Genomic DNA, 922746 nt, shown 5'->3' with positions numbered 1-922746 from the left:
TTTCGCCGAAATCCTCCGGAATTTCATTTAACTCATAGGATTCGTTTTGTTCATCCGGCTTAAAGCCAAAATAGTCTACACCGGCTTGATAAGCTGAATCATCATTTTTCAAATAGCCCATATGATTTAAGAGCCATGTCAAACCGTGGTGTTCACGGTAGGATTCGTTAGGCACCGTTTTGTCGATAATGGCGACTTGCAAATTTTCTTTTTCTTGTAAAAACCAGAAAGCCAAAGGTAACGCTACTATAATGATGAGCCCAAAGATGGAAAATAGAATTTTTCGCACCGGCATTCCTCTTTTCTTCTGCAATATTGAATCCAGCTTCAATTATAGCGTATATTATATTGGAATTATTGTATTTTACTTAGGCTGAAAGAGGTGATTTTCAAAACGAAGAGGAAAAAGATTCAAACAAAAAAGCAGCCAGTGGAAATGGCTGCTTGTCAAAAAATTATCTCGGGATCGTCAAGACTTGTCCCACTTTTATAAGGTAAGGGCTTGGGATTTTATTGGCTGCGGCAATTTTAGCTACAGTTGAATTATATTTTCTCGCAATACTATAAAGCGTGTCTCCAGCTTTGACGGTATATTTCACCGAAGCAACAGGAGATGCAGCCTTGCCTGGGATGATCAATACTTGGCCGACCCGGATGATATATGGGCTTGATATCTTATTGGCGGAAGCCAAAGCATTTACTGTGACATTGTAACGTTTCGCGATGCTGTAAAGCGTATCTCCCGCTTTGACCGTATACTTATTGCCGGCAGCAGGTGGAGGGGCGGAAGGCAGTTTCAGCAATTGAGAGACTGTCACAAAAGAATAGCCTTTTGCTTTCAATTTGGTGATGATGCCTTGAAGCGCACCCGGAGTTCCGGATGCCCCAACGCCCGTGTGCATTAAGACGATGGAACCCGGCACGATATTATTGACGACTTTATTGGTGATGGCTGTAGAGGATACGCCTTTCCAATCCAAAGTATCAATATTCCATTGAATTGTATGGGTGTATCCGGCATTTCCAACTGCCGCTAAGACGGCTGCGTTCGAAGCTCCAAACGGTGCACGGAACAAAGGCTTCGTGGATTTGCCCGTGATCTTTTTGACAGCAGCTTCTGTTTTGTCCAGTTCAGCTTTTATTTGAGACGCAGTCAGTTTTGTGAAGTCGGGATGAGAATAGGAATGGTTGGCAAGTTGATGGCCGCCCGCTGCAATATTTTTGATAGCTTGTGGATGATTATTTGCACCGGATCCCGTCAGAAAGAATGTCGCTTTGATTTTATTCGCCGACAAGGTATTGAGGATTTTTTGGATATTGGTGCCGTCGGATCCATCATCAAACGTCAACGCGACAACTTTGCTTGAGGTAGTGGCTTTTGAAATGAACTTAGAACTGGCTGCTTCAGCAGATGGTGAGAATGAGAGGGCGGTAAAAAGAATTAATAAGAAGGCTGCGGCAATTTTGAGAAGTTTGCTTTTCACATTGTCCACCCCTTTTTTCATAACGCATTTTAGTTGAATGCGTATGTATAAGTTTGGAATGAATAATTTTAGTAATAACTTAAAATATCATTTTGTTCTATTTTATGATTATATTATATCATTTTTGATCAATAAAATATCATTTATTTATCTATCTTATAAAAAAATATTTAAAAAGTACTAGTTATTTTTTCGGAGTTTAATTGAACAGAACACACCATGATTGATGGAAAAGGTTGTCATCATGGAAGAAGAAAGAGAATGCCTGCTAAATTTTTTAGTTCAGCGGACTTTTCGATGTTTTTTGTGTGTGAGGTGCGAAGTTTACGTGTTGAGGTGCGAAAACTTGGATGCGAGGTGCGGAAAAAATGGTCTGAGGTGCGAAAACTTCGCAACGAGGTGCTTTCGCCTTTATTCGTCCACGTTTTTTTAAAAAAAATAGCCCCTTTCATAAGAAAGGGGCTAAGCTAGTTCGTTTAATCGACTTGCTTTTTACGGAATTTCGCTGTCACTTCATAGACAATTGGTACAATAACCAAAGTCAATAAAGTGGAGCTGACGAGTCCGCCGATTACAGTGATGCCAAGTCCTTTGGATATCAATCCACCGCCGTCGCCTTCAGCGCCGATAGCCAGTGGAATCAATGCGCCAATGGTTGCTAGGGCCGTCATCAAGATCGGACGAAGACGTGTTACGCCGCCTTCAAGAAGCGCTTCGCGTGTCGTAAGTCCGACTTTTTCCATGTGGATAACACGGTCAATCAAGACAATTGCGTTCGTCACTACGATGCCGATCAGCATCAGGACACCGATCAATGCGTTGACACTCAACGACTCTCCTGTAATCCATAGCGCGACCAATACACCAATAACTGTGAAAGGCAGCGAGAACAAGATTGAGAATGGAGCAAGTGCTCCGCCGAATGTTACGACAAGAACGAAGTAGACTATGGCAATCGCAGCAAGCATTGCTAAGCCAAGCTGGCTGAATGATTCATTGATTTGTTCGGTAACGCCGCCGTGGTCAATTGAAACGCCAGAAGGCAAATCAAGGTCCGCCACTTTTTCATCGATTTCAGTAGTGATGGCAGCTGCGTTGTTTCCAAGCACATCTGCAGTCAATGAAGCGTACATTTGGCCATCTCTGCGGTTAATGGTATCCGGCGATTTGCCTTCTTCGACTTCCATTACATCGCCAACGGCAACAGTGGTGCCAAGTGCTGTCGGAATTTGCACGTTCGTCACGTCGTCAATTCCTGCATACGTTGTTTCTTCTGTTTCGATATAAACATTAATATCTTTGTCTTCATTTTTTACGGTAGTTAAGATTGGTGCTTCACCGACGTTGCTTAATGCCATGCCGATTTGAGCTGCAGTCAGCCCTTTTTCACTTAGCGCCTGTTGATTTGCGACTAAAGTAAATTGATCGTAAGCTTCAGTCAAACTGGACTCTGTGTTTTCCAATTCATCATGTTCTTCCATGATAGGTTGGATTTGGTCAATAGCGGATTGGATGTCTTCGATATTATCGCCGTAGACGAACAGTTCAAGTCCTGTTGCACCCATGGCGGCAAAGTCGAGGCTGCTCCATTCGCCCGCTTCTGTATTTTCGTTCAACTCTTCGATTAAGTTTGTGCTTTCTTCGCTGAATTCTTCAAAATCAGAATCGTATTCAATATAGAACAACGCGGAATTATCTCCGCCGCCGCCCATCGCTGTCAATGGATTTCCACCGCCAAGCGAGTATTGATAAGAAGTGACGCCATCGCGTTCTCCGATTGCGCTTTCTGCGTTAAGGGCAATTTCTTCAACGTCTTCACGCGTCTGTCCAGGTTCTGGGCTGTAAGTAGCCATTACCAGTTTCTGTTCCTGCTCAGGCAAGAAACTTACACCGATTACCGGCACTAAGAAAAGACTCGCTGCGAGAAGCACAGCAGCCCCGCCGAATGTGATGATCTTATGGTTCAACGACCATTCCAAAATACGTTTGTAGCCAGCTGCCATTTTTCCAGGCTTGTGTTCTTTGGTCACTGATTTGTTGGCAACCAAGTTTTTTAATTGTTTGCCGTACATCAAGTGGGCCATCATCGGCACGATTGTAACTGCAACGAGGAGAGATGCGGCAAGTGCAAAGACTACTGCCAATGCAAATGGCAAGAACAATTCACCAATCTGTCCGTTAACAAGCGCCAGCGGCAAGAATACGGCAATCGTTACGACAGTAGAAGAGAAAATAGGAATGAACATTTCGCGTGTTGCTTCACGAATCAATTCTTTGCCGCGTAATTTTTCGCCAGGCAATGCCATGCGGCGGTAAATATTTTCAATGACTACGATCGAGTCGTCAATGACACGTCCGATTGCGACGGTCAAAGCGCCGAGTGTCATAATGTTTAACGTAATATCGAGTTGATTCAATAAGAAAATCGCCATCAATAAAGATAGAGGAATCGAAATGATCGATATTAATGTTGTTTTAAAGCTGCGCAGGAAGAGCAAGATGATAACAACGGCAAACAAAATGCCGTATAGGGCTTTGCTCAGCATCGTTTCAACCGATTGTTCAATCGGCTCCCCTTGGTCAAATGTGGTGGCGACGGTTAAGTCAAAGTCTTTTTCCAAATCAGTGATGACGTCTTTTACGCCATTTACAACTTCCACTGTATTGGCCTCCGGAGATTTCACAATCGAAAGGCCGATCGACTCTTCGCCGTTTGTCCGTGAAATGGATTCCGCTTCACTGACAACTTCAATTTCCGCTAAATCACTTAATGCTACAGTTGGGATTGCAGCTGCAGCAGGCACTTCAGCAGCAGGTGTGGAAGGTGCTGCCGGTTGAGATGGTGCCTCAGGCGCAGCTCCCGGTGCTCCTGGAGCTCCAGCGGCATCACCCGAAGGTGCTTGTGCCGATTGAGGGACTGCTGGAATTTGAAGGTTCTTCAAATCTTCAACAGTCGTCACATTGCCATCGATGACCAAGTTTTTCAATTCGCCATCGAAATTCGTCAATCCTAACGGGAAGGTGAGATTCGAACCTTGGATCAATTGTTGGATCGTTTCTTCCGTCAATCCATACTGCGCTAAAGCAGCTTTATCAAAAGTCATCGTCACTTTCTGGACGCGCTGCCCAGAAACTTGCGCCTCGGATAGCCCTTCAATGCCTTCGATAGCTGGAAGGACATGTTCTTCTACGTCTGCAGTCAATTCTTCTAACGAACTGCCAGGCTTACTGACGCTTAATGCAAGAACCGGGAAAGCATCTAAGCTGACGCGTGATACTTGCGGTTCATTTGCAGCTTCCGGAATGGAAATCTGTGACAAAGCATCTTCCAATTCGCGTGTCGCTTCGTCCATATCCACTTCAAAAGCATATTGGACTTGGATCGTGGAAGCATTGGCAAGCGAAGTGGATGTCATCAGTTCGACACCGCTCATGTTTTGAATCCGCTGTTCCATAGGAATTGTAATCTCTTCCATTATTTCATCCGGTGCTGCGCCTGGATACGTCGTGACGACGGTCACGGCAGGAAGGGTAATGCTTGGGATGGATTCTTGTTTCATAGTCAAGCCTGCATAAAGGCCGGCAACAACAACCATGATCGTCAAGATCCAAATAGCGAACTTGTTGTTCAATGAAAAATCAATAATTTTCTTCAATCCATACACTCCTTCAAATGAACTTCTCTAAAGTTGAAAGTTCGGTTGCTAATGATTCTTCTTGTCTTAAATAATCCAGTAGGGCATCGATCAAAAATGACTTGGAATCTTTTTTGCCCATTTCTTCTTTCAGCATGAGAAAAGCAGAGAGATGCTCTTCTCTTTTGGAAGAAGTTTGTTTGATCTGTCCTTCCAATTGGTTGAAAGCTTCTTCCAGTGGAGAAATAGAAGAGGTGAAGTCGGTAAGGACAGGGTTAAGTTTCTCAGAGTGGTTGACGATGGCATCGAGGCTTGAAACGATGAATTCAGCCAGCAGCTCTTTGTCGATAGGCCGGTTCTCAAAAATCAAATAGAAATAATATTCCTTTTTAATCCCTTCAAAGATGGTCACAAGATCGTAGATGAAAGGTTCGGCTCTATTCCCGTAGACTTCAAGCAAACTGTATTTATGTAAGACTAGCTGCGCGATCCGAAGTTCTTGCAGCAGATTTTGCATAAGTTCATTATCATTTGCCGGAAAATCCTTGAAGACCATTAAAAAGAATTCTTTGTTCATAACTGTCCGTTCGATCTCCAATAATAGTTTTTTCTTGAAAAATTCACGGTTAGTCAAGCCAGGCTCAAAGTCGGTGCTATTCAAATCTCTTGTCAAATCTTCGTGATATTGCTTGAGGATTTCTACGAATATACCTTCTTTCGAATCGAAGTGCTTATAGAAAGCCCCTTTTGAGATTCCCGCCGCCTTCGCTATTTCCTGGACAGATGTTTGATGAAATCCTTTGATGGAAAAGAAATGTACAGCATGATTCATCAATTCCTGCCGTTTGTCCATAACACCCCTCCTTAAAACCAATTGGTCATTTTAAGTAACCCTTCGGTCATGCTTTAGAATAAAGCTTGAAAAAAATTGTGTCAATTTATTGGGACTCATATCGTGTGTCTATTTTGTGTCTTGAAAAAGCGCTGAACGGACAGTGCGTTTGCCGCGGGAAATTGGGGTAAATAGAAAGGAAACAGCAAATACTTAGCAGCATTCCATCAAAAGTAATTCGAAGAAGGGAAGGTTATAAATGGCATCGTATTTATTATCTGGACCAAGCGTGGAATATAGAATTGAACAGCCGTATGCAGCAATCCCTGTAAAAGCGGCAATGGAGGAGTGGAGTAGGACCACTGCTTTAGTGCCGGAGCTCTTTCAGTGGCTGGAAAACAAAAACTTAATGCCAGCAGGAGCGCCGTTCTATCGGTATTGGTGTCTGGAAGAGGACAATAATGAATTTGATCTGGAAGTCGGAGTCCCATTAGAAAGGATGGTGGTTGGCGATGAACGGGTAATTGCCAGTTCGATTCCTGAAGGGTCTTACGTTCGAGCCATCCATAAAGGGCATCCAGATAGGCTCCGGGATTCCGTGCTAGAAGTGGAAAAATGGGCGCTAAAGGAAGGTTTGTCTTTTGATAAACGCTTTGAAGGAGATATTGAAATTTGGAACGGGCGCTTCGAACAGTATTTAACGGATCCTGAAACGGAGCCGGATTTAACCAAATGGGAAATCGAAATATCCTTTTTGATTTTGCGTGATGAAATCGCTTAAAAACACTGCATTGGAAGAATGGGAAGATGTCCCCAATCTCCAATGCAGTGTTTTTTAAAGAGATTCGAGTTTGATTTGCCAATTGATTGAAAAGAAAATTGTTCGGAATTTCTTGGAATCGGCTAAGGACAAAAGTTTTGCTTGGCAGTACAGGGCTCTAGAGTTGTTGAGAAGAGCGATATGAAGGCTTTAACGCCATAAATCCGATTTTGCTGCTGGAAAAATCAACAGCTATTCTGGAAATACCCGGGAATACAAAAGGATATCCAGAAGGATTCGAACTTGGAAGAATACGAAGAATTAGCTGTTCAATATGCACCAATGATTACCGCGCTCATTCGAAAACTGCATATATACCGAGATTTTGAAAGCTTTCGCCAGATAGGAAAAATTGCACTTTGGCAAGCGAGTATCCGCTACGACGAATCAAAAGGAAGTTTCACCACATTTGCTTATCGGACCATTCATGGCGCGATGCTTGATCATTTGAAAAAAGAGACGAAATACATTGAACGAAATCTTGTGCAGCAAAATCATGAATTTGACGACGTAGCTGTTTCATCAGAAGAAGATGAATTGCCGGAATGGATAGATGCCCTCTATTTAAAAAATGAAGAAAGAAGGCTATTGGAAGAACTTTTCGTTAAAGGAAACAGCTTAACGAGACTTGCAGCTCGGGAAGGGCTCTCGCTAGCCGGCATGAAAAAAAGGAGGGAGCGTGTTTTAAAAAAGCTAAAAGAAAACATCAACCAAGATCAAATCACATTGTCTAGATAAAAATGTTCGGCTGTTCATGAAAAATTCCAGAGAAGGTTTTCTCCGGAATTTTTACGATTTTTTACCCGTTAATTGTTCGATAAAAGGAAGGACCGCTTGTTCTTTCATCTTGGCTTCAAACATGATGTCCGCATCTGTCCCTTTTAGAAGCAGCAGCAATTCGTCAAAGTCTTCTTTCGAGACAATATTGTGATGGCGCAGGTCTGTAAATCCTTCCTTGCCGGTGCTGATATGGATTTTGGGAATGCCGAAGCCTTCCCAAGTAGCCAAGATTTCAGCATAATCAACTGGATTTCCGTCGTTATTGCAATTATGGTGATGAATATCAAAGCAAATCGGGACACCGCATAATTTGTTGACATCCAGGACATCGCGGACAGTAAATGTTTTGTCGTCATTTTCTAAACGGAGCCGCTGTTTTATGCTAGCTGGCAATAAAGCATAGTTTTCAGCGAATCTCATTTTTGCCTGCTCCTTGTCTCCATAGGCACCGCCTGTATGGACAATCAAGTCATTGCCTCCTAACAATGCAATAAGCCGGTCGTGATACACCAAATCCTGGACGGATTTCTCCACCACTTCGGGCTTTGGGGAATTCAGGACCGTGTATTGGCCAGGATGCATCGAAACACGCATCTCATGCGTTTCTACAATCTCTCTTATTTGAGCGGCAATCGATAGGAAATCAGGATCTTCCCACCAAATCCAATCATTAATGGGGTGGGTGGAAAGCGGAATCATCGAACTTGAAGCGCGGTAGAAATAAATATCATGTCCAAGATTCCATTGGAGAATCTCCAAAGTCGTCTGCATGTTTTTCAATGTTAAGTCTTTAATCTTCGCGATGCCTTCAGCTTCCGCTGTTGCAACACGCAAAGTCCGGAACACGGTTTTCAATTCAGTATTCATACAAGCATAACCCAGTCTCATATTATTCAACTCCTTAAACGCTGTATACCCAGATTTTCTTTCATTTATCGGCTTCAAAAAACTTTAGGGCTTTTGGAGAAAATCTCTTCTACAAGGGTAAGGAATAATAAAGCATCTAAATCGAGGAGGAAAATGGATGAGAGCAGAAATTATTCAAGATGAGCATGGATATATAGCTACATTTGCGCGCATATTGTCGCATGCACCAGAATCTGTGTGGCCAATGCTGGTCGACAACCAAAAGATTAAGCAATGGTTTCCCGAATTATCGATTCAGGAGTTGAAGAAAGGAGGCGCCATTCGATTCGATTTCGGCAATGGATCTTATGAAGAAATGGCCATTTTGCATTATAATGAAGGAAGCATCCTGGGATTTGAGTGGGGAGAAGATGAAGTCCATTTTGAGGTGCAGCCGTTGGAAGGCAAAACTCAACTCATCTTAATCGAAACGATTCGCCAACTGACGCCACACACCGCAAAAGACCTTGCCGGCTGGCATGTGTGTCTCGATGTAATCCAAGCGCAATTGGATGAGAAGGGAATAGTCCGAGAACAAGAATGGGAAAAAGAACTCCCCGCGTATCAGCGGCTGCTGGATAGCCTTACCGGTTCCTTAGGATAAGAAAACTTAATGCGGGAATGTGTAAGGAGTTGTCCCAAAAGTAATTTGGGACAACTCCTTTTTAAATGCTAGAGATTACTGATCTTGAAATTGAAAACTTGTTCTTCTTTCAATACCCCGTCCTTATAGACGCGTTCTGCAAAGGTAAGGTTATTTTCCACATCCACAGCCACGATGGTTGAAGAGCGGGTTCCGTAGTCAGCGGTTTTAATGAACATCGGTGAGAGCATTTTTTCGAATTCCAAGCCAACGCCTGTATTGGGCAAATCTGTTTCGTCAGCTTGTTCTGCATCCGCCAACAGTTCAAAAATCTGGCCTAAATCAAGCTCTTCGTGTTCTGAAAGATACCGGTCCAATTGATTTTTGCCTTTAATTACTTTCGGCCAGGGAGTATTTAAAAAGTGATTGCTTAGTCCGTGTACGCCGTTATGGATCGCAGAAAGCCTTTTATCGATATTGTTGTAGTAGAAGAGTTCATCCGCTGTGCCAGCAATTAAGTTAAATCCCGTATAGTCTTCGGCAGCTAAAGAATGGAAAAAAACTTCGGGCGCTTCGTCAGTTGTTAAAAAATCCCGGACAAGGGCACCTCGTGATAATTTTCCCGCTTCTGGCATAGAAGGATCCCGGAAATTAGTGAGGGCTGCAATTCTACCCGTTTTTGTGACGCCAAGCCACGTGCCCATCTGCAAGAGATCACGGCCAGCCAAAATGTCTGGTTCATCGTTCCAATAATGCGCTTTTTCTGTTGGCCGTTTATAAAACTCATCGCGGTTAGCGGCAATGACCAGTTTGTAGCGCTGGTGAGCATGAAAACTAAAATTGATTAAGCACATCGCCTTCACTCCTTTTGTATTCATTATATAGAAGGAAATAAAATGAAAACAGAAAAGAAGTTTGAAAAATGTGAGATTAAAATGGAAGTAATTGATTAGTGAAAAGTTTTTGGGGAATAGATAAGTAGAAATGTATAAGAAATTTTATTTATTATAGGAAAAATAATCCAATAAATTATTTAAAGTTAGTATATAATAACTATTAACAAAGTACATATTTGATTTTTCAAGATGTATGAAGGCGGTGTTAAAAGATGGAGAACGATAAAAAAACCTTAAGGGAATTGACTGAACCTAACGAAGAACTCGTTCTCATTCTTGATGAAACCGGCTCGATTATTCGAAATATCGAAGGATGGAATGAGTTTGGGAAAGAACATGGATTAATCGAGAAATACTGGAAGACTAACGGAAACTTTTTTTCCTTTATCGAGGACTTTGGGAAAGGAGACGAATTACGGACGCTGCAAAAAGTCATAGATAAAGAACTAAAGGAATATTTAGATATGATACCCGTCATATTAAAAGACAATTCATTGCAATGGTTCTCGATCAAAGCACGTCCGATGAAAACCCTGAATGAAAATTCAAAGGGAACGGTTATTTCACTGAAGCTGGTAAACCTTCATAGTATCCAGGCCGTCACCGCAGAAAATGTGCTCGAAAATATGGCAGAAGGTTTCGCGCTATTGGATGAGAATTACAAGATCCATTACCTGAATGCATATGGCGAAGAAGTATTAAAATGCCCTCGTGAAGAAAATGTCGGTATGAACTGGTGGAATTTATTTCCTGAAGCTGTCGGTTCGAAATTCCAGAAGGAGTTTGACAAAGTCATCCATCAAGGAGCCACTGTTCATTTTGAAGAATATTATGCACCGCTCACGACTTGGTTCCGTCTGAACGCCTATCCATTGGCAAGTGGAGGAATGGCTTTATATTTTCAGAATATCAATGAACGAAAAATAAATGAAGAAAAGCTTTGGGAATATGCATATACCGATTTTTTGACCGGTTTGCCGAATCGCAGAGCAATGTCCGAACTGGCGAATTCCTTAATCCACAGCAGAACAAAGTTCACTTTGTTTTTTGTTAATCTCGATAATTTAAAAATTGTGAACGCCATGCATAATTTCAATTCTGGCAATAAAGTTCTTGTTTCTGTTGCTGCGAAATTAAAAGAATTGGCCGAACCGAATTGCAAAGTTGGACGGTTAGACGGGGATGAATTTATAGTGATTCGCCAGCCGCAAGGCAAAGAGAAACTTGAGGATTTCGCGGAGAAACTGAAAGAGATTTTCATGCACCCTTTTCTGCTCGAAAACCAACAATCTGTCAATATCACAGTCAGTATCGGAATTGCCTGTTTTCCTTATGATTCAAAAAATCTAGGTGAAGTGCTTTCCTTCGCTGAAACGGCGATGTTCGAAGCCAAAAAAACAAAAGAAACAAGTTTCCAATTTTATCGGAAAGAAATGAATTCAGAACGGGAAAGAAAAATTATAATTGAAAAAGGACTGCTCGAAAATTTGAATGGCCTTGGCTATTATTTCACGCTTCAGCCTCAAATTGATGGAGTTACCGGAAGTATTACTGGGGTTGAAATTCTCTCCAGGTGGAATCATCCGGAATTAGGGGAACTGTCGCCTTTGGAATTTATCCAAGTCGCTGAACAGTCTTCGACGATTGTCGCGTTGACAACGCATCTATTAAACGAAGTTTTTACCCAATTGAAGGATTGGCAATTGCGTTTTGGATGGAACTTAAAGACAGCGATTAACATGACGCCGTCATTACTCGCCAATCCGGAATTCTTCAAAGATTTCTTTGCATTGATTGACCGCTACGAAATAAAATCGGAACTGATTGAAATTGAAATTACAGAACAGGCTGAATTGACCTACTCCGACTGTACCTTGGAAAACTTGCAGCTTTGCAAATCAAAAGGCATTTCCATCGCCATAGATGATTTTGGTACAGGTTTTTCGATGATCGCTTATTTGACTCAATTTCCAATCAATAAAATAAAACTCGATAAACTTTTTGTTCAAAAAATAGGTGAAGACAAAAAGTCGGAAGCGGTGCTAACATCACTTATTCATTTAGCCAAAAGCATTGAATGCGAATTGCTCGCTGAAGGCGTGGAACGGGTTGAGGAAGTGGCTTTTTTAAAGAAACACGATTGCATCCATTTTCAAGGTTATTACTTTGATAAACCTTTAACGGTAGAGAATTTTGAAGAGAAGTATCTGCGCAAGCAGTATCAATTTACGATTGAATGAAGATTAGGGAGGAACAAGGCTGTGGGGGCAACTGAGGAGCTTTTGATCGAACGGGTATTAATGGATAGTACACAAGAGATGGTGTTCATCGTAAAAGTGGATGGCTGCGGGAATTTCTTTTATGAATTTTTTAATCAAGAAGCGATAAAACAAACCGGATTAGATGCAAGTGCAATTGGAAAGAATATGCGTGAAGTGCACTCTTCTGAAATGGGGGAATACTTGGAAAGCCATTATCAACAAGTAGTCGAAAGTGGAGAAAAAATGGAATTCGAAGATGCGTATAAATTGAGTTCCGGTGAAATTCACTTTTACCAAATTGCCTTGACGCCACTTTTAAATGGTCAACAGGAATGCACGCATATCTCGGCATTTGTAAAAGACGTGACAAAAGAAAAAAAAGCAGAACAGAAAGCCAGTGAAACTTGGAGGCATTTAGAAGAAAGCCGTTCAAGGTACAGCTCACTTTATGAAAATAATACAGATGCTGTGTTTACTCTCGATTTGGAAGGCCGGATCTTGGAAGGGAACCAAACAGCATCGAAACTGACTGGATTCGTTATCGACGAATTGAAGGGAAACCGTTTTCTGGATTATGTAGCAGCAGATGATCCTGAAAGATTTCGGCTTTACTTGGAACAAGCACTGTCGACGCCGTTAGAAGATAGCCGCATCCGATTTTTAACAAGCGCCGGCAATGAGGTGAATTGTTTGCTCAAACTTGTCCCGATTATTGTCGGCGGCACTAGAGTGGGGATATATGCCATTTTGAAAGATATGACTGAGCTCGACAAAATGGCCGGAAAGTTTGCTGAAAGTGAAAATCTCTTTCAAATTATCGCGGAAAATGCGCACGATGTTATCGTGTTATTAAATAATCGTGGTCAATTTATGTATATCTCCCCTTCGTGTTTAAATGTGTACGGATCGACTAGGGAAGAAATTGAAGCCCAAGCCCTTCTTTCGCTTATCCATCCAGAAGACAATGAAGAGTTAGACAGAAAACTTACAGAATCGATTTTAACCGGCAAGCTCTGTAAAATGCAATTGCGTGTCCAACATAAGACAAGAGGCTGGGTTTGGTCAGAGCTATTGGGTACGCCAGTATTCGATAAAGATGGGGAGTTTATTCATAAAGTCTTGATCTTGCGCGATATTTCGAAGCAAAAAGAGTATGAGTCCAAACTTGAATTTTTCGCTTACCACGATTCTTTGACCGGATTGCCAAACCGTAGGATGCTCAAAGAAGCCATGTTTAGAAAAATTGAGCAAAATGAAGAATTTGCCGTAATGATATTAGACATCGATGATTTTAAAGTAATTAATGACGAATGGGGCCATGAAGTTGGGGATCAGGTCATCCAGGAATTTGCGCAAAGGTTAACCCGAAACATTGGGGAAGGTGACTTAGCAGCAAGGCTCGGTGGAGATGAGTTTGTCATTCTTTATAAAGGCCCGATTTCTCCTGAAGAGGTTATGGAAAAAGCGCGGCTTATTCGCCAATCTATGGAATTATCCTGGAATGCATGGGACACTGATTTAAAGATTACGACGAGTATTGGAATTCACATTGCTTCTGCAGAGGCTTTCAATCCTTCTGATGTCCTGAAAAATGCAGATCATGCATTATACGAAGCGAAAAACTCCGGAAAAAATAATTTTCAGCTAAACCGTTAAAAGCATAAGCTTTTAGCGGTTTTTTGTTTCCGTAATAGCTTTATAAGAAGAAAAAAAGATTTGAATAAATATAAATAAAATAGAATAAAAATTAAAATTCAGTATAAATTGTCTGAAAAAACAGTTAGACTAGAAGAAGGTGGTTTTTTAAAAACCGCGATTACATAGAGAAGGCAGGCGGGAATATGGAGAAAAAGGATTTACTGACTGTGCTTAAAGACTGGCGGCTGCACGGTGTTGTGTTTATATTAGTATGCATTACGGAAGCTATCGGCCAGTTCAGCATCAGTGTAGGGCCAGGAGTCATTTTATTATTGCCCATGCTGTATGCATTTTTCCTCGGATTAGGATTGTATTTTACACCGATGATCAATGAAAAGAATTCCAAGAACGCGGAACCGCTTATTGTGCTAGGGGTTACGTTGCTGATTGCTAAAATCGGATTTACAATCGGGCCGCAGATTGAAGCGATAATCGCAGCAGGGCCGGCACTGCTGCTGCAGGAACTTGGAAATTTAGGGACGATCTTTCTAGCTTTGCCGTTAGCGGTATGGCTTGGATTTAAAAGGGAAGCTGTGGGGATGACACATTCCATAGCACGTGAGCCAAACGTAGGGCTCATTGTCAATAAATTTGGTTTTGAGTCGCCTGAGGGACGCGGTGTTATGGCCATCTATATTTTCGGCACCGTTTTTGGTGCAGCTTTTTTAGGTTTAATATCTGGTTTATTGGCTACAGCTACACCGCTTCATCCTTTGTCGTTTGCAATGGCATCCGGTGTAGGGAGCGGCAGTATGATGGCTGCTGCTAGCGGTTCGTTAATCGCTGCATTTCCGGAGATGGAGGATCAAATTGTCGCCTTTGCGGGTGCAAGCAATCTTCTTTCGCTATCTACCGGATTATACGTCAGTATCTTTATCGGCTTGCCGTTGACCGAGAAGTTGTATGAAATCATGACAAGAAGAAAAAATAAAAAAGACCGCTTAAAAGAAGAAGGGGGCAAGCCGAATGCTTAAAACAATTACTGAATGGATACTCGTTTTGATGGTGTTCGGATTATCGGCTCTTTTCGGCAACTGGCTTGGTTTTGATGTCCTGCCATGGGAAGCGGTGCCAGGGATGCTTTTGCTTGTAGCTGTCAGCGTTGTTGGCTTGGTGCTTGAAAAAATTCTTCCTGTAAATATCCCGGCAGTCGGCTATATCGGGTTGATAGCAATCGCTATATCTTTACCTATGTTTCCAGGATCGGCATTATTCGTTGAATGGACCGAGAAAATAAGCATCTTAGCGTTAGCAACGCCTATTCTAGCATATGCTGGAATATCTATCGGTTCAAACTGGGCAGATTTTAAGAAGCTTGGGTTCCGAAGTGTACTTGTAGCTTTTGCTGTCTTCCTCGGAACCTTTTTAGGATCTGCATTAATTGCAGAGGTAATTTTAAGATGGCAAGGAATAATTTGACAGAAAATTTTTTAAAATAAACACAATTATACCTTGAATCCCCTAAAACGATTTGATACACTAACTTTATGTTATGTGTGCCTTACCTTGTGCCATCCTGTTTAGCAGGATGGCTTTTTCTATTCGTTTTTTATTGCTGGTTTTCAACAGCTTGATATAATGGCAAAAGAGTTCTTAAAATGGAGGCTGCCGCAATGAGAAAAATCAGATTAGGATTTATTTCGCCATATGTGGCGATGGTTCCGCTAATTGAGGAATTAAATAAGGGCAACGATGATTTTGATATCATTGTGCAAGTCGGGAATCTGGAAGCGGGTGTCAATTATGCGCTGGCCATGGAAAAGCAAGGAATCGATATTTTAATTAGCCGTGGCGGTACAGCGAACTTAGTTCGCGAAGCTGTATCTGTACCAGTTATTGATGTCCACATATCGGGTTATGATTTATTGCGTTCAATTATGCTCGCCAACGGCTACTCAGACGAAAAAAAAGCTTTAGTCGGTTTTTCGAATATTACTTTAGGGGCAGCTTCTATCGTGAGTCTATTGGATATTGAAATGGAAGTTGTAACGCTTAAAGAAGCGACAGAAGTAGAAGCGGTCTTGCTAAAATTAAAAGAAGAGGGCTACAAGAGTGTTCTTGGAGATGTGGTAACCGTTGAAGCGGCTGGAAAGCTAGGAATGAATGGCTTACTGCTCCAATCGGGGAAAGAATCGATATTGGAATCTTTTCAAGAAGCGAAAAGAATATTTAAGTCGCAAAAAGATAGCCAACAATTACTCCGAGTGATGCGCAACCTTTTGAAGATAAAAAAACAGGATATAGTGATTCTCTCAAAAGATGGACGGGTTCTATTTGAGAATTGGGTTTCATTTAGCGAATCGCCTCTCTCTTCGGCTGACCTACAGGAAATTCATCAACAAGTTCTAGAGAAAGAAAAGACTATTGTTAAAATGGCTGATAAAAATGGAGTGTTAGTTGAAATACAAGCAGATCGAATGAAAGACCGCGATGGCGATGTGTTTATCTACGCTTTAAAACATCCTGAAAATTATAAAGCGGTTATTCCAGGGATGCATTTGGAGCATATTTCATTACTTCCTTCTCTCGTAACCGAGAGTCCAGCGATGAAAGGCATAAAAAAACTGATTGAAGAGCCTGCCATGGCCAAAGAAGCCCTGTTGCTAGAAGGGGAAATAGGAACTGGAAAAAAAGAAATTGTGCGGTACCTCCATCATTTCCATCAAAAAAGAGGAGCGATTATCCATCTTTCGTTGGAAGAATTTGAAACTTTCCCCCCACGTTTTGACATAGAGGAAGCATCCACACTGTTGATAGAGTTGAAAAGCAAAACTACCGATGATCAGATAGTTTCTGTGCGTTCTGCAGTTTCATGGGCGCAGGAAAAAAACGTTCAGGTTATTTTTGCTGGTACAAAAATCAGCAATGAATTCTTAATGGAAGCAGGAATATCCGATGCGATGCGGATTATTTTACCTTCCTTAGCTGAAAGAAAAGAAGATATCCCTTTTTTGGTTCGCCAATTTCTATTGGAATTCCATCAAAGCTTGGGTACACAAGCGATAAAAGTCCGTGAAGATGCAATGGATCAACTCAAGCAAACCGAATGGCCAGGAAATTTGATGGATTTAAAAATGTATGTGAAAAAATTAGCCTTAGTCGAGAAAGATTATGTTATCGAAAAAACGACTTTGCTAAGTATCCCTTTTCATTCCGCGAGTTCTTCAAAAGAACCGAAAATTTCCTATGGAAACCAGAGCTTAAAAGAAATTGAACAGCAAATTATTGAACAGGTTCTTAAAGAAGAAGACTTCAATCAAACTAAAACTGCTCAACGTTTAGGAATAAACCGGGCAACTTTATGGCGCAAACTCAATAAATGAGTTTGTGTTTTTTTATCTAAAGTGTTGCATTTTTAAACTATTTTATGAAATGGGAAAAATATTATATAAATACTGTTGCTTTATTATACAATTCTTTTTATAGTTACAAATGAAAGCGATTACTCATGAAAAATTCGCATAGTTTTATATTTATAGAAAAGAGGGGTATAGGATGAAGATTAAAGCGACACTTGAACGTATTCCAGGGGGTATGATGGTTGTTCCATTGTTGTTGGCGGCTATAATCAACACATTGGCACCAGATTTATTACGTATTGGCGGTTTCACGCAGGCTCTTTTTGTTGATAGCGCAAATGCATTGATTGCACTTTTCTTGCTTTGTACAGGTGCACAAATAAATGTTAAAACGTTTGGCGTTTCGTTGGCAAAAGGAGCCACATTGCTGACAACTAAATGGGTGGTCGGCGCAATTTTTGGGTTGATTGCCTATATGCTGGCTGGTGATAATGGATTGTGGCTAGGTATTGCACCAATTGCAGTCATTGCTGCAATGACGAATAGCAATGGCGGTCTTTTCGTTGCTTTAGTTGGCCAATATGGAAACAAAGAGGATCGGGCTGCCTATTCATTACTAGCATTGAATGACGGGCCATTCTTAACGATGGTAGCATTGACAATCTTTGGCGCTATGGGCTTTGTAGATGGCCTATTTTCTCCGATTTCTTTTATCGCTGTATTATTGCCGATTGTGATTGGGATGATCATCGGAAATTTGGATGAAGATATGCGTTCTTTCTTAGATCAGGGCAGTTCTATGCTAATTCCGTTCTTTGCTTTCGCTTTGGGGATGGGCATTAACTTTAAAGCGATTATTGAAGGGGGACTTGGAGGAATTGCACTCGGTTTAATGACGGTATTTATAACGGGTACTACAGGTTATTTTGTATTTAAAGCATTAAAATGGAATCCGATTGTCGGGGCAGCGGAAGGATCGACAGCCGGAAATGCTGTGGCAACACCTGCCGCCATTGCAGCAGCAAGCACTGGGTTTGCTTCAGTTGTGGATATTGCCACTGTACAAGTAGCGGCATCGACTGTAACAACAGCGATTCTATTGCCGCTCTATGTTGCATTTTTAGTGAAGAGACTCGAGAAAAAAGGCTATTTGTTTGATAATGGAGATTTGATAAAAAAAGAAGTTTAAAGGAGTGGCGGAATTTGGCAACTCAGATTGGCATCATTGCAGATGATTTTACAGGAGCTAATGATTCGGGGGTTAGGCTTGCTCAAAAAGGACTTAAATCCCGAGTCGTCTTGGCAAATGTTGAAAACGAAATTGCTAGGCCGAATAATGAGATTGATGTCTGGATTGTAGATACGAATAGCCGGGCAATGGAAGAGAACGAGGCTTATGAAACGGTTGTAAAAGAGATTAACCAGCTTAAAGCCCGTGGAGTCAGCCAGTTTTATAAAAAAGTGGATTCGACTCTAAGAGGATCTGTTTCTGCAGAACTCAAAGCCATGCAAGATGCCGCGGAAGTGGATGTCATACTTATTGCACCCGCCTTTCCTAGCATGGGAAGAACGGTAGAAAATGGTATTTTATATGTGAACGGCGTGCCTGTAGCCGATACAGAGTTTGGACGAGACCCTAAAACGCCAGTTCGGCATAGTTACATTCCCGATTTAGTAGCTCGTGAAAACGTTGATATCGCTGTGTTGAAAACAGAACAGCTGCATGGAGATCATCCTGAGAAATGGGTACTTGATCAAGTAGCGAAAGGTGTTCAATGGATCGTTTGTGATGTTAAGGAAGAAGCTGATTTCGCTTTACTGGCAAATATTGAAAAAGACCTAAATTTGAACCTGGGCTGGGCTGGATCAGCTGGTATGATTAATCATCTATACGGAGAGTTTGGAGATGAAAGCCAATTCACCCGCGTTCTTGAGGTGCCTATCGAAAAAATTCTTGTTATATCGGGGAGCTTATCCGCTCAAACTCGAGAGCAAATAGAAATTTTAAAAAAGCGGTCACGCACTAAAATGATCGAGATAGATCCAATCATGCTGCTTGAAAATTCTCAAGAGCCAGTTGCCATGCTTGAATCATTGAAACGTGAAGATGGGTGGGACAGTGCAGTTATTTACGTTGGCGCTTATCAACAGAATCGCGATAAAGTAAAAGAGTGGGCAACCATCCATGGCCATTCTGCAAATCAAACGGCTAAAGGAATTTCAAAAGGATTGGGCCATCTTGTACAAGAAGCTATGGGATTGTCAGCATTTAATGCCCTCATAATGACGGGCGGAGATACTGCCAAAGACATTTGCAATGTATTGGGGATTTACGATCTGGAATTGCGTTTTGAAGTAGAGGCTGGATTACCTCTTGGCCGGGTGAGCAGGAATGGAAAAGAACTAATTGTCGTTACAAAAGCGGGAGGATTCGGAGTTGCCGAATCATTATCGAACACAGTGGATTATCTGAAGGGAGCAGGATTAGATGCAAACAACTAAACCGGTTATAGGCATTACGATGGGGGACGCAGCTGGAGTAGGGCCAGAAATTATCTTGAAGAGTTTCGAGCATGACATCGTATTCGAAACAAGCCATTCATTCGTTATTGGAGATGCCGCCATTTTAGAACGTGCTAAACAATATACAGGCAGTACTAAAATCATAAACCGCATCTCGCATCCTTCTGAAGCTAAATTTGAAAAAGATACGATTGATTGCTTAGACTTAAAGTTATTGCCAATTGATCTGCCAATTGGAGAAGTATCAGCCGCAGCGGGAGATGCGGCATTTCAATATTTGTCAAAAGCTATCAACTTAGCAAATGACAAGGAAATTGACGCAATATGTACAGCTCCGCTAAATAAAGAAGCATTGCAAAAAGGCGGTCATCGCTATCCTGGCCATACGGAAATTTTAGCAGAATTGACCGGAACGAAAGACTATTCGATGATGCTTTCTGCGCCAAATTTAAAAGTAATTCATGTGACTACTCATGTAGGCATTGTTGATGCGATTAAAATGATAAATCCGGAACGTGTGCTTCATGTTATTCAATTGGCTCATGAAACGTTGACGAAAGCAGGAATTGAAAACCCGAAAATTGCAGTCTGTGGTATTAATCCACATGCAGGGGAAAATGGATTATTCGGTTATGGTGAAGAGGAAGAGAAGGTGATACCCGCAGTAGAAAAAGCAATAGCCCAAGGCATCAACGTTCAAGGTCCATTGCCGGCTGACACTTTGTTTTTCCGCACGGTGCGAGGTGATTTTGATATAGTGGTTGCGATGTACCATGACCAGGGGCATGCGCCTGTCAAAGTTCTCGGTTTGGAAGCAGGAGTAAATATTACTGTAGGTTTGCCGATTATCCGTACAAGTGTTGATCACGGCACAGCTTTTGATATTGCTGGTACTGGAATTGCCGATGAAAAGAGTTTAGTAGAAGCTCTGCGACAAGCGGTGGAGCTTGCTCCGAAAAAGTAACCAAGGTGATCTTATATAACAAATGGCAGGGTTGAATAAAGCTAACTCACAATAAACCAATTATAAGCAAGGCTCTGCGAACAGCAGAAGCCTTGCTTATTTTTATTCCATCTTTAGATGTTCTTTTAAAAGGTTCTGTATTTCCGTAAGTTCTCCGTCGTCCATTCTGTAATACCAAATGCCATTCATTATTTCTCCGCTGCCTCTTTCAAAATTGAGCTGTTCAATGGAGTTGATGGCCGAACGGTAATTGCTTTGAACATCCATCATCTCTGAAAAGCTCATATTGGTTTTAACGTTGTCTCCTAGAGCATCCATGATTTTGGAATAGTTGAAAAGGGTATTGGCGGAAGCGGTTTTTGCTAAAACACTTTTCAAAACTTGCTTTTGGCGATTCTGTCTTCCAAAATCACCATCGGGATCTTCTTTTCTCATTCGGACAAAGTCTAAGGCATCTTCGCCGCTCAGTAAAATTTCTCCTTCGCTAAATCCATCGAAAGCAAATTCGTTATCGACGGTGATTCCGCCAAGAGCATCGATAATGTCTTTAAAACCTTCCATATTGATTTGCATCACATAGTCGATGGGAATATCCAATAAATGTTCTACCGTTTCCAAAGACATTTCGGCGCCACCGAAAGCGAATGCATGATTAATTTTATCGTATCTGCCCATATCCGCTATTTCGGTATAAGTGTCTCTTGGAATACTGACCATTTTAATCGACTGGGCAGAGGGGTTAACCGTAAGAACCACAATCGTGTCCGATCTCCCTTTATCATTTTCCCGCTCATCAACTCCCAGCAGCAAAATGGACAGCGGTTCTTTCTCTTCTAATACAATCTTTTCAGGCCGCTTAGCTGATACTTGGCGGGTTAAAGGTTCGTGAATTTCGTCTAAGGTACTTGTAGCTTTTGGAAACAAAGCCATCAGGCCAAGGGATATTGCAAGGACGAAGGAAGCGAGAGCAATCAAAAGCCACTTTGTGTATCTTTTCTTTTTAGGCTTTACAGGATAATTAGCCATTTGCATTCTCCTTTTGAGGATATTTCTAATAAAAGGAATGAGAGACATTTGTACCATTCAAGTTCTTTTTTATAGCGTAAACCGATTCATCTATTAGGTCAATAGTTTTATTTGAATTTTCCGAAAAATTAATATACTTTTTTAATGATAAAAATGGTATGATTTTTGTACGAATAAACCTATACTCAGTCCAAAAAATGGAATATAGGTGATTCTATAATTTCTGAATATTTTATTAATTAAAATAAAGTTGTTATATATTACCGGTCTGGCGGATTTCGGATAGGAGGAAAAGGGATGATAAGCGCAACAGTCATGGTAATCCAAGATGAAAAATGGGTACGTGAGTTGATCAATGCTTTTTTGAAAGAGAAAGGATATAGAGTCATAGAGGTAAACGAAGGTTCTGAAGTCATTGAACTTCTTAAAATAAGAGAACCGGATTTGATTTTATTGGATGCGGAAATGCCAGGCATCAATAGCTTGGAAGTCTGTGCGAAAATTCGTTCCCGTTCAAGGCTGCCCATCCTTTTCATCAGTTATCGGAAAGAGTTGTCTTTCAAAATTCAAAGCCTAGATGCAGGCGGAGATGATTTCATTACAAAGCCTTTTGATTTCAACGAGCTGGAAGCAAGAATCCGAGCTGTTTTAAGAAGAACGGGATGGACGCAGGAAACGGTCGATTTAACAGTACTTCGTTACGGGGATTTACATATTCATGCAGATGCAAGGCAAGTGTATATAGGAGGCAACCCTATTCACTTAAATCACAAAGAGTTTCAGCTGCTCTTATTGCTGGCCCAACAACCGAATCGGGTTTGGACAGCTGAACAGCTATATAACCAAATATGGGGCTATTATTCCGCTGGCGAACTTCAAACGGTAAAGGTCCATATTAGCAACCTGAGAAGAAAAGTCGAAAAAGATCCTGCTAATCCAATTTATATCCGCACCATTCGAGGGTTCGGCTATAAATTCGCCCATAACATAAATTGAAGCTTCAATAACATTCAGCAAACGATGTTTGCCAAGAGGAACTGCTCGTTTAAGAAAGGCGAGCGGAAATCTTGCAGTACGGAGGAGTTGGCACCTGATGGGGATTCAAAAGAAAACGAAGCGGGCAAGCGGGAGTAAGCCGATTGATATACCAAAAACGAATTCGCTTGCTGCTGAGCAATATAGAAGCATACGCACAAACTTGAATTTTACGATGCCGCATTCGAATGTAAGAACCATTCTATTCACTTCCGCAGATAATGGAGAAGGGAAGACCACAACTGCTTTGAATATAGCCATTGTCTACGCAGAATCGGGCAAAAAAGTTCTATTGGTGGATGGGAATATGCGCAAGCCCTCAGTCCATCATTTTTTCGGTATTGCAAGCCGCAATGGTTTTTCGAGCTTGCTTCTGAAAAAAGGCGAACTTCTGGATACGGTTAAGCGAACTGACATTGTCGGCTTGGAAGTACTTCCATGTGGCCATGTCCCGTCCAATCCTGCAGAGCTTTTAGGAACTGCCGCTTTGGAACAATTAATGACGGAAATGAAAAAATATTACGATGTCATCATTTTCGATTCGCCGTCTATTTTGACCATTGCAGATTCGAAAATTTTAGCCAACAAATGCGATGGCACCGTTTTAGTAGTGAGCAGCGGAAAAACCGATAAAAAAAGAATCGTGAAAGCAAAAGAGGCATTAATCTCCTCAAAAGCCACTATTATAGGTGTTATCTTAAACAATCATGAATTGGAGAATAACCAATATTATGAGGACTACTATCAGTAGCAAAGGAGGAGGTGGCATTGCAAAATTTCTTATCGATTATCTATAATCATTTGCCGATATACTTCCAAAATCTTTATATAGGTTTTGAAAACAAAAAGGTGAAAGAAGAGCGATACGGTGACACCTATACGGGCTTGCTGCACGAACTTGCTTCCAAAAAAAATGATGACCTTGGAGAAGAAGACCGATGGAATGAATTTCGCAGACTGCTAGAGCATTCAATTGGACATAGCCAATTTTATCGAAAGTTTTATCAAGGGATTGATTTAAAGGCGATCCGGGGAATCGCTGATTTGCAAAAGCTTCCTTTACTGGACAGAGAAGCCATTCATCAGCATATTCATCAGATGTATGCAGTAGAGGGCTCGGCTGCTGCCGTTGCCCACGAAATTGACAGAGAAGGGGTCCCGCTGAAGTTTCTGCTCACAAAAGAAGATATTCAAAAGCGCAATGCGTTTATGGATTTTTACAAACCGCAGGATAGTGGAGCCTCCAGGGAAATGAAACAAGCGATTTTCACTTCCAGAAAAATTATTCCAAAAGCTCAGCAAAAGAAAGCCTATTGGCGGGATAATCGTCCAGAGAACATTCGTTTATATTCGAACTATCATTGCACACAAGAGAATGCCGAGTTGTATATTCGAAACTTAAATGAATTCCAACCCGCCTTTATCAACGGAACTTCTCCGATCTTATACAAACTTGCTGTTTTTTTGAACGAAGCAGAGGGGAAGTTGGCATTCTCGCCGCAAGCAATCTTCTTGCAAGGGGGGGTGATGGAACCGGCTCAACAAATAGAAATCGAAAAAGCATTTAACTGTCCCGTGCGCACATATTTTGTCCCTTCTTACGAATTTCCGATCATGTCCGAATGCTCAACAGGAAAGTTTCACGTCCATCCAAGAGCCGGTATCATTGAATTGGCTGAAGACGGGGAAATGATTGTCACCAATTTTATGAGCTACGGAACGCCGATCATCCGCTGTAAAACTGGGGTATATGCTGAGCTGAATAATGGGGCTGCAAATTGTACATGCGGATTGTCTCAGCCCATCATTGAATGCCGCAAAGAATACGATTCAAGCTGTTTGAGCACAGTGGATAATATAAAAGTACAAGTGCCTCAGCTTAATGAAACAGACAATGAGTTCTCGGAAAGCGTAAAGAAAATGAAATTTGTCCAGCATAAAAAGGAAGAGATTGAAGTGTTTGTGGAAGCCGGGGAAACCTATACAAATGAACTCTCCAAAACGATTCATCAAAACTTGCAGTCTGCATTCAGCAAGGATATGAAATTTAATATCCGGGTGGTTGAAGAAATGCCTAAAAATATGGACAATGATTTTCAGCTCATCATTAATAAGCTGGCTAATTAATGTAGGATTTCAAAGGTGGGACAGGAAGAAATTCCTGTTCTTTTTTCATGGTGTGCTTCAGAAGCCTGTTCATTCCCAGAAATGCTTTGGAAATGTTACGATAGAAAAAGACTAGTTAGAGATGAGGAGCAGAAGTATTATGGTTGAAAATGGTAAGAAAGCATCTATTCTCCGCCTGATTCCAGGTTTAGTGCTTTGTTTTATTGTCATGATGGCAGGAATCATCGGTGCGGATTGGATTGGCATCGGATTGCAGGCTGCGGGAATTTTACCGGAAGGCGGTGCTAGCCCGATATCAGGCATTTTTGTAGCCATCGTTCTCGGAATCCTGATCCGCAATCTTATCGGTTTGCCGGATGCATTTGCTAAAGGAATCAGTTTTGCCCTTAAATATGCATTGCGTGCGGGAATTATTTTGCTTGGTTTGCGTCTGAGCATGACCGAAGCTTTAAAATTAGGGGCATGGGGATTGCCGCTCATTGTGGCATGTATTTCCGTAGGACTTTTTGTCACATTATTTTTTACAGCAAAAATGAATCAATCCAAGCGATTAGGGACTTTAATCGCTACAGGCACCGGGATTTGCGGCGTTACGGCCATTATGGCGACAGCACCCGTCATTAAAGCGAAGGAAAATGAAATTTCTTATGCAGTCGCCAATATCACGATTTTTGGTTTGCTTGGTATGCTTTTTTATCCGTACTTGGCCAATGCTTTTTTCGCGGATGAGCCGATAAAAGCCGGGTTATTCCTTGGAACGGCTATCCATGACACTGCGCAAGTCACAGGTGCAGCGTTAATATACGATCAATTATATAATTCATCAACAGTGGTAGATGTTGCAACCATCACCAAACTGACCCGCAATGTGTTCATCATCGCTGTCATCCCGTTTGTTTCGTTCTTGTTCTACCGGAACAACAAAGAAAATGGACAGGCAGCCCAATTGCCGAAATGGTATAAATTATTCCCATTGTTTATTTTAGGATTTTTATTCTTGTCATTGTTGCGGACAATCGGTGATTCTACAATGGCTTCTTCCGGCTCGGCTTTTGGAATATGGGATCCGGGTACTTGGGAAAGTTTCTATAGTTTTTGGAGTTCGTTCGGTTCTACTTACATGCTCGGCCTAGCGATGGCAGCAGTAGGGCTTGGTACGAATTTGAAAGTATTTAAAGGAATGGGCATTAAGCCATTCTATATCGGATTTATCGCAGCCATTTCCGTCGGGATGGTCAGTTTACTGCTGATCTCACTATTTGGCGGATTGATTTCCGTGTAAATAATACAAAGGAGCCAGTGGCAAGTGCCACTGGCTTTTTCTATGGAGGAACAGCTTACTCCGATTGAGAATCTCCGGGTAAACGTTTTTTGAAGAAGGGCTAAGGGTATGGAATCACAAAGGACATAAGGAGAGTGGATGAAATGGAAGTTGTAGCGAAAAGGGATTTATTAAAAGACCAGTATGGCAATTATTATTTCGTTTCGTATGCGGGCAAAGACTCATTGACGCTTATAAATGCAGCCTTGTATTATGCATTTAAGGAAATTATGAGTGAAGAACTTGTGGAAAGAGTAAAAGCGCAATACCCCAATGACGTCGCTTGCGGAAAATATTTTGCCGATCTTGTAAAGACGCATATTGATAAAATCGAAAAAGGTGAAGTTCCCGGAAACATTTACGATATTGAGGAAGTAAAAGGCAAATTCGATTTGCATATGAAACCGATTTACGATGAATCGTTTCATTTATGAAAATCTTAACATGAAGCTAAAAAGCTCCTAATGGGGCTTTTTTGTTTGTGATCCAAAATACCGGAAAGAAAGCGTTTTCAATTTTTAAACTCTCAGTCAAAAGTCCGAATATTACGAAAAATACTTTCAATTTTCAGAAATCACTCTATAATGAACCATTATGTATTGAAGGGGATGAAGCGATGTCGAATCTGAGAAATGACTCTTTGCAATTGCATCTGCAGCATAAAGGGAAGTTGGAAGTCCGGTCAAAAGTGGCAGTAGAAAATGGACGCGATTTAAGCCTCGCTTATTCTCCAGGAGTGGCTGAACCGTGCAAGGAAATTGCGCAGGATCCGGCCAAAGTCTACGACTACACGATGAAAGGCAATACAGTCGCCGTTGTCACAGATGGCACTGCTGTACTCGGACTTGGAAATATTGGTCCGGGAGCTGCCTTGCCTGTCATGGAAGGAAAAGCTGTGCTTTTTAAAGAGTTTGCCGGAGTGGATGCTTTTCCGATTTGCCTTGGAACAACAGATGCCGAAACCATTATCCAGACGGTAAAATTATTGGAGCCTGGATTTGGTGGTGTGAATTTGGAGGATATCTCAGCACCGGCTTGCTTTATCGTGGAACAGCGCTTAAAAGAAGAGATGAATATTCCTGTATTCCATGACGATCAGCATGGAACCGCCATTGTTACTTTAGCTGGCTTGGTCAATGCGCTAAAATTGGTCGGCAAAGAAATTGCCGACACGAGAGTCGTTGTGAACGGAGCAGGCGCTGCGGGGATTGCTGTGGTCAAGCTTCTTCATAAATTCGGCTTTAACGACGTAATTATGTGCGACACAAAAGGTGCGATTTTCAAAGGCCGAGCTTATGGAATGAACCCGTTTAAAGAAGAAGTTGCAGAGATGACCAACTCCGAACGCAAGGCAGGTTTGCTCCATGAGGTCATTATTGGCGCGGATGTTTTTATCGGCGTTTCTGCAGAAGGTGCATTAACTGAAGAAATGGTGAGAACCATGGCGGAAGGTCCTATTATTTTTGCGATGGCAAATCCGAATCCTGAAATCTTGCCGCATGAGGCTAAGCGTGCAGGAGCCAAAGTAATCGGTACAGGACGGTCGGATTTTCCAAACCAAGTGAATAATGTATTAGCTTTCCCAGGCATATTCAGAGGGGCGTTAGATGTGCAAGCCAGTGAAATCAATGATGCGATGAAAATTGCAGCGGTTGAAGCCATTGCCGATTTGATTGAAGAAGATGAACTCCACGAGGATTATGTCATTCCTGCTCCTTTTGATCTGCGCGTGGCTACAGCAGTTGCCAAAGCGGTAGCGGCTGCCGCAATCGAAACAGGCGTTGCCAACTATGCTGCTTGCCCAAATCAGATTGATGAAACCGCGGAAAACTTAACCGCAGTGATTGTGAGAGAATAACAATATATATAGAAGAAAGCCGTTCATCTTTTGTAAAGGTGAACGGCTTTTTAGGTTGTGTAGAAGCATGAGAAAACTTGATGTCTGTCCGGGTTCGTATCTTGCTTTATTTAGTTAATACAGGTTGTAGGCTAGCTTCGCGTACTTTTTTTAATGCTTGTTCGAGATCTTCGAGCAAGTCATCAGCATATTCCAAACCAACGGACAATCGCAGCAAACCGTCGGTGATTCCTCGCTGCTCACGCTGTTCTTTTGGCATAGATGCATGAGACATGGTCGCTGGGTAGGAAAGAATTGTTTCAACTGCCCCGAGCGATACTGCGAAAACCGGAATTTGCAAGCTGTCGACGAAAATTTTGGCTGCGGCTTTATCGGCGAGGCGCAGGGACAGAACTGCACCTGCTCCACGTGCTTGGCGTTCATGTATCGGATTTCCCGGATGGAAACGGAAACCGGGGTAATATACTTCTTCTACTACGGGATGGCTATGCAAATAATCGGCAATAATTCGAGCTGATGCGGACGACTGTTTCATACGGGCACCAAGTGTTTTAATGCCTTGGATAAGTGAATAAGAATCTTGCGCCCCTAAAATCGAACCGAATGTGTTTTGGATAAAAGCGAGCCGGCTGCCGAGCTCTTCGTCTTTTGTCACAGCGAGTCCGGCAATGATGTCACTATGGCCGGAAAGGAATTTTGTAGCGCTATGCAAGACGATGTCTGCTCCAAGGTCAAGTGGGTTTTGATAAAGAGGCGTCATGAATGTATTATCGACAAAAGTTAAACAATCGTTCGCTTTTGCAAGTTTAGCTGCGATTTCAATATCTGTGATGTTCATCACCGGGTTAGAAGGTGTTTCAATATAGATGACTTTTGTATTTTCGCGGATGGCAGCGGCCATCTCACTGAGATCGGTCATATTGACGAATGTGTAGTCGATATTGAATTTATTCAGCACTTCTGTGACGAAACGATAAGTTCCGCCGTAGACATCTTCAGAAACGAGAACATGGTCTCCGGCAGATAAAAGCATGAAAGCAGAGGAGATCGCAGCCATGCCGGAAGAAAAGGCAAATCCACGGGTGCCGTTTTCGAGTTTCGCAATCGTTTCCTCTAATTTTTGACGCGTTGGATTGCCTGAACGGCTGTAGTCGAATGGTCCGAACTCATCGATATTGGGCTGATGATAAGTGGAAGACAAGTAAATAGGGACGTTGACTGCCCCTGTTTCTTTGTCTACGCCAGTTGAATGGATAAAACGAGTCTCTAAATGATTTGCCATCATGAAAACCTCCTATTAGTTGTAGAGAACGGTTCTGGTTAATGCATAGAAAAACGGGGCTTTCTTCAGCAAGAAGAAAGCCCCGTTTTATAGGGAACGCGTTCTTCTCATCTTTAAGGCATATGCCTTTTGGAATTAGCACCGTGGCCTTCGTCAGGCTGGTTGCTGAGACATCAAAGGGCCAAATCCCTCCATCTCTCTTGATAAGAAATAAATAATATGAAGTTATGGGTGGTGCGATGTCTTCAAGCTTAAACCATCTCACCAGAAACTGCAAGAGAAATTGTGAAAATATTCTTTTAAATGGAAAAAACGTTTTAAGATTTAAACGCTTTATAGGCAAATGGGCGATTTCTTTTAATTCGAAAGACGAAAGGTTATAATGGATATTAACACTTTATTTCAAAGGGGTAATCTGATGTATATTGTGACATCCACTGTTGTGGTGCCTGAAGAGAAGACTCAGGACCTCATTGATATTTATCGCAAACGTTCAAGACGAGTAGATAAAGCTCCTGGATTCCATTCTTTCCGGCTGATCCAGAATACAAAGAAACGCAATGAATTGACTGTCCACTTGGAATGGCATTCAAAAGAGGCCTACATGGAATGGGTAAGAAGCAATGAGTTCAAGGAAATCCATGATCTCGAAAAGCATTATCCGGACAAAGCGCTTGCCGGCATAGTGCCAAAAGTCCATCAGTATGAGGTGGTGGCAGAATGAAGCAAGATTTAAAGAAGCAAATTGCCAAAAGCATCGCGATTCAAATATATGAAGCATATCCAACCCTATGGGATCGTTTTGGAGAACACGGATTTGACCATACCGAAAAAGACAATATGCATCATCTCGACCATTTGGAGACGGCGTATGGTTTGAACGATAGACAGGTGTTTCTTGAATATACATTATGGCTGGAAAAGGTATTAACGAGCCGAAATATCGAGTCAGACTTGATCATAGATAATTTTGAAAGACTCATTGGATTATTGGATGCAGAAGTTGAACTGAAAGAAAGAGAATTTATGCAACAATGCCTTCAAGAGGCGATCGATTTGTTGAAAGGCAGCAATTTGAAGAAGGGAGGTTGATCAGATGATCCAACCAACCGAATTAGCCGAACTTTTTTTACAAGGCAACGACCGGGAAGCGCTGGTGCAAGTTCAGCAATTTCTCGACAGCCATAACCGGAAAAAACTTTTTGATCAGCTATTAACACCTGCCATGTACCATATCGGTGAGTTATGGGAAACGAATACCATTTCAGTGGCAGATGAACATCTTGCTACGGCGATTTGCGATTTTGTCGTTTCGATAATTGATAAGCGTGGAGAAGAAACGCATTCTTCAAAACGGAAAGTCATGGTATTAGGGCCTGAGGGTGAAGAACATTATATCGGATTGAAGATGGTCTCAAGCCTTTTCCGTGAAAACGACTGGGTTGTCCATTATTTGGGGCCGAATATGCCGCTTGACCATGCTATAGAAGCGGCCAATCGCTGGCAGCCAGACACCATCGCTTTATCAGCGGCGCTTGTCTATCGTCTGCCAACTTTAAAAGCTTATATCAAAAGTTTCAAAGAGCTGGCGCATGCTCCTGCAATCATCGTCGGTGGCCGAGCGGCTGCATTTGAAAGCAGCCGCATCCTGATTGATGAAGGCGCCATTTTAGTGAAGGACCTCGAGCAACTGGAACACTGGATTAAAACGGGAGAGGAGCCGGATGATGAATACAGAATATCAATATGATGCATTGCCGCTCCCGGCTTTTCGGTTAAACGAAAAGCTCTCCGTGGTCAATTGTTCCGACGAAGCTCGGCGTTTATTTGGCGAGATTTCGTCATTCTTAGAAATTGTGGATGAAGCGAGTGCAAACAAAGCAAAGAAGATGCTGGCTTCTGGAACGGTGGTCGAAAAATTTGAACTGAATGTGATCGCCCAGCCAAGCAATCTGATTTTGGCAGATGTTTTTGCAAAATGGGACAGCCAATTTAGCTTATCTGTAATACTTGTGCCTAAAGACGGTAAAATGGAGAGAGTCATCCAGCAGCTTGGCCAGCTCCGTTCCCGTCTAAATGAAACCGATTATGATTTATTTCTGGAAAAAGAACGGACTGCGGGCTTGTTGCAGCAAGTCCAAGAGTTATCCGCTCCTTGCATCCAATTGGATAGGGACCGGCTCTTAATACCGTTATTTGGGGAATTATCCAGAGAAAAAGTGGAAGCCGTCAGTTCCCGCTTGTTGGAAAATATTTATCAAGTAGATGCGGAAATGGTCATTCTGGACTTTACTGCAATGACTAAAATTACAAGTCAGGGATTGACCAGCTTAGAATCTCTTTTGCAGACAATCTCCGTGATGGGGACAGAAAGCATTATTTGCGGAGTGAAACCGATTCATGCTAAAAAGCTTCATCATCTTCAATCGCTATTGTCCGTAAAGTTTATTTCTTCTTTGCAGGAAGTAATTGCTTTGCGCCCAGAAACCAGCAAAAGCTGACTCGAAAAATCCCGAGTCGGCTTTTTTATGTGGCAGAAATTAGCGTGGGGATACGGGGGGACCTGAGCTTGTCGCGGCTGGCGAGCTGCCTGCGCTTTTCGTTGTCCAGTTTCCAGCGCCCAGCCCCTCGGGGTCTTAAGTCAGCCCACTGCGGAAATCAGGATTTCCTGCGTGTTCTGCCTTAAGCCTGTCGGGGCTAGATGGGCGCTTGCGCTTTTCTCGTCTGAGCTGATTGCATGCCTTTATTTGGCAAAATCGCTACAATATTAGTGACAAGGAGTGAAGATCAGATGAATCAAAAGAAATTTGAAAATGTTCCCTTATCCGTTTTGGATTTAGCGCCGATCAATGAAGGCAGCGAAACGGCTGAGTCTTTTGCAAATAGTGTAGAACTTGCCCAGCATGTAGAGAAATGGGGCTTTAACCGTTACTGGCTTGCTGAGCATCACAATATGCCAGGAATCGGCAGTTCTGCGACTTCTTTATTAATTGGCCATATTGCAGGCCATACGAATACGATCCGAGTGGGGTCAGGTGGGGTTATGCTGCCTAACCATGCACCGCTCGTCATTGCTGAACAGTTTGGAACGCTCGAGACGATTTATCCAGGACGGATCGATCTTGGATTGGGACGGGCGCCAGGGAGCGACCAGGCAACGGCTTATGCGCTCCGCCGAAATTTGCAGAGCAATGTGGATGAATTTCCGCAGTCTGTCGCTGAACTGCAGAATTATTTTTCCGATAACCCGGTTGGCCGCGTCAAGGCTTATCCAGGAATCGGCTTGAATATTCCTTTATGGCTATTGGGCTCAAGCGGCTATAGCGCCCAGCTTGCAGCAGTGAAAGGATTGCCTTTTTCGTTTGCCAGCCATTTTGCACCGGACTTTACGATGCAAGCCATGCAATTGTACCATCAGAATTTCAAACCATCGAAAGACTTGCAAGAGCCTTATGCAATGGTTGGGGTCAATGTGATCGCAGCCGATACTCAAGAACGGGCTGAGTGGTTAGCGACTTCAAGCCAAGCGCAAATGTTTGCTTTGATGCGCGGAATGCCAACAACTTTCATGCCGCCAATCGATAATTTGGAAGAGGAATGGACGGACCGTGAAATTGCGATTTTCCGTGAGAAATTGGATTCGGAATCGATGATTGTCGGGACACCGGATGTGGTTCGTGAAAAACTGCGCAGTTTCATCAATAAAACAAGAGCGAACGAAGTAATCATCAATTCGCAGATTTTCCACCAGAAAGATCGTCTGCGTTCTTATGAAATCGTTGCCGAATTAATGGAATGAGCAAAAAATGACCCTGAGAAAGCATGGCTTTCTCGGGGCCTTATTTTGTTCTAAGATAAAATTTTAGTGGAGCTCTTCCGCCTTCTTTGCGTCTCGCTTCACTTCTTCAGGTGCATCATCCTCAATAGCCGCATAATCCGGTCCGCCTTCGCCAATCATATTCAAAGCCGCATAATAATCTTCATCCAAGAGACGGGTAATTTCTTTTTGGTCCACTCGAGCGCGTTCCATGATGAAATAGCCTCCTTATGAATAAAATCGTTAGCTGAAGGATGATGGATGAATTATTCTCTCTCTGTTAATTATACTGAGTATTCTGTCTTATTGAAAGCGAATGAACTCGGATTTGACTCTTAGCGAGCAGAAAATCGTTTTGAAATACCGGCAATTAGGATTAAGGAAAAAAAGAGCAGGACCGCTACGATCATTCCAAGAGGCATGGCACTCAATTTACTTTTAATAAAATTAGGCATGGTTGTTGCAGGGGGAAGCATGTGTTGCGGACGCTTCTCATTTTTGTATAGATGCACAACCGTATTTCCTGAAAGAGCGGGTTCCCAGACACCTGCCTCTTTTTTTAGCCAAATTTCGATTTCGTCCGATTTGGCAATATCCATCCGGGCTCCGCCTTCCATCTCGAGCCAAGACGGAATATACGTATAATGCACTTCCACAGAGGAACTGGCATCTGCCTCTTCAAGGCCCTTAACGATCGAGGTGATCTGTAAAACCATCTTCCGTTCCTGATATGGGAAATTCGAGTCATCGATTTGTTCGAGCATCTCGTCTTCAATAACGGTGCCAATCAGATGGACTGGCGCTGCTTGTTTAATCGCTTCCACTTCATTTGGATCGGGTGCTGCGAGTGCAATTGCAGGAAAAGCGGCGAGCATGAAGAAAACGATTGTCCATATTTTGGCCATGAGATCCTCCCGTATTTTTAGAGTTAGACGCTTGAAGAGGACGATTGTTACAAAAAAAATCCGCAAAAGCGAAACTGCTTTTACGGATTCTAATCATTTACCTGAATTGATGTCAGCGTTCAGCATCATCGATTCAAAAAAGAGGGAAGGGGATTTTTCATTCCATTCTGCTGAAACCGTATCTGCTGTCCGATTTTCATTTAAATCATAGGCGAGCTCTGTGCGAAGATCGTCTGTTTGTTCGACTTTAACCAATGGTCCAGCAGGCGTCAGCCAATTCAGCTGCTGCTGCCGGTTTTCAGCGGCAAATTGAATCCATTCGTCTTCCGTTTCTTCGGATTCGAAAAATGGAGTTTGGGCCAACATAAACCACGTTTGCACTTGGTGTTTTGGCGGGAGCCAGAAGCTTTTTAGCAAACTGCCTTCCTCTATAGTGAGATCAGGAATTTCGTGGCGCAGTTCCTGGACTTTATTGCCGTTTCCTAGAGGGATTTGGCGCGATACGTATAAGTTCCCTTGCAATATCTCATTCTCAGAAAAAGAGATTGTGCCAAAAGGGTTGCGGGTCGGGTCATTGCCGTATACCGGATCCTCATCGCGTAGAATCGGTTCGTCATTCCATGATTTCACTTTAGCTTCCTTTAAACCGGCTGTGTTCAATGAAAGTGCATAAGGCATCCAACTGGTATTATCGATTTCTTCAAAAATGATTTTCACGCCATTTTCCAAAGTACGCTCGACAAGAGTATAAGTACCAATCGGAAGCCCCAGCAACGTGATTTCATGTTCAGAAATAAGATCTTCATCTTCTTGTACAGACTCTGCATCTGCTAGGGTGAAAAACGTCGGCTTTTCCACCATTAATTTCATTTCTCCTAGCGAATAAACTTCTGTTTCGTTTTTCAGGAACATCATGCCGGTAAATAGGATCAGCGCCATGAAAAAGAAAACAGCTATTGAGAGTATAATCTTTCGAATCAACATTTCCACCTCTATTATTTCAAACTGCTTTGATTATATCATGAGGGCAGGTAAATAAACGGAGGAGATATGAGCATCGGATGAACAAGTGCTGGTTCATAAGGAAGTTGTGCGTAAATAGAAAAAAGCGCCGCTTTAGGCGCTTTTTTTATAAAACTTTCTCCAAAAAATCTCTCGCACGTTCTGTTTTCGGGCTGTTGAAAAATTCAATTGGCTGGCCGTCTTCGACCAATACGCCGTGGTCGAGGAAGATGACACGGTCTGCTACTTCGCGGGCAAAGCCCATTTCGTGCGTGACGACGGCCATTGTCATGCCGGATTTTGCCAAGTCCTTCATGACTTCGAGCACTTCTTTCACCATTTCGGGATCGAGAGCTGAAGTCGGTTCATCGAAAAGCATGAGTTCCGGTTCCATTGCTAAAGCCCGTGCAATGGCAACACGCTGTTTTTGCCCACCAGACAAGCTGCTTGGATAGGCTTTTTCTTTATCCGACAAGCCGACGCGTTTTAGCAATGTCCGCGCCTTTTCTTCGGCCAACGCTTTTTTCTCGCCTTTGACTTTCATCGGGGCATACGTCAAATTCTCCAAAACCGTCAGATGAGGGAAGAGGTGGAAATGCTGGAACACCATGCCAATTTGCTGGCGAATTTTCTGGATGTCTTTTTTGGGACCGGACAAGTCCTGTCCATTTACGATAACTGAGCCCGAAGTGGGTGTCTCCAACAAATTCAAGCATCTCAGGAAAGTTGATTTTCCTGAGCCGGAAGGGCCGATGATCGAGACCACTTCGCCTTTTTTGATTTCGGTGGAAATATCCTTCAGGACTTCGTTGTTTCCAAACTTTTTATACAGCTTTTCTACTTTAATCACTTAGTTTCAACCTCCGTTCGAACAATCTTCCAAGAACCGTCAATCCCATGACCAGACACCAGTAGATCAAACCGACGAACAATAGCGGTTCGAAGTTGCGGAATAGGTCGGAGCCGACGACTTGTGCGCGGCGCATCAAATCAAGATAACCGATGGTTGAAACGATGGCTGATTCTTTCGTTAGAGTGATAAATTCATTCATCAAAGCAGGAAGGATGTTTTTCAATGCCTGCGGCAAAATAATGTCTTTCATCATTGCGCGATAAGGGATGCCTAGAGCTTGTGCCGCTTCCATCTGCCCTTTATCCACAGCTTGTATGCCAGCCCGGATGATTTCTGAAATGTAGGCGGAAGAGTTTAATCCGAATGCTAGGATCGCAGAAAGGAAAGGCGAGATGTCATAGCCGGTTAGTTGCGGGATAGAATAATAAATAATCATCAATTGCAAAATCAGGGGAGTGCCGCGGAAAATCGATGTATAGGCATCAGCGAACCAACGCAGGGGTTTGATGCTGCCGATTTTGAATAAAGCCAAGATCGTCCCGAGAATTGCTCCTAGAATGATGGCAAAGAATACGAATTTCAACGTCACCCAAATCCCTTCCAACATGAAAGGGATATACGGGACGATTTGCGAAAAGTCTAAGTTCATTGTATCCAACTCTTTTCTCTCAGGAAGATTACTCTTGGATCTCCCATTTCTCTTTTAGTTCATCAATCTTGCCGCTTTCTTCCATTTCAGCAAGGACAGCATTCACATCTTCCACAAGATCGCCGCCTTTCGGGAAAGCAACGGCCATTCCAGGGGAAGCGGTTGTCGGATCATCAAATGCATCCAGGTCTTGGGCTTCGATATAGCCTTTCGCCACGGCTTTATCCATATAAGCTGCATCGATGCGGCCGGACAAAATCTCTTGGATCAAAGCTCCGGAATCATCCAATGCTTTCAGCTCGAAATTGATGCCTTCGTCTTCGATGATGCTATTCGCACCTTCTTCTTGAATTGTACCGAGCTGTACACCCACGACTTTTCCTTCGAGATCTTCAAGGCTTTTCACATCCGACCCTTTAGGGGTCAAGAACATCTCGCCGGAATGATTGTATTCTGTAGAAAAGTCGACGTTCTCTTTACGCTGTTCGGTCGCGGACATACCGGCGATAACCATATCCACACGGTCGTTTTGAAGAGCACCGATCAAGCCGTCAAATTTCATATCCGTAATTTCGAGTTTATAGCCGAGTTCATCTGCAATATGGTTGGCCAAATCAATATCAAATCCCACAATTTCCCCATCAACGTTGCGGGATTCAAAAGGGGGGAATTCTGCTGAAGTACCCATTTTCAACACTTTTGTTTCATCCGAAGCTTCCGAGCTTCCTGAAGTTGAGTCATCATTTCCGCAAGCCCCAAGCATTAATGCAGCAGATGCAGCTAAAGCCAATAAAACATTTTTCTTTTTCATATGTAATTCCTCCAAGTTTTCGAATATTTATTCACCTAAATGAATTTTAACAAACTAAATGCAAATAATAAAGGGTTTTTTATTCTATTTAGTGAATAAAAATGTATTTTAACTTTTCTGTATTTTCAGCTATAATAAAAGGGAGAGGTGTGAAGAGGATGAAAAAACTATTGTTGACCGGTTTTGAACCGTTCTTGGACTATACTGTCAATCCGACGATGAAAATAGTGGAAGAGTTAGACGGAGAAAAAATTGCTGGCTATGAGATTATCGGAAAGGTGATGCCGGTAGATTTTAATAAGTCAGGCAAACAATTCTTATCTTACATAGAAGAAGCCAAGCCAGACGCAGTGGTGTCGTTGGGATTAGCAGCGGGGCGCTTTAAGATCACACCCGAGCGTATCGCGATCAATTTTAAAGACGGGGCAGCAGACAACGAAGGGCATAAGCCGGTGGATGAAGCGATTGAGCTTGATGGAGAGCCTGCTTATTTATCAACGCTGCCTATCCGAAAAATGGTTGATCACTTGATTCAAAATGGCTTGCCTGCAGATGTTTCAAATACAGCAGGTGCATATCTATGCAACAATATAATGTATGAAGGTCTTCATCTAGCTGCAATCCAACAGCTGAACATGCCGACTGGATTTATCCACATTCCCGCTTCCCATGAATTGGGGATAGAGCACGGCAATATTCCAAGTTGGCCGCACAGCGACCTAGTAAAAGGCATTCGCCTTTGCATTGAAGTGATGGGAGAAAAGTAAAAAAGCGGTCCGCCGGTAATTCGGCGGATCGCTTTTTTTTAGATAATTTCCCAGTTTCGCTGTTCTGCCACAGTACGGAGGCCTGCTTCTGGTTGAACGGCTACAGGATGGCCGACAAGTTCCAGAACGGGCAGGTCGGAATGGCTGTCCCCATAGGCGAAGCTATTTGCCCAGTCGATTTCTTTTCCGGCCAATACTTCATGGATCTTCTTGGTTTTCATCGCCCCTTGTATGTGGTTGATCTTAGCTTGATGATCCAAGATGCTATTGGTATAAGGGATTTCCGTACCGATAATGGCCTGGATCGGCAAGTTATCGGTAACTGAATGAAGCAAAGGAGTGAAGGCGCCAGAAACGAGCATCACATAATCTCCCTTTTCGACATGATTTTTTAGCCGCTCAACAACTTTTGGGTTAAAATCATGCTGCATTTTGTCGGCAATCTCTGTGAAATAGGATTCCATTTCCGGTTTAGTAAAACTCTTAAGCGCAGTTAGGTAAGCTTGTACAGACCGTTCACGCATTTTTTGGACAGAGACAAGTTTTAATTTTGAACCGATATAGGGCGGCATAATCGCACGGTAGAACTGGCGATACCTGCTGCTGTGGGTCGGATGGTTTTTTAAATGGTCCATCATCAATTGAAAAGTTTCTTTTGAATACAGGGTTCCGTCAAAATCGAATATTGCTACACGCATGGAAATCACTCCGGTCGTTGTAAATTTCTTGTAATAACATCATACCGGAAACGAGGGGAGTCTTCTACTTGTTTATGATGTGAAAAGAATTATGAAACTTTACAGGATGTTTACCCCGTTTCCAGTGAAGGGTATAGAAAGGAAACGTAACGAGTTTGACAGGAGGTCATCGCATGACGGAAAAAAGGATCACGGTAGGGTATATCGAGTTGACGGAAGATGAATCACAAGAGCTTTATGAGCAAGTGAGCAAAAATAAAAAAATAGATGGCTATGAGGGTTTGCAAAGCTTGATGGAGGATTTCGATTCACGCATCATCGAACCGGAGTCTAAGCCCTTGGCAGATGTATTGGATGCTGAAGAAGCGCCGGCTGAAGAGAAACCTCGAGGCATCCGTTTCATTGAAATTTTTAATAAACTAGAAGAAGATTCGCGTTACCGCATTCAATCGTCCAATCAGGATTGATGCGAGGAACCGCTCCAGCAATTGCGCTGGAGCGGTTCTTTTTTGTCTATAAGTTACTAAAAAAAGAAGGCTCCTCCATATGTTGGAGGGGCCTTCAACCGATTATTCATCTTTGCTTGCAATGCAGCGTTCGCATTCGTAGATGATGGATTCACGTTGTTCTTTGATTTCGCATCCGCATTCCCGGCATTCTTTCTTGGAGCGTGTTTCGTATGTTTTTGTCGTTTTCATAAGGATCTCCTCCAATATGTTAGTTTAGTTTTTCATATCCTGGCAATGTCAAAAATTCGGCAAAATCATTTTGTAACGTCAGCTCTGTAAACAATTCACGGGCTTCTGCGAAATGCCCTGAAAGATAAATGGCATCTCCGACAGTTTCTTTAATTGTATTGGCTTCTTCTTCGATGATTTCATGGAACAACTCAATCGTGATGTCCCGTCCATCTTCCAACATTCCATTTGGGTGGCGGATCCACTGCCACACTTGGGAACGGGAAATTTCGGCTGTGGCTGCATCTTCCATCAAATGATTGATGGGGGCAGCTCCGTTGCCGGATAGCCAAGAAGCAATGTATTGGATGCCGACAGAGATATTGGCACGCAATCCGTCTTCCGTAATGTTGCCGGTAGGCACTTCCACCAAATTTTCTGCGCTTACCTGAACATCTTCCCGCTTCCGGTGAATCTGGTTGGGCGAAGGCATTAAGTCGTCAAATTGCTCCATTGCGACAGCGACCATTCCTGGGTGGGCGACCCATGTGCCGTCATGGCCATCTGCCGCTTCCCGCCGCTTGTCTTCCGCCACTTTTCGGAAAGCCATTTCGTTCGCTTCCGGATTTCCTTTGATCGGAATCTGTGCTGCCATGCCGCCAAGTGCCGGTGCATTCCGCTTGTGGCAAGTCTGGATGCATAATTGGGTATAGGCTCGCATAAACGGCACCGTCATCGTGACTTGTGCCCGATCAGGGAAAAGGTATTCCGGACGGTTTCGCATGCGCTTGATGACACTGAAAATATAATCCCAACGGCCGCAATTGAGTCCAGCTGAATGGTCGCGCAGTTCATAAAGAATTTCGTCCATTTCAAAAGCTGCGAGAATGGTCTCAATCAGCACCGTCGCTCGAATGGTTCCTTGCGGGATTCCGAGTTCGTCTTGTGCAAAAACGAAAACATCATTCCAAAGCCTTGCTTCCAAGTGGCTCTCCATTTTTGGAAGATAGAAATAAGGACCCGTGTCCCGGTCAATCAACTCTTTTGCGTTATGGTAGAAGTAAAGGCCGAAATCGACTAAGCTGCCTGAAGCAGCACGGCCATCTATCTCGATGTTCTTCTCAGATAAATGCCAGCCGCGTGGACGGACCATCAAGACAGCTGTCTCTTCATTCAAGGAATATTTCTTGCCGGTCTCTGGTGCTTCAAAAGAGATCGTCCTCCTGACCGCATCGCGCAAATTGATCTGCCCGTCGATGACATTGAACCAATTCGGTGCGGTCGCATCTTCTAAGTCGGCCATGAACATCTTCGCGCCTGAATTCAATGCGTTGATCAGCATTTTCCTGTTGGTCGGACCGGTGATTTCCACGCGCCGGTCTTTCATATCGTCTGGCAACGGAGCAATTGTCCAGTCGCTTTCGCGGATATGCTTCGTTTCCGGACGAAAATCCAGCGGTTTTCCACGATCAATTTCTTGTTGACGGTCTTGGCGCTGTTCAAGCAAACTGCGGCGCCTCCCATCAAAATGCACATGCAGTTTTTCAATAAATGCCAATGCTTCAGGCGTTAAAATCGTTTCCATTTCGGGTGTCACAGTATTTTTAATGGAGACATTCGATTTCGTGATCAATCAAATCATCCTTTCATTTCACCGATTGGAATTGGGCCGTTTCAGTAGAACCTTTCATGGCAGTGGTCGAGCTTGTGCCGCCAGAAATGATTTGTGAAACTTCATCGAAGTAGCCGGTTCCGACTTCACGCTGATGTCGAGTGGCTGTATAGCCTTTTGCTTCACTCGCAAATTCAGCTTGCTGCAATTTCGAGTAAGCAGCCATGCCGTTGTCTTTATAATCATGTGCAAGCTCGAACATGCTATGGTTCAAAGCATGGAAGCCGGCCAACGTGACGAACTGGAATTTATAGCCCATCTTCCCAAGTTCCACTTGGTATTTCGCTATGGTTTCTTCATCGAGCTTCGCTTTCCAGTTGAAGGAAGGCGAGCAGTTGTAAGCGAGCAATTTGCCAGGGAATTTCGCATGGATTGCATCGGCGAACTGTTTTGCCTCTTCCAAGTTCGGATGCGAAGTTTCGCACCAAACTAAATCAGCGTATGGAGCATAAGCAAGGCCGCGTGCAATGGCTTGATCGATTCCAGCTTTCGTCCGGTAGAATCCTTCCGGTGTGCGTTCACCTGTGATGAACGGATGGTCTAATGGATCGATATCGCTGGTAATCAAATCAGCGGCATCTGCGTCAGTCCGTGCGATTAATACAGTTGATACACCGAGCACGTCAGATGCTAAGCGGGCAGAAACCAAATTTCGCACAGCATTTTGCGTCGGCTGCAAAACTTTCCCGCCTAAATGGCCGCATTTCTTTTCTGAAGCCAATTGGTCTTCAAAGTGGACGCCAGCTGCACCGGCTTCAATCATCGCTTTCATTAATTCGAATACATTCAACGGGCCGCCGAAGCCTGCTTCTGCATCTGCAACAATCGGTGCGAACCAGTCGAATCCTTCATTGCCTTCGACATGATCGATTTGGTCGGCGCGCTGCAATGCCTGGTTGATCTTTTTGACAACCGTCGGTACCGAGTCGACCGGATATAAACTTTGGTCTGGATACATTTGTCCAGCTGAGTTGGCATCCGCGGCAACTTGCCAACCGCTCAAATAGATCGCTTCCAGTCCGGCTTTGACTTGCTGGACGGCTTGGTTGCCGGTCAATGCGCCTAATGCGTTGACGAAATCTTTTTCATGGATCGAGCGGAACAAACGCTCAGCTCCTTTTTTTGCTAAAGTATATTCAATTTGAATGGATCCACGAAGTTTAACGACATCTTCTGCGGAGTAAGGGCGTTCAATTCCATTCCATCTGCTGTCTTGCTCCCAGCTCTTTTTCAATTCTTCTGCTTGTTGTTGTTTGCTGACCATTTAACCATCCCTTTCGAATAAAAAATTTTAATTTCACTGTATTAATACAGTTTGTTTTGATGTATATTACTATATAACAGAATAGTTTGACTGTCTTGAATATTGGATAAAACGAGTTATTCGCGGATGGAAGAAAGGATTTCACGACAAAGTCATTTGAAAGGGGAATCGCTGCATGGATAAGTTGGCATTGGAACAAGTGGGCTTCATTATGGGGGATTGGATTCCGAAAGAGGCTTCGATTGCGATTGCGGTAGAGGGGCAGTATGTCTATTACAAAGCAGGGAAACGGGATCTCCATATCGGTTTAGGCGACAAAGTTTTACCGGGGAGTGTAGCTGCCCGTACATATATGGAAGGAAAGCGAATCGAAATGCTTGTCGAGGAATCAATACTTGGAGCCGCTTATTTCGGTGTCGGCTACCCGATTGAAGCGGCTGGAAAAGCAGGTGTTCTAGTGATCATCTTGCCGCCTGACCACATTATCCAGCCAACACAGCCCGTGCATTTTTTAACTGGAAAAGTGGAAGAAACATGGCGTCCAGTTCCGATCAATCGAATTTCACATATCGAAAGCAGCCAAAAGAAAACATGGTTTTATGCAGAAGAGGAAACCTATTGTTCAATCCATACTTTAAAGTATTTGAAAGATCGCCTTCCCGATCTATTCCTGCCTATCCACCGTTCCTATATCGTCAATATTTCATTCATTAAAGAAATTTCACGGGATTTTAGCTCCAATTATTTAATGACAATGAAAGACGGTTCGATTTTGCCGATCAGCCAAAACTATGTAAGCAAGGTAAGGGAGCGACTCGGTTTTTAAAACGTTCTCCGTTTTAAGCAAGCATTACTGGGGAAGAGAGGGGGTAAGAAGACAAAGGAGTGAAACAGATGCCAGAGGAACAATTTGTACATTTTGAAGATGACGGATCCATCCCGAATAACCCGAGGCTCCCGGTAGTCATTTATCCAAGCGCATTTAAAGAAAATCCGGAAGAAATCGAAGCGGTATTCAACCGCAATGATTGGACGAATAGCTGGACAGACGGTGTGTTCGATTATCACCACTACCATAGCAATACACACGAAGTACTGGGTGTGCGTTCAGGATCGGCAAAAATCCAGCTTGGCGGAGAACAAGGAAAGCCGTTTGACGTCCAAACAGGCGATGTGGTCGTTTTGCCAGCAGGAACGGGCCATAAATTGCTTGAAAGCACAGAAGATTTCCAAGTGGTCGGAGCTTATCCAGACGGACTCAAGCCCAATAAAAAATTGGGTGAAAAAGATGAACGGCCGGAAGTACTCGAAGATATTTTAGACGCCCCTTTGCCCAAATACGATCCGGTGCACGGAGAAGACGGCCCACTGCTAACGAATTGGTCATAAGAAAAGCGGAACCGGCCGTTTAGCCTCGACAAGCTTAAGACGGATTGCCGAAGCGGCGCTTTTTGCCGCACAGGCGAGACGGCTTAAGACCTCGAGAGGCTGGCCGTTGCAGCTGGACACAGAACAGCGGAGGCAGCTCGCCAGCCGCGAACTCGACACAAAGAAAGCCTCGTGACATTCAAAATGTCAGGAGGCTTTCGCTTTTTTCACAACGCATAAGAAGGGACAAAAAACTCATTATACAATTCCTTCAAGATTTTCTGTTCGTCTTTCTGAAGGACGCCGAACACCAAACTGACTTCAGAAGAGCCTTGGTTGATCATTTCGATATTAGCGCCGGTCCTAGAGATGGCTTCTGTAGCGCGGGCAGCGAGCCCGGTTGTATATTTCATGCCTTCACCCACTAGCACCACCATGGAAAAATTGCTGTTCAAATGGACGTCATCGGCGTTCAATTCATTTTTTACCCGGCTGACAATGCGGAATTCTTTTTCAGGAGTCAATTGATGGCTCCGAATGATAACAGATAAATTGTCTATGCCCGATGGAATATGTTCATAAGAAACGTTTTCATCTTCAAGAATTTGCAGCAGCTTCCGGCCAAAGCCGACTTCCCGGTTCATCAAATACTTACTGACATATAAAGTGGAGAAACCGCTGTCTGCTGAGATGCCGGTAACGGGACGCTTGGAATAATCCCTTTCTGCAACAATCATCGTGCCTTGTGCATTCGGATTATTCGTATTTTTGATGCAGACGGGTACAGAAGCTTTAAATGCCGGCATTAATGCTTCATCGTGGAGGACAGCAAAGCCTGCATAAGACAATTCACGCATTTCACGGTAAGTCATCACTTCAATTTCCGCCGGGTTTTCTACGATCCGTGGATTCGCGGCGAAAACACAATCCACATCCGTAAAGTTTTCGTAAAGTTCCGCTTGGATAGCTGCGGATAAGATGGAACCGGTAATATCGGAACCGCCGCGGTCAAATGTCCGCAGCTCTCCGTTTTGGGTGAAGCCGAAAAATCCGGGGAAAACGGATATGGAGTTTTTCTCGCGCAAAGTCGATAAGTTGTCATTTGAAATCGGCAACGCCTGCACGCGGGCGGGCGCTGCCGTTACGATGAGTCCCGCTTCTTTTGGATTGATGTATTCAGCCTGCAACCCGATAGAAGTTAAATAAGCTGCAACGAGCTTAGCAGAGTTGTCTTCGCCGCTCGCTTTGAATTGATCGAAGAATAGAGAAGGGTTTTCTTGGCTGAATGACAAACGGCCGGCAAGGTCAGCAGCTATGATAGCTGTAATTTCACTATCCAGCTCTAAATCGACAGCAATTTGAGTATAGCGGTCCACCACTTTTTGAAGAGCCGGCGCTGTATCTTGTCCAGCTAATGCAGCCTCGGCTAAATCAATTAAAAGATCGGTTACTTTTGTATCGCCTTCGAATCGTTTGCCGGGAGCTGATACAACGATGACTTTTCGGGAAGGATCTTCACGGATGATTGAGGCCACTTTTTTTAATTGCTGAGCATTTGCGACGGATGTTCCACCGAATTTACATACCTTCATCTTATCAAGTCCAATCTGTTAATAGTGAATTTAGGGTTGTGTTAAATTTTATATAATACTATAATGTCTTTATGTATAAAACAACTGTATTTTCACAGTGTACACACCTTGGGAGGAATCGTCAATGAAAAATGAAATTTCAATCGGCTTGCTCGGACTGGGAACTGTCGGGACCGGTGTAGCTAAAATTCTGCAGCAGCATCAGCAGGACCTTCACCACAAACTTGGCGTACCTGTCACGATAAAAAAGGTGCTAGTCCGAAACCATAATAAGGAAAGATTAACAAGTTTAAATCCAGAAGTCTTCACGACCAATATTCAGGAAATTTTGAATGATCCTTCCCTGGATATCATTGTAGAAGTGATGGGCGGCATTGATGGTGCAAAGAAAGCAATCGAAGAAGCGCTAAAGTCAGGCAAGCAAGTCGTGACAGCCAATAAAGACGTGATGGCTGAATATGGACATGAATTATTAAAACTTGCAGATGCTGAGAAATGCGATCTGTTTTATGAAGCAAGTGTCGCAGGCGGCATCCCGATAATCCGGACATTGGAAGACGGATTAGCTTCTGACCGAATATCGAGTTTAATGGGGATTGTCAATGGGACGACGAATTTCATCTTAACGAAAATGAAAAAGGAAAATATGAGTTATGAAGATGCGCTAGCCGAAGCTACCCGGCTTGGATATGCAGAAGCAGATCCATCCTCAGACGTAGACGGTTTGGATGCAGCCCGGAAAATGGTCATTCTTTCTTCTTTGGCTTACTCGACGGAAGTGCATTTGGATGATGTACTCGTAAGAGGCATGAAAGAAATCAAAGATGGAGACCTCGAAATGGCTGGGAAATTCGGCTATACCATGAAAATGGTCGGATCATCCAAAAAAGACGAAGAAGGCATCGAAGTTTCTGTGGAACCTATTTTCTTAGCGAATTCCCATCCATTGGCTTCTGTCAATAATGAGTTCAATGCAGTATACATATATGGCGATGCAGTGGGAGAAACGATGCTGTATGGCCCGGGGGCAGGTTCGCTGCCAACAGCCACTTCAGTAGTTTCGGATATCATTGCTGCTTGCCGCAATCTGTTACTGGAAGTGAACGGCAAACGCGTCCATTCAGCACAGCACGAACGCGTCATCAAACCGGAAACGAGCCGGTATTCAAAGTATTTCCACCGTCTGCTAGTGAAGGACGAAGTGGGCGTTCTGTCGAAATTGACTTCTATCTATAGTAAAAACAATGCAAGCCTCCAGTCGGTCATACAAAATCCGGCAGCAAACGAGGGCCAAGCAGAACTGATTTTATTGACCCATCAAATTTCACGCCAGCAGCATTTGGACGTACTTAAAGATTTAGAAGGGACGGCAAGCGTCATCAGCCATTACCGTATTGAAGGGGAGGAAACAGCATGAGATGGCCAGGATTGATCGAACAATATAAAGAGTGGCTGCCCGTAAGCGATGCGACGCCGGCATTGACATTGCAAGAAGGAAATACGCCGTTGGTGCATTTGGAGAAATTATCGGAAGAATGGGGCATCAACCTATATGTGAAATTGGAAGGGGCCAATCCTACAGGGTCCTTTAAAGACCGGGGAATGGTCATGGCAGTAGCAAAGGCGAAAGAAGAAGGGAAAACGGTGCTTGTCTGTGCTTCTACTGGAAATACTTCCGCTTCGGCAGCGGCTTACGGTGCAAGAGCGGGCATGCGCACGATTGTCGTTATTCCAGAAGGGCGTATTGCACTTGGTAAATTGGCTCAAGCTAAAATGTACGGGGCAGAAATCCTTGAAATTAAAGGCAATTTTGATGAAGCATTGCAGATGGTCCGGGAAGTCGGCCAGGAAGCCGGTATTGCACTTGTCAATTCAGTAAATCCGTATCGCTTGGAAGGGCAGAAAACGATCGCCTTTGAAGTCATCGACCAATTAGGGCAAGTTCCGGATCTTTTCGCACTTCCTGTTGGAAATGCAGGGAATATCTCTGCCGCGTGGAAAGGCTTTAGCGAATATGCCGAAAAAACAGGCGAAAAGCGCCCGGTATTAATAGGTGTTCAAGCGGCAGGGGCAGCACCGATCGTCAATAATCACGTTGTTGAAAACCCGGAAACCGTGGCAACGGCTATCCGCATCGGCAATCCTGCCAGCTGGCAGCTTGCACTTAATGCGCTCGACGAATCGAATGGCACTATACTCGCCGCCACAGATGAAGAGATTTTAAAAGCCTACCAACTTCTAGCTTCAACAGAAGGCGTCTTCGCAGAACCTGCTTCGTGTGCGTCCATTGCTGGATTGAAGAAACAAGTCGAAAGCGGCATGATTGAAAAAGGCTCGACTGTCGTAGCGGTTTTGACTGGCAATGGCTTAAAAGATCCCGAAACGGCCATTGCAGTAAATGAACACAAGGCACAGCTGGTTCCTGAAGACATGGAACGGTTTTGGGAGGATTTAAAAAAAGGAGTGAAATTATGAAATGGAATGATTTCACTGTAACTGTTCCAGCTTCAACAGCAAACCTTGGGCCAGGCTTTGATTCAATCGGGCTGGCACTCGATCTCCATATGACGATTCACGTTTCAGAAAATCCTGTTTGGGCTGTGGAATACGCGAATGAAGAGTATCGCCATCTTCCAAACTCAGCAGACAATTTGATTGTGCAGACGGCTGAAAAAGTGGCGAGCCAATATGGAAAACTGCTAGCTCCTGCAAAATTGCTGATTGAAACCGATATTCCCCTGGGCCGCGGACTTGGCAGCAGTGCATCAGCAATTGCCGGTGGAATCGAGATTGCCGATTGCCTGTTGGGATTAAAGCTTACCAAGCAGGAAAAGGTCAAGATAGGCACTGAAATGGAAGGGCATCCTGACAATATTTCAGCATCTTTGTTTGGCGGTGCTACGATTTCATATGCAAATGGGGAAGATCTCGCAGTCGTGCACGTACCGAAAGCCGATATCGGAATCATCATCTTAGTGCCGCAGGAAGTTTTTTTGACGAGTGAGTCCAGAGGTTTGCTGCCGGAAAAATTGGACTATAAAAAAGCGGTCTGCAGCAGTGCGGCTGCCAATGTTGTGTCAGCTGCAATTGCCATAGGAGATTGGCAAACGGCTGGGCGCATGATGGAAAAAGATGAGTTCCATGAACCTTATCGAAAAGGGAAATTTCCTGGATTCGATGAAATCCGTGCAGTTTGCAGGAAAGCGGGGGCATATGGGACCGCGATTAGCGGAGCGGGCCCGTCTCTCTTCATCGTGATGGAAAAAGGAAAAGAACGGGAGCTTAGCCGGATTTTAAGTAAGCAATTCCCACATTACGAATGCCTCGCAACCAAACCTGCTGAGACGGGGATCAAATCCGTTCAAACAGTTTTATAAAAAACAAAAGGCCCAGGGAGAATGAACCGCACCCCAAATGGTAGACACTTTAAAAAAAGTGACCCCATTTGGGGTTTTTTCTGTTTTCAGACCCCGGTATACTAAATTTAGCTAACTTGGACGGGAGAAGATCATATGAGTAAAATTATATTCAACGAACACCAACAACGGGTCTTGGAGGCGAATCCGAATATCGCTTCCGTATCCGATCGGGCGATTCAGTACACGCCGGAATTCAAAATCCATGCCGTGAAAGAGAACTTAGCGGGCAAAGGCCCTGCCCAAATCTTTAGTGAAAGTGGTTTTGATTTAACGGTTATCGGTTCAAAAAAAGCGACGTCTTCTTTGAACCGTTGGCGGACGACGTTTAGAACGTATGGAGAAGAAGGCTTTTTTGAAGAGCGTCGTGGAAAAGGCAGTACCGGCCGCCCTTCCACCAAAGATCTCTCGGCGGAGAAGAAGCTGGAGAAAGCGGAAGCACGTATCAAATACCTGGAAGCGGAAAATGAGTTGCTAAAAAAGCTCGAGGAGCTCGAGAGGCAGGCGAAGAAACGCAGCTGACCCCAGCGGAAAAATTCGAAGCGATCAACACAGTGGTCCGGAAATTCCAACTGAAGAATTTGGTGGAAACTCTTTGCCGCACAGCGAGGGTCAGCCGGAGTGGCTATTACGCCTGGCTAGAGAAAACGGAACAGCACGCCATTCGCGAAGAACAAGACTACCAGGACTACCAGTTGCTCAAAAGCATCTACGATGCGCATCGGGGGAAAATCGGGTATCGCACCTTTTATATGGTACTCACTGAACTGTTGGAAACGCCTATGAACCACAAGAAGATCCTGCGTCTCATGCGCAAATTCAATCTCTTTGCCAAAATCCGGCGAGCGAATCCCTATAAGCAAATCGCCAAAGCCACACAAGAACACAGCGTCTGTCCGAACTTGTTAAACCGCGAGTTTGAACAAGATGAACCCGGCAAGGTATTCGTCACGGATATCACGTATCTGCCCAACCGTTCGGGGCAAATGGCGTATCTGTCCGCCGTAAAAGATGTCGCCACCCGTGAAATCGTCGCCTATGAAGTCACGACGACGCTCACGATGGAAATTGTTTACCGTACGTTGAAGAAATTGAAGGAAGCGTTGGATGGCAATGTTCACCCGGAAGCGATGATTCATTCCGATCAAGGCTTTCACTACACCCATCCCGAATACCAACAACGTGTGAAGGAACTGAAGTTGACCCAATCCATGTCCCGCCGGGGCAATTGCCTCGACAACGCCCCCATCGAATCATTTTTTGGTCACTTTAAAGATGATGTCGATTTTAAACAAGCAACCAGCCTGGATGAACTGAAAGGGCTGGTGGATGAGTACATGGAGTATTACAACGGAACGCGCAAGCAATGGAATCTAAAAAAGATGACTCCGGCACAATACCGAAGTCATCTAATCGCAGCCTAGCTGCAGGGTACCTTTTTTATAAACTGTCCATTAAATGGGGCGCGGATCAGAAAATTCCCTGGACCTTTTTATTATAATTTAATCGAAATGTATTTGGTTTCAACGAATGCTTCGAGTCCTTCTTGTCCGCCTTCGCGCCCGAGTCCGCTTTCTTTCATACCGCCGAATGGTGCTTGTGCAGTAGAAGGGGAGCCGTCATTCCAGCCGACAATCCCGTAATCCAGGTTTTCAGCAAGATAAGTTCCGCGGGACATGCTGTCGGTAAAGAAATAGGCAGCTAAACCGAACCGTGTGTCATTTGCGAGTTTAACAGCTTCCTCGTCTTTCTCGAATGACATGATCGGAGCCACTGGCCCAAACGTTTCCTCATTCATCACAAGCATATCGGAATTGGCATTCACCAAAACGGTCGGATTGTAGAAGTAAGCGTCGTTTTCAGATTTTCCGTCGCCGCCAATCAATACTTTTGCACCTTTAGAAACGGCGTCTTGTACATGTTTTTCCACTTTTTCATAGCCATCTTTATCTACGAGCGGCCCGATCGTCACTCCTTCCTCAAGGCCATTCCCGACTTTTAACTTAGCTGTCGCTTCCTGAAGCATTGACGAAAACTGATCAACGATGCTGGATTGCACATAGATCCGGTTTCCGCATACACAAGTTTGGCCAGCATTGCGGAATTTTGAAGCCATGACGCCTTCGACAGCGAGTTCTAGATTTGCATCATCGAGCACGATAATCGGTGCATGGCCACCGAGTTCCAAGGAAAGGTTAAGCATCGTTTCTGAACTTTGCTTCATCAATTCTTTGCCGATTTCAGTTGATCCGGTAAAAGTCAGTTTCCGCACATCCGGATGGCTCGTAAAGACCTTGCCAATTTTACTCGCACTTCCAGTTACAAGGTTGATAACGCCTTTTGGAAATCCAGCCTCTTCCGCCAGTTCGTAAATTCGAACGGCAGTAAGCGGCGTGAGTTTTGCAGGTTTAGCCACAAAGGTACATCCGGCTGCCAAAGCAGGGGCCATTTTGCGGGCCATCATGGCTGCCGGGAAGTTCCATGGAGTAATGGAAACAACGACGCCGACTGGCTGTTTATTGATTTGAATGCGTTTGCCTTCTTTGCTTGCTGGAATCGTTCGGCCGTATAAACGTTTGCCTTCTTCTGCAAACCAAGAAATGAAAGACGCGGAATATTCAATTTCACCGATGGCTTCAGCTAAAGGTTTTCCCATCTCTTTTGTCAAGATTGCTCCGACTTCTTCTTTGTGTTCAAGAAGCAGGTCATGCCATTTCATTAACAATTCTGCGCGTTCATAAACCGTCGTCTTCGACCAGCCGGGAAATGCAGCCGCTGCCGCTTCGATGGCTGCCGTTGCTTCCGCTTCGCCGCCATTCGGAACTGTGCCGACTTGTTCACCGGTAGCGGGGTTCATGACTTGGATTAGGTCATCTCCGTTTACAGTCCATTCGCCATTGATATAATGTTTGCCTTCCATTGTTCAATTCCTCCTTTTATTCATACCTACTCTAATTATATCTTTTACCTCTAACCCAAGTGCCTTAAACAAAACCATTTTTTCGGAATAAAAGCAGGAAAAACAGAAAGGCCGAAAAAAATTTTAAATTTTTTTATTTAAATTTTCAAGAGCGACTAATATGCAATATATAGCTGTTGGAATCGGTTACATTCATCTTCAAGCATTTCTTCATTTATCCGTAATTTCATAATAGTCATTTTATTCTATTTATCTAATTTAAAAACTATGCTAATATTGCAACATTACTTTAATGGAGTAAAGTACGCCGTACTGGCCAACGCGTACATATCCATTAAGGCGAGAGAAAATTATGTGGGTAAGAGAAAGAGGAGGAAGCACTATGGCACAAATGCTGGCTTTAGCAATAATGATTTTTATACTTTTTATCGGTGAAATGATTTCAATACGGACAAAAGCATGGATCCCATCCATCTTTGTCAGCGGTGTGCTTTTCCTCATTGGTTACTGGACTTTCTTTCCGGAAGACATTGTTTCAATAGCAGGCGTTCCGCCAGTTGTTGCGACGATGCTCATTTACTTGCTGATCACGAATATGGGGACGTTATTGTCTCTTGAAGAATTGAAAAATCAATGGCGCACGATTTTAATTGCACTTTCTGGAATTCTTGGGATAGTGGCATTCTTGTTTGCGATTGGCACATTCCTTTTCGATTTTGAAACGGTAGTTGTAGCGATACCGCCTTTGGTCGGTGGGTTAGTATCTGCCTTGATCATGTCTGAAGGTGCATCGGCTGCTGGATTGCCTACATTGGCTGTTTTTGCGATTGTCATCTATGTTGTCCAAGGTTTTGCGGGGTACCCGCTGACATCAATCATGTTGAAGCGTGAAGGTAGAATGCTCTTAAACAAATACCGCAATAATGAATTGCCTGAACAAAAACTGGTTGCATCAAAGAAAACAGCAGAGCCTGTTAAGCCTGTTAAGGAACCGAGAATGTTCGCGAAAATGCCTGAAAAATACAACACGGATTTCTTCAAATTCTTCAGACTATCGGTAGTCGCTTACTTAGCGTATTTAGTATCCACACTGGCTGCTCCGATCGTCGAAATCAGTCCGTTCGTCCTTTGCCTTCTTTTCGGAGTTATTGGACGTTCAATCGGCTTCTTAGAAAAACACCCTTTGATGAAAGCGAATGGCTTCGGTTTTGCCATCATGGCACTTTTGCTTTACATCTTCGATGGGTTGAAAACAGCGACACCAAGCATGATGCTTGAAATTCTGTACCCGTTAATCGGCTGTATCGTCATCGGAGTTGCCGGTATGTATGTCTTTTCATTCTTTATGGGGAAAGTGCTGAAAGTCAGCAAGGAAATGGCATTTGCGGTTTCATTGACTGCCCTTTACGGTTTTCCGGCTGACTATATTATCACTAACGAAGTCATCAATTCATTAACGAAAGATGAAAAAGAACGTGAAGTATTGACAAGCCATATGCTGCCGCCAATGCTTGTAGCCGGTTTTATCACAGTAACGATTGTTTCCGTTATACTAGCAGGAATATTTGTCGGATTCCTATAATCCCTATTCAATAGAAGAAAAAATTGTCAACTAGTGGAGGAGAGCATTAATGTTAAATGAAATCATCAAAAACGCGATTCAAGAAAACAATGAAGAAATGATTGAGATCAGAAGAAAATTGCATAGCGAACCGGAACTGTCGTGGGAAGAAGTAAAAACTTCTCAGTTTGTCTTCGAATATTTGACGGATCTCGGTATCGAATGCCGAAAAACAGAGCCCACGGGCGTTATCGGGAATTTAAAAGGAGGGAAAGATGGAAAAACAGTGGCACTTCGAGCGGACATGGATGCATTGTCAGTTGAAGAGTTGAATGTGGATCTTCCTTATAAATCAAAAGAGGCAGGGAAAATGCATGCGTGCGGACATGACGCCCACACAGCGATGCTTTTAGCAGCAGCTAAAGCCTTAGTCGCGGTTAAAGATGAAATTCCTGGAACTGTCCGCTTTATTTTTCAGCCAGCAGAAGAAGTAGCTACTGGCGCTAAAGCGATGGTTGAACAAGGCGCTGCCGAAGCTGTCGATGAGGTTTTTGGCATTCATATTTGGTCTCAGAGTCCTAGCGGCACAGTTGCCTGCAACCCGGGTCCGTCTTTTGCTTCAGCCGATATCTTCAAAGTACATTTTAAAGGGCAGGGCGGCCACGGAGCTATTCCTGAAGATTGCATCGATGCAGCTGTCATTGCTTCATCGTTTGTCATGAATGTTCAATCGGTCGTTTCCCGCACCATTGATCCGCAGCAGCCGGCAGTCGTAACCATCGGGAAAATGATTGTCGGAACACGTTTTAATATCATTGCGGAAAATGCTGAGATTGAAGGGACGGTACGGTGTTTTGATGCCGCGACGCGCGACCATATTGAAAAACAATTAGAAGTATACGCAGCTAATACAGCGGCCATTTACGGCGGAACAGCGACTGTCGAATACATTCGCGGAACGCAAGCAGTCATTAACGGGGAAGAAAGCGCAGCGCTTGTCCAGCAAGTAGCAGCTGAGGCCTTTGGAGAAGAATCTATATACAATGAAAAGCCGACGATGGGCGGAGAGGACTTCTCCTTTTACTTAGACGAAGTGCCGGGGAGTTTTGCTTTAGTCGGGAGCGGAAATACAGAAAAAGATACGGAGTGGGCACATCACCATGGCAAATTCAATATTGATGAAGATGCTATGGCCACAGGTGCTGAACTGTATGCGCAATTCGCGTGGGCTTACTTGACTAAGTAATGGAAAAGGAGGACACAATTTTATGGCTCTGGAGAATCCGGTATTCGAAGATTTAATGAAAGGCTTTGACAGCCGTTTGACGCATTCGGGCATAGACGGGGAAAGAGTGGCAAGAAGGCTTTATGAACTGTCGCATATCGGCTATACCCAAATTGGAGGAGTGAAGCGGCCGGGATTTTCAGATGAAGAAAAAATGGCAAAATCATTAGTGAAGAAATGGATGTTCGAAGCTGGGCTGGATGTTATGGAAGACGGAGCTGGAAATATAAGAGGCAGGCTCGCAGGGAAAGATTCAAAAGCGAGAGCCGTTGCTTCCGGTTCCCATGTAGACAGCGTACCGAATGGAGGGAATTTTGACGGCCCTCTTGGCGTTTTATCTGCTTTAGAAATAGTGGAAGCATGGAAAACATTGAATTACATTCCTGAAGTCCCTTATGAAGTCATCGTTTTTTCAGACGAAGAAGGCTCGCGTTTTAACAGTGGATTAAGTGGAAGCCGTGCAATGATCGGAGCCATCGAAGATGAGGAAATAGCTGGAATGCGTGATTATAATGGAGATAGCCTGGAGCAGGTTTTAGCCCATTATGGCAGCAGCATTCAACAGTTCAAAGAAGCGAAGCGAGATATAGGGGAACTGGAATTGTTTGTGGAAGTGCATATAGAGCAAGGGAAAAAATTAGAAAAAGCGGATCAGCCGGTTGGCATTGTGAGCGGAATTGCGGGACCAGCATGGTTGGAAGTTGAATTTGCGGGGGAAGCAGGTCATGCAGGTAATACGCCGATGATTGGCCGAAGAGATCCGTTGGTCGCAGCAGCCGAATTTATCCAACGTATACCTGAATTCCCAGGTGCGATCAGCGAATCTGCAGTGGCGACCGTCGGTAAATTAGAAGTTCTTCCAAACGGCATCAATGTGATTCCTGAAAAAGTGGTGCTGCACGCCGACATCCGTGACATTTACGAAGAAACAAGAGATGCACTTTTAAAACGGATCATCGAAGAGGCAGAGTCGATTGCCAAAAATCGGAATATTCATCTCACAATTAAACAAAACACGAAGATCAAACCGGTTCCGATTGAGCAAGAATTGCAAGCCCAATTGGCAGATTCGCTACGGAAATTCGGTATTGAACCGACTTATATTCCAAGTGGTGCAGGCCATGATGCGATGATTTTAGGCCGCTATATCCCTGTTGCGATGCTATTTGTCAGAAGCAAGGATGGAATCAGCCATAATCCGAAAGAATGGTCGTCTCTAAATGACTGTATTTACGGAATCCATGTGTTAAAAGACTTTATCGAAAGCAAAATGGACGAAATTAAAACTAGTTCAAACTGAATATCGTTTCATTTTCTCACTTTAAAAATCCTGCTTTCTATGAAAAGCAGGATTTTTATTTTAAATAATATAAAAATTTAAACTTTGATGTCTATTTGATAGAAAACAGGGTATATATGTAAAAGAACAATAAAAACAGTAAACTTCTGGGAGGCGATAAAATGGTATCTGCATTTAATAATGTGTCTGATTCACGAGCTTTTACGGAACATAAACTTTTAAAGAAATCGAGAGATTGTTTTGCTAGCGAATCTGATCGGATAGCTGAAACAGGCGAAAGGTTTATGAAATACTTCATGAAGAACGCTACAAAAGAAGGTGTATTGTTTAAGACGATCAAAGAAATTACGACGGAAATGAATACGCCTCACCAAACCTTAACTCGAGTTTTAAAAACGTTGGAACACAAACAAATCATTTATCGCCGAAATGGAATTATCGGATTATGGAAAGATTAAAATAAACTCTCTCTTCTAAACTGAAGAGGGAGTTTATTTTATGAAAAAGCATTTTCATAGGTCTGTCTTTCTCAATATATATTATTAATAGTTCATTAAGACTATTTAAGACCCTATAAATATTTTTTGGGATGTTTTTAAAGTCTAAATACTCAAAGTAAATAAAGAAAATTTCATTTTTTTTTGAAAAAGTGTGGATAGAACTAATGTTTTATGATATAAATGAACTATAATTATCTGAATTTTTAGAAATAAATGTTTATTGTTGAATTGATATCTCTCCCCTTGTCCAATCCTCTGCTCCGAGAGGGCAGCCGACTGAGTCTATTTCTTAACTTTAGAGATACAGTTTGAGCTATTGTATCGGAAGTTCATGGGAATAATAGAATTCTACCCTCACCTCCTTATTGAAACCTTTTTCACGGTGAAACTTATGTTGGTTTGATTGGATAGAAGTTTGACGAGAAACACTCCGTATAGAGATAAAGTGAATAGTAGAAATGACGAATTTTTTTAGTTGAAAACAGGGGTGAGTAGAATGTTTGAGGTTGTATCCATACATGACCATATGCGCTGGGAAAAGATACTCCATCTTTTTCAAGCATCCGATATCTATTGCACAAGCCAATATTATTTAAGTGCCATGAAATTGGATCCGGGAGAAGCGTTAATGTTTTACTATATCGATGAAGAAGGTGAAATCGCTTATCCTTTTATCAAGCGGGCGATTGAAGGACAATCTTCATCCTATTACGACATAACTACGCCTTTCGGCTACGGCGGCCCTTTAGTTAGGGCAGTGAAAAACATGCCGTTATTGATCCAAAACTTTCTTCACGTGTTTTCAGAATACTGCCGGCAAGAAAATATTATTGTCGAATATATCCGTTTTCATCCGTTAAAAGGGAATGCGGAATTGTTTAAAGAACATTTGAACCTGCTGCCTGTTTATGAGACTTTTACCCTTCAGTTGGATCCTGTTTCAAAAACTTCCTCTATTCAGTCTAATGAGCAATGGGAGAACGGCTTTGTTATAAAAAAGCTAGGGACAGTCCGGCATATGTTTGAGTTTCTAGTGCTCTATTATTCAGGTGTCAGGAGAAAAGAAGATGCGGACAGCTATTATTTCTTTACCAATGATTATTTTGAAGCGCTAATTAGCTCATTAGGTCCAAACCTGCATTTATTTGGTGCTTATCACAAAAACAAATTAATCTCCGCTTCCTATGTTCTGACTTTAGGCAATACCATTTACCATCATCTCGAAGGGAATCTGGAAGAGCCTGAATCGGAAGATGCGACGAAGATGCTTTTATTAAAAATAGCGGAGTGGGGAAGAGACAATTATTATGAATTCTTCCATCTTGGCGGCGACTATTCTGAAATTGAAAAAGAAAGCAGCGGGGTAAAAGCAGAAATCAGCAATATGCCGGCTTCTGTATTTTATATATGTAAAAAAATACACAATAGATCCATCTATAAACAATTGATCTCTGAAGAAGAATCCGATGTGATAAAGCGCTATCGCAATATATGAGAAAAAGAATGCCAGGCATTCGAACATCTATATAATACGGGGGAGGATTATTTATGAGATACTTGCAGTATAAAGGCTTAGTTGAAAGAGAGTATAAAAAATCATTGAGAAAAGTCATGCATGATTTATGTGTGGAAGAAGGGCTTACGGCATCCGAAGGGGCAAAAAAACTAGGAATAGCAAAGGAAGTTTTCTCGTACTGGCAAAGATATTACCGGTTTGAACCTAGACAGATGCTATTTGATCAAACGATTGATGGGTTAGAAGGGATGCAGGAACTTTACGCCGTTGAAGCGAAAGCTGCAGAATTTTCAAAGCCGCTTCAATACGAAAAGGAAGAATCCATCAAAGGGCTGGAAGAATTGATCGAAAGAATGATCAGCTATTATAAATTCCTGCATTATAAAACAGAAGGAATGGCGACAGAAATAGCTAATTTGCCTCTATATGAATTTAGCTATGTAGTCGTTGAGCGCTATCGGAACGGAGAGCTACTAAAAGAAGTAAAAGAAAAGGCAGCAACAGAAAAGTAAAGTTAACTAGATAGGATTGAACCAGATGCAACCGTTTACTGTAAAAGCAATCGAAATTATTGCGCGTATCCCAGAAGGGAAAGTAATGACCTATGGACAAATTGCAGCTCATGCTGGAAGTCCAAGAGGTGCCCGGCAAGTTGCGAGACTGCTCCACAGCATGAGCAGAAAACACGGATTGCCGTGGCATCGTGTTGTTAATGCCCAAGGAAAGATAGTTGTACAAGATGAAGAATCCCGTTTTGCCCAGCTTCATTCCCTTCAAGAAGAAGGTGTCGAAGTGGCGCAAAATGGGATTGTTGATTTGAACCAGTATCGATACGACCCTTCGCATTGAATTTTAAGCAATCCTTTCCGTAAATAGTTTAACGGTGTTTTATTTTAACAAATAAGGGTAAATAGAATACTGTGGCTTTTTAAAAGAGAGGATTTTAAAAATGAAAAATGAACATAAACCCGTTATTGGGATAACTGCACGTGTAGAAAAAGATCAAATGTATTCGTTGGATCCCGTTTATGGACGTGCCATCCTGCAAGCAGGCGGCTTGCCATTAATCGTTCCGATTGTAGACGAGGAAGATATTCCTTTGCTTTGTGAACGATTAGATGGATTGATCGTTACAGGCGGAGGAGATATTAATCCGACTCTTTACGGGGAAGAACCGCATATCCGCTTAGGAGCGGTTTATCCGGGCAGTGATCAATATGAAAAAGAACTGATCTTAAATTTCCTTGAATTGGATAAACCGTTTATCGGCATGTGCCGAGGCATGCAGATGCTGAATGTCTCATTAGGCGGAACAATCTATCAAGATCTAGAAGCGCAATATGAAGGGACATTGTATCAGCATAAGCAAATGGCTATGCGGACACACCGGACCCATTCAGTGACGCTAGAGGATGAAAGCCGCTTGATCAAAATTATGGAAGAAAAAACGTTTAACGTAAACTCTTTCCATCATCAAGGGATCAAAGATGTTTCTGACAAGCTGAAAATTGCGGGACGCGCGGCGGATGGACTTGTGGAAGCGTTAGAAAGTGAAAACCATCAATTTGTCATGGGTATCCAATGGCACCCTGAAGAATTTGCTTTGCAAGGTGACGAAGCTTCAAAAAAACTCTTTAAACGATTTGTAAAAGAATGTGCAAAAGATAAAGCGCAAAATCAATAAAAGAATCAAATATATAATGTAAAAGGCATGCGCCCGGTAATTTCCGAGGCATATGCCTTTTTACATTAGTCAGACCCTTTCATTCAATCTTTTTAAAGTGTCGATAGTGATTTCTTCGGGTATGGAAAAGCTAAAAAGGGAGGTGGAAGAGCATGAATCGGATTTTTGGTATATTAGTCATCATTGGCGTGCCATTAGCCGTTATTGGATCTTTTTTAGAATGGCCGAGTATCGTTATGTTTATCCTTTGTTCAATCAGTATTATCGCTTTATCCAGTTTTATGGGACGCGCGACTGAAAGTTTAGCAATAGTGAGTGGACCGCGTATCGGGGGACTGCTAAATGCTACATTCGGTAATGCGGTAGAACTGATTATTTCAGTTTTTGCGCTCCAAGCGGGATTGGTCGGCGTAGTTTTAGCATCTTTAACGGGTTCTGTGCTTGGCAACCTGTTACTTGTGGGCGGTTTATCTTTCTTCTTGGGCGGCCTTAAATTCAAAAGACAGAAATTCAGCATTCAAGATGCTTCGCACAATTCCGGTTTGTTGATATTTGCTGTTGTCGTCGCATTTGTAATACCAGAAATTTTTTCGATGACCATGACAGATCGTGAAACTATCCAGTTAAGCGTCGGTATTTCCATCATTATGATTCTATTGTATTTGGCAGGGTTGATCTTCAAATTGGTTACTCACCGAGGGGTTTATACCCACACAGAAGCCGAGAATGAAGAAGAGCGAGAAGAGCCGGAATGGACGAAGCCAAAAGCCATTATCATTTTATTTGCGGCTACTTTAGTGGTTGCTTTTATTTCAGAGAATTTGGTCCATACATTTGAAGAAGTAGGAGAACAATTTGGCTGGTCTCAACTATTTATCGGGGTTATTATCGTAGCGATTGTCGGTAATGCAGCAGAACATGCTTCTGCCCTAATGATGGCAATGAAAAACAAAATGGATGTCGCGGTTGAAATTGCCATTGGCTCGACCTTGCAAGTAGCCATGTTCGTAGCTCCGGTGCTCGTATTGATTTCTTTGTTTATGCCAGACCAAATGCCACTGGTTTTCACAATTCCCGAACTCATAGCGATGATTACGGCTGTGTTTCTTACCATTAATGTAACGAATGACGGGGAATCGAATTGGTTTGAAGGGCTGACCTTATTGGCTGCCTACCTAATCATGGGCATCGGCTTTTATTTGCTGTAAATTATCTGTGACTTTCGACATATTCTTCCTCGTTCTCAAGGAATCATGGTAAAATAAATATATTAAAAAAAAGGCGGTGGTTTCCATAGGAACTATATCTTTAAATAACAAATACATTAAATCGTTTGTAGAAAAAGATGAACTGACGGCTTTACAAGATTTCGTTGAAAACGCACATAAAAAAATTCATGAAGGTACAGGTGCTGGGGCTGAGTACCTTGGATGGCTGAACTGGCCATCAACTATGGATGAAGCAGAAATATCCCGTATTGAAGAAACGGCATCAAAATTGCGCGAAGATGTTGAAGTTCTAGTTGTTATCGGAATTGGCGGATCGTATTTAGGCGCTAAAGCGGTACAGGAATTGTTAAGTCCAGCATTTGGCCGTAAAGGACTGGAAGTTGTGTATGCAGGCCAGCACATTAGCGGCAGATACCTGGATGAATTGCTTGCTTATGTTGAAGGCAAAAAAGTAGCTGTAAATGTTATCTCGAAGTCAGGGACAACGACAGAACCAGCCATTGCTTTCCGGAAACTTAAGGCGTGGATGTATGAAGCGTATGGGAAAGAGGAAGCAGCCCGCCGCATTATTGTTACAACGGATGAATCGGCTGGGGCGCTTCGCAAAACAGCTGATGAAGCAGGATACGTTTCATTCGTGATTCCGGGTGACATCGGCGGACGCTATTCTGTGTTAACTCCAGTAGGCTTGCTGCCATTGGCGGCGGCCGGCGTAGATATCCGCGAGTTGTTAAACGGTGCCAAACAAGCGGAAGCGGATTTGATCTCCACCAATTTAGAGGAGAACGCAGCTTATTCTTATGCAGCTTATCGCCAAGTATTGAATGCCCGCGGCTATTCGACTGAAGTAATGGCAAGTTTCGAACCTGCTATGGCAGGCATGAATGAATGGTGGAAACAATTATTTGGTGAAAGTGAAGGCAAACAAGGCAAAGGGATTTTCCCGGCATCGGTCATTTATTCAACAGATTTGCACTCGCTTGGCCAATACTTGCAAAACGGTCGCCGCATGTTATTTGAAACCATGGTCAGTTTTACAGAAGACCAGCAGCAAAGCCAAATTCCCTTCGATGAAGAAAATGGAGATGGCTTGAATTATCTTGTGGATAAAACGTTGCATGAAGTGAATCAGCAAGCGCTAAATGCTACAGCTATGGCCCATCATGACGGAGGCGTGCCTATTCTGCAGTTGGAAATTCCAAAACTGGATACCTATCATACTGGCTACTTACTGTATTTCTTCATGAAAGCTTGTGCCATGAGCGCTTACCTCTCAGGGGTCAACCCATTCGACCAACCTGGAGTCGAGCAGTACAAACAAAACATGTTCCAGCTTCTGGGGAAACCGGGATACGAGAAATAAAAAGCGAAAAAGCAGCTGCCTTTAAACTAGGCAGCTGCTTTTTCGTATTCATAGGATTAAGCTTGGAATTTGTTTTTAACGGACCAAGGTTCAGGAACGCGGTGTTGAACTGCAACATCTTTTCGGATTGACCAAGGTTCAGGAACGCGATGTTGAACTGCAACATCTTTTTTGATTGACCAAGGTTCAGGAACACGGTGCTGAACTGCAACATCTTTTTTGATTGACCAAGGTTCAGGAACACGGTGCTGAACTGCAACATCTTTTTTGATTGACCAAGGTTCAGGAACACGGTGCTGAACTGCAACATCTTTTTGAATCGACCAAGGTTCAGGAACACGGTGCTGAACCGCGACATCATCACGAACAGACCAAGGTTCAGGAACGCGATGTTGAACGGCATTATCATTTTCTTCAGTAGTAGTAAAAATGGTAGCAGATAAACTTGTTAACATTAATGCTGAAGCTAAAATAATTTTGGACATTTTCCTCATTGAGATCACTCCTATTTAATTGTAATGATGTTCTTATAGGCCAAGCGAGAATTGTTAAAGGCAGAAGACGAGTCTTTATACCTTCCTTGATTATAGTATAGATTACCCAACAATCCATAATAATAACCAATTTCATAAAAATTATTGTTTACATTTAAACTTGGTATAAAGGTTGAGATTACTAGATTTTCAAACTCTTCAAATTCTTCATTCAAATAATGGGATAAGCACATAAATTCTATGATCGCTTCTTTAAATGCATGATTGGTTGGAGAGTCAATAGAAAGATTTTTTTCAGCCACTATTGCTAAACCTTTCTTTTGCCAAACTGTAGCTTCTTCAACATTTCTTAATTCAAGATTACATTTGATTATTAAACAGTAGCTCAATAATAAATCTGCTGTATATTCTGCAGGTATGTAATTTAATGCAGAAGATACATGATGTAAACTATCTTCAAAATTTTGGAAGAGGTAAAGTGAATATCCGACATTAAACTCTGTAGTAAATCTTAAAATATCAATTTCAAGCTTTCTACCAATTGTTAAGGCACTTTGGAAATGCTCTGTGGCAATTTTAAAATTTCCTATTCTTTGCTGAGTCATAGCAATATTAAGGTGACATTCTACTATCCGCTTTGGTATAAATTCTTGTTGATAAATTTTCAATGCCAAATCAGAGTATTTGAATGCCAAATCTGTATCCCAACATTGAGTTGAAGATATACCGATAGAATAGTATAAGTCCCCTAGTTCAACAGAAGCTATATTTGAAGGTGCAATTTTCTCAGCCATCAAGTAAGTTTTTAAAGCTGTTTCATGATCGTTTAAAATATAATGATAATTTCCATTGTATTTATGGAAGAGGTAAAATTGCTCTTGATTCATGAATTCTTTAAAGCGTTCCATCTCTTTTAATTTTAATTCTGCGGTATCTAGATCACCTATGACAATGAAATACCGAATTTGTTGAATGCTATATTCTAACTCAATATCTTCATTCACATGCAGCAGCGGATGATCTTTAATATCGGAATACTGCTCCATGATCTTTCCTTTGTTCTGAGGATGTACTAATGAAGATTTAAAGTTTTTAACTAAAACTTTTCCCACTGGATTGTCTTTAGGAGCCAGAGGGATTTCGAGTTTTTTACACAAGGCTTCTAAGTCAGCTAAAGAAGGTTCTTTTAAACCGGATTCTATTTTTTTAAGTTCTCTAGGAGAGAGGATACCGGAAGCAACTTCCTCTAAGCTGATTTTTTTCTTTAATCGGTGATACTTCAGGCGCAACCCAGTGTCCATTGATTCTCTCCTTTCCGTTTGAATGGGCAGAACTTCAAGCATCCATGTAGGAGAGTTTCTTTCTAGCTTTGACGTTGGCTCCGGGAAGTAATGCATAGAAAGATTGTTAAGTACTATAGTTTCCGCCTCCACAACTTATATTGTACGAAAATGTAATATCTTTAATCCATGATATCATCAATTTTCAAAATATACTGCCTTTTTAATGCCTATTTTTTGTAAATTAAATAAAAAGGAAGAATGACCTAGGCAGAAATTTATTAATTGGATTAAATGGTTAATATATCTAAAAACTTTTTCTCGGCTTTTATAATAACATATTAAATAAATATTAAAATGATTAATTTCGCATTACATAAATTAAAATTAAAAATTTTTACTTCTTTTGCAGTGAAGATATACCTGTAAAATCTTCCTCTTAGTTTAAGGTGCTGATGGTAAGGGGAAAGCAGTAACAAATACATTAAATAATTGATGGAGGTTTTGAGGATGGCTACTGATAAAAAAGTGTTAGCGGTTGTATTTTCTGAAACAGATTTAATCCATAAACTCGAAGATCTTAAAAAGAATGGTTATGGGGAAAAAGATCTTCATCTGCTTACTCAGGATTCAGATCGCCTGGACGACATCGATAATGGAAGTGATATAGATGTGCAAAAAGCTGGTTCTTTTAAAGATAAGTTCAAAGGCTTTATCACAGGTGAGGGAAGTGTACGCGGTGGTGTGAAATCTTTGGATCTTTCCGAGGAAGAAACGAAACGGTATACAGCAGACTTAGCTAATGGTGGAATACTGATTTATGCAGATGAGCGTAAAGGAATTGAAGAAGTCATAGAAGGAAGCGCTTTTAAGGACAGAGAAGGAAATCCGGTGGAATCTTCGACAAATGAATTCGTAAATTCGGTAGATAATAATTTTGATGAGCAAGAAGACCGGTTTGCTAGAGGAGAAACATTCCAGCAAGATCCAACCTTAATGAAAGAACCGCACCATGTTTCCTTCAGTACGCAACAGAAGCCGGAAATTGAAAAAGAGCGTGGATCAATGACAGACGCTGAAAAACATTCCTCAAGCGATAAAAAATACAAGTAGAATAAGATTCAAATATAATCCACTTATCGTCTGAATGTTTCAGTACTCCTTTATATCGGGTACATGAAACAATAAGACGTTTGACAGGAGGCTGAATTATATGGAGACAGATCGCGAGTTTATCGTGCTATATAGCCAAGAGGAAATGCGCAGCAAAATAGAGGAGCTCAAATCCCTCGGCTACCGTGAGGAAGATTTTCACGTATTGGTCGACGACGAAGCTGTTTTAAGCGCTGAAGACACAAGCCGTATCGATGTACACGAAACCGGCACGCTCGGAAATACATTTAAAACGATGTTTACTGGAAGAGACGCGGTCAGAGAAAAGTTAAAAAGCTTGGATCTGGAAGAGCGGCAAGTTGACCGTTATGAAGAAGAGTTAGAAAACGGAGCGATTTTACTGTATATGGACAAATCGCTATCGAAAGGAGATCGGAACACTATGGCCTTAAATGAAAAAGAAAACCATGGAAAAGATGAGATCTATACTTCTGAAGTTTTGCGCGAAGAACAATATGGAGTGCCGGGATACCAGGATGAAGCAAAAGATTCACGTGTCAAAGGAGAAAACATTCATCCTACGACCGGTTCAGAAACAGCAGATGAAAGCGAACCAAAAGAAAAATTGATGGAACACGAGCCTGGAATTGGATCAGGTGAAGGAAGCGACCTTTTAGATCAGGATGACGGCGTTAATCGCAGGGAAGATGAACAATCGCCTGGAGTTGATCCGAATTTAGGGCCAGCGCCTTTTGGCCGCGATTCGGAGGAAGAACACCTTTTAAACGATACTCCTCGCCGCGATGATTATGAAAATGAAAAGAATCCGAGAGATGGCCGTAAACTCCATGAAGACGTGGATAAAAAAACCGGCACTCCTCCAACCCCTAGATTATTTTAAAAAAAGCAACCTCATTTTCTTAATGAGGTTGCTTTTTTGGTTTCATTTGATAAATGGCAATCCCGAGAATAGCCGCGATGGCAGCAGGGGTTATCCATCCGATGCCTTGTGTATAGAAAGGAAGGAACCCGAGTCCCTCATCAATGACTGCAAAGTGGATGCCTGCTGCTTTTAACCCATCTAAAATACTAATGATCCCTGTCACACTAAGCGCCATTATATACACAAATGGCTGCCTTCCAAAACTTCTATCAATGAAGGATAACAAGACCAATACAATGGCAACTGGATAAATCATTAATAGGACTGGCAGTGAAACGGAAATTAACTGAGTTAAGCCGATGTTCGCAATAATCGTGCTGAATCCGGCGAAAATAAATACATACATGACATACGAAAATTTAGGGAAGATTTTATTGAGAAATTGTGCAGTAGCAGAAACCAAGCCAATGGAAGTTGTCAGGCAGGCAAAGATGATCGCTGCCGCTACAATAATTCCGCCGAATTCCCCGTAAAGTACTCTCGAGGCCAAAGCGATAATGGTACCGCCGTTATCATGGAATCCAATTGCCTCAACACTCGTAACCCCGATATAACTTAAAGAAAGGTAAACTGCAGCAAGACCAGTCGCCGCAATAATCCCTGCAAATACAGTAGTTTTGAGAATGCTTTTCTTGTCCGTCACACCTTTTGCTTGAATGGACTGGATAATCACGATTCCAAAAACGAGAGCAGCAATTGCGTCCATCGTTAAATAGCCTTGAAGAAAACTTTCAAAAAATGCTTCCGTCTGATAGTTGCCAACCGGTTCGCCGATTTGTCCTAAAGGGGTTATTAGGCTTTTAACAGCGAGAGAACCGATAATCAGGATTAAGATTGGCGTAAGTATTTTTCCGATTCGGTCAACCAGTTTTGTGGGATTTAAAGCAAATAAAACGGTAATTGTGAAAAAAATGATGCTGAATACGAGTAATGGCCAAAATGATTTCTCTAAACTTGCAGGGAGAAAGGGGAATACCCCAATTTCAAAAGCGACAGTAGCGGTGCGGGGAATCCCAAAAAAGGGCCCAATGGCTAAGTAAACGACAAAAGTGAATATTAAGCCGAAATAGGGATGCACTCGTCCCGCAATTGTTTGTAAATCACCGCCGACTTTAGCAATAGCTAATATGCCCAGTAAAGGAAGTCCGACTCCGGTTAAAAGAAAGCCGAAAATCGCAATTCCAATATTGTCTCCTGCTAATTGGCCCAAGTAAGGTGGGAAAATAATATTGCCAGCTCCTAAAAACAAGGCGAATAGCATGAGGCCGACTGTAATGGACTCTTTTAGAGTAAGCGTTTTCTTTTGCATAATAGACTCCTTAATTTATCTGTTTGCATAGAAATCTATTATAGCTGAATTCAATAAGTTTTGAAAACTTAATCTAGCAGAAATACATAGACACATATATTGGAACGGACTCCAATTTCGAGAGCCAGAAAAATGAAAAGCCATTTCTGCTTAAACGAAATGGCTTTGCGCTTTTATGCTTTTATTAATGTGGTTAAAGTATTTTTTGCGGTTTGCTGAACGCTGGTGCATAAATCTTGTTCTGCCAAGCGCTTTAAAGTGGAAAGGGGAGTGATTGGATTTTCTGCTACCGCTTTTCGCACTTCAGCATGTTGATCGAGGGATAAGTCAACAAGTAATCCTACACAAGAAATCGATTTGGCTAGTTGGGCGCGATTTTCAAATTCCATTTTCAGAACATCTGCTTCATCCCAAGGAGACCAGTCACGTAAGCTTGCATAAAAATCGATATTGCTATCCATTGTTTAGGTTTCACTCCTATAGTGAATTATTTTTGATTTATAAGAATATTATATCACGTATTATTTAAAATGAAAGGAATTTAATAAGGTTAGGTGCTATATTAACTATTAATGCCAATTCAATAGCAGTGTCATATTTCTTATAAGACTCCTTATTTTTTCTCATGTCTATTTTATATTACGTTCAAAATAGGTTATTTCGGATTGTTTTATTGAACTACTATTTTTTATTGATCTATTGCAGTTTACAGAACTGTATTTAATAGGCAATATTCTAAGAAGAATACTTCAAAAGAACCTTGTAACAAATATTTACATATAGTATATTGGGTTCAGGAAATTGAAAGGAATGTTTCTTTGAAAAAATTATCTTTTATTTTGTCTCTTATTGTTGTTTTGGCATTGGTTATTTCTTCACCGATTTTCAACACAAAAGCAGCTGCTAGCTTTACGGATGTAAACGACCGCTATAAAGAAGCCGTCGATCACATGGTCGAGCAAGGGTATACAAAAGGAATCAGTGCAACTCAGTACGGCACGGACAATCAAATCACTCGTTTAGATGCAGCCGTCATGATTGCAAAAGTCCTTGGCTTTAATGAATCTTCAACGACTCCGTCTGCCGGCTTTACCGATGTACCGGATAACCGAGCTTGGGCCGTCGATGCATTATTCAAGGCAGGCGTCATCAACGGAAAGACAGCAACTTCTTTCGGCAGCTATCAAAATATGACGCGTGGAGAAATGGCGATCGTCTTGTCTTCTGCTTATAAATTATCTGCAAGCTCGGATTCAATTCCATTTACCGATGTCAACTCGCGTTACTTGAGTGCAGTTGCAGCGTTAGTGGAAGCAAAAATCACGAATGGCAAAGGACCGACAAAATTCGGAACAACTGATAATATAACCCGTGGAGAATTTGCCATCTTCATATTTAAAGGAGATAATCTCTCAAAAGATTTGACCCCTCCGGAAGTAATATCAGTGGATTGATATTTTTCTGAAATTTGCACTTTTAGTGGTTGTGATTAAGGATAGGTATGGTAAAATAGAAATTGTAATTAACCTGTTTTTACTATAAAAGTGCAATGGCTTGGTTGAAGCGAGAAAAGGAATCCACAAACTTATTTGTGGATTCCTTTTTTTGTCGAAAATTTAAATTATTGCTTGTGAAAATACACTTTGGGGAGTTATTGGATGAAATTTAAAAAACTACTGACTGTTTCTTTGGCTGCCGGACTCTTATTATCGATGCAAGTAAAGCCTGCAAATGCAGATGTGCTGTCGCCTGGAGTAAATTATGTAAATGAAAGCAAAAGCGTATCTGGAAAAGCTCAACGCATCAATCGAATGACGATTAACATGAATGCGCCTTATACAACAATCAATATGGGGATTTCGAATCCGTTTACAGCGCTGTCAACGACTTCAAGTTTAAGCCGCTTACATACGAAAGAACAAAATCACGTGATTGGCGCAATTAACGCTTCGCTTTTTACATTCGAATCGGGACTGCCTACATATTTGTTAGCAGAAGGCAATAACATCGTTAATTTAGGTGCTGTTTCAACAAATTACAATGATTTCATGCATACCCCGGCAGCTTTTGGCGTCACTGCCGATAATAAAGCGAAAGTCGGTAAGTATGATCTTTCGTATAGTATCTCTCATCATGGGAGAAGTGAACAGCTAACTTCACTAAATAGAGAACGCAATAACGGGGAAAGTATTTTATATACTTCAAGTTGGCCGTATGAAACTACAAGAACTAATAGTACCGGTTTAGAAGTAGTCGTATCAACTGACAGTTCAGTAAACACTGGGCATGATTTTGGTGAAACAATTCAAGGTAAAGTTACAGCCATTCGCCCTTACGGGCAATTTACAAGTGCTACAATTCCTCAAAAAGGATATGTTATTTCAGCAGTGAAAAAAGAGGAAGTCGACAAAATTCGTGACTTAAAAGTCGGTGACGCAATCGGGTTGACAGTAGATGTAGAAAAACAATGGAAAGGCTCTAAATTCATGTTGGCAACAGGACCGCTGCTTGTTCAAAATGGTGCTGTCGATTTATCGATTGATTTGAATAGCCCTCGAGTAACACAGCGGACAGCACGCACTGCAGTCGCAACAAATGCCGATGGTTCCAATGCTTATTTCGTCACAGTGGACAGTGGGGTGGCAGGAAGTTCAGGCATGACCTTGACTGAATTTGCGAGTTATTTAAAGTCAATAGGAGCTTATAACGCTATTAATCTGGATGGCGGGGGCTCTACTACAATGGTTGCCCGGAAATACGGCGATATCTTGCCGACTTTGGTTAACCGGCCGTCTACAGGCTACGAACGCAAAGTTTCTTCTATATTAGAAGCAGTTAGCACAGCTCCATACGGTGTTGGTACTTATGCAACAGCTTCACCGAAACAAGCTGGAAGCATTCCGGTAGATTCGACACTTGGATTCAAAGTGGATAAAGTCTTGGATCAATATTACAATACCTTGCCGATTGACCAAGCGAAATTGAAATTGATTTCAGTTTCTGGCGGTATTGGCAAAATTGAAAATAACCAGTTTATCGCGGTTAAAGAAGGGGCAGGAACTGTCACTGCTAAATATGAAAATGCTTCAATTACTATTCCGGTCACAGTAATACCTAAAGTTTCTGACAAACCCATAGCGTTAAGTGCACTGGATTCAACTAGCGGCTTATCTGCAGAAGCAGCCCGTGGTACGGCATCGATTTCTACAGAGAAAACGATTGCTTCAAAAGAGGGAAGCGGGTCGGTTAAATTAGCATATGATTTTACTTCTTATAAAGACGGAGTTTCAGCAGCTTATCTGAAATGGAATAGCCCTTACCAAATACCAAATCAGCCGAAACGGATCGGTGCATGGGTATACGGAGATGGCATGAATCATTGGCTCCGCGGTTCTTTGACCGATGCAAATGGCAAAGAAGTTGTAATTGACTTTACTGCAGAAGACAAATTGGATTGGGTAGGCTGGAAATATGTTGAAGCAAACATCCCGACAACTGCTGCAGCGCCTTTCAGCTTAAACAGAATCTACGTTGCGGAAACGAAATCAACGAAAAAGACAAAAGGTTCTGTATGGATCGATGGTATTCAAGCACTTTATACGACAGCTAAAACTGTTCCGGAAAGTTTTGTTCCGGATCCATCTGTACGCATTGAAAAAGCGGATAAAAAATTCACGGTAACATTTTCACAGCCGATGAATGCAGAATTTATACACGGGAAGTATGTGTATGTTGAAGATCAATATGGCGTACGCCAAGCAGTGACTGTAAAAAAAGGGGCTACCCCGACTCAATTAATAGTAGAAGCACCTGCTAGCGGCTACAAGAGTGGACAAAATTATCAATTGGTCGTCACGCATTTTGTGCCAAACTCTTCTAATATCAAAATGGTGAAAGACCATATTACCGAATTTAAAATTCAATAAGAAAAAGCTCAGCGCTATGCTGAGCTTTTTCTTATGTTCTATTTTGGGACCCGAGCAGTCCATCGGGACAAATCAGGCTCTTGGATTTGAAGCATGTCTTTCGGGAAAATGAACGTCCATGGTTTTGAGGTATTAGCTTTCACTTCAAGTTTATCAAGCTCGAATGATCCGGACACAATCTGCTGTCCATTTGCGTCCAATACTTCCAGCGGCAATTTTTCTAGTTGGATATGTTGGGTATGTCCATTCCGTATAAATACAGACGCGGCTAAATTGCCTTCGGGAGTTAATTTTGACTGGAATCCGGTAATATTGACTTCTCTCGGATTTAAAGCAGGCAATTCTTTCACAATGGTGCTAAGCGCATTTTTTTGTTCTTCAGGCAATGCCTCTTCCCAAGCAGGATCGAGATCCAATGAGTGGGGAACTAAAGACTGGACATTAAAAGCTAAAGTCCAGTTCTCAGCCGGCACTTCAAGGGTTTTGATGTTCTCTTTATCGAAGTGGAATACCCACGGGCGATTTGATAATGCCGGAATGGCACCAAGTGTCGATAAATCGAATTCCTGTGCTGCAAGTACTTGGCTGTCTCCATCTAATAGAAGAAGTTCAGCTTTTCCTAAAGTCATCGGACGGTCTAAAGAAGAACGAAGGAATGCTTGGACATTCCAGTTTCCAGTTCTTTTATCCAGTTCAATATCGATGCCAGACAGCGACAATTGATCCTTTTTAAGCGGCTGTAAATCATTCGACAAGAATTTCAATACATATTCCTGTTCTTTGCTGATCTTCCAGTCAGGAGAAATGGAAAGCGAGGTATGAACATCGCCTTCGGTGTCTGTCTGAGAAGTACTGCCTTCTACGACCTCAGTTGAAGAAATCGTAGAATCAAGTCCAGTTTTTGTCGTCTTATTAAAAAATGAAAAAATACTCATTCTGCTGCCTCCTTATCTTCGTTTTCAAGCATGTGCAAAAAGCCCAGTAATTCTGATGCGATTGAATAACGGAGATTTTGGAAATTACCTGCAAAAAGTTCTAATCCTTCACGCTGATAAATCCGCATCGGGTCTTCTTGTTGGTAAGAACGCAAACTAATGCCTTCTTTTAAATGAGACATGCTTTCTAAGTGTTTAACCCACATTTGGTCGATATACGATTTCATCACAAATGGGATGGTGGCCATTACGCGTTCGTTGTCCGCATAAGCTTCGATCAATTCATTGACGGAATCTAAAGCCGGTTTCACAGCTGCATCCACTTTTTTGCGTTTATCCAATTTGTCTGAGAGGGATACTTCCGGACCGAGCAATTGCTGCAGCGAAAATTCCAAATCGCGCAGATGGGCAGCTGTATAATCTTGGTCTTCCGGCAGTGATTCTGAAATGATGAAGTCCGTAGCATTAGCAACCATATCTTTTAAAAGATGGGTATTTTCATTGCCATCTAAAACGCGGTTGCGCAAACCATATATAATTTTGCGCTGCTCATTAATTACGTCGTCCAATTTTAAATTGTATTCACGCATAGAGAAATGTGAGCCTTCTACAATGCGCTGGGTGCGATCTGTTAGTTCTTGTACATCTTTATTGGTAATTTCTCCAATTTTACTAGTTGTCATTTTCTTCGTGAATTTTTCTGTTTCTTCACTTGCAAAACGTTTGAACATATCGTCTTCCAGTGAAATGATAAATTCGGTTGAGCCTGGATCTCCTTGTCGGCCAGAGCGCCCGCGCAATTGATTGTCGATTCGGCGACTTTCGTGTTTTTCCGTACCGATGACATGAAGACCGCCAATTGAAGCTACGCCTTCACCAAGCACGATATCTGTTCCACGGCCAGCCATGTTCGTGGCAACGGTAATATGATTCAATTGTCCGGCTTGGGAAATCAAATGCACTTCTTGCTCTACACTTTTAGCATTTAGCAACTGGAATTCAAGGTTTTCGGCTTTCAAATAGTCAGCGACCATTTCGGATTGCAAAATGGAAGTGGTCCCAACCAAAACAGGCTGACCTGTTTTATGGCGTTCGCTTACTTGGCGAGCGACTTCTTTGTATTTCTGATCCGCGGTCTGGAAAACGCGATCAGGCAAATCAACTCGCGCCCGTGGATTGTTCGTAGGCACTTGAATGACTTCCATGCCGTAAACTTCCATGAATTCTTTTTCCTGCGTTTTCGCAGTGCCCGTCATGCCGGAAAGAATCGGATACATACGGAAGTAGTTTTGAATGGTGATTTGCGCTTGTGCTTTGTTTTCATCTGTAATTTCGACTTTTTCTTTTGCTTCGATCGCTTGGTGAAGGCCATCTGATAAAGTGCGTCCTTCCATCGTCCGTCCGGTGAACATATCAACAAGCATAATTTTATCATCTTTGACGATGTAATCGACATCTCGTTGGAACATCACATGCGCACGGACCGCCATGATTACATAATGGTATAGGGTTTGGTGTTCCAACTCGTACAGGTTATCGACGCCAAATGCTTTTTCCACTTTTTCAATGCCTGTATCAGTCAACGAAGTTGCTTTCGTTTCAGCGTCGAAATCGTAATCAACGCCTTCTTTAAAGCGGGCAGCCAAGAGCGCGCTTATTTGATGGAGTTCAGCGCTCGCTTTTGCTTTTCCGGCTACAATCAACGGAGTTTTTGCCTCATCAATCAATACGCTGTCAACTTCATCGATGATTGCGTAATGGTAGGGGCGCTGTACTTTGTCTTCGTTTGTGCCGGCCATATTATCACGCAAATAGTCAAATCCGAATTCTGTGCCGACTCCATAAGTGATATCGGCTTTATAGGCAGTTTGCTTTTCGTCTGTATCCATTAACGGAAGGTTCAAGCCGACAGTCAATCCAAGGAAGCGGTGAATTTGGCCGATTTGATCAAAATCACGCTGCGCCAGGTAATCGTTGACGGTGATTACATGGACGCCTTTTCCTTCAAGCGCCCGTGTATAGGAGGGCAGGGAAGCGACTAAAGTTTTCCCTTCGCCAGTAGGCATCTCAGCGATATTTCCTTCAGCGAGTACGAGTCCGCCAAGCAATTGCACATCAAAATGGCGCATATTCAAAACACGCTTCGACGCTTCCCGGACTACAGCAAATGCTTCGGGGATGATCTTTTCAATTTTCTTTCCATCAGCTAATTGTTCGCGGAAGGAAATGGTCATATTTTTTAACTCTTCATCGCTCATAGCTTGATAGTTTTCTTCCAAGCGATTTATTTCTTCAACAATCTTTTTGTATTTTTTAAGTTGTCTTAAGTTCGGTTTATTAGAACGCTTGAATAACGTTGCCATGCATAATAGTCTCCTTTATGTACATCCATTGCTACTTGATTATTTTATCAAACTTTACCAACAAACTCCACTTAACAAAAGTGAAACCTTTTGTGTTTTCAGGCGTCTTATAAACCGGAGAAGCAATTGCACATACATAAATACTTTATTTCCTGTAGAGACATGCTATAATGAAATTGGATTTGTATGTTGAATTAGAAGTTTTAAGGAGGAAGGACATGCTATACCTTACTTTGGTTTTGGCATTTATCGCTTCAATCGTACTAACTCCTATTGTAAAGCGAATTGCCTTTCGCGTAGGAGCAGTCGATCGACCTAACTATAGAAAAGTTCATGCGAGAATTATGCCGCGACTCGGCGGATTAGCAATATTCGGTTCGTTTGTCATCGGTTACTTTATTTTGCGGCCGGAAGAAACGGTCTCAAATGCAGTAGATGCATCATTTATCTCAATTTCAACAGCCATTTTAATCGGTGCAGTTTTAATAACTGTTACTGGCGTATTGGATGACATGTTTGAAATCACTGCAAAAGCGAAGCTCTTGGGCCAATTGGCTGCAGCTGCCATCGTTGTAGTAGGTGGGGGACTTGAAATATCTTTCATCAACTTGCCATTCGGTGGAGAGTTGGATTTTGGTTATTTCAGTATTCCGTTGACGATTCTTTGGATCGTGGGTATAACAAATGCGATCAATTTGATTGATGGCCTTGATGGATTAGCAGCAGGGGTTTCAACCATTGCGTTGATCACGCTGGCAATTATGGCCTTCATCATGGGTGACCCATTTGTTATGTCGTTGGCTGCGATTTTAGCTGCCAGTTCAATCGGCTTCCTTTTCTATAACTTCCATCCTGCGAAGATATTTATGGGAGATACCGGAGCCTTATTCCTTGGTTTCATGATTTCCGTATTAGCATTAATGGGCTTCAAAAACGTAACAGTAGTCGCTTTGATCATCCCGATTATCATGCTTGGCGTGCCAATCTCAGATACATTCTTTGCAATTGTGCGCCGTGTACGCGAGAAGCAATCGATTTCAGCAGCAGATAAATCACATTTGCATCATTGCTTATTGAATATCGGATTCTCACACAGACAGACAGTATTGATTATCTACGGCATAGCAGCATTATTCGGTTTAGCAGCTTTATTGTTCTCTCAAGCTACATTATGGGGAGGCATTCTGCTGCTCAGCGTGATGTTGATTGCCATTGAATTGTTTGTCGAAGTAGTTGGATTAGCTGGGAAGAATTACCGCCCGCTGATCAATTTAGTGAAATTCATCGGAAAATAAATAAAGGCGCGATAGCAACTTGCTATCGCGCCTTTATTTATTTTCTTCCAAAAGAAAAACCGCAGCTCGGCTGCGGTTAATAACCTTCTTCAACATTTGTACGTTCAGCTAGATTGGTGTCACTGTTGTCGGATAAACTCGATGTATCAGGTTTTAATCCTAAATGGCTTTGTAGAATATCTTGGACTTCAAGAAGTGATTCATCATCCAATTGCCAGTAATAGATACCGGTTGACATATCATCATATCCTTCTAAAGATAAAGTATCGATATCCGGTTTCCCGTTTTTCGCGTATTCAAAGAATGACTGCATATCTCTGAAAGTTAAGTTCGTGCGCATATTATCACCAATTGCATCAATAACAGATCCATATTTTGTAATGGAGGTTGCTGATAAAGCTTTGTCCATGATGCTTTCAATTAACATCTGCTGGCGTTTGCCGCGCTCGATGTCATTGTCGTAATGGCGGGTTCTCGCAAGAGCAAGAGCTTCGCTCCCGTTCAATTCTTGTAAACCTTCTTTAAGAACAATTGCACCGTGTATATCATTTTCATCTTTTTCTTCTAAATCATAAGGCACTTCTGCTTCGATTCCGCCTAATGAATCAACAACTTCGATAAATGCTTGGAAATCCATGCGAACGTAATAATCGACTGGAACTTCTAGTAATTCTTCTACGCTCTCAATTGTAGAGCTAGGCCCTTCAAGTGCATAGGCATGGGTGATTTTGTCTTCATGTCCAGCATCCGGAATATAAGTGTATGTGTCGCGCGGAATGCTGACGAGCTTAATCGATTTGTCTTCATTGTTTAAAGTAGCCAGAACTAAAGCATCCGAACGGATGTTGTGGTCGTCTTGATCTCGCGCTTCGCTGTCATCTACACCGATAAAAAGAATCGATATATTATCATGCAACGGTTCGACTTGTTCTTCCCTTAAATCAGACATTTCACGGTCTCCGGCGGTTTCAAAAGCTCTGTCCGCCGCATTTTCCGCTTTCTTGACGAGGTAAATACCGAATGCGGATCCACATATGAGCAAAGATAAGGCCAATGTCACGATTATTTTAATCGCTGTCCGTTTTTTGCTCGATTTCGACTTGCGATAACTTTTACGGTTCATGGTTATAACTCCTCTAAATTAGGAATGGGCTAACCGAGTATTCAATTCGGGTCGATCCAATCTTACTATGATAGTAGACGCATGACAATAGTCTAAGTTGCATGCGTTCTCTGATTCAACCTATTATACAGCGAGTTGAAGGATACGTAAATGAAAAAAGATTAAGACATCTTGAATTCAAGAAATTCTTTTTCCAGGCAGCTGATAATTGCCTGTCCATTCGTCATTTCGTTGACCCAATCGATAAATTTGCTTTCTTGTTCAACAGGTACGTAAACCAATAATTCGACTCCTTCAGTATAGAGAATTTCCTTTAAAGGAAATTCGGATTGCCGAATTTCATTTTCCATTTTCCCCAACCATGTATAGTCTACATGGACGTTCATTAAGCAATGCAGCCGGCGTTCAACGACTCCGGATGCAGCAATCGCTTCTGTTGTCGCTTTTCCATAAGCCCGGATCAATCCGCCTCCGCCAAGTTTTATGCCGCCAAAATAACGCGTGACAACAACAACCGTATCTTTCAACCCTTGCTTTTTTAAGACTTCAAGCATCGGAACGCCTGCAGTCCCGCTCGGTTCTCCGTCATCATTTGCCTTCTGAATTGAATCATGTTCACCAATCATGTATGCTGAACAATTATGATTGGCGCTTTTATGTTTTGCTTTAATAGAATCAATAAATTCCAGAGCTTCTTTTTCGGTTTCTGCTCTTTTTGCGTGTGCTATAAAACGTGACTTTTGTATGATAATTTCCGTTTCTTTTCCATTGCCGATAGTTTTGTAATTTTCTCGCATTTTAATGCCTCCTGGTGTAAAATGTAATCAGATAATTTGTAATGTGTTTTTAACATGGGCTTGCTTATAAAGTGATATACTTATTACAGCTGTGGCAGGCATAAAGGTGCAAGTATTTTTCTTCTATGTATAGTTTAGTATAGCTAAGGCGGTTTTAGAATGGCTAAAAAATTCGATGTGAAAGCATTAGACTCCATTTTTGACGAAGTCATGGAAAAAATGGAACGTTCCAAACAGGATATTTTCGTCATCAGTGAACAAAGTCGCCAAAGTTATGAAGATATGAAAAATGAACTTGAAGAAGTGCGAACGAATATTGCACGTGTGATAAAGACCGGAGACCTTTTGGAAGAAAAGACCCGAGCCGCACGCAGGAGGCTTGCCGAAGTTTCTCAATTCTTCAACTCATTCACAGAAAGCCAAGTCAGGCAAGCTTATGAACAGGCTAATGAACTTCAAGTCAAATTGTCAATCAATCGTTCTGAAGAAAAACAGTATCGCCAAAAACGCGATAGCTTGCAGCGGCGCCTGCAAACCCTGCTTCAGACAATTGAGCGAGCTGAATATCTGGTCAATCGTTTGAACGTTACGATGAATTATCTAACTTCAGATCATGAAAAAGTTGATGAAGCACAAGACAGTGTAAAGCTAAAGCAAGATTATAGCCTTCGGATCATTGAAGCGCAAGAAGAAGAACGAAAGCGCTTGTCACGGGAAATCCATGATGGACCAGCTCAGATGATGGCGAATGTGCTTTTGCGTTCAGATTTGATTGACAGGACGTTTCGTGAAAAAGGGCCGGAACTGGCATTCCAGGAAATTACCTCATTAAAAGAAATGGTAAGGGATGCCCTGACGGAGGTAAGGCGAATCATCTATGATCTTCGCCCGATGGCTTTAGATGATTTGGGATTAGTTCCTACATTGAAAAAGTATATTGACACTACTGAAGAGTATAACAAAGGAACACGTATGAATTTCCAGTCAACAGGAAAGGAAGTGCGGCTTCCAAGCAATTACGAAACGGCTATTTTCCGATTGGTTCAAGAAGCGATTACCAATGCAGTCCGTCACGGGAAAGCTTCAGAAATTGAAGTCAATGTAGAATGGCTGGAAAAGCAAGTGACCATCATCGTAAAAGATAATGGTTCCGGATTCGATAAAAGCATCGTGAAAAGCCAGTCATTTGGATTGATGGGCATGAAAGAGCGGATCGAATTGATAAATGGGGATTTTATCATCAATTCTTCACCAGGCAACGGTACAGTACTGATGTTTATTATTCCATTAACACTAGACAGTTAAGATACGGTATTCGAGGAGGACAACATAATGACAAAAATTATTATTATCGACGATCACCAACTCTTCCGTGAAGGCGTTAAGCGGATTCTTGATTTTGAAGATTCGTTTGAAGTGGTAGCAGAAGGTGGAGATGGAACAGAAGTCGTCAAATTGTATGAAGAATATAAACCCGATGTGGTCTTAATGGATATTAATATGCCACAAAAAAATGGGGTAGAGGCAACAGGCGAGTTGATTGAGAATTTCCCTGATGCAAAAGTCATTATGCTGTCAATTCACGATGATGAGTCTTACGTTACGCATGCATTAAAGACAGGTGCTCTTGGCTACATGCTGAAGGAAATGGATGCAGAGGCTATTATTCAAGCCATTAAAGTTGTGGCGAAAGGTGGATCTTATTTGCACCCGAAAGTAACGCGCAATTTAGTGATGGAATTCCGTCGCTTAAGCGAGCGTGAAAACAAAGGTTCGTTCCATCAAACAGAAATTCGCCGTCCGTATCATTTATTGACGAAGCGTGAAAGTGAAGTCCTGCAATTATTGACAGATGGACAAAGCAACCGTGTAATTGGCGAAACCCTATTTATTTCTGAGAAAACTGTGAAAAACCACGTTTCCAGCATTCTTCAGAAAATGCAAGTAAATGACCGTACTCAAGCCGTCGTTACAGCCATTAAAAATGGTTGGGTAGAAGTGCGCTAATTGAAAATGTGATAAACCCGCAGCATTGATGCGGGTTTTTCTTTTGATTTTTAGTCTTACATGGCCGTTTCCGCTTTTCAAAGTCCAGCTCTGCCGCCTACCCGCTCGAGGTCGCTTCAGCCTTATCTGCAATGGCAAAAGACCGCCATTTCCGAAAAGGCTTCCAGCGCTTGTCACGGCTGACAAGGCGGCTTCGCTTTTCTATGTCTAGACTCCAATAGCCAAGTTCTCAGGTCATAAGCCGCATCGCCTGTGCGGCAAAGACCGCCGCTTCGGCAATTCGTCTTATGTCCGTCGAACTTATACGGCTGTTTCCGCTTTTCTGTGTCCAGCTCCGCCGCCTAGCCGCTCGAGGTCGCTTCAGCCTTATCTGCAATGGCAAAGACCGCCATTTCCGAAAAGGCTTCCAGCGCTTGTCGCGGCTGACAAGGCGGCTCCGCTTTTCTAATTCGACACAGTTTCTTCATTGTATTCTATTCGTGCGTATGGCAAAATGAAGCGCAGGAGGAATGTATGATGAAAAAGATGATTTTGGCCGCAAGTGTGGCTTTATTGCTTGCTGCTTGTTCCGATTCTGATGAGCCTTCGGTGAACAGCAATACAGCAGACGATGGAAATGTATCGAACGAAAACAATGCTGTGGACCATGGCGTTGAAGATGTAGAAGGTAAAGAAAAGGAAGAAGTCGGATTTACCTTGAACGATAAAGGGGAAGCGGAAGCAGCCGAAGTTCCAGAAGCCGAAGCAGAAAAGATTTTAGCTGCTTATCAAGAATATATCGATGCTTTTAATGCGGAAGATGTTGAACGGTATATGGAAGTGATTGCCAAGGAACCGGATGGTTTTGATAGAGAAGAAGACCGCGCCGCGTTAACCGAAGCTTTTACGAATTTCGATACAACTTATAAGCCAAGCAATGAAACCATTGTGGAATATGAAGAGAACCGGGCAGAAGTTTATGCTCAAATCGACGTGACGATGGCGGAACCGGATTCGGATAAATCTGCAAAGCAATCAGGACGGCAAGTGGTAGTCTTTAAAAATGAAGATGGCGCTTGGAAAGTGACTAGCCTGCATTTTATCGGAAACCAATAATTAGCTTCCCGGAAATTTCGGGAAGTTTTTATTTTTTTTGGCCGAATTTTCCTGAACTTAACGTTAATCGCAAAAAATATTTAGTTTAACTTAATGGTTATTTTTAATGCATTATTTGGTAAACTGGCAATGGAGGCTGATTAGTATGAGAACAGCGATAGTAACAGACAGTACGGCATACATACCTGAAGAAATCCGTAGAGCTGAAAATATTCATATGGTCCCGCTTCAAGTGACTTTTGGAAACGAATCGTTGGCTGAAGAGGAAGAACTGCATGTGGACGAATTTTATAAAAAAGCGGTTGAAGAATTACCTAAAACTTCACAGCCGCCGCTTGGTGAATTTGTCACGAAGTATCAAGAACTTGCAAAAGAATACGATGAAATTGTTTCTATTCATTTATCGAGTGGGATCAGCGGAACTTTCCATGGAGCTCAACAGGCCAATGAACTGGTCAAAGATGTGGAAGTTTTTGCTTTTGATACAGAAATCTCCTGTGCGATGCAAGGCTTTTATGCATTAAAAGCGGCTGAGTTGTCTCGAGCAGGCGCGGACGGAGCAACGATCATTCGGGCATTGGAAGAAATGAAAAAGACGATGCGTGCTTATTTCATGGTAGAAGACCTTAATCATTTGCGAAGAGGCGGAAGGCTATCAAATGCGCAAGCCATTGTTGGCGGCCTGCTGCAAATTAAACCGTTACTGCATTTTCAGGACAAATTGATCGTGCCGTTTGAAAAAATCCGAACGCGGAAAAAAGCGATGAAGCGAATCGAAGATATGCTCGGTGAAGACGTGAAAGCGGGAGTCCCACTTAAAGCGGCTATTATCCATGCCAACCGTCCGGAAGATGCGCAGAAATGGTACGAAGAATTGCACGAGAAGTATCCAGAAGTGGAATTCGTGATTTCTTATTTCGGTCCTGTTATTGGAACACATTTAGGAGAAGGCTCAATGGGGCTTGGCTGGGTAAAAAAATAACCGGCTAAGTTCCATTTTTTAAAAAAAGGGAGGCAATTTATGAAAGAATTAGAAGACTTTTTAACCGGCAGAGTTTGGTTAAAAGAATTCACCCCATTTCCGCAAAGTGAAATCGATCAAGCTATTTTACAAGGTTTTGTAACACGTATTCCAGGCATCACCGATAAACAAGAATGCAGCAGATGCTTAGAAAAATCGGTGAATCTGACTTCTTTTTATTGTGAAAAATGCGAAGGCGACTGTTTATATTGCCGCCATTGCCTTAAAATGGGCCGCATCAGTTCTTGTACGGAGCTGATTACTTGGACGGCCCCATCTCCTAGACCCCTGAAAACCCACTCATTTCAATGGAGTGGACATCTAACTCCTTCACAAAATTTAGCTTCCCAGCAAGTGATTGAAAGTCTTCAAATTAATCGATCTCACCTTATCTATGCAGTATGCGGCGCTGGAAAAACAGAGGTGCTTTTTGCTCCTTTGTATGAAGCATTAAAGACAGGCAAACGGATTTGTATTGCAGCTCCAAGGACTGATGTCGTCTTGGAACTGTCTCCGCGTATTCGCGCAATCTTTACGGATACCGTCATCCATACACTTTACGGCGGTTCGCCGGCTGAAGCAGGATTTGCTGAAATTGTCATTGCCACTACCCATCAACTTTACCGTTTTCAAAATGCATTTGATCTGATGATCGTGGATGAAGCTGACGCCTTTCCCTATTCGATGGATCCGGCTTTAAAAAGAGCGGTTATGAAAGCGAAAAAACACGATGCGCCGGTGATCTACGTTTCTGCCACACCGTCTGTCCAGTTAATCAAAGGGACACCGGGCCGTTCAGAAATCTTTAGGCGGTATCATGGACAGCCTTTGCCGGTGCCCAGGTTCGATTCCCTTTGGAACTATAAAAAGCGGTTGAGAAAGAACAGCATTCCTAAAAAGCTGGAAACATGGATTCGTTTAAGGCTTTCCCGGCGAGAACCATTTCTGTTATTTCTTCCAACGATTGAATTGATTGAAGAAAGCATCCCTTTATTTAAACAGTTAGACGCTGCTATTGAAGCGGTACATTCCAAAGATCCCAATCGAAAAGAGAAGGTGATGGGCTTGCGGCAAGGAATCGTTCCTGGACTGGTAACATCTACGATATTGGAACGGGGCATTACGGTGCCGAATGTTCAAGTGGCAGTTATCGGAGCAGATGAGGAGATTTTCGATGCAGCGGCTTTGATCCAAATTTCAGGAAGAGCGGGAAGGGCATCGGACTTTCCAAATGGGGATGTTGTCTTTTTCCATAATGGAATTACTAGGCAAATGGATAGAGCCAAAAATACGATAATCGCTTATAATAGAAAGACCATTTCATGAATTGCCTCTTATGCAGCAGGAAGCTGCCCATGCAGGCATCCTGGAGAAGTTTGTTTATGAATGATTTGGACGAAGCAGTTTGCGCGAAATGCAAAGCAGAATTTGAAAGCATCACGGGTAACACTTGTTTGTACTGCGATGCCTCTGGGGAAGGGGTTTGTGCAGATTGTATGTATTGGGAACAGACTGAATATGCAGGACTAATAGCAAAAGGGCGATGTTTGTATCGATACAATGAAGGGATGCAATCTTATTTCCATCAATATAAATTTTTGCAAGATGTTATTCTATCCGAAGTTTTTGCAAAGGAAATGAATCATGCTTTAGCCAAAGTGGACGCGGTAATTATACCGATTCCGATGAATCCGAAAAAATTGAAAGAACGGACCTTTGCCCAAGTTGATTCGCTGCTGGAGTCAGCGAGGCTCCCGTTCCATCATTTTTTAATAAAGAACGAAGATGTCCAAGGCACAAAGTCGAAAATGGAAAGAATGGCTTCGTCTCCGTTATTTCATTGGAATGGAGAAACGGTGCCGAATAAGATTATTTTAGTCGATGATCTTTATACGACAGGGACGACGATGCGCCATGCGGCAAAAGTGTTAAAAGATGCAGGTGCGGATGAAATCGAATTGTTTTGCTTGATTCGCGGGTAATGGGATTCAAAAACATTTTGGAGGGATGCAAATGTTTTATAACAGGCAGGAACATTATCGGTATGCGTTTGGCCATCCGCAAGAATTGATCATCCATTTAAATGAACCGGGGGAAAGGCCTGAGCATTATGGACTTTTGCTTGATGTCTCTCCACGAGGCGGAAAATTCTTTTTGGAGAAGGAATTAGAAAAAATAAAAGAAGAAATCGATGTCGAGTTCACGTTAAACCACGAAAAAATTCATTTAAAAGCCCTTCTGTTATGGAAAGAAAGCACGACAGAAGGCTGGATGTATGGCATGGAATTCCACAAAGATCCGATTAAAGAAATGCTGATCAATAGCGAATTAAAAGCCTATTTGGAACTGGAATAGAAACTGCCGGGCGTTTAAACGAGCCCGGCAGTTTTTTTAATGTTCATAAATCATTTTTCTGGTCATCCCGCCGTCGATATTGAGGCATTCGCCGGTGATAAAAGAGTTTTCAGGATTTGATAGGAAAAGGCAGGCACGGGCAATATCATCAGGTTTGCCGACGCGGCCGCTCCAATGCTGCTCATGGTCAACTTTCCGGAGTTCTTCTTCCCCAGTGTGGATCCATCCGGGGGCAATTGAGTTTACGCGAATCCCTTTTTCACTTAAAGTAGCTGCCAACGAATGGGTCAGTGCAAAAATCCCTCCTTTTGAAGCAGAGTAAAGCTCGGTATTCGGTTCTGACATGAATGCGCGTGTTGAGGCCATATTGACAATTGATCGGATATCATCCGTCATATAGCGCGCAGCTTCGCGGCTGCAAATGAATACACTTTTTAAATTCGTGCTGAGCAGCTCATCCCAATCTTGTTCTTCAATCTCCCAAATCGAAGTGAATTTTGAAACACCTGCATTATTGATCAGGATATGAATAGCTCCGTAATCTTTATGGATATCTGAAAATACTCGGATTACTTCTTTGAAATTCCCGACATCGCATTTGCGGAAATCCATTCCCGGCAGCTCACTTTCTTGGATATCCAGTCCGATGACGCGGGCCTCTTTCGCTAGAAAATGTTCTGCAATACTCCGCCCGATGCCTTGGGAAGCGCCGGTCACTATTACTGTTTTATTTGTAAACATCGCCTTCATCTCCTTGTTATTTACTTTACCTGAATTTAACTTCCTTAAAACTTTTTAGTTTTAAGCAGGAAACTTAAGGGGATATATAGAAATGTAAAGGTAAGCACAAAAGAAGGAGGAGTTCATATGCTTCAATACAATATCAAGGGCGACAATGTCGAAGTAACTCCGGCAGTCCGCGAGTACATCGAAAAGAAAGTGGATAAAATCGAAAGATACTTTCCGGAAGGTACAAACGCGACAGCGATGATTAATTTAAAAGCGCTTAACCACAGCCAAACTAAAGTGGAAATTACAATCCCTATGAAAAATCTCGTATTGCGTGCAGAAGAACGGCACGATGAATTATATGCGGCAGTAGATTTAATCATTGGAAAGCTTGAACGTCAAATCCGAAAATACAAAACAAAAATCAATCGTAAATTCCGCGATCGTGAAGGAATGGGCATGGCATTCGCTTCAGCTGAACAAGTGACTCAAACTTCAAATGGCGCGGAAAATTCTTATACAGACGAAGACGATGAAGATTTGACAATCGTTCGTACAAAGCAATTTGAACTAAAACCGATGGATGAAGAGGAAGCTGTATTGCAGATGAATATGCTTGGGCATACTTTCTTCGTCTTTACAGATGCTGAATCCAATGAAACCAATATCGTTTACAAACGAAAAGACGGCACATATGGTTTGATCGAAACAAGTTCATAATAATAGTTAGAAAGCCTCTCATTATGAGAGGCTTTTCTTTCGTATTGGAGAAAAAAACTAATTTTCTGCTGTTTCTAGCATTTTAACAAGCCATACAGGAAGTTTGCACGCGATTGCCTGCAGTGTTAAAATAAGTAGTGAGAATTTTTGCCAAGGACTAAGAGCTATTGAATATTTTAGTTATTAAGGACTAATTCAATTTGCAATGAGAATATTAAAGCAAAGGCGATCTGGCTGGACTTGTCAAAGCCGGACACTACGCAGGGAGCGGTTATAGATGCTTGGAGTATTAAATAAAGTATTTGACCCGAACAAACGGGACCTAAAAAGATTAGAAAAAACTGCTGACCAGGTCGAAGCGCTGGCTTCGGAATATGCAGCTTTATCAGATGAAGCTTTAAAAGCAAGAACGGAATTATTTATTGAACGGTCTGCTAAAGGTGAATCATTGGACGATTTATTGCCGGAAGCATTTGCGACAATTCGGGAAGCTTCTAAACGAGTGTTGGGCATGTACCCATTCCGCGTTCAGATTATGGGGGCGGCAGCACTTCACGAAGGCAATATCTCCGAGATGAAAACAGGTGAAGGTAAAACTTTGACTTCAACCATGGCGGTTTACTTGAATGCCATTTCAAAAAAAGGCGTTCATGTAGTAACTGTCAATGAATATTTGGCGAGCCGCGATGCAGGTGAAATGGGTCAATTATTCGAGTGGTTGGGACTGACTGTCGGATTAAACTTAAACAGCTTGACGAAAGATGAAAAACGCCAAGCTTATCAAGCGGATATTACGTATAGCACCAACAATGAACTTGGTTTTGACTATCTGCGGGATAATATGGTGCTTTACAAAGAAGACATGGTTCAGCGCCCATTAAACTTTGCGGTTATCGATGAAGTTGACTCCATTTTAATCGATGAAGCGCGTACACCGTTGATTATTTCAGGACAGGCGGCAAAAGCGGCGCAATTGTATATGCAAGCAAATGCTTTCTCCCGGATACTGGTGAAAGATACCGATTATACGTATGATGAAACAACAAAAGGCGTCGTGTTGACTGAAGACGGCATTGAAAAAGTGGAAAAAGCTTTCAATGTCGATAACTTATTCGATATTCGCCATGTGCGCTTGAACCATGCGATCAACCAATCGTTGAAAGCGCAAGTGACGATGCATAAAGACGTAGATTATGTCGTTCAAGACGGTGAAGTTGTAATCGTCGATCAGTTTACAGGCCGTTTAATGAAAGGACGCCGCTATTCAGATGGACTGCACCAGGCAATCGAAGCCAAAGAAGGTTTGGAAGTTCAAAATGAATCTATGACCATGGCGACCATTACGTTCCAGAACTTTTTCCGTATGTACGATAAACTTTCCGGTATGACCGGTACGGCTAAAACGGAAGAAGAGGAATTCCGCAATATTTATAATATGAACGTTATTGCGATTCCAACAAATAAACCGATCATCCGGGATGATAGAGTCGATTTGATTTATGCAACGATTGCCGGTAAGTATAAGGCAGTAGCAGATGATATTGCAGAGCGCCATAAGAATGGCCAACCGGTACTAGTCGGTACGGTTGCAATTGAGACTTCCGAAATCATTTCTGATTACCTCTCGAAAAAAGGCATCAAGCATTCCGTGTTGAATGCGAAAAACCATGCGCACGAAGCGGAAATCATTTTAAATGCCGGACAAAAAGGCGCCGTTACCATTGCGACGAACATGGCCGGACGCGGAACCGATATTAAACTGGGTGAAGGGGTAATCGAAGCGGGCGGATTGGCAGTTCTCGGTACGGAACGACATGAATCCCGACGCATCGATAACCAGCTCCGAGGGCGTTCAGGCCGACAAGGAGATCCAGGTGTGACGCAATTCTATCTTTCATTAGAAGATGATTTGATGCGCCGTTTCGGTTCGGATGCAATGCGCAATATGATGGGCAAACTAGGAATGGATGATTCCCAGCCGCTGCAGTCTAAGATGGTCAACCGTTCGGTTGAGTCTGCGCAAAAACGAGTGGAAGGGAATAACTTTGATGCCCGTAAACGCTTGCTTCAATATGATGACGTTTTGCGCCAACAACGTGAGATTATCTACAAGGAACGTATGGAAGTCCTTGAGACCGAGAACATGCGTGCATTAGTAGAGCGTATGCTTGATGGCTCTATCGAACGTATGGTCCATGCGCATACCTCCGAAGAGAACCCTGAGAATTGGAACTACAAATCGCTAGTGGATGTGGCTTCAGCGAATTTATTGCCGGAAAACACCATTACTGTTGATGATTTAAAAGGGAAGACTCAAGAACAATTGATCGATTTTATCAAAGCGGAAGTTGCAAAACGCTATGATGAAAAAGAGGAAGAAATGACTTCTGAACGCATGCGTGAATTTGAGAAAGTTGTTTTGCTTCGTTCAATTGATACGAAATGGATTGATCATATCGATGCAATGGACCAATTGCGCCAAGGAATTCACTTGCGTGCTTATGGCCAAAATGATCCACTTCGTGAATACCAAAATGAAGGATTTGCGATGTTCGAGGAAATGGTCTTATCGATCGAAGAAGATGTTGCAAAATATGCCATGAAAGCGGAAATCCGCAATAACCTTGAGCGCGAAGAAGTAGCGAAAGGCCAAGCGGTCAACCCGAAAGAAGACGGACCGGCACCGAAAAAGAAAAAAGCGCCAGTACGCAATGACATGGTTGTAGGGCGCAACGAACCTTGCCCATGCGGCAGCGGCAAAAAGTTTAAAAACTGCCATGGCGCAACAGCTTAAAAAAGACGCCGCTCTTTCAACAGTGAGCAGTTGAAATGATTAAAACATAAGCAAGCCACAGGACCGAAGAGCATCTGCTCTTCGGTGTTATTTTGAGGAGGAACATATAATGATGGAATTAGCAGACATCCGCAACGAACTTGATAAATCAGCCAGTAAATTGGCGGACTTTAGGGGGTCTCTTTGACTTAGAAAACAAAGAAGCCAGAATCCAGGAATTGGATGAAATGATGTTGGATCCGAATTTTTGGAATAACCAAGATTCGGCCCAAACGGTCATTTCGGAATTGAATGGATTAAAAGAAATCGTCAATACGTACCACCGTTTCATGGAAACCCAGGAAAACTTAGAAATGACGCTGGAACTGCTTCGTGAAGAAAATGACGAAGAATTGCACGAAGAAATCAGCGGTGAAATGCAGACCTTTAGGAAAGAATTAAGCGATTACGAATTAACGATGCTATTAAGCGAACCGTACGATAAGAATAACGCCATTTTAGAATTGCATCCAGGAGCAGGCGGGACTGAGTCGCAAGATTGGTGTTCGATGCTTTTGCGCATGTATACGCGCTGGGCTGAAAAACGTGGATTTAAAGTAGAAACTCTTGATTACCTTGCCGGAGATGAAGCTGGAGTGAAATCGGTGACTTTGGGCATCAAAGGGCATAATGCGTATGGCTATTTGAAAGCGGAAAAAGGCGTTCATCGTTTAGTCCGCATTTCCCCATTTGACTCTTCTGGCCGCCGCCATACTTCGTTTGTTTCATGTGAAGTCATGCCGGAATTCACAGGGGAAATCGAAATCGATATCCGTACAGAAGACTTGAAAATTGATACGTACCGGGCAAGCGGTGCAGGCGGGCAGCACATCAACACGACAGATTCTGCTGTCCGAATCACGCACTTGCCGACAGGGGCAGTGGTTACTTGCCAACAAGAACGGTCTCAAATCAAAAACCGGGAAAAAGCGATGCAGATGTTGAAAGCGAAACTCTACGCATTGAAAATCCAGGAGCAGGAAGCACAGCTTCTTGAAATCCGCGGAGAACAAAAAGAAATCGGCTGGGGCAGCCAGATTCGTTCTTATGTGTTCCATCCTTATTCGATGGTCAAAGACCACCGTACAAATTACGAAACCGGGAACCTGCAAGCTGTGATGGATGGAGATATCGACGGCTTCATCAACTCACTTCTGCGTTCTAAAATGCAGTAAGAAAAGCGGAGCCGCCTTTTATCACTGCGACTTAAAGAAAATCCAGCATAATTATAATGAAGCCTCCACCACGCAACATATGCGTAGTGGAGGTTTTTCTCTTTACCTTGATGAAGTTCACAATTGGCTGGAGCTTTGTTATACTCTGACAGGGTTGAACTCGAGATTAGGTAGGAATGAGGAAAGTTTAATGGGTAAAAAAAATCAACGAAATAGAAAAGAGCCGCATCCAATTCTTAGTGTAATTTTAGAATATGCCAGTGTCATTTTGGGATCGGCCATTGTAGCAATTTCTTTTAATGTATTCTTGCTGCCGAACGAAGTGGCGTCAGGGGGAGTCAGCGGGATCAGCACCATTTTAAAAGGTGTTTTCGATTGGAAGCCGGCCTTTGTGCAATGGGCATTTAATATTCCTCTTTTTATCGCCGGCGTCATTTTGCTCGGCAAGAATTTTGGTTTGAAAACAGCGGTGGGAACCATCTTCCTTCCATTCGTTGTCTTCATGACGGAATCATGGGAGCCTTGGACGATGAATCCATTACTCGGATCTTTGTTTGGCGGAATCATGGTAGGGCTAGGACTGGGGATTGTCTTTCGCGGACAAGCTTCTACAGGCGGAACTGATTTAGCCGCTCAAATTATTACAAAGTATACCGGTTTGACGCTCGGGACAAGTGTTGCGTTAATTGATGGACTGATCGTGCTTGCGGCTGCTTTGGTCTTCGATATTGAAAAAGGGTTATATGCGTTGATCGGATTATACGTAACAACGAAGACAATCGATTTAGTCCAAGTCGGATTTGGCAGATCGAAATTAGTTTACATCATTACGAATAAGCAGGCAGAAATCCGAGATGCTATTTACGAAGAAATCGATCGCGGCGTTACAAAGTTATCGGCTACTGGAGGATATACGGAAGCAGAAAAGCCGATGATCATGGTCGTTGTCCATCAGACGGAGTTTACGCGCCTAAAGAACTTGGTGAAAATTATTGATCCGACAGCTTTTGTTATCGTGTCAGATGCTGCAGAGGTTCTTGGAGAAGGTTTCAAACGGGCATAACTTTGGTATACTCTAGTAGGTAGATAAAATAGCGAGGAGGTACCCAGTATGAAAAAGCAATTAATGGCTTTATTATTTGGTTCAGCACTGGTTCTTGGTGCTTGCGGCGGAGGAGAAGAATCAAGTGAGCCAGCAGAAACGCCAGACAGCGGCAGCTCAGAAGAATCTTCAGTGGATCCCGAGCAAGTTGTACAACAAAATTGCATCTCTTGCCATGGTGAAAACTTGGAAGGCGCAGGCAATTTCCCAGCTTTGAATGACGTCGGTGCACGGTTATCAGAAGAAGAAATTCGTGGAGTTATCGATAACGGCCAAGGTGCTATGCCACCGGATATCATTGAAGGCGAAGAAGCAGATGCAGTTGCAAAATGGTTATCAGAGAAGAAATGAACCGGCTGAAAAGCCGGTTTTTTTCTATTTCACAAAAATGTCACAACTATCTCTCAATGTAAAAATGCAATAAAATTAAGTAAAATGATACTATTTTGATGTGTAATTCTTGAAAAAGGCATTACTATTAAACCATAAAATATTTCATATTGAATTTTAATTGATACATAAATGTAATAAAAAAAGAGGTTTAAGGTGTTATAATGAGTCTGCTAGAAATTTTCAGGTGAACTTAAGGTTTAGGGAAACTCTTAATATATATAGGTGGTTAGTAAATGATTCAAATGAGAAATGTCTACAAAAAGTATCCGAACGGCATTGTGGCACTTAACGGAATGAACGTTGAGATCGACCAAGGTGAATTCGTATATGTAGTAGGTCCGAGTGGAGCGGGGAAATCGACATTTATCAAGATGATGTACCGGGAAGAACGTCCAACCTCTGGCAAAATGTTCGTAGACGGCATTGATATTGCTACATTAAAGAACTCGAAAGTACCGTTGCTTCGCCGCCAGATCGGCGTCGTCTTCCAGGATTTTAAATTGCTTCCTAAATTGAACGTATACGAAAACGTCGCGTTTGCGCTAGAAGTAATAGAAGAAAAACCGGAAGAAATTCGCAAGCGCGTATTAAAGGTCTTGGATTTAGTAGGTTTAAAACATAAAGCACGAATGTTTCCGACAGAACTATCGGGTGGGGAGCAGCAGCGGGTTTCAATCGCTCGTTCAATCGTCAATAAACCGAAAGTGGTTATTGCAGATGAGCCTACTGGGAATTTAGATCCTGAAACTTCATGGGACATCATGAGATTATTTGAACAGATCAATAAAAGTGGTACAACAATCCTGATGGCGACCCATAACCGGGAGATTGTAAACTCAATGAGACACCGTGTAATCGCCATTGAAGGCGGATTGATCGTCAGAGACGTAGCCGGAGGTGATTACGGCTATGAAGGCTAGAACATTAGGACGCCATTTCCGAGAAAGCTTAAAAAGCCTTGGCCGTAATGGCTGGATGACCTTTGCATCAGTAAGTGCGGTAACCGTTACGTTATTGCTTGTCGGTGTGTTTATTTTAATCATGATGAACTTGAACAAAATAGCGGATGATGTAGAAAACGATGTGGAAATGAAAGTATTTATCGCATTAGAGACGGGGCAGGAAGATATTGATCGTCTGGAAAATGAGATCGGCGTTTTGCCCGGTGTTGAATCGGTGGAATTCTCTACTAAAGAAGAGGAATTGACAGATCTAATCCTGAACTTCGGAGATGATTTCAGCCTTTACGAACAAAACAATCCGCTGTTCGATGTTTTTTATGTGAAGTCAACAGATCCACAGCAGACTGAAAAAGTCGCAGGTGAAATTTCTAAGATTGAATTAATCGAAAAAGTGGAGTTTGGAGCAGGTAAGATTGAGAAATTATTCAATGTTTTGAATACCGGCCGCAATGTGGGTCTTGTATTAATTCTTGCATTGTTGTTCACAGCGATGTTCTTGATCTCCAATACAATCCGAATCACCATCGTCGCAAGACGCCATGAAATCGAAATTATGAAATTAGTGGGTGCGACCAACTGGTTTGTACGGATTCCATTCATTTTAGAAGGCATGTGGCTAGGGTTATTAGGATCTATTATTCCGATTGGCCTGGTAGCTGCGTTGTACTATAACGTTACTGTTTATGCAGAACCAAGATTGAAAAATGAAATATTCCAGCTATTGGAATTTTCTCCATTCATCTATCAAGTGAGCGCATTAATCTTATTGATGGGCATATTTATAGGAATCTGGGGAAGCTTTATGTCAATACGTAAATTCTTGCGTGTTTAAGACAGAGAGAAGAGAACGTAAATCCGAAAGGGGAACACGAACTTGAAGTCGAAGTCGAAATGGATGTTGACTGGGTTATCTTCTATACTTGCTGTATCGCTAATCATGCCTACAGCCAGTGCAGATAAACTAAGTGAATTAGAACAAAAACAGCAAGAAGCCCAACAAAAACAAAGTGAATTGAATTCAGGGATCAACAAAAAGTCTGAAGCAATCTCTGTAAATCAATCCGAATTAGAAAAAATCATGGCGCAGATTCAAGAATTGAATGGCAAAATTCAAGAAACTGAAGCGAAAATCGCAAGTGTTGAAGGCGAAATCAGTGTTACTAAAGATGAAATCGAAGAATTAAAAGCTTCTATTGAAGAACTTGAGCGCAAAATTGCAGAAAGAACCGAGTTGTTGCAAGAACGTGCACGTGCGATTCAATTAAGCGGAGGATCAGTAGATTACATAGATGTACTGCTAGGTGCTAACAGCTTTATCGATTTCATTGACCGTTTTTCTGCCGTGAATACTTTGATCGACGCTGACCGCAAAATCATGCGTGAACAAGCGGAAGACAAACAACTTTTAGCTGAACAGAAAGCGGAAGTCGAAACAAAACTGGCTCAACAAGAAGAGCGCCGAGCTGAACTGGTTTCTTTGAAATCATCTTTGGATGAACAAAAAGCGAAGCAAAAAGGTTTAGTTAAAAAGCTTGAAGCTGAACAAAAACGTTTAGCCAATGAAAAAGCGAAACTTGAAAAACAACGCGAAGAAACCATTGATGTCAGTGCAGATCTGGAAAAGCAAATCGCGGCTGAACAGGCAAGACTTGCTGAATTAGCGCGTAAAGCTGAAGAAGAACGCCAACGCAAATTAGCTGCTGAACGAGCAGCACAAGAAAAAGCGGCGGCTGAAGCTAGAGCAGCGGCGGCACGCAAAGCGGCTGCGAGTGCGAAGTCGGCTAATACTGCGGCTGCACCAGCAGCGCCGGCATATACACCACCGGCAGCACAGCCAGCAAAAAGTTCAGGGTTCATCAATCCAACTTCGGGCCGTTATACCTCTAAGTTTGGCTGGAGAGATATCGGTTCAGGCCCTGAGTTCCACCAAGGCGTAGACATTGCAAATAGTGTCGGAACGAATATTATGGCTTCTGCTAATGGGTTTGTTTCATATGCCGGTTCAATGGGCGGTTACGGGAATGTAATTATCATTACCCATTCTCTCAATGGACAAACTCATGCTACAGTTTATGCTCACTTGAGTTCAATTGGCGTATCAGTCGGACAATCTGTTTCCCAAGGGCAGAGCATCGGCGCAATGGGTAACACAGGCCGTTCATTTGGTTCGCATTTGCATTTCGAAATCCATGTAGGTCCATGGAATGGTGGACGCACGAATGCAGTCAACCCTGCAAATTACATCTCACTTTAATACCAAAGCCGGCATCGTCAACTGATGCCGGCTTTTTATTATGCCAAAATGATTTAAATTATGGAGACAGAAGTGGAACAGCGGGGTCAATTTATCGTATGATGAAAGATGAATGAGGTGACTTGTAAATGTCTAAAAAAATGATTGGATTACTGCTCATTGCTTGTATGATCGGAATTGCAGTTGCAGGGATCGTGAAATCGAATCTTGAAAATAAAGATGAATTTGATAATATGGCTCTAGGCAGCGATGTCGATTTTCTTCCGACGGAGGAAGGGTTGGCAAAAGGAGAGTTGTCTCCGGATTTTGAACTTATCACTTTAGAAGGCGAAAAAGTAAAACTTTCTGATTATCAAGGAAAAAAAGTGATCTTGAATTTTTGGGCGACTTGGTGTCCTCCGTGCAGAGCGGAAATGCCTCACATGCAAAACTATTTTGAAGAGCATGCAGCTGGCAATAATGTCGAAATTTTAGCAGTCAATTTGACGACTGAAGATCGAGGTATTGATAAAGTTCGAAATTTTGTGAAGGAATATGAACTGACATTTCCGATTCCGATGGATGAGAAAGGCGATATAGGAACACTTTATCAAGCGGTGACTATCCCTACTTCATACATGATTGATACAGAAGGAAGAGTCCAGAATAAAGTCGTAGGGCCGATGAATGAAACCATGATGAAAGAAATGATCGCCAATATGGATTAAAGGGGATGCTAAAATGCGCTCAATTGAAACCAAAGCCGTTCACACTTCGACAATGAAAGAACGTTCCATCCAACCAAAAGTGATGCCGTTGTATCAAACTTCCGCGTTCTCTTTTTCTTCATTAGAAGAGTTGGAAGGCTATTACGAAGGAAACGGGACGTATTTGTATTCCCGCACAGCAAATCCAAACACCGATGCTTTAGGAGAATCTGTTGCAGAAATGGAAGGCGCTCCAAAGGGAATAGCAGCTTCTTCTGGGATGTCTGCCATACTCGCAGGAATGCTTGCGGTGGTGAAAACGGGAGACCATATACTGGCTGCAGAAGATGTGTATGGAGGAACTTTTCATCTTTTGAGAGAAGAATTGGTGCGGATGGGAATCCAAGTACATTTTGCCGATTTTACAAAAATCGATGAAATGGAACAAGTACTAATTGATTTTCCCGAAGTTAAATTGATTTTTAGTGAGTCGATTACCAATCCATTCCTGCGTGTAGAAAATCTTCAGGCGTTGGAGCAATTAAAACAGCGCTATGGAGTGAAAGTGATGATCGACAATACTTTTGCAACGCCATATACGATCACCCCTTATGCCGAAGGGGCAAACCTTGTAGCTCATAGTGCGACGAAGTATATAGGCGGACATAGTGATGTCACGGCAGGTGTCCTTGTAGGAGATGCAGATTTAATCGATGAAGCGGAAAAACGAGTGGTTAATTTAGGATTGAACTTAAGCCCTTTTGAAGCTTGGCTGACTCTTCGCGGTCTCAAAACGCTCGCGGTGCGCATGAAAGCCCAAACTGAAAATGCGAAAGCCATTGCAGAATTCCTGCAAGGAAAGGCGAGAGTTTGGTATCCCGGAAAAGGCGCAATCGTCACGTTCGAGTTGCCGGAAGATGTGGATATCTCTAAATTCTTTTCTTCTTTAGGGTGGATTAAAATTGTCCCTACACTGGCTGGAGCGGAAACGACCGTTTCTTATCCATACGGTACCTCACACAGAGCTTTAACGGAGGAAGAAAAACAGAAAATCGGTATTACTCCGCAAGTCGTTCGCCTGTCCGCAGGAATTGAAGGGAAGGAAGATCTTTTAAAACAATTAGAACAAGCTTTCCGTTAACCGAAAAAATCTACAGAAACCTCGTGTTCTTTGGTACAATGGAAAGAAACGACAGTGCACGTGATAGGATGGTGTGAAGAAGTGATAATGGATGCGTTACTGGACATAGGAAGATTTTTTATCAACCCTGCTTTTTACATAGCACTGTTGACAGCAGTTCTGTTAGGATATTTCCGTGTCAAAAGAGAACGGAAGATGTTTCGGACACGCATCGTTTGGGGATGGACTGAATTTTCAGGGCTGTTAAAAGATGGTGCGGTCTTTATCTTAATTTATTCCTTGGTTTTTTGTGCACTTGGATTGGTCGTTCCGCTCGAATGGCTTGTAGCACTCAGCCTCATCAGCATCTTAATGATGGTTACAGGATTTTTCTACTTTGGTTCATTTGTTTATATAGCATTGGCGGCTGTTATTTTTGGCTGGCTGTTTAAACGAAATGGCTGGACCATCGATTTTGGGATTTTTGAATATGGAGGCTACTACCTCGATTGGGGCTGGCTGGTTCCTGTGGCATTGATCGCCGGCGCATTCGTTATAGCCGAAGGGATTCTTATCTCGAAAAAAGGCGCAAGTTCGGCTTCTCCTCGCCGTGAGAATACTTCGCGCGGATTGATGGCTGCTGTCTATGATGTTAAACGCTTATGGCTGATTCCGGTGCTAATTGTCGTTCCAGGCAGCCTACTGGATTCTTATGCACCTTACTGGCCGCAATTTACAATCGGACAAAGTTCTTTTTCTTTTATGTTAGTGCCTTTTATTTTCGCGTTCCAGAACCGCTCAAGAAGAACGATGCCGATTTACCTGTTCCCAAAAATCGGAGGGCTTACATGGAAATTAGGCATCGCCATCATCGTCCTGGCACTTGGTTCATTTTTGTGGGAACCAATGGCTTTCGTGGCATTGGTGGCAGGTGCAGCAGGACGCTTGGCAATTACGCTATTCTTTGAAATCAAAGAACGCCAAGGAAACCATGCAGTGACGCCTCAGTCGATGGGGGTCATGATAGTCGATGTGCTGCCGGATTCTCCAGCGGATAAAATGGGTCTGTTAAAAGGAGAAGTCATCCGAAAAGTAAATGGCTTGTCTGTTTCGAATGAAACCGAACTCTACGAAGCGATCCAAGTGAATGCGGCCCATTGCCGGTTGGAAGTTTTAGATCACAACCGGGAAGTCCGATTGCGCCAGCATGTCATTTTCCGTCATGATCACCACCGTTTAGGATTAATTGTGGTCAACTAAGGAGAATTCAAATGGACTCAATGATAACAAAATTTTTCTTATCGTTATTGGTGCCTGGTTTGCTCGTCGTGTTATTTACCCGCGTGACCTTCAATCACATAGTCGCATTGATCTTGACAGTGGCGCTTATTGCAGCTGCTGTCTACGCGGGTTACACCCATACCTGGCTCTTATTTGTCGTAAATGCCGCCTCCCTGACCATCGGGTTTTGGTATGCTTCAACGATGTACCAACGCAGAAAAAACGCCGAAACTCATGAAGATGAGTAACGGCGTTTTTTTATAGGCAAGAAAGGATTCGAATGGTCATTATAGGAACCAAACGCTGTAAACGGCGAGTACGGCGATTGAGCCTAACACCACCGTCATCACATTTGCCCCTGTAAAAGCGATTCCAAAAGCAGCAGTAGCTCCAATAATGCCGAACCATACATTTTCCTGTACAAAAAAGATGGCCGGGAAGATGAGTGCACCTAATACCGCATAAGGAATATTGCGCAATACATTTTGGATGGCCGGCGGCAATTCGCGCCCTTCCAAAAAAGTCAAAGGGATTGCGCGTGGAAGGTAAGTCACTACCGCCATACCGATAATCATCCACCAATACCAAGCGCCCATTATGTCCGCCTGCCTTTCGAAGAAATGATTTCAATAAAAATCGCTGATGCCAGCGTTGACACAAGAATCGCCCACCCGGTTGTCAGCCAACCGGTGAAGTAAAAGAAAGAATTAATCAAAGCGGCGATTAACGCTAAACTGACTACTTTCCGGTTGCCGCGCATGGAAGGGACCAATAGCCCGACAAACATGGCATATAAAGCGATGGACATGGCCGCTTGCAGGAAGTGGGGAAGATTGGCTCCAATCAAATGGCCAACGGCAGTAAAGACGACCCAGCTGCCATAAGCGATCACTATAACGCCTATCCCGAAAGAAGTCCGCAGCTTGCCGCCTTTTTGCGTCGCAAGCACCGAGAAAGATTCATCAGTCACCCCAAAAGCGTAAAGGGCTTTTACCCATTTTTTCTCCGGCTGCATCTTTTCGTTGAGCGAAGCCGTCATAAGAAAGTGGCGAATGTTGACGACGAACGTGTTCAAGACAATGAGAAGCGGAGAAACGCCCGCTGCAATTAGTGAAAGAGATATGTATTGGGCTGCACCTGCATAGACGAAAATACTCATCGCAGTAGCTTCAAGCAATGATAAGCCTGTTGTCTTGGCCAGCAATCCAAATGTCAAGGCAATCGGGAAGTAACCTACTGCAATGCTTGTTCCTGCTTTGATCCCGGAAACAAATCCACGATCATCCATTCAAATCGCTCCTTGCACAAAGTATTTCTCTTTTCCAAATGAAGAGAAAGAGTGTAAAGTAAATAATATACGAATATAAGCATAGCATAAAATTATTTGAAAATAGAAACGATTTTTGAAAATTAAGCAATTAAAAGGATTGAGTTCATGGCTGATTTTTTTACGATGGAAAATATTATTGAATTGACCCAATCTTATCGGGCTTTTGGTCCGTTGATCGGATTTTTGCTGCCTTTCTTTGAAGCATTTCTCCCGTTTCTTCCTTTGTTTGTTTTTGTGTTCGCGAATGCGACAGCTTACGGTTTATGGATTGGATTTTTAATTTCTTGGGGAGGGGCAGTAGCAGGATCTTATGTGGTGTTTCTGATTATCCGGAAATATGGCCGTGCACGCTTTATGAATTTCATGACAAAACATGAGCGTGTCCAGCGGCTGATTCATTGGGTTGAACGAAATGGCTTCGGCCCGCTTTTTTTATTACTTTGTTTTCCTTTCACACCATCTGCATTAGTAAATTTAGTGGCAGGACTTTCTAATATCAGCCGCCATTATTATTTGTTGACGCTGATGGCCGGGAAATTTGTGATGGTCTTTATGATTTCTTATGTAGGCTATGATATCCGTGCATTATTCACTCAACCGATACGGACAGCTGTCGTTATAGTAGTGATTATTTTACTCTACGTTATCGGAAAGGTGCTTGAGAAAAGATTGAACAAGCGAGTGGAAGCAGACTTCCGGCAAGCCAAGAAAGACCGTGAAAGCAGCAAAGTGGAATAGCAGTTGGGAATGGTAAATATGGCCAAGTTCTTATATAATTAGAACAAACGTTCTTATTGGAGGTTAAATAATGGCATTACGAATTGTTTACGGAAGAGCGGGTTCCGGAAAAACACGATTCATCCAAGAAGAAATAGCCGATGAATTAAAACGGCAAGCTGACGGCGATCCGATTTTCTTCATTGTACCGGATCAAATGTCATTTTCTACCGAGTATAGGCTTTCATCAGCATATGGCATGCAAGGCATGATCCGTGCACAAGCCGTGACTTTTAAACGCCTAGCTTGGCGAGTGCTCCAGGAAGTAGGCGGCATCAGCAGAAGAGAAGTGGATACATTCGGCTATCGCATGCTGATCCGCAGTTTATTGGAAGAACATAAAGAAGAGTTTCAATTATTCCGGAGAGCAGCCGGAAAAAGAGGCTTTACCGACCAAATTGAACAGCTAGTGAAAGAATTCTCAAGATACTGCGTAGATTGCGGTGAATTGACTGGAATCCGCAATACTTTGGCTGAAGCGGGGGCTCCGCGCACCTTGCTTGATAAAGCTTCTGATTTAGAATTGATCCTTTCGGAAATTGAAAGCCGGCTAGGTACGGTTTTTGTGGACTCTGAAGGGCATTTAGCTATGCTTTCAGAACGAATTAAGCATTCGGAAATGATTAAAACTTCTACCATCTATATCGATGGTTTTGTTAATTTCACAGCACGAGAATATGAAATACTGACTGAACTCATGAAATACGCTAAAAATATGACCATCGCACTTCCGATGGATGAGCATTCGAATCCGGAAGATGAACAGGATCTTTTTTTTCAGTCGGCGAATACTGCACGCCGGTTGAAGGAATTGGCAAAAGCCGAAGCGGTTGATATCGATATGCCCGTTTATATGATAGAACAGCGGCGCTATAATAACCGTGAATTGGCGCATTTGGAAAAACATTTTGATGATTTTCCTTTGCGGACAACCGTTTCTGAAGGGAACGTCGAATTGATCGAGGCTTCGAATCGGCGCGCAGAAATGCATGCCGTCGCACGTAAAATTCGTGATCAGGTTCGGAACGGGCTGCGCTACCAGGACATTGCCTTATTATACCGGCAGCCGGAAGTCTATGATGAATTGATCAATACGGTCTTCCCGCAATATGAGATCCCTTATTTTATCAGCCGGAAAAAGTCCATGCTGCATCACCCGCTCATCGAATTCAATCGTTCGATTCTAGAAGCAGTACTTTCGAATTTCTCCTATGAACCGGTATTCAGAGCAGTAAAGACCGATTTGTTCTTTCCGGAAGGCAGTGTCTCTAAGTGGCGGGAACGAAGCGACATTCTTGAAAACTTCGTCATTGCCAATGGCATTTATGGAGAGCGCTGGTTTGAAGAGAAGCGCTGGTTCTATAAAAAATATCGAGGGCTTGAATTCCATAGAGGCATTCAAACGGATGAGGAATTAGCTGCTCAAATGGAGCTGCATGCAGTCCGGGATTTGATAAGGGAACCGTTGCTTCAGTTGAAAGATGATCTGGAACAGTGCCGTACCGGCAGAGACATTGCTGAAACGCTATATGTCTTTATCGAGCAAATGCATGTTTATGAAAAACTGCAAGCCTTGAAAAACAGAGAAGAGACGGAACACCGCTTGCTGTCGGCGACTGAACATGAACAGGCATGGACTCAGTGGACCACTGTTTTAGACCAGTTTGTCTTAATGTTCGGCGATAAAGAAGTCGAATTAGGTGTTGCATTGAAAATTTTGGATGAAGGATTCGAAACATTGGAATTCTCGCGGATTCCTCCTTCATTGGATCAAGTGACCGTGGCCAAAATGGACTTGGCCCGTTTAATGGATATTAAATCGGTCTTTGTAATCGGCGCCAATGACGGCATCTTGCCTCAGCGCGTCGAACAAGAAGGGCTGCTTACCGATACGGAGAGAGAATGGTTTGCCCAAATCGGCTTTGAACTGGCTCCGACTTCGAAAATGCGGCTAATGGATGAAACGTATATGGCTTATCGGACATTCACATCTTCTTCCGATTATTTGACGGTATCCTATCCAATTGCCGACGAAGAAGGGAAGGCGCTCTTGCCTTCACTTTATATTCAGAAGCTCCGCGATAAGCTTTCTATCGAATTGACTCCGGCCGTCATCGATCCGGAAGAATTGAAAGAAGTATCCCATCTCTCTTATATTTCTCACCCACGGGCGACGTTGTCTTATTTGACTTCCCAACTGCGGAACGGCGAAATATCGCCTGAATGGCGGGCCGTCCTCCATTATTATCAACAGGATCCTCTATGGGCATCGGTCATTGAACGGATTTTGGAACCTTTGAAGCCGAATATTGCGGAACAATTAAGGGAAGATATCGCTGAACCTCTATATGGCACACCAATTGCATCGAGTGTTTCAAGAGTGGAGACTTATTATGGCTGTGCCTTTGCGCATTATGTTACGTATGGCCTCCGTTTAGAAGAACGCAGCCAGTATAAATTAGCGGCGCCGGCAATGGGTGATCTTTTCCATGCAGCGATCAAATGGATTTCAGATGAAGTAAACCGCTTGAATGTCTCGTGGTCTTCACTGACAGAAAAACAATGCCGGGAAATGGCTAAAAATGCACTAGATCAACTTTCACCTTATTTTGTCAATCATATATTAATCAGTTCCCATAGATATCGCTACATTCAGCACAAATTGGAAGGGATTATCCGCCAAACGGCATTTATGTTGAGCCGCCATGCAAAAGTCACAGGCTTTTCACCGGTAGCGCTTGAAGTCGGCTTTGGCCCGAAAGAGCAAATTCCTCCACTCGCTATCGACTTGAAACGCGGACGGAAAATGAATGTCCGTGGACGCATTGACCGGATTGACTCAACAGATATTAACGGTAAACCTTATATCCGCGTTGTCGATTACAAATCTTCTAAGCAAGGATTGGATTTAGGGGACGTTTACCACGGATTGTCGCTTCAAACGTTCACTTACTTAGATGTAGCTTTGACCCATTCAGAGCGCTGGCTCGGAGCGGAAGCTGAACCGGCGGGCGTGCTTTATTTCCATATGCACAACCCGATGTTGAAGTTGACGAAATTGATGACTAAGGAAGAGTTGGAAGAAGAATTGGCGCGGTCCTTTAAAATGAACGGGTTGGTAGTGGAGGATCCGGAAGTGATCCATGCGATGGACAATGAAATAGATGGGTTCTCCAATATTATTCCGGTGCGCATGAATACGAAAGGCGTCATTTCAAAATCCCAATCAAAAACTGTTTTGAAAGAGGACATGAATTTAATCCGGAAGTTTGTCCGCAATAAGCACCAGGCAGCGGGTAATGGAATCCTTGATGGAGATACACAAATTACCCCTTATAAAGTAAAAGAAGATACCCCTTGCCAATTTTGTTCCTATCGGTCGATTTGCCAATTCGATCCGACCGATCCGGAACAGAATTTCCGAAAATTACCGGCTTTATCACCTGATAAGGCTGTTGAATTGATTCGAAAGGAGACGATTGCAGATGATACCGATCAAACCGAGTGATGCGACTTGGACAGATGAACAATGGCAGGCCATCTGGGCAAAAGGGCAGGATATGCTGGTTTCAGCAGCGGCTGGATCCGGTAAAACAGCTGTCTTGATCAATCGGATGATTGAGCGGGTCTTATCAGAAGAAAATCCGGTCTCCGTTGATGAATTGCTGGTCGTGACTTTTACAAACGCGTCAGCTGCAGAAATGCGCCACCGGATGTCGGCAGCTTTGGAAAAAGCGGTTGCTGAAAATCCGGAATCGAAGCATTTGCGGAAACAATTGCGGTTGATCAATAAAGCACAGATCTCCACATTGCATTCATTTTGCCTTCAAGTGGTGAAGCAATATGCGTACCTATTGGAAATCGATCCCGGATTCCGTATTGCCAATGAGACCGAAGCGGCTTTGCTGCGCGATGATGTATTGGAAGCGGTGCTTGAACGGGCTTATGAAGGCGACCAGGAAGATGCGGTTTACCGGTTGGCTGACAGCTTCACTTCTGACAGAAGCGACCAGGCGATGGAAGTGCTGCTCAGCAAATTGTACGATTACTCGCGTGTGCATCCGTCACCGGAGCAATGGCTTGATAAAGTCCCTGAATTATACGATGTGCCAAGTGGATCCACTATTGATGATCTGCCATTTATCGATGATTTGAAAATGACTATCCATCATGCTTTAGAAGAGGCGCTACAGTTGATCCACGAAGGAAAGCAGCTGACGCTTGAACCGGATGGCCCTCATTTACTTGCAGAGACATTTGATATGGACGGGGAGCTTGTCAGTCAAGCGATTTTCGCGTTGGAGGAATCATGGGAGAGCCTCTACCATTTCAGCAAGAAATTCATTTGGGGAAAAGCTGCTTCTATTCGCAAAGATAGCTGCGACCCAGTCCTTGCTGAGGAAGCGAAAAAGCGCCGGAATGACGTAAAGAAAATCGTCAATGGCGTTTTTGATTCCTATTTCACGCGCACGCCGAGCCGTTTGCTCGATGAAATGCGGGAAATGGCGCCTTTGATGTGGACTTTAGTCGATTTGACGAAACAATTCGCAGCGCAGTATAAGGCGTTGAAAATCGAACGTGCCATCGTTGATTTTTCCGATTTGGAGCATTATGCGCTTCAAATCCTTCTGGAAGACGGCAAACCTTCTGCTATTGCAGAAGATTACCGCAAGCGGTTTGCAGAAGTTTTGGTGGATGAATATCAAGATACCAATATGCTGCAGGAAACCATTCTTTCATTGGTCAAATCAGGAAGTGAAAAAGATGGCAACTTGTTCATGGTAGGAGATGTAAAACAGTCCATCTACCGTTTCCGGCTGGCTGAACCGATGCTGTTTCTTGGCAAGTACAACCGTTTTGCGAAAGAAGGCGGCGAGAATGGCATGCGAATCGATTTGAATGCCAATTTCCGCAGCCGCAAGGAAGTGCTTGATGGTACAAACTACATCTTTTCTCAAATCATGGGTGAACGCGTGGGCGAAATCAATTATGACGAAGCAGCTGCGCTAAAACATCAGGCACCTTATCCCGAACAGGAAGTCCCTGTAGAACTGACGCTGATCCACGAGCCGGAAACGGAAGAAGAGCCGGAAGACGAGCTGTTGAAATCACAATGGGAAGCCCGTTATATTGCGGGCAAAATCCGGGAGTTGATGGAAAAGGAAACTCAGGTTTACGATCCGTGGAAAAAGACGCAGCGGACATTGGAATACAGTGATATTGTAGTGCTCATGCGTTCGATGACTTGGTCTGGAGATTTTGTGGACGAATTCAAGATGGCAGGCATCCCTTTATATGCGGAACTGTCCGGCGGCTATTTTGACGCGTTGGAAGTGATGATCATGCTGAATACGCTGAGGGTCATCGATAATCCGTATCAAGATGTACCTGTCGTTTCAGTTCTGCGTTCGCCGTTTATCGGCCTTAAGGAAAATGAACTCGCTGCCATCCGTCTAGCGGCTCCGCAAGCATCTTTCTATGAAGCGTTGAAAATTTTTATCCGCGGAGGATCCGGCATTCATCCAGCAACTGCAGAAAAATTAAGAAGGTTCATGTACCAATTGGAAGATTGGCGCAATCTGGCCCGGCGCGGGTCGCTCGCCGAATTGATTTGGCAAGTGTATCTCGATACAAACTATTATGAAATGGTCGGCGCCATGACGAACGGCAAGCAGCGGCAAGCGAATTTGCGGGCGCTGCATGACCGGGCGCTTGAATATGAAAAAACATCGTTCCGTGGCTTATTCCGCTTCCTGCGTTTTATCGACCGGATGCGGGAAAGAGGCGACGATCTTGGAACTGCAAAGTCATTAAGTGAAAAAGAGAACGTCGTACGCCTTATGACCGTCCACAAGTCGAAAGGGCTGGAGTTTCCCGTAGTGTTTTTTGCAGGGACCGGCCGCCAATTTAATGAAATGGATTTCCATAAATCCTATTTATTTGACCAGGACTATGGGTTGGCGGTTAAAGCCGTAAACCCGGATACGCGCATTGAATATACGTCGCTGCCGTTTCTGGCTGTAAAGGAAATGAAGCAGCTTCAGATGAAAGCGGAAGAAATGCGCGTATTGTATGTAGCCATGACGCGGGCAAAAGAACGCCTTTACTTAACCGCTTCTGTTAAAGATATCGGGAAGACGATCGAAAAATGGAAAGTATCATCTTCTGATTTAAAATTGCCTGACTTTATGCGTTCCCGGGCAAAGGGTTATCTCGATTGGATCGGACCGGCACTTTCCCGGCACCCGGATATCACAGAAGAGATGGGCAGTTCAGGAAGTATGCTGCCCCATCATTCGCGTTTTCAGCTAAACATAATCGAGTCACAAACGCTCGTGCCTGCCATATTGGATTTGGACGAACTCCTGCAGATCACCGCTGATGAGAAAGACTATACGGAAGAGATCAAATCCCGTTTTGATTATCGTTATCCTTATATGCATGCTGTGGAAAAACGTTCAAAACAATCGGTTTCCGAAATGAAGCGGCTGCAGATGCTTCAACGATCCGATGAACCGGAATCGTTCATCCAGTCAAATGCCCCTGCTCAAAAAACAATTATGCACCGGCCGGATTTCATGCAAGATAAACGGCTATCCGCTGCAGATATTGGAACAGCAGTACATGCGGTTATGCAGCATATCTCATTTGAAGAGAAGATGGGGTCTGCTGAAATCAAATCGTTTATTGACACTTTGGTAGGCAGAGAAATTTTATCTCCTGACGAGGCAAAAGCGATCAGGGTCAAAGATGTTGAAGCATTTTATGAAAGTGAGATCGCCGAACGCCTTTCGAACGCTTTGAATATCAAAAGAGAAGTTCCTTTCACATATGCCAAAAAAGACGAAGAAGGCGATTCCCAAATTGTCCAAGGGATTATCGATTGCTTGTTTGAAGAAGAGGATGGATGGGTTTTGCTCGATTACAAAACAGATCGGGTAAGCCAAATTTCAGTTGTACCGAAAGAAATGTCGGCACGTTATGAGATTCAATTATCTGTCTATCAAGAAGCAGTTGAAGCGATATTGAAGATTCCAATCAAAGAACGCCTGCTGTACTTGTTTTCATCAGGCGAAGAAGTGAAAATTTAGGAGGATTTAGGTGAAAGTACAACCTGTTGCATCAACTGAACGAATTGCAGCGCTGGATTTAATGCGTGGGTTTTCTCTTTTGGGGATCCTGCTGATTAATATGCTGGCGTTCCATTCGCCATTTTCATATATCGATCCTTACAGCTGGTTCGATGGGGCTTGGGATGATGAAGTTTTCGTTTTTTTGGATATCTTCGTCCAAGCTAGTTTTTATCCGTTATTTTCTATCCTTTTCGGGTATGGTTTAACTATGCAGTTTATGAAAGCCGAGGAGCGGCGCCAGCCATTCGCGCCTTTTGCGGCAAAACGACTGGCGATTTTGCTGATGATCGGCATCATTCACGCATTTTTAATCTGGTATGGTGATATTTTAATCACTTACGCCATTACTGGGTTTTTATTGATAGGCATGATGCGGATTCCTGCATCATGGTTATTTGGCCTAGGAGCTGTGATTTATGCAATTCCCCAATTTTTCTTTTTAGGCCTTATGTTTGCAGCTGTTGCGATCGATCCGAACTTCTATACAGGCATGCAGGAAGTCCAAAATTCTTTGGCCGCCTATCCGACCGGAACTTTCGCAGAAATTTTCAGCCAACGATTTGATGATTGGCTGTACAGCAATAATCCTGCTTTTTATCTGGAATTGATTGTCCGCATTCTGCCATTCTTTATGGTGGGTGCAGCGGCAGCCAAATGGCGATTGATCGAACGGGCTAAAAGTTTAACGAAGTTTTGGTGGACTCTTGGAATCAGCACGCTCGTGGTCGGCTTGTTGTTGAAAGCCACGCCATATTTCATTGAAAATAATTATGCCTATAGTTATTTACAGGACTCGTTTGGCGGACCGATCGTAGCTGTCGGATACGCTTCCATGATTGTATTACTTGCGCAAAATGCAAGTGCTAGAAAACTGCTCAATCCGTTAGCCAAGGTGGGGCGGATGTCGATGACGACTTATTTAATGCAGTCGGTCATTGCCACGTTGATTTTCTACTCATACGGTTTAGGCTTGTATGGCCAAGTGGATTTATTGACCGGGACATGGATTGCGCTCGGAATTTTTGCCATTCAACTTATTTTTGCAGAAGTCTGGTTTTCCAAGTTTAAGCAAGGCCCCATTGAATTTTTATGGCGTAAAGCAAGCTATGGAAGAAATTTCGAAAAAAGCAACAATTCAAAAGAATGAATGTGTATAATGAATGGAATCAAAGAAAAGGAGTGTTTGACGAATGAAGCTGTTATCTTTTCGATATCAAGAAGAAGAACGTTTTGGACCAAAAGTGAAAAAAGAGGAAGCTGTGTGGGATGTGTTAGCGATTCAACAGGAACTGGAAGTTTTGCCTTCGTTTCCTGCTACACTGATTGAAGGAATTCCCCAAGGGATGGAATTCGTAGAACAAATGCGCAAATTAAGCGAAGCAGCTAAAGCATCTGAAAACCCAGATCAATTTAAACTCTCTTTTTCGGATATCGAATGGTTAGCTCCAATATCAAAAACACCGAAAAATGTCATTTGCGTCGGGAAAAATTATGCAGAGCATATTAAAGAAATGGGCGGCGATGGCCCAGTCGATTTAGTGGTCTTTACAAAAGCGCCGCATACCATTGTTGCGGATGAGCAGACCGTTTCTGTCCATTCGGATTTGACGGATGCTTACGATTACGAAGGTGAATTAGCGGTTGTCATCGGCAAATCAGGAAAATCCATTCCGAAGCAAATGGCATACGACTATGTCTTCGGCTATACGATAGCAAATGATTTGACTGCACGTGACTTGCAGGAAAAGCATCAACAATTCTTCTTAGGCAAAAGCTTGGAAGGGTCTTGCCCAATGGGTCCTTACCTTGTCACAAAAGATGAAATTCCGCAATCGCAGAATTTGTCGATTGTCACAAAAGTGAACGATGAAGTTCGCCAAAATGGCAATACAGGGGATATGATCCGCCGTGTGGATGATCTCGTTTCCGAGATTTCCAAATACGTGCCGCTTGAAGCAGGAGATGTGATTTTAACAGGTACGCCTTCGGGTGTAGGTAAAGGATACAATCCTCCAAAGTTTCTTAAAGCAGGAGATACCATTAAAGTCTCAATCGAGTCGATTGGTACGCTCGTCACACATTTGTCATAACAGAAGGCATGTCTTTTAGTACCTTAACTATGCTAAACTGTTAAGGACACTATTAAATGAGGTGAGCTTTTGGACTTTTTAACTGACACTACCCATCTACACATTACGACATGGGTTATTGGAATCGTTCTGTTTCTAGTAGCTGCATTCATGAACCGCGACAGCAAGGGCCGCAAAATTGTCCACATGATCTTGCGCTTGTTCTACATCCTGATCGTCATTTCAGGATTGGCTTTGTTCATTGCACATTCTTCTTTCGATGCAATGCAATACGGTTTGAAATTTTTGTTCGGTTTATTGACGATCGGCATGATGGAAATGGTATTGGTTCGTTCGAAAAAACAAAAACCGGTCACATTATTCTGGGTTTTGTTTGCGGTCTTCCTTTTCGTAACCATGTTCTTCGGATTTAAACTTCCAATTGGAATCGATTTCCTTTAATTAGTTTAATGAATGCAAATTTGAACTGCACTTCCATTGTTTGTATATAGCAATGGAAGTGCAGTTTTTCTATGGGTAAAATCAAGAAGTGAATAGATTTCCATTCACAGTTTAGACGAAAGTGGGAAGGCGTCTCAGCGTTTTCGCGATTTATCCATAGCGGCAAGGCCGAGGGTTTGATAAAATTAATCGGGTGGACAGGAATAGAGTAGCCTCATTAAGGGAGGATTTAGATTGAAAGCAAAATGGTTAACAGGCATCTTGAGCGGGGTATTGGCATTTGGATTGATCCAACCCGCAGCTTTTGCAGAAGAAGAACAGACGATTGAAGATGAAATTATATATGACGTGTTGATTGACCGCTTTTTCAATAAGCAAATCGAAAACGATTTTGAAGTGGATGCGCAAAATCCAGCAGCCTTCAATGGCGGTGATTTTGGCGGCGTAATCGAACAGCTGCAGCATGTGAAAGACATGGGCTTTACGCTTTTATCAATCGGCTCAGTTTTTGCAACAGATACTTATGATGGCAAAAAAGTACTGGATTACTGGCAATTGGAGCGGCATTTTGGAACGGAAGAAGAGTTGAAGGAAGTCGTTGAAAAGACGCATGAATTCGATTTGAAATTGATGGTGGATGTGCCGACTCAGCAAGTCAGCAGCAACCATATTTGGGCAGCTGAAAATCCTCAGTGGTTTTCTGAAAATGAAGACGGAACACTGGCTTTGGATACATCAAATCCGGAAGTGCAAAATGAATTGATCGCCGCTATGAGCGAATTTATCGATACATATCAAGTGGATGGATTGCGTTTATCTGATGCAGATCAATTGGACCCTCAGTTTATTGAGAAGTTTTCAGAAGCGATGAAGGAAATCCGTGATGTATATTTGATTAATGACGTAGAAATGGAAGAAACTCCAGGATTCGATGCCATGGTGCTGCCAGGAGCTGAAGAAACATTGCGCACTAGCTATAAAAACTTTGGAGCAGACAGCACAGGGTTAGGGGAATTGGTTGAATCGAGTGATGGCCAGCTCATCCAGATTGATTCGTTGCTGGGTTCGCGTTTTGTATCGGATGTAGTGGCTGAAAGAGGTTTTCCGCCGACTCGGATGCGGGTTATCTTTTCTCAATTATTAACTATGCCGGGAATTCCGGTCGTCCAATACGGATCGGAAACAGCCATGAATGGCGTAACGCCTCAAGAATCGCATCAGATTTTGGATTTGTCAGTAGATGAAGAATTGATCGAGCATATTTCCGATTTGAACTCACTGCGTAATTCTTCAGAAGCACTTCGCACAGGGGATACGGAAATCATTTTAGAAGAACCGAATTGGCTCGTCTACAAACGGTCTAACGATGAAGAAACATGGATTGTAGCGATCAATAACTCTGCGGAAACAAAAGCTATCAATCTCCCTGCAGATGTAATCGGCAGTGATAAAGAACTTCGGGGATTATTCGAAAGCGATATTATCCGCCAGGAAGCTAACGGAGATTACCGGATCACGCTAGACCGTGAAATCGGGGAAACGTTCCATGTAATTGACGAAACTGGATTCAATAAAGCGTATATTGCAGCTTTAGCTGTGCTTTATCTCGTGTTCATGGCATTCTTATGGGTTGTCTGGAGAAAAGGCAAACAACGGAAAGCGGACAGAAACGCAACTAAATAAAGGACATGAAAAAGAAACCAACGCCGATTGAGGCGTTGGTTCCTTTTTATTTTCTTATGGCTTTGTAGCCTACCATATTAATCGGGTCTTTCGGCGACGAGTAGGGCGGGGCATAGCATAGTTCGAGTGCTTGCAGATCTTCAATCGTAAGACCTGCGAACATCGCTGTTGCTAGGACATCAATCCGTTTATCGACGCCTTTGCTGCCGATGCACTGGGCGCCTAATATCTTTCTTGTTTCTGGACTGTAATGAACTTTCAAGGTGATTTCGCTATGGTCCGGATAATAGCCGGCGTTTGAATTGCCTTTATGGAGCACAGTTTCATAAAGTACACCTTTTTCGAATAGGGAACGTTCATTTAAGCCGGTCATCGCAACGTCTAGCGTGAAGACTTTAACAACCGATGTGCCAAGCAAGCCGGTCTTTGAAATGGGATTTCCTGTTAGATGTTTGGCAGCTATGAAGGCTTGACGGTGTGCGGGTGATGCAAGCGGTACCCGTTTTGCGCCGCCAGTCACGAAATCGGTGTTTTCTGAAGCATCTCCCAGCGCATAGATGGATGAGTCAGCAGTCTGCATGAATTCATTTGTGATGATTCCGCCAGTTTCTCCAATCGGGAGGCCGGCTTTTTCAGCCAGTTCTGTATTCGGTTTTATCCCGACGCTCATGATAATAAAATCAGCCTGCAGTTTATGTCCTGTGGATAAATGAAGTTCCTTCTTATCTGTTTTGGTGATTACACTGTCTGTATATACAACCACGCCGTTGTTTTTCAACTCTGTTAACACTCGGTCAGAGAATTCAGGATCCAATATCGACATCACATGTGAGGATTTATGTATCATTTGGACTTTCAGTCCAAGGTTCTTTAAATTCTCCGCCATTTCAATCCCGATAAACCCGGCTCCTGAAACTACACAACTTGAAGGCTGCGCTTGTTCAATATAAGAAATGATCCCTTCCATATCGCCGAAGCTTCTAAGAACAAAATGATCCGTAGAGCCAAGGCCATCTATGGCAGGGACAATAGCGGAACCGCCGGGGGAGAGGACGAGAAAATCGTAAGCCTCTTGAAAAGTTTCTCCGGTTTTAAGGTTTTTCACCAAAACGAATTTTTCCGTCCGGTTAATTTCCATCACTTCATGCTCTAAATGCACGTCGATATTTCGTTTTTCTTTAAACTGCTGCGGGTCAGCCATCAGCAAGGATTGAGTCTCCTCAATAATGCCGCCGATTACATAAGGAGTTCCGCAAGCGGCATAAGACATCGTTGAATCGCGGTCGAATACCGTGATTTTAGCATCCTGATCGTAAAAACGGATTTGGCCGGCAACCGTAGCTCCACCGCCGACGGCTCCGACAATCACAATTTTCTTCATGGCTGCCATCATTAAGCTTTCCATTCGTTAAAGAAGAAGACACCGAGAGTGCCAGGGCCGGTATGGGCGCCAATTACAGAGCCAATCATATCAATTTCAATCGCTTTTGGATGAAAGCGTTCTTCAAGTTCGTTCTTTAATAACAATGCAAATTCTAAATCATCGCCGTGGCAAATCGCAATGGTCTGTTCACTCAACCCGTTGCCGCGCTCTTCGATTAGCTCCACCATTCGTTTGAGTACTTTTTTGCGTCCACGCAATTTTTCAATTGGCACCAGTTTGCCGTCTTCCACGTGCAGCAACGGTTTAATGTTCAATAAGCCCCCGACAAACGCGCTGCCTTTTGAAATTCTTCCGCCTTTTGCCATGTAATCCAAGTCTTCTACCGTAAACAGGCTTTCAAGATGTTTGGCCAAGTGGCGAACCTTCTCGATGATGGCTTCAAGGGGTTCACCTGCTGTCCGCATCTTAACCGCTTCTTTTACAAGAAGCCCGTAACCGGAGGAAGCCGCTTTTGAATCCAAAATCGTTAATTTCAACTCTGGGTAATCTTCACGGACCTGTTCTGCTACCATAACAGCAGTATTATGCGTCCCGGACAATTCAGAAGAAAAAGCGATGTAGAATCCTTCTTCTCCGTCTTTGGCCAATTGTTCAAAAGCGTTCAGCATTTCGTCCGGGGATACTTGGGACGTTTTCGGATGGATGTCTGCCCGTATGGCATCAAACACTTTCTTCGAGTGGACGGTCAGAATATCTTCAAACTCTTCATCTCCGATATGGACCCGCAATGGAAATAAAATCACATTTTCATCTTGGAAAAAAGATTTAGGTAAATCTGATGCACTGTCAGCGAATAATCGCATATAAATCCTCCTTTTATTTTAAATTTAATCGGTCAATCAGCAATTCAGCTATTCCATCTTCATTATTCGTTAAGGTGATTTCGTTGGCAATATTTTTCAACGGGTCGATTGCATTGCCCATCGCAACACCGACGCCGGCAAAATCGATCATTTCAAGATCATTGTCTTCGTCTCCGAACGCAATGATATTTTCGCGCGGAATGCCAAGCGATTTGGAAACCCGGTCCAGTCCGACCGCTTTGCTTAAACCGCTTTTGACAATTTCAATCACATGCCACGGGGCTCCCCATCTGCGGTGGTCGATTACTTCGGCATGCACTGAAGATAAGTGGTCATGGATCAATTGCACTTTTTCAACCGGTGCATGGATCAGCATCGAAGTAGGATCTGCTTTTAAGAAATTTCTTAAGTCGCCGGTCGTGATAGACGGATCTCCGAAACTGAAGATATTCATCAGTTTTTCATCATGGTGATGTACATACACATCGTCTAATACTTCTGCGACGATATTATAAAAATCGAACTGGTGCATCGATTCGACCACTTCATGTACCACGTCCAAAGAAATTGGGGTATGGTGAGTGCCCCAAGAAGAATCGGCTGGATGGTGAACAAAAGCACCATTGAAATTGACGATTGGCGTGCTCAATCCAAGCTCTTTATAATACACTTCACTTGAACGAAAAGGGCGGCCAGTCGCGATCATTACTTGATGGCCCTGCTCCTGAGCCTTAGTTAAAGTAGATTTTGTTTTATCGGAAATGACTTTCTGATCGGTCAATAGGGTGCCATCTAAATCTAAGACTATTAAATGTTGCTTCATTAATAACCGTCTCCTTTCTCTCTCTATGTACAGTTTAGCGATAAATGAAGCGGTTCGTCAAAAAAACTTCCATCGGAATGCTTCATTTCGAAAAATTTCTTTAAGGCTTTGGCAGATTGTTTGCTGGAGAAGAAGAACATTGGTAGGATTGGATAGAAAAAGAAAAAAGGATGTGGGTTAAGTGAAAGTAGTACATGAAATTTGGGAAGGCATCCCGCTCCTGAACGTTGCAGCTGAAAACCGGTTTGCAGATGCATTGCCGACGGTTGTTTTCTTTCACGGCCATATGAGTGCAAAAGAGCATAATCTGCATTACGCCTATCAATTGGCAAATAAGGGAATGCGTGTCATCTTGCCGGATGCCCATTTGCATGGCGACCGGGACGAAGGTTTGGATGAAATCCAAATGAGCTTGCGTTTTTGGGAAATTGTTCTTACTTCAATAGAAGAATTAGCTACAATACATACAGTTATCCACCAAAAGAAATTAGCTGAAGGCGAGATTGGCATCGGCGGAACTTCGATGGGCGGCATCACAACTTTAGGTGCTTTGACTGTTTATCCATGGGTCAAAGCGGCTTCGGTCATGATGGGGGCTGCCAATTACGTCCAATTGGCAAAAGCCCAAATGGCCCAATTTGAATCGAAAGGATTTAAATTGCCGATTACGGATGACGAACGGAAGAAAATGCTGGATACACTTGCCCGTTTCGACGGAACGAAAAACCGGGCTGTCTTCAAACAGAGACCCCTATTTTTCTGGCACGGTGAACAGGATACAACGGTTCCTTTTGAACCGACTTTCAATTTCTATCATGCGTTAAAAGAAGATTACGCCGAAGTGCCGGACCGGATTCATTTTATGCGGGAAAAAGAATCCGGCCATGCGGTGAGCCGTCCTGGAATGCTTGCAGCTATGGCTTGGTTAGCTGAGCACGTGGCTAAATAAGCGGTTAAATTTCTTTTTCCAGGAAAATTTGTTAAGATGAGAAGAGCAGAATAGGGAGGGATTATGATGGATCAAGACATGAGAGATAGCATGATGGGTGCCTTGGAACAAGTAGTGGACCCAGAACTTGGAGTCGATATCGTCAACTTAGGGCTTGTTTACGACCTTGACCTTTCAGAAGATGGGTTTGCTGTTGTAACGATGACTTTGACATCGATGGGATGCCCAATGGGACCGCAAATCGTAGATATGGTTAAACGTGCGCTATACGAACTTCCAGAAATAGAAGAAGTAGACGTGAAAATCGTTTGGCAGCCAGCATGGAGCAAAGACCATATGTCTCGCTATGCGAAAATGGCGCTTGGCGTTAGATAATGAGAACATCAAACACTGTAAAATCATTTGATTTTATGGTGTTTTTTTGTGGTTATTATTTGCCAAATAAGAGGGAATTAACTATAATTAAATTAGTCAAAGAAGGTCAAACTTAATAAGGAGTGATTTTATGGTTCAATTTACTAATGAAGAACAAAAATCCCCATTGGAACTATATGGTCGAAATATGGTGGAACAAGCGAAGAATGGAAAAGTGGATCCGGTCATCGGACGAGATCAGGAGATTCGCAATGTGATCCGGATCTTATCCCGCAAAACGAAAAATAATCCAGTCCTAATCGGGGAGCCGGGCGTCGGGAAAACGGCGATTGTCGAAGGATTGGCGCAGCGGATTGTCCGAAATGACGTACCTGAAGGGTTAAAAGACCGTATCATTTACGAACTGGACATGAGTTCGCTCATTGCCGGTGCCAAATACCGGGGCGAGTTTGAAGAGCGCCTGAAAAGTGTGCTTAAGCAGGTAAAAGACAGCGATGGACAGATTATTTTATTCATCGATGAAATCCATACCATTGTCGGAGCAGGGAAAACAGAAGGCGCAATGGATGCAGGGAATATGCTTAAACCAATGTTAGCAAGAGGAGAACTGTATTGTATCGGGGCAACGACACTTGATGAGTACCGGATGAACATTGAAAAAGACCCAGCTTTGGAGCGGCGTTTCCAACAAGTCCTTGTACGTGAACCTTCTGTAGAAGATACCGTATCGATATTAAGAGGATTGAAAGAGCGGTTTGAACTGCACCATGCAGTCCGGATACATGACCGGGCGATTGTTGCAGCCGCAGCAATGTCTGACCGCTATATTACCGAACGTTTCTTGCCGGATAAAGCGATCGATTTGATCGACGAGGCGTGTGCGATGATTCGGACAGAAATTGATTCGATGCCGCAGGAACTGGATGAAGTCACTCGCCGTTTAATGCAATTGGAAATTGAAGAACAAGCTCTAATGAAAGAAAAAGATACAGCGAGCCAAAACCGATTGGCCACTTTAAGAAAAGAAATAGCGGACTTGAAATCTTCTACAGCAGATATGAAGAACCAATGGAACGCTGAAAAAGAATCGTTGAAAAAAATTCAGGAAAAGCGTGAAAAACTGGATCAGTATCGGCGGCAACTGGAAGAGGCAGAAAACAAATACGATTTAAATGCAGCTGCTGTTCTCCGCCATGGCAAAATTCCAGAGCTTGAAAAGGAATTGGCTGTTCTTGAAAAAGAATTGCACGAGGGCGGTGCAGAACGTCTATTGCGTGAAGAAGTGACCGAAGATGAAATTGCCGGAATTGTCGCTAGATGGACGGGTATTCCGGTTACTAAATTAGTCGAAGGTGAACGCGAAAAACTATTAAGGCTGGATGAAACGTTAAAAGAACGGGTCATTGGGCAAGATCGGGCTGTTGAGCTTGTGACAGAAGCGGTTTGGCGCGCTCGTGCCGGCATTAAAGACGAACAAAAGCCGATTGGTTCTTTCATTTTCCTAGGTCCGACTGGGGTTGGGAAAACAGAACTTGCAAAAGCTTTAGCGGCAAACCTTTTCGATTCGGAAGACCATTTTATCCGCATCGACATGTCTGAGTATATGGAGAAACATAGCGTTTCACGCTTAGTCGGGGCTCCTCCAGGCTATATCGGCTATGAAGAGGGCGGCCAACTGACAGAAGCGGTGCGCAGAAACCCATATTCTGTTGTGCTATTGGATGAAATAGAAAAAGCGCATCCGGACGTAGCCAATATTTTGCTGCAAATTCTGGATGATGGACGCATTACAGATAGCCAGGGCCGGTTGATCAATTTCTCGAATACCGTCGTAATCATGACCTCAAATATCGGCTCAGCTTATATCGGTGGAACCGATAATGAACATGAGCTTGAAGACATTGTCATGGTTGAATTGCGGAAGCATTTCAAACCGGAATTGTTGAACCGCATTGACGATATTGTCATTTTCCATGCACTGGACAACTCGCATTTCTATGGAATTGCGAAAAAGATGTTGGGAGAACTTGGCCAGCGGATGAAAGGCCAGCAATTGGATTTGGCGGTCGATGACTCCGTCATTGACTATATTATTGAAGCGGGAACCGACCCGGTATTCGGAGCACGTCCGCTGAAACGCTTTATCCAACGGGAAATCGAAACCAAGATTGCCCGGGAATTGATCAAAGGGGAAATCGATGCAAATGCAACACTGCATTTGGCGATGGAAGATGGAAAATTGAAGATCAAAATTAATTAAAAAAATCGCCATCCGGAGTGTTCCGGATGGCGATTTTTTAATTAATGCTTTTCTGCTGCTGGCTCGTCTGGGATGATTGCAGAAATTGCAAAAATCAAGACAGAGACGATTAGAGAAATGTAAACGCCCAACATGAAATCGAAATGTACGTTTTGAACAGCGCTTACTACATAGTTCAATAAAGAAATTAATAAGAACGACCAAAAGAATGTTCCAATATACTGCATCTAATTTCACCTCTACATAAAATATCTAGCTTAATCATATCATACCGTTCCCCATACAGAAAGAAAGTTTCGAAGAATCAAAGATATTTTGTCGGAAGTATGTCAGTTAGTTGAAAAAATGAAGGACATGACGTATCATTATTACCAGGTACTAATAATTGATGTTAAATTGAAATGAGGGACCCATAATGAATGCAGGAATCATCGGCATAGGCAGATGTTTGCCAGAAGATAAATTAACGAACTTCGATTTGGAAAAACGGATGGATACTTCTGATGAGTGGATCCGGACAATGACCGGGATTGAAGAACGCCGAATTGCAAGAGATGAACAGGACACGTCGGATATGGCATTAGAGGCAGCGAAAAAAGCGATTAAAGACGCTGACATCGATCCAGCTGACATCGGATTGATTTTGGTTGCGACAGTCACACCGGATCAGCCTTTTCCATCGATGGCTTGCGTTATCCAACAGGAAATCGGCGCAGTTCATGCTGCAGCGATGGATGTGTCTGCTGCCTGTGCAGGTTTCATGTATGGCGTCGTCACGGCTAAACAATTTATCGATTCTGATGTTTATAAATATGTCCTCGTCGTAGGCGTGGAAAAATTATCGAAAATTACTAACTGGGAAGACCGTAATACAGCGGTATTGTTCGGTGATGGAGCCGGAGCGGCAGTTGTCGGCAAAGTATCCGAAGGGCGCGGCATCCTCTCCTTTGAACTTGGAGCGGACGGCAGCGGCGGTTCGAACCTTTACCAAGAAGGAAAGCATTTGGTGATGAACGGAAGAGAAGTGTTTAAGTTCGCTGTTCGCCAAATGGGTGAATCTGCGATCAATGTCATTGAAAAAGCAGGATTAACGAAAGAGGAAGTCGATTTTCTGATTCCTCACCAAGCGAATATCCGTATTATGGAAGCTTCGCGGGCTCGGTTGGATTTGCCAATCGAGAAAATGTCGAAAACAATCCATAAATATGGCAATACATCTGCAGCCTCGATTCCGATTTCTCTAGTAGAAGATGTGGAAGAAGGCCGGATCAAAGAGGATGACGTCGTCGTCATGGTCGGGTTTGGCGGCGGATTGACTTGGGGCGCAATAGCAATGAGATGGGGCAAATAAAGGGATATGCGAAAGGAAGAAATGAGAATGGCTAATCGTCGAGTAGTAATTACAGGTATTGGAGCAGTGACTCCTTTAGGAAATGATATCGAAACCACATGGGAAGCGGTAAAGTCTGGTAAATCGGGCGTAGGGCCGCTTACTCGTTTAGATGCAGATAAATATCCAGCTAAAGTAGCTGCAGAAGTTAAAGACTTTTCTATTGAAGATTACATTGAGCGCAAAGAAGCCCGTAAAATGGATCGCTTTACACATTATGCGTTAGCTTCTTCTATCATGGCAATGAAAGATGCAGGACTTGAGCTTGATGAAAAGACTGCACTTCGCACAGGCGTTTGGATCGGTTCTGGGATCGGTGGCATGGAAACGATTGAAAATCAGATGGATGTTTTAAATGACCGCGGCGTACGCCGGATCAGTCCGTTTTTTGTACCGATGATCATTCCGGATATGGCATCTGGCCAAGTTTCTATCCACTTTGGTGCGAAAGCGATCAACTCTTGTTCGGTGACTGCTTGTGCATCCGGAACAAACTCAATCGGCGACGCATTTAAAGTTATCCAGCGTGGAGATGCAGACGTTATGATTTCAGGTGGAGCGGAAGCGCCGATCACCCGTTTATCGGTTGCCGGTTTTACAGCAAACACAGCACTTACGACAAATCCGGATACGGCAACAGCATCACGCCCATTTGATAAAAACCGTGATGGATTCGTTATTGCAGAAGGTGCAGGAATTGTGATTCTGGAAGAATATGAACATGCAAAAGCACGCGGTGCGAAAATTTATGCGGAACTGGTAGGCTACGGTTCAACTGGAGATGCCCACCATATTACGGCTCCGGCTCCAGGTGGCGAAGGTGCTGCAAGAGCAATGGCTCAAGCATTGGAAGACGGCGGCATCGATAAAACCGAAATCGGCTATATCAATGCACATGGTACAAGCACACAATACAATGATTTATACGAAACGATGGCAGTTAAAACGGTTTTCGGAGAGCATGCCTATAAATTAGGAATGAGTTCTACTAAATCTATGACTGGCCACTTATTAGGAGCGGCAGGCGGAATCGAAGCGATTTTCACGGCCTTAGCTCTGAAAGAGGGAATCATGCCGCCAACAATGAATTACGAGACGCCGGATGAGGAATGTGATTTGGATTACGTGCCGAATGAAGCTCGTAAAGCAGATTTTGCATACGCAATGAGCAACTCACTTGGATTTGGCGGTCATAACGCATCGTTGGTCTTTAAAAAAATAACTGAACAATGATTTCTTTTAAATGAACCGCCAGTCCTCCAACTGGCGGTTTTTTATATATGAAACTGATTGCTCTCTATTAAAAGTGAAGGAAGGAGTTCTGGTCAAGACAAGATATGTAAGTAAGCACAAAAAAACAAGTGGGTTCTACTATATAATACATACAATTTTATAATTCAGGTGTCTGATCGAAAATGGTGCTGTTCAAAGAAAGCTTCCATACTCATCCAGTGCCATAAAAATATTGATAACATAAGCAGGAAGTATATTTATTCAATTAAATTAAATTGATTTTAATCGAAAAAATATTAATTATCAAAATAAAATACAATATCCAAATAAAGAATTGTAATGAAAATAATCAATCTTTTCGGAAAAATAAGGAGGCATTCCTATGTTCATCTAGAAAAGACCGATCTTTCTCATTTCTATGCTGGTGGTAAGTGGGTTTTTAGCAGCTTGTGGCGGCAAGGGAGGAAGTAATGAGGCAGCCAAAATAATGAAGACGGTACGAGCGGAGGATCAGGAGAACCTGATGCAGAACAAGATCCGATGACATTCATCGACTTGTTCGTAACCGATTCCCCTCAAAACAAAATGTCCTATTCAAATCCTGAGTTTGATGAGTTGGTCAATGCATCCAAAGGGGAGCTGGCTCAAGACCTCGAAGGACGCTGGGAAGCAATGGCGCAAGCTGAACAGATTCTGATAGAAGAAGATGCGGCAATCACACCGATCTATCAGCGCGGCCGGATGTCCTTGCAGAAACTGTATGTCAACGACATCATCTCGCATCCGTTTGGAGGATACTATAGCTATATATGGGCGTACATCTCTGGGAAATAAGAAAAGCGGAAGCGGCCCGTTAGCCCCGAAAGGCATAAGGCGCTTCACGCAGGAAATCCTGATTTCCGTAGTGAAAGGACTTATGATCCCGAGGGGCTGGCCGCTGGAGTCTAGACAATAAGAAAAGCGGAAGCGGCCCGTTAGCCCCGAAAGGCATAAGGCGCTTCACGCAGGAAATCCTGAAAAAATGAAAGAGGCTGCAAAATGCAGCCTCTTTCATTCTTTATTTGCGCTTGCGGCCTAAACCCATCGCATTTTCCATTTTCTTTAATGTCTTATTGGCTAAGAAATTCGCTTTTTCGGCGCCTTCATCTAAAATGCGGTCCAGTTCTTCCGAGTTCAGTAATTCCTGATAGCGTTCTTGGATAGGAGCCAAGTGAGCAGTTACGGCTGACGCGACAGAAGCTTTGAAGTCGCCATAGCCGACGCCTTCATATTTAGCAACAAGCGAATCGATGCTTGCATCCGTAAGTGCGGCTTCAATCGTCAAGAGATTTGAAATCCCTGGTTTGTTTGTTGGATCGTATTTGACGATCCCTTCCGAATCCGTCACAGCTGATTTGATTTTCTTTTCAATCGTTTTTAAATCGTCCAATAACGTGACGATAGATTTTTTATTGGCATCCGACTTGCTCATTTTTTTAGTAGGATCTTGCAGCGACATGATGCGCGCGCCGTTTTTCGGAACGCGGATTTCCGGAATGGTCAAAACATCGTTGTATTTTTTGTTGAACCGTTCCGCTAAATCGCGCGTCAGTTCAATATGCTGCTTCTGATCATCTCCAACAGGCACCACATCTGTTTGGTAGAGCAGTATATCAGCAGCCATTAGCGGAGGATAAGTCAATAATCCAGCAGACACAGAAGCGGTCTTCGCTGATTTATCTTTATATTGGGTCATGCGCTCCAACTCGCCAATAGTAGAGATGCATTGCATCATCCATCCGGCTTGGGCATGTGCGGGAACTTCAGATTGGATAAATAGAGTGACTTTCTCGGGATCGATCCCGACAGCCAAGTAAAGAGCTGCAAGAGCCTTAATATTTTTTCTGAGTTCTAACCGTTCTTGCGGCATGGTGATGGCGTGTTGGTCGACGATGCAAAAAATGCAGTCAAATTCATCTTGCAAATCTGTAAATTGTTTAAACGCGCCGATATAGTTTCCTAACGTGACTGTACCGGTAGGCTGAACGCCTGAAAAGATTTTTTTCTTCATTGCTTTTCCTCCTCATAATAAAAAAACACAGCACACATCCCTGTAGAAAAGGGACGAATGATGTGTTTTTCCGCGGTACCACCCTAGTTGCCATATTTGGCCACTCTTCTTCATAACGTGAAGATCACGGAAACGGCTACTGTTACTTCACTGTTTCAGCTCAAAAGTCCATTCAATGCAGCTCTCTGCCTGTTTCCACCGACCACAGGCTCTCTATATAGAAGAAACTGCATTTACTCTTCTTTCTCATCGCTCAATGTTTATTTTCTAAGTATAATACAAAAAACTTTTTTTGTGCAACGGTTAAAGTTCATAAATCAATAAGGAAATCGCCATAAAGAGCAATGTCACGCCGCCGATGATCAATAGCGGTGTAGCAGACAGCGAGAAAATTTCGGAAGGGGCCCGCATTTCATCATCTTCGAGAGTGGATCTGACTTTGAAGAATTTCCGCATACTGAGTGTAAAGATATCGAAAACTCCTGTCCTGATGACAAACACCCATAAACCGATAAAAACCAGGACCCCTCCAAAAATAAACGAATTATTTATATAAGAAAGCAGGGAGAAAGGCTCGCTTCGAATGAGCATGGTCAGTAAAATTAGCACCTGCACAACAATGACACTTATCACCATTTTTTTCATTTTTGCACCTCAATTCTTATTAATTGTAGAAGAACTTGAAAAAAAAATCAAAAAAATAATGAAAATAATTCCACCTCGAAAATGCTGATAACTTCAATAATCACGGCTTTTTGTGTAATAATGTTGAAACACAATTGTTACAAAAGTGTAAATACTTTTAAAAAAAGTACTGTACAAGAAAAAAAGATTATGTATAATAAACAGTGTACCAATTTTTCAGAAAATTTAAGGGGGTCACCTAAGTGAAGAACAGCAAGTTATTTTGGCTACTTAGCCTTGTTTTAGTTCTTAGCGCTTTCCTAGCTGCATGTGGCGGCGGGGATGACGATAAAGCTGAAACACCAGAGACAGACGGCGACGATAAAGCAGCCGGAGAAGAACCAGCAGGAGAACCAGATGCTGAACAAGTACTTAACTTGATGGAAGGTGCAGAAATCCCAACAATGGATTCATCATTGGCTGAGGATGCCGTTGCTTTCAACATCATGAACAACGTTAACGAAGGTTTATTCCGTTTAAACCAAGAAAACGTTGCTGAACCTGCTCTTGCAGAAGCTGAACCAGAAGTCAGCGAAGATGGATTAACTTACACTTTCAAATTACGTGATGCTAAATGGTCTAACGGCGAACCAGTAACTGCTAACGATTTCGTATTCTCTTGGCAGCGTGCGATCGACCCTGCGACTGGATCACCTTACGGTCCATACATGATGGCTGGTACGATTAAAAACGCTGAAGCAATTGCTGCAGGCGAAATGGACAAAGCTGAATTGGGAGTTAAAGCTGTTGACGAGAAAACTCTAGAAGTTACTCTTGAGCGCCCTACCCCATACTTCATGTCACTAATGGCTTTCGGAACTTTCTACCCATTGAACGAAGCTTTCGTTACTGAAAAAGGCGATGCTTATGCTTCTAACTCAGATAACTTGCTTTACAACGGTCCATTCATGTTAACAAACTGGGATGGCACTGGCTTGACTTGGTCTATGGAGAAAAACCCTGAGTACTGGGATGCAGAAACAGTTAAACTTGAAACAATCAACGTAGACGTTGTTAAAGAAACTAGCACTGCAATCAACCTTTATACTTCAGGCGAAAAAGACCGTACAGGTCTATCTGGTGAATTCGCAATGCAATATGCTGAAGATCCAGATGTTGTAAGAGAACTAGAACCAACTGTGTTCTACTTGAAATTTAACCAAGAGCGCAATGGAGAACAGACTCCACTTGCAAACGTAAATATTCGTAAAGCGATTTCTATGGCTTTCAACAAACAAGACCTAGTTGATGTAGTATTAGCAAACGGTTCATTGCCAGCTAACTACTTGGTACCAACTGAATTCACATTCGATGAAAACAACGCGGACTTCCGTGAAGTTAACGGCGACATGAACGAATTCAACGCAGAAGAAGCTAAGAAATTCTGGGCAACTGGAATGGAAGAGCTTGGCTTGACTGAAGTTACACTTGAAATGCTAGGTGGAGATTCAGAGCTTGCTAAGAAAATGGACGAGTACATGAAATCTCAACTTGAAGAAAACCTTGAAGGTTTGACTCTTGAGCTTAAAGCTGTTCCTTTCGGAGTTCGCTTAGAGCTTGATGAAGCACAAGACTATGATATCCAAAACTCTGGTTGGGGCCCTGACTATCAGGATCCAATGACATTCATTGACCTCTTCGTAACAGGATCTGCTCAAAACAAAATGTCCTACTCTAACGAAGAATTCGATACTTTAGTTGATCAAGCGAAAGGCGATTTGGCTCAAGATCTTGCTGGTCGCTGGGAAGCTATGGCTAAAGCAGAACAAATCTTGATCGAAGAAGATGCTGCAATCGCACCAATTTACCAACGCGGTTTGATGTCTCTTCAAAAACCTTACGTGCATGACATTATCTCTCACCCATTCGGCGGAGATTACAGCTACAAATGGGCTTACATTTCAGGTAAATAAGTTAATTACCCGGCCTCTGTGAAAAACAAATAGAAAGAGAGTATATCGCTGGTATTTGGACGATATACTCTCTTTTCTAATGCAGGCGAATTCACCGAAAATTGACCATTTTCTGCTAACTATCGAAAAGAACAAGCCTATTGTCAATGCACATAGCTTGTGAAATAGAATTATTTTTTGGAGGTGCAACATGGCACGATACATCGGCAAACGATTGATCTATATGGTGATCACATTGGCATTGATTGCAACATTTACATTTTTCTTAATGAAGATTTTACCAGGTTCCCCTATCGCTTCCGCAGATAAATTATCTCCAGAACAAAGGGCAGTAGTAGAAGCACGGTATGGTTTAGATGAACCTCTGCCTGTTCAATATTTTGACTATATGTTTGGCTTGTTAAAAGGGGATTTAGGTATTTCAATTAACCAATTTAAAGGAGCAAATGTTACAGACCTGATTATTAGCCGTATGGGTCCGTCCGCTCAAATTGGTTTCCAAGGTATGGTACTGGGAACAATTCTCGGCATCTTGCTTGGAATGATTGCTGCCTTGCGGCAAAACACGTGGATCGACTACTCCAGTACACTAGTTGCAATTATTGGGATATCAATACCATCGTTTGTATTTGCTTCTTTGCTGCAATATTGGTTCGGCTTAAAGCTGGAATGGTTCCCTGTTGCTTTGTGGAAAGACGGCTTTATGTCCAGCGTCCTGCCATCAATCGCACTGGCAATGTTCCCGCTTGCAACAGCGGCTCGTTTCATTCGTACAGAAATGATTGAAGTTTTAGGTTCTGACTACATCACATTAGCAAAAGCAAAAGGCGCCAGCGGTTCAGAAATTGCATTTAAACATGCGATCCGCAACGCATTGATTCCGTTAATTACGGTTCTTGGGCCAATGGCAGTCGGTATTCTTACTGGTTCTTTAGTAGTCGAGCAAATTTTTGCAATTCCAGGAATCGGGGAGCAGTTTGTAAAATCAATTATGGTGAATGACTTCTCAATCATTATGGGCACAACGATTTTCTTCTCAGTCTTCCTAATTATCGTTATCTTGATTGTCGATATTTTGTACGGCGTTATCGATCCGCGCATCCGTCTTTCAGGAGGTAAAAACTAATGACCCAAAATCTAGAAAAACTGCCAAAAGGTTCATTTGAACGCATCACGGTTGACACAAAACAGGCAGAACGCATCACGAAGCCGAGTGTCAGCTTCTGGCAAGATGCTTGGATGCGCTTAAAGAAAAATAAAGGGGCAATCGTCAGTATCATCCTTTTCGGATTGATTGTCATCATGTCTTTTGTTGGGCCAATGATCAGCCCTTATGAGCCAAATGCTCAAACAATCACGCATGCAAACTTGCCGCCCAAGATTCCAGGAATTGAAAAACTGGGGATCATGGATGGAACAGGTTCTCTTGGCGGCAAAGAAGTCGACTTGTATGATATGAAAAATGTTGAAGTCAACTATTGGTTCGGAACTGATGGGCTTGGCCGCGACATGTTCTCGCGTGTATGGAAAGGAACGCAAGTATCCCTATTCATCGCATTTGTCGCTGCTGCAATCGACATGTTTATCGGAGTTATTTACGGCGGAATTTCCGGTTATTTCGGTGGCCGCATTGATGATATCATGCAGCGTGTCGTCGAAATTTTAACAGGTATTCCAAACTTGGTTGTTGTTATTCTCTTCATCTTGATCATGGATCCGGGGATTCTCGCGATCATTATCGCTTTGACCATCACCGGTTGGACGGGGATGTCACGGGTAGTTCGTGGACAAGTACTGAAATACAAATCCCAGGAATTCGTTTTGGCTTCCCGCACATTAGGGGCGAGCGATTCCCGCATTATTTGGAAACACTTAATGCCTAACGTGTTAGGCATTATCATCATCAATACGATGTTCACGATTCCTGGCGCCATTTTCTTCGAGGCTTTCTTAAGTTTCATTGGACTTGGTCTTCAAGCACCCGATGCATCGCTTGGAACATTGATCAACGATGGTTATAAATTGCTTCAATACCAGCCGCATATCTTAGCATTCCCGGCTGTCCTATTAAGTATTATCATGATTTGCTTTAACTTGATCGGCGATGGTCTTCGTGATGCGCTGGATCCGAAGATGAAAGATTAAGGAGGAAAGTTATATGGAGAAGATTTTACAAGTAAAAGACCTCGAGCTTTCCTTTAACACATTTGGTGGGGAAGTCAAAGCTATCCGAGGCGTTAACTTTGATCTATATAAAGGCGAAACTTTGGCGATTGTAGGAGAATCCGGTTCTGGTAAATCGGTTACGACTAAATCGATCATGCGTTTACTGCCTGAAAACTCAGCAGAATTCAAAAACGGCGAAATTCTATTCGGCGGACGTGATCTGACGAAATTGAGCGACAAAGAAATGCAGAAAATCCGTGGCAAGGACATTTCGATGATCTTCCAGGATCCGATGACTTCTTTAAACCCGACGATGCCGATTGGCCGCCAGATTACAGAACCATTGTTGAAACACCAAAAAATTGGCAAAGAAGAAGCGAAAAAAGTGGCAATAGATTTGCTTCGCCTTGTTGGGATGCCGAAGCCAGAATTGCGGATGAAGCAATATCCGCACCAATTCTCAGGCGGTCAGCGCCAGCGTATCGTAATTGCCATCGCCTTAGCCTGCAATCCGCAAATCTTGATTGCGGATGAGCCGACTACGGCACTCGATGTTACGATCCAAGCGCAGATTCTAGAGCTGATGAAAGACCTTCAGAAAAAAATCGACACATCGATCATTTTCATTACCCATGATCTAGGGGTAGTTGCAAATGTTGCTGACCGAGTAGCAGTTATGTACGGCGGCAAGATTGTGGAAATTGGTACTGTAGATGAAATATTCTATAACCCACAGCATCCGTATACATGGGGGCTATTAAGTTCTATGCCTTCTTTAGATACGGATGAAGCGAAATTATATGCCATTCCAGGAACTCCTCCGGATCTTCTAGATCCACCAAAAGGAGATGCGTTTGCGCTTCGCAGCGAATATGCATTGCAGATTGATATGGAGCAAAACCCTCCATTCTTCAAAGTCAGCGATACGCATTCTGCTGCAACTTGGTTGTTGCACCCGGATGCTCCACAAGTGGAACCTCCTGCAACTGTTATCGAGCGCATGAAGAAATTCCCAGGAAGCCGATATTATGAGGGGGGCGCAATTTAATGGCAGAAAAATTACTGGAAATCAAAGATTTAAGACAGCATTTCAATGTTGGCAAACCAAATGAAGTAAAAGCGGTAGACGGCATTAGCTTTGATATCTACCGCGGTGAGACACTTGGATTGGTAGGGGAATCCGGTTGTGGGAAATCCACAACTGGCCGCTCTATCATTCGTCTGTATGATGCGACTTCTGGCGATGTATTTTATGAAGGCGAAAATGTACATGGCAAAAAATCCAAAAAAGACTTGAAAAAATTCAATCGCAAAATGCAGATGATTTTCCAAGATCCATATGCTTCTTTGAATCCTCGAATGAAAGTAATGGACATTATTGCAGAAGGCATTGATATTCACGGACTCGCTAAAAATGCAGCAGACCGCAAAAAGATGGTTTTTGACTTGCTAGAAACAGTTGGTTTGAATAAAGAGCACGCGAACCGTTACCCGCATGAATTCTCAGGTGGACAGCGCCAGCGTTTAGGAATTGCCCGTGCACTAGCTGTAGAACCGGATTTTATCATCGCAGATGAGCCGATTTCTGCATTAGACGTTTCAATCCAAGCACAGGTTGTAAACTTGCTGAAAGAATTACAAGAAGAAAAAGGGTTGACCTATCTATTTATTGCCCACGATTTGTCGATGGTTAAATACATTTCAGACCGTATCGGCGTAATGTATTTCGGTAAAATGGTTGAGTTAGCGCCAGCAGAAGATTTATACAATAATCCGATGCACCCGTACACTCAGTCCCTATTATCAGCTATCCCACTTCCAGATCCAAATTATGAACGCAATCGGGTCCGTAAATCTTACGATCCATCGACTCATAATTACACGGAAAAGGACGATGTGAAAATGAGAGAAATCACGCCTGGACATTTCGTTCAATGTTCAGAAAGTGAGTTCCAATCCTTAAAAGCATCTGTAGCAGTAAAATAATAAAACTCTAACGATGATTCCATACTTTGGAATCATCGTTTTTTTCTTTCAATTTATTGAAATAATGATAAAATTAAACTAGAACATGGAGAGGGTGCATGGCAATGATGAAATGGACAAAATTTACAGTTATTAGCGCTCTGATGCTAAGCACAATGGCATCTACTACAGTTATGGCGGCTGGAGATAAAGAGGCGGCTCCTGATTTTACAACACGTACATATCATTCGCTTGAAGTGAATGAAGACATTTTAGCTACTTCACAATTATTTAAATACGATTCCGGGCTGACTTTTGAATATCCTGATGCAGTGAGAGGTATTTTTGTAACGGGACATTCTGCTGGCGGCGAGCGTTTTGAAAAACTGGTTGATTTGATTGATACAACAGACTTGAACGCCATGGTCATCGATTTCAAAGAAGATATGGGTTATTTGACATATAAACCCGAAGAAGGCTCGCCGCTCGCTAAACTAGGCATCGGGCAGCCTTTTATGAAAGACCCACGGGCAGTTCTGGAAAGAATGGAAGAAAAACAGATTTACCCGATTGCGCGAGTGGTTGTTTTTAAAGATTCGGAATTGGCCAATGCAAAACCCGAGCTTTCCTTTGTTGAGGGCAACGGGGTTTGGAAAAATGGACGAGGCGAATCGTTTGTAAATCCATTCTTAAAAGAGGTATGGGATTATAACGTCCAAATTGCGATTGAAGCTGCAAAACTTGGCTTTAAGGAAATCCAATTTGATTATGTGAGATTCCCTGAAGGATTTGAAAAACGGGCAGATACTCTCCAATATTCGATGGGAGAATACGAAAACTCGGAATTAGATCCTGTCCAAAGAAGAGTGGAAGCAGTCACGGATTTCGTGGCATACGCAAGGGAGCAGCTTAAACCGTATGATGTTGAAGTGTCAGTCGACATCTTTGGCTATTCGGCTACGCTGCCAGAAGCACCTGGAATTGGACAAAACTTCTCGAAGATCTCTGAGAATGTGGATGTCATTTCATCTATGATCTACCCTAGCCATTGGACTTCTTATTTCGGAATTGCCAAGCCGGATTTAGAGCCGTATAAATTAGTTTCGGAATACGCAAAAGTAGAAAATAAAAAGCTGGGCGAATTGAAAGATCCACCTGTATCCCGTCCTTGGCTTCAAGATTTTACAGCTTCCTATTTAGGAGCAGGAAATTACTTGAACTATGGAAAAGCGGAAGTGGAAGCACAGATCAAAGCATTACATGATAATGGAATTGAAGAATATCTTCTATGGAATGCTGGCAATAGTTATTCGACTGGCGTCGATTATACACCTGAATAATGGAGCAGCATGATGCAGCCGCAAGAGGAAAAGCGCCAAATTCCTCTTGCGGCTTTTTAGTGAATAAGAAAAATAAAAGATTCCGGACTTTTTCTCAAGCAGACGAAACTATTTAAAAGGTGAAACGTACTATAAAGAGAAGACTTTATTTTCAAATCTCCAATTGTAATTGAGAATAATTTTTTTTACAATAGGGTTTAATAGGGACAGGATGCGGGTATTTTTAATAATATGTACGAGAGATTGAAGCCGTGAAATTATAACGATAATGTGACAAACTCTACAAAAGTAATAGTTTTTTTGTCTAAGGTATGTTCAATTGAAAGCTAATATTGTATAATGAATGTAGAGCTTCTATATTATAGTGATTCTAATTTAATAAATTTCTAATATGATTTAACCTGAATCCGAAAGGAAGTGTTCCACTATGATGGTAACTCTATTTACTTCTCCAAGCTGCACGTCTTGCCGGAAAGCAAAAGCGTGGCTAGAAGAACACGAAATTCCATATACTGAACGCAATATATTTTCTGAACCGTTAACGATCAGCGAGATCAAAGAAATCCTTCGCATGACAGAAGATGGAACAGATGAGATAATTTCGACTCGTTCGAAAATTTTCCAGAAATTAAATGTTGATGTTGAGAGTCTGCCTCTTCAACGCTTATATGAGTTAATCCAAGAGCATCCTGGATTATTGCGCCGTCCTATTATCATGGATGAAAAGCGTCTGCAAGTTGGATATAATGAAGACGAAATTCGCCGTTTCCTTCCGCGCAAAGTTCGTGCTTACCAATTGCTCGAAGCGCAGCGTATGGTGAACTAAAAAAGCTACGAAAGCTGTCCAGTCTTTATGAACTTTCATAAGGAAATCATGGGCAGCTTTTCTTTATCTAAAATAGTTGCATAATTTGGTGAAATAATCTAGACTCTTATGTACTTAAGAGTTACTAAATGATTCAGGCAGAAACTTTTTCTTCTCTTAAGAAACACGATATACTAGTATTAGTAACACAAGCACGGCATATAAGGACGATCCTCTTAGTCCATTTCGAAAGGAGAGGTGTAAAATGGAAATCGAAAGAATCAATGACAATACAGTTAAATTTTACATTTCCTATCTCGACGTTGAAGAACGGGGTTTCAGCCGTGATGAAATATGGTTTAACAGAGATAAAAGTGAAGAACTTTTTTGGGAAATGATGGACGAAGTGAATGAAGAGGCTGACTTTGTAATGGAAGGGCCTTTATGGATTCAAGTCCAAGCTATGGATAAAGGACTTGAAGTTACAGTTACTCGTGCACAATTGACGAAAGACGGGCAGAAGATTGATATGCCTGATGATATAGAAGAACGCCGCAAAATGTTTTCAAGTGATGATCCCAATACAGCTGATTTCGATGAATTCGAACCGGTATTTGATGAGCCGGATCTGAAGAAACTTGAATTTACTTATGCATTTACCGAAGTAGACGAGTTATTGCCAATTGCCCGGCGCTTAATGTATGTGCCGATTGAAACTGCTTTGTATCATTTTGAAAACAAGTATTATCTTCATGTGAGCTTTGATGACCTGCTGCATTCAGAAGACGACGTCAAAGATAACACCAGCATCATTTCCGAGTACCTACAAAGTTCGCCTCTGACAATCCATCGTTTAGAGGAATATGGCAAAGAGATCTTTAAACAAGACGCTTTGTCGAATGTACTTTATTATTTCGGATAAAATCCCCTTTGCAGGGGATTTTTTTATTGCTTATATCCGGAAATATTCTTACAATTGAGCGGGAGGTGTTTTCGATATTAATCGCATCATTAGCGGATCGATCCATCATAAATCTTGCTCATTTTAAACAAAAGGAGAGTTTGCTTGCTCTTCGGGAAAAAGAAGTTTTTTATTGTACCCAGTGTTTTACGCCGGTCGTTTTAAAGGTCGGTGACATTAAAATCCCCCATTTCGCCCATAAAACGCTTTCAGGTTGCGACTATTCCAATGAACCTGAGTCCTCTTTGCATCTTCATGGCAAACTTTCACTTCATCAATTCTTCCAAAAACATCAGTTACAAAGTGAACTTGAGAAATTCCTGCCCGCCATTCGCCAACGTGCAGATTTGCTCGTAGAAGGACAGACGGCGATTGAATTTCAATGCAGTACGATTCCTCCGAATAAAGTAATTCAGCGGTCAACAGGCTATTCACAGCTAAAAATTGATCCAATCTGGATCGGCGGCTTAAAAAACCCTCCAAACGAATCAATCCAAGAAATCCGGCTGAAAGCTTATGAAACTGAATTGTTTCAGCGAAAAGATAAAAACCCTTATTTACTGGCTTTTTGTCCTGATGACAATCGGTTTTATTATTATTCAAACTTGTTTTACGTTAGCGGCAGCCGAAGGATTGGAAAGGTCAAATCCTTGGAAGCTTCACGCCAATCGTTTCCTTTTGCTGTGCCTAGGCGCTTAAGTAAAGAGGAATTCAGCCACGTTTGTGTTCTTTTCTCAAAAGTACGCCTTCAATTTATCCAGAGTCAACTGTTTGCGAAGAACAGGATGCGCAATCCTTTTTGGCGTGCGTGCTATGCGCTCCAGCTGGATAGGGACAGGCTGCCGGACTCAATCGGCCTCCCGTTTATTGGTGCAAGCATTTTCCGGCAGCATGCCGTGTTGTGGCAACTATTGGCCCTTGAGGCATTCAAGCTACAAGTGCCGATGTCTGAGTTAGTCGAAAGCGGAAAAGTTTTATTGGCAGATCCGCGATATTTCGGTGAAGCAGTAAAATTATTGGAGCAATATATTGAGATTTCCATTATTTTGACCGGACAGTCAGATAACTTTACAAGAACACTTGAGCTTTTATATGATAACTATTGCAATAGCGTATGAAGATTGAGAAAATAAGCTATAGTTCGACTCCCGAAAGAGCGGGAAAAGGAGGAAATGGAATGGCTGAAAAATTATTGCTCAGAGATGAAGTACCTGCAGAACTTACATGGAAACTGGAAGATATATTTGAAACCAATGAAGCATGGGAACAAGAATTTAAAGAAGTGGCGGAACTCGCGGAGAAATCTGAGTCCTATCAAGGAAAATTGAAAGACGGGGCAAACGCTTTGTACGAAGTGCTGGTGTATAAAGATGAATTGATCCAGCGCCTGCAGCGTTTATATACGTTTTCGCATATGCGTTATGACCAGGACACGACGAATTCAACTTATCAGGCAATGGACAGTCGCATCAAAGCATTTTATGCAAAAGTGGCGACAGGCTTGTCGTTCTTGACTCCTGAAATTTTGGAACTTGAAGAATCAACTTTAAATGCATTCATTGAAGAGCATGAGGGATTGAAATTGTACAAACATGCCCTTGAAGAATTGAACAATATGCGTCCGCATGTATTGCCTGCGGAACAAGAGGCTTTGCTTGCGCAACTTTCCGAAGTGGCGAACTCTTCGTCTGAAACATTCGGCATGTTGAACAATGCAGATTTGGAATTTCCAGAAATAGAAAATGAAAAAGGGGAAAAAGTGCAGATTACCCACGGGAATTATTCGAATTTCCTTGAAGGCACTGACCGCCGAGTACGAGAAGATGCATTTAAAGCGGTATATGCGACTTATGGCAAATTCCGCAATACCTTTGCTTCGACTTTATCCGGAAACATCAAACGTGATAACGTAAATGCACGCATCCGCAAATACGAATCTGCTCGCCAGTCTGCTTTGTCCGATGATCATATTCCAGAAAGCGTTTATGATAATTTGGTAGAGACAGTCAATAAGAACCTTCACCTTCTCCACCGCTATGTGAAATTGCGCAAAGAAGTTCTAGGGCTTGACGAAGTCCATATGTGGGATATGTACACGCCGCTGGTCAAAGAAGTGAAAATGGAGATTCCGTATGAAAAAGCCACAGAAATCATGCTTAAAGGCCTTGAAGCGTTAGGTGAGGAATACACCGGGATTGTGGAGCACGGCATCAACAACCGCTGGGTAGACGTCAAAGAGAATAAAGGGAAACGGAGCGGTGCATATTCTTCAGGCGCTTACGGCACGAACCCATATATCTTGATGAACTGGCAAAATAACGTCAATAATCTTTACACATTGGCACACGAGTTTGGACATAGTGTCCACAGTTACTATACGCGCGCGAACCAACCTTATGTATATGGAGATTATTCGATTTTCGTAGCTGAAGTTGCTTCGACGACGAATGAAGCTTTGCTGAATGAATACATGGTACGGACAACTGAAAACGACCAGGAAAGAATGTATTTATTGAACTACTGGCTGGACGGTTTCCGCGGCACTGTGTTCCGCCAAACGATGTTCGCAGAATTCGAGCATTTGATCCATAAGATGAACCAGGATGGGGAGGCTTTGACGGCTGACCGGTTAACGGAAGTCTATTATGGCTTAAACAAGAAATATTTCGGGGAAGATGCCGCAATCGACGAAGAAATCGGTTTGGAATGGACGCGGATTCCGCATTTCTACTATAATTATTATGTGTTCCAGTACGCTACAGGGTTCAGTGCAGCTACAGCCCTCAGCAAAGGAATCTTAGAAGAAGGGCAACCGGCAGTGGATCGCTACATCAACGAATTCTTAAAAGCAGGAAGCTCGGATTATCCGATCGAAGTGCTGAAAAAAGCAGGCGTTGATATGACATCGCCTGAACCAGTGGAAGAAGCTTGTAAAGTTTTCGAGCAAAAACTCGACGAGCTGGAAAAACTATTATTGAATAAGTAAAAGTTCAAGAAGCCGGGAAACCAACCGGCTTCTTTTATTTTTTGTATATTAAAATTATGAAAAAGGAGGTATAGTCACTGATATTTACAGCAATATGACAAATTTGTGAAATCCTTTGTGAAATATTGCATTAACTATTATTCCATGATAAAGTAAGGTTGTGAAATAAATCACATACAAACATACACCCCTTTGTTTGAGCGTGAACATTTCTCCCATCCCCTTTGTGTAATACCGAAAGGCGCCTTCCGGACGTGGACGGCGCCTTTCACTTTGCCAAAAATTCCAGATGAATAGAAAAAATAGCCTTTCGCATATGCGAAAGGCTATTTTAATGTCCACAAGGTTTGGCCTGGCAAATTAATGCGTTCAAGTTTTTGCTGAAGCAATTGCTTTTTCAATTCCCGTTCTGCATTTTGCTCAGAAATATTATAAATAGAAGCAATTTCACCCGTTGCCATCGTAGAGTATTTGATAAATAATTCATCCAAAGAAGGCGGAGACTGTCGATTTAAATTTTCTTCTCCTGACATTTCTTGAAGAATCGTTTGATAAACATCATATGAATAAAGTCCAGATACTTTTACTCCTTCGTCTTCAATGCATTCATTGAAGAAAACGATGCTAGGCACTTCGTCGATTTCCATTTCCCGCGTAATCTGCAAATCGCATTGGAACGCTTTGGCCGTATTGACAGAGTGGAAATCCTGCTTGAACTCCTCTAAATCCAATTCGGATTCGCTCGCAATTGTTAGCAAAACATCATAAGAAGAAACATCTTTTGCCTTCAACAAGAGATGCTCCTGAAGTTTATGCAAGAAGCGGTTGCCTGCGCGTCTACCCTGGAGTTCTGCAGCTTTTACGGCTACGGAAGCCAGGACGGGATGGGAAAGATTTTCGGTATCGATATTCGGTGCTTCTGCAGCTTTGTTCAAATTAAACAATTTGGTACTTAAAACGAATCGCATTGAAAAGTAATGGCCATATTCAATTTGAAGTTTACGGACGATCGATTGAAGCGCCCAGCACTGCGGATTTAAGGGGTCAAGAAAAATGTAAAGTTCCATGGGCTTTGCCGGCTTTGGGATATCCGGGCTTTCCTGAGTCAGATCTAATTGGTTCACACTAACTCCTCCTCGCTATCTTGCTCATTCACCATGTGGTGAGCAGTCAAAACAAGACGTTGGTAAAAGACTTCGCGGAATTTACCGGTCAATTCCACTTCATCCATTGCTTCACTCATGCACTCAAGCCAAGCCTGTGCCCGTTCCGGCGTAATCGGAAATGGATGATGGCGTGCCTTTAACCGCGGATGGCCGTGCTCTTCAGAATATATATTGGGTCCACCTAAATATTGAGTCATAAATTGTTTTTGTTTTCTAGCTGTTTCAGTAAGATCCTTAGGAAAAATAGGCTGCAGCTTTGGATGCTTTGCCACTCGCGAATAGAACGCGTCAATTAACTGTGACAAGCGTTCCGCACCAATTTCTTCGTACGGAATAATCGGTTTTCCAGTCATTATTGAGTCTCCTTTGCTTTAGCTGTAGATTCATTCTATCAACGCAACGGAAATTTCTCAAACAAATCGATTGAAAGTGGAAAAGATAGGAAATAAGGATGGATTAAATTCATGTAAAAGGTTTTATGGATTTCATAAAACGCGCAATTTTCTTATCGGCAGGACGCACAGGGATTTTCTGTGTAGTCAGGAAATCCAAAAACTGTTTGCGGCCGACTTCAGCATTTTGGACTTCGAATTCCAATTCGTAGTCTTCAGCCTGGCCATACTCCGAGTGGTCGATAACCAATAAGCCGTCTTTATAAGGAAACTCTACGCGATGGGTCGTTAAAGTCCCGAATCGTTCAAGGTCTTTTTCATTTACGCCCAATTCTTTTAAGGCTGCTTTCACTTCCAGCGCTTCAAAAGAATGGCCGTCTAGCATCTTTTCGGCTTGCATGGGTGTTAGAGAATCCGTAATTTCATAATTCCCCTCAGGAGCAGGAGTTTTCAATGTGCATTCATAATCCTCATTTTTCACACGAATCCGCAATGCGCAGCGTTTCGCTTTTAAGCTGAAATCTTTCGTATCGAAATAATGGTTCGTCTGTGTTTTAATTTCTTCAGCCTTTACTTCAAAAGCCTCCAATAAACGATTGTATTCATTTTGTTCCAGCATGTTTTTGTATTCGATTTCAAGTTCTTTTGTCATTCCGGCTTCACCTCATCATTCTTATTTATTATGGGATAATTTTTGCCAAACTGCAACGGACACGAGAGCTGTGTTAAAATATGACTATAGATTAAAACTGGAAAGGATGCATCCCTTTGCGTAAATTAGTAGAAGTATCAGAGGGTCTTTTCGAAGGCCAAAACATTCAATTTAAAGTGAATGCGGCAGAACCTGCAGAAGCGGTTGAAGCTGCCGGGAAAATGCTGACAGATACAGAAGCCTGTGCTTTTGTTTATGTAGTCGATACCGGCGCCGAATATATTTATGTCCATTTCAAAGACCATATATGGCCGCTTTTAGCGGAAGCGCTTAAGCAGACGGATGTTGTTCCTCTGCTCGTTTGGGGTAAACAAATAATGCCTCTAGATGCATTCCATGAAGAACTGGGCATGCTGCTTGAAAACATCGAAGGCAATGATAATTATGCGGAGGATTTCCGCATTGCAGTCGAAGCTGTTTTCCATGAGGCACTTGCTTCACAAGCATAAAGAGGAGTAAGGAGGATTGGGTATGGGCCAATGGGATCGTTTTTTAGCACCGTATAAACAAGCGGTTGATGAATTGAAGATTAAATTTAAAGGGATGCGCCAGCAATTTGAAACGGATAATACGAATTCGCCAATTGAGTTTGTTACCGGCCGTGTAAAGCCATTGGCGAGCATATACGATAAAACACTTGAAAAAGGGATCGCTTTTGAACCGTCGGAGGAATTGGCGCATCAAATGCAGGATATTGCCGGACTTCGCATGATGTGCCAATTTGTCGGAGATATACAGACCGTAGTCACGCTTTTGCGCCAACGGAATGACTTGCGGATCGTTGAAGAGAAAGACTACATCTCCCATGAAAAACAAAGCGGCTACCGCTCATATCATGTAATTGTGGAATACCCAGTCCAAACCATCAATGGCGAAAAGCTGATTCTCGCTGAAATTCAAATTCGGACACTCGCGATGAATTTTTGGGCATCGATTGAGCATTCGTTGAATTATAAATACAAAGGCGTTTTCCCGGAAGAAATCAAAAACAGGCTCCAGCGCGCTGCAGAAGCCGCATTCCAACTGGATGAAGAAATGTCGCAAATCCGGGACGAGATCCAGGAAGCCCAAGCTTACTTCACCGAATTCAAAGAATCCGCGGGTACACATTTTCCTACAGGAAGAGAAGGGGGACAATCAAAGCGATGAAATATTTTATCATATCGAGAACCGATGATCTTTCAAATGAATTAATGGCGACTGCACGGGAGTATTTGCAGGACTTTGGATTGGAATGGAGCGAAGAGGCGCCGGATGTCGTGCTATCCATTGGGGGAGATGGGACCTTCCTGCACGCTTTTCACAAATACCGGGATCAGTTGGACACAGTGGCTTTTGTCGGAATACATACAGGCCATTTAGGGTTCTATGCGGATTGGAAACCGATTGAAATTGAGAAATTAGTATTGTCGATTGCGAAAAAAGAATACGAAGTGATCGAGTATCCTTTGCTTGAAGTCAGCATCCACTATTTAAACAAAGCCGAACCTTCTGTTTACTTGGCATTGAATGAATCAACGGTCAAATCCCCTGATGTTACCTTAGTGATGGATGTCTTTTTGAATGAAGGGCATTTCGAACGCTTCAGAGGAGACGGACTATGCATGTCTACACCTTCCGGTAGTACGGCTTATAATAAAGCTTTGGGCGGAGCCATTATCCATCCGTCGCTGCACGCTATGCAGTTGACGGAAATGGCGTCCATCAATAACCGCGTTTTTCGTACAGTCGGCTCTCCATTAGTGTTGCCAGCCCACCACCGATGTGCACTTCGGCCGGTGAAAGCACCAGATTTCATGGTGACAGTCGACCACCTGCAATTGCTTCATAAAGACGTGAAGTCGATCGAATACCGGGTGGCTGAGGAAAATGTCCGGTTTGCACGGTTCCGCGCGTTCCCGTTTTGGAGACGCGTACACGATTCATTTATCGATAGCGAGGTTTAAAAGTGGAACAAATGACAGCATTTCAATTAACTTATAACGTGAAAACTTCCATGCTCCTGCGTGATGCGTTAAGCGGCTGGGGGATTTCCAAGCGGACTTTGGCATCAGTGAAATATGGCGGTGGAAAGATACTGGTCAACGGTCGTGAAGTAACGGTCCGGCATGTCGTTGAAAAAGACGATGCCGTGACCGTTATTTTTCCTAAAGAGGAATTAGGTGGAGGGCTGCAGGCGGAAAGCGGTCCTTTGAATATCATTTATGAGGACGAGGCTTTATTGATTGTAGACAAACCGCCGCTTCAAAACACGATACCTTCAAGAGAACATCCTTCAGGCAGCCTGGCCAATATCGTCGCAAAATATTTTGAAGACCACGGCGTACCAGCGACGTTGCATATCGCCACGCGTCTTGACCGGGATACTTCAGGGCTTGTATGCATCGCGAAAAATCGCCATATCCATCATATGCTCTCGATGCAGCAAAAAGAAAAAGTTATGAAACGGCAATACGATGCACTGGCACATGGATTTTTTACAGAAGAAAAGTTTACGATCACTGAGCCGATTGGCCGAAAAAACACGAGCATCATTGAACGGGAAGTCCGTGAAGACGGACAGTTTGCAGAAACTGAAGTGGAAGTGATTCAGCAATTCGACGGATATGCCCGCGTGCAGCTGCAATTGAATACGGGAAGAACCCATCAAATCCGCGTGCATTTAGCTCACATCGGCCATCCTTTAGTTGGCGATGATTTATATGGCGGTACCCGAGAAATCATCCCACGCCAAGCATTGCATTGCAGTAAGCTGCTTTTGCTGCACCCTGTAACCGGAGAAAAATTAGTCTTTTCTTCGCCATTAAACGAAGATATGAAGCAATTGATTCACGTATAACGGTGGAATTTTTCCGGCTGGAAGGGCTGCCTAGAAGGAACGGAAACGAATTCCTTCTCAGGGAAGCGAAATGCAGTGAGCGCGCCGCCAAAAACACAGCCGGTATCGATATTGGCCGTTCGGTTAATTTGATAAGGTTCTTCTGTGGGCGTGTGCCCGTAAACAATCCATTTAGCCCCTTGGTAATTTTTCGCCCAGTCTCTTCTGACAGGCCGTCCATCTGCATGGAATTTGCCGGTAGTGTCTCCGTAAAGAACAAAAGCCGCAATGCCTTTGCTTATTTTTGCTCCGATCATTTCTTCTTTGATGCCGGCATGGGCAACGACAAGGTCTGGGCTAAGCTGTTGATAGAGCGGCAGCTTTTCGTAGAATTGCAGATAGCGGGACCGGAACTCCGATTGCTCCTTTTTCGGCAGACGCTGCCACTCAGCAAGCGTATTTTCAAGGCCATGGCTGATCTGGACTTTGTTGCCTTTAAAAAAACGATAAAGTTTGTTGCAATGGTTTCCGGGGGAATAGTATAGGATGTCTGCGTCTTGCATCTTAAATAAGAGATGCAGAACATCAAGAGAGGCAGGACCGCGGTCCATGGCATCTCCTACAAACACAAGGCGACGGTTGTCTGAATGCCGGTAAAGGCCACCTTCTTCCAGGTAGCCAAGCTCGTTCAGCAAATCGAGAAGTTCCTGGTAGCATCCATGAATATCGCCAATAATATCAAATCCCATAAAAAACACCTCTTTAATCTTGATTATCTTTATACATAGTGTAACGTATAGAATGGTGAAATTGTGTGTTGAGATTAGGGAAGGAGGGAGTACACCAGATGGAAGAAATGAACCATAATGATCGTGAAATGGATAATGAAATGCTTTTGGATCTTCTGAAGCAAGGAGACGTTGAAGGCTTCAGGGATAATTTCTTAACGCATCATCCATATGACCAGGCTACATTTTATGAAAAAGCAGATCAAGATATCCGGCATTTGATGTATCAGTATCTCTCTCCGAAGGAAATGGCGGATATTTTTGAAGCCATTGAAATTGATGACGATGAATACGAAGATCTTTTCAAGGAAATGAATGTCAATTATGCATCCGATTTGCTTTCGTATATGTATACAGATGATGCAGTTGATATTTTGAACTTGCTGAACAAAGAACAAGTGGCTACCTATTTGACGATTATGGAAAAAGAGTCAGCAAGGCAGATTAAAGATTTGCTTCACTACGAAGAATATACGGCAGGTTCCATCATGACAACGGAATTCGTTTCGATTCCGAAAAATTCCACCGTCCGTTCCGCGATGAACATTTTGCGGAATGCAGCGCCTAATGCTGAAACCATTTACTATGTTTTCGTAGTCGATGAAGACAAACGCTTGTCTGGGATTGTTACGCTCCGGGATTTAATCGTTTCGGATGAGGATACGTTGATCAGTGCAATTATGAATGAACGGGTAGTCAGTGTTTCGGTCAGCGAAGACCAGGAAGAAGTTGCGCGCATGATCAAAGACTATGATTTCTTGGCGATACCGGTAGTCGATTTTCAGCAGCATTTGCTCGGCATCATCACAGTCGATGATATCATCGACGTTTTGGACGAGGAAGCTTCAGATGATTACTCCAAACTTGCCGCAGTTTCCGATATGGATACGTTCGATAAAGGCCCATTTACGGCAGCTAAAAAACGGTTGCCTTGGCTGATTTTGCTGACATTCCTTGGGATGCTGACGGCCAATTTGATGGGGATGTTTGAAGCGACGCTTGATAAAGTGGCACTTCTCGCAGTTTTCATCCCTTTAATTGCCGGGATGGCGGGAAATAGCGGAACTCAAGCTTTGGCGGTTGCCGTCCGCGGGATTGCGACAGGCGATATCGAGGAAGAAAGCAAGATGCGTTTATTATTCCGGGAGGCGGGAACCGGTTTGATCACGGGAATCGTTTGCGGAGCGGTAGTCGTAGGCTTGGTGTATTTTTGGAAAGGTGAACTGCTGATTGGTGCTTTAGTCGGGGCGGCGGTATTCGGTTCAATATTTGTAGCCACTTTAGCAGGTTCTTTTATCCCTCTGTTAATCCACCGCCTAAAAATCGATCCAGCTGTAGCTTCAGGGCCTTTTATCACTACTTTGAATGATATTATCTCCATCTTGATCTATTTAGGATTGGCAACTACATTTTTGGGGCAACTATAGAAAAGTGCGAATTGCACTTTTCTTTTTTATGAGGTAATATTAGTACCAGGTATTAATATTAAGTTTTGAAAGCTTATTTGCAAAATGCCATTGAAAATAAGAAATAGAATTGCAGGAGGAATTGGGATGTCGATATCATTAGAAGGCAAAACATACGTAATCATGGGAGTAGCCAATAAACGAAGCATCGCATGGGGGATTGCACGTTCACTGGATCAATCAGGAGCCCGCCTTATTTTCACTTATGCAGGAGAACGATTTGAGAAATCGGTTCGCGACCTTGTCGCTACACTTGAAGGAAACCACGACCTCATTTTGCCGTGTGACGTAACAAACGATGAAAGTGTGGAGAACTGTTTTTCTTCTATTAAAGAACAAGTCGGCACGATCGATGGGTTGGCGCATTGCATCGCTTTCGCTAAGACGGAAGAGCTTGCAGGGAATTTCTCGGATACATCGAGAGACGGTTTCTTATTAGCCCAAAATATCAGTTCGTACTCATTGACGATTATTGCGCGCCATGCGAAACCGCTTATGTCAGAAGGCGGCAGCATCATCGCCCTTACGTATATCGGCGGCGAACGCGTGATGCCGAACTATAACGTCATGGGCGTAGCAAAAGCTTCTCTTGAAATGTCTGTCCGCTATTTAGCAGCTGATCTTGGACGCCAGGGAATTCGGGTCAATGCCATTTCTTCAGGACCGATCCGTACGTTGTCTTCAAAAGGGGTAAGCGATTTTAACAGCATCCTTCATGAAATCGAAGAAAAAGCGCCGCTTCATCGCAACACGACGCCAGAAGAAGTCGGCGATACAGCTGTCTTCCTTTTCAGCAATATGTCTCGGGGCATCACGGGTGAAACAATCCACGTAGACAGCGGCTACCATATCCTATAAATGAAAAAAAAAAACAGGCCATCGCATAAAAAGCGATGGCCTGTTTTTACATAACGTTTTTTTCCATGGCACGATGGGGAATCCCGGCGTCCAGGAATTCGGGTGAAGTTACAGTGTAGTTCAATTTTTCATAAAATGGAATGGCGTATGACTGGGCATTGAGCTTTAAAGTCAGAAGCCGGGCTTTGCGCGCGTATTCCTCCATTTCATTCATCATTAATACTCCGACATGCAAACCACGATATTCCGGAAGAACGCAAACGCGTTCAATTTTTCCAACGCCCATTTCCGTTTCCCGGATGCGTCCTGCTGCAATGGGTTGTTCCAATTCATAGCCGATAAAATGGACCGCTGTATCATCATACTCGTCCAACTCAAGATGTACGGGTACACCTTGTTCTTCCACAAATACTTTTCTTCTGATATTAAAAGCGTGTTCTTTTTCTAAAGGGGTTTCGGCGATTTTAGCTTTCTGCAATTATTGCTCATCTCCTGTTAAACGGAATGTGTCATAAACCGTCCACGATCCGTCTTCCAGTTGATAAAGAAGGTGGATACGATCAATGACTTCTTCATGGTTGATGCCGACCATTTTCAATTGGCCAAAGATATCAGCATGCTCGGAATCGGACATTTTTTGGGCGATTGTGATGTGCGGCACAAAGGAAAAGCGTGGCGCACCACCGAAAAAGTCAGAATGAAGGTCTTCATGCAAAGCAGCAATTTCGGGATTGTCTTCAATTCTGAAATAAAGCGTATTCGTCAACGGTGCAAAGCTGCTGACCCGTGTCGCATGGATGTTAAACGGCTTATGGCGTTTTGCGATTTTCGTAAGTTCTTCTGAAATATCTTTAATCTCAGCATCATCCGCTTCAAAAGCGTCCTTGAGCGTCATATGGGGCGTGATCTGCTCGTAATGCGGATCGTACCGCATGCGGTATGAGTTTGCTAAATCTTGAAGTTTTTTGGATGGGAAAGCGACAATTCCGTATTTCATAAAATGACCTCCTCGTCAGTAATTCCTATTTCTTAATTTATTATACCAAAAGAAACTTGAAAATTGTGAATGGCCGGTCAAACACCGAAATTTTGTATAAGTGCCCGTTTTAAATCGGGCTGCCAGTGTTTCCAAGTATGATCTCCATCGAATTCTTCATAGAAAACGGAAAATCCTTTATCTTGCAGTAATTTGTTCAAAGCCCGATTAGGCTCAAGAAAGTCAGCAGTCCCGCCATTGCTTAGTTTTACGGCTGTCTCACCAGTTCCAATCACATGGTAAACCGTGAAAGGATGAGCGGATTTAAAATTCGTTACTTTCTCCAATAACTCATCGCCGACTTTTGGCGATTGGAGAATGACTCGGCCAAAGATGTTCGGGTAGGTTAAAGCGGCACTCAATGAAACCGTAGCTGCAAGTGAATCGCCGATTAAAGCTCTGCCCATGCCCACTTGGTAAGTCGGATACTTTTCGTCAAGGAAAGGAACGAGTTCATGGGCTAAGAAACGAAGGTAAGCTCCGTGCTGTTCGCCGGTCGGTTCGTATTTCATGCTGCGTTCCTTTACACTTTTATAAGGAATGCCCACAAAAATAATATTTTCGATTTCCTTATTCTCTAATAATTCATCAGCTACCCGCGGTGCACGGCCTAATTGGAAATAGTCTTTACCGTCAGATGCGATGACTAATGTATATTTATATAAAGGCGAATAATTATGGGGCAGGTAAACCAATAATTGCATGTCCTCTTGCAACGCCTCACTGTAAATCGTTAAATCTTCCACTGTGCCTCTGTTCATAGATGAGCCTCCTATACTATTCTGTACGAAAATTGTAACATATTCATGGTACAAGGTATAATTAGTAAGAACGCTAAATTGGAAAGGGGATTTTTAGTATGGATGGTGGGAAATTCCGAGTACATTCAGAAGAAGTGACAAAAGCAACTCATGAAGCTCTGGCTCGACGCGGAGTAGAAGTAGAGGAGATTGCGAAAATCGTTTTGGAAATGCAATTGCCTTATAACGAAGGCTTAACGATTGCCCATTGCATAGAATCAGTGGAAAGCGTACTTCGCAAACGGGAAATGCAGCATGCCTTGCTGGTCGGCATTGAATTGGATGAGCTCGCAGAACAAGGGAAACTTTCAGCTCCATTGCAGCAAATCGTCGGAGCGGACGAAGGGCTTTTCGGAGTCGATGAAATGATCGGCTTAGGCGCAGTTCTGACTTATGGCAGCATTGCCGTTACTACTTTTGGGCATCTCGATAAAAACAAAGTAGGCATCATCCGCAAATTGGATACGAAAGTCGGGGGAGCAGTACATACGTTTCTCGATGATTTGGTCGCGAGTGTCGCGGCTTGTGCTTCGGCCCGTATCGCCCATCGCACTCGGGATTTGGAAGAGCAAGGCAAAACATTTGAAGATTTGAGTCCGGAAGATACAGCGCCGGAAACACATGTAGACGGCGCAGAAATTTAATGTGAATTGACTGAACGCTGCCCTTAGTTTCTTTATTCTCAAAAATCAGTTTGACTCCTAGATACAAAGTCATGTTATGATAGAATTGGAAATATAGAAACATTCAAACAAAGGGGAGGTCATTTTATGTTGAAAAAGAAATTTGGTCTATTTGCAGCTGTAGCACTTGCAGGATCTGTGTTCCTTGCAGGTTGTGGAGATGACACGGCTAGCGACAGTGGAGACGGCGGCAGTTCTGGCGGTTCAGCAGATCCGGAATTCCTAAGCATCTTAACAGGTGGGACGACAGGAACGTACTATCCGCTTGGCGGAGCAATGGCTACAATTATTGAAAATGAAACAGGAATTGATACAACAGCTGAAGTTTCCCAAGCATCTGCCGCCAATATGACAGCGCTTGCGGACGGAGATGCACAAATCGCATTTGTCCAAACCGACACAGCTTTTTATGCAGCTGAAGGATCGAATATGTTCGAAGGAGAAGTCATCGATACAGTTTCAGCGATCGGAGCACTTTATCCGGAAACGATTCAATTGGTAACGACTGCAAATTCCGGCATTACTTCTTTTGATGATTTAGCAGGCAAGAGCATTTCTGTTGGAGCGCCTGGTTCAGGTACTTATATCAACGCAGAGCAATTGCTTGAAATCCACGGCATGACAATGGAAGACATCGAAGCACAGAATCTTGACTTCGGCGAATCCCAAGAAAGTCTGCAAGCTGGCCAAATCGATGCGGCATTTATTACTGCCGGGACACCGACAGGAGCAGTTGAAAGCTTAAGCGCAACTTCGGATGTAGTGATTGTACCAGTAGCAGAAGATAAAGCTGCGGAATTAATTGAAAAATACCCTTACTATGCGACGGATACAGTGCCATCCGGTACTTATGGTTTGACTGAAGATGTACCGACAGTGTCGGTGCTTGCAATGCTAGTCGTACAAAATGATCTTTCCGAAGATCTCGTATACGACATGACAAAAGCGATTTATGAAAACACGGATCAGATTCAGCATGCTAAAGCGGCATTCATCAAACCGGAAACGGCACTTGATGGTATCGGAATCGATGTCCACCCAGGTGCACAAAAATACTTTGATGAAGCAAATCAATAAGCGGTCCAAAATAATAGGCGATAAAGCGAAAGCTTTATCGTCGTTATTTTTGTAGAGATTCAAATTTAGAAGAGGAGAACTAAGATGCCTAAAAAGACAAATCAGTGGATTCTTCTTTCGGTGCTAGCCCTCATTCTTATCCTCGCTGCGATCATTTTTATTCCAATAGAAAAAAGAATCGTTTTTATCGATAATCGGGAAGGCACATTGACAGCTTTCATTAAAGCGGAAAATCATGCTTTTCAAATCAACTATACGCATTCCATCCATCTTTCTGAAGTGTTGGAAAGCTATAAAATATTGCCGGACAATAGAATCCGGATGGTGGAATTGGAATATGAAGATTTTAACATCGGCATGCCTTCCAATGCAGGAGAAGGAGAGACCTTTGTCGAAAAAGATGGAAAATACCTAATCACGAATATGAAAAGAGAAGTTGACGATTTTCGGCTGTTTGTCGGTGACGTTGACGCTCATCTGTTTTTCTTGGCAGATGGGCATCAATACGATTTAAAAAAGACGCTGGAGCGGGGGAAATCCTATACCATCAAAGTCCAGCGCGTTTCATTATTTGAGCAACTAGAAGGAGTGAGTCTAAATGAGCGATAAACGTACGCCGGAAGAACGGGAAACAATGAAACTCCCGCCAGAAGATGAACATTACATTTCGGAAGAAAAACAAAAAGAGATTTTGCAAAAATACGATCCGGAATCCAATACACGTGATTTAGCAGGAATCATGAAACATATTGTGTTTTTTGGCTTGTTAGCATTCTCCATTTTCCAGCTTTACACCGCGATTTTCGGTCAATATACGGCTTATATACAGCGTTCCATCCACTTAGGATTTGCATTGTCGCTTATATTTCTGCTATTTCCGGCAGTAAAGCGTAAAGGCATAAAACATAAAGTCGCCATTTACGATTATGTTCTGGCATTACTCGCGATCGGTGTCGGTTTATACTGGCCCATCATGTATGATGATTTAGTATTCCGGCTCGGACGTGTAACGGAATTGGATCTTATTGTAGGAATTCTGGCGATTTTGCTGACGCTTGAAGCAACTCGCCGCGCAGTAGGGTTGCCAATCACGGTCATTGCTTCGGCTTTCTTGGCCTATGCCTTTTTTGGCCCTTATTTCCCGGGCTTTTTAAAACATAGAGGACAGGATTTAGATTCTGTCATCCAGTTGATGTTCTATACGACTGATGGGATACTCGGTACACCAATCAGTGTTTCCGCTACCTTTATCTTTGTCTTCCTATTATTTGGGGCTTTCCTGGTGAAAACGGGAGTAGGGCAATATTTCAATGACCTCGCTGTTTCACTTGCCGGCCATTTGACTGGTGGCCCTGCTAAAGTGGCAATTTTCTCTAGTGCTCTCCAAGGAACAATTTCGGGGAGTTCTGTAGCGAACGTTGTAACTTCGGGGTCTTATACGATTCCGATGATGAAGAAATTAGGCTACAAGAAAGAATTTGCAGGAGGCGTTGAAGCGGCTGCTTCGACAGGCGGGCAATTGATGCCGCCGATCATGGGAGCTGCTGCCTTCTTGATGGTTGAATTTATCGGTGGTGTTACGTATTGGGAGATTGCAAAAGCAGCTGCCATTCCGGCACTTCTTTACTTTACCGGTGTTTGGATCATGACCCACTTCGAAGCGAAGCGAATCGGCTTAAAAGGGCTAACGAAAGAAGAAATGCCGAACCGCAAAGAAGTCTTGAAGAAAATTTATCTGCTTTTGCCAATTGTTGCAATTATCGTTTTCCTCTTAATTGGAGTTCCGACGATGCATGCTGCTCTTTATGGCATCGTTTTGACAATTTTTGTAAGTGCTTTTGACAAAGAAACTCGCTTAGGATTTAAAGACATAGTCCATGCGCTTGTGGATGGGGCGAGAACTGCGCTAGCAGTAGCAGCGGCGACTGCAGCTGCTGGTATTATTGTTGGGGTGGTTGTAAAGACCGGTCTTGGCTTGAGCTTAGCGAACGGACTTGTTTCTGCTTCAGGCGGAAATATCCTCTTAACGCTCTTCTTTACAATGCTTGCAGCAATTGTCCTAGGAATGGGTTCGCCGACTACGGCAAACTACGTTATTACATCGACCATTGCGGCACCGGCGATCATCACTTTGCTGATGATCGGTGAACCGGCAGGAGCGGCAGTGCCATTAGTGATTGCCTTGTCTGCGCATTTGTTCGTTTTCTATTTCGGCATCATCGCCGATATTACACCGCCGGTTGCACTTGCAGCCTTTGCGGCTTCTGGGATCTCCGGAGGCGAACCGATCAAGACCGGGTTTATAGCCGCAAAACTCGCGGCCGCCGCGTTTATTATCCCGTACATGTTTGTATTGAATCCAGCTTTGCTGATGATCGATACTACGGTCCCTCAATTAATCATCGTCTTAATCACGGCGATTGCAGGGATGTTAGCGATCGGAGCCGGATTGATCGGATTCTGGTACCGGAAATTGTATTGGTTTGAACGCATTCTTGCAGTAGCTACCGGGTTGGCATTGATTTATCCGGAAGGTTATTCAGATGCAATCGGGGCAGTCGTATTCATCGTCCTATTCGTCATCCAATGGCTTGGGCGCGAAAAGAAAGAAGTAAGAACTTCTGAAGCATAAAAGAAAATCCGGCTGGAAGCATTCGCTTTCAGCCGGATTTTTTGGTATGGAAAAAGCCATCACATAAATGTGATGGCTTTTTGTAGCAGGCTCTGTTCCTAAAGCCTGCTGCGGGTTTGGCACCCAATGATTCCTACTGGGCTCGAACCAGCGACCTCTACCCTGTCAAGGTAGCGCTCTCCCAGCTGAGCTAAGGAATCTCAATTTCCAGGACAAATATAATTATATCGCGCCCCGGATAAAAGTCAATACTTTATTCGTTGAGAAAGATGCACCATTCGGTTTGGGCTTTTTCCTGCCGAATGGACCAGCATTCGAGTGCAATGCCCTTCCCTTGAAAGGGCTCAAATTCTAAGCTGAGCCGGGCAAATAAAGGTCCCCAAAAAGGCGGGGCGATATTATTGATGACAGTCGCATGCGGCACCCAGTGATCCGGCAAATAGTAATGGTTTTGGCCGGAGAATTCGCGAGTGGACAGGTCCACTGCCCGGTGCAATTCGGCCAAGCTTTTTGTGAAAACCGGAGCCAGGAAGAAACTGCCTTGCTGTTTGAAAAAGCCAAGCGAATCGAAGGAAAGCGGCAGCTGCTGAAAAGATCCTGCCCACGATTCAATCGCTTTTTTCAGTTCCAGCGGATGCGCTTGTGTATAGGTTTGCAGTGTAATATGCGGCGGGAAAATCTGGTTTGGGTTGATGCTTACCGTTTTGGCTTGATTTTGCAGATTTTCAATGACGCCGGATGATTGATAATCGAACCTTAAAACAATAGCTTGCATAAATATCCTCCTAAGTCAGCTCCCGGTGCTTCTAAAACCGGCATCTTGTGCTTCTTGTTCTGTGCAGAACCATTCTTCTGGATTGGTCTGTTCATAAGAGCTTTGGCCGGGCATATGGTAGATCTTGCTGCCGCTGCGGCTTATATTCCCTTTAATCGTGCATTTTTTATCGTAGGATTGGCTAGAAGACGGTGCAGTCGATCCGTAAGCCGATGCGTTAAATCCGCGGTCGGTTGCATAATAGTCATATTCCCAAATACCGATCCCTTTATCTTTGGCTTGTTCTTCCACTTCCTTGAACTCTTCGACGTAGCGGGTGTTTGGCGGATAGATATAAGCGACACGCGCCAATCCGGATGCAAGCATCTGTTCCTGGACACTTTCTCCGTCCACATAAATATACGCGAGGAGCCGGTCGTAATCATCGTAACGGCCGCCTTCATCAAATTCAATCGAAACATCTCCGGAATCGATGATGCGTTTGTTTTCGGCAGTGGCTTCTGCACCGAGCGGCTGTTTGCCGATTGTCGGATGATTGGTTTCCGGTGTATCGACAAGCAAATAACGCACTGTCTGTGTTTTTCCTTCAAAATCGATTTTTATCGTATCGCCATCGATAACAGAAACGACATCCACGGGGATAAGGGCTGAAGAAGAGCTGCTTTCTTCTTCAGAGTCCGGAAAAGTGCAAGCGCCCAATAGAAGCGACAATAAAATCATTCCGATTAATTTTTTCATTTAAATCCCTGCTTCCATTTTTTCATTATATTTTGAATAGGTCCGGCTTGCAATCGAAAATACGTTCGGCTACGTTTAGAAAAAAGGAGGGTTTCTATGGAAATCACTTTGCCATTCACTTACGATTTTGATCGGACGCTCGAGCGCTTATCACTAGACCCGCTTCATGCAATCGATCTATCAGAAAAAGCGGTCAGGCTGCCGATGCCGGAAGGGAATATTGTGAAAGTAAGAGCGACGGGTTCAACTCATCAACCCAGCTTTGAAATTGTAGGGACGAAACCGGATCAACTCCGAGAAATCAAACATATTTTTCATTTTGACCGTTCACTGGAACCTGTATATGAGCATTACCAGAAGACGAATCTTGCCCAGCTTTTTCACGAACATCAAGGGACGCCGTTAGTGCGTGAATTTTCTTTATATGGTTCTTTAATGAAAAGCATCATCCATCAGCAATTGAATCTTTCTTTTGCCCATACATTGACAAGCCGGTTTGTCCAGAATTTCGGAGAAGAAAAGGAAGGGGTCTGGTTTTATCCAAGCGCCGAGAAAATAGCGAAGCTTGAACCCGCAGACTTAAGAGAGCTGCAGTTTAGTACAAGAAAAGCGGAATATGTCATCGGCTTATCCAAAGCGATTGCAGCCGGCACTTTGAGGCTTGATGAAATGGAAAACCGGACAGATGAAGAGATTACTTCTGAACTGATCGCTTATAGAGGCATTGGCCCTTGGACGGCGCAAAGTTTTCTCATGTTCGGTTTAGGGCGCCCTAATCTATTTCCTTTAGCGGATATCGGACTTCAAAATGCCTTGAAAATCGAATGGCAACGAAGCGAAAAGCCGGAAAAAGAAGAAATCGCTTTACATTTTCCGGACTGGGAGCCTTATTTATCGTATGCCGCTTTGTATTTATGGCGAAGCATCGAATAAAAATATGCAGATTAAAACGCCTTTTCCATTAGTAATCGAAAAGGCGTTTCTATGTACGAATGCGGCAAAGTACGATAATTGATGCTGCCAATTAAGCGTGGTTCTCCATGTCGATTGAGGACGTTGGGGCGAAGTACAAAAAGGACTCCTGTTCAAGATCCGCCAACTTATCTTTGTTCAATCCCACTTCAAGTTCTCCAGAAAAAATAGGTTCCCACCAGTTTGCTTGTTTTTCCATGATCAATTCCTCCTTCGAATTTTCTGTCTTTATTGTTTGACTATTCTATACCCCAAAAGGTTACACTATTAAACAGGTAGTCAAAAATTAAGCCAAAGGGCCTTTGGAAAAGAGGGGTTAGATGATAACAATCGGCATTGTGGGAGCTGGAATCGTAGGCGAACGGATCATCAAGCAAATGCTGCAGGAGACAGGCATTGAAATTCGCGGACTTTACGATGAGCAGCCAGACAGATTGGCTGCTTTGGAAAAAGAATACAAGATTCCTGTCTACGAGTCTTTGGAAGCGCTGCTGCATGCGGACATCGATTGGCTGTACATCGGGACACCGCCGGCATTCCACGCAGAAATTGCCATAAAGGCAGCGCGCACTGGCGTAAATATTTTATGCGAAAAGCCGCTGGCGCACAACGCGGCAGCTGGAGAACAGATGGCGCTTGCAGCCAATCAGAACCGGATCCATACAGCAATGCATTTTCCGCTCATGTATTCACCGGCTGTCCACGAAATGGTCAGACGAATCCGCAATAAAAGCATCGGCAAAATTGTCCGCATTGAATTGCAGACCTTCTTTCCGGATTGGCCGCGTCCGTGGCAGCAAAATCCTTGGATTGCTTCAAGAAGCCAAGGTGGATTTGTGCGGGAAGTATTCCCCCATTATTTGCAATTGATCAATCGGATATTCGGCGGCCTGACAATCCAGTCCCACCAAATTACGTATCCGGAACAGCAAGAACTATGTGAGACGGGTATTATCGCGCATGGCCATTCCGCTGGAGCAATCCCGCTATTGCTTACAGGCATCAGCGGCACGGCGCAAAAAGAATTGCTGGAATTCAAAGTGTACGGAGAAAAAGGCGTATTAACACTCCAAAATTGGTCGGAGCTTTATCTTTCAGAAAAGTACGAGGAACGAAAGCGCCTCGCTGATTTCCCATTAGTACCGAGCTTGTTTGATTCGATGCGGGAGCAGTCGACTTTTCTTGTTCCATTTGAAGAAGGGCTGACAATTCAGCGGCATATCGACCAGCTTCTTGGATCCAAGTGATTTAGGGCTCAATGTAAAGGGTAAAGAGTTTAAGGTGAGACTTTTGAGACGAAGGGGAGAATGGAATGAATTTTACGGCACATGACGTGGAACAGATGATTGAATCTCAACGCGCTTATTATTATACAGGAGCTACAAAACCGGCGGAATTCCGCAAAGCCCAATTGGCCCAATTGAAACAATCGATCAAAAAATACGAACCTGAAGTGCTGGAAGCTTTAAGAAAAGACTTAGGGAAAAGTGAATTTGAAGCCTATTCAACAGAAGTGGGCTTTGTCCTAGACAGCATCACCAATATGACGAAAAACTTGGATGAATGGATGGAGCCCGAACCGGTAAAAACACCGATCTACCTGCAGCCGGCCAAAAGTTTTGTAATGCGTGAGCCTTACGGATCGGTCTTGATTATCGGGCCGTTCAATTATCCGTTCCAATTGATCATGGAGCCTTTGATCGGTGCAATGATCGGCGGAAACTGTGCAATCGTCAAGCCATCAGAGACGACGCCGAATGTTGCCGCCATCATCAAAACGATTATCGAAGATGTCTTTCCGCCTTATTATATCCGAGTGGTAGAAGGTGAAAGAGAAGAAGTGACGGCCTTGATCCACGCGAGTTTCGATTACATTTTCTTTACCGGTAGCGTCAACGTCGGGAAAGTCATTATGAAAGCCGCTTCAGAACGGTTAACTCCGATTACGTTGGAACTCGGCGGAAAAAGTCCGGCTATCGTAGACCAGACAGCCAATTTGGATTTGGCTGCCAAACGCATTGCTTGGGGCAAGCTGATGAATACGGGGCAAACTTGTGTAGCGCCTGATTATATTTGTGTACATGAATCCGTTAAAGAAGAATTTATGAAAAAATTAAAAAAGACCATCCGGAATTTCTACGGCAAAGACGCACAAACAAGCCCCGATTACGGTCGGATTGTCAGCGCGCAGCATTTTGACCGCCTCTCTGCGATCATTGACCAAGAGCAAGAACAAATTGTCTACGGCGGCCAAAGAGACCGCGACGACCTTTATATGGAGCCGGTTATTCTCGACAACATCCACTGGGATAGCCCTTCTATGGAAGATGAGATATTCGGGCCGATTTTGCCGGTCATCACGTACAATGATCTTCCGGCATTGCTTCGCCAAATCCGTAAATTGCCAAAGCCTTTATCGGCTTATCTTTTCTCGGAAAGTGAACGCGCAATCGAGTTTTTCCTTGATGAACTCCCGTTTGGCGGAGGCTGCATCAATGATACAGTTTCCCATGTCGGCAGTTCGTATCTTCCATTTGGAGGCATTGGAACATCCGGGGTAAATTCCTATCACGGCAAACACAGTTTCGAAACATTCACACATGCCAAATCGATTTTGAAAAAGTCGACGAAACTTTCGACGAATGTGCTTTATCCGCCGTATAAGCAAAAAGTGAAATTTGTGAAAACCTTAATGAAATAAGCGGCCATTTGGTCGCTTTTTTCATTTTAATCCTGCTATGATGGAGCAAAGAGGTGAGATGGATGGACGAACGGATATTGATCGTCGAAGATGAAAAAAGCATTGCTCGCGTTCTAGAACTCGAGCTTACATATGAAGGATATAAAACCGGTGTGGCACTGACTGGAGCTGAAGGGCTGATCCAATTCAGGGAACAGGAATGGGATTTAGTTTTGCTGGATTTGATGCTTCCGGAAATCCATGGATTGGATGTGCTAAAGCGGATCCGTTCCGCTGGAAGTGAAATCCCGGTCATTTTGCTGACAGCAAAAGACGATGTGAAAGACAAAGTTGCGGGATTGGATCTGGGGGCAAATGATTATGTAACAAAGCCTTTTGAAATTGAGGAATTGCTTGCCAGAATCCGTGCCTGTTTAAGGCTTTCGACGGGCATGAAAAACACGGATCTCCATGTATTCCATGATCTCGAGTTAAATACCGCGACAAGAGAAGTAACAAGAAATGCGCGGACGATTGAATTGACGCCGCGAGAATTCGACCTACTATTGTATTTGATGCAAAATCCTCAGCAAGTGCTTAGCCGGGAGCAAGTATTGAATGCAGTTTGGGGTTATGATTATTTCGGTGATACCAATGTCATCGATGTCTACATCCGCTACCTCCGCAAGAAAATAGACGCAGGCGAAGAGACGACTTATATCCAGACTGTGCGGGGAGTCGGGTATGTCCTGAAGGAGCATGCGAATGAAGCTTAAAACAAAAATCAATATTTGGTCGACGCTGATGATGCTGCTCATCTTGATTGTGTTGATGACCATCATTTATTTCTCGTTCAGCCGACTCGCTTATTCGACTGAAGTCAGCCAGCTTCAAGCGGATGTCGATGCGTTGGTGTCGACATTTAATACAAGCGATACAGCTGACCCGAGTGACATTTTAAGGGGGTATGTTCCGCCAAATGGCTTGATTCAAGCGAAAAGAGAAGGGGGCGAGCTGATTCCAGCTATCCAGGACCCGGATATCACAAATGAATTTCCTGAAGAGTTGCCGGAAAGTTCGGGAACGGTAAAAGTGGAAGGGGATTTGTTTGCCTATGTCACTGCACCGATCATTTGGACGGACGGAGAAATTGCGGAATTGGTTGTGGCGCAGTCTTTAGAAGAAGTGGTCAATAATGCGCGTACCTTGGGGCTCGTCCTCATTACGGTAAGTCTGCTCGCGATGATTCCGATTTTCGTCTCCAGTGTTGTATTGGGGAAAGTGGTGACGAAACCTATCACGGATCTGACAACGACGATGACGCGGATCCAAAAGAGCGGACAGTTTGAAAAATTGCCTATCACCGAGTCATCGAAAGATGAAATTGGACAGATGGGCAGCACCTTCAATAGCATGATGGAATTGCTCGAGGAAAACTATACGAAACAGGAAGAATTCGTATCCAATGCCTCCCACGAATTAAAAACGCCGTTAACGGTGATTGGCAGTTATGCGAAATTATTGCAGCGCCAAGGAATGGATGATCCAAAGCTTGCAGTAGAAGGGCTTTTAGCCATCCGGACTGAGACGGACCGGATGAAAGCTTTGATTGAACAATTGCTTCACATTGCAAGGCGAAGCGAAAACCAATTGGAGATGGAATCTGTCGATCTGGTCGTTTTGGCCAAGCAGACTGCCACTGCGATGTCGACTTCCTATAATCGGGATTTTCAGCTCGTGTCAACAGAGAATCATGTAATGGTGATAACCGATCTCGCCAAAATCAAGCAATTGATGTACATCCTTTTAGACAATGCGAGAAAATACAGTTCGGACCGGATTGAATTAATCGTCAAAAATGGAGAAATCCCGATGTTGCAAATCCGTGATTATGGAATCGGAATTCCGAAAGAATCGATTCCCTATGTATTTGATCGGTTTTATCGGGTGGATAAAGCGAGAAGTCGGGAAACGGGTGGATTTGGTCTAGGCTTGTCGCTTGCCAAACAACTTGCTGATAGCATGGGCGTAAGATTGGAAATTGAGAGTGTTGAAGATCTTGGTACGACGATTTCCATCATTTTCTCATCCGATTTTAATGTTGGGGCAGTACAATCTAAGCAGGAGGGATGGTCATGAGTAAAAAACTGATGATGGCCGGTGCCACCATTTTGCTTGGATTGCTTGTCTTCGGTTTTGTGCTGATTTTTGGTTCTGATGACAATCCGGTCACTGAAACGGAAGCAAGTGCTGCTGTAATTGAGTTGTACGGTGGAGAAGTCGAGCGCACAGAACGTGCAAAAGACGGCTACACCATTATTTTCAACCGGGATAACGGAAAGTATTCTGCCCAAGTCGACCGATCAACTGGGCGCATTGAATCGTTGGCTTTGTTGGAAAAAGCCGCTGATGCAAATCCTATTATCACTGAAAATGAAGCGAGCGAATTGGCTTTAAAGGAAGTGGACGGGGAAATTATGCAATCGAGTTTCTCTAAAACACAAAATCAATACGAAGTGGTTGTAAAAAATCAGCAGGAAAAAGCCATAATTCTTGTTGATGCGATTGGTGGAACGGTCATTGACATCCAAAAAGAACCGATTCAACAAAATGAAGCAGAGCCGGCTAATCGGGTAATCACCGAAGCGGAAGCAATTGCAATTGCCAAAAAAACCTTGGACGGGGAAGTTCAGGAGCTGGAGTTCACGGAGACGGAAGACGGCGGATTTTATTTGATTGAAATCGAAAATGACCGTACTGATCAAGAAGCGACCATTCGGGTTCACGCTGTCCGAGGCGAGACCTTAACAGTTGAATGGGAAGATTAACGTAATTTCATGATGTTCTCATCAAATTCTCATTTTGCTCTCACAGTCTTCTCAGAAGCGGGGGCTATAGTAAAGATAGAACAAATGAGGAGGAGAAAAGAACATGAAAAAATTAATCTACATTCCCGTAACAGTTGGCGTCTTGGCATTTGGAGGAGTTGTCTTGGCGAACACGCAAAATTCGGAGACCCCGGCAACGAACACAACAACAAATCAGACAGAAAATGGAACAGGCAACAATGCACAGGAGAATTTCTTATCTTTTGATGAAGTCTCTTCAAAAGCTTTGGGGATTGCCAATGGGACGATTACCGACATTGAACTGGATCAAAATGCGAGAACGCCTCATTACGAAGTGGACGTTTGGTACGATGGTTACGACTACGATTTGAAATTTGATGCGGTAACCGGAGAAGTATTGGAACAGAAAAAAGAAAGAGAAGACCGGGACGACGATGATTTTGACGATAATGGAGATGCAGCTGCAGCTGATGAAAACTTGATCAGTTCAGACGAAGCCATTAAAGCGGCACAAGCAGTGGCAAAAGGAACTGTCGAAAAAGTCGAGTTGGACCGTGAAGATGGTGTAGCTTATTATGAAGTCGAAATTGAAGAGGGCCGAACCGATCATGAAATCTATGTCAATGCCACAGACGGCACCATTTTAGAACATGAAACAGACAACGACGATGATGACGATAGAGATTAAATCAAAAAAAGGAGCCCTCGGCTCCTTTTTTTAGTTTATAGGCAAGACGATGGTTGCTAAAGTGCCGCAGCCCGGTTCGCTTTCAATCGTCAGCGTGCCGCCATGTTCTTGGATGATTTTTTGGGAAACGATTAATCCGAGGCCTGTTCCTGTTTCTTTCGTAGTATAGAATGGTTCGAAGATCTGGTCGAGTTCTTCTTTTGAAATGCCTTTGCCGTGGTCTTGCAATTGGATAGCAACCGAATTTTCTTCCCGCAGTTCCACGATCAACGAGATTTCCCCGGGGTTCGGACTTGCTTCAATCGCATTTTTCATTAAATTGATGAGGACTTGCTTAATGCGGTGCTCTTCGCCTTCAATGATGAAATCATCCAACTCCCAGCAATAATCAAAAAGGATGCCGTGCAAATTGAGCTCGGGTCCGAATAAAGCGATTGTGTCGTCTAGAATTTTCCGTAAACTGATCTTTTTAAAAGAAGAGGCTTGCGGTTTTGCCAACACTAAAAACTCACTGATGATCAAATTGATGCGATCCAGTTCAGAACGGATCAACTTCGTATATTCTTTATAGGGATAATCTGCGTCGCTTTGCATCATTTGGACAAAGCCGGAAATTACGGTCATCGGATTACGGATTTCATGGGCGACGCCTGCCGCAATTTCACCGGCAAGCTTTAACTTTTCAGATTGGACAATTAATTTTTCCGCTTCTTTTTGGTAAGAGATGTCACGCGAAATGACGGATGTCGCCACCACATTGCCGCTTTGGTCAATAATGGGGGACAGTGTGATTTGAGCGTGAAAGCGGGTGCCGTCTTTTTTGATATCTTCCGTTTCAAGCAGCGAATAGCTTCCGCCTTCTTGGACATGGCGGGTACGGATTTCGGCAAGCTCGGCATTTTCAAGTGGATATAATCTAAGCGGTTCCCCGATGCATTCTTCGGAAGTCCAACCATATAATTTTTCAAAAGCCGGATTGATGGCGATGATCCTATTGTCCGAATCGTAGACCGCAATGGCGTCTTTCGCAGTTTCAAAGAATAGTTGAAGATATCCTTCTTTTGAAATCAAGGCTTGTTCCATCGTTTTGTTCTTTTGCTCCAGCTGAGACCAAATCCGGCTGAAATAAATCGAGTGGATGGTAGTCAAAATCAGGACGCTTGCGACAAAAGTGAACAGGGATACGTGAATATAAGCGATGGATGCCCGTCCTGCCAATTCATCGAAAACAAATGCTAAAAGCAGAATCTCAGCAAACGTGATAAGTCCGAGAATGATATTTGGAAAAGTATCGTAATACAAAGCAGAAGCAATGACTGGAATGACAAAAAAGATAATTGTGACGGCTGACAGCGATTCGAAATTCAACATGAAGACGTAGAAATTCATGCATGCAAGTATCAGGATTTGGATGAGCCGAACATTCAATTGGAGGGTATGCAGCATCCATAATATGCCAAAAGTCAGCAGACCAAAAACCGGCGATGCAAATCCGGTCTCTGGAGTGAACAGCCATCTGCCTAAAAGATGCAGGACGGCGGCGCAGCCGTATAAATAAATAAAGAGCTGATTTCTCTTAATATTGGATGATAAAGGTTCCATGCTACACCTCAGTCTATGGGATTAGTCTCAATATTACTATATAATCCCCTGTCAGAACATGGTTGATTTTGATATGATTAATAGACAGGAGGCGTTTATTATGGCATATGAATGGAATAAACAGGAAACGCTCAGTGTTTTAAAGGAGCTAGTTGAAATTCCAAGTCCATCGGGCTACACGATGGAAGTGATGAAATCGGTGAAAAAAAGATTTGATCTATGGAATATTGAATACACCGCGACGAATAAAGGCAGCATTATCGCAACAGTGCGAGGAAAAGACGACACCCGCCACCGGTTATTGACAGCCCATGTAGATACGCTAGGAGCTATGGTCAAAGACATTAAACCAAGTGGCCGATTGAAGCTTTCATTAGTCGGTGGGTTCCGGTTCAACGCAATCGAAGGGGAGAACTGCCTTATCCATAAAGCGGATGGTTCCGTTGTTTCAGGCACCATTTTGATGCATCAAACGACGGTGCATGTATACAAAGATGCGGGAACCGCAGACCGCGATGAAAACAATATGGAAGTCCGGTTGGATGAGAAAGCATTTTCTGCAGAAGATGTCCGGAATCTGGGCATTGAAGTCGGCGATTTTGTTTCTTTCCACCCGCGCTACACCGAAACAGCATCCGGTTTCGTTAAATCGCGCCATTTGGATGATAAGGCAAGTACGGCATTATTGCTTCAATTAGTGAAGCACTTAAAAGATACGGAAGAGCAATTGCCGTATACAACCCATTTTTACATATCGAATAATGAAGAAATCGGCTATGGCGGCAATTCCAATATCACACCTGAAACAGTCGAATATATTGCAGTAGACATGGGAGCGATCGGAGACGGGCAGGCTTCAGATGAATATACGGTATCTATTTGTGCCAAAGATTCGAGCGGCCCCTACCATTACGGTTTAACACGCCATTTAATCGCTTTGGCCAAAGACAATCACATTGATTATAAAGTTGATATATACCCGTATTATGGATCGGATGCTTCTGCAGCAATCGGTGCCGGCCATGATATTAAGCACGCTTTATTCGGTCCGGGAATAGAAGCTTCCCATTCTTATGAACGGACCCATATTGATTCGTTGAAAGCGGCAGCAGCCCTGCTGCATGCATACGTATTTTCACCGATGGTTACAGAGTAGGAGGAAGATCATGAAAACACAAGAATTGCTCACAAGCATGCCTTATACAAAAATCATCGGCACGCTACCGGAAACGATTGAACATTTAGCAATGGATTCCCGGGAAGTGAGAAACGGTTCATTATTTGTCTGCATTAAAGGCTATACGGTAGACGGCCATGATTTTGCTGCGCAAGCAGCTGCACAAGGTGCAGTTCTTTTTGTAGCTGAAAAGCCAATAGATGTCGAAGGGGCTTCTGTCATAATTGTAGAAGATACGGACCGGGCGCTGGGATTGCTATCTGCAAAATTCTACGGCTATCCGTCCAAATCCCTTCAAATGATTGGCGTTACCGGCACTAACGGGAAAACAAGTGTAGCTGGAATGATTCATGCCATGTTGATGGAACTGAATGAAAGTTCTGCCTTAACCGGGACAATCGGCTTTAATTTGAATGGCGAACTTCACCAATCAGCAAATACGACAAGCGATGCATTGACCACACAAGCAATGATATCCCAGGCAAAAGAAGCAGGGTGTTCCCATATGACGATGGAAGTATCTTCTCATGGGTTGGTGCTAGGGAGACTTGCGGGAGTGGAATTCAATACAGCCATTTTCACGAACCTGACACACGACCATTTGGATTTCCACGGCACGATGCAAGAATACGGCCATGCGAAAGGCTTGCTTTTCTCTCAGCTGGGACAAAATTTGCAAGAGAAAAAGCAGGCGGTATTGAACGCCGACGATCCATGGTCGGAAAAATATGCAGAGATGACGGCTCATCCGGTGTATACATATGGCATCGAGCAGCCAGCCCAGTTCAAAGCAAGTGAGATCGAAATGGACCATCAAGGGACGCGTTTTACGTTGACAAGCCCACAAGGTGAATTTAATGTATCGATGAAATTGCTTGGCCATTTCAATGTTTCGAATGCACTTGCGGCCATCACGGCATTAGCTGCTGAAAATTATCCGTTGGAAGAAGTCATTGCAGCATTATCGCGAATCCAACCGGTCGAAGGACGGATGCAAAAAGTAGAACTGGATGCACCGATCTCCATCTTCATCGATTATGCCCATACACCGGATGCGATTGAAAAAGCGATTGATGCGGTAAAAGATTTTAAAACGAATCGGGTTATTTTCCTCGTAGGAACCGGCGGCAACCGCGATAAGACGAAGCGGCCAATCATGGCAGAAAAAGCTTCTGCTGCTGAGTATGTTGTCCTCACAACCGACGATCCTCGATTTGAGGAAGATGACAGCATTTTAAATGATTTAAAAGCGGGGATGAAACATGAAGAATTCGCTTGCATAGGCGACCGAGCAGAAGCGGTTAAACATGCAATTGCCGAATCAGAACCAGGCGATATCATTATTTTGGCAGGCAAAGGCCATGAAGATTATCAAATTATCGGATCGACAAAATATCCGCATAGCGATAAAGAAATTGCCGTAAAAGAAGCCTTAAAGAAATTTAGTTAAAGAGAAGCCATACTTGGCTTCTTTTTTTCTGGAGCGGCGGTGAAATTTCCTTGTCTTTTTCCCGTCGCTTCTCTAATATGAATAGAGTAGAATTAAAGGAGCGTATATGATGTCAGACCAATTAAAAAATGAAATATTAAATAGAAGAACTTTTGCAATCATCTCTCACCCGGATGCCGGGAAAACGACGTTAACGGAGAAATTACTCTTATTCGGCGGCGCAATTCGCGATGCCGGAACAGTAAAAGGGAAGAAGTCAGGGAAATTTGCGACTTCCGACTGGATGGAGATCGAGAAGCAGCGCGGAATCTCCGTAACTTCTTCTGTGATGCAATTCGATTATGATGGACATCGCGTCAATATCCTGGATACGCCTGGACACCAAGATTTCAGTGAAGACACTTACCGTACGCTGATGGCAGTGGACAGTGCGGTCATGATTATTGATGTAGCGAAAGGGATCGAAGCACAGACAGTGAAATTATTCAAAGTCTGCAAAATGCGCGGGATTCCGATCTTCACATTCATCAATAAAATGGACCGCCAAGGAAAAGAACCGCTTGAACTTATGGAAGAATTGGAAGAAGTGCTCGGTATCCAGTCGTATGCGATGAACTGGCCAATCGGCATGGGGAAAGAATTCCTTGGAATTTACGATCGCTTCAACAAGCGGATTGAGCCATTCCGTTCACAAGGCAACCGCTTTTTAGCATTGGATGAAAATGGCCAATTAGCTGAAGAACATGAGATGACAAAAACGTCTTATTACACGCAAGCGATGGAAGACATTGAATTGCTTGATGAAGCAGGCAATGACTTTTCAATTGAACGTGTGAAAAAAGGCGAATTGACGCCAGTCTTTTTCGGTTCCGCTTTAGGGAATTTTGGAGTGGAAACCTTCTTGGAAACGTATCTTCAGTTTGCTCCGCCACCGCAAGCGCGCGAAACGCAAGAGAAAGAAGAAATCAGCCCAGTAGAAAATCCATTCTCTGGTTTTGTCTTTAAAATTCAAGCGAATATGAATCCGGCCCACCGGGACCGCATTGCTTTTGTGCGCATCGTTTCAGGAAAGTTCGAAAGAGGGATGAATGTCACACTTGCAAGAACCGGAAAATCGTTTAAATTATCGCAGACTACCCAGTTCTTGGCGGATGACCGCGAAACCGTAACAGAAGCTGTGGCGGGAGACATTATCGGTTTGCATGATGTCGGCAACTACCAAATCGGCGATACAATTACGAGCGGAAAAAAATTCGAATTCGAAAGTTTGCCGCAGTTCACGCCAGAATTGTTCATGAAAGTAACGGCGAAAAACGTCATGAAACAAAAGCATTTCCATAAAGGGATTTTGCAATTGGTTCAAGAAGGCGCTATCCAGTATTACAAAACCCTTCATCTTGAAGAAGTCATTCTCGGAGCTGTCGGGCAGCTGCAATTTGAAGTGTTCGAACACCGCATGAAAAATGAATACAATGTGGATGTCCGTATGGAGCCCGTCGGCAATAAAATTGCCCGTTGGATCGAAAACGAAGCGGATGTAAAAGAATCGATGTCTAGCAGCCGGTCGATGTTAGTGAAAGATCGCCATGACAATTTAGTCTTCTTATTTGAAAATGAATTTGCAACACGTTGGTTCCAGGACAAAAATCCTGAAATCAAACTTTACAGCTTATTATAAAGCCTGCTATTGCAGGCTTTTTTCTTTGTAATATTATTAGAAATGAAACATTTAAATTTGCGGTTCCTAGTGATTTTTCTTATGATAAAAGAATGAGAATGAGAGAGGATTTTGAATAGATGAGATTAAGCGATTTTTCAATTAAGAGACCTGTTTTTACCATTGTCATCATGCTATTGGTCATCATTCTGGGCGCGGTTTCTTTTTTTAAGATTCCCGTTACTTTGATACCGGAATTAAACCCTCCAATCGGAGTGGTAGTTACAAATTATCCTGGGGCCAGCCCCACTGAAGTAAGTGAAAAAGTAACAAGGCCCTTAGAGGCGAATTTATCCACCTTGCCAGGAATTAAGTCGATTCAAAGTTCATCCCAAGAAGGTTCGAACTTTATCTTGCTGGAATTTGACTGGTCCACGGATATGGATGATGTGCAGGCGGATATTACGCAGCGAATCGATTTAACACCGGTTCCGGATGACTCGAACCCGCCAAGGTTCTTGAAGTTTGACCCTGCACAATTCCCAGTTCTTCAATTGTCCTTGCGCGCAACCGAGTCTGGAGAAGACGTACGGATTTTAGCGGAAGAGCTGGAAACGGAATTACTGCAGACTGATGGAGTTGCCAATGTTAATATTTCCGGTTCATTGATTGAAGAAATCAATGTTGCATTAAATCCGGAAACTTTGGAAGAAAAAGGCCTGCAGCAATCGGATATTGTTCAGCTGATCCAAGCGAATAATATTTCCTTGCCTGGGGAAGCGATTGAAACAGAAGATGGGCGGAATTTAACAACACGGATTGTCAGCACCTTAACAAGTGTTGAAGATATCCAGAATCTCGTAATTACAGTCAATCCGTTAGATGGAGAAAACGTGACCATCGGCGATGTGGCGGAAGTAACGCTTGGTGAACGGGAAAGAACTTCAGAAACCCGGGCAAATGAAGAACCTGCGGTCCTGTTATCGGCACTTCAGGAATCCGGCGCGAATACAGCCGACGTTTCGAGTGCATTTCAAGACAGGCTGAACGAACTTCTTGAAGAAGAAAGATTTGCCGGAGTAGAAGCGGATATTTTATTTGACCAAGGTGATTATGTTCAATTAGCGGTCGGCAATATTGGGCAAACTTTAATTTATGGCGGTATTTTCGCCATGCTCGTATTGTTCTTTTTCCTACGCGGCATAAAGAGTCCGATTATTATCGGAGTAGCGATTCCTTATTCCGTAATTGTGACGTTTGTCTTGATGTATTTCTCGGATTTCGCTTTGAATATCATGACGCTTGGCGCCCTGGCTCTAGGCATAGGGATGTTGGTCGATAATGCAATTGTCGTTATCGAGAACATCGAGCGCCATTTGGCAATGGGCAAAACTTCGCGGCAAGCTGCTTCTGACGGTGCCAAAGAAGTTTCAACAGCCATCATTGCCTCAACTTTAACAACAATCGCTGTATTTGTACCGGTAATTTTCATTACAGGCTTGATCGGTGAAATCTTCACCGAATTTGCCTTGACGATTTCGTTTAGTCTTTTTGCCAGTTTAGCAGTGGCTTTGACCGTTATCCCTATGCTTGCATCCCGTATGTTGAGCAAGCCAAAAGGGAATATGGAGGCCAGAAAACGGCGTTCGAAGGGATTGAAAAAATTTGAGCGGTCCATTAAATGGGCCTTGGCACATCGGTTAGCTGTCATTTTAGCTGCGCTGGTGCTTTTAGGTGTTGGAACTTTAGGCATCCTGCAAGTAGGTACAGAATTCCTCCCAGCTACTGATGAAGGATTTGTCAGTGTGTCCGTTGAACTTGAAAATGGTGCTTCTCGTTCAGCTACGGATGCGGTCGTCAATCAAATAGAAGAAGAACTGAAAAAAGAAGAGGATATCGATGTTTATGTCAGCTTGATCGGTACAACTCAACAAGGCCAATCCCAAGGGACTTCGGCAACGAATACAGCCGAAATTTACGTGAAAATGATTCCTTTGGATGAACGGGATCGGTCGGTGTTCGATTTTGTTGATGAGGTTCAGCCTCGGGTGCTTGATACAATAGGAGAACAAGCCGAAGTCAGTTTTAACTTGCAGACAGCTGCAGGATCGACTCCGAATAGTTTAACTTTCACAGTTACTGATACAGACAAAGCTCGGTTAGATGAAGCCATAAGCCGTCTGAGCGAAGAGATTCGCGAGCTTCCGGATGTCACCGAACTGACCAGCGATCGGGAAGAAACGATCGATGAACTTCAAATGGTGATCAATAAAGAAGCGGCAACAGAATATGGGCTCGCACCTGTCCAGATTGCCCAAACAGTCAATAACACGACACGTGGTGTGCAAGCTTCTCAAATTCTTGCTGAAAATGACGAAGTATATAGCGTATTTGTAAAATTTGATGATGAATACAAAAACAGTGTGGAGAAATTGCGCACATTGAAATTGCGTACACCGGCGGGGCAGTTCATTGAATTGCAGGAACTTGCCGACATCAGCATCGAGCAAGGGCCCGTGAGCATTCAGCGCGTCGACCAAGCGGAAAGTGTTTCGATAACAATGCAGTATAAGTCGGATATCAGCTTAGGTGATATGTCTGATAAAGTGGATAAAGTGATTGAAGAAATAGATCTTGATGAAAATACAGTCATCACTTTTGGCGGTGATCGGGAATTATTTGAAAGTGCTATAAACGATATGCTCTTGGCTGTCATTCTTGCAGTCGTCCTGGTTTATATTGTTATGGCTGCCCAGTTCGAGTCTTTCAAATATCCGCTTGTGATCATGTTTACCGTTCCTTTGATGTTCATTGGAGTAGCCATCGCTCTTTTCGTCACTCAAACTCCAGTCAGCATTACGGCCGTCATCGGATTGCTGGTGCTGGTCGGTATTGTTGTCAATAACGGCATCGTGTTGGTTGATTATATTAACCAGCGAAAAGCCGCGGGACTGGAATCGTATGAGGCGATTATTGTTTCGGTAAAAGACCGTCTGCGTCCGATACTGATGACAGCACTCACGACTATTTTAGGCTTGGTCCCTCTTGCTCTTGGCATCGGCGAAGGGACAGAAATCAATCAGCCAATGGCTATTACCGTTATCGGAGGAATGATCAGTTCCACTTTCCTTTCTTTATACATTGTTCCAATTGTGTATAGCTTATTCGATCGCAATACTAGAAAGATGAATAAAAAGCAGGGTTAAATCCCTGCTTTTTATTTTTTTGCATTTTTTATTTGGAATATTTAGTATAATGAATGAAAATCAACTTCAAATGATAGGCGTATTTGGGGTGGAAGGAGTTGGGTTCATGAAAGAAGTCGTTTTCACAGGCTTTCCCGGGTTTATTGCAAGTCAATTAATTCGCACGGTCATCAAAAAAGAAAATAGCGTATCCGCAATCGTCTTGGCGGCTGAAATGGAAAAAGCAAGAAGGGAGGCTGATGAAATTCAGCGGCTCACTGATTGTGGACCCATTCGGTTGATAGCAGGGGATATCACCAAAGATGGGCTGGGGTTGAACGATGAAGATACCGCCTATCTGAAAGACAAAGAAGTGGTGTTCTGGCATCTTGCAGCCATTTATGACCTGGCTGTCCCTCGTGAAATCGCTTGGAAAGTGAATGTTGAAGGCACGAGAAATGTAAATCGATTTGTATCTGAGCTACCTCATCTATTGCGCTATATGTATTTCAGCACGGCTTATGTAGCGGGTGATAGAGAAGGTACATTGTATGAACATGAATTGATCCGCCCGGAAAATTTCAAGAATTTCTACGAAGAAACGAAATTTGAAGCGGAGCTTTTAGTCGAAGAACTGAAAGAGGCATATCCCGTGACCATTATCCGGCCAGGGATTGTTCGAGGGAATTCTAAAACGGGTGAAACCATTAAGTTTGACGGTCCGTATTTCTTTTTGAACATGATTGACCGTCTCAGAAAATTGCCTTTCATACCTTATATCGGAAGAACAACAGCTTTCATCAATGTCGTTCCGATCGATTATATATTGAAAGCCTCCGTCTATTTAAGTGAACACGATGAAGCGGAAGGGAAAACCGTCCATTTGACGGATCCAAATCCGCATCCGATTGAAGAAGTCTACCGGAAAATGGTTCAAGAAAAAACAGGGAAGACACCAAAACTGCGTTTGCCTCATACAGTCGCGGCATTTTCATTGAAAAGTGTTACTTTGCAGCGGTTTTTAGGGGTAGAAGCCGAAACCTTGGATTACTTAACATGGAACGCCCATTTTGATACGGCGAATGCGCAACAGCTTCTCGCAGGATCCGAAATCCATTGCGCCGATTTTTTAGAAACAATCCCTACGATGGTCAAGTTTTATGAACTTCATAAATTTAACAAAAAATTTCATGTGAAGATAGGTTAAATATTTACTTCATTCCAAAAGGTGCTATAATAAAATTACAACTCAATACACTTTGGCTTTCAGTCAAGGGGGAGTAGCTGTAGGGAAACCTATTTCATAATCGTCAATACATGGTTAGTAACCATCGGTTATGATAGCGATTTTAATTGCTTAGCGAGACCTTTGCCTTTTATTAGGCAGGGGTCTTTTTTGCTGGCAAAAATTAGGAGGAGAAAGAAGATGGAAGCAGTATTATTGGAGTATGCCTGGGTCCTGTTGGTTTTAGTAGGGCTTGAAGGGCTGCTTGCTGCGGATAACGCAGTGGTAATGGCAGTAATGGTAAAACATTTGCCTAAAGAGCAACAGAAAAAAGCTTTATTTTACGGATTAGTTGGGGCATTTGTTTTCCGTTTTGCAGCCCTATTCATGATCACATTACTTGTGAATATTTGGCAAATCCAAGCCCTGGGAGCAGCTTATCTCCTGTTTATCTCGGTTAAGAGCATTTACGATCAGCGTAAAGGCGACAGTGATCAAATTCTCGATGATAAAGGCGAGAAAGTCGAGAAAAAAGGTTCTGGTTTCTGGATGACGGTTTTAAAAGTCGAACTAGCAGATATTGCATTTGCGATTGACTCTATGTTAGCGGCTGTTGCACTTGCAGTAACCTTGCCTCATTTGGATCTATTCGGCGTCGAAGAAATTGGCGGCATCAACTCCGGTCAATTCACAGTTATGCTATTGGGTGGTTTAATCGGTGTTATCATCATGCGATTTGCAGCCCATAAATTTGTTCAGCTTCTTGAGAAGTATCCGCAACTTGAAACAGGGGCATTTGTCATTGTCGGATGGGTTGGGGTCAAACTTCTTGTTATGACTTTGGCACACGAAAATGTTAGCATTTTGCCGCATGACTTCCCGCATTCAACTCCATGGACACTTACGTTCTGGACAGTTCTGATCGGTATTGTCGTGGTAAGTGGTATTTTAGGGGTACGCAAAAACAAACAAGAAAATGCTTAATGAAAAGCTTCCTTCGGGAGGCTTTTTCTTTTGGAAAATTATTCTTTAGATGCGGACATAAAGATGTAAAAATCTCCGAATATATATAGAGATCAAGTTAACTCTTCCTTTTCATTTCGAAATGCTGCCGTTACAATCAGGAGTAGTGAAGAAATGAAAAGAGGTGAATGGTCATGCTTTTGTCTGCAATAACAGGGTTATTTGGTCGAGATGGTAAACATTCTGCTGAAGAATTAGCGCTGCTCGCCAAAGCTGGGGATGAAGAGGCTTTAAATGAATTGCTTCAATCTTATGCCCCTTTTGTAAAAAAAACTGCAGCACAAGTATGCAAACGATTCATCGATCAGCATGATGACGAATGGAGCATTGCGTTGTCAGCATTTCATGAAGCTGTTAAAGGATACGAAAAAGATAAAAATGCTTCCTTTCTAACGTTTGCCCATTTAATCATTCGCAGAAGAGTGATTGATTTTATTCGAAAAGAAAGTAACCGCTCGGAATTCAGCCATGATTTCCAAGGTCAGATAGATAGTGATGAGACCAATCATTGGATTGAAGCCGATGCAGCTATCAAACATTACGATGTAAAAAAGCAAGCAGAGATCCGCAAAGAAGAAATTCACTTATATGAGCAGATGCTCGCAGAATACAAGCTCAGTTTCCAAGTCTTAGCTAAAGTTTCACCCGCTCATGAAGATGCCAGAAAAACGGCCGTGCAAATTGCACAGATGATAGCAGAAACAGAAGAATACTTTGACTATCTTTACGAAAAAAAGAAATTGCCGATTAAAGAAATTGAACAACATGTCAAAGTGTCCCGAAAGACCATTGAACGGAATCGGAAGTATATTATCGCTATTATTATCTTGATCAAAAGTGATTTACATTATTTAAAAGATTATTTAAAGGAGCGGTTGCTTTAATGCAGATGCAAAAAGGAATTTGTCTGGAATTGAATAAGGACCGCTCCGTCTTCATCTTAAAGGATGGCAGATTTGTAGAGGGCCGCCCAGCGGATGAAGCGGCTGTCGGAGAAGAGGCTTATTTCTTTCCGAAAGTAAAAAAAGCCAAAAGCCGCGTAGGGATGATGTTGGCGCCGGCTGTGTTAGCGGCGGCCATCCTCATGCTTGTTTTATCAACAGTACTTCCTTCAAATGAAGCTTATGCCTATGTGCAGATAGAAGTGAATCCGAGCATTGAAATGGGAATTGATGAGAATTTCCGAGTGGTATCGTTAAGGGAATTAAATAAAGATGGCCTGGAAGTCATTTCGAAGATAAAGGATTGGGAAAATCTATCGGTAGATGAAGTTCTGGAAAAAGCCATCCTGTTGTCATTACGGGAATCGACAGAAGAAGTGACGATTACAACGGTAGTGACTGGCGATGAAAAAGAAAGTTTGGCTGATCTCGAAGCTGCGGTATTAGCTGTTTCAGCTAAAGTGGCAAAAGAAAAATTAGAAGTCCATTTAAAAGAAGCAAGCCCTGAGCAATGGAGAAAATCTATTAAGGAAAATGTGCCAGTCGGCCAAAAAGTAGAGGACTTTAAAGTTTTTGAGGAATCTTCAAAAACGAAAGAAACTCCGGCGGACAGCAAGCCGCCTTTAAAAGAAAAAAGTAAGCAGAAAGATCCGGTAAAAGCACCGCCTGACTCTTCTGAGCAGAACAAAGAAAATCTTGCACCAGAACAAGAGAAGAAAGCGACAGCACCGGAACGTTCAAATCGAGCAACTCCTCCTGTACAAGAGAAAAAGCAGACGCCGACTGGACAGGATAAGAAAAAGGCGACGCCACCTGGCCAAGAGAAAAAGCAAACACCGCCAGGACAGGAAAAGAAAAAAGCAACGCCGCCTGCTCAAGAGAAAAAGCAAACACCTCCAGGACAGGAAAAGAAAAAAGCAACGCCGCCTGGACAGGAAAAGAAGCAAACACCTCCAGGACAGGAAAAGAAGAAGGCGACACCGCCTGGTCAAGAGAAAAAGCAAACACCGCCAGGACAGGAAAAGAAGAAGGCAACGCCGCCTGGGCAAGAGAAAAAGCAAACACCGCCAGGGCAAGAAAAGAAAAATCCAAATGGACAAACTGGAAATAATAAAGGGAAAAACGGAAAAGAGTAGAAGTCCTTCTTCTGCTCTTTTCGCTTGTTTTAGGAAAGTAATTTATTTTATCCTTTCTTTTTCCACATTCTTTTCATAGAATAAGGGAAGAAGATAAGGCTGAAGGGAATTAAAAGTTATGAATAAATCGCTGCAAAAAATTAGGTCATTAACGCCTGCGCAGGTAATCGTTTCGTATTATTTCGTAGCGATTGCCTTTTCCTTTTTGCTGCTCAGCTTGCCGAAAGTGCATTTGCCTGGGGTTGAAATAAGCTGGATTGATACATTATTCACAGCTGTGAGTGCAGTAAGTGTGACAGGATTGACGGTTATCAATATTTCAGAAACCTACTCTATTTTCGGCATTGCGATTTTACTGTTCATCCTGCAATTAGGCGGGATCGGAATCATGTCCATCGGGACATTTTTCTGGTTATTGGTCGGCAAGCGCATCGGGTTGAGAGAGCGCCAATTGATTATGGTAGACCACAACCAATTCAACATGTCCGGAGCGGTTAAGCTGATTCGGGAAATCATTAAAATCCTTTTGCTGATTGAAGCAGTCGGAGCCATTATTTTCACTTTGTATTTTACGCAGTATTACGATGGATTCGACGAAGCCATGCTGCAAGGGATTTTTGCTTCAGTCAGTGCAACGACCAATGGTGGATTTGATATTACTGGCCAGTCGATGGCTCCTTATTTTAATGATTACTTTGTGCAAATCATTAATATGATCCTGATCATCTTAGGGGCAATCGGTTTTCCTGTATTGATCGAACTGAAAGAATTTCTATCCAATAAAAACAAGAAATTCCGTTTTTCGTTATTCACGAAAATCACGACCGTCACGTTCGGAGGATTATTGGTGATAGGAACCGTGGTTTTGCTGGCTTTCGAATCTTTTAAAGCTTTTAAAGATTATTCTTGGCATGAAACGCTTTTTGCTGCGATGTTCCACTCTGTTTCTTCCCGTTCTGGCGGGATGACAACTATGGATATCACTCAATTTAGTGAAGCGACCAATCTGTTTATGAGTGCATTGATGTTTATTGGCGCTTCGCCAAGTTCAGCTGGAGGCGGTATTCGGACAACGACTTTTGCCATTGCGCTTTTGTTCTTGATCAATTTCGCACGGGGAAAAAACACGATACAAATATTCAAAAGAGAAATTCAATTGATTGATGTATTCCGGTCTTACGCCGTAATTATCCTTGCAGGATTCATGGTCTTGGCAGCAACAATGGCATTGATCTTAACAGAGCCGGCTGCTAGCCTCATCGAAATTGTGTTTGAAATCACCTCGGCATTTGGAACTTGCGGAATGTCGCTCGGCATCACCGAAGACTTATCCAGTCCGGGTAAATTGATTATCATGGCATTGATGTTTATCGGACGGGTTGGCTTGATCTCGTTCCTGTTCACGATAGGTGGAAAGACTGATCCAACAAAGTTCCATTATCCTAAAGAACGCGTGATCATCGGGTAAAGATTTGCTTGCTTTAAATACAGAAAAAGCCACAAAAAGACTATAAACCGTGCCTTTTTTCGATTTAATGATTATAATTGGTATAATAGATTTTTAATCGGAAATGAGTGAAAAGAATGAATGAAGATATAAAGCAATCGTTGAAATTATTTATCGTGATGTCGCGCGCACATAAAGCGATTTCTGAACAAACCAATCAATTTTTCCAAGCAAATGGCGTGAATCCGACAGAATTTGCTGTCTTGGAGCTTCTTTACCATAAAGGCAAACAGCCTCTGCAGAAAATTGGCGGTAAAATCCTGCTTGCGAGCGGATCTATTACGTATGTTATTGATAAGCTGGAGAAAAGGGGCTATATCACGCGCGTCAATTGCCCATCTGACCGTCGTGTCACTTACGCTGAAATATCCGAAGCCGGTAATGAATTTATGAGCCAGATCTTTCCGGAACATGAAAAGCATCTCCATGAACTGACAAATGCCTTATCGAGTGAAGAAAAAGAGCAAGCCATCGAATTGATGAAAAAACTTGGATTATCGATCAAGGATTTATCTTATTAAGAACAGCAGAAACAGGCATTGAAGAGTAATACCCTTTAAATTTAGTAAGTATTAAAAAAGCAGCCTTTATAGGCTGCTTTTTTTCGTTTAGTTGGTTGAGTCGATGGTTTGTCCCATTTTGATAAAGTCAGGAGTCGCATCAATAGCGGTTTTATCGAAAATTGTAAGGCGTACAATCATGTCATCTTTTTCATAAACAACGCCAGTCACTTTTCCATCTTCGCTTGAAACTTCATAAACGGAGGAGTTGATGTACTCTTCTCCGTCCAGTGCTGCGCCTTCAGTCATTTCCGCTTCGCCGTTTGAGGCTTGTACAGTCTGTTTCATGATGTCTTCTGCATAAGCAAAGTCGAGGTCGTCAGGTGAGAAAGTTTCCACACGCATGAATACGGAAGAATCTGAAGTAAGGAATAGTGAATCTTTTCCAGGCTCTTCAGAAGTCAGCTCATAGGCAGGCAATACCGTGATTTCATATGCTTGTTCAGGGCTTTGTGTTACAGTGCCTTCTGTTTCAGGCGCCTCAGCTGCTTCGTCAGCTTCTGTTGCTTCTTCCGTTTCATCAACAGATTCAGAAGGGGCTTCTGTTTCTTCAGGACTTGCATCTTCTTCCGATTCTTTAACGACTTCTGAATCCTCAGCAGTTTCTTCCGCTGGCGTTTCTTCCGCTGTTTCGTTGTCTACCACTTCTTCAGTAGCCTTGTCCGGAGATGATCCGGTATTTTCATCAGTCGTTTCTTCCGACCCGCATGCAGCCAAGAAACCGCCGATTGCTAGAATGGATGCTGCAAATAATAAGTTCTTTTTCATAAAAATTCCTCCCTTTACTCTAGTTGACGCACTGACCTGGCAATATGTTTCATTTTAAACGGCCAAAGGCGCTATAAGAAACAATAATACTATCATAACGAGATGTGTGATAATTAGCAAAGGCATGCTGCGCTTCCATTCGTATAAGCCGCCTAGGACCACACCAGCTGCCAAGCCTGCAAGGGTGCCTAGCCAGAAACCGCTGATGCCGATTGCTAGGGCAAACAGAACACTTGAAAGGAGAATCGTCCATTTCAACGGCATGTATTTCTTCAATTCCTGCTGGACAAACCCTCGCCAAAAAATTTCTTCTCCTGGAACGATTAAAAACATGAGTAGCAAATAATGCCATATAGAGTCCGGAGCATAGGTGTTAAGGAAAGAACGCACAGACTTTTCGACTGGAACCGGTGACCACTGCATCAACTGGAAACCGCCGGCGATCAATGCATAGATCAATCCACCGAAAACGAGGCCGTAGATCAAAGACTTCCATGTCGGCATTTCATCCAATATTTTCGTATAGAGCATGGCGATAGACATTAAGACCAAGATGGAAAATGTATACATATACCAAAAAATAGCAGTATCACGGAAAGCTAAGTCATATAAGAACAGTGCCACCGGGATAAATAAAATCAATTTATGATCTTTTAAAAAAGTGAACATGAAAAATCCTCCTAAAAATGAAAAGCCGTTCTTAAAAATCCAGATCGGCTTGGCTAAGACTGTGTAAGTTATTTTAATGTTGTATACTGTTAAATAAGACCAATTATTTTTGGGTGGTGTAGCTACCTATATTACACATGAAAGCTTAAGGTATCCAATAATTATTATAACAGACGAAAATAGTCGATTTAGGGACGAAAGGAGAATATTCTATGACCAATTACGAAGAAATGCTGGAGCAATTGAAAAATGACGGGTTGGAATCCATCAAGATTGAAAAAGAGGATTTTTTGGAATTCCGGAAAGTATTAATTGAACGGCCAGATTTTAAGCATTTTCGAGGGGTAGCTCATCATCACGGCATCACGATTTATACATATACTGAAGAACCATCAAAATAAGCAGCAATACATACAAGGGGGAGCATAATGGGGACATTGAGCGAAGTTAAAGGTCATTTGAATGAATTGATTGTCGGAAGGGAAAAAGAAATTGATTTTATGTTGATTGCGTTGATCCAGGAAGGGCATGTGTTATTGGAAAGTGTGCCGGGCTCGGGGAAAACCTGGATGGCAAAAGCGTTCGCTGGATCGTTTACAGGGCAATTCCAACGACTGCAATTTACTCCGGACGTCTTGCCGTCTGATGTGACCGGCATCCGTTTCTTTAATCCGAAAATTCAAGAATTCCAGTTGCGTCCCGGCGCGGTTTTGACCAATCTTTTATTGGCAGATGAAATCAACCGGGCTACTCCGAGAACGCAATCGAGTTTGCTTGAAGCCATGGAAGAAAAGCAAGCGACCATCGATGGGGAGACCTTGCAATTGCCAAAACCCTTTATTGTGATTGCTACCCAAAATCCAGTGGAGTCGCAGCAAGGCACGTTCCCGCTGCCAGCGGCCCAATTGGACCGTTTTCTTTTCCGTCTGGAAATCGGTTATCCGACTCCAGAGGAAGAAATGAAAATCATCCGAAACTTCCGGGACAATGTGTCCCATAAAAAAACGATTCAGGCAGTGGCCTCGATTGAGGATGTTAAGGGCTGGTCACAAGAAGCGAAAAAAGTGAAAATCCATGAAGATGTTGAAAGGTACATCATTGGTTTAGTCCGGGCAACACGGGAACATCCGATGATCGAGCTGGGCTTGAGTTCGCGTGCAGCACTGGCTCTTGTCCATGCGGCACAAGGAAAAGCGTTTATCGATGGCCGGAATTTTGTGACGCCTGACGATGTGAAGTATGTATTGAAGCCGGTCGCTCTGCATAGGCTGCTCCTATCAGCAGAAGGCCTGCTCGTTTTAAAGGCGAGCGATGTGCTCCAGGAAATTTCAGAATCTATTCCTTCGCCTGTTGAGGCGATCTAATTATGATGTGGATCCGACATGACCATCATGCTAAAAACACCAAATGGATATTCGGTTTTTTGCTGGTTTTCTTATTTATGGCATTGTTTTTTCTGCAATTCGCTGCTGCTGCCGTTATCGCCTTTATTGCTGCGATTGTGGGCTTTCAATGGCTATATTTTTCTAAAGTCGGCAATGGGCTGGAGTTTAAAAATGAGAAGCTGCGGAAGCGGGTGCTGAACGGAAGTGAAACTTCCTGGGAGTTGGCTTTCGCGAATAAAGGATTGCCGATTTGGGGAGGCAACTTGAAAATCTGGTTTTCTGATGCGGTTCAATCCAAAAGCGATTTAATGGTGAATTACGGAGAATTAGTAGAAATGGATCTGCCTTTAACGGTGGGACGCAATGAGACGATTGTTTTAAAAGTTCCGTTAATCGCCAAGCAACGCGGCTTAGCGCGGTTGAAAAAGATGGAACTCAGCGTCCCGCATCCGTTTGGCGAAGGAAATGTCGTGCTGGAATACAAACCGATGATTCTGCAGGAGCAGCTCGTCTACCCGAAACTCCGGAAGAATCCGTTCCGTTATGCACCATCCCATCAACGGCCTGGCCAGTTCAATTTAAAGCATTCCCTTTTTGAAGATACGTTCCAGCCGATTGGCACAAGAGATTATGTGCCGACTGACCAATTTAACCAAATCCACTGGAAAGCCAGTGCGAGGATGCAAACTTATCAGACGAGAATCGTTGAACGTGTCGCTAATGAGTCGATCTTGTTTGTGATGAATGTAGCTTCTCATTATGCCACCATTACCAATTTAGAAGAACGCATAGAAGAAGTCGCTTCCTATATAGAACATTGCTATAGGGAAGGCATCCCTTATTCTTTAGCGATTAATATCCGCTCCGCCGGAAAAACACCGTATATTTATTTGGCTTCCGGTGAAGGGCAGATGCAGCGCCAAAAAGCGTTGGATTTTCTTTCATTGATCTCAAAGAACCATTCCACAATGCCATTCCGTTCCATGTTGGCACATTTGGATGTTCATACGGAGCTTCCCTTCACGACTTATCTCCTGATGGAAGATCCAGCTGAGGTAATGGAATTCGCTTCAAGATGGAGTCGAAGAACAGAATTGAAAATGCTAAATGGGACGAAAGGGAGTGAAAGTGCATGATCAGCGCACGCTTTCTTTCTGCCGGCAAATATATGCTCGATGCATTCGCGATTTCACTCATCTTCGTTTTTTTCACAAATGAAACAGGCTTGCCGCTGGCTTTCATTTGGCTCGTTTCAAGTTTTGCTGTTGCTGTTCTTAGCTTTCTCATTTTTGCAAAATGGCCTTATCATGTAGGGATAGCCTTTGCCCTTTCTGCGCTCACCATGTCAGCGGCAATTTTGCTCGGCGCATCGGTAGGGGTTGCTCTATTATTGATCTTTTTAACCATGTACCGGCTCCATGCCCGCTTTTCGGTTCTTGACGACGGATTGAATGCAGACGGAAATTTCCTGCTGATTTTTGTTCTCTTATTTTCTGCGAGCCTGATCGTGGACTTGTTAAGCCCGTTAGCTGATTCCTCAATGATCATTTTCTCAATTGTAGCTAGTGCCCTTGTTTTCTATGTGTTTTTCCGAATGGCATACCGCTATTTGGAAGCAAGAACACAAGGGGTGAAATTAGGGCAGGCGGTTAGCGCCGCATTAGTGGTAGTTGGAATTTCCGGTGTCCTTTCTTTTTTTGTTTGGTTCCTTGCAGATGAAGTAAGGCAAGGTACTGCATTTGTTTTGGCCGGAATTCTCCGGGTTGTCCTTTGGCCGTTTGCGGGAATTATGGAAAAACTGACGGATTATTTATCCGGTTTATCCACTGAGTCCGAAATGGAAGCGACTTTAGAAAAGATGGAGCCGGATGGAAGTGAAGAACAGGCACAGGAAATCATCCAGTCCGGAAGTTTTGATTTTCCAACCGAAGTCTTTTTGGGAGCCGGAATTTTAGTGGCTTTAATCGCGTTGATCTTTTGGCTGAAGAAAGTAAAAGTCGAAAAAGGAATCGAAAAGCCGGAAAGTCATGTGTCGGTAGAACGTTTTGCAACCATCCCTGAAAACGTAGAAGTTGAGGCGAAAAGTCCAATTGTGTACGGAGAAATGGATCTTCAGATTGTCAGAGAAGCATTCCGAGCATTTGATAGGGAAGCAGCAGCGGCAGGGAAAGGGCGACAAGATTTTGAAACGGTGAAAGAGTGGACGGCCCGAATGGCATGGCCGGTTTCCGACAATTTCTTTCAGACCTATGATTTCGTCCGCTACGGCGAAGGGTCGATATCCGAAAAAGAAGCATTGCCCTTTATAAATGAAATCCAAAAATTGAAAGAAAACTTTTTGAAAAAAGATGTTTAAGAGGGGTTGCCAGCGGGCATAGTATACTTGAACACAGCAACATTCTCATTTCCCCCTTTTGTGGTCGGTCCGGTAACGGGTCGGCTTCTTTTTTTGTCTTTTTCCAAACTTGCATCTTAAATTATTCGCTTATGCAAAGTGGTTGGGCTGGAGAATCAATAAATAGGGATGAATGATCAGAAGATTTTTGCTAAACTGATTATATAACTTGAAGGAGATGTTACATATGGAAGTAGGATTTATCGGAACCGGAGTTATGGGGAAAAGTTTGGTTAAGCATTTGCTAGAAGCAGGGCATCAAGTTTCCATCTATACCCGCACCGCTAAAAAGGCGGAAGAGCTGATCGAGAAAGGAGCCGTTTTGGCCGAGTCGCCGAAGCAAGTGGCAGAGCAGTCAAATGTAGTATTTACGATGGTCGGCTACCCAAGTGATGTAGAAGAAGTGTATTTCGGTGAAAATGGTTTGCTGAAGCACGCTAGAAAAGGGAGTACGTTTGTGGATATGACCACTTCCAAACCCAATTTAGCTAAACGCATTTTTGAAGAGGCGAAAGCTAATGAGATTGACGTCTTGGACGCCCCGGTATCGGGCGGTGACATCGGGGCGCAGAAAGCGGTCCTATCCATTATGGTCGGAGGAGACGAAGCCGTTTTCAGAAAATCGCTCCCGTTGCTGCAATTGTTCGGGGGAAACATTGTCTATCAAGGGCCAGCGGGTTCTGGACAGCACACAAAGATGTGCAATCAGATCAATATCGCAACGAATATGATCGGTGTTTGTGAATCTTTGATTTATGCCAAAAAAGCGGGGCTTGATCCTGAAACCGTTTTGCGGTCGATTTCATCGGGGGCAGCAGGTTCCTGGTCATTATCCAATTTGGCTCCGAGGATGATCAGCGAAGATTTTGCTCCAGGCTTCTATATCAAGCATTTTATAAAAGACATGAAAATCGCTGCAGAAGAAGCTGAACAAATGGGCATAGATCTTCCAGGGCTGCGCCTTTCACTTGGCATGTATGAAGAACTTGCCGAACATGGCTTTGAAGAAAATGGCACACAGGCACTGATCCATTACTACAGCAAATCATAAAACGCTATAAAAAATTAAACACCGAAAGCCTGCAAGGCTACGGTGTTTAATATCAATCAAAATAGGATTTTTTCGGCGTATAGAATCGATCCATTTGCCGCGGCTGATAGGATTTCGTGAACTGTTTTTTCGGTTCTTCTTTTTTCTTCGGCGTAAGGCCGGTCAATTCGCTTAACATCTCTTTTGCCATCTTAAGGTTCATACGGCTCGGCGGATTTCGATAAGACTCATCGAGCTGGCCCAAATGTTCGAGATTCTCAAAGTCTTCTTTTTTCGGCAGCATGTGAAAATAATAATTTCCGCATTTTACGAGGACTGAAGATTGCTGTTGACTTTTCCGGGGGTTTTTGCTGAAGTGAAGCCCGATCTTTTGGGCGCGTTCTTGAAGAATCATGATAGAAAGTGCTTCTTTTTTCAATGCATACAGATATTGATTGTCCGGCGCCGTTTTTGCGTGCCTATTCACTGTGAAAATGGCTTGGGCGATATCAGAATCTGTTTTTTTAATGGACATGGGCTCATTCCTTTCTTTGACAATTCTTTTACAGTGCAATACAGATTCATCATATCAAAAATCGGTACGGGTGTATACCGGTGCAAATAGTGAATTTCCATTAGTTAAATAATAGGCATATCGAGGAAAATAATGAAAAAGGGGAAATGCATCATGCTAGCAGGAAAAACGATAATAGTAACAGGCGGTTCAAGTGGAATGGGATTGCATATGGCACAAAAATTTGCAGCTGAAGGTGCAAATGTAGTCATCACAGGGCGCGATATGGAAAAATTGAATGAGGCTGTGAAAACCATTGATGCACAGCGGGGATCAGTAGAAGCTTTCCAAATGGACGTCCGTGAACCGGAACATGCAAAAGCGATGGTCAAGTTCACGCATGAAACTTTTGGCAGCATTGATGGCCTAGTCAACAACGCTGCAGGGAATTTCATCGTCCATGCAGAGAAACTGACGCCGAATGGCTGGAAATCCGTCATTGATATCGTATTGAATGGTACTTTTTTCTGTTCACACGCTGTCGGCAATTATTGGATCGAAAATGGCATCAAAGGGAATATCATCAATATGCTGGCTACGTATGCCTGGAATGCAGGGGCTGGTGTCGCCCATTCAGCTGCAGCTAAAGCTGGGGTCATGTCATTGACCCGGACATTGGCTGTTGAGTGGGGAACGCAGTTCGGTATTCGGGTAAACGGGATCGCTCCTGGTCCGATTGAACGCACAGGCGGAGCCGATAAACTATGGGAATCTGAAAAAGCGGCAAAACGGACATTAGAGTCGATTCCAATTGGCCGCTTGGGCAAACCGGAAGAAGTGGCAGAGCTTGCCGCCTTCATGATGTCGGATAAAGCCTCTTATATGAATGGTGAAATTGTCACTTTGGATGGCGGGCAGTGGTTAAATAAATTTCCATTTTAATACGGAAAGCGAAAGAACAAAATAGAATAGTTCGAATAAAGATGTTATGATGAAATCGAAGTAAGTAGTGTGACTCGTTTAGGATGCAAAAGGAGAAGAGTACATGATTTCATTACCTAGCAGAGATTTTTTAGATACGCCAATTGAAGAATTTATCATTTCATCGGAAAAAGTCGCGCATGTGCAACTTGGAAATAGTGCTGAACATGCATTGCTTGTCTTAACAAAAACTGGATATTCCGCTATTCCCGTATTGGATCCTAAATACCGCTTTTGTGGTTTAATCAATGCCCAGCGGATTACGGATGCTATTTTAGGATTAGAACACATTGAGTATGAACGTTTGCCTGATATAAAAGTCGACGAGATTATGCAGACAGATTTGCCGCTGATCAACATCACTGAACGTTTTCAACGCGCTTTGGATTTACTGATTGATCAAAACTTTCTATGTGTAGTAGATGCTGAAGGTATGTTTATGGGGATTCTCACGCGCCGAGTCATTTTAAAACAGTTAAAAAAGCAGATTTATCAATTAAGAAAATAATGTTGAATTTATAAGAAGGTCTCATTTTGAGGCCTTTTTTCTGTCAATTGAAAGAAGGGGCAAGAGATGAAAAAAACAAATAGGCCACTAGTACTTGCGGCGGTCATGCTTGCAATGTTTATCGGAGCAGTAGAAGCGACCATTGTGTCAACCGCCATGCCAAGCATTTCTGCAGATCTCGGCGGTTTTGCAAAATACAGTTGGGTGTTTTCTTCGTATTTGCTGATGAGTACCGTAACGGTCCTCCTTTACGGAAAATTATCGGATATATTCGGCAGAAAACCGATTTTTGCCATCGGCGTCCTGCTTTTTTTGTTCGGATCCTTACTCTGCGGTTTAGCGGACTCAATGGAAATGCTTATTTTCTACCGGTTTATCCAAGGAATTGGGGCTGGAGCCGTTTTGCCGATTGCTACGACCATTGTCGGTGATATCTATCCCGCTGAAGAACGGGCAAAAATCCAAGGATACCTATCGAGTGTCTGGGGGATATCAGCTGTTACGGGACCGGCAATCGGCGGTATTCTCGTGGCAACCATTGGGTGGGAGTATGTTTTCTGGGTGAATATCCCTCTTGGAATCTTGGCTTTGCTTGGCGTCCTGCTGTTTTTAGTGGAACCTGCCAAAAAATCAAAGCCTTCGATTGACTATATGGGTGCATTTCTATTAACAGTTTCACTAACGGCTTTCCTCTATTGGTTAGTGGAAGGCGGTGTCGGCTTTCCGTGGGTGTCGGCGCAGTCGGCAGTATTGTGCGGCGGGGCATTGCTCGTCTTTGGATTATTCATTTTAGTTGAGCGAAAAGCAGTGGATCCGATGATGCCGTTTGATATTTGGAGTAATCGTTCCATTTTATATGCGAACCTCGTTTCACTTTTCACAGGCATTATATTAATTGCGGTATCGAGTTATTTGCCTACGTATGTAACAGGAGTGATGGAACAATCCGCTACAGTGGCTGGCTTCACCTTAACTGCGATGTCCATCGGCTGGCCGATTGCCTCCTTCTTTTCCGGAAAGCTGCTGATTAAATTCGGCTATTTCAAGTCGTCGTTGGCAGGCGGTGTCTTTCTCGTGATCGGCACGCTTCTCTTCGTCTTGATGGAACCGGGATTCGGACCATTTTGGGCGGCGATGTCGAGTTTCTTCGTAGGAGTCGGGATGGGGCTGACAAGCACTTCTTTTATCGTTTCCATTCAAGCAGCGGTTTCTTACGAGCAGCGCGGATCTGCGACAGCTTCCAATGTGTTCATGCGGAATTTAGGAAGCACCATCGGAGTCGCTTTGCTTGGAAGCCTTCTGAATTCTTCCCTATTAAAGTATTTTAATGAACGAGAACTGAATTTGAATTTGAATTCAGTAAACGAATTGCTGACACAAAAAGGAAGGGAAGCGATACCGGCTGAAACATTAGTCTATTTACAAGATGCTTTGGGCGGTGCGTTGCAGAATGTCTACGGCGTGACAGCATTGTTTGCCGGCATCAGCTTCCTGTTGATTTTCGGTTTGCCAAGAAAGAAAGGGTTGAACGGCGATGTCCAATGAAGAGTTAATCATAAAAATTTTAGCTGAAGAAGGGAATATGCGAAAAGCTGCGGAACGATTATTTCTTTCACAGCCAGCGCTTTCCCAAAGGCTTCAGACGATTGAAAAAGATTGGGGTGAACAATTATTCATCCGTTCCCAGAAAGGATTGACCCCGACACCTGCGGGCGAATTGGTCATTGAATACGCCAATGAAATGATTCTGCGCAAAGAAGAAGTGTTTGAAGTTCTTCATACATTGACATCGAAAGTCCATGGGACGTTAAAAATTGCCTGTGCCACAATCATTGGACAAAACTGGTTGCCAAAAGTCTTGAAGGATTTTGTGACGCTCTACCCGGAAGCGAAAATTCAGCTGATCACCGGCTGGAGTTCTGAAATTGTCCGTGCTTTATACGAAGGGGATGCCCATATCGGAATTGTACGTGGGCATACGGACTGGAAAGGGCCTAAAATCCACTTGTTTAAAGATACGCTGTATTTGGTCGATAAGGAAATTCAAACTTTGGCTGAAGTTGTGAAAACCGAGCGCCCTTTCATCCAATTTAAAAGCGACTCGAATTATTACGAAGAAATTCAGCAATGGTGGCAAAAGCATTTCTCCTCCAATCCAAAACGCCAAATTACAGTCGATCAAATCGAGACTTGCAAGCAAATGGCGGTCAATGGAATCGGCTATGCGATTTTGCCTTCTATTACATTAAGCGGTACGGAAGGGGTTCATATGATGCCGCTTTCGAGCAGTGCAGAAGAATTGGAATTGACCCGGGACACATGGCTGATCGGCTATGATGCGGCGTTTCAATTAAGGCAAGTTGAGGCATTTGTCGATATAGTCAAAAAACATGCCGCTTTATTAAGCTAAAGTGATGAATTTAGTTGCTATGTCCGTTATAATTACAGCATAACTTATGGAAAGAGGTAGAATAATGGAACAAATGAATGCAGAACAGATTATTTCGTACATACAGAATGCAAAAAAATCCACACCAGTGAAAGTTTACATAAAAGGGCAAGGCGTAGCTGACTTGGATTTTGGAAAAGAAGCAAAAGTATTCGGTGAAGGCAACAATGCAGTTGTTTTTGGGGAATGGGCTGAAATCCAGAAAGCTCTTGAAGAGCATGCCGCTGTTATTGAAGATTCAGTCGTTGAAAATGACCGGAGAAACTCGGCAATCCCATTATTGGATATGAAAAACATCAATAGCCGCATTGAACCGGGTGCATTTATTCGTGAAAATGTGGAAATTGGCAATAATTGCATCATCATGATGGGAGCTGTCATCAATATCGGAGCAGTCATCGGAGATGGCACCATGATTGACATGGGCGTTATTCTTGGCGGCCGTGCAACAGTAGGGAAGAATTGCCATATCGGAGCTGGCGCAGTACTAGCCGGTGTTATCGAACCAGCATCTGCAACCCCGGTGATTGTGGAAGACAATGTGATGATCGGCGCAAATGCCGTTGTATTAGAAGGCGTACGCATAGGCAAAGGGGCGGTTGTTGCTGCTGGAGCGATTGTTATTGAAGACGTTCCTGAAAATGCAGTAGTCGGTGGTACGCCAGCGCGCGTTTTGAAATTGATGGACGAAAAAACACGTGCGAAAACGGAAATCAAACACGAACTTCGCCAATTGTAATAGGGGACACCAGATGGATTTAGTGAAAATCAGAAGAGAATTGCATCAAATTCCGGAAATCGGATTCCAGGAAGTGAAGACCCAGTCGTATTTAAAGGAAATCATTTCAACTTTTCCGCAAGAGCGTCTGGAAATCATCCAATGGAAAACGGGCCTTGCCGTTAAAATTCACGGCTTGAATCCAACAAAGCTCATTGGCTGGCGTACCGACATTGACGGTCTTCCGATACAAGAAGAAACAGGCCTTGACTTTAAATCCACTCACCCTGGATTTATGCATGCCTGCGGCCACGATATCCACATGGCAAATGCGATCGGGCTTCTTGAGAAGCTGATTCAAGACCCGATTGCTGAAGATGCCGTGATTTTATTTCAACCTGCAGAAGAAGGGCCTGGGGGCGCTTTGCCTTTCCGGGAATGGCTAAAAAACGAACAGCCTTCGTTTTTGCCGGATCAAATCTATGCTTTGCATATTGCTCCTGAATTACCGGTCGGAACGATAGCGACAAAACCCGGCCTTCTATTCGCCAATACATCTGAATTGTTTATAGACTTGCACGGCAAAGGCGGCCATGCGGCGTTTCCTCATTTAACAGAGGACATGGCCGTTGCAGGAGCCGCTTTGCTGATGCAGCTGCAGACGATTGTCAGCCGCAATGTGAACCCGATGGATTCAGCGGTCCTGACAGTCGGAAAATTCACTGCAGGGACAGTCCAAAATATCATAGCTGAAAACGCTCGGCTTGAAGGAACCATCCGCACCTTGAATTTGCAATCGATGCTGAAAGTAAAACAGCGAGTTGAAGCGATGTGCCGGGCTGTTGAAGAAGGCTATCAGTGCCGAATCTCCATTGACTACGGTTCGAGTTATTTGGAAGTGAACAATGATGAAGTATTGGCTGAAGAGCTTTTGAACTTCGCTGAAAATTTTATAGGCATTCAAGCAAAAAGAAGTGAAGCGGCCATGACCGGTGAAGACTTTGGCTATTTTACAGATGAATTGCCGGGCGTCATGTTTTGGGCAGGAGTGGATTCAGCGTTTGGGCTGCATCATTCCAGATTAAATCCAAATGAATCGGTGCTGGAAATTTTGCCGAATTTCATCCATCAATTTTTTAAACAACTTTAAAAGTGGCCGGCATGCAGCTGGCCACTTTTTTTCTATGTAGATGGAACTAAATCCGTTTAACAGCGTACTACTTAGTAGAGAGAATAAATAGGGGGGTCCATATGTTCAAGCGATGGCTGGCAATCAGTGCAAGCGCATTCATGTTATTAATTATTATCCTGCCTCAGACTACTTTGGCAGCCGCAGAAATTTCCGTTGATGCTGAAGCGGGATTTGCCAATAAAGTGAAGTATGAAAGCGGAGTGCCCATTCAATTTACATTGGTAAACAATGGGGATGACTTTTCAGGAGATTTGGTTTTAGGCTACAGTGAAACTTACAGCCTTGGCGCAGGAATTTCCGTGCCGGTTGATTTGGCAAAAGGAGAAACAAAAACAATCCAAGTCGCAGTGCCGGGATTGTCCGATATGATGTCGATGGGAAACTCTTCTCGCAACATTTTTCTATATGAAGGAGGATGGGAAGAAGGAAAGCAAATAGAAATTAAAGGAGATAAAAATTTGTCTCCATCTTTTTTCTCTCCTTCTTCACTGTTCATTGCAACTTTAACAGAAAACTCAGATCGGCTTTTGCAATTAAATAAAGTTGTACCGACTGGAAGCGACTCGACACAAGTCTTCCATTTAAATCAATTGAATCAATTTTCGTTGCCGACAGAAGCGATTGCTTGGGGGACCATTGATCATTTACTGATCGATGAATTTTCATTCAGTGATCTGCCTGAAGCTAATCGGCAAGCGATCTTGCAGTGGGTCCAGCAAGGCGGAAGTTTAATTGTCGGTTCTACAGAGAATATTGAGGCGTCGATGGGCGAACTCGCCAAGGAATTGCCATTGAACATAGGAAAGCAAGTTCAAATGGCAGTTCCGCTACTTGAAAAAGAGGTTCCAGTTTTCGAAGCTGCATTGAACGAAGGAGCCGAAGCCTTATTAACTCAAGGCTCAGCTGTTTTAGCAGCACGAAAGCAAATAGGGGCTGGCTCTATTACCCAAACCGCTTTTTCGCTTGGCGACAGCCAGATCAGCTCCCAAGAAGGATTTGCAGAAATGATGAAAGGCCTGTTGCCGCTGTCTATCAGCAATCAGCAATATAACCAGGGCCAATCGACTTTGGAATACATGTCCTATGAAGTCGGCAATGTGAATGAGCTGTTTGAAAGCTTTGCCGTTTCAAAATTTTGGACAATCGCAATCGTTTTTTTCTATATCATTTTAATTATTCCAGTGCTGTATATCGTTTTGAAGAAACGGGATAAACGTGAACTTGCATGGGTGATCATTCCGGCGGTGGCAGTGCTTACATCAATCGGCTTGTTTGCTGTAGGTGCAAAAGACCGAATTGCGAATCCGCAAATCCAGCAGACCGGATTTTTTAAAGTTGATCAGGATGGTGGATTAAACGGCTATTATATGAATACACTCCTATCAAATCGAGGAGGCAATTATCAATTTACAGCTCCTTCTTCAACTTCAATGACGAGTTTGTTGAACTCGCAGTTTTCAGAAGGGTCGCCTCAAGATGCGGCTATTTTGGAACATCAAGCTGCAAGCAACCAACTGACTATGCGGAATATGCGCTATTGGTCAGTAGGGTCGATTTTAGGCCAATCGTATATTGAAAATACAGGAGATTTTGATGTTCAACTAAAAGTTGAGAATAAGCGATTGTCAGGAACGATCAAAAATAATTTCCCGTTTGCGATCGAAGATGTTTCCATTTGGACAGGAACCCGGATCATGTCTTTGGGCAATTTAAGCCCGGGGGAAGAACTGACCGTAAATGAAAAAGTCCAATCCGATATTTTAGCATCTATTTCGCCGATTTCCACGAATTATGCTTATCAACAGATTCAAGATAAAAAGGAATTGGAAACCGCCAGAAAACAAACGATCTTATCCGCTTCGTATAACCAAATGGAAGCAGATGCCAATTCGCCATATGTGATTGCCTATACGAAAGATGCGATTGTTCCGGTCTCACTTAAAGATCAGCGGGCATCGGTTTCAGCTATGAACTTGGTTGCACAACCTTTCAATCCCGAAACGACTTTGACTGGAGAAATTGATCTGCAAGTAGAAGCCCTGATCTTAAAAGTGGCGGCGGCGAATCAGTCGACTTATTTTGAGAATGTTGCCCCGGATCCTTATCTTTACTACGTAGATGGCGGCCAAGTTGAAATGACTTATCAGACGCCGAAAGCTTTGAGTTTGGATAAAACAGAGTGGAGTGCCTTGGAGATTTCAAGAGGCGATACAAAGGGAGAAGTGGCCATTCGCAATATTTCTACCGACAAACTTGAAAAAATTGAAGAAAACCGAGCAGCCATTACAGAAAATATAACGGATTACATTTCAAAAGACGGCATAGTCAGCTTTGTTGTCGATGCCAATACCGACAGCAATTCGCCTGAAATCATGCTGCCGAAAATCAAGCTGAAAGGGGTGGTTGCTCCGTGATTGAAATCGTCGGATTGACAAAGAAATATGGCTCTTTCTATGCGCTGCAAGATTTAAATTTAACGATAGAAGAAGGCACAGTCTTTGGCTTTGTAGGAGCCAACGGAGCAGGGAAATCCACCACATTTTCCATCTTGGCAACTTTGCTGCAGCCGACTGCCGGTGATGCCTTTATCAATGGAATGAGTGTTACTAAAAATGCGCATGAGGTGCGGAAACAGATTGGCTATATGCCGGATTTCTTCGGCGTATACGATCAATTGAAGGCTAATGAATATTTGGACTTTTACGGCGCAAGCTACGGGATAGCACCTAAAGAGCGTGAAGTTCTGATTCCCAAGCTATTGGAGCTCGTCAATTTATCGCATAAACGATATGATTATGTTGATTTATTGTCCCGCGGGATGAAGCAGCGGCTTTGTCTGGCACGAGCCTTAATCCACGATCCGAAAATTCTTATTCTGGATGAGCCGGCCTCTGGACTTGATCCACGGGCACGTGTGGAAATGCGGGATATTTTGAAGGAATTGAAATCGATGGGCAAAACCATCCTGATTTCTTCCCACATTTTGCCGGAACTTGCCGAAATGTGCGACAGCATTGGCGTCATTGATTCAGGGCAATTAATCGCCCAAGGTTCTGTGCATGAAATCCAAGCGCATCTTCAAAGTGAAAAAGTATTAAAAGTTAAACTAGCCGGACCGACACAAGAAGCGATGGCTTTCTTTGAAAACGACCCACTTGTTTCAAAATTGATTGAGAAGCCGGAAAAACAATCGATTGAATTCTTATATCGGGGAACAGAAGAAGACCAAATCCGTTTACTGCGGCAAGCTATGGAGCATTCCCTTCAAATTTTATCATTTGCTGAAGAAGAGACAGATCTGGAAGATGTCTTTATGGCTATTACGAAAGGAGTGGAAGTTAAGTGAAAACACTCCTCGCAAATCCCGTACTCATAAAAGAAGTAAAGTTGCGTTTTCGCAGTATGAAGAGCTTTACCGGCATTCTCTTCTATTTGATAGCAATGAGTATATTTGTTTTCGGATTCATCTTTTTAACAACTTCTTTGAGCGGCAGCGGATTTTTCCGTCCGGATGAGAGTTTCCTGTTATTTAGCATGATGACCTATATCCAGCTAGGCTTGATTCTTTTCATTACTCCCGGTCTAACGGCAGGGACAATCAGTACAGAAAGAGAAAAGCAGACCTTGAATATTTTATTGACGACTGCGCAGACATCTTTCCAGATCATCTTTGGAAAAATGACTTCATCCATCGCATTTCTGCTGTTGATGATCGTATCGGGCCTGCCTATCTACAGTCTGGTATTTTTATACGGTGGAGTCGATCCACTTCAGATTGTCGTCATTTTTCTTTTCTATTTCTTGACGTTATTGGCCATTGGAAGCATTGGTGTCATGTATTCAACCTTAATTCGAAAGACGATCGTGTCGATGATCGTCACGTACGGAACGATGATTTTCTTAGCTGTCGTGACAGCGTTTTTCCTGCTGCTGTCCGTTCAAATTTCAACGCTTGGAACAACCGCGCCTAGCTTTTCGCCATTTTCCTATTTCTGGGCAAGCATCAATCCGGCTATCGTGATGCTTACTTTATTGCAGCCCGGATTTGCACAGGAAATCCAAACGATGACGGTAATTGAACTGCCGCTTTGGGTCGGGTATTTGGTATTCTACAGTTTGCTGACAGCGGGCGCGATTTGGCTGTCTGTTAAACGTTTGCGCGTCAATATGAATAAATACAAATAAGGAGGGATACGCATGAACAACCGGGAATTGGTCCGCTATGTAAAAAAAACAGCCTTGCGATTGAAGCTTGTTCACATGAGCCGGGCTTTACAAATTGCAGTTTTCTTAGGGCTCCTATCTGCACTTTTGCTTGTGGTCGTCTCCCGGTTGTTCGTCCTTCCTTATTATGAATTTTATGCATATGCTGCAGGCTCCCTCTTTTTAATTGGCGGCCTTGTTTTTTCCTATAAGGACATGCCAAAAATCGGCCAAGCAGTAGAACAATTGGATCGTTTTACGCCCCACAATCTTCTATTGACCTCTTGGAAAATACAGGAACAAAACAAGCTGACGGAAGCGCTGACCAGACAGACTGCGGAAGTCATCCCTTACAGCTATCAATTATTTAGAAAAGAACCGCAGAAATGGTTCCTTGGGAAATGGTTGATGGCTTCATTAATCACGGGGGCATTGCTGATGCTCCTGCTTTTGTTTCCAAGTACGCTTCAGGAACAAGCAAAAGACATTGAAAAGGAACAAGAAGTGATTGAAGAAATAAAAGAAAAAATTGCCGATCTGGAAAAAGAGGCAAAAACAGAAGTCGTTAAAGAGGAATTGCAGGAAGTTCTAAAAAAAGTAGAAGAAAGCGAAACCCCTGAAGAAGCGTTGAAAGAAGTGGTCAAGAAGCAAAAAGAAATGGCTCAGCAACAGCAATTGCCAGCAGAAGGGGAAGCTGCAGAACAGGAAAAAGCAGATCTTGAAAATGCAGCAAAACAGCTTGCTGAACAAGCGGGAGAAACACAGACAGCTTTGAGCAATATGGGGAAACCGGTAAGTTTTCCGCTTCAACAGACCATTGCCGGGGCTGCAAACCCGGAAGCTTCCAAAAGTGAAGGGGCGGGATCAGAGGGCGCTGAAGATTCTTCAGAATCTGGAAGTGAATCCGGTAAAGGGAGCAACGGAAATTCCAATACCGAATCCCAAAGCGAAGGCGATGGCCAGAATCAGCAACAAAGTCAAGGGCAGGGCCAAGGACAAGGCCAGGGACAAGGTCAAGGTCAAGGTCAAGGCCAGGGTCAAGGCCAAGGCCAGGGACAAGGTCAAGGTCAAGGCCAGGGGCAAGGTCAAGGCCAAGGCCAAGGCCAAAGTCAAGGTCAAGGACAACAAGGCTCAGGCTTTGGAACGGGACAAGGAAGCCGGGAACTCCTAACAGTTCCTTCTAGAATTGGTGGAGAAAGTGAGACAACTGTCGATCAAGGAGAGCTTGGCGACGGTGAAGCGGCAGAAGAACAGGAAGGGGTTGTCCCGGCTACGAAAGGGACAGTCCGTCCTTATTCTGAAGTGGTGGGCGAATATAGCGATTCCTATTTTACAAGCGCCGATCGTTTGGCATTGCCGCCAGACTTGCAAAAAGTCGTTGAACAGTATTTTTCAACAGTTGAATCTGATTAAGAGAAAGCAGGGGACTATATGGCATATTCACCGGATGATTTTAAGGAAATGAGCAACAAACTGCAAGAGGTCAGAGATGAAATCGGCAAATTTATCGTTGGACAAGAACAAGCGGTGGAATTTTCCTTGTATGCTATTTTAGCGGATGGCCATGCATTGCTTGAAGGTTTGCCGGGGCTCGGCAAGACGATGTTAATCCGTACCATTTCAGATGTGATGGATTTGAGTTTTTCCCGTATCCAATTCACGCCGGATTTAATGCCATCTGATATTACCGGTACCAGCCTGATCGAACGGGATGCTGAAGGCAGGCAGCAATTCACTTTCAGAGAAGGCCCGATTTTCCATCAGATGGTATTAGCCGATGAAATTAACCGGGCTACGCCGAAGACACAAAGTGCCTTGCTTGAAGCGATGGGAGAGAAAACGGTGACGATATTAGGCGATACGAAAAAAATGGCACGGCCGTTTTTCGTATTAGCGACCCAAAATCCGATCGAAATGGAAGGGACTTATCCGTTGCCGGAAGCACAGATGGACCGGTTCTTATGCAAGATTCTTGTATCTTACCCGAATCGTGGAGAGTTGGCGGAAATTAGCCGAAGAACAACTGGAGCTGAAACGGTTTCCCTCGTTAAGAAAATGGATACAGCTTCTTTAATCGAAGCGCAGCAAATGGTGAAAGAAGTATTGATTGCGGAAGATATTCTCATAGTGGCGGTCGATATCATTCAGCATTCAAATCCGGAGTACACCCAGTTTGATGAAATCAAACAATTTGTCCAATATGGCAGCGGTCCAAGGGGACTTCAAAGCTTAATCAAACTTGCGAAGGCCCGAGCGCTATCAGAAGGGCGTTTTCATGTCTCGATTGGCGACTTGAAATATGTAGCCCAACCCGTATTAAGGCACCGGATTTTGTTGAATTATGAAGGAGAAGCGGCTGAAAAAACAATTGACGATCTTATCGGAATGATTTTGGAAACCGCAGGAAGAGGCGTATTAAAATGAGTGGGCTGCAATTGCCCGGCGATTGGATAAAGCGGTTAAGCCGTTATTCCATAGCCACTAAAGCAAAAATCCGAGGACATCATAAAGGATCTCACCGTTCCAGCCGTTTTGGTTCTTCCCTCGATTTTTCGGATTTCCGGGAATATCATCCTGGAGATGATGTTCGCCATATCGATTGGAACGTTTTTGCCCGAACGGAAAAAGTTTATATAAAACGGTATTTGGACGAACAGGAAATGCGGGTCCATGTCTTGCTGGATGATTCAAAATCGATGGAAGAAAAATGGCTCTTCTCGAAGCAATTAGCGTTTTCTTTAGGCGTGATGGTGTTAAGCAAAGATGATCGTTTGAGCATTTCAGCGGGTGGAGCTTCAGCATCGCCTTTTAAGAAAAAAGGAAAGTCGGCCAAAAAGCTTTTTGAACATTTTATGGTGAATCTCCCGGATCCCAAAAGCCGTTCTTTTGCAAAAAATGCGAGTTTTTACAGTGCAAAAGATTCCACGGTTTTATTCGTTATTTCAGACGGCTTGGAAGAACTGGAAGAATGGCAACTATTCTTTAAGCAGGTGCCAAAATATTCCCACGATGTACGCTTTCTCCACTTATCCACAGCTGAAGAAAGGGTGCCTAATTTTGAAGGGGATATACGTCTCATTGATGAAGAAACCGGTACGGATTTAAATGTAACGATGACGCGCCAGGCGATTGAAGCGTATTTAAAACAGCAGGAGCAGCATAATAAGGCGTTGGAAGCTCTGTGTGCAAAACACGGTGTCCATTATATGCCCATCCATATCGAAGACGGCATCCAGCAAGTAATGATTCATCAATTGGCTCGGAAAAAATGGATTGAATAGAGGGGGAGCGGCATGGGAATAGCGAATTGGATTTGGATTTGGACAGCGATCATGCCGGTTGCCGTTATCCTTTATTATTTTTTTCGGAAAAAATATCAAAACAAAAATGTTTCATCTGTTCTTTTTTGGCAAGAAATGATGAAAGAAATTCAAGCTTCACCGTACTTAAAAAAATTGCAGCATCATCTCTTGTTTTATCTACAGTTGGCGGCATTGATCCTATGTGTTTTCGGCTTGCTTCAACCGTATATCGAGTCGGAGACGGTCCAAGGCAATGAACTGATTTTTATTGTGGACACTTCTGCTACGATGCTTGCCGGTTCGCCCAGCCGCTTCGATCAACAGAAAATCAAAATGTCGGAACTGGTCGACCAAGCGGGCGGGAAACCTGTGACCATTATTAAGACCGGCCAGACTCCGGAAATCGCCGTTCGGGAAGAACGGGATCAGCAGACACTTTTAAAAAACATCGAACAGCTGGATATCAGCTACGAAGAGGCTAGGATGGACCAGACGATTCTGTTTGCGGAATCGTTAGTGAAAGATGAATCGACCATCATCCATATCTTCACGGATGCTTTAGCACGTGAAGCCTTAGCGGCTAAAACGGATCAGTCTTTTGTCGTCCATGCAAACGAAGATAATTTGGTTAATGCGTCCATCCGGCAATTTGGCTTGTCCCAATCCGACAATGGCTTGCGGGCGATTGTGCAAGTCGTCAATGAAAGCGAAGAAACGATGAAAGGTACAGTAAGCTTATCGGCTGGAGACGTTTCAAAAGAAGCGGAGTTGGAGCTGCCGGCAGGAGAAGATTTATTGGTGCCGTTTGAAGACCTGCCTATTGAAGATTTATGGACGGCTGAAATAAATGTCGAAGATGACTACTCGGCAGATAACCGGATGCTATCGTTTGTCCAGCAAGAATCTACTGGCGTAGTGATCGATTCGTCGCTTCATTCGTTGGTAGCGAAAGGCTTTGAATCCATCGGCATGGAAGCGGCGACTGCCGACCCAATGCAGCTTGCAGAACGGACGGGATCGATGCTTGCAACCAATCAAACGGAACTGATAGAGTCGGATTCCCCGATTCTTTTAATTGGCAGAAATGATGTTCAAGCAACCGAGGTTTCGGGATTGATTGAAACGGCTGCGCACCCCTTGTTTACTTATGCCGATTTGGAAAATGTATATGTATCAGCGCTTTATCCGGGATTTACAGCTTATGAAACCATTGCAGAAATCGACGGAAAGCCATTTATCCAAATCAGTCCAAAAGGCGATATCGTAATTCTCTCAGATATCCAATCCACAAATTGGCCATTGGATCCATCATTTCCTTTGTTTCTGTGGAGTGCTGCGGATGAATTGTCGGGAAACGAAGCCTTTTTAGGCTATTTTCAGCCAAATGAACATCGGTCCGTCCCGCTTGCTTCTGAAGCGGGGGAATGGGAATTGTTTAAAGGAGAAGATTATATAAGCTCCTATATGGAGGGGGAAGGCCCTTTTATCGCCCCTACAGAGCCAGGTGTTTATGAAGTGAATGGAGACGGCCGATCCATGCAGATGATTGTCCAGTTGAGTTCCGAAGAAAAAATACTATCATCCGGCCCATCTTATGCAATTGGCCAAACTGAAGAGGAAGATGAAACAATCCAGTATCCATTGATTCCTTGGGCTATTGCCCTTGTCTTATTATTGCTGCTAGTTGAATGGGAGGTGTACCGCCGTGGAATTGCGATTAGATGAACCTCTCTTTCTTTGGCTGCTTTTACCGGCACTCATTTACTTTGCGTATAGCGGTTTTAAAAACATTAAACTGGGCAGCCTTTTCTTCCGCCTTGTTTTTGTCCTGCGTGTTGCGGCCGTAGTTTTATTGATTTTCGCTTTAGCCATGCCATCGATTTACCGGCCAGCCGATCAACAGCAAATCATTTATCTCATAGATCGCTCCGCTTCAATGGAAGGATCTCAATCGGCGATTGCAGAATCGATTGAGACAGCCATTGCTGAAAAGAGTGATAGCCAGCATGTCGGTGTCTATACGTTTGCAGAAGATTTTCAGACGCTATTACCGATATCAGCGGAACCACGGGCATTGCCGCTTGATCAAAGCACAAGGATGGCGAACCATACAAATATTGCCCAAGCGTTGGAACTCGCTTCCAACAGCGGTGATACGGATTTAGCGACGAGGCTGGTGCTGATTTCCGATGGCAACGAAACAAAAGCTTCGGCTCTCGAAAGTTTGAACAGGCTTCAAAGTGAGCGTGTTCAAATTGATGTCTTGCCGGTTCAGCAAGACAGTTCTCAAGACGCAGCGATTACTGGGTTTGAAACGCCTTCGAAGGCGTTTCTCGGCGAATCGCAGGCATTTTCCCTAACGCTTCAGTCGGACGGCGAGAGGGAAGCGGAACTGGTCCTTTCGAAAAATGATGAAGAATTTGATCGGCATCGTATTCAGTTAGCTGATGGAGAAAATGTGTTTTCCTATCGATACCCTGCTAGTGAAGAAGGATTATTGAAATATGAAGCGAGACTGGAGATTGCAGAAGATCGTTTTCTGGAAAATAACGCCTTGGTGAGTGTCACGGAAGTGGAAGGGAAGCCGGAATTATTAGTCGTGAATGGAACTATTCCAAGTCCAATTCCTGGTTTATTGGATGGTGAAAATATACGGACAACAAATATTGACTCCAACGAACTTCCGGCCAGTCTTTCATCGATCCTGCAGTATGATGGCATCATTTTTGACAACGTTTCTGGAACCTCCGTTGGCGGCCAGCAGATGGATGTCATCGAACAGGCAGTCAAGCAGTTCGGCGTCGGCTTCATGATGGTTGGCGGCGATGAAAGTTATGGACTCGGCGGCTATTTTAAATCGCCGATTGAACGGCTTTTGCCAGTTGAAATGGAAGTCAAGGGAAAGCACGAACTTCCTTCCCTTGGACTGATCATTGTCATGGACCGTTCTGGGAGTATGGCTGGCATGAAAATGGAATTGGCAAAAGAAGCGGCAGCGCGTTCCGTTGAACTCCTCCGGGAAGATGATACGGTTGGTGTGATCGCTTTTGATGATCAGCCGTGGCAAATTGTTGAAACGGAGAAATTGGCAGACCCGAAGGCTGCCGCTGATAAAATTCTATCTGTTACACCAGGCGGCGGTACAGAAATCTATCGCTCATTGGCTGAAGCTTATGGGCAATTAGAAGGCTTGGAACTTCAGCGGAAACATATCATTTTATTGACGGACGGACAATCCCCGCCGAGTGATTATACGAGCTTAATCGAGGGCGGCAAAGAAGACAATATTACCTTATCGACAGTATCCATCGGACAAGATGCGGACAGTGGGCTACTGGAAGATTTGGCTGCCACCGGCAATGGACGATTTTATGAAGTAGCGGACGCTACAACGATTCCCGCTATTCTTTCAAGAGAAACGATTATGATGTCCCGGACTTATATCGTAGACGAACCGTTTAATCCGATAGTCTATGACAGTCCTTGGAGCGAGTTGTTTTCTGATGGGGTGCCTCAGATGAATGCGTATATTGCCACAACTGCGAAGCCTGCAGCCTCTGTCGCTTTGGAAAGTGAAGAAGGGGACCCGGTGCTCGCATCGTGGAATTATGGCCTCGGCAAAACAATTGCTTATACTTCCGGAAGCAGTGCATGGAGCGGAAATTTTCAGGCATGGAAAAATTGGCCGGTGTTTTGGAACCGTTCTGTTTCCGAGCTCTTGCCTTCATATGACGAAATCCCCTTTACAGTGGCAAGAAAGCAACAAGGTATTTATACGATTGAAGACCCGACTCGTCAATCGGCCATTATTGAAGTGGCCGCTATCGATGAAAAAGGAATGGAAATCCCGCTGCAAAGTGAACCCGTGGCTCCAGGCAAAATGGAAGTCACCTTGGATGCGGATCCGGGCCTGGTCTTCTTTAGCATCCGGAATGAAAACGGGGAAGCGTATAAGACGGGGCTGACAATCCCGTATGGCGAGGAATATCGCTTAAGTGAACCCAATACGGCCTTGCTCGCTTCTGTAGCTGAGAGGAGCGGAGGAAGCGTTCTGGAATCTTTGGAAGAATCACTTCGGGAAATCCCCTACGAAAGCGGGACCAATCAGCCGATCCAGCAATTCTTGCTGCTGCTTGCGATGCTGCTGTTTTTCGTAGACATCACAATCCGCAGATTCGGGCTTCGATTGATCCCTTCGTTGAAAAAACCAAAAGCGGCGGTTTCGTCATCACCAGAAGCACCTCCGCAAACCATCGAACAATTAATAAAAGCGAAAAAGAGGGGATGACCTCTTTTTCGCTTTTTTTATGTGCTTTCGCTTTTCGGTGTCCAGACTCCAGCGCCCAGATTCTCGGGACATAAGCCACTCTGGCTATGCGGCTGAAGAAACGCCGCTTCGCCAGATCGTCTTAAGCCCGACGAATCTACATGGGCGCTTCCGCTTTTCGGTCTCCAGACTCCAGTGGCTAGCTCCTCGTGTCATAAGCCAACCCAGCTGTGCGGCAAAGAGCACCGCTTCGCTGTTGTGTCTTATGCCAGTCGGAGCTGGACAGCCGCTTCCGCTTTTCGATGTCCAGACTCCAGCGGCTAGCTCCTCGTGTCATAAGCCAGCCCAGCTGTGCGGCAAAGAGCGCCGCTTCGCTGTTGTGTCTTATGCCAGTCGGAGCTGAACAGCCGCTTCCGCTTTTCGATGTCCAGACTCCAGCCGCTTCCGCTTTTCTTAGCTTCTGCTCGTTGCGAGCAACTGCTGCTTTTTGGCTGACCAGTTGCTTGCAATAAAGAAGCAAGTGATTAAGATGGCTGTTCCGAAAATATACGGGAAGCTCATGTCGATATCGAAAAGAATTCCTGCCATTGCAGGGCCGAACATATTCCCTAAACTCATATAAGCATTGTTCATGCCGGCTGCGAACCCTTGCTCGTTGCCTGCAAGTTTGGAAATCAGCGTATTGATGGCAGGCCGCAGCAGAGAGGCAGCTGTAAAGAAGACAGCAGATACTAAAAGAATGGTCCAGAATGTGTTAACAAATAAGATTCCGATCATCGCCCCTGCAGAAACCAGCAAGTTCACCAGAATAACTTTCATTTCTCCGAAGCGTTTGAATAATTTATTGATGACAAAGGTTTGTACGATGACGCCGACGAACCCGCCGATAGTGATCAGGACTGCAATCTCCTTCGGGGTGAATTGATATTTCTTGTCGACGTACAAAGCGATCGTCGATTGGAAATTCGCTAATCCGAAAGCGAAAATCAGCATCACCAAAAGCATGACGAAATACGGAGTCGTGGTCGAACGTTTTAGTTGCTGCAAGAGGTTCTCAGCTTTAGCTGGTACCGATGGAATGGTCGGCGCTACGTTCGGCAAGGCGAAAAACGAAATTACAGCCGCAATCAAAGCGACAGCTGTAGCCACATAAAAAGGAAATTGCAAGCTGACTTCGGCTAAAAATCCGCCAAAACCGGGACCGACCATGAAGCCAAGCGACATGGAGGCTCCAAGCAGGCCCATGCCTTTTCCGCGTTCTTCAAAAGTAGTGATATCGGCAACGAAAGCCATCATCGGGGGAATCAGGAAAGCTGCTCCTAGGCCGCTGAAAAAACGTGCCAAGTACAAAATCCATAAATCTGAAGCTAGACCGAAGACGAGTTGCGAAAGTCCAAAAATGATTAATCCGATAATGATCAGTTTTTTGCGTCCGTATTTATCGGATAACTGTCCGGATAATGGGGAGAAAAGAAATTGGGCGAGGGCGAAAGTGGCGATTAACGTACCAAGTGCTTGTCCAGCGACACCGAACGTGTCCAGGTATTCCGGCATAATCGGTATGATGAGGCCGATGCCGCTCATTGCGATAAACATATTGAACATCAATACATACAACGCGAAATTATTTGATTTTGCGGCCATAGCGTATCCTTCTTTCACTGTCTATATTTCGTGTTCCTAAATTTTATCATAAAGGCACTCAATACCATACCCTTTTGCCCAAAGAAAAAACAGGCAGCTGGCTGCCTGTCAATTCTCCATATCCATTTTGAATTCCAAAAATAATTCATTGTAGATGCCGAGCATTTCTAGACCTAAGTTTTCATATACTTCTAAGCGTTCCCGCAGTTCTTCAGGAGGATAAAAGCGTTCATCTCCAGTCACTTCGGGATCCATAATTTCAATGGCTGCTTGGTTTGGCGTTGAATAACCGACATAATCTGCATTTTGAGCCGCAACTTCTGCATCGAGCATAAAGTTGATGAACGCATGGGCGCCTTCTACATTGCTTGAAGTTTTCGGAATAACCATATTGTCAAACCACAAGTTCGACCCTTCTTCTGGCACCGAGTAATCGATGTTTTCATTGATCCACATCATATCTGCCGCTTGTCCGGACCACGTCAAAGCAACAGCCGCTTCTTCGCGGCGCATCATTTCGACGATTTCATCCCCGATAATGGCTTTAGTATTCGGGCCGAGCGTCTTCAATTTGTCGGTAGCTTCCCGGAGCTCCGAGACATCTGTAGAGTTCAATGAATAGCCCAGGCTGTTCAAGCCCATTCCGATGACTTCACGTGCACTGTCGACCAGAATGACTTCCTGTTTTAATGTGGGATCCCATAGGTCGTCCCAGCTTTCGAACGTTTGCCCTTCCAGTAAAGTCGGATTGTATGCAATTCCGACGGTTCCCCAGAAATAAGGGATGGAATATTCATTGCCTGGATCGAAAGGGAGGTCCAGGAAGTAAGGATCGATATTAGTGAGGTTCGGAATTTTCTCCGAATCGATCGGGATCAATAAATCATTTTCCTTCATTTTTTCGATGGCATATTCTGAAGGCATGGCGACATCATAAGATGTACCGCCTTGTTCGATTTTTGTCATCATCGCTTCGTTTGAATCGAATGTTTCATACACGACATTGATATTGGTTTCGTCTTCAAATTGCTGGACGAGTTCCGGATCAATGTATTCGCCCCAGTTGTAGACGGTGATCGATCCACCGCCAGTCGTCGCAGAACTTTTTTCGAGGACGGATACGCCGTAAAGAAGCAAGGCAGAAGCGACCAGAATTGCAACAGTTGCTTGAATAATGCTTTTCATCTTAATGGCCTCCTGTTCCGATGCTATTCCGTGCCCGTTGGTTAAAGAAATAATAGCCGACCACAAGGCCGAGGGTGACGATGAATATCAGAGCGGAAAGTGCATTGATCGTCAAGGTGATTCCGGCACGCGCCATCGAATAGATTTCAACGGAAAGCGTTGAGAATCCGTTTCCTGTGACAAAGAAGGTAACCGCAAAGTCATCCAATGAATAAGTTAACGCTAAAAAGAATCCGGCGAAAATCCCCGGCTTGATGTAAGGGATGATTACCCGTGTCAAAATATCGCGTTTAGAAGCACCCAGATCCGCTGCAGCGTCAATTAACGTGCTGCTCATTTCCTGCAGTTTAGGCAAGACCATGATGACGACGATTGGAATGCTGAAAGCGATATGGGAAATCAGTACGGAAGCGAAACCGAGCTTAACTCCAATCATCGTAAATAGGATTAAGAACGATGCACCGATAATGACATCCGGGCTGACAATCAAAATGTTGTTCAGTGAAAGCACCGCATTGCGCATTTTCCGGTTTCGCAAAAACACGATCCCGATTGCGCCAAGAACACCGATCGCTGTTGAAATCAGAGACGACAGCAAGGCGACGATGACCGTATTCATCAAAATGATGAGCAGCCGCGTGTCATTGAATACTGCTGCATAATGTTCCAGCGTAAATCCATCAAAACTCGACATCGTACCGCCGCTATTGAATGAGTAAAAGATCAAGTAAAAAATTGGTGCATATAAGATAAAGAAGACAACTGCCAAATAGACTTTTGCTTTTTTACTTAGTTTTCCCATTTGCAGAGCCTCCTTTTTCCCGCTGTCCGGTCAGCATCATAATGATGATCATGAAGAGTATCAAGAACACAGCAATCGTTGAACCCATGCCCCAGTTTTGCGTTACGAGGAATTGCTGTTCAATGGCTGTACCGAGTGTAATGACTTTATTTCCGGCGATTAAACGCGTAATGACGAATAGCGACAGGGCAGGGATGAAGACGGCTTGGACACCGGATTTAACCCCGTTGATCGTCAATGGGAAAATCACTTTTCTGAACGTCATCCATGAAGAGGCGCCAAGGTCGCGCGAAGCATCCATCAAAGCCGGATTCAATTTATCCAAGGAATTGAAAATCGGCAAAATCATGAACGGAATAAAAATATAAACCGATACAAAAATAAAACTGAAATCCGTGAACAGGATTTGCTGTTCGCCTAAGCCGATGGTAGCCAAAAATTTATTGGCTGGACCGTACAAACCGAATATTCCGATGAAGGCATAAGTTTTCAACAGCAAATTGATCCAAGAAGGGATGATGATCAACAATAGCCACAATTGTTTATGCTTCGTTTTCGTCAGCCAATAAGCTGTCGGGTATGCGATCAGGATCGAAAAGAACGTGACCAGGAAGGCATACCAGAATGAGCTCAGTGTCAGCCGTAAATACACGGATGAAAAGAAGTTCTGATAGTTCTCGAGCGTCAAATTCCCTTGCAGGTCGAAGAAGGAATAATAGACGACCAATGCAATCGGCGCAATAACAAACAGCGCAATCCAAATATAATACGGGATTAGATAAAAACTGCGTGCTCCTTTACTATTCATCGGCTTCAACTCCGTACGATTCGAGACGTGCATCAAATGCTTCTTCGGATTCGTTCAAACGCATAACGTGGATTGCTTCCGGGTCGAAATCCAGGCCGATCAGTGAACCGACTTCCGCTTTTTTCGTGGAATGGACGAGCCATTCATTGCCGACTTCATCGATTGTGGAGATTTCGAAATGGACGCCTCGGAATAATTGGGTGTCGACTGTGACGGCCATTTTCCCGTTTTCTACAGCTGTGATTTCAAGATCTTCCGGACGGATGACGATTTCTACTTGTTCGTTCGGATTCAAGCCTTGGTCGACGCATTCGAATTCTTTATTGGCAAAGCGGACACGGTAATCTTCGATCATTTCACCGGCCACAATATTGGATTCACCGATAAAATCTGCAACAAAGCGGTTAATCGGTTCGTCATAAATATCCATCGGCGTGCCGCTTTGCTGAATTTCGCCTGCTTTCATAACGAAAATTTCATCGGACATAGCGAGGGCTTCCTCCTGGTCATGTGTAACAAAAATAAACGTTTTGCCAAGGCGCTGTTGAAGTTCGCGAAGTTCATACTGCATTTCAGTCCGCAATTTCAAATCGAGTGCAGATAACGGTTCATCCAGCAAAATTACTTCGGGGTCATTGACGATCGCTCGCGCAATCGCGACGCGTTGGCGCTGTCCGCCAGACATTTCACTGATTTCCCGGTTTTCATATCCTTTTAAGTTAACGAATTCCAAGGCTTCTTTCACACGGCGTTCAACTTCCGCTTTTTTTAGTTTCTTTATGCGCAGCCCGAAAGCCACATTCTCAAATACATTGAGGTGAGGGAAGAGGGCATAGTCTTGGAAAACCGTATTTACTTGGCGTTCATTGGCGGGAATATTATTAACCTTCTTCCCTTCAATATACACATCGCCTTTAGTCGGCGTAATGAACCCGGCAATCAAACGCAGGATTGTCGTTTTTCCGCAGCCGGATGGGCCGAGAAGTGTATAGAATTTTCCTTTTTCGAGTTCAAAGCTGACATCGTTCAAAACGGGGCCGGCCCCATCATATATTTGCGAAACATTTTCAAAACGAATAATTGATGTATCCAATAGAAATCCCTCCAAATTTACAAGTATGATTGTGTGGCAACAATGATCATTTCTGATTTTCCAGAATGTGCGTTAATAAGCTGATGATGGTCAGAAGCTTCATAATAAAGGGAATCCCCAGCGCTTGCAAGATACTCATTATCTCCAAGGACCAGGCGAACACGTCCTTCAAGGACATAGATAAACGTCTCAGCTAGGGATGGTTCAAAATGTTTAAATTCACCCTTTTCTTCCAGAGTCAGATAAACAGGTTCCATTTCTTTTTCATTCGAAGTAGTGATGAGCCAATCAATCTCATAACCTGAATCCGTGTCTGTATGGATGGTATGATCGCTTGGTGTAAAAACAACTTTCACTTCTTTATCGGAGTCATCGAAAAATTCTTTCGGCGTCGTGCCAAGAACTTCTAATAGCGAAAATAAGGTTTCAATAGAAGGTGAATTCATATCACGTTCTAATTGGGAGATAAACCCTTTGCTCAAATCTGTCCGTTCACCGAGTTCTTCCTGCGTCAATCCATTTTTTAGCCGCAGCCGTTTTATCTTCATTCCGATTTGCACGCAGCTTCACCTCGTTTTATATAGTAATAGTAAACTTTGAATAAATTAAGTTTAGTAAAAATATACTTTAAGTTTACTAACAGCAATTATCATTATACAAAAACCAGTTCGTTTTTCAAGTATAATAAATAATTTAAAGAAATTTTTCTTAAACATTGCTTTTTACCGCAAAACTTTATTATCATTAAGGAATGGAGTAAAACTTGAAAACCTAAAAACACTTTTAACTCAGAATAATGATGATATGATAGTTAAAAGATAACCATGTTTAACCTATCTTTCGGGAGTGATCAATTTGAACGGCAAAATGAATTTTTTCTTGGACCCTAAAAACCGCATTGTCCAAAAATCTTCAATCATGAATTATAAACAGGACCAGCAAGGTCTTTACTTAGTAGCCAATAAACAATTTATCAATTGGATGGATGTCCATACGTATTGCCATACGTGCTTGTCAGCATTGACTTTCGATGATGAATTCGATGCAAGCTATTGCTCAAGCTGCAATGAATGGCGTGAAGAAAAATGCAGTGATATCCATTGTGAATACTGTGAAAAACGGCCGAAACGGCCATTAGATCCCCGCTGATAAGGCGGGGTTTTTTATGCGCTATTTTTTTGTTGGAATATGCTAAACTAAGGGCTATAAAAGAATTTGGGGGATGTATATGAAGAAGGAATTTGTAGTCATCGGCCTTGGGCGATTCGGTGGAAGCATCGTACGTGAGCTGATTGAACAAGATGCAGACGTAATGGCAATAGATAAAGATACTGAACGTGTCGATGAATTTGCGACTATCGCTACACAAGCGGTCGTTGCAGACACAACAGATGAAGCGGTTTTGAAGTCCTTGGGCATCCGCAATTTTGAACATGTCATCGTGGCCATTGGAGAGAATATTCAAGCGAGTATCCTGACGACGTTGATGCTAAAAGAGATTGGGGTCAAAAAAATCACCGTTAAAGCCCAAAATGATTACCACGCTAAAGTATTGAGCAAAATCGGAGCAGATCATGTCGTTCATCCGGAACGGGATATGGGGATTCGAATAGCCCATAATATGTTATCCAATAATGTGTTGGATTACTTAGAGTTATCGGATGAGCATTCGATTGCCGAGATCCAAGCCAATGAAAAGCTCGCAGGGCGAACGTTGATCGGTTTGGACATACGCGCAAAATACGGCATTAATATCGTCGCCATTAAAAGAGAAGGCCAAATCTTAGTATCGCCGCAGGCCGATATGGAAATCGAATTGGCCGACGTATTGATCATCATTGGATCCGATGCGGATATTAACCGGTTCGAGAAAAAAGTACTAAACTAAAAAACTGAAGATAATGAAAAAAACCGTTCGTGTCAGAAATTCCTGATACGAACGGTTTTTTAGTTGATGAGAGTTGAAATTTTTTTCTGATGTCCAGTCTGCAGCACCTAGCTCCTCTAGACGCTTCGGTCTTGCCGATAATGGCAAAGAACGCCATTGCCTTCAAAACCTCCAGCGCTTGTCGGGGCTGAACAGGTGCTTCCGCCTTTCTAGACTTCCATGATGATCGGCAAGATCATTGGGCGGCGTTTTGTTTTTTCGTATAGGTATGGCCCTAACACGTCAGAGATATCGCTTTTCAGCTCCGCCCATTCTGTGTTCTTGCCATGGATCTTTTTGTTCAAATGGCGGTTCAGCATTTGCTGAGCCTCATAAATCATTGTTCCGGATTCACGCATGTAGACAAATCCGCGTGAAATGATGTCCGGACCGGAAACCATTTTGTTTTTCTTCATATCAACGCTGACTACGACAATGACCAATCCTTCTTCAGACAGCACACGGCGGTCACGAAGAACGATATTGCCGATGTCGCCGATGCCGCTGCCGTCAATGTAGACATCTCCGGAAGGGATGCGTCCTGCAACAGAAGCCTCGTTTTGGCTAAGCGCTAAGACATCGCCATTTTCCATGATAAATGTGTTTTCTTCCGGTACATCGCAATCCACAGCTAATTGTGCGTGGATTTTCTGCATCCGGTATTCACCGTGGATCGGCATAAAGAATTTCGGTTTGATCAAACGAAGCATCAATTTGTTTTCCGGTTGAGAACCATGTCCAGAAGTGTGGACGTTGTTCAACGAACCGTGGATAACATCTGCTCCAGCACGGAACAGCAAATTGATTGTACGGTTTACGCTGCTCGTATTTCCCGGAATCGGAGAAGACGAGAAGACGACCGTGTCATTCGGCTGGATTTGAATTTGGCGGTGTGTGCCGTTTGCAATTCTCGAAAGGGCTGCCATCGGTTCACCTTGAGATCCTGTACAAAGGATGAGTACTTCATTGGCAGGCAGGCGGTTCAATGTTTGAGTATCTACGAAAGCATCCTCAGGGGCATTGATATAGCCAAGTTCCCGTCCAATTGTCATTGCATTGTCCATGCTGCGTCCAAATACCGCGATTTTACGGCCTTGAGCCACTGCTTCATCCGTCACTTGCTGAAGACGGTAAATATTAGATGCGAATGTTGCGAAAATTAGGCGGCCATCCACTTTTCTCATAATGTCTTTGATGGATTCGCCGACTTTGCGTTCTGACATCGTAAAGTCAGGAACTTCAGCATTTGTACTATCCGAAAGCAGGCATAAAACGCCTTCACTTCCGATTTGAGCCATTTTCAATAAGTTGGCGGGTTCGCCTACTGGTGTAAAGTCGAATTTGAAATCCCCAGTATGGACGATATTGCCTGGAGGCGTTTTGACCACTACTCCGAAAGCATCTGGTATACTGTGGGTCGTACGGAAGAAACTTACCGAAGTTTTACGGAATTTGATGACATCTTCCTCTTCGATTTCAATCATTTTAGTTTGACGAAGCAAACCGTGTTCTTCTAACTTCTTGCGCAGCAAGCCTAAAGCAAGTTTGCCGCCGTAGACGGGAATGTTGATCTTTTTCAAGAGGTAAGGGATTCCGCCGATATGGTCTTCGTGTCCGTGAGTTACGAACAAGCCTTTGATTTTATCTGCGTTTTTAACGAGATAAGTATAATCCGGAATTACATAATCGATTCCGAGCAAATCGTCTTCCGGAAATTTGATGCCCGCGTCGATCAGGATGATTTCATCCTGGAACTGGACACCGTACGTATTTTTGCCGATTTCGCCTAGTCCGCCGAGTGCGAATACAGCTGTTTGATCATTCTTAACAAATTTCATAATTAGTCCAAACTCTCAACTTCGAAATTTTCGCCGGCTTGTTCGTATTCCAAATGGCTTCCTTCAAGCAGCTGAATATATTCAATGTTGTAGTTGCGGTCTTTCAGGTGGAATCTTACTTCTCGCTCGGATGATGCTTCTACATAGAGGCTCTTAGTGTTTTCGCGAACTGGTACCTCTGCACGGTTTTCTTGATACAATACTTTAAAAATCATAATTTGCTCTCCTTTTGCACGTTCAATTAAATTCACTTTCTTTATATTATCATGACCGTGTTTTAAAATAAAGAATAGCCCTCCTTATTTATTAAGAAGGGCTAAACCGATTATGCAATTTTCTTTTTGTTCATAATGCCGTTTAGCTGTCTGAGAAGTCTTCTTTTCATACGTTTCAGTTTCAGCATGGCTATCTCACTCCTTAGGTGCATTATACTGTATTTTCAGACAAATGTAAAGAATGAGTGCTGTTTTACGATAAAAATTTGATAGGAGAATGATGTATGGGTAAATTATTATTATTGGATATCGATGGAACTTTGATGAATTCGAAAAAAGAAATTCCGGAAAGTGCAAAAGCAGCGCTTCTTCAGGCGAAGGAAAATGGCCATGATTTAGCTATCGCTACCGGGCGCGCACCTTTTATGATTAAAAAAGTTTTGCAGGAAACAGGAATTCGTACATATATTACTTTCAACGGGCAATACATTGTCCATGAAGATGAGTGCATTCACCGCGAAGCATTGGACACAGACATTTTGTCTTCAATTGTGGAATTTGCAGAAAAGCGGGCGCATCCGATTGTTTTCATGAATGATAAGAAAATGGTTTCGTCGATTGATTACCATCCGGATATCGATGAAAGCATCAAAACCTTAAAATTTCCGCATCCTGAAATGGTGGAAGATTTTCATAAAGACAATGAAATTTACCAGGCATTGGTGTTTTGCGAGGAAGATGAAGAGCAGCAATACCATGATTCATTTAAAGAAATGCAATTTGTCCGCTGGCACCGGGTTTCCTGCGACATTTTGCCAAAAGGCGGAACGAAAGCGAGCGGCATTGAACATTTAATCCGCGCCACCGGCCATACGATCGAAGATACGATTGCTTTTGGCGACGGATTGAATGATTTGCAGATGATGGAGAAGGCGGGCGTCAGCGTGGCGATGGCTAATGGCCATGAAGAAACGAAAAAACGCGCGACTTATGTAACGGACCACGTAGATGAAGACGGCCTTGCAAATGCATTCAAACATTTGAAGCTGATTTAAATAGAATAGCGGCAAAATAAAAAGAGGCTCGGATTATTCATCCGAGTCTCTTCCTATTGGCATGGCGTTTTCAATTTCGGCAAATGGATTTTTAGGATTGATGTGATCAAAGAACATAACTCCGTTCAAATGATCGAGCTCATGCTGGAATGCAATAGCCGGCAAACCTTTTAAACGCATTTTGTATTCTTCGCCTTCTATATTAAAAGCTTTGATGGTAATGCGTGCATATCGGGGAACGTATCCTGGAATAGCGCGGTCTACCGACAAGCAGCCTTCGCCAGCGGTTAAATAGGCTTTTTCCACCGAATGGCTGACGATTTTCGGATTGATGGCAATTAAACTCAGGTTTTCGCCGCTTGTTTCATCAAAGTGAAGTGCAAAAATCCGTTTAGCTTTATTGACTTGTGGAGCTGCAATCCCGACACCGGGGCGCAAATCGTATTTTTCGATCAATTCATCATCTTGGCTGTTAATTACATATTGCAAAAGGTCCTCAGCAAGTTTGCGGTCCTCTTCCGCAAGAGGGAAGCTTACTTCCTCTGAACGTTGGCGGAGTGTAGGATGCCCTTCGCGAATTATATCTTTCATGAGTATCAAGTGTATTCATCCTTTCGTACTGACACATTACACTTTAGTATAACGCACGAAAGGGACACCCGGAAAGAAAAATGCAATTCTAACAGTCAGATTAATTTTCATGCTTTATCAACATAGGGAGCGATTTCTAAAAAAGCACTCGTATGCTTATTCCTTTAGCTGAGAGCGTTTCATTAACGTAAAGCATCTTCTGTTAAATAGCGTTTAGTGGAAACAGGTGAGCGCTTGCGCTTTTGTGCGGTGAATATTATAGTTAATTTATGTAATAAGGAGGTTTTTTTGTGAAAAAAGTTTTTATGGCTACGATTTTCTCGAGTGCTTTATTGTTAAGTGCTTGTTCAGGGCAAAATGCCAGTGAAGAATTGGATAATGTCTTACAGGAAACATTTTCTGCTGAAAAAGAGTACCGGGATACTCAAAGTGAAATGGAAAAACTGGAAAAAGACGAACAACAATTATTCGAGTCCATTATGGGCTTGACTCAAGAACAGCAAGAAGAAGTGAGTGGCAAAGCTGAAGAGGCGATGGAATCGGCTGACCAGCGCTTAGAACTTTTGAAAACTGAAAACGAATCGATTAAGGATGCCCAAGAAGAATTTAAAGCGATCGATGCTGTGATTGAAGAAACAGATGAAGAATCACTGAAGACCGATTTAACGGAACTGAAAACGAAAATGCAGGAACGTTTTGAAGCGCACTCGGATTTTGCCGCAGCGTATGAAGAACTGACCGGCCTTCAAAAGGAATTGTACGACATGCTCCTAAACGAAGAAACGGAACTTCAATCGCTGCAGGAAAAAGCGATGGAAGTGAATGAAAAAAATACAGCTGTCCAAGAATCTGTCGAAGTTTTCAATGAGCGGACAGAACAGTTTAATGAGATGAAAGACAAAGTCATTGAAGAACTGGAAAAAGAAGAGAAATAAGGCGAAACGTTCAGCTAAATAAAAAGAAGCATGAAAAAGAGCTGCCCGATAGACTGAGGCAGCTCTTTTTCTGTGCTATAAAAGAGGGTGATATCTCTTTCTGTCATATAATACAGTACTTTGGAAAACAGTAGTACAGTTTTTGGGAAAGGATTATTCACTACCATAAAAGAGGCTTGATAACTAACGGTTCTCAATGATTGACCATGCAAATCAAGTAACGTATACTGAAGAAGAATGTGCAATTGTATTACTATATCAGTAAAGAAATCTTAATACAGATAAAAGGAGAGTTGCTTTTATGGCTGCGAAAAAATCACAGCAATTTGATCCAGTGGAAACACTGCATGCAATTGAAGAAAAGTTTGAAATGGTCCAGGTTCTGAACGAAGAAGGCGAAATCGTCAACGAACAGGCAGACCCGAAATTATCCGATGAAGAATTACAGGAATTAATGAGCCGTATGGTTTATACGCGTATTTTGGATCAGCGTTCAATTTCATTGAACCGCCAAGGTCGTCTAGGTTTCTACGCGCCGACTGCTGGACAGGAAGCGTCTCAATTAGCGTCTCATTTTGCGCTTAAAAAAGAAGATTTCATCTTGCCGGGCTATCGTGATGTTCCGCAACTAATCTGGCACGGCTGGCCATTGCACCAAGCATTCTTGTTCTCGCGTGGACATTTCATGGGGAACCAAATGCCTGAAGGCTTGAACATCTTGCCGCCGCAAATCATTATCGGCGCACAATATATCCAAGCTGCTGGTGTGGCATTAGGTATGCAAAAACGCAAAAAAGAAGCAGTTGCTGTTACTTATACAGGAGACGGCGGTTCTTCACAAGGTGACTTCTATGAAGGCATTAACTTTGCCGGTTCATTCCGTGCACCTGCCATCTTCTTTGTACAAAATAACCAATATGCAATTTCTACACCGCGTGAATTGCAGACTTCTGCGAAAACAATTGCACAAAAAGCAGTAGCTGCCGGAATCCCAGGCGTTCTAGTTGACGGCATGGATCCATTAGCGGTTTATTCAGTAACGCGCGATGCACGTGAACGCGCAATTCGTGGCGAAGGTCCGACATTGATCGAAACGCTTTGCTACCGCTACGGCCCGCATACAATGGCTGGTGATGATCCGACTCGCTACCGTACTTCTGACACAGACAGCGAATGGGAAAAGAAAGATCCGCTTATCCGCTTCCGTAAATATTTAGAAGCGAAAGGCATTTGGAACGAAGAAAAAGAAAACGAAGTAATTGAAAAAGCAAAAGAAGAAATTAAAGCGGCTGTCAAAAAAGCCGATAGTGCTCCGAAACAAACGGTTACTAACCTATTGGAAATCATGTACGAAGAGGTTCCATTCAACGTTCAAGAGCAACTTGATATCTACAAAGCAAAGGAGTCGAAGTAAGCGATGGCACAAATGACTATGGTTCAAGCAATTACCGACGCTCTGAAAACAGAGATGCAAAACGATGAAAATGTACTAGTTTTCGGGGAAGACGTAGGAAATAACGGCGGTGTTTTCCGTGCGACAGAAGGATTGCAAAAAGAATTCGGTGAAGACCGTGTATTCGATACGCCTTTGGCTGAGTCAGGAATCGGCGGCCTTGCAATCGGTCTTGCGCTGCAAGGTTTCCGTCCGGTTCCCGAAATCCAGTTTTTCGGATTTGTTTATGAAGTTATGGATTCAATCAGCGGCCAAATGGCGCGTATGCGTTTCCGCAGCGGCGGCAGCTTAAATGCACCAATCACACTGCGCTCACCTTTCGGCGGCGGTGTTCACACACCTGAAATGCACGCAGACTCTCTAGAATTGCTGATGACTTCACAGCCAGGTTTAAAAGTGGTTGTGCCGTCAACTCCGTATGATGCAAAAGGTTTGTTGATTTCTGCAATCCGCGACAACGACCCGGTTATTTTCCTTGAGCATTTGAAATTATATCGCTCAGGCCGCCAGGAAGTTCCGGAAGAAGCTTATACTATTCCTTTAGGGAAAGCGGATATTAAACGTGAAGGCAAAGATTTGACGATTATTGCATACGGTGCAATGGTGCAAGAAAGTTTGAAAGCGGCCGAAGAACTTGAAAAAGAAGGCTACTCTGCAGAAGTGATCGACCTTCGTACAATCCAGCCTTTGGATATTGAAGCAATTGTCGCTTCAGTAGAAAAAACTGGGCGCGCAATGGTTGTCCAAGAAGCGCAAAAACAAGCGGGTATTGCTGCAAACGTTGTAGCTGAAATCATGGATCGTGCAATTTTGAGTCTAGAAGCTCCTGTATTGCGTGTAACGGCTCCAGATTCTATTTTCCCATTCTCACAAGCTGAACAAGTTTGGCTTCCAAATTCGAAGGATATACTAGAAACAGCTAAGAAAGTGTTAACGTTCTAATTCGTTTAGAAAAGAAAGGGTGAAACTAATGGCTTTTGAATTTCGTTTACCGGATATCGGAGAAGGTATCCACGAAGGTGAAATCGTAAAATGGTTCGTAAAAGCAGGAGATCGAATCGAAGAAGATGACATCATGTTTGAAGTGCAGAACGACAAAGCAGTTGTTGAAATGCCTTCACCAGTATCAGGAACAATCAAAGAGATCATCGTTGAAGAAGGAACGGTAGCAGTTGTTGGTGACGTGCTGGTCCGGATCGAAAGCGACGATGCTTCAGATAACGAAGGAAGCGGAGATGCAGCCCCTTCTGAAAGCAAAGAAGAAACAGAAGAGCAAGTTCAAGCTGGAACAGCTGAATCAGCTCAGAATGTTGAAAAAGAACCCGTAAAAGAAGAAGCGCCTAAAAATGCTGAAACGGGAGCCGGCGAACAGCCTCAAGCTAAAGCGCCAGCTGACCCGAATGCACGTGTAATCGCGATGCCTTCAGTCCGAAAGTTCGCAAGAGAAAAAGACGTGGATATTACACAAGTTTCAGGATCAGGCAATAACGGCCGCATCTTGAAAGAAGATATTGAAACGTTCTTGAGCGGTGGACAAGAGCAAGCAGTTGCTGAAAGTGCTCCTGAAACGGAAGCGGTTGAAAAAGAATCTGCTAAAGAACCAGCAGCTTCAAAAGCGCCGGCTGTTCCTGAAGGCGACTTCCCAGAAACACGCGAGAAGATGTCAGGCATCCGCAAAGCGATTGCAAAAGCGATGGTGCATTCAAAACATACAGCTCCTCACGTTACGTTAATGGACGAAGTGGACGTTACAGAACTTGTCGCACACCGCAAAAAATTCAAGGATATTGCGGCTGAAAAAGAAATCAAGCTGACTTATTTGCCATATGTAGTAAAAGCTTTGGTAAGCACATTGCGTGAATTCCCGGCATTGAATACGTCTTTCGATGATGAAACAAGCGAAATCATCCAAAAACATTATTTCAATATCGGAATTGCAGCAGATACTGAGAAAGGCCTTATGGTTCCTGTTATTAAAAATGCAGACCGTAAATCCGTCTTCTCGATTTCTGATGAAATTAATGGACTTGCAACAAAAGCGCGTGAAGGCAAATTGACTGCTGCTGAGATGAAAGGCGCTTCGTGCTCAATCACGAATATCGGTTCTGCCGGCGGCCAATGGTTCACTCCAGTCATCAACCACCCTGAAGTAGCAATTCTTGGAATTGGCCGCATCGCTGAGAAGCCAGTAATTAAAAATGGTGAAATTGTTGCTGCACCTGTGTTAGCATTATCATTGAGCTTTGATCATCGCATGATTGACGGAGCAACAGCGCAACACGCATTAAATCACATCAAACGCTTATTAAGCGAACCTGAATTATTATTAATGGAGGCGTAAAAATTATGGTAGTAGGAGATTTTCCAATCGAAACAGATACGCTCGTCATCGGCTCAGGCCCTGGCGGATATGTAGCAGCAATCCGTGCAGCGCAAACTGGCCAAAAAGTAACAATCGTTGAGAAAGAATATATCGGGGGCGTATGCTTGAACGTCGGCTGTATCCCTTCGAAAGCGCTTATCTCAGTGGGCCACCGTTTTGAAGAAGCTCAACATTCAGATGATATGGGTATTGTCGCTAAAGAAGTATCCATTAACTTTGAAAAAGCGCAAGCATTCAAAAACGGCGTTGTGAAAAAATTGACTGGCGGTGTTGAATCGCTTCTAAAAGGAAATAAAGTTGAAATCGTTCGCGGTGAAGCTTATTTCGTAGATGAAAATTCAGTACGCGTTATGGACGAAAAATCATCGCAAACTTATACATTTAAAAATGTAATCATTGCGACAGGATCTCGCCCGGTGGAAATTCCAACTTTCAAATTCTCTAAACGCGTCATCAATTCTACAGGTGCTTTAGCACTTCAAGAAGTTCCTAAAAAACTTGTCGTTATCGGCGGCGGCTATATCGGAACTGAACTTGGAACTGCTTATGCAAATCTTGGATCAGAAGTTACTATCCTTGAAGGTGCACCTGATATTCTTGCTGGATTCGAAAAGCAAATGACGGCTATCGTCAAAAAAGGCTTGAAGAAAAAAGGCGTTGAAGTTATCACTAAAGCATCTGCTAAAGGTGTAGAAGAAACTGAAAACGGCGTTACTGTAAAATATGAAGCAGGCGGGGAAGAAAAAACCGTTGAAGCGGATTATGTATTGGTAACAGTTGGACGCCGTCCAAACACGGATGAAATGGGACTTGAAGAAGTCGGAGTGAAAATGTCTGAACGCGGTTTGATCGAAGTCGACAAACAATGCCGTACAAACATTCCTAACTTCTATGCAATCGGGGACGTAGTACCTGGACTTCAACTTGCTCACAAAGCATCTTACGAAGGTAAAGTCGCTGCAGAAGCAATTGCTGGCGAAAAATCAGAAGTGGATTACTTGGCAATCCCTGCTGTCTGCTTCACAGATCCTGAACTTGCAAGCGTCGGTTTAACTGAAGAGCAAGCGAAAGAACAAGGATTTGAAGCGGCTGCTGCTAAATTCCCATTCGGAGCTAATGGCCGTGCACTTGCATTGAATGCATCTGAAGGTTTTGTGAAACTTGTTTCACGCAAATCAGATGGTTTATTGCTTGGTGCTCACATCGTTGGTGCTGGTGCGTCTGATATGATCGCTGAATTAGGCCTTGCTATTGAAGCGGGTATGACAGTCGAAGACATCGCAATGACGATCCACGCTCACCCAACATTGGCTGAAATTACAATGGAAGCTGCAGAAGTGGCACTTGGAACTCCAATCCATATCATTAAATAATGAAAGAAGAAATCCGCATTTTCATGCGGGTTTCTTTTTTTGGTTCTACACTAATTGTTGGGGTGTTGAAACAATTCGGCCCAAAAAAAGACACGCAATCTCCAAATTCTTTTATACTTGAAATGTCGAATAACAAGTAAAGAAGAGGAGATGCGTGCACTTGAATTTTACCATGAAATTTCCCGGATTAGAAGATGTGAAAATAACGAAAATGGAACAAGTGGAGGACCGTGTGGCGCTACATGTGGAGTTGGAGGTGGGGGCCCAAAGCTGTCCGCGCTGCCAGGAAAAGACCCGGCGTGTCCACGATTACCGCATCCAAAAGATTAAGCACCTGAAATGGTTTGAACGGCTGACCTACCTGTTTTACAAGAAAAGACGTTATGCTTGCGGGGCGTGTGGCAAGAAATTTGCCGAGAAGAATTCATTCATCGATCGCTATCAACGGTTCTCAAAAGAGTGGAACCAAGCGGTTCATGTGCGCAGCGTCAAGGCGAAAACGTTCAAGGAAGTGGCCGGACAATACGGCGCTTCCGCTTCGACCATCGTTCGGCGTTTCGATCTGGTGGCGCTCCAGGAAGTTACTGAAACCGCAAAATTACCGCGTGTGATCGCCATCGACGAATACAAAGGCGACACCCGTGAAGGAAAGTACCAACTGATTATCGCCGATGGCGAAACGAGAGAACCGATCGATATCCTGCCCAACCGGAAAAAAGAGACGATCAAACAGTATCTCCAACAGCACGGAGCTGCGGTGGAAATCGTCGTCATGGACATGAGCCATTCCTTTAAAGCCGCGGTCAAAAAAGCACTCGGCAAACCGGTGATCATCGCCGATCGCTTCCACTTCTGCCGGTACATTTACTGGGCGCTGGACGCGGTCCGCAGACGCGTGCAGAAAAGTTGGAACGACTATGACCGCAAAAAAGGCAAACGGATGCGCTACGTCTTTTACAAAAACAGTGAGAAGTTAACCGAAAAGGACCGTTGGTACTTGAAGCGGTATCTTGAAATGGATGAGGAGCTCAAACGAGCTTACGAACTGAAGGAAGCGTATTGCACGTGGTTTCAGGCAAGCAAAAAAAGAGATCCCGAGGAAATCCTCAAGACCAAAGAAGCGTTGCTGGAATTTTATCGGCTGGTGGAACAAGCGGGCATTCCCGAGTTCCAGAAAGCCATGGGCACCTTCCGAAACTGGCAGACGGAAATCTTGAACAGCTTCTCGTTCAAGTATTCCAATGGTTTCTTGGAAGGCATCAATAACCTGACAAAAGTGATTAAGCGGAACGCGTTCGGCTTTCAGAATTTCGAACGCGCCCGCGCCAAAATACTACTGACACACAAGTATAAGAATATGGGAGTTCACGTTGGTTAGAGTGAGGAAGATTTCACCTCACCCCAACATTTGACGGAGAACCCTTTTTTTATGCCTTTATTCATGATAGAATGGCACCGAAAGGGTGATAGTGATATGGTACATATGAAATGGTTAATACTGGCAGTTGGCATTGCCTTGCTTGCAGCTTGCAGTAATGAACAGGCTGAGACTGCTGATGAAAAAGAAACGGCACCTGTGGAAGAGCAGGCAGAAGAAACGCCGGCAGAAACTGAAAATGCAAATGAAGCAGATAGCGAACAAGCAGAAGCGGCTGAACAAGAGGAAGTGGAAAAAGCCGAAGAAGCGGCAGAAGCAGAACCACAATATCGCTTGAATCCGGCAACTTGGGGAGTGGAGCCGATTGCAGATGCTCCGGCAGAAGCGGTGTTGCTGACCATTGATGATGCACCCGACAAGCATGCGGTGGAAATGGCGACTACATTGAAAGAGTTAGGTGTACCGGCTATTTTCTTTGTCAACGGCCATTTTTTGGATAGTGACGAAGAAAAAGAGAATTTGAAAAAAATTCATGACATGGGCTTTGCAATCGGCAACCATACCCAGACGCATCCGAATTTAACGACGATTTCTGATGAACAGCAAAAAGAAGAGATTTTAGCTGTTAATGAAACAGTTGAACAAGTAATCGGCGAAAAGCCGAAATTCTTCCGTGCACCGCATGGAGCCAATACCGACTTCAGCCGTGCCCTGGTGCAACAAGAAGGTATGATGTTGATGAATTGGTCCTATGGCTACGATTGGGAAAAACAGTATATGGACCCAGCGGCTCTAACGGATATCATGATCAATACAGAGTTTCTACGCAATGGTTCAAACTTGCTGATGCATGACCGGGAATGGACGGCTGCAGCTCTCCCAGGGATCGTCGATGGCCTGAAAGCAAAAGGCTATACGTTCGTCGATCCGCATGAAATTGAACTTCAAGAGTAAATTAAAAAAGTCCGGAAGCGAAAGCTCCGGACTTTTTTTCATTAAGTTAATTAGCTTCGATGCAACACGAAGCATTTTTAACGGATCGCCTGCTGTTCTTTAATGACCCGCAGCATTTGCAGCGTATCGTCTTCTGGCCCTTGTACCGGTAAACCTGCTTTGATGTTCATATCGATGTATTCAATGTTTTCCTGGGTGATGATTTCGCCCGGAATGAAAATCGGGATGCCCGGAGGATAAACCATGATAAACTCTGCTGAAATTCTGCCAACGGCTTCCTCGATCGAGATGACTTCAGTGGTTGCGTAAAAAGCGTCTCTCGGCGTCATCGCAAGGCGCGGGATGTCTGGCAAGAGAACAACCGGTTCAACGATTGCAGCGTCGCTCTCGAAAGCCTCGCTCATCCGCTGAAGGGCATTCACTAACAAATTCAGTTCCTTGCGGCTGTCGCCGATGGTCACTAAGCAAAGGATATTGTAAAGGTCGGACAATTCGATTTCAATATTGGCGTTTTCCCGCAGCCATTCTTCAGCCTGATGGCCTGTAATGCCAAGATTTTTTACGCTGATCAATAATTTGGTCGGATCCATATCATAGGTGGCTGAGCTGTTTAAAATCTCTTTGCCTACACAATGCAGATGGGCGATTTTATTGATTCGCTTGCGGGCATCCTGTGCTAAACGGATCGCATGATCGATCAAATCATAACCGTGGATCGCCAGCTGTCTGCGTGCCGTGTCCAATGATGCAAGAATCGGATAAGACGTTGAAGTCGTTGTCAGCATGGAAAGCGTCGATTGAACGCGCTTAGCAGAAACCAAGCCCGCGCGGACATTCAATACTGAACTCTGCGTCATAGAACCGCCAAGTTTATGGACGGATGTAGCCGCCATATCTGCACCTGCCTCCATTGCGGAAATCGGCAATGATTTATGGAAGTGAATATGGACACCGTGTGCTTCGTCTACCAAAACCGGAACTTGACGGTCATGGGCTATATCGACAATCCGTTTCAAGTCAGCTGCGACGCCAAAATAGGTCGGGTTGATGACAAGGACCGCTTTTGCATCAGGATATTCGATCAATGCTTTTTCTACCGCTTCTGCAGAAATGCCATGGGAAATCCCAAGTTCCGGATCCACTTCAGGATGGATGAAAATCGGAATAGCGCCAGCGAATACGATAGCGGACATGATGGATTTATGGACATTTCGCGGAACCAGGATTTTATCGTTCGGACCAACAACACTTAAAATCATGGTCATAATCGCACCGCTCGTGCCTTGGACAGAGAAAAACGTATAGTCTGCGCCAAATGCTTTGGCGGCTAATTCCTGCGCTTCTTTAATCGCACCTTTTGGTGAATGCAAATCATCTAAAGGGGCGATATTGATCAAGTCTATCGATAAAATATTATCGCCGACAAATTCCCGGAAAGCCGGGTCGACGCCTTGGCCTTTTTTATGGCCAGGAATATGAAATTGAATGGGGTGCCGGTTTCGATGTTTTAGGAGTGCATCGAATAACGGAGTTTCTAATTGAGACATTTAGGGCCACCTCGCTTTATAAAAATGAAAACAAAAAGAATTATAGCATGTAGATTAACGCTATACTATAAAAATAAAAGGAAATTGTTTTTGCCTGCCGAATAAAATAAAGAGAGAGAAGGGAATGATTTCATGCAATTTCAGACACGAATAACGGATCTTCTAGGTATACGCTTGCCGATCATCCAAGGAGGGCTCGCTTATCTCGCATATGCCGAGCTTGCTGCAGCCGTATCAAATGCTGGTGGCCTGGGGCAAATTACCGCAATGAGCCTTTCTGCACCGGAGCAATTAAGACAAGAAATCCGCAAAGTACGTGAATTGACAGATCAGCCATTTGGCGTTAATTTTGCAATCGGCGATCACGGACGCGAATTTTCACATATGCTTCAAGTAGCAATTGACGAAAACGTTCCGGTCATTTCGATGACTGGTGGAAATCCGACGCCGATTTTCAAACAGCTGAAAGGAACGCCGATTAAAAAACTTGTGTTGGTAGCGGCCAGAAGGCAAGCGGTAAAAGCGGAGGAACTCGGAGCCGATGCCGTGATGGTGGTAGGGCATGAAGGCGGCGGGCATTTAGGAAGAGATGATATTGGGACGATGGTGCTTATTCCGCAAGTGGTGGATGCGGTCACAATCCCTGTCATTGCATCAGGAGGCATTGGGGATGGCCGTGGTTGGATGGCTGCCCATGCACTTGGTGCGGAAGGCATTGAAATGGGAACGCGCTTTATCGCAACTAAAGAATGCGTCCATGCTTCAGAAGTTTATAAAAATGCTTTAATTGCCAGTTCAGAGCAGGACACCGTCATTATCAAAAAGAGCATCGGCAGCCCGGCAAGAACACTTAGGAACGGTTGGACCGATAAGATTCTTGAAATTGAAGCGGAACATCCAAGCTATGAAGCGATAAAAAATTATGTCAGTGGGGAAGCCAACAAAAAATATATCTATGAAGGAAAACAGGAAGAAGGCTTTGGCTGGGCCGGACAGGTCACCGGTCTGATCAAAGATGTGCCATCTGTGCAGGAATTGATTGAGCGGATGGTAATGCAAGCTGAAGAAATTCGGCGAAGATGGTCAATATGACAAAGAGGCGAAAGTGAGGAAATAGCATGGATTATTCATACCCTTTTTCAATCGACTGGACAACAGAGGAAATTGTTGACGTGGTCACCTTTTTTGAAGCAATCGAACTTGCTTACGAGAAAGGAGTGAAGCGTCAGAGTTTAATGGCGAAATATCGCCGGTTCAAGGAAATTGTGCCGTCTATGGCAGAAGAGAAAACCTATTTCCGGGAATTCGAAGAAGAAAGCGGTTATGCCAGCTTTCCAGTCATAAAAGAAATGAAAGCGCGAAGCGACGAAGAAATCATCAAAATGAAAAAATAAAAAATTCCGCAGCTCAGCGCTGCGGAATTTTTACTTTTTGGAGCATGATGTCATACACCGGCAATAATTCTCTGAACGTCTTTTCGACAAATGCATGAAAATCTTCTGGAGACATAGCGGAAGCATCGTCTCTTAAAATATGGCGTCCGATAACCAATTCGCCTTTTTTAACATCACGAAGCCTAGTCACTAACTTTGCAATGCCTGCCTCTTCCAAATCTGCAATCGATTCAGCTTCCGGTTTCATGTGGTCGCCAGAAAGCATGAAGTCTTTTGGAAGGGAAGCGAGAATATCGGATTTCAATAATTCTTCTGCCATCACCTTTTTATTCGGTGCTTCATAAATCACGGCAAGGATGACGAAGATGTGGCTTTCCCATAAGCCGATTTGGAAATGAGGCACAGCTTTGTAGCCTCTTTTATGCGGAGCGAACGCCACCCAGCTGTCATTGGGAGGATTCACTGTACGGCGCATATGCTTAGCGACATGCGGGAAAAATTCTTCGCCGGATTTTCCCGAAAAGAAAGCAGAATAGGTGGTGCCGAGCTGTTCGAATTTCGGGCGCACTCTATTGATCAGCAACTCCATCCGCTGTTCCAAACCAGGAGTTTCAAATACTTCAAAGTCTTGTTGGGTCCAAAAAGTTTCCAATTATTTTTCCTCCTTAAATAGCAATCATAGGTTTCATTTTAACGAACTTTGGGAAGAAATAATATAAATAAGTTTTCCTAAGCTGCTAAAGGGGTATTGGTCTAATAATCTTATTATTAAACTGAATTATCGAAAAGTGGAGAGAAAGGGGTGCTTAATATGAAACAGATGATTCAAATCATTCGCAAAGCCGAGGTAGAGAAAGAATACATCCATGTTTTGAAATTGGAACTTGATTACGAACTTGCTTCTTTGTTTGATGCTATGAAGCAAAAAGATGAACATCAAAAAGATAAAAGCAAAAAGCGTCTTCATGAAATACATGTAGAGTTGGAGGCACTTCATGCGCTTTGATAAACTGATCATATAAAGGCATTTACTGAGATAAGACAGTAAGTGCCTTTTTCGTTATAATGAAGGAAAAAGAGGGGGCAATCACTTGGATTTGCATAGTATGGACACTTATATAAAATCGCTTATTAAAGAAGCGGGGCATCGCATCAGAAATTCATTTTTAGTGGATATCACCATTGAAACGAAATCAGATGCAAATGACCTCGTAACAAATATCGATAAAGAAATCGAGCAATTTTTCATTAGCCGGATTCGCCGTGATTTTCCTGGCCACCGCATTTTAGGAGAAGAAGGATTTGGAGACACATTCGAAGATCTGGACGGTGTTATTTGGATGCTCGACCCGATTGATGGCACGATGAATTTCGTGCATCAAAAAAGAAATTTCGCCATTTCATTAGGGATATATGAAAATGGAATCGGCAAATTGGGATACATATACGATGTGGTAAATGATGATTTATACCATGGAATCCAAGGAGGCGGTGCTTTTTACAACGATGAACGGCTGCGGCCATTGTTCGACACTTCCATTGAAGAATCGATTGTTGGCATCAACGCCACATGGATAACGCCTAACCGCTATATCGACCATGAAGCCACGATTCGTTTAGTCCAGCACGTCAGAGGAACAAGATCTTACGGTTCAGCAGCTCTTGAACTTGCTTATGTGGCGAGCGGCCGTATGGATGCTTATATCTCAATGCGCTTATCGCCTTGGGATATAGCAGGCGGAAAAGTGATTGCCGAAGAAGTCGGGGCCATCACTTCCAATTTCACAGGGGACCCTGCCAACCTATTGAAGCAAGATACATTTATCGTAGCTAATCCATCGATCCACCATCGTATATTGTCGGAATATATCCGCCTCAAGTAAAGTTATGCAGATTTCCGGTTGGACGCAACCCTAGCCTAAGGAAATAAAAAAAGGAGTTGCTTTGGATTTTCTCCAGAGCCAACTCCTTTGTTATGCTTTGATGTTCAAAGGGAGGGGATTTACAGTAATCCGGCTTCCCGCATCTCTTTTTTCTTTTTAAAGCCCATTCCCATGACTGCACAAAGCAATATGATAGCAAAAAGGATTCCGGGAATGCTGCGGAAGCCCACGGCGACACCGATTGCAGCCATGCATACGAGTGCTGCAAACGAATAGAATACGAAAATCCATTTTATGTTTTTCAAACTTTTTTCCTCCTGCCGCATATAGTTGAAATAAAATCTTAGGGTTTTTACCCTACATGTGCTATACTAACACAGTTATAGACATGAAAAAAGAATATTGGAGTGAAAGTATGACTAACTTACGTAACGATTTAAGAAACATTGCTATTATTGCCCACGTTGACCATGGTAAAACGACATTAGTGGATCAGCTGCTTCAACAATCCGGAACTTTCCGTTCAAACGAGCACGTTGATGAACGCGCAATGGACTCCGGCGATATCGAAAGAGAACGCGGAATTACAATTCTTGCTAAAAACACGGCGATTCAATATAAAGATGCAAAAATCAATATCCTGGATACACCGGGACATGCTGATTTCGGCGGAGAAGTTGAACGTATCATGAAAATGGTAGACGGCGTTTTGCTAGTCGTTGACGCATATGAAGGCTGTATGCCGCAAACACGTTTTGTTTTGAAGAAAGCTCTTGAGCAGAACTTGAAACCAATCGTCGTTGTTAACAAAATTGACCGCGATTTCGCTCGTCCGGAAGAAGTGGTTGACGAAGTCATCGAATTGTTCATCGAACTTGAAGCTAATGACGAACAATTGGAATTCCCAGTAGTTTTCGCCTCAGGTATGAACGGTACTGCAAGTCTTTCATCAGATCCTGCAGATCAGGAAGAAAACATGCAGGTTATTTATGATGCAATCTTGGACCACGTACCAGCGCCAATCGATAACAGAGATGAGCCACTTCAATTCCAGGTAGCGCTTCTTGACTACAATGACTACGTTGGGCGTATCGGAATTGGCCGCGTTTTCCGCGGAACAATCGAAGTTGGACAATCTGTTGCTTTGATGAAACTTGATGGTTCTGTTAAGAACTTCCGAGTAACAAAAATCCATGGTTTCATGGGTCTGAAACGGGTTGAAATCGAAAAAGCAGAAGCTGGCGATTTGATTGCCATTTCTGGTATGGAAGATATCAACGTTGGTGAGACGGTTTGTCCGGCTGACCATCAGGAAGCCTTGCCAGTCCTTCGCATTGACGAACCGACTTTGCAAATGACTTTCCTAGTAAACAACAGTCCGTTTGCTGGTAAAGAAGGTAAATGGATCACTTCAAGAAAAATCCAGGAGCGCTTGGATGCACAATTGCAGACAGACGTATCTTTACGTGTAGACCCGACCGATTCACCGGATGCATGGGTGGTTTCAGGACGCGGCGAACTGCATTTGTCAATCTTGATTGAAAACATGCGCCGTGAAGGTTTTGAGCTGCAAGTATCAAAACCTGAAGTTATCGTAAAAATGGTAGATGGTGTTCGCTGTGAGCCAGTTGAACGGGTTCAAGTTGACGTGCCTGAAGAATATACTGGAGCAATCATCGAATCACTTGGTGAACGCAAAGGTGAAATGCTTGATATGGTCAATAACGGAAGCGGACAAGTCCGTTTGGTATTCAACGTACCGGCACGTGGCTTGATCGGCTACACAACTGAGTTCTTGACTCAAACACGCGGATACGGAATCATTAACCATACTTTCGACAGCTATCAGCCAGTGGCTTCAGGCCGAGTTGGCGGACGCCGTCAAGGTGTATTGGTTTCCATGGAACGCGGAAAAGTTTCAACTTATGGCCTTACAGGAATTGAAGACCGCGGAACTGCTTTTGTTGAAGTCGGTGCTGAAATCTACGAAGGCATGATTGTCGGCGAACATAACCGCGACAGCGATTTGACAGTGAATATTGTCAAAATTAAAGCTGCAACTAACATCCGTTCAGCAAACAAAGACCAGACAACTACTTTGAAAAAAGCCCGTTTGATGAGTCTTGAAGAAGCACTTGAATATTTGGCAGATGATGAGTATTGCGAAATTACTCCACAAAACATCCGTCTGCGCAAAAAAATTCTTGATAAAAACGAACGTGAGCGCATGGCTAAGAAAAAGAAAGTTGCAATCGAAGAATAATTGATAAATAGGAAGGATGTATAATCTGTGGACGAGCAAGCTTTTGTCTATGACAGAATGTATCCCGTAGCCCGAGTTTTATATGAGAATCTGCCGAATTTTACAATTGCGGGATATGCACTTTTTGCAGTCATCTTCTTGCTGTCGGCTTTCGTTTATAAGCTAGGATTTGCGAAAAAACTATCTATCGGAAAAAATGTAGTTATTGGTATATTTCTATTTCTTGGAGGATTAGGCTTAACGTTCTTAGCCTTTTTCCTTCCAGTAGTAGAAGGATTAGTCATTGCTGCATTGATTCTGATTCTATACAAAATCCGTCTATGGCGCGAAAAACGCGAAAACGCTGCATCTCATTGAGATGCAGCGTTTTCGCGTTCAAATGTTTTATAGAGAACTGGAAGCGTAAGTGCATAAGTTAAATGCGCGAGTATCCAGTAAAGGTAGGCGCCCACATCTGTCAGCGCTGGCACATCGGTGCGGATGGCCAAGGACGACAAAGGGAAAAAGAGGATAAATGTCGGTATGCACAAGACCAGGCTAAGCAAGGTCAGTTGGCCGAACGAGTAGTTGCGGCGCTTTGCCAAATAGACATAGGCAATGGAAATCAATAGTGAAATGGCCAGGTGGAAAGCGAATTCCACAGGTTCAGACCAGTTGATTTTTCCAACGAATGGAATGAAATCAACATTTAATAATAAGGTATACACTTGTTCGCCTGTTACTCTTTGAATCCACTTTAGAAGCAGCCCAAGCAAAAGGCCGCTCCAAAAGCCGATCCATATGCCTTTAAGTACCTTCATCAAAAGTCATCCTCGATTTGACGGGAACTCCGATAAAAATGGAATGTCCCTGTTGCGAGCCGTTCTTTCGTTCTATCGGATATCCGGTCATGGCATTCTTTGCACATATGGGTATGGATCGGCCGGTTGCGCAGGCGTTTTGCCTCTAGCGTATCATCAACCAATTCTTCAATTTTATCGCAAATCACACATTGGACACGCATATACCATCCTCCTATTCAACCCGGATTGCTAACACATCCGTAATCGGATTATCTTGATTCGATCCATCAGGCAGCAAAATGTGGACTGGCCCATTTTCTGTCAGTGGTTTTCCTTTTTCACTAAACTTGAAAATCAGTTCTTTGGAACTTTCAAGAGCAAAGCTGTATTCGCCGGCAGCTGTTTCGAAGATGACTTTAGAAGCATCTTTTTCAGGTTCTGTCGTTTCAAGGAATGGCTTAAAGACCATGCCGAATGTTCCTGTCATCATTTCCTGCTTTTCTTGTCTTTTGTATTTCTTTTCGGAATTCAATGTAGGCGGCACAGTTGCACCTTCCATGATTTCACGCGACCAATGTTCACCCATCCCGCGCTTGTATTCTTCCAATTCATCTTTTATAATTCGCTCTTCACTGAAATACGTAGTGAGGTCAAGTTTCCGGTCATCAAAAATCCAGACAGTTGGATCCAATGTAATCTTAAATTTCACTTTACCTTTAAACGGTACGATAGTTTCCATTCTAAAACCCTCCATCAAATAATCGATCTCCATTAAGTATACCTTTTCCTGTCAAAATCCTAAAGGGATTAATTCTATGGCCGATAGACGCTTGCATTTTCACCTATTAAAAGATACACTTTAAACAGGTTATTAGGCATAAATATCATTTAATGGGGGAGTCCTCATGGAACATACAGAAGAACAAACATATCAGGCAAAGGCTTTGGAGCTCCTCAAAGCGGATGCGGAGAAAATCGAGCAATTGATCAAAGTCCAAATGGACCATTTGACTTTGCCTTCATGCCCCTTATACGAAGAAGTGCTCGACACGCAGATGTTCGGCCTCTCGCGCGAAATTGACTTTGCAGTAAAGCTTGGTCTTATTGAACGTGAAACCGGCAAAAATCTAATGGATACGCTGGAGAAGAAACTTTCGATCCTCCATGACGCGTACACAAATAAATGACTTAAAACTCAAACGAATCCTGTTTGAGTTTTTTTACTAATCCAATAAATCGAGGTATAGAAATTATGAAACAGTACATCAAGAGATATGCGAAGAACTTTGATTACCCCTTATTTTTTGTTTACATAGCTTTAACCCTTTTCGGTCTTGTCATGATTTACAGTTCGAGCATGGCCTGGTCGGTGAATCGTTACGGCAGCGCACCTGATCGTTTTTACATACAGCAAATCAAGAACTTAGCGGTCGCTTTTCCGGTCTTCGCAATAGCTGCATTTTTCCCTTACAAGCATTTCAATAAAAAATGGATGATGATGACGGTGCTTGGAGTGGTTTTCCTCGGGCTGATTCTCGTCCATTTCATCGGTGAGGCAGCCGGCGGAGCGGTGAGTTGGATCAATGTGGGCTTCGGGAATATCCAACCTTCTGAAGTGGCAAAAGTCGGCATCATCTTCTATTTGGCAGGTGTATTTTCGAATAAATACAAGAATGGCACCATAAATGAATTGGGCAATTCCATAATTCCGCCGGTCAGCATTTTGACCTTTGTATTGATCTTAGTGTTTTTTGAGCCGGATTTAGGTTCCATGATGATCATTGGGGCAGTGGGATTGTCGGTTATGGCTGCAAGTGGAATCCGTTTTAAATCATTTGCAAAGCTAGCATCTATTGTAATTGGAGCAGCAGCCATCTTTATCGTTCCGATTATGATTTTTGCATCAGATGCGATTTTTACTGAAAAGCGCCTGGGGCGTCTTGATGCTTTCTTTAATCCGTTTACAGATGAGCTGGGCTTTGGGCTGCAGATTGTCAATGGCTACTTAGCCATCGGTTCTGGCGGATTGAAAGGTCTAGGGCTTGGCCAATCCATTCAAAAACTCGGTTATGTGCCGGAGCCCCATACTGATTTCATCATGTCGATTATTGCAGAAGAACTAGGCGTATTCGGTGTATTATTTGTTTTAGGCGGTTTGGCTTTTATCATTTTGCGGGGGCTTTCCATTGCGATGACGACGAAAGATCCGTTGGCGCGCATGCTTGCTGCCGGCATTGCAAGCATGATCGGTATCCAGTCATTTGTTAATTTAGGCGGCTTGACAGGCCTTATTCCATTGACTGGAGTTACGCTTCCTTTTATAAGCTATGGCGGAACGTCCGTAATTTTGTTATCTTTAGCTATGGGAGTATTAATGAATGTTTCCATGTTCCACAAAGTTGAAAAATCGAAAAAATAAAGGGGTTGCTGCGGTGTGAGAGAAATCAACAAAATCTTAGTAGCAAACCGCGGAGAAATCGCTATTCGGGTTTTCCGCGCTTGTACAGAACTGAAAATTCCAACAGTTGCGATTTATTCGCAAGAAGATAGCGGTTCTTATCACCGCTATAAGGCTGACGAATCCTATTTGGTCGGCAAAGGGAAAAAACCGATTGACGCTTACCTGGACATTGAAGACATCATTCGTATTGCCAAAGATTCAGGAGCGGATGCGGTGCATCCGGGCTATGGCTTCTTATCCGAGAATGTCCACTTTGCGCGGCGTTGTGAAGAAGAAGGGATCGTCTTTATTGGACCTACTTCTCGGCACCTCGATATGTTCGGGGATAAAGTAAAAGCGCGCGAACAAGCGATCCAAGCTGGCATTCCGGTTATTCCAGGAACAGACGGTCCTGTGGAATCGTTGGATGAAGTGGTGGAATTCAGTAAAACGGCAGGATTCCCATTGATGATCAAAGCTTCACTCGGTGGAGGCGGACGCGGCATGCGCATCGTCAAATCGGAGGAAGAATTGGCATCTGCATACGAACGGGCAAAATCGGAAGCAAAAGCAGCTTTTGGATCCGACGAAATGTATGTAGAAAAATTTGTCGACAAACCAAAGCATATCGAAGTTCAAATTTTAGGCGACACAGCTGGAAATATTGTTCATTTATATGAGCGGGATTGTTCGATTCAACGGCGCCACCAAAAAGTTGTTGAAATTGCCCCTTCCAATTCATTAAGCGATGAATTGCGCAACCTAATTTGCGATGCAGCAGTAAAACTTATGAAAAATATCGATTACATAAATGCGGGGACCGTTGAATTCTTGGTAGCGAACGATGAATTTTATTTCATTGAAGTAAACCCAAGGATTCAAGTGGAACATACGATTACTGAAATGGTGACAGGCATTGATATCGTCCATGCTCAAATCAATATCGCCCGTGGACACGAATTGCACAGCGAAGTGATTGGCATACCGAAGCAGCAAGATATCCCGCTTTTCGGTTTTGCAATTCAATCCCGCGTGACAACAGAAGATCCATTGAACGATTTCATGCCGGACGCTGGCAAGCTGATGGTTTATCGTTCCGGTGGCGGTTTCGGTGTTCGTTTAGATGCTGGGAATGGTTTCCAAGGAGCCGTCATTTCGCCTTATTATGATTCTCTATTGGTTAAATTGTCTACATGGGCAGTGACGTTCAAAGAAGCAGCAGCGAAAATGGACCGCAATCTCCAGGAATTCCGAATTCGCGGAATCAAAACGAACATTCCGTTCCTTGAAAATGTGGTAAAACATGAAAACTTCATTAAAGGGGAGTTTGATACAAGTTTCATCGATTCCACGCCTGAACTGTTCCTATTCCCGGTTCGCTTAGACCGTGGAACGAAATTATTGAGTTATATCGGCAATGTGACGATAAACGGATTCCCGGGAATCGAGAAAAAAGCGAAACCGATCCATACGGCTCCAAGAAAGCCGCAGATCATATTATCGGACGCACCGCCATCAGGCACAAAACAGATTCTGGATGAACAAGGCGCAGAAGGGCTGACAAAGTGGATTCATGAGCAAAAAGATGTGCTCTTAACCGATACAACATTCCGCGATGCCCATCAATCTTTATTGGCTACACGCTTGCGTTCTCACGATATGTTCAATATCGCTAACGAAACAGCTCGCTTGCAGCACGATTTGTTCTCAATGGAGATGTGGGGAGGCGCCACTTTTGACGTTTCTTACCGATTCCTGAAAGAAGATCCATGGCTGCGTCTCGAAAAGCTTCGGAAACAAGTTCCAAATGTCCTGTTCCAAATGCTCTTCCGAGGTGCGAATGCAGTTGGCTATAAAAACTATCCTGATAATGTCATCCGCGAATTTGCCCGCAGTTCTGCAGACGCCGGCATTGACGTATTCCGGATTTTCGACAGCTTAAACTGGATCAAAGGCATGGAAGTGGCAATCGATGAAGTCCGTTTATCCGGCAAAGTGGCAGAAGCGGCTATCTGCTATACGGGCGATATATTGGATCCGAGCCGAGATAAGTATACAGTCGACTATTACAAGAAAATGGCAAAAGAATTAGAAGCGGCAGGAGCTCATATCCTGGCCATCAAAGACATGGCGGGCCTCTTAAAGCCGGAAGCCGCATACCGCTTAATTTCGGAACTGAAAGATACCATTTCGTTGCCGATCCATCTCCATACGCATGATACGAGCGGAAACGGCATTTACATGTATGCGAAAGCGATTGAAGCTGGAGTGGATATCGTCGATACGGCGCTTGGGACAATGGCCGGCTTGACTTCGCAGCCGAGTGCGAATTCCTTGTATTATGCAATGAAAGGCACTGGGCGGGAAGTGAAAACGGAAATTGAGTCAATCGAAAAATTGTCTCATTATTGGGAAGATGTCCGGAAATACTACAGTGATTTCGAAAGCGGCATGAACAGCCCGCATTCTGAAATCTATGTGCACGAAATGCCAGGCGGCCAGTACAGCAATCTGCAGCAGCAAGCAAAAGCTGTTGGACTGGGCATGCGCTGGGAAGAAGTAAAGTCGATGTATTCCAGAGTCAATCTGTTATTTGGCGACGTCGTGAAAGTAACGCCTTCATCTAAAGTCGTTGGAGACATGGCATTATTCATGGTCCAAAATGATTTGGATGAACAAACGGTCTTATCGCGTGGTGAGACCATCGATTTCCCAGAGTCTGTGATTGAATTCTTTGAAGGGTATATTGGCCAGCCTCACGGCGGGTTCCCGCAAGAATTGCAGAAAGTCATCTTGAAAGAGCGCAAGCCGATTACAGTCCGTCCAGGGGAATTGCTGGAACCTGCAGATTTTGATGAGATCAAAAAAGTTCTTTTCGAAAAACTGGAACGTCCAGTGACGAAGCAGGAAGTATTGGCCTATGCATTGTATCCAAAAGTGATTGAGGAATACTTGGCGACGAACAAGCAATTTGGCAATGTATCCGTCCTTGATACGCTTACTTTCCTTTACGGCATGCGATTGGGCGAAGAAATCGAAGTGGAGATCGAAAAAGGGAAGACCTTGATGATCAAATTGGTTTCAATCGGCGAACCTCAAAAAGATGGCCACCGGACAATTTACTTTGAGTTGAACGGCCAGCCGCGGGAAGTGAACATTCAAGATATTTCCGTAGAAACTGACAGCAAAGCCAAACCAAAAGCGGATATGACGAATGAATCCCATTTGGCGGCTACAATGCCAGGGACCGTATTGAAAGTAGTTGCTGAAACTGGAGCGAAAGTAAATCGTGGAGATCATTTGCTGGTTACTGAAGCCATGAAAATGGAGACGACGGTCCAAGCGCCTTATGATGGCACGATCAAAGCCATTCATGTAGTTGCAGGAGACGGCATCTCGACAGGCGATCTGCTAATTGAAATGGAAAGAAATTAAGAAAAGGCAGTCCGCGCATTTTGCGCGGGCTGCCTTTTTCTTATTTTTTGAGTCTGCTTCTTGATACCATCAAAATCATATAGCAAAGCAATCCGAATAATAATGAAATCAATAATGAATGAAGCAAAGCTACCGCTAAATTCAATTTAGTCAAAACAACGAGCATGCCGGTTGTCGCTTGCAACAGAACAATGATGAAAGCGGTGATCCAACCCCAATAGATAACGCGCTGCTGCTTGTAATTCTTAATCGCGTGCCAAGCAATGTAACCGAGCCAAAGGATGATCAACCCTGCTGCAAAGCGATGGCCCATCTGAACCCATTCGTACATATTATTCGGCATAGAGAAATCGCCATTGCGGCACATCGGCCAATCTGCACAAATTAGGCTCGACTCGGTGTGGCGGACCAGCGCTCCCGTATACACAACAATATACGAATACAAAGTCACGCCGATCGTATGGATTTTCAGTTTTTTGCCGATGACTAAACGGTCTGCATCAAATTTCCGGTCGACTTCAAAAATCAGCAAGGTTAATAAAAGAACCGATGCGAATGATAGAAGGGAGATTCCGAAATGAAGCGCTAAGATAAAATCACCTTGGCCCCATAAAACTTGGGCAGCTCCGATCAATGCTTGAAGAACTAAAAAGAAGACAGCCATCACAGCTAGGAATTTAGTTTCGCGGATATGGCCGTATTTTCTCCAAGCCCATACAGAAAGAATGACAATCAAAATGCCGACTGAACCTGTGACAAGGCGATGAGAAAATTCGATCAGTACTTCAGCTGTGATTTCATCTGGAATCAATTTTCCGTTGCAATCTGGCCAATTGCGGCCGCAGCCCATTCCACTGTCAGTTTTTGTGACGAGTGCACCACCGAGAAGGATTAAGAGCATCCCGATAGTGGCTGCTACTGCAAACCATTTTATATATTTGCCTTGTTGCAATTATGCCACCTACTTTTTTTGGATAAAACTTTTAAACGTCCCTTACATACATACTCGATAATAGCGAAAGTTCCAGGAAAACACAATGGAAAATGGGACACAGAGGAAACTTTCAAGATTTGGACATATTAAGTCAAGCTTCACAAACTGTTCAAAAACAATTATTATTCTATCTTAAAATAATTAAGAGACTCATGTATGATAGGAAGAGCGTATTTCTGAGTCGAATTACATGAAAACCATGCTTTTATCAGGAAATTTCAGTTAGATGTAGAAAAAGAACTGGAATTTAGATATAGTTATGGTTAGCGGAATATGCTTACAACTTTGAAAGGAGGGGGTAATATGTCAAACGGCCGGTCTTTGTCTGCGGAAACGCATCAGGCGCCGGAAACGACCACATTCGCCCAGGATTTTCTGGCGCTGATAAAAATCGGAATTGTGAATTCGAATTTGATCACTGTGTTTACAGGACTGTGGTTGGCTTTCCAATTTTCCGACAGGCACTTCCTGCAAGAGTTGGACATCCTCGTCTACACCTTGGTCGGATCAGCATTGATCATAGCAGGTTCTGCAGCAATGAATAACTATATCGATACAGATATCGATCCGTTAATGGCCAGTAAAAAGTCGCGTCCAACTGTAACAGGAAGATTTAAGCCGTCCGCTGTACTGGCACTTGCTTTGTCTTTCATCGTTATAGGCGAAATATTTTTATTTTCTGCTTCAGTTTCTGCTGGTATTTTCGGAATTGCGGGTATACTAGCGTATGTCGTCCTCTATTCGATGTGGTCTAAAAGAAGACATGTCAGCAATACTATAGTAGGAAGCATATCTGGAGCGATTCCGCCGCTAATCGGTTGGGCTGCAGTAGAACCAGCGCTTGGAATGGGCGCTTGGGCATTGTTCTTGATCATGTTCGTCTGGCAGCCTCCACACTTTTATGCATTGGCAATGAAGCGCACGGAAGAATACCGTGCTGCCGGAATTCCGATGCTGCCTGTAGTGAAAGGCTTCCACCGCACGAAAAAGTCGATGCTTGCTTGGGTCTTGCTGCTGTTTCCTCTGCCATTCCTGTTAATGGATCTCGGAATAGGCTTCATCATCTTAGCCACACTTTTGAACGTAGGGTGGCTAACATTAGCCATTAAAGGCTTCAAAGTGGAAGATGATTTGAAATGGGCGAAGACAATGTTCATCTATTCGTTGAATTATATGACCATCTTATTTGTGTCGATGATCATTTTTGCCGTCTTCGTCTAGTTCCAGCATTTCAGTAAAATTTTAACCAAATGAGAGAGAGGGGTATGAAAAGCTATGATTAAAGGGCTTAAGAAATGGCGCCTTTTCGCATTGATGACTGCATTGCTGGTCTTTCTTGCGGGATGTGGACGAGAAGAAATCTCCACATTATTGCCGGCAGGTGAAGTTGCGCAAGATCAATTTAACTTATTGATTTTGTCTACTATAGTTATGGCATTCGTAATTATTGTCGTAACGATTATTTATGTTTTGGCAATCGTTAAATTCCGCCGTTCAAAAGTTGGGGAAGATGTAATCCCGGAACAAGTGGAAGGAAGCGCGAAGCTTGAGTTCTTATGGACAGCGATTCCGATTGTCCTAATTTTGATCCTTGCTGTACCAACAGTTTATTCCACTTTCGATTTAGCTGACGTCTCTACAATGGATGTTCAAGCGGAAGATAGTGATTCAATGACCAACTTAACAGTCAACGTTACGGCTAAACTGTACTGGTGGGAATTTGAATATCCTGAACAAGGCATCGTAACTGCTCAAGAATTGGTTGTACCAACTAATGAACGAGTATACTTCAATTTAATTTCTGCTGATGTTAAGCACTCATTCTGGATTCCATCAATTGGTGGTAAGTTGGATGCTAACCCTGAAAACGTAAACACTTTCTACTTAACGTTCGATCAAGAGTCTGCTGAATTGGAAGACGGCGTTTTCTACGGAAAATGTGCTGAGCTTTGCGGACCTTCACATGCATTGATGGATTTCAAAGTGAAATCAATGGATCGTGAAAGCTTCGACCAATGGGTAGCTGCAATGCAAGAAGAAGCAACTCCTGCTGAAGGTGCACTAGCACAAGAAGGGGAACAGATTTTCGGAGCTGACGGAGCTGGCTGTATCGCTTGTCACGCTGTTTCTGGATCTGGAGCGTCTGGCGGCGTTGGACCGAACGTAGCAACATTCGGCGACCGCAACCGTGTAGCGGGTTACTTAGAACATAACGAAGAAAATATTAAAAAATGGATTGCTGATCCACAAGAATACAAACCAGGCAACTTGATGCCTGATCCTAAATCTTTGAACGATGGAAAAGATTTCACTGAGCAAGAGCTTGATGCGCTTGCTGCTTACTTGATGTCTTTATCCGTTGAAGAGTAGAAGAATCGGAGCTTAAAAAAAGGGAGGTTTACATTGTGAGTTCTATTGCTCAGAAAAAGGGCTTCGGTGCTGCCATGTGGGACTACTTGACAACAGTAGACCATAAGAAAATCGCACATCTATATCTTGCTTCCGGAGGAATTTTCTTCCTAATCGGCGGGATAGAAGCGATGTTAATCCGAATCCAGTTAATGAAAGCCGGAAACGATTTCCTTAGTGCTGGAACGTATAACGAAGTATTGACAATGCACGGAACGACCATGATTTTCTTGGCAGCCATGCCAATATTGCTAGCGTTTATGAACGCGATCATGCCTTTGCAGATCGGCGCACGTGACGTAGCATTCCCATTCCTGAACTCTTTAGGATTTTGGCTGTTTTTCTTTGGTGGAGTTTTCCTAAACCTTTCATGGTTTTTAGGCGGCGCACCGGATGCCGGATGGACGAACTACGCATCACTCGCCATTGCATCTGAAGGGCACGGGATTGATTTCTATGCACTTGGATTAACGATTTCCGGTTTTGGTACGTTGATCTCGGGTATCAACTTCTTAGTTACAATCATTAATATGAGAGCGCCAGGGATGACGTACATGAGAATGCCGTTATTCACTTGGACGACTTTCGTAGCTTCTGCGTTAATCTTATTAGCGTTCCCTCCACTAACTGTTGGAGTATTCTTTATGGTATTCGACCGTATGTTCGGAGCTAATTTCTTCGATGTAACAATGGGAGGAAATACAATTATCTGGGAGCATTTGTTCTGGATCTTCGGTCACCCGGAAGTTTACATCTTAATCTTGCCGGCATTCGGTATCTTCTCTGAAATCTTTGCGATTTTCTCTCGCAAGCGTTTGTTCGGATACACTGCATTAGTATTCGCAACAATTCTGATCGGTTTCTACGGATTCATGGTTTGGGCTCACCACATGTTTACTGTAGGTTTAGGGCCAACTGCTAACGCGGTCTTCGCATTAGCAACAATGATTATCGCGGTTCCAACTGGTGTTAAAATCTTCAACTGGCTATTGACCATTTGGGGAGGAAGCATTTCGTTCACCACTCCTATGATGTATGCGATTGGATTTATTCCTTCATTCGTTGCAGGTGGGGTAACAGGTGTTATGCAAGCCATCGCACCACTAGATTACCAGCTTCACGATTCTTACTTTATCGTTGCCCATTTCCACTACGTAATTGTTGGTGGGGTAGTGCTCGCGATTTTAGCTGCTACTCATTTATACTGGCCGAAAATGTTCGGTACAATGCTTAGCGAAAAATTAGGGAAATGGACTTTCTGGTTGTTCTTTATCGGATTCCATTTAACATTCTTTATCCAGCATTTCCTTGGTCTTATGGGAATGCCACGCCGCGTTTATACGTTCGGCGCAGACCAGGGCTGGGACTTGTTCAACGCAATCAGTTCTTTAGGTGCCTTGTTCATGGCACTTGGTGTAATCATTCTATTGGTTAACATTGTTATGACTAGCATCAAAAACGAACGTGTCGGCAATGACCCATGGGGCGATGGCCGTACACTTGAATGGGCGATTGCATCACCGCCGCCGTTCTATAACTTTGCTCAAACTCCGTTAGTTCGCGGTCTTGATACATTCTGGATCGAGAAGATGGAAGGCAACAAAGAAGGAATGGTCTACGCTGAACCATTAGAAGAAATTCACATGCCTAACGGTTCATTTGTTCCTGTCGTAATGTCATTTGGTTTATTTGTAGCTTCATTTGGTGCTCTTTACAATATGGACGGAGACAAAGGATGGACAATCCCAGTCATCATCATTGGACTAGCGATTACTTTCGGCTCAATGTTGTTCCGTTCACTTAAAGATGACCTAGGATTCCATATCTCAAAAGAAGAATTAATGAGAGATGCTAAAGGGGGTAAATCGGATGGACTTAAATAAAAAATATACCCCTCAATCGTGGCCGGATCATCCTGAAACGGCTACTATGGAAGGTAAAAATAAATTCGTCGGTTTCTGGCTGCTTCTAGCAGCAGAAACTGTAACTTTTGCTTCTTTGTTTGCAACTTACCTTGCATTGAAAGACAAAGGTCCAAGCGGCATGGAATTCGCGGCTTCTAATTTATTTGAACTTCCGCTCGTATTTGCGATGACAATGATTCTTTTGACTTCATCGTTAACAAGTGTTTATGCGATGTATCATATGAAAAACCATAATTTCAAAGCGATGCAGGCATGGCTTGGAATTACCGTATTGCTTGGTGCTACTTTCCTTGGATTGGAAATTTATGAGTTCAACCATTATGTCCATTTAGGATTCGGTTATACGCATAGTGCGTTCAGTGCCGCTTTCTATACACTTGTTGGTACTCATGGAGCCCACGTATTGTTCGGTTTAAGTTGGTTTATCGCATTGATGGTCCGCAACTCAAAACGTGGATTGAATATGTATAATGCGCCTAAATTCTATTTAGTTTCACTATACTGGCATTTTATCGACGTAGTTTGGGTATTTATCTTTACAGTAGTATATTTGATGGGAGTGATCGGTTAATATGGCACACGAAACCCATACACACGTGAGATCACAAACTGAATATGAATATATCCGCCGTCAAAGATCAAAAGAAATGCGCGGTCAGCTAACCTCTTTCGCAATCATGATTTTCTTGACATTGATTGCTTTTACAGCAGTAGCTGCTGACTTTTCTCCATACTTGATTACGCCAATCATTCTGTTATTGGCTGCAGTTCAAGTCGTGCTTCAACTTTATGGTTTCATGCATATGAGCAATAAAGGGCATGGCATGGTTGCATTCTTTATGTTCAGCGGAATGTTCGTAGCATTCATCACGATTCTTGCGCTAGTTACAATTGTTTGGTGGTAAGAATGAGAAAGCCCTCTGTCGACTGACAGGGGGCTTTTTTTGGTTCTACACTAATTGTTGGGGTGTTGAAACAATTCGGCCCAAAAAAAGACACGCAATCTCCAAATTCTTTTATACTTGAAATGTCGAATAACAAGTAAAGAAGAGGAGATGCGTGCACTTGAATTTTACCATGAAATTTCCCGGATTAGAAGATGTGAAAATCATGAAGATGGAACAAGTGGAGGACCGGGTGGCCCTGCATGTGGAGTTGGAAGTGAAGGCACACCGTTGCCCGCGTTGCCAGGAGAAGACCCGGCGTGTCCACGATTACCGGATCCAAAAGATCAAACACCTGAAATGGTTTGAACGCCAGACTTACCTTTTCTATAAGAAGAGACGCTACGTATGCGGGGCGTGCGGCAAGAAATTCGCCGAACAGAATTCATTCATCGGCCGCTATCAACGGTTCTCAAAAGAGTGGAACCAAGCGGTTCATGTGCGCAGCGTCAAGGCGAAAACGTTCAAGGAAGTGGCCGGACAATACGGCGCTTCCGCTTCGACCATCGTTCGGCGTTTCGATCTGGTGGCGCTCCAGGAAGTTACTGAAACCGCAAAATTACCGCGTGTGATCGCCATCGACGAATACAAAGGCGACACCCGCGAAGGAAAGTACCAACTGATTATCGCCGATGGCGAAACGAGAGAACCGATCGATATCCTGCCCAACCGGAAAAAAGAGACGATCAAACAGTATCTCCAACAGCACGGAGCTGCGGTGGAAATCGTCGTCATGGACATGAGCCATTCCTTTAAAGCCGCGGTCAAAAAAGCACTCGGCAAACCGGTGATCATCGCCGATCGCTTCCACTTCTGCCGGTACATTTACTGGGCGCTGGACGCGGTCCGCAGACGCGTGCAGAAAAGTTGGAACGACTATGACCGCAAAAAAGGCAAACGGATGCGCTACGTCTTTTACAAAAACAGTGAGAAGTTAACCGAAAAGGACCGTTGGTACTTGAAGCGGTATCTTGAAATGGATGAGGAGCTCAAACGAGCATACGAACTGAAGGAAGCGTATTGCACGTGGTTTCAGGCAAGCAAAAAAAGAGATCCCGAGGAAATCCTCAAGACCAAAGAAGCGTTGCTGGAATTTTATCGGCTGGTGGAACAAGCGGGCATTCCCGAGTTCCAGAAAGCCATGGGCACCTTCCGAAACTGGCAGACGGAAATCTTGAACAGCTTCTCGTTCAAGTATTCCAATGGTTTCTTGGAAGGCATCAATAACCTGACAAAAGTGATTAAGCGGAACGCGTTCGGCTTTCAGAATTTCGAACGCGCCCGCGCCAAAATACTACTGACACACAAGTATAAGAATATGGGAGTTCACGTTGGTTAGAGTGAGGAAGATTTCACCTCACCCCAACATTTGACGGAGAACCCTTTTTTTGGCTCTGTTTAATAGGATAGAGTTAAGTGTCTTCTAAAAGAGCGGCACACGCGACAGGTGTCTTAAAAGCATGAATAGCACATGAACCCTTAAATGAGGAAAAGGAATTTCTAGCAGGTTTCCTTAAATGAATTGTCATAGTTCGTTCATTGATATAGTTCACACCACACTATATAATGAGGGTACTTATGATAAAGGAGGTATGCAAGCATGCCGATTAGTATTTTCGGATTTCTTGCGTTATGGAGTCCGTATTACTTAGCAGTTCTCGTTCTTATTACAATTTTGTATTTTATGCTTACGATAAAATGGAAAGACAAATTCAAAGATAGCGAGCCTCTAAAAACGAAAGAAGCGATTCTTTTCGTTTCAGGTATGGTGTTGCTTTATATCATTAAAGGGTCTCCGACCGATCTTCTTGGCCATATCATCTTCTCGATGCACATGGTTCAGATGGCGTTTCTATTGCTTTTGGTTCCGCCGCTTCTTATTATGGGGGTTCCTTCGTGGGTATGGAGAAAGTTTATCAACTTCCCAGTAGTTAAACCGCTCTTTCATTTCTTCACAAAGCCGATGTTAGCGTTGATCTTATTCGGCCTGGTATTTTCTTTTTACCACATTCCGCTCGTTTTTGATTTTGTTAAAACGAGTACATCCATCCATGCAGCGGTAAACGGCATCTTGTTTATCTCAGCAATTTTTTATTGGTGGCCGGTTGTGAATAATTTGGAAGGCTCTTATAAATTCCACGGTTTGAAAAAGCTGGGTTATTTATTTGGTTTAAGTGTCTTGATGACACCAGCTTGTGCGCTGATTATTTTCAGCAGCAGCCCATTCTATGCCACTTATTCAGATGGAGAGGCTTGGCTTAAAGCGATGGCTCTCTGTGTACCTGCGGGAACATTGTCGCAGCTGAACTTATCCGGTCCGGAATTATTTACAAACATGTCCACTGTAGAAGACCAACGAACTGGCGGCATTGTCATGAAAGTCTTGCAGGAATTAGTGTTTACTGTTTTCCTATGGTTGGTATTCTATGAATGGTTGAGAAATGAGAATGATAATGCTGATGAAATTACGGCAAAATCTATTCAAGACAGAAAAAATATGGCTTATCACAGGCACAATGCTTAATGAGTTAAAAAGGGGATAAATCTAGATGAATTTGCCGGTATTACCGACCATCAGCACATTTTTTATTGTATTAAGCGCAATTTTGGTAGCGATTGGCTGGTATTTAGTCGTCAACCGCAAAATTGAAGCGCATAAAAAAGTCATGTGGGCGGCTGGAGCCTCCGCATTGACGTTCTTTATCATATACATGTCCCGCACGATTTTCATCGGCAATACTGCCTTTGGAGGACCTGATGAATACAAATTGATCTATACGATCTTTTTGATTTTCCATATCACTTTGGCAACGACAGGTGGAGTTATGGGGCTGATCACTATTTGGCTTGGCTGGAAAAACCGCTTGGACAAACACCGGAAATTGGGTCCTATCACAAGCATCATTTGGTTCTTTACAGCAATTACAGGAGTCGTCGTATACTTACTGCTTTATGTTATCTATGAAGGCGGACATACGACTTCAGTCTTTAAAGCGATATTAGGCGGATAAAAAAGAGTCGTCCCGAGAAGTCATGCGGGACGACTTTTTTGCTGTGTATCGATCATGAAAAGGAAGAGGCTTTGGGCTAAGTGAAATACTACTTAGCCCAAAGCCTCTTTTTATACTTTAAAATCAATTTTAATCATTCCGGCTTCACGTGCAGAAGTGAATAGGATGACAATGAGAGGCCCGATGAAGAAACCAAGTACCCCGAAAAGCTGGAGGCCGATATACATGGCAATCAGCGTGGCGAGAGGAGAGAGTCCGATTTGTGTCCCCATCACTTTTGGTTCGACGGTTCTGCGGATGATTAATAGAACCAAAGCCAATATCGCGAGCTGGGTTCCTTGATAAACGTCCCCAATGATGAATTGGTAGATAAACCAAGGCGTCAGGACGATGATAGATCCGAGAATCGGGATGAAATCGATGATCCAAATTACTAAGGACATCACGATTGCATACTCTGGAGCTATGAATAATAAAGCAATTAGAGAAACGATGAAAATAATGACGGATACTAAAAATTGCGCTTTTAGAAAGCCGAAAATCACATTGTTCAATCGGGCAGCCATAAAGCGTACTTTTTCAGCGGTGGATTCTTTCAACCGCTTGAAAAGCATCTCTCTCAAATTCAGCAATTCAAGCATGAACAGGAACAATGCAATCAAAAAGACGATGAAGCTGACCAAAAATGAAGGGATGCCAGTCAGCAAATTGGTGACAGTATCGTAATTGACGATGGTGAGCACCCATTCCCGGATGCCGTCTAAAAATTGGGCGAGCTCTGTTTCAAATGAGGAAATCACTTCTACAGGCATCTCTTCCGTAGAACGTAAAAAGAACGATTGAATTTCTTCCCACATATCGGATAATGAATTGATGTAATCGGGAACCATTTTTGAAAACTGGATGATCCTCCCGATCAATTGGGTGACAGTCCAGTAAAGAACGGCCGAGACGATAAGAAGAAATAAGACGAAAACCGTTAATACAGCATTTTTTCGTCGCCATTTAAAGCGCTTTTGGACAAACCCGACAAACGGTTCCAAAAAAATAGCGGTCAATAGGCCGATAATCAAAGGGATTGAAATCGGCAATATGTATATCGATATCAAAATTAACGCCAAGAGCACAAGTGCTGTTGTAAGCACTCTTTTATTTAGCCATTTCCGCACGATGAACCTCCTAATAATTGATTAATAACAGTATACCAATAACCAGTTAAAACGAACGGGGAAAAATAAAAAAAACCGCAGTTCATTGAACTGCGGCCGTTTTATTATGCTTTGATTTTGAACGATTCAACATCAGCTTGAATCGATTTCAGCACTTCTGTGCATGATTTGATCAAGTGTTCGGGGAAGTGTTCATCTTCGCCGTATTCAACGCCGTGCGGGTAGTAGTGTTTGCCTAGAACTGGCTTTAACACATGGACTACTGCGTCTCCAGCATCAATGTCTCCATCAATTGCGTATGCGAATACGCGCAGATAAAAAGTGCCTTCATGAACTTTGAATTTGCGGTCGAAAGTTACGCGTTCGTAATCCCATTGACCTTCTTTAGTTAAACCGTGTTTTCTCATAATGTCATCAAGCAATGTGAAATCTACTTGAATGCCTTCAAGTCCTGTATTCTCAAAATACATAGGATCTCCTCCTCTAAATCAAAACTGACTAAATGCTTCTTTAATAATAGATCATATTCGAACTTGTTGCAATGGCTAGATTGTGTCAGAATACAGACGACTGTTATAATTATGAAACTAGTGGAGTTAAGGAGCTGATCGATTGAAAGACTTATTGAAGATCATGATTTTTCTCTCGATTATTCTAATCGTGTTCTTTTATTTTGATTCACCGACAGAAGAAAATGAGGTTTTGGAAGCACCACCGACAATGGATCCATTGCCAGCGAAAGATATTGTCGAAAAAAACATGGATGTTGAACGCCCGGCAGAAGGGATTTCCACTTATATTGGCCAAGATACAGATGAATGGCTGAACGACTACGGCATGCCAGACCGGATCGAACCTTCCGCTTTCGGCTACGAGTGGTGGATTTATAATAGCTCTTTCTCCAACTATATGATGGTAGGTGTAAAGAATAGTAAGACTGTCCAAGTATATACGGCAGGAACTGCTACAAATGCAGCTCCGTATGAAATCGGCCAAACATTGGATGAGCTATACCGCTTTACGATTGTTGAAAATGAAATAACCGTAAAATATGGAACGAATATCTACACCTTCAATTTAGGTGCAGAAGATATAAACAGGCGATTGTTAGTGAGTTTTGATGAAGTCTATGCACAGCTTTATATTGATGTAGAAGACGATAAGCTGGAAGCTGTACGTTTTATGGATGCTGAAACGCTCATCAGGCACCAGCCGTACGATATGATGTTTGTCGGCGATTTGCTGCCGCCGATTACTCCATCATCAGGTTTGCAGCAATCAATTGATGAAGCGAATGCAAAACAGATTGTTGATTTGACAAATGTTTATCGTTTGCACCATCAGCGAAATCCTTTATACGAAAATCCTTCCATCAATCTATTGGCAAGGGAACATAGTGAAAATACAGCGAAAAAAGATTTTTCTTCTCAAGAAATCGAGCTGGAAAATTTAAATGACCGATTAACCGCAGCAAATATTCTTTTTAATGAGGCTGGAGAGAACACTGCGACACAATATTTTGATGCAGCTGAAGCCGTCCATGGGTGGATTAATTCATCGGATCACCGGGAAACTTTGCTTTCCGATAAATTCAATCAAATCGGTGTAGGGGTATTTGGAAAATACTACACGCAAAACTTTATTTACCAAGAACCGACGAGTGCAGAAAAACAGTAACAAGCGTTCATCGTGTATTTAACTTCCAATCATGCATTTCTGAATATAGGAAAATGCCCGATTTTCTGCTATGATGATAGCGTAGAGGAGGAGATCACTATGTTTATGACCTATGAATGGGTTGAAATAACTGACTCTGCAGAAGAGTTGAGCGAAATGATATTGCAGTCGGAACAAGCAGAGATTTACCGAGATGCTTATAATTCCGTCTATAACGATAAAGATCTTGCAGCGGAAATCCAAGCTTTTGCAAGATTGAAAGAGCAGTATGAAGAAGTACAGCGGTTTGGCAAATACCATCCCGAATATCATCGGGTGATGAAGCAAATCCGTGTCGATAAACGCCGGCTAGATCTGAATGAGCAGATAGCGGCTTTGCGGCTTGCAGAAAACGATCTTCAGGACTTGATGGACCAAGTAAGCTTCATCATCGGAAGATCGGTTTCAGAGGCGGTTAAGATCCCATCGAGCAATCCTTTCTTCTCATCCGGGTCTTCTTGCGGTGGAAGCTGCGGGACTGGCGGCGGCTGTTCTTGCTCCGCTTAATCAGCAGCAAGGAAATGGCTATAAGTCTATAAAAAAACTGTGCAGCATTTCGCTGCACAGTTTTTTATTGTTTGTTTTGAAGTTCTTCAATTAAAGGAACCGCGATATCTGGGCGGCGGGTAATGATGCCTTTCGCTCCAGCCGCGACCAAAGCCTTTATTTCTTGAGCGTCATCGATTGTCCAATAATGCACCGGAATGTTCAAGTTCCTTAAGAATGAAATAAATCGGTGTGAATCGAGCCTGAACATAGAAGAGCGTACTGGAATTTGGAACACATCAGCTCTTGGCTGGTAAAGATGGCCAAATTGGCTGTTGAAGGCCGTGTAGGCTTTCCGCACTTCGTTTTCACCAGCGCCGATTGCTACGCGGTTTTGCGCATAAAGATTAAACCGGTCAATTTGTTCGTCAAAGAAACTGGTGACGACAACGCGGTCCTGGACATCCATTGATTCGATCAAGCGCCATAACTTAGAAGGGATCAAACTGCCTTCATATGTTTCTGGCGAGTCTTTGATATCAATATTGACGAGCATATGCGGGAATTTCTTGAACAATTCTTTCAGCAATATTACTTTCTCGCCTTTTCCTCGGTAGGAATGTCTTCCGTCTATATCAATAAAGTGATAGCCTAGATCAAACTCACGCAGCTCTTCTAAAGACATATCCGCGATGCGGCCAGCTCCATCCGTGGTCCGGTCTACGTATTCGTCATGAAAAACCAGGATCTCTTCATCTTTTGTTAATCGGATATCAATTTCAAATCCTTGTACGCCTAATTCCGCAGATTTACTAAATGCGGCCATTGAATTCTCAGGGGCAATTCCACAGCCGCCGCGATGAGCTAATACGATAGGCTGTTGATAATCCAAAGCTTCCTTATGAGGCCGCTTTTGTGGATTAGCTATTGCTTTAGTCCCTGCCCATGCCGCTGCTCCAACCGCTACTGCAGCAAGGCTGATTTTCGTTTTCTTCCCCATCTTATGTAATACCCCCTCAAAAATATAACTATAGATATTATAGCGAACTATCCGATTTAGTGTTAGTTTAATCCGATAGTGTTTTGTTCACTATACCCCAAAAATTCCATTTCATTCGCCCCACAAAAAAAAGTTCGGCTACGCTGTCGGGTTTTCCGCGGAAAATGGGAACTGGAGTGCCTGAATTGTTGTGGTTGCGGCATTTTTCTTACCTATGGTATTCTAAACTAAATACATTGAACCTACACACGAGCAAACTCGTCTGCGCTTAAGTGAGAGCTGAATAGCCCAGGATTTAAGATCCATAGGCGCCAGGGCTTTAAAGCGTGCGGAATTGATATGCCGTTGAATCGGTAGAAAAGAGGGGAATTTATGCGAGATCGTCAAGGCCTCATTGTCTACGTACATCATTTGAAGCAAGCTAAATCATTGCGCAAATTCGGACATGTTCACTTTATCTCGAGAAAGCTGAAATATGTCGTACTTTATATGGACCAAGAAGCAATTGAAAACACGAAAGCGAAATTATCGAAGCTTCCTTATGTCAAACAAGTGCTTGAATCCTACCGGCCATTCATTAAAACCGAGTATGAAAATGCAAAACCGGACAAAGCGAAAGAATACGACTATAAGATCGGCCTCTGATTATTGCATTGGCGGAATGTAGTGATTTAACCGCAAGATGGCAATCAAGTGGCTGAAGTACATGGTTTTTTCCACATAGACAGAAGAATGCTTAACTTCCATTTTTATTGGCGTGTGTCCTTGTTCGGTTACAGCCTGCTCGAAAATAGCCAAGCGCTTGGAGTCCTCCGGAATCCCTTCGCGGCAGAGGTAGATTGGCATGAAATTGCCTTCTTCTGCAGGTTTAAAAGCAGCTGCAATTGATAGAACAGCTTTTCCGTCCTTATCCTTGGACATAAATACGAATCCATGAAGAAAACGGTGTGAATTTGTGGCGATCAGTTCCCGGAGCTCGTATATATCTCCGTAACCTTCTCCAAGTTCGATAAAACGTTGGATCATGATAGCACGTCCTTTCCAAAATCCATTTTACCATTACCAAAAAACTTATCCAGAAGAAATTTAGCAAATAAGAGGCGATAGTATGCGTGTTGTAGCAGGAACAGCAAAAGGGCTGCCATTAAAAGCGGTGCCCGGGACTTCCACAAGGCCCACTACAGATAAAGTGAAAGAATCCATCTTCAATATGATCGGCCCATTTTTTGATGGCGGCACCGCTGTCGATTTATTTGCAGGAAGCGGCGGGCTTGGCATTGAAGCATTAAGCCGTGGGATTGATCGGGTTATTTTTACGGATAAAGACCGGAAATCGATTGAGACAATCCGAGCGAATCTTGAAAAGACAAAGTTGCAAGAGCAGGCGGAAGTCTATAAAGTGGAAGCGGAACGAGCCATCAAAGCAATGAAAAAAAATGGGATCCAAGCAAGATTAATGTTTTTGGATCCACCGTATCATTTGGAAAAATCCTATGAATTAATGGATAAAGCTGCAGAAATCGGCATCATGACAGAAGATTCAATTGTGGTCTGCGAACACGCAAAAGAAGTGGAGCTCGAAGCAGAGACAAAGTATTTTGAGCGGTTCAAGCATGAGCCATACGGCAGCACCGTCATTTCAATTTACCGTTTTAAAGGGGAAGAGGGAGAAGAGATTGAGTAAAATTGCAGTTGTGCCAGGAAGTTTCGATCCGATTACAATGGGGCATTTAGACATTATCAAACGAGCTTCTACTATCTTTGATGAAGTCAAAGTAGTGGTCATGAACAATTCATCGAAGAACCCGCTTTTCAATGTCGATGAACGAATGGACTTGATTGCGGAAGTCACCCGTTCGATTCCCAATGTTCAAGTCGACTCATTTGCGGGTCTGTTGATCGATTATTCCATTGAAGTGAAAGCGAATGCTATCGTCCGAGGGCTGCGTGCCGTCTCGGATTTCGAATACGAGATGCAAATCACTTCCATGAACCGGTTCTTAAATGAAAACATTGAGACTTTGTTTATGATTTCGAACAATCAGTATTCATTCTTAAGTTCGAGCATTGTCAAAGAAGTAGCGAAATACGGCGGCAGTATCAGCGGATTAGTGCCAGCAGCAGTAGAAGATGCATTAAAGCAGAAATTCATTTAAGTCACGTTTTGCGTGGCTTTTTGTAATTGAGCTGCTAAAAAGAAAGGAGCAGCGTATGAAGAACAAAAAACTGATTATCGTGGTACTTGTAGCCGCATTGGCTATTTTCGTTTCGACGTACCGCTTAGACCTTTATATTACCCGACCAGGCGGCGCTTACGAATTGAGCCCTCTAGTGAAAGTTGAAGGGGGAGATGAAGACGACGAAGGGACATTGAGCCTTATGACTGTTTCGATGTTGAATGCGACGCCTTCCCTTTACCTATATGCCAAAGTGAAAGACAGCTACAAGGTTTTAAAGCCGGAACAAGTCCGAAGTCCGCATGAAAGCGATGAAGAATACAACGTCCGCCAACTAAAGCTGATGTCGGATTCCCAGATCAACGCTTTGCAGGTAGCTTTCGAACAAGCAGAATTGCCTTATGAAGTGACCAATAACGGAGTGTTCGTTTTAAATGTGCTAGAAGGCGGCGCGGCAGATGGAACGCTGCAGGCAGGGGATCAGGTGCTGTCACTGGATGGCAATGAATTTTCTGCCCAACAGGAATTTGTCGATTACATTTCGAGCAAAAAAGAAGGGGAATCAGTAGAGGTTGTCTATGAACGCGACGACCGGGAAATCACCAATGAAATCGAACTGGCTCCATTGCCAAGTGAAAAGGAACGCATCGGACTCGGAATATCATTTGTAGAAAATAAAGATATTATGACAACTCCGAAAGTGGAGATTGATTCCGATTCGATTGGCGGACCTTCTGCAGGCTTGATGTTCACACTGGAAATCATCAATCAGTTGCTGGATGAAGATATTACAAAAGGCTATAATGTAGCAGGCACTGGCACAATGGCCAGTGATGGAAGTGTAGGAAGAATTGGCGGCATCGACCAGAAAATCATCGCTGCCGACAATGAAGGAATCGAAATTTTCTTTGCTCCAGATGATGAAGCCGAAGGCGTAGATGAAACCAATTACGACGTTGCGGTGGAAACGGCTGAGAAAATCAATTCAGACATGGAAATTGTTCCGGTTCAAAATGTCACAGATGCACTTGATTATTTAGCGGAGTTAGAAGCCAAATAATAGGGCGGTGTGGAATATTCCTGTTGAAGATTGGCAATGCCCATACCGGATAAATACATGTAGCTTGCATGAATATCGAGTCCTCCCATCCCGTCGCTGAGGTCAGCGGCGCGGCTGATAAGGGGGAGTTCGATATTCTTTTTTTGCGTATTGAGGTATTGCCGGCCGGCTTCTGTCATTCCCAGCAAACGTAGATAGGAAGGCTTTTCAAAAGAACGCAATTGTTCCCATGTGAATCCGGTATAAATATGGGTGAGCATGCGCTGGACTCGGGTTCTTGTAAAACGTTTGGATTTGATTCGCGCAATGAATTCTTCAAAATAGGGTTCTTTTTTTGCCGCTTCGTAGATGAGGTTTTCTATTCCTTCTGTCACTTCAGCAAATCGTTTTAGATTTTCCGGCCGCTCTCGCAAGATAATGGTACGAAGTACTGGGTAAAATAATTCCCAGCTGCCAAATACACCGTGAACGTCGTGAAATGAAACAAGGGAATCGATAGAAGCGGCAGGCATAAAACGTGAAAGCTCTTCAAGCGATCCTTCTTCAAAAAAAGCTTTGCGAATGCCTGTTGCGCTGGCAATCGTCAAATCTTTATTGACCGGATCGTGGTAATTGGCGGCAATCCGCTGTATGGTCAAAGGCTGAATAGCAAACCGGGAATTTTTTGCCGCTTCTATGTAATGGTAGCCAAGGATGTTATTGGGTTGGGATAAATCTGCGAACCCCGCATCCGAGCCAGTAAGCGCTTTGTAAGCGTTGTTCAAGGCTTTTGGATAGCTAATGCCGGTTTGGATAGCTTCATGGATTAAACGGTCGTATTCAGCGCGGTGAGCAGATAATAAGGCATAGGAATTTAAAAACGGTTCGATGGCGCCTTGTTCGCTGCCAAAACAGAAAGATTCGCTGCCGATGGCTTGTAAAAGATGGATGGAGCCTTTTGCAAAATCGGAAGCCTGTCCTGTGGCGTAGACATAAGGAAGTTCGATTACAAGGTCGACGCCGCTCTGAAGGGCCATTTCGCAACGCGTCCATTTATCGACAAAAGCCGGTTCGCCGCGCTGAAGAAATTGCCCGCTCATGACAGCAATGACGACATCCGCACCGGATTTCTTTTTTGCTTGCTCGGCATGGTAAAGATGTCCGTTATGAAATGGATTGTATTCAACAATAATACCTGTAGCTTTCATTTGGCTCTCCCCTTTGGTAAACTTAATCTACAGTATACCGATGTTTAGAAACCCCTGACAAGATTTTATCTTGACATCTTTTTCTGTGCATTATATAATCAACTTTGTTGTCTTAGAGGTGATACTTATGAAAATGGCGATTCAACAGCTTCAAAAGTTTCGCAAAGACGGAATGCCAATCGACGAAACGATCCGGTTAGATGCAGTGAAAGATCGCAATAGTGATATTCGTGATGTTTCCCCTATGCATGTCACCGGACATTGTACAGTTGGTTCGCAACAAATAACGTGCCAGCTCCATCTCGAAGGCAAGTTGATCTTGCCTTGTGCACGAACTTGGGAAGACGTTGAATTCCCGATTGACGTAGAATCGGTTGAAATTTTTTCTTGGTCTGAAAAAGACCGGGAAAGCAGGGAAGATAATGTTCATTTTGTAGATGCTGAAACAATTAATCTTCAGCCGATACTGGAAGAACTTGTTTTGCTTGAGATACCGATACAAGTCTTTAAGGAAGACGCCGACGAAGCCGTTATAACAGGCGGCAACGATTGGTCGTATTCAACGGATGAGCAAGCGGAAGCCGAGAAAGCAGAAGCACCACCAAAACCGGATCCAAGACTTGCTGATTTAGCAAAGTATTTTGATCAGTCAGATGAATAGAATCATTGTAAGGAGGTGTCACCAATGGCTGTACCGTTCAGAAGAACGTCCAAAACCGTTAAAAGAAAACGCCGTACTCATTTCAAATTGTCAGTGCCGGGCATGGTAACTTGCCCTAGCTGTGGCGAATCGAAATTGGCTCACCACGTCTGCAAAGCATGTGGATCATACAAAGGGAAAGAAGTTGTAGCAAGCAAATAAACCAGTATTTGCTGCTAAAAGGCTATTGAGAGGCCATGGCTCTCGATAGCCTTTTTCTCTATCTAAATTTAAGCAAGGAGTGGTTTGATGTCTTATAAAATAGATTTGTCCGATGGCATATTGACTTTTACAATCGATCGTCCCCATATCCGAAACGCAATCAACGATGAAGTGATCCAAGGCCTTGAAGAATTAGTAGCACAAGTACATAGCGATAATCCGCAATTTGTCGTCATCACCGGTTCGGGGGAACAAGCTTTTTGTTCTGGAGGCGATTTGTCGGTTTATCAGAATTTACGAACGCGGAATGAAGCTTATCCGATGTTAAAAAAAATGGGTGATGTCCTCTACCAAGTGAAAACGTTGCCGGTTCCGGTGATTGCGCTAGTCAATGGAATGGCAGTCGGTGGAGGCTGTGAAATCGCGACTGCCTGCGATTACCGATTAGTCCGCAGCCATGCGAAATGCGGCTTTATCCAAGGAACGCTCGCCATTACAAGCGGCTGGGGCGGGGGCACGTACGCAATGGAAACCTTGCCGCATGCCGAAGCGCTTAAAATGCTGAGTGAAGCGAAAGTCTATACAGCCAATGACTTGCTTGAGAACGGTTGGGCCACGAAAGTAGTGGATTCGTATGCCGAAGTGGACGAATTTTTCCATTCCATGAAAAAAATACTTCCGGAAGTCCATCGGGCTTACAAAGAAATTGCCATTCGCAAATGGCAAAGTTCAAACTTGAAAGACCGGGTAAATGATGAAATCCGAATTTGTGCAGAATTGTGGGAAGCAGATGCCCACCACCAGGCGGTCGAAAGATTCCTTAATAAGAAGAAATAAGAGATTAAATTGCGGCGCCTCTGAAGAAATACTGGAATTTCAGTATGCCTTCAGAGGCGCTTTTGAGTTCCAGTGAAATTATTGCAAAAGCCCTAAAGTATAATTTTTATAAGAATAGTTGAAATCGCTTACAAATTTCGTATATGCTAGAGAAGGGAGAAAAACACAGGGGGTATTTCTTATATGAATAAAATCCTGATTGCCAACCGCGGTGAAATTGCACGCCGAATTATACGTACGTGCAACAAGCTGGGGATTGAAACAGTTGCTATCCACTCTGAGGCTGATGGGGATCTGCCTTATGTAAGTGAAGCAACTGAACATGTATTGATTGGGCCGAATCCAGTTGTCCAATCTTATTTACAAGGGGACAAAATTATTGAAGCAGCGAAAGCGCACGGCGCATCGGCTATCCATCCCGGATATGGACTGTTGTCTGAAAATGCGGAGTTCGCGCGCAAAGTTGAAAAAGCAGGATTGACATTCATCGGTCCAGCAGCTGATATAATCGAAAAAATGGGCGATAAAATCGAATCGCGCAGAACGATGATTGAGGCAGATGTTCCGGTTGTACCAGGAACTGAAAACGGTGTGGCTACTTTGGAAGAAGCGATAAAAGAAGCGGCAGCAATCGGCTATCCAATTATGTTAAAGGCAAGTGCCGGAGGCGGGGGCATCGGAATGGTGCGCTGTGATAGTGAGCAAGCGCTCAGTCAACAGTTCCTGTCGGTGAAAAATCGTGCTAAAGCTTACTTCGGCGATGATATCGTTTTCTTAGAGAAGTTCTTGCCGAATGCTCGCCACATCGAAGTTCAAATTTTTGGGGATCAGCACGGCAATATCGTCCATCTATTCGAGCGGAATTGTTCCGTTCAGCGCCGCAACCAGAAAGTGATTGAAGAATCGCCTTCGCCGAACTTGCCGCAGGACGTAAGGCAAAAGCTTTGCGAAGCAGCTGTACAGGCAGCAAAAGCGGTTGCCTATACCAATGCAGGCACAGTGGAATTTATTGTTGATGAAAATAACGAATTCTACTTTTTGGAAATGAACACTCGTCTCCAAGTAGAGCATCCGGTAACGGAACAAGTAACAGGGCTCGATTTGGTTGAATGGCAGTTGAAAGTATCCAACGGAGAAGTTTTGCCTGCGCAAAATGAAATCGAATCGACTGGCCATGCCATCGAATACCGAATTTATGCAGAAGATCCGAAAACCTTTTTCCCTTCACCCGGAACACTTGAGAAAATCATTTGGGGGCAGGATGCCCGTATTGAATCCGGTTATGAACAAGGCAATGCAGTAACGCCATTCTATGATCCGATGATTTCAAAAATCATTGTAACAGGAGAAGACCGGATTGATGCGCTTCGCAAATCACAGAATTTTTTCAATCATGCTACAATAACGGGAGTAAAAACCAACATCCCGCTATTCCATGAATTTATCGAATCCCAGGAATTCGTTTCGGGAGAATATGCAACATCGACATTGTCGAATTGGATGGAAAAATCAAAGGAGGAATCAGGACTATGAAAGAAGTAAAAGCATCAATGGCAGGTACAGTATTGAATATTTTGGTGGCAGAAGGAGAAACGGTCTCTGCTGGCCAAGCAATTTTAACTTTGGAATCCATGAAAATGGAGATTCCTGTTGAAGCGGAAGCAGGCGGCAAAGTGGAAAAAATCCACGTTGAAATCGGCGGCTTTGTCAACGAAGAAGATACGTTAATCACATTCGGCGAATAACAACGGATTTCCGTGCAAAGGGGATGCAGAAATGACGAAAACCACCGAAACAACGGGGTATAACGAACGTTTAGAACAGAAGTTGGCTACAATTTTTGCTGGGGGGCAGCAGAAATACCATGAAAAAATGAAGGAAAGCAATAAATTATTTGTACGTGATCGGCTTAAACTATTATTTGACGATGAAAACTATGCTGAAGACGGACGCTTTGCAAATGTGGAAGCGGGAGACCTCCCGGCCGATGGCGTAGTGACGGCAATCGGTAAAGTGAACGGCGAAACAGTCTGTGTCATGGCCAATGACTCGACTGTAAAAGCTGGTTCATGGGGCTTCAGAACCGTGGAGAAAATCATCCGCATCCAAGAAACCGCAGAGAAGATGCAAGTGCCGATGCTGTATTTAGTCGATTCGGCAGGCGCTCGCATTACCGACCAACTCGCGATGTTCCCAAACCGCAGAGGTGCAGGGCGGATCTTCCATAACCAGGTGAGAATGTCCGGAATGGTTCCGCAAATTTGCCTATTGTTTGGTCCGTCTGCAGCAGGCGGCGCTTACATACCCGCGTTTTGTGACATTGTCATCATGGTGGAAGGCAATGCTTCCATGTACTTAGGATCGCCGCGTATGGCTGAAAAAGTAATTGGTGAAAAAGTGACGCTCGAAGAAATGGGCGGAGCCCGCATGCATTGCACCGTCAGTGGAGTCGGCGACGTATTGGTTTCGACGGAAGAAGAAGCGATTTCAGAAGCTCGCCGCTACCTGCAATTCTTCCCGGCGAATTTCGCTTTGAAGCCGGAAAGAATTGAATCGAAAGCCCAAAAGGCTGGCCGTTCACTCGAAGCGATTATTCCGGAAAATCAGAATGCACCTTTTGATATGTATGAATTGATCGATCAATTAGTGGATGAAGGCAGTTTCTTCGATATCAAAAAGCTATTTGCAGGTGAACTGATCACCGGGCTTGCCCGCATCGATGGACAAGCAGTCGGAATTTTAGCGAACCAGCCGAAAGTTAAAGGCGGGGTCTTATTCGGCGATTCAGCTGATAAGGGCGCGAAATTCATCAATCTTTGCGACGCATTCTCCATTCCGTTATTGTTCCTTGCGGATGTTCCCGGATTTATGATCGGGACGAAAGTTGAGCGGGCTGGCATTATCCGCCACGGCGCCAAATTTATCGCAGCGATGAGTTCAGCGACGGTGCCTAAAATTTCTGTCATTGTCCGCAAAGCCTACGGTGCTGGACTTTATGCGATGGCTGGCCCTGCTTTTGAGCCGGATGTCTGCATTGCGCTCCCGACTGCCCAAATTGCAGTAATGGGACCGGAAGCAGCAGTTAATGCCGTTTACTCAAACAAAATCGAAGCGATCGAAGATCCGAAAGAACGTTTGAAATTTGTTCAAGAGAAGCATCAGGAATATAAAGAAGAAATCGATATTTATAAACTGGCTTCAGAAATGATCATCGATGAAATTATCGCGCCAAGCCAATTGCGCGAAGTTCTATCGCAGCGCCTTTCTTTCTATGAAACAAAAGATTTGCCGTTGCCATATCGAAAACATGCGATCAATCCTGTATAATAAGAACTAACCTGAAGTCTGCCTTTATAAGGCAGGCTTCTTTTTTGAGAGTATAATCGGTTTGGATAGGGGAGGGAACCAGATGAAATTTGCAGTGGTCGGAGCTGGAGCGATCGGCATGCTGATCGCTTGTCTGTTAAAAGATGCGGGAGAAGATGTTCAGTTGATGCCAAAGACTGAAAAGCAAGCGAAGGAAATCGAAGAAATAGGGATATTAAAAGACCATAAACTATACCAGATACCTGCCATTACAAAGTTTCAACTGATTTCACCGGACACCTATATTATAGTGGCAGTGAAATATGATGCACTTCAAGGCCTTTTGCCTGAACTCAGCCATGAATGTCCGGACAACCCGCTTATTTTCCTTCAAAACGGTATGCTGCACCTTGAATTGATCGAAGAGCTGCCGCAGCAGCAAATCGCATTAGGCAGCGTTGAACACGGAGCGCTTAAAGTGAGTGCGACAGAAATAAGGCACACAGGTCTCGGAACAGTAAAATTTGCGCTAGCGAGAGGAGAAGCTTCCATTTTCAAACCGTTGGCTGACATCCAGGGCTTTACGAGCGGATGGGTGGAGGATGCTGATCAGCTCTTATTCCGCAAAGTGCTACTCAATTGCTTGATCAATCCTTTAACTGCTTTAATGGAAATCCAAAATGGCGAGTTGTTGACGAATTACCATGCCTATGAATTATTGAGAAATCTTTACACGGAATTGTATCTCGCATTTCCTGAAATTGAGAAGCTCCTTCCTTTCGAGGAAGTCACGGCTTTATGCGCTTCAACATCAACGAACACATCTTCGATGCTGGCCGATAAATTAGCCAAAAGGAAAATGGAGCTCGATACGATCTTGCTGTATACGCTGCAGCGTTCAAAAGTTGACCTGCCGTTATTAAAAACTTTATATAATCTATTAAAAGCGACTGAGGTATAAGCGATGGATATTCTATATACGATTGGGGCAATCTTCATCTTTGCGCCATTTCTTGCCTTTCTTTTAGTTGTGCTGATTGCACGCAAAAAAATGAAATACCAATCAATCGGCCTTGCTGCTGATTTGACTACGTTTCTGCTGTTCCTTTCAGTGCCCGTTTCGATCAAAGCAATCTGGCATATTGAAATATCAGCACTCATTTATTTGATAGCGATATTGATAGCGATCGTCTTGCTTGTCATTGAATGGCGGCAGACAAAAGAAATAGAAATAATGAAATACATCCGTCAAACGTGGCGCATGTATTTCGTACTACTTGCCCTTGCCTATGCTTTGGTCTGGGCAATTGGAATTGTTCTTTCCCTTTTGCATTTTTTAGGGATATGAAGCTGATTTTTTTTATTTCTCACTGCCTTTTGATATAGTAAGTTTGAATGTATAGGGAAAAGGGGACTTTTTTTCATGAGGCTAGAAGAACAATATGCCGCACCGGCAAATAAATTAATGAATGATTACATAAATGGCGACAACGGAATTTATAACTATTTTTCCTATGAACCGGCCTTAGAAAAGTTCGCTGAAAGAATGGAAGTTCTTAAGCAGCATCCGGTAGACCGGCTGCGGCTCAGTTCGATTTTAAGGAGTTACATGGGCCGCCAAGGCATCTCAGACAAAGCATTGGAGCATTTGCAGGCATTTGAAGACGGTGCGCCGGTCGTTGTGACCGGCCAGCAAGCCGGCCTTTTGACTGGGCCGCTCTACACAGTACATAAAGCGATTTCCGTTATCGTCTTGGCGAAAGAAGCAAGCGACCGGTTAAACCGAAAAGTGGTGCCGGTATTCTGGATTGCCGGAGAAGACCATGATTTAGCTGAAATCAGCCATTTGTACCGGGAAGTTAGCGGACGAGTGGATAAACTGAACTTTCCACACGTGGAGTACGGAAAAAGTTCCGCTTCTGCTGCGAAATTAAACAAAAAGAAAATCACGGAGTTTTTGGAAGAGTATTTCCGGAGCTTGCCGGAGACTGCACATTCCAAAGAATTGCATCAAACGGCTTTCCGCTTTTTAGAAGCATCGGATTCGTTCACGGATTTCTTTGCTGCCTTTATCAATTATTTTTTCCAAGAAGAGGGCTTATTATTCATAGATGCAGCGTATCCGGAACTACGCCAATATGAATCTTCTTATTTCCTGGAAATGATCGAGAAGTCGACAGCTATAGCAGAAGCGGTTTATCGGACAGAGCAATCATTGGTTAAACAAGACTATTCGGCTGCAATCGAAGCGGAGGCTGATGCGGCAAATCTATTCGTAACAGTCCAAGGCGAACGCATTCTGCTGCAAAGAAGCGAAGGCCGTTTTATCGGTAACGGCGGAGCCGTTTCCTTTTCGGCAGAAGAGCTCAAAGAAATTGCCGCAAAAAATCCAGAACGCTTAAGCAATAATGTGGTGACGAGACCGTTAATGCAAGAAATGGTGTTCCCGGTATTGGCTTTTGTAGGGGGACCCGGTGAAATTTCCTACTGGGCTGCTTTGAAAGAGGCATTTAAGCTAATGGGCATGGAAATGCCGATCATTTTACCGCGTCTTGGCATGACGCTTGTGAACCGCCAAGTGCAGAGTTTAATGGAGAAATACGGACTGGGTTTCAATGAAATCGTCAATGGCAAAAAAGTGGCCCAACTGAAGATCCAGTTGATGGACTCGGTTCGCGAAAAAGATGCCGAAGCGATGGTTGAAGAATTGAAAACAAATCTTCAAACAGAATATGAAGCTATTCAAGAAAAGTTTTCTGCAATCAGCAAAGGCTTGACTCCGATTGTCGAAAAGAACCTTAAAATCCATTTAAAGCAATTGGATTTTTTGAAAAACAAATTGGAAGATGAAGTGATGCTTCAAAACAGCACCCAATTTAATCATTTCGAAATGATAGAGAATGAGTTAATTCCAAATAATAGTCTGCAAGAGCGAGTATATAGTCCTTTTCCTTATATGAATGAATATGGGAAGACGCTTGTGCAGGACATGATGAAGCTGAATTTCAAATATGACAAAAATCACAAAATCATCTATATGTAAGTCCAAAAAGTCTGCCTCGGCAGACTTTTTTTGTCTCAAGAAGTAGAACTGAGATTTATTTTCGTAACATACATGAAATATTTCAAAAACAAGTGGTGAGAAGTGGGGGATTGTGGTACATTAAAATCAATAAGTGGGGTGACGGGCATGTTCATGGGAGAATATCAACATAGCGTTGATGCAAAGGGACGTTTAATCGTGCCTGCAAAATTTCGCGAGCAGCTTGGCGAAAGTTTTGTGATTACCCGTGGCCTGGATCAATGCTTATTTGGTTACACAATGGATGAATGGCAAAAGATCGAAGAAAAGCTGAAAGAGCTTCCGGTCACTAAAAAAGACGCACGTGCTTTTACACGATTCTTTTTCTCGGGTGCATCTGAAGTCGAACTCGATAAACAAGGGCGCGTCAATATCCCTTCAACATTGCTAACATACGCAAAACTGGACAAAGAATGCATAATCCTCGGAGTATCGAACCGCTTTGAAATATGGGCGAAAGATGCATGGGAAGAATACTTTACAGCATCAGAAGATTCATTTAATGATATTGCAGAGAATTTAGCGGACTTTGATTTCTGAAAAATTGAACGGGGGGAATGGATTGTTCAACCACACCACGGTTTTACTCCAAGAGACTGTCGATGGACTGAACATTCGTCCTGATGGCATCTATGTGGACTGCACGCTAGGCGGGGCAGGGCACAGTGAATATTTAGTACAGCAATTATCAGATGAAGGACATTTGTTTTGTTTTGACCAAGACGCGACAGCGATTGAGCATGCAAAAGAAAAATTGGCAGATTATCTGCACCGAATCACCTTCATCCATGCGAATTTTAAATTGATAAAAGAAGAGCTTGAAATGCGCGGAATCGACAAAGTCGATGGCATTCTTTATGACTTAGGGGTATCATCCCCACAACTGGATACGCCTGAAAGGGGATTCAGTTACCATAATGATGCGCCGCTCGATATGCGAATGGACCAATCAGCCCATTTAAGCGCCTACCATGTAGTAAATGAGTGGCCGTTTGAAGACTTGGTCCGCATTTTCTACCGATACGGGGAAGAGAAATTCTCCAAGCAAATTGCCCGTAAGATTGAAGCGGCCAGAGAAATTGAACCGATTGAAACGACAGGGCAGCTAGTGGAATGCATCAAAGACGGCATCCCGGCATTTGCGAGGCGAAAAGGCGGACATCCGGCAAAACGCGTATTCCAAGCAATCCGCATTGCCGTAAATGATGAATTGGGAGCAGCTGAAATATCCTTACAGCATGCGTTAGAGTTGTTAGCAGTGGGCGGCCGGATTAGTGTAATCACTTTCCATTCATTAGAAGACCGTTTATGCAAGACGATTTTCAAAGAAGCTTCCTCTCTTCCAGAACTGCCGCCGAATTTACCGGTCATTCCAGAAGGTATGGAACCGATGCTGAAGCTGATTACGCGAAAGCCAATCTTGCCTTCAGAAGAAGAATTAGAGCAAAATAACCGTTCGCGATCAGCGAAATTGCGGATAGCAGAAAAAATCAGAGAATAAGGGCGTGTTCAAATGGCGTTGAATGCAAGAAAAGAAGCATACATACAACAGCCGGCCGTTCCTCAAAACCCGAGTCGGCAGCCGGTCAAGAAAAAAAGTTTAATCACAAAAGGTGAGAAAGTCCTTTATTTGTCTTTCTTGGCGGCTTTTGTCTTTTGTGCATTGATGATTTTGCAAAATCAATCGGAAATTCAGGCATCTACTCAAGAAATTCAAACAATTGAACAATCAATCGATGAAAAAGTGAAACAAAATACAGATTTGTCTGTGCAAGTCAGTGAACTTTCTACATATGAGCGCATTTGGTCAAAAGCAAAAGAATCTGGCCTTAAGTTAAATGAGCAAAATGTAAAGGTAGTGCCTGGGCAATGAAAAAAAAGTTTCGATTTCAATGGGGAGCCTTTCTGCTGTTTTTGACTTTTGCAGGGCTCTTTTTCATTTTGGCGCTGAGAATTGTCACTATTCAGGCAACGGGATCTGTTGAAGGCCAGGAGTTGGCAGCGAAAGCGGCAGCCAAATACAGCCAGGAAGAAGTACTTTCCGCAGAACGCGGAAAAATACTTGACCGCAACGGAGAAGTCATAGCGGAAGATACATTGTCATATAAATTAGTGGCAGTGGTCAAAGACTCCGCAACTCAGAACCCTAAAGACCCGAATCATGTGGTCGACCCTGAAATGACAGCACAGGTTCTCTCGGAACATCTGGACATGGAAGAAAATGAGATACTGAAAATTTTAGAAACTGGGATTGAAAAAGATCGGTATCAGGTTGAATTCGGTTCTGCCGGAAGGGAAATCAGCCATACCAAAATGCTTGAAATGAAAGAAGAAGACCTTCCGGGAATCTTATTTGTAAGAGATTTGAAACGCCTTTATCCAAATGGCAGTTTCGCCTCCCATTTAATCGGTTTTGCTTTAAAGGAAGAATTGGAAGATGGGCAAATCGTAACAAAAGGGAAAATGGGGCTTGAAGCCATCCATGATGAGGTGTTAACTGGAAAGAACGGCAAAATGGAATTTGATACGGATAAATGGGGATATTTGTTGCCGAATAGCGACTCGATCGTAACTCCAGCCGTGGACGGTTCGAATTTGCAGTTGACTTTGGATAAAACATTACAGAACTTTTTGGAAGATGCGATGAATAATGTTCAGCAAGAATATTCGCCTACAAGGATGATTGCGGTAATTGCGGATCCGAAAACAGGAGAAATCTTGGCCATGACGCAACGTCCAACTTTTAACCCGAATACGCGCGATGGTTTATCGGATAATTGGCTGAACGAAAGCATTGAATTGACGATTGAGCCAGGCTCGCCGATGAAAATGTTCACACTGGCATCGGCAATCCAAGAAGGGAAATGGGATCCGAATGCTTATTACAATTCAGGTTCTTATACATTGCTTGGAACGACGATTGGTGACCATAACGGTAGGAGAGGGTGGGGGAGCATAACGTTCTTGGAAGGTTTCCAACGCTCCTCTAACGTTTCAATGGCGTATTTGCTTGAACGCATCGGACCAGAAAACTTCATGAAATACGTGGATGCATTCGGTTTTGGCAAAAAAACCGGAATCGATCTGCCGAATGAAGCTTCAGGCACTGTCTTGAACAATTATCCGATGGAACGTTTGACTACTGCCTTTGGGCAAGGATCTACGGTGACGCCGATTCAAATGATCCAGGCTGCTTCAGCCATCGCGAACGATGGAACGATGATGAAGCCTTACGTTATTGATCAGATTAAAAACCCGGATACGGGAGAAGTTTCCGTTAAAAGCGAGCCGGAAAAAGCTGGAAATCCGATTTCTGCGGAGACTGCCCAAAAAGTACGGGAAGTTCTAGCTTCAACTGTCACTTCAGAACACGGTTCAGGACGGCCGTTCGCTCTGCAGGATTATACAGTGGCCGGCAAGACAGGGACAGCACAAATTCCGGGTGAAGATGGCCGCTATATGGTGGGAAGAAATAATTATTTGTATTCCTTCCTCGGTATGGCGCCAGCCGAAAATCCGGAATTGCTGATTTATATTGGCGTTCAACAGCCGCAGCTGCCTTTGGATGAATATGGTTCAATTCCAGTTTCGAAGATATTCACTTCAGTGATGGAAAATGGATTGAAGTATATGAATATTGAACCTGAAAATTCCGAAACGGCTAAAACCTTCGAGGTAGGCGATTATACGGGGAAATCCGTAAAAGACCTTACTTCGCAGCTTGCAGAACAAGGCATTGAAGCAGTGCCTGCTGGAAAAGGCGACAAAGTGATCGCCCAATACCCGGCTAAAGGGGAGACGGTCGCAGAAGGTGCGAAAGTGATCCTGAAAACTGAAGGCGTACCGATGCTTCCTGATTTTACCGGCTGGTCAAAACGAGATTTGCTTGCTTTCCAATCGCTAAGCGGTTTGTCATTGGAAATTGCCGGACAAGGATTCGCAGTCAGCCAAAGCTTGTCGCAAGGTGCAGAAGTTGCTCCGAGAGAGCCGATTGTCATCCAATTGCTGACTCCTGAAGAATCGTTCAATCAGCTAATGGCAGACGGGCCTGAAGGAATACCGGAGACAGACGGGGAAAACTCTTCCGAAGAAGAACTTGGGCAAGACGGGCTGGAAGCGGAAATGGATGAAAATGCCGTTGATGAAGAATCGGTTGAAGAACCGGTGATAGAAGAAGGCAGCATTCTCGAAGAAAACTTAGAAGAACCAATCACCGAAGAAACCGGGGAATAATTTACTATTTAAAGGAGCTCTATAATGGATATTTACATGTTGCTGGGCCTTGGATTAGCGTTGCTCTTAACTGTGGTGTTAATGCCGATCTTTATCCCGCTATTAAAACGTATGAAGTTTGGGCAAAGCATCCGCGAAGAAGGACCTGAATCCCATATGAAGAAAACGGGGACACCTACCATGGGTGGCCTCGTATATTTGATTGCCATTATTGCGACTGTACTTATTGTTGCAATGATTGCTGATGTTTTGACCGCTAAAGTATTTGTTTTATTGTTGGTGTTATTTGGATTCGGTTTGATCGGATTCCTGGATGATTTTATCAAAGTGGTCTTGAAAAGAAATTTGGGATTGACTTCCCTCCAAAAATTGATCGCTCAAATCGTCATCGCAGCCATCTCCTTTTTCTTGCTGAACAGCGTAGGACTTGATACGGCTGTGACAATTCCGTTCACTTCCATTTCACTTGAATTGTCGATGGTATACGTATTATTTATGATTTTTTGGCTTGTCGGCTTCTCGAACGCTGTCAACTTGACAGACGGTTTGGATGGTTTAGTCGCGGGTACGGCATCGATCGCTTTTGCAGCTTATGGAGTTCTTGCTATTATGCAAGACGAAACAGGAATTGCCATTTTCACTTTTTCTGTAACTGGAGCATTACTGGGATTCCTTGTATTCAACAAGTACCCTGCAAAAGTATTCATGGGCGATACCGGGTCATTGGCACTTGGCGGAGCTTTGGCGATGGTTTCCATTCTCTTGAAAGAGGAATTGCTATTATTGCTAATCGGCCTTGTGTTTGTCATTGAAACCTTGTCTGTTATTTTGCAGGTGGGAAGCTTTAAATTAAGAAAGAAACGCATTTTCAAAATGAGTCCGATTCATCATCATTTTGAATTGAGCGGATGGTCGGAATGGAAAGTGGTTACGGTCTTTTGGTTGGTAGGGCTTATCGCAGCAGTTATTGCAATTGCTTTGGAGGTATTGTAAATGAAACAGATTCCGGAACTTTATCATAAAAAAGTATTGGTGCTCGGACTTGCTAAAAGCGGATTTACTGCCGCCCGCATTTTACACGGATTGGGTGCTTTTGTAACGGTCAATGACTCTAAACGCTTTGAAGAAAACCCTGAAGCTCAGGATTTGCTGAATTTAGGGGTAACGGTCATTTGTGGGCGCCACCCAGAAGATTTGCTGGACGAAGGATTCGAATTAGTTGTAAAAAATCCTGGAATTCCATATTCAAACGTGCTGATCCGTTCAGCCATGGAAAAAGGCATTCCCGTTTGGACGGAAATTGAGCTGGCTTATTTGATCAGTGAGGCGCCGTTTATCGGCATTACCGGATCGAACGGCAAAACAACTACAACGACGCTGCTCTTCCACATGTTGAACCAAGATGAGAAGAAGCCATTGATTGCTGGGAATATTGGGACAGTAGCAAGCGGTGTCGCTGAAAAAGCGGTAGAAAAGAATGTCATCGTCACAGAACTTTCTTCCTTCCAACTAAAAGGAACAGTAGACTTCCGGCCGCGTATCGCTATCATTACCAATTTGTATGAAGCGCATTTGGATTATCACGGTTCTATTGAAGATTATAATGCTTCCAAAATGAAAATCACCCAAAACCAGACGGCGGATGATTATTTCATTTATAACGCGGATCAGCCTGTATTGTCGGCATATGCTGCGAAGAGTAAAGCGCAGCTTGTGCCTTTCACATTAAAAGGCAGAACGGAAAAAAGCATCAGCGCCGACAGCGAATTTATTTACTGGCAAGGCGAAAAAATTATGGAACGTTCGAAAATCATGCTTGGCGGACAACATAACCTTGAAAATATTTTGGCGGCAACTGCTGCTACTTTGCTTTGGGGAGGAACGAAGGAAACCATCATACGTGTCCTGTCGTCCTTTACAGGTGTTAAACACCGTTCCCAATTCATCGTTTCGTGGAAAGGCCGCAAATTTTACAATGATTCCAAGGCCACAAATGCATTGGCAACAAAAAGTGCATTAGAAGCTTTCCCAGGCCAAGTGATTTTGCTTGCTGGCGGACTTGAACGCAAACATTCCCTTGAAGAATTGCGCCCTTATATGAGCCGAGTAAAAGCGTTAATAACTTTCGGCGAAACAGCAGACCGTTTTGCCGAGTTTGCAAAAGACTGCGGTGTGCCGGCAATCAAAAAAGTGGTGGGTATGGATGAAGCAGTTTTGGAAGCAGTTGATCACTCCGCAGATGGGGATACGATTCTGCTGTCGCCTGCTTGTGCGAGCTGGGATCAATATGAAAGTTTTGAAATTCGCGGGGATGCGTTCATAGACGCGGTCCGTAAAGTAACGGAAGCAAACGACTAAAGGGAAAGGAGCAGCAATTATGGACAAAGTGATTGATATCGAAGAACGCATCCCGACGCTTCGTGAACGGCGGAAAAAAAGAACCAATCGCAAGTTCGTTGCCTTGCTGTTACTTTTTCTTCTATTGCTTGCCATTCTCATTTATAGTCAAACTAAATATAGTGAGATTCAAACAATCACGGTCGAAGGCGCGGAACTTTACGGCGAAAAGGATTACCAGGAAATCAGTGAACTTTCGATAGGCGATTCAATGTGGTCGTTTACTGAAAAGGAAGCTGAAGAGAAATTGAAAGAACTTGAATGGGTGGAACAGGCCGAGGTTCAGAAAAAATGGCTGACCGGCGTGGCCATCCGAATTAAGGAATACGAGAAAATTGGTTACTTGGATCAAGGCAATAGCTATCAAATGCTTCTTTCTAACGGTTTTGCTTTAGATAAAGCCATATCGGTGGTTGACGGGCCCATTTTCTCGAATTTCGAAAGCCAAGAAACGAGAGAAGAATTAGTTTCTCAGCTTACTGAAGTCGACTCGGAAGTTTTTAACTTGATCTCCCAAGTGATTTTAGATCCGAGCGATAAAGATGCAGCCTTTGTTACCTTGTATATGTCTGATGGCAATGAAGTAAGAGGGATCTTGCAAGGCCTTACCGATAAGTTGAATTATTATCCATCGGTCATTGCACAACTGGAAGATGGGCAAAAAGGGGTCATCGATATGGAAGTCGGAATATTTTTCCGGTCCTATGATGATGTCTATGGTCCTCCGAAGGAAGGTGACGAGATTGAACAACCAGAGCAATCAGAAGAACCAGAAGAATAAGCGCTATCGTTTCAGCAAATCGATTGTTTTTTCACTTGTTTTTCTTGTCCTTGGATTTATTATGGCTTACTCCTACAGTCTCTCGCAGGCGAAACAAGAAGCCGCGGAATTTACAGGAGGGGCATTTTCTCAAGAGGAAGAACGGGTTAGAGAAGAGTTGATCGAACAGCAGGAACGCAATAAAGAGCTTCGTTCAGAAATTGAAGAAAAGCAAAAAAACGTTCAGCAATTCGAACAGTCTTTTGCGGATGGTGAAGAACATTTTGCCGATTATGCGGAAGAAGCGGAAGCGCTGCGTTTGTATTTAGGTGTATTGCCAGTTGAAGGAAATGGACTGAAAGTGACTTTGCAAGATGGGGAATACGATTCGGATTCGGTTAATCCGAATGATTATATCGTCCATGAAAGCCATGTATTCCAAGTCATCAACGAGCTATACATTTCCGGCGCCGAAGCGATAGCGATTAACGGACAGCGCATCCATGCGAATTCCTATATCGTCTGCACAGGGCCGGTAATCACAGTAGACGGCGTTCAATATCCGGCGCCATTCACGATTGAAGCCATCGGGGAACCGGATGCTTTGGAATCATCGATGAAATTGGCGGGAGGTGTCATGGACCAATTGGTCAATGACAATATTATTGTAACGCTGGATGCAGGGCAAGAAATCACGATGCCTGCACTATTAACAGAATCATAATTGAGGGGGGAGTTGCATGAAAAGAAAAATCTTTTCCCGGTTTTCAATCATATTGTTTGTCATAGGGTTAATGACAGCTATTCAATATAATACGATAAATGAACCTGATGACAGGGATACCCGCGATGTCTGGGAAATCAGGCAAGAGCTTTCAAGAGAAAAGCAACTCCACTCTGAATTATTATCAGAAGTCGGCTTACTTGATGCGACACTATCGAAATACGAAGAGATATCATCTGAAAGTCCGGAGCAAGCTTTGAAAGACACGGTCGAAGAGCTCAGGGGGTTAGCGGGCCTAACCGAAATGACCGCTACAGGAATTGAAATGACGATTGAACCTTCGGCTGAAGCGGTGGCTTTCGGAGAAGAAATCGATTATATTGCGCCCGATCTATTGATTCGATTGGTAAATGAAATAAATCGCAATAATGGATTGTATGTCTCAGTCGATGGAAACCGGATAGTCAATACTACTGCCATCCGTGATATTAATGGCCTAACGACAGTCAATGCAATTCCGATACAAACGCCCCCTTTTAAAATTAAGATCGCTTCCAACTCGATGGAAGACACCGAAAAGTTGTATAATCATTTATTGTCATCAAGGATCCTTGACGATTTCTACATCGATAATTTATCAGTTGAAATTTCAGCGCCTCAAGAACAAGTGACGATTGAGCCTTATGCAAAAGAACTCAATTATCGGCATTTACAAATAGCGGAGGAGGAATAGCAATGTGGTTATCCATTTTAGGTTTGATCTTGGGCATTTCGCTTGGCCTATTGACTGATATCCAAATTCCTCCGGAGTATGCGAATTATTTGTCGATAGCTGTTTTAGCTTCATTGGACACTTTGTTCGGTGGGATTCGGGCGCATTTGCAGCAGGTCTATGATGATAAAGTTTTTGTTTCCGGCTTTTTCTTCAATATTATTCTTGCGGCCGGCCTCGCGTTCTTAGGCGTCCATTTAGGGGTCGATTTGTATTTGGCAGCTATATTCGCTTTCGGGGTCCGATTATTCCAGAATATTGCGGTCATTCGCCGAATCATCTTGGCAAAATGGGCTGAAAAAAAGCAAGTAAGCGAAACACACAGTTAAATTGAAGGAAAATTTACAAAGTTGCTCTATTTTACTTAGACAAGGCGTACAATTTACAATAGAATGTAGGTAACAGCAGTTTACTAAGGAGGTGCCACGAATTGAGTCAATCAGAATTATATGTAAGCTTAGATATCGGTTCGTCATCCGTGAAAGTTTTAATCGGAGAAATGGCCAATAAGTCGTTGCATGTCATCGGCGTAGGAAATGTAAAATCCAGTGGTATAAAAAAAGGTGCGATTGTTGATATAGATGCTACAGTCCAATCGATAAAAAAAGCAGTTGATCAAGCGGAGCGCATGATCGGCAAATCCATTCATGAAGTCGTACTCGGGATTCCTGCAAATAAGGCGATGCTTCAGCCTGTAAAAGGCGTAGTAGCGGTCAATAGTGAAAATCGGGAAATTTCAGATGACGATTTAGATCGGGTGCTGGATGCTGCACAAGTGATTTCAATTCCGCCAGAGCGCGAACTTGTCAACATCATTCCTAAACAATATATTGTCGATCATCTGGATGAAATTAAAGATCCAAGAGGCATGATCGGGATCCGTCTTGAAATGGATGGTACAATGGTAACAACCTCCAAGACGATTCTGCATAATGTCTTAAGATGCGTCGAACGCGCAGGTCTGCAGATCAGAGACATTTATGTCCAGCCTTTAGTGGCCGGGTACTATGCTTTGACTGAGGATGAAAAAAATCATGGCACCGCTTGCATTGATATCGGCGGAGGTTCAACTTCAATCGCCATTTTCCAAGACGGTCATTTGACAGCTTCATCGGTCATTCCTGTCGGAGGCGACCATGTCACAAAAGATTTATCTATCGTGTTGAAAACACCAACAGAACAAGCAGAGAAAATCAAACTGGAATATGGCCATGCATTCTATGATGATGCATCGGAAGATGAACTTTTTGAAGTTCCTGTTATCGGATCGGATACAAAAGAGCAATACAGCCAAAAATACATATCTGAAATAATCGGAGTTCGCCTGGAAGAACTTTTCGAACTGATTTTAGATGAGCTTTACCGGCTTGGCGTACAGGACCTTCCAGGAGGCATCGTCTTAACCGGCGGAATGGCGAAGTTAGAGGGATTATCTGAACTCGCTCGCCATATTCTTCAAACTCGTGTGCGTTTGTTTGTTCCTGAATTTATCGGGGTGCGCGAACCGCAATACACGACTGCTGTAGGATTGATCCAATACGCTTACATGGAAGATATGTTCTATGGACGCGTAGGCAGTGGAGCCGCGTTATCCGAGTCTGTTAAAATCGAACAAGAGCAGCATCAGCCTAAAAAGCAAAAACCGGCTAAACCGGAAAGTGAAGGCGTAGTCACAAAAGCCAAAAAGATATTCGATCGATTTTTTGAATAAAATGAATATTGTTCATGCCTCTTTTCAAAAGGCAGAGCAATTTTAGGAGGAAAAAGAATGTTGGAATTTGATACATCAGTTGATGCATTGGCAGTAATTAAAGTAATCGGCGTCGGCGGCGGCGGAAACAACGCGGTAAACCGCATGATCGAACACGGTGTTCAAGGTGTTGATTTCATCGCCGTGAATACGGATGCTCAGGCATTGAATCTTTCCCAAGCTGAAGTTCGCCTTCAAATTGGCGGAAAATTGACTCGTGGACTGGGTGCAGGAGCTAATCCTGAAGTCGGGAAAAAAGCTGCAGAAGAAAGCAAAGAGCAGATTGAAGAAGCATTGCGCGGAGCGGATATGGTCTTCGTAACAGCAGGAATGGGCGGCGGTACCGGAACTGGTGCAGCCCCAGTAATTGCTGGAATCGCTAAAGAACTTGGCGCTTTGACTGTAGGCGTGGTTACACGTCCATTCACTTTTGAAGGCCGTAAACGTTCTACTCAAGCAATCAGCGGAATCAGCACGATGAAAGAATCTGTAGATACGCTAATCGTTATTCCTAACGACCGTTTGCTTGAAATCGTTGATAAGAGCACACCGATGCTTGAAGCTTTCCGCGAAGCGGATAATGTCCTTCGCCAAGGTGTCCAAGGCATCTCGGATTTGATCGCAGTACCAGGTCTAATCAACCTTGACTTTGCGGATGTTAAAACAATTATGTCGAACAAAGGCTCCGCTCTAATGGGAATCGGTGTTTCTTCAGGAGAGAACCGTGCATCTGAAGCAGCGAAAAAAGCGGTTTCCAGCCCATTGCTTGAAGTATCAGTTGATGGCGCTAAAGGAGTCTTGATGAATATTACGGGCGGCTCTAATCTGAGCCTTTACGAAGTGCAGGAAGCTGCAGACATCGTAGCCTCTGCATCTGATGAAGACGTTAATATGATTTTCGGATCTGTCATCAATGACAATTTGAAAGATGAAATTGTTGTTACGGTTATCGCGACAGGATTCAACGAAGAACAATTGCAGCCGAGAACGCCAAGAGGATCTGGATTGAATTCAAGCAGAGTCCAATCGATCCAACAGCAGACTCCGCCGCCATCTCTTCGTGAACAGCGCCGTGAAGAACAGCGCCGCGAAGAACAGGCTCCAGCATATCAGCAAGAGCCGCAGCCGCAGCGCCAGGAAAAGCAGCACGATGATGCGTTAGATATTCCAACGTTCCTGCGCAATCGCCAAAAGAGACGTTAATCCTGAAAACCTAAACAGCCGCCTACTGGGCGGCTGTTTTTTTTCAAATAGGGCTTAATTGATAAATATGCCTGTCCTTGGTACAATAAGTTGAACATCTATAGAAAAGTTGTGAAATGATGAAATCGATAAAACCAGTATATGAAGAGATAAAAAACCAATTAAATGGCATCCGGCCAGGCGTTGAAATTGTCGCTGTTACGAAACAAGTGAGCGTTCAGCGAACGCTTGAAGCAATTGACGCGGGGATTCTGCATTTAGGGGAAAACCGGCCGGAAGGTTTGAAAACAAAGCAAGAGTCTATAACTTCAGATGCAGCTTGGCATTTTATCGGGAATTTGCAGACGCGAAAAGTTCGCGATGTGATTGACCAAATCGATTACCTGCACTCACTGGACCGAATGAGCTTAGCAAAGGAAATTGAAAAACGTGCAAGCAAGCGGGTCAAATGTTTTGTGCAAGTGAACGTTTCCCAAGAAGAGACGAAAAGCGGCCTGCTTCCTGAAGAAACTTTGGCATTCATTGAATCCTTGCAGTCTTTTGAGAAAATTGAAGTAGTGGGCCTAATGACGATGGCACCGAACACAGAAGATGAATCCGTGATCCGCGATGTGTTTAAGGGCTTGAAATCACTTCAGCTTGAAGTCGAATCGAAAGGATGGGCGCATGCACCTTGTACAGAATGTTCAATGGGCATGTCCAATGACTATTTGATCGCTGCTGAAGAAGGAGCAACTTTTGTCCGTATTGGAACTGCATTAGTAGGATCTGAAAGTGAGGCAACGGGATGAGCATTAAAAACAAATTCAAGAACTTCTTTTATTTAGAAGAATATGAAGATGATGAGCCGATTCAGCAAGAACCGAAGCCACAACCGGCTCCGCGGTATGAGAAGCCGGCTGCAACCCAACAGGAAATCAGAAAACCTTCTAAAGAACGGAGACAAAAAGCAGTGGAGAATGCAACCGCAACGCCTAATCTAGTCAGTTTGCAAAGTGCTGTGAAATCCTCAAAAGTGATTTTGGCAGAACCGAGAGTTTATGCCGAAGCCCAGGACATAGCAGAGAATCTGAAAAACAAAAGAGCAGTTGTAGTCAATCTACAGCGCATTGAGAAAGATCAAGGCCTGCGCATCATCGATTTCCTTAGTGGAACGGTTTATGCGCTAGGCGGCGACATCCAACGCATAGGGACCGACATCTTCTTATGTGTGCCGGACACTGTTGAAGTCGACGGTGCCATTTCGGATTATTACTACGATGATCAACAATAAAAGAGGTGCATGAAGGACCAATGATAGCTATCGTAAATTTATTATTAGTTGCAATAAACATCTATTCGTTCATTTTGATCGCCAGTATCTTAATGAGCTGGCTGCCAAATGCAAAAGAATCTGGTTTTGGAAGAATGCTTTCGAGTATAACAGATCCTTATCTGGATATTTTCAGAAGGTTTATTCCGCCGCTAGGCATGATTGATTTTTCACCGATCGTTGCGATTTTTGCATTGAATTTGGCAAGCCGTGGAATCGTCGTTTTATTTAATTACTTTTATTAATTACCTCACAGTTGTGGGGTTTTTTAGTTGGTAGACCATTCGAAAGCGAAAGGGGCAATTGGCATGGATTCATTATTCCAGCATTTCCGTAAAGATGAACAGCAATTTATCGAACAAGTATCCGGTTGGATGATTGATGTACAAGACCGTTATACGCCCAAGTTGACGGATTTTCTTGATCCGCGCCAGCGCTTTATCGTACAGGCTGTGCTTGGTTCAAGCGATATTCAAATGGCCGCTTCCGGTTTGTTTGAAGACGCTGAGCGGCAGCGCGTGCTCTTGTATCCGTCTTATTATGAAGTCCAGCAAGAAGATTTCCGAATTACGGTCTATGAACTGAAGTATCCGACAAAATTTGTAACGCTGCAGCACCCGGAAGTGCTGGGCTCTATGATGGCTATCGGGTTGGACCGCAATAAATTTGGCGATATCCGGATTGATGGGCAAACCATCCAGTTAGCGGTCGCTGATGAAGTAAGCGCGTATTTGCATGCGAATTTCACGTCTGCTTCAAAAGTGAAGGTGCATCTGGAGGAAATAACAAACGAAGAAGAGTTTATCACCGTAAAAGAAGAATGGTCTGAGGAAAGCCACACAGTCAGCTCGATGAGACTTGATACCGTGATGAGCTCTGTCTACAATATTTCGCGCCAAAAAGCGTCTTCGTTGATCACGGGCGGCAAAGTGAAAGTGAATTGGACGGTTCAGGAACAGCCTTCATTTGAATTGCACGAATCTGATATGCTGTCATCGAGAGGGCTTGGCCGCGTGAAAGTGCTGATGGTGGAAGGGCGTACAAAAAAAGATAAAATCCGCCTCCAGATTGGCCGTTTGGAAAGCAGCAAATAAGCGGTTCTGAAAAATTACGAAATATTACTGATATTTATGCCAATGGACTGTATAATGTAAATTACGACGAGATGTTAAGGAGAGGTGCACGAAATGCCATTATCCCCGCTGGATATACATAATAAAGAGTTTAGCCGAGGGTTCAGAGGATATCAGGAAGACGAGGTCAATGAATTCCTGGATCAGATCATCAAAGACTACGAGCTTTTGCTGAAAGAGAAAAAAGAATTGGAAGAGCGTTTAAAACAGACGGATGAACGCGTCGGCCATTTCACGACCATCGAATCCACTTTGCAGAAATCGATTGTCGTCGCTCAAGAAGCGGCAGAAGAAGTGCGCCGCAATTCACAAAAAGAAGCGAAGTTGATTGTCCGCGAAGCGGAGAAAAACGCTGACCGCATCGTCAATGAGTCTCTGACGAAAGCCCGCCGCATCGCAATGGAAATCGATGAGTTGAAAAAGCAATCCAAAGTATTCCGCAATCGTTTCAGAATGCTTGTTGAAGCGCAGCTGGATCTGATTGATACGGATGACTGGGAAACTTTGATGGAATACGATATCGATACAACCAATCTGGATAAGCTTGAAGCGAAAAAAGAAGAATACTGAACTTGACGCTTTTACAGCTTGCTTTTATAATTACATGAAATGGTTTTTATAACGACTATATACAAACGCATTGATAGAGACAGTATTCAGTTCAATTCGACAAAGCGATCCAGGGATAGTGGGAGCCTGGTGAAGGATGTTCTGATGAAATCACTCTTGAGCCGTTTTGGTGAACTGGAGTAGCCAAAACCGTCTACGCCACGTTACGGCGATCGAGTGGCAGCTTAAATTTAGCTGCAACAAGGGTGGTACCGCGAGTTTAAGCTCCTCGTCCCTTTCCAGGGATGGGGGGCTTTTTATTATGTCTATAGGAGGAATTTTGATGGAATACAAAGATACGTTATTGATGCCGAAAACCGATTTTCCGATGCGCGGCAATTTGCCGAACCGGGAACCGGAAATGCAGAAAAAATGGGATGATATGAACATTTACCAGAAATCATTGGAGCGCACTAAAGGGCGTCCGTTCTTCATCCTTCATGATGGCCCGCCGTATGCAAATGGCGATCTTCATATGGGGCATGCGTTGAACAAAGTGTTAAAAGATATGATCGTCCGTTCCCGTTCGATGATGGGCTTCCATGCGCCGTATGTTCCAGGCTGGGATACGCACGGTTTGCCGATTGAACAGGCATTGACCAATAAAGGCGTTAACCGCAAAGAAATGTCGCTTGCTGAATTCCGCAAGCTTTGTGAAGAATATGCGTATGAACAAATCGACAACCAGCGTTCACAGTTCAAGCGCATCGGTGTCCGAGGCGATTGGGAAAATCCGTACGTTACGCTAAAGCCTGCTTATGAAGCGCGCCAAATCGAAGTATTCGGTAAAATGGCGAGCAAAGGCTATATTTACAAAGGCTTGAAGCCGGTTTACTGGTCCCCATCAAGTGAATCTTCTTTAGCGGAAGCTGAAATCGAGTATCAGGATAAAAAATCTCCATCCATTTATGTTTCATTCCCAGTGACGGACGGCAAAGGCGTATTGGCAGAAGGCACGAAATTAGTCATTTGGACAACAACGCCTTGGACGATTCCAGCGAACTTGGGAATTACGGTTCATGCGGATCTTGACTATGTGGAAGTATCAGTGAACGGCTCTCTTTACGTCATCGCCCGTGCGTTGCTCGAAGACGTTGCACAGGAACTGGGCTGGACTGATTATGAAGTGGTTCGCGAAATGAAAGGCGAAAAACTGGAGCATATTTTGGCGAAACACCCATTGTATGACCGCACTTCGCTTGTGATGCTCGGCGACCACGTTACGACAGATTCCGGTACAGGATGCGTTCATACAGCGCCTGGACACGGGGAAGACGATTTCCTAGTCGGTAAAAAATACGGCTTGGATGTTCTGTGCCCGGTGGATGAGCGCGGTGTCATGACGGCTGAAGCTCCTGGATTCGAAGGCGAATTCTATGACAAAGCCAATAAATCAATCACAGAAGCTTTGGATGCGGCAGGAGCGCTGGAAAAACTATCGTTCATCACGCACTCGTATCCGCATGACTGGCGTACGAAAAAGCCGGTTATCTACCGAGCGACGGCTCAATGGTTCGTTTCAATCGAAGCTTTCCGTGACCAGATTTTGAAAGCGATCAATGAAACAACGTTCACTCCTGCATGGGGCGAAACAAGATTATTCAATATGCTGCGCGACCGCGGCGATTGGAATATTTCACGCCAGCGTGTATGGGGGGTGCCGATTCCTGTATTTTACGCTGAAAATGGCGACCCGATCATCACAGATGAAACGATTGCCCACATTTCCGGTTTATTCCGTGAACACGGGTCGAACGTATGGTTCGAACGCTCAGTAGCAGAGCTTTTGCCAGCTGGGTTTACGCATCCAAGCAGCCCGAACGGCATTTTCACAAAAGAAACGGACATCATGGATGTTTGGTTCGATTCTGGATCGTCTCACCAAGGTGTGTTGGATGAGCGCGAAGATCTTCAATATCCAGCTGATTTGTATCTGGAAGGATCTGACCAGTACCGCGGCTGGTTCAACTCATCTCTATCAACAAGTGTCGCGATCAACGGAATTGCACCTTATAAAGGCGTATTGAGCCATGGCTTCACATTGGATGGCAACGGCCGCAAGATGAGTAAATCACTGGGGAACGTCATCATACCTGCGAAAGTGATGAACCAAATGGGGGCAGATATCTTGCGCCTATGGGTTGCATCTGTCGACTACACAGCGGACGTGCGCGTTTCGGATGAAAACTTCAAGCAAGTATCGGAAGTTTACCGCAAAATCCGCAATACGCTGAAATTCCTTCACGGGAACTTGGCGGATTTCAACGAAAAAGAGCATCGCGTAGCATTTGAAGATATGCGCGAAATGGATCAATACATGGTCATGAAGCTAAACAAAATGATTGATGCGGTGAAGAAAGGCTATGAAACTTACGAGTTCTCGTCCATCTACCACGCATTGAACGGCTACTGCCAAAATGATTTGAGTTCATTCTATCTGGATGTCGCAAAAGATGTCGTATATATCGAAGCAGCTGACCATCCGCATCGCCGTGCGATGCAAACGGTCATGTTCGATTCGTTGATGGCGATCTTGAAATTGGCAACGCCGATCATTCCGCATACAACAGATGAAATGTGGGGCTACCTAGGCTTCGTGGAAGAAGAAAGCGTTCAGCTTACGGACTTCCCAGAAAGCCAGGAAAATCCAGCATTCGCTGATTTGGAAGCAAAATGGTCCCAATTCATGGACGTCCGTGATGCAGTCTTGAAAGCGCTGGAAGAAGCCCGTGCTGCGAAAGTCATCGGGAAGTCGCTGGAAGCGAAAGTTACCGTTTTCGGCAATGAAGAATTGAAAAACTTGTTATCTTCCGTAGACGACAATGTAGCTCAATTGTTCATCGTTTCCCAGTATGAATTTGGCGGTGCAGAAGCGCCGGAAAACGCATTGAAATTAAACGACGCGGCAGTTGTTGTTGAAAAAGCGGAAGGCGAAAAATGTGAACGCTGCTGGACGGTTTCAAAAGAAATCGGCCAAAGCGAAGTGCATCCGACGCTTTGCCCACGCTGCGCAAGTGTTGTAGAAACGCAATACGCTTAATAGTTAGAGAGCAGGAAGAACCGAATCAGGTTCTTCCTGTTTTTTTATTTCCAAATTATTGAATGGAGAGTGTTTTGAGCATCAAGAGAAGTAAATGAAAATATTGAGGTTCAAATGAAGATTCATCCAAACCGGTCATCTTGCAAGAAAAATGGCGCATGCTTTCGCCCGCATACTTTTTTATCGGGGGATGTGTTAAAATAAACTGACTGATGAATTGACGGGGGAAACACATGTTTATTTATTATGGAATTGCATTGCTGATCGTTGCAGCCGATCAGTGGACAAAATGGCTAGTATTGAAACATATGGAGTTAGGCGAACGCATCCCGGTAATTGAACCTTATTTAGCGTGGCTATCTCACCGGAACCGAGGGGCAGCCTGGGGCATGCTGGAAGGCAAAATGTGGCTTTTCGCCATCATTACGATAGCAGTTATTATCGGCATTCTTTATTATTTCCATAAACACGCAAAAGGGCAGCCATTATTCCAATTGAGTTTAATGATTATCCTTGGCGGAGCGGTCGGAAATTTCATCGACCGGATGCTCCGGGGAGAAGTTGTCGATTTTGTAGATGTATTAATCCCGATCATCAATTATGATTTTCCGATTTTCAATGTAGCGGATGCCGCATTGACCGTCGGCGTCGTGTTGATGATTATATTTGTCATTTATGACGAAAAACAAGAAAAGAAAAAGGTGTCTTAATGGAAGATTTAACGTTAGAAATTACAGAAGAAATGGCTGGAGAACGCATTGATAAAGTGGTTTCAGCTATGGATGAAGACTGGTCGCGTTCGCAGATTGCGAACTGGGTCAAAGACGGTGCCATCAAAGTCAACGGCGAAATCGTCAAGCCAAATTACAAAGTGCGGCTAGAAGATATCATTATCGCGACTCCGCCGATTCTAGAAGAACTGGACGTTGTTCCGGAAGATTTGAATCTGGAGATTGTCTATGAAGACGCAGACGTTTTAGTAGTGAATAAACCAAAAGGAATGGTGGTCCATCCGGCTCCAGGCCATTCCCAAGGAACTCTAGTTAACGGATTGATGCATCATTGCAACGATTTATCAGGCATTAACGGGGTCGTTCGCCCTGGAATCGTCCACCGCATCGACAAAGATACATCGGGCTTATTGATGGTCGCTAAAAATGATGCATCCCACCACTCGTTGGTGGATCAATTGGTGAAAAAGACCGTGACGCGCAAATATGTGGCGCTTGTCCATGGCCATATACCGCATGACAAAGGCACGATCGACGCACCGATTGCACGTGACCCGAAAGAGCGCCAGAACATGTCAGTTGTCGATAAAGGCAAGCATGCTGTCACTCATTTCCGCGTGCTTGAACGCTTCGGCAATTTCACGCTTGTTGAATGCCGTCTGGAAACAGGCCGTACCCATCAAATCCGCGTCCATATGAAGTATATCGGTTTCCCGCTTGTCGGAGATCCGAAGTACGGACCGCGGAAAACGATGGACATCGGAGGCCAGGCGCTTCATGCAGAAGTGATCGGATTCAATCATCCGAAGACCGGCGAATACATGGAATTCTCGGCGGAACCGCCGGCAGAATTTGCGGAGCTTTTGGAATCTCTTCGAGAGAAGGATTGACAAACCGCCACGTTGTTCTTTATACTTGAAAAAACCAATCGAATAAGCAACACCTTTAATAACAGTCCAGAGAGGCTGAGAAGGTACATACGCTAAGCCGGAAGACTGTCTTCCGTGCTGAATTTTTCTGCGCATCTATCCTCTTGCCTTTCTGGCAAGAGGATTTTTTATTTGAATAAGAAAGTATAGAAATTAGAATTGCGCTTCCGGTGTCTAGACGGGCGCTTGCGCTTTTCTTATTTGAAAAAGGAGAGAAAACCATGGTGGAAAAAGCAGAAATTTTAGATGAGAAAGCCATTGCCCGAGCGATCACCCGCATCGCTCATGAAATAATCGAACGCAATAAAGGAATCGACGAATGCATATTGGTCGGCATCAAAACACGGGGAACATTCCTCGCCCAGCGCCTTGCAGAAAAGATTGAGCAGATTGAAGGCAAGCCGATTTTAAAAGGGGAACTCGACATCACGCTTTACCGCGATGATTTAAGCCTGAAGCATAAGAATCAGGAACCGCTCGTCCAGCAAGTCGACATCGAACACAATATTTCGAATAAAAAAGTCGTGCTGGTGGACGATGTGCTCTACACGGGAAGAACGGTGAGAGCGGCTATGGATGCCGTAATGGATCTTGGCCGCCCGTCGCAAATTCAACTCGCGGTCTTGATTGACCGGGGGCACCGGGAACTGCCGATCCGGGCAGACTTTGTCGGCAAGAACATCCCGACTTCAAGCGAAGAACGGATAGTCGTCCAAATGATGGAAAGCGACGGCAATGACCGCGTCGCGATACACGTTTAAGAATAGGGGAGAACAGATTGTGACTGACGCGATTTTAGATGTAAAAGACAAACCAAAAGCAGGCCAATGGATTTCCTTGAGCTTGCAGCATATGTTCGCCATGTTCGGCGCAACCATCCTGGTACCGCAATTAGTCGGCTTGAGCCCGGCGATCGCTCTCTTAACAAGCGGCATTGCGACCATCATCTTCATCATCATCACACAATTCAAAGTACCCGCTTATCTGGGATCTTCCTTTGCATTCATCGCTCCGATTACGATTGCGACTGAAACTGGCGGCATCGGATCCGCGATGATCGGTGCGATGTTCGTGTCACTCGTCTACGCGATTGTGGCACTAGTCATCTGGAAAACCGGCTACCGCTGGCTCATGCAACTCTTGCCGCCGATTGTTGTCGGACCGGTCATCATCGTCATCGGACTGGCCTTGTCCGGAACAGCAGTCGATATGGCGATGAACATCACGGTCAACGAAGTCAGCCAGTATAGCTTCAAGCATTTCTCAGCAGCGCTCGTAACGCTTATTACTGCCATCATCTGCAACATCTATTTCAAGAACATCATCAGCTTGATGCCCATTTTAATCGGAATTATCGTCGGCTATATTTACTCAGCGATTATCGGGATCATCGACTACACGGCAATCACCGAAGCCAACTGGTTTGCGGTGCCGGACTTCCTGATTCCCGGAGCGGATTATTCCTTTACAGTGACGCCGACTTTGCTGTTTGTCATGGTGCCGATTGCGATTGTCACCATCTCCGAACATATCGGGCACCAACTTGTGCTCGGAAAAATCGTGAAACGAAATTACATAAAAGATCCGGGATTGCATCGCTCGATTCTGGGTGACGGCATTGGAACTTTTATCTCTTCACTGGTCGGCGGACCTCCGAAGACGACTTACGGCGAGAACATCGGTGTACTTGCCATCACACGCGTATACAGCGTCTATGTGATTTTAGGAGCTGCTGTCTTCGCCATCATCTTTTCCTTCCTCGGGAAAGTAATGGCGGTGATCGACACCATTCCGACAGCGGTGCTTGGCGGCATTTCCATCTTGCTGTTCGGGATTATCGCATCTTCCGGGCTTCGCATGCTGGTTGATAACGGCATCGATTTCGGAGACAAACGAAATCTTGTGATTTCATCGGTCATCTTAGTCATCGGGATCGGCGGCGCGAAAATCGAATTTAGCGAAGCGTTTTCGGTAGAAGGAATGGCATTGGCTGCCATCATCGGGGTCTTGCTGAACTTGATCTTGCCGGGTCGCAATAAAGAAGAATTTGACGACGGAACTGAATAATCACCTTTTAATGAATGTCCAGAGAGGCATGGAAAGGTTTGGATCACGGGCTCGCTATGCCCTTATTTCCTCACACCTTCCTTGCCTCAGGAAGGTGTTTTTTTATAGCTGAAATGAAGAGAGGATGGATGGACATGCCGGATGTACTGACAATGAACACCTTAGACAATGAAACCATCATGAATTTACTGGAGCGGGCAGGCGAATTTAAAAGCGGCAAAAGCCAGCCGATGACCGGCACGGTCGTAAACTTATTTTTTGAACCGAGCACCCGGACCAAAATGAGCTTTGAAATGGCGGAGCATAAAATGGGTTTGACGGTCCTGCCATTTGAAACAGCTTTCTCGAGCGTGTTGAAGGGAGAAACGCTTTACGACACAGTCAAAACTTTTGAAGCGATCGGAGTCGATGGAGTCATAATCCGCCACGAAGAAGAAGCGTATTATGAACAGCTCACCGGATGCAAGATTCCAGTCATCAACGGCGGAGACGGCTCCGGCCAGCACCCGACGCAGTCTTTGCTCGACCTCTTCACGATCTATCAGGAGTTCGGCAAAATCGCGGGCATCCACGTGACGATTGTCGGGGATATCGCGCATAGCCGAGTGGCCAAATCGAATGCAGCGGCTTTAGAAAAATTAGGGGCAAAAGTTTCCTTTGTCTGTCCGGACGAATGGGGCGGGGGTTACAAAACCTCCGATCAGCTGGATGACTTTATTGAAAGGACGGATGTGGTGATGATGCTCCGCGTCCAGCACGAACGCCACGCCGTATCGGCCTTATTTTCGAAAGAGCATTACCACGAGAAATACGGGCTGACTGTAGAGCGTGAGCGGAAAATGAAAGACGGGGCGATCATTATGCACCCAGCTCCAATTAATAGAGGAGTTGAAATCTCGGACTGCTTGGTTGAATGCAGTCGTTCACGGATCTTCAAACAAATGGAAAACGGCGTCTTTATCCGGATGGCGGTACTTGAATACGCTATGAAAGGGAGAGTGTAACTATGAACTTATTCATTAAAAACGTAAACATGCTAAAAAATGGAGAGTTGGCACCTGCAGCTATCCGCATCAAGAATGGACGGATTGAAGAAATTGGAGCTGAACTGGCAGCACAGGGAGAACCCGAAATCGATGGAAATGGCCGATTGATCGCTCCGGGATTTGTGGATGTACATGTGCATTTACGGGAGCCGGGCGGCGAGCAGAAAGAGACAATCGCAAGCGGCACGCAATCAGCGGCAAAAGGCGGCTATACGACAATCAGTGCGATGCCGAATACGCGCCCAGTGCCGGATACGAAAGAAAATCTGCAGCATGTGAATGGGTTGATTGAAAAGAATGCATCGATCCGGGTATTGCCTTATGCTTCGATTACGATCCGGGAAGCGGGAAAAGAGCGCACGAATCTCGCAGAATTGAAAGAACACGGTGCTTTTGCTTTCACGGATGACGGAGTGGGAATCCAGGAAGCGGGCATGATGTACGAAACGATGCAGGATGCAGCAAAGATTGACATGGCGGTTGTCGCGCACTGCGAAGACAATAGCCTCATATACGACGGGGTGATGCATGAAGGGAAGCGCAGCAAAGAGCTAGGGCTAAAAGGAATTCCTTCAATCGCTGAATCTGTACATATTGCACGGGACGTGCTGCTCGCTGAAGCAGCCGGCGCCCATTACCATGTTTGCCATGTTTCGACGAAAGAATCGGTGAGAGTGATCCGCGATGCAAAGCGGGCAGGCATCCGAGTGACGGCTGAAGTGACGCCGCACCATTTGCTGATGACTGAAGATGATATTCCAGGGAACGATGCGAATTACAAAATGAATCCGCCGCTTCGCGCGAAAGAAGATTTAGAAGCGCTCCATGAAGGATTGCTCGATGGAACGATTGATTTTATTGCGACGGACCACGCACCGCATACGGTCCAAGAAAAAGCGAACGGCATGGAGAAAGCGCCATTCGGCATTGTGGGATTTGAAACAGCGTTCCCACTTCTTTACACACAGTTTGTTGCAACCGGAAAATGGACACTTGCGCAATTGATTGATTGGCTGACAGTGAAGCCAAGCAGAACTTTCAACTTACCGTATGGAACGATGGAAGAAGGCGGAATTGCAGATCTGGTGCTGCTCGACCTCGACAAAGAACAGAAGATCGATGCGGAGGCATTTCTATCAAAAGGCAAAAACACACCATTTCATGGATGGGCCTGTAAAGGATGGCCGGCCCTGACCATTTTCGGAGGACAAATCGTTTGGCAGGAGGGGGAAAAATAATGAAACGCTATTTAATCTTGGAAGACGGAACGGTATTTGAAGGAACAGCATTCGGCAGTGAAGGGGCATCAGTCGGCGAAGTGGTGTTCAATACGAGCATGACCGGGTATCAGGAAATCCTATCAGACCCATCTTACTGCGGGCAAATCGTCACAATGACGTATCCGCTGATCGGCAATTATGGCATCAACAGCGATGATTTCGAATCGATCGAACCGGCTGTGAAAGGAATGATTGTCCGGGAAGCGGCTGAATTCCCATCGAACTTCCGCTGCAATACGACATTGGATGACTTATTCCGGATAAAAGGCATTCCGGGAATCGCGGAAATCGATACGCGGAAATTGACACGTTTGATCCGTTCAAAAGGCTCTATCAAAGGGATTTTGACAGCAGCAGGCGAGACGATGGACGCAGCAAAAGTCGTTGCCAAACTGCAAGCGGCCGAATTGCCGACTGATCAAGTGGCCAAGGTTTCAACAGCGCGGCCGTATCCAAGCCCGGGTCGCGGAAAACGGGTTGTGCTGATCGACTACGGCATGAAACACGGTATTTTACGGGAGCTCAATAAACGCGATTGCGACGTGATCGTGGTTCCTTATAATACAACATCTCAGGAAATTCTCGCTTGGGGCCCGGACGGCGTCATGCTGTCAAACGGACCGGGAGACCCGAAAAACGTAGAAGAATGTGTGGAAGTTGTCCGCGAATTGCTTGGTGAAGTTCCGATTTTCGGAATCTGCCTAGGGCATCAATTATTTGCCCGCGCTTGTGGGGCTGAAACCTTCAAATTGAAATTCGGCCACCGGGGAGGCAACCACCCGGTGAAAGATTTAACTACCGGTCGGATCGAAATCACTTCCCAGAACCACGGCTACGCGGTAGATGAAAATACGCTGCAAGGAACGCGTCTGAAAGTGACGCACCAAGCCATCAACGATGGCACGAATGAAGGGCTTTGCCATATGGACTACCCGGCTTTCACGGTGCAGTACCATCCGGAATCATCGCCTGGACCGGAAGATTCCAATTACTTGTTCGACCGTTTCATCGACATCATGAATGCAACTCGAAAGGAGCAGCAATATGCCTAAAAGACAAGATATCCAAAGTATACTCGTCATCGGATCGGGTCCGATCGTTATCGGCCAAGCAGCAGAATTTGACTACGCAGGGACGCAAGCCTGCCTTGCACTGAAAGAAGAAGGATACCGGGTGATTTTGATCAACTCCAATCCTGCAACCATCATGACCGATACGGAAATCGCGGATAAGGTGTATATCGAACCGATCACATTGGATTTTGTCAGCCGGATTCTTCGAAAAGAGCGGCCGGATGCCTTGTTGCCGACATTGGGCGGCCAAACGGGATTGAATATGGCGATTGAACTTGATGAGTCGGGCATTCTCGATGAGCTTGGAATTGAAATTTTAGGCACGAAGCTGGAAGCGATCCATAAAGCGGAAGACCGTGATTTGTTCCGCACTTTGATGAATGAACTCGGCGAACCGGTTCCGGATTCCGATATTATCCACAATCTGGAAGAGGCAAAAACGTTTGTCGAACGCATCGGCTATCCAGTCATTGTCCGCCCAGCGTTTACACTTGGCGGAACAGGCGGCGGAATTTGCCATAACGACGAAGACCTTCAGGAAATCGTGACGAGCGGTTTGAAATACAGCCCGGTTACACAGTGCCTATTGGAAAAATCGATTGCGGGCTTCAAAGAAATCGAATATGAAGTGATGCGCGACGCAAATGACACAGCAATCGTTGTCTGCAATATGGAAAATATCGACCCGGTCGGTATCCATACAGGCGATTCAATTGTGGTGGCACCGAGCCAGACCTTGTCTGACCGGGAATACCAGATGCTTCGGAATGTATCGCTGAAAATTATCCGTGCCTTGAAAATCGAAGGCGGCTGCAACGTCCAGTTAGCGCTTGACCCGTATAGCTTTAATTACTACATCATTGAAGTCAATCCGCGTGTCAGCCGTTCATCGGCGCTTGCATCAAAAGCGACTGGCTACCCGATTGCGAAACTTGCTGCAAAAATTGCTGTCGGACTGACACTCGATGAAATGATGAACCCCGTAACAGGCCGCACCTATGCAGCGTTTGAACCGGCGCTTGACTATGTGGTGGCAAAAATTCCACGCTGGCCATTTGATAAATTTGAGTCGGCAAAACGCAATCTAGGGACTCAGATGAAAGCGACAGGGGAAGTCATGGCGATGGGCCGCTCGTTTGAAGAAGCGATCTTAAAAGCGGTTCGCTCACTGGAAACCGGCCAATTTCACTTGGACTTGAAAAAAGCGGAAGCGATGAGCGACGAATGGATCGAGAAGCGCATCCGCCGTGCAGGCGATGAGCGTTTGTTCTTTATCGGCGAAGCGCTGCGCCGCGGCGTTTCAATCGAAACGATCCACGACTGGAGCCAGATTGATTTATTCTTCCTGAAGAAGTTCTCGAATATCGTGCAGTACGAAAATGTGCTTCAAGCGAATCGTTTTGATTTCGACATAGCGAAGAAAGCGAAGCGCATGGGCTTTGCGGATAAGACGATTGCGAAGCTGTGGGAAGTGCCGGAGCAACAAGTCTACAACTGGCGAAAAGAACAAAAATTGATGCCCGTCTATAAAATGGTGGACACGTGCGCAGCTGAATTTGAATCGGAAACGCCGTATTTCTACGGAACATACGAAGATGAAAATGAGTCCATCCGTACGGAAAAAGAAAGCATCATCGTCCTTGGATCCGGACCGATCCGCATCGGTCAAGGAGTTGAATTCGACTACGCCACTGTGCACTCGGTATGGGCGATCAAAGAAGCAGGCTATGAAGCGATCATCATCAATAACAACCCAGAGACGGTTTCGACGGATTTCTCCATCTCAGACAAATTATACTTTGAACCGTTAACGGTTGAAGATGTCATGCATATCATTGAAATCGAACAGCCAAAAGGCGTCGTGGTCCAATTCGGCGGCCAGACGGCAATTAACCTTGCTGAAAAGCTGGAGCAAAACGGCGTGAAGATCTTGGGTACTTCACTTGAAGATCTCGACCGCGCTGAAAACCGCAATAAATTCGAAGCGGCCCTTCATGAAATCGGCATTCCGCAGCCGCTTGGAAAAACGGCGATTTCTGCTGAAGAAGCGATTGTGATTGCCAATGAAATCGGCTACCCGGTCTTAGTACGGCCATCTTATGTGCTCGGCGGACGGGCGATGGAAATTGTCTACAACGAAAATGACTTGAGCCATTATATGGAACATGCAGTCGAAGCAAGCCCGGAACACCCTGTACTAGTTGACCGCTACTTGACGGGAATCGAAATCGAAGTAGATGCCATTTCAGACGGCGAAGACGTGCTGATCCCAGGCATTATGGAACATATCGAACGCGCAGGCGTCCATTCGGGCGATTCGATTGCCGTCTACCCGACGCAGAATATTTCTCAGGAATTGCTGGATACCTTGGTGGATTATACGACCCGCTTAGCGAAAGGCTTGAATATTGTAGGCTTGCTGAATATCCAATACGTCATCTCGAAAGGCGAAGTATTTGTCATTGAAGTCAATCCGCGTTCAAGCCGGACTGTGCCTTTCATGAGTAAAATTACAGCCATACCGATGGCCAATATTGCGATGAAAGCGATCCTCGGCCATGGCATCAAAGAACAAGGATTCACGCCAGGACTTGCACCGCTGTCAAAAGGCGTCTACGTGAAGGTGCCGGTGTTTTCTTTTGCAAAACTGCGCCGCGTCGACATCACACTCGGGCCAGAGATGAAATCGACCGGGGAAGTCATGGGCAAAGATTCCACGCTGGAAAAAGCGCTTTATAAAGGCCTGGTGGCAGCTGGTATGGAAATAAAAGACCACGGGACGGTGCTGATGACCATTTCCGATAAAGATAAAGAGGAAGCAATTGGCTTAGCGAAGCGTTTTACAGCAATCGGCTACCATATCATGGCGACCGAAGGCACAGCGAGCACGCTGGAAAGCGCAGGAATCAATGTGTCGACTGTCGGAAAAATCGGTTCTGATGGCCAAACTTTGATCGATGTTATTCAAAATGGCCGTGCCCAGCTTGTCATCAATACATTGACGAAAGGCAAGCAGCCGGAACGCGATGGCTTCCGGATTCGCCGGGAATCGGTGGAAAACGGCATTCCGTGCCTGACTTCACTGGATACAGCGGAAGCGATGCTCCGCGTTATCGAATCGATGACCTTCTCTGCGGAGGAAATGGGGGCAGGCGTATGATTCGGCAACAGTACATGAGGGTCGTCAGCCAACAGGAAATTGCCAAGCGCATTTTTGAACTGACGGTCGAAGGAGATCTCGTAAACGATATGATGGCTCCAGGACAGTTTGTCCATGTACGGGTAGCGGATAGCTATGAACCGTTGCTCCGCCGTCCGATATCTGTCGCATCCTACGACAAGGAAAAGCAGCAATTCACGATGATCTACCGGGTGGAAGGAAGAGGCACGAATTTATTGGCTGAAAAAAAGCCCGGCGATGGCCTCGATGTACTGGGGCCGCTTGGCAACGGCTTTCCGGTCGAAGAAGCTGCGAAAAAAGCTTATTTGATCGGCGGGGGAATCGGTGTGCCGCCTTTATACGAGTTGGCGAAAGTGCTCAATGAACGCGGCATTGAAACGGTCCATATTCTAGGTTTTGAAAGCAAAGACGCTGTTTTTTATGAAGCAGAATTTAAAAGTCTCGGCGACACCCATATTGCGACGGTCGATGGCTCTCACGGAACCCAAGGTTTTGTGACGCATGTTTTGAACGAACTGCCGAAAGATTTCGATGCCTATTTCAGCTGCGGACCGACGGCGATGCTTGAAGCGGTGCAATGGGCATATCCGGAGAAAAAAGGGTTCTTGTCATATGAACAGCGGATGGGCTGCGGCATCGGCGCTTGCTTCGCCTGCGTCTGCCGAACGACGAAAAGCGAAACGGATTACATCAAGGTTTGTTCAGATGGACCGGTATTTCAGGCGGGGGTAGTGATTTCATGACGAATTTAGCGATAAAGCTTCCAGGACTCGAGTTAAAGAATCCGATCATGCCGGCATCCGGCTGCTTCGGCTTCGGGAAAGAATATGCGCAGCTCTACGATTTGTCCCAACTTGGCGCGATCATGATCAAAGCGACGACAGTTGAAACACGGCTTGGCAATCCGACACCACGCGTTGCAGAAACTGCCTCCGGCATGCTGAATGCCATCGGGCTGCAAAATCCGGGGCTCGCAGGAGTCCTCGGTTCTGAACTTCCATGGCTAGAACAATTCGACGTGCCGATCATTGCCAACGTTGCCGGAACGACGACGGAAGACTATGTGGAAGTGGCAAAGGAAATTTCGAAAGCGCCGAATGTCCACGCGCTCGAAATCAACATTTCCTGTCCAAACGTCAAACAAGGCGGCATTACATTCGGTACAGACCCGGACGTGGCGCGCGAACTTACACAGGCGGTAAAAGCTGTCTCTTCTGTGCCGGTATACATTAAACTGTCTCCGAATGTCACGAATATCGTATCAATCGCCAAAGCGGTCGAAGCAGGCGGTGCGGACGGCATCACAATGATCAATACTTTGCTTGGCATGCGCATGGATACGAAAACCGGCCGGCCGGTCATCGCGAATATCACAGGGGGATTGTCAGGCCCTGCCATCAAGCCGGTCGCGCTTCGCATGGTCTATGAAGTGAGCCAGCATACGGATCTGCCAATTATCGGCATGGGCGGTATAACGAATGTCGACGATGCCATCGACTTCCTGTCAGCAGGCGCAAGCGCAGTAGCTGTGGGCACGGCTAATTTCGTCAATCCGTTCGTTTGTCCGGAAATCATCGAAAAGCTGCCTGAAAGGCTGCATGAACTCGGATTTGATTCGGCAGAAGAATTAATCGGAAGGAGCCATCGCTTGTGAATAAACCCATTATTGCGTTAGATTTTTCTTCAAAAGAGCAAGTCGAAAAATTTTTGGCACAGTTTGATGATCCGCTTTTCGTGAAAGTCGGCATGGAACTTTTCTATCAGGAAGGACCTGAACTTGTTAAAATGATTAAATCGATGGGACATCAGATCTTCCTCGATTTAAAACTGCATGATATTCCAAATACGGTAGAAGCCGCAATGCGCGGACTCGCAAAACTGGGCGTCGATTTGACCAATGTCCACGCGGCAGGCGGTTTGGAAATGATGAAAGCGGCGAAACGGGGATTAGCCGGTTCAGCCACTCAATTGATCGCCGTGACGCAACTGACGTCAACAGATGAAACGCAGATGCACGAAGACCAGCTGATTTATGTCAGCCTGGAAGAATCGGTCCTGCATTATGCAAAACAGGCGAAGCGCGCAGGATTAGACGGTGTCGTCTGTTCCGTGCTTGAGTCATCGGCCATTGCAAGGGACTGCGGAGATGCGTTTTTAAAAGTGACGCCAGGGATCCGCTTAGCCGGGTCGGCTGCAGATGACCAAAAACGGGTGGCGAGCCCGACAGCAGCGAAAGAACAAGGATCAACGCATATCGTTGTTGGTAGAGCGGTTACAAAAGCGGAAAATTCCGCTGCAGCCTATAGCCAGATTAAAAAAGAATGGAGCGGTGAATGATGAAACAGCATATTGCACGCCAATTACTTACTATCGGAGCCGTTGAATTGCGTCCGGAAAATCCGTTCACTTGGGCATCCGGTGTCCAATCACCGATATACTGCGACAACCGCCTCACCATGTCTTATCCGGAAGTGCGAAAAGAAATCGCCAAAGGCTTGGCCGAATTGATCGAGGAATTCTATCCGGAGTGTGAAGTGGTAGCGGGAACAGCGACAGCGGGGATTCCGCATGCTGCCTGGGTCAGCGATAGGCTCAATTTGCCGATGGTCTACGTCCGTTCCAAACCAAAAGAGCACGGCCAAGGCAATATGGTCGAAGGGAAAATCGAGACAGGCAAAAAAGTGGTTGTTGTCGAAGATTTGATTTCCAAAGGGGGCTCGGTTCTTCAAGCAGCTGAAGGATTAAAAGCGGCTGGTTTTGAAGTGCTCGGGATTGCCGCTATTTTTACATACGATTTGCCGCAGTCGATTGAGACAATCACGGCGGCTGGATTTACGTTCCATACATTGACGGATTTTCCGGCGCTCGTTGAGGAAGCTGTAGCAAGCGGCGCCATTCAGGAAAAGGATTTGCCGATGCTTGCCGATTGGCATGAACGATTAAAGGCAGGTACCTTAAAGTAAAAGCAGGAAATACTAAAAGCTGGCCCATGCGGCCCGCTTTTTTTTCGGTAATAGGGAAACGGAGTTTTATTTGGGAGGAATTCTTTGAATTCCATGATTTTTCAGCCGTTTTTTGTTATGGTCTAAACAACAAGGAGGAATGAAACCATGCCTTTTACCGAGCATCAACTCAAAGAGTGGCAGCGGCGCTTTCCCGTATTGGGTCAAGTGATGTCATTAGAGCCGCTCTTCTGGCAAAATCCGAAACTGAAAAAAATGGAGGAGCTTCCTCCACTCGCTGTATCCAAGGAAGACATGGGGCAAGCTGCTCAACTATGGCTACGGTTTGCACCGTTTCTTGCAAAAGCTTTTCCTGAAACAGGAGATGGCATTATCGAATCGCCGCTTCGCGAGATAACTGAAATGAAAAATGCTTTAAATGGGCGGAGTACAGCAGAAGTGCGAGGCGCTTTATATTTGAAATGCGACAGTGAGCTGCCGATTGCCGGGTCTGTGAAAGCGCGCGGCGGCATTTTTGAAGTTTTGCAGCATGCAGAAAATTTAGCAATGGATGCTGGGCTTTTAGCTGAAAATGATTCGTATGAAAAATTCCTGAGTGACGCGTTTACTCAATTTTTTAGCAAGTACTCAATCGGCGTCGGCTCAACAGGAAATTTGGGATTGAGCATCGGCATCATAGGAGCAAAGCTTGGATTCCAGACTTCTGTGTATATGTCTGCAGATGCGAAGCCTTGGAAAAAAGAATTGCTTCGCCAAAAAGGCGCAATCGTCCATGAATTTTTAGGTGATTTTAGTGAAGCCATTACGGAAGGCAGGGAACAGACGCGAAAAAATCCCTATGCTTATTTTGTGGATGATGAAAAGTCAAAGCCTTTATTCCTTGGATACAGTGTTGCGGCTTTCCGCTTAAAAGAGCAATTGGAACAAGCGAATGTACAAATTGACGAAGAGCATCCTTTAATCGTCTATTTGCCTTGCGGCGTAGGCGGAGCACCTGGAGGCATTACGTTCGGCCTGAAACAGGTTTTTGGAGATGCAGCCCATTGCTTTTTTGTTGAACCGACCCATTCGCCGGCAGTTTTGATCGGCTTGGGCACCGGTGAAAAAGAAAAAGTCAGCGTTCAGGATTTCGGCATTGATAACCGGACAGAAGGGGACGGTTTAGCAGTAGGGCGCCCATCCAGTTTCGCTTCTTCCATTAGTGAACATCTCGTTAGTGGCGTCTATACGATCGAAGATGATGATCTCTTCAAATGGCTGGCTCTTTTGTCAGACAGCGAAGGGATTTTCATCGAACCTTCAGCAGCTGCAGGGCTAAAGGGACCAAGGGAATTGATGAAAACCGATTATTTGCAGAAGCACGGGATAGACGAATCGAAAGTTGTGCATATCGTCTGGGCAACTGGAGGCTCACTCGTGCCGGAAAACGAACGGATAGAATTTTATGAAAAAGGCAAAAAAAATATTATAAATAAGCTTTTAGAGAAAGGAAAGGAGATAGGAAATGAACTTACTGATAATAGGGGTTGTGTTGGCAGCAATGCTTTTACTTTATTCCTCCGTGAATGAACGGTTTAAGGCGATGGAAAAGCGAATGGCCGCAATGCAAAAAACCATTGATGCTTTACGCAAAGGCGAGCCTGCTGAAGATCCGAAAGTCGATTCAGAACTTCGCGAGCTGTTGGCTCAAGGGAAAAACATCGAAGCAGTCAAAATGGCGCGAGAGTCCCTTGGCTTATCTTTGTTGGATGCTAAAAATTACGTAGATTCTTTAAAGGCGTAAATCGAAAAGATTTCAAAATAACTTTGACTCTTTTCCGGTTTTCGCTTAGAATAACAAAAATAACCAAAAATTCTGTGATGAAGAGAGTAGTTTTGAAGAAAGCTTTAGCGAGTCGGGGATGGTGGAAGCCTGATAGCTGAATTCAAAATGAAGCGCACTTCTGAGAAACTCCCTGAAATGAAAGTAGGGTGCAGTCGGAGGAATCCGTTATCTTTTTCAAGCTGGCCTGTCAGGGCAATCAGAGTGGTACCGCGGGAATCCCGTCTCTAAATTTATTTAGAGGCGGGATTTTTCTATTGTTTTTTAAAAAGGAGAGAGAAAAATGAAAAATTTAGCAGCGTTTGCACTGGCTATTGAAGAAAAAATCGAAGGGAAAATGGATTTAACTGAAATCCAGCAGCTGATCGAAAAGCCGAAATTCGAAGGGCAAGGCGATTTGGCATTTCCTTGTTTTGCTTTAGCAAAAATGATGAGAAAAGCACCTCCCAAAATCGCACAAGAGCTAGCACCGCGTATCAGCCATTCAGCCTTTGAAAAAGTCGTAGCAAACGGTGCCTACATAAATGCGTTTTTCCATAAGAAAGTGGAAAGCAAAGCCGTGATCGAAGAAATTAAGATGAAAGGAAACGCCTACGGACAGCATGAGTTCGGCAAACAAAAAAATATCGTCATCGATTTTTCGTCTCCTAATATTGCGAAACCCTTTTCGATGGGACATTTGCGGTCAACCGTCATCGGGAATTCGCTGGCAAAAATAGCGGAAAAATGCGGTTATCAAACGGTGAAAATCAACCATTTGGGTGACTGGGGCACACAATTCGGCAAATTGATTGTGGCTTATAAGCATTGGGGCGACGAAGATGCGGTGCAAATACAACCCATCAAGGAATTATTGGAACTTTATGTGAAATTTCATCAGGAAGCAGAAAAGAATCCCGAGTTAAACGATGAAGCAAGAAGCTGGTTTAAGAAATTAGAAGACGGCGACGAAGAGGCAAAACGGCTTTGGCTATGGTTCAAAGACGAATCGCTTCAGGAATTCAATACGATTTATCAATTGCTTGGCGTATCATTTGATTTATTGAACGGCGAAGCTTTTTACAACGATAAAATGCAGCACACCATTGCGCTATTGGCCGAAAAGAATTTATTGAGTGCTTCCGAAGGGGCTGAAGTGGTGGATTTGTCGGAAGAAAGCATGCCTCCGCTGTTAATCAGAAAATCAGACGGCGCTACTTTATATGCAACGCGGGATTTGACAGCCGCTATATACCGCCAAGAGAACTACCAATTCGCGAAAGCCTTATATGTGGTAGGCCAAGAACAGACTTTGCATTTCAAGCAAGTTTTTTACACATTGAAAAAGATGGGCTTCTCCTTTGCAGAAGAAATGGAGCATATTCCGTTCGGCTTTATCTTGAAAAACGGCAAGAAGATGTCGACCAGAAAAGGCGGCCTTGTGCTTCTGGAAAAAGTTCTGCAAGAAGCCATCCAACTGGCTGAACAAAATATTGAAGAGAAGAATCCCCAGCTGAAAGACAAGCAGCAAGTTGCTGAAATGGTTGGCGTCGGTGCCGTGATTTTCCATGATCTCCGCAACGAACGGATGACGAATGTGGAATTTTCGCTGCAAGATATGCTTCGTTTTGAAGGCGCTACAGGACCATATGTCCAATATACGTACGCACGGGCCTGTTCGATCTTGCATAAAGCGGGAGGCGATCATGGAGCGGTTGAAGGCCTGGACGATCCGTTTAGCTGGCAAGTGGTGAAACGGCTGCTCGAATTCCCGGACATCATTGAAAAAAGCTTCCATCACAACGAACCTTCAGCAATCGCTAAATATTTGATTGAATTAGCTCAGGATTTCAATAAATATTATAGCCAAGTGAAAATTCTGCAGGTAGATGCGGAATTGGGAAGCAGACTGGCCTTGGTCTCATCAACTGCCATCGTTCTAAAAGAGGGGTTAAGGCTGCTTGGAATTGGTGCGCCTGAACAGATGTGAAAATAGAGGAATCGAATTATTTTCGGCGAATAAAAGGAGTGAATTGATCAAATGGGAAAGGAGGGATAAAATGGCCAGGAAAGCGAAAGAGATTTATGTCAATTTGCCGGTGAAGGATTTGTAGAAATCAATCGACTTTTTTACTGCACTCGGTTTTGGCTTTAATGATGAAATGACCGACGAAAAAGGAGCCTGTATGATAGTCGGGGACCATATCTACGTAATGCTTTTGGTTGAAGATTTTTTTCTGAAATTCACCAATAAACAGTTAACGGATTCTAAGGCGGCTACGGAAGTCATCGTGGCCATTTCTGCAGACAGTAAAGCGGAAGTGGATGAGATGGTGTTCAAACGGCAATTGAAGCAGGCGGCAAAGCGTCAAATGACAAGATGGACGATGAGTATATGTACGGCTGGAGTTTCCAGGACGTCGACGGCCACCTTTGGGAAGTGATGTTTATGCCGGAAAGCTGAAAATGAAAATGCCCGAAACATTCTGTTGGACAACAGGTGTTTCAGGCATTTTTTGTCTTTCATTTAAACTTCTTACAAATAGTCTGCATAACGTTTTTCCATATAGTTCTGGAAGATGGTCATCACTGAACAGATGGCCCAGTAAATTAACGCAACTAAGATTAAAAGAGTCAGGAGATCGTATTCACGTGCGCCGACAATTCGCGCTTTCTGAAAAACTTCAGGCACTGTAATCATTGCAGCCAGAGAAGATGCTTTGATGAGGTCGAGAAACACATTGGAAAGCGGTGGAACCGCGATGCGCACCGATTGAGGCAAAATGATGCGCCTCATCGTTTGCCAATAGCTCAAGCCGAGTGCTGTGGAAGATTCCCATTGCCCTTTGTCCACTGAAGCGAGGGAAGAGCGGAAAACTTCTGCGATATAAGCAGCGCAATTGATCGTAAAACCGATAAGTGCTGCTTGCAATGCTGAAAATTCAATGCCGATGACCGGCAACGCAAAATAGAGCAAAAACAAAATAACCAAAATCGGAACGCCGCGCATAAAAGAGATATAAAGGCGGGCTGGCCATTGAAGAATCTTGAATTTCGAAGTTCTTGCAAGCGCCAGGAAAAATCCGATGATGAGGGCGAGTCCCATACTTACCAGTGAAATCAAAAGCGTGTACCAGATTCCTTCCAAAACATAAGGAAGAGACTCGATTGCAAGCTGCGGGTCAAACAACAAGCCCCATTCGATGTCAGCCATTCAAAATCCTCCTAGTGTGCCTATTCAATATCGGGTTTGACGGAGACATCTGCACCGCCGAAAAATTCAGCGGAGATTTCGGAAATGGTGCCGTCTTCAAGCATTTCTTCCAGAACCTGATTGACATTGTCCGCCAACTCTTCGTTGTCTTTATTCATCACCAGTCCAACTTCTGATGGGCTGTATTTAATATCCGGGTGAATGGTGATATTCAGTTCCGGGAATGCAGCAACTCCGAAAGTGGAAAGGTAATAATCGTTAAGGATGACATCTGTCCGTCCGATTGACACGTCGCGCAAATAAACTTCATTTGTTGCATTGTCGTAAGTCACTTCTTCCGCTCCGTAATCACGTGCAATTTCCATATAAATTGAAGTGGAAGCACCCGCAGCTTTCTTTCCTTTTAAATCTTCCAAGGTTTTAATGCCTGAAAGATCATCTTTCCTGACTACTGCCGTGCCGTAAGAATATTTAATCGGTGTGGAGAAAATGAAATTATCCAAGCGGTCTTCGGTGATTTCAATATCATTGGCTGCGATATCGATTTGCCCGGTGTTGACGCTCGTCAACATTTCATCAAATCCAAGCTCTGTAAATTCAATTTCCAAATCGAGCCGTTCGCCAAGTTCACGTACGACTTCCACTTCAAATCCGGTCAGTTCATCGGATTCTGCATCTCTAAAAGAAGTGGCAAGCAAGGTCCCGGAAGTGGCCACTTTGAGCGAACCTTTCTCCTGAATTTCATCCCAAGCACTTTTTGTTTCCGAAGTTTCTTCCTCTTGGTCCCCGTTGCTGCAGCCTGCCAGTAATCCAAGAGAGAGGATGCCTACAGCGGCAATCCCGTTCTTCCATGTTAACGCTTTCAACATTATGTATACCTCCTAATTTTCATTCCTATAAAAGATAGCATGTTAAAGGGGTTTGGGCAATTTGTCTGTTTGCCCAATTATTAACGGAGCCAAAGGGAGCTGGCATGCCGTAAAAAACCCGCAAACATGAATGTCTGCGGGAGCATAAACTTATTTTTTTAATTTAATGACCAGATCTTCATCAGGTGTCACAAAAACAGTTTTTTGTTCAAAATAAATAACAAATCCAGGTTTGGCCCCGTTCGGTTTCTTCACTTGGCGCACTTCGGTGTAGTCTACCGGTACGGAAGAAGATTCACGGGCTTTGCTGAAATAGGCAGCAATGGCTGCCGCTTCCAGAATCGTTGTTTCATCCGGATCGCTGCTGTGGATAATGACATGCGAACCTGGGATGTCTTTCGTATGGAGCCATGTATCGGATTTTGATGCGACTTTGAATGTCACGTAATCATTCTGTTTATTATTTTTACCGACGGAAATCGGAACGCCTGTACTAGACACATAGGGTTCGACAGAAGGTTTGGTCGGTTTTTTCTTTTTCTTCGATTTCTGGGCCTTCATGAATCCTTGCTCCGCCAATTCTTCCCGTATTTCTTCAATGTCTGAAATGCCTGCTTGCTGGACTTGCTGCATCAGCGTTTCAAAGTAATTGATGTCATCTACCGTTTTTTCAATCTGCTCTTGCGTCTTGACGAGCGCCGTCTTCGCTTTTTGATAGCGCGAATAATACTTCTGGGAATTTTCAATCGGCGTTTTTCGCGGATCTAAAGTGACCATTACTTTTTCATCCGTATAGTAATTGTCCACTTCAATTTCTTTCATGCCTTTCGTGATCCGGTGGAGATTCGCCATGATCAATTCTCCATTTAATTGCAGCAAATCGCGTTTCTCCGCTTGGTCTTGTTCTTTTTTCAATTTCTTCAATTTCAATTTCAATTTGGCGATTTCGTTTTGAAGCCAGCGTTCCAGATCCCCAGCTTGCTGTTTGACCCGGTCGCGTTCCGCTTTGGCAAAATACATCCGGTCCAATAGTTCACCCAAATTATCAAACCCAAGCTCGTTTCCATTAATATGTGTAAGCGAGGAAGCGGAGAAATAACTTTTCCCTTCATGTTCCACGTAATAGCCCCGAGGATCAGCAGCGGAGAAAGCCGCCAAAAACGCTTCAGCCGCTTTTTGTTTATCGTCTGCTTGCGCCATCCGGTAATGCAGTTCACGTGCATTTAATGGAGAAAACCCAGCGTACTGGCTGACGATTTCTTTTTCGTCAAGCGCGGCCAATTGCGCAGCTGCTCCGAATGGATCCTTTTTTTCCTGGGACGGCGGAAAGACGTATGGCTGTCCCGGTAAAATGGTTCGGAATGAATTGACGCTCGGCGGCAAATGCTTCAAACTGTCGAGAATCATCATGCGCTCGGCATCGACTAAAATGACATTCGAATGACGCCCCATCATTTCCACATGGAGTTCCCGTTCAATGTCATCGCCGATTTCGTTTTTCGCTTTGATCTTTAAAATAATCAGCCGGTCCATTTCGTGCTGGACCACTTCCGTAATCACACCGCCTTCAATATGTTTCCGCAGCAGCATACAAAACATCGGCGGCTCTGACGGATTAACATTCGCCATGCCCGTCATATGTATGCGCGAATAGGAAGGGTGGATGGAAATTAATAATTTATGGTTTTGCCGTTGAGAACGGATCTGCAATAATAGTTCTAGCTGATTAGGCTGATGAACTTTTGAAATCCTGCCCGACACCAGTTGTTGAAGCTCTGTTGTCATCGCTTTTGTAAATAATCCATCAAATGCCATGAAAAATCCCTCTTTCAAATCGTTTTGTTCTATCTTATCATTTTCAAGGTATATTATGATATAATAAGACAGTTAGATAGAAAACGAAGAAGAATGATCAGCTGCAAATGGCGGTGATGGAGTGAAGAAAATGGTGAAGTTCATTTCTCTAGGAGGCGGCAGTGCCGTTTCGGCAAGTCGCATTATCTCTATTGTCACGCCGGATTCTGCACCGTCGAAGCGGCTGATCCAAGAAGCGCGCAGCAAAGGGTTGCTGGTCGATGCCACTGGCGGGAAAAAGACCAAGTCTGTATTGATTATGGACAGCGATCATGTGGTGATTTCCGCAGTCTCTGCAGAAACCGTAATGCAGCGCGCAGAACAAAACGATGACGAGATGAATGAGGGATAAAATGAGAAAACAACGCGGACTTCTGATTGTATTATCAGGGCCTTCGGGTGTCGGCAAAGGCACCGTCAGAAAAGAGCTGTTCTCACAGCCGGATACAAATTATGAATACTCCATCTCGATGACGACGCGAGCGCCGCGTGAAGGCGAAGTGGATGAAGTCGATTATTTCTTCAAGACCCGCAGTGAGTTTGAAGAATTGATCGAACAGGATCAACTGCTTGAATGGGCTGAGTTCGTCGGCAATTACTACGGCACGCCGCTTGAATACGTCAATAAAATGCGGGATGCCGGCCGGGATGTATTTCTTGAAATTGAAGTGCAGGGCGCGGCGCAAGTGCGTTCGAAAGTGCCGGATGGCCTCTTCATTTTCTTGGCGCCTCCAAGTTTGTCCGAATTGGAAGAGCGGCTGATCGGCCGGGGCACTGAGACAGACGAAGTGATCGCTTCCCGTCTCGGAGCTGCCCGCCAAGAGCTTGAAATGATGAACTTATACGATTATGTCGTAGAAAATGACGAAGTTGAACATGCCTGTGACCGCATCAATGCTATCATCATCGCAGAACATTGCAAACGTGAACGTGTAGAAAAAAGATATTTTGATATGCTAAAGGAGAATGCCTGATGTTATACCCATCCGTAGATAAACTTAAAACTCAAATCGATTCAAAATATTCACTGGTTGCGCTTGCTTCTAAGCGGGCACGCCAATTGCACGAACACGGCGACGAAAAGCTCGATAAATACGTTTCCCATAAGTCTGTCGGCAAAGCGCTTGAAGAAGTCGCTGCCGGAGCATTAAAACCGGAACACCAAGATGAATTTGCAATTTATGAAGATGAAATTTAACGATTAATCGTAACCGACGACTCCCAGAGCAACTTTGTTCTTTGGGAGTTTGTTGTTTAGAAAGGGTGTTTATATTGTTGGCAAATCGTAAAATTCTATTATGTGTAAGCGGAGGGATCGCCGTTTATAAAGCGGTTGCGCTTGTCAGCAAGCTATCCCAAGCGGGTGCTTCAGTGAAAGTGATCATGACGGAATCAGCCCGCCAATTTGTCCAGCCTTTGTCTTTCCAAGTGATGTCGAGAAATGATGTCTATTTTGATACGTTCGATGAGAAAGATTCATCAGTAATCGCCCATATCGATTTAGCGGATTGGGCAGATTTGATTCTTGTGGCTCCTGCGACAGCGAATGTCATTGGCAAATTGGCCAATGGAATCGGCGATGATATGGTGACGACAACTTTGCTTGCAGCTACTGCGCCGATCTGGATAGCTCCGGCAATGAATGTCCATATGTATGACCATCCGGCAGTCAAACGCAATATCCAACAGCTTCATGAAGACGGTGTGCGATTCATCGAGCCTTCTGAAGGTTTTTTAGCATGCGGCTATGTTGGAAAAGGGCGTCTTGAGGAACCTGAAAAAATTACGGCGCTAGTGTCAGATTTTTTTGCTGCTCCAAAACCATTAGCAGGCAAAAAAGTGGTCGTAACAGCAGGGCCGACAAGAGAACGGATTGACCCTGTACGCTTCTTAACCAATTTCTCCAGCGGCAAAATGGGCTATGCCATGGCGCAAGCAGCAGCGGAAATGGGAGCTGAGACGGTTTTGATCAGCGGTCCGGTGTCGCTGCCGGTACCAAGCGGTGTAACCCGTATTTCCGTAGAAAGTGCTGAAGAGATGCTGAAATCTGTGAAGCTGCACTTCGGCGATTCGGATATAGTCATTAAAACGGCAGCGGTCGCTGACTATCGCCCGATGACCGTACATCAACAAAAGATGAAGAAACAGGAAGGCGGCTCAACGATTGAACTTGAGCGCACGGTCGATATCCTGCATTATTTAGGCGAACAAAAAACACATCAATTATTGATCGGTTTTGCGGCTGAAACGAACGATGTGGCAAAATATGCAAAAGAAAAACTGCAGCGAAAGAATGCGGATTACATCATTGCGAACGATGTCAGTGAAGCGCAAGCGGGCTTTGAATCCGATACCAACCGGGTGACCCTTTACGGCAAAGATGGATTTGAACAATCCTTTGAAATGATGCCGAAAGCAGAACTGGCAAGCAAACTTTTAGCAATGATTCATGAACAGGAAGAGCGCCATGATCGCTGAAGTCATTGTCGACGTAGCCGCACATCCCATTGACCGGCCATTCGATTATGCAATTCCTGAACATCTGCAAGTTTTGATTGAACCAGGCATGCGGGTCAAAGTGCCTTTTGGCAACCGCAAAGTCCTAGGATTCATCACTGCCATAAAAAACACGACCGAATTCGATCCAGCGCGGCTAAAGCCGATCCATGAATTGATGGACGTTGTGCCGGTATTGAACGAGGAATTATTGGAAATGGCAAAATGGATGAAAAAGCAGACTGTATGCTTTGAAATTGATGCCCTTCAAGTGATGATTCCGTCAGCGCTCCGTGCCAAATATGAAAAGCGCTTTGTTTTGGACGCGCCTATTGAAGAAATTGCCGAGCCGCTTCGTGTCTATTTTGGCAAACGGCCTTTTGTGCGTGCTCAAGATGCCGTCGAGGTCTATGATTTATTGAAAAAAGAATTGGAAAAAGGCACAGTGGTTGCAGATACCGATATTTCGCAGCAAACCGCAGTCAAAAAAGTCCGGATGATTCATATCACCGATTCGCTGGATGTGCTGGAGGCGATTGAAGTGCGCCCCAATGCAAAGCAGCAGCTGAAGCTGATGGAATACATGAAGCAGAATCTAGGAAAATCCATCGAGTCCTCCCAGATGCAGAAAGAAGCAGGGACAACCTTGCCGACAATTTACAGCCTGGTCGAAAAAGGGGCGGCCTTCATCAATAATGAAGAACTTTACCGGGATCCGAAATTACAGTCGGAAATTGAACGGAAACATTCTTTGCAATTGACGGAAGCGCAGCAGATCGCATTTGATGCAATTGACGAGGCGCTCAATACCTCTAAGACGTTCTTGCTGCACGGCATTACGGGAAGCGGAAAAACGGAAATTTATCTTCAGACGATTGATCAAGTGCTGAAAGATGGAAAAGAAGCGATTATGCTGGTGCCGGAAATTTCGTTGACGCCGCAAATGACGCTGCGCTTTAAAGAACGTTTCGGAAACCTGGTCGCCGTGCTGCACAGTGGTTTATCGGCTGGCGAAAAATACGATGAATGGCGAAAAATCCAGCGCGGAGAAGTGAAAGTGGTCGTCGGTGCAAGGTCGGCTATCTTTGCGCCTTTCCGCAACCTCGGATTAATTATTCTGGATGAAGAGCATGAATCCAGTTACAAACAAGATGATTCGCCGAGGTACCATGCACGCGATATGGCGATATGGCGGAGCCAATACCATAATTGTCCGGTGATTCTCGGAAGCGCGACGCCTTCCTTGGAATCCTATGCACGGGCGCAAAAAGGGGTTTACGAACTTTTGGTGCTCGAGCAGCGAGCCAAAAACCAGCCTCTTCCCGAAGTCCAAATTGTTGATATGCGTGAAGAGCTTCGAAGCGGCAACCGTTCAATGTTTTCCATACCGCTCGCAGAAGCGATCCGGGAGCGGCTGGAACGGAAAGAGCAGATCGTCTTATTCTTGAACAAAAGAGGCTATTCGTCATTCGTTCTTTGCCGCGACTGCGGAACGGTCATGCAATGTCCGAATTGCGATATTTCACTGACTTACCACCGTTCGACTGAGATGATGAAATGCCATTATTGCGGCTACGACGAGCCTGTGCCGCATACTTGTCCGGAGTGTGAAAGCGAACATATCCGCTTTTTCGGAACAGGAACCCAAAAAGTGGAAGAAGAACTTGCCCGCTTAGTGCCGGAAGCCCGGGTTCTCCGGATGGACGTCGATACGACACGGAATAAAGGCGCACATGAAAAAATTCTTTCCGCGTTCGGTGAAGGGAAAGCGGATATTCTGCTTGGCACGCAAATGATTGCAAAAGGGCTGGATTTCCCGAATATCACGCTAGTCGGCGTGTTGTCCGCTGATACTACGCTACATTTGCCTGATTTCCGGGCCGCCGAGAAGACCTATCAGCTTTTGACGCAAGTGAGCGGGAGAGCGGGGCGGGATGTGCTGCCGGGAACGGTCATTGTGCAATCCTATACGCCGGAGCATTATGCGATCACATTGGCGAAAGACCAATTGTATGAACCGTTTTATGACCGAGAAATGGCGATGCGCAGAGCAAGCGGCTATCCGCCTTATTATTATGTCGTGAATATACAATTCACGCACGAAGATTTGATGACAGCTGCTGCTTATGCGGAGCAATCTGTCCGTTATTTAAAAGAGCAGCTCTCTTCGAATACTTTGATCATCGGCCCTTCAGCTTCACTGATCGCCCGTGTCAACAATAGATATCGCTATCAATGTTTGATAAAATACAAAAAAGAACCGAAGTTGGCTGAAGTCATGCAGCAATTGATTAAAATCTATCGCTCAGAATGGATTAAAAAAGGTGCTACCTTAGCAATCGATATGAATCCGACTTCCGTCATGTAAAGAAATGGAGAGAACAGAATGGCAATCCTAGACATAGTGAAGCACCCGAACGAAATCCTTGAACAGAAATGTTTGCCGGTGACTAAATTTGATAAGAAGTTAGCGGTTTTATTGGACAATATGCATGAAACGATGGTTGAAAACGATGGTGTGGGCATTGCAGCCCCACAAGTCGGCGTTAATTTGCGCGTAGCAATCGTCGATTTTGCAGAAGGCCAAGAGCCGATTGAAATGATCAACCCGAAACTTGTCTTATTTGAAGGGGAAGATACTGACGTCGAAGGATGCCTTAGTTTCCCAGGGATTTTCGGCGAAGTATCGCGTCCGGACCACATCAAGATTAAGGCACAGGAACGCGATGGTTCATGGTATGAATTAGAAGCGGAAGGCTACGAAGCACGGGCTATCCAACATGAAATCGACCATTTGGACGGCATCTTGTTTACGTCGAAAATCACCAAATATGTCACTCAAGAAGAATTGGACGCCATGATCGCAGAAGCGGCAGCTGAAGAGGAGGAGCAGATTTGACGAAAATCGTCTTTATGGGAACTCCGGCATTCTCTGCCCCGATCCTGCGCATGCTCGTAGAAGAAGGTTATGAAGTCATTTCAGTCGTGACACAGCCTGACCGTCCAGTCGGGCGCAAAAAAGTATTGACGCCGACGCCGGTCAAAGAAGAGGCGTTGCGCTTAGGGTTGCCCGTTTATCAGCCTGAAAAATTGAAAAATCCGGATGAATTGCAAGTGGTATTGGATTTGAAACCGGATTTGATCGTCACAGCGGCTTTTGGCCAAATTTTGCCGACGGCGATTTTGGAAGCCCCGAAACTTGGAGCGATCAATGTCCATGCTTCTTTGCTTCCGGCATACCGCGGCGGGGCACCGATCCACCAGGCAATCATTGACGGCCAGACGGAAACGGGCGTAACAATCATGTATATGGTCGATCGTCTGGATGCAGGCGATATCATTTCCCAAACGGCTGTAGAGATCGGAAAAACGGACCATACCGGTTCGATGTTCGAAAAACTCAGTGCAGCCGGCACACAATTATTGAAAGAAACTTTGCCTTCTATTGTAGAAGGAACGAATAAGCGAATTCCGCAAGATGAAGAAAAAGTGACCTTTGCACGCAATATTTCAAGAGAACAGGAACGCATCGACTGGTCAAAATCGGCTCAGGCCATTTACAACCAAGTCCGCGGACTGCATCCTTGGCCGGTCGCTTATACGACATTCAAAGATGCGAACATGAAAATTTGGTGGACGGAAGAAGCCGATTCTTCGAAAACAGGCAAATCTGGCGAAGTGGTTGAACTAACTGATGAAGCGATTTTGGTGCAGACAGGCGAAGGGATTCTTGCCCTTACGGAACTCCAGCCAGCTGGCAAAAAGCGGATGTCCGCGCAAGATTATTTAAAAGGACCAAAAATCCAGGTAGGAGATTTATTCGAATGAAAAACAAAAAACTTCACGGCAATGTCCGGGATGCTGCCTTTTCGATTCTTTGGGCGGTCGAGAATGAACAGGCATACAGCAACCTGCTTTTGCATCAAACCCTTGAAAATTACGGGATTTCAGCAAAAAATCGGGGCTTGTTGACGGAAATCACCTACGGTACATTGCAGCATCAAATGACTTTGGATTATTATTTGGAGCCGTTTATGAAAGGGAAAATCGAACCTTGGGTGAAAATCCTGTTAAGGCTATCCCTTTACCAAATCGTTTATCTGGACCGGATCCCGTCCCATGCAGTCGTCCATGAAGCCGTGGAAATTGCAAAGCGCCGCGGCCATGGGGGAGTCGCCTCATTAGTGAATGGCGTTCTCCGTTCTGTTCAGCGGGACGGCGTCCGTTCGTTCAATGCCATCAGTGATCCGGTTAAAAAGATTTCCATTGAAACAAGCCATCCTGAGTGGATGATCAAACGATGGGCTGAGCAGTTCGGCCTTGAAAAAACGCGTGAAATGGCATTGGAAAACAATAAAATACCGCCGCAGACCGTAAGAGTCAATACCGTAAAAGCGACTCCCGAAGAAGTGATTGAAATGCTCGTTTCGGAAGGATTGGAAGCTGTGCAGAGCCCGCTCGTTCCGGAATGCCTCGTCGTATCAAACGGACAGCCGGCGAAAACTTTGACTTTTGAAAAAGGGTTTATCACGATTCAAGATGAAAGTTCCATGCTGCCGGCATACGCCTTGCAAGCAGGCCCTAATATGAAAATCCTGGATATGTGCGCCGCACCAGGCGGGAAAACCACGCATATTGCTGAAAAGATGGGCAATCAAGGACAACTTTTTGCCATGGACCTTCATCCGCATAAAGTGAAGTTGATTGATGAAACGGCAAAACGCCTCGGCCATTCCATTATTGAAACGGCTGCCGGAGACGGCAAAAAGAGTGTGGAGCGTTTTGGCATTGAGCAATTTGACCGGATATTGGTAGATGCTCCTTGCAGTGGGCTGGGCGTCATCAAACGCAAACCGGATATTAAATATTCCAAAACTGCTGATGATTTTTCACGGCTCCAGGAAATCCAAGTTGATTTATTGGACCAAGCTGCACAACTGTTGAAGAAAGACGGCATTCTCGTCTACAGCACGTGTACAGTCGATTCGACTGAAAACCGGGGGACGGCTGAACGCTTCTTGAAAGAACATCCTTATATGGAAAAAATCGAAGTTTCCTTGCCGGAAGCACTTGGTTTGAAAAATTCAGGATTTGTCCAAGTGTTCCCGCAGGATTTTGGAGGAGATGGATTTTTCATTTCCGCTTTCCGCAAAACGCAAACAAGTTAATTCAAGCTGGAAAAGATTGATTTGATGAGAAATGGGGTGTCGGGATTTGTATCAATACGTCATGGAAAGCGATACTGGTAAGAAAAGAAAAGTGAATGAGGACCGGGTAGCGGTCTTGAAAAGGCCTGAGGGGCTCATGCTGGCGTTGGTAGCGGATGGCATGGGCGGCCATAATGCCGGAGATATAGCAAGCGAATTGACCGTCAGCACATTAAGCCGTTTGTTCAATGAAGAACAGCCGGAAGCGTTGATGTCGATTGAAAAACGGAAATCCTGGCTGTCTCTGAATGTCCAATCGGTCAACCGGCTTGTCTATGAGTATGCAGAAACGCATCCGGACTGCAAAGGGATGGGGACCACATTGATCGCGGCCATTTTGGATAAAGAAGAATGCGTGATGTGCCATATCGGCGATAGCCGCGCATATGTGATCGACGGATCGGTTGAGCAGGTCACCCGAGACCATTCCTATGTAAATGTGTTAATCGACAACGGAGAAATCAGCGAAGAGGAAGCAGAAGACCACCCAAAGAAAAACTGGATCGTCAAAGCTCTAGGGACGGAACCGGATATTGATGGGGAAATTCTTCATTTCACGCTGGAAAACTCCTCATATTTGCTTATTTGTTCAGATGGCTTGAGCAATAAAATCACAAAAGATGAAATCGCATCAATTGTCCGTTCATCCATGCCGCTTTCACGTAAAGGGCAGGAAATGGTGAAGCTCGCCAATGATTTAGGAGGAGAAGACAATATTTCATTTGTTCTTCTGTCCTCAAAGGTTGAGGAGGTGTAGCCATGTTAATCGGCAGAAGCATAAATGGCCGCTATAAAATTTTAGAATTGATTGGCGGAGGCGGGATGTCCAACGTATATTTGGCCCACGACATGATCTTAGACCGCGATATTGCCATTAAAATTCTGCGCTACGATTTTTCAAATGAAGAAGAGCTGCGCCGGCGTTTCCAGAGGGAAGCTTTGTCTACGACCAGTTTGGCACATCCGCATATCGTCAACATCTTCGATGTCGGCGAAGAAGGTTCCTTGCATTACTTAGTGATGGAATATGTTCCAGGAAAAACCTTGAAAGAATACATAATCGATAATTCCCCCGTCGCGCCGGAACAGGCGGTCAAGATTATGAAACAACTGGCATCTGCTTTGGCACATGCCCATCAAAACCAAATTGTACATCGGGACATCAAGCCACAGAACATATTGATGGACGCGGAAGGCAATGTGAAAATTTCTGATTTCGGAATCGCGATGGCATTGAGCGCCACATCCTATACTCAGACCAATTCAGTACTTGGGACGGTTCATTACTTATCGCCTGAACAAGCGCGGGGCGGAACCGCCAATAAAAAATCGGATATCTATTCTTTAGGGATTGTGATGTTTGAATTGTTGACAGGCAAATTGCCTTTTTCAGGAGAGTCGGCCGTCTCGATTGCGTTGAAGCATCTTCAGACAGAAACACCGTCTTTGCGTGAAATTGTTCCAAGCATGCCTCAAAGTTTGGAGAACGTTGTTTTAAAGGCAACGGCTAAAAATCCGCAGCACCGCTATCAATCGGCCAACGAAATGGAAGAGGACTTATCAACAGTTTTGTTGCCTGAACGCTTGAATGAACCGAAGTTTTCAGCTCCAATTGATGAAGATGCAACACGGGCAATGCCTGCGATTAAAGATCCGGCCGTATATGGCAGCGTCGAAGAAACAAAAACATTGGCACCTGTCAGCAAAAAAGAACCGGCAAAAAAACCGGCAGCACCGCCTGCAAAGAAAAAGAAAAAGAAATGGCCCTGGATTGTGGGCATAGCTTTGTTTTTAGTGGTGGCAGGACTCGTTGCCGCGGTTGCATTCCCAGACTTATTCGGACCGCGCCAAGTGGCAGTGCCGGATGTCAAAGACATGGAACGAGACGAAGCGATTGAAGAATTGCGTTCGCTTGGATTTGTTATCGGTGAAGAAAGAGAACAAACCTCTGAAGAAGTGGCAGAAGGCAATGTGGTAAGGACCATACCGGAAGCAGGGAAAATGCGCAATCGTGAATCTGAAATCCAGCTGTTCATCAGTACGGGAAAAGAAAAAGCGGAACTTGCCGATTATGTCGGGCGCAATATTGACCAAGCCATGGAATTGCTGGATCAGCAGAATTACAAATCGGTGGACCAGGAAGAGGAATTCTCGGATGAACCGGTTGGAACCATTTTAAGCCAAGATCCTGAAGCTGGAACAGAAGTCATCATTTCTGAAACGGATATTGAGTTTACCGTCAGCAAAGGCAAAGATATGCGAGAAGTCGAAAATCTATCGGGCTATACGGAAGCGGATCTTAATGAATACGCCCGCTCTTCCGGATTCAATATCCGGATCGTCGATGAAGCATCTTCCGATTCAGTGGCTGCAGGAGTCGTTTTATCGCAAACGCCTGCGGCAGGAGAAGAACTTGAGGCAGGAAGTGATATTATGGTCACCGTTTCATCAGGGCCGGCTGCCTTGCCGATGAAGACTTATATCCATACGATCCAGATTCCGTATGAGCCGGCTGAACCTGCAGCTGAAGGGGAACCGGCCGCCGAACAAAAGGTCGCTATCTATATTCAAGATGAGAATACGACCATGGCAGAACCTGCTGAGGAATTTACCATTACAGAAGACATATCGCGCCGCATCGAACTGCAGATCGCCGAAGGGAAAACTGCAGTCTATCGAATCGTCCGCGACGACCGCGTCATTGAAGAAGAAACGATTGCCTATAATTCAGTGGAATAACCAATTAAAGAAATACCCTCTTCCTTAAAAAGAGGGAATTTCTTTACTTCAATTCAAAAGGAGTGAAAGCATGCCGAAAGGTCAAATCAGAAAAGCGTTAAGCGGATTTTACTATGTTTTGGACGAGGATGGAGAACGATACATCCAATGCCGAGGCCGCGGAGTATTCCGCAACCGCCAAATTTCACCGCTTGTAGGAGACTACGTCGATTACAAAGCGGACAACGATTTAGAAGGGACGATTTTGCACGTTTATGAACGCAAAAATGAACTTGTCCGTCCGCCTATTTCAAACGTGGATCAAGCACTTCTCGTTTTTTCTGCCAAACAGCCGGATTTTCATCCCCTCCTATTGGATCGGTTTTTGACGGCAATCGAATACCATTCCATCGAGCCGATCATTTGCTTAACGAAAATGGACTTGCTGCAAGAGCATGAAAAACAAAAAATCAGCGAATTTATTGCAGATTATGAGAAGATTGGATACGAAGTCATCCCGACGTATAAAGGCGATTTGGAGCTCCAAGAGCGTCTCATGCCTACTTTAGAAGGGAAAATCAGCGTCTTGGCTGGCCAATCCGGCGTTGGAAAATCAACGCTTTTGAATACGATTTTACCTTCACTGGAACTGAAGACCGACGATATTTCAAAAGCCTTGAACCGGGGGAAACACACGACTCGCCATGTGGAATTGATCGAAGTGAACAAGGGCTTGCTGGCAGATACGCCGGGATTCAGTTCATTTGAATTCGATACGATGGAAAAAGAAGAGCTTTCTGCATGTTTCCCTGAAATGGCGGAAAAGTCGAATGACTGCAAATTCCGGGAATGCCTTCACCTGAATGAACCTAAATGCGCCATAAAAGCAGCAGTGGAAACAGGAGAAATCAAGGATTACCGCTACAAGCACTATTTGAAGTTTTTAGAAGAAATTATGAGCCGAAAGCCGAGGTATTCAAATGATTAAAATTGCACCTTCTATATTAGCAGCAGATTTTTCTAAACTGGGCGAAGAAGTCCGCGAAGTCGAGGCAGCAGGAGCTGACTGGATCCACATTGATGTGATGGACGGCCATTTTGTGCCGAATATCTCATTTGGCGCAGTCGTAATGGATGCGATCCGGCCGTTGACGAAACTGCCATTCGACGTCCATTTGATGATCGAAAACGCAGACCGCTACATCGAGGATTTTGCAAAAGCTGGAGCCGATTACATCACGGTCCATGTAGAAGCGAGCCCTCATTTGCACCGTACGATTCAATTGATCCGTTCTTTCGGCGTCAAACCGGGAGTGGTATTAAATCCGCATACGCCGGTTGAAGCGATTTTGCCGATTTTGGAAGATATCGATTTGGTGTTGTTCATGACGGTCAACCCGGGCTTCGGCGGCCAGAAATTTATTGAATCGGTCGTGCCGAAAGTGGAACAGCTGTCTAAAATTATCCGTGATAAAGGCTTGTCCATCGACATCGAAATTGATGGCGGCATCAATGAAGAAACCATTATTCCATGTGCGAAAGCCGGAGCGAATGTGTTTGTGGCTGGATCTGCGATTTACAGCAAACCGGACCGTGCTAGCGCATTGCAGAAAATTAAGAAGGCTGGAGAAGAGGCGATTTCGTGATTGTCGTCGTGACAGCAGGAGGGCCAGCGTCTGAGTTGCCGGATTTTTCGGAATGGGCAGGAGCCGCGTTTATTGGAGTGGATGCGGGGACGATTGTGTTATTGGATCGAGGTATACGCCCGGTTGCCGCTGTCGGCGATTTTGATTCGGTGACAGCTTCTGAGATGAAGCGGATTGAAGCGCTTTTCCCGTCTCTTGACCGAGCAGCGTCTGAGAAAGACGAGACGGATACGGAACTTGCACTCGTGAAAGCGATGGAGTTTTCACCTGTGCAAGTGATTGTTACGGGAGTGACAGGCGGAAGGCTGGACCATTATATGAGTTCGCTTCATGCCATCTACCAGATCCAGCAGAAATTTCCGGATACCGAATTTATACTGGTCAATCGGCAGAACCGCATCCGTTTTCTGGCACCCGGTTCACACCGGATCTGGGCAAATGAAAAATACCGCTTTATTTCCTTTTATCCGTTTGCGGAAACCGTTGAAGGATTTTCATTGACCCATTTCAAATACGAAGTGGACAATGAAACAATTCCTTTCGGATCGACCCGCTTCATCAGCAATGAACTGGCGGCAGAGGGCATCATAAAATTTTCAAAAGGCAGTTGTGTCATGATTGAAAGTTCGGATGCAGAGAATGAGTTGAAACAAAGCGATGAAATGAACGCATGAAAAAATGCCAGGCTGACAAAAGTCAACCTGGCATTATTCATGAGCGATTATACGCGCTCAACTTTTCCTGATTTCAATGCTCTCGCAGAAACCCATACACGTTTCGGTTTACCGTCTACAAGGATACGAACTTTTTGAAGGTTTGCTCCCCATGTACGTTTTGTCGAATTCAACGCGTGTGAACGGGCATTTCCGGCGCGGGCTTTGCGTCCACTAACTGCACATACTTTAGGCATGTAAGTCCCTCCTCACAAGTGAAGCTGAAAATTATAATAGAATTTCAGTTCGTTTTTCGTTTCACATACTTTAATAATTTACCACACACATTATTGCTTTGCAACTAATTTTGAAGGTCTTTCAAGAAAAAAACCTTTACACCCTAAACGACGGCTTTTCTTGTATAATGGTTTCATGTAGAATGGAAGAAGTGAAATAGGACTCAAGGAGGAATTCTCATGTCGATTGAATTAAAGAATGAATACGGACAAATCGATATTTCCAATGATGTGATTGCACAAATCGCTGGCGGAGCAGCTATTGAATGCTACGGAATTGTAGGGATGGCGACAAAACATCAGATCCGCGACGGATTAACCGATATTCTGCGAAAAGAAAATTTTGCAAAAGGAGTCATTGTCCGCCAAGAAGATGGAGATCTCTTAATTGATATGTATGTCATCATCAGCTACGGAACAAAGATTTCCGAAGTTGCATATCAAGTGCAGTCCAAAGTCAAATATACGATAACAAAAACGCTTGGCATGCCAGTCAAGGCAGTTAATATTTATGTTCAAGGGGTTCGCGTCACGAATCCGTAAGAGGAGGAAAAAACGGCTATGAAGTCATTAAATGGAATTCAATTCGCGGAAATGGTGCAGATGGGTTCTCACCATCTGTTCCAGAATGCGGACTATGTAGATGCATTAAATGTATTCCCGGTGCCGGACGGCGATACCGGGACAAATATGAACTTGTCGATGACATCCGGCGCGAAAGAAACAAAAGCGAATGCCGAAGAGCATATCGGCAAAACAGCAGTAGCTTTGTCAAAAGGCTTGTTGATGGGCGCACGGGGGAACTCGGGCGTTATCCTTTCGCAATTATTCCGTGGATTCGGCAAATATATTGCTAATGAATCTGAACTTTCTGCTGCGAAATTGGCAGAAGCGCTTCAACATGGAGTAGAAACAGCTTATAAGGCAGTGATGAAGCCGGTTGAGGGAACAATTTTAACCGTCGCAAAAGATGCGGCTGCTAAAGGAATGGAACTCGCGAACAAAGAAGAAGATATCGTCGTTTTGTTTGAAGCAGTAGTAACAGAAGCGAAAGCATCGCTAGAACGTACACCCGACTTGCTTCCAGTATTGAAAGAAGTTGGCGTTGTCGACAGCGGCGGCCAAGGGCTCGTTTATGTATACGAAGGATTTTTGGCGTGCCTGAAAGGCGAACAGCTGCCAGAAAAGCATGCCCATAATACGATGGATGATTTAGTAAGTGCGGAGCACCATAAAAACATTGCAGGCTTTATGGATACGGCCGATATCAAATTCGGTTATTGCACAGAATTCATGGTGAAATTCGAAGAAGGCAAAAAAGAATTCAACGAAGCTGCTTTCCGTACAGATTTAAGTGAATACGGAGATTCGCTTCTTGTCATTTCGGATGATGAAATTGCAAAAATCCATATCCATTCGGAAGAGCCTGGAAAAGTTCTTACATATGGACAAAACTACGGCAGCTTGATCAGCATGAAAATCGAAAATATGCGCCAGCAGCATATCGATATCGTCGGAGAAGGCTTCCAAAAAGCACAGCCGGCTGCCCCGAGCTCGCATCCATATGCGGTAGTCACAGTAGCGATGGGCGAAGGGATAGCAGAACTTCTTCGCAGCATCGGTGCTTCGTATGTGATTGAAGGCGGGCAGACGATGAATCCTTCTACAGAAGACATCGTTAATGCCATCCGTTCGATCAATGCTGAACGCGTACTGATTTTGCCAAACAATAAAAACATTATCATGGCAGCGGAGCAAGCTGCAGAATTGCTTGATATCGAAGCAGCAGTCGTGCCGACAAAAGATGTGCCGCAAGGAATGTCTGCGCTTCTGGCTTTCAATCCAGAGGCATCGGTCCAAGAAAACCTTCAATTGATGGAAAACGCATCGAAGCAAGTAAAGTCAGGGTCTGTGACTTTCGCGGTCCGCGATACGTCGATTGACGGCATCGAAATCAAAAAAGATGACTTCATGGGCATATCAGAAGGCAAAATCGTCATTTCGGATTCAAGCCTCGAGCAGGTTGCTGAAGAATTGGTGAAAAAGCTGATTGATGAAGATGCTGAAATCGTCACGATCCTTTACGGGGACGATACAACTGAAGAGGCAGCTGAATCTTTAGGCGCCTTTATCGAATCACTTAACGAAGATGTTGAAGTAGAAATCCATAATGGGAAACAGCCGTTATATCCCTATATTATTTCTGTGGAATAGAAACGAGGAAGGGCTGTCCAATGAGTTGAGCAATCACTTATTGGACAGCCTTTTATTTCTAATAATGCGCAGCAGAATACTATGGCTCCTGCCTCACTGCGCTAGATTTGCCGCAAAAGGAATTCTCCCATATCACTTTTGGGGCAATTCCTTTTATTTTTGTTAAATAGCGCAAAATCATGTAAACTGAAGCTATAAGTAACCGATAGAAAGGGGTTTGGGCAATGAAGTTCAAATCTGTTTTTGATATTATAGGACCGGTCATGATCGGTCCTTCTTCTTCGCATACAGCGGGAGCTGCGCGAATTGGAAGAGTGGCGAGAGATTTATTCGGGCGGCAGCCGAAATGGGCTAAAATCCATTTATACGGTTCATTTGCTGAAACCTATAAAGGCCATAGCACGGATGTGGCAATTGTAGGGGGATTATTGGACTATGATACGTTTGATGAACGTATCAAAACTTCTTTTGAAGAAGCGGAAAAGCTGGGGATGAGCTTTGAATTCATACCGGAGACAGGCCATGTGGATCATCCGAATACTGCGCGCATCGTCATTGGCAACGAGCAGTCGGAAATGTCTTTAATGGGAATTTCCATCGGCGGAGGAAAAATTGAAATTACGGAATTGAACGGGTTTCCTTTGCGTTTATCCGGCAACCATCCGGCCATATTGGTGGTTCATGAAGACCGTTCCGGCTGTATTGCAAACGTAGCGAATTGTTTATATAAATACGATATCAACATCGGGCATATGGAAGTTTCAAGAAAAGAAAAAGGGCATATGGCATTAATGTTCATCGAAATCGACCAGAATGTCGACCGGCAAATACTTGACGAGCTTTCAGACTTGCCGAACATCATGCAAGTCACAAGAATTGCCGATTAAGAAGGGGGTTTCAATTGTGGAAGCATTATTTCGCAATGTAAGAGAATTAGTGGAACGGGCGGAACAAGAAAATAAATTGATTTCAGAAATCATGATTGAACAAGAAATGCTGTTGATGGATCGGTCCCGTGAAGAAATCATGAAACAGATGGACCGTAACTTGACTGTCATGGAAGAAGCGATCGAAAAAGGTTTGAACGGCGTTCATTCGGTTTCAGGATTAACCGGCGGAGATGCCGTCTTATTGCAGGCTTACATGAAAAAAGGAAATGCGCTTTCCGGCGACTTGTTATTAGATGCCGTCAGTAAAGCAGTGGCAACAAACGAAGTGAACGCGGCGATGGGCACTATCTGTGCCACTCCGACTGCAGGTTCAGCGGGCGTTGTTCCGGGTACATTGTTTTCTGTGAAGAATAAATTAAATCCGACGCGTGAACAAATGATCCGTTACCTATTCACGGCAGGCGCATTCGGTTTTGTCGTAGCGAACAATGCTTCGATTTCCGGTGCGGCAGGAGGCTGCCAGGCAGAAGTCGGTTCGGCTGCAGCAATGGCTGCGGCTGCAATTGTGGAAATGGCTGGCGGTACACCGCAGCAATCATCCGAAGCTTTTGCCATTACGATGAAGAACATGCTAGGCCTTGTCTGCGATCCAGTGGCGGGATTAGTGGAAGTGCCATGCGTGAAACGAAATGCGATGGGAGCGGCAAACTCCGTCGTAGCGGCCGATATGGCGCTAGCTGGAGTGACGAGCCGCATTCCTTGCGACGAAGTAATCGGCGCGATGTTTGAAATTGGCCAATCGATGCCAAGCGCTTTGCGGGAAACTGCTAAAGGCGGTCTAGCTGCGACACCTACGGGCAAATGGCTGGAGTCGAAAATTTTCGGTGGAGCAGTGGTAGGCAGTGGGCAGTAAAGATTCTGTCGCCACGTTAAAAGGGGTCGGCAAACAAGCTGCCGAAACACTTCAGGAAATGAAAATTGAAACGATCCATGATCTCATCATGACGTTTCCTTACCGCCATGAAGATTTTCAGCTGAAAGATTTGGCTGATACGCCTCATAATGAACGGGTAACAGTGGAGGGAAGGGTCGAAAGTGAACCTTCCGTCCTTTTTTTAGGGAAGAACAAATCCCGGACGCAAGTGCAAGTCATGGTCGGCAGGCATCTGATCAAGGCGATTTTCTTTAACCAGCCATACGTCAAAGCAAAATTGCATATTGGGGAAATCATCACGTTAACCGGCAAATGGGACCGCGGCCGCCAAGTGATCACGGTGTCCAGCCATACCATCGGGCCGCGTACGGACGGAGTGGATTTTGAACCGGTCTATAGCTTGAAAGGCAGCATCTATCAAAAAACGTTCCGGAAATTGATGCGGCAAGCATTGGATATAGCGAAAACGGATTTGGAAGATTGTTTGCCTGAAAGCCTGCGGCAAACTTATCACCTCATGTCCGTAGGCGAAGCGCTGGAATGTATCCATTTTCCGGTTGATGGCGAAGCATTAAAGCAAGCTAGGCGGCGCTTTGTCTACGAGGAATTATTAATGTTCCAATTGAAGATGCAAGCACTTCGAAAAAAGAACCGGGAAGAAGAAGGCGGCTCGTTTATCGATTACGATTTAAATCGCCTCAAGCAGTTTATTGAAACGTTGCCGTTCGACTTGACAGACGCTCAAAAGCGGGTGGTCAATGAAATCTGCAAAGACATGAAAGAACCTTTCCGCATGAACCGGCTGCTGCAAGGAGATGTAGGATCTGGGAAGACAGTCGTTGCGGCCATTACTTTATATGCGGCTGTAACGGCGGGACTTCAAGGCGCCTTGATGGCGCCGACTGAAATCCTTGCAGAACAGCATGCCAACACGCTTGCCCAGTGGTTTGAACCATTTGGATTGAATATTGCGCTGTTGACAGGATCGGTGAAAGGAAAGAAACGCCAATTGATCTTGGAGAGCCTTGCTTCCGGGGAAATCAATATTTTGATCGGCACCCATGCTTTGATTCAACCGGATGTGCGTTTTAGAAAGTTAGGTCTTGTCATCACGGATGAACAGCATCGTTTCGGCGTTGACCAACGGAGAGTCCTAAAAGATAAAGGCTATAATCCGGATGTGCTGTTTATGACTGCCACTCCGATTCCGAGAACGTTGGCGATTTCTGCATTCGGAGAAATGGATGTGTCGGTGATTGACGAAATGCCGGTCGGCCGAAAAGAAATCCAAACCTTCTGGATGAAAAAGGATATGTTCGGCAAAATTGTCGGCCGGATGGAAAAAGAGTTGGCTGCCGGGCGGCAAGCTTACGTCATCTGTCCGTTGATCGAAGAGTCCGATAAACTGGATTTCCAAAATGCGGTCGATTTGTTCCAGCAGCTCTCAAGTTATTTCCATGGCAAGCATACAGTAGGGTTGATGCACGGGCGCTTGCCTGCTGATGAAAAAGAAGAGACGATGCGCTCTTTTACAGAAGGCGAAATTGCCGTCCTTGTTTCTACCACGGTTGTCGAAGTCGGGGTCAACGTCCCGAATGCTACGTTCATGCTAATCTATGATGCAGAGCGTTTTGGCTTGTCCCAGCTTCACCAATTGCGTGGGCGGGTCGGACGGGGCAGCGACCAGTCGTTCTGTGTGTTATTGGCAGATCCGAAGACCGAAGTCGGGAAAGAGCGGATGACTTCCATGACGGAAACGAATGATGGTTTCGTGCTCGCTGAAAAAGATTTGCAGCTTCGGGGCCCTGGAGATTTCTTCGGCCGTAAGCAAAGCGGATTGCCGGAATTTAAAATGGCCGATTTAATCCACGATTACCGGGCGCTTGAAACAGCCCGGAAAGATGCGGAAACGATGATCAACAGCGAAGAATTCTGGGTGGGTGAAGAAACTCGGTGCCTTCGTGAACAATTGGAGGAATCGGGAGCATTGGCTCTCGGAAGGCTCGACTGAGAATGCAGGGTTCAAGATAATCCTTGCATTCTTTTTTTGTTGTTTATATACTCATATTAGTACCAAGTGCTAATAGCGGGCGGTGACAATGTGAAAAGACCTAAAAAATTGCGGCAAGAAGCGCTGATCCAATCGATCAAAGCAAACCCGTTTGTGACAGACGAGGAATTGGCGATGGAATTTGGAGTCAGTGTGCAGACGATCCGGCTTGACCGGCTGGAATTATCAATTCCTGAACTTCGGGAGCGGATCAAGCATGTGGCCGTAAAAACATTTGATGACGAAGTGAAATCGTTGCCGATTGATGAAGTGATCGGTGAAATCATAGATATAGAATTGGACGAAAGAGCAATTTCGATATTTGATGTGAAGCCGGAACATGTTTTCCAGCGCAATCAGATTGCCCGCGGCCACCACCTGTTCGCCCAGGCGAATTCATTGGCAGTTGCAGTGATGAACGACGAATTGGCTCTGACGGTTAAGTCTGAGCTTCAATTTTTAAAACCGGTCAAGGCGGGGCAGCGGTTAGTTGCGAAAGCGCAAGTGGTGGACCGCAATCCGGAAAAGAATCGGGCTTATGTAAAAGTCGTTTCTTCAGTGGATCAAGTGACCGTTTTTATCGGTACGTTTGAAATGTACCGAATGACAGAACAAAGCGAAGGTGACGAAGAGTGAAAATAGCTGTAGATGGAATGGGTGGAGACAACGCCCCGAAAGAAATTATAGAAGGGGTCTATAAGGCATTGGACGAGTTTCCTGACTTGGCGGTACAGTTATACGGCCATCAGGAAAAAATGCAGCCTTTCCTTAAAGAACATGAGCGTCTGGAAATCATTCATTGTGAAGAAGTGATCGAAGGGACGGATGACCCGGTTCGTGCAGTTCGAAGAAAAAAAGATTCTTCGATGGTGAAGATGGCACAAGCAGTTAAAGAACAGCGGGCCGATGCATGTGTCAGCGCAGGAAATACAGGTGCTTTAATGGCTGCTGGATTATTTGTAGTCGGACGCATTGACGGGGTAGACCGGCCGGCATTAGCGCCGACACTTCCGACAATGGACGGGCAAGGCTTCGTCATGCTGGATATGGGAGCGAATGCGGAAGCGCGGCCGGAACATTTAGTGCAGTATGCTGTCATGGGCAGCATCTACGCTGAAAAAGTGAGAGGGATCCAAAATCCAAGGGTCGGCTTATTGAATATCGGCACGGAAGAGAAAAAAGGAAACGATTTGACGAAAGCGGCATTTCCGCTTTTAAAAGAAGCGCCGATCAATTTCGTTGGAAACGTTGAATCCCGCGATTTGCTGAACGGGATAGCAGATGTAGTGGTGACGGATGGATTTACCGGGAATATGGTGTTGAAAACGATCGAAGGCACAGCGATGAACGTCTTCTCGATGATCAAAAAAGTCTTTATGTCATCTGCCAAAACAAAAGTGGCGGCATTTCTCGTAAAAGATGAAATTGGTGGGCTTAAAGGGATGTTGGACTATAGCGAATACGGCGGTGCCGGTTTGTTCGGACTGAAAGCGCCAGTGATTAAAGCACATGGTTCTTCCAATTCTACGGCATTATTCAATGCGATCCGCCAAACCCGCACTATGGTGGAATTTGATGTAACGGGAACGATATACAGTACGCTAAAAAAGGAGAACCAAGATGAGTAAAATTGCATTTATTTTCCCTGGGCAAGGTTCTCAGGCAGTCGGGATGGGCGAAAGTTTCCTCTCGGATGAAACGAGCCGAAGCTTTTTTGATCAAGCAGATGCAGCGTTGAGCGTCAATTTATCGGAATTGATGCTTGAAGGGCCGCAAGAAAATTTAACACTTACATATCATGCACAGCCGGCATTGCTGACAGTCAGCGCAATGATTACCGAGCGTTTGAACCGCGCAGGCATTGTGCCGGATTATACGGCCGGCCATAGCTTAGGTGAATACAGCGCGTTGGTCGCATCTGGCGTATTGCCTTTTGAAGAAGCGGTCGCCATTGTCCATAAACGCGGATTGTTTATGAACGAAGCAGTGCCTGCAGGCGAAGGGGCGATGGCGGCGATATTAGGGATGGATAGCGAAGAACTGGAAAAAGTGACAAATGAAGTGACGGATACAGACGGAGTGGTGCAATTAGCGAACTTAAACTGTCCCGGGCAAATTGTCATTTCCGGAACGAAAGCGGGCGTTGAAAAAGCTTGCGTCGTTGCGAAAGAACGAGGCGCTAAACGGGCGATTCCTTTGGACGTCAGCGGTCCTTTCCATTCAGAATTGATGCGCCCGGCTTCTCAGGATTTGTCTCAAGTGCTTAGCCAAACTTTCCTGAAAGATGCAGAAATCCCGGTCATCACAAACGTGGCAGCAAAAAGCGAAACGCATGCGACGCAATTTCAAGATTTGCTTGTACGCCAATTGTACTCCCCGGTTTTATGGGAACAGTCCGTTCGTGAAATGATTGATCTTGGCGTGACGGTATTTGTTGAAGTCGGGCCAGGAAAAGTATTAAGCGGCTTGGTGAAGAAAATCGATCGATCGGTTGTTACATTGCCGGTCTATGACCTGGAATCATTTGAAAAAGCGGTAGAGGAGCTGGGGAAATGAGCAAACTTGCAGGCAAAACGGCGATTATTACGGGAGCGTCGAGAGGAATCGGCGCTGAAATCGCCCGCAAATTTTCAGAAGCCGGCGCAAAAGTGGTTGTGAACTATAGCGGCAGCCAAGAAAAAGCGGAAGCGGTTGTAGCGGAGATTCAGGAAAAGGGCGGAGAAGCCATTGCGGTTAAAGCCAATGTTTCCGATTCCAATGCGGTCAAATCAATGATTGATGAAACGATGAAAGCATTTGGTTCCATTGATATTCTTGTTAACAACGCAGGAATCACGCGTGATAACTTGATGATGCGCATGAAAGACGACGAATGGGATGACGTCATCAATACGAATTTAAAAGGCGTCTTCATTTGCACAAAAGGCGTTACGCGCCAAATGATGAAGCAGCGGGCGGGCAGAATCATTAATATTGCGTCGATTGTCGGCGTCATGGGCAATGCCGGACAGGCAAACTACGTAGCCGCTAAAGCGGGCGTGATCGGCTTGACGAAGACGACAGCACGGGAACTTGCAAGCCGCAATATTACGGCTAATGCCGTAGCGCCAGGATTTATCACGACGGATATGACGGATGCTTTAGGGGACGATATCCAAAAGGCGATGCTTTCCCAAATTCCGTTAGGGCGTTTCGGCAAGCCGGAAGAAGTGGCGAAAGCGGCTTTATTCCTGGCATCTGACGATTCTTCTTATATGACTGGCCAAACACTTCATCTTGATGGTGGAATGGTCATGTAGCAGGAAATTTTGTATACTGATTTGAGGGGAGGTGACGACATTGGCAACAGTACTAGAGAGAGTAACAAAAGTAATCGTGGATCGTCTTGGAGTAGAAGAGAACGAAGTGAAACTTGAAGCTTCATTCACTGGTGACCTAGGAGCGGATTCTTTGGACGTGGTTGAATTGGTTATGGAACTTGAAGACGAATTCGACATGGAAATTTCTGACGAAGACGCAGAAGGCATGTCTACAGTAGGCGACGCAGTAACTTATATTGAGAAAAAACAAGCATAATATTTTTCGAAGTATAGAGGGCTGTCAAATGAGCCGAAATATAAAGCCAATGAGGAAAAGGCCATGCTTTTTCTTCATTGGCTTTTTAATGCTTCCGCTGGCAAAAGAACAGAGACAGCACAGTTTATACATTTTTTGCACAATGCCTTGAAAAAAGGTAAAATTAAACGAAGAACGTCAAAGGAAGGCAGATAAAAGATGGCAATGAAAAGAAAACCTACCCAGCAGAAAAACGGAACGCTAAAAGAAACGGAGCGTGCCGCATTTAATGAGCTGCAAGAACAATTGAATATCCATTTCAAGCAACCTGCATTGCTTTATCAAGCATTCACGCATTCATCTTATGTGAATGAGCATCGGAGAAGATATTATACAGACAATGAACGCCTGGAATTTTTAGGCGATGCTGTCTTGGAATTATCGGTATCCCATTACTTGTTTTCGAAATATCCACAAATGAGCGAAGGGGAATTGACCAAATTGCGAGCCGCAATCGTTTGTGAGCCTTCTTTGGTTTTGTTTGCCAATGAGTTGGACTTCGGCCAATATATTCTTCTTGGAAAAGGGGAAGAATTGACAGGAGGGCGTACTCGTCCAGCGCTTTTAGCGGATGTGTTTGAATCCTTTATCGGAGCTCTTTACTTGGATCAAGGGTTGGAGCCGGTAGTGGCATTTTTGGATATCGTCTTGTTTCCTAAAGTGGAAACCGGTGCTTTTTCGCATGTGATGGATTATAAAAGCCAATTGCAGGAGTTGGTGCAGCAAAAGAACAATGGTGCATTGAGCTATGAAATCATTGAAGAAAAAGGTCCAGCCCATAGCCGCATTTTCGTGACGCGGGTGTCGCTGGCAGAGAAAGAATTAGGAATCGGAAATGGCCGCTCAAAAAAAGAGGCGGAACAACAAGCAGCTAAACTGGCAATCCAAAAATTGCAGGAAGCAGTGGAGGATCAATAATGTTTTTGAAAAGATTAGAAATTATGGGGTTCAAATCCTTTGCCGATCGCATCGGCATCGATTTTGTTCCAGGTGTAACCGCGGTAGTCGGCCCCAACGGCAGCGGAAAAAGCAATGTGACCGATGCCATCCGTTGGGTGCTCGGCGAACAATCCGCCAAATCATTGCGCGGGGCGAAAATGGAAGATGTCATCTTCGGAGGCAGCGATTCAAGAAAAGCCCTGAATTTTGCAGAAGTTACGTTAATACTCGATAATACGGATGGCCGTTTCCCTCTCGATTACAGTGAGATCAGTGTAACTCGGAGGGTTTTTCGAAGTGGCGAAAGTGCGTATCTGCTCAATAAACAAAATTGCCGCTTAAAAGACATTACGGATTTGTTTATGGATTCCGGCCTTGGAAAAGAGGCTTTTTCAATCATTTCCCAAGGGCGCGTCGATCAAATCTTAAACAGCAAAGCAGAAGAACGCCGTTCGATTTTTGAAGAAGCGGCTGGTGTTTTGAAATACAAGCAGCGCAAACGAAAAGCGGAGCTGAAGCTGAATGAAACCGATGAAAACCTGAATCGTGTGCTCGACATCCTGCATGAGCTGGATAGCCGGATGGAGCCGCTTCAAATACAAGCTTCAACAGCGCGCGATTTCCTGGACATGAGCGAGCAGCTGAAAGATGCAGATATTGCGCTCTTGGCTTTTGATATTAGCCGCCTTGAAGAGGAAATGGCTTCACTGAAGGAAGATACAAAAAACCATTCAGAAAAAGAACAGCAATTGGGCCAGGAAATTGAAGAAAAAGAACAGGCAGTTAAAAAGATTCGCCGTTCATTAGCCCAATTGGATACTGAAATTGACGCTTCCCAAAACCGCTTAGTGCAAGCGAGCGGCGAAACTGAGAAATGGGAAGGCCGCAAATTATTGATGTCGGAAAAGAAGAACAACGCTCACCGGCAAGCGCAGCAGCTTCAAGATACATTAGCTGCTGAACAAGAGGAGAACAGTCAGCTGCAGCAAAAGCATGTGGCTCAATTGCACCTGTTGGAAGAACGCAAAGCCGAACAGCGAAAAGCCCAAATTGCTATCAAGCAATTGCAAGATCAATTAAACCGGACACCTGGGGATATCGAAGAAGACATCGAATCACAGAAATCGGTTTATATCGAATTGATGAATGAACAGGCGACAGTCCGGAACGAATTGAAAAACCTGGAACTTCAGGAATTGCAATTATCGGAATCGAGCAGCCGCATTGCTGTGCAGCAAGCGGACTTTTCGAAAGAACTTGCTAAACTGGAAACCGAGAAGGCCCATGCAGAAAAGAAACATCAAGAAATCCAAAAGCTTCTGGCTGAAAAACGGGCACTTTATAAAACGACAGAAAACACTTTTATGGAACTCAAAGCAGCATATGAGAAGAAGCAATCGATGCTTTTCCAAGCCTACCAGTCCCAGAAGCAATTAGGTGCGCGCATTCAGACTTTGCAGGAATTGGAGGCGGATTTCTCCGGGTTCTTCCAAGGCGTTCGTGAAGTGCTCGTCGCCCGCGATAAAGGCTTGCTCGATGGAATCGTTGGAGCTGTAGCGGAAATCGCACAAGTGGACCAAAGCTACGCAAAAGCGATTGAAACCGCTTTAGGGGCCTCGAGCCAGCATATCATTACCGAAAATGAGCAGCATGCCCGTTCAGCGATCGAATTCCTCCGCAATAAGAGGGCTGGACGTTCGACGTTCTTGCCGATGACGGTGATGAAATCCCGCAAAATTGCGGAGTCTTCCATTTCGGCCATCAAGCAGCATCCTTCGTTCGTCAACATGGCTTATGAGCTTGTCAGCTACGATCCGCATTACCAAATGATTATCGAAAACCTGCTCGGGAACGTCATTGTGGCAAAAGACTTAAAAGGGGCTTCGGCCATTTCTAAATTGACCATGAGCCGTTACCGTGTCGTCACCCTCGAAGGGGATGTTGTCAATGCCGGCGGTTCGATGACCGGCGGCGCCAATAAAACCGGGGCCTCGTTTTTCACGAGAAAAGCGGAGCTTGAGCAATTGATCCTTCAATCGGCTGAGCTTGCGGAAACCATCGACCAGGCAGAGAAAACGGTGAGCCAAGAGCAGTCGCAAGTCCATGAAACGGAGCAGCACTTGAACAACCTGCGTTCTGAAGGTGAAAAATACCGTGATTTAGAAGCGGAACGCGCGATGACTTTGCGTGAAGTTGATGCCGTGTTGAAATCTACGAAAGACCGTTTTCGTTTATTCCAAGCAGAACAAAGCAATAAAGATTTTGATCTGACCGAAGTGGCGAAGCGAAAAGAAACAGCAGCTGAACGCCTCGGTGAAATCGGGGAAGAACTTGTTTCGGTTTCTTCTCAAATCGATGAATTGTCGTATTTCAAGCAGCAAAACGAAACAGCACGGGATGCTGTGATGGCAAAACTGGCTGACCAAAAATCTTTATACGCAGTCGTCAAAGAACGCGTATCCCAATTAGTCCAAAGCGAAGCGGAGCTTCTTGAGCGTAAATTGAAGAGCGACCGCAAATTGCAGGATCTTCAAAAAGAATTGGATTGGATTCAATCGGAAGAAGCCGCTAAGGTTTATTCGGATGAAGAGATCCTGGCAGAGATTTCAAAATGGTCCCAAAAGAAACAAGTGGAGCAAGCGGCTATCGAAGCTTTGAAGGCAGAACGCCTGGCGAGCCAAACAGAAATGAACGGGCTGGAGGAAAGTTTGAAAGAACTGCAGCGCCTCTATAAAGGCTTCGTCGAAGCGATTCGCATCTGTGAAGTGAAGTCGACTCGGATAGACGTTCAAATCCAAACTTTCCTTGCCCAATTGGAAAATGTTTATCAACTTTCACTGGAACAAGCGAAGCAATTCGATTTGAAAGATGAAGAAGAGAACGTCCGCAAGAAAGTGAAATTGCTGAAGCAATCAATCGAAGAATTAGGGCCGGTTAATATTGGAGCCATTGAAGAATTCGATCACGTATCTGAACGCCACACGTTCTTGACCGACCAGCGAAATGATTTGAACGAAGCGAAAGATACGCTGCGCACAGTGATCGGAGAAATGGATGAAGAAATGACTAGCCGTTTCGATGAAACATTCCATGCAATCCGCAAGCAGTTCCAGTGCGTTTTCAAAGAATTGTTCGGCGGCGGCGCAGCGGACCTCGTTTTGACCGATCCGAGCGATTTATTGATGACGGGTGTGGACATTATTGCACAGCCTCCTGGCAAAAAACTTCAAAACCTGAATTTATTGTCCGGAGGCGAACGGGCGTTGACGGCCATTGCGCTGTTATTTGCGATCTTGAAAGTCCGTCCCGTCCCGTTCTGCGTATTGGATGAAGTGGAGGCGGCGCTTGATGAGTCAAACGTTGTCCGCTACAGCCAGTATTTAAAGAAATTCAGCGAAGACACCCAATTCATCGTCATCACGCACCGCAAAGGGACGATGGAAGGCGCAGATGTGCTTTACGGCATCACGATGCAGGAGTCCGGGATTTCCAAACTGGTTTCTGTTAAACTGCAGGAAGAAATTTAAAAAGGAGTGGTTTTGTGAGTTTCTTTAAAAAATTAAAAGATAAATTTGCCGGCAACGCGGAAGCGGAAGAGTCGACAGAGAAATATAAAGAGGGGTTAACAAAAACCCGTACTGGATTTACATCAAAAATCAATGATTTAGTGGCTAGATACCGCAAAGTGGATGAGGATTTCTTCGAGGAATTGGAAGAAATCCTGCTTCAGGCGGATGTCGGTTTTGAAACAGTCATGGAATTGATGGATCAGCTGCGCTTTGAAGTAAAGCGCCAAAATGTAAAGGATACGTCGCGCGTCCAATCGGTCATCTCGGAGAAATTAGTGGAGATCTACCAAGGCGGCGAAGAAGAAATCAATGAACTGAAATTTGCTGATGGCTTAACGGTGATCTTATTCGTCGGCGTAAACGGCGTCGGCAAGACGACCACGATTGGAAAATTGGCCCACCGCCTCAAAAATGAAGGAAAATCTGTGCTGCTTGCAGCCGGGGACACGTTCCGTGCAGGGGCAATTGAACAATTGGATATTTGGGGGCAGCGCGTCGGTGTCGATGTCATCAAACAAAGCGAAGGCTCAGATCCGGCTGCTGTCATGTATGACGCTGTCCGTGCAGCAAAATCGCGCGGTGTCGATGTGCTGATCTGCGATACGGCAGGCCGGCTTCAAAACAAAGTCAATTTGATGAATGAACTGGAAAAAGTCCACCGTGTGATTTCGCGTGAAATCCCGGGAGCGCCGCATGAAGTGCTGCTGGCTCTTGATGCAACGACGGGCCAGAACGCTTTGGTGCAAGCACAGACCTTTAAAGAAGTGACGAACGTAACAGGGATTGTCCTGACAAAACTGGACGGCACTGCAAAAGGCGGCATCGTCTTAGCGATTCGCCAAAAGCTGAACATTCCGGTGAAGTTTGTCGGTCTTGGCGAGCAAATGAATGATTTGCAGCCGTTCGACCCGCAAAAATACGTTTACGGCCTATTTGCAGAAGGGCTTGATAAAGAAGAAGAGATGGAAGAGGCAGACAAGTAAAATTACTTGACGGAATATGGAGTTTTCAGTATTGTTGTCAGTAGAGCAGGTGAGGTGAGCAGCGATGATGGGATTGGAAAAAACGACACGCATGAATTATTTGTTTGATTTCTATCAGGAGTTGCTGACGCCCAAGCAACGGAGCTATATGATGCTCTATTATTTGGACGATCATTCATTAGGGGAAATAGCCGAGGCTTACGACATCACCAGGCAAGCGGTCTATGATAATATCCGCCGGACCGAAGCGATGCTTGAAGAGTACGAAGCGAAGCTGCAATTATTCGGGAAGTTCCAAAAGCGCCAGGAATTGGTTGCGGACTTTGAAAAAGAGCCGATTACAGAAGAGCGTGTCCGGGAATTTCTCAATCAATTAAAAGAGTTGGATTAGGAGGCGGAAATAGTGGCATTTGAAGGCTTAGCTGAACGTCTGCAAGGCACCATCCAAAAGATCAAAGGCAAAGGGAAAGTGTCTGAAGCAGATGTAAAAGAAATGATGCGCGAAGTCCGCTTCGCATTAATCGAAGCGGATGTTAACTTAAAAGTAGTCAAGGAATTCGTGAAGAAAGTAAGTGAACGCGCTGTCGGCCAAGATGTTATGCAAAGTTTAACGCCGGGCCAGCAGGTCGTTAAAATCGTTAAAGATGAATTGACGGAATTGATGGGCGGAGAACAAAGCAAGATCGAGTTCTCAACCAAACAGCCGACAGTCATCATGATGGTCGGCCTTCAAGGGGCAGGTAAAACGACGACGACCGGCAAACTTGCAAGCCAATTGCGCAAAAAGAACAACCGCAAGCCCTTATTGGTTGCGGCAGACGTCTATCGTCCAGCGGCGATCCAGCAATTGGAAACGATCGGCAAGCAATTGTCATTGCCGGTATTTTCAAAAGGCACAGATATCTCGCCAGTCGAGATTTCGCGCCAGGCAATCGAATATGCAAAACAAGAGCATTTGGATACGGTCATCATCGATACAGCCGGCCGTCTTCACGTTGATGAAGATTTGATGCAGGAGCTGAAGGATATCCGTGCTTTGAAAGAACCGGATGAAATTTTCTTAGTCGTCGATTCCATGACTGGGCAAGATGCGGTCAATGTGGCGCAGAATTTCAACGATTCAATCGGCATAACCGGAGTCGTGTTGACGAAACTCGACGGCGATACGCGAGGCGGTGCTGCACTTTCCATCCGTTCAGTAACCCAGAAACCGATTAAATTTGTCGGTATGGGCGAAAAAATGGATGCGCTTGAACCGTTCCATCCAGAACGCATGGCTTCCCGTATTTTAGGCATGGGCGATATGCTGTCGTTGATTGAAAAAGCACAGTCGAATATTGATGAAGCGAAAGCGAAGGAAATGGAAGAGAAATTCCGGACGTCTTCATTTACATTCGATGATTTCCTTGATCAATTGACGCAAGTCAAACAGATGGGGCCGTTGGATGAAATTCTGAAAATGCTCCCAGGGGCGAATAAGATCAAAGGGCTTGAAAACGCGAAAGTGGATGAAAGCCAAATGGGGCGCGTCGAAGCGATTATCCGTTCGATGACCAAGCAGGAGAAAACTTCCCCTGAAATCATCAATGCAAACCGCCGCAAACGGATTGCACGGGGATCAGGCACAACGATCCAAGACGTCAACCGCCTTTTAAAGCAATTCGAAGACATGAAAAAGATGATGAAACAGATGTCTGGAATGAGTCAAAAAGGCAAAAAGAAGATGTCGATGCCTGGTTTGGATTCACTTTTTAAATAAATTTTCAGGTGTTAAGAAAAAATACTTTACAAACTATTTAAAGCTTGCTAATATAATATCTTGTGTGAAACTATTCGGAGGTGCTTTAAGAAATGGCAGTAAAAATTCGTTTGAAACGTATGGGAGCTAAAAAGTCTCCTTTTTACCGTATCGTAGTTGCTGATTCACGTGCTCCACGTGACGGCCGTCAAATCCAGACAGTAGGTACTTATAACCCGCTAACAGTTCCAGCTGAAGTGAAAATCGACGAAGAATTAGCGTTGAAATGGCTTCATGATGGTGCAAAACCATCTGACACTGTACGCAACTTGTTTTCTCAAAACGGCATTATGGAGAAATTCCATAACGAAAAATTAAGCAAGTAAGGGAGTTTTTCTTATGAAGCAGCTGATTGAAACGATTGTGAAACCGTTGGTTGATCATCCGGATGAAGTTCGAGTTGTAACAGACGAAAACGCAAGCCGTATCGTCTACAAGCTTTCCGTGCATCCAGAAGATACAGGGAAAGTGATCGGTAAACAAGGACGTGTTGCGAAAGCGATTCGTTCAGTGGTCTATTCAGCAGCAGGCAATTATCATAAGAAAAAAACTTACGTCGATATTGTGGATTAACAAAAAGGGAGGAGCCTAGGTTCCTTCCTTTTTTGCAGCCAAAACCGAAGTGGAAGGGTGTTTTAGCGTGAAGTGGTTTAATGTAGGGAAAATCGTCAATACGCATGGCATTCGCGGCGAGGTCCGGGTCATGTCCCGAACTGATTTTCCGGAAGAACGTTTTGCGGTTGGCACAAAGCTGGGCTTATTCAAGCCAGACGCCAAAAAACCGATCATGGTGAAGATTGCAAGCCATCGCCAGCATAAGAATTTTGAGCTGGTGACTTTTGAAGGGTATCCGAACATCAATGATGTGCAGGAATTCAAAGAATCCTATTTGCGGATCGCTGAACATGATCTGACCGAATTGGAAGACGATGCCTATTACCATCATGAGATTTTGGAATGCACCGTATTTTCAACTGAAGGCGAAGAAATCGGCACCGTCACAGAAATTCTGGAAACAGGAGCAAATGATGTATGGGAAGTCACGCCGAAAACAGGCAAGAAGCATTACATCCCTTATATCGAAGATGTCGTAAAAGAAATCGATATTGATGAAAAGAAAATCGTCATCGAAGTATTGGAAGGCTTGTTATCGTGATGAATATACATGTCCTTTCTTTATTTCCGCCGATGTTCGAAGGCGTTTTCCAACAATCTATTTTGAAAAAAGCCCAAGAAAAAAATGCGGTTTCGCTGGAAATCGTCGATATCCGGGAATTTGCGGACAATAAACGCCAAGTGGACGATTATCCTTTTGGCGGAGGAGCCGGAATGGTATTGAAGCCGGAGCCGATTTTTAATGCGGTGGAAACCGTAGCGAAAGAACGCAAACCCCGCGTCATTCTCATGTGCCCGCAAGGCGAGCGCTTTACGCAGGCAAAAGCGGAAGAGCTTTCGAAAGAAGAGGAATTGATTTTCATCTGCGGCCATTACGAAGGCTATGACGAACGGATCCGCGAGCATTTGGTGACGGATGAAATTTCAATCGGCGATTTTGTGCTGACTGGCGGGGAGCTGGCAGCAATGACCGTGATCGACAGTGTCGTCAGACTTCTTCCAGGGGTGCTGGGGAACTCGGACTCCCCTGTTAAGGATTCGTTCTCTACCGGGATGCTGGAACATCCTCAGTACACCCGTCCGGCAGAATTCCGCGGCTGGAAGGTGCCGGCTGTTCTAACTTCAGGAAATCATGCGAAAGTGGAAGAGTGGAGAGAACAGCAAAGCTTGCTGCGGACATTGGAGCGGCGTCCGGATCTATTGGAAAAGCTTGAATTGACGCCGAAGCAAGAAAAGCTTTTAGAAGCAGTGAAAAATAAAAAATGATAAGCAGATTTTCTCTTGCAGAACAAAAGATTTGGTGGTACTATGGAGTTTGTACTTTTATGTGAAGTACAGGATCACGGTGTTCCGCTGCAACAGTCAATTGTGTGCAAGAGCATCTGTAGAAGGAGAGAAAAAAACATGCAAAACATTATTGCAGACATTACAAAAGAACAACTTCGTACGGATCTTCCAGATTTCCGTCCGGGAGACACTGTTCGTGTACACGTGAAAGTTGTCGAGGGAACTCGCGAACGTATCCAGGTATACGAAGGAGTCGTAATTGGTCGCCGTGGAGGCGGAATCAGTGAATCATTCACTGTCCGTAAAATCTCTTATGGTGTTGGTGTTGAACGTACATTCCCTGTACACACACCAAAAATTGCACAGCTTGAAGTTACTCGCCGTGGTAAAGTACGTCGTGCGAAATTGTACTACCTGCGCAACCTACGCGGTAAAGCAGCACGCATCAAAGAAATTCGATAAGATTGCACTGATGAAAGAGGGCGAATTCGCCCTCTTTCTTTTTGCGTATTAAAAGAAATGGTTGATCGAGAACTAGCGGGGGCGGAGGCCGTTTCCGCTTTTTGTGTCCAGCTGCAACGGCCAGCCTCTCGAGGTCTTAAGTCGTCTCGCCTGTGCGGCAAAAACCGCCGCTTCGGCAATCCGCGTTAAGCTTGTCGAGGCTAGACGGCCGTTTCCGCTTTTCTTAGTGTCCAGCTGTGACGCCTAGCCGCTCGAGGTCGCTTCAGTCTTCTCGGCAATGGCAAAAGACCGCCATTACCGCCAAGACTTCCAGCGCTTGTCGCGGCTGCCAAGGCATCTCAGCTTTTCTTTGTCTTTGCTAAAAGTTTATTATCCTTGTACAATTAAAACAGAAAGTTTAGGGAGGAACATGGATGGAACGTGAAGCGAAGAAAAAAAACGAGGTTTGGGAATGGTCTAAAGCTTTACTGATCGCGTTCGGTATTGCTGCAATTATCCGCTTTTTCTTTTTCACTCCGATTGTGGTGGACGGAGAGTCCATGATGCCGACTTTGGAGCATGGGGATCGGATGATTGTCAATAAGATCGGATACATTGTCGGAGAGCCGGACAGATTCGATATTATCGTTTTCCATGCACCGGAACAAAAAGACTACATTAAACGGATCATCGGGATGCCGGGCGACCATATCGCTTATGAGGAAGATCAGTTATACATTAACGGAGAAGCGGTCGATGAGCCTTATTTAGATGAGTATAAACAAGGCATTACTGGAACTTTAACAGAAGACTTTACCTTAGAAGAGAAGATTAACCAAAGTACGATCCCGGAAGGCTATGTGTTCGTAATGGGCGATAACCGGAGGGCCAGCAAAGACAGCCGCCATATCGGAATTGTTCCGATTGACGAAGTCATTGGCAGTACAAATTTCGTGTTCTGGCCAGTGGCAGAAGCAGGGGTTATTAATTAAGGAGTGTTTTTAATGACGATACAATGGTTTCCTGGGCATATGGCCAAAGCCAGAAGAGAAGTTACGGAAAAACTGAAACTGGTTGATATCATTTTCGAACTTGTGGATGCCCGGTTGCCTTTATCTTCGCGAAATCCAATGATTGACCAAGTGATTCAGCAAAAACCCCGTTTGATCATATTAAACAAAATGGACATGGCAGATGATGCTGAAACAAAAAAGTGGATTCGATATTTTGAAGATCAAGGAACAAGAGCCGTTGCCATCAATTCACTTGAAGGCAAAGGACTGCAATTGGTTACAAAAGCTTCAAAAGAAATTCTTGCGGAAAAATGGGATCGGATGATTGCTAAAGGCATTAAGCCCCGCGCCATCCGTGCCATGATCGTTGGGATCCCGAACGTCGGGAAATCGACGCTCATTAACCGCCTTTCCAAAAAAAGCTTAGCGAAAACCGGCAATATGCCTGGAGTCACAAAAGCGCAGCAATGGATCAAAGTAGGCAAGGAAATCGAATTGCTCGATACGCCGGGGATCCTCTGGCCGAAATTTGAAGATCCGGAAATCGGTTTTAAGCTGGCCGTAACCGGTGCAATCAAAGACTCAGTCATCCAAATGCAGGAGCTGGCGATTTATTCATTGAACTTTCTGGAGCAGCGCTACCCAGAGCGTCTGTTGGAAAGATACGGAATTGAACAGGTAGATGAAGAGATTGTCGAGACTTTCGATAAAATCGGCAAGAAAAGAAGATGCTTAACGAATGATGGTGAAGTGGACTATGAAATGACCGCAGAAATCATCGTGCGCGATATCCGGAATCAGCATCTCGGGAAAATCACTTTCGATTACAAAGACGAAATGATTACGGAAGAGGAAGAATGATTCCAAACATGAAAGGCTGTTCTCAAGCAATTGGGCACAGCCTTTTCTTTTGCCGTTTAACCGGAAACAACTATTCAGAAAGAAGTTGAGAACATGCAGAAAATTAATGACATCAAAGCAAAATTAGCCGCATTGGAAGAATGGGACGCGTGGATGGATGAACTGCAAAAAGATGAGCGGAAAAGCGTTCAAGCCTTATTGAAAACATGGCAGCGGAAAAAAGAAGCCAAGTTGAAGCTGATGCAGAATCATGGTGCAAAATTGGCTTTTGATGAATCATTCAGAAGCCATCCGCAGGCATTGGTTGCCGGAATCGATGAAGCAGGGCGGGGACCGCTTGCGGGACCAGTCGTTACAGCAGCCGTTATCTTGCCGGAAGATTGTACAGCTCTCGTAGGGCTTGACGATTCTAAAAAATTATCAAAAGCGAAGCGGAATCATTTTGCTGAAATTATTAAAGAAATAGCGGTGAGCTATGCGGTTCATAGCCAATCGCCAGAAGCGATCGACCGCCTGAATATTTATCAGGCAACGAAAGAATCCATGACAGCAGCGGCTCGATCCCTTACTCCGCAGCCACACATTATTTTAGCGGATGCAATGAAGCTGAATACTGACCAGCCTTGCGAATCCATTATCAAAGGCGATGCGAAAAGTTTGGCGATCGCAGCCGCTTCCATATTGGCAAAAACAGGGCGGGACGCCATCATGGACCAATACGCCAAAGAATATCCGGAGTATGGCTTCGAACATCATGCAGGATACGGCACAAAAGAGCATTTGGCGGCGCTTGCGCAATACGGAGCAACTCCGATCCACCGCAAAACTTTCGAGCCGATCAAGTCGAAGCGTCTGAAAAAACCGTTATAAACATTAAATTGGATTTTGAATAGTCTAAGTTTTTAGGGCGATAATCATCAACTGTGGACATTCGATGACAACTTTAATACAATGGTAGAGGCAATAAAATTACGAGACAGATGTTTGATTGGAGGATGACAGATGAATATCCATGAATATCAGGGAAAACAAATCCTAAAGCAATATGGAGTATCAGTTCCTGAAGGCCATGTAGCTTTTTCTCCGGAAGAAGCAGTGAAAGCGGCTAAAGAACTTGGTACAGATGTTGTTGTGGTGAAAGCCCAAATCCACGCAGGTGGCCGCGGTAAAGCCGGCGGAGTTAAACTTGCGAAGAACTTGGATGAAGTGCGTACATATGCGAAGGAATTACTTGGCAAAGTGTTAGTTACGCATCAAACAGGTCCTGAAGGCAAAGAAGTGAAACGCTTGTACATTGAAGCGGGAAGCGATATCCAAAAAGAATACTACCTTGGTTTAGTACTAGACCGCGAAACTTCTCGCGTAACTCTTATGGGTTCTGAAGAAGGCGGAATGGATATCGAGGAAGTAGCAGCAAATACTCCGGAACGCCTTTTCTATGAAGAAATCGATCCGGTTGTAGGACTTACTGGTTTCCAAGCTCGCCGCATGGCATTCAACATGAACATCCCGGCTAAATTGGTGAACAAAGCAGCTAAACTTATGCTTGGTTTGTATCAAGCATACGCGGATACAGATGCAGCCATCGTTGAAATCAACCCATTAGTGGTGACTGGAGACGGACAAGTAGTAGCATTGGATGCGAAATTCAACTTTGATGCAAACGCTCTTTACCGTCATCAGGACGTTATGGAAATGCGCGACTACGACGAAGAAGATGCGAAAGAAATTGAAGCTTCTAAGTATGACTTAAGCTACATTTCTTTAGATGGGAATATCGGCTGTATGGTTAACGGCGCCGGACTTGCTATGGCAACAATGGATACGATCAACTACTACGGCGGAACACCCGCTAACTTCCTTGACGTTGGGGGCGGTGCCACTGCTGAGAAAGTAACGGAAGCTTTCAAAATCATTCTTTCAGATCAGAATGTAAAAGGAATTTTCGTTAACATTTTCGGCGGTATCATGAAGTGCGACATCATCGCAGAAGGCGTTATCCAAGCAGCTAAAGAAGTTAGCTTGAATGTACCTTTAGTCGTTCGTCTTGAAGGAACAAACGTAGAATTAGGTAAAAAACTGCTGAACGAATCAGGTCTTGATATTGTCGCAGCCGGCACAATGGCAGAAGGCGCTAAAAAGATCGTAGAACTTGTAGGCTAAGAAGGGCAGGGACAAAAATGAGTGTATATATTAACAAAGACACGAAAGTACTTGTGCAGGGAATTACAGGGTCAACTGCCCTTTTCCACACAAAACAAATGCTTGAATACGGAACGAAAATCGTTGCTGGTGTAACACCGGGCAAAGGCGGAACTGAAGTAGAAGGCGTACCTGTCTTCAACACTGTTCAAGATGCCGTTAAAGCTACTGGCGCAAACGTATCTGTAATTTACGTACCGGCTCCTTTTGCTGCTGATGCGATTCTTGAAGCTGTCGATGCTGACCTTGATATGGCGATCTGCATCACTGAGCACATTCCAGTATTGGATATGGTAAAAGTGAAGCGCTATATGGAAGGCAAGAAGACACGTTTAGTTGGACCGAACTGCCCAGGCGTCATCACACCTGACGAGTGTAAAATCGGTATCATGCCAGGCTATATCCATAAAAAAGGACATGTCGGCGTAGTTTCGCGTTCTGGTACTTTAACGTATGAAGCGACTCACCAATTGTCTGAAGAAGGCATCGGCCAGTCTACTGCAGTCGGAATCGGCGGAGATCCAGTAAACGGCACGAACTTCATCGACGTATTGAAAGCTTTCAACGAAGACGAAGATACGTATGCTGTAGTTATGATCGGTGAAATCGGCGGAACAGCAGAAGAAGAAGCTGCTGCGTGGGTGAAAGCCAACATGACGAAGCCTGTAGTCGGCTTTATCGGCGGACAAACTGCTCCGGAAGGAAAACGTATGGGCCATGCCGGTGCGATCATTTCTGGCGGTAAAGGAACTGCTGCAGACAAGATTAAAGCGATGAACGAAGCTGGAATCGAAGTTGCGGACACTCCATCTGTAATTGGCGAAACTTTGATCAAAGTGATCAAAGAAAAAGGCCTTTACGACAAATGTAAAACGCATTAATTAAAAAAAGAGCCCGAAACGTTGATATACCAGCGTTTCGGGTTTTTCTTTTCCTTGTTTTCACCTCTACTCGCACAAAACTCGCACACTAGGCCTCAAAATAGTTATCAAAAATACTCCCATAATGAATTTCAACCTGTTTCGGTGCATTCTGTTTCATCTTCTTCGTGATGTGCGTATAGATGTTTTTTGTGGTCTTGGCATCTGAGTGGCCGACCCGTTCCATAATGGTATCGAGATCCACGCCGGCTTCTGTCAGCATCGTTACATGCGTATGGCGAAGAATGTGCGGGCCGTCCAATTTGGTGATGCCAGCTTTCTTGCACAACCGGAGATAACGACGGTATAGAAACTTTGCGGAGTACGGATAACCGGTCTTTGGCCGGCAAAAGATAAACTTTTTATCGTGATAGTCTTTTGTTGATGCTTGATACTTCAGCCGGTTCTCCATCTGCGCCACTTTTAAGCGCTTCAGCATACTGATGACATTATCATCAATCTCGACAACGCGAATCGACTGCATGGACTTAGGCGGCGTTAAATCGTAATCCTTCACGGCACCTGGACTGTCCATGGTCTTGGTGACGCGGATCTGTTTCTCTTCGAAATTCACATCGGTCCATTTCAACGAACACAATTCCCCAGCACGCATTCCCGTGAAAGCCAGCAGATAAAACCACTCTTCATCAAAAATCAATCCATGCGTCCGTGTGCCTTTCAGGAATACCTCCAATTCATCGCGCTCGAAATACTTCTCCTGCAATTCATTGTTCTCAATATCTTCGACGGTTCTCAGGCGCTTCGGCACAATGGTGTGGTCCACCGGATTATCCGGGCGCAGCCGTTGCTTGACTGCATGACCGAAGATAAACTTAGCCGTCACTTTAGTATGTGTCAGCGTAGACTTAGAAGCACCATTTGCAAACAGATCCATTAAAATGTCCTGGATGATCTTGTGGGTGACTCGACCGATGGGAACATCACCAATATAGCGGCACAGCAGATTAATAGAAGACTGTCGGCTTCTCAGTGTGCTATTCTTCACGCCGGAATGGGAATAGACCTCAATCCACTCGCTGGCCACTTTCCGGAAAGGCAGCTGGTTCGCAAGCCTCCCATCAATGCCAGAGGTCAATTCCTTTAAGGCATCCTTTACTTTCTGCTGAGCGAGCGCCTTGCTTTTGGCTTGTTTCCGAACAGCATTCCGTTTATTCGTGATCGGATCCCGGGGCCCTTCTTCGTAGCATTCCCATTTGCCATTGGGCAATTTTCTGCATTTCATGCTTCACACTCCTCTGGTTCATCGTTTCGCATTTTTATGAATAGTACAAGTATGGAAGCTATTCAATTTCAGCGGTTGTAGAGATTGCGCAAGAATTGATGCAGCCGTTTTTCAGCAAAGTCTTTTTCAACCCCGAACGCTTCTTGAATCATCCAGACAGCTTGGTTTTCATATCTTGGCAAATTCATATTCAGCAGCATGAAGGTGGGGATGCAGGCGTACTGGGAGAAATTATTTGCTTTTGATTCTTGGTAAACTTGAAGCGGCATAGGCAAAGCAATTTGTCTTCCTGCATGCCATAAAGCATGGCAGAGTTCATGCCCAAAATCTTGCCATTGTTCTCGTCGCGGAGATCGACTATCTAATACAATAGCTTTATCCACAATCATAGGTTTTGTGGGTAGATAAAAAACAGTCAACCCATTTCTTGCTGCGATATCTTCTAAATCTAGTTGATGTGGATAAAATATCCCGATTGCTCGGTACATATTATTAACATATTCCTCACTGCTGTTATATGTATATGGTGTTTTGGAATCCATTAAACCACTCCTTAGAGAACGTGTGTTCTATTTTGTTTTAAAAGAAAAGCCCTATTAACTAGGGCTTTATTTTTATTTGAGATTAATTACACCTGTTTCTGTTCCGAAGAATCCTGTTTGAACTTGCAGTTGCGGATTTTCTAAGTCAGCAGGTACATCAAACACTACATTTCCAGATAAAGATACTCCAGGATTTACACTTGTTAAGAAGAAATCAGCATCTTCATTTGCATAAATTCCTGCGCCGCCGTCAGAATCATATGTCCGATCTCCTGATAGCAATTTGAAAAACGAACTATCTACTGTGATAGCTTCATTTTTTTCATTACGAATAGTGACATTTACAACGGTAAATTGAGATTGTGCAGTTACACCATATTCTCCACCTAAGCTTGTCGCTGTAGTTACCTCATTAGCAGTGAAAAATACGTCGCCAACTTGAATTTCTTGTCCAATACCAGCTACCACTTCTTCAACCGGCTCCTCTGCCGGCTCTTCAGCAGGGGTTTCGCTCGTTGTTTCTTCAGTTGCAGTATCACTTGTTGTTTCTTCTGGCGGTGTTGTAGGCTCTGCTGTCTCTTCGCCTCCACCAGTTGCTATAGCAATAATAATTAATAAAACTACTAAACCGATAACGCCTAAACAACCAATCTTAAAAACTTTCTTCATGTAAATGGACCCCCATACTTAATAATGTATTACTACTATATAATAGCAAATTTCAGGAAAAATAATACAGAAAAAAAGAATTATTTATTTTTTTACTGTTTTTTTCTTTTTTCCATTACTCGATTCACTTCGTAAGCAATTTCTAAACGTTCCATCATGTCTAAAATATTATCGCTTTTATTTTTAAAGAATAGTCCGTCTGCATTGACCGCCCACTCTAAAACCTCTTGTTGATATGTTGATAAGTTTTCAAAGTCCTTCTGGCTGATGCCGACTTGATCGAAAGGGAAGAGGCTTTCTTTGTTTTGGTTATTAGTAATAGTTTCTCTCCCTAGCAAGAAATCAGTGGTAACTTCAAAAAAATCTGCAATTTTTATTAGGGTTTCATAATCCGGTTTACGTTCTCCGGATTCATATCTCGATAACACAACATTAGAAACGCCAATTCTCTTAGCGAAGTCTTTTTGCGGGATGCCGTTTCTTTCGCGGAGCTGTTTAATCTTACTCCCTAGGGACATTTTGAACACTCCTATTATTATAGTTTATTCAATAATAGCATTTACCGAAGTGGTAAGAAATAAAGTTACCGAAAAGGTAATTTAATTGTTGACATTACCATAAAGGTAATTTATTATTGAGTTAAGTTACCGATTAGGTAATAAGAGGAGGTGATTTTGGTGATTGAAAGAGAAGTCGTAAATCTTGGATTCATTCGAGAAACTCGTATTAAGCAAGGCAAATCAATTGAAGAAATGGCCGTCTCATTGGGGTATGAAGGGTATCAAGCTTATTACTACAAAGAAAGAGGCATTCGGAAAATGAGTGCTGAAGACATTGCGAAAATTGCTTATGTGCTCGACGTTCCAATTGAGAAGCTTTTTTTTAAGGAAATAGTTACCGAAAAGGTAACTGAAGATAAAAAGCGAGTCGCCATCTAAGAAAGGGGAGGGTTGATCAATAGGATGGCTCAATATGAGCAATCCTTTCCTTTGGAAGGAAATATTAAACAAGTTGTAGATTCTAAGGTTTTGACTAACTGGAATTTAAAGGAGGTGGCGAAATGGTAGTTCATTGCACAACTGAAAAACAAACAAATTTGTTATTAAAGCGTGGGTGGAGACTGAAAGAAGTCAGTAACTCAACACCCACTGGATACGGCTTTGTTTACGTACTAGCTAAGAATTAAAAATCTAAACCTGAATCATCTTTCTTCGCTTCTGAAGATGCTGCAACATCTCTCGGAAGACCTAAAGAGTAAGAGTGGTAATCATATCCTGGCACTTCACCACGGTGGAAGCCAGATGATAAAAGGACCCACCCAAGTTCGATCAACTGATTTACTTCAGTTTCACTGGACGTGGCTGTTACTTGCACAATGTTATCGAGTTCCATAAAGTTCACCTCCTATGTTTTGGATAGGAAAATTATAACAAAGAATAGAGGAATTAGAATGAATCATTTGCAAACATTTTCCCATAGTCAATTCGGATATCTGGATATCCTACAGACAGATGACAAAATTCATTTTCCGGCAAATGAAGTAGCGAAGAAGCTTGGCTATTCAAATCCGAGCGACGCAATCAATCGTCACTGCAAGAAGGAGGGGGTCGTGTTTCACGAGGTCCTTACGGGTGGAGGTAAACAACAAAAGAAATTCATCAATGAAGGAAATCTTTATCGTTTAATCACTAATTCAAAACTTCCAGAAGCCGAACGTTTCGAAAATTGGGTGTTCGACGAAGTTCTTCCATCGATCAGAAAGCACGGCGCCTACATGACACCTGAAACCATCGAAAAAGCACTACTGGATCCGGACACTATCATTCAAATCGCTACTCAACTAAAAGAAGAACGCTTGAAACGGCAGCAAGCAGAACTTCAAGTACTGCAGCAAAAACCGAAAGTTTTGTTCGCCGATGCTGTTGAAACTAGCACCAGCTCGATTTTAGTCGGACAACTAGCAAAGTTGCTGGTTCAGAACGGAGTGAAGATTGGTCAGAATCGCATGTTTTCTTGGCTGCGAGATAACGGTTATTTAGGCAAACATGGCGCTCACTATAACGAACCTACGCAATATGCAATGGAAAGAGGATGGTTCGAAGTAAAAGAGCGGACAATCAATAACCCGGATGGAAGCGTAAGAATTACTCGCACTACAAAGGTTACTGGTAAAGGTCAAGTCTATTTCATTAATAAACTAATAGGCACTAAATTAGAAGGTTAAAAAAGGGCGTGAGGGACGCCCGGAAGGAGGTTTGAACATGGAACAAGCAATGATGGTCACGATGTCGGTAGAGGATTTCCGGAGCATCGTGCGAGAGGAAGTTGCCGAGGCGGTAAAACACAAAGAGGCAAAGAGGGAGTTGCCTCACTTTCTGACACGGGAGGAAATGGCGGAGTTGTTACGGATCAGTCCTTCCAAGTCCTATGAATTGATAGGACGTCCGGACTTTCCGGTGTGTCGGGAATTTGGAGTGAAGATCCATACGGACAAGCTGTTTGATTGGATCGAGCGCAACATGCCGGACTATCAAGAAAAACCGAAACCCTTTCGCTCGATAAGTTAATTGTAAAACACATTCATGAATAGAAACAGATAGGAAATCATTCAAAAAGGGGCTGATGACAGTGGATTTAAAGAAATCAATACTGGCAGGACCGGCAATCGAACGATTGCTGGAGACAGAAGACATAAGCGGGGAGCAATTGGCGATGGACTTGAACATTTCTTCACAGCACGGCAGCAACATTAAGCAAGGAAGACGCAATTTGCAGGCGGATATCGCAAGAGAATCCATCAACCTTTACGACAACCCATCCTACACGATGGACATTCTGTACGAGTTCTCAGACGGCTACACTTCACCGGTCTTGAGAGGAAAGAACATTGAACACCACCGGTTATCTTTCGCTGCCAATGCCGTTAGGGAAGTCGGAGAAGGGCTGAGCATGATTCAAAATATCTGTTTAGCTAAACCACCCGGCATGCTAGATACCAACGAATTGCAGGAAATTCAAAATACTGCTGATGAATTAATCGAAGCTCGAGTTTTCTTAGACAATCTGCTGATGCAGCTGCAGGTCGAATACAAAATCTCAATTAAAGACCGGATCAAGAATCTGATTCCTCGATGGAAAGCGAAAGGATGGTTGCAATGATTGAATACGGCGAACCGCTCTACTGGTATATCGGAATGACAATCGTATTTGTATTCGGAATCCTACTTGGCATCATGTTCGCAACACCTGAAAAAGCACAAAAAAATAACGATTGATGCGTCCAACATCAATCGCCAAAAAATTAAGTATGTACCTAATTATACCACATGTTGAGAGCCTTGGCTCTCGTCAACAAACCTATTTGTTTCCTCCCTGTTGCAAGTAGGTTTGTTGATGGGATTCAACCATCGGAAAGAGGTGAAATTATGTCAGAAAAAACACCGATCGATTTAGCGGCATTCGACAAATCAGACAAGATGATGGAGATCCGGAACATCTTACGGATTTCAGCCAATGAGGGAAATGTTTCGACCGTCATTTCCTTTGAATCCCTAGGGACATCGACGGAAGCTATCATGGTCATCACATTATTAGAAAAACACGGTTACAAAGTAAATTATGGCGATAACGTCATCATCGTTAGATAGAAAGGAGCGGAATCATGAACACAGGAAACAAGCTGAGAGCGTTGCACAAGCGTTATGTACTAGCTCAGAGAACTTACCAGGCGCGATTGGCATTGGCATCAGGAGCCATCAAGAAATAGAAAGGAGCAACCAAAATGAAAAGACTCGAAGACCTACCCGAATACCAAAACACCAAAGCGATGGAGCAGCGCATCCTAAAGCTTTCACTCCATGCGGCACAGCGAATGGTGATCGAACTGGCAAACCAAGTCAACTGGCACGGACCGGCATCAACGGAATGGCTGGAGAACGAACTGGCCGATCAAGAACGATTGGAAGGCCGGAACGTGTACACCGCAGAAGACCATCCGATTGAGGATATGTTCGGTTCGGAAATCTGCACCGGCGATAAATGGTTTGAAGATGCTGCAGGTCGCGTCATCTTGAATGAAAATGTCGCGCAGTATTTGCAGGAAGTCGGAAATGCGAAGTGTTATCGGAGTTTGGCTTAAGCGGTAGTTGATGGAAACGATGAATGGAGGAATAGAAATGGCAGTTATTAAGTGGAGTAATTACAAAGTTGTTTGTACAGCAATTGGAAATCAAATCGTTATAGGTAAATTGGATAATAAATTATCTGTCCCCGGTTTATCAATGTTATCAGATAAGAGCGATGACAGAACTAGAGAAGTGATAGCGGCAGTTGCTCAACATATGAATTCGGAAATTGAAGAAGATGCGACAGCTTTAAATTTTCAGTTTGAAGGATTAGGGACACTCACTTGGACACCAGAAAACAAAGAATAACCGTTCGCACAAACAGTAAAGGAGGAATCGTGATGGAAGGCTATGCAAAACTGCTTCAAACCGGCGTCTTCTGCGAGGACTGCGGCGAATTCATCAGCGCTGAGCCAGCAGGAAGCCCGCAGAAATGCAGCGACTGCTACGAAGACGAACTGATCCGTGCAGTCGAAAATGACGAATGGCCGGACGGAATGGCGCACAGTACATGGATGGACATTCGAATGAAATACAGCGAGCCGGATGTACGGGTATAGAAAAATCCACTGCGCTAACAGTGGACCGTCTCATCTGGTGAGGAATGAATTTATTAATCCCAGTATACAACATATCTAACTTGATTGTGAAATAAAAATACGAATTCAGAGGAGCATTCAAATGAGCGAACTATCAATGTATCAGAACCAAAACCAAGGTGGCGTCTTAGCCCAAGCATCAGCATCACGTGAAATGGAGGAAGTGAAGGGAGCTATCTTCTTGGCCAAGCAATTCCCTCGCAATGTGTACCAGGCAGAACAGCGCATACTAGATTCCTGCAAACGTCCAGCGCTCGCTGCCGTGGCGATGTATCAATACCCGCGGGGCGGGACGAAAGTAGTTGGCCCGTCCATCCGTTTGGCGGAAGTCTTAGCTCAAAACTGGGGCAATCTTTCCTTCGGAGTAAAGGAATTGGAACAACGTAATGGAGAGTCTATCGCCATGGCATATGCCTGGGACTTGGAAACAAATACCCGACAGGAAAAAGTCTTCACGGTTAAACATTCCATTAAAACTAGAACAGGAATGAAGCTGCTCGATGATCCGCGAGATATTTATGAACTGGTGGCAAATAACGGTTCCCGTCGAGTGCGAGCCTGCATTCTCGGCATCGTCCCTGGAGACATTGTAGAAAAAGCCATTGAAGAATGCGGCAAAACATTAGCCGGCAACAACAAAGGCCCATTAAAAGACCGCGTATCTAACGCACTGAAAACGTTTAAAGAAAAATATCGAGTTACACAGGAAATGATTGAAGCGAAATTCGGTTATAACGCTGATTCCTTCACGGAATACGATTACGTTGAACTGATTAACATATTTAACTCTTTAAAAGATGGATTAAGCAAGGTGGAAGATTGGTTCGACAAAGACGCCGGCAAGGATAAGCAAAGCGATTTGGCTGCATCTTTCGATAAAGAGAAAGAAAAGCCGGCAGATAAATCCAAGAAGCCAAGCATTAAAGACGCGCCAACTCCAGACAAAGAGGTGAAGTCGGATGGTCCAGCAGACGTTTCAGCTGAACAGCCAGAATTACCACTCGGCTGAGGCAAACGAACTTTACTTCTCGGTTTCCCAATTTAAACAATTCAACCAATGCAGTGCGAAGGCGATGGCCTTGCTGAAAGGCGAATACATCCGAAAAGAGTCCAACGCACTGTTGGTTGGCTCTTATACACACGCTGCATTTGATACACCGGAAGAATTTTCAGCGTTGATCGAAGAGAATCACGGTTCAATATTCAATACGCGCGGTAATAAATATGCGGATTTTGTTACAGCAGATGCCATGATTCAAACCATTCAGGACGATCCGTTCGCGATGTTTGCGATGGAAGGGCAGAAGGAGCAAATCTTCACAGCTGAATTGTTCGGTGCTCCTTGGAAAATCAAAGTCGATTCCATCAATCACGAACGAAAAACATTCACGGATTTAAAGACCACTCAGAGCCTTTCTAAGCGGACTTGGAGTACGAAGTACGAGATGTTCGTTTCCTTTGTCGAAGCGTGGGATTACGTCTTGCAGATGGCTGTTTACCGCAAAGTCATCGAACTGAACACAGGCTTCGCTTACAACCCGTATATTGTAGCCGTCACCAAAGAAGATCCGCCAGACAAAGCGGTGATTCACTTTGACGCTGATCGATTCCAGTTCGAATTGGATTTTGTTGAAGCAGCGATGGAAGAACAGAAGGCCATTAAAGAAGGGCATATGCATCCGGTCCGATGTGAACGATGCGATTACTGCCGCAGCACCAAGAAATTATCCAACAGCATCGAAATGGGAATGCTGCTGGATTAATCAGAGGGGAGTGAGGGCTCCCCTTTATTTTCACAAAGCAACGAGGAGTGAGGACATGAGCAAGCTGTTACTGGATGACAAACCACTGATCATCTTACCTTCGCTAGCCAATACAGTCGGGCTGAATGAAGCGATTATCTTGCAACAACTGCATTACTGGCTAGGAATCAGCACGAATCGCAAAGAGGGTGAAACGTGGGTTTATAACACTTATGACGATTGGCATGAGCAATTTCCGTTCTGGTCTGTAAGCACGATCCGGCGCACGATTACGAAACTGGAAAAGCAAAACTTAATCATTATCGGCAAGTTTAATAAGCTGGCAATCGACAATACCAAGTGGTACCGAATCGATTATAACCAGTTAGAAAGTATGAACAGACCATCTGTTCAAAATGAGCAGACGATGTGTTCAAAACGAACAGACGACTTGCTCAATTTGAACACACCATTACCAGAGAGTACTTCAGAGAATACAACAGAGAGTACTAAAAGAGATAACGTCGCTGACGCTCCTTCGCTTCCGTTCGAATTAATCATCAATTATCTGAATGAAAAAGCGGGCACCTATTATCGACATACATCAAAGAAAACCCAAACCTTGATCCGCGCTCGTTACAAAGAAACGTTTACGACGGAGGATTTCAAAAAGGTAATTGATAACAAAGTAGCGGAATGGTTATCAGATCCGCAGATGAATCAATACCTCCGGCCGGAAACGTTATTTGGCACCAAGTTTGAGTCTTACCTAAACCAAAAGCCGAAAGGAGCGAATCACAGTGGAAGCCATCAACCAGCTCATCAAAAATCAAATGACGTCTCTGGAATTGAGTTCTGATACTTGTGATCAGCACGGCTCCAAAACGGTGTACATGGTCCAGTTTGAAGGAGAAGCGGTCTGCCCCATCTGCGAACGGGAACGGAACAACGCCATTCTCTCGCAACAGGAAACGGATAAGATTCGGCAAGCCCATGCCAGTAAAGCCTATCAAGGATTTGCGAAGCTTAGCATCTTGACCGACGTGAATCTATACGACGCTTCGTTCTCCAATTACGAAGTGACGGAACCGGAAGAAACGGCGAATAAAGAACGGGCCATCGCAGCCTTCAAGCGGTACCGAGACGGAGAAATCTTCAATACCTGGTTCACCGGATTGCCAGCAGTCGGAAAAAGCCATTTGGCCATGAGCATTCTGCGGAATCTGAACGAATACGGCGAGAAAGACAAGCTCTGCCTGTTCGTCAGTGTCGATGAAATGCTGCGGAAGATTCGGGGCAGTTTTGATAACCGTGAAAGCATGTACACCGAAAGCTATTTCGTGGATTTGCTGTCTAGTGCGGATTTCCTGGTCCTTGATGACCTCGGAGCAGAGACCGGAGGGACCGGAACACATAAAACGGCCACGGATTTCACCCTGCGCGTCCTGTACGCCATTGCAAACGCTCGGCAAAGCAAAGCGACCATCGTGACAAGCAACCTCTCTAAACCGGAGCTGGTGAAGATGTACGATGCGAAGCTGGTCAGCCGGTTGATGAAAGACACGTACTTGATCCGATTTGCAGAGACTTCGGATAAGCGGATTAAAAATATTGAATTTTAGGAGGAAATCCCATGAACAAATCACCAGCGGAACGATTGGAATACTTATTAAACTTAGCAGTCGCCATTGCAGGCGGATGGCAGGCGACAGGATGCAAGGACGAAGCGTTAGAGCGTGAGTTTAATCGTGTGCTTAATCAGATCCATCCGAATCGTGAAATCGCGCTGAAGGCATTGGAAATCCATATAGCAGGGGATGTGGCGGCGTGAGCAGACCGATTAAATTCCGTTTCTGGGACAAAGAACACCGATTTATGTGGCGTACGGGCATGGAGGGGGAATCCATTTTTCTGCAAGATGGAGAATACCGTTTCTATAATCGACACATATACAAGGAGCTTTTGAGTAAAGGTCAGGCAAAAGTAGAAGATTTTCAATTCCAAACTCACTTCGATGAGAAAACGGGATGTTTGAATGGTTATGTCTATGGACCGGCTTTCGAAGTAACCGATGATCCATTCCCGATGTATGAAAACGAAACTTGGGAATTAGAACCGAGTGAATTTACCGGCTTAAAAGACAAGAACGGCGTTGAGATCTATGAGAACGATATTATCGGTGTTGAGTTAGGCGACCAATATTACTTTGCGATTGTAAAGCGTGGTGGTTGGTACTGGTACGGAGACATGGTCTTTGCAAATGACATTATAGATTTTGACGATATTGGCGACGAAAACGATATGTCCGCCGACTGTGATGTATTAGGCAATATTTTTCAAAACCCTAAGTTATTGGAGGAAAACAAATGATAAACCGAGTGGTTTTAGTCGGAAGACTAACAAAAGATCCTGATCTTCGTTATACCCAGTCTGGAGCAGCAGTAGCACGCTTCACACTAGCCGTAAATCGCACATTCTCGAATGCGAACGGTGAGAAAGAAACAGACTTCATCAATTGTACGGTATGGCGCAAACAAGCCGAGAACACGGCGAATTTCTTGAAGAAGGGCAGTCTCGCTGGCATCGAAGGCAGAATCCAGACGGGCAGCTATGAAGGGCAGGACGGCAAGCGTGTATATACGACTGAAGTTGCCGCGGACAGTGTGCAATTCCTAGAACCGAAAAACGCCGGATCCGGTGAAGCGAAACCGAATGCACAGCGCGAGGATACAGCGCCGGCAAACAGCGGACGGCAAGAGCCCGATCCATTCTCGAGCAACAGCGGACCAGTTGAAGTTAGTGATGACGATCTTCCGTTCTGAACAATAAATTTTTTTGGCACTCCATTGCCAATATTTTACCGAAAAAGGGGCGTTGCGCCTCTCCTGCATGGAAACAATTTGAAGGGGGCTTGAACATGGCTGGGAGACACGTTCATATCAAGTTTTGGGTGAAGGAATTGCAAGAGTTTGGCGTAGAGGTCGGGCCGAACGGGGAAGCGCTCGACGCAATGGATTATTACGACTTGCGGGCGTTCTTGCTGCAACAAAAGCTGCGTCGGAATCTGGAACCGAAGCCAAGCGCGTGGTTCTGATGAGAGGGCGCGAGGTGTTGTTCTACAAGAAGGATGGCGAGCAGGATTGCTGGCAGTACGGACGGTACCGGGCGGCAGGGGTTCGCTGGATGCTGCGGAATGGCTGGCGTGAGATTGATTGGATGCATGAAAAGCGAGGGTGAAGAAAATGAAATATAAATTGCAGCCACTGAGCTTTAGAGAAGCTGCGTTGTTTGTAAATGCGCATCATCGGCATAATATAGCGCCGCAAGGACATAAATTCAGTATAGCTTTGAATGATGGCGAAAGTGTCATCGGTGTTGCCATAGTAGGGCGGCCAGTTGCCAGGCATAACGATGATGGCTGGACTTTAGAAGTGACAAGACTTTGTGTTTTAGAGGGGCACAAAAATGCTTGTTCACAACTCTATGCAGCTGCTTGGCGCGCGACTAGAGCGATGGGTTATAACCGACTGCTTACTTATACTCTGAGAAGTGAATCTGGATCCAGCTTGAAAGCGTCCGGCTGGAAAGTCATCGGAGAAACTCAGGCGAGAAAAAAAGGATGGAATACACCATCAAGGCCGAGAGTTATGGCAGAAAGATATCCGAAAGAAGAAAAGAATTTGTGGGAAATAAGTTGAATCAGAAAATCTGAGGGGGTTTGAAGATGGAATACAAACAAATGGTGGCATTGGAAAAAGGGGAACGATTAGCGGTGTTTCAGGATGGTGAATGGAAGACAGGCACGTTTGACCGATACATCAGCGGCGCGGATCCGTCGATGTGGTTTGCCTTTGATGAACGGCAGCAGGCACCGGGCGGAAACATCTGCACACGGGTCTACACGGGATTGCAGTGGGGCGAAGACTACTGGAACGAGAAAAACAAAGACAAGAAATTCCGCAAGCTCAGCGAGGATGAACTGAATGCGGAGTTGATCGGGAAGATGGGAGTGGAAGCGTGATGCAGAAGGTGATAATTACAAAAGAACAGGCAAAAGCGATTGAATCTGCAAGAACGGAGGCAACTGACGACTGTATTTTAAGAGACACCGGCAGAATAGGTGTCACATGGATAAACGAAACATCCCCGCTTAATTTTATGGACTTGGCTTTATTAGCAAAGGCTCTGTATATCGGTTATGAAATCGATAATAGCTATAAAAAGGGAGACAAAGTATTATTTCAAGTCGAAGATAGTATCCCGGTAATTGCTACACTGCAAAATAAAATTTTCCAAAGTAAAGACGAGTGGTCTACTGATGAAGCTATTGGACATATTTCTGAACAGTACTTCCGACACGCAACTAAAGAAGAAGTTCTTTGGCTCGGCGAGCTAAATCGAGAAAAGATTGGAGAATTTCAAGAAACCGATGTTGTAAGATACGGAAACCATATTTACCAAGTTTTTTATCACATGGGATGTCCTACTTACAATAATCACATTTCTCCTGAATACGCAAAAGAGTTATATGAAAAAGGAGAATTGGAATGGATTATACCTGCTCAATCATTAAAACCATTTCCAAAGGAATCCGAATCATGAGTCCGATAGCCGAAATCAACCAACTGTCTCGTCACTTGCCATTATTCGCACTCCAGGACATTCAGCAACGAATTACCGACTGGCTGGCAATGGGCGGGAATGAGAACGATCCGTACATTGAGCAGCAGCTGCGGTATGCGAAACGATTTGTGGGGGAGGAAACGAAATGCCAAAAGAAATCGTAGTTACAGGAATCGGAAACACAATTGAATATGCAACGACAAATGGCGCCGGATTAATCACGGGAAAACGAGAGGATATAACAGAGCAAGCTATCAGCGCAGTATTTGCCCATCTAAAAACTGAATTTGAAAGATGCAACAAAGAAGGTAAAGCTTTTGGCAGAAACTTTGGAGAACATGGTCGTTTATTATATCTTGCTCCTGGCACAGATGTTGTCTGGAAGGAGGAAGAACAATGAAATCCAATTATGACAAGGTGATTGATGCGATCCCGTTTTGGAAGCCAACTAGAGACTGCCGAGTATTCGGCGTCTCGGCTATCCAGGGCATCACGAATTGCGGATTGCTTGAAGCGGTACGACTGAAAGAAAAATTGGAATACGAGGGTGCCATACCGAAAGACCGGTTCTGAGTATCCGTACTTTAGATGGATTAGATGAAGGAGGAAAAGGAATGACGAGAGTTTTAGACGCTTGTTGCGGCAGTCGGATGTTCTGGTTCGATAAACAGAATGAAGACGCCACATACATGGATAAAAGAGAGTTAAGCGATACCCTATGCGACGGGAGAACACTAGAAGTGAAACCGGACATAATCGCTGATTTTCGCAATATGCCTTTTGAAGATGAAAGTTTCTACATGGTGGTATTTGATCCACCGCATTTACTGAAAGCTGGCGATGATTCATGGTTGGCCAAGAAATACGGCAAGCTTGATCCAGACAACTGGCAGGACGATATTGCAAAAGGATTCAACGAATGTATGCGAGTTCTAAAGCCGAACGGCACATTGATTTTCAAGTGGAATGAAGAACAAGTGAAGCTTAGCCAAGTGCTAAAGGCAATAGATTCTAAACCGCTAATCGGCAATAAACGCAGTAAAACGCACTGGCTCGTATTCATGAAGTAAAGGGCCGTTCGCTAATAAATCGTGGTAGTGAAAACGAAAGGAATGAGGACATGCAAATACTAGAAATCCTTTGGGCGATGTTGCTGAGCTTCTGGATCCTGGTCACGGCCGTCGGTTTGTATGAATTCACGAAACACTTCTGGCAAGTACGAAAGGAGCGCATCCAATGGGAAACGTCACAAAGAAAAAAATAGAGCCCGGCAAATTCATTCACTGCAAACGGTGCAGTCGCAAGAAGAAAGTCAGCTACGGCAGCCTCTGCGCTTCCGTGAGCTTGTGTGGTCGCTGTGCCAATATCGATGTTGAATGGACATTGGAATAACGAGGAGAGGTGAGGAAAATGGCGAAACTGCCTTTGGAGGAACGGTTGGAAATCATGCAGAGGATTGATCGGCTGTGGGTGCGGTATCAAGCGGGTGAAAAAGTGGATAAGGAACTGCGGAAATGCGGGAAGCTGCTTGGGGATTCGGACGTGACCGAACGGAATCCTGATAAACGGGCTTATACCAAGTACAGCAAGCAGAGTCTGCAGCAAGCCTTGCGGAACAAGATTCCACGACAAACGTTTTGGGGACGCATAACGCATTACCAGTGGTCTGAATGGGAAGCGGCTAATATTCCGCCGAGGATGACGCGGAAGAAGTTTTATGAACAGCGGAAGGCTCAGTGAAGGGGAGGAAGAAGGATGAATGAATTAGTTGCTCAAGTTGAAAAATGGTCGAAGGATAAAGCGCTGGACAAAGCGGATTCTTCAAAACAGTTCCTAAAAGTGACGGAAGAGGTTGGGGAAGTGGCTCGCTCATTAGCCAGAGGCGATCAAGAAGGCTTGAAAGACGGAATTGGCGATGTGGTGGTCACGCTGATCATATTGGGACAGCAGAACGGATTGGCGTTAGAAGAATGCTTGCAATGTGCTTATGACGAAATTAAAGGACGTAAAGGTAAAATGGTCAATGGTGTTTTCGTGAAGGAGGGCGACTTAGTTGGCAGCTAAGAAACGCCTGCCCGGCGAAGTCTACCGCCCCAGTGTCACGGTGCTGAAAACGAAGAAAGAAGAACCCACGGCGATTGAAGTCAGCGGCAGAGTTTTCGTCTTTGATCCCGTGGCGCATGAGAACCGGAAGAAGAACAAAGCCAGAGCGATGCGGCGGAAGAAAGTGAAGCGCTGGAAGAGTAAGGAGAGTCAGGTTAATGAGCATTGAAGTAAGAGAAGGCATGATTATCACGTTATCAGTCATGAATTTTAAAGATGAAAAGTACTACGAAGAAATGTCGGATCATAGATTGTGCGAAGAATATGACAGACTCATGCAACGGAATGAGGGGTGAAGGGATGTCGGCAATCGAAATAATGTATGCGAATCCAGAATTAACGACGATGTGGTTGATTATTATCTCAGTAGCAGTAGCGAAAATTGGGAAAAAGGAGTGAATCCATGAGACACGGACAACGCGGCAAGCAACTGGAGCAATTAGTGGACATGGCCAATCGCCAGTACCGGAGTAAAGGCATGGCCGATGTGCGAAAGATCCCAACGCCGGTGACGATCACGAACAACAAGGCTGGAAAAATCACAGGATTTGTAACAAAAGGCGAGCTAGTCGATTACTTCGGCATAGCAAATGGGCGGGCATTGATATTCGATGCGAAAGAAACGAACATCACCACATCTTTCCCGTTGAAGATTCATCCCCATCAGTTCGAAATTTTGAAATCATGGCACGAAAAAGGCGCGAGGTCGTTCCTGTTGGTGTCATTCACCAAGCGACAGGGCGAAACCTACATCCTGCCGTTCGAGCTGTTAAACGAAGCCTGGGCAGGCTATATCGGGGACGGAGCAAAGTCGATTCCGTACAGTGTGTTTTTTGAGAAGTGTGAGCAGGTGAAATCGGAAAAAGGATTTGTGCTTCATTACCTGAAAGGGGCGATTGCATGACACTTTGGACAATAGGACTTGGCATCGGGCTGGCGCTGCTGTTTGCCATCACGAATGCGGTTTCTTATCAACGCGGCTCAACGGTTGGCTATAAGATCGGGCTGAAAAAAGGCATCAAGGTGAGCTTTCAAAAGGTTCATAAAGGAGGCTATGCCATTAAGTGGGGAGATGAGAAGGAATGAGCTACATCCTTTTCGAAGATGACCGTCTGGATTTAAACTTTGTTTTCTCCGAACCGGAGTTGAGGGACTTTCGGGAAATGTGGAAAGCGGAGATTAGCCTTGTGAATATTGCGAAGAAGCTGAAACGCAAACCTAGCGAAATTGTTTTGCTGGCATTTGACCATGCCGAACGCGGATTGATACAGACCCGGGCATCAGGAGTAAACGGACTTTAGGAGGTTCTATAGATGGTACAAATGAGGATGAAAGAGGTAATAATTTCCGAGACAGGGGAACTAAAGTTGGATATAATGGAATTACCACTAAGCTGCGCTCTCATCATTTCTGAGGGCAAGGTGAAGCTGGTCGAACTTCCTTCTCATGCGCAGACGAGTATCGTTACGTACAAAGGGAAAGTGAAGCGTGTGAATTTTGATGAGGGGGAAGATTTTTGAGTAAAAATAAAGAAAATGAAGATGAAGAGAAGAAGTGGTTTCAAAAGTGGGAGAATTATTGGATTATAGCTGGTGGTATTATTGCTTTAGTGGCAATTGCTGTCCCATTCTCTATAGTTCATTTTACTAATACGAATTACAAAGTTATTGAATTAGATAAACTAGGAACAATTGGTGATTTTTTTGGTGGAACTACTGTTGGTCTTTTTACGCTAGCGAGTATAACCCTTGTAACTGCTGCTATTGTAATGCAAAAAGAAGAACTAACACTTCAAAGAAAAGAGTTGAAGGCTACAAGATTGGAATTTGAAATAGGCAATTCCACCGCAAAAGTTCAACAAATCGATAATGCATTTTTTAATATGCTTTCACTCAACCATCAAATTACAAACGATATTAAAATAACTAGACTCAGTAATACTTATACTGGTAGAACTGCGTTAATTGAATTAAGACAAGAGTTAATAGAAAATCTTGCATATAAAAAATTTTTATTAGATTACCCTGATAAGAGCTTAAAGTATTGGTACGACCAAAGACAATTTCGTAGTGAATATATCCAAAGTTTCCTAGAAAATGATAATGGTATTGACCAAGTTTATTTAGATGAAGTATATAAAGAATTTCATGATGATTACGGCTATTTAATTGGTCATTATATGAGAAATAATTATAGAATTGTTAAGTTTATAGTAGAGAATGTAGTTGAAAATGATAGTGAATTAAAAGAACTTTCTTCCAACTCTCAACGAAAACCAATTTTAGGAGATAGAAGATATTATTTTGGAATGCTGCGTGCACAATGGTCAACACCGGAATTCGAATTAATATTTATTAATTCTTTATACTCTCAGAATAAAAAATTCAAAAAGTTAATAATTGATTATGATGTTTTAGACATTAAGGAATCCGAAGAAAATCATGAAAAAGAAAATAATTTTAAAATTAAAAAGGATTTAAAGCAATTTAATGTCTTTAGAAAACTTATTGAACTTGAAAAATAGTCCGCACCAGTCAACTGGAGGACACCATTACAGCTTAATCGCTGTTTTGGTGTCCTCTTTTTTATTTCTAAATGAGAGGGGTCATTGTATGAAAATCTGGGCTGATGATTTACTACATGAATACGGAATTGGAAAAAAGGATTTGGAACGGCGTCGCGATCGATTAGACAGAGAGAACTTTCACGACAAGCAAGACCTCACCCAGATCAACAGCATGATCGAGAGCATGACATTCTCGATGGAGTGGATGGAGTCGGGGAGACAGCCGAGTACTTATAAGGGCATTGATAAGAAGCGCATCTACCAACGACAGTCATTTGCTAACATGGATTTCATTCCGGACATTACTGAACAGCTAGAGGAAGGACCGAAACAACTTCGCATGACGGCCGAAGAAAAGATTATTCTAGCAGAAATATTTGCAGCTCTATCTTATCGCGAAAGACAGTGCTTTATTCTACATGAAGCTAGTGGTTTAAGTATGGGGAAAATAGCGGATGAAATTGGTTTAAAAAGAAGAACGGTTCAGCAATATGTTGAACGCGCAAGGGAAAAAATTAAATTAAGAGTAGGATGAAACTATTAGGTAAAAAGGAACGTAATAATGTTAAGAAATGAGAAAGGAGGATAACTAGTATGAATATAGATTTCTATGAAGCATTAATTCCTGGTATGATTGATGGATTTTCAGCAATAGCTTTCGGGATTCTTCCAATATTCCTGTGGATTTTAGTTCCTGCAATAGTACTCAACAGACTTATTGGCGGAAAGGAAGCTTGGAATTTTGGTGCATTACTTGGGTTAATTGCTTATTTTACAGTCGGACCCGAAGCAAGTTTAAATTTGTTCTGACGTACAATTGACGTACAGAGTATCAAGGGATGAAGGGGAGAATAAAAGAGGGGATGCATCGAGTGATGTAAACCTCTCCACTGCCCCTCTAATTACGAGTGGTTTTTACTGGTATAAAAGGATTTAATTCCTTCGGCGTAGAATCTTTACGAAGAGGAGGTGAAAAGATGAAATTCGAAATGAGTGGTTTTGATGATTTAGAAAAGAAGTTAAAAGAAATGGAAAAGGCCGCTAAGGAACTGGAAGGAACTAAAGAGGTTTCTTTTGGCGAACTTTTTAATGATAACTTCATGAGAAAGTATACTGATTCTGATAATCTTGAATCTTTCTTCGGTAAAAGTGGTTATAAAATTGAAACTGAAGATGATTTTGATGCTCTTGATGAAAGTGAATTTGATGCCTTTGTAAACAAACATTCTGAGTTCAATGATTGGGAAGAGATGTTAGGTAAAGCAGGAGAAGAATACGCAATAAGAAAATTAGGTTTATAAATTCGTAAGCATCTTCTTTAGGAGGTGCTTTTTATTATGTCTAAGAGAGCAAATAGCGCAGAGAAGGTGATACATGGTGAAACTAAGCGTAAAACATCAAGCGTTTGCAGATTACTACATCGAGCTTGGGAACGCTGAACAGGCTGCTATTAAGGCTGGTTATAGTAAAGCTTATTCAAGAGGCAATGCACACAAGCTGGTTGCAAAAGTGAGCATAAAATCATATATAGCTGAGCGAATGGAAGAATTAAAATCTGAGCGGGTAGCTGACCAGCAAGAAGTCATGGAGTTCCTGACATCTGTGCTGAGAGGGGAAGCAAGAGGGACTGCTTTGGTCGGAGAAGGAATGGGAGCTCAAAACGTTGAGCAAGTGTTGCCATCGGTCGCCGAGAAAGTGCGTGCTGCTGAACAGATTGGTAAACGGTATGCAATGTGGACCGACAAACAGCAAGTCGAAGGATTGTTACCTGTCACGATCGTGAATGATTTAGATGACTAACATCAGCTTGAAGCAAGTCGTAGGCAAAGGGTACCGCGAGTACTGGAATTACAAAGGGCGCTATCGAGTTCTAAAAGGTGGTCGGGGTTCGAAGAAATCAACCACAACGGCACTGAACTTCATTACTCGATTGATGGAATATCCAGATGCGAACCTATTGGTCGTGCGAAAAGTATTCAAAGACCATAAAGATTCCACGTATACACAGCTTAAATGGGCGATGAATCAGTTAGGAGTAGCTCACCTATGGGATTGCCGGTTAAGTCCGTTAGAAATGATTTACAAGCCAACCGGACAGAAGATTATGTTCCGCGGCTTGGATAATCCGATGTCCGTCACCTCAATAACAGTGGAGAAAGGATATTTAGCCTGGGCATGGTTCGAGGAAGCGTTCCAGGTCGTAAATGAAGACGACTTCAACAAAATCGATATGTCCATCCGTGGTGATACGGGTGGCTTGTTCAAGCAAATAACGCTGACTTTTAACCCGTGGAGCGATAAGCATTGGTTGAAGAAGCGTTTTTTTGATGCCGAATATCCGAATGTCCTGGCATTGACTACAAACTATCTGATCAATGAATTCCTCGATGCTTCAGATATTGAACTATTCGAGTGGATGCGGATCCATTCGCCTCGCCGGTACAAAATTGAAGGATTGGGCGAATGGGGCATTGCAGAGGGTGGCGTGTTCGAAAACTGGCGTGAGCTGGCGTTCGATAAAACCGAGATTGCGAAACGTGAAGGCATTAAAGCGGTATTCGGTCTCGATTTTGGTTACACCAATGACCCGACTGCCCTAGCGTGCGCTTTCGTTGACTTGACTAACCGAGAGTTGTTCCTTTTTGACGAAATGTATGAAAAGGCTTTGCTAAATGACGAAATTGCGAAACAGATATCAGCGAAAGGCTACAGCAAAGAACTGATCATCGCAGATAGCGCAGAACCAAAGTCCATTGTGGATTTACGGCGATATGGATTAAGAAAAGTGAAAGCCGCTGAGAAAGGGCCGGACAGTGTAAGAACCGGCATCCAGTTCATTCAGCAGTTTTCTATCTATGTTCATCCGTCGTGCCAGAACTTCAGCATTGAACTGGCAAACTACGTGTGGGCCACAAATAAAGAAGGCAAGCCGACCAATAAGCCGATTGACGAATACAATCACTTGCTGGATGCGCTGAGATACAGCATGGAACCGATACGAAAACAAAGCAGAACTCCAAAAGGTAGGTGAAATCATTGCTGCAATTTAAAAAGACGATTCAAGAAACGGGCATCACCGGCTTACTGGTTCATCAGATCATCGAAGAACACGCAAAAGACCGGGAGCGGATGCTCAAACTTTATCAACGATACAAAGCAGATTCAGACGGCCCGAAAATCTTTTCACGGGAAGCCACGGAATATGAAGATTTTGAAACGGGCGGGAATGTTCGCCGGGTTGATGACAAAGTTAATAACCGATTGAACAATGCGTTTGATGTGGATATTGTCGATACGAAAGTGGGCTACATGTTCGGTCATCCGATTACGTATGATATGGACGATAAAGAATCGCCATTGAAAAAAGAAATCGAAAACTTCTTGCTGCGGAACAATGCAGAGGATGCGGATTCGGAATTAGGGAAGATGGCAGCGATCTGTGGAATCTCAGCTCGACTTGCTTATGTGGATATTGAAGGCGATGAACGAGTAAAGAACATGAATCCGTGGGAAGTGGCATTCATTGGTGATGATGTTCACGAACCGGACTATTCCTTGCGCTATTACAAGCAAGGAGACGACCTGTTCGCTGAGTTTTACGATGACACAAACATTTACTTCTATGAGTCGAGAAACGGCACCAGCTTCGTTCAGAGGGATGTGAAAGCGCATCTGTTTGAATACAATCCTTTATTCGGTGTGGCAAATAATGCGGAGTTGAAGGGTGATGCGGAAAAGGTGCTGGCTCTAATTGATGCCTATGACCGTACACTGTCCGATGCTTCCAATGAGATTGAGCAATACCGGCTGGCTTACTTAATCCTAAAAGGAATGAGCGCAGACGACGATACGCTCAATGATTTGAAGAAGACGGGAATGTTCGAGTTATTTGGCGAGAATGACGATGTGCGCTACCTGACGAAGGACATCAACGATCAGATGATTGAAAACCATTTAAATCGATTGGAAGACAACATCCTACGTTTTGCAAAATCCGTGAACTTTACGGACGAATCATTCTCTGGACAAGCATCCGGCGTGGCATTGAAGTACAAAATCATGGCACTCGAGAACAAGTGCATCACAATGGAGCGAAAATTCACTTCCGCCTTGCGTTATCAGTTCAAAGTAATCTTCAGTGCCTGGGCAAAGCGTAAAGGCGTCAGCAAAGAAGATTATCTCAAAGTGTGGTTCGGCTTCAAGCGCAATCTTCCGATTCACATTCAAGACGAAGCGGCAGCGACATTGGCATTGAAAGGCTCGGTTAGTGAACGCACGCGGCTATCCTTATTGCCATTTGTCGACAATGTGGATTATGAGCTGGAGGCGATGGAAGAAGATGCTTTGCGTTATGGACAAACACTGCCTGCACTGAATGAAGGTGATTAAGCATGAACCAATTCGAAATCGAAGAACAGCTCGACAAGCTTTTAATCAATGCTGAATCGGATCTCGAGAAGGTGTTTGGCAAGCGATTGAAGACTATCCTCTTTCAACTATCGGAAATGTACCGGAAGTATGAGAAGAACGGCGAACTGAGCTTTACTGAGCTGAATAAATACAATCGGTTCCAGAAGGAAATGAAATTAATCACCGATTTAATGTCCAATCACTACCGAGAAGTCATTCAGACCATTCAGGAACAAGTCGAAACACAGTATCTAGCGAAATACTTGCTCACGGCTTATGTGGTTGAAATGGCAGTGTCAGACGGCACGGAAATTGGCTATAAATTACCGTCGCTCAGTGTGATGACCGGCATTGTGAAAGAGTTGCTGCAGGAAATGGAGATTCCGTTACCTGAACGGCTGCGTGATTCTGATATCAAACGGATGCTTGAAAAGCATTTTGGACCGGAACGGGAAACCGTCGAAACCAAACAAGAAATGCTTCGGGCGATTGAAGTTGAATTCGAATTGGCGAGAGAACAAGCGCGGGAATTAACGGAGCGCATTATCAAGGCTGTGGACGAGAAGAAAGATTCCAAGTCTTCTTCGCGTATGGGCTTCACGATTCCTTCGCAGGGTGTGATTGAAAGTGCGCTTGAGAATCCAGTGAAAGAGCTCTCCCTCCCGAAAGTGATGGAGGAGCACCGGAATGAAGTCGTCCGCAAAATCAACATCGAAATTGCACAGGGATTGATTGCTGGTGAAGGTTATTCGCAGATTGCAAAACGGTTGGAGAAACAAGTCGGTTTTGCATCCAATAAAGCACGCCTGGTCGCTCGAACGGAAGTCGGAAGGGCTAGAAGCATTGCTTCGGAACGCGTGAATGAGGTGGCTTCCCAGTACGCCGAGACGGTCAAGGTTTGGGCATCGATGCTAGACAATCGAGTCCGAATGACGCATCGCTTTCTAGACGGAAAAGAAGCTGATAATAACGGCGTATTCACTTATAAGAAGAACTTCACGACGGCACCAAGGCTTTGGGTTGGTCCGGATGCTGCAGCTCTTACCATTCAATGCCGATGCGTAATTGTGTTCAAGGTAAACGGCAAACTGCCAGAATACCGGAGAGAACGCGACTACATGGACGACAAGTATCAGCAGAAGCTTGCGGATCGCATTGATAAGTACATGGCGGATGAATCAATGACCTATAAACAGGCATTGAAGAAAGCACAGAAGGAAATCAATCCGCCGAACCGTGTGATTCCTTATGTGACTTATGAGGACTGGAAAGAGCAATTAACTGTGAACGACTAATTTTTGAAAGGGGTGATGGATATTGCTAGGCCATAAGCAGGCGGTATGCCGGAAAGGTTAAGGTGATCCATCATCTGCGAGCTATCGGTTAAATAGCAAAGCGTCCTAAGCACGACGTCATAAAAGGCTTATTTATTATGCGTTCTGTGGGCTTTGGCGTATGGAGGGCAAAGGAGGAAGCGAAATGAAGATTGATTTAAATAAATTCAAAGAACTTGTTGAAGCTGGTGACAATTCGGCTCTTGAAAAGCATATCCAAGAATCGCTTGAAAGAGGTGACCTCGTATCGGCAGCTGCAGCAAACAAAGATTTCCGAAGTGAATTGGATTCCGTGAAAGATACACATCACAAAACGGCCCTTGAAACATGGAAATCCAACCACTTGAATCAATTGGTCGAGGAAGAAGTGAAAAAACGAAATCCGCCAGAAGAAACGCCGGAGCAAAAACGCATTCGGGAGCTCGAAGAGAAGATTGCAAACGGGGAAAAAGCGACACAACGTGCTGAATTGAAGAATAAAGCCATGGCGTATGCGACTGATAACAAGTTGCCGTCTCAATTTGCATCTAAATATATCGAACGCTTCTTGGGCGACGATGAAAGCTCGACGACTGCTACTTTATCGGAATTAAAAGCCGATTTGGATGCGTTGATCAATGATGGCGTGAACAGCAAGTTTAAAGAAAACGGCCGGGAAGTGCCGAGCGGCAATCCAGGAGCGACAACAATCAAATCGATTCAGGATATGGCTGCAGAACATAACGTCCGAAACCAATAAAAGGGAGGCCATCACAACATGGCAGTAGAAAAAACAGTAAACCAAACAAAACGATTGAGCTTAGGAGGCGGAAACCTTCAGTTCTTCGCTGAACAAACATATACACCGGATCACGTTCTTATGTCCGATGTAAAAAACGGTAAGATTCCAGAAGAACAGGGCGGTTTAATTATCGAGGACGTCATTAAAGGCTCGACCGTCATGAAGCTGGCGAAGAATGAGCCGATGACAGCACCGAAGAAAACATTTTCTTTTAAAGCAAAAGGACCTGGCGCTTACTGGGTATCTGAAACTGAAGTGATCAAAACTTCTAAAGTCGAATGGTTGACAGCTTCCATGCAAGCGGAAAAAGTAGCCGTAATTATCCCATTCTCGAAAGAGTTCTTGCGCTATACGGCTAAAGACTTCTTTAACGAAGTGAAACCGTTAATTGCTGAAGCATTTTATGAAACGTTTGATATTGCAGCGTTGTTCGGCACAAATTCTCCTTTCGCTGCGCACACAAGCGGCAAATCTGTTTTCAATGGCGCAACAGATGCAGGAAACTTGATTGCTTTAGGTTCAGGAACGGATCTACAGGACGAGGTGTTCGATGCAATGGCGCTTATTGAAGCAGGTGGGTTTAATCCTGATGGCATTGCAGCGACAAACGCATTTAAACAAAACTTGCGACGTGCAGTAAACGCAACAAACGGAAACCGTTATTACACTGACTTGAACGACGTGGAAGGCATGCCGGTTACTTATGCGAAGCCGGAAGCATTCGACACAGCTAAAGCAGCGGCGCTTATGGGTGACTGGGATTATGCACGTTACGGTATTTTGCAAGGCATCGAATATGCGGTATCAGAAGATGCGCAACTTTCTTCTGTAGTGGACGCAAACGGCAACCCGATCAACCTGTTTGAACGTGATATGTTCGCGCTTCGTGCAACAATGCACATCGGTTACATGAACGTGAAGCCAGAAGCATTTGCAGCGATTACACCTGATGTCACACCTTAATAAAGGAGGAATCTAAGATGGTCAAATACGTTAAATCATCCGACGGGTTTATCGATGTGGTAAGCCCGGACGGATTTCCTAAACGGATAACTCAAAGAGCTTATGACGTAATCTACAAAGCGAGAGGTTATAAGCCTGCTAATGAAGTGAAGCCTGCGGAAGTGAAAACGAAAGATTACTCCAAAATGAGCGAATCAGAATTGAAGAAAATCAAAAATGATGAATTGAAGGCATATCTTGACGCAAACGACGTCGAATATCCTTCTGATGCAATCAAAGAGGATCTAATCAACGCCATCCTCGGAGAGTAGGTGAAGCCGAATGGAAGTAGAATTTAAGCCTACGCAACAGGACGTGGAAGAAATTAAAGCCATTAACGGCATTCCTTCTACTGAGGATAAGCATGACGCATATATCATGACCATGCTGCCGCTCCTGCTTGAAGATGCAATGGCTCAGACAAATAACGCTTTCGGAGGTATTCATGATGACGGAACGCTTCGCCTGCCAGGTGGCGTGAAAATCTACTTGGCGAAAGCGATTGAACACAGTCTATTAAAAGTCGGGCTGAAATCACGTTCAATGGGCTCTGTTTCGTATTCATACGATTTGGATATGCCTGCTAGCGTGACAAAGTACCTCCGGCCTTATAAGAAGGTGAAGTTCCATGCTTCAAGATGAGTTTCCACACGAAATTGTATTTCTTGAAAAAACGCGCATCCCCGATGGCGGGGGTGGATATGAAACGGGTTGGGCAGAGAAGCTATCCTTCAACGGCTTCTTAGATACGCCTACCAGCCAAGAGTTGTTTAAAGCGCAGCAACTCGATTACACCTTAGACCGTAGCCTGTACTATCCGTTCCGAGAAGACGTGAAAGAACAAATGCGCTGTCGCTACAGAAACGCCACTTATGAAATCGTCGGCAAGCCGGAAGACCAAGGCGGACAACATGAGGTCATGAAAGTGTCCCTGAAGTTGGTCGCGAATGGGTAGCCGCATCACATTTGGCAGTCAGCAATTGTCTAGAGCGATAGAACGTTTTGGAGAACATGTCGAATCGGAAATCAAACGGATCGTCGTGGAGACGGCCCAGACCATCGTATCGAATGCCCGTTTGCTTGCGCCTGTGGATGATGGGAACTTGCGTGACTCCATTGAAATGGAAATCCTGAACGACGGCTTCACGGCAATTGTTCGGGTAACGGCCCATTATGCGATCTATGTGGAATACGGAACTGGGATTTATGCAGCGGAAGGAAATGGTCGTAAAACGCCATGGACTTACTACAGCGATAAGCTCGGTCGGTTCGTCACCACAAACGGTATGCAGCCGCAGCCCTTCTGGGGACCTGCGGTAGACGAAGGCGAACGCTATTACCGAAATGAAATGAGGAGACTCGGATGACAATTGAAACGGCATTGTGGCCCTTACAGCAAGCAATCTACAGGCGATTGTCCTCCGACCTCGTTCCTAGTGCTGTAACGGGCGTTCATGACGTGGTAAGCGAAGAACACACTTTCCCTTACATTACTGTCGGGGAACCGAATGTGCTACCTTTCGAGACGAAAAACAACTACAGCGAAGAGGTTTCCTTCGTTGTACATGCTTGGTCGGATTACGAAGGGAAGAAACAGGCTTATCACATATTAAGTGAAGTATTCAAAGCAATCGGCAAAGGGCTCTCAATCGAGGGTCCTTTTGTTTTGCTCGAAGTGAAGAAACCAACCATGCAGGTGATTGACGACGCAGATCCGCGAATCAAACACGGCATCGCACGATTCAAAGTCATTATCAAAAACAAATGAGGAGCGTGACCATTCATGCAAAGAGGTAAAGATTCAATTCTATTAGTCCAATCAACAAAAGCCGTACTAGGTGAAGACGCCTACTTGATCGGTAACTCAACAGAGCATTCTCACTCAATGGAGAATGAATTGCTAGACGAGCAAACGAAATTCGGCCGCATCTTAGGCTATGGCCAAACAAGCGAATCATTCGATTTAACAGCTTATGGCCAAACATCAGACCCGGGACAAAAAGCTATCGTTGATGGAATTCGTAAAAAAGTACAAGTGAAATTATGGGAAGTTGATTTGAACTTGAACGCAAACGGCAAGCACGACACACTTTTCGCTTACGGTCTGGTTGAATCGGTTGAGAAATCTTCTCCGCAAGACGGATTTGTCGAAGTGTCATCCACAGTTCAAGTATTGGGCAACTCAGTTGAAGGCGAAATTGATCCGCTGCCAGAAGAACTAATTGCTCTTGGGCAGTATGGATTCGAAGCACCAGGCGAATCAACAGGCGAGTTCCCAGAACAAACAAAAGCACCAGTTACAACACCATAATCACGGGCGGGGATTCCCCGCCTATTTTTTTATCCCTTAAAACATTGAATTCCAGAGGAGGAATTAGGAATATGGCAACTTTAGAAATTAACGGTAAACAACACGAAGCAAAATGTTCATTCGCATTTGATCGGGTGGCGAAACAGAAATATAAGAACTTTGATGAAAACGGGCAGGAAATCGAAGGATTTATGAGCATCTTCTTAGGCGTGCTGAGCTTCGACAATCAATCACTTGTGTCCTTCTGGGATTGTGCATTAGCGCATGAGGAAAATCGTCCTACGGTAACTGATATTGAGAATGCCTTAGAAGCTGTGATCGAAAAGACGGGCGAAACAGAACCCTTGTTCAAAGAAGTCTTCGGAGCGATTAACGAGTCGGGGTTTTACAAAAATCCTGTGAAGAAATTCTGGGACGGCCTGGAAACGGTAAAGACGGCCAAGGGCACGAAAGAGGAAAAAGCCGCACAGATGCAGATGTACGAAGTACTGACCGAAAGCAGAGCGGTGTTAACGGATTCGAATACGACCAAATCCTAATCGATGCTGCTCATTACTTGGGCGTCTACGACACGAAACTGATCTATTCCTGGACTCCTCGGGAATTCAAAAACTTCATCAAAGCTAGTCAATTAAGACAAGTCGATGACTATGAAATGGCTGCTGTAAATGCTTATTTCACAGTTGTCGCCAAAGGCAAGAAACGATTGAAGCTATCGGACATTTACGACGCTGAGAAGCACCGGAAACAGATTATAAATGGAACTGTGGAAGAAAAACCAAGGTTCAATGCGGAAATGTTCCGAAATGCGCAGGAAGCGATGAAGAAATACAGACCTAATCCTACTAAGAAAGGAGGGTGATCCATGATTTCAGAAAGATTTACCGCTGATATATTGGCGGATATAAAAGACTTTCAACGCAAATTGAAGGAAGTCGATAAGAGCATTCGAAAAGCTGCACTTGGCGTGACCATTCCTATCAATATCAACACAACGGATTTTGACCGGGGTGCTGCAGAAGTCAACGCCATGATTACACAATTATCTGGCGACGTGGATGTTAATGTGAACGGAGATATTTCCGATTTACAACGGGCCGTCACAGAAGCCAGAGCTGCACTATTAGCGTTGCAAGGCGATACAACCATTACCATCAACGCAAACTCTTCCGACTTTAATGCAGCGGCAAATGATGTGAATCGGCAGACGAATAACCTGAGCCGAAAAATCACAGAAGCTCGCATCGGCGCAGATATCGGTTCCTTTGAAAAGAAAATGATTGAAGTCACACGCGCTTTAACTGAAGCCGGCGATACGGTTACACCGGAAATCCGAGCAGAAACTGCACAGTTCAATCGAGATATTCTCATGGTCCAGGAACGTATGCGAGAAATCGCCCGTTCCACAGCAGATCCGCAAGTCGAAGCAGATATCGCTGGCTTTATGGCTCAGATGGGAGCCGTACAAGCACAATTGTCGGCTTTGAACGAACGGCATGATGTGGATATTACGGCAGATGCAACAGGCTTCTTTGTAACAGCTGCACGCGTCAATCGGCAAGTTCGGGAATTTGCTAGAGAACGTGTAGTGGTGAACATCATTTCTCGTTGGAACAACTACCAAGCCACAATGGGGCAGATCGCTTCCTTCTCTAGAAATATTGGAGAGGTGGCGGCCATTACTGGGCGTGGTGGAATGATTTTAATCAGCCCGGCGGCGGTTCCAGTTATCGCTTCGGCAGTTGGGTTGATTGGAAACTTAGGACCGATGATAGGTGCGTTGGCAGGCTCTACGTTCGCTTTAGCCTCTGCTTTTGGTACAGCCGGAATCGGTGTTGCGGCATTTGCAGGAGTGGCTATCTCAAACTTAAACGACATATTTGGCGCTGCAGAAGATTTGAAGAAACTTGAAGAAAAACTGGCCAAGGCAGAAGGCTGGGAAGAACGAAACAAAATTATGAAAGAAATGAAACAAATTCAAGGGTCTTTAAATGAGGAGCAAACCAAAGGACTTGAAGCCCTTAACGGTTTGAAGTCCACATGGAGTGAACTGACCGACGCCCTGCAACCACAGACCATACAAATCTTCACCAAAGCCTTAGGTACTTTAAGCGGTGTTTTAATAACACTAAAGCCTATGTTCACGAATGTTATGGATACAGCCAATGGATTAATGGACTCACTTAGTCGTTCAATTGAGTCAGCACCTATGAAAGCTTTCTTTGGATACCTAAATACTACTGCTGCACCAATGTTAGAAACCGTCACCAAAGCGGCAGGAAACTTTATACAGGGATTCCTCAGCATGATGACTGCATTTGGACCGTTAGCCATCGAAACCTCAAACGGATTCTTGAGAATGTCCGAGAGCTTCGCAACGTGGTCAGCTAAATTGGGGGAAAGCACGAATTTCCAATCGTTTGTGAGCTACGTTTCCGAAAATATGCCGAAGATCCGCGCAATATTTGGCGATGCCATAATGGGGATCATCAATACCTTTGCAGCGTTTGCGCCTTCCTCGGCGACGATGATGACGAGCTTACAAACAATGATGGCTAGTTTCAGAGCTTGGTCTACAGAGCTTGGTGAGAATGCAGGGTTTAAGAAATTCGTAGACTACTTTATGACCAGCGGGCCCGTCGTACTTAGTGTGATCGGTCAACTCGTGACATTCATCACGAATCTGGGCATTGCGCTTGCTCCACTGGGTTCAACCATTCTCGGCATGGTGCAGTCATTCCTAACGTGGTCAAACTCTATGATGCAGGCTCATCCATGGATTGGGAAAGTCTTCGCAGGTGTCCTACTATTGGTCGGTGCCTTCACGACACTAGTGCCAATTGGCTTGCTAGTCAACTCGTTCTTTAGCGGCTTGATGCTCATGGCCACGAAAGCAGCCATTTCCTTTGCTGTTAGCGCGGCGAAGATTGCAGCTTCTTGGATAGTAGCCATGGGACCAATTGGATGGGTGTCAGCGGCAGTCATTGGAGTTGTCGCCCTAATTGTAGCCAATTGGGACACGGTAAAGGCTTGGACGATTAAAGCCTGGTCAGCGGTCTCGAAAGCCGTGAGTGACGCCGTAACCAAAGTGGTGGGGTATGTCCAGAATAATTTCCCGAAAGTGTATCAACTCATTAAATCCGCGATGGATTCATCAGGCAAAATCATTTCATCTGTTTTGTCGTATGTAAAAACGACTTTTTCAAATGTTATCTCCTACTTAAAAGCCTTAGTAAAAGGTGATTTTGAGGGTATGAAACAAGCGGTCATGAATCAAATGAACAGTACGAAGACGCTAATTGTAAATGTGTGGAATGCGATCAAATCGCACTTCACCAACGTTCTTTCATTCTTAGCGTCCACAGTTGGTGTGAAATTCTCGCAAATTGTAAGTTCAGTTCAAAGCAAGATGGCGAATGCCAAGGCGGCTGCATCTGCTGCATGGGATGCTATGAAATCAGCAGCCTCTTCTAAAATCGGTCAACTGGTTTCATCGGTTGGTACATTTTTTGCAAAGGTCGTGACTACGGTTCGGACGAAAATGACGGAAGCCGTAACTGCGCTCTCTCAAAAAGTTGCAGAAATGCCAGGTAAGGTTCTTTCTTTTGTTGGTGAAATGGTTTCAGCTGGCGGCAATTTGGTGCGAGGTCTAATTGATGGAATCAAGGGTATGGGAAAAGCCGCAATCGAATCCATTACGGGTCTGGTCGGTGGAGTCATCAGCAAGGCGAAATCCCTTCTGGACATCAATTCTCCATCCCGTGTATTTACTCAGATCGGTGAATTTGTTGGGCAAGGATTAGCAAATGGTGTCAGCAGCACACGAAAAGCGAATGAAAAGGTGATGACTGGATTAACTTCAGTACTTACCAGCGCAGCCAAGAACCATACAAAAGAGATTAAGGCGATTCAAACGGCAGCCTCGAAGGAAGTGACAGCAGAAAACAAACGTCACAATTCAGCAATTGCGGGACTCGAACGAAAGGCAGAAGATGATATTTACCGTATCAAAGCCAATGCTAAGGCAAAGAAACGTAAGTTGACCACCTCCGAAAACTTACGCATCGAGAAAATCCGCAAGGATGCTGCGGCGAATATTATAAAAGAGGAAAAGAGTCATGACAGCAAGGTGGCGGCGATCAGAAATAAATCAGTGGCAGAAGTTAAGTCCCAGGAATCAAAATTACAGAAAGACCGTTTAGATGCCATAAAAACCTTTGTGGACAATAAACAGAAGCTTGAAGGCTTATCTGCAGTTCAAGAAGCGAAAATCTGGGAAAAGGCTGTTGCATCATTTAAAAATGGCACACAAGAAAAAATCGATGCGCAAGTCGAATACCAAGCTAGATTGAAAGAAATTAATGATAAAATCTCATCGGTCAATGAACAATTTTTAAATCGAAGTAAAGCGATCAATGACGAACTGGTCGCAGATGAAAAGCGTTTGACAGAAGCCTATGAAAACTCGGTTAATGAACGAACAAAAACATTGTATTCATTTACCGGCTTATTCGAGGAAATGAAATCTTCATTCGAAGGAACTGGAGATAGTTTATTGTCGAACCTCAAAGGGCAAGTCAGCGGCTTTAAAAATTGGGCTAAGGACATCAACGACCTTGCTTCTAAGGGCATCCAGAAAGGTTTGCTTGAAGAACTCCGTGCAATGGGCCCGTCAGCTTATGGAGAGATTGCCGCATTAAATGCGATGTCTGCGACACAGTTAAACGAGTACCAAGCACTATGGAAAGAAAAAACCGCACTTGCCCGTATTCAAGCACTTGGAGAACTAGAAGGTATGCGGAATGATACAAAAACTCAGATCGGATTGTTGCGCACGGAGTCGGCCAAACAACTTGATGCTTTGAAAATAGAGTGGGTAGCAGCAATGCAATCGGCTGCTAACGGAATAGAGACAACATTAAAATCTTTGAAACAAGTCGGATCTAATGCCATTACAGGCTTGATGAACGGAATGGAATCGATGAAAGGACCTTTGATGGCGAAAGCCGGCGCCATTGCCGAATCCATACGGAAAACAATTCAAAGTGCGCTGGACATTCACTCTCCTTCACGGGTATTGGCAACACTCGGAGAATATGCAGGTCTCGGACTAATGCAGGGAATGGATAGCTCGATTGCCGGGATAGTTGCAGCATCCAATCGGATGGCGAGCGCCATGATTCCCGATGTCGCAGATATTCGCGCAAACGGTGTGGATATTCGCTCAGATATCGACAACATGAAGCGCCAGATTAAAAACGAACTGGAAGTCAGCATGTCAGTCTCGCACACAGGCAGCGTACAAGGTGCGGGCGGTGGCATCACGCAACACATCGCCATTCATTCTACAACGCCATTATCACCTAGCGAGATCCGCAAAGAACAAATGAAAGCCAGTCGGCAATTGGCGATGGAATGGGGGGTCTAAATGGAAAAAATCAGCTTTACGAATGCAAGAGGAGAGGTCATTCATTTTGATGGCCCTCCTTTTTATTTGGTCAGCGTTGATGGGCTTGGGGATGTCTCGGCGATAAATCAAACACAGAAGTCACCTTATCAAGATGGCAGTTCCTATGTCGATACGTTATTAGAAGAACGCATGGTTACCGTTAACTTTTTGATAGCAGAAGATGACGGCTATGCAAAAATTTCCGAAAACAGGGCAAAGTCTGGGCGTATTTTAAGCCCTAAGTTAGGTTTAGGCGTTTTGCGTTATGAAAACGAACACTTGATCCGAGAAATTGAAGCGGTGGCTGAATCCGTGCCGATATACCCTGACAGCGGCAGCCGAAATGAAACCCTGCAAAAGGGAATGATTTTGTTCAATTGCCCGAACCCTTACTGGAAATCTCTCACAATGACGGAAGAACCGACATTTGAAGAACTTTTTAAGTTCCCATTTGAGGGAGTCTTTGAGATGGGTATCCAACGAGACGAACGCGTGATGGACAACGATGGGGATAGTCCCGCACCATTATTCATTGAATTTCATGGTCCTGCGGTTAATCCGCGAATCATTAACAACACAACCGGTGAGTTCTTCAAGGTCAATCAGACGCTCAATGAAGGCGAAGTCATGGAGATCGATACAGAGGCAGGGACGGTGTTCTTCCTAGGACCGGATGGGAATCGTCGGAATGTATTCAATTGGATTGATGATGACGCCGTATTTTTCCAATTAGCCTTAGGCGAAAACAATATCGAATACACGGCTGACAGCGATATTCAAGGCGCCATTGTGGATATTCGATACAACAAATTGTACACAGCAGTATAAGGAGGCTAGGAAATGGAAATATTTAAGTTTTTCAATAGCGCACCAGGTGATGCACGTACCTACCAAGCGGCAGATTTCGCAGATTACTTTGGCAGCGTGCTTTCTACAGGATTGCTTCACACTACCGAAGTCCCGGGCATGTCTGTCACTGTGGAAGCCGGAACGCTCAACACAGTCGTCAACGCAGGGAAAGCCATTATGAAGGGGCATCTGTACGAGAATACAGCGCCTCTCACGCTGAGCCACAGCATTCCGGAAGCAACTCTCGACCGGATTGACCGGATTGTTTTAAGACTGGATCTGCGGAATGCGGAACGGAATATAAAATTGCATGTGAAGCAGGGTGTGTCCAGTGCGAGTCCTGTAGCGCCCGCATTACAACGAGATAACTTCATTTATGAATTGTCGCTCGCGCAGGTTCGCGTTCGGGCAAACACGGCAAGCTTACGGGTTTCCGATTTGTTGGATGAACGTCTTGACGAAAATCTTTGCGGGATTGTTTATTCACTGATTAGCATCCCGACGGATCAGTTTCAATTATATATCACAGCTCGAACAGCGGAGCTTGGTGTAGAAGCAGAGCAGTTTGAGCAACAATTAATTCAAAACCTTGCAGATTATGAGCAAGAATACCAGGAATGGTTTGCAGATTTGAAAGCAAGTGGATTTGCTTCTGCATCTGAGTTTGCTGCGCATAAGGCGGATGAAGCGGCGCACGGCATCGGTGATAAAGCATTACTCAGCACAACGGCAAAGACTTCGATTGTCGATGCCATAAACGAGGTTTTTCAATCTGGCAATAACGTAAAGCGTGATATGGTAGCCGCGTTACTTGCCGTAGATCCGGCGCTACCGATTACAGAGAATAGTTCTTGGGAAGAGATTGAAACGGCTGCTGCGCAGATTAGTACGGGGAAGAAGTTTGCCGAGGGTACCTTTAACACAAACAATACAATCAGTGTGAACACTTTAAATTTCCGACCTAATAAGATATGGGTTACTGGGGAAATAGGAGGCGCTACGTACCAAAGGCATCATCAGTCAGGTGTGCCAAGCGCTTTCAACAAAACCGTTATATATTCAGATTTTAATACGGCTTACAAAGGTGGAGAAGGTGCTTATTTCACGATTACGAATACCGGTTTTTCTTGCACTAATCTCGGATTTGCATCAGGTATGACTAATCGGCGCTGGGAAGCCAGTGAATAGGAGGGATTTATATTGGAAACATTAATTATTTATGATGCGGAAGGATACGTTGTATCTTCTCAGTCGGGAACACCTTCACAAAAAGAACCAGTTGGGATTCCTTTCTTATGGGTGACAATACCCGAAAAAAAATATGTAGAACGCGTAGATACTTCCACAGAGGAGCATAAAGTAATATTCGCTGATTATCCAGCCACAGAAATTGAACTGCTTCGGGTTGAAACAGCTCAATCCAATGCAGAAATGTTCGAAATGATTCTGATGATGTCAGGAGGCGGACTTTAATGTTTACAGCAAATAGCCAAATTGTAAAAGACTATGTACTACTCATTCAAAAAGGGATCAAAACCATCGACGACGTACCGGATTTCCAAAATCTGCGTGAGGTCGTTTCAAATGTTCTCGCTGCTTAAACTATTTCTAATACAAACTAAGGAGATGTTATTTATGACATTCACAACGGAAAGCTCAATCGCAAACTCATACGCAATTTTAATCTTGGCAGGTAAACGCACAATTGAGCAGGTCCCGGACGTTGGCAATTTGCGTGAAGTAGTTATCGAAATTCTAACTGGCGAGTAAGTCACACCAGGATCATTATGCGCAGCATCATTAATGCCTAATTAGGCGTATTTTTTTTAAAAGTAATTTTAGAGAAGAAACACTTGTGCTATTTAAAGTTCCAAATTAAATTTTCAATTTTTAGCAGGAATCCATTCCTCCTCTGTCAAATGAATTAGTTTGGGAGGGTGAGGAAATGGAAGAAGATTATGCTTTAGAAATTGAACACTTGAGAGACTTAATCACTTTAGTACAAACAAATGTTACTTTCACATTAACCATTGTCGTAGCTATATTAGGGGTAGCGATAGCGGCTGCTGGGTGGGCGCTTTATGTTCTTGCTCGGAAATGGGTTGATGAAAGAGTGGAAAAAGAATTGAACGTAATCGAAGAAAAGGTGAAAAGTTTTTCCCTTAATAATCCTCAGTTTTTGTGGGCAAGTAGCAGTGGAGTGTTAACATCCATATCTATGGACGCGAATGGGGGAAATCAAATCCCAACATACCAATTACATGGACTTGATAATTTTAAGGAAGAGAATCTTGTTTATCTTGATGTATACTATATATTTGAAAAAAATAGGCAACCAATCACTGATTATGAAATTGAATATATAAAAAACGGTGTATCTATCAGCATTCCTGAAAAGTCACAAAGAAATACATTCAACCCTAATCGTCAAGTCCATATTTTTTTACTTTGGCACAACCCTGTTTTTATTAACGCATTAGAATGATATTTGAAGAGCGCCCTAACCGGCGTTCTTTTTATTTACCTGAAAGAAGGTGAAATATGAAATCACTACGCATCATCGACCAGGACTTTCAGCAGCTGGGTGAAATCACTAAATATGATTCTATTTTAATTACCGATCGATTCCACACGATTGGTGAAGTGCAGCTAATCATAAATCGATACAGCCCGAACGCGGATCTTCTTCAAAAAGGACGCATGCTCCGTTTCGATGGACAGAATGACAAAGTGTTCGTTATCAAGCAAAGGGAAATTCAATTGGACGAAAACGGAAAAGGCTCTGAGAACTGGTCCATTTTGGCGCTCCCGTTAAAAGCATTCCTAATGCAGCGCATTACGTATCCCCCGGCCCATACAGCCTATGACAACAAATCGGGTCCTGCTGAAACAGTGATGAAGCATTATATTGATCGTAATTTCATCAATCCGGATAAGCCTGAACGCGTATTTCCTAACCTGGCGATTGCACCAAACAAGAAGCGCGGAACGTCAATTGAATGGCAATCCCGTTTCAAAAATGTGGCAGAAGAACTGACTGAAATCAGTCTAGCCTCTGGACTTGGTTTTGAAATCCGAATTGATATTCCAAACAAACTCTTTGTTTTTGATGTAGTCGAAGGAAGTAACCGGACGGCAGGACAAAGCATTCTGCCTCCCGTTAAATTCGACCCGCAGTTTAAAACAATTGCTACGATGAGCTATTCTGAATCAGAAATGAATTACCGAAATCAAGCCATTGTGGCGGGACCCGGTGAAGGCATTAATCGAATCGTAGAAGAAGTAGGAACGGCTCAGGGAAGGGATCGATACGAGGTATTCTTTGATGCGCGAGACGTATCGGATGAAGTTGAGTCTGCTGAAGAAGGCGGAGAATCCACACCGCGGCCTGTCGGAGAGATTCGTGCAGAACTTGCGAACAGAGGGACTGTTGAACTGACGAATCTGGTCCAAGAAGAATACTTGGAGGCGCAATTGTTATCATCCTCACCCTTGAAATACGGACGAGATTATTTCCTAGGAGATCTAGTAACTGTCCGTAATCGAGAATGGGGCGTTACCTTGAATACTCGAATTACCGAGATCGTAGAGGCGCATGAGAGCAATGGTTATAAAGTTGAAGCAACATTTGGGAATAATAAACCTACGCTAATCGACAAGATTAAGCAGCAATTTAAACAGGTTAGTGGAGAAATTCGGAAATAGAATTTCTAAATCTTAGCAGGACTCCTTCCTCTTTTGGCGAATATTAGGAGAGGGAAAGGGGTTTTAAAATGAGATTAAATGAATTAGATGGGTTTGTAACTGATGCTTTAATAATGGTTAAATTCACAAATAAAGAACGAGTACAGGGCTTTCTAAACGGAAAAATATATATGAATAATTTCGGTTATTTTATTGATCAAGAAAAAAGAGAAAGGAAAAAAGGTCAAGGAGACCAATATGAAGGAGCACATGTCATAGAAACGAATAAAGTGAAGGCTTATGATCTCGCAACAGGTATGCTAATGTTTACAGCCGAAACCGGTAATATTGTTGAGAGATATCCAGAAGTTAAAGAAATTCCAATGTTTTGTTTGACAGTATTTGCTGCTAAAGATTTTAAAGTGATTTCTCATGGTGAATCGAGTGTCAGGTTTGTACTCGACATACCAGAAGAAGAAAAAAAATCATTAAAAAATGATTTTAAAGAAGCAGATTCAGCAGTGATTACATTTAATCCACGTTCTTTTATAGAAAGAATTAAAGGAGATTTAACGGAAAAGAACATTCCCGTTCTAAGTGGTAAGGTTGAATACCATGATTTCTCAATCTTGGATAGGGAAAGGAAAAAAAGTTTTGATGAAGGAGAATTAAATTTCCTTTTCAGTAAACATCAGTCTCTATCTCACCAAAGAGAATTTAGATTTGTTCTACCTAACGAGCGTAACCGTGGTCCGAATATTTACAATGTAGATAGTATCAACGATTTATTTGAAACTATGGAAATCGATCAATTCTTAGGAAATACGGAGATAGAAATATTTTTTAAGAAAAATAATCCAAATGAATAGTTACCTAAAGAGAAGAGCATACATCCAGGCGCTCTTTTATTCTGATCAAATGGAGTTGCGTCCTTATGAAAATCTGCAGCGTTGATCAGTGTGGAGAAACACAAAAACTCAAAGGTCTGTGCGCCTATCATTATGGTCGGATGCGATATAAAGGAGATTTTCCACTACATCCATCCAAACGGATCCATGTAATCAGAAGGTGCAAAGTTGTCGGATGTATAAGTGAAGTGCAGGCAGCCAGTTTGTGTATGAAACATTACCAGGCATTCAATCGGTGGAGGCGGAAAAATCCAGATGTCGATGTTACTGAATACGTAGTGAAAGAAAGTGTAATTAAGAAAAGACCTCCTATCGGAACTTTTCTGTAAATGAATTGACCAAAGAGTGTCCAATCGGGCGCTCTTTTTGTTTTGCCCAAAATAGAGAAATAGAGGGGGGTCAGGATGCCAGCGACAAAAGGAGAGGGTTCTATGTTTGATACAGTGAAAAATCATGAAGAACGAATTTTAATTCTTGAAGAAGCTGATCAAAAACATGAAGAACGCCTGCGAGTGGTTGAGTCCAATTACACCAATTTAGAGAATACCATCTTAAAAGGAAATCAATCACAGCAAGACTTCTTCAGGGATACCATGAATAAACAATGGGATTTAATCACAGAACGTGACAAAGCAAAGGAAGCGACAGCCCAGCGGGATCATGAAATTACCGTGTCAAACCAAGAAATAAAGAGGTCAAATTCTGAAAGAGCTTGGGAGTTCGCAGGCAAGTTGACTATGGCTGGCGGAGTTCTTTATCTAGTTGTCGAAAGATTTTTTATTTAAAAGGAGGAAACAACAATGGCAGTGGTATTAGTTTTTGCGGCAATTCTTGCACCAATCATCACAGCACTAGTGGAAATGATTAAGAAAGCGGTCAATATGCCGATTAACTTTGTTCCAGTTTTGGCATTATTGGTCGGCTTGCTGATTGGTTTTGCCGCACAACCGTTCACGGATCTGGATTATGTTAATCGATTATGGGCAGGCGGTTTAGCTGGACTTGCTGCAACAGGTTTATTCGAACTGGTCAAGCAACGCGATGGCAGCACAAAGGAGGATGAATCAAATGGCCAAACTTTTAAACGATAGAGGACACGGATCCAATACTTGGCCGCCGAGTAAAGGGATTGCTGCTTCAGGCGGCGTTCCGGGAATGGCCGAGCATTCGTTCAATACAGCTGTAGCGGATGAAGTCGAACACTTACTGAAAGGGAAACTCAGTACCTATTCGGCGCAGGGGTCCAATAAGCCGGATGTGCCGTTAAACACTCGCACCGCCAATTACAACGCTCAATACCGAACCGATAAGACAGCCATTGGCATGTCGCATCACGGGAACGCCGGAATCTCCACCACAAGAGGCTTCGGTGTTTTTTATTGGCATAGCTCAGCCACAGGGAAGAAGTTGGCTCAGATGGTCCTGGAAGAATATAAACGGGAGTTTCCAGATATGCCAATCTGGGGGACAGGGCTGTTTGCCAGCAAGGTGGGCGACTGGACCAACTTTGCCATTCTGCGCGATACGGCAGCGACTTTCGTCTTAATCGAATGGGAGTTCTTCACCAATAACGCAGCACGAAAAATCATGCTGACAGACGAATACCGGAAACGCTGCGGGAAAGTAGCGGCGAAAGCGGCTTGTCGCTGGTACGGAATCAAATTTGAGGAAGCAGTCAAACCAGCAGCTCCTATGCCTGTCGTGAAGCCTGCAGCAAAACCAACTGAAAAGGGTGTGGAAGAATTGAATTTAACACAAGCGCAACGAAAAGAACTAGCCGGCATCTTCAAAAAAGCATACGATCGTGGGGTCTTTACATCCAGAGAACATGAGAAAGCCATTGTGAATGGCACGATGACTATGAGCCGTTTGGTGTATCTGCAGTCCGTGGTTGCAGGGGCAGCCCTTAACGGAGGCAAAAGAATTTAATTCTGAATTGATTAAGCGTATTATTACACTGAGTCAAACATTATATAGTATGAGCCCTCCTGCTACGGAAATAGCAAGAGGGCTTTTTTATTTGCCTACTTTTGCCTACTTTTGCCTATACTGAATAATAAGCACGATTGGAGGTTCTGCAATGCCAGGCATGATTCCGAAAGAATACATAATGCACTTTGAAAATACGATCTATTTGCCGATGGTGATATCCATCTTTCGGAGAGACAAAAAGCACATACAGGATGGCGCCTTCAAATTAAAGGGCCCTTATCTGGAACTGGTCGAATCGGCTTGCAAAATCGCCGAACATGAATATCGGGAAACCAAAGATTATATGCGCAAACACCAGTTGAGAATCGAGACAGGGAAGCGCGATGATTTTGCGACTGAATACATTTTCTACTACGACGGATTTAATGAAAAACGGAAATATATGAATGTCCGGCTGCGCAATCGAACAGAGGAATTGATTAGTGTTTATCTGTCTGAGGCAGTCCGATCCAATGAGTCGGATACTTAATCTGAACTCACTCGCACAACTCGCACACAATCCTGCACGTGGGAAAAAGTAATTCGGAGAGTTTGGCGGACAACCCAAACTATATTATATAGAAGAAACTCAATCACTCCGAGGGAAAAAAGTGAGAGATTGAACGCCGGAAAACGGCATACATACGACAAATGTAAGACTCATTAATAAATAGAATAAGGCGCATCTTTTGGATGCGCCTTATTTTTTTACAGAAAAATAGAGGAGGAAGCAAATGACTGAAGAATTTTTGCAGCGATTCTATGCACTTCATTATGTTTATCCAAAACCATTAAACCGGATCTTGCGCCTAATGGAAGGCGATCCTGAACTGGGCCGTTTGAGAAACAGGCCATTGAATGAATGGTCAGTATTGCTTGGAATTTCAATGACTCAAGCTGCGTCATTGAAAAAAGCATACACGGATTCTTTGCATATTCCTTTTGACGAACTTTATAAAAAACATAAGATAACCCCCATATCTTATTTCCACTCCCATTACCCCGAAAGTTTGCTGGATTTGATCGACCCGCCAGCCATCCTGTATGCAAAAGGCGATGCTTCCCTGCTTTTAGCGCCTTTTAAAATAGCCATAATCGGTTCCAGAAAAGCTACTGGCTACTCACGGGCAGCCATAAAGACCTTGCTTCCGCCTTTGATTGCGAAAAAAACCGTTATTGTCAGTGGACTCGCGGTCGGTGCAGATGCAATGGCCCATCAAGCAGTTATCGACAATGGCGGCCGGACCATTGCAGTGACCGGCAGCGGTTTTTTGAACCCCTATCCAAAAGAAAATCTGCCGCTCAATAATATAATAGAAGAAACCCATTTAGTAATAACGGAGTACCCTCCCTATATGCAGCCGCTAAAATGGAATTTTCCGATGAGAAATCGCATCATTAGTGGGTTGTCAAAAGGGGTTATAGTGACTGAAGCAAAAGTGAAGAGTGGAACTATGAGTACAATAGAACATGCACTGGAGCATGGCAGAGACGTTTTTGCGATTCCAGGCGATATTTACTCGCCTTTATCTGCAGGACCCCATAAACTCATCGCAGAAGGCGCTGTACCGCTATGGGACGGGGTACGAGTACTGGAAGAATACCCCCAACTTACAGAGGATTTATAACTAAGCAAAATGAAAAACCTTGCATTCCGACAAAAACTGTTATACATTTTGCATCAGGTAATTCTTTTATTCATTTTAAGAAACCTCTATGAGGAGGAATATTCATGTCGGATTATTTAGTGATTGTAGAATCGCCGGCTAAAGCGAAAACAATCGAACGTTATTTAGGGAAAAAGTATAAAGTCCGGGCTTCACTTGGCCATTTGCGGGATCTTCCCCGCAGCCAGATGGGTGTGGATGTTGAAAATAATTATGAACCGCGTTATATCACCATTAGAGGCAAAGGCCCCATTTTGCAGGATTTGAAAAAAGAAGCAAAAAAAGCGAAGAAAGTCTTTCTCGCAGCTGACCCGGATCGCGAAGGGGAAGCGATTGCGTGGCATTTGGCAAATGCGCTCGGAGTAGACCAGACAACGGAATGCCGAGTAGTATTCAATGAAATTACAAAAGATGCCATTAAAGAATCATTCAAACATCCGCGAAAAATCGACATGGATTTGGTGGATGCACAGCAAGCGAGACGGATATTAGACCGTTTAGTGGGTTATAGCATCAGCCCGATCCTGTGGAAAAAAGTGAAAAAAGGCTTATCGGCAGGGCGTGTTCAATCCGTCGCTTTGCGTTTGATCATCGATCGGGAAAATGAAATCAAAAATTTCGAGCCCGAAGAGTACTGGTCCATTACAGGCGAGTTTGAAAAAGCGAAGAAGAAATTCGAAGCGCAGTATTATGGCTCTGCCACTGAAAAAATGAAATTGCAAAACGAAGAAGATGTAAAAGCTGTCATGGCTTCGATGAAAGATAAGAAGTTCACTGTGAACCGCGTTGTGAAAAAAGAAAGAAAGAGAAATCCTTCCCCTTCTTTTACAACTTCATCCCTCCAACAGGAAGCAGCCCGCAAATTAAACTTCCGTGCGAAGAAAACGATGATGTTAGCACAGCAATTATATGAAGGCATCGCAGTCGGCAAAGAAGGGATCACAGGTTTGATCACGTATATGCGAACCGATTCAACCCGGATTTCCGAAACGGCCAAAAAAGATGCATTGGATTTTATTACAAGCAATTACGGAGACGATTATGTAACTAAGACCACTGCCGCTAAACAATCAGCCAAATCACAAGACGCCCATGAAGCGGTCCGTCCGACCAGTGTGATGCGGACACCGGAATCGTTGAAAAGCATTTTGTCCCGTGATTTATACCGATTGTATAAATTGATTTGGGACCGTTTCGTCGCGAGCCAAATGTCACCGGCTATCTTAGATACAGTGATGGCTGAACTGCAAAACGGAGAAGCGGTCTTCCGTGCAAATGGATCCCAAGTGAAGTTCCCGGGATTCATGAAACTCTATATTGAAGGCACGGATGATCAGACTGAAGATAAAGATAATATTTTGCCCGATATGGCAGAAGGTGATATTGTAGAAGCTGTCACAATTGATCCGAAACAGCATTTTACTCAGCCGCCGCCGCGTTATACGGAAGCCCGTTTAGTCCGCACCTTGGAAGAATTGGGAATAGGCCGGCCATCAACATATGCTCCGACATTGGATACGATCCAAAAACGAGGGTATGTGGCATTGGATGCGAAACGATTTATCCCGACAGAACTTGGAGAAATCGTCCACGGTCTGGTTAGTGAATTTTTCCCGGATATCTTGAATATTGAGTTTACCGCGAAAATGGAAAATGACTTGGACAGTGTAGAAGAAGGCGATATCGACTGGCGCGCCATCATTGATGTATTCTTCAAGGATTTTGAAAAAGATCTCGAAGTCGCTGAAAATGAAATGGAGAAAGTCCAGATTAAAGATGAGCCTGCAGGAGAAGATTGTGAAGTGTGCGGTTCAGCTATGGTCTTTAAGCTTGGCCGGTACGGCAAATTCATGGCTTGCAGCAATTTCCCGGAATGCCGGAATACAAAAGCGATCGTCAAGCATATCGGCGTCACATGCCCGACCTGCAAAGAAGGCGAAATCGTGGAACGCAAAAGCAAGAAACGCCGAATTTTCTATGGCTGTGAACGCTATCCGGAATGCGACTTTGTTTCTTGGGATAAACCGATCGAACGGCCGTGTCCGAAATGCAGTGAGCTGCTTGTCGAAAAGAAAGTCAAAAAAGGCGTGCAGATCAATTGTACAAGCTGTGATTACAAAGAAGAAGTTCAATAATAAACAGAGGTGTTAAAACATGACGAAGTATGTAAACGTGATAGGGGCAGGCCTTGCTGGAAGTGAAGCAGCTTGGCAAGTAGCCAAACGAGGAATTAATGTGCGTCTTTATGAGATGCGTCCAGTAAAACAGACGCCTGCGCACCATACAGATAAATTTGCAGAATTGGTATGCAGCAATTCATTGCGTGCAAACTCTCTTACAAATGCAGTCGGAGTGATCAAAGAGGAAATGCGCCACATGGATTCGGTCATCATCGAATCTGCTGACCGCGCTTCGGTCCCTGCAGGTGGAGCATTAGCAGTTGACCGCCACGAGTTTGCTGGGATGGTAACTGACAAAGTCCGCAATCATCCTTTAGTCGAAGTGATCAACGAAGAAGTAACGGAAATACCAGAAGGCATCACAATCATTGCAACAGGTCCGCTAACTTCACCGGCTTTGGCTGAAAAAATCAGAGAATTGACGGGTGAAGAATACCTTTACTTCTACGATGCGGCAGCGCCGATTGTTGAAAAAGACAGCATTGATATGGATAAAGTCTATTTGAAATCCCGGTATGACAAAGGGGAAGCGGCTTATTTAAATTGCCCGATGACGGAAGAAGAATTTAAACGTTTCCATACGGCTTTAGTTGAAGCGGAAGTTGTGCCTTTGAAAGAATTTGAAAAAGAGATTTATTTTGAAGGCTGTATGCCGGTTGAAGTTATGGCGGCACGCGGGGAAAAAACGTTGACGTTCGGACCGATGAAGCCGGTAGGGCTTGAAGATCCGAAAACTGGCAAGCGCCCATATGCAGTCGTACAGCTTCGTCAGGACGATGCTGCCGGTACGCTTTACAATATTGTCGGTTTTCAAACACATTTGAAATGGGGACCTCAAAAAGAAGTGCTTCGTTTGATTCCAGGGCTTGAGAATGTAGAAATCGTCAGATACGGTGTGATGCACCGCAATACATTCATCAACTCGCCGCGGGTATTGAAGCCGACTTATCAATTGAAAGCGAATCCGAATATCTTCTTTGCCGGACAAATGACAGGCGTTGAAGGCTACGTAGAATCAGCGGGAAGCGGATTGCTTGCAGGAGTCAATGCTGCTAAACTTGCCCTTGGAGAAGAACAGATCATCTTCCCGGCGGAAACGGCTTTGGGAAGCATGGCCCGCTATATCACGGAAGCTGACAGCAAAAACTTCCAGCCGATGAACATCAACTTCGGTTTGTTCCCGGATTTAGGCGAACGCGTAAAATCCAAGCAGGAACGCGCAGAGAAGCACGCTGACCGTGCATTGGCAGCGATTCACAATTTTATGAATACCGTGACGGTTTAATTGAAAAAAGCCTCTAAATGTTGTTATAATTTAGAGGCTTTTCTATTTGTACAAAAAAGGTGGGTCCATCGGATGAATAAAGAAGAGATGCTCAAATCATTTATGACCTACATTCAACTCGAAAAGAATTATTCTGAACACACCGTCCACCATTATGAAAAAGATTTGGAGGATTTTTTTCTGTTCCTAGAAAAAGAAGGGATTCCGGATATTCGGGAAGTAGAATATTTGCATGCTAGAAATTATGTCACGAATTTATACGAAATGACGTTATCGCGTACGACCATTTCAAGAAAAATTTCATCCATCCGTTCCTTTTTCAAATATGGAAACCGTGAATTCGGGCTAAGTGAAGCCGCTTTCCGGTCGCTTTACCATCCGAAAAAAGAGGAACGCCTGCCGCAATTTTTCTATGAAGAAGAAATGGAGGCTTTATTTCGTTCTGTTCAAGGCGAAGACAATTTGTCTATGCGGAATATGGCGATCCTTGAATTGTTATATGCGACCGGCATGCGAGTCAGCGAATGCGTAAATATCCGGATGCAGGATTTAGACCGCCACATGCAAATTGTGAAAGTCATGGGGAAAGGGCGGAAAGAGCGCTACATCCCTTATGGACAGTTTGCCCATGAGGCATTGGAACATTACATTGAAGAAGCACGTCCTAGATTAATGAAGAAAAAAGAGCATCAAGGGCTCTTCGTCAATAATCGCGGCGAACTGCTGACAGACCGAGGCATCCGTCATATCTTGAGTGAGTGCATGAAAAAAGCGTATGTCAATTCCACAATCTATCCCCATATGATCCGCCATACTTTTGCAACCCATTTGCTGAATAATGGAGCTGATATGCGGACGGTGCAGGAATTGCTCGGGCATTCACATTTAAGTTCGACGCAAGTTTATACACATGTGACCAAAGAACATTTACGAAAAACATATTTAAATGCTCATCCAAGAGCTTAGAGGGGGACTTACCATGCAAGAATTCCATGCAACTACGATATTTGCAGTGCGGCATAACGGCGAATGTGCGATGTCAGGCGACGGGCAAGTCACTTTCGGCAATGCAGTCGTTATGAAACATACAGCGAGAAAAGTTCGGAGATTATACAACGGCCAGGTACTGACCGGGTTTGCCGGTTCAGTAGCGGATGCTTTTACGCTTTTTGAAATGTTCGAAGGCAAGCTGACTGAATACAATGGCAATCTACAACGCGCAGCCGTTGAACTGGCAAAACAATGGCGTGGAGATAAAATTCTTCGCCAATTAGAAGCGATGTTGATCGTTATGAACAAAAGCGAACTGCTTCTCGTAGCCGGAACAGGCGAAGTGATCGAACCGGACGATGGCATACTCGCGATCGGTTCTGGCGGAAATTACGCATTAGCTGCCGGGCGTGCATTGAAAAAATACGCCGGCGATCAAATGACTGCTAAAGAAATTGCACAGTCTGCACTCGAAACAGCAGCGGATATTTGTGTATATACGAACCATGAAATCATCGTAGAGGAGTTGGGGAAATGAAAACACAACAAGATTTAACTCCTAGACAAATCACCGACCATTTGGACCGTTACATCGTCGGGCAAAAAGATGCTAAACGTTCAATTGCTATCGCACTCAGAAACCGTTACCGCAGAAGCCGGTTGGATGAAGAATTGAGAGACGAAGTGATTCCGAAAAACATTTTAATGATCGGACCGACGGGAGTAGGGAAAACGGAAATTGCCCGTCGCATTGCAAAACTGACAGGTGCGCCTTTTGTTAAAGTGGAAGCGACGAAATTTACAGAAGTGGGTTATGTCGGACGAGATGTGGAATCAATGGTCCGCGACCTTGTGGAAGCGGCTGTCCGCATCGTCAAGGAAGAAAAATTCGAAGCCGTCAAGTTCCAAGCAGAATCTGCGGCCAACGAACGGATAGTGAAATTGCTAGCGCCGTCCCGCAAGAAAAAAGCGAATGGCCAAAATCCATTGGAAATGCTTTTCGGGCAGAAAATGGAGCAGCAAGAAGAGGAAGATCCGACAGCTGAAGTGGAAGTCCGCGTAAAACGCCGGGAAATTGCTGCAGACTTGAAAGCGGGAAAACTGGAAGACGAATGGGTCATGGTGGAAGTGACCGAAAATATGCCGTCCATGTTTGATGCTTTGCAAGGTTCGGGAATGGAACAAATGGGAGCAAATATGCAAGATGCTTTGTCTTCATTGATGCCGAAGAAAAAGAAAAAGCGCCGTTTGCAAGTGAAGGAAGCCCGTCGGATATTAACGGCTGAAGAAGCTGCGAAATTGGTGGATGACGAGGAAGTAGCTTTAGAAGCTATCCAACGCGCTGAACAGCACGGCATTATCTTCATTGATGAAATGGATAAGATTGCAAGCAAAAACAACTCTTCATCAGCAGATGTTTCTCGGGAAGGGGTACAGCGCGATATCTTGCCGATTGTTGAAGGGTCAACCGTATCGACGAAATATGGGGCTGTGAAAACGGATTATGTGCTGTTTGTGGCAGCCGGAGCGTTCCATATGTCAAAACCTTCTGATTTGATCCCGGAATTGCAGGGACGCTTTCCGATTCGTGTTGAACTTCAGAAGCTTGAAGTCGAAGATTTCGTCAAAATTCTTACTGAACCAAAACATTCTTTGATAAATCAGTACAAAGCGCTTCTCGAAACAGAAGGAGTTATGGTACACTTCAATGATGCGTCAATTACCAGACTAGCGGAAATAGCGTATGAAGTGAATCAGGATACCGATAATATCGGTGCTAGAAGGCTCCATACGATTTTAGAACGCTTATTGGAGGATCTGTCATTTGAAGCTTCGGAGATTTCGCCGGCTCAAATCGATATCACGCCTCAATATGTGAACGAAAAGCTTGAAAATGTGGCTAAAAACAAAGATTTGTCACAATTTATTCTGTAATTTCATGCAAAATAGTTTCATTAAGTAGTAAAAACCTTTAGAATATTAAATAAATACTGTTCGCAAATTAGTAGGAGGTTCATTTAAATGAATTTATTGGAAAAAACACGTCGTATTAACTCAATGCTGCAAGCTGCTGCAGGGAAACCTGTAAACTTCAAGGACATGGCTGAAACATTAAGCGAAGTAATCGAATGCAACGCTTTCGTCGTAAGCCGCAAAGGTAAAGTTCTTGGATATGCAATCAACCAGCAAATTGAAAACGAGCGCATGATCGGGATGCTTGAAGAGCGTCAATTCCCAACTGAGTATACTCAAAACCTTTCAAACATCCACGAAACAACTGAAAACTTGGATGTCAACAGCGAACACACAATCTTCCCAGTGGAAGAGCGTGAATTGTTCAAAGAAGCTTTAACAACGATCGTACCGATCATCGGTGGCGGAGAACGTTTAGGTACGCTTCTTTTAGGCCGCGTCAACGGAGAATTCCACGATGATGATTTAATTCTTGGAGAATACGGTGCTACAGTAGTTGGGATGGAAATCCTTCGCGAAAAAGGCGACCGCATCGAAGAGGAAGCACGCAGCAAAGCTGTTGTTCAAATGGCGATTTCTTCACTTTCATATAGTGAACTTGAAGCCATCGAACATATTTTTGAAGAACTTGACGGCAACGAAGGTTTGCTAGTCGCTTCGAAAATCGCTGACCGTGTCGGCATCACTCGTTCAGTTATCGTTAACGCACTTCGCAAACTTGAAAGTGCTGGCGTAATCGAATCACGCTCTCTAGGAATGAAAGGGACATACATTAAAGTATTGAACACGAAATTCCTAGCTGAACTTGAACAATTAAAAATGAACTAATTAAAATCGAAAGGCATCGGATAAATTCCGGTGTCTTTTTTGTGTGATGAGACATTGATGAGAAGACTCGCGTTTTGCTCTGGACGGACGCTTTCCTTTGGAGCCCGTAGGAAAGCGAAGCTGTTTTACAGAATATTTACGAACAAATTCAACTTGTTAAACAAACTTGTTGCGGAACTAAGGAAGACCGTGGTATAATTTCAAATGGTGTTAAATACACACGCATTTTGATCTGTTCCGCAGGTGCTTGCAAAAGTAACGGTTCAGAGAAGAAAAATGCGGAGGGAAAAATAACCTATCAGGAGGAAACAAACATGTCAGTAATTTCTATGAAACAATTGCTTGAAGCTGGTGTACACTTCGGTCACCAGACTCGCCGTTGGAACCCGAAAATGAAAAAATATATTTTCGTCGAGCGTAACGGTATCTACATTATCGATCTTCAAAAAACAGTCCGCAAATTGGAAGAAGCTTATAGCTTCATGAAACAAGTGGGCGAAGAAGGCGGTAAAGTACTATTCGTTGGTACGAAAAAACAAGCTCAGGACGCGATCAAAGAAGAAGCAGAACGTTCTGGCAACTACTACATCAACCAACGTTGGTTGGGTGGAACACTTACTAACTTCGGTACAATCCAAAAACGTGTGAATCGTTTGAAACAAATCGAACGCATGGAAGAAGATGGAACTTTTGAAGTTCTACCGAAAAAAGAAGTAGTTCAATTGAAAAAACAACACGAACGTCTTGTTAAATTCCTTGGCGGTATCCGTGATATGAGTTCACTTCCGGACGTAATGTTCGTAGTTGACCCACGTAAAGAACGCATTGCAGTAGCAGAAGCAATCAAATTGAACATTCCTATCGTTGGTATCGTTGATACAAACTGTGATCCGGATGAAATCGATTATGTAATCCCTGCAAACGATGATGCAATCCGCGCGGTTAAACTTTTGACTGGTAAAATGGCTGATGCTTTGCTTGAGTCAAAACCTGAAGAAGACGAAGAAGTAGCAGCAGAATCTGCTGAGTAATTCACAAGTATGACAGGTGATAAGCGGCCAAACCCACTTATCACCTTTTTTTGAGAAATCGTACACATCTTAAGGAGGAATTTAATCATGGCAGTTACAGCTCAAATGGTAAAAGAATTGCGTGAAAAAACAGGCGCAGGTATGATGGATTGCAAAAAAGCACTAGTACAAACAGATGGCGACATCGACGCAGCAATGGATTTCTTGCGTGAAAAAGGCCTTTCAAGCGCTTCTAAAAAAGCGGACAGAATCGCTGCTGAAGGGATCACTTCAATCCTTGTTCAAGGCAACGATGCAGTCATCTTCGAAGTAAACGCTGAAACAGATTTCGTAGCGAAAAACGAAGGTTTCCAAACGCTTGTTAAAGAACTTGGTGAGCACTTGATCACAACAAAACCGGCTACAATTGAAGAAGCTACTGCTTCAACAATGTCTAACGGTTCTACTGTTGCGGACCACATCTCAAATGCAATCGCTAAAATCGGTGAAAAAATCACTTTGCGCCGTTTTGAAATCCGTACAAAAACAGACGCAGATGCTTTTGGTCCATACCTGCACATGGGTGGCCGCATTTCCGTACTAGTTGTTCTTGAAAACTCAACTGACGATAGCGCAGCACGCGATATCGCAATGCACATTGCTGCATTGAACCCTAAATATGTATCACGCGATGAAGTTTCTGCTGAAGAAGTAGAACATGAGCGCAAAATCTTGACTGAACAAGCTCTAAACGAAGGCAAACCTGAAAACATCGTTGCGAAGATGGTAGAAGGCCGCCTTGGTAAATACTTCGAAGACGTTTGCTTGCTTGACCAAGCTTTCGTTAAAAACTCAGACCAAAAAGTACGCGATTTCGCAGCTTCAACTGGCGGATCTGTAAAAGAATTCATCCGTTATGAAGTTGGAGAAGGAATCGAAAAACGCGAAGATAACTTTGCTGATGAAGTTATGAGCCAAGTCAACAAAAAATAATCATTTAATATGTTTTACCTGGGGAACACGTCCAAGTGTTCCCTATTTTTCAATAAAAGTGTAATGGAGGGTACCGATGAGTGTTCAACAATATAAACGCATTGTACTAAAACTAAGTGGAGAAGCGATGGCAGGTGGACAAGGTTTTGGTTTGTCTCCTGAAATCATCAAAACGGTAGCCAGCCAAGTCAAAGAAGTAGTAGAGCTGGGTGTAGAAGTTGCTGTAGTTGTAGGCGGCGGCAACATTTGGAGAGGCAAAATCGGCTCAGAAATGGGAATGGACCGTGCCACTGCAGATTATATGGGAATGCTTGCAACCGTTATGAATTCATTGGCATTGCAGGATTCCTTGGAAAAGCAAGGCATTGAAACGCGCGTACTTTCTTCTATTGAAATGCGCCAAGTTGCAGAACCTTATATCCGCAGAAGAGCGATCCGCCATTTGGAGAAAAAACGCGTAGTCATCTTTGCTGCAGGTACAGGAAATCCTTACTTCTCGACCGATACGACAGCTGCACTCCGTGCTGCTGAAATTGAAGCAGATGTAATTTTAATGGCGAAGAACAATGTGGATGGCGTATATTCAGCTGATCCGAAAACAGATTCAACTGCTGTTAAATACGAAGAGCTTTCCTATTTCGATGTAATTCAGCAAGGGCTGCAAGTGATGGATTCTACTGCTTCTACACTTTGTATGGACAATGACATTCCACTCGTAGTATTCTCAATTATGGAAAATGGAAATATAAAACGGGCTGTTCTCGGTGAAAAAATCGGGACAGTAGTGAGGAGAACAATATAATGCCGAAAACTGTATTGAACGATACGAAAACAAAAATGGAAAATGCCATTCAAGCTTTTTCACGTGAACTTTCTTCTATCCGCGCAGGACGTGCAAACCCTTCAATCCTGAATAAGCTGACAGTAGAATACTACGGAGCTCCAACACCGATCAACCAAGTAGCTGGAATTTCGGTTCCGGAAGCACGTTTGATCGTGATCCAGCCGTATGATAAAACAGTCATGGGCGATATTGAAAAAGCCATCATGAAATCCGATTTAGGTCTAAGCCCATCAAATGACGGAACGGTCATTCGCTTGGCGATCCCTGCACTAACAGAAGAACGGCGCAAAGATTTAGTGAAGCAAGTGAAAAAAGAAGCGGAAGAAGCGAAAGTGGGTATACGCAATATTCGCCGTGATGCCAACGATGATTTGAAAAAACTCGAGAAGAAGAGTGAAATCACGGAAGATGACTTGCGCAGCTACTCAGATGACGTCCAAAAATTGACGGATTCTTATATTGCTAAAATTGACGAAGTCGCTAAAGACAAAGAAAAAGAAATTTTAGAAGTCTAATCGAACTTTCACTCGTTATTAAGCGTCCTGTATTACAGGACGCTTTTTTATGCCAAAAAAATACAAGTGCTTCGTGAAAGAAAGCGCACGAAGGCGATTTTTTTGATATGATAAGCATTAGACATGCCGATTTGTAATAGGTGGAGGATTAGATAATGTTCAATAAACTACTAAAAAGAATGGCCGATACTGCGCCGGAAAACGAAAGCCGTGCTTTAGCCGTGGCAAATGAAGAAGTGCCGGCGCATATCGCCATTATTATGGATGGGAATGGACGCTGGGCAAAAAAACGTTCACTACCTAGAATAGCTGGCCACCATGAAGGAATGAAGACGGTCCGCAAAATCACAAAACTTGCCAATCATTTAGGGGTAAGTGTTTTAACGCTTTATGCGTTTTCAACAGAAAACTGGAAACGCCCTAAAATGGAAGTGGATTTTTTGATGCGTTTGCCTGAAGAATTTTTATCGACTTTTCTTCCAGAATTAATTGAAGAAAATGTACGTGTAGAAATGATGGGTTATCATCATAATTTGCCGTCGCACACCATTGAAGCGATTCGCAAAGCAAAAGAGGCCACAAAGGACAATACCGGCCTTATTTTGAATTTCGCTTTGAACTATGGAAGCCGGGCGGAAATTGTGGATGCTGTTAAAGATATTTCATCACAAGTCCAAGCTGGAAAATTAGCCATAGAGGATATTACAGAAGATCATATTACAAACGGGTTGATGACCAATCAGCTTCCTGAACCTGATTTGTTGATCCGTACGAGCGGCGAAGTCCGTTTAAGCAATTTTATGCTTTGGCAGCTGGCATATACAGAGTTTTGGTTTACCGAAACCCTATGGCCGGATTTTGGCGAAGAGTCATTGCTTGAAGCCATCGAGAACTACCAGCAGCGAAACCGCCGTTTTGGAGGATTGAAGGGAGAAGAAGCGAATTGAAACAACGGATCATAACCGGGATTGTAGCGGCTGCCCTCTTCATCCCTTTTGTCATCATTGGCGGAATCCCGTTTATCTTGCTTACTTATGCACTTGCGACGATCGGGTTGCAAGAGCTCTTAAAAATGAAAGGCAGAACTTTGTGGAGCATTCCGGGGCTCATATCCCTTATCGCACTTTATGCATTCATGCTGCCAGATAAATGGGCAATCGAGTTAACGGAAGTGACCGGCTATGTGAAAGTCGAAATTGCCTTTTTAGCAGTCATTCTCTTATTGATTCATACAGTAGTCGTAAAAAATAGCTTCACTTTCGACGATGCCGCTTTTGCGATTCTGGGCACTTTATATGTAGGAATCGGATTCTATTACTTGATCGAAACTCGAGTGGAAGGGCTGGCGTTTGTCGTCTTTGCACTCCTAGTGGTTTGGTTCACGGATTCCGGGGCTTATTTTACTGGGCGCAAAATAGGCAAACGCAAGCTTTGGCCGGAAATATCGCCAAATAAGACCATTGAGGGTTTTGTTGGCGGAATTGTCTGGGCTATTGCTATCGGGTTGATCTTCAACTTCTTTGTAGACCTCGAAAAACCGGTGCTTCTGATTATTGGCGTGTCCATCATCGCTTCCGTTTTCGGACAAATGGGTGATTTAGTCGAATCAGCACTGAAGCGCCATTTTAATGTAAAAGATTCCGGTACTATTTTGCCTGGGCACGGCGGCATACTGGATCGTTTCGACAGTATTCTATTTGTTATGCCTTTGCTACACTTTTTGCATTTCATCTAAGAAAGGAATTATTTGAATGGGTAAAAATATCATTTTATTGGGAGCGACCGGCTCGATCGGTATGCAAACAGCTGACATAATTAGAGAGCATCATACAGAATTCACATTGCGAGGATTTTCTGCGGGCAAAAATATTAACGTGGTCAAAAAACTCATTCAAGAATTTCGACCTGAAATTGTTTGTGTACAGAGAGAAGAAGATGCAAATGAACTTAGAAGAGAATATCCTGGCGTCTCGTTTGTCTTTGGCCATGCGGGATTAATCGAGACGGCTACATACGATGCGGATGTGCTGGTCAATGCAGTTATTGGCAGTGTTGGATTGGAACCGACATTGGAAGCTATAAAACTGGGGCGCACCATTGCCATCGCCAATAAAGAAACATTGGTTACTGCCGGACATCTCGTATTGGACAGTGCAAAAAAATACGGAGCTGACGTATTGCCGGTGGATAGTGAACATTCTGCATTATTCCAGGCGTTGAACGGGGAAAAAAGAGAACAGGCCAGCCGCTTGATTTTAACGGCTTCCGGCGGAAGTTTCCGCGATTCGACACGTGAAGAGCTGGAAAATGTCACAGTCAAAGAAGCGCTAAACCATCCGAATTGGTCAATGGGAGCAAAAATCACCATCGATTCAGCGACGATGATCAATAAAGGGCTGGAAGTAATCGAAGCCCACGTACTATTCGATTTTCCGTACGAAGATATTGATGTCTTGCTGCACCGGGAAAGCATCATCCATTCCATGGTGGAATTTCAAGACACAAGCGTCATTGCCCAACTAGGAACGCCCGATATGAGAGTGCCCATCCAATATGCCTTATCCTACCCGGATCGTTTGCCACGTCCACAAGCGAAGCGCTTGAATCTTGCTGAACTTGGGAAATTGCATTTCCGTGAAATGGACTATGGGCGTTTCCATGCGCTGAAACTTGCTTTTGAAGCAGGGAAAACGGGCGGCACGATGACCACTGTATTAAATGCAGCGAATGAACAAGCTGTGGCGATGTTCTTGAATGAAGAAATCAAGTTTCTTCAAATCGAAGAGCTGATTGAGCGCGCGATGCACAATCATGAAGTTATTTCTGTACCCGATTTGGAAACGATCCTGCACGTCGATGCTGAAACAAGAAAATCCGTTAAAAACATGCTAAAATAGCTAAAGATTAAAACCGAATACGGTTTATAAGGATGGGTTTATATGGAGACAGTATTAGCGTTTATCATAATTTTCGGCGCTTTAGTATTTTTTCACGAATTGGGGCATTTCCTCTTTGCGAAACGTGCAGGAATACTAGTACGGGAATTTGCGATTGGCATGGGTCCTAAAATTCTTGGCATCACCAAAGGTGAAACCATTTATACGGTTCGGCTCTTGCCGATAGGCGGCTATGTCCGTATGGCAGGGGAAGATTTGGATACGATCCAAATTCAAGCAGGGCACCGGATTGGAGTTTTGCTCAATTCAGAAGGCAAAGCCGAAAAAATCATCATGAATCAGAAAACGATGTATCCAGATATTTTATTGCTTGAAGTCGAAGAAGCAGACTTGGAAAAAGATCTTTATATTAAAGGATACGATGAAGAAGAGAAGTTCGTCCGTATCGAAGTTGCCCGGGATGCGGTAGTCGAAGAAAATGGCAAAGAAACCATTTTGGCGCCATATGACCGCCAATTCGATTCGAAGAGTATCGGACATCGCTTTATGACAATCTTTGCAGGTCCGCTATTTAACTTTATCTTGGCATTCTTCATTTTTTCAGCACTCGGAATGATGCAGGGTATTCCAACAAACGAACCGATCATTACGGAAGTGACTGAAGACAGCCCAGCTGCTGAAGCGGGCATGCAAAACGGTGATTTAGTAACGAATATCGACGGAAAAGCGATTGCGAATTGGGATGAATTAGTAGCAATTGTCCAGGATAATGCAGGAAATCCATTGCCATTCCAAGTAGAGCGGGGCGAAGAGATGCTGAATTTCACAATCACGCCGGAAGTTTCCGAGCAGTCTCCGGAAAAAATCGGAGTGATCGGCGTTTTATACCAAAGCCCATTTGAAAAGGACTTTTTAGGCTCCTTCGTTTATGGAGCGGAGCGTACAGTGTTCTGGTTCCAGGAGATTTTCCGCTTGCTTGGGATGCTTGTAACTGGACAATTCACGATTGATGCGTTATCAGGGCCAGTCGGCATTTACAAAACGACAGAAGAAGTAGCGAAATACGGTATTTTCACATTGATGAGCTGGGCAGGGATGCTCAGCATAAACTTAGGGATCATGAACTTGCTTCCGCTGCCGGCATTAGACGGTGGCCGATTGATGTTCTTTATCCTTGAAGCATTGAGAGGAAAGCCGGTAGACCGCCAGAAAGAAGGGATGGTCCATTTTGTCGGGATCATGCTCCTCATGCTATTGATGATCGTGGTTACTTGGAACGATATTCAGAAGTTCTTCTTTTAAAGAGTAAAAATTCATAGTCAGTTGAGGTGTATTTTGGAATGAAACAATCAGCAACTTTTATCCCTACATTAAGAGAAACGCCAGCAGATGCCGATGTGAAATCGCATCAACTATTATTAAGAGCGGGCTTTATCCGCCAAAACACAAGCGGAATCTATTCATTCTTGCCGATGGGCAAGCGAGTTCTGCAAAAAGTGGAAACGATTATCCGCGAAGAGATGGAAGCAGCAAACAGTGTGGAAGTCTTTCTTCCGGCTTTGCAGCAAGCCGAGCTATGGCAGGAAACAGGCCGCTGGTATTCATATGGCGACGAATTGATGAGATTGACTGATCGTAATAACCGTGAATTTGCATTGGGCGCAACCCATGAAGAAGTCATCACGAGTTTATTGCGCGACGAAATCAAGTCCTATAAAAAATTGCCATTGAACCTTTTCCAAATTCAATCAAAATTCCGCGACGAAAAACGTCCGCGCTTCGGTTTGCTTCGCGGCCGTGAATTCTTGATGAAAGATGCGTATTCGTTCCATGCAACGAAAGAAAGCCTTGATGAGACGTATGATGTAATGATGCAGGCCTATACGAATATCTTTACGCGCCTTGGTTTGAATTTCCGTGCAGTGATTGCGGATTCCGGTGCGATCGGCGGGAAAGACAACCATGAATTCATGGTTCTTTCAGAAATCGGAGAAGATACGATTGCTTATTCGGATTCATCGTCTTATGCAGCGAATATCGAAATGGCGGCAGTGAACATGGACTATCCGAAATCGGAAGAAGCTCCGAAAGAAATGGGAAAAGTGCCGACTCCAGACCAGAAAACGATTGCGGAAGTATCAGCTTTCTTAAACACCTCTCCAGAAAAATGCATCAAAACGTTGGTTTTCAAAGTAGATGAAGATTTTGTTGTTGTACTGTCACGCGGCGACCACGAAATCAATGATGTGAAAGTGAAACACGCAACAGGCGCAATGGCCGTCGAAATGGCGACTCCGGAAGAAGTGAAAGAATTGTTGAACTGTGAAATCGGTTCTCTCGGACCGGTCCAATTGCCGGCTTCGATTCGTGTGTTTGCAGACCAGGCAGTGAAATCGATTGTAAACGGGATAACGGGAGCGAACGAAGAAGGCTTCCATTACATCAATGTAAATCCAGAAAAAGATTTTGCTGTTGAAGCATATGCAGATCTCCGCTTTGTCCAAGAAGGCGATTTGTCGCCGGACGGCCAAGGCACGATCCGTTTTGCAAAGGGAATTGAAGTCGGTCATATCTTCAAACTGGGAACACGCTACAGTGAAGACATGAAAGCGACATTCTTAAATGACCAAGGCAGAGCGACGCCATATATTATGGGATGCTACGGCATCGGCGTATCGCGCGTAGTGGCTGCAATTGCTGAACAATTCCAAGACGACAACGGCTTTACTTGGCCGGATGCGGTAGCACCGTATGAAGTCCACCTTGTCCCTGTCAATATGAAGGATGAAACGCAGCGTACGCTTGGGGAAGAATTGCACGAACTGCTAAAGTCGAATCGTTATGAAGTGCTGCTGGATGACCGCAACGAGCGTGCCGGTGTAAAATTTGCAGACGCCGATTTAATCGGTATACCTCTTCGCGTAACGATCGGCAAGAAAGCGGCAGAAGGAATTTTAGAAGTGAAGGATCGCCGTACTGGTGAGACATTCGAGTGGAAACGCGAAGAATTATTGGAACAAGTGCAGCAATTCTTTAAAAAATAATCGTTAAATCTGATATGATTAAAGGAAAGTACAATTGTACTTTCCTTTCTTTATTTTTATCCTAAATAATGAAATTTCAGTTTCTTGAGTGGTTTTTTCGCTAACCGCCTTAAGGCTACGGTTATCAAGTAACCAATGAGCAACATGGATTCAGTAAGAACATGATACTGGAAAACATTCCTGAAAGCAGAGGTTTTCCGGGAAATCAGCACATATAAAGACTCACCTTATAGATCATGGGAATACATTTTGACGAAGGGGATAGTTATGACAAACCAGCAAGATTCAAAGATGCGCTTCAAGCTACTTCTTCAGCATCTCGACCTAATAGAAGATGTACATATGCCATATTTTGAGGAGGCGGAATTGACTCGGATGACCGTCCATAAGAAAGAGCGGACATGGCGGTTTTTGATCAAAGTTAAACAAGTATTGCCGCTTGAATTATTCCTATTATTGAAAGAGCGGCTGCATACAACGTTTTCAAGCATTGCCAGTATCCAATTAACCATTGAAAGTGAAACCGCTAATGCAGACGGTGATTTGGTAATGGAGTACTGGAGATATGTCGTTGAAGAATTTTCCGACATGGCACCGCCTTTACGAGATCAGCTATTGTCTCAAGTTCCGGAATGGAGCGGCTCAAAGCTGATGCTTTGCTGCAGCCATGAACATGAAATGATGGCATTGAAATCCAAATACACCGAAAAATTGGTTTCCGTATACCAGCAATTCGGTTTTCCACGCATCGGCATCGATTTCCAATTGGCAGAAGGTGATCAGGAAGCTGCTCACCTCGCCTTTATGGAACAGCGTAAAATCGAAGAAGAAGAAATGGCGAAAAAAGCGCTAGCCGATATGAAGAAAAGAGAAACGGATCGGGTGGATAACGGAGTGCCTACAGGGCCATTCCAAATGGGTACGGCGATCAAACCGGATGAAACCATTTCAGAGATCAAGTCAATCGTCGATGAAGAACGTCGAGTTACCATCGAAGGCTATGTCTTTGATGTGGAAGTCCGTGAACTTCGAAGCGGCCGTTCGCTATTGACAGTCAAAATGACCGATTATACCGATTCAATCCTTGTGAAGATGTTCTCACGCGACAAGGAAGATGCAGCGTTAATGGCCAGCCTGAAAAAGGGCATGTGGCTGAGAGCACGCGGTTCAATCCAAATGGATACATTCGTTCGCGATTTGGTCATGATGGCACAGGATATGGCAGAAATCAAACCGGATTTCCGGAAAGATACCGCTGAAGAAAAACGTGTGGAATTGCACCTGCATACGCCGATGAGTGCAATGGATGCTGTTTCATCTGTTGATTCTCTGGTGGCGCAAGCGGCTAAATGGGGACATCCTGCAATTGCTATCACGGATCATGCAGGTGTCCAATCTTTCCCAGATGCATACGCAGCAAGCAAAAAGCATGGCATTAAGGCGATTTTCGGGCTAGAAGCCAATCTAGTCGACGATGGTGTGCCGATTGCCTACGAGGAACGCCATGCGCTTTTAGAAGACGAAACCTTTGTGGTCTTTGACTTGGAAACGACAGGTCTCTCGGCTGTTTACGATACAATCATTGAACTCGCGGCTGTAAAGATCAAAGGCGGACAGATTATTGATAAATTCGAGAGCTTCGCCAATCCGCATCATGAATTATCAGCAACGACCATCGACTTGACCGGCATCACGGATGATATGGTGAAAAATGCACCTGAAGTCGAAGAAGTCATCCGCAATTACCATGAGTGGGCCGGCGATCATATCATGGTTGCCCATAATGCTTCATTTGATATGGGTTTCCTATACGTCAGCTATAAAAAATACGGCATTGATACAAAGCATGCTACAATCGATACTTTGGAACTCGCCCGTATGCTGCATCCCGAATTGAAAAATCACCGGTTGAATACGCTGGCAAAAAAATTCGGCATCGAGTTAACCCAGCATCACAGGGCAATCTACGATACGGAAGCGACATCATATCTACTGACGCATCTGTTGAAAGAAGCTCACCAAAAAGGGATTCTTTATCACGATGAGCTCAATGATTACGTGGGCGGCGGGGATTCTTATAAACGCTCCCGGCCGACGCATTGCACCTTGCTTGCCCAAAATGATGAAGGCTTGAAAAACCTGTTCAAATTAGTATCCGCTTCACATATCGATTATTTCTACCGCGTACCGCGCATCCCGCGTTCTTTGCTGCAGCGCCACCGAAAAGGCCTGCTCGTCGGCTCTGGCTGCGACAAAGGGGAAGTATTTGAAGCGGTTATGCAGAAATCCATGGAAGAAGTAGAGCAGACAGCGAAGTTCTATGATTATTTAGAAGTCCATCCGAAAGAAGTCTACTCACATTTGATCGAACGTGAATTGATCCGGGATGAGTGGAATCTGGAAGATGTCATCCGCAAACTAGTGAAGGTCAGCAAAAAGCTGGAAATTCCGCTCGTTGCAACAGGCAACGTCCATTATTTAAATGAAAACGATGCGATTTTCAGACAAGTATTGATTGGTTCCCAAGGCGGGGCCAATCCGCTGAATCGCCATAAATTGCCGAAAGTCCATTTCCGTACAACCAATGAAATGCTGGATGCTTTTGAATTTCTTGGTGCAGAAACAGCCCATGAAATCGTCGTGGGCAATTCGAATAAAATTGCCGATATGATTGATACGGTCAAACCGATCAAAGATGATTTGTATACACCGAAAATTGAAGGGGCAGATGAAGAAGTCCGTGAATTAAGCTATAATATGGCCCATAAAATCTACGGAGAGAAGCTGCCTGAAATTGTAGAAGCCCGAATTGAAAAAGAGTTGAAATCCATTATCGGACACGGTTTTGCGGTCATCTATTTGATCTCGCATAAACTGGTGAAAAAATCTTTGGATGACGGGTATTTGGTAGGTTCCCGTGGATCGGTCGGATCTTCGCTGGTTGCGACGCTCACGGAGATTACGGAAGTCAATCCATTGCCGCCTCATTATATTTGTTCGAAATGCCAGAAATCGGAATTCTTTGATGACGGTTCCGTCGGATCTGGCTTTGATTTGCCGGACAAACTTTGTCCGGATTGCAACATCCCTTTCCAAAAAGAGGGGCAGGATATCCCATTTGAAACTTTCCTTGGATTTAAAGGGGATAAAGTTCCCGATATCGATTTGAACTTTAGTGGTGACTACCAGGCACGAGCCCACAACTACACAAAAGAATTGTTCGGGGAAGACAATGTATTCCGTGCGGGTACAATTGGTACGGTCGCAGAAAAAACAGCTTACGGTTACGTCCGCGGCTATGCCAATGACCGTGACATGACGCTTCGCGGCGCAGAAATCGATCGGCTCGTCCAAGGGTGTTCAGGCGTTAAGCGAAGTACAGGACAGCACCCAGGCGGGATTATTGTTGTTCCGGACTATATGGATATATACGATTTCTCTCCGATCCAGTTTCCCGCAGATGCACAGGATTCCGAATGGAAAACGACGCATTTCGACTTCCATTCGATCCATGATAATTTGCTGAAGCTTGATATTCTGGGACACGATGATCCGACTGTTATCCGGATGCTGCAAGATTTGTCGGGGATAGATCCAAAAACGATTCCGACAGATGATCCCGAAGTGATGAAAATCTTTTCGGGCGTAGAATCGCTTGGCGTTACCGAAAAGCAAATCGGCTGTAAAACCGGGACGCTCGGCATTCCGGAATTTGGTACGCGTTTCGTTCGCCAAATGCTCGAAGAAACAAAGCCGACGACGTTTTCGGAATTGGTTCAGATTTCCGGTCTATCGCATGGGACAGATGTTTGGCTCAGCAACGCACAAGAGCTGATTCAAAACGGGACTTGCCAATTATCGGATGTAATTGGCTGCCGGGATGATATTATGGTTTATTTAATTTATCAAGGGCTTGAATCTTCGCTTGCTTTTAAAATTATGGAATCGGTCCGTAAAGGTAAAGGGCTGACGTCGGAAATGGAAGAAGCGATGAAAAAAGAAGGCGTGCCGAACTGGTATATTGAATCATGCAAAAAGATCAAATACATGTTCCCGAAAGCTCACGCTGCAGCTTATGTTTTAATGGCTGTCCGGATCGCTTATTTCAAAGTGCATTTCCCGATCCTTTATTACGCAGCGTACTTCACGGTGCGTGCTGAAGATTTTGATGTCAACGCCATGGCGAAAGGTTCTTCCTCTATCCGCGCACGGGTAGAGGAAATCAATTCAAAAGGCTTAGAGGCATCGACGAAAGAGAAGAACTTGATGACAGTAATGGAACTCGCACTCGAAATGGTGGAACGCGGATTTACTTTCCAGAAAGTTGATTTGTATAAATCGAAAGCGGATGAATTCATCATCGACGGAACTTCCTTGATTCCCCCGTTCAATGCCATTCCAGGACTTGGAACCAATGCGGCCAAATCAATTGTTGCCGCTCGGGAACATGGGACATTCTTATCAAAAGAAGATCTTCAGCAGCGCGGGCGTGTGTCGAAAACCATCATCGAATACATGGACGACCACGGGTGCCTTGAAGGAATGCCTGATGCCAACCAGTTGTCGCTCTTCTAGGCGTTTGCACCATTCCGATAATTATGGTATTATTGTAATAACATTTACTGATAGCTCTGTCGCAGAAGAGTGGGATCTCCCGCTCTTTTCTGTTGTTATGGCATAAATTTGGCAGGAGGCACGTATGAGCAAAATTACAGAACAAATTGAACAACTAGCTTTGCCCATCATCGAAGAACTAAATTTGGAACTCGTTGATGTGGAATTTGTAAAAGAAGGCCGCAGCTGGTTTTTACGGGTGTTTGTAGATAATCCGGAAGCGCCGATTGATATTGAGCAATGTGCAGTGGTCAGCGAAAAATTAAGTGAAATCTTAGATGAAATCGATCCGATCGAGCAAAATTATTTCCTGGAAGTTTCTTCTCCAGGAGCTGAACGTCCGTTGAAAAAAGACAAGGACTTCGATAATGCCCGCGGAAAATTCATCTACATCAAAACCTATGAACCGATTGAAGACGCGAAAGAATTTGAAGGATATTTGCTATCGTATAATGAGGAACAAGTAGAAATTGAAATTAAAATCAAAACACGCAGAAAAACAATTGCGATTCCACGGGAAAAAATTGCAGTAATCCGTCTGGCAATTGACTTTTCTGTGAAGCCTGATTGAAGAAACTTGGGAGTGAATTGACTAATGGCTAAGAGCAAGAAAACAAGCAAGAACAGCAGCAATGAGCTGCTAGAAGCATTGGATGCTTTGGAAAAGCAAAAAGGGATTTCTAGAGAAGTGCTGATTGAAGCGATTGAAGCTGCTTTAGTAACAGCGTATAAGCGTAATTTCAACCAAGCACAAAACGTTCGTGTAGATTTGAATTTGGGCACCGGTACAATGCTCGTCTATTCGCGCAAAGATGTCATGGAAGAAGTGGAAGATGAACGTCTTCACATTTCGCTTGAAGATGCAAAAGCGATCAACCCAGCTTACGAACTTGGCGATGTTGTAGAGGAAGAAGTGACGCCTCGTGATTTTGGCCGCATTGCTGCCCAAACAGCGAAGCAAGTTGTGACGCAGCGCGTACGCGAAGCGGAACGTGGTTTGATTTTCGAAGAATTCGTTGACCGTGCTGATGATATCGTTAACGGAATTGTAGAGCGGACGGACGCACGCAATCTTTATGTGGGTCTTGGAAAAGTGGAAGCCGTGCTTCCTCAGACTGAACAAATGCCGAATGAGTCTTACCAGCCTCATGACCGCATCAAAGTTTACATCACTAAAGTCGAGCGCACGACACGGGGACCGCAAGTGTTCGTTTCCCGTACACATCCAGGCCTTCTTCGCCGTTTGTTTGAAAACGAAGTTCCGGAAATTTTTGAAGGAATTGTCGAAATCAAATCGATCGCACGCGAAGCGGGAGACCGTTCGAAAATCTCTGTTGTCGCACACCGTGAAGACATCGATCCAGTAGGTTCGTGTGTCGGAGCAAAAGGCGCACGCGTTCAAACCATTGTCAATGAACTAAGCGGAGAAAAAATCGATATCGTGGAATGGTCGGAAGAGCCAGTTGTATTTGTTGCGAATGCGCTTAGCCCTTCAAAAGTTCTAGATGTTCAAGTCAATGAAGATGAAAAATCGACAACAGTTGTCGTGCCGGATTACCAGCTTTCACTAGCAATTGGCAAGCGCGGTCAAAACGCACGTTTAGCTGCTAAATTGACGGGTTGGAAAATTGATATCAAGAGTGAAACGGATGCCCGTGAAATGGGAATTTATCCGAATGAAAACTCATCAATCGAGTTGGTCGAATCTGGAGAAGAATTGGACGATTTCGATTTCTACAACGAAGAAGAATAAGAAAGAAAAGGTGATGTCGGTTGGCTCTGCAAAAGAAAATTCCACTTCGGAAGTGTGTAGCTACAGGCGAGATGCATCCTAAAAAAGAAATGATCCGAGTTGTCCGTACAAAAGAAGGCGAAGTGTTTGTCGACTTGACGGGCAAGAAATCAGGCCGGGGCGCGTATGTTTCCAAATCGGAAGATGCAATCGCCTTGGCGCAGAAAAAGAAAGTCTTGGACAATCAATTGGAAGTTAAAGTTCCAGCTGAAATTTACGCCGAATTAATTCGCGTTGTCCTCAGAGAGCAGTTGAAGAAATAATGAATGATCAAAAAATCCTGCAATTATTAGGATTGGCGACTCGTGCGCGCATGACCACCACTGGTGAGGAAATGGCTGTAAACGAAGTTCGCAATGGAAACGCAAAATTAATCATATTGTCTGAAGATGCTTCAGATAATACGAGCAAGAAATTGCATGACAAATGCAAATCGTATGATGTCGAGATTCGAGTATTCGGAACACGTTTCGAACTTGGACATGCAATCGGCAAAGAAGAACGAGTTGTGATCGCGATCACTGATTCAGGATTTGCTAAAAAACTGATAAGCTTGTTCGATGAAAAAAACCGGGGGTGAGCAGATGACCAAAATTCGAGTACATGAATACGCTAAAAAAGTAGATAAACCGACAAAAGAGATTATTGACCAGTTATCAAAGCTAAATATTGAAGTTGCCAACCATATGGCTACATTAGAGGACAATGCTGTTTCAAAATTGGACGGCATTTATAAGAAATCTGTGCAAGGACAGCAAACGCAAATGCGCCAACAGCACGCTCAAAAAAGTCCGCAAGGCGGACAAGGTTCTCGTCCACAAGGTGGACAAAACAGTTCGCGTCCATCAGGACAGGGTCAATCCCGTCCGGCTGGACAAGGACAAAACCGTCCATCAGGGCAAGGGCAATCCCGTCCAGCTTCACCAAGCCAAGGGCAGTCCCGTTCACAAGGAAATGGCCAACGCCCGGCAGCGCCAGCAAAATCCGGCTCGAACTTTACGCCGAAAGCTGCAAAACCGACTGCGGGTCCAGGACAGCGCAATTCAAACCGTCCAGGCGGCGGTGGAAACCGCAACCGCAATAAAGGAAAGCAGCAGCGTCCAGTAAATCCGATGCCGCCTATGCCTAAAAAAGAAAAAGAATTACCAGCTAAAATTACGTTCTCTGAATCATTGACAGTTGGTGAATTAGCGAAAAAATTAGGCCGTGAGCCTTCTGAAATCATTAAAAAATTATTCATGCTTGGGGTTATGGCAACCATCAACCAAGAGCTGGATAAAGATGCGATCGAATTGATTTGTGCAGAGTATGAAGTGGAAGTGGAAGAAGAAATCATCGTCGATAAATCTGACTTGGAAGTTTACTTCGAAGCAGAAAATGAAACGCTGAATGAAGAGCGTCCGCCAGTTGTAACGATCATGGGCCACGTTGACCATGGTAAAACAACTTTACTGGATTCAATCCGCCATACAAAAGTGACTGCAGGCGAAGCCGGCGGGATCACACAGCATATTGGTGCATACCAAGTCGTAGAAAATGGCAAGAAAATTACGTTCCTTGATACTCCAGGGCACGCAGCGTTCACAACGATGCGGGCGCGCGGAGCGAAAGTAACCGATCTTGCAATTATCGTAGTAGCTGCAGATGATGGTGTAATGCCGCAGACTGTAGAAGCGATCAACCACGCAAAAGCTGCAGAAGTGCCAATCATCATTGCCGTCAATAAAATGGATAAGCCAAGCGCTAACCCTGACCGCGTCATGCAAGAATTGACAGAGCATGGTTTAGTCCCTGAAGCGTGGGGCGGAGATACAATTTTTGTACCGATTTCTGCTTTGAAAGGCGAAGGAATCGATACACTTTTAGAAATGATCTTGCTTGTATCTGAAGTAGGAGAATTAAAAGCCAATCCAGCCCGCCGCGCTATCGGTACGGTAATTGAAGCGGAACTTGATAAAGGCCGCGGTTCTGTCGCTACTTTGCTTGTTCAAGATGGTACGTTGAACGTAGGAGATCCGATTGTTGTCGGCAATACTTACGGACGCGTCCGTGCAATGGTCAATGATATTGGCCGCCGCGTAAAAGATGCCGGCCCGTCAACCCCAGTTGAAATTACGGGATTGAACGATGTGCCTCAAGCAGGAGATCGTTTTGTTGTGTTTGAAGATGAGAAAACGGCTCGCCAAGTCGGTGAAACCCGTGCAACTTCTGCGCTTCAAGTGCAGCGTTCTGAAAAAACACGTGTTACCCTCGACAATTTGTTTGACCAGTTGAAACAAGGGGAAATGAAGGAATTGAACCTAATTGTTAAAGCTGATGTTCAAGGTGCAGTTGAAGCGATGGCTGCTTCTCTTATGAAAATCGATGTTGAAGGCGTCAATGTGAAAATCATCCATACAGGCGCTGGTGCGATCACCGAATCCGATATTTCACTCGCAGCTGCTTCGAACGCAATCGTGATCGGATTTAACGTCCGTCCAGACGTGAACGCAAAACGTGCGGCAGAAGCAGAAGGCGTAGATATCCGCTTGCACCGCATCATTTATAAAGTAATTGAAGAAATTGAATTTGCTATGAAAGGCTTGCTTGATCCTGAGTTTGAAGAAAAAGTCATCGGCCAAGCAGAAGTCCGCAGCACGTTCAAAGTTTCTAAAGTCGGAACAATTGCCGGAAGCTATGTAATTGAAGGCAAGATTACGCGTGATAGCGGTGTTCGCGTCATTCGTGAAGGAATTGTCGTTTTCGAAGGTGAAATCGATACATTGAAACGATTCAAAGACGATGCTAAAGAAGTAGCAAAAGGCTACGAATGCGGGATCACGATTAAAAACTTTAATGATGTAAAAGAAAATGACATTATTGAAGCCTTCGTAATGGAAGAAATCGAACGTAAATGATCCTCTACATGGAATGTGAATTCTTCATTCCTGTTGCGCATTCATTGAAAGAAAAACGGGCAGTATTAAAAAGCATGCTGACCCGTTCCAAGCAGAAATTCAACGTTTCAGCGGCAGAGATTGACCACCAAAATGTCTGGCAGCGCACGCGCCTCGCCTTTGTCACCGTTTCTTCATCGAAAGAAGTGGCAGATAAAGAAATGGCGCAAGTGCTCTATTATTTGGAAAGCAATCCTGCATGGGAATGTCTTGAAGTTCATCAAGAATATTTGTGAGAACGAGGTGAATAATCAATGACAATGCGCTCAAATCGTGTAGGCGAGCAAATGAAAAAAGAGCTTAGCGATATCATCGGCCGTAAATTGAAAGACCCGAGAATCGGATTTGTTACTGTAACCGATGTTGAAGTGACGGGAGACTTGCAGCAAGCGACCGTATATATCAGTGTGCTAGGTGATGAAAAAACAAAAGAACAGACTTTGCTCGGGCTGTCTAAGTCAAAAGGGTTTATTCGGTCGGAAATTGGCCAACGGATCCGTTTGCGCAAAACGCCTGAACTAGCTTTTGAATTCGATACTTCTGTTGCTTACGGAAATCGGATCGATTCACTTTTGCGTGATATTAAAGAACCAAAAGAAGACCAATAAGGATTTCATTGATTTCCATTGCATTGCAGTAAATCAGTGCAAGTTCAACTTTGCCGGCGGCCGCTTCTTCCATAGAGGATATGGAAGGGTTTGACCGCCTAAGCTTAGTAAAAGCCTGCTGTCTACTATAGATAAGCAGGCTTTTTTTATACATATTGAAAAAGGGGTTGGCAAGTAATGGCTATTAACGGAGTGCTTCCATTATGGAAAGAAAAAGGCATGACGTCACACGATTGCGTCTTCAAATTAAGAAAAATCCTGAAAATAAAAAAAGTAGGACATACAGGAACATTGGATCCTGAAGTCGATGGAGTCTTGCCAATCTGCATCGGCAGAGCCACTAAAGTGGCTGAATACATCACGGATCAAGGCAAAACATATGAAGCGGAAGTGACAATCGGCTTTTCGACAGAAACAGAAGATGCTACCGGAGCGCTCGTAGAATCAGACCCTTCAGATAAGGTTTTGACGCGAAAGCAATTACTTGAAGCACTAGAAGCCTTAACAGGAGAGATTACACAAATTCCACCCATGTATTCTGCTGTGAAAGTGAATGGCAAAAAACTCTATGAATACGCACGTCAAGGCATTCCTGTCGAGCGGCCAAAACGCATCGTCCGCATCGACTCTATTGAACTGCTTGATGAAGATGAACAGTGGAGCGGCCAAGAGCTGAAATTCTCCATTCGCATCCAATGCGGTAAAGGGACATACATCCGGACACTGGCAGTTCAGATAGGGGAAAAGCTAGGTTATCCGGCACATATGTCAAAACTTACGCGGACTGCTTCCGGAAAATTTGATGTGAGAGATTGCAAAACACTTGCCGAAGTGGAGGAACTTGCTCAAAATGGAGCTATCGGCACAATTTTGAAACCGTTAAGTTACGGGCTTAGCAACTTTCCGTTTTTTGAAATCGATCATAAAGATCTTTTTGCAGTTAAAAATGGGCAAGTTCTAAACCGCCATCCGTTAATGGAAGAACATGAATTCCTTGTTTTCACCGTAGGCGGCGAGCCGCTGGCACTTTACAAGCGCCACCCGGAAAAAGCGGACAAAATGAAGCCTGAAAAAATGTTCGGTTATCCGAAGATGGATGAGGTGTAAGATGGAAATAATTCATTTAAGTTATCCAAATCATATTGAGCCGGATGCGCCATTCGGTCCCATATCACTCGCGCTTGGATTTTTTGACGGCGTACATAGAGGGCATCAGCGCGTAATTGGGGAAGCGATTGCCCAAGCGAAAAAATTGAACATCAAATCAGCGGTCATGACATTCGATCCGCATCCTTCCGTGGTTCTCGGCGGCAGAAAAGAAGAAGTTTTTTATATCACGCCGCTGCAAAAGAAAATGGAAATCCTTGAGTCAATGAACGTGGATATTTGCTTTATTGTCCGGTTTACATCGGATTTTGCGCAATTAAGCCCCGATGAATTTATTGACCATTTCATTAAAGGCCTGAATGTGGTCCATGTCACTGCCGGGTTTGATTATTCTTTCGGCAGCAAAGGAAAAGGCAATATGGAGACAATGCAACAAAAAGGCGAAGGTTTTTTTGCTGTTACGACGATCGAAAAGCAAGTGGAAGCTGAAGAAAAGATCAGTTCCACCCGCATCCGCAGCTTGTTGAAAACAGGAGATGTTAAAGAAGTGAGCGGTCTCCTCGGCCGGCCGTACCGAATTTCCGGAACGGTTGTGAACGGGGATAAGCGCGGAAGAACAATCGGATTTCCGACGGCCAATGTGGAACCGGAAATTGGTACTTTTGTGCCTGGCCGCGGCGTATATGCAGTAAGGATCCAAGTACAGGGCCAATTTTACAACGGTGTATGCAATGTAGGCTATAAACCGACTTTCAATAATCCAGAGATTAAGAAAAATACCATCGAAGTTTACATCATCGATTTCGATAAGAATATTTATGGCGAGATGGTAGATGTGGACTGGCTGCTGCGCATCCGAGATGAACGGAAATTCTCGGGCATCGACGAACTGAAGGCGCAAATCCAGAAAGACAAAGAAACGGCGATTGCATACTTTGCCGAGGAGAAATAAGACGCAGAGTTGATTTTGGAAATGTCTTATGCTATCATTTAAAAGTACTGAAAACGTACGAACCGTTGCTTGGCAAATCGAATCACCAACGTTTGCTCAGTAATTGGGGATATTAGAAATTAGGAGGTGGAAACAGTATGGCAATCACTCAAGAACGTAAAAATGAATTGATCAATGAATACAAAGTGCATGACACTGATACTGGGTCTGCAGAAATTCAAATCGCCATTCTTACAGAAGACATCAACAACTTGAACGAGCACTTACGTACTCACAAGAAAGATCATCACTCACGTCGTGGTCTATTCAAAATGGTAGGTCGCCGTCGTAACTTGCTTAAATACTTGCGCGAGAACGATGTAGCACGCTACCGCGAGTTAATCTCAAAATTAGGCTTACGCCGATAATAGCAATTAGTAAAAGCGGGATTCGTCCCGCTTTTTCTTTATGGATAAATTTTATCTCATTCAATCGCACTCCGAATGGATTTTTGATACACTAGATACACGACTATTGGATACATATAGTGAAACATTGTAAGAGAGAGGAGCTCGATTATGGAGCAAACGAAAAAAGTCTATTCATTCGATTGGGCCGGCCGCGAATTGCAAGTTGAAGTTGGCCAATTGGCAAAACAAGCAAACGGAGCTGCTTTAATCCGTTACGGCGATACAGCAGTGCTTTCTACTGCAACGGCATCAAAAACGCCAAAACCATTAGATTTCTTCCCATTGACTGTAAACTATGAAGAGCGTCTATACGCAGTCGGCAAAATACCGGGTGGATTCATTAAACGTGAAGGGCGTCCTTCTGAAAAAGCGACCTTGACAAGCCGTTTAATCGACCGTCCAATCCGTCCGCTATTCCCAGACGGTTTCCGTAACGAAGTCCAAGTGATTTCGATGGTGATGTCAGTGGATCAGGACTGCCCGTCTGAAATGGCTGCTATGTTCGGTTCTTCACTGTCATTGATGATTTCCGACATTCCATTTGATGGCCCGATTGCAGGCGTTATCGTTGGTTTAATCGATGGCGAATACATCATCAACCCGACAAACGAACAGCTTGAGCAAAGTTCGATCAACTTGACAGTTGCTGGTACGAAAGATGCCATTAATATGGTAGAAGCTGGAGCGAAAGAAGTTTCAGAAGACGTCATTCTAGAAGCCATCATGTTCGGCCATGAAGAAATCAAGAACTTGATCGCTTTCCAAGAACAGATTGCAGCTGAAATCGGCAAAGAAAAAACGGAAATCCAGCTGTATGAATTGGATGCAGAATTGACGGCTACACTTAAAGAAGCGGTGGAAGCTGAAATGAATGCAGCAGTCCAAATCAATGAAAAACAAGCCCGTAATGAAGCGATTGATGAAGTGAAAGCACGCGCTTTAGCTGCTTATGAAGAATCAGATGAGGCTGTTAAGAAACAAGCCGGCCAAATTCTTGATAAAATGGTCAAAGACGAAGTGCGCCGCCTGATTACGGACGAAAAAATCCGTCCGGATGGCCGTACACCTTCTGAAATCCGCCCATTATCTTCTGAAGTGGGCATCTTGAACCGTACGCACGGTTCTGGATTATTCACTCGTGGACAAACTCAAGCAATGAGCATTTGTACGTTAGGCGCTTTAGGCGATGTTCAAATCATCGACGGCCTTGGTATTGAAGATACAAAACGCTTTATGCACCATTACAACTTCCCGTTGTTCTCGGTAGGTGAAACTGGATTCCTTCGCGGGCCGGGACGCCGTGAAATCGGACACGGAGCACTTGGTGAACGTGCGCTTGAAGCGGTCATTCCGAACGAAAAAGATTTCCCATACACAATCCGCCTTGTTGCGGAAGTATTGGAATCAAACGGTTCTACTTCCCAAGCAAGTATCTGTGCATCAACGCTTGCGATGATGGATGCAGGTGTACCTTTAAAAGCTCCGGTTGCGGGTATTGCAATGGGCCTTGTGAAAAAAGGCGACAACTATACAGTTCTTTCGGATATCCAAGGGATGGAAGACCATCTTGGCGATATGGACTTTAAAGTGGCCGGCACAGCAAAAGGGATCACAGCGCTTCAGATGGATATTAAAATTGACGGTTTATCCCGCGAAATTTTGGAAGAAGCGTTGACACAAGCGCAAATCGGACGGATTCACATCCTGGAATCGATGCTTGCGACAATTGCTGAACCAAGAACGACGCTTTCTAAGTACGCACCGAAAATTATCATGGTTAAGATCAATCCTGATAAGATCCGCGATGTTATCGGACCTGGCGGTAAAGTCATCAACAAAATCATTGATGAAACTGGCGTTAAGATCGATACGGAGCAAGACGGCACAATCTTCATTTCTTCTGTAGATGAAGAAATGAACGCAAAAGCTAAAGCAATGATCGAAAATATTGTACGTGAAGCGAAAGTCGGAGAATACTATGAAGGCAAAGTGAAGCGAATTGAGAAATTCGGTGCTTTTGTCGAACTATTCCCTGGCAAAGACGGACTTCTTCACATTTCTGAAATTCAGGAAGAACGGACGAAGGAAGTTGAAGATGTCCTGAAAATGGACCAAGTCGTTAAAGTGAAGGTCATTGAAATCGACCGTCAAGGACGCGTCAACCTTTCTCGCAAAGTGGTCTTGAAAGAAGAAAAAGAAGCAGCTGAAAAAGAAAATCAATAAGTACTCAAAAAAAATTGCCAACATATGTTGGCAATTTTTTTCAAATGACAGCATAGTTAAGAATGGAAGCATTCGAGGATGCATCCAAGCATCAGCGCTCAGGATTTTAAAGCTGTGAGTTTAATTTTAAGCTATACGGTATAGAGAGCGCTGGCGCTTTTTTTAACTGAGGGGGAAATTAAATTTGGTAAATACACATGTATGCGGAAACGGGCTACGGATCGTTTCTGAAAAGATTCCGCATTTTCGTTCAGTGGCCGTCGGGGTTTTTGTGAATGCCGGTTCGAGAGATGAACTGCCAGAAGAAAATGGATTGACGCATTTCATTGAACATATGCTGTTCAAAGGAACTGAAACACGGTCTGCAAAGCAGATTGCCCGGGAATTTGACCGCATTGGCGGAGACATGAATGCCTATACATCAAAAGAATACACGTGCTACTACGCAAAAGTGCTTGACCATCATGCAGAACTTGCGGTGACAGTGCTCGCGGATATGTTTTTCAATTCGAAAATGGATCCGGTTGAGATTGAGAAAGAGCGGCAAGTTGTTTTGGAAGAAATCAGCATGACCGAAGATATGCCGGATGACGATGTCCATGAGCAATTGTGGAAAGTCATGTATCCGCGACATTCAATCGGTGCGCCGATTCTCGGCACTGTCCAGACGCTGCAAAGTTTCACAAAAGAAAAGATCGAAGATTTCATGGAACGCCATTACACTCCTCAAAATACGGTGATTTCGGTAGCAGGGAACATTACTCCGGAATTGATCCGATTGATCGAGAAGCTATTCGGTGGATTTAACAGAACGAATCTGCCGAAAAATTACGTGCTGCCCGATTTTACTGCCGGCCACTCGTTTAAAAATAAAGAGACCGAACAAGGCCATCTTTGTCTAGGGTATCCGGGATTATCGATGCAGCATCCTGATATTTTTAATTTGGCGGTATTGAATAATGTCATTGGCAGTTCCATGTCCTCGCGCCTATTCCAGGAAATTCGGGAGGAGCGGGGGCTTGCGTATTCCATCTATAGCTACCATTCCGCTTATTCTGACCATGGGGCCTTAGCAATTTACGGAGGCACTTCAAATGAACAGATGCCGGAGTTGCAGGAAGTGATTTTAGATACACTGGCAGCAATTAAAGCGGACGGTCTGACTCGTGAAGAAGTCGAAGACACAAAAGAACAGCTAAAAGGCAATGTCATTCTTGGTTTGGAAAGCACTTCCTCCCGGATGAGCCGTAACGGGAAAAATGAATTATTATTGCAAAGGCATCAATCCCATGAAGAAATTATCCAGTTGATTGAACAAGTGACTACTGATAAAGTCCAAAACTTGATGAGTTTATTGATTGAGAATCCTGCCATTTCGATCATACGTGCCAAAAATGCTTCCTTAACTTAAGGAAGCATTTTTTGTTTGGAATTCACTGCTTTATCAGGGTGAATTATGGTACAATAACGCCAATCAATGAATAAGGAGCGAATTTTGTGAAAACATATAATGTAGCAATTATGGGAGCCTCAGGAGCAGTTGGACAACAGATGAAAGAACAACTGGAAAAAAGGAATTTCCCGGTAAAAGAGATTGTATTTTTAGCATCTAGTCGTTCAGCAGGCCAAAAAATCGAATTTAATGGAAAAACACATATCATCCAGGAAGCGGTCCCGGAATCTTTCGAAGAAATCGATATTGCACTTTTCAGTGCCGGCGGAAGCATTTCTGAAAAGTTTGCCCCGGAAGCAGTGAAGCGCGGAGCGGTCGTCATTGATAATACAAGCGCTTTTCGGATGGATAAAGAAGTGCCGCTTGTAGTGCCGGAAGTGAATAAAGAAGATTTAACTTTACATAAGGGCATTATTGCGAACCCGAATTGCTCCACCATCCAAATGGTCTGCGCGCTGCAGCCATTAAAAGAGCAATATGGTCTTAAAAAAGTGGTGGTATCGACGTATCAAGCCGTTTCTGGTGCTGGGCTAGCAGCAATCAATGAGTTGAAAAACCAAGCTGCAGACTTTGAAAATGCACCGAATGCAGAAGCAAAAGTCTTGCCGGTAAAATCAGCCGAACGGCATTTCCCGATCGCTTTCAATGCGATTCCGCAGATCGATCAGTTTACGGACAATGGCTATACATTTGAAGAAATGAAAATGATCAACGAAACGAAAAAGATCATGCATGACGCTGACTTATCAGTAGCTGCTACGTGCGTCCGTTTACCGGTTGTGACAGGCCACTCCGAATCCGTTTACGTCGAACTATCCGGTGCACCGACAATTGACGAAGTGAAAAAAGCTTTGGCCGAGGCGCCTGGCGTCGTATTGCTGGACGATCCTTCCAACCAGGTTTACCCGATGCCGCTAATGGCTGCCGGCAAAGACGAAGTGTTTGTTGGAAGAGTGCGCCAAGACTTGGATAACCCGCGCGGATTCCATTTATGGGTAGTTGCCGATAACTTGATTAAAGGGGCAGCCTTAAACTCGGTTCAAATTGCCGAATCGATGATTGAACAGGAAATCATCTAAGGTTACTTTAGAAAAATAGGGGGAATATAAACCGGACAGCCGTTCGGTTTATTTTTTTTCTTTGGACTGTTACCAGTGATTCCCGTATAATAAAGTCTATGGATGTGTACGGGTGAATTTTAGGAGGAAATAATTTGAGTAAAGTTAAAAATGAAGTAATCAGAGTTATTCCGCTCGGCGGAGTCAGCGAAATTGGAAAAGCGATGTATGTCATTGAAATTGATGAAGATCTATTTGTCGTAGACAGCGGATTGATGTTCCCGGAAGATGAAATGCTGGGCATCGATATCGTTATTCCGGATATTACGTTTTTAGAAGAAAATAAAGATCGCGTAAAAGGGATTTTCCTGACTCACGGGCATGAAGATGCTATCGGTTCAATCGCTTACTTGCTGAAAAAAGTACAGGCTCCTGTTTATGGATCTAAATTGACGATCGCATTAGCTAAAGAGCATGTGAAAGAGCAAGGTTCATTAAAACAAGTGAAGTTCTTCGAAGTAACGAACAAGAGCCGGATGAATTTCGATAAAACCCATGTGACGTTTTTCCATACAACGCACAGTATCCCGGATGCTTTAGGAATTGTCTTCCATACATCTGAAGGTGCAATCGTCCATACCGGGGAATTCAAATTTGATCAGTCGGCTAAAGGCAGCTACAAGCCAGATATCGCGAAAATGGCGAAACTTGGTGAAGACGGCGTCTTGATGCTTCTTTCTGATTCCACAGAAGCGGAACGCCCAGGCTATACGACTTCTGAAACGGTCATTGCAGATCATTTGCTGTCTGCGTTTATCGCAGCTCAAGGGCGCATTCTCGTTTCCTTGTATTCATCGAACTTCATACGGATCCAACAAGTTTTCGATACAGCGCATGCGACAGGCAAAAAAGTTGCAGTTGCTGGGAAAAGCTTGGAAAGCAGCTATGAAGTAGGATTGCGATTAGGCTATTTGACAGTCCATGAAGACACAGTCATTTCATTGAAAGACCTTGAAAACTACAATGATGAAGAAGTGGTCATCATTGTTACAGGGAATCAAGGTGAGCCTCTAGAGGCATTGGATAAAATGGTCCGCAAACAGCATAAAGATGTGAAGATCAAAGAGACGGATACCGTTTTAATTACATTTACACCATCTCCAGGCATGGAAGTGCCGATGTTCCAAACAATGAATAAATTGGCGAAAGCCGGCGCGAATGTTTTAACGTCCAGCAAGAAAGTCCACGTATCCGGACACGGCAGCCAAGAAGATTTAAAAATGATGCTTAACATGATGAAACCAAAATATTTCATCCCCATCCAAGGCGAATACAAAATGTTAATTGCACATTCTAAATTGGCCCAGCAAGTCGGCATGCACAAATCGGATATTTTCATTGCAGATAAAGGCGATATCGTCGAATACAAAGATGGCAAAGTACGGATGAGTGGGCGCGTTACTGCCGGGAATGTCCTGATTGACGGCATTGGAATCGGAGACGTCGGCAATATTGTCCTTCGCGACCGCAAATTATTGTCGCAAGACGGGATTTTCATCGTTGTTGTGACCTTGAACCGCAAAGAAAAGAAAATTGCTTCAGGGCCAGAAATGATTTCAAGAGGATTCGTCTATGTCCGCGAATCAGAACAATTAATGGAAGAATCTACACAGTTAGTACGGAAAGTAGTCGAGAAGTACGTCATTAAAGATGCTTTTGAATGGAATAATATTAAACAGGAAATTCGCGACACTTTGAATTCTTATTTATTCCAACAGACAAAGCGCCGCCCAATGATCATCCCGATTATTATGGAATATTAAGAGAGTAAAAGTGAAAGGATTTCCAAACCGTCTGACACGGTGGAAATCCTTTTTCAATGCTTACGAAATAAGATAAGGCGCAAATGAATTTACGGCTCTCAGTCGAGTTTGAAACCTTGATAAAGAGATTGCGCTTTTCTTAAAAATGAAGGAAATGAGGGATCAAAATGCCGCGGACTCCAGCAAGAAACAAGAAAAAGAAAAAACCGGCATCGAAGAAAAAACAGCAGTTTCCTCCTATTGGCTATGAAGTCATCGGTTTGCTATTAATTGTACTTTCAGTACTTATGGCATTTCAATTAGGAATCATCGGAAAAATGCTTTTAAATACGGCAGAACTTTTAATGGGCAACTTAGCGTTTCTTATACCGCTGGCTTTGCTCTTCACAGCCATCCACGTCATGGTACGTCGAAGATGGCCGAAGCCAAAGCTGAAGACGGCAGTTAGTTCGCTGTTCATTTTGACGGGCATTGCGTTGATTTGCCACTTGGTCTATGCAGCAGGTTCCATTTTGCCGCTCACTTCCAACAATGTGATAGCCGAAACGATTAAGTCCACCCAATTGACGGGTTCGATTTGGCAAAGCTATGATGCCAGCGGCGCCGGTTTATTCGGCGGTTTCTTATATGCACTGTTCCATGTATTGTTTGATACAGCCGGAACATGGATTATTGCCATCCTTCTTCTTTCGATTGGAGCAATCATTTTAACAGGGAAAACTGCTGCACCTTATATTGCAGAAAAAATCCCAAGCATGCGCCCGGTAATAGACGGCTTATTGGTTCGCTTGAAACAGCCAAAAACGAAGCGCCTTGCAGCGCCGCGGAAAAAAGCAGCAAAGCTGGAAGAGCCGGAACAAGTCATTGAAGTCGATGAAGCATTGGAATACGACGACGAAGAAACGGTTTACCCCGATGTACATGAAGAACCGATCATTTCAGCATTTACTGAAAATGTAAAACCGAAAAAAGTTGAAGCGGCTCCGGTTGAACCGGAACTGGAAAGTTCAGATGACGGGGAAGTTAAACTCATGTCTACGCATGAAGAAATGGAAAATGAAGAATACCAGCTTCCGCCGATCGATTTGTTGACCTTGCCGCCGCACAGCGACCAAAGCGGCGAATATGCAGGCATCCAGAAAAACGCCAAGAAGCTTGAAAAAACCTTCCAAAGCTTCGGGGTGCGCGCAAAAGTGACGCAAGTCCATTTAGGGCCCGCTGTGACAAAATATGAAGTGCTTCCGGACACAGGCGTAAAAGTAAGCAAGATTGTCAGTCTGCACGATGATTTGGCACTTGCTCTTGCAGCCCGGGATATCCGCATTGAAGCGCCAATCCCTGGAAAATCGGCCATCGGCATCGAAGTGCCTAATTCGGAAGTGGCCATTGTCAGTTTGCGTGAAGTACTGGAATCAGAAGAAAATAACAAGCCGGATGCTAAATTGCTCTTTGGCCTTGGCCGTGACGTAACTGGACAAGCCGTAATGACGCAACTGAATAAAATGCCCCATTTATTAGTAGCAGGTTCTACAGGGAGCGGTAAGTCTGTCTGCATCAACGGCATCATCACCAGCATCATTATGCGTGCAAAGCCGCATGAAGTGAAAATGATGATGATTGACCCGAAAATGGTGGAATTGAACGTCTACAATGGCATTCCCCATTTGTTGGCGCCGGTCGTAACGGATCCGCGCAAGGCGGCCCAGGCATTGAAAAAAATCGTTTCAGAAATGGAGCGCCGCTATGAACTGTTCTCGCATACCGGCACACGGAATATCGAAGGCTATAACGATTATGTCCGGATTTTCAATGAAGAGAACGAAGAAAAGCATCCCAAGCTTCCGTTTATCGTTGTCATTGTTGACGAATTAGCGGACTTGATGATGGTCGCTTCCAATGAAGTGGAAGACGCCATTACCCGTTTAGCGCAGATGGCCCGTGCAGCAGGCATCCATTTGATCATCGCCACGCAGCGTCCGAGCGTTAACGTCATTACCGGTGTCATTAAAGCCAATATCCCTTCGCGGATCGCTTTTGCGGTTTCTTCTGCGATTGACTCCCGGACGATTTTGGACATGGGCGGAGCGGAAAAATTGCTGGGCCGGGGTGATATGCTGTTCCTAGGAGCAGGCCAATCAAAACCGGTTCGGGTTCAAGGCGCGTTCTTGTCGGATTCAGAAGTTGAAAAAGTCGTGGACTTTGCTATTGAACAGCAGAAAGCCCAATACCAGGAAGACATGATTCCGTCTGAGGTCGAAGAAGCAGCGATTGACGACGAGACCGACGAAATCTATGACGAAGCTGTGCAGCTCGTATCAGAAATGCAGACTGCTTCTGTTTCCATGCTGCAGCGCCGCTTCCGGGTCGGCTATTCAAGAGCCGCAAGAATCATTGACCAGATGGAACAGCGGGGAGTAGTAGGCCCTTATGAAGGCAGCAAACCGCGAACTGTTTTAGTTCCAAAGCAGGAGGAATATTAAGGAAATATCAGAATTTTTGTGACAATCTGATTACATCGAATGAAATATTTGCAATGAAAATTCGCGAAATTCGACAAAAGACTATTTATTTCGTCTAGAATAAGTGTTATAGTAATTTTGATTAGTAGGAATGTTTTACATCAGATGTCTGATCTCTGTCATTGGTGGTGAGTCTTATGACAATTAAATCGGATCATCGAGCGTTGTACCTTCAAGTGATTGATCGAATGAAGCAAGACATTGCGGCCGGATTGTACAAAGAGAAAGAGAAGCTGCCATCCGAGTTCGAACTTGCGAAATCACTTGGAGTCAGCCGTGCGACTTTAAGAGAAGCACTGCGGTTATTGGAAGAAGATAATATTATCGTAAGGCGGCATGGCGTCGGGACTTTTGTCAATCCAAAACCTGTATTTTCGACAGGCATCGAACAATTGACAAGCGTCTCCGACATGATTCGCCAGGCAGGCATGGAACCCGGCGTGATTTATCTAAGCACCGGTGAGAGCCTTTCGTCCGAAGAAGATATAAAACGCTTTCATTGCGATGCCGATGAATCCATAATTACTATTGAACGCGTCCGAACGGCAAATGGTGAACCTGTCGTCTATTGCATCGACAAAGTGCCAGCGGCTTATCTGCCGGCTGATTTTCTCGGACGCAAAGAAAGCTCGATCTTCTCAGCGATAGAAGAGTCCGGAGAAACCCGCATTGCCTATGCGGTCACATTCATCGATCCAATCGGATACCATGAAGATGCGTCGCCGATTCTTGAATGCGATCCGGAAACAGCATTATTGGTGTTAAAACAGCTCCACTACGATGAGGACGATCGTGTGGTGCTTTACTCAAAGAATTACTTCAGAGCTGATAAGTTTAGTTTTCATGTAGTTCGAAAACGTGTGTAAAACGGCAAATTCCTGCTAATATCAAACATACCTCAGGGGGTTATTACATTGACGAAACGTAAATTTGGTCTAGGTCTATCTTTAATGCTTGCAGCGGGAACAATGCTTGCTGCGTGCGGCAGCGACGAAGATACTTCAAACGGTGACACTGGATCTGGCGACGGCGGAAGTTCAGAAGAAACAAGCGACTTCTCAGTAGCAATGGTTACAGATGTCGGCGGTGTGGATGATAAATCATTCAACCAATCAGCTTGGGAAGGTTTGCAAGCGTTTGGGGAAGAAAATGGCCTTGAAAAAGGAGACGGCGGATTTGACTATCTCCAGTCGGCTTCTGATGCAGACTATAATACGAACTTAAACAACTTGATCCGTCGTGACTTCGACGTCGTTTATGGAATTGGGTTCTTGATGGAAGGCGCTGTTAAAGAAATCGCTGAACAGCAGCCGGACGCTCAAATTGCCATTATCGATGCTGTCGTTGACGCTCCAAACGTAGCCAGCGTATTGTTCAAAGAGCAAGAAGGTGCATTCCTTGCGGGTGTAGCAGCAGCTCTTATGACTGAAACTGGCAAAGTTGGTTTTGTTGGCGGAATGGAAATTCCAGTAATCGAGCGCTTTGAAGCTGGTTTCCTAGCAGGCGTTGAAGCTGCAGATCCTGCAGTTGAAGTCGATGTACAATATACAGGTGCTTTTGATAAAGCGGAATTAGGTAAAACAACAGCTAACCGCATGTACTCTGCTGGAGCGGATATCGTATTCCACGCAGCTGGCGGAACAGGCAACGGGGTATTCACTGAAGCGAAAGAACGCAAAGAAGCAGATCCGGATACAAACATCTGGGTTATCGGTGTAGATGCTGACCAATACGACGAAGGTCAAGTCGGCGATGCTAACGTAACACTTACTTCAGTTCTTAAAGGTGTAGACCAAGCAGTAATCGACATTTCAAACCAAGCGATGGAAGGCAACTTCCCTGGCGGCGAAACATTGACTTACGGTTTGGCTGAAGACGGTGTTGGCCTTGCGGATTCACGCGGAGCAATCACAGAAGACGTTATGGCTAAAATTGACGAGTACAAAGAGAAAATTGCTAGCGGCGAAATCGTCGTTCCTGAAACTCTAGAAAACTAAGCATTCCTCAATACGGTCATCATAAAGGCCGGTCTTACCGGCCTTTATGATTTTTTTTCGCCTATTTTTATGAATTATTAGATGAAAGGCTTTTCTCAGCAAAAGCCTTTCATGTATTAATTTTAAACAAATATTAAGTTACCAGTTTTCGAAGGAGTGAAAACAATGGAATATGTAATCGAGATGCTCAATATTCGCAAAGAATTTGGGACATTCGTTGCCAATGACAATATAACGCTGCAACTTAAAAAAGGCGAAATCCATGCGTTATTGGGAGAGAATGGGGCAGGGAAATCAACTTTAATGAACGTGCTGTTCGGCCTTTACCAGCCTGAAGGCGGCGAGATTCGAGTGCGCGGAGAAAAAGTGGACATTTCAGACCCGAACGTAGCAAATGATTTAGGAATCGGCATGGTGCACCAGCACTTTATGCTAGTCGAAAATTTCTCAGTAACTGAAAACATCATTCTGGGAAGTGAACCGACTAAATACGGAGTGACCAACAAAAAAGACGCAGCCAAAAAAGTTCAAGCTCTTTCTGAACAGTACGGGTTGAACGTCGATCCATACGCTATCATCGAAGATATTTCGGTTGGCATGCAGCAGCGTGTCGAAATTTTAAAAACTTTGTACCGCGGTGCAGAAATTTTAATTTTCGATGAGCCGACTGCTTCTTTGACGCCTCAGGAAATCACGGAATTGATCCAGATTATGAAGCGGTTGATTGCGGAAGGCAAATCCATCATCTTGATTACGCATAAACTTAAAGAAATCATGGATGTTTCCGATCGCGTTACCGTTATTAGAAAAGGGCAAGGCATCGGCACTGTAATCACGTCTGAGACCAATCCGCAAGAGCTGGCTTCTTTAATGGTTGGGCGCCAAGTGGAATTTAAAACAGTGAAAAGTCCAGCGTCTCCTAAAGACAATATTCTAAGCGTCAAAAATTTAGTCGTCGATGACTATCGCGGAGTAGCAAAGGTCAAGAATCTTAATTTGGATGTCCGTGCAGGTGAAATTGTCGGAATTGCCGGTATAGACGGAAATGGTCAGTCAGAATTGATTGAAGCGATTACCGGGCTGCGCAAAGTAAAGAGCGGAACAATTTCGCTCCACGGCAAGAACATTACCGGATTAAAACCGCGCAAAGTAACTGAAGCGGGTGTTGGCCATATTCCTCAGGATCGGCATAAACACGGTTTGGTATTGGATTTCCCAATCGGCCATAATATTTCATTGCAGACTTATTATCAACAGCCGATTTCAAAAAATGGCATCATCGATTACAACAAGATTGATGAAAAAGCGAAAGCAATCATTGAAGCGTACGATGTCCGGACTCAAGGACCGCACGAACCTGCACGGGCATTATCAGGCGGTAACCAGCAAAAAGCGATTATCGGCCGTGAAGTTGACCGGAATCCTGAACTGCTGATAGCGGCCTTGCCAACACGGGGATTAGACGTAGGGGCGATTGAGTTTATCCATAGCCGTTTGATTGAACAGAGGGATAACGGAAAAGCGGTTCTATTGATCTCGTTCGAATTGGATGAAGTCATGAACGTATCCGACCGTATTGCCGTTATCCATGACGGTGAAATTGTAGATACGGTACGTCCAGAAGAAACGACAGAACAGGAATTGGGCTTGCTGATGGCAGGGCATGCCGTTCGAGGTTCTAATCATAAGGAGGATCAGCATGTCGACTAAAGCAACAAATATACTGGTCCCCGTCATTTCCGTAATTCTTGGTTTAATAGTCGGAGCAATCATCATGTTGGTCAGTGGCTATAATCCAATCGATGGCTATGCCGCTTTATGGAACGGGATTTTCGGTGACCTATACACAATCGGAGAAACAATCCGCCAAATTACGCCCTATTTACTTGCAGGGCTTGCGGTAGCATTTGCTTTCCGTTCGGGCTTGTTCAATATCGGTGTTGAAGGGCAATTGATCGTTGGATGGTTCGCTGCCGCGTACGTCGGGGTAGCTGTTGAACTGCCTATGATTATCCACTTGCCGCTAGCGATTTTAGCAGCGGCAGCAGCAGGGGCAATTTGGGGATTCATTCCGGGTCTCTTAAAAGCGAAATTCCATGTGCATGAAGTTATCGTCACAATTATGATGAACTATATTGCACTTCATACAACCAATGCGTTGATTAAAACAGTATCTGGCGGTGGAGACCGAACAGAATCCATTTTCGCCAGTGCTTCATTACGTTCAGAGTTCCTCGAGAACTTGACTGAATTCTCCCGTCTGCATTTTGGTATCGTCATTGCCTTAGTGATGGTTGGGGTGATGTGGTTCATTCTAGAAAAAACTACGCTTGGTTTTGAGTTGAAAGCAGTAGGGTTCAACCACAACGCTTCTCAATACGCTGGAATGAATGTAAACAAAAACATCATTTTGGCAATGGTCATTTCAGGGGCATTTGCCGGCCTTGGCGGTGCAATGGAAGCTCTTGGAACATTCGAATATGTATCTTCTAAAGCTGGATTTACGGGTATCGGATTTGATGGTATCGCTGTAGCCTTGCTTGGAATGAATACTCCACTCGGCGTTATTTTTGGTGCAACACTATTTGGCTCTTTGAAATACGGGGCACTTAATATGCCGAATGCTGCGGGCATTCCGCTTGAAATTGTAGAAATTGTTATTGCCGTTATTATTTTCTTTGTAGCATCAGGATACATCATCCGTCTATTCCTGCTGCGCGCGGCTAAGAAGAAGGAGGCGAAGTAATATGAGTTTCTTAGAAGTTTTGTATTTCATCGTTCCTTCAGCGATATTTTATGCAGCTCCGCTTATTTTAGTTGCAATCGGCGGTGTGTTCTCCGAGCGATCGGGCGTTATTAATATCGGCCTCGAAGGTTTGATGGTCATTGGCGCATTCGTAGGCATTTTGTTCAACTTGTTATTTGCCGATACTTTTGGCAATGCGACTCCTTGGGTTGCGTTAATAGCTGCCATGGTTGCAGCGCTCTTGCTTTCATTGGTTCACGCGGTCGCTTCTATTTCCTTCCGTGCAGACCAAACGGTTTCTGGTGTTGCCATCAACTTGCTGGCAATCGCTTTATCTCTTTACCTTGTTAAGAAGATCTTTGGAAAAGGGCAGACGGATTTCATCACGGAGCGTTTTACGCGCTATGATTTCCCGTTTCTTTCCGATATTCCATTTATTGGTCCGATGTTCTTTACGAAAATTTATAATACTTCTTTCTTGGCAATCATCATTGCCATCATTGCCTGGTTTGTCATCTATAAAACGCCGTTCGGCTTGCGCCTCCGTTCAGTCGGGGAACATCCGATGGCTGCAGATACGATGGGGATCAATGTAAACAGAATGCGTTATATCGCTGTTATGATTTCCGGTGCTCTAGCTGGAATCGGCGGTGCCATCTATGCACAGACGATTTCCGGAGATTTCGGGCACGCGACCATCAATGGACAAGGATTCATGGCACTCGCTGCGATGATTTTCGGTAAATGGCATCCGCTTGGCGCCATGGGAGCCGCTTTATTCTTCGGTTTAGCCCAGGCATTAAGTATTGCCAGTTCATCCATCCCTGTTATCCAGGACATCCCGAATGTCTTCTTGCTGATTCTTCCATACGTTTTGACTATTTTTGCTCTAGCTGGTTTCATCGGCCGTGCAAATGCGCCAAAAGCGAACGGAATCCCTTATATCAAAGGGCAGCGCTAATTTTAAAAAAAGAATCGCCCAAGCGGCGGTTCTTTTTCTTTTGGGCATAAGGGCATTCTTCATTATTTGCATTTAGTTCTAGGGGTTCGGTATAGTTAGAATAAGAAAGCTGAGAGGGGATTTACTGATGTTTCAATCTATTAAGATCGCACAAGGCGTGAATGTCCACGTAAATGAAACGACTCAATTCAAGACGATAAATTTTTCTTTTAAATTCAAAGACCGTTTAACACCTGAAAAGGCATCTGCCCGTTCCATTTTGGCAAATGTGCTTCAGCACAGCAATGAGGTGTATCCATCTCATACGGCGCTGCGCATGGTGCTGGACGATCTGTACGGCACATCCCTCTACATAGATTCTTCAAAACGGGGCAATGAACACATCGTGACTTTGAATGTGGAAACGGTGAACGACCAGTATTTATCCGAAGAAGGGGTATTGGAAAAAGTCCTGAACTTGATGTATGTTGTCCTATTCAAGCCGAATATGGAAAACGGGCTTTTCAAAGAATCCATTTTCCTGCGTGAAAAGCAGACGATCAAAGAGCGGATTGAGTCAATCTTTGATGAAAAAACCCGCTACGCGCAGCAGCGCATGATGGAGCTCGCATTGCCAGGGCATCCTGCTTCCATCCAAGCGAATGGATCGCTTGAAGAATTGGAAAAAGTGACGAACGATCAGCTGCTGAAAGAATACCAAACATTATTGAACAATAATGAAATTGAAATTTATGTGGTCGGCGACATCAAGCCGGAAATGATTGCTTCCTATATTAAAGAATACTTCCATTTCGAAGACCGCGAACAGGCAGTGGAAGGGCCGTCAACCCAATTGACCTCTCCTGAAACTTCACGGGTTATCGAATACGAAGACATGAAACAAGGGAAATTGCACATGGCCTTCTTCACGCCGATCACTTTCCGCGACGAAAAGTTCCCGGTTATGCAATTGATGAACGGAGTTCTTGGCGGTTATGCCCATTCGAAATTATTCGTCAATATCCGAGAGAAAGAAAGCATGGCTTACTACGTTTCAAGTTCGTACGCTTCTCAGTTCGGTTTGATGTTTGTGCTTGCCGGCATTGATTCGAAACTGGAAGGCAAAGCTGTGAAGCTCATACTTGAACAATTGGAAGAAGTGAAACGAGCCAATATTTCGGACGTAGAACTGGATCAGACAAAAGCGCTTTTGATCAATCAATTAAAAGAAGCGCTGGATTCGGCTAGAGGCCAAATCGACATTTATGATCAATACATGGAACTGGATGAAGCATTTGAACCGGATTATTTGATCAGCAAATGGAATGCGGTCACGAAAGAAGATATTGCCGATGCGGCTCAACAATTATCGTTGGAAATGACCTATTTCCTAGCAGGCAAGGAGGACGATTCAGTTGAATAAAGTTCAATTCGAACAATTAGATGAAACACTGTACCACGAAAAACTGGCGAACGGGCTTGAAGTGTATATCTTGCCGAAAAAAGGTTTTTCCAAAACCTTTGCTACGTTCACAACAAAATACGGTTCAATCGACAATCATTTTGTGCCTTATGGTGAAGAAGAGCCGATTAAAGTGCCGGACGGCATTGCCCATTTCTTAGAGCATAAAATGTTTGAAAAAGAAGACGGCGATATCTTTCAGCAATTCAGCAAACAAGGTGCTTCTGCCAATGCGTTCACTTCCTTTACCCGTACCGCTTATCTGTTTTCAGCGACCGGGCAAATCAATGAAAATGTGGAAACGCTGCTGGATTTTGTCCAAAGCCCATACTTCACTGAGAAAACGGTGGAAAAGGAAAAAGGCATTATCGCACAGGAAATCACGATGTACGACGATCAGGCGGACTGGCGTTTGTATTTCGGCATGATTGAAAACCTGTATAAGAACCACCCGGTGAAAATTGATATCGCCGGAACCGTCGATTCCATCCAAGATATTACAGCGGAACATTTATACACCTGCTATAACACGTTCTATCATCCATCTAATATGGTGCTGTTCGTTGTCGGTGCAGTAAATCCGGAGCAAATGATGGAATTCATCAAAGCAAATCAGGACCAAAAGACGTTTGAAGAGCCGAAAGAAATCAAACGGATTTATCCGGAAGAACCGATTGAAGCGGCGATCAAAGAACGTACGCTTGAAATGAGCGTGCAAAAACCGAAAATCTTTGTCGGCATTAAGCCGGAAGTGCTCGATTACTCCGGAAAAGCGATGCTGAAGCACGAGTTGGCGGCTGAACTGGCTTTCGAATTGCTATTTGGACGGACTTCAGATTTCTACCATCATGCATACGAAAGCAATTTAATCGATGAGTCCTATTCATTTGATTACTCACTAGAAAACGGCTTTGGCTATGCGTTGATCGGTTCCGATACAAACGAACCCGAGAAACTAATAAAAGAAATCAACCATACACTCGATCAAGCAATGGAAAAATGGCCATTCGGACAAGCAGATCTTGACCGGATCCGCCGCAAGAAAATTGGCTTTTTCCTGAGAGCATTAAATTCTCCTGAATTTATCGCTAACCAATTCACACGGTATGCCTTCAACGACATGAACTTATTCGACGTGGTGCCAATGCTCGAAGAAATAGAAGTGCCGGATCTGCAAGCTGCTTTTGCAACAGTGAGCTTAGACAGCCAGCGTTCGACCTTTACCATTATGCCGCCGAAGAAGGATGGCAAGTGAAACGATTTGCCGTCATAATGGGAGCTTCCGGAGCGATTGGCGAAGCGATTGCCAACCAACTGGCGAGCGATGGCTGGTCACTTTATCTCCACTGGAACTCCACTCCCGTAAACGGGCTTGCAGAAGAACTGAGCAGAAACTTTACAAAGCAGGAGTTTATTGCTGTGCAAGCCGATTTCACCTGTACAGACGGGGCGGAGCGGCTGGCAACTCAAGTTTATGATGCCGCTTGCATCGTTGTAGCGAGCGGCCATGCCTTGCAGAAAATGTTGATTGATACGGAAGATGCAGAAATGGAAGCCTTGTGGAATGTCCATGTCAAAAATCCGATTTCGGCAATTCGCAGAATTTCACCTTATTTTCATCGCTATCCGGCAACTTATGTCGTATTTATCTCGTCTATATGGGGAGAAATAGGGGCTGCTCTTGAAACCGTCTATTCTTCTGTAAAAGGGGCGCAATTGGCATTTGTCAAAGCCTATGCCAAAGAAATGGCCGCTTCCGGTACACGGGTAAATGCGATTTCTCCTGGTTTCATTCAAACAAAAATGAATGGGAACTTGACAGAAGAAGAACTCGCTATGATCCAGGACGAAATTCCCCTTGGGTTAGGGTTGCCTCACCATGTAGCTGATGCGGTCGATTTTCTAGTGAACGGCAAAGCGGATTATATGACAGGACAAGTTCTCCGGATCAATGGCGGATGGCATATGTAAGTGAAGCCCTTTGGAATTTTACTTAATTATCCATCTAGTTGCTCCGTTAGCTTCATTACAGAGGAGTTGTTCCCATTGGTTTTGGGCCAACTCCTTTCTTATTGCCCCTTTTCTTAGTGCAATAAATCAGCTATCATAAGAGTTAGGAACTTTTTGGTCAAATATTGGCAATGGAAGGTCGGATGATGAATGAGAGAATGGTATTTTGAATACGAAATTCAAGTGAATCGTCCGGGTTTATTAGGGGATATAGCTTCTCTTCTTGGTATGCTCCGAGTAAATATCGTCACTATCAATGGCGTAGACCAAGGCAGGCGAGGAATGCTTTTACGCGCAGAGCATGATGTTCAATTGGAGCGCTTCGAACAAATTGTTTCTACTATCGAGACAATCGCAGTGAAGAAATTCCGTGAACCGAAACTCCGCGATATTTTAGCAGTTCGCCATGGCCGTTATATACAAAGAGATGCGGACGATCGCAAGACGTTTCGTTTTGTCCGTGATGAGCTCGGATTATTAGTAGATTTCATGGCTGAGATTTTCAAGCAGGAAGGCCATAAATTAGTCGGTTTGCGCGGGATGCCGAGGGTCGGAAAAACAGAATCGATCGTCGCAGCGAGTGTGAGTGCCAATAAGAAATGGATTTTCCTATCTTCAACGATGATCAAGCAGACGGTGCGGAATCAGTTGATGGGAGATGAGCATAACGCGAATAATATCTTCATACTGGACGGCATCGTCACACGCCGTTCCGGAGATGAACGCCATATGCAGCTGGTTCGAGAAATGATGCGCATGCCAACGATTAAAGTTGTGGAACATCCCGATATGTTTGTCCAGCAATCTGAGTACAGCATCGAAGATTTCGATTATATTATCGAATTGCGCCATCATCCAGAAGAAAAGATTACATATGAAGTGTTGGAGAAAAACCACTTCATGGGCGACCAAAATCAAGCGGATATGTTCGGCGGATTTAACTTTTAAGTGGGCAGGTGATCGTATTGAGTGAATTAGGTACTCGTTTGAAAGAGGCGAGAATCGCCAAAGGGTACAGTTTAGAGGATTTACAGGATGTGACAAAGATACAAAAACGCTATTTGGCAGGGATTGAAGAAGGCAATCATAGCATGATGCCCGGACCATTTTATGTTCGTGCGTTCATTAAACAATACGCGGAAGCGGTAGGCTTGAATTCGGATGAACTGCTCGAGCAGCATAAATCCGAGGTTCCGGTTTCAGTGAAAGAGGAAGTTCGGCCGACGCTTACGCCGCCAACTCCTTCCCGGCGCCAAACTTTAGCAAAAAGTTCTTCTAATGGCCTTGGTGAAATTATGCCAAAAGTGATTGTCGCTTTATTTATTGTCGTCATATTAGCAGTTGTTATTTTCTTTTATAATAATTTGGCGACCAATGATCCATTGGAAGATGCGACAGATGAAGAAGGCGTTCCGTACGAAGAACCAAACGGTGAAGATGAAGAAGCGGCGCCAGCTGAGGAAGAACCAGAAGAAGCTCCGGCTGAAGAGCCAGAGGAACCTGCTAAACCGGAAACCAGCATTTCTGTAGTAGGGACCGAAGGGGAAACGACTACGTTTGCTTGGCAAGGTCCTGCGACGCGGGAATTGAAAATTGAAGCGAGCGGCCCATCTTGGGTATCGGCTACTGGCCCAGATCAGCAGGAGTTGATGCAGCCGGCACGCACAATGCAGGCGAGCGACAGTGAAGCAATAGACGTTTCAGGTGTTGCGCAAGTGCGTGTCAGACTGGGAGCGAGCTCAAATGTTAAACTTACTGTAAATGGCGAACCGATTGAATATACGCAAGACTTGATCACACAAAATATTGTTATTCAATTTACGGACGCAGAATAGCCATCTTTTGATGGCTATTTTTCTTGAGAAAGGAAAGGGGCAAACAAATGAATATTCCAAACCGCATTACGATATCGAGGATATTATTGATCCCGATATTCATGTTGATCATGCTAGTCGATTTTAATTGGGGTACGATGACGTTATTCGGTGCAGAAATGCCGGTTTCTCATTTTATCGGAGGGCTGATTTTCATCATTGCATCATTGACCGACTGGATTGACGGATATTATGCGAGAAAGTACAATCTGGTCACGACCTTCGGCAAATTTTTGGATCCGCTTGCCGATAAATTGCTGGTGTCGGCAGCTTTGATCATTTTAGTGGAGCTTGGCTTCGCTGCATCATGGATTGTTATCATCATCATCAGCCGTGAGTTTGCTGTTACGGGATTGCGCTTAGTGCTTGCAGGTGAAGGCGAAGTGGTCGCTGCCGGAAGTTTAGGTAAAATTAAAACCACTGCTCAAATTTTAGCCATTTCGGCATTATTGCTCCACGATACCATCTTTGTTTTAATGGGCGTGCCATTTGGCGAAATCATGCTCTACATCGCATTGATTTTCACTGTTTGGTCAGGTTGGGATTATTTCTACGCCAACCGCAAAGGCTTGATGGCATCTAAATAAGGATTTCAAAAAAACATTCAAGGGGTGAAGATGGATGAATGCTGAAATTATTGCTGTAGGATCTGAACTGCTGCTCGGGCAGATTACAAATTCAAATGCCCGCTTTTTATCGAACCATTTAGCAGAGCTTGGAATTAATGTATATTACCATACGGTAGTCGGGGACAATTCAGAGCGTTTGAAAGAGACAATCAAAATTGCAGAAAGCCGTGCAGATTTAATCATTTTCACTGGCGGCTTAGGACCGACGAAAGATGATTTGACGAAGGAAACCATTGCCCGCCATTTGGGGACAACTTTAGACATGGACCAGGAAGCGCTCGATTCCATTGTGGCCTTTTTCGAACGGGCCGGAAGAGCAATGACGGAAAACAATAAAAAGCAGGCATTGGTTTTAAAAGACAGCGACGTATTGGTCAATAACCACGGAATGGCACCCGGGATGCTTTACAAAACCGAAACGCATACGTATATGCTATTGCCAGGGCCTCCTAAAGAAATGGAGCCGATGTTCCAGTATGAAGCGAAACCGAAACTTGCAAAAATGCTGAACCAAGCTGACGTCATCGTTTCCCACGTTTTGCGTTTTTACGACATCGGGGAAGCGGAACTTGAAGACCGCATCCAAGATATTCTGGAGCAGCAGACGAATCCGACTATCGCTCCGCTTGCTTCTGACGGGGAAGTAACGCTGCGTATTACAGCGAAGACCAATACAGAAGAGCAGGCTTGGAAGTTGATAGAAGAGGCGAAAGCATCTCTTCTTGAGCGCGCAGGCGACTATTTGTACGGTTATGACAACGATTCGCTGGCTTCGAAAGCGATTGAGTTGCTTCGCGAACAGCAGAAGACAATCTCAGCTGCCGAGAGTTTGACTGCCGGGCTATTCCAATCTGAATTGGCTGCTGTAGCAGGAGCTAGTTCAGCGCTTGCTGGCGGGGTCATCACCTATAATGAAGAAATGAAAATCAGCCAATTGGGCATTTCAAGTGAACTGCTTGCCGAGTACGGCGTCGTCAGTGAAGAAACCGCTATTGCGATGGCTGAAGCGGTCCGCATGAAATTCAACACGGACATCAGTGTCAGTTTAACGGGCGCTGCAGGCCCGGACGCTCATGGCGACCAGCCTGCCGGAACTGTATGGATCGGGATTTCAACAGAAGAAGAAACGAGAGCCTACCGGCTGCAATTGTCCGGGATGCGCAACACGAACCGTCTCAGAGCAGTGAAATTGGCGCTGTCGTATATAATACGAACACTGACTGACGGAAATGCACGCAAAATTTAATTTTGCGTGTTTTTTTATGCTCAAAAAGGGAAAATGAGCTGTATAAGCCGATCAAAAATCATTTTTAAAATGCGAACACGAATAAACGTTCGCATTTTCCTTGCGTATTTCTCAATGAGCAAGTATACTAGAGACAGTTAGAAAAATTGGTTTTAATTAGAGGAGGATTTCTTTTGAGCGATCGTAAAGCAGCGTTAGACATGGCGTTAAAAAGTATAGAAAAGCAGTTCGGTAAAGGATCTGTAATGAAATTAGGCGAGAAAAGCGACCGTAATGTATCATCGGTTTCGAGTGGTTCATTGGCACTTGATACGGCGTTAGGAATAGGCGGATATCCGCGCGGGCGTGTTATTGAAATATATGGACCTGAAAGTTCAGGTAAAACGACAGTTTCCCTTCATGCTATCGCAGAAGTTCAAGCGACAGGCGGAACAGCTGCATTTATCGATGCTGAGCATGCATTAGATCCAGTTTATGCAAAAAATCTTGGCGTTAATATTGATGAGCTGCTCTTGTCTCAGCCGGACACAGGGGAGCAAGCATTGGAAATCGCTGAAGCGCTTGTACGAAGCGGCGCTGTTGATATCGTAGTCGTCGATTCTGTTGCGGCATTGGTGCCAAAAGCGGAAATCGAAGGCGAAATGGGCGACTCCCATATGGGGTTGCAGGCACGTTTGATGTCCCAAGCCCTTCGTAAATTGTCAGGCGTTATCAACAAGTCAAACACGATCGTTATTTTCATTAATCAGATTCGTGAAAAGATCGGCGTTATGTTCGGTAACCCGGAAACAACACCAGGCGGACGTGCTTTGAAATTCTATTCATCTGTCCGTTTGGAAGTGCGCCGTGCTGAGGCATTGAAATCAGGTGCTGAAATTATCGGTAACAGAACGAAAATTAAGATTGTGAAAAACAAGGTAGCTCCGCCGTTCCGTACAGCTGAACTCGATATCATGTACGGTAAAGGGATTTCCCGCGAAGGTGAAATCGTGGATATCGGATCAGATCTTGAAATCATCCAGAAGAGTGGATCTTGGTATTCTTATAATGACGAGCGCATTGGACAAGGCCGTGAAAATGTGAAGCAGTTCTTGCTTGCAAATCCGGAAATCCGCAACGAAATTTCAAACAAAATCCGCGAATCTTATGGCATGGCAGCAGCAACTTATACGATTGCCGCCAATAAAGACGAAGAGCCGGAAGAGTTTAATCTTCTGATTGACGAAGAGGAATAAAAAAGAGGATCCGAAGCCGCGAAGCAATATGCTTTGCGGCTTTTCTCTATGGTTTTGGAATGCCGGCTCGTCTATGCTGTATGGTGAATCCTTGTTCTCAATGGGTTGACACTTTATAAGTCCATCTATACAATTAAAATTGTATAATTTACTAATTTTTCAACGATTGAAAAGTGTGACCCGTACTATTAATTGATCTTTTGAAAAAGTAAAAGAATAGCAAGAGGAGGTGTCCGAATGGGGTTTACCGAGATCATCTTCGCTTTGCTTGGTATCATCGTCGGTGTAGTTGTTGGGTATTTTGCATTAAAGAAAGCAAACGATTCCAGTATAGCAGGCGCTAAAAATTCTGCGGAGCAAATTGTTGAAGATGCAAAACGAGAAGCTGAAGCGTTGAAGAAAGAAGCGTTATTGGAAGCGAAAGACGAAAATCATAAATTGCGTACTGAAACAGAATCTGAAATTCGGGAACGCCGATCTGAATTGCAAAGACAAGAAAGTCGGCTGTTGCAGAGAGAAGAAAATTTAGATCGCAAGGATGATGCATTGAACAAACGAGAAGCGAGTCTGGAACGCAAAGATGAATCGCTTGCAGAAAAACAACAGCATATTGGACAGATGGAAAGCAAAGCTGAAGAACTAGTTCGTCAGCAACAGTCCGAAATGGAACGTATTTCTTCTTTAACCCGCGAAGAAGCGAAAGCCATTATCATCGAGCAAGTTGAAAATGAACTTTCAACGGACCTTGCGGTTATGGTCAAAGAATCAGAAGCGCGCGCGAAAGAAGAATCGGACAAAAAAGCTAAGAATATCCTGTCATTGGCAATGCAGCGCTTTGCTGCTGACCATGTAGCCGAAACGACGGTTTCAGTGGTCAACTTGCCGAATGATGAGATGAAAGGCCGGATCATCGGACGTGAAGGAAGAAACATCCGAACACTCGAAACTTTGACAGGCATCGATTTAATCATTGATGATACACCGGAAGCGGTTATCTTGTCCGGTTTTGATCCAATTCGCCGCGAGACAGCTCGATTGGCGCTTGAAAAATTGGTTTCTGATGGCCGTATCCATCCAGCACGCATCGAAGAAATGGTCGAAAAATCAAGAAGAGAAGTAGATGAGCAAATCCGGGAAATCGGAGAGCAGACGACATTTGATGTCGGTGTCCATAACCTCCACCCTGATTTGATCAAGATTCTTGGCCGTCTCCGTTACCGTACAAGCTACGGACAGAATGTCTTGAAGCATTCTGTAGAAGTAGCGTTCCTGTCCGGATTAATGGCAGCGGAACTTGGTGAAGATGTGACTTTAGCAAGACGCGCCGGTTTATTGCATGACATCGGTAAAGCGATCGACCATGAAGTCGAAGGCAGCCATGTGGAAATCGGAGTCGAATTAGGAACAAAATACAAAGAACATCCAGTGGTCATCAACAGTATTGCTTCCCACCACGGCGATACAGAAGCGACATCGATCATTTCGGTAATTGTAGCCGCAGCTGATGCCTTGTCAGCTGCTCGTCCAGGTGCACGGAGCGAAACATTGGAAAACTATATTCGCCGCCTTGAAAAACTTGAAGAGATTTCCGAGTCTTATGAAGGCGTAGAGAAATCATTTGCGATTCAAGCAGGACGCGAAATCCGCATTATGGTTCGCCCGGAACAGATTGATGATATGACTGCGCATCGTCTGGCGCGCGACATCCGTAAACGGATTGAAGAAGAACTGGATTACCCAGGCCACATCAAAGTGACCGTCATTCGAGAAACGAGAGCAGTTGAATACGCAAAATAATAGGATAAAGGCTTCGATGAATGTCTATTCAAAGAAGCCTTTTTCTTATGGAAAAAGGTGAACAGAATGAAAGTATTATTTATTGGAGATATTGTGGGTTCAATCGGCAGAGAAGCGCTGGAGTCCTATTTGCCGCGCTTGAAAAGAAAATACAACCCGGATGTGGTCATCGCGAACGGTGAGAATGCAGCAGCGGGCCGCGGAATTACAAAAGCGATTTATCAAGACTTGCTATTCATGGGCGTCGATATGATCACGATGGGCAACCACACATGGGACCAAAAAGAGATTTTTGATTTCATTGACGAAGTGGATTATTTGATCCGTCCTGCAAACTTTTCGGACGAAGCACCGGGTCGCGGAATGGCTACGGTGACCAAAAACGGAAAAACGCTTTCGGTAATCAATCTTCATGGCCGTGTATTCTTGCCGCCGCACGAAGATCCATTCCAAAAAGCGGATGAACTCTTGGCAGAAGCGAAAGCAATTTCTCCCCTAGTGTTTGTCGATTTCCATGCTGAAGCGACGAGTGAGAAAATTGCGATGGGCTGGCATTTAGATGGCCGGGCTTCAGTAGTAGTCGGCACCCATACACATGTACAGACAGCAGATGCACGCATCCTGCCGAATGGCACAGCATATATCTCGGATGTCGGCATGACGGGGCCGTACGATGAAATCCTCGGGATGACGAAGGAATCGGTCTTGTACCGATTTAAAACGAATATGCCGACCCGGTTTGAAGTGCCGAAGCGCGGTCGTTCAGTTGTCAGCGGATTCTTTACAGAGCTTGACGACACTACAGGAAAAGCAGTTTCATTTGAACGCGTGTATATCAACGAAGACTATCCTTTTAAAGGATAATCTTCATGCTTCTTGTCGATTCTCCGACAATTGGTGCGGCTCCCTTGTAGAGTGATGGGCTTATTCAGTATAATAAGGTATTGATTGAAAGGGATTTTTCACGAATGCTGGCCATTTAAGGCTGCCGGAGCCCCGGCACTCCTTAGGTAAACTGAAAAATTATATTTCGATTTAGTGAAAGTGAAAAATACCAACAATAAAAAATATGGCCTTTGTATGGTTGGCTTGTCAAAACCATGAACGGCCAAGAAGTGGGTGTCTAGAAAATGGCGTATTCAAAAGAAGAAATTATTGCTAAAGCGCGTGAAGTGGCGGATATGATCGCTGAAACGGAAGAAGTGGAATTCTTCAAACGTGCAGAAGCTCAAATAAACGAAAACCAAAAAGTACGTGAGAAAATTGCCAGCATGAAGAGTTTGCAAAAACAAGCAGTCAACTTCCAAGCATACGGCAAAGAACGTGCATTGAACTTGATCGAAAGCAAAATCCAGAAAATCGAAGAAGAAATCGATGCGGTGCCAATCGTACAAGAGTTCAAACAGTCTCAAAGCGATGTCAATGCATTGCTTCAAATGGTGTCGACCGCCATTGCCAATCAAGTGACAAACAACATCATCGTTTCAACTGGCGGCGATATTCTTCGCGGCGAAACAGGATCCCAAGTGAAAAACAGCACACCAGGAAACTGCTAATTAGAAAAGCGGGAACGGCCGTTTCGACACAAAAGAAATACAGAAAAAAAGCTGAAAGAGCTTGCTCTTTCAGTTTTTTCTTTTCCCTTCATCTTTTTGTTATAATAGAGAAACTACGAAAAGTTCGCGAAAGAGGTATTAAAATGGCACCTACACCGATGATCCAACAATATTTGCAAGTGAAGTCTGAATACCAGGATGCGTTTCTGTTTTTCCGTCTTGGGGATTTTTATGAAATGTTTTATGATGATGCGCTAAAAGCCTCACAATTGCTTGAAATTACATTGACGAGCAGAGGCGGAAATGGCGATGAACGAATTCCGATGTGCGGTGTTCCGCATCATGCAGCCCAGAATTATATCGACCAATTGATTCAAAAAGGGCATAAAGTGGCCATTTGTGAACAAGTGGAAGATCCAAAATTAACGAAAGGCGTCGTCAAACGGGAAGTGGTTCGGTTAATTACGCCAGGGACGCATACGGAAGGAAAAAGCATCGATTCCAAATCGAATTTATTTTTGGCGGCAGCCGATCAATTGCCTGATGGCTTTGCCTTGTCTTATGTGGATATCAGCACGGGGGAAGCGAGAGCTACATACATAACCGGAACTGAAAAGTCCTTGCTTCAGGAACTGCAGTCTTTGCAAATCCGTGAGTTGGTAGTATCCAACCAATTATTCTTGCTGCTTAATGAAGATGCACAAGATCTCGTGCTATCGATTGAAACGATGGATGAAGTCTACCAAGCAGAGGAACGCCTGCTAGCTACATGCCCTGAAGACTTGAGGCTTTCCATCTTGCGTTTGCTTTCATATATCTCACGGACGCAAAAGCAGTCGCTCGAGCACATCCAAGCTTTTTCCTACAATGAAAGCGGCCAGCTCCTATCGATCGATTTCCACTCGAAGCGGAACTTGGAATTGTTGCAATCGATTCGCGGAGGCGACACGAAAGGGACCTTGCTTTGGCTGCTGGATGAAACGGTCACAGCAATGGGCAGCCGGAAGCTGAAACAGTGGCTGCACCAGCCGCTTGCCAATAAGCGGCAAATCGAAAGACGGCAATTCATGGTTGAATCTTTGATCGAGAATTATTTTGTACGGGTTGAATTGCAGACTTTGCTAAAAGAAGTATATGACCTGGAACGCCTGAGCGGCCGCATCGCTTTTGGGAGCGCCAGCGGGCGGGATCTAGCACAATTGCGAAGTTCATTGGAGAAAATTCCGGGAATTATTGACGAACTCCAAAACTCCGGGGATGATGTGCTGAAAGATTTTAGCCGAAAATTGGATCTCTGCGGAGAAGTTTGCGAATTGCTGGATGCCATCAGTGAAAATCCGCCTCTGTCATCGAAAGAAGGGGGCGTTATCCGTGACGGCTACCACGAGAAACTGGATGAATACCGCTACGCTTCACGCAATGGAAAAGATTGGATCGCCCAATTAGAGCAGCAAGAACGCCAGCAGACAGGTATCAAGTCGTTGAAAATCGGCTATAACCGGATATTCGGCTACTACATTGAAATTTCAAAAGCCAATATGCATTTAGCAGATCTGGAACGCTATGAACGCAAACAGACATTGGCAAACGCAGAACGCTATATCACACCTGAATTAAAAGAAAAAGAAAGTTTGATCCTAACGGCAGAAGAAGAAAGCTTGTCGCTGGAATATGAACTATTTGTAAAAATCCGCGAAGAAGTCAAGCAATACATTTCACGTATTCAAGAATTGGCTTCGACATTAAGCGGCCTTGATGTCTTTATGAGCTTCGCGAATGTGGCGGAAAAGTATCGCTTTGTGAAGCCGGACTTCAATAATTCAAGAGAAATTTCCATCATTGAGGGACGCCATCCGGTCGTAGAAAAAATGCTCAATAAACAGCATTATGTGCCGAACGATTGTGTTTTGACCAATGACCAAAATATGCTATTGATTACAGGGCCGAATATGTCCGGTAAAAGTACGTATATGCGCCAAGTAGCGTTAACCATTGTCATGGCTCAAATCGGCTCTTATGTGCCGGCAGAATCGGCAAATTTGCCGATCGTCGACCAGATCTTCACACGCATCGGTGCAGCAGATGACTTAGTTTCCGGGCAAAGTACGTTCATGGTCGAAATGCTTGAATCGCAATATGCGATCACACATGCGACTGAACGCAGCCTGCTGCTATTCGATGAAATCGGGCGGGGGACATCCACGTACGACGGCATGGCGCTTGCGCAATCCATGATCGAATACATTCATGAGAATATTGGGGCAAATACGCTGTTTTCCACCCATTATCATGAATTGACAGCACTCGACCAAACCTTGGATAAATTGAGCAATGTGCACGTGGCGGCCATGGAGCAATCCGGCAAAGTCGTGTTCCTGCATAAAGTGAAAAAAGGGCCAGCTGATAAAAGCTACGGGATCCATGTTGCAGAACTCGCTGAATTGCCGCAGCCGATTCTTTTACGGGCAAGAGAACTGCTCGTCAGCTTTGAATCGGAAAACAAGAAGCATGTCAGCGAAGTGGAACAATTGTCGTTTTTTGACGACCGTGACACCGAAAGCGAAGAAGTGCTGCAAGCGATATCCGATGCCAATATCGCGGCAATGACGCCATTGCAATCGCTTCAGCTCTTGAATGACCTGCAGGTGAAATTAAGCAAGAAGGGGTGAGGATATGGGGATTATTCGATTAATGGACGAGCCGTTATCAAACAAAATAGCAGCGGGTGAAGTGGTCGAAAGGCCCACATCCGTCGTCAAAGAATTGGTTGAAAACGCAATCGACGCTGGAAGTACGGCTATTGAAGTGCTGTTAACCGAAGCGGGGCTGACTTCTATCCAGATCGTGGATAATGGCGCTGGAATGGATTCAGAAGATGCGCTATTGTCATTTTCACGCCATGCTACCAGTAAAATTGCAAACGAACATGATTTATTCCGCATTCGAACGCTTGGTTTCCGGGGAGAGGCATTAGCAAGTATCGCTTCCGTTTCAAAAGTGACGCTGCATACGTCAAACGGCGAATCCGGCACATATGTGCATATGGAAGGCGGCCGTTTGATTGAACACCGTGCAGGCGCTCTCCGAAAAGGCACCGATATCCAAATCGACCAATTGTTCTTCAATACGCCGGCGCGTTTGAAATACATGAAAACCTTGCAGACAGAACTGGGGCATTCAATTGACCTGATGAACCGTTTCGCTTTGAGCTATCCGGGAATTTCATTTAAATTGTCGCACGATGGACGGATGATTCTCCAGACTTCCGGCAGCGGTGACATCAAACGGGTGATATCGGATATTTATGGAGTCTCGATTGCCAAGAAAATGATCCCCTTTGAAGGGGAGTCGCATGACTACAAAATATCGGGGTATGCTTCCCTTCCGGAAATCACGCGGGCCAATAAAAACTACATTTCGTTATTCGTGAATGGGCGCTGGGTCAAACATTATGCGATTGCGAACACCGTCCATAAGGCGTATCATACGTTTTTGCCGTTGGAGCGGCAGCCTATCGTCGTTATGAATATTGAAGGCGACCCTTATTTGACCGATGTCAATGTGCATCCGGCGAAACAACAGATCCGGCTCAGCAAAGAAAAAGAGTTGATGGAACTGATCCATACAACGATACGCGGAACCATTTCTTCAGCCGTCCGGGCGCCGGTCATCGAAAAGCCGAAAGCGCCGAAACAGGTCCCTTCCAAGCAATTGGATATTTGGAAATCTTCGTTTACAGTCAAAGAAGCGATGCAGGAACTGCGTGAAAAAGAAGATCCGGTTATTGCGGAAACTTCGCCTATTTTGGAGCCAGTGCATCATCTTCCGACAGAAGAAAGAAACGTGGTAGAAACCACGCCTTTTGAAACGCCGGAAGAAAAGCTGTCCGATGAACAGCCTGAAAACCTTCAAGTAGAACCGGAATTTGAAGAAGATACAAGCCCTCAATTTCCGGAACTTGAAGTCGTTGGCCAAATTCATGGCACGTATATTGTGGCGCAAAGCGATGATGGTTTTTATTTGATCGACCAGCACGCGGCACAGGAACGGATCAAATATGAGTTCTTTCGGGAAAAAGTCGGCGATATTGATGCCGGAGAACGGCAGGCTCTGCTCTTGCCGCTGACTTTCCACTATAGCCGAGACGAGGCGCTGCGCTTGAAAGACAGTTTGCATGTCTTGGCTGAAAGCGGCGTTTTTTTGGAAGAGTTCGGGGACACTTCGTTTATCGTCCGGGAGCATCCGACTTGGTTTCCTTCGGGATTTGAGCAGGAAGTGATTGAAGATTTGATCGAACAAGTGTTGAATGAACGAAAAGTGGATGTAAAAAAACTGCGGGAAGATGCGGCGATCATGATGAGCTGCAAACGTTCCATCAAGGCGAATCATTACCTTCAAAAGCATGAGATGGAGCGGTTATTGGCGGATCTCAAGGATGCAGAGCAGCCATTCACTTGTCCGCATGGGCGTCCGGTCATTATCCACTTTAAAACCTATGATGTGGAAAAAATGTTTAAGCGCGTCATGTAAACGGCTATAGAAAATGAATATTGCCTATCTTGTTTTCGGGAGGGATCATGCATTGAAAATCACGAAAAATTTTATTCGCGCAAGTGATCGGGTGGAAATTTACTACGAAATTTACGAGCCGGAAAATCCGGTTGCCCATGTGCACATCATTCACGGCATGGCGGAACATGTCGGTCGCTATGAAGAGTTTGCGCGTTTTTTGGCGCAGCAAGGATTTGTTGTCTCGGGCCACGATCAACGGGGGCACGGCCGGACAGCAAAACGAAACGGGACACAAGGTTTTTTTGGAGAATTTGATGGCTTTAACCGCGTTGTAGAAGATGTCGATGAAGTATTAAAAAGCGTACAAGCGCAAATCGGGCAGTTGCCATTGATCCTCTTCGGCCATAGCATGGGCTCTTTCGTCGCAAGACGCTATATTCAGTTGCACAGCGATAAAATAAGCAAAGCTGTTATTTCCGGAACAGGGGGAGATCCTGGGCTGGCTGGGAAAGCAGGGCTCGCATTCGCTTTAGCTGCTGCAAGATTTTCGGGCAAAGAAGCCGTCAGCCCGACGCTTGACAAACTGACTTTCGGCAGTTTCATCAAACCGTTCAAAGATGAAGGATCGTCATTTGCCTGGCTCAGCAGGGATAAGGAAGCGATTGAGAAATACGAAAATGACCCGATGAGCGGACAGCCTTCAACCAATCAATTCTATGTGGATCTGTTCCACGGGTTGAGCTTGATCCATAAAAAAACAGAAGTCGCTAAAATCCGGAAAGACTTGCCGGTGCTCCTGATCAGTGGGGCAGAAGATCCTGTTGGGGACAACGGAAAAGGTCTGTTTTCAACCGCCAAGCAATATCAGGAAGCTGGAATGACGAATGTCCAATTGTATCTGGCGGAAGGCGGCCGGCATGAATTGCTTCATGAAACCAATAAGCAACAGCATTTTGACACATTAGTAGAATGGATGAGAAAAGATGATTGATGTAATGGCCATTGTCGGACCGACTGCTTCCGGCAAAACGGCATTAAGTTTGGAAATGGCAAAGCGGCACGACGGGGAAATCATCAACGGCGATTCGATGCAAGTTTACCAGGGGTTGTCAATTGGCACCGCTAAAATTGAGGCGCATGAAATGGATGGGGTCGTCCATCATTTACTGGATATCAAAGACCCAAAAGAGCCTTTTTCCGTTGCGGAGTATCAGCAACTAGTCAGAGGGAAGATTGCGGAAATAAAGTCGCGCGGCAAATTCCCCATTATCGTCGGCGGTTCCGGGCTATATGTCCAAGCCGTGCTTTTTGACTACCGCTTTTCAGATCAGCAAGCGGATGAAGAACTTCGCGAGAACCTGGCAGAAGAACTAAAACTGCGGGGCCCCGGGGCGATGCACGAAAAATTGCTTGCACTCGATCCGGATGCTGATATCCATCCGAATAACACACGCAGAGTGCTGCGTGCCATTGAAATCAATATGGGCGGGCAGGCGAAAGAAGAACGGACGAAAGCATTGTCTCCGATGTACAACGAACTGATCGTCGGCTTGGATATTCCACGGCCCGTCTTATATGAGCGGATCAATGAGCGGGTGGAAGCCATGCTCCAAAAAGGGCTCTTAGAAGAAGTAAAGGGCTTGTATGACCAGGGGATTCGTGGGGTCCAATCGGTTCAAGCAATTGGCTACAAAGAAATTTATGCTTATTTTGACGGCCAATTGTCCTTGGATGATGCCATCAGCAAAATCAAGCAAAATTCCCGGAAGTACGCCAAACGGCAGTTTACTTATTTTAAAAACAAGTTGCCGATCTTTTGGATTGATGCCTTAGAAGAAAATGAAAAAAAACTGGCAGAAATTGAAGCGGTGATGCAGGAAAAAGAGCGGGGCCGTCGAATACAGCTAATAGCACGGCAAATCAAAGAGTAGGGTTTATTCTAAGGGGGATATTCATGAAACCAGTCAATATTCAAGATGTCTATTTAAATCAGCTGCGTAAAAATAATATTTTTGTAACTGTCTTTTTACTAAATGGCTTCCAGTTAAAAGGAACCATTAAATCCTATGATAATTTTACGGTGCTGGTAGAAACGGACGGCAAACAGCAATTGATCTACAAACATGCGATTTCAACGTTCTCTCCTGCAAAGGCTGTGAACATCGAACATCAAGAATAAGTGATGAGCCAGCCGGGTATCCACTTGGCTGGTTTTGTTCATTTGACAGAAGCGCAGGGTGAGTATACCCTTTTTAAGTAGCTTAATCTTAAACATTTGGCAGGAGGAAATAAATAATGAAATCCATTACAACAGATGAATTGCAGGAACTCGTCGAGCGCGGCGAAGAAATTTACTTGATAGATGTGCGTGAAGACGAAGAAGTAGCTTATGGCATGATCCCTGGAGCAAAGCACATTCCACTCGGGCAGCTGCCGGAACGTTTAGATGAAATCGGGGCAGGTGCAGATGTCCATGTGATCTGCAAAGCTGGCGGCAGAAGCGCAATGGCTTGCGACTTTTTGGAGTCGAACGGCATTGAAACAATTAATATCGAAGGCGGTATGATGAACTGGAACGGGGAAGTCATCGCTTAATAAAAAACAAGCCATGCGGCAAAGAGCCGCATGGCTTGTTTTTTTAAGGCAGCTGGATTTTTCTTGATGGCAGCCGCCAGTTGTACGTATAAGATAGAATGCGCAAAACGGTGATCACTAGGAACAGGCCGTATAAGACGAAGTCCGAGCGGATCATATCAATGCTGATCAAGATGCCTGCGATGGCAGCCCATAAAGCATAGATTTCCGCTTTTAAGACAAGCGGCTTTCGACCCGCCAGTAAATCACGGATCATTCCGCCGCCGGAACCCGTTAAAATTGCGGCGACCATGACAGCGATAATGGGCATATTCAAATCGACTGCATATAATGCACCTTGTACAGCAAATGCCGACAAGCCGATCGCATCGAAGAAATTGCCCCACCTGCTCCATGGCCCGAGTAATTTATGCGGGAAAAGAAAAACGATGGTGATGGAAATGGCGGCTAACTGAAACATCATTTCCTGTTCCCATAAGGCTGAAACAGGAACGCCGATCAATAAATTGCGGATAGCTCCGCCGCCGAAAGCTGTAACGACTCCGAGAAGGTAAACGCCAAAAATATCATATTCTTCTTCCATTGCGATAATTGCGCCGGAAATGGCAAACGCGATTGTCCCGATTGCACTTAAAACTTCCCAAGCCATTGCACTAATCCTCCCTGAAAAACTAACTCTATGAATTGTATCAGAGTTTGACGCAATTTCAAGTTTAGCGCAATAATGGAAAGGGCATTAAAAATGAATGGAGATTAATATGCAGACAACAATCAGAACAATCGAAGAAACAATCCAAAAAGAATTGCGGCGTGCAGACGATATAGCCTTCCTGAACCAGAAGAAAGTATTGGATGCTTTTCATCGCCAAAAAGTGAGCGACCATCATTTCAACCCTTCTACAGGGTATGGCTATGATGATGAGGGACGGGATACTTTAGAGAAAGTCTATGCGGATGTTTTCAAAGCTCAAGCAGCTTTGGTCCGGCCGCAAATCATTTCAGGAACGCACGCAATCACCATTGCGCTATTTGGAGTGCTGCGTCCTGGAGATGAATTGATGTACATCACAGGAAAGCCTTACGACACTTTAGACTCCATCGTTTCGGGAGGGGAAAAGGATACGGGTTCCCTAAAGGATTTTGGTATTGGCTATCAGCACCTCGATTTAACGAAGAGCAATCAGATCGACTGGGCCAATGTTGAAAGCGCTGTTTCAGAAAAAACAAAAGTGGTTGCAATCCAGCGTTCACGCGGCTACGATACACGGCCCTCTTTTACCGTCGATGAAATTGAAGAGATGGTCCGGCGTGTCAAAGCAATAAAGGAAGATGCCATCATTTTTGTGGACAATTGCTACGGTGAATTTGTGGAAGAGCGGGAACCGATCGAAGTTGGTGCAGATTTGATTGCCGGCTCTTTGATTAAAAATCCGGGAGGCGGCTTGGCGAAAATCGGCGGCTATATTGCCGGAAAAGCAGATTTAGTCGAAAAATGCGGTTACCGAATGACTTCTCCGGGTATAGGAGGAGAGGCGGGAGCTTCGTTGAACGCGTTGCCTGATATGTATCAGGGCTTTTTTATGGCTCCGCATATTGTATCTCAAGCCTTAAAAGGGGCTATCTTCACATCAGCTCTTTTAGAATCGGTAGGCATGGAAACGACGCCGCATTATTCAGCGCCGCGGACTGACCTTATCCAATCCGTTTCTTTTAAAACGGCAGAGCAGATGATCGCCTTTTGCCAAACAATCCAAAACAGTTCGCCGGTAAATGCGCAATTCAAACCGGAACCGGCATATATGCCGGGATACGAAGATGATGTTATCATGGCAGCCGGAACATTTGTCCAAGGCTCCAGCATCGAACTCACAGCAGACGGCCCGATTCGGCCCCCTTATACTGCTTTTGTGCAAGGTGGATTAACTTATGAACATGTGAAAATTGCTGTGTTGAATTCAATCGCAGCTTTAGAAGAATCCGGTCTTTTATAAGTGTTCCTGCACTTGAAAGAGTGCAGGAATATTTTTATGTCAGAAAACGTAACATGGATTTGACAACTTATCTAACGTGTTTTATACTGAAAGAGTAGTAAAACTGAAAAGGGTGAAAACAATGACGAATCGGGTTCGTCGGACGATGCCGCTTCTGCCCATCAGCATTGTGATGCAGCTGACAGAATTGACTGCGCGCCAAATCCGCTATTACGAAGAGCATGGATTAATCAGCCCTGCCCGCACGGAAGGCAATAAACGCATGTTCTCATTGAACGATGTCGATACATTGCTGGAGATTAAAGAATATTTGGATCAAGGCCTTAATATGGCAGGGATCAAAAAAATCTATAATCTGAAAGACCAACCTGAAAACGAAAAGGCTGAACCCAAAAATCTCAGCGATGCAGAATTGCGGAGAATTTTAAGGGAAGAAATGCAGCAACTTCGCTCGTATGAACGCGGCGGGTTAAGACAAGGTGATTTATCTCGTTTCTTCAATTGAGGCGAGTGAATATAAAACTTACATAGGAGAGTGGAAAAGAAAATGAGCAAGTATACAAAAGAAGACATTAAGCGATTAGTAAAAGAAGAAGAAGTCAACTTTATCCGTTTGCAGTTTACAGACATTCTCGGCATAATCAAAAATGTTGAAATTCCGACTTCTCAATTGGACAAAGCACTCGACAACAAAATGATGTTCGATGGATCATCTATCGATGGATTCGTTCGCATTGAAGAATCGGATATGTACCTATTCCCAGACCTAGACACGTGGGTAGTATTCCCATGGATTACAGGCAAAGGGAAAGTAGCACGCCTTATCTGTGATATTTACCGTGCAGATGGAACACCGTTTGAAGGAGATCCGCGCAATAACTTGAAACGCGTTCTCAAAGAAATGGAAGAAATGGGCTTCACGCATTTCAACCTAGGGCCAGAGCCTGAATTCTTCTTGTTCAAATTGGATGCTAGCGGCGAGCCATCACTTGAATTGAACGACAATGGCGGATACTTTGACTTGGCTCCAATGGACCTTGGTGAAAACTGCCGTCGTGACATCGTATTGGAATTGGAAGAAATGGGCTTTGAAATTGAAGCTTCCCACCATGAAGTGGCTCCAGGACAACACGAAATCGATTTTAAATATGCAGACGCCATCAAAGCTTGCGATGATATCCAAACGTTCAAATTGGTCGTTAAAACAATTGCCCGCAAACACGGCTTGCACGCAACTTTCATGCCTAAACCTCTTTTCGGCGTCAACGGTTCAGGAATGCATATGAACGTTTCTTTGTTCAAAGACAAAGTGAATGCCTTCCTTGATGAAGACGGCGAATTGAAGTTGAGCGAAACAGCGTACCAATTCCTAGCAGGAATTTTAGAGCACGCACAAGGCTTCACTGCAGTAACAAATCCAACAGTCAATTCGTATAAGCGTCTAGTTCCAGGATACGAAGCACCTTGCTACGTTGCTTGGTCTGGCCAAAACCGCAGCCCGTTGATCCGTATTCCGGCTTCACGCGGATTGTCAACACGCGTAGAAGTCCGTTCAGTCGATCCTTCGGCAAACCCTTACCTGGCGATGGCTGTCCTCTTAAGCGCTGGCCTTGACGGCATTAAAAAGAAACTAAAAGCGCCAAAACCAGTAGACCGCAATATTTATGCGATGAACAAAAAAGAGCGTGAAGCAGTAGGCATCAAAGATCTTCCGCCGACATTATACGCGGCATTGCAAGAGCTGCAAAACGATGAGGTGATGACGAAAGCACTTGGAAATCACATCCTAAACAATTTCGTTGAAGCGAAAGAAATCGAGTGGGATATGTTCCGTATCGCTGTGCATCCTTGGGAGCGCGAGCAATACTTGAAAATGTATTAATTAAATCTGCTGCATGAGCTTAACCGCTCTTGCAGCTTTTTTAATTTCTCAAATAGGCAGGAATAAATTAAGCTGACCGAGAACTTTTCAAGAAGGAGGTGAGCCGATGGCTAAATTTGTGATTCAATACTTCTTAGAAAAAGGGTTGGCTGTTGAACGAACAGTGGAAGCTACTAGCCGTGATGAGGTAGCTGACATGGCGCTTTCAGAAAAAATCGTGCGTTTTGAAGACAATTTTGGAGAAGTGAATCTTTTTAATAAAGAGGATGTAAAATTAGTGAAAATAAAAAATTATGCTGAACCGGTTACAACTTCGCGCAGAGGGGGATAATAAAACGTACTCAAGGATTAAAAACATGGAAATCAGGGTATAAAGAAATAGGCTTTCTCAATTTAATAACCCGTACTGAATTTTCTTTGAGTAAATGCAAGGAGGATTTTGTGGGGGTGATTAAATGCAAAAAATCCAAGGGATTGAAAAGCTTTTAACGTACTTGGATTCAAAGGAATGCCCAATGACTGAAGAGCAGATCCGAAATTTAATAACCCAGCGGACTATACCGCATAGCCAGCCTTTTGGCGACATGTTGATTTTTGACAAAGGCCATATCGACTGGTGGGTAACTGAACAGAGGAAACAACTCGGCAATGTTAACGAATAAGCTACAATACCCCACTTCCAGGACTTCTACTAAGTTCCCGGCTGTGGGGTATTGAGTTTTTCAGTAACTTTTTTGAAGGAAGCACGTCTTATTAAGCAGTAGAGAATTAATGGAGGAATGGCGTATGCGCTTTTTAAAGTATTTTATTATTTTTGTAATCATCTTAGGTGCAGCCGGAATCGGAGTCTATTATGTCGGAACGAATATTGCTTCTGAAAAAATCGTAGAAGAAGCAGCTTTAGAACTCGAAGGCAGCGGAAAAATGGATGAAATCAAATCGTATGTAGAAAAAGATCCGCAATTAGCTGGCTACATTGAAGAAGCGAAAGCAGCTGAAGATAAAAACTTGCCGATTAAAACGAAAGGCGAAGCGACTCGGGTATTGATTCAAAAAGTAGGCATCAATGAATTGAAGACGATGCAGTCGGAAGTACAAAAAGGTACGATGACCCAGCAAGAAGCAATCCAAAAGCTGGAAACCCAATTGAGCGAAGAAGAAATGCTTGCACTGAAAGTTCTCGCATATAAGGAATTGTATAAACAACAATAAGCAGAAGCCTATGGTAAACTGGTAACAGAGTGCAAATGACACAGTCAAGGAGGCCTTTATGAAAACATTCCAAGTTGAATTTTACTTTGATCAAGGCAATACCATTGTGCAAAATGTAAAAGGCGCCGATCGAGAATCGGCATTAAACAAAATCCCGTCGAACGGTACGTATGAAATGGTCGATGAATTAACCGGCAAACTTTATCGGATCACCATTAATCTGGTTAAATATATTGTCGTCACTGAAATTTAACGCTAAGGCATCCTATACATAAAGGGTGCCTTTTCTATGCGGAAATTACTCGAGGGAGCGGATGGAATGATTTACAAAGGGCCGAGTGCATACAATCAAGAAGATTTTTTAGCCAATTATTTAAAGCGGCGAAAACGGGTGGAAAGCCCGAATAACGCGATTGAAAAACCGATACTGATGGAACTGATCCAAACAGCGAGCGGGCAGGATGTATTAGATTTAGGGTGCGGAGATGCAGTATACGGACTGGAATTGCTTGATATAGGGGCGAAAAGCTATACAGGAGTTGAAGGGGCGGCGCAGATGGCTGAACTTGCGAAAAGCACAACAGCAGGTACAGGCATTCAAATTATCAACGAATCGCTCGAAGCATATCAATTTGGCAGCGAAAAATATGATTTAGTGACGTCCCGTTTTGTCATCCATTATCTTCAGGACATTGAAGGGTTATTTGCAAAAGTCTACGCAGCATTAAAAGAAAAGGGGCGCTTCATTTTCAGTGTTCAGCATCCGCTGACCACGTCCTCTTTTAAAAGCAAAGAACAAAGCGGCAGAAGAGAAGACTGGATTGTGGATGATTATTTTATTGAAGGTGAACGGAATGAGCCATGGATTGATAAGACGGTGAGAAAATACCATTGGACAACTGAATATTACATAACGGCTTTGCTTGCTGCTGGATTTCAGCTAAAAGCATTGAGAGAAGGGAAGCCTGAACGAAGCCGCTTTGCGACAGAAGAGGAATACATCAGAAGGACTTGCGTGCCGATCATGCTGATCTTTTCGTGTGAAAAGTGAAATTGGTGAAAAATAAGGTTCTCCGTCAAATGTTGGGGTGAGGTGAAATCTTCCTCACCCTAACCAACGTGAACTCCCATATTCTTATACTTGTGTGTCAGTAGTATTTTGGCGCGGGCGCGTTCGAAATTCTGAAAGCCGAACGCGTTCCGCTTAATCACTTTTGTCAGGTTATTGATGCCTTCCAAGAAACCATTGGAATACTTGAACGAGAAGCTGTTCAAGATTTCCGTCTGCCAGTTTCGGAAGGTGCCCATGGCTTTCTGGAACTCGGGAATGCCCGCTTGTTCCACCAGCCGATAAAATTCCAGCAACGCTTCTTTGGTCTTGAGGATTTCCTCGGGATCTCTTTTTTTGCTTGCCTGAAACCACGTGCAATACGCTTCCTTCAGTTCGTAAGCTCGTTTGAGCTCCTCATCCATTTCAAGATACCGCTTCAAGTACCAACGGTCCTTTTCGGTTAACTTCTCACTGTTTTTGTAAAAGACGTAGCGCATCCGTTTGCCTTTTTTGCGGTCATAGTCGTTCCAACTTTTCTGCACGCGTCTGCGGACCGCGTCCAGCGCCCAGTAAATGTACCGGCAGAAGTGGAAGCGATCGGCGATGATCACCGGTTTGCCGAGTGCTTTTTTGACCGCGGCTTTAAAGGAATGGCTCATGTCCATGACGACGATTTCCACCGCAGCTCCGTGCTGTTGGAGATACTGTTTGATCGTCTCTTTTTTCCGGTTGGGCAGGATATCGATCGGTTCTCTCGTTTCGCCATCGGCGATAATCAGTTGGTACTTTCCTTCACGGGTGTCGCCTTTGTATTCGTCGATGGCGATCACACGCGGTAATTTTGCGGTTTCAGTAACTTCCTGGAGCGCCACCAGATCGAAACGCCGAACGATGGTCGAAGCGGAAGCGCCGTATTGTCCGGCCACTTCCTTGAACGTTTTCGCCTTGACGCTGCGCACATGAACCGCTTGGTTCCACTCTTTTGAGAACCGTTGATAGCGATCGATGAATGAATTCTTCTCGGCAAATTTCTTGCCACACGCCCCGCAAGCATAACGTCTTTTCTTGTAAAACAGGTAGGTCAGCCGTTCAAACCATTTCAGGTGCTTAATCTTTTGGATGCGGTAATCGTGGACACGCCGGGTCTTTTCCTGGCAGCGCGGACAGCTTTGGGCCCCCACCTCCAACTCCACATGTAGCGCCACACGGTCCTCCACTTGTTCCATCTTCATGATTTTCACATCTTCTAATCCGGGAAATTTCATGGTAAAATTCAAGTGCACGCATCTCCTCTTCTTTACTTGTTATTCGACATTTCAAGTATAAAAGAATTTGGAGATTGCGTGTCTTTTTTTGGGCCGAATTGTTTCAACACCCCAACAATTAGTGTAGAACCAAAAATAAAAAGAGCTGAGAAATTCTCAGCTCTTTTATTAATGAAGTTGGCGGTATACGCCGACCACTTTTCCTAAGATCGAAACTTGTTCGACAATAATGGGATCCATCGATGAGTTTTCAGGCTGTAGGCGGAAAAAGCCTTCTTCTCGGAAAAAACGTTTAACAGTTGCTTCGTCTTCGGCAGTCATCGCAACGACGATGTCACCATTATTAGCGGTTTGCTGTTGTCTAACGACCACATAGTCCCCGTTAAGGATGCCTGCTTCGATCATACTTTCACCCATAATCTCCAGCATGAAAATGTGGTCATCTTCTGTGCCGTAGGATTGGGGGAGAGGGAAGTACTCCTCTACATTCTCTATCGCTGTAATCGGCAATCCTGCTGTAACTTTACCAATTAACGGGACATGAAGAACCGGGCTTTTGTCGATCAGTGCTTCTTCTGTGCTAATAATTTCGATCGCTCTCGGTTTTGTTGGATCTCGGCGAATCAAGCCTTTGCTTTCCAAGCGAGCTAAGTGCCCGTGTACAGTCGAACTTGATGCCAAACCAACTGCTTCTCCGATTTCCCGAACGGAAGGCGGATAGCCTTTAGCCCGTACCTCATCTTTTATAAATGTCAAAATATCTTCCTGCCGTTTTGATACTTTTTTCAACAGTTTCACCTCTTTTTAGTTGTTCAGTATGTTTTCTACCATAAGTATACCAACTTGGAATATGAAATGCAAACATAGGTTCGAATTTATTTGTTGACAAAAACACCTGTTCGCATTATTATAAGAACATACATTCCGAACACACATTCCTAGGAGGCGGTTCATATGACATTCATCCAAAAAAATTCTTATCTTACAGCATTTTTCCTATTAGTTCTGCTAGTATCTATTTATACGATTTTTTCATACAATAGCAGTGAAGCGACGACGAGCCAAGTGCAAGTCCAAGAAGGCGATACGCTATGGACGCTGGCTGAATCTTTCAGCGGCGATATTCCACATCATGAATGGATAGAGGACATTATGCAGGAAAATGGATTAGAAACCCCAAAAATTATCGTTGGCCAATCGATTAAGATTCCAAGCGATCAACTTAAATATGCCCCAGACGAAACTGTTAAACTGGCGGGTGATGCAGAATGAAGAAATCTGCGTTGATTTATTGCCGCGTCAGCACCACGAAAGACACTCAAGAAACTTCGCTTGAACGGCAAGAAGAGGAATTGCTCAAATTTGCATTTGAGCAATCCTATATTGTGGAAGAAATCTTTTCAGATCAGCATAGCGGCTATGAAATGGACCGCGAAGGCTTATTAGAGATGCTCAATTGCATAAAGACCGGAAAATTTGAAGCTGTTTTTATCCAAGATGAAACACGCCTAGGGAGAGGGCATGCTCGTATTGCGTTGCTGCATGTGATGAAAAAATATGGCGTCGAAGTTTATACCTTATCTGACAGAGGGCCAATCGCATTAAATGACATGGATGATATGGTTCTGGAGATTCTGGCTATTGTTGAGGAATACCAGCGGAAAATACATAATGCCAAGATTAAGCGCGGAATGAAGCGAGCGGTTGAAAACGGCTATAAACCCGAAAAGAATTTAAAAGGAAAAGGCAATCCGGAAGGACGCGAACGATTGGACCTTCCAATCGAGCAAATTGTCAGCTTGAAAGAAAATGGATTAACTTTCCATGAAATTGCTGTGACATTGCAGGGGTTCGGCTATCAAGCAAGCAAAGCGACCGTACACCGGCGCTATAAAGAATTTGAAAACTTGAAACAAGGCTAATCTATTGCAGAAACCGCTCTTCTTTTGTACGATATGATAGAAGAAAGGCGGGATTTTATGTTACCACCGGATAAATTGAATCGCATAAATGAACTTTCACGCAAGTCGAAAACGGCTGGATTGTCTATCGAAGAAGCAAAAGAACAATCGCTGCTTCGCCAAGAGTATTTACAGACATTCCGCAAAACGATGCGCGGCACAATTGAAAATGTAAAAGTCATCGACCCGAACGGCAATGACGTAACACCCGAAAAGGTCAAAAATATTCGAGAGAATAAGTATTTGAATTAATACTTATTCTCTTTTTAATTGTCTAGACACCAGTGCCCAGTTCTTCAAGCCGCGATTTGTCTTTTCGACACTGGCACAAAGTGCTATTTCCGTTAAGGCTTCTAGCGCTTGGCGGGTCTAAAGCGGGCACTTGCGCTTTTCTAGTTGTATTCTTTTCTATTGTTGACTACACTAGAAAAGGATCTATATTTTTTTGTATAAGAGAGGATGTTTTCATGTCAAACCATGCAGATCAACTTGCAGTAACCACAATACGAACTCTTTCTATTGATGCTATCGAAAAAGCAAACTCTGGCCATCCAGGATTGCCGATGGGCGCAGCTCCTATGGCTTACTCATTATGGACTAAACATATGAACCATAACCCTAAAAATCCGACTTGGTTCAACCGTGACCGCTTCGTCTTATCAGCAGGGCACGGTTCCATGCTTCTATATAGCTTGCTTCACTTAAGCGGATATGGCTTGTCATTAGAAGAAATCAAAAACTTCCGCCAGTGGGATTCAAAAACTCCTGGACATCCGGAATACGGCCATACGGTCGGCGTAGAAGCGACCACGGGCCCGCTTGGACAAGGCATCGGCATGGCAGTCGGTATGGCTATGGCTGAGCGCCACTTAGCTGCTACTTACAACAAAGAAAACTTGGATATTGTTGATCATCACACATTCGCTCTTTGCGGAGACGGAGATTTGATGGAAGGAGTTGCCGGTGAAGCAATTTCACTTGCTGGCCACTTGAAATTGAACAAATTGGTTGTTCTTTATGACAGCAATGACATTTCACTTGATGGCGACTTGGCAATGAGTTTCTCTGAGGATATCAAGAAACGCTTTGAATCATACGGCTGGAATTATTTGCGCGTAGATGACGGCAACGAACTTGATGACCTATCAGCTAAAATTGCAGAAGCAAAAGAATCGTCAGACAAACCGACTATCATTGAAGTAAAAACGGTCATTGGCTATGGTGCCCCTAATAAATCTGGTAAAGCCGATGCGCATGGTTCGCCGCTCGGAGAAGACGAAATGAAACTGGCGAAAGAATACTACAAGTGGACATTCGACCAAGATTTCCACGTGCCAGAAGAAGTTTACGAAACGTTCAAACAAGCTACTGAAGAATTAGGCGGCAAAGCCGAGAAGGCTTGGAACGAGTTATATGCAACATACGAATCTCAGTATCCGGAACTTGCAGCGCAATTGCAAAAAGCGATCACAGGTGAACTTCCAGAAAACTTTGATGCTGAATTCCCGACATATGAAGTGGGCAAAAAGCAGGCGACTCGCGCTTCTTCAGGCGATATGGTCAATGCCATTGCAAAAGCTGTTCCTTCGTTCTTCGGAGGAAGTGCAGATCTAGCGGGATCCAACAAAACGAATATCAAAGGCGGCGGAGATTTCGATGCTGAAAACCCAGCTGGACGCAATATCTGGTTTGGTGTTCGTGAGTTCGCAATGGGCGCAGCGTTAAACGGTATGGCGCTTCATGGCGGCTTACATGTGTTCGGTGGTACGTTCTTCGTATTCAGCGATTATGTTCGCCCGGCAATCCGTTTAGCTGCATTGATGGGCCTACCGGTAACATTCGTCTTCACTCATGACAGCGTAGCTGTTGGAGAAGACGGACCTACGCACGAACCAGTTGAACATTTAGCTTCTCTGCGTGCAATGCCGAACTTAAGCGTTGTCCGTCCGGCTGATGCAAATGAAACGAAAGCTGCATGGCGTCTGGCGTTGACGGCAAAAACAGCACCGACTTTATTAGTGCTTTCACGCCAGGACTTGCCGGTGCTTGATAAGAGCGGCGAAATGGCTGAATCCGGAGTTGAAAAAGGGGCATATGTCGTTTCACCAGCAGAAAACCCGCAAGCTTTATTATTGGCGACCGGTTCTGAAGTCAGCTTAGCTGTAGACGCACAGAAGCAATTAGCGGAAGAAGGCATTTCAGTTTCTGTTGTTTCGATGCCATCTTGGGACCGTTTCGAAAAACAGGATAAAGAATACAAACAATCCGTTATTCCGAAAACGGTTAAGAAACGTTTGGCGATCGAAATGGGAACTTCATTCGGCTGGGAAAGATACACAGGCGATGAAGGCGATATCTTAGCAATCGACCATTTTGGTGCAAGTGCTCCAGGAGAACGCATCATGAAGGAATTCGGCTTTACTCCTGAAAATGTTGCGGCCCGCGTTAAACAATTGATCGAAGAATAAGTGCCAAAGAGGAGGGAGTTGCATCCCTTCTCTTTTTTATCTATTTCTGTGTATAGTCACCACTCCGGATTTATAGTATAATCCATTGTGGTGCACTACTTATTTATGCAACACGAAGGAGGTAACTTGAATGTCTACATGGATTTGGATCGTAATCGTTATCGTGGCTTTGCTCGCCGGTGTTGCGCTTGGCTTTTTCATCGCTCGTCAATACATGATGAAGTATTTGCAGGATAACCCGCCGATTAACGAAGAAATGCTGCGAATCATGATGATGCAGATGGGACAAAAACCATCACAGAAAAAAATCAATCAAATGATGGCTCAAATGAATAAAGCGTCAACTAAACCTGGAAAACCAGCTAAAAAATAAAAAGCGCTCACATTGAGCGCTTTTTTGTTTGGATAAAAGTACTTCTGGAACCAGTTTTAAAAACAAAAAGAGAGAAATTTCTTTATTAAGTGGTTTTTTCTGTTTGAGAAGCAGCAAAACCATATTCCGTTAAAAATTCGGCTACCGTTTGTTCATAAGCTTCCGGGTTTTTATTGAAAGATTGGGCATGCCCGCCTTCTTCGAAGAATTTCAGTTTTTTATCACCGGGTTTTAAATCATACATTTCCTGTGTCATGGCCGGCAAGATAAAATCGTCTTGCAGGCTATGAATGAATATAACCGGTTTATTAATCTGTCTAACCGCTTCTCGCGGCGATACGGTGCTGATGGAATAGCCATCTCGAAGTTTTAGGAAAACGCTGGCCACTCGCAAAGCAATCGTTGTTCTAAAAGGCGTCGTCGTTCTCATGACGTGAAGTAACTGTTCCGAGATATCTGAATAGCCGCAGTCGGATATATAGAAATTAGCAGAGTCTTCCATGCCGGCATAGAGGAGCGTTGTAGCGGCGCCCATTGATTCTCCGTGGATGCCAAAAACGACGTCAGCCCCCGCATGCAGTTTCAAAGCAGCGACAACCGCTTTCAGATCGGTTTTTTCATAATGGCCGAAACTGGTGGTTTTCCCGCCAGAATCGCCGTGGCGGCGATGGTCATAGACGACCGAATTGTATCCAAGTCGCTCAAACATCCGGGCATATTTAAAGGAATTCACTTTTGATTCCGTTACGCCATGGCAAATGATGACATAGCGATTTGCTTGATGCGGCTCCAAAAAAATCGCTTTGATGGGGTAGCCGTTTTCGGAATCAATCCATTTCTCGGTTTTATTGGCAGTTGCGTACCAATGTTCGTCAATTCGTTTTGCCGTGGTTTCACGTTCTAAGATCAATTGGTCATCTTTTATCTGCATATACATAATGCGGTTTGATAAGGCGATGCCAAATACCGTCGTTGTGGCTGCTAAAATACTAGAAGCAGCCCCGGTTGCCCACAATAATTTTTTCTTCAAGTAAATCGGCTCCTCACATTTGGTTCTTATAGAGGCTATACATCCCGGTTTGGACCGGATTGGATATATGATGCTCGATTTTTTGGACGGCATCGCATAATTGGTCAAGATCGATGCCCGTGTCGACGCCCATGCGATGCAACATATTGACGACGTCCTCAGTCGCGACGTTGCCTGTAGCGCCTGGAGCAAATGGACATCCGCCTATGCCGCCAGCCGAACTGTCAAACCGCGTAACGCCGGCATGCAGAGCAGCATAAATGTTCGCTAATGCCATTTTCCGCGTGTCGTGGAAATGGGCAGCGATGAGCGTATCCGGGAATGCTTCCATGATTTTCTTGAACAATGCATAACTTTCATTAGGTGCTGCCATACCGATCGTATCGGCAACACTCAACTCATCAACTCCCCAATCGACAAATTGCTGGCAGAGGGCAAGCGTTGCTTCTGGATCAATCGCCCCTTCAAAAGGGCAATAGAAAGCTGTAGAAATGCAGGCTCTGACGAAAATGCCTTGCTCTTTTAGCATCGCGACAAGCGGCTTTAATGCATCCATGCTTTCTGAAGTGGTCTTATTGATATTCTTTTTATTGAACGAATTGGAAACGCCGACAAATACGGCAATGGCTTTAGCTCCGGAATCCAAAGCTGCCAGAATCCCTTTTTCGTTTGGCGCTAACACAAATTGACGGCCTTGTTTTTGCGTGTTTGCCATAATATCTTTTGCATCTGCCATCTGCGGAACCCATTTCGGCGATACGAAAGAAGTGAGTTCCATTTCTTGAATGCCGGAATTTTGAAGCCCTTCGATAAATTGCAGTTTAAAGTCCGTTGCCACGATGCGCCCTTCGTTTTGAAGTCCATCGCGCGGACCAACCTCGATAATTGTTGCATTTTTTGGTAAACTGAACATAGTATCCCCCCTACCTATCATTGTATAGAGAATGGGGATAAAAGAGCAACCAGTAAACGCCAACAAGGGGGAAATCATGTGTCACAAGAAATCGTAATTGTCAGCGCCGTTCGTACGGCAATCGGGTCGTTCCAAGGGGCCTTGAAAGACGTGTCTGCAACAGAATTAGGGGCCATCGTCATTAAAAAGGCTGTGGATAAAGCGGGAATCTCTGCAGATCAAATTTCCGAAGTCATCATGGGCAATGTACTGCAGGCGGGACTTGGGCAAAATCCAGCCAGACAAGCTTCGATCAAAGCGGGCTTGCCTGAAACCGTGCCAGCGATGACGATCAATAAGGTCTGCGGATCTGGTTTGAAAGCGGTGCATTTAGCTTACCAGGCAATTTATGCGGGGGATGCAGAAATTGTAGTGGCCGGCGGAATGGAAAATATGAGCCAAGCTCCTTATTTATTGCAAAATGCCCGAAGCGGGTTCCGGATGGGTGATCAGAAAGTCATTGACAGCATGATTGTTGATGGACTGACTTGTGCGTTTAACGATTACCACATGGGCATTACGGCTGAAAACCTTTGCGATCGCTATGGCATTACGCGCGAAGAGCAAGATGAATTCTCAGCCCGTTCACAGGCACGTGCGGCGGCCGCCATCGATGCTGGCCGCTTTGATGATGAAATTGTACCTGTGGAAATTCCACAGCGCAAAGGGGAGCCTGTCATTTTCAAGACCGATGAATACGTGAAACGTGATTCCACTGCTGAAAAATTAGGAAAATTGCGTCCAGCCTTCAAAAAAGACGGCAGTGTGACTGCTGGAAATGCATCCGGCATCAACGACGGAGCAGCAGCTGTGGTCGTAATGTCTAGAGCAAAAGCGGAAGAATTGGGCTTAACGCCGCTTGCGGTCATTGCAGCAAATGGAAATGCAGGAGTAGATCCTGCAGTCATGGGCATCGGCCCTGTGCAAGCAGTTAAAAATGCATTGAAAAAAGCGGATATGGAGTTAGCGGACATCGAATTGATTGAAGCGAATGAAGCATTTGCTGCCCAGTCGATTGCAGTGGATCGTGAACTCGCCTTCAACCACGATATATTAAATGTGAATGGCGGTGCGATTGCACTTGGCCACCCGATCGGTGCCAGTGGCGCACGTGTCTTCGTTTCCTTGCTTCATGAAATGAAAAAGCGCGATGCGAAAACCGGTCTTGCCACTTTATGCATCGGCGGCGGCCAAGGCGTTGCAACCATCGTAAAACGTCCTTAAGGAGAGAACAGCATGGCGAAGAAAAAAGAAGAGACATCGAGCAATTTACCGGAAGATATTTTGGCGAAACTAAAAGAAACCAAAAAAGAACTGGTGAAAGAAGAACAAAAACGTGCAGAAGAAAAACATGCACAGGAGCTGTTTGAGCGGAAAGAACGCGAAAAGAATTTGTCATTCGCTGAACTTCTTGAACGGCACGGGGACAAAGGAAATAAATTTTAAATTGTTTAAGGAACTTTCTATTCCCCGTTGGGGGCGGAAAGTTCCTTTTTTCTTGTATTGAAGAGGGATAAATTAAAGCAGCAAGTAGAAAATCCAATCAAAAGAAAAGGTGCAATTTGGAGAAAACAACTAGAAACCGCAATTGAAGCGCTTACACTGAAAAAAGTCAGAAAAAGTTCACAGAAAAGACTGAGAATTTGAAGAAATATGTTACGATGGGGAGAAATAATTTTAGTGGAGATGGTGTTGCATATGACAAAAAGAATGACTGCAGAAAAAGAGCGCGAAATAAAAGTCCCTAAAGTAACGGTTGAAGACATCGTCATCGCCAATCAGGCATTAAAAGACGTTGTCCTTAAAACGCCGCTGCAAAAAAACGAAATTCTTTCGGCCAGATACGGATGCAACGTTTTTTTGAAACGTGAAGACCTGCAAGTGGTCCGTTCGTTTAAACTGCGCGGCGCTTACAATTTCATCTGCAGCCTCAACGAAGAAGAGCGGCGTCTTGGTGTTGTCTGTGCCAGTGCGGGGAACCATGCGCAGGGAGTAGCTTATTCATGCTTCAAACTGGGCATTGAAGGAAAGATTTTCATGCCTTTGACTACTCCGCGCCAAAAAGTTTCCCAGGTGGAGCGGTTCGGCGGAGATAAAGTTTCAGTTGTATTGATTGGCGATACTTTCGATGATTCCTATACTTCTGCGATTAGCTATTGCACTTCTGAAAACAAAGTATTCGTCCATCCTTTCGATAATGAAAAAATCATTGCAGGGCAAGGGACAGTGGCGATGGAAATCTTGAATGATATGCAAGCAACGGTAGATTATTTATTTTGTGCCATCGGCGGAGGCGGCTTAGCTTCCGGGATGGGCTCGTATTTAAAAGGGGTCAGCCCATCGACGAAACTTGTCGGAGTAGAGCCTGAAGGAGCACAAGGAATGCGGACATCAATGGACCGCGGCCAAGTGACTCGGCTAGAATCCATTGACACATTTGTAGACGGAGCGGCCGTCAAACAAGTCGGCGATCTGACTTTGCAGATCTGCCAAAACGTGGTGGATCAGGTTTCAATCATTCCGGAAGGGCGCGTGTGCACGACGATTTTACAGCTTTACAATGAAAATGCCATTGTTGTTGAGCCGGCCGGAGCCCTTGCAATTGCGGCACTTGAACAGCACCAAGAAGAGATCAAAGGGAAGAACGTTGTTTGTGTAATCAGCGGCGGCAATAACGATATCGAGCGTATGCAGGAAATCAAAGAACGTTCGCTGATCCATGAAGGCTTAAAGCATAATTTCATTGTCACCTTCCCACAGCGGGCCGGAGCGCTCCGGAAGTTTATGGAGCAAGTACTCGGTGAAAATGACGATATCACCCATTTTGAATACACGAAACGCACGAATCGTGAAGCGGGTCCGGTAGTAGTGGGCATTGAATTGCAGTCAAAAGAAGATTATTTCCCGCTCGTCCAGCGGATGGCTGAACAAGGCTTTCCTTTTGTTGAAATCAACCACGATCCCTTGCTATTCAATTTATTAATTTAATCGCACGCACGCAGGCTGAACTCGTAAAAGTTTGGCTTGCGTGTTTTTTTATTGGCTGAAATTGTTTATGGCCGTTCGAGAGAAGGAAAATGAAAGAGGTAAAGACCAAACTGAGGAGGGACGGTATGTTTGAACATAAAGCTGGAACCTATGTTGTCGACTTGTTGAAAGAGTGGGGAGTCGACCATCTATATGGAATGCCTGGAGATTCCATCAATGAGTTTATGGAAGAGTTAAGGAAAGAAGAGTCTATTCGCTTCATCCAAATTCGACATGAAGAAACCGGTGCGCTCGCAGCTGCCGCTTATTCGAAACTCACTGGCAAAATCGGTGTCTGCATGTCGATTGCCGGTCCTGGTGCAGTTCATCTTCAAAACGGCCTGTACGATGCCAAAAAAGATAAAACACCAGTTCTTGCGATTGTGGGACAAGTAGAAAGCGGAAAAGTGGGCACGGACAACTTCCAAGAACTCCAACTTGAATCCATGTTTGAAGACGCAGCTGTATACAACCGCCGTGTCCACCGGGCTGAACAATTGCCGGATATGCTGAACCAAGCGATCCGAACGGCTTACGCTGAAAAAGGGCCTGCTGTGTTGATTGTTTCAGACGATTTGTTCAGCACAAAAATTAAGCGGGAGAAAGAACTCAGTTCGGCAGTCTACTCGTCGCCGAAAATAAGAGGCTCTGAAGAAGATTTGCAGAAAGCTTTAGACTTAGTCGCGGCTTCAAATAAGCCGATTATTTTGGCTGGAAAAGGAGCAAAAAAAGCAGTGCCTGAACTGTTGGCGTTAGCAGAAAAAATTAAAGCCCCGCTCATTGCTTCGCTGCCGTCAAAAGGGATGATCCCGGAAAACCATCCTCATTATCTTGGCCAATTGGGCCAGCTCGGAACAGAACCCGCAAAAGAAGCAATGAAAGGAGCGGATTTGTTGATTTTAGCGGGCACCTCGTATCCTTACCGTGATTATTTGCCAGACAATGCTCCTGCGATTCAAATTGATATCGAACCGCGTGTCTTAGGCAAATACTATCCTTCGACCGTTGGAATCGTATCAGACGCGAAGTTTGCACTTGCTTGGCTAGCAGAGCATAGCAGTGAAAAAGAAGGGCATTATTTGGAGGAGTTCCAAGAAAAACAACGAAAATGGAATGAAAAGCTGCAAGAAGATATGCGTAAGCAAACGGAAACATTGCAGCCTCCACAGGTACTCGCAGAAATGCAACATGTCTTGGAGAAAGATGCCATAATTTCTTTAGATGTGGGGAGTGTGACCATATGGGCTGCGCGCTATTTAAAACTGGATGGCCAAGCACTGATCACTTCCGCCTGGTTAGCAACGATGGGCTGTGCACTGCCAGGGGCAATTGCTGCAAAAATTGCCTATCCTGATAGACAAGTGATGGGGATTGTGGGAGATGGTGGATTCTCAATGGGTATGCAAGATTTCGTGACGGCAGTGAAATATCGTCTGCCGATGACGCTTGTTGTATTTAATAATCAAAAAATCCAATTGATTGAACATGAACAACAGGAAATTGGCAATGAGCCAACCAATGTAGAACTCGGCAATATCGATTTTGCCGCTTTTGCCACTGCCTGCGGAGGAGTAGGCTTGACTGCAAAAACAAAAGCGGAACTGAAAGAGGCATTAGCGAAAGCGAAAGGCTCATCTAAACCTGTAGTCATTGATGTTTTTGTGGAAGATGTATCACCGGAAGCAAAATAACTAGCCAAAATGTATGAAGAGAGGAAGAAATCCATGGAACAAAAGATCAAAGCATTCGGATTCTACCAACCGGGAGATCGGACAAAACCGCCGGAATTCGTTTCCGAAAACATGCCAAAACCTTCGGTCACTGGAAAAGATTTATTAGTGGAAGTAAAAGCGATTTCTGTCAATCCGACAGATTTGCGGACTCGAGATGCAAAAAAGGACGATGATGATTCGTTTACGATTGTAGGGAGGGATGTAGCGGGCATCGTGGTGGAAACTGGAGAAGACTGTGAATTGTTTGGAGTCGGCGATGAAGTATTTTACGCTGGAACCAATAATCGACCGGGTGGCCATAGTGAACTGCATGTAGTGGACGAGAGGATTGTCGGCAAAAAACCGGAACGATTGGATTTTGCTCATGCGGCCGCTCTGCCATTAACGAGTTTGACGGCATGGGAAGCCTTATTTGACCGACTAGGGGTCTCACACGAGGCGAATGAAAATAAGGGTAAAACCATTTTAATTATTGGTGCAGCAGGTGGAGTAGGGTCAATTGCTGTTCAAATGGCGAAGTTGGCTGGGCTGAAAGTGATCGGCACTGCTTCACGGCAAGAGACAACGGATTGGGCAAAAGAGCATGGCGCAGATATGGTCATCAATCACCACGAGGAATTGATGCCTCAACTCAAAGAGCAAGGATTAAAAGCGGTGGACTACATCTTTTGCCTTTCCGATCCAGATGGGCATATGGCGAATATGGCAGAAGTGATAGCTCCTCAAGGGAAAATTTGTTCCATTTTGCCGCTGCAAAAACCGCTCGACGTGCAGCTTTTTGCAAAAAGCGCCACTTTTGCCTATGAGTTGATGTATACACGCTCTGTTTACCAAACGGCAGATATGGCAGACCAGCATAAAGCCTTGAATCGTATTAGTGAATGGGCAGATGAAGGCTCGATCGTTTCGACAATGAGCAATCAGTTGAAGCCGCTCAATGCCAATACGTTAAAAGAGGCTTATGAACAATTATTAACAAACCGGACAATTGGCAAGATTGTGGTTGAAGGCCCATTTGAAGGATAAATTATGCAGCCTGTGAATTACACAGGCTGCATGTTAATTGGAAAAGCCTTTGACAAATATTTTTAATTATTGTACATTGTCTTATGGACGAACAATAACGAAATAATTATATTTATTATTCGTATTTAGGAGTGTATAACATGGAAAATGTATTTGATTACGAAGATATTCAATTAATTCCTGCAAAAGCGGTGGTGAATAGCCGTTCGCAATGCGACACATCTGTTGAATTCGGAGGACGTACTTTTAAATTGCCGGTCGTACCTGCAAATATGCAGACGATCATTGACGAAAAGATTGCCATCAACCTTGCAGAAAATAATTATTTTTATATTATGCACCGTTTCCAGCCTGAAACAAGATTAGGTTTTGTGAAAGATATGCAAGCACGCGGTTTATATGCATCGATTAGCGTTGGCGTTAAGCCTGAAGAATATGAATTTGTGGAGCAGTTGGCAGCTCAACAGCTTGTTCCGGAATACATCACGATTGATGTTGCCCACGGGCATGCAAACTCAGTGATTGAAATGATTCAATACATAAAAAAACGATTGCCTGCGAGTTTTGTCATCGCCGGGAATGTTGGGACGCCTGAAGCAGTGCGTGAGCTCGAACATGCAGGAGCTGATGCTACAAAAGTTGGAATTGGTCCTGGGAAAGTTTGTATTACGAAGATCAAAACAGGCTTTGGAACAGGCGGTTGGCAATTGGCGGCACTTCGCTGGTGTGCGAAAGCGGCAACAAAACCGATTATTGCCGACGGGGGTATCCGCACGCACGGAGATATTGCGAAATCAGTGCGTTTTGGCGCCTCAATGGTGATGATCGGTTCGTTGTTTGCTGGCCATGAAGAATCACCTGGACAAACAGTTGAGACTGACGGCAAACTCTATAAAGAGTATTTTGGATCAGCTTCAGAATTTCAAAAAGGCGAGAAGAAAAACGTTGAAGGCAAGAAAATGTTCGTAGAGTATAGAGGATCTTTACAGGATACTTTAGTCGAAATGGAGCAAGATCTGCAATCAGCTATTTCTTACGCCGGAGGAGATAAATTGAGCGCCATCCGCACGGTAGATTATGTCGTTGTAAAAAATTCCATTTTCAATGGAGATAAAGTATATTAATCGCCTTGTCGGCAAGTAAATTGGCTCTGCTAGATATGCATACCAAGGGCAACTAAATAGTTTCTTCAAGAAAAGACAGCCTTAGAGGGCTGTCTTTTTTTAATCGTTATATTTAATAAATGCTTAAATAAAGTTAAAATAGAAGGGAAAATAGAATAGTTTAAATATTCTTTCAATAATTATTGATTTCTAATGAAAGCGCTTTTATAATGAATGTATTAACATATGTTACATGTGAGAACATATGTAAAAGAATGGAGGGGTTCTTTTGTGGGGATGGTTTATAGCTGTATTTGCGGGAATATGGCTGCTTCAAATCATGATGACGAAAATTCAAATGAAAAACTATCAGCTGACCATTAAAAAGATGAGTAAACGGCCATCAGGCTATCTGGGGGTAGGAATCCAAAAGCAAAAATTAGGGATAGGCGTAATTGCTGTAGTAGTTGTAGACGACAATGGAGTTATTCTTGAAAGCCAATTAATGAAAGGCGTTACGGTCTTTAGCCGATTTGAACCTTATACAGATTACAACGGTCTTCATATGGAAGAGATTAAAAACAAAGCGAAAGACGAATCAGTCGCCCAAGCATTTAAAATGGCATTTGAAAAAATTGAAAGCCAAATGGAAAAGAAAACTATTATGGCTGTCTAAGGAGGAAGGAAAATGGACTTTTTAGATTCAATCATGAACTTTTTAGTTAAACTTGCTGAAGGCTTTATCGGCATGTTCCAAGCAGGGGCTGATACATTTACGGGCTTAGTTACAGGAATCATCCCTTTGCTGATTGTATTGATTACGGCCATCAACGCGCTGATCCGGATGATTGGGGAAGAACGGATCAATCGGCTAGCACGCCGAAGCACGAAAAATATCATTCTGCGCTACACCCTTTTCCCGGTTTTGGCAGTTTTCTTTTTGACAAATCCGATGGCTTATACGTTTGGGAAGTTTCTCCCGGAAAAACAAAAACCGGCTTTTTACGACTCAGCTGTATCATTTGTCCATCCGATTACAGGTTTATTCCCACACGCAAACCCAGCTGAATTGTTCGTGTATCTGGGCATATCCGCAGGAATCACTACATTAGGGTTATCGCTTGGACCGTTGGCGATCCGCTTTTTCTTAGTTGGGATCATTGTTATTTTGATCCGTGGAATCGTAACAGAAATTATTACAGTTCGCATGATGAAAGCGAAAGGCATGGAAGTATAAAGGCTATGGCAGTGCTCAATTGAAAAGGGGGCTAGTAACATGACAAATACGCATGCACCATTAAATTTCAAAGCGATTTCCGTCACGAAAGGCAGAGGCGGCTGGGGTGGACCGCTGACCATTCGGCCTAACGAAGAGCAGCGTTATATCGTTTCAGTCACTGGAGGTGGAATACATCCGGTGGCTGAAGAAATTGCACGTTTGACTGGAGCGGAAGCCGTCGACGGTTTTAAAGCATCTTATGCAAAAGAAACGATGGCTTGCGTCATTATTGACTGCGGCGGTACAGCTCGCTGCGGAGTGTATCCGAAAATGGGCATATTGACGATCAATGTCAATCCGACTTCGCCTTCAGGGCCGCTGATGAAATTCATTAATGAAGAAAACTTCGTTTCGGGTGTGACAGTGTCTGATATTAGTGCCTCAGCAGCCCCTTATGAAGATCCAGATCAACTGAAAAAGGCGGTCGATGAAGTCGAAGCGCCAGCTGTTCAAAAAGCGCCGCAGGAAATCAAAGAAGAAGCAAAACGAAAAGCTGCAGAAAATTACAAGCAGCCTAAGAAAATGAATATTATTGAAAAAGTGGGGCGCGGTGCCGGAAAAGTAGTAGGGGTACTTTACCAAGCTGGACGTGAAACCGTGGATCAAGTACTAAAAAATATCCTGCCATTCATGGCTTTTGTCAGTATGCTGATCGGGATCATCACATTTACCGGTATAGGAGATCTCATTGCAAACTTTGTCTCGCCGCTTGCAGGCAATATTTTCGGTTTACTTATTCTTTCCGTTATTTGTGCCTTGCCGATTCTTTCCCCGCTGCTGGGTCCAGGGGCCGTCATTGCCCAAGTAGTAGGGGTGTTGGTCGGTGTTGAAATCGGCCGCGGAAATATACCGCCAGCTTTGGCGCTTCCGGCCTTATTTGCGATCAACCCGCAAGTTGGGGCTGATTTTGTACCGGTTGGTTTGACACTTGGGGAAGCGGAGCCGGAAACGATTGAAGTCGGGGTTCCGGCAGTGTTGATTTCTCGGATGATCACTGGGCCGCTTGCGGTAGTCATCGCTTATCTATTCAGCTTTGGATTGTACAGTTAATTTAAAGGGGGCAACTAGGTGGAGAATGTCATGATAAAAAAATACGAAACTAAAATTATCGAAATCGGTGAAGAAGTGGAGATTTTCTCAGAAGAAAATATGATGGTCATTTTTAATGATACCGTGCCGATCGAATTAAGGTCATTTGGGGTCATTCATGAAAAGGTTCGTCTTCTAGAGGAGATTGAAAGCGGAGACGTCCTTGAAATTGCAGGTGAACCATACGATATTTTATTTGTAGGAAGCAAAGTGAACGATACGTTAAAAGAAATCGGCCATTGCACGATTTCGTTTAATGGAGAAACGTCGGCTGATTTACCGGGGACGATGTGTGTGGAGAAAAAAGCCATGCCTAAAATGGCAGTGGGAGCACTAATTCAGATTTATAAAGCCTGACAAAGAGGAGACTGAAAAATGCTTGGGATAAACAGGAAACTTCAAGAGTTGGAGCAGAAAGGAACCATCATAAAAGTCGGCCTCGTAGGTGCAGGGCAAATGGGAAGAGGTATGGTCTCGCAAATAGAGAGCATGGCAGGTATGCGTGTCGTCATTACAGCCGACATTCAACTGGAAAATGTGACAAGTGCTTATGCAAAATCAGGTGTTGCCGTTTCTGATATTATCAAAACAGATCAGACAGCAGAAGCTTCAGAAGCTGTAAAATCCGGTAAAGTGGTAGCGACGACAGATGCGCGGCTCGTCACTGAGCTCCCAGAAGTGGATGTTATCGTTGACGCCACGGGTGTTCCGGACATCGGAGCTAAAATTGCATGGGACGCCATTCTGAATAAAAAACACATCGTTATGTTGAATGTGGAGGCAGATGTTACCATCGGACCATTGCTTAAGAAGATGGCTGATGCGAGCGGCGTTGTCTACACCGGAACAGCTGGAGACGAACCGGGTGCCATTATGGAGCTCTATGATTTTGCAGATGCGCTCGGCTTCGAGGTAGTGGCACTTGGAAAAGGAAAAAACAATCCGCTTAATCTAGCAGCAAATCCAGATACGGCTGCTGAAGAAGCTGCGAGAAAAGGCGCGAGTCCCAAAATGCTTGCCTCTTTCCAAGATGGTACAAAAACCATGGTAGAAATGACGGCTGTCGCAAACGCCACAGGCTTTCTTCCGGATGTACCAGGAATGCATGGCTTTGTCAGTGACGTAAAAGGCCTTCCGGAACTTTTCAAATTGAAAGAGCAAGGCGGAAAAGTGGGCCATAAAAAAGTTGTCGAGTATATCAATGGAATTGCGCCTGGCGTCTTTGCGATCATTGCATCAGAAAAAGAAGAAGTAAATCACGAAATGCATTATTTGAGCATGGGTGAAGGCCCGAATTACGTGCTTTATCGGCCTTACCACCTTACCAGCTTGGAAACGCCGATCTCCATTGCGAGAGCGTTCCTTTACAATGAAGCGACCATCGCGCCTTGGAAAGGGCTGCAGGCGGAGACTGTGGCGGTAGCCAAAACAGACTTGGAAGAAGGCCAATTTTTAGACAGCATTGGCGGGTTTACGGTTTACGGCAGTATTCTATCGGCACAAGAAGCAAAAAGCAAAGATGCCTTGCCGATGGGACTAGTGGACCGGAATGTCCAATTGAAGCGCTCTATTAAAAAAGGTGAAATTATTGCGTATGAGGATGTCGTTCAGACAAAAGAATCAACGATTTGGCGGCTGCGCCGGATGCAGGATGATATGTTAGCGGGAAAAGAGCAAAAGGTACACCCGATCAATGTCTGAAACCGATGAAGAGATCGATTTGTGAAATTGATCCTATTCGGCTTGTAGAGAAGGCAAACAACGGAGCGAGAAGGTGTTCAAATATGAAAGTGAAAAAGATGGAAGCTGGTTTATACTGTACAAATTGCAAAGAAGAAGTCGATCATGAGATCACTTACATCAATAGCGATATGAAAACCATAAAGTGTTTGCAATGCGGCCGGACGAAGGAATTGAAAGTGGATTTGAAAAAAGAGTTTTACCGGGAAATATATGAGCGCATTGCAACTAAACCGAAGCGGGTGACGAAAGAGTCGAAAGAGGGAATTGGCCACCTTTTATTTTCTCTTCCGGTCCGGACCATAAAAAAACCGTACCGGATATTAAAAGACGTTAATTCTTCGAGAAAAGTGATGCAGACTTATAAAATGAAAAAGACCAAAAAATAATGTGCTCCTATAAAATGCTGGACTGCTCCTAATGAGAGTGGTTCAGCCTTTTTACTGCTTGACTAATTAACTGAAAAGTCTTAATATATTACATATGTAACAATAGTGAACATATGTAAAATGGAGGGATGAAAATGAATCAGCTAGTGAATTTACCATCAGGCGTGGAAGGAAAAGATTTAACGGCTTTACTTAAGCAGATGTGGCTCATTCGGTACTTTGAAGAAAAAGTGGATGAGTTTTTTGCGAAAGGGATGATTCACGGAACGACCCATTTAGCAGTAGGGCAGGAAGCCTCAGCCGTTGGAGCAATTGCTGTATTAGAAGATCGGGATAAGATTACCAGTACGCACAGAGGCCATGGCCACTGCATTGCCAAAGGGGCAGAAGTCAACCGGATGATGGCTGAATTGTTCGGACGCACCACGGGATATTGCAAAGGGAAAGGCGGCTCGATGCATATTGCGGATGTTGAAATGGGCAATTTAGGGGCAAATGGAATTGTTGGAGGTGGATTTTCGATTGCTGCCGGTGCTGCATTGACTTCGCAGCTGAAAAAAGAAGGCTATGTTGTGCTTTGCTTTTTTGGAGATGGAGCTTCGAATGAGGGAAGTTTTCATGAGGCGGTCAATTTGGCATCGATCTGGAAGTTGCCGGTAGTGTTCATTTGCGAAAACAATCAATATGGCATGTCAGGTCCTGCAAAAGAAATGATGAATGTCGAAGACGTGGCAAAGCGAGCTGAAGCTTACGGGATTCCGGGAAAAATTGTTGACGGCAATGATGTATTGGATGTTATGAACGGTGTGGGCGAGGCTGTGGAACGGGCACGGAACGGAGAAGGACCGTCCATAGTGGAAGCCAAAACCTACCGCTGGAAAGGCCATTCTAAGAGTGATGCGAAAAAGTATCGTACTCGGGAAGAAGAACAGGAATGGCGGGCAAAAGATCCAATTGCGAGGCTCCGCAGTATATTGATCGAAGAAGGATTGCTAACCGAAGAGAGCGCAGATCAAATAAAAAATGAAGCGAAAAAGGAAATAGAGGATTCGGTGGAATTTGCCAAAAATAGCCCAATGCCGACACGCGATGATTTGATGGAAGACATTTACGCATAAGACGGAGCAAAGGGGAGTGGACGGGTTGAGAGAGCTAACGTATTTAGAGGCAGTGAGAGAAGCGATGAGCCAAGAGATGCGAGAAAATGAAGATGTCTTCATTTTAGGCGAAGACATTGGCGTATACGGCGGGGCTTTTGGCGTTACACGCGGAATGATTGAAGAATTTGGGCCCGAACGGATTCGCAATACGCCCATTTCAGAAGCGGCAATTTCGGGTACGGCAGTTGGAGCTGCCTTGACCGGTATGCGGCCGATTCTTGAACTTCAATTCTCTGATTTTATTACGATTGCAATGGACAATATGGTCAATCAAGCGGCAAAAATCCGCTATATGTACGGCGGCAAAGGGAAAGTGCCAATGGTGCTTCGCACGCCGGCTGGATCTGGAACAGGAGCAGCAGCGCAGCATTCTCAAAGTTTAGAAGCGTGGATGGCGCATGTGCCCGGTTTGAAAGTAGTGCAGCCTTCAACCGCATATGATGCAAAAGGTTTGCTGAAAGCGGCAATTGACGACGATAATCCCGTGATTTTTTATGAACATAAACTTTGTTATAAAACGAAGTCGGATGTTCCGGAAGAGCAGTATTCCATCCCTTTAGGCAAAGCGGATATTAAACGCGAAGGAAGAGATGTTACAATCGTCGCTACCGCCATTATGGTCCATAAAGCGCTTGAAGCAGCTACAGAACTTGAAAAAGACGGCATCAGTGTCGAGATAATCGATCCTAGAACCTTGGTGCCGCTTGATACGGAAACGATGATTGGGTCTGTGAAAAAAACGAGCCGCCTTGTCGTAGTTCACGAAGCGGTAAAACGGGGCGGATTCGGTGGGGAAATTGCCAGTATAATCGCAGAAAGTGAAGCATTTGACTATTTGGACGCTCCGATTAAACGTTTAGGCGGCAAAGCGGTGCCCATTCCCTATAATCCGGATCTTGAAAAAGCTGCAGTCCCTGGAGTGGACGATATCGTCTTAGCAGTAAAAGAAGTATTGAATCGATCGTAAGGGAGGAGGATCAGCCCGATGGCGAAAGAAATCTTCATGCCGAAACTGAGCAGCACCATGGAAGTGGGAACGTTGCTGCAATGGTTTAAAAACGAAGGGGATTCAGTTGAAGTGGGAGATCCGTTGTTTGAAATCATGACCGACAAAATCAATATCGAAGTGGAATCTTACGAGGAAGGCATCCTTTTAAAAAAGTATTTTGCCGAAGAGGATGAAATTCCGATAAATCATGTAATCGGGTATATCGGAGAGGCAAGTGAACATGTTCCGGAGGCTCCCCCCGGAGAATCGGGTGCTGCAGTGCAGGACAATCTGAGTGACTCGCGTCAGCCGGCAATGCACGACTTGGAAGAAATAGAGATCAGTGAAACAACTACGATAAATGAAACCGGCGATACCGGCAAAGAAAATTCACAGTCAGAAAAAATCCGGGCTACACCGGCAGCACGCAGAGTAGCTAAAGAACATAATATCGTACTTTCCGAAATTCCTGGAACCGGACCTAAGGGGCGGATCCACCAAAAGGATGTTGGAGACTTTTTGCAAGCTGCACCAAAAGCAACTCCGCTTGCTAAAAAAGTGGCAGGAGCGGAAAGAATCGATTTGCACACGATAAATGGTTCGGGTCCTCGTGGAAAAATATACCGGGCAGATGTTGAAAAAATGAGGCAGCCATCAACCGCTTCTGAAACCGGCGGCAGACGGATGAAAATGGAAGGGATCCGAAAAGTTGTCGCAGAGCGCATGCTGCTGAGTAAAACGACAGCACCGCATGTCACATTGACGACAGAAGTGGATATGTCGGAAGCGATCCATTTGCGAAAGCAATTGCTGGGAACTATCGAAAAGCAGACGGGCTTCCGGCTTTCCTACACCGAAATTGTTTTAAAAGCGGTCGCCGCCTGTTTAAAGCGCCATAGAAATTTAAATGTTTCATTAGAAGGCAATGAAATCATCTTCCATGAAGAAATCAATCTAGGAATAGCTGTAGCTGTGGAAAACGGCTTGCTCGTACCAGTAGTCAAGGAAGCCGATCAAAAGGGCCTTTCGGATTTGACTGCAGAATGCAAACGCTTAGGAACGGCGGCTCGAAACAGCAACTTAAAGCCCCAGGAAATGTCGGGAGGCACATTCACTATCAGCAATCTGGGCATGTATGCCATTGATGCTTTTACCCCGGTCATCAACCAGCCAGAATCCGCTATTTTAGGGGTAGGGCGAATCAATGAAAAGCCAGTCGGACGAAACGGAGCCATCGAACTCCGGCCAATAATGGTACTTAGCCTATCATTTGATCATCGCGTCATTGATGGTGCTCCAGCTGCCGCCTTTTTGACGGACTTGAAAGAAGTGCTCGAACAACCCTTTAAATTATTGGTTTAAGGAGTAGATTCCATTGGAGAATTATGAAGTCGTAGTACTTGGCGGTGGTCCTGGAGGTTACGTAGCAGCTATACGGGCAGCTAAACTTGGAAAAAAGGTGGCGCTTATTGAAGCGCTTGAGCTTGGTGGTACTTGTTTAAACCGCGGATGCATTCCATCAAAAACCTTGCTTCGGCACGCAGAAGTGATTGAAACCATCGAAAAAGCGAAAGAGTGGGGAATTGAAACAGGACCTGTAACTTTTTCACTCACTAAAATGCTTGCTCGCAAAGATGCTGTCATTAAACAGTTAAGAAGCGGCATCGCCTATTTATTAAAAAAAGATGAAATCAAAGTTTACAATGGTTTCGGAAAAGTGAGGATGGACCGGACCATCGCTATCCGGGAGCAGGAGAAGGAAGTGTTCATCAGTGGCGACAACATTATTCTCGCTACCGGATCAAAACCGTTTGTTCCGCCGATTCCGGGCATAGAAAGTGCAGCCTATTTTACGAGCGACACCATTTTTGATATCGAGAAAATACCAGCATCCATGGTTATTGTAGGAGGCGGCATCATCGGAGTAGAATTGGCCAGTATTTTTGCCAGTCTGCAGGTTAGGGTCCATCTTATCGAGATGGGCGAAAGGATTGTGCCGAGCGAAGAGCCGGAAGCATCTGAATTGCTCATGAAGTCTTTGGAAAAAAAAGGGATTACAGTTCTGGCGAATACAAAAGTTGCTCGTATTGAACAGCGCGAATCCAATCAGTTTGTGGAAATAGAAAAAGAAAATAGCGATAACGAAATAGTGGAGACAGAGGCGACTTTGATAGCAGCCGGAAGAATCGCAAACACCTCTTCATTTTCCAAGTTGAATTTGGAGATGAATGGACCATTTGTAAAAGTGGACAATCGGATGGCTGCAAGCGAGCCTGGAATTTACGCTATCGGAGACATTGTTGGAGGGTGGCAGCTTGCTCATGTAGCAAGCGCAGAAGGATTAGTGGCTGCTGCAAATGCAGCCGGAGAAATAGAAACCATGGATTATTCAATTGTGCCGAGATGTGTGTATACGAGCCCGGAAGTTGCCAGTGTAGGCATGACAGAAAGCGAAGCGAATCGGCAGGGCATTGATTATAAGGCAATCAAAATTGAACATGCCAGCAACGGGAAAGCGTTGGCGCAAGACGAAAAAGAAGGTTTTATAAAAATAATTGCAGACAGACGGTACGGAGAGATTTTGGGTGTTTTGATGGTAGGTCCGCATGTAACGGAAATGATAGCAGAAGCTTCTGCTTTTATACGATTAGAAGGGACTGTTGAAGAACTGGCTTCAATGATTCATGCCCACCCGACTGTATCTGAAAGCGTATATGAAGCAGCGGCTTCATGGCTTGAAAAAGGCGTTCACCATTAATTGCCAGAAGTGGCCATTGCGTCCTATAATAGAGCAAGGTGAGACAACGGCGAAATCCCTTGTCTTGAAAGGAATTAGCGAAATTGCTTTCGGAAATGAAAGCGGTCCACGTGCTGATCCATTCGCTTTAAGTTTTATTAGAATGAGAAGGTGTATCGATGATGAATTGGGACGAACGCAGGCAAATTGTAAAAGTATCGAGGCTCTATTATTTTGACGGGCTGACACAGGCAGAAATCGCAAAAAAAATGGGGGTTTCCCGCCCGGTGATCTCCAAATTGCTGAACAAAGCGCGTGAAAATGGCATAGTTGAAATTTATATCAAAGACGAAAATGCACATACAGTCGAATTAGAACACCGGCTTGAAAAGAAATACCAATTGAAAGAAGCGATTGTGGTTCCAGCTGCAGGAAGAGATCCTGAAATGATTAAGCATTCTTTAGGAAAAGCGGCGTCTTTTTACATATCCAAAAACATTAACGGAAAAAAGTCGCTGGGCATTTCCTGGGGAAGCACATTGGCTAAGTTTGTTCAGGAATATCCATATGAGCAGCATCAACAGCTGAAAATCATTCCGCTAGTTGGAGGGATGGGAAGAAGCCTGGTGGAAATTCACTCAAATCTGCTGGCTTATCAGCTTTCCCAAAAAATGAATACAGGTTGCTCCTATCTCTATGCTCCGGCAATGGTTGAGACAGCTGAATTGAAACGGCGCTTAATCGAATCGGAGGATATTGCGATGGTTCTGGAAGAAGGACGAAATGTCGAAATGGCAGTAGTGGGAATCGGCAACCCCTATGAAGGATCGACAATGGCTACGATGCAGTATTTGACGGAAGAGGATTTAGAATCATTGAAGGAGGCGGGGGCGATAGGGGATATCGGTTCACGTTTCTATGACCAGTCTGGCAATGAAATCAAACACCCGTTAAACGAATTGGTCATCGGCCTCGATATTAATGAATATAAAAGAATTCCGGAAGTAATTGGCATTGTAGAAGGTTCCCATAAAGTGGAAAGCATACGAGCTGCGCTAAATGGCAATTACTTAAATGTATTGGTGATTGATGATGTAACAGCTGATTTGATTACGTAAAAAAGCGGTTCTCCGTCAAATGTTGGGGTGAGGTGAAATCTTCCTCACCCTAACCAACGTGAACTCCCATATTCTTATACTTGTGTGTCAGTAGTATTTTGGCGCGGGCGCGTTCGAAATTCTGAAAGCCGAACGCGTTCCGCTTAATCACTTTTGTCAGGTTATTGATGCCTTCCAAGAAACCATTGGAATACTTGAACGAGAAGCTGTTCAAGATTTCCGTCTGCCAGTTTCGGAAGGTGCCCATGGCTTTCTGGAACTCGGGAATGCCCGCTTGTTCCACCAGCCGATAAAATTCCAGCAACGCTTCTTTGGTCTTGAGGATTTCCTCGGGATCTCTTTTTTTGCTTGCCTGAAACCACCTGCAATACGCTTCCTTCAGTTCGTAAGCTCGTTTGAGCTCCTCATCCATTTCAAGATACCGCTTCAAGTACCAACGGTCCTTTTCGGTTAACTTCTCACTGTTTTTGTAAAAGACGTAGCGCATCCGTTTGCCTTTTTTGCGGTCATAGTCGTTCCAACTTTTCTGCACGCGTCTGCGGACCGCGTCCAGCGCCCAGTAAATGTACCGGCAGAAGTGGAAGCGATCGGCGATGATCACCGGTTTGCCGAGTGCTTTTTTGACCGCGGCTTTAAAGGAATGGCTCATGTCCATGACGACGATTTCCACCGCAGCTCCGTGCTGTTGGAGATACTGTTTGATCGTCTCTTTTTTCCGGTTGGGCAGGATATCGATCGGTTCTCTCGTTTCGCCATCGGCGATAATCAGTTGGTACTTTCCTTCACGGGTGTCGCCTTTGTATTCGTCGATGGCGATCACACGCGGTAATTTTGCGGTTTCAGTAACTTCCTGGAGCGCCACCAGATCGAAACGCCGAACGATGGTCGAAGCGGAAGCGCCGTATTGTCCGGCCACTTCCTTGAACGTTTTCGCCTTGACGCTGCGCACATGAACCGCTTGGTTCCACTCTTTTGAGAACCGTTGATAGCGATCGATGAATGAATTCTTCTCGGCAAATTTCTTGCCACACGCCCCGCAAGCATAACGTCTTTTCTTGTAAAACAGGTAGGTCAGCCGTTCAAACCATTTCAGGTGCTTAATCTTTTGGATGCGGTAATCGTGGACACGCCGGGTCTTTTCCTGGCAGCGCGGACAGCTTTGGGCCCCCACCTCCAACTCCACATGTAGCGCCACACGGTCCTCCACTTGTTCCATTTTCGTTATTTTCACATCTTCTAATCCGGGAAATTTCATGGTAAAATTCAAGTGCACGCATCTCCTCTTCTTTACTTGTTATTCGACATTTCAAGTATAAAAGAATTTGGAGATTGCGTGTCTTTTTTTGGGCCGAATTGTTTCAACACCCCAACAATTAGTGTAGAACCAAAAAAGCAAGGCCATCCGAAATAGGGTGGCCTTGCTTTTGCTTTAATGATTTGACAGGGACTGGCCCGAAGGCAGGTTTTCCATCGTATAGCCTATGCCAGTTAAAGCAAGCATCGCAATGGATGCAAATTTCTCATTGATCCAGAGTCCTTGAAATTTCGGGACGTATTGAGGAAATTCAGCTTCCATCCCGGATGTTTGCGGGTAAAAAAAACTGACGCCTTGAGCTGCCCAATACATTGAAGGCAGCAGTGCGGAAAGCTGAATATCTTGGTGTGAATCGAATGTTTTACGGCTAAGAAAGTATAAGCTGGCCGTACCGAGAAACGCGCCCAGGGTAATTGACATAGCATCATGGAATTTCGCATGAGGCGGCCAATCGGGGTTCTTCATATGGGTCTTGTTCAGATCTGCTATAAAGCCTCCGAGCACTGTAAAGGCCGCTACACTGCCAAGAATGACTTTCCCGGTTGAGAGTGTTTTTTTCTTAGGTCCGTGGTAGATGATGGGCGCCTTAGAGTAAGTCGCTGTAAAAGTTCTGCCTGCTTCAGCCATTCGCCGTCCCTCCAATTTGATAATTATTGAGTTAACTGGCCGTTTAAAAATTATATTCCCGAATTTTCGGATGTAAACAACTAATTCGCTGTAAATGCAAAACACGCAGCCCTTTAAAAAGCGCTGCGTGTTTTGCATTTTAAAGCAGTTAATTCATATCATTCAATTTGTAAAGGAAGATCGCGTAATCGCCGCGTGTAATGGGGTCAACGGTTCCAAAGGTAGTGGCCGTTTTCCCATTAGTAATCCGATACTCTACTAATGCAGCAACCGCGTCGCGGTAACGTCCGCCCACATCTGTAAATGCCGTATCCTTTGTAACGGCATTCATGCGGTAGGCTCTTGTCAGCATAATCGCCATTTCGCCGCGCGTAATCAAATCGTTCGAACCGAATTCCACAGCTGATTTCCCGTTGATGATGCCTTCAGCTTTCAAAGCATTTACATATTCGATGCCGCGCTTCGGCACATCTTTAAATCCGGATGGCTCATCATCTAGATTCAGTTTAAGTGCTTTGGCTAACATGATGGCAGCATCTACACGTTTGATTGGATCACCCGTACCGAATTTGCTGTTGGAGTATCCTTTTGTAATATCCTCTTGGATTAAGTACATTACAGAAGGCATGTATTTCTTAGCGACATCAGTAAAGGCAACGGGTGCCGGAACTGGGCCAGGATCTGGAGCAGGGCCAGGGTCAGGCGTTGGCGTTGGAACAGGTGTTGGATCTGGTGTCGGTGTCGGGACAGGAGTCGAACCGCCACCGCCGGGATTACCAGGGTCAGGTGTTGTGACACCACCGCCACCAGGGTTGCCTGGATTTGTCGGAGTTCCTGGGTTCGTTGGTGTTTCAGGCTCAGGGTCTGGCTCAGGAGTCGGTTTTACAGGTCCAGCTTCAGTGCCTGTTGTGAATTCATAAATATCTGATTTGAATTCACTGTTTTCCGTATAAGCATTCATGTACCAGAAATATTTTGTTTTTGGTTCAAGGTTTTTCCATTCTGCTGAAGCTTTGCCTTTTTCCAGCTCTTCATCTACACCAATCTCTTTTTCTTTATAGATTTCAGCGGAGACATAATCGGTTGAGACTTCTTTTTTGTTTTTAGCGATCGCTTCTTGATTCGGTTCCCAATCGACTAAGTCGTATTTGCCAGTGAAGGAATCTTCAGGTTCATAGTGGTCAATGTCTCCAGTGATAGCGGAAATCGCCGTGAATTCAATTTCCTCTGTTTCAGGTTTGAAATCAACGAATCGAAGATAGCCATCGCCGCCTTCACCTACGCCTTGATAATTCCCCATTACTTGCAATACTTCACGCTCTGAACCATCTTCGTTCTGCAATTTAGAGATTTTCTTTTTAGCTCCATTAAAATGGCCAGAAAGAACAAGTTTCACGTTTTCATTTGGAACGACTACTTTGTTATAGACGACTGTAGGAATCCCAGGATCAAGGCTGCCATTGTGCGCCAGGTATTGATGCATATTCAGTACAGCGTTTTTCTCAGCATGCTCTGCCAATACACGGTTTGCCCATTCGATGGTTTCTGGTTTATCCTCTAATCCAAATCCAAGATACAGGAAGATGAATTCATGGCCATTCAAGGTCATCAAATCATAGTGGTTTTGATTATTATTCATGTTCTCGCCGTACCAGTACTTTCCTTCGAAGCGATCAGCACCGGCATATTTATGGAAATAGGTGTAGTCGATGCGCATATCGGACTTATGCTGAACATCATGGTTTCCAGCTAATACGCCGTATGGAATTTTGGCTGCATCCATTCGGTCCAGGTTTTTCTTGGCGACAGCCCATTCTTCTTCGCTGTCCGGGGTATCCACCAAGTCTCCTGTATTGATCACATATTCGAAGCGGTCTTTGTTGTATTGATCAATGATGAAATCTGTGACTTTGTCCCAATTTTCCGGGAAGAGCCTTGCGTAGAACTGGGTATCTGTAAACCATAGTAATGAAAATTCTTCTTTAGAAGGAGCAATATTCTTCAGTTCATTTTGAACTTTTACCAGGATTTTTCCGGCGTCCATGAATTTTGTATCCGAAACATTAATAGAGAAATCGATTTCGCTACCTTTGCTATCGGATTTTTTTTCAGTCACTTTAACCCATTCAGTTTTGGAATGGTCCCAAACTGAAATGGAAAGCGTTGAATCAGGCAATGTTTTTCCTTGCCAATTGATTTCAGCCGATCCGCCTTTTTCAAGTTTTCCGGCATCAACTTCGAAAGTCTGGAAAGAATCCCCCTGATCAGAGGCAGTCGTAAAGTATTTGCCATCGTCTGAAGCTAGTTCAGCTTTGTTTTCAGGAGTCGCTTCTTTTTCTTCACCTGCTACATTTGCTTTCGCTTTAATGCCGTCAGTGGAAAAATCCTTAAAATCTCCTTGCATGAATTCAACAGCTTCAACCGGGTCGTTGTTACTCACAACGGCTTCTAATGAAGCGTTTCGGTAAACATCGGCAGCGGCGTTCGCAGGTGCTACTTCTGTAAAAGCTGAATCGGCAGCTAAGGTCGGCACTGGCGCAATGAGGCTAAAAGTCATTGCGGCAGCCGCTGCATAGGTAAAGAATTTTTTCGTCATAATCCATCCTCCTCAATAGTGATCCGTCAATTTAGAAAAAAGCATTAATAAGCTGTAAATAATTGATAAGTTTATTTTGAATATTCAAATAACTTATTGTTTTTGATAATAACATAAAAGTGCATATAAAAACCTATTAAAAATTAAAATATTTAGTTAATTTAACGTAAAATGATTCTTTTGAATTAGTTAAAAGGGCATCTAAAACAAAAAAATAACTTTTTTAAGAGGAAATTAATTGAAATGGTGGAAGAAAAGAAAAACCATCGACATGAAAATGTCGATGGTTGAAGTAAGTCTATTATGGAAGTTTTATCTTAGCCATAATAAGACCAATAGATTTTATCGATTTTTCTTTCGAGCTCTTGGAGATGTACAAATCGTGCTTCTCTTAATAATTCCGATCCTTGATCAAAAAGCAGTAAAACAGGTGCTGTGAAGATTGAAAGTTCACCAGCAAGTTCGGGCTGATCCGTTATATCAACCGTTTTCGTTTGGATTTTCGGAAAATCATTCAACACTTCCTCAACCTGAGGAAGCAGTGCGTGGCAAACACTTCAAGCTGGACTTAATATATAAAGAAAATTCAAGCCGGGCTGCTTAATGAAATTTGAAGTTTCTTCTGATGAAATAAGCTTTTCCATTTACTGCACCTCCCATATCGTCTTCTTAAGCACTTTCCCTATCTCACTTTAAACTATGCATTTATTCAGTTTAGAGGTCAAGGGGAGGGGGAACTATAAGACAATGGCTTTATAAAGAAACAATTTTCTCCTATTGAGCAGGCGGTCGTTCATTTTTTTCTATTTCATACTTGCATGAAATTCAGTCTGAATTGGCATGCTTCGATTAGCTTTCTAAAAAGGGAGAAGGAAAAGAGATGGCAGAAAATCATAACGGCCCATCCGGATATTCAAAACAACCTCCAAGTAAAACAAGCATTACCCAGTTAAGGGCAGCAATCGGCGGAAATGCTTATGGCCATGTGCTGGAAATTGGATCCGGCACAGGTGCGAACTTTCCTTTTTATAAAAATGCGTTAAGGGTAGATGCCATTGAACCGGATGAAAAGAGAATTAACCGGTCGCGCAATCAAGTTAATAAGGCAAAAGCGCCTATACACCTCCATATTGCGGGAGCAGAACGCTTGCCTTTTAATGAGAATGTGTTTGATACAGTAATAGCGACTCTCGTATTTTGTACAATTCCTGAACCTCAAAAGGCGCTTTTGGAAATTCAGCGGGTAGCGAAACCAGGCGCAAGAATCTTTTTTCTTGAACATGTGAGGATGCCGCAGCCACTGATAGGGAAAGTACAGGACTTAATGACGCCGCTTTGGAAAAAAGCTTTTGGCGGCTGTCATTTAAACCGGGACACACTTAATTTGATACAAAATTCGGAACTGTCGATAACGGACATCAAAACACATTATAAAGGCTGGGTTTTGGAAATTGACTGCATAAACGAATCTCTGCCTTCACAGTAACATACAAAACAGGCTGTCGGCGTATTCACCGACAGCCTGTTTTAAGTTATTCGCGGTGCTCTTTATATCGGTCTTGTTTGGTTAGGCTAAGTGCCTCATTAATTTGTTCAGGTGAAACAGCCGTTTCATAGGCTTGCAAGGTAGCTTCTATTTGAGAAGGGGAACTGGCGCCTGCGACGATGGATGCGATTGCAGGCTGCTGCAGCACACTATGAACTGAGAGGGCGTGAAGGTTCGGATGGATACCCATCAATTCCTTTACTGTGTCCACGAGACTTCCTTCCTGATAAGTCAGATAGTTGCCTGATTTTGTTGCACGCTTCAATCCTTCACTGGTCAACATTCCTTTTGCGAGGCTGCCGCGTGTAACGACAGAACGGCCAGCTGACTCGATAGCCTCTAAATATTCCTCAGGTCTTCGGTCCAAAAGACTGTATTGTATCATGATCGAAGCGATATTACTTTTTTCAAGATAACGCTTTATAACATTCGGCCGAATAGACGAAATGCCATATTCCCGAATCAATCCCTCTTTTTTCAGTGCATCGAAAGCTTCAATCGTTTCATCGATATGATCGGTAATCATTCCGCCATGAAGCTGATAAAGGTCGATATAATCCGTTTGGAGGCGTCGCAAACTATGATGCACTTGCTCGGTGATATAGGATTTGGTGGCGTTCCATTTCACATCGTCTGAATTGGCGTCCCATTGATTGCCGACTTTAGTCGCAAGGACAATGTTCTGACGGTGAGGTTTTAATAATGTGCCGACCAACTCCTCATTTTTGCCTTTATTGTACAAATCAGCTGTGTCAAAATAATTGATGCCGGAAGAAACAGCTGCGTCGATAATGGTTCCAGCTTCTTGCTGATTCTGCGGCAATGACATACAGCCAAAACCGATCTCGCTCACTTGGATGTTGCTTGACCCTAAAGTTCTTTTCTTCATCGTTACACCTCGTTTAATTTGTTGTTTTCCTTATGGTATACTTTGCCATAGAGAAATCACAAATGAAAAGAGGCAAAGCATGAGTAAATTTGAAGAAAAAACGATCCAATCCGAAAGAATTTACGAAGGGAAAATCATTAACTTGAAAGTTGATGATGTTATTTTGCCGAATGGCAACCAGTCGAAGCGGGAACTGATCGAGCATCCAGGGGCCGTCGCGTTGGTGGCCATTACTGAAGAACATAAAATAATTATGGTAGAGCAATTCCGGAAAGCACTCGAACGGACCATCATCGAAATTCCGGCTGGGAAAATTGAAAAAGGCGAAGATCCGAAATACACAGCGATGCGTGAATTGGAAGAAGAAACCGGATATTCTGCAGATCATCTTGAACTGATCCAATCATTTTCGACTTCACCAGGATTCGCAGATGAAGTGATTCATCTCTACTCCGCAACAGGTTTAAAGAAATCGACTTCAGGCGCGGTTTTAGATGACGATGAATTTGTTGAACTATTAGAAGTGACAATTGAAGAAGCAGAGCAATTGATGAAAGAGAACCGCATTTACGATGCTAAAACGGCTTTTGCTGTATTGTGGGCAAAACAGAAAATCGCAAATGAGAATTGAACTCCTTCTTATTTATAATCATTCTTAATAAAGAATGGTTGTATCTGTTGTAAATGAGAACTGTCTTTTGATATAATGAAGACAGTTTAGGGGAGGGCGTCGCATGGAAACTAGGATTGACCGTATAAAAAAACAGTTGCACGCTGCGAGTTACAAACTGACGCCACAGCGTGAAGCAACTGTCCGAATCTTGCTGAACCATGAAGAAGACCATTTGAGTGCAGAAGACGTCTACCTGTTAGTGAAAGACATAGCACCGGAAATCGGATTGGCCACAGTGTATCGGACATTGGAATTACTCACAGAGTTGAAAATTGTCGACAAAATCAATTTTGGTGACGGAGTTTCGCGCTACGATTTACGCCAAGAAGGCGCAGCTCACTTCCATCACCATTTAGTTTGTATAGAGTGCGGAGCAGTAGACGAAATACAAGAAGATTTGCTTGAAGATGTGGAGGCCGTTGTAGAAAAACGGTGGAATTTCCAAATTAAAGACCACCGTCTCACGTTTCATGGCATTTGCTGGCGTTGCCATGACCGCAACTCACAAGATTCGTCCCAATGATTGGTGAGAAAAGGAAGGACGGCCGTTTAAAGGTCATCCTTCCTTTTCTATTTTGGATTAGGAGGGGAAAAGATGAAATATGCACAAGATGCGCTAGACGATTATTTGCATTTCCTGCGGGTAGAACGCCAACTGGCTGCGAATACGCTGGTTTCCTACGAACGTGATTTAAAAAGCTATTTGCATTATTTAAAAGAAGTCGAGCAATTGGATTCCTTAAGAAAAGTGGAACGCGTACATATCTTAAACCATTTGCGCCATTTGAAAGAAAATACGAAAACGTCTAGGACCGTTGCCCGCCACATTTCTTCTATCCGGTCATTCCACCAATTTCTTATTAGAGAACGGGTAGTCGACAACGATCCTACCGTCCATTTAGAAATGCCTCAAATGGATAAGAAATTGCCGAACGTCTTATCTATTGAAGAAGTGGATGCGTTGATCCAAGCGCCGGATACAAAAAAAGCGAATGGAATCCGCGACCAGGCGATGCTGGAACTTCTCTACGGAAGCGGCATGCGGGTTAGTGAATGCATAAATTTAAATATAGATGACATCAACCTGACGATGGGATTTGTCCGGTGCTTTGGCAAAGGCGGGAAAGAACGAATCATTCCATTGGGAAAATCAGCCTTAAGTGCTTGTAAAGCTTATTTGGATGGACCGCGCCAAGAACTTGTGAAAGCGGAAACAAAAACCGATGCGCTGTTCATCAATCAACGCGGGAAACGCTTGACTCGACAAGGATTTTGGAAACTGCTCAAGCAACATGCCCAAAAAGCCGGCATCCAGAAAGAGTTGACGCCGCATACGCTTAGACATTCGTTTGCGACTCATTTAATTGAAAATGGCGCGGATTTGCGGGCAGTTCAGGAAATGCTTGGCCATGCCGATATCTCTACAACACAAATTTATACGCATGTCAGCAAGACAAGATTAAAAGATGTATATACGCAATTTCATCCTCGTGCTTAAAAATCACAGGTCAGACTTCTGACAATACAAGGAAATATGTTACTATAGAATCGTAAACAAGGAGGAAGAAATATGACTAATAAACCGTTTCATCGCATACATTTAATCGTACTGGATTCTGTGGGAATTGGTGAAGCGCCTGATGCTGAAGCATTCGGCGATGTAGGTTCTAATACGGTAGGCCACATTGCAGAAGCGATAGGCGGGCTTACTATGCCACACATGGAAAAATTGGGGCTTGCCAATATTGTCCCAGTAAAAGGAATGGAAGCTTCTGAAAGCCCTTCCGCTTATTTCGGGAAATTACAAGAAGCCTCTGTAGGCAAAGATACAATGACAGGGCACTGGGAAATCATGGGTTTAAATATCGACACCCCTTTCAAAGTGTATCCTGAAGGTTTCCCGGAAACCTTGATCAAGCAATTAGAAGAAAAAACAGGGCGCAAAGTGATTGGCAATAAACCGGCCAGCGGTACTGAAATTTTGGATGAGCTTGGGGAAGAGCATATGGAGACTGGGGCAATCATTGTCTATACTTCTGCAGATCCAGTTTTGCAAATCGCGGCTCATGAAGAAATCATTCCGTTGGAAGAACTGTATAAGATTTGTGAAATTGCCCGGGAATTGACGCTTTCTCCTGAATTTTTGGTTGGACGAGTTATCGCTCGCCCGTTCTTAGGGGAAAAAGGCGCATTCAAGCGAACTTCAAATCGCCACGATTATGCGTTGAAGCCGTTTGACCGTACTGTAATGAACGAAATGAAAGACATCGGCAAAGATGTCATTGCGATCGGCAAAATCAATGATATCTACAATGGTGAAGGCGTGACTAAAGCCATCCGTACGAAAGACAATATGGATGGAATGGATAAGCTCGTCGAGGTGGTAAAAGAAGACTTTAACGGCTTAAGCTTCTTGAACTTAGTGGATTTTGATGCGCTTTACGGCCATAGAAGAAACCCGGAAGGCTATGGAGAAGCTCTTGAAGCTTTCGATAAGCGCCTGCCGGAAGTGCTTGAGCAAATGAAAGATGATGATTTATTGCTTATTACAGCCGACCACGGCAACGATCCGACGTTCCCGGGCACTGACCATACACGTGAATACGTTCCGCTTCTTGCTTATTCTCCGCGCTTTAGCGGTGGAAAAGAGCTCGAACTAGGAAAAACTTTTGCTGATATCGGAGCAACGATTGCAGAGAATTTTGCAGCGCCGATGCCGAAATTCGGTTCAAGCTTCCTATCTAAACTAAACTAAAAAGGCGGTAATCGTTCATGAGAATGGTTGATTTAATTGAAAAGAAAAGAGACGGTTTTGAACTGTCTACTGAAGAAATCCAACACATCGTTACAGGCTATACAGCAGGAGATATTCCAGATTACCAAATGAGTGCTTTCCTTATGGCAATCTATTTTAAAAACATGACAGACCGCGAACGGGCAGACTTGACGCTCGCTATGGCAGGTTCAGGAGATCAAATAGACTTATCGGCAATTGACGGCATTAAAGTCGATAAGCATTCAACTGGCGGAGTCGGCGACACAACTACTTTAGTGTTGGGTCCTTTAGTAGCGGCTTGCGGCGTTCCGGTTGCGAAAATGAGCGGACGGGGCCTCGGCCATACAGGCGGTACGATTGATAAATTAGAAGCAATTGAAGGATTCCATGTCGAATTGTCAACGGAAGAATTCATCAAGCAAGTAAACGATATTAAATTGGCGGTTATTGGCCAAAGCGGAAACTTGACGCCTGCAGATAAGAAATTGTATGCACTACGCGATGTAACAGCGACAGTCAACAGCATTCCTCTAATCGCGAGTTCTATCATGAGCAAGAAAATTGCTGCGGGTGCAGATGCAATCGTCCTTGATGTTAAAACGGGTGAAGGGGCATTCATGAAGACGGCGGAAGACGCTAAAGAACTGGCGCATGCCATGGTTGGAATCGGCAATGCGACTGGGCGGAAGACAATGGCCATCATTTCAGATATGAGCCAGCCGCTTGGGTTTGCAATCGGCAATGCACTTGAAGTCAAAGAAGCGATTGAAACATTGCAAGGAAAAGGTCCAGAAGATTTAACAGAATTGTGCTTAGTACTGGGCAGCCAGATGGTAGTAGTCGGCGGAAAAGCGGAAACCTTGGAAGAAGCCCGTGCGATGCTTGAAGAAGTGATTGCAAACGGTGAAGCCTTGAAGGTCATGAAACAATTCATCGAAAACCAAGGTGGAAACCCTGCAATTGTTGACGATGTCAGCTTATTGCCGCAAGCAAAATACGTGAACGAAGTTCCTTCGGAAAAAGAAGGCTATATTTCATTCATGGAAGCGGATGAAATTGGAACAGCTGCAATGGTTCTTGGGGCTGGACGCGCGACGAAAGAATCGGAAATCGATTTGGCTGTCGGCATTGTATTGAATAAAAAAGTGGGCGATTTCGTGAAAAAAGGCGAATCGATTGCCACTATTTATTCGAACACAGAAGAACTCGCAGAATGCATGAAGATGATATATAATAGTATCGAATATACAAGCGAACCGGTTGAAACGACGCCGCTGATTTCAGCGCTGATCACCGATTGACAAATCTTGCTGAGATTATTCTCAGCAAGGTTTTTTAACACCCGCCATTCGCGCAACAGGAGGGAAATCATGTATCTATACGGAACACAAACGATTAATGAAGAGGGCCATTTAACAATCGGAGGCACAGATTCAATCGATCTAGTGAAAGAATATGGAACACCGTTGTATGTATACGATATTCAATTATTCCGTGACCGGGCAAAAGCATTCCAGAAAACATTCGAAGAAGCCGGAATTGGCTATCAAGTGGCCTATGCGAGTAAAGCCTTTTCGACAATCGCGATCTATCAAGTAGCAGCTGAAGAAAATTTATCGCTTGATGTCGTTTCTGCCGGAGAATTATATACAGCCATCAAAGCCGGGTTCCCAAAACAAAAAATTCATTTCCATGGCAATAACAAAAGTTTAGAGGAGCTGCAGATGGCATTTGAAGAAGGCATCGGCTGCATCGTTGTCGACAACTTCTATGAGATTGAATCGATAAAAAGATTGTCAGAACAACGTCAGCAGCGGATGAATATTTTGCTTCGCGTAACCCCAGGAATTGAAGCGCATACCCATGATTACATTACGACGGGCCAAGAAGACTCGAAATTCGGGTTTGATTTAATGAATGGCCAAGCAGACCAAGCTTTTCAGGAAGTTTATCAACATGGATTTTTAAATTTGCTGGGCCTGCATTGCCATATCGGTTCCCAAATATTTGATACTGCTGCGTTCCGTTTAGCCGCTGAGAAATTAGTCGGGAAAATGGGCCATTGGAAAACGGAATCTGGTTATACATGCCCTGTCTTGAATTTGGGCGGCGGTTTCGGCATCCGTTACACAGAAGATGACGAGCCTCTAGAACCTTCTGTTTATGTGAAAGAAATGATTGAAACTGTAAAAGAAACGACAATTGCGATGGATTTTCCAATTCCTGAAATCTGGATTGAACCCGGCCGCTCATTGATTGGCGATGCCGGAACGACGCTTTATACGATCGGTTCCATGAAAGAAGTTCCAGGAACCCGGAAGTATGCAGCTGTGGACGGAGGCATGTCGGACAATATCCGCCCGGCATTATACGGGGCGAAATACAGTTCGATCTTGGCGAATAAAGCCGATCAAGCGATTAATGAGCAATATACAATTGCCGGAAAATGCTGTGAATCGGGTGATAAGTTAATCGAAGAAGCAGATTTGCCGAAAGTTGAGTCTGGAGACATACTGGGTGTTTTCTGTACAGGTGCATATGGCTATTCGATGGCAAGCAATTATAACCGGATTGCCCGCCCTGCGGTGGTTTTTGCGGAAAATGGTGAACATCAATTAGTTGTCCGACGGGAAAACTTAGACGATTTGATTAAACAAGACATGTCTTATAAACAACAGGTGAAACCTTAATGAGAAAAACCAATATCCTTTTGATGATCTTGCTTTTAGCGATGGCAATTGGATGGGGCGTCATCTACTGGCTATTCTTTGCAGAAGGCGTCATCAACGGATAGTACTGGCCGAACTTGAGTTATTTCCGAGTTTATAGTAGGATAAAAAAAGCCGCTTAAACATGAAAATGAGGGATCGGATATGTTATTTAGATATAAGAAATCATTTGAGAAAATCGCTATGGGGCTGTTATCGTTCATGCCGAAAGAGCGAGAGTTGAAGAAACTGCAGCAAACCATGCATATATATGAAGAGAATCCGGATTGGCAGCTATACCTCTGGAAAAAAGGCGAAGATTTTGTTGGGCTCTTAGGTATTGAAGTGCAGGAAGAATACTTCATCATCCACCATATTTCAGTAAACCCGTCGCATAGAGGCGATGGAATCGGCCGGGCGATGGTTGAGAAAATCCAGCAAACCATGCAAGGCAAAGAAATGCGGGCAACAGAAGAAACGCAGTCTTTTTTAGAGAAATGCCCTGAAAAAAAAGCTGAATTATAAGTTAAGCGGTTCTTTAGAAAACAGCATAGAACAAAAAAGAAAGTGCCATATTGGCACTTTCTTTTTTGTGGTAATTATTATATTTAAAAAATGTTTCCAATAAATTTTACGCAAATAAAAAAGCACTGCTGAAATAGCGCGTGCATTTTCTAGTGAAAAAGATTTACCAGCTGACTATATTAGAATCATTATAGTTCTAAGTTTCTGCGCTTGCGTTGTTCGCGAAGGTTGATGATGGAGGAGCGGTCGCGCAGGCGATGTTTATGCATAAGATAATAAGGGTCTTGAGCAGCATTTGGATGCTGTTGCCGATACGCTGACACTGCATTTTCAAGCTCTTTTGATGTAATGGCCACCTTGAATGGAGCAAAAGGTTTCCGTTCTGTCACGGCATCAATCGCATGCGTCAGGCAATCAATCAATTGCTGTTCGTCGAATCCCTCAGTCCAGACTCCAGCGTTTGTAAGCTTTACTCTGGAGCGGATAAAAGAGCGCAATGCCCCTGGATAATTGCTTCTTCTCCAATGGTACATGCCGACCGCTAATTGGATCCAGCCGGTCAAGGGGTGCGTTTTATCTTTCGGAGCTACTGCTTTCCAATACTCTTCCCCTACTTCATGGCATTCGAAATAATCTTCTTCATAATTAAAATGAATGATAAATTCAATAAAAAGTGTATGGTGGAGTGGGTGCATTTTAATCCCCTTTCTACTATAATATAATGAAGTTGATTGAATCGAAATGCAACTTCATTTATATGGATTAGGCGCTAGCCGTAGGCAATCTATTTATTCAATATTACTGAAATCAACAGTCAGGTGGTCAATCATGTCTTATGAAGTAAAAGTAGAGGCTTTTGAAGGTCCTCTTGATTTATTATTGCATTTAATACACCGTTTGGAAATCGATATTTACGATATTCCAGTTTCTGAGATCACTTCTCAGTACATGGAACACATTCGCGCACTTCAAGTCCTTGAATTGAATGAGGCGAGTGAGTACTTAGTAATGGCCGCTACCTTGCTGGCAATCAAAAGCAAAATGCTGCTGCCGGTACATGAAGGGGATATAGAAGAGATCGACTACGAATTCGACGAGCAAGACCCGCGGGATGAGCTGGTTTCCAGATTGATCGAATACCGCAGATTCAAAGAAGCTTCCATAAAGTTAAAAGAGCTGGAAGCGAATCGATCGGCCATTTATACAAAAGCGCCGATGGACTTAAACGAACTTCAAGCAAACCCAACTACAGAGAATGTAGATCTGGAAGTGAATGCCTACGACATGCTTGGTGCATTCCAAAAAATGCTTCGGCGTAAGCAGCTTAAAGCGCCGCTGTCAGCCCGGGTTACACGCCAAGAAGTATCTATTAAAGATCAAATGGGTTCGATTGTCAATCGTCTGAAGATAGCAAATGGCCGGACTAACTTTGCAGATCTATTTTCTTCTGATGATAAAACGGTTTTGGTAGTATCGTTTCTCTCTATTTTGGAATTGATGAAACGGCAAGTGGTAAAAGTGGAACAAGAAAAGAATTTCACCGATTTAATGGTGGAATTAAAAAAGGAGACGTGGGATTATGATGACGACTCTTTCGAGTAAAATAGAAGCATTGTTGTTTGTGACAGGTGATGACGGCTTGACCAAGAAGCAGCTTCAATTTTTGACAGAGGCTGAAGAAAATGAAATTCAAGAAAGTGTCAAGGAATTGACACATAAATATAGCGAAGGCGATTCAGGAATCATGCTGAAAGAATTGGCTGGGGTTTATCAGCTCGTAACCAAACCGGAAGTAGCAGAAACGATCCAGAAACTGGTCGAAAATCCGACAAGCCAAGCGCTATCCCAAGCATCATTAGAGGTATTGGCGATTGTTGCTTACAAACAGCCATTAACACGGTTGGAAGTGGAAGATTTGCGCGGAGTAAAAAGCGAAAAGCCGCTCCATACATTGGCAGCTAAAGGATTGATTCAAGAAGTGGGCCGCGCTGAAGGCGCAGGCAGAGCGATTCTTTACGGCACCACCAAAGAATTTCTGAATTATTTCGGCTTGAAAGACATAAGCGAATTGCCGGCATTGCCGGAAGAGGCAAATGAAAGCCAAGACGAAGAAACAGATCTGTTTATGACACGGTTTCAAGAGGCTTTCAAAGAAGAAGTAAAAGCATAATGGGTGTGAGGCGGCCGAGAATCGGCCGCCATTTTTTGTTCGTTCAAAAAAAGCGGCAATTATGGTTTTCTTTCGATGGAATGGCTTTCAACTCCTCGCATCGAATTCTTTAGGTGCCAAACAAGCTTGTTTTCCAATTGGCCGCAATGCTGAGCACTTTCTCTTTTCTTCGAAATGTGACATAATTCCGAGTGAGACTACGGGAACAAGAGTGTGCGAAAGCAGGCGCTTCCACTTTTCAAAATATATCAATGAGGTGAACTTATGGAGAGATTACAGAAAATGCTTGCGCATGCAGGCGTTGCTTCAAGACGGAAGTCGGAGCAATTGATTTTAGATGGCAAAGTACGGGTTAACGGAAAAGTGGTAAAAGAATTGGGTACAAAAGTTTCCCAATCAGACACTATTGAAGTAGAAGGCGTTCAATTGGAAAAAGAGCAAAAAGTCTATTATCTGCTGTACAAACCACGCGGTGTGATTTCAGCAGTAAGCGATGATAAGAACCGCAAAGTAGTGACGGATTTCTTTGATGATATCGATAAACGGATTTATCCGGTGGGGCGTCTGGATTATGACACTTCTGGACTGTTGCTTATGACGAATGACGGCGAATTTGCCAACATTCTAACGCATCCTAAATTTGAAATCGACAAAACATATGTAGCGCGCTTGAAAGGGATTCCGACAAAAGAGGATTTGCAGAAATTAGAGCGCGGCATCAAACTCGAAGACGGTATGACGGCTCCAGCGAAAGTGAAATTATTATCAGGTGATAAGAAGACGGGCAAAGCGATTGTTCAAATTACCATACACGAAGGACGGAACCGCCAAGTGAGAAGAATGTTCGATGCGATTGGTTTCCCTGTCCAAAAATTGAGCCGTGAACAATTTGCATTTTTGACTTTAAAAGGTTTAAATGCAGGTGAATCAAGAGAACTGTCTGCTCATGAAGTAAAGCTGTTGCGTGTGATGTCAGAGACTGGCAAGCGCCACTAACGTTCACAAACCATTCAAAACTCCATCCATTACAAGTAAGAAACTTTGCTATAATTGGATTTGCATTCTAAACCTCGAAGGAGGAATAAAATTGAACGAAAAGAAAAACAAGAAGAAGCAAAATAGGCTCATCATGCGATCGGCTATTTTGCTTGTTTTAATCGCTGCGATTGGTTACACCATATACAATAGTGCCACAGCAGACGACGTGACCGTACTGGAAGTTGGGGATAAAGCGCCTGATTTCGCATTAGCGGACCTGGAAGGGAATGCCCATAAATTGTCCGACTATAAAGGGCAAGGGATATTCTTGAACTTCTGGGGAACTTGGTGCAAACCGTGCGCCAAAGAAATGCCGGCGATGGATAGACAGTTTGATGTCTTTAAAGACCAAGGTGTCCAAGTGTTGGCTGTGAATATAGCACAGTCCGATTTTGAGGTACAGTCTTTTTCAGATCAATATGGCTTATCATTTCCGATTGTGATCGATAAAACCAAAAGTGTCATGACCGCTTATAATATCCGGCCGTTGCCGACAACGGTGCTTATCAATCCAGAAGGTGAAATTGAACGGATCGTCACAGGTGAAATGACGGAAGAGGATATCAAAGGTTTTATGGAAGAAATCAAACCTGAATAAGGAGTTTTTTTGGGATGGAGAAAATGCAATGTCAATGCGGTCATCTAAATCCGCCCGGAACAGTATTGTGTGAAGTGTGCGGACGCTCGTTGACTGAAAAAGAACAGAAAAGCAAGCTTGTGGATATGCGATATGAAGGAACTGCCAGAAGATCGCAAACTTACAATAAGTCCATAATTGATAAAATCTGGAATTTCTTTTCCAGTGTTAAAGTAGGAGTCAGTTTAATTGTTCTCTTGCTTGTTGCGGCGGCAATCGGAACCATTTTGCCTCAAAAAGCTTATATTCCAGCAACAACAGCTGCAGAAATCAAAGCTTATTACGCTGATGTCTACGGAAGCGTCGGGCGAGTTTATCACTTTCTCGGATTCCATGACATGTATAGTTCTTTCTGGTTCATCCTTTTAGTCGGTTTACTGGCAATTTCATTGATTGTTGCGAGTCTGGACCGTTTTGTTCCACTTTACCGTTCATTGAAAAATCAGCGTGTGCTGCGGCACATCAGTTTCATGAACAAACAGCGGATTTTCGCTGACGGCCCTGGAGCTGACGACAGTTTGCAAAAAGCTGAAGCGAAGCTGAAAGAACTTAAATACAAGGTTACGACAGATAAAAATGGTTTATTGGCTGAAAAAGGCCGGTTTTCTAGATGGGGCCCTTATGTCAATCATATCGGATTAATCATTTTCCTTTTCGGGGTCATGCTGCGGATGATGCCGGGCTTTTATGTGGATGAAAGTCTTTGGCTGCGTGAAGGAGAGACGAGAGCCATTCCGGAAGCCCCGGGTTATGCCTTGGAAAGCAAAGGCTTTGAATTGGAGACATATACCGGTGAAGACGACGAAGCGGTCTTTAATGAAGCAATTGACCGTGTCGGTTCAGTAGCGAAAAACTATCAAACGGACATTGTTCTTTATCAAAAGCCTGAAGATAGTTTGCCAGGTGCAACGGATTTAGAAAAAGTAAAAGAATCATCTATCCGCGTTAACGAACCGTTAAAATTTGATGGCTATGCAATTTATCAAATGGATTTCCGTTTAGATGAGCTAAAAGCCATGAAATTTCAGTTAACCAATAAAGAGACAGAAGAATCACTAGGGGAATTGACAATCGATTTGATCAACCCTGAGAAAACATATGAGTTTGAAAATGGCGCTACCGTGAATTTATTGGGTTATTATCCGGATTTTTCGGGCTTTGAAAACGGAGAACCCCAAACTGCAACGCCGTTGCCAAACAATCCAGGATTTTTAGTAGAAATGAAAACACCTGAAACACCTGATGGAGAAACCAGTTTTATCACGATCAAAAATACAGTAGAACCTTTTGGGGAAAACCAATATAAACTTGCTTTCCAAGCAGCGGAAACTCGTGATGTCTCCGGATTGACCATCCGTAAAGACCGCACTTTGCCAATTCTCGGTTTAGGTGGATTGATCTTTATGATCGGGGTTGCGCAAGGGATGTACTTTAACCACCGCCGTTTCTGGATTCAGCAAAAAGCGGATGGGGAGATCCTGTTAGCAGGCCATACCAATAAAAACTGGTTCGGCTTGAAGAAAGATCTTGACCAAGTGACGGAATATGCATCGCTTCCTGCATATGTAGACCAGCAGGAGGAAATCGAGAAAGCAGAGAAATTGGAAAGTGAGGAACAGTCATGAGTTTAACTGATTTAAGCGCAAACCTTTTATATGTCGCATTTTTTGCTTATTTAATTGCGGCAATTGTATTTGGGGGAGCAGTAAAAGGAAACAAAGAAGGTTCATTTCAATCCGAAGGCCGATGGGGCAAAATCGCATTCATCATCACCATCGCGGGCTTTATCGCCAACCTAGGCTATTTCTTTACCCGATGGGGCGCTACAGGGCATGCGCCACTAAGCAATATGTTCGAATTTACAACAGCATTCGGCATGACGCTTGTAGCCGGGTTCATTGTCATCTACGCATTGTATAAAACACCGGTTGTGGGGATGGTTGTATTGCCTGTCGCATTATTGATCATCGCATTCGCAAGCATGTTCCCGAGTGAAGTCAGCCCGTTGATTCCGGCGCTCCAGTCTAACTGGTTAGCAATCCATGTCAGCACAGTAGTTCTTGCCGAAGGGGTGCTGGCAATCAGCGCCGCTGCCGGATTGATTTACTTGTTAAAAGTGGTTGATCTGAACAAAAAATCCAAACAGCGATTTTGGTTGGAAGCCATTATGTATTCATTGGTCCTTGTTGTCGGCTTTGTTGTAGCAAGTTCGTATTTCACATTAACAGGCTATCAATCCGATTTCACTTATGTTGATAAAGAAGGGACAGCTGCTGAAATTACGTATCACATGCCTGCCATTTTTGGAATGAATGAATATGAGCAGCTGTCTGAAGACAAGATGACGCCGCTGATGGAAACTCCTGCAGTGGTCAATGCCGGTAAATTAACGACTGTTACATGGTCCTTGATTGTCGGAACCATCCTTTATTGGTTGATTCGATTGATCGCACGGAAAAGAATTGCCGCGATCTTCAAACCATTTGTTAAAAATGTCAACTTGCAATTAATGGATGAAATCGGGTACCGGGCCGTAATTATCGGTTTCCCTCTCTTCTCGTTAGGCGCATTGATCTTTGCTATGATTTGGGCGCAAATTGCTTGGTCCCGCTTCTGGGGCTGGGATCCGAAAGAAGTATGGGCACTCGTTACTTGGTTATTCTATGCAGCTTATCTTCACCTCCGCCTTGGAAAAGGTTGGCATGGAGAAAAATCAGCATGGCTTGGTGTGGTCGGTTTTGCCATCATCATGTTCAACTTAGTAGCGGTAAACTTGATTATTGCAGGTTTGCATTCTTACGCATAACAATGAAAAGCGGTAATAAACGCTTACGACCCAAGAACCTGGCTGCTTTAGTCTGGACAACGAAAAGCGAAACGCTTGGAATACTCAGCAACCTTACAATAAAAAGCCTTTTCCGCCTTGGAAAAGGCTTTTTATTTATTTTTACAAATGTTGACGGTACAATGAAAACTAAGAGACAAAAGTTGGAGGGGTTACAATGTCAGAAGAAATTACGATTTTGGTGGTAGATGACGAAGAAAGAATCCGAAGATTGTTGAAAATGTATTTAGAGCGTGAAGGCTATATTGTAGAAGAAGCTGAAAACGGCGTGCAAGCGCTGGAAATGGCTTTCGAAAAAGATTACCATTGCATCTTGCTTGATTTGATGATGCCGGAAAAAGACGGCATTGAAGTGAGTACGGAATTGCGCGAGAAAAAAATGACCCCGATTATCATGCTGACGGCAAAAGGGGAAGAGGCTAATCGTGTGGAAGGTTTTGAATCGGGTGCAGATGATTACATAGTCAAACCTTTCAGCCCTCGTGAAGTTGTACTGCGGGTGAAAGCGATTCTGCGCCGCTCTTCTGCTTATTCTCCGGTGGCGAATTCATCTGTCTCGAAAGATCTGGTTGTCTTCCCTCATTTAACGATTGACCATGATGCGCACCGTGTCACGGCAGATAATGTGGAAGTGAATCTGACGCCGAAAGAATATGAATTGCTTTATTTCCTGGCAAAATCACCGGACAAAGTATTTGACCGCGAACATTTGCTGAAAGAAGTTTGGCATTATGATTTCTTCGGTGATTTACGCACAGTGGATACCCATGTAAAACGGTTAAGAGAAAAATTGAACCGGGTCTCTGAATCCGCAGCGAAAATGATTGTAACGGTTTGGGGCGTCGGCTATAAATTCGAGGTAAACAATGAATAGAATATGGAATAGTGTCGTCGGGAAGCTGTGGATCACCATACTGCTTCTCGTTTCATTTGTCCTGTTTATTGTAACGGTTCTGTTGCTCGAGTTTTTGGGGAATTACCACAGCGAAGCGGTGGAAGAAACCTTGAACAAAGAAGCGGCCACCATTGCCAGGATTTTTAACGACCATGGAAATCTGAACATCTCGCTTACGATTATAGAAGATATTTTAGGTCCGGAAACGAATGCGGTCATTGCCGAAGTGCCTTTTGAAAGCTCTTATTTTATCCACGATGGCAAAAATGGTGATGAAACAAGGGAGAAAATCCTTAACGAACCAGCCTTCCAAAAAGTTTTTGAAACGGATGAAACCGTGATGAAAGAAATGCTTTTGCCATCACTGACTGAAGAAAAACGGATGGAATCCTATATCGTATTAGCTAGTCCGCTTCAAACGGGCGATGAAGTCCATGGCACTGTCTTTATTTATCAATCGTTAGAAGTGATGGACCGTACAGCAAGCCGGACGACGAATATTGTTTTTCTTTCCGCTTTTATCGCATTTATTTTAACAACTTTTTTTGCATTCTTTTTATCTTCCAGAATTACATCTCCCCTCCGCAAAATGCGTGAAGGTGCGTTTGAACTCGCGAAAGGGAATTTTGATACAAAAGTCCAAGCCACTTCACGAGATGAAATCGGCCAGTTGGCGACGGCCTTTAACCAGATGGGGCAGCAATTAAAGCATCATCTCGAAGTGATTGGACAAGAGAAAGAACAATTATCAAGTATATTAACCTCAATGGCAGATGCTGTTATCACCTTTAACCAAGACCGTACGATTTTGCTGAGCAATCCGCCTGCTGAAAAATTATTGCAGCATTGGCTTTTTAAAAACGGCCCTGAAAAAGGACAGCCGCTTCCAGCTGAATTGCTTCATATGCTTGAGCATGTACTCGATTTCGAAGAAGAAATTGAAGAGGAATTGGAAATCAAAGGCGCATATTATGGCGTTTCTTTCAGTCCGTTATATAGCGGGGAATCTATTCGCGGAGCGGTAGCCGTCTTGCACAATATGACGGAACAGCATCGCTTGGAAAAACTGAGAGAAGATTTTATCGCCAACGTTTCGCACGAATTGCGTACGCCGATTGCCATGCTGCAAGGCTATAGCGAAGCGATCCTCGACGATGTCGGAGCCTCCGAGGAAGATCGCCGCGAAATGACGAAAATCATTTACGAAGAATCTCAGCGGATGGGCCGTCTGGTTACCGATCTCTTGAATTTGGCCCGGATGGAATCCGGCCATATGCGATTGTATAAAGAGTTGGTTCAATTGAACGGAATTGTGGAACGAATGACGATGAAGTTTTCGCAAGTAGCAAAAGAAAACGGCATCCATTTATCTTTTGAAACGGACATGGACGATTGGGCGGCAGCTGAACTTGATGAAGACCGCATTGAACAAGTCATGACGAATCTGATCGATAATGCGATGCGCCACACTTCTGAAGGCGGAGATGTCGTCGTAAAAGTCGAACAAGAACAGGGCTATGCCAAAATCTCGGTGAATGATACTGGCGTCGGAATCCCGGAAGAAGATCTGCAATATGTCTTTGAACGGTTCTACAAAGCCGATAAGGCTCGTACATTAGGCAAAGGCGGAACCGGCTTAGGTTTAGCGATTGCCAGCAATATCATTGACTCCCATGGAGGCAAGATTTATGCAGAGAGCAAAGTGGGTGAAGGTACTTCTTTCATTTTCTTATTGCCTTTGAAAAAAATGTAACCTTGCTGGATTGAAAAACGACTAATCTAAGAACGGGGGGAGCATATGAATGACTCCGTTTTCCATCGGCTTTACGATGAGTACCATCAGGATGTCTTTCAATTTCTAATATACTTAGTGAAAAACCGCCATCTGTCGGAAGATTTGATGCATGAAGTCTATATACGCGTCTTTAAAGCATACGACCTGTTTGAAGGGAAAAGCTCTGAAAAAACGTGGCTTTTTTCGATTGCGAAAAATGTAGCGATTGATCATTTCCGAAAAGCTGCGGTGCGCCAGAAGCATTCGATGGAACATTTCGATTGGGAAACCCAACAATTGGTTTCCCCGGAGAAAATACCGGAAGAAGTTTCGTTATTGAATGAAGATAAGATTTTGCTGTATAAAACTTTGGATTTGTGTACAGGCGATCAGAAAATGGTCATCATTATGCGCTTTTTCCAAGATTTATCGATCGCTGAAACGGCGGAAGTCCTCGGCTGGACCGAAGGCAAAGTAAAGACGACGCAACACCGTGCCATTAAGTCGCTCCGTGAAAAATTATCCTCTATGGAAGGGGGAGAAGCGCATGCCGAATAAGCAATGGGACGATGACCAGATTGAAAGTATGCTGAGGGAGTTCCCGCAGATTAAAGACGAACGGTCTAAAGAAGAAGTTTATATGCGGTTAAACCAGGCATCGCCTGTGAAGAAAAAACCAAAGCGGTGGCTGCCATTTTTGGTCGCGGCTTTGGCATTTATCACGGTTGGCGTTTTAATCGCCTCCATTATCAGCCAAAATGGCATGAATAGCGCATCTGATTCCAGCGGTTCGGAAAGTTCAAAAGATGAAGCGGTCACATCAGATGCAAACAATGTAAACGAACAGGCTATACCGGAAGCGGAAAGTTCGGAGGGAGCTAATTCGATCGAAAGTTTTGGTGTAGAAGAAAGCGGAGAAGCTGCCGGAACACAGGCAATATATGAAGATGATTTGAACGGCAACACGCTGTTTACGATCGGATTGAATGAAAATGCATTTGTTATTCCGGTGTCTTTCTTAATTCCAAACGAACAGATTGCTCAGGATTTTTCACAGGCGAGCCCTTCATCCATTGATATGTATAACCGCTATGCGGGCAAATTGGATGAGCAGGCTTTAGGATTTGATGAGTACCATCCTTTGCTTGGCGAGCTTTCTGAAAATGGCAGAGTGGCAGAACACGTGCTGCCGGCCGATCATCAATACGATATGGCCTCGGCAAGCATTGAAGTCTACACAAGAACCCTCCAGGAAACATTTAAAGATATGGATGAAATTCGCGTAATCGATGAGCAAGGGAATCCAGCTGAATTCGATCAGGTAGGAGCTATGGAGCCGATTCTAACAGCACCGGAAAAGCATGCCTACTATTCTTATACAGCTGCTGACGGCAATGTCTATTCTGTACCCGATTATGGAATGGTCTATGAGTCTGCTTCTGATGCGCTAGCTGCACTTGAAAATTCACCGAATGATTTTCTCGAAAGCTCCATTTTGCAGGATGTGGAATATGAAGTTGTAGAAAATGATGAATCGATAACAATCAATTTTTCTGAGCCGCTGGATTTCAGTAGCTTCAATGAGCAGGCCGTTCGGAAAATGATTGAGAATTTTTCGTTGACTGCGAAATCGTTCGAAAAACCGGTTGAATTAGCGGGGATGGCGCAAAACGAATGGCAGGAGTTTAATTTCCAGGAGCCGCTTCCTGTACCGGAAGCGCCCAACGAACTTCAATGGCCGCTAAATTAAAAGAAAAAATAAATAAAAAGGCATAATGTGAAGCATTTATGTTTACATTATGCCTTTTTTCTACTAATATTAGGACATAACAAAATATCGATTCATCTTCGGGGCAGGGTGCAATTCCCTACCGGCGGTAATTGGACAGCAGTCCTTAAGCCCGCGAGCCGTAAAACGCAGGATTTGGTGAGATTCCAAAGCCGACAGTATAGTCTGGATGGGAGAAGGTGAAGGTGCGGACGTGTATCGTTTACATATAAACGGAATGCTATTTTAAGTGTGCCTTTTCTCCCTTAAGTGAAGTTTGCTTAAGGGGTTTTTTATGTAGCAGCATAGTCCAAGCCTTTCTTCTGGTGAATCACGACAAGGAGAGAGGAATATGAAGAACAAAAAATTACAATCCATGATTGTAATCGGAATGTTGAGCAGTATTTCATTTATTTTGATGCTTTTTAACTTTCCATTACCAGCATTACCCGCATTTTTGAAAGTTGATTTCAGTGATGTGCCGGCTTTGATCGCCGCAATCACAATGGGGCCGGTTGCCGGAATCCTAGTAGCGTTTTTCAAAAACGTACTGGACTGGCTATTTGCAGGAAGCCCGACAGGAGTGCCAGTCGGCCATCTGGCAAACTTTGCGACCAGCATTCTGTTCATTACACCCGTTTATGTGATTTACCGCAGAATTGCTTCTAAAAAAGGAATGATCATCGGGTTAACTGCTGGAACATTGTCCATGGCTATCGGTATGAGCCTCTTGAATTATTTGGTTTTCTTGCCGATGTACACTTACTTCTTAAATATGCCGGCTGAAACAGGCAATGCCCTATTCGGCACAATCGTGCTCGGTATCCTGCCTTTCAATCTGATTAAAGGAATTGCACTTGCTGCTGTTGTCTTATTGATCTTCAATAGCATGTACTCCTGGATTGAAAAACAGCGGCTTTATTACGAATCATAAATTTAAAAAAGCAGGGAAGCCATTGACCGAAGCTTGCGAGGTCAGTGGCTTCCCTGCTTTTTTCCTGCAAAAAAACGCATGCAAGGCAAAAGCCTTACATGCGCGTAGTTATAATCAGTCTTCGTATTTTAATGGATTGCCTTCAAACGGGGCATCCGCAACTTTAATGGAGTCAGTTGGGCAGCCTTCGAATGCATCTTCCATGTCTTCTTCCAATTCGTCTGGAACTTGCTCAGTCCCCATGTTATCATCTAGAATAACGAACGCAATTCCTTCGTCGTCGTAGTCATAAATGTCAGGTGCAGCAGCTCCGCAAGCGCCGCAAGCGATACATGTATCCTTATCGACAATGGTATACTTAGCCATAATTATTTTCCTCTCCTTTATCTCCGAACAAGTTCAGTTATACTATCGTATTCATTCTAAAGGTGTTTGTGAAGATTTTCAACCAAAAACGCTAGGGGGACCGCTCTTGTTATTTGATGAACTCGTAATTGCCATCATGAAAACCATAAATCTGGAGCGGACATTATCAGCTCCTTATCACATCATTAAAGGGAAAAAGTCAGGCCAAACAATTCAAGATGTCGGTTATTATAAATTGCATCCTTATTTTGGCTTGATGCCAAAGTTGGAGAAAAAGGTCTATGATCAAGCAGTAAAAGGTTTGATCAACAAAAAATACATACGCTTCAATGAAGACGTCATTGATTTGACTGAGCAAGCATTGACCCTTCCGCTGCCCACTACCAGCTTAAACGGCTGGAAGTACAGAGGGAATGAGATGATTTTCTTCAATCGCCTGTCTTTGGTGATCCAGACTCTTTCCCATACGAGCCAATCGATCAATAAATTCGATCCAATCGACAATTCTGAGGACATCCAAGGATGGGTGAAAAGGTATTTAAAGGCCATCCATTTCCGTGACTTGGAATCCGTCACTAAGTTAAAGGCGGAAATTCTCGATAGCCTTCAAGCCCTTGAAGTAAGCGATGGCCATAAAAACGCGCTGATGCAGCGTTTAAGCGGTTTCGGATGGGGCGGGCTTACTTGGGAGCAAATCGCAGATATCCAAGGGATATATGTCTTAGATGCCCGATTAGCCGTGATTGAAAGCTTGCATGCTTGGCTGGAAACGATAGAAGAAAAGCGGCATCCCTTATTAAATGGAATGAAAGAAAATATTGTCGAATTATCCTCTTTGACAGAATCCACGAGAAGAACGGAAAAGCTATTCAAAGAAGGATACTCACTGAATGAAATCTCTTCAATCCGGCAATTGAAAACCAGTACCATTGAAGATCATTTTGTTGAACTTGCCATGAACGATCCGCTATTTGATTACTCGGCGTTTTTAAGCCCGGAATTGTATAGGGAAATTACGGATATCAGCAAAGCTGAACAGACAAAAAGATTACGGAATATAAAAGACAAAATCCCAGCTGCCAGTTATTTTCAAATTCGCCTAGCTTTAGCTATAAAGGAGGAAGTGAAATGAAACTGGAAGAATTGCTCTATCAAACATACGGTTACACATCTTTTCGGCCTGGCCAAAAAGAAATCATCGAACAAGTGGTGGCGGGGAATGATGTGATCGCTTTACTGCCTACTGGAATGGGCAAATCAATGTGCTACCAATTGCCGGCTTATCTGCTGCCTGGAAGTGTTCTGATTGTGTCGCCGCTCTTGTCGCTAATGCAAGACCAAGTCGCCCAATTGAAAAAAATGGGTGAAAAATCAGTGGTCGCCCTCAATTCATTTTTAAAGCGGGAAGACAAAGAAAAAATTTGGCAATCGCTGAACCAATACCGCTTTATTTTTATTTCGCCTGAGATGCTTGTTCAGCCTTTCGTCAAAAGACAATTGGAGCAGCTTAACATTTCCTTGCTAGTGGCAGATGAGGCGCATTGCATCTCTCAATGGGGCTTTGATTTCCGCCCCGATTATCTGCGAATTTCTGAAATTTTGCCTGTGCTGGGCAATCCGCAGGTGCTAGCATTAACCGCCACAGCTACTGCCAAGGTCACTCATGAAATAAAAACCTATTTAAAAATTGACGAACCGTTTGTCTATACCCACCCGATGGATCGGAAAAATATCGCGTATGACATCAAGCGTTTTGAAAATACGGGAGAAAAGCTTCAATGGCTTCAGGATTTTGTGCAGAAATTTGAAGGGCCCGGAATCATTTATGCAGGAACACGCAAAAAATCGCAGGAACTCGCAGCCCTCTTAAATGGATCCGGAATTTCAGCAGCCTACTATCATGGAGGCATGGAGCACCAGGACCGGATATTCGTCCAGCAGCAATTCCAAAACAAAGAATTGGAGTGGGTTTGTTCGACAAATGCATTTGGAATGGGAGTCCACATTCCGGATATTCGACACGTAATCCATTTTCAGTTGCCGACTTCGATCGAAGGCTATGTCCAGGAAGTCGGAAGGGCAGGACGCGACGGCAAACAAGCGCTTGCGACTTTATTGCTTGCGCCTGGCGACGAAGGGCTTATGGAAAGCATCGTGCTAGAAGATCTTCCGACCAGAAACGAAATATATGAGGTCCATCAATCGAACGATCCAAAACGGTTAGTAAGCGATGGGATTGTACGTGAAACGGCTTACCGGGTCATTGACTACTGGTTAAAGCAATTGTCGGTCGAAGAGACATACAAGCGAATAGAAATGCTTCAACAAGAAAAAGTGAAACAAGCCGGAAAAATAAAAAAGCTCGTAACCATTACATCCTGTATTCGTCAATATCTAATAGAGAGCTTTGATCAGGAAATGACTCAAAAACCGGAAAGCTGCTGCGTGAATGACCGCATCGATTATGAAGCTTTTGAGCTGCGCAATGAAACGGTTAAAAAGAGGGATCCGTTAAGTTGGCAAAATCGGCTAAATGCACTATTGCCTTTATGACAAACTATGGAAGCCTCATTTACAAACTGGATATTTTTCGGCATAATAAAGATATTAGTTAAGATAGGGGTAGTCTACTATGGGAAAACAGAATTATCGTGAATCAGTTGAAAAAGACCGACAGGAAATTGCCGTAGAACGAGGCTCCGCTCCTTCAAGAAGAGCGCAGCGGAATGCAGTCAAAGAAAAACCGAAGAAAACCAAGAATATGTTATTGCCGGCTTTATTTTTCATCTTCATTTTAATCCCTGTTACCATCCTGTTTTATGTGGCCTTCTTATTTGAACCCGATGATACATTGCCGACGGATGAAACTGCGAACGAAGTAAGTGTTGAATCAGGATCGGCTTCGCCGGATACTGCTGCGATTCCTGGTGAAGATGAAGAACAGGATGAAACTTCGGCTGCTGACGAGCAGGCTGAAAAAGAAGCAGCGGCGAAAGCAAAGGCTGAAAAAGAAGCGGCAGCGAAAGCGCAAGCGGAGAAAGAAGCAGCGGCGAAAGCGCAGGCTGAAAAAGAAGCGGCGGCGAAAGCGCAAGCGGAAAAAGAGGCAGCGGCGAAAGCGCAAGCAGAAAAAGAAGCGGCAGCAAGAGCGCAGGCTGAAAAAGAGGCTGCAGCAAGAGCGCAAGCTGAAGCAGCGGCAAAAGCCCAGGCAGAAAAAGAAGCAGCTCAAAAGCCAACGCCGCCAGCATCTTCTAAATCCCATACCGTTCAAGCAGGCGAAACTTTATACCGCATAGCTGTAAATACTTACGGAGCAGCCGGAGCCAGCGCGGGAGTAGAGAAAATTAAGCAGGCAAATGGATTGCCTTCGAACGAGATCAGTGTTGGCCAGACTTTAGTCTTGCCATAAAAAAAGGAATTCTAGCGGTACACGTCGAAATACAGTCAAAGAGAGAAAAGAATCTAAAGTAGAGGTGAACTGCATGTTTGTGAAAAGCGTAATGGTCAAAAGAGAGAAATGTATTACAGTGACAATGGATGATTCCATTGAAAAAGGAATAGATTTGCTCGAAAAGCATACAATAGATGCACTTCCGGTCATAGATGGAGTAGAATATAAGGGAATCTTTACGTGGTACCATGCTTACCGTGCATTTTTCCACTCAGGGAAGACGAAGGAAGAATTTATTAAAACGGCTAAAGTCAGCGACGTTGTCGTTAATCAGGACGTGTATTTAGGAATAGATGATGTCTACGAAAAAGCGATCCTTGAATTGAATGATTTTCCGATTATTGCGGTAGTCGAAAAATCAGAATTTCTAGGAATCGTTACACGTTTTGATATTATGAACCAATTGCAAAGTGCATTCGGCATGAACAAAGAAGGCGTCCGCATCACTTTCACGTCTGTTGAGTCAGAAGGCCGAATTGGCCGTCTCGGCGAAATCATTGAAAAACACAAAGAGTCGGTTATTTCATTAGTGACATTTGATGAAACGGACAAATTGGTCCGCCGGATCGTTTTAAAAGTACGCAAAAAAGACAATGTCGATAAATTTAAAAAAGAGTTGGAGAAATCCGGATTCCGGGTACTCGATGTTTCAGAAGATTGATCTTATAAAATAATAGTTAAAGAGGCGGAAGCAGAGCTTTGCTTGTGCCTCTTTATTGATTAGAAAGGATTCTTTAAGTGAAACTGATTTTGAAATTCGGGTTGGCGGCTATGGGGCTGCTTCTTTTTATGTTCAGGAACGCCCATGTCCATACCTTAAAGCGACAAACTCTTCACCTGAAAGCAAAACAGCCGTTCAAACCGTTTGAAATGGTTTTTATTTCAGATATTCATCATCGGGTCCTTTCTGAAAAGATGATTGATTTTCCTGTCGATCTTATTGTCATCGGTGGCGATATCGCTGAAAAAGGAGTACCTTTAAAAAAAGTGGAACATAATCTAAAGGTTTTGAGCTCTCTTGCACCGGTATATTTCATATGGGGCAATAATGACCGGGAAGTCGATGAAACAGAGTTGAGAAGCTTATTCGAGCGTTATCATGTGAGGTTGCTGGAAAATGAAGCGGTCCCGCTTTTTGGAAATAGCCGACTTAAATTAGTGGGCTTGGACTATTTCGCTTTCAGGGAAAACCCATTGGATTCAAGCTTTGAGAATGTGGATCCTGATGACACGGTCATTTTTGTTTCGCACACGCCTTTCATTTTTCCGCGGGTGAAGGCGGATTATCCAGTAGACTTCATGCTAGCCGGCCATACACATGGCGGTCAAATCCGGCTCGGAAAGTGGGGACTCTATAAAAAAGGCAGCCTTACAGAAGAAGACGGGGTTTACCGGCTTGTCAGCAATGGCTATGGTACGACCCATCTGCCGCTGCGTTTAGGGGCGGAAGCTGAATATCATTTATTGACCATTAAACCAAAAGAAAGCACCAAATTGATTTAAATTCGGGAGATGTTAGATGTGGAAACGAAAGATGTTGTAATTATTGGTGGAGGTCCTTGCGGGCTAGCTGCAGCTATTGCGATACAAAAAATCGGATTGCAGCCGGTGGTCATTGAAAAGGGCAATATTGTCAATGCCATTTATCATTATCCGACCCATCAGACTTTTTTTAGTTCCAGCGAAAAACTTTCAATCGGCGATATTCCGTTTATCACGGAGGACCGAAAAGCGAAGCGCAACCAGGCACTGGTCTATTACCGGGAAGTTGTAAAACGAAGTGGTATTGATGTCCGGCCCTTTGAGAAAGTGTTGGGCGTTACTAAAGATGGGCTCTTTAAAGTGGAAACGACGAAAGGTGTTTACGAAGCAAAATATGTCATTGCTGCTACAGGCTATTATGACCAGCCGAACCAACTGGACGTAGAAGGGGCAGCGTTGGCGAAAGTCATGCATTATTTCAAAGAAGGCCATCCGTATTTTGACCAAAACGTGCTGGTGATCGGGGGCAAAAACTCTGCCGTTGACGCGGCGCTTGAACTGCACAAAGCGGGCAGCCACGTTACGGTGTCTTATCACGGGACCAGTTACTCGAAAAGCATCAAGCCTTGGATCTTGCCTGAATTCGATAGTTTAGTACGCAAAGGCGAAATTACGATGCTATTTGATTCGATTGTGGACCGAATCTCACAAACCGAAGTCGAGCTTACAGTAAACGACCAAAAAGAAGTGATTCCAAACGACTTCGTTTTTGCGATGATCGGCTATCATCCGGATCATGAATTTTTGACGAAACTCGGCATTACAATTGACGGGGCAACGGGCCGCCCGGAAATCAACGAAGAAACATTTGAAACCGGCGTGGCAGATCTCTATATTGCGGGTGTCATTGCAGCTGGCAATAATGCCAATGAAATCTTTATTGAAAACGGGCGATTCCACGGCGATCAGATTGCCGAGTCCATTGCGAGAAAAGAAAACCTCTTTTAAAACTTTCTTTGCTACTTAAATTTGGGATGAGCTTTAAGGTTCTGGAATTTTCCAGAACCTTTTTCTATTTATTTCATGAAGAAAGCCTTTTTTGGCATCTGGAATAGTGTAAAATATAGGGGGGAAAGGGTGTATATACGATGAATAAAAAAGTTTCTTTGATCACTACAGGGGGAACAATCGCAAGTAAGGAAATTTCGAAAGGCTTGTTGAAGTCCGGCGCAATATCCGGTAGAGAACTAGCGGCATTATGCCAGTTGCCGGAAGAAATTGAAGTGAATGTAATCGATATTTTTCAATTGCCGAGCATGCATATCGGCTTTGAGGAAATGGAAATAATTAAACAAGCGATCGATAAAGAACTGCAAGATGAAAATGTGGATGGGGTAGTTGTCACGCACGGTACAGATACATTAGAAGAGACCTCTTACTTCTTGGATTTGACAGTGGACGATGAACGTTCGGTCGTTGTAACGGGTTCGCAGCGTTCACCGGATGACGTCGGAACAGATGTCTATTCGAATCTGCGGAATTCCATCTATGTTTCAGTGGATGAAACTTTGCACGGCGTCGGAACAGTGGTCGTCTTTAATGAACGGATCTATTCAGCAAAATATGTTAAAAAAGTCCATTCGAGCAACCTTCAAGGATTCGACTCTTTCGGACACGGCTATTTAGGGATAATTGACAATGATGTTGTGAGTGTTTATCAAAAGCCGATTTCACGCGAAGTCCATTCCTTAAACGGAGTTCTTCCGAAGGTGGATATTGTAAAATGCTATTCCGGACAAGACGGCCGTCTGGTTGATTTATTGGTAGAAAGCGGTTCTGAGGGGATTATTCTTGAAGCGGCAGGCAGAGGCCAAGTATCGCCGCATATGGTTGATGCGATAGAACGTGCTGTGAAAAAAGGCGTAACAGTAGTGTTAACTACAAGTGCCGAAGAAGGAAATGCTTATCCGAGTTATGGCTATCCGGGCAGTGCACATGACTTGCTGCTGAAAGGCGTTCTTTTGGCAAGTGATTACGACAGTAAAAAAGCAAGAATTAAATTAGCGGTAATGCTGTCTGAGAAGAAAGAAATAGATATGAATAGCTTTACTTATTGAATTTCAATTAGGGCAGATTCGGCTAAAATTTTCCAGTGAATCGTGTTATACTAAAGAGACTCTAAGCAAAGGAGCAGGCGTATGATTATTTTACTGACAGTTGCAATTGCTCCCAGTTTAGCTTTGTTTAGTTATTTTTACCTTCGCGATCAATTTTCGAGTGAGCCTTCAAGGCTCTTGCTGAATTGCTTTATTTACGGGGCGGTCTTAACTTTTCCAATCATGTTTATCCAATACGTTTTCCAGACTGAAGGCGTTTTTAACCATTTGTTTGCTCAAAATGTTCTTTTTGCAAGTACTGTAGAAGAGTTTTTTAAATGGCTGGTATTGATTATCGCAGTTTATCGGCATATTGATTTTGAAGACCCATATGACGGAATTCTTTACGGGGCAAGTGTGTCTCTTGGGTTCGCGACGGTTGAAAATGTGCTCTACCTATTGGAATTCGGACTACAGACAGCTTTTATCCGGGCTTTCCTTCCGGTTTCAAGCCATGCGCTATTTGGAGTAGTAATGGGTTATTATTTAGGAAGAGCAAAATTTACAAATTCTAATGATGGCCGCAAATGGCTTTTCTGGAGTTTATTGGCTTCATTGGTGCTCCACATTCTTTATAATTCGATCTTGTATTCGAATACAAGTTGGTCGTATGGAGTCATTCCGTTCATGCTGTTCCTTTGGTGGTTCGGCCTTCGGAAAGTCAAGCAAGCGCATCAACTGTCTTTAACGCATTATCACGACCATACTTCGCTGCATCCTTAAATTCGGATGCGGCGATTTTTTTTATTTTCTTTGGAAGGTTATCTGGCTGAGATAAACGCTAGCGCTTTTCTTGTCTAGCTCCAGCGCCCAGATTCTCTAGGTCATAAGCCAATCCCTCTGTGCGGCTGAAGAGACGCCGCTTCGAGCGATTGTCTTATGCTCGTCGAATCTACACGGGCACTTGCGCTTTTCATCTGTCTAGACTCAGGCGGCCTAGCCCCTCGAGACGCTTCGGACTTTCAGTTAATGGCAAAAAGCGCCATTTCCTGAAAGTCCTCCAGCGCTTGTCGGTGCTGGATAGGCGCCTTTGCTTTTCTATGTTAAAATAAATCGAATACATATGATGAGGTGACTGTTTTGGCTAAACCGATACAAATTGCGATCGACGGACCTGCAGCGGCAGGAAAAAGTACGATTGCTAAAATTGTGGCAGAGAAATTAGGGTATATATATATTGATACAGGAGCGATGTACCGTGCGATTACGCTGAAAGCGATCAATCAAGGGATTGATCTTTCGAGCAATGAAGAGGCGGGGGCTTTGCTTTTAGAAACGGCAATTGATCTTCAGCCTTCAACGAACGGACAGCTAGTATTTTTAGATCGAAAAAATGTGACGGAAGAAATCCGGACACAAGTTGTGACACAAGCCGTATCGCAGATGTCTGCACACGGGCTTGTACGTGAGCGCATGGTTGAGTTGCAGCAGCAATTGGCTGAAGGGCGCGGTGTCGTAATGGACGGCCGTGATATCGGCACACACGTGCTGCCAAATGCTCCGCTGAAAATCTTCATGTCAGCAAGTGTAGAAGAACGTGCAGCGAGAAGATTCAAGGAAAACAAAACGCGCGGAATCGAAACGCCGCTTCATGAGCTTCAGGCTGAAATTGCCAAACGCGATAAAATGGACAGCGAACGTGAAGTGGCGCCTTTGAAAAAAGCGGAAGATGCTATTTTCTTGGATACTACCACATTAACGATACAAGAAGCGGCTTCAGAAATATTGAAACTGGCAGAAGAAAGGTTGAGTTAAAGTGAACTTATATGCATTTGGTAAAGCATTGGTTAAAACAGCATTAACTCCTCTGTACCGATTTGAAGTGATCGGTGCTGAAAAATTCCCTAAAGAAGGTGGAATCCTGCTTTGCTCGAATCATATTCATGCACTGGATCCACCGGTCGTTGGTATGACAGCTCCACGAACTGTCCATTTCATGGCTAAGGAAGAATTATTTAAGCTGCCGGTGCTCGGCGGCATTTTGCCGAAAGTAAATGCTTTTCCTGTGAAGCGCGGAATGAGCGACCGGGAAGCGATGCGGACAGCATTAAAAGTGCTGAAAAGCGGAGAAGTGGTCGGCCTTTTTCCGGAAGGCACCCGGTCAACTGACGGAGTTTTGAAAAAAGGCTTGAGCGGGGCGGGTTTCTTTGCCTTGAGAGGCGAGGCGGACGTGATGCCGTGTGCGATTATCGGCCCCTATAAAACGTTTAGAAAAGTGAAAGTGGTCTACGGTGATCCGATTCAAATGGCTCCATTTCGGGAGAGAAAAGCTTCTGCTGATGAAGTGACCGAAGTGATTATGGCAAGCATCCAAGATATTCTGAATGAATACAGTAAAAATAAGTGATTATTTTTGTTTTTATTAGAGAATTCGAATAAAATAGGAAGTGGATAGTTTGTGAAGGAGGGCTACTTATGTCTGAGGAAATGAATATGATGGAAAACAGTGATTTCCAAGTCGGAAGTCATGTAAAAGGTATAGTTGCTAAAATCGAAGAAAAAGCAGTAACCGTGACAATCGAAGGAGCACCTTTTGATGGGGTTATACCGATTAGCGAATTGTCGAGCCTCCACATTGAAAAAGCATCAGATTCAGTACAAGTAGGTGATGAACTGGAATTGGTCATCACAAAAGTCGAAGATGAGAACTTCGTATTGTCCAAGCGCAAAGTCGATGCCGAACAGGCGTGGGACGACTTGGAGAAAAAGTTCGAATCCGGCGAAATCATCGAATCGGAAGTGAAGGATGTCGTAAAAGGCGGATTGGTCGTGGATCTTGGCGTCCGCGGATTTGTGCCAGCTTCACTGGTTGAAGATTATTTCGTTGAGTCCTTCGAGGACTATAAAGGAAAAGTCATGACTTTTAAAATTGTTGAAATGGAGAAAGAAAATAACCGTTTGATCCTTTCCCACCGCGCGGTAGTAGAGTCTGAAAAGGAATCCCAAAAAGTTGAAGTGATGGAAACCATCCATGCTGGGGATGTACTGACTGGCAAAGTCCAGCGCATCGCTTCATTCGGCGCTTTTGTGGACATCGGAGGAGTAGATGGCCTTGTCCATATCTCTCAATTGTCGCACGAGCATGTCGAAAAAGTTTCTGATGTTGTAACAGAAGGCCAAGAAGTGCAAGTAAAAGTGCTTTCTGTTGACCGTGACTCAGAACGGATTTCATTATCAATTAAAGACACGCTTCCTGGACCGTGGGATTCGATTGAAGACAAAGCTCCGAAAGGTTCTGTCCATGACGGCAAAGTGAAGCGTCTGGTGAGTTATGGAGCATTCGTAGAAGTATTGCCAGGGGTAGAAGGCCTTGTCCATATTTCTCAAATTGCCCATAAGCACATCGGAACGCCGCATGAAGTGCTGTCTGAAGGCCAGGAAGTCCAAGTGAAAGTCCTTGATGTCAACAAAGAGGATAAACGCCTATCCCTTAGCATCAAGGAACTCCAGGAAAAAGAGCGGGAACAGGATTTTACTAATTATGAAATGCCTGAAGAGTCAAGCGGATTTTCCATTAGCGATGTCATCGGCGATAAATTAAAAGGATTTAAATCTGAATAATATGTCGAGAGCAGAAAGAAAGATGGATCATATTCAATTTGCGCTGTCCACTGGCCAAAGCGATGAGACAATGTTCGAAGATATTCGCTTCGTCCATTCTGCATTGCCTGGAATTGGCCTTTCGGATGTCAGCATTCATATGGAAACAGGTGATTTGGAATTCGAATCACCTGTTTTTATTAATGCCATGACGGGCGGAGGCGGCAGTGAAACGGCAAAATTAAACGGCATGCTTGCAAGAGCTGCAAAAGAAACAGGCCTCGCCATGGCGGTAGGCTCTCAAATGGCCGCCTTGAAAGATTCCAGCGAAAGAGCAAGCTACGAAATCGTCCGTAAGGAAAACCCGTCTGGTTTTATTATGGGCAATTTGGGAAGTGAAGCGAGCATTCAACAGGCGCAGGAAGCGATTGAAATGCTCGAGGCAAATGCACTTCAAATCCATTTAAATGTAATTCAGGAATTGACCATGCCAGAAGGTGATCGGGATTTTAAAGGTGCATTGGAACGTATCGGCCTAATCGCTGAATCCGTGGAAGTGCCGATCATCGTCAAAGAAACCGGATTTGGCATTTCTAAAGAAACAGCCGAATTATTGGCGGCCACACAAATTGCTGCTATTGATGTCAGCGGTTACGGCGGGACGAATTTCGCTTCGATTGAAAACGAGCGCAGGCAGCGGAAACTATCGTATTTTCAAGATTGGGGCGTTCCGACCGCAGCGGCGATTGTAGAAACGAAATCAGTCTTCGGGAAAACGGTGCTAGCTTCCGGCGGCATCCGGAATGCGCAAGAGATGATCAAGTCTTTTGCCCTAGGCGCTTCAGCAGCCGGCCTTGCGGGATCTTTTTTAAAGACAGCCTTCTTTAAAGGGGAAGCAAGTTTAATAGAAGAAATTCAATTACTGCTGGAAGATCTTAAAATGATGATGACTGCTTTGGGTGCAGAAAAAATGAGTGATCTTGAAAAATGTCCATTAATTATTTCGGGAGAACTTTATCATTACCTTGAGATTCGAGGATTGGATCCTAAATCTTTTGCATGGCGCAAGAAAAACTGAATATTACACCTTTTAAGGTGATGGACATTTACAAGATGCCATCACCTTTTTCGTGTATAATAGGCATATCAGAAGTGGAAGGATGAACTAATTATGTCAAAACCGGTAGTAGCAATCGTTGGCCGGCCGAACGTCGGGAAATCGACAATCTTTAATCGGATTGTTGGAGAACGCGTTTCTATAGTGGAAGATATTCCAGGAGTAACACGTGACCGCATCTATAGTTCGGCAGATTGGCTGACACATGAATTCAATATCATCGATACAGGCGGAATCGACCTGCGGGACGAACCGTTCTTAGAACAGATCCGCCAGCAAGCGGAAATCGCAATGGATGAGGCAGATGTTATCATCTTCCTTGTAAACGGACGCGATGGCGTCACGGCTCAAGACGAGCAAGTAGCGAAAATTTTATACCGCACTAAAAAGCCGGTTATTTTGGCTGTCAATAAAATTGACAATCCGGACATGCGCCACATGATTTATGACTTCTATACGTTAGGGGCAGGCGAACCATTCCCGATTTCCGGTTCACATGGACTAGGGCTTGGAGATTTATTGGATGAAGTGGCTAAAAACTTCCCGAAAGAAGATGAAGAGGAATATCCGGATAATGTGATTAAATTCTCTTTAATCGGACGTCCAAATGTCGGGAAATCTTCACTTGTCAACTCGTTTTTAGGAGAAGAAAGAGTAATTGTCAGCGAAGTGGCAGGGACTACACGTGATGCTATTGATACCCAGTATACGTATGAAGATCAGCCGTATGTCATCATTGATACAGCGGGCATGCGCAAAAAAGGGAAAGTCTACGAAACGACAGAGAAGTACAGCGTGCTTCGTGCACTTCGCGCAATCGAACGCTCTGATGTAGTTTTGGTCGTTTTAAACGCCGAAGAAGGCATCCAGGAGCAAGACAAGAAAATTGCCGGATATGCCCATGAAGCAGGGAAAGCAATTGTCATTATTGTCAATAAATGGGATGCGATTGAAAAAGACGAGAAAACGATGAATGTCATGACGCGTAAAATCCGTGAACATTTCTTATTCTTGGATTATGCTCCGATTATGTTTGTTTCCGCAATTAGCGGAAAACGCGTCCATAATATTTTGGAAGTTGTCAATAAAGTCAATGACAACCATTCACGCCGCATCCAGTCCAGCATATTGAATGAAGTTATCGAAGATGCAGTGGCAATGAACCCGGCACCATCTGATAAAGGCCGTCGTCTGCGCCTTTATTACGCGACGCAAGTGGCTATCCAGCCGCCGACATTTGTCGTGTTTGTCAACGAACCCGAATTGATGCACTTCAGTTATGAACGTTTCCTGCAAAACCGAATCCGTGAAAGTTTTGATTTCGAAGGAACACCGCTCCGGCTGATTACGCGTGCTCGGACATAATTGTTTAAAGGTGGTGCGATAAGATGGAAAAAGTATCTGTATATGGCGCAGGAAGCTGGGGAACTGCATTAAGTTTTGTCCTTGCTCAAAATGGCCACGATGTTCTGCTTTGGACCCACCGTGCCGAGCAGGCTGATGAAATTAATAGGCATTCGAATGAGAAGTATCTGAAAGGGATCAAATTGCCTGACAGTCTAAAGGCGACAAGTGACTTGGCAGAAACCGTCCATCATTCGAAAGTTTTGGTCTTAGCAGTTCCTACGAAAGCAATCAGAGAAGTTTGCGTAAAGATAAAAGAAAACTTGACCGAAAAAGTTTTATTTGTCCATGTCTCTAAAGGTATTGAACCGGATTCGTTAAAACGCATCAGTGAAATGATTCGTGAAGAAATTCCGGCACAATGGGTTGAAGACGTAGTCGTTCTTTCAGGGCCAAGCCATGCAGAAGAAGTGGTGCTTGAACATCCGACGACTGTAACTGCCGCTTGTGAGAATACGGCTTCAGCTGAATTTGTGCAAGATCTCTTCATGAACCATTACTTCCGCGTTTATACGAATACGGATGTCATCGGTGTTGAAATTGGCGGTGCTTTGAAGAATATCATCGCCTTGGCTGTCGGGATTACAGATGGCTTAGGGTACGGCGATAATGCCAAAGCGGCTTTAATGACCCGTGGCCTTGCGGAAATTGCCCGTCTAGGAGTGAAGATGGGGGCTACGCCACTCACTTTCTCCGGACTATCCGGTGTCGGCGACCTGATCGTTACGTGCACCAGTCCGCATTCCCGGAACTGGCGGGCGGGCAATATGCTCGGCAAAGGCAAAACGATCGAAGAGGTTCTGGAAGAAATGGGAATGGTAGTAGAAGGCATTCGGACGACGAAAGCGGCATTTCAGCTAGCGAAAGCCTATGATGTTCCGATGCCGATCACTGCGGCTCTTTATGCCGTCCTGTTTGAAGAAGTATCAACCAATGAAGCTGCCGAAAAGCTAATGGGCAGAATGAAGAAGAATGAAATGGAAGATTTAATCAACCTGCTTTAACCGTAAAAAAGAGAAGAGCTGCAATATTGCGGACTCTTCTTTTTTGTTGCGGGGAAATTTAAGGGAGCTTGGGCATGCGGGAACAGGAAGGTTTTTCCGGACGTGAAATTGTCCCAGGCCCGTCAAATCTGCACAGGCACCTGTGCATTTCTTATGCTATACTATGGACTGAAACTGAACGAAAGGCGGGCAATTATGAGTTCTTTAGACAAGATGTGGGTCTCTTTTGCAGGAATTGCTTTTTTAATGATTTCCATGGGAATGATTTACTTGAGCAGATACAAGCTGAATAACGGCTTCTTAAAATTTATTTTCGCGTTGGTCGCATATATTTTGCTGATCTTAGGATTCTTTATTATGGTATTTATTATATTCAGCGGGCCGACAGGCGGCGCTTGAGGTGATAAAAATGAAAAAAGTTTCAATGCTTATCATGTTTACGGTTATTGCACTGCTTTTGAGTGGCTGCATGTTTCCTGAAAGCGAACGGGCTGAAAATCAGATCCCATACGAGGAACAAGTTAATTCCGTACAAAATGCAGTCAAGCAGTATCAAGAGGAAAGCGGCGGATTATTGCCGATTAAGACAAGAGATATGGATGTGGACCAATACATCAAATATCCGATTGATTTTTCAAAGATTGTTCCGAAATATTTAGCTGAAATTCCTTCCAATGCTTTTGAGACTGGCGGAATCTTTCAGTATGTGTTGATGGACGTCGAAGAAAATCCGACGGTAAAATTGGTCGACCTTCAAGTGGCTGAAACCATTCGCTCCATCAATGTCCGAAAAAGCGCTAACGGCGGCCAAGCTCCAATCGCTGAAATCATCGCAGACAATGTTTACCGGTTAAACTATACGGCAATGGGATTCAGGGAAGAGCAAGTGGCAATAAGCCCTTATAGCGGCCGTAATCTGCCGCTGGTGATTACGGGCAGAGGCGATGTTTACGTTGATTACTCCATGGATTTGTATACAGAACTGCAGGAATACGAAGGAACGATTGAAGAGGGGCAGGACATCCGGTTTTTGTTATATGATGACAGCCCGATTGTCCCCGCTTATTCACTTCCGTACACTGTCAACGAAGAAATGGAACCGATCTTTAATAACGAGTAAATTATTGATTTAACAAGATTTCTGCTAAAAAAGAGCTGCATTTAGAATATTTTGTCAGTATTTTACTGTTTTATTGCTAAAGCGCTCTATTAGTTGTTGCTATGCGATTTTCGATATGATACTCTTTTTACAGGATTGATGGTTTGCATCCCCTTTGAGAGGAGGTGAATGGCATGAACAAAACAGAATTAGTGAACTCTGTTGCTGAAGCAGCTGAGCTTTCTCGTAAAGATGCTGCGAAAGCAGTTGACGCTGCATTTGAAGCGATTCAAGACGCTCTAACTAAAGGTGACAAAGTCCAATTGATTGGATTCGGTAACTTTGAAGTACGCGAACGCGCAGCCCGCAAAGGACGCAACCCGCAAACTGGTGCTGAGATCGAAATCGCAGCTAGCAAAGTACCTGCATTTAAACCAGGTAAAGCGCTTAAAGACGCAGTGAAATAATCTACAGTGCAGTACATAGAATGGCTTTTGTGTGATTTGTCACGCAAAAGCCATTCTTTTTTTAAGCATACATTTTTGCGAATCCCGAACGTATATGCTACGATTCATGTGAGAAAAGCGGAGAGAGCCGCTCAAGTTCAGCCATTTAGAATAGAACTGGATTAAAATCATGAACATATGAGCCCTAATAACAGAATTAAAAACAACGAAGCTGCTAACGGGTAAACCGAATCCGTTTATACAGGAGGAAACAGAGTGATTGATTTAGATACGCAAAAAGTGGACTTAGATAAAATTGAAAAAGCGGTAACAATGATATTGGAGGCTGTGGGTGAAGACCCGAGCCGTGAAGGTTTGCTTGATACCCCGAAACGGGTTGCTAAAATGTATGCGGAAATCTTCTCAGGCTTGAAGGAAGACCCGAAGGAATATTTTAAGACGGTTTTCCATGAAGGGCATGAAGAGCTTGTATTAGTGAAAGACATTCCATTTTACTCGACTTGTGAGCATCATTTAGTTCCCTTCTTCGGTAAAGCGCATATCGCTTATATTCCTCGGGACGGAGTAGTGACGGGTCTAAGCAAATTAGCGAGGGCTGTGGAAACTGTAGCGAAACGCCCCCAGCTGCAAGAACGCATTACTTCAACCATTGCAGATTCTTTAATGGAGACGTTGAATCCACATGGCGTCTATGTAATGATTGAAGCAGAACATATGTGCATGACGATGAGAGGCATTAAAAAACCTGGAGCGAAGACCGTAACGGCTGTTTCAAGAGGCATCTTCGAAACGGATGATGTTAAACGTGCTGAAGTTATGACTTATATTAATATGACTTAAAAATTACAGGAAAAGCAGGTGCGGAAATGGCTCAACCAGAATACATTGTGATCCGTGCGCAGGAAGACGGCGTAAACGTAATTGGATTGACGCGGGGAAACGATACAAAATTCCATCATACAGAAAAACTGGATAAAGGCGAAGTGATGATCGCCCAATTCACAGAACACACGTCAGCGATGAAAATTCGCGGAAAAGCGGAGATTCAAACTGCTCATGGCGTTATCGAAAGCGAAACGAAAAAATAGGGTCATTTGGGTGAAGGCAAGGCTTTGCCTGTGATATAATAGTCTAGTATGGCTAAATCATGAATGGAGCAAGCAGTATGAATGAACAACAAATACATTCGAAAATTACTTCCCTGGAAATCGAAGTCCTTAAAGCTGTAAAACAGCGGACGCTCGAAAAGTACACGGAAGGTCCATCCGTCGAGCGGGAGCGTTTGTTTTTCTTGCTGCTGCCATCTTTAGACGGAAAGCAATGGTCTGCAGACATAGAACAGACGGCTAAAACCGTATCTATCGTCTACGCGGCGTTGCATGCCCATGACCAAGTGAAAGAAGATATTCTGGCTTCGAAAAAACAGCAGCTGACGGTTTTGGCTGGTGATTTCTATAGCGGAATTTATTATCAGATGCTTTCCAATATGGAAAACTTGACAATGATTAAGCACTTGGCTTCAGCAATCATTAGTGTGAGCGAAAGAAAGGCTTCTTTTTACGACGAAGTGGTGCGCCCGATTAAACTGGTCGATGAGCAAATCCAAAAAAATGAAATTGAACTGATTGAAACGTTCTACAAATTTTATGGCTATCAAGAATATACGAAGTTGGCAAAAGCAATGCTTAGTTACGTCAGATATGAAGAGGAATTAAAATGTTTGAAAGAAGGCGGGCAAAGCCGCATTCTTCAAGTGTTAAACAAATCTCTCCAGTATTCTGTGGACACAGAGACATGGCTTTTGGAGAAATTGGACGTTCTGCATGATCAAGTGATTGAAACTATGCGAGACGCTAAATTTGATTATGAATTGAAGAATTTCATGCTCCATAAAATAACCCCGCACCAGCATAGAGCTGAGCAGCTAACCCGAGAAGGATGACTGATATGCAAAAAACAAAAGAACAGAAAGTCCACGAAGTTTTTGAGAAAATTTCCGATAATTATGACCACATGAATTCTGTCATCAGTTTTCAACAACATAGCAAATGGCGCAAAGATACGATGCAAAAGCTTCAAGTGCCAAGAGGCGCATCTGTAATTGATGTCTGCTGCGGTACTGGAGATTGGACGATTGCACATGCAGAAGCGACCGGCGAACAAGGCCATGTAGTTGGACTGGATTTCAGCCAGAACATGTTGAATGTAGGAATCGAAAAAACTAAGCACCTCCCTCAAGTGAAAATGATTCAGGGCAATGCGATGTCTTTGCCTTTCCCTGATAATTCATTTGATTTTGCCACGATCGGTTTTGGTTTGCGGAATGTACCGGATTATCGCCAAGTCCTTTCTGAAATGCACCGTGTGCTCAAGCCGGGCGGAGTAATCGCTTGCCTTGAAACTTCCCAGCCGAATAATTTATTGTTCAAACCGGTTTTTAGATTCTACTTCAGATTCATCATGCCTGTATTCGGTAAATTATTTGCAAAGAGCTATAAAGAGTATTCTTGGCTGCAGGAATCGGCTAAAGATTTCCCGGGCATGAAACCATTGGCGAAATTGTTTACCCAGGTGGGATTTGTTAAAGTGAAGTATAAGCCTTATACAGGAGGAGCTGCAGCTCTTCATTTAGGCATGAAAAAAGTAAATTAGCGGGAGAAGGTTATTTAGTGGAAAAGGTGAAGTTGAAATTGCTCTATTCCGATATTAAACCGGAATTGGATATGATCGAAAAAGAATTAGAACAGGCAGTGGATTCCGAATCTCCCTTACTAAATGATGCTTCTCTTCATCTATTACAGGCTGGAGGAAAACGAATCCGACCTGTTTTTGTTTTGCTTGCCGGCAAATTTGGAAATTACAATATTGATGTGATGAAGCGCGTCGCTGTACCTTTAGAGCTGATTCATATGGCTTCATTGGTGCACGATGACGTAATTGATGATTCTGAGCTTAGAAGAGGCAAACCGACAGTAAAAGCAGAGTGGAATAATAGTGTCGCGATGTATACGGGAGATTTCATCTTAGCTCGGGCATTGGAATATATTACAGAAATTGAAGATCCAAAACTCCATCAAATCTTGTCGAAGACAATGATTGAAGTATGCCGAGGCGAAATCATCCAAATTGAAGACAAGTTCAAATTAGATCAGAATTTGCGTGATTACTTGCGCCGAATCAAACGGAAGACGGCTTTGCTCATTTCCTCCAGCTGTGAACTCGGTGCCTTGGTTTCTGGAGCGGATTTAAAAACGGTTGCCCATTTGAGAAGGTTTGGTTATTTTATCGGCATGTCGTTTCAGATTATTGATGATATTTTGGACTTCACTTCTTCGGATGAAGAATTGGGGAAACCAGCCGGGAGCGATTTTATGCAAGGCAATATGACCTTGCCGGTTTTATGTGCGCGTAAAGATCCAGAGACCTACGAGCTATTGAAGAAAAATCTTCAAAAGGAAATGTCTGATGAAGAGAGGCTGAATATTGTCAGAACGATTCGCAACAGCCCCGCAATTGAAGAAGCAAAGAAAATCAGCGAGAAGTATTTAGAAAAAGCATTGGAAGAATTATCTTATTTGCCTAAAAGCTCAGCCAGTAAAACGATGCGCAAAATCGCATTCTTCATTGGCAAGAGAAAGTTTTAGAACAGAGTTGACAAATAGGTTCAAACTGATAGTATTTTTTAAGGTGGGCAAAAATGCCTGAGCTTTTAATAGAGGAGTGTTCATAATGGAAAAAACTTTCTTGATGGTTAAACCAGACGGAGTACAACGCAATGTAATCGGTGAAATCGTAGCACGTTTTGAGAAAAAAGGTTATCACTTGGTTGGCGCTAAATTGATGCAGATCCCAACTGAATTGGCTGAACAGCATTACGGTGAACATAAAGAGCGTCCGTTCTTCGGCGAATTAGTTGACTTCATCACTTCAGGCCCTGTATTTGCAATGGTATGGGAAGGCGAAAACGTTATTTTGACTGCACGTCAAATGATGGGCGCTACAAACCCTAAAGATGCAGCTCCAGGAACAATCCGTGGAGATTTCGCTGTAACTGTAGGCAAAAACATGATTCACGGTTCGGACTCTGCTGAGAGCGCTGAGCGTGAAATTGGCTTGTTCTTCAAAGAAGAAGAATTAGTAACTTATGAAAAAACAATGAACAACTGGGTTAACTAATCCAGCTTTTAAAAAAGCGGCGTATGCTGCTTTTTTTTTGCTCATTTTTATTTTTTGCCTAATAATTTTTGGACAGTTTAGTTTTATCTAAATTTAAGATAGAATTGAGGAAATGCAATATGTTATAGTGGTACATAAATACTTTAGTGCGTTGAAGGGAGAAAGTGCAGATGCGTTATTTAACAGCAGGAGAATCACATGGGCCACAGCTTACAGCTATTATTGAGGGGCTGCCGGCACAAATGCCTTTAACGGCAGAAATGATTAACAAAGAGCTTAAAAGGCGACAAGGCGGCCATGGCCGCGGTAGACGTATGCAAATTGAAAAGGACACAGTGGAAATCGTATCAGGAGTGCGCCACGGGAAAACGCTGGGTTCACCTGTCGCTTTAGTCGTTAAGAACGATGACTGGAAGCACTGGACGAATATCATGGGAATCGAACCGATTGATGAAAACGATGAAGTAAAGCGCCAAATTTCACGTCCGCGTCCTGGACACGCAGATCTTAATGGAGGCATGAAATACGGCCACCGGGACCTTCGGAACGTTCTAGAACGCTCTTCTGCACGGGAAACCACGGTTCGCGTAGCTGTTGGTGCGGTAGCCAAACAATTGCTATCACAATTAGGAATAGAGATTGTTTCCCATGTAACGGAAATTGGCGGCATAAAAACAAATCCGGAAAGCTATATCGGGAAATCAGCTGCAGAAATCCGGGAAATCGTTGAAAACGATGCGGTTTACTGTGCAGATCCATCCGTCACAAAACAAATGACTGATTTAATAGATGAAACGAAAAAGAATGGCGATTCGATAGGCGGTACAGTTGAAGTTATCGTTGAAGGAATGCCGCCTGGAATCGGCAGCTACGTCCATTATGACCGGAAGCTGGATGCGAAAATCGCAGCGTCGGTTATGAGCATCAATGCATTTAAAGGCGTGGAATTCGGCCTTGGATTTGAAATGGCGAGAAAACCAGGCAGTCAAGTCCATGATGAAATCCTATGGTCAGAAGAACAGGGCTATACGCGCAGAACGAATAACTTAGGCGGTTTTGAAGGCGGTATGACGACGGGTATGCCTATTATCGTCAGAGGCGTCATGAAGCCGATTCCGACTTTGTACAAACCGCTTCAGAGCATTGATATTGAAACGAAAGAACCTTTCCAGGCAAGCATCGAACGTTCTGATAGCTGTGCAGTGCCAGCTGCATCGATTGTGGCTGAACATGTAGTCGCATGGGAAGCTGCTAATGCGCTATTAGAGCAATTTGATGCAGACCAGCTTCCAAGGCTCAAAGAAAACGTGCAGAATTACTTAGATTATACAAAGGGGTTCTGATTATGCCGACCATTCGAGTAGAAGCAGGACGGCCTTATAGCGTACATATTGGATCGGATGTTTTTGGGTTATTAAATTCCGAATACCGTGAACTGCTTGGATCAGCTGACCGTATTATCGTAATTGCGGATGAAAAAGTTGCTTCACTTCATTTAGACCAATTATTGCCGTATCTGGAATCTTATAAAGTGGATGTCTTTAAAGTGCCTGCGGGAGAACAGGCAAAGTCAATTGACGTTTTCATGGACTGCCATAGCTTTCTGTTAGCAAAGGCCTGTTCTAGAAAAACTTTGATCCTTGCTTTTGGCGGAGGCGCGACAGGTGACCTGTCAGGTTTTGTTGCATCGACTTTTATGCGAGGGATCCCTTATATCCAACTGCCAACGACTATTTTGGCTCATGACAGCGCAGTTGGCGGGAAGACGGCGATCAATCATGCTTTAGGAAAAAATATGATTGGCACTTTTTATCAGCCTGAGACGGTTCTGTATAATGTCCAGTTGTTAAAAACTTTACCGGACCACGAATGGCGGTCGGGTATGGCCGAAGTCATCAAACATGCTTTTATTTCAAATGGGCAATGGTTGGATGAGTTACTGGCTGTAGAGTCTTTCAAAGATTTAACCGAACAGCAATTAATAGAGCATCTTGAAAAAGGGATTGCGGTCAAAGCCGCTATTGTAGAAGAAGATGAGTTTGAAAATGGCATGAGAAAGTTTTTGAATTTTGGGCACACCTTGGCACACGCCTTAGAAGCTCATCTTGGCTACGGAAAAATCACACACGGGGAAGCGGTCGTGCTAGGCATGGCCTATGCTCTCCACCTATCAGGCAACGATAAGTCCACTGTGTTTTTGGAGTGGGGGTTTCGGCATGGCTATCCCTTTGAGAAGATAGTGGGAATTTCGTTTGAAGACGTGCTGCCTTATATGAAAAAAGACAAAAAGTCATCGGATGGAAACTTGAATTTTGTCATGCTTCACCAAATCGCACAGCCACAAATGGAGAAAATCGATGAGCAATTTGCTGCAAAAAGTTATGAAGAACTACGTTTAAAGATTGGAGAGATGACGAAATGATTCGTGGAATTCGAGGAGCCATCACGGTTTCAGCAGATAAACCTGAGGAAATTTTAATGGAAACAAAAAAACTTGTCACAGAGATGGCCAAGGAAAACCGAATCGATCCGGATGCTGTAGCATCGGTCATTATTTCAACAACTACTGACATCTCCTCCGCTTTTCCCGCAAAAGCTGTACGGACGCTTGAAAATTGGACCTATGTCCCAGTGATGTGTACGCATGAGATGGATGTTCCCGGAAGTTTGCCATTATGCATCCGTGTCATGATGCACGTGAATACAGAAGTCGCTCAAAATGAAATCCAGCATATTTACTTGAATGATGCGATTAAGCTTAGACCTGATCTAGTGAAGAAAAGCCGGGTGGAAGCAAAATGAACACTCATGTCCTAATCATCGGCCTTGGATTGATTGGCGGATCGTTGGCAAAGGCCCTTCAACGCCATCCAGAAGTGCATATTTCCGGATATGATGCGGATGCTCTGACAGCTCGAAAAGCTTACAAGATGGGAATCATACATAGTTCTCCACCGTCTGTTGAAATTGCAGCCAAAGAAGCGGATGTGATCATTTTTGCGACGCCGGTGGCGACAACCTTGAAATTGATGGAGCAAAGCAAATACTGGGATTTGAAAAATGGCGTTATCTTAACGGATACCGGCAGCACGAAAAAAACGATCATGGAAGCTGCAAAAAATCTTGATCGCATCTTTATCGGTGGGCATCCTATGGCGGGATCCCATAAAAGCGGAGTGGAAGCAGCTAAGGAAATGCTATTCGAAAATGCATTTTATGTGCTGACGCCGAACGAAGGGGCTTCAACGGAAAGCATTGCGTTTTTGAAAGAACTCCTTTCAGTCACGAAAGCGAAAATTGAAGTTCTGGCCGCAAAAGACCATGATCACATGACGGCGATTGTCAGCCACTTCCCTCATTTGATTGCTGCCTCGCTAGTTCACCAATTGGCGAAAGAAGAAGAATATCCTTTTACTCGTCAACTAGCTGCAGGCGGATTCCGCGACATTACGAGAATCGCTTCGTCGAATCCGGAAATGTGGCGGGATATCACAACTCAAAATAATGCGATGATTGTACAGCAAATGGATAATTGGATGGCGGAAATGGCTGAGCTTCGGGAGTTATTGGTCGAAAATGAAGAAACCGCCATTCAACATTATTTCCAAGAAGCAAAATCAGTCCGCGACGAATTGCCGATTGCAGGGCATGGGGCATTGTACAGTGCATATGATTTGTATATCGACATTCCGGATATTCCCGGTATCCTTTCCGAAATTACGGGTTATTTAGCTGAAGAGCAAATCAGCATTGTTAATTTGCGGATCATCGAAACCCGTGAAGATGTCTTCGGTATCCTCGTCATCAGTTTCCAGACCCCGGAAGATCGGGAAAAGGCTCGGATTTGTTTTAATAGAAGAACTTCTTATGATTCTTATATTTCGTAAAAGGGGGCGGCATTGTGGCATTAACTTTAACATTTTCAAAACCGTCATTAAAAGGTGAAATTCAAGTACCAGGCGATAAATCGATCTCCCATCGTGCTATCATGTTCGGATCGATTGCAGAAGGCACGACAACAGTCGAAGGATTTTTGCTCGGGGATGATTGTTTAAGCACCATCAGTTGCTTCCGGAAGATGGGTGTGGAAATTGAACTGGACGGAAAATCCGTCAGTATTAAAAGCGGAGGTGAGGCCTCTTGGAAAGAGCCTGCCGAAGTGCTGGATACCGGGAATTCGGGAACCACGACGCGGTTAATGTTAGGGCTTCTTGCCAGTTCATCTTTCCATTCAGTTGTAGCAGGGGATGAATCGATCGCAAAACGGCCAATGAAGCGGATCATCAACCCGCTGCGCGAGATGGGGGCGGATATAAGAGGCCGCCAAGATGGCCAATTTACACCTTTAGCCATTCAAGGAACCCAGTTAAAAGCGATCGAATATACCTTGCCTGTAGCAAGTGCCCAAGTCAAATCTGCTATTTTGCTTGCAGCACTGAAAGCAGAAGGCAAGACGGTCGTCGTAGAACCGATGCCGACACGTGATCATACAGAAATCATGCTGGAGCATTTCGGAGCAAGCATCAACCGAACAGCAGACGGCCGCATCGAAATCGAAGGCGGGCAAAAGCTGACGGCTGCACATGTTGAAGTACCGGGTGATATTTCTTCAGCCGCATTTATGATCGGAGCCGCATTAATCACGGAAAAGAGTACAGTGAAATTGACGAATGTAGGAATAAATCCGACGCGTACAGGAATTCTCGATGTGATTGAGCAAATGGGAGCCGACTTTGACGTCAAAGAACTTGAAACGGCTGGTGAACCAGCTGCTGATTTAACGATCCGTTCATCCCAATTGAAAGGGATTGAAATCGGCGGCGATTTGATTCCCCGTCTGATCGATGAAATTCCATTGATTGCCTTGATTGCAACACAAGCTGAAGGGCGGACGGTCATCAAAGATGCTGAAGAACTTCGGGTAAAAGAAACGGACCGTATTTCAGCGGTTGTGGCAGAATTATCCAAAATGGGTGCAGATATTACCGCTACGAAAGACGGCATGATCATTAACGGGCCGAGTAAATTGCACGGAGCGCATATGAAGTCATATGGAGATCACCGCCTCGGCATGATGGCCGCTGTAGCCGCATTGATAGCGGATGGGGAAGTGAAAATTGACGACCCGGATTGCATCGCTGTGTCGTTTCCAAATTTTGTCGAAGAGATGAATTCTCTACTCCAATAACTCTCCTTAGGGGGAGTTTTTTATTATGATTCGAACAAACTTTCGTGTAGGATGGAAGTATGAAACTGAAAAGAATAGGTGATTGAATGGCGAGTATAGAAGATATTCAAAAAGCGGTGAAACTGGGAGACCCCGATTCCGTCAATAATTTACTGGAGGCTTATCTGCTCAGCGGAGATCCCGATGAACAATATGGATTGGCCGAATGGCTGGCGGAAATCGGCTACGTAGAAGAAGCGATAAAAGTGCTGGAGCATCTTCAGTACATTTTCCCTGAAGAAGGGCAGCTTAAGATTGACCGCGCCAATCTCCTGATCGAAATCGACAGGGAAGATGAAGCGCTGAATAGTTTGATGGAAGTTTCAAAAGAAGATGAATTGTATCCACAAGCGCTTGTAACGCTTGCCGATCTATTCCAATTGCAGGGGTTGCTTGAAGCGGCAGAAAGCCGGCTAAACGAAGCAATCGACTTGCTGCCGGAGGAGCCTTTGCTTATGCAGGCGAAAGCGGAATTATTGCTGGATTCAGGAAGGTACCTTGAATCAGCTAAGATTTATCAGGATTTAAAAGATCAGGACATTGTGATAGAAGGCATCGATCTGTCTGAAAGGCTGGCTGAAGTATACAGCGCTGGAGCTGCATACGAAGAAGCGCTGCCCCATTATGAAGCAGCTTTGAAACAGCAAGTACAGCCGGATGTCTTGTACCGTGCTGCTTTCGCTGCGTTTCAGACGAAACAATACGAACTGGCCGTGCGCCAGCTGAATGAACTGCTGGAAATTGATCCGGATTATTTCTCTGCCTATCTGCTCCGGGCGCAGAGCTATAATTTGGCCGAAGATTATGAAGCGGCTTATAAGGCGAGTCTGGAAGGGATAGCCCGGGATGAGTTTGGCAAAGAACTTTATTTATTCGCCGGAAAATTAGCCATGAAGCTTGGTCATACAGAAGATGGTGTGAAGTATTTGCGTGAAGCCATTGCGTTGGACCCGGAATACATGGAAGCCATTTATACGCTGATTTCATACTTCCACGCGGAAGAATTGGATGAGGATGTATTGGAGCTGGCGGAAAATGTCATTGCCAACGAAGATGATTGGGCCGGACTCTACCCAATGCTCGCTGAATCTTATGAACGGATGGAACAATTCAATCAAGCAACGGTATATTATGAAAAAGCCTATCCTGCTTTTCAAGATGATCCGAACTTCCTTGAAAAATTCGCGCGCTTTTTAATTGAAGAAGGGAAAAGGGAGCGGGCTCTCGAAATCATTAAAGAGCTGCAGGTTCTGGAACCTGAAAACCCTGAATGGTTTGACTGGCAGCAGTCATTCGAATGAAAGGAGGTTGGCCAATGACCGCATATATCTCTGTTGGGGAGAAAAAGCAATTCGTCAAGTGGTTTTTGCAATCCTATAAGATGAAGAGAAGGGAATGCATATGGATTCTTAATTACATGCTTAGCAATGAAGAGCTTCTGGAAAAAACACATTTCGTGGAAGAAGCGCATTATTGTCCCCGAGCTATGGTGATGTCTTCTACAGAATCCGATGAAATTCCTTTCCGTTTCTATAAGGGCAATCTGATGACGGCGGATGCTGAGAAATCTTTTCATGATTTGCGGCTAAATCCAGATGACGATCTGTATGTGCAATTAAACTTTCCTAACCGTCCACCTTCGCCTCTTTATATATCGGTGCTTGAGGAAAATCCGTACATGCCGAAGAACGCGTCGATTACGGACCAAGACCGCCTAATAGCGGAAAAAGTGCTTGAAGAAAGCATGTCCACATTCCAGGAGGAGAAAATTCTCCAGCAAATTGATGAAGCATTGGATTCGAATGACCGGGAACGTTTTTTTGAATTGTCTGCCTTGCTTCATTCAGTGAAGACTTTAAAGAAAATGGAGAGTGAATAAGCTTTATGCATTTTACAGGTAAAGATGTGGATCAATACGTACAGCAACAGGAATATGTCGATACTGCTGTTGTGCCTTTGGTTCAGTTGGACCTTAGCCCAGGCGGATTAAAGCCTAGCGCTAGCGCTTCCGACTATTTGCAATCATTGACCAATCTATTAGAAAAACAATTTAAAGGACGTGTGCTGCTTTTTCCGCCGCTTACCTATAGCAAAATGGCGGATCGCGCACGCATAGCAGCAGAAATTTCAGGCGAGTTGAGCAAGACTGCATTCAAACATGTATTTTACGTGACAACCGATCCCGAATGGCGGGGTATCGAAGAGGCGCCAAATGTCATCTGGCTTCCGGCAATTCCAACCGAGAATATGGATCAATCGTTCAAGCTATCGGTCATGGAAGACCAACTGCGCCAAGTATTGCCGGTTTTCTTGAAAGAATGGTCAAAGCCTTCATGAAATGTTCACAAACTGTCATATTCGCTTCATTGCGATATTGACCTTAACATTTGATTGATATATCATTAGGTTGTCCTAGTAATTATATTTGAAATGAGTATGTCCATTGGACTGACCTTGAATGTTAGAGGGGGGATAAGGATGAGTAATAATCGTGTATCACGACGTCAATTTTTGGGCTATACGTTAACAGGTGTAGGCGGATTCATGGCAGCAGGGATGCTAATGCCGATGGTTCGTTTTGCAGTTGACCCAATTCTCCAACAGCACGATGCTGGAGATTTCATATTGACTGACACAGCAGTAGCTGATTTATCAGAAGAACCTGTACGCGTCGACTTCGCTTATGAACAAGTAGATGCATGGTATACATCTGAAGTAACTAGTTCAGCGTGGGTGTATAAAGAGGGAGATAAACTTGTTGCCCTTTCACCAGTCTGCAAACACTTAGGATGCACAGTAAACTGGGCAGCCGACCCGGAACACCCGACCCAATTCTTCTGCCCATGCCACGCAGGGCGCTATGAGAAAAACGGTCAAAACGTCGCTGGAACACCGCCGCTTGGACCGCTCGATGAATTCGAAGTTGAAGAAAGAGACGGTTTTGTGGCTCTAGGTGCAGTAAAAGCGAACACAATAGTTTAATAGTTAGGGGGTACGACACCAGTGCTAAACAAGTTATATGATTGGGTTGATGAGCGATTGGATATTACGCCTATCTGGCGCGATATCGCTGACCATGAAGTACCGGAACATGTTAACCCCGCACACCACTTTTCAGCATTCGTTTACTGTTTCGGAGGACTTACGTTCTTCATTACAGTAATTCAAATTCTATCTGGTATGTTCTTGACAATGTACTACGTACCAGATATTGAAAATGCTTGGGAATCGGTTTATTATCTTCAAAACGAAGTTGCTTTTGGAGAAATTGTGCGCGGGATGCACCACTGGGGAGCTTCTCTTGTAGTTGTTATGATTTTCCTACATACACTACGAGTATTCTTTACGGGTTCTTATAAAAAACCTCGTGAATTGAACTGGATCGTAGGCGTTATGCTATTTGGTGTAATCCTAGGATTAAGTTTCACTGGTTACCTGCTTCCATGGGATATGAAAGCATTGTTTGCAACAAAAGTAGGTATTCAGATTGCCGCTTCTGTTCCGTTAATCGGTGAGTCGATCAAAGTATTGCTTGCAGGGGATTCAACAATCCTCGGAGCGCAAACTTTGACACGATTCTTCGCGATCCATGTATTCTTCTTGCCAGCTGCTTTGCTTGGGTTGCTTGCAGCGCATTTTATCATGATCAGAAGACAAGGTATTTCTGGCCCGCTATAAGACTAGCGGCCACAAGGATTTATTTAAGGAGGGGACACTATGCATCGCGGAAAAGGGATGAAATTCGTTGGGGACTCCCGTGTTAAAGGCTTACAGCATCGTATGCCGAACGTTCCCAAAGATTACTCCGAATATCCTGGCAAAACAGAAGCGTTCTGGCCAAACTTCCTTTTGAAAGAATGGATGATTGGTGCTGTCTTCTTAATTGGTTTCTTGCTTTTGACTGTCGCTCACCCTTCTCCTTTGGAAGGTAAAGCAGATCCGACAGATACAGGCTATATTCCATTGCCAGACTGGTATTTCTTATTCTTATACCAATTATTAAAATATGAATTTGCATCTGGTCCATTCAACATTGTAGGTGCCATCATCGTTCCAGGTCTTGCATTTGGTGCGCTTGCGCTTGCTCCGTTCTTGGATCCAGGTCCAGAAAGACGGCCTTCTAAACGTCCGCTTCCAACTGGTTTTATGCTTCTTGCAGTCGCTTCAATCGTTTTCCTTACTTGGGAATCTGTTGCTAACCATGACTGGGAAGCTGCTGAAGCACAAGGGCAAATCGTGGAAGAAGTGGAAATCGATACAGCCGACCCAGGGTATGAAATTTACTCAGGCGCCGCTTGCATCAGTTGCCACGGCGATAATTTAGAAGGTGCTGTTGGTCCAGCTCTAACAAATACAGAGCACACAGCAGAAGAAATCGCTGAAATCGCTGTAAATGGTATTGAAGAAGACGGCGAACAAAAAATGCCGCCGTCTTGGGAAGGTTCAGAAGAAGACCTTAAAGTCATGTCTGAATTTATCGATGGCCTAAGCGAATAATTAAAGCACGAAAAGAGCCGGGAAACCGGCTCTTTTTTTCTATCTGAAGGGGTGAACCAGATGATATCGTTTATGCAAAAAATTTCTGCGTGGCTGATGTTCCGGCCATTTTTGTTCTTAGTATTTCTGATTAACTTAGGCGGGACTGTCTATGGCTTCATTTGGTATAAATGGCAATTGGACATCACCGAGCCCAAATTCCTTATTTTCGTGCCAGACAGTCCAACCGCGAGTATGTTCTTTACCATTGTCTTAGGGCTTTGGCTCATTGGCAAAAGGAATGGCTTGATCGAGGCTTTAGCGGTAGTCACATTGATTAAATATGGTTTGTGGGCAGTTGTGATGAATCTGCTTACACTGGTTGAAACCGGTTCGATCGGCTGGATGGGATGGATGCTGATCGGTTCGCATTTTGCTATGGCACTTCAAGCTGTATTGTATATTGACCATTATCGCTTCGGCTGGATTTCTGCTTCGCTCGCTGCCATTTGGACATTGCATAACGATGTTATAGATTATGTCTTTGGCCAGATGCCCATTTATCGCAGTTTAGATGCCTATAGTGCCCAGATTGGCTACTTCACTTTCTGGCTTTCGATTGCATGCATCGCCTTTGCATTTTTCGTTGTGAACCTCAATAAACCTCGCGCCGTATCAGTTGACCATAGCTGACCAATCCTTGTAAAATAAGGAGAGAGGAATAAAAGAGAGGTGTGATAATTAGATGGGTTTTATCGTCTATTTTATAATTTTGCTGATTATTCCAATGTGGGCACAGTTTAAATTAAAACGGACCTACGGCAAATATTCAAAAATACGGTCAACTTCCGGGATTACTGGGGCACAAGTTGCACGAACTATATTAGACCGCAACGGATTAACGGATGTACAAGTAATTGAAAGCCGCGGAATGTTAAGTGACCATTATAATCCACTCACAAAAGTTGTTGCGTTAAGCAGCCATAACTATCACGACGCTTCTGTAGCGGGTACAGCAGTTGCTGCGCACGAAGTGGGTCACGCGATCCAAGATGCTGAAGATTATTCATTCTTGAGATTGCGCCATCGTTTAGTTCCGATTGTAAATATTTCGTCGAATATGTCATGGGTCTTCATCATGATCGGTTTGTTTACTTATTGGAGCGGGGGTTTGCTGATCGGAATCATCTTGTTGGCAGCTGGGGTATTATTCCAATTGATTACGTTGCCGGTAGAATTCAACGCATCTAGCCGGGCGATGGATCAGCTATTGGAGCATAATATCATCCGCAACGACGAGGAACGCCATGCGAAGAAAGTATTGAGTGCCGCTGCCATGACCTATGTCGCAGCCACTGCAGTAGCTGTATTGGAACTTGCACGGTTATTGCTTATTTACACAAATATGAACAGATCTTAATAGAAAAAGCCGGCCCGAGAATGGGCCGGCTTTTTCTATGTTCAGCCAATTGGCTGTTTTTGTTCATCCAGCGTGAATCCTTCACCCATGACGTCATGGACTTCCGTCAAGGAAACAAATGCATGGGGGTCGACGCTGTTGATAATATTCTTAAGCCGGACAATTTCGTTTTTAGCTACAACACAATAGAGCACTTCCCGCTCTTCTTTTGTGAAGTGGCCATAGCCGCGGAGAATGGTGATGCCTCGATCCATTTCATTCGCAATGCGCATGGCGATTTCTTCTTGGGAATTTGAAATGATCATGGCCCCACGTCCGGAATAAGCGCCTTCCTGTACAAAGTCGATGACGCGTGCCCCGACAAAAACGGCGACTAAGGTATACATCATCGTCCGGTTATCGAGGAACGTCAAGCGTGAAAGGACGATAACACAGGCATCGAATAGAAACATCGTTTTTCCCATGCTCCAGCCGCTGTATTTCTGCACCAAACGGGCAATGATATCCACTCCGCCCGTAGTCCCGCCGTAGCGGAAAATGATGCCAAGGCCGACACCGACAAACACTCCGGCAAATAAAGTAGCCAAGAACAGATCATTATGCAAATCGATTTGGATTTCGTAGACCAAAAAGATTTTTAAGAACACCGAAACCGCAACCGTGCCGATGATCGTATAAAGGAAAACCTTCCTTCCAAGAAGTTTCCAACCGATGAAGAATAAAGGGATGTTTAATAATAAGTTCATCAACGCAGGGTCCCAATTAAAAAGGAAAAATAAAATCAAGGTAATTCCGGCAAATCCTCCTTCACCCAATTCATTCTGGATATTGAAATGGACAAAACCGAAACTATAAATAGCTGCACCAAGCAAAATGAAGAATATATTCTTCAACTGTAAACCTTTCATGACACCGAACCAACTCCTTTTGGAAAAACTCAACTTCTGTATTATCGTTTATTATTCTGATTTTGACAACAACTCTAGTTTTCTTTACGATGAGATGAGGAGTGTGATGATATGAGCGGAGATAAATCAATGAGACAATTGCAGCAAGATGTGGATAATTATATTGGACAATTCAAAGAAGGGTATTTCACCCCGATGGAAATGATGGCACGGATGACAGAAGAGCTTGGAGAGTTGTCACGCGAAGTCATGCATCAATTCGGCCCGAAGAAAAAGAAATCCTCCGAACAAAAGAATTCCGTTGAAGAAGAAATGGGCGATGTTCTATTTGTCCTGATCTGCATGGCGAATTCAATGGATATCGATTTGGCAAAAGCCCATGACGGTGTCATGGAGAAATTCAATACACGGGATAAAGACCGTTGGACCAGAAAGGAAGAAAACTAATGGCAATTCGAGTAGCAATAGCAGGTGCCCGGGGGAAAATGGGCCAAGAAGCTGTACATACGGTCATGAAAAATGAAAACATGGAATTAGTAGCTGTTTTGGATTACAAAGAAATCGGCGCAAGTTTAGCGGATACTTCATTATTTCCGGACACTTATCAAGTTCCTGTTTATATGGATTTGAAAAAATTGCATACGGAAACGAAACCGGATGTCTTAGTGGATTTGACTTCACCCGAATCCGTCTATGAACATACGAAAATGGCGCTGCAGTTGAATATTCGTCCAGTGGTCGGGACTACCGGTTTCTCAGATGAGGAATTAGACGAACTCACCCAATTAGCGAGGGATTCGAAAATTGGCTGCATTATCGCGCCGAACTTTGCAGTGGGGGCTGTTCTGATGATGAAATTTGCGGAACAGGCTGCTAAGTATTTGCCGGACATCGAAATTATCGAAATGCATCACGATCAAAAATTAGATGCCCCTTCAGGTACAGCGATGAAGACAGCGCATTTGATTTCCGATCAGCGTCCGGTTCATGGACAAGGGCATCCGAAAGAAAAAGAGACTTTAAGAGGCGCTCGCGGAGCGGATTATGACGGCATGCGGATTCACAGCGTCCGGTTGCCGGGCTTAGTTGCCCATCAGCAAGTTTTGCTTGGAGGAGACGGCCAATTGCTGACAATCAGGCACGACTCTTTTAATCGCGGCTCATTTATGTCTGGCGTTGTCCTTTCAATTGAAACGGTGATGGAAAAAGAAGAATTGATCTACGGATTGGAACATATCATTTAAAAGGGGAAGATTTTATGAAAATCGCTTTAATTGCTCATGACCGGAAAAAAGACGATTTAATCCAATTTGTTACAGCATACCAACCAATTTTAGCCGAACATACATTATACGCAACCGGCACTACAGGCAAACGCATTATTGACGGAACCGGTTTGGATGTCATTCGTTTCCAATCAGGACCTCTAGGCGGAGACCAGCAGATTGGAGCCATGATTGCAAAAGATGATATGGATATGGTAATTTTTTTCAGAGATCCGTTGACAGCACAGCCGCATGAACCGGATGTAACGGCATTGATCCGTTTATGCGATGTCTATAATGTTCCTCTTGCTACCAATATGGGCACGGCTGAAGTTTTGCTGCAAGGCTTAAAAGAGGGATTTGTGGATTGGCGCCTGATACAAGGGCGCAGAAACTAGGGGGAGATACAGGTGCGTAAAATGAAAATTGGGATTACCTGCTACCCAACTGTAGGGGGTTCTGGAGTAGTTGCGACAGAACTCGGGAAAATGCTTGCAGAAAAAGGGCATGAAATCCACTTTATCACCTCCAGTACCCCATTTCGTTTAAACGGAATGGATGCGAATATTTATAGCCATCAAGTGGATGTCAATAGTTACTCGGTATTTCAATATGCCCCTTACGACATCGCTTTAGCTACGAAAATCGCAGAAGTGATCAAAAATGAAAATTTGGATTTGATGCATGTGCATTATGCAATTCCGCATGCGGTATGTGCAATTCTCGGCCGGGATATGGCTGGATCGGATATCGGCATCGTGACAACTTTACACGGGACGGATATTACAGTGCTTGGAACGGATTCTTCATTAAAAGAAGCAATCCGCTATGGCATCGAGAAATCGGACGTTGTGACGGCTGTTTCGGATTCCTTGAAAAATCAAACCTATGAAATGATCAATCCTGATAAAGAGATTCAAACCGTTTACAATTTTGTTGACGAAAGGGAATACAGCCCGAAAGATTCAAGCGGGCTAAAAGCGGACTTGGGATTAAGTGAGAATGCGAAAATTCTGATCCATGTATCCAACTTCCGGAAAGTGAAACGGGTGATGGATGTCGTTGAAACTTTTTCTAAAGTAAACCGGGAGATGGACACGCGACTGTTGCTGGTCGGAGATGGACCGGAGATGGGCAGGATTGTCCAGCAAGTACGAGAGTTGAAACTTGAAAAACAGGTCTTATTTTTAGGGAAACGGGACAACCTCTCTGAACTTTATAGTTTAAGCGATGCCAAATTATTATTATCCGAGAAAGAAGCGTTCGGCCTCGTATTATTGGAAGCGATGGCTTGCGGTGTTCCTTGTGTGGGATCGTCTATCGGCGGAATTCCCGAAATCATCAACCACGGAGAAAACGGCTTTTTGGTGGAGTTAGGTAATACGGACCGGGCTGCAGAATTCATTATAAGCATGCTGAAAGATGAAGAAATGCACAAAAAGATGAAACTTGCGGCATTGGCGACTGTCAAAGAACGTTTCCATTCGGAACAGATTCTAAAGCAATATGAAAAAATCTATGAGGGTTTATTAGATAGAAGGAAGTTGCAATGAAAACAGCCATTAAAGTGATTGAACAGCTTGAGAAAGCAGGGTTTGAAGCATATATGGTAGGCGGTGCGGTCCGGGATTATCTGCTTGAAAAAATGCCGCATGATATTGATGTGGCGACCAATGCCTCACCAAAGCAAGTGAAATCCCTATTCGAAAAAACGGTCGATACCGGCATTGAACATGGAACCGTGCTTGTGTTAAAAGATGGAACCGGAATCGAAGTGACGACATACCGGACGGAAGGGACTTATTCCGATAACCGGCGTCCCGACTCTGTGGAATTTGTCCAATCGTTGGAAGAGGATTTGAAGAGGCGCGATTTTACCATTAATGCCATGGCTATGGATAAAAAAATGGACATCACCGATCCTTTTGGCGGGGCACATGATTTAGAAAAAGGGTTGATCCGGGCAGTCGGGAATCCGGATGAACGATTTCAAGAAGATGCGCTTCGCATGCTGCGAGCCATCCGGTTCTCCAGCCAATTGGATTTTCAAATCGACCCGGCTACCTTAACTTCCATTGGGCATCAGGCACATTTAATCGAATCGATTGCGATTGAACGCATCAAGAGTGAAATCGATAAGATTATGCTCCATGAGAAAGCTTGGCGAAGTTTCAATTATTTAACGGATACTGGACTAGCGCAGCATCTGCCTTCCGGTTATTTGTTCAAAGCCGATTGGACGAAGTTTCAGCCAGTTGATGCGGCTGTTGCGGGCTGGGCTTTTATGCTGTTTGAGAACACGAAAGACATAGAAGAAATTTTGCCGTATCGTTTTTCCAACGAAGAAAAACAGACGATCAAAAGGGCATTAGAAGCCGCTCGCCTTTCGGAATGGAATGAGTGGATTTTTTACAGTTATACAGCTGCGCAGTTAACGATTGCCGCTTCACTGCAAGGTCGTAAAGAGGACATAGCCGGACGGAAATCCAAGCTGCCGATCCGCAATAAGGCGGATATGGCGGTAAATGGTTCCGATTTAATGAAGTGGAAAAGCCAAAAGCAAGGTCCCTGGATAAAACAATGGCTCGCACAAATCGAGCGGATGATTGTCTTTGGGGAGTTGGCCAACGATAAAGAACTCATAAAGGATTGGTTCATGCATGAATATCACGATCACCAATAAATTAGCAGAGCGTTTGATAGAAGCCAAAGGCGAACCGGTTTCGGGACAACAGCTCGCCGATGAATTCGGTGTCTCACGGACAGCGATTTGGAAGCATATTAAAGAGCTTGTGGAGCAAGGATATGGCATCGAGTCCATCAAGAAAAAAGGCTATTATTTAACTTCCGCCCCGGACACGCTCGATGCAACGGCGATTGGTGCAGGACTAGCTACCAAGAAGCTCGGGCAAGTTATCCACTACGTTGAATCTTGTCCATCCACTCAGATCATAGCGCATCAACTCGCTCAAGAAGGTACGCCTGGTGGGACCATCGTGTTGACGGAAGAGCAGACAGCCGGAAGAGGAAGGTTGGCGCGGAAATGGGATTCTGCCGCTAAAAAAGGGATTTGGATGAGTGTCGTCCTGCGTCCGGATGTCGTCCCACAAAAAGCGCCTCAATTTACATTAGTCGCAGCGGTTGCAGCCGTTCGGGCGATTGAAGAAGTGACCGGCTTAAACCCGGAAATTAAATGGCCTAATGATATTCTAATAAAAGGCAAAAAAAGCACGGGGATCTTGACGGAATTGCAATCAGATGCTGACGGCATACAAGCATTGATCATTGGCATCGGGCTGAACGTCAATCAGTCGCTGCAAGATTTTCCGGAAGAATTGCGGGATATTGCCACTTCACTAAGTATTGAAAGCGGAATGCCGGTAAACCGGCAAGAATTGGTGCGGTCGCTTTTGCATCACCTTGAAATTTATACGGATCTGTACATCGAAACCGGATTTGGCGTGCTGAAAATGTTATGGGAAAGCTATTCATCGAGCATCGGCAAAACGGTGCGTGCAAGAATGGCAAAAGAGACTTTGACAGGCATCGCAGAAGGCATCACGGAAGACGGCGTGCTCCAGCTCCGCACGGCGGATGGCAAATTGCATGGCATCTATTCGGCCGATATTGAAATGACAAACTGAAGTGTTTTGTTTTTTTAGCATTTCTGCTATAGTAATTTTAGTTGGATCAACGGGCAGTATCGCTTGCGAACTGCACCTGAAATCTATGGCTATTTTGCAAGAAAATACAATTTGATAATCAACATCTGCCTTGATCTACTATATGACAGGGACGGAGGAAACCACACACAAATTTACTGTCCTTCTGTCTTTTTTTGATAGAAGGGCTTTTTATATGGTTTTCTTCCCGAGAGGAGAGAAAAGTTTTGCATACAATTAATACCGTCACAGAATTGAAGGAATGGGTCCGCAGCCAAAAAAACGAAGGGCGTTCCATTGGCCTGGTTCCCACTATGGGCTTTTTGCATGAAGGGCATTTATCCCTCGTCGAAAAAGCGAAAGCTGAAAATGATTTGGTCGTCATGAGCATCTTCGTCAATCCTGCTCAGTTTGGACCGAATGAAGATTTCGACCGCTACCCAAGAGATTTGGAGCGTGATCAGCAGCTGGCTGCTTCAGTAGGAACAGATATCATTTTTGCGCCATCGGTCGAAGAAATGTATCCAAAAGAATCATCGATTTCATTTTCTGCTGGAAGATTGGCTGATAAGATGTGCGGAGCAACACGTCCTGGCCATTTTGACGGCGTTTTAAAAGTGGTCACGAAATTATTTCATTTGACTGAAGCGGACCGGGCATATTTCGGCCAAAAAGATGCACAGCAATTGGCTATTATTGAATCACTCGTTTCAGACTATGATTTTCCGGTTGAAATTCGCCGGGGTGAAACGGTGCGGGAAGAGGACGGCCTGGCCAAAAGTTCACGAAACGTTTATTTAAGTGAAACAGAGCGCAATGAAGCGCCTCATCTGAACAAAGCACTGCAAGCTGGAAAACAAGCGGCTTTAGCAGGCGAAGATCCGAAAGCTGCAGCAACGGCCTATCTTCGACAGCATACATCCGGCAAAATTGATTATATTGAATTCCTATCGTATCCGGCTTTAACTTCAGCCATTGAAGGGGAGGCCATTTTGGCCTTGGCTGTCCAATTTGAAAAAGCTCGCTTGATCGACAATATTATTTTTAATCCAAAGGGGAACTGAACATGTTACGTATGATGTTAAATTCGAAAATCCACCGCGCGACTGTTACGCAAGCAGACTTGAATTATGTGGGAAGCATCACGATCGACCAGGATCTGCTGGATGAAGTCGGCATGCTGCCAAATGAAAAAGTGCATGTCGTCAACAATAACAATGGCGCACGCTTTGAAACGTATATCATTGCCGGCGAACGCGGCAGCGGAGTGATCTGTGTGAACGGTGCAGCAGCCCGCCTCGTGCAAAAAGGCGATATCGTAATCATTTTGACATACGGCTATGTCATGGATGAAAATGCTAGAAGCCATAAACCGACAGTAGCCATCATGGATGAGAACAATCGAATCCGGGAGATCATCAATTACGAACCTGAAGCTACCGTGATGTAAGCATCTATAGTTTAAAAAGACTGATTCAAAGCCAAGGGGGAAAAGCATTGCTTTTCCCCCTTGGCTTTTTCTGATTTTTTTGTTCACTTACCTGTAAAGAGAATGTCGGCTGAATTAGCCAGTCCGTAAGACGGAATGCGCTTGGATATGTTACAATTTTTGAAGAGAGAATCACCCGAGAAAGAGGGCTTGTGATGAACACGCAAAAATATGTCGTTGTCGATATTGAAACTACAGGCCATTCCCCTGCTAAAGGTGACCGGATTATTCAAATAGCGATGGTAACGATTGAAAACGATAAAATTATTGATACATATACTGAATTTATCAATCCGGAAAGAAAAATTCCGTTGTTCATTCAGGATTTGACGAATATTACAGACGCTGATGTGTCAGGTGCACTTCCCTTCGAAGCCCATGCTGACACCATTTTCGATAAAATGCGCGATGCGATTTTCATTGCCCATAATACGAATTTTGATCTGCCATTCCTGCAGTCGGAATTCAAGCGCAGCGGATTGCCGGCTTGGCAAGGATTGACGATGGATACAGTCGAACTTGCCCGTTTGATGTATCCGACGTCATTCAGCTATAAATTGCAGGATATCACTTCGGAGCTTGGCATTCCGCTCCAAAGTGCCCATCGTGCAGATGATGATGCCATGGCAACAGCACTTTTGTATTTACAGGCAAAAAAAGACATGCAACGGCTGCCTTATGAAACCTTAGCGCTTTTGCACAGACGCTCGTTTCAATTGAAGTCCGATTTATCCCGGCTCTTTTTCGAAATGACCCAGCAAAAACGAAATGGGCAAAGTGAAGCTTTTGAAAACTTTAAAGGCGTCCCGTTAAAAGTCCGTCCGAATTATTCACCGACTTCAGAAAAGGCATATTCTGCGGTATTTGACTGGGAAGAGCGCCTCGAAACGGCCTTTCCGCATTTTGAACGGAGACAAAGCCAGTTTGATATGATGGCTTCCATCCAATCAGCTCTTCATAACAAAGAAGAATTGGTCATTGAAGCTTCCACTGGAATGGGGAAAACGATCGGTTATTTATTGCCGGCTGTAAATCATTCCTTAAAGACTGGAAAACAAGTTCTTATCAGTACGTATACGACGCATCTGCAAGACCAGCTAGTCCAAAAAGAAGGCGGGATTGTGGAACAACTGGTCGGCGGGCCGGTGCGCATTTCACTCATCAAAGGCTTGCGCCATTATATCGATCTGGGCCGTTTTACGGAATTGCTGCAGGGAGAAGATGAATCTTACGATGAGACGTTCACCATCATGCAAGTATTGGTGTGGCTGTCTTCGACGGAAACCGGTGACTTGAATGAGTTGAATACTTCAAGCGGAGGACAGTTCGTCCTGGATAAAATCCGGCGCTCGCATTTGCGCAAATTGTCCCGAGAAGAAAAAGCGCTCGATTTTTATGAATACGCACTGGAACGTTCTAAAAACGCTCATGTCATCGTGACAAATCATGCATTTTTATTAAACCAGCGAATGACCAACCAAAGCATTTTGGAAAACGTCGATGCCTATATTTGGGATGAAGCGCATCAAGTGGTGCAAGCAGCTGTCTCCCAATACGAAAAGACCTTTGTCTACACGCAGTGGAAATATATTTTCGGGCAATTGGGTACGTACGATGATCAGCAATTATTCTACGAACTTTATCAAGCGGCAGAAGCGAGCGGATTTTCCAACGTCCCCGAAATGCTGCATCTAGAAGCGTTATTCAATAAATTCACGGCAATTTTTGATGAGTTGGCCTTATCGCTGACTGCTGCTTTCCAGAACCGGTTCCAAGGGAGCCGCCATAAGAAATGTGCTTCGCTGTTAGCGGAACTTCCTTATGAGAAAGATCGTTTCATGGATATGCTTCGCTTTTTGAATGAATGGATCGATTTATCGCAATTGATTCTTCAAAAAGCCGAGCGTTTGACAGAAACAAGCATTCAAGATCGCTTGACGATTACAGACTGGCGTTATTGGACCGAAGAGCTGATGGTCAAAGCGGTTGAGTTCAGTGAAATCTTTGTGTTCCCGTTGGAAGATGAAGTCAGTTGGATTGAAGGAGATTTGAGAAGCCTTCCAACGAGTCTGTCTTTATACAAACAGCCGTTTGAAGTGACTTCAATCGTTCAGCGCATCGTGGCGCCGATACGGGGTGAAAAAGCGGTGATTTGGCTGTCCGGCACCATGAGCGTGCCATCAAACGAACGCTTTATCGTCAATCAGCTCGGCATTCCTCATGAAGTGCCGATTACGAAATTTGAACCGCCGAAAGAGTTTTACCAAGGAGCCCGGGTTTTTGTCGTCGAAGACATGCCCGACATCCAGCAGGTTTCACAAGTCGAATACATTGAATCAGTAGCTGATGCAGTCATCCAGACCGTGCTTGTCACCGAAGGCCGCTGTTTTGTTTTATTCACTTCGCAAGATATGCTGCGAAAAACGGTGGACTTGATCCAAGACACCGGGCTTCTCGATGAATACATGCTGTTTGCCCAAGGAATTTCTTCCGGCAGCCGCATGAGGCTGTTGAAATCATTCCAACGCTTCCAGAAATCCGTACTGTTTGGAACGAATAGCTTTTGGGAAGGCGTGGATGTGCCGGGAGATGCGCTCCGTGCTGTGGTCGTTGTTCGCCTTCCGTTCACATCTCCGGATGAACCGATTTTTAAAGCGAAATCCGAAATGATTTCCAGAGAAGGCATCAATCCTTTCATGCATTACGCATTGCCGGAAGCAGTATTGCGGCTGCGCCAAGGCTTTGGGCGTCTGATCCGTTCGAAAAACGACCAAGGAATGTTCATTGTCCTGGATCGGCGAATTGAAACGAAGTCCTACGGAAAAGAATTTTTGAATGCTCTGCCAAAAGTGAAAGTCTCGAAAGTGTCCTTAGAAAAGATGGTAACCGATATTGAACATTGGTATAATAAGCAATGAAATAAAGAACGGCGAATAGAGCCAAACTCTATCAGCTAAACACAGTAGACAAAATGAGAGGAAGGTCGCTTTGCATGGAATCGAAAATAGAAGTGCTCTCCACTATTAATGTGAAATATCAGCCAGATTTGTATAAAGTGGTAGATGCTTTAAATCGAACGTTAAAACACAATGATCTGATGTTTGGACTTGCATTGGACAAGGAAGATCCGGAACAAGCGATCTTTACAATTTATAAGACTTAGGTGATCAAATGAAGCAATGGGTTACTTTTATACTTGGATTTTTATCTTTTTTGGCTGTCGCTTTAATGATCATTGTCATTGTAGCTGGCAATAAGCCGTATTCCGATGTGGAACAGCGAGCGATTGAACGGGTCAAAGATGAAAATTTGCTGGCAGAAGTGAAACAGGCTTATGTGTATGCCAATAAGCAAACTTCTGTAACCGTCATTGGAACTGATGCCAAAGGAAAACTAAATGCCATTTTTGTACCAACTGGCGAAGGGGAATTGAAAATTGCTTCGCTTGACGATGCAGTGACGGCAAAACAGGCCCGAAAAGCAGTGGCTGAAGAAGCGGATGTCGATGAATTCCTGCATACGCGGCTCGGCATGGAAAAAGACGGTGCCGTTTGGGAAGTCGCTTATAAAGATAAAGAAGACCAGTTGAATTATATTTATATTATGGCGAGTGATGGAAAACAGTGGAAGAAGATTTTGAATTTGTGAAAGGGTTGAACAACTTTGATTAACTTAGCAAATCGTGTACAGACTTTAACGCCTTCAACTACTCTAGCGATCACAGCAAAAGCGAATGAGCTGAAAGCCAAAGGCGTTGATGTGATTGGATTAGGAGCAGGAGAACCGGATTACAACACTCCTGAAAATATCTTATTGGCTGCTTACGAGTCGATGAAGGAAGGGAAAACGAAATATACACCTTCTGGCGGACTTCCGGCATTGAAAAAAGCGATCATCGATAAACTTCAGCGCGATCAGCAATTAAGCTATCAGCCAAACGAAATCATGGTCGGCATCGGTGCAAAACACGTGCTTTATACGCTGTTTCAAGTATTGCTCAATGAAGGCGATGAAGTCATCATTCCGATTCCTTATTGGGTCAGCTATCCTGAACAGGTGAAATTGGCTCAAGGTGTTCCTGTATACATAGAAGCTACAGCCAGCCAGGAGTATAAAATTACTGCAGAGCAGCTGCGCGAAGCAATTACAGATCGGACAAAAGCGATTATCTTGAATACGCCAAGCAACCCGACGGGCATGATCTACACAAAAGAGGAATTGGTGCAATTAGCGGAAGTTTGCCGTGAATTCGATATTTTAATCGTTTCGGATGAAATTTATGAAAAACTGATTTACGGAGAAGCGAGCCATACCTCCGTTGCCGAATTGTCAGATGATGCAAAAAATCGGACAATCGTCATTAATGGCGTTTCGAAATCCCATTCGATGACAGGATGGCGCATTGGCTATGCAGCAGGAGATGCGGCAATCATTAAAGCGATGACAGACCTTGCAAGCCATTCGACATCAAATCCGACAACGACTTCCCAATACGCTGCAATTGAAGCATATAACGGGACGCAAGAACCTGTAGAAGAAATGAGAAAAGCGTTTGAGAGCCGTTTGGAAACGATTTTCCCGAAAGTCGCAGCCATTCCAGGATTTAAAGTGCTTCGTCCGCAAGGTGCTTTCTACCTCTTGCCGGATGTTTCGGAAGCTGCGCAAAAGACAGGCTATAATTCAGTGGATGATTTTGCAACTGCATTATTGACTGAAGCGAATGTAGCTGTAATTCCAGGGTCTGGATTCGGTTCGCATTCAACAATCCGCCTTTCCTATGCGACATCGCTTGAAGCACTTGAAAAAGCGGTTGGACGCATTCACGAATTTGTCCAATCAAAATGGAACGATTAAAAGACAACTATTGACTTAAATTTTTGGAGGCTATGATGAAAAAAATTACAATTGCCGAAATGGCTAAATATAATGGACAAACAGTAAAATTAGGCGCTTGGGTCGCTAACAAACGCTCAAGCGGAAAAATCGCTTTTCTTCAATTGCGCGACGGATCTGGATTCGTTCAAGCAGTTGTCGTAAAAGAAGAAGTTGGAGAAGCGCTTTTTGCAACAGCAAAAGGGTTGACTCAAGAAACTTCATTGTATGTAACAGGTGAAGTAAAAGAAGACACACGTTCATCTTTCGGCTATGAACTGGCAGTGAGCGGCATTGAAGTTCTTCACGAAGCGAAAGATTTCCCGATTACACCGAAAGAGCATGGCACGGAATTCTTGATGGACAACCGCCATTTATGGCTGCGTTCGCGCAAGCAGCATGCCATCATGAAAATCCGCAATGAAATCATCCGTGCTACGTATGAATTCTTTAACGATAACGGATTTGTGAAAGTGGATCCACCGATTTTGACAGGATCTGCACCAGAAGGAACTTCTGAGCTTTTCGCGACGAAGTATTTTGATGAAGACGCATACCTTTCGCAATCCGGCCAACTTTATATGGAAGCAGCTGCTATGGCATTAGGAAAAGTATTTTCGTTCGGTCCGACGTTCCGTGCTGAAAAGTCGAAAACACGTCGCCACTTGATTGAGTTCTGGATGATCGAGCCGGAAATGGCTTTTGTTGAACATGCGGAAAGCTTAGAAGTCCAAGAGCAATTTGTCGCTCACCTAGTGCAGTCGGTATTGAAAAATTGCAAACTGGAATTGGAGCGCCTTGGCCGTGATACATCGAAACTTGAAAACATAAAAGCACCATTCCCGCGCATCACGTATGATGACGCCATCAAATGGTTGAATGATAACGGCCATGATGATATCAAATGGGGAGACGATTTCGGAGCACCGCATGAAACAGCGATTGCTGAAAGCTATGACATGCCGGTATTCATCATCAATTACCCAATCGGCATCAAACCATTCTACATGCAGCCGCATCCAGAACGCGATGACGTCGTACTTTGTGCAGATCTTATTGCACCGGAAGGGTACGGAGAAATCATCGGCGGTTCGGAGCGTATTTATGACTACGAATTGATGAAGCAGCGCATCCAAGAGCATGGCCTCGATGAAAAAGCTTACGCTTGGTATTTGGAACTGAGCAAATACGGAGCTGTGCCGCATTCCGGATTTGGATTAGGCCTTGAACGGACAGTGGCTTGGATCAGTGGCGCAGAACACGTCAGAGAATCGATTCCATTCCCGCGTTTGTTGAACCGTCTATACCCGTAATAATTTTTGGAATAACAGATAGAAGTTTGAATGAAACAGAATAGAAAGGTGGTTGGGATATGAAACAGCCGGATCGACTACAAACTTGGATCGAGCAGGGAAATGTTACCATTTCCCAGCTTTTTTTTCGGTTCTATAAAGAATTGAAAATAACAGATGAAGAAGCCATGTTAATCATGCATGTCCATGCTTTTCTGGAAGCCGGAAACCCGTTTCCGACGCCAGACGAAATTGGCAGCCGCATGATGACTTCTCAAAACCATGTAACCACTATGATTCAAAAATTGATGCAGCAAGGCTATTTAGCCATCGAACAGGAAAATGACAAAGAATTGATAACCGAGCATATTTCCTTGCAGCCCTTATGGGAACGCTTATTGGACTGTGTCTATAAAGAAAAGCAGGAAGAAAAAGAACTTTCCCAAAAAGCATTGGAAGGCGAAGTATTCCAGTTGTTTGAACAGGAATTCGGCCGCTTTCTTTCACCGATGGAAATTGAAACGATTTCGATGTGGATGGACCAGGACGGCCACAGTCCGGCGATTATCCGCATGGCGCTAAAAGAAGCGGTCATTTCTCAAAAGATCAGCCTCCGCTACGTGGACCGTATCCTGTTTGAATGGAAAAAGAAAAACATCAAAACATCAATGGAAGTATCACGCCATGCAACTTCGTTCAGAGAGAAAAATATCCAGCTTCAGCCAGCAGCGAGCACGACAAAAAAAGTTCAATTTTACAATTGGCTGGAGGACCGGAATTAGTAGGTGAATGCAATTGATGACGAAAAAAGAATGGCTTCTATGCCTGGAAGAAATGGATCGTATGTTTCCGGATGCGCATTGTGAATTGATCCACCGGAACCCTTTCGATCTGTTGATCGCTACATTATTGTCTGCCCAGTGCACCGATAAACTGGTCAATAAAGTCACTGCGACGCTTTTCCAGAAATACGAAACTCCAGAAGATTATATTTCCGTGCCACTAGAAGAGCTTCAGCAAGACATCCGTTCTATCGGCCTTTTTCGGAACAAAGCTAAAAACATCCAAGCGCTCAGCCGGATACTGATCGACCAGTACGGCAGTGAAGTTCCGCCAGACCGCGACTTGTTGATGACACTGCCGGGAGTCGGGCGCAAAACGGCGAATGTCGTCGTGTCGGTTGCCTTTGGCATACCTGCACTTGCAGTTGATACCCATGTCGAGCGTGTCGCAAAAAGGCTGGGGTTGAACCGCTGGAAAGACAATCCGCTTCAAGTGGAAGAAACGATCATGAAAAAAACGCCAGCAGAAGACTGGTCGAAAACCCATCATCAAATCATCTTTTTTGGCCGCTACCACTGCAAATCCCAAAATCCGGGATGCCATATCTGTCCGCTGTTCGAGCGCTGCAGAGAAGGGAAGAAACGGGAAAACAAAGGGTTGGTCAAGCGTGAAATTATCACAGAAGTTAACTAAAGAATCCGTTTCTCCGTTTTTTGAACAATGGGCGGTATTAGCTGAAGAGATTTCAAGCCTGCATCAAAATCGCAGCAATCAAACAGCTCAACAGATGATGCAAGGCTTGGATCTATTTAAAGCCTTGCTCACTCATTGTGAAGAACAAATTTTTCCGATGAACGGTCAAGAGCGCATTCACTTTATTGAACAGCGTCCGGGCAACTACGCGGCTTTTCGCCAATTGGATGAATTGTTTTCCGAGATGAAAAAGAAGATAGCTGCGAAAAGAATTCAAATGAAAAATGAATTATTGTAATAGAGGATCTGCTGAAAGCCAGCAGGTCTTTTTTTAAATCTGGATAGGACTGCTGCGAAGAATTTGCTTTTTTCTCCTGATCATCATTTGGCATGGTAAACGAGTTGTACGGAGAAGTTTTCATTATTCTGTAGATTAGAGCTGATGTTTCGATCATTTTTTGGGCACAAAGAAGCTAGGATATGAATTTTACAAAAGAGATTTTGTAAGAAACGTAACTCACTTGCCTTATCTAAAATAAAAAGACAAAGCGACTATGCGCTTTGTCTTTTTGCTTTAAGGAAATTAAGAATTTCCGCCGTTGCTGTTTTCTCCGCCTTTTCGGCCAGCTTCTTCTTTGCTCATTTTGCCATCATTGGAGTTGTTTCCGCTATTATTACTGCTGTTTTGGCCGCCGCTATTGCTGTTCTGGCCACCTTTAGAACCGATTTCTTCATAGAATTCCTTGCCGTGGCTGTCAGATGTTGCTTCACCGCCCATGCGGCCAGCTTCTTCTCTGCTCATTTTGTTATCATCGTTTTGATTTGCCATTTCAATTCCTCCTAAAATCGTATTTTGTTACATTAATTATCTACCTCAAATAAATTGCATTAAAAAACAATAATTGAATTTGTTACCAATTTATAATAATTTCCACCAGTATGTTCTCATTTTGCGGAAAACGAATTCTTGGACTTTTTTTAAGCCTATTTCTCCAAACTTTCTTTTAACGGATATTGATTTGCCCAACATTTTTCAAGAAAATCTTTCGTCTCATGTGTGGAACACATTGCCAATGTCTCATGCAGCTGTTGAACTCTTTCAATCATTTGCTGGCCAATTCCTTCATTTCTGAATGATGGATTAACGGCTGCGTGGTGGACCGTGAAAGTCAATTCGTCTAACTCGATCCCAATGACTCCGACCAAATCTTCGTCTTGTTTCCACAGATATAATTGCCAGTTAGGGTCCTCTGTGTATCTATCCATTGAATTCTGTAAAGTTTGCAAATCATGTTCGCGGGGCGTAAAAGAAAGCAGCCCCATTGCGATTTTCTCATTTAATTTTTTATATTTAACTAGCAAATTAACATCCTCCAGGTACTTAAAATTGAAAATCATTTATAAGAGCTATGGGCAGGAAATAAAAAAACGCCAAAAAGAATGGAACATTCTTTTTGGCGTTTTTGCCAGCACTATTGTCTGGAATACACTGCCTGAAGTTTATGGAATTGATCTAGTCATAAATCATGAACCAACTTTTGCTTATAATGATTTTGCGAGTCGGCTCTGTACATCTTATTCAAGACCATAATACCTATCTTCATTTATGAAGTAAAGTAAAACGCTTGTCATAAGTTTTTAAGAATCGATGCATGGATGATGGTAAACTGATAGTAATGAGCCAATTGAGGTTTCACTAAGCCGCTGGAAGGAATACGGGTAGCAAATGGAGCCAGAGGCTCTAGAAATGGAGAACTATCATGAAGAAATTTGGATGGATACTGGCTGGACTTGTAGCTGCAGTCTCATTGATACTATTTTTAAACAGCAGAACGTGTCTCTTCAACTGCGCCTTATTAGCTGAACCGGAAAATATTGATGCAAACTATGAACTGAAACTTGTGTTGGATAAAGAAGACAATGTGAGAGTTGATGCTTCGATTACCGTCACTAATTCATCTGACCAGTCTTTAAAAGATATCGGCTTTTTTTTGGTGCCAAATGCGATGAATTCAAAAGAAACACCTTTTTACGAATACGATGATGCCGCTCTTAAGCTTGCTTCAGTTTCAGTTAATGGGAAAAAGGCAGAGTATCAATTAGCCAATAATGGCTTGCTGGTCGAATTGGACCAACACCTGGAACCGCAGTCGACAGTCGTAGTGGATATCAACTACAGAATGCGTCTGCCCGAATATGGCATGCGGTTATCTCAAATAGACAATAATTTTTATCTGGCCCATTGGTATCCGATGCTTGCGATTTATAAAGACGGATGGGTAATAGAGGATTACGATCCAAAAGGGGAATCCTATGATACGGGCTACGGAAATTATCTAGTCAGTTACCGTTTGCCGGAAGAATATTTCGTCGCGACTTCCGCAGAAGATGGCCAAATGGCACCGGCCGATTCAGGAACGGTGAAAGGTGAAAATATCAAGGATTTTTATCTGGCATTACTGGATCCGGACGATTGGGAAACGCAGAGCATCAAAGCCAATGACACAGAACTAAGGGTGTTTGCGCCAAAGGGTTCTGGGGTTCTCGAAACGACGGCTGAAATGGCTTCGGACGCCTACATATATTTTGAAGAACAGATTGGCGATAATCCAAACATTGAATTGGATATTATCGCAAATGATGGCTATATGGAATATCCGAATATGATTGAAGTGGCATCCGAACAGGAAGCGCTTGAATCCGTGTTGATCCATGAAATTGCCCATCAATGGTTTTATTACCTCGTCACGAATGACCCTTTCCGGGAATCGTGGCTTGATGAGAGTTTAACAGAGTTTAGCAGTGCGCTGTATATTAGCGGACAGAACGGGGATGCAGACAGCGGATTTGAAGACGCCGCGTTTGCGGTAGCGGCTTACCCGACAGAAAAATATGCCAATATTCCATTGGACGATTTTGAAGAACCGACCTATTATTCCACGATTTACGGTAAAGTACCGATGCTTTTCAAAGAGTTTTTTGAAGCGAATGGAGGGACGGAAGCGGCATTTGGATTTTTATCTGCCTATTACAAGGAATTTCAATTCAAGCAAGTCGACAGCGAAGCGTTCAAGCAGTTTTTTGAAGCCTATTTTGAAGGGGACCAAAGTGAGTTTTTAGACAGCTGGCTGAAATAAAAAATATAAGTTGAAAGGAAAAGACGACCGGAAAAGGATTCCGCTCGTCTTTTTCGTATTATGGATTTTAAAGTTGCTGGGGACGCCATAAGAGGACTCTGCCTTTATAGGCGATCAATCCAACAACTAGGAGCAGAAAACCGGAAAGCATAAAAACAGAGCGAATTCCGAAGACATCTGCGATGATTCCCATTAAAAGAGATGCGATGCCGAAAGTGCCAGTCGCAATCGCACCTAAAGTGGTGAAAACAGTCGGCAAGTCGGATTCAGCTGTACTCGACTGAATCAGCGTCTGTTGCGGGATATTTTTGATTTGACCGGCGACTCCTACCAAAAACGAAAGAAGCAAAGCTAGAACAGGAAAACTGGATAAACCGAAAAGGAACGTCGCGATGCTGCTGATAAAAGCGCCAACAAAAATGAACCAACTTAATTTCTCCTCGAATACCCGAGAAAACGACAGGCACAATAGGCTGCCCGCAATCAAGCCAAGAAAAAAAGAGCCGTTGATGAATCCCCACCAAGCCTCATCCTTGAAAAGGGCCTCTTGAACGAATACTAAAAGAATGGCAGCAATCCAGACAGTGCCTGCTGCCGTTTCCAAAAAATCCATCCAAGCAATACGCTTCAAAAAAGGCGATTTCGCTACGAGCTTCCAGCCATGGCTAATTTGCTGCCAGTTAGTCCGGACGCTGTCCGGTTTATAAGCAACGGGAGACAAGCAGCAGAGCAATAGGCTTGAAATTGAAAATAAGCCGGCAGCCAGCCAAAGAATGTCATTAGCAGCCAACCAAAACAACAGGGAACCGCCGATAAACCACATCACGGTCTGAATCGATTGGGTGATGGCATCATTCACACCATTCGCTCTCAGGAGCCGCGTTTTCTCCACGTAAATGGGAATCAGCGATTGGGTGGCTGGACCCGCGCAGCCGTCCAATAAAGCGATTAACCCGATAATGAAGAAACCGAAATAATAATTGGAAAGTGAAAACAGCGGCATCCCGTAGGCTAATCCAAACAATAGCGCTGTTTTGCCGATCTGTGAGCCTGCAAGCAGCCATTTTAAGTTAAAGCGCTGCATGAGAAGAGGCGTCAAGGCATTGGAAACAAACATGGAACTGGTGATAATAAAAGGAACAAATGCAGCAGATGCTGCAGAGCCAGTCAATTCATAAATCATATAAATAATGCTGACCATATAAAACACATCGCCAATATTGGCGAAAGATTGGCCGGTCAATAGAATGGTGAAATTGCGATTCAGTTTCATTAATAATCCCCCAAGAATTCATTTTTTAACTAAAATTCTAACGAAGAAGGGATATCAAATTGGACGTTTCATGGGCAGCGGCTTCCTTTCTATGAAGAGACAAATCCATGGGGGGATTCAGATTTATCGAAATACTTCTAAATTTATTATACGCACAATCGTATAAAACGGAAAGAACTGCTTTGACACGGAAGAAAGGACATGTTAATCTAATTACAGACAAAAAGAGTCTTTAATATCTTTTATTATAAGGAGGGGTGAAAATTGAAGTATTCAAATGCGACTAATTACGCACTTCATACGATGGTCCATTTAATGCGTGTTCCAAAAGAGAATGCTGTAGGGGTACAGGAATTGGCCGAAATGCAGAAGCTGTCGCCAACCTATCTTTCTAAGATTTTAACCAAACTGACTAAAGCGGGGTTGATCGAATCGACTCCGGGGGCGAAAGGGGGGTATAAGATTGCTCGAAATCAAACCGATGCTTCTTTTTTTGATGTGATCAAAGCAATTGAAGGAGATGCGAATCTTTTTGATTGCACCATTCATCATGAAGGCTGCCTGATAGAAAAAACGATGCGTCAAGCGGAAGAGAACATGAAACAAGAGCTTCAGGAAAAACGCTTGTCTGATCTTGTAAAGGAAATTGAACAACATAAAAAAGTTTAGAGGAGATGATGGGATGTTATTAGATTGTGCAGTAGTAGGGGGAGGCCCAGCCGGGTTGAGCGCATCGCTTGTCCTTGGCCGGGCCCGCAGAAAAACCATCCTTTTTGATGACAACAAACCGAGAAATGCTGTGACGAATGAAGCCCATGGTTATTTGACTAGAGATGGAATCAACCCTCAGGAAATGAAAAAAATCGCTCATACCGAACTGAGCCATTATCCAGATGTACGGATCGAAAAGCAGCGTGTTAAGGAAGTCAAAGAGGTAAATGGGCTATTCCATCTCACAACAGAGAATGGAGAAAGTTTTCAATCGAAAAAGCTGATATTGGCAACAGGATTAAAGGAAATTCTGCCGGCAGTAAAGTATGTGGAAGAGTTTTACGGAACGAGTTTATTCAATTGTCCGTATTGCGACGGATGGGAACTGAAAGATCAGCCGCTTGCCATCATTTCTGAAAGCCAATGGGCATTCCATATGGCCAAGATGGTCTCGAATTGGTCGAATGACCTCGTTGTTTGCACGAACGGCAAGTCAAAGCTGACAGACGAGGAAAAGAGGATGTTGGAAAGCCAGGGAATTATCATCCGGGAAGAAAAAATCAAATCGTTAAGCGGAAAATCTGGGAAGCTGGAAGAGATTGAATTTGATGGAGGACAAAAAATTCAGCGTACAGGTGGATTCGTTACACCAGAGTGGAAACAAGCTTCTTCTATTGGAGAATCACTCGGATGCCGTCTAAATGATAGAGGCGGAATCGAAGTTGATTCTTTCAAACGCACTACAATTGAAGGTGTTTTTGCTTGCGGAGACACAGTAATAGAAGGACCTGCACAATTGATTATCGCTGCTTCGGAAGGCAGCATGGCCGCTTTCGGTGTAAACGCGGATCTTGTTGAAGAAAAGTTCGCTAAAAAGAAGGAGCTGGGATTAATGGAAAATATTTTTTCGAAATCTAAGCATACCCGTCATCACGGTGGAAAAATCGCTTATTTGGAAAGTGCAGCTAGAAAAGCGGAGCTTTCCCCTGAACGATTAATGGACATGATCCCCCTCAAGAAAGCTGACCATATCTTGGATTTCGGAGCTGGAACAGGCTATTTCACGTTGCCATTCGCTCAAAAGGTGGACGGAACGGTCTATGCGCTTGATATCGATCAAACCATGCTCGAAATGATACGTTCAAAAGCAGAGCATGAGCGCATCACCAACATCCAACTTATTCTAGCTGGAAATGATCGCTTACCTTTGCCAGACGCTTCAGTTGATATAATCATGGCGTCCTTAGTGCTCCATGAAGTGAATCCTCTGGAGGAGACTTTGCAGCAATTCATGAACGTTTTGAAAAGCGGTGGCCATTTTATCTGCATTGAACTTGAACCAAAACAAGCAAGCGAAAGAGCTCCCCGGATCACCTGTGCAAAAATGGAAGAAAAATTGGTGAACAGTGGCATGCAGATCATCGAAAAAAAATTCCTGACCGAATTTCTCTATATTCTTATCGCTAAGAAACAATAAAATTTTTTGTGTCTATTATAGATATTATGAATCTTTAATAGTGTTTATTGAAATGAAAAAAGCGTCCCTTCCTCATAGAAAGGACGCTTTTTTTCGATTAACTTGCTGAACCAACAGAGACTGGCTTTTCTGCGGCAACAGGTTCTGAATCCAGTTGGAAATAGCGTTTATGCCAGATCAGGAAAGTGAAGATGGTCCAAATTTTACGGCCGTTATTGGCTTTTCCTTCGTAATGGTCATTCAGCAGCTGCATGATGTCTTCAATACTGAAAAATTCTTCGGCTTCTGCACTAGTAAAATACGTTTTAATCTGGCGATAAAACCGTTCTTCGCGGATCCAGTTGCGGATCGGCACCGGAAAACCGATTTTCTTTCTGGCAGCAGATGCTTCCGGCAAAGCTTTTCTTGCAGCCAAACGCATCGCGTGTTTCGTTTCCGTTTCATTTATACGAAAAGAAGCGGGTATTTTTAAAGCAATTGCCATGACTTGCTTGTCTAAGAACGGAACACGAACTTCCAGTGAATGGGCCATGCTCATCTTATCTGCTTTCAACAAAATATCTCCTACGAGCCAAAGGTTCATGTCCAAAAATTGTTTTTTCGTCAAGTCGTCCTGTCCTTTTACTTGCTTGTAATAGGGGGTGACAATATCCTGGATTGTTGGGGCTTGATGAAAAGCTTCTTTCACAATTTTTTTGGCTTCAGCTTCACGGAACACTTTTGCTTGTCCGATAAACCATTCTTCTACCGGCAACCCGCCATGCATCAGGAATTGCTTGCCGCGCATTTCAGGAAGCTTAGCGGCGGTTTTTGCTGCTAGTGTCCGGATGAAGCGCGGGACTTTTTGATATTTTTTCATCCCAGCAGACAAATCATAGGCTTCGTAGCCGCCAAATAATTCATCGGCTCCTTCCCCCGACAAAATTACGGTAACGTCTTTCTTGGCCAGTTCCGCTAAGAAATACAAAGGAACAATTGAAGGATCGGAATGCGGTTCATCCATCAAATATTGGATGGTCTCTAACTTTTCAAAACATCGATCGGCATTTAAAATTGAATGCTTATTTTCGATATCCAGCTCATCGGAAAGTAGTTTCGCGTTATCGATTTCAGAGAAATTCTCATCGCTAAAGCCGACAGTAAAGGTCTGGTCAGGCTTTAAAACAGAGGCTACATAACTGCTGTCAACGCCGCTTGATAAAAAAGATCCGACTTTGACGTCGCTGATGCGGTGGCTCAAGATAGATTCCTGGATGGTCTCGTCGATTTCTTCTACTAGATGGCTAAGTTTCAGATCTTTTTCTTTGAATTCCGGATCCCAATATCGCTTAAGCGTAGTTTTGCCTTTTTGATGGATTAAATAATGCGCAGGCGGCAACTTGAATATGCCTTTGAAAAACGTTTCTTCCAAAACGGAATATTGGAATGATAGGTAAGGCATCAATGCCTCTTTATTTAATTCTTTTTGAAAACTGGGGTGGGGCAGGAAACTTTTGATTTCCGATCCAAAGAAAAACGTATTATTCATTTGGCCATAGTAGAAGGGCTTAATGCCGAACATGTCACGGCCTGCGAATAATTGTTTCTTTTTCCGGTCCCAAATGACAAAAGCGAACATACCGCGTAGTTTGGAAAGAATCCCTTCACCATATTCTTCGTAGCCATGAAGGATCACTTCACAATCAGATTCGGTTTGAAAGACGTGTCCTTTGTTGATCAATGTACGGCGAAGTTCGATAAAATTATAAATTTCTCCGTTCACCATGGCGACTAAATGTCCGTCTTCACTGTAAAAAGGCTGTCCGCCGGTTTCCAATCCAATGATGCTCAATCGGCGAAATCCGAGCGCTGCTTCTCCTTCAACGAATTCACCTGCTGAATCGGGTCCTCTATGAATAATGCGATCCATCATCTTATGTAAAACCATTTCTGGCTGTTCGACTGCTCCTAAAAACCCTGTAAATCCACACATACTTATGCACCTCTTCAATGAAATTTATGAGCAATAAAGCGGAAAATGATGAGAAATTTCATCCGCTTTTGCTTACTTTGGATAGACGCTTGAAGGGGTGAAAAGTATCGGTAATTTGACAAAAAAAGAATGCTCAATAAGAGCATTCAGAAATTGCAAATCATGTTTTTAGCCGCAGAAAAATTTAAATGAAAGGGAATCGACATTAATTCTCTCTAGAGGGATGAACTCCTTCAACATGCCATGTTCTAATGCTCGGAGTCGAATGGAATTTAAAAAATCGATTGAGGAACTTAAAGTTCCGGGTTTGCGTCTGATTGACTAGAGAAGTAAAGCACATGAATTAGACAGAAATGCGGCGGGACAAGTGTTAGATGTTCTCTAAAATCGTCACGCTTAAGCCTTCTGGATCTTCAAATTCAATATCCTGAAGTTTCCCGCCATCTCCAAATTTAGCGATGCCCGCCATTGGGAAGTTTTCGGAAACGCCAAAGCTATTGGTAAATTCAACTTGGAAATCAATTTGGTATTGGGACGGTGCGTCATTGGTTTTTTTGATTTCTACAGATCCCAGCGTGAATTGATAAGAAGAGGACTCTTCTCCTAAATGATAGAAATAGGCATACGGAACGAAATTATCAAAGCCGCTTTCCGTGAAGTAAGATCCATATGTTTTTTCAAGAAATTCATATAGATAAACGGTGTCAGAATCCTCGGCAGATGTGGAGCTCCCATTTAAAACATTGGCGGGATTGGTTTTAAGCTTTATAAATTCCTTGTTCGGGCCATTAAATTCTTCGTTTAGTACGTGAGTGATTGCGCGTTCTTCCATTTCATAAGGAGTGCCGACGCCTGATTGGCTATTCAGAGCAGGGGATTCGCCTGTAGTAAATGTCAAAAAAAGAAGAGCCGCGACAATCAGCATGCCAAATGAAATGAAGGCAGGGGCCAAATGGAATTTCTTTTTCTTTTGCACGCGTGCCCGTAGTTTCACTAAACCTTCTTGTCGAGCTTTTTTAGACCGATCGACTTCTTTCATTTGCTGAAAAAGGTCATCGAGTTGTTTGTTCGGATCCATGCAAGCCACCATCCTTTCCGATAAGTTCCTTTTTTAAGGACTCGAGTGCACGTGAAGTTTTTGTTTTCACTTTTGCCTCAGTCCATCCCAATATGTAGGCAGTCTCTTTAATGGAGCATTCGTTTATTTTTCGGAGAAGCAATACTTCCTGGTAATCCTTTTTCAAGGTTTTCATCGCTTTGTATAATTGGCTAGTTTGTTCTTTCTGTACAACCAAGTCTTCAAGAGCGGGAAGGTTGCCATTTAGATCATCTTCGTTTTCCATACTGAAAAAACGGATAATCTTTTTTCTTCTCAAAAAATCATACGTGACATTGCGCGCTATTTTCAATAGCCAAGTGGAAACGGATGATTGGTGGTTGAATGACTTCAAGTTTTTAAACGCTTTATAAAACGTTTCTTGTGTTAAATCTTCTGCATTTTCTTTATGTCTGATCAGCAGAAAAATATAGCGGTAAACCCGATCACTGTGATCAAGGTATAATTGTTCAATTTCTTCTTCCATACATTTCACTCCCCGTGTAAATAATAGACGAAGATCAGAAAAAAAAGTATCGTTTTTTAAATTAAATTGCTAAATGGAAAGAAACTGTTTATATTTGAGTCGTTAGGAACAAGCGGAACAAAAGAAACGATTTACCTGTTGGAGGCCCCTTATGAAAAAAATTATTTACCTGCTTATCGCCGCAGGATTACTGAACGGCTGCAGCAATGCCGAAAAAGACTTAGCTGAACCAGTACCAGCTGAAGAAACCCCTGCAGAAACGGCTGAGTCGGCAGAAGATGCCGCTTTACCGCTTGCTGAAAATCAATCAACTAAGCGGGCAACATTGGATGAAAATCCAAAAGCCTATTATTTGCTGGAACTTGAACGGATTGACTTAGCGCTGACAAAACTGGAGAATTCGTATAAGAATGGCTCAACAGCTGCTTTGAAGGCAGGGGAGGCAGAATCGCTTAGAAGATGGGATAAAGCTTTAAATGAAATCTACGGCGTGCTTAAAACCCAATTAACTCCAGAAGAAATGGAAGATTTGCGGCTTGAGCAATTGGACTGGATTTCACTGCGCGACCAGGAAGCGGCAGAAGCCGCGGCTGAGTTTGCCGACGGCACGCTTGAAAGTGTTGCACAGCTTTCTAAAGCCCGTGAATTGACAAAAGAAAGATGTTTTTTTCTCGCGAATACGTATTTGAAAGAAGAAGCGGGCTAAAGTGCAATGCCAAGTTCTAGAGAGTAAATGTAAATAGCTAAAAAGGACCGGCCGGATCTGCTTTTGCAGATCCGGCCGGTCCTTTTTAATTTAATTCTTATGGCTGATCATTTTCTTCAGGAGGGGTTGCATCTGGAACAGAGGCCGGATTGGCATCTCCTTCGCCATCACCGTCTTCAGGTGGTGGTGGAGGGACATCGCCATTGTCATCGCCATTCCCGTTGCCATTATTCCCGCCATTGCCGTTATTGTTGCCATTTCCATTGTTTCCGTTATTGCCATCATTCTGGCCGTTGCCGTTATTATTTCCATTGTCGTTCGAATTGCCGTTGCCGTTATTGCCGTTTCCATTGCCGTCCGGATTTTCATCTTCCGGCGTTTCTACTGGCTCTTCCGGCTCTTCAACCGGTTCTTCTTCTTCCACGGGCTCTTCTTCGACTTCTTCTTCAGGAGCGCCAGCAACTTCTACTGCGACAGAAGCGGGATCGCTTCGAAGATCATCGCTGACCGCTGTTACACGGAAGGTATAAGTTTTGCCTTCTTCGAGGCCGCTAAATGAATAAGCACGGTCGCCGGTTGTGGTCAATACGGAACTATTGCCATCCACTTCAACCGCCACTTCGAACGCGACTCCTTCGGTAATATCGTAATTCCAAGAGAGGTTAGCCGTTTGGCCCTCTACAGATGCGCGGAGGCCAGAAGGGGCATCTAATTCTTCTTGGACGAATTGTTCGGATACTTGAGTCGGCTCAGTGCCGCGTACAAACAATTCAGTAGATCTTAAATTATAAGGCGTGAATGCACTTGCCAATCTTAATGGCGAGCTTCCCGCTTCAATTTCAAGCTCGACAACAGATTCCGGTTTTTTGAAATTGTCTGTATCGGCACTTGAAGAAATTTTGGACATCGCACTCGTAAATAAACGCTGTGCGAGTAACCGTTCATTTGAAGCGGTATCGATCCCAATTTCACGAGTAGGGTAGCCGCTCCATACTGAAACGGAATATTTAGATGTGTAGCCTGCGAACCAGACATCCGGTGCAGATGAAGAATCCAGCCCATATTTAGCTAAATCGTCTGCTGAATAATTGGATGTACCTGTTTTCCCGGCAAGGTCTAATCCGCTAAGTGCGGCTTCTTTGCCGGTCGCTCCAGGCACATTCAAATCTACAACATCACGGAGCATATCTGTCACCATGTAAGCGGTGCTGTCTTTCATTGCCGGAATCGATTCAGGTTTTACTACTTCTTCGGTCGTGCCGTCACGGAAAACGAGTTTCGTGATCGTATGCGGTTTTGTATAGATGCCGTCATTTCCAAAGGCTGCAAATGCACCTGCAAGATCGACTGTCGAGATGCCGTCAGAACCAAGGGCAGTGGATTCGAAGACTTCGATATCCAGTCCGAGTTTACGGACAAAATCTTTGGCATCTTCAGCGCCGACTTCTTTCAAGGTTTTGACCGCCGGGATATTGCGTGAGCGGTAAAGCGCTTCACGGATCGTCATTCCGCCAAGGAAATTGCCATCAACGTTGCGAATTTGTTTTCCGTCTTCATAAGAATACGGTTCGTCGACAATCGGCTGGCCGGTCGACCAGTCTAAATATTCAATTGCCGGTCCGTAAGCGATTAGCGGTTTGATGGTTGAACCGATGACCCGATCGCGTGATGTAGCGTAATTGATGCGGACATCGCCGGAATAGTCGCGGCCAGCCCCAATTGCTCGGATTGCACCCGTTTGCGTATCAACAATTGTCATCGCTGATTCGACTTTGTCATCAAAGAATAAATCGGATGACATTGTTTCGTTGACCGCTTTTTGGACGTCCGGTTCAAGTGTTGTATAAATGGTCAATCCTTCATCAAGCGAGTAATCGCCGCTCAATGATTCCAATTCACTTTGGACCATTTCCATGAATGCTGTATATTCACCTGTTGGTGCTTTCGGGCGGTTTTCTTCCGCCAGCAGCATTTCAGTCACAGGTGCTGCTTGAGCTTCTTCTTTTTGTGCAGTGGTGATTTTTTCATGCTGCTCCATTAAGCTAAGCACAATATTGCGACGCTTTTCTGCAGCTTCCGGATGGTTGAAAGGGTTGTAGTTGTTTGGGCTTTGCGGCATACCGGCAAGCAAAGCCATTTCAGGCAATCCCAATTCAGAAAGGGGCTTGCCATAAAAATGTTCTGCCGCAGTACCGAAGCCGTACGTATTGCCGGACATCAGGATTTTGTTGAAATACATCTCGAAAATTTCTTCTTTCGTGTATTCCTGTTCAAGTTTATAGGCGAGGTAAGCTTCTTGGGCTTTTCGCTTCAAGGTTTTTTCGTTGGATAAAAACGAGTTTTTGATGACTTGCTGGGTAATGGTACTTGCGCCTTGCGATCCAAAACCGCCTGTAATATTCGCAATCACAGCGCCGCCTAAACGGATCACATCAATTCCGGAGTGTTCATAGAAACGGTTATCTTCAGTTGCGAGAATGGCAGCTTCCATCTCTTTCGGAATTTCTTCGTAATTGACATAGGTTCGGTCCTCTACCGTCATAAACGGAATTTCCGTTTTGCCGTCAGCGGCTAAAAATTTCGGGCTAATCGGATCGCGCAGCAATTCTTCGTCGAGATCCGGAGCTCCGCTCGCGTAATATGCGAATAATCCTAAACCGGATAGCAATCCGACGACGCCGATCAAGACGATCGCTAGGACAATCCGTTTAATCCAGCTTGTGCCGGAAGAGGCTTTCTTTTTCTTTGGGCCTGGCTTTTTTCGTGCTGTTTTCTTTTGTTGCTCGAGTGCTTTTCTGCGTTGTTCACGCGAAACTGGTTTTTCGCTCACAATCGGTTCCTCACTTTCGTAAATGCTTGCATTTAAAGATTTTGCAGAATAGGCAGGTAATCCAGGCGCGGGAAAGCGCCTGGATTTACTTCTATTGCAGTTGCTTCCAATTCAACCAAGGCGATGGATTTTCTTCCACCTGTAATCATCCGGTTCCAAAAAACTTCGAGATCTTCAAAGCGAATGATGAAGTAACGCTGCAATGAAGAGAATCGGATGATCATGAAGGCCACCCCTTTTTGTTTGACGACTTGGGCCATATGATGAATTTGATGGTCATGGATGTTTTTCAAAGGAAAGGACGTTTTATTTTCGGTTTCTTTCGCTTCGAAATCGATATATTTGCCGTTCCAAACGCCATTGTAATCAGTGGTAGAAGGGGCTCTGAAATAGGCCTCGCGAATAACCGCTGCACTCCTGGACGGATATTCCACTTTTACAATCTGGACTGGCACCGGCTTTTTATGGATGACGGCTAAACCCATTTGCAAGTAATAGTCATTTGTTTCGTTTAATTCATCCTCTAATGTCTTACCCCGGTTGCTGAAGGAAAAATCCTTCTTCTTTTTGGCGACGGGCTTTTCTTTAGAAGGAATGAACTTTTTTCCGTTTGGATAATTTATTGCCATCGTGATACACCTCACTCCATCTATCATATCACACGGATTTAGACGATGCCGATGTGGAAAGGTTTCAAAAATTGCTAGACTTATAATAGCGGAACTCTTCCCAAATGCCAACTGAAAAGAATGTCTGTTCGATAATATTCGTCTGCCTAAAAGGAATATGATAAACTATTGGCAACGGAGGTGGCAGATTTATGACAGTACGAGAACTTTCTTCCACGCTATTCGATGAATGCGGGAAATGCCAAGACCGGTTTTTTGACATGCGCGAACGCGATGCCGAGCCGGATTTTTATAACGATGTAAAGCCATATGCCGATCACTGGCATGAATTGATAAATGAGTGGCAGCGGGAGTCGCTAGTCTATATACAGCAGGAGCGGCCAAAGCATGTCCACAAGCCGCAAATCGACACGGCAGCAGAAGGGATGACGCAATTTTTTGTCCAAAGCTTTTATAAAGATACCAGCAAAAAGCGTTTTATCCAAACCATACAGGCTGCCCAGTATACTTTGCAGACATTTATACGAGCGATAGACGAAAAGGGCGACTGCAATGATTAAACGAAAAAAACTTCCCGAGTTGATGGAAGAATGGAAAACGGAACCCGATATGATGGAGCGCATTGTCCATTGGCATACAAAAGAGGAAAAGCCTGCAATGTATGCGGAATTTCCAGAAGCAATGCATGACAGTTTAAAACAGGCACTAAAGAAAAAAGGGGTGGATAAATTATACACCCACCAGCGTGAAGCGTTTGACCTCGCTGTGAGCGGCAAGTCATTTACAGCAGTTACGCCAACTGCTTCCGGCAAATCGTATTGCTATCATTTGCCGGTGATCCACAAAATTTTAAATGATCCAGGCGCACGTGCCCTTTATCTTTTCCCCACAAAGGCGCTAGCGCAAGATCAGAAAAGCGATCTCCACGATTTGATCGAAAAAATGGACCAGGATATTTTATCGTATACCTATGACGGCGATACGGCACCGGCAATCCGGACGAAAGTCAGAAAAGCGGGGCAAATCGTCATTACGAATCCGGATATGCTCCATTCAGCGATATTGCCGCACCATACAAAATGGGTTTCATTATTCGAGAACCTTCATTATATAGTCATTGACGAACTTCATACGTATAAAGGAGTGTTCGGAACGCATGTAGCGCATGTCATCCGACGCTTAAAGCGGATTTGTGAATTTTATGGCAGCCATCCGGTCTTTATCTGCACATCAGCAACGATTGCAAACCCGAAAGAACTTGCAGAGAATCTGACAAATACGGAGCATGTGCTCATTGACCAAAACGGAGCCCCGTCCGGTAAAAAACACATCGTTTTCTATAATCCGCCAATCATCCATCCGACATTCGGAGTGAGAAGAAGCGCAGTGCTCGAAGTTCGGGATTTGGCGACGCATCTCGTCAAACAAAATATCCAAACAATCGTTTTTGCAAAGAGCCGGGTGCGGGTGGAAATGCTCGTCACGTATCTAAAAGCCATTACAAAAACGAAGCTTCAAGACGAATCCATAAAAGGCTACCGTGGAGGTTACTTGCCGACTGAGCGGAGAGCCATCGAAAAAGGGCTGCGCGATGGGACGATCAAATGCGTCGTTTCCACAAATGCACTTGAATTGGGAGTGGATATCGGACAGCTGCAAGCGTGTATTATGACCGGTTATCCTGGAAATATCGCAAGCGCCTGGCAGCAAGCTGGACGGGCAGGGAGAAGGCAGGATGAATCGCTTGTGGTTTATGTGGCGCAATCCACTGCACTCGACCAATACATCATCAATCATCCTGAATACTTGCTGGACCAGACGCCGGAAGAAGCGAGGATCCATCCGGAGAACATCATCATTCTCATGGATCATCTGAAATGTGCTTCTTTTGAATTGCCCTTTTCGACAGATGACCAATACGGAGAATTTGATGTCCAGGAATTGCTGGAATATTTGCAGGAAGAAGGGGTCCTTGTCCGGACTTCTGATCGCTGGCATTGGATGAGCGACCGTTTTCCTGCCCATGACATTTCTCTGCGCTCGGCTTCTCAGGAAAATGTGGTCATCATCGATCAATCGATTCCTGCCAATACAAAAGTAATCGGGGAAATGGACCGCTTCAGCGCAATGACTTTATTGCACGAAGAGGCCATTTACCTTCATCAAGGAACCCAGTTCCAAGTGGAGATTCTGGATTGGGAAGAAAAGAAAGCCTACGTCCGTGAAGTGGACGTGGATTATTTTACCGATGCGAATTTAGCGGTTGAATTGAAAGTGATGAGCGAAGACAAAACACGGAAACTGCATACTGCTGATGTCCAATTCGGTGATATTGCCGTTCTTGCGATGCCGACGATTTTCAAAAAAATACGTTTCGACAGCCATGATAATATCGGTTCCGGACCTATTTCATTGCCTGCCGAAGAATTGCATACTTCTTCTACATGGCTAAGCTTTGAAAAGCCGGAAGATTTTTCCGATTCCGAACTGTCGGACACGATGACCGGCGCTGCATATGCCATTGAATCGTTTATCCCGATTTTCGTCCAATGCGACCGCAGGGACGTTCATGTGGTGCCTCAAGTGAAATCGCCGCATAACGGCATGCCGTCTTTCTTTATCCATGATTCCTATCCGGGCGGCATCGGCATCAGCGAAAGAATTTACGATCTCTGGCAGCCGCTGCTCGACAAAGCCCAGCAGCATGTGGAAGAATGCCCATGCCTTGATGGATGCCCGGCATGCATCGGCGCGCAGGAAGCGGCCATCAGCATGAAGAGCCACGTAATCGATTTACTGAGCGAGCTCCGCAAAGAGAGGTGAGCAGCGAATGTCATTTGAAAGCAAACTACTCCAGATGAAAGGCATGCTGAAAAAGCAGCCAGTGAAAAAGAAACAGCCGACAGCAAACGAGCGTCCGCTGCACGAAGAGAAATGGAACAGCATCGGATTAAAACTGAAAGAAAATAAATTCGGATTTGTTTACGAGAAAAAAATCACGTACCCTTTAGATACACAGCATGGCAAAGTGAAGCTCAACGAACTTGACCGGGTGCTTAAGGCATGGGAAGACGTTTCTTTCGATCATCCATTTAAATTGAATGTGGATGACAAGATTGTTTTCTTCGATACGGAAACAACCGGACTTAGCGGAACAGGCGCCTATATTTTCTTGATCGGCTTATTGGTGAAAAAAGAGAATTGTTTCGAAATGATTCAATACATTATGCCCGATCCATCCAATGAAGCAGCATTTCTTTATGAAACAAAGCTATGGGAAGAAGAACAGCCCATCATCTTTTCCTACAACGGGAAAAGTTTTGACTGGCCGCAATTGATGTCGCGCTGGACGATGCATCGCCAAATTTTACCGAAGCTCCCGACGCCGGTCCAGATTGACTTATTCCATGGCACAAAACGGATATGGAAAAATGAACTGGAACGAATGAAGCTAAGCACCATTGAAGAAGAAAAGCTCGGCTTTGCCAGAGAAGGGGATGTCCCGGGCTATCTGATCCCGCCGATTTACCTGGATGCTGTGAAAAGCGGCTATCCGGAAGGCTTAGGAAAAGTGCTTTTCCATAATGAATTGGATATCTTGTCGTTGGTTTCTTTATACGTTTTGTCGTCGGATCTGTTAATGGAAGATTTTGAAACGGAGACGAGCGGCGCCTATACCAATATCGGCAAATGGTATGCGGATTTAAAACAATATGACCAAAGCGCAGCTTATCTTGAACACGTCGCTTTAGAGCGTGGAAGTTCTGCTGCGATGGCCAGATACCTGCTCGCCATCCAGAAAAAGAGATCCGGCTTATACGAAGAGGCCGTCCGCTTATTTAAAGAAGCAGCGCCTCATTTAAGAGGCACAGTCGAAGTGGAAGCTTGGATCCATGCAGCAAAATTATATGAGCATCAACTGAAGGACCTTCAGCAAGCGTCGATTATGGCGGGCTTTGCCAAAGAAGCAAGCGAACATACGAAAGTGCGCAATTCGATTGTCCTTGATCTGATCAAACGCCAGGGGCGTCTGGAAGAAAAACTTCGAAAAAAACGTTCGGAAGTGAAGAAGATATAAAGACCTATAACCTGCCTTATGCTATACTTAGCGTATGGCAGGCTTTTTACGGAAGGACGATTAAAATGGACAATAAATTTACAGCTAAAGATATCTTAGAAAAAGATTTTAAAACAGGTATGCGCGGTTATAACCAAGACGAGGTAGACCATTTCCTCGATGAAATCATCCAGGACTATGAAATTTTCGCAAAAAAAATCGAGCAATTGCAAAATGAAAACAAACGCTTAAAAGCAGAATTAGAAGACATGCCTCGCAAGCAGGCGACTCCAGCTCCCGGGACGACGAATTTTGATATTCTTCGCCGGCTATCCCATCTGGAAAACCATGTGTTCGGAAACAAATTGAATAACGAGTAATTTCGTTGTAATCTTTCCCGGAATAACGTATACTAGTAAAGCCATTTGAAATTCTGGCAATCGCTCCGGATTTTTTCCGGAGAGGAAAGTCCATGCTCACACGGATCTGCGATGGCCGTAGTGATCGCGCTTAGCGAAACAATAAGCTAAGGCAGCTTTAACAGCTGACGGCGGGTAGAACGCCTAAGTCTTCGGATATGGCCGAAATACCCTGAAGGTGCCACAGTGACGGAGCTGTATAAGAAATTATACAGGTGGAACGAGGTAAACCCCGCGAGTGAGAAACCCAAATTATGGTAGGGGCACTTTTCTGAAGGAATTGAACTGAGGAAGAGGCAGGCTTAAGCTTGCAGATAGATGGTTGCCGTCCACTAGTACGAGGGTCAAACCGTTTGAGTACGTGGAAGACAAAACATGGCTTATAGAATTTCTTTTGGCTTTAAATTGCTTATTAAAAGCTCTCCGGAAGGGGAGCTTTTCTTCTTATACTATTAGAATCGTGGTGCATGATTTTGGTCGAACAAGCTTTCATTAAAAACTCCGCAATTTCAATTTCCAAGTTCCCTCAAGATTTGCCTGAGAAAGTATTTACTAAAGTTTCAGAAGGCATTATGGTGACGGACCTCCACAAACGCATTGTGCATGTGAATCCCGCATTTGAACTTGTCACCGGATATGAACGGGAAGAAGTTTTAGGGAAGACACCTAAAGTGCTTCAGTCGGGCATTCATAGACAAGATTTTTATCAAACCATGTGGGAAAAGATGAATCTAGATGGCGAATGGAGCGGGGAAATATGGAATCGCCGGAAAAATGGCGAAATCTACCCAGAATGGTTGAACATCACCGCGATAAAAGATGAAAATGGAATTGTCCGGAATTACTGCGGCATTTTTTCTGATTTGACCGACCGGAAAACTTCCGAAGACGAGTTAAAGAAAATGGCGCTGACAGATTCGCTGACAGGCACGTCAAATCGCTATGATTTTACGGAGAGGATGCAGCAATTGATCAAGACATCCCAAAAGTATGAACTTAGCCACGCCATTCTTTTCCTGGATTTGGATCGTTTTAAACAGATCAATGATTCCCTAGGTCATGATATTGGCGATTTATTGCTGATGAGCGTTGCAGAACGGATTAGAGGGCTCTTGAAAAATAAGGATATTTTAGCGCGTTATGGGGGAGACGAGTTTGTCGTTGCCTTGACTGCTATCAAACATCCCCGTGAGGCGGCCAGTATGGCGGAAAAAATTATAGAAGTTCTTGAAACGCCATTCCACTTGGCGGATGAAGAAATCTATATTTCGACAAGTATTGGAATCAGCCTCTATCCGATAGATGGCATGACCTTGGATGATATGCTTCGGAAAGCCGATAAAGCGATGTATTATGCCAAACAAAACGGCAGAAACCAATACTGTTTTTATTTCGATGATTTAAAAACAGCTTCAAGACGCCTTGTCTTAATGGAAGCGGAATTGCGAAAAGCGATTGAAAATCGGACATTTACGATGCATTATCAACCGCAAATCGATATTCAGACAAAGCGAGTGACCGGATTTGAATCGCTGATCCGATGGGAAAGCAAAAAGCTCGGGGTAGTGGCGCCTTCTGAATTCATTCCATTTGCGGAAGAAACCGGACTGATCATTTCTCTCAGCGAAGCGATTATTGAAACTGTCCTCCGTGATTTTATTGTCATGAATTTCAATGGCAGCTTGAATGCTCCGATTTCCATCAATATTTCCAGCCTGCATTTTCAGCAGCCCAACTTCGTCGCATCGATAAAAACGATTTTTGAAAAGATGAATTGCCAACCAGGTTTTTTTGAAATCGAATTGACTGAACATACCATTATGGACAATGTGGCAGAAACTACGGTAAAGCTCGAAGAATTGAGAGATCTGGGATTTTCCATAGCTGTAGATGATTTTGGGACAGGCTATTCGTCTTTAAGTTATTTAAGCCGCTTCCCAATTGATCAATTGAAAGTGGATAGCAGCTTTGTAAAAGAAATTGTATCCATCAAAGAAAATGAATTCATTGTAGATGCTATTATCAATTTGGCGCATAGCCTCCGTTTAACCGTTGTAGCTGAAGGGGTGGAAACGCCTGAACAAGTGCAACTGCTGACGCAACTCGGCTGTGATGTGATACAAGGATATATATACAGTAAAGCGATGCCAGCAGAAGAACTGCTTGCATTTATCGAAATTTGGAATATTAAGCAACAGGAAAGGGCGTCAATATGACCACATTTAAATTACTGGCTACGGCTGCAATGGGACTTGAATCGATTGTAGCGGATGAAGTGAAAGAATTAGGATATGAAACACAAACAGATAACGGCAAAGTGTTTTTCGAGGGCGAAGAACGCGATATTGCAAAAGCCAATCTTTGGCTGCGCACAGCAGACCGGGTAAAAATCATTGCAGGGGAATTCAATGCCTATACGTTTGATGAATTGTTCGAACGCACCAAAGCGATTGAATGGGAGAAGTTTCTTCCGGTTGATGCGAATTTCCCGGTGCAAGGTAAATCGGTAAAATCTAAATTATACAGCGTGCCGGACTGCCAGTCGATCGTCAAGAAAGCAATTGTTGAGCGCTTAAAAAAAGCGTATCACCGCAACTCATTCTTGGACGAATCAGGCCCGCGCTTTAAGATTGAAGTCTCCATTTTAAAAGATAAAGTACAGCTTTCAATCGATACGAGCGGTGCCGGCCTCCATAAGCGCGGTTACCGGCTGGACCAAGGGGAAGCGCCGCTGAAAGAAACTTTGGCTGCGGCCCTTGTGAAATTATCACGCTGGACACCGGACCGTCCCTTTATCGATCCGTTCTGCGGTTCAGGTACGATTGCTATTGAGGCCGCTATGATCGGACAAAATATTGCACCCGGCTATAATCGGGAATTCGACAGTGAACATTGGCCATGGATGAAGCCGCAAATGTGGGAAGAAGTGCGCAATGAAGCGGAAGAACTGGCAAATTACGATCAACCATTAGAAATTTTAGGTACTGACATCGATCATCGCATGGTGAAAATCGCAGAAGCGAACGCACTAGAAGCAGGTTTCGGCGACTTGATCCAATTCCAGCAGCGCCAGTTGAAAGATTTCATAGCGCAAGGCGAAAACGGAGTCGTTGTCGGAAACCCTCCATATGGAGAACGGATCGGGGAAATTGAGGAAATTGAAGAAATGATTGGTGATATGGGGCGGATTTTCGCCAAATATCCATCATGGTCAATTTATATGCTGTCGTCTATGCCGCGTTTCGAAACTTTGTACGGACAGCCGGCAACAAAGAAAAGAAAATTATTCAACGGATTCATCCGCACCGATCTATTCCAATTCTGGGGCGAGCGTCCAAAAAATAAATGACAGGATAACGGAAGGGCGATAGCCCTTCCGTTTATCTGTGAGGAGAATATATGAGACAACCTATACCATTTCCATTATCGAAAGATAAAACCTTCTTTGAATCCTTGAATGATTGGATTGGCGACATCTTTTATGATGAACTTCCCGAAAAAGGCTTCGATCTCCGGGACGAACAAATTTTTATGGCTTTTCAAATTGAGCAGGCGTTAAAAGAAAAATCGGTTCTTTTTGCAGAAGCGGGAGTGGGAACTGGAAAAACGCTCGCTTATCTTTTGCCAGCGATCGCGTATGCCCGCTATACGGGCAAACCGGCACTCATTTCTTGTGCAGATGAGACTTTGATCGAACAGCTTGTAAAAAAAGGCGGCGATATTGACCGCTTGAACTCCTTATTCGATCTGAAAATGGACGTCAGGCTGGCAAAGTCGAGAGACCAGTATTTATGCTTGCAGCGCCTAGAAGGCGCCCAAAAGCGCAGTGACGCGGATTTTTTGGATGATATCGAGTTCAGTCTGCCGGAATTCGTCAACAAAACTTATTCCATGCAAAATACCTACCCTTACGGAGAACGATCAAGCTACCCGGATGTAACCGATGAAGAATGGCAGCAAGTCAATTACCATCCCATCCAGAATTGTGCAGCTTGCGAGCTGCGCAATAAATGCGGCCAGACGATACACCGCAACCATTACCGCCAGGCGACAGATTTGGTTATTTGTTCACATGATTTCCTGATGGAGCATATATGGACAAAAGATACACGGACGCGGGAAGGCCAAACGCCGCTTCTTCCGGAAACATCGTTGATTGTTCTTGATGAAGGGCATTTGCTTGAATTTGCAGCTCAGCGCGCATTGACATACGAAGTGCAGGAAATGACCCTGCTTAATGTAACGGAACGCATTATGGTCGACGGTGTCCGTGAAAAGACTTTGAGTATGATCGAGCGGACAATCGATTTGCACAATGAATTTTTCCGGGAACTTCGCAATTGCGCCATTCCAAGCGATGAAGACCGCCAAGGCATCCGTAAAACGGATTCACTTCTATCGTTAGGAAAAGAATTGATTGCATTGATTGATGATTTGATGGAAGAATTTGTTTTTGAAGGCGAATTGTATACCATTCCGGAATACGATTTGAAAATGGCAGAAGAATATTTTGAGCTCTATAATTTCTCCATGCGTTTATTTGTAGAGGAGGGCGATGCGGTCAACTGGATGGAAGTGAAAGATGAAATCGAAACTTTGGTCATCATGCCTCGTCTCGTAACCGATATTTTGGACGAAAAATTGTTTGATGGAAAAACGCCGATCATCTTCTCATCTGCGACTTTATCGGTTCAAAAAGATTTCACTTATATCGCAGACAGCCTCGGAATCGATGATTTCCAATCATTTTCTGTTCCGTCACCTTTTGAATACGAAGAAGTAATGAAAATCGTCAAACACCCACTTCAGCAAACAGATAAGTTTGAACGGGTATATGATTTGTTTTCATCAGGAGACCAAACTTTAGTGCTGTTTAAATCAAAGATCGATATGGAGCATTTCAAGCAATCCTTGCCGCTCGACCATCAATATGCGATTGAATTCGAAGGGGACCGGGAATTATCGACGGTCGTCAAAGAATTCCAAGAAGGCAAATTCCAGGTGTTGTGTTCATACCACCTTTGGGAGGGACTGGATCTGCCAGGAGAAGCATTGACGAAAGTGATCATCGTCGATTTGCCGTTCCCGCCAAAAGATCCGGTATTTGAAGCGAAGCGCAATTTCAGCTTGAATCCGTTAGAGGAAATCGATTTGCCGTTCATGCAGCTGCGTATCCAGCAAGGCATCGGCCGATTGATCCGTACGTCAAACGACCACGGTGAAATCCATTTGCTGCTGAATGAAGAAGAGCTTGCAGTAGAGCATTTATGGCAAGGGATTTTGCCTGTAGTTGCTGAGAATTTTTAATCCTTTCTTCCTGCTTATGATACAATTATTAGGCAAAGAAGATGTGGGGGGATTATGTTGACACTTGAAAAACAGTATAAAGACCATGTAAGTAAAATGCAGGCGTACAATGAAGCTCTTTCCTTATTGTATTGGGATCTCCGTACCGGAGCACCAAAAAAAGGAACGGATCTCCGTTCTGAAACGATCGGAACTTTGTCTTCGGAATTATTCGCTATATCAACGTCTGAGGAATTCGGGCAATTATTGGCTGATTTGGAAACAGATAAAGCGAAACTGAGCCATGTGATGCAGCGTTCAGTCGAAGAGTCACGCAAGGAATACGATTTGAGCAAAAAAATTCCGCCTGAAGAATACAAGAAATTCGTCATTTTGCAGTCCAAAGCAGAGTCGGTTTGGGAAGATGCAAAAGCAGCCGCTGACTTTTCGTTATTTGAGCCTTATTTAGAAGATTTGGTGTCGATGACAAAGAAAATGATCGGCTATTGGGGCGAAAAGAACGGCAGCGCTTATAATACGCTGCTTGATCAATACGAGCCGGGCATGACGACAGAAATCCTTGATGAAGTTTTCGGCAAGCTGCGAGACCGCATTGTACCGCTGGTTCAAAAAATAGCGGCTTCTGAACATAAACCGGAGACCGGTTTCCTTTATGAGCATTTTCCAAAAGTAGCTCAGCGGGATTTAAGCGTCGAAGTATTGGAGCAATTAGGCTATGATTTTGAAGCTGGCCGCTTGGATGAAACAGTCCATCCATTCATGACCACAATCAACCGCCGAGACGTTCGGGTAACGACGAAATACGACGAACAGGATTTCCGTACAGCTGTATTTGGAACAATCCATGAAGGCGGGCATGCTCTTTACGACCAGAACCTGGGAGCGGACCTTTCCGGTCTTGCGATTGAAGATGGGGCGTCGATGGGGATCCATGAGTCCCAATCGCTTTTCTTCGAGAACTTCATCGGCCGCAACGAAAACTTTTGGACAAGCAATTATGAGTTATTGAAAAAATACGCTCCGAAGCAATTCGAAGCTGTGAGCCTAGAAGATTACGTGCGGGCGATCAATGAATCGAAGCCTTCCTTGATTCGGATTGAAGCGGATGAGCTGACGTATTCACTGCATATCATGATCCGTTATGAGCTTGAAAAAGGGTTGTTCAATGGAGACCTTGCAGTCAAAGATTTGCCAAAGCTTTGGAACGATAAATACGAAGAATATTTAGGTGTGCGTCCTTCAGATGATGCCGAAGGCGTATTGCAGGATGTGCACTGGGCAGGAGGAAGCTTCGGTTATTTCCCTTCCTATGCACTTGGCTATATGTACGCAGCGCAATTCAAAAATGCGATGCTAAAAGATTTGCCTAATTTTGACGAGTTGCTTTCAACAGGCAATATCACACCGATCCGAGAATGGCTGACTCAAAACGTGCATCAATACGGCATGTCGAAAAAGCCGCTGGAGATCCTGAAAGACGCCACCGGCGAAGGATTGAACGCAGATTATCTAGCAGCCTACCTGGAAGAGAAATATTCAAAGATTTATCAGTTGAATTAAGGTGGAAAGTGAGCCCGAAAGCAGTTGCTTTCGGGCTTTTTTATTTTCCATCAGCCAATTCCAAAGAATTTTGATTATAATAAATGCAGGAGGGGTTATATGTTAAAATCATTCAGTTTAGAAGGCAAGACAGCGATCGTTACAGGCGCTGGAAAAGGGATAGGGAAAGCAATCGCTCTGGCAGTGGCAGAAGCGGGGGCAAACCTGATGCTGGTTGCGAGAACAGAGGAAGATTTGAAGGCTGTCCAACAAGAAATCAATAACGGCCGGACGGATTATGCAGTGGCTGATATTACATCGAGGGAACAAATTCAGCAAGCAGTGGAAAAAACAGTGGAACGTTTCGGCAAACTTGATGTCCTTGTAAACAATGCCGGCATGAATATCCGTTCTTCTTTAATGGAAGCGACTGACGGCGAATGGCAAAAAATCATGGATACGAACGCACATAGCGTTTTCATGTTTTCTCAAGAAGCGGCCAAGCAAATGAAAAACGGCGGCTCAGTCATCAATATCAGCTCAGTTGGCGGGGAGCGAGCGCTGAAAACAGGCGTTGTGTACGCAGCTTCAAAAGCGGCGATTATCCAAATGACGAAAGTGATGGCGATGGAATGGGGAACAAAGAACATCCGAGTCAATGCGATCGGCCCTTGGTATTTTAAAACACCGTTGACGGAAAAAATATTGGCGGACGAAGAATACTTAAATTCCATCTTAGCTGTAACGCCGATGAAGCGGGTAGGTGAACTGCCGGAAGTGGCGTCGCCAGTCGTTTTCCTGGCTTCAGACGCGGCAAGCTATATTACCGGACAAACTTTATTTGTCGACGGCGGCATGTCCATCCACGGATTTTCGTGAGGCGTCTGCAAGGGCTAACCAATAAGTCTTTACTCGACTTATTGGTTAGCCCTTTTGTTTCGATTAAAGCGCTGCGCCAGCTTCGCCGAAAAAGGAAATGTTCCAATTATATTTGGGGAAACTCCTTTTTTCGTTGAACGTAAAAAAATGTTATGATTAAAGCAGTATCTGAAGAAGGGGTTATCAAATGACAGCACATGACCATCAAAAAGATTTAATTGAAACAGCAAGGCTTTATAAAATATTTGCAGATAATGAAGACACAGAACGCGCATCAAAAGCGGAATTGTTTGCAAAGAAAATATTAAAGAATAATTTTATTATAGGATTTGCCGGACATTTTTCTTCAGGGAAATCGTCGATGATCAATGCGCTGACGGGCGAGACCTTATTGCCTTCGAGTCCGATTCCGACAAGTGCAAATATCGTGAATGTGCAAAAAGCGCCTTCCGATTTTGCAATCGTCAACCGTAAAAACAAGAAACCGGTTTATTTTCCGGAGAATTACGATTTCGACGTAGTCAAGGCATTCTGTAAAAGCGGAGACGTGACCCAAGTTGATATTGGCCACCAAGACTCTGTGCTTCCGGAAGGCATCACGGTCATGGACACTCCGGGAGTCGACTCGACAGATGATGCCCACCGCTTGTCTACGGAATCTGCACTGCATGTTGCAGACATGGTCTTTTATGTGATGGATTACAATCATGTCCAGTCCGAGTTGAATTTCAATTTCACCCGTGAGCTGCAGAAATACACGGAGCTCTATTTGATTGTCAATCAGATAGACAAGCATCAGGCAATTGAATTGCCTTTCGAGGACTTTAAAAAATCGGTTTATGATTCATTTGCTGCATGGGGAGTGGAACCGAAAGGGATTTTCTTTACATCCTTGAAAGACTTTGCGTTTCCCGGCAATGATTTCGAACAAGTAAAGGAATTGGTGGCTTCTACAATGGCAGGATGGCAAGGCCATGTAGGGGAAGCGACCGATGCAGCTTTGCAGCAATTGAAAGATGAACATCTCCGTTTCCTGGAAGAAGAACAACAGGAGCGGCTGCAGGCATTTTCATCCGTTTTAACTGAAGACGAATGGGAGAACCGTGAAGATATCAAACATGAAAATACGAAAGTGGCGAATCGCCGATCGGTTCTTGATTTTGAAAAATGGCAGGCTAAATTCGAAAAAGACAGAAAAGAATTAGTTGAAAACGCCAATATCATGCCGTATGAATTGCGGAATGCCCTTACGAATTATGTCGAGTCGGTCCAGCCTAATTTCAAGGTCGGTTTGTTGTTCAGCGGCAAAAAAACGGAAGAAGAGCGGGCATTGCGGAAAAAAGAAGTAGTGGAAAGGCTCGATACGGTCGTTCCATCGCAAATCACGAATCATCTGAAAAAACTGATGAAAAATTCGTTGAAAGACGCAGGGCTCTTAACTGATGACGAGTCGATTTCCATTGACGAACAAGAGTTTTCTCCTCCGTTCTCGCTGATTGAAGAACAGCTTCCGAAAAGCGGTCCGATCACGAGCGATGCCATCTTGAATTTTGCGAAGAATATCACTGTTTCCATTCAGCGTTGGTTCATTAAAGAGACAGAAGGCTGGAAAAAGGAGCAAGAAGAAAAGTTCACTTCGTTATCCGATGACGCCAATACTGAAATGGATATGAAAGCCCAATTGCTGGACCAAAAACTGTTGGCCATCACAACTTTAGAAGAGATGGATGAGCGGATTGATAAAGTGAAAAAATCTTTTTCTGCGATGCTTCCTAGCCAGAAAGTCGAAGCGGAGCAAAAAGTCGATCATTGGCAGCATGAGTTTTCAATTTCGATGGCAGAAATGGTGGAATTTGATGAATCGATGCTCGAGCAGAAAGCCGCATCGAACCGGGAAGGCCGTGACCAGCTCGTTTCATCGAATGTAAACCAATTTGATGAAAATGCGGTAATTGGAAGAGCCAATCAAACGGCTTTGGCCCTCACTTCGATTAAAGGGTTTGCGGAAACAGCGGAATACTTGAAGCGAAAAGCAGCACGTTTAGAGAAACAGGAGTTTACAATTGCGCTATTCGGTGCATTCAGTGCGGGAAAATCTTCTTTTTCAAACGCATTGATGGGTGAAACGGTTCTGCCGGTTTCCCCAAATCCGACGACCGCGACCATTAACCGGATCCGTCCTGTGACTAAGGACCATCCGCATGAAACGGCAGATGTCCGCTTGAAAACGGTCGCTCAGATGACGGAAGATGTGAGAAATTCCTTTAAGGTCTTGGGCGTAGAAGTCCACACGTTAGAGGAAGCTTTCGCTAAAGCTGGAACACTTTCGCAAGAAGGTTCATCAGAGCAGCAAGTCCATAAATCGTTTATCGACGCGTTCCAAAAAGGCTATCCGGAATTCAAGGAACATCTCGGGGAGACGCTCCGAACCAATCGTGAAGAGTTTGGACTTTATGTCGCGAAAGAAGAACGCAGTTGTTTTGTTGATGAAATCGACTTCTACTACGACTGTGAATTGACGAGAAGCGGCGTCACTTTAGTGGACACTCCGGGAGCTGACTCGATTAATGCCCGGCATACGAATGTCGCTTTCGAATATATCCGCAATGCCGATGCGGTCTTGTTCATCACTTACTATAACCATGCATTTGCCAGAGCTGACCGGGAATTTCTCATCCAGCTTGGACGTGTAAAAGATGCATTTGAAATGGATAAGATGTTTTTTGTCGTCAATGCAATCGATTTAGCGAATAATGAAGAGGAAAAAGACGCTGTCATTACATATGTTCAAGACGAACTTCAGCGTTTTGGCATCCGTTTTCCAAGGCTTTATGGAGTTTCAAGCTTGCTTGCGTTAAGAGACAAGGCAGTTTCAGGGATGCCGGAATTCGAAGAAGCTTTCCAGCATTTCTTGAAAGATGAAATCAAGGGGATGGCTGTTCAATCCTTGGCAGAGGAAGAGCAAAAAGCGGTTGACCGTTTTAGCGCGTTGATCGCCCAAACCGAAAAGAATTTGATGCGTAAAGATGAACGTCTAGCAGAGCTGAAACAGATTGAGCAGCAATTGTGCATCTTGTTCAGTGCATCTGCTGCGCGGATTTTCATAAAAGAAGCCATGCAGGAATTGGATGAATTGCTGTATTACGTAAATCAGCGTGTATTCTACCGCTTCAATGATTTTTTCAAAGAAGCCTTTAATCCATCAGCATTCAATGGAAAATCAGCTCAACAGGCACTCGACACCGCAATCGACGATATCGTTGAAATGACGGCATTCGACTTTGCCCAGGAATTGCGCGTGACGCATTTCCGGTTAGCCCAGTTTATCGAAAAACGGATTTCAAACCGTTTCAAAGATGACAGCGCGAAACTAAAAGAGATGAATCCGGATTTCTCGCTGACTCCTTATGAAGTGGAAGAGTCAGCGGCAATTGAACCGGATCAGGCCTTTGTGGGGACATCTTATACATCTGTGAAATCCTATTACAAAAATAATAAAAGCTTTTTCGAGAAGAATGAAAAAGAAAAATTACGGAACGCTTTACAGGCTTTGATGGAGCCGGATGCCTTAAAGTATCTCGACCGAGAAAAAGTAAAAATCAGCCATTGGGCGGATAATTGGATCGAACAGGAAGCAGAAGGCTTGCGGCAGCACATGCTTCGCCAAGCTATCGATCAAATCGAATCAGAACGAATTGTGCTCCAGCAACAGGAAATTTTGGCACAGTGGAAAGACTTGTTTTCAAATCTCGTAGCTGAAAGGGTGTAAGGAATGCCAGTATTCAAAAATATTGACCAAACACAAAACTATCGATGGATTGATGCACGATTCGATTTGAAGGATCCGAGTTGGGGAGAAAAAGCCTATCTCAAAGAACATATTGAAGGAGCTATCTACTGGGACCTTGAAAAAGACCTATCAGATATGGAGGCGGCAGGCGGGCGGCATCCGATGCCTTCTAAAGAAAAATTAAGCGGGTTGATTGAAAAAAGCGGGCTTGATCCGAAAGACGAGATCATGATTTACGACCAAGGCGGAGCTCCCTATGCAGCACGTGCTTGGTGGCTATTGAAATACGCTGGATTCGAAAATGCCTATATCAGCCAAAAAGGATTCGAATCGCTGAAAAAAGAAGGGTTGGAAACGAGCGCAATGGTTCCTGAACATGCCGCTGCTAAAGTAGAGCTTTCTTTTGATGAATCGATCTATGCCGACCAAACTTACGTTAAGCAAATTATCGATGGAGAAGAGCTTGGGATCTTATTAGATGCCCGGTCTGCTGAACGCTATGCAGGGATTTCTGAACCGATTGATCCGGTTGCTGGCAGAATTCCCGGCGCCCGCAACTTCGACTGGGAGCAGTTGATTGACCACCGGGGTGAATTCACGGAAGAAGTGGATTTCTCGGGTATACTCCAGAAAAGCGAACCCGCAGTGGTTTATTGCGGAAGCGGCGTAACTGCTGCCGCGTTGTATGCCATGCTAGCCCATAAAGGGTACCAGTCACTCCGCTTATATGCAGGAAGTTTCTCTGACTGGATAACGGATGAAAAGAATGTCGTTGAAATTGACGCGAATGATCAATCCGCTGAAATGGGCGATGCAGCAAAAGCTGTCTTAGCAAAATTGATCGAAGAAGGCTATAGCGGCGAAATGCTCATGAAGAAATTTGAATACGAAAAATCCTTGCTTGAGAAAAAATGATAGGAAAACCCCCGCTCAATTTGGGCGGGGGTTTTCCAGTTTTATTTGCTAATTTCTTTAGCCAGCGAAATGTCTTTTTTCGGTTGTTTGCGCGTCAGCTGAACCATGATGATTTGGTGGTTTTCCATTTCCCGCACAGTAATGACATGGGTCGGCAGATGCACAGTGCCGCCTTCAGTGATGTCTGTGTTTTTGAGCTGGACCCAACCGCCTATCGTATCTACGTCTTCGCTGTCATCAAAAACGATGGCAAAACGGTCTTCCAAATCTGAAAGGAGGACACGTCCGTTCACAAGGTAATTGAGCGGATCGAGTGCTTTGATTTCGTCCCGTTCGTCATCATCAAATTCATCGCGGATTTCCCCGACGATTTCTTCCAGAATGTCTTCCATTGTAATGACGCCGGAAGTGCCGCCGTATTCATCAATGACAATGGCCATATGGACTTGCTGCCTTTGCATCGTTAAAAGTACGTCCTGGATAGGCGCTAACTCCAATACGAAAGGGATGTCATGGACAATGATACTTTTTTTCAAACTTCCATTTACCGTGAAATTCGTTAACAGTTCTTTAATATTTACAAACCCGATAATGTCATCCTTATCGCCATTTTCAGTTACAGGATAACGGGTATATTGATGGTCTCTGACGATTTCCATCAACTCATTTTCATCCATCTCCAAAGAGATCGTTTCCATCTGTGTGCGTGGAAGCATGATGTCTTTAGCAACGCGTTCGTCGAATGAAAAGATGTTTTGCATATATGAAAGTTCGGTCTTGTTGATTTCACCGCTTTGATAGCTTTCGTTCATAATGATCTTTAACTCTTCTTCCGAATGGGCTTGTTCATGTCCGGCAGGTTCGACTCCGAACATGCGCAGCAATAGGCGTGCAGAACCATTCATGAGCCAGATGAACGGGTTTAAAATCTTTCCGAAAATAACCAATGGCTTTGAAAAGAATAAGGCCATTGCTTCAGCGTACTGGATCGCCAAGGTTTTTGGAGCCAGTTCTCCAAGGACTACATGAAGAAATGTTACGACTGCAAATGCAATCCCGAAGGAAAGGATGGAAGCTGTCGGATCCACGATGCCGAAATTTTCAAAAACGGGATGCAGGATTCGTTCGACCGTCGGTTCCCCGAGCCACCCAAGCCCTAAGGCTGTCATGGTAATGCCAAGTTGGCAGGCCGATAAATAATAATCCAGGTTATCCACGATTTTTCTGGTGCGTATTGCGTTTTTATTGCCTTCCAAAATCAGTTGGTCAATACGGGAAGTCCTCACTTTGATGATTGAAAATTCCGAGCCAACAAATAATGCAGTCAAAGCAATTAATAAAGCCACTAAAAACAAATTCAAGTAAAGTATACTGTCCAATTCGTCCCTCCGGTTTGAAGGGTTCACCTCTGCTTTCTAAAATATCCATTTATTATACCATAACCGAAAGCCACTTTCTTTTGGGAACTTCTCGCAAAAAATTTTGAGTATTCCGATTGAATAGAGTTGTCACCCGACAGAAATGGAATTATGATTAACAATGAGAAAAGGAGTGACTTTATGAAAACCTTATGGCGTGGTGGTAAAATCTATACGATGGCGAGCGAAGGAGAAACCGTAGAAGCAGTGTTGGTTTCTAATGGCAAAATTGAAAAGATCGGTACATATGAAGAATTAAAAGAGTCGGCAGATAAAGAAATGGATTTGGAAGGGAAAGTCATGTACCCGGGTTTTGTGGATAGCCATATGCACATGATCGGCCACGGCGAGAAATTGCTGCGGGTGGACCTTTCTAAAATTGAATCATCAGAAGAAATGAGAGAGCAGTTAATCCGTTCAACGAAAGACTTAGCTCCGGAAAACTGGTTTATCGGAGAAGGATGGAATGAAAACAATTTCCCCGACCGGAAAATTTTCCATCGACTTGAACTCGACGAAATTTCCGAGTCGCCTATGATGCTGAAGCGCGTATGCCGGCATGCCGTCTTAGCGAATTCGAGTGCGCTGAAATTGGCGGGCATCACAAAAGACACACCAGACCCGGAAGGCGGAGTCATCGTCCGGGACAACGACGGAGAACCGACAGGCTATTTGCTGGATGCAGCACAAGACCTGGTGGCCGATCAAATTCCGGAAGTCAGTGTTGAATATTTGACGCATACGCTCAAAACTTCGGTGGAAAATTTATTGTCTCTCGGATTGACCGGGGCCCATACAGAAGACATGGGGTATTACGGCCATGACTACACAAAGCCGCTGCAGGCGTTCAAAAATGTGATCGGCAGCGACAAACTGAAATTCCGCGCGAATCTGCTGCGTGCCCATAGCCAGTTTGAAGCGATGATGGAACATGCGAGCTACGCGGAACCATTTATTGATCCGGGCGCCATGAAAATTTTTGCCGATGGTTCGATCGGCGGGAAAACTGCGTTATTAAGCAAGCCGTACAACGATGATCCATCCACGAGCGGCGTTGCCATCCATTCGGATGAAGAATTGCATCGTTTGGTTGCTATGGCACGGAAACACGGGGAAGCCATTGCGATCCATGTCATCGGCGATTTGGCGATGGAAAAAGCGCTGGACGCAATTGAAGCTCATCCGGTAGCGGAAGGGAAGCGTGACCGTTTGATCCATGCCATGATTCTCCGTGAGGATTTGGTGGAGCGCATGGAAAAATTAGCGGTTATTCTGGACCTGCAGCCAAGTTTTGTCAGTTCGGATTTCCCGTGGGTGATTGAACGTTTGGGAGAAGAACGGATCAAATGGTCTTATGCATGGAAGAGCCTAGTAGACCGCGGTCTCATTTGTGCAGGAGGATCGGATGCACCGATTGAAGAGGTGGATCCGCTTCAGGGCATCTATGCAGCCGTAGCAAGAAGAAAGCCGTACGAAACGCATGAAGGCTACATGCCGCAAGAGAAATTAAGCCGTTTTGAAGCCATTCAGCTGTACACGAGCGGAAGCGCTGCAGCGATTTGCAAAGAGCAGGAGCGCGGAATCATTGCGGAAAACTTCGATGCGGATTTCTCGGTATTTGACCGGGACTTGTTTGAAGGCGAACTTGAACAGATCATCGAAGCGGAAGTGGAGCTGACGGTCGTAGCTGGAGACATCATGTATCAAAAAGGAAGAAGTGAATAGACGTGGAAGCAATACCGGAAGAAATTTTAGCGAAGCTGGCGCAAGCGGACCAAGCGGGCGTTGATATGAGAAGCCCGAAAGCGGTAGTGACCCATATGCTCGGCCAAGGCGAAAAAGAATCGATCCTCTATTTCTATAAGCCTGGGACGATTGAATTTGATTTTGATAAATATGAATCGGCTGTCAAAGAAATGCGGAAGCGCAATTCATAAGTCCATATGAACATCCGTAAAAAAATCCCCCGCTGCATAATTATGCAGCGGGGGATTTGGTGCTTTAAGATTATTTGCCGCCGAGCATGTTGAACAATCCGCCAGTGATACTTCCTTCTCCTTGCGACTTGCCTGCAGGATTTTGCGGCGCCGCAGCAAACACGCGGCTAGCTAAACGGCTAAATGGCATCGACTGGACCCAGACGCTGCCAGGACCTCGTAAAGTAGCGAAGAACAATCCTTCACCGCCGAACAAGGCAGTTTTTACGCCGGAAACCATTTCGATATTGTAATCGACATCAGGGGTCATCGCGACTAAACATCCGGTATCGACGCGAAGAACTTCTCCTTTTTGAAGATTCTTTCGGTGGAGAGTGCCTCCTGCATGGACAAAAGCCATTCCATCGCCTTCAAGCTTTTGCATAATAAACCCTTCACCGCCAAAAAAACCGGTCCCAAGTTTCCGCTGAAATTCAACACCAATGGAAACGCCTTTAGCCGCTGCTAAAAAGGCATCTTTCTGGCAGATGATTTTGCCGCCGAGCATGCTGAGATCCATCGGAATGATTTTTCCAGGATAGGGCGAAGCGAAAGAAACATGGCGCTTGCCGATTCCTTGGTTTGTAAAAGTCGTCATAAATAGGCTTTCACCAGTAATGATCCTTTTTCCGGCACCCATCAATTTCCCCATGATGCCAGAGCCGCCGCTATTCGATCCGTCACCGAAAATGGTTTCCATGACGATGCCATCTTCCATCATCATCAAAGCACCGGCTTCTGCAATGACTGTTTCGTTCGGATCCAATTCCACTTCCACAAACTGCATATCGTCCCCGTAAAGTTTAAAATCGATTTCATGATTATTCATCTGTTTTCCTCCTTGAAAGACTGTTATATAATGAATACGTGAAAAAAATTTAAAAGTTTCAAAAATAATAAATTAATTTAAGGATAATATTATTGTTATGTAAACTTATAATTGAGATTGGAGGAATTGAAAATCGAAGCTAAACAGTGGATTGAATTTTTACAAATGGAAAAGCATCCGGAAGGCGGCTATTATAAATCTTCTTTCACGTCAATAAACCAGATGGAATTTGCTGCGCATGACGGTGAAAGACCGCTGTACACGAGCATTTATTTTTTGTTGAGATCCGAGGACCTTTCTCATTTCCATCGATTGAAGTCGGATGAACTTTGGTATTTTCATGCGGGCAGTGTATTGACTGTGCACATGATCGACGAAGAAGGGGAGTATCGGCAAGAGCGATTGGGGATTGGAATCGCGGACGGGGAAAAACCGCAAGTGCTAGTCAAAAAAGGCAGTATTTTCGGCTCGACAGTGGACAGTGAAAATTCATTTTCCCTTGTAGGGTGCATGGTAGCACCTGGTTTCGATTTTAAGGACTTCGAACTCTTTACCCAACAGCAATTGATGCAGGATTATCCGCAGCATCAGGAAATCATCGAACGCTTAGCTTACGAAGACATTCCATAAGCGAAAGACTATATCGAATTATTTGAAAATATGCTATTCTAAGGAAAATGAGAGAAAAATGAGGTCGAGTTATGGAAATGGTTTTATCATTATTAATCATCGCAGTAGCCATATTTGCCGGAATTTCCTTAAAGAAATTTTACGATAAGCCGTATATCGTTAATTTTGCTTTATCTGCAATGCTGCTATTGATTGTTTTGCGCACAGTCCTGCAGCAGCCGATTACCAATTTGGGATGGGCAGCAATTGTCATTTGTTCTATCGCATTCGTTTTCCAAGTGGTTTTGGGGATAAAAAACTTGAAAGTGAAAGAACAGGTGCAGGCATAAAAAACGGATCTCTCAATGAGATCCGTTTTTTTATAGGCGATTTAATGCTTCTTCTATGTCGTCATCGCCAGAGATGATTTCAAATGTTTTATTGAAAACATGGAGATTGTCGAGTGAGTGCAAAAGGACTTTTGCGACATCTTCTCTTGGTATCGGCCCGGCGTCTACATATTCGGTCGCTTTGATGCGTCCGGTACCCGGATCATTGGTTAAAAGGCCCGGGCGGATGATGGTATAGGTCAATCCGCTTGCACGCAGGATATTATCTGCATGGTGCTTCGCTATGTAGTATGGCGCAATGTCATCGCCCCACATTTCCCGCCGGTCAGCATGGATTGCACTAATCATCAGGAAGCGATCGGTTCCGGTCTGGCTTGCCGCTTCAATGGTTTTTGCAGCGCCGTCAAGATCAATGAGCAAGGTTTTGTCAGCGCCTGTTCCGCCGCCGCTGCCGGCCGTGAAAACGACAGCGTCGCAGCTTTCCATGGCTGAAGCAATCTCCTCCACACTGCCCTCTAAACTCGTCACGACCGTTTCGACATTCAAACTATTAAAATAGCTGATTTGTTCTTCCATGCGAATCATAGCAATCGGCGTATGATCAGGGCTGTCTGCCAACAGTTTGACAAAATGCCTGCCAATCTGGCCGTTTGCCCCTACAATTAATACTTTCATTGCGTTTCCTCCTTTAAAGATCTGCGTTTACTCTTTCCATACCCTCCATGATTTTCTTTAATCTGCTGAACCACAATTCATTTATCGTGAATTTCTTAAAATTTTTCTTTATATCTAAAGTGTCTTTAGTATAATGTAACTAATCTCTTTTTTTTGACAATAAACGATTTCTGGAGGTACTAAATGAACTCGGAAAATGCAAAAAAGAATGTGAAATTCAATGATCATAATGATTCATCAGGCCTGTCCTTTGGCGTAGCACACATGAGCGGTAAACCTTTGGATAAAGAAAAAAGCCCTTTTTGGGACTTTATTACTCAAACTTTCTTATTTATCTTAGGCGGAGTTATCCTTTGCGGAATGCTGTATCTACTCGTATCATTTACATAACGACAAATTTAAAAGGAGATTCGCTATGATTCGATATCCAGCACGGGAAATTAAAGTGATCGGTGTTACTGCCCCTTCGTCAGGAGTAGGGCCGGATGATCATGAAGTTCTTCGATCGGCGATTGAGCGATTAGAGGAACGGAATTTCAAATTGAAAGTCGGAGAGACGGCTTGGACTCAGTCAGAAGCCAAGTCTGCAGATGCAGAAAAACGGGCCGAAGAGCTCATGGAAATGCTCAACAATGAATCGCTGGATTTGATCATGCCGCCATGGGGCGGTGAATTGCTGATTGAGGTGCTTGAACATCTGGATTTCGAGGCGCTCCCTGAAAAGTGGGTGATGGGGTATTCGGATATCAGCTTGCTGCTGCTCGCGATTACCTTGAAGACAGGGTTGGCAACTGCACATGGCACCAACCTCATCGATTTGCGCGGTCCGGAATCCGATGACACGACAGCGAAATGGCTCGAGGTGCTTCAAACTAAAAAAGACGGTTCCAACAGCCAAGTTTCATCAGAAAAATTTCAGGAGAAATGGGATCATGAGGATCCATCGCCGGTCGTTTTTCATTTAACTGAACCTACGGCTTGGAAAACGGTGTCTGGAGAAGAGGAACAATTTTCAGGACGGCTTCTAGGGGGCTGTATCGACGTCATTCGCCATATAATCGGCACGCCTTATGGAAATGTTGAGGCTTTTAGGGAAGCGCATATTCCAGGAGAGCCAGTCATATGGTATTTGGAAAACTGTGAAATGAACGTAGCGGATCTAAAGCGTTCTTTGACACAGATGAAATATGCAGGATGGTTTAACCATATCTCCGGCATCATCTTTGGAAGAAGTTCTGCAAACGAAGCAGTCGGCGGCTATACCATTGAAAAATTATACGAAGACCTGTCAGATGAGCTAGGCGTTCCGATTGCCTACGATATCGATTTAGGACATGTTCCTCCGCAAATTACATTCGTCAATGGAGCTTATGCCGTTATCGATGTTGAAAATGGAAAAGGCAAAGTTACTCAGGAATTCAAGTGAAAAGGACGGAAATGAATGGAAATCCGAATTTTAACAGCAGAAGATGCCGAATTTTACCGTGAACTTCGCATCGAGGCATTGATGCTGGCACCGGATGCATTTGGTACAACATTAGAAGAAGCGCTAGATAAACCGGTCGAGATAACAGCGGAGCAGCTTTCTTCGCCTTCAGCCACCACTTTCGGCGCTTTTGTCGGAGGCAGGTTATTAGGGAATGTCACGTTAAAGCGCCATACAGCGGCTAAGCTGCAGCATCGTGCAAATGTAGTTGCGGTGTACGTTACGCCTTCTGCAAGAGGCCGGAGGATTGCGAGCCGGTTGATGGACGCGTTGATTGAACATGCGAAAAGCTTAGAAGGCTTAGAACAATTATACTTAGCGGTGGTTACAGATAACGAATCTGCTATTGAACTATACAAACGCAGCGGATTTGAGAAATACGGTACGGAATATCGTTCGATGAAAGTGGAAAGCCGTTATATTGATGAAGACCTCATGATGAAATTTTTGTAAGGAAATAGAGTGGACTCAACGATGAAAAAATCGATGGGTCCACTCTTTTTATTTTGCAAATTCTGATAATGGAGACAGCTGGTAAAGTTTATCATCACCTTCTGTCGGAGTTCCGCGGCCGTCCGTATTGTTCGTAATGAAATAAAGGGCTTCACCATCTGAAAATACATCGCGTACGCGGCCAAAGCCTTCGATGGAATCAACCAGCTCGTTCGTTTCCAAGTCGAGAATTTTGATAGCTGTGCCCCTTAAAGCGGCAATGTACAATAAGCCATTGTGGGCTGCAATTCCGCTCGGTGCCCAAGTTTCGTCATCGCCGGTCGTAAATAATGGGGTTTCAAGCCCGCTTTCCGTTTCCATTCCTTCAATGAGCGGCCAACCATAATTCTTGCCTTCTTCAATTTGATTGATTTCATCGTTTGCTGACTGGCCATGTTCAGCAACGAACATATCGCCATCATGCCAGGCGATGCCTTGGGGATTGCGATGGCCGAGTGTATAAGTTTCAAAAACGCCCGATTCATTAAGCTTTAAGATTTTGCCGTTTACAGCGTCCGGATCCTGTGCTAAATCCGGATCGGATGCGTCGCCGATTGTAGCAAAAAGTGTGCCATCTTCGTCGAATTCAAGCCGGCCGCCGTGGTGGACATTGCCGGTCGGGATGTCTTCGAGTAAAATGGCAGTTTCGCTCCAGGCATCTCCTTCGAGCTTCAACTGAACGATTTTATTGTACGAATCGCCGTCTTGTTCATAAACCTAATAGCCATAGGCTTCCTTGGAATCCTCAAAATCCGGTGACAGGGCAAATCCGAGAAATCCTGCTTCAGCTGCAGATGAAAGCGGATCTGAAAAATCGACTTCCTGTCGAGTTAATGTGCCTTCTTCGTCAATATGAGCGATGGTTCCAGGACGCTCGGAAATGTAAAAGGCCTCTCCCGTTTTATTGATGGACCAAGGGGTTACAAGATTGGCAGCAATTTCATCAAACGGCACGTCCGCTTCATCTGTATTTGCTGGTGCATCTTGGCAGGCGGCTAGTATAATGAGGGAAAGCATGGAAAAAAGAATTTTTTTCATAACAAAACCTCCTTTTGTCCATCATAAGCGAAAGGGCTGTGCAAAAGGAATTAGAAAGGGGGAGGCAAGCGCATGTCCTTAATGAAAGACGTTAAAGAAGAAGCAGAAATCCGCAAAAAACGAAATCAGATCCGTATGGCCACTTGGGTGATCGTTGCCATCGTTCTAGTTTTGGTATGGTATTTCACCAAATAAAAAAACCGTCATTGCGACGGTTTTTTTCGGTTCTGCATTATTTCCACAATTACTGCAGCTAAGGTGATGGCAATCAACACGTTAACTAGCGTGACGTTCAAAAATTGATCTCTAAAAATTGTGGCTACAGCCAATACATAGAACAAGCCCTGCGAAATTTTGGCAATTCCCGGCACGGCATTTTTTTGATAGCGGAGCTGTGCAAGCTGGAACATTAAGAATGCCAGCAAAAGCACCAAATAATAGGGCCAGGAAAACTCGCCGATCAAATTATTGATGACGCCAAAAATAAGGAGCGGAACAAAATAAAACAGTAATGAATTCAAGAAAACTCACCTTTTCACTTTTTATTGGAATTCTTTCGCTGCCTGTCGGTAATCGCCTTATAAAGGTTGGCTACAGAAAAAACGAGGGCCAGCGTAACGATGATGATCGAAATGACGGGGTAGGCAGAAACGCCATTTTCCAAGATCTCAAGCACACGTGTGTAAAGAATCCACGGTCCAATCAATAGAATAAAAATATCGAGTGCCGTTCCTAAATTGAATTTCATCTAATTCCTCCAATAGACATGCTGAGTTAAGTTTAGCAGAATTATTTTCACACGTCTTTAGGCAACTCGAAAAGAAAAACCGCTATCACAAGGATAGCGGCAAAAACGAATGATAAGTATTCTATTACTTGTTTGCCCGCAATTCTTTTCTCGCCAAGTCGTCCGCTGCGCGGTTTTGGGAGTCTGGAATCCATTTGATGAAGCAGTATTCGAAAGAACCGGACAATTGAAGTGCTTGTTCGAGCAAAGGCTTGAATTTCGGGTTCTTTATGAACCCCCGTTCAAATGCTTCGACAGTCACTTGTGAATCCGATTTAATGGAGACCATACCGCTCGTCAATTCTTTGGCTAGTTCAAGCCCTTTCACCAACGCGGTAAACTCTGCAGTATGGTTATCCATTTCCCCGATATAGCCGCTCCATTTGATCAAATGCCCTTCACCCCGGATAAAAACACCGACTGCACTGACTTGTGGAGACCCGGCTGTAGCAGCATCGATAAACACCTCAAGCATGAAATCACCTACTTTTCGTCAATGGGAGTAATTGCTTTTGCGATATATCCAAAAGGCGTATCAAGTACAGATACGATGAATTTCAGTATATAAGTGGAAATGAAAATTTGAATCCAGACATCGAACGGAAACACGCCGTAAAAAGCGATGCTTGTGAAAATTAGCGTATCGAGCAGCTGGCTAATTAGCGTAGAGCCGTTATTCCGGATCCAGAACTGGCTGTCTTTCGGAAATACTTTCCGGAGAGCCGTAAAGATCAAGACATCCAAATGTTGGCTTGTAAGATACGCGATCATGCTGGCAATGGCGATTTGAGGAACCAAACCGAAAATCGTCTGAAGCGCTTCATTGGCAATATCGCTTTCATCCGGGATGAATTTGATGCCCAGCTGCATGACGATGACCATGATCAGCAATGATGAAAATCCAAGCCAAACCGCTTTTTTCGCTTCTTTCTTGCCGTATTTTTCATTCAGGATATCGGTTGCAAGAAACGTTGAGGCATATAGGCTATTGCCAAGTGTTGCTGTCAAACCGATGATTTCGATCGTTTTGGTTACTTGGATATTCGCGAGTACCGTTGAAATCGCTACCCAGGCAAATAATCCGGTCTTGCCGAAGAATTTGTACATGATCAGCAGCAAGACAAAGTTGACCACGGCAAAGCCGAGGCCTAAAAACTCGTTAAACAAAATAATTTCCTCCTTAGTTTTGGTAAAGCGGGAGTTTACGAACCGCTAACACATAAAAAATGTCCTTTGCCAGTATAACGATTGTTGCAAAAAAAGACAAATTAGGAGTAAAATAAACGAATGGCATTTTGAAGGGGTGACAGTTTGAACAAGCTTTCAATAATCAATGAGATTGATGAAATGATGGAGACTTATTGCGAAGGATGCTTCGTCCGCAAACAAATACGCAAAGAGCAGGGCAAGACAGCTGCCCACCGTTTTTGCATCAGCCATTGTTCAGTCGGGACACAGCTGCAGTTTTTAGGGAATGAGTTAAATAAGATCGGCACGGAACATAAATCGTAAGTTTATTGGATAAATCACAAAAAAGCCGGGATGCGAACCACTTCGCTCCCGGCTTTTCTATGGCTTTGACAAAGAAAAAAGGCCTTAAACCGGCCTTCCATATTAAACATAGTAATAGTCAACTTTCAATTTCAATTACATTAGCGGCTTGGGGCCCGCGATTCCCATCAATAATTTCAAAGGAGACGGTCTTGCCTTCTTGCAGTGTACGAAAGCCATCGCCTTGAATGCCGGTAAAATGGACGAACACGTCATCGCCGTCATTATACTCGATAAAGCCATAACCCTTTTCCGTATTAAACCATTTCACTGTTCCCTGATGCATGCACGTTCCCCCTATTATTGATATTGTAGCGGTACCATGAAAAAACCGGTTTCGGTTGGATTAAACTATACAGGAAGCGGTATAAATCGTCAATCTTTCGCCAAGTAGCGGGCAAAGGGACTAGAGAAAAGCTATAATAGAAGAAAAGGGGTCCGCCAATCGATGCAAAAGTTAATAGAGCAATGTGAGAAACAAGTTAAAACGATTTATGAAAATTTTGATGCGAGCCATGACTGGCAGCATATTGAACGGGTTCGGCAAAATGCCAGATTGCTGATGGAAAAAGAGCAAGCGGATGCTTTGATCGTTGAAATGGCAGTGCTGCTTCATGATGTATCAGATCCGAAATATAGAAAGCCTGGAGAAGACCTGGAATCGGAAATTTTGCAGGATCTCGATTTGACAGCTGGCCAGCGGGAAAAAATAAAGGCCGTGATTGATTCGGTATCCTTCAAAGGAGGGAACGGTGTAGAGGCGGCGTCAATTGAAGCGAAAATCGTCCAGGATGCTGACCGTCTTGATGCGATCGGAGCCGTCGGCATTGCCAGGACCTTTGCGTATGGCGGGGCGAAAGGGCGCAGATTGTATGATTGGAAAGAGCAGCCAAGGCAGAAAATGACCGAAGAAGAGTACCGGTCAAAACCAACGAGCAGCACCACCCATTTTTACGAGAAGTTATTATTGCTAAAAGACCATATGAATACGGAAACCGGGAAGCATATCGCTGAAGAACGCCATCAGTTTATGATATCCTTTTTAGAGCAACTTAAAAAAGAAACGGATGGGAATCAATGAGCCATTTAATTATCAACAATTTAACAAAAACAGTAGGAGCGAAAACGCTTTTTAAAAACGTAGAGTTTTCTTTGTATCCGGGTGAGCGCGCCGGATTGATCGGCGTCAATGGAACAGGGAAGTCCACGCTAATGTCCATTTTGGCAGGTGAAATGGAAGCTGATTCCTTGTCGATGGACCACCCGAAAAAATACCAGATCACGTATTTGAAGCAAGAGCCGGAATTCGACGAATCTCTGACGGTTTTGGAAACCGTGTTTTCCGGGGATTCGCCGATTCTTGCCTTAAACCGTTCTTATGAACGGGCATTGAAAAACATGATGGTTGATTCCAGTTCGACGCAGCTTCAGGATGAACTGATGAAAATACAGGAAGGCATGGAACAGGAAAATGCTTGGGACATCAACGCATTGGCTAAAACGGCATTGACGAAGCTCGGCATCGACATGTTCGATGCGCCGGTTGGCGAATTGTCGGGCGGCCAGAAAAAACGTGTAGCTTTGGCAAAAGCGTTGATTGAACCGGCTGATTTGATCTTGCTGGATGAGCCGACCAACCATCTTGACGCGATTTCGACCGAGTGGCTGCAGGAAACGCTTCTGCGGATGGGCAGCGCGATGCTGTTTGTTACGCACGACCGTTATTTCCTCGATGCTGTTTCTACCCATATTTTCGAACTGGCAGATCAGACGATGTATACCCATAAAGGAAATTACGGGGATTATCTTGAAAACAAAGCCATTCGGGACGAAATGGCCGCGAGTTCCCAGCAAAAGCTGGAAAACCGCTTCCGTTCGGAACTGAAGTGGATTCGCCGCGGCGCTAAAGCGCGTTCGACGAAACAAAAAGCCCGCATTCAGCGGTTTGAGGAAATCAAAGAAAATGTCCAAAAAGAGAATGACAATACTTCGCTTGAATTATCGATGCAAAGCCAGCGGCTCGGCAAGAAAATCATTGAAGGCGAAAATCTTTCGATGGCATTCGGCGATAAAGTCATTTTCCGGAATTTCGATTTTCTTTTGCAAGGCGGCGACCGCATCGGAATTGTCGGGCCGAATGGCGCCGGCAAATCGACATTATTGAAGATTTTGGCAGGGGAGTATGAACCGACAGAAGGCAAAATCGAATACGGAAGTACGGTGAAGATTGCCCACTTCACGCAGCATTTGCCGGAAATGGATGAATCCCAGCGCATGATCGAATACATCCAGGAAATTTCAAGCGACTACGAAGCGGCAAAAGGCGTGCGCTTGTCTGCCACACAGATGCTGGAACGGTTTTTATTCCCTTCCAATGCCCACGGTACACAGATCGGCAAATTGTCCGGCGGTGAGCGAAAACGTTTGTATTTGCTTAAACTATTGATGGAGCAGCCAAACATTCTGCTGCTCGATGAGCCGACGAATGACTTGGATATCCAGACGCTTTCAGTACTCGAAGACTTTTTGGAAAACTTCCCAGGCGTCGTTATTACGATTTCCCACGATAGGTTCTTCCTGGACCGGATTGCCCGGAAACTATGGACAACCGGTACTGGTCAAATTCTCGAATACCAAGGTTTGTATTCCGACTTTATCAAAGAAAAAGCGGAACCGGCAGCCGAGGTTCCGGAATTTGTAGAACCGGTTGAACAAGAGGCGCCTAAAAAACAGCAGCCAAAAAAGAAATTGACGTTCAATGAGCAGCGGGAATACAGCGGAATCCTTGACGAAATTGCAGAAATTGAAGCGAAAATCGAAAGCTGCGAAGAAGAAATGGCCACAGCCGGAGCGGATTTTGAAAAATTGAACCGCTTGACGCTGGAAGTGGATGAACTAACTGCGAAATACGACGAAAAGATCGAGCGATGGACTTATCTTCAGGAAATCGCTGAATCCTAATGGAATAAATGCAGGAGGGATACTTTGTGAAGATTATTACAATTGAACCGACACCAAGCCCGAATACGATGAAAGTGATCATCGATCAGGAATTGCCATTCGGCAAAAGCCATAATTACACAAAAGATAATTCAGAAGGTGCACCGGCTGAGATCCAGCAAATCTTAGCCATCGACGGCGTGAAAGGCGTTTATCATGTAGCTGACTTTCTGGCAGTTGAACGTCTTTCCAAATTTGACTGGGAAAACATTTTAGCGGCTGTCCGCAATGTTTTCGGCGGCACGAACTACACCACAAATGATGAAATCGAAATAGATGAACATTACGGCGAAGTCTATGTCCATGTGCAGCAATTCAAAGGCATTCCGCTGCAGGTGAAAGTTTTTGACAGTGCATCAGAAAAGCGTTTTGCGATGGCGGAACGCTTTGTGACTGCCATGAGTACAGTCATGGATCCAACGGAAGAAAATTACTTATTGCAGCGGAAGTGGGCAGACTACGGCGTCCGCTACGGCGACAAAGAAGAAATCGGCAAGCAAGTGGTAGAAGAATTGGAAGCGGCTTACCCTCAGGAGCGGCTCGAAGCGATCATCGAGAAAGACCGGTCCTCTGAACAAGTGGAGCCGGTTGCCCGCGGCAGAAAAGTGTCTTTGGAGGAATTCGATACACCGGACTGGCAAACGCGCTTTCAATTGCTCGAGCAGATGAACGAAGGGGAGCTCAGCGATTTGCCGCTATTGGAACAAGCTTTGCAAGACGAAAAAATGTCCGTTCGCCGGCAAGCGGCGATTTTCCTCGGAGACATCAAGGATAAAGCGGTGGTCCCTTATCTGGAGCTTGCGATGAAAGACAAAAGCTGGGCGGTCCGCAGAACAGCGGGAGACACGATCAGCGACCTCGGCTTCGAAGAGTTTGAGCCAATTATGATGGAAATATTAAAAGATAAAAACAAATTGGTCCGCTGGCGTGCGGCGATGTTCCTTTACGAAACTGGAACGGAAGCGGCATTGCCCGCTTTAAAAGAAGCGGAGAACGACCCAGAATTTGAAGTGAAGCTTCAAATCAAAATGGCGATTGCCCGCATCGAACAAGGCGAAGATGCAAAAGGCTCAGTTTGGAAACAAATGACCGAAGCGCGCCAAGCGATGAAAGAAGAAAAATAAAAATAGGAACCGGAAGTGCGTCTGCCTAGCAGATTAAGCTTCCGGTTCCTTTTTTTTTCAGGATTCGAGGTTTTCAACTCCGGAGTAAGAGGTAAACTGCAAGTAATACTAGAACGGGCAATCAATCATAACAGTCAATCAGATGGGGGCGAGCCAATGGGAGAAGATATCTATTCAATCGAATTATTGCACCAAGGCAAATACGAATCATGGGATTTTGGCGGTGAGGAAAAGCGCAACGAATTCTACGAGGGTGTAAAAAACAAGTTCAAAGGACATGAAATCGAAGACCGAGATAATGTAGAAGATACACGCATCGTCCAACTATCTGCAACAAGCCTGCAGATTAAAAAAGACGGCGTTTCACAAACCGTTCCTTATGAATGGTACGATGCAGAGTCCTATGAAAAAATTCTGGAATACATCAATAATAATTACAGCGAGTAAAAAGCGTCTCCTTGGGAGATGTTTTTTTCATTCGCAGAAATAAATGAGAAAACTTAAATATGATGATAGGTAAATTTAAGTTATTTTTCTAAATTTTGTGAAGTGCTATACTTGTTACAGGAGTGGGGCGATAGAAAATGAGCGTTTTAAAAAATTTGTTGATCAGTATCGGAATCTTCTCGTTCTTGATAATGGCTACTGATTGGCTAGTAGTATCTGAAGCACCGCGCCTTGATAACGATTCAGCTCTATCGAACTTTATTGGTATGTACAGAAACTTAGGAATTGCAATAGCCTCCATAGAGAATTATGCCTCATGGGCTTTGTTGATCAGTATAGTCGGAATTTTATTGACCCAAGCGCTTTCAAAAAAGGCGCATTAAGTAAAATTATAGGTCGTCGTTTGGAATGGCGGGAGATTTTAAAAACCTTACTGTAAGCAAGAAAAAGTGAATCCTGTGATCAAGTAAGTTAGAATGGAAGAGAATATAAGAAACAGGGGGTATCTGAAATGAACGCATATGATGAGTACATGAAGGGCATCGTTGTGCCGATGCGGCAAGAATTGACGTCTCACGGCTTTAAAGAACTATTGACTGCAGAACAAGTGAATGAACATATGAGTGAAGCCGAAGGAACAAGCTTAGTGGTGATCAATTCGGTATGCGGTTGTGCAGCAGGTCTTGCACGTCCCGCGGTGATCGAAGCATTGCAGCAGACGGACGCCAAACCGAATCACTTAGTGACAGTTTTTGCCGGGCAGGACAAAGAAGCGACTGCACAGATGCGCAATTATTTTGAAGATGTACCGCCTTCTTCACCTTCAATTGCGGTTGTGAAAGATGGGCAACTCGCTTATTTCATTCCGCGCGAGCAAATTGAAGATCATGATGTTGAGCATATCCGCGACCATTTGACGCAAGTGCTTGAGCAGGTTGCCGGCGAGTGAAGACGATTGTGACCACTGCATACCGGCCGAATCAAAAGACGGATGAACTGGCAGCGCAGGTAGCGTCCGATTTGGGCATTCCTTTTGTGCTCCGGCGGAAACGCTCGATTGAACGGATTCAGTCTGATGAACAAGCCGATGTATTGGTTGCTGCAAAAGAACGGCTCGAGTTTTACCCATTGGGTAAAGCGGAGCCGTTCTTTTTTCATCCAAATTCTGCAGCATTCCGGACAAAGCGGCCGCTTGAGCAGGATCCGTTAATTGAGGTTTCAGGATTGGCCGATGGAGATTGTTTGATCGATTGTACGCTTGGAATGGCATCTGACGCCATTGTTGCATCACAAAAGGTGGGAGCGAGCGGCCAAGTAATCGGCTGTGAAGCCCATCCGACTTTAGCGTATGTCGTAGCGAAAGGGCTGCAAGAATATGAGTCAATGCCACATTTAACCGAAGCGATGAAAAGGATTCAAGTCGTAGGAATGGATGCGGTTGAATTTCTGAAGACGCGTGAAGATAATTCAGTTGATGTCGTCTATATGGATCCCATGTTCACGGTAGAAATTTCAGAGTCCTCAAATTTCCTTCCGCTCAGAGGGACAGCAAAGGCGGGACAATTGACGGAAGAATGGGTGGTGCAAGCGGTTCGGGTTGCGAGGAAGGCTGTTGTCTTAAAAGCTCATTTCCGTTCAACAGATTTCGAGCAGTACGGATTTATTAGACGCGTTCGGCCGAATACGAAATTCCATTACGGGGTCATCGATTGCCGTTAGAAATTTTATCTTGCAAAAGCTTTAGACAGAAAAAAAACTTCCTAAGCGATTAGGAAGTTTTTTTCTTAGTCTGTAAAGTTTAATGAAGTCAAATATCCAAGCATGAATAATAGTCCTAGACCGATAAGCAATGATGCATCCATGAAAAGTTCCTCCTTTTTCGAAAAAACAGAGCTATATGATTAATTTTATTGTACAATGAATTTCAAGAAGATGAAACCTTTACACAAGAAATTCGTTTAAATAAACAATAGAGTTACTAAAATGTTCAAAATTGTGGGTGATATGGATGAAAAGCTGGTGGCAAAAGTCTTTAATGATTGCAGTTGCTGTGTTGACTTTAGGGGCGATTTCCCCGAACCATATGATTTGGGAAAACTTGCTCGAGGATAAAGCACCAAGCAATTCGCAAGCTGCAGAAGGCAACGAAAAACTATATACATATGATTTTCTGGATCCAAGCGAACTTTATTACAGCAGCCAGTCGGTTTTGGAAACTGTACATAAAGCCGCAGAAGAACAGGCTTATCTCAAATTCGGTTCACGCATCGGCCCGGTAATCCAAGACGAATTCCAGACATCGATCTTGCCGAATATCCAACAGGCGATCAATGACCATTTGTCTGGACTTGATCCCGATAAACAAAGGCTGTTGGCAATTTCTGAGCGGCCATCCGGAGACCATGCGGAAAAAATTTTCCACGTTTACAATAGCGAAACCAGTAAAGACTTGATTCGTTTCCATGTGAGAACAGAAAAAAAACCGTTGGAAGGCTATTTCTTCAATTTCCATTACCATGTCGCAGAAGATAATTTCCAACAGCACATTGCCCTTGGCGATATTTATTGGTCCAAAAATACGCCGCCTAAATGGCTTTCTTAAAACCGTTACATTTGTAACGGTTTTTTTTGTTGGATTTTGTTATGATAACTATAACAATGGAGGCGAAATAAAATGAAACAATATTTGGATTTATGCAAGCATATTTTAGACAATGGCACGAAAAAAGAAGACCGGACAGGAACCGGCACTTTGAGTGTTTTCGGCTATCAAATGAGATACGACCTAAACGAAGGCTTCCCATTGATGACTACTAAAAAAACGGCGTTCCGCCTGATTGTCTCAGAGCTCCTGTGGTTCATCAAAGGCGACACAAATGTAAAGACTTTATTGGCAGAAAATAATCATATTTGGGATGAATGGGCTTTTGCAAAATGGGTTGATAGCGATGAATATAAGGGGCCGGACATGGCGGACTTTGGCCGGCGCGCCCAGAAAGATCCGGAGTTTTCAGCTATATATGAAGAGCAGATGGCGATTTTTCAGCAGGAAATTTTGGGCGATCCAGGCTTTGCTGAGAAATACGGCGACCTTGGACCGGTTTATGGCAGGCAATGGCGCTCTTGGGCTAAAACAGACGGCGGTTCCATCGATCAGCTAAAAAATGTGATCAATGCGATAAAAAATAATCCGGACTCACGCCGCCATTTGGTGACTGCATGGAATCCGGAATTCGTTGACGATATGGCGCTTCCGCCTTGCCATACGATGTTCCAGTTCTACGTCGCAGACGGCAAGCTATCGTGCCAATTGTATCAGCGCAGTGCCGATGTATTCCTAGGGGTTCCATTCAATATTGCTTCCTATGCATTGCTCACGCACCTCATTGCACGGGAATGCGGACTCGGGGTAGGGGATTTCGTCCATACTACTGGAGATACCCACCTTTATGTAAACCATCTGGAACAAGTGAAGGAGCAATTATCACGCGATCCTAAGAAATTGCCGGTTTTGAAAATAAACGAAGAAGTCGGTTCGATATTCGATTTGAAAGTGGAAGACATTCAAGTCGAAGGATACGATCCGCATCCGCGCATTAAAGCACTTGTAGCGGTATAAACGGCTGCAGACGAATAATGGAGGGGTTTTATTGATCTCGTTAATGGTTGCACATGACCCGAATCGGGTAATCGGAATAAATAATGAATTGCCTTGGCATATTCCAGAAGATCTGGCGTATTTCAAGAAACATACAGTCGGCAAAAGCATAATTATGGGGCGCAATACGTTCGAATCGATCGGACGTCCTTTGCCGAAGCGAAAAAACATTGTCGTGACGCGAAACAAAGACTATCATGCAGACGGCATCGAAATCGTCCATGATCTGGATGAAGCGATGGAACGGGGCAAGGGGTTGCACGATGAAATCATGGTGATCGGTGGCGAGCAGATTTTCAGATCAATCTTGCCAAAAGCCGATCGTTTATACATCACATTGGTGCAAAAGGAATTTGAAGGCGACACGTTCTTCCCGGAATATGGCGATGAATGGGAATTGGTTTCCAAAGCCGATCATCTCTCTTCCACAGGAATACCATTTTCCTATCTTGTTTTTGAGAGAAAGGGCTGAGTAAGCTAAGATGTATAATTCAGTTAAGACGTTTTCTTTTTTATTCGGCTATTTGCCGATTGCAGCCATGAACCTCAAAAAGTTTAAAGCGCAAAAAGCGAGTATGTCAAAAGCGGAGTATGATGCTTTAATCCATTCTGAACCTCAAAAATGGGCAGCTGGCATTATGAAGCGGACAAAAAGCAAAATTGAAATTGACGGTTTGGAAAATCTTCCCGAAGGCCCTGTATTGCTTATCAGCAACCACGAAGGGAATTTTGATATCCCTGTGCTGCTGTCATCCATTCCGAAGCCTTTCGGGTTTATTTCTAAAAAAGAAGTGAAGAAGTTGCCGATCATTCCGCATTATATGGAAGAAATGAATTGTGTGTTTCTTGATCGAACGGACCGGAGAAGTTCTTTTAAGTCGATTGCGGATAGTGCGGAAAAGCTGAAAGCTGGCCATTCCATCTTGATTTTTCCGGAAGGGACAAGGAGCAAAGGCGCAGGAGTCGGCGACTTCAAATCGGGTTTTATGCGCATCGCCAAAGATTCAGGTGTACCGATTGTGCCGATTGCCATCCATGGAACATTCGCGGTCATGGAAAAAAACAACAATAAAATCCGTCCTGCTGATATCAAGGTGAGGGTATTAAAGCCGATCGAAGCTGACTTTATAAAAGAAACGGATGCGAAAATCCTGATTCCTTTGATTCGTTCAAAAGTGGAAGAAGCGGTGGCGTTGATAGGAAGTGGAAAAACAGGTCTGCTATAGATCTGTTTTTTTACACAAATTCACCGGAAGTTTTAGATGGACCAACTAAAGGAATATATTATGTAGGAGTGATTTTATGCCGAAGATACACGTTGTTACGGATTCAACAGCAGATTTAAAACCCGATGTGATTGAAAAATACAATCTCCATGTCATGCCTTTGAATATTCAAATCGATGGCAAGAGCTATTTAGACCGGGTGGATTTGGAACCGAAATCGTTTTTGGAAATGATGGCCACTTCAAAAGAATTGCCGAAAAGTTCACAGCCTGCCCCTGGAATCTTCAAAGAACTCTATGATCGGCTCGGAGCAAACGGCGATCAAGTTCTTTCTATTCATATGACCGGCGGCATGAGCGGGACGGTTGAATCGGCCCGGACAGCCGCAGAACTCACTGATTCGGACGTCACCGTCATCGATTCCCGCTACATTTCCCATGCCCTCGCATTCCAGGTTTTCGAAGCTGCTGATATGGCGGCTGAAGGGAAAACGATGGAAGAAATCGTTCAACGAGTGGAGGCCATCAGAGAAAATACAAAGTTATTCGTCGTAGTTGATACGCTGGAAAACTTAGTAAAGGGCGGACGTATCGGCAAAGGGAGAGCCATGATCGGCTCATTTTTGAAGATCAAACCAATCGCTTCCCTAGACGGAGGAGAATACACGCCGGTGGCGAAAGCCCGGAGCTACAAACAAGTTGTTCAATATTTGATGAATGACTTCAACGAGCGGACTGCGGGGAAAACGGTAAAAGGAATCGGAATTGCCCACGCGGAAGGATTGGCAATGGGGGACCCGTTAAAACAACAGCTTGAGCAAGAAGGGCATACCAATATTAAATTCGACTACACAACCCCGGTAATCTCGACGCATACAGGAGTTGGAGCTATTGGTTTCATGTTCTATACAGACTGAACAAACCGTCAAATGGATTCTGTTAAAGGGGCGACTAAATTGAAACGCATCCTGTTTATTTTAATTTTAGCAGCGGGAATCTTAGCGGGATGCAGCTCATCGTTCATTTTTGGGAAAGACGAAGCCGAACCTAGGGTCCCAATCGCTTTTTCTGAATACCGGGTGCCGCCGAATTTCGTACCGCAAGCACTGATTATTACAGCTCTCGGCGACTCGCTTTCGCAAGGAGTCGGCGATACTGAAAATTTGGGTGGTTATACCGGCAGGCTAGCGGATGAAATCAGTGAATGGCCGGGAGTGCGGGGGACAATAGTCGAAAATACCGCCAAACGTGGGCGCAGAAGCGATCAGCTGCTGGCCATGTTTCCAAAAGGGGTATTGACCGGCCCAATTACGGAAGCGGATTACGTCACGATGACGATTGGCGGAAACGATATCATGAAAATTGTCAAAAGGGACCTTTTTTCCTTGAATATCGAAGCTTTTAAAGACGAACTCGTTTTATATGAAAATCGCTACCGCACTATTTTTAAATCCATCCGCGCAATCAACCCTTCTGTTCCCATCATTGCTGTCGGCATATACAATCCTTTTTCTTTAATCACCGATGAAGTGGCAGAATTTGAAGAAATCATAACCAATTACAACGAGGCCATGAAGGAAATAACAGAAGAAGATCCGCTTGCCTGTTTTGTTCCAGTCGAGGATCTGTTTGTCGGCAACGACAATCTTGTATACCATACAGATTTTTTCCATCCGAACAGTAAAGGCTACGAGCTGATGACCGAACGGATTGTTGAAAGAATGGGAGAATGCGGACTTAGTTATCAAGAATAGGAGGGGTTTAATTGAAGATTTGGCGTTCCGCTTTTTTAGTGCTGCTGACAGTGAATATTCTTGCTATCCTTGCCTTGTTCCTATTGATCACCACACCAGCAGAAAAGCATTCATTAGCGGATTCAAGTGCAGCACAGAATAATTTAGCCGGAAACTCGGTAATCATAAATGTAACTAAAGACGATTTCGAAGGCATTGCCAACACTTACATTCAAGAGGCAATGGCTGACCAGCCAATCCCACTCGCTTTGTCGGTAGATGATGATGTGAGCTTATCTACAGAGCTGGAAGTTTTTTCGATCACGTTGCCAATCTTGTTAAGATTTGAACCGTTTGTCCAAGAAGACGGCAATTTGCTTCTTCAGCAAAAGTCGGTCGAGGTCGGTATGCTGGATATTCCGCCTGAATCTGCGTTAAAATTGCTAAGAGACTCAGTAGAGCTTCCGGATTTCATGGAAGTTGAGCCTTCCGAGGAATCAGTGTTGCTGAAATTGACAGATATCCCGTTGAATGGCGGAATCGCAGTTAGGGCAACCTCTTTCAATCTCGAAGAAGATGATATACGTTTGCGTGTAACGATTCAGAGATAAGGATGGTGGAATTGGATGAAGACAGAAAAAGCGACATTTGCAGGCGGCTGTTTTTGGTGTATGGTCAAGCCTTTTGATTCCTATGATGGAATTGAGTCAGTGCTAAGCGGCTATACAGGCGGCGATTTGCCTAATCCTACTTATGAACAAGTGTGTTCAGAAACGACCGGCCATTATGAAGCGGTCCAAATTACGTTTCAGCCTGAAATTTTTTCCTATGAAAAACTTTTAGAAATTTTTTGGAGCCAAATTGATCCGACAGATGCAGGCGGCCAGTTTTTCGACCGCGGCCAATCGTATCAAACGGCGATTTTCTATCATTCGGAAGAACAGCGACTTGCTGCTGAACAATCTAAAGAAGACCTGGAAAACTCAGGGAAGTTTTCAAAACCGATAGCAACTAAAATTCTCGAAGCCAAGCCGTTTTATTTGGCAGAAGATTACCATCAGGATTATTATAAGAAAAACCCTGCCCATTACAACCGCTATTCAGTTGGATCGGGAAGAGCGGGGTTCATTGAAAAAAATTGGGGTGGACAATCATGAAAGAAGATTTAAAAGCAAAATTGACGCCGATGCAATATCATGTCACGCAGGAAAACGGTACGGAACCGCCGTTCCAGGGCGAATATGATCAATTGTTTGAAGACGGCATTTATGTAGACATCGTTTCAGGAAAGCCGCTTTTCAGCAGCAAAGATAAATACGATGCCCATTGTGGGTGGCCAAGCTTTGCAAAACCACTGGAAGGTTCAGAAATCAAAGAGAACTTTGACACTAGCCACGGCATGAGAAGAACGGAAGTCAGAAGTGCTACAGCAGATTCACATCTTGGGCATTTGTTCCCGGATGGACCTTCTTCGCTTGGCGGCTTGCGTTATTGCATCAATTCAGCGGCATTGCGATTTGTGCCTAAAGACCAATTGGATGCAGAAGGCTTATCTGAATACAAACAACTATTTGAATGATTGGATGCCCGGACAAATGTCCGGGCTTTTCCTTGCAAAAATAGAGGAGGGGAATAGGTGAAACGTTCTTTTTATCAATTTGCGTTGAAATACCGCGGTAAGCTAAAAGCGGATGATTTCTCGGAATTTGCAGAGTCCATGTTCTTAGACCACAGCTTTCCAAAAGCATCGGAAGACTTCGAAGAATTATCTAAGTATATTGAAGAACGAGCGCATCCTGTATTAAAAGCTTCAACTTTTGATTCGATTTGGGATGAATATGTGAGGCATTAAGTTAATCGATTGCACAAGCAACGAAAAAACAGTATGATAAGAACGACTAAAATAAAGTGAGGTTTTATAAATGAGTGTTCACATCAATGCAAAAAAAGGCGATATCGCCGATACAATCCTGCTTCCGGGAGATCCGCTTCGCGCGAAATATATTGCTGAGACTTTCTTAGAAGATGCAGTATTGTATAATGATGTCCGCAATATGTTCGGCTACACAGGTACATATAAAGGCAAACGCATTTCCGTTCAAGGAACTGGAATGGGCGTACCTTCAATTTCAATTTACATTACTGAATTGATGAACGAATATGACGTACAGAAATTGATCCGTGTGGGTACTTGCGGTTCGATCCATGAAGATGTTAAAGTCCGCGACGTCATCTTGGCGCAAGGTGCATCTACAGATTCAAAAATGAACGAAATCATATTCAACGGAATCGACTATGCTCCACTTGCCGATTTTGATTTGCTATTGAAAGCTTATAATGCTGGCCTTGAAAAAGGATTGAACTTGCGTGTAGGGAACGTCTTTACTGAAGATGTATTCTACAACGAGTTCGCAGAACACGAAAAATGGGCGAAATACGGCGTTCTAGGCCTGGAAATGGAATCTGCTGCACTTTACACATTGGCTGCTAAATTTGGCCGCAAGGCATTGTCTATCCTGACTGTCAGCGACCACTTAATCACTGGAGAAGTGACAACTTCTGAAGAGCGCCAGACAACTTTCAATGACATGATCGTTGTAGCGCTTGATGCAGCAATCCAGGAATAGGAACAAAAAAAGAGACTGTCTTGACAGTCTTTTTCTTTTAATTTTTAGCCAAGCCTGATAAAATCTAAAACAGTTTGATTGGCAATTATGAAAGTGGTGAAAATGATGGATGAAAAGCGCCCAGGCGAGGAGCAACAACAGATCCCGCCGGCAGAAGAAGCTCCGTCCCATTTTATCCGGATGAAAACATTCTATTTTATCATGCTTGTTGTTCTTCTGATATTATGTACAGCGGGGTTAACCGTTTTTGCGTTGACGTTCGGAGATGAAAAAGCGGTGGAAGTGACTTCTCCGCAAAGAAGTGAGTTCCAGAAATTATATGCAGCTTATGATCAACTGCATGCTGAATATTACGAAGACCTTGATGATCAGGAATTGATCAATGGCGCAATCAACGGCATGATCGACTCGTTGGATGATCCATATAGCGATTATATGAATAAAGACGAAGCTTCCCAGTTTCTTGAAGGCATTTCTTCGAGCTTCCAAGGAATCGGAGCGGAAGTGCAGGAGCGGAACGGCTACATCAGTGTCGTATCTCCGATCAAAAATTCTCCAGCTGAAAAAGCGGGAATTATGCCTGGCGATATCATCACACAAGTGGATGGCGAAAGCATTCAAGGAATGAGTGCTTCTGAAGCGGTAATTTTAATCCGCGGCGAAAAAGGTTCTGAAGTGACCTTGACAGTGAAGCGCGGTGAATCGGCAGAGCCGATGGAATTTAAAATCATCCGCGATGAAATTCCGATTGAAACGGTCTATGCTGAAACGATCGGCGATAATGTTGCCCATATTCAAATTACCAGTTTCTCGGAAAACACATATGACGAGTTATTGGGTGCCATAACGGATATGGAAAAAGAAGGCATGGAAGCTATGGTCCTGGATGTTCGCCAAAATCCAGGTGGATTATTGACGACAGCTTTGGATATTTCGAATTTGTTCATCGATGAAGGCAAAGAGATGTTCGAAGTTCAGGCTAAAGGCGAAGAACCTGAAGTCTATATGTCTTCTCCAGGAACGAAAGTAAAAGTACCAGTCACATTGTTGATTGATGGCGGATCCGCTTCTGCTTCTGAAATTCTTGCAGGTGCCATGAGTGAATCGGCTGGAATCCAATTAGTTGGAGAAAAGACTTTCGGTAAAGGGACCGTACAAACAGCGAGCGACTTGGAAGACGGTTCGAACTTGAAATTTACGACGGCGAAATGGTTAACGCCGGAAGGCAATTGGATACATGAGAAAGGCATTATGCCGGATAAAGAAGTGGCATATCCAGAATATGCATCATTGCCGATTTTAGACCCTTCAGCTGAGCTGAAAGACGGCGCAATTTCTGAAAATGTACGGACTGCAGAAAAAATGCTGGAAGCACTCGGATTTGAAGTTGGAGAAGTAGATGGCATTTTTGAAGAAAAACTTCAAGAAGCAGTCGAAACTTTCCAGGAAGAAAATGAATTGGAAGCAACAGGCATCATAACAGGCGATACAAGTTTTGCCATTATGGATGCACTGCGCTTGAAAATTGAAAAAGACGACCCACAACTTCTAGAAGCGAAGAAAATCGTAATGGAGGAAGCTGGGATTACTGCTGAAACTGAGAAAGAAACAGAAGAAGCGGCGAAAGAAGATACAGAAGAATAAACTGGAGGTCCGCAAATAGCGGGCCTTTTTTATCTAGATGCCGATTGAGGGGGAAAAACATTGAAAGACGTATATTTATTCAGCGGTTTTTTAGGCAGCGGGAAGACGACATTATTAAAAAATATCATTCAGCAAGCGAAAGAAGCGGGGCTAAAACCTGCAGTCTTTATGAATGAGCTTGGCCAGATGAACTTTGACTCAGATGAAGTGGAAGATGGCGTGCCGTTAAAAGAACTTTTGGACGGCTGCATCTGCTGCACCGGTTCTGAACGATCAGAAGCCCAAATCCAGACTTTACTGGCTGAAGAGGAATTTGATCTGCTATTGATTGAAACAACGGGAGCTGCCCACCCAGTTGAAGCATTGGATGCCATTTTCTCACCATTATTTGCAGAGCGTTTGAATTTCAAAGGCATTATTACGGTTGCTGACAGCAAGCGCTGGCTTGACCGGGAACAACTCTCTCCGCAGATCCGATCGCTATTTATCGAACAGATTCGCCATGCAGATTTGATCTTGGCAAATAAGATGGATTTATTGAGCGAAGAAGAACAAGGAAAAGTGACTTTCGAACTTCAAGGCTTGAATTCAACAGCTGCGATTCTACAGACGACCCACTCGAAAGTTCCTTTTTCGATGCTTGAGAAATTGACCGCTTCGAAGAAAGGGGCAGTCGAATCTGCTCCAGTCTCCAAATTGAACTTAAATACACGGGTCTTTCCATTTACAAAACCGGTAAAACGCGAAGACTTTGAAGAGTGGCTTCGTGAATTGCCAGAAACGGTTTACCGCATTAAAGGGTATGTGCCGCTTGAAGGGGATAAATACCCTCATGCCTTCCAATACGCTTACGGAATGGCCCAATGGCTGCCGGAATACATGAAGATGAACACACAGATTGTCGTGATCGGAGAAGGGATCGAAGAGGTGGAATTGCCTTGATCGAAGCTTATCGGAAGCTATGGAAAAATCGGGCCGGTGCTGAAGAGGTTGAAACAGAAGAGCAGTTGGAACAAAAAATTCGCATTGAATTGAAAGATGAGCTGACCCATCCGCGACTTCGGAAGCCGGTCAAAGAAAAGCTCGCTTACGCAGCTGAGCGAATCGAACAATCCGATTTGGCAGAATTACAGAAAATCCAATTACTCGAGTTATATAAAAAGATTGCCGCTCAACTTGACTGAGCGGCAATCTTTTTTTGTTTGATCAATAAACGGATCGATAAAGTGATAGCGCCTGCAGAAAGGCCGGCGATCAATCCGATCCAATAGCCGAAAGCATCGAAACCGGTGTAGGTGGCAAGCAGGTAGCCCACTGGCAGACCGATGATCCAGTAAGAGACGACGGCCATGACAAATGTGATATTCACGTCTTTATAACCTCTAAGCGCCCCTTGCACCGGAGCTTGGATGGCATCCGACACTTGGAACAGGGCAGCAAACACGAGGAATTGGATGGCGAGTTCGATAACTGCCGGGTCAGAAGAATACAAGGCGGCGATTTGTTCGCGCATGAAAAACAGGATGCAAGCGGAAGCAAAACTGAATACGACCGCACTTCCGACGCTGAGCCAGCTGTACTCGCGCGCATCGTTGAAGCGTCTAGCCCCGACTTCAAAGCCGACGAGTATGGTTGCCCCCATCGAAATGCTGAGCGGCAGCATGTATAGAAGCGACGTAAAATTGATGGCAATTTGATGCGCTGCAATGGTAATCGTTCCGTATGTACTCATCATCAGCGTGACGGCAGAGAAAATGCTCGTCTCCGCAAAAATCGAAATGCCGATGGGGACACCGATTCGGCTGATTTCTTTTATTCGAGCAAAGGAAAGTTTCGCCCAAGCTTTGAATATGGTGAATTCAGCAAACGGTTTTCTGCTGTGGATGATCCATACCGCAATGGCAAGCACGAGCCAGTACGTAATGGCGGATGCATAACCAGCACCAGGGCCCCCGAGTTCCGGGAATCCAAAACTGCCAAAAATCAACAAATAGTTGAAAAGTACATTGATCGGCGCGGACATCAGTGAGATGAACATGGAAACGCGAGTCGCACCGAGGGCGTCAATATAGGAGCGAAGTGCATTGTAAACGAATAGTGGAATGAGCCCTAAACTCATGGCGAAGATATATTCAGCTGCTACAGCTTCGACTGCGGGTTCTAAATCCATTAGGCCAAGGAGCGGATCGATTCCGAACAGGAAAAAAAGAAAAACGGCGATGGCCAATATAACCGCCAAATAAATCCCGTGCTGCACGGCATCTTTTACTTCTTCTCTTTTCTTAGCCCCCATTAATTGTGCTACAATTGGGGTGATGGACATAAGTATTCCGGCTAGTCCGATGTAGACTGGGACCCAAAAAGACGAGCCGATGGAAACGCCGGCAAGATCTTCGGTTCCATAACGTGCGGTCATGTAAATATCAAAAAAAGTGACCAAATACATCGCTACTTGTGTAATGAGTATCGGAAAAACGATTTTGAAAAGCAATTTCAGTTTTTCGGATTTTGTTTTTGTTTCGACCATTATCCATCCTCCAGTAAGACCATCCGTCCGAATGTTAAACGGACGTCAAAAATTCAAATTAGCCTAAGTATAGCATAGAACCCTCGTGCATTTTGATGCGCGTAAGGGAGAAAAAAGAGATATTTTGAGAGAGTAGGATATTAGATGAAGAAAAGAACGATTTTATTGACAGGCGGCGGCACTGCAGGGCATGTCTCCCTGAACCAGGCCATTCTTCCGGAATTGCAGAAGCTCGATTTCAACGTCGAGTATATCGGGTCAAAAGACGGCATTGAAAGTGAACTGATTCCGGAGGCATTTCCAGCGGTGCCTTATCATGCCATTTCCAGCGGCAAATTGAGACGCTATTTCTCCATGAAAAACTTTTCGGATCCTTTCCGGGTAGGTGCAGGTTTAGTTCAGGCGTTGCGAATTATCCAAAAGACAAAGCCGGAAGCGATTTTCTCAAAAGGCGGCTTTGTATCTGTACCGGTTGCCATGGCGGGGAAATTGCTCGGCATTCCTGTCATTATCCATGAATCCGATGTTACACCGGGGCTTGCGAACAAAATCGCGATGCCATTCGCTAACCATATCTTCACCGTCTTTAAAGAAACGCTGAAACATGTGCCAACGGAAAAATCCACTTGCACCGGCTCCGTTATCCGCAGTGAACTGATGGAAGGATCAGCCGAAATCGGGAAAGAATTATGCCATTTTACAGCTGACTTGCCTGTGCTGATGATTATGGGCGGCAGCCAAGGGTCGGCAGTGGTCAATGAAGCCATCCGCAGCAACTTGCCGGCTTTAATGGAAGCTTATAATGTCATCCATTTATGCGGAAAAGGCAATTTGGATGCTTCTTTAGAGAGTTTTCCAAATTATTGCCAATTCGAGTACGTTACGACTGAACTTCCGCATTTGCTTCATATGACTGATTTTGTTGTGTCACGAGCGGGGTCGAATTCGATTTTTGAATTTTTGGCATTGAAAAAACCGATGCTCCTCATTCCGCTGTCTCGGCAGAAAAGCCGCGGGGACCAAATTTTAAATGCGCAATTATTTAAGCAGCAAGGCTTTGCGCATGTGATAGAAGAAGAGGAATTGACGCCGGAAAATTTCCTTCTAGAAATGCAAAAGCTTCATATGGACGAAGATTTGCTTGTGGAAAACATGACCTTGGCCGAACCTCCGAAAACAGCGAGCGAAATGGCCAAACTAGTGGTTGCCCACTCAAAAGCCCGCTATATCAAGAAATAAGAACGTTTTTGTACGGGAGACCCAGATTCAAAAGAACGTTCCTTTAAAGAGAAAATTTCAGCCAGGAGTGAAGAAATGGAAATTACCTTATTGAAAGTCCATGGTTCCATGAATACGTTTTACTTGTTGGAAGGTCCAGAAATTGAACATTACGATCAATTGACTCTCCAGTTATCTCAGATGGATTCTTCAGTCGACGGCTTGTTGGTTGTTCTGCCTTCAGAAAAAGACCATGCGAAAATGCGGGTCTTTAACCGGGACGGATCGGAAGCGTCGATGTGCGGCAATGGTTTACGATGCGTTGCACGCTATGTATGCGAGCGGGACGGATTGGACGAAGCAGTGATTGAAACGATGAAAGCTTCATTGGCAGTGAAAAAAGAACAGCCGCTTGCAGATGGAAATGCCATGTATGCTGTAGAGATTTCACCGGTTTCATTTGAATTGGCTGATTTGCCGATGTCTTATCAAGCAAACAGCGAATGGCTGATGAAGCCGCTGCCTTTTGTTTCAGAGGAAATCAATTTTTCAGCAGTGGCAGTGCCGAATCCGCATTTGATCGGTATTGTGCCAAAAGCTTATCAAGAAGACGATAACCACCAAAGAAAATGGGCGGAAACGTTTAACGGCCCGAATGAATTCTTTTCTGACGGCGTTAACGTCAGCTATGTGACCAAAGTGGAAACCGGAATTTTCGTCAAGACGTTTGAGCGCGGCGTCGGTTTTACGAATGCATGCGGAACTGCCATGACCGCTTCAGCTTTAATTAGCTGTTTATCGGGTATTGTCCCTTACGGAGAAGTTACGGTTTACAATCCGGGAGGCATGGTGAAATGCACAGTGGAAAAAGATGGCGAAGACTTCAAGCTTGCTTTGTCCGGCAATGCCACCTATCTTTCAAGCCATCGTTTCGAGTGGGCAGAAGAATTGAAGGACAGCAAATTCCTTTCAGCAGAGACTTTTGATGAACAGGAAGATTACGAGCGATTCATCGATCAAGTTGCAGAGAAAGCTAAACAATTCGTTTAACAGAAAAGAGTGCTGCGTATGCGTAAACCTTTTACTATGGAACAATTGGACTTGCTGTATGGAAGCTCGGAAGATTTGGCTTTTTTCATGCGGCAAGAAGGGGATACTTTTATTTATGAATATGTGAACCCGGCTTGCACGGCCGTTTTCAAGCAGGACCTTACTGGATCTTCTGTAGATGAAAGCATGCCTGCAGAATTAGCAGAGGAGATAAAGCGTTCTTATCTCACTGCCATACAAATGAAGAAATCGTATACTTATCTGGATTATAATCTTTTCAGCGAGAACCATGCGGCCAATGAAACAAGAGTGACTCCGATTTTCGCCGCTGGCATTTGTTACATTCTGGCCATTACTAAAAATGTCACACAGCAAAAGAAGGTGGAAGAGGGATACTTGTTTTACCAATCTCTCATTCGCGACTCGTTAGACCCGATGATCACCTTATCTTCGGACTTTACCATCTTCGGGATGAATGACATGTATGCCGAAACGTTCAATATCCAAAAAGAGCAATGGGCCGGTAAACATTATAGCGAACTTCCATTTGTGGACGATTATACGTTTCAGAATATTACAGAAGAGCTGAAAATTTTAAAGCAGGTGAAAGTCCACAGCATACCGTAATCAGCAGAAAGAAAAATAATGGCGAGACAGCTTTTTTTTCAGTTAATTACTCGCCGGTATACGAGGGCAAAATTATCCGTGCATTCCACATCGTTTTGCGGGAGTTGAATAATGCAGCAGAACTGATAGAAGAATTGAAGAAGACCGAAAATGTTTTGGAAAGCTATAAGTCTGCTTTGAACTATGCGGCTCTTGTTGGCATGTGGAAGCCAAACGGCCATATCGTCTATGTGAATGATAACTTCAAGAACTTGACAGGTTTTGATCGGTCAGAATTGATCGAATCAAACATCAAGGGAATCGGAAAGGCGTTCATGACAGACGAAGAATTCGATGAAATCACTAAGACGGTACTGTCCGGTGAAATTTGGCGGGGCGAACTGAAAAGCCTAACAAAAAGCGGCGGCCATTTTTGGGTGGATACAACCATTGTGCCATTAACCAGATACAACGGAAACGTTTATCAGCTATTATCCATAATGTTTGATATTACCGATCGTAAAGCGTTAGAACAGAAACTGCATTTTATGGCTTATCATGACGGGCTGACGAAATTGCCGAACCGGCTTTTGATAGTCCAAGAGTTTATGGAAATGAAAAAACGGGCAGATGAAACCGGGGATTGGATTGCCATACTTTATATGGACGGCGATGGATTCAAAGGTGTAAATGATAAATATGGCCACGATGTAGGTGATGAATTCATTTACCGCTTTGGCCAGTCCATTCAAAACAGTTTGCGCAAACAAGATATGGTGGCGCGAATAGGCGGCGATGAATTTTTAGTTGCGTTGGCTGGACTTGATCCGGAAAATGCCGCTAATCAAATCGACCGGATCATCGATCGGATTAAGAAGGAATTGCAAATTGGCTGGGAAATCGAAGGCATCCATTTTTCGCCGACAGCAACAATCGGTGTTTCAATTTACCCTGAAAATGCAGCCGAGCTGGAAACATTAGTGAATCAGGCGGACCACGCCTTGTATGAAGCAAAAAGAAATGGCAGAAATCTTGTTTTTTATTACAAAGGAACAGGAGAAAAATCCTAGGAAATCCCATTAATATCGGGTGTTGAAAGCATGAAAGCGCTTTAAAAAGCTTTATGTGAATATTTTCACTAAAAACCATTGTTTTTTTTACTGGAAGTAGTAAGATTGATATGGAAATTTGTTCTTCAAGCGATGAGCGCCTTCGCTTTATGTATCCACGTTGGCGTGATAAAATATTGAAGGTACACATATAATAATAGCGACTGCCATAAGGCAAAATAGTTGGAGGTTTTTTAATGTCTAGCAATTATTCAGATGCAAAATCCCCATGGAGCTCCATTACAGGCCCGAACCTTGGCTATGTCATGGAGATGTATGACATTTACCAAGAATCGCCGGAATTGCTTGATCCGGAATTTGCGGAGATGTTCAAACAATATGGACCACCTGTTGAAAACAGCCAACCTTCAGCAACTCAGGAAATTTCTGAGGCAGCAGGGACTGTTGAACCGAACAAATTCGGAAAAGTATTGGCTGCAGTGCAATTAGCAGAAGCGATTCGTGCACACGGCCATTTGGCGTCTGATATTTATCCGTTAAATGACCAGCCAAAAGATACTTCCCGTTTAGAACCGTCAGCGTATGGCTTAACAGAACAAGATTTAAGAGAAGTGCCGGTTTCATTGCTTCTTTCAGAAGCACCTGGCAATGTATCAAATGGTTTAGAAGCCATTGCTTATTTGAAATCGCTTTATACGGACAAAGTCGCTTTCGAGTTTTCCCATATTGTTCAACCGCAGGAACGCAATTGGATTCAAGCGAAAATCGAAGCTGGTGAATTTAAACCATCATTAGACCAAGAGAAGAAAAAAGAAGTTTTGGATCTTTTGACTCGTGTTGAAGGTTTCGAGAAATTCGTCCACCGTACTTTTGTCGGCCAGAAACGTTTCTCGATTGAAGGCGTAGACACATTAGTCTTGCTGATCGATGAACTGGTTCGTTTGTCAGAAGAAAAAGGAACAGAAAAAATTATGATCGGGATGGCGCATCGCGGTCGTTTAAATGTGCTTACGCACATTTTGCATAAGCCATACGAAATGATGTTTGCCGGCTTTGCTCATGTCGGAGACGAAGCTTTCCTGCCGGAAGACGGATCTGTCCAAATTACAAAAGGCTGGTTCGGCGATGTAAAATACCATATGGGTGCTGCTTATACTTCACCTAAAGGTACGAACATCAAACTTGCTTACAACCCGTCGCATTTGGAAATCGTCAGCCCGGTAGTTGCAGGACAAACGCGTGCTGCACAGGAAACGACGAATCAGCAGGGCATTGCTGCGATCGACTCTAAAAAAGCATATGCGATTTTGGTTCACGGGGATGCTGCATTCCCAGGACAAGGCGTTGTAACGGAAACGTTAAACTATAGCCGCATCCGAGGATTCCAGACTGGTGGTTCGATCCACGTAATCGCCAACAATATGATCGGTTTTACGACGGAGCAATACGATTCCAGATCGACTCATTATTCTTCAGACCCTGCAAAAGGCTTTGAAGTTCCTGTAATCCATGTGAATGCAGACGATCCAGAAGCGGTTATAGCAGTTGCCCGTTTTGCGTTTGAATACCGCGAAAGATTCGGCAAAGACATTTTGGTTGATCTGATCGGCTACCGCCGTTATGGACATAACGAAATGGATGAGCCATTAGTGACAAATCCGATGATGTACCATGAAGTCCATAAGCATGACACTGTCCGGGAATTATATGGACAGCAATTGGCTGCAGAAAAAGTTCTTTCAGAAGACGATGTAAAAGCATTAGATGCCGATACGCAGAAAGAAATGCAGGAAGCCTATGACCGCGTGAAAGAAAACAAAACAGACGATGCACCGAAATTGACGATGCCGGAAGCAGTCTTAAACGGCTATCCGGAAGTTCCGACTGGCGTCGATAAAGATGTACTTGTGAAAATGAACGAAGAATTGCTGACTTGGCCAAATGATTTCTCCGTGTTCAGCAAATTAGCCCGAATTCTGAAACGCCGTGAAGATCCATTTAATGGAAAAGGGAAAATCGATTGGGCACATGCGGAAACATTGGCATTTGGCGCAATTCTGCAAGATGGCCATCCAATCCGTTTAACAGGGCAAGATGCGCAGCGCGGAACTTTCGCTCATCGCCACCTTGTGCTTCATGACGATAAAACAGGGAAAGAACTTGTTCCGCTTCACCATATCTCTGGAGCAAATGCTTCTTTTGTCGTTTACAACAGTCCATTAACCGAATCGGCTGTTCTGGGGTTCGAATATGGCTATAATGTTGAAAATGAAAATGCATTGGTCATTTGGGAAGCTCAGTATGGAGATTTCGCCAATATGGCGCAAATGATGTTCGACCAGTTCATCTCTGCTGGACGTTCTAAATGGGGGCAAAAGTCTGGCCTTGTTATGCTTCTTCCACACGGCTACGAAGGCCAAGGGCCGGAGCACTCAAGCGCTCGACTTGAACGCCATCTTCAAATGGCAGCTGAAAACAACTGGACGGTAGCCAACTTGTCCAGTGCAGCGAACTATTTCCACATTCTTCGCCGCCAAGCAAAAATGCTGAGCGAAGAGGCAATCCGCCCGTTGATTATTGTTTCGCCTAAATCCCTGCTGCGCCACCCATTAGTAGGGGCGGAAGTGGATGATTTGACTGAGGGCCATTTCCAGACGGTTATTGAACAGCCTGGAATGGGAACAAAAGACAAGAAAGTGGAGCGCATTCTTTTCGCCAGCGGCAAAATGGCAATCGATTTGGCTGAACGTGTGAAAGATGGAAAAGGCTACGACTGGGCACATATTGTCCGTGTTGAACAGCTTTATCCATTCCCAGCAGAGAAAATCCAGGCAATTGTTGACCGCTACTCGAATGTCAAAGAGCTTGGCTGGGTACAGGAAGAACCGCAAAACATGGGTTCATGGACTTTTGCAGAGCCATATCTTCGTGAAATCGCTGCAGGCAACGACGTATCGTATTACGGACGCATCAAACGCCAAAGCCCAGCTGAAGGCGACGGAGAAGCTCATAAAGCGGAACAAACTCGGATCATCGATGCGGCATTGGCAAAAGCGTAATCCTTTCACTAAGGGGAAGCTTTTCCTGTGCAGTGTCTGATACAATAAGATGAACGGTTAAGAACGGGATATTCTAAGGAGGAATTTTTTGTGGCAGAGATCAAAGTACCAGAATTAGCAGAATCGATTACAGAAGGAACGATTGCGCAGTGGCTTAAACAACCAGGCGAAACAGTTGAAAAAGGAGAATTCATCGTTGAACTTGAAACAGACAAAGTAAACGTTGAAGTGATTTCCGAAGAAGCCGGAGTTGTCCAAGAGCATTTGGCGCAAGAAGGCGATACTGTGGAAGTTGGACAAGTTATCGCGATCGTTGGCGAAGGTTCAGGGGAAAGCGCAGCAGCTGCACCGAAAGCGGAAGCTCCTGCACAATCAGAAGAACCAGCTAAATCAGAAGCTCCTGCAACAATGGAAGCGAACGAAAAAGCACCGGCAATCGAAGAGCAATCTTCTACTGACCGTACTATTGCAAGCCCGGCTGCACGCAAATTAGCTCGTGAAAAAGGCATCGACCTTGCTGCCATTTCACCAGTTGACCCAATGGGCCGTGTTCGCGTTCAAGACGTGGAAGCTCACGGTTCTAAACCGGCTACAGCGAGTGCGCCAGCAGCAAAAGCGGAAGCGCCAAAAGCTTCAGCTCCTTCTTCAGATGAAGAAAGCGGCCGCATTGTGCGCGAGAAAATGTCTCGCCGCCGCCAAACAATCGCAAAACGCCTGCTTGAAGTACGCCAGTCTACTGCGATGTTGACAACATTCAACGAAATCGATATGACAAACGTTATGGCACTTAGAAGCCGCAAAAAAGACAAGTTCCAGCAAGACCATGACGGAACTCGCTTAGGCTTCATGTCATTCTTCACAAAAGCGGTAACTGCAGCTCTTAAAAAGTATCCATACGTAAATGCTGAATTAGATGGCACTGATCTTCTATTGAAACAGTTCTATGATGTGGGTATCGCAGTTTCTACTGAAGAAGGCCTAGTAGTGCCGATCGTCCGTGATACAGACAAGAAAAACTTTGCTGAAATTGAAGAAAGCATTGCAGATCTTGCTAAAAAAGCACGCGATAAAAAACTTTCAATTGCCGATATGACAGGTGGATCTTTCACAATCACTAACGGTGGTGTATTTGGTTCATTGATGTCAACGCCAATCTTGAACGGTACACAAGTAGGGATTCTTGGAATGCACACAATCCAGAAACGTCCGGTAGCAATCGGCGATTCAATCGAAATCCGTCCGATGATGTACGTGGCTCTTTCTTATGATCACCGCGTAATCGATGGAAGCGATTCTGTTGGATTCCTGAAAATGGTAAAAGAATTAATCGAAAACCCGGAAGATCTTCTATTAGAATCTTAAGAAGTATTTCCTTTACAAAGGGAGCTCTGCATTTGCAGGGCTCCCTTTTCTTATGCGATGATAGATGAGAGAGCGGTTGAAGGCGGTGGGAACCATGGACATCAGTTTTTTTGTGGAATTAGTGAAGGAATATGGCTATGTGAGCATGTTCATTTTTAATTGGCTCTTACTGTTCGGCTTGCCGATTCCAAATGAAGTGGCTGCCGCTTTTTCTGGGGTTTTGACGGAAGTCAGTTATTTTAAGCCGGTTTACGCGTTTATTTCCGCGTATCTGGGTCTGATCACGAGCAATAGCTTCGCTTATTTCATTGGGCGGATGCTTGGCAACCGTTTAATACATCGGTTAAATCGTACGCGGCTAGCAGGCGTAATTTCCCGTTTTTCAGAGTTCCTTGAAAAGCATGGACCATTAGCGATTTCGTTTAGTTTCTTTTTGCCAGGGATCCGGTGGGCTATGCCGTATGTTGTAGGTGCGAACCGTTATCCTTTTTCATCCTACATGCTTTATGCCTATACCGCTGGCTTTGTCTGGATGCTTGTTTATTTCAATATCGGACGGACGTTTCCATACGCCTACCAATCCATCCTTGAAAACCTCCAGATGTTTTTCATTGCGCTGTCTGTAATTGTCGTTTTGCTGGTGTCGGTCCGTTTGCTTTGGAGCAAGAAAACCGGCAGCAATAAGCGCAATTGAATTTTTATCGTTTTTTCCTTATACTGAAGGTAGACATATAGAAAAGGATGAGGCATGTGATTCACAACGAATGGCTGACAAAAGAGACAATCCGTACAGTAACCTGTACCCATACAAATGCAGCGAAATTTTTGGTTTCCAATGTTTTGACTGAAGGCAAAACATACGAAGTGAAAAATGAAACGGAAGAATTCATCTTTGTCGTGGACAATACGGGCAAAGTTGGCGGATTTTACAAAACTTATTTTGAATAATGGATGAAAGCCGGTGCCAGCTCATCGGTTTTTTTCTTTGAAAAGAGGGAGAATACATGGCTTTAATGGATCAGCAAATTGATAAAAGAAATCGAACGGGCAAAGATTATGGCGATGACACAAAATTGATTGCGGCCGGAGGGTATATCGCTCCGGACGAAAATCTTTGGCAGGATATATTGGCAGCTGTCGTTCTGCAGAAGCCGGTATTGCTGAAAGGGCCGACGGGCGCAGGAAAAACAAAGCTTGCTGAAAGCATATCAGCCCAATTTGGCCAGCCGATGCAAAGCATCAACTGTTCGGTTGATTTGGATGCAGAAGCGCTCTTAGGCTTTAAAACTTTAACTCAGCGAAATGGGGAAAGCCAGATTGAATTCGTGGAAGGCCCGGTCATAAAAGCGATGAAAAATGGCCATTTCCTTTATATTGACGAAATCAATATGGCAAAACCGGAAACCTTGCCGATCCTCCACAGCGTATTGGATTATCGCCGCATGATGACCAACCCTTTTACAGGAGAAGTGATAGAAGCACATCCTGATTTTGGGGTGATTGCCGCTATAAACGAAGGCTATATCGGAACGGCCCCGATGAATGAAGCATTAAAAAACCGCTTTATCGCGTACCCGATCCCGTATTTGACGGGGGAGCAATTGCAGCAATTATGGGACCGTGAATTTCCGGATGCGAATTCGGGCTTGAAAACTTTTATGCTCGATTTGGCATCGGACTTGATGAAACAAGTTCAAAATGGGCTATTATCAGAAGAAGCAGCATCCATAAGAAGCTTGCTCGATGCCACAGCGCTGGCAGAGCATATGGATCCGCTGCGGGCGGTCCGTTATGCGATAGCTGAGAAGCTCGAAGATGAAAGCGAACGCGACTTGTTTATGGATCTCGCAAATACGTGGAAAAAGTAGGTGTGAAGTATGGCATCTGTCAATCGATTTATTCAGTTTAATAATGAAACCATCGATACGAAATTGCTGCATCAGATGGAAATGCTGGCAGGGGCGCTTGCAGATGCCCCTTTCCTGAAAGTGACCACACGCAAACTGCTGGAGTTCCGACCGTCCGAATCCGCGCTTTCCATCAGTGTGTTTTGGCGTCACCGGCCAAGGCAGATAGAGCGGAATGGCTATTTATCCGATATTTATTTGCTCGCAGCAGGTTATTGGCGCCATTTCAAATTGGGCAGTTGGCGGCGATTTCTGCAGGAAGAAAGCGTTTTGCCTCATATGCGGCAGCAATTGCTCCTCTGTGCTGAGGAGTTCCGGTTGATTGAGCAGGTTAGCGGAGAACGCCCTGGAACCCGTGAAGCTTTTGCAGTTCGGGAAAGCGTCTATATCGAATACCATAAAGACCAGTACCGCCAAAATATGCAAAAAGGCTTTAAAGCCGAGGCATTTTTAAATGCTGCTTTTTTGGCGCTTCGCGGCCAATCTGTGGAAATGCACGAATCTTATAGCGAACTGTTCTTCTTCTGGTCAAGAATGTTCGATGCGAAGTCGACTGCCGACTCTGGGGCAGTTGTAGATAGCCTCATGGGACGCCTTGAATATTTACTCCATGATGACATGGTGCTCAGCTATTATACATTTGGCGACTCGATCGATGAAGTTCCGCCGTTCCGCTATTACGACGGGATGGAAACAGAAGCATCAAAAGAAGAGGAAAGCATTGATACCATTGAAGAGTGGTTCCAGATGTGGCACCGGGAAACCGAAATCGATGCCTCTCCTGCCATGGAATTCGAACTGGATAAAGGCGACTCGCAGCTAGCGGATGGCGGCAGGGAAGACGACGGCAGCGGGGAACCGGAGCAAACTGCCCAAGGCAACTCTGCAGGAGAACATGTTGCAGATAACGATGAAAACGACCGGAAGATGGATGACAAACCGAAAAAAGCCGCAGGGAAATTCGGTGCCGCCAACGCGGCGGTTGAATATACGGAAAAACGGATTGAATTGTCCGGTGATCACCGGCATGACATTGAAGGATGGAGAAGAAAGCAAGCGCCATATGTACGGGCTCTTTTAAAAGAGTTGAAAAAGAGAATGACGCAGCGCAAGCAAGAGGCGAGAGGGAACTTGAATGCGGGCAGGCTGTCGAGAAATTTACTGCCACTGATTATTGAAGAACGGCCCAAACCTTTTTACCGCAAAACGGCGCCTTCGAAAGAATTGGATGCGGTGTTCTGCTTGTTGATCGACGGGTCTGCTTCAATGGTGGACAAATTAGAGGAAACAAAGCAAGCGGTCTTGTTGTTCCATGATGTTTTGCGGAATCTCAATGTTCCGCATGAAATCGTCTTGTTTTATGAAGACGCCTACGAAGCAAGTGAAGCGAGCCAGCCCAATTATTTCGAATGGATGCATAAATTTGAAGATGGCAGCCGCGACCATGCGCAGGAAATTTTTTCGCTGGAAGCCCATGAAGACAACCGGGATGGCTTTGCAATCCGCTGGATGACGGAACGCCTTCAGCAGCGAACCGAAAAACACCGCTTTTTACTGGTCTTTTCAGATGGTGAGCCTTCTGCCTATGATTATGCTGAGAACGGTGTAGTGGATACGGCAAACGCTGTTTTAGAGGCGAAAAAAAGCGCCATTGAAGTGCTTCATCTGTTTTTGAGTAGCGAGGCAATTTCTGAAGAGCAAGCTTCGTTTTATCAGATGATGTACGGCAATAAATCAGTCAGTGCGGATTCTTTGGAGCAATTTGTAGAGCAGACTTTGCGCTTGTTGAAACGGACATTGCATTTAGTGATCCAGTCCGGCTGATCTGTGGCAGAGATAGAAAATCCCCGGAAGCGGTGTGCTTCCGGGGATTTTTTAAAGTTTATGGGCGGCTGCCTTCACGATCGTCTTGGATGGACAATAACCGCTGCTTTAGGTCTTCTTCCATGCGGCCAATTTCAATTTCTGCCGCTTTGCGGTTTTTGCGTCCTTCTGATTGGATGCGCAAAGTTTCTTCAATGGTAGTTAATAGATTTTCCTGCGTCTGTTTTAGCGTTTCAATTTCTACCAAACCGCGTTCATTTTCTTTTGCGGTTTCAATCGAATTGAGCTTCAGCATTTCTGAGTTCTTCAATAGCAATTCGTTCGTCGTGGAAGTCACTTGCTTTTGTGCTTCAACCGCTTTCATCTGGCGGTTCAGCGTTAAAGCGATGGCAATCTGATTTTTCCATAACGGGATCGAAGTCATGATGGAAGACTGGATTTTCTCAGCCAAGGTTTGGTTGGTTTGCTGGATCATCCGGATTTGCGGTGCACTTTGGATGGTGATCTGGCGGGATAATTGCAGATCATACAACCGTTTTTCCAAGCGATCCAAGAATTGCGCCATATCGTTTACTTCCTGGTAAGCCATTTGGTCATTCGACTGTTCCGCCTTTTTTCGCAGGGCAGGGATGGTCTCGTTGAGAATTTCATCGCGTTTTAGTTCAGCTGCAGCGATATAGACATTCAATGCCTGGAAATAGGTTTTGTTTTGGTCGTATAATTGCTCAAGCATTTGAACGTCTTCCAATAGCCCGCGTTTCGAGTGGTCCAATTGGACGCTGATGCGGTCTACTTGTGTGCTGAGCTTTTGGTATTTTGTCATCATTTCCTGTATGGAATATTTTGCCTTAGCGAATAATTTGCGGAGGCCAGAGCGTTTTTCCTGGGAAAGTTCTTCCGGATTCAATTCCTGCAATTTTTTCATCAGGTCATGGAGAACATCGCCAACTGGCCCGATGTCTTTTTGCTGCACATGGTCGAGCATCTTATGCGAAAACTGCCCCAATTGATTTTGGGCATTGGCCCCATAAGTTAAAATGGCCTCGTAATTGCCTGCAGGAATCTGCTTGGCCAGTTCACGCGCTTTTTCCTGTTCGTCTTTAGTCAGGCGTTCCATTAAAGCGACGGGGCGGCCGTCTTCGCGTTTTGTCAAATTCACTTCTTCTTTCATAGGTTCCATGCCGAATGGGTTGCCTAGCAAATCATCCAATTCACTTTGATTCGATCGATTTTGTGTCATGTTCCACGTCTCCTTCATTGTCTGATGGCGCTTCTTGCACGAGCAATTTCTGATTATTGTGCTGGTCTACCGTCAACCGGGCAAAATCAAGTTCCATCCGAAGTTTCTCCACGTCCGTGGACAGCACTTTCTGCAAATCCCGTTCCATTACACTGGTCATCGACCGAAGTGTTTCGCGCGTCTCCTGCAGTGCAATTTTCAAGTCCCGGTCTTTTACCGGCTGGCCGACAAGAAGCGTATACTTCTCGGTCAATTCCAATGCCGTATCCAAATGGGAATAAAAGAATGATTCCACTAGATAAAATTTCCGGGGATTCAATTGGACTTGCTGCACGATTTTATTCGAGAACCGGGTCAATTCCATCAATTGCTTGAATGATGCAATGGAGCGCACACGGTAATAATTTCCTTGGAGCTGTTTGATTTTGTTTTTTGCTTCTTTTACTTGATGGCGGATATGCTTATATTCGCTCCGGGTCATTCCGAGTTTCTTGGAATCGGAGGAGAATTGTATTTGTTTGACGGTCGTATTGCTGGCGATATAAGTTCCGGCTGCTACTGCCCCTGAAGCGATCAGGCCGATTTCAGCACCCATATACAGCACCGGGAACATCACTGTCATAAGCGGCAGGCTGATGGTTTGCCGTTTTATGAAGTTTTCAAAAGCCTTCATCGGAATTCCTCCTTTACTGCTACTCAATAATACGTTTCAATATGCAAAAAGTTTCACTTATTTGCTTGTCTACCTTATATTTTACAGCGAAGGGAAGGGCAATACAAACTTTGCGGGCTGAGCGCCAAAAGATTCGAAATACTGGACAAACGCCTAAAAATTTGGCAAAATGCATAGTAGAGAAATGGAGTTGCCGGTCCATGCATGAAGTGATTTATATGAAAGCGGAGTTTGAACCTTGGTGGATGTTTGAAGAATGGGAAGAAAAAGTTGTTTACAGAAAAACCTTCGACCGTAAAATGGAAGCCGAAGCATATCGTCATCAATTAATGGAACAGTTAAAAGGGAAGTATCCGCAAAGTGAAATCCGTGAAGAAGCGTTCGCTGCTTTTTGGCGCGAAGGCGAAATTGAGTATTGCGAATCATGTGATGATGACATGCAGATGTATCATGGCATACTTTGGCTCGAAAATGGCAGCCCAATAAAAAGTTTTTAGATTTATTTGACTTTTCTAATTTGCTTGCTATAATGAATATATAGAACTAAGGTTTCAGCGAAGTTAAAAATTAGATTTCACCAGCAACAGCTATTCACCTATTCAAAAAAGTGATCAGCACGTTATGGTACTTTTTTGAATATGTGAATTTTTTTATGGAAATTCCATATTGCAAATTTTTTATCTACAGGAGGTAGTACACATGCAACAAGGTACAGTAAAATGGTTTAACTCAGAAAAAGGTTTCGGTTTTATCGAAGTTGAAGGCGGAGATGACGTATTCGTTCACTTCTCAGCGATCCAAGGCGAAGGCTTTAAAACGCTTGACGAAGGACAAAAAGTTGAGTTTGAAGTAGAGGAAGGCAACCGCGGACCTCAAGCTACAAATGTTACTAAACTATAATCTCCAAGAACCGCTCATCTGATGGGCGGTTCTTTTTTGCCTATATATAATTTCTTTTTATTCAGAACTATAAGTTTTATTTAATTGGATTAGAAAATCACCAGTTGTTTAAATAATGAGGGGTTATGGGTATAAATGAGATAGGGATAGATGAACTTAAATAGGAGGGAATAGAATGGCAGGATCAAACGATATGCAGAGAACCGAAGACTTAAGAGGCGTTGTCGTCTCTTTTGACACAGCAAAAGGCTTTGGCTATATAAAAGGCGATAATGGGGAGATGTTCTTCACCCATGCCAAGCATACGGATACAGACGACGTTTCGAATTTCAAAGAAGGCATGATCGTCAATTTCATCGCGGTGGATGGCGCACCGGGAAAAGAAAGAATCGCAACAAACATCACGATGGATTTCTAAACTCACTCGTGTCAAAAATTCAGTTACAAAAAGGAGATTAGTCTATGACGGATGCATATTTAAAGAAACCACTGCCATCAACAGATGAGCAGAAGGACTTTTATCAAAATTTGCGCAGCAAAATCGAGCATTGGCTAGAAAACAAGTCCGGACCGCTGAGCCGCTTCAGCAAATATATTCTATTTGCACCAGATCTTTTCCATTTGCTGACGAAATTGATGCTCGACAGCCGGATCGATGCTAAGAACAAGGGCATGGTAGGCGCCGGGATTCTTTACTTTATTGCACCGATTGACTTTTTGCCGGAATTCATTGTTGGACCGGGCGGTTTCCTGGATGACGTGGTAGTAGCTGTTTTTGTCATCAATACACTGCTCAACAAATTCCCGATTGAAGTCATTGAAGAGCATTGGGCTGGCGATGACGAGCTCTTGTCCGTTGTCCGCGGCATATCCAATTCAGGCAATAAATTCGTTTCCAAATTGCCGGCAGGCCGTTTGGTGAAACGTTTCATGAAATAAAATAGGCTAGTAAGTTTAAACTGCAGGCAAATCCGTGAATCCGGATTTGTCTGCAGTTTTTATTTTGGCGCAGCGGCGGGTGAAGGGAAGAGGCATAATTTACTGGAGCGCGCATATTCTCCTGATTGAGCGCATTTCGCTTCGAACGCGCGCAAACTCGCACGAACGCACGCATTTCTGTTTGAACGCGCGCAAACTCGTACGAACGCGCATATTTCTGTTTGAACGCGCGCAAATTCATCTGAACGCGCACAACTCATTCATTTGAGTATCACAGCATAAAAAACCGCCTCTCTGTGAAGAGAGGCGGTTAAATCATGGATTAATTTGTGATGCCTTGAGCTTCTTTCCACTCAAGGAATTCATCGTAGCCTAGTTGCTTATCAAGGATGGTTCCGTCTTCACGGATTTCGATGACGCGGTTCGCAACGGTTTGGATAAACTGATGGTCATGTGATGTGAAGACCATCGCACCTTTAAAGGCGATCATCCCGTTATTGAGCGCTTGGATAGATTCCAGGTCCAAGTGGTTCGTCGGCTCATCAAGCAGTAAGACGTTCGCGTGCGAAAGCATCATTTTTGAAAGCATGCAGCGCACTTTTTCGCCACCGGAAAGGACAGAAGGTTTCTTTTTGACTTCTTCGCCGGAGAAAAGCATTCTGCCGAGGAAGCCGCGAAGGAAAGTTTCACTTTCGTCTTCTGGTGAATATTGGCGTAGCCAATCCACTAGGGATTGCTCGCTGCCTTCGAAATAAGCCGTATTGTCGATTGGCAGATACGCACGGGAAGTGGTTACACCCCAAGAAATCGAACCGGTTGCCGGCTCGTCTTCTTCAGCTAAAATGCGGAGAAGCGCTGATTTTGCAAGCGGATCGCCGATCAAGACGATTTTATCTTCTTTGTTCATATTGAAACTGATGTTATTCAGCAATTGATTGCCGTCCACTTTTTGGCTCACATCGCGAACCGTCAAAACATCGTTTCCGATTTCGCGGCCGATTGTAAAGTTGACGAACGGATATTTACGGGAAGAAGGGCGGATATCATCAAGTTCGATTTTATCGAGCATTTTCTTACGCGATGTTGCCTGCTTCGATTTAGAAGCATTCGCAGAGAAACGCGCGATAAACGCTTGAAGCTCTTTAATTTTCTCTTCTTTTTTCGCATTTTGGTCACTCGCAAGACGAGTAGCCAATTGGCTTGATTCGTACCAGAAGTCGTAGTTTCCTACGTACAATTGAATTTTCCCGAAATCAAGGTCAGCGATATGCGTGCAGACTTTATTCAAGAAGTGGCGGTCATGCGAAACGACAATAACGGTGTTTTCAAAGTTGATCAAAAACTCTTCCAGCCATTTGATGGCATCCAAGTCCAAATGGTTCGTCGGCTCATCCAGAAGAAGGACGTCCGGCTTGCCGAATAGGGCTTGGGCAAGCAATACTTTTACTTTGTCCGAACCGGAAAGTTCAGCCATTTTTTTATCGTGAAGGTCCTCGGAAATGCCAAGGCCTTGAAGCAAAATCGCCGCTTCAGATTCCGCTTCCCACCCGTTCAATTCAGCGAATTCGCCTTCAAGTTCGGCAGCGCGCATTCCATCTTCATCGGAGAAATCTTCTTTCATATAAATCGCATTTTTTTCAGCCATGATTTCATAGAGTTTTTTATGGCCCATGATGACCGTTTCAAGAACTGCGTGTTCTTCGTATTCGAAGTGATCCTGCTTAAGTACAGCAAGGCGTTCGCCTGAACCCATGGACACATTTCCGCTTTGCGCTTCCAAATCACCCGAAAGGATTTTGATGAACGTGGATTTGCCCGCACCGTTTGCACCGATTAATCCGTAGCAGTTGCCAGGGTTGAATTGAATATTAACATCTTCGAAAAGTTTACGGTCGCCAAAGCGAAGACTTACATCATTTACAGCTATCATTTAAACGTACCTCCTAAATTTCACAATAAGAAGAGTATACCATGAATCGCATTAAAATCGATAGCAATCACTTGCGGTCTGGGATAAACTTAAAGCAGTCTGCATGATTTATTTGTATTTGCGTAATTTATAGGCATCAAGCAATCCGAGATCCTTGTTCAGCAAATACTCCATCTTCACATAATCTTTGCGTTCTGGAATATGTTCTTTTGTCAGGCCTTTCATCGAAAAGATGAAATAATAGCCGCCAATTTGCCGGAATAGCACAACTACGTGTGGAAATTCATCGAATATCGCTTTGATATTATATCTTTTTGCGTAACTCCAGTTTACGAGTTTCATTGGTTGACCCGCCTTTCAACCTTCATTTTAATAAATTCTTGTGGCGAACACAAGTTTGTGTATGCCATAAAAGAAAGGGGAATAATATTATGACCGCTTTACAGAAGAAATCGGCGCTTGGCTTGATGGTGATGGCCATCTTTTTTGTGTCATTGAATTTGAGGCCGGCCATTTCATCTGTTGGCCCGCTGCTTGAAATTATCCGAGTGGATTTAGGGCTAAACAATACCCAAGTCAGTTTGTTGACATCCATTCCGGTATTTTGCATGGGCTTGTTCGCACCGCTCGCAGTTGTCTTCAACCGGAAATTCGGCATGAAGCGCTCAGTGGCATTTTTGGTCGTGGTCATCGGCGCTTTGACGTTTGTGCGCGGACTTGTTCCGTCATTTGCGGTGCTTCTGATGAGTTCTTTTTTCATCGGATTGTCGATCGCCATCATTAGCCCTTTAATTTCTGCGATGATCAAGCGGAATTTCCCGACGAAAACAACGGCTTTGATTGGCGTCTACTCTTTCGGATTAGGGCTTGGTGCTACATTATCGACCGGTTTTACGGGCGTATTCTATACGTGGGTCAATTGGCCATTTGCGCTTGCAAGCTGGGGAGCTCTGGCGGTAATCGCTTTACTTCTTTGGTTCCGGGTCAATGAACCGAAAAACGAAGGAATGGAAGACGATTTAACGGTGGGGCCAGGAAATTCTCCATGGAAAAATCGGCGTGCCTGGTATATGCTGGTCTTTTTCGGGCTTCAATCGGCTTTGTTTTTCTCGATGATCACTTGGCTTGCACCGATACTCATTGAAAAAGGGATGACCGTATTGACGGCAAGTGCCGTTCTCACTGTCATGACTTCAGTTCAATTGGTAGGGAATTTATCGATTCCGGCTCTTTTGGCAAAATTTCCGAGCCGTTTATTTTGGACCATTGTCAGCTTGCTTTTTGGGGCGGCAGGCATTGGATTGTTGATGATGGATAATCTGGCGCTTGTTTGGCTTGCGGCCATCTGCCTCGGCTTTACTTTAGGCGGCTTGTTCCCGATCGCTTTACTAATGCCCCTTGATGAAAATGAGCGGGCTGATGACGTAAACAGCTGGACCTCGATGATCCAAGGGGGAGGGTATGTTATTTCCAGCATCATGCCGTTCACAGTAGGCTTCTTTTATGACCGGTTCGGCAGCCATGACCTTACATTGATCCTCTTTATGAGCTATATTGTGCTGCTCGCTGTATTGGCCATCCTTTTAAGCAACAGAAAAAAAGAACGAACAACTTGAAACCGCATAAAGGAGAAATAGACGATGAAATATGAATTAGTTTTATTTGATATTGACGATACCTTGCTCGATTTTCCGGCCACTGAAAAAGCAGCTTTACATAATACTTTTATGGATTACAAAATCCCGACTGGCTTCGCAGATTACCATTCCAGCTATAGGGAAATCAGCAATGTCTTATGGAAAGATCTTGAAGAAGGAACGCTTACGCTGCCGGAACTTGGAATCGAGCGGTTTCAGCGTCTATTTGCACACCACGAATTGACTGTCGATCCGAAGCTTTTCAGCCAATCGTATTTAACGCATCTTGGCAACGAAACGCATCTCATTGAAGGCGCGGTAGAATTATGCCAATCACTTGAAGGCTGCCGACTCGCCATCATCACTAACGGATTTGGCGAAGTACAGAAGATGAGGCTTAAAAACTCACCGCTTGCCGATCTTTTTGAACAAATTATCGTCTCGGAAGAAACCGGATTCCAGAAACCGCATCCTGGCATTTTTGACTATGCGTTTGGAAAACTGGAAGGGGCGGAGAAAGAAAAAGCATTGATTGTCGGAGATTCCCTTTCTTCAGACATCCGCGGCGGCAATAATTACGGAATTGCAACCTGCTGGTTTAACCCATACCATAAGAAAAATGAAACCGGGATAAAACCGACCTACGAAGTCCATTCTTTATTGGAAGTGGAAGAAATCGTCAAAGGGCTTAACAACTAATACGATATAGAAGAAATAAGAAAACGAGCTGTTCCGATGAGGAACAGCTCGTTTCTTTTTACTGATTCACTTTATCTTGCTCCCAAACAGCATCCAGGAATTCGTCGCGCCCGGATTGTTTGCGGTCTTCCGTATAATGGTCGGGATTTTTTTTGTAGAAATCTTGGTGGTAATCTTCAGCCGCATAAAACGGAACCGCATCGAGGATTTCTGTGACGACGGGTTTCTTGAATCGGCCGCTTTCATCAAGCTCGCGTTTTGTCTTTTCAGCCAATTCGCGCTGTTTTTCATTGTGGACAAAAATAGCCGGACGGTAGGACGGACCCCGGTCCTGGAATTGCCCTTCATTGTCGGTTGGATCGATTTGTTGCCAGAAAATCTCAAGCAGCTGTTCATAGGAAAAGGTCTCGGGTTGGAAAGTGATTTCAACAACTTCTAAATGTCCGGTAGTTCCAGACTTCACTTGTTCATATGTAGGGTTTTCTACATGCCCTCCACTATATCCGGAAATGACGCTTTCGATGCCGTCGAACTGGTCGAAAGGCTTGACCATGCACCAAAAGCACCCGCCTGCAAATGTCGCTTTTTCTGTCATATCGTTTTCTCCTCTCGTTGCATCGGGATGAATTTCTTCAAATCCAAGCAGTGAATATGAAAAAATCTTAACACTCCCACTGTTTCCGCACAATAAATATGTTTATACTAATGAAACAGAAACCTATTTAACAGGTTAGACGTCTCATGTAAGGTACGATTTAGAAAGGAACGTGTAGATTATGGAAGAAGAACGCCAACAAGCCAGGAGAGGCCGGCGCAAGAAAAAACGATTCCGCCTCCGTGGACTCCTCCTATTAGTATTCATTGCAATTCTAGCGATAGGGGCTTATGTGTTTATCCAATTTCAAAACGGCAGCAAGCTAGCTGAAAATACAGAGCAAATTCCAGTAACATTCAATGGCGATCCGGAAAATAATGAGTTTGAGAATGTTTTGGTGCTGGGCATCGATACACGCGGAGAAGAAAAATCGCGTACCGATACCATGATGCTAATGACACACGATAAAAAGACCGATGAAGTGAAGTTGACTTCGTTCATGCGTGACATCTATGCAGACATTCCGGGCTACCAGTCGTATAAGCTGAATACCGCTTATTATTTAGGCGGGGTAGATTTGCTGGCTGATACACTTCGCGGCATGTTCGGCATTGAAATTCAGCATTATGCATTGATCGACTTTAAAAACTTCGAACAACTCGTTGATATTGCAGCGCCGGATGGTGTAGAAATCGAAGTGGAAAAAGACATGTCCGAAAAAATCGGTGTTACCTTAACGAAAGGCACACATAATTTGAACGGCAAGGAACTACTCGGCTATGCCCGTTTCCGTGCGGATAATGAAGGCGACTTTGGCCGTGTGCGCCGCCAGCAGCAAGTGCTGTCAGCGATGAAAGAAGAATTGATCAGCGTGTCAGGAATTCCAAAATACCCGAAACTTGCAGGAGCGGTCCAAGGCTATATCCAGACCGACATTCCCTCAACGGACCAAGTGAAATTAGCGATGCAGCTTGCGTTGAACGGCGGCAGCGATTTGGATCGCCTGACCATTCCCGTAAAAGATGGCTATAGCTACGGTTCTTATTCACATGCAGGTTCTGTATTGGAACTTGATATGGAAAAGAACAGACAAGCTTTGTCCGAATTTTTATCACAAACTCTGAAATGAATAGTCTGACAATATGTTAAACTGATAGATAGAGAAATATTTCAGAAAGTAGGAGTGGGAATGGAACCGGAAAAACAATCTTTTTTTTCGACGAATTTTATTCGCTTTCTAGGTGGAACGAATACGCTTTTCACTTTGATCGCCCTTGTACTTCTCGGATTGGTGATTTTTATCTTCCGGGAAGTCTCTTTCATTTTCAACCCTTTAAGCGTCTTTATGAAAACCGTCGTGCTGCCGGTCGTGCTGGCGCTGATCCTGTATTATCTTCTGCGCCCGATTCTGCGGCTGCTGGAAGGGTTTAAAATACCGCGCATCTGGGGGATTTTGATTATTTTCCTTGGGCTCATCGGGCTCATTACCTTATTGGTCGTATTGGTATTTCCATTTTTGAAGACTCAATTCCAAAACTTGATCATGGAATTTCCGAATTACTTCATGCAGCTTTTAACGGATTTGGATGCCTTTTTACGTACATCTTACATAGGCGATTATTATATGGGATCGAGCTTTGATATTGAGGAATTGGTGGCGACTTTGCCGGGGAATATTACAGATACACTGCAGAATACCGTAACGAGCATTATTTCCGGCGTAACAGGATTGATCTCGACGATTACTTCCGTCATTTTATCCATTGTCATTGTTCCGTTTATTCTTTTTTACCTTCTGAAAGACGGAGAAAAGCTCCCGAAGTATTTTGTGAAGCTATTGCCTCCTCGTTTGCGCCAAGACACACGTGAAGTGCTGTCGGAAGCGGACAAACAGCTGGGCGCCTACATCCAAGGCCAAATCATTGTAGCCTTCTGCATCGGTGTCATGATCTATATCGGATTCCTCATTATCGGCATGGATTATGCATTATTGCTCGGGGTTCTTGCGATGGTCACGAGTGTGGTTCCGTATCTTGGGCCGGCAATCGCCATTACGCCTGCAGCGATTATCGCATTAGTCACTTCACCGTTCATGCTCGTGAAGCTTGCGATCGTCTGGACAGTGGTCCAGCTGGTGGAAGGCAATTTGATATCGCCGCAAGTCATGGGCAAAACAATGTTTATCCACCCGGTGACAATTATTTTTGTTTTGCTGACAGCAGGTTCTTTGTTCGGCATCGCCGGCGTTATTTTAGGGATACCGATGTATGCCTTGGTGCGTGTATTGGTATCGCATCTTTATAAACTGTTCAAACGGCGTTACAATCGCCATGAACCGGCTCTTGAAAATAAATACGATTACACCGAGTTGCATTAACAGTTTGAGAAATTAACGGCAGTGGTATAGAAAGATTATTAAGAGTTGGGGGTTTCCATGTATGAATTTCAAACAATTTTTATCTTCTATCGGCATTGGGTCGATGCAAATCGAAACCGTAGTTGAAAGGCCGCATCTAGACGAAGGCGAAACTTTGAATGGCACCGTCTATTTCACTGGCGGCGAAAGTGATCAGGACATCGACTTTATTGAACTGAATGTATTGAAACAGATTGAAGATTACCGGGAAGACAGCGATTTTGATATCATTGAAAAAACTGTCGCCAAGCAGACCTTGGAATTTGCAGGGTCTGTAAAGTCGAAAGAAACCGTCATGCAGCAATTTGAAATTGTTCCGGACGAGCGTTGGATTCTGGATACGCCGAAATCGAAATTGATCTTGCGGACGGTTGTCCATATCAAGAACGGCGTCAATGCCCAAGACGAAGATGAAATCACTTATGGGCTGCAAGAATAGCAAACTAAAACGAGCACTTGAATTGTTTCAACAATTCAAGTGCCTTTTTGATTGGAGAGATTGTGTATGGCAGCCGTTAATGATTTACACCTGGCAAAAGCGATAGAAGAATTGAAAATTGACGGAACAAAACAGTATATGGAGATCCAAAGGCAAAATACCTCCTTCTATAATGGGAATTATCTGTCTGCCGAAGGAAAAGGGGTTGTTTTTTACACACCGGATTATTGCTACGGCCTCGGTTTCGGTTTAGGTGAACCTGTTCAACGACCGGATCTTGAATCCGTGGAAGCGGAACTTGTCGCTCGAAATGTAGCGGCACATCTACACTTGGAAATTACTCCTTTTAGCGATGAAGCTTTTATTCACTTGTTGCAGAATAAGGGCTATACCTTCGATCATTTTCTGTCTGTTTGGGTATTGGACACGGCAAATTGGAAAGAAACCGCGCGGTTTGATCAAAATTCAACTTCAGAAATCCTAAAAGTGGACGATTATCATTCTTACGATTGGGCATGGACGGTAGCCCTTGGCATTTCACAGGACCATACAGTTACAGAAGAAGCAATGGAGTCGGTCCGCGCATTTTGGGAAGTGCCAGGCAATACAGCTTTTCTATTAAAAGAAGGGGCTGAGAACGTAGCGGGAGCCACTGTCGCCATCAAGGCGAACCTCGCAGAGCTGTTTTTAACCGCCACCATTAAACCATACAGGGGAAAAGGGTACCAAAATCGCTTAATTGAAGAACGCATCCGGTTCGCAAAAGCGGCGGGCTGTCAATTTATCACGGTGACGACCAAACCGGGAAATTCATCAGCACGCAATATGGAAAAGAACGGCTTTTCACTGATGTACCAGCGAGCCGTACTCAAAAGCCCGCCATTAATATAATGGGCGGGTTTTTGAGTGCAAATGTAGAAAATTACATAAGGAATTCAACTAAATAAACAACAAATAGCAAAGAGTCATCAAAGTTTTCCAATTCTATTCGAAAAATGGCTTTCCAAAATCACTTGTAATAAACTACATAAGGATTTTATTTAAAAACAAAACCCGCAACAAGAAAAAGAGAGCTTCAATAAAGAAGCCCTCAACAGAATTAAAACCAAAACCCGGCAGAGCAACTGATAATGAGCAGAAGAATAAAAATAGCCGTCATAGCTGCATCCACTTTTTGGAGTTTAATCACCTGGAAATATTCTGATCTTGCTTCGCCTGTAAATCCACGGGCTTCCATCGCGAAAGCGGAACGCTCTGCATTGCGGACAGCTCCGGCAAGCATCGGAATCAAGACTTTCCGCATGCCAAGCAAACGACGCAAGGCATTTTTTTCGACTTCAGCACCGCGGAGTCGATGAGCTTGCTGGATTTGGGTGAATTCATTTTTCATTACCGGAAGGAATTGATAGCCAACCAGAACGCCATACGCAAGTTTGGGCGACAGCTTCATCTGCTGCATCAAACTCATGATGAATTTCACAGGATCGGTCGTAAAAGCAAACATCAGCGATAAAGTAGAGAAGGCCATCACACGAAAAGCGAGCGACAGCGCAGTTTCCAATTGATCAGCAGTCACTTGAAATCCTAAGTATGACCAGATGACTTCGCCGCTTGTATCAGCAGCAAAAACGATGGCCGTCCATAAATAGCCGAATGCACCTAAAGCAAAAGGGAGCATAAACAAAGACCAGGTTTTCCAGTTCACTTTGCTCATGAAAACTTGCATAAGCAGAACGCCGATCCAGAAAAAGAACGGAGTCCATGGGTTGAAGAAAAAAGCGATGGCGAACATCGAAAGGGTCACCAGAACAAATTTCAGCGAAGGGTTCATGTCATGCAAAAGATTTTGCAAACTGTACAACTCCTTTCGGCGGAAGCAAATGGTGTTCAGCGAGCAAATCCGTATTTTTCCAAACTTCATGGGTAGGGTATTTTCCGGTCATTTTCCCGTCTTTTAACAGCAGGAGGGAATCGGCGAGACTTGCTGCAAATTCCATATCGTGCGTGACGATTAAGAACGTGGCGCCTTCGTCTGACCGTTCAGCAATCAGTCGATGCAACTCTAGAAGCGCAGCTGCGTCCTGGCCTGAAGTCGGTTCATCCATCAAAACAACCGTGCGCCGGTCGGCAAGCATCGCACCAGTTGCGACCCGGCGTTTTTGGCCATGACTGACTGAAAACGGATGGTCGTATTGGATTTCCTTCAAGCGCAGCCGGTCCATCAAATCTTCCAATTCGTCTGGAGTTGAAATGCCAGAAAACGCCAGTTCTTTCGCTACGGTTTTTTCTAAGAATAAATACTCAGGAGACTGCGGCACAAATCCGACTCCAGGTGATTGGATGCTCCCGGCATTAAGCGGGTATATTCCGCATAATGCCTTTAATAACGAAGATTTCCCACTGCCATTTGGCCCGGCAACGACCATGATTTCACCTTTATGGGCAGTAAATGATAGACCGGACAAGAGTTCTTTCCCATTGGCCTTTACTGCAATTCCTTCAGCCTTTAGAACGGTTTCTGAACCCATTGACGAAATCCGTTCAGGCAATGAAACTGGAGAACGGACACTGGCTATTTTGTCGCTGATAAAACAGCCAGAGGGATCCAATTGGATTTCCCGGCTGAAAAAAGAATCCCATAAGTCGAGCCGGTGCTCTACGGCAACAATTGTCAAATTCAAGTCTTGCTGCAAATGGTCTAGCCAGTGGATAAACTCTTTCGCAGTTACAGGATCCAAATGCGAGATCGGTTCGTCCAATAACAGCACTTCAGGTTCCATGACCAACGCACAAGCAGCTGCAATCCGCTGCTTCATACCGCCTGATAGGGATTGAATCACTTCATGGCGTAAGGCTGACAAACCAGTCAGCTCTAAAACTGCTGTGATTTTTGCGTTCATTTTCTCACGGGGAACATGCAAATTCTCCAGAGTAAAAGCCAGTTCTTCTTCAACCGTCGGCATGCAAAACTGGGAATCGGGATCCTGGAAGACGGTCGCGACCCGGCGGTTGATTTCACCCGGCGCATACGACTCAGCATCTTTCCCGAAAAGCCGGATGCTGCCTGTGAGCTCTCCATCGCAATTAAGCGGGTATAAGCGATTCAAGAGGTAAAGAAGCGTACTTTTCCCGCAGCCGCTTGGCCCTGAAATGACAACGCGTTCTCCGTTATGGATATCAAAGGAAATAGCAGACAAGGTCGGCTGTTCGTCGTCTGGAAAACGGAAGCCAATCTGTCTAAGTGAAAAAACGGCTTCATGCACGGGCATCACTTTTCTTCGAACGAGAAATGGCGTAGCCGCGAAGCGAACCCGTCGCAAGCAGGCCATCCGAAATGAATTTCCCGCCGATCCCAGCAATAATCATGCCGCTGAGCACACGCAAGGTAAACATCAAAGCGACAAAAGAAGGGTCGAGTGCTGCATAGCCTGAAATGAAATAGCCGTATACAAAACTGAAGACGGCGGAACCGGCGCCGGCAAGCATCAGCACAGCAACATTGAAATGCTTGTAGCCAGTTATGGCAAAAGCCGCTTCTGCGCCTAGGCCTTGTACAATGCCAGACAATAGGAGGCGGGGGCCGACCGCGTTCCCAAGCAGCACTTCAATCGCTGCAGCCATCGATTCCGATAACACCGCGGCTCCTGGTTTTCGGATGATGTTCATGCAAATGATCGAAACGATAAACCAGATCCCGAACATCCATTCATAGGCGAGCGGACCGATTACAGCCGCCCAAATGTTCGAAACGTGGACAAATACCAAATAAACGATGCCGAAGACAACCGCAAATAAAGACATTAACACGACTTCTTTTAATTTCCACGATGTCAGCATTTTATTTGCCTCCGTGTGATGGGCTATTGATGCTCATCGATACCGTCATGACGAGATGGCGATGCTCTTCTGAACGGGCATTTGTAAATGCTTCTTCATAAAAGGCAAAGACCTCATGAATATCGCCATGAATGCCGCTTGCGTAATGCATCGAATCATTAAAGACACCTTGTTCTTTTGCACGGTCCACTTCACGGTAAATAACCGCCATATAATCCGGGTTGTTCATTGGATATAGCGCAAATTGAGAAGAGACATATTGCTTGGTGGTATCTGTGTTCAACAATTCATCCGATTTTTCCAAATACACATCTCCCGCCGAGTCGCCGGGGCAGCCGATGGAAAAAGTGCCCGAAAGCGCGACATGTTCACCGGTTTTTGCCGCATGCAAAGCTAGTGCTTTTGCGACGTTGAAGACATGATTCTGTTTTCCGCGAATCACCGTAGAGACGTCGTCTGTATGCATCCAGACATTCGAAGTGTCTGTTTCATTCAGTGCCCCTTTGATGATTTTAATGAAATCGCCGGTCATCGGATGAAGCGAAAAGCGAAATCCGACAATCGGGCTAGTGCCGCATTGCAATGGTTCCATATTGAATTCCTCCTAAAAATGTGCACAAAAAAAGCCGCATCCGCGAAGATGCAGCCATAATCTACAAATAATTTCAAAAGGAATCATTTCAGAAATGCGCCGCACTTCCTCACGCAGGTCCTAACCTGATCGAGTTATAAGGGATTGAAGCTTGCGCTTGCATCTCAGCCATAATGGGCACCCCTAGTGCAGTAAACGGTATGCGGTTTTTGTGGGCCGGGTTTGCCCGGTTGAGTTCAGTGTAGCGGATATGGATAAGGAAGTAAAGCACCTAAATAACATAAGGCAGGATTCAAATACTTTGAATTCAAGTATTTCTTTCTGACTCCATGTGCTATTATATGTAAGTTATTCCATATTGAAGGGAAGAGGATCATTGGACAAATCTGCAATTCAGTCGAACAGAGAAACCATCTATTTCATCACTAGCTTGATTTTCAGTATCATCATTTATGTATTCGCCATCATTTCTGTCGTCGGCATTGCCATCGCCCTTATCATTTTTGCTTTTATGCTTTTTGCCAACGCCATGATGTTAGGATCCATACGCGGAAACGGCGTGCGGATCCACGAACGCCAATTTCCGGATGTCTACGAACGAGTGCAAATTCTTTCAAAAGAAATGGAACTCAAAAAAGTTCCAGAAGTTTTTGTCATTCAGTCGGAGGGTGCATTGAACGCCTTTGCGACCCGTTTTTTCGGCCGCGACATGGTCGTCTTATATTCAGAAGTGTTTGAACTGGCATGTGAGCAGGGCCAAGAAGAACTCGACTTCATCATCGCCCACGAACTGGCACATGTGAAACGACGCCATGTCTGGAAGAATCTTTTGATTGTGCCGGCAGGGTTTATTCCTTTCTTGAGCCAGGCCTACAGCCGTTCATGCGAATACACTTGCGACCGCCATGCAGCTTTCACGATCCAAAACGCTGCGGCTGCAAAACGCGCATTGACGCTTCTCGGCATCGGCAAGAAAATGTATAGCGAAGTCAATGAAGAAGCTTACCGCGAACAGATTTCATCCGAATCGAACGGCATCGTCTGGCTCAGCGAAGTGCTTTCGTCCCATCCGCTCCTGCCAAAACGCATTCAGGCAATCCAGCAGTTTGAAGGAAACGATGCCCCTATCTACACACAGAATACGGGAAGAATTGCCATTGGGGCAACACTGATTTTTGTGGGCATAACAGCTGTTTATTTCATTAGCATTGCGCTTTTTGCCGGTGGAACACTCGTCTACTCCCAATTTCTAAATGGGTTTGACGATGCGCTTTATGCTGAGGAGGATTTTTCGATTGATGGGCAGACGCCATTGATTGTTGCCGCAGCTGAGGGCGATTTAGCAGGTGCTGAAGAAGCTGTAGCTAATGGAGAAGATATTCATGCAGTCGATGCTGATGGAAGTTCCGCTTTAATGTATGCAGTTTTTAATGGTGATAACGAAATGGCTGCATACTTAATTGAAAATGGAGCAAACGTTAATTCCATGGATGATTATGACACCGCCATCGGGAATGCCGTCTATTATGGTGAATACGATACGGCTTTATTGCTTTTAGATTATGGCGCTGATCCGGAGCTTGAGGGCCCGGATGGGATGTCAGCCATGGATTATGCAGAAGCGTCATCCGAGGCGGAATTTGTCGAGTATTTGGAAACTGGATTTTAATGGGACGAAATTAAATTAAAAGAAATAAGTTCAAATCCGCCAATTCTTGGCGGATTTTTTTATTTTAGCACGATGGCCTTCTGACAAAACATGATAATATGGGTTAATATCATTCAGATTATATAAGGAACGATAGGAGAATTCCATGGAAAAATCACTCGTCTGCATCACCGCTTATTCAAACAAGTTTTGGAAGATCAAAGTGCAGGGAAATATGTTTATCGTCTCTTACGGAAAAATCGGAACGCAAGGCTCCATCAATACGAAAGAGTTTTCTTCAGAAGAACATTGCCTGCTAGAAGCGAATAAACTGATTCAGTCAAAGCTGAAAAAAGGCTACAGGGAACAGGAAGAGAATATTGGCCAAGCCAGGCAGATGACTGAGGCAGGGTTCTGGCAGTTAATCGATGCCGCTCATCAAAAAGGCGATTTCATGGAAGAACAGCTCGAGTGGCTCATTGAACAGCTAGCGAGAAAATCCATCAATGAAATCGTCCATTTTGATATTCAATTTAACCGTGTTTATCAAAAATCGTATACGTCCGATTTGTGGGCTGCAGCTTACATCATCATGGGCGGATGTTCAGACGATTCCTTCGATTATTTTCGGGCATGGCTCGTGTTCGCTGGGAAAGAAGTTTATGAACAAGCAATAGCGGATCCAGAAAGCATCATGCCTTATTTAGATGAAGAAGAGGTGCCTGAATTCGAAGATTTACTGTCGTGTGCGACGATCGCCTTTGAAGAAAAGACTGGGCTTGAGCAAGAAGAATTTCTCAATATATACAATTCCTTAGCGGGAGATGAAGGTCCGACTCCGGAAATCGAGTTTGACTGGGATGAAGATGACGAAGCAACCTTGAGCCGCAAGTTTCCGAAGTTATGGGCAAAGTACGGAGAAAATCCTTTAGGCTAATAAATAAGCATACGGGATTCCTGCATGAAAATATTAATCAATTAGAGTCGAGCCTAAGTTGAAAACTTATCAAATTCATCTTAGGCGTTTTTTATTCAGTAAAATTAGTACCTATTACTAATAGTTGATGATAGAATTAGGCGTAAGCAACTTGAAGGGATGAGATTATTGATTATTTCTAAAGCCAGAATTACAGCCATCGGTTCCTATGTGCCTGAAAAAATATTGACTAACCATGACTTGGAAGAAATGATTGATACCAATGATGAATGGATCGTCCAACGGACGGGCATTAAAGAACGCCGAATCGCGGATGAACGTGAATTCACAAGTGACATCTGCATAAAAGCTGCTGAAAATTTAAGGGAGCGTTTTGATAAAACGCTGGAGGATGTCGACATGATCATTGTTTGTACGATGACACCGGACTTTAAGACGCCGAGCGTATCTGCCTTGGTGCAGGCGAAGCTTGGCATCCTGAATACGGGTGCCATTGATTTGAATGCAGCATGCTCCGGATTCACCTATGGAATGCAGGTCGCGAACGGTTTAATAACAGCCGGCATGAACAAAAAGATTTTGGTTATTGGTGCAGAAACCTTCTCTAAAATTCTGGACTACAGCGACCGTTCCACTTGTATTTTGTTTGGAGACGGTGGGGGAGCGGTTCTTGTTGAATACGACGAAAGTTTGCCGAGCTTCATCGCTTCACATTCCGGTACGGATGGACAATTAGCCCATAACCTCTACTGTACAGATCTTTCAACGCAAATGTTCGGCAACGAATTAGCGGTCAATGGATTTGTCACGCAAAATGGACGCGAAGTCTATAAATGGGCAGTCAACACCGTACCGAAAGGAATGAAGGCCTTGATGGATAAAGCCGATTTTGAAAAAGAGAAGGTGGATTGGTTTGTCCCGCACAGTGCCAACCTCCGGATCATTGAGTCCATCTGCAGCAGAAATGATTTGCCGCTTGAACGGACCATTTACAGTTTGGAGTATTTTGGAAACACGTCTGCGGCATCCATTCCGCTATCACTGGACAAAGGGGTGCAGGAAGGAAAGATCAAGGCGGGTGATAACTTGTTGTTATATGGTTTCGGCGGGGGATTGACACATGCGGGGATGTTAATCAATTGGTCGATCTAAGGGAAATAAAAAGGAGTTGTCCCCATTTACTTTTGGGACAACTCCTTTTGTGTTAAATCTACCAAACAGCATTTTAAAAGATTAAGAATTCCAGAACCATTCATGAAGAACAGCTTTTTAGCGGAAGCCAATAATCATCAATTTGCCTTCTTTAAGAAGTTGCTTGGTTAAATACTTGGCCATTAACGGATAAAGCTTCAGGTTTCTCACAACTGCTCTCCATTCGGTAATAAACGACTTCCCGCGAAGAAATCAGGAAACCGTGCATCGCTTCAAGCACATGCTGCGCAAGCTGTCCGCTAGCACGGTGTTTCTCTCCATTCAAGATGGCGTGCGCCATGTCCGCTACACCGAGTCCGCGTTCATTTCCCTGAAAATCTGAAATTAGCGGAATGTCGGAAAAAGTTTCATCCCCTTTTTTCCGTATCCGGACCGGTCCGCCAAATGTATTTGGATCCGGTAAGAGCAAGGTTCCTTCGCTGCCGTAGATTTCAATGGGCGGCAGGGAAGAGCCGCCAAAAGCATCAAAGCTCGAGGTGAGCGTAGCAATCGCACCGGAGGCAAAATCGATTGTTCCGGCAATATGTGTTTCCGTGGAAACGGTGATTTTCTGACCGGCATTCGGTTCACTTGACACGGTCCGTTCGGGATAACTGATGCGGGCGGATCCGGCAATTCGCTCTACCGGCCCAAGCAATGCAATCAAAGCGGTCAGGTAATAAGGGCCCATATCAAATAAAGGACCGCCGCCTTTTTCATAATAGAAGGCGGGATTCGGATGCCAATGTTCATGGCCTCGTCCGATGACAAATGCCGACGCGCCAATGGGTACGCCAATTTCTCCTTTTTCAATCAGCTGAAGAGCGGTTTGAATACCAGCTCCTAAAAAAGTATCAGGAGCGCTTCCGACAACCAATCCTTTTTCATCGGCTTTTTCTAAAACGCGTTTAGCATCCTCGAGCTGGATCGCCAATGGCTTTTCGACATACACATGTTTGCCGGCTTCCAAAATTTGAAGCGATACTTCTGCGTGGACTTTTGGCAATGTTAAATTGATGACCAGGTCAATTTCGGGATCATCCAGTAATTCCTCCACGCTGCATGCTTTAGGAATGCCAAATTGGTCGGCTTGGGATTGAGCTCGCTCTAAATCCAAGTCTGCACAAGCTGTTAATGCTAAATGGTTGTATTGCGGGATATTTTCCATGTAAATGGAGCTTATGTACCCGCAGCCAATAATGCCGATCGTAAATGGTTTCATGCCTTTTCCTCCTGAGGTCATTGGCTATCGCCCATACCGGTATAAACTTGGGCGTTTTCAAAAACAGCTCGGTTTTGGTTGTTTGGATTTCCGTAAAGTTCTTTTCCTTCTGCAGCCCATAAAAATCCTCTTTTCATAATTAACGAAACTTCGGGCATCGCGACAATATTTACTGCATGTCCAAGCGAACTGTAGAATACGCGTCCGAGTCCCCAACGCTTCGTCCAAACGACTGGCATATCTACGGCTTTATTTAATGCATGCGGACCATCGGCTACTGGAAAACGGGTTGTGGCCAGCACTTCAACAGCCGGGTCGACATGAAGGTAGTATTGTTCGCTGACGACTTTGAAATCGTCGAGGCCTTCTAGAATGGGGCTCGAGGATTGCTTTATATTGACCATATACTCAATGCCATCGTTTCCGGGATGGGCAACCCAATTGCCGCCGGTCATAAATTGCCAATCTACGTTTTTCCGGAAAGAGTCGCACATACCGCCATGGCTTCCTGCAAGCCCAACCCCGTTAATGACCGCTTCTGAAACATTGCGCACATATTGGGGATCCATTTCTCCCATCGTCCAATGCGGCACGATCAAGTTAAGCGCTTTCAATTTTTCGGCATCTGCATAGGCATCAAGGGAATCGGAAATCTCGACTTCAAAACCTTCCGATAGGAGCAGTTCTTTATAGATATTCGCCACCTGCTCCGGTTCATGGCCATCCCAGCCGCCTTGCACAATCAACGCTTTTTTCTTCATAGATGCTTCACTCCTAACCGATTGTATTCCTATTTTAAAGACTTGCTACGTCAATCCATCTTCTTTCTTTTATCGATTGTTCAACAGCTTCGAGCACTTGCTGGCATTTGACCCCGTCATTGAAATTCGGGGAAGGCTGCCGATCTTCTTGAATGGCATCCAGGAATTCAACGAAAGCATGTGTAAAGGTGTGCTCATATCCGATCGGATGCCCAGTCGGCCACCACACGCCTGAATAGGCATGGGCTGAATCTGTTGCGAGCACACGGCGGAATCCTTGGACATCTTCTTGGTCGTCAGTGAAATAGACCTGCAGCTCATTCATGCGTTCAAAGTCGAAAATGACGCTGCCTTTGGAACCGTTGATTTCAAATGAATTGGTGCTGCGATGGCCGGAAGCAAATCGAGTCGCTTCAAAACTGCCAAGTGCACCGTTCTCAAAACGAGCCATAAATAAAGTTGCATCATCAACCGTTACCGGTCCTGTTTCTGTCGTGGCTCCACTTGTCGCAGATAAACCGCCTGATTCACCCGGAAGCGGCCGTTCTTTGATGAAGGTTTCGCTCATTCCGATAACTTCTTTCATGCTGCCGATGAGATAATGCGCCATATCAATTAGATGTGCACCTAAATCGCCATGCGCACCTGAACCGGCTATTTCCTGCTGAAGACGCCAGGCAAGGGGGAAGTCCGGATCGACCAGCCAGTCTTGCAAAAACCATCCCCTGAAATGGTAGATATCGCCTAAGCGGCCTTCTTCGATCAATTTTTTAGCCAGAACCACTGCAGGGGCAAACCGGTAGTTAAAGCCGACCATATGCTTCACGCCAGCACTTTCCGCGGCTTCAAGCATGTCGCGTGAATCTGCCAAAGAAAGGGCAAGCGGTTTCTCACAATATAGATGTTTGCCAGCACCAGCTGCTGCGACCGCTATTTCTTTATGGGCATTGCTTGGTGCATTGATGTCGATGATGTCAATATCATCCCGGGAAACAATCGTTTTCCAGTCAGTGCTAAATTCCGCCCAACCGAATTGGGCCGCCGCTGCTGCCACTGCTTCCTCATTTCGTCCGCATATTACTTGCATCGCAATGGGGAGGCGGTCAGGAAAGAACATCGGCAATGCACGATAAGCATTGCTGTGAGCTTTTCCCATAAATTTATAGCCGACCATTCCAATATTCAACTGATCCATATAATCATCTCCAATCTTTGTCCAATTGATAAACAAACACAATTTCATTTTCCTGAATAGTTAATATTCTGTCAAATTTAAACCCAATTAAAGAGAAATTATCATGTGTGTTTTGGAAGAGAAGATAAAAAAACGCCCCATGGGCGTTTTTTCATCGACTCCGAATTTTTGATAATAAGCGAAGAATTTCAAGATAGAGCCAGATCAGTGTCACGAGCAAGCCAAAGGCACCGTACCATTCGAAGTATTTCGGGACGCGTTTTGCAGCTGCGTTTTCGATGTAGTCAAAATCCAATACGAGGTTTAAAGCTGCGATGATGACGATCACTACACTAATGGCTATGCCGATCGGACTTGCTTCATGCAGATAAGGAATTTGAAAGCCGAAAAAGCTGCCGATGAAGGAAATCAGATAAACGACAAAGACTGCGCCGGTTGCCGCAAAGACCCCGAGCCTAAAGTTCTCTGTGACTTTGATCAAGCCCGATTTATAGGCGAGCAATAAACTCAGTAAGACACCAATGGTCAATAAAACAGCTTGGAACACGATGCCGCCAAATTGCACTTGGTACTGAGCGGAAATGGCCCCGATAAACAAGCCTTCCAAAAGCGCATAGACCGGTGCTGTAATCGGCGAAATTTTGGGAACGAAAATCGTAATCAAGGCAACGATAAATCCGCCAATTGCGCCGATAAGGATTAACGGAGTTACACTGCCTGGGTCATTGAGAAATTGATTCCAGGAATAGATGCATGTAGCCAACACTAAAAGCAGGAGGATGAATGTTTTATTGACCGTCCCTTGGATGGTCATCAAACGGCCACTTGCACTTGATCTGATAAATTTGTCGTCTCGTAAACTTGGATTGCCGCTTCTCATATTCATCACCCCGTCTATTATTTCAATCAGATTTCATTATATCTTTTTATAGCTGAAGCCTGTTAATGAAAACTCGTTTTTATCCATATCATTCAGAGACGGCTCTTTCAAAAAGAGAAGCCCCATCACTATACCAGGCAGGTGATGGGGGCAAGCTGTGTAATCAGCATCGCAAATATTTTCGTTTGAATCCAAGTTGGCCCCGGTCCAAAGCTTTTTGGATGGTTTCTGAAGCAAGCAAAGTGCCACTTTTTTTCTCGCCTTTTCGGATTTCTACAGGGCCGACTGCTGCAGCCGTTTCCATTGCTTTCTCATGAAGCGGTTCAAAAGAAATGGCGATGGTCGAGATAAAACTGTTCATGGAGACTTTTGTCCGGTCAGGCGCTTCGTGGATCTGTTCTTTCACTTGGTCCAGCATCGCCGAAAGTTTGTTTTTGTCGAACTCACTGTCAGGCCATCTTCCAAGCAGCCAGCAGTAACAGCTCCATCCGGCAGACATCTTCAATTCCTCGCCGCTCGCAATCCATTTATCCGCGAGTTCCTGTGCAAATGGTGCTTCCGCCAAGGAAACAGCTACGACATAATCGGAAAGCATGTAGATATAGGCACCTTCTATCCAGCGTTCAAACTCTTCCTGTGTTTTCATATCTGAGATAACGCCCGCAAAATACATGGCATCATAGTTGCCGGTAGCATAAAGTTCATCTGCCAAAGCTTGGTCTTTCTTGATTTTCTTCGCCAGCGGCTTCATTGCGCCAGTGGCGACGCCGAATAGCGGTTCGCGTGCACCGTTTCTGAGGTAAGTGTTTTTCGTGCGTTCCGTGCCGAGTGTTTCAAGTTCTTGCAGTACTGTATCTCGATCCATCTCTATCTCTTCCTTTCCTTGATGCAATAATGAATTCAATTTGAACCTATCAGTTTATAAGGAGGCAATACTGAAATGTCGGAACGTATATTCGTTAGTTTATCATGATTTTCCCTCTTTTAGTACAAGTCCAGTCAGTATCAATGGGGCATTCGAAAACAATGATAAGTGAAGTTTGCTTATCTCGAATTCGAGGCATATAAATTGTGCGGATACTGAAGGAGGAGTAAAATTAAAATCAGCAACCGGGATATTTTAAGTTAGTATCGGTGAAGTGGTTTGCAACGGAAGCATTAGGGAAACAAGGACAGTAAGCCAGAGATTCACATATAGAGATAAAAATAAGATAAAGTAGGTGCATAAATATGGAAGCGAACAAGATGATTCTAAAGACGAGTGATTGGGTTAAAGGGAAGTCCCGCCACGGAGAATTGATTATCGGCTATATCGATTCCATGAATGTCCTTAAAGAAGCGGTGAACGTTACAGTTGTAGAGAGCGATAACGAGGCAATTATCGGCATGACAATTGCCATGCCCATTCAAATAGTCGAAAGCATTCCGGCTACAGTAACAAAAGAAGTGGCGGAATTGGAATTCTTGATCGACCTCGCACTCGCTACTGATGATAAAGAATGGTTCCAAGATCTTTCCAGCCAGTTGAACGAGAAAAAACAAGCGGTCAATTAATCCGTTAATTTTAATAGAAGGTAGGAAGGGCTATCCATTAAGTCGGTTAAAGACTTATTGGGCAGCCCTTTATTTATGATAAAACTGAAAGGGAAACGATTGCTCTTGTCTCTTCATCGAAAAGAAGTTGTTCCAAATTGCTTTTGGACAACTCTTTTTTATGCAAAAAGAAAAGCGGCCAGTGTGGCCGCTAGTTCTGACTTTCCATGTTTAGTTTTCAAATTCATAGACCGGATCTGCATGTTCTTCCAATTTATGCTTAGGAAGCTGTTTCTCTTGTGCCATCGCCAACATCGTTACAGCGGTGTTGCTCCATTGTTCGACTTGCTTTTGCTGATAGCGGTCATTGTCAACGTGGTGAGCGATATCAGTCGTTATCGCGCGTACAGATGAGTTCAAATCAACTACAGAATTTTTCGTACCTTTTGCTGCGTCAATGAATAACGTAATTTTTTCAGACTTCACTTGGACGTCCTCTTTGATTTCATTGGCATGGTGCTGCAGGCTCGTCGTTTCAAGTTTCAGATTGTCCATGCGCTCTTTTAGGTTATTCGCAGAGCCTTTGATTTCTTTCATCGGTTCTTTAATCCCTTTGATCATCAAGAACACTCCGATTCCTGCAATGATAATGCCAAGTACGACGATTCCCAGTGCTACATAAAGCCAAATTGTAGAATCCATTCTTTTTCCTCCTCAAATCGATAAATGTCTTTGATGTGCTATACCCGTTAGAGGTCCATGACTAACCTCGGCTCTTTGCCTTGATTGATCGGTATAGGCGGAAGTGAAGGGAAGATTTTCAAGTAACAGGATTTATGTAGTGGAAAAACCGTCCCGAAAAGAGTCTTCTAAATAGAATTTGATTTCTTTCGCCAATTTCCGTGCCTGTAGATTATAACGGGCATCCGGGTGAACGTAATGGACATGTGTTGTTATCGATAAATTATTTTTTACAGTCCGGATCAGTATCAGCTGTTCTTTGTCAGAAGAGGCCACATTGCCATTCCAGCCAGTGATTCCAACTTGGTAGAAGGGGAATCCATTTTCAGTCATTCCATGGTCAATGCTTTCGGTCCATTCCATATGCTCCCAGTTTTTCATCCGAAAACTCCTTTCAGATCATAAGATAAATATTCTTGAAGGTAGAAACTTAATTGAAAAATTCCTCTAACACTTCTTGATTGGCTTCTAAATCCAACACGAGCACTTCACCGATATTTTTTCGTTCCTCAGTAAATGTATCAGGAGCCGGGATGCGCAGTGTTTCCATTTCGCCTGTCCCGGTTTGGATCAGCGATTTTCCGATGCTGAGCAACAATTTTTTATCGATATCCGTATCAATAAAGGTATCAGCAGTTTCAATAATTTTACGTAAATTGAGTAAAGTCTTAAATTCGACTCCTTGTTCTTTCACAGCAGATATGACTTCTTGCTGCCGTTCAACGCGTCCGTAATCGCTATTTTTGTCATGCCTGAAACGGACATATCCTAATAATTGATCGCCATTTAAAATCTGCTTTCCTGGCTCTAGCGTCATGCCGATGCCAAAGGACATTTCATATGGAATATCAATTTCAATTCCACTAGGGATTACGAGATCCAATAATTTCGGGAAACCATTGAAATCAACTGCTGCATAGAAGTCAGTTTTGATGCCAAAGTTTTCTTCGACTGTTTCACTGGCCAATTCAGGCCCGCCAAATGCATGGGCAGCGTTGATTTTCTGCATCCCATATTCAGGAATGTGTACATATGTATCACGCATAATTGAGGCCAGTTTAATTTCTTTGGATTCTGGCTGGTAATTTAAAATCATTAATGCATCTGATAACCCGTATTCCTCTTTTCTTCGATCACTTCCGATCAAGAGGATGTTGAAGCTCTTCATATCGATGTCCGCAATTTCTTCGTCCATACTTTCAGATCCATTGTTTATGTATGGGGCTGTACCAGCAGTTTCTGTTTTCTTCGGATTAAACTGGCTGTAAGCTGTGACGCAGGCAATCGCTAAACTAGCGGTTAAAATGCCAAACAGCGTAATGGTCACTTTTTTTCTTCGGCTTTTTCGTAGTATTGCTCGTTTCATTCCATCACCTCATCGTTTCTTAGAAAACGCGCAGTCTCCAAAGAGTTTAGAGTTCTGTTGACAAATTGTCAACTAATACCTTGTTTGACAATACATCAACGATTGCCTAAAGTAGAGATACCAAGACAACAGGCGCTATAAATGTGAAAAGGAGGTCGCTTATGACAGAATTGAAAAATGGAATTGGTGGATTCTTGCAAAAAAAATGGGCGGAGCGAAATTATACATTAAGGTATTTTGCTGATTTGACTGGCGTTGACAAAGCGACAATTTCTCGGATTCTGAATGGCAAAAGAAAGCCGACACTCGACCACTTAAAAGTTTTTGCCCAAGTATTAGAGACGCCGCTTTCTGATTTAATCGCTGCTGAAGAGATGACTGGGAAAATGCCGAAAGACGTTAAACGAAACGTTCAGAAAAAAATGGGGCATAAACCGGAGATGGATGAAATGCAGCATATGCTGGAACTGGCCAAAATGCAGGATGACAGCATCACGATTGACCGGATCTCGGCCGAACTGGATCATTGCGCTTTATTTGCTGAAACGGAAGAGGGCCATGAAATGGTAAAAGCATCCTTCAGCTCGAAAGTGAAGCATTTCGGGAATGCTGGACGCCACCTTTTGCTATTAAAAAAATGGCAGAATAGCTATGAACAAGCGAGCGGCAGCAAAAAAGAGCTTGCCATCATGGGAGGCGCCTTGCTGTATTTCATCATGCCGCTCGATCTCCTGCACGATTACCTCTTTGCCATTGGCTATTTGGATGACTGCCTGGCCATACAATTGGCCAATAGCCGCCTGGAATCAAAAATCGGATAAAAGATCCACTTGAAAAAGCCATCAGCATTGATGGCTTTTTTATGCTTTTGATAGGGCAGGAGAGAACGTCGTCCAAAGAAAAGCGGTAAATGAAAGGAAGAAAGCACCCCATAGATGATAGTTCGCATCAAGTAAAATAGTAAGGGTGCCAGTCCCGACACCAAGTACGAAAATAAGGATGGTAGTTGCCAAATTGATAAGATGCAGCTTGGCTTCTTTATCTTTCTGAAAAAGCATTTGATAAAAATAGCCCATCAAATTCTTCAGATTTCCGGTCATGATCCCATTATTAACCGTTGTTTGGTTGACGTTCCGAAAAGTTGTTAGGACATAGCCGGCAAGCAGACCCAGGGAAACTAAGATGACCAAATCATCCGCCAGCTTCTCGAAAATCGCGAGCAAAAGCAGAAGGCCCGATTGGAATAAAAGAAAATAGCGGTATTTAGCAAACCCTTTCTCTTTATATCGGTCAAGCATCGCTTCTCCAGCAAGTGCTCCGGCTGCAAATCCAGCTATTACCCAAATGTGCCCTAAAGCATCGCGCCATTCACCCGAGAAGAGCTTGACCCCCATACTGACAAAATTTCCTGTCTGGGCACTGGCAAATACTTCGTCCTGCACTAAGAACGTATAGGCATCAATAAAACCCATCAAGAAACAGACAATGATGGTGAGAATCGTGGTGGAAACTGCATATTTTTTTTGTGAATTTTTCATTGGCTGAAATCCCTTTCTGCTAACTGCTTAAAAAATCTGCAAAAGCCAATTGAAGTATGGCATAAATTAATGCCGAAAGGAAAGCGAAAAAGGTGTGGAGTCGAGGCGAATTTAAGTTGTATTTATTGGAAATTAAAGAAGCCATCAGACATGTCTGTTGGCTTCTTTAGCATCACTTATTTAAATGGATCTTACTTTACGCCGCTGCTTCAACACGAACCAAATCACCACAAGAGCAATTGGAATCAATAAGTAATTGGCGTATTGGCCGAACAACTCACCCGCCATAGCCCATTGAGGTCCAAGGCGATAGCCTAAGTACACATAGATGGTTGTCACCGGAAGCATTGCGATATAAGTAAAGAAAATGAATTTCCATACATTCATTTTGGCCATGCCGCATGGAATGGAAACGGCAGTACGGACTCCAGGGATGAACCTTCCTAAAAAGGCGACACCGGCACCGTATTTCTCGAAAAAGCGGTCGGATTTATCAATATGCTCTTCCTTAACCAGAAAATACTTCCCGTACTTAATGACCATCGGGCGTCCACCGTAGCGTCCAAGTGCATATAAGGTCAATGGCCCAAGAACTCCACCGATTGAACCGGCTAAAATCGCGCCATATAAAACAAGATCACCTTCATATACCCAATAGCCTGCCAGGGGAAGCACAAGCTCGGCAGGAACAAATTCAAACGTCAGCGCCAGCATGATCCCGAAATAGGACAAACTTTTAAGCGCCTCCATCATCTGTAAAATCAAAACTTCCATCATACAACCTCCATTAATGTTCACGGTCCACGAAATAAAAAGTATACCATACTGTAAAGAAACGGAAAATAGGGATTTCTTCTTTAAAATCGTTTAATTCATTCATCTTCGTTTATATTAGAATGAGCCTCTATAGGGATAGAATTAGACTTTCCTCTATTTCTTTAGGACGCCAGATACGAATAAAAGTTCGATAAATTTTTTAAAAGAAAAATTTGAAACTATTTTTTAGAAACTTACTTCTATTGGGTGTTTTAAAAAGGGGGTGATGAAGTGGCAAGTGAATACATAGAATGGACAGCAAAAGAGCAGCTGAAAGGAGTCATGGACGAGCACGGGTAATACTTGATCCGGCTCGCGTATTTATACGTAAAGGATTGGGCGGCTGCAGAAGATATCGTACAGGAAGTTTTCCTGACTTATTACGAGAAAGCGGAACAATTTCAACAGCGAGCATCGTTAAGAACGTATCTTTCTAAGATTGCCGTCAACAAATGCCACGATCATCTCCGGAGCTGGAAAAATCGGCGCTCCATGTTTACAGAATCGATCAGCCAATTGATTTCACGGAACCAAACGCCAGAAGAAGCTGTTGAACAGCTATCTGGCCACGCAGTGCTGATGAAAAAAGTTCTTTCGCTGCCCATCCATTACCGGGAAGCGATACTACTTTATTATTATCAAGAATTCACAACAAAAGAAATCAGCCAGGTGCTGGGCTGTTCCGAAAACACGGTAAAAACGCGGTTGCGAAGAGCAAAGAATTTACTGAAGGATACGATGGATGCACTAGAATGGGAGGGTCTTTTGGATGAATAAGTTTAAGCGGGATATGGATAAATTTATCGGAGAAAGTCCTCGTTTTTCTGAACCAATGAAAGATAAAATTCTTTTGAAAATTAACGGCGAAAACACAACGGAAAAATCAGTGCGAAATGGTTTCAACACACTGAAAGCATCTGCTATTTTCATCATTTTATTAGCATCTATCGGATCTTTCCTCGCTTTCACTCTTACCGAAAAGGGGGGCGGGTTGCAGCCTGCATCATCTGGCAAAATGGCTGTGCCGATCACAAATTTTTCCGACCAAACCGAAAACTGGAAAATGACCTATAACCAAAAAGATCTGGGCGACGGAGTCCGTTCAGCGTTTATGACGGTTGAATTCATCGGAAAAGGGCTGCAGCCGGATGAAGTCAATTATGATTTCACCTATAAAAAGAACCAGGAGTCTTTCGGAGGATCATTAATCTTGAATAGGGAAGTAAATGAGACAATGGTTGATTTTGAGGAATGTTCAAGATGTATCCTTTATAAAGGTACTGACGAAATTCCAGGGGAAATCGAGTGGGATGGGCAGAAGGAATATGTGGTTTTGGAAAAAAGCACGGAGTCCAAGTGGAATGAAAGCCCGTTATTTGAAACGAATGGCTATACGTTGATTGGGGAAGAAGGGCGTGCAGGTTTTATATACGGCGAGGAGGCTCGCTTTTCCGTAAACAGTCCGCAAAAGTACATGTGGCATTTCTGGGGAAGCGACGTTGAACTCACAGGAAACTTCAAAGTTCTCGGAAAACATGAAAACAGCAGTGAAGAAATCACGGTCGTGCCAGAAGAGAAGACACTTCCTAATCCGAATAATGGAGCGGATCACCATATTCCATCGATTATGGAATTGCCTGAAAAAGGCATGTGGCAGTTAAAAGCGATGATCAATGAAAAAGTGATTGGCATAGTTTATGTAAAAGCTCACGAAAAATAGCAAACTTATAAAGAGGAGAGCTATCAGAAAATTTCTGATGGCCCTCCTTTTTTATTTTTGATACATTAAGCTGATTTGATGAGCAATGTATTCAGAACTGTAGAAGGTGCCTTCCTTGATCCACCACATGATGATCCCGAGAAGGGAGGCTGCCAGCAAATCGATGGAAACGAGGTTTTTTTGGTTGGTCGCTCCCCTTATACCTCTTCTATTTTGGACAAAATCCTTCAAGAGCTCATGCAGTTTGATTTTGAACTGTGGGCCTTCAAATAAAACGGCAAATAGTTTTCGATGCTGGTAAAAATAATCGAGAAAGCCAAGCAGTTTTTCTTCATCTTTCATGGATTCAATTTCAAGAAAAGGAGAGAGTTTTTGCGACAAGTCGTCAAAGATTTCCAGGACTAAATGCCGCAGTAAATCATTGATGTCCAAGTAATGCAAATAGAAAGTTGCACGGTTCAGTTCCGCTTTATCGGCAATTTTCTGGACGGTCAATGTGGTGGTGTCGGGATTTTCGCTTAATAATGAAACGATCGCTTTTTTCAACTCTCTTTTTGAGCTGAGAGCGCGAGGATCCGCTTTTTTGGATGGACTCATGTTAATCTCCTTTGTCTATTATTTTCATTTTCCGCGACAATATGAAGGGAAATGTTGTTTTATTGACGAATCGAGAAAAATTGTTAATAGGAATGAGTATTTAAAGTTGTTATTATGTATTTTATTGACATCATGTCGAAAAAGAAATGGAAAAAGGAAAAGAAAATGGCCAAAAATATAAATATAAAGGTTTTATTGACAGTAATGATTTTAGGGTGCTTTCTTTCAACTCTGAATCAGACGCTTTTAAATGTAGCGCTTAGCAGCTTGATGGATGTGTTTTCTGTTGAAGCGACGACTGTGCAATGGATATCAACAGGTTTCATGCTCGTGAACGGGGTGCTGATTCCGATCACTGCATATTTGATGAAACGTTTTTCCACACGGCAATTGTTTATCAGTTCAATGTTATTTTTACTGATCGGATCAATTCTTTGCGCAATTGCACCGAGCTTTTCAATCCTGCTTGCAGGACGGATGATCCAGGCGGTAGGTGCAGGGATCATCATGCCGCTGATGATGAGTGTCGTTATGTTCATTTTCCCAATCGAAAAACGGGGAAGCGCCATGGGGATTATTGGACTGGCGATTATTTTCGCGCCGGCAATCGCGCCCACACTTGCCGGATTTGTAATTGAATACTTCTCTTGGCGGTGGCTATTTATCGGCTTGATCCCTTTTGTGGTCATCATTATTTTGTCGGCGCTTAAATATTTGGTGAATGTCACGGAAACTGAAAAAGCGAAACTGGACGTGCCAAGCGTCATTTTGTCGACGATCGGGTTTGGACTCATACTTTACGGAGTCAGCGGTGCCGGAAAAAATGGATGGGAAGATCCATTTGTCTTGAGCCAGATAGTTGCGGGAGTGGTGATTACCGTCATTTTTTGTTTGCGCCAAATCAGATCGGAAGATCCACTCTTGAATTTGAGTGTTTTTAAAAACACAACTTTCACGATGACGTCGCTTATTAATGTGCTGGTGACCATGATGCTTTATGCGGATATGACGCTTTTGCCGATTTATCTTCAAGATGGCCGGAGCTTTACAGCATTTGATGCAGGCCTGCTCCTTTTGCCAGGAGCTTTAGTCAATGCGTTACTTTCGCCGATTACCGGCAAGCTTTTTGACCGCTTCGGTGCAAAACCGCTGTTTATCATAGGCCTGCTTTTCATCATTCCTTCGATGTGGGTGATTACGGATCTATCGTCAGATACAAGTTATCTATTCTTGATGATTCGTACGGTGTTCTTGCGGATTGGCTTAAGTTTCATCACAATGCCGCTGAACACAGCCGGTTTGAATGCATTGCCGAAAGCGCTCATTACGCATGGTACAGCCGTGAATAATACGGTTCGCCAAATTGCTGGCTCTATCGGGACTGCTGTGGTCATTACGGTATTTAGTACGCAATCGGCAGACTATGCAAGTGAACTGGCAGTGGATATGGCGGATTCGACAGCTGCCGCAATCCAAAAGATAGCTATTGCCTACGGAACAAGTGATGCTTATTACTTTATGATGATATTGGCTGTTATTGCTTTTATCATTACGTTATTTACTCCGACGAAGAAGAAAATAGTTTAATAAGCTAAAGACGCATAAGTTGTTGGCACTTATGCGCCTTTTCCTTTAAACTGTTAAATAGATTGATTTTTAGCACAATAACGATTTATTCGTTACTACACCAAGAAGGAAGGTCAGTAAGATGAAAGTTGCAGTGATTGTTGGAAGTGTCCGGAAAGAATCGTTCAACCGGAAATTAGCGGAATTTGTGAAAAACCGGTATGCGGACCGTTTTGAAATCGAAATCTTGGGTCTTAGCGTATTGCCATTATATAACCAAGATATTGAAAACGACATGCCGCCGGAAATTGTCGGATTTAAAAAGAAAGTGAAAGAAGCGGATTCCGTCTTGTGGGTGACGCCTGAATACAATGCCACCATTCCAGGCGTTCTAGGCAATGCAATCGACTGGCTATCCCGCGTGGATAAAGTCATGATTGGCAAACCTTCATGGATTATGGGCGCATCCATGGGCAATTTAGGTACAGTTAAAGCGCAAATGCATTTGCGTGATATTTTATTTGCGGCAGGCCTTCAATCGCCGGTTCTGATCGGCAATGATGTATACATCGGCGCGGTCCATACTAAAATGGATGCAGAAGGCAACATCACCGATGAAGCTACAGTCGCTTATTTGGATACGGTCGTTGCTAATTTTGAAAAATGGATGGAAAGATTTTAAGCAGTAAAATGAATCTTGACTGAAAACCGCTGTGCCGACTAGGCCAGCGGTTTTTTTATGGTTCTACACTAATTGTTGGGGTGTTGAAACAATTCGGCCCAAAAAAAGACACGCAATCTCCAAATTCTTTTATACTTGAAATGTCGAATAACAAGTAAAGAAGAGGAGATGCGTGCACTTGAATTTTACCATGAAATTTCCCGGATTAGAAGATGTGAAAATCATGAAGATGGAACAAGTGGAGGACCGGGTGGCCCTGCATGTGGAGTTGGAAGTGAAGGCACACCGTTGCCCGCGTTGCCAGGAGAAGACCCGGCGTGTCCACGATTACCGGATCCAAAAGATCAAACACCTGAAATGGTTTGAACGCCAGACTTACCTTTTCTATAAGAAGAGACGCTACGTATGCGGGGCGTGCGGCAAGAAATTCGCCGAACAGAATTCATTCATCGGCCGCTATCAACGGTTCTCAAAAGAGTGGAACCAAGCGGTTCATGTGCGCAGCGTCAAGGCGAAAACGTTCAAGGAAGTGGCCGGACAATACGGCGCTTCCGCTTCGACCATCGTTCGGCGTTTCGATCTGGTGGCGCTCCAGGAAGTTACTGAAACCGCAAAATTACCGCGTGTGATCGCCATCGACGAATACAAAGGCGACACCCGCGAAGGAAAGTACCAACTGATTATCGCCGATGGCGAAACGAGAGAACCGATCGATATCCTGCCCAACCGGAAAAAAGAGACGATCAAACAGTATCTCCAACAGCACGGAGCTGCGGTGGAAATCGTCGTCATGGACATGAGCCATTCCTTTAAAGCCGCGGTCAAAAAAGCACTCGGCAAACCGGTGATCATCGCCGATCGCTTCCACTTCTGCCGGTACATTTACTGGGCGCTGGACGCGGTCCGCAGACGCGTGCAGAAAAGTTGGAACGACTATGACCGCAAAAAAGGCAAACGGATGCGCTACGTCTTTTACAAAAACAGTGAGAAGTTAACCGAAAAGGACCGTTGGTACTTGAAGCGGTATCTTGAAATGGATGAGGAGCTCAAACGAGCATACGAACTGAAGGAAGCGTATTGCACGTGGTTTCAGGCAAGCAAAAAAAGAGATCCCGAGGAAATCCTCAAGACCAAAGAAGCGTTGCTGGAATTTTATCGGCTGGTGGAACAAGCGGGCATTCCCGAGTTCCAGAAAGCCATGGGCACCTTCCGAAACTGGCAGACGGAAATCTTGAACAGCTTCTCGTTCAAGTATTCCAATGGTTTCTTGGAAGGCATCAATAACCTGACAAAAGTGATTAAGCGGAACGCGTTCGGCTTTCAGAATTTCGAACGCGCCCGCGCCAAAATACTACTGACACACAAGTATAAGAATATGGGAGTTCACGTTGGTTAGAGTGAGGAAGATTTCACCTCACCCCAACATTTGACGGAGAACCTTTTTTATTGCCATAAAATTGGACTGTTTAGCTTTGGCTGGCAAGGGAACAAATGATAGTGGAAGCAAAAATGAAATTTACCATGGAAGGATGAGAGGAATGCAGCCATTAAAAGCGCTATTTTTAAATTGCTCGTTAAAAAGTTCAGACGAAACATCCAACACGGAAGGATTCATGAATGATGTTCAAGTGCATTACAACAGCCTTGGCGTAGAATCGGAAATCGTTCGCTTAGCCGATTATCGCATTGCATTTGGTGTACAGGAGGATATGGGCGGGGACGATCAATGGCCGGAGATTCTTGAAAAGGTCAAGGGTGCAGACATTTTAATCATCGGTACACCGATTTGGCTCGGCGAAAAAAGTTCACTTGCGACAGTTGCCATAGAGCGCTTATACGGCAGCAGCAGTGTGACCAATGACAAAGGACAGGCCATTTTCTACAACAAAGTAGGAGGGGCGGTAATTACAGGAAATGAAGATGGTGCAAAGCATTCAGCCGCCTCACTTCTGTATGGATTGTCGCATATCGGTTTTTTGATCCCTCCTAACGTAGACGCGTATTGGGTAGGAGAAGCGGGTCCAGGGGCTTCCTATATTGAAGCCGGACGGGAAAATGAGTTTACGAAATCGACGATTGAACGCTTAGCTTATAATACGTACCATTTAGCAGGGCTATTGAAAAACAACCCCATCCCTGCCGAAGGAAATACTTTGGGGTGAGTTCAACTGCTAAATATACAAATGAAAAAACCAGTGAGGAAATTTATCCTTACTGGTTTTTTCGTCGTATCTAAATTTTCGCTTTTGTGTCTAGCGCGGCTGGAGATTTCCAGACAAACGTAAGTGCGATTCCAATGGCCAAAACGACAGTTGCGAAATAGAAGGGGTAATTCAAATCGATATCAAAAAGAATACCGCCGATGATCGGCCCGATAATATTGCCGATGCTCGTAAACATCGAGTTCATCCCGCCGACAAATCCTTGCTCATTCCCCGCAATCCGCGAAAGGTAAGTTGTAACTGCCGGACGCATCAAATCGAAACCGGTGAAGACCGTCATGGTCACTAAAAGGATCGCCCAATAGCTTGTGACATAAGTCAATACAAGCACAAGAACTGTGGAGACGATCAAACTGTAGCGGATCAAACTGATTTCACCGATCCACCGGGTCAGACGGTCAAACAATCCAACTTGAACGATGACACCGACAATTGCGCCTAAGGAAATGACAATGGCAATATCTTTAGCAGTAAAACCAAATTTATGATCAACGAATAAAGCGAAAAGCGACTCAAACGAAGCAAGGCCGAAAGAGGAAATTAAAATGACCATGAACGCAACGAAATACATCGGTGCAAAGATTCTTCCAAAGCCGCTTTTTTGAATCGGCTGATCATCGTATTCATCATTTCTAGCCGGTTCTTTCAATGTGATGAGCGATAAAATGGTCGCAAAAAGGCCAAATCCAGCTGCAAAGAAGAAAGGAAGGCGTGTGCTGATGTCAGCCAAAAACCCGCCGATTCCAGGCCCGATGATAAAACCGGTGGAAATGGCTGCAGACATATAGCCTAATGCTTTCGGTCGGGTGTTGCTCGTTGTGATATCTGCGATAAAAGCCGTAACTGCCGGCATGATAAATGCAGCACTAATGCCGCCGAGAATCCGTGAAGCGAACAGAACTTCAACGGTTTCACCAATCCCGAAAAGCAATTCGGAGACACTGAAAATGAGCAAGCCGATAATGATCATTGGCTTCCGGCCGAATTTGTCTACCCATTTCCCGGCAATTGGCGACATGATCAATTGAGCGAGGGCAAATGCAGAAACCATATAGCCAACTACCGTCCCCGAGATATTCAATTCATTCATAATGGTTGGCGTAACAGGAATGACGAGGCCGATTCCTAAAAACGCGATAAATAAGTTTAACAATAAAGTGGCTAATACAAGTTTGTTGGTTTTCACGTAAAATTCTCCTTTAAATGGCCATACAAGTTAAAAGTCCGTTTAGTAAGTTGGTCTAAAGCGCAAGTCCGCGCCAAAATATCGGCCAGATGGCTTCAAACCGTTTTTCATATTGTTCTTGCCCGCTGTAAACGAGTTCCGTCATTGTGCCTTCCGCAATCGTCAGGAAAGCCAAAGCCGCTTTACTGTAATCATCTTCATACAGGACTTTTTGATGCCGTTCACGTTCTCTCAGCAAACGGGTGAGATGGCGATGCATATCATCTAAAAAAGGATCAAACAGCTGGCCGACTTCCTTTTCTAATTTCAATGGCGGGAAATAGGCGGTCCGTATGATAAATTTCATTTGAACATTTTCATCTGTCTCTTTCGCAAACCAGTGGAAGTATCCGGATAATACTTTCTCCAATGGCTGGTGGCGGGAAAGATTAAAATAAGAAGCCATTTGTGTTTTTTGGGATTCCATTGAATAGTGCAATGCAGACATAAACAGATCGTCTTTGTTTTTATAATGGGCATAGATGGAAGGCTTTTTAATGCCGACTTCTTCAGCAATTTTGCTGAGTGAAGCCCCTTCATAGCCTTCTTCTGCGAAATGTTTCAATGCAGTTTCGAGTAAAAGAGTTGCTTTCAAAATTTCACCTTCCTAACGGTCGTTAGGAAATAATCTCATGAAACTTGATAGATGTCAAATGAAGCGAAGATTTCCAATGGAACCGAGCAGTGAATTAGTCAAACCTTTAAATAAAAAAAACGGATGGAGAAAGGTCTGCTTTCTCCATCCGTTCGATTTGTTCGGTTGTTGCCGCCTCATTAATTGCGCTGGATATCGCTCCATGTGTTGATCTCTTTCCATGGAAGGTCAGAGAAAATGGCGATCAAGTCGCTGCCAGACCACTGGGCTACTGCTAAAATACTGCCAAAAAATAATAACGCGGATATTCCGACGATCAGATTCGCTTCCACAGCGATTCTGAATTCACTTTTTTCATTCATCTGATTGGCCCCTTATGCGCCTCGTTTCTTCTATTAAAAAGCAACGAAGCGGCGTTGTTTTTAATAGATGGATTTAAAGGTCTGAGGGCCTTAGGAGAGGTAGTTGGATTGGTGGTGGATTACATTAATGAATCCGAAAAACGCAGCATTCCTGAAAACCGGAACATCTGGTTTTAGAAGAGAGGGTTCCGCTCGATCGTGAAAAGGAATTGGCAAAACGGCTGTAGGCGCTTGCTTTTCCCATTTTTGGACGAGCATCAATGTAGAAGGGCTGAGGGCGTCCACTTTGGTGACTATCTTCATTGAAGAAATAATCGGTTCTTCATCGAAAGCTTGAGAAGGCAATTGGTTTGTTTCTTGAATCGGGTTAGCGAATAGGAAAAAACACAATAAAATCATTATTTCTGCGATAGCCACTTTTTTCATTTTCTCAACTCCTTTCGCTTCTTATCATATTCAATTGGGGTCCATGAAACAAGAGAGAAAATTAGAAAAAGGGCTAAGTATAAAATAGGAATATATGGTAAGCTAGTGGTATCTAACTTAAAATCAATCTGCAAGGAGCCGAATGGCCTATTTTTGCCTTTCGCTCCTTGAAAGTTTCCCCTATAGAACGGAGTAATGACGATGGCTAAAGAAACGACCGGGAACTCTAAAATTTTCGAAATCACAAAAATCATCAATAAAAAACTTGAACTGAATGAAGTTTTGGATTACGTGACTTCTGCTATATCAGAAGAAATTATCCAATGCGATGCTGTTGGGATATTCCTTCCGGTAGGGGACGGCACTTTTAGAGGCAGCGCAGGCAAACCGGATTTTATGAATGGGATGTCGATTTATTCTTTGGTGATTGACCCGGAAACGGATCTTTTAGCAAAAGAATTGATACAAACTAAAAAAACCATCTATATCGAAGATGCCATGCATGATCCCCGGCCAAATCCTCAAGTATGCGAAGCGCTGCAAATTAAATCGCTTTTGGCATTGCCCATTGTCTACAAAGAGGAAATGCTCGGAATGGTCCAGTTGTTTTACTTTAATCACATCCAAATGGACGAATCCGAACTTCAAAGCGCCGAAGCGTATGTGAATATGGCAGCTATTGCCATTCAAAACGCTAAGAACTTGGAACAAAAAGAAAAAGTCGTCAGTGAGAAACAACTCTTATTGGATGCAAACCGAGAACTTTCGGCTTGTTCCTCTATTGAGGATTGTTTGACGATCAGCTTTTCCTATGTACGCAAAATTTGGGGGAGCCGAAATGCGGCTTTGCATACAAGAGATTCGAGCAACAGATCGGGATTTGCCATCAAGAAAATAAGCGAAAATGCCCTATGGCCAATCGAAGACTGGACATCGGGCATGAATGATAAAACGGGCCAGGTCTTCGAAGAAACATTGGGTGAAGTGTTCCGCAATAAAGAAATGGCGATTATTCCGCTGGATGGAAAGCGGAGGGTCCTTCTGTTTCCGATGATTTCCAGAGGGAAAGTTTTGGGTGTCCTTACGGTTGAATCGTTTTTCGAGAAGACAATTTCCATGAACAACCCGGACATCCAATTGGTTCAATCGATACTTGACGCCACTGCCATAAATTTTGATAATTTATTGCAGATGGAGCAGTTAGAGGAATTAGTAGATGAACGGACTAAAGAGTTGGCCAATGCCAACGAACGGGTCACAGATGTAATTGAAAGCATTACCGATGGTTTTTTTGCGGTCAATAAAGAATGGAAATTCATCTATATTAACAAGCACCAGCCATTGCCAAAAGGAATGGAACCAAATGACCTCATCGGCAAATCGATTTGGGATACATTCCCAGAACTAGCCAGCACGGCAATGTTCGAACAATTCCATAAAGCAATGTTTGACAGAATACCGGTTCATTTTGAGTTGTCTTCAGATTCAGGCATTTTCTGGCAGGAAATGGTGGCATACCCATACGATGAGGGAATCTGCTGTTTGTCCAAAAATATAACAGAAAAAAAGAATTTCGAGAAAGAATTGAAGCGCTTAGCCAATTTGGAGCTGATCGGCCATATGGCTGCAGGAATCAGCCATGAAATCCGCAATCCCATGACCACTGTAAGAGGGTTTCTTCAATTATTGACGATGGAAGACTTGGGAGAGCATAAAAAATACTTCAAGTTGATGATCGATGAACTGGACCGCGCCAATTCGATCATCACAAAATTCCTTGCCATGGGGAATATCAATAAATCCGATTTGAAAAAATCCGATCTGAACGCATTGATTTACGATGTGGCACCGCTATTGGAAATCGATACGATCAACCAAAACAAATTGATCGATATCCAAACGTCTCAGATTCCTGAGCTATTCCTGAACCAAGATGAGATCAAACAATTGCTGATTAACCTATGCCGCAACGGCCTGGAAGCGATGGAAGCTGGCCGGACCCTTTCGATTTCCACGTATATGAAAGAAGACGGGGACGTTGTGTTGGAAGTGCGGGATCAAGGAACTGGAATCGAAAAAGACATTCTTGAAAAACTCGGTACGCCGTTCTATACGACGAAAGACAATGGCACAGGGCTAGGGCTTGGCGTATCTTATGGCATCGCTGCAAGGCATAATGCAAAAATCGAAATCGAGACCAGTCCTGAAGGAACAGTGTTCTATACCTTGTTCAAACCGATGATCTGAGTCCAGATATGAAAGAAGCTGCTTTTTAAAAGCAGTTTCTTTTTTTATTTGGCTGTTTCTTGCAATATTGTAAGGATAGCGTCATCTAGAACAAACGCAAGTTTCGGTTTCCCCTCGTATACTAAGGTTAATAAAGGAGTTGCTTACGAAAGACCCGCTGAAGTTCAGCCAAGGAAAAAGTGAGCAGCATGTCCTTAATATGAGAGGGGTAATTAGTATGAAAAAAATGGCATTGATGGGTGCATCAGCAATTCTAGCAGGGGCTTTGCTTTCCGGATGCGGATGGTTTGAAAAAGCGAACGGGCTGATCGTATATGGAGACGTGCCGAATATCGACGAAGTTTTAAAACTGGAACAAGCGGCAGCGGATGATAAAAAAGAAGAAATCAAAATGGTCAGCGACGACCAGTATCAAATCAAGTTAGCGGAAGACAACGGCGAAAAAGTCATGGTATTGAGTGAGAAAACAGCGCAAGCACTTATAGACAAAGAGTTGTTAAGAGAAGTGATCCAAGGAGACAAGACGGAAGCAGTAGAAAGCGTGTCAGATTTGTCGAAAGGTGAAGCGGTTCTTTACGCGAAAGAAAAACAGGAAGATGTAACAGTTGGCGGCAAAGAGTTGAAAGCGGAATATGGCGGCAACTCCATCATCGGAAACGGCAGAGCATATGTGGATAAATTCCTGATTGTTGACGATGCGGATTGGAATGAGATGGACGGAGAAGAAAAAATCATGGCGGTCCTGGAATATGATAATGACCCAAGTGTCCGAATGATGCAGTATGACGTAGAAGGCAACCAGCTCGTTCGAATTGAAGGGTAATGAAACGGGTCTTGCCCCTTTACTGGGGTAGGCCTTTTTTCGTTGTCGTTGCTTGTCCCTTCGAGTTTCCAGTAGAATGTAAGAAAGAAAGGGCGTGTATGGGGGGATGGATATGAAAGTATATATTGTAGAAGATGATCCGGCAATCTTCCAAGCGCTGCAGGAAGGATTGCAAAAATGGGGGCTTGAAGCCGTCGGGCCAGAGAATTTCCAGAAAATTTTAACAGGGTTTATCGAACAAAAACCGCATTTGGTCATCATGGACATTCAATTGCCGGTATACGATGGATTCCATTGGTGTCGTGAAATCCGCGCGGTTTCAAAAGTGCCGATCATTTTCCTTTCGTCACGCGACCATCCGATGGATATGGTCATGGCGATGCAGATGGGGGCAGATGATTATGTACAGAAGCCGTTCCATTCGGACGTTTTGATCGCTAAAATTCAAGCTACGCTGCGGCGCGTCTATTCATATGGCGAAGAGGTATCCGATGTAAAAGAATGGAACGGGGCGGTCATCGATTTAAAACGCGGACTTATCCGACGGGATGAAAAGGAAGTTGAACTGACGAAAAACGAATTCTTTATCTTGAGTGTGTTAGTAGATGCAAAAGACGAAATCGTTTCGCGTGATGAATTGATCCGTAAATTATGGGACGATGAACGTTTTGTAAACGACAATACCTTAACGGTGAATGTCACAAGACTCCGTCAAAAACTCGCGGAACTCGATTTAGGCGATGCCATCATCACGAAAAAAGGGCTCGGCTATGTAGCCGTCACTTTTTAGAAAAGAGGGATTCGATGTTCTTACGTTTTTTGCGCGACCGCTTAAGCTGGATCTTATTCATTGTTCTTGCATTAAGTGCCATCGACTTGTTGCTTTGGCTGGACCCGGGAGTTGATGTTGAGGCTTCCTCAGTTATTTATATGAATGCCTTATTGCTCATTTCTCTCGTTTGTTTCATCGTCTGGCGCTACTTTAAAGAAACCGCTTATTTGAAAGAACTCGCCTCATTGGGTGAATCGAGCGGAATGGATTGGGTTGAAGGATTACCCGATGCTTCTTTTAAACAGGATGAAATCGTCAACGATCTTTTAATTGAAAAAGGCATGCTTTTTTCAGCCCAGTTGCAGGAAATCCGCAAAAACAGCATGATCCAAGGCGATTACACAGCGGCTTGGGTGCACGAAGCCAAAGCACCGCTGACAGCTATGAAACTAATCATTGATTCGAATCGAAGCTTGCCAGCTGTAAAGCGAATCGAAGCAGAATGGCTGCGCATCTATTTACTGATTGACCAGCAATTATACATAAGCCGGCTGCCCAAGCTTGAAAGTGATTATTCCTTGGAAGAAGTCGAACTGAAAGAATTGGTTTCGGCTGAAATCCGGGAATTGATGTCTTGGTGCTTAGAAAAAAACTTAGCGGTGGATATGGATGGCTTGGATAAAAAAGTGATTACGGATAAGAAATGGAGCCGTTTTACATTGCGGCAAGTTCTGTCGAATGCAATCAAGTACAGCCCCGACGGCGGAACGATTGCGATTTCTACACGGACTGAAGAAACGGGGCAGACTGTTTTAATAGTGGAAGACGAAGGTGCAGGAATTGGACCGCACGATTTGCCGAGGATATTCGATAAAGGCTTTACAGGTTCGACTGGGCGAATTCAGAATGCAGCCACTGGCCTCGGTTTGTATTTGGCGAAATTGGTGGCAGATAAAATCGGCATCCAGCTGCACGCTGAATCCGAATTGGCAAAAGGAACGACGATGGAATTGGCATTTTCCATTGAAAACGAATTCGATCATATCCGTAAGTGACGGCATTGTCACATTGAGCTTCCTGTTTGTCATGTAAATCAAACGACCGGGTGCAGTGCACAAGGTACGATAGGGATATAAGAAAACAGGGAGGCAAAAACAATGTTCACAAAAATAAAAGATGCGATCAAAACCAATAAAAAAACAGATACCCAATCCGTTCTTCAAGCCTATAATGTACGAAAGTCATTCGGCTCTAAAGGAAATGTCCAGCAAGTGCTAAAAGGCATCGACTTGCGCGTAGAAAAAGGGGAGTTTGTCGGCATCATGGGACCTTCCGGTGCCGGAAAGACGACGCTTCTGAATGTGCTTGCAACGATTGACCGGGCAACTGAAGGGACGATTACAATCAGCGGATCGGACATCTCAAAAATGAAAGATGCCCAATTGTCGGCATTCCGCCGCGACCGCCTCGGATTCATATTCCAGGATTACAATCTTCTGGACACATTGACAGTGAAAGAGAATATTTTACTTCCCGTTTCACTTGGCAAAGTGAGAAAAAAATTGGCAGAAGCGGAATTCCGCTCAATCGCTGATATCCTCGGCATCACGGAACTAGCAAACAAATACCCGCATGAAATTTCCGGCGGGCAAAAGCAGCGGACGTCAGCTGCCCGGGCGCTCATCAATCAGCCGTCAATGGTCTTTGCGGATGAACCAACAGGAGCGCTTGATTCAAAAGCCGCGTCATCCTTGCTGGGTACATTGGCAGACGTCAACGAAAAACGAGAAGTGACCATCATGATGGTTACGCATGATCCGCTCGCATCCAGCTACTGCAGCCGGGTGGTCTTCCTAAAAGACGGCAATATTTATTCCGAGTTGTACAAAGGCAATAAAACAAGACAGGCCTTTTTCCAGGAAATCTTGAACGTACAGGCTGTACTCGGGGGTGACAGCGTTGACGCTCTTTGATTTAGCCATTCGCAGCATGCGGAAAAACATCAAGCATTATTACCTTTATTTCTTTGCATTGATCTTGAGTGTGGTTTTGTATTTCGTGTTTGCCACGCTGCAATATGACCAGGCCATTGTTGAACAAGGAAACAAGATGATCAGCTCTGCCTTCTTGGCTGCTGGAATCTTGCTGATCTTCATCGCTGGGATTTTCATCATTTATGCAAATTCGATTTTCTTGAAGAGAAGAAGCCGGGAAATCGGGCTTTATCAACTGATCGGGTTGAAAAAAAGAACGGTCGCCCGTCTATTGATCGTTGAAAATACATTGCTTGGAATCGGGGCTTTAATAGTAGGGATCGTAATCGGGATGCTTGTCTCGCGTGTTTTCCTGCTGCTTTTGTTAAAACTGATCGGTTTTGAAACAACGATCAGCGTGTCATTTTCAATCGAAGCAGTGCTGCAGACAATTGCTGTCTTTATCGGGATCTTTGCTTTAACGACGATCCAGATGATCCGGACGGTTTACCGCAACACCTTATTGTCGCTATTTAACACAGAAAAAGCCGGGGAACATCCAAAAAAACCAAAAACCAGTTCTGCAGCTGTATTGGCAGTGGCCGGGATTCTTTTTATCGGATTTGGCTATTGGCTCTCTGAAAGAATGTTCGATGCCAATTTCTTCTTGAATATCTCAGGAGTCTTAATTTCCACGATAACTGGCACTTACTTGATCTTCCGCGTGACGCTCAGCTGGCTATTATACAAAATCAGAAGCCGCAAAGAAGGGCATCTTGGATTGAATAATAGTTTATCCATCGCGCCCTTGATGCATCGCTTAAAAGGTAATGCCAATTCATTGACGATCATTACCATCTTGTCAGCTATGACTTTGTCGATGATCGCCGGCGCTTATTCTTTCTACTATTCAACTGAACAGGAAGCACAAGCAAAAATGCCTTTTGACTTCATATTTGAAAATGAGGAAGCTTTTGCTTCTGAAATAAGTGCGGAAATGAAAGAAAAAGGCATCGATTTCCAGCAAGGCATTGTGGAAATATTGGTGACGGAAGGGCAACTTGAAGAAGGGGCTTTAGCTGTTCCAAGTGATCCGCTCTATATCGCCGTTGCAAGTGATGAGCAGCTTCAAAAAGCAGGAATTGAGATTGAAGCGCCGGGAACAAACAGTGCGAGCCTCCACTCGACATCTTCACTATCGATGTTCATGGATAATGAACGCTTGCCTGTGGATCTATACTTGCAGGATGTAAAAGAACCGATTGAAATTGAAGCTTTCGGTGAAGGGAATGTCATCAACTGGGAAACGTTTTACACCCAAGTTGTGGTGAATCCAAAGAAATATGAACAGCTGAAAACCGATTTAGCAGCAAAAGGTTCTGCCGAAATTCGTCGAATTGACGGATTCCATATTTTAAATGATGAAGATTTGGAAGAGGCATCAGCGCTTTATCACCAGCCCAAATACAACGGGAAAAATCCGCGCCAAGATTATTATTCGACGGTGAAAGAAGGGATGGAATCAAACGGATTGATGATTTTCATCGCCGGATTCCTAGGGCTCGTGTTCTTGGTTTCAACCGGAAGCATCCTGTATTTCAAGCAAATGACCGAAGCGGAACAAGAAAAACAAAGCTATTCCACTCTGCGCCAGCTTGGATTTTCGGTGAATGAAATCATGCAAGGCATTATCCGCAAGCAGATTTTCGTTTTTGGCTTGCCGCTAGTGATCAGTTTGGTGCATTCATTCTTTGCGCTAAAAGCTTTATCTTACTTTTTCCAGACGAATATCATGGTTTCAGCAGCAACCGTCATGATCTTATTCGCCATCATCTACCTGTTATTTGCTTTTTTGACAGTAGGCTATTACCGCAAGACAGTAAAACTGACTTTAAGATAATCTTATTTTGAGCGAAAGAGTATCCTTTACTGGATGCTCTTTTCATTTTGAAAAAGGATGAAACCGTATTTAAAAGATGCTCTTAGCTATTTTTAAACTTAATGCTTGACCATCGAAAAATCCCATGTTATGATTATCTCGAATTAAAGATAATTTAATGACATGGCAATTTTAATGCAAGGTTTTATTTTTTTAAGCATATATCTCGAATTCGAGATAATTATCAATCAGAGGAGAGATTTCTTGTGAACGAATTAAAAGGAATGCACCACGTAACAGCCATTACGAGCAGTGCTGAAAAAAACTATGAGTTTTTCACTTATGTACTTGGGATGCGATTGGTCAAAAAAACAGTCAATCAAGATGATATCCAAACCTACCATTTATTCTTTGCGGACGATAAAGGATCTGCCGGAACAGATATGACATTTTTCGACTTCCCGGGAATTCCAAAAGGGACGCATGGCACCAATGAAATTTACAAAACCGCTTTCCGAGTGCCGACAGATGAAGCCTTGGAATATTGGGTGAAGCGTTTCGAAAAATACGAAGTGAAGCACAAAGGCATTAAAGAAGTATTCGGCAAAAAAACTTTATCTTTCGTAGATTTTGACGACCAGCAGTACATGCTGGTATCAGACGAAGGGAATGTGGGAGTGGCTTCCGGAACGCCTTGGCAGAATGGACCTGTGCCTCTAGAGTTCGCCATTACGGGACTTGGGCCCATTCACATCCGCATTGCAGAATTCGATTATTTCAAAGAAGTTCTGGAAAAAGCGATGTTGATGCGCGAAATCGCGAAAGAAGGATCGCTTCATTTATTTGAAGTGGGTGAAGGGGGCAATGGGGCACAAGTGATTGTTGAACACAATACCTTGTTGCCGCGCGGCCAACAAGGATTCGGTACCGTACATCACGCAGCATTCCGTGTAGCGGATACCAATGTTTTGAAAGAATGGATCGACCGGATGCAGCAGCTTGGCTTTAGTACATCCGGCTATGTGGACCGCTTCTTCTTTGAATCGCTGTATGCTCGTGTTGCACAAGGCATTTTATTTGAATGGGCAACAGACGGCCCAGGATTCATGGGAGATGAACCATATGAAACGGTAGGCGAGAAATTATCCTTGCCGCCATTCTTGGAGCCGAAACGCGACGAAATCGAAGCGATGGTTCGCCCGATTGATACTGTCCGCAGCACAAAAACGATTGAAAAAGAATATCTGTAAGGAGAATCATTTATATGAGCTTTCTATCTAAACTATTTGGAAACAAACAACAGGAGGAAACGAAAATGACTAAACTTAACATCGGCATCATCTTAGGATCCACAAGAGAAGGGCGCTTAAGCCCACAAGTAGGGAACTGGGTCAAAGAATTGGCGGATCAGCGCGGTGATGCAACTTATACATTGATTGATATCGCTGACTACAAATTGCCATTGCTTGGTGAAAATGACGGAGACGCCTCTGGAGCTGCTGCATGGTCTGAATCAGTTGGGGCACAAGACGGATTCGTCTTTATCGTACAGGAATACAACCATTCCATTAGTGCGTCCTTGAAAAACGCATTGGATTATCTGCGTCCGGAATGGAATAACAAAGCGGCTGGAATCGTTTCCTACGGTTCAGTAGGCGGTGCTCGCGCAACAGAACATCTTCGCGGTATTTTAGGCGAATTAATGGTTGCTGACGTTCGTGTCCACCCGGCTCTTTCTTTGTTCACCGATTTTGTGAATGGCGCTGAGTTCAAACCGGCAGCTGTGCAAGCTGACTCAGTGAACCAAATGCTGGACCAGGTAATTCCTTGGTCGACAGCTTTGAAAACCATTCGTTAATAACAACAAAAGCTGTCCCGTTCGGCCGCATTATGTGGCTAGCGGGGCAGCTTTTTTATTTTCGAATAGGATCTATTATTTTTCCTGCCTCGTCTTGTTTCTCCGATTTAAAACGTCTTGGACCATTGCTAGTTTTGCAGCGCGCAATTTGCGTTCAAACAGGTCTTTCTCAGATTCCGGTTTGGCAAGGTAATCTTCATTGTATTTGATTTCATAGTACAGGATTTCATCCACTTCTCTTACCGCAAAGCGTTTGGATTGTTCCACTTTCGCTTCAATAATCCCTGCCTCGTATTCTGCTGGATCCCGGCTTTCTATTTCCGAAAGGAGCACATGAATTGCTTTAATGTTCGGATTTTTATATTCCTGAAGCCGAGAAAGCCGGGTGTATAATTTCTTATTGCTGAATCTTTTAACACGGCATTTGCAATATCTCATTTTTAATAAGCTCCTCCAATTTCCAATCAAAATTGCATGTCAATTAAACAGATCATTTGCCTCCGTATTTTCTTTCTCGGATCACTTTTCGAAACTTATCCTCATCTTGGACCGCTATGGCTTCTTCCGTGGAAATACCAGGTATGGAATAATAATATGTACCTTTTTCAAATTTATTGGAGAAGTTTCCAGTATAAGAGCTCTCTTGATCCGAATAAATTGCAACCTCTCCAATCTTCTCGCCTACTTCTTCAACAGATTCATCGCTGACCTTATAAATATCTTCATTCCATACAACAAAAAAATACGCCCAGTCTGCAGCAGAGTTATTGGTGCAGCCTGTCTCCAAAATGAGTAGACACAAAATCATAAATACAGGTACGCTTTTCTCCATTAAACCACCTTCTCAAAGAAAATTTTGACATCGGATTTTATAACCGCTTTGATTCTTAAAAATGAAGATTGAATACAGTGCAATTCAATAGTGAGTATTAAGAAAAGTTTAAGTTTTTGATTAATGTATTGGATATAATTGGTACAATGATTATATCATTCAACCGCCAATAGAAAAGAGTGCACTGAAAATGGAAATCTCCTTGCATTTATTAAACAGAATGGACGCGGAACCATTGCTTGAATTTGAAGCAGAAAATCGGGATTTTTTTGAAAAATCGGTACCAAGCCGGGGACATGCCTACTATACTATTAGAGGCTTTTCAGAAAGCTTGCAAAAATTATTAGTGGAACAAGAAAAAGACTTTTCCAGTTTTTATTTAATAAAAAATGAGGCTGGAAAAGTTCTGGGGAGAATTAACTTAGTGGATATTGATAAAGTAAATAGCATTGCAGAAATTAGATTTAGAATAGGCGAAGACTCTATCGGAAAAGGCGTTGGCAATCAAGCGTTAACCCTATTGATACAATCCGAATTACTTGTAAAGAAAATCAGTGGAAAGACGACAACTGTCAATAAGGCGTCGATGAAACTATTAGAAAAGAATGGTTTCAAACAAACTGGTATTGATGAAGAAGAGTTCGAGGTGAATGGTGAAAAAATGCGCTTTGTTCATTATTTATGGTGCTGATTAAAACTGAAGAGAATCAATAAGTTAGGACCTAATAAAAAGAATTGCGGGAAGGATGGTTTGCATGACTTTAAATGCTCTATTATTTGCTGGAATAGCGGGTGTTCTGTCTTTAATCTTAATCGTTTCGAACACACCGATGAGTGCACTTATTGTGACCAATGTGCTATTAGGTCTGATTGCAGGCCAGTTAACAGGCAAAACGCAACGAAAAAACTAATTCAAGTATGAACCCGAGTGGAACTGATAAGAGAGATCATGTAAGAATCCTAAAGCTTGCAAGGTTTAGTTTTTCAATTTCAATTAAATACAATCGATTATTTTCAGGAGGCAGTTATGAACTATATACAAGAAATGCGGCAGTTAATTGGCTCTCGCATGCTGATGACAATAGGCTGCGGGATTATTATCGAAGAAAATGGCCAAATTTTGCTGCAGCACCGAAAAGACAAAGACGTTTGGGGAATTCCGGGAGGAGTCATGGAACCCGGAGAAACTTTCGAGGAAACAGCGCTCCGTGAAACCTTCGAAGAAACGGGTTTGAAGGTGGAAAACTTAAAACTGTTCGGCCTTTATTCGGGTGAACAGGGTTTTGCTGAATATGGAAATGGCGATCAAATCTTTAGTGTGCAAATCATTTTTCATGCTACAGATTTTAAAGGGGAGCTAATCCAAGAAGCAGAAGAAAGCCGGGAACATCGGTTTTTTTCTCCAGATGAACTTCCGCATTTGAATGCCCATCAAGCGAGGTTTATTTTGGATTGGGTCCATCAATCAAAACTGCCCATTATAAAGTGAATGCAATAGCAAAATGCTGAACGAAGGGAATGCCGTGATGGACTTGAATGTAGCTGATGTTTAAAAAAACGACTCATTCTAAAAATTTCTTAACCCCAACAGTGCTCCGGACTTGTGGGGAATTTTGCCTTTCCAGGGAAGCACTCATAGCCAAAATCCAAAGCCAAAGGAGACAAACGCCAGAACTGGGGTTTTATCTCCTGAAATCATTAGCGAATAGCCCTATAAATTATTTGTATAAGCCGATTGTTTCTTCTAAAAAATGAAGGTATTTTTCGACGAAAGTTTGCGGCTTGAGAATTTTCAATTTTTTTCCAAAACCTGCTAGAAACTGGTAGGCAAAATGATTTTCAGGCAATTCAATTTCCACCAGATAGGAATCAGCCGATATTTCCGTGACTAAGCTTTGCCCGTATCTTTCGATAAACTGATCGCGGATGGCTGCTTCAATTAGGAGCTCTACCTGTACTTTCTTAAGTGATTCACGTTGCATCAATGTCGTTTGCCCTCTATTTTCAAGCCTTGGCTTAAACAATCCTTCCTTTTTCATTTCAATCATTCGCGTAAGTTTAAACGTTCGATAATCGCTGCGCTCGGTGCAATATGCAGAGAGATACCAATCCATCTCATTTAAGTGAAGGCGATAAGGTTCCACTAAGCGAACCGTTCTTTTCCCAAGTTGATCGATATAATCAAATTTAATAAGCCAAGATTTTTCAATCGCTTCTTTGATAAACGAGAGATTTTTCTTAAGTTCACTTCGGCCTGTCCAATTATAGAATGTCAGGTCGAGGTTTGCGGATAGATTAGCATTAGCCATCGCCTTAATTTTTTGAATGGTCACTTGAATTTCGGGATCCGTGATGAGTTGGTCATAGCCGTCCAGAGAGACAAGGATGTTCTCCAAATCCTGGCTGTTCAGCAAACGTTTATCAAACTTGTATTCGTTCATCAATCCATAGCCGCCATCAGGCCCGTATTCAGCATAGACGGGTATATTAGCATAGCTCAAGCTTTCCATATCGCGTTGAATCGTTCGCTTAGATACATTAAATAAGCGGCTGAGTTCAGAAGCGGAGACAATTTCTTTTTGCAATAAAATCATGACGATTGAAATGAGCCGTTCAATTTTTTTCATAATTACCTCCTATATACGACATATAGCTGTCGCCTATAACCAATTATACTGTGAATAGAAAAGGGAGGTAGGAAATATGAAAACAATCGCTTATTTACAATTCGAAGGCAAGGCAGAAGAAGCATTATCTTTTTACGAAAAAGCGCTGGCAGCAAAAGTGAAGAAAGTTCGGTTCAGTGCACTTGGTCCGAATCCGAATTTACCATTGACGGAAGAAGAACAAAATATAATTATGGAAGCAAGCGTCGAATTTTTCGGCAATACCTTAATGCTCTCCGATGTTCCGCCAAGTATGCAAGCTGTGACTGGTCCGCTATTGAAAGGAAACGCAATTTTAATAAGTTTAATTGACGGATCTCCGGATGAGAACCGCTCCATCTTTCAAGCGCTATCAGAAAAAGGCACTGTAATTATGCCATTATCATCTACTCCATGGTCTGACAGTTTCGGCATGCTGGTTGACCGGTTTGGAGTGATGTGGAAATTCAACGGTGAGGCAAGCAAATTCTTAGATGGTTTTGTATAAAGGCTTTTGAAAATCAATAAAGTAAATATTCATATAAAAGAAACGGATTTTCTTAAGCTGTTTCTTTTTTTGTTCTAAATAGAGGAAAAACCGATTCGTAAATGAATTCAATTGGATTGCTGATCTACTCTAATTTTTTTGATGAGGAAATACTTAGAAAGGGCTGGATTAAATGATAATAAATGGTAAAATTAAATGGATAATTTCAAAAATTCGATTATATATTATGGGATATTAATCCGGCATTTGAGTTTAAATAGAAGTGCAATTAATTTAAAGAAGAGGAGAGACGGTACTGGAAATGCTACTCGAAATCATATTAGTTTTGCTGATTTTTTCTACTGCGATTTTTATGCATGAGATGGGACATGCCATTGCCACAATCTTGTTGAATAAAAAAGCAAAGGCAGAAATTTTTATGGGTTCATCAAGCAAAGAGAAGAAGTTAAAATTGAAGCTTGGGAGAATTACCTGTTATCTGACTGTAGCGCTAAACGGATTCTGCAGACAATCAAATTGGCAAGAACTTCCGCTTGCGTCATTTAAACAAAGGTCCTTCTTCCTTTTAGGCGGACCAGTAGCTTCACTAATAGGTTTTGTCCTACTATATATGGCTTCAGCCTATTTTCCAGGTGTAGCTGGCAATATTCTTATTAATCTTGCAGGCGCTAGCTTTTTTCTGTTCGCTACGCCTTTAATTCCATTTAATTACCCCCGTTTTTTAGGCGGTGGACCGAGTGACGGATTGCAGCTCATGAACTTGATCAAAGAAAATCGGAAACAACGCAACCCCGTTTCTTAATCGATTGGATTAAATAAGCTTTACATTCAATTCCGCAGAGGAAGAGTATTGCGGCTTTCGTATCGCATTCACAAGTGAGGGGTGGCAATATGGAATTCCTGATTCAAGCAGGGTTATTTTTAAACCCAATTTTAGCTATCGTTTTTTGCCTGAATTTAGTAGCAATCATTAAAAAAGCAAAGAAAGATAAGTATGTAGATACCTCTGCGAACACGTTTTGGATGACGCTTTCGGCTGTCTATATTACATTTAGTATAACTTGGATGTTTGCATTATAATTTGCTTACAGAATAATTTTCTTAATCGCCAAAATTACTGCCGTAATGAAATTTTTTTCAAAAGGAGTAATGGGAATGAATTCAAATATTGAAATGACGGCTGAACAAAAAGAAAAAGTTTTAGCGAACTATTTCAAAGGTGATTTCACTAACCGTATTGAAGTTTTTCCAAGCAAGGAAAAAAAGAAGCTGATTCTATTGGAGTTTATTGCTGAGCAGTTCGAGCCTAATCGGAAGTATGCGGAAAAAGAAATGAATGAAATTTTAAAGAAGGTGTACCACGATTATGTATCAATCCGAAGATATTTGATCGAATCCGGATTTTTGGATCGGAACAAAGACGGCTCTTCCTACTGGCTGAAAGAATAACGCTTCGATGCTTCAAAATGGCGAAGTATCAGTTTCTCAGTCTTATTAAAAACAATTCTTCTTTAATAGAAAAAAAGAGGCTTAAATACGTAAAACCTTCAAGACGATATCTTTTGGATACTGTCCTGAAGGTTTTTTTAGTTAAACGCCTTTACCATTTAAGCCAATTCTTTGTTTTTATGATAGGAACGTTTCAAAGAAATATAGTTGATGAAAAACAGGAACATCCCTGCTAATAATGGAAATGCTAAGATGTTTAGCCATTCACTGAGGCTGCTAGGGAATCCACTTAAAAACGAATAGCCGAAGATAAAGATGACGACAAAACCGGCTGATTTAATGACAATGACTTTCCGTTCTTTCTTGTACTCCCGTTCCGTTCCGTTGCGATAGCGGTGAATTCAATTCCGGACAGGACATATCTGCCAAAACATAAACTGCGAATAATGCGATATGGAGGAATAAGATCGTTTCCGTATCAAAATTGATAAATCGGCTGCAAATGAGCGAAACAATAAGGGCTAAGAAAAGAAGGATCGCTCCTTCTGCGAAAAAGTGCAAAATCTTTTTCTCCTTATATTCGTCTTCCGGCAATAAAAAGGATATCCACGTTTTCATGATCAATCGACCTCCCAAAATAATTCGTCCAGTGTTTTCCCCAGCTCTTTCGATATCGCTATGCAAAGATGAAGGCTGGGATTGTATTCCCCTTTCTCAATTAATCCAATGGTTTGCCTCGTTGCACCGACCCGCTTAGCCAGCTGCTCTTGAGTAATTGCCAATTCCATCCGTGTATACTTCACTCTGTTTTTCATCTCTTCACCTGCACTTTGCAATATATATCTTACATGTGTAATTTATATATTACATCAATTCATTGAAATGTCAACTTGACCGTTGCATTAAGAGGTAAATAGGACATGATCAGTCAATCAGAAAAGAGTAGACTAAGTAGTTTTGCCAGAAAGATAGTTTAGTTGGAATATTATATCTTGGTTTTATTTGGTATATTTAATAAGTGAAAAAACGCAAACCAGCGACTATAAGGGGGGAATAAAATGGAGATAAAGAAACCGAATGATATTCTAATGGAAACGATCCTATCGCTCTCACCTCAAGCCATATACGATGGCACGATGGGAGAGGTCATGCCCACTGATGAGAAAATCAAACTGTTTATGCAGCCGTTGTTGGATAAGGGATGCTTTTACTTAGCGGCGGCAGAAGGAGAACAGCTTTTGGGGTGGATTCTCTTGGGGACAAGCAAGGACCCATTCACTGAAATAAGAAATGGTTTTATCTATGAATTATTTGTGTTAAAGGAATTCAGAGGGAAAGGATATTCCAAATCTTTAATGGAGGCAGCTTTCACCTATTTTCAACAAGAAGGCTATACGGAAGTGCGCCTTAGTGCGAAAGCCGATAATCCAGCGGTGAAACTATATGAACATCTGGGAATCAAAACGAGAACTGTTTCCATGAGCTTGAAACTATAGATGAAGCCACTCACCTATTAGTAAGGAAACCATAGAAAAAGGAGATTAGGATGGAAGTTTGGGATTTAGTAGATGAGCGGAGAAAACCGATAGGTAAATTACATACAAGGGGAAAAGCACAGCAGTCAGGAGAATATCATGTGGTCGTGGAAATTTTAACCGTGAACGCGGATGGCCGAATTCTCTTGACTCAAAGGGATGCGGCAAAAACGTATCCGCTCCTTTGGGAAACGACCGGAGGCTCCGTGACCGCAGGTGAATCGAGCATACAAGGAGCAGTGCGTGAACTCGAGGAAGAGACAGGGCTTGTTGCGGGGGAAGAAGAGCTGCAACTGCTTGGGGAAATGAAATACGGCAATTATTTCTTGGATAGCTACGTATGGAAAAGAAAGCCAGCGATTCAACCTGAAGACCTAATCTTGCAGCGCGGTGAAGTTTGTGGCGCAAAACTGGTGACTATGGCGGAGTTTGAAGAAATGGTTCAACAAGGGCTTGTCGTATCAAGGATCTGGGACCGGTTCCAGGTGAATCGGCACCAGATTATGCCATACTTGCGCCAACAGAATTCGGAAGTGGTGATTTAATGAAACTCAAAGGAAAAACAGCGATCGTGACTGGTGCGAGCCGACTCGATGGAATCGGTGCAGCCATCTGCCTGGAACTTGCCAGAAATGGCTGCGATCTGTTTTTTACTTATTGGACAGCTTATGATCAGGAAATGCCTTGGGGAATCGAAGCGAATGAGCCGCAGAGGCTGCTAGAGGAACTGAAAAAAATCGGGGTAAAAGCGAAAGCGCTGGAGTTGGATCTAGCGCAGCCGGATACACCGGCCATTTTAATAGAGACGGTTGTTCGTGAAATGGGTTCTCCTGATATTTTAATCAACAACGCCGCTTACTCAACTACCGGCCATTTTACCGAGTTGACCGCTGAAGTATGGGACCGCCATTACGCAGTGAATATACGGGGAACGGCACTTTTATGCAGTCAATTCGCTAAGTCTTTTAAGAAAAAAACAGGCGGGCGCATCATCAATCTTAGTTCCGGCCAGTTTCAAGGGGCAATGCCAGGTGAACTGGCCTATGCCACGACAAAAGGAGCGATAGATGCCATGACCATTACGTTGGCGGCGGAAACTGCAGCTCTTGGCATCACAGTCAATGCTATCAATCCAGGACCGACGGACACGGGCTGGATGGACGAAAACTTGAAAGAGCACTTAAAAGAGCGGTTTCCTTTTGGCAGACTCGGCAAACCTCATGATGCGGCCAAATTGGTCCAGTTTCTCGCAAGTCCCGATGCGGAATGGATTACAGGACAGATCATTCATTCGGAAGGCGGATTTATCCGGTAAACCGACACAAAACGCCTGCTGGCACTCCAGCAGGCGTTTTGTTGTTTAGCCGACATTATTCGGATAACTGTTTAAAGGATGGTCCGGCAAATCCAGCTCATCCAAAATGCGCGTGATATGCTTTTCCATCCGCTCTTTAGCAAGAACCGAATTCCGGATGGAAATGGCTTCAAATAATTCCGCATGTTCGATAAAAGTATCTTCATAGCGGTCTACATCCATAAACCGGTGAGTTCGGGTCGCGCGGATGGAATCTTCCATTTTTTCCGCTAAAGACTGAACGAGATTGATCAATAGCGGGTTATGGGAAGCTTCGACAATCCGCTGATGAAAATGCAAATCCGCTTTGATCCCTTTTTCAGCATCGTACAGTGAGCTCTTCATCTCATCGAGTGCTTGTTTAATTTTGGCTAAATCAGCCGGAACTGCTCGAACAGAAGCAAGCGATATGGCTTCGATTTCGAGAGCGCGCCGAAGCTCGAGCATATCCACAACGAGATGGCTTTCCGCTTCTACGATGGAGTCGGAAAGGAGCTGGCTGACTTTTTCGACTTCGCTCGTATTGATATAGCTTCCTCCGCCTTGGCGAATAATGATTGCACCGGTCAATTCAAGCTGCTGCAGCGCTTCACGTACAGAAGAGCGGCTTACGCCGAACCGGCTCGCAAGTTCACGTTCTGACGGCAATTTTGAACCAGGCTGCAAGTCGCCTTTCAAAAAGAATTCTTCAATTTTTTCCGCAATAATCTGCGAAGTTTTTTTCTTTCCAGAACCCATGCATTTCGCTCCTCTTTTTGAACCTTTAGTTCTTCTACCTTATCAACTTCTAAAATAATAATCAATAAATTAAAATAATCATTGAAAAATTCAGATTAATCGGTATAATAAATTTTATTGGTCGGACCAATTGCAACGAATATATTTTTACAGACAAGTAAGGGGTTGAGCGGTAATGCTAATTCAAGAAATTGAACAGGTCATGGATGCTTTACATACGAAGTTAAGAGAAGACCAAATCACGATTAATGAAACCGTCCGGGAATTGCACGGAAGGGATGAATCTTACCACCAGCAGAAATTGCCGGATATCGTTGTATTTCCGGAAACGACTGAAGACGTCGTAAACATAATGGGAATTTCAAAAAATCTGCAAGTCCCAATCGTTCCTTTTGGACTCGGTTCAAGCCTGGAAGGGCATGTGATTCCAGATAAAGGCGGCATCACAATCGATTTTTCGGGGATGAATCAGGTTTTGGAAGTGCTCGAAAATGATTTTTTAGTGAAAGTTCAACCGGGGGTCACGCGTTCCCAGCTGAATAAAGAATTAAAGAAATACGGATTGTTCTTCCCGGTTGATCCTGGAGCAGATGCAACACTAGGTGGAATGGCAGCGACCAATGCCAGTGGGACGACTTCAGTCAAGTACGGTGTCATGCGTGACCAGGTCCGGGATTTGGAAGTTGTTTTGGCTGATGGAACAGTCATCCATACTGGCAACAAGGCCGCCAAGTCCTCGTCTGGATTGCATTTAAACGGTTTATTTACCGGATCGGAAGGCACGCTTGGCTGCTTTACGGAATTGACATTGAAAGTCTACGGAATTCCAGAGCATGTGTCGGCTGCCCGTGCATCTTTTCCAACGGTCAAAGACGCGGTAGAAGCAGTCGTCTCGATTTTACAGGCAGGAATTCCAATTGCGAGAGTGGAACTGGTCGATGAAGTCTCGATTCGGCAAGTAAATCTGTTCAGTGAAACGGATTATGCCGAAAAGCCGACCTTATTCCTCGAGTTCCATGGCAATGAAGCAGGGTTAAAACAAGACATCGCGTTCATGAACGAAATTGTCGAGGGTCACCATTGCGAAAGCATCGAGTTTGAAACGGACAATGCAGGCCGCAACCGGCTTTGGGAAGCACGCCATAATTTGGCTTATGCCTTTATCCACGGGAATCCAGGGAAAAAGATGATGGTGACGGATGTATGTCTTCCCATTTCGGAACTGGCAGGCGCAGTAGCCGATGCCCGCAAGAAAGTATTTGCGCTCGGGATGGTCGGCGGCATTGTCGGGCACGTCGGAGACGGGAATTTCCATGTCTTGTTGATGATGGATATGAATGATCCAGATGAAGTGGCAAAAGCGCAATTGCTGAATGAACAAATTGTTTTGTATGCTTTAGAGCGCGGCGGCACATGCACCGGCGAACACGGTGTTGGCATCGGCAAACAAAAATACCAACAGCAAGAACACGGGGCTGCACTGCTCGTCATGGAACGCATCAAAATTGCCTTGGACCCGGACAACCGGTTAAATCCAAATAAACTAATCAAGCAAGAAACGAGAGGAGCGGTCCAATGAAAGTTTTAGAATCCATCAGTACTTTTGCCGGGAAATATTTTGCGGTTTGGGTTATCCTAATCGCCCTGATCGCATTTTTACTCCCAGATCCGTTTCTTCCGCTCGGGGCATACATCACCATATTGCTTGGAATTGTCATGTTCGGTATGGGCTTAACGTTGAAGCCGGTCGATTTTAAAATTGTCTTGACCCGGCCGCTTCCCGTTATCATTGGAGTAGCTGCCCAGTTCATCATCATGCCGCTCGCTGCCTTTGCCATTGCGAAAGTGTTAAACCTTCCACCGGAACTTGCGGCGGGATTAGTACTCCTTGGTTGTGTACCGGGCGGAACCGCTTCAAACGTAATGGTCTATTTAGCAAAAGGAAATCTGGCGTTGTCCGTTGCGATGACTTCACTTTCTACTTTGCTTGCACCGATCATGACACCGCTATTGCTGCTGCTTCTAGCAGGGCAATGGCTGCCTGTTGATCCGGTTTCGATGTTCATGTCCATTATTCAAGTGATCATCATCCCGATTGCTTTAGGTTTCATGGTTCAGCGCTTCTTGCCAAAAGCAGTTGAAAAAAGCATCACCATCGTTCCACTGATTTCTGTACTGGCGATTCTAATTATCGTTTCTGCAGTGACGGCTGCCAATGCTGGGAATGTCGTCAGTTCAGGAGCCGTCGTCTTTTTTGCCGTATTCCTTCATAACGGCTTCGGATTGCTTTTAGGGTATTTGACCGCTTTGGCACTAGGGTTGAACGAAACCGACCGACGTGCCATTTCATTGGAAGTCGGGATGCAAAATTCCGGACTCGGCGTTGCTTTAGCTACAGCGCATTTCAGTCCACTTGCAGCACTTCCAAGCGTCTGGGGGGCGATTTGGCATAATATTTCCGGTCCGATTCTTGCAACCATCTGGTCGAAGAAACCGGCAGCTGCCATTGAAGCAGATCGAGTAAAAAATCTTCAAACCGCACCCAAAGCAACTCTTGATAAATAAGATCCTTAGCGCTTATCTTGACATCTGGCCAAGCCGGAATTCAAGATAAGCTTTTTTTATGAATGCAGCCTTAAATTTCGGGAAAACAAAAATAAGAATGGGAGATTTGAGCAAAAGGAGGCAGACCTTGATGAAACAGATCTTGATGCTCAACAGTTTGCCGCTAGTAAATTTCGAAGGCGGTGCAGGCAATAAAAACGCTGGAAACCAAACGCTCTACAATACGCTAAAAGGCTTTAGTGACCAAGGCTACCATGTAACGGTGCTGACGTTTACTGATGTCCCGAAACAAAGTATCCCTTTTCCGAATATCCTGGTGAAGCGATCGCGGTATTATGATGCATTTAAATCCTTGAAGCGTCTAAATTTAGTGAAAGACCATGCGGAAGCGGACCGGACAGAAGCGACGTTTTTTGCGAAGTTCTGGAATCGCATGGCTTACCGGGAGGGATTGGAACTCGCAGCTGAACTGGAGCCGGATCTTATGTATGGTTATGAAATCTACAGTACCCGTGCCGCTAAAAAGCTCGCAGGTAAATTAGAAGTTCCTTGCGTCACCCGTTTCCAAGGAACCGAGCTCGGACTTCTGCTGGACAGCCCGAAATTTGAAGAAGCCCATGATTACATTAAAGGAACTGCAGTTGATGCGGATTTGATCATCATGGCGAATGACGGCACGGACGGCGATAAAGTATTGGAACGTTTGGGAATCGATCAAAATAAAGTCCGTTTTTGGCCGAATGGTCTGGCTGATAAGGAAAAATACTTGAACTATCAGCGGGATGAGCATTACGCAGTGAACATGCATTTGCCTGAAGACGCCGTACCGCCAATCGATTTGTGGATTGGAAACGGCTGGACCGCATTGTAAAAATGATGGGCTATCTAGAAGAACTTAAGCCAACCGCTCATCTAATAGCGATTGGAGACGGGCCTGAAAAAAGCCGGTTAATGGAAATGGTCCACGCAAAAGGGGTGAAGAATATCCTTTTCCTGGACGCAATGGATCATGAAAAAACCATAGACCACATAGGAAATGCCGATCTCTATATCACGTTGAATGAAAGCGGGAATCTGGGAAACTCGATACTGGAAGCCCTGGCTCTTGGGACGGCTGTCTGTACGTTGGAAAATAATAGCGTGTGTAAAGTATTGAAAGATGGTTTTAATGCGATTTTATTCAATGAAATGGACGAAAAGTTCATTGCGGAGCGTTTGGCTGACTGGATGGACCACGAAGAACTGCTTCGAGTGCTAGCGGCAAATGGTCGGCGTTATGCGAAAGAAAAACTGCTTTCCTGGCCAGAACGCATGCAGCTCGAAATCCATGAAATCGAAAAGCTTTTCGATTAAACTTTTACGGCCATTGCAAGTGGATACTATAATAGAAGAAAGGGGGATGAGAAGATGCCTTTAGAAATTGTGAGAGATGACATCACAAAAATGCATGTAGATGCCATTGTCAATGCAGCCAACAAAGAACTTCGAATGGGCGGCGGCGTGTGTGGTGCGATATTTAACGCTGCGGGGGTTGCCCAGTTGCAAAAAGCCTGCAACAAAATCGGCTATTGCCCGGTCGGTGGAGCTGTCAGTACAGAGGCCTTCGACTTAGATGCTGCATACATCATCCACACGGTAGGGCCGGTTTGGCACGGAGGAAAGCAAAATGAAGAAGGCCTTCTCCGGTCTTGCTACGCAAATTCGCTGGAACTTGCCCATTCCTTAAATTGTGAATCGATCGCTTTTCCGTTAATTTCTTCCGGCATCTACGGCTATCCAAAAGAACAGGCTCTGCAAGTCGCTATTTCGGAAATCCATCGTTTCTTAATGAAGCCGGACCATGAAATGCTCGTTTTTCTTGTCGTCTTTGATAAAGCATCGTTCGGTTTCAGCGGAAAACTGTCTCAATCGATCCGCAATTACATCGACGAAAATTACGTAGAACAACAGCAGCTAAAATACGCTCGAAGCCGCCGTGTTTTAGAAGAAGTATCCTACTCAACCGAAGAACGGTCTACTGCTGTCCATCAAACGGTTGAGGAATTAGAAGAGGCCCTAAGCCGAATAAAAGAAACTTTTTCGGACAAACTTCTTCAATTCATTGACGAAAAAGGAATGACCGATGCACAAGCTTATAAAAAAGCCAATATCGATCGGCGATTATTTTCAAAGATCCGAAACTCGCCAGGGTATACACCGCTTAAGAAAACCGTTTTTGCATTTGCTGTTGCCTTAGAACTGGACCTCGAGGAAACTGCAGAACTATTAGGAACGGCCGGGTACGCTTTGTCCCATAGCCATAAATTGGACGTCATCATTGAATATTTCATAATCCAAAAAATATACAACATCCATGAAATCAACGAAGCTTTATTTGCCTTTGACCAGCCTTTGCTTGGTGCATAATTGTCGCTTCAAAAGCGACCAAACGATTTCCGGTAAAGGTTACTCTTTAGGTATCACCTGTGAAGAACAGGCAGACTAAGGAGGAGACCGATATGAAAAAAGGAAGTACGGAAATCGTTTTTATTCTCGATAAAAGCGGTTCAATGGCAGGGCTTGAAAAAGACACAATTGGGGGCTTTAATGCTTTAATTGAAAAGCAGAAAAAAGAAGCGGGAGACGCAAAAATAACCACCATTCTCTTTAACCACCAGTATGAGTTGCTGCATGACCGCATTGCAATCTCGGGGATTGCCCCATTAACGGAAAAAGAGTATGAAGTCGGCGGCACGACCGCTTTACTGGATGCTGTCGGTTCAGCCATCCAAAAGCTGTTGAATGTTCAAAAACGGACAAGCCAGGAAGAACAAGCGGAAAAAGTGATGTTTGTGATCACGACAGACGGCATGGAAAATGCCAGCTGTGAATACGACTACACAAAAATAAGAAAAATGCTCTCTTTCCAAAAAGAGAAGTTCGGATGGGAATTTATCTTCCTCGGTGCCAACATCGACGCAGTCGCGACCGCTAAAAACTTCGGGATCAGTGAAGACCGGGCCGTGAATTACCACGCCGATGATAAAGGAACGGAACTGAATTACCGCGTATTGAACGAAACCGTCAGTTCATTCCGACAAGGAAGAAAACTGGACCAGAACTGGAAGAAGGACATCGAAGCTGACTTTAGCAAGCGCAGCAGACGGTGAATTCATGAAAACTGTTCGTAAAAGTATGTTTCACAAAGTGAACGTTCGTAAAGTGTTTTGACACGTTTACGAACGTTCTTTTTGTTGATTTCAAGGATTTTTAAAGCGTTCGGGAACGTGTACTTTTACGAACGCTAATTAATTAGAAATGCATTTATATTCCTTAGTCAATTTATGTGTAGAAATAATTGGTGCATCAAGTAGAACTTTAAACTCCTATGAAATCATTAATTTCTATAAATGAATTCCAGGAAGATGGAACAAGCCAACTCTTTTGACAAACTTTATTTAGTAATTTACAATGATGAATGTACGCTTATTCGATAAGGAGGATTATTAAAAAATGACACACTCAATGAAACTTCGTTTCCCGACTTTGAATCAGTAATTGAATACGTTCAAAGGCTCTGTTTGTGAAATCAGAGTAAACGGGATAAGTCTGTCCTTTTTTAATAATCTTCACTCTATAAAATTAAAATAGTTAAAGAAGAGGTACAACTCTACCTTTTATAATTCTGTAGTTTTCTTTCTTCAACAAGGATTTTAAAGGAGTTTGTATGAAATCTATCTTTATTTACCTGATATTAATTGATTAGTAATATCCCTTTTACTCACAGACAAGCCGTCTGTGAGTTTTTTTATTTTCTGGAATCACCATGAGTTTGTCAAATGTGCGGCAGATCATGGAGAGAATACAAGAAAATAGAATCAAACAAATTCATTAGAATAAACAATTGGAGGAAATAAACTTGAATACACTTAAACTTAAACAATTAGCAGCGGATAGAGGATTGGATATTGTAGAAAGCAGCATCAAAATCAATGAGTCGGGTGTTGACTTTCAAGTAGTCCACGCCAAAGATCAACATGGAGATAAATGGATTTTAAGAATTCCGCGTAGACCTGAGTCAATGAGATATGCAGGCCAAGAGAAAAAAGCGTTAGATATCCTTCACCAACAAGCGAGCTTTCAAGTTCCGAATTGGTCTATCTTCTCTGAAGATTTAGTTGCTTATAAGCAACTAAAGGGCATTCCTGCAGCGACGATTGATGTGGAGCAACAGAACTATGTTTGGAGTTTTGATGAAACCAATGTTCCACCTGCGTATTATCAATCACTAGGCAAAGTCCTAGCAGATTTACACGCATTGCCTCAGGAAGAATTCAAACATATCGGGGTTGAAACCCTTCGTGCCGATGAGTTAAGAACTTCCTTGAAACAGCGAATGGAACGGGTAAAGAAACAATACGAAATCAATCCAGCTTTATGGGACCGTTGGCAAGCATGGCTTGCCGAAGACTCTTTTTGGCCCTCCCATGTAGGAGTGAAACACGGGGACATACATCCGGGTCATATCCTTATTAATAAAAACTATCAAGTAAGGGGCTTAATTGACTGGACAGAAGTAGGAATTGCTGATGTATCTGTCGATTTCCTGTCCCATCACCTTCTTTTTGGGAATGATGGACTAACAAAGTTAATCAATGCTTATGAAAATGCCGGTGGAAAAACGTGGTCAAGAATGGATGAGCATATTGTAGAACTTCTTACAACCAGCGCCATCACTATAGCTGAATTTGCAGAAATCTCAGGCCTTCAAGAGATGCACGAAACAGCTGCACACATGCTCGCTAGCGAAATGTAATGAAATGGACTGGTCGTTTAGCTGTGCTTAACGATCAGTTTAACGCAAAGGGTGTAGTTGCGAATGCAGGAATTGTTGCAGAAGCAACAACTATAGCTGCTTTATTTGCTGTTACAGGATGTTCGATTGTTGTTAATGCCATCACCTGTAAATGGTAACTTGAAATTTGAATTAGGAGGGGAACGTAATGCAATTTTTATTGTTTTATTGATTAATGCGGGCTTGAAGCAGAAGCTCGTATCGATCTTGGCTATCGGTACGAAATTAAAAATTTCGGAGGTAGCAAAATGGAAAAACTTTGTTTTGAATTAAAAAATATTGAAGTGTCCTATTTAGATAAAGAAATCTTGCGAATTGAAGATATAGCTATCCACCAGTTTGACCGCATTGGCATTGTGGGGAAAAACGGTGCAGGAAAAAGCACATTACTGAAATTATTAGCGAAAGAAATTCAGCCAACAGTGGGGCAAGTGAAGAGTTACGTTGAGCCAGGATACTTTAAACAGCTGGAGACTCCTAAAAAAGAAGAGGCCGGTATTGATCCAGCATTGCTTAGGCAATTAGCGGTACCACGAAATCTAGAGTCACTGAGTGGTGGAGAACAGACGAAATTAAAGCTCGCTCAGCTAATGAGTCATTATTATGAAGCATTATTACTGGATGAGCCAACCACTCATATGGATAAGCAGGGCATTTCGTATTTGCTCGAAGAACTTCGCTATTACTATGGTGCTTTGGTGATCATCAGCCATGACCGGGCCGTGTTGGATGAACTTGTGACAAAGATCTGGGAAGTCCAGGATGGGCAAGTGCATGTGTATTCGGGAAATTATAGCGACTACATGAATCAAAAAAGGTTGGAATGGGAACAACAAAATCAAGCTCACGAACAGTTCTTAAAAGAAAAGAACCGACTGGAAAAAGCTGCAAAAGAAAAGATGAAGAAAGCAGAGAAGGTTGCCCAAGCCGGAAAATATTCGAAGAAGGAATCAAAGGCCATGGCAAATCGAATGTTTGAGACAAAATCCAAAGGCACAAGCCAGAAAGCGGTACATCGTGCGGCCAAGGCAATCGAGCAGCGAATGGAGAAGCTTGAGGAGGTGAGTGCGGTTCAAGTTGAGAAGCCGATTGTTTTTCCACATCAGAAAGCACTGGAGCTGCACAATAAATTTCCAATCATGGCCGATCGTTTCACTTTATATGCCGGAGATAATATATTATTGGAAGAAGTGCACTTCCAACTTCCACTTGGTAAAAAGATTGCGATTTCAGGTGTGAATGGGAGTGGTAAAAGTACATTGCTTCAACGAATTGCGAGAAAAGATGAGCAATTGACCATTTCTCCTAAAGCAAAGATTGGGTATTTTCAGCAAATGAGTTATCAGTTCAGCGGTGATGAGACTGTCTTCCATTACATCAAAAATCGTTCGGAACATGAGGATAGCTTTTTAAGGAGTGTCCTTCACTCGATGCAGTTTGTGGATACAGACTTGCTAAAACAGGTGAAAGATTTAAGCGGGGGAGAAGCCATCCGGCTGCAGCTTTGTTTACTCTTTCTAGGTTCTTATAATATCCTGTTATTGGACGAACCAACTAACTTTTTAGATATTAAAGCGATTGAAGCACTAGAGCAGTTCGTAAAGGCTTATCAAGGCACCATCGTATTTGTTTCCCATGATGAGTTCTTTATCCGAAATACAGCAGATATTCAGTACATCCTAAGTAATAAGAAGTTGCAATTGATATAAGGAACTTGAAATAGTCATCGATATTAGTCGATGACTATTTTTTGTTTCTTTAATTACTTGAAAGATTTGTATTTCGAGAAGATTTTTAGTCTTTTATTCCAGTTTACATATCATGACGTTATCAAAAGTTGAGTGGCTACATAGGAAAGTAATGGGCTTCACTCAGCAGTTTCTCCCTTGTTGTTTATAAAATACTGCTTTTTACACCCACTTTAAACTGGATACTCATTTGGAATTTTACTATATAATAGAAATGTAAATCAGAAGAGGAAAGGAAAACGGTACTGATGCGAAAGGGAGAGGATACAATCAATCTAATTTCTTAATGAAATGAAGAAGATGAGTCAGCTTATTAATTCCAAAATTAGAAGAAAACGTATACCGAAGCAAGTGGGGAGGAGAATGATGGAGAAAAAACAAAAGACGAATAGAGAATTTCATGTAGGGGTTAAAAACTCTTTTCTCCTCGGGCTGCCTGCACTCGCACTGATTTACCTACTCGTAAATTTGGAGAGCAACAGAACGCGGACCACCTTACTCATCCTTTCTCTCTTCATTGTTATTGAACTCATCCCACGTATGAAACCAAAGAGGAACAAAGAATACATACTTCCATTTCTTTCGGGGTTCCTTGGCGGAAGTGTCTTTCTCGCTTTCATCCTTTGGCTGATGATTTCTCATTCTTGATACAATAGAGGCAATGAGGCCATTGTTTTATTTAAGTTCTATAAAAGATAAAACTATTCCCAAAAATGTGTATTTGCTAATTATTTTCAAAATATTTAGGTTATAATAAGGAGGTGATTTCAAATTCACTAAGGGGAACACTTGGCAGGTAAATAGTTTAGATTTTCAGTTGGCCTTTTATTCGCCATGTATACATAAGTAAAAACGACGTTATTTTTACGAAAGAAGACGAAGTGAATAAAAAGGAGAGAAGTGAAAATGAGACCCAACCAGCTAACGATTCCTTTAAAGGCCACTACCTATTTCTTTCTTAAATCCAAAGATGTACATATTGAAAACGGATTAGCCTTCATTACGTTGTTTGCTCGTTTGACTCGGGAAACCACTTTAATTCATGAAGGAAAGAAGCAAACCCATGTGGAGACGGCATGGGTGGAGATAGAAGAGTTTCAAATGGAACATGCACCTGAAAAAGTGAGAAACCTGCCCAATTGCATGCAGCGGTATAAGATAACTGAAGATGTCTTTCGTAGTCTGTATCACTTGTCTAAAGAATCGCCGGAGGATCTTTTTTATATCACGCCTTATCATTACGAGTCTAGTCGAAAAAACTATCTATCTTATCAACAACTGAATCAACTCTTCCCGTTCTCGTTAGTGAATTCTGAGAATAAAGAAATGCATAATTACGACACGTTGTAGGGAAGAGATGAAACATGACTTTAAGCTGTGTCTTTTCCTATTTTCATTGGATATGGGAACAGCCAGAAGTACGTTCTCTAAATAGCATGTGCTCGAAAAAGGAAGACGATCAGCTGGGAGTTAGCTGGTCGTCTTCCTTTTTCGTTTCATTTTCAATCAGGCAATCAAACAGTTAGAAGGTCGGAGAAGAAGAAAACGATTGGAAGATAGCTTTTACTGCTTCGATCGATTCCTGACGTTCACTAGTTCCAATTATTTCTCAATGAATTCCAGGTTCTTCAGCTTCATCGCTTGCACCAACGTGCTGTAGACTTCAATCTCTCCAAAGTTGAGGCCTAATTGAATGGCCGTCTGCGCAATGTCTGGGCTGATGCCTGCGAGCGCTGTTTTGACGCCGATGATGCGCAGCCCATCGATGAGCTGGAAAATCTGGTGAGCCACCATCGTGTCGATGATGGGAACGCCGGACAAATCAATGAACAAGCGTTCCAGCCGATAATCGGCACTTTGTTCCAACGCTTTTTCAAACAGAATTTTCGCCCGGTAGGTACTAATTTCTCCGACCAAGGGCAACAGGCCGGTATCATTGGTCAGCAGGATAACCGGTGCACTCATTTCAACGATCAATTCTTGCTGGGCGTTCAGTTTCTTTTCAGCGGCGATGGCTGTCTGGGTGGTAAATTCCAGCAGAAGGTCATTGATCGACGCCGTAATCCTCTGATTCCAGGCAATCAGCTGTTCCTTCGAGACGCGCTCCCCTTGAATGGAAGCAAACTCTTCGATCAGTTGAAGGTATTGCTTTTGGGTTTGGAAAAAGTCTTGCAGCACGGCTGTCGTCGGTGTCGCTAAGCGGTCTTCATCCCTTGCCGTGCGGACAATCCATCCTTGAAAATCTTTCAAAAATTCTTCGTATTCTTTGTTGAACATCGAACAGAACCGATCATGGAATTCCGCATTTTGCTGTTTCAGTTTTTCAATTATATTGGGGTTCATGGAGCCGTAGATGCCGCCTTGTTTTTTATCCAATGCCTGATACCATTGTTCGGTCAGCCCTTCGTTTCTCTTACATAGAAAATCGTATAACTCTTTGTTTTGTAGCACAGTATTTTTTCCCTTCTTCTTAAATATTTTTCATATTGTAGTAGATACTAACACGCTACAAGAACTTTAAACAGATACTTGTGAAATGACATATATTTATCCTATCTCATTTATGGAATGCATGCACTCTTCCACATTTGTGAAAAGAAGATGCGTTTTCTTTTCATTCGAAGTAAGAACAGCTTTTTTAGAAAAGAGCGAAGTCCACATGAATGTCTTAGTCATATCATTTAATAAATTTCGAGTATTTTCTTTCTTTTTGGTAATTCAAATGTATTTAACGTTATAGCATTTAAATAACTGAAAAATTATATGAAAGCTTTTTTTAGGTTTTCAAAAAAATAATAAGGGAATCAAAAAAATAATAACTAAAATACCGATGAGGAGTAGAGGCAAGTATGGAAAAAACGAATAAAGATGAAAACAGGAAAAATAGGCAATTGGAAGAGTTTCGTGCGGATGACCGGGACCAAGCAATGACGACCAATCAGGGATTGAAAGTGTCAGAGGATGAATTTTCATTGAAAGCAGGTGTGCGGGGGCCTACTTTGATGGAGGACTTCCATTTCCGTGAAAAAATGACCCATTTTGATCATGAACGCATACCTGAGCGGGTGGTCCATGCCCGAGGGTACGGCGCCCATGGGATATTCGAAGCGTATGGGACGGCGGAACCTTATACAAAAGCAGGTTTCCTGAAAAAAGGGAAGAAAACCCCGGTATTTGTGCGCTTCTCGACAGTCGTCGGATTTCGGGGATCGGCAGAAACCGTGAGGGATACCCGTGGTTTCGCCACAAAATTCTATACGGAAGAAGGAAATTACGATCTCGTTGCAAATAACATGCCGGTATTTTTTATCCAAGATGCGATCAAGTTTCCGGATGTCGTCCATGCGATCAAGCCTGAACCGCATAACGAAATGCCGCAAGCCGCTGCCGCCCATAATACATTTTGGGACTTTGTAGCAAACAATACAGAATCGGCCCACCATGTGATTTGGAACATGGCAGACCGGGCTATTCCCCGCAGTTTCCGCATGATGGAAGGTTTCGGCGTCCACACGTTCCGCTTTATCAACGACGAAGGGAAATCACATTTCGTCAAATTCCATTGGAAGCCCAAACTCGGCGTACATTCTTTAGTATGGGATGAGGCACAAAAAATTGCGGGGAAAGATCCGGATTATAATCGCCGTGATCTTTGGGAATCAATCGAAGCAGGTGATTTTCCGGAATACGAATTCGGGGTTCAGCTTTTACCGGAAGAAGATGAATTCAAGTTCGATTTTGATGTGCTTGATCCAACTAAAATCTGGCCGGAAGAAGATGTTCCAGTCACGATGATCGGAAAGATGACACTTAATCGAAACGTTGATAATGTTTTTGCAGAGACGGAGCAAGTCGCGTTCCACCCTGGCCATGTTGTGCCGGGCATCGATTTTACAAACGATCCCCTTCTCCAAGGGCGCTTGTTTTCTTATACCGACACACAATTAATCCGTCTCGGCGGACCGAATTTCCACGAAATTCCGATTAATCGGCCTGTATGTCCGTTCCATAACAATCAGCGGGACGGTTATCATCGCCAGACCATCAACAAAGGACCCGTTAGCTATCATCAAAACTCTATGGCAAATAACACCCCTGCTCCAGTCAGTGCCGATAAAGGCGGATTTGAGCATTATCAGGAAAAAGTGGAAGGCAGGAAAATCCGGGCACGAAGCGATAGTTTCAATGATCATTTTTCACAAGTTAAACTTTTCTGGAATTCGATGAGTACGCCGGAAAAAGAACATATTATTCAAGCGTACAGCTTCGAGCTTGGGAAATGTGATATGCCGATCCGGGAACAGAATATAGAAGTCTTAAGGCAGGTAGATTTGGAACTTGCGCAGAAAGTGGCGAAGAATATTGGTGTGACCCCGCCTACTGAAGGGGGATCAGCTGTCACGAAATCCTCGCCAGCGCTCAGCCAAGAGAATACGGTGAAGTTGCCCGATACACGAAAAGTTGGTGTCCTGCTTGACCATGGATTCGATGGGAAAGAAACCCTGGCAGTCCTGAATGAATTAGAAACCAACAAAATGAAATATGAAATCATCAGTGAAAATCAGGGAACAGTAACAGGTGCAGATGGAACAGAATTAGAAGCAGCCCATAATTTTTCTACGACGGATGCCGTGCTGTACGATGCCTTATACGCAGTGGGCGGTCCTGACGTATCAAAAGCATTTGCGAAAAACGCTGCAAAATATATAGGAGAAGCTTTTGACCACTATAAAGCGATTGGCGCTACTGAGGAAGGGGCAAAATGGCTGGAAGCAGCTGATATGCTCAATCAGCCCGGCATTGTAACAGGTAAAGGGAACGCTGATTTTACCAAACAATTCATTGAAGCTGTTACAGCGCACCGTCATTGGAATCGGGAAGTAAATTGAGCGGAATTCCGCTTGTTTCGTGCGAGGAAATTGGAAGGGATTTTATCAAGAAAGGGAGGATTGGATGAGAAAAGATAAACCAGAAAACATACCCGCCCAAGAACAGGAACGTCAGCCTGGATTTGAAAACGAGATGAAGCCGCATCCGGATTTTAAGAGGAATTTAGCAGGACAGGCCCACCGCCTGCCGCAAAAAACCGCTTTGATTACGGGTGGAGACAGCGGAATTGGACGAGCTATAGCGGTAGCATTTGCAAAAGAAGGGGCGGACGTTGCCATTGCCTATCTGGATGAACACGAAGATGCGGAAGAAACAAAGAACTATGTGAAACAAGAAGGAAGACGCTGCCTGTTGATTTCGGGTGATATTGGCGATGAAGCATTTTGCCAAGATGCTGTGCAAAAGGTAATCGATGAATTCGGCAAATTAGATATTCTGGTCAACAACGCAGCCGAACAGCATGAACAGCCCTCATTAAGGGACTTGCCGACTGAACAATTGGAGAGGACCTTTCGGACGAATATTTTCAGTATGTTCCATTTAACAAAAGCAGCCCTGGATCATTTAAAGCCGGGAAGTGCAATTGTGAATACCACTTCGATCACCGCATTTCAGGGTGCACCCACAATGATTGATTATTCTGCTACAAAAGGAGCGATTCTGTCATTTACGCGCGCTTTATCCGGCTCACTTGCAGAACAAGGGATTCGCGTCAATGCTGTAGCGCCAGGACCGATTTGGACGCCTTTAATTCCCGCATCTTTTCCGGCAGACAAAGTAGAAGGATTTGGTAAAGAAGGGGAATTTGGTACGCCGATGAAGCGGCCGGGTCAGCCCGATGAATTAGCGGGGGCCTATGTCTACCTTGCTTCGGAAGATGCTTCATATGTCACAGGACAAGTGGTGCATGTTAACGGAGGCACTCCATATTAAAAAGACAAGGGCTCTCTTTCCGGAGTCCTTGTCTTTCGTTTCTTTCCAATTTATTTCTTTTTTAAAATGATCTATAAACCGGTTCTTTATTTTTCGTTCCCGATTACTTCTTTCTTTAAGGGGGGAGCCATGAAATCAGGTTGAAGCGGTTCCTTGATTGTTTCCCTGAGAATCCAATCAATTTCCTGTTGGTCATCCTCTGTCAGTTTCCACCCGTCAATGCGATTCAATGTCTCCAATTGTTCTGGACGGCGGACCCCTCGCAGGGCAATCCCCGTTTCCGATTGGTCTAATACGTATCGTACGGCCAAGTCAATCAAAGGTCTGCCATAAGCAGTTCTTACAAAATCTTCTAACCGTTCGGCTGCCGTTACATACTGATCCAAAAGAGGCTGTTGGAATTTCGGGTCTTTGTCTTTTCGCATATCGCCATCCGCAAATTGACGATCCCGCGTCATTTTTCCAGATAACAGTCCTCGGCAAAGGCTGCTGTATAAATACAATGTGGCGCCAATTTCCTTGCTGTAAGGAAAGATGTCCTTCTCTGCACCGCGTTCAAATAAATTGTAAGGCGGCTGAATGGCATGGATAGGCGCAATCTGTTGAAAAGATTTCATCTAATGGACAGAAAGGTTACTGACTCCAATTGCTTTTATTTTGCCTTGATCATAATGAATTTTCATGGCTTCGGCCGTTTCTTCTATTGGAACAGCGGGATCGGGCCAATGGACAAAATAAACGTCCAGATAATCCGTTTGAAGCCGTTTGAGGCTCTCATCAAGCTCTGATAAAACTCTTTCTTTTGCCCCGTCGCGGTAAATGGTGTCGCCTTCCCAGTTTAAAGCGCTCTTGGCAGAAAGGATAATATCTTCCCGTTTGCCGCTTTCTTTTAAGGCCTGCCCCATTAATTTCTCGGAATGCCCAAAGCCATAATCATTGGCTGTATCAAATACCGTAACGCCTTGGTCAAGTGCAGCATGGATCATGCGGTTCGCCTCTTTGTCGTCATTGCCGCCCCACATGAACCCGCCGATGGGCCAGCTGCCTATGCCAATGCGGGATGCTTTTTTGTCAGTGCCTGGTACATTCGTATATTCCATCTTTACTGTTCCTCCTTTTTCGTTCTAACAAGCAATAAATAATATTTTCCCTTTGCATGTTCTTATAAAACGAAACTTGTTATAAAAAAGGAAATCAACGTTAATGAATTTATTGGTATTTCGACTTAATGAAAAAAAGTGGACACAAAATCTTCTTTAGCTAAGGGGGAGAAAGAGTATGGAAGAGACCAAAAAAGCGTTTCTTTTTGTACTGGCTATGCTGGCAAGTGTTGGATTTGCCGGCTTTTTGCTTCTTGCTTTTTTGATGTTATCCGATGAAGTGATCGAGAAAGAAATTGATCTTTTTGATCGTTTACTGATGAAGGTACTTCTTTCAATACAAAATCCTGCTCTAGACTTTGTTATGAAGCTGATCACTGAACTGGGTTCTTGGTGGTTTATTGCGCTATTATCTTTTTTCACCGTTTTCATCCTATGGAAACGTTATAAAGATAAATGGTCAATCTTCTTTCTTCTATGGACTTTAGGAGGAGGCGGAGTGCTCAATTTAATTTTAAAAAACCTTTTTGAGAGGGACCGTCCGTCGGGAGATACGTTAATCGAATCTGAAGGCTTCAGTTTTCCAAGTGGCCACGCTATGATGTCTCTTATCATGTACGGGTTTCTCATTTATCTTATCAGTCGATTGGGGAGAATGAAGACAACTATTATCAGTTCTGTTGTCCTTTTGGTCCTCGTGATTGCAGGAGTAAGCTATAGCCGAGTCTATTTGGAAGTCCATTTTCCCAGCGATGTGTTGTCCGGTCTGCTTGCAGGCGCTATTTGGTTACTTGTCAGCTTGATGGCTTTTGAGTGGGTAAGATGGAGACAGCAGCATAAAAAAGCCAATATGGCTTTTATAAAAGAGTCGGTGCGTATTTATATAAAAAAGTGAGGAGTAAACAGTATTAATCAAGTCACTCATTTCCTTTTACGATTAACTGATGAATAAAGTAGTTAAAAGCCTACCATTCTAATTTTCGGGTAACTAAAGATAAGAACCCATTTGAAGAGAGAAGATTAAAGAATGAGGAAAAACAGGTAGTTATAGTAGGAAGCACCTCAAAAAACAAGATGAAAAATGTTTTGAAAGAATATTTGATAAATTAGCGTGAAGAGAAAAACCAATCGATTTTTCTCTTTTTAGACAGGAGGACAAGGAATGGGATTTAAAGAAACAACATCCTTAGTGAGCATGTGGATAAAAGTACTGACAGGTTTTGTCCTCTCCAAGCTTATTAAAAGAAAGGGAAATAGGAGGATCATTTTAACCGGTGGAAACTTAGGGGAAAAGTATGAAGATAGCATTGCGGTATTCCATCAATATCTTCTTGAACATTACGCCAAAACAGATGACATCTATTGGCTTTACGACCCGAAAACGACCTATGCTAAAGAAATGGGATTGCCCAATGCAGTACCGTTGGGCACAATCAGAAATTATTACCTTTTCTTCTGTGCTGATTATAGCTTTCATGGTCATTCCATTATGTATGATATTGCCCCGAAAGCGAATTCTTTTCTTTTTCTAAACAAGAAAACCTTTTTTGTACATGTTAGTCATGGCATTGAAGGATTCAAAAAAATACTCATCCAAAAAGAAGATGTTCCATTGCTGGCGCGAACCAATCACTTTAATTGCGCTTCCCGTTACGAAAAGGAGTTAAAACGAGAACAATGGGGAATTCCGGAACACAAATTAGTCGTAACAGGCTTTCCCCGTTTTGATCGTTACCCTACAAACCAGCCGGCTGATCAAGTAAAGAAAATATTGTTTATGACCACATGGCGTGAATGGCTCACCTACCTGTCGGATGAAGAATTTGAAGAAAGCGCCTATTTTCAGCATACGATGGAGTTGCTTGAACATGAAGAAATCAACCGCCTTTTGAAAGCGCAAAACGTTTTTGTCACGGTGGCATTGCATCCGTTTATGAAAAAGTTTGAACAACACTTTCGAGAATTTACGAACGATCGCATTCAGTTTGTAGGATTTGACGAGCTTTCAATCGGAGACGCCATTCAGGAAATGGATATGCTGTTAACCGATATCACGAGTATTTCATGGGATTTTCTTTATTTAAACAAGCCCATTATTTTTTATTTATTTGATCAAACTGATTGGGAAACCAAAAGGGGAATCTACATAAATTTAAACGAAGATTTATACGGTTATAGAACGCAAAGCAGCGATGAAGTCTATGCCTATCTAAAGGAAATTCTTGTGGAGGGAGTCAATTACAATAAGTGGTATAGCGAAGCCCATCGATATTTTGATTATTTTGATCAAAACAACTGTGAGCGGTTAACCGCTCAGGTGCTGAAAGAAAGCAAATAGAAAGCAGGAAGCTTTTAGTAGCCACTTATAACATAACTGTTTGTTTAGTTTAGATTAAGTAATTTAGGCAGGTTGAAAAGCAAGTTGATGCCTATCCAGACAAATTTAGGGTAGATAACAAATAATAATAGTTGAAGAAAGGATGAATAAAAATGCCCAGCACAAATTTAAAGGCCCCAATCATCAATTGCACATTAAAAAAGAGTCCGGACACATCGAATACAGATGCGCTCATCAACGAAGTCGTCAAGCACTTGGAGAAGGAAGGCGTTGAAGCAGAAACAATCCGGATGGCTGACTACAATGTGGCCCATGCCATGGCGATTGATGCAGGCGAAGGAGACGAGTGGCCCCAAATTTATGAGAAGATACTCGAAGCGGATATTCTGATTATTGGCACACCCATCTGGATGGGAGAAAAAAGCAGTTATGCCACCAAAGCGATTGAACGGATTTATGCAGCAAGCGGCGCGACCAATAAAAAAGGGCAATACATTTACTATAACCGGGTAGGCGGAGCGATTGTGACCGGAAATGAAGACGGCGCAAAAGACAGTGCCAAATCCATTTTATATGCGCTTTCTCATATGGGCTTCATCGTGCCGCCAAATGCAGATACTTACTGGGTAGGACCGGCAGGACCGGGTCCCTCTTTCATCGAAGCAGAGGGGAATCAGAACGATTTCACCATGCAGCATGCAAAAATCATGGCCTATAACTTAATCCATTTTGCACGCCATTTTAAAATGAATCCAATTCCTGCCGAAGGAAACGTGATTGAACAACAAGATTAAAAAGCAACCTTTGGAAAAGTGGAATATTTTTAAGTGCACCAGTAAAAAATTATTCGAAAGGGGCATGGACGGTGCCGTCAGTTGTTGTAGATGAATCGCTTTCTCTGTATTATTCGATTTACGGAAAAGGGCCGCCAATCGTCTTTATCCACCCTCCTGTTTTGGGGCATCAAGTTTTTAAACATCAAGAAAGGTTAGCAGAGCGTTACCAGGTCATTCTCTTTGATCTTCCTGGTCATGGAAAAAGCTCCACAGGAAATAAGAAATTGAGCATTTCAAATCTGGCAGACAATTTATGTGGATTAATGGACGCCCTTAAAGTGGAAAAGGTTGCGGTATGCGGGTTTTCGCATGGTACGTTGATTGCACAGGAGTTTGCTTTAAAATATCCTGGACGGGTTAACTCCTTGATATTGTGCAGCGGCTATCCCGAAGTGAGGACCTGTAATATCCGTAGCTTGGCAGCGGGAGGAATAGCATTAGCAAAGTTAAACCAAATGTCATTGCTCGCACGAATAATGGCAAAAACGCACCGGTATTACAAGCAGGATGAAGAAGAGCTTTATCAATACGCTTTAAAAGCGCGGCCACAAAAGGTTTATGAATACATTGCTGCTGGTCTTAAATATACCTCTATTTCACGTCTTCACCGTTTAGAGATGCCTGTACTGCTGGTGTATGGCTCACTTGAAAAAATGAACCACCGATACTGCAAGTTATTCGAAAAGGAATTGTTCCATCTTCAAGTTGTTGTAGTGAAAGGGGCCACGCATCAATTGCCGCCACGTTTCTTCCACTCATTCAACGGAATCATTCATCAGTTTTTATTGCCGTTAACCGATAAGTATCAAAATTGAGCACTTAGTTTTTAGATCTGAACTTTCTTGATCGAATGAATTTAAAAAACAGTTGATTTGGAAGGGCAAAATTGGAAATGTCTTATGGTTTGGAGATGACGATACATGACAAAAATTCTGTTTCTTCCGTTATTGAATAGTATGCCATCTGGTCATCATCAGGTAGCAGAAGCGATTATGGAATATATTTCAGCTCATGGCGCGCATATGGAATGTAAAAAAATTGATATTTTAAGTGAATGGAATCCGGTGTTGGAAAAAGCAATTGTAAATGTTTATAAAAGCTGGATCCATCATGCGCCAGCTCTTTACGGTTCCTTTTATCGGCTTTTAGCAAAAGGTTCAACATCTTCCCGAACTCATAAACTTTATGAACTGTTGCTTATTAGAAAAATGGAAGAAGTACTTGCGAAGGAAGAACCGGATTTGATTGTTTGTACTCATGCATTGCCGTCTTACTTGATAAATCAAATAAAGGAAAAAGGCAAATGTTCGACTCCATGTCTCAACGCTTATACCGACTTCTTTATCAATAATGTATGGGGAATAAGCAATATTGAATATCACTTTGTTTCAAGTTATCAACTAAAGGAACAGTTAATTCTAGAACATAAGATTGCAGAGAATCGAATTTTTATAACGGGTATTCCTGTAAGTACATATATCAAAGAAGACAGGGAAAGTAAGTCTAAGCAAACAGAACGCAATTTATTATTTTTTGCCGGGAGCTTAAAACCGAAAGAAATAGCGGGCGAATTAAAAGCAACAGATAAAGAAGAGAATTGGCAAATCCAAATCTTGAATGGCCCCACTAGTGAAGCGTTTAAAAAATTAAGTCGTCAGAAATTCTCTGACATACAATTGCTTCCTGATATTGCATCCAAAAATCGAATGAACGAATTGTATAGCCACGCAACTGCTTTTGTAACTAAGCCGGGAGGTACTTTAATCAGTGAGGCGATCAAGAAAGAATTGCCCATTTTTGTGCATATGACTTTGCCCGGACAAGAGGAAATCAATTTACGCTATCTGATTGAACAAAAATTAGTATATAAGATACCCGAAAACAACAATTTAGTGGACTATGTAGTAAGCAAGATATACAATCCTATCGAGATGGAAATTTATAAACAAAACGTTCGAAACTATACCAAAACAATAGAATTAAAAAATTCCCGAGCTGTTTATAGAGCCCTCGAACAATTTCTTAAATAAAAGTTGCTTTTGATAGTGTCATGTTTTTCACTATTAAAGTAGAAGAAAGTGTATGATAATATTTAATTTTTATGTCTTTGAAAAAGATAAAAAGAACCATCTATTTAAAAAAGGATGGTTCTTACTTTGTATTGGATATTATTTAATACCAGTACTTTTTAGAAATCTTATTAATTCTGTATTGAACCGCTTAGGTTCATCAGCATTGATTCCATGTCCGCTATCTTTAAATGGGACTAGTACTGAATTGGGTATCTGTTTTTCCAACTCTTCCCCTAATGCGTATTCGCAAATCTGGTCTTTCTTCCCGTGAAAAATAGCAGTCGGCAAGAAGATTCCACTTAACTCCTTCCGCAAATCCTCATCTCTCAAAGCAATCGCAGAATTAACAGTAGAATGAGCACCAGCTTCAAGTCCGAGTAGTTGGAACCAATGGAGGAATTCTGGTGATTTTTTCTGTTCAAAAAACATATCCGCAAACTCAGATAAAAAAGCCGGACGGTCGTCTTTGATTTTTTGGATAATCTCATCTACTTTTTCAGGCTTCATATTATATTTGAAATCATCTCGTTGGGTGAATAAAGGCGCTGCTGCTGATAACAACAATAATTTGTCGATATTCTCCTGTCCGAATTTGGTAATATAACGGATAGCAATTGGGCCTCCCATAGAGAATCCAGCCAGCACGAAGTTTTCGAGCTGCAGGTGATCAACTATTTTCTTGACATCGTTTGCAGCAGTGTCGTAATCATAACCGGACCATGGTTTGTCCGATTTTCCATAACCGCGTAGATCGATTCCGATAAAGCGGAAACCGTTTGCTGCAAGTACTGCTACCTGAGATTCAAAAGCTTTACTATTTAACGGCCAACCGTGTAGAAAGACAACTGGCTGCCCGGAGCCGATATCTTCCACATGAACTTTAATGTCATTTTCAACTTCAATATAATATCCCAAATTTTCTTCCTCCTTAAACTTCTCTCAATTTTCTGTCTCACTTCTATTTCCTTTCTTTGGAGGTTTTAAACTACTAAGAAAAAGGCGGGTGAAGCCATAAAACTTTATTGTTAGCACGTTTAAAGAAGTTCGCTAGTATATCTTGAAAATTTACAGGAATCTATTATTTTGATTAAAGTTTGAGGAGTAATGCTTCTTATTCTGGGAAATTATATACTGTATTGAAAACTTAGAACGGTGGAATAGAAAAAATAGAGGTCAAGAAGATATACGATTAAACCATAGAACAAATTAAGTTAATTGATGTTTAGATAAACATGACCATTGTACAAAATAGTAATAAATACAGGGGACTGGGAGGTGAGGATGGTGCAAGAAGGGGGCATTAGCCAGGATTTAATACGAGGCAACATTGATACCATCGTTCTTCGTGTACTTTGCGAAGGCGATAACTATGGCTATGAAATCATAAAAGCAGTTTCTAGAGATAGCGGTGGAAATTATGAACTGAAAGAAAGTTCGCTTTATACGAGTTTGAAAAGACTTCAGACGCAAAACTTGATAGAAGCTTATTGGGGAGAAGAAAGTCATGGAGGCAAGCGTAAATATTATCAAATAACTTCGCTTGGTAAAGAAGTTTTCGAGAAAAATCTTAAAGCGTGGAGAGAAGCGAAGATTTTAATCGATCAGCTAATTGAAATAAAAGAAAACAACGAAAAAGAGGCTAAAAAATTTAGTGCAATTCAGTTGTTTAAAGCATAAGAGGCAATTAGAAAGGAGTGGATGGATGTTTTCAACGATATTAATGAGTTTGACGATTTTATTTATGCTGACGAGCTTATATCGCTTCTTTGCCAAAAAAAGATATAAGCGCAGTTATTTCCAATCTTCGTTATTTCAAAAGCTCTTTTTCGCTATGTTGGGCGTTACTATCGGATTTGCAATCCTTTATTATTTGTTATCGTTTGAAGGGGATGTAGTAAGAGTGGGCACGGAAGAGGGAAAAGATGGAGGAGAAAATTTCCTGGATTATCTCTATTTTAGTGGAGTTACGCTCCTATCTGTCGGTTACGGGGACTTAGTACCGGTCGGAAAAGCACGCTTCTTCTCACTCCTTCAGGCAGCCATCGGTTTTTTGCTGCCTACTGCATTTTTCATTCGGGCTTTGAGCGAAAAAGGAGATATCAATGATGATGGAGTAAAAACCGAAAAAGAAGGTCGTCAAGATTAAGGCAACCGAAGCGATAAACGGGACAAAGATGCCAGCGATAACGAGGAGGCAGATAAAGCAGATGATTGACGATTATCTTCTTTAATGATAACTCAACCTGTTAAAACGTTTTCTCTTCTGAATTGAATTTTTATTGATATTAAAATCTTATGATAGAATTCCAGTTAATTTTCAGAAATCAGCTTAATTATAAGCTTGATTTTAAGAGATTTCTAAAGTTCTATAAAGCGACTCATTTGGCCGCCCTTTCATTTATCTTTCTTCTTTTGTTTTTCAATGTCTTCCATCTCTTGTTGATAGTGTTTCTCCACATCTGTTGTTGCTGGAATAAAAGGGTCTTGATTGTAATCCGTCCGTTTCCCGTACCGAAGCATTTCATAAATGATCATGCCGTTGTTCGGCATGCCATTTTGAGTATTCATGGGCACCACATCAAACAAAACGTAGAAAAATGCATAGAAAACAAATCGTTCCCAGAAAGTTGCAAAAGTCTCAAGCAGCCCATTCGCAAGAAGCGCGTTCAGGGTTAATGCAAGAAGAAGATTCATGAGAATGGGGCTTGCATAGATGCAGATGTAAGCGAATTTGCTTTCCCTTTTTAACGAATCATAGGAAAACCAGCTGTACAAGTGATAGTATTTCCGCACATCCACTATTCCAATTTTAAAAATCCGAGGACCTGAACCGATGGTCAGGCGGGGGTTGTTTACACCAAAAATTTCACTGGCAATCAAATAACCGGATTCTCTTAAAAGTACCACCAAGGGCAAAATGATAAAGGCGGAAATAATCAGTGATCCTAAGTCATATAATCCAAACATCGAATCCCCATTCCTTATTATCCAAATGCCAATGGGTCGATAAAGTATGTAATGATTTTTCAAAGAAGTTACACACGCTCAACGTAAGCTGTTCTTCAAATACTAATTCAGCTCCAAATCCTCTTTACATAGTAATCCTCTTGCTCCACTGTCAATTTGTAGACGTCCGGATGCGACAATTCAACCCATTCTTTGAATCCATGCAAGCCGTCAATCTGTTTTAAAATAAGCCCAATTATGTTGCCATGGGTGGAAATGGCCGTGCCGTCAGAGGCTGATTCAAGCACTTCGAACAAACCGGTCGTAACGTCCCGGCTGAATTCTCCGGTTGCCATCTTGATATTCTGTTCTTCAATGGATTCTGCGAAACGTTCCAGCCAATCCGTCAATCGTTTTGAAACCAATCTGCGTTCCATGAGCCGATTGTCAATTTGCAGCTGCAAGCCCAGTGTATCAGCGGTCGGTTCGATGGATTGAATGGCTCGTGTAAAGGGACTGGAAATAATGTTCTCAATGGGCTGTTTTTCGAAAAAGCGCGCAATCTCTTCCGCTTGTTCTTTTCCTTTTTCCGTTAACTTCGCATCCGGTTCTTGTCCTGTCGCTTCGCAATGCCTAAGTAGATAAATGGTTTTCTTCATCTGTTTTGTTCCTCACTCCTCTTCTTTCTAACGTCTCCTGAACTTGCTTTCACCGTGAAACTATCCGATTACATACTGTGTGGATAACCTTGAATTTTTGATTAGGTTTGCTGCTAAAATTTTCGGTTTTTCGGGTTCTTCAGTACACTTCCAATCCAACCTTTCTTCTGAAGGAAGAAATAGAGGCCCCACGTCGATAAGAGGATGACGGCAATGGCGATTAGATAGCCATATTTCCATTCCAGTTCAGGCATCACTTCAAAGTTCATACCCCATAAAGCTCCCCAAGCCGCAATCGGTGTGAATAACATGGTGATAACTGTTAACGTTTTCACGATTTCATTTCCCCGGTGAGAAGAAATGACGGTTTCCAAGTCAATCATTTCCCGGACTTCCTCATCGTATTCTCGAATGATTTCCCGGCATCGGCTAAGACGCAGGCACGTCCTTTGATAGTGTCTGCCAGCCGTCACAAAGTCGCCGAACGCTTCCTGCATAGCTTCTCGAATTTCATTGACGGGGATAATCAAGTTTTTCCAAACGAGAATTTCGTGTCGATTGTCCATGATTTCATCCAATACTTCCTCGTTGTTTTTTGTTTTGATACGCCATAACAATTGATGCATCCGATTTTCAAAGGCATCGATGTCTTGAAGGAAAGAAGCGACAATCTCCCCAAGCAGGATCATGAACCCCTCGATGGCATTTTTAGCAGTGTGTAGCTTTCTAAGTAATTGTTCTTCGGATAGCCGGTATAAAAAAGATACATCGATCCTGCTGGTAATCAACCTATCTTTGGATAAATAGTATTGAAGGACGGTTTGTTTTTCATGGTCTTCAATTTCTTGATGATAGATGATGGAACCCCACATCGATTCGGTGCCTTCTTCGGTCGTCTCCATTTCCAGGTTGCTGTTTTTCTCTTCTCGCAGCGAATCTACCCAACTTTTGCTTGCTGGAGGCAATTTAGGGAGCGAGGCGACTTCTTGTTCGGAAGTGACATCAATCCGAATCCATTCCCATTTATCGTGATGAAAAAGCTGTTTATTCATTTTTTCGCCTCCCTGTAGTATTAGTATTGCTGCTTTAGGAGGATTCTAAACCTTAGAAGGGGAATGGTAACTGCAAAGCAAATATAACCCGTAATTGAAAATTTTGAAATGAAGGAAGGAAAAGGAGAGATGAAGAATGCCAATCATTACACCTGTGTTTGTTTTCAATTCGCTTAACGTCCAAAGAGGTGGTTTGACTAAAGCCGTGATTACACGAGCCAACATGCTGATCAATTGTTATCCAGAAGTTCATTTCTGCACCATGGATTACCAGCAGGATCATCTTGACACTATTCTCGAGCTGAAGAAGAAAAGAATCCTGGATGAACGGATTCAGGTCCATTATTTTTTTCATGATATGGACCCTTATCAAAAGGAATCATCTCATCGAATGGACGGCCCTATGCAGGAAGGGGAAGAATATGACAACGAAGGTTATTTAATTCGCTTTCAGAAAAAGAATGAGCGAACCGGAAAAAAACTATTCACCAGCTACTTCAGCAGAAACGGCAAGTGTTTTTTGACGGTTTGGCCCGGTCTGGAAAACGAAGAAAGTGGAAGATGCGTTCATTACAATCCCGAACCAACTGAATACGAGAATCTTTACGAGTTGTACATTTCATGGCTCAATCAAAAAGCCAAAACGTTTAAAAATCCGGTCTTTATGTCGGACTCCTGGTTCACCGATGAAATGGTGGCGAGAATCGATTCGGTTCCCGTTCACAGGGTTACGGTGATGCACAACAACCATTACAATTTCCCTTACACCAAAGGGGCAGAACTGGATCCGGATTGGAACTACCTTTACGCGAACATGGAGAAGTTCGACCGGATTGTATTCTTAACCGATGAACAAAAAGAAGATATTGCGGATCAATTCGGAGAATCAGATCGATACCAAGTGATTCCCCATTTTGCTGAACCTGTTTCAGAGGAAAAAGATTGGGAATCAAAAAATTTGAAACTGGCGGTGTCCATCGCCCGGTATGTGCCGCAAAAGCGAATCGATGAAGCGATTAAAGCATTTGCGCTTGTCGTAAAAGATATCCCCGATGCCAAATACCATGTTTACGGTTATGGTCCGGAAAAAGAAGTGCTTGCAACGTTGGTCAACAAGCTAAACTTGGAGAACCATGTGTTCCTCCATGACTTTTCAAACAACCCGACGGCTATTTTTCAAAATGCGGTCTGTTCCATTCTCACTTCCGATTACGAAGGCTTCGGACTTGTGCTGACCGAAAGCTTGGCAGCCGGTACACCTGTTGTGGCGTATGATGTCAAATACGGTCCAAAAGACATTATTAGAAATAACATCGATGGCTATTTGGTGGAGAAGGGAAATCAGGCGGAGATGGCTGAAAAAGTAATGACCATCATGAGAGATCCTGTCTTGGCAAGACAGCTTTCTTTCCATGCTAAAGAAGTGGTGCAACGGTTCAGTTTTGAACAGTATCAAAAGCAATGGCTTCATTTATTTGAAAACCTAGAGAAGAAATAAAGATTGAGGAAGGTCAGAAATTTCTATACAACACAATCTCTCTTTTTGTTGAATAAAGCCAATGACCAAAACAATATAAGCAGCAATACGCCGACCGTTATATTGGTGGATTAAACTGGTCATCGATCAACCATGGATTATCTAAAAAATGATCGATATTCACTTTTAGCGGCTGCAACTGATCTGCTTGGTTGAATTGAAGTAAGTAGTCACTCCATTCGAGATGTTTTTCTAAGATGCGCCGTTGAATCCGTCTGTTTTTGGCCCAGCGCCTCGCCGTCAAATGATCTTTTTTATGGAGAAGACATTGCTGAACATCTTCTAGGGTAGCCATAGTTCGCAACTCCTTTTTCAATATACAAGTTACCTATAGATATATCTTGGTATCCTTGAAAATACAAGATGGATAGATGAAAAATCTAATATTTACGAACAGTAAAAAGGGAGAAAGCATATAGAATGCTTTCTCCCTTTTTAGTTTTTATGGATTAAGAATTTCCGCCGTTGTTATTACCACCGCTGTTGCTGTTTTGTCCGCCTTTGCGGCCGGCTTCTTCCTTGCTCATCTTGCCATCGTTGGAATTGTCGCCATCGTTGTTATTTCCACCATTGTTATTGCCGTCACTGTTGCTGTTCTGACCGCCTTTTGAACCGATTTCTTCATAGAATTCCTTGCCGTGGCTATCAGATGTGGCTTCTCCGCCTTTGCGGCCAGCTTCTTCGCGGCTCATTTTGTTATAATCATTTTGGTTTGCCATGTTCAATTCCTCCTAAAATCGTATTGGTGTACACCTTGTGGATACCCGGCTTCTTTTTAATAAAACGCTTTCAATCTTTCTGTAATCAACTTGTAATATTTACCACCTTCTATCAAGGTGAATTACTTGACAGCGAAGATCACTTTTTGATTAAAAACAAAAAGTGCTTTTCGTAAAGGATATGTACAGTTAGTTTAATTCCCTTTTCGGATATCATCTTTGTTTTCGGCATAAGTTTTGACAAAAAATCCATTTGTCTCTGACCATTCCGCATATAAGATATCCTGAACGCTCGAGTAACCTGCCTGTTGTAGTTCGTCATACAGCCATTGGGTTGATTTACCGGTATAACGTAAGATTTCTTCATTGATTTCGCCTTCATCAACAAACAGAAAATTGAGCGACTCATCTTCTGCTTCCAAATTAAGCATCGTAGGAGTAACGGGTTCAAATTTGGCGTATTTTCGTAAGCTGACCGAGCCGCCAGGCTCCAAGTACAGATCCCGAACTTCACGAAGCGAGAAGACGCCTTGCTGCCGCAGCATGACCCGCAATTGTTCCATTTCCAAGTGGTTGGCTTCCAACTCCTTCACATTAAATTCGCCCTCTCGGATTAAAATGGATGTTTCGCCTTTCAGAAGGAGTCTAACCTTGTCATAGCGCTTCGACAGCTTTTCAATGATAAACAACATAATTCCCCATATGGCGACTGCAAACCAGACATGAAGGGGATTTACTTTATCATCGTAGATGCTTTCTTCCAAAATACCACCAAGCACGATGGAATAAATAAAATCAAAGGGGGTGAGCTGGGACATCTCTTTTTTTCCCAATAACCGGGTGACCACCAATAAGGCAATAAGCCCAAAGAACAACTTCAATCCAATCTCCATATACATCATCGCGTTCACTTCTCCTATTCTTATAATTTTTCCTAGACGAAGAGAGGATACGCTTTCGCATCCCCTTTTCATAATGAATTCAGTTGGTTATCCTTAAAATTTATCTTTTGAGAATATTCATGGCTGTTGAGAGACGTTCCGCAAACGCTTCGGGCGGTTCAGTTGATTCCATACATACTCGGATGAGGTGAGGATTCGGTTCTTGCCACTGGCGATAGGCTGTCGGAAACGGAATTCGATGTTCATTCAGGGCTAACGTAAAGGCTGAAAACTCTTCCGGAAGCAGAAAAATCTCCGCTTTGTTGAAAGCAGAGCCATCCTCCCGCAGGTGTTCAAATGAGATATCGAGATCCAGCGTGCAAGAGAACCGGTTGTTTTCTGCAAGTATTTCAAGCGTTCGCTGTCTCTTCAGGAGGATTTTCCCCCCCTGTTGCTCAACTTCCGCCTTCAGCAGCCATCCTACTTTTTCCGCAATGGTTTCAAGCTGTTCCATTTGCTCCACTCCTTTCATAATTATGTTTTAAGGAGTTACCTATCTCCATTTTGAGGAAACAAGCAAGGAATAATTTTTAATCAATAAATTCACAATGGATAATTCGTTTCCCAAATTTTTGTCAAAAAATCTTTCGTTTCGTTTGAAGCTTGCATGGCACGAGGTTCTTGAAGTTCTTGAATTTTTTCAACCATCGCATGTCCAATGCCTTCACTTTGATAGGAAGGGTTGACAGAAACATGATGAACAGTGAAGGTAAATTCATCCACTTCAATGCCAATCAGTCCAATAAAATCTCCCTCTTGTCTCCATAGAAACAACTGCCAATCCGGCTCTTTTTCATATTTTTCCAGCGTTCGCTGCAAGGTTTTCAACGGGCGCTCATCGGGCATATAAGACAACAGGCCCATAGCGATTTTTTCATGCGATTTCTTGTATGTAATCAACATGATCAAGAGCCTCTTTTCTCTTCGGTTTTTTTGCCAATTTAACATGAAAACAGATTTCCTTCACAAGAGAAGGTGCAGCAATGAGTAGGAAGGGCATGTTCCGTTCTTTTTTGAAGAATAAAACGTTCAATCGGAGTTCGGCGCCTCGCAGAATCGCTTGGGATATTGAAAACTGGAAAAAGAGATTCGTTTTATTCGCGAAAGAACTTATTCCCATGTATCTCAATCGTACCTGAGTTTTCAACGACACGAAAGAGAGGTTTAGCTCATGTTTTTAGAAGATTATAAACAATTTTGCTCATTTTACTCAAAAGCGATTGCTTTGTGAGCCTATTTCCTATGTCGGAAGCAGGTTCTTTGGTTGCAGAAAAGAAAAAAGGTTCCTTTGTTTTGCGGCTCTTTTTACCAAGGGGGTTCAGAAAAGAGGATGTATTAACTGAGATTGGTACAGTTATATTCTCATTTTTGTCCATATCTTCTTTTATCTGTATTTTCGATAAAATCAATTCTCTTATTGAAAGGGGTTTATTTCCATGACAAGCGAAGAAAAGGACCAGGCTGAAGTAAGAAAGTATATCACAACTATGCTGAATCAGCACTTCGGCGATGTCCCTGCCTCTGTAAAAGTTTTAATCCAACTGCCTTTTGTCGCCATTCATTTATCTGGCTTCGTCTTGCCTACTGAACAGGCTCTCTTGAAGCACAGCCAATCGAAACGGATACTGGAAACAAGGGAGTTGCTGCTGAACGGATTAAAGCCTGAGCTAAAGGCAGCTCTTGAAGAAATTACAGGGCAGTTCATCGAGGAATTTTACACGGACTGGAACCTTGAAAACGAAACCGCTTTGCTCCTTGCTGTCACAAAGCAAGATGAAACAATGGATTCAGCTGACTGGCCGGATGAAGGAGTTAAGGAAAAAATACTGGAAGAAGTGATTCATGCCAGTAAAAAAACCTTAAAGGAACCAGAATGGACCAACATCTACTGGCTGGATGGGTATGCCATTCTAATTGAACGATCCGGGATTATGATGGACCTTGAAAAGGAATTCATCAAAAAAGGAATGATTGAAGAACTGCGAGTGGCTAGACGCCCTTTGGAACAACATTTGATGAAGTCTCCTAAGCTGAAAGCCATCTTAAAACAGGAGATTCGTGAACTGTTCGTTGATTGGAACTTTGAACATGACAAGGCGTATATGGTCTTAGTACTGGAGCCCAAAAATGGCTAAGCTATTTCAGGACAATAACGGTTTCGGTATAATGAATAGCAGGAGAAAGGACGCTTCTTCGTGGAAAGGTGGGGTTGGTTTGTCGAAGGAAAAGAGTATTCAATCTGAAATAAGCGGTTTTATCTCAACAGTATTGCGAAAGCATTTTGGAAAAGGCCCTTCGGGCGTCTTCGTTACAGTCAATTACCCGTTTATCGCCATCCAAATTCGTGGTTTCCTGGCGCCGATGGAACGGCTTCAGATAAAGCAACAGGAAATGAAACGGGTGCTGGAGACCCGGAACCTCATGATGGCGGAGCTGAAGCCCGAAATCATCGAAGGATTAAGGGAAGTGGCACAGCTTGAAGTAAACGAATTGTATGCCGACTGGAACCTGGAACAGGAGACCGGATTGATTGTCGGCGTGATGGAGGAAGAGCCTAAAGAAGAAATGATTCCATGGCCGGATGAAATCAACAAGGAGGCTTTTGAACGAAGAGTCAATGAGGCCAGCTACCGCGCGGAAAAATTTCCCGAATCGACGGACTTGTTTTGGCTGAGCGACCGGATGATTCTGGTTCGCCGAATCGGGATTCTGGTCCAGATTGAAAAAGAATTGATCAAAAATGGCTATATGGAAGAATTGAAGTTGTCTAAACGGCCGCTGGAACAGCGCCTGATGAAAGAGGCCGGGCTTGAGGAAGTCCTAAGGCAGCCCATCAGTGCCATTTTTCTGGATTGGAACTTTCAGACAGATTTGGGCTATGTTGTATTTGTATTAGAACGATAGTGAAAGAGGACAGCGAGCAACCGGAACAATGCCTCAAGTTACTGAAAATCTTGCTCTTATAGGCAGAAATTTTATAATACAATCAAATCAGTATTTGATTTGCCTGCCTAGCTGTACTTGGCAGTTAAAATAAATGAACGGCTAAGATAGATCCAATGCTCAGAAGGGAAGGAGCTTAAGAAAGTTCCTTCTTTTCTTTTGGGCGTTACTGTGAGAAAATTTTTCCGTTTAGTTGATTTAAATCGGTTTATCTTCATCCTCTTCTTGTAAGTTCTGAAAGGACTGGCATTTCGGGCATTCGGTATATCGATCCTTTTCTTCTAATTGCTGAATGTATGCCAGGGAATCCGTAAACTCTCTCTTCTCAATGGGAGTAGATAAGAATTCACACGAATCTCCTGCGAATTGGCGGCGATGAATTCGTTTTTTTAAATGGTCTACAAAGTATGTCATATAGGTCAACTCCTTCTTTATTAACTACAAATAAAAACGCCGAAAAAACATCCATCTGGATGTTTTTTCGGCTTTGTTGGCAGCGCTAATGTCTGCAACAGATGACCAATTATAAAGTTGTATGCTCATACAGTTCAATTTCTTAGCGAAACTTTTTCTCTAAAATAAATAATGTTTACCTCTAAAATGGAAACACTACTGTTTTCCAAGTAAGTCTATTTTAATAGATTTCTAGTTTAAAGTGAAGATGATAAGTTTGCCCAATCAAGGAAAACAGAGAAACAGGGAAAAAGTTTTGCTTGTTGTCATTATAAGTTGTAACGGATAATTAAAATCATAACGTTTGGCTTCATTAAATCCATAAGAACGAAAAAACATTTAGGTTGTTCAAAAATCTGTGTATAAATAAATTAACAATTAAAATACTTTTTAGTTTACATATCATCAGATTATCGGAAGCTGCACATATAGAAGGGAGACATTCAGAAAACCACTGAATATCTCCCTTCTATAATTATAAGTACTTACAATGAGGTTACCTACTGCCCAAACAGTCCGAGTAAAGGGAAGAAGCAAGAATACCAAGTACATCTCCCAAAAGCCACATTAAGAGAGAAGGGACTCCGAAGGTTCTGGTGCCAATTGCTTTATTCCATAAGTAACGAGCTTTCCCTTAGCTTGTAAATTAAAACTATAATTATACAGACATTGACCAATACGAGAAGTTGGAATGTGAAATTGAAATCTAGTAGAATCAAAATCGCCGTGATTGAGATAAGAAATGAACTGATAATAGCGGTGATTATAGTGGATTTACCCTGCTTGATTACTTCCATCTCACTGGACCAGTTGTAATTAGGGAATTTCAAATTGACAAAGAAGCCTAACATGCTAATAAGCAGTAAACTAGTGAGTGTAAAAGAAATGAAGAGCAGTGAATCCAATAGCGATGAACTGAAATTTTGAGTATAGACCAAAATAGCACAAGCTAATCCTGGTACAAAAAGCAGCACGTTTAATGCCATCTTGGCTTTTGCAAGTTCCATCAAAGAGAGCGGAGACGTCAACAAAATCCAGATGCTTTGGCCTTCAAAAGATAGGCTTGAAGACGTGGTTGTGGTCAAAAGAATACATACAGTCGTAAATAGAATGAAGATATACTTGCTTGACATCGTGATGAAGGACAGTTCCAAGGTGTAGTCATACAAAAGAGAGGAAATATTGAACAAATAAGCCAGGCTGCCCATTAGTAATAGCGCAGGTGTAAGCACTGTATTGCTGACATAGGTGATAGATGATAGATATAGTTTCAGCTCTTTTGAGAATAGATTTTTAAATAAACTATTGGAAGAAAACGTGCTGGAATCACGTGCTTTTCTTTTTGACGAAGTAGAGTAGCTTGCAGCTAAGAAAGCATGCCTTTTAGTAAATATGTATCCGGTTATGAAAACAAGAACGAGGGTTATTGTTAGTAAGCTCACTGAGTTAAAGAATCCGAATTCTGGTGTAGAGTTGCTAATGATGCCGAACAAGTAGAGTGGGGAACTAATAGAAAAAATATCTTTGTAATCCAATGAAGAAGTGCTGTACGTGATATACAAAAGAGGTGAAAGGAATAAAAAGATTGTAAGCAAAGCTTCGATTACATTACTATGGATGGTTAAAAAATTAAGAAGAATTTTTACTGTTAATGAAATGATGAATGTTGTTGTGATAACTAGTAGAGGAAGTATCACCACAAGAAGAAGACTGGATAATAGTACGAACCAGAAGTTGGGAATAATGAACATATGCAACAAGATGCCAACAAAAATGGCAGTTGCAGCAATGAAGAAATAAAGGATCAGGAGTTTGATTACATTAAAGAGCTTGGCTTGCCACAATGGAATGGGCAGGCTGAAAATAAATTCAGTATCTGACGAAACAATCATTTTCTTAATGCCGCTTAAGATGGTCCAGAATCCCAGGGTCCAAAACAAAATGGACGAAAGAATCGGAAAAAACAACGTAGATTCTTCGTTGCTGTACAAATCAAAAGCGATATAGACAATATAGCCGATGGCCATGACAACAGCGGCACAATAGCCTGCCAACGTAAGAACAGCGTGCTTTCGGTCGTCCTGGTTAGTGGATAATCCCAATCTGGAAAATTGAAAATCATTTGCTAAGATATACTTTTGCAATTGGATGAGCTTACTCATGTGCTGTGATGCTCCTGAATTTTTCACCTAAGCTACTTTCGGACAATAGATTGATCATCGTATCATTGACGACCACTTCGCCGTTGTGGATCATGACCACTTTGTTGCAGAGCTTTTCCGCTACTTCTAAAACGTGGGTCGAATACAACACAATGGATCCTTCAGCAGCCCGTTTTTTCATTTCTTCCTGTAAAAAATAAGTGGCGTTCGGATCCAGTCCGACAAAGGGTTCATCCAATATGATCAGCTTTGGATTGTGCATCAGGATGGAAATAAGCACGAGTCTTTGTTTCATGCCATGCGAATAGGTAGAAATCAACTCATGGATAGCACTGCCGAAATTGAGCTTTTTCAGCAAGGTGTTCAATTGCTCGTTTATCGTCGCATTATCAATCTGATAGATGCTTCCGATTATTTCAAGGTACGAATACCCCGTCATATTCCCGTAGAGCACAGGAGTGTCGGGTGAGTAACCGACCATCTGTTTAAATTCTCGTGGGTTTTTCTCTATGCTCACGCCATCAAATTCAATAGCGCCTTGATCAAAACTGTGAATGCCCACGATGGATTTGATGGCAGTTGTTTTTCCAGCTCCGTTCATGCCGATGAAGGCGCAAATATCGCCTTCCGTCAAATCTAAAGTTAAGTTCCTAATGCCTTTTTCAGATCCTTTGTATAACTTGGTTAGGTTGTTTATTAATAACATTTAGACGATTCTCCTTCAATTAAAACTTTTTCAGATTCCTACTGGCCCATGCAAGGTTCAGTAAAATAAATGCCAAACAGGTTGCGATACTGAAGTAATTCAAGTCCCGGACCGACAGCAACTGGTTCTCCGCCAGGTTTAAGATACCGCCTGGTGACAGCTGGAACAAGAAATGGTTGAACCCCTTGATCAGAATAAAGAAAATAGAAACGGCGATTGTTGTGACAGCGATAAGGATGGGGCTCTTAACAAAGGTGCTGATCAAGATGGCCAGACTCACCACGAAGAGGATCCATAAACTGTACAACAGCAGAAACAGTCCAAAGCTTGAAAAAGAGAAAGAACCGAATAAGAAAATGGTGTAACCATAAGAAACGGCTGCTCCAATGGAGATGCTGAACATGCTGACTGCCCAATGGCCCGCCAGCTTCGACAATAGGTAGGAGCGCAGGGAGACGGGGCGGGTCAATATGAAATCTTGCATGCCGCTGTTGCGGTCGGCTGCAATCAGCCCCATGAAACTAATAATTAAGATGATGAGTCCGATTTGATTGAATTGGCCGGAAATGGTCGACAAAAGAACTTCGGCAGAACTTGGTACCGGCCGGTTCGGATCGATGGTGATGCCGTCGGCACCGCCAACGTTTTCGAGGATAACGTCCATGTATTTAGTGATTAGCGGTTGGGTAAGGCCCAAGATCACGAAAAACAGCGTTAACCAGATGAACTTAAATTCTTTTGCGGCTTCTACTAGTTCAGTGCGCGTTAATGTATAAAAGTTTGTCATGTGTCCGATACCATCTCCAGGAAAATTTCTTCTATCCCTCTTTCATAAAACGCAATGGACGTAATATCCATTTCTTTTGCAGCGAAATCGTTTACGACTTTCTTTAAATCCAATTCCTCAGCTCCCGTTAAAAGAAAGGTGTTTGGTGATAACCATTCAACGTGTTCGACCTCAGAACTTTTCAATGCTTCACTTGTTTGCGGGACATTCCCCGTCTTAACTAGAATTTGTTTGCGGTATGATTTCTGAAGTACATCGTTTATGTTTCCGACAATCATTCCATTTTTAATGATAATGTACCGGTCGCAAAATTCGCTGGCGTCGTCCAATATATGCGTCGAAATGATGATGGTCGTTTGCTTCTTTAAGCGAGCGATCAACTTTTTTACTTCATTTCTGCCAATCGGATCCAACGCTGAAACCGGTTCATCCAAAATCAGCAACAGCGGTTGGTGCAAAATGGCCTGGGCGATCCCGAGCCGCTGTTTCATGCCGCCGGATAATTGTTCCACTTTGTAGTTTTCCTTATCCTTAAGCCCAACTTCTTCTAAAACCGCTGAAATATTCCCCTTTAAAAATGTCTTGTCCAAGCCCGACAATTTTCCGAAGAAAAAGAGCGATTCCTCACAGGTCATCCAAGGTTTGAAGTCCGTATGTTGGGACAGATAGCCAATATTTTTCTTATGTTGCACGATAGGGTTGGAATTGAACGTAATGTCCCCTTGTTCATGCTGCAGAATGCCGGTCATGCATTTGATGAGCGTCGTTTTGCCAGCGCCATTCGGTCCCAACAAACCAACACACTCGCCTTCTGCAATCGAGAAGGTGACATCACTCAAAATTTTTCTTTTTTTGATCGTCTTATGAAGCTTCACCACTGTAATCATTTCGAATCATTCTCCTTCCAATCACTAAATACAATATCGGTCCGAGCAATTGGAGCAATATAATGGCGACCAACCAAATATACGGTGAGGAAATCAGATTTTTTCTTTTGAACCAATCATAGAGCGCGACCCCAATCAGTAATAGGTTTAATAAAATAATTGGCAAGGCGAAAGGGAGAATCTGTGCCCAATCAATTTCCAGTAGAGCAGTCATATCTGTATTCAAATGAATCCCTCCTTCAATTATCATTATCGATAATGATAATTGAAAAGTCAACTAGTCTATTTTATTTAAAAAATGATTTAGTAAGAAATTTAGAAAGAACTTTATTTTAATGGCTTTTTGAAGAAGAGACCAAGTTGGAATTTTAAGAGAAGTTGGTAAATTAGAAGAAAGAATATATAATAGCTAACTAAGCTTAAAGAAAAAGGGGATAATATATAATGGAATTTGATTTATTCAAAAACCAAGTCAGGTTTAAAATAGCGTTGGAATTAATAGATGTCGATGAAGGAATGTCGATTATGCAGTTAAATAAATTATTAAAAGATGTATCGCAAGCGACATTATACAGACACGTAAATTCAATGGTTGGGGATGATTTATTAAAAATCGTTGGCATAAATCGTATTGGAAAAGTTGAAGAAAAGCTATATGCTTTGAATACGCAAGCTTACAAGATCAGCGAAGATGATTGGCTGTCGGCTACTTATAGCGAGAAAATAAAATTTGTGACCTACTTTTTCATGTACATTTTACAAAACTATAAAAACTATCATGAAAGCAGTGTTGAAAATCAGTCACCAGATCGATCCACATTTTCCTTAGTGAAACTGAACTTAACAAATGATTCCTTTAACGATTTTCAATCGGAGCTAAGTACACTAATGGAAAAATATTATAATATGAAAGATACGGAAGAAGGGACTGACCGCACGGTTTCGTTAGTAATTATTCCGTGATTATCTCTTTGAGGGAGAAATTTTTCTTTTTCAAAATTTATTTACATGTGATGGATTATGAGAAGTTGCTTGAATACACAGGGAGAAAAGAGGCCAATCAAAGCTCCTCTTTTCTCCCTTTTTGTTCGTAAAGGTGTACTTTTACGAACGCTTTTATTTTCACTACTACTAAACTTCGTTCAGACTATACGAGTGTAAAAAAAGAAAACTCTGATCTTACGGAAAAAATTGGAGATTCAGCTTTTTCTACAGTTCTTCCCTAATCGCCTCTTTCATCTATTAAGAAGCTCATTCTTTTTGAAATAAATATACTTCCCATAACGATCAGTTATTAGAAGATAAAAAAAGAAGATGGCCGAGAGACATTTTCTCTTCCTTTATTTTTTTACACACGGACCATTTAGGTTCACTTTGTTGAAGAATTAAAATTAAAAAGAATCAATATACTTGACCTTGTACCGTGGTACAGGGTTTATTCTGTATATATCGAGGAAAATCCTGCACATAACGTTGCAACTCAAAAGAGACAGGAATGTATTCAAGCAAGTGTAGATCCTGTACTCGACTAGAGGGGAATATGACAAGTGAGGTGAGAGGCATGCAAATGCGTATCGGAGAACTGGCTGACAAATGCGGTGTGAACAAGGAGACCATTCGATATTATGAACGTCTCGGCTTATTTCCAGAGCCTGATCGCACTGAAAAAGGCTATCGGATGTACGGTTTGGAAACAGTCGATCGATTGAGTTTCATTAAACGGATGCAGGAACTAGGATTTACTCTACAGGAGATTGATAAGTTGCTTGGAGTCGTCGATCGCGATGAAGCAAAGTGTCGGGATATGTATGATTTTACGGTGCTCAAGATAGAAGACATTCAACGGAAAATTGAAGATTTGCAGCGAATTGAACGGATGTTAAGTGATCTTAAAGAAAGGTGTCCCGAAAACAAGGATATCTACGAATGCCCCATTATTGAAACATTGATGAAGAAATAAGAGGTGAAACAGAATGAAAAAAACATTGAAAAGTTCAGGCTGGTTTTTTGTCGCATTAATCACATGTCCCTGCCACTTGGTTTTACTGCTTCCCTTGTTTGCAGGAACCGCACTGGGGTCGTACATCATGGAATTTAAAGATGTTATTTTCATCTTGATGGGTTTGTTATTCGTTTTTGCTCTTTTCAAGGGCTGGCGGAAAATTGATCCAGAATCAAAAAAGGAAACAAAGAAAGAAAGCGCGCCAATACATGATTGCTGCAGCTTGGAGAGGATAAAATCATGAAGGAAAAAGTGCCGCAGTTAGCTGCCGTATTCTCGGCTTTTGCTATGGCTGCCTGTTGCCTAGGTCCGCTGATTTTTCTTCCCCTTGGACTGACAGGTCTTGCAGGAGCATTAGCCTTCTATTCATTAAAATACCGGTTGTTGTTTAGCGTCTTAACGCTTTTTCTCCTTGCTTACTCCTTTTATAAGGTGTATGGAAGAAAAGGGAAAAGGAAAAGTTCGGTCATTGGTTTATGGATTACGTCGTTTCTTGTTTTCGGCATGTTTCTGTTTTTATTCATAGTCGAGGGCGGAATATAAAAGAGGAGGAATTTATATGAAAAAACAGCTAATTGGGATTATGATGGTGGTATCTCTTTTGTTGGTGATCAGTGCTTGCAGTAACGGGCAAGAAGTTCAACAACCGCCAACGGAAGAATCGGGGAGTAAAGTGGAAATGGGTGTTGCGGCCGCACAGAAAGGTGGAAACGCGGAAGTGGCAACCGAAGGGACAGGTGTATTCATGGTTACGGCTTTTATGGATTGCTGCCCGCCATCTGTCGTGGAAGATGCCATTGCCGAAGTAGAAGGTGCCGGTAAAACGGATATTCAAGTTGACGGAAGCACGGCGGAAGTGACAGTCACTTTTGATGAGACGAAAACCAGTTTGAATGCCATTAAGACGGCGGTTGCAGACATAGGGCTACCCGTCGAATAAAAGGAGGAATTTTCACATGAAAAAAGTTCACGTAAACGTTCAGGGAATGACCTGCACAAGTTGTGAAGAACATGTTGCGGCTGCTCTTGCGAATGCAGGAGCAAAAGGAATTGAAGTCGATTACCGCCGCAAACAAGCGACGTTTGAAATCGCTGAAGGGAAACTGGAGAAGGCGAAACAGGCAATCGACGAGTCGGGGTATCAAGCGGGGGAAGCGACGGTGGAAGCCGAAGAAAACGAGTTTGTTTCAAACAATTCGTCCCTTGATTATGACTTGCTGATTATCGGTTCGGGTGGAGCTGCCTTTTCAGCTGCCATCAAAGCCGTTGAAAAAGGGGCAAAAGTGGCGGTCGTCGAACGGGACATTGTTGGCGGCACGTGCGTCAACATTGGCTGCGTTCCTTCCAAAACGATGCTTCGTGCGGGGGAAATCAATCACTTGGCCAGCAACAACCCATTTGTCGGTTTGAAGACAAACGCCGGACCGGTTGATCTAGCTGCGTTGACCGGGCAAAAAGACGAGCTTGTCGACGGGATGAGACAGCAAAAATACATCGGTCTGATTGAGGAATACGGATTTGAGCTAATCCGCGGAGAAGCCGCTTTTAGGGACGAAAAAACAGTCGAAGTGAATGGGCAGGCCTATACCGCAGCGAAATTTTTGATTTCGACAGGGGCAGCCCCGTCCATTCCGGATATTCCGGGACTTAGCGAAGTAGACTATTTAACAAGTACCACCGCTTTGGAGGTAACAGAAGTGCCGAAAAAATTGGCCGTTATCGGTTCAGGTTACATTGCGATGGAACTGGGCCAGCTGTTTCATAACTTAGGGTCCGATGTGACGATGATGCAGCGGAGTGAACGGCTGCTGAAAGAATACGATCCGGAAATCTCGGAAGCCGCCGATGAAGCCTTAACCAAGCATGGCCTAAAATTCGTCAAGGGAGTCACCTACAAGAAGGTCGAACAGAGCGGTGATATGAAAAAAATTCATATTGAAGTGAACGGTCAGGAACAGGTAATTGAAGCGGATCAAGTGCTGGTTGCCACTGGAAGACGGCCGAATACGGATTCCCTCCATTTAGAGAAGGCCGGGGTTGAGATTGGCCCGCGAGGGGAAGTAGCGGTCAATGATTATCTGCAGACCAGCAACGCCGACATCTATGCAGCGGGAGATGTGACCTTAGGCCCGCAGTTTGTCTATGTGGCTGCTTATGAAGGTGGGATTGTAGTTGAGAACGCACTGGGTTCGGCAAATAAGAAAGTAGATTTGCGGTTTGTTCCGGGCGTGACGTTTACTACCCCAGCCATTGCAACAGTCGGGCTGACGGAACAACAAGCCCGGAATAAAGGGTACGAAGTGATAACTTCCGTGCTGCCACTTGAAAACGTGCCAAGAGCTCTAGTGAACCGTGAAACAAGCGGTGTCTTTAAACTGGTGGTCGATCAGCAAACAAGAAAAATTCTCGGGGCACATGTCGTGGCTGAAAATGCGGGAGAGGTAATTTACGGAGCCACACTGGCCGTACAGTTCGGCTTGACCGCAGAAGATCTGAAAAATACGATGGCCCCATACCTGACAATGGCTGAAGGATTGAAACTGGCCGCCATCACGTTGGACAAGGATGTCAGCAAACTGTCTTGCTGTGCCGGCTAACGAATCGGCCAGGATAATATCGCCAGCAAAGAGATAAGGGATAGGTCTCTTAATGAAAAATGAGACAGAAAGAAATCAGCTGAGAAAATAACTGAAATTCAATCGAAAGAAGATTGGAATAACAGGGGCTTAAGGACAAATCGCATTTGATTTGTCCCTTTTGTTTTGAGAGGCTTATTATTTTAGCCAGTTGGGCAGAAAAAATGACACATGTAAAGCCATCTCCGTTCTGAAAGGTTTTCAGGTGAAAGGAAAACAAACTGAACCATGAACAAGGTACATGGTTTTTGACAGGACGGGCGGTGGAATAGTAGGACTAGCACTATAGAAGGGAAAAAGGAAAAGCGATTTCTTTTTTTACATGGAGAGGATGAGAGAAATGGAAGAAGAATTCGATTTGATTGTCATTGGAACCGGTTCAGGTGGGTCCGCTGCAGCTTCTAAGTGCAATAACGCGGGATGGAAAGTCGCAATAATTGATTCACGGCCTTTCGGCGGCACCTGTGCACTGAGGGGATGCGATCCGAAAAAAGTGCTGGTGGGAGCTGCTGAAATGATTGACGGCATCGACAGAATGAAAGGAAACGGCATCACCTCCGGTTCCAGCATCAATTGGCCGGAATTGATGGCTTTTAAACGCACCTTTACTGAACCCGTGCCGGATAACCGAGTGGAGAACTTTCAAAAAGCAGGGATTCACACTTTTCATGGGCGAGCTTCCTTTTTGAATGAAGAGAAAATTCAAGTAGGCGAAGATGTCTTAACCGGAAAGCATATTCTGATTGCGAATGGAGCCAAACCGGCCCCATTGCCTATTGAAGGGACGGAACATCTCACGTATAGCGACGAATTCCTGGAATTGGATGAGCTTCCAGCGAAAATGGTGTTTATCGGCGGCGGATACATCTCATTTGAGTTTGCCCATATCGCTGCCCGGGCAGGGTCAGAAGTGCATATCATCCACCGGGGAGATCGCCCACTTGAGCAATTTGATTCTGAACTGGTCGGGTTGCTGATGGAGAAATCGAAAGAGATTGGTATTCATCTGCATCTCAATACGGAGGTAAATTCGATTGAAAAGAAGGGTTCCTCTTACATCGTAAACGGGTCGAATAACGGCCAGCCGGTTCACTGGGAAGGCGACCTGGTTCTACATGGCGCAGGACGAATGCCTGACCTAGAAGATATGCAGCTGGAAAAAGGCAATGTGGAACGCGAAAAAAGAGGCGTTTCCGTCAATGAATACCTTCAAAGCAGCAGCAACCCAAGAGTATACGCAGCCGGGGATGCAGCAGCAACAGCGGGCCTTCCGTTAACCCCGATTGCATCGATGGAGTCGCATGTGGTGGCATCGAATCTGCTCAAAGGAAATCACCGGTCGCCTAATTACAAAGTGATGCCGACAGTAGTTTTCACACTGCCAAAACTGGCTTCTGTAGGATTATCCGAAGAACAGGCGAGGGAAAAAAGTCATCAAATCAAAGTGAATAAAATTGATACATCAGACTGGTACACTTACAAGCGCACTAACGAAAAATATGCGATGGTGAAAGTCATTGTTGATGAACAAACCGACAAAATACTGGGTGCCCATTTGATCAGCCAGGAAGCAGATGAATTAATCAATCATTTTGCGACAGCTATACAATTTGATTTGGCGACAAAGGACCTTAAGCAGATGATTTATGCCTATCCAACGGCGGCTTCCGATCTAGGGTATATGCTATAAGATAATGAATTAGGCAAAAGAATAAAATAAAGACAAACTTTAAATGGGTCAGTATGAATTATTAAGGAATCCATTTTACTATAATCTCAAGCAGCGCCTAATTTACGTTATGTTACGTGAAAATTCTTTAATATGAAGAGAGAAGAGGTAGTTCGAAGCATATCTTCTCCCATTTTTGTTTGTATAAGTGTACTTTTACGAACGCTTTTCTAATAACCTTTTTAAGTTTTACTCCTCATGACTACAAAGTGAATTTAATGAAAATAGATATATAGAAAATGCATGTACGTAAGGTGAAAGAAAGTAGCTGAATATCGAGAAATTTATGGCTTAAAAGCTCTGTATGCCCTTAATGTGCCAACCACGGTTGAAAATTTCCCCGTCTCTTCAATTGCAGCGAACCCGGTTTCTTTCAAGAGATTCGGAATAATGCCTTTGACATGAGGGGAAGTGGTTTCAAATCCGTCTAGGAATTGGACGGGGAAGAAGGCAACACGCATCAAGCCATTTTGCGGTTTATCGAAATCCAGAAGATGAAACTGACCGCCTGATTTGAGTGTCCGATGAACTTCTTCAAATGTTTCCTTCTTCTTCTCTAGCGTCAAATGATGAATAAATAAACTGGTGAAGACATGATGAAATAGATGATTGGCAAAAGGAAGCCGATCGGAAAATCCTTCCTCAAATCGGATGTGATGAATTTGATTTTCCTTTACCTTCTTTTTGGCAACGGCTAATATTTCGGGATCAGCGTCGACTCCAACCACATGCACTCCGGGTTGTGAACGTTGAAGAAAAAGAGCAAGCGTCCCTGTGCCACAAGCCAGATCCATTACCACTTCCCCGGGTTGAAGGGCTGCTTGATGGACCAGGTGCATTTTCAACTTCTTTTCCTGCATCCCCCATTGAATTAACGGATCATAGAACCGGGTCATCCAATGATATTTGAGTACCGGTATATAGGCTCCTTTTTTGTCTGCCTTCATGAAGATCGCATCCTTTCAATATAAGTAGATTTTTCGTCATAAGGAACTGTTGTGTGGGAACAGCGAGCAAATTGATCATCTAGTCTGTTAATCGTCGCCCCAGTAGGCCACAAATACACCAATGTAAAAAATCCGGCCTACGTTATGAATGTGCAGGCCGGTCTTGATGTGTGTTCGCTATAAATTATTTTTTATTCAACATATGAATCGGGTGGCCCATGACACCTTCCGCAGCTTCCATCAATGGTTCGGGCAACGTAGGGTGGGCATGAATCGTCAGGCTGAGGTCTTCGGCAGTCGCTCCGGTCTCAATCGCAAAGACCGCTTCGGCAATGAGGGATGACACTTCCGGTCCGACCATCTGGACGCCCAGCACTCTTTTCGTCTCTTTTTCGGCCACAATCTGTACAAAACCATCGGCATCGGAAATGGATAAGGCACGGCCGTTCGCCTGGAACGGAAAACGACTGGAAACCGTTTCATAGCCCAGTTCTTTTGCCGCTTTTTCGGTCAATCCAGTATACGCCACTTCCGGATCGCTGAAGATAACAAACGGCATCGCTTGGAAATCAATCACACTTTTTTGTCCGCTTGCCACCTCTGCAGCAATCTTGCCTTCATAACTCGCTTTGTGGGCAAGAAGGTCACCGCCTGCACAATCGCCGATTGCGTACACATGGTCAATCGTGGTTTGGCATTGGTTATTTATCTTGATAAACCCACGTTGATCAAGTTCCACATCAATATTTTCTAAGCCGATTTTTCCGGTGTTCGGTTTTCTCCCGATGGAAACCAGGCAGTAATCACCGGTAATGGTTTCTTCTTTGCCATTTACCTGGAACCGGACATCGACTTCTTCACCCGTATTTTCACCGCCTTGGACCATAGCCTTGGTGATGACGGTGATTCCCAAATCTTTTAAGTGGCGTTTTACTACATTTGTCAGCGCAGCGTCCGTTCCCGGAAGAATGGTATCCGTTCCTTCCAGGATGGTCACTTTGGCCCCGAATTTCGCATAGGCTGTTCCGAGTTCCAATCCAATATACCCGCCGCCAACCACCACGAGATGTTTCGGTACTTCTTGGAGTGTCAGAGCTTCTGTTGACGAGAGAATCCGTTCTTGATCGAACGGCAGGCTTTTCAGTTCGGTCGGCAGGGAACCGATTGCCAGAATCAGATCTTTGTAGGTATAGAGCTGTTCTCCGTCTGCAGTTTTGACTTTTACCTGCTGTGATTCAGTCAGGTAAGCCTCACCGCTAATGACTTCCACACCATTGCCTTTCAGCAAGGTCTGGACCCCACTCGTGAGTTTGTTCACAATGCCGTCCTTCCATTTCACGACTTCCGGCATGTCTACGACCACTTCACCCGAAACCTTAATGCCCATAGAGCCGGCATGCTGGATATGTTTTACACGTTCAGAAGCACTGATCAGCGCTTTGGAAGGGATGCACCCTCGGTTCAAGCAAACTCCGCCTAATTCGGCCTTATCCACCAACACCACTTTTTTCCCGAGCTGTGCAGCACGAATGGCCGCCACATAGCCGCCCGACCCGGCTCCGATCACCAATAAATCAATATCCTTTTTTGCTTCTTCAGTCATTTCTGTTTCCTCCTTTAGCATTTGGTCATTGAATAAAATGAGGATTCTGCTTATTTTATATCGCAAATGAGGAACTGCACTAACAATGTGCTGCTTCGTGACAGGGAAGCCCCTTCTAAAACTCCATACCCTTTATCTCAAGAATTAAATAAGATCGTGCTGCAGACTGGATGAGCGATAGTATGTATTTCAGAAAAGAGCTTTCCATTTGGCTGGAAAGCTCTTTTCGTTACTCTTTTACGCGCATTAGCCGTAAGCTGTTGAGCGCGACCAGAAGGGTAGCACCCATATCCGACATAATGGCGATCCATAGCGTCAACCAACCCGGGATGACAAGTAGCAATGCGATCGCTTTAATGCCAATCGCAAATGCGATGTTCGCTTTGATGATGTTCAATGATTTCCGGCTTAACTTCACCGTGAACGGCAGTTTGCTCAAATCATCGCCCATCAAGACCACATCAGCGGTCTCCATAGCGGTATCAGTTCCAGCACCGCCCATGGCAATTCCGACAGTAGAAGCCGCGAGTGCCGGAGCATCGTTCACGCCGTCTCCAATCATCGCGACGTTGCCGTATTCCGCTCTTAAGCGTTTGATGAAATTCAATTTATCCTCCGGCATCAGTTCGGCCTGGATTTCGGTGACGCCGATTTGCTGGCCGATGGCATAACCGGTCCCTTTGTTGTCGCCCGTCAGCATGATCGTCTTCTTGACGCCCATCTGATGCAGCTTCTGAATGACTTCCTTGCTGGATTCACGGACTTCATCTGCCACAGCAATGACTGCCAGGATAGTTTGTTCCGTTCCGATGATCATCGCCGTCTTGCCCTGATTTTGAAGAGCTGCGACATTTTGTTCCATGTTCTTATCGGCACTTGCGGCACCCAGCTCGTTGAAGAGAATCGGGCTGCCGATATAATACGTGATGCCTTCTACGGTTCCTTTGATTCCTTTGCCGGTGATGGAAGAGAAGTCCTCGACCAAGATCGAAGAATAAGAAATGTTCTCTGCGTCCGCTTTTTTCATGATTGCCGAAGCAAGGGGATGCTGTGAGCGATACTCCAGCGCTGTGACGATGGAAAGCAGTTCTTTTTCATCAATGCTCTTGTTGAATACCTCAAAGTCCGTGACAACGGGGACCCCTTTAGTCAGGGTGCCGGTCTTGTCAAACGCAATCGCTTTGATGGCACCCATTTCTTCCAGGTACACGCCGCCTTTTACCAAAACGCCTTTTTTCGCTGCATTACCAATAGCAGATACAATCGAAATTGGTGTGGAAATGACCAAAGCGCACGGACAGCCTACCACTAAAACAGCCAGACCTTGATAGACCCAGGTTTCCCAGCTGGCGTCAAACAGGAGGGGAGGGACAATGGCAACTAACGCAGCCACGGCCATGATAATCGGTGTATAATATTTGGCAAATTTATCGACAAATGCCTGTGAAGGAGCCCGTTCGCCTTGCGCTTCTTCTACCAAATGGATGATTTTTGCAATGGTCGTGTCTTCAACCAATTTAGTAACTTCGACTTCGAGCAGACCTTCTTCATTCAGCGTGCCAGCGAAGACTTCATCATTCACCGTTTTGCCGACGGGCACAGATTCACCGGTGATTGCTGCCTGATTGACCGCCGAATAGCCGTTGACCACCATACCGTCCATCGCAATCTTTTGTCCGGGTTTGACGATCATGGTATCCCCGACAGCAATGTCGTCCACTGAAATCAACTGTTCTTGTCCATTGCGCCGGACGAGTGCCTCTTTCGGGGCAATGTCCATCAACGAACGGATGGATTGTCGGGCCCGGTCCATGGAATAGCGTTCCAATGCTTCACTGATGGCAAAGAGAATGACCACGATGGAAGCTTCCGCCCATTCGCCGATGAAGGCTGCCCCAATGACGGCGACCGTCATGAGGGTCTTCATGTCGAAATCCAAGCGTATCAAATTCTGAAAACCGACTTTAAAGAGCGAGTACCCGCCAATGACAATGGCCGCCACGAACAGGAGGGACGTCATCAGGTTATCTTCCCCGTTTACGAACTGGGAAATGTACCCGAAGACAATCAACAGGGTGGAATAGAGCAAGACGCTGTGCTTTTGGTAGAACGGCACTTTCTTCTCTTTTATAGCTGTCGTTTTAACAGTTTCCGTTTTCGGACCAGCTTGCCGACTTGTGATTTCAGGAGCGACCTTCAAGTTTTCAAAAGCGCCGGCTTTTTCTAATTCTTCAACGCTTGCCATCCCATACACAGAAATCTTCGAAGCCCCGAAATTCACTTTTGCATCTTGGACACCAGGAATTTGCTTGACATTGTTCTCAAACTTCCCGGCACAGTTCGCACACGTAAAGCCTTCCACCCGGAAGACATTCTTTTCTTCAATGGCGACTTTTGCTTCCGGAGTTGTTTGGCGTTTCGATTTTTCCGGTGCCACTTTCAAATTCTCGAAAGCGCCAGCTTTTTCCAGTTCCTCGACCGTCGCTTCACCGTAAACGGAAATTTTCGAAGCGCCAAAGTTTACTTTTGCATCCTCAACACCGGAAAGATTTTTGACGTTCTTCTCGAATTTCCCGGCACAGTTGGCGCAGGAAAATCCTTCCACACGGTAGACGGTTTTTTCTTCTTCTATCTTTGCTTTTTCAACCAACGCTGACACCCTCCTTCTGGTGGGTGAAGGCCACTTGTACGAGGTGTTTCACATGCGCATCGTCCAATGAATAGTAAACCAATTTCCCTTCTTTGCGGTAGTTTGCCAAACCCATATTTTTTAACAGTCGCAGGTGGTAGGAGGCGGTCGCCACAGAAGAGCCGATGATATTGGCGACGTCACAGACACAGAGTTTGTCTTCCAGCGATAAGGCATAAGCAATTTTAATTCTTGTATCATCAGATAATGCCTTGAAAATTTTCGCCACTTCCAACGGATTTTGTTCCGAAAGTTGTTGCTGGACTCGCTCTACTTTTTCCTCATCCACACATAAAATTTCGCACGTATCTTTACTCATTTTATTTTCCCCTTTTCATCAATTTAATTTTTTGCAGCAAGCTTTTCTTCTATATGAATAGAAAAAGAGAAAAATCACTTCAGCTCACCAGACTCCAAAGGAAACGGAATGTCCCGTTCTCCACCATGATCAAGATGCCGAGTCCGATAAAGACAACCGGCACAATCCAGCGTTCCCATTTTTCAATCGTTTCAGAGACCGATTTAACGGATGCCAAACGGTAACTGAGGTAACACAAAATAGCGATCATAATGGCAAAGACGACAAGCATCACAACGGTTTCACTTGGATTTAAGGTTGAAAAGTAGGGTATGTAGACACCGATGTTATCCCCGCCAGCCGCCAGTGTAATGACCGTTATGGTGACAAACAAGCGATTGGACTTGCCGGAAGACAAGCGGGACAGGAGATCCTCTTCGTCGTTCTCTTCTTCCTCTCGCTTCCAAACCTTGACTCCCAAATAAATCGGTATGAGACCGAGCAGGCCGACCCAGTGAGTCGGTACGAGCGTCAAGCCATACGCAGCCAATAGACTGACACCCACTAATATGGCTGTTCCCAAATATTGACCGATGACTATGGATTTTAACTGACCTTTTTTCATCGTCTGCGAAAACAGGATCAACAAAATGATGACATAATCAATGCTGGTCGCAACGTAAGCTGCAACAGCGGAAAAAATTGTCGTAATCAGCTCCACCAACTCCTTTGTGGATACTAGAGCCAACTAATATCCTTCTAATAGTTATACGTTCAAACGAACGTTTGATTAATGCAAGTGTACAAATATTTCGCTAGATTGTCAATTATACATTCAAATGATTGTTTTAATATTTGAACAGGCTTGTTAGAATGAACAGGGAGTGACAAGCGGCAAGGCGAATCGGAAAATTGGTATAGCTAATCCGGACTTGTCCTGTTAAGCATTCTATTTCTATGAATGCTAGAAAATGTATGTGGGAACGATGCCGAGTAATTGATTGATAAATCACGATAGGAAAGAGGGTTACTATGAAGAAGAACAATAAGAAGAAACAATCGGGGATGAAGCTCGCTGTTCTCCTGACGTTAGTGGCAGTTGGGATTCTCGCAGCAATCGTAGTATTGACAAATCAGGAAAGCACCTCATCAGTGGAAACCGCTGGAGTTGATATTACTGGCCAGCCAACACTTGGAGAAAGTGGTGCACCGGTCACAGTCATCGAATTTGGCGACTTCAAGTGCCCGTCCTGTAAAGCATGGGGAGAAATGGTGTATCCGCAGCTGGTGGCGGACTATGTTGACACAGGAGATGTGAAATTCTCCTATATCAATGTTCTCTTCCATGGCAATGAATCGGTCGTGGGCTCTTTGGCAGCTGAAGCCGTTTACGAACAAAGCCCGGAATCCTATTGGGACTTCCACAAAGCCTTATTCGCGGCACAGCCGTCTGAAAATCATGATGCTGCCTGGCTGACACCGGAGAAAGCCCTGGAAGTGGCCGCCGGATTTCCAGCCATTGACCAAGCCCAGATGAAAGCGGACATGGAACAGCAAGAGACGATGGATAAAGTGGATGCGGATAAGACTTTGGTAGAAGAGCATGGGGTAGCTATGACACCGACAATTGTCGTCAATGGACAGACGTTGGAAGATCCATTTGATTACGATGCCATCAAAGCGCTGATTGATGAAGCGTTAGCGGAGGAAAACTAATGGAAGAGACCCACAAACACTCGGATAAAAGTGGCTTCTGGCTGTACGGGGCTTGGTTCGTCTCGTTGATGGCGACGCTCGGCAGTCTGTATTTCAGTGAGATCAAGGGGTTCATCCCGTGTGACCTTTGCTGGTTCCAGCGGATTTTCATGTATCCGCTCGTGTTGATTTTAGGGATTGCGACGTTCCAGAACGATTGGAAGATTGCCCGTTATGCCCTGCCGTTATCGGTTATCGGGGGAAGTATCTCGGTCATGCATTACATGGAGCAAAAGATTTCAGGATTTGGAGGGATTCGCCCCTGTGTGAGTGGGGTTCCCTGCAGCGCGGAATATATCAACTGGCTGGGGTTCATCACCATTCCGTTCCTTGCCCTTGTTGCTTTTCTCTTAATTAGTATTGCGATGTTAATTTTAATCGTGAAGAAAAGAGTGAATTGATAAACCGCATCTGACAATCAATTACGGTCCATCTTTTTTTACAAAAGGCGGCGATAGGTCAGTTAAGGTAATATACAACTCAATCACCAAAAAGGAGATCAATTTATGGCTGAAGTAAGTTTATTGCTGGCGTTTGGCGCTGGACTGTTATCATTCATTTCTCCCTGTGCCCTACCGTTATATCCGGCTTTTCTATCCTATATTACCGGAGTTTCGGTCAATGATTTAAAAGAAGGCAAGGGAATGATGAGAAGCACCGCGTTGATTCACACGATTTTATTTTTAATTGGATTTTCTATCATTTTTTTAGCGTTGGGTTTATCAACTTCGCTTCTCGGAAACTTCTTCTTGGAATATCAAGTCCTTTTACGCCAACTAGGCGCTATTTTGATGGTATTTTTCGGGTTGGTCTTAACAGGCGTTTTGAAATTTGATTTTCTGCTTTCGGATAAAAAAATCCAATTTCAGAAAAGACCTTCCGGATATGCCGGTTCTGTCCTGATCGGCATCGGTTTTGCGGCTGGATGGACGCCGTGTACCGGTCCAATACTGGCGGGCGTGATTGCGCTCGGAGTAGCGGACCCGGACCGTGGACTCCTTTACATGCTGTTTTATGTCCTGGGCTTTTCGATTCCTTTTCTCTTAATGTCGTTATTTATTGAGAAAATGAGTTTCTTGAAGAAGAGAAGTGCTCTTTTCATGTCAGTTGGCGGAGCACTGATGATTCTGATGGGCGTTTTACTTTACTTTGACATGATGACTGAAATCATCGCTTTTCTATCGCAATTCACGGGTGGATTCACCGGATTTTAACAGACCGGACTTAAAATACTTAGAAAGGGTGTGACACTATATGACTGCTAAAAAGAAGAAAAAGAAGAATCGTTTGATAATGAGGACAAGCATCTTGCTTGTCCTAGTCGGAGCTATTGCCTTCACCATCTACAACGGGGTCACAAAGGAGAAAAATGATTTGCTGCAGGTTGGAGATATGGCACCCGATTTTGCATTGACTGATTTGAACGGGGAACGGCATCAGCTGTCGGATTATAAAGGACAAGGGGTGTTCGTGAACTTCTGGGGAACTTGGTGCAAACCGTGCGAGAAAGAATTTCCGCTGATGGAAAAACAATACCAAGTATACAAAGATCAGGGCGTGGAGATACTGGCCGTCAACATTGCTCAGTCGGATTATGAAGTGAGACAATTTGCCGAACAGCGGAATTTAACGTTCCCGATTGTCATCGACAAGGACAAAAGTGTGATGGAAGCCTACAATATTCGCCCGTTGCCGACTACTCTATTAGTAAATTCAGAGGGGAAAATCGAGAAGATCATTACAGGTGAAATGTCGGAGGAAGACATTCAAAGCTATATGGAACAGATTAAACCAGCAGAGCTTTGAAAGAGTATTCTTTTAGTGGAACCACTATATTTACGAATGGTTTCACAGCAAATGGCGTCTAAGAAAGGAACTCCTTAGGCGCTTTATTCTATTTAACTATGGCTTTCCGGAATAAGGAGTAGAATTTTAACTGCTTTGAATTGATGTTTACATATGAGGGATTATCGGAAGAGAAGTAACTAACAAGTTATTTCTCTTCTTTTTGTTTGGATAAGTAGACTATCAGGAACGCTATTTGTAGGAAACTTAGGTTTTTAATATGTATGGTTCATTTCTAATCTTTGAATCTATTAAAAAGAAAATTGTTTGTTGCAATACCTATCAAATTGAGGAAGAGAGGGTAGGGAATTAGTAAAGAAGAAATGGGGGAACGGCAGTGGAAATTTTTTATTTATTCATAGGGATTTTCTTGTTAGCAGCAGGAATTCTGGATTTTTTATGGACGACCTTATGGGTGGACGGAGGAGCCGGCCCGCTTACGAATCGATTGGCTGCGATTACGTGGAAGAGTTTGAAGCGAATGAGCAAAAAAGTTCCAAAACTTCTCAGCTTCTCCGGTCCGCTTATCATTACGCTTACGATTAATTTATGGATTTTATTGATATGGATGGGATGGACATTCATATTTGCGGGAAGCGGGACTTCAATTTTGGATTCAACCGATAATCATCCGGTTTCTTGGGTAGAAAGAATTTACTATACCGGCTACAGCATCATCACATTAGGAAATGGGGAATACAGCCCGAAAGAAGGAGGGTGGCAAATTGCGTCCATACTTGCTTCCGGAACTGGGATGCTATTGATTACCATGAGTGTCACTTACATACTTTCCGTGATTAATTCTGTAACGCAACAACGTTCTTTTGCCGATAGTGTCACGGCTATGGGGAAAAGTGGCGTGGAAATGGTGAAAAACTCATGGAATGGGAAAAATTTTCGGAATGTGGATTTGCTTTTGAATACATTTGCCGCCCAATTGTCCAGTATAGCTGAACAAAAGAAGGCCTACCCGATTCTGCAATATTACTATAGTGAGAATTCGGGAAAAGCGATAGCGCCGGTATTGGCACAATTAGATGATGCGGTAACCATCTGGCAATTTGGCATCCCGGAAGAGAATGTGCCCAATCAACTCCTTTTGCAGCAGGTTCGCTCGGGGATTGTCAGTTACTTAAATACATTTGAAGGAGATATGGACAATGCTCCTGATAATTTGCCTCCACGTCTTGACTTAGCTGAAGTCCAAGCCGCCCATTTGCCCACTGTTTCTAAGGAAGCTTTTGAAGAGGAAGTGAAGGCTCGCGAAGACCACCGCAGAAAATTGCTGCGGTTAGTTCAAGAAGAAGACCGGGAATGGCCAGGGGAAAAAGGAGAGAGGTAGATACTTCAACTAAAGTGGGGATGTGCATGTTTTAGTCAAGTAGATTTGAATGTAACCTAAGTGCAGTTAAATTACATTCACCACTTTGATTCCATTAACTTCGAAGAGCCGAAAAAGAAATTGAATTTGCTGGAAATAATCATACATTGATAAGCTTATATACCAGACTTTGTAATTGAGCTTCTAAAGAGCGAAGTTTCCATTTCTAAGCGTTATCGAAAGCTAACAAACAAAAAGGAGACATTCAGAATATTGTCGAATGTCTCCTTTTTGTATTAAGTCCTTACACCGTTCGCCGCAAGAGGATTCTTCCTTTGTAAGCAATCAAGCTGACGATAGCCAATAAAATTCCGGATAAGATGAAGACACCCCGAATACCAAATGCATCTGCTAAAACACCCATTAAGAGAGAAGCAATCCCGAAGGTTCCCGTACCAATTGCTCCGAGTGTGGTAAACACGGTCGGCAATTGAACTTTTGGAACACTTGTCTGGACGACCGTCTGTTGCGGAATGTTTTTGAGTTGGCCTGAAACTCCAACCAAAAAAGAAAAAAGCAATGCTACCAACGGCAGGCTTGTCAATCCAAAGAAGATGGTGACTAGGCTGCTGGAGATGGCTCCGATAAAAATAAAGTGGCTGAGTCTCTGTTCGATCCACTCTGAAAACCGTAGACAAAATAGACTGCCCGCAATCAATCCCAGGAAAAATGCGCCGTTAATGAATCCCCACCATTTTTCACCTGCCATTAGGGCATCACTGACGAAGACATAGAGAATCGCGGCAATCCAAACCGTGCCAGCAATCGTCTCTAACACATCCATCCAGACAATTCGTTTGAGTACAGGCGAAGTGGAGACGGTCTGCCAGCCTTGGGTGATTTGCTGCCACTTCCCATGTGCCTTCGAAGGGGCAAAGTCGACAGTTTCTAAAAAGCTTAGGAGCAGGCTGGAAACCAAAAACAAGCCAGCTGTCAACCAGACCAATTCATTTGCAGAGAGCCATATCAACAAGGAGCTGCCAACAAACCACATGGTGGTCTGGATCAGCTGGGTAACCGTTTCCGTAAGGCCATTCGCTTTCAGCAGCTGTTCGCTCTTCACATAGTTCGGAATGAGGGACTGGGTCACCGGATTGGCACAGCCGTCCAATAAGGCGACTAGGCTAATGACCAAAAACAGTCCGTAAAAATTAGACAATGAGAGTTGCGGCAGAAAGAATGCCAAAACAAGAAGCAGGATGGTTTTTCCCATCTGCGAACATGCCAATAGCCATTTCAGATTGAACCGCTGCATCAGCAAAGGCGTCAAGGCATTTGAGATGAACATTGAGCTGGTGATAGTAAATGGCACAAAAGCAGCTGCAGTAGCTGATCCGGTCAATTCAAAAATAACGTAAATGATGCTGACAATGTACAGGACATCGCCTATATTGGCAAGTGATTGCCCGGTCAGCAATAAGTTGAAATTTCGATTCAGTTTCATGATTCAGTTCCCCCAAGAGTTCATTTCTTAAATGATTTCTACTAAAGGGGAGTTATCAAATTGGACGAATGGGCATGATAGCAGTTCCTTTCCGGTTGAAGATAAATCTTGGGGGACTTCGATTTATCGAAAAGTTTGATTGTTTCCATTATACCTATGAAAAGCTAGAAACATATAGCTCTAATAGCAAAGAATGGATATAAAAATAAAGTAATGAAAAGAAAAAGGAAAACCGACACGATAAAGTTATGATCTTTCAGTTAAAGGAAACAGAAAGCATTATAATGGAGAAAGTTTAATAATAATCCATTAGGGAGAAAAAATATAAAGGCAAAGGAAAAATAGCCCTATCTATGCTATGGTTTCTGGAAAGTAAAAAGGAGAGTGGTCGAATGAACATAGCTGTGTATGTTGCCAGTGCGTTTAGTAAAGACGGGAAAGGTGGAAATAAAGCAGGCGTCGTATTCATGGAGGAACTATTGACAACTGCTCAAAAAATGGAAATTGCGAAGCAGTTAGGCTTTGCGGAAACGGCTTTTATTTCAGAGTCGGAAATGGCTGATTACAAATTGGAATATTTCACGCCAAAAGAAGAAGTGCCGTTATGCGGACATGCGACCATCGGTGCGTTTGCAATCTTAATGCATATACATAAGATTTTTAAGGATCGCTATACGATTGAAACTAAGAGCGGGGTCCTGTCTATTACAATTAAAGATGATTTGATATATATGGAACAAAATAAACCGGAATTCTATGAAGTTATCCCTCCAAATGAGTTGATCGGCTGCTTTGATTTGGAAGCGATAAAACCTGAACATCCCATACAAATTGTTTCAACGGGCTTAAAAGACATACTCATTCCCATTAAAACTGAAACTCAATTACGGACAGTGAATCCCAATTTTGAAAAAATCAAAGCTATCAGTAAGGCCTACCAGGTAGTCGGGATGCATTTGTATGCTTTTGAAGGGAACCGGATCGTCTGCAGGAACTTTGCTCCGTTGTACGACATCAATGAAGAAGCCGCAACTGGAACTTCAAACGCGGCATTGGCTTGCTACCTCTACGAACGGTTGGGTTTGCAAAAAGAAGAGTATATTTTCGATCAAGGATACTCTTTGAATTCACCATCTGAAATTGCAGTAAAATTAACGGTCAATAAATGGGAGCAAGTAGAAAAAGTCCGTGTTGGCGGAAAAGGGTATTTTTGTGAATTGAAGTATTTGAATTTATAAGTGAGGAGGTCGAACAATGATTGAAAAAATTAGGCGATCAATTAACAGCGGCAACTATGAATCAGATTTATATATAGAATTTACTAAATTTCAGCAAGACGAAGACAGTTTGATCCTGACATGTTCTATTTATATAGAAGAAGCTGAAGAAGGAAAATTAGTGGAGCAATGGCTAATCCAGTGCCTGAACTGGCAAGATTATCGACTCGAGTCCTTTATCTCCTGGGAAGAAGAGGAGTTTGAGGTGACAAATGACCATCCATTTCTCTGGGATTATCACGAATCGTTGATCGAGCTTTACTTTCGAGGAGAACCCAAGGAGATTTTAGCGCTTATAGGAGCTTTGTATTTAAAGCATTGCAGCCTCACGGAAAATTTAATTCCTCTTAGCCAATACGTAAACATAAATGCAGGTGCTGGAGACTTAGAAAAGTTGCTAAACGGCAACCATGGCTTGTTCTCTATGGCCCCGCAAATTTTAACCGAAGCTTATCGGGAGCTATTGGAGGCCTATGGATTTTCGACTTCCCTGCTGATGCAAAAAGAGATGCAGCACCCTGAGGAGTTCAAGCTTCTCCGGTTAGGACCGTCATATATTATCGCAAAAGAATTTAAAGCAATTCAATTGGATATAGAAAACTTCAGTGTATAAAAGAATGGTTCACGATATTTAAGGAGCGGCTTTAAACTCATAGGTTTCATTCAAATCGACTAACCTCCAATATATACGTCAAAAGAGGAAGAGGAGGGGAAGGTTTAAAGGAGGTGGCAGCTATGGATGAATATAAAATCGTAAAAAAGATTATCGATGAATGGGATCCAATTGGCTTAATGGACCCGGATTGGTACGAGGATGAATATGATCCTGAAATGAAAGACATTGTAGCCCTCCTGCCTGAAGCGAAATCAGCTGATGAACTGGCTTTACGCATTAGACAGGTTTTCATCAAATGGTTTGGAATATTTATCTCCGTCGAAAAATGTTATCCAGCAGCGTTGAACATATGGGCGGAGGTCAAGAAAATATAGGCTGGCATCTTGCTGCACCTCGCATAAAAAGCGATTTGGAAATTTCCAAATCGCTTTTTGCTATTCTTGCTTATTGGGTTTATTATCGAGCATCGAACGCAGTTCACTGATTTCTTCATCAGAAAAGGTGTCTTCCTGGATAAATTGGACCAGCATGGATTTTAGCGTACCTCCGTAGATGCGTTTTACAAAGGATTCAGTCTCCGCGCGCTGATACTTTTCTCGGGTATAGAGCGGGGAAAAAGTGTAGACGCGCTGATCTTTGTTTACAGCGACAACTTCTTTTTGAACCAATCGATCCAGCAGCGTGCGGATGGTTTTCGGTTTCCAGTCGGTGCTTTCCTGCAATGCGAGGGTGATGTCGTTTGCTGTTTGAGGAGCTTTATCCCATAGGACGTTCATGATTTCCCATTCGGACGCTGAAATGCTTGGGATGTTTTTCTCCACGTTATTCTCTCCGTTTCCTTAATAGATTTCCAGATGTTGAAGAACGGACTGCGTGATGGCTGCTGCTTTGCTGCCGGAAGCACCGTCTTTGCCTTCAAGATTGGTAGCAAAAAAATAAGTGTTGGCCTCTTTTTCCACATATCCGATAAACCAGCCATTGACGTCTTTTCCGTTCACTGTACCGGTGCCTGTTTTTCCGGACAAACGCGCACCGTTCTTCGTATCCAACCGCAATGCGTTCTTCACGGTTCGGATCGAGCGGTCTCCATACCCCAATTGGTTGTCAAAGAACGCCTGCAGCAGCTGGACTTGCTCGATAGGAGAAATTTTCAAAGAAGATTCCTGCCAGAACTGATCCACTCCGCCTGAAACATCCGCATTGCCATAATGGAGCTGATGGAGATTGGCTTCGATGGCATCCAGCCCATTTTTTCGGTCTATTGTATGGAAGTACCAATTGACGGATTGCTGCAAAGCGGAAGACACGTTCTGGTCCTTTTCCCATTCTTCAAACGACTGTTCCGTTCCGTCCCATGGAAGCGTGGAAGATTCAGGAGTTATGGCCTTCGTTTCCAAAGCGAACAATGCACTATAAATTTTGTACGTGGAAGCCGGCGATACCCGTACGGTGCTTTTTTCTGCATTGAAGAGGTGATATTGCTGCGACTGTTGGTCGTATAGAACAAAACTTCCTTCAAATCCTCTAAAGAACGGCTCGAACTCCTCAATAATGGCTCCATCGATGTTAAAGGAATAGTCATTGTCTCCCATAGAAAAAGCGGAGACAACAGGCACTTGCAGCATCAGCAAGAAACCCGACAAGGCGTATATCAAGAAGCTTTTTCCTTTCGATTGTTTTTCCGAATGTGAAAAAGCGGAAATTTCTTTGATCCGTTTTTTTAATTGAATCTTCGAATCATTGAATGGGGTCATTAATGGCAACTTAGCGGCCCGTTTTGACCGATCGAGAAAATCGATCAGCGTATGGCCATAAGCGCTAAAGGCATCCGGGTCCAATCGCTTTAAGACAGCTGCATCACATGCGATTTCCCGGTCCATCCGCATTTCTCTGAAAGCCAGCCAAATCAACGGATTGAACCAGTACATCACTTGATAAAACAGCATTGCGCAATTGGTCAGTAAATCCTTATTTTTGAAATGGCTCAATTCATGAAGAAAAATGTATTCATGCTGCTTCAATGATAACCGAGATTTGCTTGATGCGGGAAGAATGATGGTGGTTTTAACAAGTCCGTATATCATTGGCGAATGCACTCGATCTGAGTAAATGATGTTTATCGGTTTTATTAATTTCATTCTTTCTTTGCATTCTTCCAAAAGGTTGAGAATTTGCGGGTCGGAACAGGCAAAAGCAGCCGCTGTGATTTTCCGAAGACGAAGCCATCCGCGTACCAGCATAAAAGTGACACTTAAGGCACCTAGAAGCCAAACCGCTATGGCTGCGGTATTGAATAATGGCAGGTCCCACTGGTCCACGGATACGGAAAAGTCCTGGATCAGATGGCGTCCGGACGCTGTCGCGCTTCCGGATGCTGCATCGGCAGAACCGGAAGCGGGCAGATACGAATTGGCTGCCTCGAAGAAAGCGTTCAATTGATTAAAATCCATCGGGATAAAGGGGAGCGTGAGAGCCATAAAAAGAAACAGCCATAAACGGTAACGCCATATGGCTGTTAAGTGGCGCCCAAACCACTTTCGAATAAGCAAAATCGCCACTGCGGAAAACGAAGATACCACGATCGCTGCAGCCAAAATGGATAAAAACACGTCATTCAACACCTGCTTTCAGTTTAGTCAACCAGCTCTCAGGCTGCCATAAGGAATTGAAGTTTTTTGATTACACATGTAATACTATGCCTTGAAGATTACAAGACTACAAATATAATCTGTGGTGCAGGAGTAAAAGAGCTTTTATTTTTCTCCAGCAGCATCCACTTATTGAGGAGGTTTACATCATGAAGAAGATTTACCTGTTAGTTGTGCTTCTAATCGCGGCGTTCATCACATCCGCCTGTTCCGATGAGAGCGAACAAGCGGCTGAAAAAAGTCCATTAGCCAGTGCAGAATTTAAACAGTTGGAAAAAGACTATGGCGCAAGACTCGGGGTCTATGCTATTGATACGGGGACTAAGGAAACGGTGGCTTACCGGGAGGATGAACGATTTGCCTATGCCTCTCTTGTTAAAGCACTTGCTTCGGCTGTGCTGTTAAAACAAAATCCCCTGTCTATTCTGGAAGAGACCAGGACTTTCACGGAAGACGATGTGGTTCCGTATTCCCCGGTAACGGAAAACTGGGTGAACAAAGAAATGGGGCTAGGCCAAATCATCGAAGCCGCAATGCAGCAAAGTGATAATACGGCGGGGAATCTGCTGTTTGCAGAAGTAGGAGGATCGAAAGGATTGGAACAAGCGTTGCGGGAAAGCGGCGATGAGACGACGATTGTTGAACGGAAGGAGCCGCAATTGAATGAAGCGGTTCCCGGCGACAAGCGGGACACCAGTACGCCTCGAGCGCTTGCCGCTGACTTAGAACTGTTTGGAACCAGCGAATACCTTTCAGAAGAAAAGCAAAACCTGTTCACGAACTGGCTTAAAGAAAGTACGACCGGCGATTCTCTTATTCGAGCGGGCTTACCTGAAGACTGGATAGTCGGAGATAAAAGCGGGGCCGGCAGCTACGGAACCCGAAACGATCTGGCGATTGCATGGCCGCCCAATCGATAACCAATAGTCCTGGTCATCTTGTCCAGCCGGGATGAGGCAGATGCAGCGTATAACGATGAACTGATCGCCAAAGCGGCAAATATAGTGGCGGAGGCTTTTGCAGAAAATGGTTAAGGAATTTGATAATAAATACACCCAAACTATATGAACAAATAAAAATCTCCCAAAAGCGACAATAAAAGCGGTCGCTTTCGGAAGACGGGAGAAATATGGCGTTAAGGCAATCAGGACTTGCCATTCAAGCGAAGTGCCGTTCGATACAAAACATCGACGCCTGCGAAAAGCGACTCTTCGTTGATGTCAAAGCATGGGTGGTGGTGGCCGGCAGCGAGGTCTGTGCCTACGATGCAATAAGTTGCTTCACCGCCCCGGGATTGTACGCGTTTCATGAAATAGGTGGCATCTTCAGAGCCGGAGGAACTGAGGTCTTCTAGCTTCACATGGTCAATGTAAGAAGAGCCTTTTGCGGCTTCGGCCAATTGTTCGGCAAGGGCAAGAGATGAATCGCAATTGATCGCTTCACCTGCAAGGTCAATTTGATAAGCAACGCCGTACATTTGAGCCGCTCCTTTAATGACCGATACCGCTTGTTCTTTAATGAACTGGTTAATGGAAGCATCTGCGCCGCGGGTTTCAACTTTCATCTCGGCCGTGTCAGCAATGATGTTCCGCCCGCTTCCGGCATGGAGTTCACCGACGTTGACGCGGGAGGCTCCGGCTGCATGGCGAGAAATGGCATGCATATTAAGCGCAGCGCTAGCTGCAGCCAACAGCGCGTTGCGTCCATCCTGCGGTTGGGCTCCGGCATGGGCTGCGGTGCCGGAGAACGAAACATTCATCTTGGTGGTGGCGAGAAAGCCGTTTGCTGCTGCGACAAAGTGACGGTGCGGCACGCCGGTTCCTAGATGAACCGCAATGAAACGGTCAACATCATCGACAACACCTGCAGCTGTCATTGATTTGGCACCTCGAACACCTTCCTCTGCCGGTTGAAAGATGATGCGGATGGTTCCGTTCAACTGCTCGGTATTTTCTGCCACTAAATTGGCCAAGCCGAGGCCTATTGAAGTATGGCCATCGTGGCCGCAGGCATGCATCGAGCCTGGCGCGATGGAACGGAAACCTTCTTTTTGCGGGAAGTGGCCGGTCTCGTCGCTTTCTAAGATTGGCAAGGCATCCATATCAAATCGGAACGCTGTAACCGGTCCAGTTTTTCCGGTTTTCCAGTCTGCGACAATTCCTGTGAACCCTTCCTGAAACCGATCAATATATTTCAAATCAGCTCCATTGTTCGCTGCCCATTTCGCGTGCGCCGCAATGGTTTGGGCAGAAGGGCGTCCCATCATCTTTCCGGAATCCATTACGTCACGGCCAGTGCGGAGCGAGAAGCCTAGCCGGTCCAGTTCTGCTAGTACAATCGATGCTGTACGCATCTCAAGGAAACCTTGCTCTGGATAGCGGTGAAAATCCCTGCGCCATTTTATGAGCTGCTGTTTTAATTGTTCATTCATCTTTTCCCATCCTTTTATCAGATTAAAATGAAAGCTGGCCGGTTTCAAACGGCCGGCTTTCATTTTTGTATGGATTTTATTAATTAAGAACGAATCATTTTCGAAGGCATCACGTCGGCTGGTATGGGATTGCGGTAGGGATTTGCGGCACGAAAGGCTGCAAATTCGTGCTTAATTGCCTGAAGGCCATCGGGCTTTTCCAATAATTTTATGGCCGTGAGCGCCAAAGCTCCGGCGGCACGCAACATCGCTTTATGGGCATTGGCCGAAATTCCTTGGCTTGTCATTTGCCACGTATGGAGTGGTGTGCCGAGCGCAGCAGTGGAAGTGCTGAGCTGAGCAGTTGGTACGTTCCAGCTGACGTCCGCCACATCAGTTGAACCGAAAAAAATTTCATCGGACGGGACATATGGAGCAACGGATTCCGCCAAATATTTGCCTTCGAACTCACTGCCGTTTCCACTATACCCGAAGCCGCGCAAGCCTTCGATATAATTGGCTTGCTCTCCTTCCGAAAGAGAATTAAAGATAGCTTTGGCAAATGCTTTTTCTTCTGCCGTTGGCGGTTCCATCGTAATATCCATTAGGCTTTCATGCAGCATATTTTCAAGCGCACGGTTTGGTATGTAGTTTGAACAGGCTTTATCAAAACGAATCGCAAGCTCCGTGCCGGTCATGAGAGCGGCGCCTTCTGCAATTTGGACGACACGTTTGTAAATTTCCTCCACTTGAGTGATGTTCGGAGCCCGCACCAAGTACAAGACTTCCGCTTCCGCCTGTACGACGTTTGGCGAGGAACCTCCCGTGTTGGTAATAGCATAATGGATGCGGGCTTCAGACACGATGTGTTCTCTCAAATATTGAACACCTACGTTCATCAATTCAACAGCATCCAGTGCGCTCCGCCCAAGATGCGGAGAATTGGCTGCATGGGAAGCGAGTCCTTTGAACGTGAAATAGACTTGGTAGTTAGCAAGCGATCGCAAGCTCATGATGCTGTTAATCGGGGAAGGATGCCAAGTAAGCGCTATATCGAGTTCTTCAAAAACGCCTTCCCGCTCCAAAAACGTTTTGCCGGATCCTCCTTCTTCTCCAGGGCAGCCAAAGAATTGGACGGTTCCCGGCAGTCCGGTTTCTTCTAAATAGGCTTTTACAGCACATGCTGCCGCAAACGCACCGGTGCCGAGCAAGTTATGGCCGCAGCCATGGCCTGCATTTTCAGAAGTCGGCATATGCAAAGCTTCATTTGGAATTTGGCCAAGCCCGGACAAGGCATCAAATTCACCGAGAAAGCCGATAATGGGTTGGCCCGTTCCATAAGTGGCGGCAAAAGCTGTTTCAATCCCTCCAATGTGCCGGTTAACGGCAAACCCTTGTTTTTCGCATTGATTCGCGAGAAAAGCGGAAGACTGAACTTCCTCGTAACGAAGTTCCGGATGATGAAAAATGTATTCACTTACGCTGTTAAAATAATCTTTCTGGGCGTTTAAATAATTTTCCGTAAACTCAACAAATGACATATAAAATAGATGCCTCCTTGCAGGATTTTACTTTTTCGCGATTTCCAAACTAAGCTCTGAGATAAGGGCGCAGCGCTGAGTAAACTGGTCAAAATGAATGTGTTCATGCAGAGCATGCGGGCCATCTCCGGGGATGCCCAGTCCGTCTAGCGTCGGGATGCCTAAAGCGGCCGTGAAGTTTCCATCGCTGCCGCCTCCGGCTTTGGCTTCTGTAATCTCAATGCCCAAGCGGTTGCCGGCCAAAATGGCTTTTTGGTAAAGCACTTCGCTTTGCGAACTTTTTTCCATGGGAGGACGATTTAATTCTCCGGAAATCGTCAATTTTGCCGCTGGGTTGAAAGGCTGCAGGTTTTCAAGTGTTTCAATCAGTTTTTCAGCCTCGGCATATGTCGTCACCCGAAAGTCAATCTCCGCTTCAGCCTGTTCCGCTATTACGTTGCTGCTGGTTCCTCCTTTTATCACGCCGACATTGACGGTAGTGCCTTTAGCGTAGTCTGTCAGCTTTTCCAGGTCCACGATGTGCTTCGAAAGCTCAAGTATGGCGTTGACTCCATCTGCATGGTGATTTCCTGCATGGGCACTCTTTCCTTGCACGTGCAGCGTATATCGCCCCACTCCTTTTCGTTCTGTTTTCAACGCAAATGATCCTGAGACAGGAGGCTCCATAATAAGAACCGCATCGCATGTACCGGCCACTTTCTCAATTACCGCACGGGAGGTTCCGCTGCCGATTTCTTCATCCGCAGTAAAGAGGAACACAGGGGAAAATGGAAGCTCCCGCTGTTCTTGCTGTAGCGCGCGTACCGACCAAATCGAAGAAAGCAATCCGGCTTTCATATCAAATACGCCAGGGCCGTACAAGTCTGTGCCTTTCTCGGCAATCGGTAGGGCCCCGATATCCCATACAGTATCAAAATGAGACAAATACAAGATGCGCGGTTTTTCTGAAGCTTCATTCAGTTGAAAGAGCAGATGGCTGCCGGCGGCTTCCTGATCAAAGGTCTCCAACTTCCAGTAACCAGTTAAGCGTTTTTGGAAAAGTTCCCTTAAAATATTTCCGCATTCATCTACTTTTCCTTTATTGCGGCTTGGAGACTCCGCTTGAACCAACTTCACTAAATCTTCTTTGATCACTTCCTTGTTCGTTTCTAAATAAGTATAAAACGCATTCATTTCGCATAAACTCCTTATATTTAGTAATGTTTATACATAAACATAGATAAAAATAAAAATCAAGACAATTTAGAAAATAGTAAAAACTGTATTGACACGAAAAAAATCGACAGGTAAAGTAAGAAGAAAATATTAGGGAAAATTTCCTTAAATAAAGGAGAGGGTATGTTGAACAGCAAAATAGACGCACTTATTGAACAAAACAAAGACATGTATATTAAATGGTTAACGGATTTTTGTGAGATTCCGAGTGTAGCAGCACAGAACAGGGGGATGGCCGAAGCGGTCACTTACTTGGACAATCTATTTCAATCCGAACTTTCCGTCGAAACTGAAAAACTGCAGACGGACGGGTTTCCGGTGGTGTTTGCAGAGCTGAAAGGAAAGTCGGACAAGACGTTGAGTTTTTACAATCATTACGACGTTCAACCCGAAGATCCGGTTGAGTTGTGGCAGACTCCGGCCTTTGAACCGGATATTCGAGACGGCAAAATTTTTGCGAGGGGCGTCGCCGATAATAAAGGCAATTTGATTGCGCGGTTAGCGGCTGTCCATGCTATTCAGCAGGCGGGAGAAGAACTTCCGGTCAACCTTAAGTACATCTTCGAAGGGGAAGAAGAAATCGGCAGTTTGAATTTGCCGAAGTTTGCGAGAGAATATGCACAGAAAATCCATTCGGATGGTTGCGTTTGGGAATTCGGCTACCGTGATGCAGATGGCGCCTTGCAAGTAAGCTTAGGTGTAAAAGGGATGCTGTATGTTGAACTGAGAGCAATAGGCGCGAATACCGATTTGCATTCAGCTCAAGCTGCCATTATTGAAAGCCCGGTCTGGAAACTGGTTTGGGCACTGAATACGTTAAAAAACGAAGATGAAAAAATTCTCATTCCTGGTTTTTATGACGATATTGAACCCGTCAAGGAATTGGATGAGCAAATGCTGGCCCATTACAAATTAGATGAAGCTGCCCTGCTGAATAAGCTCGAGCTAGATCGTTTCGTCTTAGGGCTTGATGGCCATGCGTTAAAACATAAACACATTTTCGAACCGACCTGCAACATTTGCGGAATCGTATCCGGATATACCGGGGAAGGCACCAAAACGGTCCTGCCCTCGGAAGCTATGGCAAAATTGGATTTTCGTTTGGTTCCGGGACAGGATCCTGAAAAGATTCTGCAGCAATTGCGGCAGCATTTGGACGCAAATGGCTTCCATGACATTTCCATTCATGTAACCAGTTCCGAGATGGCCGCGCGAACGAAACCCGATGAAGCAATTGTAGAAGCGATGATTTCAGTAGCCAAACAGTATTCGGAGATCGAACCGAACATCGTGCCGAATACCCCGGGCACCGGCCCTATGAATGAATTGTGCCAGGCACTCGGCATTCCGTCAGCTTCTTTTGGCGTCGGGAATTTTGCTTCCAATAACCATGCACCGAACGAAAATATCAATGTAGAGGATTATATAGAAGGAATTAAAATGATTGCGGCCCTCATTTTCGAATTTGATAAGAAACTTGAAACTGAAGGAAGTGTCGACTAGATGGAATTGGCAGGAAGCAGTAAATTCTCTCAGCTAGAGCAGACGCACACAGAATGGCATCAAGCGATTTCAGCTGTCTTTAGTGAAATCGTAAAAATTCGCAGAGACCTTCGGGCACATCCTGAGCTTGCTTTCCAAGAAAGCCGGACGGCGGGCATTGTAGCCGGTCTCTTAAAAGAATGGGGCTATGAAGTACAGGAAAGAGTAGGAAAAACCGGCGTTATCGGCATATTAAAAAGTGGGGTGCAGGGGCCAGTAATGGGCCTGCGTGCGGACATGGATGCACTCCCGATGATGGACGAAATTGACAAGCCTTACCGGAGCACGAAATCTGGCATAGCGCATACATGCGGACATGACGCTCATACTTCCATTCTGTTGGGAGTGGCGAAACTTTTTTCTGAAAAAGGACTGCCTGGTGGAACTTTGAAATTGGTCTTTCAGCCGGCTGAAGAAATTGGGGAAGGGGCTGCCGCTATGATTGCTGATGGCGTACTCGAAAATCCAAAAGTCGACTTTATGGCGGGCCTGCATGTTCATCCGACGATTGAGACCGGAGAGTTTTCGGTGACGGAAACGGAATTCAGCTGCGCAGCAGTGGATATCTTTGAACTGCAAGTGACCGGAAAAGGGGGGCATGCAGCGCATCCCCATCAAACAGTGGATCCCATTATGATTGCGGCACAAATACTGGTGGCGTTGCAGCAAATCGTCAGCCGGCAAATCGATCCGCTCGATTCTGTCGTTTTGAGTTTTGGCCAAATCGAAGGCGGAAGCAAAGCGACCATCATTCCCAATTCGGTGTTGCTAAAAGGCACGGTCCGGACATTGAACCCTGAAACGAGAAGCCAAATGCCTGACCGCATCAAAGGAATTGCTAAAGGAATTGCGCGAAGTTTCGGAGGCGATTGTGAACTGGATTACCAATTTATTACGCCTTCCATAAAAATCAATTACGATGCACGGGCCTTGCTGACAGAAACCATCGGCGAGTTATTCGGTGAAGAGGCCTTAAAAACCGTTCTTCCTTCCATGGGAGGCGAAGACTTCGCCTATTATTCAGAAAAAGTACCCTCTGTGTTCTTCCGGCTAGGAACGAATAGCGGCCAAGAAACCGCCTATCCTAACCACAACACGCGGTTTGATGTAGATGAACAGGCATTTCTATATGGAATTTCTGTGCTGAGTTTACTCACGCACAATTACTTAAAGAAGAATGAGGGGGCAAAAGGATGAAGAAAAAATTATGGATGGTGCTAGTGGTATTGGCCGTGATATTAGCGGGATGTTCTGGAGGCGGAGAAAGCAGCAGTTCGGAAGGGGAAGCGCCTGTAGAGAAAAGCGATAGTCGGACCTTGACGGTTGCGTACGGAACCGATATTGTGTCGTTTGATATTCACAATCACAATGCCACTTCGACAGAAGCGGTCCACGTTAACATGTTCAACTATTTGGTGAGAAATGGAGGAGAAGAAGGATTTGTGCCGGATTTGGCAGAAAGCTGGGAAAACGTTGACGACACGACTTGGTCGTTCAAATTGAAAGAAGGAGTCAAATTCCATAACGGAGAAGACTTGACCGCTGATGATGTGAAATTCACGTTGGAGCGAGTGGCCAAGGATGATGCGTTATTGGAACATGGCAACTACAATCAAATTAAAGAAGTAAAAGTCATCAGTGACACTGAATTTGAAATTATTACGGAAAATCCGGAACCGGCGTTGCTAAACCGCCTGTCAAGAATCGGTTCCGGCATTTTGCCAAAAGATTATATTGAAACAGAAGGCTGGGAAGTGTTCCTTGAACAACCCGTGGGATCCGGCCCATATAAATTTAAGGAATGGAAAAAAGATGACCGTTTAATTCTGGAAGCCAACAGCGAGTACTTTGGCGAAGCTCCAAAATGGGAAGAATTGGTTTTCCGCAGCATTCCTGAAGATTCTACTCGCGTCTCTGAATTGTTGACAGGGGGAGTCGATGTGGCCGTCAACATTCCACCGACAGATGTGGAACGCATTAACAATACAGAAGGCGTTACGACGGTTCAGTCTCCTACACAACGCGTCATGATGCTCGGGCTGCGCACGGATGAAAACAGTGTGACGGGAGATCCGAAAGTCCGTGAAGCCATCGACTTGGCGATTGATAAGCAAGCGATTGTGGATTCTTTGTTAGAAGGTGCGGGGACGGTCACGCGCACGCGGGTTACTCCGGGGAACTTTGGAGCAAATGAAGACTTGTACGGCCAAACCCTATACGATCCGGAAAAAGCCAAACAATTGCTTGAAGAAGCAGGCCTTGCAGAAGGTACGGAGATTACCTTAAGTGCACCCAATGGGCGTTACTTAAAAGATAAAGAAACTGTCGAATTGGTATCGGCTATGCTTTCTGAAGTGGGAATTAACGTTAACTTGGAATTGCTCGAATGGAGTGCATTCAACGAAAGATACCAAGAGAAAAGCTTTAACGAAATGTTCTATATCGGTTACGGAAACTCCATGTTTGATGCCTCGCTTGCATTGGAGCGATTAACCATCGAACAAGCAGCAGGCGAAACCGACTACGACAATCAAGAAGTAAATGACCTGTTGATAGCGGCTGAACAAAATATGGATGTGGAAGAAAGAGCGCAGCAATACCAAAAAGCGCAAGAACTCATTGCCGAAGATCGTCCGCAAATCTATATGTTCCAGCTAGATGCAATTACAGGAATAAACGATCGACTCGATTACGAGCCACTTCTGAACGAAATGTTCTATGCAGATTCCATAACATTAAAGTAAAAAAAGGGGGCCAGCCCCCTTTTTTCAATAGGGAGTGTTCGAATGAAATACTTTTTGCAAAACTTGGTAAAAACAATTCCTGTGCTGCTTCTGATTACCTTAATTGTCTTTCTGTTAGTTCGGGTGACTGGCGATCCTGTATCGCTTATGCTGCCGGAAACGGCCAGTGAAGAAGAACGGGAGTCGCTGCGGGAATCCATGGGATTTAATGATCCCTTGTACGTCCAGTACTTTTCTTATCTGGGGGATTTGGTGACCGGGGATTTTGGAGACTCCTTCCGCTACAACACGGATGCCCTCAATCTGATTCTGGAAAGGCTGCCGGCGACGATTGAATTGGCGATTGTATCCATGATCATCGCTGTCCTCATTTCGGTTCCGCTTGGGATATGGTCTGCAGTAAAACGCAATAGCTTCATTGATTTGTTTATAACGGGAGCCGCAGTGCTCGGCAAAGCAATGCCAAGCTTCTGGCTTGGGATTATGCTGATTTTGCTGTTATCAGTAACGTTCCAGATTTTCCCGGTTTCTGGAAGGGGGACGTTCTGGCATTTGATCTTGCCGGCGTTGACGCTCGGAACGGGAATTGCGGCGGAAATGACCCGCTTGATCCGTTCCAGCATGCTGGAAATACTCGGTCAGGATTTTATCCGGACGGCGAGAAGCAAAGGTTTGGGTGAGGCAATTGTCGTGAACAAGCATGCGTTTCGGAATGCGCTGATTCCTGTGGTCACAATCATGGCACTTCAAACGTCGACCCTGATTGGCGGCACGTTGATCACGGAAACTGTATTCGCTTGGCCAGGCCTCGGCCAGTTGCTCGTGCAATCTGTCAACTTGCGGGACATGGCCGTCGTTCAGGCAGCCACATTCATCATCGCTATTTTTGTTATTTTAAGCAATCTCATTGCGGATTTGATCTACCGGCTGCTGGATCCGCGCATTAAATACGATTAAAGGGGGGCGCATCATTGGCTCAAATTACAGAAAATGCTACCAATCAAGAACAAGTGAAATCCAAAACCTCCTTTAAGAAACTCGCGAAGCGGCTGCTCAGGAGCAAAACCGGAATGGTCGGACTGGTGATTGTTGTGGCCGTAGTGCTGATGGCTATTCTTGCTCCTTTGTTGGCGCAGCATGATCCGGCGAGAACCGATGTCATCAACCGTTTGCTTCCGCCTTTTTGGGCAGAAGGAGGAAATCCTGATTTTTTGCTTGGAACAGATAACTTAGGGAGAGATATTTTAAGCCGGATCATTTACGGTTCGCGCATTTCTTTGCTGGTCGGGATTAGTGCCGTTTTGCTTGCCGGAGCCATTGGCATGGCGCTTGGGTTAATCGCCGGCTATTATGGGAAATTTTGGGATTTTCTCATTATGCGTTCGGTTGACGCGCTGCTGGCGATTCCGAATATTTTGTTTATGCTCATCATTTTAGCCGTTATGGGGCCAAGTCTCATCACCTTGATTTTGGTGCTCGGCGGAACGTCCTGGGTGGTTTATGCCCGAATGGTCAGAAGTGAAACGTTGAGCATTAAAGAACGCGATTATGTCCGTTCTGCCAAAGCCATTGGCGCAAAAAATTTCCGCATCATCACAAAATACATTTTGCCCAATGTCATGTCGTCCTTCATTGTCATTGCCACATTGAATGTAGCAACTACCATTATTTTGGAAGCCAGTTTGAGTTTTTTAGGCCTCGGCATCCAACCGCCTGACGTGTCATGGGGATTGATGTTGAGCGATGGCAGAGAATATATTGCGACCAGCTGGTGGGTGGCGACGTTCCCCGGAATCGCCATAACGGTAACGGTCCTCGGGGTGATTTTCCTGGGGGATTGGCTGAGAGACGTGCTAGATCCGAAAATTAAAGATTAGGGAAAGCAGGTGGCAAGATGAATAAGAGCCTTTTGACCGTAGACGATTTGAAAGTCCGGTTTAAAACAGAAGATGGCTATGTATCCACGGTAAACGGCGTGACGTTCTCGGTGGATAGTGGAGAAACGCTTGCGATCGTCGGGGAATCCGGAAGCGGAAAAAGTGTGACTTCTTTGGCATTGATGGGCATTTTGCCGGCCAATGGCGAAGTTTACAATGGCAACTTGTCATTTGAAGATAAAGACTTGCGGAATTTAAGCAAAAAACAATACCGGGCGCTTCGAGGCAACGAAATCTCGATGATTTTCCAAGAGCCGATGACCGCACTGAATCCCGTCTTCACGATCGGCAATCAATTACGAGAGACTTTAATGCTGCACAACAAATTAAACAAAGAACAAGCACAAAAAAGAGGCATCGAAATGCTTCAACTAGTAGGAATTCCCGATGCTGAAAAAGTGATGGGCCGGTTTCCACATCAATTATCTGGCGGTATGCGGCAGCGCGTCATGATTGCCATGGCGTTGTCGTGCAATCCGAAATTGCTAATTGCGGACGAGCCTACTACGGCACTGGACGTAACCATTCAAGCCCAGATTTTAACGTTGCTGCGCGAGTTGAAAGAAAAATCCAATACCAGCATTATCATTATTACCCATGATCTCGGCGTAGTGGCCGAATTAGCCGACCGCGTCATAGTCATGTACGCAGGAGAAGTCGTAGAAGAAGCGCCAATTCTTGAACTTTTTGAGAATCCGCTCCATCCCTATACGAAAGGGCTGATGTCTTCTATTCCTAAAATCCATGAAGTGGTGGATGAACTGTATTCTATTGAAGGCACAGTTCCCAATCCTTCCTCTATGCCTTCCGGCTGTAAATTTTATCCCCGTTGCCCATTAGGCGACATCGAGTGCACGAAAATTCATCCGCCGCTTGAATATGTTTCGGCCACCCATGCGAAACGCTGCATCAAAGTTCAAAGACAGGAGGAGCGTTATGAACTCGATTGAACAGAAAGTGATCATGGAAGTCAAAGGGTTAAAAAAGCATTTTGACATTTCCAAAGGGTTTATCAAAAAAACGCATTCCAAAGTTAGAGCAGTGGACGGCTTAAACTTTCAGGTGTATGAAGGGGAAACGCTGGGCATTGTAGGCGAATCGGGATGCGGCAAATCCACGACCGGTTCGTTGATGCTCGGGCTGCTGGATGCGACGGAAGGCCACATTTATTTTCAAGACGAAGATTTGGCCCATATGACGCAAGAGGAATTGCGAAAAGCCCGGCGCGATCTTCAAGTGATTTTTCAAGATCCTTATTCATCGCTCAATCCCCGTATGACAGTCGAGCAGCTTGTTGGCGAGCCCTTGGTCGTCCACGGGTTGGCTTCCGGAAAAGAATTAAAGCGGCAAGTGACGGAATTGCTTGAACTTGTTGGATTAAGAGAAGATCAGATGAAACTGTACCCCCATGAATTCAGCGGCGGCCAGCGCCAGCGGATCGGCATAGCACGGGCGCTGGCGCTGAAGCCAAAAGTCATCGTCTGCGATGAGGCAGTTTCAGCACTCGATGTATCGATCCAAGCCCAAATATTAAATCTGTTGAAAAAGTTGCAGAAAGAGCTGAATTTGACGTATATTTTTATAGCCCACGGATTGCCGGCTGTACGCCATATAAGTGACCGCATCGGCGTGATGTACTTAGGGAAAATGGTCGAATTGGCATGGCGCGATGAATTGTTTATTAATCCGCTCCATCCATACACGCATGCTCTCCTGGATTCCATCCCAATTCCGGATCCGAAGCTCAGGAAAGAACATACCGTGGTAAAAGGAGAAATTCCAAGCCCGAGCAACCCGCCTCCGGGCTGTCCGTTCCACCCGCGATGTCCGAAAGCTACGGAAACCTGCAAAGTGGAGATGCCCGAATTTCGGGAAATTGTCCCGCTGCATTTTGTGGCTTGCCATCACCCGATGGTGAACGAAGATACAGCCGTGGTACCAAATGCTTCAGAAGCAGATTGAAAAGGTGATGAATTAATGAAAGTTCGAATTGGCGCAATCGGCCCACCCGATTCGTTGCGGAATATACGAGAAGTGGCAAGTTTGGATCCGCGTATTGAACTCGTGGAGTTTGCCTATTTTGGTTCCGAGCAGCTGCCGGAAATTCTCGGAAAGCATCGCTATGAAGTAAAGCAATGGATTTTTTCAGGACAAGCCCCGTATTATTATTGCCTGGACAACGGATTGATCAGTGAAAAAGAAGCATCTTATCCGCCGTTGCATGGCATGGCCCTCCTCGGAACCTGCTTGCAGGTAATGCAGGAGAAAGACAAGTTCATCTCTCGGATGAGCTTGGATACCGTTGATAAGCCCACAGTTAAATCTTTATTTACAGAATACAACATTGACAAGATTTCTTTTGAATTGTTGTCGTATGAAGGGTACAAAGATTACGATGAAATTATCAATTTCCATGTTGAAAATTATCGATCTGGAAAAGTGGAAATTGCCTTAACCTGTTTGTTAAAAGTTTACCTTGCTCTGCAAAAACTAGGCATTCCTTGTTATCGGGTGGTGCCGTCCAAATTGGCGATCAAAACGGTATTTGACCTTCTTGTATCCCGGGCGCAAAGCCACGTCTACGAAAAGCAAAAAGTTGCCATTATCGGCTTCCAGCTGTTTGAAGAAGGAAAAGCTGCCAAAAAGGCTGTGTACAGCTTTACAGAAAAACAAAAAGAGCTAGAATTGGAGCAGGAATTGCTTCAGCTTGCTAAAAAATTAAACGGCTCCTTGATTAACAAAGGAAGCGGCGTCCATTTTATTTATACGACGCAAGGCGATTATGAACTCCTGATTTCCGAGCAATCCTTTTATAAATTCGCTACGGAGATCAAAATGCGCACGTCGCCGAATCTTCACATTGGTGTCGGTTCCGGCTATACGATCTATGACGCAGAGCAGCATGTGCAACTGGCTTTTGAACATGCTGCAGAAGCGGACAGCGGCGAAATCGTCGCGGTAAACGAAGAAGGAACGCCCTATAACTTAATCGAAAGGCAGTTTGCAGAGGGATCACGAAGCCTTCAGCTTCCGGCTTATTGGAAAACTGTGTTAAAGGAGCACAATTACCGGGAGCATATTCCGATGAAAGTGTATCAATACGTCAAACTGAAAAATATGACCTCATTTACGAGTGACATCATGACGGTGCTGTTGAAAAATACGGACAGGAATTCAAGAAGAATTCTAAGTGAGCTGGAGAAAATGAACTTGATCCGGGCGATACCGGAAGAAAGCAATTCAGGAAAACGAGGCAGGCCAAAGAAAATTTATGAGCTGGTGATGGAAGAAAAGCAATGATTGCTAAAGAAGCTCTTTTGACAAATAACAGAATGCAATTTATTGATAAAAAAGTTGATTGGTTCACCCCGCAAACTCGTATCGGAACGAGCTTGCGGGGTGTTTGCTTTGGCGAAAACCATACAAGAGCAGAGGAGAAAACTCGAATGCAAATTGAAAACTTCTAATCGATCGAAACCTTTCTATCATTAAGTATGCTGCAAAAGATTTTAAGACAAGGCTGATTTCTGCTCAAATCCAATTTGCAGACAGGCAATGAGTTGAAATGAGATGCGGATGAAAATGTGATAAAATTATAAAAAAACAATTTTAGATTGATGGATTTTTACGCAGTTGAAACAGCCTAACTAAAAATGAAGAAAGGAGAGCTAAATATGAAGAACGTAACCCCATTTTTAATGTTCCAAGGCGGCGTTGCGGAAGAAGCCATGGATTACTACACATCACTCATCGAGGATTCAGAAATTAAAACCATCACGCGGTACGGAGCGGAAGGGCCGGGAAAAGAAGGAACTGTCTTCCAGGCGGTATTTTCGTTAAAAGGCCAAGAGTTCATGTGCATCGACAGTTATGTTGACCACAAGTTTACGTTTACCCCCTCTTTTTCCATTTACCTGATATGTGATTCCAAAGAGGAAATTGAGAGCTTATACGATAAGTTAATGGAAAACGGCGAAGCTCTCATGCCTTTAGATAACTACGGATTCAGCAAAAAATTCGGCTGGTTAAACGATCGGTTTGGCGTATCTTGGCAGCTGAATTTGCCGGAATGATTTCGTATAAATTGAAGTGCAAGAAATTTTAAAGCGAACGCTAATCTAGCAGCATGGATTAGCGTTTTTTCATACAATGAAGTTGATTTTGCTTTAAATACCGATACTTGTAGGGTTTATACACCAATTTATTAAGTTTAAGGAAGCCTTGTAGGGGATTTTTATTGGATGTAAATATAACCATTATTCTAAATGGTTTTGGATTAGAAAATATGAGAGGCATCATTTATATATGGAGCCCAATCAAGAGAAGTAAATTCATTTGAAATTCCTGCTCTTTTATTTAAACAAGATAGAGAAGAACTAACTTATTTACTAGAAGGGGTGAGATAAGAAGGTGAAAAAGCGGAAAACCATTATCGGCTCATTGCTTGCTATTATCGTTTTACTATTCTGTTTTTATTTGTTTACGGTGGCCCCAGTTCAAGAGCGTCCTTCCTCGAATGAAGAGCTCTCTGTAGAAATGGAGCAGAAAGAATATCCAGCCAACGCCAAGGAAGTAACCATTCTCATCCAAGCAAAAGCAGAGGGGGCTGCAGGCGGGGAGGGCATCTTCCTTGAAAAGAAACGGTTTGGGATATGGTGCAGATTTCCGCTAAAAGAAGCGTCAGAGAACCCCATTATAACGACTTTTTCGATTCATGAAGCCTCTCGGAAGACGTTGCCAGTGGATCTATTGAAAAACGAATTGACACCCGGGGAGTACTGCGCTGTTTATTTCACAGTCGCAGCACCTTTTAGTGTAGTTGAATAAAAAGCGAGAACATCTTAACTTGTAAAAATAATTTATTACAAGCTTCATAGGCTTTTAGAATCGAAAACTGAATAGTGTTAATTTTGTATCTTTCATGTTAAAATTATATCGATTAAAAGTACGATGGGAGGCGTTGATCGTGGTTCAAAAAGATCCTTTGGAAAAAGAAGAATTCCAAAACGCCCAAGATTCTGCCGAACCTGTCAATCCACTGGAGCATGATCACTCTATGCACCACAGAGATGGTTTAGTGGAACCGAAAGTCAAGGAGTATGTGCCGCTCGAAGTCGGGATTGTCGTGTTCACGATTATTGTTTTAGGGGTAATCTTTGTCGGATTATTTTCGGATATGTGGGGATTGATGTAGTGACGAATGAAAAGCAGACGATTACTGCAAGACAAATAAGGATGCGCCCAAACTGATCTGTGATTTGCTTTTTAATGAAAGCAAGATCAAAATTTAAGGTTCTATTAACGAAATGTCCGAATCTGCGCAACGCACAGACTCGGGCATTTTTTATTGGCAGCATTATTCAAGTTTCTTCTTACTGCGAAAACGGAAACCTTAAAATATGACTTGGAGCGTCTGGAACAACAGGAACAGGTTCAGCAAAATGATTATCGAAGCGACGGACCAGACAAAAACCTTTGTCAGCCAATGGTTGACTAAACTGGCCATGATTTTTAGGTTACTGGTGAAAATAGAAGCCACATTAGGAAAAAACGCAACTTAAATAATCCGATTTATTAAATTTTTTTGTTGTTAAATGAAGAGCGTAATGGCAACTATTTAAAGAGAACGCCGCCAGAGGAAGCGTTGTATAATTGATTTTTATCCATTTGTTTATTGAATTCCGGCTTATAATCTATGATAAACTTTGGGTATGTAAAATTTTAAAATAGAGCGGTAAGCCAATCTTTCTCTGTAGTGCAAGAGGAAGGAATGCAGAAAATCAAAGTGGATTGAGGTTTTGTAAATGAATGATCAAACGTTAAAATTCTGGAATGATTATTGGGCAACTCAAGAGCAAGCTCCTGACAAGGAAGCGGAGGCATTTCAATTCGGAAATGATGCGGATTGTCTCGCCAGTTTAGTGGTGGAAGGCAAAAAAACCGCAACTTGTTCGGCTCACATCTTATATGAATTGGAGAACGAGCCCCTCCCTCAAGTTGGCCAATACAATATCGTTTTAGATTCGAAAGAGATGCCTGTTGCCATTATTCAAGTGGTCGACGTGAGTATTTTACCGATGAACGAAGTTCCAGAAGATTTTGCTTTAGCTGAAGGAGTGAAGGACTATGCCTACTGGTGGAATGCGCATGAAACGTTTTTCAAAGGAGAATTGGCAGAGCGGGGACTAACTTACTCTGAATTAATGCCGCTCGTATGTGAGCGGTTTGAAGTAGTATATAAATCTTTAGACAGGAGGGAAGAAGCTTAAAATAGCTTCTTCTTTTTTACTCCTTAGCAAAGAAACCAAATAAGGTTGTTCCATAAAAAATCCTAAAAGGAATGAGGGACTTTGGATGCGCACGAAAAAAGGATCCACCACATTTTTAAAAGTACTAATCATCTTGGTTGGAATTGCCATAGCTGCTCTTGGAATCTTCTGGTTGCCTGGATTTGCCATTGACGATGCCAAGGCACATCCAAAAACAGCGCATTTCCTGATTCCTTTTTTAATTTGTGCCTACGGTTTCGCCATTGCATTCTCCATTGCGCTATTCCATGCATTTAAACTATTAACCTATATTGAGAGAAACAATGCTTTCTCTGTACTGGCGTTGAAGTCCTTAACCGTTATCAAAAAATGCGCTATTGCGGTCATTTGTTTGATTCTGCTTGGAATAGCAAGCCTTATGGTGCTGGCAAGAACAACAGGGGAAGATTCCACAGGTCCCATTTCGCTGAGTCTAATGAGCATTTTTGCTGTAAGTGTCATTTTCGCCATTTTAGATGCTCTTCAAAAGCCAATAAAGAATTGTCTCGAAACAAAATCGAAAGACTAGAAGGCTGCCGATTTGGCAGCCTTCTAACTATGGATGGAAAAGAAGTTCCAAATTTTAATAAAAATGAAACCCATATCGATTTACCCCCGTCTTAGGGAGGGTCAAAATAAAGTTAAAAAGGAGGGATGGAAGTGACTGAGCCGGAAAAGAGTGGCCTTATCAATCATCAATAAAGATCAATGGCTGAAAGGTTTGATGGATGAATACGGAGAACGCCTGACAAAGCTTTCTTACACCTACCTCCGTAATTGGGGAAAAGCACAGGAAATTGTGCAAGACGTTTTTATAACTTGTTATCAGCAATACGATACATACAGAGATATTCAATCCTATAAAGCATGGAATGAAAGCTGAAATTTTAAGTTTCTATAAATTTATAAAAAAGACCAAAAGCGATCTTTACGAGGAAGATCGCTTTTATGGTTAAGTTCTGCGTCAATCCGATTTCAACTTCGAATACATATTCACATCGAAAAATTGCTGGTTTATTTTTTCGGATTGCCTTTGGGTTCCTTCGAAATGGAAATTCAGTTTTTTTAACAAATGGATTGAATTTTTGTTAAGCGGATCGACTTTGGCTTCAATCCGGTTAAGGCCCATTCCGTAGAATGCCTGATGCAATAGGGCGGCAACGGCCTCAGAACCAAAACCGCATCCCCAAAAGTGCCGGCTGAGGTCATAAGCAATTTCAGCTTTTGCATTTTCGGAATCCACATAGTTAAAGCCGCATGAACCGATAAGCTCTTTTGTTTCCCTGATAAAAATAGAATAGCGAATGGCTTGCCTGTTCCGGTGCAGCCGATCAAACAGCTGGATTATTTCCTTTGCTTGAGCTTCGGATGTAAAAGGATCAATATTCATGAACCGGGTCACTTGTGGATCGGACCAAAGTGCAAAGAGCGCAGAAGAATCTGCGGCCTCCATTTTTCTTAACATCAATCGTTCGGTGTTCATTTCTGTAATCAATAGTTTTCCCTCCATTTTTTCGTTCTCTGAGGTAATCACTTTGACATCTGCGCATAATTCAGTCCCTTCCATGAAAAGTTATTCCTAGTATAGGATAGGGGAATGTGAGGTGCAAGGGGGAGGTTGGGACCGAAGTTACCGAATGAAATTTGCTTTCTTGGGTTGTAAATATTTATAAAAATGTAAAAAATACCATAATTAATAGTAATTTATTTTTACAATCGGTATAATTATTTTAGTAGTAAATACCAGGAAAGTGAAGCCAAAAAGAAAAAATAGAGGAATTTAAGCTTAGGGGGAGATGTGAGAAGTGAAAAAGATCTTATGGGTTCTTGCAGGTTGTTTCGTTCTTTTCTGTCTCATTGGCTTCGCTTTTCAAAAACCGAAAGACCTCATCGCTGATTTTATTTTTACAATGGCGGTAGAACAAGTGGCAGCTGATTCAAAGGAAGAGCTTCTAAAACCATACAAACAAATAGCAGCGCATAAACATTCAACACTGTATTTTACAGAATCAGATGAGAACCTAATTGCGCTTACAAAAAATGCTCTCGATCGAGGAATGGAACTCAATAAGAAGTTCGTCGGTTCTTATGATGAGCCTGTTGATCTTGTCCTGTTAAAAAACAAAGAAGATATGGAGCGAATCGATATGAGTTTAGGCAACGGCCTCTATTCGCCCCAAATGAACTTGATCGTCATCGTTCCTGAAGACAGAGAAGCTTTAGCCGCTGGACCGGGTCCAATGAATTGGGAATTCAATAAGCAAGTTATGCATGAATACACTCATTACATTCTTGGACATAAATTTCAGGAACTTAAAATTAAACCGGAAGAAATTCCTTCTTGGCTAGCGGAGGGGTTTGCAGAATACATTGGGAGTGAAGAAAATAGCGTCACGGTCATGGAGCAGGAACGGCCTCCTTTAACTGCACTTTCGACGCAGGACCAGTGGCAAACGTTGGATGCTGATCCAACAGCCAATATCTACCTGCAGTCCTATATAGCAGTCCGCTATTTGATCCATACATACGGAGAACAGGTCATTTTGGATCTATTGAACGAAACTCAGATCACTCATGACTTCGATCAGGCGTTTAAGAAAGTGACAGGATTAGAAATCGACGAACTCGAGTATTACGATGAGAATGATATAGGGATATGAAAGGGGGCAGCGCTATGAATCGATTTATCTTGCCGCATATGTATTTATTTTTTGGGATACTCCTGTTTATATTAGCTGAGAATGTAGTCTATTCAGGAACTTTGTATGCCATAGCCCTAATGATTTCGATAATTTGTGTGCTAGTTGGGCTCGTCTGGAATATTGGGTTGCTATTGTACCGTGAGTAAAAGAAGCAATTCTAACTTTTAAAAGAAAGCTCTTTTGAGTTTAGAAGAATTAACTTCAACCTTCTTTCTCTACAAACAGTTCTTTTGCATAACAAGTTCGTGGCTCAGTATCGACACAGGAATCTTCTAAATTCGCTTTTGCTTTTTCTTGTATACGCAAATCTTGTTTTTCGAATTTATTCTTTTGGAAATCACTAATGCTAGTATGTTCACTAACAACCAGCCACATTTCTTTCTCATTTTCTTCAAGCCCTTGGGATAATTCCAAAAGTACTTTATCAGAGTAAGTTTCTGTGATGATTCCTGTCACATCATAAGTGGAAGGATCCGATAAACTATTAGCTTCTTCAGATCCTTGGCAGCCGCTCAATAATAGAACAAATACAAGAGCCTGTTTTTTCATCCTGCTATCTCTCCATTTCGTCAGTATACGTGAAAACTTTTCATTTTATATTAGATGATAAACAGGTTGGTGTCTTGCAGGAGGGAATGATCGGGCAGTTTTTCTGAGAGCGGCAAGCGCAGACGTCTGTATGTCGTTAATTTAATGAGCAGTATAGTGTGACTTGTTCCACTTGATCATTTTTCTCGCTATAATCATTGGAAGAGAATGTATTTTTTGAATATTTTATGTTTAATCAGTAAGGGGTGTCTAATGGAGAAAACAAACAGCTATACTTATTTTGCTATTAAAAGTAATGGCGAATTTGACAATGGATTTGTTGCGTATAAAAAAGGAATCTTTAATCCAAAAGAAATAACTTGGATGCTTGGGATTCAACCCTTTAGCAGTTGGGCTTATGGTGATAAAAGGATCGATGGTTCTGTATACCGTTTCTCGACATGGAGCGCTGAAAAGTCTGAGGCGGGAAGACTGGATGTAGAAGCCCAGTGCAAAGAAACCATCCGGAACCTCAAAAACAAAATCCCCCAATTACTTCAAATAAAAGAGCGATACGATGTAAATTTTATACTCACCATCGTTCCAAGTATTTATGGAGACGAACAACCTTGGCTTTCCTTTGACGAAGAAATCATTGAGTTTTGCTATTTAACTGGCACTACTATCGATGTGGATATGTATATCTTTTCGCTCGTGGATGGTAATGAAGAAGAGATGGAAAGGAGTTAACGATGCGAGTCCCATGATATGAAACAATTGGGCCGGCAATGAAAATGCCCGATGCTAAATTTAGCGGAACCTTACTGATTCCAGCTTTTCATTTTTACGAAGAATATAACGATGTTTTTGATAAGATTTCATCTTTGGACATGACCTTGATTCCAGAAGAAGAGAAATCTTTTGAAGTGATTTTAAAATTTGTCAATGTCTCGTCACTTCATTTAACTGGCTTTGGAAATGCTTATAACCAGTTATTAGGATTCCACATAACGGATTTAAAAGAGTATAGGGTTGAAAAGGAGCGCCGTTATTTAATTGAGGACTATGAAGACGATTCAGTGAGTTTCTATTGTGAAAGGATAGAAATTTTAAATGAAGCAACAGAGAATTAAAAAAACGGATTATGGAAAGCTTATGGATAACAGCAAACTGCGCTTACGAGAAGACGAGAATGGAATCACGGTGCGGATTGGCAAATACAATGTTCCGGAATCAATTCAGTACATCCAAATAAATCAAATTAAAAATGTAGAGATTTCCGAATACTATCAAGCGTCTCAAATCGATTTTCTCAGCGATTGCTCAAGCATCGAATCGGTAGGATTGTACGGACCAAATGTGAACGATTTAAGCGGCCTCTATGAGTTGGAGGCATTAAAATCTCTGTCAATCGGTGACCTTGTGCCGGTCTCTTCCGTAGATTTTAGCCAGCTTTCTTGGTTGGAAGAGATATACGGCACGCTGCCGCCTAAAGCCAAAGCGATTGGCAGTCTCCATCATTTGAAAAGCATGAAGATTTGGAGCTATAAGCCGAAAGGGAAAAATCTAGAGGAATTTAGAAGCTTGAAAGCACTTGAGAAATTAGAGCTCATTACTTCCAATATTACTTCTTTAGACGGCATTCAGGGGTTAACCCAGTTGCAGCACTTGGAGTTATATGGAATGAGAAGCTTAAAAGACATCGAAGCGATCCAGGAACTTTCGAGCAATTTACGATCACTTTCAATGGAAGGTGTAAAAAACATTCAAAACTTATCGCCGATTGGAAAAGTCCAGTCGCTCGAACAATTGGATCTCAATAACTGCGGAACCATACCATCCATCGGGTTCATTAAGCAACTACCTCGCTTGAAAAGCATGCAATTTTGGGATACGACGGTCCTCGACGGCGATGTTTCACCATGCATCAATTTGGACTACGCGTATTTTACGAATAAAAAGCATTATTCCCATCGGCTAAAAGATGGATATCCACCGACGTTTATCGAGAAACCTAAGCGGAATGAGGCAGGAGAAGCTGCTTCGGCAGCCCAGCTTTTGCCTACGGATGCATGGAGAATACGGATGGAGGAAGAAAATCTGGCGGCCGTTGCTGACGTGCTCGAAGATTATCAAAAGAAGCTTTTACGTCTTCACGATCCTTCTGAAAAGCAAATCTTAAAACAAGTAGAAAAAACAGTGCTCCGTTTAAATGCCTTAAATGATCAATACGATTACTTCATAGAGACGATGGAGCGGGAAGAGCTGCAGGAGTTTCTTATGGAAAAAGCACAGGAAGCCGGGTTGGAGACGGAAGAGGACGTTACCGAAGAATGGCGCGAATGGTAAGGGAAGCTTTCCCAAAAAAGCGAAGAAAAGCAGGAGGGAACCAGACTACGCCTCTTTGCCTTTCTTCGCTTTTATTTTCCTATAAATTACATAACCCGCATTTAGAAAGAACAGAACGATGGCTGATATTAAGAAACCGAGTATTCCTGTCAGATTAGGCCCTGTTATCAAGTAGAAGATTGAGCCTAAAATAAACGCTGTAAAGCCGGCCAAGCTAAGTTTCCATTTGGAATTTTCGATTCTCGACATCGTTCTGTTCCTCCTTTTAGGCTAATCACTCGTTAAGTAATTGCAACATATCTTTTGGTTCCGCCAATACGTAGTCAGCGGATTCAAATCCTTTTCGCCGCTTCGCACCCCATAACGCAAGCGCGAATTTCACGCCTGCCTCCTTAGCGCATTGCATGTCATAGACCGAATCGCCAATGTATAGAGCTTCGTTTGGAGGCGCGTTCAATTTCGCTAAACAAAGCAATAACGGATCCGGATGCGGTTTATGATTTTTGGTGTCATCTGCGCAGACGATCTGTTCAAAATTAGAAGTTAACCCAAACGGTTCGAATTCATCTGCCAATTGCTGCTTTGTTTTTGACGTGACAATTCCTGTTCGAACCGGGATTTCCGGCAACGACTGTATCACTTCTCGCAAGCCTTCAAAGACCTCTACTTCATGCGAAAATTCCAATACGGCTTGCGACCATTTTGAATGGACACGCTCCATATCGTCAACTTTCAGTTTTCTTAAGGTTTCTTGTCCGGGGATGCCCAGCGCAAAACGTAACTCTTCTATCGGATACGCATGGCCTTCTTCTCGCAAAACTTGGTCCAGTGATTTTAAAATGGCCCGTTCCGTATCCAAAATCGTTCCATCCACATCAAAAATTACATATTTAAACAACTAAAATCCTCCTTAATAATGGCAACTTTTTTTGACAGGCAGCTATTGTTCGAACGTGATTTCGTTTGTTCCTTGTAAAGTGGCGAAATGGCTCAATAATTCATTTTGATGGTTGATGATTTGCTTGGCGGTGAAGTCGTCAGAATCCCATGTACCATGGGCATCTTTCACAAGAACTACATCAAACCCCAAATCGCTCGCACGGCGAGTCGTCGCAGCAATGCAATGTTCGGTCTGGTTTCCGCCTATTACGAGTTTCTGTATGCCTTCATTTTTCAAGGTTTCTGACAGCTCGGTTTCTTGGAAGGAATCCGCAGCCCACTTCTGGATGACGACGTCGCCTTCTTCCGGCGTGAGGGAGGAATGGATTTGCCAAAAATCCGTGCCTTTTACGAGCCCGGCATCGTTATGCTGCACATAAATGACCGGAACCTTAGCTGACCGTGCTTTTTGAAGAAGGGACTGCAGATTTTCGAGCAGTTTCTCGCTTTGATCGACAGGGTTGGCAGCATCGAACATCTCATTTTGAGCATCAACGATTAAGAGCGCAGTTTTAGACATCCGGCATTCTCCTTTTCATGAAAACGTTTTCTTTATATTACAAAGGATTTGCTTAATTGTATAGCTTTCATTTATTCCGTGAGACACGAATTATTAGAGGTGATCAACTGAAAGACAGGAAGAAAAGTAAAGGGTTAACTTATTCTCCTTTATTAATTGTGTATGGCAAAATTAAAAAGGTGAAGGCAAATGAAAAGACATCGATAAATACGTTCTGGCTTACGGCTTCTTTTGTGCTTATCACTTGGAGTATTGCTGTTTTATCTTCTGCCGGTATTTATTAATCCTGAAAATCAAAGTACAACATTCAATTGCGCGTCTGCTTGGTTTTGCTGTCTTCTTTTTGGTTGATTCTGCGCATAAACCAATAACAAATGCTTATGAAAACCGTGATATATAATGAACGGAAAATGTTATATCGAAGATTCAACTCGTTATTATTAAGGGTTTAAATTTATTCCAAAGGAGGATTAAACAATGATGAGGATAAAAAGCAAACCCGTCGACGAATTGACTATAGAAGATTTGAAACAATTTCCCATTTGGGACTGGGCAATCGGTTCAGAAGGCGAGGAAGGGCAGGACGAAACTTGGGTCCAGCCAGCTGAAACCACTAATTTCACAGCAGTCTTAAACGGCTCAATTGTCCTGGGCGAAGCTATGATAAACGACAAAGAATTGTTTCCGCTCTTGTGCAGCCTGGATACTGAAGGACAGGAAGCATTCATCAGTTCCATCGTTCTCTATGACAAAGAACGCGCAGCCTACTATGCGATTGAAGACAAGATTAAGCAGCTCGATTTTCTAGTAGCCATCACGATTCACCTGCAGATCAATGGAGTGTTAAGGAAACTCCACTTTAGTGCCACTAAAGTGGATCTCTATAAAAATAAGGTGAGTACCGATTTGTTTTAAAACTGTGTAAAAGCAATTATTAATCCGAAAGTGTATTGGCACGCTGTTTCAGTTGCTTTACTAGTTTCTAAAATCATCTTTTTTATTTCCCAAATTTAGCTAGCTATCTTTATCCGTACTTAATATACTTGAAAGAACGGCCAGTCTAGTATTTTTATGACATTTAGACACTTGAAATTAGGTGTGAGGAGAAGAAAAGAATGAGCAGAATCGACCAAGGATATTTCTGTAAGACTTGCGGTGAATATCATGCAGCGCTGCCAATGAGCTATGGGAGCCCACTGCCTGACTATTGTCTGGACATTCCTGAAGAAGAGCGGGAAAGCCGGATTGAGGCGAATGATGATTTATGCATTGTGGATGAGGAATACTTCTTCATGCGAGGAGCGATAGAAATTCCGGTAACGGGCGGAGACCATCCGTTTATCTGGAACGTCTGGGTTTCGCTAAGTGAAGCTAATTTTGATCAGACACTGGAATATTGGGAAACGGAAGGGCGGGAACAACAACTGAGCCCCATGTTTGGGTGGCTGTCCACTTCCATTCCGTGTTATCCAGAAACGTTGGAACTAAAGACGATGGTCCATACGCGTTCAGTTGGAATGATTCCGTTCATTGAACTCGAGCCAACGGATCACCCGCTGGCGATGGAGCAAAGAAATGGCATGACCCTCGACCGGATCCAAAAGATTGCGGAAGAACTCTGCCATAATGAGAAGTGAGGAGACCAATCGTTTTCGAATTTTGTTTTTAAAGAAGGAGGCACTAAATGACCTGGCATCAAATGGACGATTCTACAGCAATCGCAGATTTTATGGAACTTTTCGGCGGTTTTCATGACAGCTGCTTGAAAGAGCTTTACATGTGGACCGAGACGTTTGTGGATGAGGATCTCGATATGAGTATGTCGACTGATTTAGATGCTTGCGCGCGGATTTTATTTCAACGACAAGCGCCAGCGCCATCCGCAGTCGAATTGCTCTTTAAAGGCGTCACGAATTTTCATATTTGTCCTTCATCAAAAAATAGTGATCCGGTTATTTATAGCGCTAAGTTAATGGCATACGACGGACAGTTTTATTGGGCACAAGACGAAGATTGGCAAATTGATCAGCCGTTTCGTCACTCGGTTAGCTGGATTTCCGCACAAGAAGTTTACTGGCGTGACGCCAGTTCCTGGATGGGTGAAAGGCAACGGTATGGCGTATTGAGGGTTGAGGAGTAAAAATATTGGAAATAGCGGAGTGCGTGGAACTGCACGTTCCCGTTAATTAAGTGAACAGCAAAATCTCATGCTTCTAAATTGAAAGGGATGTACGATGTTTCAAAAAAAGCAAAATTCAGATCCGGAGAGGCCTGTGATATACGTTCCCGTTCTATATACATTATTCTTAGTGGTCTCTCTAATACGTATAATTCACAATGTATATACCAATGACACCGAAAATCTAGTAAGGAATACCTTGTTCGCCATCGGCTTCTTTTTCCTTTCGCTTATCACTTGGATTATTTACAAAAAGCATTCTGCCTTATTTCAAAAAGCTTCACATTCGGTGCACCGATGAGGATCCTGGAATCTACAAGCTGCCAGACATAATGGAGAGAAGGCAGCGTGAACGGATTCGTTGAAAGAATGAAATCTAGCAGTTGGGATTTAATCTGTCAATGAACGAATATAGATGTGTTTTTATAGGGAGGAATTTGCATGTTAAGCGGCGTTGGGCTTGATTTTTATGTTGCTAATACCCGAGGTGAAGTTTTACATTCTGAAAAACACGTGAAATTTGAAGAAGAACTTCAAGCTTTTTTGTTGGAAAAGGAGGGTTATCCAGCAAAAAGCTTCGGCCTTCTTTTAAATCTTGACCAATATAAGGACCGGGTGTTTTCAGCTAGAGAGGTGGAGGAACTGGTCCTCATTTGTGAGGAGCTGCTTCAAGAATATGACATCCATACTGAGAGACAGTGGGAGGTAAATGAACGGATAAGGGGAATCAATGCATTCGCTAAAGAATTAAAAGCGCTTTGTTTGAATGCGCTCGATAATAGCAAAAAAGTAATCGCACTGGGAGATTGAAGTGCCGATAAAAAAGGGTGATATATTGAAGAAGTTTGAGAAAATGTTGTTGGCTATTGATAAATCTGAGCTTAATTGCCACGGCAGTAAAGGAAGCTGGCTCTATCTTGCGAGTAAAAAGGATACGAAGAAGCGATTGTTCCGCCTTCCAAGAGAGCATTATTACTTCGTCTCATTGGATGACCAGCGCATGCCCTGCGAGATTGGCGTAGTTAAAAAATTGTCAGAGCCTATCACGGCACTGGAACTGGCTGCAAAGGATTATGAAAGCAGAAATATGGATCCTGTAAGTTTGAATGATGAAGTGATAAAAGAATATGAACAGTTTTTAGAAAAAGTAAACGCGCAACCCGAACATACGCCAATGGCAGCGACTTGGCTAGAAAAACCATTATCGAATACAAGGCAACTGAGAGTTCATAAAGTGTTTTTTACGGGTCTTACGACAGAAGAGAAAAAAGAACTGTTTGAAAAGTGACGTGGGTACATGAAACATCGCTATAAGCGACCAGGAGAATGGAGAAACTTATGGAAATATGGATACCTTGGCTTGCGACTGTATTGTTCGGGTACTTTGGGCTCGTTAGCTTCTATGCAGGAGTGAAGCCATATCAAGAAAATGAAGAGCGGGGGTTTGATGACGCTTTTTCGTACAGCGATGGGCCGTTTGCGATTATCGGACTGTTTTTTGCTTTTGTTTTATGGGGGAGCAAAAAATTATTTTCGCCAGCGGTTCAGCTGATTGTTTTTAGAGGAGTCGCACTTGCGACGGCCTTATTCATGATGGGGCTGATTTATTTGTTTTGGCATTTGTATTTCAATTAATTAGAGATTTGAAGGCATCATGTGAAAGAATTTAACTTGAACTGGATTCTCTTGCTTTACTTCAAATTTAAAAGGAGGTTCCCTTGAATAGTATTTTATCAAAAGCAATTTATTGCATAATCGCTTTTGGTCTGTTTCTTTTTTTCCTCAACCTATATGGCTGGATCGAAAATGCTTATTTGCCGTTTACTGTGCAAACGCAGCTCATCTCGCTCATGGTTGTGCTTCCCGTTCTTGCGGTTGTTTCGTTTGTGTTGTCCAGTGTGATTGTGAACAGGTGGAAAGCGTGATGAGGAAGCAGCAAAGAAAAAGGAGAAGGTGGAATGTTCCAGGTGGATTATGCAAATAACAGCCCCCAATACTTGTTTCGGACCGCGATTCAGCCAGAGTTGGTTGAAGACCTCCGAAACACAGATCCCCATGCAACAGAACTTTTTATCCACGGAAAAACCAAAGGATTGGACTTGCTTGCTTCTTTTCACCGGTTGACTAAGTTATGGGTGCATTCTGTTAACCAAGAAGAATTCACCCGAATTTTAAGCAGCGTGAATCCTGAAATGCTGTATATGTACGGAATGCGGGTGGAAGATTTGTCGCTGATCGGGAATTTGTCCAATTTGCACGTCTTAGGGCTGGAATAGAATCCAAAAGCAATCCAGTTATGGGATTTTTCCAAAAACCTGAACCTTGCAGCGCTCACGATCAAAGGGTTTTCTAAGCTGCGGGACATCTCTTCACTCGTCCAAGCCCCAAACATTCAACTGCTCGAATTGGAGGGGGATCATACGCACCCGCTGCTGCTTGAAACGCTTCAGCCGCTAAAGGAGTTAAAGCAGTTGGCCTATCTTGGCTTATCCAATATTAAGGTAGCGAATGAGTCTCTACAGCCGCTTGCAGAACTGAAGGGATTAAAAGAATTAGCGATATCCAACCAATTTTCTACAGAGGAATTTGCAAAGCTGTCGGTTGCGCTTCCGAATACCACTTGTGATAAGTTTTCCCCTTTTGTGCGAGTTGTTCTTCCGGATGGTTTAGATCTTATGGTGGTTGGAAAACGGAAGCCGTTCTTAAATTCCACTAACGATTCAGCAAAAATGAAGAAATATGAGGAGCGCTTCCGGGCTTTGCAAGAAGCTTTTCAACTGAGGTTAGATGGTTAAGGGAGATGGAAGGAGAAGAGAAGGATGTTTGAGCTCGCCGGAGAAGGCCTTTGGGAACTCCTGAAAGCACTGGGTGGAAAAATAAAATACGGTTTTCTTTCAACAGATCAAAAAGTGGAATGCAATTTGAAGAAGCTTCAGGAAAAATACTGGTTCGAGCAGCTTAGTAAAGAAGCCCCTTTTTTAGCAGACCGGATGAAAGAAGAGGAAGAGTTAAAAATCTATTTAACTTCCAGAAAGAAACTCCGAAGGCTGCTGCATACTTCTAAAGAGCGGCAGCTTTTTAAACAACTTGTCAGACGAAAAATTGAATCGAATCCAACGCCCTGAGAGCTATTAACAGCTTAAGAGCTCTCATGGCGTTTTTATTTGCACACGTTTTGCGCCTTGCAGCCAAAATTTAATTGTCCGGAAGGATTGTTCCCTTGAAATCCGTGGTATAGAATAAGAACAAGTGTTCTTTTGGGGGGTGAATCAAATGACAGGTTATTCAGGAAGAAAACGGGTGATTGCCTGCATCGATATGCGCAGCTTCTATGCCAGCTGCCTCGCTGTCGAAACGGGGCAAGATCCGATGCAGGCCTGCATTGCGGTGGTGGGGAATCAGGAGCGCAAAGGCAGCGTGGTCTTGGCGGCTTCGCCGCGCATGAAAACGGAATTTGGCGTCAGAACCGGCACCCGCCTTTTTGAAATTCCGGATGACCCGCGCATCCAGCTCCTTGAACCGAAAATGCATTTCTTCCTGCAAATCTCGATGGCGATCACGGATTTACTGGGCCAATATGTGGCGCACGAAGACATCCATGTCTACAGCGTCGATGAAAGTTTTATCGATTTCACGGGCATTCTGAACCAGTGGAACAGCCCGGAGGAAATTGCGGTGGATATCCAGGATGCCATTTACCGCCAATTCGGGCTGCCTTCTGCGATCGGCATCGGGCCGAACATGCTGCTGGCGAAACTGGCGCTTGACTTGGAGGCGAAAAAGAAAGGCGTGGTGCACTGGGAAATGGAAGATGTCCCGGAGAAGTTATGGCCTGTCACCCCGCTCAGCAAAATGTGGGGAATCGGTTCCCGGATGGAAGCCAACCTCAACCATATGGGCATTTTTTCGGTCGGCGATTTGGCGAAGGCGGATCTCAAGCGATTGGAAGAGAAATTCGGCATCATGGGCCATCAATTGTACCAGCACGCCAACGGCATCGATTTTTCGGAACTCGGTGCACCGCTTGTCGAGGGGCAGATCAGCTACGGAAAAGGGCAGATTCTGTACCGGGATTACGTGAAAACCGAAGACATCTTTACGGTGATCTTGGAAATGTGCGAGGACATATGCAAACGGACGCGGGACGCGGGAATGGCGGGGCGAACGATTCAACTGGGCGTTGGCTACAGCAAATCGGCCTTCGGCGGAGGCTTTTCCCGCTCCCGGACCATCCATGAAGCCACCAACGATACGATGAAAGTTTACCGGGTGTGCCAGGACTTGTTCCATGAATTCCATCAAAACTTGCCGGTTCGCCAAATTCATTTGTCCATCAGCAAACTCGAAAGCGAATCTTCCGTCCAGCTGAGCCTGTTTGAAGAGCGGAAATGGGAACGGAGAAAACTGGCGGCCGCCATGGACGAGATCCGGAACCGGTATGGCTACGCAGCCATTTTTCGGGCGGTTTCGAAAACCGAAGCTGGAACGGCCATTGCGCGGACCCAGTTGATCGGCGGACATAAAAAGTGAACGATTTGCTTGCAGGCTGTTTCATTTAAACGGAAGCTCCACAACTTGGATTGTTTTCAAATACATAGTAGAAAAATGGCATATCAGGACAAGCCGATTTAAGTTCGGGGCAACCTGAGAAAAAGCAGGAATATTCTGCAGTTCTTTGTAGAAGCAAAATTAGTAAAATAAATTTCTAAAGTAGGATTGTTTTTCCAAGGAATCCCGCTATACTAATTTGGTACCGCTTATTTCGAACGACGGAACAGGAAAAACCAGTCAATAAACCCGGAGCAGAGTAGCGAGATCACATAGAGAATAGGGGAATATCCAATTGAATAACCGTAACCTTTTTATGGCTGCCAGTGCAGCCGTCGTGGCTGTAGCCGCAGTCGCATCACCTGTCAGCGCATCATCCACCCACACTTTCAGCGACGTCGGACCGCGCTATGACGAAGCCGTCAGCTTCTTGTACGAATACGAAATCATCAACGGAAAAAGCGCCACACAATTTGGCACGTACCAGCAATTAACGCGTGGAGACGCAGCGGTCATTTTAGCGAATGCCGTTGGGGTAGACACAGAATCCGCACCGGATGCGGGCTTTACAGATTTGAATAACCGGGTGCGCGGCGCTGTCAACGGCTTAGCAGAATACGGCATCGTTTCCGGCGTCACCAAAACACAGTTTAAGCCGAATGACATCCTGACACGCGGCGCGATGGCGAAACTATTGGTCGCAGCGTTTGAACTGGAAGAATTTGAAGAAGACACACCATTTACCGATGTGGGCGGCGTCTTTGCACCGTATATCGGCGCTCTTTACGGCACCGGCATCACAAACGGAAAGACCACCACTTCTTATGGCACGTACACCAATATTACACGCGGCGATTTCGCGAACCTTTTATACAACACCATTTCTTTCGTCATGGAATCGTTCTATTTCCCTGAAGCGGCGTCAGCAGAACTCGTTGGCAGTACATCCGTTAAAGTAAAACTGACAGAGGCTGTCCCAAGCGAATTCCGCGCGCAGGATGTAGCGGACCTCTTCTATTTTACTGTGCAGTTTGAAGATGGTTCTGAATTTGAGTTCACGCCGACTACAGCTTCGTTCTCTAAGGATCGCCTATTCGCTACCTTTAACTTGGGTAACTTGGATCTGGCCGGCAAAAAAGGGCAGCTCATCATCGATGACTATGAAAAAGAATTGGCTGTGCCGTTCGACTTCTCTGCACCGGTTGAAGCTCCTGTAGAAGAGCCGGTTGAAGTTCCTTTAGAAACACCTGTGGCAGTGCCAGGCGAATAAGGTAATTGCCGATGAATGATCAGTTAATTCCAGCTTTGCTGATTGCGTTATTCGGAATCATGAATTATTCATCCATTTATGAATGAAGAAAGATAATAGAAAAACATGAGAAAGACCCTGGCATGAGTAGCCAGGGTCTTTCTTCTTTCGTATAAGAAATCAATAACGGTCTCCAACCGCTGAATTTTTCGGCAATAGGGCATCAATGCGCTGCAAATCATCGGCTGTCAATTCGACTTGAAGCGAAGCGACATTTTCTTCGAGGTATTTGATGCGTTTTGTGCCAGGAATCGGCAAAGCGCCATTGGCGATGGTCCAGGCAATGGCTAGTTGGGAAGGCGTACAATTTTTATCTGCAGCCAGTTCTTTCACTTTCTCAACCAATTCCACGTTTTTTTCGAAGTTTTCGGGTTGGAAACGGGGAAGGTTCCGGCGCCCGTCGTTCTCATCGAAGTCTTCAAATTTCTTTAATTCGCCCGATAAAAATCCTCGGCTAAGCGGGCTGTAGGCGACAAAACTGATCCCGAGTTCTTGGACCGTCGGGAAAACGTCCGTTTCCACGTCCCGGCTCCAAAGCGAATATTCGGTTTGCACGGCCGTTATCGGATGCGTCGCATGGGCACGGCGGATTTGGTCCGGAGACGCTTCTGATAAACCGATCGCCCGCACTTTTCCGGCTTTCACCAAGTCTGCCATCGCTCCTACGGTCTCTTCGATCGGCACATTCGGATCTACACGGTGCTGATAACACAAATCGAGATAATCGGCCTCTAACCGCTTCAGGCTTTTATCAATAGATTCCTTCACATAATCCGGATGGCCGTTGATGCCTTGAAAATTGGGGCCAAACGCAAACTTGCTGGCGATGACGGCTTGATCGCGTCGGCCTTTTAGCGCTTTCGCTAGCAATTCTTCATTATGCCCATTGCCGTAGACATCCGCTGTATCCAGTAATGTTACACCTAATTCTAAAGCACGGTGGATCGTTTTGATCGATTCTTCGTCATTCACTTGTCCGTAAATAGGGGACATCCCCATCAATCCTAATCCAATCGGTGACACTTCTAAATCGCTATGGCCTAACTTTACCGTTTTCAATGTGTACCATCCTTTCTTGTATGGAAACTCCTGGTATACGTCATAAATACCTCTCTTTACTTATAGTAAACTTTCAAAAAACAATCAGCTCGATCCAACCTGTATCGTCTTTTACTGCTTGCGCTGGAAATTGCTAAAAGGTATTTCAGATATTCCAATTTGACGGACGATCCAAGTGAGGTGGCAATTGCGTTTGGCGATTGCCTGTCGCTGAGTTGATCTGCATCTGCGTCAAAAACAGGCTGGTCGATAAGTCTGCTCCGCATAAATTAGCGTCCCGCAGATCGGCTCCGATAAAATCGACAGCGCGCAAATCCGATTTCGCTAAGTCAGCTGCAATCAAATAAGCCCCTCTCAGATTCGTTCCCCTCAAATCCTTGCCCTTCAAATTTTTGCCCATCCAATCAACGCCAGGCTGTTCAAGTTTCCGTTTTCCATTGTCGGGAACAGCCCGTCTTCGAATTTCGCGGCTGGCTTTCACTAATAGCACTTTGACCGGTTGACGGTAGCCATTCAAGTCCAAGTTCAGCAGTTCATCTGCGTTTAGCTTCGTCAGCCTTTGCAGCAGATCCAGTTGCTCGGTCAGTTCTTGCTGCAGCACCGGATTGCTTTTATAAGAAAGGGCTTCGGCGATAAAAGCGATCATTTCAAACAATTGCTCCATGACAGGGAAAGCTTTAAACATTTTCTCCGCATTTTCCGGCTGGTTCTGCCAGCTGCTTCCACCGAAAGTAGTCTGCGCAATCATTTGGCCAGCGCCAAGGCAATCAAAAACGGTACATCCTTTAAATCCTTTTTCGCGCAATTCGCTGTGAATCAGGCAGCGGTAATCCTTCTGCAAATTCGGACACGGAATTCCTGCAGGTTTATTGATGGCAAAATCGTTTGAAGCAATCAAGTTCAGGGCCGTGCAGCACAAGCCGAAACACTGCGTACAATCTGCTTTTAGACTGGATCTGATTTCTCTTGCTTGGTTCTGTGAAATTGGTTGAAGTAAAGTCATGGCTACGCTTCCTTTTCGCTTAGTGTCTTGCTATGCCGCTGCCAATTTTACATACTGTTAACTTCTCGAAGATAAAGAAAAATCCTGCTTACAGGAATGTTCAACTGCACAGACGAGGAAAGGCTGGGTGAACTTAACATGCCCATGAAAAGATTTCCTTAAATTGCTAGCGTTCTCCAGCCTTGCTTAGTATATTGGAAAGACAACGATCAACGGATAGAAGCGAAAGGAAAAGAACTCAATGCAATCAATTGGGAAACCGATGCGCTGGTGCCTGCCGAATCCCCTTTATCAATCCAAATCAGCAAAGAACTGAAAAAGCGCGGATTCAAATTTGTCGGGCCTGTAACGACTTGTTCATTTTTGCAGGCCATAGGCATGATTGATGACCATATCCGCTCCTGTTCGTTTCATACGGCTAATCGAATCAAGTAAGCTATCGTACACGTACACTTGGATTTCTTGATTCAGTCCAGGAAACTTAAGAAAACGTTAAGAATTCCCTGTGCTTTTCCTTCATATCTTTTCGTTATTCTTCTTTAAAGAAGGATAAAAGGAGACGGAGCTATGAAGAAATGGGGATTTTTGTTACTGGGTATGAGTCTTTTTTTCATTGGAGGCCAGGTTTATTCGCCGGGTCTGGATATTGAATTAGAGAGCCAAATCAGCTCTTATGAAACGGACAAGCGAGCTGCGGAACTTCAAGAGGTGGAAGTGAACGCAAATCAGCTGCATGCAGGCGACTTATTATTGGTCAATCGGGAATATGCCGCTGAAGAGCAAGGGATCAAACAAGACTTAATAGACCTTGCAATTCAGCAGGAACTCGTTGAAGGCTTTTCAATCTTTGAGAAAGAGCTCGTCCTTTCAAAAGAAATTGCGAATAGGTTCGTGGAAATGATGGCGGCAGCTCGAACGGATGGCGTTTCGAATTTCGTCATGACGAGCGGCTATCGGAGTTTTTCCCAGCAAGAAGCGCTCTATGAAGAGATGGGCTCTTCTTTTGCATTGCCTGCAGGGCACAGCGAACACCACCTTGGGCTCTCGCTCGATGTTGGAAGTACGGAGATGAAGATGGAAAAAGCGCCGGAAGGAAAGTGGATCGAAGAAAACTCGTGGAAATACGGGTTCATCCTGCGCTATCCGAAAGACAAAACGGATGTCACCGGCATCGAATATGAACCATGGCATATCCGGTATGTGGGATTGCCTCACAGTGTTATTATGAAAGAAAAGAATTTTGTGTTAGAAGAATACCTAGTTTATTTAAAAAGCGAGAAGCGCATTTCCGCGACGGTAAACGATAAAAACTATCTCATCAGCTATTACCCGGTTTCGGAAGCTGAGAACATTCGCGTTCAAAAGGGCAGCTCCTATGAAATATCCGGTGATAATATGGAAGGCATCATTGTCACGGAATATTAGGAACGAAGCCAATGATCTAGAATACTCGTACTTTCATTTTTGTAAACTAAAGCTTAAAAGGAAGGGTTTTTTATGCACTCCCCCGAAAGAGAGGGATTCTTTTATGCCGGTTATTATTCATGAAATTTTCATCAATGCGCCAATTGAAGTGTGCTTTGACCTTGCTCGTGATGTAGACATCCACATGAAAACAACCGCCAAATCAAAAGAGCGAGCAGTTGCTGGTGTGACGTCAGGACTAATGGAAAACGGCGACCAAGTGACGTGGGAAGCAGTTCATCTAGGAGTCAAGCAAAAACTCACGGCTAAGATTATTGAACTTGAGAGGCCCTACCAATTTACAGATGTTATGGTTAAAGGAGTCTTTCACTCATTTACGCATACTCATGAATTTGTCAAAAAAGAGAAGGGCACGGTTATGAAAGACCGTTTTGTTTACCGAACTCCACTTGGGCTTCTTGGCACCATAGCGGATAAAGTATTTTTGGAAAAATACATGAAACGATTTATCGTAAATCGCGCTAATGTATTGAAGAAAATCGCTGAAAATAATTAAGCCTCTTCACTAAGCTGTGCAAGTTCTGCAAAAATACCGATGTGAGGTGGAAAAGAAGTTGAAAGCAGCATTTCTCAAACAAGAAAAATCGAATATTATTCTTTTCCTGATTACGATGTTAGCGGGATATTTATTAAGTGTTATTTTAATTGGCGGTCCTGTCACTTATTCAGCTCCAGGCGGTGCATTGCTCGGTTTCTTTTTTCTAGAATGCTGGAGATACAAGCAGTTTAAAAAGGAATGGAAAATTGAAATAAACTCAATCGAATTTCGATGCAAAAGATATGAGGCGCGTTTCTTAAAGGAGAATAAGATGAATCCTGAACGACACAATAAAATAACGAACTTATTAGTTGAACAAAAAGGAAAACAGCTGGGTCAATATCTTGAATCACATGACTTCACCACTCAACGGATTTGTTCTTCGAATCAAATGGAGTTATTATGGAGCAACATCAATCGTGGACATTTATTAGAAAGAACCGAAGAGCTAAATTTAGAATCCCTAATGAGTAATATTCGTCAATTGTTTGCAGGTGCTAGACACCTTGGGACCGTTATAGATTATGAAAACGATCAGTTCATTGTATATTTTGAGGCGGCTGAATTCATTGAACGGGCAGAAGGCATGATTCATGTTAATTCGAAAGATGCTCTGTTGAACTAGTTTGTTTTCTCGGCGGATAAAGATAAAATTCTGCTGGTTTCTGAAACTGAGTACAGCGAATATGAACTCATGTATTATGAAAAAGGTCAGGAGTCCATTTGAGATGTCCCTAGGAGGATTATATTGAACGAATATTGCACGACTCAAGTAGTTTACACGATTCCAGCATCAGAACAACACGCAATGGAACTCATCGACGCGGATTGGACGGAAGCTTTTGGAGTGGCTTTGCTTCTATTGAAAGGCGGGAAGACACTCATTCGGATAGATGGAACGGATATAGATATAGGTGATGTCCAACATCACTTTTCAAAAATACGCTGGATAAATGAGTCCACGTTCTTAGTAGCCGCAATGGACACTGGAGAAAAGGAAGATAGTATATTTATCGTCCGTACGGATGGCACTCTGTTGCACTCGTTTTTCGGCGGAGATTCCATTGCAGAAATTGTTGCAGGAGAAGAAGGAATTTGGATCAGCTATTCGGATGAAGGGATTTTTGGAGATGGAATTTCTTCTGAAGGACTGGTGCTTTTTGATCTAACCGGCCAAGTAAAGTTCCGTTACCATACCGATTTGCCAGAGGGTAATCCGATCGACGATTGCTACGCCATGAGTCAAGGCGAAGCTGCCGATATCTGGATATTTTCCTATTCAGAGTTTCGTTTAACTCAAGTAAATAGCAGCCAGCGAGCTTTCAAATCAGTGGAAGTGCCGGAAAGGTTGCACGGAGCACATGCGTTGCATGTACAGGGAAAAAACGCGTTTTTTTACGGTCCATATGAGGCCAAATATGAAATGTACAGCTTCAATATGGAAACGCGAAGCATACAGCCGCTCGGCAAATTTTTTGGCAAGCTCCGGGGATTAGGCACTGCTGAAAAGAGAGCGTTTCTTTCTGTGTCAAATCAGGAAGTGGTGCTGTATCAAGTTTAGTGACTGTGAAAAACACTTTTACTTTGTACAAATAAGGTTTTATTAGCAGCAAAGAAAGATAAGTTAGACCGATCTTAAGCGTATGGACAACTTAAACTCTTTCGAAAAGGAGCGGGAACCATGAGTAAAAGCGACTTAAAGAGAATGGACAATATCGGAATTGTGGTCGAATCTTTAGATGATGCCATTTCGTTTTTTGAGGAAATCGGTTTGAAACTGGAAGGGCGCATGACTGTGGAAGGGGAATGGGCTGGCCGTGTAACCGGATTGGGTTCGCAAATTGTCGAAATTGCGATGATGGCAACGCCGGATGGCCATAGCCGGATTGAGCTTTCGCGGTTTATCAGTCCGGCAGTGATTTCTGATCACCGGACGGCCCCGGTGAATGCGCTCGGCTATTTGCGCATTATGTTTACCGTAAAGAACCTGGACGAACTGGTTTCCCGGTTGAGCCGAAAAGGGGCGAAGCTTGAAGGCGAAGTGGTTCAATATGAAGAATCTTACCGCCTATGCTACCTTCGGGGGCCTGAAGGGATTTTGATGGGGTTGGCAGAGGAACTCGAAAATTGATGAGAGAAAGCAGGAAAACGATGGACATTTTCATTCAAGAATTAGCAGAAAAGATTGGCCGTTCGGAAACGAATCTCCTGATCGGCATTTCCGGTCACGGAGCTGCCGGAAAAACCGTTTTAGCCAATAAGTTGATGGAACGACTTGGTGAAAATAAGACAAATTATCTGAATACCGATCCGTATATTGTCAATTCCAGTGTCCGGATGAATACAATCCTCGAATATTCGTATGAAGAACAGCTTCATCGCTTTAAAATGACTGCTTGCCACCCCGGCGCCCATCACCTTCCATCTTTGGAGCGTGACATCCGAATGATTCAGGACGGGTTGAGTGTAAAGACGATTGATACTCATTATCTGGAAGGTGAACTCCTTACAGCGGATAAAAAACTGTCGTTTATTGAAGGCATGAGCGTCGCTTTCTTAAATCCGGCCTTATTTGACTTAAAAATTTATCTTTACACGGATGGCCAAACAGAGTTTGAAAGAAGAGCGGGCCGAGATGTCGTAGAAAGAGGCGCAGAACTTGATTATTTGCATCAGTCGCATGAAGAGCGGCGGATTCAATATGAACTTTTTATGCATCCTTTTCGCCAAAATTTTGATATCATCATAAAGACAGTTGGGGAACAGGTTTATTTTGAAAAAAATGAACTTCGTTCATACTAGTAGACCCCCAGTTGTTTTCGTGTTTTTAAAAGTGTCAAAGTCCAAAGAATGGGTACATAATGAAAGTGAGAGCAATTTAGAAATGGAGATGAGTACATATGGCAACGAAATCAGCAATCATTACAGGAGCGAGCAGCGGCATCGGACAGGCAGCTGCAAAAGAACTTGCGGGGCAAGGGTATTCGGTCATGTTAGCTGCGCGACGGGAAGACCGCCTTGCGGAATTAAAACAGGCCATTGAAGAGGCTGGTGGAACAGCGGAATATCTGGTGACGGATGTTACTTCCGCTGATCAGATGAAAGCTTTGGCAGAGGCAGCTATCGAGCACTTCGGACGCATCGATGTGTTGTTGAACAATGCAGGCTTAATGCCGCTGTCGTTCATGAACAAATTGAAATTGGACGAATGGGACCGGATGGTGGATGTAAACATCAAAGGCGTTCTTTACGGGATTGCGGCGGTGCTTCCGCAGATGGAGAGCCAAAAAGAAGGGCATATCATCAATATTTCTTCAGTCGCCGGGCATTCGGTCACGCCAGGCAGCGCCGTATACAGCGGCACGAAATTTGCGGTGCGGGCGATTTCCGAAGGGCTGCGCCAGGAAATTGATCCAGCCATGGCAATCCGTGTAACCATTGTCTCGCCAGGAGCCGTGGCAACGGAACTGGTGAATACCATTACCGATGACGATGTGTTAAATGGCTTCAAAGAGGGCCCTGAAATGGAATTCCTTCAAGCAGAAGACATTGCACGCGCCATCGGCTATGCCGTGCAGCAGCCGGCCCATGTCGACGTCAATGAAATTTTGATCCGTCCAAGACAGCAGCCGTAAAATGGAATTTAAAGGAATGAATTGCCGATTTGCGAATAAAGCAAATCGGGTTTTGTATTTTTTGAAACCATTCCACTCGGTTTTCGTAAAAAGAAGAGAGAGGGGAGGGGACTTTCAGATGAAGCAGCCTAAAAAAGATCTTTCGAAATCACGCTTTGAACAAGTGTTGGATGCAATGGGCCTCATTGTATTTATTGGATCAATCGTTTACTTAGTCTCCGTATTTGGCGGGTTGCCGGATGAAGTGCCGGCGCATTTCAACGGGAGCGGCGAAGCGGACCGCTGGGGAAGCAAGATGGAATTATGGATCTTGCCGCTGATTGGCGGCGGCTTGTGGCTCTTGATGACTTTTTTATCGAAATACCCGCATACCTTCAACTACCTGAACTTACGGGAAGACAATATCGAAGCGCAATATCAAAACGCGCGCTTGATGATGAATGTGCTGAAAAACGAAATCATAATATTTTTCGGTTTCATCACCTATCAAACCATCCAGGTCGCTAAAGGTGCAGAAGAGGGATTGGGCATCGTATTTTTGCCAGTCTTCCTTGCCGTAATCTTAGGAAGCACTTTTTACTTTATGTTCCGCATGCTCAAATTATAAAATGCCCATCTCCTCAGAGATGGGCATTTTTTATTCACGCAACTTTCCATGCAGTAACCCACAGCCCGAGAGGTTATCCACATCACATCAAAGTTATCAAGTTTTTGATAATACATCCGTATTAAATAAATAATCGACTTATTTCGATAATGATACGACTGTATTAATTAATTGAATTTTAATAGTATTCTGATAAAATAGAGGTATGCCAAAACTTATCGAACATGCCAAACGCAAAGAAATGATTGCTGAAGCCACGTGGAAAGTTATTTTAGAACAAGGGATGGAAGGGGCGTCTGTCAGGAATATAGCGAAGGAAGCTGGGATTTCTTTAGGGTCTTTGCGCTATTATTTTAATTCGCAAAATGACTTGCTGGGGTTTGCCCGAGACTTGATCTACCAAAAAATTGCTGAAAGGATGACGAGGATTTTTAAATTGGATATGCCGCCAAAAGAAAAAATCGTTCAGGTTTTATTGGATTTAATGCCGGCGGCAGGAGAAACAAAACTGGAAGCCGAAGTAAGATTGGTATTCAAAATCCATGCCCGCCATCAAGGGGAGGTGTTTGATGCGGAAAAAGACAGTGTCTATCTTGCGATCAAAGAAGTGATGTCCTATCTTGTTTTGCTCAATTTATTGAAGAAAGACGCGGATGTTCACCTGGAGACGGAGAGGATGTATTTATTGTTGGACGGATTGGCGCTTGATGGAATGATCCGGCCGCAATTGCTGGAAGCCCATAAACTGAAGCGGATCATTGTTTATCATCTTAATTCGATTTGCATGGAGGAGTTTTAATCGAGTCGCCAATTTAGAGCTTTTCAAGGAGATTGCATTTTTATGCATTGCGAATTTAGATGACATAATAAAAATATTTAGTGTTAATTTGAATCAGTAAAAAGTAGAGAATCGTCTCCATTAATTTGATAATTAAGAATTTTTTAACCTTCTTTACAAAAGTTTATGCTACATTAAAATTAAGTGATATTTTTTATTCGGCTATTCAGTTCCTTTGGCTTTAAAGTGGCCCAATTTCGAATTTGGGGATTAAGCAGCGGTTTAAATAGGGTACAAACTTAATATTGGGCATAATTTCAAAAAAGAAAGGGCTTGATGGTTATGTAAGATGAAAGCGTTCACTTCATTTAACTAAATATGAAAAGGGGGATTTAAATGGCGGAAACAAATGTCCGTGCAAAAGTTCAGCGTTTTGGGAGCTATTTAAGCGGCATGATTATGCCGAACATTGGAGCATTCATTGCATGGGGGATTATTACGGCTTTATTCATACCAGATGGCTGGATTCCGAATGAAACGCTGGCAAGTCTCGTCGATCCGATGATCAAATACTTGCTTCCATTATTGATCGGTTTTACCGGTGGGCGGTTAGTCTATGATTTTAGAGGAGGCGTAGTTGGTGCAACGGCCACATTAGGGGTCATTGTAGGCGCCGATGTTCCGATGTTCCTAGGGGCCATGATTATGGGGCCGCTTGCCGGTTATCTCATGAAGCTGATTGATAACCTGTTTTTGGCAAAAATCAGAACCGGTTTCGAAATGCTTTACAACAACTTTTCTGCCGGTATTTTAGGAGCGATCCTCGCCGGCTTTTCCGTCTACATCATCGGGCCAGTCGTCAGTTCATTGACGAATATCCTGGCAGATGGCGTTGAAGTGATTGTCGATATGGGCTTATTGCCGCTCGCAAGCATCATCATTGAGCCGGCAAAAGTTCTCTTCCTGAACAATGCGATTAACCACGGGATTTTAAGCCCGCTCGGCGTTGACCAAGCGGCACAAGCAGGGAAATCCATTTTGTTCCTGCTTGAAACGAACCCTGGGCCTGGTCTTGGCATTCTCCTGGCTTTCAGTATTTTCGGCAAAGGGGTTTCAAAAGCTTCGGCTCCAGGTGCAGCAATCATCCAGTTTCTCGGTGGTATCCATGAAATTTACTTCCCGTACATCTTGATGAAACCGATGCTGCTGTTAGCGGCAATTGGAGGAGGCATGAGCGGGGTATTCATGTTTACACTGTTTGATGCCGGCCTTCCGGCGACGCCGTCACCGGGAAGTATCTTCGCCTTATTGGCATTGACGCCTCAAGGAAATTATCTTGGCGTAATTTCAGGCGTTGTGGTCGCTGCCGCTGTTTCTTTCGCCATTGCTTCCGTTATCTTGAAAACGAGCAAAGTAGAAGATGAAGATTTAGCTGCAGCAGCTGGCAAAATGGAAGAAATGAAAGGCAAGAAAAGCGATGCGACGGGCTATTTAACGCCTAAACCAGCTCAAGCGGCCGTTGGTGCAGCTGCAGGTGGACAAGTCGAGGCTGATAATACACAGCCGGCGGATTCCACGATGCTTGCGCCGGAAAATGTCCATAAAGTGGTATTTGCCTGTGATGCGGGCATGGGATCAAGTGCGATGGGGGCGTCCTTATTGCGCAATAAGTTCAAGAAAGAAAATATCGACATTCCGGTTACCAATACGGCAATCAATCAATTGCCGGATGATGCCGATATCGTCGTGACACACAAAGATTTAACAGATCGCGCGAAAGCGAAACTGCCTGGGGCTGAACATATTTCTGTTGATAATTTCATGAACAGCCCAGAGTACGATAAATTAGCCCAACGTTTAAAAACAGATAAGTGAGGCTAAACCATCTTTAAAGGAGTGGTTTAATAAATGGCAAAAGAAGTATTGAGCAGAGAAAATATCAAACTAAATGTTTCATTATCCGGAAAAGAAGAAGCGATCCGCTATACCGGGAGCATTCTCGTCGACGGCGGATATGTAGATGAAGGCTATATTGAGAAGATGCTGGAACGGGAAGAGCTGACTTCTACGTTCATGGGGAATTCGCTCGCAATCCCTCACGGCACAGAAGATGCGAAGAAAAATGTCCTGGAAACCGGTATTTCGGTCGTGACCGTTTCGGATGGCATCGATTTTGGCGGCGGCAACATTGCGAAGATCCTGATCGGCATTGCTGGAAAAGGAAATGAGCATTTGGAAATCCTTTCAAATATTGCAATTGTTTGTTCGGAAGAAGAAAATATCGATAAAATTCTGAATGCGACTACGGAAGAAGAGATTCTGGACCTATTCAGCGAGGTGAGCTGAATGAAAGCTGTTCACTTTGGCGCCGGCAATATCGGAAGAGGGTTTATCGGCGCCCTTTTATACGAATCAGATTACGAAACGGTATTTTTGGACGTCAACGGTGAAGTTGTTGATGCATTAAATGAGCGAAATAGCTATGAAGTGACTTTAATGGGTTCTGAACAGCAGACCATTCGTGTGGAAAAAGTTCACGGCATCAATACGCTGAGCCATCCAGCAGAAGGCGCAGAAGCAATTGCTCAAACGGATTTAGTGACTGCGGCTGTCGGCCCGAAAGTATTGCCGATGATTTCAAGCCTGATTGCAGAGGGGTTGAGAGCCCGTTTTGAGAAAAATCCAGAGCCGCTGAACATCATTGCATGCGAAAACATGATCAACGCCAGTTCCTTGTTGAAAGAGCATGTCTATACGCATCTGTCAGAAGAGGAAAGGGAAACGGCGGACCGGTTGATTGCTTTCCCGAATGCGGCGGTCGACCGGATCGTACCGGACCAGACGAGCGATGATGTGTTAGCAGTCGCGGTTGAACCATACTACGAATGGGTGGTGGAAAAACCGGCCATCAAAGGAGCGGTACCTGCCGTTGAAGGCATCACTTACGTAGATGATTTAAGTGCGTTCATTGAACGGAAATTGTTCACTGTAAACACCGGCCATACGGTTCCCGCTTATTTTGGCCGTTATAAAGGGTTCCAGACGATTTACGATGCGATGCAAGACGAAGAGATCGAAGAGCTTTTAAGAGGAGCTTTAGGTGAAACCGGTGAAGTGATCATTCAAGAGCACGGTTTTGACCGGGCAGAACACGAAGCGTACATCCAAAAAATCATTGGCCGCTTCCAGAATCCGAACATCTCGGATCATGTCACACGTGTTGGGCGAGGGCCTTTGCGCAAATTGGGCAAAAACGACCGGTTGATACGGCCGGCAAGCCTTTACTGGCAACTGACAGGAAAAGAGCCTGTCCATTTAGCAACGGTCATTGCGGCTGTCTTGCTTTACGTAAATGACGAAGATCCGGAAGCCAAACAATTGCAGGAAATGATTGCAGCGCAGGGATTTGAAAAAACACTTCAAGAAGTGGCAGAATTGGAAGCGGATGATCCGCTCATTCCGATTATTATGAAACGTGTGGAAGAACTTCAAAGAAAATAAAAAGATTGCAGCCTTAAAACCCGATGAAGAATTTTTCTTCATCGGGTTTTCTGTGTTCATAACTGGACTAATGGATGATGACGGAATTGTAAAACAATTCTATACTTAACTAAACTCTAAAGCATTCGCGTCTAATGAAAGAAAGGAAATAATTCATGCCTAAATTTATTTGTGAAACATGCGGTGTGCAATACAGCAAGTCAGAAACGCCTCCCGATAAATGCATCATCTGCAATGAAGAAAGGCAATACGTCAATCCATCTGGACAAAGCTGGACAACATTAGAAGAAATGCAGGCAAGCGGTGCCTATCAAAATGAAATTTCAGAAATAGATAACAAATTGCTCATGATCCAAACCAAGCCGAAGTATGCGATTGGGCAGTCCGCTTATTTGATTCAAAATAAAGGGTTAAATCTTCTCTGGGACTGCATTACTTATTTGGACGAGGAAACCATCCGTCAAATTAAGGATAAGGGGGGAATCGATGCGATCGCGTTGTCACATCCGCATTATTATTCTTCCCAAGTCGAATGGGCTGAAACGTTTGATGCCCTTATTTATATACATGAAGATGACCGCCAGTTCGTAACGAGGGAAAGTGAGCGGATCCGCTACTGGCAGGGAGATTCTCTGGCGCTTTATCCAACAGTCACACTTCACCGGATAGGCGGACATTTTAAAGGTGCGGCAATTGCCCACTGGACTAAAGATAACGGCAAGCTGTTTACTGGCGACGTTATTCGGGTGGCGGCAGATCGGAACTGGGCCACTTTCATGTACAGCTACCCTAATTTCATTCCGCTTTCTTCGAAGGTCGTAAAAAGAATGGCAAATCAAGTGAAACAGCTCTCTTTCGAACAACTGTATGACGCTTTTCAGCGGGTCATGGAAATGGATGCAAGACAAAAAGTCCTGAATTCTGCAGTGCGTTACATCTCGGCTATAAATGATGAGCTAGCTGATACATAATATCCGGCAGGAGGTGCCAAATGGAAGACAAAAAATGCAGCGAAGTCAAGGATAAAAAGCAGGAAGTGATTGACGGCTATACCATAAAATATCATGCCAACGGAAAAACAGTTTGGTCAAAAGGAAAAATGTCAGAAGGCAAACCAGATGGTTATTGGGAGTGGTACCGTGCTGATGGCAAGATCAAACGCTCGGAATACTTTGAAAAAGGAGATCCGGTGGGAGAATGGGTCACTTACGATAGTAAAGGCGATAAGTACAAAACGACCAATCGCGGATGAATGAAAGGGAAATGAAATGCAAAGCAGTCCACTAACTGTTCTATTTTTCTAACGAGGAACTTCCACTGATGTGGAGGTTCCTTTTTGATTTGTTTTAGAGAGTTGTATTGCAGAATTCCTGAAGTACATGTATCAACCTGAGAATTTGGCGAACTGGGCAGAAAGCGGCCAGGCGCCGACCCACATTCCGACGATGGAACTGGTTGAAGGTGATGTTGAGAAATACCCGTTATCCGCTCAAAACATTCAGCAATTCGATTCGTTTGTCGGAGCACCTAAACTTTATCAATACCGTGAACAAGTCCGTTATTTGGTGGAAAACGTCTATCCTCAAATTATTTCAGAAGAAGGCATGACGAAAGAGAAATTGATGGGTGAGCTTGAAAAAGCAACGGAACAATCAAAACAAGTTGCTGAAACTGCTCCTCAATAACTAAATAACTGCTACGTAGAGGAATTTCATGTTTGTTAAGTGAAATGCCTTTAAACTGACGAAAGGGGTGAGGATTGGAATATGCGGATTTCCAGAACCTGGTCAACGGTCTTGTTTCTGCCATTCTTGATTTGTTTTCTGCTGTTTTTAGTCATTCCGTTAGCTTTTGGCATTTACATCAGCTTTCATCAGTGGTCCATCTTTGCCGGAAATGGCGGGTTTGTCGGATTCAACAATTATATTTCCATTCTAACCCCTGGCACGGTGTTTGGAGATGCCTTCTATAATGGTTTGAAAAACACGCTTATTTTTGTTGCGATCAGTGTCATACCGCTCGTTTTAATCAGCTTGGCATTGGCGCTGCTGGTTAACAGCATCCCTAAAAAATTCAAGGTATTTTATCGGACTGTCTTTTTCATATCCTATGCGGTATCGGTAACGGCAGTGTCGGCTATTTTCAAATGGCTTTTTACCGGAAATGGCGGCTATGTCAACAATGTCCTGAATAATGTTGGCGGCTGGTCATTCAATTGCCTGAACGACCAGCCGCTTGCCTGGATCGCTATTTTAATCGCCACGGTCTGGTGGACGATCGGCTTTAATATGATCTTGTTCATCAATGCTTTAGATGAAGTGGATGAAAATTTATATGAAGCGGCAAGCTTGGATGGTGCTGGGGCGTGGCAGCAGTTCCGCCACATCACATTTCCATCTATCAAAGGCGTCTTTGTCTTTTTAACGATCATCACAGTCATTGCTTCATTCAATCTTTACGGCCAGACATTGCTCATTACAGCAGGCGGGCCGGGGCAAAGCACCCAGTCTTTGATCATGGTGATCCAGCAAATGGTCTTCAGCCAAAATAATTTGGGCATTGCATCAGCAATGGCAATGGCGATGGGGACCGTCATGGTCGCTATCGTTGCTGCACAATATTTCTATTCGTTCAGAAAACAATAAGGAGGCAGAAAATGAAAAAATCCAAAAGCAAAAATTTCCTCATTCTTTTATTGGCGACATTGCTTGCGCTCTTGTTTCTGCTGCCTCTGATTTTTATGGTGTTGACGTCATTCAAAGCGTTGGGAGAGGCGATGTCGACTTCTTCATTACTGCCGAAAACTTGGACTTTAGAGAATTATAAAAGCATCTTCGGCATCACTGCAGACGTTCCGGTGCTCCGTTGGCTTTTGAATACCGCTATCGTTACAGCAATCGGGACCTTGCTGGTGGTTTTCGTAGATGTTCTTGCGGCTTATTCGATTGCCCGTTTGAATCTGCCCGGCAAGAGGTTCTTTTTCCTTGTGGTTGTGGCAGCTCTTACAGTTCCAACGATCGTCACTTTGTTTCCGATGTTCTACTTATTCCGGCAATTTAATTTGATTGATACGTATGCTCCTTTGATTTTGGTCTATTCCGCGAACACGATGGGCGTCTTCCTAATTTACAGCTTTTTGAGGGGATTCCCGAAAGACTTGGAAGAAGCGGCTATCATCGACGGGGCTTCGTTATGGCAAGTTTTGCGGTTTGTTATTTTCCCAGCAATCCGCCCAGTCGTTGCCACATTGTCCGTCTTGACTTTTCTGACCATCTACAATGATTTTCTTTGCCCTCTGTTGTGACCAGTGCAGATGAAATGAAAACGGTCACAGTCGGAGTCGCAAACCTCGTCCAAGGCTCTAACTTCGTGAATCCAGGGAGGATGATGGCGGCAACGGTTGTGGCTACTTTGCCGGCATTGATCCTATTTGTCGCTGCAAACCGTTATTTTGTCCGAAGTGTCATCAGTTCAGGCATAAAGTGAAGCAAAGCACTTGTGATTCTTTTAAAGCATGTGATTATACCATTGCTCCTGTCTCTGTATCGCTGCGCTAGCTTCATTGCGAAAAGGAGTTGCCCCAAATTACTTTTGGGACAACTCCTTTTTATTGTCTCCGGTTAGGCTTCTTGTCAAACATTCAACAGGAATTTGGGTTATGATAGAAGCATAGAAGTTTACATAAACGGATTTGCATCGCTAAAATGAAATGCCGATCCGGCTGAGCAATTAGGAGGAAAAGTTTTGAACGCATATATCGTCATGCAGGGTGAAACGTATCATGAAGAAAAGAATGCCGGTTTGATCTGGGCTCCGGAAACGGACAAAGCAGGAATGGTTCCGCATTCCTATCAGCGATTGATGGAAGTGAAAAAAGGAGACCGGATTTTCCATTACGTCAAAGGGGCAATCGTGGCCATCAGCGTAGCAAAAGGAGCCTTCAAAAAAGAACGGAAGCCTTTTGAAGAAGGGAGTCCTGAAAAAGAATCAGCGGTTGGCTATTTGGTGCAGGTTGAATACCGGGAGTTGGAGAATCCGTTATCGATCAAAGAATGTTTGGACGATATTTCGAGTCTTCTGCCAGTGAAATATGCGGCTTTTAAAGAAGACGGTACAGGCAATCCCGGATACCTTTATCCTTGCAACGAAGAGCTCGCCATCGAATTGCTGGAAGGCATTAGCCGCTTGAATGTGTATGTACCCGAAGCGGAGCAATTGGAACTCGCAATGGAAGTGGTCCGAGTGACGGAACACAATCCGTTAATCACGCTAATCGCAGAAACCATCATGGAAATGAAAACGAAAATCCAGCGCGGGCAGCTGCAATTCAGAAAATCGCTTTTGCCTTTATGGCATAAAGAATGTCCGCTATGCGGCATGGACATCGATGCCGCGTTAAAAGCTGGCTATGCAAAACCGTGGAAAGATAGCACGGATGCGGAAAAAATCAATCCTTACAACGGCTTGTTGCTCTGCAATAATCACGAAGCCATGTTTACTGCCGGATTAATCAGTTTCACAGCCGGCGGAAAGCTGCACATCGCACAACAGATACCAGAGGAGCGCTACGCCGAATACGGATTGAAAAAAGGGAAGAAAATCGCGGTTTACCCTGACAACGGCGAATTCTTCAGATGGCATAAAAGAGAGATTTTTGTCGATAAAAGAAAAACAACCAATTCAGATTCTAGGGAAGAAACCATTGCAGGCGAATGATCGCCTGCAATGTTTTTTTTTTATTATTCCCTGTTAGTTTCTGTCTAGAGCAAGGTGTTATAGGGGTATACAGTAAGAGATTATGAAAATGATTGGAGGTCATTTATGGATATTTTAATGACGATCCTTCTTTTGCTTTTAGCATTGCTCATCTCAAATGTTATCAGCCATTACACACCATTTATCCCAACGGCATTGATCCAAATCGCTTTAGGGGTTCTATTGGTGCTGTTTTTTGAGGATATATCGTTTGATATCGACACCGAATGGTTCTTGCTGCTATTTATTGCCCCTCTTTTATATAATGATGGCCGCCATTTTCCAAGGGAAGAGCTGTGGCGCATGCGCGGCCCGATACTCGGAAACGCCATTATACTCGTTCTTCTCACCACAATTCTTGGTGGTTATTTTATTCACTGGATGATTGCCGCGATACCGCTCTATGCAGCATTTGCGCTAGCAGCGATCTTATCGCCGACAGATCCAGTTGCAGTAAACGGTATTGCCAAACGCATTCATATTCCCGATAAAGTGCTGAATTTAGTGCGAGGCGAGTCCTTGATCAACGATGCATCCGGACTCGTTGCATTCAATTATGCGGTGGCTGCAGTCGTCACCGGTTATTTCTCGCTTCAAGAAGCGATTTTTGACTTTTCCTATAAATTTGTAGCGGGCGGAGTGCTTGGCATTGTACTTGGACTACTCGTCATCTGGATCCGCCATATCCTTCGGAAGCAAGGGATCAACGATGTGACCTTCCAGTCTTTGCTGCATATCATGACGCCGTTTTTCATTTTTATCGTAACGGAAGAATTGCTACATGCTTCGGGTGTCATTTCTGTGGTTGTGGCCGGGATTATCCATTCACTTGTCAGGGAACGAACGGAAACTTTAGTTGCTGAAGAACAGATGTTAGCTGAAAATATTTGGACGATTATTTTGTTTGTTCTAAACGGCATCGTTTTCTTATTGCTTGGGTTAAATATCCCTTCATCCATGAGCGGGGTTCTGGAAAATCCGGATATTGGCTATTTACTGTTGTTCTCTTATGTGATTGGCCTCGGGGTCTTCATCTTAGGGGTCCGGTTTATCTGGTCTTATCTTTTTGCAAGTTTCGAATCCCGTTTTAACAAAACCGATGAAGTGGAAAAACCAAGTTTTAAACAAACTTTGTTTACTAGTCTGACCGGTGTTAGAGGTACGGTTACGATGGTCGGGGTCTTGTCAATTCCGTATGCCTTGGAATCTGGCGAAGACTTTCCGAATCGCTCGCTGATCGTCTTTTTAGCTGCTGGTACAATTCTCTTCACTTTGCTCGCTGCCACGTTTTTATTGCCGCTATTGAGCCGCGGCGAGACAAGTGAAGGGCAAAATGTAGGGAAGATCGATACGGAAGAAGCGAGAAAACGGCTCTTGCTTGCATCTATTAAGAAATTGAAAGCTGAAACAACTGAAGAAAATGAAACCGTTGCTTATGAATTGATCGAAGAATACAAATTGCGGCTCGAACAAATTTTGCCGGAGGAAGAATTGAGATCGGATGAAAATAAACAGCGACGAAAAAGCTTGAAGAAAATACGGCTGCAGGCGTTATCTATTGAAAAATCACATATAGATATGCGGTTGAAAGAGGAAAACTACGATGATGAAAAAATTAGAAAAGCTTTTGCGAAATCTTTCAGAAGAAGAGAAGCGGCCATCGAAAAAAATGTGCATTCCTTGAATGTTTATATCCAAAGCAAGCTGATTCGAGCTTGGCGACGCTTTAAAGGCGAATACTTAAAAGATGACGAAACACGGTTGGTTAATCTTCAAGTAGGCAAAGATATACAGTTAGAAGCCTTGCAAAAAGCGATGGATTATCTGGTGGAAACTTCAAAAGATGGCAAAGAAAAAATGGCGAGTTCCGTCATACACGACTATAAACGGATGATTAAAGGGCTAAAAACGCCTGAATCGCATTTCAATGAACAATATGAAATGCAAAAAGAAGAACTGCGCTTGGTGATCATGGACATGGGCCGTTCAAAAATTTATAAAATGTATGAAGAAGGTGAAATTTCACGGGAACAAGCAAAAGAGCTGCGACGCTACTTAAACCATATCGAAAGCATTACATTATATGAATACAGTGAATAACTTGAAAAAGCCTGAACAGATGCTCAGGCTTTTTCTAATTCCATTTCTGTTTGGCATTCTACTGAAATCCTATGGTACATTATTAGTATGAATTGCCTATCCATCAAAATATAAGCAGATGGTTTTACGGCTGGTACAGAAAGTTAGGTGAATGAATTGGTATCTTCAAAAGATGTAGCGAAACATGCAGGTGTATCTCAAACGACTGTATCGCGGGTTTTAAATACGCCGGAGCGCGTGAAAAAACCGACATTGAAAAAGGTGATGGATGCAATCGATGAATTGAATTATATCCCGGACGGCAATGCACGTTCATTGGTGCAGCGGAAAACGCGGACGATTGCATTGATTTCCGGTCCATTGCATAATCCGTTTTTCTCTGAAACAACCACAGCCATCATCAATTATGCGAATGCCGAAGGATTCCGGACCAATGTACATTTCATTAATGATGAAAATAGCGAAGAAGTCTATAATTCCGTATTTGAAAATAAAGTGGACGGCATTATTTTATCTTCGATTTATCTCGACGATCCAATCTTTCATAAATTGGAGAAGTCGGGTATTCCATTTATATTGTTCAACCGAAAGCATCAAAGTGAGAAAAACTATGTGGAAATCGATAATCGGCAAGCGGGCTATTTAGCGGCAGCGCATCTATTGGATAAAGGCCATAAAAACATCGTCTGGATCGGCGGCCCTCTTACAATCAGTACTTTCAAAGGGCGGATGGAAGGTTTTATCCAGGCACTTGAAGACCATCAAGTCACTATTCCAAAAGAACGGATCGTCATCACCGATACAAAGAGGGAAGAACTATACGATACGTTTCTCGCACTGCAAAAATCAGCAGAAAAGCCGACTGCCATTTGTGCAGCAACTGATGCCATTGCGATCCGCCTTATGGATTTTTATATTTCTGCGGGGATTCGCATCCCGGAAGATCTCAGCATTATCGGCATCGATAACGTGGAATTGAGCCGGCATGCCTCCTTGAATTTAACGACAATCGGCATGGAAGATGAGCGGGGATTGGGATTCTTAGCGGTGGAGAAGTTATTTGAAATGATTTATCAGAAAAATAAGTCTTGCATCCAAATCCAAAAGTCTGTTAGACTATTCGAAAGAAATACAACCATGGACCATAAATTCATATAATCATTTATATGAATTTATTTTTCCGGATAAATGGTTACGTATTCATTTTTAAAAAGCTTTTATGTATGCGGTTTCACAAAAAGGGGGAGAGCGCTCATTCATATTAGTTTCAACACCATCTAGCAAACAGAAAAGGGGAAGAAAAATGAAATGGAGAGACCGTAAGTTCGGGGAAGAGTCGCCATACATACCAGCTGGTCCGTTTAAAATCAGATTGCCATTTATCCATTACCGGTTTGAATGGCCGGATTACATTCAAGGATTATTGATGTGCGCAGTTGATTTATCTGCTATTCCTTTATTGATTGAATTACTAGGCATGCCTTTTGAAGTGGCATTGGCGATCGTTGTTTTGAATGGTGTTTTCTATTTGCTGCACCATCTGCTTGGCGATCCGGCAGTTCCTGGCTGGATTACACCAGCTATTCCTTTGATCATGCTTTATTGCATGCAATTCCCGGAAGGGCCGGAAAGAGTGCACGCACTCATTGCGTTTCAAATGACTTTGGGGATTTTATCGCTTTTCCTGGGAGCTACAGGATTGGCGTCGAAAGTTGTGCAATTGGTTCCTTCTGCGATTAAATCAGGGGTAATTCTCGGTGCCGGTTTTGCAGCCGTCATTTCTGTTTTTGAAGTGGGCGGCCGTTTTGAAACTTTCCCTTGGACGATTTCAATCGCCATCGGTATTGGATTTTATCTCCTGTTCTCTAAACATTTTAGCAAGCTGCGAAACAAAAATATATTTTGGAACACAGTCGGAAAATTAGGGGTCTTTCCGATTATCGTTTTAGCTATTATTTTAGCACCGCTTTTCGGTGAAGCTTCATGGCCGAAAATTGAATGGGGTATCAGTTCACCAGACTTCATAGGACTGTGGACTAATTATACGCTGTTCGGGCTTGGCTTCCCGCCGTTAATGTTGTTTTTAACTGGGCTTCCGACAGTCTTGGCTACCTACATCGTTCTTTTTGGGGATGTACTCCAAACCAGTGCATTGGTTAAAGAGGGAGGCAAAGCACGGCCAGACGAAAAATTGGATTACAATCCGAGCCGTGCCCATTTGATCTTTGGTACAAGAAACTCTGTAATGAGCGTTATCGGACCAGACGTTACCATGGCCGGACCTTTATGGTCAGCGATGCAAGTGGTCCTTGTCGAACGGTTTAAAGAAGGGCGTAAAGCGATGGATTCGTTCTTTGGAGGTGCGGGATCTTTCCGCTGGGGAACGAATACAGGATTATTCCTGCTGCCAATTGTCACTTTAGTACAACCGATTCTCGGAGTTGCGCTCGCCTTGACTTTATTGATCCAAGGATATGTCAGCGTCAAAGTCGGAATCCTGGAGGCGAAAAGCCAACGTGACCTTGGAATTGCTGGAATCATGGGCGCAGTATTATGTGTCAAAGGCGCTGCTTGGGCGTTTGCCATCGGAATTGGCCTGTGCTTACTGATTTACGGCAAAGACTTCTTTAAGGGTGAAACCGACCAGACTTTCACAAAAGATGTAGAAGGTCTGCAAGATAAATTGGAATTGGAGGCTGAAAAACGTGAGAAAAAAGTTATATAGAAACGGAGAATGGGCAGAGGCTGAAGAATACTCGGATTTGCTGTCGCCTTATTCTTCTGAAAAAATTGCTGAAATACCAAAAGCGAGTTTGGCAGATGTACAACTTGCAATCGATTCAGCAGAAGCTGCAAAAAAAGCGATGTCTCGTTTGACTGCTTATGAACGTGCACAGATTTTAGAGCAGCTGACTTCACTCTTTATCGAACATAAACAGAAAGCAGCGGAAATCATTGCGTTGGAATCGGCCAAGCCGTTGAAATACGCCTTGGCCGAAATTGACCGGACGATTGAAACCTATAAATTCGCAGCAGAAGAAGCAAAAAGATTGACGGGTGAAATGATCCCTCTGGATGCCGCGAAAGGCGGAGCAAATCGGATTGGCTATACGATGCGAGAGCCGATCGGTGTGGTGGCAGCGATTACGCCATTCAACTTCCCACAAAATTTAGTGGCCCATAAAGTCGGTCCAGCTATCGCAGCGGGTAATACGATCATCTTAAAACCGGCTTCCCAAACACCGCTTTCTGCTCTTTTCTTGACAGAGCTTCTCGATCAGACGAATTTGCCAAAAGGGGCTTTTAACGTGGTGACTGGAAGCGGCAAAACGGTTGGCGACGCTTTAGTCGAAAGCGAGTCAGTCCGGATGATCACGTTCACCGGCAGCCCTGAAGTCGGAAAAGGCATCCGCGACAAAGCAGGATTGAAGAAAGTATCACTTGAACTCGGTTCAAATGCGGGTGTGATCATCGATAAAGGGGTAAATATGGAAGCGGTAGTCGAAAAGGCGGTTACAGGGGCCTTCTCAAATCAGGGGCAAGTCTGCATTTCCCTTCAGCGCATTTACATTGTAAAAGAACAGATGGAAGAATTTCTTGTTCAATATAAAGCAGCAACGGAGCGCATTGTGATCGGTGACCCACTGGATGGCATGACGGACCTTTCTGCCATGATTTCACAAAAAGAGCAAACGCGTGCGGAATCTTGGGTGCAGGAAGCGGTTTCGGAAGGGGCATCGTTAATCACCGGAGGGACAATTGAAAACGGCATTTTCCAGCCGACGATTTTGGCGAATGTCCGACGAAATTCAAAAGTTTCCTGCATGGAAGTGTTTGCACCGCTTGTCATCGTCAATCCGATTGACACGGTTGAAGATGGGATACGGGAAATCAACGATTCCGATTTCGGCTTGCAGGCTGGAATATTCACGAACGATATCAGCACTGCATTTAGCGCTTCACGAAGCCTGGAAGTGGGAGGCGTTATCATCAATGACATTCCGACATTCCGGGTTGACCAAATGCCTTATGGCGGCGTAAAAGAAAGCGGCAATAGCAAAGAAGGGCTAAAATACGCGATTGAAGAAATGACGGAAATGAAATTGGTTGTGTGGAACCACAACCCATTGCAATAAACCGAAGGAGGCGTGGAAACGATGTCGCATAAAATTACTTTTACACCACTCAGTTATACTGGATGGGGAGCGCTCGACCATTTAACAGATGAAGTGAAAAAATTGAACGCCAGCAATATTTTAATCGTAACAGATCCTTTTTTAGTGGATCTTGGAATTTCGGATAAGATTGAAGCACCTTTAAAAGAACAAGGCTGGAAAACGAGCATTTATACTGAAGTGGTTCCAGAACCGCCGCTTGCGGTTGGCGAAAAATTGGTCGCTTATACAAAAGAGCATCAATTCGATTTGGTAATCGGGCTTGGCGGCGGCAGCGCCTTGGACCTTGCAAAATTAGCGGCAGTATTAGCTACTCACGAAGGGAAAGCTGCAGATTACTTGAATCTGACTGGAACGCGTGAAATTTCAAATAAAGGCATCCCGAAAATCCTGATTCCTACAACTTCCGGAACCGGATCTGAAGTGACAGATATCGCTGTCTTATCGCTTGAAACAACCAAAGATGTGGTAACTCATAATTGCTTGTTGGCGGATGTCGCGATCGTGGATCCTGAATTAACCGTTTCATTGCCGCCAAAAGTAACAGCTGCGACTGGCATCGATGCATTGACGCATGCGATAGAATCCTATGTTTCCGTAAATGCCAATCCCGTAACTGATGCTTTGGCGCTGCAGGCAATCCGCTTGATCAGCGGTTCTATTCGCACAGCGGTAAATGAAGGCGATCATAAACAAGCGCGTTCGGACATGAGCTATGGCAGCTATTTAGCGGGGCTCGCGTTCTTTAATGCGGGTGTTGCCGGAGTTCATGCACTCGCTTATCCACTCGGCGGCCAATTCCATATTTCACACGGCGAATCGAACGCGGTCTTGCTTCCGTATGTCATGGGTTATATCCGTTCGAGCTGCGAAAAGCGCATGAAGGATATACTGGAGGCGATGGGAGTCAGCTCAAATCAATTGTCGCAGCAGGAAGCTTCCTACAAATGCGTGGAAGAGCTGAAGCGATTAGTGGCGGATGTCAACATTCCATTGAACCTGCAAGGGTTTGGCATTACACAAGAGGCCCTCGATTCCTTAGCGGATGACGCCATCAAACAGCAGCGGATTCTTGCAAGAAGCCCAATGCCCCTTGAACGCGATGATATTTTCACGATTTACCAATCGGCTTATTACGGCGAAATCAAAGAAAAATAAATGGCTGCTCGAAGAAAAAGAACCGAAAACCAAGGGAGTAAATCCCGGTTTCCGGTTCTTTTCTCTTTATAAATGTATGGTTTCAAGTGGTGGTCTCAACTGCTTCTTCCGCGTCCAAGAGGATGCCAAACTTTTCTTTTAATAGCTTTGACTTTTCTTCTGCGGACAATTCTTTCTTCGTTTTCTCGCCATTTTCTGAAATGGTCAGCTGCATGCCGGATAAAGTAATGCGGCCGTTCGGCGTTGCTTTAGTGACCAAATCGTCATGGGTGAATGGCGATTCTCTTGAGACTTGATTGAAAATACAGCCTTCGTGGAACTCTGCAAGCATGCGTTCGTCAGTAGTGAATCGGTAGAGAATCTGCTGATTTCCCTCATTCTCACGGACTAAATCATAGCAAAGCCCATCACGTTCAATCACTGAATAAGTCCCGCTATTGTCTGTATGGCGTTCGCCGCCAAGTGGAATTGGATTGACGGTTGAGTCCCCGAACCCAGCATCCACTAAATAAGGTCTATCCAGATTAACGAGAATCGCAGCATGGGTATCGGCTTTTGTCCAAGTGCCGTCGGGTTTCATAACGGTTGCGGAAATCAATTTTGCATCGAACCCGAGCTCTTTCAACAACCAATGGAAAAGGCCGTTGATTTCATAGCAGTAGCCTCCGCGCCGGTGGGTGACGATCTTTTCATAAATGTTTTCAAGGTTTAAATAAATCGGTACTGAACGAATGACATCCAAGTTTTCAAATGGCACATTTTGCATATGCAGCGACTGGAGCCGGGCCAGATCCTGCAAATAAAGCTCTTCAACCGGATAAGCGTTAAAACGTTTCAAATAAGCAGTTGTATCCATAACATCAGCATCCTTTTCCGTTTAATAACATGCCATTATCATAGCACGGACGCAACTGAAGGCCGAAACCTTTTGCTTCTATTAAAGTTCGGAATTTTGGATGTGAATTTGCTGGCAGTTAAAATGCGCCGGATCCGCCGCCACCGCCGCCAACTCCGCCGCCCGATGAAACACTCGAACTGCCGCCGCTTGCAGAAGCGGAAGTATTGGAACTTGCTGCGACGAATACACCTGACAATAGAATTGGATTGAAGTACAAGGCAGAATCCGTTTCTTCTGTATATTGTCCTGCTACGGAAAAGCTTCGTGATTTTTTGTCAAGCTGTTTGCCGTCTACTGCGAGAAGATAGGCATAAGCGCGGATTTTATCATCTGCAGTTAATTTTTGCCATTCACTGGCAGGCAAGTTTTCCATTGCCTTGCGCATTTTTTTCCATTGGGCTTTAACGGTATGTCCTTCTACTGTCAACGGTGAATAGAAGAGGGCAAAGCTTACTGCGATTAAAGAAACTAAAATAGAAAGCGCCATAACCGGGTAAATTTCATAGATCCCTGTATAGATTGCAAGCCCTGCGGCGGCGGCACTGATTGCGCCAGAAAGGAGCCTGATACCAGAAACTTTTTCTTTAAAATGATGGGCTTTCACTTCATCCGCCACTTCCCGATTCCATTTCGCTATCGCATCATTATAAGCGGAGTGATTCAATTCTTTCTTTGAATAAGCCTCCACTTCGGATAAGTTAAAAGTCTGGCCATCACCGATTTTATGGAATAATAAATCGATCAAAGTCTGTTCATGCGGCCATTGGGCTTTTTTACCAGTTAATTCAAATTGATCCTCTGAAAGTTGTCTCACATTCTTTTTCCGCACCATCTCCATTAAAGCGGCAGCTATTGCATCCGGTGTTAAATAAGGAGAATGGGTGAAATGGACGGTGGCAGGAAGGCTGAGTTTTTCATCTGGCACATAAAACCCGCTTTGTTTGTCTTCAATTTCCTCTTTGTTCTTTCTGGCATTCCAATATGCAAAAAGAAGCAGCAATGCAAGCGTTAATCCGAGTGCTGGCAACGCGGATTTCCCGATTGCCGAGGCCGTGTTTTGGTCAGCTGCAAAAGCCGCGGCTTCCTCTTCCTGCTGTTTACGGTCTTCTAATAGCAGATCTTTCACTGTTCCACCTGATTGAGCGATGCCGGAGAATAATTCCCCTTCATAGATAACCCGGATATCTCCATTGGTTCCTTCAGGCACTTTCCCTAACTTAAAGACCACCGAACCTTCGTCGCTAGCTATCCCTTTTTCAAACGCTTCATCGTATCCGAGAAATAATACTTCGTCAGTTGAAGAGGGAGGATGGATTGCTATGGTCATTTGTCCGTAATCACTTTCGTTTCGATCATCGAAAAACGGCCAATAAAATTCAGCGCCATCTTCGAACTTTTCAATAGCTCCTTCAATTACATAATTGAGTGTAATTGTAATCGTTTCATCGTCGCCACTACGATAAATTTTATAAACACTTTCTTCTTTGTCGACTTTTAATTTCTTCTTTTTATCATGTGCTGTAAATCCGGTGATTTCAGTGCCGGATTTTGGTTTGAGTTCCCTTGTAATTCCTTCAAAATCTCCGTCGAATTCATAAGTGAACTCTTCTTCAACCGCAACATCGCCATTTTCCAGCAATTGCGCGTCGATGGTTGCTTCATTGATTTCAAAATCCACTGCAAAAACCGTGACAGGCAGGAGAAAGAGAAACATTACGAGCAAGGGCATTAATTTTTTAATCTGCATTTGTCATCACCTCTGTCTAGTTTACGTATTGTGATGTTGTAAGTTTCAAAAACATTCATCTTGCAACAGCGTAATTTTCTTATAGTAAGCTTGATTCGTTAAAAGTTTCAAGCCAGTGGGCATAAAATGATTTTACTTGGGGTATAAGAGAAAGAATGGAATTTAAAAACCGGATGCCGAATCGGCGGTTATAATCTGCGAATGAAAGATGCAGCGTCCGCACGGCAATCCAATTAGAAACCAGGCAATGAGACTTGGACTGGAGGCAGCGGCTTATGGAAACCAAAGCAATCGAAAATATGAACAGGGGAATTGTGACAGCCTTATCAGCAATCGGCATTGCACAAGGACTGAAAATTTTAACCCATAAGAAAGTAACAGGCAATTGGGATTGGAAGCAGGCATTTACGACAGGAGGCATGCCGAGTTCCCACTCAGCAGGTGTATCTGCTTTAGCTTCTTATGTGGCAGCAAACAAAGGGACAGGCCATACGGAAACGGCGCTTGCCGTCGTATTCGGCACGATCGTCATGTACGATGCGCAAGGAATCAGACGCCATACGGGGGAAATTGCCCAATTGGTCAATGATTTGGAAGATAGCTTTGTTTCATTGACAGGAGATTTTCCAAGCTTGAAGTTTGAAAAAAGGGAGAAAGAATTAAAAGAGCTTCTTGGGCATCAGCCAATCGAAGTGCTCGGTGGAGCATTATTCGGTGTTGTTCTTGGGCTGATTTCAGCAAAAATTGAAAATGAAGAAAGAGGCAAGCATAGACGAGCACGCAGACGCTCTGACCGAAACTTGCGAATAAATCGAAAATAAAAATTGAATGTTGGAAAAAAGCGCTTTGATTTTCAATCAAAGCGTTTTTTTGTATTCTAATAAGAAGAATTTTGTAAAAAATTTCATTATTATTAAAAAAATATTCCATTTATTACGATAAGATAGTCCTTGTATATGGAAACTTGAAATAGGGTAATAAGAATTAGTTTTATTGATATAGCTTATGCATCCATTAGATATAGTTTTGCGATAAAACTGAACACAACCAAGATCTTCTGTCTAAAATTATCACATTCATTATAATCAAATTTTGGAGGTCGAAAATTATGAAAGAGCTCCCGCTTGCATACAATTACCCCATCGTAATCATTTCTGTCGTAATCGCGATGTTCGCTTGTTCGACTTCTTTTGAATTGCTTAAGCGATCTTTTATGAAAAATTCAAAAAGCCATTTATGGCTAATTTGCAGCGCTGTGATTATGGGTCTGGGTATTTGGTCCATGCATTTTACAGGGATGCTTGCTTATAAAGTGGATATAGGGGTTTCATACGACGGGTTATGGACGATTTTGTCGATGGTCTTGGCGATCGTTTCCGCTCTTTTTTCTTTTTGGGTTTTGCGCTTTGGCAAAGAAAAACAGAGAATATTAGTGTTGGCGGCATTGTTAATGGCTGTCGGCATTTGTTCGATGCATTTCGTCGGAATGCACGGGATGATTTTATCTGCGAATATGGTCCATGATCTGCCTCTAGTCGCTTTAGCCGGCATATTTGCATTTGGAATATCTTATTTTTCATTTCTTGTATTTTCAAGTGTAAAGAACCATCCCTATTCTTTATTTCATCTTCCTGTCGCCCTTTTGATGGCAGCGGGTGTTTGTGCGACCCATTATACGGCGATGGCTTCTGTCACATTCGTGCGTACCCAAAGTGAAAATCAGCATGTCCACGTTTCATTTCCGCATTTCATGTTAAATACCGACTATATGTTGATGGGGATTGTGATTGCCACGCTCATTTTTTCGCTATCATGCATAGCTTACTAATGAAGGATAAAAGAAAAACAGAAGAAAACATCAATTTTTTAGCCTTTCATGACAACTTGACTGGATTAGCAAATCGCTTACAATTGACTAAGCATATAGAAATGGCTGTAACGTCTCCAAAGCAGCAGGAGTTAGCGGTAATTTATGTAGACCATGACCGGTTTAAAATCGTCAACGATACGATGGGACATGATTATGGAGATGAATTGCTGATTCAAGCAAGCACTCGGCTTCGGGAATGTGTTCGCAAAACTGACCTTGTGGCTCGCCAAGGCGGGGATGAATTCATTGTTCTGGCGAAAGACGTAGATCGTAAGGATGCTGCAATCATCGCAAAGAAAATTATCCATTGTTTTTCAAAGCCGTTCTATTTAAAAGGCGAGGAATTCTTCATGTCAGCAAGCATTGGCATCAGCACTTATCCTAAAAATGGAAATCAAGTGAGTGAACTGATTAAATTCGCAGATAAGGCCATGTATGAAGTGAAAAAGCACGGCAAAAATAATTATCAGTTTTATCTACACGAAGAAAAAGCTGAAGTTGAAAAGAAGTTGAAATTGGAGCAGGGATTAAAACGGGCGCTGGAAAACGAAGAGTTTGAACTTTATTATCAGCCGAAAGTAGAACTGGATTCTCAGAAGGTGTACGGGGTAGAGGCATTGATCAGATGGAATCATCCGGATCTTGGAATGGTGCCTCCTTTGGATTTTATCTCGATTGCAGAACAAACGGGAATGATTTTGCCGATTGGCGATTGGGTATTAAATGAAGCGATCCGCCAAAATACGAAATGGTTAAAAGAGGCAAGAAGATTCAGATGGCGATCAATGTTTCGAATCTTCAATTAGAAGATCATCTATTCATTGAAAAAGTAAGGAAAGCGCTTGAGATCCATCAACTTCCTGCTAAATATCTGGAATTAGAGATAACTGAAAGCGTCATGCAAAATATTAGCCATTCGGCTGCACTTATTAATGAGTTGAAGGGAATCGGTGTGTTGATTTCTATAGATGATTTTGGAACCGGCTATTCTTCACTTAGCTTGTTGAATAGTTTGCCGATTGATATCGTAAAAATTGACCGTTCTTTTATAAACGATATGTTATTGAGCAGAAATGCTTCAGTTTTGGTTAAAACTATTATAGAAATGGGAGACAATTTAAACTTCCGGTTAGTCGCTGAAGGCATTGAAGATGAAAACCAGTTAAGTTTACTCATCGACAAAGGCTGCCATTACGGACAAGGCTATTTGTTCAGCCCGCCGCTGGCTGTAGCTAAGTTCGAGAGGTGGCTACAAGCTAAATGAATTGAGAGATCCGCTTGAAAAAAAGCCGAACGCATTTCGCATTCGGCTTTTTTCTATCGGTTTTTTAGATGGTTAGGAGAATTTGTTGTTGCTGGCATTGAGATGATGCTTGTTGTAGCGGTCGATGGCCGCAAATAAGATAGCGAGGATGATAAACATCAAAAGGCTGACATACCACGGCATTTCCGTTATCGCTTGGCCGAATGCTGTGTAGAGAATAGCAGGCATGATAAGGCCCAATGTTGAAAAGTACATATACTCCCGCAAGTTTTTGGTCATCTCCATTAGATACAAGGACAATAAATGGAAATGAATAAAAGGCATAATGCGTAATATCATCACTTGCCCGACAGATAGCGCCCGGTCCGGAAACATTTTGTCTTTAAGCCTGGACATTTTATCGCGAAAATTTGGGAATTTATTGACCAATACATAAGAGACGAAGCTCATGAGGGACAAGCCGATAAAGGAAAGCAGCGCTCCTTCAAAAAATCCAAAAACCACGCCGCCCACGATACATACGACAATAACAGGGAGGAATAAGATCGGTCTGATTAAATGCAAAATCACAAAAAGAATAGGAGCTAGCCACCCAAAGCTTTCAATGAACGTTTCAAGGGTTTGATCGAAATGATCCATAACTATTTCTCCTGTCTGTAAAGGTTATCCTATTGTTGAAGATAAGCTAAGCTGAATTTAAATGCAAGAGATTGAGATTGAAGCGGGCTTAAAGAACGTCTTATATAAAGGACTTTCCCGAAGGAGTCTAAAATTAATTCCGAATTTAAGGGCGGGCGAAATCACATAAATTTAACATGCTAAAACCGCTGTGCATAAGCGTTTCAGTCGAATTTCCGCCCTTTTTATGGTAAAATAATATTATCTACTTTGAAAGGGATGTGCTGCAATTTGGCTAATTCGAAAATCTCAAAGTCCCTTATTAAAGGGGCAAAATCCACTGAAAATTTTAACGGAAATATTGAAATAAAACATATTGTCATATTAGGCGATTCGGTTGCTTATGGTTATGGAACAAGAGGGGGTATTGCAAAATACCTGAAAGAAACATTCCACACCAGTACAGTAACAAATTTAGGGATTAATGGTTTAACGAGCAACGGGTTAGTCGATCGCCTTCGAACCGGCAACTGGGACGAGACCTTAGCATCTGCAGATATGGTGCTTTTGAATATTGGCGGCAATGATCTGCTCCGTGGCTTTAAAGGGAGCGGCGCAAAAGGGCTGGTCAAACAGTTTTCGAATTTGAAGAAAATTTACCGTAAAAACTTGCTGGAAATCTATCAGCATCTGCGGGGCCTCAATGAAAAACTGTTGATTGTCCAAAATAACCTGTATAATTCCATGAAAAAAGAAGTGCAATATTTCGGTTTCACCAATTTGCTATTCCGGATGTGGAATTCAGCAATCGGGGAAGAAGGAATCATCATCTCACGTACGGAACCGATGGGGAAAAATCCTTCCATCTGGCTGGACGCAATCCATCCGAATGAAGAAGGCTATAAAATGATGCATGAGCTTCTTTTAAAAACCTTGGCTTCTACAGGCATCTCCATTCCAGCCAGAGAAGCTGCCACTCCCACAAGACATTCTTAACTTTAAAACTGCCAGGTTTGCTCCTGGCAGTTTTTTTATTGTATTTTTTTGAAGAAATAATATTGCAGTATATTGACTTAAGAAAATTCTAATAATATAATTAGAAGCATTCGTAATAAATATCACTTTTTTAAGGAGGATGAATACGTAATCAAATTAAGAAGAAGTCATTTTTGAAATTAAAATTCTATAGTAATTGCTATTTTATGAAAGCGTTTACTAAATAGATAGAAAGAGGTGCCATATGATTACATTTTTTGTGTCGATTATTATACTTATCATTGCTTATTTTACATACGGAAAATTCATTGAAAAAATGTTTGCACCTACAGAGTCCCGAAAGACGCCGGCTCATGCGAACGGCGACGGAGTAGACTTTGTTCCGATGAACAAACATAAAAATGCAATGATTCAACTTTTGAATATTGCCGGAACGGGTCCGATCTTTGGTCCGATTATGGGAGCTTTATATGGTCCTGTCGCTTTCCTATGGATTGTCATCGGTTCGATTTTCGCTGGAGCTGTCCACGATTATCTTACAGGAATGATTTCCATCCGCAATAAAGGGGCGCATATTCCAGAACTGGCTGGGAAATTCCTCGGAAGCGTTTCAAAACATATCGTAAACGTGTTCGCATTGTTGCTGCTTTTATTGGTCGGTACGGTATTCGTTACGACACCGGCTTCGCTGTTATCCATTTTATTGGACGGGAAAGTGGCTATAGCCGTACTGATTGGCGTCATCTTTTTGTATTATTTCTTGTCGACCATCTTGCCGATCGATAAAATCATCGGACGCCTTTATCCGTATTTCGGAGCTGTTTTGCTGATTGGTACACTCGGCGTCGGTATTGCACTTGTCTTCTCAGATTATAAGATTCCTGAATTGTCATTGACGAATTTGCATCCGGATAATTTACCGATCTTCCCAATGCTGTTCTTTACAATTACATGCGGAGCTTTATCCGGATTCCATGCAACACAATCACCAATCATTTCACGGACTGTACAAAAAGAATCACAGGGCCGCTACATCTTTTACGGTATGATGATTGCTGAAGCGATCATTGCGATGATCTGGGCTGCTGCATCAATGAGTATTTTCGATGGGCAGACATTAAGTTCGATGATCAACTCAGGTACACCATCAGCTGTCGTAAATGAAGTTTCGATGACATTGCTTGGTGCTGTGGGGGGGACCATCGCCGTTCTCGGTGCTATTGTTCTGCCAATCACTTCAGGTGACACGGCTTTCCGTGCCGCCAGATCTATTATTGCCGACTACATCAAATTGGACCAGCAGAAAATAATGAAGCGTTTGATCATTGCTATCCCATTATTTGCAGTGTCTATCATGCTCACTCAAATTGACTTTAACCTCTTATGGAGATATTTCTCCTGGGCAAATCAGGCAACTGCTGCCATCGCTTTATGGATCGGTACGATGTATCTATACATCCAAGGCAAGAATTACTTGGTTGCGATGGCACCGGCCATTTTCATCACGTATATGGTGTTCGTTTATATATTAAATCAAAAAATCGGTTTCAATCTCGATTTGAACATTTCCTTTATTGTTGGTTTGATCTTAACAATTGTCATCGTGGCAATGTTCTATGCGAAAGCAAGGAAGAACCGCATTGACAATGTGGAAACCGCCGTAGCCGTAGAGTGATAAAAAAACTGGCCGAACTCATTGGAGTTCGACCAGTTTTTATTTTCCTGTTTTTGAAGGGGCTTCCAAGATGAACACCATATAACCTAAATCTTTTTCGAAATTCCAATCAACAAATGTCTCGATGACTTTTCTTTCAACAATAGCTTCTATGCTGCTGATATCCAACATTTTCCGCTCTAAGGGCCGTTTGGCCATTTTTAATTCTTCTACAACGCCGATGCCGATCAGTTCTTTCTCGAGCTGGATTAAGATTCCGGACCGTTCCACCAAAATCATGCGGTCATTCAACCAGACAAGCTTCGTCTGTTCTGGAGTTTTTTCAGCTTTTGCACTCGCTTTATTGATTTCGCCTTCAAAAGCCTTATGATCAACTTCTTTAGGCCACGGCATCTCTTTTTTTCCGTCATCCGCTTTAATCACACCGATGATCAAACCCGTTTCATTCTGCAAATCCCAGTCTGCATAGATTTCCTGAATTTCAAGATTGGCAATTTTCCATAATTCCAAAATGATATCCGACCGCAACTCATTCAGTAATAGATCCCGGATTTCCATAACGCGTTTCCTTTCATTTTGTTTCAAGAGGATTTTTTCCATCGGCCCTATAAATCCGCGAAGATGGATAGCTAAATAAGGACCATTGATAGCGACGAATACGGAAGTGGGGCCCTTGCCGAAATTGGTACGCAATAAAGTCGAAAAATAGCCGCCAATCAAAGATTCTGTTGTTTTTTCTTTTGCCATAGCAATTCCTCCCGACACACATAAATTTTACTAACAGGTTTATTATTCCTCTGATGAAAGGCCCTCCAGGCTTTTCCAAACTTCCGGAAGCATAGAAGAGAGTTCGTGGGCCAATAAGGTATGGGGCGATTTCGTTTTCGTCCAATGTTCTGCGCATGCACCGTGCAAATAAACTGCATTTAATACCGCGTGTTTCCAGTTGTCATGGCAGCACAGCATCCCGAGCATCATCCCAGTTAGCGTATCGCCTGTGCCGCCTTTTGAAAGTGCGGAATTGCCGGTCGGATTTGTCCAAGCTTCACCGTCCGGAAAGGCAATCACCGTTTTGGGACCTTTCAGGACGATTGTGGCATCGAGTTCTTTTGCTAAGCGTTTTGCATTTTGTGCCTTATCTTTCGCGATCTGTTCTACCGGGATTCCACTGATTTTAGAGAACTCACCGGGATGCGGCGTCAAGATGGTGGGTGCATTTCTTATGGGATATGCTCGTTTTGATAAAGCTCCGGCATCGAGTATGACCGGAACTGCTGACTCAAATAATTTCATTAAGTTCTGTTCTATCTGGCTATCCGGAATTTTACCAGGACCGATGGCGATCGCTTTATATGCATCTAATTTAAAGTTGTTGGTAGAGAGTGTTTCTTCGATATTTCTTATATAGGTGGCTTCAGGCAGAGAAGGGAGGATCATCGGAATTACTTCCGATTCTGTTGCGATTTCCAGTTTCCCTAAACCGCTCCTCATGGCGCCAAGACCCGCGAGAAGCGCAGCACCGGGCATATCACGTGTTCCGGCAATCAATAAACCTGTCCCGAAGCTTCCTTTATGCCCATCTGCACTGCGAGTAGGCAAAGTGGATTTGACTTGCTGTTCGTCCCAAGCTGGAACGTCCTCATAATGAGCTGGCAATATTATTCAACCGCCTTTCGTATTTTAAAGAAATCTTGATGTTAGAATATACCCGTAAACGCCATTCGTTTAACAAAAGAAAGCCATCCACTGTTAAATCCATCTTAAAACGCTCATAGTAAGAATAATTTTTTGAACAGTATCAAAAAACTGACTTTTTGAATAGCCTTGCGCCGATTAACTTCGAAGCTCATAATTAATAGCTGAAGAAAAGTAAGGAGACTTTAGCATGAATACACCACTGAAAATGAAAAAAATAACGCCGGAATTTGATCCTTGGGAAGCGTATATGGACATCGAACAGCACGGCAAATTGACTTTGTCGAGCATTGAATTTACAACGACGTATCTTTGTAATATGCGCTGTGAGCATTGCGCGGTCGGCTATATGCTGCAGCATAAAGACCCGGATGCCTTGCCGATCGATTTGTTGATCGCCCGCCTTGACGAAATTCCGCATTTACGGACCATCAGCATTACAGGCGGCGAACCGATGTTTTCCAAAAAGTCTGTCGAGCAAATCGTTTTGCCGTTGATGAAATATGCACATGATCGCGGCATCCGTACCCAGATGAACTCGAACCTGACGATGCCGCTTGAACGGTATATGCTGATTGCCCCTTATTTGGATGTCTTGCATATCTCCCATAACTGGGGCACGATTGACGATTTTGTGGATGGCGGATTTGCCAATATGGAACGGAAGCCTCCGCGAGAGCGGCGCGCTGAACAATTTCAACGCATGATCGATAACAGCAGGGCTCTCGCAGAAGCAGGCGTCATGGTATCTGCTGAAACGATGCTTAACAAGCGGACTTTGCCGCATCTTGCAAAAATCCACAAGCAAGTGATTGAAGAAATGAAATGCGCACGCCATGAAGTGCATCCAATGTACCCAAGCGATTTTGCGAGCCAGCTCGAAGTGCTGACGCTCGATGAAACACGAAAAGCGATCCACGAATTGCTGGATGAGCGAAATGAAGAAGTGTGGATGCTCTTCGGTACGCTTCCGTTTTATCCTTGCAGCATGAATGACGAAGACATCAAATTATTGAACCGAATTCGAAGCAGCAAAAATGTCACGGTCCGGAATGATCCGGATGGCCGCTCCCGGTTGAATGTCAACGTCTTTACGGGTGAAGTGATTGTTACCGATTTTGGAAACACTCCGCCAATGGGCAATATCCAGAACGACTCGCTCCCTGTGATGCTTGATCGCTGGCTCGAACGTCCGCTGGCAAAAACAATTGCTTGCCATTGCCCTGCTGTCAAATGCCTAGGGCCGAATCTGCTCGTAAAAGACGCTTATTACGAGGATCAGGATTTTTTGAAGAATAAAGCAAGGATATAAAATGATATGGAAGCAGGAGGGCCGAACCGGTCTTCTTGCTTTTTTTATTTTCACCTTATCCATTGGTCATATTTTGGAAGTTTGCTAAAATGGATGAATATTCTATTTATTCGACAGGAGGAGAAAAACAATGCCGCAGCAATTAAGGGATCGGGTTTTTATCATCGACGACCATGATTTGAATGTCGAAGAACGGACGGGTACGTATGTCTTAACCGAAGACGAGCTGACCTTGATCGACACGTGTGCCAGTCCATCTGTTCCTTTTATTAAAAAGGGGCTCAAGGAAATGGGATTTTCTTTGAACCAGGTGAAATACATAATTGTCACCCATATCCACCTGGATCATGCCGGAGGAGCAGGTTTATTGCTTCAGGAATGTCCAAACGCGAAAGTGGTCGTCCATCCTAAGGGAGCGCGTCATTTAGCGGATCCGAGCCGGTTGATCGCTGGAGCAAAAATGGTCTACGGCGATAAATTCGAGCAATTATTCGATCCGATTGCACCTATCCCAGAAGAGCGGCTGCTTGTTAAAACAGAAGGGGACCATCTGGATATCGGTCCTGGCTGCCGATTGGAATTCTGGGATACGCCGGGCCATGCGAAGCATCATTTTTCCATCGTCCATCCACCGAGCAACGGGATCTTTGCAGGGGATACAGTGGGCATCCGCTATGAACAATTGGCGAAAGACGGCATTGATTTCTTTCTGCCTTCGACTTCACCGAACCAATTTGATCCTCTTGCCATGCAGTCAGCTATCGAACGTTTTAGAAGCGCGCGGTTTGCTGCGATTTATTATGGCCATTACAGCATGTCTACCATTCCGGAAGAAGCATTGGTTCAAGTGGAACAGTGGCTCGGCATCTTCGTAGATGAAGCAAAATCAGTAATGGCAGAAGGAGGGAGCCCTGCCGAGTTAGCCGGTAGATTAATGAAGCAAGTAAAGATTCATTTGGATGCATTGGGTGTCCCGGAAAACCATAAAGTATACGAAATTATCCAATTGGATCTTGAAGTCAGTTCCATGGGCTTGATGGACTCACTCAGCAAATAAGGGATTGCTTCGCTCGATTTCGGGTAAACATTCCGTAAGAGGGAAAAACAATCAAAGGAGTGAGACGATGGAAGATAAAAAAAAGCAAGAAGATAAAGAACAAGAAGAATTTACAGAAATGCCGAATGCGGATCTTCCGGATTTCGAGCCGGAACAAGATGAAGAAAAACAGCTGGAGCAGTTCAAGAAAACGGCAAATACCGGAAAAGAAGATCATGAAAAAGAATAAGATGCAAAAAAGGGGCTGTCCCAAAAGTAGTTTGGGACAACCCCTTTTCTTATGAAACGATCGATTTTACATACGCTTCGACTTCATCCGAAGTGCCGAGCGCTAAAATGCGTTCTGTGTGGCTAGCCATATCGGCTTTTGATAATTTGCTGATTTGTGCACGCGCTTTAAGGATGGAAGAAGCGCTCATTGAAAATTCATCAAGCCCGAGGCCGAGCAAGATCGGGATGGCAATTTCATCGCCAGCCATTTCTCCGCACATGCCTGTCCATTTCCCTTCACGATGCGACGCATCAATGACCATTTTGACCAGGCGCAAAATCGCCGGGTTGAATGGCTGGTATAAATAAGAAACTTGTTCGTTCATACGGTCTGCAGCCATCGTGTACTGAATCAAATCGTTCGTACCGATAGAGAAGAAGTCCACTTCTTTGGCAAACGCATCGGCCATAACAGCAGTGGACGGAATTTCCACCATGATTCCCACTTCGATGCTGTCGCTCACTTCAATGCCTTCTTCAAGCAATTTCGCTTTTTCTTCAAGCAGCAATGCCTTCGCATTGCGGAATTCTTCCAAAGTAGCAATCATCGGGAACATGATTTTCAAATTGCCGTGGATGCTGGCACGAAGCAGCGCACGAAGCTGGGTCCGGAACATATCCGGCATTTCCAGGCATAAGCGGATAGCTCGAAGGCCTAAGAACGGATTGAGTTCTTTTGGTAAATCCAAGTAGGACAGCTCTTTGTCGCCGCCGATATCCAAGGTGCGGACAACGGTTGGTTTGCCTTCCATTGCTTTAAGAACCGATGCATACGCTTCGTACTGCTGTTCTTCTGTCGGAAATTCTTCTCGTCCCATATAGAGAAACTCTGTCCGGTAAAGTCCGATTGCTTCGCCGCCATTTTCAAGAACACCTGTCGTATCTTTAGGGGTTCCGATATTTGCGCCGATTTCGACTGCTTGGCCGTCAGCCGTAACAGTGGCTTCATTTTTCAATTTTGCCCATTCTGCTTTTTGTTCTTCATGCTGGGCTTTTTTCACTTGGTACTCGGAAATGGTTGCCGCGTCTGGATTGATGATGACTTTGCCATCCAATCCGTCGACAATCACAAAAACGCCGTTTTCGATTGTTGCCATCAGTGATTTTGCACCGACGACAGCAGGAATTTCAAGTGTGCGCGCAAGAATTGCGGAATGTGACGTGCGCCCGCCGATTTCAGTGACGAATCCTTGCACAAATTGCGGATTTAATTGAACTGTATCAGATGGCGTCAAATCCTCTGCAATGATGACCACTTCTTCTGAAATCATGCTTGGGTTTTGAATCGAGACACCAAGAAGGTGGGCGAGGACCCGCTTCGTCACATCACGGATATCGGCAGCCCGTTCCTTCATATACTCATTGTCCATCGCTTCAAACATTTCAACGAAACCGTCCGCTGTTTCTTTCAAAGCGGATTCAGAATTTTGTTTATCATTCGTAATTTTTTCTTTGATCGGTCCAATCAATTCGGGATCGCTGAGTACGAGCAAATGTGCACCAAAAATTGCAGCTTCTTTGTCGCTAATCTGCTCGCGCGTCCGTTGTTGGATCACTTCAAGTTCGGCTAAGGATTTAGCTAAGGCAGCGTCTAACCGCGAAACTTCTTTTTCGGGATTTTCAACCGTCGTTTTTTCCACGTTCAGCTTTGGGTTTTCCAATCTGAAAGCTTTAGCAAAAGCGATTCCGTTTGAAGCCGCAATTCCAGAGAGGGAAGTGCTCATTGATCAGCAAGCCCTTCAGATTTCATCACCTCTGTAATTTGTTCGATGGCTTCGTTTTCATCTTCGCCATCAGCTGCGATTGTAACGGTTGATCCTGAAGAAACGCCTAAAGACATAACGCCTAAAATTGATTTCAAGTTTACTTTTTTGCCTTTATGCTCCAATGTGATATCCGATTTAAATTTAGCTAATGAGCCGACTAAAGCGGATGCTGGACGTGCGTGGATACCTGCTTCATCTGTAATTGTGAATTGTTTTTCTACCATGTAAAATTCCTCCTAAGATAATGTGATTGAGTTTGCTTGATATCAAATCATTCATGAGCGATTTTGAAAGGTAAAATAGCTATTTGAATGTTTTTGACTGCTTATGAATGATTATGATTGATTTTGGAAGGGTTTTCAAGTATTATCTACTTAACCTTAAATAAAGAGGGTGCAAAGATGCTGACGAATGAACGCCACGAATATATTTTGGGCTTGCTTGACCAAAAACAGACCATCAAAATTCAGGAAATCGTAGATGAAACTGGAGCTTCTGAATCAACCATCCGCCGAGATTTGACGGAACTTGAAAATCGGCAGCTTTTAGTGCGCGTATTCGGCGGTGCCGTTGTGCCTGGCCGCAACCTTTCTGAACCGAGCATCTCCGACAAGTCGACACGGAATCTTGAAGAAAAAATCAAGCTCGCGAAATTTGCTGCATCTTTTGTCCAAGAAGGCGATAGTGTTTTTCTTGATGCCGGAACCACAACTTTTCAAATGATTCCTTTTTTAAAAGACAAAGATGTGGTCGTTGTCACAAACGGGTTAACCTTAGTAGATTCCCTGAACGAACACGGCATTACGACTTACCTGACGGGCGGATTGATGAAATCCCGTACCGGTGCTATGGTCGGCTCCCAGACCATTCAATCCTTGATGAATTACCGCTTTGACCTTTGCTTTCTTGGCGTAAACGGTTTTCATCCCGATTACGGCTATACGACACCGGATCCGGAAGAAGCGGCTGTTAAAAGGCTTGCCAGTTCTTACGCGCGAAAAACCTACATCCTTGCAGACCATACAAAAGCGAATCAAGTCAGCTTCGCCAAAATCATGGATCTGGACAGTGCTGATTTGATTGTGAATGAAATTGATCAGCAGATGATGGAACAACTGGAAAAAAAGACGACAGTAAAGGTGGAGAAACGATGATCTATACATGTACGATTACGCCGTCTGTTGACTACACCACGTATTTACCCTCTTTTGAAAACGGAAAACTGAACCGTACATCAGAGGTATTCTATTATCCCGGAGGCAAAGGAATCAATGTCTCCCGCGTCTTAAAGCGATTGGGAGCCCACAATAAGGCGCTAGGGTTCATAGGTGGATTTACAGGCAATTATATAGAAGATTTCCTTCTGCGTGAAGGTGTTGAGACAGATTTTATTGAAACTGCTGAAATCACCCGCATAAATGTCAAGATAAAAGCGGCAGAAGAAACGGAATTGAATGGGCCGGGACCTGCGCTTAATGTAAACGACTTAGCACAATTGACTGAAAAAATAAACAACATGAGTGAAGGAGATTGGCTGGTTCTTGCCGGCAGTTTGCCGGATTCGATTCCAGCATCGTATTACAGCCGCCTCGCTGAACTTTGCAGGGGGCGGAATATCCGTTTTGTTTTGGATACATCAGGCCCCGCTTTAAAAGAGCTGGTGAAGTTTTCGCCTTTTCTGATCAAACCGAACATCCATGAGCTGGGAGAACTGTTCGATGCCGACATTTTTACAAAAACAGAAGCTTTGCAATATGCCAAGAAATTAGTGGCCGGTGGAGTTAAGAACGTGATTGTTTCTCTCGGAGGCGATGGTGCATTATTCGTCAATGAAAAGTTGGCATTTGAAGCAAAAGCGCCAGTGGGTAAAGTAGTCAACACCGTGGGATCGGGAGATTCACTCGTTTCTGGATTTATCGCATCGTTTTGCGAAACGGAAAATCCGCTTGAAGCGTTTAAATACGGCGTAGCTAGTGGGAGCGCCACCGCTTTTCGTTCAGATCTTTGCCAAAAAGAAGATGTGGAAGCGTTGATCGGGGAAGTGCACGTGAAGGAAATAAAACATGGGGATGTGAGCGTATGAGAATCACACAATTATTGACTGAACAAACCATCATCTTGGATCTTAAGGCTGGCTCGAAACAAGAAGTGCTTGCTGAAATGATCAGCCAATTGGACAAAGCGGGGAAATTAACCGATTCGAAGCTTTTTCAAGCTGATATCCTAGCGCGGGAAGAACAAAGCACAACTGGAATCGGCGATGGCATTGCGATTCCGCATGCTAAATCGAAAGCGGTGAAATCGCCGGCGATTGGATTCGGACGCTCGCGAGAAGGACTGGACTATCAATCACTCGATAGCCAGCCCGCTCATTTGTTCTTCATGATCGCTGCTACAGAAGGTGCAAATGACGATCATTTGGAAGCGCTGTCTCGCCTTGCAACATTTCTGATGGATAGCAAGTTCCGTGATCGAATGCTTGCCGCAACAACCAAGGAAGAAGTGCTCCAAGCGGTCACTGACAAAGAAGCGGAAGTGGACGGCACAGACGGAGAAGCTGAAGCGAGCACACCTGCAGCTTCAGGCAAGAAAATTCTAGCGGTCACTGCTTGTCCGACAGGCATTGCCCATACGTATATGGCTGCTGAGAAACTGAATGAACGCGCGAAAGAGCGCGGCATCCAATTGAAAGTGGAAACGAATGGCTCGAGTGGTGTGAAAAACCGGTTGACGGATGCAGAAATCGCAGAAGCGGACGCCATCATAGTAGCGGCTGACACGAAAGTGGAAATGGCCCGTTTTGCCGGTAAACCGGTAATCCAAACGAAAGTCGGAAAAGCGATCTACGAAACGGACGATCTGCTCGACCGGGCAATTGGCGGAGATGCACCGGAATACAAACACGACCGGACAAAAGAAGACGCAAACGACGGCGACTCAAAAGGCGGCTTTTACAAGCATTTGATGAACGGCGTTTCGAATATGCTGCCATTTGTCGTAGGCGGCGGGATCTTGATTGCGATTTCTTTCTTCTGGGGCATCAATGCATCGGACCCAGCAAGCCCGGATTACAATGAATTTGCTGCGATGTTGAACACAATCGGCGGCGGCAATGCCTTCTTCTTGATGGTGCCGGTGCTTGCTGGATTTATCGCGATGAGCATTGCCGAGCGGCCCGGGTTTGCGCCGGGGATGATCGGCGGTTTGATTGCCATTACTGTCACGGGTGTGGAAGAAGCAAGCGGCGGCTCCGGTTTCCTTGGCGGCTTGATCGCTGGATTCCTGGCAGGTTATGTGACGCTTCTCGTTAAAAAAGCATTCTCGGTGTTGCCTGATGCACTCGAAGGACTTAAACCGGTCCTGTTCTTCCCGGTATTCAGCATCGCCATCACCGGCATCATTATGATGCTTGTGAACCCGCAGCTGACAAAAGTCTATACAGCGATTTCATCATTCCTGGAAAGCCTGGGCGGAACGAATTTGGTGTTGGTCGGCTTGCTCCTCGGCGGTATGATGGCGATCGATATGGGCGGCCCTGTCAATAAAGCGGCTTATACATTCGGCATTGCGATGCTGGATGCGCAGAATTTCAATTTCATGGCAACCGTCATGGCGGCCGGCATGGTGCCGCCGCTTGGCATGGCGATTGCTACGACGCTTTTCAAAAATAAATTCACGAAGCCGGAACGGGAAGCCGGGAAAACAGCTTACGTTCTCGGTGCTTGCTTTATCACAGAAGGCGTTATTCCTTTTGCAGCAGCTGACCCGGCTCGCGTCATTCCGGCGTGTGTTGCAGGTGCAGCCGCTACGGGCGCTTTGGTGATGCTGTTTGATATCGGACTGCGTGCACCGCACGGGGGCGTGTTCGTTATGGGTCTCGTTGACGGCGGCATAACAAAAGTGTTGTTCTATGCACTTGCAATTATTGCAGGTGCTGTCATTACGGCAATCGTTGCAGGGCTATTAAAGAAAAAAGTGGCTGCAGCAGTATAATTAAAAAACCGTCTGGATCTGTTGAGATCCAGCCGGTTTTTTTGCCCTTATTTAGAAAACTTGTCTTTCAACTCTTTTCCTTCTTGTTGGGCTTTGTCTTTACCTTGTTCTTTGTATTCGTCTTTGTGTTCGTCATAATGGTCTTTGCCTTTTTCCGTTGCTTGGTCTTTTGCATCTTTAAATTTATCATCCAACGCCATTTTCCTCATCCTTTCTCTATTTTTTATTTGTTTCTGTTATTCCCTTTAGTCAATCAAAAAAACATCATTGTGATAAAAATATGCAATTAATCCGTAGGACCTAAACCCCTAAAACGCTTAAGATTTACTCAGTCGGGTATTTTATCCTTATAGAAGCTATTTAAAAATTGAACAATGCTTTCCCCTATACATAGAGGCGTCAAGCGGTCCTCAAATTTACGAAGGGGGCTTCGTTATGGAAGAGCAAAAGGATAAACAGATGTTAAAGCTCGCTGCCAGCTGGTTTATGAAATGGGTGTTGAACAATAAAGCCGTATCGATTTTGTTCATCCTGCTATTGGTGCTCCTGATTCTCTTTTTGTTGCCGAAAGTCAGCTTTGTATTTCGGCCTTTTGCTGCTTTTTTTGACGTCATGGGGCTGCCGATTGTCATGGCAGGCGTTTTGTATTATCTTTTGAATCCTTTGATCGATTGGATGGAAACGAAAAAGATCCACCGGGCAGGAGGCATCGCGCTCGTCTTTCTCATTATTTTGGGGTTACTGGCGTGGGGCGTTGCTACACTGATTCCGATTCTGCGGGAACAAACTGTTAGTTTGATCGACAACTGGCAGGATTATTTGAATCGTTTCATTTCTCAAGTAAATGGTTTTTTTCAAAGCGATGTACTCGCTGAACTGCAAAAGCAGCTTACCGGAGAGGAAGACGGTATTTCCGATTCCATCAGCGGGCAGGCGGATGATGTGGTGGATACGACAGTTACGGGAATCGGCAGTGTGGTCGGCGTCCTTTCCACTACGGTGCTTGCGGTAATTACGACGCCATTCATCTTATTTTACTTGCTGAAAGACGGGCATCATTTACCGTACTACCTCATGCCGTTCGTTCCGTCCAAGATGCGGATAAAATCATATGAATTGCTGAGAGAAATGAATCTGCAAATCAGCCAGTATATCCGTGGCCAGCTGATAGTCGCATTTTTCGTCGGCTTGATGTTCTGGATCGGCTTCAGCGTAATTGGCCTTGAATACGCGTTGATTCTCGGCATCATGGCGGGGGCATTGAACTTGATTCCTTTTCTTGGCTCGTTCATCGCATTTATTCCAGTCGTCATTATCGCAATCGTGCTTCATCCGCCGCTTATGCTCGTGAAAATCGCGGCCGTGTTTTTTGTCGAGCAAACCTTGGAAGGCCGGGTCATCCAGCCTTTAATCCTCGGCAATAACTTGAACATCCATCCAGTCACGATCATTGCGGTGTTATTGACTTCAGGGAATCTGTTCGGAATTCCGGGGGTTATCCTTGGAATTCCAGCCTATGCAGTTATTAAAGTGGTGTTCATTCATTTATTCCTTTGGTATAAGGCGTATACCGGCCTTTACGATGATGATTTTAATCCGGCCCCGCAGCCGGTCTTTTCCGAAAAAAAGCAAAAGCGCCAATTGAAACTTAAACGCAAATAAAAAATGAAGCCATTTCGATGGCTTCATTTTTTGGATTTTGTTGGAGTTGCCGCTGTTTCTTTAGTGTCTTTGTCGCGTTTCCAAAGGTAGAAGGAAAAAGCAAAAAAGAAAAGTGCGGTATTAAAGAAAAAGACCAAGTCGTTCAATGCGCCGTCAAGGAATACGATATTCAGCATGGTTAAAAGATGCATTAAGCCGAGCGTTAAGAGTAAAACGGTTGAAGTTTTCATAGAGCCATCCTTATCTGTCTGTCTTTCCTCTATTGTACCTCAAAAGTGGAAATCGGTCAGATAAGAAAAGCCGTATGGAATTTTTGCGTTTTAATTGAAATTCATTCAAACTGAAACTATGAATAAATGAAAAGGTGGAGATCGAATGGCACAATCATTGACTGGGAAAACAGCATTTATTACAGGAGCTGGTAAAGGGATCGGACGAGCGGCTGCCCTTGCGCTTGCGAAAGAAGGCGTGAACCTCGGATTGATCGCCCGCACCGAAATCGATTTGCAAAAAGTCGTGGAAGAAGCTGAAAAAGAAGGCGTCCGTGCAGCTTTTGCGGTGGCCGATGTATCCTCGCTTGAAGAAGTGGAAGCGGCGATTTCGGCATTAACGGAAGCGCTTGGTTCGGCAGACATCCTGATCAATAATGCAGGCATCGGCAAATTCGGAACGGTTCTTGAAACTTCGCCGGAAGACTGGAAACAAGTCATCGATGTGAATTTAATGGGCATGTTTTATGTGACGCGTACTGTCCTTCCGCAACTTGTTGAAAAAAATGGCGGAGACGTCATCAATATTTCATCCATGTCCGGACTGAAAGGCGATCCGGGATCGAGTGCTTACAGTGCTTCGAAATTCGGAGTGCTCGGGTTTACTCAATCCTTGTCGCAGGAAGTCCGCAAACATAATATCCGCGTTTTCGCTTTGACGCCGAGCCGGGTCATTACGGAATTCGCCGGTTCGAAGGAAGAACCGGAAAACAGCCAGGAAAAGTTCATGCAGCCGGAAGACATCGCGGAATATATCGTAGCGCAGCTGAAATTGCACCCGCGTATTTTCATTCCGACGTCTAGCCAATGGGCGACGAACCCGTTTTAAGATGCGGCGGACAGTATTTGGGATGGAACCGACAGTAAATCGCCGGCTAAGGACAGTATTTCCAGTCTCATGGACAGTATTTCGACGCGCAAGGCAAGTAAATCCTTCATTTGGAAAAAGGAGCAATCACCGTGGTCAAGTGGAAAGAAGAAATCATCATCGATGCACCTATTGAACAGGTCTGGCAATTATTCATGGACCGCAACATCAAAAGAATCATGCCGAAAGTGGAAGAGCATCTGTTGCTTGAAAAAGAAGATAATACGCTCGGCGCGAAGCATTCACAAAGCTATTATGCCGGCAGCCAGCTCGAAAGCTATCTCGTAGAAACGACCGCTTTTGAAGACACGCCTGAGCGCAAGCATAAAGCAGTAAAGTTTCTTATGAGCGGCATGTTCGAAGTGGAATACCGATATACGCTCGAAAAAATGGGCGAAAATCAGACGAAGTTCCACTACGGAGGCTCCAATAAAGGCACGAATATGACCGCCAAAGCCATGCTGCTTGCAGGATCAAAGCGAAAACGCGAGGAAACAGTTCGCGCATTCATGGAACGGGTTAAAATAGAAGCGACAAAAGCTTAATGATCAACTATCCTGGAAGAAAATTGTAACGCAGCTGGTTGGTCTTTCTAGCGATTGATAAGAAAATTTTTTTCACCGTCTTTAACTCGTTAGAGAAAATGTAAAAGAGCACCGAAACGGCATGGCAGCAAATAAACAATGAGCTCCTTTATATTTAAAATACATCAGCCTAAGCGTAACTTTCTTAGGCTGATGTATTTTTTTGCCCATTTTCGGCAAACTCGCTTTTTCCGTAAAGCGCTTCGGTATAATTGATGAAAGTACTGCCCAAGTCTGCATAAAGGCGTGAAAATCATTGAAAATCTACATAACGGATTCGGTAGGGAGCGGAAAGACAACATTGGCAAAACGTTTGGCGGCTGAACTGGGTCTGCTCCATTTCGAGACGGATAATTTTGTCTGGAAACGTACACCGGGCGGAGATATCCGGAACTCAGAAGAACAAAGGAATGCTCATTTGACGGACGCCTTGATGCAGCCCAAATGGATCGTTGAAGGTGTCCACATTGATTGGACGGACGCTGCGATCGATCAGGCAGATTGGATTATCTTTTTGGATCTCCCATTAAAAGAACGGAAGAGGCGTATTATCAAACGTTTCTTCAAACAGGTAGCGGGAGTAGAGAGCGCAAATTATGAACCGAAATTCAAGATGCTGCGGAAGATGTTTGCATGGAACCGCTATTTTGAAGATCAGATGAGGCCCGTATTCTTAAAGAAATTCCAAGATCATCCCGGTAAGACGATTCTCTCTAAATCATCTGAAGCAGCCTTGGAAATTTTATTAGAAAAGATAAAATCTAGTTGAGTATTTTTTGAAAATACATGTAGAATATTACATAAGGAATGACAAAATAAAAAAAGAATAACGCAATCAAGAGTGTTAAAAGTATAAGATTTCTATTTTATTTGAAACCTATGTAGCTATACTACGTATAAAGACTATAGAAAGTAGAGGGGGAAGTCTTATGAATGAACAACATGAAACGACTTACAACAGCAAACTCAATCCATTTTTATCCGTGTGGTTGAACACACGGAACACGGTGCGTTATGTAATCGAAGAAAAATCGATGGTCTATATTTTTATGATCATTTTTCTTGCGGGAGTCACAAGTACTTTGGTCAGCATGTACCAAGGGACAGATGATATCGGGATTCCTTTCGGTATTTTAATCGTTGGAGGCGTGATTCTTTCACCGATTGCTGTGGCGATCGGAATCGCTATTATGTCAGGCATCTATTTACTAGTCGGGAAAATGTTCCAAGGGACCGGAACCTATAACGAACTGTTTAAAGCGGTGACGACTTCCATGATTCCGCAAATCTGGCTGCTGCCGCTGTTCATCATTTTGATGATCGTTTCACCGGATTCGTTTTTCGGAAGCACTGAACCCGCTTCAAATGGAGCATTATTCTTTATGGCGTTTTCTGCGATTATTCTAGCCATTGTAACAGTGTGGGGGATTGTGATTCAGAGCAAAGCCATTGGGGAAGCGCATCGTATGTCCAGCTGGAAAGGGTTCTTCACCTTATTGATCCCATCGGTCATTATCGGATTTGTCGTTTTCGTTTTTATTTTCATCATCCTATTTTTGATCATTGGGGCATCGACAATTTAAGAGACTTCGGTCTCTTTTTTTATTAACTGAATACGGAAGGAGTGCAGGGAATGAACGAACTTGAGAACGAACAGCAACTCAATCCATTTACAGCTATCTGGCTGAATACCCATGAGGCGGTTCGCTGGGTCCTGGCGGCTAAAGCCTGGCCTTATTTTTTCTTTCTGCTGTATTTGGCAGGCATTAGCGTCGGGCTTATCAGCCTGTCTCAATCAGCGATGCTTGAATTGCCTTTGGAGGCAGCGCTGTTCTTCGCCTTTATGATTGCTCCAGTGCTGCTTTTAATCGCAGTCGCTTTTATGTCTATCCTATATCTATGGTTCGGGAAAATTATGAAAGGCTCAGCTGTTTATCTAGATGTTTTTAAAGCGGTGATTACCGGAATGATTCCGCAGATTTGGCTGCTTCCGCTCATTTTGCTTTTGGGGATTATTGCCCCTGAAATTTTCCTGTCGCAAACGCCGAAGGAGGATCCGTTAAGTGTCTTTTTGTACGCAGCCTATTTTGTAATTTTAATGGCTACAAGCCTTTGGAGCATCGTAATCCAGAGCAAAGCGATAGCAGAAGCCCACGGGATGGCAACTTGGAAAGGATTTTTGACTTTGTTCGTACCGAGCGCCGTAATGTGGGTGATCATGACTTACGTAATTATTCTGCTCGTTTTTGCGTTAGCCGGTTTTTAAGGGAGACTTCGGTCTCTTTTTTTTGCTAAAAATAATCAATTGTAGATTCTTACATAAGGAAAATAATATAAAAAACAAAAACGTAATAAAAGAAATTCTTCAAGAAGATGACAGAAAATAAAGCGATGCGTATGATGAAAGAAATGCGTTTCAAGGGGGAATACGATGTTAACCAGCTACGTTAAAGAAGGGGTCCTTTGTGCAGAAGGAACTATAGAGAAATACGGAAGAAAAGTATTTGTCTATTTAGTCGATGGCATGCTGATTGATTCAGGTCCTGAAGTCCTCTTAACCGAACTCGAGCCTTTATTTGAAGAACATGATTTTGATCAAGTGGTTTTTACCCATAACCATGAAGACCACACTGGGAATGCTTCATTTCTTGCAGAGAATTTTCAAGTCCCGCTATTGATGAATGAAAAAGGGATCTCGCTTTGCCTAGCGGACGGGGAGTACCCGCTTTACCGTCAGCTAATTTGGGGACAAAGAAAAGCGTTCACAGCAAAACCGATTTCAGAAGTGATCCGTTCGAAAAACTTGGAATGGAAAGTCATTTATACACCAGGGCATGCTAGCGACCATGTATCGTTTCTGAATGAAGAAACTGGGCGTCTGTTTAGCGGGGATCTATACGTTTCGCCCCATACAAAAGTGACGATGGCAACAGAATCAGTTAAACAGATGATGGATTCCCTTGAAACTTTATTAGCTTACCGCTTTACACATTTATATTGCAGCCACGCCGGCTATTTTCCGAACGGCAAAGAAGTCCTTCAACAGAAACTGAAGAAACTCCGCGAAATGAGCGAGAAAATTTTACAACTGGATGCTGAGGGCTTATCCGTCGAAGATATCAATGAAGCTTTGTTTCCAGGGAACTACCCAATTGTTTTGTATTCGGAAAGAGAATGGGATACACTCCATACCATCCGCTCCGTCATCAAAGAGCTAAAACCGTTTACGGTAAAGGGGAATCATAACACATGAAGTTTTTAGCAGAATCAGACCGCTTAGTACTTGTCGTCATGGATGAACAGCATGTCGAAGCAGCTAAGCATTTTTGGGGCGATCCGGACGTGATGGCAGAATCCGGCGGGGCATCTAAACCGGGAAATCTTCCTGTGATCATCGATGCCTACCGAAAATGCTATGAAACGACAGGAATCACGGTTTTTGGCGTGATTGAAAAGCATTCTGGACAGCTCATCGGAGCATCCGGTTTTAACGGGACAGCCAATGACAAGAAAATCGAATTGATCTATCATTTTGCCGCTGCTTTTTGGGGGAAGGGCTATGCGACTGAAGCTGGTGCACTTGCTTTGAAAATTGCTGAAAAACAGACCGGCATCCATTTGGTTTATGCATCTGCTGATCCCCAAAACAAGGCTTCACTGAAAGTGCTTGAAAAGCTTGGTTTTCACTACATCGACCACCGCTGGTTTGACGATACCCAGCAAGAAGAGCCGTATTACGAATTGGTCCTTCACCAAAACTGACCCTTGATAAGAGAAGGGTTTTTATGTTCTATCCGAACATGCCAGGATAATTTTGCTATACTGACAATATTGGGATATTAAAAAAGAGCCGTCATTCTGAATTGGAAAGGAGGAGTTGCCTTGGTCTATGCTATTTTGCTTGCTGAAATTATTCTGATTACGATCTTTATTTATTTTGTCAGCGGGCGTTTGATGGGTGCCAAAGTCAATTTCATGAAACGCGTACTTTCGGTTACGATCGGTGTGGCGTTGACGACATTTGTCTATTGGTACTCCTATTTGCGCTATACCGATTTCATGAACGAAAGCGTCGTGGAAAATGCCGCCAATGTCAGCACAATCATTTGGATCGGCAGTATCTTATTGATCACCATGCTCCTGTATTTGCTTTTGGAATTATTCGATCCCATCGAACTCGGTTCTAGAGGTGAACGCATTACGGGGCGCAAGTTTATCTTGAGGCGCATCCAACACCGCTGGAGAAGGCAGAAACGCTTGAGCCAAGTGGTGGAAATTGCTGTTCGCAACGGGATATCGCGTGCCTTGAAGTACGCGCGGCATCGTGAAAATGACCGGGAACTGGCCATCGCTTTCCGGGATACTCTGGAGCAAAGCGGGGGGATATTCATCAAGTTTGGGCAAGTGCTTTCAACCCGGACTGAACTTTTCCCGCAGGTGTTCGTAGAAGAGCTTGGAACACTCCAGCAAAACGTTAAACCACTCACAACGATCCAGGTCCAGACAATTCTTCAAAACTCCTTAGGCCATAAAATGGAGGATGTTTTCTCTTCTTTTGATATGGAGCCGCTTGCAGCTGCATCGATCGGCCAGGTCCATAGAGCCGTTCTGAAGAAAAACAACCAGCCCGTTGTCGTGAAATTGCTTCGGCCTGACATAAAGCGCATCATGCGGGACGATTTGAATATCCTCGTTGAATTTGCCGAATGGGTCACGAGTAAATCCAAATGGGCGGAAAATCTCGGGTTCAAAGAACTGGCCATCGGATTTGCAGCGGGTTTGCGAGAAGAAGTCAATTTTGATATCGAAGCCCGCAATACGGTGCAAATTTCCAACGCCTTAAAAAATAGCCCTTATAAAGTCAAGATTCCCCATATCTACACCGAATACAGCAACAGCCAGCTTATTGTCATGGAACAGGTGATGGGCATGAACTTAGCAAAAGGACAGGAACTTTTCGATCGGTTTGATATTGATTCAAAAGAATTTGCCCGAACCATCCTGTTTTCGTTCTTTGAACAAATGCTGTTTTCCGGAATTTTTCATGCAGATCCGCATCCCGGCAATATTTTCATCAACGAAAAAGATGGCTCTCCGATATTGCTTGATTTCGGGGCGGTGGGGCGCCTTGCGTCTTCACAGCAGGAAGGTCTTAACCTTTTCATCTTAGGCGTCCAGCAAGGGGATTCAAGTGTCATATACGATGCGATTACCTTGCTCGTTGAAGACAATCAGCACATCGACCGCCACCGGTTCGAACAAGCCATTGGCCAATTGCTGCTGCGGATTTCGTATGTGGACCGGATTCCGACAACCGAACTCATTCATTCACTATTTGACGTCGTAAGGGATTTCGGTTTGTCATTTTATCCGTCGGTCGGTATCGCTTTGCGGTCCTTGATCACGCTTGACGGCACCTTGCATTTAATCGATCCGACATTTGATATGTTCACAGAAGCGAAGACTTTCGCGAAGAAATACAAGACTTCTTTCCTCAAAAAGCCGTTTACGGAACCGAAAGCGACGAAAGAAAAAGTCGAAAGCGAAATGGCAGTCTTGATTCCGGAGCTGCTAAAACTGCCGAAGCGCGTCGACCGTTTAGTGGAACGGATAGAAAGCGGCAAAATCATTTTGCACCACGATGTGTTTTCCGATAAGAAAAACGCCAATTTCGTCATTCAATTATTCTCGCGTTTTGTGCTCCTCATGACGGGAATTACGTTCGGATTGGTATCGGCGGCGCTGCTCGCCATCGCCCAGTTCATTGAGACTGCTTATGCCGTCTATTTGAATACAGCAGCCTATACAGGGTTGTTCTTATGTGTGATCTTACTGGTGCGATTATCCGTGCAGGCAATACGGGACATGAAACGCAGCAACGACGATTAATCGATAAAAAAACGCCCCTAAACCGGATTCAGTTTAGGGGCGTTTTCCTTAATTGGATTTCCGTTCGGCAATTCGTTTTACAAAAGCATCGGATTTGGTTACATGAACCGGTTGAATGAGATTGCCTTTAATTCCTGGTTTATCAGCAGTGCGGCTGCGCGACCGAATGGACGTCAATCGTTTTTCGGCACGCTCTTTAACCGATTTTTGTTTCAATGGAGTATTTGCGCTTACCATCTAACATCACTCCTTTTTTTCATCATAAGGCATCGTATTAATACGGTCAATAACATCACCCCCTGGTACTAATCGACCAATAAACTAGACGAAAGTTATATATTTAATTGAATTTTCAGTAAAATTTAATTAAAATAATATATACTATTGTGTTCTTAACCGACTAATTCAGTGGAGGTTTTATGATATATGGAAAAGAATCAAACTACTCGAAAGAAATGTACTGTTAGCAAAGAAAAAAATAGTTGACATGTATAATTTAGGAAATTAAACATTAGAAATTGCTAGCTTAGCAAACGTTTCAGATTGATATATAAGGACTGTTCTTAAAGAAAAGAATGTTATAATGCGGCCGAATGGCAGTTGGAAAAGAAAATTTCACGTTAATGAGGCTTTTTTCGCACATGGTCATCAAGTATGGCTTATATTTTAGGTTTCTTCTTTGCAGATGGATGTATTATTAGGAATCAACAATCAATAAGCTTTGCTCAAAAAGAAAAGTATATTCTAGAAATAATTAAAGAAAGCTTAGATTCTAATCATCAAATCATTCAAAATAAGGAAACAAAAGTTTATATATTAAATATTCACAGTAAAATTATGAAGAATGACTTAATCTCGATTCATGGATTGACTCCTAACAAATCTAAAGATATTAAGTTTCCAGAAGTGCCAGAAATTTATCTTTCACATTTCATTAGGGGGTTTTTCGATGGAGACGGCTATGTTAACTATAAGAGTTACTTTGTAAGTTTTGTAGGAGGTTCATTTAGTTATATGGATTCACTAAAACTAAATTTAGAAACGGTAGGTTTTGAAACGAACTTTACCGAGCATGAAAATTGTTTTCGAGTTTATATCAGCGGAAGAAAAAGTATAAGTCAATTTGCAGAATGGTTATATAAGGATTCAAGTATTCACTTAGAAAGAAAGTATAAAGAATTTCAAAAAGAAAAATTGCATAGTAATTTACTTCAAAATAAGATCAAGACACATAAAAACGCATTAGAGAAGAGAAGAAGAGATAATATATGAGTCTAAAAACTTTTTTATTTTTAGTAGACATAATATAAATTATCGGAAGTAGAGTTTCACTCATAAAGTATACTTAAGACAGTGAGACGGAATCGATTTTTATCTGGATTTTCATGATTTTTAGCGTTTTAGCTATTTTGCATTCAGTAAGTTCATTTTGCATATGTTGACGTTTATGTTGGGTTCATTTATTAATTTAATGAAACGAATTCGATTTTAAAAATCTCACAGCAAATTCTCAATGCCAAAAAATCCTCAATCCATCATTCATTTGTTCAACTTTAATCAGCTGATGATGCACTGAGGATTTTCATCGCTCTTCAAAATTACTTTAATCCTTACATAATCAATAAATTCCAACGGTGTCCATCCAGATCGCTGAATCCGGATCCATACATGCCGTTTCGTTCTCCAGGCTCCGCAAAAACCTTTCCGCCTGCATGTTTTGCCTTTTCGGTCATTTTACGGACCTCTTGCTGCGAGTTCATGGATATGGACAATAAAACTTCGGTGCCTTGCTGCGTATCTGCTACCGGGCTTTCTGTAAATGACTGGAATGTCGTTTCCGGAAACAGCATAACCATCACTTGATGGTCGCCGACGACTAGTCCTGCCATGTCTTCGCTATCAGCAAAGCGCTCATTCATCGTAAAACCGAGCGTTTTAAAGAATTCTCGTGACTTTTTCAAGTCTTTAACTGGAAGATTGATCCAAAATTCATTGGCCATTTTAACCGCTCCTTTTTCCAATTTAATTAAAGCGATATTCCACCTTTTTTTCAGTTTAAAAGGTCTAACCCCCGTAAAAACGGATAATTTATTGCTTTCTTAGCATTTTTCCGCCGTATTTACAGAGACTGCACGTTTAAGAAATTTCCAGTAAATGAAGCTGGATTTGCTGCAATTTGCTCGGGTGTTCCGGTTGCGACAACTTCGCCACCTCACTTCCCTCTGTTTCCATATCAATGACCCAATCGGATTCTTGGATCATTTCCGTCTTGTGTTCGACAATGATCACCGTATGGCCGGCGTCGACGAGTTTATTGACCAATAGCAGCAATTGCTTGACGTCATTTGGATGGAGCTCGGACGACGGTTCATCCAAAATATAAAGCGTCGGGCCTTTTACCGCCTTATTCAGCTCTTTTGCCAGCTTCAAGCGCTGCCCTTCGCCTCCTGATAAGGTCGTCAAGGTCTGCCCCCATTTCAAGTAGCCGAGGCCAACTTCAAGCAATACCTTGATTGTGGAGACGATTTTCTTCTGGCCTTGAAATAACGGCAAGCTTTCTTCGATGCTGAGGTCCAGGACATCGGAAATGGACTGGCCCTCGTAATGGACAGCTAGCACTTACACTTTAAAACGTTTCCCGGAACATACCGGACAAACGACTTCGAGGTCAGGCAAAAAATGCATATTAACGAACACGTATCCGAGTCCTTGGCAATGTTCGCAGCGGCCGCCTTCTGTATTAAAAGAGAAATGCTTTGCTGTTAACTGCTGCTCTTTTGCCGCTGGAAGATTTGCATATAAATTTCGGAGCCCCGTATAAATGTCCGTATAAGTCGCAATATTCGACCGTTGCATGCGGCTTAGTGCCGACTGGTCGACCGTCACCATGCGCTGGATAAATTCCATGCCCGTAATCTTATCGTAGCCCGCTTTCTGGTGATTTTCCTCTGCGCTTGAAGCCAGAAGATCAAATAGTAAAGTTGATTTGCCGGAACCTGAAACCCCAGTAACCGCTATAAAACAGCCAAGCGGAAACGAAACATCGATGTGCTTCAAATTGTTTTTTACTGCCCCCGTAATCGTGATGCATTCGCCTGTTCCCGCTCTTCGCACGGTTTTCGGGAAGTACGGTTCATTCAAATATACGCCGGTCACAGATCTTGCCTGGGTGGCTAAAGAAGAAAGCGTACCTTCCCCAACAACTATTCCGCCGTTAATGCCGGCTCCCGGTCCGATATCAATGATCCAATCTGCTTCTTTCATGACATCGACATCATGTTCAATGACCAAAACCGAATTCCCATGGTCCCGAAGCTGCTTTAAGATCGACACCAGCCCTTCCGTATCTTTTGGGTGAAGGCCTGCAGTCGGTTCGTCAAGAATATACAACACCCCGCTTAAATCCGATCCGAGAACGGTTGCAAGACGCAGCCGCTGTGATTCGCCGCCTGACAACGTCATTGACGTACGGTCCATCGACAAATAGCCAAGGCCGACATGCAAAATGCGTTCCAATTTCACGCCGAGTTCAAAAACCAAGTTTTCCGCTATGGAGCTTTCCCGCTTTTCAAGGTCAGACTTGATGCGTTTTACCCAATCCAAAACTTGTTCCAGCGGCAATTTCGACACTTCTGTAATCGATTGGCCGGCAACAAGGACGAGCCGGCTTTCTTTTTTTAATTTGTCACCGCCGCATTCGGAACAAATTTTCTGGTAGAAAAAAGCCGATTCTCCGGATTGGCCTTCTTTTTCAGCATAGCGCCGCCACATCCCGGTTAAGACCCTTCAAAACGGCCTTTTGCGGCTGTTTTCGGAGGCGGAAGATCAGGAAAATGACGGCTGAACTCCGTGCTTTCTGCGCCGTAATAAAGCAGGCCCCGCTGAATTTCAGAATAATCCTTTAGCGGCAAATCGATATCGAAACCCATTCCGTAGTATGCGCCTTCCGCAGTCAGTACTTGCCCGTAGTAAATGCCCATGTTGTCGAACCAGAATGACACCGCCCCATTCCGCAAGCTTTTCGATTCATCGAATACATCTTCTACTTTGATTCCAAGCGTCTTTCCCAGCCCTGAACAATTGGCACAAGCCCCTTCTACTGTGTTAAAGGAAAAATGGGCTTTATTTAAGGTTTTCATCTCAAAACCGCAAACAGCACATGGCATCGTTTCACTGCCTTCCGGAAGATCCGCAGGCTTTTTGACGAAAGAACCGCAATTTGGACAAGGTTGCCTGCCTAGTTTTTCATAGATGATACGCAAATAGGTATACATGTCTGTGACCGTGCCAACTGTCGAACGCGGATTTCGGTTCGTCGTTTTTTGCTGGTTGATGCCGATGGATGGCGAGAGCCCTTTGATCGACTCGACTTTCGGCTTATTGATGAAATTCGTTGCCATGCCGTTCATTTCAAAGTATTGGCGCTGGCTTTCCCGCTGCAAAATGTCAATGGCGAGCGTCGACTTGCCGGAGCCGGATGGCCCTGTAATCACGACAAATTGCTGTTTGGGAATTTCTAGAGAAATGTCTTTCAAATTATTTTCAACGGCACGGACGATGCGAATGGTTTCAGTCATCTTAAAAGCCTCCTCCAATTAAGCCGGGTTACCGGCAGCAATTGCTTCTCGTGTTCTTCTTAACCATTTTGCTGCAAATTTGCTTATCAAGACTGGCAAAAAAGCCCCGAACCTTTACGGCCGGGGCTTTGGTTAAACATCTATATAACCGTTCTACTAACTTATTGAGCCACGTCAATGCTCGAAAATGCAGTTTCTTTCTCAGACTTCCGCTTTTCTTCTTTGTATTTTTTGTATCCTTCAATGTGATTCAAGTAAAGCTCCAAGTAGTTGATTGCGTTTTCTTCCATCTCGTTTGTTTCTCTTTGAATAATCGTCATTTTCATTTCCCCCTTATAATGGTCAGTGATTGTCTTGCGCACATACTGAATTTCCGTGGCTGAGGCTAAAATGGACGGATTTATTAAACAAAAATCTGGAATCCCGGTAAGAAGGTCAACTGGCCGCTTGGCCGGTTAATTGCTTGAGAGCCTGTGACAGCCGCTTTGCAAAGTCTTCAGGCGGCTCGGTGGTCGTTAACTGAATGCAAGTCAGGCCCTGAGCCGTTGTCTGTACTTGTGAGAAATTAGTCGGAAATGGAATCGGGTGCCGCCAAAGCGCCGTACTGAATGCTGAAATCTCATCAGCCAACAAATAAACGCTAGCTTTGTTGGTCGCTTCCCCGCTTTTAGCCAGTGGAGTGATTTCAAATGAACAGAAAAGCCGTTCCGTACCTTGAAGCATCCGCTTCGTTTGAAACCGGTAATACCCCTCCAGTAACTCTCCAACTGTTCCCATCCATAAACCGATTTTTTGTACCATTGCTTCTTCAAAAGAGATGCACACCATACCGATCCTTCCTTCCTTAAAGCTTGCCCTAATTATTATTCATTCTTAAAGATTCATTCTGGATGTTCATTCAACGAAATGACGACAAATTCAGAAAACTTTAATTAGTAAAAAAATATAATCCTTCTGCCTATATCTTTTAGCATATATTTAATTGGTTACTTCTTTCTTTTTTCTTTATTTCGTTACCAACAGACTATAATATCCTATATCTTTTGTAAATACTTAATTTTACGGTATTTTTCTATTCCCCTCCTTTTCAATAAAAAATGTTATTTTTTGATAGCTTTATGAATTATTAGATAATTCAAACTATTTCGCGATATAGTTCATAATCCTTCTCCAAGTTCTGTTTTATAAATTTGGGGGAAATTCTCATTTCAAAAATGAGAATCATCGACGGTAAAAATTAAGGTTTCATTCTGTTAAATTTAATGCAAGATCCTTCGCAAAGTAAAAATAACTCAATTCCCACTTTCAAGGGTTTTGGAAAATAAAAGGAAAACGCTATACTCGGAAAGCAAAAAAAAATAAAAAATTTTTTATTTTTTTTTGCTTTCAGCTTTCATTTCACTTCTCATTTAACCGTTTTATCGATTTCCACCCGTAAACCACTTCTTCATATCGTTCTCCCGCAATCGTTTCAAGTTCCGTATGGATCTGTACAGCCCCCAAGGTTTCATAAAAATAGCGAGCGCTGTTTTCAGCTAGAACCAAAACCAGCATTGAATGGTATCCCCTATCAAGTAAGCTTTGCGCCACCTGTTTTACCAACGCTTTTCCGATGCCCTGCCCTTGAACTTCTTCCAGCAAGTAAATCGCATATAACTCGCCATCGTTTTCTAAATAAGCACCGCTGCGTTCTTTTCCGCCAGCCGCAAAGCCGACTATCGTCCCTTTTTCGTTTTCGGCCACAAAAACTTCCTGCTTCATGATTTGCCTGCTCCAACGATTTTCCCTTTCGCTATACGACATGCCGTCCAAAAAATGCTGAGGGACAATCTCTTTATACGTCGTCCGCCAACTATCGACGTGCACTTTCGCCATGCCTTTTGCGTCACCTGATTCCGCTCTTCTGATCTGCATCGGTATCTTCCTTTCCTAATCGAGTTTCTTCTATAGTAAAAAAAAATGAAGAAACCCGTATTGGAGTAAGTTCTGTCTTCTTAAAACGGTCTGATGATCATTAATTGATCAGTTCCGTGATTTTCTCTTCATTCGCTAAGAAAAACTGCTTGAATTCTTCTTCGTAGTCTCCCGCATTTTTCTTTTCAAGATTTCCCGAAAGCGTGAGTTGATTAAATGTTTCTAAAAGCTGATGATAGCCAATCAATTTGTTGTAATACTTTTCTGTCAGCTCTCCGTCTCTTGCATCGTTTATGATTTCTCTAATGCCGATTGGCAAGTAAAAATCAAATTGGTCCTGTACTTTGTAGAAATACTCCATATTCGAAAAATAAATAAAGCCCGGCACCGCTTCGAGACCTGTCGGTAAACCAATCAGTTCATCTGATGCGCCGTAGGCATAGATCAAATCATCCGCAAGCTTCCGGGCATTTTGGGATTGATCGTATTCTTCAATCATGATTTGGAGAGCTTGCTCTACTGATGCATGCTGAAGCACATACTCTCTAATCAAAGCTTTCTCTACTTGCTGTTGTTGCCGGCCCACTAAAAAAGCCAATAACACGACCAGGACGGCCAAAACTCCGCAAGCCATCTTCCATTTCTTCATTGCATGCCCTCTTTTCTTTAGCTAACACTTTATGTAAAATTTTCCCTTGCCATTAGCGTACCACTCTTTCTCGGTCTTCTTGAATGCCTTTCAAACAATAGCAATCCACTTTTCCAATAGCCCGGGTTTTTCGGTAGCCTTTTCCTTTTAAATTTGGGTTTTCATCACGATTGTTGCTTTTCTGCCACTTAATTCGGGATTGACAGCAACGGCCTTTCAATTTATGATTTAAAAGTATCTAAATGAAAATGATTATCATTTTCACGGATTATCGAAAGGGGAAAATAACCACATGAAAAAGCTATTATTGCCGCTTCTTTTCTTCATACTGCTTGTGCTTGCCGCATGCGGAAATACAGAAAACGAGGGAACTGCAGCAGATGCAGACAAAGAAACTGAAAAAGACACCGTTACCTACGAGTCTGAAACAGGCCCGGTTGAAGTACCAAAAGAACCGAAACGCATCATTGCATTGACAAATGCACCAAACGTCCTTGCGCTTGAAGGAACAATTGTCGGAGTAGACGAATGGACAAATGCCAATCCGCTATTCACCGACAAACTAACGGATGCGGAAATCGTTACAGAAGATAACTTAGAAAAAATCATTGAACTTGAACCGGATTTGATCATCGCAGGCACTCACATGAAAAACTTGGACAAGCTCGGCGAAATCGCACCGACTGTCGCTTACACATGGGGCAATCTGGATTACTTGGATCAGCAAGTTGAAATCGGTAAATTATTGAACAAAGAACAAGAAGCGACGGATTGGGTTGCGGACTTCCAAGAACGCGCTGCAGCTGCAGGTGAAGAAATCCGTGCGGAAATCGGTGAAGATGCGACCGTATCGGTTATCGAAAGCGGCAACAAAGAATTTTATGTGTTCGGCGACAATTACGCGCGCGGCACAGAAATCCTGTATCAGGCCATGAAATTGAAAATGCCCTCTAAAGTTGAAGAAATGGCACTTGAAGCAGGCATCTATACCTTCTCTTCTGAAGTCCTTCCGGAATTTGCAGGAGACTATGTCATCCTCAGCAAAAACCCGGATGTCGATAACTCTTTCATGGAAACAGACGTATGGAAAAACATCCCGGCTGTGAAAAACGGCCAAGTGTTTGAAATCAACACGAAAGCCTCTACTTACAGTGACCCAATCACATTAGAGACGCTTTTGACTTTCTTTGAAGAATCATTTTTAGGAAACTAAGTTAAAAAGCCCCTGGATTCCAGCACTTGCAACCGAGTGCCGACACCCAGGGGCTTTTTTCTTTTCTTTGGAACAACAACCGGCGTTTTCTGTCTTTTCCTTCCTTTCACAGGGCCGCATTTATGCTATCATGGCAAAAGCAACTAGTCAGGAAGGAGACAACTGGATGATCCGATTCCCCAAAACCGGAAACAAAAAACGGACAGAGGCCCCGCGAAATCGGTTGAACTTAAAAATGAGAATGGTCTTGTTGATCGCTCTCCTGATTTTAACCGTTGTGGCAGTCATGGGCATCTTCCTTCATTATTTCGTCACCGATACCTTAAAAGGGCAACTGGGGGAACAAGCACTTGCCTTAGCGGAAAGCGTCGCACTCAATCCCGAAATTGCGGAAGCGTTCAATGAACCCGATCCAGCCTCTGTCATCCAACCGCTCATCTCGCCTCTCCAAAAAGCGACCGATGCAGAATTTATCGTGGTCGGCAACACGGAAGAAATCCGCTATTCCCATCCGGTGCCGGAAAAAATTGGCCAAAAGATGGTGGGAGAAGATAACCGGTCAGCACTGATCTACGGAAAATCTTACATATCAGAAGCAACGGGGTCGCTCGGCAGTTCCTTGCGTGCGAAAGTCCCGATTTATGCAGATGGCGAAATCATCGGTGTCGTGTCGGTCGGTTTCCTTGCAACGGATATTCAGACCCTTATTGCAGCTTACAATCAGGAACTCTGGCTCATGCTTTTGCTGATTGCCTCAGCCGGATTTTTAGCGGCTCTTGGCATCGCTTCTTATATTAAACGCCTATTATATGGGCTCGAGCCGGAAGAAATCGCCCATCTTTTATTCCAAAAAGAAACGATTCTGCAGTCGACGCATGAAGGGATCATTGCAGTGGACGGAACGGGCCGCATCACATTGCTCAATCAAATGGCCAAGCGTTTGCTGTTCGGTGACGAAGAGCCGGAAGAAAAGCTGATCGGCGAACCGATTACAGAAGCCTTCCCTGACTCCGAACTGCCCGCCATTTTGAAGTCTGAAGAAAGCCGCTTTGACAAAGAGCGTATGTACGGCAATACGCCTGTTTACGTCAATTCCGGACCGATTTATGTGGAAGGTGAATTGGCCGGTGCCGTTTCCACTTTCCGCAATAAAACCGAAATTGACAAATTGACGAAAGAACTTTCTCAAGTTACGCAGTATGCACAAGCGCTGCGGGCCCAGACCCACGAATTCTCGAACAAGCTCTATACCATTTCCGGGCTTATTCATTTAACTAAAAAGCAAGAAGTCCTGGAATTCATCCAACTGGAGCGCAAGACCCAGCAGGAATGGCATCGCCATCTCGTGGATAAGGTACAGGATCCGTTGATCAGCGGCTTATTGCTCGGCAAATTCCATCAGGCGAACGAACAGCATGTGGCCATCACGATTGAACCGGAAAGCGGATTGGAGACAGAACTGACCGCGTCTCAACAGCAAGCGATTTTATCAGCTCTTGGCAATCTTTTGGACAATGCATTGGAAGCTGTGAAAACAGCTCCATCCGATAACCGGCAGATTTCATTGTATTTCACAGACGTCGGCGACGATCTCCTGTTCGAAATCGACGATTCCGGGCCGGGTCTAGCAGATGCAGATGCTGAACGGTTGTTTGACAAAGGCTATTCTACAAAAGCCGGCAATGACAGGGGCTACGGCCTCCACACCGCTCATCGGTTGGTTGAAAGAGCCGGCGGCGACTTGCATCTGGAAGAAAGTGAGCTTGGCGGGACCTGTTTTGTAATTTCAATACCGAAAGAGGCGACTAAAAGATGAAACCGAACATACATGTACTCATTATTGAAGACGATTTTCGCGTAGCAGGCATTAACCAGGAATTGGTGGATCAAATCGAGGGCTTCCATGTAGAGGCCATCGCTAAAACCGGCGATGAAGCGATCGCTTTTTTGCAGCAGGCGGATCCTTTGCCGGATCTTGTGTTACTGGATGTCTACATACCCGACCGCTCAGGCCTTAGCTTGTTTTGGGAAATCCGCAGCGCCTATCCTAAAGTCGACATTCTTATGCTTTCAGCAGCAACGGATGCCGGGACGATTGAACAAACGATGCGCGGAGGCACTTTCGACTACTTGATCAAACCTGTGGACTTTAACCGTTTTCAAGAAAGTCTGCTCCGCTACCGGGATCAAAAAACGTTCTTCGCGTCAAAGACGGATTTGAAACAAAGCGACATCGATCGCCTTTTCGGCCGCCAGCAAAGCGGGATTTCTAAGGAAGCCGCTCAAGAAGGAGATTTGCCAAAAGGGATTGACGCCTTGACCTTATCTGACGTGCTCGAAGTGTTAACCTCTTCCCCTGCCCCTGGTGTGAACGCGATGGAAACCGGCAAAGCGGTCGGGGTCAGCCGTTCGACTGCACGCCGCTACCTCGAACATTTGGTTTCGACAGGCGATGCGAAAGCCCAGTTGAACTACGGGGAAATTGGCCGTCCTGAACGGCGATACATCCCGTGGACAAAATGAACAAAATGAACGCAAGGCGCTTTAAATGCCTTAATTGAATAATCTTATTTTTCAAACCCCTCTGTGCTAAGTTTATTTCTAGCATCTTTAGCAGAGGGGTTTTTCTAAACGCATGAATTGTATGCGTTTTCATTTACCCTTCCATTTACTTTTTTACATAACGGGAGGAATTATCATGTTAAGTATTATCGGTTTATTGACCATCGTTCTGATCGTCGGCTTATTGATCAGCAACAAAATCACACCGATTGCGGCATTAGTGCTCGTACCTATTGTAGCGGCATTTGTCGCCGGCTTCGGATTTGCGGAAATCGGCGATTTCTTCAACAGCGGGATTGAATCCGTGATGAGCGTGGTCATCATGTTCATCTTTGCCATCCTATTTTTCGGCTTGATGCAGGACGTCGGCTTATTCGATCCCTTGATCAATAAGATGATTGCTTTATCGCGGGGGAATGTCATCGCCGTCGCCGTCGGAACGGTGTTGATCGCCGCAGTCGCACAGCTTGACGGCTCAGGGGCCTCCACATTCCTGATCACGATTCCCGCCTTGTTGCCGCTCTATAAACGCTTGAAGATGAATCCGTACTTATTGCTCTTGCTCGTCGGTACCTCAGCGAGCATCATGAACATGCTGCCATGGGCTGGCCCGCTTGGCCGCACGGCAGCCGTTCTCGGAGTCGATGTGACAGATCTCTGGCGCCCATTGATCAAAGTACAAATCATCGGCCTCCTATTGTTGGTCGGGCTTGCTATATTACTCGCAATCCGCGAGAAGCGGTTGATCGCAAAGCGCGGTGATTTCAACGAAGAACTTTATAAAGAGGCGGCTTCGCCGATCGACAACGCAGACGATGAAGCAAGTTTGAAAGCTGCTTCTCTGCGCCGGCCAAAATTACTATGGGCCAACGCCATTCTTGCACTCGCGATCATCGGCATTTTGGTCTGGGGGATCGTTCCCGCCGGTTTCACTTTCATGATTGGGGTGAGTTTGGCCTTGCCGCTTAACTATCCAAATATGAAAGACCAGATGGAACGAATCAAAGCACATGCACCGAATGCGTTGCTGATGGCAGCGATTATCCTGGCTGCCGGGTCATTCCTTGGAATTTTGAATGGCACGTTGATGTTAGATTCCATCGCTACGGACTTAGTAAAAATACTGCCGGCATTTGTCTTGCCCTACCTGCATCTGATCATCGGATTTTTCGGCGTTCCATTCGACTTATTGCTCAGCACCGACGCCTATTACTTCGCCCTTTTGCCGATAGTAGAACAAGTGGCTTCCGGCGCAGGCGTTTCATCGCTTTCAACCGCTTATGCCATGATTATTGGAAATATCATCGGCACTTTCGTCAGTCCTTTTTCTCCGGCGCTTTGGCTTGCTCTCGGCCTCGCCGGACTCGAAATGGGCCGCCACATCCGCTATTCGCTATTGATCATGTGGGGCTTCAGCATCGTCTTGCTTGCCATTTCCGTCTTGATCGGCGTCATTTAAACAGAAAAAATACCGCTCCCGTTTTCGGGGAGCGGTATTTTTAGTTGCCCTTCAATCAATTGCCGGTCCGGCTAAACTCACGGATCCTTTCACCAATTGCATCGCGGACGCTTTGGAAAACCTGCCATTTTTCGTGTTCTGTGCCTTCCGCTTTTGCGGGATCTTCAAATCCCCAATGAGCGCGTTTTACGTGCGGCGGTGTCACCGGACATTTATCCGCTGCATCTCCGCATAAAGTAACTACAAAATCAGCGTTAGTTAGGATATCCATGTCGATCCGATCCGATGTTTGAGCAGAAATGTCGATTCCGACTTCATTCATCGCTTTGACTGCATTTGGATTCAAGCCATGCGCTTCGATTCCCGCACTTAGCACTTGCCAGTCCTCACCTAGAATCTCTTTTCCCCAGCCTTCAGCCATCTGGCTGCGGCAAGAATTGCCTGTACATAAGAAATACAAAGTTCTTTTTGCCATAATGAAAACTCCTTTCAAAAACAAATGGTTCTGACCTCACTCTTTCGCAGCGAGCGGGGATTTGATGAAGAATGAAATGACCAACCCGACAGCCGCTAAAATCAAGCCGAATGTGAAGGCATTTTGAATGCCTGCTGTTAAAGACGCGGCGATAGAAGAAGGATCTGCCGGTTCAGCCGCATCTTTTAGGAAACTTTCCTGCGATGTGGACATGATCGTGATCGCGACAGCTGTACCGATTGCGCCGGACACTTGCTGCAGCGTATTCATTAACGCCGTACCGTCCGGATACAAGTTTCGCGGCAACTGGTTCAAGCCATTTGTCTGAGCGGGCATCATGACCATCGAGATGCCGATAAATAAGAATGTATGCAGCACGATGATCCAGTAAATGGACGTTTCGGTTGTAACGTTTGTAAATTGCCAAAGCATGATCATCATGAGGATGAATCCGGGTGTCACGAGTCCGCGCGGTCCGTACTTATCAAATAAGCGTCCCGTCACCGGTGACATCAATGCGTTCAAAAGCCCGCCTGGCAGGAGCACAAGCCCCGCGATTAAAGCGGCTAAGCCAAGCCCCGTCTGCAAGTAGAGCGGCAGCAGGATGCTCGTTGACAAAATAACCATAAAGGCGATGAAGACGCTCAATAAGCCCAATGTGAACATTGGAAACTTAAAGACGCGCATATTGATCATCGGCTGCGCCATTTTCAGCTGCCGCAGCACGAATAGGAAGAGTGCTGCCACGCCGACAAGCAACGTCGACACGACAATGGCGCTTCCCCATCCTTCTTCTCCGGCACTGCTGAAACCGTAGACGATGCCGCCAAAACCGATCGTCGAGAGAATGATGGAAACCACATCGATTTTCGGTTTGGTGATTTCAGAGACATTTTGCATGAAGACAATGCCAAAAACTAAGGCAAAGACTAAGAACGGCAATGAAATCCAGAAAATCCAATGCCAGTTCAAGTTTTCAATCAATAATCCGGAAATGGTCGGCCCGATTGCCGGTGCAGATACGATAACAAGCCCCATAAGCCCCATGATTGCTCCGCGGCGATGGACCGGATAGATGACGAGAATGGTATTGAACATCAGCGGCAACAATAAGCCGGTGCCGATTGCCTGGATAACACGGGCTACCATTAAAACTTCAAAAGTTGGCGCCAGCGCTGCGAGCAACGTCCCTCCGATCGAAAAGCCGAGGGCGGCCATGAACAGCTTGCGCGTTGTAAACCATTGCAGCAATAGACCTGATACCGGCACCAGGATGCCGAGCGTTAACAGGTAACCGGTCGTCAGCCACTGAACGGTGGCTGAATTGATGTTGAATTGCATCATCAAATCCCCTAACGCCATATTTAAGGCCGTTTCACTAAAAAGCCCGATAAATCCGGCAATCAGGAATGAAACTAGGATGGGGGTCGTTCTGAAAATAGGTTGTTTCGGTAATGCGGTTGTTTCGGCCATGAATAATTTCCTCCAATAATCGTGAATCTACATGTTTCGATTTGGATCATGCAGCATGTTTGGTGTTCGATGTGGCTATTTACGAATTGTCCAACAACCATCAAAAGGAACTGGCCTTTATTCAGTTGTTGTCCAAAAATACTTTGGCCATCGTTCAAGAAAGTTACTTCCTCAAACTCCAAGGATGTTCTGCAATCCCCATTTTTTCTTCTTTTTCCATACTACCCTATTCAAAGCAAACAAAAAAGAAGAGCTGCGAATGTAAGCCCTTCCTTTTTCAAAAAAATTTAGAGAAGCTAAAAATCAGGTTAGTTTCGCTATATCCATCAGGTTTTCAAAACGGTCAATTTTGCGGTCGAAACTTTGGACTTCACCAAAACCATAAGCTGCATAGACGAAAGGAATCCCTGCGTATTCAGCAGCTTGCTGGTCTCCTGCTGTATCTCCGATATAAATCGGCTGCTTGAGCCCGTTTCGCTCGATCAGCAACTGAATATTTTCACCTTTCGATAAACCGGTTCTTCCCGGGTTTTCAAAATCCTTAAAATATCCTTCCAATTGATGGAATGCCAGAAATGCTTCGATATAACCTTCCTGGCAATTGCTGACGATGTAGAGCGGATAGCTTTCTGCCAACCGGCTCAATACTTCCTCCACCCTGTGGTAAAGTTCACCGCCGCTTTTGTTCAAATAAACGCATTCAACTTCCCCACAAGCCTCGATCAATTCAGCCCTTACCGTTTCATCGTATTGTGGAAACAGTTTCTTCATGATGTCTTGCATTTGAAGGCCCATGGTCGATTTTAAATCTTCGACCGTAATCGGCTCTGCGTCCAAATTGTTTTGTTCAATTGCGGCATTCCAGGCAGCAGCGACGGTTTCGCGGGAATCCCATAACGTTCCGTCCAAATCAAATATGATGCTATCCACTGACAATCCATCCTTTCCTTCTAAAACAAAAACCGGAGCAAATTTGCTCCAGCTTGTCTTCAATTCACTTTTTTCGAACTGTTCCAATACATTTCCCGCAGGCGGAATTTTTGCAGTTTTCCTGTCGCGGTCTTTGGCAGCGCTTCGACGAACTCAATCGACTTCGGCGCTTTAAAATGTGCCATTTTTGAACGGGTGTAGTCGATGATGTCTTGCTCCGTCACATTTGCTTCCGGCTGCAGCACAATGATCGCTTTTGGCACTTCGCCCCATTTTTCATCCGGCACGGCAATAACGGCGACTTCCATTACATCCGGATGCTGATAAAGCACGCCTTCGATTTCAGTGGAAGAAATGTTCTCACCGCCTGAAATGATCATGTCTTTGATGCGGTCCTGGATTTCGATATAACCGTCTGGATATGTAACAGCTAGATCACCCGTATAGAACCAGCCATCTTTGATCGCTTCCGCTGTTTTTTCAGGATCTTTGTAGTAGCCGCTCATGACGACATTGCCGCGTGTGATGATTTCGCCAAGTTCTTTGCCGTTCCAAGCGACTTCACGGCCATCTTCTTGATTGACGACTTTTGTTTCTCCATTAAACGCCAGTTCAATTCCTTGCCGCGCTTTTATTCCTGCTTGTTCTTCCGGCGATTTGCTGTCGAATTCCTTTTTCCACTCACAGTAAAGGATGAACGGGGACGTCTCGGTTAAACCGTAGACATGCATCATGTTCAATCCGAGAATCTGCTGGGCTTTCGCAATCAACGCTGCAGCCGGAGGAGCTCCAGCTGTCGCCATCCGGGGGTTGGTTGAAATCTTTACCTGTTTCGCCTTCGGTTCATTTACAAACATATTGATGACCGTCGGTGCACCGCAAAGAAGCGAAATATGATGTTTTTCAAAAAGCGCCAAAATTAGTGGAGGATCCACTTTCCGGAGGCACACATGGGTGCCTCCGGCAGCAGTTAGCGCCCATACGCCGCCCCAGCCGTTAGCATGGAACATCGGCAAGGTATGCAGATAGACATCATCGTGCGTGACATTCAAATGATGAAGGAAATTCGCAGCGTTCAAATAATTGCTGCGATGCGTCAACATGACTCCTTTAGGGTTTGAAGTCGTGCCGCTCGTATAGTTCAAGGTCAACATCTGATTTTCATCGATTTCCACTTCAGGCAATGGCCCTTCGCTTTCAGACGAGGAAATGAACGTTTCATACGTTTCTCCGTCAATACGAGAATCGTGGCCATCCACTTCGACAACGATGTATTTTTCAATCGGCAATTCTTTTTGGATGCCTTCAATGATTTTTCCGAATTCCGCATCGACAATCAGCATCCGTGCATCACTGTGGCGGATGATGTATTCCAAATCTTTGGCTGTAAGCCGGTAATTTAGCGGAACCATTACAGCGCCAAGCTGGCAAATGCCGTAGAAGCATTCGAGCATATAATGGGTATTCGGCAGCATCACTGCCACATGGTCGCCTTTTTGGATGCCTGCGTTATGTAAGGCAAAAGCTAGCTGATCCGTACGTTTACCGAACTCTTTATATGTAAAAGTCTTGTCCTCGTCAATGATCGCCGTTTTATCCGGATAGTACTTGATCGCCCGGCGCTTCCAATCGAGCGGTGTTAAAGGTGCAAACATGATAGACGTTCCTCCTTTATTCCCAAAGATTTCACAACTGTTATAGGTCAAGTATATTTCTGCTGTGAAACTGTGTCAATTTAATCGTCGGAATTCACCGACAATTTCATGGATGATGAAATGGTTAAACGAAAAACTCCCTATATTGTTTACATAATTATTTTATTAAACTCATAAGCATATGGTTATGAGTTTAATTTATCTGTAAATTTATTAGTTTACATAACTTTTTTATTTATCTAATAAGCGATCGCTTATGTATAAGATGAGGTATTGAAATCCAAAAAAAAGCATTGCCCGAGGGCAATGCTTTAAACTTCTATTATTCGGTTTTTGCTTCGATCCGATAAGCCGCAATGACTTTTCCTTCCGACCCCTCATCTAAAATGAACGATCCATTCGAGTAGCGGTCAACCGGTTTTAAGTTGTTGGCTGCAAGGTTCATCCGTATGCCTTTAGCTGTTTCGAGAAGCACTTCTTCCTTCCCTGTCGCTGCCATTACAGCAACCACCCGGTGAGGATTCGACTTCAACTCGCGGAGCATGACAACTCCCCGTTTCGCCCGGCTTCCTACTTCGAATTCCTGAAGCTTCATTTTCTTCGCGGCTCCGCGCTGCGTCACTAAGATCAGATCCTGTTTTTCCTCCGGATTGATCAAGATAGCAGATACGACTTCGTCGCCGTCTTTCAAATTAACGCCTTTGACGCCAGCTGTACGAAGTCCCGTAACCGGAATTTCTTCTATCGGGAATCGCACACCGTAAGCTTGGTTCGTTCCGATGAAAATTTCGGTTTCCTTTTTCATCAATCCGGCAAAAATCATCGCATCGTCTTTTTTCAAGTTCATCGTTTTGATTGCCCGAGAATAGCGCTGGACATGGTAATCTTTTAAGGCCGAGCGCTTGACCAAGCCGTTTTTCGAAACGGTCAAAACATAAGCGTCTTCATCAAAGTTCTCAAACGGATATGCTGCAAGAATTGATTCATTGGGCTCCAATTGAACAATGCTTGATAAATGCTGGCCTAAGTCTTTCCATTTGATATCCGGCAGCTCATTCACCGGCTGGTAAACAAAATTGCCAGCTGTCGTGAACAGTAAAATTGTATTTTGAGTGTTCAGATTGCCTTCAAACAGCAAGTGGTCAGTGTCTTTCATCGCAAAGTCCTGGCCATTCGATGCAGCATGTGAACGGGTGCTTGTGCGTTTCACGTAACCTTCTTTTGTTACGGTAACCACAACATCTTCACTCGGAATCATGACTTCGCGTGTAATTGTGATTTCCTGGATTTTCTCTTCAATCGAAGAGCGGCGAGGCTCTGCAAATTGCTTGCGGACATTCGCCAGTTCTTTCTTGATGACGTTCTTCAGCTTGGTCGCACTCGTCAAGATTCCCGTCAATTCAGCAATCAGCTTTTTCAAGCTGTCCGCTTCCGCTTTCAATTCCGTGATATCGGTATTCGTCAAACGATATAACTGCAAGGAAACGATGGCTTCTGCCTGTGCTTCAGAAAACGCATAAGAGGCAATTAAATTATTTTTCGCATCGCGCTTGTCTTTCGAAGCACGGATCGTTTTGATGACTTTATCGAGAATGGATAAAGCTTTTATCAGGCCTTCTACGATATGCATGCGGTCATTGGCTTTCTGCAAATCAAATTCCGAGCGCTTCGTCACAATCTCTTTTTGGTGGTCGATATATGCATCAAGCATCGACTGCAGCGTCATCATTGTCGGACGGCGTTTGTAGATTGCCACCATATTGAAGTTGTAGCTGACTTGCAAATCGGTATTTTTATAAAGGTAATTCAAAATACCGTTTGCATCGACGTCTTTTTTCAATTCGATAACGATGCGCAATCCTGTTCTGTCAGACTCGTCGCGAACTTCTGAAATCCCTTCCAGTTTACGGTCAAAGCGGTGATCGTCGATTTTCTTGATCATGGACGCTTTATTGACTTCAAATGGAATTTCGGTGATGACAATTTGCTCTTTCCCGCCTTTTAGCGGTTCAATGGCAGCTCTTGAACGGACAATGATTTTCCCTTTGCCGGTTTCGTAAGCCTTTTTGATGCCGTCGACCCCTTGGATGATTCCTCCTGTCGGGAAATCCGGCCCATGGATGACCGTCATCAACTCATCAACAGTCGCTTTTGGATTGTCCATGCGCATCAATACAGCGTCCAGCACCTCATGCAAGGCATGCGGGGGGATATCCGTTGCGTAACCGGCGGAAATCCCTGTCGAACCGTTGACCAGCAGATTCGGGAAGCGGGATGGCAATACCGTCGGCTCCATGTCCGAATCATCAAAGTTCGGGATGAACTCTACGGTCCGCTTGTCAATATCACGCAGCAATTCTGATGAAATCGCGGATAGCCGCGCTTCTGTATAACGCATAGCAGCCGGCGAATCGCCGTCCATTGATCCATTGTTGCCGTGCATCTCTACGAGCATATGGCGGATTTTCCAGTCTTGGCTCAAACGCACCATCGCTTCGTAGACCGAACTGTCTCCGTGTGGATGGTAGTTGCCGATGACATTCCCGACGGTTTTAGCCGATTTACGGAATGCTTTATCGTTCGTATTGCCTTCTTTGTACATGGCGTAAAGAATCCGGCGCTGTACCGGCTTTAAACCGTCCCGGGCATCCGGAAGCGCACGGTCCTGGATGATGTATTTACTATAGCGTCCAAACCGATCGCCGATGACTTCTTCTAATGGCAAATCTTGGAAACGTTCGGTTTGTGTCATACAAGTTCCTCCTCAGCATGAATCAAATCATTTTCTAGAATATTTGCGTCTTCCTCCATGCCGAAGTCGACGTTGTTTTCAATCCATTTTCTTCTTGGTTCTACTTTATCGCCCATCAAGGTCGTAATTCTGCGTTCAGCGCGCGCGCCGTCTTCGATGGTCACGCGGATCAAGGTCCGGGTTTCCGGATTCATCGTCGTTTCCCATAATTGGTCGGCGTTCATCTCGCCTAGCCCTTTATAGCGCTGCAGCATATAGCCTTTGCCGACTTTCTTGGTCGAAGCTTCAAGGTCCGCTTCGGTCCAGGCGTAGTCGACCACTTCTTTTTTGCCGATGCCTTTCGATACTTTGTAAAGCGGCGGCAAGGCAATAAACACTTTGCCCGCTTCGATCAATGGCTTCATGTAGCGGTAGAAGAACGTCAGCAGCAGCACTTGAATGTGCGCGCCGTCCGTATCCGCATCGGTCATGATGATGACTTTATTGTAGGCGATGTCCTCGATCGAGAAGTCTGATGACACGCCGCCGCCAATGGCGTGGATGATCGTCGAGATTTCTTCGTTTTTCATGATTTCTTCCAATTTCGCTTTTTCGGTATTGACGACTTTTCCGCGGAGCGGCAAGATCGCCTGGAAGGTCCGGTCGCGCCCTTGCTTCGCTGAACCGCCGGCCGAATCTCCTTCGACCAAGTACAATTCATTTTTAGCAGCGTTGCGGGATTGTGCCGGCGTCAATTTGCCGGACAATAACGCATCTGATTTCTTGCGTTTTTTGCCGTTGCGGGCATCTTCACGCGCTTTACGGGCTGCGAGGCGCGCTTGGGAAGCACGAATGGCTTTTCGTACAAGCGACGCACTTAACTCCGCATTTTCTTCAAGGAAATACATCAATTTCTGTGATACGACAGAGTCAACGATGCTGCGGGCTTCACTTGTGCCGAGCTTGCTTTTCGTCTGGCCTTCAAACTGCAGCAATGCTTCCGGAATGCGGACCGATACAATCGCCGCTAACCCTTCCCGGATGTCTGAGCCTTCCAAGTTCTTGTCTTTGTCTTTCAGCAAATTGATTTTTCGTGCATAGTCATTGAATACGCGGGTCATCGCCGCTTTCGCACCCGTTTCGTGCGTACCGCCGTCGCGTGTGCGTACATTATTGACGAATGACAGAATCGTTTCCGAATAGCCGTCGTTAAATTGAAAAGCGAATTCAACTTCCATCTCTTCCTGTTGCCCTTCGATATAAGCGACGGGATGCAGAACATCTTTTTCTTCATTCAAATAGCTGACAAACGCTTCGATCCCCGTTTCAAAGAAAAACGTGTCGTGGGCGTCGGTGCGTTTATCCGCTAATTCGATTTTCAAGCCTTTCAATAAAAAGGCGGATTCGCGCAAGCGCTCGCATAAGGTTTCATAATTGTATTTCGTCGATGAGAAAATCGTGTCATCCGGCAAGAAATGGATCAAAGTGCCGGTTTCTTTTGTCGAGCCGATTTCTTCGAGTGTCGTCACTGGCTTGCCGCCATTTTCAAAACGCTGGCGGTATTTTTTGCCGTCGCGGTGAATCGTCACTTCGAGGAATTTGGATAACGCGTTGACGACAGAAGCCCCCACGCCGTGGAGTCCTCCACTCGTTTTATAGCCGCCTTGCCCGAATTTCCCGCCGGCGTGCAAGACGGTTAAAATAACTTCAGGCGTCGGTTTTCCGCTTCGGTGCATCCCGGTCGGCATGCCCCGCCCGTAATCCCGGACACTTAAACTATTGTCTTCGTGGATCGTCACATCTATTTTTTCACCAAATCCCGCCAATGCTTCATCGACTGAGTTGTCGACGATTTCATAGACCAGGTGGTGCAAACCTCTCGCATCGGTAGAACCGATATACATACCCGGGCGTTTTCTAACGGCATCTAAGCCTTCGAGTACTTGGATTGCTTCTTCGTTGTATGCCGTATTTTGAATTTTGGCCATTGCTTTCCCTCCATCAAACATCTGTTCGTACATATCTCTCTTTTAATCGTATCGATAACCGTGCTATCTGTCAATAATCACAGAAAAAGAGAGCTTTGCGCCCTCTTCTCCTTCGTGATCTTATTTAAGGATGGCATGTTCCACTTTGATGCACCGGTCCATGATGACCGTGTAGCCTTTATCGGTCAAATCATTGAAAACTTCTTCATCGACGACGTTCAATTGCGTCCAGAAGACTGGGCAATCGATCTTTTTGAAATCTTCCGCAAGTTCCGGAAGAAATTCACTGCGCCTGAAAACGTTGACAATGTCTACCGGTTCCGGCAGATCCAGTAACGAAGCGTAGCTTTTTTCGCCTAACACTTCGTCTGCTGCCGGATTGACTGGAATGATCCGATATCCCGCTTTTTGCATAGCTTCGGATACCATATAGGACGTCCGGTTCACGTTCGGGCTAAGCCCCACTACGGCAATGGTCTTGGCAGTATCCAGTATTTCTTTGATTTCTACACGGCTTGGATTGTTCATGCACTTCACCTATCCTTTTTCCGTATTTTCAATGAGTTAGCAGTATCATGCGGAGCCGATGGTTTCATTCATCAACTGCTGTGTCCCTCTATTGTATCATATTCGGCGGCGTTCAGCATTGGCAATCCGGCTCTCTATATTGTCGAACGAACGCGCTTCGTGTTAAACTTGAACTATAAATATCAGCTGTTCAAAGGAGTTCAACATGGACATATTGCTTCCAGTCATACTAGCTTATCTGCTCGGCTCGATCCCGTCCGCATTATGGGTTGGGAAAATCTTTTACAAAACGGATATCCGGACAAAAGGCAGCGGCAATTTGGGCGCGACCAATACATTCCGTACTCTCGGCATCAAAGCGGGCATCGCGGTGACCGTTCTTGATATCTTAAAAGGGACTGCTGCCACCATGATTCCGCTCTACATGGAAACAAATGTCCACCCGCTGGTATTCGGGGTAATTGCGGTTATTGGCCATATGTTCCCGATTTTTGCGAAGTTCAAAGGCGGCAAAGCGGTTGCCACATCCGGCGGCATCTTGCTCGGCTATCAATGGCCGTTGTTCATTGTGGCAGTAGTTGTCCTCTTGATTGCTTTAAAAATCACAAAAATGGTATCGCTGTCATCGATTATCCTCGCTATCGTTGCAGTCATCTATACCTTGATTTACGCATTTAATACCGGGGACTATCCATTCCTTATTGTCATCATCATTCTCGCATCATTTATCATTTACCGGCACCGTGCGAATATCGCACGTATCAAAGCCGGTACAGAACCGAAGGTCAAATGGCTTTAGCTGAATGAAAGGGCGTGCACGATACGTGGAAATCAAAATCTCTGAAGATGCATTTACATGGTTTCATAATGAAATGGAAGTCGAATCTGGCGACACGATCCGTTTTTTTGTCCGCTACGGAGGCGCAGGAAACCTGCAGCCCGGCTTCTCGCTCGGTGTCACAAAAGACGAGCCGGACAATGCGGCCGCAGCCATTGAACAGGACCAAGTGACCTACTATATTGAAGAACGGGATATTTGGTATTTTGATGGCCATGACTTAATAGTCTCGGTCAATGACGAATTGCACGAACTTGATTATTCATACGAAAAAGAAAAAGCGTGAGGCTTCTCACGCTTTTTCTTTTTTGAATCTATTCAATTGATCGATCATGCCTTCCGCTTCCAATATACGGATTTGGTGTTCTCCGAAAAGATCGAAATGCGGATAGTTGCCGCGAAGGTCCATCCATTCCGGTTTCAATCCGTATTGACTGCCCCATTTTTCGAGTTTTTTTAAATTGCGGCAACCGACCTTTGTGACAGTCGATGCGCCCGGGAATCGCTCATCGATCCAATAATGGGTCAAGAATGCGATTTTTTCATCTTCCACGTCCTGCTTCCACTGATTCAATTCGTCCCGCTTAATTCCGAACGCCATCGGGAGACTTCCTTTTGATTTCCTCGTATTTCGCATGCCATTCCGGGTAGATTTTCTTGATCGACACCGGACGGAAATTGTCCTTTTTCACGACGACGTGCTCGGATGTCGCTTTTGCAGCAAGCGTGCCATCTTCGTGGAGCACTTCGTAGCCGTATGTCGTGCGCAGCCGGTCATGGCTTTCCACCCATGTCCGCACGATCGCTTTCTGTCCGTAGCGGAGCGCTGCCTTGTATTGGATCGAAATGTCCGTCACCGGAGACAGATAACCGTCTTTTTCCATCCCTGCATATGTAAAACCTAAGTCTTCAATCAATTTTGTCCGGCCGATTTCCAGCCAAATAATATAATTGGCGTGGTAGACAACGCCCATTTGATCGGTTTCCGCATAACGGATTTCAATTTCTTTTTCACTGATGTACATTTCCTTTTCACCTCTGTCTGTAAGTATACAAAAAATCCGGATAGAAATAAAAAATAAGCTGCCGAGAACTTCTCGGCAGCTTATTTCAGGTTTTCTTATTGTCCAGACTCCAACAGCCAAGTTCTCGGGTCATAAGTCGTCTCACCTGTGCGGCAAAGAACGCCGCTTCGGCAATCCGTCTTATGCCCGTCGAACTTACACGGCTGTTTCCGCTTTTCTTACGCTTCTACTAATTTTCTGCGCAGTACCATTTGAAGGATACCACCATGGCGGTAGTAATCCACTTCAACTTCAGAGTCGAAGCGCACTAATGCGTCGAATTCTGTTACTGTGCCGTCTTCAGCAGTTGCTGTAACTTTCAAGATGTCGCGTGGTTTCACGTCATCTGTCAAGTTCACTGAAATGCTTTCGCGTCCAGTCAGCCCTAGTGAATCAGCGTTTTGTCCATTAACGAATTGCAAAGGAAGAACACCCATCATTACAAGGTTTGAACGGTGGATACGCTCATAGCTTTCCGCAATGACTGTTTTAATTCCAAGAAGGAATGTACCTTTAGCAGCCCAGTCACGTGAAGAACCCATACCATAGTCTTTGCCCGTAAGCACGGCTAGGCCAGTTCCTTGTTCCTGGTATTTCATCGCTGCGTCATAGATCGGCATGATTTCACCCGTTGGCCAGTAAGTTGTGAAGCCGCCAGTTGTTCCTGGAGCCACTTGGTTACGGATACGGATGTTGGCGAATGTTCCGCGCATCATGACTTCATGGTTTCCTCGGCGTGAGCCGTAAGAGTTGAAGTTGCGTGGTTCTACGCCGTTTTCGCGCAAGTATTTCCCTGCTGGTGTATCTTTTCCGATTGCTCCAGCTGGTGAAATGTGGTCAGTCGTGATCGAGTCAGCAAATTTCGCAACAACACGCAAATCAGCAAGTGTTTGAATTGGCTGAGGCTCTCTTGAAAGACCTTGGAAGAATGGCGGGTTCTGGATATAAGTCGAGTTTTCATCGAAGTTATATAAAGAATCGTCATTTGTTTCGATTGCGTTCCAAGTTTCGTTCTCGTCGAACACGCGAGCGTATTCTTTACGGAATAATTCAGGCGTTACTGTGCTCTTAACAACTTCGTTTACTTCTTCAGTTGTTGGCCAGATATCGCTCAAGAAGACATCATTGCCTTCTTTATCTTGTCCGATTGGGTCGTTTTGAAGATCGATATCCACTGTTCCAGCTAAAGCATAAGCGACAACTAACGGTGGTGAAGCCAAATAGTTCGCTTTTACAAGCGGATGGATGCGTCCTTCAAAGTTACGGTTACCCGAAAGAACAGAAGTTACCAATAAGTCGCTGTCTAAAATCGCATCTTCGATTTCAGGAAGCATCGGGCCTGAGTTACCGATACACGTAGTACAGCCGTAGCCGACCAAGTTGAAACGGATTTGCTCAAGGTAATCCAAAAGTCCAGCTTGCTGCAAGTAGCCAGTTACGACTTTTGAACCTGGAGCAAGTGAAGTTTTCACGTATGCAGGCGGCATTAAGCCTTTTTCAACTGCTTTTTTCGCAACAAGTCCAGCACCAAGCATTACGTAAGGGTTTGAAGTGTTCGTACAAGACGTGATGGCAGCGATGCCGATTGCGCCCGTCTTCATTTCAGCTGTTGAGCCGTCTTTGAAGTTGACAGTAGCTGTCTTGTTGATTTCTTCTTCGCCTAACGCAAAACCGTGCGGGCCTTCAGGTCCTGTAACCGCTTTGTTGAATTCCGTTTTCATTTGAGAAAGAGGAATCAAATCCTGCGGGCGTTTAGGTCCTGAAAGGTTCGGTTCGATAGTCGAAAGGTCCAATTCGATTGTATCTGTGTAAACAGGATCTTTGTCTGCATCGAAGAACATATCGTTTGCTTGCAAGTAAGCTTTAACGATGGCAATGTGGTCTTCCTCACGGCCAGTTAAGCGCAAGTAGTCAAGTGCTTCTTCATCAACTGGGAAGAATCCGCAAGTTGCGCCGTATTCCGGTGCCATGTTCGCAATTGTTGAACGGTCTGCAAGCGGCAATGTTGTAACACCAGCGCCGTAGAACTCAACAAATTTACCAACCACACCTTTTTGGCGAAGCACTTGTGTAATTTTAAGTGCCAAATCCGTAGCAGTCGCGCCGTTTGGCAATGCATTTGTCAATTTAACGCCGATTACTTCAGGAATCGGGAAGAATGAAGGTTGTCCAAGCATTCCAGCTTCCGCTTCGATGCCGCCGACGCCCCATCCAAGAACACCAAGACCGTTGATCATCGTTGTGTGGGAATCTGTTCCGACTAAAGTATCCGGGTAAGCTTCAAATGTACCATCTTCGTTCGCGATGGCATGAACCACGTTCGCTAAGTACTCAAGGTTAACTTGGTGAACGATACCCGTTTCAGGTGGAACTGCACGGTAGTTGTCATATGCTTTTTGAGCCCAGCTAAGGAACTGGTAACGCTCTGCATTGCGTTCGAATTCTAATTTCGTGTTGATTTTCAATGCTTCGTTTGTACCATAGCTGTCTACTTGCACAGAGTGGTCAACGACTAAGTCAACCGGTACATCCGGATTGATTTTGTTTGGATCTCCACCCATTTCAGCCATAGCTGAGCGAAGTGCTGCCAAATCGACAACAACTGGAACCCCAGTGAAATCCTGAAGAATAACGCGGGAAGGCTTGAACGGAACTTCAGCTTCCTTGTTTGCGTTCTTGCCCCATTTAGCAAGTTCTTCAACATGCTCGTCTTTGATGACGTATCCGTCGTGCTGGCGCAGGACAGATTCTAAAAGGACTTTAATTGAGTAAGGAAGTCGTGATACTTTCGCGATTCCTGCTTCTTCTAATGCAGCTAAACGATAGTAGTTAAACGTTTTGCCATTTAGCTCAAAAGAAGTACGGCTGTTATGCAAACTGCTTTTTGCCATGATCATGTTCCTCCTTTAAATCTTCTGAAAAGGCTTTTGTTAGCGTCTTTTCTCCTCTTCTATCATAACGAATCCAGAAGCATAAGTAAATTACATTAAAATTATAGAATGTGATAAGTTTTTCCAATTACTTGTTGGAACTAGCATGAAGTTTTTCCAATGTCTTCTCCAATTGCTTTAAATGGCGCTTTTCATGCAGCCCAACAAATGGAAACCATTGGATTAAAGGCACTTTGCCGAAAACCGGATGCGGCAATGATTTTGCTTCGAGTGCTTCAGGTGAAGCCTCTTTATAAACTGTATCAAGCAACTCGGCGGATGCTTCCAAACGCTTCTTCATCTCTTCTAGAGACACAAAGTCATTCGTCGGAACCACGTATTTGGGGGCATTAACTTTGATTAACCGGCTGACAGTTAATTGAATCGGCTTTTTCCTTGCCTTTTCGCTTTCGCTTTTTGTAAGTTGTTTTTGGACGTTCCTAGCGACCATCGATTCCATCAGCTGAAGATGATCGAGGATTTGCATCGGCGACCATTCTTCCGGAGAAGGTTTCGTATTTAGGATGTCGTCTGAAACGCCATTCACCGCTCCCAATACTGCGGCTCGAACTTTTTCATTGTCTTCTTTATACATTCGAATGCCTCCATTTTCATCTCTAACTAGCCTTTTGCCTTCTTGTATGGCATACCCCATTTCCACCATAAACAAGCACTTTTGTCCAGTATACAGAAAAAAGTGGGGCTTTCTATAAAAAACCACGTGTTTACGGGGGTTTCAAGGGGAAAGTGCCTTCTATTCAATCCATTTAATGGTATAATTATAAAAGAGAATGAGAAGAGGAGTGTGACGGAATGCCTTATGGTTATGAAAAATTTCGTTTGAAAAATGGCATCAGCCCGAATACGGTTGTCCACGAAGTCCAATTGATTCGAGCGCTCTTCGCCTTTTTGCGCAATACATATAAAAAACCGGTGGAACCGCATGAGATCCGGCCGATTGATATACAAAAATTCCTTCAGCAGCAACACGAAACAGGCATTAAAGACAGCACGTTAAACCGCAAGCTGATCTATATCCGCCTGTGGTTCGATTATATGTGGCAGATCGGTAAGATTCCGGTGGATTTCATGCCGAAATTTAAATTCGCTGAAAAGCTGGATCTGACACCGGCGGATATTCACGTAAACTACGGAGAACTGCTAGAGAAAAAAGATTCGGTGCTTGAATCCAGCCAGTTGTCCTTGAATGCCAAAATTCTTTTCATCTTATATATGAGAGGACTGCGCTTGCGCGATATGACTACGATAGAAGTGGACGATTTTGAAGATGTGGATGGCGGCCTGTTGCTGCCATTGGAGAAAAAGGATGGCTATGTCTGCCAACTTGAATTTTCCGGCAAAGAGATTCCGGTTTTGATGGAAGGAATTGAACGCGCGATTTTCCGCAATACGCCCTATCTGCTTTCTTCAAAAGTGAAGGACGGCTATTCCATGTTCAAGATGGGTTCCTTGTCAGATTACACGGAGGCGTTAACGGACTTTTTGGGTGTGCCTATCCGTTCTGGAGACCTTCGTTTTGCCTATGTCCACCATCTCTATACGGTCGAACATAAAAATTTAGAAGAAATCCAGGAAATTATGGGAGTTTCACTTGATTCCGCTTCCCGCATGCTGACAGAATCGTTGACTCGCCTAAAACAGGATTGACCCATAAAAAAACGCCTGCCCAATTTTCGGGCAGGCATTTTTGACGATTAAATAAAGAATTCGAAATCGATGGCGAAATTCAAGATGACCAGTGTATGAAGTGCTACAAACCAAAGGGCTTGGCGATTCAACTTCTGCGTGTTTTCGAAAACCATATCCATCATCTCCTTTCAAGAAGTATACTGAATAATTTTTTAATTTGCAAAAGATTATTTTCACTTTTCATTGAATTATTTTTATGATTAGATGGAGCCATAGACGATGGGAGGAATTGGGATGAAAAAAGCATTATTAGTTGTGGATTATACGGTGGATTTCGTAGCGGATCACGGCGCATTGACGGTTGGAAAACCCGGGCAGGCCATTGAAGCGAAAATATGCTCGTTGACCGAGCAATTTTTGGAGAATGGCGACTTCGTTGTTATGCCGGTCGATTTGCATGAACATGAAAATGAATTGCATCCGGAGTCGAAACTGTTTCCGCCGCATAATATACGCGGAACAGCTGGCCGGGATCTTTACGGGCATCTTGCAGAAGTATACGAGCAGCATAAAGAAGAAATTGTCTGGATGGATAAAACGCGGTATAGTGCTTTTGCCGGCACCAACCTGGAAATCATGCTGCAAGAGCGCAATATCACAGAAGTTCATATTGTCGGGGTCTGCACGGACATTTGTGTGCTCCATACTGCAGTCGATGCTTACAATAAAAACTTTGCGATCAAAGTCCATGAAGCGGCGGTTGCGAGCTTCGACGAAGAAGGCCATCGCTGGGCATTACGGCATTTCAAAAACACCCTTGGCGCTGAAATCCTATAAAATTTACTTGTAAATGTTTCAAACGTCCTGAATAAGGTTATATATTCAGTGTAGCAATTATTCATAACCTTAAAAGGAGCTGGAACGAAATGGGATTTCTATTATATTTGATCATGGGTGGTATCATCGGATGGCTTGCGGGTCTAATCCTCGGTAAAGACATTCCTGGAGGTATTATCGGGAACATTATTGCAGGTATTATCGGGGCATGGCTTGGTGGCTTGCTGCTTGGAGACTGGGGTCCTGAAATTTGGGGCGTATTCATCATCCCTGCATTAATTGGTGCTTTAGTGCTTGTCTTTGTATTGAGCTTGATCTTAGGTTCAATGAGAAAAGGCCGCAGAGCTTAATAACAAACAAAAAAAGAAGCGAGGCATCTGCCTCGCTTCTTTTTTATGGTGTTTTAAATTGCTCTTCATACAAGTGATAATAATGCAGAATGTCTTTTACATAACTATCGCTATGGTTATATTGGAAAATTGCCTTTTCCAAATCCCCGTCTGCTGCACCGTATTTCGATAAGAAATTGGCTGCGCTATACAAAGCGTCTGTCAGATCATAGGGATCTGCCACTCCGTCCCCATTCCCGTCTACACCGTAACCACCGTATTCTTCGATGACAGCCGGATCGGTTTTTTCCTTCTCGGGAATTTCCCCTCCCCCTAATCCAGAACAGGTCGGGTGCTGCCAACCAACAAATGTGCAAGGCATGAATTGCAGATGGCCTTCAGCACCAACCGGCGATAAAAGCGGATCCATCGTTGAAAATTTGGTTTCAATGCGATGATGGGCGGCAAGCAATGTCCACGGAATGCCATACGTTTCTGCCGCTTCTTTATACAAGGGGATGTTTTCTTTTGGAACTTCCAATTCAAACAATTGCTGGGGCGTCTCTTTGATTGTATGCACAATATCTCCTGGGTTAAACACATTAAAAATCACAATCGCGAGTGTAGTTATCACAAGCAATACCGGCACCAGGATGATCAAAAACCAAATTTTGATCCGAGTTGCCAGACTCTTTTTTTTCTTTTTCTTCATTTTCCCACACCTATCACGTATTTCCCCCAGTTTAACATAAAGTTTTTTATTTTTCTTTTGGTAAATAAAAACAGTATTCATCTTTCCTTTAAATTTGCCTAGCCAATGGATGACATTCCGGTATACTAAAAGAAAGGTGGTGTTAATCATGTGGGAAGATTTTAAGAAATTTGCGTTAAAAGGAAATGTCTTGGATCTGGCTGTCGCGGTTGTCATCGGTGCAGCATTCGGTAAAATCGTCTCTTCTCTTGTTGAAGACATCATTATGCCGCTTATTGGGATCTTAATCGGCGGTTTCAGTGTCGAAGATTTAACCTATTCTTTGAATGGCGTAAACCTTCGTTACGGCGCTTTCGCCCAATCGGTCATCGATTTTTTCATCATTGCATTCTCTATATTCTTAGTGATTCGATTGTTTACGAAATTCAAGCGCAAAAAAGATGTGCCTGCAGAGGAAGAACCAGAAGTGCTCGACAAAAAAGAAGAGCTTCTTGTGGAAATCCGCGATTTGCTGAGCAAAGAAAAAACCGGTCTCTAACGACCGGTTTTTTTCATTCGATTAAATTTTGCAGGTCTTTTACAATATCATCGACCGGCACTTCTTCAAAGCCATCATAATTATTGGTGACTTTTCCTTCCTGGTCGACTAGATAAAAGGAAGTTCCATGCACGACTTGATCGCTGTTCGGATCATCTTTTACAAAAGCTTTAAAATTTTCTTTAGCGAAATCCGCGATTTCCTGCTGGCTGTAGCCAGTCAGTAAATTCCACTTGGAGTCGTCCGGCACGGAGAAATTCGCTAGGTATTCCGCCATTTTTTCGGGAGTATCTTCTCTCGGATCGACGCTGAAAGCGATAATTTTATAGTCTTCGATACCTTTTTCGATCAATTCTTCTTGAATATTCGCCATATTAAACGTCATTGGCGGACAAACTGTTTCACAATTTGTAAAAACAAATGTTGCAAGCCACGGCGTTCCTTTTAAACTTTCCAAAGATACCGTTTCGCCTCGCTGGTTAGTATGTGAAAAATCGTCGATCGGCTGATCACCACATGCTGAAAGCAAAAAGACCAAAGCTAAAAGCACGAGCATTTTGAAACCTTTCAATTGCCTGCCCCCATTCTTCTGCTCTATCCATCTTATCGAATGAGGACGTTGAATTCAATATTTGCAGGCCTTCCTTTATCACAATTCTGTGAAATCAGGATACTTTCAAAGTGATGAGCGCGTCGTGTATCGCTACAAGTTTTGCCTCCACCCGGTGCATCAAATAAAATGACACAAAGATCGGAAATCCAACTTCCTGGATTAAACGCATCCATTCATCCATCGTTTTCACCTCACTCCTATTTTAAAAAGCTCTCCCGTTAAGGAGAGCTTTTGTTGCTTATAGCGGGTAATCTGTGACATTCCGTTCAACAAGCCGGGCAGCCTTCGCTTTTGCAAAAGCAGAACCTTCCACTTCAAAGATGTTTTGCGTAATGATGGTCTGCATGCCCGCATTTAATTCTTGCGTTGTGACGTCTTCACGCGGTTCCTCTATCGATAAAGTTACATCTTTTCCTGCAGCTGTTTCAAATATCAATTCCAATGTTTTGGCCATTTCCTATTCCCCCTTATTAATTGAATTACGCGAAGATGTTCAAGCCGGATTGTTTTTCCACAAGCATCATCGGTTTTGTACCGAAGTCTGCCAATACGACTGCCACTTCAAAGATTTGTGTTGCTCCTGCCGCTTCTGTAACATTGTGGTACGCTTTTACTTTTTTCTTCGGCTTGCCTTTGCTATCCAAGCCAAGATCAAATGTGCAACGGATGCTTGCACTTTTAAATTCGCTGACTGCCATGTCGATCACCTCCTTTCATTCGCTATATAGACACAAATGAAAAAAGAAGATACCTTTTTAATGAATTTTTTAAAAAACCCTTCTATAATAGGAACAGGTATGAATAAATGAGGTGAACAAAATGGCACTTGAAGGTTGGTTTTTATGGTTTATCTTATTCTGGGGCGCTGTTTTAATCGGTAGTTTTGCTATAGGCGGATATTTCATGTTCCGCAAATTTCTTAAATCGATGCCAAAAGAAGACGGGCTTTCGGATTTGAACTGGGAAGAATATTATGTCGATAAGACGATCCATTTATGGGGTGCTGAAGAGAAAGCAATGTTGAATGAGTTGGTCCAGCCGGTTCCAGATCTTTTCCGTCCTGTCGCCAAGCAGAAAATTGCTGGCCGGATTGGACAGATCTTATTAGAGGAAAAAGTGAAATCAATGAAACTTGAACATATCATTCGGGGTTATATCTTAGCTACGCCAAAAAGGGACCACAAATTCCTCCGCAAAAAGCTGGCTGAGATGCAGATCGATGTCCATCCCTATGAAGTCTATTTCAATCAGGAAAATCAAAAGACCGTATAATGAAAAAAGCGCAGCCCTCAATTTGGGACTGCGCTTTTTACTTTATTCGTCATTTTCTTATATTGCAGATACATGGCTAAGCGCCATGGCACAATCATGCTGAAAGCCAGGATAAAGAACATTCCCCCGAGCTCACCTACATCAATTGTTGCACTCAGCACCACTTTTGCAATCACCCGGATCAGCAATAAACCAAATAAAATGAACATGAATGCCTTTGATTGCTTTAAATAAATATCGCCGTCCCGCACTTCAAATTTCGAAGTCCAGATGAGAACCGTCGAAAACAGCATTCCCACTAAACAGGCTTCAAGAATCTGCATGGGGTGCACCCGAAAAAATGGAAAGACGAACATCAGCGCACCTGTTGACATGAATAAAGGCGGCAAAATAATCTTTTTGGCCGAGGCCGGTTTTTTCGCCGATTTATTGCGGACAAACATTGCCAAAATCCCCATTCCGAGCGCTCCGACTGTCGTCACAATCAGCATGAGTTCAGGAGAGATCATTTCAAACATTGAAGCTCACCTTGCTTACTATTAAAATTTTTTTACTTTCCATACTTACACCCGCTTACTCCGCTTTTACTGATGATAATCATACCATCATTTAAAACCCTTGGAAATCTCCAAATATCGGGCTTAAAATCCGTATAATATATGTCATGCCATCGAAGAACAAGAGAATTCCGACTGCGATCATGACATAGCCGCCAATTTTCATGATTTTGTTGCTGTTTCTGCGCAGCCAGCCCGTCTGTGCAACGAAGAACGACAATACAAAGAACGGAATCGCAAAACCAAGAATATAAGCGATCATATACCAAATCCCAGATCCCGGATTTGTTGCAGCTAAGGCATAAATTGCCGCTGTGATTGGTCCGGTACAAGGCGTCCATCCAGCTGCAAAGGCAATGCCGATGACAAAAGTTCCAAGAAAACCGGATGGCCGGTTTTTAAATGAAAACTTACGGTCTTGCATAAGAAACTTCGGTGTGAATACCCCGACAATCATCAAGCCGAAAACCACAATGAAGATAGCGCCTAGTTGGCGGATCAAATCATCGTAGCGCAAAAACCATTCGTAGAAAAATGAAGTGCTGAATCCGAGCGCAATAAAAATGGTTGAAAAACCGAGAAGGAAAAATAAGGTATGGTACATACCTCGGCGCTGCATTACCTTTTTATCATTTTTAATCTCATCAATCGTCATGCCTGTTATATAAGATAAAAATGCTGGATACAGCGGCAGCGTACACGGCGAAATGAAACTCAGAAATCCTGCCCCGAACGCCAAAAACAAGTTTATATCTGCAGCCACTATTGGTCACTCCTTATCCTCGCTTTAACCGCAAAAATGAACTTGCGAATCAAAGTCCAATTGAATCCACTGCTGCTCGATGATACCCAAAGAGCATAGTTTCTCTTTTTTACTCCTCCCATCTTACCAAATAATCTCGAGCAAAACCGCCTCTTTGCTTGTGACATATTTGTGGACAATGATTTTGGCCCCTTTTTTCACTTTTTTTGTTACGCTTTTTTCTTTTTTTAGATAAACCTTATGTAGTTTTCTACATGTATAATTAAAATCGAGATATGCTTTTAATTATTAAATTTTTTCACAAAAAAAAGCGGCCGGAGCCGCTTTACATAGCTTCTACTATTCCGTTTTGCAGTAAATACATTTTATGGTAAAGTCCGCGTTCTGCAAGCAATTCTTGATGTGTCCCGCGTTCAACAATTTCACCGTGATGCAAAACTAAAATTTGGTCTGCGTCTTGGATTGTACTAAGCCGGTGTGCAATGGCAATCGTCGTCCGCCCTTTTCGCATGCGTTCGAGCCCTGCCTGGATTGCGATTTCGGTTTCAGTGTCAATATTCGCTGTTGCTTCATCAAGCACCAAAATTTTCGGATCGGTCGCCATCGTCCGCGCAAATGCCACCAGCTGCCGTTGTCCGCTCGAAAAAGTCGAACCGCGTTCTGTCACGTCTTGCTGGTATCCATTCGGCAAAGCATTGATAAACCGGTCTGCCTGGACAAATTCAGCGGCGGCCCTCACTTCCGCGTCCCCCATCTGTTTGTTATGGAGGCGAATATTGCTTTCGATGCTTCCATAGAAAAGAAACGGATCTTGCAGCACCAATCCAATTTTCTTGCGGAGCTCTTGTGATTCGTAATTCTTAACCGATTCCCCATCGATTAGAATGTCCCCTTTAGAGAATTCATAGAAGCGCATCAATAAGTTAATGATGGAACTCTTGCCGCTTCCCGTATGCCCCACTAACGCGACCGTCTCACCCGGCATCGCTGTGAATGAAATATGCTTTAAAACGTCTGTAATGCCGTCGTAAGAAAAACTGACATCTTTAAATTCGATCCGGCCGTCTTCAATAGTGCCGGCCGTGTTTTTTTGAGATGGCGCCATGTCTTCTTCGTCCAATAGTGAAAATACGCGCGCTGCAGCGACAATGGCTTGCTGGAAAATGGAAAGCCGCTGCATAACTTGATTGATTGGCTCAAAAAAACGGTCAATATACGTCACAAACGCATAAATCACTCCGACTTCCACAGTATTCGAAAAAGAAGTGATGCCGAAATAGCTTAATAGAATAATCAACGCCAATGTATAAACCAAATCGATTGCAGGCCGCAAAAGCAATCCGTCAATTTTGATATTGCGTTTTCCGGCTTTCCAATGCTGCTCGTTGATATCGCTGAATTCGTCTTTCAACCGCTTTTCCTGGCCAAATGCTTGAATCATGCCCATGCCTTGGACCGATTCTGAAATCTTGGCATTCAATTGCCCCAGCCGCTCGCGCAGATCCTGATAAAATACGGAACTGTATTTGCGGTAAAGGTACATGATCCAAAACAGAATCGGCAACAGGACAAGCGAAATAGCTGCCAATTTAACATTCAGGAAGAACATCGCGATATAGACGCCGATAATCAAGAAAGCGCTTTGGATGAATCCGATCAATACACTGACAAACATTTCCTTGATTGCTTCCGTATCATTCGTCACCCTCGATACGATGCTGCCGGCAGGCGTCTTGTCAAAATAGCGCATGCCAAGATTCTGGACTTTAGCAAAAACGTCGATGCGCATTTGCTGAATGATTTTTAAAGCCGCTTCCTGGAATTTCAGCAATTGAAAATAACTGATGACGACATTGGAAATCTGGATAAACAAATAAGCTAATGCGAGACCCACTACAGGCCCTGTCGGAAAATTACCCGGGGTCAAAAAATCATCGATAAACATTTTAATGAGAAATGGCCCCAACACATCTCCGACAACGGTGAGTACCAGTAAGCCTAAAGCAAATGCCAGCATCTTTTTGTGGGGAGCCAAATAAGTGAGCAGGCGCTTAAACACGTTCCATTGGTCTTTGCCGGTCAACGACTGCTGCTTTTCCATCATAACTCGCCTCCTTGCTCGACGAGCGCCTCTAATTGCTGGAGCTCATACATTTCATAATAACGGCCTCTTTTCCTCATCAATTCCGCGTGTGTCCCAATCTCCGCCACTGTTCCTTCGTGCATGACGAGGATTTGGTGCGCATGTTGGATTGCACTGAGGCGATGCGACGTAATGATCGTCGTCTGTCCGCTGCGCGTTTCTTTTAAAGAAGTCAAGATGGCTTCTTCCGTTTTCGCATCAACCGCCGACAAAGAATCATCCAAAATCAGCAATTCCGGCTTCATCATTAACGCACGGGCAATTGAAATCCGCTGTTTCTGGCCGCCCGAAAGAGAAACGCCGCGTTCTCCGACTACCGTTTCGTAGCCGTTGGTGAAATTCAGGATATCTTCATGGATATAAGCAAGCTTAGCAGCTTCCTGTACTTCTTCTAGCATGGCTTCTGGCCGGGCAAATGCAATATTGCCCGCGATGGTTGTTGAAAACAGGAAATGCTCTTGCGGCACATAGCCGATCGCTTCGCGCAAATACTGTTTTTTGTATTCATTGATCGAAATGCCGCCAAATGTAATCTCGCCCTCGTACTGATCAAATTCCCTCAATAGCAAGCGCAGGATGGCAGATTTCCCAGATCCGGTTTTCCCTGCGATGCCAAGCGTTTCTCCTTGTTTTAAACGGAAATGAATGTTTTGGAGAGCCGCTCGTTCGTCGCCTGTGAAATTAAACCGTTCGAGTGCAAACACAAGATCTCCTTGCGGCTTGAAATCGACAGCATCTTCCTGGTCTTCGATTTCCACCGGTGCTGCAAGCAAGAGGCGGATGCGGTCATAGGATGCCCGGCCGCGTTCGACGATATTGAATAGCCAACCGAAAGCGAGCATCGGCCAAACGAGCAAGCCGAGATAGGCAGTGAAAGCGACCAAATCGCCAATGGTCATGCTTCCTGAAACGACAAAATACGATCCGAATCCAATGGCCAGAAGATAACAGACGCCGATGATAGCCGAAATAGTCGGATCGAACAGGGAATCGACACGGGCCACTTTAATATTTTCATCGACTACAGTATGCGACAGCCGCTTGAAATCTTCGATGTCTTCTTTTTCTTGGCCAAAAGTCTTGATTACTTTCATGCCTGAAATGCTTTCCTGCGTTTTATCGTTCAAACTCGAAAAGGCTTCTTGGGCTTTATGGAAACGTTGATGCATCAATTTCCCGTAATAATTCGTCATATATGCCATCAATGGAAGCGGAAGCAAGACGATTAACGTCAACTTCCAGCTGATTGTCAACGCCATGGCCGCAATGACAAACCCGCCAGTAGCCAAGGAATCGACAAGCGTCAAAACTCCGGCCCCTGCAGTCTGCTGGACGGCTTGAATATCATTCGTTGCATGAGCCATCAAATCGCCGACCCGCCGCTTCTGATAAAACGCCGGAGACATCCGGGTAAAATGCCGGAAAAGCTGTTCCCGTAAATTTCTTGCCAAAAGAATCGAAGATCCAAAAATCATGATCCGCCATGCATAGCGAAGTGCGTACATGGCAAGTGCTGCACCGGCCAACACCCCTAGCCACATTAGCAGATAAGGTTTTGTCAACGTCCCTTTGCTGATTTCATCCACTACAAAACCGATAATCCGCGGTGGCAACACTCCGAGAAATGCCACAATCAGCAGCATGAAAATACCGATAGCATAATGAAGTTTCCGTTCTTTAAAAAACCACCCTAACTCGAAAAACACACGCATATTCTCTTCCCCTTGCTGTTCGATATGGAACTACCTGTCTTATTTTATCAATACCATTATGTAAAAGGAATAAATATTTCGATTCTTGAAGTAAATCAGACAATAGGCTGAGAATTTTCGGGATGAGCGTTCTTTCCATCATAGATTTCCTAGTTAATCCTGTTTGGAAAATCAAAAAAGCGGAATTCCTAAGGGGGATAGGAATTCCGGTCAAAGGTGCCGATAGCGGGTACCAAGCGCTATGGCTTTATAAGATTGGACTTGATTACCCGATGAGTTGCTTGGCAAGTCCCAACTGGTGGTGTACTTGTTCAAAGCCGGTGCCGCCGAGTGAATTGCGGCGTTTAACTGCAGTTTTGGGCATTAAGGTCTCATAAATATCTTCTTCTATCAACACACTTGCTTGTTGCAGATCGGCAAGCGGAAGATCTTTTAAATAATAGCCTCGTTGAATGCACGTAAAGACCAGTTTTCCGGTAACATCATGCGCTTCGCGGAATGGCATGCCTTTAGCTGCCAAATAATCGGCAAGTTCTGTGGCATTGGAAAAGTCGGAATGGACGGCTTTTTCCATCGAATCGGTACGGACAGTCATCGTCCGGACCATGCCTTCAAATATCGGCAATGAACCCATTAATGTATGGACGGTGTCAAACATGCCTTCTTTATCTTCTTGCATGTCTTTATTGTAAGCGAGTGGCAACCCTTTTAAAGTCGTCAGCAAACCAAACAGATTGCCGTAGACACGGCCAGTCTTGCCGCGGATCAGTTCCGCCATATCCGGATTTTTCTTTTGCGGCATGATGCTCGATCCGGTAGAGAACGCATCATCCAATTCAATAAATCGGAATTCTTCGCTTGACCAAAGTATGATTTCTTCAGCAAAACGCGACATATGCATCATCAGCATCGATGCATTGCTTAGAAATTCCACAATGAAATCACGATCGCTCACGGCATCCAGGCTGTTTTGGTAGACGCCTGAAAATCCGAGCAGGCTCGCTGACAATTCCCGGTCAATCGGGAATGTCGTCCCGGACATCGCCCCTGCGCCAAGCGGCGAAAGGTCGATGCGTTTTAAGGATTCCGACAAACGTTCTTTATCGCGCTGGAGCATCCAGAAATATGTCATCAAATGATGGCCGAATGAAATCGGCTGGGCACGCTGAAGATGTGTATAACCGGGTACAATTGTTTCCACATGAGTTTCAGCCTGATCGACGATAGCCGTCTGGAATGCTGTCACAGCTTCTATTATTTCTGTTACCCGATTTTTCAAATAAAGATGCATATCTGTCGCAACTTGATCATTCCGGCTTCTCGCCGTGTGAAGCTTGCCGCCGACCGGGCCGATTTCATCGATCAGGAATTTTTCCAAATTCAAGTGAATGTCTTCATTTGCTACGCTGAACTCCAAATCGCCCGCCGATGCTTTTCCTTTCAAGATCTGCAGCCCAGATAAAATAAGAGCTGCATCTTCTTCTGAAAGGATGCCGCAAGCCGATAGCATTTTAACATGGGCCGTGCTGCCTTCTAAATCTTCTAGTACAAGTTTTTGGTCAAAGGAAATCGATGCGCCGAACTCATCCACCCACTGTTCGGCCGATTTCTGGAAACGGCCTCCCCACAGTTTGGTCATGGTTGAACGCCTACCTTTACGTTTTCAGGGATCGCGACTTCTTTTTTATTGACTTGTGCATTGACCACAGTTGGAAGCCCCCACAATTCGATAAAGCCGACTGCCGATTCGTGGTTGAATGTATCATCAGTCGAATAAGTAGCCAATTGTTCGCTGTACAGAGAATTCGCGGACTTACGGCCTTCAACGATTGCATGGCCTTTAAACAATTTCACACGCACTGTGCCATTGACAAAGGTTTGCGTTTCTTGCAAAAATGCTTGAAGCGCTGTACGAAGCGGCGAGAACCAAAGGCCTTCGTAAATCAATTCCGTCAATTTCTTTTCAATTACCGGCTTGAAATGCGCCATTTCTTTTACGAGTGTAATGTCTTCAAGCTCTTTATGCGCTGCAATTAAAGTCATCGCAGCTGGAGCTTCATAAATTTCTCGTGATTTGATGCCGACGAGACGGTTTTCAACATGGTCGATTCTGCCGACGCCGTGCTTGCCTGCAAGCTTGTTCAATTCAAGGATCAAGTTGGCGAAGGTATAGGAAACACCGTCCAACTGGACAGGAACGCCATTTGCAAATTCAATTTCGACCACATCCGGTGTATCCGGTGTGTTTTCCAAAGCGTTTGTAATGTCATATGCTTCTTCTGGCGGTGCAGCCCATGGGTCTTCTAAAACGCCGCATTCGTTGGCGCGGCCCCATAAGTTTTGGTCGATCGAGAATGGGCTGTCCAAGTTGACCGGAATCGGCACATTGTTTTCTTTCGCATAAGCAATTTCTTCATCACGCGACCATGCCCAAGCACGAACCGGGGCAACCACTTCAAGTGCCGGGTTCAACGATTTGATGGAAACTTCAAAGCGGACTTGGTCGTTGCCTTTGCCTGTACAGCCGTGCGCTACTGCAGTAGATCCTGTCGCTTCTGCAATTTCCACCAGTTTTTTCGAAATCAACGGGCGGGATAACGCGGATACAAGCGGATATTTGCCTTCGTATAGCGTATGAGCCTGCATGGATACAAGTGCATATTCATTCGCGAATTCTTCTCTCGCATCAATCATATAACTTTCAACCGCTCCGACTTGAAGCGCTTTTTGTTTAATGAAATTCAAATCTTTTCCTTCCCCGATATCCAGGCACACAGCGACAACGTCGTAGCCTTGTCCTTTCAGCCACGGAATGGCCACCGATGTATCTAATCCACCTGAGTATGCGAGTACGATCTTTTTATTCAATAGGAAAACCTCCAATGTATTTTTATGCATTATTTAATATGAATATTCATATACTAACACGGAATATTTATTAGTGCAAGTGAATTTAATTGCATTCCACCAAAAAAAGAAAGGCAGCTGCAGCTGCCTTTCTTGTTGAAATATTCTCACAAATAAACAGTTTCTATTTAAAAACTGAAGCGTTGAAGAGAAAGTTTATTCTCCGCCAATTGTATATTCATGTGTATCCAAATCGATTTTGACTTCAGACATTTTGCCATTCTCCATATTGGTGAACAGGAATCCGATTTCGTTTTCGCGCACAATCGGCTGGCCCAGCATCAATAAGCGCGGAAGTTTCTCGCCTTCGATAAAGGCGGTCAAAGCTTTGGCCTCTTCCAATGATGCTTCATCTTCTTGGATCGACACGGTTTCAGCCTTGCCTTCCATCGGGAACGAATCTGCGAGCGGACCTTTATAATCAACGACCACTTTCATGCCGGTGCGGATATCGCTGATCACACCGTCTTTCTGTTCCTTGCCATCATCATGCTTTATGCTAACTTCTTCAGGAATCGTGAAGTAAATATTATTGACGAGGATCTGGTCTGCCGTAACTTGAGTGATAAATCCTTCTTCTGTCATCTCCTGCTGCTGCTCCGTCGCCACTTCTTCTTTTTTAGGTTCTTCAACTTTCGGCTTTGCCTCTTCATCATTTGAACACGCGGCTAAAAATAACAAACTTGCCATCAATATAGTGAATTTCTTCAAAATAATCCATTCCTTTTCGTGTTAATCTCAGTTGTGCTGTCCATATTTTGAAAAGTCCAACGGCTTTATTTTAACCTTTAAACCGGCATTACGCAATAACAAACCGATGACGGCGATTACGCTTTCTGGTAATAAAACAGGCCGTCGCCATCCAGCCTTTCAGTAATGAGCCCATCCTCCAGTAGATAATCGATCTGGCCGATCGTTTCGGAAAGCGTCAGCCCCAGTTCTTTCACATACGCATGCGGGAACAATTCCTTAGCAAGCATATAGACGGTCTTTTCTTCGTGCTCGATCATATTCAATACTTTCATGGCACGGAGATGCTGCTTCTCTAAGCGCGAAGTAATCAATTCCTTCATATTTCGGACTTCTTCCCCGTGTCCGCTATAAATGACCTCAATCGGCATCTTCAACAGTCTCCCGAGCGATTCATTGTATTGAAGCAATGATTTCGGACGCCCTTGATCCGGATCAAGCGGCGGTTCAATCAGCGGATTTGACGATACTTTCGCAATGACGTGGTCGCCGCCGATCATTTCACTTGTTTCCGCATTCCAAAAAGACAGATGGCTTTGGGCATGCCCGAGCGTCTCCATGACTTTCCATTCCTCATGGCCTGGCAGGACATCGCCTTCATTGATCGACATATCGAGCGGACGGCTGCCCATCAGATTCAACGGCCGCTTCATCTTTTTAACCCAATATTCCAAGTCATCCGGCACGCCTTCTTCTTTTAAGCGTTCCATATAGAAGGCATCGTGGTATTGAAAAAAGGCTTCATCTCTTCTTAACCACAAATCGTTATAAGGATGGCCATATAATTTAGCATTCTCAAAACCATCCACCCAGCCTGCATGGTCGGGATGATGATGCGTTAAAACCACTTGCTCGATATCCTGCGGACGTAAATTCACTTCCTTAAGCCCCGCTTTTATCGCTTCCCATGCTTCCGGAGTTTTCGGCCCGGCATCAATTAAAGTCAGGGCATCGCCTTTTAATAAGTAGGAGTTTACATCTCCTACTGCAAAAGGTGTCGGAATAATAATCTTATGTATACTCATTACATCAGCTCCTTAAAGAATGAATGGCTATTCATCTATCATACAGCTTAAAAACCGAGCCGTCACGCCTAAAAGCCATTTGACAAATATTCAGCCCTCCCCCTATAATGCAGTTACATAGTCGAGCGAAGAAAAAGACCAGTAAAGACGGTGATGGTGTATAGAGAGTGCGCTATTGGTGAAATGCGCATCCCCGCTCCCTTCTTGAACCTACTTTTGAGCTGCCGTGAAAACACGGACGTTTTATCCGCGATAAGGATTACGAGTCGTGCCGTTTACCGGCAAACTTAGGTGGTACCGCGGAAACCAAGCGTTTTCGTCCTTGCAAATGCTGGGACGGATGCGCTTTTTTTAATGCGCAAAATCACAGGCTCGCATTTTCTTACTTAAGACAAAGGACGTGATGAAGATGGATATCGTATGTGTAGGCGCTGGGTCGATGGCAGAGTCCATGGTGCATGGATGGATCCAGAAAAAGATTTTAAAGCCGGAAGAAATTTCCGTGATGAATAAATCCGATAAAGAACGGCTCGAATTTTTGAAAGATGAGTACGGTGTGAAAATTGTCCAGAAAGAGAAAAAAGAATTGAGGCAAGCCGATTTTATTTTATTGGCGATGAAGCCGAAAGATGTAGCAGCCGCCCTTAACGATATTAAAGACAAGCTTTCTGATAAAACGGTTATTCTTTCTGTGGTGGCAGGTGTTTCCATTGAAACGATCCAAAAATATGTCGGCAATTTGCCGGTGGCTCGCGCCATGCCAAATACTTCTGCAAAAATCGGCAAATCCGCGACAGGGGTCGCATGGAGCCGCTACGTTTCCACGCGCCAACAACACGATTTAAGAAATTTGCTTTCCTCGATTGGCGGCGTCACCGTTGTCGAGGAATCCCAGCTTGATGCCGTGACGGCTGTGGCTGGCAGCGGACCTGCATTCATCTATTATTTTGCTGAGGCGATGACGGAAGCTGCTATTCAAAACGGCCTGTCTCCTGGAGATGCAAAGAAACTGGTACGCCAAACTTTCTCCGGCGCAGCTGACATGCTGCAGCAAGACGACTTTGCAGAGCTGCGAAAAAAAGTCACTAGTCCGAACGGCACGACTGCAGCAGGCATCGCTTCGCTTGAAAAAAATGATTTCAAAGGGACGATCGGGCAATGCATCGAACAGGCTGCTGCGAGATCCCGAGCTTTGGGACGAGAGTTCGAATAAGGTATTTTGCTATACTTAAACTCTAATTGTTTTGTAAATTAGAGGAGGCATTTGGAATGGCAAAATTATTCGAAGAATACACCATTAAAAACACGACGTTTAAAAATCGCATCGTCATGGCCCCGATGTGCATGTACCAAAGCGATAAAGAAGACGGCCAAGTCACCGATTGGCACCGCATCCATTATCCGGCGCGTGCTGTCGGCCAAGTTGGGCTGATCATTTTAGAGGCTACCGCTGTAGAGCCTCAAGGCAGAATCTCTGCGCAAGACCTTGGAATCTGGGAAGATGGCCATGTCGAAGGTCTGGCTGAACTCGTCCGCCTGATGAAATTGCACGGTTCGAAAACCGGCATCCAATTAGCACATGCCGGCAGAAAAGCGACCGTAGACGGACCGATTCAAGCTCCGAGTGCAATCGCTTTTAGTGACCAATACAAATTGCCGATAGAAATGAGCGTCGAGGAAATCCAGGAAACGGTCGAGGCGTTTAAGGCGGCTGCCGTACGTTCCAAGCAAGCTGGATTTGATGTAATTGAACTGCATGCGGCACATGGTTATTTGATCAACCAGTTCCTGTCGCCGCTAAGCAATAAACGCAGCGATGAATACGGCGGATCGGCGGAGAACCGCTACCGCATTTTGAAAGAAATCATCGATGGCGTCAACGAGGTGTGGGACGGTCCCTTATTTGTCCGCATTTCTGCACATGACTATACAGAAGGCGGCATGACGCCAGAATTATATGTGGAAATGACGAAGTGGATGAAAGACCAGGGCGTAGATTTAATCGATGTCAGTTCAGGGGCTGTCGTTCCTGCAAAAATCAATGCTTTTCCAGGATATCAAGTTCCGTTTGCTGAAACCATTAAGCATAAGACGCCTATTGAAGTTGGCGCAGTTGGACTGATTACAAACGCCCTGCATGCTGAAGAGATCCTGCAAAATGAACGCGCTGATTTGGTCTTCCTGGCCCGCGAATTGCTTCGCGACCCTTACTGGGCATATACAGCAGCGAAAGAGTTGAACGCGGATATCGACGTGCCAGTGCCGTATAAGCGCGGATGGGTGTAAGGCAGTTGCAAAAAACTCAAAATTTAGTATACTAAAGGTAACTCAATGAAGAATGCATGGGTCTGATTTCGACTCAGATTTAGACTTCTTCATAAAAAAACCGAATGCAGAGCGCATTCGGCCAGCTGCATACCGCTTGAGAGCGGTTCGGCTGGAATTAGGCTTTGAAAAATAACCGTCATTCCTCACCACAGGGACGGTTATTTTTTTTTATTGATGACGAGAATCATTGAAACGACGAAAGTCAATGCACTAATGGTCAGGCCAATGCTCGTAAAAACAAGGCCGAATGATTCTGTAATCGTCATGTTACCACCCCCTTTCCTGGGGAATGGCCTTACCGCCCTCTGCAGCTGTACCTTTATTTTAACACAAAAAGAACGTATGTTCTATTATTTGCATAAAAAATTTTGAACTCTCAAAAAAAGCCATCTTTTTATCGATGGCTTTCCAGTTTCTTCTTGAATTTTCGTGTATGCAGATTCCAATCAAATTCCATAAAATCCCGTGCAATCACCAGATCCGGAAATATGTCTTTGACTTGGTTTTTTAAGATTTTTTCGTCTTCCGGCAAAAATCTTGCGCTGATGTGGTTGGCAATCAGCAAGTTCGCCTCAGCTCTTTGCGCCGTTTCAGCTGCGTCGGAAATGGTGGAATGGCCATAGTCTTTCGCCAATTTTTGGGTCTCAGCATCGAATGTGGCTTCGTGGACCACTGCATCCGCCCCGCGGCTTAAATCAATCGCCGCTTGGCAAAAACGGGTGTCTCCCAAAATGGATAAGATAAACCCGGGCTGCTCCGCTTCCGTCACTTCTGAGCTTTTTACCATCTTGCCGCCTTCAAGCTCTACATCTACCCCGCTTTTCAATTTCGCAAGCAGTGGGCCTTTCGGAACCCCAAGAGCGGTGGCTTTTTCAATATTCAATTTCGGCGGCCGTGGTTTTTGCGTGATCCGATAGCCGTAGGAAGGAATGACATGGTCTAGCAAAGCCGTTTCTACGATCATCGTGTCATCTTCAAAAATTCGGCCTTCCAGCTTTTCGTTAAAGAGAATCGGATACGTAAGATGGGTCCGGCTGATTTTCAAGACGCTTTCTACGAATTCCTTGATGCCTTTCGGTCCATAGATTTCAAGCGGCTGATCGCTCCCTTGGAACGAACGGGAGCCGAGCAATCCCGGCAAACCGAAAATATGGTCGCCATGTAAATGGGTGATGAAGATTTTCTCGATTTTCCGGGGTTTCAAGGTCGTATGAAGGATTTGATGCTGAGTGGCTTCTCCGACATCGAAAAGCCAGATGGTGCCGCGTTCTTCGAGCAATTTAAGTGCAAGCGAACTGGTATTTCGCTGTTTGGACGGCATGCCCGCTCCTGTCCCAAGAAATAATAATTGCATAATCCCCCTACTTTCTTTCGTGGTCATCCAAAAAGTCTTTGCTGAAGCTCGTCTTGGAATCGTATGAGGTTTTTTTAAGTTTAACCCCTTTGCTCAGCACATTTTTGCCGAATTTGGTTTCAAGCTGCGAAATCAAATTCAAGATCGGCTCTTCTTTGGCGTGTTCCTGAAAATTAAAAATGGATAATTGCTCGGTCATGTCTTCTTTTGCCGCTACATTCGATACGGTTACACCGACTAAGCGCAAAGGCTCTCCGTTCCAATTTTTGATGAACAATTGCCAAGCGTTGCGAAAGATATCATCGGCTTTCCATACCGTATTCCGTAAAGTCACACTGCGTGTCCGGTTTTTCCATTCTGAGCTGCGCGTTTGAATGCTGACAGTTGGCCCGGCCAATTCCTTTGCTTCCAACCGGTTTGCCACTTTTGCACTGAGTTTCCGGAAGATAGCTTTTAAATTTTCCTCATCCGTTTCATCAATCGGCAAAGTAGTGGAAGTTCCCACGCTTTTTGTATCGTAGATGGATTCAGGATCCACAGCCCGGTCGTCGATTCCGTTCGCCCGATTTTGCAGCCTCAAGCCGTTCTTGCCCATTTTCTCTTTGATCAATCCGGCATTTGCCTGAGCTAAATCGCCAATTGTCACAATGCTTAAGTTTTTCAGTTTGTCTGCTGTACTTTCGCCGATGCCATGCATTTCAATGACTGGAAGCGGCCATAGCTTCTCTCGGATTTCCCGTTTCCTTAAAATGGTGATGCCCATCGGTTTCTTCATATCCGAAGCTGTTTTTGCCAGAAATTTATTCGGCGCAATGCCAATTGAACAAGGAAGGTCCAGTTCCGCTAAAATCCGTTGCTGAATTTCTTCTGCCAGCGAAACGGCATTCCGTTCCTGGGCTAATTCCGTCATATCGATATAACCTTCGTCTATCGAAACCGGCTCGACCAGATCGGTATAGGAACGCAGAATTTCGAACATGGCTTTTGAGGCAATGCGATACCGTTCAAAATTGGGCGGTAAAAGAATCAAATCCGGAAACTTGCGCTTCGCTTCAAAAACTTGCATGGTCGTGTAAATGCCGTGTGCCCGTGCTTCGTAGGAACATGTCACAATGATGCCTCGCCGTTCTTTCGGATTCCCGGCAATCGCAATAGCTTTCCCTTTTAAGGACGGGTCATGGGATTGCTCGACGGATGCATAAAAACTATTCATATCTATGTGGAATATCACTCGCCCGCTCATGGAAATCGCTTCACTTTCTCTTTTTCTTTCATTTTAACAAAAAAAGAGAGAACAAACAGCTTGTTCTCTCATTGTACAACTTATTCGATTATTAGTTGGCTTTAGTCGATTCTTTAACGATTTCAATCAGCAATTGGGCTAATTTCTCTAATTCTTCCACCGGTATGCGTTCTTTTGTCGTATGGATTTCTTCATAGCCCACACAAAGATTTGCGGTCGGGATGCCAAAGCCATTGAAGATATTCGCGTCGCTTCCTCCACCGCTCGTCAAAACAGGCGATGGTCGGCCGATTTTTTCCGCTGCTCTCTTCGCAATCTGAACAACGCGCTCCGTCTCTTCGAAATGGAAGCCCGGATACATCAATTTAACTTCGGTTACGGCCTTTCCGCCCATCTGTTTCGCGACCGTTTCAAAAACGGATTCCATATGCGCTGTCTGGGCAGCTAATTTATCTTCGCTGATTGACCGTGCTTCAGAAAGGATATGCACTTCGTCGCAGACGATATTCGTCGCTTGTCCGCCTTCGAAGCGACCGATATTGGCTGTCGTTTCCTCGTCGATGCGGCCCAGGTTCATCTTCGCAATCGCTTTTGCTGCAATTGTAATTGCTGAAATCCCTTTTTCTGGTGCAACGCCCGCATGCGCTGTTTTCCCATGGATGGTCGTCCATAATTTCGCTTGGTTCGGAGCTGAAGTGACAATTCCGCCGACTTTTCCATCGCTGTCAACAGCATAGCCATATTCTGCAATCAATAGGGACGGATCCAATTCTTTCGCTCCAGCGAGTCCGCTTTCTTCGCCAGCCGTTATGACAAACTGGATATCGCCGTGTTCCACTTGCTGTTCTTGGATTGTCCGGACCATTTCAAACAAAGCGGCAATCCCTGCTTTATCATCAGCACCAAGTATAGTCGTACCATCCGAAACCACATAACCGTCGCGCACTTCCGGCTTGATGCCTTTTCCTGGCACTACCGTGTCCATATGCACGGTGAAATAAATGGCAGGCACTTCCGTAAAGGCACCACGCAGCGTCGCAATCAAATTATTCGCACCATGTCCGTTTCGGACTGATGAATCGTCTTCCGCCACATGGAAGCCGATATCCTCTAATTTTCGTTTTAAAACCGAAGCAATTTCCGCTTCATTTTTTGTTTCGGAATCAATCTGGACCAATTCCAGAAACTCATTTAATAATCTATCCTTGTTCATCTGGCACCCCTCTTTTATAAAATCTATGAAAGTAAAGACATTCCAGTTTGAAAAGGAATGGAAAGGAACTTGTCTTATTCGGACAACAGTTTCTCGTTTCTTTAATTCTTGCAGCGTGAATGACTTTCGGAAATACGATAGCCGTTTGCGCTTTTCTTATTGTCCAGACTCCAACGGCCAGATTCTCGGACATAAGCCATTCTGGCTGTGCGGCAAAGAGCGCCGCTTCGCCAGCCCGTCTTATGCCTGTCGAACCTGAACGGCCGTTTGCGCTTTTCTTATTACAAAGGCATATTCCCGTGTTTTTTCGCTGGTCGCGTATCTTTTTTATTGCGCATCATTTCAAGTGCTTGGATCAGTTTGATGCGGGTTTCACGCGGATCGATGACGTCATCAACCATTCCGCGAGCAGCAGCCACGTAAGGATTCGCGAATTTTTCGCGGTATTCCTCGATTTTAGCAGCCCGTGTTTCTTCCGGATAATCGCTTGCCGCAATTTCGCGGGCGAAGATTATATTCGCTGCTCCTTGCGGCCCCATCACTGCAATTTCAGCATTTGGCCATGAATAAACAAGGTCAGCTCCGATTGACTTCGAGTTAAGCGCTACATATGCACCCCCGTATGCTTTTCGAAGAATGACCGTCATTTTCGGAACCGTCGCTTCTGAATAAGCGTAAAGGATTTTCGCGCCGTGGCGGATAATGCCCCCGTGCTCTTGTTTGATGCCCGGGAAGAAACCCGTCACATCTTCAAATGTGATCAACGGAATATTAAATGAATCACAGAAACGAATAAAGCGCGCTGCTTTATCGGATGAATCGATATCCAGGCCACCAGCCATCACTTTCGGCTGGTTGCAGACTAGCCCGACTGTTTCGCCTTTGATGCGCGCAAGTCCAATGACGATGTTGCGGGCAAATTCCGGCTGCACTTCCATAAAGCTGTCCGTATCCACTACTTGTTCAACCACTTTGCGGACGTCATAGGGACGGATTGCTTCAAACGGAACGATATCTGCAAGATCCGGACGGTAATCGTCTTTTTCATCCACTTCCAGGCGCGGCGGCATTTCCTGATTGTTTTGCGGCAGGTAGCTGATCAAGCGGCGCACCATCTTCAGCACTTCCTGTTCGGAATCCGAACGGAAATGCGCATTTCCGCTTATAGCTGTATGTACTCGAGATCCACCAAGGTCTTCAGAAGAAATCTTTTCCCCTGTCACAGTTTCAATTACTTTCGGTCCTGTAATGAACATCTGGCTCGTTTTATCGACCATGAACACAAAGTCCGTGATAGCTGGCGAATAAACAGCACCGCCAGCAGAAGGCCCCATGATGACCGAGATTTGAGGGATAACGCCTGAATAGATCGAATTGCGGTAGAAAATATGGCCGTAACCATCCAGCGACAACACGCCTTCCTGGATGCGGGCTCCGCCTGAATCGTTCAACCCGATGAACGGCGCTCCATTTTTAGCAGCCAAGTCCATGACATTGGCGATTTTTTTGGCATGCATTTCACCGAGTGCCCCGCCGAACACAGTAAAGTCTTGCGAAAACAAATAGATTGGACGGCCGTTCACTTTCCCGTATCCCGTAACAACCCCTTCGCCTGGCCCTTTTGCCATGCCAAAATCGATCGTGCGGTGTTCCACAAACGGGCTAAGTTCCACAAAGGAATCTTCATCGACAAGCAATTCGATGCGCTCCCGAGCCGTTAATTTCCCTTTTTCGTGCTGTTTGTCTATCCGTTCTTCTCCGCCTCCAAGTTCAATCTCCCGTTTGCGGTCGTATAATTCATTGATTCTTTCGTAAATGTCCATTTCCCCACTCCTCAATCATTGCTTTTCACAAAGTTCGTATAATACGCCATTTGAAGATTTCGGATGCAAGAATGCCACTAAAGCGCCGCCTGCCCCTGGATTTGCATGTTCACTTAACAATTGTACCCCATTTTCACGAAGTTCTTTCATACGGGATTCGATGTCATCCACTCCGAAAGCGATGTGATGGATGCCTTCGCCTCTTTTTTCGATAAATTTATAAACCGCTCCAGCGCTATCCATCGGCTCGAGCAATTCCAGTTTAATATTGCCGGCATCGATAAAAGCCACACGCACCTTCTGCGATTCCACTTCTTCAATTTTCAATAAAGGACAGCCGAGCGTTTCCGTATAATAAGGAAGCACTTCGTTAATGTTTCGTACCGCAATTCCGATATGGTCGACTTTCTTCATTAAATTCACTTCCTTTTTTTATGTTCTCTTTTATTGTACAGATTCACATAGGAAAACTCTAGTTCTTCTTGAATATTTGGATAATGCCAGAGCTACGCCTATAAAATGTGCTCAAACTATGCTATTATAGAAACAAAGTTCAACTATCTATAAAGGAGTTTCGATGGATGAGAAATAGTGCTTTCCGAAAAGTAATCGTCTACACAATGGTCGGTTTAATGCTGCTTTCAAGTTTGCTAATGGGCATCAGCTTCATCATTTAATAACTGCAAAATAGAAAAAGACGGAAAATCGCACATGCCGATTTTCCGTCTTTTCTTTTGTCAGCGCAGCCGCTCCACACAAAATTGATAAATGGACGCTGTCGCGAGGCAATCCCCTAAAGCATCATGGGCATCATGCTCCAATTTCAAAAAAGCGGTCAGCGTCGTCAGCTTATGGTTCGGCGTTTCTGTAATGGCTCTTCTGGCAAGTTTCACCGTATCAATGACCGTGTATTCCGGAATCGGCGTAATCTCTTCTAATGCATAAAGAAAGCCCATATCAAACGGCGCATTATGTGCGACAATCGGCAGTCCGCCAATGAACGCAATCAGTTCGTGGGCCACTTCTTCAATCACGGGTGCATCTTCAACATCCTTATTCGTAATGCCGGTGATCCGGGTAATGGTTCCGGAAATCGGACATTCCGGATTCACCATTAAATACATCGTTTCTTTGCGTTCGTGCTGAATGTATTTAACAGCTCCGATCTGGATGATTTTATCGCTGCCGGAACGAAGCCCGGTCGTTTCAAAATCCAGTACCACATAATCTTCAGGTGTTTGCGTAGTTGATCTATATTTTTTAGGGCGAGCGGATTGGTTTCTTGTCCACTTCGGCCGCGTCTCTTTCATTTTTTGTTCAAGAATTTGTCTGGCATCGCGTTTTTCCATGCTTTCCCTCCTCGGTTTCATGCTTTTATTATACGCGAGTTTGTTTCAAATTTCCGTTTTCAGGCTATACAAAGAGTAAGACAACAACGAGGAGGAACATAACATGGCAGAAAACAATGGTTTGGGAGACAAACTTAAAGGAACGGTCAGCAAAGCAAAAGGTGAGATGAAAGACCAGATCGGCAATGCAACTGATGACTCTAAAATGCAGCGTGACGGAAAAGCAGACAAATTAAAAGGCAAAGCACAAGACGCCATTGGCGATCTTAAAAACAAAAAATAAAACACAAGACCGGTGAAAGCTTTTCTTTCACCGGTCTTGTGTTTTTATAAGGCTGCAGCAGGTTTCGCGCTTTTGAACCCTTTATAGGAAGATTTGATTTCCAAATAAGCTTCCATCTCTTCAATTACTTGATATAAAGCGGCCATGGCCAGGAATTTTTCATGGCTGTCCGGCAGCGGCATGTCCGCAAACACGTCTTTGACGGCTTCCAGCTTTCCGATATAACGGTAGGCGGTATTTCCCGAATGGACATGGCTTGCAAGATCTTCCAAGAAATCAGCAATAAGATGGGAATGCCCAACTATTACCGGCAAAGCCGTAATTTTCGGCAGGATGCGCTCAATGATTTCCAGTTGCTGCTCCCTCATGTCAAAGTAGTGGTAGTACTTATTTTCAAGGCGGGTAACATGGTTTTCAACATCCTGATACGCTAAAGCTTTTGCATTTTTCAATAGCTCCGAGCTTTCCATCAATTCTTTCCCCGACCAGTCCGACTCCCCTTGCCGGAGATAATTTGCGATTTCCGAGAAAATTGAGGAATACAATACTTCAATCTGGTAGCGGTAATCGTCTAATTTCTTCTCGATGCTCGGCATATACATATTGACTGCAAGAGCGGTTCCGAACCCTACAGCCATCAGCGACAATTCATTGAAAAATAAATCCAGCGTCAAGTTCTGGGAATCATAAATATGCAAAAGGATGACCGAACTTGAAACAAACCCATCCGCAAATCGGAACGTCACCAAAGTCGGGATAAAAAGCAAAATCATGACGCCGATGGTCAAAGGATGGTACGCAATCCCTTCAAAAAATATAAAGGCATACGCAATTGCGATTAAACTCGCGACCAAGCGGGAAAAAGCAGCGCGTATCGATTTCTTTTTTGTCGGCTGAATGCAAAGAATCGTCAAGATTCCAGCAGAGACATAATAATCAAGCTGAAGCAACTGGGCTAACGAAATGGCAATCGCCACCCCCGCAGCTGTTTTCATCGTGCGGTAGCCAATCCTGTATTTCTTAAGTTTCATAAGCATCCCCTTATTAGAAAAGCGTAAGCGCCCGTTTAGCCCCGACAAGCGCTGGAGGGCTTGCAGTGAATGGCGTCTTTTGCCATTCACAGTAAAACCGAAGCGACTCGAGGGGCTGGGCGCGCTGGAGTCTGGACAATGAAAAGCGTAGGCAGCCGTCTAGATTCGACGGGCATAAGACGAGCTGGCGAAGCGGCGTGTTCTCAGCCGCACAGCCGGATTGGCTTATGACCCGAGAATCTGGCTGCCGAAGTCTGGACAACGCAGAAAAGTGTAAGCGGCCGTTTAAGTTCGACGGGCATAAGGCGAATTGCCGAAGCGGCGTTCTTTGCCGCACAGGCAAGGCGACTTATGACCCGAGAACTTGGCCGTTGGAGTCTGGACAATGAAAAGCGTAAGCGCTCGTTTAGCCCCGACAAGCGCTGGAGGGCTTGCAGTGAATGGCGTCTTTTTGCCATTCACAGTAAGACCGAAGCGACTCGAGGGGCTGGGCGCTGGAGTCTGGACAATGAAAAGCGTAGGCAGCCGTCTAGATTTGACGGATAAATAACGAACCTTGCAACCTACACAATCTACTCATTAAAAAAAATGCCCCTTCTTGAGGGGCATTTTCTTTAGATTTCTTCGCAATGCTCTTCAAAGATTTCTTGAATATGCGTGATAACAGACATTGGGTCATGCCCTTCGATTTCATGTCTGCCGATTTCATCGACCATTTTACCGTCTTTCATGAAGACAAAAGATGGGGATGAAGGCAAGTGGTCGTCGCCGAAAATCGCACGTGCTTGAGCTGTTGCTTCTTTGTCCTGGCCAGCAAATACAGTTACAAGGCGGTCAGGGCGTTTGTCGTAATGCACAGCATGCGTCGCTGCTGGACGGGCAATTCCGCCGGCACATCCGCAAACAGAGTTGATCATCACAAGGCTAGTGCCTGGCTGAGCTAAAACATCCGTCACTTCTTCCGGCGTCTGCAATTGTGTATACCCAGCATCGGTCATTTCTTGGCGAGCTTGAGTCACTATATCATTCATAAGAAAATTAAAATCCATTGCCATATCGAACACTCCTTATTTATTACTCCATTTATCATAGCAGGACTTGAAAAGAGTTGCAAAAAAGCTTACTCGAACAAATCCGCTATGGCCTGGGAAACCGTCAATTTTTCTTGAAGTACTTCTTGTTCCAGCCCTTTCACTTGTTGGCTGCGGCTAGGGTCTTCGTAAAAGCGGCTTAGCAATTCATCCGTAATCATCGAACGGAACCAGTCCTTCGTTTGGCTTTGGCGCCGTTTCTGCCAATAGCCGCTCGACTTGATCTGCTCTTCAAAATCTTTGATCATGGCCCACGCTTCCTGAATTCCGGTTTTTTCAAATGAGGATGCCGGAAGCGCTTGCGTTTTCCAGCCCTCTGTTGCACGCTGCATGAAATGAAGGATTTGCTTGTATTCACGCACCGTTTTTTGGGCCAACGCTAGATTATGCTGGTCTGCTTTATGGACAATAATGGCATCAGCAAGTTCGAGGATGCCTTTTTTCATGCCTTGCAATTCATCGCCTGCCCCGGTTAAGACAAGCAGCAGGAACATATCGACCATGCCCCGCACCAAGGTTTCGCTTTGCCCGACGCCGACCGTTTCAACCAATATGATATCGTAGCCTGCCGCTTCGCATAGAAGCATCGTTTCCCTTGTTTTTTTATGGACGCCGCCGAGCGTACCGGCTGTTGGAGAAGGCCGGATGAAGGCATTTGGATTTTTGGCCAATTGCTCCATCCGTGTTTTATCTCCTAAAATACTGCCCCCGGTTATCGAAGAACTTGGATCGATGGCAAGTACCGCTACACGATGGCCATCTTTCGTCAGCATTTCGCCGAAAGTTTCAATAAACGTGCTTTTGCCGGCACCCGGTACACCAGTGATGCCAAGGCGAATGCTTTTGCCGGTATAGGGCAGAAGCCGGTTCAACAGCTCTTGCCCGTTATTTTTATCCTGAGGATTCGCACTTTCCAATAAAGTGATGGCTTTTCCGAGATGCAGACGGGAGCCGCTTCGAACGCCTTCAGCCATTGCGGCTGCATCAAACGGTTTGGATTCCGGCTTCTTGAATTTTTTCCGCGGAGAAGATTTCATGCCGTCATGTGCTGCTTTAACGCCTTCCATGACACGACGCGATCCTTTTTGGCGGTCCATCAGTCTGCCACTTCCTCGTATCCAAGGCGTACATAAATTTCCTCAATGACTTTTTGGGCAGCAACTGGAATGACCGTTCCCGGCCCGAAAATCGCACTCGCCCCATTATTGCGGAGGAACTCATAATCTTGTGCTGGAATTACACCGCCGACCACTATCAGGATATCTTCACGGCCGATTTTTTTCAGTTCAGCTGCAAGGTCTGGCACTAAGGTCATATGGCCGGCCGCTAGCGAACTGACCCCGATGACATGAACGTCATTTTCTGCTGCTTGCTGGGCTGTTTCTGCCGGCGTTTGGAATAGGGGTCCGATGTCCACATCGAATCCGAGATCGGCAAATGCCGTTGCGATGACTTTCGCTCCGCGGTCATGGCCGTCTTGGCCCATTTTCGCAACCAAAATACGGGGACGACGTCCTTCATTTTCAATAAAGTCCTCCGTCATTTCTTTGACTGTCTCCATTTCCTGCTGATTGGAGAAGTTCGAACTGTAGACGCCGCTCACAGAACGGATCACCGCTTTATGTCTGCCGGACGCGACTTCGATCGCATCTGAAATCTCCCCAAGTGTTGCACGGTACCGCGCTGCTTCCACTGCGCATTCCAGAATGTTCGCATCGCCGGTTTTTGCAGCCTCCGTCAGTTTAGCCAAGGCTTCCTGAACTTTTGCATCATCGCGATCCGCTTTCATCTGTTCAATGCGTTCAATTTGCTTTTTGCGGACCATTGTATTGTCGATATTCAAAATATCGATCGGATCTTCCTCGTCCAGGCGGTAACGGTTGACTCCGATGATCACTTCTTCATTGGAATCGATCTGCGCCTGCTTTTTAGCCGCCGCTTCTTCGATTCTCATTTTCGGAAGGCCGGTTTCAATCGCTTTCGCCATTCCGCCGAGCTCTTCCACTTCCTCGATCAGCTGCCATGCTTTTTCCGTCAATTCCTTTGTCAGAGATTCCACGTAATAAGAGCCGCCCCAAGGATCGATCACTTTGGTCATCATCGTTTCTTCCTGCAAGAATAATTGCGTATTGCGGGCGATCCGCGCAGAAAAATCGGTCGGAAGGGCAATGGCTTCATCCAATGCATTCGTGTGCAGCGACTGGGTATGCCCCATCGCTGCAGCGTTTGCTTCGATCAATGTCCGCGTGACGTTATTGAATGGATCCTGTTCGGTCAAACTCCAACCCGAAGTTTGGGAATGAGTGCGCAATGCCAATGATTTTTCATTTTTTGGATCAAAGCTTTTCATCATTTTCGCCCAAATTTCACGGGCGGCACGCATTTTCGCGATTTCCATGAAATAATTCATGCCGATGCCCCAGAAAAATGACAAACGCGGCGCAAATGAATCAATGCCGATGCCGGCAGCAAGGCCCGTGCGAACGTATTCCAATCCGTCTGCCAACGTATAGGCCAGTTCTATATCCGCTGTCGCTCCTGCTTCCTGGATATGGTAGCCCGAGATCGAAATGGAATTGAATTTCGGCATCTTGGTTGATGTGTATTTGAAGATATCGGCAATGATCTGCATCGACATCGCCGGCGGATAAATATAGGTGTTGCGGACCATGTATTCCTTCAAAATATCATTTTGAATGGTCCCGGCCAGCTGTTCTGGAGTGACCCCTTGTTCTTCAGCCGCAACGATGAAAAATGCCATGATCGGCACCACAGCGCCGTTCATCGTCATTGACACGGACATTTGGTCAAGCGGAATTCCGTCGAAAAGAATCTTCATGTCTTCTACACTATCGATCGCAACTCCCGCTTTTCCTACATCTCCCACTACGCGCGGGTGGTCAGAGTCGTACCCTCTATGGGTCGCCAAGTCAAATGCGACGGACAGCCCTTTTTGTCCCATCGCCAAGTTTCGGCGGTAAAAAGCATTGCTTTCTTCTGCAGTCGAGAATCCTGCATATTGCCGTACAGTCCAAGGGCGCGACACGTACATCGTCGAATACGGTCCGCGGACATTCGGTGCAAATCCAGGAAGACTGTCTTCTATTCCCGCTGCATCTTCTGCCTGATAAAAAGGTTTGACAGCAATGCCTTCGTTTGTTTCAAATGCCTCTTGCTGAAAATCTTCTGTTTGGGAAGCTTTTAGCCCATTCAAGTCAACTTTCGTAAAATCCGGTTTTTTCATTCTTGAACAGCCTCCTTTCCTAATTCTAAAATTTCCTCAAGTTTTGAAGTGATGTGTTTGCCTGTATAGATGGCATCGTTGATCTGGAAAGCTTTCCATTCCGCCATTTGCTGCTCCGGATATCTTCCTGCCACATCAATTACTGCGTCCGTATCCAAGCCAGGGGCGACTTCATCAATTTTTTCTTTCCCTCCGCATAAGACCGCGTACTGGATTTGATTTTCTGTTAAGAACTGATTCAATTGCTGCGCTGTCCGGATTTCCGGGCTGATTTCCGGCTCGATTCCACCGACAGCCAAAAAGCCTTGCACAAAATCCGATTGTGCTTTCACGGCTTTTAATGCGCCGAGATGGACAATCGCTGATTTCAGCATCACTTCTTTGCTGCGCGCCCGCAATTTCTCAAATGGCGCCGCCAAACGTTTCGCAGTCATATATTCCAGATGCGTCTCATCAATTTGGCCGTCTTTAACCGGTTCTTGCGGATTTGCATACACATTTGTGCCGATCAGGGACATTTCCCGGAGTGCCGCTTTTTCTTTGCGCTCCATCCACTTCGCTTGGATGTCATCAGTCAGCCAACCGGAATTCATCGCTTCTGTATAGCCGCCTGCCCCTTCAATTTCCAGGAAATAGCGCCACGCCGCATCGACGTATTCATCCGTCAATGTTTCGATAAAATAAGATCCCGCACTTGCATCCATGACATGATTGACGTGCGTTTCTTCTTTAATGACCAATTGGACATTGCGTGCAATCCGTCGGCTCTGTCCGTCTGAAACGGTCAGGAAATCATGCGGATGGACCGTATGCGCATTTGTTCCGCCAAGCACCGCTGAAAAAGTGGCATTGCCTGCGCGAAGCAAGTTGACGTATGGATCCAATTTTGAATACGAACGGACCGATGTTTCAGTGAAAATCGGGATTGGCGGGGCTTCCTCGCCATATGCTGAACAAAAGGCCGTCCAAAGCACACGGAACGCCCGCAATTTTGCAATTTCCTGGAAGAATGCCGTATCGACTGCAAAGCGCACCCACGTATTTTCAGCTTGACTTTGAAAATCTTCTTTTTTAATTGTTTCCGCTAAAATGCTAAGCGCTACCCCAAGTTCATGGATTATAGTGCCGCCAGCATGATGGACCGGGATCGTATCAATAAGCTGCGTGCGCACTTTTGCAGGCGCTTTCACAAATTCTTCCGAATAAATCACGCCTTGGACATTTGTCAGCTTGGCTTCATCGACAAAATCGAAGACGCGCAGAATTTGCGTGTCATCTGATGTCAACCGGAAGTACAACGGGAAACGTTCGATGAGTGCTGCCAATTCCTTTAGTTCGCTGTCATTCCATTCCAGGCGCTGAAAGCTTGTATAGACAATCATTTCATTTCCGCGTGCCAGGTCTTCTTTGACAGCTGCCAAATAATCCGTTGCAGTAGCCGCTGCAGTTTCCTGTGCAATAAACCAGCCCGGCAGTTGCTTTCCGCTGCGGACAGCTTGGATCTGCTCATCAATCTTCTTGCCGGACTGTCCCAGCATTTCTTTTGTATAAAGAGGTTCGAGCGTTATTCCTTCAAGCGTTTTTGTTTTTAAAGTTTCATCGAACCGCTTGCCTTTCAATGCTCCTTCAGCGGCAGTTTGCCATTCTTCATATGTACGCTTCGAAAATTTAGTCTGTTTCATGGAATCGATTGTCACTGGGTTCCCTCCTCAAAGGCGATCTATCTTCATTTTACCCGACAGAGCACGGACATTAAAGGAAAAAAAGCCCGAAGTCCGAAGACTCCGAGCTTTTCTCTCTGCTTTAAAAGGTGGAAACCTCTGTTTCAAGGAATTAATAAACAGAGGTGTTGCCTTTGTTCATGTTTTCGAGAATTTCTTTTACGCGGGCCATGAACTGGCCGCAAATCAACCCATCCAATACGCGGTGGTCAAGAGACAAGCACAAATTGACCATATCACGCGCTGCAATCATGCCATTGTCCATGATCACCGGGCGTTTCACAATCGACTCGACCTGCAGAATCGCCGCTTGCGGATGGTTGATAATGCCCATTGATTGCACAGAACCAAATGAGCCCGTGCTGTTGACGGTAAATGTCCCGCCTTGCATATCAGCAGATTTCAATTTGCCGGAACGGGCTTTAACAGCCAATTCGTTGATTTCCTTGCCGATGCCTTTAATCGATTTTTCATCCGAGTTTTTGATGACCGGAACGAATAAGGCGTTGTCAGATGCGACAGCAATAGAAATATTGATGTCTTTCTTCTGGATGATTTTATCTCCAGCCCACATCGAATTCATCATCGGAAACTCTTTCAATGCCTGAGAAACCGCTTTGACGAAAAATGCGAAATACGTGAGGTTGAATCCTTCTTTGCTCTTGAAATCTTTTTTCAAAGAATCGCGGTAGGAAACCAATTCCGTCACGTCGACTTCGATCATCATCCATGCATGAGGCGCTTCGTGCTTGCTCTTCAGCATATTGGCAGCAATCGCACGGCGGACACCCGTAACAGGAATTTCAATATCGCCAGGTGCACTTTCAATCGGCGCGGATTTCTGTGCCGGTGCTGGTGAAGATGGCGCTTGGGCTGGTGCAGACTCACTTGCAGCCGGACGGCTTTCTTCTTGGGCCGGCGCTGCAGGTGCACCCCCGGCTTTTGGAATATTGCCGCTTTCGATTAAAGCAAGCAAATCTTTGCGCGTGATGCGCCCTTCGTTTCCAGTGCCTTGCACTTGCGCCAAGTCGATGTCGTTATCTTGCGCGAGGCGCAAAACAGCCGGTGAATAGCGGGCTTTCGAACCTTCCGGACGGACAGGCTGTGAGGAACCTTTCGTTCCTTGCAAACCTTTCGTCACTTCCGTATCTGCAGCAGGCATGACGTTTTCTTTTCCGGCTTCAGCTGGTTTTTCCTCTTCAGCCGGCGCAGCATCTCCGCCTTCGGTTTCGATCGTACAAACGATCGCTCCGACCTCCAGCGTATCGCCTTCGCTTGCAATCAATTCTTTAATGATACCCGTGAATGAAGAAGGCACTTCAGCCGTTACTTTATCCGTATTGACCTCAGCCAAAGGATCGTATTTATTGACGTGGTCTCCTGGCTGAACGAGCCATTTTTCAATGGTTCCTTCTGTTACACTTTCGCCCAGCTGCGGCATTTTAATATTTTCTATAGCCAAAAGGGATTCCTCCTTTTATTGAGTGCATCTTTTACTTTTCTTTGTTCACAACGGGCAACTCCTCGGGTCATAAGCCTTTCAGAGCTGAACGCCCGCCTCCGCTTTTCGATTAAAATTCCGCAAGTTCCCGCATCGCTTTTTCCACTTTATCCGGGTTGATCATGAAGTATTTTTCCATTGTCGGCGCATACGCCATCGCCGGAACATCTGGACCTGCCAAGCGTTTGATCGGTGCATCAAGGTCGAATAGGCAGTTTTCAGCGATGATCGCCGCCACTTCACCGATAATGCTTCCTTCTTTATTGTCTTCTGTGACCAATAGAACTTTTCCGGTTTTCTTCACTGCTTCGATAATGCCGTCTTTATCCAACGGATAAATCGTGCGCAAATCTAGAACATGTGCAGAAATGCCGTCTTCTGCCAGGCGCTCTGCCGCTTGAAGTGCGAAATGGACAGCCAGTCCGTAAGTGATGACGGTAATGTCTTCGCCTTCGCGTTTTACATCCGCTTTTCCGATCTCAACAGTATAGTCGTCTTCTGGAACTTCGCCTTTGATCAAACGGTAAGCCCGTTTATGCTCAAAGAACATGACCGGATCTTCATCGCGGATCGCCGCTTTCAGTAATCCCTTCGCATCGTATGGAGTGGACGGGATGACAATTTTCAATCCAGGCTGATTCGCAAATACCGCTTCCACTGATTGGGAGTGGTAAAGCGCCCCGTGAACGCCGCCGCCAAATGGCGCGCGGAAAACGATCGGGCATGACCAATCATTGTTCGACCGGTAGCGGATGCGCGAAGCTTCCGAAATGATCTGGTTGACTGCAGGCATGATGAAATCTGCAAATTGGAATTCAGCGATCGGGCGCATGCCGTACATCGCTGCTCCGATTCCAACACCGGCAATCGCTGATTCCGCAAGCGGCGTATCCACTACGCGGTCTTCTCCGAATTGATCATACAATCCTTGCGTCGCTTTAAATACGCCGCCTTTTTTCCCGACATCTTCACCTAGGACAAAAACGTTTTCGTCACGTTCCATTTCTTCTTTCATGGCAAGCGTGATGGCGTCAATATAATTCATTACTGCCATTATTCGTTTCCTCCTTTTTCCGCATAGACATATTTAAGTGCATGTTCCGGTTCTGCGTATGGAGCGTTTTCAGCGTAATCTGTCGCTTCGTTTACGATCACCATGATGCGGTCGTTGATTTCTTTTTCCAATTCATCATCCATGATGCCGTTTTCTTTCAAATATGCACCAAAAGTCAGGATCGGATCTTTATCTTTTTGCGCAGCCAATTCGTCTGCTGAGCGGTATTGGCGGTGATCATCATCCGATGAATGGGCCGTCATCCGTTCAGAAACCGTTTCGATCAAGCTTGGGCCTTCGCCGCGGCGTGCACGGTCAGCCGCTTCTTTCACGTGTTTATAGACTTCAATCGGATCATTTCCGTCAATTGTCACACCCGGCATGCCGTAGCTTGCTGCGCGGTCTGATACGTTTTTGCTCGCCACTTGGCGGTCGAATGGAACAGAAATCGCGTATTTATTGTTTTCGACCATTGTGATGACCGGCAATTTATGGACGCCTGCAAAGTTCAAGCCTTCATGGAAATCTCCTTGGTTGGAAGAACCTTCGCCAAGCGTATTGAACGTGATGAAATCCTGCTTTTTCATTTTCCCGGCAAGTGCAACACCGACTGCATGCGGCAATTGCGTCGTTACCGGCGAAGAACCCGTCAGAATACGGTTTTTCTTTTGGCCGAAATGCCCTGGCATCTGGCGTCCGCCGGAGTTCGGATCTTCTGCTTTTGCAAACGCTGAAAGCATAATGTCTTTCGGAGTCATGCCGAAATGCAGCACAACGCCCAAATCACGGTAATAAGGTGCAATATAGTCTTTCGTATTATCCAGTGCATAAGCTGCTCCTACTTGAGCCGCTTCTTGCCCTTGGCATGAAATGACGAACGGGATTTTGCCGGCCCGGTTTAGGAGCCACATCCGCTCATCCACACGGCGCGCCGTCATCATCGTTTCATAGATCTTCAATAAATCTTCTTTCGTCAAACCTGCTTCTTCGTGTTTTGAAGCCATTTGAACTCCTCCTTTAGCTATGGATTGCTTTTCCGTCTACAGCAAGTGCCGCTTCTCCCATGACTTCAGACAATGTCGGGTGCGGATGGATCGTTTCGGCAATTTCCCATGGCGTTGCGTCAAGCACCATTGCAAGGCCCGCTTCAGAAATCATATCCGTTACGTGCGGCCCAATCATATGGACACCGAGAATATCGTTCGTGGCTTTGTCAGCGATAATTTTCACAAATCCATCTGACTCGCCGTAAACAAGCGCTTTCCCAATTGCTTTAAATGAGAATTTGCCGACTTTGACATCAAAGCCTTTTTCTTTTGCCTGATCTTCTGTGATGCCGACGCTTGCAGCTTCCGGATTTGAATAGATGCAGCGGGATACCAGATCATAATTGATGGCGTGCGGGTTGTTCCCTTTAATATGTTCAATCGCCGTAATTCCTTCGTGTGAAGCCACATGCGCAAGTTGAAGGCCGCCAATGACGTCTCCAATTGCGTAAATATGGGATTCTTTAGTCTGGAAGGTATTTTTTACTTGAATAAACCCTTTTTCAACAATAATATCGGTATTTTCAAGGCCGATGTTTTCAACGTTTGCCTGGCGCCCTACAGAAACCAGCATTCTTTCAGCTGAGAAAGATTCAGTCCCGTTTTTCATTTCTGCCTGGATCGTCACACCGTTGTCGCCAGTCTGGAGCGTTTCAGCCATCACTTTAGCGCTCGTTGCGAACTTGATGCCTTTTTTCGCCAGAAGCTTCTGCATTTCTTTTGAAATATCTTTATCTTCTGTTGGAATGATGCGGTCCGCATACTCGATAACCGTGACTTCTACACCGAAATCATTGAGCATGGATGCCCATTCGATGCCGATAACGCCGCCGCCGACAATCAGAATCGATTTTGGAAGCTCTTCCATTGCAAGGGCCTCATCTGAACTCATGACGAATTTCCCGTCAATTGTAAGACCCGGCAACGTGCGCGGACGAGATCCGGTAGCGATGATGACATTATTCGGAATCAGCATTTCATTTTCTTCTCCGTTATTCATTTCAACAGAAATGGTGCCCGGATTCGGCGAAAAGATGGATGGCCCTAAAATACGGCCAATGCCTTCATAGACGTCGATCTTGCCTTTTTTCATCAAGCCTTTGACGCCTGCATGCAATTGATCAACGATTCCTTGTTTGCGCTGCTGGACACGTGAGAAGTCCAATGATACTTCACCTGTGTTCACACCGAAGTCCGCTGCATGGTTCTTCGTCGTCGAGTAGACTTCTGCACTGCGAAGCAGCGCCTTGCTTGGAATACAGCCTTTATGCAAACAGGTACCGCCTAAATTACCTTTTTCAACAATTGCCGTCTTTAACCCTAATTGTGCTGAACGGATAGCAGCTACATAACCGCCCGTCCCGCCTCCAAGGATAACTACATCATAATTTTGTGCCATGAGTGAAGATGACCTCCTTATTCTGATAATGCTGGGTAAACTTTTGCGTCTTCTTCATTTTTTAAAACCCGGACAGCTCCTTCAGCCAATGCCTGAAGCTCGTTTTCACCCGGTTCAATGATTACATCTGAAATCCAGTGGATACGCTTCGTGATTTCTTCGGTTAAGGCTTTGCCGTGCACCAGCGCCCCGGTCAAAATGATGGCATCGATCCGGCCTTCAAGAACTGCGCTTGCCGCCCCGATTTCTTTTGCTACTTGATAAGCCATCGCGTCATAAACCGTTTTCGCTGCCAGATCGCCGTTCTTAATCCGCCGTTCGATCCGTACGCTGTCGCTCGTGCCTAAATATCCTGCAACTCCAGAATTCCGGACAAGCTTCAGCAGCATATCCCGCCGGCTATAACGCCCGGAATAACACAATTCCACCAAATCACCGGAAGGGATTGTACCTGCACGTTCCATACTGAAAGGGCCGTCGCCGTGAAGGCCATTATTGACATCGACCACTTTGCCGCCCTGATGGACCCCTACGGTAATCCCTCTGCCTAAATGGGCGACAATCAGTCGAACATCTTCATAGCTTCGCCCACGTTCTTTGGCATATCTGCGGGCAACCGCTTTCTGATTTAACGCATGAAAAATCGATTTTCGTTCGATGCCGTCAAAGCCAGAGATTCGGGCCAGCGGCGATAATTCATCCACCACTACCGGGTCGACAATGAAAGAAGGGATATTCAAGCCATTTGCGATTTCATACGCAACAATGCCCCCTAAATTGGAGGCATGCTGACCTAATATCCCTTTTTTCAAATCTTCGAGCATTGCTTCATTCACCAAATAAGTCCCGCCTTCTATGGGACGGAGCAATCCTCCTCTTCCACATACTGCCGCCAGATTCGAGACATTCATGCCTTCTTCATCCAACGCTTCAAGAATCGCTTGTTTTCGAACGGCACTTTGACCTGCTAATGAAGCAAATTCATCAAATTCACTTGAAAAATGATGGAGCGTTTTCTCCATGATCAAAATGTCGTTGTCAAAAACGCCGATTTTAGTCGCATCCGAAGCGGGATTCAGGACCAAAATACGCTGATGCTGTTCTTGCACAAGCGGACCCTCCATTTCTTTATTATCTTCTGCTTAGGATGTCATGTCCGTTGCGCAAAAATTGTGATCTTGAATTTCTAACGCGGTTGATGCGTTCTTCTGCCATACGCTCTGCAGCGATATAGCTAGGAATGCCATCACGTTTTGAGATTTCGAAAATGCGTGTGATGCTGTCATAAATTGTTTCAACGCGTTTCATCGCACGTTCGTTGTTGTAGCCGTATAATTCATCAGCAACGTTGATTACGCCGCCTGAGTTGATAACGAAGTCAGGAGCATAAACGATGCCTTTCGCTTCCAATTCATCGCCGTGGCGCTCTTCTTTCAATTGGTTGTTTGCAGACCCTGCTACAACTTTTACTTTCAATTGAGGAATCGTCTCGTCGTTGATGATTGCGCCCATCGCACATGGTGCGAAAATATCCGCTTCTTGTGAATAGATATCATTTGGTGCAACAGCTACTGCGCCGAAATCATTTACTGCACGCTGTACCGCGTCTTGGTTAATATCCGTAACGATCAATTTAGCGCCTTCTTCGTGAAGGTGTTTGCAAAGTGTGTAGGCAACGTTCCCTACGCCTTGGACTGTAATCGTTTTGCCTTCAAGCGAATCGTCGCCGAACGCTTCAAGAGCAGCGGCTTTCATGCCGATGTAAATTCCGTAAGCTGTTACCGGTGAAGGGTTGCCTGAAGAACCGAATGCAGGTGAGATTCCAGTGACGAAATCTGTTTCTTCATGGATCAAGTCCATATCTGCAACTGTCGTACCCACGTCTTCAGCTGTGATATAGCGGCCATTCAAGCCTTGGATGAAACGGCCGAAAGCACGGAACATTTCTTCGTTTTTGTCTTTTAACGGATCGCCGATGATAACTGTTTTACCGCCGCCAAGGTTTAATCCGGCAGCTGCGTTTTTATAAGTCATTCCGCGGCCAAGGCGGATTGCATCTTCGATTGCTTCTTCTTCTGTTTCATAATTCCACATGCGTGTACCGCCTAGAGCTGGTCCAAGCGTCGTATCGTGAATGCAGATGATTGCTTTCAAACCTGAGTTTTTATCTTGGCAAAATACCAATTGCTCGTAGTCGTGCTGTTCCATTCTTTTGAAAATTTCCATTGTAAATTCCTCCTAGTGGGTCTCATTGGATGCTCGATGAGCGAATGGCGAGAGCAAGCGAGAACAATTTCGTTTCTGCGCTGTCTGCCCGGGAAGTCAAGACGATGGGCGCTTTTGCCCCCACAATGACGCCTCCCACTTTCGCTTTTGAAAAAAAGACTAATGATTTATACAAGATGTTGCCTGATTCAATATTGGGGACCAGCAAAATATCAGCTAATCCAGCCGACTTCGTGGCAATCCCTTTGTGTTTGGCTGCTTTTAATGAAATCGCGTTATCGAGGGCGAGCGGCCCGTCTACAATGCAGCCCGTTATCTGACCGCGCTTATTCATCGCAGTGAGAGCAGCGGCATCTACTGTCGCTTGCATGACGGGATTGATGACTTCAATTGCAGCGAGCGGCGCAACGACCGGCATGCAGATTCCAAGTGAATGCGCGAAAAAAACTGCATTCTGGAGTATCTCAGCTTTTCTTTGCAGATCCGGGTTGATGTTCATCCCCGCATCCGTCACAAATAGCAGCCGTTCAAAACCTTCGATTTCAAAGGCGGCAACATGTGACAAAATCTGATCGGTCCGCAAGCCAAATTCCGGTTGTAAAACCGCTTTCATTAATAAAGCTGTTGGTATATGCCCTTTCATCAATACGTCAGACTCTTTATTGAAAACTGACTTTACAGCTTCTTCAGCTGCTGATTGAGGATCGGCTGCATGGTGAATTTGTATTTTAGGATGATTGCTTAGATAGGGATGGCTTTGCGCCATTGCAGAACGCAATTTTCCCATATCATCGAAAAGCCTGAAACTGGCAAGATTCCGTTCGAGCGAGCGGTGGACTGCTTCAAGTACTTCTGAATCAGCTGCAGCCGCAACGGCTACAATCGTTTCTTCGCTACTCGCCGTACTTTCCAGGATTTCAGCTAATGTGGCCATCAAAATCACCCCGTTCCTTCTTTATTAAAACAGATTGAAAGCTAAGATATAAGGGATGAAAGCGCTTTATTTCCTTTTTAAGGCTATTTACCGTGCAAATTATTGCAAAACCCTGCAATAATTTGCACAGATTCACGATAAGCCATATTTTTCGAGTTTGTAATACAAAGTGCGAAGGGAGATTTCCAGCTGCTTTGCAGTCTTGGATTTATTCCCTTTGAATTGAGTGAGTGCGTGATGCAAAATGCCGCGTTCAACTGCGTCCAGCTGTTCCTGGAGCGGCACAGAAGATTCAACAACTACTTCATGCTTTGCTTCAGCCGCTTTCAGCATATTCCGCGGAATGTGTTCTTCGGTTAAAGTCTTGTCATTCATCTGCATGAAAATCATTGAACGGCTGATTACGTTCTCCAGTTCCCGGACATTTCCGGGCCAATCGTATACTTTCAATAATTGCGTCGCTTTTTCCGTGACCGCCTCTACATTCCGGCCGTATTCCTGATTCAATTTCAGCAAAAGCCGTTCCACGATTTGCGGGATGTCCTGCTTTCGTTTGCGCAGCGGCGGAATTAAAATCGGCATCCGGTTCAGCCTGTAATAAAGATCTTCACGGAATGTGCCGTCAAGAAGCGCTTTTTCCATATTCGCATTTGTCGAAGCGATGACACGGACATTGACGGGAATGGGTGTTGTACCGCCGATGCGCAGCGTCTCATGTTCCTGCAGCACACGAAGGAGCTTGCTTTGAAGGGCGGGAGATAATTCCCCGATTTCGTCAAGAAAAATACTGCCGTTGTTCGCTTCTTCGAACAAACCGCGTTTGGCTCCACTGTTGACGCCAGGAAGTGCCCCTTCTTCATAGCCGAACAATTCACTGTCGAGCAGCGATTCCGATAGAGCCGCACAATTGACCCTTACGAATTTATTGAATTTCCGCTCACTGGCACTGTGGATGGCATGCGCAAACAATTCCTTGCCGGTTCCGGATTCTCCGCGGAGCAATACGGTCACCAAGGTCTGTGCGGCAAGTTTTGCCTGCTGAAGGCTGAGCTGCATTTCAGAAGAATAGCCGACAATGTCATCGAATGTATATTTCGATTCAAGTGTCCGGATGATGCTCCGTGCCCGGTCCAATTCTTTCATCAGCGATCGGATTTCTGTTGTATCGTGGATAACGCCGACACTGCCTTTTAATTGATTGTCTACGATAATCGGCGCCACATTGACAATGACTTCCCGGTTCGCAGGGCCGACTTTCAAATTAACTCCCCGGTAAGGCTTGCGTGTTTGCAGCGCTTTTAAGTGCATGCTTTCCCCTTCCGATATATCTGCAGAAGCCGGCTGCCCGATTACATCTGCCATCTGCAAACCGGTAATGCGTGTATAAGCCGGGTTCACCAACAATCCATTGCCTTTTTCATCGACTACGGAAATGGCATCATCACTGGACTGGATAATCGCTTGCAGCATCGTCTGGACTTCTTTTAAATCCGTAATCTGCTCCGCTAAGGAAACGACTTCACTGATGTCTTTAAAAACAGCGAAAGCGCCGATGGTTTCCCCGTTCTCGTCAATCATCGGAAAACGGGAAGTGACAATTTTGGTGCCGTTTTTTAACACCAGTTCCCGGTTCAACTCAGTGCGCGCAGTTTCATAAATGCGCGAAAGTTCACTCGAAGAAATGATTTCATTGACCGGCCGGCCGATGGCAGATTCGATATCCACATTGACCATGCGGGCAGCGCTTCGATTCATGAAATTGACATGCCCGTCTTTATCGATTCCGATCATGCCTTCTTCTATGGAATTAAAAATGATATTCTGTTTATGGCTTTCTTCGCTCAGCAACGAAATCAAATGTTCTTTTTCTATCAACAGGCGGACAAGGGCGTTGGCGATGCTGCCGGGGATGATTACCGTATTTTCCGAAAAAAATTGCGGCAATTCCTTTTGCACATTCTCACTTCCCGTTACGTTAAAGACCATATCCACTTGTTCTTTGTTAAAGTCCCGGTAATTGTCCGTGACAAATATTCCTTCGGTACGCGCCGTATGAATCGCCGGCGCATCCAAATTTGTGTCTGCAATGCCGATGACCTGCATATAATCCGATTCCAATAAAATCTGTAAAATGGCAGAGCCGCCAGCGCCGCCGCCGATAATCACTACGTTTTGCAAATGGATTCATACCTTTCCTATACATCTTGCAATAAATTGCAGTCTCTTTTTAAAGGGTACATCAGGAACGAATTCTTGACAACTTAATCAGAATTGGAAACAATAGATGAAAGGAGTGAAAAGATGGGCCGTTTAATCGCATTTATTATTTTGCTGATTCCAGGTATCTTGGCTGCTTATGGCATTAAGCTTATGCGCGATACTTTGTTCAATAAATTATTGGAGCCGTACCCTGCGTTATGGCTGCAATTCACATTAGGAACGCTGTTTGTTGTAATTGGCATTGGATTTTTCGCCGGCTTCTTATTGAACCGGGACCGCAAAAAAGGGACAGTCGCTGAGAAATTTCAAAAGCGCCCCCAAAAATAAGAATTAAAACCTCAAAAAAATTGCGTCTTACCTTTCATAGGCAAGACGCAATTTTTCTTTTATCCGATCCGGGTAATCCGTAATTACGCCAACCAGTTCTGGCGCAAGCTCTCTTAAAGCAGCTTCTCGTCCGAGCAGGCCATAGACGCGGATATTCTTTTTCATTTTATGCAAGTTCTTCAAAAATTCCATGGAATACAGCCGTTTATGGAGGTGGATGCTATCGATCCAATCCATTGTTTCGATCTTTTCAAGTGGCATTCCTTTTTTAATGATCAAAGCCATCTCAGTGCCAGGCATCAAGACTTTCATCTTGCGCAGCAATTCTGCGTCGAATGACGAAAGATGAAAGTCCCCCGCCCCTTCAAGCATCGCTGCCAGAATTTCAGGTCCTTTCGGATGGGTAGAAACCGATTTTTTCATTTCTATATTCAAAGGCACATTTTTTTCTTTCGCCCATTGAAACACTTCGTAGGCAAGCGGAATGGAATGGCTAGTGAACCGCCGTTTCCAGCGTTTGCCGATTTTAATGTCCTTCAGTGTTTCGTAGTTATGCTCTTCTATTAAGCAGTTCTTTCCGCTGAGCCGCTTTAAATTGTCGTCGTGATAGACCACTACAACTCCATCTTTCGTTATTTGCACATCCAACTCGATGCCCACTCCGAATTCACATGCTTTTTGGAAAGCACTCCATGTATTTTCCAACATGTAGCCGGAGGCGCCGCGGTGAGCGTACACTTTAACTTCAGACACGTTTTATCATCCTCTTTCTAATATAAAAAAAGCCAGGCTTGTTCCCCGGCTTTTCTTTCTATTTTTACTCCGATGAACAGTCATTGGCTGAGTGTTTAAGTCGAGCGATTAAATAGGATTAATCGCATATTGTAATTATAAATGATGACCGTGCCGAATGCTATCGGCAACCATTGCAATGAATTGCGAGTTGGAAGGCTTCGACTGTAGATGTTCTTCGCTATAGCCGAAAATCTTCGAAATGTGGGTGGTATCGCTTTTATTCCACACCAATTCAATCGCATGGCGGATCGAGCGCTCCACTCTGGCAGGGGTTGTATCGAAAATATCGGCGATTCCCGGATAAAGGGCTTTTGTGATCCGGTTTAAGATATCCGGATTTTCAAGCACCAACGAAACCGCTTCTTTCAGATAAACATAGCCTTTAATATGCGGAGGAACGCCGATATCTTTCATCATCGTGCTGATGCGTTCTTCTTTTAAGGTTTCGCCGCTCGCTGTCTGCTGCGGAACCGACCGGTTTTGCATGATGTGGTTGATCTGCACAGCAAGGCGCTCGGTTTCAAACGGCTTCATGATAAAGTAGGAAGCACCGTATTGGGCAACTTGGCTCATAATCGATTCTTGCCCGAATGCCGAAAGCATGATTACGTCGATCCCCCTCAAGTTATCATCTTCTTTGATCGCATCCAAAACAGCGATTCCGTCTAGATAAGGCATGATGATATCCAACACCAATATATCGATTTTCTGTTTTTTCAGCATTTCAATACACGTTTTTCCGTTGTATGCGATTGCGACAACTTCCATATTCGGTTCTTTGCTTAAATAATCGCTCATCAGTCTCACAAGTTCACGATTATCGTCCGCAATTGCAATTTTTATCTTATCCATCAACTTTCCCCCTGTTGACTGCTTTTTGCATACTACCTCATGGTAAGTTTTCTGTCGCGCGCAAGCGTCAGCAATTCTTCGGCATGCTGTAAAGTCAAATCAGTAATTTCTGCTCCTGAAAGCATTCTGCTCATTTCTTCTGTCCGTTCATAGCCCTCTAGTTCATGGACTGCTGTAGTGGTACGCTGCTTCTCCACTTTCTTTTCGATGAATAAATGCTGGTCGGCCATAGCGGCCACTTGAGGCAAATGCGAAATGCACAGAACTTGGGAATGAACCGAGATGGCAGCGATTTTTTCCGCGATCGCTTGTGCCACTCTGCCGCTGACTCCTGTATCCACTTCATCGAAAATAATGGAAGTAATGCCTTGGTGTTTCGAAAAGATCGTTTTCAGCGCAAGCATCATCCGCGACAATTCCCCGCCGGAAGCCACTTTTGTCAAGGGCTTCAATGGTTCGCCAAGATTGGTTGAAATGTAGAACGCAATCGCATCACGGCCATTGCGGTCAAACCGTCCACCCGGCAGCGAGGCAAAATTCACTTCGAATGAAGCTTTCCCCATATGGAGTTCGCGCAATTGTTCCATGATGGCTTTGCTGAGCTTGGCAGCTGCTTTTTTCCGTAAGATCGTCAGTTCTTCCGCTTCCACGCGCAGGTCTTCCGTCAATTCCTTCAGCTTTTCCTGGTCAAGCTGAATGCGCTGGTCACGGTTGATCAATTTATCCAATTCGTCCACTTGCGTTTCGTGATACAAAAGGATGTCTTCCACCGAAGCTCCGTATTTCCGTTTAAGCGATTGGAGCAAGACAAGACGCTGTTCAATTTCATTCAACCGGGCTGGATCGAATTCCATGTCATCCAGTATCCGTTTAATATCAGTCGATACATCTTGGATCAAATAAAAGGCGCTCGAAAGTGTTTCGGAATGGCTATTCAGCTGTTCATCCACTGAAGCGGCATGCTCGAGTTCCGACATCGCTGAACCTACCCAATCGAGTCCCTTGGATTCGCCTTGGATGGCTTCATGGGCGGCCGATACCGATTCGAAGATTTTATTGAAGTTTTGAAGTTTCTTGCGCTCTTGCTGAAGCTCTTCCTCTTCCCCTGCTACCAGTTCGGCAGCTTCAATTTCCCGCAATTGGAACGTCAGCAAATCGATGCGCTGTGCAATTTGCTGCTCATTTTCATTATATGAAGCAAATTCCCGCTTCAGCTTCATGTATTTATCATACGTATGGGAATAGCTTTCTCTCGCTTTGGTCAAGGTTTTTCCGGCAAACTGATCCAGCAGATAAAGATGCTGCTTTTCATCCATCAATTCCTGGGTCTCGTGCTGGCCGTGTATATCAATGAGGGCAGCGCCCACTTCACGCAAAATAGAGATCGTGACAAGCTTGCCGTTGATCCGGCAAACATTTTTTCCGCGGTCATTCAATTCCCGGCGCAGAAGAATATCCCCGTCACTCGAATCGATGCCGAATTCTTCTAATTTGCGAAACACCGGATGCTTTTCATTGTCCAGTGTAAACAATCCTTCGATTTCCGCTTTTTTAGCGCCATGGCGAATAAACTCTTGGCTGCCTCTTCCCCCAGCCAATAGATGGACCGCATCGATGATAATCGATTTGCCGGCCCCAGTTTCCCCAGTCAAAACCGTCAGCCCTTCTGTAAAGCTGACGGTCAAGGAGTCGATAATAGCAAAATTGCGTATATCCAATTCCCGAAGCATACCCATCCACCTCTTTTTTAAAGCATTTCTATTAAACGCTGTTTTAAGATTTCGCGCTGTTCCACGTCACGACAAATAATCAAGCACGTGTCGTCCCCACAAATGGTCCCTAAAATTTCCTCCCAATCCAAATGGTCAATCAAGGAACCGATAGCATGGGCATTTCCTGGCAAGGTTTTCATTATTAAGAAATGGCTCGCCCCATCGATGCTGACAAACGCATCTGTCAACGCACGATGCAATTTTTGCATCGGGTTAAATCGCTGATCTGCCGGTAGGCTATATTTGTAACGGCCGTCTTGCAGCGGCACTTTCACTAAATGCAATTCTTTAATATCTCTTGAAACGGTCGCTTGCGTCACTTCGTAGCCTGCTGATTTCAGTAATTCGACTAATTCATCCTGCGTCTCGATTTCTCGGTTCGAAATCAGATCACGGATTTTGATATGGCGTTGGCCTTTGTTCACGGTTTATCCTCCTAGAATGAATAAATATTCTATTTCCTTAATATCGTACCTTTAAACAGAGGCGCTGACAAGTCAATTAGAAAAACACGAAATTTACTGGTTAAATTAGCAGTTCTGAAATACGATTACTGAATTTTTCATATGCAAAAGGGGCCGAATTTCTCAAAAAGAAAACACATTCCAAATGGAATGTGTTATAGGCGCTCGTGTGCTTCCTGCACGGTAGCTTGAACAGTTTGTTCTGATACCGCTGCAATTTCCTCGCCATCCAAAGCGGACTGAAGATGGAAAAGAAATTCAATATTTCCTTCTCCTCCGGTAATGGGTGAAAAAGACATATTTCGCAGGTGGAAACCGGCATCCACCGCAAAGCCGCCGACTTTCATCAGCACATCGCGGTGAGTTTTCGGTTCACGGACAATCCCTTTCTTTCCGACAGCTTCCCGCCCAGCTTCAAATTGCGGTTTCACTAAAGCGATCACATCGCCGCCAGGGACGATGATTTCTTTGAGAACCGGCAAAATAATGCGCAAGGAAATGAAACTCACATCAATCGTTGCAAATTCAGGCAAACCTTCTGTAAAATCTTCCGGTTTCGAATTGCGGAAATTGGTGCGTTCCATGACGGTGACACGTTCATCCTGCCGAATTTTCCAAGCCAGCTGATTATAGCCGACATCGAGTGCGTAGCAATGCTTCGCTCCATTTTGCAAAGCGCAATCTGTAAAGCCGCCAGTCGAAGAACCGATATCGAGCATCAACTTGCCGTCTACGGACAAATCAAACTCCGCTATGGCTTTTTCGAGCTTCAATCCGCCTCGACTGACATATTTTAAATCATTGCCTTTCATCTGCAGCGGCGCATCTTCCGGAATTTTTTCGCCAGGTTTGTTCATGCGCTCTTCATTGGAATAAATGATGCCAGCCATGATGGCGCGTTTTGCTTTTTCCCGGGTTTCACAAATTCCCCGTTCAACGAGGAGAATGTCCACCCGTTCTTTTTTCACTTTATTGGTCATACGTTCGTTTCCGCTTTCGCAGAAGCATTTACACGTTTTTTGATGACTTTAACAACTTCATCACTGTTCAAATGGATTTCATCCATCAATTCAGCCACATCGCCGTGTTCGATAAATTGATCTGGAATACCAAGGCGGTCGATGACTGCGCCGCGGTAATCATTTTCTTCAGCAAATTCAAGCACACCGCTGCCGAAGCCGCCTTGAAGCACAGCTTCTTCGATCGTCACGATCGGCACATTGCGTCCGAATATTTTATGGAGCATCGCATTATCCATCGGTTTGATGAATCGTGCATTGACCACTTCTGCCTGAATGCCTTGTTCACGCAATTGTTCCGCTGCATGGAGCGCCATTGGAATCGTCGTTCCGAAAGTCAGGATTACAGCATCTTTGCCTTCTTCTAAAACTTCCCACGAACCGATCGGCAGTGTCGTCAAATCGGCATCCATCTCAACGCCTAAACCATTTCCGCGTGGGTAGCGGAGGGCAATTGGGCCGTCATTATATTCGATGGCAGTTTTCACCATGTGCTGTCCTTCGTTTTCATCTTTAGGCATCATAATCACCATGTTCGGCAAATGGCGCAAGAACGCAATGTCAAATACACCTTGGTGCGTTTCGCCATCCGCTCCTACTAATCCCGAACGGTCGATGCCGATGAAGACATTCAAGTTTTGGCGGCAAATATCATGCACGACCTGATCATAGGCGCGCTGAAGGAATGTAGAGTAGATCGCCAAAAATGGTTTCATGTCTTGCGTCGCAAGTCCCGCAGCCATCGTGGTTGCATGCTGTTCCGCGATTCCGACATCAAACATGCGGTCCGGGAACTCAGAGGCAAATCCTTCGAGCTTCGAACCGACAGGCATTGCCGGTGTGATGGCTACAATGCGCTCATCTGTCCTTGCAAGTTTCCTTACCGTTTCTGCAATCAAGCCGCTCCAGGAAGGCGCTTTTGAAGATGATTTCACAAGATCTCCTGTTTCCATCTTATAAGGCCCGATGCCGTGCCACGTTCCGATGCGGTCTTGTTCAGCCGGCAAATAACCTTTGCCTTTTTTCGTTATGACGTGCAGAAGCACTGGGCCGTCCATCTTTTTCGCATATCGAAGATTTTCTTCCAGCTCTTCCAGATCATGGCCATTGATCGGTCCAAGATATGTAAAGCCTAACTCTTCAAAGAACATGCCCGATACCAACAAATACTTCAAGCTGTCTTTGACGCGTTCTGCGGTGGAAGCCAATTTCCCGCCGACAGCCGGAATTTTCTTCAATAAATATTCCAAATCGTCTTTGACTTTATTGTATTTGCCAGCTGTCCGCATTCTTCCGAGGACGCTGTGCATCGCGCCGACATTCGGTGCAATCGACATCTCGTTGTCATTTAAAATGACAATCATATTCGTTTTAGCATGACCAATGTGGTTAAGTGCTTCAAAAGCCATCCCGCCGGTAAGCGCACCATCTCCGATAATCGGAACAACATGGTTTTTAGCTTTTTTGATATCACGCGCAGCAGCCATGCCCATAGCCGCTGATAAAGACGTGGAACTATGTCCGGTTTCCCAAACATCATGCTCACTTTCGTTGCGTTTCGGGAATCCGCACAAGCCTTTGAATTGGCGCAATGTATCAAATTGGCTAGCGCGTCCCGTTAAAATCTTGTGGACGTATGACTGATGCCCTACATCCCAGATGAATTTATCAGCTGGACTGTTGAATACACGGTGTAAAGCAATTGTCAGTTCAACTACACCCAAATTCGGACCGATATGCCCGCCTGTTCTTGATAAATTTTCAATAAGAAATTGCCGGATATCTTCACTTAATTCAACAAGCTGTTTTTGATCCAGCTGTTTTAAGAAAGATGGACTAGTAATCGTATGCAGATCCATTCCATCACACACCTTTTTCTATATTTTTACCGTAAAATTACCTTTACCTATTATAACAATCTATTCCAAATGTACAAACTTGAGCGCATCGCTTAATTTTTTCGTTTTACGATCAAAGCAGTCAATTCCTCTAGCAGCTGCATATTTCCGCCAAGCGAACGAATGGCCGATAATGCTTCAGAAGCATGGTAATCCAGCTTTTCTTTTGCTTTTGGCAAAGTTAACAGACCTGGATATGTGCTTTTTTCGCTTGATTCGTCTTTTCCAGCCGTCTTGCCAAGCTCCTGTGAAGTTCCCGTAACATCCAAGATATCATCCTGAATTTGGAATGCGAGCCCGAAATGTTCCCCGAATTTTGAAAATGCCAGAATTTGCTCTGGCGTCGCCCCGCCTAATATTGCGCCAGCTAAAATGCTGTACGTCAGCAAAGCCCCTGTTTTCAAACGATGGACTTGCTCCAGTTCTTCCAAACTCAATTTCTTTTCTTCGCCTTCAATATCCAGCACTTGGCCGCCGACCATGCCTTCAGCACCAGCTGATACACTCATCAAATCGATCAGACGGATTTTGTCATCGCTTGAAACATGCTGCAGACGTGCCACAACACCGAAACTATAAGTCAATAAGGCATCCCCAGCTAGAATTGCGACGGCTTCGCCATAAACTTTGTGATTCGTCGGCATTCCCCGTCTCAAATCATCATTATCCATGCTTGGTAAATCATCATGGATCAGCGAATACGTATGGATCATTTCAATGGCTGCTGCCACTTTTATAGCATCCGGGTGGCTGCCGCCAAGTTCATGGACCACTGCCAGCAATAAAATCGGGCGGATCCGTTTGCCGCCGGCTTGCAAGGAATAATCCATGGAATCTTTTAATGAAGCAGGAATTTCCAATTGCTTGATCAATGACGCTAATTCATTTTGGATTAATGGTTCGTTCACTTCTCGGAATGTAGTCAGATTCATTTGGAAGTCCCATCCATTTCTACATCAATTGAAACTTCTTTGCCGTCATTCATCATCGTGACCAGCTGCTTCTCCGCACTCTGCAATTTATCGTGGCACACTTTGGAAAGCTCCATCCCTTTTTGATAAAGCGTCAAAGCTTCTTCAAGCGGTACATCCCCTTGCTCTAACTGACGGACTATCTCTTCTAATTGTTCCATCGCTTGGTTAAACATGATTTCTTTTTCAGCCATTTTCTTTATCTCCTTCACTCGTAAGATTTCGTTCAGTCACTAATGCCTTTAATGTGCCATCTTGTAAGGAAACGGTTAATTCGTCGCCCTTTTCAACTTGTTTGACGCTTTTTACGACTTGCCCTTCTTTATAGGAAATCGAATAGCCGCGATCCATAATTTTCAAAGGACTCAAAGCATCCAAGGTCCGCATTGCAGATGAGAATTGCTGCTGATTCGAACGGAGCTGGGCAGAAAGCAGATGATCGAGCCTCCGCTCCAATTGGCCAATATCGATTGCAGACTGTTTGATGCGTTGGACAGGTGTGCGATTTGCCAATTGATTATGCAGATAATTATGGCGCTCTTTCGCCCGTACAATCAGCTGATCCGTTTCGCGCTGCAACGAATCCGTCGCTCGTTCGACCCGTTCAATAAATGGGCGGTATAAGCGGTCCGGATATGCTAACGGCATTGAATTCATCAACCGGTTTAATGCTGTTTTATCTTTTGTAATCATATTGGAGGTCATGCGGTACATGGCTGACCGGTAACCGAGCAGCCGGTCTATCAATTCGGCTTTGCTTGGCACTGCCAGTTCCGCAGCGGCAGTCGGCGTAGGAGCCCGCAGGTCAGCGACAAAATCGGAAATGGTCGTATCCGTTTCGTGGCCAACTGCGCTAATGATCGGAATTTGCGACTGAAAAATCGCTCGTGCAACCGCTTCTTCATTAAATGCCCATAAATCTTCAATCGAGCCGCCTCCGCGGCCAACGATCATCACATCAAAATCACTTTTTCCAGCCGCTTGAATGGACTGGACAATCGACTGTGTCGCTTGTGCACCTTGCACCAGTGTTGGGAAAATAACCACTTTAGCCAGCGGATAACGCCGTTTCAACGTGGTAACGATATCCCTAACCGCTGCACCGGTTGGAGCTGTCACCACTGCAATCCGCTTCGGAAAACGAGGGAACGGCTTTTTATGCACAGCATTGAACAAGCCTTCTTTTGCCAGTTTTTCTTTCAACTGCTCGAAAGCCAGATAATAATCCCCTATTCCATCTGCTTGCATCGATTGGGCATACAATTGATATTGCCCCGAAGCTTCGTAGACATTGACATCTCCCCGAATCAAGACCGTCATGCCACTTTCCGGCTTGAATTTAACGGATTTTGCATTCGCTGAAAACATGACCGCAGCGAGACGGGCCGAATTGTCTTTTAACGTAAAGTAAATATGTCCACTTGTATGGATTTTGACATTCGACAATTCCCCTTTAACGTAAACGTCGCGCAAATGGGGATCCGCGTCAAATTTCTTTTTTATGTATTTGGTTAATGCTTTTACTGATAAGTACGGGTCGGCCGACAACAAATTTCAACCCCTGTCTAAGAAATTAAAAAGCTGTCTTTCTTTCGAAAAACAGCTTCATTTCTATCCATTTTACATCGTTTTACCGGTTTTGTCTTTCGTCAAACCGTTTTCAGCCGATTGAAGCGTATTTCCCATCAGCATTGCGATGGTCATTGGCCCGACACCGCCGGGAACAGGTGTGATATAAGATGCTGTTTCCAAGACATCGTCAAAATCCACATCGCCGCATAATTTTCCATTTTCATCACGGTTCATGCCGACATCAATAATGACAGCACCTGGTTTGATATAACGATGATTGATGAACTTAGCTCTACCGATGGCAGAAATTAAGATATCCGCCTGTTTTGTATAAGAAGGAAGATCTTTTGTTCTTGAGTGGCAATACGTGACCGTCGCATTTTCCTGAAGCATCAACTGGCCAACAGGTTTTCCGACAATATTGCTGCGCCCAATCACCACAACATGTTTTCCAGCGGGATCGATTTGATAATGCTCGAGCAATTTCATAATGCCATGCGGCGTGCATGGAAGGAATGCTTCTCGTCCGATCATCATATTGCCGACCGAAACCGGATGAAAGCCATCTACATCTTTTGAAGGATCAATTGTCAGGATCACTCCAAATTCGTCGATATGGGCTGGCAACGGCAATTGCACCAGAATCCCATGAATTTCAGGATCGTTGTTCAGCCCTCTAATTGTTTCAAGCAATTCGTTTTCACTAATTGTATCCGGATATTGATGAAGATCGGAACGCATTCCCAGAGCTTCGCAGGTTTTTTTCTTGTTTTTCACATATGTAAGAGATGCAGGATCTTCGCCAACAATAACAACCGCTAGACCAGGCACCACACCTTGCTGCTTTAAATTTTCCACTCTCGTTTGCACTTGCTCTTTAATTTTTCGGCTTACTGCTTTACCATCAATGATTGTTGCAGCCATTTAAAACCCTCCAATTAGTTTGCCAGTTCGTCAGTGAATTTCGATAATACCCCATTTACAAATCGGCTGGATTTATCGTCTCCAAATGTTTTGCTCAATTCGATTGCTTCGTTCATCACTACATTTGAAGGTGCATCTTCCATAAAGGAAAGTTCAAATACGGCCATTCTTAAAATGGTGCGTTCTACTTTCGGAAGGCGCTCAAGCGACCAATTCTCCAAATGCCCTTTTAATTTATCATCGATTGCTGGCATATTTTGGAAAGTTCCTTGGACAAGCAAGCTATAGAAATTGTCCTGCTCTGTCCCCATCACATGTTCAATCGCTTCTTCGATCGTCAATTCGGTGCCGTCCAACTGAAATAAAGTCTGGAGCGCCTTTTCACGTGCTTCATGTCTTTTCATATCTATTCCCGATCTCCTTTTCACAACTAATTACCCCTCATTATACAGGTATTCAGCCTGAACTTCCATGTTTGAAATCTTTAGACAAATTCCTTCAATTCTGGAATTGGTGTTGATTTCAACCGCTAAATGAATCGGGAGTGACCTCATTTCATATTTTCCAGCCAGTGATAAGCAAAACAAAAAGCCATACCTTTTCCTCATTTTCGGAAAAGGTATAGCTTAACATTATTCGCCTGCTGGAGTATCGAACTGAATTCCAGTGATATGTACATTCACTTCTTGAGTTTGAAGAGATGTCATATTTTCAAGTGTTTGGCGCACTTGTTCTTGTATTTTCAATGCCGTTTTCGGAATGGAAACTCCGTAATTGACTACACAATACACGTCAATCATCAAACCTTCTTCTGATAAATCGGTTTTAATGCCTTTGCCATGGACTTTTTTTCCAAGACGCTCAACCACATCAGAAGCAAAGTTTCCGCGCATGCTGGCCACTCCTTCAATGTCTGTTGCAGCAATGCTCGCAATAATCTCCAATACTTCAGGAGCAACTTCGATATTGCCTAGGTCTTGAGCGCCTTTTGATTGCATGCGTACATAAGGTGCAGTTTTTTCAGCCATCGGTTGGTATCCTCCTTTTAGGATTCCAATACATCATATTTCTCTAAGAATTTTGTATTGAAGTCTCCAGATTTAAACACTTCGTGATCCATCAATTTCGAATGGAACGGAATGGTCGTATGAACGCCTTCGATTACAAATTCGCCAAGTGCACGCTTCATTTTTGCAATCGCTTCTTCGCGTGTGTCTGCAAATGTGATCAATTTCGCGACCATCGAATCATAGTACGGCGGGATGCTATACCCAGGGTACATTGCTGAATCGATGCGTACTCCAAGTCCGCCTGGCGGAAGGTACATATTGACTTTGCCTGCTGATGGCATGAAGTTTTTAGCCGGGTTCTCCGCATTGATGCGGCATTCAATCGCCCATCCTTTAAATTTCACGTCTTCTTGCTTATAAGCCAATGTTTCCCCAGAAGCCACTTTTAGTTGCTGCTGGATCAGATCAATTCCTGTAATCATTTCAGTGACGGGATGCTCAACTTGAATTCGTGTATTCATTTCCATGAAATAGAACTTTTGGTTGACCGCGTCAAAGATGAATTCGACTGTGCCTGCACCACGGTATTGAACAGCTAAAGCAGCTTTAACTGCAGCATCGCCCATTTGTGCACGGATTTCAGGCGTCAATGCCGGTGATGGTGCTTCTTCGACCAATTTCTGCATACGGCGCTGAATCGAACAATCGCGCTCTCCAAGATGGATCGCATTTCCATGCGAATCGGCCAGCACTTGAATTTCCACGTGGCGGAAATCTTCGATGAATTTTTCAATATAGACGCCAGGATTGCCAAAAGCAGCTGCCGCCTCTTTTTGGGTCATGCGAAGTCCGGTAATGAAGTCTTCACGATTGCGGGCCACACGGATGCCCTTGCCGCCTCCGCCTGCTGTCGCTTTGATGATGACCGGGAATCCAAGTTCTTCAGCAATTTCCAAACCTTCTTTTTCGCTCCCTACAATGCCTGTGGATCCAGGAACGACCGGCACGCCGGCTTTTCTCATCGTTTCACGGGCAACGTCTTTTGTTCCCATTTTAGAAATGGCATCGGAAGTTGGGCCGATGAACATGATGTCGCACGCTTCACAAAGCTCAGCAAAACTCTCATTTTCTGCAAGGAAGCCATATCCTGGATGAATGCCGTCACAATTCGTCAGTTTAGCGACACTCATGATGTTTGAGAAGTTCAAATAACTGTCTTTGGAAAGTTTCGGACCGATGCAATAAGCTTCATCGGCGAGTTCCACATGCAAAGCTTCTTTATCTGCTTCAGAATAGACCGCTACGGTTTCAATGCCCATTTCTTTGCAAGCACGAATAATCCGGACGGCAATTTCACCACGGTTTGCTATTAAAACTTTTTTCATGGCCATAACCCTCCTCACTTCGTTTTGACGAGGAATAAAGGTTGGCCGTATTCGACAAGCTGGCCGTCTTTGACAAGAATCTCAGCAATTTCCCCATCCACTTCCGCTTCGATTTCATTGAATAATTTCATCGCTTCTACGATGCACACGACTTGATCAGCAGATACTTTTGTTCCTGGCTGGACGTATGCTTCTTCTTCCGGCGACGGCGACTTATAGAATGTACCAACCATCGGAGAAAGGATTTTGTGCATATTGTCTTCTTGGGCTGCTGGAACTTCAGGAGTTTCCTCGGAAATCAATTCCTCCGCTTTTGCTGCTGGTGCAGGAGTTGAAACTGGTGCAGTTGCTGTTTGAGCCGCCGGTTCAGCTGCAGGCGCCAAAACTTGGGCAGGCGCTGAAGAACTTACTGTACTGCCGCTTTTCTTCAACTTCACTTTTGTACCTTCAGATTCATATGTGAATTCATCAATTGAAGAATTATCCACTAATTTAATGATTTCTCGGATTTCTTGAATTTTCAATGTATCCAACTCCCTTTTATGTATGTAATGAACTACTCTACCATTTTAGACTTTTTTGAATGGTTTGGAAATAGCCTGATGGACATTTAAAAAAAGGCCTCTATAGGAAGAGGCCGGATTTTTTTAGCAAGAATAGCTCCATTGCGCCATTGCTTAATATTCCTAATGCATAAATGGAACTAAAGACCTTGCTAGGGCTGCATCATGAGTCGACACACATTTTCCGAACTTATTGTGCGCGTGATACGTATGAAGAGTCTGTTGTGTTAATGATCAAATGATCACCTTCATTGATGAAAAATGGAACTTGTACGACCAAGCCAGTAGTAAGCTTAGCTGGTTTTGATCCACCGCTAGCTGTGTCGCCTTTGATGCCAGGATCCGTTTCAGCAACTTCCAAAACGACAGTGTTCGGCAATTCAACGCCCAAGACTTCCCCTTGGAACTGGATGACTTGAACTTCCATATTTTCCTGCAAGAACTTCAATTCATACTCGATGTTTTTTTCGTTCAATTCGATTTGATCGTAAGTTTCTGTATCCATGAAAGCATGCTCATCGCCATTTGCATACAGATATTGCATTTTGCGGTTATCAATCTGGGCTTTCGCCACTTTTTCACCGGCACGGAACGTTTTTTCCGTTACGCTGCCTGTACGCAAATTACGCAGTTTCGAGCGGACGAATGCTGCACCTTTGCCAGGTTTTACGTGCTGGAATTCCATAACGCGCCAAATTCCGCCATCCACTTCAATTGTTACACCTGTTTTAAAATCGTTTACTGAAATCATTTGAGTTCCTCCGTTTGTTATAAAATGCGTAGCTCTTTTGTGGAGTTAGTTAATCGTACGTTTCCTGACTCGGTAATTAGTATATCATCTTCGATGCGTACTCCGCCAATTCCCGGAAGATAAATTCCCGGTTCCACTGTTACAGCCATGCCTGGCTCAAGCGCCGTCTGTGATTTAAATGATAACCCAGGACCTTCATGGACTTCAAGCCCGATGCCGTGTCCCGTAGAATGGCCAAACGCCTCGCCATAGCCTTTGGACTTAATGTAGTCACGCGCGATTGCATCCGCTTCGATTCCAGTCATCCCCGGACCGATTTTTTCAACGCCAAGCACTTGTGCATCCAAGACGATTTGGTAGATTTCCTTCATTTTTTCAGAAGGTTCTCCTACCGCAACTGTACGGGTGATATCTGAAATATATCCGTTATAGAGTGCTCCATAATCAAGTGTAATCATATCGCCTTGTTCAACGATTTTGTCTGTTGCAACTCCGTGCGGCAATGCAGAACGAAGGCCTGAGGCAACAATCGTATCAAATGATGAAGACGTCGCGCCTTGTTTGCGCATGAAGAATTCCAGTTCATTTGAAATTTCGAGTTCCGTCTGCCCCGCCTTGATGAAACCGCAAATATGTTCAAAAGCATCATCTGCAATTTTTGCTGCCGCTTTTAAGATTTCGACTTCTTCCGGTGTTTTGATCATGCGGATTTTTTCAATCAAGCCACTGACTGGCTTTAATGCCGAGCCCATTTTTTCCTGGTATTGAAGATAAGAAGAATAAGTCACGTAATCCTGTTCAAAAGCCAATGATTCGATGCCAAGCTCTTTCGCTTTTTCAGCTGCTTCTTCGAGTAGATTCGTTTTCGCTTGTACGACTTTAAATTCCGTCACTTGTTCGGATGCTTGCTCCGTATAGCGGAAATCTGTGATGAAAAATGCCTGTTCCTTCGTCACAAGTGCCAATCCTGCAGATCCCGTAAAGTTTGTTATGTACCGTAAGTTATAAGAACTGGTCACCAATAATGCTTCGATGTTTTGCTTTGCCATTTCATTGCGCAATTTTTGTAATTTCAATTTCGCCATTCCCCTCTAGTTTCGAAATAATAAAGCCTGCAAGCCAAGTTTGTATACGTCTTTTCCAAATCCTGCAATCTGTCCGGCAGCTACCGGTGCAATGTAGGAGTGGTGCCGGAATTCTTCCCGTTTGTAAACATTTGAAATATGTACTTCGATTACTGGTACTTCTATGGATGTAATCGCATCCCGGATTGCAACGCTTGTGTGTGTATACGCCCCTGCGTTTAACACGATTCCTTCTGTCCCGTCATCCGCCGCTTCGTGGATCCAATCAACTAGAGCCCCTTCATGGTTCGATTGCCGGCAATCCAAAGCTATGCCGTTTTGGGCGGAAAATTCCATTAATTCAGCTTCCAGCTCGGCCAGTGTAAATGTCCCGTAAGCTTCTTTTTCACGTTTGCCTAAGCGGTTTAAGTTCGGACCGTTCAAACATAAAACTTTCATTCCATGCACTCCTCTCCTGCCTCACCCTTTTTATTTTATCACAAGCCTCCATTCGAGCAACTTCTTCCCGTTTTCATTTTTCTTGTTTCGTCTTTTGATTTTTTCTTTATACCCTTATGTAATTAATTACATTTAAATTTAGAAATGCTTTTGGCTCTATTTTTTACTTTTTACCGAAAACCGGCAAAATAAAAAAAGCGGTGGCATGAGCCACCGCTTTTGAAAATTATGAATCGAACTTACAATCCGCATTTCAGCTGCGCATTGCAGTTTGTGCAAGTGTTGCAGCCACCCATTTCTTCAACAGTCCCTTTTCGGCAGACAGGGCAAGTGTCGCCTACTTCAGAACCGATTGTCACGTTTGTTGAACGCAAATCTTGAATGGTATCAATAAGGACGATAGGGCGCTTCCCTTTAACATCTTCCTGATGGTCTTCTTCAAATGTGTTTTCTTCCGCTTTCAGCGTTAAGACTTGTGAATCACGGCTTCCGTCTACATACACCGTTCCGCCTTTAGCGCCGCCTTTGTAAAGACGCTCATAAACGCCTTCCACTTGTTTGACTGTATAGCCGCGTGGTGCATTGACGGTTTTAGAGATGGATGAATCGATCCAGCGCTGGATGATGCACTGGACATCCGCATGCGCTTCCGGAGCTAGATCCATCGACGTAACAAATGCTTTTGGAAGATTTTCTTCATCTGCATCCGGATTGTTTTTCAAGTATTCACGGACAATATCCGCTTTTACTTCAATAAACTTGCCGAGGCGGCCGCTGCGGTAGTACGTGAAGGAATAATAAGGTTCTAGTCCTGTTGAAACGCCTACCATTGTTCCGGTCGATCCGGTCGGTGCAACCGTCAATAAATGAGAGTTGCGGATTCCGTTTTCGAGAATCGACGCACGGACCGTTTCCGGCATCCCTTGCATAAAGCCTGTTTCAGTGAAAGCTTTGCGAAGCGCTGCTGTTTCTTCATCTGTATTGCCGATTAGGAACGGGAAGCTTCCGCGTTCTGCTGCAAGTTCAGTTGATTGTTCATAGGCTGCGATGGCAATCGTCTTGAAAATTTCATCGACCAGTTCATTGCCTTCCGGGGAACCGTATTCCTTATCGCAATAGATCAGTAAATCTGCAAGGCCCATGACGCCTAGTCCGACGCGGCGTTCGCCAAGAGCCTGGACACGGTTTTCCTCGAGGAAATACGGCGTTGCATCGATTACGTTATCTTGCATGCGAACACCGACGCGCACGGTTTCTTTCAGTGCTTCAAAATCCACTTGCTTTGTTTTCGGATCCGCAAATTGCGCCAAGTTTACCGCTGCCAAGTTGCAGACTGAATACGGGGCAAGCGGCTGTTCGCCGCACGGGTTGGTTGCCACAACTTTTTGTCCGTAAGCACGGGCATTCGTTTTTTCGTTGGCATTATCGATAAAGAAAATGCCCGGTTCTGCTGAGTAAGTGGCACAGACGTTGATCAAATTCCAAAGGTCGCGGGCTTTCATTGTCCGGTATGTGCGGACTTTGTGTCCCATGCGCTCCCATTCGCGGACATCTCCGATTTCATGCCATTGTTCGTTGTAAACAGCCATTTCTTCTTTTGAATAAGACTCCACTGCCGGGAAGCGAAGTTCAAAGTCAGCGTCTTCTTCGACTGCCTTCATGAAATCGTCCGTCAATGTTACGGAAATATTTGCACCTGTCAAAAATTCTTCATTATGGACCGTGTAAGTACCGCCGTCACGCAGCTTCGTTTCCGCATCGCGCATGATTTTTTCATTGAATCCGCCCATTCCAGGAATTGCCCGGTAATTCAAGATTCCTTGATACATCGCTTCTTCCTGTTGAGTAAGCGGTTTGAATTTCAGTTTCTCGTGAGCGAGTTTCTTGATCGTCTCGTCATTCGTATTTTCGATCAAATAGCGCAGGATGCGCGGATTCTGCATTTTCGAGATGATGAACTCAGCAATATCCGGATGCCAGTCAGCAAGCATGATCATTTGTGCGCCGCGGCGAGATCCGCCTTGCTCCACCAAATGCGTCAATTTCGCAATATCGTCGAGCCATGAAACCGACCCAGATGATTTGCCGTTTACTCCGCGCGCCAGCGTATTGCGCGGACGCAATGTCGAACCGTTTGTTCCGACGCCTCCGCCTCTCGACATGATTTCCATCACTTGTTTGCGGTGGTCAGAAATGCCTTCACGCGAATCAGCTACGAATGGCATCACGTAGCAGTTGAAATACGTAACATCCGTATCAGCGCCTGCACCGTAAAGAACGCGACCTGCCGGAATGAACTTTAAATCCACTAATTGCTTGTAGAATTTCTCAAACCATTCCTGGCGTTTTTCAGCTGTTTGTTCAACAGATGCGAGCCCTGTTGCATTGCGTTTCGCGATTTGCTCATAGTAAACCTCTAAAGGTTTTTCAATGACATCCAATGAACGATTGACAATGCCGCTCGTGATTTCGTCTTCTTTGTCGATAGCACTCCGGTAATCTTCCTCAATCCACACTTTGGCGGTATTTGCCTCTTTGTCGACTGAAACGATATAGCCGAGGCCGCGCGCAGGGAATTTCGGATCTTCCTTAACAGTAAGCACCACAAAATCGCCTGCTTTTAGCGTTGCCTTAGCCGTATCCTTAAAAGAATAGCGGTCAATCATGACCAGGCGGGAAACCCCTTTATGAGTTGTTTTCATATCCGGCGTAATTTCATGGACTTGCGGAAACAGCTGAATATCCTTGTTTAATAAATTTGGATCAAGTGTATATTGGGATTGTGCAACGGAAACCATTTGACAATTCCTCCTTTATATTATATGGGGTCAAACACTATATATAGTATTATTACATTTCCCATCATACTAGATATTGAAACTTTTTTAAATAACAAAATTATAGTTAAAAGCTTAAGAAACCTGCAAAGCCGAATGCAGCAAGGTTTCCATTTTGAAAATGAGTCAAAAGTCTCCTCACGCTCTGAAATTCCACGAATCAGATGCGTATTTTTCTTTCTCTAAGCTCTTGACATATTCCATTTGTTCCGAAGTCAATATGTATGGTTCCAACTCGATTTCGAGAGATGACCGAAAGCCCTCTTTAAAGGCTTCGATGCACTCGTCCATCGTCGCTTGATAGCTGCGCAAGGAATTGATCGATACGGCCTTTTCCGGTATTTTGAGCCGCATTTTTTCCTTGGCTCCAGCGTCTGAAAAGCGGAATAAAGACAATAACTTCTCAGCATCCAGATCGATTAAAATGGCGCCATGCTGTAAAATCACGCCTTTTTGGCGAGTTTGAGCGCTGCCTGCCACTTTCTTTCCTTCGACGACCATCTCATACCAGCTCGGTGCGTCAAAACAAACCGCGGATTTCGGCTTTTTCAGGTCTGCCAGTTTTTCTGCGGTATCCGGGACTGAAAAATAAGCATCGAGGCCCAAATTTTTAAATCCTTCCAGCAATCCGCCGCTTAAAATCCGGTAAGCTTCCGTGACACTTTCAGGCATATCCGGATGCTCCTCGCTGACGATGATGCTATAAGTCAGTTCATGTTCATGCAGAACACCCCTGCCTCCTGTCGGCCTCCTGACAAATCCAAGGCCGAGCTCTTTCACCCGCTCTAAGTCAATTTCCGTTTCCGCTTTTTGAAAATAGCCGATCGACAAGGCGGCCGGCTGCCATCCATAGAACCGGATAACCGGCGGTATCAATCCTTCACTATGCCAATTCAATAAGGCTTCATCAAGCGCCATATTATAAGAAGGGCTGCAATACCCTGAATTTATAAAAAACCATCGTCCATATTTCACAAGATCGCCTCCTAAATCCATTAATAAGTGTAACATTGCCATTGAATAAGAGTCACTCCTTCTTTTATAATAGAAGTAGAAGAGAAAGGGGCAAGACAATGGATTTTCTGTATGTTATTTTAGCCGTATTATTGATCGTCATTATCTTTGCGGTTATTTCCTATTACCGCATCAAGAAAGCTGTCACTACTTTGACTCAAGAGCAATTTATCGAGGGATATCGGAAAGCTCAGCTGATTGATGTCCGTGAACCGAAAGAATTCGCAGGCGGCCATATCTTAGGGGCTCGCAACTTGCCGCAATCCCAATTGCGCCAGCGCTACAAAGAAATCCGCGCAGATAAACCTGTATACCTTTACGACCAAAATGGCGCACGCAGTGGCCGTGTGGCGTTATTCCTTAAAAAACAAGGTTATACGCAATTGTATCAATTGCAAGGCGGTTTCAAGCAATGGACCGGTAAGATCAAGTCTAAATCCTAATCAAAAAGCCTTTCCATCCCGGAAAGGCTTTTTTTCTACTAATCAGCTCGTCATCATTTAACTACAGGAGGCTACAGATGAAAATACCCATCCTATTTCCGAATACGATTGAAGTTCAGGAAGTTCTGCCTTATTACGCCGCTTTTTCCATTGTTTCAGAAAAGATCTTTTCTATACTAAACGATCGTTCGAATGGACAATGGAAGCAGATCGATATCTCAGAGCCCGTTATCCAGCTTAGCACGCACCTACTCGACATGATGGAAAATGGCCATCTGCCTTACGATACGCTCTCTTATATATATGAAGCCAAACCTCTCGGCAAAATCACTAACGTGTCCGATGCAAATGATAAAGGCCATATTAAAATCCAGGAGACTTTTGAAAACCGCTTAATTTATTTTCCTGGCTATGATGTCGCTCTTGCGCAGATACCTTTTTTCACCTCTTCTGAAAACAGCTGGCCCGAATTTCAATGCTTTGCCAAGTCCGTAGAAGATGCCTTTTCATTTCTTGAACACGCCAACGAAATGGTGCGCCAAGCCCTGATGAACAATATCACTTTCCTTGTCGATACGGAAGAAGGCGTGAAACGCCGGAATTATGGAGAGATGGCGATCGTTTCCCGCGCAGACGTTATGCTGGAACAAAAAGTGAAAACGGATATTTTCCGCTCCATCGATGAATTTTTCAAAGACGGCGGCCAATTCTTCAAAGAGTACGGCGTTCCTTATAAACGCGGCATCCTGTTGTACGGCGCCCCTGGGAACGGCAAAACGACGCTGGTCAAGTCCATTACAGGCTCGACCAATGCACCCGTCATCTACTGGCAAATCACAGAATACACGAACAGCTACACGATTCAGGAAGTTTTCGGCATTGTATCCCGCTTAGCCCCCGCCATCATGGTCATTGAAGATATCGATTCCATGCCGGAGTTCACCCGATCGGTCTTCCTGAACACCTTAGACGGCACACAATCACGCGAGGGCTTGTTTATCATCGGGACGACCAATTATCCGGAAAAAATCGATCCTGCCTTGATCAACCGCGCAGGGCGCTTTGACAGGGCGTATGAAATTCCATCGCCAAATAAAGAATTGCGAAAATCCTACTTGGAAAAACTCGATGTCAAATCGATTTTCACCGATTCCCAGCTGGAGCATATGGCTGAACTGAGCAAAGGGCTTTCCATTTCGCAGATGAATGAATTGTATATGTCTTCAGCGCTGAACTGGCATTACGAAGGCGATTCCAACTATGAAAACAGCATCCGAGAATTGCAAAAGCAAAACAAGCGCACCCAGCAGAACGATTGGGTTGAACAAGATACCACAATCGGTTTTTAAACAGTGAAAAGCCCGATGGAAAAATTCCATCGGGCTTTTTTTGCATTTTGTTTTTATTCTATTCTGGTTTAGTGTAGCGGAGCACCGGCTTGCGGGCTGCTTGTGTTTCATCCAAACGTTTGATGACCGTCGTATGCGGTGCATCTTGGACGATTTCCGGATTTTCTTCCACTTCTCTCGCGATTTGGATCATCGCGTCGATAAAAGCATCCAAGGTTTCTTTGGATTCTGTTTCAGTCGGTTCGATCATCATGCCTTCTTCCACATTCAACGGGAAGTAGATCGTTGGCGGATGGTAGCCGAAATCGAGCAGGCGTTTTGCCATATCCAATGTACGAACGCCCAGTTTCTTCTGGCGGCGGCCGCTCAACACGAATTCGTGTTTGCAATGACGATCATACGGCAAGTCGAAATGCGGCTGCAATTTCCGCATCATGTAGTTGGCATTCAAGACCGCATATTCCGTTACAGCTTTTAAGCCGTCTGGTCCCATTGAACGGATATACGTATATGCCCGGACGTTGATGCCAAAGTTGCCATAAAACGGCTTCACGCGTCCGATGGATTCCGGACGGTTATAGTCGAACGTCAAGCCTTGATCTGTTTTAACAAGCACAGGTTTTGGCAAGTACGGAATCAAGTCTTTCTTCACGCCGACAGGACCCGATCCCGGGCCACCGCCGCCGTGAGGGCCAGTGAAGGTCTTGTGCAGGTTCAAGTGGACAACGTCAAAGCCCATGTCTCCTGGACGTGCTTTTGACATAACCGCGTTCAAGTTAGCGCCGTCGTAATACAATTTCCCACCGACTTCATGGATGATGGCAGCCATTTCGAGAATCTGCTCTTCAAATAAACCAAGCGTGTTCGGGTTGGTCAACATCAAAGCAGCCGTATCTTCACCGACTACGCGTTTCAGGTCTTCCAAATCAACGAGGCCGTGTTCATTCGATTTCACCGTTACGGTTTCAAATCCGGCAACGGTTGCAGAAGCGGGGTTTGTCCCGTGTGCTGAATCGGGAACAATGACTTTCGTGCGTTTCATATCGCCTCTTGACTCGTGGTATGCCCGGATCATCATCAAGCCTGTCCATTCGCCGTGTGCACCTGCAGCAGGCTGAAGCGTCACTTCATCCATTCCGGTAATTTCTTTTAAATGTTCCTGAAGATCAAACAATAATTCCAATGCACCTTGGACTGTCGATTCCTCTTGCAATGGGTGGATATTTGCGAACCCAGGGAACCGCGCAACCGATTCATTGATTTTCGGGTTGTATTTCATGGTGCATGAGCCAAGCGGATAGAATCCAGAGTCCACACCGTGATTGCGTTTAGATAATGCAGTGTAATGGCGCATGATATCCAGTTCGGAAACTTCGGGAAGATCCGCTGCTTCATCGCGCACTAATTCTTCCGGAAATAGCTCGGCAAGATCGATTTCCGGCACGTCTAAGTCCGGCAGGCTATAGCCGATGCGGCCTTCTTTTGTCATTTCAAAAATGAGCGGTTGATTGTCCTTATGCATGAGTAGCCCCCACTTCTTGCACTTTCGCAGTCAATTCCTGCACAAATGCATCGATTTCTTCTTTTGTCCGCTGTTCCGTAACACATACGAGCATATGGCCATCCAATTCATCGTAGCTGCGGCCAAGATCGTATCCGCCAATAATTCCTTTTGCTAATAAGCCCGCATTCAATTCTTTGATCGGTGCATTGACTTTAACAACGACTTCATTGAAATGAGCGCCGCTAAATGGAATTTCGAAACCGGCTCCATTAAGTTGCTGTTTCATATAATGTGTTTTCGTAATGTTTTGGACTGCCATTTCTTTTGTTCCGACTTTCCCGAGAGCTGTCATCGCAACAGAAGCGGCGAGTGCATTCAAGGCTTGGTTTGAACAGATATTCGACGTCGCTTTATCGCGGCGGATGTGCTGCTCGCGCGCTTGCAAAGTCAACACAAATCCGCGGCGACCATCTTCATCGACCGTTTCACCGACTAAACGGCCAGGTACTTTACGCATCAATTTTTTGGTCACTGCGAAATAACCGCAATGTGGGCCGCCGAATGCTTCAGCGATTCCAAAAGGCTGTGCGTCGCCGACTGTAATATCAGCACCTAATTTCCCAGGAGCCGTTAATGCGCCGAGTGAAAGCGGATTTGCGGATACTGCAAATAGCGCTCCTGCCTCGTGGATGACCGGCTCCAATTCTTTCAAGTTTTCAACTTGGCCGAAGAAGTTCGGATACTGTATCATCACCGCTGCGACATTATCGTCGATCATGTTTTTCAAAGCTTCCAAATCAGTATGGCCGTCTTTCAACGGAATTTCTTCTACTTCGATGGATTGTCCAAGCGCATAGGTGCGGACAACATCACGGGATTCCGGATGGACAGCACGTGAGATGAGAATTTTCTTGCGGCGTGTATGGCCAGCTGCAAGCATTCCCGCTTCCGCTAAGGCCGTTCCGCCGTCATACATGGAAGAGTTGGCAATATCCATGCCTGTCAATTCGCTGATCATTGTCTGGAACTCGAAAATCGCCTGCAATTCACCTTGGGAAATTTCAGGCTGGTACGGTGTGTAAGCCGTATAAAATTCAGAACGTGAAATGACATGGTCGACGATGATCGGTTTGTAATGATCATATACACCGGCTCCGAGGAAAGAAGCAAAGCGATTGGAATCCGCGTTTTTAGCAGCGAGAGCAGCCAATTCCTTTGTCAAAGAAGACTCGGATTTAGCCGGTTTAATCTTGTATTCTCCTTTGAAGCGGACTTTCTCAGGAATATCTGCAAACAATTCATCAATTGATTCGATTCCGATAGCTTCCAGCATTTCTTTTTCGTCTTGAGACGTCATTGGTAAATAGCGATGTTTCATTGAGTGCTGACCCCTTTTCAAATTGAATTATTTTGAGCGTTTGTAAAATGGCGTTTCGACAATTTTCGCTTTCAAGCGCTTGTTGCGGATTTCGATTTCAATTTCTGCTCCAAGCTCCGCATGTTCTTTGGAAATCAGGGCTAAACCAATATTTTTCTTCAAGCTCGGCGATTGCGTACCGGTTGTGACTTCGCCGATTTTTTCATCATTCAAGTAAACCGCATAGCCGTGGCGCGGAATTCCTTTATCAATCATTTCGATTCCGACGGATTTCCTTGGTATGCCATTTTCTTTTTGTGAAGCTAGGGCTTCTTTGCCCATAAACTCTTCTTTGTTCAATTTCACCACAAAATTCAATCCGGCTTCCAAAGGTGTAATATCATCGGAAAGCTCTTGTCCGTAAAGCGCTAAGCATGCCTCAAAACGCAGCGTATCACGTGCACCGAGACCACACGGAACAAGGCCGTCTTCTGCACCTTCAGCCAATAATGCATCCCAAAGTGCAACTACAGCTTGCGGGTTCCCGTAGATTTCAAAACCGTCTTCACCGGTGTAGCCTGTCCGTGACACAATGACAGAATGTCCATCGATTGAAACATCCGTTTTAAAGCGGAAGGCTTTGATTTCAGCTAAATTTTCTTCCGTAAGCCGTTGAAGGATTTTCTCTGCGAGCGGCCCTTGCAAAGCAAGTAAGCCATAATCAGCTGAATGGTTTTCCAATTTCACGTCACCCAAAACTGTTTTTTGCATCCATTCAAAATCTTTTTCAATATTCGAAGCGTTGACAACCAACAAATAATGGGCATCCTCTATTTTGTATATCAGTAAATCGTCGACTGTGCCGCCATCTTCATAGCACATAGCTGTATATTGGGCTTGCCCATTTTGGATTTTGGAAACATCATTGGTAACGAGCTGCTGCAAATAAGCCAAACTGTCATTGCCTGTGACGAAAATTTCGCCCATATGGGAAACATCGAAAAGTCCGGCCTTTGTTCTCACCGCTTCATGTTCCTCTTTAATGCTTGAGAATTGCACCGGCAGTTCCCATCCGCCAAAATCGATGGTTTTTCCGCCATGCTTTGCATAAGATTCAAAAAGTGGTGTTCGCTGTAATTGGTTTGTAAGTTCTGCCATTCAACTTCCTCCTTATTTGTCAGATCCTTTGCATGGCGAGTCCGTCAAAATTCACTTCAGACTAGCATTTCGCCATGAAAAAAAGGACAGAGATTCCCCTTTAATAAGGGAAATCTCTGTCCTGGAACCTGAAAGTTTACCTTTACGGCTTTCCTCTTTGGTAGCTGCATGCAGCATTCTCCAGAGATGCGTCCCGTACGAGTCTTTTTGCCTGAGAGATTCACGACATTTTGTCGTTTGCTCCTTCGGCGACGCTTTCGCGTTCTCTCCCCGTACAATCATCCGCCCAAATCAATTTGATTGGTCCAAAACGTTATACTGAATAGTACAACTTTGACTATATCCTAACATTGAATTGGCGTAAGCGCAAACTTTTTTCCATTAAGTTGTTAAAAACGAACATTCCGTATATAAACATTCGAATCATTCGCCTTTCAAGCGATTTGCTTGAAAGGCTGCATACTGTGTAATTTGCCGCAAGGTACGAAATTCTGTGCGGATGGTGATATGGGCAGCAGCTTTGTATGTCCGGTAGCGCGATTTGAACATCGCTTCAATTTCTTCTCTTGTGGAATCCCTGACGATCGGACGGTTGGGATCTTTGTGGATCCGCCGCCAAATTTCTCGAAAAGGGGCATCCAAAAACAAGACGAGTCCGGTTTCCCGCATGATTTTTCGATTGCGTTCTTTCATAGCCACACCGCCGCCCGTCGAAATGATGCACCTGTTATGGTTGAAGTTCTGCAAAAACTCTGTTTCCAGATTCCTAAAATGCTCTTCACCGTATTGGTCGAAGATTTCAGGAATCGTTTTTCCTGTTTGCCGTACAATTTCTTTATCCATGTCGTAGAAAGGCAGTTTCATTAAAAAGCTGAGCCTTCTGCCAACAGCGCTTTTGCCGCAGCCCATGAATCCGATCAAATAAATTCTTTTCATCCTACCACCCAATGCCACCCTACTGTTCAGGTATTTTATTTTTCTGAATTTCCATTAGTAGTTGTATAGTAGCATGTCTATGCATATTTTCCAATCCGTCATATGTTTTATAATGGACCGTGTATAAGGCGAGACTGTGGGAAAGCAGGATTAAAGCCGACATAAAAAACACAAGCGAAATCGGATACAATGCCCCTTTTTCATTTTTCAGCATACGTATAAACATATTCTGCCTCCACTGACCGGCCATTTGCGAATACTGCAAACAGCGTCAAGTTGGTGCCTTCCATTCGAAAAGAGCTGGATTTCAATTTAGTAGCCATCACTTCATGCCCTTGCCTGAATTTCTGCTTACGGATTAAATTCCCATACAGTTCGATATCGTATTCCACTTCATCTTGAATCACTCTTATTCCGCTGCCATTGTTGATGACTTCGATTGAATCGACTTTTGTTAAATAACTTTGCAGTTCGTAAGAAAACAAATGCCATTCCGCATTGCCGGCATCGGTTTCTTTTTCAAAAGCAATCATGAGACTGAAGAAAAGAACGATTAATGGAAGAAACGCCATTAGAATGATGAGCTCGAAAAGCGATCCCAGAAAAGTAAAGCCATTTTCATTGAACGGATTTAATTTAAGCATACGGTTTGTTGTTGTTCTTTATAGTTTTCATAACTGACGCATAAATCCCCTGAGAACTCCCATCGATAAACGGTGCCTTCCACTTTTCTTTGACCCGACATTGTCCCGCTCGCTAGTTGTTTCGCCCCTTCATGCATCGTCTCATAAGCGATCATCTTTTCTTTTTTCAAATGCATGGCTTGCTGTGTGTATTGGAACGTCGGCAAGAGCGTTCCAAATACGATAAAAAACATGAACAGGCTGAGCATGGTTTCTGCCCAGGAGACCCCTTTTTCATTCAGAAAAAACCACCCTCCCTTTACCCAAATGGACGACTATGGATTTATCTCCAGCACTCGTTTCAAAATTCATCGTGCCGGACCCGGAAACCGAACCGTTTCCGGTAAAGTGAATTTCTTTTAGGTTGCTGGATTTTTTTAATTGGACGCTTTTTGGCATTTTCCTCGTTGAAAGCGCCCCTCTGAAAGTTTGTACAACTTCGCTTGAATGGCTGACTTCCCTGAAGACGACCGTGACCGGCGCCTTGGACCGGTAGCTTTCACTTTGGGCATAGTAAATATCCTGCTGAAGCAATTCGAAATAGCGCTGTTCGTCCCTTTCAGTTTCAAACGCCCGGTAACTTGGAATCGCAATGCCTGTAACAGTCATCAGCACGAGCAGCACCAACAGCATTTCAATCAACGTAAAGCCCTGTTCGCCTTTGATTATGGCGTTCCTTTTTTAGATGTCGTTACGACGCCAGCCGTTGAAATCGATACCGGGTCACCGTTCGGGCAGCTTGTCTCGTTTTCTTTCAAATAGCCTTTTTCCACAAGGTTCGGCATTGTCGGCACCGCTTTCTCATCCATTCGGTAAGACTCGACTTGGCCTTGGACCATATGGCTAAATGAGTACTATAACAGCCAATTGCATATATTATACTAAATAGCACTCAGATTTCATCTCCACGTTCTCAAACTATAAAAATATGGGCTTTCAAACCTCATGAAATAATTAGCTGAATTTAGCCTCTTGATATTCCTTTGATTTCATTGAATTTAATGGTTGGTGTTGAAGTATGCCTTACATCCCGTCAAAGAATAGAAAAACAACTATTTTTAAATTAAATGTTATTCTAATAAAAACAAAGCTACCTACTATTTAAAGTAGATAGCTCAAAATATTATGCCTGTTCACGATTTTGTTCATCTATAATTGCCCACATTTCTCTAGCTTCAGTATGGCTTCTTCTAAAATAGCTTGAGAATGGAACAAATGGAATCTCGGTTTTAATTGGATCAAGATTAAATAGTTTATTGTATTCCTCTACTTCCTCTTCAAATGAAGGAATAGCAAAACTATACTTTAACTCATAGTCGCCAATTTCAATATTGTGAAGCAACTTAATTTTATCTTCTTTTGATTTAATATCTCTTTTGAATATATTTTCAATCATATTCTTCTTCTGTTCAACTTTTTCTTGCAAGAGATCGATTGTTTCAAAATTCATCTTGCTAAGTTTCTTCTGTAATTCTTCAATCTCTTTATCTTTGTCGTTTAGTCTAGATATTAATCGCTCTCTCATCTTATTGCCTTCTGGAAGCTTAATATAATTATCTGTAATTGTTTCCATTTCATTCTCAATTTCTTCTATATTACCGTTGATTTCATTTCTAGTTATATCTAATTTCTTTTTCTGTTCATCAATCTTCTTATTCAGGATTGAATAATATGAAGAATCCCCCATACCATTTCGCAAACTAGATAGTTCAACTTCATCTAAATGGAGATTTAAATTATTAATAGCTATTCCTCTAACTGTGCAGCCAAGATTTTTTCTCCGGTTCTGGCAAATATATGTGATTTTACCTCCGTTGCCAATATGTCTAACAAAGTTGCTACCACATTTCTCACACTTTAACTTACCATGATAAGCATCATTTCTAGCTGGTTTTCTACCAACCTTCTTATTTACGTTCATACGCTGTTCTTTCGTTTCATTGGCTTTAGTAAATAGCTGTAAGTCGATAATGGGTTCTACCGCATTTTCAATAACAATGTAATCTTTCTTATCTGATTTTCTACGTTTAGTATCGGTAACAGATAGTTTATGACTCTTAGATAAAGTAGCCTTACCTGTATAAATTGTGTTCTGAATGATACGGGTAATCTTATCAGGAGTCCATTTGTGATTTAATTTAGTTGGGATATCCATCTCATTTAGCTCTTTAGCTATTATGGAGCTGCCTACTTCTAAATATCGGTCAAATATAAGTCGCACTACTTTTGATTGGGCATCATCTATTATCAATTTAGTTGGATCAATTTCATCTCTCTTATATCCATAAGGAACTCTTGAAGGAGCATATCTTCCTCTTTTAGCGCTATGCTGTTTTGCAAATTTAATACGTTTACTCATATTGTGACTTTCATTCTGAGCCATTGTAAAAAGTAATGATAAATTCATTTCCCAGTTGCTATCAAATGTAGATACACCTGAGTTTTCAAAAATGATATTAACGCCTTTAGCTAATAATCTTTCAACTGCTGTCTTACCATCGTTCGAGTTACGTGACCAACGTGTAGCATCTTTAACAATTACAATATCAAACTTTGGCTTACGATCAGACTCATAAAAGATATCGCTACCTCTTTGATTCTCCTGAAAGTCTACTCCTCCATCAAATAATAACTTTTTAAATTCTGGTCTACGAGAGTTTGTACCTGTTCTTCCTTCTTCTGCATAAATATCAATAAGCTCATATCCTCTTCTGCTACAATAATCTTCATAAAACTCACGCTGGTTCACCATTGATTTTTTTTGTTCTTCTTTATTAGTGGAAACTCGTGTGTAAAGAACAGCTCTCATTTTCAATTGTTCTCCTCCTCTGTTTAGGTGTTAAACGCTTTACACCTTTATTGATTCTAATTGTCTATTAGCATAGAAAAAAAGGCAAGGATTATCCCCACCTTCAATCTTATCATATATAAATTTAATATAGTTTACTTAATTAGAATTCAGTAAGACAAATTTAAAACTGCTTCCTCTTATATGTCACATAATGAAACTTCAAATCATTTTCTTCACAATAGTTATGCTCAATTCCACCAATATAGAATAACTCCTCTAGCCTCTCTCTATCAAAATACGTATCAGCCTTATCTGCTGTAGCTTCGATATATGTTACTAATACTTCATCTGCATGTTTCATAAACTCTGAATAGACTCCTGATCCTCCACACACGTAAATGTCTTTATCATATTCATTAGAGGTACTGTAATGATTTAGGATGTGTTCAACCGAATCCATTTTAAATACTGTTGGTGGCGGAACATATTTCTTATCTCTGGACAATACTACATTGATTCTATTTGGTAATGGCTGAACGGGTAGTGATTCAAATGTATGTCGACCAAATATGGTGATGTTCCCTTTAGTCAATTCTCTAAATCTCTTTAAGTCTTCCGGTATACGATATAGTAATTCATTCTTAAAACCTATAGCCCAATCTTCTGTAACTGCAACAATCAGTTTTATAGCCAATTAATTCCCTCTTTCCGCAAAGAATTTTTCTTCAACTTGTGGATTAATATATTCAATGTAATTCATCAGTTCATCGATATGAATAGGCTGACCAAAGGGACGATTAAAATTTAAAGGACTATCTACTCCTATATTGATCATATTCACTTCTGCTCCTACTCCGTTGTGTAAATGTCCATGTATTGAATACATCTTTCTCCGATATCCAATAGCTAGAGGATAATGGGTTAGATTAAGTTGGTATCCATCAATTTTCATATACTCTCCAACCATATGAAGTTCTTTTAAATATCCTTCTTTATATAGCTTTCTGATAATCTTAGTACGACAGTGATTACCTTTAATTAGGTATATGTCTCCATTAAGCTGCTCAAGAATTTTAACCCATTTATCATATCCACCGAAGCAAAAGTCTCCAAGATGATAAACTTTGTCTCCGTTTTTAACTACGCTATTCCAAGCCTCAATTAAACCCTGATGCATTTCTTCCATAGATTCGTAAGGACGATCTTCAAATTCTAATATATTAGAATGATAGAAATGATGATCCGATGTAAAGTATACTGTCATAGTTTATATTCCACCTCAAACTTCTTCTTTAGTCTTAAATACTCTTGATAGTCTTTCTCTCTGTTTCCTCTTGCAATCTCTTCGGCTTCAATTCTAGATTGCTCAAAAATTTGACGATTATATACTTCTGCTTCTTTATCTGAGATAACACTATATCTAAACAATTCTGGTTCAGCTTCCATAAATAAATCTAATTCATCTGTAACAGGGTTACTCTTTACGCAAGCAACACCATCATTCATCCACGCTTCAAAAGTTAGCAGCATCACAGCCTTATCCTCAGTAAGAATAAATAGGTTTGATTCATAGTTATCATCAATATTAATGTGCTTAATCGTCTTTCCTTCTAATTGATTCAAATTGGTAAGAATATTCATCTTAGAATCTCTCCTATTCCATATCTACATTAAACTCTGTTGTAACTGATCCTTCAGGTATATGAAATACATATTCTTTATACCCTGTTTCTTTCCCATACATAAAAATTGCAAACTTAGAAGTAAACACTTCTGAAAAGACTTCTAGTTTTGGCTCTTCAATAGCTTCTTCTTTTACATAGACATATTTATTTGCCTCAACACTTCTCATTTGCTTACCTTTGTTTGTTTCTACCATATAGAAATATTTCTGAATTTCATTAATTGTTCCAGAACCTAAGAGAAAACTACCGTTAATATTTGAATTATCCTTTAAAGCAACAATCGGAATAATTTCTGTTGGGGTTTCTGTATGTTCAGTATTGAAAGCAAAAGAAACAAAAAACAATAGAAGCATAGAAAAAACAAATGTTGCAAATCCAATCAATAGAGATAAAATAACCTCACCAATACCAAACCACGAACCCATATCTTTTTTAAAATAAATAATGCTATATACTACTGCCACAACAGTTAAAACTACCGCTAAAATTAACATTCCCATTATATTTTCCTCATTTCTTTATATAATCTACTTAACCAATAAAACGTTCATTTTACTCCTTCTTTCTTGCTTTTGTAGATGAACTTTTTACCAAAAATATCTATGTTAATATCGAAAAGTCCGTACTCTTTAATCTCTTTAAACGAAAGAATCTTTATCTCTCTGGTTACTTTAAAAAAGTTGTAATAACACATCACCAGAAATAGGAACAAAACCAACAAAAACGTATACAGTATAAATTCAATCATATTTCACCCTCTTTTCCTTATAATTTACTTATCCAATATAAATCTCCTTTTATCGGAATAACCGTCCTCGAAAGTGCCGTATTTTCCCATAGTTTTGGCATGTCACTTTTTAGAAATTTCCTTGAATCTTGGAATATTGTTGATTTTCTCTGTCAATCTCAAAAATGATCCAATCTGATGAAGTTTCTTCAATATCCTCAACTTCTTCTCTAGAATAGAACATGATTCTGTTTCCATTTGACCATACATGCTCATATCTATCTGTTTTAGAGTTGTAAATGAATACTGGCATTTCTTCATAGAATATATCTACTTTACAGATTGCTGCCTTCATAGTATCTCTCCTTAAATTGCAATCTCATATGAAATCGAACCGCTGTGTTTATAATTTACTATCTCAACATCTTCAAATGTAAAGTCATAGAAACTCTTTACATCAGGATTAATTTTGATTTCTGGTGCTTCAAAGCTTTCGTTTTCAACTTGTTCTAAGACTTTGTCCCAATGACGAGAATAGACATGAGCGTTGTCAATGTTGAAGCATAGCTCTCCTGTTTCATATCCACTCACTTGAGCAATCATACGATGTAAAACATAATACTGATAAACGTTATATGGATTTCCTAAACATAAATCATTGCTGCGGATGTTGACAGTTAAACATAGTTTACCATCCCAAATTTGCCAATGAGTTTCATACACGCAAGGCTCTAAAGCCATTTCATCTAAATCCTCTACACACCATAGAGTAGTTTTAATTCGATTTGAGTGAGGATTTGTTTTAAGCATGTACAGAAGATAATCAACTTGATCCAAATAAATATGAGTGTCAAACCCATCTTCAATTGTTGTACTAACTTCTCCATTCACAATCATTTCTCTAATTTCTTTATTAATTTTTACTTTGCGTTTCTTATTTTTAAGCTGCCATCCGTAACTTTTACCTATTGTTCCATCTTCTAACTCCCACTCATTCCACACCTTGCTTCCAAGACTACGCAGGTCTTCTACAACATTTGATTTCAATTGCCAAATCCACAACATCTCTTTAACAGGGTCTTTTAATGGCACTCGTTTCTGAGTAAGGATAGGAACTTCTTTACCATCGTATTTCAGTTGAACATTCAAAAGGGATTTGGCTGTAGCTGGTATTCCATCTTCATACTTCGCTCTAATTTCTTTTGAGTTGTTCCACGATCCATTTTCATAAATGTCTAAAATTAATTCTTTATATTTGTTATCGGCAATACTCATTCATATCTCTCCATTCAATTTCATTCATTATAATATTAATGTTATTATAGTTTATTTAATAAGTTTAAGCAAGAATTACGCCATTATATGTTTACGTATCTCATCTTCATTCTTGTCAATAATTTGTTTGACTCTTTGACGGCTCAATCCAATATAATCCCCTATTTCCTCATACGTGTAATGCTCTAATCGCATCTTAATAATTTCCATTGTCTTACTGGATAATACCTTGCTTAAAGCCTCTAATACTAATCGTGAATCAGCTTCTTCATAATCATTA

Annotated in this window: 958 protein-coding genes, 1 tRNA gene, 1 other RNA gene, 7 pseudogenes, 5 riboswitches and 4 other annotated features (2 of these 976 running past the window's edge); of the genes and pseudogenes, 695 read left to right on the top strand and 272 right to left on the bottom strand. The window is 44.0% G+C overall.

Annotated elements, in window-relative coordinates:
• From AC2EXB_RS14100 to AC2EXB_RS14085, 4 genes are all read right to left on the bottom strand, one after another.
• A protein-coding gene (locus AC2EXB_RS14100) for a hypothetical protein (RefSeq protein ID WP_483602049.1) crosses the window boundary here: on the bottom strand, positions 1-295 show its 5' end (the start). Its footprint begins 2909 nt before the window's first position; 295 of the gene's 3204 nt are visible here — the first part of the coding sequence; it begins with the start codon at positions 293-295; its stop codon lies beyond the left edge, outside the window.
• A gap of 160 nt (positions 296-455) precedes the next feature.
• A complete protein-coding gene (locus tag AC2EXB_RS14095; RefSeq protein ID WP_483602048.1) occupies positions 456-1484 on the bottom strand; it encodes a LysM peptidoglycan-binding domain-containing protein in 1029 nt (342 codons plus the stop codon).
• 476 nt (positions 1485-1960) lie between these two features.
• On the bottom strand, positions 1961-5140 hold the full coding sequence (locus AC2EXB_RS14090; RefSeq protein ID WP_483602047.1) for an efflux RND transporter permease subunit: 3180 nt from the start codon (positions 5138-5140) through the stop codon (positions 1961-1963).
• Positions 5141-5153: 13 nt separating this feature from the next.
• Entirely contained in the window at positions 5154-5972 is an 819-nt protein-coding gene (locus AC2EXB_RS14085; protein ID WP_235196871.1) for a TetR/AcrR family transcriptional regulator, read from the bottom strand.
• 238 nt (positions 5973-6210) lie between these two features.
• Here AC2EXB_RS14085 and AC2EXB_RS14080 point away from each other — a divergent pair, with 238 nt between their 5' ends.
• Together AC2EXB_RS14080 and AC2EXB_RS14075 are read left to right on the top strand one after the other, a co-directional pair.
• Positions 6211-6732, top strand: coding sequence for a GyrI-like domain-containing protein (locus AC2EXB_RS14080; RefSeq protein ID WP_483602046.1), 522 nt, complete (start codon positions 6211-6213; stop codon positions 6730-6732).
• Between the two features lie 282 nt (positions 6733-7014).
• The gene (locus tag AC2EXB_RS14075) at positions 7015-7509 is read left to right on the top strand and encodes a sigma-70 family RNA polymerase sigma factor (protein ID WP_235196868.1); all 495 of its coding nucleotides are present in this window, start codon (positions 7015-7017) and stop codon (positions 7507-7509) included.
• Between the two features lie 51 nt (positions 7510-7560).
• Here AC2EXB_RS14075 and uvsE read toward each other — a convergent pair whose 3' ends face one another.
• On the bottom strand, positions 7561-8439 hold the full coding sequence (uvsE, locus tag AC2EXB_RS14070) for a UV DNA damage repair endonuclease UvsE (RefSeq protein ID WP_483602045.1): 879 nt from the start codon (positions 8437-8439) through the stop codon (positions 7561-7563).
• 136 nt (positions 8440-8575) lie between these two features.
• Between uvsE and AC2EXB_RS14065 the strand changes: the two genes are divergently transcribed.
• The gene (locus tag AC2EXB_RS14065; RefSeq protein ID WP_483602044.1) at positions 8576-9061 is read left to right on the top strand and encodes an SRPBCC family protein; all 486 of its coding nucleotides are present in this window, start codon (positions 8576-8578) and stop codon (positions 9059-9061) included.
• Between the two features lie 68 nt (positions 9062-9129).
• Here AC2EXB_RS14065 and AC2EXB_RS14060 read toward each other — a convergent pair whose 3' ends face one another.
• Positions 9130-9894: an NRDE family protein gene (locus AC2EXB_RS14060; protein ID WP_483602043.1), complete on the bottom strand. Its 765-nt coding sequence runs from the start codon at positions 9892-9894 to the stop codon at positions 9130-9132.
• Between the two features lie 254 nt (positions 9895-10148).
• Here AC2EXB_RS14060 and AC2EXB_RS14055 point away from each other — a divergent pair, with 254 nt between their 5' ends.
• The 8 genes from AC2EXB_RS14055 (at position 10149) to pdxA (ending at position 20681) form a co-directional block, all read left to right on the top strand.
• Complete coding sequence (locus AC2EXB_RS14055) at positions 10149-12176, top strand: sensor domain-containing protein (protein WP_483602042.1); 2028 nt, start codon at positions 10149-10151, stop codon at positions 12174-12176.
• A gap of 21 nt (positions 12177-12197) precedes the next feature.
• Positions 12198-13853, top strand: coding sequence for a sensor domain-containing protein (locus AC2EXB_RS14050; RefSeq protein ID WP_483602041.1), 1656 nt, complete (start codon positions 12198-12200; stop codon positions 13851-13853).
• A gap of 185 nt (positions 13854-14038) precedes the next feature.
• Positions 14039-14869, top strand: coding sequence for a DUF3100 domain-containing protein (locus tag AC2EXB_RS14045; RefSeq protein WP_483602040.1), 831 nt, complete (start codon positions 14039-14041; stop codon positions 14867-14869).
• The gene (locus AC2EXB_RS14040; RefSeq protein WP_483602039.1) at positions 14862-15314 is read left to right on the top strand and encodes a hypothetical protein; all 453 of its coding nucleotides are present in this window, start codon (positions 14862-14864) and stop codon (positions 15312-15314) included. Before AC2EXB_RS14045 ends, AC2EXB_RS14040 begins: the two co-directional genes overlap by 8 nt.
• A gap of 194 nt (positions 15315-15508) precedes the next feature.
• Positions 15509-17218 carry a PrpR N-terminal domain-containing protein gene (locus AC2EXB_RS14035; protein WP_483602038.1) on the top strand — a complete coding sequence of 570 codons (1710 nt, stop codon included), beginning with the start codon at positions 15509-15511 and terminating at the stop codon, positions 17216-17218.
• A gap of 172 nt (positions 17219-17390) precedes the next feature.
• Entirely contained in the window at positions 17391-18383 is a 993-nt protein-coding gene (locus AC2EXB_RS14030; protein ID WP_483602037.1) for a 2-keto-3-deoxygluconate permease, read from the top strand.
• Between the two features lie 14 nt (positions 18384-18397).
• Positions 18398-19696, top strand: coding sequence for a four-carbon acid sugar kinase family protein (locus AC2EXB_RS14025; protein ID WP_483602036.1), 1299 nt, complete (start codon positions 18398-18400; stop codon positions 19694-19696).
• Positions 19683-20681, top strand: a complete 999-nt coding sequence (gene pdxA, locus AC2EXB_RS14020; RefSeq protein WP_483602035.1) for a 4-hydroxythreonine-4-phosphate dehydrogenase PdxA — start codon at positions 19683-19685, stop codon at positions 20679-20681. The genes AC2EXB_RS14025 and pdxA overlap by 14 nt, the downstream gene beginning before the upstream one ends.
• Positions 20682-20783: 102 nt before the next feature.
• Here the strand turns inward: pdxA and AC2EXB_RS14015 are convergent, their stop codons facing one another.
• Positions 20784-21707, bottom strand: a complete 924-nt coding sequence (locus AC2EXB_RS14015; RefSeq protein WP_483602034.1) for an LCP family glycopolymer transferase — start codon at positions 21705-21707, stop codon at positions 20784-20786.
• Positions 21708-22004: 297 nt separating this feature from the next.
• On the opposite strand from AC2EXB_RS14015, the gene AC2EXB_RS14010 reads away from it, so the two are divergent.
• The 6 genes from AC2EXB_RS14010 to ystJ all read left to right on the top strand — a co-directional run bounded on the left by AC2EXB_RS14010 (position 22005) and on the right by ystJ (position 28048).
• On the top strand, positions 22005-22703 hold the full coding sequence (locus AC2EXB_RS14010) for a response regulator transcription factor (protein ID WP_483602033.1): 699 nt from the start codon (positions 22005-22007) through the stop codon (positions 22701-22703).
• Positions 22704-22800: 97 nt separating this feature from the next.
• Complete coding sequence (locus AC2EXB_RS14005) at positions 22801-23493, top strand: CpsD/CapB family tyrosine-protein kinase (RefSeq protein WP_483602032.1); 693 nt, start codon at positions 22801-22803, stop codon at positions 23491-23493.
• 17 nt (positions 23494-23510) lie between these two features.
• Complete coding sequence (locus tag AC2EXB_RS14000) at positions 23511-24869, top strand: phenylacetate--CoA ligase family protein (protein WP_483602031.1); 1359 nt, start codon at positions 23511-23513, stop codon at positions 24867-24869.
• A gap of 139 nt (positions 24870-25008) precedes the next feature.
• Entirely contained in the window at positions 25009-26151 is a 1143-nt protein-coding gene (locus AC2EXB_RS13995; RefSeq protein WP_235196848.1) for a YeiH family protein, read from the top strand.
• A gap of 143 nt (positions 26152-26294) precedes the next feature.
• A complete protein-coding gene (locus AC2EXB_RS13990) occupies positions 26295-26624 on the top strand; it encodes a hypothetical protein (protein ID WP_483602030.1) in 330 nt (109 codons plus the stop codon).
• Between the two features lie 182 nt (positions 26625-26806).
• Positions 26807-28048, top strand: coding sequence for an NADP-dependent malic enzyme (gene ystJ / locus AC2EXB_RS13985; RefSeq protein ID WP_483602029.1), 1242 nt, complete (start codon positions 26807-26809; stop codon positions 28046-28048).
• A gap of 106 nt (positions 28049-28154) precedes the next feature.
• On the opposite strand, the gene AC2EXB_RS13980 is transcribed toward ystJ, so the two are convergent.
• Positions 28155-29330, bottom strand: a complete 1176-nt coding sequence (locus AC2EXB_RS13980; protein WP_483602028.1) for an aminotransferase class I/II-fold pyridoxal phosphate-dependent enzyme — start codon at positions 29328-29330, stop codon at positions 28155-28157.
• A gap of 104 nt (positions 29331-29434) precedes the next feature.
• Positions 29435-29540, bottom strand: a riboswitch (SAM riboswitch).
• A 208-nt stretch (positions 29541-29748) separates the two neighbouring features.
• Between AC2EXB_RS13980 and AC2EXB_RS13975 the strand changes: the two genes are divergently transcribed.
• The 5 genes from AC2EXB_RS13975 (at position 29749) to AC2EXB_RS13955 (ending at position 33129) form a co-directional block, all read left to right on the top strand.
• A complete protein-coding gene (locus tag AC2EXB_RS13975) occupies positions 29749-30054 on the top strand; it encodes an antibiotic biosynthesis monooxygenase family protein (protein ID WP_235196844.1) in 306 nt (101 codons plus the stop codon).
• The gene (locus AC2EXB_RS13970; RefSeq protein ID WP_483602027.1) at positions 30051-30422 is read left to right on the top strand and encodes a hypothetical protein; all 372 of its coding nucleotides are present in this window, start codon (positions 30051-30053) and stop codon (positions 30420-30422) included. Before AC2EXB_RS13975 ends, AC2EXB_RS13970 begins: the two co-directional genes overlap by 4 nt.
• A gap of 4 nt (positions 30423-30426) precedes the next feature.
• Positions 30427-31080: a cobalamin B12-binding domain-containing protein gene (locus AC2EXB_RS13965; RefSeq protein WP_235196842.1), complete on the top strand. Its 654-nt coding sequence runs from the start codon at positions 30427-30429 to the stop codon at positions 31078-31080.
• Positions 31055-31831 carry an STAS domain-containing protein gene (locus AC2EXB_RS13960; RefSeq protein ID WP_483602026.1) on the top strand — a complete coding sequence of 259 codons (777 nt, stop codon included), beginning with the start codon at positions 31055-31057 and terminating at the stop codon, positions 31829-31831. The genes AC2EXB_RS13965 and AC2EXB_RS13960 overlap by 26 nt, the downstream gene beginning before the upstream one ends.
• Before the next feature lie 290 nt (positions 31832-32121).
• Positions 32122-33129 carry an LLM class flavin-dependent oxidoreductase gene (locus AC2EXB_RS13955; RefSeq protein WP_483602025.1) on the top strand — a complete coding sequence of 336 codons (1008 nt, stop codon included), beginning with the start codon at positions 32122-32124 and terminating at the stop codon, positions 33127-33129.
• Positions 33130-33192: 63 nt separating this feature from the next.
• Here AC2EXB_RS13955 and AC2EXB_RS13950 read toward each other — a convergent pair whose 3' ends face one another.
• From AC2EXB_RS13950 to AC2EXB_RS13925, 6 genes are all read right to left on the bottom strand, one after another.
• Positions 33193-33360 carry a hypothetical protein gene (locus AC2EXB_RS13950; protein ID WP_483602024.1) on the bottom strand — a complete coding sequence of 56 codons (168 nt, stop codon included), beginning with the start codon at positions 33358-33360 and terminating at the stop codon, positions 33193-33195.
• Positions 33361-33482: 122 nt separating this feature from the next.
• On the bottom strand, positions 33483-34052 hold the full coding sequence (locus AC2EXB_RS13945; protein ID WP_483602023.1) for a hypothetical protein: 570 nt from the start codon (positions 34050-34052) through the stop codon (positions 33483-33485).
• 93 nt (positions 34053-34145) lie between these two features.
• Positions 34146-35033: a hypothetical protein gene (locus AC2EXB_RS13940; RefSeq protein ID WP_483602022.1), complete on the bottom strand. Its 888-nt coding sequence runs from the start codon at positions 35031-35033 to the stop codon at positions 34146-34148.
• 148 nt (positions 35034-35181) lie between these two features.
• Positions 35182-35904 carry an amino acid ABC transporter ATP-binding protein gene (locus AC2EXB_RS13935; protein WP_235196835.1) on the bottom strand — a complete coding sequence of 241 codons (723 nt, stop codon included), beginning with the start codon at positions 35902-35904 and terminating at the stop codon, positions 35182-35184.
• On the bottom strand, positions 35897-36556 hold the full coding sequence (locus AC2EXB_RS13930) for an amino acid ABC transporter permease (RefSeq protein WP_052650895.1): 660 nt from the start codon (positions 36554-36556) through the stop codon (positions 35897-35899). The genes AC2EXB_RS13935 and AC2EXB_RS13930 overlap by 8 nt, the downstream gene beginning before the upstream one ends.
• A gap of 28 nt (positions 36557-36584) precedes the next feature.
• Positions 36585-37367: an ABC transporter substrate-binding protein gene (locus AC2EXB_RS13925; protein WP_251475209.1), complete on the bottom strand. Its 783-nt coding sequence runs from the start codon at positions 37365-37367 to the stop codon at positions 36585-36587.
• Positions 37368-37525: 158 nt separating this feature from the next.
• Here AC2EXB_RS13925 and AC2EXB_RS13920 point away from each other — a divergent pair, with 158 nt between their 5' ends.
• Positions 37526-38134, top strand: a complete 609-nt coding sequence (locus tag AC2EXB_RS13920; protein ID WP_483602021.1) for a pyroglutamyl-peptidase I — start codon at positions 37526-37528, stop codon at positions 38132-38134.
• 38 nt (positions 38135-38172) lie between these two features.
• On the opposite strand, the gene AC2EXB_RS13915 is transcribed toward AC2EXB_RS13920, so the two are convergent.
• Complete coding sequence (locus tag AC2EXB_RS13915; RefSeq protein ID WP_483602020.1) at positions 38173-38832, bottom strand: HAD family hydrolase; 660 nt, start codon at positions 38830-38832, stop codon at positions 38173-38175.
• Positions 38833-39005: 173 nt separating this feature from the next.
• Between AC2EXB_RS13915 and AC2EXB_RS13910 the strand changes: the two genes are divergently transcribed.
• Positions 39006-39299 carry a hypothetical protein gene (locus AC2EXB_RS13910; RefSeq protein ID WP_483602019.1) on the top strand — a complete coding sequence of 98 codons (294 nt, stop codon included), beginning with the start codon at positions 39006-39008 and terminating at the stop codon, positions 39297-39299.
• Between the two features lie 102 nt (positions 39300-39401).
• Here AC2EXB_RS13910 and AC2EXB_RS13905 read toward each other — a convergent pair whose 3' ends face one another.
• From AC2EXB_RS13905 to aceA, 3 genes are read right to left on the bottom strand one after another with little or no spacing between them, the layout of a single operon-like run.
• On the bottom strand, positions 39402-39530 hold the full coding sequence (locus tag AC2EXB_RS13905) for a YhfH family protein (RefSeq protein ID WP_199876594.1): 129 nt from the start codon (positions 39528-39530) through the stop codon (positions 39402-39404).
• Positions 39531-39549: 19 nt separating this feature from the next.
• A complete protein-coding gene (aceB, locus tag AC2EXB_RS13900) occupies positions 39550-41142 on the bottom strand; it encodes a malate synthase A (RefSeq protein WP_483602018.1) in 1593 nt (530 codons plus the stop codon).
• Between the two features lie 13 nt (positions 41143-41155).
• Positions 41156-42445 carry an isocitrate lyase gene (aceA, locus tag AC2EXB_RS13895; protein WP_483602017.1) on the bottom strand — a complete coding sequence of 430 codons (1290 nt, stop codon included), beginning with the start codon at positions 42443-42445 and terminating at the stop codon, positions 41156-41158.
• A gap of 175 nt (positions 42446-42620) precedes the next feature.
• Between aceA and AC2EXB_RS13890 the strand changes: the two genes are divergently transcribed.
• The gene (locus tag AC2EXB_RS13890) at positions 42621-43271 is read left to right on the top strand and encodes a LytTR family DNA-binding domain-containing protein (protein WP_483602016.1); all 651 of its coding nucleotides are present in this window, start codon (positions 42621-42623) and stop codon (positions 43269-43271) included.
• Between the two features lie 68 nt (positions 43272-43339).
• Positions 43340-43834 carry a cupin domain-containing protein gene (locus tag AC2EXB_RS13885; protein ID WP_483602015.1) on the top strand — a complete coding sequence of 165 codons (495 nt, stop codon included), beginning with the start codon at positions 43340-43342 and terminating at the stop codon, positions 43832-43834.
• 206 nt (positions 43835-44040) lie between these two features.
• On the opposite strand, the gene AC2EXB_RS13880 is transcribed toward AC2EXB_RS13885, so the two are convergent.
• Entirely contained in the window at positions 44041-45405 is a 1365-nt protein-coding gene (locus AC2EXB_RS13880) for an aspartate kinase (RefSeq protein WP_483602014.1), read from the bottom strand.
• A 124-nt stretch (positions 45406-45529) separates the two neighbouring features.
• Here AC2EXB_RS13880 and AC2EXB_RS13875 point away from each other — a divergent pair, with 124 nt between their 5' ends.
• The 4 genes from AC2EXB_RS13875 to AC2EXB_RS13860 all read left to right on the top strand — a co-directional run bounded on the left by AC2EXB_RS13875 (position 45530) and on the right by AC2EXB_RS13860 (position 50245).
• Positions 45530-46822, top strand: a complete 1293-nt coding sequence (locus AC2EXB_RS13875) for a homoserine dehydrogenase (protein ID WP_235196827.1) — start codon at positions 45530-45532, stop codon at positions 46820-46822.
• Positions 46819-47880, top strand: a complete 1062-nt coding sequence (thrC, locus tag AC2EXB_RS13870) for a threonine synthase (RefSeq protein ID WP_483602013.1) — start codon at positions 46819-46821, stop codon at positions 47878-47880. Before AC2EXB_RS13875 ends, thrC begins: the two co-directional genes overlap by 4 nt.
• The gene (thrB, locus tag AC2EXB_RS13865) at positions 47877-48782 is read left to right on the top strand and encodes a homoserine kinase (RefSeq protein ID WP_483602012.1); all 906 of its coding nucleotides are present in this window, start codon (positions 47877-47879) and stop codon (positions 48780-48782) included. Before thrC ends, thrB begins: the two co-directional genes overlap by 4 nt.
• A gap of 135 nt (positions 48783-48917) precedes the next feature.
• Positions 48918-50245 (top strand): IS3 family transposase gene (locus AC2EXB_RS13860; RefSeq protein ID WP_483602011.1). Its coding sequence is split into 2 segments (ribosomal slippage): positions 48918-49296 and positions 49296-50245, totalling 1329 coding nucleotides; the frame shifts between segments, so codons are not numbered across the junction.
• Between the two features lie 71 nt (positions 50246-50316).
• Here the strand turns inward: AC2EXB_RS13860 and AC2EXB_RS13855 are convergent.
• Positions 50317-51741 carry an NAD-dependent succinate-semialdehyde dehydrogenase gene (locus AC2EXB_RS13855; protein ID WP_483602010.1) on the bottom strand — a complete coding sequence of 475 codons (1425 nt, stop codon included), beginning with the start codon at positions 51739-51741 and terminating at the stop codon, positions 50317-50319.
• A gap of 382 nt (positions 51742-52123) precedes the next feature.
• Here AC2EXB_RS13855 and AC2EXB_RS13850 point away from each other — a divergent pair, with 382 nt between their 5' ends.
• The 10 genes from AC2EXB_RS13850 (at position 52124) to AC2EXB_RS13805 (ending at position 62179) form a co-directional block, all read left to right on the top strand.
• On the top strand, positions 52124-53323 hold the full coding sequence (locus AC2EXB_RS13850) for a hypothetical protein (protein ID WP_235196823.1): 1200 nt from the start codon (positions 52124-52126) through the stop codon (positions 53321-53323).
• Between the two features lie 49 nt (positions 53324-53372).
• Complete coding sequence (locus AC2EXB_RS13845) at positions 53373-54548, top strand: amidohydrolase (RefSeq protein WP_483602009.1); 1176 nt, start codon at positions 53373-53375, stop codon at positions 54546-54548.
• Positions 54549-54570: 22 nt separating this feature from the next.
• Complete coding sequence (locus tag AC2EXB_RS13840; protein ID WP_483602008.1) at positions 54571-55887, top strand: allantoate amidohydrolase; 1317 nt, start codon at positions 54571-54573, stop codon at positions 55885-55887.
• Between the two features lie 161 nt (positions 55888-56048).
• Positions 56049-56345 carry a replication/maintenance protein RepL gene (locus tag AC2EXB_RS13835; RefSeq protein WP_483602007.1) on the top strand — a complete coding sequence of 99 codons (297 nt, stop codon included), beginning with the start codon at positions 56049-56051 and terminating at the stop codon, positions 56343-56345.
• A 538-nt stretch (positions 56346-56883) separates the two neighbouring features.
• The gene (locus AC2EXB_RS13830; protein ID WP_483602006.1) at positions 56884-57882 is read left to right on the top strand and encodes a GNAT family N-acetyltransferase; all 999 of its coding nucleotides are present in this window, start codon (positions 56884-56886) and stop codon (positions 57880-57882) included.
• 53 nt (positions 57883-57935) lie between these two features.
• On the top strand, positions 57936-58415 hold the full coding sequence (locus AC2EXB_RS13825; protein ID WP_483602005.1) for a hypothetical protein: 480 nt from the start codon (positions 57936-57938) through the stop codon (positions 58413-58415).
• 25 nt (positions 58416-58440) lie between these two features.
• Complete coding sequence (locus AC2EXB_RS13820; RefSeq protein ID WP_235196817.1) at positions 58441-58752, top strand: MGMT family protein; 312 nt, start codon at positions 58441-58443, stop codon at positions 58750-58752.
• 100 nt (positions 58753-58852) lie between these two features.
• On the top strand, positions 58853-59587 hold the full coding sequence (locus AC2EXB_RS13815; protein ID WP_235196816.1) for a gamma-glutamyl-gamma-aminobutyrate hydrolase family protein: 735 nt from the start codon (positions 58853-58855) through the stop codon (positions 59585-59587).
• Between the two features lie 152 nt (positions 59588-59739).
• Positions 59740-60795 (top strand): calcium/proton exchanger, encoded by a 1056-nt coding sequence (gene cax / locus AC2EXB_RS13810; protein ID WP_483602004.1) that lies wholly within the window; start codon positions 59740-59742, stop codon positions 60793-60795.
• Between the two features lie 85 nt (positions 60796-60880).
• Positions 60881-62179, top strand: coding sequence for a glucose-6-phosphate isomerase (locus AC2EXB_RS13805; protein ID WP_483604755.1), 1299 nt, complete (start codon positions 60881-60883; stop codon positions 62177-62179).
• A 56-nt stretch (positions 62180-62235) separates the two neighbouring features.
• Here AC2EXB_RS13805 and AC2EXB_RS13800 read toward each other — a convergent pair whose 3' ends face one another.
• Both AC2EXB_RS13800 and AC2EXB_RS13795 read right to left on the bottom strand, forming a co-directional pair.
• Positions 62236-62673, bottom strand: a complete 438-nt coding sequence (locus AC2EXB_RS13800) for a hypothetical protein (protein WP_483602003.1) — start codon at positions 62671-62673, stop codon at positions 62236-62238.
• A gap of 11 nt (positions 62674-62684) precedes the next feature.
• Positions 62685-63974 (bottom strand): helix-turn-helix domain-containing protein, encoded by a 1290-nt coding sequence (locus AC2EXB_RS13795; protein ID WP_483602002.1) that lies wholly within the window; start codon positions 63972-63974, stop codon positions 62685-62687.
• 489 nt (positions 63975-64463) lie between these two features.
• Between AC2EXB_RS13795 and AC2EXB_RS13790 the strand changes: the two genes are divergently transcribed.
• Together AC2EXB_RS13790 and AC2EXB_RS13785 are read left to right on the top strand one after the other, a co-directional pair.
• A complete protein-coding gene (locus tag AC2EXB_RS13790) occupies positions 64464-65066 on the top strand; it encodes a YflT domain-containing protein (protein ID WP_483602001.1) in 603 nt (200 codons plus the stop codon).
• Between the two features lie 100 nt (positions 65067-65166).
• Positions 65167-65967, top strand: coding sequence for a YflT domain-containing protein (locus AC2EXB_RS13785; RefSeq protein WP_483602000.1), 801 nt, complete (start codon positions 65167-65169; stop codon positions 65965-65967).
• A gap of 19 nt (positions 65968-65986) precedes the next feature.
• Here AC2EXB_RS13785 and brnQ read toward each other — a convergent pair whose 3' ends face one another.
• Both brnQ and AC2EXB_RS13775 read right to left on the bottom strand, forming a co-directional pair.
• A complete protein-coding gene (brnQ, locus tag AC2EXB_RS13780) occupies positions 65987-67318 on the bottom strand; it encodes a branched-chain amino acid transport system II carrier protein (RefSeq protein WP_483601999.1) in 1332 nt (443 codons plus the stop codon).
• Between the two features lie 173 nt (positions 67319-67491).
• Positions 67492-67779, bottom strand: coding sequence for a hypothetical protein (locus tag AC2EXB_RS13775; RefSeq protein WP_483601998.1), 288 nt, complete (start codon positions 67777-67779; stop codon positions 67492-67494).
• A 357-nt stretch (positions 67780-68136) separates the two neighbouring features.
• Between AC2EXB_RS13775 and AC2EXB_RS13770 the strand changes: the two genes are divergently transcribed.
• Positions 68137-68772: an S-layer homology domain-containing protein gene (locus tag AC2EXB_RS13770; protein WP_483601997.1), complete on the top strand. Its 636-nt coding sequence runs from the start codon at positions 68137-68139 to the stop codon at positions 68770-68772.
• A 204-nt stretch (positions 68773-68976) separates the two neighbouring features.
• Positions 68977-71244 (top strand): phosphodiester glycosidase family protein, encoded by a 2268-nt coding sequence (locus tag AC2EXB_RS13765; RefSeq protein ID WP_483601996.1) that lies wholly within the window; start codon positions 68977-68979, stop codon positions 71242-71244.
• Positions 71245-71282: 38 nt separating this feature from the next.
• Here the strand turns inward: AC2EXB_RS13765 and AC2EXB_RS13760 are convergent, their stop codons facing one another.
• On the bottom strand, positions 71283-72179 hold the full coding sequence (locus AC2EXB_RS13760; RefSeq protein ID WP_483601995.1) for an accessory Sec system S-layer assembly protein: 897 nt from the start codon (positions 72177-72179) through the stop codon (positions 71283-71285).
• A complete protein-coding gene (gene secA2, locus AC2EXB_RS13755; protein ID WP_483601994.1) occupies positions 72176-74542 on the bottom strand; it encodes an accessory Sec system translocase SecA2 in 2367 nt (788 codons plus the stop codon). The genes AC2EXB_RS13760 and secA2 overlap by 4 nt, the downstream gene beginning before the upstream one ends.
• A 218-nt stretch (positions 74543-74760) precedes the next feature.
• On the opposite strand from secA2, the gene AC2EXB_RS13750 reads away from it, so the two are divergent.
• On the top strand, positions 74761-75837 hold the full coding sequence (locus AC2EXB_RS13750) for a glycosyltransferase family 4 protein (RefSeq protein WP_235196802.1): 1077 nt from the start codon (positions 74761-74763) through the stop codon (positions 75835-75837).
• 76 nt (positions 75838-75913) lie between these two features.
• Here AC2EXB_RS13750 and AC2EXB_RS13745 read toward each other — a convergent pair whose 3' ends face one another.
• Together AC2EXB_RS13745 and AC2EXB_RS13740 are read right to left on the bottom strand one after the other, a co-directional pair.
• Positions 75914-76960, bottom strand: coding sequence for an LCP family protein (locus AC2EXB_RS13745; protein ID WP_251475121.1), 1047 nt, complete (start codon positions 76958-76960; stop codon positions 75914-75916).
• Positions 76961-77121: 161 nt separating this feature from the next.
• Entirely contained in the window at positions 77122-77757 is a 636-nt protein-coding gene (locus tag AC2EXB_RS13740; protein ID WP_483601993.1) for a YigZ family protein, read from the bottom strand.
• A 159-nt stretch (positions 77758-77916) separates the two neighbouring features.
• On the opposite strand from AC2EXB_RS13740, the gene AC2EXB_RS13735 reads away from it, so the two are divergent.
• The 7 genes from AC2EXB_RS13735 (at position 77917) to AC2EXB_RS13705 (ending at position 84235) form a co-directional block, all read left to right on the top strand.
• Positions 77917-79062, top strand: coding sequence for a sensor histidine kinase (locus AC2EXB_RS13735; RefSeq protein ID WP_483601992.1), 1146 nt, complete (start codon positions 77917-77919; stop codon positions 79060-79062).
• A gap of 27 nt (positions 79063-79089) precedes the next feature.
• Positions 79090-79764: a response regulator gene (locus AC2EXB_RS13730; RefSeq protein WP_052650931.1), complete on the top strand. Its 675-nt coding sequence runs from the start codon at positions 79090-79092 to the stop codon at positions 79762-79764.
• A 516-nt stretch (positions 79765-80280) separates the two neighbouring features.
• Positions 80281-80859 carry a nuclear transport factor 2 family protein gene (locus tag AC2EXB_RS13725; RefSeq protein ID WP_235196798.1) on the top strand — a complete coding sequence of 193 codons (579 nt, stop codon included), beginning with the start codon at positions 80281-80283 and terminating at the stop codon, positions 80857-80859.
• A 145-nt stretch (positions 80860-81004) separates the two neighbouring features.
• Entirely contained in the window at positions 81005-81841 is an 837-nt protein-coding gene (locus tag AC2EXB_RS13720; RefSeq protein WP_483601991.1) for a DegV family protein, read from the top strand.
• A gap of 39 nt (positions 81842-81880) precedes the next feature.
• Positions 81881-83206, top strand: a complete 1326-nt coding sequence (locus tag AC2EXB_RS13715; RefSeq protein ID WP_483601990.1) for an ATP-dependent helicase ComFA — start codon at positions 81881-81883, stop codon at positions 83204-83206.
• A 56-nt stretch (positions 83207-83262) separates the two neighbouring features.
• Complete coding sequence (locus tag AC2EXB_RS13710; protein ID WP_483601989.1) at positions 83263-83862, top strand: ComF family protein; 600 nt, start codon at positions 83263-83265, stop codon at positions 83860-83862.
• Positions 83863-83893: 31 nt separating this feature from the next.
• Positions 83894-84235 (top strand): PilZ domain-containing protein, encoded by a 342-nt coding sequence (locus tag AC2EXB_RS13705; RefSeq protein ID WP_235196796.1) that lies wholly within the window; start codon positions 83894-83896, stop codon positions 84233-84235.
• Positions 84236-84271: 36 nt separating this feature from the next.
• Here the strand turns inward: AC2EXB_RS13705 and AC2EXB_RS13700 are convergent, their stop codons facing one another.
• Positions 84272-84976, bottom strand: coding sequence for an SDR family NAD(P)-dependent oxidoreductase (locus AC2EXB_RS13700; protein ID WP_483601988.1), 705 nt, complete (start codon positions 84974-84976; stop codon positions 84272-84274).
• A gap of 126 nt (positions 84977-85102) precedes the next feature.
• On the opposite strand from AC2EXB_RS13700, the gene hpf reads away from it, so the two are divergent.
• The 12 genes from hpf (at position 85103) to AC2EXB_RS13640 (ending at position 97738) form a co-directional block, all read left to right on the top strand.
• Entirely contained in the window at positions 85103-85684 is a 582-nt protein-coding gene (gene hpf / locus AC2EXB_RS13695) for a ribosome hibernation-promoting factor, HPF/YfiA family (protein WP_235196794.1), read from the top strand.
• A gap of 277 nt (positions 85685-85961) precedes the next feature.
• Positions 85962-88478, top strand: a complete 2517-nt coding sequence (gene secA / locus AC2EXB_RS13690) for a preprotein translocase subunit SecA (protein ID WP_483601987.1) — start codon at positions 85962-85964, stop codon at positions 88476-88478.
• Positions 88479-88590: 112 nt separating this feature from the next.
• A protein-coding gene (gene prfB / locus AC2EXB_RS13685; protein WP_483604754.1) for a peptide chain release factor 2 occupies positions 88591-89692 on the top strand; the annotation gives its coding sequence in 2 pieces (ribosomal slippage) (positions 88591-88662 and positions 88664-89692; 1101 coding nt in all).
• Positions 89693-89882: 190 nt separating this feature from the next.
• Positions 89883-90755, top strand: a complete 873-nt coding sequence (locus tag AC2EXB_RS13680; protein ID WP_235196791.1) for a YitT family protein — start codon at positions 89883-89885, stop codon at positions 90753-90755.
• 48 nt (positions 90756-90803) lie between these two features.
• Positions 90804-91145, top strand: a complete 342-nt coding sequence (gene cccB / locus AC2EXB_RS13675) for a cytochrome c551 (RefSeq protein ID WP_235196790.1) — start codon at positions 90804-90806, stop codon at positions 91143-91145.
• A gap of 275 nt (positions 91146-91420) precedes the next feature.
• Complete coding sequence (ftsE, locus tag AC2EXB_RS13670) at positions 91421-92107, top strand: cell division ATP-binding protein FtsE (protein WP_483601986.1); 687 nt, start codon at positions 91421-91423, stop codon at positions 92105-92107.
• Positions 92097-92981, top strand: coding sequence for a permease-like cell division protein FtsX (gene ftsX, locus AC2EXB_RS13665; RefSeq protein WP_483601985.1), 885 nt, complete (start codon positions 92097-92099; stop codon positions 92979-92981). Before ftsE ends, ftsX begins: the two co-directional genes overlap by 11 nt.
• Before the next feature lie 42 nt (positions 92982-93023).
• Positions 93024-94403, top strand: a complete 1380-nt coding sequence (locus tag AC2EXB_RS13660) for a murein hydrolase activator EnvC family protein (protein ID WP_483601984.1) — start codon at positions 93024-93026, stop codon at positions 94401-94403.
• A gap of 128 nt (positions 94404-94531) precedes the next feature.
• Positions 94532-95110 carry a peroxiredoxin family protein gene (locus AC2EXB_RS13655; RefSeq protein ID WP_483601983.1) on the top strand — a complete coding sequence of 193 codons (579 nt, stop codon included), beginning with the start codon at positions 94532-94534 and terminating at the stop codon, positions 95108-95110.
• 13 nt (positions 95111-95123) lie between these two features.
• Positions 95124-96230, top strand: coding sequence for a trans-sulfuration enzyme family protein (locus tag AC2EXB_RS13650; protein WP_483601982.1), 1107 nt, complete (start codon positions 95124-95126; stop codon positions 96228-96230).
• A gap of 195 nt (positions 96231-96425) precedes the next feature.
• Complete coding sequence (locus AC2EXB_RS13645; RefSeq protein WP_483601981.1) at positions 96426-97469, top strand: PDZ domain-containing protein; 1044 nt, start codon at positions 96426-96428, stop codon at positions 97467-97469.
• A gap of 11 nt (positions 97470-97480) precedes the next feature.
• The gene (locus tag AC2EXB_RS13640; RefSeq protein WP_235196782.1) at positions 97481-97738 is read left to right on the top strand and encodes a CsbA family protein; all 258 of its coding nucleotides are present in this window, start codon (positions 97481-97483) and stop codon (positions 97736-97738) included.
• Between the two features lie 39 nt (positions 97739-97777).
• On the opposite strand, the gene AC2EXB_RS13635 is transcribed toward AC2EXB_RS13640, so the two are convergent.
• Both AC2EXB_RS13635 and AC2EXB_RS13630 read right to left on the bottom strand, forming a co-directional pair.
• Entirely contained in the window at positions 97778-98086 is a 309-nt protein-coding gene (locus tag AC2EXB_RS13635) for an AzlD domain-containing protein (protein WP_235196781.1), read from the bottom strand.
• Positions 98086-98778: an AzlC family ABC transporter permease gene (locus AC2EXB_RS13630; RefSeq protein WP_483601980.1), complete on the bottom strand. Its 693-nt coding sequence runs from the start codon at positions 98776-98778 to the stop codon at positions 98086-98088. The genes AC2EXB_RS13635 and AC2EXB_RS13630 overlap by 1 nt, the downstream gene beginning before the upstream one ends.
• A 147-nt stretch (positions 98779-98925) precedes the next feature.
• On the opposite strand from AC2EXB_RS13630, the gene AC2EXB_RS13625 reads away from it, so the two are divergent.
• The 7 genes from AC2EXB_RS13625 to AC2EXB_RS13595 all read left to right on the top strand — a co-directional run bounded on the left by AC2EXB_RS13625 (position 98926) and on the right by AC2EXB_RS13595 (position 110944).
• A complete protein-coding gene (locus AC2EXB_RS13625) occupies positions 98926-99558 on the top strand; it encodes a TVP38/TMEM64 family protein (protein WP_235196779.1) in 633 nt (210 codons plus the stop codon).
• A 70-nt stretch (positions 99559-99628) separates the two neighbouring features.
• On the top strand, positions 99629-103105 hold the full coding sequence (gene addB / locus AC2EXB_RS13620; protein ID WP_483601979.1) for a helicase-exonuclease AddAB subunit AddB: 3477 nt from the start codon (positions 99629-99631) through the stop codon (positions 103103-103105).
• Positions 103083-106688 (top strand): helicase-exonuclease AddAB subunit AddA, encoded by a 3606-nt coding sequence (gene addA / locus AC2EXB_RS13615; RefSeq protein ID WP_483601978.1) that lies wholly within the window; start codon positions 103083-103085, stop codon positions 106686-106688. Before addB ends, addA begins: the two co-directional genes overlap by 23 nt.
• Before the next feature lie 10 nt (positions 106689-106698).
• Entirely contained in the window at positions 106699-107877 is a 1179-nt protein-coding gene (locus tag AC2EXB_RS13610) for a DUF418 domain-containing protein (protein ID WP_483601977.1), read from the top strand.
• Positions 107878-107920: 43 nt separating this feature from the next.
• A complete protein-coding gene (locus AC2EXB_RS13605; protein WP_235196777.1) occupies positions 107921-108820 on the top strand; it encodes a fumarylacetoacetate hydrolase family protein in 900 nt (299 codons plus the stop codon).
• Between the two features lie 69 nt (positions 108821-108889).
• Complete coding sequence (locus tag AC2EXB_RS13600) at positions 108890-109261, top strand: YisL family protein (protein ID WP_483601976.1); 372 nt, start codon at positions 108890-108892, stop codon at positions 109259-109261.
• A 234-nt stretch (positions 109262-109495) separates the two neighbouring features.
• Positions 109496-110944 carry an alpha-amylase family glycosyl hydrolase gene (locus AC2EXB_RS13595; RefSeq protein WP_483601975.1) on the top strand — a complete coding sequence of 483 codons (1449 nt, stop codon included), beginning with the start codon at positions 109496-109498 and terminating at the stop codon, positions 110942-110944.
• A gap of 46 nt (positions 110945-110990) precedes the next feature.
• On the opposite strand, the gene AC2EXB_RS13590 is transcribed toward AC2EXB_RS13595, so the two are convergent.
• Genes AC2EXB_RS13590 through AC2EXB_RS13580 form a run of 3 tightly spaced genes read right to left on the bottom strand, consistent with a single transcriptional unit; the run spans position 110991 to position 114014 of the window.
• Complete coding sequence (locus AC2EXB_RS13590) at positions 110991-112325, bottom strand: CoA-disulfide reductase (RefSeq protein WP_483601974.1); 1335 nt, start codon at positions 112323-112325, stop codon at positions 110991-110993.
• 11 nt (positions 112326-112336) lie between these two features.
• On the bottom strand, positions 112337-113191 hold the full coding sequence (locus AC2EXB_RS13585; RefSeq protein WP_483601973.1) for a DegV family protein: 855 nt from the start codon (positions 113189-113191) through the stop codon (positions 112337-112339).
• A 13-nt stretch (positions 113192-113204) separates the two neighbouring features.
• Positions 113205-114014: a Cof-type HAD-IIB family hydrolase gene (locus AC2EXB_RS13580; protein ID WP_483601972.1), complete on the bottom strand. Its 810-nt coding sequence runs from the start codon at positions 114012-114014 to the stop codon at positions 113205-113207.
• Positions 114015-114195: 181 nt separating this feature from the next.
• On the opposite strand from AC2EXB_RS13580, the gene AC2EXB_RS13575 reads away from it, so the two are divergent.
• The 3 genes from AC2EXB_RS13575 (at position 114196) to AC2EXB_RS13565 (ending at position 117598) form a co-directional block, all read left to right on the top strand.
• The gene (locus AC2EXB_RS13575) at positions 114196-114963 is read left to right on the top strand and encodes a prolyl oligopeptidase family serine peptidase (RefSeq protein WP_483601971.1); all 768 of its coding nucleotides are present in this window, start codon (positions 114196-114198) and stop codon (positions 114961-114963) included.
• 66 nt (positions 114964-115029) lie between these two features.
• On the top strand, positions 115030-115338 hold the full coding sequence (locus AC2EXB_RS13570; RefSeq protein ID WP_235196769.1) for a metal-sulfur cluster assembly factor: 309 nt from the start codon (positions 115030-115032) through the stop codon (positions 115336-115338).
• A gap of 130 nt (positions 115339-115468) precedes the next feature.
• On the top strand, positions 115469-117598 hold the full coding sequence (locus AC2EXB_RS13565; RefSeq protein ID WP_483601970.1) for an ATP-dependent Clp protease ATP-binding subunit: 2130 nt from the start codon (positions 115469-115471) through the stop codon (positions 117596-117598).
• 41 nt (positions 117599-117639) lie between these two features.
• Here AC2EXB_RS13565 and AC2EXB_RS13560 read toward each other — a convergent pair whose 3' ends face one another.
• Positions 117640-117825 (bottom strand): YjzD family protein, encoded by a 186-nt coding sequence (locus AC2EXB_RS13560; protein WP_235196767.1) that lies wholly within the window; start codon positions 117823-117825, stop codon positions 117640-117642.
• A gap of 188 nt (positions 117826-118013) precedes the next feature.
• On the opposite strand from AC2EXB_RS13560, the gene AC2EXB_RS13555 reads away from it, so the two are divergent.
• The 3 genes from AC2EXB_RS13555 (at position 118014) to AC2EXB_RS13545 (ending at position 121055) form a co-directional block, all read left to right on the top strand.
• The gene (locus tag AC2EXB_RS13555) at positions 118014-118949 is read left to right on the top strand and encodes a beta-ketoacyl-ACP synthase III (protein WP_483601969.1); all 936 of its coding nucleotides are present in this window, start codon (positions 118014-118016) and stop codon (positions 118947-118949) included.
• Between the two features lie 27 nt (positions 118950-118976).
• Positions 118977-120221, top strand: coding sequence for a beta-ketoacyl-ACP synthase II (gene fabF / locus AC2EXB_RS13550; RefSeq protein WP_483601968.1), 1245 nt, complete (start codon positions 118977-118979; stop codon positions 120219-120221).
• A 540-nt stretch (positions 120222-120761) separates the two neighbouring features.
• Positions 120762-121055 (top strand): hypothetical protein, encoded by a 294-nt coding sequence (locus AC2EXB_RS13545; RefSeq protein ID WP_483601967.1) that lies wholly within the window; start codon positions 120762-120764, stop codon positions 121053-121055.
• A 223-nt stretch (positions 121056-121278) separates the two neighbouring features.
• Here AC2EXB_RS13545 and trpS read toward each other — a convergent pair whose 3' ends face one another.
• Both trpS and AC2EXB_RS13535 read right to left on the bottom strand, forming a co-directional pair.
• Positions 121279-122271: a tryptophan--tRNA ligase gene (trpS, locus tag AC2EXB_RS13540; RefSeq protein WP_483601966.1), complete on the bottom strand. Its 993-nt coding sequence runs from the start codon at positions 122269-122271 to the stop codon at positions 121279-121281.
• 46 nt (positions 122272-122317) lie between these two features.
• Positions 122318-122530: a binding site (T-box leader), on the bottom strand.
• 44 nt (positions 122531-122574) lie between these two features.
• Positions 122575-122916, bottom strand: coding sequence for a DUF3899 domain-containing protein (locus AC2EXB_RS13535; RefSeq protein WP_483601965.1), 342 nt, complete (start codon positions 122914-122916; stop codon positions 122575-122577).
• Between the two features lie 242 nt (positions 122917-123158).
• Between AC2EXB_RS13535 and AC2EXB_RS13530 the strand changes: the two genes are divergently transcribed.
• The 10 genes from AC2EXB_RS13530 to pepF all read left to right on the top strand — a co-directional run bounded on the left by AC2EXB_RS13530 (position 123159) and on the right by pepF (position 135091).
• Complete coding sequence (locus tag AC2EXB_RS13530; protein ID WP_052650970.1) at positions 123159-124868, top strand: peptide ABC transporter substrate-binding protein; 1710 nt, start codon at positions 123159-123161, stop codon at positions 124866-124868.
• A gap of 190 nt (positions 124869-125058) precedes the next feature.
• Positions 125059-125994, top strand: a complete 936-nt coding sequence (gene opp3b, locus AC2EXB_RS13525) for an oligopeptide ABC transporter permease (RefSeq protein ID WP_483601964.1) — start codon at positions 125059-125061, stop codon at positions 125992-125994.
• Complete coding sequence (gene opp3C / locus AC2EXB_RS13520; RefSeq protein ID WP_246807355.1) at positions 125994-127013, top strand: oligopeptide ABC transporter permease; 1020 nt, start codon at positions 125994-125996, stop codon at positions 127011-127013. Before opp3b ends, opp3C begins: the two co-directional genes overlap by 1 nt.
• 13 nt (positions 127014-127026) lie before the next feature.
• Positions 127027-128082, top strand: a complete 1056-nt coding sequence (locus AC2EXB_RS13515) for an ABC transporter ATP-binding protein (RefSeq protein WP_235196753.1) — start codon at positions 127027-127029, stop codon at positions 128080-128082.
• Positions 128082-129020, top strand: a complete 939-nt coding sequence (locus AC2EXB_RS13510; protein WP_235196752.1) for an ABC transporter ATP-binding protein — start codon at positions 128082-128084, stop codon at positions 129018-129020. Before AC2EXB_RS13515 ends, AC2EXB_RS13510 begins: the two co-directional genes overlap by 1 nt.
• Before the next feature lie 143 nt (positions 129021-129163).
• Positions 129164-130339, top strand: coding sequence for a putative glycoside hydrolase (locus AC2EXB_RS13505; RefSeq protein WP_483604753.1), 1176 nt, complete (start codon positions 129164-129166; stop codon positions 130337-130339).
• 430 nt (positions 130340-130769) lie between these two features.
• Positions 130770-131165, top strand: coding sequence for a transcriptional regulator SpxA (gene spxA / locus AC2EXB_RS13500; RefSeq protein ID WP_006829729.1), 396 nt, complete (start codon positions 130770-130772; stop codon positions 131163-131165).
• A gap of 244 nt (positions 131166-131409) precedes the next feature.
• Positions 131410-132066 carry an adaptor protein MecA gene (gene mecA / locus AC2EXB_RS13495; protein WP_483601963.1) on the top strand — a complete coding sequence of 219 codons (657 nt, stop codon included), beginning with the start codon at positions 131410-131412 and terminating at the stop codon, positions 132064-132066.
• A gap of 26 nt (positions 132067-132092) precedes the next feature.
• The gene (locus AC2EXB_RS13490) at positions 132093-133223 is read left to right on the top strand and encodes a competence protein CoiA (RefSeq protein WP_483601962.1); all 1131 of its coding nucleotides are present in this window, start codon (positions 132093-132095) and stop codon (positions 133221-133223) included.
• Positions 133224-133282: 59 nt separating this feature from the next.
• Entirely contained in the window at positions 133283-135091 is a 1809-nt protein-coding gene (gene pepF / locus AC2EXB_RS13485; RefSeq protein ID WP_483601961.1) for an oligoendopeptidase F, read from the top strand.
• Between the two features lie 326 nt (positions 135092-135417).
• Here pepF and AC2EXB_RS13480 read toward each other — a convergent pair whose 3' ends face one another.
• The 3 genes from AC2EXB_RS13480 to AC2EXB_RS13470 form a co-directional block, all read right to left on the bottom strand.
• Entirely contained in the window at positions 135418-136215 is a 798-nt protein-coding gene (locus tag AC2EXB_RS13480; protein ID WP_483601960.1) for a ClpXP adapter SpxH family protein, read from the bottom strand.
• Positions 136212-136610 (bottom strand): globin domain-containing protein, encoded by a 399-nt coding sequence (locus tag AC2EXB_RS13475; protein ID WP_235196746.1) that lies wholly within the window; start codon positions 136608-136610, stop codon positions 136212-136214. The genes AC2EXB_RS13480 and AC2EXB_RS13475 overlap by 4 nt, the downstream gene beginning before the upstream one ends.
• A 109-nt stretch (positions 136611-136719) precedes the next feature.
• Complete coding sequence (locus AC2EXB_RS13470; protein ID WP_483601959.1) at positions 136720-137301, bottom strand: CYTH domain-containing protein; 582 nt, start codon at positions 137299-137301, stop codon at positions 136720-136722.
• Positions 137302-137417: 116 nt separating this feature from the next.
• On the opposite strand from AC2EXB_RS13470, the gene AC2EXB_RS13465 reads away from it, so the two are divergent.
• From AC2EXB_RS13465 to AC2EXB_RS13450, 4 genes are read left to right on the top strand one after another with little or no spacing between them, the layout of a single operon-like run.
• On the top strand, positions 137418-137810 hold the full coding sequence (locus tag AC2EXB_RS13465) for a UPF0738 family protein (protein ID WP_483601958.1): 393 nt from the start codon (positions 137418-137420) through the stop codon (positions 137808-137810).
• 22 nt (positions 137811-137832) lie between these two features.
• A complete protein-coding gene (gene yjbM, locus AC2EXB_RS13460) occupies positions 137833-138510 on the top strand; it encodes a GTP diphosphokinase (protein WP_285835933.1) in 678 nt (225 codons plus the stop codon).
• Positions 138507-139307 carry an NAD kinase gene (locus tag AC2EXB_RS13455; protein WP_235196741.1) on the top strand — a complete coding sequence of 267 codons (801 nt, stop codon included), beginning with the start codon at positions 138507-138509 and terminating at the stop codon, positions 139305-139307. The genes yjbM and AC2EXB_RS13455 overlap by 4 nt, the downstream gene beginning before the upstream one ends.
• 11 nt (positions 139308-139318) lie before the next feature.
• Complete coding sequence (locus tag AC2EXB_RS13450) at positions 139319-140200, top strand: RluA family pseudouridine synthase (protein WP_483601957.1); 882 nt, start codon at positions 139319-139321, stop codon at positions 140198-140200.
• On the opposite strand, the gene prpE is transcribed toward AC2EXB_RS13450, so the two are convergent.
• Positions 140191-140928, bottom strand: coding sequence for a bis(5'-nucleosyl)-tetraphosphatase PrpE (gene prpE / locus AC2EXB_RS13445; RefSeq protein WP_483601956.1), 738 nt, complete (start codon positions 140926-140928; stop codon positions 140191-140193). The genes AC2EXB_RS13450 and prpE overlap by 10 nt on opposite strands.
• A gap of 98 nt (positions 140929-141026) precedes the next feature.
• Between prpE and mgtE the strand changes: the two genes are divergently transcribed.
• Together mgtE and fabI are read left to right on the top strand one after the other, a co-directional pair.
• Positions 141027-142394: a magnesium transporter gene (gene mgtE, locus AC2EXB_RS13440; protein WP_483601955.1), complete on the top strand. Its 1368-nt coding sequence runs from the start codon at positions 141027-141029 to the stop codon at positions 142392-142394.
• A 126-nt stretch (positions 142395-142520) separates the two neighbouring features.
• Positions 142521-143291 carry an enoyl-ACP reductase FabI gene (gene fabI, locus AC2EXB_RS13435; RefSeq protein ID WP_483601954.1) on the top strand — a complete coding sequence of 257 codons (771 nt, stop codon included), beginning with the start codon at positions 142521-142523 and terminating at the stop codon, positions 143289-143291.
• 46 nt (positions 143292-143337) lie between these two features.
• On the opposite strand, the gene AC2EXB_RS13430 is transcribed toward fabI, so the two are convergent.
• The 3 genes from AC2EXB_RS13430 to AC2EXB_RS13420 all read right to left on the bottom strand — a co-directional run bounded on the left by AC2EXB_RS13430 (position 143338) and on the right by AC2EXB_RS13420 (position 145088).
• Positions 143338-143769 carry a GNAT family N-acetyltransferase gene (locus tag AC2EXB_RS13430; protein ID WP_483601953.1) on the bottom strand — a complete coding sequence of 144 codons (432 nt, stop codon included), beginning with the start codon at positions 143767-143769 and terminating at the stop codon, positions 143338-143340.
• Positions 143770-144288 (bottom strand): YjcG family protein, encoded by a 519-nt coding sequence (locus tag AC2EXB_RS13425; protein ID WP_235196738.1) that lies wholly within the window; start codon positions 144286-144288, stop codon positions 143770-143772.
• Between the two features lie 77 nt (positions 144289-144365).
• A complete protein-coding gene (locus AC2EXB_RS13420) occupies positions 144366-145088 on the bottom strand; it encodes an alpha/beta hydrolase (protein ID WP_483601952.1) in 723 nt (240 codons plus the stop codon).
• Between the two features lie 98 nt (positions 145089-145186).
• On the opposite strand from AC2EXB_RS13420, the gene AC2EXB_RS13415 reads away from it, so the two are divergent.
• The 4 genes from AC2EXB_RS13415 to AC2EXB_RS13400 all read left to right on the top strand — a co-directional run bounded on the left by AC2EXB_RS13415 (position 145187) and on the right by AC2EXB_RS13400 (position 149519).
• A complete protein-coding gene (locus tag AC2EXB_RS13415; protein WP_483601951.1) occupies positions 145187-145771 on the top strand; it encodes a phosphatidylglycerophosphatase A family protein in 585 nt (194 codons plus the stop codon).
• 126 nt (positions 145772-145897) lie between these two features.
• Positions 145898-146887, top strand: a complete 990-nt coding sequence (locus AC2EXB_RS13410; RefSeq protein ID WP_483601950.1) for a TAXI family TRAP transporter solute-binding subunit — start codon at positions 145898-145900, stop codon at positions 146885-146887.
• 84 nt (positions 146888-146971) lie between these two features.
• A complete protein-coding gene (locus tag AC2EXB_RS13405; RefSeq protein ID WP_483601949.1) occupies positions 146972-147496 on the top strand; it encodes a DUF1850 domain-containing protein in 525 nt (174 codons plus the stop codon).
• A complete protein-coding gene (locus AC2EXB_RS13400) occupies positions 147486-149519 on the top strand; it encodes a TRAP transporter permease (protein ID WP_483601948.1) in 2034 nt (677 codons plus the stop codon). The genes AC2EXB_RS13405 and AC2EXB_RS13400 overlap by 11 nt, the downstream gene beginning before the upstream one ends.
• A 127-nt stretch (positions 149520-149646) precedes the next feature.
• On the opposite strand, the gene AC2EXB_RS13395 is transcribed toward AC2EXB_RS13400, so the two are convergent.
• The 3 genes from AC2EXB_RS13395 to AC2EXB_RS13385 form a co-directional block, all read right to left on the bottom strand.
• Positions 149647-149719 (bottom strand) — tRNA-Val (locus AC2EXB_RS13395).
• Between the two features lie 53 nt (positions 149720-149772).
• Entirely contained in the window at positions 149773-150294 is a 522-nt protein-coding gene (locus AC2EXB_RS13390; protein ID WP_483601947.1) for a 2'-5' RNA ligase family protein, read from the bottom strand.
• A 15-nt stretch (positions 150295-150309) separates the two neighbouring features.
• Positions 150310-151032, bottom strand: coding sequence for a thermonuclease family protein (locus tag AC2EXB_RS13385; RefSeq protein WP_483601946.1), 723 nt, complete (start codon positions 151030-151032; stop codon positions 150310-150312).
• A gap of 96 nt (positions 151033-151128) precedes the next feature.
• Between AC2EXB_RS13385 and AC2EXB_RS13380 the strand changes: the two genes are divergently transcribed.
• Positions 151129-151965, top strand: a complete 837-nt coding sequence (locus AC2EXB_RS13380) for a DNA-3-methyladenine glycosylase family protein (RefSeq protein WP_483601945.1) — start codon at positions 151129-151131, stop codon at positions 151963-151965.
• A 91-nt stretch (positions 151966-152056) separates the two neighbouring features.
• On the opposite strand, the gene AC2EXB_RS13375 is transcribed toward AC2EXB_RS13380, so the two are convergent.
• Positions 152057-152203 (bottom strand): hypothetical protein, encoded by a 147-nt coding sequence (locus AC2EXB_RS13375; RefSeq protein ID WP_235196729.1) that lies wholly within the window; start codon positions 152201-152203, stop codon positions 152057-152059.
• Between the two features lie 121 nt (positions 152204-152324).
• Between AC2EXB_RS13375 and AC2EXB_RS13370 the strand changes: the two genes are divergently transcribed.
• The 6 genes from AC2EXB_RS13370 (at position 152325) to AC2EXB_RS13345 (ending at position 158221) form a co-directional block, all read left to right on the top strand.
• Positions 152325-153251 carry a Gfo/Idh/MocA family protein gene (locus tag AC2EXB_RS13370; protein ID WP_483601944.1) on the top strand — a complete coding sequence of 309 codons (927 nt, stop codon included), beginning with the start codon at positions 152325-152327 and terminating at the stop codon, positions 153249-153251.
• 65 nt (positions 153252-153316) lie between these two features.
• Positions 153317-154705 (top strand): aldehyde dehydrogenase, encoded by a 1389-nt coding sequence (locus AC2EXB_RS13365; RefSeq protein ID WP_483601943.1) that lies wholly within the window; start codon positions 153317-153319, stop codon positions 154703-154705.
• Positions 154706-154767: 62 nt separating this feature from the next.
• Complete coding sequence (locus tag AC2EXB_RS13360) at positions 154768-155460, top strand: response regulator transcription factor (RefSeq protein ID WP_483601942.1); 693 nt, start codon at positions 154768-154770, stop codon at positions 155458-155460.
• Entirely contained in the window at positions 155450-156823 is a 1374-nt protein-coding gene (locus AC2EXB_RS13355) for a sensor histidine kinase (protein WP_483601941.1), read from the top strand. Before AC2EXB_RS13360 ends, AC2EXB_RS13355 begins: the two co-directional genes overlap by 11 nt.
• Entirely contained in the window at positions 156820-157512 is a 693-nt protein-coding gene (locus AC2EXB_RS13350; RefSeq protein WP_483601940.1) for a PepSY domain-containing protein, read from the top strand. Before AC2EXB_RS13355 ends, AC2EXB_RS13350 begins: the two co-directional genes overlap by 4 nt.
• A 103-nt stretch (positions 157513-157615) precedes the next feature.
• Positions 157616-158221, top strand: a complete 606-nt coding sequence (locus tag AC2EXB_RS13345; RefSeq protein WP_483601939.1) for a PepSY domain-containing protein — start codon at positions 157616-157618, stop codon at positions 158219-158221.
• A 30-nt stretch (positions 158222-158251) separates the two neighbouring features.
• Here the strand turns inward: AC2EXB_RS13345 and AC2EXB_RS13340 are convergent, their stop codons facing one another.
• Positions 158252-159823, bottom strand: a complete 1572-nt coding sequence (locus AC2EXB_RS13340) for an ATP-binding protein (RefSeq protein ID WP_483601938.1) — start codon at positions 159821-159823, stop codon at positions 158252-158254.
• Positions 159824-159923: 100 nt separating this feature from the next.
• Here AC2EXB_RS13340 and AC2EXB_RS13335 point away from each other — a divergent pair, with 100 nt between their 5' ends.
• The 10 genes from AC2EXB_RS13335 (at position 159924) to AC2EXB_RS13290 (ending at position 173645) form a co-directional block, all read left to right on the top strand.
• A complete protein-coding gene (locus tag AC2EXB_RS13335; RefSeq protein ID WP_235196720.1) occupies positions 159924-160979 on the top strand; it encodes a M42 family metallopeptidase in 1056 nt (351 codons plus the stop codon).
• Between the two features lie 10 nt (positions 160980-160989).
• Positions 160990-162450: a UDP-N-acetylmuramoyl-L-alanyl-D-glutamate--2,6-diaminopimelate ligase gene (locus AC2EXB_RS13330; protein ID WP_235196719.1), complete on the top strand. Its 1461-nt coding sequence runs from the start codon at positions 160990-160992 to the stop codon at positions 162448-162450.
• Between the two features lie 109 nt (positions 162451-162559).
• Positions 162560-164128, top strand: a complete 1569-nt coding sequence (locus tag AC2EXB_RS13325) for a peptide chain release factor 3 (RefSeq protein ID WP_483601937.1) — start codon at positions 162560-162562, stop codon at positions 164126-164128.
• Between the two features lie 119 nt (positions 164129-164247).
• Positions 164248-167313 (top strand): efflux RND transporter permease subunit, encoded by a 3066-nt coding sequence (locus tag AC2EXB_RS13320; protein ID WP_483601936.1) that lies wholly within the window; start codon positions 164248-164250, stop codon positions 167311-167313.
• 106 nt (positions 167314-167419) lie between these two features.
• Positions 167420-168499, top strand: coding sequence for an SDR family oxidoreductase (locus AC2EXB_RS13315; protein WP_483601935.1), 1080 nt, complete (start codon positions 167420-167422; stop codon positions 168497-168499).
• 219 nt (positions 168500-168718) lie between these two features.
• Positions 168719-169501: a TerC family protein gene (locus tag AC2EXB_RS13310; RefSeq protein WP_483601934.1), complete on the top strand. Its 783-nt coding sequence runs from the start codon at positions 168719-168721 to the stop codon at positions 169499-169501.
• Between the two features lie 173 nt (positions 169502-169674).
• Complete coding sequence (gene sigI / locus AC2EXB_RS13305; RefSeq protein WP_483601933.1) at positions 169675-170424, top strand: RNA polymerase sigma-I factor; 750 nt, start codon at positions 169675-169677, stop codon at positions 170422-170424.
• Entirely contained in the window at positions 170424-171617 is a 1194-nt protein-coding gene (locus AC2EXB_RS13300; protein ID WP_483601932.1) for an anti-sigma-I factor RsgI family protein, read from the top strand. Before sigI ends, AC2EXB_RS13300 begins: the two co-directional genes overlap by 1 nt.
• 118 nt (positions 171618-171735) lie before the next feature.
• The gene (locus tag AC2EXB_RS13295; protein WP_235196713.1) at positions 171736-173085 is read left to right on the top strand and encodes a TrkH family potassium uptake protein; all 1350 of its coding nucleotides are present in this window, start codon (positions 171736-171738) and stop codon (positions 173083-173085) included.
• A 116-nt stretch (positions 173086-173201) separates the two neighbouring features.
• Positions 173202-173645 (top strand): MarR family winged helix-turn-helix transcriptional regulator, encoded by a 444-nt coding sequence (locus AC2EXB_RS13290; protein WP_235196712.1) that lies wholly within the window; start codon positions 173202-173204, stop codon positions 173643-173645.
• Positions 173646-173732: 87 nt separating this feature from the next.
• On the opposite strand, the gene AC2EXB_RS13285 is transcribed toward AC2EXB_RS13290, so the two are convergent.
• Both AC2EXB_RS13285 and AC2EXB_RS13280 read right to left on the bottom strand, forming a co-directional pair.
• Complete coding sequence (locus AC2EXB_RS13285; RefSeq protein ID WP_483601931.1) at positions 173733-174452, bottom strand: hypothetical protein; 720 nt, start codon at positions 174450-174452, stop codon at positions 173733-173735.
• A 54-nt stretch (positions 174453-174506) separates the two neighbouring features.
• Complete coding sequence (locus tag AC2EXB_RS13280; protein ID WP_483601930.1) at positions 174507-175121, bottom strand: lysostaphin resistance A-like protein; 615 nt, start codon at positions 175119-175121, stop codon at positions 174507-174509.
• A gap of 212 nt (positions 175122-175333) precedes the next feature.
• On the opposite strand from AC2EXB_RS13280, the gene AC2EXB_RS13275 reads away from it, so the two are divergent.
• From AC2EXB_RS13275 to AC2EXB_RS13255, 5 genes are all read left to right on the top strand, one after another.
• A complete protein-coding gene (locus AC2EXB_RS13275) occupies positions 175334-175522 on the top strand; it encodes a hypothetical protein (protein WP_483601929.1) in 189 nt (62 codons plus the stop codon).
• A 27-nt stretch (positions 175523-175549) separates the two neighbouring features.
• Positions 175550-176485 carry an AAA family ATPase gene (locus AC2EXB_RS13270; protein ID WP_251474804.1) on the top strand — a complete coding sequence of 312 codons (936 nt, stop codon included), beginning with the start codon at positions 175550-175552 and terminating at the stop codon, positions 176483-176485.
• Between the two features lie 2 nt (positions 176486-176487).
• Entirely contained in the window at positions 176488-177642 is a 1155-nt protein-coding gene (locus AC2EXB_RS13265; protein WP_483601928.1) for a DUF58 domain-containing protein, read from the top strand.
• Positions 177639-178862 (top strand): DUF4129 domain-containing protein, encoded by a 1224-nt coding sequence (locus AC2EXB_RS13260; protein ID WP_483601927.1) that lies wholly within the window; start codon positions 177639-177641, stop codon positions 178860-178862. Before AC2EXB_RS13265 ends, AC2EXB_RS13260 begins: the two co-directional genes overlap by 4 nt.
• Before the next feature lie 217 nt (positions 178863-179079).
• Positions 179080-179952 carry an NAD(P)-dependent oxidoreductase gene (locus tag AC2EXB_RS13255; RefSeq protein ID WP_483601926.1) on the top strand — a complete coding sequence of 291 codons (873 nt, stop codon included), beginning with the start codon at positions 179080-179082 and terminating at the stop codon, positions 179950-179952.
• Positions 179953-180004: 52 nt separating this feature from the next.
• On the opposite strand, the gene AC2EXB_RS13250 is transcribed toward AC2EXB_RS13255, so the two are convergent.
• Positions 180005-180466 (bottom strand): YkyB family protein, encoded by a 462-nt coding sequence (locus tag AC2EXB_RS13250; RefSeq protein ID WP_235196703.1) that lies wholly within the window; start codon positions 180464-180466, stop codon positions 180005-180007.
• Positions 180467-180619: 153 nt separating this feature from the next.
• On the opposite strand from AC2EXB_RS13250, the gene fadH reads away from it, so the two are divergent.
• From fadH to AC2EXB_RS13180, 14 genes are all read left to right on the top strand, one after another.
• A complete protein-coding gene (gene fadH / locus AC2EXB_RS13245) occupies positions 180620-181387 on the top strand; it encodes a 2,4-dienoyl-CoA reductase (protein WP_235196702.1) in 768 nt (255 codons plus the stop codon).
• 103 nt (positions 181388-181490) lie between these two features.
• On the top strand, positions 181491-181934 hold the full coding sequence (cbpB, locus tag AC2EXB_RS13240; protein ID WP_052651020.1) for a cyclic-di-AMP-binding protein CbpB: 444 nt from the start codon (positions 181491-181493) through the stop codon (positions 181932-181934).
• A gap of 66 nt (positions 181935-182000) precedes the next feature.
• Complete coding sequence (locus tag AC2EXB_RS13235; protein WP_483601923.1) at positions 182001-183479, top strand: MDR family MFS transporter; 1479 nt, start codon at positions 182001-182003, stop codon at positions 183477-183479.
• Complete coding sequence (locus AC2EXB_RS13230; protein ID WP_483601921.1) at positions 183469-184344, top strand: LysR family transcriptional regulator; 876 nt, start codon at positions 183469-183471, stop codon at positions 184342-184344. The genes AC2EXB_RS13235 and AC2EXB_RS13230 overlap by 11 nt, the downstream gene beginning before the upstream one ends.
• Positions 184345-184408: 64 nt before the next feature.
• Entirely contained in the window at positions 184409-185122 is a 714-nt protein-coding gene (gene dapD, locus AC2EXB_RS13225) for a 2,3,4,5-tetrahydropyridine-2,6-dicarboxylate N-acetyltransferase (RefSeq protein WP_483601919.1), read from the top strand.
• Positions 185123-185135: 13 nt separating this feature from the next.
• Positions 185136-186251, top strand: coding sequence for an N-acetyldiaminopimelate deacetylase (locus AC2EXB_RS13220; RefSeq protein WP_483601917.1), 1116 nt, complete (start codon positions 185136-185138; stop codon positions 186249-186251).
• Between the two features lie 101 nt (positions 186252-186352).
• Positions 186353-188707: a hypothetical protein gene (locus AC2EXB_RS13215; RefSeq protein ID WP_483601915.1), complete on the top strand. Its 2355-nt coding sequence runs from the start codon at positions 186353-186355 to the stop codon at positions 188705-188707.
• Complete coding sequence (locus AC2EXB_RS13210) at positions 188704-189639, top strand: ABC transporter ATP-binding protein (RefSeq protein ID WP_483601913.1); 936 nt, start codon at positions 188704-188706, stop codon at positions 189637-189639. The genes AC2EXB_RS13215 and AC2EXB_RS13210 overlap by 4 nt, the downstream gene beginning before the upstream one ends.
• Entirely contained in the window at positions 189636-190478 is an 843-nt protein-coding gene (locus AC2EXB_RS13205; protein ID WP_483601911.1) for an ABC transporter permease, read from the top strand. The genes AC2EXB_RS13210 and AC2EXB_RS13205 overlap by 4 nt, the downstream gene beginning before the upstream one ends.
• Positions 190479-190490: 12 nt before the next feature.
• The gene (locus AC2EXB_RS13200; RefSeq protein WP_483601909.1) at positions 190491-191909 is read left to right on the top strand and encodes a hypothetical protein; all 1419 of its coding nucleotides are present in this window, start codon (positions 190491-190493) and stop codon (positions 191907-191909) included.
• Positions 191910-191927: 18 nt separating this feature from the next.
• Positions 191928-192920, top strand: a complete 993-nt coding sequence (locus AC2EXB_RS13195) for an AAA family ATPase (RefSeq protein ID WP_483601907.1) — start codon at positions 191928-191930, stop codon at positions 192918-192920.
• A complete protein-coding gene (locus AC2EXB_RS13190) occupies positions 192917-193777 on the top strand; it encodes a DUF58 domain-containing protein (protein ID WP_483601905.1) in 861 nt (286 codons plus the stop codon). The genes AC2EXB_RS13195 and AC2EXB_RS13190 overlap by 4 nt, the downstream gene beginning before the upstream one ends.
• Before the next feature lie 12 nt (positions 193778-193789).
• Entirely contained in the window at positions 193790-195523 is a 1734-nt protein-coding gene (locus AC2EXB_RS13185) for a vWA domain-containing protein (RefSeq protein WP_483601903.1), read from the top strand.
• Positions 195504-198086, top strand: coding sequence for a VWA domain-containing protein (locus AC2EXB_RS13180; RefSeq protein ID WP_483601901.1), 2583 nt, complete (start codon positions 195504-195506; stop codon positions 198084-198086). The genes AC2EXB_RS13185 and AC2EXB_RS13180 overlap by 20 nt, the downstream gene beginning before the upstream one ends.
• A gap of 432 nt (positions 198087-198518) precedes the next feature.
• Here AC2EXB_RS13180 and AC2EXB_RS13175 read toward each other — a convergent pair whose 3' ends face one another.
• From AC2EXB_RS13175 to AC2EXB_RS13150, 6 genes are all read right to left on the bottom strand, one after another.
• Positions 198519-199709 (bottom strand): MFS transporter, encoded by a 1191-nt coding sequence (locus tag AC2EXB_RS13175; protein WP_483601899.1) that lies wholly within the window; start codon positions 199707-199709, stop codon positions 198519-198521.
• A gap of 108 nt (positions 199710-199817) precedes the next feature.
• Positions 199818-200894 (bottom strand): ABC transporter substrate-binding protein, encoded by a 1077-nt coding sequence (locus AC2EXB_RS13170; RefSeq protein WP_235196685.1) that lies wholly within the window; start codon positions 200892-200894, stop codon positions 199818-199820.
• A 1-nt stretch (position 200895) separates the two neighbouring features.
• Positions 200896-201696, bottom strand: a complete 801-nt coding sequence (locus tag AC2EXB_RS13165) for an ABC transporter permease (protein ID WP_235196684.1) — start codon at positions 201694-201696, stop codon at positions 200896-200898.
• Positions 201680-202504, bottom strand: a complete 825-nt coding sequence (locus AC2EXB_RS13160; RefSeq protein ID WP_483601896.1) for an ABC transporter permease — start codon at positions 202502-202504, stop codon at positions 201680-201682. Before AC2EXB_RS13160 ends, AC2EXB_RS13165 begins: the two co-directional genes overlap by 17 nt.
• Positions 202497-203597, bottom strand: coding sequence for an ABC transporter ATP-binding protein (locus AC2EXB_RS13155; RefSeq protein ID WP_235196682.1), 1101 nt, complete (start codon positions 203595-203597; stop codon positions 202497-202499). The genes AC2EXB_RS13160 and AC2EXB_RS13155 overlap by 8 nt, the downstream gene beginning before the upstream one ends.
• Before the next feature lie 17 nt (positions 203598-203614).
• Positions 203615-204157 carry a helix-turn-helix domain-containing protein gene (locus tag AC2EXB_RS13150; protein ID WP_235196680.1) on the bottom strand — a complete coding sequence of 181 codons (543 nt, stop codon included), beginning with the start codon at positions 204155-204157 and terminating at the stop codon, positions 203615-203617.
• Positions 204158-204443: 286 nt separating this feature from the next.
• Between AC2EXB_RS13150 and AC2EXB_RS13145 the strand changes: the two genes are divergently transcribed.
• Together AC2EXB_RS13145 and AC2EXB_RS13140 are read left to right on the top strand one after the other, a co-directional pair.
• Positions 204444-204746 carry a hypothetical protein gene (locus AC2EXB_RS13145; RefSeq protein ID WP_483601893.1) on the top strand — a complete coding sequence of 101 codons (303 nt, stop codon included), beginning with the start codon at positions 204444-204446 and terminating at the stop codon, positions 204744-204746.
• A 79-nt stretch (positions 204747-204825) separates the two neighbouring features.
• On the top strand, positions 204826-205485 hold the full coding sequence (locus AC2EXB_RS13140; protein WP_235196678.1) for a potassium channel family protein: 660 nt from the start codon (positions 204826-204828) through the stop codon (positions 205483-205485).
• Between the two features lie 209 nt (positions 205486-205694).
• Here AC2EXB_RS13140 and rnjA read toward each other — a convergent pair whose 3' ends face one another.
• Complete coding sequence (rnjA, locus tag AC2EXB_RS13135) at positions 205695-207362, bottom strand: ribonuclease J1 (protein WP_251474697.1); 1668 nt, start codon at positions 207360-207362, stop codon at positions 205695-205697.
• A 2-nt stretch (positions 207363-207364) separates the two neighbouring features.
• The gene (locus tag AC2EXB_RS13130; protein ID WP_235196677.1) at positions 207365-207577 is read right to left on the bottom strand and encodes a DNA-dependent RNA polymerase subunit epsilon; all 213 of its coding nucleotides are present in this window, start codon (positions 207575-207577) and stop codon (positions 207365-207367) included.
• Between the two features lie 284 nt (positions 207578-207861).
• Here AC2EXB_RS13130 and AC2EXB_RS13125 point away from each other — a divergent pair, with 284 nt between their 5' ends.
• Positions 207862-208632: a Cof-type HAD-IIB family hydrolase gene (locus AC2EXB_RS13125; RefSeq protein WP_483601890.1), complete on the top strand. Its 771-nt coding sequence runs from the start codon at positions 207862-207864 to the stop codon at positions 208630-208632.
• A gap of 33 nt (positions 208633-208665) precedes the next feature.
• Here the strand turns inward: AC2EXB_RS13125 and def (AC2EXB_RS13120) are convergent, their stop codons facing one another.
• Positions 208666-209232: a peptide deformylase gene (def, locus tag AC2EXB_RS13120; RefSeq protein WP_235196675.1), complete on the bottom strand. Its 567-nt coding sequence runs from the start codon at positions 209230-209232 to the stop codon at positions 208666-208668.
• A gap of 281 nt (positions 209233-209513) precedes the next feature.
• Here def (AC2EXB_RS13120) and AC2EXB_RS13115 point away from each other — a divergent pair, with 281 nt between their 5' ends.
• From AC2EXB_RS13115 to AC2EXB_RS13085, 7 genes are all read left to right on the top strand, one after another.
• Positions 209514-210158, top strand: a complete 645-nt coding sequence (locus AC2EXB_RS13115) for a YkyA family protein (protein ID WP_483601888.1) — start codon at positions 209514-209516, stop codon at positions 210156-210158.
• A 301-nt stretch (positions 210159-210459) separates the two neighbouring features.
• Positions 210460-211572, top strand: a complete 1113-nt coding sequence (pdhA, locus tag AC2EXB_RS13110; protein ID WP_052651046.1) for a pyruvate dehydrogenase (acetyl-transferring) E1 component subunit alpha — start codon at positions 210460-210462, stop codon at positions 211570-211572.
• Between the two features lie 3 nt (positions 211573-211575).
• Positions 211576-212553: an alpha-ketoacid dehydrogenase subunit beta gene (locus tag AC2EXB_RS13105; protein WP_235196672.1), complete on the top strand. Its 978-nt coding sequence runs from the start codon at positions 211576-211578 to the stop codon at positions 212551-212553.
• Between the two features lie 28 nt (positions 212554-212581).
• Entirely contained in the window at positions 212582-213952 is a 1371-nt protein-coding gene (locus AC2EXB_RS13100; protein WP_235196671.1) for a dihydrolipoamide acetyltransferase family protein, read from the top strand.
• Positions 213953-213957: 5 nt separating this feature from the next.
• The gene (gene lpdA / locus AC2EXB_RS13095; RefSeq protein WP_052651049.1) at positions 213958-215367 is read left to right on the top strand and encodes a dihydrolipoyl dehydrogenase; all 1410 of its coding nucleotides are present in this window, start codon (positions 213958-213960) and stop codon (positions 215365-215367) included.
• A gap of 154 nt (positions 215368-215521) precedes the next feature.
• Complete coding sequence (locus AC2EXB_RS13090; RefSeq protein WP_483601885.1) at positions 215522-216745, top strand: ISL3 family transposase; 1224 nt, start codon at positions 215522-215524, stop codon at positions 216743-216745.
• 96 nt (positions 216746-216841) lie between these two features.
• Positions 216842-217699, top strand: coding sequence for a polysaccharide deacetylase family protein (locus AC2EXB_RS13085; RefSeq protein ID WP_483601883.1), 858 nt, complete (start codon positions 216842-216844; stop codon positions 217697-217699).
• A 77-nt stretch (positions 217700-217776) separates the two neighbouring features.
• Here the strand turns inward: AC2EXB_RS13085 and AC2EXB_RS13080 are convergent, their stop codons facing one another.
• On the bottom strand, positions 217777-219246 hold the full coding sequence (locus AC2EXB_RS13080) for an aminotransferase class I/II-fold pyridoxal phosphate-dependent enzyme (protein ID WP_483601881.1): 1470 nt from the start codon (positions 219244-219246) through the stop codon (positions 217777-217779).
• 132 nt (positions 219247-219378) lie between these two features.
• Here AC2EXB_RS13080 and AC2EXB_RS13075 point away from each other — a divergent pair, with 132 nt between their 5' ends.
• Complete coding sequence (locus AC2EXB_RS13075) at positions 219379-220338, top strand: NAD(P)H-dependent flavin oxidoreductase (RefSeq protein WP_483601879.1); 960 nt, start codon at positions 219379-219381, stop codon at positions 220336-220338.
• Positions 220339-220364: 26 nt separating this feature from the next.
• A complete protein-coding gene (locus AC2EXB_RS13070; RefSeq protein WP_235196667.1) occupies positions 220365-220640 on the top strand; it encodes a UPF0223 family protein in 276 nt (91 codons plus the stop codon).
• A 13-nt stretch (positions 220641-220653) separates the two neighbouring features.
• Here AC2EXB_RS13070 and AC2EXB_RS13065 read toward each other — a convergent pair whose 3' ends face one another.
• Positions 220654-221292 carry a YktB family protein gene (locus AC2EXB_RS13065; RefSeq protein ID WP_483601877.1) on the bottom strand — a complete coding sequence of 213 codons (639 nt, stop codon included), beginning with the start codon at positions 221290-221292 and terminating at the stop codon, positions 220654-220656.
• A 159-nt stretch (positions 221293-221451) separates the two neighbouring features.
• On the opposite strand from AC2EXB_RS13065, the gene AC2EXB_RS13060 reads away from it, so the two are divergent.
• Positions 221452-221646: a hypothetical protein gene (locus tag AC2EXB_RS13060; protein WP_235196665.1), complete on the top strand. Its 195-nt coding sequence runs from the start codon at positions 221452-221454 to the stop codon at positions 221644-221646.
• 85 nt (positions 221647-221731) lie between these two features.
• Positions 221732-222523 (top strand): inositol monophosphatase family protein, encoded by a 792-nt coding sequence (locus AC2EXB_RS13055; protein ID WP_311195562.1) that lies wholly within the window; start codon positions 221732-221734, stop codon positions 222521-222523.
• 119 nt (positions 222524-222642) lie between these two features.
• On the opposite strand, the gene AC2EXB_RS13050 is transcribed toward AC2EXB_RS13055, so the two are convergent.
• Positions 222643-222828: a YlaF family protein gene (locus AC2EXB_RS13050; protein ID WP_052651056.1), complete on the bottom strand. Its 186-nt coding sequence runs from the start codon at positions 222826-222828 to the stop codon at positions 222643-222645.
• 110 nt (positions 222829-222938) lie between these two features.
• Here AC2EXB_RS13050 and typA point away from each other — a divergent pair, with 110 nt between their 5' ends.
• Together typA and AC2EXB_RS13040 are read left to right on the top strand one after the other, a co-directional pair.
• Positions 222939-224786, top strand: a complete 1848-nt coding sequence (typA, locus tag AC2EXB_RS13045; RefSeq protein ID WP_483601875.1) for a translational GTPase TypA — start codon at positions 222939-222941, stop codon at positions 224784-224786.
• A 27-nt stretch (positions 224787-224813) separates the two neighbouring features.
• Positions 224814-225143 (top strand): YlaH-like family protein, encoded by a 330-nt coding sequence (locus AC2EXB_RS13040; RefSeq protein ID WP_483601873.1) that lies wholly within the window; start codon positions 224814-224816, stop codon positions 225141-225143.
• Here AC2EXB_RS13040 and AC2EXB_RS13035 read toward each other — a convergent pair.
• Genes AC2EXB_RS13035 through AC2EXB_RS13025 form a run of 3 tightly spaced genes read right to left on the bottom strand, consistent with a single transcriptional unit; the run spans position 225137 to position 226307 of the window.
• Positions 225137-225586, bottom strand: coding sequence for a hypothetical protein (locus tag AC2EXB_RS13035; protein WP_483601871.1), 450 nt, complete (start codon positions 225584-225586; stop codon positions 225137-225139). The genes AC2EXB_RS13040 and AC2EXB_RS13035 overlap by 7 nt on opposite strands.
• Entirely contained in the window at positions 225586-225789 is a 204-nt protein-coding gene (locus AC2EXB_RS13030; protein ID WP_235196661.1) for a YlaI family protein, read from the bottom strand. The genes AC2EXB_RS13035 and AC2EXB_RS13030 overlap by 1 nt, the downstream gene beginning before the upstream one ends.
• Before the next feature lie 11 nt (positions 225790-225800).
• The gene (locus AC2EXB_RS13025; RefSeq protein WP_483601869.1) at positions 225801-226307 is read right to left on the bottom strand and encodes a peptidyl-prolyl cis-trans isomerase; all 507 of its coding nucleotides are present in this window, start codon (positions 226305-226307) and stop codon (positions 225801-225803) included.
• A gap of 166 nt (positions 226308-226473) precedes the next feature.
• Here AC2EXB_RS13025 and AC2EXB_RS13020 point away from each other — a divergent pair, with 166 nt between their 5' ends.
• The 3 genes from AC2EXB_RS13020 (at position 226474) to pyc (ending at position 231443) form a co-directional block, all read left to right on the top strand.
• Positions 226474-226755 carry an Fpa/YlaN family protein gene (locus tag AC2EXB_RS13020; protein WP_235196659.1) on the top strand — a complete coding sequence of 94 codons (282 nt, stop codon included), beginning with the start codon at positions 226474-226476 and terminating at the stop codon, positions 226753-226755.
• Between the two features lie 65 nt (positions 226756-226820).
• A complete protein-coding gene (locus AC2EXB_RS13015) occupies positions 226821-227987 on the top strand; it encodes an FtsW/RodA/SpoVE family cell cycle protein (protein ID WP_483601867.1) in 1167 nt (388 codons plus the stop codon).
• Positions 227988-228002: 15 nt separating this feature from the next.
• Complete coding sequence (pyc, locus tag AC2EXB_RS13010) at positions 228003-231443, top strand: pyruvate carboxylase (RefSeq protein ID WP_483601865.1); 3441 nt, start codon at positions 228003-228005, stop codon at positions 231441-231443.
• 40 nt (positions 231444-231483) lie between these two features.
• Here pyc and AC2EXB_RS13005 read toward each other — a convergent pair whose 3' ends face one another.
• On the bottom strand, positions 231484-232344 hold the full coding sequence (locus AC2EXB_RS13005; RefSeq protein WP_483604751.1) for a COX15/CtaA family protein: 861 nt from the start codon (positions 232342-232344) through the stop codon (positions 231484-231486).
• Positions 232345-232740: 396 nt separating this feature from the next.
• Between AC2EXB_RS13005 and cyoE the strand changes: the two genes are divergently transcribed.
• The 8 genes from cyoE (at position 232741) to AC2EXB_RS12965 (ending at position 240726) form a co-directional block, all read left to right on the top strand.
• Entirely contained in the window at positions 232741-233658 is a 918-nt protein-coding gene (cyoE, locus tag AC2EXB_RS13000; protein ID WP_483601863.1) for a heme o synthase, read from the top strand.
• Positions 233659-233712: 54 nt separating this feature from the next.
• Complete coding sequence (gene coxB / locus AC2EXB_RS12995) at positions 233713-234807, top strand: cytochrome c oxidase subunit II (protein ID WP_483601861.1); 1095 nt, start codon at positions 233713-233715, stop codon at positions 234805-234807.
• A 35-nt stretch (positions 234808-234842) separates the two neighbouring features.
• A complete protein-coding gene (locus AC2EXB_RS12990; protein ID WP_483601859.1) occupies positions 234843-236729 on the top strand; it encodes a cytochrome c oxidase subunit I in 1887 nt (628 codons plus the stop codon).
• Positions 236716-237342: a cytochrome (ubi)quinol oxidase subunit III gene (locus AC2EXB_RS12985; RefSeq protein WP_483601857.1), complete on the top strand. Its 627-nt coding sequence runs from the start codon at positions 236716-236718 to the stop codon at positions 237340-237342. The genes AC2EXB_RS12990 and AC2EXB_RS12985 overlap by 14 nt, the downstream gene beginning before the upstream one ends.
• A 1-nt stretch (position 237343) precedes the next feature.
• Positions 237344-237676, top strand: coding sequence for a cytochrome c oxidase subunit IVB (ctaF, locus tag AC2EXB_RS12980; protein ID WP_052651070.1), 333 nt, complete (start codon positions 237344-237346; stop codon positions 237674-237676).
• A gap of 154 nt (positions 237677-237830) precedes the next feature.
• On the top strand, positions 237831-239054 hold the full coding sequence (locus AC2EXB_RS12975) for an ISL3 family transposase (RefSeq protein ID WP_483601356.1): 1224 nt from the start codon (positions 237831-237833) through the stop codon (positions 239052-239054).
• 261 nt (positions 239055-239315) lie between these two features.
• Positions 239316-240239, top strand: coding sequence for a cytochrome c oxidase assembly factor CtaG (gene ctaG, locus AC2EXB_RS12970; protein ID WP_483601855.1), 924 nt, complete (start codon positions 239316-239318; stop codon positions 240237-240239).
• Between the two features lie 25 nt (positions 240240-240264).
• A complete protein-coding gene (locus AC2EXB_RS12965) occupies positions 240265-240726 on the top strand; it encodes a DUF420 domain-containing protein (protein WP_251474637.1) in 462 nt (153 codons plus the stop codon).
• Positions 240727-240836: 110 nt separating this feature from the next.
• Here AC2EXB_RS12965 and ytvI read toward each other — a convergent pair whose 3' ends face one another.
• Both ytvI and AC2EXB_RS12955 read right to left on the bottom strand, forming a co-directional pair.
• Positions 240837-241895 carry a sporulation integral membrane protein YtvI gene (gene ytvI / locus AC2EXB_RS12960; protein ID WP_483601852.1) on the bottom strand — a complete coding sequence of 353 codons (1059 nt, stop codon included), beginning with the start codon at positions 241893-241895 and terminating at the stop codon, positions 240837-240839.
• A 104-nt stretch (positions 241896-241999) separates the two neighbouring features.
• A complete protein-coding gene (locus AC2EXB_RS12955; protein WP_235196651.1) occupies positions 242000-242365 on the bottom strand; it encodes a YugN family protein in 366 nt (121 codons plus the stop codon).
• Between the two features lie 142 nt (positions 242366-242507).
• On the opposite strand from AC2EXB_RS12955, the gene AC2EXB_RS12950 reads away from it, so the two are divergent.
• Positions 242508-243572 carry a CAP domain-containing protein gene (locus AC2EXB_RS12950; RefSeq protein WP_235196650.1) on the top strand — a complete coding sequence of 355 codons (1065 nt, stop codon included), beginning with the start codon at positions 242508-242510 and terminating at the stop codon, positions 243570-243572.
• Between the two features lie 99 nt (positions 243573-243671).
• Positions 243672-244118 carry a YlbF/YmcA family competence regulator gene (locus AC2EXB_RS12945; protein ID WP_235196649.1) on the top strand — a complete coding sequence of 149 codons (447 nt, stop codon included), beginning with the start codon at positions 243672-243674 and terminating at the stop codon, positions 244116-244118.
• A 64-nt stretch (positions 244119-244182) separates the two neighbouring features.
• Here AC2EXB_RS12945 and AC2EXB_RS12940 read toward each other — a convergent pair whose 3' ends face one another.
• Complete coding sequence (locus AC2EXB_RS12940; RefSeq protein ID WP_483601850.1) at positions 244183-245097, bottom strand: glycerophosphodiester phosphodiesterase family protein; 915 nt, start codon at positions 245095-245097, stop codon at positions 244183-244185.
• 372 nt (positions 245098-245469) lie between these two features.
• On the opposite strand from AC2EXB_RS12940, the gene AC2EXB_RS12935 reads away from it, so the two are divergent.
• On the top strand, positions 245470-245742 hold the full coding sequence (locus AC2EXB_RS12935; protein ID WP_235196647.1) for a YlbG family protein: 273 nt from the start codon (positions 245470-245472) through the stop codon (positions 245740-245742).
• On the opposite strand, the gene AC2EXB_RS12930 is transcribed toward AC2EXB_RS12935, so the two are convergent.
• A complete protein-coding gene (locus tag AC2EXB_RS12930; protein WP_235196646.1) occupies positions 245743-246123 on the bottom strand; it encodes a DUF7147 family protein in 381 nt (126 codons plus the stop codon). It lies immediately after the preceding gene.
• Between the two features lie 82 nt (positions 246124-246205).
• Between AC2EXB_RS12930 and rsmD the strand changes: the two genes are divergently transcribed.
• Genes rsmD through AC2EXB_RS12915 form a run of 3 tightly spaced genes read left to right on the top strand, consistent with a single transcriptional unit; the run spans position 246206 to position 248334 of the window.
• A complete protein-coding gene (gene rsmD, locus AC2EXB_RS12925; RefSeq protein ID WP_483601848.1) occupies positions 246206-246781 on the top strand; it encodes a 16S rRNA (guanine(966)-N(2))-methyltransferase RsmD in 576 nt (191 codons plus the stop codon).
• Positions 246774-247253, top strand: coding sequence for a pantetheine-phosphate adenylyltransferase (gene coaD / locus AC2EXB_RS12920; protein ID WP_483601846.1), 480 nt, complete (start codon positions 246774-246776; stop codon positions 247251-247253). The genes rsmD and coaD overlap by 8 nt, the downstream gene beginning before the upstream one ends.
• Before the next feature lie 55 nt (positions 247254-247308).
• The gene (locus AC2EXB_RS12915) at positions 247309-248334 is read left to right on the top strand and encodes a SepM family pheromone-processing serine protease (protein ID WP_483601844.1); all 1026 of its coding nucleotides are present in this window, start codon (positions 247309-247311) and stop codon (positions 248332-248334) included.
• On the opposite strand, the gene AC2EXB_RS12910 is transcribed toward AC2EXB_RS12915, so the two are convergent.
• Positions 248307-249521 (bottom strand): nucleotidyltransferase, encoded by a 1215-nt coding sequence (locus AC2EXB_RS12910; RefSeq protein WP_483601842.1) that lies wholly within the window; start codon positions 249519-249521, stop codon positions 248307-248309. The genes AC2EXB_RS12915 and AC2EXB_RS12910 overlap by 28 nt on opposite strands.
• Positions 249522-249648: 127 nt before the next feature.
• Here AC2EXB_RS12910 and AC2EXB_RS12905 point away from each other — a divergent pair, with 127 nt between their 5' ends.
• From AC2EXB_RS12905 to AC2EXB_RS12695, 43 genes and pseudogenes are all read left to right on the top strand, one after another.
• Complete coding sequence (locus tag AC2EXB_RS12905) at positions 249649-250182, top strand: YceD family protein (protein ID WP_483601840.1); 534 nt, start codon at positions 249649-249651, stop codon at positions 250180-250182.
• Between the two features lie 24 nt (positions 250183-250206).
• On the top strand, positions 250207-250383 hold the full coding sequence (gene rpmF, locus AC2EXB_RS12900; protein WP_033541041.1) for a 50S ribosomal protein L32: 177 nt from the start codon (positions 250207-250209) through the stop codon (positions 250381-250383).
• Between the two features lie 87 nt (positions 250384-250470).
• Complete coding sequence (locus AC2EXB_RS12895) at positions 250471-251220, top strand: enoyl-CoA hydratase/isomerase family protein (RefSeq protein WP_483601837.1); 750 nt, start codon at positions 250471-250473, stop codon at positions 251218-251220.
• A gap of 183 nt (positions 251221-251403) precedes the next feature.
• Positions 251404-252753, top strand: a complete 1350-nt coding sequence (locus AC2EXB_RS12890) for an acetyl-CoA carboxylase biotin carboxylase subunit (RefSeq protein WP_235196637.1) — start codon at positions 251404-251406, stop codon at positions 252751-252753.
• On the top strand, positions 252750-252965 hold the full coding sequence (locus AC2EXB_RS12885) for an acyl-CoA carboxylase biotin carboxyl carrier protein subunit (protein WP_235196636.1): 216 nt from the start codon (positions 252750-252752) through the stop codon (positions 252963-252965). Before AC2EXB_RS12890 ends, AC2EXB_RS12885 begins: the two co-directional genes overlap by 4 nt.
• A 31-nt stretch (positions 252966-252996) precedes the next feature.
• Positions 252997-254547 carry an acyl-CoA carboxylase subunit beta gene (locus tag AC2EXB_RS12880; RefSeq protein WP_483601834.1) on the top strand — a complete coding sequence of 517 codons (1551 nt, stop codon included), beginning with the start codon at positions 252997-252999 and terminating at the stop codon, positions 254545-254547.
• Between the two features lie 82 nt (positions 254548-254629).
• Positions 254630-255487: a ketopantoate reductase family protein gene (locus tag AC2EXB_RS12875; RefSeq protein WP_483601832.1), complete on the top strand. Its 858-nt coding sequence runs from the start codon at positions 254630-254632 to the stop codon at positions 255485-255487.
• A gap of 3 nt (positions 255488-255490) precedes the next feature.
• Positions 255491-255874 (top strand): DUF3397 family protein, encoded by a 384-nt coding sequence (locus AC2EXB_RS12870; protein WP_483601830.1) that lies wholly within the window; start codon positions 255491-255493, stop codon positions 255872-255874.
• A gap of 75 nt (positions 255875-255949) precedes the next feature.
• Positions 255950-257569: a bacillithiol biosynthesis cysteine-adding enzyme BshC gene (bshC, locus tag AC2EXB_RS12865; RefSeq protein WP_483601828.1), complete on the top strand. Its 1620-nt coding sequence runs from the start codon at positions 255950-255952 to the stop codon at positions 257567-257569.
• A gap of 147 nt (positions 257570-257716) precedes the next feature.
• Positions 257717-258148 (top strand): division/cell wall cluster transcriptional repressor MraZ, encoded by a 432-nt coding sequence (gene mraZ / locus AC2EXB_RS12860; protein ID WP_052651091.1) that lies wholly within the window; start codon positions 257717-257719, stop codon positions 258146-258148.
• A gap of 22 nt (positions 258149-258170) precedes the next feature.
• Positions 258171-259109: a 16S rRNA (cytosine(1402)-N(4))-methyltransferase RsmH gene (gene rsmH / locus AC2EXB_RS12855; RefSeq protein WP_483601826.1), complete on the top strand. Its 939-nt coding sequence runs from the start codon at positions 258171-258173 to the stop codon at positions 259107-259109.
• Between the two features lie 12 nt (positions 259110-259121).
• Positions 259122-259481, top strand: a complete 360-nt coding sequence (gene ftsL, locus AC2EXB_RS12850) for a cell division protein FtsL (RefSeq protein WP_251474581.1) — start codon at positions 259122-259124, stop codon at positions 259479-259481.
• Entirely contained in the window at positions 259478-261841 is a 2364-nt protein-coding gene (locus AC2EXB_RS12845; RefSeq protein WP_483601824.1) for a penicillin-binding protein, read from the top strand. Before ftsL ends, AC2EXB_RS12845 begins: the two co-directional genes overlap by 4 nt.
• Before the next feature lie 24 nt (positions 261842-261865).
• Positions 261866-262834: a phospho-N-acetylmuramoyl-pentapeptide-transferase gene (gene mraY, locus AC2EXB_RS12840; RefSeq protein WP_483601822.1), complete on the top strand. Its 969-nt coding sequence runs from the start codon at positions 261866-261868 to the stop codon at positions 262832-262834.
• Positions 262835-264199 (top strand): UDP-N-acetylmuramoyl-L-alanine--D-glutamate ligase, encoded by a 1365-nt coding sequence (murD, locus tag AC2EXB_RS12835; RefSeq protein WP_483601820.1) that lies wholly within the window; start codon positions 262835-262837, stop codon positions 264197-264199. It abuts the gene before it with no gap.
• A 19-nt stretch (positions 264200-264218) separates the two neighbouring features.
• Positions 264219-265019: a cell division protein FtsQ/DivIB gene (locus AC2EXB_RS12830; protein WP_483601818.1), complete on the top strand. Its 801-nt coding sequence runs from the start codon at positions 264219-264221 to the stop codon at positions 265017-265019.
• Positions 264982-265722, top strand: coding sequence for a DUF881 domain-containing protein (locus AC2EXB_RS12825; protein ID WP_483601816.1), 741 nt, complete (start codon positions 264982-264984; stop codon positions 265720-265722). The genes AC2EXB_RS12830 and AC2EXB_RS12825 overlap by 38 nt, the downstream gene beginning before the upstream one ends.
• Before the next feature lie 16 nt (positions 265723-265738).
• Positions 265739-266455, top strand: coding sequence for a DUF881 domain-containing protein (locus AC2EXB_RS12820; RefSeq protein WP_483601814.1), 717 nt, complete (start codon positions 265739-265741; stop codon positions 266453-266455).
• Positions 266456-266457: 2 nt separating this feature from the next.
• On the top strand, positions 266458-266823 hold the full coding sequence (locus AC2EXB_RS12815) for a small basic family protein (RefSeq protein WP_251474561.1): 366 nt from the start codon (positions 266458-266460) through the stop codon (positions 266821-266823).
• Between the two features lie 101 nt (positions 266824-266924).
• Positions 266925-268205, top strand: coding sequence for a cell division protein FtsA (gene ftsA / locus AC2EXB_RS12810; RefSeq protein WP_235196622.1), 1281 nt, complete (start codon positions 266925-266927; stop codon positions 268203-268205).
• Between the two features lie 57 nt (positions 268206-268262).
• Positions 268263-269447 carry a cell division protein FtsZ gene (ftsZ, locus tag AC2EXB_RS12805; RefSeq protein ID WP_235196621.1) on the top strand — a complete coding sequence of 395 codons (1185 nt, stop codon included), beginning with the start codon at positions 268263-268265 and terminating at the stop codon, positions 269445-269447.
• Between the two features lie 119 nt (positions 269448-269566).
• Positions 269567-270238, top strand: a complete 672-nt coding sequence (locus AC2EXB_RS12800) for a YggS family pyridoxal phosphate-dependent enzyme (protein WP_483601812.1) — start codon at positions 269567-269569, stop codon at positions 270236-270238.
• On the top strand, positions 270235-270720 hold the full coding sequence (locus tag AC2EXB_RS12795; RefSeq protein ID WP_235196620.1) for a cell division protein SepF: 486 nt from the start codon (positions 270235-270237) through the stop codon (positions 270718-270720). Before AC2EXB_RS12800 ends, AC2EXB_RS12795 begins: the two co-directional genes overlap by 4 nt.
• A 20-nt stretch (positions 270721-270740) precedes the next feature.
• Positions 270741-271004 carry a YggT family protein gene (locus AC2EXB_RS12790; protein ID WP_052651118.1) on the top strand — a complete coding sequence of 88 codons (264 nt, stop codon included), beginning with the start codon at positions 270741-270743 and terminating at the stop codon, positions 271002-271004.
• 63 nt (positions 271005-271067) lie between these two features.
• Entirely contained in the window at positions 271068-271853 is a 786-nt protein-coding gene (locus AC2EXB_RS12785) for a YlmH family RNA-binding protein (RefSeq protein ID WP_483601809.1), read from the top strand.
• Positions 271854-271946: 93 nt separating this feature from the next.
• Positions 271947-272462, top strand: coding sequence for a DivIVA domain-containing protein (locus AC2EXB_RS12780; RefSeq protein ID WP_052651120.1), 516 nt, complete (start codon positions 271947-271949; stop codon positions 272460-272462).
• A gap of 61 nt (positions 272463-272523) precedes the next feature.
• Positions 272524-272741: a binding site (T-box leader), on the top strand.
• Positions 272742-272784: 43 nt separating this feature from the next.
• A complete protein-coding gene (gene ileS / locus AC2EXB_RS12775; RefSeq protein WP_483601807.1) occupies positions 272785-275541 on the top strand; it encodes an isoleucine--tRNA ligase in 2757 nt (918 codons plus the stop codon).
• Between the two features lie 233 nt (positions 275542-275774).
• The gene (gene lspA, locus AC2EXB_RS12770; RefSeq protein ID WP_235196618.1) at positions 275775-276251 is read left to right on the top strand and encodes a signal peptidase II; all 477 of its coding nucleotides are present in this window, start codon (positions 275775-275777) and stop codon (positions 276249-276251) included.
• Positions 276251-277162, top strand: a complete 912-nt coding sequence (locus AC2EXB_RS12765; RefSeq protein ID WP_235196617.1) for an RluA family pseudouridine synthase — start codon at positions 276251-276253, stop codon at positions 277160-277162. The genes lspA and AC2EXB_RS12765 overlap by 1 nt, the downstream gene beginning before the upstream one ends.
• A gap of 260 nt (positions 277163-277422) precedes the next feature.
• Entirely contained in the window at positions 277423-277962 is a 540-nt protein-coding gene (gene pyrR, locus AC2EXB_RS12760) for a bifunctional pyr operon transcriptional regulator/uracil phosphoribosyltransferase PyrR (RefSeq protein WP_483601805.1), read from the top strand.
• A gap of 19 nt (positions 277963-277981) precedes the next feature.
• Entirely contained in the window at positions 277982-279268 is a 1287-nt protein-coding gene (locus AC2EXB_RS12755; RefSeq protein ID WP_483601804.1) for a solute carrier family 23 protein, read from the top strand.
• Between the two features lie 134 nt (positions 279269-279402).
• Complete coding sequence (locus AC2EXB_RS12750) at positions 279403-280272, top strand: aspartate carbamoyltransferase catalytic subunit (RefSeq protein WP_483601802.1); 870 nt, start codon at positions 279403-279405, stop codon at positions 280270-280272.
• A gap of 2 nt (positions 280273-280274) precedes the next feature.
• Positions 280275-281552, top strand: a complete 1278-nt coding sequence (locus AC2EXB_RS12745) for a dihydroorotase (RefSeq protein WP_483601801.1) — start codon at positions 280275-280277, stop codon at positions 281550-281552.
• Positions 281549-282646, top strand: coding sequence for a carbamoyl phosphate synthase small subunit (locus tag AC2EXB_RS12740; protein ID WP_483604750.1), 1098 nt, complete (start codon positions 281549-281551; stop codon positions 282644-282646). Before AC2EXB_RS12745 ends, AC2EXB_RS12740 begins: the two co-directional genes overlap by 4 nt.
• The gene (gene carB / locus AC2EXB_RS12735) at positions 282639-285827 is read left to right on the top strand and encodes a carbamoyl-phosphate synthase large subunit (protein ID WP_483601800.1); all 3189 of its coding nucleotides are present in this window, start codon (positions 282639-282641) and stop codon (positions 285825-285827) included. The genes AC2EXB_RS12740 and carB overlap by 8 nt, the downstream gene beginning before the upstream one ends.
• A complete protein-coding gene (locus AC2EXB_RS12730; protein ID WP_483601799.1) occupies positions 285824-286591 on the top strand; it encodes a dihydroorotate dehydrogenase electron transfer subunit in 768 nt (255 codons plus the stop codon). The genes carB and AC2EXB_RS12730 overlap by 4 nt, the downstream gene beginning before the upstream one ends.
• Entirely contained in the window at positions 286588-287502 is a 915-nt protein-coding gene (locus tag AC2EXB_RS12725) for a dihydroorotate dehydrogenase (protein ID WP_483601797.1), read from the top strand. The genes AC2EXB_RS12730 and AC2EXB_RS12725 overlap by 4 nt, the downstream gene beginning before the upstream one ends.
• Positions 287499-288185: an orotidine-5'-phosphate decarboxylase gene (pyrF, locus tag AC2EXB_RS12720; protein WP_483601795.1), complete on the top strand. Its 687-nt coding sequence runs from the start codon at positions 287499-287501 to the stop codon at positions 288183-288185. The genes AC2EXB_RS12725 and pyrF overlap by 4 nt, the downstream gene beginning before the upstream one ends.
• On the top strand, positions 288185-288811 hold the full coding sequence (pyrE, locus tag AC2EXB_RS12715) for an orotate phosphoribosyltransferase (protein WP_483601793.1): 627 nt from the start codon (positions 288185-288187) through the stop codon (positions 288809-288811). The genes pyrF and pyrE overlap by 1 nt, the downstream gene beginning before the upstream one ends.
• A gap of 147 nt (positions 288812-288958) precedes the next feature.
• Positions 288959-290380: a D-serine ammonia-lyase gene (locus AC2EXB_RS12710; RefSeq protein ID WP_483601791.1), complete on the top strand. Its 1422-nt coding sequence runs from the start codon at positions 288959-288961 to the stop codon at positions 290378-290380.
• Positions 290316-290594 carry a hypothetical protein gene (locus tag AC2EXB_RS12705; RefSeq protein ID WP_483604795.1) on the top strand — a complete coding sequence of 93 codons (279 nt, stop codon included), beginning with the start codon at positions 290316-290318 and terminating at the stop codon, positions 290592-290594. The genes AC2EXB_RS12710 and AC2EXB_RS12705 overlap by 65 nt, the downstream gene beginning before the upstream one ends.
• 65 nt (positions 290595-290659) lie before the next feature.
• Positions 290660-290865 (top strand) — a binding site (T-box leader).
• A 51-nt stretch (positions 290866-290916) separates the two neighbouring features.
• The gene (gene argS / locus AC2EXB_RS12700; RefSeq protein WP_483601790.1) at positions 290917-292602 is read left to right on the top strand and encodes an arginine--tRNA ligase; all 1686 of its coding nucleotides are present in this window, start codon (positions 290917-290919) and stop codon (positions 292600-292602) included.
• Positions 292603-292732: 130 nt separating this feature from the next.
• Positions 292733-293076: pseudogene (locus AC2EXB_RS12695) on the top strand (VOC family protein).
• A gap of 72 nt (positions 293077-293148) precedes the next feature.
• On the opposite strand, the gene AC2EXB_RS12690 reads toward AC2EXB_RS12695, so the two are convergent.
• From AC2EXB_RS12690 to AC2EXB_RS12680, 3 genes are all read right to left on the bottom strand, one after another.
• Positions 293149-293826 (bottom strand): amino acid ABC transporter permease, encoded by a 678-nt coding sequence (locus tag AC2EXB_RS12690; protein WP_235196608.1) that lies wholly within the window; start codon positions 293824-293826, stop codon positions 293149-293151.
• Between the two features lie 20 nt (positions 293827-293846).
• A complete protein-coding gene (locus AC2EXB_RS12685; RefSeq protein WP_483601788.1) occupies positions 293847-294695 on the bottom strand; it encodes a transporter substrate-binding domain-containing protein in 849 nt (282 codons plus the stop codon).
• Between the two features lie 150 nt (positions 294696-294845).
• Positions 294846-296510, bottom strand: a complete 1665-nt coding sequence (locus AC2EXB_RS12680; protein WP_483601786.1) for an Rqc2 family fibronectin-binding protein — start codon at positions 296508-296510, stop codon at positions 294846-294848.
• A 130-nt stretch (positions 296511-296640) separates the two neighbouring features.
• Between AC2EXB_RS12680 and AC2EXB_RS12675 the strand changes: the two genes are divergently transcribed.
• The 13 genes from AC2EXB_RS12675 to AC2EXB_RS12615 all read left to right on the top strand — a co-directional run bounded on the left by AC2EXB_RS12675 (position 296641) and on the right by AC2EXB_RS12615 (position 309290).
• Positions 296641-296901, top strand: a complete 261-nt coding sequence (locus tag AC2EXB_RS12675) for an extracellular matrix/biofilm biosynthesis regulator RemA family protein (protein ID WP_251477063.1) — start codon at positions 296641-296643, stop codon at positions 296899-296901.
• A 1-nt stretch (position 296902) separates the two neighbouring features.
• A complete protein-coding gene (gene gmk / locus AC2EXB_RS12670) occupies positions 296903-297523 on the top strand; it encodes a guanylate kinase (protein WP_483601784.1) in 621 nt (206 codons plus the stop codon).
• On the top strand, positions 297523-297747 hold the full coding sequence (rpoZ, locus tag AC2EXB_RS12665; protein ID WP_235196604.1) for a DNA-directed RNA polymerase subunit omega: 225 nt from the start codon (positions 297523-297525) through the stop codon (positions 297745-297747). Before gmk ends, rpoZ begins: the two co-directional genes overlap by 1 nt.
• Positions 297748-297821: 74 nt before the next feature.
• Complete coding sequence (coaBC, locus tag AC2EXB_RS12660) at positions 297822-299027, top strand: bifunctional phosphopantothenoylcysteine decarboxylase/phosphopantothenate--cysteine ligase CoaBC (protein ID WP_483601782.1); 1206 nt, start codon at positions 297822-297824, stop codon at positions 299025-299027.
• Positions 299017-301413 carry a primosomal protein N' gene (gene priA, locus AC2EXB_RS12655; protein WP_483601780.1) on the top strand — a complete coding sequence of 799 codons (2397 nt, stop codon included), beginning with the start codon at positions 299017-299019 and terminating at the stop codon, positions 301411-301413. Before coaBC ends, priA begins: the two co-directional genes overlap by 11 nt.
• 18 nt (positions 301414-301431) lie before the next feature.
• Positions 301432-301944 carry a peptide deformylase gene (def, locus tag AC2EXB_RS12650; RefSeq protein ID WP_251474509.1) on the top strand — a complete coding sequence of 171 codons (513 nt, stop codon included), beginning with the start codon at positions 301432-301434 and terminating at the stop codon, positions 301942-301944.
• A complete protein-coding gene (gene fmt / locus AC2EXB_RS12645) occupies positions 301941-302873 on the top strand; it encodes a methionyl-tRNA formyltransferase (RefSeq protein WP_483601778.1) in 933 nt (310 codons plus the stop codon). Before def (AC2EXB_RS12650) ends, fmt begins: the two co-directional genes overlap by 4 nt.
• Positions 302870-304213, top strand: coding sequence for a 16S rRNA (cytosine(967)-C(5))-methyltransferase RsmB (rsmB, locus tag AC2EXB_RS12640; protein WP_483601777.1), 1344 nt, complete (start codon positions 302870-302872; stop codon positions 304211-304213). The genes fmt and rsmB overlap by 4 nt, the downstream gene beginning before the upstream one ends.
• A 46-nt stretch (positions 304214-304259) precedes the next feature.
• Positions 304260-305009, top strand: a complete 750-nt coding sequence (locus AC2EXB_RS12635) for a Stp1/IreP family PP2C-type Ser/Thr phosphatase (RefSeq protein ID WP_483601775.1) — start codon at positions 304260-304262, stop codon at positions 305007-305009.
• 2 nt (positions 305010-305011) lie between these two features.
• On the top strand, positions 305012-306991 hold the full coding sequence (pknB, locus tag AC2EXB_RS12630) for a Stk1 family PASTA domain-containing Ser/Thr kinase (RefSeq protein ID WP_483601773.1): 1980 nt from the start codon (positions 305012-305014) through the stop codon (positions 306989-306991).
• Positions 306992-307061: 70 nt separating this feature from the next.
• A complete protein-coding gene (rsgA, locus tag AC2EXB_RS12625) occupies positions 307062-307958 on the top strand; it encodes a ribosome small subunit-dependent GTPase A (protein WP_483601772.1) in 897 nt (298 codons plus the stop codon).
• Positions 307951-308616, top strand: coding sequence for a ribulose-phosphate 3-epimerase (rpe, locus tag AC2EXB_RS12620; protein ID WP_235196598.1), 666 nt, complete (start codon positions 307951-307953; stop codon positions 308614-308616). The genes rsgA and rpe overlap by 8 nt, the downstream gene beginning before the upstream one ends.
• Positions 308613-309290, top strand: a complete 678-nt coding sequence (locus AC2EXB_RS12615; RefSeq protein WP_483601770.1) for a thiamine diphosphokinase — start codon at positions 308613-308615, stop codon at positions 309288-309290. Before rpe ends, AC2EXB_RS12615 begins: the two co-directional genes overlap by 4 nt.
• Positions 309291-309337: 47 nt before the next feature.
• On the opposite strand, the gene rpmB is transcribed toward AC2EXB_RS12615, so the two are convergent.
• The gene (gene rpmB, locus AC2EXB_RS12610) at positions 309338-309526 is read right to left on the bottom strand and encodes a 50S ribosomal protein L28 (RefSeq protein WP_235196596.1); all 189 of its coding nucleotides are present in this window, start codon (positions 309524-309526) and stop codon (positions 309338-309340) included.
• Between the two features lie 219 nt (positions 309527-309745).
• Here rpmB and AC2EXB_RS12605 point away from each other — a divergent pair, with 219 nt between their 5' ends.
• The 25 genes from AC2EXB_RS12605 to sucD all read left to right on the top strand — a co-directional run bounded on the left by AC2EXB_RS12605 (position 309746) and on the right by sucD (position 333857).
• The gene (locus tag AC2EXB_RS12605) at positions 309746-310108 is read left to right on the top strand and encodes an Asp23/Gls24 family envelope stress response protein (protein ID WP_235196595.1); all 363 of its coding nucleotides are present in this window, start codon (positions 309746-309748) and stop codon (positions 310106-310108) included.
• 18 nt (positions 310109-310126) lie between these two features.
• Positions 310127-311779 (top strand): DAK2 domain-containing protein, encoded by a 1653-nt coding sequence (locus tag AC2EXB_RS12600; RefSeq protein ID WP_483601767.1) that lies wholly within the window; start codon positions 310127-310129, stop codon positions 311777-311779.
• A 224-nt stretch (positions 311780-312003) separates the two neighbouring features.
• Positions 312004-312666 (top strand): L-serine ammonia-lyase, iron-sulfur-dependent subunit beta, encoded by a 663-nt coding sequence (sdaAB, locus tag AC2EXB_RS12595; protein WP_483601765.1) that lies wholly within the window; start codon positions 312004-312006, stop codon positions 312664-312666.
• Between the two features lie 16 nt (positions 312667-312682).
• A complete protein-coding gene (gene sdaAA / locus AC2EXB_RS12590; RefSeq protein WP_483601763.1) occupies positions 312683-313582 on the top strand; it encodes an L-serine ammonia-lyase, iron-sulfur-dependent, subunit alpha in 900 nt (299 codons plus the stop codon).
• A complete protein-coding gene (gene recG, locus AC2EXB_RS12585; RefSeq protein ID WP_483601761.1) occupies positions 313572-315614 on the top strand; it encodes an ATP-dependent DNA helicase RecG in 2043 nt (680 codons plus the stop codon). The genes sdaAA and recG overlap by 11 nt, the downstream gene beginning before the upstream one ends.
• Before the next feature lie 90 nt (positions 315615-315704).
• Entirely contained in the window at positions 315705-316289 is a 585-nt protein-coding gene (fapR, locus tag AC2EXB_RS12580) for a transcription factor FapR (protein ID WP_235196592.1), read from the top strand.
• A complete protein-coding gene (plsX, locus tag AC2EXB_RS12575; RefSeq protein WP_483601759.1) occupies positions 316286-317281 on the top strand; it encodes a phosphate acyltransferase PlsX in 996 nt (331 codons plus the stop codon). Before fapR ends, plsX begins: the two co-directional genes overlap by 4 nt.
• Positions 317274-318209, top strand: a complete 936-nt coding sequence (fabD, locus tag AC2EXB_RS12570) for an ACP S-malonyltransferase (protein WP_235196591.1) — start codon at positions 317274-317276, stop codon at positions 318207-318209. Before plsX ends, fabD begins: the two co-directional genes overlap by 8 nt.
• Positions 318206-318952 carry a 3-oxoacyl-[acyl-carrier-protein] reductase gene (gene fabG, locus AC2EXB_RS12565; protein WP_483601757.1) on the top strand — a complete coding sequence of 249 codons (747 nt, stop codon included), beginning with the start codon at positions 318206-318208 and terminating at the stop codon, positions 318950-318952. The genes fabD and fabG overlap by 4 nt, the downstream gene beginning before the upstream one ends.
• A gap of 40 nt (positions 318953-318992) precedes the next feature.
• Complete coding sequence (locus AC2EXB_RS12560; RefSeq protein WP_235196588.1) at positions 318993-319229, top strand: acyl carrier protein; 237 nt, start codon at positions 318993-318995, stop codon at positions 319227-319229.
• Positions 319230-319427: 198 nt separating this feature from the next.
• Positions 319428-320186 (top strand): ribonuclease III, encoded by a 759-nt coding sequence (rnc, locus tag AC2EXB_RS12555; protein WP_483601755.1) that lies wholly within the window; start codon positions 319428-319430, stop codon positions 320184-320186.
• Entirely contained in the window at positions 320186-323734 is a 3549-nt protein-coding gene (smc, locus tag AC2EXB_RS12550) for a chromosome segregation protein SMC (RefSeq protein ID WP_483601753.1), read from the top strand. The genes rnc and smc overlap by 1 nt, the downstream gene beginning before the upstream one ends.
• A gap of 14 nt (positions 323735-323748) precedes the next feature.
• Positions 323749-324759, top strand: a complete 1011-nt coding sequence (gene ftsY / locus AC2EXB_RS12545) for a signal recognition particle-docking protein FtsY (RefSeq protein ID WP_251474402.1) — start codon at positions 323749-323751, stop codon at positions 324757-324759.
• A 67-nt stretch (positions 324760-324826) separates the two neighbouring features.
• Positions 324827-325150, top strand: a complete 324-nt coding sequence (locus AC2EXB_RS12540) for a putative DNA-binding protein (protein ID WP_251474399.1) — start codon at positions 324827-324829, stop codon at positions 325148-325150.
• 12 nt (positions 325151-325162) lie between these two features.
• Positions 325163-326518, top strand: coding sequence for a signal recognition particle protein (ffh, locus tag AC2EXB_RS12535; protein ID WP_235196585.1), 1356 nt, complete (start codon positions 325163-325165; stop codon positions 326516-326518).
• 92 nt (positions 326519-326610) lie between these two features.
• On the top strand, positions 326611-326883 hold the full coding sequence (gene rpsP / locus AC2EXB_RS12530; protein ID WP_052651220.1) for a 30S ribosomal protein S16: 273 nt from the start codon (positions 326611-326613) through the stop codon (positions 326881-326883).
• A 13-nt stretch (positions 326884-326896) separates the two neighbouring features.
• Positions 326897-327130: a KH domain-containing protein gene (locus AC2EXB_RS12525; RefSeq protein ID WP_235196584.1), complete on the top strand. Its 234-nt coding sequence runs from the start codon at positions 326897-326899 to the stop codon at positions 327128-327130.
• Between the two features lie 67 nt (positions 327131-327197).
• Positions 327198-327713 (top strand): ribosome maturation factor RimM, encoded by a 516-nt coding sequence (gene rimM, locus AC2EXB_RS12520; protein WP_235196583.1) that lies wholly within the window; start codon positions 327198-327200, stop codon positions 327711-327713.
• Positions 327713-328438, top strand: coding sequence for a tRNA (guanosine(37)-N1)-methyltransferase TrmD (trmD, locus tag AC2EXB_RS12515; protein WP_483604748.1), 726 nt, complete (start codon positions 327713-327715; stop codon positions 328436-328438). The genes rimM and trmD overlap by 1 nt, the downstream gene beginning before the upstream one ends.
• A gap of 138 nt (positions 328439-328576) precedes the next feature.
• Positions 328577-328921: a 50S ribosomal protein L19 gene (gene rplS, locus AC2EXB_RS12510; RefSeq protein WP_204892511.1), complete on the top strand. Its 345-nt coding sequence runs from the start codon at positions 328577-328579 to the stop codon at positions 328919-328921.
• 413 nt (positions 328922-329334) lie between these two features.
• Entirely contained in the window at positions 329335-329892 is a 558-nt protein-coding gene (gene lepB / locus AC2EXB_RS12505; protein ID WP_235196582.1) for a signal peptidase I, read from the top strand.
• Positions 329893-329904: 12 nt separating this feature from the next.
• The gene (gene ylqF / locus AC2EXB_RS12500) at positions 329905-330774 is read left to right on the top strand and encodes a ribosome biogenesis GTPase YlqF (RefSeq protein ID WP_483601749.1); all 870 of its coding nucleotides are present in this window, start codon (positions 329905-329907) and stop codon (positions 330772-330774) included.
• Positions 330775-330867: 93 nt separating this feature from the next.
• Positions 330868-331644, top strand: coding sequence for a ribonuclease HII (locus tag AC2EXB_RS12495; RefSeq protein WP_483601747.1), 777 nt, complete (start codon positions 330868-330870; stop codon positions 331642-331644).
• Between the two features lie 132 nt (positions 331645-331776).
• Positions 331777-332937 (top strand): ADP-forming succinate--CoA ligase subunit beta, encoded by a 1161-nt coding sequence (sucC, locus tag AC2EXB_RS12490; protein WP_483601745.1) that lies wholly within the window; start codon positions 331777-331779, stop codon positions 332935-332937.
• 17 nt (positions 332938-332954) lie between these two features.
• Positions 332955-333857: a succinate--CoA ligase subunit alpha gene (gene sucD / locus AC2EXB_RS12485; protein ID WP_052651236.1), complete on the top strand. Its 903-nt coding sequence runs from the start codon at positions 332955-332957 to the stop codon at positions 333855-333857.
• 88 nt (positions 333858-333945) lie between these two features.
• On the opposite strand, the gene AC2EXB_RS12480 is transcribed toward sucD, so the two are convergent.
• From AC2EXB_RS12480 to AC2EXB_RS12465, 4 genes are all read right to left on the bottom strand, one after another.
• Positions 333946-335139 (bottom strand): tyrosine-type recombinase/integrase, encoded by a 1194-nt coding sequence (locus AC2EXB_RS12480; protein WP_483601744.1) that lies wholly within the window; start codon positions 335137-335139, stop codon positions 333946-333948.
• A 68-nt stretch (positions 335140-335207) separates the two neighbouring features.
• Positions 335208-335681 (bottom strand): ImmA/IrrE family metallo-endopeptidase, encoded by a 474-nt coding sequence (locus AC2EXB_RS12475; protein ID WP_483601742.1) that lies wholly within the window; start codon positions 335679-335681, stop codon positions 335208-335210.
• Positions 335682-335753: 72 nt separating this feature from the next.
• Entirely contained in the window at positions 335754-336350 is a 597-nt protein-coding gene (locus AC2EXB_RS12470) for a DUF4352 domain-containing protein (RefSeq protein ID WP_483601741.1), read from the bottom strand.
• Between the two features lie 92 nt (positions 336351-336442).
• A complete protein-coding gene (locus AC2EXB_RS12465; RefSeq protein WP_483601739.1) occupies positions 336443-336868 on the bottom strand; it encodes a helix-turn-helix domain-containing protein in 426 nt (141 codons plus the stop codon).
• A 159-nt stretch (positions 336869-337027) separates the two neighbouring features.
• On the opposite strand from AC2EXB_RS12465, the gene AC2EXB_RS12460 reads away from it, so the two are divergent.
• Positions 337028-337288 (top strand): helix-turn-helix transcriptional regulator, encoded by a 261-nt coding sequence (locus AC2EXB_RS12460; RefSeq protein WP_483601737.1) that lies wholly within the window; start codon positions 337028-337030, stop codon positions 337286-337288.
• A 244-nt stretch (positions 337289-337532) separates the two neighbouring features.
• Here AC2EXB_RS12460 and AC2EXB_RS12455 read toward each other — a convergent pair whose 3' ends face one another.
• Complete coding sequence (locus AC2EXB_RS12455) at positions 337533-337742, bottom strand: hypothetical protein (protein ID WP_483601736.1); 210 nt, start codon at positions 337740-337742, stop codon at positions 337533-337535.
• Between the two features lie 58 nt (positions 337743-337800).
• Here AC2EXB_RS12455 and AC2EXB_RS12450 point away from each other — a divergent pair, with 58 nt between their 5' ends.
• The 115 genes from AC2EXB_RS12450 (at position 337801) to AC2EXB_RS11880 (ending at position 439166) form a co-directional block, all read left to right on the top strand.
• A complete protein-coding gene (locus tag AC2EXB_RS12450; protein WP_483601735.1) occupies positions 337801-338574 on the top strand; it encodes a phage antirepressor KilAC domain-containing protein in 774 nt (257 codons plus the stop codon).
• Positions 338575-338611: 37 nt separating this feature from the next.
• Positions 338612-338917, top strand: coding sequence for a DNA-binding protein (locus AC2EXB_RS12445; protein WP_483601733.1), 306 nt, complete (start codon positions 338612-338614; stop codon positions 338915-338917).
• A gap of 61 nt (positions 338918-338978) precedes the next feature.
• Positions 338979-339509, top strand: coding sequence for a hypothetical protein (locus AC2EXB_RS12440; RefSeq protein ID WP_483601731.1), 531 nt, complete (start codon positions 338979-338981; stop codon positions 339507-339509).
• Between the two features lie 266 nt (positions 339510-339775).
• On the top strand, positions 339776-339997 hold the full coding sequence (locus tag AC2EXB_RS12435) for a hypothetical protein (protein WP_483601729.1): 222 nt from the start codon (positions 339776-339778) through the stop codon (positions 339995-339997).
• Positions 339998-340131: 134 nt separating this feature from the next.
• Positions 340132-340488: a YqaI family protein gene (locus AC2EXB_RS12430; RefSeq protein ID WP_483601727.1), complete on the top strand. Its 357-nt coding sequence runs from the start codon at positions 340132-340134 to the stop codon at positions 340486-340488.
• Between the two features lie 10 nt (positions 340489-340498).
• Complete coding sequence (locus AC2EXB_RS12425) at positions 340499-340783, top strand: DUF7446 family protein (RefSeq protein WP_483601725.1); 285 nt, start codon at positions 340499-340501, stop codon at positions 340781-340783.
• Positions 340784-340815: 32 nt separating this feature from the next.
• Positions 340816-341034 (top strand): hypothetical protein, encoded by a 219-nt coding sequence (locus AC2EXB_RS12420; RefSeq protein ID WP_483601723.1) that lies wholly within the window; start codon positions 340816-340818, stop codon positions 341032-341034.
• A 121-nt stretch (positions 341035-341155) separates the two neighbouring features.
• Entirely contained in the window at positions 341156-342082 is a 927-nt protein-coding gene (locus tag AC2EXB_RS12415; protein ID WP_483601722.1) for a hypothetical protein, read from the top strand.
• Positions 342033-342836 (top strand): PD-(D/E)XK nuclease-like domain-containing protein, encoded by an 804-nt coding sequence (locus AC2EXB_RS12410; RefSeq protein WP_483601720.1) that lies wholly within the window; start codon positions 342033-342035, stop codon positions 342834-342836. The genes AC2EXB_RS12415 and AC2EXB_RS12410 overlap by 50 nt, the downstream gene beginning before the upstream one ends.
• A 55-nt stretch (positions 342837-342891) precedes the next feature.
• A complete protein-coding gene (locus AC2EXB_RS12405) occupies positions 342892-343674 on the top strand; it encodes a conserved phage C-terminal domain-containing protein (protein WP_483601719.1) in 783 nt (260 codons plus the stop codon).
• Positions 343616-344437, top strand: coding sequence for a P-loop NTPase family protein (locus AC2EXB_RS12400; protein ID WP_483601718.1), 822 nt, complete (start codon positions 343616-343618; stop codon positions 344435-344437). The genes AC2EXB_RS12405 and AC2EXB_RS12400 overlap by 59 nt, the downstream gene beginning before the upstream one ends.
• An 11-nt stretch (positions 344438-344448) precedes the next feature.
• Positions 344449-344646, top strand: coding sequence for a hypothetical protein (locus AC2EXB_RS12395; protein WP_483601717.1), 198 nt, complete (start codon positions 344449-344451; stop codon positions 344644-344646).
• The gene (locus tag AC2EXB_RS12390) at positions 344643-345185 is read left to right on the top strand and encodes a YopX family protein (protein ID WP_483601716.1); all 543 of its coding nucleotides are present in this window, start codon (positions 344643-344645) and stop codon (positions 345183-345185) included. The genes AC2EXB_RS12395 and AC2EXB_RS12390 overlap by 4 nt, the downstream gene beginning before the upstream one ends.
• A complete protein-coding gene (gene ssb / locus AC2EXB_RS12385) occupies positions 345182-345637 on the top strand; it encodes a single-stranded DNA-binding protein (RefSeq protein WP_483601714.1) in 456 nt (151 codons plus the stop codon). Before AC2EXB_RS12390 ends, ssb begins: the two co-directional genes overlap by 4 nt.
• Before the next feature lie 95 nt (positions 345638-345732).
• A complete protein-coding gene (locus tag AC2EXB_RS12380; RefSeq protein WP_483601712.1) occupies positions 345733-345909 on the top strand; it encodes a hypothetical protein in 177 nt (58 codons plus the stop codon).
• Between the two features lie 148 nt (positions 345910-346057).
• Entirely contained in the window at positions 346058-346513 is a 456-nt protein-coding gene (locus AC2EXB_RS12375) for an XF1762 family protein (protein ID WP_483601710.1), read from the top strand.
• A 26-nt stretch (positions 346514-346539) separates the two neighbouring features.
• Positions 346540-346836: a hypothetical protein gene (locus tag AC2EXB_RS12370; RefSeq protein WP_483601708.1), complete on the top strand. Its 297-nt coding sequence runs from the start codon at positions 346540-346542 to the stop codon at positions 346834-346836.
• Positions 346836-347417: a hypothetical protein gene (locus tag AC2EXB_RS12365; RefSeq protein WP_483601706.1), complete on the top strand. Its 582-nt coding sequence runs from the start codon at positions 346836-346838 to the stop codon at positions 347415-347417. The genes AC2EXB_RS12370 and AC2EXB_RS12365 overlap by 1 nt, the downstream gene beginning before the upstream one ends.
• Entirely contained in the window at positions 347414-347602 is a 189-nt protein-coding gene (locus AC2EXB_RS12360) for a DUF6877 family protein (protein WP_483601704.1), read from the top strand. The genes AC2EXB_RS12365 and AC2EXB_RS12360 overlap by 4 nt, the downstream gene beginning before the upstream one ends.
• Complete coding sequence (locus tag AC2EXB_RS12355; RefSeq protein WP_483601703.1) at positions 347584-347838, top strand: DUF7446 family protein; 255 nt, start codon at positions 347584-347586, stop codon at positions 347836-347838. Before AC2EXB_RS12360 ends, AC2EXB_RS12355 begins: the two co-directional genes overlap by 19 nt.
• Positions 347835-348011, top strand: a complete 177-nt coding sequence (locus tag AC2EXB_RS12350; protein WP_483601701.1) for a hypothetical protein — start codon at positions 347835-347837, stop codon at positions 348009-348011. Before AC2EXB_RS12355 ends, AC2EXB_RS12350 begins: the two co-directional genes overlap by 4 nt.
• 41 nt (positions 348012-348052) lie before the next feature.
• Complete coding sequence (locus AC2EXB_RS12345; RefSeq protein ID WP_483601699.1) at positions 348053-348508, top strand: SAM-dependent methyltransferase; 456 nt, start codon at positions 348053-348055, stop codon at positions 348506-348508.
• A gap of 340 nt (positions 348509-348848) precedes the next feature.
• Positions 348849-349178: a hypothetical protein gene (locus tag AC2EXB_RS12340; protein WP_483601697.1), complete on the top strand. Its 330-nt coding sequence runs from the start codon at positions 348849-348851 to the stop codon at positions 349176-349178.
• A gap of 15 nt (positions 349179-349193) precedes the next feature.
• The gene (locus AC2EXB_RS12335; protein ID WP_483601695.1) at positions 349194-349502 is read left to right on the top strand and encodes a MazG-like family protein; all 309 of its coding nucleotides are present in this window, start codon (positions 349194-349196) and stop codon (positions 349500-349502) included.
• Complete coding sequence (locus AC2EXB_RS12330) at positions 349492-349710, top strand: hypothetical protein (protein WP_483601693.1); 219 nt, start codon at positions 349492-349494, stop codon at positions 349708-349710. The genes AC2EXB_RS12335 and AC2EXB_RS12330 overlap by 11 nt, the downstream gene beginning before the upstream one ends.
• On the top strand, positions 349700-349837 hold the full coding sequence (locus tag AC2EXB_RS12325; protein WP_483601692.1) for a hypothetical protein: 138 nt from the start codon (positions 349700-349702) through the stop codon (positions 349835-349837). The genes AC2EXB_RS12330 and AC2EXB_RS12325 overlap by 11 nt, the downstream gene beginning before the upstream one ends.
• A 107-nt stretch (positions 349838-349944) precedes the next feature.
• Complete coding sequence (locus tag AC2EXB_RS12320) at positions 349945-350445, top strand: Holliday junction resolvase RecU (RefSeq protein WP_483601690.1); 501 nt, start codon at positions 349945-349947, stop codon at positions 350443-350445.
• Positions 350442-350627 carry a hypothetical protein gene (locus AC2EXB_RS12315; protein WP_483601688.1) on the top strand — a complete coding sequence of 62 codons (186 nt, stop codon included), beginning with the start codon at positions 350442-350444 and terminating at the stop codon, positions 350625-350627. Before AC2EXB_RS12320 ends, AC2EXB_RS12315 begins: the two co-directional genes overlap by 4 nt.
• Positions 350624-350842: a hypothetical protein gene (locus AC2EXB_RS12310; RefSeq protein WP_483601687.1), complete on the top strand. Its 219-nt coding sequence runs from the start codon at positions 350624-350626 to the stop codon at positions 350840-350842. The genes AC2EXB_RS12315 and AC2EXB_RS12310 overlap by 4 nt, the downstream gene beginning before the upstream one ends.
• A 12-nt stretch (positions 350843-350854) precedes the next feature.
• The gene (locus tag AC2EXB_RS12305; RefSeq protein WP_483601686.1) at positions 350855-351061 is read left to right on the top strand and encodes an XtrA/YqaO family protein; all 207 of its coding nucleotides are present in this window, start codon (positions 350855-350857) and stop codon (positions 351059-351061) included.
• Positions 351058-352065: a putative phage abortive infection protein gene (locus tag AC2EXB_RS12300; RefSeq protein ID WP_483601685.1), complete on the top strand. Its 1008-nt coding sequence runs from the start codon at positions 351058-351060 to the stop codon at positions 352063-352065. The genes AC2EXB_RS12305 and AC2EXB_RS12300 overlap by 4 nt, the downstream gene beginning before the upstream one ends.
• A gap of 88 nt (positions 352066-352153) precedes the next feature.
• Complete coding sequence (locus tag AC2EXB_RS12295) at positions 352154-352642, top strand: sigma-70 family RNA polymerase sigma factor (protein WP_483601684.1); 489 nt, start codon at positions 352154-352156, stop codon at positions 352640-352642.
• Between the two features lie 59 nt (positions 352643-352701).
• Positions 352702-352917, top strand: a complete 216-nt coding sequence (locus AC2EXB_RS12290) for a hypothetical protein (protein ID WP_483601683.1) — start codon at positions 352702-352704, stop codon at positions 352915-352917.
• Positions 352918-353084: 167 nt separating this feature from the next.
• Positions 353085-353408, top strand: coding sequence for a hypothetical protein (locus AC2EXB_RS12285; RefSeq protein ID WP_483601682.1), 324 nt, complete (start codon positions 353085-353087; stop codon positions 353406-353408).
• Positions 353409-353481: 73 nt separating this feature from the next.
• A complete protein-coding gene (locus AC2EXB_RS12280; RefSeq protein WP_483601681.1) occupies positions 353482-353907 on the top strand; it encodes a terminase small subunit in 426 nt (141 codons plus the stop codon).
• Positions 353900-355138: a PBSX family phage terminase large subunit gene (locus tag AC2EXB_RS12275; RefSeq protein WP_483601679.1), complete on the top strand. Its 1239-nt coding sequence runs from the start codon at positions 353900-353902 to the stop codon at positions 355136-355138. Before AC2EXB_RS12280 ends, AC2EXB_RS12275 begins: the two co-directional genes overlap by 8 nt.
• Positions 355139-355143: 5 nt before the next feature.
• The gene (locus tag AC2EXB_RS12270) at positions 355144-356496 is read left to right on the top strand and encodes a phage portal protein (protein WP_483601678.1); all 1353 of its coding nucleotides are present in this window, start codon (positions 355144-355146) and stop codon (positions 356494-356496) included.
• A gap of 2 nt (positions 356497-356498) precedes the next feature.
• Positions 356499-357812 carry a phage minor head protein gene (locus AC2EXB_RS12265; RefSeq protein WP_483601677.1) on the top strand — a complete coding sequence of 438 codons (1314 nt, stop codon included), beginning with the start codon at positions 356499-356501 and terminating at the stop codon, positions 357810-357812.
• Between the two features lie 184 nt (positions 357813-357996).
• Complete coding sequence (locus AC2EXB_RS12260) at positions 357997-358590, top strand: DUF4355 domain-containing protein (RefSeq protein WP_483601675.1); 594 nt, start codon at positions 357997-357999, stop codon at positions 358588-358590.
• 120 nt (positions 358591-358710) lie between these two features.
• Positions 358711-359595 carry a phage major capsid protein gene (locus tag AC2EXB_RS12255; protein ID WP_483604746.1) on the top strand — a complete coding sequence of 295 codons (885 nt, stop codon included), beginning with the start codon at positions 358711-358713 and terminating at the stop codon, positions 359593-359595.
• Positions 359596-359612: 17 nt separating this feature from the next.
• Complete coding sequence (locus AC2EXB_RS12250) at positions 359613-359906, top strand: hypothetical protein (RefSeq protein ID WP_483601674.1); 294 nt, start codon at positions 359613-359615, stop codon at positions 359904-359906.
• A 10-nt stretch (positions 359907-359916) separates the two neighbouring features.
• Positions 359917-360276: a phage head-tail connector protein gene (locus tag AC2EXB_RS12245; protein ID WP_483601673.1), complete on the top strand. Its 360-nt coding sequence runs from the start codon at positions 359917-359919 to the stop codon at positions 360274-360276.
• Positions 360263-360589, top strand: coding sequence for a phage head closure protein (locus AC2EXB_RS12240; RefSeq protein ID WP_483601672.1), 327 nt, complete (start codon positions 360263-360265; stop codon positions 360587-360589). Before AC2EXB_RS12245 ends, AC2EXB_RS12240 begins: the two co-directional genes overlap by 14 nt.
• Positions 360582-361001: an HK97-gp10 family putative phage morphogenesis protein gene (locus tag AC2EXB_RS12235; RefSeq protein ID WP_483601670.1), complete on the top strand. Its 420-nt coding sequence runs from the start codon at positions 360582-360584 to the stop codon at positions 360999-361001. The genes AC2EXB_RS12240 and AC2EXB_RS12235 overlap by 8 nt, the downstream gene beginning before the upstream one ends.
• Positions 360998-361402, top strand: coding sequence for a DUF3168 domain-containing protein (locus tag AC2EXB_RS12230; protein ID WP_483601668.1), 405 nt, complete (start codon positions 360998-361000; stop codon positions 361400-361402). Before AC2EXB_RS12235 ends, AC2EXB_RS12230 begins: the two co-directional genes overlap by 4 nt.
• A gap of 15 nt (positions 361403-361417) precedes the next feature.
• On the top strand, positions 361418-361945 hold the full coding sequence (locus AC2EXB_RS12225) for a phage major tail protein, TP901-1 family (RefSeq protein ID WP_483601667.1): 528 nt from the start codon (positions 361418-361420) through the stop codon (positions 361943-361945).
• Between the two features lie 71 nt (positions 361946-362016).
• Entirely contained in the window at positions 362017-362484 is a 468-nt protein-coding gene (locus AC2EXB_RS12220) for a tail assembly chaperone (RefSeq protein ID WP_483601665.1), read from the top strand.
• Positions 362485-362501: 17 nt separating this feature from the next.
• Complete coding sequence (locus AC2EXB_RS12215; RefSeq protein WP_483601664.1) at positions 362502-362807, top strand: hypothetical protein; 306 nt, start codon at positions 362502-362504, stop codon at positions 362805-362807.
• 3 nt (positions 362808-362810) lie between these two features.
• Positions 362811-367373: a phage tail protein gene (locus AC2EXB_RS12210; RefSeq protein ID WP_483601662.1), complete on the top strand. Its 4563-nt coding sequence runs from the start codon at positions 362811-362813 to the stop codon at positions 367371-367373.
• On the top strand, positions 367374-368222 hold the full coding sequence (locus AC2EXB_RS12205; RefSeq protein WP_483601660.1) for a phage distal tail protein: 849 nt from the start codon (positions 367374-367376) through the stop codon (positions 368220-368222).
• A 12-nt stretch (positions 368223-368234) separates the two neighbouring features.
• On the top strand, positions 368235-369431 hold the full coding sequence (locus AC2EXB_RS12200; RefSeq protein ID WP_483601659.1) for a hypothetical protein: 1197 nt from the start codon (positions 368235-368237) through the stop codon (positions 369429-369431).
• A 12-nt stretch (positions 369432-369443) separates the two neighbouring features.
• Entirely contained in the window at positions 369444-369716 is a 273-nt protein-coding gene (locus tag AC2EXB_RS12195) for a hypothetical protein (protein WP_483601658.1), read from the top strand.
• Positions 369716-369844, top strand: coding sequence for a hypothetical protein (locus AC2EXB_RS12190; RefSeq protein ID WP_483601657.1), 129 nt, complete (start codon positions 369716-369718; stop codon positions 369842-369844). Before AC2EXB_RS12195 ends, AC2EXB_RS12190 begins: the two co-directional genes overlap by 1 nt.
• 34 nt (positions 369845-369878) lie before the next feature.
• The gene (locus AC2EXB_RS12185; protein WP_483601655.1) at positions 369879-370013 is read left to right on the top strand and encodes a CD1375 family protein; all 135 of its coding nucleotides are present in this window, start codon (positions 369879-369881) and stop codon (positions 370011-370013) included.
• Positions 370014-370188: 175 nt separating this feature from the next.
• Entirely contained in the window at positions 370189-370728 is a 540-nt protein-coding gene (locus tag AC2EXB_RS12180; protein WP_483601654.1) for a hypothetical protein, read from the top strand.
• Positions 370729-370784: 56 nt separating this feature from the next.
• Positions 370785-371948 (top strand): siphovirus ReqiPepy6 Gp37-like family protein, encoded by a 1164-nt coding sequence (locus AC2EXB_RS12175; RefSeq protein WP_483601653.1) that lies wholly within the window; start codon positions 370785-370787, stop codon positions 371946-371948.
• A 68-nt stretch (positions 371949-372016) separates the two neighbouring features.
• Positions 372017-372796: a hypothetical protein gene (locus tag AC2EXB_RS12170; RefSeq protein WP_483601652.1), complete on the top strand. Its 780-nt coding sequence runs from the start codon at positions 372017-372019 to the stop codon at positions 372794-372796.
• A gap of 443 nt (positions 372797-373239) precedes the next feature.
• Entirely contained in the window at positions 373240-373620 is a 381-nt protein-coding gene (locus AC2EXB_RS12165) for a hypothetical protein (protein ID WP_483601651.1), read from the top strand.
• Between the two features lie 15 nt (positions 373621-373635).
• The gene (locus tag AC2EXB_RS12160; protein WP_483601650.1) at positions 373636-373926 is read left to right on the top strand and encodes a holin; all 291 of its coding nucleotides are present in this window, start codon (positions 373636-373638) and stop codon (positions 373924-373926) included.
• A complete protein-coding gene (locus AC2EXB_RS12155) occupies positions 373904-374764 on the top strand; it encodes an N-acetylmuramoyl-L-alanine amidase (protein WP_483601649.1) in 861 nt (286 codons plus the stop codon). The genes AC2EXB_RS12160 and AC2EXB_RS12155 overlap by 23 nt, the downstream gene beginning before the upstream one ends.
• A 151-nt stretch (positions 374765-374915) precedes the next feature.
• Positions 374916-375296 (top strand): YhjD family protein, encoded by a 381-nt coding sequence (locus tag AC2EXB_RS12150; RefSeq protein ID WP_483601647.1) that lies wholly within the window; start codon positions 374916-374918, stop codon positions 375294-375296.
• Between the two features lie 244 nt (positions 375297-375540).
• Positions 375541-376434 carry a DNA-processing protein DprA gene (gene dprA / locus AC2EXB_RS12145; RefSeq protein ID WP_483601645.1) on the top strand — a complete coding sequence of 298 codons (894 nt, stop codon included), beginning with the start codon at positions 375541-375543 and terminating at the stop codon, positions 376432-376434.
• 104 nt (positions 376435-376538) lie between these two features.
• Positions 376539-378608 (top strand): type I DNA topoisomerase, encoded by a 2070-nt coding sequence (topA, locus tag AC2EXB_RS12140; RefSeq protein ID WP_235196578.1) that lies wholly within the window; start codon positions 376539-376541, stop codon positions 378606-378608.
• Positions 378609-378627: 19 nt separating this feature from the next.
• Positions 378628-379938 (top strand): FADH(2)-oxidizing methylenetetrahydrofolate--tRNA-(uracil(54)-C(5))-methyltransferase TrmFO, encoded by a 1311-nt coding sequence (trmFO, locus tag AC2EXB_RS12135; protein ID WP_251474374.1) that lies wholly within the window; start codon positions 378628-378630, stop codon positions 379936-379938.
• 72 nt (positions 379939-380010) lie between these two features.
• Complete coding sequence (xerC, locus tag AC2EXB_RS12130) at positions 380011-380904, top strand: tyrosine recombinase XerC (protein WP_483601644.1); 894 nt, start codon at positions 380011-380013, stop codon at positions 380902-380904.
• A gap of 13 nt (positions 380905-380917) precedes the next feature.
• Complete coding sequence (hslV, locus tag AC2EXB_RS12125; protein ID WP_251474366.1) at positions 380918-381466, top strand: ATP-dependent protease subunit HslV; 549 nt, start codon at positions 380918-380920, stop codon at positions 381464-381466.
• Complete coding sequence (gene hslU, locus AC2EXB_RS12120) at positions 381463-382863, top strand: HslU--HslV peptidase ATPase subunit (protein WP_235196573.1); 1401 nt, start codon at positions 381463-381465, stop codon at positions 382861-382863. Before hslV ends, hslU begins: the two co-directional genes overlap by 4 nt.
• Positions 382864-382950: 87 nt before the next feature.
• The gene (codY, locus tag AC2EXB_RS12115; protein ID WP_052651250.1) at positions 382951-383730 is read left to right on the top strand and encodes a GTP-sensing pleiotropic transcriptional regulator CodY; all 780 of its coding nucleotides are present in this window, start codon (positions 382951-382953) and stop codon (positions 383728-383730) included.
• Between the two features lie 314 nt (positions 383731-384044).
• Positions 384045-384761: a 30S ribosomal protein S2 gene (gene rpsB, locus AC2EXB_RS12110; RefSeq protein ID WP_235196572.1), complete on the top strand. Its 717-nt coding sequence runs from the start codon at positions 384045-384047 to the stop codon at positions 384759-384761.
• A gap of 87 nt (positions 384762-384848) precedes the next feature.
• A complete protein-coding gene (tsf, locus tag AC2EXB_RS12105; RefSeq protein ID WP_235196571.1) occupies positions 384849-385733 on the top strand; it encodes a translation elongation factor Ts in 885 nt (294 codons plus the stop codon).
• A 76-nt stretch (positions 385734-385809) separates the two neighbouring features.
• Entirely contained in the window at positions 385810-386535 is a 726-nt protein-coding gene (gene pyrH / locus AC2EXB_RS12100) for a UMP kinase (RefSeq protein WP_235196570.1), read from the top strand.
• Entirely contained in the window at positions 386535-387092 is a 558-nt protein-coding gene (gene frr, locus AC2EXB_RS12095) for a ribosome recycling factor (RefSeq protein WP_235196569.1), read from the top strand. The genes pyrH and frr overlap by 1 nt, the downstream gene beginning before the upstream one ends.
• A 155-nt stretch (positions 387093-387247) precedes the next feature.
• Positions 387248-388039, top strand: coding sequence for an isoprenyl transferase (locus AC2EXB_RS12090; RefSeq protein ID WP_483601642.1), 792 nt, complete (start codon positions 387248-387250; stop codon positions 388037-388039).
• Positions 388036-388827 (top strand): phosphatidate cytidylyltransferase, encoded by a 792-nt coding sequence (locus tag AC2EXB_RS12085; protein WP_235196568.1) that lies wholly within the window; start codon positions 388036-388038, stop codon positions 388825-388827. The genes AC2EXB_RS12090 and AC2EXB_RS12085 overlap by 4 nt, the downstream gene beginning before the upstream one ends.
• 16 nt (positions 388828-388843) lie before the next feature.
• Complete coding sequence (gene dxr / locus AC2EXB_RS12080; RefSeq protein ID WP_483601641.1) at positions 388844-389989, top strand: 1-deoxy-D-xylulose-5-phosphate reductoisomerase; 1146 nt, start codon at positions 388844-388846, stop codon at positions 389987-389989.
• Between the two features lie 42 nt (positions 389990-390031).
• Positions 390032-391291, top strand: a complete 1260-nt coding sequence (gene rseP / locus AC2EXB_RS12075) for an RIP metalloprotease RseP (protein ID WP_483601640.1) — start codon at positions 390032-390034, stop codon at positions 391289-391291.
• Positions 391292-391329: 38 nt separating this feature from the next.
• Positions 391330-393033, top strand: coding sequence for a proline--tRNA ligase (locus tag AC2EXB_RS12070; protein ID WP_483601639.1), 1704 nt, complete (start codon positions 391330-391332; stop codon positions 393031-393033).
• A 267-nt stretch (positions 393034-393300) separates the two neighbouring features.
• Entirely contained in the window at positions 393301-397608 is a 4308-nt protein-coding gene (locus AC2EXB_RS12065) for a PolC-type DNA polymerase III (RefSeq protein WP_483601638.1), read from the top strand.
• A 124-nt stretch (positions 397609-397732) separates the two neighbouring features.
• The gene (rimP, locus tag AC2EXB_RS12060; protein WP_251474345.1) at positions 397733-398218 is read left to right on the top strand and encodes a ribosome maturation factor RimP; all 486 of its coding nucleotides are present in this window, start codon (positions 397733-397735) and stop codon (positions 398216-398218) included.
• A gap of 24 nt (positions 398219-398242) precedes the next feature.
• The gene (gene nusA / locus AC2EXB_RS12055) at positions 398243-399400 is read left to right on the top strand and encodes a transcription termination factor NusA (protein WP_483601637.1); all 1158 of its coding nucleotides are present in this window, start codon (positions 398243-398245) and stop codon (positions 399398-399400) included.
• Between the two features lie 20 nt (positions 399401-399420).
• A complete protein-coding gene (gene rnpM / locus AC2EXB_RS12050; RefSeq protein ID WP_483601636.1) occupies positions 399421-399702 on the top strand; it encodes an RNase P modulator RnpM in 282 nt (93 codons plus the stop codon).
• Positions 399702-400019, top strand: coding sequence for a YlxQ family RNA-binding protein (locus AC2EXB_RS12045; RefSeq protein ID WP_235196561.1), 318 nt, complete (start codon positions 399702-399704; stop codon positions 400017-400019). The genes rnpM and AC2EXB_RS12045 overlap by 1 nt, the downstream gene beginning before the upstream one ends.
• Before the next feature lie 4 nt (positions 400020-400023).
• The gene (infB, locus tag AC2EXB_RS12040; RefSeq protein WP_483601635.1) at positions 400024-402336 is read left to right on the top strand and encodes a translation initiation factor IF-2; all 2313 of its coding nucleotides are present in this window, start codon (positions 400024-400026) and stop codon (positions 402334-402336) included.
• Positions 402333-402611, top strand: a complete 279-nt coding sequence (locus AC2EXB_RS12035; protein WP_235196560.1) for a DUF503 domain-containing protein — start codon at positions 402333-402335, stop codon at positions 402609-402611. Before infB ends, AC2EXB_RS12035 begins: the two co-directional genes overlap by 4 nt.
• An 18-nt stretch (positions 402612-402629) precedes the next feature.
• On the top strand, positions 402630-402983 hold the full coding sequence (rbfA, locus tag AC2EXB_RS12030; RefSeq protein ID WP_235196559.1) for a 30S ribosome-binding factor RbfA: 354 nt from the start codon (positions 402630-402632) through the stop codon (positions 402981-402983).
• Between the two features lie 177 nt (positions 402984-403160).
• Entirely contained in the window at positions 403161-404090 is a 930-nt protein-coding gene (truB, locus tag AC2EXB_RS12025; protein WP_483601634.1) for a tRNA pseudouridine(55) synthase TruB, read from the top strand.
• 1 nt (position 404091) lies between these two features.
• On the top strand, positions 404092-405042 hold the full coding sequence (ribF, locus tag AC2EXB_RS12020) for a riboflavin biosynthesis protein RibF (RefSeq protein ID WP_483601633.1): 951 nt from the start codon (positions 404092-404094) through the stop codon (positions 405040-405042).
• 137 nt (positions 405043-405179) lie between these two features.
• Positions 405180-405449, top strand: a complete 270-nt coding sequence (rpsO, locus tag AC2EXB_RS12015; RefSeq protein WP_052651293.1) for a 30S ribosomal protein S15 — start codon at positions 405180-405182, stop codon at positions 405447-405449.
• A gap of 150 nt (positions 405450-405599) precedes the next feature.
• Positions 405600-407714 (top strand): polyribonucleotide nucleotidyltransferase, encoded by a 2115-nt coding sequence (pnp, locus tag AC2EXB_RS12010; RefSeq protein WP_483601631.1) that lies wholly within the window; start codon positions 405600-405602, stop codon positions 407712-407714.
• Between the two features lie 184 nt (positions 407715-407898).
• Positions 407899-409125, top strand: a complete 1227-nt coding sequence (locus AC2EXB_RS12005; protein WP_483601630.1) for a M16 family metallopeptidase — start codon at positions 407899-407901, stop codon at positions 409123-409125.
• Positions 409126-409211: 86 nt separating this feature from the next.
• Positions 409212-410246 carry an aspartate-semialdehyde dehydrogenase gene (locus tag AC2EXB_RS12000; RefSeq protein ID WP_483601628.1) on the top strand — a complete coding sequence of 345 codons (1035 nt, stop codon included), beginning with the start codon at positions 409212-409214 and terminating at the stop codon, positions 410244-410246.
• A gap of 134 nt (positions 410247-410380) precedes the next feature.
• Positions 410381-412048: a ribonuclease J gene (locus AC2EXB_RS11995; RefSeq protein ID WP_235196556.1), complete on the top strand. Its 1668-nt coding sequence runs from the start codon at positions 410381-410383 to the stop codon at positions 412046-412048.
• Between the two features lie 167 nt (positions 412049-412215).
• Positions 412216-414528 carry a DNA translocase FtsK gene (locus tag AC2EXB_RS11990; RefSeq protein WP_483601627.1) on the top strand — a complete coding sequence of 771 codons (2313 nt, stop codon included), beginning with the start codon at positions 412216-412218 and terminating at the stop codon, positions 414526-414528.
• Between the two features lie 176 nt (positions 414529-414704).
• The gene (locus AC2EXB_RS11985) at positions 414705-415433 is read left to right on the top strand and encodes a GntR family transcriptional regulator (protein WP_052651302.1); all 729 of its coding nucleotides are present in this window, start codon (positions 414705-414707) and stop codon (positions 415431-415433) included.
• Between the two features lie 48 nt (positions 415434-415481).
• Positions 415482-416564 (top strand): BMP family lipoprotein, encoded by a 1083-nt coding sequence (locus tag AC2EXB_RS11980; RefSeq protein WP_052651303.1) that lies wholly within the window; start codon positions 415482-415484, stop codon positions 416562-416564.
• 165 nt (positions 416565-416729) lie between these two features.
• Positions 416730-418274, top strand: a complete 1545-nt coding sequence (locus AC2EXB_RS11975) for an ABC transporter ATP-binding protein (RefSeq protein WP_483601626.1) — start codon at positions 416730-416732, stop codon at positions 418272-418274.
• Positions 418264-419310 (top strand): ABC transporter permease, encoded by a 1047-nt coding sequence (locus AC2EXB_RS11970; RefSeq protein WP_483601625.1) that lies wholly within the window; start codon positions 418264-418266, stop codon positions 419308-419310. Before AC2EXB_RS11975 ends, AC2EXB_RS11970 begins: the two co-directional genes overlap by 11 nt.
• A gap of 1 nt (position 419311) precedes the next feature.
• Positions 419312-420271: an ABC transporter permease gene (locus tag AC2EXB_RS11965; protein ID WP_483601623.1), complete on the top strand. Its 960-nt coding sequence runs from the start codon at positions 419312-419314 to the stop codon at positions 420269-420271.
• Between the two features lie 127 nt (positions 420272-420398).
• On the top strand, positions 420399-421673 hold the full coding sequence (gene yfmF, locus AC2EXB_RS11960; protein ID WP_483601621.1) for an EF-P 5-aminopentanol modification-associated protein YfmF: 1275 nt from the start codon (positions 420399-420401) through the stop codon (positions 421671-421673).
• Positions 421666-422967, top strand: a complete 1302-nt coding sequence (yfmH, locus tag AC2EXB_RS11955) for an EF-P 5-aminopentanol modification-associated protein YfmH (RefSeq protein ID WP_235196552.1) — start codon at positions 421666-421668, stop codon at positions 422965-422967. The genes yfmF and yfmH overlap by 8 nt, the downstream gene beginning before the upstream one ends.
• Entirely contained in the window at positions 422964-423683 is a 720-nt protein-coding gene (ymfI, locus tag AC2EXB_RS11950; protein WP_483601619.1) for an elongation factor P 5-aminopentanone reductase, read from the top strand. Before yfmH ends, ymfI begins: the two co-directional genes overlap by 4 nt.
• Before the next feature lie 189 nt (positions 423684-423872).
• The gene (locus AC2EXB_RS11945; RefSeq protein ID WP_251474295.1) at positions 423873-424670 is read left to right on the top strand and encodes a YmfK family protein; all 798 of its coding nucleotides are present in this window, start codon (positions 423873-423875) and stop codon (positions 424668-424670) included.
• 17 nt (positions 424671-424687) lie between these two features.
• Entirely contained in the window at positions 424688-425557 is an 870-nt protein-coding gene (locus AC2EXB_RS11940) for a helix-turn-helix domain-containing protein (RefSeq protein ID WP_483601617.1), read from the top strand.
• Between the two features lie 47 nt (positions 425558-425604).
• Positions 425605-426183, top strand: coding sequence for a CDP-diacylglycerol--glycerol-3-phosphate 3-phosphatidyltransferase (gene pgsA / locus AC2EXB_RS11935; protein WP_483601616.1), 579 nt, complete (start codon positions 425605-425607; stop codon positions 426181-426183).
• Positions 426184-426217: 34 nt separating this feature from the next.
• Positions 426218-427471, top strand: coding sequence for a competence/damage-inducible protein A (locus tag AC2EXB_RS11930; protein WP_483601615.1), 1254 nt, complete (start codon positions 426218-426220; stop codon positions 427469-427471).
• A gap of 173 nt (positions 427472-427644) precedes the next feature.
• Positions 427645-428706 carry a recombinase RecA gene (gene recA / locus AC2EXB_RS11925; protein ID WP_285835926.1) on the top strand — a complete coding sequence of 354 codons (1062 nt, stop codon included), beginning with the start codon at positions 427645-427647 and terminating at the stop codon, positions 428704-428706.
• Between the two features lie 237 nt (positions 428707-428943).
• The gene (gene rny / locus AC2EXB_RS11920; RefSeq protein ID WP_235196546.1) at positions 428944-430503 is read left to right on the top strand and encodes a ribonuclease Y; all 1560 of its coding nucleotides are present in this window, start codon (positions 428944-428946) and stop codon (positions 430501-430503) included.
• A gap of 66 nt (positions 430504-430569) precedes the next feature.
• Positions 430570-431367 (top strand): TIGR00282 family metallophosphoesterase, encoded by a 798-nt coding sequence (locus AC2EXB_RS11915; protein ID WP_235196545.1) that lies wholly within the window; start codon positions 430570-430572, stop codon positions 431365-431367.
• Between the two features lie 266 nt (positions 431368-431633).
• Complete coding sequence (locus AC2EXB_RS11910; protein ID WP_251474250.1) at positions 431634-432059, top strand: YlbF/YmcA family competence regulator; 426 nt, start codon at positions 431634-431636, stop codon at positions 432057-432059.
• A 143-nt stretch (positions 432060-432202) separates the two neighbouring features.
• Positions 432203-434728, top strand: a complete 2526-nt coding sequence (gene mutS, locus AC2EXB_RS11905; protein WP_483601613.1) for a DNA mismatch repair protein MutS — start codon at positions 432203-432205, stop codon at positions 434726-434728.
• A gap of 4 nt (positions 434729-434732) precedes the next feature.
• The gene (gene mutL / locus AC2EXB_RS11900; protein WP_483601612.1) at positions 434733-436589 is read left to right on the top strand and encodes a DNA mismatch repair endonuclease MutL; all 1857 of its coding nucleotides are present in this window, start codon (positions 434733-434735) and stop codon (positions 436587-436589) included.
• Between the two features lie 52 nt (positions 436590-436641).
• Positions 436642-437562, top strand: a complete 921-nt coding sequence (locus AC2EXB_RS11895) for a lysophospholipase (RefSeq protein WP_483601611.1) — start codon at positions 436642-436644, stop codon at positions 437560-437562.
• The gene (gene miaA / locus AC2EXB_RS11890; RefSeq protein ID WP_483601609.1) at positions 437555-438502 is read left to right on the top strand and encodes a tRNA (adenosine(37)-N6)-dimethylallyltransferase MiaA; all 948 of its coding nucleotides are present in this window, start codon (positions 437555-437557) and stop codon (positions 438500-438502) included. Before AC2EXB_RS11895 ends, miaA begins: the two co-directional genes overlap by 8 nt.
• A 23-nt stretch (positions 438503-438525) precedes the next feature.
• Positions 438526-438750 (top strand): RNA chaperone Hfq, encoded by a 225-nt coding sequence (hfq, locus tag AC2EXB_RS11885; protein ID WP_235199312.1) that lies wholly within the window; start codon positions 438526-438528, stop codon positions 438748-438750.
• 116 nt (positions 438751-438866) lie between these two features.
• Positions 438867-439166 (top strand): rhodanese-like domain-containing protein, encoded by a 300-nt coding sequence (locus AC2EXB_RS11880; RefSeq protein WP_483601608.1) that lies wholly within the window; start codon positions 438867-438869, stop codon positions 439164-439166.
• A gap of 43 nt (positions 439167-439209) precedes the next feature.
• On the opposite strand, the gene AC2EXB_RS11875 is transcribed toward AC2EXB_RS11880, so the two are convergent.
• Positions 439210-439815, bottom strand: a complete 606-nt coding sequence (locus tag AC2EXB_RS11875) for a trimeric intracellular cation channel family protein (RefSeq protein WP_235196541.1) — start codon at positions 439813-439815, stop codon at positions 439210-439212.
• A gap of 109 nt (positions 439816-439924) precedes the next feature.
• Here AC2EXB_RS11875 and AC2EXB_RS11870 point away from each other — a divergent pair, with 109 nt between their 5' ends.
• The 8 genes from AC2EXB_RS11870 (at position 439925) to AC2EXB_RS11835 (ending at position 445302) form a co-directional block, all read left to right on the top strand.
• Positions 439925-441157: a methionine gamma-lyase family protein gene (locus tag AC2EXB_RS11870; RefSeq protein WP_483601606.1), complete on the top strand. Its 1233-nt coding sequence runs from the start codon at positions 439925-439927 to the stop codon at positions 441155-441157.
• 121 nt (positions 441158-441278) lie between these two features.
• Positions 441279-441662, top strand: a complete 384-nt coding sequence (locus tag AC2EXB_RS11865) for a MerR family transcriptional regulator (protein ID WP_251474212.1) — start codon at positions 441279-441281, stop codon at positions 441660-441662.
• A gap of 42 nt (positions 441663-441704) precedes the next feature.
• Positions 441705-443039 (top strand): type I glutamate--ammonia ligase, encoded by a 1335-nt coding sequence (glnA, locus tag AC2EXB_RS11860; RefSeq protein WP_483601605.1) that lies wholly within the window; start codon positions 441705-441707, stop codon positions 443037-443039.
• A gap of 106 nt (positions 443040-443145) precedes the next feature.
• Positions 443146-443370, top strand: coding sequence for a hypothetical protein (locus AC2EXB_RS11855; RefSeq protein WP_483601603.1), 225 nt, complete (start codon positions 443146-443148; stop codon positions 443368-443370).
• Positions 443371-443494: 124 nt separating this feature from the next.
• Positions 443495-443701 (top strand): hypothetical protein, encoded by a 207-nt coding sequence (locus AC2EXB_RS11850; RefSeq protein WP_483601602.1) that lies wholly within the window; start codon positions 443495-443497, stop codon positions 443699-443701.
• A gap of 124 nt (positions 443702-443825) precedes the next feature.
• The gene (locus AC2EXB_RS11845; protein WP_483601601.1) at positions 443826-444251 is read left to right on the top strand and encodes a hypothetical protein; all 426 of its coding nucleotides are present in this window, start codon (positions 443826-443828) and stop codon (positions 444249-444251) included.
• A gap of 58 nt (positions 444252-444309) precedes the next feature.
• Positions 444310-444504, top strand: a complete 195-nt coding sequence (locus AC2EXB_RS11840) for a hypothetical protein (protein WP_483601600.1) — start codon at positions 444310-444312, stop codon at positions 444502-444504.
• Between the two features lie 36 nt (positions 444505-444540).
• Positions 444541-445302, top strand: coding sequence for a class I SAM-dependent methyltransferase (locus tag AC2EXB_RS11835; protein WP_483601598.1), 762 nt, complete (start codon positions 444541-444543; stop codon positions 445300-445302).
• Between the two features lie 59 nt (positions 445303-445361).
• Here AC2EXB_RS11835 and AC2EXB_RS11830 read toward each other — a convergent pair whose 3' ends face one another.
• Together AC2EXB_RS11830 and lexA are read right to left on the bottom strand one after the other, a co-directional pair.
• A complete protein-coding gene (locus tag AC2EXB_RS11830) occupies positions 445362-446585 on the bottom strand; it encodes an ISL3 family transposase (protein WP_483601597.1) in 1224 nt (407 codons plus the stop codon).
• A 150-nt stretch (positions 446586-446735) separates the two neighbouring features.
• On the bottom strand, positions 446736-447356 hold the full coding sequence (gene lexA, locus AC2EXB_RS11825) for a transcriptional repressor LexA (RefSeq protein WP_235196532.1): 621 nt from the start codon (positions 447354-447356) through the stop codon (positions 446736-446738).
• A 165-nt stretch (positions 447357-447521) separates the two neighbouring features.
• On the opposite strand from lexA, the gene yneA reads away from it, so the two are divergent.
• From yneA to AC2EXB_RS11800, 5 genes are all read left to right on the top strand, one after another.
• Complete coding sequence (gene yneA / locus AC2EXB_RS11820) at positions 447522-447839, top strand: cell division suppressor protein YneA (protein ID WP_235196531.1); 318 nt, start codon at positions 447522-447524, stop codon at positions 447837-447839.
• Positions 447836-448489 carry a YneB family resolvase-like protein gene (locus AC2EXB_RS11815; RefSeq protein ID WP_235196530.1) on the top strand — a complete coding sequence of 218 codons (654 nt, stop codon included), beginning with the start codon at positions 447836-447838 and terminating at the stop codon, positions 448487-448489. The genes yneA and AC2EXB_RS11815 overlap by 4 nt, the downstream gene beginning before the upstream one ends.
• Positions 448490-448546: 57 nt before the next feature.
• Complete coding sequence (locus tag AC2EXB_RS11810) at positions 448547-448780, top strand: DUF896 domain-containing protein (RefSeq protein ID WP_235196529.1); 234 nt, start codon at positions 448547-448549, stop codon at positions 448778-448780.
• 215 nt (positions 448781-448995) lie between these two features.
• The gene (gene tkt / locus AC2EXB_RS11805) at positions 448996-450996 is read left to right on the top strand and encodes a transketolase (protein WP_483601595.1); all 2001 of its coding nucleotides are present in this window, start codon (positions 448996-448998) and stop codon (positions 450994-450996) included.
• A 130-nt stretch (positions 450997-451126) separates the two neighbouring features.
• Entirely contained in the window at positions 451127-451369 is a 243-nt protein-coding gene (locus tag AC2EXB_RS11800) for a YneF family protein (RefSeq protein ID WP_052651337.1), read from the top strand.
• 85 nt (positions 451370-451454) lie between these two features.
• Here AC2EXB_RS11800 and AC2EXB_RS11795 read toward each other — a convergent pair whose 3' ends face one another.
• On the bottom strand, positions 451455-452399 hold the full coding sequence (locus AC2EXB_RS11795) for an alpha/beta hydrolase (protein WP_483601594.1): 945 nt from the start codon (positions 452397-452399) through the stop codon (positions 451455-451457).
• Positions 452400-452412: 13 nt separating this feature from the next.
• Positions 452413-453312, bottom strand: coding sequence for a hydroxymethylglutaryl-CoA lyase (locus tag AC2EXB_RS11790; RefSeq protein WP_483601593.1), 900 nt, complete (start codon positions 453310-453312; stop codon positions 452413-452415).
• A 78-nt stretch (positions 453313-453390) separates the two neighbouring features.
• On the opposite strand from AC2EXB_RS11790, the gene AC2EXB_RS11785 reads away from it, so the two are divergent.
• The 17 genes from AC2EXB_RS11785 (at position 453391) to AC2EXB_RS11705 (ending at position 470740) form a co-directional block, all read left to right on the top strand.
• A complete protein-coding gene (locus tag AC2EXB_RS11785) occupies positions 453391-454575 on the top strand; it encodes an acetyl-CoA C-acetyltransferase (RefSeq protein ID WP_483601591.1) in 1185 nt (394 codons plus the stop codon).
• Between the two features lie 12 nt (positions 454576-454587).
• The gene (locus AC2EXB_RS11780) at positions 454588-454797 is read left to right on the top strand and encodes a YqkE family protein (protein WP_483601590.1); all 210 of its coding nucleotides are present in this window, start codon (positions 454588-454590) and stop codon (positions 454795-454797) included.
• A 252-nt stretch (positions 454798-455049) separates the two neighbouring features.
• Positions 455050-456339: a threonine ammonia-lyase IlvA gene (ilvA, locus tag AC2EXB_RS11775; protein WP_483601589.1), complete on the top strand. Its 1290-nt coding sequence runs from the start codon at positions 455050-455052 to the stop codon at positions 456337-456339.
• A gap of 125 nt (positions 456340-456464) precedes the next feature.
• Positions 456465-458069, top strand: coding sequence for a pyruvate oxidase (locus AC2EXB_RS11770; protein ID WP_483601588.1), 1605 nt, complete (start codon positions 456465-456467; stop codon positions 458067-458069).
• A 33-nt stretch (positions 458070-458102) separates the two neighbouring features.
• On the top strand, positions 458103-459137 hold the full coding sequence (locus AC2EXB_RS11765; protein WP_483601586.1) for a zinc-binding alcohol dehydrogenase family protein: 1035 nt from the start codon (positions 458103-458105) through the stop codon (positions 459135-459137).
• A gap of 140 nt (positions 459138-459277) precedes the next feature.
• Positions 459278-460261: a GMP reductase gene (gene guaC, locus AC2EXB_RS11760; RefSeq protein ID WP_483601584.1), complete on the top strand. Its 984-nt coding sequence runs from the start codon at positions 459278-459280 to the stop codon at positions 460259-460261.
• A 268-nt stretch (positions 460262-460529) separates the two neighbouring features.
• The gene (locus AC2EXB_RS11755) at positions 460530-460916 is read left to right on the top strand and encodes a transcriptional regulator GutM (protein WP_483601582.1); all 387 of its coding nucleotides are present in this window, start codon (positions 460530-460532) and stop codon (positions 460914-460916) included.
• Positions 460917-460949: 33 nt separating this feature from the next.
• Positions 460950-461477 carry a PTS glucitol/sorbitol transporter subunit IIC gene (srlA, locus tag AC2EXB_RS11750; RefSeq protein WP_235199311.1) on the top strand — a complete coding sequence of 176 codons (528 nt, stop codon included), beginning with the start codon at positions 460950-460952 and terminating at the stop codon, positions 461475-461477.
• 39 nt (positions 461478-461516) lie between these two features.
• Positions 461517-462569, top strand: a complete 1053-nt coding sequence (srlE, locus tag AC2EXB_RS11745; protein WP_483601581.1) for a PTS glucitol/sorbitol transporter subunit IIB — start codon at positions 461517-461519, stop codon at positions 462567-462569.
• 18 nt (positions 462570-462587) lie between these two features.
• Positions 462588-462965 carry a PTS glucitol/sorbitol transporter subunit IIA gene (locus AC2EXB_RS11740; RefSeq protein ID WP_483601579.1) on the top strand — a complete coding sequence of 126 codons (378 nt, stop codon included), beginning with the start codon at positions 462588-462590 and terminating at the stop codon, positions 462963-462965.
• An 18-nt stretch (positions 462966-462983) separates the two neighbouring features.
• Positions 462984-464309, top strand: a complete 1326-nt coding sequence (locus AC2EXB_RS11735; RefSeq protein ID WP_483601577.1) for an NAD(P)H-dependent oxidoreductase — start codon at positions 462984-462986, stop codon at positions 464307-464309.
• An 83-nt stretch (positions 464310-464392) separates the two neighbouring features.
• Positions 464393-464737: a bh protein gene (locus AC2EXB_RS11730; RefSeq protein WP_483601576.1), complete on the top strand. Its 345-nt coding sequence runs from the start codon at positions 464393-464395 to the stop codon at positions 464735-464737.
• Positions 464738-464871: 134 nt separating this feature from the next.
• Positions 464872-465855: a thiamine pyrophosphate-dependent dehydrogenase E1 component subunit alpha gene (locus AC2EXB_RS11725; protein ID WP_483601575.1), complete on the top strand. Its 984-nt coding sequence runs from the start codon at positions 464872-464874 to the stop codon at positions 465853-465855.
• A gap of 25 nt (positions 465856-465880) precedes the next feature.
• A complete protein-coding gene (locus AC2EXB_RS11720) occupies positions 465881-466864 on the top strand; it encodes an alpha-ketoacid dehydrogenase subunit beta (protein ID WP_483601573.1) in 984 nt (327 codons plus the stop codon).
• A gap of 18 nt (positions 466865-466882) precedes the next feature.
• Positions 466883-468247 carry a dihydrolipoamide acetyltransferase family protein gene (locus tag AC2EXB_RS11715; RefSeq protein ID WP_483601571.1) on the top strand — a complete coding sequence of 455 codons (1365 nt, stop codon included), beginning with the start codon at positions 466883-466885 and terminating at the stop codon, positions 468245-468247.
• Between the two features lie 13 nt (positions 468248-468260).
• Positions 468261-469643 (top strand): dihydrolipoyl dehydrogenase, encoded by a 1383-nt coding sequence (gene lpdA, locus AC2EXB_RS11710; protein WP_483601570.1) that lies wholly within the window; start codon positions 468261-468263, stop codon positions 469641-469643.
• A 158-nt stretch (positions 469644-469801) separates the two neighbouring features.
• Positions 469802-470740, top strand: a complete 939-nt coding sequence (locus AC2EXB_RS11705) for a sugar-binding transcriptional regulator (protein WP_483601568.1) — start codon at positions 469802-469804, stop codon at positions 470738-470740.
• Between the two features lie 49 nt (positions 470741-470789).
• On the opposite strand, the gene AC2EXB_RS11700 is transcribed toward AC2EXB_RS11705, so the two are convergent.
• From AC2EXB_RS11700 to AC2EXB_RS11685, 4 genes are all read right to left on the bottom strand, one after another.
• The gene (locus tag AC2EXB_RS11700) at positions 470790-472013 is read right to left on the bottom strand and encodes an ISL3 family transposase (RefSeq protein WP_483601566.1); all 1224 of its coding nucleotides are present in this window, start codon (positions 472011-472013) and stop codon (positions 470790-470792) included.
• Positions 472014-472169: 156 nt separating this feature from the next.
• Complete coding sequence (locus AC2EXB_RS11695; protein WP_483601565.1) at positions 472170-472682, bottom strand: DUF6640 family protein; 513 nt, start codon at positions 472680-472682, stop codon at positions 472170-472172.
• Positions 472683-472830: 148 nt separating this feature from the next.
• Complete coding sequence (locus AC2EXB_RS11690; RefSeq protein WP_483601564.1) at positions 472831-475278, bottom strand: S-layer homology domain-containing protein; 2448 nt, start codon at positions 475276-475278, stop codon at positions 472831-472833.
• Positions 475279-475595: 317 nt separating this feature from the next.
• On the bottom strand, positions 475596-475820 hold the full coding sequence (locus tag AC2EXB_RS11685; protein ID WP_483604745.1) for a thioredoxin family protein: 225 nt from the start codon (positions 475818-475820) through the stop codon (positions 475596-475598).
• Between the two features lie 338 nt (positions 475821-476158).
• On the opposite strand from AC2EXB_RS11685, the gene AC2EXB_RS11680 reads away from it, so the two are divergent.
• Positions 476159-476764, top strand: coding sequence for a class I SAM-dependent methyltransferase (locus tag AC2EXB_RS11680; protein ID WP_483601562.1), 606 nt, complete (start codon positions 476159-476161; stop codon positions 476762-476764).
• Between the two features lie 46 nt (positions 476765-476810).
• Here the strand turns inward: AC2EXB_RS11680 and AC2EXB_RS11675 are convergent, their stop codons facing one another.
• Complete coding sequence (locus tag AC2EXB_RS11675; protein WP_483601561.1) at positions 476811-477713, bottom strand: aldo/keto reductase; 903 nt, start codon at positions 477711-477713, stop codon at positions 476811-476813.
• Positions 477714-477792: 79 nt separating this feature from the next.
• Between AC2EXB_RS11675 and AC2EXB_RS11670 the strand changes: the two genes are divergently transcribed.
• The 7 genes from AC2EXB_RS11670 (at position 477793) to AC2EXB_RS11640 (ending at position 484395) form a co-directional block, all read left to right on the top strand.
• Positions 477793-478344 (top strand): NUDIX hydrolase, encoded by a 552-nt coding sequence (locus AC2EXB_RS11670; protein WP_483601559.1) that lies wholly within the window; start codon positions 477793-477795, stop codon positions 478342-478344.
• 103 nt (positions 478345-478447) lie between these two features.
• The gene (fur, locus tag AC2EXB_RS11665; RefSeq protein ID WP_235196498.1) at positions 478448-478909 is read left to right on the top strand and encodes a ferric iron uptake transcriptional regulator; all 462 of its coding nucleotides are present in this window, start codon (positions 478448-478450) and stop codon (positions 478907-478909) included.
• A 72-nt stretch (positions 478910-478981) separates the two neighbouring features.
• Complete coding sequence (gene xerD / locus AC2EXB_RS11660) at positions 478982-479884, top strand: site-specific tyrosine recombinase XerD (protein WP_483601557.1); 903 nt, start codon at positions 478982-478984, stop codon at positions 479882-479884.
• A 72-nt stretch (positions 479885-479956) separates the two neighbouring features.
• A complete protein-coding gene (gene deoB, locus AC2EXB_RS11655) occupies positions 479957-481141 on the top strand; it encodes a phosphopentomutase (protein ID WP_235196496.1) in 1185 nt (394 codons plus the stop codon).
• A gap of 17 nt (positions 481142-481158) precedes the next feature.
• On the top strand, positions 481159-482463 hold the full coding sequence (locus AC2EXB_RS11650; RefSeq protein WP_483601555.1) for a pyrimidine-nucleoside phosphorylase: 1305 nt from the start codon (positions 481159-481161) through the stop codon (positions 482461-482463).
• A 69-nt stretch (positions 482464-482532) separates the two neighbouring features.
• Positions 482533-483852, top strand: coding sequence for a diaminopimelate decarboxylase (gene lysA / locus AC2EXB_RS11645; protein ID WP_483601554.1), 1320 nt, complete (start codon positions 482533-482535; stop codon positions 483850-483852).
• Between the two features lie 183 nt (positions 483853-484035).
• Entirely contained in the window at positions 484036-484395 is a 360-nt protein-coding gene (locus AC2EXB_RS11640) for a GNAT family N-acetyltransferase (RefSeq protein WP_483601552.1), read from the top strand.
• Positions 484396-484583: 188 nt separating this feature from the next.
• Here AC2EXB_RS11640 and AC2EXB_RS11635 read toward each other — a convergent pair whose 3' ends face one another.
• Complete coding sequence (locus tag AC2EXB_RS11635; RefSeq protein WP_235196494.1) at positions 484584-485090, bottom strand: DUF309 domain-containing protein; 507 nt, start codon at positions 485088-485090, stop codon at positions 484584-484586.
• A 133-nt stretch (positions 485091-485223) separates the two neighbouring features.
• Here AC2EXB_RS11635 and AC2EXB_RS11630 point away from each other — a divergent pair, with 133 nt between their 5' ends.
• From AC2EXB_RS11630 to AC2EXB_RS11580, 11 genes are all read left to right on the top strand, one after another.
• Entirely contained in the window at positions 485224-485997 is a 774-nt protein-coding gene (locus AC2EXB_RS11630) for a segregation/condensation protein A (protein ID WP_483601551.1), read from the top strand.
• The gene (gene scpB, locus AC2EXB_RS11625) at positions 485975-486565 is read left to right on the top strand and encodes an SMC-Scp complex subunit ScpB (protein ID WP_483601549.1); all 591 of its coding nucleotides are present in this window, start codon (positions 485975-485977) and stop codon (positions 486563-486565) included. Before AC2EXB_RS11630 ends, scpB begins: the two co-directional genes overlap by 23 nt.
• Positions 486566-486829: 264 nt before the next feature.
• Positions 486830-487561, top strand: a complete 732-nt coding sequence (locus AC2EXB_RS11620; protein WP_483601547.1) for a pseudouridine synthase — start codon at positions 486830-486832, stop codon at positions 487559-487561.
• 85 nt (positions 487562-487646) lie between these two features.
• Positions 487647-488201 carry a thiol-disulfide oxidoreductase ResA gene (gene resA, locus AC2EXB_RS11615; protein WP_483604744.1) on the top strand — a complete coding sequence of 185 codons (555 nt, stop codon included), beginning with the start codon at positions 487647-487649 and terminating at the stop codon, positions 488199-488201.
• Positions 488202-488215: 14 nt separating this feature from the next.
• A complete protein-coding gene (gene resB / locus AC2EXB_RS11610) occupies positions 488216-489865 on the top strand; it encodes a cytochrome c biogenesis protein ResB (protein ID WP_483601545.1) in 1650 nt (549 codons plus the stop codon).
• The gene (gene ccsB, locus AC2EXB_RS11605) at positions 489862-491046 is read left to right on the top strand and encodes a c-type cytochrome biogenesis protein CcsB (protein WP_483601543.1); all 1185 of its coding nucleotides are present in this window, start codon (positions 489862-489864) and stop codon (positions 491044-491046) included. The genes resB and ccsB overlap by 4 nt, the downstream gene beginning before the upstream one ends.
• A gap of 196 nt (positions 491047-491242) precedes the next feature.
• Positions 491243-491959 carry a response regulator transcription factor gene (locus AC2EXB_RS11600; RefSeq protein ID WP_251474037.1) on the top strand — a complete coding sequence of 239 codons (717 nt, stop codon included), beginning with the start codon at positions 491243-491245 and terminating at the stop codon, positions 491957-491959.
• Positions 491952-493733: an ATP-binding protein gene (locus tag AC2EXB_RS11595; protein WP_483601541.1), complete on the top strand. Its 1782-nt coding sequence runs from the start codon at positions 491952-491954 to the stop codon at positions 493731-493733. The genes AC2EXB_RS11600 and AC2EXB_RS11595 overlap by 8 nt, the downstream gene beginning before the upstream one ends.
• 45 nt (positions 493734-493778) lie before the next feature.
• On the top strand, positions 493779-494312 hold the full coding sequence (gene sigX / locus AC2EXB_RS11590; RefSeq protein ID WP_483601539.1) for an RNA polymerase sigma factor SigX: 534 nt from the start codon (positions 493779-493781) through the stop codon (positions 494310-494312).
• Positions 494302-495504, top strand: coding sequence for a hypothetical protein (locus AC2EXB_RS11585; RefSeq protein WP_483601537.1), 1203 nt, complete (start codon positions 494302-494304; stop codon positions 495502-495504). The genes sigX and AC2EXB_RS11585 overlap by 11 nt, the downstream gene beginning before the upstream one ends.
• 90 nt (positions 495505-495594) lie before the next feature.
• Positions 495595-495728: riboswitch (FMN riboswitch) on the top strand.
• A 146-nt stretch (positions 495729-495874) separates the two neighbouring features.
• Positions 495875-496456 (top strand): ECF transporter S component, encoded by a 582-nt coding sequence (locus tag AC2EXB_RS11580; protein ID WP_483601535.1) that lies wholly within the window; start codon positions 495875-495877, stop codon positions 496454-496456.
• A gap of 114 nt (positions 496457-496570) precedes the next feature.
• Here the strand turns inward: AC2EXB_RS11580 and AC2EXB_RS11575 are convergent, their stop codons facing one another.
• Entirely contained in the window at positions 496571-496822 is a 252-nt protein-coding gene (locus AC2EXB_RS11575) for a ferredoxin (RefSeq protein ID WP_052654464.1), read from the bottom strand.
• A gap of 106 nt (positions 496823-496928) precedes the next feature.
• Here AC2EXB_RS11575 and AC2EXB_RS11570 point away from each other — a divergent pair, with 106 nt between their 5' ends.
• From AC2EXB_RS11570 to AC2EXB_RS11395, 36 genes are all read left to right on the top strand, one after another.
• Entirely contained in the window at positions 496929-497954 is a 1026-nt protein-coding gene (locus AC2EXB_RS11570) for a YpbB family protein (RefSeq protein ID WP_483601534.1), read from the top strand.
• Entirely contained in the window at positions 497951-499375 is a 1425-nt protein-coding gene (locus tag AC2EXB_RS11565; protein WP_483601533.1) for a RecQ family ATP-dependent DNA helicase, read from the top strand. The genes AC2EXB_RS11570 and AC2EXB_RS11565 overlap by 4 nt, the downstream gene beginning before the upstream one ends.
• Before the next feature lie 79 nt (positions 499376-499454).
• On the top strand, positions 499455-500228 hold the full coding sequence (locus AC2EXB_RS11560) for a LysM peptidoglycan-binding domain-containing protein (RefSeq protein WP_483601532.1): 774 nt from the start codon (positions 499455-499457) through the stop codon (positions 500226-500228).
• A 73-nt stretch (positions 500229-500301) separates the two neighbouring features.
• A complete protein-coding gene (locus AC2EXB_RS11555; RefSeq protein ID WP_483601530.1) occupies positions 500302-500931 on the top strand; it encodes a CBS domain-containing protein in 630 nt (209 codons plus the stop codon).
• Between the two features lie 77 nt (positions 500932-501008).
• Positions 501009-501773, top strand: coding sequence for a metallophosphoesterase (locus tag AC2EXB_RS11550; protein ID WP_483601529.1), 765 nt, complete (start codon positions 501009-501011; stop codon positions 501771-501773).
• An 18-nt stretch (positions 501774-501791) separates the two neighbouring features.
• Entirely contained in the window at positions 501792-502760 is a 969-nt protein-coding gene (locus tag AC2EXB_RS11545; protein ID WP_483601528.1) for a YpdA family putative bacillithiol disulfide reductase, read from the top strand.
• A gap of 140 nt (positions 502761-502900) precedes the next feature.
• A complete protein-coding gene (locus AC2EXB_RS11540) occupies positions 502901-503869 on the top strand; it encodes an asparaginase (RefSeq protein ID WP_483601526.1) in 969 nt (322 codons plus the stop codon).
• A gap of 81 nt (positions 503870-503950) precedes the next feature.
• A complete protein-coding gene (gene prsW / locus AC2EXB_RS11535; protein ID WP_235196470.1) occupies positions 503951-504631 on the top strand; it encodes a glutamic-type intramembrane protease PrsW in 681 nt (226 codons plus the stop codon).
• 357 nt (positions 504632-504988) lie between these two features.
• Positions 504989-505663, top strand: a complete 675-nt coding sequence (gene cmk, locus AC2EXB_RS11530) for a (d)CMP kinase (protein WP_235196468.1) — start codon at positions 504989-504991, stop codon at positions 505661-505663.
• A gap of 1 nt (position 505664) precedes the next feature.
• Positions 505665-506255, top strand: coding sequence for a lysophospholipid acyltransferase family protein (locus tag AC2EXB_RS11525; RefSeq protein ID WP_483601525.1), 591 nt, complete (start codon positions 505665-505667; stop codon positions 506253-506255).
• Positions 506256-506323: 68 nt separating this feature from the next.
• Positions 506324-507469 carry a 30S ribosomal protein S1 gene (gene rpsA, locus AC2EXB_RS11520; protein WP_483601523.1) on the top strand — a complete coding sequence of 382 codons (1146 nt, stop codon included), beginning with the start codon at positions 506324-506326 and terminating at the stop codon, positions 507467-507469.
• Positions 507470-507491: 22 nt separating this feature from the next.
• Positions 507492-508526 carry a type 2 isopentenyl-diphosphate Delta-isomerase gene (gene fni / locus AC2EXB_RS11515; protein ID WP_483601522.1) on the top strand — a complete coding sequence of 345 codons (1035 nt, stop codon included), beginning with the start codon at positions 507492-507494 and terminating at the stop codon, positions 508524-508526.
• Between the two features lie 93 nt (positions 508527-508619).
• On the top strand, positions 508620-509930 hold the full coding sequence (gene der / locus AC2EXB_RS11510) for a ribosome biogenesis GTPase Der (RefSeq protein ID WP_483601520.1): 1311 nt from the start codon (positions 508620-508622) through the stop codon (positions 509928-509930).
• A gap of 23 nt (positions 509931-509953) precedes the next feature.
• Positions 509954-510973: an NAD(P)H-dependent glycerol-3-phosphate dehydrogenase gene (locus tag AC2EXB_RS11505; protein WP_483601519.1), complete on the top strand. Its 1020-nt coding sequence runs from the start codon at positions 509954-509956 to the stop codon at positions 510971-510973.
• A 195-nt stretch (positions 510974-511168) separates the two neighbouring features.
• On the top strand, positions 511169-511372 hold the full coding sequence (locus tag AC2EXB_RS11500; protein WP_235196461.1) for a DUF2768 domain-containing protein: 204 nt from the start codon (positions 511169-511171) through the stop codon (positions 511370-511372).
• 10 nt (positions 511373-511382) lie between these two features.
• Positions 511383-512093 (top strand): hypothetical protein, encoded by a 711-nt coding sequence (locus tag AC2EXB_RS11495; RefSeq protein WP_235196459.1) that lies wholly within the window; start codon positions 511383-511385, stop codon positions 512091-512093.
• A gap of 173 nt (positions 512094-512266) precedes the next feature.
• Positions 512267-512539: an HU family DNA-binding protein gene (locus AC2EXB_RS11490; protein WP_052651392.1), complete on the top strand. Its 273-nt coding sequence runs from the start codon at positions 512267-512269 to the stop codon at positions 512537-512539.
• A gap of 255 nt (positions 512540-512794) precedes the next feature.
• Positions 512795-513379: a GTP cyclohydrolase I FolE gene (folE, locus tag AC2EXB_RS11485; protein ID WP_483601517.1), complete on the top strand. Its 585-nt coding sequence runs from the start codon at positions 512795-512797 to the stop codon at positions 513377-513379.
• 26 nt (positions 513380-513405) lie between these two features.
• The gene (mtrB, locus tag AC2EXB_RS11480; protein WP_052654470.1) at positions 513406-513627 is read left to right on the top strand and encodes a trp RNA-binding attenuation protein MtrB; all 222 of its coding nucleotides are present in this window, start codon (positions 513406-513408) and stop codon (positions 513625-513627) included.
• Between the two features lie 77 nt (positions 513628-513704).
• Entirely contained in the window at positions 513705-514481 is a 777-nt protein-coding gene (locus tag AC2EXB_RS11475) for a heptaprenyl diphosphate synthase component 1 (protein ID WP_483601516.1), read from the top strand.
• A gap of 5 nt (positions 514482-514486) precedes the next feature.
• Positions 514487-515191: a demethylmenaquinone methyltransferase gene (locus AC2EXB_RS11470; RefSeq protein WP_235196454.1), complete on the top strand. Its 705-nt coding sequence runs from the start codon at positions 514487-514489 to the stop codon at positions 515189-515191.
• Between the two features lie 17 nt (positions 515192-515208).
• Positions 515209-516183, top strand: a complete 975-nt coding sequence (gene hepT, locus AC2EXB_RS11465) for a heptaprenyl diphosphate synthase component II (protein ID WP_483601514.1) — start codon at positions 515209-515211, stop codon at positions 516181-516183.
• Between the two features lie 85 nt (positions 516184-516268).
• The gene (ndk, locus tag AC2EXB_RS11460; RefSeq protein ID WP_052651396.1) at positions 516269-516715 is read left to right on the top strand and encodes a nucleoside-diphosphate kinase; all 447 of its coding nucleotides are present in this window, start codon (positions 516269-516271) and stop codon (positions 516713-516715) included.
• A 170-nt stretch (positions 516716-516885) separates the two neighbouring features.
• Positions 516886-518058 (top strand): chorismate synthase, encoded by a 1173-nt coding sequence (gene aroC, locus AC2EXB_RS11455; RefSeq protein ID WP_483601512.1) that lies wholly within the window; start codon positions 516886-516888, stop codon positions 518056-518058.
• A gap of 2 nt (positions 518059-518060) precedes the next feature.
• Entirely contained in the window at positions 518061-519137 is a 1077-nt protein-coding gene (gene aroB / locus AC2EXB_RS11450; protein ID WP_483601510.1) for a 3-dehydroquinate synthase, read from the top strand.
• Positions 519134-519517 carry a chorismate mutase gene (aroH, locus tag AC2EXB_RS11445; RefSeq protein ID WP_235196448.1) on the top strand — a complete coding sequence of 128 codons (384 nt, stop codon included), beginning with the start codon at positions 519134-519136 and terminating at the stop codon, positions 519515-519517. The genes aroB and aroH overlap by 4 nt, the downstream gene beginning before the upstream one ends.
• On the top strand, positions 519514-520602 hold the full coding sequence (locus tag AC2EXB_RS11440; RefSeq protein ID WP_235196447.1) for a prephenate dehydrogenase: 1089 nt from the start codon (positions 519514-519516) through the stop codon (positions 520600-520602). The genes aroH and AC2EXB_RS11440 overlap by 4 nt, the downstream gene beginning before the upstream one ends.
• Before the next feature lie 14 nt (positions 520603-520616).
• Complete coding sequence (aroA, locus tag AC2EXB_RS11435; protein WP_483601508.1) at positions 520617-521903, top strand: 3-phosphoshikimate 1-carboxyvinyltransferase; 1287 nt, start codon at positions 520617-520619, stop codon at positions 521901-521903.
• An 86-nt stretch (positions 521904-521989) separates the two neighbouring features.
• Positions 521990-523243 carry a tetratricopeptide repeat protein gene (locus AC2EXB_RS11430; protein WP_483601507.1) on the top strand — a complete coding sequence of 418 codons (1254 nt, stop codon included), beginning with the start codon at positions 521990-521992 and terminating at the stop codon, positions 523241-523243.
• Between the two features lie 14 nt (positions 523244-523257).
• On the top strand, positions 523258-523821 hold the full coding sequence (locus tag AC2EXB_RS11425; protein ID WP_235196442.1) for a ReoY family proteolytic degradation factor: 564 nt from the start codon (positions 523258-523260) through the stop codon (positions 523819-523821).
• Positions 523822-523826: 5 nt separating this feature from the next.
• A complete protein-coding gene (locus AC2EXB_RS11420; RefSeq protein WP_483601506.1) occupies positions 523827-524279 on the top strand; it encodes a DUF2487 family protein in 453 nt (150 codons plus the stop codon).
• A 141-nt stretch (positions 524280-524420) separates the two neighbouring features.
• Positions 524421-524924 (top strand): QcrA and Rieske domain-containing protein, encoded by a 504-nt coding sequence (locus tag AC2EXB_RS11415; protein ID WP_052651405.1) that lies wholly within the window; start codon positions 524421-524423, stop codon positions 524922-524924.
• 21 nt (positions 524925-524945) lie between these two features.
• Positions 524946-525620: a menaquinol-cytochrome c reductase cytochrome b subunit gene (gene qcrB, locus AC2EXB_RS11410; protein WP_052651406.1), complete on the top strand. Its 675-nt coding sequence runs from the start codon at positions 524946-524948 to the stop codon at positions 525618-525620.
• 39 nt (positions 525621-525659) lie between these two features.
• On the top strand, positions 525660-526439 hold the full coding sequence (locus AC2EXB_RS11405) for a c-type cytochrome (RefSeq protein ID WP_483601505.1): 780 nt from the start codon (positions 525660-525662) through the stop codon (positions 526437-526439).
• A 60-nt stretch (positions 526440-526499) separates the two neighbouring features.
• On the top strand, positions 526500-527111 hold the full coding sequence (gene lhaT / locus AC2EXB_RS11400) for a lipoprotein heptaprenylglyceryl N-acetyltransferase LhaT (protein WP_397443693.1): 612 nt from the start codon (positions 526500-526502) through the stop codon (positions 527109-527111).
• Positions 527112-527163: 52 nt separating this feature from the next.
• Positions 527164-527838: a zinc metallopeptidase gene (locus AC2EXB_RS11395; RefSeq protein WP_235196435.1), complete on the top strand. Its 675-nt coding sequence runs from the start codon at positions 527164-527166 to the stop codon at positions 527836-527838.
• Positions 527839-527879: 41 nt separating this feature from the next.
• Here the strand turns inward: AC2EXB_RS11395 and AC2EXB_RS11390 are convergent, their stop codons facing one another.
• Positions 527880-528746, bottom strand: a complete 867-nt coding sequence (locus AC2EXB_RS11390; RefSeq protein WP_235196434.1) for a YitT family protein — start codon at positions 528744-528746, stop codon at positions 527880-527882.
• A 111-nt stretch (positions 528747-528857) separates the two neighbouring features.
• Here AC2EXB_RS11390 and AC2EXB_RS11385 point away from each other — a divergent pair, with 111 nt between their 5' ends.
• The 16 genes from AC2EXB_RS11385 to AC2EXB_RS11310 all read left to right on the top strand — a co-directional run bounded on the left by AC2EXB_RS11385 (position 528858) and on the right by AC2EXB_RS11310 (position 543100).
• Positions 528858-529193 carry a nucleotide pyrophosphohydrolase gene (locus tag AC2EXB_RS11385; RefSeq protein WP_483601504.1) on the top strand — a complete coding sequence of 112 codons (336 nt, stop codon included), beginning with the start codon at positions 528858-528860 and terminating at the stop codon, positions 529191-529193.
• Positions 529193-529990, top strand: coding sequence for a 4-hydroxy-tetrahydrodipicolinate reductase (dapB, locus tag AC2EXB_RS11380; RefSeq protein WP_483601502.1), 798 nt, complete (start codon positions 529193-529195; stop codon positions 529988-529990). Before AC2EXB_RS11385 ends, dapB begins: the two co-directional genes overlap by 1 nt.
• Before the next feature lie 14 nt (positions 529991-530004).
• Entirely contained in the window at positions 530005-530409 is a 405-nt protein-coding gene (gene mgsA, locus AC2EXB_RS11375; protein ID WP_235196428.1) for a methylglyoxal synthase, read from the top strand.
• A 21-nt stretch (positions 530410-530430) separates the two neighbouring features.
• Positions 530431-531564 carry an N-acetyl-alpha-D-glucosaminyl L-malate synthase BshA gene (gene bshA / locus AC2EXB_RS11370; RefSeq protein WP_483604743.1) on the top strand — a complete coding sequence of 378 codons (1134 nt, stop codon included), beginning with the start codon at positions 530431-530433 and terminating at the stop codon, positions 531562-531564.
• Positions 531561-532694 (top strand): CCA tRNA nucleotidyltransferase, encoded by a 1134-nt coding sequence (locus AC2EXB_RS11365; RefSeq protein WP_483601501.1) that lies wholly within the window; start codon positions 531561-531563, stop codon positions 532692-532694. The genes bshA and AC2EXB_RS11365 overlap by 4 nt, the downstream gene beginning before the upstream one ends.
• Positions 532672-533655: a biotin--[acetyl-CoA-carboxylase] ligase gene (locus AC2EXB_RS11360; protein WP_483601499.1), complete on the top strand. Its 984-nt coding sequence runs from the start codon at positions 532672-532674 to the stop codon at positions 533653-533655. The genes AC2EXB_RS11365 and AC2EXB_RS11360 overlap by 23 nt, the downstream gene beginning before the upstream one ends.
• A gap of 245 nt (positions 533656-533900) precedes the next feature.
• Positions 533901-534737, top strand: a complete 837-nt coding sequence (panC, locus tag AC2EXB_RS11355; RefSeq protein ID WP_235196423.1) for a pantoate--beta-alanine ligase — start codon at positions 533901-533903, stop codon at positions 534735-534737.
• A gap of 2 nt (positions 534738-534739) precedes the next feature.
• Positions 534740-535123 carry an aspartate 1-decarboxylase gene (gene panD / locus AC2EXB_RS11350; RefSeq protein ID WP_483601496.1) on the top strand — a complete coding sequence of 128 codons (384 nt, stop codon included), beginning with the start codon at positions 534740-534742 and terminating at the stop codon, positions 535121-535123.
• Positions 535124-535317: 194 nt separating this feature from the next.
• Positions 535318-538080, top strand: a complete 2763-nt coding sequence (gene dinG, locus AC2EXB_RS11345) for an ATP-dependent DNA helicase DinG (protein ID WP_235196421.1) — start codon at positions 535318-535320, stop codon at positions 538078-538080.
• Between the two features lie 74 nt (positions 538081-538154).
• On the top strand, positions 538155-538325 hold the full coding sequence (locus AC2EXB_RS11340; protein WP_483601494.1) for a YpmA family protein: 171 nt from the start codon (positions 538155-538157) through the stop codon (positions 538323-538325).
• Between the two features lie 8 nt (positions 538326-538333).
• The gene (locus AC2EXB_RS11335) at positions 538334-538810 is read left to right on the top strand and encodes a cell wall elongation regulator TseB-like domain-containing protein (protein WP_483601493.1); all 477 of its coding nucleotides are present in this window, start codon (positions 538334-538336) and stop codon (positions 538808-538810) included.
• Positions 538811-538825: 15 nt separating this feature from the next.
• Positions 538826-540016: a pyridoxal phosphate-dependent aminotransferase gene (locus AC2EXB_RS11330; protein ID WP_311195554.1), complete on the top strand. Its 1191-nt coding sequence runs from the start codon at positions 538826-538828 to the stop codon at positions 540014-540016.
• 35 nt (positions 540017-540051) lie between these two features.
• Positions 540052-541347 (top strand): asparagine--tRNA ligase, encoded by a 1296-nt coding sequence (gene asnS, locus AC2EXB_RS11325; RefSeq protein ID WP_483601492.1) that lies wholly within the window; start codon positions 540052-540054, stop codon positions 541345-541347.
• Between the two features lie 59 nt (positions 541348-541406).
• On the top strand, positions 541407-542108 hold the full coding sequence (locus AC2EXB_RS11320) for a DnaD domain-containing protein (protein ID WP_235196418.1): 702 nt from the start codon (positions 541407-541409) through the stop codon (positions 542106-542108).
• Between the two features lie 13 nt (positions 542109-542121).
• On the top strand, positions 542122-542802 hold the full coding sequence (gene nth / locus AC2EXB_RS11315) for an endonuclease III (RefSeq protein ID WP_235196416.1): 681 nt from the start codon (positions 542122-542124) through the stop codon (positions 542800-542802).
• Entirely contained in the window at positions 542777-543100 is a 324-nt protein-coding gene (locus AC2EXB_RS11310; protein WP_483601490.1) for a YpoC family protein, read from the top strand. Before nth ends, AC2EXB_RS11310 begins: the two co-directional genes overlap by 26 nt.
• A gap of 285 nt (positions 543101-543385) precedes the next feature.
• Here AC2EXB_RS11310 and AC2EXB_RS11305 read toward each other — a convergent pair whose 3' ends face one another.
• Positions 543386-543631 (bottom strand): KGG domain-containing protein, encoded by a 246-nt coding sequence (locus AC2EXB_RS11305; RefSeq protein ID WP_251473930.1) that lies wholly within the window; start codon positions 543629-543631, stop codon positions 543386-543388.
• Positions 543632-543786: 155 nt separating this feature from the next.
• Positions 543787-544164, bottom strand: coding sequence for a GNAT family N-acetyltransferase (locus AC2EXB_RS11300; protein ID WP_483601489.1), 378 nt, complete (start codon positions 544162-544164; stop codon positions 543787-543789).
• Positions 544165-544562: 398 nt separating this feature from the next.
• Here AC2EXB_RS11300 and AC2EXB_RS11295 point away from each other — a divergent pair, with 398 nt between their 5' ends.
• The gene (locus tag AC2EXB_RS11295) at positions 544563-545939 is read left to right on the top strand and encodes a M1 family metallopeptidase (RefSeq protein ID WP_483601487.1); all 1377 of its coding nucleotides are present in this window, start codon (positions 544563-544565) and stop codon (positions 545937-545939) included.
• 67 nt (positions 545940-546006) lie between these two features.
• Here AC2EXB_RS11295 and AC2EXB_RS11290 read toward each other — a convergent pair whose 3' ends face one another.
• Positions 546007-547212 carry an MFS transporter gene (locus tag AC2EXB_RS11290; protein WP_483601486.1) on the bottom strand — a complete coding sequence of 402 codons (1206 nt, stop codon included), beginning with the start codon at positions 547210-547212 and terminating at the stop codon, positions 546007-546009.
• A 264-nt stretch (positions 547213-547476) separates the two neighbouring features.
• Here AC2EXB_RS11290 and AC2EXB_RS11285 point away from each other — a divergent pair, with 264 nt between their 5' ends.
• Positions 547477-547881 carry an Rrf2 family transcriptional regulator gene (locus AC2EXB_RS11285; protein ID WP_483601484.1) on the top strand — a complete coding sequence of 135 codons (405 nt, stop codon included), beginning with the start codon at positions 547477-547479 and terminating at the stop codon, positions 547879-547881.
• A gap of 13 nt (positions 547882-547894) precedes the next feature.
• The gene (locus tag AC2EXB_RS11280; RefSeq protein WP_483601482.1) at positions 547895-549400 is read left to right on the top strand and encodes an FAD-dependent oxidoreductase; all 1506 of its coding nucleotides are present in this window, start codon (positions 547895-547897) and stop codon (positions 549398-549400) included.
• A gap of 97 nt (positions 549401-549497) precedes the next feature.
• Here the strand turns inward: AC2EXB_RS11280 and asnB are convergent, their stop codons facing one another.
• The 3 genes from asnB to AC2EXB_RS11265 all read right to left on the bottom strand — a co-directional run bounded on the left by asnB (position 549498) and on the right by AC2EXB_RS11265 (position 552955).
• Complete coding sequence (asnB, locus tag AC2EXB_RS11275) at positions 549498-551372, bottom strand: asparagine synthase (glutamine-hydrolyzing) (RefSeq protein WP_483601480.1); 1875 nt, start codon at positions 551370-551372, stop codon at positions 549498-549500.
• Positions 551373-551742: 370 nt separating this feature from the next.
• Positions 551743-552450 carry a hypothetical protein gene (locus AC2EXB_RS11270; protein WP_483601478.1) on the bottom strand — a complete coding sequence of 236 codons (708 nt, stop codon included), beginning with the start codon at positions 552448-552450 and terminating at the stop codon, positions 551743-551745.
• Entirely contained in the window at positions 552425-552955 is a 531-nt protein-coding gene (locus tag AC2EXB_RS11265) for an RNA polymerase sigma factor (RefSeq protein WP_483601476.1), read from the bottom strand. The genes AC2EXB_RS11270 and AC2EXB_RS11265 overlap by 26 nt, the downstream gene beginning before the upstream one ends.
• Positions 552956-553106: 151 nt before the next feature.
• Here AC2EXB_RS11265 and AC2EXB_RS11260 point away from each other — a divergent pair, with 151 nt between their 5' ends.
• Positions 553107-553661: a lysozyme inhibitor LprI family protein gene (locus tag AC2EXB_RS11260; RefSeq protein WP_483601475.1), complete on the top strand. Its 555-nt coding sequence runs from the start codon at positions 553107-553109 to the stop codon at positions 553659-553661.
• A gap of 97 nt (positions 553662-553758) precedes the next feature.
• Here the strand turns inward: AC2EXB_RS11260 and AC2EXB_RS11255 are convergent, their stop codons facing one another.
• Positions 553759-556491: a PBP1A family penicillin-binding protein gene (locus tag AC2EXB_RS11255; RefSeq protein ID WP_483601473.1), complete on the bottom strand. Its 2733-nt coding sequence runs from the start codon at positions 556489-556491 to the stop codon at positions 553759-553761.
• Between the two features lie 32 nt (positions 556492-556523).
• On the bottom strand, positions 556524-557120 hold the full coding sequence (gene recU / locus AC2EXB_RS11250; protein WP_483601472.1) for a Holliday junction resolvase RecU: 597 nt from the start codon (positions 557118-557120) through the stop codon (positions 556524-556526).
• Positions 557121-557311: 191 nt separating this feature from the next.
• Between recU and AC2EXB_RS11245 the strand changes: the two genes are divergently transcribed.
• The 12 genes from AC2EXB_RS11245 to AC2EXB_RS11190 all read left to right on the top strand — a co-directional run bounded on the left by AC2EXB_RS11245 (position 557312) and on the right by AC2EXB_RS11190 (position 574026).
• Entirely contained in the window at positions 557312-557680 is a 369-nt protein-coding gene (locus AC2EXB_RS11245; protein ID WP_235196400.1) for a YppE family protein, read from the top strand.
• Entirely contained in the window at positions 557673-559943 is a 2271-nt protein-coding gene (locus tag AC2EXB_RS11240; protein ID WP_483601470.1) for a DEAD/DEAH box helicase, read from the top strand. Before AC2EXB_RS11245 ends, AC2EXB_RS11240 begins: the two co-directional genes overlap by 8 nt.
• Before the next feature lie 7 nt (positions 559944-559950).
• Complete coding sequence (locus AC2EXB_RS11235) at positions 559951-561198, top strand: ribonuclease H-like domain-containing protein (RefSeq protein ID WP_483601469.1); 1248 nt, start codon at positions 559951-559953, stop codon at positions 561196-561198.
• A gap of 65 nt (positions 561199-561263) precedes the next feature.
• Complete coding sequence (gpsB, locus tag AC2EXB_RS11230) at positions 561264-561557, top strand: cell division regulator GpsB (protein WP_052651436.1); 294 nt, start codon at positions 561264-561266, stop codon at positions 561555-561557.
• Between the two features lie 48 nt (positions 561558-561605).
• An RNA gene (gene rnpB / locus AC2EXB_RS11225) (RNase P RNA component class B) lies at positions 561606-561984 on the top strand.
• Positions 561985-562063: 79 nt separating this feature from the next.
• The gene (locus AC2EXB_RS11220) at positions 562064-563812 is read left to right on the top strand and encodes a putative bifunctional diguanylate cyclase/phosphodiesterase (RefSeq protein ID WP_483601468.1); all 1749 of its coding nucleotides are present in this window, start codon (positions 562064-562066) and stop codon (positions 563810-563812) included.
• The gene (locus AC2EXB_RS11215; RefSeq protein ID WP_483601467.1) at positions 563809-564945 is read left to right on the top strand and encodes a THUMP domain-containing class I SAM-dependent RNA methyltransferase; all 1137 of its coding nucleotides are present in this window, start codon (positions 563809-563811) and stop codon (positions 564943-564945) included. Before AC2EXB_RS11220 ends, AC2EXB_RS11215 begins: the two co-directional genes overlap by 4 nt.
• A 50-nt stretch (positions 564946-564995) precedes the next feature.
• Positions 564996-566903 (top strand): ATP-dependent DNA helicase, encoded by a 1908-nt coding sequence (locus AC2EXB_RS11210; protein WP_483601465.1) that lies wholly within the window; start codon positions 564996-564998, stop codon positions 566901-566903.
• Between the two features lie 54 nt (positions 566904-566957).
• Positions 566958-568463 (top strand): carboxypeptidase M32, encoded by a 1506-nt coding sequence (locus tag AC2EXB_RS11205; protein WP_483601464.1) that lies wholly within the window; start codon positions 566958-566960, stop codon positions 568461-568463.
• 99 nt (positions 568464-568562) lie between these two features.
• Complete coding sequence (locus tag AC2EXB_RS11200; protein ID WP_483601463.1) at positions 568563-569321, top strand: SDR family NAD(P)-dependent oxidoreductase; 759 nt, start codon at positions 568563-568565, stop codon at positions 569319-569321.
• A 187-nt stretch (positions 569322-569508) separates the two neighbouring features.
• A complete protein-coding gene (locus AC2EXB_RS11195; RefSeq protein WP_483601461.1) occupies positions 569509-573090 on the top strand; it encodes a dynamin family protein in 3582 nt (1193 codons plus the stop codon).
• 3 nt (positions 573091-573093) lie between these two features.
• Complete coding sequence (locus tag AC2EXB_RS11190; protein ID WP_483601460.1) at positions 573094-574026, top strand: sulfurtransferase; 933 nt, start codon at positions 573094-573096, stop codon at positions 574024-574026.
• Between the two features lie 41 nt (positions 574027-574067).
• On the opposite strand, the gene AC2EXB_RS11185 is transcribed toward AC2EXB_RS11190, so the two are convergent.
• Positions 574068-575405 carry a hemolysin family protein gene (locus AC2EXB_RS11185; protein WP_483601459.1) on the bottom strand — a complete coding sequence of 446 codons (1338 nt, stop codon included), beginning with the start codon at positions 575403-575405 and terminating at the stop codon, positions 574068-574070.
• A 180-nt stretch (positions 575406-575585) separates the two neighbouring features.
• Here AC2EXB_RS11185 and AC2EXB_RS11180 point away from each other — a divergent pair, with 180 nt between their 5' ends.
• Positions 575586-577169 carry an amidohydrolase gene (locus AC2EXB_RS11180; protein WP_483601457.1) on the top strand — a complete coding sequence of 528 codons (1584 nt, stop codon included), beginning with the start codon at positions 575586-575588 and terminating at the stop codon, positions 577167-577169.
• 2 nt (positions 577170-577171) lie between these two features.
• Positions 577172-577381 (top strand): hypothetical protein, encoded by a 210-nt coding sequence (locus AC2EXB_RS11175; protein WP_483601455.1) that lies wholly within the window; start codon positions 577172-577174, stop codon positions 577379-577381.
• 70 nt (positions 577382-577451) lie between these two features.
• Here AC2EXB_RS11175 and AC2EXB_RS11170 read toward each other — a convergent pair whose 3' ends face one another.
• Positions 577452-578249, bottom strand: coding sequence for a TIGR00266 family protein (locus AC2EXB_RS11170; RefSeq protein ID WP_483601453.1), 798 nt, complete (start codon positions 578247-578249; stop codon positions 577452-577454).
• A 126-nt stretch (positions 578250-578375) separates the two neighbouring features.
• On the opposite strand from AC2EXB_RS11170, the gene AC2EXB_RS11165 reads away from it, so the two are divergent.
• Both AC2EXB_RS11165 and AC2EXB_RS11160 read left to right on the top strand, forming a co-directional pair.
• Positions 578376-578879, top strand: coding sequence for a cupin domain-containing protein (locus tag AC2EXB_RS11165; protein WP_483601451.1), 504 nt, complete (start codon positions 578376-578378; stop codon positions 578877-578879).
• Positions 578880-578950: 71 nt separating this feature from the next.
• The gene (locus AC2EXB_RS11160; protein ID WP_251473863.1) at positions 578951-579208 is read left to right on the top strand and encodes a hypothetical protein; all 258 of its coding nucleotides are present in this window, start codon (positions 578951-578953) and stop codon (positions 579206-579208) included.
• Positions 579209-579238: 30 nt separating this feature from the next.
• Here the strand turns inward: AC2EXB_RS11160 and AC2EXB_RS11155 are convergent, their stop codons facing one another.
• Positions 579239-579883, bottom strand: a complete 645-nt coding sequence (locus AC2EXB_RS11155) for an SDR family oxidoreductase (protein ID WP_483601450.1) — start codon at positions 579881-579883, stop codon at positions 579239-579241.
• Positions 579884-580066: 183 nt separating this feature from the next.
• Here AC2EXB_RS11155 and AC2EXB_RS11150 point away from each other — a divergent pair, with 183 nt between their 5' ends.
• The 3 genes from AC2EXB_RS11150 to AC2EXB_RS11140 are packed head-to-tail and all read left to right on the top strand — an operon-like array spanning position 580067 to position 581822.
• A complete protein-coding gene (locus AC2EXB_RS11150; protein WP_483601448.1) occupies positions 580067-580273 on the top strand; it encodes a hypothetical protein in 207 nt (68 codons plus the stop codon).
• Between the two features lie 25 nt (positions 580274-580298).
• A complete protein-coding gene (locus AC2EXB_RS11145; protein ID WP_483601446.1) occupies positions 580299-581309 on the top strand; it encodes a S66 family peptidase in 1011 nt (336 codons plus the stop codon).
• Between the two features lie 15 nt (positions 581310-581324).
• Positions 581325-581822: an N-acetyltransferase family protein gene (locus AC2EXB_RS11140; RefSeq protein WP_483601445.1), complete on the top strand. Its 498-nt coding sequence runs from the start codon at positions 581325-581327 to the stop codon at positions 581820-581822.
• A 48-nt stretch (positions 581823-581870) separates the two neighbouring features.
• On the opposite strand, the pseudogene AC2EXB_RS11135 reads toward AC2EXB_RS11140, so the two are convergent.
• Positions 581871-582899 (bottom strand): annotated as a pseudogene (locus AC2EXB_RS11135) (PQQ-dependent sugar dehydrogenase).
• A 72-nt stretch (positions 582900-582971) separates the two neighbouring features.
• Here AC2EXB_RS11135 and AC2EXB_RS11130 point away from each other — a divergent pair.
• Positions 582972-583094 carry a hypothetical protein gene (locus AC2EXB_RS11130; RefSeq protein ID WP_260107278.1) on the top strand — a complete coding sequence of 41 codons (123 nt, stop codon included), beginning with the start codon at positions 582972-582974 and terminating at the stop codon, positions 583092-583094.
• Positions 583095-583102: 8 nt separating this feature from the next.
• Here the strand turns inward: AC2EXB_RS11130 and AC2EXB_RS11125 are convergent, their stop codons facing one another.
• From AC2EXB_RS11125 to AC2EXB_RS11110, 4 genes are all read right to left on the bottom strand, one after another.
• Complete coding sequence (locus AC2EXB_RS11125; RefSeq protein WP_235196382.1) at positions 583103-583420, bottom strand: hypothetical protein; 318 nt, start codon at positions 583418-583420, stop codon at positions 583103-583105.
• A gap of 14 nt (positions 583421-583434) precedes the next feature.
• On the bottom strand, positions 583435-583647 hold the full coding sequence (locus tag AC2EXB_RS11120) for a hypothetical protein (RefSeq protein ID WP_235196381.1): 213 nt from the start codon (positions 583645-583647) through the stop codon (positions 583435-583437).
• 124 nt (positions 583648-583771) lie between these two features.
• Positions 583772-584161 carry a ribonuclease HI family protein gene (locus AC2EXB_RS11115; protein WP_235196380.1) on the bottom strand — a complete coding sequence of 130 codons (390 nt, stop codon included), beginning with the start codon at positions 584159-584161 and terminating at the stop codon, positions 583772-583774.
• Positions 584162-584169: 8 nt separating this feature from the next.
• Complete coding sequence (locus AC2EXB_RS11110) at positions 584170-584853, bottom strand: queuosine precursor transporter (RefSeq protein WP_235196379.1); 684 nt, start codon at positions 584851-584853, stop codon at positions 584170-584172.
• Between the two features lie 144 nt (positions 584854-584997).
• On the opposite strand from AC2EXB_RS11110, the gene AC2EXB_RS11105 reads away from it, so the two are divergent.
• Positions 584998-585198 (top strand): zinc-finger domain-containing protein, encoded by a 201-nt coding sequence (locus AC2EXB_RS11105; protein ID WP_235196378.1) that lies wholly within the window; start codon positions 584998-585000, stop codon positions 585196-585198.
• A gap of 118 nt (positions 585199-585316) precedes the next feature.
• Here the strand turns inward: AC2EXB_RS11105 and AC2EXB_RS11100 are convergent, their stop codons facing one another.
• Complete coding sequence (locus AC2EXB_RS11100) at positions 585317-585523, bottom strand: cold shock domain-containing protein (protein WP_235196377.1); 207 nt, start codon at positions 585521-585523, stop codon at positions 585317-585319.
• Positions 585524-585685: 162 nt separating this feature from the next.
• Between AC2EXB_RS11100 and AC2EXB_RS11095 the strand changes: the two genes are divergently transcribed.
• From AC2EXB_RS11095 to AC2EXB_RS11000, 20 genes are all read left to right on the top strand, one after another.
• Positions 585686-586318 (top strand): HD domain-containing protein, encoded by a 633-nt coding sequence (locus AC2EXB_RS11095; RefSeq protein ID WP_483601443.1) that lies wholly within the window; start codon positions 585686-585688, stop codon positions 586316-586318.
• On the top strand, positions 586315-588198 hold the full coding sequence (locus AC2EXB_RS11090) for an ABC-F family ATP-binding cassette domain-containing protein (protein WP_483601442.1): 1884 nt from the start codon (positions 586315-586317) through the stop codon (positions 588196-588198). Before AC2EXB_RS11095 ends, AC2EXB_RS11090 begins: the two co-directional genes overlap by 4 nt.
• Before the next feature lie 26 nt (positions 588199-588224).
• On the top strand, positions 588225-589361 hold the full coding sequence (locus tag AC2EXB_RS11085) for a conserved virulence factor C family protein (RefSeq protein WP_483601441.1): 1137 nt from the start codon (positions 588225-588227) through the stop codon (positions 589359-589361).
• Positions 589362-589517: 156 nt separating this feature from the next.
• Entirely contained in the window at positions 589518-589808 is a 291-nt protein-coding gene (locus tag AC2EXB_RS11080) for a hypothetical protein (RefSeq protein ID WP_483601440.1), read from the top strand.
• 511 nt (positions 589809-590319) lie between these two features.
• Positions 590320-590757, top strand: coding sequence for a BrxA/BrxB family bacilliredoxin (locus tag AC2EXB_RS11075; RefSeq protein ID WP_251473842.1), 438 nt, complete (start codon positions 590320-590322; stop codon positions 590755-590757).
• Positions 590754-591527: a class I SAM-dependent methyltransferase gene (locus tag AC2EXB_RS11070; RefSeq protein ID WP_483601438.1), complete on the top strand. Its 774-nt coding sequence runs from the start codon at positions 590754-590756 to the stop codon at positions 591525-591527. Before AC2EXB_RS11075 ends, AC2EXB_RS11070 begins: the two co-directional genes overlap by 4 nt.
• A gap of 289 nt (positions 591528-591816) precedes the next feature.
• Positions 591817-592410, top strand: a complete 594-nt coding sequence (locus AC2EXB_RS11065) for a YpjP family protein (protein ID WP_235196371.1) — start codon at positions 591817-591819, stop codon at positions 592408-592410.
• 72 nt (positions 592411-592482) lie between these two features.
• Positions 592483-593427, top strand: coding sequence for a thymidylate synthase (locus AC2EXB_RS11060; protein ID WP_483601436.1), 945 nt, complete (start codon positions 592483-592485; stop codon positions 593425-593427).
• A gap of 31 nt (positions 593428-593458) precedes the next feature.
• Complete coding sequence (locus AC2EXB_RS11055; protein WP_251473835.1) at positions 593459-593938, top strand: dihydrofolate reductase; 480 nt, start codon at positions 593459-593461, stop codon at positions 593936-593938.
• A gap of 10 nt (positions 593939-593948) precedes the next feature.
• On the top strand, positions 593949-594692 hold the full coding sequence (locus AC2EXB_RS11050) for a lysophospholipid acyltransferase family protein (protein WP_483601435.1): 744 nt from the start codon (positions 593949-593951) through the stop codon (positions 594690-594692).
• A gap of 76 nt (positions 594693-594768) precedes the next feature.
• Positions 594769-595608, top strand: coding sequence for a DegV family protein (locus tag AC2EXB_RS11045; RefSeq protein ID WP_483601434.1), 840 nt, complete (start codon positions 594769-594771; stop codon positions 595606-595608).
• Positions 595609-595647: 39 nt separating this feature from the next.
• A complete protein-coding gene (locus AC2EXB_RS11040) occupies positions 595648-596445 on the top strand; it encodes a GDSL-type esterase/lipase family protein (RefSeq protein WP_483601432.1) in 798 nt (265 codons plus the stop codon).
• Positions 596446-596456: 11 nt separating this feature from the next.
• Positions 596457-597035 (top strand): YpmS family protein, encoded by a 579-nt coding sequence (locus tag AC2EXB_RS11035; RefSeq protein ID WP_483601430.1) that lies wholly within the window; start codon positions 596457-596459, stop codon positions 597033-597035.
• A 15-nt stretch (positions 597036-597050) separates the two neighbouring features.
• The gene (msrA, locus tag AC2EXB_RS11030; protein WP_483601428.1) at positions 597051-597581 is read left to right on the top strand and encodes a peptide-methionine (S)-S-oxide reductase MsrA; all 531 of its coding nucleotides are present in this window, start codon (positions 597051-597053) and stop codon (positions 597579-597581) included.
• On the top strand, positions 597578-598003 hold the full coding sequence (gene msrB, locus AC2EXB_RS11025) for a peptide-methionine (R)-S-oxide reductase MsrB (protein ID WP_235196364.1): 426 nt from the start codon (positions 597578-597580) through the stop codon (positions 598001-598003). Before msrA (AC2EXB_RS11030) ends, msrB begins: the two co-directional genes overlap by 4 nt.
• A gap of 57 nt (positions 598004-598060) precedes the next feature.
• The gene (locus tag AC2EXB_RS11020) at positions 598061-598276 is read left to right on the top strand and encodes a YozE family protein (protein WP_483601426.1); all 216 of its coding nucleotides are present in this window, start codon (positions 598061-598063) and stop codon (positions 598274-598276) included.
• A gap of 70 nt (positions 598277-598346) precedes the next feature.
• Positions 598347-599051, top strand: coding sequence for a purine-nucleoside phosphorylase (gene deoD, locus AC2EXB_RS11015; RefSeq protein WP_235196362.1), 705 nt, complete (start codon positions 598347-598349; stop codon positions 599049-599051).
• Positions 599052-599156: 105 nt separating this feature from the next.
• Positions 599157-600695 (top strand): lmo1851 family serine protease, encoded by a 1539-nt coding sequence (locus tag AC2EXB_RS11010; RefSeq protein ID WP_483604742.1) that lies wholly within the window; start codon positions 599157-599159, stop codon positions 600693-600695.
• Between the two features lie 60 nt (positions 600696-600755).
• On the top strand, positions 600756-601637 hold the full coding sequence (locus AC2EXB_RS11005) for a CobW family GTP-binding protein (RefSeq protein WP_483601424.1): 882 nt from the start codon (positions 600756-600758) through the stop codon (positions 601635-601637).
• Complete coding sequence (locus AC2EXB_RS11000; protein ID WP_483601423.1) at positions 601634-601879, top strand: hypothetical protein; 246 nt, start codon at positions 601634-601636, stop codon at positions 601877-601879. The genes AC2EXB_RS11005 and AC2EXB_RS11000 overlap by 4 nt, the downstream gene beginning before the upstream one ends.
• Here the strand turns inward: AC2EXB_RS11000 and AC2EXB_RS10995 are convergent.
• Positions 601867-603222, bottom strand: coding sequence for an MATE family efflux transporter (locus AC2EXB_RS10995; RefSeq protein WP_483601422.1), 1356 nt, complete (start codon positions 603220-603222; stop codon positions 601867-601869). The genes AC2EXB_RS11000 and AC2EXB_RS10995 overlap by 13 nt on opposite strands.
• A gap of 144 nt (positions 603223-603366) precedes the next feature.
• On the opposite strand from AC2EXB_RS10995, the gene AC2EXB_RS10990 reads away from it, so the two are divergent.
• The 10 genes from AC2EXB_RS10990 to AC2EXB_RS10945 all read left to right on the top strand — a co-directional run bounded on the left by AC2EXB_RS10990 (position 603367) and on the right by AC2EXB_RS10945 (position 615318).
• Positions 603367-604461, top strand: coding sequence for an undecaprenyldiphospho-muramoylpentapeptide beta-N-acetylglucosaminyltransferase (locus AC2EXB_RS10990; protein ID WP_483601420.1), 1095 nt, complete (start codon positions 603367-603369; stop codon positions 604459-604461).
• A gap of 75 nt (positions 604462-604536) precedes the next feature.
• A complete protein-coding gene (dapF, locus tag AC2EXB_RS10985; RefSeq protein ID WP_483601418.1) occupies positions 604537-605490 on the top strand; it encodes a diaminopimelate epimerase in 954 nt (317 codons plus the stop codon).
• 18 nt (positions 605491-605508) lie between these two features.
• Positions 605509-606117, top strand: a complete 609-nt coding sequence (locus AC2EXB_RS10980) for a PAS domain-containing protein (RefSeq protein ID WP_483601416.1) — start codon at positions 605509-605511, stop codon at positions 606115-606117.
• 104 nt (positions 606118-606221) lie between these two features.
• On the top strand, positions 606222-607166 hold the full coding sequence (locus tag AC2EXB_RS10975; protein ID WP_483601414.1) for a sensor domain-containing diguanylate cyclase: 945 nt from the start codon (positions 606222-606224) through the stop codon (positions 607164-607166).
• Between the two features lie 236 nt (positions 607167-607402).
• Positions 607403-610225, top strand: a complete 2823-nt coding sequence (locus AC2EXB_RS10970) for a 2-oxoglutarate dehydrogenase E1 component (protein WP_483601413.1) — start codon at positions 607403-607405, stop codon at positions 610223-610225.
• A gap of 90 nt (positions 610226-610315) precedes the next feature.
• Positions 610316-611587: a 2-oxoglutarate dehydrogenase complex dihydrolipoyllysine-residue succinyltransferase gene (odhB, locus tag AC2EXB_RS10965; protein WP_483601411.1), complete on the top strand. Its 1272-nt coding sequence runs from the start codon at positions 610316-610318 to the stop codon at positions 611585-611587.
• Positions 611588-611681: 94 nt separating this feature from the next.
• Positions 611682-612281, top strand: coding sequence for a DedA family protein (locus AC2EXB_RS10960; protein ID WP_483601409.1), 600 nt, complete (start codon positions 611682-611684; stop codon positions 612279-612281).
• A gap of 56 nt (positions 612282-612337) precedes the next feature.
• Positions 612338-612535: a DUF6501 family protein gene (locus tag AC2EXB_RS10955; RefSeq protein ID WP_052651494.1), complete on the top strand. Its 198-nt coding sequence runs from the start codon at positions 612338-612340 to the stop codon at positions 612533-612535.
• Positions 612536-612600: 65 nt separating this feature from the next.
• Positions 612601-613455, top strand: coding sequence for an AAA family ATPase (locus AC2EXB_RS10950; RefSeq protein WP_483604740.1), 855 nt, complete (start codon positions 612601-612603; stop codon positions 613453-613455).
• A 9-nt stretch (positions 613456-613464) separates the two neighbouring features.
• Entirely contained in the window at positions 613465-615318 is a 1854-nt protein-coding gene (locus AC2EXB_RS10945) for a vWA domain-containing protein (RefSeq protein ID WP_483601408.1), read from the top strand.
• Positions 615319-615376: 58 nt separating this feature from the next.
• Here AC2EXB_RS10945 and AC2EXB_RS10940 read toward each other — a convergent pair whose 3' ends face one another.
• Together AC2EXB_RS10940 and AC2EXB_RS10935 are read right to left on the bottom strand one after the other, a co-directional pair.
• Positions 615377-616558, bottom strand: coding sequence for a toxic anion resistance protein (locus tag AC2EXB_RS10940; protein ID WP_483601407.1), 1182 nt, complete (start codon positions 616556-616558; stop codon positions 615377-615379).
• Positions 616530-617231: a 5-bromo-4-chloroindolyl phosphate hydrolysis family protein gene (locus tag AC2EXB_RS10935; RefSeq protein WP_483601406.1), complete on the bottom strand. Its 702-nt coding sequence runs from the start codon at positions 617229-617231 to the stop codon at positions 616530-616532. The genes AC2EXB_RS10940 and AC2EXB_RS10935 overlap by 29 nt, the downstream gene beginning before the upstream one ends.
• Before the next feature lie 200 nt (positions 617232-617431).
• On the opposite strand from AC2EXB_RS10935, the gene AC2EXB_RS10930 reads away from it, so the two are divergent.
• The 4 genes from AC2EXB_RS10930 (at position 617432) to AC2EXB_RS10915 (ending at position 619070) form a co-directional block, all read left to right on the top strand.
• Positions 617432-617728, top strand: a complete 297-nt coding sequence (locus AC2EXB_RS10930) for a DUF1033 family protein (protein ID WP_483601405.1) — start codon at positions 617432-617434, stop codon at positions 617726-617728.
• Positions 617729-617930: 202 nt separating this feature from the next.
• Positions 617931-618131, top strand: coding sequence for a cold-shock protein (locus AC2EXB_RS10925; protein ID WP_052651506.1), 201 nt, complete (start codon positions 617931-617933; stop codon positions 618129-618131).
• A gap of 175 nt (positions 618132-618306) precedes the next feature.
• Positions 618307-618549 carry a cold-shock protein gene (locus AC2EXB_RS10920; RefSeq protein WP_235196346.1) on the top strand — a complete coding sequence of 81 codons (243 nt, stop codon included), beginning with the start codon at positions 618307-618309 and terminating at the stop codon, positions 618547-618549.
• Positions 618550-618593: 44 nt separating this feature from the next.
• Positions 618594-619070, top strand: a complete 477-nt coding sequence (locus tag AC2EXB_RS10915) for a YkvA family protein (RefSeq protein ID WP_235196345.1) — start codon at positions 618594-618596, stop codon at positions 619068-619070.
• Positions 619071-619392: 322 nt separating this feature from the next.
• Here the strand turns inward: AC2EXB_RS10915 and AC2EXB_RS10910 are convergent, their stop codons facing one another.
• Together AC2EXB_RS10910 and AC2EXB_RS10905 are read right to left on the bottom strand one after the other, a co-directional pair.
• A complete protein-coding gene (locus AC2EXB_RS10910) occupies positions 619393-621000 on the bottom strand; it encodes an ABC-F family ATP-binding cassette domain-containing protein (RefSeq protein WP_251473728.1) in 1608 nt (535 codons plus the stop codon).
• A 108-nt stretch (positions 621001-621108) separates the two neighbouring features.
• Positions 621109-621342 carry a hypothetical protein gene (locus AC2EXB_RS10905; RefSeq protein ID WP_052651512.1) on the bottom strand — a complete coding sequence of 78 codons (234 nt, stop codon included), beginning with the start codon at positions 621340-621342 and terminating at the stop codon, positions 621109-621111.
• Between the two features lie 89 nt (positions 621343-621431).
• Here AC2EXB_RS10905 and AC2EXB_RS10900 point away from each other — a divergent pair, with 89 nt between their 5' ends.
• On the top strand, positions 621432-622616 hold the full coding sequence (locus AC2EXB_RS10900; RefSeq protein ID WP_483601404.1) for an MFS transporter: 1185 nt from the start codon (positions 621432-621434) through the stop codon (positions 622614-622616).
• A 24-nt stretch (positions 622617-622640) separates the two neighbouring features.
• Positions 622641-623336 (top strand): YjjG family noncanonical pyrimidine nucleotidase, encoded by a 696-nt coding sequence (locus tag AC2EXB_RS10895; RefSeq protein WP_483601402.1) that lies wholly within the window; start codon positions 622641-622643, stop codon positions 623334-623336.
• 58 nt (positions 623337-623394) lie between these two features.
• Here AC2EXB_RS10895 and msrA (AC2EXB_RS10890) read toward each other — a convergent pair whose 3' ends face one another.
• A complete protein-coding gene (msrA, locus tag AC2EXB_RS10890) occupies positions 623395-623931 on the bottom strand; it encodes a peptide-methionine (S)-S-oxide reductase MsrA (RefSeq protein ID WP_483601400.1) in 537 nt (178 codons plus the stop codon).
• A gap of 181 nt (positions 623932-624112) precedes the next feature.
• On the opposite strand from msrA (AC2EXB_RS10890), the gene AC2EXB_RS10885 reads away from it, so the two are divergent.
• The 4 genes from AC2EXB_RS10885 to AC2EXB_RS10870 all read left to right on the top strand — a co-directional run bounded on the left by AC2EXB_RS10885 (position 624113) and on the right by AC2EXB_RS10870 (position 627677).
• Positions 624113-625060 (top strand): LCP family protein, encoded by a 948-nt coding sequence (locus AC2EXB_RS10885; protein ID WP_483601398.1) that lies wholly within the window; start codon positions 624113-624115, stop codon positions 625058-625060.
• A 60-nt stretch (positions 625061-625120) separates the two neighbouring features.
• Positions 625121-626308, top strand: a complete 1188-nt coding sequence (locus AC2EXB_RS10880) for an AI-2E family transporter (RefSeq protein WP_483601397.1) — start codon at positions 625121-625123, stop codon at positions 626306-626308.
• 61 nt (positions 626309-626369) lie between these two features.
• Complete coding sequence (locus tag AC2EXB_RS10875) at positions 626370-626786, top strand: sporulation protein (protein WP_483601395.1); 417 nt, start codon at positions 626370-626372, stop codon at positions 626784-626786.
• 66 nt (positions 626787-626852) lie between these two features.
• A complete protein-coding gene (locus AC2EXB_RS10870) occupies positions 626853-627677 on the top strand; it encodes a GNAT family N-acetyltransferase (protein WP_483601394.1) in 825 nt (274 codons plus the stop codon).
• 208 nt (positions 627678-627885) lie between these two features.
• Here the strand turns inward: AC2EXB_RS10870 and AC2EXB_RS10865 are convergent, their stop codons facing one another.
• The 4 genes from AC2EXB_RS10865 to AC2EXB_RS10850 are packed head-to-tail and all read right to left on the bottom strand — an operon-like array spanning position 627886 to position 631215.
• The gene (locus AC2EXB_RS10865) at positions 627886-628638 is read right to left on the bottom strand and encodes an energy-coupling factor transporter transmembrane component T family protein (RefSeq protein ID WP_483601392.1); all 753 of its coding nucleotides are present in this window, start codon (positions 628636-628638) and stop codon (positions 627886-627888) included.
• The gene (locus AC2EXB_RS10860; protein ID WP_483601391.1) at positions 628619-630055 is read right to left on the bottom strand and encodes an ABC transporter ATP-binding protein; all 1437 of its coding nucleotides are present in this window, start codon (positions 630053-630055) and stop codon (positions 628619-628621) included. The genes AC2EXB_RS10865 and AC2EXB_RS10860 overlap by 20 nt, the downstream gene beginning before the upstream one ends.
• Complete coding sequence (locus AC2EXB_RS10855; protein ID WP_483601390.1) at positions 630042-630623, bottom strand: ECF transporter S component; 582 nt, start codon at positions 630621-630623, stop codon at positions 630042-630044. Before AC2EXB_RS10855 ends, AC2EXB_RS10860 begins: the two co-directional genes overlap by 14 nt.
• A gap of 1 nt (position 630624) precedes the next feature.
• Positions 630625-631215: a YkoF family thiamine/hydroxymethylpyrimidine-binding protein gene (locus AC2EXB_RS10850; RefSeq protein ID WP_235196332.1), complete on the bottom strand. Its 591-nt coding sequence runs from the start codon at positions 631213-631215 to the stop codon at positions 630625-630627.
• Between the two features lie 89 nt (positions 631216-631304).
• Positions 631305-631410, bottom strand: a riboswitch (TPP riboswitch).
• A gap of 181 nt (positions 631411-631591) precedes the next feature.
• On the opposite strand from AC2EXB_RS10850, the gene AC2EXB_RS10845 reads away from it, so the two are divergent.
• From AC2EXB_RS10845 to AC2EXB_RS10835, 3 genes are all read left to right on the top strand, one after another.
• A complete protein-coding gene (locus AC2EXB_RS10845; protein WP_483601388.1) occupies positions 631592-632884 on the top strand; it encodes a M48 family metallopeptidase in 1293 nt (430 codons plus the stop codon).
• A gap of 145 nt (positions 632885-633029) precedes the next feature.
• Complete coding sequence (locus tag AC2EXB_RS10840; RefSeq protein ID WP_483601387.1) at positions 633030-633800, top strand: DUF4240 domain-containing protein; 771 nt, start codon at positions 633030-633032, stop codon at positions 633798-633800.
• Between the two features lie 168 nt (positions 633801-633968).
• Positions 633969-634952 (top strand): beta-ketoacyl-ACP synthase 3, encoded by a 984-nt coding sequence (locus AC2EXB_RS10835; RefSeq protein WP_483601386.1) that lies wholly within the window; start codon positions 633969-633971, stop codon positions 634950-634952.
• A gap of 151 nt (positions 634953-635103) precedes the next feature.
• Here the strand turns inward: AC2EXB_RS10835 and AC2EXB_RS10830 are convergent, their stop codons facing one another.
• From AC2EXB_RS10830 to AC2EXB_RS10810, 5 genes are all read right to left on the bottom strand, one after another.
• A complete protein-coding gene (locus AC2EXB_RS10830) occupies positions 635104-636213 on the bottom strand; it encodes a Gfo/Idh/MocA family protein (RefSeq protein ID WP_483601384.1) in 1110 nt (369 codons plus the stop codon).
• A 17-nt stretch (positions 636214-636230) separates the two neighbouring features.
• On the bottom strand, positions 636231-636974 hold the full coding sequence (locus AC2EXB_RS10825) for a ThuA domain-containing protein (protein ID WP_483601382.1): 744 nt from the start codon (positions 636972-636974) through the stop codon (positions 636231-636233).
• A gap of 34 nt (positions 636975-637008) precedes the next feature.
• Positions 637009-638169, bottom strand: a complete 1161-nt coding sequence (locus AC2EXB_RS10820; RefSeq protein ID WP_483601380.1) for a Gfo/Idh/MocA family protein — start codon at positions 638167-638169, stop codon at positions 637009-637011.
• A gap of 151 nt (positions 638170-638320) precedes the next feature.
• Positions 638321-639049 (bottom strand): Bax inhibitor-1/YccA family protein, encoded by a 729-nt coding sequence (locus tag AC2EXB_RS10815; RefSeq protein WP_483601379.1) that lies wholly within the window; start codon positions 639047-639049, stop codon positions 638321-638323.
• Positions 639050-639212: 163 nt separating this feature from the next.
• Positions 639213-639914: a DNA alkylation repair protein gene (locus AC2EXB_RS10810; RefSeq protein ID WP_483601377.1), complete on the bottom strand. Its 702-nt coding sequence runs from the start codon at positions 639912-639914 to the stop codon at positions 639213-639215.
• Positions 639915-640279: 365 nt separating this feature from the next.
• On the opposite strand from AC2EXB_RS10810, the gene AC2EXB_RS10805 reads away from it, so the two are divergent.
• Positions 640280-640603, top strand: coding sequence for an IDEAL domain-containing protein (locus tag AC2EXB_RS10805; protein WP_483601376.1), 324 nt, complete (start codon positions 640280-640282; stop codon positions 640601-640603).
• Between the two features lie 210 nt (positions 640604-640813).
• Here AC2EXB_RS10805 and AC2EXB_RS10800 read toward each other — a convergent pair whose 3' ends face one another.
• The 3 genes from AC2EXB_RS10800 to AC2EXB_RS10790 all read right to left on the bottom strand — a co-directional run bounded on the left by AC2EXB_RS10800 (position 640814) and on the right by AC2EXB_RS10790 (position 642689).
• Positions 640814-641284 (bottom strand): DUF948 domain-containing protein, encoded by a 471-nt coding sequence (locus AC2EXB_RS10800; protein WP_483601374.1) that lies wholly within the window; start codon positions 641282-641284, stop codon positions 640814-640816.
• A gap of 132 nt (positions 641285-641416) precedes the next feature.
• Positions 641417-641704 (bottom strand): hypothetical protein, encoded by a 288-nt coding sequence (locus AC2EXB_RS10795; RefSeq protein ID WP_483601372.1) that lies wholly within the window; start codon positions 641702-641704, stop codon positions 641417-641419.
• Positions 641705-641753: 49 nt separating this feature from the next.
• Positions 641754-642689: an LCP family protein gene (locus AC2EXB_RS10790; protein ID WP_483601370.1), complete on the bottom strand. Its 936-nt coding sequence runs from the start codon at positions 642687-642689 to the stop codon at positions 641754-641756.
• A gap of 161 nt (positions 642690-642850) precedes the next feature.
• Between AC2EXB_RS10790 and AC2EXB_RS10785 the strand changes: the two genes are divergently transcribed.
• On the top strand, positions 642851-643510 hold the full coding sequence (locus tag AC2EXB_RS10785) for a helix-turn-helix domain-containing protein (RefSeq protein WP_483601368.1): 660 nt from the start codon (positions 642851-642853) through the stop codon (positions 643508-643510).
• A gap of 39 nt (positions 643511-643549) precedes the next feature.
• Here AC2EXB_RS10785 and AC2EXB_RS10780 read toward each other — a convergent pair whose 3' ends face one another.
• Both AC2EXB_RS10780 and AC2EXB_RS10775 read right to left on the bottom strand, forming a co-directional pair.
• Positions 643550-644227, bottom strand: a complete 678-nt coding sequence (locus tag AC2EXB_RS10780; RefSeq protein ID WP_483601367.1) for a YoaK family protein — start codon at positions 644225-644227, stop codon at positions 643550-643552.
• 180 nt (positions 644228-644407) lie between these two features.
• Positions 644408-645001 carry a DedA family protein gene (locus tag AC2EXB_RS10775; protein WP_483601366.1) on the bottom strand — a complete coding sequence of 198 codons (594 nt, stop codon included), beginning with the start codon at positions 644999-645001 and terminating at the stop codon, positions 644408-644410.
• 345 nt (positions 645002-645346) lie between these two features.
• Between AC2EXB_RS10775 and AC2EXB_RS10770 the strand changes: the two genes are divergently transcribed.
• Complete coding sequence (locus tag AC2EXB_RS10770) at positions 645347-645820, top strand: sigma-70 family RNA polymerase sigma factor (RefSeq protein ID WP_483601365.1); 474 nt, start codon at positions 645347-645349, stop codon at positions 645818-645820.
• The gene (locus tag AC2EXB_RS10765) at positions 645813-646763 is read left to right on the top strand and encodes a hypothetical protein (RefSeq protein ID WP_483601364.1); all 951 of its coding nucleotides are present in this window, start codon (positions 645813-645815) and stop codon (positions 646761-646763) included. The genes AC2EXB_RS10770 and AC2EXB_RS10765 overlap by 8 nt, the downstream gene beginning before the upstream one ends.
• A gap of 51 nt (positions 646764-646814) precedes the next feature.
• On the opposite strand, the gene AC2EXB_RS10760 is transcribed toward AC2EXB_RS10765, so the two are convergent.
• Positions 646815-647360 (bottom strand): TetR/AcrR family transcriptional regulator, encoded by a 546-nt coding sequence (locus AC2EXB_RS10760; protein ID WP_483601362.1) that lies wholly within the window; start codon positions 647358-647360, stop codon positions 646815-646817.
• Between the two features lie 165 nt (positions 647361-647525).
• Between AC2EXB_RS10760 and AC2EXB_RS10755 the strand changes: the two genes are divergently transcribed.
• The 4 genes from AC2EXB_RS10755 (at position 647526) to AC2EXB_RS10740 (ending at position 651770) form a co-directional block, all read left to right on the top strand.
• On the top strand, positions 647526-648947 hold the full coding sequence (locus AC2EXB_RS10755) for a DHA2 family efflux MFS transporter permease subunit (protein ID WP_483601360.1): 1422 nt from the start codon (positions 647526-647528) through the stop codon (positions 648945-648947).
• A 121-nt stretch (positions 648948-649068) separates the two neighbouring features.
• Positions 649069-649608 carry an NADPH-dependent FMN reductase gene (locus AC2EXB_RS10750; RefSeq protein ID WP_483601358.1) on the top strand — a complete coding sequence of 180 codons (540 nt, stop codon included), beginning with the start codon at positions 649069-649071 and terminating at the stop codon, positions 649606-649608.
• Positions 649609-649780: 172 nt separating this feature from the next.
• Positions 649781-651004 carry an ISL3 family transposase gene (locus tag AC2EXB_RS10745; protein WP_483601356.1) on the top strand — a complete coding sequence of 408 codons (1224 nt, stop codon included), beginning with the start codon at positions 649781-649783 and terminating at the stop codon, positions 651002-651004.
• 142 nt (positions 651005-651146) lie between these two features.
• Positions 651147-651770, top strand: a complete 624-nt coding sequence (locus tag AC2EXB_RS10740; RefSeq protein WP_483601354.1) for a flavodoxin family protein — start codon at positions 651147-651149, stop codon at positions 651768-651770.
• 70 nt (positions 651771-651840) lie between these two features.
• On the opposite strand, the gene AC2EXB_RS10735 is transcribed toward AC2EXB_RS10740, so the two are convergent.
• The 4 genes from AC2EXB_RS10735 to AC2EXB_RS10720 all read right to left on the bottom strand — a co-directional run bounded on the left by AC2EXB_RS10735 (position 651841) and on the right by AC2EXB_RS10720 (position 654438).
• Positions 651841-653016 carry an MFS transporter gene (locus tag AC2EXB_RS10735; RefSeq protein ID WP_483601353.1) on the bottom strand — a complete coding sequence of 392 codons (1176 nt, stop codon included), beginning with the start codon at positions 653014-653016 and terminating at the stop codon, positions 651841-651843.
• 55 nt (positions 653017-653071) lie between these two features.
• A complete protein-coding gene (locus AC2EXB_RS10730) occupies positions 653072-653650 on the bottom strand; it encodes a TetR/AcrR family transcriptional regulator (RefSeq protein WP_483601351.1) in 579 nt (192 codons plus the stop codon).
• A 179-nt stretch (positions 653651-653829) separates the two neighbouring features.
• Entirely contained in the window at positions 653830-654012 is a 183-nt protein-coding gene (locus tag AC2EXB_RS10725) for a hypothetical protein (RefSeq protein WP_235196310.1), read from the bottom strand.
• Between the two features lie 90 nt (positions 654013-654102).
• Positions 654103-654438, bottom strand: a complete 336-nt coding sequence (locus tag AC2EXB_RS10720; protein WP_483601349.1) for a hypothetical protein — start codon at positions 654436-654438, stop codon at positions 654103-654105.
• Positions 654439-654639: 201 nt separating this feature from the next.
• Between AC2EXB_RS10720 and AC2EXB_RS10715 the strand changes: the two genes are divergently transcribed.
• From AC2EXB_RS10715 to AC2EXB_RS10680, 8 genes are all read left to right on the top strand, one after another.
• Complete coding sequence (locus AC2EXB_RS10715; RefSeq protein WP_483601348.1) at positions 654640-656685, top strand: GAF domain-containing sensor histidine kinase; 2046 nt, start codon at positions 654640-654642, stop codon at positions 656683-656685.
• Between the two features lie 217 nt (positions 656686-656902).
• Positions 656903-657508 carry a lipoprotein BA_5634 family protein gene (locus AC2EXB_RS10710; protein ID WP_483601346.1) on the top strand — a complete coding sequence of 202 codons (606 nt, stop codon included), beginning with the start codon at positions 656903-656905 and terminating at the stop codon, positions 657506-657508.
• Positions 657509-657614: 106 nt separating this feature from the next.
• Positions 657615-658298 carry a response regulator gene (locus AC2EXB_RS10705; RefSeq protein WP_483601344.1) on the top strand — a complete coding sequence of 228 codons (684 nt, stop codon included), beginning with the start codon at positions 657615-657617 and terminating at the stop codon, positions 658296-658298.
• Positions 658299-658312: 14 nt separating this feature from the next.
• The gene (locus AC2EXB_RS10700) at positions 658313-659335 is read left to right on the top strand and encodes a sensor histidine kinase (protein ID WP_483601343.1); all 1023 of its coding nucleotides are present in this window, start codon (positions 658313-658315) and stop codon (positions 659333-659335) included.
• 102 nt (positions 659336-659437) lie between these two features.
• Positions 659438-660253 carry an ABC transporter ATP-binding protein gene (locus tag AC2EXB_RS10695; RefSeq protein ID WP_235196303.1) on the top strand — a complete coding sequence of 272 codons (816 nt, stop codon included), beginning with the start codon at positions 659438-659440 and terminating at the stop codon, positions 660251-660253.
• A complete protein-coding gene (locus tag AC2EXB_RS10690; protein WP_483601342.1) occupies positions 660231-662153 on the top strand; it encodes an ABC transporter permease in 1923 nt (640 codons plus the stop codon). The genes AC2EXB_RS10695 and AC2EXB_RS10690 overlap by 23 nt, the downstream gene beginning before the upstream one ends.
• A 245-nt stretch (positions 662154-662398) precedes the next feature.
• Positions 662399-663382, top strand: coding sequence for a ring-cleaving dioxygenase (locus tag AC2EXB_RS10685; protein ID WP_235196301.1), 984 nt, complete (start codon positions 662399-662401; stop codon positions 663380-663382).
• Between the two features lie 14 nt (positions 663383-663396).
• The gene (locus AC2EXB_RS10680) at positions 663397-663990 is read left to right on the top strand and encodes an NADPH-dependent FMN reductase (RefSeq protein ID WP_483601340.1); all 594 of its coding nucleotides are present in this window, start codon (positions 663397-663399) and stop codon (positions 663988-663990) included.
• Between the two features lie 75 nt (positions 663991-664065).
• On the opposite strand, the gene AC2EXB_RS10675 is transcribed toward AC2EXB_RS10680, so the two are convergent.
• Both AC2EXB_RS10675 and AC2EXB_RS10670 read right to left on the bottom strand, forming a co-directional pair.
• A complete protein-coding gene (locus tag AC2EXB_RS10675) occupies positions 664066-664428 on the bottom strand; it encodes a hypothetical protein (protein ID WP_483601338.1) in 363 nt (120 codons plus the stop codon).
• 52 nt (positions 664429-664480) lie between these two features.
• A complete protein-coding gene (locus AC2EXB_RS10670; protein WP_483601336.1) occupies positions 664481-664822 on the bottom strand; it encodes a hypothetical protein in 342 nt (113 codons plus the stop codon).
• A gap of 190 nt (positions 664823-665012) precedes the next feature.
• On the opposite strand from AC2EXB_RS10670, the gene AC2EXB_RS10665 reads away from it, so the two are divergent.
• From AC2EXB_RS10665 to AC2EXB_RS10655, 3 genes are all read left to right on the top strand, one after another.
• Positions 665013-665513: a GNAT family N-acetyltransferase gene (locus AC2EXB_RS10665; protein ID WP_483601334.1), complete on the top strand. Its 501-nt coding sequence runs from the start codon at positions 665013-665015 to the stop codon at positions 665511-665513.
• 64 nt (positions 665514-665577) lie between these two features.
• Positions 665578-665733, top strand: coding sequence for a hypothetical protein (locus AC2EXB_RS10660; RefSeq protein WP_483601332.1), 156 nt, complete (start codon positions 665578-665580; stop codon positions 665731-665733).
• 116 nt (positions 665734-665849) lie between these two features.
• The gene (locus AC2EXB_RS10655) at positions 665850-666311 is read left to right on the top strand and encodes an NUDIX hydrolase (protein ID WP_483601331.1); all 462 of its coding nucleotides are present in this window, start codon (positions 665850-665852) and stop codon (positions 666309-666311) included.
• A gap of 229 nt (positions 666312-666540) precedes the next feature.
• Here the strand turns inward: AC2EXB_RS10655 and AC2EXB_RS10650 are convergent, their stop codons facing one another.
• Positions 666541-667449 carry a helix-turn-helix transcriptional regulator gene (locus AC2EXB_RS10650; protein WP_483601330.1) on the bottom strand — a complete coding sequence of 303 codons (909 nt, stop codon included), beginning with the start codon at positions 667447-667449 and terminating at the stop codon, positions 666541-666543.
• Between the two features lie 76 nt (positions 667450-667525).
• Here AC2EXB_RS10650 and AC2EXB_RS10645 point away from each other — a divergent pair, with 76 nt between their 5' ends.
• From AC2EXB_RS10645 to AC2EXB_RS10630, 4 genes are all read left to right on the top strand, one after another.
• Positions 667526-667975, top strand: a complete 450-nt coding sequence (locus tag AC2EXB_RS10645; protein ID WP_483601329.1) for a VOC family protein — start codon at positions 667526-667528, stop codon at positions 667973-667975.
• Between the two features lie 301 nt (positions 667976-668276).
• Complete coding sequence (locus AC2EXB_RS10640) at positions 668277-668777, top strand: site-2 protease family protein (protein WP_235199300.1); 501 nt, start codon at positions 668277-668279, stop codon at positions 668775-668777.
• Between the two features lie 89 nt (positions 668778-668866).
• Entirely contained in the window at positions 668867-669055 is a 189-nt protein-coding gene (locus tag AC2EXB_RS10635) for a hypothetical protein (protein ID WP_251473539.1), read from the top strand.
• A gap of 75 nt (positions 669056-669130) precedes the next feature.
• The gene (locus AC2EXB_RS10630; RefSeq protein ID WP_483601328.1) at positions 669131-669424 is read left to right on the top strand and encodes a DUF2087 domain-containing protein; all 294 of its coding nucleotides are present in this window, start codon (positions 669131-669133) and stop codon (positions 669422-669424) included.
• A gap of 336 nt (positions 669425-669760) precedes the next feature.
• Here AC2EXB_RS10630 and AC2EXB_RS10625 read toward each other — a convergent pair whose 3' ends face one another.
• Both AC2EXB_RS10625 and AC2EXB_RS10620 read right to left on the bottom strand, forming a co-directional pair.
• Positions 669761-670042 carry a hypothetical protein gene (locus AC2EXB_RS10625; RefSeq protein ID WP_483601326.1) on the bottom strand — a complete coding sequence of 94 codons (282 nt, stop codon included), beginning with the start codon at positions 670040-670042 and terminating at the stop codon, positions 669761-669763.
• A gap of 2 nt (positions 670043-670044) precedes the next feature.
• Positions 670045-670239 (bottom strand): helix-turn-helix transcriptional regulator, encoded by a 195-nt coding sequence (locus AC2EXB_RS10620; RefSeq protein ID WP_235196288.1) that lies wholly within the window; start codon positions 670237-670239, stop codon positions 670045-670047.
• A gap of 243 nt (positions 670240-670482) precedes the next feature.
• Between AC2EXB_RS10620 and AC2EXB_RS10615 the strand changes: the two genes are divergently transcribed.
• The 3 genes from AC2EXB_RS10615 to AC2EXB_RS10605 are packed head-to-tail and all read left to right on the top strand — an operon-like array spanning position 670483 to position 672274.
• Positions 670483-670920: a GNAT family N-acetyltransferase gene (locus AC2EXB_RS10615; RefSeq protein WP_483601324.1), complete on the top strand. Its 438-nt coding sequence runs from the start codon at positions 670483-670485 to the stop codon at positions 670918-670920.
• A gap of 50 nt (positions 670921-670970) precedes the next feature.
• Positions 670971-671504, top strand: coding sequence for an NUDIX hydrolase (locus AC2EXB_RS10610; protein WP_483601323.1), 534 nt, complete (start codon positions 670971-670973; stop codon positions 671502-671504).
• Positions 671504-672274 (top strand): SDR family oxidoreductase, encoded by a 771-nt coding sequence (locus AC2EXB_RS10605; protein ID WP_483601322.1) that lies wholly within the window; start codon positions 671504-671506, stop codon positions 672272-672274. Before AC2EXB_RS10610 ends, AC2EXB_RS10605 begins: the two co-directional genes overlap by 1 nt.
• A gap of 45 nt (positions 672275-672319) precedes the next feature.
• Here the strand turns inward: AC2EXB_RS10605 and AC2EXB_RS10600 are convergent, their stop codons facing one another.
• The gene (locus tag AC2EXB_RS10600) at positions 672320-673051 is read right to left on the bottom strand and encodes a FadR/GntR family transcriptional regulator (protein ID WP_235196283.1); all 732 of its coding nucleotides are present in this window, start codon (positions 673049-673051) and stop codon (positions 672320-672322) included.
• Between the two features lie 202 nt (positions 673052-673253).
• Between AC2EXB_RS10600 and AC2EXB_RS10595 the strand changes: the two genes are divergently transcribed.
• The 12 genes from AC2EXB_RS10595 (at position 673254) to AC2EXB_RS10540 (ending at position 683548) form a co-directional block, all read left to right on the top strand.
• The gene (locus tag AC2EXB_RS10595; RefSeq protein WP_483604739.1) at positions 673254-674630 is read left to right on the top strand and encodes an FAD-binding oxidoreductase; all 1377 of its coding nucleotides are present in this window, start codon (positions 673254-673256) and stop codon (positions 674628-674630) included.
• Positions 674627-675616 (top strand): bile acid:sodium symporter family protein, encoded by a 990-nt coding sequence (locus AC2EXB_RS10590; RefSeq protein ID WP_483601321.1) that lies wholly within the window; start codon positions 674627-674629, stop codon positions 675614-675616. The genes AC2EXB_RS10595 and AC2EXB_RS10590 overlap by 4 nt, the downstream gene beginning before the upstream one ends.
• A gap of 130 nt (positions 675617-675746) precedes the next feature.
• Positions 675747-676487 carry a glycosyltransferase family 4 protein gene (locus AC2EXB_RS10585; protein WP_483601320.1) on the top strand — a complete coding sequence of 247 codons (741 nt, stop codon included), beginning with the start codon at positions 675747-675749 and terminating at the stop codon, positions 676485-676487.
• Positions 676457-676969: a glycosyltransferase gene (locus tag AC2EXB_RS10580; protein ID WP_483601319.1), complete on the top strand. Its 513-nt coding sequence runs from the start codon at positions 676457-676459 to the stop codon at positions 676967-676969. Before AC2EXB_RS10585 ends, AC2EXB_RS10580 begins: the two co-directional genes overlap by 31 nt.
• A 54-nt stretch (positions 676970-677023) precedes the next feature.
• Positions 677024-678022 (top strand): macro domain-containing protein, encoded by a 999-nt coding sequence (locus tag AC2EXB_RS10575; protein ID WP_483601318.1) that lies wholly within the window; start codon positions 677024-677026, stop codon positions 678020-678022.
• 92 nt (positions 678023-678114) lie between these two features.
• The gene (locus tag AC2EXB_RS10570) at positions 678115-678765 is read left to right on the top strand and encodes a vWA domain-containing protein (protein WP_483601317.1); all 651 of its coding nucleotides are present in this window, start codon (positions 678115-678117) and stop codon (positions 678763-678765) included.
• Positions 678766-679108: 343 nt separating this feature from the next.
• Positions 679109-679153 (top strand): erythromycin resistance leader peptide, encoded by a 45-nt coding sequence (locus AC2EXB_RS10565; RefSeq protein ID WP_203334236.1) that lies wholly within the window; start codon positions 679109-679111, stop codon positions 679151-679153.
• A 361-nt stretch (positions 679154-679514) separates the two neighbouring features.
• The gene (locus AC2EXB_RS10560; protein WP_483601316.1) at positions 679515-680411 is read left to right on the top strand and encodes a macrolide 2'-phosphotransferase; all 897 of its coding nucleotides are present in this window, start codon (positions 679515-679517) and stop codon (positions 680409-680411) included.
• On the top strand, positions 680411-680569 hold the full coding sequence (locus tag AC2EXB_RS10555; RefSeq protein ID WP_238942781.1) for a hypothetical protein: 159 nt from the start codon (positions 680411-680413) through the stop codon (positions 680567-680569). Before AC2EXB_RS10560 ends, AC2EXB_RS10555 begins: the two co-directional genes overlap by 1 nt.
• A gap of 129 nt (positions 680570-680698) precedes the next feature.
• Positions 680699-682159: an Msr family ABC-F type ribosomal protection protein gene (locus AC2EXB_RS10550; protein WP_483601315.1), complete on the top strand. Its 1461-nt coding sequence runs from the start codon at positions 680699-680701 to the stop codon at positions 682157-682159.
• A 405-nt stretch (positions 682160-682564) separates the two neighbouring features.
• The gene (locus AC2EXB_RS10545) at positions 682565-682846 is read left to right on the top strand and encodes a hypothetical protein (protein WP_483601314.1); all 282 of its coding nucleotides are present in this window, start codon (positions 682565-682567) and stop codon (positions 682844-682846) included.
• A 258-nt stretch (positions 682847-683104) separates the two neighbouring features.
• Positions 683105-683548: a hypothetical protein gene (locus AC2EXB_RS10540; RefSeq protein WP_483601313.1), complete on the top strand. Its 444-nt coding sequence runs from the start codon at positions 683105-683107 to the stop codon at positions 683546-683548.
• 252 nt (positions 683549-683800) lie between these two features.
• On the opposite strand, the gene AC2EXB_RS10535 is transcribed toward AC2EXB_RS10540, so the two are convergent.
• Positions 683801-684649 (bottom strand): STAS domain-containing protein, encoded by an 849-nt coding sequence (locus AC2EXB_RS10535; RefSeq protein ID WP_483601312.1) that lies wholly within the window; start codon positions 684647-684649, stop codon positions 683801-683803.
• 398 nt (positions 684650-685047) lie between these two features.
• Here AC2EXB_RS10535 and AC2EXB_RS10530 point away from each other — a divergent pair, with 398 nt between their 5' ends.
• Positions 685048-687087, top strand: a complete 2040-nt coding sequence (locus AC2EXB_RS10530) for a catalase (RefSeq protein ID WP_483601311.1) — start codon at positions 685048-685050, stop codon at positions 687085-687087.
• Between the two features lie 64 nt (positions 687088-687151).
• Entirely contained in the window at positions 687152-688021 is an 870-nt protein-coding gene (locus AC2EXB_RS10525) for an SDR family oxidoreductase (RefSeq protein WP_483601310.1), read from the top strand.
• A gap of 86 nt (positions 688022-688107) precedes the next feature.
• Here AC2EXB_RS10525 and AC2EXB_RS10520 read toward each other — a convergent pair.
• Positions 688108-689121 (bottom strand): annotated as a pseudogene (locus AC2EXB_RS10520) (aldo/keto reductase).
• A 178-nt stretch (positions 689122-689299) separates the two neighbouring features.
• On the opposite strand from AC2EXB_RS10520, the gene AC2EXB_RS10515 reads away from it, so the two are divergent.
• The 5 genes from AC2EXB_RS10515 to AC2EXB_RS10495 all read left to right on the top strand — a co-directional run bounded on the left by AC2EXB_RS10515 (position 689300) and on the right by AC2EXB_RS10495 (position 694325).
• The gene (locus AC2EXB_RS10515; RefSeq protein WP_483601309.1) at positions 689300-690016 is read left to right on the top strand and encodes a phosphatase PAP2 family protein; all 717 of its coding nucleotides are present in this window, start codon (positions 689300-689302) and stop codon (positions 690014-690016) included.
• Between the two features lie 267 nt (positions 690017-690283).
• Complete coding sequence (locus AC2EXB_RS10510; protein ID WP_483601308.1) at positions 690284-691459, top strand: CDP-glycerol glycerophosphotransferase family protein; 1176 nt, start codon at positions 690284-690286, stop codon at positions 691457-691459.
• A gap of 152 nt (positions 691460-691611) precedes the next feature.
• On the top strand, positions 691612-692253 hold the full coding sequence (locus tag AC2EXB_RS10505) for a flavodoxin family protein (protein WP_483601307.1): 642 nt from the start codon (positions 691612-691614) through the stop codon (positions 692251-692253).
• 71 nt (positions 692254-692324) lie between these two features.
• Positions 692325-693110, top strand: a complete 786-nt coding sequence (locus AC2EXB_RS10500) for an alpha/beta fold hydrolase (protein ID WP_483601306.1) — start codon at positions 692325-692327, stop codon at positions 693108-693110.
• Positions 693111-693215: 105 nt separating this feature from the next.
• On the top strand, positions 693216-694325 hold the full coding sequence (locus AC2EXB_RS10495; protein ID WP_483601305.1) for an MGDG synthase family glycosyltransferase: 1110 nt from the start codon (positions 693216-693218) through the stop codon (positions 694323-694325).
• 138 nt (positions 694326-694463) lie between these two features.
• Here AC2EXB_RS10495 and AC2EXB_RS10490 read toward each other — a convergent pair whose 3' ends face one another.
• Entirely contained in the window at positions 694464-695282 is an 819-nt protein-coding gene (locus AC2EXB_RS10490) for an alpha/beta fold hydrolase (protein ID WP_483601304.1), read from the bottom strand.
• A 366-nt stretch (positions 695283-695648) separates the two neighbouring features.
• On the opposite strand from AC2EXB_RS10490, the gene AC2EXB_RS10485 reads away from it, so the two are divergent.
• Both AC2EXB_RS10485 and AC2EXB_RS10480 read left to right on the top strand, forming a co-directional pair.
• Positions 695649-696044 carry a PadR family transcriptional regulator gene (locus AC2EXB_RS10485; RefSeq protein WP_483601303.1) on the top strand — a complete coding sequence of 132 codons (396 nt, stop codon included), beginning with the start codon at positions 695649-695651 and terminating at the stop codon, positions 696042-696044.
• 25 nt (positions 696045-696069) lie between these two features.
• On the top strand, positions 696070-696513 hold the full coding sequence (locus tag AC2EXB_RS10480) for a potassium channel family protein (protein ID WP_483601302.1): 444 nt from the start codon (positions 696070-696072) through the stop codon (positions 696511-696513).
• Between the two features lie 248 nt (positions 696514-696761).
• Here the strand turns inward: AC2EXB_RS10480 and AC2EXB_RS10475 are convergent, their stop codons facing one another.
• The 3 genes from AC2EXB_RS10475 to AC2EXB_RS10465 all read right to left on the bottom strand — a co-directional run bounded on the left by AC2EXB_RS10475 (position 696762) and on the right by AC2EXB_RS10465 (position 699024).
• Positions 696762-697334 carry a hypothetical protein gene (locus tag AC2EXB_RS10475; protein ID WP_483601301.1) on the bottom strand — a complete coding sequence of 191 codons (573 nt, stop codon included), beginning with the start codon at positions 697332-697334 and terminating at the stop codon, positions 696762-696764.
• Positions 697335-697441: 107 nt separating this feature from the next.
• A complete protein-coding gene (locus AC2EXB_RS10470) occupies positions 697442-697972 on the bottom strand; it encodes a histidine phosphatase family protein (protein ID WP_483601300.1) in 531 nt (176 codons plus the stop codon).
• A 113-nt stretch (positions 697973-698085) separates the two neighbouring features.
• Positions 698086-699024 carry a magnesium transporter CorA family protein gene (locus AC2EXB_RS10465; RefSeq protein WP_483601299.1) on the bottom strand — a complete coding sequence of 313 codons (939 nt, stop codon included), beginning with the start codon at positions 699022-699024 and terminating at the stop codon, positions 698086-698088.
• Between the two features lie 136 nt (positions 699025-699160).
• Between AC2EXB_RS10465 and AC2EXB_RS10460 the strand changes: the two genes are divergently transcribed.
• Entirely contained in the window at positions 699161-700522 is a 1362-nt protein-coding gene (locus AC2EXB_RS10460; protein WP_483601298.1) for a glycosyltransferase, read from the top strand.
• Positions 700523-700619: 97 nt separating this feature from the next.
• Here AC2EXB_RS10460 and AC2EXB_RS10455 read toward each other — a convergent pair whose 3' ends face one another.
• From AC2EXB_RS10455 to AC2EXB_RS10435, 5 genes are all read right to left on the bottom strand, one after another.
• Positions 700620-700856, bottom strand: a complete 237-nt coding sequence (locus AC2EXB_RS10455) for a hypothetical protein (RefSeq protein WP_483601297.1) — start codon at positions 700854-700856, stop codon at positions 700620-700622.
• Between the two features lie 154 nt (positions 700857-701010).
• Positions 701011-701280 carry a KGG domain-containing protein gene (locus AC2EXB_RS10450; RefSeq protein WP_483601296.1) on the bottom strand — a complete coding sequence of 90 codons (270 nt, stop codon included), beginning with the start codon at positions 701278-701280 and terminating at the stop codon, positions 701011-701013.
• Between the two features lie 194 nt (positions 701281-701474).
• Entirely contained in the window at positions 701475-702182 is a 708-nt protein-coding gene (locus AC2EXB_RS10445; protein ID WP_483601295.1) for a DUF421 domain-containing protein, read from the bottom strand.
• Positions 702183-702282: 100 nt separating this feature from the next.
• The gene (locus tag AC2EXB_RS10440) at positions 702283-702675 is read right to left on the bottom strand and encodes a DUF1259 domain-containing protein (protein WP_483601294.1); all 393 of its coding nucleotides are present in this window, start codon (positions 702673-702675) and stop codon (positions 702283-702285) included.
• Between the two features lie 89 nt (positions 702676-702764).
• The gene (locus AC2EXB_RS10435; protein ID WP_483601293.1) at positions 702765-703124 is read right to left on the bottom strand and encodes a GNAT family N-acetyltransferase; all 360 of its coding nucleotides are present in this window, start codon (positions 703122-703124) and stop codon (positions 702765-702767) included.
• Positions 703125-703657: 533 nt separating this feature from the next.
• Between AC2EXB_RS10435 and AC2EXB_RS10430 the strand changes: the two genes are divergently transcribed.
• Entirely contained in the window at positions 703658-704356 is a 699-nt protein-coding gene (locus AC2EXB_RS10430) for a Na-translocating system protein MpsC family protein (RefSeq protein ID WP_483601292.1), read from the top strand.
• A 79-nt stretch (positions 704357-704435) separates the two neighbouring features.
• On the top strand, positions 704436-705125 hold the full coding sequence (locus tag AC2EXB_RS10425) for a Na-translocating system protein MpsC family protein (protein WP_483601291.1): 690 nt from the start codon (positions 704436-704438) through the stop codon (positions 705123-705125).
• A gap of 237 nt (positions 705126-705362) precedes the next feature.
• Here the strand turns inward: AC2EXB_RS10425 and AC2EXB_RS10420 are convergent, their stop codons facing one another.
• The 6 genes from AC2EXB_RS10420 to AC2EXB_RS10395 form a co-directional block, all read right to left on the bottom strand.
• A complete protein-coding gene (locus AC2EXB_RS10420) occupies positions 705363-705578 on the bottom strand; it encodes a hypothetical protein (RefSeq protein WP_483601290.1) in 216 nt (71 codons plus the stop codon).
• A gap of 647 nt (positions 705579-706225) precedes the next feature.
• Positions 706226-707779 (bottom strand): hypothetical protein, encoded by a 1554-nt coding sequence (locus AC2EXB_RS10415; protein ID WP_204892393.1) that lies wholly within the window; start codon positions 707777-707779, stop codon positions 706226-706228.
• Positions 707772-708485: an ABC transporter ATP-binding protein gene (locus AC2EXB_RS10410; protein WP_204892392.1), complete on the bottom strand. Its 714-nt coding sequence runs from the start codon at positions 708483-708485 to the stop codon at positions 707772-707774. The genes AC2EXB_RS10415 and AC2EXB_RS10410 overlap by 8 nt, the downstream gene beginning before the upstream one ends.
• 19 nt (positions 708486-708504) lie before the next feature.
• Complete coding sequence (locus AC2EXB_RS10405) at positions 708505-709272, bottom strand: ABC transporter permease (protein WP_204892391.1); 768 nt, start codon at positions 709270-709272, stop codon at positions 708505-708507.
• On the bottom strand, positions 709269-710159 hold the full coding sequence (locus AC2EXB_RS10400; protein WP_204892390.1) for an ABC transporter ATP-binding protein: 891 nt from the start codon (positions 710157-710159) through the stop codon (positions 709269-709271). Before AC2EXB_RS10400 ends, AC2EXB_RS10405 begins: the two co-directional genes overlap by 4 nt.
• On the bottom strand, positions 710134-710385 hold the full coding sequence (locus AC2EXB_RS10395) for a PLD nuclease N-terminal domain-containing protein (RefSeq protein WP_204892389.1): 252 nt from the start codon (positions 710383-710385) through the stop codon (positions 710134-710136). Before AC2EXB_RS10395 ends, AC2EXB_RS10400 begins: the two co-directional genes overlap by 26 nt.
• 218 nt (positions 710386-710603) lie before the next feature.
• Here AC2EXB_RS10395 and AC2EXB_RS10390 point away from each other — a divergent pair, with 218 nt between their 5' ends.
• From AC2EXB_RS10390 to AC2EXB_RS10360, 7 genes are all read left to right on the top strand, one after another.
• Positions 710604-711122 (top strand): transcriptional regulator, encoded by a 519-nt coding sequence (locus tag AC2EXB_RS10390; RefSeq protein WP_204892388.1) that lies wholly within the window; start codon positions 710604-710606, stop codon positions 711120-711122.
• 598 nt (positions 711123-711720) lie between these two features.
• Positions 711721-712119, top strand: coding sequence for a mercury resistance transcriptional regulator MerR1 (gene merR1, locus AC2EXB_RS10385; protein ID WP_204892387.1), 399 nt, complete (start codon positions 711721-711723; stop codon positions 712117-712119).
• Between the two features lie 13 nt (positions 712120-712132).
• On the top strand, positions 712133-712405 hold the full coding sequence (locus AC2EXB_RS10380; protein ID WP_483601289.1) for a hypothetical protein: 273 nt from the start codon (positions 712133-712135) through the stop codon (positions 712403-712405).
• Positions 712402-712704, top strand: a complete 303-nt coding sequence (gene merT / locus AC2EXB_RS10375; RefSeq protein ID WP_034781975.1) for a mercuric transport protein MerT — start codon at positions 712402-712404, stop codon at positions 712702-712704. Before AC2EXB_RS10380 ends, merT begins: the two co-directional genes overlap by 4 nt.
• Before the next feature lie 16 nt (positions 712705-712720).
• A complete protein-coding gene (gene merP, locus AC2EXB_RS10370; protein ID WP_203332939.1) occupies positions 712721-713101 on the top strand; it encodes a mercury resistance system substrate-binding protein MerP in 381 nt (126 codons plus the stop codon).
• A gap of 16 nt (positions 713102-713117) precedes the next feature.
• Complete coding sequence (gene merA, locus AC2EXB_RS10365) at positions 713118-714758, top strand: mercury(II) reductase (protein ID WP_034781970.1); 1641 nt, start codon at positions 713118-713120, stop codon at positions 714756-714758.
• Positions 714759-715137: 379 nt separating this feature from the next.
• Complete coding sequence (locus AC2EXB_RS10360) at positions 715138-716487, top strand: dihydrolipoyl dehydrogenase family protein (protein ID WP_483601288.1); 1350 nt, start codon at positions 715138-715140, stop codon at positions 716485-716487.
• A 323-nt stretch (positions 716488-716810) separates the two neighbouring features.
• On the opposite strand, the gene AC2EXB_RS10355 is transcribed toward AC2EXB_RS10360, so the two are convergent.
• The 5 genes from AC2EXB_RS10355 to AC2EXB_RS10335 form a co-directional block, all read right to left on the bottom strand.
• Complete coding sequence (locus AC2EXB_RS10355) at positions 716811-717473, bottom strand: class I SAM-dependent methyltransferase (protein ID WP_203332937.1); 663 nt, start codon at positions 717471-717473, stop codon at positions 716811-716813.
• A 184-nt stretch (positions 717474-717657) separates the two neighbouring features.
• A complete protein-coding gene (lpdA, locus tag AC2EXB_RS10350) occupies positions 717658-719076 on the bottom strand; it encodes a dihydrolipoyl dehydrogenase (RefSeq protein WP_203332936.1) in 1419 nt (472 codons plus the stop codon).
• A gap of 229 nt (positions 719077-719305) precedes the next feature.
• Entirely contained in the window at positions 719306-721726 is a 2421-nt protein-coding gene (locus AC2EXB_RS10345; protein ID WP_483601287.1) for a heavy metal translocating P-type ATPase, read from the bottom strand.
• A complete protein-coding gene (locus AC2EXB_RS10340) occupies positions 721719-722084 on the bottom strand; it encodes an ArsR/SmtB family transcription factor (RefSeq protein ID WP_203332935.1) in 366 nt (121 codons plus the stop codon). The genes AC2EXB_RS10345 and AC2EXB_RS10340 overlap by 8 nt, the downstream gene beginning before the upstream one ends.
• A 79-nt stretch (positions 722085-722163) precedes the next feature.
• Complete coding sequence (locus AC2EXB_RS10335; RefSeq protein WP_203333311.1) at positions 722164-722778, bottom strand: CadD family cadmium resistance transporter; 615 nt, start codon at positions 722776-722778, stop codon at positions 722164-722166.
• Between the two features lie 317 nt (positions 722779-723095).
• Here AC2EXB_RS10335 and AC2EXB_RS10330 point away from each other — a divergent pair, with 317 nt between their 5' ends.
• From AC2EXB_RS10330 to AC2EXB_RS10310, 5 genes are all read left to right on the top strand, one after another.
• The gene (locus AC2EXB_RS10330) at positions 723096-723779 is read left to right on the top strand and encodes a DsbA family protein (protein WP_203332934.1); all 684 of its coding nucleotides are present in this window, start codon (positions 723096-723098) and stop codon (positions 723777-723779) included.
• On the top strand, positions 723779-724219 hold the full coding sequence (locus AC2EXB_RS10325; protein ID WP_203332933.1) for a disulfide oxidoreductase: 441 nt from the start codon (positions 723779-723781) through the stop codon (positions 724217-724219). The genes AC2EXB_RS10330 and AC2EXB_RS10325 overlap by 1 nt, the downstream gene beginning before the upstream one ends.
• Before the next feature lie 105 nt (positions 724220-724324).
• Positions 724325-725032: a cytochrome c biogenesis CcdA family protein gene (locus AC2EXB_RS10320; RefSeq protein ID WP_203332932.1), complete on the top strand. Its 708-nt coding sequence runs from the start codon at positions 724325-724327 to the stop codon at positions 725030-725032.
• 40 nt (positions 725033-725072) lie between these two features.
• Positions 725073-725624, top strand: coding sequence for a thiol-disulfide oxidoreductase ResA (gene resA / locus AC2EXB_RS10315; RefSeq protein WP_483601286.1), 552 nt, complete (start codon positions 725073-725075; stop codon positions 725622-725624).
• A 376-nt stretch (positions 725625-726000) separates the two neighbouring features.
• Entirely contained in the window at positions 726001-727005 is a 1005-nt protein-coding gene (locus AC2EXB_RS10310; protein WP_246808970.1) for a potassium channel family protein, read from the top strand.
• Between the two features lie 283 nt (positions 727006-727288).
• Here AC2EXB_RS10310 and AC2EXB_RS10305 read toward each other — a convergent pair whose 3' ends face one another.
• Positions 727289-728488 (bottom strand): MFS transporter, encoded by a 1200-nt coding sequence (locus AC2EXB_RS10305; protein WP_483601285.1) that lies wholly within the window; start codon positions 728486-728488, stop codon positions 727289-727291.
• A gap of 392 nt (positions 728489-728880) precedes the next feature.
• Between AC2EXB_RS10305 and AC2EXB_RS10300 the strand changes: the two genes are divergently transcribed.
• The 3 genes from AC2EXB_RS10300 to AC2EXB_RS10290 all read left to right on the top strand — a co-directional run bounded on the left by AC2EXB_RS10300 (position 728881) and on the right by AC2EXB_RS10290 (position 730755).
• On the top strand, positions 728881-729726 hold the full coding sequence (locus tag AC2EXB_RS10300; RefSeq protein ID WP_483601284.1) for a PhzF family phenazine biosynthesis protein: 846 nt from the start codon (positions 728881-728883) through the stop codon (positions 729724-729726).
• Between the two features lie 16 nt (positions 729727-729742).
• The gene (locus AC2EXB_RS10295; RefSeq protein ID WP_483601283.1) at positions 729743-730378 is read left to right on the top strand and encodes a hypothetical protein; all 636 of its coding nucleotides are present in this window, start codon (positions 729743-729745) and stop codon (positions 730376-730378) included.
• A 122-nt stretch (positions 730379-730500) separates the two neighbouring features.
• Positions 730501-730755 (top strand): DUF1871 family protein, encoded by a 255-nt coding sequence (locus tag AC2EXB_RS10290; protein ID WP_483601282.1) that lies wholly within the window; start codon positions 730501-730503, stop codon positions 730753-730755.
• A 60-nt stretch (positions 730756-730815) separates the two neighbouring features.
• On the opposite strand, the gene blaI is transcribed toward AC2EXB_RS10290, so the two are convergent.
• A complete protein-coding gene (gene blaI / locus AC2EXB_RS10285; RefSeq protein ID WP_483601281.1) occupies positions 730816-731202 on the bottom strand; it encodes a penicillinase repressor BlaI in 387 nt (128 codons plus the stop codon).
• Between the two features lie 18 nt (positions 731203-731220).
• On the bottom strand, positions 731221-732990 hold the full coding sequence (locus tag AC2EXB_RS10280; protein WP_483601280.1) for a BlaR1 family beta-lactam sensor/signal transducer: 1770 nt from the start codon (positions 732988-732990) through the stop codon (positions 731221-731223).
• 188 nt (positions 732991-733178) lie between these two features.
• On the opposite strand from AC2EXB_RS10280, the pseudogene bla reads away from it, so the two are divergent.
• Positions 733179-734063: pseudogene (gene bla, locus AC2EXB_RS10275) on the top strand (class A beta-lactamase).
• 110 nt (positions 734064-734173) lie between these two features.
• On the opposite strand, the gene AC2EXB_RS10270 reads toward bla, so the two are convergent.
• From AC2EXB_RS10270 to AC2EXB_RS10260, 3 genes are all read right to left on the bottom strand, one after another.
• On the bottom strand, positions 734174-735460 hold the full coding sequence (locus AC2EXB_RS10270) for an amidohydrolase (protein WP_483601279.1): 1287 nt from the start codon (positions 735458-735460) through the stop codon (positions 734174-734176).
• An 83-nt stretch (positions 735461-735543) separates the two neighbouring features.
• Positions 735544-736980, bottom strand: coding sequence for an amidohydrolase (locus AC2EXB_RS10265; RefSeq protein WP_483601278.1), 1437 nt, complete (start codon positions 736978-736980; stop codon positions 735544-735546).
• A gap of 27 nt (positions 736981-737007) precedes the next feature.
• Complete coding sequence (locus tag AC2EXB_RS10260) at positions 737008-738153, bottom strand: M20 family metallopeptidase (protein ID WP_483601277.1); 1146 nt, start codon at positions 738151-738153, stop codon at positions 737008-737010.
• Between the two features lie 165 nt (positions 738154-738318).
• Between AC2EXB_RS10260 and AC2EXB_RS10255 the strand changes: the two genes are divergently transcribed.
• From AC2EXB_RS10255 to AC2EXB_RS10185, 15 genes are all read left to right on the top strand, one after another.
• Positions 738319-739698: a M20/M25/M40 family metallo-hydrolase gene (locus AC2EXB_RS10255; protein ID WP_483601276.1), complete on the top strand. Its 1380-nt coding sequence runs from the start codon at positions 738319-738321 to the stop codon at positions 739696-739698.
• A complete protein-coding gene (locus tag AC2EXB_RS10250; protein WP_483601275.1) occupies positions 739699-740934 on the top strand; it encodes a M20 metallopeptidase family protein in 1236 nt (411 codons plus the stop codon).
• Entirely contained in the window at positions 740931-742481 is a 1551-nt protein-coding gene (locus AC2EXB_RS10245; protein ID WP_483601274.1) for an ABC transporter substrate-binding protein, read from the top strand. Before AC2EXB_RS10250 ends, AC2EXB_RS10245 begins: the two co-directional genes overlap by 4 nt.
• A 42-nt stretch (positions 742482-742523) precedes the next feature.
• Positions 742524-743438 carry an ABC transporter permease gene (locus AC2EXB_RS10240; RefSeq protein WP_483601273.1) on the top strand — a complete coding sequence of 305 codons (915 nt, stop codon included), beginning with the start codon at positions 742524-742526 and terminating at the stop codon, positions 743436-743438.
• A gap of 53 nt (positions 743439-743491) precedes the next feature.
• Positions 743492-744358, top strand: coding sequence for an ABC transporter permease (locus AC2EXB_RS10235; protein ID WP_483604738.1), 867 nt, complete (start codon positions 743492-743494; stop codon positions 744356-744358).
• Positions 744359-744375: 17 nt separating this feature from the next.
• Positions 744376-745368: an ABC transporter ATP-binding protein gene (locus AC2EXB_RS10230; RefSeq protein ID WP_483601272.1), complete on the top strand. Its 993-nt coding sequence runs from the start codon at positions 744376-744378 to the stop codon at positions 745366-745368.
• A complete protein-coding gene (locus tag AC2EXB_RS10225; protein WP_483601271.1) occupies positions 745355-746380 on the top strand; it encodes an ABC transporter ATP-binding protein in 1026 nt (341 codons plus the stop codon). The genes AC2EXB_RS10230 and AC2EXB_RS10225 overlap by 14 nt, the downstream gene beginning before the upstream one ends.
• A gap of 15 nt (positions 746381-746395) precedes the next feature.
• Positions 746396-747718: a hypothetical protein gene (locus AC2EXB_RS10220; RefSeq protein WP_483601270.1), complete on the top strand. Its 1323-nt coding sequence runs from the start codon at positions 746396-746398 to the stop codon at positions 747716-747718.
• Entirely contained in the window at positions 747715-747885 is a 171-nt protein-coding gene (locus AC2EXB_RS10215) for a hypothetical protein (protein WP_483601269.1), read from the top strand. The genes AC2EXB_RS10220 and AC2EXB_RS10215 overlap by 4 nt, the downstream gene beginning before the upstream one ends.
• 207 nt (positions 747886-748092) lie before the next feature.
• Positions 748093-748491, top strand: a complete 399-nt coding sequence (locus AC2EXB_RS10210) for a VOC family protein (protein WP_483601268.1) — start codon at positions 748093-748095, stop codon at positions 748489-748491.
• 337 nt (positions 748492-748828) lie between these two features.
• On the top strand, positions 748829-749245 hold the full coding sequence (locus tag AC2EXB_RS10205; RefSeq protein WP_483601267.1) for an immunoglobulin-like domain-containing protein: 417 nt from the start codon (positions 748829-748831) through the stop codon (positions 749243-749245).
• A 139-nt stretch (positions 749246-749384) separates the two neighbouring features.
• Positions 749385-749612, top strand: coding sequence for a hypothetical protein (locus tag AC2EXB_RS10200; protein ID WP_246808960.1), 228 nt, complete (start codon positions 749385-749387; stop codon positions 749610-749612).
• A 610-nt stretch (positions 749613-750222) separates the two neighbouring features.
• Positions 750223-750687: an ASCH domain-containing protein gene (locus tag AC2EXB_RS10195; RefSeq protein WP_483601266.1), complete on the top strand. Its 465-nt coding sequence runs from the start codon at positions 750223-750225 to the stop codon at positions 750685-750687.
• Positions 750688-750772: 85 nt separating this feature from the next.
• A complete protein-coding gene (locus tag AC2EXB_RS10190; RefSeq protein ID WP_483601265.1) occupies positions 750773-751255 on the top strand; it encodes a DUF2975 domain-containing protein in 483 nt (160 codons plus the stop codon).
• Between the two features lie 150 nt (positions 751256-751405).
• Positions 751406-751609, top strand: a complete 204-nt coding sequence (locus AC2EXB_RS10185; protein ID WP_483601264.1) for a sigma factor — start codon at positions 751406-751408, stop codon at positions 751607-751609.
• Positions 751610-751690: 81 nt separating this feature from the next.
• On the opposite strand, the gene AC2EXB_RS10180 is transcribed toward AC2EXB_RS10185, so the two are convergent.
• Positions 751691-752221 (bottom strand): GNAT family N-acetyltransferase, encoded by a 531-nt coding sequence (locus AC2EXB_RS10180; RefSeq protein WP_483604737.1) that lies wholly within the window; start codon positions 752219-752221, stop codon positions 751691-751693.
• A gap of 310 nt (positions 752222-752531) precedes the next feature.
• On the opposite strand from AC2EXB_RS10180, the gene AC2EXB_RS10175 reads away from it, so the two are divergent.
• Together AC2EXB_RS10175 and AC2EXB_RS10170 are read left to right on the top strand one after the other, a co-directional pair.
• On the top strand, positions 752532-753386 hold the full coding sequence (locus tag AC2EXB_RS10175) for a peptidase MA family metallohydrolase (protein ID WP_483601263.1): 855 nt from the start codon (positions 752532-752534) through the stop codon (positions 753384-753386).
• A 14-nt stretch (positions 753387-753400) separates the two neighbouring features.
• Positions 753401-753574, top strand: a complete 174-nt coding sequence (locus tag AC2EXB_RS10170) for a hypothetical protein (protein WP_483601262.1) — start codon at positions 753401-753403, stop codon at positions 753572-753574.
• A gap of 55 nt (positions 753575-753629) precedes the next feature.
• On the opposite strand, the gene AC2EXB_RS10165 is transcribed toward AC2EXB_RS10170, so the two are convergent.
• Complete coding sequence (locus tag AC2EXB_RS10165; RefSeq protein ID WP_483601261.1) at positions 753630-753977, bottom strand: hypothetical protein; 348 nt, start codon at positions 753975-753977, stop codon at positions 753630-753632.
• Between the two features lie 252 nt (positions 753978-754229).
• On the opposite strand from AC2EXB_RS10165, the gene AC2EXB_RS10160 reads away from it, so the two are divergent.
• Genes AC2EXB_RS10160 through AC2EXB_RS10150 form a run of 3 tightly spaced genes read left to right on the top strand, consistent with a single transcriptional unit; the run spans position 754230 to position 756305 of the window.
• A complete protein-coding gene (locus tag AC2EXB_RS10160) occupies positions 754230-754706 on the top strand; it encodes a DUF4279 domain-containing protein (RefSeq protein WP_483601260.1) in 477 nt (158 codons plus the stop codon).
• A gap of 44 nt (positions 754707-754750) precedes the next feature.
• On the top strand, positions 754751-755089 hold the full coding sequence (locus AC2EXB_RS10155) for a hypothetical protein (RefSeq protein WP_483601259.1): 339 nt from the start codon (positions 754751-754753) through the stop codon (positions 755087-755089).
• Positions 755070-756305 carry a leucine-rich repeat domain-containing protein gene (locus AC2EXB_RS10150; protein WP_483601258.1) on the top strand — a complete coding sequence of 412 codons (1236 nt, stop codon included), beginning with the start codon at positions 755070-755072 and terminating at the stop codon, positions 756303-756305. Before AC2EXB_RS10155 ends, AC2EXB_RS10150 begins: the two co-directional genes overlap by 20 nt.
• A 45-nt stretch (positions 756306-756350) precedes the next feature.
• On the opposite strand, the gene AC2EXB_RS10145 is transcribed toward AC2EXB_RS10150, so the two are convergent.
• Genes AC2EXB_RS10145 through AC2EXB_RS10135 form a run of 3 tightly spaced genes read right to left on the bottom strand, consistent with a single transcriptional unit; the run spans position 756351 to position 757764 of the window.
• On the bottom strand, positions 756351-756554 hold the full coding sequence (locus tag AC2EXB_RS10145) for a hypothetical protein (RefSeq protein ID WP_483601257.1): 204 nt from the start codon (positions 756552-756554) through the stop codon (positions 756351-756353).
• A gap of 25 nt (positions 756555-756579) precedes the next feature.
• Positions 756580-757203 carry an HAD family hydrolase gene (locus tag AC2EXB_RS10140; RefSeq protein WP_483601256.1) on the bottom strand — a complete coding sequence of 208 codons (624 nt, stop codon included), beginning with the start codon at positions 757201-757203 and terminating at the stop codon, positions 756580-756582.
• A gap of 42 nt (positions 757204-757245) precedes the next feature.
• Positions 757246-757764: a cysteine hydrolase family protein gene (locus AC2EXB_RS10135; protein WP_483601255.1), complete on the bottom strand. Its 519-nt coding sequence runs from the start codon at positions 757762-757764 to the stop codon at positions 757246-757248.
• Positions 757765-758241: 477 nt separating this feature from the next.
• Between AC2EXB_RS10135 and AC2EXB_RS10130 the strand changes: the two genes are divergently transcribed.
• The 12 genes from AC2EXB_RS10130 to AC2EXB_RS10075 all read left to right on the top strand — a co-directional run bounded on the left by AC2EXB_RS10130 (position 758242) and on the right by AC2EXB_RS10075 (position 765761).
• Positions 758242-758679, top strand: coding sequence for a hypothetical protein (locus AC2EXB_RS10130; RefSeq protein ID WP_483601254.1), 438 nt, complete (start codon positions 758242-758244; stop codon positions 758677-758679).
• Positions 758680-758879: 200 nt separating this feature from the next.
• Positions 758880-759401, top strand: a complete 522-nt coding sequence (locus AC2EXB_RS10125; protein WP_246808945.1) for a DUF2199 domain-containing protein — start codon at positions 758880-758882, stop codon at positions 759399-759401.
• A 47-nt stretch (positions 759402-759448) separates the two neighbouring features.
• Entirely contained in the window at positions 759449-759904 is a 456-nt protein-coding gene (locus AC2EXB_RS10120; protein ID WP_246808944.1) for a hypothetical protein, read from the top strand.
• A gap of 480 nt (positions 759905-760384) precedes the next feature.
• A complete protein-coding gene (locus AC2EXB_RS10115; RefSeq protein WP_246808943.1) occupies positions 760385-760753 on the top strand; it encodes a hypothetical protein in 369 nt (122 codons plus the stop codon).
• A gap of 25 nt (positions 760754-760778) precedes the next feature.
• The gene (locus tag AC2EXB_RS10110; RefSeq protein ID WP_246808942.1) at positions 760779-761231 is read left to right on the top strand and encodes a hypothetical protein; all 453 of its coding nucleotides are present in this window, start codon (positions 760779-760781) and stop codon (positions 761229-761231) included.
• 50 nt (positions 761232-761281) lie between these two features.
• A complete protein-coding gene (locus AC2EXB_RS10105) occupies positions 761282-761578 on the top strand; it encodes a hypothetical protein (protein ID WP_246808941.1) in 297 nt (98 codons plus the stop codon).
• Between the two features lie 83 nt (positions 761579-761661).
• Entirely contained in the window at positions 761662-761868 is a 207-nt protein-coding gene (locus AC2EXB_RS10100; RefSeq protein WP_246808940.1) for a hypothetical protein, read from the top strand.
• Between the two features lie 33 nt (positions 761869-761901).
• Positions 761902-762219, top strand: a complete 318-nt coding sequence (locus AC2EXB_RS10095) for a hypothetical protein (RefSeq protein ID WP_483601253.1) — start codon at positions 761902-761904, stop codon at positions 762217-762219.
• A 195-nt stretch (positions 762220-762414) separates the two neighbouring features.
• The gene (locus AC2EXB_RS10090; protein WP_246808938.1) at positions 762415-762738 is read left to right on the top strand and encodes a hypothetical protein; all 324 of its coding nucleotides are present in this window, start codon (positions 762415-762417) and stop codon (positions 762736-762738) included.
• A gap of 24 nt (positions 762739-762762) precedes the next feature.
• Positions 762763-763068, top strand: a complete 306-nt coding sequence (locus tag AC2EXB_RS10085; RefSeq protein WP_483601252.1) for a hypothetical protein — start codon at positions 762763-762765, stop codon at positions 763066-763068.
• Between the two features lie 148 nt (positions 763069-763216).
• Positions 763217-764473 carry a Y-family DNA polymerase gene (locus AC2EXB_RS10080; protein ID WP_483601251.1) on the top strand — a complete coding sequence of 419 codons (1257 nt, stop codon included), beginning with the start codon at positions 763217-763219 and terminating at the stop codon, positions 764471-764473.
• Positions 764474-764786: 313 nt separating this feature from the next.
• Positions 764787-765761 (top strand): S-layer homology domain-containing protein, encoded by a 975-nt coding sequence (locus AC2EXB_RS10075; protein WP_483601250.1) that lies wholly within the window; start codon positions 764787-764789, stop codon positions 765759-765761.
• A 159-nt stretch (positions 765762-765920) separates the two neighbouring features.
• On the opposite strand, the gene AC2EXB_RS10070 is transcribed toward AC2EXB_RS10075, so the two are convergent.
• Entirely contained in the window at positions 765921-766859 is a 939-nt protein-coding gene (locus tag AC2EXB_RS10070) for an aldo/keto reductase (protein WP_483601249.1), read from the bottom strand.
• A 145-nt stretch (positions 766860-767004) separates the two neighbouring features.
• Complete coding sequence (locus AC2EXB_RS10065) at positions 767005-767862, bottom strand: pentapeptide repeat-containing protein (protein ID WP_483601248.1); 858 nt, start codon at positions 767860-767862, stop codon at positions 767005-767007.
• A 252-nt stretch (positions 767863-768114) separates the two neighbouring features.
• Here AC2EXB_RS10065 and AC2EXB_RS10060 point away from each other — a divergent pair.
• The 25 genes and pseudogenes from AC2EXB_RS10060 to AC2EXB_RS09940 all read left to right on the top strand — a co-directional run.
• A pseudogene (locus AC2EXB_RS10060) lies at positions 768115-768297 on the top strand (DNA-3-methyladenine glycosylase I); the annotation flags it as partial.
• Between the two features lie 132 nt (positions 768298-768429).
• The gene (locus AC2EXB_RS10055; RefSeq protein WP_483601247.1) at positions 768430-769287 is read left to right on the top strand and encodes a M15 family metallopeptidase; all 858 of its coding nucleotides are present in this window, start codon (positions 768430-768432) and stop codon (positions 769285-769287) included.
• A 103-nt stretch (positions 769288-769390) separates the two neighbouring features.
• Positions 769391-769843 (top strand): SRPBCC family protein, encoded by a 453-nt coding sequence (locus AC2EXB_RS10050; protein WP_483601246.1) that lies wholly within the window; start codon positions 769391-769393, stop codon positions 769841-769843.
• Between the two features lie 58 nt (positions 769844-769901).
• A complete protein-coding gene (locus tag AC2EXB_RS10045; RefSeq protein ID WP_483601245.1) occupies positions 769902-770510 on the top strand; it encodes a hypothetical protein in 609 nt (202 codons plus the stop codon).
• 123 nt (positions 770511-770633) lie between these two features.
• A complete protein-coding gene (locus AC2EXB_RS10040) occupies positions 770634-771446 on the top strand; it encodes a TetR family transcriptional regulator (RefSeq protein WP_483601244.1) in 813 nt (270 codons plus the stop codon).
• A 120-nt stretch (positions 771447-771566) separates the two neighbouring features.
• The gene (locus AC2EXB_RS10035) at positions 771567-772016 is read left to right on the top strand and encodes a VOC family protein (protein WP_483601243.1); all 450 of its coding nucleotides are present in this window, start codon (positions 771567-771569) and stop codon (positions 772014-772016) included.
• 20 nt (positions 772017-772036) lie between these two features.
• Positions 772037-772687, top strand: a complete 651-nt coding sequence (locus tag AC2EXB_RS10030; protein WP_483601242.1) for a uridine kinase family protein — start codon at positions 772037-772039, stop codon at positions 772685-772687.
• Between the two features lie 98 nt (positions 772688-772785).
• Positions 772786-773520 carry an SDR family oxidoreductase gene (locus tag AC2EXB_RS10025; RefSeq protein ID WP_052651638.1) on the top strand — a complete coding sequence of 245 codons (735 nt, stop codon included), beginning with the start codon at positions 772786-772788 and terminating at the stop codon, positions 773518-773520.
• A 118-nt stretch (positions 773521-773638) separates the two neighbouring features.
• Entirely contained in the window at positions 773639-774127 is a 489-nt protein-coding gene (locus AC2EXB_RS10020) for a DUF1648 domain-containing protein (protein ID WP_483601241.1), read from the top strand.
• 205 nt (positions 774128-774332) lie between these two features.
• Entirely contained in the window at positions 774333-774926 is a 594-nt protein-coding gene (locus tag AC2EXB_RS10015) for a TetR/AcrR family transcriptional regulator (RefSeq protein ID WP_483601240.1), read from the top strand.
• Between the two features lie 375 nt (positions 774927-775301).
• Entirely contained in the window at positions 775302-776780 is a 1479-nt protein-coding gene (locus AC2EXB_RS10010) for a PTS mannitol transporter subunit IIBC (RefSeq protein WP_052651641.1), read from the top strand.
• A 33-nt stretch (positions 776781-776813) separates the two neighbouring features.
• On the top strand, positions 776814-777251 hold the full coding sequence (locus AC2EXB_RS10005; protein ID WP_483601239.1) for a PTS mannitol transporter subunit IIA: 438 nt from the start codon (positions 776814-776816) through the stop codon (positions 777249-777251).
• Positions 777252-778406 carry a mannitol-1-phosphate 5-dehydrogenase gene (locus tag AC2EXB_RS10000; RefSeq protein WP_483601238.1) on the top strand — a complete coding sequence of 385 codons (1155 nt, stop codon included), beginning with the start codon at positions 777252-777254 and terminating at the stop codon, positions 778404-778406.
• A gap of 155 nt (positions 778407-778561) precedes the next feature.
• Positions 778562-779377, top strand: coding sequence for an MBL fold metallo-hydrolase (locus AC2EXB_RS09995; RefSeq protein WP_483601237.1), 816 nt, complete (start codon positions 778562-778564; stop codon positions 779375-779377).
• A gap of 20 nt (positions 779378-779397) precedes the next feature.
• Positions 779398-779658, top strand: a complete 261-nt coding sequence (locus AC2EXB_RS09990) for a toxin-antitoxin system YwqK family antitoxin (protein ID WP_483601236.1) — start codon at positions 779398-779400, stop codon at positions 779656-779658.
• Between the two features lie 127 nt (positions 779659-779785).
• The gene (locus tag AC2EXB_RS09985) at positions 779786-780091 is read left to right on the top strand and encodes a hypothetical protein (RefSeq protein ID WP_483601235.1); all 306 of its coding nucleotides are present in this window, start codon (positions 779786-779788) and stop codon (positions 780089-780091) included.
• 81 nt (positions 780092-780172) lie between these two features.
• The gene (locus AC2EXB_RS09980; RefSeq protein WP_483601234.1) at positions 780173-781051 is read left to right on the top strand and encodes a carbohydrate ABC transporter permease; all 879 of its coding nucleotides are present in this window, start codon (positions 780173-780175) and stop codon (positions 781049-781051) included.
• Between the two features lie 11 nt (positions 781052-781062).
• Positions 781063-781710: a carbohydrate ABC transporter permease gene (locus AC2EXB_RS09975; RefSeq protein WP_483601233.1), complete on the top strand. Its 648-nt coding sequence runs from the start codon at positions 781063-781065 to the stop codon at positions 781708-781710.
• Between the two features lie 14 nt (positions 781711-781724).
• Positions 781725-781892 (top strand): hypothetical protein, encoded by a 168-nt coding sequence (locus AC2EXB_RS09970; RefSeq protein WP_483601232.1) that lies wholly within the window; start codon positions 781725-781727, stop codon positions 781890-781892.
• A gap of 258 nt (positions 781893-782150) precedes the next feature.
• Positions 782151-783122, top strand: coding sequence for an HNH endonuclease (locus tag AC2EXB_RS09965; protein WP_483601231.1), 972 nt, complete (start codon positions 782151-782153; stop codon positions 783120-783122).
• Between the two features lie 105 nt (positions 783123-783227).
• Entirely contained in the window at positions 783228-785261 is a 2034-nt protein-coding gene (locus tag AC2EXB_RS09960; protein ID WP_483601230.1) for a Na+/H+ antiporter, read from the top strand.
• Positions 785262-785408: 147 nt separating this feature from the next.
• The gene (locus AC2EXB_RS09955; protein WP_483601229.1) at positions 785409-786419 is read left to right on the top strand and encodes a LacI family DNA-binding transcriptional regulator; all 1011 of its coding nucleotides are present in this window, start codon (positions 785409-785411) and stop codon (positions 786417-786419) included.
• A 145-nt stretch (positions 786420-786564) separates the two neighbouring features.
• Positions 786565-787986, top strand: coding sequence for a hypothetical protein (locus tag AC2EXB_RS09950; protein ID WP_483601228.1), 1422 nt, complete (start codon positions 786565-786567; stop codon positions 787984-787986).
• Entirely contained in the window at positions 787967-789397 is a 1431-nt protein-coding gene (locus AC2EXB_RS09945; protein WP_483601227.1) for an aldehyde dehydrogenase family protein, read from the top strand. Before AC2EXB_RS09950 ends, AC2EXB_RS09945 begins: the two co-directional genes overlap by 20 nt.
• Positions 789398-789418: 21 nt before the next feature.
• Positions 789419-790594 carry an iron-containing alcohol dehydrogenase gene (locus AC2EXB_RS09940; RefSeq protein ID WP_483601226.1) on the top strand — a complete coding sequence of 392 codons (1176 nt, stop codon included), beginning with the start codon at positions 789419-789421 and terminating at the stop codon, positions 790592-790594.
• 82 nt (positions 790595-790676) lie between these two features.
• On the opposite strand, the gene AC2EXB_RS09935 is transcribed toward AC2EXB_RS09940, so the two are convergent.
• Both AC2EXB_RS09935 and AC2EXB_RS09930 read right to left on the bottom strand, forming a co-directional pair.
• Positions 790677-791450, bottom strand: a complete 774-nt coding sequence (locus tag AC2EXB_RS09935; RefSeq protein ID WP_483601225.1) for an arylamine N-acetyltransferase family protein — start codon at positions 791448-791450, stop codon at positions 790677-790679.
• A gap of 118 nt (positions 791451-791568) precedes the next feature.
• On the bottom strand, positions 791569-793239 hold the full coding sequence (locus AC2EXB_RS09930) for a DUF2207 domain-containing protein (RefSeq protein ID WP_483601224.1): 1671 nt from the start codon (positions 793237-793239) through the stop codon (positions 791569-791571).
• 290 nt (positions 793240-793529) lie between these two features.
• Here AC2EXB_RS09930 and AC2EXB_RS09925 point away from each other — a divergent pair, with 290 nt between their 5' ends.
• From AC2EXB_RS09925 to AC2EXB_RS09915, 3 genes and pseudogenes are all read left to right on the top strand, one after another.
• Entirely contained in the window at positions 793530-794060 is a 531-nt protein-coding gene (locus AC2EXB_RS09925) for a divergent PAP2 family protein (RefSeq protein ID WP_483604736.1), read from the top strand.
• 287 nt (positions 794061-794347) lie between these two features.
• A complete protein-coding gene (locus AC2EXB_RS09920; RefSeq protein WP_483601223.1) occupies positions 794348-795067 on the top strand; it encodes an MHYT domain-containing protein in 720 nt (239 codons plus the stop codon).
• Positions 795052-796373 (top strand): annotated as a pseudogene (locus AC2EXB_RS09915) (putative bifunctional diguanylate cyclase/phosphodiesterase). The gene AC2EXB_RS09920 and the pseudogene AC2EXB_RS09915 overlap by 16 nt, the downstream one beginning before the upstream one ends.
• A gap of 72 nt (positions 796374-796445) precedes the next feature.
• Here AC2EXB_RS09915 and AC2EXB_RS09910 read toward each other — a convergent pair.
• A complete protein-coding gene (locus tag AC2EXB_RS09910; protein ID WP_483601222.1) occupies positions 796446-797012 on the bottom strand; it encodes a TVP38/TMEM64 family protein in 567 nt (188 codons plus the stop codon).
• Positions 797013-797282: 270 nt separating this feature from the next.
• Between AC2EXB_RS09910 and AC2EXB_RS09905 the strand changes: the two genes are divergently transcribed.
• Together AC2EXB_RS09905 and AC2EXB_RS09900 are read left to right on the top strand one after the other, a co-directional pair.
• Positions 797283-797987 (top strand): SGNH/GDSL hydrolase family protein, encoded by a 705-nt coding sequence (locus AC2EXB_RS09905; RefSeq protein ID WP_483601221.1) that lies wholly within the window; start codon positions 797283-797285, stop codon positions 797985-797987.
• Between the two features lie 244 nt (positions 797988-798231).
• On the top strand, positions 798232-799662 hold the full coding sequence (locus AC2EXB_RS09900) for a carbon starvation CstA family protein (RefSeq protein ID WP_483601220.1): 1431 nt from the start codon (positions 798232-798234) through the stop codon (positions 799660-799662).
• Between the two features lie 39 nt (positions 799663-799701).
• On the opposite strand, the gene AC2EXB_RS09895 is transcribed toward AC2EXB_RS09900, so the two are convergent.
• Positions 799702-800409 (bottom strand): Na-translocating system protein MpsC family protein, encoded by a 708-nt coding sequence (locus tag AC2EXB_RS09895; RefSeq protein ID WP_483601219.1) that lies wholly within the window; start codon positions 800407-800409, stop codon positions 799702-799704.
• A gap of 42 nt (positions 800410-800451) precedes the next feature.
• Positions 800452-801318, bottom strand: a complete 867-nt coding sequence (locus AC2EXB_RS09890; protein WP_483601218.1) for an NAD(P)H-hydrate dehydratase — start codon at positions 801316-801318, stop codon at positions 800452-800454.
• Between the two features lie 229 nt (positions 801319-801547).
• On the opposite strand from AC2EXB_RS09890, the gene yfkAB reads away from it, so the two are divergent.
• From yfkAB to AC2EXB_RS09875, 3 genes are all read left to right on the top strand, one after another.
• Positions 801548-802669 (top strand): radical SAM/CxCxxxxC motif protein YfkAB, encoded by a 1122-nt coding sequence (yfkAB, locus tag AC2EXB_RS09885; RefSeq protein WP_483601217.1) that lies wholly within the window; start codon positions 801548-801550, stop codon positions 802667-802669.
• 130 nt (positions 802670-802799) lie between these two features.
• A complete protein-coding gene (locus tag AC2EXB_RS09880) occupies positions 802800-803726 on the top strand; it encodes an MBL fold metallo-hydrolase (RefSeq protein ID WP_483601216.1) in 927 nt (308 codons plus the stop codon).
• 67 nt (positions 803727-803793) lie between these two features.
• Positions 803794-803955, top strand: coding sequence for a hypothetical protein (locus tag AC2EXB_RS09875; RefSeq protein WP_251473290.1), 162 nt, complete (start codon positions 803794-803796; stop codon positions 803953-803955).
• Between the two features lie 49 nt (positions 803956-804004).
• On the opposite strand, the gene ptsP is transcribed toward AC2EXB_RS09875, so the two are convergent.
• Both ptsP and AC2EXB_RS09865 read right to left on the bottom strand, forming a co-directional pair.
• Positions 804005-805720: a phosphoenolpyruvate--protein phosphotransferase gene (gene ptsP / locus AC2EXB_RS09870; RefSeq protein ID WP_483601215.1), complete on the bottom strand. Its 1716-nt coding sequence runs from the start codon at positions 805718-805720 to the stop codon at positions 804005-804007.
• Positions 805717-805986 carry a phosphocarrier protein HPr gene (locus tag AC2EXB_RS09865; RefSeq protein ID WP_483601214.1) on the bottom strand — a complete coding sequence of 90 codons (270 nt, stop codon included), beginning with the start codon at positions 805984-805986 and terminating at the stop codon, positions 805717-805719. Before AC2EXB_RS09865 ends, ptsP begins: the two co-directional genes overlap by 4 nt.
• A gap of 177 nt (positions 805987-806163) precedes the next feature.
• On the opposite strand from AC2EXB_RS09865, the gene AC2EXB_RS09860 reads away from it, so the two are divergent.
• The 3 genes from AC2EXB_RS09860 to AC2EXB_RS09850 are packed head-to-tail and all read left to right on the top strand — an operon-like array spanning position 806164 to position 809755.
• Positions 806164-806916: a DeoR/GlpR family DNA-binding transcription regulator gene (locus AC2EXB_RS09860; RefSeq protein WP_483601213.1), complete on the top strand. Its 753-nt coding sequence runs from the start codon at positions 806164-806166 to the stop codon at positions 806914-806916.
• Complete coding sequence (pfkB, locus tag AC2EXB_RS09855) at positions 806913-807845, top strand: 1-phosphofructokinase (RefSeq protein ID WP_483601212.1); 933 nt, start codon at positions 806913-806915, stop codon at positions 807843-807845. The genes AC2EXB_RS09860 and pfkB overlap by 4 nt, the downstream gene beginning before the upstream one ends.
• Positions 807842-809755: a PTS fructose transporter subunit IIABC gene (locus AC2EXB_RS09850; RefSeq protein ID WP_483601211.1), complete on the top strand. Its 1914-nt coding sequence runs from the start codon at positions 807842-807844 to the stop codon at positions 809753-809755. The genes pfkB and AC2EXB_RS09850 overlap by 4 nt, the downstream gene beginning before the upstream one ends.
• A gap of 47 nt (positions 809756-809802) precedes the next feature.
• Here AC2EXB_RS09850 and AC2EXB_RS09845 read toward each other — a convergent pair whose 3' ends face one another.
• Positions 809803-809955 carry a hypothetical protein gene (locus tag AC2EXB_RS09845; protein WP_483601210.1) on the bottom strand — a complete coding sequence of 51 codons (153 nt, stop codon included), beginning with the start codon at positions 809953-809955 and terminating at the stop codon, positions 809803-809805.
• A 235-nt stretch (positions 809956-810190) separates the two neighbouring features.
• Between AC2EXB_RS09845 and AC2EXB_RS09840 the strand changes: the two genes are divergently transcribed.
• Positions 810191-811417, top strand: a complete 1227-nt coding sequence (locus tag AC2EXB_RS09840) for an AI-2E family transporter (protein WP_483601209.1) — start codon at positions 810191-810193, stop codon at positions 811415-811417.
• A 23-nt stretch (positions 811418-811440) separates the two neighbouring features.
• Here the strand turns inward: AC2EXB_RS09840 and AC2EXB_RS09835 are convergent, their stop codons facing one another.
• A complete protein-coding gene (locus AC2EXB_RS09835; RefSeq protein ID WP_235199164.1) occupies positions 811441-811647 on the bottom strand; it encodes a hypothetical protein in 207 nt (68 codons plus the stop codon).
• Between the two features lie 145 nt (positions 811648-811792).
• On the opposite strand from AC2EXB_RS09835, the gene AC2EXB_RS09830 reads away from it, so the two are divergent.
• From AC2EXB_RS09830 to AC2EXB_RS09795, 8 genes are all read left to right on the top strand, one after another.
• Positions 811793-812515 carry a 3-ketoacyl-ACP reductase gene (locus AC2EXB_RS09830; RefSeq protein ID WP_483601208.1) on the top strand — a complete coding sequence of 241 codons (723 nt, stop codon included), beginning with the start codon at positions 811793-811795 and terminating at the stop codon, positions 812513-812515.
• A gap of 131 nt (positions 812516-812646) precedes the next feature.
• Positions 812647-813099 carry an SRPBCC family protein gene (locus AC2EXB_RS09825; RefSeq protein WP_483601207.1) on the top strand — a complete coding sequence of 151 codons (453 nt, stop codon included), beginning with the start codon at positions 812647-812649 and terminating at the stop codon, positions 813097-813099.
• Between the two features lie 295 nt (positions 813100-813394).
• Positions 813395-813907, top strand: coding sequence for a P-loop NTPase family protein (locus tag AC2EXB_RS09820; RefSeq protein WP_483601206.1), 513 nt, complete (start codon positions 813395-813397; stop codon positions 813905-813907).
• A 160-nt stretch (positions 813908-814067) separates the two neighbouring features.
• Positions 814068-814721 carry a Yip1 family protein gene (locus AC2EXB_RS09815; RefSeq protein WP_483601205.1) on the top strand — a complete coding sequence of 218 codons (654 nt, stop codon included), beginning with the start codon at positions 814068-814070 and terminating at the stop codon, positions 814719-814721.
• A gap of 50 nt (positions 814722-814771) precedes the next feature.
• Entirely contained in the window at positions 814772-815404 is a 633-nt protein-coding gene (locus AC2EXB_RS09810) for a YIP1 family protein (protein ID WP_483601204.1), read from the top strand.
• Positions 815405-815569: 165 nt separating this feature from the next.
• Positions 815570-816391: an MBL fold metallo-hydrolase gene (locus AC2EXB_RS09805; protein WP_483604692.1), complete on the top strand. Its 822-nt coding sequence runs from the start codon at positions 815570-815572 to the stop codon at positions 816389-816391.
• A complete protein-coding gene (locus tag AC2EXB_RS09800; protein WP_483604691.1) occupies positions 816388-816900 on the top strand; it encodes a GNAT family N-acetyltransferase in 513 nt (170 codons plus the stop codon). The genes AC2EXB_RS09805 and AC2EXB_RS09800 overlap by 4 nt, the downstream gene beginning before the upstream one ends.
• A gap of 120 nt (positions 816901-817020) precedes the next feature.
• Positions 817021-819027, top strand: a complete 2007-nt coding sequence (locus tag AC2EXB_RS09795; RefSeq protein WP_235199157.1) for an ABC1 kinase family protein — start codon at positions 817021-817023, stop codon at positions 819025-819027.
• A 48-nt stretch (positions 819028-819075) separates the two neighbouring features.
• On the opposite strand, the gene AC2EXB_RS09790 is transcribed toward AC2EXB_RS09795, so the two are convergent.
• A complete protein-coding gene (locus AC2EXB_RS09790) occupies positions 819076-819264 on the bottom strand; it encodes a hypothetical protein (protein WP_483604690.1) in 189 nt (62 codons plus the stop codon).
• 417 nt (positions 819265-819681) lie between these two features.
• Here AC2EXB_RS09790 and AC2EXB_RS09785 point away from each other — a divergent pair, with 417 nt between their 5' ends.
• Positions 819682-820299 carry an LAGLIDADG family homing endonuclease gene (locus AC2EXB_RS09785; RefSeq protein WP_483604688.1) on the top strand — a complete coding sequence of 206 codons (618 nt, stop codon included), beginning with the start codon at positions 819682-819684 and terminating at the stop codon, positions 820297-820299.
• Positions 820300-820637: 338 nt separating this feature from the next.
• Here AC2EXB_RS09785 and AC2EXB_RS09780 read toward each other — a convergent pair whose 3' ends face one another.
• The 6 genes and pseudogenes from AC2EXB_RS09780 to AC2EXB_RS09755 form a co-directional block, all read right to left on the bottom strand.
• The gene (locus tag AC2EXB_RS09780) at positions 820638-821027 is read right to left on the bottom strand and encodes a VOC family protein (protein ID WP_483604686.1); all 390 of its coding nucleotides are present in this window, start codon (positions 821025-821027) and stop codon (positions 820638-820640) included.
• Between the two features lie 119 nt (positions 821028-821146).
• A pseudogene (locus tag AC2EXB_RS09775) lies at positions 821147-823604 on the bottom strand (ATP-binding cassette domain-containing protein).
• 161 nt (positions 823605-823765) lie between these two features.
• The gene (locus AC2EXB_RS09770) at positions 823766-823924 is read right to left on the bottom strand and encodes a hypothetical protein (protein ID WP_235199152.1); all 159 of its coding nucleotides are present in this window, start codon (positions 823922-823924) and stop codon (positions 823766-823768) included.
• Between the two features lie 115 nt (positions 823925-824039).
• Positions 824040-824432 (bottom strand): hypothetical protein, encoded by a 393-nt coding sequence (locus AC2EXB_RS09765; protein ID WP_483604684.1) that lies wholly within the window; start codon positions 824430-824432, stop codon positions 824040-824042.
• A gap of 570 nt (positions 824433-825002) precedes the next feature.
• Complete coding sequence (locus AC2EXB_RS09760) at positions 825003-825518, bottom strand: N-acetyltransferase family protein (RefSeq protein WP_483604683.1); 516 nt, start codon at positions 825516-825518, stop codon at positions 825003-825005.
• A gap of 100 nt (positions 825519-825618) precedes the next feature.
• Positions 825619-826167, bottom strand: a complete 549-nt coding sequence (locus AC2EXB_RS09755; RefSeq protein WP_483604681.1) for a hypothetical protein — start codon at positions 826165-826167, stop codon at positions 825619-825621.
• A 292-nt stretch (positions 826168-826459) separates the two neighbouring features.
• Between AC2EXB_RS09755 and AC2EXB_RS09750 the strand changes: the two genes are divergently transcribed.
• From AC2EXB_RS09750 to AC2EXB_RS09735, 4 genes are all read left to right on the top strand, one after another.
• Positions 826460-827380 (top strand): iron-hydroxamate ABC transporter substrate-binding protein, encoded by a 921-nt coding sequence (locus AC2EXB_RS09750; RefSeq protein ID WP_483604679.1) that lies wholly within the window; start codon positions 826460-826462, stop codon positions 827378-827380.
• A gap of 166 nt (positions 827381-827546) precedes the next feature.
• Complete coding sequence (locus AC2EXB_RS09745; protein WP_483604678.1) at positions 827547-829196, top strand: ATP-binding protein; 1650 nt, start codon at positions 827547-827549, stop codon at positions 829194-829196.
• Complete coding sequence (locus AC2EXB_RS09740) at positions 829193-829903, top strand: response regulator (protein WP_483604676.1); 711 nt, start codon at positions 829193-829195, stop codon at positions 829901-829903. The genes AC2EXB_RS09745 and AC2EXB_RS09740 overlap by 4 nt, the downstream gene beginning before the upstream one ends.
• A 175-nt stretch (positions 829904-830078) precedes the next feature.
• The gene (locus AC2EXB_RS09735; protein WP_483604674.1) at positions 830079-831401 is read left to right on the top strand and encodes a CitMHS family transporter; all 1323 of its coding nucleotides are present in this window, start codon (positions 830079-830081) and stop codon (positions 831399-831401) included.
• 55 nt (positions 831402-831456) lie between these two features.
• Here the strand turns inward: AC2EXB_RS09735 and arsC are convergent, their stop codons facing one another.
• The 7 genes from arsC to AC2EXB_RS09700 all read right to left on the bottom strand — a co-directional run bounded on the left by arsC (position 831457) and on the right by AC2EXB_RS09700 (position 841181).
• Complete coding sequence (gene arsC / locus AC2EXB_RS09730) at positions 831457-831876, bottom strand: arsenate reductase (thioredoxin) (protein WP_483604673.1); 420 nt, start codon at positions 831874-831876, stop codon at positions 831457-831459.
• Positions 831877-831912: 36 nt separating this feature from the next.
• Positions 831913-833349, bottom strand: coding sequence for a DHA2 family efflux MFS transporter permease subunit (locus AC2EXB_RS09725; protein ID WP_483604672.1), 1437 nt, complete (start codon positions 833347-833349; stop codon positions 831913-831915).
• Positions 833350-833652: 303 nt separating this feature from the next.
• Positions 833653-834279, bottom strand: a complete 627-nt coding sequence (locus AC2EXB_RS09720; protein WP_483604670.1) for an HAD family hydrolase — start codon at positions 834277-834279, stop codon at positions 833653-833655.
• 59 nt (positions 834280-834338) lie between these two features.
• Positions 834339-835934, bottom strand: coding sequence for a long-chain-fatty-acid--CoA ligase (locus AC2EXB_RS09715; protein WP_483604669.1), 1596 nt, complete (start codon positions 835932-835934; stop codon positions 834339-834341).
• Between the two features lie 322 nt (positions 835935-836256).
• Entirely contained in the window at positions 836257-838686 is a 2430-nt protein-coding gene (gene parC, locus AC2EXB_RS09710) for a DNA topoisomerase IV subunit A (protein WP_483604668.1), read from the bottom strand.
• Entirely contained in the window at positions 838683-840653 is a 1971-nt protein-coding gene (parE, locus tag AC2EXB_RS09705; RefSeq protein ID WP_483604667.1) for a DNA topoisomerase IV subunit B, read from the bottom strand. Before parE ends, parC begins: the two co-directional genes overlap by 4 nt.
• Positions 840654-840773: 120 nt before the next feature.
• Positions 840774-841181, bottom strand: coding sequence for a CoA-binding protein (locus tag AC2EXB_RS09700; protein ID WP_235199141.1), 408 nt, complete (start codon positions 841179-841181; stop codon positions 840774-840776).
• A 205-nt stretch (positions 841182-841386) separates the two neighbouring features.
• Here AC2EXB_RS09700 and plsY point away from each other — a divergent pair, with 205 nt between their 5' ends.
• Positions 841387-841980 (top strand): glycerol-3-phosphate 1-O-acyltransferase PlsY, encoded by a 594-nt coding sequence (plsY, locus tag AC2EXB_RS09695; protein ID WP_483604666.1) that lies wholly within the window; start codon positions 841387-841389, stop codon positions 841978-841980.
• Positions 841981-842005: 25 nt separating this feature from the next.
• Positions 842006-842305, top strand: a complete 300-nt coding sequence (locus tag AC2EXB_RS09690) for a HesB/YadR/YfhF family protein (RefSeq protein WP_483604665.1) — start codon at positions 842006-842008, stop codon at positions 842303-842305.
• A 6-nt stretch (positions 842306-842311) separates the two neighbouring features.
• On the opposite strand, the gene AC2EXB_RS09685 is transcribed toward AC2EXB_RS09690, so the two are convergent.
• The 4 genes from AC2EXB_RS09685 to AC2EXB_RS09670 form a co-directional block, all read right to left on the bottom strand.
• A complete protein-coding gene (locus AC2EXB_RS09685) occupies positions 842312-842620 on the bottom strand; it encodes a hypothetical protein (RefSeq protein ID WP_483604663.1) in 309 nt (102 codons plus the stop codon).
• Positions 842604-843044: an acyl-CoA thioesterase gene (locus tag AC2EXB_RS09680; protein ID WP_235199138.1), complete on the bottom strand. Its 441-nt coding sequence runs from the start codon at positions 843042-843044 to the stop codon at positions 842604-842606. The genes AC2EXB_RS09685 and AC2EXB_RS09680 overlap by 17 nt, the downstream gene beginning before the upstream one ends.
• A gap of 218 nt (positions 843045-843262) precedes the next feature.
• On the bottom strand, positions 843263-845974 hold the full coding sequence (gene acnA / locus AC2EXB_RS09675; RefSeq protein ID WP_483604662.1) for an aconitate hydratase AcnA: 2712 nt from the start codon (positions 845972-845974) through the stop codon (positions 843263-843265).
• Positions 845975-846101: 127 nt separating this feature from the next.
• Positions 846102-846608: a DinB family protein gene (locus tag AC2EXB_RS09670; RefSeq protein ID WP_483604661.1), complete on the bottom strand. Its 507-nt coding sequence runs from the start codon at positions 846606-846608 to the stop codon at positions 846102-846104.
• Between the two features lie 218 nt (positions 846609-846826).
• Here AC2EXB_RS09670 and AC2EXB_RS09665 point away from each other — a divergent pair, with 218 nt between their 5' ends.
• From AC2EXB_RS09665 to AC2EXB_RS09655, 3 genes are all read left to right on the top strand, one after another.
• Complete coding sequence (locus AC2EXB_RS09665) at positions 846827-847681, top strand: site-specific integrase (RefSeq protein ID WP_483604659.1); 855 nt, start codon at positions 846827-846829, stop codon at positions 847679-847681.
• Positions 847682-847957: 276 nt separating this feature from the next.
• Positions 847958-848500: a cysteine hydrolase family protein gene (locus AC2EXB_RS09660; protein WP_483604658.1), complete on the top strand. Its 543-nt coding sequence runs from the start codon at positions 847958-847960 to the stop codon at positions 848498-848500.
• Positions 848501-848589: 89 nt separating this feature from the next.
• Positions 848590-848850, top strand: a complete 261-nt coding sequence (locus AC2EXB_RS09655; protein WP_235199134.1) for a GlsB/YeaQ/YmgE family stress response membrane protein — start codon at positions 848590-848592, stop codon at positions 848848-848850.
• 43 nt (positions 848851-848893) lie between these two features.
• Here the strand turns inward: AC2EXB_RS09655 and AC2EXB_RS09650 are convergent, their stop codons facing one another.
• Positions 848894-849541: a lytic transglycosylase domain-containing protein gene (locus tag AC2EXB_RS09650; protein ID WP_483604657.1), complete on the bottom strand. Its 648-nt coding sequence runs from the start codon at positions 849539-849541 to the stop codon at positions 848894-848896.
• A 148-nt stretch (positions 849542-849689) separates the two neighbouring features.
• Here AC2EXB_RS09650 and mscL point away from each other — a divergent pair, with 148 nt between their 5' ends.
• Positions 849690-850079 carry a large conductance mechanosensitive channel protein MscL gene (mscL, locus tag AC2EXB_RS09645; RefSeq protein ID WP_483604656.1) on the top strand — a complete coding sequence of 130 codons (390 nt, stop codon included), beginning with the start codon at positions 849690-849692 and terminating at the stop codon, positions 850077-850079.
• Positions 850080-850092: 13 nt separating this feature from the next.
• On the opposite strand, the gene AC2EXB_RS09640 is transcribed toward mscL, so the two are convergent.
• From AC2EXB_RS09640 to AC2EXB_RS09625, 4 genes are all read right to left on the bottom strand, one after another.
• A complete protein-coding gene (locus tag AC2EXB_RS09640) occupies positions 850093-850635 on the bottom strand; it encodes an SCO family protein (protein ID WP_235199287.1) in 543 nt (180 codons plus the stop codon).
• 109 nt (positions 850636-850744) lie between these two features.
• A complete protein-coding gene (locus tag AC2EXB_RS09635; protein WP_251473109.1) occupies positions 850745-850873 on the bottom strand; it encodes a YvrJ family protein in 129 nt (42 codons plus the stop codon).
• A gap of 57 nt (positions 850874-850930) precedes the next feature.
• A complete protein-coding gene (locus AC2EXB_RS09630) occupies positions 850931-851146 on the bottom strand; it encodes a DUF2922 domain-containing protein (RefSeq protein ID WP_251473108.1) in 216 nt (71 codons plus the stop codon).
• 25 nt (positions 851147-851171) lie between these two features.
• On the bottom strand, positions 851172-851390 hold the full coding sequence (locus tag AC2EXB_RS09625; RefSeq protein ID WP_251473105.1) for a DUF1659 domain-containing protein: 219 nt from the start codon (positions 851388-851390) through the stop codon (positions 851172-851174).
• Between the two features lie 121 nt (positions 851391-851511).
• On the opposite strand from AC2EXB_RS09625, the gene AC2EXB_RS09620 reads away from it, so the two are divergent.
• Positions 851512-851964: a DUF2621 family protein gene (locus AC2EXB_RS09620; protein WP_235199128.1), complete on the top strand. Its 453-nt coding sequence runs from the start codon at positions 851512-851514 to the stop codon at positions 851962-851964.
• Between the two features lie 17 nt (positions 851965-851981).
• On the opposite strand, the gene AC2EXB_RS09615 is transcribed toward AC2EXB_RS09620, so the two are convergent.
• From AC2EXB_RS09615 to AC2EXB_RS09580, 8 genes are all read right to left on the bottom strand, one after another.
• Positions 851982-852473 carry a CcdC family protein gene (locus tag AC2EXB_RS09615; protein WP_483604735.1) on the bottom strand — a complete coding sequence of 164 codons (492 nt, stop codon included), beginning with the start codon at positions 852471-852473 and terminating at the stop codon, positions 851982-851984.
• Positions 852474-852573: 100 nt separating this feature from the next.
• Positions 852574-853284, bottom strand: a complete 711-nt coding sequence (locus AC2EXB_RS09610) for a cytochrome c biogenesis CcdA family protein (protein WP_251473100.1) — start codon at positions 853282-853284, stop codon at positions 852574-852576.
• A 325-nt stretch (positions 853285-853609) separates the two neighbouring features.
• Positions 853610-855385 (bottom strand): ABC transporter ATP-binding protein, encoded by a 1776-nt coding sequence (locus AC2EXB_RS09605; RefSeq protein ID WP_483604734.1) that lies wholly within the window; start codon positions 855383-855385, stop codon positions 853610-853612.
• Positions 855385-857139 (bottom strand): ABC transporter transmembrane domain-containing protein, encoded by a 1755-nt coding sequence (locus AC2EXB_RS09600; RefSeq protein ID WP_483604654.1) that lies wholly within the window; start codon positions 857137-857139, stop codon positions 855385-855387. Before AC2EXB_RS09600 ends, AC2EXB_RS09605 begins: the two co-directional genes overlap by 1 nt.
• Positions 857140-857404: 265 nt before the next feature.
• Positions 857405-858778, bottom strand: a complete 1374-nt coding sequence (argH, locus tag AC2EXB_RS09595) for an argininosuccinate lyase (RefSeq protein ID WP_483604652.1) — start codon at positions 858776-858778, stop codon at positions 857405-857407.
• Positions 858775-860007 carry an argininosuccinate synthase gene (locus AC2EXB_RS09590; RefSeq protein ID WP_483604651.1) on the bottom strand — a complete coding sequence of 411 codons (1233 nt, stop codon included), beginning with the start codon at positions 860005-860007 and terminating at the stop codon, positions 858775-858777. Before AC2EXB_RS09590 ends, argH begins: the two co-directional genes overlap by 4 nt.
• A gap of 195 nt (positions 860008-860202) precedes the next feature.
• Positions 860203-860757 carry a DUF3221 domain-containing protein gene (locus AC2EXB_RS09585; RefSeq protein ID WP_483604650.1) on the bottom strand — a complete coding sequence of 185 codons (555 nt, stop codon included), beginning with the start codon at positions 860755-860757 and terminating at the stop codon, positions 860203-860205.
• Positions 860758-860873: 116 nt separating this feature from the next.
• The gene (locus AC2EXB_RS09580) at positions 860874-861821 is read right to left on the bottom strand and encodes an MBL fold metallo-hydrolase (RefSeq protein WP_483604649.1); all 948 of its coding nucleotides are present in this window, start codon (positions 861819-861821) and stop codon (positions 860874-860876) included.
• 119 nt (positions 861822-861940) lie between these two features.
• Positions 861941-862148 (top strand) — a binding site (T-box leader).
• 82 nt (positions 862149-862230) lie between these two features.
• Between AC2EXB_RS09580 and proC the strand changes: the two genes are divergently transcribed.
• Positions 862231-863034: a pyrroline-5-carboxylate reductase gene (proC, locus tag AC2EXB_RS09575; protein ID WP_483604648.1), complete on the top strand. Its 804-nt coding sequence runs from the start codon at positions 862231-862233 to the stop codon at positions 863032-863034.
• A 56-nt stretch (positions 863035-863090) separates the two neighbouring features.
• Complete coding sequence (gene namA / locus AC2EXB_RS09570; protein WP_483604647.1) at positions 863091-864107, top strand: NADPH dehydrogenase NamA; 1017 nt, start codon at positions 863091-863093, stop codon at positions 864105-864107.
• 436 nt (positions 864108-864543) lie between these two features.
• On the opposite strand, the gene rnz is transcribed toward namA, so the two are convergent.
• The 5 genes from rnz to mce form a co-directional block, all read right to left on the bottom strand.
• A complete protein-coding gene (rnz, locus tag AC2EXB_RS09565) occupies positions 864544-865503 on the bottom strand; it encodes a ribonuclease Z (RefSeq protein ID WP_483604646.1) in 960 nt (319 codons plus the stop codon).
• Between the two features lie 7 nt (positions 865504-865510).
• Positions 865511-866746, bottom strand: a complete 1236-nt coding sequence (locus AC2EXB_RS09560) for a DNA polymerase IV (RefSeq protein ID WP_483604645.1) — start codon at positions 866744-866746, stop codon at positions 865511-865513.
• 91 nt (positions 866747-866837) lie between these two features.
• Positions 866838-867959, bottom strand: coding sequence for a M20/M25/M40 family metallo-hydrolase (locus AC2EXB_RS09555; protein ID WP_235199119.1), 1122 nt, complete (start codon positions 867957-867959; stop codon positions 866838-866840).
• A gap of 281 nt (positions 867960-868240) precedes the next feature.
• Positions 868241-869782 (bottom strand): acyl-CoA carboxylase subunit beta, encoded by a 1542-nt coding sequence (locus tag AC2EXB_RS09550; RefSeq protein WP_483604644.1) that lies wholly within the window; start codon positions 869780-869782, stop codon positions 868241-868243.
• Positions 869783-869797: 15 nt separating this feature from the next.
• On the bottom strand, positions 869798-870196 hold the full coding sequence (gene mce / locus AC2EXB_RS09545; protein ID WP_235199118.1) for a methylmalonyl-CoA epimerase: 399 nt from the start codon (positions 870194-870196) through the stop codon (positions 869798-869800).
• 167 nt (positions 870197-870363) lie between these two features.
• Here mce and prli42 point away from each other — a divergent pair, with 167 nt between their 5' ends.
• The gene (gene prli42, locus AC2EXB_RS09540) at positions 870364-870459 is read left to right on the top strand and encodes a stressosome-associated protein Prli42 (protein WP_199876604.1); all 96 of its coding nucleotides are present in this window, start codon (positions 870364-870366) and stop codon (positions 870457-870459) included.
• 60 nt (positions 870460-870519) lie between these two features.
• Here the strand turns inward: prli42 and AC2EXB_RS09535 are convergent, their stop codons facing one another.
• On the bottom strand, positions 870520-871131 hold the full coding sequence (locus AC2EXB_RS09535) for a 3'-5' exonuclease (RefSeq protein ID WP_235199117.1): 612 nt from the start codon (positions 871129-871131) through the stop codon (positions 870520-870522).
• Positions 871132-871234: 103 nt separating this feature from the next.
• On the opposite strand from AC2EXB_RS09535, the gene AC2EXB_RS09530 reads away from it, so the two are divergent.
• Positions 871235-871414, top strand: coding sequence for a CsbD family protein (locus AC2EXB_RS09530; RefSeq protein ID WP_483604643.1), 180 nt, complete (start codon positions 871235-871237; stop codon positions 871412-871414).
• A gap of 44 nt (positions 871415-871458) precedes the next feature.
• Here the strand turns inward: AC2EXB_RS09530 and AC2EXB_RS09525 are convergent, their stop codons facing one another.
• Positions 871459-872451, bottom strand: coding sequence for an aromatic acid exporter family protein (locus AC2EXB_RS09525; protein ID WP_483604642.1), 993 nt, complete (start codon positions 872449-872451; stop codon positions 871459-871461).
• Between the two features lie 379 nt (positions 872452-872830).
• On the opposite strand from AC2EXB_RS09525, the gene AC2EXB_RS09520 reads away from it, so the two are divergent.
• Complete coding sequence (locus tag AC2EXB_RS09520; protein ID WP_483604641.1) at positions 872831-872995, top strand: hypothetical protein; 165 nt, start codon at positions 872831-872833, stop codon at positions 872993-872995.
• A 64-nt stretch (positions 872996-873059) separates the two neighbouring features.
• Here the strand turns inward: AC2EXB_RS09520 and AC2EXB_RS09515 are convergent, their stop codons facing one another.
• The 12 genes from AC2EXB_RS09515 to AC2EXB_RS09460 all read right to left on the bottom strand — a co-directional run bounded on the left by AC2EXB_RS09515 (position 873060) and on the right by AC2EXB_RS09460 (position 888839).
• Positions 873060-873500 carry a BrxA/BrxB family bacilliredoxin gene (locus AC2EXB_RS09515; RefSeq protein ID WP_235199114.1) on the bottom strand — a complete coding sequence of 147 codons (441 nt, stop codon included), beginning with the start codon at positions 873498-873500 and terminating at the stop codon, positions 873060-873062.
• A gap of 65 nt (positions 873501-873565) precedes the next feature.
• Positions 873566-874633, bottom strand: coding sequence for a methylmalonyl Co-A mutase-associated GTPase MeaB (gene meaB, locus AC2EXB_RS09510; protein ID WP_483604639.1), 1068 nt, complete (start codon positions 874631-874633; stop codon positions 873566-873568).
• The gene (scpA, locus tag AC2EXB_RS09505) at positions 874633-876780 is read right to left on the bottom strand and encodes a methylmalonyl-CoA mutase (RefSeq protein ID WP_483604638.1); all 2148 of its coding nucleotides are present in this window, start codon (positions 876778-876780) and stop codon (positions 874633-874635) included. Before scpA ends, meaB begins: the two co-directional genes overlap by 1 nt.
• Entirely contained in the window at positions 876777-878477 is a 1701-nt protein-coding gene (locus AC2EXB_RS09500) for a methylmalonyl-CoA mutase family protein (protein ID WP_483604637.1), read from the bottom strand. Before AC2EXB_RS09500 ends, scpA begins: the two co-directional genes overlap by 4 nt.
• Before the next feature lie 136 nt (positions 878478-878613).
• Positions 878614-879963 (bottom strand): dihydrolipoamide acetyltransferase family protein, encoded by a 1350-nt coding sequence (locus tag AC2EXB_RS09495; protein WP_483604636.1) that lies wholly within the window; start codon positions 879961-879963, stop codon positions 878614-878616.
• 109 nt (positions 879964-880072) lie between these two features.
• A complete protein-coding gene (locus tag AC2EXB_RS09490) occupies positions 880073-881056 on the bottom strand; it encodes an alpha-ketoacid dehydrogenase subunit beta (protein WP_483604635.1) in 984 nt (327 codons plus the stop codon).
• Positions 881056-882060: a thiamine pyrophosphate-dependent dehydrogenase E1 component subunit alpha gene (locus tag AC2EXB_RS09485; RefSeq protein ID WP_246808850.1), complete on the bottom strand. Its 1005-nt coding sequence runs from the start codon at positions 882058-882060 to the stop codon at positions 881056-881058. The genes AC2EXB_RS09490 and AC2EXB_RS09485 overlap by 1 nt, the downstream gene beginning before the upstream one ends.
• A 13-nt stretch (positions 882061-882073) precedes the next feature.
• Positions 882074-883501, bottom strand: coding sequence for a dihydrolipoyl dehydrogenase (gene lpdA / locus AC2EXB_RS09480; RefSeq protein WP_483604634.1), 1428 nt, complete (start codon positions 883499-883501; stop codon positions 882074-882076).
• 17 nt (positions 883502-883518) lie between these two features.
• A complete protein-coding gene (gene buk, locus AC2EXB_RS09475; RefSeq protein WP_483604633.1) occupies positions 883519-884610 on the bottom strand; it encodes a butyrate kinase in 1092 nt (363 codons plus the stop codon).
• A gap of 22 nt (positions 884611-884632) precedes the next feature.
• The gene (bcd, locus tag AC2EXB_RS09470) at positions 884633-885727 is read right to left on the bottom strand and encodes a branched-chain amino acid dehydrogenase (protein ID WP_483604631.1); all 1095 of its coding nucleotides are present in this window, start codon (positions 885725-885727) and stop codon (positions 884633-884635) included.
• A 22-nt stretch (positions 885728-885749) separates the two neighbouring features.
• Complete coding sequence (gene yqiS / locus AC2EXB_RS09465) at positions 885750-886661, bottom strand: phosphate butyryltransferase (RefSeq protein ID WP_483604629.1); 912 nt, start codon at positions 886659-886661, stop codon at positions 885750-885752.
• 132 nt (positions 886662-886793) lie between these two features.
• On the bottom strand, positions 886794-888839 hold the full coding sequence (locus AC2EXB_RS09460) for a sigma 54-interacting transcriptional regulator (RefSeq protein ID WP_483604628.1): 2046 nt from the start codon (positions 888837-888839) through the stop codon (positions 886794-886796).
• Between the two features lie 123 nt (positions 888840-888962).
• On the opposite strand from AC2EXB_RS09460, the gene AC2EXB_RS09455 reads away from it, so the two are divergent.
• On the top strand, positions 888963-889208 hold the full coding sequence (locus AC2EXB_RS09455; protein WP_052651730.1) for a DUF2627 domain-containing protein: 246 nt from the start codon (positions 888963-888965) through the stop codon (positions 889206-889208).
• Between the two features lie 27 nt (positions 889209-889235).
• Here the strand turns inward: AC2EXB_RS09455 and AC2EXB_RS09450 are convergent, their stop codons facing one another.
• The 19 genes from AC2EXB_RS09450 to AC2EXB_RS09360 form a co-directional block, all read right to left on the bottom strand.
• Positions 889236-889961 carry a glycerophosphodiester phosphodiesterase gene (locus AC2EXB_RS09450; protein ID WP_483604626.1) on the bottom strand — a complete coding sequence of 242 codons (726 nt, stop codon included), beginning with the start codon at positions 889959-889961 and terminating at the stop codon, positions 889236-889238.
• 135 nt (positions 889962-890096) lie between these two features.
• Positions 890097-890855: a sporulation transcription factor Spo0A gene (gene spo0A / locus AC2EXB_RS09445; protein ID WP_483604624.1), complete on the bottom strand. Its 759-nt coding sequence runs from the start codon at positions 890853-890855 to the stop codon at positions 890097-890099.
• 32 nt (positions 890856-890887) lie between these two features.
• On the bottom strand, positions 890888-892585 hold the full coding sequence (gene recN, locus AC2EXB_RS09440) for a DNA repair protein RecN (protein ID WP_235199100.1): 1698 nt from the start codon (positions 892583-892585) through the stop codon (positions 890888-890890).
• A gap of 17 nt (positions 892586-892602) precedes the next feature.
• Positions 892603-893052 (bottom strand): transcriptional regulator AhrC/ArgR, encoded by a 450-nt coding sequence (gene ahrC / locus AC2EXB_RS09435; protein WP_483604622.1) that lies wholly within the window; start codon positions 893050-893052, stop codon positions 892603-892605.
• A gap of 194 nt (positions 893053-893246) precedes the next feature.
• Entirely contained in the window at positions 893247-894071 is an 825-nt protein-coding gene (locus AC2EXB_RS09430; protein WP_483604620.1) for a TlyA family RNA methyltransferase, read from the bottom strand.
• Complete coding sequence (dxs, locus tag AC2EXB_RS09425; RefSeq protein ID WP_483604619.1) at positions 894068-895969, bottom strand: 1-deoxy-D-xylulose-5-phosphate synthase; 1902 nt, start codon at positions 895967-895969, stop codon at positions 894068-894070. Before dxs ends, AC2EXB_RS09430 begins: the two co-directional genes overlap by 4 nt.
• Before the next feature lie 92 nt (positions 895970-896061).
• Positions 896062-896940 (bottom strand): polyprenyl synthetase family protein, encoded by an 879-nt coding sequence (locus AC2EXB_RS09420; protein ID WP_483604617.1) that lies wholly within the window; start codon positions 896938-896940, stop codon positions 896062-896064.
• A complete protein-coding gene (gene xseB, locus AC2EXB_RS09415) occupies positions 896937-897173 on the bottom strand; it encodes an exodeoxyribonuclease VII small subunit (protein ID WP_235199098.1) in 237 nt (78 codons plus the stop codon). Before xseB ends, AC2EXB_RS09420 begins: the two co-directional genes overlap by 4 nt.
• Positions 897166-898527 carry an exodeoxyribonuclease VII large subunit gene (gene xseA / locus AC2EXB_RS09410; RefSeq protein WP_483604615.1) on the bottom strand — a complete coding sequence of 454 codons (1362 nt, stop codon included), beginning with the start codon at positions 898525-898527 and terminating at the stop codon, positions 897166-897168. Before xseA ends, xseB begins: the two co-directional genes overlap by 8 nt.
• Positions 898528-898599: 72 nt before the next feature.
• Positions 898600-899475: a bifunctional methylenetetrahydrofolate dehydrogenase/methenyltetrahydrofolate cyclohydrolase FolD gene (folD, locus tag AC2EXB_RS09405; RefSeq protein WP_483604614.1), complete on the bottom strand. Its 876-nt coding sequence runs from the start codon at positions 899473-899475 to the stop codon at positions 898600-898602.
• Between the two features lie 14 nt (positions 899476-899489).
• Positions 899490-899879, bottom strand: coding sequence for a transcription antitermination factor NusB (gene nusB, locus AC2EXB_RS09400; protein ID WP_235199095.1), 390 nt, complete (start codon positions 899877-899879; stop codon positions 899490-899492).
• 228 nt (positions 899880-900107) lie between these two features.
• Complete coding sequence (locus AC2EXB_RS09395) at positions 900108-900503, bottom strand: Asp23/Gls24 family envelope stress response protein (protein WP_251472971.1); 396 nt, start codon at positions 900501-900503, stop codon at positions 900108-900110.
• Positions 900504-900520: 17 nt separating this feature from the next.
• Positions 900521-901870: an acetyl-CoA carboxylase biotin carboxylase subunit gene (accC, locus tag AC2EXB_RS09390; protein ID WP_483604613.1), complete on the bottom strand. Its 1350-nt coding sequence runs from the start codon at positions 901868-901870 to the stop codon at positions 900521-900523.
• 14 nt (positions 901871-901884) lie between these two features.
• On the bottom strand, positions 901885-902394 hold the full coding sequence (gene accB / locus AC2EXB_RS09385) for an acetyl-CoA carboxylase biotin carboxyl carrier protein (RefSeq protein ID WP_483604612.1): 510 nt from the start codon (positions 902392-902394) through the stop codon (positions 901885-901887).
• Between the two features lie 229 nt (positions 902395-902623).
• Positions 902624-903184, bottom strand: coding sequence for an elongation factor P (gene efp / locus AC2EXB_RS09380; RefSeq protein WP_483604610.1), 561 nt, complete (start codon positions 903182-903184; stop codon positions 902624-902626).
• Positions 903185-903201: 17 nt separating this feature from the next.
• Complete coding sequence (locus AC2EXB_RS09375) at positions 903202-904269, bottom strand: M24 family metallopeptidase (protein ID WP_483604609.1); 1068 nt, start codon at positions 904267-904269, stop codon at positions 903202-903204.
• Positions 904270-904275: 6 nt separating this feature from the next.
• A complete protein-coding gene (aroQ, locus tag AC2EXB_RS09370) occupies positions 904276-904707 on the bottom strand; it encodes a type II 3-dehydroquinate dehydratase (RefSeq protein WP_483604607.1) in 432 nt (143 codons plus the stop codon).
• A 239-nt stretch (positions 904708-904946) separates the two neighbouring features.
• Positions 904947-907505 (bottom strand): vitamin B12-dependent ribonucleotide reductase, encoded by a 2559-nt coding sequence (locus tag AC2EXB_RS09365; RefSeq protein WP_483604606.1) that lies wholly within the window; start codon positions 907503-907505, stop codon positions 904947-904949.
• Between the two features lie 177 nt (positions 907506-907682).
• Positions 907683-908540 carry a lipoate--protein ligase family protein gene (locus AC2EXB_RS09360; protein ID WP_483604733.1) on the bottom strand — a complete coding sequence of 286 codons (858 nt, stop codon included), beginning with the start codon at positions 908538-908540 and terminating at the stop codon, positions 907683-907685.
• A gap of 77 nt (positions 908541-908617) precedes the next feature.
• Between AC2EXB_RS09360 and AC2EXB_RS09355 the strand changes: the two genes are divergently transcribed.
• Together AC2EXB_RS09355 and AC2EXB_RS09350 are read left to right on the top strand one after the other, a co-directional pair.
• Positions 908618-909001 (top strand): rhodanese-like domain-containing protein, encoded by a 384-nt coding sequence (locus AC2EXB_RS09355; protein WP_052651746.1) that lies wholly within the window; start codon positions 908618-908620, stop codon positions 908999-909001.
• 77 nt (positions 909002-909078) lie between these two features.
• Positions 909079-910350, top strand: coding sequence for an AAA family ATPase (locus AC2EXB_RS09350; protein ID WP_483604604.1), 1272 nt, complete (start codon positions 909079-909081; stop codon positions 910348-910350).
• A 58-nt stretch (positions 910351-910408) separates the two neighbouring features.
• Here the strand turns inward: AC2EXB_RS09350 and gcvPB are convergent, their stop codons facing one another.
• The 16 genes from gcvPB to AC2EXB_RS09270 all read right to left on the bottom strand — a co-directional run.
• Positions 910409-911872 carry an aminomethyl-transferring glycine dehydrogenase subunit GcvPB gene (gcvPB, locus tag AC2EXB_RS09345; protein ID WP_483604602.1) on the bottom strand — a complete coding sequence of 488 codons (1464 nt, stop codon included), beginning with the start codon at positions 911870-911872 and terminating at the stop codon, positions 910409-910411.
• Positions 911865-913232, bottom strand: coding sequence for an aminomethyl-transferring glycine dehydrogenase subunit GcvPA (gene gcvPA, locus AC2EXB_RS09340; RefSeq protein WP_483604601.1), 1368 nt, complete (start codon positions 913230-913232; stop codon positions 911865-911867). Before gcvPA ends, gcvPB begins: the two co-directional genes overlap by 8 nt.
• A 27-nt stretch (positions 913233-913259) precedes the next feature.
• A complete protein-coding gene (gene gcvT / locus AC2EXB_RS09335) occupies positions 913260-914369 on the bottom strand; it encodes a glycine cleavage system aminomethyltransferase GcvT (protein ID WP_483604599.1) in 1110 nt (369 codons plus the stop codon).
• Positions 914370-914481: 112 nt separating this feature from the next.
• Positions 914482-914557, bottom strand: a riboswitch (glycine riboswitch).
• A gap of 1 nt (position 914558) precedes the next feature.
• Positions 914559-914651, bottom strand: a riboswitch (glycine riboswitch).
• Between the two features lie 141 nt (positions 914652-914792).
• Positions 914793-915305 (bottom strand): shikimate kinase, encoded by a 513-nt coding sequence (locus tag AC2EXB_RS09330; RefSeq protein WP_483604597.1) that lies wholly within the window; start codon positions 915303-915305, stop codon positions 914793-914795.
• A 200-nt stretch (positions 915306-915505) separates the two neighbouring features.
• Positions 915506-915949 carry a competence type IV pilus minor pilin ComGF gene (comGF, locus tag AC2EXB_RS09325; protein ID WP_483604595.1) on the bottom strand — a complete coding sequence of 148 codons (444 nt, stop codon included), beginning with the start codon at positions 915947-915949 and terminating at the stop codon, positions 915506-915508.
• Positions 915937-916197, bottom strand: a complete 261-nt coding sequence (locus tag AC2EXB_RS09320; RefSeq protein WP_483604593.1) for a hypothetical protein — start codon at positions 916195-916197, stop codon at positions 915937-915939. The genes comGF and AC2EXB_RS09320 overlap by 13 nt, the downstream gene beginning before the upstream one ends.
• A 25-nt stretch (positions 916198-916222) precedes the next feature.
• Entirely contained in the window at positions 916223-916654 is a 432-nt protein-coding gene (comGD, locus tag AC2EXB_RS09315; protein WP_483604731.1) for a competence type IV pilus minor pilin ComGD, read from the bottom strand.
• On the bottom strand, positions 916654-916797 hold the full coding sequence (locus AC2EXB_RS09310) for a hypothetical protein (RefSeq protein WP_483604592.1): 144 nt from the start codon (positions 916795-916797) through the stop codon (positions 916654-916656). The genes comGD and AC2EXB_RS09310 overlap by 1 nt, the downstream gene beginning before the upstream one ends.
• A 314-nt stretch (positions 916798-917111) precedes the next feature.
• Positions 917112-918797 (bottom strand): recombinase family protein, encoded by a 1686-nt coding sequence (locus AC2EXB_RS09305; RefSeq protein ID WP_483604730.1) that lies wholly within the window; start codon positions 918795-918797, stop codon positions 917112-917114.
• 163 nt (positions 918798-918960) lie between these two features.
• Positions 918961-919473: a dihydrofolate reductase gene (locus AC2EXB_RS09300; RefSeq protein WP_483604591.1), complete on the bottom strand. Its 513-nt coding sequence runs from the start codon at positions 919471-919473 to the stop codon at positions 918961-918963.
• Entirely contained in the window at positions 919474-920043 is a 570-nt protein-coding gene (locus tag AC2EXB_RS09295) for a metallophosphoesterase (RefSeq protein WP_483604589.1), read from the bottom strand.
• Positions 920040-920420, bottom strand: a complete 381-nt coding sequence (locus AC2EXB_RS09290) for a hypothetical protein (protein ID WP_483604587.1) — start codon at positions 920418-920420, stop codon at positions 920040-920042. Before AC2EXB_RS09290 ends, AC2EXB_RS09295 begins: the two co-directional genes overlap by 4 nt.
• A 13-nt stretch (positions 920421-920433) precedes the next feature.
• Positions 920434-920964, bottom strand: coding sequence for a hypothetical protein (locus tag AC2EXB_RS09285; RefSeq protein ID WP_483604586.1), 531 nt, complete (start codon positions 920962-920964; stop codon positions 920434-920436).
• Positions 920965-921321: 357 nt separating this feature from the next.
• The gene (locus AC2EXB_RS09280; protein WP_483604585.1) at positions 921322-921546 is read right to left on the bottom strand and encodes a hypothetical protein; all 225 of its coding nucleotides are present in this window, start codon (positions 921544-921546) and stop codon (positions 921322-921324) included.
• Positions 921547-921557: 11 nt separating this feature from the next.
• On the bottom strand, positions 921558-922466 hold the full coding sequence (gene thyA / locus AC2EXB_RS09275; protein WP_483604584.1) for a thymidylate synthase: 909 nt from the start codon (positions 922464-922466) through the stop codon (positions 921558-921560).
• A 75-nt stretch (positions 922467-922541) separates the two neighbouring features.
• A protein-coding gene (locus AC2EXB_RS09270; RefSeq protein WP_483604583.1) for a sigma-70 family RNA polymerase sigma factor crosses the window boundary here: on the bottom strand, positions 922542-922746 show its 3' portion. 374 nt of this gene lie beyond the right edge of the window; 205 of the gene's 579 nt are visible here — the last part of the coding sequence; its start codon lies off the right edge, out of view; it ends in the stop codon at positions 922542-922544.

The organism is Planococcus alkaliphilus (assembly GCF_057031095.1).
The sequence above is the reverse complement of the archived record's forward strand: the minus strand, read 5'-3'. Positions and strand labels throughout refer to the sequence as shown.

Bases quoted from the DNA above. Each gene is read 5' to 3' on its own strand.
- rny (WP_235196546.1), top strand. From the start codon at position 428,944: ATGGGGTTTACCGAGATCATCTTCGCTTTGCTTGGTATCATCGTCGGT.
- AC2EXB_RS10510 (WP_483601308.1), top strand. From the start codon at position 690,284: ATGGGATTTAAAGAAACAACATCCTTAGTGAGCATGTGGATAAAAGTA.
- AC2EXB_RS13255 (WP_483601926.1), top strand. From the start codon at position 179,080: ATGTTACATATGGAAGTAGGATTTATCGGAACCGGAGTTATGGGGAAA.
- AC2EXB_RS13910 (WP_483602019.1), top strand. From the start codon at position 39,006: ATGACGGAAAAAAGGATCACGGTAGGGTATATCGAGTTGACGGAAGAT.
- merP (WP_203332939.1), top strand. From the start codon at position 712,721: ATGAAAAAACAGCTAATTGGGATTATGATGGTGGTATCTCTTTTGTTG.
- AC2EXB_RS13790 (WP_483602001.1), top strand. From the start codon at position 64,464: ATGGCTACTGATAAAAAAGTGTTAGCGGTTGTATTTTCTGAAACAGAT.
- rsmD (WP_483601848.1), top strand. From the start codon at position 246,206: ATGCGTGTTGTAGCAGGAACAGCAAAAGGGCTGCCATTAAAAGCGGTG.
- AC2EXB_RS13850 (WP_235196823.1), top strand. From the start codon at position 52,124: ATGGCACAAATGCTGGCTTTAGCAATAATGATTTTTATACTTTTTATC.
- AC2EXB_RS13625 (WP_235196779.1), top strand. From the start codon at position 98,926: ATGGCTGATTTTTTTACGATGGAAAATATTATTGAATTGACCCAATCT.
- AC2EXB_RS10210 (WP_483601268.1), top strand. From the start codon at position 748,093: ATGAAGAACGTAACCCCATTTTTAATGTTCCAAGGCGGCGTTGCGGAA.
- AC2EXB_RS13070 (WP_235196667.1), top strand. From the start codon at position 220,365: ATGGATTATTCATACCCTTTTTCAATCGACTGGACAACAGAGGAAATT.
- rbfA (WP_235196559.1), top strand. From the start codon at position 402,630: ATGACAATGCGCTCAAATCGTGTAGGCGAGCAAATGAAAAAAGAGCTT.
- AC2EXB_RS11080 (WP_483601440.1), top strand. From the start codon at position 589,518: ATGGGAGAAGATATCTATTCAATCGAATTATTGCACCAAGGCAAATAC.
- AC2EXB_RS13235 (WP_483601923.1), top strand. From the start codon at position 182,001: ATGAAAAAAACAAATAGGCCACTAGTACTTGCGGCGGTCATGCTTGCA.
- rseP (WP_483601640.1), top strand. From the start codon at position 390,032: ATGGAGACAGTATTAGCGTTTATCATAATTTTCGGCGCTTTAGTATTT.
- AC2EXB_RS13740 (WP_483601993.1), bottom strand. From the start codon at position 77,757: ATGCGAGAAAATTACAAAACTATCGGCAATGGAAAAGAAACGGAAATT.
- asnB (WP_483601480.1), bottom strand. From the start codon at position 551,372: ATGTGTGGATTTACAGGGTTTTTAGGAGCAGTCGAACAGCCAGAAATG.
- AC2EXB_RS13705 (WP_235196796.1), top strand. From the start codon at position 83,894: ATGTTTTATAACAGGCAGGAACATTATCGGTATGCGTTTGGCCATCCG.
- AC2EXB_RS12895 (WP_483601837.1), top strand. From the start codon at position 250,471: ATGTCTTATAAAATAGATTTGTCCGATGGCATATTGACTTTTACAATC.
- AC2EXB_RS11650 (WP_483601555.1), top strand. From the start codon at position 481,159: ATGAGAATGGTTGATTTAATTGAAAAGAAAAGAGACGGTTTTGAACTG.
- prpE (WP_483601956.1), bottom strand. From the start codon at position 140,928: ATGGGATTTGATATTATTGGCGATATTCATGGATGCTACCAGGAACTT.
- murD (WP_483601820.1), top strand. From the start codon at position 262,835: ATGAAACAGATTCCGGAACTTTATCATAAAAAAGTATTGGTGCTCGGA.
- AC2EXB_RS10860 (WP_483601391.1), bottom strand. From the start codon at position 630,055: ATGCCCGTGCATGAAGCCGTTTTTTCACTTAGACAGATTGGCTTCCGT.
- ylqF (WP_483601749.1), top strand. From the start codon at position 329,905: ATGACGATACAATGGTTTCCTGGGCATATGGCCAAAGCCAGAAGAGAA.
- dapD (WP_483601919.1), top strand. From the start codon at position 184,409: ATGGAACAAATGAATGCAGAACAGATTATTTCGTACATACAGAATGCA.
- AC2EXB_RS10480 (WP_483601302.1), top strand. From the start codon at position 696,070: ATGTTTTCAACGATATTAATGAGTTTGACGATTTTATTTATGCTGACG.
- AC2EXB_RS10930 (WP_483601405.1), top strand. From the start codon at position 617,432: ATGCATGAAGTGATTTATATGAAAGCGGAGTTTGAACCTTGGTGGATG.
- AC2EXB_RS10575 (WP_483601318.1), top strand. From the start codon at position 677,024: ATGCCTTTAGAAATTGTGAGAGATGACATCACAAAAATGCATGTAGAT.
- AC2EXB_RS12150 (WP_483601647.1), top strand. From the start codon at position 374,916: ATGCCAGGCATGATTCCGAAAGAATACATAATGCACTTTGAAAATACG.
- AC2EXB_RS12360 (WP_483601704.1), top strand. From the start codon at position 347,414: ATGAGTCCGATAGCCGAAATCAACCAACTGTCTCGTCACTTGCCATTA.
- AC2EXB_RS10165 (WP_483601261.1), bottom strand. From the start codon at position 753,977: ATGAAAAAACAGGCTCTTGTATTTGTTCTATTATTGAGCGGCTGCCAA.
- AC2EXB_RS13015 (WP_483601867.1), top strand. From the start codon at position 226,821: ATGAAACAGTACATCAAGAGATATGCGAAGAACTTTGATTACCCCTTA.
- AC2EXB_RS13405 (WP_483601949.1), top strand. From the start codon at position 146,972: ATGCCTAAAAAGACAAATCAGTGGATTCTTCTTTCGGTGCTAGCCCTC.
- AC2EXB_RS10675 (WP_483601338.1), bottom strand. From the start codon at position 664,428: ATGAGATATTGCAAATGCCGTGTTAAAAGATTCAGCAATAAGAAATTA.
- AC2EXB_RS10150 (WP_483601258.1), top strand. From the start codon at position 755,070: ATGAAGCAACAGAGAATTAAAAAAACGGATTATGGAAAGCTTATGGAT.
- AC2EXB_RS10330 (WP_203332934.1), top strand. From the start codon at position 723,096: ATGAAGAAGAACAATAAGAAGAAACAATCGGGGATGAAGCTCGCTGTT.
- AC2EXB_RS11430 (WP_483601507.1), top strand. From the start codon at position 521,990: ATGGCGAGTATAGAAGATATTCAAAAAGCGGTGAAACTGGGAGACCCC.
- AC2EXB_RS11620 (WP_483601547.1), top strand. From the start codon at position 486,830: ATGGAGAGATTACAGAAAATGCTTGCGCATGCAGGCGTTGCTTCAAGA.
- AC2EXB_RS12180 (WP_483601654.1), top strand. From the start codon at position 370,189: ATGGAAGAAGATTATGCTTTAGAAATTGAACACTTGAGAGACTTAATC.
- AC2EXB_RS13450 (WP_483601957.1), top strand. From the start codon at position 139,319: ATGACAGCATTTCAATTAACTTATAACGTGAAAACTTCCATGCTCCTG.
- AC2EXB_RS11060 (WP_483601436.1), top strand. From the start codon at position 592,483: ATGAAACAATATTTGGATTTATGCAAGCATATTTTAGACAATGGCACG.
- pyrE (WP_483601793.1), top strand. From the start codon at position 288,185: ATGAAACAGCATATTGCACGCCAATTACTTACTATCGGAGCCGTTGAA.
- sdaAB (WP_483601765.1), top strand. From the start codon at position 312,004: ATGAAGTTCAAATCTGTTTTTGATATTATAGGACCGGTCATGATCGGT.
- AC2EXB_RS10220 (WP_483601270.1), top strand. From the start codon at position 746,396: ATGAAAGTTCGAATTGGCGCAATCGGCCCACCCGATTCGTTGCGGAAT.
- AC2EXB_RS10505 (WP_483601307.1), top strand. From the start codon at position 691,612: ATGCCCAGCACAAATTTAAAGGCCCCAATCATCAATTGCACATTAAAA.
- AC2EXB_RS11875 (WP_235196541.1), bottom strand. From the start codon at position 439,815: ATGGCTTGGGAAGTTTTAAGTGCAATCGGGACAATCGCGTTTGCCATT.
- AC2EXB_RS10750 (WP_483601358.1), top strand. From the start codon at position 649,069: ATGAAAGTTGCAGTGATTGTTGGAAGTGTCCGGAAAGAATCGTTCAAC.
- AC2EXB_RS12790 (WP_052651118.1), top strand. From the start codon at position 270,741: ATGATAGCTATCGTAAATTTATTATTAGTTGCAATAAACATCTATTCG.
- AC2EXB_RS09835 (WP_235199164.1), bottom strand. From the start codon at position 811,647: ATGAAAACTTCAACCGTTTTACTCTTAACGCTCGGCTTAATGCATCTT.
- AC2EXB_RS09520 (WP_483604641.1), top strand. From the start codon at position 872,831: ATGAAAAGCGTAAGCGCTCGTTTAGCCCCGACAAGCGCTGGAGGGCTT.
- AC2EXB_RS11690 (WP_483601564.1), bottom strand. From the start codon at position 475,278: ATGACGAAAAAATTCTTTACCTATGCAGCGGCTGCCGCAATGACTTTT.
- AC2EXB_RS14015 (WP_483602034.1), bottom strand. From the start codon at position 21,707: ATGGCTAATTATCCTGTAAAGCCTAAAAAGAAAAGATACACAAAGTGG.
- AC2EXB_RS10355 (WP_203332937.1), bottom strand. From the start codon at position 717,473: ATGAAGGCAGACAAAAAAGGAGCCTATATACCGGTACTCAAATATCAT.
- AC2EXB_RS09490 (WP_483604635.1), bottom strand. From the start codon at position 881,056: ATGGCAGTAATGAATTATATTGACGCCATCACGCTTGCCATGAAAGAA.
- AC2EXB_RS13950 (WP_483602024.1), bottom strand. From the start codon at position 33,360: ATGGAACGCGCTCGAGTGGACCAAAAAGAAATTACCCGTCTCTTGGAT.
- AC2EXB_RS09625 (WP_251473105.1), bottom strand. From the start codon at position 851,390: ATGGCAGTCAGCGAATTTAAAAGTGCAAGCATCCGTTGCACATTTGAT.
- AC2EXB_RS13960 (WP_483602026.1), top strand. From the start codon at position 31,055: ATGATGAATACAGAATATCAATATGATGCATTGCCGCTCCCGGCTTTT.
- mutS (WP_483601613.1), top strand. From the start codon at position 432,203: ATGGCACCTACACCGATGATCCAACAATATTTGCAAGTGAAGTCTGAA.
- AC2EXB_RS11200 (WP_483601463.1), top strand. From the start codon at position 568,563: ATGTTAAAATCATTCAGTTTAGAAGGCAAGACAGCGATCGTTACAGGC.
- AC2EXB_RS09455 (WP_052651730.1), top strand. From the start codon at position 888,963: ATGGGCCGTTTAATCGCATTTATTATTTTGCTGATTCCAGGTATCTTG.
- AC2EXB_RS09670 (WP_483604661.1), bottom strand. From the start codon at position 846,608: ATGTATAAAGAAGACAATGAAAAAGTTCGAGCCGCAGTATTGGGAGCG.
- AC2EXB_RS10660 (WP_483601332.1), top strand. From the start codon at position 665,578: ATGACTTTAAATGCTCTATTATTTGCTGGAATAGCGGGTGTTCTGTCT.
- AC2EXB_RS13840 (WP_483602008.1), top strand. From the start codon at position 54,571: ATGGCTCTGGAGAATCCGGTATTCGAAGATTTAATGAAAGGCTTTGAC.
- AC2EXB_RS13835 (WP_483602007.1), top strand. From the start codon at position 56,049: ATGGTATCTGCATTTAATAATGTGTCTGATTCACGAGCTTTTACGGAA.
- AC2EXB_RS11210 (WP_483601465.1), top strand. From the start codon at position 564,996: ATGAGACAACCTATACCATTTCCATTATCGAAAGATAAAACCTTCTTT.
- AC2EXB_RS10145 (WP_483601257.1), bottom strand. From the start codon at position 756,554: ATGTCGAGAATCGAAAATTCCAAATGGAAACTTAGCTTGGCCGGCTTT.
- AC2EXB_RS11405 (WP_483601505.1), top strand. From the start codon at position 525,660: ATGCATCGCGGAAAAGGGATGAAATTCGTTGGGGACTCCCGTGTTAAA.
- gcvPB (WP_483604602.1), bottom strand. From the start codon at position 911,872: ATGCATAAGGACAATCAACCGCTCATTTTTGAAATGACAAAAGAAGGC.
- AC2EXB_RS10705 (WP_483601344.1), top strand. From the start codon at position 657,615: ATGGATATGAAAGTATATATTGTAGAAGATGATCCGGCAATCTTCCAA.
- AC2EXB_RS12885 (WP_235196636.1), top strand. From the start codon at position 252,750: ATGAAAGAAGTAAAAGCATCAATGGCAGGTACAGTATTGAATATTTTG.
- AC2EXB_RS12220 (WP_483601665.1), top strand. From the start codon at position 362,017: ATGGCAACTTTAGAAATTAACGGTAAACAACACGAAGCAAAATGTTCA.
- AC2EXB_RS10905 (WP_052651512.1), bottom strand. From the start codon at position 621,342: ATGAAACTCGTAAACTGGAGTTACGCAAAAAGATATAATATCAAAGCG.
- ccsB (WP_483601543.1), top strand. From the start codon at position 489,862: ATGAGTTTAACTGATTTAAGCGCAAACCTTTTATATGTCGCATTTTTT.
- carB (WP_483601800.1), top strand. From the start codon at position 282,639: ATGCCTAAAAGACAAGATATCCAAAGTATACTCGTCATCGGATCGGGT.
- AC2EXB_RS09580 (WP_483604649.1), bottom strand. From the start codon at position 861,821: ATGAGTATACATAAGATTATTATTCCGACACCTTTTGCAGTAGGAGAT.
- AC2EXB_RS09865 (WP_483601214.1), bottom strand. From the start codon at position 805,986: ATGGTAGAAAAACAATTCACAATTACAGATGAAGCAGGTATCCACGCA.
- rnjA (WP_251474697.1), bottom strand. From the start codon at position 207,362: ATGAAATTTGTTAAGAATGATCAAACAGCTGTATTCGCACTCGGCGGA.
- AC2EXB_RS12285 (WP_483601682.1), top strand. From the start codon at position 353,085: ATGAAATTCGAAATGAGTGGTTTTGATGATTTAGAAAAGAAGTTAAAA.
- AC2EXB_RS11575 (WP_052654464.1), bottom strand. From the start codon at position 496,822: ATGGCTAAGTATACCATTGTCGATAAGGATACATGTATCGCTTGCGGC.
- msrB (WP_235196364.1), top strand. From the start codon at position 597,578: ATGAAAGAAGATTTAAAAGCAAAATTGACGCCGATGCAATATCATGTC.
- AC2EXB_RS11670 (WP_483601559.1), top strand. From the start codon at position 477,793: ATGAGTAAATTTGAAGAAAAAACGATCCAATCCGAAAGAATTTACGAA.
- AC2EXB_RS10700 (WP_483601343.1), top strand. From the start codon at position 658,313: ATGTTCTTACGTTTTTTGCGCGACCGCTTAAGCTGGATCTTATTCATT.
- AC2EXB_RS10130 (WP_483601254.1), top strand. From the start codon at position 758,242: ATGATGAGGATAAAAAGCAAACCCGTCGACGAATTGACTATAGAAGAT.
- AC2EXB_RS13775 (WP_483601998.1), bottom strand. From the start codon at position 67,779: ATGGATAGCAATATCGATTTTTATGCAAGCTTACGTGACTGGTCTCCT.
- AC2EXB_RS11320 (WP_235196418.1), top strand. From the start codon at position 541,407: ATGAAACAGCCGGATCGACTACAAACTTGGATCGAGCAGGGAAATGTT.
- ribF (WP_483601633.1), top strand. From the start codon at position 404,092: ATGGAAATAATTCATTTAAGTTATCCAAATCATATTGAGCCGGATGCG.
- dprA (WP_483601645.1), top strand. From the start codon at position 375,541: ATGACTGAAGAATTTTTGCAGCGATTCTATGCACTTCATTATGTTTAT.
- ftsE (WP_483601986.1), top strand. From the start codon at position 91,421: ATGATTCAAATGAGAAATGTCTACAAAAAGTATCCGAACGGCATTGTG.
- AC2EXB_RS10895 (WP_483601402.1), top strand. From the start codon at position 622,641: ATGAAATATGAATTAGTTTTATTTGATATTGACGATACCTTGCTCGAT.
- dxr (WP_483601641.1), top strand. From the start codon at position 388,844: ATGGGTAAAAATATCATTTTATTGGGAGCGACCGGCTCGATCGGTATG.
- AC2EXB_RS12275 (WP_483601679.1), top strand. From the start codon at position 353,900: ATGACTAACATCAGCTTGAAGCAAGTCGTAGGCAAAGGGTACCGCGAG.
- aroC (WP_483601512.1), top strand. From the start codon at position 516,886: ATGCGTTATTTAACAGCAGGAGAATCACATGGGCCACAGCTTACAGCT.
- AC2EXB_RS13815 (WP_235196816.1), top strand. From the start codon at position 58,853: ATGAAAAATGAACATAAACCCGTTATTGGGATAACTGCACGTGTAGAA.
- msrA (WP_483601428.1), top strand. From the start codon at position 597,051: ATGAAGACAGAAAAAGCGACATTTGCAGGCGGCTGTTTTTGGTGTATG.
- AC2EXB_RS12255 (WP_483604746.1), top strand. From the start codon at position 358,711: ATGTCCGATGTAAAAAACGGTAAGATTCCAGAAGAACAGGGCGGTTTA.
- AC2EXB_RS10155 (WP_483601259.1), top strand. From the start codon at position 754,751: ATGCCCGATGCTAAATTTAGCGGAACCTTACTGATTCCAGCTTTTCAT.
- AC2EXB_RS13970 (WP_483602027.1), top strand. From the start codon at position 30,051: ATGAAGCAAGATTTAAAGAAGCAAATTGCCAAAAGCATCGCGATTCAA.
- pfkB (WP_483601212.1), top strand. From the start codon at position 806,913: ATGATCTATACATGTACGATTACGCCGTCTGTTGACTACACCACGTAT.
- AC2EXB_RS11245 (WP_235196400.1), top strand. From the start codon at position 557,312: ATGACAGTACGAGAACTTTCTTCCACGCTATTCGATGAATGCGGGAAA.
- AC2EXB_RS11835 (WP_483601598.1), top strand. From the start codon at position 444,541: ATGCGGAAATTACTCGAGGGAGCGGATGGAATGATTTACAAAGGGCCG.
- AC2EXB_RS10170 (WP_483601262.1), top strand. From the start codon at position 753,401: ATGAATCGATTTATCTTGCCGCATATGTATTTATTTTTTGGGATACTC.
- brnQ (WP_483601999.1), bottom strand. From the start codon at position 67,318: ATGCAAAAGAAAACGCTTACTCTAAAAGAGTCCATTACAGTCGGCCTC.
- AC2EXB_RS09830 (WP_483601208.1), top strand. From the start codon at position 811,793: ATGGCACAATCATTGACTGGGAAAACAGCATTTATTACAGGAGCTGGT.
- yfkAB (WP_483601217.1), top strand. From the start codon at position 801,548: ATGAATACACCACTGAAAATGAAAAAAATAACGCCGGAATTTGATCCT.
- AC2EXB_RS12455 (WP_483601736.1), bottom strand. From the start codon at position 337,742: ATGGAACTCGATAACATTGTGCAAGTAACAGCCACGTCCAGTGAAACT.
- opp3b (WP_483601964.1), top strand. From the start codon at position 125,059: ATGGCACGATACATCGGCAAACGATTGATCTATATGGTGATCACATTG.
- AC2EXB_RS13470 (WP_483601959.1), bottom strand. From the start codon at position 137,301: ATGACAAAAGAACTTGAAATCGAATACAAAAACATGCTGGAACAAAAT.
- fabF (WP_483601968.1), top strand. From the start codon at position 118,977: ATGGCTAATCGTCGAGTAGTAATTACAGGTATTGGAGCAGTGACTCCT.
- AC2EXB_RS14030 (WP_483602037.1), top strand. From the start codon at position 17,391: ATGAAGATTAAAGCGACACTTGAACGTATTCCAGGGGGTATGATGGTT.
- AC2EXB_RS13680 (WP_235196791.1), top strand. From the start codon at position 89,883: ATGGGTAAAAAAAATCAACGAAATAGAAAAGAGCCGCATCCAATTCTT.
- AC2EXB_RS11945 (WP_251474295.1), top strand. From the start codon at position 423,873: ATGAGAGAATGGTATTTTGAATACGAAATTCAAGTGAATCGTCCGGGT.
- AC2EXB_RS12380 (WP_483601712.1), top strand. From the start codon at position 345,733: ATGGCTGGGAGACACGTTCATATCAAGTTTTGGGTGAAGGAATTGCAA.
- AC2EXB_RS13100 (WP_235196671.1), top strand. From the start codon at position 212,582: ATGGCTTTTGAATTTCGTTTACCGGATATCGGAGAAGGTATCCACGAA.
- AC2EXB_RS10785 (WP_483601368.1), top strand. From the start codon at position 642,851: ATGACAGAATTGAAAAATGGAATTGGTGGATTCTTGCAAAAAAAATGG.
- AC2EXB_RS10295 (WP_483601283.1), top strand. From the start codon at position 729,743: ATGATTGAAAAAATTAGGCGATCAATTAACAGCGGCAACTATGAATCA.
- AC2EXB_RS09305 (WP_483604730.1), bottom strand. From the start codon at position 918,797: ATGAGAGCTGTTCTTTACACACGAGTTTCCACTAATAAAGAAGAACAA.
- AC2EXB_RS10595 (WP_483604739.1), top strand. From the start codon at position 673,254: ATGGATGCTTTACATACGAAGTTAAGAGAAGACCAAATCACGATTAAT.
- AC2EXB_RS10910 (WP_251473728.1), bottom strand. From the start codon at position 621,000: ATGATAGCTGTAAATGATGTAAGTCTTCGCTTTGGCGACCGTAAACTT.
- AC2EXB_RS12320 (WP_483601690.1), top strand. From the start codon at position 349,945: ATGAGACACGGACAACGCGGCAAGCAACTGGAGCAATTAGTGGACATG.
- parC (WP_483604668.1), bottom strand. From the start codon at position 838,686: ATGACACAAACCGAACGTTTCCAAGATTTGCCATTAGAAGAAGTCATC.
- AC2EXB_RS10445 (WP_483601295.1), bottom strand. From the start codon at position 702,182: ATGATGTATATGGAGATTGGATTGAAGTTGTTCTTTGGGCTTATTGCC.
- AC2EXB_RS09810 (WP_483601204.1), top strand. From the start codon at position 814,772: ATGAACGAACTTGAGAACGAACAGCAACTCAATCCATTTACAGCTATC.
- mutL (WP_483601612.1), top strand. From the start codon at position 434,733: ATGGGGATTATTCGATTAATGGACGAGCCGTTATCAAACAAAATAGCA.
- AC2EXB_RS13730 (WP_052650931.1), top strand. From the start codon at position 79,090: ATGACAAAAATTATTATTATCGACGATCACCAACTCTTCCGTGAAGGC.
- AC2EXB_RS11120 (WP_235196381.1), bottom strand. From the start codon at position 583,647: ATGAAATTCAATTTAGGAACGGCACTCGATATTTTTATTCTATTGATT.
- AC2EXB_RS12370 (WP_483601708.1), top strand. From the start codon at position 346,540: ATGGAATACAAACAAATGGTGGCATTGGAAAAAGGGGAACGATTAGCG.
- AC2EXB_RS10215 (WP_483601269.1), top strand. From the start codon at position 747,715: ATGATTGCTAAAGAAGCTCTTTTGACAAATAACAGAATGCAATTTATT.
- aroH (WP_235196448.1), top strand. From the start codon at position 519,134: ATGATTCGTGGAATTCGAGGAGCCATCACGGTTTCAGCAGATAAACCT.
- frr (WP_235196569.1), top strand. From the start codon at position 386,535: ATGCCGAAAACTGTATTGAACGATACGAAAACAAAAATGGAAAATGCC.
- AC2EXB_RS10390 (WP_204892388.1), top strand. From the start codon at position 710,604: ATGGAATTTGATTTATTCAAAAACCAAGTCAGGTTTAAAATAGCGTTG.
- AC2EXB_RS11585 (WP_483601537.1), top strand. From the start codon at position 494,302: ATGCCGAATAAGCAATGGGACGATGACCAGATTGAAAGTATGCTGAGG.
- AC2EXB_RS11985 (WP_052651302.1), top strand. From the start codon at position 414,705: ATGACAATTAAATCGGATCATCGAGCGTTGTACCTTCAAGTGATTGAT.
- AC2EXB_RS09760 (WP_483604683.1), bottom strand. From the start codon at position 825,518: ATGCAGATCAGAAGAGCGGAATCAGGTGACGCAAAAGGCATGGCGAAA.
- AC2EXB_RS10545 (WP_483601314.1), top strand. From the start codon at position 682,565: ATGGAGAAAAAACAAAAGACGAATAGAGAATTTCATGTAGGGGTTAAA.
- AC2EXB_RS10630 (WP_483601328.1), top strand. From the start codon at position 669,131: ATGAATTCAAATATTGAAATGACGGCTGAACAAAAAGAAAAAGTTTTA.
- AC2EXB_RS10590 (WP_483601321.1), top strand. From the start codon at position 674,627: ATGAAAGTTTTAGAATCCATCAGTACTTTTGCCGGGAAATATTTTGCG.
- AC2EXB_RS09295 (WP_483604589.1), bottom strand. From the start codon at position 920,043: ATGACAGTATACTTTACATCGGATCATCATTTCTATCATTCTAATATA.
- typA (WP_483601875.1), top strand. From the start codon at position 222,939: ATGACTAACTTACGTAACGATTTAAGAAACATTGCTATTATTGCCCAC.
- AC2EXB_RS10695 (WP_235196303.1), top strand. From the start codon at position 659,438: ATGTTCACAAAAATAAAAGATGCGATCAAAACCAATAAAAAAACAGAT.
- AC2EXB_RS10530 (WP_483601311.1), top strand. From the start codon at position 685,048: ATGGAAAAAACGAATAAAGATGAAAACAGGAAAAATAGGCAATTGGAA.
- AC2EXB_RS13190 (WP_483601905.1), top strand. From the start codon at position 192,917: ATGAGTGGGCTGCAATTGCCCGGCGATTGGATAAAGCGGTTAAGCCGT.
- AC2EXB_RS10710 (WP_483601346.1), top strand. From the start codon at position 656,903: ATGAAAAAAATGGCATTGATGGGTGCATCAGCAATTCTAGCAGGGGCT.
- AC2EXB_RS11170 (WP_483601453.1), bottom strand. From the start codon at position 578,249: ATGAATAATCATGAAATCGATTTTAAACTTTACGGGGACGATATGCAG.
- yjbM (WP_285835933.1), top strand. From the start codon at position 137,833: ATGGGCCAATGGGATCGTTTTTTAGCACCGTATAAACAAGCGGTTGAT.
- AC2EXB_RS12335 (WP_483601695.1), top strand. From the start codon at position 349,194: ATGAATGAATTAGTTGCTCAAGTTGAAAAATGGTCGAAGGATAAAGCG.
- AC2EXB_RS12065 (WP_483601638.1), top strand. From the start codon at position 393,301: ATGACAAACCAGCAAGATTCAAAGATGCGCTTCAAGCTACTTCTTCAG.
- AC2EXB_RS12235 (WP_483601670.1), top strand. From the start codon at position 360,582: ATGGGTAGCCGCATCACATTTGGCAGTCAGCAATTGTCTAGAGCGATA.
- AC2EXB_RS09910 (WP_483601222.1), bottom strand. From the start codon at position 797,012: ATGGATCATTTCGATCAAACCCTTGAAACGTTCATTGAAAGCTTTGGG.
- AC2EXB_RS12780 (WP_052651120.1), top strand. From the start codon at position 271,947: ATGCCATTATCCCCGCTGGATATACATAATAAAGAGTTTAGCCGAGGG.
- AC2EXB_RS13315 (WP_483601935.1), top strand. From the start codon at position 167,420: ATGAAAGAAGTCGTTTTCACAGGCTTTCCCGGGTTTATTGCAAGTCAA.
- AC2EXB_RS12185 (WP_483601655.1), top strand. From the start codon at position 369,879: ATGACATTCACAACGGAAAGCTCAATCGCAAACTCATACGCAATTTTA.
- AC2EXB_RS09650 (WP_483604657.1), bottom strand. From the start codon at position 849,541: ATGAAGAAAAAGAAAAAAAAGAGTCTGGCAACTCGGATCAAAATTTGG.
- AC2EXB_RS10160 (WP_483601260.1), top strand. From the start codon at position 754,230: ATGGAGAAAACAAACAGCTATACTTATTTTGCTATTAAAAGTAATGGC.
- AC2EXB_RS10440 (WP_483601294.1), bottom strand. From the start codon at position 702,675: ATGGAACAGCTTGAAACCATTGCGGAAAAAGTAGGATGGCTGCTGAAG.
- AC2EXB_RS11280 (WP_483601482.1), top strand. From the start codon at position 547,895: ATGTTATTAGATTGTGCAGTAGTAGGGGGAGGCCCAGCCGGGTTGAGC.
- mraY (WP_483601822.1), top strand. From the start codon at position 261,866: ATGGATATTTACATGTTGCTGGGCCTTGGATTAGCGTTGCTCTTAACT.
- AC2EXB_RS11190 (WP_483601460.1), top strand. From the start codon at position 573,094: ATGCCAGTATTCAAAAATATTGACCAAACACAAAACTATCGATGGATT.
- AC2EXB_RS10725 (WP_235196310.1), bottom strand. From the start codon at position 654,012: ATGAATGAAAAAAGTGAATTCAGAATCGCTGTGGAAGCGAATCTGATC.
- resA (WP_483601286.1), top strand. From the start codon at position 725,073: ATGACTGCTAAAAAGAAGAAAAAGAAGAATCGTTTGATAATGAGGACA.
- AC2EXB_RS13545 (WP_483601967.1), top strand. From the start codon at position 120,762: ATGACATTCATCGACTTGTTCGTAACCGATTCCCCTCAAAACAAAATG.
- AC2EXB_RS10720 (WP_483601349.1), bottom strand. From the start codon at position 654,438: ATGAAAAAAGTGGCTATCGCAGAAATAATGATTTTATTGTGTTTTTTC.
- AC2EXB_RS09420 (WP_483604617.1), bottom strand. From the start codon at position 896,940: ATGAATCTGACTACATTCCGAGAAGTGAACGAACCATTAATCCAAAAT.
- AC2EXB_RS11260 (WP_483601475.1), top strand. From the start codon at position 553,107: ATGAAAAAAATTATTTACCTGCTTATCGCCGCAGGATTACTGAACGGC.
- AC2EXB_RS12890 (WP_235196637.1), top strand. From the start codon at position 251,404: ATGAATAAAATCCTGATTGCCAACCGCGGTGAAATTGCACGCCGAATT.
- AC2EXB_RS09680 (WP_235199138.1), bottom strand. From the start codon at position 843,044: ATGTACATCAGTGAAAAAGAAATTGAAATCCGTTATGCGGAAACCGAT.
- sucC (WP_483601745.1), top strand. From the start codon at position 331,777: ATGAATATCCATGAATATCAGGGAAAACAAATCCTAAAGCAATATGGA.
- AC2EXB_RS13060 (WP_235196665.1), top strand. From the start codon at position 221,452: ATGAAACAGATGATTCAAATCATTCGCAAAGCCGAGGTAGAGAAAGAA.
- priA (WP_483601780.1), top strand. From the start codon at position 299,017: ATGATCGCTGAAGTCATTGTCGACGTAGCCGCACATCCCATTGACCGG.
- hslV (WP_251474366.1), top strand. From the start codon at position 380,918: ATGCAAGAATTCCATGCAACTACGATATTTGCAGTGCGGCATAACGGC.
- AC2EXB_RS11635 (WP_235196494.1), bottom strand. From the start codon at position 485,090: ATGCACCCACTCCACCATACACTTTTTATTGAATTTATCATTCATTTT.
- AC2EXB_RS12880 (WP_483601834.1), top strand. From the start codon at position 252,997: ATGACGAAAACCACCGAAACAACGGGGTATAACGAACGTTTAGAACAG.
- AC2EXB_RS10515 (WP_483601309.1), top strand. From the start codon at position 689,300: ATGGAAGAGACCAAAAAAGCGTTTCTTTTTGTACTGGCTATGCTGGCA.
- ndk (WP_052651396.1), top strand. From the start codon at position 516,269: ATGGAAAAAACTTTCTTGATGGTTAAACCAGACGGAGTACAACGCAAT.
- AC2EXB_RS10980 (WP_483601416.1), top strand. From the start codon at position 605,509: ATGCGTAAACCTTTTACTATGGAACAATTGGACTTGCTGTATGGAAGC.
- AC2EXB_RS13295 (WP_235196713.1), top strand. From the start codon at position 171,736: ATGAATAAATCGCTGCAAAAAATTAGGTCATTAACGCCTGCGCAGGTA.
- AC2EXB_RS10085 (WP_483601252.1), top strand. From the start codon at position 762,763: ATGTTTGAGCTCGCCGGAGAAGGCCTTTGGGAACTCCTGAAAGCACTG.
- AC2EXB_RS13265 (WP_483601928.1), top strand. From the start codon at position 176,488: ATGATGTGGATCCGACATGACCATCATGCTAAAAACACCAAATGGATA.
- AC2EXB_RS12410 (WP_483601720.1), top strand. From the start codon at position 342,033: ATGGTCCAGCAGACGTTTCAGCTGAACAGCCAGAATTACCACTCGGCT.
- def (WP_251474509.1), top strand. From the start codon at position 301,432: ATGGCAATCCTAGACATAGTGAAGCACCCGAACGAAATCCTTGAACAG.
- AC2EXB_RS13380 (WP_483601945.1), top strand. From the start codon at position 151,129: ATGGAAATCACTTTGCCATTCACTTACGATTTTGATCGGACGCTCGAG.
- AC2EXB_RS13185 (WP_483601903.1), top strand. From the start codon at position 193,790: ATGGGAATAGCGAATTGGATTTGGATTTGGACAGCGATCATGCCGGTT.
- smc (WP_483601753.1), top strand. From the start codon at position 320,186: ATGTTTTTGAAAAGATTAGAAATTATGGGGTTCAAATCCTTTGCCGAT.
- bshA (WP_483604743.1), top strand. From the start codon at position 530,431: ATGAAAATTGGGATTACCTGCTACCCAACTGTAGGGGGTTCTGGAGTA.
- AC2EXB_RS12240 (WP_483601672.1), top strand. From the start codon at position 360,263: ATGCTTCAAGATGAGTTTCCACACGAAATTGTATTTCTTGAAAAAACG.
- AC2EXB_RS11235 (WP_483601469.1), top strand. From the start codon at position 559,951: ATGTCATTTGAAAGCAAACTACTCCAGATGAAAGGCATGCTGAAAAAG.
- AC2EXB_RS09360 (WP_483604733.1), bottom strand. From the start codon at position 908,540: ATGGATTTAGGAGGCGATCTTGTGAAATATGGACGATGGTTTTTTATA.
- AC2EXB_RS12090 (WP_483601642.1), top strand. From the start codon at position 387,248: ATGTTCAATAAACTACTAAAAAGAATGGCCGATACTGCGCCGGAAAAC.
- AC2EXB_RS10765 (WP_483601364.1), top strand. From the start codon at position 645,813: ATGAATAAGTTTAAGCGGGATATGGATAAATTTATCGGAGAAAGTCCT.
- xerD (WP_483601557.1), top strand. From the start codon at position 478,982: ATGAAATATGCACAAGATGCGCTAGACGATTATTTGCATTTCCTGCGG.
- AC2EXB_RS11975 (WP_483601626.1), top strand. From the start codon at position 416,730: ATGGAATATGTAATCGAGATGCTCAATATTCGCAAAGAATTTGGGACA.
- AC2EXB_RS11215 (WP_483601467.1), top strand. From the start codon at position 563,809: ATGACCACATTTAAATTACTGGCTACGGCTGCAATGGGACTTGAATCG.
- AC2EXB_RS10055 (WP_483601247.1), top strand. From the start codon at position 768,430: ATGAAGAAATGGGGATTTTTGTTACTGGGTATGAGTCTTTTTTTCATT.
- AC2EXB_RS13995 (WP_235196848.1), top strand. From the start codon at position 25,009: ATGGTTGAAAATGGTAAGAAAGCATCTATTCTCCGCCTGATTCCAGGT.
- aroQ (WP_483604607.1), bottom strand. From the start codon at position 904,707: ATGAAAGTTTTATGTTTGAACGGTCCGAACTTAAACCGCTTAGGCAAA.
- mscL (WP_483604656.1), top strand. From the start codon at position 849,690: ATGTGGGAAGATTTTAAGAAATTTGCGTTAAAAGGAAATGTCTTGGAT.
- AC2EXB_RS13250 (WP_235196703.1), bottom strand. From the start codon at position 180,466: ATGTCCATTAAAAAAACAGATTCTGATATCGCCCAAGCCATTTTCACA.
- AC2EXB_RS10635 (WP_251473539.1), top strand. From the start codon at position 668,867: ATGGAATTCCTGATTCAAGCAGGGTTATTTTTAAACCCAATTTTAGCT.
- AC2EXB_RS10960 (WP_483601409.1), top strand. From the start codon at position 611,682: ATGGACATCAGTTTTTTTGTGGAATTAGTGAAGGAATATGGCTATGTG.
- AC2EXB_RS11565 (WP_483601533.1), top strand. From the start codon at position 497,951: ATGAAACTGGAAGAATTGCTCTATCAAACATACGGTTACACATCTTTT.
- nusA (WP_483601637.1), top strand. From the start codon at position 398,243: ATGGCTAAGAGCAAGAAAACAAGCAAGAACAGCAGCAATGAGCTGCTA.
- AC2EXB_RS12690 (WP_235196608.1), bottom strand. From the start codon at position 293,826: ATGGCTGACATCGAATGGGGCTTGTTGTTTGACCCGCAGCTTGCAATC.
- AC2EXB_RS13280 (WP_483601930.1), bottom strand. From the start codon at position 175,121: ATGTTCACTTTTTTAAAAGATCATAAATTGATTTTATTTATCCCGGTG.
- AC2EXB_RS12730 (WP_483601799.1), top strand. From the start codon at position 285,824: ATGATTCGGCAACAGTACATGAGGGTCGTCAGCCAACAGGAAATTGCC.
- AC2EXB_RS10080 (WP_483601251.1), top strand. From the start codon at position 763,217: ATGACAGGTTATTCAGGAAGAAAACGGGTGATTGCCTGCATCGATATG.
- namA (WP_483604647.1), top strand. From the start codon at position 863,091: ATGGCAAAATTATTCGAAGAATACACCATTAAAAACACGACGTTTAAA.
- AC2EXB_RS13335 (WP_235196720.1), top strand. From the start codon at position 159,924: ATGGCATATGAATGGAATAAACAGGAAACGCTCAGTGTTTTAAAGGAG.
- AC2EXB_RS12345 (WP_483601699.1), top strand. From the start codon at position 348,053: ATGACGAGAGTTTTAGACGCTTGTTGCGGCAGTCGGATGTTCTGGTTC.
- rpsB (WP_235196572.1), top strand. From the start codon at position 384,045: ATGTCAGTAATTTCTATGAAACAATTGCTTGAAGCTGGTGTACACTTC.
- rpsO (WP_052651293.1), top strand. From the start codon at position 405,180: ATGGCAATCACTCAAGAACGTAAAAATGAATTGATCAATGAATACAAA.
- AC2EXB_RS10915 (WP_235196345.1), top strand. From the start codon at position 618,594: ATGACGGATGCATATTTAAAGAAACCACTGCCATCAACAGATGAGCAG.
- AC2EXB_RS10010 (WP_052651641.1), top strand. From the start codon at position 775,302: ATGGCGGAAACAAATGTCCGTGCAAAAGTTCAGCGTTTTGGGAGCTAT.
- AC2EXB_RS13580 (WP_483601972.1), bottom strand. From the start codon at position 114,014: ATGAAGCAACATTTAATAGTCTTAGATTTAGATGGCACCCTATTGACC.
- AC2EXB_RS10775 (WP_483601366.1), bottom strand. From the start codon at position 645,001: ATGGAAGTTTTGATTTTACAGATGATGGAGGCGCTTAAAAGTTTGTCC.
- aceA (WP_483602017.1), bottom strand. From the start codon at position 42,445: ATGGTCAGCAAACAACAACAAGCAGAAGAATTGAAAAAGAGCTGGGAG.
- AC2EXB_RS12070 (WP_483601639.1), top strand. From the start codon at position 391,330: ATGAAACAATCAGCAACTTTTATCCCTACATTAAGAGAAACGCCAGCA.
- AC2EXB_RS13165 (WP_235196684.1), bottom strand. From the start codon at position 201,696: ATGGGAAAACTAAGTAAAAAAGCAAAAGTCTATTTGGCAGTTGTCTTC.
- lepB (WP_235196582.1), top strand. From the start codon at position 329,335: ATGGAACGTGAAGCGAAGAAAAAAAACGAGGTTTGGGAATGGTCTAAA.
- AC2EXB_RS09960 (WP_483601230.1), top strand. From the start codon at position 783,228: ATGGATATTTTAATGACGATCCTTCTTTTGCTTTTAGCATTGCTCATC.
- rpsP (WP_052651220.1), top strand. From the start codon at position 326,611: ATGGCAGTAAAAATTCGTTTGAAACGTATGGGAGCTAAAAAGTCTCCT.
- AC2EXB_RS12495 (WP_483601747.1), top strand. From the start codon at position 330,868: ATGCAGAAAATTAATGACATCAAAGCAAAATTAGCCGCATTGGAAGAA.
- AC2EXB_RS12155 (WP_483601649.1), top strand. From the start codon at position 373,904: ATGGCCAAACTTTTAAACGATAGAGGACACGGATCCAATACTTGGCCG.
- AC2EXB_RS10885 (WP_483601398.1), top strand. From the start codon at position 624,113: ATGGAAGAAGAACGCCAACAAGCCAGGAGAGGCCGGCGCAAGAAAAAA.
- AC2EXB_RS13590 (WP_483601974.1), bottom strand. From the start codon at position 112,325: ATGAAGAAAATTGTGATTGTCGGAGCCGTCGGCGGTGGAGCTACGGTT.
- AC2EXB_RS12820 (WP_483601814.1), top strand. From the start codon at position 265,739: ATGAAAAGAAAAATCTTTTCCCGGTTTTCAATCATATTGTTTGTCATA.
- AC2EXB_RS11790 (WP_483601593.1), bottom strand. From the start codon at position 453,312: ATGTTCAGTTTACCAAAAAATGCAACAATTATCGAGGTTGGTCCGCGC.
- AC2EXB_RS11715 (WP_483601571.1), top strand. From the start codon at position 466,883: ATGGCGAAAGAAATCTTCATGCCGAAACTGAGCAGCACCATGGAAGTG.
- lspA (WP_235196618.1), top strand. From the start codon at position 275,775: ATGTTTATTTATTATGGAATTGCATTGCTGATCGTTGCAGCCGATCAG.
- ftsL (WP_251474581.1), top strand. From the start codon at position 259,122: ATGGCGTTGAATGCAAGAAAAGAAGCATACATACAACAGCCGGCCGTT.
- AC2EXB_RS12230 (WP_483601668.1), top strand. From the start codon at position 360,998: ATGACAATTGAAACGGCATTGTGGCCCTTACAGCAAGCAATCTACAGG.
- AC2EXB_RS10840 (WP_483601387.1), top strand. From the start codon at position 633,030: ATGGAAAAATCACTCGTCTGCATCACCGCTTATTCAAACAAGTTTTGG.
- AC2EXB_RS11490 (WP_052651392.1), top strand. From the start codon at position 512,267: ATGAACAAAACAGAATTAGTGAACTCTGTTGCTGAAGCAGCTGAGCTT.
- AC2EXB_RS09525 (WP_483604642.1), bottom strand. From the start codon at position 872,451: ATGCTTATGAAACTTAAGAAATACAGGATTGGCTACCGCACGATGAAA.
- AC2EXB_RS12945 (WP_235196649.1), top strand. From the start codon at position 243,672: ATGTTTATGACCTATGAATGGGTTGAAATAACTGACTCTGCAGAAGAG.
- AC2EXB_RS11075 (WP_251473842.1), top strand. From the start codon at position 590,320: ATGAACGCATATGATGAGTACATGAAGGGCATCGTTGTGCCGATGCGG.
- AC2EXB_RS13905 (WP_199876594.1), bottom strand. From the start codon at position 39,530: ATGAAAACGACAAAAACATACGAAACACGCTCCAAGAAAGAATGCCGG.
- AC2EXB_RS09980 (WP_483601234.1), top strand. From the start codon at position 780,173: ATGCGGATTTCCAGAACCTGGTCAACGGTCTTGTTTCTGCCATTCTTG.
- xerC (WP_483601644.1), top strand. From the start codon at position 380,011: ATGAATAAAGAAGAGATGCTCAAATCATTTATGACCTACATTCAACTC.
- bshC (WP_483601828.1), top strand. From the start codon at position 255,950: ATGAGGCTAGAAGAACAATATGCCGCACCGGCAAATAAATTAATGAAT.
- AC2EXB_RS12170 (WP_483601652.1), top strand. From the start codon at position 372,017: ATGAGATTAAATGAATTAGATGGGTTTGTAACTGATGCTTTAATAATG.
- AC2EXB_RS13630 (WP_483601980.1), bottom strand. From the start codon at position 98,778: ATGGATGATCGTGGATTTGTTTCCGGGATCAAAGCAGGAACAAGCATT.
- AC2EXB_RS11880 (WP_483601608.1), top strand. From the start codon at position 438,867: ATGAAATCCATTACAACAGATGAATTGCAGGAACTCGTCGAGCGCGGC.
- mtrB (WP_052654470.1), top strand. From the start codon at position 513,406: ATGGCTCAACCAGAATACATTGTGATCCGTGCGCAGGAAGACGGCGTA.
- AC2EXB_RS09920 (WP_483601223.1), top strand. From the start codon at position 794,348: ATGAAAGAGCTCCCGCTTGCATACAATTACCCCATCGTAATCATTTCT.
- spo0A (WP_483604624.1), bottom strand. From the start codon at position 890,855: ATGGATAAGATAAAAATTGCAATTGCGGACGATAATCGTGAACTTGTG.
- AC2EXB_RS10485 (WP_483601303.1), top strand. From the start codon at position 695,649: ATGGTGCAAGAAGGGGGCATTAGCCAGGATTTAATACGAGGCAACATT.
- AC2EXB_RS10610 (WP_483601323.1), top strand. From the start codon at position 670,971: ATGGAAGTTTGGGATTTAGTAGATGAGCGGAGAAAACCGATAGGTAAA.
- argS (WP_483601790.1), top strand. From the start codon at position 290,917: ATGAAAAATTTAGCAGCGTTTGCACTGGCTATTGAAGAAAAAATCGAA.
- AC2EXB_RS12600 (WP_483601767.1), top strand. From the start codon at position 310,127: ATGAAGTCATTAAATGGAATTCAATTCGCGGAAATGGTGCAGATGGGT.
- AC2EXB_RS09290 (WP_483604587.1), bottom strand. From the start codon at position 920,420: ATGAATATTCTTACCAATTTGAATCAATTAGAAGGAAAGACGATTAAG.
- AC2EXB_RS10780 (WP_483601367.1), bottom strand. From the start codon at position 644,227: ATGAAAAATTCACAAAAAAAATATGCAGTTTCCACCACGATTCTCACC.
- AC2EXB_RS09655 (WP_235199134.1), top strand. From the start codon at position 848,590: ATGGGATTTCTATTATATTTGATCATGGGTGGTATCATCGGATGGCTT.
- AC2EXB_RS09285 (WP_483604586.1), bottom strand. From the start codon at position 920,964: ATGGGAATGTTAATTTTAGCGGTAGTTTTAACTGTTGTGGCAGTAGTA.
- thrC (WP_483602013.1), top strand. From the start codon at position 46,819: ATGAGATGGCCAGGATTGATCGAACAATATAAAGAGTGGCTGCCCGTA.
- ptsP (WP_483601215.1), bottom strand. From the start codon at position 805,720: ATGAGCACTTCCCTCTCTGGAATTGCGGCTTCAAACGGAATCGCTTTT.
- AC2EXB_RS10005 (WP_483601239.1), top strand. From the start codon at position 776,814: ATGGCAAAAGAAGTATTGAGCAGAGAAAATATCAAACTAAATGTTTCA.
- AC2EXB_RS13360 (WP_483601942.1), top strand. From the start codon at position 154,768: ATGGACGAACGGATATTGATCGTCGAAGATGAAAAAAGCATTGCTCGC.
- AC2EXB_RS14065 (WP_483602044.1), top strand. From the start codon at position 8,576: ATGAGAGCAGAAATTATTCAAGATGAGCATGGATATATAGCTACATTT.
- comGF (WP_483604595.1), bottom strand. From the start codon at position 915,949: ATGCTTAAATTAAATCCGTTCAATGAAAATGGCTTTACTTTTCTGGGA.
- AC2EXB_RS10855 (WP_483601390.1), bottom strand. From the start codon at position 630,623: ATGCTGACATCGTGGAAATTAAAAGAAGTCGTGTTAATGTCTTTATTT.
- AC2EXB_RS13365 (WP_483601943.1), top strand. From the start codon at position 153,317: ATGAATTTTACGGCACATGACGTGGAACAGATGATTGAATCTCAACGC.
- AC2EXB_RS09685 (WP_483604663.1), bottom strand. From the start codon at position 842,620: ATGGCGTTCGGAATTAAGCGGGACGAATTGAATCAGTGGAAGCAGGAC.
- AC2EXB_RS13565 (WP_483601970.1), top strand. From the start codon at position 115,469: ATGGTTCAATTTACTAATGAAGAACAAAAATCCCCATTGGAACTATAT.
- AC2EXB_RS11160 (WP_251473863.1), top strand. From the start codon at position 578,951: ATGGAAATGGTTTTATCATTATTAATCATCGCAGTAGCCATATTTGCC.
- AC2EXB_RS12265 (WP_483601677.1), top strand. From the start codon at position 356,499: ATGAACCAATTCGAAATCGAAGAACAGCTCGACAAGCTTTTAATCAAT.
- AC2EXB_RS09840 (WP_483601209.1), top strand. From the start codon at position 810,191: ATGGAAGAGCAAAAGGATAAACAGATGTTAAAGCTCGCTGCCAGCTGG.
- dapB (WP_483601502.1), top strand. From the start codon at position 529,193: ATGGCAATTCGAGTAGCAATAGCAGGTGCCCGGGGGAAAATGGGCCAA.
- thrB (WP_483602012.1), top strand. From the start codon at position 47,877: ATGAAATGGAATGATTTCACTGTAACTGTTCCAGCTTCAACAGCAAAC.
- AC2EXB_RS09745 (WP_483604678.1), top strand. From the start codon at position 827,547: ATGATCCGATTCCCCAAAACCGGAAACAAAAAACGGACAGAGGCCCCG.
- AC2EXB_RS09755 (WP_483604681.1), bottom strand. From the start codon at position 826,167: ATGAAGAAATGGAAGATGGCTTGCGGAGTTTTGGCCGTCCTGGTCGTG.
- AC2EXB_RS12845 (WP_483601824.1), top strand. From the start codon at position 259,478: ATGAAAAAAAAGTTTCGATTTCAATGGGGAGCCTTTCTGCTGTTTTTG.
- folD (WP_483604614.1), bottom strand. From the start codon at position 899,475: ATGGCTGCAACAATCATTGATGGTAAAGCAGTAAGCCGAAAAATTAAA.
- AC2EXB_RS13930 (WP_052650895.1), bottom strand. From the start codon at position 36,556: ATGAACTTAGACTTTTCGCAAATCGTCCCGTATATCCCTTTCATGTTG.
- AC2EXB_RS12310 (WP_483601687.1), top strand. From the start codon at position 350,624: ATGAGCTACATCCTTTTCGAAGATGACCGTCTGGATTTAAACTTTGTT.
- AC2EXB_RS14005 (WP_483602032.1), top strand. From the start codon at position 22,801: ATGGGGATTCAAAAGAAAACGAAGCGGGCAAGCGGGAGTAAGCCGATT.
- AC2EXB_RS10035 (WP_483601243.1), top strand. From the start codon at position 771,567: ATGAGTAAAAGCGACTTAAAGAGAATGGACAATATCGGAATTGTGGTC.
- AC2EXB_RS10475 (WP_483601301.1), bottom strand. From the start codon at position 697,334: ATGTTTGGATTATATGACTTAGGATCACTGATTATTTCCGCCTTTATC.
- AC2EXB_RS11910 (WP_251474250.1), top strand. From the start codon at position 431,634: ATGGCGTATTCAAAAGAAGAAATTATTGCTAAAGCGCGTGAAGTGGCG.
- pyrH (WP_235196570.1), top strand. From the start codon at position 385,810: ATGAGTGTTCAACAATATAAACGCATTGTACTAAAACTAAGTGGAGAA.
- AC2EXB_RS13535 (WP_483601965.1), bottom strand. From the start codon at position 122,916: ATGAAAAAAATGGTGATAAGTGTCATTGTTGTGCAGGTGCTAATTTTA.
- AC2EXB_RS10120 (WP_246808944.1), top strand. From the start codon at position 759,449: ATGACCTGGCATCAAATGGACGATTCTACAGCAATCGCAGATTTTATG.
- AC2EXB_RS10000 (WP_483601238.1), top strand. From the start codon at position 777,252: ATGAAAGCTGTTCACTTTGGCGCCGGCAATATCGGAAGAGGGTTTATC.
- coxB (WP_483601861.1), top strand. From the start codon at position 233,713: ATGATTAAAGGGCTTAAGAAATGGCGCCTTTTCGCATTGATGACTGCA.
- AC2EXB_RS13975 (WP_235196844.1), top strand. From the start codon at position 29,749: ATGTATATTGTGACATCCACTGTTGTGGTGCCTGAAGAGAAGACTCAG.
- AC2EXB_RS10255 (WP_483601276.1), top strand. From the start codon at position 738,319: ATGTTGAACAGCAAAATAGACGCACTTATTGAACAAAACAAAGACATG.
- AC2EXB_RS11680 (WP_483601562.1), top strand. From the start codon at position 476,159: ATGGCAGAAAATCATAACGGCCCATCCGGATATTCAAAACAACCTCCA.
- dinG (WP_235196421.1), top strand. From the start codon at position 535,318: ATGAACACGCAAAAATATGTCGTTGTCGATATTGAAACTACAGGCCAT.
- mce (WP_235199118.1), bottom strand. From the start codon at position 870,196: ATGAAGAAAGTCGACCATATCGGAATTGCGGTACGAAACATTAACGAA.
- AC2EXB_RS13785 (WP_483602000.1), top strand. From the start codon at position 65,167: ATGGAGACAGATCGCGAGTTTATCGTGCTATATAGCCAAGAGGAAATG.
- AC2EXB_RS14040 (WP_483602039.1), top strand. From the start codon at position 14,862: ATGCTTAAAACAATTACTGAATGGATACTCGTTTTGATGGTGTTCGGA.
- AC2EXB_RS11965 (WP_483601623.1), top strand. From the start codon at position 419,312: ATGAGTTTCTTAGAAGTTTTGTATTTCATCGTTCCTTCAGCGATATTT.
- rimP (WP_251474345.1), top strand. From the start codon at position 397,733: ATGAGCAAAATTACAGAACAAATTGAACAACTAGCTTTGCCCATCATC.
- AC2EXB_RS11725 (WP_483601575.1), top strand. From the start codon at position 464,872: ATGAATCAGCTAGTGAATTTACCATCAGGCGTGGAAGGAAAAGATTTA.
- AC2EXB_RS11870 (WP_483601606.1), top strand. From the start codon at position 439,925: ATGCAGACAACAATCAGAACAATCGAAGAAACAATCCAAAAAGAATTG.
- AC2EXB_RS13290 (WP_235196712.1), top strand. From the start codon at position 173,202: ATGAATGAAGATATAAAGCAATCGTTGAAATTATTTATCGTGATGTCG.
- yfmF (WP_483601621.1), top strand. From the start codon at position 420,399: ATGTTTCAATCTATTAAGATCGCACAAGGCGTGAATGTCCACGTAAAT.
- ftsX (WP_483601985.1), top strand. From the start codon at position 92,097: ATGAAGGCTAGAACATTAGGACGCCATTTCCGAGAAAGCTTAAAAAGC.
- AC2EXB_RS14010 (WP_483602033.1), top strand. From the start codon at position 22,005: ATGATAAGCGCAACAGTCATGGTAATCCAAGATGAAAAATGGGTACGT.
- AC2EXB_RS13275 (WP_483601929.1), top strand. From the start codon at position 175,334: ATGACCAATTACGAAGAAATGCTGGAGCAATTGAAAAATGACGGGTTG.
- prli42 (WP_199876604.1), top strand. From the start codon at position 870,364: ATGAGAAATAGTGCTTTCCGAAAAGTAATCGTCTACACAATGGTCGGT.
- AC2EXB_RS10525 (WP_483601310.1), top strand. From the start codon at position 687,152: ATGAGAAAAGATAAACCAGAAAACATACCCGCCCAAGAACAGGAACGT.
- AC2EXB_RS09930 (WP_483601224.1), bottom strand. From the start codon at position 793,239: ATGCAGATTAAAAAATTAATGCCCTTGCTCGTAATGTTTCTCTTTCTC.
- pepF (WP_483601961.1), top strand. From the start codon at position 133,283: ATGGCTGAAAAATTATTGCTCAGAGATGAAGTACCTGCAGAACTTACA.
- AC2EXB_RS12290 (WP_483601683.1), top strand. From the start codon at position 352,702: ATGAATATAGATTTCTATGAAGCATTAATTCCTGGTATGATTGATGGA.
- AC2EXB_RS10550 (WP_483601315.1), top strand. From the start codon at position 680,699: ATGGAAAAACTTTGTTTTGAATTAAAAAATATTGAAGTGTCCTATTTA.
- AC2EXB_RS09365 (WP_483604606.1), bottom strand. From the start codon at position 907,505: ATGGTTTCCGTTGCACAATCCCAATATACACTTGATCCAAATTTATTA.
- AC2EXB_RS14035 (WP_483602038.1), top strand. From the start codon at position 15,509: ATGAGAAAAATCAGATTAGGATTTATTTCGCCATATGTGGCGATGGTT.
- cccB (WP_235196790.1), top strand. From the start codon at position 90,804: ATGAAAAAGCAATTAATGGCTTTATTATTTGGTTCAGCACTGGTTCTT.
- yneA (WP_235196531.1), top strand. From the start codon at position 447,522: ATGACATTCATCCAAAAAAATTCTTATCTTACAGCATTTTTCCTATTA.
- AC2EXB_RS13795 (WP_483602002.1), bottom strand. From the start codon at position 63,974: ATGGACACTGGGTTGCGCCTGAAGTATCACCGATTAAAGAAAAAAATC.
- AC2EXB_RS11705 (WP_483601568.1), top strand. From the start codon at position 469,802: ATGATGAATTGGGACGAACGCAGGCAAATTGTAAAAGTATCGAGGCTC.
- argH (WP_483604652.1), bottom strand. From the start codon at position 858,778: ATGACCAAACTGTGGGGAGGCCGTTTCCAGAAATCGGCCGAACAGTGG.
- hfq (WP_235199312.1), top strand. From the start codon at position 438,526: ATGAAACCAGTCAATATTCAAGATGTCTATTTAAATCAGCTGCGTAAA.
- AC2EXB_RS11675 (WP_483601561.1), bottom strand. From the start codon at position 477,713: ATGAAGAAAAGAACTTTAGGGTCAAGCAACATCCAAGTGAGCGAGATC.
- AC2EXB_RS10820 (WP_483601380.1), bottom strand. From the start codon at position 638,169: ATGGATCAGTTGAATATTGGAATGGTCGGCTATAAATTTATGGGAAAA.
- AC2EXB_RS13820 (WP_235196817.1), top strand. From the start codon at position 58,441: ATGCAACCGTTTACTGTAAAAGCAATCGAAATTATTGCGCGTATCCCA.
- meaB (WP_483604639.1), bottom strand. From the start codon at position 874,633: ATGGACCGCCAAAAAGGATCGCGTCGTGTCATGGAAGGCGTTAAAGCA.
- AC2EXB_RS10025 (WP_052651638.1), top strand. From the start codon at position 772,786: ATGGCAACGAAATCAGCAATCATTACAGGAGCGAGCAGCGGCATCGGA.
- AC2EXB_RS12465 (WP_483601739.1), bottom strand. From the start codon at position 336,868: ATGTCCCTAGGGAGTAAGATTAAACAGCTCCGCGAAAGAAACGGCATC.
- mecA (WP_483601963.1), top strand. From the start codon at position 131,410: ATGGAAATCGAAAGAATCAATGACAATACAGTTAAATTTTACATTTCC.
- AC2EXB_RS10755 (WP_483601360.1), top strand. From the start codon at position 647,526: ATGGCCAAAAATATAAATATAAAGGTTTTATTGACAGTAATGATTTTA.
- AC2EXB_RS10260 (WP_483601277.1), bottom strand. From the start codon at position 738,153: ATGAATGCGTTTTATACTTATTTAGAAACGAACAAGGAAGTGATCAAA.
- AC2EXB_RS10095 (WP_483601253.1), top strand. From the start codon at position 761,902: ATGTTCCAGGTGGATTATGCAAATAACAGCCCCCAATACTTGTTTCGG.
- miaA (WP_483601609.1), top strand. From the start codon at position 437,555: ATGATTGATGTAATGGCCATTGTCGGACCGACTGCTTCCGGCAAAACG.
- AC2EXB_RS12430 (WP_483601727.1), top strand. From the start codon at position 340,132: ATGAAAAGACTCGAAGACCTACCCGAATACCAAAACACCAAAGCGATG.
- AC2EXB_RS09630 (WP_251473108.1), bottom strand. From the start codon at position 851,146: ATGGCCAAAACATTGGAATTGATATTTGAAACAGCTGCAGGAAAAGAT.
- AC2EXB_RS09940 (WP_483601226.1), top strand. From the start codon at position 789,419: ATGTCGCATAAAATTACTTTTACACCACTCAGTTATACTGGATGGGGA.
- AC2EXB_RS12955 (WP_235196651.1), bottom strand. From the start codon at position 242,365: ATGTATTTTGAGAATACAGGACTTGAAGGCATTCAAGTAGATTTCACA.
- AC2EXB_RS13700 (WP_483601988.1), bottom strand. From the start codon at position 84,976: ATGTTTACAAATAAAACAGTAATAGTGACCGGCGCTTCCCAAGGCATC.
- AC2EXB_RS12675 (WP_251477063.1), top strand. From the start codon at position 296,641: ATGGTGAAGTTCATTTCTCTAGGAGGCGGCAGTGCCGTTTCGGCAAGT.
- AC2EXB_RS09615 (WP_483604735.1), bottom strand. From the start codon at position 852,473: ATGATCTCTCCTGAACTCATGCTGATTGTGACGACAGTCGGAGCGCTC.
- AC2EXB_RS13230 (WP_483601921.1), top strand. From the start codon at position 183,469: ATGTCCAATGAAGAGTTAATCATAAAAATTTTAGCTGAAGAAGGGAAT.
- AC2EXB_RS10300 (WP_483601284.1), top strand. From the start codon at position 728,881: ATGAACATAGCTGTGTATGTTGCCAGTGCGTTTAGTAAAGACGGGAAA.
- AC2EXB_RS12405 (WP_483601719.1), top strand. From the start codon at position 342,892: ATGAGCAAGCTGTTACTGGATGACAAACCACTGATCATCTTACCTTCG.
- AC2EXB_RS09975 (WP_483601233.1), top strand. From the start codon at position 781,063: ATGAAAAAATCCAAAAGCAAAAATTTCCTCATTCTTTTATTGGCGACA.
- guaC (WP_483601584.1), top strand. From the start codon at position 459,278: ATGGAAAATGTATTTGATTACGAAGATATTCAATTAATTCCTGCAAAA.
- ctaF (WP_052651070.1), top strand. From the start codon at position 237,344: ATGGCACACGAAACCCATACACACGTGAGATCACAAACTGAATATGAA.
- AC2EXB_RS09765 (WP_483604684.1), bottom strand. From the start codon at position 824,432: ATGGTGTGCATCTCTTTTGAAGAAGCAATGGTACAAAAAATCGGTTTA.
- AC2EXB_RS13510 (WP_235196752.1), top strand. From the start codon at position 128,082: ATGGCAGAAAAATTACTGGAAATCAAAGATTTAAGACAGCATTTCAAT.
- cyoE (WP_483601863.1), top strand. From the start codon at position 232,741: ATGTCAAACGGCCGGTCTTTGTCTGCGGAAACGCATCAGGCGCCGGAA.
- AC2EXB_RS09485 (WP_246808850.1), bottom strand. From the start codon at position 882,060: ATGGCTTCAAAACACGAAGAAGCAGGTTTGACGAAAGAAGATTTATTG.
- thyA (WP_483604584.1), bottom strand. From the start codon at position 922,466: ATGAGTATTGCCGATAACAAATATAAAGAATTAATTTTAGACATTTAT.
- AC2EXB_RS11630 (WP_483601551.1), top strand. From the start codon at position 485,224: ATGTCTTATGAAGTAAAAGTAGAGGCTTTTGAAGGTCCTCTTGATTTA.
- fabI (WP_483601954.1), top strand. From the start codon at position 142,521: ATGTCGATATCATTAGAAGGCAAAACATACGTAATCATGGGAGTAGCC.
- AC2EXB_RS13220 (WP_483601917.1), top strand. From the start codon at position 185,136: ATGGATTTAGTGAAAATCAGAAGAGAATTGCATCAAATTCCGGAAATC.
- AC2EXB_RS10240 (WP_483601273.1), top strand. From the start codon at position 742,524: ATGAAATACTTTTTGCAAAACTTGGTAAAAACAATTCCTGTGCTGCTT.
- AC2EXB_RS11495 (WP_235196459.1), top strand. From the start codon at position 511,383: ATGAAAAAAGTTTCAATGCTTATCATGTTTACGGTTATTGCACTGCTT.
- AC2EXB_RS12905 (WP_483601840.1), top strand. From the start codon at position 249,649: ATGAAAATGGCGATTCAACAGCTTCAAAAGTTTCGCAAAGACGGAATG.
- AC2EXB_RS13390 (WP_483601947.1), bottom strand. From the start codon at position 150,294: ATGCAAGCTATTGTTTTAAGGTTCGATTATCAATCATCCGGCGTCATT.
- AC2EXB_RS13745 (WP_251475121.1), bottom strand. From the start codon at position 76,960: ATGAACCGTAAAAGTTATCGCAAGTCGAAATCGAGCAAAAAACGGACA.
- AC2EXB_RS09880 (WP_483601216.1), top strand. From the start codon at position 802,800: ATGCCGCAGCAATTAAGGGATCGGGTTTTTATCATCGACGACCATGAT.
- AC2EXB_RS13170 (WP_235196685.1), bottom strand. From the start codon at position 200,894: ATGAAAAGCATTATTCAAGCAACTGTTGCAATTCTGGTCGCTTCTGCC.
- AC2EXB_RS10030 (WP_483601242.1), top strand. From the start codon at position 772,037: ATGGACATTTTCATTCAAGAATTAGCAGAAAAGATTGGCCGTTCGGAA.
- AC2EXB_RS11155 (WP_483601450.1), bottom strand. From the start codon at position 579,883: ATGAAAGTATTAATTGTAGGGGCAAACGGCCAGATTGGCAGGCATTTT.
- AC2EXB_RS11050 (WP_483601435.1), top strand. From the start codon at position 593,949: ATGTATAATTCAGTTAAGACGTTTTCTTTTTTATTCGGCTATTTGCCG.
- AC2EXB_RS12830 (WP_483601818.1), top strand. From the start codon at position 264,219: ATGGACAAAGTGATTGATATCGAAGAACGCATCCCGACGCTTCGTGAA.
- AC2EXB_RS11150 (WP_483601448.1), top strand. From the start codon at position 580,067: ATGAACTCGGAAAATGCAAAAAAGAATGTGAAATTCAATGATCATAAT.
- AC2EXB_RS10655 (WP_483601331.1), top strand. From the start codon at position 665,850: ATGAACTATATACAAGAAATGCGGCAGTTAATTGGCTCTCGCATGCTG.
- AC2EXB_RS11095 (WP_483601443.1), top strand. From the start codon at position 585,686: ATGCAAAAGTTAATAGAGCAATGTGAGAAACAAGTTAAAACGATTTAT.
- mgtE (WP_483601955.1), top strand. From the start codon at position 141,027: ATGGAAGAAATGAACCATAATGATCGTGAAATGGATAATGAAATGCTT.
- AC2EXB_RS10050 (WP_483601246.1), top strand. From the start codon at position 769,391: ATGCCGGTTATTATTCATGAAATTTTCATCAATGCGCCAATTGAAGTG.
- AC2EXB_RS13375 (WP_235196729.1), bottom strand. From the start codon at position 152,203: ATGGAAAAACAAGCAAACTGGTGGGAACCTATTTTTTCTGGAGAACTT.
- lysA (WP_483601554.1), top strand. From the start codon at position 482,533: ATGTATCTATACGGAACACAAACGATTAATGAAGAGGGCCATTTAACA.
- AC2EXB_RS09395 (WP_251472971.1), bottom strand. From the start codon at position 900,503: ATGGCTGAAAAAACTGCACCTTATGTACGCATGCAATCAAAAGGCGCT.
- AC2EXB_RS13140 (WP_235196678.1), top strand. From the start codon at position 204,826: ATGAAGAAGGAATTTGTAGTCATCGGCCTTGGGCGATTCGGTGGAAGC.
- resB (WP_483601545.1), top strand. From the start codon at position 488,216: ATGGAGAAAATGCAATGTCAATGCGGTCATCTAAATCCGCCCGGAACA.
- AC2EXB_RS12365 (WP_483601706.1), top strand. From the start codon at position 346,836: ATGCAGAAGGTGATAATTACAAAAGAACAGGCAAAAGCGATTGAATCT.
- AC2EXB_RS10815 (WP_483601379.1), bottom strand. From the start codon at position 639,049: ATGAGAAGCGGCAATCCAAGTTTACGAGACGACAAATTTATCAGATCA.
- AC2EXB_RS13760 (WP_483601995.1), bottom strand. From the start codon at position 72,179: ATGAGTATTTTTTCATTTTTTAATAAGACGACAAAAACTGGACTTGAT.
- AC2EXB_RS09355 (WP_052651746.1), top strand. From the start codon at position 908,618: ATGGATTTTCTGTATGTTATTTTAGCCGTATTATTGATCGTCATTATC.
- AC2EXB_RS10245 (WP_483601274.1), top strand. From the start codon at position 740,931: ATGAAGAAAAAATTATGGATGGTGCTAGTGGTATTGGCCGTGATATTA.
- AC2EXB_RS10650 (WP_483601330.1), bottom strand. From the start codon at position 667,449: ATGAAAAAAATTGAACGGCTCATTTCAATCGTCATGATTTTATTGCAA.
- AC2EXB_RS10600 (WP_235196283.1), bottom strand. From the start codon at position 673,051: ATGGGTTCTGGAAAGAAAAAAACTTCGCAGATTATTGCGGAAAAAATT.
- AC2EXB_RS12765 (WP_235196617.1), top strand. From the start codon at position 276,251: ATGGAAGATTTAACGTTAGAAATTACAGAAGAAATGGCTGGAGAACGC.
- AC2EXB_RS09430 (WP_483604620.1), bottom strand. From the start codon at position 894,071: ATGACCAATAAAGTGAAAAAAGAACGGGTGGACATTCTCCTCGTTGAA.
- rpe (WP_235196598.1), top strand. From the start codon at position 307,951: ATGATTAAAATTGCACCTTCTATATTAGCAGCAGATTTTTCTAAACTG.
- rpmB (WP_235196596.1), bottom strand. From the start codon at position 309,526: ATGCCTAAAGTATGTGCAGTTAGTGGACGCAAAGCCCGCGCCGGAAAT.
- AC2EXB_RS10020 (WP_483601241.1), top strand. From the start codon at position 773,639: ATGAAGCAGCCTAAAAAAGATCTTTCGAAATCACGCTTTGAACAAGTG.
- AC2EXB_RS12525 (WP_235196584.1), top strand. From the start codon at position 326,897: ATGAAGCAGCTGATTGAAACGATTGTGAAACCGTTGGTTGATCATCCG.
- trmD (WP_483604748.1), top strand. From the start codon at position 327,713: ATGAATATACATGTCCTTTCTTTATTTCCGCCGATGTTCGAAGGCGTT.
- AC2EXB_RS10850 (WP_235196332.1), bottom strand. From the start codon at position 631,215: ATGGAACCATTGCAATGCGGCACTAGCCCGATTGTCGGATTTCGCTTT.
- AC2EXB_RS13725 (WP_235196798.1), top strand. From the start codon at position 80,281: ATGAAAAAGATGATTTTGGCCGCAAGTGTGGCTTTATTGCTTGCTGCT.
- AC2EXB_RS12160 (WP_483601650.1), top strand. From the start codon at position 373,636: ATGGCAGTGGTATTAGTTTTTGCGGCAATTCTTGCACCAATCATCACA.
- AC2EXB_RS11360 (WP_483601499.1), top strand. From the start codon at position 532,672: ATGAATATCACGATCACCAATAAATTAGCAGAGCGTTTGATAGAAGCC.
- AC2EXB_RS13345 (WP_483601939.1), top strand. From the start codon at position 157,616: ATGAAAAAATTAATCTACATTCCCGTAACAGTTGGCGTCTTGGCATTT.
- scpB (WP_483601549.1), top strand. From the start codon at position 485,975: ATGATGACGACTCTTTCGAGTAAAATAGAAGCATTGTTGTTTGTGACA.
- AC2EXB_RS10640 (WP_235199300.1), top strand. From the start codon at position 668,277: ATGCTACTCGAAATCATATTAGTTTTGCTGATTTTTTCTACTGCGATT.
- sigI (WP_483601933.1), top strand. From the start codon at position 169,675: ATGCTTTTGTCTGCAATAACAGGGTTATTTGGTCGAGATGGTAAACAT.
- AC2EXB_RS13285 (WP_483601931.1), bottom strand. From the start codon at position 174,452: ATGAAAAAGAACTTATTATTTGCAGCATCCATTCTAGCAATCGGCGGT.
- topA (WP_235196578.1), top strand. From the start codon at position 376,539: ATGTCGGATTATTTAGTGATTGTAGAATCGCCGGCTAAAGCGAAAACA.
- AC2EXB_RS11580 (WP_483601535.1), top strand. From the start codon at position 495,875: ATGAAGAACAAAAAATTACAATCCATGATTGTAATCGGAATGTTGAGC.
- AC2EXB_RS11840 (WP_483601600.1), top strand. From the start codon at position 444,310: ATGAAAACATTCCAAGTTGAATTTTACTTTGATCAAGGCAATACCATT.
- AC2EXB_RS09740 (WP_483604676.1), top strand. From the start codon at position 829,193: ATGAAACCGAACATACATGTACTCATTATTGAAGACGATTTTCGCGTA.
- AC2EXB_RS13990 (WP_483602030.1), top strand. From the start codon at position 26,295: ATGGAAGTTGTAGCGAAAAGGGATTTATTAAAAGACCAGTATGGCAAT.
- asnS (WP_483601492.1), top strand. From the start codon at position 540,052: ATGAAAAAAATTACAATTGCCGAAATGGCTAAATATAATGGACAAACA.
- pdhA (WP_052651046.1), top strand. From the start codon at position 210,460: ATGGCTGCGAAAAAATCACAGCAATTTGATCCAGTGGAAACACTGCAT.
- rpmF (WP_033541041.1), top strand. From the start codon at position 250,207: ATGGCTGTACCGTTCAGAAGAACGTCCAAAACCGTTAAAAGAAAACGC.
- AC2EXB_RS11555 (WP_483601530.1), top strand. From the start codon at position 500,302: ATGTTTGTGAAAAGCGTAATGGTCAAAAGAGAGAAATGTATTACAGTG.
- AC2EXB_RS11420 (WP_483601506.1), top strand. From the start codon at position 523,827: ATGCATTTTACAGGTAAAGATGTGGATCAATACGTACAGCAACAGGAA.
- AC2EXB_RS13955 (WP_483602025.1), top strand. From the start codon at position 32,122: ATGAATCAAAAGAAATTTGAAAATGTTCCCTTATCCGTTTTGGATTTA.
- AC2EXB_RS12940 (WP_483601850.1), bottom strand. From the start codon at position 245,097: ATGGGGAAGAAAACGAAAATCAGCCTTGCTGCAGTAGCGGTTGGAGCA.
- AC2EXB_RS10410 (WP_204892392.1), bottom strand. From the start codon at position 708,485: ATGTTATTAATAAACAACCTAACCAAGTTATACAAAGGATCTGAAAAA.
- AC2EXB_RS10880 (WP_483601397.1), top strand. From the start codon at position 625,121: ATGGAACCGGAAAAACAATCTTTTTTTTCGACGAATTTTATTCGCTTT.
- AC2EXB_RS12815 (WP_251474561.1), top strand. From the start codon at position 266,458: ATGTGGTTATCCATTTTAGGTTTGATCTTGGGCATTTCGCTTGGCCTA.
- proC (WP_483604648.1), top strand. From the start codon at position 862,231: ATGGATATCGTATGTGTAGGCGCTGGGTCGATGGCAGAGTCCATGGTG.
- tsf (WP_235196571.1), top strand. From the start codon at position 384,849: ATGGCAGTTACAGCTCAAATGGTAAAAGAATTGCGTGAAAAAACAGGC.
- panD (WP_483601496.1), top strand. From the start codon at position 534,740: ATGTTACGTATGATGTTAAATTCGAAAATCCACCGCGCGACTGTTACG.
- AC2EXB_RS11195 (WP_483601461.1), top strand. From the start codon at position 569,509: ATGACAGCACATGACCATCAAAAAGATTTAATTGAAACAGCAAGGCTT.
- AC2EXB_RS09660 (WP_483604658.1), top strand. From the start codon at position 847,958: ATGAAAAAAGCATTATTAGTTGTGGATTATACGGTGGATTTCGTAGCG.
- AC2EXB_RS13105 (WP_235196672.1), top strand. From the start codon at position 211,576: ATGGCACAAATGACTATGGTTCAAGCAATTACCGACGCTCTGAAAACA.
- AC2EXB_RS13570 (WP_235196769.1), top strand. From the start codon at position 115,030: ATGGATCAAGACATGAGAGATAGCATGATGGGTGCCTTGGAACAAGTA.
- ctaG (WP_483601855.1), top strand. From the start codon at position 239,316: ATGCCGATTAGTATTTTCGGATTTCTTGCGTTATGGAGTCCGTATTAC.
- dxs (WP_483604619.1), bottom strand. From the start codon at position 895,969: ATGGATCTGCATACGATTACTAGTCCATCTTTCTTAAAACAGCTGGAT.
- AC2EXB_RS11240 (WP_483601470.1), top strand. From the start codon at position 557,673: ATGATTAAACGAAAAAAACTTCCCGAGTTGATGGAAGAATGGAAAACG.
- AC2EXB_RS13710 (WP_483601989.1), top strand. From the start codon at position 83,263: ATGAATGATTTGGACGAAGCAGTTTGCGCGAAATGCAAAGCAGAATTT.
- AC2EXB_RS10900 (WP_483601404.1), top strand. From the start codon at position 621,432: ATGACCGCTTTACAGAAGAAATCGGCGCTTGGCTTGATGGTGATGGCC.
- AC2EXB_RS11115 (WP_235196380.1), bottom strand. From the start codon at position 584,161: ATGCTTGAGGTGTTTATCGATGCTGCTACAGCCGGGTCTCCACAAGTC.
- AC2EXB_RS09985 (WP_483601235.1), top strand. From the start codon at position 779,786: ATGTATCAACCTGAGAATTTGGCGAACTGGGCAGAAAGCGGCCAGGCG.
- lpdA (WP_052651049.1), top strand. From the start codon at position 213,958: ATGGTAGTAGGAGATTTTCCAATCGAAACAGATACGCTCGTCATCGGC.
- AC2EXB_RS13715 (WP_483601990.1), top strand. From the start codon at position 81,881: ATGAAAGAATTAGAAGACTTTTTAACCGGCAGAGTTTGGTTAAAAGAA.
- dapF (WP_483601418.1), top strand. From the start codon at position 604,537: ATGGAAATTACCTTATTGAAAGTCCATGGTTCCATGAATACGTTTTAC.
- recN (WP_235199100.1), bottom strand. From the start codon at position 892,585: ATGCTTCGGGAATTGGATATACGCAATTTTGCTATTATCGACTCCTTG.
- AC2EXB_RS13605 (WP_235196777.1), top strand. From the start codon at position 107,921: ATGAAGCTGTTATCTTTTCGATATCAAGAAGAAGAACGTTTTGGACCA.
- AC2EXB_RS12480 (WP_483601744.1), bottom strand. From the start codon at position 335,139: ATGAAATGCAGAAAATTGCCCAATGGCAAATGGGAATGCTACGAAGAA.
- pyrR (WP_483601805.1), top strand. From the start codon at position 277,423: ATGGTGGAAAAAGCAGAAATTTTAGATGAGAAAGCCATTGCCCGAGCG.
- AC2EXB_RS11600 (WP_251474037.1), top strand. From the start codon at position 491,243: ATGTCAGAAGAAATTACGATTTTGGTGGTAGATGACGAAGAAAGAATC.
- AC2EXB_RS14080 (WP_483602046.1), top strand. From the start codon at position 6,211: ATGGCATCGTATTTATTATCTGGACCAAGCGTGGAATATAGAATTGAA.
- AC2EXB_RS10740 (WP_483601354.1), top strand. From the start codon at position 651,147: ATGCAGCCATTAAAAGCGCTATTTTTAAATTGCTCGTTAAAAAGTTCA.
- AC2EXB_RS11365 (WP_483601501.1), top strand. From the start codon at position 531,561: ATGAAAACAGCCATTAAAGTGATTGAACAGCTTGAGAAAGCAGGGTTT.
- AC2EXB_RS09375 (WP_483604609.1), bottom strand. From the start codon at position 904,269: ATGGCGAAATTGAAATTACAAAAATTGCGCAATGAAATGGCAAAGCAA.
- AC2EXB_RS11335 (WP_483601493.1), top strand. From the start codon at position 538,334: ATGAAGCAATGGGTTACTTTTATACTTGGATTTTTATCTTTTTTGGCT.
- AC2EXB_RS12785 (WP_483601809.1), top strand. From the start codon at position 271,068: ATGGATTCATTATTCCAGCATTTCCGTAAAGATGAACAGCAATTTATC.
- merR1 (WP_204892387.1), top strand. From the start codon at position 711,721: ATGCAAATGCGTATCGGAGAACTGGCTGACAAATGCGGTGTGAACAAG.
- AC2EXB_RS13020 (WP_235196659.1), top strand. From the start codon at position 226,474: ATGGAACATACAGAAGAACAAACATATCAGGCAAAGGCTTTGGAGCTC.
- AC2EXB_RS13300 (WP_483601932.1), top strand. From the start codon at position 170,424: ATGCAGATGCAAAAAGGAATTTGTCTGGAATTGAATAAGGACCGCTCC.
- AC2EXB_RS13920 (WP_483602021.1), top strand. From the start codon at position 37,526: ATGAAAAAACTATTGTTGACCGGTTTTGAACCGTTCTTGGACTATACT.
- fadH (WP_235196702.1), top strand. From the start codon at position 180,620: ATGCTAGCAGGAAAAACGATAATAGTAACAGGCGGTTCAAGTGGAATG.
- AC2EXB_RS13370 (WP_483601944.1), top strand. From the start codon at position 152,325: ATGATAACAATCGGCATTGTGGGAGCTGGAATCGTAGGCGAACGGATC.
- accC (WP_483604613.1), bottom strand. From the start codon at position 901,870: ATGAAAAAAGTTTTAATAGCAAACCGTGGTGAAATTGCCGTCCGGATT.
- gcvPA (WP_483604601.1), bottom strand. From the start codon at position 913,232: ATGAAACATCGCTATTTACCAATGACGTCTCAAGACGAAAAAGAAATG.
- AC2EXB_RS13260 (WP_483601927.1), top strand. From the start codon at position 177,639: ATGATCAGCGCACGCTTTCTTTCTGCCGGCAAATATATGCTCGATGCA.
- merA (WP_034781970.1), top strand. From the start codon at position 713,118: ATGAAAAAAGTTCACGTAAACGTTCAGGGAATGACCTGCACAAGTTGT.
- rpoZ (WP_235196604.1), top strand. From the start codon at position 297,523: ATGTTATACCCATCCGTAGATAAACTTAAAACTCAAATCGATTCAAAA.
- hpf (WP_235196794.1), top strand. From the start codon at position 85,103: ATGCTTCAATACAATATCAAGGGCGACAATGTCGAAGTAACTCCGGCA.
- AC2EXB_RS11640 (WP_483601552.1), top strand. From the start codon at position 484,036: ATGTTATTTAGATATAAGAAATCATTTGAGAAAATCGCTATGGGGCTG.
- AC2EXB_RS14045 (WP_483602040.1), top strand. From the start codon at position 14,039: ATGGAGAAAAAGGATTTACTGACTGTGCTTAAAGACTGGCGGCTGCAC.
- AC2EXB_RS09530 (WP_483604643.1), top strand. From the start codon at position 871,235: ATGGCAGAAAACAATGGTTTGGGAGACAAACTTAAAGGAACGGTCAGC.
- AC2EXB_RS12450 (WP_483601735.1), top strand. From the start codon at position 337,801: ATGAATCATTTGCAAACATTTTCCCATAGTCAATTCGGATATCTGGAT.
- AC2EXB_RS09700 (WP_235199141.1), bottom strand. From the start codon at position 841,181: ATGAACAATCCAAGCCGTGTAGAAATCAAAGAAATACTGGATACTGCC.
- AC2EXB_RS11140 (WP_483601445.1), top strand. From the start codon at position 581,325: ATGGAAATCCGAATTTTAACAGCAGAAGATGCCGAATTTTACCGTGAA.
- AC2EXB_RS10830 (WP_483601384.1), bottom strand. From the start codon at position 636,213: ATGAAACCATTTACGATCGGCATTATTGGCTGCGGGTACATAAGCTCC.
- glnA (WP_483601605.1), top strand. From the start codon at position 441,705: ATGAGCAAGTATACAAAAGAAGACATTAAGCGATTAGTAAAAGAAGAA.
- AC2EXB_RS13325 (WP_483601937.1), top strand. From the start codon at position 162,560: ATGTCAGACCAATTAAAAAATGAAATATTAAATAGAAGAACTTTTGCA.
- AC2EXB_RS12165 (WP_483601651.1), top strand. From the start codon at position 373,240: ATGCCAGCGACAAAAGGAGAGGGTTCTATGTTTGATACAGTGAAAAAT.
- AC2EXB_RS10115 (WP_246808943.1), top strand. From the start codon at position 760,385: ATGTTAAGCGGCGTTGGGCTTGATTTTTATGTTGCTAATACCCGAGGT.
- AC2EXB_RS11305 (WP_251473930.1), bottom strand. From the start codon at position 543,631: ATGGCAAATCAAAACGATGATAACAAAATGAGCAGAGAAGAAGCTGGC.
- nusB (WP_235199095.1), bottom strand. From the start codon at position 899,879: ATGAAAAGACATGAAGCACGTGAAAAGGCGCTCCAGACTTTATTTCAG.
- addB (WP_483601979.1), top strand. From the start codon at position 99,629: ATGGCATTACGAATTGTTTACGGAAGAGCGGGTTCCGGAAAAACACGA.
- AC2EXB_RS13830 (WP_483602006.1), top strand. From the start codon at position 56,884: ATGTTTGAGGTTGTATCCATACATGACCATATGCGCTGGGAAAAGATA.
- AC2EXB_RS11130 (WP_260107278.1), top strand. From the start codon at position 582,972: ATGTCCTTAATGAAAGACGTTAAAGAAGAAGCAGAAATCCGCAAAAAA.
- AC2EXB_RS10435 (WP_483601293.1), bottom strand. From the start codon at position 703,124: ATGTTGATTACATACAAGAAATCGCATGAAAAAATCGCTATGGGCCTG.
- AC2EXB_RS09620 (WP_235199128.1), top strand. From the start codon at position 851,512: ATGGCACTTGAAGGTTGGTTTTTATGGTTTATCTTATTCTGGGGCGCT.
- AC2EXB_RS11205 (WP_483601464.1), top strand. From the start codon at position 566,958: ATGTTGACACTTGAAAAACAGTATAAAGACCATGTAAGTAAAATGCAG.
- AC2EXB_RS13880 (WP_483602014.1), bottom strand. From the start codon at position 45,405: ATGAAGGTATGTAAATTCGGTGGAACATCCGTCGCAAATGCTCAGCAA.
- AC2EXB_RS13915 (WP_483602020.1), bottom strand. From the start codon at position 38,832: ATGCGTGTAGCAATATTCGATTTTGACGGAACCCTGTATTCAAAAGAA.
- AC2EXB_RS11930 (WP_483601615.1), top strand. From the start codon at position 426,218: ATGAATGCTGAAATTATTGCTGTAGGATCTGAACTGCTGCTCGGGCAG.
- AC2EXB_RS10230 (WP_483601272.1), top strand. From the start codon at position 744,376: ATGAATAAGAGCCTTTTGACCGTAGACGATTTGAAAGTCCGGTTTAAA.
- cax (WP_483602004.1), top strand. From the start codon at position 59,740: ATGAATCGGATTTTTGGTATATTAGTCATCATTGGCGTGCCATTAGCC.
- AC2EXB_RS11385 (WP_483601504.1), top strand. From the start codon at position 528,858: ATGAGCGGAGATAAATCAATGAGACAATTGCAGCAAGATGTGGATAAT.
- AC2EXB_RS09790 (WP_483604690.1), bottom strand. From the start codon at position 819,264: ATGGTAAGCGCAAATACTCCATTGAAACAAAAATCGGTTAAAGAGCGT.
- AC2EXB_RS11065 (WP_235196371.1), top strand. From the start codon at position 591,817: ATGAAAAGCTGGTGGCAAAAGTCTTTAATGATTGCAGTTGCTGTGTTG.
- AC2EXB_RS10270 (WP_483601279.1), bottom strand. From the start codon at position 735,460: ATGAATGAACAATTAAAACAGCAGCTCATAAAATGGCGCAGGGATTTT.
- AC2EXB_RS13200 (WP_483601909.1), top strand. From the start codon at position 190,491: ATGAACAACCGGGAATTGGTCCGCTATGTAAAAAAAACAGCCTTGCGA.
- AC2EXB_RS09330 (WP_483604597.1), bottom strand. From the start codon at position 915,305: ATGAAAAGAATTTATTTGATCGGATTCATGGGCTGCGGCAAAAGCGCT.
- AC2EXB_RS12680 (WP_483601786.1), bottom strand. From the start codon at position 296,510: ATGGCATTTGATGGATTATTTACAAAAGCGATGACAACAGAGCTTCAA.
- AC2EXB_RS11780 (WP_483601590.1), top strand. From the start codon at position 454,588: ATGGCGAAGAAAAAAGAAGAGACATCGAGCAATTTACCGGAAGATATT.
- AC2EXB_RS09560 (WP_483604645.1), bottom strand. From the start codon at position 866,746: ATGAGCGGGCGAGTGATATTCCACATAGATATGAATAGTTTTTATGCA.
- aroB (WP_483601510.1), top strand. From the start codon at position 518,061: ATGCCGACCATTCGAGTAGAAGCAGGACGGCCTTATAGCGTACATATT.
- AC2EXB_RS10320 (WP_203332932.1), top strand. From the start codon at position 724,325: ATGGCTGAAGTAAGTTTATTGCTGGCGTTTGGCGCTGGACTGTTATCA.
- AC2EXB_RS11865 (WP_251474212.1), top strand. From the start codon at position 441,279: ATGACGAATCGGGTTCGTCGGACGATGCCGCTTCTGCCCATCAGCATT.
- AC2EXB_RS10950 (WP_483604740.1), top strand. From the start codon at position 612,601: ATGGATCAGCAAATTGATAAAAGAAATCGAACGGGCAAAGATTATGGC.
- AC2EXB_RS13320 (WP_483601936.1), top strand. From the start codon at position 164,248: ATGAGATTAAGCGATTTTTCAATTAAGAGACCTGTTTTTACCATTGTC.
- AC2EXB_RS11390 (WP_235196434.1), bottom strand. From the start codon at position 528,746: ATGAAAGGTTTACAGTTGAAGAATATATTCTTCATTTTGCTTGGTGCA.
- rnz (WP_483604646.1), bottom strand. From the start codon at position 865,503: ATGCAATTATTATTTCTTGGGACAGGAGCGGGCATGCCGTCCAAACAG.
- AC2EXB_RS13385 (WP_483601946.1), bottom strand. From the start codon at position 151,032: ATGAAAAAATTAATCGGAATGATTTTATTGTCGCTTCTATTGGGCGCT.
- AC2EXB_RS13215 (WP_483601915.1), top strand. From the start codon at position 186,353: ATGTTCAAGCGATGGCTGGCAATCAGTGCAAGCGCATTCATGTTATTA.
- AC2EXB_RS12295 (WP_483601684.1), top strand. From the start codon at position 352,154: ATGAAAATCTGGGCTGATGATTTACTACATGAATACGGAATTGGAAAA.
- AC2EXB_RS11180 (WP_483601457.1), top strand. From the start codon at position 575,586: ATGAAAACCTTATGGCGTGGTGGTAAAATCTATACGATGGCGAGCGAA.
- AC2EXB_RS10970 (WP_483601413.1), top strand. From the start codon at position 607,403: ATGTCTAGCAATTATTCAGATGCAAAATCCCCATGGAGCTCCATTACA.
- pdxA (WP_483602035.1), top strand. From the start codon at position 19,683: ATGCAAACAACTAAACCGGTTATAGGCATTACGATGGGGGACGCAGCT.
- AC2EXB_RS12035 (WP_235196560.1), top strand. From the start codon at position 402,333: ATGATCCTCTACATGGAATGTGAATTCTTCATTCCTGTTGCGCATTCA.
- AC2EXB_RS13925 (WP_251475209.1), bottom strand. From the start codon at position 37,367: ATGAAAAAGAAAAATGTTTTATTGGCTTTAGCTGCATCTGCTGCATTA.
- AC2EXB_RS13800 (WP_483602003.1), bottom strand. From the start codon at position 62,673: ATGAGGAAAATGTCCAAAATTATTTTAGCTTCAGCATTAATGTTAACA.
- AC2EXB_RS12245 (WP_483601673.1), top strand. From the start codon at position 359,917: ATGGAAGTAGAATTTAAGCCTACGCAACAGGACGTGGAAGAAATTAAA.
- AC2EXB_RS10465 (WP_483601299.1), bottom strand. From the start codon at position 699,024: ATGAATAAACAGCTTTTTCATCACGATAAATGGGAATGGATTCGGATT.
- AC2EXB_RS10265 (WP_483601278.1), bottom strand. From the start codon at position 736,980: ATGTCATTTGTTGAGTTTACGGAAAATTATTTAAACGCCCAGAAAGAT.
- AC2EXB_RS13855 (WP_483602010.1), bottom strand. From the start codon at position 51,741: ATGGAAGGCAAACATTATATCAATGGCGAATGGACTGTAAACGGAGAT.
- AC2EXB_RS10605 (WP_483601322.1), top strand. From the start codon at position 671,504: ATGAAACTCAAAGGAAAAACAGCGATCGTGACTGGTGCGAGCCGACTC.
- AC2EXB_RS13475 (WP_235196746.1), bottom strand. From the start codon at position 136,610: ATGACTGGAAAACCGATTATTCCGTACGAAGAAATTGGTGCGGAACGC.
- AC2EXB_RS10415 (WP_204892393.1), bottom strand. From the start codon at position 707,779: ATGAGTAAGCTCATCCAATTGCAAAAGTATATCTTAGCAAATGATTTT.
- AC2EXB_RS10790 (WP_483601370.1), bottom strand. From the start codon at position 642,689: ATGAAACGAGCAATACTACGAAAAAGCCGAAGAAAAAAAGTGACCATT.
- AC2EXB_RS13420 (WP_483601952.1), bottom strand. From the start codon at position 145,088: ATGAACAGAGGCACAGTGGAAGATTTAACGATTTACAGTGAGGCGTTG.
- AC2EXB_RS13980 (WP_483602028.1), bottom strand. From the start codon at position 29,330: ATGGCAAATCATTTAGAGACTCGTTTTATCCATTCAACTGGCGTAGAC.
- AC2EXB_RS13410 (WP_483601950.1), top strand. From the start codon at position 145,898: ATGTTGAAAAAGAAATTTGGTCTATTTGCAGCTGTAGCACTTGCAGGA.
- AC2EXB_RS13885 (WP_483602015.1), top strand. From the start codon at position 43,340: ATGCCAGAGGAACAATTTGTACATTTTGAAGATGACGGATCCATCCCG.
- AC2EXB_RS09665 (WP_483604659.1), top strand. From the start codon at position 846,827: ATGCCTTATGGTTATGAAAAATTTCGTTTGAAAAATGGCATCAGCCCG.
- AC2EXB_RS09320 (WP_483604593.1), bottom strand. From the start codon at position 916,197: ATGCTCAGCCTGTTCATGTTTTTTATCGTATTTGGAACGCTCTTGCCG.
- AC2EXB_RS10495 (WP_483601305.1), top strand. From the start codon at position 693,216: ATGACAAAAATTCTGTTTCTTCCGTTATTGAATAGTATGCCATCTGGT.
- AC2EXB_RS09805 (WP_483604692.1), top strand. From the start codon at position 815,570: ATGTTAACCAGCTACGTTAAAGAAGGGGTCCTTTGTGCAGAAGGAACT.
- AC2EXB_RS14060 (WP_483602043.1), bottom strand. From the start codon at position 9,894: ATGTGCTTAATCAATTTTAGTTTTCATGCTCACCAGCGCTACAAACTG.
- AC2EXB_RS09350 (WP_483604604.1), top strand. From the start codon at position 909,079: ATGAAAATACCCATCCTATTTCCGAATACGATTGAAGTTCAGGAAGTT.
- AC2EXB_RS11220 (WP_483601468.1), top strand. From the start codon at position 562,064: ATGATTTTGGTCGAACAAGCTTTCATTAAAAACTCCGCAATTTCAATT.
- AC2EXB_RS10945 (WP_483601408.1), top strand. From the start codon at position 613,465: ATGGCATCTGTCAATCGATTTATTCAGTTTAATAATGAAACCATCGAT.
- AC2EXB_RS13340 (WP_483601938.1), bottom strand. From the start codon at position 159,823: ATGGAACCTTTATCATCCAATATTAAGAGAAATCAGCTCTTTATTTAT.
- AC2EXB_RS10405 (WP_204892391.1), bottom strand. From the start codon at position 709,272: ATGACAAACTTTTATACATTAACGCGCACTGAACTAGTAGAAGCCGCA.
- AC2EXB_RS09770 (WP_235199152.1), bottom strand. From the start codon at position 823,924: ATGACGATTATTCAAAGAGAAACAAACGAGATGGAAGAAAACGCAATC.
- AC2EXB_RS09725 (WP_483604672.1), bottom strand. From the start codon at position 833,349: ATGGCCGAAACAACCGCATTACCGAAACAACCTATTTTCAGAACGACC.
- AC2EXB_RS10195 (WP_483601266.1), top strand. From the start codon at position 750,223: ATGAATGATCAAACGTTAAAATTCTGGAATGATTATTGGGCAACTCAA.
- AC2EXB_RS11145 (WP_483601446.1), top strand. From the start codon at position 580,299: ATGATTCGATATCCAGCACGGGAAATTAAAGTGATCGGTGTTACTGCC.
- ssb (WP_483601714.1), top strand. From the start codon at position 345,182: ATGATAAACCGAGTGGTTTTAGTCGGAAGACTAACAAAAGATCCTGAT.
- AC2EXB_RS13125 (WP_483601890.1), top strand. From the start codon at position 207,862: ATGGGTAAATTATTATTATTGGATATCGATGGAACTTTGATGAATTCG.
- AC2EXB_RS09310 (WP_483604592.1), bottom strand. From the start codon at position 916,797: ATGGATGAGAAAGCGGTGCCGACAATGCCGAACCTTGTGGAAAAAGGC.
- AC2EXB_RS11695 (WP_483601565.1), bottom strand. From the start codon at position 472,682: ATGGCTGAAGCAGGCAGAACTTTTACAGCGACTTACTCTAAGGCGCCC.
- AC2EXB_RS12705 (WP_483604795.1), top strand. From the start codon at position 290,316: ATGAACTTACTGATAATAGGGGTTGTGTTGGCAGCAATGCTTTTACTT.
- AC2EXB_RS13875 (WP_235196827.1), top strand. From the start codon at position 45,530: ATGAAAAATGAAATTTCAATCGGCTTGCTCGGACTGGGAACTGTCGGG.
- AC2EXB_RS10995 (WP_483601422.1), bottom strand. From the start codon at position 603,222: ATGGTCGAAACAAAAACAAAATCCGAAAAACTGAAATTGCTTTTCAAA.
- AC2EXB_RS12340 (WP_483601697.1), top strand. From the start codon at position 348,849: ATGGCGAAACTGCCTTTGGAGGAACGGTTGGAAATCATGCAGAGGATT.
- AC2EXB_RS13415 (WP_483601951.1), top strand. From the start codon at position 145,187: ATGGATGGTGGGAAATTCCGAGTACATTCAGAAGAAGTGACAAAAGCA.
- opp3C (WP_246807355.1), top strand. From the start codon at position 125,994: ATGACCCAAAATCTAGAAAAACTGCCAAAAGGTTCATTTGAACGCATC.
- AC2EXB_RS10795 (WP_483601372.1), bottom strand. From the start codon at position 641,704: ATGAAAAACTGGGAGCATATGGAATGGACCGAAAGCATTGACCATGGA.
- AC2EXB_RS12445 (WP_483601733.1), top strand. From the start codon at position 338,612: ATGGAACAAGCAATGATGGTCACGATGTCGGTAGAGGATTTCCGGAGC.
- AC2EXB_RS09550 (WP_483604644.1), bottom strand. From the start codon at position 869,782: ATGGACATTTACGAAAGAATCAATGAATTATACGACCGCAAACGGGAG.
- AC2EXB_RS10625 (WP_483601326.1), bottom strand. From the start codon at position 670,042: ATGAAAACGTGGATATCCTTTTTATTGCCGGAAGACGAATATAAGGAG.
- rnc (WP_483601755.1), top strand. From the start codon at position 319,428: ATGGCAATGAAAAGAAAACCTACCCAGCAGAAAAACGGAACGCTAAAA.
- AC2EXB_RS11765 (WP_483601586.1), top strand. From the start codon at position 458,103: ATGGAACAAAAGATCAAAGCATTCGGATTCTACCAACCGGGAGATCGG.
- AC2EXB_RS12725 (WP_483601797.1), top strand. From the start codon at position 286,588: ATGACGAATTTAGCGATAAAGCTTCCAGGACTCGAGTTAAAGAATCCG.
- AC2EXB_RS10125 (WP_246808945.1), top strand. From the start codon at position 758,880: ATGAGCAGAATCGACCAAGGATATTTCTGTAAGACTTGCGGTGAATAT.
- AC2EXB_RS11815 (WP_235196530.1), top strand. From the start codon at position 447,836: ATGAAGAAATCTGCGTTGATTTATTGCCGCGTCAGCACCACGAAAGAC.
- AC2EXB_RS09785 (WP_483604688.1), top strand. From the start codon at position 819,682: ATGGCTTATATTTTAGGTTTCTTCTTTGCAGATGGATGTATTATTAGG.
- AC2EXB_RS12910 (WP_483601842.1), bottom strand. From the start codon at position 249,521: ATGAAAGCTACAGGTATTATTGTTGAATACAATCCATTTCATAACGGA.
- AC2EXB_RS12435 (WP_483601729.1), top strand. From the start codon at position 339,776: ATGTCAGAAAAAACACCGATCGATTTAGCGGCATTCGACAAATCAGAC.
- arsC (WP_483604673.1), bottom strand. From the start codon at position 831,876: ATGGCAAAAAGAACTTTGTATTTCTTATGTACAGGCAATTCTTGCCGC.
- AC2EXB_RS12800 (WP_483601812.1), top strand. From the start codon at position 269,567: ATGAAATCGATAAAACCAGTATATGAAGAGATAAAAAACCAATTAAAT.
- AC2EXB_RS09715 (WP_483604669.1), bottom strand. From the start codon at position 835,934: ATGTTTGCACCTTTAACACCGCTCGATTGGAAGCGCCGGGCGATCAAG.
- yqiS (WP_483604629.1), bottom strand. From the start codon at position 886,661: ATGGCCACATTAGCTGAAATCCTGGAAAGTACGGCGAGTAGCGAAGAA.
- AC2EXB_RS11045 (WP_483601434.1), top strand. From the start codon at position 594,769: ATGCCGAAGATACACGTTGTTACGGATTCAACAGCAGATTTAAAACCC.
- AC2EXB_RS10805 (WP_483601376.1), top strand. From the start codon at position 640,280: ATGGAAGCGAACAAGATGATTCTAAAGACGAGTGATTGGGTTAAAGGG.
- AC2EXB_RS12315 (WP_483601688.1), top strand. From the start codon at position 350,442: ATGACACTTTGGACAATAGGACTTGGCATCGGGCTGGCGCTGCTGTTT.
- AC2EXB_RS12190 (WP_483601657.1), top strand. From the start codon at position 369,716: ATGTTTACAGCAAATAGCCAAATTGTAAAAGACTATGTACTACTCATT.
- AC2EXB_RS13400 (WP_483601948.1), top strand. From the start codon at position 147,486: ATGAGCGATAAACGTACGCCGGAAGAACGGGAAACAATGAAACTCCCG.
- merT (WP_034781975.1), top strand. From the start codon at position 712,402: ATGAAGGAAAAAGTGCCGCAGTTAGCTGCCGTATTCTCGGCTTTTGCT.
- der (WP_483601520.1), top strand. From the start codon at position 508,620: ATGTCAAAACCGGTAGTAGCAATCGTTGGCCGGCCGAACGTCGGGAAA.
- AC2EXB_RS10065 (WP_483601248.1), bottom strand. From the start codon at position 767,862: ATGACTTTACTTCAACCAATTTCACAGAACCAAGCAAGAGAAATCAGA.
- AC2EXB_RS13270 (WP_251474804.1), top strand. From the start codon at position 175,550: ATGGGGACATTGAGCGAAGTTAAAGGTCATTTGAATGAATTGATTGTC.
- AC2EXB_RS11470 (WP_235196454.1), top strand. From the start codon at position 514,487: ATGCAAAAAACAAAAGAACAGAAAGTCCACGAAGTTTTTGAGAAAATT.
- AC2EXB_RS09995 (WP_483601237.1), top strand. From the start codon at position 778,562: ATGCCTAAATTTATTTGTGAAACATGCGGTGTGCAATACAGCAAGTCA.
- AC2EXB_RS13645 (WP_483601981.1), top strand. From the start codon at position 96,426: ATGTTTCGGACACGCATCGTTTGGGGATGGACTGAATTTTCAGGGCTG.
- AC2EXB_RS10825 (WP_483601382.1), bottom strand. From the start codon at position 636,974: ATGAAGAAAAAAGCGTTGATTGTGCAAGGCGGCTGGGATGGCCATGAA.
- AC2EXB_RS13505 (WP_483604753.1), top strand. From the start codon at position 129,164: ATGCTAAGCACAATGGCATCTACTACAGTTATGGCGGCTGGAGATAAA.
- rsmB (WP_483601777.1), top strand. From the start codon at position 302,870: ATGAAAAACAAAAAACTTCACGGCAATGTCCGGGATGCTGCCTTTTCG.
- AC2EXB_RS13085 (WP_483601883.1), top strand. From the start codon at position 216,842: ATGGTACATATGAAATGGTTAATACTGGCAGTTGGCATTGCCTTGCTT.
- AC2EXB_RS11440 (WP_235196447.1), top strand. From the start codon at position 519,514: ATGAACACTCATGTCCTAATCATCGGCCTTGGATTGATTGGCGGATCG.
- AC2EXB_RS13515 (WP_235196753.1), top strand. From the start codon at position 127,027: ATGGAGAAGATTTTACAAGTAAAAGACCTCGAGCTTTCCTTTAACACA.
- AC2EXB_RS09605 (WP_483604734.1), bottom strand. From the start codon at position 855,385: ATGGAAAAGCAGCAGTCGTTGACCGGCAAAGACCAATGGAACGTGTTT.
- AC2EXB_RS11290 (WP_483601486.1), bottom strand. From the start codon at position 547,212: ATGAAACTGAATCGCAATTTCACCATTCTATTGACCGGCCAATCTTTC.
- codY (WP_052651250.1), top strand. From the start codon at position 382,951: ATGAATTTATTGGAAAAAACACGTCGTATTAACTCAATGCTGCAAGCT.
- AC2EXB_RS11810 (WP_235196529.1), top strand. From the start codon at position 448,547: ATGTTACCACCGGATAAATTGAATCGCATAAATGAACTTTCACGCAAG.
- AC2EXB_RS13195 (WP_483601907.1), top strand. From the start codon at position 191,928: ATGGCATATTCACCGGATGATTTTAAGGAAATGAGCAACAAACTGCAA.
- AC2EXB_RS10665 (WP_483601334.1), top strand. From the start codon at position 665,013: ATGGAAATCTCCTTGCATTTATTAAACAGAATGGACGCGGAACCATTG.
- AC2EXB_RS09635 (WP_251473109.1), bottom strand. From the start codon at position 850,873: ATGGATGAATGGATGCGTTTAATCCAGGAAGTTGGATTTCCGATCTTT.
- deoD (WP_235196362.1), top strand. From the start codon at position 598,347: ATGAGTGTTCACATCAATGCAAAAAAAGGCGATATCGCCGATACAATC.
- uvsE (WP_483602045.1), bottom strand. From the start codon at position 8,439: ATGAGACTGGGTTATGCTTGTATGAATACTGAATTGAAAACCGTGTTC.
- srlA (WP_235199311.1), top strand. From the start codon at position 460,950: ATGAACTTTTTAGTTAAACTTGCTGAAGGCTTTATCGGCATGTTCCAA.
- AC2EXB_RS10340 (WP_203332935.1), bottom strand. From the start codon at position 722,084: ATGAGTAAAGATACGTGCGAAATTTTATGTGTGGATGAGGAAAAAGTA.
- infB (WP_483601635.1), top strand. From the start codon at position 400,024: ATGACCAAAATTCGAGTACATGAATACGCTAAAAAAGTAGATAAACCG.
- AC2EXB_RS10225 (WP_483601271.1), top strand. From the start codon at position 745,355: ATGAACTCGATTGAACAGAAAGTGATCATGGAAGTCAAAGGGTTAAAA.
- sucD (WP_052651236.1), top strand. From the start codon at position 332,955: ATGAGTGTATATATTAACAAAGACACGAAAGTACTTGTGCAGGGAATT.
- AC2EXB_RS09950 (WP_483601228.1), top strand. From the start codon at position 786,565: ATGAAATGGAGAGACCGTAAGTTCGGGGAAGAGTCGCCATACATACCA.
- AC2EXB_RS13005 (WP_483604751.1), bottom strand. From the start codon at position 232,344: ATGCTCTTAATCCTTCTCGGTGGTGCACTCGTCACAAAAACTGACAGT.
- AC2EXB_RS13355 (WP_483601941.1), top strand. From the start codon at position 155,450: ATGAAGCTTAAAACAAAAATCAATATTTGGTCGACGCTGATGATGCTG.
- AC2EXB_RS10800 (WP_483601374.1), bottom strand. From the start codon at position 641,284: ATGGATTCTACAATTTGGCTTTATGTAGCACTGGGAATCGTCGTACTT.
- AC2EXB_RS13160 (WP_483601896.1), bottom strand. From the start codon at position 202,504: ATGAATAGTAAAGGAGCACGCAGTTTTTATCTAATCCCGTATTATATT.
- mgsA (WP_235196428.1), top strand. From the start codon at position 530,005: ATGAAAATCGCTTTAATTGCTCATGACCGGAAAAAAGACGATTTAATC.
- AC2EXB_RS11850 (WP_483601602.1), top strand. From the start codon at position 443,495: ATGCAAAAAATCCAAGGGATTGAAAAGCTTTTAACGTACTTGGATTCA.
- AC2EXB_RS11090 (WP_483601442.1), top strand. From the start codon at position 586,315: ATGAGCCATTTAATTATCAACAATTTAACAAAAACAGTAGGAGCGAAA.
- AC2EXB_RS13640 (WP_235196782.1), top strand. From the start codon at position 97,481: ATGGACTCAATGATAACAAAATTTTTCTTATCGTTATTGGTGCCTGGT.
- AC2EXB_RS10360 (WP_483601288.1), top strand. From the start codon at position 715,138: ATGGAAGAAGAATTCGATTTGATTGTCATTGGAACCGGTTCAGGTGGG.
- AC2EXB_RS12350 (WP_483601701.1), top strand. From the start codon at position 347,835: ATGAAATCCAATTATGACAAGGTGATTGATGCGATCCCGTTTTGGAAG.
- AC2EXB_RS12605 (WP_235196595.1), top strand. From the start codon at position 309,746: ATGTCGATTGAATTAAAGAATGAATACGGACAAATCGATATTTCCAAT.
- AC2EXB_RS12745 (WP_483601801.1), top strand. From the start codon at position 280,275: ATGAACTTATTCATTAAAAACGTAAACATGCTAAAAAATGGAGAGTTG.
- AC2EXB_RS11500 (WP_235196461.1), top strand. From the start codon at position 511,169: ATGAGTTCTTTAGACAAGATGTGGGTCTCTTTTGCAGGAATTGCTTTT.
- AC2EXB_RS11265 (WP_483601476.1), bottom strand. From the start codon at position 552,955: ATGGAAGAAGAAATTGAACAATTATACCTTGATCACAGTGATCGGGTT.
- parE (WP_483604667.1), bottom strand. From the start codon at position 840,653: ATGGCCAAAATTCAAAATACGGCATACAACGAAGAAGCAATCCAAGTA.
- AC2EXB_RS10615 (WP_483601324.1), top strand. From the start codon at position 670,483: ATGGAGATAAAGAAACCGAATGATATTCTAATGGAAACGATCCTATCG.
- AC2EXB_RS10585 (WP_483601320.1), top strand. From the start codon at position 675,747: ATGAAACAGATCTTGATGCTCAACAGTTTGCCGCTAGTAAATTTCGAA.
- AC2EXB_RS10450 (WP_483601296.1), bottom strand. From the start codon at position 701,280: ATGGCAAACCAAAATGATTATAACAAAATGAGCCGCGAAGAAGCTGGC.
- AC2EXB_RS11990 (WP_483601627.1), top strand. From the start codon at position 412,216: ATGCCGCGGACTCCAGCAAGAAACAAGAAAAAGAAAAAACCGGCATCG.
- xseB (WP_235199098.1), bottom strand. From the start codon at position 897,173: ATGGCTGAAAAAGAAATCATGTTTAACCAAGCGATGGAACAATTAGAA.
- AC2EXB_RS12710 (WP_483601791.1), top strand. From the start codon at position 288,959: ATGCCTTTTACCGAGCATCAACTCAAAGAGTGGCAGCGGCGCTTTCCC.
- AC2EXB_RS13560 (WP_235196767.1), bottom strand. From the start codon at position 117,825: ATGCAGTATATTGGAACATTCTTTTGGTCGTTCTTATTAATTTCTTTA.
- AC2EXB_RS13585 (WP_483601973.1), bottom strand. From the start codon at position 113,191: ATGCGATTATTCGCTGACAGTGCATCAGATTTACCTAAATCTTTTTTC.
- AC2EXB_RS10015 (WP_483601240.1), top strand. From the start codon at position 774,333: ATGCCAAAACTTATCGAACATGCCAAACGCAAAGAAATGATTGCTGAA.
- AC2EXB_RS09780 (WP_483604686.1), bottom strand. From the start codon at position 821,027: ATGGCCAATGAATTTTGGATCAATCTTCCAGTTAAAGACTTGAAAAAG.
- AC2EXB_RS11845 (WP_483601601.1), top strand. From the start codon at position 443,826: ATGCGCTTTTTAAAGTATTTTATTATTTTTGTAATCATCTTAGGTGCA.
- AC2EXB_RS09600 (WP_483604654.1), bottom strand. From the start codon at position 857,139: ATGCGTGTGTTTTTCGAGTTAGGGTGGTTTTTTAAAGAACGGAAACTT.
- AC2EXB_RS12795 (WP_235196620.1), top strand. From the start codon at position 270,235: ATGAGCATTAAAAACAAATTCAAGAACTTCTTTTATTTAGAAGAATAT.
- truB (WP_483601634.1), top strand. From the start codon at position 403,161: ATGGCTATTAACGGAGTGCTTCCATTATGGAAAGAAAAAGGCATGACG.
- pnp (WP_483601631.1), top strand. From the start codon at position 405,600: ATGGAGCAAACGAAAAAAGTCTATTCATTCGATTGGGCCGGCCGCGAA.
- ftsZ (WP_235196621.1), top strand. From the start codon at position 268,263: ATGTTGGAATTTGATACATCAGTTGATGCATTGGCAGTAATTAAAGTA.
- AC2EXB_RS13425 (WP_235196738.1), bottom strand. From the start codon at position 144,288: ATGAAATACGGAATTGTCGCTTTCCCATCCAAAAAACTTCAAGATTTA.
- AC2EXB_RS13310 (WP_483601934.1), top strand. From the start codon at position 168,719: ATGGAAGCAGTATTATTGGAGTATGCCTGGGTCCTGTTGGTTTTAGTA.
- hslU (WP_235196573.1), top strand. From the start codon at position 381,463: ATGAAAACACAACAAGATTTAACTCCTAGACAAATCACCGACCATTTG.
- trmFO (WP_251474374.1), top strand. From the start codon at position 378,628: ATGACGAAGTATGTAAACGTGATAGGGGCAGGCCTTGCTGGAAGTGAA.
- AC2EXB_RS10570 (WP_483601317.1), top strand. From the start codon at position 678,115: ATGAAAAAAGGAAGTACGGAAATCGTTTTTATTCTCGATAAAAGCGGT.
- AC2EXB_RS11475 (WP_483601516.1), top strand. From the start codon at position 513,705: ATGAATGAACAACAAATACATTCGAAAATTACTTCCCTGGAAATCGAA.
- lhaT (WP_397443693.1), top strand. From the start codon at position 526,500: ATGATATCGTTTATGCAAAAAATTTCTGCGTGGCTGATGTTCCGGCCA.
- AC2EXB_RS11540 (WP_483601526.1), top strand. From the start codon at position 502,901: ATGAATAAAAAAGTTTCTTTGATCACTACAGGGGGAACAATCGCAAGT.
- cbpB (WP_052651020.1), top strand. From the start codon at position 181,491: ATGATTTCATTACCTAGCAGAGATTTTTTAGATACGCCAATTGAAGAA.
- AC2EXB_RS10540 (WP_483601313.1), top strand. From the start codon at position 683,105: ATGAGACCCAACCAGCTAACGATTCCTTTAAAGGCCACTACCTATTTC.
- AC2EXB_RS11505 (WP_483601519.1), top strand. From the start codon at position 509,954: ATGGAAAAAGTATCTGTATATGGCGCAGGAAGCTGGGGAACTGCATTA.
- AC2EXB_RS11595 (WP_483601541.1), top strand. From the start codon at position 491,952: ATGAATAGAATATGGAATAGTGTCGTCGGGAAGCTGTGGATCACCATA.
- rplS (WP_204892511.1), top strand. From the start codon at position 328,577: ATGCAAAACATTATTGCAGACATTACAAAAGAACAACTTCGTACGGAT.
- AC2EXB_RS12875 (WP_483601832.1), top strand. From the start codon at position 254,630: ATGAAATTTGCAGTGGTCGGAGCTGGAGCGATCGGCATGCTGATCGCT.
- AC2EXB_RS11855 (WP_483601603.1), top strand. From the start codon at position 443,146: ATGGCTAAATTTGTGATTCAATACTTCTTAGAAAAAGGGTTGGCTGTT.
- sigX (WP_483601539.1), top strand. From the start codon at position 493,779: ATGAATGACTCCGTTTTCCATCGGCTTTACGATGAGTACCATCAGGAT.
- AC2EXB_RS13750 (WP_235196802.1), top strand. From the start codon at position 74,761: ATGCTATACCTTACTTTGGTTTTGGCATTTATCGCTTCAATCGTACTA.
- AC2EXB_RS10620 (WP_235196288.1), bottom strand. From the start codon at position 670,239: ATGAAAAACAGAGTGAAGTATACACGGATGGAATTGGCAATTACTCAA.
- gpsB (WP_052651436.1), top strand. From the start codon at position 561,264: ATGGACAATAAATTTACAGCTAAAGATATCTTAGAAAAAGATTTTAAA.
- rsgA (WP_483601772.1), top strand. From the start codon at position 307,062: ATGCCGAAAGGTCAAATCAGAAAAGCGTTAAGCGGATTTTACTATGTT.
- AC2EXB_RS09555 (WP_235199119.1), bottom strand. From the start codon at position 867,959: ATGAACAAGGATAGATTATTAAATGAGTTTCTGGAATTGGTCCAGATT.
- addA (WP_483601978.1), top strand. From the start codon at position 103,083: ATGATACCGATCAAACCGAGTGATGCGACTTGGACAGATGAACAATGG.
- AC2EXB_RS09990 (WP_483601236.1), top strand. From the start codon at position 779,398: ATGGAAGACAAAAAATGCAGCGAAGTCAAGGATAAAAAGCAGGAAGTG.
- AC2EXB_RS12750 (WP_483601802.1), top strand. From the start codon at position 279,403: ATGCCGGATGTACTGACAATGAACACCTTAGACAATGAAACCATCATG.
- AC2EXB_RS10455 (WP_483601297.1), bottom strand. From the start codon at position 700,856: ATGGCTACCCTAGAAGATGTTCAGCAATGTCTTCTCCATAAAAAAGAT.
- AC2EXB_RS13455 (WP_235196741.1), top strand. From the start codon at position 138,507: ATGAAATATTTTATCATATCGAGAACCGATGATCTTTCAAATGAATTA.
- AC2EXB_RS10760 (WP_483601362.1), bottom strand. From the start codon at position 647,360: ATGAGTCCATCCAAAAAAGCGGATCCTCGCGCTCTCAGCTCAAAAAGA.
- AC2EXB_RS12280 (WP_483601681.1), top strand. From the start codon at position 353,482: ATGGTGAAACTAAGCGTAAAACATCAAGCGTTTGCAGATTACTACATC.
- deoB (WP_235196496.1), top strand. From the start codon at position 479,957: ATGACTAATAAACCGTTTCATCGCATACATTTAATCGTACTGGATTCT.
- AC2EXB_RS12415 (WP_483601722.1), top strand. From the start codon at position 341,156: ATGAGCGAACTATCAATGTATCAGAACCAAAACCAAGGTGGCGTCTTA.
- AC2EXB_RS11425 (WP_235196442.1), top strand. From the start codon at position 523,258: ATGACCGCATATATCTCTGTTGGGGAGAAAAAGCAATTCGTCAAGTGG.
- AC2EXB_RS13555 (WP_483601969.1), top strand. From the start codon at position 118,014: ATGAATGCAGGAATCATCGGCATAGGCAGATGTTTGCCAGAAGATAAA.
- AC2EXB_RS09750 (WP_483604679.1), top strand. From the start codon at position 826,460: ATGAAAAAGCTATTATTGCCGCTTCTTTTCTTCATACTGCTTGTGCTT.
- AC2EXB_RS10875 (WP_483601395.1), top strand. From the start codon at position 626,370: ATGAATTTCAAACAATTTTTATCTTCTATCGGCATTGGGTCGATGCAA.
- AC2EXB_RS10645 (WP_483601329.1), top strand. From the start codon at position 667,526: ATGAAAACAATCGCTTATTTACAATTCGAAGGCAAGGCAGAAGAAGCA.
- AC2EXB_RS13965 (WP_235196842.1), top strand. From the start codon at position 30,427: ATGATCCAACCAACCGAATTAGCCGAACTTTTTTTACAAGGCAACGAC.
- AC2EXB_RS13945 (WP_483602023.1), bottom strand. From the start codon at position 34,052: ATGGCCAAAATATGGACAATCGTTTTCTTCATGCTCGCCGCTTTTCCT.
- AC2EXB_RS12375 (WP_483601710.1), top strand. From the start codon at position 346,058: ATGAAATATAAATTGCAGCCACTGAGCTTTAGAGAAGCTGCGTTGTTT.
- AC2EXB_RS12420 (WP_483601723.1), top strand. From the start codon at position 340,816: ATGGAAGGCTATGCAAAACTGCTTCAAACCGGCGTCTTCTGCGAGGAC.
- mraZ (WP_052651091.1), top strand. From the start codon at position 257,717: ATGTTCATGGGAGAATATCAACATAGCGTTGATGCAAAGGGACGTTTA.
- AC2EXB_RS10190 (WP_483601265.1), top strand. From the start codon at position 750,773: ATGCGCACGAAAAAAGGATCCACCACATTTTTAAAAGTACTAATCATC.
- AC2EXB_RS09895 (WP_483601219.1), bottom strand. From the start codon at position 800,409: ATGGCAAAAGAAAAAACAACAGAATCTTTGATTGGCGGCTATTTTTCG.
- AC2EXB_RS12395 (WP_483601717.1), top strand. From the start codon at position 344,449: ATGAACAAATCACCAGCGGAACGATTGGAATACTTATTAAACTTAGCA.
- AC2EXB_RS13735 (WP_483601992.1), top strand. From the start codon at position 77,917: ATGGCTAAAAAATTCGATGTGAAAGCATTAGACTCCATTTTTGACGAA.
- AC2EXB_RS11340 (WP_483601494.1), top strand. From the start codon at position 538,155: ATGGAATCGAAAATAGAAGTGCTCTCCACTATTAATGTGAAATATCAG.
- AC2EXB_RS13890 (WP_483602016.1), top strand. From the start codon at position 42,621: ATGGATAAGTTGGCATTGGAACAAGTGGGCTTCATTATGGGGGATTGG.
- secA2 (WP_483601994.1), bottom strand. From the start codon at position 74,542: ATGGCAACGTTATTCAAGCGTTCTAATAAACCGAACTTAAGACAACTT.
- AC2EXB_RS11730 (WP_483601576.1), top strand. From the start codon at position 464,393: ATGAAAGTGAAAAAGATGGAAGCTGGTTTATACTGTACAAATTGCAAA.
- AC2EXB_RS11395 (WP_235196435.1), top strand. From the start codon at position 527,164: ATGGGTTTTATCGTCTATTTTATAATTTTGCTGATTATTCCAATGTGG.
- AC2EXB_RS10935 (WP_483601406.1), bottom strand. From the start codon at position 617,231: ATGAAGGCTTTTGAAAACTTCATAAAACGGCAAACCATCAGCCTGCCG.
- AC2EXB_RS13765 (WP_483601996.1), top strand. From the start codon at position 68,977: ATGAAATTTAAAAAACTACTGACTGTTTCTTTGGCTGCCGGACTCTTA.
- AC2EXB_RS12930 (WP_235196646.1), bottom strand. From the start codon at position 246,123: ATGATCCAACGTTTTATCGAACTTGGAGAAGGTTACGGAGATATATAC.
- AC2EXB_RS09935 (WP_483601225.1), bottom strand. From the start codon at position 791,450: ATGGATACAACTGCTTATTTGAAACGTTTTAACGCTTATCCGGTTGAA.
- pknB (WP_483601773.1), top strand. From the start codon at position 305,012: ATGTTAATCGGCAGAAGCATAAATGGCCGCTATAAAATTTTAGAATTG.
- AC2EXB_RS11560 (WP_483601532.1), top strand. From the start codon at position 499,455: ATGGGAAAACAGAATTATCGTGAATCAGTTGAAAAAGACCGACAGGAA.
- msrA (WP_483601400.1), bottom strand. From the start codon at position 623,931: ATGACAGAAAAAGCGACATTTGCAGGCGGGTGCTTTTGGTGCATGGTC.
- rpsA (WP_483601523.1), top strand. From the start codon at position 506,324: ATGTCTGAGGAAATGAATATGATGGAAAACAGTGATTTCCAAGTCGGA.
- AC2EXB_RS09535 (WP_235199117.1), bottom strand. From the start codon at position 871,131: ATGGAAAAACGCGATGCCAGACAAATTCTTGAACAAAAAATGAAAGAG.
- AC2EXB_RS13035 (WP_483601871.1), bottom strand. From the start codon at position 225,586: ATGAAGGTACTTAAAGGCATATGGATCGGCTTTTGGAGCGGCCTTTTG.
- AC2EXB_RS09515 (WP_235199114.1), bottom strand. From the start codon at position 873,500: ATGGCAATGGATTTTAATTTTCTTATGAATGATATAGTGACTCAAGCT.
- AC2EXB_RS10680 (WP_483601340.1), top strand. From the start codon at position 663,397: ATGAGCTTTCTATCTAAACTATTTGGAAACAAACAACAGGAGGAAACG.
- AC2EXB_RS13175 (WP_483601899.1), bottom strand. From the start codon at position 199,709: ATGGCCGCAAAATCAAATAATTTCGCGTTGTATGTATTGATGTTCAAT.
- gmk (WP_483601784.1), top strand. From the start codon at position 296,903: ATGAGAAAACAACGCGGACTTCTGATTGTATTATCAGGGCCTTCGGGT.
- AC2EXB_RS13330 (WP_235196719.1), top strand. From the start codon at position 160,990: ATGAAAACACAAGAATTGCTCACAAGCATGCCTTATACAAAAATCATC.
- AC2EXB_RS09815 (WP_483601205.1), top strand. From the start codon at position 814,068: ATGAATGAACAACATGAAACGACTTACAACAGCAAACTCAATCCATTT.
- AC2EXB_RS13845 (WP_483602009.1), top strand. From the start codon at position 53,373: ATGTTAAATGAAATCATCAAAAACGCGATTCAAGAAAACAATGAAGAA.
- AC2EXB_RS09850 (WP_483601211.1), top strand. From the start codon at position 807,842: ATGAGAATCACACAATTATTGACTGAACAAACCATCATCTTGGATCTT.
- AC2EXB_RS09280 (WP_483604585.1), bottom strand. From the start codon at position 921,546: ATGAAGGCAGCAATCTGTAAAGTAGATATATTCTATGAAGAAATGCCA.
- AC2EXB_RS09875 (WP_251473290.1), top strand. From the start codon at position 803,794: ATGGAAGATAAAAAAAAGCAAGAAGATAAAGAACAAGAAGAATTTACA.
- AC2EXB_RS13130 (WP_235196677.1), bottom strand. From the start codon at position 207,577: ATGATTTTTAAAGTATTGTATCAAGAAAACCGTGCAGAGGTACCAGTT.
- AC2EXB_RS10460 (WP_483601298.1), top strand. From the start codon at position 699,161: ATGCCAATCATTACACCTGTGTTTGTTTTCAATTCGCTTAACGTCCAA.
- AC2EXB_RS12985 (WP_483601857.1), top strand. From the start codon at position 236,716: ATGGACTTAAATAAAAAATATACCCCTCAATCGTGGCCGGATCATCCT.
- AC2EXB_RS10990 (WP_483601420.1), top strand. From the start codon at position 603,367: ATGAAGAAAAGAACGATTTTATTGACAGGCGGCGGCACTGCAGGGCAT.
- fni (WP_483601522.1), top strand. From the start codon at position 507,492: ATGGATCATATTCAATTTGCGCTGTCCACTGGCCAAAGCGATGAGACA.
- AC2EXB_RS11010 (WP_483604742.1), top strand. From the start codon at position 599,157: ATGGATGAAAAGCGCCCAGGCGAGGAGCAACAACAGATCCCGCCGGCA.
- AC2EXB_RS10380 (WP_483601289.1), top strand. From the start codon at position 712,133: ATGAAAAAAACATTGAAAAGTTCAGGCTGGTTTTTTGTCGCATTAATC.
- AC2EXB_RS12325 (WP_483601692.1), top strand. From the start codon at position 349,700: ATGAGCATTGAAGTAAGAGAAGGCATGATTATCACGTTATCAGTCATG.
- AC2EXB_RS13080 (WP_483601881.1), bottom strand. From the start codon at position 219,246: ATGTCTCAATTAGAAACTCCGTTATTCGATGCACTCCTAAAACATCGA.
- gcvT (WP_483604599.1), bottom strand. From the start codon at position 914,369: ATGGCAGAACTTACAAACCAATTACAGCGAACACCACTTTTTGAATCT.
- fabD (WP_235196591.1), top strand. From the start codon at position 317,274: ATGAGTAAAATTGCATTTATTTTCCCTGGGCAAGGTTCTCAGGCAGTC.
- AC2EXB_RS11415 (WP_052651405.1), top strand. From the start codon at position 524,421: ATGAGTAATAATCGTGTATCACGACGTCAATTTTTGGGCTATACGTTA.
- AC2EXB_RS13075 (WP_483601879.1), top strand. From the start codon at position 219,379: ATGCAATTTCAGACACGAATAACGGATCTTCTAGGTATACGCTTGCCG.
- AC2EXB_RS09845 (WP_483601210.1), bottom strand. From the start codon at position 809,955: ATGGCGTTGGATGATAAATTTAAAGATGCAAAAGACCAAGCAACGGAA.
- AC2EXB_RS12045 (WP_235196561.1), top strand. From the start codon at position 399,702: ATGAATGATCAAAAAATCCTGCAATTATTAGGATTGGCGACTCGTGCG.
- pgsA (WP_483601616.1), top strand. From the start codon at position 425,605: ATGAATATTCCAAACCGCATTACGATATCGAGGATATTATTGATCCCG.
- AC2EXB_RS13635 (WP_235196781.1), bottom strand. From the start codon at position 98,086: ATGGGCGCTTGGTATTGGTGGATGATTATCGGTATGGCGGTAGTGACT.
- AC2EXB_RS11100 (WP_235196377.1), bottom strand. From the start codon at position 585,523: ATGCATCAGGGAACAGTGAAATGGTTTAATACGGAAAAGGGTTATGGC.
- AC2EXB_RS13025 (WP_483601869.1), bottom strand. From the start codon at position 226,307: ATGGAAACTATCGTACCGTTTAAAGGTAAAGTGAAATTTAAGATTACA.
- trpS (WP_483601966.1), bottom strand. From the start codon at position 122,271: ATGAAGAAAAAAATCTTTTCAGGCGTTCAGCCTACCGGTACAGTCACG.
- ilvA (WP_483601589.1), top strand. From the start codon at position 455,050: ATGACAAAAAGAATGACTGCAGAAAAAGAGCGCGAAATAAAAGTCCCT.
- scpA (WP_483604638.1), bottom strand. From the start codon at position 876,780: ATGAAAAAACCGGATTTTACGAAAGTTGACTTGAATGGGCTAAAAGCT.
- AC2EXB_RS10325 (WP_203332933.1), top strand. From the start codon at position 723,779: ATGGAAGAGACCCACAAACACTCGGATAAAAGTGGCTTCTGGCTGTAC.
- acnA (WP_483604662.1), bottom strand. From the start codon at position 845,974: ATGGCAAAAAGCAGTTTGCATAACAGCCGTACTTCTTTTGAGCTAAAT.
- AC2EXB_RS12470 (WP_483601741.1), bottom strand. From the start codon at position 336,350: ATGAAGAAAGTTTTTAAGATTGGTTGTTTAGGCGTTATCGGTTTAGTA.
- plsY (WP_483604666.1), top strand. From the start codon at position 841,387: ATGGACATATTGCTTCCAGTCATACTAGCTTATCTGCTCGGCTCGATC.
- ileS (WP_483601807.1), top strand. From the start codon at position 272,785: ATGGAATACAAAGATACGTTATTGATGCCGAAAACCGATTTTCCGATG.
- AC2EXB_RS09900 (WP_483601220.1), top strand. From the start codon at position 798,232: ATGATTACATTTTTTGTGTCGATTATTATACTTATCATTGCTTATTTT.
- AC2EXB_RS12260 (WP_483601675.1), top strand. From the start codon at position 357,997: ATGAAGATTGATTTAAATAAATTCAAAGAACTTGTTGAAGCTGGTGAC.
- ystJ (WP_483602029.1), top strand. From the start codon at position 26,807: ATGTCGAATCTGAGAAATGACTCTTTGCAATTGCATCTGCAGCATAAA.
- tkt (WP_483601595.1), top strand. From the start codon at position 448,996: ATGTCAAACCATGCAGATCAACTTGCAGTAACCACAATACGAACTCTT.
- AC2EXB_RS12355 (WP_483601703.1), top strand. From the start codon at position 347,584: ATGCCAAAAGAAATCGTAGTTACAGGAATCGGAAACACAATTGAATAT.
- AC2EXB_RS13030 (WP_235196661.1), bottom strand. From the start codon at position 225,789: ATGCGTGTCCAATGTGTGATTTGCGATAAAATTGAAGAATTGGTTGAT.
- efp (WP_483604610.1), bottom strand. From the start codon at position 903,184: ATGATTTCAGTAAACGATTTTAAAACAGGTGTAACAATTGAAGTGGAT.
- AC2EXB_RS11295 (WP_483601487.1), top strand. From the start codon at position 544,563: ATGAAGAAATTTGGATGGATACTGGCTGGACTTGTAGCTGCAGTCTCA.
- lpdA (WP_203332936.1), bottom strand. From the start codon at position 719,076: ATGACTGAAGAAGCAAAAAAGGATATTGATTTATTGGTGATCGGAGCC.
- AC2EXB_RS10430 (WP_483601292.1), top strand. From the start codon at position 703,658: ATGACAAGCGAAGAAAAGGACCAGGCTGAAGTAAGAAAGTATATCACA.
- AC2EXB_RS13350 (WP_483601940.1), top strand. From the start codon at position 156,820: ATGAGTAAAAAACTGATGATGGCCGGTGCCACCATTTTGCTTGGATTG.
- AC2EXB_RS11270 (WP_483601478.1), bottom strand. From the start codon at position 552,450: ATGGATCCGAACAAACAACTCGATGACCTTTTTCAGCAAATGAAAGAA.
- AC2EXB_RS12685 (WP_483601788.1), bottom strand. From the start codon at position 294,695: ATGTTGAAAGCGTTAACATGGAAGAACGGGATTGCCGCTGTAGGCATC.
- AC2EXB_RS14085 (WP_235196871.1), bottom strand. From the start codon at position 5,972: ATGGACAAACGGCAGGAATTGATGAATCATGCTGTACATTTCTTTTCC.
- AC2EXB_RS10925 (WP_052651506.1), top strand. From the start codon at position 617,931: ATGCAACAAGGTACAGTAAAATGGTTTAACTCAGAAAAAGGTTTCGGT.
- secA (WP_483601987.1), top strand. From the start codon at position 85,962: ATGCTTGGAGTATTAAATAAAGTATTTGACCCGAACAAACGGGACCTA.
- AC2EXB_RS12965 (WP_251474637.1), top strand. From the start codon at position 240,265: ATGAATTTGCCGGTATTACCGACCATCAGCACATTTTTTATTGTATTA.
- AC2EXB_RS09640 (WP_235199287.1), bottom strand. From the start codon at position 850,635: ATGCTCGTGCTTTTAGCTTTGGTCTTTTTGCTTTCAGCATGTGGTGAT.
- AC2EXB_RS09860 (WP_483601213.1), top strand. From the start codon at position 806,164: ATGCTGACGAATGAACGCCACGAATATATTTTGGGCTTGCTTGACCAA.
- recU (WP_483601472.1), bottom strand. From the start codon at position 557,120: ATGGCAATAAATTATCCAAACGGAAAAAAGTTCATTCCTTCTAAAGAA.
- AC2EXB_RS12250 (WP_483601674.1), top strand. From the start codon at position 359,613: ATGGTCAAATACGTTAAATCATCCGACGGGTTTATCGATGTGGTAAGC.
- AC2EXB_RS10715 (WP_483601348.1), top strand. From the start codon at position 654,640: ATGGCTAAAGAAACGACCGGGAACTCTAAAATTTTCGAAATCACAAAA.
- AC2EXB_RS10400 (WP_204892390.1), bottom strand. From the start codon at position 710,159: ATGATTACAGTGGTGAAGCTTCATAAGACGATCAAAAAAAGAAAAATT.
- AC2EXB_RS10305 (WP_483601285.1), bottom strand. From the start codon at position 728,488: ATGAAACTGAATCGAAATTTCAACTTATTGCTGACCGGGCAATCACTT.
- AC2EXB_RS10250 (WP_483601275.1), top strand. From the start codon at position 739,699: ATGGAATTGGCAGGAAGCAGTAAATTCTCTCAGCTAGAGCAGACGCAC.
- AC2EXB_RS13825 (WP_483602005.1), top strand. From the start codon at position 57,936: ATGAGATACTTGCAGTATAAAGGCTTAGTTGAAAGAGAGTATAAAAAA.
- AC2EXB_RS09970 (WP_483601232.1), top strand. From the start codon at position 781,725: ATGAAAACGGTCACAGTCGGAGTCGCAAACCTCGTCCAAGGCTCTAAC.
- AC2EXB_RS09800 (WP_483604691.1), top strand. From the start codon at position 816,388: ATGAAGTTTTTAGCAGAATCAGACCGCTTAGTACTTGTCGTCATGGAT.
- AC2EXB_RS10135 (WP_483601255.1), bottom strand. From the start codon at position 757,764: ATGTCTAAAACTGCGCTCTTAATCGTTGATGCTCAAAATGAGATGTTC.
- AC2EXB_RS11800 (WP_052651337.1), top strand. From the start codon at position 451,127: ATGTCTACATGGATTTGGATCGTAATCGTTATCGTGGCTTTGCTCGCC.
- AC2EXB_RS12225 (WP_483601667.1), top strand. From the start codon at position 361,418: ATGCAAAGAGGTAAAGATTCAATTCTATTAGTCCAATCAACAAAAGCC.
- AC2EXB_RS12870 (WP_483601830.1), top strand. From the start codon at position 255,491: ATGGATATTCTATATACGATTGGGGCAATCTTCATCTTTGCGCCATTT.
- AC2EXB_RS13655 (WP_483601983.1), top strand. From the start codon at position 94,532: ATGTCTAAAAAAATGATTGGATTACTGCTCATTGCTTGTATGATCGGA.
- AC2EXB_RS10940 (WP_483601407.1), bottom strand. From the start codon at position 616,558: ATGACACAAAATCGATCGAATCAAAGTGAATTGGATGATTTGCTAGGC.
- AC2EXB_RS10670 (WP_483601336.1), bottom strand. From the start codon at position 664,822: ATGGAGAAAAGCGTACCTGTATTTATGATTTTGTGTCTACTCATTTTG.
- fabG (WP_483601757.1), top strand. From the start codon at position 318,206: ATGAGCAAACTTGCAGGCAAAACGGCGATTATTACGGGAGCGTCGAGA.
- AC2EXB_RS12915 (WP_483601844.1), top strand. From the start codon at position 247,309: ATGAAGAACAAAAAACTGATTATCGTGGTACTTGTAGCCGCATTGGCT.
- AC2EXB_RS12540 (WP_251474399.1), top strand. From the start codon at position 324,827: ATGGGATTGGAAAAAACGACACGCATGAATTATTTGTTTGATTTCTAT.
- AC2EXB_RS12200 (WP_483601659.1), top strand. From the start codon at position 368,235: ATGGAAATATTTAAGTTTTTCAATAGCGCACCAGGTGATGCACGTACC.
- spxA (WP_006829729.1), top strand. From the start codon at position 130,770: ATGGTAACTCTATTTACTTCTCCAAGCTGCACGTCTTGCCGGAAAGCA.
- AC2EXB_RS10105 (WP_246808941.1), top strand. From the start codon at position 761,282: ATGGAAATATGGATACCTTGGCTTGCGACTGTATTGTTCGGGTACTTT.
- AC2EXB_RS11915 (WP_235196545.1), top strand. From the start codon at position 430,570: ATGAAAGTATTATTTATTGGAGATATTGTGGGTTCAATCGGCAGAGAA.
- AC2EXB_RS12935 (WP_235196647.1), top strand. From the start codon at position 245,470: ATGCGAGATCGTCAAGGCCTCATTGTCTACGTACATCATTTGAAGCAA.
- AC2EXB_RS10920 (WP_235196346.1), top strand. From the start codon at position 618,307: ATGGCAGGATCAAACGATATGCAGAGAACCGAAGACTTAAGAGGCGTT.
- AC2EXB_RS12175 (WP_483601653.1), top strand. From the start codon at position 370,785: ATGAAATCACTACGCATCATCGACCAGGACTTTCAGCAGCTGGGTGAA.
- AC2EXB_RS10470 (WP_483601300.1), bottom strand. From the start codon at position 697,972: ATGAAGAAAACCATTTATCTACTTAGGCATTGCGAAGCGACAGGACAA.
- lpdA (WP_483604634.1), bottom strand. From the start codon at position 883,501: ATGGCACAAAATTATGATGTAGTTATCCTTGGAGGCGGGACGGGCGGT.
- prsW (WP_235196470.1), top strand. From the start codon at position 503,951: ATGATTATTTTACTGACAGTTGCAATTGCTCCCAGTTTAGCTTTGTTT.
- AC2EXB_RS13650 (WP_483601982.1), top strand. From the start codon at position 95,124: ATGCGCTCAATTGAAACCAAAGCCGTTCACACTTCGACAATGAAAGAA.
- srlE (WP_483601581.1), top strand. From the start codon at position 461,517: ATGACAAATACGCATGCACCATTAAATTTCAAAGCGATTTCCGTCACG.
- AC2EXB_RS13720 (WP_483601991.1), top strand. From the start codon at position 81,005: ATGAGAACAGCGATAGTAACAGACAGTACGGCATACATACCTGAAGAA.
- AC2EXB_RS11970 (WP_483601625.1), top strand. From the start codon at position 418,264: ATGTCGACTAAAGCAACAAATATACTGGTCCCCGTCATTTCCGTAATT.
- AC2EXB_RS12205 (WP_483601660.1), top strand. From the start codon at position 367,374: ATGGAAAAAATCAGCTTTACGAATGCAAGAGGAGAGGTCATTCATTTT.
- AC2EXB_RS12305 (WP_483601686.1), top strand. From the start codon at position 350,855: ATGGTACAAATGAGGATGAAAGAGGTAATAATTTCCGAGACAGGGGAA.
- AC2EXB_RS11735 (WP_483601577.1), top strand. From the start codon at position 462,984: ATGCTTGGGATAAACAGGAAACTTCAAGAGTTGGAGCAGAAAGGAACC.
- AC2EXB_RS11770 (WP_483601588.1), top strand. From the start codon at position 456,465: ATGTTTGAACATAAAGCTGGAACCTATGTTGTCGACTTGTTGAAAGAG.
- AC2EXB_RS10810 (WP_483601377.1), bottom strand. From the start codon at position 639,914: ATGGATCGAGATACAGTACTGCAAGAACTTGAAACACTCGGCACGGAA.
- AC2EXB_RS14055 (WP_483602042.1), top strand. From the start codon at position 10,149: ATGGAGAACGATAAAAAAACCTTAAGGGAATTGACTGAACCTAACGAA.
- AC2EXB_RS12425 (WP_483601725.1), top strand. From the start codon at position 340,499: ATGGAAACGATGAATGGAGGAATAGAAATGGCAGTTATTAAGTGGAGT.
- AC2EXB_RS10870 (WP_483601394.1), top strand. From the start codon at position 626,853: ATGGCAGCCGTTAATGATTTACACCTGGCAAAAGCGATAGAAGAATTG.
- AC2EXB_RS10290 (WP_483601282.1), top strand. From the start codon at position 730,501: ATGGATGAATATAAAATCGTAAAAAAGATTATCGATGAATGGGATCCA.
- AC2EXB_RS12475 (WP_483601742.1), bottom strand. From the start codon at position 335,681: ATGGATTCCAAAACACCATATACATATAACAGCAGTGAGGAATATGTT.
- AC2EXB_RS10555 (WP_238942781.1), top strand. From the start codon at position 680,411: ATGAAATGGACTGGTCGTTTAGCTGTGCTTAACGATCAGTTTAACGCA.
- bcd (WP_483604631.1), bottom strand. From the start codon at position 885,727: ATGGAAATTTTCAAAAGAATGGAACAGCACGACTACGAGCAATTGGTA.
- AC2EXB_RS12210 (WP_483601662.1), top strand. From the start codon at position 362,811: ATGATTTCAGAAAGATTTACCGCTGATATATTGGCGGATATAAAAGAC.
- fur (WP_235196498.1), top strand. From the start codon at position 478,448: ATGGAAACTAGGATTGACCGTATAAAAAAACAGTTGCACGCTGCGAGT.
- AC2EXB_RS09735 (WP_483604674.1), top strand. From the start codon at position 830,079: ATGTTAAGTATTATCGGTTTATTGACCATCGTTCTGATCGTCGGCTTA.
- AC2EXB_RS10420 (WP_483601290.1), bottom strand. From the start codon at position 705,578: ATGACATACTTTGTAGACCATTTAAAAAAACGAATTCATCGCCGCCAA.